General features: G+C 52.1%; 478 protein-coding genes, 6 tRNA genes, 1 rRNA gene, 213 pseudogenes, 2 riboswitches and 3 other annotated features. Of the genes and pseudogenes, 340 read left to right on the top strand and 358 right to left on the bottom strand.

Features of this window, described 5'->3' with window-relative positions:
- Positions 1-34: 34 nt before the first annotated feature.
- The 5 genes and pseudogenes from JZM30_RS06380 to JZM30_RS06360 all read left to right on the top strand — a co-directional run bounded on the left by JZM30_RS06380 (position 35) and on the right by JZM30_RS06360 (position 5493).
- A complete protein-coding gene (locus tag JZM30_RS06380) occupies positions 35-268 on the top strand; it encodes a site-specific integrase (RefSeq protein WP_308167138.1) in 234 nt (77 codons plus the stop codon).
- Between the two features lie 675 nt (positions 269-943).
- Positions 944-1732, top strand: coding sequence for a phosphate starvation-inducible protein PhoH (gene phoH, locus JZM30_RS06375; RefSeq protein WP_252317946.1), 789 nt, complete (start codon positions 944-946; stop codon positions 1730-1732).
- Between the two features lie 313 nt (positions 1733-2045).
- Positions 2046-2732 (top strand): ABC transporter ATP-binding protein, encoded by a 687-nt coding sequence (locus JZM30_RS06370; RefSeq protein WP_252317945.1) that lies wholly within the window; start codon positions 2046-2048, stop codon positions 2730-2732.
- 33 nt (positions 2733-2765) lie between these two features.
- Positions 2766-3749, top strand: a pseudogene (locus tag JZM30_RS06365) (ABC transporter substrate-binding protein).
- A 41-nt stretch (positions 3750-3790) separates the two neighbouring features.
- Positions 3791-5493: pseudogene (locus tag JZM30_RS06360) on the top strand (ABC transporter permease).
- A gap of 60 nt (positions 5494-5553) precedes the next feature.
- Here JZM30_RS06360 and JZM30_RS06355 read toward each other — a convergent pair.
- Both JZM30_RS06355 and JZM30_RS06350 read right to left on the bottom strand, forming a co-directional pair.
- Positions 5554-5644 (bottom strand) — tRNA-Ser (locus JZM30_RS06355).
- A gap of 241 nt (positions 5645-5885) precedes the next feature.
- A pseudogene (locus JZM30_RS06350) lies at positions 5886-6524 on the bottom strand (RpiB/LacA/LacB family sugar-phosphate isomerase).
- Positions 6525-6789: 265 nt separating this feature from the next.
- On the opposite strand from JZM30_RS06350, the gene JZM30_RS06345 reads away from it, so the two are divergent.
- A complete protein-coding gene (locus JZM30_RS06345; RefSeq protein WP_252317944.1) occupies positions 6790-7455 on the top strand; it encodes a tellurite resistance TerB family protein in 666 nt (221 codons plus the stop codon).
- Between the two features lie 49 nt (positions 7456-7504).
- On the opposite strand, the gene fabA is transcribed toward JZM30_RS06345, so the two are convergent.
- Both fabA and JZM30_RS06335 read right to left on the bottom strand, forming a co-directional pair.
- Positions 7505-8023 (bottom strand): bifunctional 3-hydroxydecanoyl-ACP dehydratase/trans-2-decenoyl-ACP isomerase, encoded by a 519-nt coding sequence (gene fabA / locus JZM30_RS06340; protein ID WP_252317943.1) that lies wholly within the window; start codon positions 8021-8023, stop codon positions 7505-7507.
- Positions 8024-8113: 90 nt separating this feature from the next.
- The gene (locus JZM30_RS06335) at positions 8114-9841 is read right to left on the bottom strand and encodes an AAA family ATPase (RefSeq protein ID WP_308167130.1); all 1728 of its coding nucleotides are present in this window, start codon (positions 9839-9841) and stop codon (positions 8114-8116) included.
- Between the two features lie 213 nt (positions 9842-10054).
- Between JZM30_RS06335 and matP the strand changes: the two genes are divergently transcribed.
- Entirely contained in the window at positions 10055-10528 is a 474-nt protein-coding gene (gene matP, locus JZM30_RS06330; protein ID WP_252317942.1) for a macrodomain Ter protein MatP, read from the top strand.
- 105 nt (positions 10529-10633) lie between these two features.
- Here the strand turns inward: matP and ompA are convergent, their stop codons facing one another.
- The 4 genes from ompA to JZM30_RS06315 form a co-directional block, all read right to left on the bottom strand.
- Positions 10634-11725, bottom strand: coding sequence for a porin OmpA (gene ompA, locus JZM30_RS06325; protein WP_252317941.1), 1092 nt, complete (start codon positions 11723-11725; stop codon positions 10634-10636).
- Between the two features lies 1 nt (position 11726).
- Complete coding sequence (locus JZM30_RS23545) at positions 11727-11849, bottom strand: hypothetical protein (protein ID WP_286673445.1); 123 nt, start codon at positions 11847-11849, stop codon at positions 11727-11729.
- A 235-nt stretch (positions 11850-12084) separates the two neighbouring features.
- Entirely contained in the window at positions 12085-12594 is a 510-nt protein-coding gene (gene sulA, locus JZM30_RS06320) for an SOS-induced cell division inhibitor SulA (protein ID WP_286673444.1), read from the bottom strand.
- 62 nt (positions 12595-12656) lie between these two features.
- Positions 12657-13877, bottom strand: coding sequence for an ISL3 family transposase (locus tag JZM30_RS06315; RefSeq protein WP_252317421.1), 1221 nt, complete (start codon positions 13875-13877; stop codon positions 12657-12659).
- A gap of 35 nt (positions 13878-13912) precedes the next feature.
- Here JZM30_RS06315 and JZM30_RS06310 point away from each other — a divergent pair, with 35 nt between their 5' ends.
- The 3 genes from JZM30_RS06310 (at position 13913) to JZM30_RS24290 (ending at position 15668) form a co-directional block, all read left to right on the top strand.
- On the top strand, positions 13913-14353 hold the full coding sequence (locus tag JZM30_RS06310; RefSeq protein ID WP_252317940.1) for a RidA family protein: 441 nt from the start codon (positions 13913-13915) through the stop codon (positions 14351-14353).
- A 656-nt stretch (positions 14354-15009) separates the two neighbouring features.
- Positions 15010-15351: a hypothetical protein gene (locus JZM30_RS06305; RefSeq protein ID WP_252317939.1), complete on the top strand. Its 342-nt coding sequence runs from the start codon at positions 15010-15012 to the stop codon at positions 15349-15351.
- A complete protein-coding gene (locus JZM30_RS24290; RefSeq protein ID WP_368858835.1) occupies positions 15312-15668 on the top strand; it encodes an NleF caspase inhibitor in 357 nt (118 codons plus the stop codon). Before JZM30_RS06305 ends, JZM30_RS24290 begins: the two co-directional genes overlap by 40 nt.
- 68 nt (positions 15669-15736) lie before the next feature.
- Here the strand turns inward: JZM30_RS24290 and JZM30_RS24620 are convergent.
- Positions 15737-16212 (bottom strand): annotated as a pseudogene (locus JZM30_RS24620) (hypothetical protein); the annotation flags it as partial.
- A 232-nt stretch (positions 16213-16444) separates the two neighbouring features.
- Between JZM30_RS24620 and JZM30_RS06290 the strand changes: the two are divergent.
- The 3 genes and pseudogenes from JZM30_RS06290 to JZM30_RS06280 form a co-directional block, all read left to right on the top strand.
- Complete coding sequence (locus tag JZM30_RS06290) at positions 16445-16693, top strand: hypothetical protein (RefSeq protein WP_252317936.1); 249 nt, start codon at positions 16445-16447, stop codon at positions 16691-16693.
- Positions 16694-16890: 197 nt separating this feature from the next.
- Positions 16891-17141, top strand: a pseudogene (locus JZM30_RS23875) (IS5/IS1182 family transposase); the annotation flags it as partial.
- Positions 17142-18053: 912 nt separating this feature from the next.
- Positions 18054-18890, top strand: a pseudogene (locus tag JZM30_RS06280) (MBL fold metallo-hydrolase); the annotation flags it as partial.
- 296 nt (positions 18891-19186) lie between these two features.
- Here JZM30_RS06280 and JZM30_RS24615 read toward each other — a convergent pair.
- A complete protein-coding gene (locus tag JZM30_RS24615) occupies positions 19187-19453 on the bottom strand; it encodes a hypothetical protein (protein ID WP_438801468.1) in 267 nt (88 codons plus the stop codon).
- Positions 19454-19789: 336 nt separating this feature from the next.
- Positions 19790-19877 (bottom strand) — tRNA-Ser (locus JZM30_RS06270).
- 229 nt (positions 19878-20106) lie between these two features.
- On the opposite strand from JZM30_RS06270, the gene yccA reads away from it, so the two are divergent.
- Positions 20107-20766, top strand: a complete 660-nt coding sequence (yccA, locus tag JZM30_RS06265) for an FtsH protease modulator YccA (protein ID WP_252317934.1) — start codon at positions 20107-20109, stop codon at positions 20764-20766.
- A gap of 156 nt (positions 20767-20922) precedes the next feature.
- Positions 20923-21252, top strand: a complete 330-nt coding sequence (gene tusE, locus JZM30_RS06260) for a sulfurtransferase TusE (RefSeq protein ID WP_252317933.1) — start codon at positions 20923-20925, stop codon at positions 21250-21252.
- Between the two features lie 7 nt (positions 21253-21259).
- Here tusE and yccX read toward each other — a convergent pair.
- Positions 21260-21540, bottom strand: a pseudogene (gene yccX, locus JZM30_RS06255) (acylphosphatase).
- A gap of 193 nt (positions 21541-21733) precedes the next feature.
- Here yccX and hspQ point away from each other — a divergent pair.
- Both hspQ and JZM30_RS06245 read left to right on the top strand, forming a co-directional pair.
- A pseudogene (gene hspQ / locus JZM30_RS06250) lies at positions 21734-21903 on the top strand (heat shock protein HspQ); the annotation flags it as partial.
- Positions 21898-22105: pseudogene (locus JZM30_RS06245) on the top strand (methylglyoxal synthase); the annotation flags it as partial. The pseudogenes hspQ and JZM30_RS06245, both read left to right, overlap by 6 nt.
- Before the next feature lie 41 nt (positions 22106-22146).
- On the opposite strand, the gene helD reads toward JZM30_RS06245, so the two are convergent.
- Positions 22147-24204 (bottom strand): DNA helicase IV, encoded by a 2058-nt coding sequence (gene helD, locus JZM30_RS06240; protein WP_252317932.1) that lies wholly within the window; start codon positions 24202-24204, stop codon positions 22147-22149.
- A 225-nt stretch (positions 24205-24429) separates the two neighbouring features.
- Between helD and JZM30_RS06235 the strand changes: the two genes are divergently transcribed.
- Complete coding sequence (locus JZM30_RS06235; RefSeq protein ID WP_252317931.1) at positions 24430-24876, top strand: YccF domain-containing protein; 447 nt, start codon at positions 24430-24432, stop codon at positions 24874-24876.
- A gap of 71 nt (positions 24877-24947) precedes the next feature.
- Positions 24948-27011: pseudogene (yccS, locus tag JZM30_RS24965) on the top strand (YccS family putative transporter).
- 113 nt (positions 27012-27124) lie between these two features.
- Here yccS and JZM30_RS06225 read toward each other — a convergent pair.
- Positions 27125-27730 (bottom strand): annotated as a pseudogene (locus JZM30_RS06225) (TfoX/Sxy family DNA transformation protein).
- A 272-nt stretch (positions 27731-28002) separates the two neighbouring features.
- Here JZM30_RS06225 and JZM30_RS06220 point away from each other — a divergent pair.
- Positions 28003-29222: pseudogene (locus JZM30_RS06220) on the top strand (ISL3 family transposase).
- A 152-nt stretch (positions 29223-29374) separates the two neighbouring features.
- Here the strand turns inward: JZM30_RS06220 and JZM30_RS06215 are convergent.
- Entirely contained in the window at positions 29375-29662 is a 288-nt protein-coding gene (locus JZM30_RS06215) for a hypothetical protein (protein WP_252317930.1), read from the bottom strand.
- Between the two features lie 3 nt (positions 29663-29665).
- Positions 29666-30403 carry an MFS transporter gene (locus JZM30_RS06210; protein ID WP_252317929.1) on the bottom strand — a complete coding sequence of 246 codons (738 nt, stop codon included), beginning with the start codon at positions 30401-30403 and terminating at the stop codon, positions 29666-29668.
- 270 nt (positions 30404-30673) lie between these two features.
- Between JZM30_RS06210 and JZM30_RS06205 the strand changes: the two genes are divergently transcribed.
- Positions 30674-31888 (top strand): TetR/AcrR family transcriptional regulator, encoded by a 1215-nt coding sequence (locus JZM30_RS06205; RefSeq protein WP_252317928.1) that lies wholly within the window; start codon positions 30674-30676, stop codon positions 31886-31888.
- A gap of 182 nt (positions 31889-32070) precedes the next feature.
- A pseudogene (locus JZM30_RS06200) lies at positions 32071-33082 on the top strand (FepA family TonB-dependent siderophore receptor); the annotation flags it as partial.
- A gap of 31 nt (positions 33083-33113) precedes the next feature.
- Here the strand turns inward: JZM30_RS06200 and JZM30_RS06195 are convergent.
- Entirely contained in the window at positions 33114-33401 is a 288-nt protein-coding gene (locus JZM30_RS06195) for a putative quinol monooxygenase (RefSeq protein WP_252317927.1), read from the bottom strand.
- Between the two features lie 248 nt (positions 33402-33649).
- On the opposite strand from JZM30_RS06195, the gene pyrC reads away from it, so the two are divergent.
- From pyrC to bssS, 4 genes are all read left to right on the top strand, one after another.
- On the top strand, positions 33650-34693 hold the full coding sequence (gene pyrC, locus JZM30_RS06190) for a dihydroorotase (RefSeq protein ID WP_252317926.1): 1044 nt from the start codon (positions 33650-33652) through the stop codon (positions 34691-34693).
- A gap of 141 nt (positions 34694-34834) precedes the next feature.
- The gene (dinI, locus tag JZM30_RS06185; protein WP_252317925.1) at positions 34835-35074 is read left to right on the top strand and encodes a DNA damage-inducible protein I; all 240 of its coding nucleotides are present in this window, start codon (positions 34835-34837) and stop codon (positions 35072-35074) included.
- Positions 35075-35143: 69 nt separating this feature from the next.
- Positions 35144-35410: a hypothetical protein gene (locus JZM30_RS06180; RefSeq protein ID WP_438801467.1), complete on the top strand. Its 267-nt coding sequence runs from the start codon at positions 35144-35146 to the stop codon at positions 35408-35410.
- A 197-nt stretch (positions 35411-35607) separates the two neighbouring features.
- Positions 35608-35862: a biofilm formation regulator BssS gene (gene bssS / locus JZM30_RS06175; protein WP_252317924.1), complete on the top strand. Its 255-nt coding sequence runs from the start codon at positions 35608-35610 to the stop codon at positions 35860-35862.
- Positions 35863-35973: 111 nt separating this feature from the next.
- On the opposite strand, the pseudogene trhO reads toward bssS, so the two are convergent.
- Positions 35974-37044 (bottom strand): annotated as a pseudogene (gene trhO, locus JZM30_RS06170) (oxygen-dependent tRNA uridine(34) hydroxylase TrhO).
- Positions 37045-37243: 199 nt separating this feature from the next.
- On the opposite strand from trhO, the gene JZM30_RS06165 reads away from it, so the two are divergent.
- On the top strand, positions 37244-38338 hold the full coding sequence (locus JZM30_RS06165) for an NADH:flavin oxidoreductase/NADH oxidase (RefSeq protein WP_252317923.1): 1095 nt from the start codon (positions 37244-37246) through the stop codon (positions 38336-38338).
- Between the two features lie 287 nt (positions 38339-38625).
- Complete coding sequence (locus JZM30_RS06160; RefSeq protein WP_252317922.1) at positions 38626-39546, top strand: Kdo(2)-lipid IV(A) acyltransferase; 921 nt, start codon at positions 38626-38628, stop codon at positions 39544-39546.
- Positions 39547-39630: 84 nt separating this feature from the next.
- Here JZM30_RS06160 and mdoH read toward each other — a convergent pair whose 3' ends face one another.
- Both mdoH and JZM30_RS06150 read right to left on the bottom strand, forming a co-directional pair.
- On the bottom strand, positions 39631-42144 hold the full coding sequence (mdoH, locus tag JZM30_RS06155; RefSeq protein ID WP_252317921.1) for a glucans biosynthesis glucosyltransferase MdoH: 2514 nt from the start codon (positions 42142-42144) through the stop codon (positions 39631-39633).
- Positions 42137-43710 (bottom strand): annotated as a pseudogene (locus tag JZM30_RS06150) (glucan biosynthesis protein G). The gene mdoH and the pseudogene JZM30_RS06150 overlap by 8 nt, the downstream one beginning before the upstream one ends.
- A gap of 502 nt (positions 43711-44212) precedes the next feature.
- Between JZM30_RS06150 and JZM30_RS06145 the strand changes: the two are divergent.
- Together JZM30_RS06145 and JZM30_RS23870 are read left to right on the top strand one after the other, a co-directional pair.
- Positions 44213-44587, top strand: a complete 375-nt coding sequence (locus JZM30_RS06145) for a DUF2946 domain-containing protein (protein ID WP_252317920.1) — start codon at positions 44213-44215, stop codon at positions 44585-44587.
- A 93-nt stretch (positions 44588-44680) separates the two neighbouring features.
- On the top strand, positions 44681-45175 hold the full coding sequence (locus tag JZM30_RS23870; protein WP_308167129.1) for a PepSY domain-containing protein: 495 nt from the start codon (positions 44681-44683) through the stop codon (positions 45173-45175).
- Positions 45176-45341: 166 nt separating this feature from the next.
- Here JZM30_RS23870 and JZM30_RS23865 read toward each other — a convergent pair whose 3' ends face one another.
- On the bottom strand, positions 45342-45488 hold the full coding sequence (locus tag JZM30_RS23865; protein WP_308167128.1) for a hypothetical protein: 147 nt from the start codon (positions 45486-45488) through the stop codon (positions 45342-45344).
- Here JZM30_RS23865 and JZM30_RS23860 point away from each other — a divergent pair.
- Positions 45487-46128 (top strand): PepSY domain-containing protein, encoded by a 642-nt coding sequence (locus JZM30_RS23860; protein ID WP_308167127.1) that lies wholly within the window; start codon positions 45487-45489, stop codon positions 46126-46128. The genes JZM30_RS23865 and JZM30_RS23860 overlap by 2 nt on opposite strands.
- Positions 46129-46132: 4 nt before the next feature.
- Here the strand turns inward: JZM30_RS23860 and JZM30_RS24600 are convergent.
- From JZM30_RS24600 to JZM30_RS06125, 3 genes and pseudogenes are all read right to left on the bottom strand, one after another.
- Positions 46133-47735: pseudogene (locus JZM30_RS24600) on the bottom strand (methyl-accepting chemotaxis protein).
- A gap of 712 nt (positions 47736-48447) precedes the next feature.
- Entirely contained in the window at positions 48448-48723 is a 276-nt protein-coding gene (locus JZM30_RS06130) for a hypothetical protein (protein WP_252317919.1), read from the bottom strand.
- Positions 48724-48862: 139 nt separating this feature from the next.
- Complete coding sequence (locus JZM30_RS06125) at positions 48863-49144, bottom strand: Arc family DNA-binding protein (protein WP_252317918.1); 282 nt, start codon at positions 49142-49144, stop codon at positions 48863-48865.
- A gap of 370 nt (positions 49145-49514) precedes the next feature.
- Here JZM30_RS06125 and JZM30_RS06120 point away from each other — a divergent pair, with 370 nt between their 5' ends.
- A complete protein-coding gene (locus tag JZM30_RS06120; RefSeq protein ID WP_252317917.1) occupies positions 49515-49700 on the top strand; it encodes a GhoT/OrtT family toxin in 186 nt (61 codons plus the stop codon).
- Positions 49701-49740: 40 nt separating this feature from the next.
- Here JZM30_RS06120 and JZM30_RS06115 read toward each other — a convergent pair whose 3' ends face one another.
- Positions 49741-50169 carry a universal stress protein gene (locus tag JZM30_RS06115; RefSeq protein WP_252317916.1) on the bottom strand — a complete coding sequence of 143 codons (429 nt, stop codon included), beginning with the start codon at positions 50167-50169 and terminating at the stop codon, positions 49741-49743.
- Positions 50170-50265: 96 nt separating this feature from the next.
- On the opposite strand from JZM30_RS06115, the gene JZM30_RS06110 reads away from it, so the two are divergent.
- Complete coding sequence (locus JZM30_RS06110) at positions 50266-50634, top strand: DUF4186 domain-containing protein (protein ID WP_252317915.1); 369 nt, start codon at positions 50266-50268, stop codon at positions 50632-50634.
- A 60-nt stretch (positions 50635-50694) separates the two neighbouring features.
- On the opposite strand, the gene JZM30_RS06105 is transcribed toward JZM30_RS06110, so the two are convergent.
- Positions 50695-50919 carry an NUDIX hydrolase gene (locus tag JZM30_RS06105; protein WP_252317914.1) on the bottom strand — a complete coding sequence of 75 codons (225 nt, stop codon included), beginning with the start codon at positions 50917-50919 and terminating at the stop codon, positions 50695-50697.
- Between the two features lie 27 nt (positions 50920-50946).
- Positions 50947-51117 (bottom strand): NUDIX domain-containing protein, encoded by a 171-nt coding sequence (locus JZM30_RS06100; protein WP_252317913.1) that lies wholly within the window; start codon positions 51115-51117, stop codon positions 50947-50949.
- A 245-nt stretch (positions 51118-51362) separates the two neighbouring features.
- On the opposite strand from JZM30_RS06100, the gene mgtS reads away from it, so the two are divergent.
- Positions 51363-51458: a protein MgtS gene (mgtS, locus tag JZM30_RS06095; protein ID WP_195312406.1), complete on the top strand. Its 96-nt coding sequence runs from the start codon at positions 51363-51365 to the stop codon at positions 51456-51458.
- Between the two features lie 252 nt (positions 51459-51710).
- Positions 51711-52085 (top strand): hypothetical protein, encoded by a 375-nt coding sequence (locus JZM30_RS06090; RefSeq protein ID WP_252317912.1) that lies wholly within the window; start codon positions 51711-51713, stop codon positions 52083-52085.
- 116 nt (positions 52086-52201) lie between these two features.
- Here the strand turns inward: JZM30_RS06090 and JZM30_RS06085 are convergent, their stop codons facing one another.
- The 14 genes and pseudogenes from JZM30_RS06085 to JZM30_RS06015 form a co-directional block, all read right to left on the bottom strand.
- Positions 52202-52600 carry a hypothetical protein gene (locus tag JZM30_RS06085; protein WP_252317911.1) on the bottom strand — a complete coding sequence of 133 codons (399 nt, stop codon included), beginning with the start codon at positions 52598-52600 and terminating at the stop codon, positions 52202-52204.
- Positions 52601-52890: 290 nt separating this feature from the next.
- On the bottom strand, positions 52891-54111 hold the full coding sequence (locus JZM30_RS06080) for an ISL3 family transposase (protein WP_252317149.1): 1221 nt from the start codon (positions 54109-54111) through the stop codon (positions 52891-52893).
- A 113-nt stretch (positions 54112-54224) separates the two neighbouring features.
- Complete coding sequence (locus JZM30_RS06075) at positions 54225-54509, bottom strand: ferredoxin family protein (RefSeq protein WP_252317910.1); 285 nt, start codon at positions 54507-54509, stop codon at positions 54225-54227.
- A pseudogene (locus JZM30_RS06070) lies at positions 54506-55790 on the bottom strand (FAD-dependent oxidoreductase). Before JZM30_RS06070 ends, JZM30_RS06075 begins: the two are co-directional and overlap by 4 nt.
- A gap of 24 nt (positions 55791-55814) precedes the next feature.
- Positions 55815-56045 carry an FAD-binding protein gene (locus tag JZM30_RS06065; RefSeq protein WP_252317909.1) on the bottom strand — a complete coding sequence of 77 codons (231 nt, stop codon included), beginning with the start codon at positions 56043-56045 and terminating at the stop codon, positions 55815-55817.
- The gene (locus JZM30_RS06060) at positions 55939-56754 is read right to left on the bottom strand and encodes an FAD-binding protein (RefSeq protein ID WP_252317908.1); all 816 of its coding nucleotides are present in this window, start codon (positions 56752-56754) and stop codon (positions 55939-55941) included. Before JZM30_RS06060 ends, JZM30_RS06065 begins: the two co-directional genes overlap by 107 nt.
- A gap of 20 nt (positions 56755-56774) precedes the next feature.
- A pseudogene (fixA, locus tag JZM30_RS06055) lies at positions 56775-57550 on the bottom strand (putative electron transfer flavoprotein FixA).
- Between the two features lie 99 nt (positions 57551-57649).
- Positions 57650-58123 carry an acyl-CoA dehydrogenase family protein gene (locus tag JZM30_RS06050; protein WP_252317907.1) on the bottom strand — a complete coding sequence of 158 codons (474 nt, stop codon included), beginning with the start codon at positions 58121-58123 and terminating at the stop codon, positions 57650-57652.
- 74 nt (positions 58124-58197) lie between these two features.
- Positions 58198-58278 (bottom strand): annotated as a pseudogene (locus JZM30_RS06045) (hypothetical protein); the annotation flags it as partial.
- Positions 58275-58820: an acyl-CoA dehydrogenase family protein gene (locus JZM30_RS06040; RefSeq protein WP_252317906.1), complete on the bottom strand. Its 546-nt coding sequence runs from the start codon at positions 58818-58820 to the stop codon at positions 58275-58277. The gene JZM30_RS06040 and the pseudogene JZM30_RS06045, both read right to left, overlap by 4 nt.
- A gap of 129 nt (positions 58821-58949) precedes the next feature.
- Positions 58950-60287 (bottom strand): GntP family permease, encoded by a 1338-nt coding sequence (locus tag JZM30_RS06035; RefSeq protein WP_252317905.1) that lies wholly within the window; start codon positions 60285-60287, stop codon positions 58950-58952.
- Positions 60288-60506: 219 nt separating this feature from the next.
- Positions 60507-61769 (bottom strand): annotated as a pseudogene (locus JZM30_RS23540) (2-hydroxyacyl-CoA dehydratase).
- 70 nt (positions 61770-61839) lie between these two features.
- Complete coding sequence (locus tag JZM30_RS06020) at positions 61840-63228, bottom strand: AMP-binding protein (protein WP_252318013.1); 1389 nt, start codon at positions 63226-63228, stop codon at positions 61840-61842.
- Complete coding sequence (locus JZM30_RS06015; RefSeq protein ID WP_252317904.1) at positions 63216-63527, bottom strand: hypothetical protein; 312 nt, start codon at positions 63525-63527, stop codon at positions 63216-63218. Before JZM30_RS06015 ends, JZM30_RS06020 begins: the two co-directional genes overlap by 13 nt.
- A 354-nt stretch (positions 63528-63881) precedes the next feature.
- Between JZM30_RS06015 and JZM30_RS06010 the strand changes: the two genes are divergently transcribed.
- Both JZM30_RS06010 and JZM30_RS06005 read left to right on the top strand, forming a co-directional pair.
- The gene (locus tag JZM30_RS06010) at positions 63882-64643 is read left to right on the top strand and encodes an AraC-like ligand-binding domain-containing protein (protein WP_252317903.1); all 762 of its coding nucleotides are present in this window, start codon (positions 63882-63884) and stop codon (positions 64641-64643) included.
- Positions 64586-64855, top strand: a complete 270-nt coding sequence (locus JZM30_RS06005; RefSeq protein ID WP_252317902.1) for a helix-turn-helix domain-containing protein — start codon at positions 64586-64588, stop codon at positions 64853-64855. The genes JZM30_RS06010 and JZM30_RS06005 overlap by 58 nt, the downstream gene beginning before the upstream one ends.
- 63 nt (positions 64856-64918) lie before the next feature.
- Here the strand turns inward: JZM30_RS06005 and JZM30_RS06000 are convergent, their stop codons facing one another.
- A complete protein-coding gene (locus tag JZM30_RS06000) occupies positions 64919-65644 on the bottom strand; it encodes a TonB family protein (protein ID WP_252317901.1) in 726 nt (241 codons plus the stop codon).
- Between the two features lie 235 nt (positions 65645-65879).
- Between JZM30_RS06000 and JZM30_RS05995 the strand changes: the two genes are divergently transcribed.
- The 6 genes and pseudogenes from JZM30_RS05995 (at position 65880) to JZM30_RS23845 (ending at position 73011) form a co-directional block, all read left to right on the top strand.
- A complete protein-coding gene (locus JZM30_RS05995; RefSeq protein WP_252317900.1) occupies positions 65880-66425 on the top strand; it encodes an RNA polymerase sigma factor in 546 nt (181 codons plus the stop codon).
- Positions 66422-67096, top strand: a complete 675-nt coding sequence (locus tag JZM30_RS05990) for a FecR family protein (RefSeq protein WP_252317899.1) — start codon at positions 66422-66424, stop codon at positions 67094-67096. Before JZM30_RS05995 ends, JZM30_RS05990 begins: the two co-directional genes overlap by 4 nt.
- Entirely contained in the window at positions 67050-67409 is a 360-nt protein-coding gene (locus JZM30_RS05985) for a FecR domain-containing protein (RefSeq protein ID WP_252317898.1), read from the top strand. The genes JZM30_RS05990 and JZM30_RS05985 overlap by 47 nt, the downstream gene beginning before the upstream one ends.
- A 95-nt stretch (positions 67410-67504) precedes the next feature.
- A pseudogene (locus JZM30_RS05980) lies at positions 67505-70252 on the top strand (TonB-dependent receptor).
- A gap of 19 nt (positions 70253-70271) precedes the next feature.
- Positions 70272-71984, top strand: a pseudogene (locus tag JZM30_RS05975) (ABC transporter ATP-binding protein/permease).
- On the top strand, positions 71974-73011 hold the full coding sequence (locus tag JZM30_RS23845; RefSeq protein ID WP_308167124.1) for a M16 family metallopeptidase: 1038 nt from the start codon (positions 71974-71976) through the stop codon (positions 73009-73011). The pseudogene JZM30_RS05975 and the gene JZM30_RS23845 overlap by 11 nt, the downstream one beginning before the upstream one ends.
- A 472-nt stretch (positions 73012-73483) precedes the next feature.
- On the opposite strand, the gene JZM30_RS05965 is transcribed toward JZM30_RS23845, so the two are convergent.
- The 4 genes and pseudogenes from JZM30_RS05965 to epsC all read right to left on the bottom strand — a co-directional run bounded on the left by JZM30_RS05965 (position 73484) and on the right by epsC (position 77098).
- The gene (locus tag JZM30_RS05965; RefSeq protein ID WP_308167123.1) at positions 73484-74029 is read right to left on the bottom strand and encodes an ATP-binding cassette domain-containing protein; all 546 of its coding nucleotides are present in this window, start codon (positions 74027-74029) and stop codon (positions 73484-73486) included.
- Between the two features lie 4 nt (positions 74030-74033).
- Positions 74034-75048 (bottom strand): annotated as a pseudogene (locus JZM30_RS05960) (FecCD family ABC transporter permease).
- Positions 75045-76109 carry an ABC transporter substrate-binding protein gene (locus JZM30_RS05955; RefSeq protein ID WP_252317897.1) on the bottom strand — a complete coding sequence of 355 codons (1065 nt, stop codon included), beginning with the start codon at positions 76107-76109 and terminating at the stop codon, positions 75045-75047. The pseudogene JZM30_RS05960 and the gene JZM30_RS05955 overlap by 4 nt, the downstream one beginning before the upstream one ends.
- 161 nt (positions 76110-76270) lie before the next feature.
- Positions 76271-77098, bottom strand: coding sequence for a serine O-acetyltransferase EpsC (gene epsC, locus JZM30_RS05950; RefSeq protein ID WP_252317896.1), 828 nt, complete (start codon positions 77096-77098; stop codon positions 76271-76273).
- A gap of 544 nt (positions 77099-77642) precedes the next feature.
- Between epsC and JZM30_RS05945 the strand changes: the two genes are divergently transcribed.
- Positions 77643-78515, top strand: coding sequence for an alginate lyase family protein (locus JZM30_RS05945; RefSeq protein WP_252317895.1), 873 nt, complete (start codon positions 77643-77645; stop codon positions 78513-78515).
- Positions 78516-78525: 10 nt separating this feature from the next.
- On the opposite strand, the pseudogene JZM30_RS05940 reads toward JZM30_RS05945, so the two are convergent.
- The 9 genes and pseudogenes from JZM30_RS05940 to JZM30_RS05910 all read right to left on the bottom strand — a co-directional run.
- Positions 78526-79533: pseudogene (locus tag JZM30_RS05940) on the bottom strand (molybdopterin cofactor-binding domain-containing protein); the annotation flags it as partial.
- 10 nt (positions 79534-79543) lie between these two features.
- A pseudogene (locus JZM30_RS24595) lies at positions 79544-79735 on the bottom strand (hypothetical protein); the annotation flags it as partial.
- A 213-nt stretch (positions 79736-79948) separates the two neighbouring features.
- Positions 79949-81356: pseudogene (gene xdhA, locus JZM30_RS05935) on the bottom strand (xanthine dehydrogenase small subunit); the annotation flags it as partial.
- Positions 81353-82674, bottom strand: a pseudogene (gene guaD / locus JZM30_RS05930) (guanine deaminase). The pseudogenes xdhA and guaD, both read right to left, overlap by 4 nt.
- Positions 82675-83310: 636 nt before the next feature.
- Complete coding sequence (locus tag JZM30_RS05925; RefSeq protein ID WP_252317894.1) at positions 83311-83478, bottom strand: hypothetical protein; 168 nt, start codon at positions 83476-83478, stop codon at positions 83311-83313.
- A 12-nt stretch (positions 83479-83490) separates the two neighbouring features.
- Positions 83491-84315 (bottom strand): hypothetical protein, encoded by an 825-nt coding sequence (locus tag JZM30_RS05920; RefSeq protein ID WP_252317893.1) that lies wholly within the window; start codon positions 84313-84315, stop codon positions 83491-83493.
- A 379-nt stretch (positions 84316-84694) separates the two neighbouring features.
- A pseudogene (ssnA, locus tag JZM30_RS05915) lies at positions 84695-86003 on the bottom strand (putative aminohydrolase SsnA).
- Positions 86004-86006: 3 nt separating this feature from the next.
- Positions 86007-86174 (bottom strand): hypothetical protein, encoded by a 168-nt coding sequence (locus JZM30_RS24590; protein ID WP_438801466.1) that lies wholly within the window; start codon positions 86172-86174, stop codon positions 86007-86009.
- 365 nt (positions 86175-86539) lie between these two features.
- Positions 86540-88602, bottom strand: a pseudogene (locus JZM30_RS05910) (FAD-dependent oxidoreductase); the annotation flags it as partial.
- 305 nt (positions 88603-88907) lie between these two features.
- On the opposite strand from JZM30_RS05910, the gene JZM30_RS05905 reads away from it, so the two are divergent.
- Complete coding sequence (locus JZM30_RS05905; RefSeq protein ID WP_252317892.1) at positions 88908-89111, top strand: XdhC family protein; 204 nt, start codon at positions 88908-88910, stop codon at positions 89109-89111.
- A 6-nt stretch (positions 89112-89117) separates the two neighbouring features.
- Entirely contained in the window at positions 89118-89759 is a 642-nt protein-coding gene (locus JZM30_RS05900) for an XdhC family protein (RefSeq protein ID WP_252317891.1), read from the top strand.
- A gap of 4 nt (positions 89760-89763) precedes the next feature.
- On the opposite strand, the pseudogene JZM30_RS05895 reads toward JZM30_RS05900, so the two are convergent.
- Positions 89764-90096, bottom strand: a pseudogene (locus JZM30_RS05895) (amidohydrolase family protein); the annotation flags it as partial.
- Positions 90075-90806 (bottom strand): annotated as a pseudogene (locus tag JZM30_RS05890) (LysR family transcriptional regulator); the annotation flags it as partial. The pseudogenes JZM30_RS05895 and JZM30_RS05890, both read right to left, overlap by 22 nt.
- A 94-nt stretch (positions 90807-90900) precedes the next feature.
- Between JZM30_RS05890 and JZM30_RS05885 the strand changes: the two are divergent.
- The 6 genes and pseudogenes from JZM30_RS05885 to ybcJ all read left to right on the top strand — a co-directional run bounded on the left by JZM30_RS05885 (position 90901) and on the right by ybcJ (position 95060).
- Positions 90901-91990 (top strand): annotated as a pseudogene (locus tag JZM30_RS05885) (MFS transporter).
- Between the two features lie 297 nt (positions 91991-92287).
- Positions 92288-92473, top strand: coding sequence for a hypothetical protein (locus JZM30_RS05880; RefSeq protein WP_252317890.1), 186 nt, complete (start codon positions 92288-92290; stop codon positions 92471-92473).
- Positions 92445-93521 (top strand): sensor domain-containing diguanylate cyclase, encoded by a 1077-nt coding sequence (locus JZM30_RS05875; protein WP_252317889.1) that lies wholly within the window; start codon positions 92445-92447, stop codon positions 93519-93521. The genes JZM30_RS05880 and JZM30_RS05875 overlap by 29 nt, the downstream gene beginning before the upstream one ends.
- 21 nt (positions 93522-93542) lie before the next feature.
- Positions 93543-93683, top strand: coding sequence for a hypothetical protein (locus JZM30_RS05870; protein WP_252317888.1), 141 nt, complete (start codon positions 93543-93545; stop codon positions 93681-93683).
- Between the two features lie 216 nt (positions 93684-93899).
- Positions 93900-94763: a bifunctional methylenetetrahydrofolate dehydrogenase/methenyltetrahydrofolate cyclohydrolase FolD gene (gene folD / locus JZM30_RS05865; protein WP_252317887.1), complete on the top strand. Its 864-nt coding sequence runs from the start codon at positions 93900-93902 to the stop codon at positions 94761-94763.
- Positions 94764-94847: 84 nt separating this feature from the next.
- Positions 94848-95060, top strand: coding sequence for a ribosome-associated protein YbcJ (ybcJ, locus tag JZM30_RS05860; RefSeq protein ID WP_252317886.1), 213 nt, complete (start codon positions 94848-94850; stop codon positions 95058-95060).
- Positions 95061-95149: 89 nt separating this feature from the next.
- On the opposite strand, the gene cysS is transcribed toward ybcJ, so the two are convergent.
- Both cysS and JZM30_RS05850 read right to left on the bottom strand, forming a co-directional pair.
- Complete coding sequence (gene cysS, locus JZM30_RS05855) at positions 95150-96535, bottom strand: cysteine--tRNA ligase (RefSeq protein ID WP_252317885.1); 1386 nt, start codon at positions 96533-96535, stop codon at positions 95150-95152.
- 223 nt (positions 96536-96758) lie between these two features.
- Complete coding sequence (locus tag JZM30_RS05850; RefSeq protein ID WP_252317884.1) at positions 96759-97181, bottom strand: DoxX family protein; 423 nt, start codon at positions 97179-97181, stop codon at positions 96759-96761.
- A gap of 340 nt (positions 97182-97521) precedes the next feature.
- Here JZM30_RS05850 and ppiB point away from each other — a divergent pair.
- The 6 genes and pseudogenes from ppiB to JZM30_RS05820 all read left to right on the top strand — a co-directional run bounded on the left by ppiB (position 97522) and on the right by JZM30_RS05820 (position 103752).
- Positions 97522-98018 (top strand): annotated as a pseudogene (gene ppiB / locus JZM30_RS05845) (peptidylprolyl isomerase B).
- 10 nt (positions 98019-98028) lie between these two features.
- A complete protein-coding gene (lpxH, locus tag JZM30_RS05840) occupies positions 98029-98751 on the top strand; it encodes a UDP-2,3-diacylglucosamine diphosphatase (RefSeq protein WP_252317883.1) in 723 nt (240 codons plus the stop codon).
- A 198-nt stretch (positions 98752-98949) separates the two neighbouring features.
- Positions 98950-99459 (top strand): 5-(carboxyamino)imidazole ribonucleotide mutase, encoded by a 510-nt coding sequence (gene purE, locus JZM30_RS05835; protein WP_252317882.1) that lies wholly within the window; start codon positions 98950-98952, stop codon positions 99457-99459.
- Positions 99456-100470, top strand: a pseudogene (gene purK, locus JZM30_RS05830) (5-(carboxyamino)imidazole ribonucleotide synthase). The gene purE and the pseudogene purK overlap by 4 nt, the downstream one beginning before the upstream one ends.
- A 503-nt stretch (positions 100471-100973) precedes the next feature.
- Complete coding sequence (locus JZM30_RS05825; RefSeq protein ID WP_252317881.1) at positions 100974-102242, top strand: HAAAP family serine/threonine permease; 1269 nt, start codon at positions 100974-100976, stop codon at positions 102240-102242.
- A 155-nt stretch (positions 102243-102397) separates the two neighbouring features.
- Positions 102398-103752: pseudogene (locus JZM30_RS05820) on the top strand (L-serine ammonia-lyase).
- 155 nt (positions 103753-103907) lie between these two features.
- Here the strand turns inward: JZM30_RS05820 and JZM30_RS05815 are convergent.
- The 4 genes and pseudogenes from JZM30_RS05815 to JZM30_RS05800 all read right to left on the bottom strand — a co-directional run bounded on the left by JZM30_RS05815 (position 103908) and on the right by JZM30_RS05800 (position 107489).
- A pseudogene (locus JZM30_RS05815) lies at positions 103908-104347 on the bottom strand (helix-turn-helix domain-containing protein).
- Between the two features lie 114 nt (positions 104348-104461).
- A pseudogene (gene pstB, locus JZM30_RS05810) lies at positions 104462-105276 on the bottom strand (phosphate ABC transporter ATP-binding protein PstB).
- Positions 105277-105319: 43 nt separating this feature from the next.
- Positions 105320-105892: an ABC transporter permease subunit gene (locus tag JZM30_RS05805; protein ID WP_252318012.1), complete on the bottom strand. Its 573-nt coding sequence runs from the start codon at positions 105890-105892 to the stop codon at positions 105320-105322.
- Between the two features lie 13 nt (positions 105893-105905).
- Positions 105906-107489 carry an ABC transporter permease family protein gene (locus tag JZM30_RS05800; RefSeq protein ID WP_252317880.1) on the bottom strand — a complete coding sequence of 528 codons (1584 nt, stop codon included), beginning with the start codon at positions 107487-107489 and terminating at the stop codon, positions 105906-105908.
- A 388-nt stretch (positions 107490-107877) separates the two neighbouring features.
- Here JZM30_RS05800 and ppk1 point away from each other — a divergent pair.
- Both ppk1 and ppx read left to right on the top strand, forming a co-directional pair.
- A pseudogene (gene ppk1 / locus JZM30_RS05795) lies at positions 107878-109937 on the top strand (polyphosphate kinase 1).
- Positions 109938-109946: 9 nt separating this feature from the next.
- Positions 109947-111479, top strand: a complete 1533-nt coding sequence (ppx, locus tag JZM30_RS05790; RefSeq protein ID WP_252317879.1) for an exopolyphosphatase — start codon at positions 109947-109949, stop codon at positions 111477-111479.
- Positions 111480-111690: 211 nt separating this feature from the next.
- Here ppx and JZM30_RS05785 read toward each other — a convergent pair whose 3' ends face one another.
- Entirely contained in the window at positions 111691-112497 is an 807-nt protein-coding gene (locus JZM30_RS05785) for a methyl-accepting chemotaxis protein (protein WP_252317878.1), read from the bottom strand.
- 21 nt (positions 112498-112518) lie between these two features.
- Complete coding sequence (locus JZM30_RS05780; protein WP_252317877.1) at positions 112519-113637, bottom strand: nitrate- and nitrite sensing domain-containing protein; 1119 nt, start codon at positions 113635-113637, stop codon at positions 112519-112521.
- Positions 113638-114293: 656 nt separating this feature from the next.
- On the opposite strand from JZM30_RS05780, the gene JZM30_RS05770 reads away from it, so the two are divergent.
- Both JZM30_RS05770 and mgtE read left to right on the top strand, forming a co-directional pair.
- Entirely contained in the window at positions 114294-114818 is a 525-nt protein-coding gene (locus tag JZM30_RS05770; RefSeq protein WP_252317876.1) for a YehS family protein, read from the top strand.
- Positions 114819-114869: 51 nt separating this feature from the next.
- Complete coding sequence (mgtE, locus tag JZM30_RS05765) at positions 114870-116294, top strand: magnesium transporter (RefSeq protein WP_252317875.1); 1425 nt, start codon at positions 114870-114872, stop codon at positions 116292-116294.
- Here the strand turns inward: mgtE and galK are convergent.
- Together galK and galT are read right to left on the bottom strand one after the other, a co-directional pair.
- Positions 116283-117385 (bottom strand): annotated as a pseudogene (gene galK, locus JZM30_RS05760) (galactokinase). The gene mgtE and the pseudogene galK sit on opposite strands and share 12 nt — an antisense overlap.
- Positions 117386-117430: 45 nt before the next feature.
- A pseudogene (gene galT, locus JZM30_RS05755) lies at positions 117431-118323 on the bottom strand (galactose-1-phosphate uridylyltransferase); the annotation flags it as partial.
- Positions 118324-118558: 235 nt separating this feature from the next.
- Here galT and JZM30_RS05750 point away from each other — a divergent pair.
- The 9 genes and pseudogenes from JZM30_RS05750 to baeR all read left to right on the top strand — a co-directional run.
- Positions 118559-119368, top strand: a pseudogene (locus JZM30_RS05750) (substrate-binding domain-containing protein); the annotation flags it as partial.
- Positions 119369-119626: 258 nt separating this feature from the next.
- Entirely contained in the window at positions 119627-120817 is a 1191-nt protein-coding gene (locus tag JZM30_RS05745) for a NupC/NupG family nucleoside CNT transporter (RefSeq protein WP_252318010.1), read from the top strand.
- A 155-nt stretch (positions 120818-120972) separates the two neighbouring features.
- A pseudogene (locus JZM30_RS05740) lies at positions 120973-121977 on the top strand (MdtA/MuxA family multidrug efflux RND transporter periplasmic adaptor subunit); the annotation flags it as partial.
- A gap of 27 nt (positions 121978-122004) precedes the next feature.
- A pseudogene (locus tag JZM30_RS05735) lies at positions 122005-124952 on the top strand (efflux RND transporter permease subunit).
- Positions 124949-125695: an efflux RND transporter permease subunit gene (locus JZM30_RS24285; RefSeq protein WP_368858831.1), complete on the top strand. Its 747-nt coding sequence runs from the start codon at positions 124949-124951 to the stop codon at positions 125693-125695. Before JZM30_RS05735 ends, JZM30_RS24285 begins: the two are co-directional and overlap by 4 nt.
- A pseudogene (locus JZM30_RS05730) lies at positions 125652-127850 on the top strand (efflux RND transporter permease subunit). The gene JZM30_RS24285 and the pseudogene JZM30_RS05730 overlap by 44 nt, the downstream one beginning before the upstream one ends.
- Positions 127851-127983: 133 nt before the next feature.
- A pseudogene (mdtD, locus tag JZM30_RS05725) lies at positions 127984-129388 on the top strand (multidrug transporter subunit MdtD).
- 7 nt (positions 129389-129395) lie between these two features.
- Positions 129396-130765: pseudogene (gene baeS, locus JZM30_RS05720) on the top strand (envelope stress sensor histidine kinase BaeS).
- A 7-nt stretch (positions 130766-130772) separates the two neighbouring features.
- Positions 130773-131501, top strand: a complete 729-nt coding sequence (baeR, locus tag JZM30_RS05715) for an envelope stress response regulator BaeR (protein WP_252317874.1) — start codon at positions 130773-130775, stop codon at positions 131499-131501.
- A gap of 171 nt (positions 131502-131672) precedes the next feature.
- Here the strand turns inward: baeR and JZM30_RS05710 are convergent, their stop codons facing one another.
- Both JZM30_RS05710 and JZM30_RS05705 read right to left on the bottom strand, forming a co-directional pair.
- Positions 131673-132500: an isochorismatase family protein gene (locus JZM30_RS05710; RefSeq protein WP_252317873.1), complete on the bottom strand. Its 828-nt coding sequence runs from the start codon at positions 132498-132500 to the stop codon at positions 131673-131675.
- A 37-nt stretch (positions 132501-132537) separates the two neighbouring features.
- Positions 132538-133170: an NADPH-dependent F420 reductase gene (locus tag JZM30_RS05705; RefSeq protein ID WP_252317872.1), complete on the bottom strand. Its 633-nt coding sequence runs from the start codon at positions 133168-133170 to the stop codon at positions 132538-132540.
- A gap of 160 nt (positions 133171-133330) precedes the next feature.
- Here JZM30_RS05705 and JZM30_RS05700 point away from each other — a divergent pair, with 160 nt between their 5' ends.
- The 3 genes from JZM30_RS05700 to trhP all read left to right on the top strand — a co-directional run bounded on the left by JZM30_RS05700 (position 133331) and on the right by trhP (position 136867).
- Complete coding sequence (locus tag JZM30_RS05700) at positions 133331-134263, top strand: LysR family transcriptional regulator (RefSeq protein WP_252317871.1); 933 nt, start codon at positions 133331-133333, stop codon at positions 134261-134263.
- 153 nt (positions 134264-134416) lie between these two features.
- Entirely contained in the window at positions 134417-135358 is a 942-nt protein-coding gene (locus JZM30_RS05695) for a glutathione S-transferase family protein (protein WP_252317870.1), read from the top strand.
- Positions 135359-135502: 144 nt separating this feature from the next.
- Positions 135503-136867: a prephenate-dependent tRNA uridine(34) hydroxylase TrhP gene (gene trhP, locus JZM30_RS05690; protein ID WP_252317869.1), complete on the top strand. Its 1365-nt coding sequence runs from the start codon at positions 135503-135505 to the stop codon at positions 136865-136867.
- Positions 136868-137013: 146 nt separating this feature from the next.
- On the opposite strand, the gene JZM30_RS05685 is transcribed toward trhP, so the two are convergent.
- Positions 137014-137265 carry a hypothetical protein gene (locus JZM30_RS05685; protein ID WP_252317868.1) on the bottom strand — a complete coding sequence of 84 codons (252 nt, stop codon included), beginning with the start codon at positions 137263-137265 and terminating at the stop codon, positions 137014-137016.
- Between JZM30_RS05685 and yegS the strand changes: the two are divergent.
- A pseudogene (gene yegS, locus JZM30_RS05680) lies at positions 137251-138148 on the top strand (lipid kinase YegS). The gene JZM30_RS05685 and the pseudogene yegS sit on opposite strands and share 15 nt — an antisense overlap.
- A gap of 8 nt (positions 138149-138156) precedes the next feature.
- Here the strand turns inward: yegS and JZM30_RS05675 are convergent.
- The 7 genes and pseudogenes from JZM30_RS05675 to JZM30_RS05655 all read right to left on the bottom strand — a co-directional run.
- Positions 138157-138331, bottom strand: a pseudogene (locus JZM30_RS05675) (phosphate-starvation-inducible PsiE family protein); the annotation flags it as partial.
- Positions 138332-138691: 360 nt separating this feature from the next.
- Positions 138692-139558 (bottom strand): efflux RND transporter permease subunit, encoded by an 867-nt coding sequence (locus JZM30_RS23535; RefSeq protein WP_286673443.1) that lies wholly within the window; start codon positions 139556-139558, stop codon positions 138692-138694.
- Positions 139555-139836, bottom strand: coding sequence for a hypothetical protein (locus JZM30_RS23530; RefSeq protein WP_286673442.1), 282 nt, complete (start codon positions 139834-139836; stop codon positions 139555-139557). Before JZM30_RS23530 ends, JZM30_RS23535 begins: the two co-directional genes overlap by 4 nt.
- A 16-nt stretch (positions 139837-139852) precedes the next feature.
- Positions 139853-141769, bottom strand: a complete 1917-nt coding sequence (locus tag JZM30_RS23525; protein WP_286673441.1) for an efflux RND transporter permease subunit — start codon at positions 141767-141769, stop codon at positions 139853-139855.
- The gene (locus JZM30_RS05665) at positions 141769-142854 is read right to left on the bottom strand and encodes an efflux RND transporter periplasmic adaptor subunit (RefSeq protein WP_252317867.1); all 1086 of its coding nucleotides are present in this window, start codon (positions 142852-142854) and stop codon (positions 141769-141771) included. Before JZM30_RS05665 ends, JZM30_RS23525 begins: the two co-directional genes overlap by 1 nt.
- Before the next feature lie 145 nt (positions 142855-142999).
- Positions 143000-144071, bottom strand: a pseudogene (locus JZM30_RS05660) (arginine deiminase); the annotation flags it as partial.
- A 15-nt stretch (positions 144072-144086) separates the two neighbouring features.
- A pseudogene (locus tag JZM30_RS05655) lies at positions 144087-145597 on the bottom strand (amino acid permease).
- A 741-nt stretch (positions 145598-146338) separates the two neighbouring features.
- Between JZM30_RS05655 and JZM30_RS05650 the strand changes: the two are divergent.
- Positions 146339-146986 carry an acyltransferase family protein gene (locus tag JZM30_RS05650; protein WP_367115906.1) on the top strand — a complete coding sequence of 216 codons (648 nt, stop codon included), beginning with the start codon at positions 146339-146341 and terminating at the stop codon, positions 146984-146986.
- A gap of 64 nt (positions 146987-147050) precedes the next feature.
- Here the strand turns inward: JZM30_RS05650 and thiD are convergent, their stop codons facing one another.
- Positions 147051-147875 (bottom strand): bifunctional hydroxymethylpyrimidine kinase/phosphomethylpyrimidine kinase, encoded by an 825-nt coding sequence (gene thiD, locus JZM30_RS05645; RefSeq protein WP_252317865.1) that lies wholly within the window; start codon positions 147873-147875, stop codon positions 147051-147053.
- Entirely contained in the window at positions 147863-148666 is an 804-nt protein-coding gene (gene thiM / locus JZM30_RS05640; protein ID WP_252317864.1) for a hydroxyethylthiazole kinase, read from the bottom strand. Before thiM ends, thiD begins: the two co-directional genes overlap by 13 nt.
- Positions 148667-148703: 37 nt before the next feature.
- Positions 148704-148800, bottom strand: a riboswitch (TPP riboswitch).
- Positions 148801-149370: 570 nt separating this feature from the next.
- On the opposite strand from thiM, the gene JZM30_RS05635 reads away from it, so the two are divergent.
- On the top strand, positions 149371-149769 hold the full coding sequence (locus tag JZM30_RS05635; RefSeq protein WP_252317863.1) for an H-NS family histone-like protein: 399 nt from the start codon (positions 149371-149373) through the stop codon (positions 149767-149769).
- Between the two features lie 249 nt (positions 149770-150018).
- On the opposite strand, the pseudogene JZM30_RS05630 reads toward JZM30_RS05635, so the two are convergent.
- The 3 genes and pseudogenes from JZM30_RS05630 to JZM30_RS05620 all read right to left on the bottom strand — a co-directional run bounded on the left by JZM30_RS05630 (position 150019) and on the right by JZM30_RS05620 (position 151573).
- A pseudogene (locus tag JZM30_RS05630) lies at positions 150019-150417 on the bottom strand (VOC family protein).
- 413 nt (positions 150418-150830) lie between these two features.
- Positions 150831-151103, bottom strand: coding sequence for an EamA family transporter (locus JZM30_RS05625; RefSeq protein WP_252317862.1), 273 nt, complete (start codon positions 151101-151103; stop codon positions 150831-150833).
- On the bottom strand, positions 151088-151573 hold the full coding sequence (locus tag JZM30_RS05620) for an EamA family transporter (RefSeq protein ID WP_252317861.1): 486 nt from the start codon (positions 151571-151573) through the stop codon (positions 151088-151090). Before JZM30_RS05620 ends, JZM30_RS05625 begins: the two co-directional genes overlap by 16 nt.
- A 188-nt stretch (positions 151574-151761) precedes the next feature.
- Here JZM30_RS05620 and JZM30_RS05615 point away from each other — a divergent pair.
- A pseudogene (locus JZM30_RS05615) lies at positions 151762-152324 on the top strand (helix-turn-helix domain-containing protein).
- 50 nt (positions 152325-152374) lie between these two features.
- On the opposite strand, the gene JZM30_RS05610 reads toward JZM30_RS05615, so the two are convergent.
- From JZM30_RS05610 to JZM30_RS05605, 3 genes are read right to left on the bottom strand one after another with little or no spacing between them, the layout of a single operon-like run.
- Positions 152375-153109: a DUF3750 domain-containing protein gene (locus JZM30_RS05610; protein ID WP_252317860.1), complete on the bottom strand. Its 735-nt coding sequence runs from the start codon at positions 153107-153109 to the stop codon at positions 152375-152377.
- Positions 153110-153114: 5 nt separating this feature from the next.
- Positions 153115-153249, bottom strand: a complete 135-nt coding sequence (locus JZM30_RS23520) for a hypothetical protein (RefSeq protein WP_286673440.1) — start codon at positions 153247-153249, stop codon at positions 153115-153117.
- A 44-nt stretch (positions 153250-153293) separates the two neighbouring features.
- Complete coding sequence (locus tag JZM30_RS05605; protein WP_252318009.1) at positions 153294-153482, bottom strand: helix-turn-helix domain-containing protein; 189 nt, start codon at positions 153480-153482, stop codon at positions 153294-153296.
- 137 nt (positions 153483-153619) lie between these two features.
- On the opposite strand from JZM30_RS05605, the gene JZM30_RS05600 reads away from it, so the two are divergent.
- The 4 genes from JZM30_RS05600 to JZM30_RS05585 all read left to right on the top strand — a co-directional run bounded on the left by JZM30_RS05600 (position 153620) and on the right by JZM30_RS05585 (position 155945).
- On the top strand, positions 153620-153874 hold the full coding sequence (locus JZM30_RS05600) for a helix-turn-helix domain-containing protein (RefSeq protein ID WP_252317859.1): 255 nt from the start codon (positions 153620-153622) through the stop codon (positions 153872-153874).
- Between the two features lie 170 nt (positions 153875-154044).
- Positions 154045-154434 (top strand): SHOCT domain-containing protein, encoded by a 390-nt coding sequence (locus JZM30_RS05595; protein WP_252317858.1) that lies wholly within the window; start codon positions 154045-154047, stop codon positions 154432-154434.
- A 199-nt stretch (positions 154435-154633) separates the two neighbouring features.
- Positions 154634-155476 (top strand): glycoside hydrolase family 28 protein, encoded by an 843-nt coding sequence (locus JZM30_RS05590; RefSeq protein WP_252317857.1) that lies wholly within the window; start codon positions 154634-154636, stop codon positions 155474-155476.
- Positions 155463-155945 (top strand): glycosyl hydrolase family 28 protein, encoded by a 483-nt coding sequence (locus JZM30_RS05585; RefSeq protein WP_252317856.1) that lies wholly within the window; start codon positions 155463-155465, stop codon positions 155943-155945. The genes JZM30_RS05590 and JZM30_RS05585 overlap by 14 nt, the downstream gene beginning before the upstream one ends.
- 57 nt (positions 155946-156002) lie before the next feature.
- Here JZM30_RS05585 and JZM30_RS05580 read toward each other — a convergent pair whose 3' ends face one another.
- Positions 156003-156773, bottom strand: coding sequence for a YdcF family protein (locus JZM30_RS05580; protein WP_252317855.1), 771 nt, complete (start codon positions 156771-156773; stop codon positions 156003-156005).
- A 99-nt stretch (positions 156774-156872) separates the two neighbouring features.
- Here JZM30_RS05580 and JZM30_RS05575 point away from each other — a divergent pair.
- A pseudogene (locus tag JZM30_RS05575) lies at positions 156873-157725 on the top strand (helix-turn-helix domain-containing protein).
- Between the two features lie 530 nt (positions 157726-158255).
- On the opposite strand, the gene guaA reads toward JZM30_RS05575, so the two are convergent.
- Both guaA and guaB read right to left on the bottom strand, forming a co-directional pair.
- Entirely contained in the window at positions 158256-159833 is a 1578-nt protein-coding gene (gene guaA, locus JZM30_RS05570) for a glutamine-hydrolyzing GMP synthase (protein WP_252317854.1), read from the bottom strand.
- A gap of 111 nt (positions 159834-159944) precedes the next feature.
- On the bottom strand, positions 159945-161408 hold the full coding sequence (guaB, locus tag JZM30_RS05565; RefSeq protein ID WP_252317853.1) for an IMP dehydrogenase: 1464 nt from the start codon (positions 161406-161408) through the stop codon (positions 159945-159947).
- A gap of 180 nt (positions 161409-161588) precedes the next feature.
- On the opposite strand from guaB, the gene xseA reads away from it, so the two are divergent.
- Positions 161589-162965 (top strand): exodeoxyribonuclease VII large subunit, encoded by a 1377-nt coding sequence (gene xseA / locus JZM30_RS05560; protein ID WP_252317852.1) that lies wholly within the window; start codon positions 161589-161591, stop codon positions 162963-162965.
- 219 nt (positions 162966-163184) lie between these two features.
- Here xseA and JZM30_RS05555 read toward each other — a convergent pair whose 3' ends face one another.
- From JZM30_RS05555 to ndk, 11 genes and pseudogenes are all read right to left on the bottom strand, one after another.
- A complete protein-coding gene (locus JZM30_RS05555; protein ID WP_252317851.1) occupies positions 163185-163415 on the bottom strand; it encodes a zinc ribbon domain-containing protein in 231 nt (76 codons plus the stop codon).
- A gap of 19 nt (positions 163416-163434) precedes the next feature.
- Entirely contained in the window at positions 163435-164394 is a 960-nt protein-coding gene (locus tag JZM30_RS05550; RefSeq protein ID WP_252317850.1) for an AEC family transporter, read from the bottom strand.
- Positions 164395-164484: 90 nt separating this feature from the next.
- Positions 164485-165969 (bottom strand): ribosome biogenesis GTPase Der, encoded by a 1485-nt coding sequence (gene der, locus JZM30_RS05545; protein WP_252317849.1) that lies wholly within the window; start codon positions 165967-165969, stop codon positions 164485-164487.
- 144 nt (positions 165970-166113) lie between these two features.
- Entirely contained in the window at positions 166114-167289 is a 1176-nt protein-coding gene (gene bamB / locus JZM30_RS05540) for an outer membrane protein assembly factor BamB (protein ID WP_252317848.1), read from the bottom strand.
- Between the two features lie 15 nt (positions 167290-167304).
- Positions 167305-167925 (bottom strand): YfgM family protein, encoded by a 621-nt coding sequence (locus tag JZM30_RS05535; protein ID WP_252317847.1) that lies wholly within the window; start codon positions 167923-167925, stop codon positions 167305-167307.
- 13 nt (positions 167926-167938) lie between these two features.
- A complete protein-coding gene (gene hisS / locus JZM30_RS05530; protein WP_252317846.1) occupies positions 167939-169213 on the bottom strand; it encodes a histidine--tRNA ligase in 1275 nt (424 codons plus the stop codon).
- 122 nt (positions 169214-169335) lie between these two features.
- On the bottom strand, positions 169336-170457 hold the full coding sequence (gene ispG / locus JZM30_RS05525; protein WP_252317845.1) for a flavodoxin-dependent (E)-4-hydroxy-3-methylbut-2-enyl-diphosphate synthase: 1122 nt from the start codon (positions 170455-170457) through the stop codon (positions 169336-169338).
- Between the two features lie 40 nt (positions 170458-170497).
- The gene (gene rodZ, locus JZM30_RS05520) at positions 170498-171487 is read right to left on the bottom strand and encodes a cytoskeleton protein RodZ (protein ID WP_252317844.1); all 990 of its coding nucleotides are present in this window, start codon (positions 171485-171487) and stop codon (positions 170498-170500) included.
- Positions 171477-172255: pseudogene (pilW, locus tag JZM30_RS05515) on the bottom strand (type IV pilus biogenesis/stability protein PilW). The gene rodZ and the pseudogene pilW overlap by 11 nt, the downstream one beginning before the upstream one ends.
- 190 nt (positions 172256-172445) lie before the next feature.
- Complete coding sequence (rlmN, locus tag JZM30_RS05510) at positions 172446-173660, bottom strand: dual-specificity RNA methyltransferase RlmN (protein ID WP_252318008.1); 1215 nt, start codon at positions 173658-173660, stop codon at positions 172446-172448.
- A 191-nt stretch (positions 173661-173851) separates the two neighbouring features.
- Positions 173852-174283 (bottom strand): nucleoside-diphosphate kinase, encoded by a 432-nt coding sequence (gene ndk, locus JZM30_RS05505; RefSeq protein WP_252317843.1) that lies wholly within the window; start codon positions 174281-174283, stop codon positions 173852-173854.
- Positions 174284-174663: 380 nt separating this feature from the next.
- Here ndk and JZM30_RS05500 point away from each other — a divergent pair.
- From JZM30_RS05500 to JZM30_RS05485, 4 pseudogenes are all read left to right on the top strand, one after another.
- Positions 174664-176202 (top strand): annotated as a pseudogene (locus JZM30_RS05500) (PTS transporter subunit EIIC).
- Between the two features lie 36 nt (positions 176203-176238).
- Positions 176239-177599, top strand: a pseudogene (locus JZM30_RS05495) (6-phospho-alpha-glucosidase).
- An 86-nt stretch (positions 177600-177685) separates the two neighbouring features.
- Positions 177686-178540 (top strand): annotated as a pseudogene (gene sseA / locus JZM30_RS05490) (3-mercaptopyruvate sulfurtransferase).
- A 21-nt stretch (positions 178541-178561) separates the two neighbouring features.
- Positions 178562-179353 (top strand): annotated as a pseudogene (locus JZM30_RS05485) (MurR/RpiR family transcriptional regulator).
- A gap of 35 nt (positions 179354-179388) precedes the next feature.
- Here the strand turns inward: JZM30_RS05485 and sseB are convergent.
- From sseB to trmJ, 11 genes are all read right to left on the bottom strand, one after another.
- Positions 179389-180189 (bottom strand): enhanced serine sensitivity protein SseB, encoded by an 801-nt coding sequence (gene sseB / locus JZM30_RS05480; RefSeq protein ID WP_252318007.1) that lies wholly within the window; start codon positions 180187-180189, stop codon positions 179389-179391.
- A 21-nt stretch (positions 180190-180210) separates the two neighbouring features.
- Positions 180211-181503 carry an aminopeptidase PepB gene (gene pepB / locus JZM30_RS05475; RefSeq protein WP_252317842.1) on the bottom strand — a complete coding sequence of 431 codons (1293 nt, stop codon included), beginning with the start codon at positions 181501-181503 and terminating at the stop codon, positions 180211-180213.
- 115 nt (positions 181504-181618) lie between these two features.
- A complete protein-coding gene (gene iscX / locus JZM30_RS05470) occupies positions 181619-181819 on the bottom strand; it encodes a Fe-S cluster assembly protein IscX (protein WP_252317841.1) in 201 nt (66 codons plus the stop codon).
- Between the two features lie 12 nt (positions 181820-181831).
- On the bottom strand, positions 181832-182167 hold the full coding sequence (fdx, locus tag JZM30_RS05465; protein WP_252317840.1) for an ISC system 2Fe-2S type ferredoxin: 336 nt from the start codon (positions 182165-182167) through the stop codon (positions 181832-181834).
- Positions 182168-182169: 2 nt separating this feature from the next.
- Positions 182170-184020 (bottom strand): Fe-S protein assembly chaperone HscA, encoded by a 1851-nt coding sequence (gene hscA, locus JZM30_RS05460; protein ID WP_252317839.1) that lies wholly within the window; start codon positions 184018-184020, stop codon positions 182170-182172.
- An 89-nt stretch (positions 184021-184109) separates the two neighbouring features.
- On the bottom strand, positions 184110-184628 hold the full coding sequence (gene hscB / locus JZM30_RS05455) for a co-chaperone HscB (protein ID WP_252318006.1): 519 nt from the start codon (positions 184626-184628) through the stop codon (positions 184110-184112).
- 87 nt (positions 184629-184715) lie between these two features.
- On the bottom strand, positions 184716-185039 hold the full coding sequence (iscA, locus tag JZM30_RS05450) for an iron-sulfur cluster assembly protein IscA (RefSeq protein ID WP_196905571.1): 324 nt from the start codon (positions 185037-185039) through the stop codon (positions 184716-184718).
- 73 nt (positions 185040-185112) lie between these two features.
- On the bottom strand, positions 185113-185499 hold the full coding sequence (gene iscU, locus JZM30_RS05445; protein ID WP_195315164.1) for a Fe-S cluster assembly scaffold IscU: 387 nt from the start codon (positions 185497-185499) through the stop codon (positions 185113-185115).
- Between the two features lie 24 nt (positions 185500-185523).
- Entirely contained in the window at positions 185524-186738 is a 1215-nt protein-coding gene (locus JZM30_RS05440) for an IscS subfamily cysteine desulfurase (protein WP_252317838.1), read from the bottom strand.
- Positions 186739-186812: 74 nt separating this feature from the next.
- The gene (gene iscR, locus JZM30_RS05435; protein WP_252317837.1) at positions 186813-187307 is read right to left on the bottom strand and encodes a Fe-S cluster assembly transcriptional regulator IscR; all 495 of its coding nucleotides are present in this window, start codon (positions 187305-187307) and stop codon (positions 186813-186815) included.
- A gap of 165 nt (positions 187308-187472) precedes the next feature.
- Entirely contained in the window at positions 187473-188207 is a 735-nt protein-coding gene (trmJ, locus tag JZM30_RS05430; RefSeq protein WP_252317836.1) for a tRNA (cytosine(32)/uridine(32)-2'-O)-methyltransferase TrmJ, read from the bottom strand.
- Positions 188208-188340: 133 nt separating this feature from the next.
- Here trmJ and suhB point away from each other — a divergent pair, with 133 nt between their 5' ends.
- The 4 genes and pseudogenes from suhB to JZM30_RS05410 all read left to right on the top strand — a co-directional run bounded on the left by suhB (position 188341) and on the right by JZM30_RS05410 (position 192329).
- A complete protein-coding gene (gene suhB / locus JZM30_RS05425; protein WP_252317835.1) occupies positions 188341-189144 on the top strand; it encodes an inositol-1-monophosphatase in 804 nt (267 codons plus the stop codon).
- A 183-nt stretch (positions 189145-189327) separates the two neighbouring features.
- Positions 189328-190452: an ABC transporter substrate-binding protein gene (locus JZM30_RS05420; protein WP_252317834.1), complete on the top strand. Its 1125-nt coding sequence runs from the start codon at positions 189328-189330 to the stop codon at positions 190450-190452.
- A gap of 96 nt (positions 190453-190548) precedes the next feature.
- Positions 190549-191530 (top strand): annotated as a pseudogene (locus JZM30_RS05415) (FecCD family ABC transporter permease).
- Positions 191527-192329 (top strand): annotated as a pseudogene (locus JZM30_RS05410) (ABC transporter ATP-binding protein). Before JZM30_RS05415 ends, JZM30_RS05410 begins: the two co-directional pseudogenes overlap by 4 nt.
- Positions 192330-192516: 187 nt before the next feature.
- Here the strand turns inward: JZM30_RS05410 and JZM30_RS05405 are convergent.
- The 13 genes and pseudogenes from JZM30_RS05405 to glyA form a co-directional block, all read right to left on the bottom strand.
- Positions 192517-193593 (bottom strand): annotated as a pseudogene (locus JZM30_RS05405) (ABC transporter substrate-binding protein).
- Between the two features lie 185 nt (positions 193594-193778).
- Positions 193779-194802: pseudogene (locus JZM30_RS05400) on the bottom strand (nickel/cobalt transporter).
- The gene (locus tag JZM30_RS05395; protein ID WP_252317833.1) at positions 194793-195467 is read right to left on the bottom strand and encodes a DUF1007 family protein; all 675 of its coding nucleotides are present in this window, start codon (positions 195465-195467) and stop codon (positions 194793-194795) included. Before JZM30_RS05395 ends, JZM30_RS05400 begins: the two are co-directional and overlap by 10 nt.
- A 111-nt stretch (positions 195468-195578) precedes the next feature.
- Positions 195579-196620: pseudogene (locus JZM30_RS05390) on the bottom strand (3-phenylpropionate MFS transporter).
- Between the two features lie 135 nt (positions 196621-196755).
- Positions 196756-197520 (bottom strand): alpha/beta fold hydrolase, encoded by a 765-nt coding sequence (locus JZM30_RS05385; RefSeq protein ID WP_252317832.1) that lies wholly within the window; start codon positions 197518-197520, stop codon positions 196756-196758.
- Between the two features lie 96 nt (positions 197521-197616).
- Entirely contained in the window at positions 197617-198021 is a 405-nt protein-coding gene (locus JZM30_RS05380) for a hypothetical protein (RefSeq protein ID WP_252317831.1), read from the bottom strand.
- A gap of 39 nt (positions 198022-198060) precedes the next feature.
- Complete coding sequence (locus JZM30_RS05375; RefSeq protein WP_252317830.1) at positions 198061-198564, bottom strand: hypothetical protein; 504 nt, start codon at positions 198562-198564, stop codon at positions 198061-198063.
- 21 nt (positions 198565-198585) lie between these two features.
- Positions 198586-199224 carry a tetratricopeptide repeat protein gene (locus JZM30_RS05370; RefSeq protein WP_252317829.1) on the bottom strand — a complete coding sequence of 213 codons (639 nt, stop codon included), beginning with the start codon at positions 199222-199224 and terminating at the stop codon, positions 198586-198588.
- Complete coding sequence (locus tag JZM30_RS05365) at positions 199224-199418, bottom strand: hypothetical protein (protein WP_252317828.1); 195 nt, start codon at positions 199416-199418, stop codon at positions 199224-199226. Before JZM30_RS05365 ends, JZM30_RS05370 begins: the two co-directional genes overlap by 1 nt.
- 20 nt (positions 199419-199438) lie before the next feature.
- Positions 199439-199624 (bottom strand): hypothetical protein, encoded by a 186-nt coding sequence (locus JZM30_RS05360; RefSeq protein WP_252317827.1) that lies wholly within the window; start codon positions 199622-199624, stop codon positions 199439-199441.
- A gap of 42 nt (positions 199625-199666) precedes the next feature.
- Positions 199667-200155: pseudogene (locus tag JZM30_RS05355) on the bottom strand (autotransporter outer membrane beta-barrel domain-containing protein); the annotation flags it as partial.
- Positions 200156-200170: 15 nt separating this feature from the next.
- Positions 200171-202354: a hypothetical protein gene (locus JZM30_RS05350; protein ID WP_252317825.1), complete on the bottom strand. Its 2184-nt coding sequence runs from the start codon at positions 202352-202354 to the stop codon at positions 200171-200173.
- Between the two features lie 302 nt (positions 202355-202656).
- On the bottom strand, positions 202657-203910 hold the full coding sequence (gene glyA / locus JZM30_RS05345) for a serine hydroxymethyltransferase (RefSeq protein ID WP_252317824.1): 1254 nt from the start codon (positions 203908-203910) through the stop codon (positions 202657-202659).
- 325 nt (positions 203911-204235) lie between these two features.
- Between glyA and hmpA the strand changes: the two genes are divergently transcribed.
- The 3 genes and pseudogenes from hmpA (at position 204236) to JZM30_RS05330 (ending at position 208477) form a co-directional block, all read left to right on the top strand.
- Positions 204236-205426: an NO-inducible flavohemoprotein gene (gene hmpA, locus JZM30_RS05340; RefSeq protein WP_252317823.1), complete on the top strand. Its 1191-nt coding sequence runs from the start codon at positions 204236-204238 to the stop codon at positions 205424-205426.
- Positions 205427-205759: 333 nt separating this feature from the next.
- Positions 205760-207385 (top strand): pectin acetylesterase PaeY, encoded by a 1626-nt coding sequence (gene paeY / locus JZM30_RS05335; protein ID WP_252317822.1) that lies wholly within the window; start codon positions 205760-205762, stop codon positions 207383-207385.
- A 96-nt stretch (positions 207386-207481) separates the two neighbouring features.
- Positions 207482-208477: pseudogene (locus tag JZM30_RS05330) on the top strand (pectinesterase family protein).
- 46 nt (positions 208478-208523) lie between these two features.
- Here JZM30_RS05330 and glnB read toward each other — a convergent pair.
- The 5 genes from glnB to purL form a co-directional block, all read right to left on the bottom strand.
- Positions 208524-208862 (bottom strand): nitrogen regulatory protein P-II, encoded by a 339-nt coding sequence (glnB, locus tag JZM30_RS05325; protein WP_252317821.1) that lies wholly within the window; start codon positions 208860-208862, stop codon positions 208524-208526.
- 103 nt (positions 208863-208965) lie between these two features.
- Entirely contained in the window at positions 208966-210303 is a 1338-nt protein-coding gene (glrR, locus tag JZM30_RS05320) for a two-component system response regulator GlrR (RefSeq protein ID WP_252317820.1), read from the bottom strand.
- Between the two features lie 14 nt (positions 210304-210317).
- Positions 210318-210986 (bottom strand): two-component system QseEF-associated lipoprotein QseG, encoded by a 669-nt coding sequence (gene qseG, locus JZM30_RS05315; RefSeq protein WP_252317819.1) that lies wholly within the window; start codon positions 210984-210986, stop codon positions 210318-210320.
- Positions 210987-211028: 42 nt separating this feature from the next.
- The gene (locus tag JZM30_RS05310; RefSeq protein WP_252317818.1) at positions 211029-212465 is read right to left on the bottom strand and encodes a sensor histidine kinase; all 1437 of its coding nucleotides are present in this window, start codon (positions 212463-212465) and stop codon (positions 211029-211031) included.
- A gap of 761 nt (positions 212466-213226) precedes the next feature.
- The gene (gene purL, locus JZM30_RS05305; protein WP_252318005.1) at positions 213227-217111 is read right to left on the bottom strand and encodes a phosphoribosylformylglycinamidine synthase; all 3885 of its coding nucleotides are present in this window, start codon (positions 217109-217111) and stop codon (positions 213227-213229) included.
- Between the two features lie 215 nt (positions 217112-217326).
- On the opposite strand from purL, the gene mltF reads away from it, so the two are divergent.
- On the top strand, positions 217327-218853 hold the full coding sequence (gene mltF / locus JZM30_RS05300) for a membrane-bound lytic murein transglycosylase MltF (RefSeq protein WP_438801465.1): 1527 nt from the start codon (positions 217327-217329) through the stop codon (positions 218851-218853).
- A gap of 4 nt (positions 218854-218857) precedes the next feature.
- Here the strand turns inward: mltF and tadA are convergent, their stop codons facing one another.
- The 3 genes and pseudogenes from tadA to murQ form a co-directional block, all read right to left on the bottom strand.
- Positions 218858-219379, bottom strand: a complete 522-nt coding sequence (gene tadA / locus JZM30_RS05295) for a tRNA adenosine(34) deaminase TadA (protein ID WP_252317816.1) — start codon at positions 219377-219379, stop codon at positions 218858-218860.
- 93 nt (positions 219380-219472) lie between these two features.
- Positions 219473-220102 (bottom strand): phosphatidylglycerophosphatase C, encoded by a 630-nt coding sequence (gene yfhb, locus JZM30_RS05290; protein ID WP_252317815.1) that lies wholly within the window; start codon positions 220100-220102, stop codon positions 219473-219475.
- 92 nt (positions 220103-220194) lie between these two features.
- Positions 220195-221078: pseudogene (gene murQ, locus JZM30_RS05285) on the bottom strand (N-acetylmuramic acid 6-phosphate etherase).
- Positions 221079-221406: 328 nt separating this feature from the next.
- Here murQ and lapG point away from each other — a divergent pair.
- A pseudogene (gene lapG / locus JZM30_RS05280) lies at positions 221407-222084 on the top strand (cysteine protease LapG).
- Positions 222085-222093: 9 nt separating this feature from the next.
- Positions 222094-224044: pseudogene (locus JZM30_RS05275) on the top strand (bifunctional diguanylate cyclase/phosphodiesterase).
- An 83-nt stretch (positions 224045-224127) separates the two neighbouring features.
- Here JZM30_RS05275 and JZM30_RS05270 read toward each other — a convergent pair.
- The 4 genes and pseudogenes from JZM30_RS05270 to JZM30_RS05255 all read right to left on the bottom strand — a co-directional run bounded on the left by JZM30_RS05270 (position 224128) and on the right by JZM30_RS05255 (position 226731).
- Positions 224128-224471, bottom strand: a pseudogene (locus tag JZM30_RS05270) (tryptophan synthase subunit beta).
- 82 nt (positions 224472-224553) lie between these two features.
- Positions 224554-224847, bottom strand: a complete 294-nt coding sequence (locus tag JZM30_RS05265; RefSeq protein WP_252317814.1) for a type I secretion C-terminal target domain-containing protein — start codon at positions 224845-224847, stop codon at positions 224554-224556.
- 26 nt (positions 224848-224873) lie between these two features.
- Positions 224874-225395 (bottom strand): hypothetical protein, encoded by a 522-nt coding sequence (locus tag JZM30_RS05260; protein WP_252317813.1) that lies wholly within the window; start codon positions 225393-225395, stop codon positions 224874-224876.
- 115 nt (positions 225396-225510) lie between these two features.
- Positions 225511-226731 carry an ISL3 family transposase gene (locus JZM30_RS05255; RefSeq protein WP_252317149.1) on the bottom strand — a complete coding sequence of 407 codons (1221 nt, stop codon included), beginning with the start codon at positions 226729-226731 and terminating at the stop codon, positions 225511-225513.
- On the opposite strand from JZM30_RS05255, the gene JZM30_RS05250 reads away from it, so the two are divergent.
- The 3 genes and pseudogenes from JZM30_RS05250 to JZM30_RS05240 all read left to right on the top strand — a co-directional run bounded on the left by JZM30_RS05250 (position 226730) and on the right by JZM30_RS05240 (position 228658).
- Entirely contained in the window at positions 226730-227212 is a 483-nt protein-coding gene (locus JZM30_RS05250; RefSeq protein ID WP_252317812.1) for a YjgN family protein, read from the top strand. The two genes, JZM30_RS05255 and JZM30_RS05250, sit on opposite strands and share 2 nt — an antisense overlap.
- The gene (locus tag JZM30_RS05245; RefSeq protein ID WP_252318004.1) at positions 227106-227582 is read left to right on the top strand and encodes a DUF898 family protein; all 477 of its coding nucleotides are present in this window, start codon (positions 227106-227108) and stop codon (positions 227580-227582) included. The genes JZM30_RS05250 and JZM30_RS05245 overlap by 107 nt, the downstream gene beginning before the upstream one ends.
- 9 nt (positions 227583-227591) lie before the next feature.
- A pseudogene (locus JZM30_RS05240) lies at positions 227592-228658 on the top strand (M48 family metallopeptidase).
- Between the two features lie 131 nt (positions 228659-228789).
- Here the strand turns inward: JZM30_RS05240 and JZM30_RS05235 are convergent.
- The 3 genes from JZM30_RS05235 to pepA form a co-directional block, all read right to left on the bottom strand.
- On the bottom strand, positions 228790-231645 hold the full coding sequence (locus JZM30_RS05235; protein WP_252317811.1) for a valine--tRNA ligase: 2856 nt from the start codon (positions 231643-231645) through the stop codon (positions 228790-228792).
- A gap of 12 nt (positions 231646-231657) precedes the next feature.
- Entirely contained in the window at positions 231658-232107 is a 450-nt protein-coding gene (locus JZM30_RS05230) for a DNA polymerase III subunit chi (protein ID WP_252317810.1), read from the bottom strand.
- Positions 232108-232310: 203 nt separating this feature from the next.
- Entirely contained in the window at positions 232311-233822 is a 1512-nt protein-coding gene (gene pepA, locus JZM30_RS05225) for a leucyl aminopeptidase (protein ID WP_252317809.1), read from the bottom strand.
- A 281-nt stretch (positions 233823-234103) separates the two neighbouring features.
- Between pepA and lptF the strand changes: the two genes are divergently transcribed.
- From lptF to JZM30_RS05210, 3 genes are all read left to right on the top strand, one after another.
- Complete coding sequence (lptF, locus tag JZM30_RS05220) at positions 234104-235204, top strand: LPS export ABC transporter permease LptF (RefSeq protein WP_252317808.1); 1101 nt, start codon at positions 234104-234106, stop codon at positions 235202-235204.
- Entirely contained in the window at positions 235204-236280 is a 1077-nt protein-coding gene (lptG, locus tag JZM30_RS05215) for an LPS export ABC transporter permease LptG (protein ID WP_252317807.1), read from the top strand. The genes lptF and lptG overlap by 1 nt, the downstream gene beginning before the upstream one ends.
- Before the next feature lie 154 nt (positions 236281-236434).
- Positions 236435-236519: transfer RNA gene (locus JZM30_RS05210), tRNA-Leu, on the top strand.
- A 303-nt stretch (positions 236520-236822) separates the two neighbouring features.
- On the opposite strand, the gene JZM30_RS05205 is transcribed toward JZM30_RS05210, so the two are convergent.
- The 4 genes from JZM30_RS05205 to modA form a co-directional block, all read right to left on the bottom strand.
- A complete protein-coding gene (locus JZM30_RS05205; RefSeq protein ID WP_252317806.1) occupies positions 236823-237227 on the bottom strand; it encodes an ATP-binding cassette domain-containing protein in 405 nt (134 codons plus the stop codon).
- Complete coding sequence (locus tag JZM30_RS05200) at positions 237211-237375, bottom strand: hypothetical protein (protein ID WP_252317805.1); 165 nt, start codon at positions 237373-237375, stop codon at positions 237211-237213. The genes JZM30_RS05205 and JZM30_RS05200 overlap by 17 nt, the downstream gene beginning before the upstream one ends.
- 435 nt (positions 237376-237810) lie before the next feature.
- Positions 237811-238002, bottom strand: a complete 192-nt coding sequence (locus JZM30_RS05195; RefSeq protein WP_252317804.1) for a hypothetical protein — start codon at positions 238000-238002, stop codon at positions 237811-237813.
- A gap of 27 nt (positions 238003-238029) precedes the next feature.
- Positions 238030-238758: a molybdate ABC transporter substrate-binding protein gene (gene modA / locus JZM30_RS05190; RefSeq protein WP_438801473.1), complete on the bottom strand. Its 729-nt coding sequence runs from the start codon at positions 238756-238758 to the stop codon at positions 238030-238032.
- A 460-nt stretch (positions 238759-239218) separates the two neighbouring features.
- On the opposite strand from modA, the gene JZM30_RS05185 reads away from it, so the two are divergent.
- Positions 239219-239731, top strand: coding sequence for a P-loop nucleotide/nucleoside kinase family protein (locus tag JZM30_RS05185; protein WP_252317802.1), 513 nt, complete (start codon positions 239219-239221; stop codon positions 239729-239731).
- A gap of 78 nt (positions 239732-239809) precedes the next feature.
- On the opposite strand, the gene JZM30_RS05180 is transcribed toward JZM30_RS05185, so the two are convergent.
- The 3 genes and pseudogenes from JZM30_RS05180 to JZM30_RS05170 form a co-directional block, all read right to left on the bottom strand.
- The gene (locus tag JZM30_RS05180) at positions 239810-241030 is read right to left on the bottom strand and encodes an MFS transporter (protein ID WP_252317801.1); all 1221 of its coding nucleotides are present in this window, start codon (positions 241028-241030) and stop codon (positions 239810-239812) included.
- Positions 241031-241193: 163 nt separating this feature from the next.
- Positions 241194-242361: pseudogene (locus JZM30_RS05175) on the bottom strand (iron-containing alcohol dehydrogenase).
- A gap of 315 nt (positions 242362-242676) precedes the next feature.
- Complete coding sequence (locus tag JZM30_RS05170) at positions 242677-242895, bottom strand: helix-turn-helix domain-containing protein (RefSeq protein WP_252317800.1); 219 nt, start codon at positions 242893-242895, stop codon at positions 242677-242679.
- A gap of 331 nt (positions 242896-243226) precedes the next feature.
- Here JZM30_RS05170 and JZM30_RS05165 point away from each other — a divergent pair, with 331 nt between their 5' ends.
- Both JZM30_RS05165 and JZM30_RS05160 read left to right on the top strand, forming a co-directional pair.
- Positions 243227-243745 (top strand): hypothetical protein, encoded by a 519-nt coding sequence (locus tag JZM30_RS05165; RefSeq protein ID WP_252317799.1) that lies wholly within the window; start codon positions 243227-243229, stop codon positions 243743-243745.
- Between the two features lie 31 nt (positions 243746-243776).
- A complete protein-coding gene (locus JZM30_RS05160) occupies positions 243777-244502 on the top strand; it encodes a hypothetical protein (RefSeq protein WP_252317798.1) in 726 nt (241 codons plus the stop codon).
- A 187-nt stretch (positions 244503-244689) separates the two neighbouring features.
- Here the strand turns inward: JZM30_RS05160 and JZM30_RS05155 are convergent.
- Positions 244690-246026 (bottom strand): annotated as a pseudogene (locus JZM30_RS05155) (aspartate aminotransferase family protein).
- Positions 246027-246432: 406 nt separating this feature from the next.
- On the opposite strand from JZM30_RS05155, the gene JZM30_RS05150 reads away from it, so the two are divergent.
- From JZM30_RS05150 to JZM30_RS05120, 7 genes and pseudogenes are all read left to right on the top strand, one after another.
- The gene (locus JZM30_RS05150; protein WP_252317797.1) at positions 246433-246687 is read left to right on the top strand and encodes a hypothetical protein; all 255 of its coding nucleotides are present in this window, start codon (positions 246433-246435) and stop codon (positions 246685-246687) included.
- A 96-nt stretch (positions 246688-246783) separates the two neighbouring features.
- A pseudogene (locus tag JZM30_RS05145) lies at positions 246784-247449 on the top strand (extracellular solute-binding protein); the annotation flags it as partial.
- A 107-nt stretch (positions 247450-247556) separates the two neighbouring features.
- Positions 247557-248213, top strand: coding sequence for an ABC transporter ATP-binding protein (locus tag JZM30_RS05140; protein WP_252317795.1), 657 nt, complete (start codon positions 247557-247559; stop codon positions 248211-248213).
- A 27-nt stretch (positions 248214-248240) separates the two neighbouring features.
- A complete protein-coding gene (locus JZM30_RS05135) occupies positions 248241-248801 on the top strand; it encodes an ABC transporter permease subunit (protein WP_252317794.1) in 561 nt (186 codons plus the stop codon).
- Positions 248776-249279 (top strand): ABC transporter permease family protein, encoded by a 504-nt coding sequence (locus JZM30_RS05130; RefSeq protein WP_252317793.1) that lies wholly within the window; start codon positions 248776-248778, stop codon positions 249277-249279. The genes JZM30_RS05135 and JZM30_RS05130 overlap by 26 nt, the downstream gene beginning before the upstream one ends.
- Complete coding sequence (locus tag JZM30_RS05125; RefSeq protein WP_252317792.1) at positions 249266-249643, top strand: ABC transporter permease family protein; 378 nt, start codon at positions 249266-249268, stop codon at positions 249641-249643. Before JZM30_RS05130 ends, JZM30_RS05125 begins: the two co-directional genes overlap by 14 nt.
- A 40-nt stretch (positions 249644-249683) precedes the next feature.
- Positions 249684-250454, top strand: coding sequence for a DeoR/GlpR family DNA-binding transcription regulator (locus tag JZM30_RS05120; protein ID WP_252317791.1), 771 nt, complete (start codon positions 249684-249686; stop codon positions 250452-250454).
- A gap of 11 nt (positions 250455-250465) precedes the next feature.
- Here the strand turns inward: JZM30_RS05120 and JZM30_RS05115 are convergent.
- The 5 genes and pseudogenes from JZM30_RS05115 to JZM30_RS05095 form a co-directional block, all read right to left on the bottom strand.
- Positions 250466-251228: pseudogene (locus tag JZM30_RS05115) on the bottom strand (ABC transporter ATP-binding protein).
- A gap of 19 nt (positions 251229-251247) precedes the next feature.
- A pseudogene (locus JZM30_RS05110) lies at positions 251248-252817 on the bottom strand (ABC transporter permease).
- A gap of 21 nt (positions 252818-252838) precedes the next feature.
- On the bottom strand, positions 252839-253231 hold the full coding sequence (locus JZM30_RS05105) for an ExbD/TolR family protein (protein WP_252317790.1): 393 nt from the start codon (positions 253229-253231) through the stop codon (positions 252839-252841).
- A gap of 54 nt (positions 253232-253285) precedes the next feature.
- Positions 253286-253930 carry a MotA/TolQ/ExbB proton channel family protein gene (locus tag JZM30_RS05100; RefSeq protein ID WP_252317789.1) on the bottom strand — a complete coding sequence of 215 codons (645 nt, stop codon included), beginning with the start codon at positions 253928-253930 and terminating at the stop codon, positions 253286-253288.
- Between the two features lie 10 nt (positions 253931-253940).
- On the bottom strand, positions 253941-254639 hold the full coding sequence (locus JZM30_RS05095) for an energy transducer TonB (RefSeq protein WP_308167121.1): 699 nt from the start codon (positions 254637-254639) through the stop codon (positions 253941-253943).
- Between the two features lie 303 nt (positions 254640-254942).
- Here JZM30_RS05095 and JZM30_RS05090 point away from each other — a divergent pair, with 303 nt between their 5' ends.
- Complete coding sequence (locus JZM30_RS05090; protein WP_252317788.1) at positions 254943-255236, top strand: hypothetical protein; 294 nt, start codon at positions 254943-254945, stop codon at positions 255234-255236.
- A gap of 225 nt (positions 255237-255461) precedes the next feature.
- Positions 255462-255923 carry a hypothetical protein gene (locus tag JZM30_RS05085; protein ID WP_252317787.1) on the top strand — a complete coding sequence of 154 codons (462 nt, stop codon included), beginning with the start codon at positions 255462-255464 and terminating at the stop codon, positions 255921-255923.
- Between the two features lie 36 nt (positions 255924-255959).
- Here the strand turns inward: JZM30_RS05085 and JZM30_RS05080 are convergent, their stop codons facing one another.
- Positions 255960-256313, bottom strand: a complete 354-nt coding sequence (locus JZM30_RS05080; RefSeq protein ID WP_252317786.1) for a DUF2799 domain-containing protein — start codon at positions 256311-256313, stop codon at positions 255960-255962.
- Between the two features lie 36 nt (positions 256314-256349).
- Positions 256350-257066 carry a two-component system response regulator BtsR gene (btsR, locus tag JZM30_RS05075; RefSeq protein ID WP_252317785.1) on the bottom strand — a complete coding sequence of 239 codons (717 nt, stop codon included), beginning with the start codon at positions 257064-257066 and terminating at the stop codon, positions 256350-256352.
- Between the two features lie 218 nt (positions 257067-257284).
- Here btsR and JZM30_RS05070 point away from each other — a divergent pair, with 218 nt between their 5' ends.
- The gene (locus JZM30_RS05070) at positions 257285-258358 is read left to right on the top strand and encodes a 3-deoxy-7-phosphoheptulonate synthase (RefSeq protein WP_252317784.1); all 1074 of its coding nucleotides are present in this window, start codon (positions 257285-257287) and stop codon (positions 258356-258358) included.
- Between the two features lie 6 nt (positions 258359-258364).
- A complete protein-coding gene (gene tyrA, locus JZM30_RS05065) occupies positions 258365-259486 on the top strand; it encodes a bifunctional chorismate mutase/prephenate dehydrogenase (protein WP_252317783.1) in 1122 nt (373 codons plus the stop codon).
- Between the two features lie 44 nt (positions 259487-259530).
- Here the strand turns inward: tyrA and pheA are convergent.
- The 4 genes and pseudogenes from pheA to bamD form a co-directional block, all read right to left on the bottom strand.
- Positions 259531-260688, bottom strand: a pseudogene (gene pheA / locus JZM30_RS05060) (bifunctional chorismate mutase/prephenate dehydratase).
- A 54-nt stretch (positions 260689-260742) separates the two neighbouring features.
- Positions 260743-260866, bottom strand: a sequence feature (Phe leader region).
- Positions 260818-260865, bottom strand: coding sequence for a pheA operon leader peptide PheL (gene pheL / locus JZM30_RS05055; RefSeq protein WP_196907589.1), 48 nt, complete (start codon positions 260863-260865; stop codon positions 260818-260820). (Overlaps the previous feature by 48 nt.)
- A 162-nt stretch (positions 260867-261028) precedes the next feature.
- Positions 261029-261362: pseudogene (gene raiA, locus JZM30_RS05050) on the bottom strand (ribosome-associated translation inhibitor RaiA).
- Between the two features lie 324 nt (positions 261363-261686).
- The gene (bamD, locus tag JZM30_RS05045) at positions 261687-262421 is read right to left on the bottom strand and encodes an outer membrane protein assembly factor BamD (protein ID WP_252317782.1); all 735 of its coding nucleotides are present in this window, start codon (positions 262419-262421) and stop codon (positions 261687-261689) included.
- A gap of 133 nt (positions 262422-262554) precedes the next feature.
- On the opposite strand from bamD, the gene rluD reads away from it, so the two are divergent.
- From rluD to rrf, 4 genes and pseudogenes are all read left to right on the top strand, one after another.
- A complete protein-coding gene (gene rluD / locus JZM30_RS05040; protein WP_252317781.1) occupies positions 262555-263532 on the top strand; it encodes a 23S rRNA pseudouridine(1911/1915/1917) synthase RluD in 978 nt (325 codons plus the stop codon).
- Between the two features lie 10 nt (positions 263533-263542).
- Positions 263543-264233 (top strand): annotated as a pseudogene (pgeF, locus tag JZM30_RS05035) (peptidoglycan editing factor PgeF).
- 139 nt (positions 264234-264372) lie between these two features.
- Positions 264373-266949, top strand: a complete 2577-nt coding sequence (gene clpB / locus JZM30_RS05030; RefSeq protein ID WP_252317780.1) for an ATP-dependent chaperone ClpB — start codon at positions 264373-264375, stop codon at positions 266947-266949.
- 456 nt (positions 266950-267405) lie between these two features.
- Positions 267406-269594: a sequence feature (most likely nonfunctional fraction of RNA operon), on the top strand.
- Positions 269595-269795: 201 nt separating this feature from the next.
- Positions 269796-269911, top strand: a 5S ribosomal RNA gene (rrf, locus tag JZM30_RS05025).
- 296 nt (positions 269912-270207) lie between these two features.
- Here the strand turns inward: rrf and kduI are convergent.
- The 7 genes and pseudogenes from kduI to trxC all read right to left on the bottom strand — a co-directional run bounded on the left by kduI (position 270208) and on the right by trxC (position 278222).
- Positions 270208-270972, bottom strand: a pseudogene (gene kduI / locus JZM30_RS05020) (5-dehydro-4-deoxy-D-glucuronate isomerase).
- An 11-nt stretch (positions 270973-270983) separates the two neighbouring features.
- Positions 270984-271940, bottom strand: a complete 957-nt coding sequence (gene kdgT / locus JZM30_RS05015; protein WP_252317779.1) for a 2-keto-3-deoxygluconate transporter — start codon at positions 271938-271940, stop codon at positions 270984-270986.
- A gap of 443 nt (positions 271941-272383) precedes the next feature.
- The gene (locus tag JZM30_RS05010; protein ID WP_252317778.1) at positions 272384-273007 is read right to left on the bottom strand and encodes an IclR family transcriptional regulator; all 624 of its coding nucleotides are present in this window, start codon (positions 273005-273007) and stop codon (positions 272384-272386) included.
- Positions 273008-273391: 384 nt separating this feature from the next.
- Positions 273392-274747 carry a CDP-diacylglycerol--serine O-phosphatidyltransferase gene (gene pssA / locus JZM30_RS05005; RefSeq protein ID WP_252318003.1) on the bottom strand — a complete coding sequence of 452 codons (1356 nt, stop codon included), beginning with the start codon at positions 274745-274747 and terminating at the stop codon, positions 273392-273394.
- Between the two features lie 182 nt (positions 274748-274929).
- Positions 274930-276979 (bottom strand): annotated as a pseudogene (locus JZM30_RS05000) (acetate--CoA ligase family protein); the annotation flags it as partial.
- A gap of 50 nt (positions 276980-277029) precedes the next feature.
- A pseudogene (locus tag JZM30_RS04995) lies at positions 277030-277717 on the bottom strand (tRNA-uridine aminocarboxypropyltransferase).
- An 85-nt stretch (positions 277718-277802) separates the two neighbouring features.
- Positions 277803-278222 (bottom strand): thioredoxin TrxC, encoded by a 420-nt coding sequence (gene trxC, locus JZM30_RS04990; protein ID WP_252317777.1) that lies wholly within the window; start codon positions 278220-278222, stop codon positions 277803-277805.
- 301 nt (positions 278223-278523) lie between these two features.
- Here trxC and JZM30_RS04985 point away from each other — a divergent pair, with 301 nt between their 5' ends.
- Entirely contained in the window at positions 278524-279735 is a 1212-nt protein-coding gene (locus tag JZM30_RS04985; RefSeq protein ID WP_252317776.1) for a tRNA/rRNA methyltransferase, read from the top strand.
- A 160-nt stretch (positions 279736-279895) separates the two neighbouring features.
- On the opposite strand, the gene emrB is transcribed toward JZM30_RS04985, so the two are convergent.
- From emrB to JZM30_RS04930, 11 genes and pseudogenes are all read right to left on the bottom strand, one after another.
- A complete protein-coding gene (gene emrB / locus JZM30_RS04980) occupies positions 279896-281425 on the bottom strand; it encodes a multidrug efflux MFS transporter permease subunit EmrB (protein WP_252317775.1) in 1530 nt (509 codons plus the stop codon).
- A 17-nt stretch (positions 281426-281442) separates the two neighbouring features.
- Positions 281443-282618, bottom strand: coding sequence for a multidrug efflux MFS transporter periplasmic adaptor subunit EmrA (gene emrA, locus JZM30_RS04975; RefSeq protein ID WP_252317774.1), 1176 nt, complete (start codon positions 282616-282618; stop codon positions 281443-281445).
- A 297-nt stretch (positions 282619-282915) separates the two neighbouring features.
- Positions 282916-283503 carry a transcriptional repressor MprA gene (mprA, locus tag JZM30_RS04970; RefSeq protein WP_286673437.1) on the bottom strand — a complete coding sequence of 196 codons (588 nt, stop codon included), beginning with the start codon at positions 283501-283503 and terminating at the stop codon, positions 282916-282918.
- Positions 283504-283676: 173 nt separating this feature from the next.
- A pseudogene (gene ygaH / locus JZM30_RS04965) lies at positions 283677-284009 on the bottom strand (L-valine transporter subunit YgaH); the annotation flags it as partial.
- Positions 284006-284752: pseudogene (locus JZM30_RS04960) on the bottom strand (AzlC family ABC transporter permease). The pseudogenes ygaH and JZM30_RS04960, both read right to left, overlap by 4 nt.
- Positions 284753-284848: 96 nt before the next feature.
- Positions 284849-286026 (bottom strand): annotated as a pseudogene (locus tag JZM30_RS04955) (MFS transporter).
- A 303-nt stretch (positions 286027-286329) separates the two neighbouring features.
- Positions 286330-287328 (bottom strand): glycine betaine/L-proline ABC transporter substrate-binding protein ProX, encoded by a 999-nt coding sequence (gene proX, locus JZM30_RS04950; RefSeq protein WP_252318001.1) that lies wholly within the window; start codon positions 287326-287328, stop codon positions 286330-286332.
- 32 nt (positions 287329-287360) lie between these two features.
- Positions 287361-288503, bottom strand: a complete 1143-nt coding sequence (gene proW, locus JZM30_RS04945) for a glycine betaine/L-proline ABC transporter permease ProW (protein WP_252317773.1) — start codon at positions 288501-288503, stop codon at positions 287361-287363.
- On the bottom strand, positions 288496-289698 hold the full coding sequence (gene proV, locus JZM30_RS04940; RefSeq protein ID WP_252317772.1) for a glycine betaine/L-proline ABC transporter ATP-binding protein ProV: 1203 nt from the start codon (positions 289696-289698) through the stop codon (positions 288496-288498). The genes proW and proV overlap by 8 nt, the downstream gene beginning before the upstream one ends.
- A 522-nt stretch (positions 289699-290220) precedes the next feature.
- A pseudogene (locus JZM30_RS04935) lies at positions 290221-291524 on the bottom strand (AtzE family amidohydrolase).
- Positions 291525-291565: 41 nt separating this feature from the next.
- Positions 291566-291739: an AtzG-like protein gene (locus tag JZM30_RS04930; protein ID WP_252317771.1), complete on the bottom strand. Its 174-nt coding sequence runs from the start codon at positions 291737-291739 to the stop codon at positions 291566-291568.
- A gap of 180 nt (positions 291740-291919) precedes the next feature.
- Between JZM30_RS04930 and JZM30_RS04925 the strand changes: the two genes are divergently transcribed.
- The 7 genes and pseudogenes from JZM30_RS04925 (at position 291920) to hpxK (ending at position 298246) form a co-directional block, all read left to right on the top strand.
- Entirely contained in the window at positions 291920-292759 is an 840-nt protein-coding gene (locus JZM30_RS04925; protein WP_252317770.1) for a MurR/RpiR family transcriptional regulator, read from the top strand.
- A 219-nt stretch (positions 292760-292978) separates the two neighbouring features.
- A complete protein-coding gene (locus tag JZM30_RS04920) occupies positions 292979-293773 on the top strand; it encodes a transporter substrate-binding domain-containing protein (RefSeq protein WP_252317769.1) in 795 nt (264 codons plus the stop codon).
- A 24-nt stretch (positions 293774-293797) separates the two neighbouring features.
- Positions 293798-294305, top strand: a pseudogene (locus JZM30_RS04915) (amino acid ABC transporter permease); the annotation flags it as partial.
- 11 nt (positions 294306-294316) lie between these two features.
- Positions 294317-294971: pseudogene (locus JZM30_RS04910) on the top strand (amino acid ABC transporter permease).
- A pseudogene (locus tag JZM30_RS04905) lies at positions 294952-295694 on the top strand (amino acid ABC transporter ATP-binding protein). The pseudogenes JZM30_RS04910 and JZM30_RS04905 overlap by 20 nt, the downstream one beginning before the upstream one ends.
- Positions 295695-295743: 49 nt before the next feature.
- Positions 295744-296991 (top strand): pyridoxal-phosphate-dependent aminotransferase family protein, encoded by a 1248-nt coding sequence (locus tag JZM30_RS04900; RefSeq protein WP_252318000.1) that lies wholly within the window; start codon positions 295744-295746, stop codon positions 296989-296991.
- Positions 296988-298246, top strand: a pseudogene (hpxK, locus tag JZM30_RS04895) (allantoate amidohydrolase). The gene JZM30_RS04900 and the pseudogene hpxK overlap by 4 nt, the downstream one beginning before the upstream one ends.
- A 293-nt stretch (positions 298247-298539) precedes the next feature.
- Here the strand turns inward: hpxK and JZM30_RS04890 are convergent.
- Positions 298540-299307 carry an amidohydrolase gene (locus JZM30_RS04890; protein ID WP_252317768.1) on the bottom strand — a complete coding sequence of 256 codons (768 nt, stop codon included), beginning with the start codon at positions 299305-299307 and terminating at the stop codon, positions 298540-298542.
- Positions 299295-300458 (bottom strand): annotated as a pseudogene (locus JZM30_RS04885) (pyridoxal phosphate-dependent aminotransferase). Before JZM30_RS04885 ends, JZM30_RS04890 begins: the two are co-directional and overlap by 13 nt.
- Before the next feature lie 174 nt (positions 300459-300632).
- Between JZM30_RS04885 and JZM30_RS04880 the strand changes: the two are divergent.
- The 3 genes and pseudogenes from JZM30_RS04880 to JZM30_RS04870 all read left to right on the top strand — a co-directional run bounded on the left by JZM30_RS04880 (position 300633) and on the right by JZM30_RS04870 (position 302494).
- Positions 300633-301248, top strand: a pseudogene (locus JZM30_RS04880) (methylthioribulose 1-phosphate dehydratase).
- Positions 301245-301940 carry an acireductone synthase gene (mtnC, locus tag JZM30_RS04875; protein WP_252317767.1) on the top strand — a complete coding sequence of 232 codons (696 nt, stop codon included), beginning with the start codon at positions 301245-301247 and terminating at the stop codon, positions 301938-301940. The pseudogene JZM30_RS04880 and the gene mtnC overlap by 4 nt, the downstream one beginning before the upstream one ends.
- Before the next feature lie 11 nt (positions 301941-301951).
- Positions 301952-302494 (top strand): 1,2-dihydroxy-3-keto-5-methylthiopentene dioxygenase, encoded by a 543-nt coding sequence (locus JZM30_RS04870; protein ID WP_252317766.1) that lies wholly within the window; start codon positions 301952-301954, stop codon positions 302492-302494.
- 42 nt (positions 302495-302536) lie between these two features.
- Here the strand turns inward: JZM30_RS04870 and mtnA are convergent, their stop codons facing one another.
- On the bottom strand, positions 302537-303556 hold the full coding sequence (gene mtnA, locus JZM30_RS04865) for an S-methyl-5-thioribose-1-phosphate isomerase (protein ID WP_252317765.1): 1020 nt from the start codon (positions 303554-303556) through the stop codon (positions 302537-302539).
- A 149-nt stretch (positions 303557-303705) separates the two neighbouring features.
- Here mtnA and JZM30_RS04860 point away from each other — a divergent pair.
- A pseudogene (locus JZM30_RS04860) lies at positions 303706-304349 on the top strand (hypothetical protein).
- Positions 304350-304429: 80 nt separating this feature from the next.
- Here the strand turns inward: JZM30_RS04860 and JZM30_RS04855 are convergent.
- From JZM30_RS04855 to JZM30_RS04825, 7 genes and pseudogenes are all read right to left on the bottom strand, one after another.
- Positions 304430-305613: pseudogene (locus tag JZM30_RS04855) on the bottom strand (acetyl-CoA C-acetyltransferase).
- 30 nt (positions 305614-305643) lie between these two features.
- Positions 305644-306779, bottom strand: a pseudogene (locus JZM30_RS04850) (TIGR00366 family protein).
- Positions 306776-307441 carry a 3-oxoacid CoA-transferase subunit B gene (locus JZM30_RS04845; protein ID WP_252317764.1) on the bottom strand — a complete coding sequence of 222 codons (666 nt, stop codon included), beginning with the start codon at positions 307439-307441 and terminating at the stop codon, positions 306776-306778. Before JZM30_RS04845 ends, JZM30_RS04850 begins: the two are co-directional and overlap by 4 nt.
- Positions 307442-307443: 2 nt before the next feature.
- Positions 307444-307967: pseudogene (locus tag JZM30_RS04840) on the bottom strand (CoA-transferase).
- A gap of 232 nt (positions 307968-308199) precedes the next feature.
- Positions 308200-309590 (bottom strand): annotated as a pseudogene (gene atoC / locus JZM30_RS04835) (acetoacetate metabolism transcriptional regulator AtoC).
- Positions 309587-311435: pseudogene (atoS, locus tag JZM30_RS04830) on the bottom strand (two-component system sensor histidine kinase AtoS). Before atoS ends, atoC begins: the two co-directional pseudogenes overlap by 4 nt.
- A 186-nt stretch (positions 311436-311621) precedes the next feature.
- Positions 311622-313841: pseudogene (locus tag JZM30_RS04825) on the bottom strand (acyl-CoA dehydrogenase domain-containing protein).
- Positions 313842-314201: 360 nt separating this feature from the next.
- Here JZM30_RS04825 and lpcA point away from each other — a divergent pair.
- Entirely contained in the window at positions 314202-314786 is a 585-nt protein-coding gene (gene lpcA / locus JZM30_RS04820) for a D-sedoheptulose 7-phosphate isomerase (protein WP_252317763.1), read from the top strand.
- A gap of 38 nt (positions 314787-314824) precedes the next feature.
- Entirely contained in the window at positions 314825-315592 is a 768-nt protein-coding gene (locus JZM30_RS04815) for a class II glutamine amidotransferase (RefSeq protein ID WP_252317762.1), read from the top strand.
- Here the strand turns inward: JZM30_RS04815 and dpaA are convergent.
- Positions 315563-316285 (bottom strand): annotated as a pseudogene (gene dpaA / locus JZM30_RS04810) (peptidoglycan meso-diaminopimelic acid protein amidase). The gene JZM30_RS04815 and the pseudogene dpaA sit on opposite strands and share 30 nt — an antisense overlap.
- A 229-nt stretch (positions 316286-316514) precedes the next feature.
- Positions 316515-317285, bottom strand: a complete 771-nt coding sequence (locus JZM30_RS04805) for a class I SAM-dependent methyltransferase (protein ID WP_252317999.1) — start codon at positions 317283-317285, stop codon at positions 316515-316517.
- Between the two features lie 191 nt (positions 317286-317476).
- Between JZM30_RS04805 and JZM30_RS04800 the strand changes: the two genes are divergently transcribed.
- Positions 317477-318100: a helix-turn-helix transcriptional regulator gene (locus JZM30_RS04800; RefSeq protein ID WP_252317998.1), complete on the top strand. Its 624-nt coding sequence runs from the start codon at positions 317477-317479 to the stop codon at positions 318098-318100.
- Between the two features lie 65 nt (positions 318101-318165).
- Here JZM30_RS04800 and JZM30_RS04795 read toward each other — a convergent pair whose 3' ends face one another.
- Positions 318166-319386, bottom strand: coding sequence for an ISL3 family transposase (locus tag JZM30_RS04795; RefSeq protein ID WP_252317149.1), 1221 nt, complete (start codon positions 319384-319386; stop codon positions 318166-318168).
- Here JZM30_RS04795 and JZM30_RS04790 point away from each other — a divergent pair.
- The 11 genes from JZM30_RS04790 to JZM30_RS04740 all read left to right on the top strand — a co-directional run bounded on the left by JZM30_RS04790 (position 319385) and on the right by JZM30_RS04740 (position 327028).
- Complete coding sequence (locus JZM30_RS04790; protein ID WP_438801464.1) at positions 319385-320596, top strand: TadA family conjugal transfer-associated ATPase; 1212 nt, start codon at positions 319385-319387, stop codon at positions 320594-320596. The genes JZM30_RS04795 and JZM30_RS04790 overlap by 2 nt on opposite strands.
- 157 nt (positions 320597-320753) lie before the next feature.
- Positions 320754-321470: a type II secretion system F family protein gene (locus JZM30_RS23840; RefSeq protein ID WP_252317761.1), complete on the top strand. Its 717-nt coding sequence runs from the start codon at positions 320754-320756 to the stop codon at positions 321468-321470.
- A gap of 345 nt (positions 321471-321815) precedes the next feature.
- The gene (locus JZM30_RS04780; protein ID WP_252317760.1) at positions 321816-322337 is read left to right on the top strand and encodes a type II secretion system F family protein; all 522 of its coding nucleotides are present in this window, start codon (positions 321816-321818) and stop codon (positions 322335-322337) included.
- A gap of 115 nt (positions 322338-322452) precedes the next feature.
- Entirely contained in the window at positions 322453-322938 is a 486-nt protein-coding gene (locus tag JZM30_RS04775) for a tetratricopeptide repeat protein (RefSeq protein ID WP_252317759.1), read from the top strand.
- Between the two features lie 17 nt (positions 322939-322955).
- Entirely contained in the window at positions 322956-323438 is a 483-nt protein-coding gene (locus tag JZM30_RS04770) for a hypothetical protein (RefSeq protein ID WP_252317758.1), read from the top strand.
- Between the two features lie 211 nt (positions 323439-323649).
- Positions 323650-324075: a prepilin peptidase gene (locus JZM30_RS04765; RefSeq protein WP_252317757.1), complete on the top strand. Its 426-nt coding sequence runs from the start codon at positions 323650-323652 to the stop codon at positions 324073-324075.
- 17 nt (positions 324076-324092) lie between these two features.
- Positions 324093-324587 (top strand): TadE family protein, encoded by a 495-nt coding sequence (locus tag JZM30_RS04760; RefSeq protein ID WP_252317756.1) that lies wholly within the window; start codon positions 324093-324095, stop codon positions 324585-324587.
- 131 nt (positions 324588-324718) lie between these two features.
- Positions 324719-324955 carry a tight adherence pilus pseudopilin TadF gene (gene tadF, locus JZM30_RS04755; RefSeq protein WP_291831411.1) on the top strand — a complete coding sequence of 79 codons (237 nt, stop codon included), beginning with the start codon at positions 324719-324721 and terminating at the stop codon, positions 324953-324955.
- Between the two features lie 294 nt (positions 324956-325249).
- Positions 325250-326059: a TadE/TadG family type IV pilus assembly protein gene (locus tag JZM30_RS04750; protein WP_252317754.1), complete on the top strand. Its 810-nt coding sequence runs from the start codon at positions 325250-325252 to the stop codon at positions 326057-326059.
- Positions 326060-326174: 115 nt separating this feature from the next.
- Positions 326175-326489, top strand: a complete 315-nt coding sequence (locus JZM30_RS04745; RefSeq protein ID WP_252317753.1) for a hypothetical protein — start codon at positions 326175-326177, stop codon at positions 326487-326489.
- Positions 326490-326512: 23 nt separating this feature from the next.
- Entirely contained in the window at positions 326513-327028 is a 516-nt protein-coding gene (locus tag JZM30_RS04740) for a vWA domain-containing protein (RefSeq protein WP_252317752.1), read from the top strand.
- 785 nt (positions 327029-327813) lie between these two features.
- Here the strand turns inward: JZM30_RS04740 and nrdF are convergent.
- The 7 genes and pseudogenes from nrdF to JZM30_RS04705 form a co-directional block, all read right to left on the bottom strand.
- Positions 327814-328777 (bottom strand): annotated as a pseudogene (gene nrdF / locus JZM30_RS04735) (class 1b ribonucleoside-diphosphate reductase subunit beta).
- Between the two features lie 24 nt (positions 328778-328801).
- On the bottom strand, positions 328802-330943 hold the full coding sequence (gene nrdE, locus JZM30_RS04730; protein WP_438801472.1) for a class 1b ribonucleoside-diphosphate reductase subunit alpha: 2142 nt from the start codon (positions 330941-330943) through the stop codon (positions 328802-328804).
- Entirely contained in the window at positions 330943-331347 is a 405-nt protein-coding gene (gene nrdI / locus JZM30_RS04725; RefSeq protein ID WP_252317750.1) for a class Ib ribonucleoside-diphosphate reductase assembly flavoprotein NrdI, read from the bottom strand. Before nrdI ends, nrdE begins: the two co-directional genes overlap by 1 nt.
- A 9-nt stretch (positions 331348-331356) precedes the next feature.
- Positions 331357-331593: pseudogene (nrdH, locus tag JZM30_RS04720) on the bottom strand (glutaredoxin-like protein NrdH).
- A 281-nt stretch (positions 331594-331874) separates the two neighbouring features.
- A pseudogene (speD, locus tag JZM30_RS04715) lies at positions 331875-332668 on the bottom strand (adenosylmethionine decarboxylase).
- 29 nt (positions 332669-332697) lie between these two features.
- Entirely contained in the window at positions 332698-333552 is an 855-nt protein-coding gene (gene speE, locus JZM30_RS04710; RefSeq protein WP_252317749.1) for a polyamine aminopropyltransferase, read from the bottom strand.
- Between the two features lie 132 nt (positions 333553-333684).
- Positions 333685-334032 carry a YacC family pilotin-like protein gene (locus JZM30_RS04705; RefSeq protein WP_252317748.1) on the bottom strand — a complete coding sequence of 116 codons (348 nt, stop codon included), beginning with the start codon at positions 334030-334032 and terminating at the stop codon, positions 333685-333687.
- A 233-nt stretch (positions 334033-334265) separates the two neighbouring features.
- On the opposite strand from JZM30_RS04705, the gene JZM30_RS04700 reads away from it, so the two are divergent.
- From JZM30_RS04700 to JZM30_RS04685, 4 genes are read left to right on the top strand one after another with little or no spacing between them, the layout of a single operon-like run.
- Positions 334266-334556: a hypothetical protein gene (locus tag JZM30_RS04700; protein ID WP_252317747.1), complete on the top strand. Its 291-nt coding sequence runs from the start codon at positions 334266-334268 to the stop codon at positions 334554-334556.
- Positions 334478-334942, top strand: a complete 465-nt coding sequence (locus JZM30_RS04695; RefSeq protein ID WP_252317746.1) for an ABC transporter permease — start codon at positions 334478-334480, stop codon at positions 334940-334942. Before JZM30_RS04700 ends, JZM30_RS04695 begins: the two co-directional genes overlap by 79 nt.
- Complete coding sequence (locus JZM30_RS04690) at positions 334866-335870, top strand: ABC transporter permease (RefSeq protein ID WP_252317745.1); 1005 nt, start codon at positions 334866-334868, stop codon at positions 335868-335870. Before JZM30_RS04695 ends, JZM30_RS04690 begins: the two co-directional genes overlap by 77 nt.
- Complete coding sequence (locus JZM30_RS04685; protein ID WP_252317744.1) at positions 335867-336949, top strand: ABC transporter ATP-binding protein; 1083 nt, start codon at positions 335867-335869, stop codon at positions 336947-336949. Before JZM30_RS04690 ends, JZM30_RS04685 begins: the two co-directional genes overlap by 4 nt.
- Positions 336950-336953: 4 nt before the next feature.
- Here the strand turns inward: JZM30_RS04685 and JZM30_RS04680 are convergent, their stop codons facing one another.
- Positions 336954-337265 (bottom strand): hypothetical protein, encoded by a 312-nt coding sequence (locus JZM30_RS04680; RefSeq protein ID WP_252317743.1) that lies wholly within the window; start codon positions 337263-337265, stop codon positions 336954-336956.
- Between the two features lie 281 nt (positions 337266-337546).
- Between JZM30_RS04680 and hpt the strand changes: the two are divergent.
- A pseudogene (gene hpt, locus JZM30_RS04675) lies at positions 337547-338072 on the top strand (hypoxanthine phosphoribosyltransferase).
- A 44-nt stretch (positions 338073-338116) separates the two neighbouring features.
- Here the strand turns inward: hpt and can are convergent.
- Positions 338117-338758 carry a carbonate dehydratase gene (gene can, locus JZM30_RS04670; protein ID WP_252317742.1) on the bottom strand — a complete coding sequence of 214 codons (642 nt, stop codon included), beginning with the start codon at positions 338756-338758 and terminating at the stop codon, positions 338117-338119.
- A 113-nt stretch (positions 338759-338871) separates the two neighbouring features.
- On the opposite strand from can, the gene JZM30_RS04665 reads away from it, so the two are divergent.
- Both JZM30_RS04665 and JZM30_RS04660 read left to right on the top strand, forming a co-directional pair.
- Positions 338872-339825, top strand: a complete 954-nt coding sequence (locus JZM30_RS04665; protein ID WP_252317741.1) for an ABC transporter ATP-binding protein — start codon at positions 338872-338874, stop codon at positions 339823-339825.
- Positions 339822-340592, top strand: a complete 771-nt coding sequence (locus JZM30_RS04660; protein ID WP_252317740.1) for an ABC transporter permease — start codon at positions 339822-339824, stop codon at positions 340590-340592. The genes JZM30_RS04665 and JZM30_RS04660 overlap by 4 nt, the downstream gene beginning before the upstream one ends.
- A gap of 33 nt (positions 340593-340625) precedes the next feature.
- Here JZM30_RS04660 and panD read toward each other — a convergent pair whose 3' ends face one another.
- From panD to thpR, 9 genes and pseudogenes are all read right to left on the bottom strand, one after another.
- Entirely contained in the window at positions 340626-341006 is a 381-nt protein-coding gene (gene panD, locus JZM30_RS04655; RefSeq protein ID WP_252317739.1) for an aspartate 1-decarboxylase, read from the bottom strand.
- Positions 341007-341040: 34 nt separating this feature from the next.
- Positions 341041-341895, bottom strand: a complete 855-nt coding sequence (panC, locus tag JZM30_RS04650) for a pantoate--beta-alanine ligase (RefSeq protein WP_252317738.1) — start codon at positions 341893-341895, stop codon at positions 341041-341043.
- Positions 341896-341954: 59 nt separating this feature from the next.
- Positions 341955-342727: pseudogene (panB, locus tag JZM30_RS04645) on the bottom strand (3-methyl-2-oxobutanoate hydroxymethyltransferase).
- Between the two features lie 110 nt (positions 342728-342837).
- The gene (gene folK / locus JZM30_RS04640) at positions 342838-343317 is read right to left on the bottom strand and encodes a 2-amino-4-hydroxy-6-hydroxymethyldihydropteridine diphosphokinase (protein WP_252317737.1); all 480 of its coding nucleotides are present in this window, start codon (positions 343315-343317) and stop codon (positions 342838-342840) included.
- The gene (gene pcnB / locus JZM30_RS04635; protein ID WP_252317997.1) at positions 343314-344717 is read right to left on the bottom strand and encodes a polynucleotide adenylyltransferase PcnB; all 1404 of its coding nucleotides are present in this window, start codon (positions 344715-344717) and stop codon (positions 343314-343316) included. Before pcnB ends, folK begins: the two co-directional genes overlap by 4 nt.
- Before the next feature lie 318 nt (positions 344718-345035).
- Positions 345036-345815 (bottom strand): annotated as a pseudogene (gluQRS, locus tag JZM30_RS04630) (tRNA glutamyl-Q(34) synthetase GluQRS).
- Positions 345816-345916: 101 nt separating this feature from the next.
- A complete protein-coding gene (gene dksA / locus JZM30_RS04625; protein WP_252317736.1) occupies positions 345917-346372 on the bottom strand; it encodes an RNA polymerase-binding protein DksA in 456 nt (151 codons plus the stop codon).
- A 180-nt stretch (positions 346373-346552) separates the two neighbouring features.
- Positions 346553-347284 carry a DNA/RNA nuclease SfsA gene (sfsA, locus tag JZM30_RS04620; protein ID WP_252317735.1) on the bottom strand — a complete coding sequence of 244 codons (732 nt, stop codon included), beginning with the start codon at positions 347282-347284 and terminating at the stop codon, positions 346553-346555.
- 4 nt (positions 347285-347288) lie between these two features.
- Positions 347289-347832, bottom strand: a pseudogene (gene thpR / locus JZM30_RS04615) (RNA 2',3'-cyclic phosphodiesterase).
- Positions 347833-347964: 132 nt separating this feature from the next.
- Between thpR and hrpB the strand changes: the two are divergent.
- The 8 genes and pseudogenes from hrpB to JZM30_RS23835 form a co-directional block, all read left to right on the top strand.
- A pseudogene (gene hrpB, locus JZM30_RS04610) lies at positions 347965-349362 on the top strand (ATP-dependent helicase HrpB); the annotation flags it as partial.
- The gene (locus JZM30_RS24585) at positions 349345-349728 is read left to right on the top strand and encodes an ATP-dependent helicase C-terminal domain-containing protein (protein ID WP_438801471.1); all 384 of its coding nucleotides are present in this window, start codon (positions 349345-349347) and stop codon (positions 349726-349728) included. The pseudogene hrpB and the gene JZM30_RS24585, both read left to right, overlap by 18 nt.
- A 135-nt stretch (positions 349729-349863) precedes the next feature.
- On the top strand, positions 349864-352305 hold the full coding sequence (gene mrcB / locus JZM30_RS04605) for a bifunctional glycosyl transferase/transpeptidase (RefSeq protein ID WP_252317734.1): 2442 nt from the start codon (positions 349864-349866) through the stop codon (positions 352303-352305).
- A 371-nt stretch (positions 352306-352676) separates the two neighbouring features.
- Positions 352677-353504, top strand: a complete 828-nt coding sequence (gene fhuC, locus JZM30_RS04600; protein ID WP_252317733.1) for a Fe3+-hydroxamate ABC transporter ATP-binding protein FhuC — start codon at positions 352677-352679, stop codon at positions 353502-353504.
- Positions 353505-353506: 2 nt separating this feature from the next.
- Positions 353507-354421, top strand: coding sequence for a Fe(3+)-hydroxamate ABC transporter substrate-binding protein FhuD (gene fhuD / locus JZM30_RS04595; RefSeq protein WP_252317996.1), 915 nt, complete (start codon positions 353507-353509; stop codon positions 354419-354421).
- A pseudogene (gene fhuB / locus JZM30_RS04590) lies at positions 354405-356333 on the top strand (Fe(3+)-hydroxamate ABC transporter permease FhuB). The gene fhuD and the pseudogene fhuB overlap by 17 nt, the downstream one beginning before the upstream one ends.
- A gap of 211 nt (positions 356334-356544) precedes the next feature.
- A complete protein-coding gene (fhuE, locus tag JZM30_RS04585) occupies positions 356545-358188 on the top strand; it encodes a ferric-rhodotorulic acid/ferric-coprogen receptor FhuE (RefSeq protein ID WP_308167120.1) in 1644 nt (547 codons plus the stop codon).
- Positions 358145-358816 (top strand): TonB-dependent receptor domain-containing protein, encoded by a 672-nt coding sequence (locus JZM30_RS23835; RefSeq protein ID WP_308167119.1) that lies wholly within the window; start codon positions 358145-358147, stop codon positions 358814-358816. Before fhuE ends, JZM30_RS23835 begins: the two co-directional genes overlap by 44 nt.
- A 43-nt stretch (positions 358817-358859) precedes the next feature.
- Here JZM30_RS23835 and hemL read toward each other — a convergent pair whose 3' ends face one another.
- The gene (gene hemL / locus JZM30_RS04580) at positions 358860-360140 is read right to left on the bottom strand and encodes a glutamate-1-semialdehyde 2,1-aminomutase (RefSeq protein WP_252317732.1); all 1281 of its coding nucleotides are present in this window, start codon (positions 360138-360140) and stop codon (positions 358860-358862) included.
- 143 nt (positions 360141-360283) lie between these two features.
- Between hemL and clcA the strand changes: the two are divergent.
- Positions 360284-361692, top strand: a pseudogene (gene clcA, locus JZM30_RS04575) (H(+)/Cl(-) exchange transporter ClcA).
- A gap of 92 nt (positions 361693-361784) precedes the next feature.
- Positions 361785-362132 (top strand): iron-sulfur cluster insertion protein ErpA, encoded by a 348-nt coding sequence (gene erpA, locus JZM30_RS04570; RefSeq protein WP_252317731.1) that lies wholly within the window; start codon positions 361785-361787, stop codon positions 362130-362132.
- An 85-nt stretch (positions 362133-362217) separates the two neighbouring features.
- Here erpA and JZM30_RS04565 read toward each other — a convergent pair whose 3' ends face one another.
- The 3 genes from JZM30_RS04565 to mtnN all read right to left on the bottom strand — a co-directional run bounded on the left by JZM30_RS04565 (position 362218) and on the right by mtnN (position 364177).
- Positions 362218-362475, bottom strand: a complete 258-nt coding sequence (locus JZM30_RS04565; RefSeq protein WP_252317730.1) for a hypothetical protein — start codon at positions 362473-362475, stop codon at positions 362218-362220.
- Between the two features lie 218 nt (positions 362476-362693).
- Complete coding sequence (btuF, locus tag JZM30_RS04560) at positions 362694-363476, bottom strand: vitamin B12 ABC transporter substrate-binding protein BtuF (RefSeq protein WP_252317729.1); 783 nt, start codon at positions 363474-363476, stop codon at positions 362694-362696.
- Positions 363476-364177 carry a 5'-methylthioadenosine/S-adenosylhomocysteine nucleosidase gene (gene mtnN, locus JZM30_RS04555; protein WP_252317728.1) on the bottom strand — a complete coding sequence of 234 codons (702 nt, stop codon included), beginning with the start codon at positions 364175-364177 and terminating at the stop codon, positions 363476-363478. Before mtnN ends, btuF begins: the two co-directional genes overlap by 1 nt.
- 117 nt (positions 364178-364294) lie before the next feature.
- Here mtnN and dgt point away from each other — a divergent pair, with 117 nt between their 5' ends.
- From dgt to JZM30_RS23830, 7 genes and pseudogenes are all read left to right on the top strand, one after another.
- Positions 364295-365806 carry a dGTPase gene (dgt, locus tag JZM30_RS04550; protein ID WP_252317727.1) on the top strand — a complete coding sequence of 504 codons (1512 nt, stop codon included), beginning with the start codon at positions 364295-364297 and terminating at the stop codon, positions 365804-365806.
- A 202-nt stretch (positions 365807-366008) separates the two neighbouring features.
- Positions 366009-367442 carry a serine endoprotease DegP gene (degP, locus tag JZM30_RS04545; protein ID WP_252317726.1) on the top strand — a complete coding sequence of 478 codons (1434 nt, stop codon included), beginning with the start codon at positions 366009-366011 and terminating at the stop codon, positions 367440-367442.
- A gap of 206 nt (positions 367443-367648) precedes the next feature.
- Entirely contained in the window at positions 367649-368803 is a 1155-nt protein-coding gene (locus JZM30_RS04540; protein ID WP_252317725.1) for a CdaR family transcriptional regulator, read from the top strand.
- Positions 368804-369053: 250 nt separating this feature from the next.
- Positions 369054-370060: pseudogene (locus tag JZM30_RS04535) on the top strand (sulfate ABC transporter substrate-binding protein).
- A 96-nt stretch (positions 370061-370156) separates the two neighbouring features.
- The gene (gene cysT / locus JZM30_RS04530) at positions 370157-371002 is read left to right on the top strand and encodes a sulfate ABC transporter permease subunit CysT (protein WP_252317724.1); all 846 of its coding nucleotides are present in this window, start codon (positions 370157-370159) and stop codon (positions 371000-371002) included.
- Positions 370992-371720: pseudogene (locus JZM30_RS04525) on the top strand (sulfate/molybdate ABC transporter ATP-binding protein); the annotation flags it as partial. The gene cysT and the pseudogene JZM30_RS04525, both read left to right, overlap by 11 nt.
- A 3-nt stretch (positions 371721-371723) precedes the next feature.
- Positions 371724-371984 carry a TOBE-like domain-containing protein gene (locus JZM30_RS23830; protein WP_308167136.1) on the top strand — a complete coding sequence of 87 codons (261 nt, stop codon included), beginning with the start codon at positions 371724-371726 and terminating at the stop codon, positions 371982-371984.
- A gap of 208 nt (positions 371985-372192) precedes the next feature.
- Here JZM30_RS23830 and JZM30_RS04520 read toward each other — a convergent pair whose 3' ends face one another.
- The 6 genes and pseudogenes from JZM30_RS04520 to JZM30_RS04495 form a co-directional block, all read right to left on the bottom strand.
- Entirely contained in the window at positions 372193-372627 is a 435-nt protein-coding gene (locus JZM30_RS04520; protein ID WP_252317722.1) for a DoxX family protein, read from the bottom strand.
- Positions 372628-373011: 384 nt separating this feature from the next.
- Entirely contained in the window at positions 373012-374553 is a 1542-nt protein-coding gene (locus JZM30_RS04515; RefSeq protein WP_252317721.1) for a DUF6056 family protein, read from the bottom strand.
- A 14-nt stretch (positions 374554-374567) separates the two neighbouring features.
- A pseudogene (locus JZM30_RS04510) lies at positions 374568-375491 on the bottom strand (glycosyltransferase family 2 protein).
- Positions 375488-375850 (bottom strand): GtrA family protein, encoded by a 363-nt coding sequence (locus JZM30_RS04505; RefSeq protein ID WP_252317995.1) that lies wholly within the window; start codon positions 375848-375850, stop codon positions 375488-375490. The pseudogene JZM30_RS04510 and the gene JZM30_RS04505 overlap by 4 nt, the downstream one beginning before the upstream one ends.
- A gap of 271 nt (positions 375851-376121) precedes the next feature.
- Positions 376122-376197, bottom strand: a tRNA-Lys gene (locus JZM30_RS04500).
- A 7-nt stretch (positions 376198-376204) separates the two neighbouring features.
- A tRNA-Val gene (locus JZM30_RS04495) sits at positions 376205-376280 on the bottom strand.
- A 268-nt stretch (positions 376281-376548) separates the two neighbouring features.
- Between JZM30_RS04495 and gltX the strand changes: the two genes are divergently transcribed.
- Positions 376549-377955: a glutamate--tRNA ligase gene (gene gltX, locus JZM30_RS04490; protein ID WP_252317720.1), complete on the top strand. Its 1407-nt coding sequence runs from the start codon at positions 376549-376551 to the stop codon at positions 377953-377955.
- A 101-nt stretch (positions 377956-378056) separates the two neighbouring features.
- Here gltX and JZM30_RS04485 read toward each other — a convergent pair whose 3' ends face one another.
- A complete protein-coding gene (locus JZM30_RS04485; protein ID WP_252317719.1) occupies positions 378057-378659 on the bottom strand; it encodes an alpha/beta hydrolase in 603 nt (200 codons plus the stop codon).
- A complete protein-coding gene (locus JZM30_RS04480) occupies positions 378631-378942 on the bottom strand; it encodes a hypothetical protein (protein ID WP_252317718.1) in 312 nt (103 codons plus the stop codon). The genes JZM30_RS04485 and JZM30_RS04480 overlap by 29 nt, the downstream gene beginning before the upstream one ends.
- 237 nt (positions 378943-379179) lie before the next feature.
- Here JZM30_RS04480 and JZM30_RS04475 point away from each other — a divergent pair.
- Positions 379180-379255, top strand: a tRNA-Ala gene (locus JZM30_RS04475).
- Between the two features lie 126 nt (positions 379256-379381).
- Here JZM30_RS04475 and ung read toward each other — a convergent pair.
- Complete coding sequence (gene ung, locus JZM30_RS04470) at positions 379382-380074, bottom strand: uracil-DNA glycosylase (RefSeq protein ID WP_252317717.1); 693 nt, start codon at positions 380072-380074, stop codon at positions 379382-379384.
- Between the two features lie 360 nt (positions 380075-380434).
- Here ung and grcA point away from each other — a divergent pair.
- A pseudogene (gene grcA / locus JZM30_RS04465) lies at positions 380435-380816 on the top strand (autonomous glycyl radical cofactor GrcA).
- 101 nt (positions 380817-380917) lie between these two features.
- On the opposite strand, the gene srmB reads toward grcA, so the two are convergent.
- Positions 380918-382255, bottom strand: coding sequence for an ATP-dependent RNA helicase SrmB (srmB, locus tag JZM30_RS04460; protein WP_252317716.1), 1338 nt, complete (start codon positions 382253-382255; stop codon positions 380918-380920).
- Between the two features lie 151 nt (positions 382256-382406).
- Between srmB and trmN the strand changes: the two genes are divergently transcribed.
- From trmN to acpS, 14 genes and pseudogenes are all read left to right on the top strand, one after another.
- Entirely contained in the window at positions 382407-383153 is a 747-nt protein-coding gene (gene trmN, locus JZM30_RS04455) for a tRNA(1)(Val) (adenine(37)-N(6))-methyltransferase TrmN (RefSeq protein WP_252317715.1), read from the top strand.
- A gap of 312 nt (positions 383154-383465) precedes the next feature.
- Complete coding sequence (gene rpoE / locus JZM30_RS04450) at positions 383466-384041, top strand: RNA polymerase sigma factor RpoE (RefSeq protein ID WP_252317714.1); 576 nt, start codon at positions 383466-383468, stop codon at positions 384039-384041.
- A gap of 51 nt (positions 384042-384092) precedes the next feature.
- Positions 384093-384749 carry an anti-sigma-E factor RseA gene (gene rseA, locus JZM30_RS04445; RefSeq protein WP_252317713.1) on the top strand — a complete coding sequence of 219 codons (657 nt, stop codon included), beginning with the start codon at positions 384093-384095 and terminating at the stop codon, positions 384747-384749.
- A 22-nt stretch (positions 384750-384771) separates the two neighbouring features.
- Positions 384772-385203, top strand: a pseudogene (locus JZM30_RS23825) (sigma-E factor regulatory protein RseB domain-containing protein).
- 46 nt (positions 385204-385249) lie between these two features.
- Positions 385250-385390, top strand: a complete 141-nt coding sequence (locus tag JZM30_RS04435) for a hypothetical protein (RefSeq protein WP_252317712.1) — start codon at positions 385250-385252, stop codon at positions 385388-385390.
- A 12-nt stretch (positions 385391-385402) separates the two neighbouring features.
- Positions 385403-385606 (top strand): MucB/RseB C-terminal domain-containing protein, encoded by a 204-nt coding sequence (locus JZM30_RS04430; RefSeq protein WP_252317710.1) that lies wholly within the window; start codon positions 385403-385405, stop codon positions 385604-385606.
- 24 nt (positions 385607-385630) lie between these two features.
- Positions 385631-386076: pseudogene (rseC, locus tag JZM30_RS04425) on the top strand (SoxR-reducing system protein RseC).
- A 293-nt stretch (positions 386077-386369) separates the two neighbouring features.
- Positions 386370-388169 carry a translation elongation factor 4 gene (gene lepA, locus JZM30_RS04420; RefSeq protein WP_252317709.1) on the top strand — a complete coding sequence of 600 codons (1800 nt, stop codon included), beginning with the start codon at positions 386370-386372 and terminating at the stop codon, positions 388167-388169.
- Positions 388170-388185: 16 nt separating this feature from the next.
- Positions 388186-389145 (top strand): signal peptidase I, encoded by a 960-nt coding sequence (gene lepB, locus JZM30_RS04415; RefSeq protein WP_252317708.1) that lies wholly within the window; start codon positions 388186-388188, stop codon positions 389143-389145.
- 257 nt (positions 389146-389402) lie between these two features.
- Positions 389403-390083: a ribonuclease III gene (rnc, locus tag JZM30_RS04410; RefSeq protein ID WP_252317706.1), complete on the top strand. Its 681-nt coding sequence runs from the start codon at positions 389403-389405 to the stop codon at positions 390081-390083.
- The gene (gene era, locus JZM30_RS04405) at positions 390080-390985 is read left to right on the top strand and encodes a GTPase Era (protein ID WP_252317704.1); all 906 of its coding nucleotides are present in this window, start codon (positions 390080-390082) and stop codon (positions 390983-390985) included. Before rnc ends, era begins: the two co-directional genes overlap by 4 nt.
- A gap of 11 nt (positions 390986-390996) precedes the next feature.
- Positions 390997-391732, top strand: a pseudogene (gene recO / locus JZM30_RS04400) (DNA repair protein RecO).
- A 117-nt stretch (positions 391733-391849) separates the two neighbouring features.
- Positions 391850-392581: a pyridoxine 5'-phosphate synthase gene (gene pdxJ / locus JZM30_RS04395; protein WP_252317703.1), complete on the top strand. Its 732-nt coding sequence runs from the start codon at positions 391850-391852 to the stop codon at positions 392579-392581.
- Positions 392581-393000 (top strand): holo-ACP synthase, encoded by a 420-nt coding sequence (gene acpS, locus JZM30_RS04390; protein ID WP_252317702.1) that lies wholly within the window; start codon positions 392581-392583, stop codon positions 392998-393000. Before pdxJ ends, acpS begins: the two co-directional genes overlap by 1 nt.
- On the opposite strand, the gene JZM30_RS04385 is transcribed toward acpS, so the two are convergent.
- A complete protein-coding gene (locus JZM30_RS04385) occupies positions 392975-393235 on the bottom strand; it encodes a YfhL family 4Fe-4S dicluster ferredoxin (RefSeq protein ID WP_196905602.1) in 261 nt (86 codons plus the stop codon). The two genes, acpS and JZM30_RS04385, sit on opposite strands and share 26 nt — an antisense overlap.
- 186 nt (positions 393236-393421) lie before the next feature.
- Between JZM30_RS04385 and pdeH the strand changes: the two genes are divergently transcribed.
- Positions 393422-394210 carry a cyclic-guanylate-specific phosphodiesterase gene (gene pdeH / locus JZM30_RS04380; protein ID WP_252317700.1) on the top strand — a complete coding sequence of 263 codons (789 nt, stop codon included), beginning with the start codon at positions 393422-393424 and terminating at the stop codon, positions 394208-394210.
- A gap of 784 nt (positions 394211-394994) precedes the next feature.
- Positions 394995-396512, top strand: a pseudogene (locus JZM30_RS04375) (sensor domain-containing protein).
- A gap of 94 nt (positions 396513-396606) precedes the next feature.
- Here the strand turns inward: JZM30_RS04375 and JZM30_RS04370 are convergent.
- From JZM30_RS04370 to JZM30_RS04360, 3 pseudogenes are all read right to left on the bottom strand, one after another.
- A pseudogene (locus tag JZM30_RS04370) lies at positions 396607-397962 on the bottom strand (HlyD family type I secretion periplasmic adaptor subunit).
- Positions 397949-400131, bottom strand: a pseudogene (locus tag JZM30_RS04365) (type I secretion system permease/ATPase). The pseudogenes JZM30_RS04370 and JZM30_RS04365 overlap by 14 nt, the downstream one beginning before the upstream one ends.
- Positions 400132-400256: 125 nt before the next feature.
- A pseudogene (locus JZM30_RS04360) lies at positions 400257-401569 on the bottom strand (TolC family outer membrane protein).
- 588 nt (positions 401570-402157) lie between these two features.
- Here JZM30_RS04360 and JZM30_RS04355 point away from each other — a divergent pair.
- From JZM30_RS04355 to JZM30_RS04295, 13 genes and pseudogenes are all read left to right on the top strand, one after another.
- A complete protein-coding gene (locus JZM30_RS04355) occupies positions 402158-402475 on the top strand; it encodes a retention module-containing protein (protein ID WP_252317699.1) in 318 nt (105 codons plus the stop codon).
- A complete protein-coding gene (locus tag JZM30_RS04350; protein ID WP_252317697.1) occupies positions 402420-402950 on the top strand; it encodes an Ig-like domain-containing protein in 531 nt (176 codons plus the stop codon). The genes JZM30_RS04355 and JZM30_RS04350 overlap by 56 nt, the downstream gene beginning before the upstream one ends.
- Positions 402951-402961: 11 nt before the next feature.
- Positions 402962-404083, top strand: coding sequence for an Ig-like domain-containing protein (locus JZM30_RS04345; protein WP_252317696.1), 1122 nt, complete (start codon positions 402962-402964; stop codon positions 404081-404083).
- A gap of 21 nt (positions 404084-404104) precedes the next feature.
- On the top strand, positions 404105-406024 hold the full coding sequence (locus JZM30_RS23820; RefSeq protein WP_252317695.1) for a VWA domain-containing protein: 1920 nt from the start codon (positions 404105-404107) through the stop codon (positions 406022-406024).
- A 125-nt stretch (positions 406025-406149) separates the two neighbouring features.
- Positions 406150-407369: pseudogene (locus JZM30_RS04335) on the top strand (ISL3 family transposase).
- Positions 407370-407536: 167 nt separating this feature from the next.
- Complete coding sequence (locus JZM30_RS04330) at positions 407537-408103, top strand: DNA-3-methyladenine glycosylase I (protein WP_252317694.1); 567 nt, start codon at positions 407537-407539, stop codon at positions 408101-408103.
- Positions 408096-408545, top strand: coding sequence for an N-acetyltransferase (locus JZM30_RS04325; protein ID WP_252317693.1), 450 nt, complete (start codon positions 408096-408098; stop codon positions 408543-408545). Before JZM30_RS04330 ends, JZM30_RS04325 begins: the two co-directional genes overlap by 8 nt.
- 171 nt (positions 408546-408716) lie before the next feature.
- Positions 408717-409634 carry a dihydrodipicolinate synthase family protein gene (locus tag JZM30_RS04320; protein ID WP_252317692.1) on the top strand — a complete coding sequence of 306 codons (918 nt, stop codon included), beginning with the start codon at positions 408717-408719 and terminating at the stop codon, positions 409632-409634.
- Positions 409635-409637: 3 nt separating this feature from the next.
- Positions 409638-410569: pseudogene (locus JZM30_RS04315) on the top strand (acetaldehyde dehydrogenase (acetylating)).
- A gap of 25 nt (positions 410570-410594) precedes the next feature.
- A pseudogene (gene dmpG, locus JZM30_RS04310) lies at positions 410595-411619 on the top strand (4-hydroxy-2-oxovalerate aldolase).
- 27 nt (positions 411620-411646) lie between these two features.
- Positions 411647-413317, top strand: a complete 1671-nt coding sequence (gene ilvD, locus JZM30_RS04305; RefSeq protein ID WP_252317691.1) for a dihydroxy-acid dehydratase — start codon at positions 411647-411649, stop codon at positions 413315-413317.
- 166 nt (positions 413318-413483) lie between these two features.
- Positions 413484-414167 carry an MFS transporter gene (locus JZM30_RS04300; RefSeq protein WP_252317690.1) on the top strand — a complete coding sequence of 228 codons (684 nt, stop codon included), beginning with the start codon at positions 413484-413486 and terminating at the stop codon, positions 414165-414167.
- Positions 414168-414188: 21 nt separating this feature from the next.
- Positions 414189-414773, top strand: coding sequence for an MFS transporter (locus JZM30_RS04295; RefSeq protein WP_252317688.1), 585 nt, complete (start codon positions 414189-414191; stop codon positions 414771-414773).
- A 52-nt stretch (positions 414774-414825) separates the two neighbouring features.
- Here JZM30_RS04295 and JZM30_RS04290 read toward each other — a convergent pair whose 3' ends face one another.
- Positions 414826-415581 carry an IclR family transcriptional regulator gene (locus JZM30_RS04290; RefSeq protein WP_252317687.1) on the bottom strand — a complete coding sequence of 252 codons (756 nt, stop codon included), beginning with the start codon at positions 415579-415581 and terminating at the stop codon, positions 414826-414828.
- A gap of 268 nt (positions 415582-415849) precedes the next feature.
- On the opposite strand from JZM30_RS04290, the gene JZM30_RS04285 reads away from it, so the two are divergent.
- On the top strand, positions 415850-416863 hold the full coding sequence (locus JZM30_RS04285; protein ID WP_252317685.1) for an ADP-ribosylglycohydrolase family protein: 1014 nt from the start codon (positions 415850-415852) through the stop codon (positions 416861-416863).
- Between the two features lie 46 nt (positions 416864-416909).
- Here JZM30_RS04285 and JZM30_RS04280 read toward each other — a convergent pair whose 3' ends face one another.
- Positions 416910-417551: a GntR family transcriptional regulator gene (locus tag JZM30_RS04280; protein ID WP_252317684.1), complete on the bottom strand. Its 642-nt coding sequence runs from the start codon at positions 417549-417551 to the stop codon at positions 416910-416912.
- 267 nt (positions 417552-417818) lie between these two features.
- On the opposite strand from JZM30_RS04280, the pseudogene ghrB reads away from it, so the two are divergent.
- Positions 417819-418782: pseudogene (gene ghrB, locus JZM30_RS04275) on the top strand (glyoxylate/hydroxypyruvate reductase GhrB).
- Positions 418783-418826: 44 nt separating this feature from the next.
- Here the strand turns inward: ghrB and JZM30_RS04270 are convergent.
- Positions 418827-419929 (bottom strand): annotated as a pseudogene (locus JZM30_RS04270) (PhoPQ-activated protein PqaA family protein).
- 16 nt (positions 419930-419945) lie between these two features.
- Complete coding sequence (locus JZM30_RS04265; RefSeq protein WP_252317682.1) at positions 419946-420251, bottom strand: PhoPQ-activated protein PqaA family protein; 306 nt, start codon at positions 420249-420251, stop codon at positions 419946-419948.
- Positions 420252-420566: 315 nt separating this feature from the next.
- On the opposite strand from JZM30_RS04265, the gene JZM30_RS04260 reads away from it, so the two are divergent.
- The gene (locus JZM30_RS04260; RefSeq protein WP_252317994.1) at positions 420567-421826 is read left to right on the top strand and encodes a valine--pyruvate transaminase; all 1260 of its coding nucleotides are present in this window, start codon (positions 420567-420569) and stop codon (positions 421824-421826) included.
- A 126-nt stretch (positions 421827-421952) separates the two neighbouring features.
- On the opposite strand, the gene JZM30_RS23505 is transcribed toward JZM30_RS04260, so the two are convergent.
- The 7 genes and pseudogenes from JZM30_RS23505 to JZM30_RS04240 all read right to left on the bottom strand — a co-directional run.
- Positions 421953-422087: a hypothetical protein gene (locus JZM30_RS23505; protein WP_286673434.1), complete on the bottom strand. Its 135-nt coding sequence runs from the start codon at positions 422085-422087 to the stop codon at positions 421953-421955.
- Positions 422088-422576 (bottom strand): MFS transporter, encoded by a 489-nt coding sequence (locus tag JZM30_RS23500; protein ID WP_286673433.1) that lies wholly within the window; start codon positions 422574-422576, stop codon positions 422088-422090.
- A complete protein-coding gene (locus JZM30_RS23495) occupies positions 422555-423295 on the bottom strand; it encodes a DHA2 family efflux MFS transporter permease subunit (RefSeq protein WP_291831997.1) in 741 nt (246 codons plus the stop codon). Before JZM30_RS23495 ends, JZM30_RS23500 begins: the two co-directional genes overlap by 22 nt.
- Before the next feature lie 3 nt (positions 423296-423298).
- Positions 423299-423493, bottom strand: coding sequence for a hypothetical protein (locus JZM30_RS23490; protein ID WP_286673432.1), 195 nt, complete (start codon positions 423491-423493; stop codon positions 423299-423301).
- Positions 423494-423562: 69 nt separating this feature from the next.
- The gene (locus JZM30_RS04250; protein ID WP_286673431.1) at positions 423563-424582 is read right to left on the bottom strand and encodes an HlyD family secretion protein; all 1020 of its coding nucleotides are present in this window, start codon (positions 424580-424582) and stop codon (positions 423563-423565) included.
- Between the two features lie 27 nt (positions 424583-424609).
- A complete protein-coding gene (locus JZM30_RS04245; RefSeq protein ID WP_252317681.1) occupies positions 424610-425263 on the bottom strand; it encodes an efflux transporter outer membrane subunit in 654 nt (217 codons plus the stop codon).
- A 44-nt stretch (positions 425264-425307) separates the two neighbouring features.
- A pseudogene (locus tag JZM30_RS04240) lies at positions 425308-425817 on the bottom strand (TolC family protein); the annotation flags it as partial.
- A gap of 336 nt (positions 425818-426153) precedes the next feature.
- On the opposite strand from JZM30_RS04240, the gene JZM30_RS04235 reads away from it, so the two are divergent.
- Positions 426154-426768 (top strand): TetR/AcrR family transcriptional regulator, encoded by a 615-nt coding sequence (locus JZM30_RS04235; RefSeq protein WP_252317679.1) that lies wholly within the window; start codon positions 426154-426156, stop codon positions 426766-426768.
- 81 nt (positions 426769-426849) lie between these two features.
- On the opposite strand, the pseudogene JZM30_RS04230 reads toward JZM30_RS04235, so the two are convergent.
- Positions 426850-427916: pseudogene (locus tag JZM30_RS04230) on the bottom strand (FAD-dependent oxidoreductase).
- A gap of 92 nt (positions 427917-428008) precedes the next feature.
- Positions 428009-428756 (bottom strand): annotated as a pseudogene (locus JZM30_RS04225) (23S rRNA (adenine(2030)-N(6))-methyltransferase RlmJ).
- 327 nt (positions 428757-429083) lie between these two features.
- On the opposite strand from JZM30_RS04225, the gene JZM30_RS04220 reads away from it, so the two are divergent.
- From JZM30_RS04220 to rsmJ, 3 genes are all read left to right on the top strand, one after another.
- A complete protein-coding gene (locus JZM30_RS04220; protein ID WP_252317678.1) occupies positions 429084-429302 on the top strand; it encodes a DUF2623 family protein in 219 nt (72 codons plus the stop codon).
- Positions 429303-429493: 191 nt separating this feature from the next.
- Positions 429494-431533 carry an oligopeptidase A gene (gene prlC, locus JZM30_RS04215; protein ID WP_252317677.1) on the top strand — a complete coding sequence of 680 codons (2040 nt, stop codon included), beginning with the start codon at positions 429494-429496 and terminating at the stop codon, positions 431531-431533.
- Complete coding sequence (gene rsmJ, locus JZM30_RS04210) at positions 431530-432276, top strand: 16S rRNA (guanine(1516)-N(2))-methyltransferase RsmJ (RefSeq protein ID WP_252317676.1); 747 nt, start codon at positions 431530-431532, stop codon at positions 432274-432276. Before prlC ends, rsmJ begins: the two co-directional genes overlap by 4 nt.
- Before the next feature lie 500 nt (positions 432277-432776).
- On the opposite strand, the gene JZM30_RS04205 is transcribed toward rsmJ, so the two are convergent.
- Complete coding sequence (locus JZM30_RS04205; RefSeq protein WP_252317675.1) at positions 432777-433856, bottom strand: oxidoreductase; 1080 nt, start codon at positions 433854-433856, stop codon at positions 432777-432779.
- Positions 433857-434187: 331 nt separating this feature from the next.
- On the opposite strand from JZM30_RS04205, the pseudogene JZM30_RS04200 reads away from it, so the two are divergent.
- From JZM30_RS04200 to JZM30_RS04185, 4 genes and pseudogenes are all read left to right on the top strand, one after another.
- A pseudogene (locus JZM30_RS04200) lies at positions 434188-435670 on the top strand (sugar ABC transporter ATP-binding protein).
- Positions 435667-436662, top strand: a complete 996-nt coding sequence (locus JZM30_RS04195; protein WP_252317673.1) for an ABC transporter permease — start codon at positions 435667-435669, stop codon at positions 436660-436662. Before JZM30_RS04200 ends, JZM30_RS04195 begins: the two are co-directional and overlap by 4 nt.
- Before the next feature lie 22 nt (positions 436663-436684).
- Positions 436685-437751 (top strand): annotated as a pseudogene (locus JZM30_RS04190) (sugar ABC transporter substrate-binding protein).
- 11 nt (positions 437752-437762) lie between these two features.
- Positions 437763-438910 (top strand): annotated as a pseudogene (locus JZM30_RS04185) (LVIVD repeat-containing protein); the annotation flags it as partial.
- On the opposite strand, the pseudogene gdhA reads toward JZM30_RS04185, so the two are convergent.
- A pseudogene (gene gdhA / locus JZM30_RS04180) lies at positions 438906-440083 on the bottom strand (NADP-specific glutamate dehydrogenase); the annotation flags it as partial. The pseudogenes JZM30_RS04185 and gdhA sit on opposite strands and share 5 nt — an antisense overlap.
- A 440-nt stretch (positions 440084-440523) precedes the next feature.
- Positions 440524-440958 (bottom strand): universal stress protein UspA, encoded by a 435-nt coding sequence (gene uspA, locus JZM30_RS04175; protein WP_252317672.1) that lies wholly within the window; start codon positions 440956-440958, stop codon positions 440524-440526.
- Positions 440959-441612: 654 nt separating this feature from the next.
- Between uspA and uspB the strand changes: the two genes are divergently transcribed.
- Positions 441613-441948: a universal stress protein UspB gene (gene uspB, locus JZM30_RS04170; protein WP_252317671.1), complete on the top strand. Its 336-nt coding sequence runs from the start codon at positions 441613-441615 to the stop codon at positions 441946-441948.
- A gap of 93 nt (positions 441949-442041) precedes the next feature.
- Here the strand turns inward: uspB and pitA are convergent, their stop codons facing one another.
- Entirely contained in the window at positions 442042-443544 is a 1503-nt protein-coding gene (gene pitA, locus JZM30_RS04165) for an inorganic phosphate transporter PitA (protein WP_252317669.1), read from the bottom strand.
- A gap of 270 nt (positions 443545-443814) precedes the next feature.
- Here pitA and JZM30_RS04160 point away from each other — a divergent pair, with 270 nt between their 5' ends.
- A complete protein-coding gene (locus tag JZM30_RS04160; RefSeq protein ID WP_252317668.1) occupies positions 443815-445017 on the top strand; it encodes a BaiN/RdsA family NAD(P)/FAD-dependent oxidoreductase in 1203 nt (400 codons plus the stop codon).
- Positions 445018-445062: 45 nt separating this feature from the next.
- Here JZM30_RS04160 and JZM30_RS04155 read toward each other — a convergent pair whose 3' ends face one another.
- The 5 genes and pseudogenes from JZM30_RS04155 to norV form a co-directional block, all read right to left on the bottom strand.
- Positions 445063-445272, bottom strand: coding sequence for a hypothetical protein (locus tag JZM30_RS04155; RefSeq protein WP_252317667.1), 210 nt, complete (start codon positions 445270-445272; stop codon positions 445063-445065).
- Positions 445269-445580 carry a hypothetical protein gene (locus JZM30_RS04150; RefSeq protein WP_252317666.1) on the bottom strand — a complete coding sequence of 104 codons (312 nt, stop codon included), beginning with the start codon at positions 445578-445580 and terminating at the stop codon, positions 445269-445271. Before JZM30_RS04150 ends, JZM30_RS04155 begins: the two co-directional genes overlap by 4 nt.
- A 17-nt stretch (positions 445581-445597) precedes the next feature.
- A pseudogene (locus JZM30_RS04145) lies at positions 445598-446327 on the bottom strand (EamA family transporter); the annotation flags it as partial.
- A gap of 126 nt (positions 446328-446453) precedes the next feature.
- Positions 446454-447522: pseudogene (locus JZM30_RS04140) on the bottom strand (FAD-dependent oxidoreductase).
- Positions 447519-448965 (bottom strand): annotated as a pseudogene (gene norV, locus JZM30_RS04135) (anaerobic nitric oxide reductase flavorubredoxin). Before norV ends, JZM30_RS04140 begins: the two co-directional pseudogenes overlap by 4 nt.
- A gap of 188 nt (positions 448966-449153) precedes the next feature.
- Here norV and JZM30_RS04130 point away from each other — a divergent pair.
- From JZM30_RS04130 to JZM30_RS04105, 6 genes and pseudogenes are all read left to right on the top strand, one after another.
- Positions 449154-449516 (top strand): annotated as a pseudogene (locus JZM30_RS04130) (GAF domain-containing protein); the annotation flags it as partial.
- Positions 449496-449954: pseudogene (locus tag JZM30_RS04125) on the top strand (MFS transporter family glucose-6-phosphate receptor UhpC); the annotation flags it as partial. The pseudogenes JZM30_RS04130 and JZM30_RS04125, both read left to right, overlap by 21 nt.
- A gap of 30 nt (positions 449955-449984) precedes the next feature.
- Positions 449985-451016: an ABC transporter substrate-binding protein gene (locus tag JZM30_RS04120; RefSeq protein WP_252317665.1), complete on the top strand. Its 1032-nt coding sequence runs from the start codon at positions 449985-449987 to the stop codon at positions 451014-451016.
- Positions 451017-451252: 236 nt separating this feature from the next.
- Positions 451253-453334: an ABC transporter permease gene (locus tag JZM30_RS04115; RefSeq protein WP_252317664.1), complete on the top strand. Its 2082-nt coding sequence runs from the start codon at positions 451253-451255 to the stop codon at positions 453332-453334.
- A 16-nt stretch (positions 453335-453350) separates the two neighbouring features.
- Positions 453351-454442: a ferric ABC transporter ATP-binding protein gene (gene fbpC / locus JZM30_RS04110; RefSeq protein WP_252317663.1), complete on the top strand. Its 1092-nt coding sequence runs from the start codon at positions 453351-453353 to the stop codon at positions 454440-454442.
- A gap of 342 nt (positions 454443-454784) precedes the next feature.
- Positions 454785-456305 (top strand): annotated as a pseudogene (locus tag JZM30_RS04105) (EAL domain-containing protein).
- Between the two features lie 15 nt (positions 456306-456320).
- Here JZM30_RS04105 and JZM30_RS04100 read toward each other — a convergent pair.
- Positions 456321-456857, bottom strand: coding sequence for an Ail/Lom family outer membrane beta-barrel protein (locus tag JZM30_RS04100; RefSeq protein ID WP_308167118.1), 537 nt, complete (start codon positions 456855-456857; stop codon positions 456321-456323).
- Between the two features lie 332 nt (positions 456858-457189).
- Between JZM30_RS04100 and gmk the strand changes: the two genes are divergently transcribed.
- The 7 genes from gmk to JZM30_RS04065 all read left to right on the top strand — a co-directional run bounded on the left by gmk (position 457190) and on the right by JZM30_RS04065 (position 466642).
- Positions 457190-457813, top strand: a complete 624-nt coding sequence (gene gmk, locus JZM30_RS04095; protein ID WP_252317661.1) for a guanylate kinase — start codon at positions 457190-457192, stop codon at positions 457811-457813.
- A 53-nt stretch (positions 457814-457866) separates the two neighbouring features.
- Positions 457867-458142, top strand: a complete 276-nt coding sequence (rpoZ, locus tag JZM30_RS04090) for a DNA-directed RNA polymerase subunit omega (RefSeq protein ID WP_252317660.1) — start codon at positions 457867-457869, stop codon at positions 458140-458142.
- Between the two features lie 18 nt (positions 458143-458160).
- Positions 458161-460263: a bifunctional GTP diphosphokinase/guanosine-3',5'-bis pyrophosphate 3'-pyrophosphohydrolase gene (gene spoT, locus JZM30_RS04085; protein ID WP_252317659.1), complete on the top strand. Its 2103-nt coding sequence runs from the start codon at positions 458161-458163 to the stop codon at positions 460261-460263.
- 75 nt (positions 460264-460338) lie between these two features.
- Entirely contained in the window at positions 460339-461031 is a 693-nt protein-coding gene (gene trmH / locus JZM30_RS04080) for a tRNA (guanosine(18)-2'-O)-methyltransferase TrmH (RefSeq protein WP_252317658.1), read from the top strand.
- A gap of 11 nt (positions 461032-461042) precedes the next feature.
- Positions 461043-463127: an ATP-dependent DNA helicase RecG gene (gene recG, locus JZM30_RS04075; RefSeq protein ID WP_252317657.1), complete on the top strand. Its 2085-nt coding sequence runs from the start codon at positions 461043-461045 to the stop codon at positions 463125-463127.
- A gap of 267 nt (positions 463128-463394) precedes the next feature.
- Positions 463395-464789, top strand: a complete 1395-nt coding sequence (locus JZM30_RS04070) for a nucleobase:cation symporter-2 family protein (protein WP_252317656.1) — start codon at positions 463395-463397, stop codon at positions 464787-464789.
- Positions 464790-464950: 161 nt separating this feature from the next.
- Complete coding sequence (locus JZM30_RS04065) at positions 464951-466642, top strand: AsmA family protein (RefSeq protein WP_252317654.1); 1692 nt, start codon at positions 464951-464953, stop codon at positions 466640-466642.
- An 11-nt stretch (positions 466643-466653) separates the two neighbouring features.
- Here the strand turns inward: JZM30_RS04065 and fabY are convergent, their stop codons facing one another.
- The 4 genes from fabY to typA form a co-directional block, all read right to left on the bottom strand.
- Positions 466654-467595 carry a fatty acid biosynthesis protein FabY gene (gene fabY, locus JZM30_RS04060; RefSeq protein WP_252317653.1) on the bottom strand — a complete coding sequence of 314 codons (942 nt, stop codon included), beginning with the start codon at positions 467593-467595 and terminating at the stop codon, positions 466654-466656.
- A 71-nt stretch (positions 467596-467666) separates the two neighbouring features.
- Positions 467667-468107: a D-aminoacyl-tRNA deacylase gene (gene dtd, locus JZM30_RS04055; RefSeq protein ID WP_252317652.1), complete on the bottom strand. Its 441-nt coding sequence runs from the start codon at positions 468105-468107 to the stop codon at positions 467667-467669.
- Between the two features lie 68 nt (positions 468108-468175).
- Positions 468176-468814: a glucose-1-phosphatase gene (gene yihX / locus JZM30_RS04050; protein WP_252317651.1), complete on the bottom strand. Its 639-nt coding sequence runs from the start codon at positions 468812-468814 to the stop codon at positions 468176-468178.
- 169 nt (positions 468815-468983) lie between these two features.
- On the bottom strand, positions 468984-470807 hold the full coding sequence (typA, locus tag JZM30_RS04045) for a ribosome-dependent GTPase TypA (protein WP_252317650.1): 1824 nt from the start codon (positions 470805-470807) through the stop codon (positions 468984-468986).
- Positions 470808-471178: 371 nt separating this feature from the next.
- On the opposite strand from typA, the gene glnA reads away from it, so the two are divergent.
- The 5 genes and pseudogenes from glnA (at position 471179) to JZM30_RS04020 (ending at position 475558) form a co-directional block, all read left to right on the top strand.
- A complete protein-coding gene (gene glnA / locus JZM30_RS04040) occupies positions 471179-472588 on the top strand; it encodes a glutamate--ammonia ligase (RefSeq protein WP_252317649.1) in 1410 nt (469 codons plus the stop codon).
- Positions 472589-472605: 17 nt separating this feature from the next.
- A complete protein-coding gene (locus JZM30_RS04035; protein WP_252317648.1) occupies positions 472606-472776 on the top strand; it encodes a hypothetical protein in 171 nt (56 codons plus the stop codon).
- Positions 472777-472826: 50 nt separating this feature from the next.
- A pseudogene (gene glnL, locus JZM30_RS04030) lies at positions 472827-473531 on the top strand (nitrogen regulation protein NR(II)).
- Positions 473532-473539: 8 nt separating this feature from the next.
- Complete coding sequence (glnG, locus tag JZM30_RS04025) at positions 473540-474952, top strand: nitrogen regulation protein NR(I) (RefSeq protein ID WP_252317647.1); 1413 nt, start codon at positions 473540-473542, stop codon at positions 474950-474952.
- A 483-nt stretch (positions 474953-475435) separates the two neighbouring features.
- The gene (locus JZM30_RS04020) at positions 475436-475558 is read left to right on the top strand and encodes a YshB family small membrane protein (RefSeq protein ID WP_252317645.1); all 123 of its coding nucleotides are present in this window, start codon (positions 475436-475438) and stop codon (positions 475556-475558) included.
- A 145-nt stretch (positions 475559-475703) separates the two neighbouring features.
- Here JZM30_RS04020 and JZM30_RS04015 read toward each other — a convergent pair.
- From JZM30_RS04015 to JZM30_RS03990, 5 pseudogenes are all read right to left on the bottom strand, one after another.
- Positions 475704-476947: pseudogene (locus JZM30_RS04015) on the bottom strand (phospholipase D-like domain-containing protein).
- Positions 476940-477577 (bottom strand): annotated as a pseudogene (locus tag JZM30_RS04010) (MotA/TolQ/ExbB proton channel family protein). Before JZM30_RS04010 ends, JZM30_RS04015 begins: the two co-directional pseudogenes overlap by 8 nt.
- A 109-nt stretch (positions 477578-477686) precedes the next feature.
- A pseudogene (locus tag JZM30_RS04000) lies at positions 477687-479799 on the bottom strand (TonB-dependent receptor).
- Between the two features lie 38 nt (positions 479800-479837).
- Positions 479838-480560 (bottom strand): annotated as a pseudogene (locus JZM30_RS03995) (energy transducer TonB family protein).
- A 1-nt stretch (position 480561) separates the two neighbouring features.
- Positions 480562-480969, bottom strand: a pseudogene (locus JZM30_RS03990) (ExbD/TolR family protein).
- Positions 480970-481794: 825 nt separating this feature from the next.
- Here JZM30_RS03990 and JZM30_RS24280 point away from each other — a divergent pair.
- A pseudogene (locus JZM30_RS24280) lies at positions 481795-482303 on the top strand (acyl-homoserine-lactone synthase).
- A gap of 59 nt (positions 482304-482362) precedes the next feature.
- Here JZM30_RS24280 and JZM30_RS03975 read toward each other — a convergent pair.
- The 5 genes and pseudogenes from JZM30_RS03975 to yihI all read right to left on the bottom strand — a co-directional run bounded on the left by JZM30_RS03975 (position 482363) and on the right by yihI (position 485709).
- Positions 482363-482509: a LuxR C-terminal-related transcriptional regulator gene (locus tag JZM30_RS03975; protein WP_252317991.1), complete on the bottom strand. Its 147-nt coding sequence runs from the start codon at positions 482507-482509 to the stop codon at positions 482363-482365.
- A gap of 43 nt (positions 482510-482552) precedes the next feature.
- Positions 482553-482960 (bottom strand): autoinducer binding domain-containing protein, encoded by a 408-nt coding sequence (locus JZM30_RS03970; RefSeq protein WP_252317637.1) that lies wholly within the window; start codon positions 482958-482960, stop codon positions 482553-482555.
- 624 nt (positions 482961-483584) lie between these two features.
- On the bottom strand, positions 483585-484958 hold the full coding sequence (hemN, locus tag JZM30_RS03965) for an oxygen-independent coproporphyrinogen III oxidase (protein WP_252317636.1): 1374 nt from the start codon (positions 484956-484958) through the stop codon (positions 483585-483587).
- Positions 484959-484962: 4 nt separating this feature from the next.
- A complete protein-coding gene (locus JZM30_RS03960; RefSeq protein WP_252317634.1) occupies positions 484963-485139 on the bottom strand; it encodes a hypothetical protein in 177 nt (58 codons plus the stop codon).
- Between the two features lie 3 nt (positions 485140-485142).
- Positions 485143-485709: pseudogene (yihI, locus tag JZM30_RS03955) on the bottom strand (Der GTPase-activating protein YihI).
- Positions 485710-485902: 193 nt separating this feature from the next.
- On the opposite strand from yihI, the gene yihA reads away from it, so the two are divergent.
- A complete protein-coding gene (gene yihA / locus JZM30_RS03950; protein WP_438801463.1) occupies positions 485903-486553 on the top strand; it encodes a ribosome biogenesis GTP-binding protein YihA/YsxC in 651 nt (216 codons plus the stop codon).
- A gap of 82 nt (positions 486554-486635) precedes the next feature.
- On the opposite strand, the gene spfP is transcribed toward yihA, so the two are convergent.
- The 5 genes from spfP to JZM30_RS03930 all read right to left on the bottom strand — a co-directional run bounded on the left by spfP (position 486636) and on the right by JZM30_RS03930 (position 491986).
- Positions 486636-486686: a small protein SpfP gene (gene spfP / locus JZM30_RS24580; protein WP_438801470.1), complete on the bottom strand. Its 51-nt coding sequence runs from the start codon at positions 486684-486686 to the stop codon at positions 486636-486638.
- 197 nt (positions 486687-486883) lie between these two features.
- Positions 486884-489676 carry a DNA polymerase I gene (polA, locus tag JZM30_RS03945; protein WP_252317633.1) on the bottom strand — a complete coding sequence of 931 codons (2793 nt, stop codon included), beginning with the start codon at positions 489674-489676 and terminating at the stop codon, positions 486884-486886.
- A gap of 373 nt (positions 489677-490049) precedes the next feature.
- Entirely contained in the window at positions 490050-490673 is a 624-nt protein-coding gene (dsbA, locus tag JZM30_RS03940; protein ID WP_252317632.1) for a thiol:disulfide interchange protein DsbA, read from the bottom strand.
- A 23-nt stretch (positions 490674-490696) separates the two neighbouring features.
- Complete coding sequence (locus JZM30_RS03935) at positions 490697-491683, bottom strand: serine/threonine protein kinase (protein WP_252317631.1); 987 nt, start codon at positions 491681-491683, stop codon at positions 490697-490699.
- A gap of 69 nt (positions 491684-491752) precedes the next feature.
- Entirely contained in the window at positions 491753-491986 is a 234-nt protein-coding gene (locus JZM30_RS03930; protein WP_252317989.1) for a YihD family protein, read from the bottom strand.
- 182 nt (positions 491987-492168) lie between these two features.
- On the opposite strand from JZM30_RS03930, the gene JZM30_RS03925 reads away from it, so the two are divergent.
- Positions 492169-492645: a hypothetical protein gene (locus tag JZM30_RS03925; RefSeq protein WP_252317630.1), complete on the top strand. Its 477-nt coding sequence runs from the start codon at positions 492169-492171 to the stop codon at positions 492643-492645.
- Between the two features lie 142 nt (positions 492646-492787).
- Here the strand turns inward: JZM30_RS03925 and JZM30_RS03920 are convergent.
- Both JZM30_RS03920 and JZM30_RS03915 read right to left on the bottom strand, forming a co-directional pair.
- Positions 492788-494613, bottom strand: a pseudogene (locus JZM30_RS03920) (AAA family ATPase).
- 21 nt (positions 494614-494634) lie between these two features.
- Positions 494635-495279 (bottom strand): annotated as a pseudogene (locus JZM30_RS03915) (recombinase family protein).
- A gap of 167 nt (positions 495280-495446) precedes the next feature.
- Here JZM30_RS03915 and JZM30_RS03910 point away from each other — a divergent pair.
- Positions 495447-498000: pseudogene (locus tag JZM30_RS03910) on the top strand (Tn3 family transposase).
- A gap of 182 nt (positions 498001-498182) precedes the next feature.
- On the opposite strand, the pseudogene JZM30_RS03905 reads toward JZM30_RS03910, so the two are convergent.
- From JZM30_RS03905 to JZM30_RS03895, 3 pseudogenes are all read right to left on the bottom strand, one after another.
- Positions 498183-499369: pseudogene (locus tag JZM30_RS03905) on the bottom strand (glycoside hydrolase family 88 protein).
- A 39-nt stretch (positions 499370-499408) separates the two neighbouring features.
- Positions 499409-500682, bottom strand: a pseudogene (locus tag JZM30_RS03900) (oligosaccharide MFS transporter).
- A 21-nt stretch (positions 500683-500703) separates the two neighbouring features.
- Positions 500704-502558 (bottom strand): annotated as a pseudogene (locus tag JZM30_RS03895) (DUF2264 domain-containing protein).
- A 222-nt stretch (positions 502559-502780) separates the two neighbouring features.
- Between JZM30_RS03895 and JZM30_RS03890 the strand changes: the two are divergent.
- The 3 genes and pseudogenes from JZM30_RS03890 (at position 502781) to JZM30_RS03880 (ending at position 504668) form a co-directional block, all read left to right on the top strand.
- Positions 502781-503632 (top strand): AraC family transcriptional regulator, encoded by an 852-nt coding sequence (locus JZM30_RS03890; protein WP_252317629.1) that lies wholly within the window; start codon positions 502781-502783, stop codon positions 503630-503632.
- Between the two features lie 230 nt (positions 503633-503862).
- A pseudogene (locus JZM30_RS24275) lies at positions 503863-504264 on the top strand (AraC family ligand binding domain-containing protein); the annotation flags it as partial.
- A gap of 158 nt (positions 504265-504422) precedes the next feature.
- On the top strand, positions 504423-504668 hold the full coding sequence (locus JZM30_RS03880; protein WP_252317628.1) for a helix-turn-helix domain-containing protein: 246 nt from the start codon (positions 504423-504425) through the stop codon (positions 504666-504668).
- Here JZM30_RS03880 and JZM30_RS03875 read toward each other — a convergent pair.
- From JZM30_RS03875 to JZM30_RS03825, 11 genes and pseudogenes are all read right to left on the bottom strand, one after another.
- Entirely contained in the window at positions 504665-505966 is a 1302-nt protein-coding gene (locus tag JZM30_RS03875; protein WP_252317627.1) for a BNR repeat-containing protein, read from the bottom strand. The genes JZM30_RS03880 and JZM30_RS03875 overlap by 4 nt on opposite strands.
- Positions 505966-506403, bottom strand: a complete 438-nt coding sequence (locus JZM30_RS03870; RefSeq protein WP_252317626.1) for an MFS transporter — start codon at positions 506401-506403, stop codon at positions 505966-505968. Before JZM30_RS03870 ends, JZM30_RS03875 begins: the two co-directional genes overlap by 1 nt.
- 147 nt (positions 506404-506550) lie before the next feature.
- The gene (locus JZM30_RS03865) at positions 506551-507234 is read right to left on the bottom strand and encodes an MFS transporter (RefSeq protein ID WP_252317625.1); all 684 of its coding nucleotides are present in this window, start codon (positions 507232-507234) and stop codon (positions 506551-506553) included.
- A 473-nt stretch (positions 507235-507707) separates the two neighbouring features.
- Entirely contained in the window at positions 507708-508526 is an 819-nt protein-coding gene (hutG, locus tag JZM30_RS03860) for an N-formylglutamate deformylase (protein WP_252317624.1), read from the bottom strand.
- Positions 508523-509494, bottom strand: coding sequence for an amidohydrolase family protein (locus JZM30_RS03855; protein WP_252317623.1), 972 nt, complete (start codon positions 509492-509494; stop codon positions 508523-508525). The genes hutG and JZM30_RS03855 overlap by 4 nt, the downstream gene beginning before the upstream one ends.
- On the bottom strand, positions 509491-509907 hold the full coding sequence (locus tag JZM30_RS03850; RefSeq protein WP_252317622.1) for an amidohydrolase family protein: 417 nt from the start codon (positions 509905-509907) through the stop codon (positions 509491-509493). The genes JZM30_RS03855 and JZM30_RS03850 overlap by 4 nt, the downstream gene beginning before the upstream one ends.
- Before the next feature lie 22 nt (positions 509908-509929).
- A complete protein-coding gene (locus JZM30_RS03845; protein ID WP_252317621.1) occupies positions 509930-510667 on the bottom strand; it encodes an amino acid ABC transporter ATP-binding protein in 738 nt (245 codons plus the stop codon).
- The gene (locus JZM30_RS03840) at positions 510667-511338 is read right to left on the bottom strand and encodes an amino acid ABC transporter permease (protein ID WP_252317620.1); all 672 of its coding nucleotides are present in this window, start codon (positions 511336-511338) and stop codon (positions 510667-510669) included. The genes JZM30_RS03845 and JZM30_RS03840 overlap by 1 nt, the downstream gene beginning before the upstream one ends.
- 18 nt (positions 511339-511356) lie before the next feature.
- Positions 511357-511961 (bottom strand): annotated as a pseudogene (locus JZM30_RS03835) (transporter substrate-binding domain-containing protein).
- 163 nt (positions 511962-512124) lie between these two features.
- Positions 512125-512553, bottom strand: coding sequence for an IclR family transcriptional regulator domain-containing protein (locus JZM30_RS24270; RefSeq protein WP_367115844.1), 429 nt, complete (start codon positions 512551-512553; stop codon positions 512125-512127).
- A 48-nt stretch (positions 512554-512601) separates the two neighbouring features.
- Positions 512602-512919 carry a helix-turn-helix domain-containing protein gene (locus tag JZM30_RS03825; RefSeq protein WP_252317618.1) on the bottom strand — a complete coding sequence of 106 codons (318 nt, stop codon included), beginning with the start codon at positions 512917-512919 and terminating at the stop codon, positions 512602-512604.
- Between the two features lie 29 nt (positions 512920-512948).
- Between JZM30_RS03825 and JZM30_RS03820 the strand changes: the two genes are divergently transcribed.
- The gene (locus JZM30_RS03820; RefSeq protein ID WP_252317617.1) at positions 512949-513113 is read left to right on the top strand and encodes a hypothetical protein; all 165 of its coding nucleotides are present in this window, start codon (positions 512949-512951) and stop codon (positions 513111-513113) included.
- A gap of 38 nt (positions 513114-513151) precedes the next feature.
- Positions 513152-513271, top strand: a pseudogene (locus tag JZM30_RS03815) (IS5/IS1182 family transposase); the annotation flags it as partial.
- A gap of 126 nt (positions 513272-513397) precedes the next feature.
- Here JZM30_RS03815 and JZM30_RS03810 read toward each other — a convergent pair.
- The 3 genes and pseudogenes from JZM30_RS03810 to pth form a co-directional block, all read right to left on the bottom strand.
- Positions 513398-513727 (bottom strand): annotated as a pseudogene (locus JZM30_RS03810) (tyrosine-type recombinase/integrase); the annotation flags it as partial.
- Between the two features lie 201 nt (positions 513728-513928).
- Entirely contained in the window at positions 513929-515020 is a 1092-nt protein-coding gene (gene ychF, locus JZM30_RS03805; RefSeq protein ID WP_252317616.1) for a redox-regulated ATPase YchF, read from the bottom strand.
- Between the two features lie 128 nt (positions 515021-515148).
- Complete coding sequence (gene pth, locus JZM30_RS03800) at positions 515149-515736, bottom strand: aminoacyl-tRNA hydrolase (protein WP_252317615.1); 588 nt, start codon at positions 515734-515736, stop codon at positions 515149-515151.
- A gap of 364 nt (positions 515737-516100) precedes the next feature.
- On the opposite strand from pth, the gene ychH reads away from it, so the two are divergent.
- Positions 516101-516373 (top strand): stress-induced protein YchH, encoded by a 273-nt coding sequence (ychH, locus tag JZM30_RS03795; protein ID WP_252317614.1) that lies wholly within the window; start codon positions 516101-516103, stop codon positions 516371-516373.
- Positions 516374-516626: 253 nt separating this feature from the next.
- On the opposite strand, the gene prs is transcribed toward ychH, so the two are convergent.
- The 3 genes from prs to lolB form a co-directional block, all read right to left on the bottom strand.
- Positions 516627-517574: a ribose-phosphate diphosphokinase gene (prs, locus tag JZM30_RS03790; protein WP_195313487.1), complete on the bottom strand. Its 948-nt coding sequence runs from the start codon at positions 517572-517574 to the stop codon at positions 516627-516629.
- Between the two features lie 152 nt (positions 517575-517726).
- Positions 517727-518602: a 4-(cytidine 5'-diphospho)-2-C-methyl-D-erythritol kinase gene (ispE, locus tag JZM30_RS03785; protein ID WP_252317613.1), complete on the bottom strand. Its 876-nt coding sequence runs from the start codon at positions 518600-518602 to the stop codon at positions 517727-517729.
- Positions 518603-518604: 2 nt separating this feature from the next.
- Positions 518605-519228, bottom strand: a complete 624-nt coding sequence (gene lolB, locus JZM30_RS03780) for a lipoprotein insertase outer membrane protein LolB (protein ID WP_252317612.1) — start codon at positions 519226-519228, stop codon at positions 518605-518607.
- Positions 519229-519473: 245 nt separating this feature from the next.
- On the opposite strand from lolB, the gene hemA reads away from it, so the two are divergent.
- The 6 genes and pseudogenes from hemA (at position 519474) to kdsA (ending at position 524802) form a co-directional block, all read left to right on the top strand.
- Entirely contained in the window at positions 519474-520730 is a 1257-nt protein-coding gene (gene hemA, locus JZM30_RS03775) for a glutamyl-tRNA reductase (protein ID WP_252317611.1), read from the top strand.
- Positions 520731-520770: 40 nt separating this feature from the next.
- Positions 520771-521853, top strand: a complete 1083-nt coding sequence (prfA, locus tag JZM30_RS03770) for a peptide chain release factor 1 (RefSeq protein ID WP_252317610.1) — start codon at positions 520771-520773, stop codon at positions 521851-521853.
- Entirely contained in the window at positions 521853-522704 is an 852-nt protein-coding gene (gene prmC / locus JZM30_RS03765; protein ID WP_252317609.1) for a peptide chain release factor N(5)-glutamine methyltransferase, read from the top strand. Before prfA ends, prmC begins: the two co-directional genes overlap by 1 nt.
- Positions 522704-523095, top strand: a pseudogene (locus JZM30_RS03760) (SirB2 family protein). The gene prmC and the pseudogene JZM30_RS03760 overlap by 1 nt, the downstream one beginning before the upstream one ends.
- A gap of 2 nt (positions 523096-523097) precedes the next feature.
- On the top strand, positions 523098-523907 hold the full coding sequence (sirB1, locus tag JZM30_RS03755) for an invasion regulator SirB1 (RefSeq protein WP_252317608.1): 810 nt from the start codon (positions 523098-523100) through the stop codon (positions 523905-523907).
- Positions 523908-523947: 40 nt separating this feature from the next.
- On the top strand, positions 523948-524802 hold the full coding sequence (kdsA, locus tag JZM30_RS03750; protein ID WP_252317607.1) for a 3-deoxy-8-phosphooctulonate synthase: 855 nt from the start codon (positions 523948-523950) through the stop codon (positions 524800-524802).
- A gap of 192 nt (positions 524803-524994) precedes the next feature.
- On the opposite strand, the pseudogene ydgH reads toward kdsA, so the two are convergent.
- Positions 524995-525943, bottom strand: a pseudogene (ydgH, locus tag JZM30_RS03745) (DUF1471 family protein YdgH).
- A 532-nt stretch (positions 525944-526475) separates the two neighbouring features.
- Here ydgH and pntA point away from each other — a divergent pair.
- Positions 526476-527953: pseudogene (gene pntA / locus JZM30_RS03740) on the top strand (Re/Si-specific NAD(P)(+) transhydrogenase subunit alpha); the annotation flags it as partial.
- Here the strand turns inward: pntA and uspE are convergent.
- From uspE to JZM30_RS03715, 5 genes and pseudogenes are all read right to left on the bottom strand, one after another.
- Positions 527942-528595: pseudogene (gene uspE, locus JZM30_RS03735) on the bottom strand (universal stress protein UspE); the annotation flags it as partial. The pseudogenes pntA and uspE sit on opposite strands and share 12 nt — an antisense overlap.
- 43 nt (positions 528596-528638) lie before the next feature.
- Positions 528639-529376 (bottom strand): annotated as a pseudogene (fnr, locus tag JZM30_RS03730) (fumarate/nitrate reduction transcriptional regulator Fnr); the annotation flags it as partial.
- Between the two features lie 172 nt (positions 529377-529548).
- Positions 529549-530093 (bottom strand): annotated as a pseudogene (gene ogt, locus JZM30_RS03725) (methylated-DNA--[protein]-cysteine S-methyltransferase).
- A 290-nt stretch (positions 530094-530383) separates the two neighbouring features.
- On the bottom strand, positions 530384-531226 hold the full coding sequence (locus JZM30_RS03720) for a hypothetical protein (protein WP_252317606.1): 843 nt from the start codon (positions 531224-531226) through the stop codon (positions 530384-530386).
- 6 nt (positions 531227-531232) lie between these two features.
- Positions 531233-531883, bottom strand: coding sequence for a hypothetical protein (locus JZM30_RS03715; protein WP_252317605.1), 651 nt, complete (start codon positions 531881-531883; stop codon positions 531233-531235).
- A gap of 280 nt (positions 531884-532163) precedes the next feature.
- On the opposite strand from JZM30_RS03715, the pseudogene JZM30_RS03710 reads away from it, so the two are divergent.
- Positions 532164-532727: pseudogene (locus JZM30_RS03710) on the top strand (Gfo/Idh/MocA family protein); the annotation flags it as partial.
- A 47-nt stretch (positions 532728-532774) separates the two neighbouring features.
- On the top strand, positions 532775-532978 hold the full coding sequence (locus JZM30_RS03705; RefSeq protein ID WP_252317604.1) for a hypothetical protein: 204 nt from the start codon (positions 532775-532777) through the stop codon (positions 532976-532978).
- Between the two features lie 50 nt (positions 532979-533028).
- Here the strand turns inward: JZM30_RS03705 and JZM30_RS23815 are convergent, their stop codons facing one another.
- The 7 genes and pseudogenes from JZM30_RS23815 to JZM30_RS03685 form a co-directional block, all read right to left on the bottom strand.
- On the bottom strand, positions 533029-534066 hold the full coding sequence (locus JZM30_RS23815) for a virulence factor SrfC family protein (protein WP_308167117.1): 1038 nt from the start codon (positions 534064-534066) through the stop codon (positions 533029-533031).
- Between the two features lie 6 nt (positions 534067-534072).
- Positions 534073-534705 (bottom strand): virulence factor SrfC family protein, encoded by a 633-nt coding sequence (locus tag JZM30_RS23810; RefSeq protein ID WP_308167116.1) that lies wholly within the window; start codon positions 534703-534705, stop codon positions 534073-534075.
- Positions 534645-535238, bottom strand: coding sequence for a virulence factor SrfC family protein (locus tag JZM30_RS23805; protein ID WP_308167115.1), 594 nt, complete (start codon positions 535236-535238; stop codon positions 534645-534647). Before JZM30_RS23805 ends, JZM30_RS23810 begins: the two co-directional genes overlap by 61 nt.
- Positions 535186-535518, bottom strand: a pseudogene (locus tag JZM30_RS23800) (virulence factor SrfC family protein); the annotation flags it as partial. The gene JZM30_RS23805 and the pseudogene JZM30_RS23800, both read right to left, overlap by 53 nt.
- Positions 535515-538499: pseudogene (locus tag JZM30_RS03695) on the bottom strand (virulence factor SrfB). The pseudogenes JZM30_RS03695 and JZM30_RS23800, both read right to left, overlap by 4 nt.
- Before the next feature lie 4 nt (positions 538500-538503).
- Entirely contained in the window at positions 538504-539820 is a 1317-nt protein-coding gene (locus tag JZM30_RS03690; protein ID WP_308167114.1) for an SrfA family protein, read from the bottom strand.
- A 461-nt stretch (positions 539821-540281) separates the two neighbouring features.
- The gene (locus JZM30_RS03685) at positions 540282-541037 is read right to left on the bottom strand and encodes an MBL fold metallo-hydrolase (RefSeq protein ID WP_252317603.1); all 756 of its coding nucleotides are present in this window, start codon (positions 541035-541037) and stop codon (positions 540282-540284) included.
- A gap of 115 nt (positions 541038-541152) precedes the next feature.
- On the opposite strand from JZM30_RS03685, the gene JZM30_RS03680 reads away from it, so the two are divergent.
- From JZM30_RS03680 to JZM30_RS03660, 5 genes are all read left to right on the top strand, one after another.
- On the top strand, positions 541153-542376 hold the full coding sequence (locus JZM30_RS03680; RefSeq protein ID WP_252317602.1) for an MFS transporter: 1224 nt from the start codon (positions 541153-541155) through the stop codon (positions 542374-542376).
- A gap of 285 nt (positions 542377-542661) precedes the next feature.
- Entirely contained in the window at positions 542662-543540 is an 879-nt protein-coding gene (locus tag JZM30_RS03675; RefSeq protein WP_252317601.1) for an N-acetylmuramoyl-L-alanine amidase, read from the top strand.
- Between the two features lie 41 nt (positions 543541-543581).
- The gene (locus JZM30_RS03670) at positions 543582-544871 is read left to right on the top strand and encodes a glycoside hydrolase family 10-like protein (protein WP_252317600.1); all 1290 of its coding nucleotides are present in this window, start codon (positions 543582-543584) and stop codon (positions 544869-544871) included.
- Between the two features lie 135 nt (positions 544872-545006).
- Complete coding sequence (locus tag JZM30_RS03665) at positions 545007-545477, top strand: AI-2E family transporter (protein WP_252317599.1); 471 nt, start codon at positions 545007-545009, stop codon at positions 545475-545477.
- A complete protein-coding gene (locus JZM30_RS03660; protein WP_252317598.1) occupies positions 545465-546043 on the top strand; it encodes an AI-2E family transporter in 579 nt (192 codons plus the stop codon). The genes JZM30_RS03665 and JZM30_RS03660 overlap by 13 nt, the downstream gene beginning before the upstream one ends.
- A 5-nt stretch (positions 546044-546048) precedes the next feature.
- Here JZM30_RS03660 and JZM30_RS03655 read toward each other — a convergent pair.
- Positions 546049-546836 (bottom strand): annotated as a pseudogene (locus tag JZM30_RS03655) (inositol monophosphatase family protein).
- 21 nt (positions 546837-546857) lie between these two features.
- Positions 546858-547007 (bottom strand): hypothetical protein, encoded by a 150-nt coding sequence (locus tag JZM30_RS03650; protein WP_252317597.1) that lies wholly within the window; start codon positions 547005-547007, stop codon positions 546858-546860.
- Here JZM30_RS03650 and JZM30_RS03645 point away from each other — a divergent pair.
- A complete protein-coding gene (locus tag JZM30_RS03645; RefSeq protein WP_252317596.1) occupies positions 547006-547353 on the top strand; it encodes a carbohydrate kinase family protein in 348 nt (115 codons plus the stop codon). The two genes, JZM30_RS03650 and JZM30_RS03645, sit on opposite strands and share 2 nt — an antisense overlap.
- 1107 nt (positions 547354-548460) lie before the next feature.
- On the opposite strand, the gene JZM30_RS03640 is transcribed toward JZM30_RS03645, so the two are convergent.
- Positions 548461-549267 (bottom strand): hypothetical protein, encoded by an 807-nt coding sequence (locus JZM30_RS03640; protein ID WP_252317595.1) that lies wholly within the window; start codon positions 549265-549267, stop codon positions 548461-548463.
- 181 nt (positions 549268-549448) lie between these two features.
- On the opposite strand from JZM30_RS03640, the pseudogene JZM30_RS03635 reads away from it, so the two are divergent.
- Positions 549449-549705, top strand: a pseudogene (locus JZM30_RS03635) (YjbD family protein).
- Positions 549706-549954: 249 nt separating this feature from the next.
- Here the strand turns inward: JZM30_RS03635 and JZM30_RS03630 are convergent.
- A pseudogene (locus JZM30_RS03630) lies at positions 549955-550385 on the bottom strand (OsmC family protein); the annotation flags it as partial.
- 234 nt (positions 550386-550619) lie between these two features.
- On the opposite strand from JZM30_RS03630, the pseudogene tus reads away from it, so the two are divergent.
- The 4 genes and pseudogenes from tus to JZM30_RS03610 all read left to right on the top strand — a co-directional run bounded on the left by tus (position 550620) and on the right by JZM30_RS03610 (position 555400).
- A pseudogene (gene tus, locus JZM30_RS03625) lies at positions 550620-551518 on the top strand (DNA replication terminus site-binding protein).
- Between the two features lie 215 nt (positions 551519-551733).
- The gene (gene manA, locus JZM30_RS03620) at positions 551734-552906 is read left to right on the top strand and encodes a mannose-6-phosphate isomerase (RefSeq protein ID WP_252317594.1); all 1173 of its coding nucleotides are present in this window, start codon (positions 551734-551736) and stop codon (positions 552904-552906) included.
- Between the two features lie 59 nt (positions 552907-552965).
- Positions 552966-554522 carry a YdgA family protein gene (locus JZM30_RS03615; protein ID WP_286673485.1) on the top strand — a complete coding sequence of 519 codons (1557 nt, stop codon included), beginning with the start codon at positions 552966-552968 and terminating at the stop codon, positions 554520-554522.
- A 68-nt stretch (positions 554523-554590) separates the two neighbouring features.
- Positions 554591-555400, top strand: a complete 810-nt coding sequence (locus JZM30_RS03610) for an arsenic resistance protein (RefSeq protein WP_252317592.1) — start codon at positions 554591-554593, stop codon at positions 555398-555400.
- Between the two features lie 267 nt (positions 555401-555667).
- Here the strand turns inward: JZM30_RS03610 and JZM30_RS03605 are convergent.
- From JZM30_RS03605 to JZM30_RS03595, 3 pseudogenes are all read right to left on the bottom strand, one after another.
- Positions 555668-555853, bottom strand: a pseudogene (locus JZM30_RS03605) (arabinose operon transcriptional regulator AraC); the annotation flags it as partial.
- 120 nt (positions 555854-555973) lie between these two features.
- Positions 555974-556618 (bottom strand): annotated as a pseudogene (gene araH, locus JZM30_RS03600) (L-arabinose ABC transporter permease AraH); the annotation flags it as partial.
- A pseudogene (locus JZM30_RS03595) lies at positions 556617-557144 on the bottom strand (ATP-binding cassette domain-containing protein); the annotation flags it as partial. The pseudogenes araH and JZM30_RS03595, both read right to left, overlap by 2 nt.
- 63 nt (positions 557145-557207) lie before the next feature.
- Here JZM30_RS03595 and JZM30_RS03590 point away from each other — a divergent pair.
- The 10 genes and pseudogenes from JZM30_RS03590 to nth all read left to right on the top strand — a co-directional run bounded on the left by JZM30_RS03590 (position 557208) and on the right by nth (position 567100).
- Complete coding sequence (locus tag JZM30_RS03590; protein WP_252317591.1) at positions 557208-558893, top strand: ribulokinase; 1686 nt, start codon at positions 557208-557210, stop codon at positions 558891-558893.
- Positions 558894-558977: 84 nt separating this feature from the next.
- Positions 558978-560447: pseudogene (gene araA, locus JZM30_RS03585) on the top strand (L-arabinose isomerase).
- A gap of 127 nt (positions 560448-560574) precedes the next feature.
- Positions 560575-560791 (top strand): annotated as a pseudogene (ydgT, locus tag JZM30_RS03580) (transcription modulator YdgT).
- Between the two features lie 199 nt (positions 560792-560990).
- Positions 560991-561572: pseudogene (gene rsxA / locus JZM30_RS03575) on the top strand (electron transport complex subunit RsxA).
- Positions 561572-562150 carry an electron transport complex subunit RsxB gene (rsxB, locus tag JZM30_RS03570; RefSeq protein ID WP_252317590.1) on the top strand — a complete coding sequence of 193 codons (579 nt, stop codon included), beginning with the start codon at positions 561572-561574 and terminating at the stop codon, positions 562148-562150. Before rsxA ends, rsxB begins: the two are co-directional and overlap by 1 nt.
- Positions 562143-564050 carry an electron transport complex subunit RsxC gene (gene rsxC, locus JZM30_RS03565; RefSeq protein ID WP_252317589.1) on the top strand — a complete coding sequence of 636 codons (1908 nt, stop codon included), beginning with the start codon at positions 562143-562145 and terminating at the stop codon, positions 564048-564050. The genes rsxB and rsxC overlap by 8 nt, the downstream gene beginning before the upstream one ends.
- Entirely contained in the window at positions 564051-565106 is a 1056-nt protein-coding gene (rsxD, locus tag JZM30_RS03560) for an electron transport complex subunit RsxD (protein ID WP_252317588.1), read from the top strand.
- 9 nt (positions 565107-565115) lie between these two features.
- The gene (rsxG, locus tag JZM30_RS03555; protein WP_252317587.1) at positions 565116-565742 is read left to right on the top strand and encodes an electron transport complex subunit RsxG; all 627 of its coding nucleotides are present in this window, start codon (positions 565116-565118) and stop codon (positions 565740-565742) included.
- Position 565743: 1 nt separating this feature from the next.
- A complete protein-coding gene (locus JZM30_RS03550; RefSeq protein ID WP_252317586.1) occupies positions 565744-566448 on the top strand; it encodes an electron transport complex subunit E in 705 nt (234 codons plus the stop codon).
- 16 nt (positions 566449-566464) lie between these two features.
- Positions 566465-567100 (top strand): endonuclease III, encoded by a 636-nt coding sequence (nth, locus tag JZM30_RS03545; protein ID WP_252317585.1) that lies wholly within the window; start codon positions 566465-566467, stop codon positions 567098-567100.
- A 139-nt stretch (positions 567101-567239) separates the two neighbouring features.
- On the opposite strand, the gene JZM30_RS03540 is transcribed toward nth, so the two are convergent.
- From JZM30_RS03540 to topA, 4 genes are all read right to left on the bottom strand, one after another.
- The gene (locus JZM30_RS03540; RefSeq protein WP_252317584.1) at positions 567240-567635 is read right to left on the bottom strand and encodes a hypothetical protein; all 396 of its coding nucleotides are present in this window, start codon (positions 567633-567635) and stop codon (positions 567240-567242) included.
- A gap of 21 nt (positions 567636-567656) precedes the next feature.
- Positions 567657-568121 (bottom strand): alpha/beta hydrolase family protein, encoded by a 465-nt coding sequence (locus tag JZM30_RS03535; protein WP_252317583.1) that lies wholly within the window; start codon positions 568119-568121, stop codon positions 567657-567659.
- 30 nt (positions 568122-568151) lie between these two features.
- Positions 568152-569126 carry an HTH-type transcriptional regulator CysB gene (gene cysB, locus JZM30_RS03530; RefSeq protein ID WP_252317582.1) on the bottom strand — a complete coding sequence of 325 codons (975 nt, stop codon included), beginning with the start codon at positions 569124-569126 and terminating at the stop codon, positions 568152-568154.
- A 319-nt stretch (positions 569127-569445) separates the two neighbouring features.
- Positions 569446-572037, bottom strand: coding sequence for a type I DNA topoisomerase (topA, locus tag JZM30_RS03525; protein ID WP_252317581.1), 2592 nt, complete (start codon positions 572035-572037; stop codon positions 569446-569448).
- A 585-nt stretch (positions 572038-572622) separates the two neighbouring features.
- Here topA and JZM30_RS03520 point away from each other — a divergent pair.
- Positions 572623-572742: pseudogene (locus tag JZM30_RS03520) on the top strand (DUF2498 family protein); the annotation flags it as partial.
- 41 nt (positions 572743-572783) lie between these two features.
- Here JZM30_RS03520 and sohB read toward each other — a convergent pair.
- Positions 572784-573835, bottom strand: a pseudogene (gene sohB, locus JZM30_RS03515) (protease SohB).
- A 315-nt stretch (positions 573836-574150) separates the two neighbouring features.
- Between sohB and JZM30_RS03510 the strand changes: the two are divergent.
- A pseudogene (locus JZM30_RS03510) lies at positions 574151-574910 on the top strand (YciK family oxidoreductase).
- A 13-nt stretch (positions 574911-574923) separates the two neighbouring features.
- A pseudogene (gene cobO, locus JZM30_RS03505) lies at positions 574924-575497 on the top strand (cob(I)yrinic acid a,c-diamide adenosyltransferase).
- Between the two features lie 88 nt (positions 575498-575585).
- Here cobO and rluB read toward each other — a convergent pair.
- On the bottom strand, positions 575586-576458 hold the full coding sequence (gene rluB / locus JZM30_RS03500; RefSeq protein WP_252317580.1) for a 23S rRNA pseudouridine(2605) synthase RluB: 873 nt from the start codon (positions 576456-576458) through the stop codon (positions 575586-575588).
- 280 nt (positions 576459-576738) lie between these two features.
- Between rluB and JZM30_RS03495 the strand changes: the two genes are divergently transcribed.
- Positions 576739-577584 carry a GNAT family N-acetyltransferase gene (locus tag JZM30_RS03495; RefSeq protein ID WP_252317579.1) on the top strand — a complete coding sequence of 282 codons (846 nt, stop codon included), beginning with the start codon at positions 576739-576741 and terminating at the stop codon, positions 577582-577584.
- Positions 577585-577618: 34 nt separating this feature from the next.
- Here the strand turns inward: JZM30_RS03495 and JZM30_RS03490 are convergent.
- Positions 577619-578239 (bottom strand): annotated as a pseudogene (locus JZM30_RS03490) (L-threonylcarbamoyladenylate synthase).
- 22 nt (positions 578240-578261) lie between these two features.
- Positions 578262-579200: pseudogene (rnm, locus tag JZM30_RS03485) on the bottom strand (RNase RNM).
- Positions 579201-579437: 237 nt separating this feature from the next.
- Positions 579438-579541: a sequence feature (Trp leader region), on the top strand.
- A gap of 66 nt (positions 579542-579607) precedes the next feature.
- Between rnm and JZM30_RS03480 the strand changes: the two are divergent.
- The 10 genes and pseudogenes from JZM30_RS03480 (at position 579608) to yciA (ending at position 590289) form a co-directional block, all read left to right on the top strand.
- Positions 579608-581186, top strand: a pseudogene (locus JZM30_RS03480) (anthranilate synthase component 1).
- Positions 581186-582838: pseudogene (gene trpD, locus JZM30_RS24575) on the top strand (anthranilate phosphoribosyltransferase). Before JZM30_RS03480 ends, trpD begins: the two co-directional pseudogenes overlap by 1 nt.
- Before the next feature lie 7 nt (positions 582839-582845).
- Positions 582846-584222, top strand: a complete 1377-nt coding sequence (gene trpCF, locus JZM30_RS03465) for a bifunctional indole-3-glycerol-phosphate synthase TrpC/phosphoribosylanthranilate isomerase TrpF (RefSeq protein ID WP_438801462.1) — start codon at positions 582846-582848, stop codon at positions 584220-584222.
- Between the two features lie 65 nt (positions 584223-584287).
- The gene (gene trpB, locus JZM30_RS03460) at positions 584288-585481 is read left to right on the top strand and encodes a tryptophan synthase subunit beta (protein ID WP_252317987.1); all 1194 of its coding nucleotides are present in this window, start codon (positions 584288-584290) and stop codon (positions 585479-585481) included.
- Positions 585481-586287 (top strand): tryptophan synthase subunit alpha, encoded by an 807-nt coding sequence (trpA, locus tag JZM30_RS03455; protein WP_252317578.1) that lies wholly within the window; start codon positions 585481-585483, stop codon positions 586285-586287. The genes trpB and trpA overlap by 1 nt, the downstream gene beginning before the upstream one ends.
- Positions 586288-586785: 498 nt before the next feature.
- Positions 586786-587178, top strand: a pseudogene (locus JZM30_RS03450) (oligogalacturonate-specific porin KdgM family protein); the annotation flags it as partial.
- 91 nt (positions 587179-587269) lie between these two features.
- Positions 587270-588470 (top strand): annotated as a pseudogene (locus JZM30_RS03445) (IS3 family transposase).
- Positions 588471-588503: 33 nt separating this feature from the next.
- Positions 588504-589090 (top strand): annotated as a pseudogene (locus JZM30_RS03440) (YciC family protein); the annotation flags it as partial.
- A gap of 182 nt (positions 589091-589272) precedes the next feature.
- Positions 589273-589827: a septation protein A gene (locus tag JZM30_RS03435; protein WP_252317577.1), complete on the top strand. Its 555-nt coding sequence runs from the start codon at positions 589273-589275 to the stop codon at positions 589825-589827.
- Positions 589828-589854: 27 nt separating this feature from the next.
- Positions 589855-590289, top strand: a pseudogene (gene yciA, locus JZM30_RS03430) (acyl-CoA thioester hydrolase YciA).
- Positions 590290-590419: 130 nt separating this feature from the next.
- Here yciA and tonB read toward each other — a convergent pair.
- Positions 590420-591172, bottom strand: a complete 753-nt coding sequence (tonB, locus tag JZM30_RS03425; RefSeq protein WP_252317576.1) for a TonB system transport protein TonB — start codon at positions 591170-591172, stop codon at positions 590420-590422.
- Positions 591173-591310: 138 nt separating this feature from the next.
- Here tonB and JZM30_RS03420 point away from each other — a divergent pair, with 138 nt between their 5' ends.
- Positions 591311-591607, top strand: a complete 297-nt coding sequence (locus JZM30_RS03420; RefSeq protein ID WP_252317575.1) for a YciI family protein — start codon at positions 591311-591313, stop codon at positions 591605-591607.
- Positions 591608-591823: 216 nt separating this feature from the next.
- Positions 591824-593441 (top strand): annotated as a pseudogene (locus JZM30_RS03415) (methyl-accepting chemotaxis protein).
- A 160-nt stretch (positions 593442-593601) separates the two neighbouring features.
- Here the strand turns inward: JZM30_RS03415 and JZM30_RS03410 are convergent.
- Positions 593602-593778, bottom strand: coding sequence for a YciY family protein (locus tag JZM30_RS03410; protein WP_196907077.1), 177 nt, complete (start codon positions 593776-593778; stop codon positions 593602-593604).
- Between the two features lie 204 nt (positions 593779-593982).
- On the opposite strand from JZM30_RS03410, the gene cls reads away from it, so the two are divergent.
- Positions 593983-595443, top strand: a complete 1461-nt coding sequence (gene cls, locus JZM30_RS03405) for a cardiolipin synthase (protein ID WP_252317573.1) — start codon at positions 593983-593985, stop codon at positions 595441-595443.
- Positions 595444-595537: 94 nt separating this feature from the next.
- Entirely contained in the window at positions 595538-595861 is a 324-nt protein-coding gene (locus JZM30_RS03400) for an HI1450 family dsDNA-mimic protein (protein ID WP_252317572.1), read from the top strand.
- A 44-nt stretch (positions 595862-595905) separates the two neighbouring features.
- Here JZM30_RS03400 and oppF read toward each other — a convergent pair whose 3' ends face one another.
- From oppF to JZM30_RS03375, 5 genes and pseudogenes are all read right to left on the bottom strand, one after another.
- Positions 595906-596913 (bottom strand): murein tripeptide/oligopeptide ABC transporter ATP binding protein OppF, encoded by a 1008-nt coding sequence (gene oppF, locus JZM30_RS03395; RefSeq protein WP_252317571.1) that lies wholly within the window; start codon positions 596911-596913, stop codon positions 595906-595908.
- Positions 596910-597923, bottom strand: coding sequence for an oligopeptide ABC transporter ATP-binding protein OppD (gene oppD / locus JZM30_RS03390; RefSeq protein WP_252317570.1), 1014 nt, complete (start codon positions 597921-597923; stop codon positions 596910-596912). Before oppD ends, oppF begins: the two co-directional genes overlap by 4 nt.
- Positions 597924-597932: 9 nt before the next feature.
- Positions 597933-598838: an oligopeptide ABC transporter permease OppC gene (gene oppC / locus JZM30_RS03385; protein WP_252317569.1), complete on the bottom strand. Its 906-nt coding sequence runs from the start codon at positions 598836-598838 to the stop codon at positions 597933-597935.
- Positions 598839-598849: 11 nt separating this feature from the next.
- Complete coding sequence (oppB, locus tag JZM30_RS03380; protein WP_252317568.1) at positions 598850-599770, bottom strand: oligopeptide ABC transporter permease OppB; 921 nt, start codon at positions 599768-599770, stop codon at positions 598850-598852.
- A 100-nt stretch (positions 599771-599870) separates the two neighbouring features.
- Positions 599871-601348: pseudogene (locus JZM30_RS03375) on the bottom strand (ABC transporter substrate-binding protein).
- Positions 601349-602062: 714 nt separating this feature from the next.
- Between JZM30_RS03375 and adhE the strand changes: the two are divergent.
- A pseudogene (gene adhE, locus JZM30_RS24265) lies at positions 602063-604756 on the top strand (bifunctional acetaldehyde-CoA/alcohol dehydrogenase).
- An 85-nt stretch (positions 604757-604841) separates the two neighbouring features.
- Here the strand turns inward: adhE and JZM30_RS03355 are convergent.
- Positions 604842-605450 (bottom strand): thymidine kinase, encoded by a 609-nt coding sequence (locus JZM30_RS03355; RefSeq protein ID WP_252317564.1) that lies wholly within the window; start codon positions 605448-605450, stop codon positions 604842-604844.
- Between the two features lie 600 nt (positions 605451-606050).
- Between JZM30_RS03355 and hns the strand changes: the two genes are divergently transcribed.
- Complete coding sequence (hns, locus tag JZM30_RS03350) at positions 606051-606458, top strand: histone-like nucleoid-structuring protein H-NS (RefSeq protein WP_252317563.1); 408 nt, start codon at positions 606051-606053, stop codon at positions 606456-606458.
- A gap of 114 nt (positions 606459-606572) precedes the next feature.
- On the opposite strand, the gene galU is transcribed toward hns, so the two are convergent.
- The 3 genes from galU to rssA all read right to left on the bottom strand — a co-directional run bounded on the left by galU (position 606573) and on the right by rssA (position 609765).
- Positions 606573-607487, bottom strand: coding sequence for a UTP--glucose-1-phosphate uridylyltransferase GalU (galU, locus tag JZM30_RS03345; RefSeq protein WP_252317562.1), 915 nt, complete (start codon positions 607485-607487; stop codon positions 606573-606575).
- A gap of 236 nt (positions 607488-607723) precedes the next feature.
- Positions 607724-608740 (bottom strand): two-component system response regulator RssB, encoded by a 1017-nt coding sequence (gene rssB, locus JZM30_RS03340; protein WP_252317561.1) that lies wholly within the window; start codon positions 608738-608740, stop codon positions 607724-607726.
- A gap of 110 nt (positions 608741-608850) precedes the next feature.
- On the bottom strand, positions 608851-609765 hold the full coding sequence (gene rssA / locus JZM30_RS03335; protein ID WP_252317560.1) for a patatin-like phospholipase RssA: 915 nt from the start codon (positions 609763-609765) through the stop codon (positions 608851-608853).
- Between the two features lie 151 nt (positions 609766-609916).
- Between rssA and JZM30_RS03330 the strand changes: the two genes are divergently transcribed.
- On the top strand, positions 609917-610387 hold the full coding sequence (locus JZM30_RS03330) for a YchJ family protein (RefSeq protein WP_252317559.1): 471 nt from the start codon (positions 609917-609919) through the stop codon (positions 610385-610387).
- 139 nt (positions 610388-610526) lie between these two features.
- Positions 610527-611376: pseudogene (purU, locus tag JZM30_RS03325) on the top strand (formyltetrahydrofolate deformylase).
- 321 nt (positions 611377-611697) lie between these two features.
- Here purU and JZM30_RS03320 read toward each other — a convergent pair.
- Both JZM30_RS03320 and JZM30_RS03315 read right to left on the bottom strand, forming a co-directional pair.
- Positions 611698-612897, bottom strand: a complete 1200-nt coding sequence (locus JZM30_RS03320; protein ID WP_252317986.1) for an MFS transporter — start codon at positions 612895-612897, stop codon at positions 611698-611700.
- A 112-nt stretch (positions 612898-613009) separates the two neighbouring features.
- Positions 613010-613636 carry a trimeric intracellular cation channel family protein gene (locus tag JZM30_RS03315; RefSeq protein ID WP_252317558.1) on the bottom strand — a complete coding sequence of 209 codons (627 nt, stop codon included), beginning with the start codon at positions 613634-613636 and terminating at the stop codon, positions 613010-613012.
- Positions 613637-613769: 133 nt separating this feature from the next.
- Positions 613770-613862, bottom strand: a riboswitch (glycine riboswitch).
- Positions 613863-614003: 141 nt separating this feature from the next.
- Here JZM30_RS03315 and xthA point away from each other — a divergent pair.
- Positions 614004-614813, top strand: a pseudogene (gene xthA, locus JZM30_RS03310) (exodeoxyribonuclease III).
- 46 nt (positions 614814-614859) lie between these two features.
- Here xthA and JZM30_RS03305 read toward each other — a convergent pair.
- The 5 genes and pseudogenes from JZM30_RS03305 to JZM30_RS03285 all read right to left on the bottom strand — a co-directional run bounded on the left by JZM30_RS03305 (position 614860) and on the right by JZM30_RS03285 (position 618935).
- Complete coding sequence (locus JZM30_RS03305; RefSeq protein ID WP_252317557.1) at positions 614860-615177, bottom strand: DUF1496 domain-containing protein; 318 nt, start codon at positions 615175-615177, stop codon at positions 614860-614862.
- Between the two features lie 5 nt (positions 615178-615182).
- Positions 615183-617101 (bottom strand): annotated as a pseudogene (locus JZM30_RS03300) (DNA topoisomerase III).
- 2 nt (positions 617102-617103) lie between these two features.
- Positions 617104-617655, bottom strand: coding sequence for an NAD(P)H nitroreductase (locus tag JZM30_RS03295; protein ID WP_252317985.1), 552 nt, complete (start codon positions 617653-617655; stop codon positions 617104-617106).
- Between the two features lie 265 nt (positions 617656-617920).
- The gene (locus tag JZM30_RS03290) at positions 617921-618535 is read right to left on the bottom strand and encodes a hypothetical protein (protein ID WP_252317556.1); all 615 of its coding nucleotides are present in this window, start codon (positions 618533-618535) and stop codon (positions 617921-617923) included.
- Complete coding sequence (locus tag JZM30_RS03285) at positions 618525-618935, bottom strand: hypothetical protein (RefSeq protein ID WP_252317555.1); 411 nt, start codon at positions 618933-618935, stop codon at positions 618525-618527. Before JZM30_RS03285 ends, JZM30_RS03290 begins: the two co-directional genes overlap by 11 nt.
- A gap of 408 nt (positions 618936-619343) precedes the next feature.
- On the opposite strand from JZM30_RS03285, the gene sppA reads away from it, so the two are divergent.
- The 3 genes from sppA to pncA all read left to right on the top strand — a co-directional run bounded on the left by sppA (position 619344) and on the right by pncA (position 622978).
- The gene (gene sppA, locus JZM30_RS03280; RefSeq protein ID WP_252317984.1) at positions 619344-621194 is read left to right on the top strand and encodes a signal peptide peptidase SppA; all 1851 of its coding nucleotides are present in this window, start codon (positions 619344-619346) and stop codon (positions 621192-621194) included.
- A gap of 72 nt (positions 621195-621266) precedes the next feature.
- Positions 621267-622286: an asparaginase gene (ansA, locus tag JZM30_RS03275; protein ID WP_252317553.1), complete on the top strand. Its 1020-nt coding sequence runs from the start codon at positions 621267-621269 to the stop codon at positions 622284-622286.
- 38 nt (positions 622287-622324) lie between these two features.
- A complete protein-coding gene (pncA, locus tag JZM30_RS03270) occupies positions 622325-622978 on the top strand; it encodes a bifunctional nicotinamidase/pyrazinamidase (RefSeq protein ID WP_252317983.1) in 654 nt (217 codons plus the stop codon).
- Between the two features lie 31 nt (positions 622979-623009).
- Here the strand turns inward: pncA and JZM30_RS03265 are convergent, their stop codons facing one another.
- Positions 623010-623291 (bottom strand): YeaC family protein, encoded by a 282-nt coding sequence (locus JZM30_RS03265; protein ID WP_252317982.1) that lies wholly within the window; start codon positions 623289-623291, stop codon positions 623010-623012.
- Between the two features lie 82 nt (positions 623292-623373).
- A complete protein-coding gene (gene msrB / locus JZM30_RS03260; protein ID WP_252317552.1) occupies positions 623374-623793 on the bottom strand; it encodes a peptide-methionine (R)-S-oxide reductase MsrB in 420 nt (139 codons plus the stop codon).
- A gap of 349 nt (positions 623794-624142) precedes the next feature.
- Between msrB and gapA the strand changes: the two genes are divergently transcribed.
- Positions 624143-625138, top strand: a complete 996-nt coding sequence (gapA, locus tag JZM30_RS03255) for a glyceraldehyde-3-phosphate dehydrogenase (RefSeq protein WP_252317551.1) — start codon at positions 624143-624145, stop codon at positions 625136-625138.
- A gap of 106 nt (positions 625139-625244) precedes the next feature.
- A pseudogene (locus tag JZM30_RS03250) lies at positions 625245-626071 on the top strand (D-hexose-6-phosphate mutarotase).
- 27 nt (positions 626072-626098) lie between these two features.
- Here the strand turns inward: JZM30_RS03250 and JZM30_RS03245 are convergent.
- Positions 626099-626473, bottom strand: a pseudogene (locus tag JZM30_RS03245) (aldo/keto reductase); the annotation flags it as partial.
- Between the two features lie 73 nt (positions 626474-626546).
- Positions 626547-627296, bottom strand: a complete 750-nt coding sequence (locus JZM30_RS03240) for a MipA/OmpV family protein (RefSeq protein ID WP_252317550.1) — start codon at positions 627294-627296, stop codon at positions 626547-626549.
- 516 nt (positions 627297-627812) lie between these two features.
- Here JZM30_RS03240 and JZM30_RS03235 point away from each other — a divergent pair.
- A pseudogene (locus tag JZM30_RS03235) lies at positions 627813-629698 on the top strand (PrkA family serine protein kinase).
- A gap of 36 nt (positions 629699-629734) precedes the next feature.
- Positions 629735-631014 (top strand): annotated as a pseudogene (locus tag JZM30_RS03230) (YeaH/YhbH family protein).
- A gap of 48 nt (positions 631015-631062) precedes the next feature.
- On the opposite strand, the pseudogene JZM30_RS03225 reads toward JZM30_RS03230, so the two are convergent.
- Positions 631063-631605: pseudogene (locus tag JZM30_RS03225) on the bottom strand (GNAT family N-acetyltransferase).
- 205 nt (positions 631606-631810) lie between these two features.
- Between JZM30_RS03225 and JZM30_RS03220 the strand changes: the two are divergent.
- The 6 genes and pseudogenes from JZM30_RS03220 to JZM30_RS03195 all read left to right on the top strand — a co-directional run bounded on the left by JZM30_RS03220 (position 631811) and on the right by JZM30_RS03195 (position 638094).
- Positions 631811-632593 (top strand): ATP-binding cassette domain-containing protein, encoded by a 783-nt coding sequence (locus tag JZM30_RS03220; RefSeq protein WP_252317549.1) that lies wholly within the window; start codon positions 631811-631813, stop codon positions 632591-632593.
- Between the two features lie 134 nt (positions 632594-632727).
- Entirely contained in the window at positions 632728-633159 is a 432-nt protein-coding gene (locus tag JZM30_RS03215; protein ID WP_252317548.1) for an ATP-binding cassette domain-containing protein, read from the top strand.
- The gene (locus tag JZM30_RS03210; protein ID WP_252318017.1) at positions 633119-633400 is read left to right on the top strand and encodes a hypothetical protein; all 282 of its coding nucleotides are present in this window, start codon (positions 633119-633121) and stop codon (positions 633398-633400) included. The genes JZM30_RS03215 and JZM30_RS03210 overlap by 41 nt, the downstream gene beginning before the upstream one ends.
- A 23-nt stretch (positions 633401-633423) precedes the next feature.
- Positions 633424-634938: pseudogene (locus tag JZM30_RS03205) on the top strand (ABC transporter substrate-binding protein).
- Positions 634935-636687 (top strand): annotated as a pseudogene (locus JZM30_RS03200) (ABC transporter permease subunit). Before JZM30_RS03205 ends, JZM30_RS03200 begins: the two co-directional pseudogenes overlap by 4 nt.
- A gap of 233 nt (positions 636688-636920) precedes the next feature.
- Positions 636921-638094 (top strand): annotated as a pseudogene (locus JZM30_RS03195) (multidrug effflux MFS transporter).
- Between the two features lie 24 nt (positions 638095-638118).
- On the opposite strand, the pseudogene JZM30_RS03190 reads toward JZM30_RS03195, so the two are convergent.
- A pseudogene (locus JZM30_RS03190) lies at positions 638119-639267 on the bottom strand (D-amino acid dehydrogenase).
- Between the two features lie 282 nt (positions 639268-639549).
- On the opposite strand from JZM30_RS03190, the pseudogene JZM30_RS03185 reads away from it, so the two are divergent.
- Positions 639550-641091: pseudogene (locus JZM30_RS03185) on the top strand (SpoVR family protein).
- A 52-nt stretch (positions 641092-641143) separates the two neighbouring features.
- Here JZM30_RS03185 and fadR read toward each other — a convergent pair.
- Positions 641144-641862 (bottom strand): annotated as a pseudogene (gene fadR, locus JZM30_RS03180) (fatty acid metabolism transcriptional regulator FadR).
- Positions 641863-642093: 231 nt separating this feature from the next.
- Here fadR and nhaB point away from each other — a divergent pair.
- Positions 642094-643631, top strand: a pseudogene (gene nhaB / locus JZM30_RS03175) (sodium/proton antiporter NhaB).
- Between the two features lie 220 nt (positions 643632-643851).
- A complete protein-coding gene (gene dsbB / locus JZM30_RS03170) occupies positions 643852-644382 on the top strand; it encodes a disulfide bond formation protein DsbB (protein WP_252317547.1) in 531 nt (176 codons plus the stop codon).
- Positions 644383-644454: 72 nt separating this feature from the next.
- Here dsbB and JZM30_RS03165 read toward each other — a convergent pair whose 3' ends face one another.
- Positions 644455-644709, bottom strand: a complete 255-nt coding sequence (locus JZM30_RS03165; RefSeq protein ID WP_252317981.1) for a hypothetical protein — start codon at positions 644707-644709, stop codon at positions 644455-644457.
- A gap of 232 nt (positions 644710-644941) precedes the next feature.
- Here JZM30_RS03165 and JZM30_RS24260 point away from each other — a divergent pair, with 232 nt between their 5' ends.
- The gene (locus JZM30_RS24260) at positions 644942-645271 is read left to right on the top strand and encodes a leucine-rich repeat domain-containing protein (RefSeq protein WP_367115840.1); all 330 of its coding nucleotides are present in this window, start codon (positions 644942-644944) and stop codon (positions 645269-645271) included.
- Positions 645272-645859: 588 nt separating this feature from the next.
- Positions 645860-646792 carry a leucine-rich repeat domain-containing protein gene (locus JZM30_RS03160; protein WP_252317545.1) on the top strand — a complete coding sequence of 311 codons (933 nt, stop codon included), beginning with the start codon at positions 645860-645862 and terminating at the stop codon, positions 646790-646792.
- A 138-nt stretch (positions 646793-646930) separates the two neighbouring features.
- Here the strand turns inward: JZM30_RS03160 and JZM30_RS03155 are convergent, their stop codons facing one another.
- From JZM30_RS03155 to JZM30_RS03140, 4 genes and pseudogenes are all read right to left on the bottom strand, one after another.
- Positions 646931-647428, bottom strand: a complete 498-nt coding sequence (locus JZM30_RS03155; protein ID WP_252317544.1) for a ricin-type beta-trefoil lectin domain protein — start codon at positions 647426-647428, stop codon at positions 646931-646933.
- A 906-nt stretch (positions 647429-648334) separates the two neighbouring features.
- On the bottom strand, positions 648335-648781 hold the full coding sequence (gene ycgN, locus JZM30_RS03150) for a cysteine cluster protein YcgN (RefSeq protein ID WP_252317543.1): 447 nt from the start codon (positions 648779-648781) through the stop codon (positions 648335-648337).
- Between the two features lie 147 nt (positions 648782-648928).
- A pseudogene (locus JZM30_RS03145) lies at positions 648929-649585 on the bottom strand (fumarylacetoacetate hydrolase family protein).
- A gap of 277 nt (positions 649586-649862) precedes the next feature.
- A complete protein-coding gene (locus tag JZM30_RS03140) occupies positions 649863-650132 on the bottom strand; it encodes a YcgL domain-containing protein (protein ID WP_252317542.1) in 270 nt (89 codons plus the stop codon).
- A gap of 133 nt (positions 650133-650265) precedes the next feature.
- Between JZM30_RS03140 and minC the strand changes: the two genes are divergently transcribed.
- From minC to minE, 3 genes are read left to right on the top strand one after another with little or no spacing between them, the layout of a single operon-like run.
- Positions 650266-650952 (top strand): septum site-determining protein MinC, encoded by a 687-nt coding sequence (gene minC / locus JZM30_RS03135; RefSeq protein WP_252317541.1) that lies wholly within the window; start codon positions 650266-650268, stop codon positions 650950-650952.
- 22 nt (positions 650953-650974) lie between these two features.
- Positions 650975-651787: a septum site-determining protein MinD gene (minD, locus tag JZM30_RS03130; protein ID WP_252317540.1), complete on the top strand. Its 813-nt coding sequence runs from the start codon at positions 650975-650977 to the stop codon at positions 651785-651787.
- Positions 651788-651790: 3 nt separating this feature from the next.
- Positions 651791-652060 carry a cell division topological specificity factor MinE gene (minE, locus tag JZM30_RS03125; RefSeq protein ID WP_252317539.1) on the top strand — a complete coding sequence of 90 codons (270 nt, stop codon included), beginning with the start codon at positions 651791-651793 and terminating at the stop codon, positions 652058-652060.
- Between the two features lie 48 nt (positions 652061-652108).
- Here minE and rnd read toward each other — a convergent pair whose 3' ends face one another.
- From rnd to yoaA, 5 genes are all read right to left on the bottom strand, one after another.
- Positions 652109-653239, bottom strand: a complete 1131-nt coding sequence (gene rnd, locus JZM30_RS03120) for a ribonuclease D (protein ID WP_252317537.1) — start codon at positions 653237-653239, stop codon at positions 652109-652111.
- A gap of 121 nt (positions 653240-653360) precedes the next feature.
- The gene (fadD, locus tag JZM30_RS03115) at positions 653361-655067 is read right to left on the bottom strand and encodes a long-chain-fatty-acid--CoA ligase FadD (RefSeq protein ID WP_252317536.1); all 1707 of its coding nucleotides are present in this window, start codon (positions 655065-655067) and stop codon (positions 653361-653363) included.
- A gap of 199 nt (positions 655068-655266) precedes the next feature.
- Positions 655267-655719 (bottom strand): Slp family lipoprotein, encoded by a 453-nt coding sequence (locus tag JZM30_RS03110; protein WP_252317535.1) that lies wholly within the window; start codon positions 655717-655719, stop codon positions 655267-655269.
- A gap of 183 nt (positions 655720-655902) precedes the next feature.
- A complete protein-coding gene (tsaB, locus tag JZM30_RS03105; RefSeq protein ID WP_252317534.1) occupies positions 655903-656604 on the bottom strand; it encodes a tRNA (adenosine(37)-N6)-threonylcarbamoyltransferase complex dimerization subunit type 1 TsaB in 702 nt (233 codons plus the stop codon).
- A 73-nt stretch (positions 656605-656677) separates the two neighbouring features.
- A complete protein-coding gene (gene yoaA / locus JZM30_RS03100) occupies positions 656678-658603 on the bottom strand; it encodes a DNA repair helicase YoaA (protein WP_252317533.1) in 1926 nt (641 codons plus the stop codon).
- A 194-nt stretch (positions 658604-658797) separates the two neighbouring features.
- Between yoaA and JZM30_RS03095 the strand changes: the two genes are divergently transcribed.
- A complete protein-coding gene (locus JZM30_RS03095; RefSeq protein WP_252317532.1) occupies positions 658798-659145 on the top strand; it encodes a RidA family protein in 348 nt (115 codons plus the stop codon).
- Positions 659146-659185: 40 nt separating this feature from the next.
- Here JZM30_RS03095 and JZM30_RS03090 read toward each other — a convergent pair whose 3' ends face one another.
- Complete coding sequence (locus tag JZM30_RS03090) at positions 659186-659365, bottom strand: YoaH family protein (RefSeq protein ID WP_252317531.1); 180 nt, start codon at positions 659363-659365, stop codon at positions 659186-659188.
- A 124-nt stretch (positions 659366-659489) separates the two neighbouring features.
- Here JZM30_RS03090 and pabB point away from each other — a divergent pair, with 124 nt between their 5' ends.
- The 3 genes and pseudogenes from pabB (at position 659490) to JZM30_RS03075 (ending at position 663084) form a co-directional block, all read left to right on the top strand.
- Complete coding sequence (pabB, locus tag JZM30_RS03085; RefSeq protein ID WP_252317530.1) at positions 659490-660866, top strand: aminodeoxychorismate synthase component 1; 1377 nt, start codon at positions 659490-659492, stop codon at positions 660864-660866.
- A 28-nt stretch (positions 660867-660894) separates the two neighbouring features.
- On the top strand, positions 660895-661479 hold the full coding sequence (locus JZM30_RS03080) for a CoA pyrophosphatase (protein WP_252317980.1): 585 nt from the start codon (positions 660895-660897) through the stop codon (positions 661477-661479).
- 240 nt (positions 661480-661719) lie between these two features.
- Positions 661720-663084 (top strand): annotated as a pseudogene (locus JZM30_RS03075) (L-serine ammonia-lyase).
- A 151-nt stretch (positions 663085-663235) separates the two neighbouring features.
- Here JZM30_RS03075 and JZM30_RS03070 read toward each other — a convergent pair.
- Positions 663236-664751 (bottom strand): annotated as a pseudogene (locus JZM30_RS03070) (TerC family protein).
- Position 664752: 1 nt separating this feature from the next.
- Entirely contained in the window at positions 664753-664875 is a 123-nt protein-coding gene (locus JZM30_RS23480; RefSeq protein WP_286673427.1) for a hypothetical protein, read from the bottom strand.
- Between the two features lie 479 nt (positions 664876-665354).
- Between JZM30_RS23480 and manX the strand changes: the two genes are divergently transcribed.
- The 5 genes from manX (at position 665355) to mntP (ending at position 669707) form a co-directional block, all read left to right on the top strand.
- Entirely contained in the window at positions 665355-666308 is a 954-nt protein-coding gene (gene manX, locus JZM30_RS03065; protein WP_252317529.1) for a PTS mannose transporter subunit IIAB, read from the top strand.
- 107 nt (positions 666309-666415) lie between these two features.
- Positions 666416-667216, top strand: a complete 801-nt coding sequence (locus JZM30_RS03060) for a PTS mannose/fructose/sorbose transporter subunit IIC (protein WP_252317528.1) — start codon at positions 666416-666418, stop codon at positions 667214-667216.
- Between the two features lie 14 nt (positions 667217-667230).
- Positions 667231-668073: a PTS mannose transporter subunit IID gene (locus tag JZM30_RS03055; protein ID WP_252317527.1), complete on the top strand. Its 843-nt coding sequence runs from the start codon at positions 667231-667233 to the stop codon at positions 668071-668073.
- 146 nt (positions 668074-668219) lie between these two features.
- On the top strand, positions 668220-668678 hold the full coding sequence (locus JZM30_RS03050) for a DUF986 family protein (RefSeq protein ID WP_252317979.1): 459 nt from the start codon (positions 668220-668222) through the stop codon (positions 668676-668678).
- A 456-nt stretch (positions 668679-669134) separates the two neighbouring features.
- Positions 669135-669707, top strand: coding sequence for a manganese efflux pump MntP (gene mntP / locus JZM30_RS03045; RefSeq protein ID WP_252317978.1), 573 nt, complete (start codon positions 669135-669137; stop codon positions 669705-669707).
- A gap of 45 nt (positions 669708-669752) precedes the next feature.
- On the opposite strand, the gene JZM30_RS03040 is transcribed toward mntP, so the two are convergent.
- The gene (locus tag JZM30_RS03040) at positions 669753-670391 is read right to left on the bottom strand and encodes a methyltransferase domain-containing protein (protein WP_252317526.1); all 639 of its coding nucleotides are present in this window, start codon (positions 670389-670391) and stop codon (positions 669753-669755) included.
- 108 nt (positions 670392-670499) lie between these two features.
- Positions 670500-670709, bottom strand: a complete 210-nt coding sequence (gene cspE, locus JZM30_RS03035) for a transcription antiterminator/RNA stability regulator CspE (protein ID WP_252317525.1) — start codon at positions 670707-670709, stop codon at positions 670500-670502.
- Between the two features lie 987 nt (positions 670710-671696).
- On the opposite strand from cspE, the gene JZM30_RS03030 reads away from it, so the two are divergent.
- The 5 genes from JZM30_RS03030 (at position 671697) to JZM30_RS03010 (ending at position 676237) form a co-directional block, all read left to right on the top strand.
- The gene (locus JZM30_RS03030; RefSeq protein ID WP_252317524.1) at positions 671697-672617 is read left to right on the top strand and encodes a metal ABC transporter substrate-binding protein; all 921 of its coding nucleotides are present in this window, start codon (positions 671697-671699) and stop codon (positions 672615-672617) included.
- On the top strand, positions 672614-673492 hold the full coding sequence (locus tag JZM30_RS03025; protein ID WP_252317523.1) for a manganese/iron ABC transporter ATP-binding protein: 879 nt from the start codon (positions 672614-672616) through the stop codon (positions 673490-673492). Before JZM30_RS03030 ends, JZM30_RS03025 begins: the two co-directional genes overlap by 4 nt.
- Before the next feature lie 5 nt (positions 673493-673497).
- Positions 673498-674361: a metal ABC transporter permease gene (locus JZM30_RS03020; protein ID WP_252317522.1), complete on the top strand. Its 864-nt coding sequence runs from the start codon at positions 673498-673500 to the stop codon at positions 674359-674361.
- Positions 674358-675212, top strand: a complete 855-nt coding sequence (locus JZM30_RS03015) for a metal ABC transporter permease (RefSeq protein ID WP_252317521.1) — start codon at positions 674358-674360, stop codon at positions 675210-675212. Before JZM30_RS03020 ends, JZM30_RS03015 begins: the two co-directional genes overlap by 4 nt.
- A gap of 164 nt (positions 675213-675376) precedes the next feature.
- Positions 675377-676237, top strand: a complete 861-nt coding sequence (locus JZM30_RS03010) for a fructosamine kinase family protein (protein ID WP_252317520.1) — start codon at positions 675377-675379, stop codon at positions 676235-676237.
- A 45-nt stretch (positions 676238-676282) separates the two neighbouring features.
- Here JZM30_RS03010 and JZM30_RS03005 read toward each other — a convergent pair.
- A pseudogene (locus tag JZM30_RS03005) lies at positions 676283-676853 on the bottom strand (YniB family protein).
- Positions 676854-677122: 269 nt separating this feature from the next.
- Between JZM30_RS03005 and hxpB the strand changes: the two are divergent.
- On the top strand, positions 677123-677794 hold the full coding sequence (gene hxpB / locus JZM30_RS03000; RefSeq protein WP_252317519.1) for a hexitol phosphatase HxpB: 672 nt from the start codon (positions 677123-677125) through the stop codon (positions 677792-677794).
- 69 nt (positions 677795-677863) lie between these two features.
- Here the strand turns inward: hxpB and JZM30_RS02995 are convergent.
- A pseudogene (locus JZM30_RS02995) lies at positions 677864-678198 on the bottom strand (cupin domain-containing protein).
- Positions 678199-678896: 698 nt separating this feature from the next.
- Here JZM30_RS02995 and pelW point away from each other — a divergent pair.
- The 6 genes and pseudogenes from pelW to JZM30_RS02965 all read left to right on the top strand — a co-directional run bounded on the left by pelW (position 678897) and on the right by JZM30_RS02965 (position 685757).
- Positions 678897-680517: pseudogene (pelW, locus tag JZM30_RS02990) on the top strand (pectate disaccharide-lyase PelW).
- A 42-nt stretch (positions 680518-680559) separates the two neighbouring features.
- The gene (locus JZM30_RS02985) at positions 680560-681450 is read left to right on the top strand and encodes a carbohydrate ABC transporter permease (RefSeq protein WP_252317518.1); all 891 of its coding nucleotides are present in this window, start codon (positions 680560-680562) and stop codon (positions 681448-681450) included.
- Positions 681443-682348 (top strand): annotated as a pseudogene (locus JZM30_RS24255) (carbohydrate ABC transporter permease). The gene JZM30_RS02985 and the pseudogene JZM30_RS24255 overlap by 8 nt, the downstream one beginning before the upstream one ends.
- A gap of 13 nt (positions 682349-682361) precedes the next feature.
- Positions 682362-683489, top strand: a complete 1128-nt coding sequence (locus JZM30_RS02975; protein ID WP_252317517.1) for an ABC transporter ATP-binding protein — start codon at positions 682362-682364, stop codon at positions 683487-683489.
- 15 nt (positions 683490-683504) lie between these two features.
- Positions 683505-684794, top strand: a pseudogene (locus tag JZM30_RS02970) (ABC transporter substrate-binding protein).
- 243 nt (positions 684795-685037) lie between these two features.
- Positions 685038-685757 carry an oligogalacturonate-specific porin KdgM family protein gene (locus JZM30_RS02965; RefSeq protein WP_252317516.1) on the top strand — a complete coding sequence of 240 codons (720 nt, stop codon included), beginning with the start codon at positions 685038-685040 and terminating at the stop codon, positions 685755-685757.
- Positions 685758-685895: the final 138 nt, after the last annotated feature.

Genomic DNA, 685895 nt, shown 5'->3' with positions numbered 1-685895 from the left:
TCGCGGGGCTGAACCCGATTCAACATAACGGCGTATCAAGTATCTGATCGATCAAACCGATGTGCGCCACAGCACCATGCGTGAATATGTTATCCGGCTGCGGCGGTTGGATGACATTCTGCTGGCGAAGAATCATCCGGCAGAGACGTTTTCACCCGCAGGTGTGCAACAACGGTTAATTGAATATTTACCCGAGAAAGAGCGCATGCTGTATCGCAGTGCGTTGCGTAAATATGACCAATATCTCTCCTGGCAACGCCTTTATTGATCTTTTCTGGATGCTGAACCAGTCGTCGTGATGTTCGGTATCTCGCTGTGTGTCAGACGGGCAGGGCGGTATCCCTGCCTGCGCTCCTATCTGGTTCCTCAAAAAAAATGAAGCGGTAAAAGTCTGTAACGGCAAAGGGTTATATTTTTTTGTCATAGATAAATGTTATGGAACTGTAAAAAACGCTTGCCAACGCAGGGCATTTTATTGCAATGTCATCTTACTGACATCAACCTGCGTTATTTTCTAGGGGTGATGATCGGAAGTTCTAATACGGTCAATTATTATTCCGTGGAATAGTCGTTGCCACAGTGAGGAACGCACATGGTAATGTCCTTTTGGGGACCCAATCAGCAACTTCTGACATGTCGTTTTCAATATCACCTCTGCTGTCGCCGTCATCAAACGCGATGGTTGATAAAGGGGGGAGAGGGGCTAACTCCCCGTGTGAATTTCTCCCGCAACTCGTCTTGTCTTTATTCTTCTCTACTGCTTCACCGTTTTTTATCCCTCGTGCCCACTTTGCGGGACGATATTATCGTCCGCCGCCGTTATTGGCGGTGCGCTATTCATGTCTCCAGTATCGGCTTAATAAGGAAGCCAACCTCGTTTGTGAGTGAAACGTCACGCACAGTGGTTATGTTCGGTAAGTGAAACAAACTGTAAGGTGCCACTATGGGAAGACAAAAAGCAGTGATCAAAGCGCGTCGTGAAGCTAAACGCGTTATTCGTCGTGATTCACGCAGTCATCGTCAGCGTGAAGAAGAATCGGTCACTTCTCTGGTTCAGATGGGGGGAATTGAGGCTATCGGTATGGCGCGAGAAAATCGCGATACGTCACCGATTGCCGCGCGTACCATCGCCCAGGAGCATTACTTGTCTGCAATAGAAAATAAACAGTTAATCTTTGCCACCGGCGAGGCGGGGTGTGGCAAAACGTTTCTCAGTGCGGCCAAAGCGGCTGAAGCGCTGATTCATAAAGAGGTTGAAAGGATAATTGTTACCCGGCCGGTGTTACAGGCTGACGAGGATCTTGGTTTTTTACCTGGTGACATTACTGAGAAGTTCGCTCCCTATTTCCGCCCGGTGTATGGCGTATTGCAGCGGCGTCTTGGCGCATCGTTCTTGCAATACTGTTTACGCCCGGAGATCGGAAAAGTGGAAATAGCACCGTTTGCCTATATGCGCGGGCGCACATTTGAAAATGCTGTGGTGATTCTTGATGAAGCACAGAATGTCACGGTGAATCAGATGAAGATGTTCATGACCCGTCTGGGTGAAAATGTCACGGTGATTGTCAACGGGGATATTACGCAATGTGATTTGCCCGTCGGAGTGAAATCCGGTTTGCAGGATGCACTGGATCGCTTCCAGGACGATGACATGATTGGCATTGTTTCTTTCCGCACACCGGATTGCGTACGCTCGCAATTGTGCCAGCGCACGCTCTTCGCTTATAACTGATACATTCTGCCGTCAACGTAGAGGCTTACGTTGACGGCAGCTCTTCGCTCCTCGCTGTTCGGTCCCTTGCTCGCCCCTGAGATCCCCCTGAAACGTCAGCTCTTTTTTCTGTCATCACGCCGTCGCATTGCTTTCTTACCCTACGGATTCCGATATAAAGTCCCAAAGAGGATGCCCGTATGTTTATGCCTTTCCTGCTTTATTGGCAGGCGGTTTTTACACGCCTGTCCTCCCTACTGCGCTATCTCGCGTCGCTGTTATGGCCACGCCGGGTTGCACAAAACGTCTCTCATGTATTACGTGGAGCGGAGCGATGAACCGCTCGGTTGATATCACGGTTAGCGGCCTTTGCTTTCACATTGCGCAGCAACCGATTCTGCGTGACATCGATCTGCGCGTTCCTGCCGGCACGGTACTTGCGTTGTTAGGCCCATCCGGCTGTGGCAAAAGCACGCTGCTTAAGCTGTTGGCAGGGCTACTGCAACCGACGGATGGCAGCATTATCTTCGGTGGCGTTCGGGTCGCGGAGGCGCGTTTTAGCGCACCGCCGGAGCAACGTAATTTAGGCATGGTGTTTCAGGACTATGCATTGTGGCCGCATATGACGGTGTGTGAGAACGTTGCCTTTCCGCTGAAGATGCGCGGTCTCAATGCGACGCGCCGTAAAGAGAAAACGGATGCCGCTTTGGAGCGTGTTGGGCTGTCCTCCTTGGCCGATTGCTACCCCTCCGCATTGTCGGGTGGTCAACAGCAGCGTGTCGCTTTGGCGCGCGCGGTGGTGGCCGAGCCGCGGATTCTGCTGTTCGATGAACCGCTTTCCAATCTTGATCGCGATCTGCGTGAGTCACTCAGTAAAGAGATGTCGGCATTACTTCGCCAGTTAGGTACGACTGCGGTATATGTCACGCACGATCGCGAAGAAGCGAACACCATGGCAGATGCGATTGCCACGTTATCCGCAGGCCAACTGGTCTCTGTTTCCACCTTAAATGCAGAGTAGGGGAGTTATACGATGAACATGAACACAGTAAATATCAGCACAGTTTACCTCAGTAAAAAGTTAACATCAGGAGTATTAACAGGTATGGCACTTTCTTTGGTCATGGCAAGCAGCAGTGCGCAGGCATTGACGGTGTATACCGCAGGGCCAGGATCGTTAAGCAGCAAGCTGGCCGCCGGGTTTGAAAAGGAAACCGGCGTTAAAGTTGATATTTTTCAAGCCACCACCGGCAAAGTGATGGCCAGGCTGGATGCTGAACAAGCGAACCCGCGTGCGGATGTGTTGATCTCCGCCTCTTGGGATACTGCCACGGATTTGCAGCAGCGTGGCTGGCTGCTGGCCTATGAAAGTAAAAATGCAGCTCAGGTACCTGCGCCGTTTAAAACCCCTTATTACGTTGCTCAGGGCATTTCTGCGTTGGGGATTGTGTGGAACAGCAAGAGTGGCACTCCAGAGCCGAAGGATTGGCGGGATTTGGCTCAGCCTGCATTCAAAGATAAGGTGGCAGCGCCCGATCCGGCACTCTCAGGTGCTTCGCTAGACCTGATTATTGGTTTACAAAATACACAAGGTGAGAACGCCTGGAAGCTGTTTGATGCTTTGAAGAACAACGGGATGATCGTAGCCGGCCCTAACGCGCAAGCGTTGACGCCGGTGTTGCAGGAGGCCAAGGCTGCCGTGTTTGGTGTGGTGGATTACGTGGCCTATAACAGCGTTGAGCAAGGTGAATCGATCAAGGTGATTTTTCCCACCAGCGGTACGGCAATTGCGCCGCGTCCGATGATGATCCTGAAAAGCAGTCAACATCAGGAGCAGGCAAAAGCGTTTGTCGATTATGTGCTTTCACCCGCGGGGCAATAGGCGGTTGCAGAGGCTTGGTTGATGCCTGCGCGTCAGGATATTGATGCCAAACGTCCCTTGTTTAAATCCCTGACATTACTCCAGGAAGGGGATGCCGCCAGCACTTCACGTAACGCTATTCTGGCGCGTTTTGCGAGCCAGTTCGGGCAACGTTAAGGATTAACAGCGCCAGCGCAATGCTGGCGCAGGAGTAAAACATTAGAGGTTTTGCATTATTGCCACTGATTACGGTGGCAATACTTTTCGTGCTGGTGGGTATTCCCGTTATCTTTGTCGTGCTGCAAGCGGTATTTCCCGGGCTGGGTGAAGGTTCAATGCGTGAGCCAATGAGTGCATTTATCGCCGTGGCGCAGGATCCACGCCTTGGCCCGTTGATCTCTAATACTTTCGGTATTGGTATTGGTATTGGTATTGGTATTGGTATTGCTTTGCTGAGTGGCTTATTGGGGATAACGTTGGGAACCTTACGCGGGTTGTTCCATATTCCCTGTGCCCGAGTGTGGGATTTGTTATTTTTGATCCCCTTTCTGATCCCTCCGTATATTTCGGCACTGTCATGGATGCTTGCACTGCAAGCGCGTGGTTATCTGGAACAGATTTTCTCGTTCAAGTTTAATGCGCTGCTGTTCTCATTACCGGGTATGGCGATAGTGATGGCATTGAATATTTTCCTTGTGGTCTATTTCGCCGTCTCGCGCAGCATGGCGAGTCACGGTGGGCGTCTTGCAGATGTTGCCCGGGTACATGGCGCGGGTCCGTGGGCGGCATTTTTCCGTATTACATTACCGTTGGCATTACCAGCGATTGCGGCCAGTTGTCTGCTAACGTTCGCGCTGGCAATTGAGGAGTACGGCGTGCCTGCTGCGATTGGCCCACATGCGGGGATTCAGGCATTGACCACCGGGATTGAGCAACACCTTGCAGATTGGCCTATCGATCTTTCAGGTGCAGTGGTGTTGTCGTTGTTGTTGGTTGCATTGGCATTGACGGCCTACACCGTTCAGCGCGCACTCACTGCGGGAAAAGACGTTGGCACCATTACCGGGAAGCCAGCGGCCATTGTGATTCGCGATCCGGGGCGATGGACGCTGCCCTTCGTAACGCTGTTCTTCGGCGTGGCGGTGATTGCTGTAGGCATTCCGGTGAGCGCCATGCTGGTAACCGCCTTTTCCGGCACCCTATACGGTGGGTTATCTGCGGACAATGTGACGCTAAGGCATTTTAGTGCAGTGCTGAACAATCAGAATCAGGCGCTCAGTGCGCTCTTAAGCAGCATGGGATTAGCCAGCGGCACTGCATTACTGACGGGGGTTGTTGGAACGCTGGTGGCCTGGCTGGTGACGGTAAGGGGTGTCCGCGGTGCGGCGCTATTGGATGGCCTCTCTCTGTTGCCTGTGGCGCTTCCCGGCATTGTGGTTGGCGTGGGGCTGATATTGGCCTGGAACCGAAGTTTTGGCCAATTACGCCCTACAACACCTGGGCGATTCTCCTGTTGGCGTACAGTTGCTTGTTGTTGCCTTATCCCATCCGCAATGTGAGTGCGGCATTGCGTCAACTGGGTCCTAACCTGGAAGCTGCCGCCCGCGTTCACGGTGCCTCGACGTTGAGGGCATTGCGCTACGTGGTGGCACCGCTTATCTTCCCCAGCTTGCTGGCGGCGATGCTGCTAGTGTTTGCCGTTGCCGTTGCCGTTGCCGTTGCCGTTGCTGTTCGTGAGCTGGTGACCTCATTGCTCTTGGCGCCGGCGGGTGTGCAAACCACAGCGATCTTTATTTGGCGGCAGTTTGAGCAAGGGTCTGTAGGGCAGGGAATGGCGATGGCAACGGTGGCAATGACGGTAAGTCTGGCAACCATGCTATTGGGGATTCATCTGTATAAGCGTTTTCAGCCGGGGGAATGAGAATCAGGCTGTACGCAAAAAGCAAAAACGCCCCTGATTGCTCAGGGGCGTTCTTTTATATGGCGGTGAGAGATGTGGTTCGAACCCTCGATACGCTTTCACGTATACACACTTTCCAGGCGTGCTCCTTCAGCCACTCAGACACCTCACCGGGGGTTTCCGTTCAAGGGCAACTGGGCGGTACTATAGGGAGTCGACTGCTTTCGGTCAAGCAGAATTTTATGGATTTCACGCATCTGATTACACAGTGAACGCCAGAGGTGAAACAGATTGAATGGAATGCGATAACATGGCGATTGACACGCGAAGAGCGCGGATTGACGCATAAAAAAACCGCAGGTGTTTCCACCTGCGGCTGATAAATTGATACTGCAACTTTCCCTATAGGTGAATTATGCCAGCAGCGATTTGATAAAGCTGGTCAGTTCTGCATCTTTGCTGTTGGCAAAGAAGTATTCTTGGAATTTAGGACCAGAAATAGCACCTTTAACCAGCTCCTGATCCAGACCTTTCAGGATGGATATTAGATCATTATAGGTAACTTCTTTCACTGCGTCCAGGATCTTCTTGTTACGTTGTTGAGGAACAACGCGGTCGCTCGGGTAGCCACAGCCACCTTCTTCTTTGAACAGTTGAGTGAACAGGTTTTCCAGGTTCAGCTCAGCGCCCCAGCCGAAGCCTTTGGCATACGGCAGAGAAACGGCGTTACCGTTGTTGATCTGGGAGAACAGGTACGCATCGGACGGGTCAACAACCAGACCACAGATCACGCCCGGGAAAGAGTTACAAGCCAGCATCGCGCCCTGACCAGTACCACAACCGGTTACCACGAAATCAGCAGCACCAGAGTTCAGCAGGATAGCTGCCAGAATACCGTTCTGGATGTAGGTCAGTTGTGCAGCGTTATCAACGGCGTACTGACCGTAGTTGTATACGGTGTGACCTTGCGGTGCAACGGCTTTAGTCAGCGCTTAGGCAATGATAGCGTTCTTGGCAGCCTGGCTGTTCTCGTTAATCAATGCAATTTTCATGTTCGTTCCTTTATTGTGATGGGCAACTACAAATAATAAAACACTATTTCATTTCGATGGGTGCAGTATACCTTGTCAAAAATAAAGCGCAAATCATCCCAGTGCAGAATTGCCTTTGCAGTGGTAAAACCGGGCCTGTGTCACATTTTCATTGTTATACATTACCTGACAAACAACGGGCGTAAGAGGCTCTATTATATATAAATACAGGTAATGTCCGCCTGACGTTACATATGATACCGACAACGATAACGGGGGGACGGCAATGAGCCAATGGATGCAGCAGATACAAACGCTCCTGGGGGCTGCGGGAGCAAAAGCGAGTTCGGCAGCGAGCAGCGCTAAAAATGGCAATCTGGGCGATATGCTCAAACCTGCGGCGTTTGGTGGGTTGGCAGGGGTGCTGTTGGCGAACAAATCCACAAGAAAGATGCTGGGGTCTCTGGGTAAAAATGCCTTGATCATTGGTGGAAGCGCTGCTGCTGGTGTCATGCTGTGGAACCAATACAAAAAGCGTGTACGCGATACCCACGTCGAGGATGCCGATTTTGGTGTTCAGTCATCCAGCGACAATGTGCGCGCCCGCCGTTTGATCATGGCATTGGTGTTTGCGGCCAAGAGCGATGGGCATATTGATGCCACAGAACAGCAACGCATAAAAGAGAACGTTCATGAACTTCAACTGGGTGCAGAAGCTGAAACCTGGATACAAGACTCTATCGACCAACCGCTGGATCCTGCACTGTTAGCGAATGGAGTTAAGAATGAGGACGAAGCGCTGGAGGTCTACTTCTTAAGCTGTGCGGTGATTGATGTCGACCACTTTATGGAGAAAAGCTACCTCAATGCTCTGGCACAGGAACTGAAAATTCCAGCAGACGTTTGCGCGTCGATCAGTAATGAAGTGCAGACAACGCGAGCCGCATTGTAGCTGAGCGGAGAGAACGTGGACGGTGGGGAAAACAGTCCACATGTAGCGATTAGAACGAGGTGGTATCTTTGAACAGGCCCACTTTTAATTCGTCAGCGATATAGATCTGCTTGCCATCAACCAACACTTCACCATCGGCAATTCCCATCACCAAACGGCGATTGATAACGCGCTTGAAGTGAATACGGTAGGTGACTTTTTTAGCCGTTGGCAATACCTGACCGGTGAATTTCACTTCACCTACACCCAGCGCACGGCCTTTACCTTCACCGCCCAGCCAGCCCAGATAGAACCCGACCAACTGCCACATGGCATCCAATCCCAGGCACCCAGGCATTACCGGATCGCCGATAAAGTGGCAACCAAAGAACCACAGGTCAGGAGTAATATCCAATTCGGCTTCGACGTAGCCTTTGCCATGATTACCGCCGTCTTCCGTCATTTTGACGACACGGTCCATCATCAACATGTTCGGGGCAGGCAACTGTGGGCCTTGAGGGCCGAACAGTTCACCGCGGCTAGAGGCAAGAAGGTCTTCTTTCGTATAAGATTCGCGTTTATCTACCATATTCTCAGTAAGCCTTATTCTAGTGAAGCACGCAGGTTAGCTTACACCTGTAAGCTGAGCAACCCAGAAACATCTGGTTAAACCAGTTTCTCACCGAAAAAACCACGGGAAGCGGCGTCGCTCCGGCGGTGAGAATTGCGCAATACGCTCTTTGATCAAGCCCAACAGATTCGGCTGTTGTTCATCGTCATAGAGCATATTGGTTAATAATGTGATGGCTTCCGGCACCGTTTCCACTGGAATGATATGGAATTGTCCGGCTCGAACGGCCTCAACCACATCAGCATTTAGACTCAGGTGACGAAGATTGGCCGCTGGAATGATGACACCCTGATTGCCAGTGAGTTCTCGTCGCTGACAAATTTCAAAGAAGCCTTCAATCTTCTCATTGACACCGCCAATGGGTTGCACGCGGCCAAACTGATCGACCGAGCCGGTGATCGCGAGTTGCTGATTAATCGGTTGTAGCGACAACGCACTGATTAATGTGCACAGTTCTGCCAGCGACGCACTGTCACCATCAACTTCACTGTAGGACTGCTCAAACACCAGCGATGCAGAGAAAGGCAACTGTTGTTCCAACTCCAGTTCGGAAATTAGAAATGCCTGCATGATCATCATGCCTTTGGCGTGTAAATTACCTGCCAATTCTGCTTTGCGATCGACATCGGTAAATTCGCCATCGCCAGGGTGAACCACACAGCTAATGCGAGTGGGCTCACCAAATGCCACCGGATGACCGGGATATTCGAGTACCGAGAGTCCGTTAATTTGACCAACGACTTCGCCCTCGGTTTCTATCACTATCTGCCCCAGCTCAATTTCGTCATGCATACGCTCTGCCAGAGAGCCTTCTCGCCAGCGTTGGGCTGCGATCGCCTCAGTGATGGTTTGAGCGGTGATATGCGCATCCTGAGCGTAAATGGCAATGTGCTTGAGCTGATGCGTAAGCCATTGAGGACAAAGCGGCAGGCTGCCCTGATCGCCACTGTAACGTACAGCTAATTGCAGCAATGAAGGCCAGGCATCTGCCGCGAGCAAGGGGAGATGATTGGCGGTGCATAATGCATTAATGTATGCACACCAGCGCGACATATCATCTTCGTCAATCAGCGGCAATTTGGATTCAAATTCACCGTAAACGGCCAGGTCACGCAGGTCGGGTTCAATATCGTGTAGATCGCCAAGGCTTTCGCGATCGCCGACCACGATCAGCCGAATGTTCATGGGCATCGGCGGAATGGCGAGGGGTAAAGTACGCCTTTCATCAGGTGAAAGCCAATGGTATTGGCCTTCTGCGATAATTTGTTTCAGGCGTAACCACCGCAATGGCTGTGCTAACAAGGTTCGTGCGGTCAGGATCAACGTGCCGCCATTGATACGGTGTAATAAGCCGGGTTGCAGGCTAATGCGTTCCTGAAAATAACGGACACAGCCGAATAACTGTTCTGCTTCGATCCATGCCTGGAATTCGCATACCTGCTGGGCTGCGAAATTATCGTCAAGTTGTTGAGCCGGTTGAATCTCAACCCGATCGTGCTCAATACGATAACAGCTACCGCGAGGGGCTGAGATCGGTGGGCACAGATGCCTTACCGCCCCTGTAATAAGTGCGAGGTAATCATGGGTCTCTTCTGCCTTCACCAACATATAGGGTGACGGTGAGCGCGGATGGCAAAATACCTTCAGGCTATCCGCCAGTCGGGGCTGAAGTGCAGCAAAATCCAGCGATTCAAGCTTGTCTGCCCGATCGAACAGAGACTGGTAAGGCGTATGGTCGGGCAGCAGATGCTGCCATGCAAGTTGGTTATTGGTCAAAGTATCAAAGGTAGTTGTCTGAGTGAAGAGCGTGATTATACAAGAATAATACCTGCTGCACAGACGAAGTGTTGGAACGTTATGGAAATAGATAATTGATGTGTGATGACGCCATCTCTTGACGTTCATGGCAAAAACGCGAGCCCTGAGAGGAAAGTTGACTAAAAACTGTTATGCTAAGGTAAGCGTTACACTGTCACTGAAGAATTTATCATGAAATATCAACAGTTAGAGAATCTTGAGTGCGGTTGGAAATGGAAATACCTGGTGAAAAAACACCGGGAAGGTGAAGCCATCACGCGCTTCATTGAGCAAAGTGCGGCTGATGATGCGGTAGACGCGTTGCTAAAAATGGCAAACCAACCGGTGCTAGTGCTTGCCTGGATTAAACAGTGCATGAACCCCGCATTGGAAAATCGTCTCAAGCAAACGATACGTGCACGCCGCAAGCGCCATTTCAATGCCGAAAGTCAGCTCACGCGCAAAAAATCTATCGATCTTGAATATCTGGTTTGGCAACGGTTGGCGGCATTGGCAACCCGTCGTAATGCGACGCTGTCTGAAACCGTAGTGCAATTGATTGAAGATGCTGAGTCAAAAGAGCGTTATGCGACTCAAATGTCATTGCTAAAACAGGATCTGAAAGCGATCTTGTCTCAAGACGATGGCAACATAAAAAACAGCTGATCGAAAAAGAATTCTTCAAAAAAAGGAAGTAAAAAAACCTCGCAATCGCGAGGTTTTTTTTCAGTATAAGGTTATTCAGAATAAGGTTATTCAGAAACGAATAACTTAAGCCTGAGGCTGAGAAACGACGTCTTTGATGCCTTTAACTTCGATCTCAACGCGACGATCCGGTGCCAGGCAGTCGATCAACGCTGCACGCGGTTTCGTGTTATCGCAGGTAGAACCGGTAACCGGGTTGGATTTACCCATGCCACGCGCAGATATCTTGTTAGCCGGGATACCCTTGGATACCAGGTAAGACACGACGTTCTGAGCACGACGTTCAGACAGCGCTTGGTTAGCTTCTACAGAACCGATGCGGTCAGTGAAGCCAAGAACAACAACAGAGCCGTCTTTAGGATCCAGATTGCTCAGTTGGCTGTACAGTTGGTCCAGAGACTGACGACCTTCTGGTTTCAGTGTGTCTTTAGCGAAGTTGAACAGAACGTCAGAACGCAGTATGAAACGCTTGGTTTCTACAACTGGTGCTGGTGCTGCAACAGGTGCCGAAGCAGCAACAACCGGTGCCGGAGCATCACCCTGACCGAAACGGTAGGAAACGCCAACGCTCATCAGCAGGTTATCCGGACGTGCGCCAACGGTGCCAGCATCGCCAATGTTGTTGGTCCACTGGTAGTCAACACGTGCAGCCCAGTCACGATCGAAAGCGTATTCGATACCAACAGCAGCCAGTGGAGATACACTAGTGTCGCTGTCGCTCAACTGATGAGTAGTGCCATTTTTGCCGTTAGCGTCAACACGCCATACCATGCCGCCCAGACGAGTGTATACGTCCAGATCTTGCATTACCGGGTAGCTTAATTTCGCGGCCAACTGAACGCCCTGAGCTTTGAAAGCGGCACTGTCAGTTGCACTGTTCTGAGAACCTGAATATTTCAAACGGCCCAGCCAGTCATAACCTAATTCAAAGCCCAGATATTGGTTTGCCTGATAGCCGACGAATGCGCCTGCGCCCAGTTTGCTCTTGATTGGGTTATTGTTAATACCCTCGAAACCATTACCGTAGAAACCGGTGTCATGGAACTGGGAAACACCCAGTTTACCGCCAACGTACCAGGTTTCTTCTTTGGGGGCTGCTTGTGCTACTGTAGCAAAGCCAGCCAGTGACACTGCAATTGCGATAGCTGTTTTTTTCATTTTACGCCTCATTATCATCCAAACCGGCAATCAGCATTAATGCCAATAGGCCTTTGGTTAAATCCTTGACTGAAGCCACTGCTCTTAATTTATAACTTACTGCCAGCCAACTGGCATTATGCAAAGAGCAACTCCAGCGCGTTAAAGTCTACAACATGATACGAAAGTTACAAGTACGATATGAACTGCCTTGTAGAAAAAACAGCGTTTCATACATACTTCCTAACAAATAATAGTTTATTTTGGCGAATCGCAACGTTTATCCGTAATGGTCGACGCGCATCACACCTGCTTATCCGTGGTTTTAGCGTCAAACAAATCAGGATGGCGACACGCAGATGAGAAAACTCTTAATTTACTTAATGGTACAGCGTTGAATGAATTTTTAGGCGAGAAAATAGTCCATCCTCTTCTCCGTTTATACGCTGTGGTCTCATGATAAACCAGTAGGCGTTTCCTTTTTGGGCTGCTTGCCTCAAACGCATACTTTCTTCTTCTGTCAAATGGTGCTCAAGCCAGCATAAGACAACGCCGTAATTTCCCGTTAACAGTGCTTTTTCCATGGCATCCACGGTTTCATTGGGGTTGAGGTGATAAGGTTGAATAACTTTATCCAGCGGTAAACCCGATTGCTGTAACCAGTGGCGACTAATTTTTTGTTGTGGGGCCAGCCACAGTAGCCAGCGTGATTGCGCGGCTAATTGTTGCAAAAGGGGAAGTAACAGAAGCGTTGTCATTGGGTGCTCAACACTGTAGTCGATTTCGCTGATGATACCGCTGCCATATCCTGCAACAGTGTGCCGTGGCATCGGGGCGCTGTGCAGTGAGGCTGGCTGATGACGTTCTGAACGAATAGAGTGCGCACGCATGATGGGTTTCATCCTTAGTGTTACTGTATGTGTATGGGTCTTCCCCTATCATGGTGGGAGACTCATAACCCCATGTTTAACCTGCCGTAATGGAACATCACTGCCACCTTAAAGCGTTCTTTGTTCCGGTATCCTCTGGACTTGATCCGCAGCAGCCTTATCTTGCTGTTTAGTGACTCTGCATTACCGTTTGATACCCTGTGTTTCATGGCATTCAGGATCCCGTACAGTCGTTTACGTAACGTCCGGGCGGCGCTGCTTAGTAGCGGGACACCAACGTCTTTTGCCATCCCTATCCATTCCAGCCACAGACGCCTGCTGTGTTCGTCATACCGGCGGTTCCAGAGTTCCCGGGCCAGCGCCTTCATTGCCCAGCAACGGCTGGTATCAGGCAGAACCATCTGCGCTGCTTCCAGTCTTTCTGCTATTCGACCATGACGTTTATGGCGACCGTACAACCACAGATAACGGGAACGATGTGCACTTTTTCGTGCCGGTAACGGGATGGTTTTCATCTCCAACTGTCGTGTTTTATCTACGACGGCACAGAGCATTTTCGCTACATGGAAGTGGTCGAACGCGATCTTCTCCACCGCGTTAGGCAGATGGAGCCGCGCTGCGCTTATATAGGATAGATTCATGTCCATCGACAGGGTTTTAATGGATTCAATCTGGCGGTCACCCAGACTCCGGAGATAGCCAGCAAGACTTTCAACTCCGCGATCATCTTTGAGTTCCAATGCCTGTCCTTGGGTATCAGAGATAACGGTGACGTACTGATGCCCCTTTTTGAAAGCGACCTCATCAACACAGAGATGACGTGCGGCCTGAGGTGTTTTTCGACGGGCCAGTCCACGCTTAACCGCCCGTTGCATAATATTATCGACAGCATTCCAGCTCAGCCTCAGCTGTTTCCTGACGGCATCCACGGTGCTGATTTTCAGCCATGAGATAACGAACGACTCGAACAACAGCGTATACCGGCTACCGGGGCCGGCCCATGGAACAGACAGCGTCTGGTAGCCATGCTCCGGGCACATAATACGGGGTACATCAGCTTCGACTATTGTCGCGAACTGACAGGTATCGAGATGGCGCCATTTACGATGTCGGTGATCGTGAATAGGACAAGATTTCCCGCAGGTTGGACAGGTTAACTGAGTGTTTTTCGCAATCTCAACTGTAACGGTAACAGAACCGGCATTTTCATCGAGAGAAAGAGACTTTACCTGCCACGGAATAGACAGGTTGAGGATATGAGCGTAGAGAGACTTTTCGTCCATGGTGGTGACCTCTGGCGATTTAATACGCCATTATCATGCCTTCAGCCACCACAACAAGGGAAGACCCAAATAAATACAGTATTAACACGATTAATCATGAGGACAGCGTGATGATTTTAAGAGCAGCATCCCATACGAAAGATGATACCTGCCCGGCATGCGTGGTGGCAGGAGGTTTTATTTTCCTGGCGCACCACAGTGGCGGTCACGAGAAAGCGGATGCGGTGTTTCAGACAAGGACATCCCTGAAAGCTTTGCAAAAAACACTTCAGTCGGTCGATGCAAGCCTGGATGATATGGTTCAACTGACGCTTTACCTAAAACATCGACACGATTTCCCTGCGGTCCGGGATATTTTTCGCGAATTTTTCACTGCAAGACACTATCCAGCACGGATGACGGTATTTACTGATCTTATCAACGAAAACTGCCTGTGCATGATAGACGGAACAGCCGTAGTAAACTCAAATCATTAGACACCGCGATCTGGTCAGATAAATGGATAATCAGAGTAGGTAATGATTAAAAGCAGATAAAGTACAAACAAAAAAGCCCCTGTTAAGGGACTTTGATGCTGCATATAATTAGGATAAAGTCGAAGACATATTCATAGCGCATCGATTGTATTAAATGAGTGGCGGAGGTGATGAGATTCGAATTCACGCAACTGTTACACTCGACGCTTTTCAATAACACCACGACACCCCATTTAAATCAATCAATTAACATCATTCGTTGGTATAGTGAAGCATCTACAACCAATATATATCAACCAGTTATAAGGTCTGATTTCTTCAAATACCAACGCTTCATTGTCATAAATCATGGTATAAAAGCGTTTTTATACCTGAAGATACGCCCAACCTTATAGTCGACCCGCGCGGACTTTTCACTTAGTTTACTACTGTGTTGCAGTAAACATTACGGTACATTACCGTCGGAGTGGATTCCTCACTTTCTGGTATCTGCTTGCTCACATAATGTTTTTTTGATATTTATTATTATTATTTTTTTCTGACATGATATTAAGGAAGGCAGTTAGTAATTAAAAATAAGTTACCGTAACAATCACTAAATACCGTACACTATAACTACCGTTTATATAAACCCCCCTTAAATTAAGGATAATTTAATGGACAGAATCAGTTCAACGACTAATGAAAGCTCATTTATGCGTGCAATGCGTGAAGATATATCAAGAAATCCTGAAGCAGCAATATACAACAAAGGGATCACCAACTCTTACGTTACCGAATTAAATGCATATCACAAGCCAGATCAGAATGATCCCCAAAGAAGGGATATTTCTGAAATATTATCTAAATTGAAGCATGCAAATAGCGGAGAAGAGCGAGGTGCATCACAAGGAAGAATGAAAGATATGCTGAGTGAAATTATCAATAATTTTAGTGAGTTAAGAGAAAAACGTTTGTCATACATAATAAGCATACAAAAGATGTTTATGGGACTTTAGCGGATAACTGTACAACCCATGACCGAGACAACTACATTAAAGGCTTAGTCAACTTACATGAAATAATTGATGAGGTTAGCGCTTCACTGAACAATCGCTCTGGAGCTTCAGGGAATGAAAAGCCATACACGGCTTTCATTGATACTATGCGTCAGTTTAAAAGCATCCTAGGTGAACCCTTTATTCTTCATCATAGCTCAGCACTCTATGGTGACTTGCTTGCACTTTTCATGATAATGTCAGGAAGCGCCTTAAATCCTAAAATACCAAGAATGGTTTCTTATTTCTCCCATAATATGAGCACAGTATTTGTTTGAGTTTACGCTCGATCATTCAACGCGTTAACCTCCTATCAAGCATAATGCTAGAATTCAGATAAAGTGCCAATTGCGGCCAAATCGTTTAACACGGTCAAGGCTTCTTCCTGCGACTGGATATACACATCGCACAAAAAACGTGGCTCCGAGCTGTCGCCACCGCGGCCGTCAGGAATCAACTGGTCGCAATGCTGCGCAATCTGGTACAGCGCCCACTTCGAAACAGAGAGGTTTTCAGCCTTGATACGGCTGCCAAAGCGATCGCTGATCTGGATGGTCATAATACACTCAGTCTGTCTGGCTCGTTAATTCTGTGCTGACGGCGATTCCATGCTCTAACGCCAGGGAAACCGGGAATAGAGGATTGATTGGGCGTACCAGAACGAAACTCCCACGCCACTCCCGAAAAGTTAGCGTTACTATTGGCATCAGTGATCGGTGTACCGTCCATGAAAACACGCGTGCCATCAAGCCCGCCACTAAACGCTCCCTCACCCAGCGCCAACAGGATTTTTGCGTAGGAATCCGGCGACTCAGCTGCCATCCGGGCATTGCCACTGCCACCTTTTCGACCATTAATTATCCTGTATGCTCCATAAATGAGAAAGCCCGCACAAAATGGGCATATCAATTTGTACGGACTTCAGTTGAGCTACTAACGTAAAAATAAAAACGTTAAACACCACAGGAAACATATCAGCCCGCTTGAGCTATTTTTTTTTGCACAAGCGCTTACCCCGAAGGAGTGGCTGATGACCTTCGGATTGAGGAAATAGATGGACGTTGAGAATGAAATTAAAAACTTAAAACACGCACTTGAGGTACAAAAAGTCACTAATAGCTTGCTATTAATAATGATAATGAGAACTATTAATGCCTTATCTCCTAAAGGTCACGTATTTGAAGTCCTCAAATTAGTGGCGGAGGAACAAAAGGGGAAAACACCTGAAAATCATCCTATTATTAATGAAGCATTCAAACAAGTTCTTCTCGTTATTTCAACGCCTAAGTCTTATCGAGAATAGTATCAACCTAACAGTTTAATTATTAATCTATTTTATTACGGATTATGACAATGGACATTGTATTTTTGATTGTTTTCCTTAAAAACCCAGCGCTGTAGTACAGCGCTGGGCTTAAAATCAATAAGTTGATTAAGGAAGATGCAATTTAATCCTCATTTGTGAGAATATAACTCTTTATTTGTAATGACCTTTTCATGATCCCAGCTATTTCTCATTATTCTTCCTGTAAATCCCGTTTTTTCGATCGTATGGATCTACGGGTTCCATGGGACGACATCGTTTAGCTCCCGCTTTCAGCGTCCCCCTTATCCCAACGCAGGCGCAGGCCTTTTTCTCAGTCTCTCATTCCCCATGTATCCACTGCCGACAACACTGGTTTGACCTGAGTACCAGTGCCGCTGAAAATGCCCTGTATGATGTTCTCCCTTTCGTCAAAGTTGCTAAGATATACTCATTAATGTCATAGCTCATGACGAGTAATTGACTAAAAACAGTTGGTTTACCCTTTGTTTCTGTTGTGAAAACAGACATCCAGATACCATTTGAATACATGAACAAGATAACGGTAGAAGAACTCACCATGGCCATATCAGTCACATCAATCCAATTCGTTGCATTTGCCCAAGGCTCTTGCCACAAGGAGCGCTCATGAAATTAGCCTTAGCAATAACACTGACTTTATCCGGGTGCGCTGCCACAAGCCTATCCAGCCAGCAAATATCTGCGTACAACAATGACGATTTGTGTAAAGCACTAGGCACATACAATAGCCATGGACACACAGTGCTCCGTATAACCGAAGAGATAAACAAACGGGGCTCGGGCATCGATCAAGAGCGGTGTTACGCGCTGTCACGAATAAGGATGAAGCGCGGAGGTAATATCCTTAGCAGTGATAATAATTTTCCTGATAATAAATTTTGGGCTCATGATTTGGAACAGCAACAGCGTTTATCAAGAGACATACAGCGACATTTAGAAAGCCAACATTAAGCAAAGCCTACAAATATGATCTAACCTAAAAAGTAAGCGCTTATACTTCTTCCCAATATTATTGTTGTGCTGCCTCATATACAGCCATATCACGTCTAAAGCGAAAAGTGATTGATAATGCACGCAACTAAAGCGCCTCTGACGGTGGACAGACCTACTACATCAATTTTGATGGCCTTGAAAAAGAATCATTGATAGCTGAATCATATGACCTGATAGCAATTTTTCAATAATTTCCCTACACTGAAAAAGGTGAATTGATATGACGTTATCGAAATATACACTCCCAGCATGTGCCTTCGCTCTGGCGACCGCGATGGTAGGGTTCCAGAGTCATGCAGCCGTATCTAAATCGACAGGAACATAAACTTCATCGGCTTCCGCCAACAAACAGGAACATCGAGCTATCACTACCTCTGTTTTTAATCCCGGGGAGCAGGCTATTTTTGCCATATCCTCTGTAGTTGAAGGAAAAAATGATGCTATCTTGATTGACGCTCAGTTTTCAGCAGAGCAGGCCCGTAAGTTGGTGGACAAAATCAAGGCATCCCAGAAGCACCTGACGACAATTTATATCAGCCATGGAGATCCAGATTTCTACTTTGGCCTTGATACTCTTCAGGCGGCTTTCCCGCAGACAAAAATCGTTGCCACACCACAAACCATCGCACATATTCAGGAAACTAAAGACGAGAAACTTAAAGTGTGGGGGCCACAGTTAGGCTCAAACGCACCGGGTAAAATTATTGTACCTCAGCCTCTCCAAGGCAATTCGCTCCAACTTGAGGGGCATGAACTGCAAGTTGTAGGTCTCGATGGCCCTACCCCTGACCGAACTTTTGTGTGGATACCGTCAATCAAAACGGTTTCAGGCTGGATCCCTGTCGTATCAGGAGAACATGTCTGGATGGCTGATACCCAGACAGCAAAATCGCACGCAGACTGGCTAACAACCCTTGAAAAGATTAAATCACTCTCTCCAACCAAGGTAATCCCAGGGCATTTCACAGGGAAAATTCCTGAGGGCGTTACAGCGGTTGATTTTACTGCAAACTACATTCGTGTGTTTGATGAAGAAACCGCAAAGGCTAAAAACTCAGAAGAACTGATCAAGGCTATGAAAAAACACTATCCTGGTTTGGGGGGAGAAAGTTCTCTCGAACTAAGTGCTAAAGTCGCCAAAGGCGAAATGGGATGGAAATAAACCCTCTCGTTAAAACCTGATTTTCAAATTAAAGTAAAAAGCAGTCTGAAACCAAGGCTGCTTTTTCGTTAAGGTTTTTTCATTCTCAAAACGTCAGGCTTACCGGTTTAATCCCCTCGCGTCGACCATGGAATAGGCTCGATTATCCATTTGGTTGTGTTTAACAAATTGGTCATTGGTCATAACTCGATTGGTTGGCTAAATCAGCCGTGCAGCCTTACGACGCAGGTATTCCCGATGCAAATGTGATGCAGCACCGGCTGGCGCCACGGAAATTCAGCACTGATCGAGTAACGCTATAACTCGTTGCGCCAGCGCTTATATTCCACAAGTACGTCAGCTACGTTCACCCCAAACGGGTTTGCCCCGCTCTCCACGGTCAGTACCATAAACTCACCACAGACCTTATACGTGCCGTTCCCAGGCTGCGCGTGCTGTCCGAATGTCTCTGGCGGTTTGCGATTCTGCTGCGTCAGTTTTTCCTGCATGCTTTTCACCCCGGTGCTCAAACAGCCCGGCCATACGCAAGTCGTCGAGTTTTTGGAGCGTTCTGACCAACCCATGCTCGGTCCTGATAGGTTGCTTAAGCTGTTGGCAAAACTCAACCCACTCACGCAACAGATCAGGCGATATCGATTCAGGCAGTTCAGCCTCAAGTGGTTCGAATTTTTGAGCTGGTTTCTTTTGGGTGATAAGGGGGGGGTTATCTTTTAGATCTAAATCTATATTTGTAGCAGCCGTAGCAATACTACGGTAGAAAAATACAAACTAGACGACGCTTGATTTGCCGCTAATCAATAAAAATGAACAATAACACACAGAAAAAATAGGATATACCAAGTGGATAACAATAGAGAAAAACAATGTGAGGAACTACAGATAAGCATTTGAAAAAAAAGTGGCGGAGGAGGTGAGATTCGAACTCACGGAGCTGTTACACTCGGCGGTTTTCAAGACCGCTGCCTTAAACCACTCGGCCACCCCTCCACAACGAAGCGAACTATAAACACAGCCCGACAGGTTGTAAAGCCTGATAACGCTCAACTGCGCTAAAAATAACCTAATTTAGCGTTAACTGGACGTAATATCATCATAATGCTTATAAAATTAGCACTTCACAGCGTAAAGAAGGGTAAAACGTCTTTAATAACCCTATGCAACTATCTATGCTGATATCCTGAGTCATAATAATCATTTAACAGAGAGAGTCGCTGCCATGGATCGTATTGTTGTCTCTTCCAGACAGGAAAGCTCACTGCTCAGCACGCACAAGGTGCTGCGTAACACGTATTTCCTTTTATCACTTACTCTGGGTTTTTCCGCGCTTACCGCAACCGTCAGTACCGTGCTAAACCTTCCCGCGCCTGGCTTATTGTTGATGCTGATAGGGTTTTACGGACTGATGTTTTTGACCCACAAACTCGCCAACAGTCCAGCAGGTATTCTGGCAGCATTTGCGCTCACGGGTTTTATGGGGTACACGTTGGGCCCGATTCTGAGCTCACTGATTGCCTCCGGCGCCTCTGACATTATCATGCTTGCATTGGGCGGCACGGCCCTGGTCTTTTTCTGCTGTTCTGCCTATGTTCTAACAACGCGCAAGGATATGTCATTCCTGTCCGGGATGATGATGGCGGGATTTGTTGTTCTGATCGTCGGGGTGATTGCCAATCTGTTCCTGCAACTTCCGGCGTTACATCTTGCGTTGAGTGGCTTGTTCATTCTGTTTTCTGCCGGCGCCATTCTCTGGGAAACCAGCAACATCATTCACGGTGGTGAAACGAATTATATTCGCGCCACGGTTAGCCTGTACGTCTCCATTTATAACCTGTTCGTGAGCTTGTTGAGCATTTTAGGCACCATGCGCAACGACTAACCGGATTGAGGCTTCTGCCTTTATCATTGCACTGATGTAACGGGCCTGAGTGTGGCGTCTCTGCCGCTCAGGCCTTTTTATTCCCCCTGAACCCCCCATTCTTCCGACTGAATTTCTTTGCTACACTTCGCTTAAAACAGGGGGTTACGAGGCACTATGTTGGAGTTTGAAGGGCGTTTTATAGAAACGGATGCACAGGGATACTTGCTTAACAGCGCTGATTGGAGTGAGTCTCTCGCACCGCTACTGGCAAAGCAGGAAGATATCGCGTTAACGGATGCGCATTGGGAAGTGGTGCGCTTTGTTCGCCACTTCTATCTGGAGTTCAACACCTCACCGGCGATTCGCATGCTGGTAAAAGCGATGGCACAAAAGTACGGCGAAGAAAAAGGTAATAGCCGCTACCTGTATCGGCTCTTTCCGAAAGGCCCCGCCAAACAGGCAACCAAAATTGCAGGACTACCTAAGCCGGTAAAATGTATCTGATATTCGGCTAATAGCGGATTGAAAAACCCGTGTAATCCATCATCGCGCAAGGCTCGACAAGAACGTGCTCAACACGAGCACTGCGCGGCCCACCCGCTTTTAGCCAAATGATAAGTTGTTCAACCTGCTGCGGCTCACCACTGGCTACCACTTCCACACTGCCATCCTCGCAATTCCTGGCATACCCTTTTACGCCCAACTGTCGGGCCTGCTGTTGTGTGTGATAACGAAAACCAACCCCCCCTGCACCACACCGTATACATAGGCTGTCACACAGTGTTCAGACATCTAAACGCCACCTCAATCATCAATGGGCAGACACCTTTATTTCCTGCACGGCGATACAATATGCCTCATACTATTAGCAGTAAAATAACCTTATTCCGTTAGCAAATACGCTGTTCCACATACAACTTGAAATCTGGGCGTTCGCGCCCATATAGAAGTAAGGTTACAGAGTCAGATTATCTCAGGAGTCATTATGATTATCTGTAAATTTGGTATTGGAGAACAGATTCGTCATAAACTGCTGGGATACCCTGGTGTCGTGATTGAATCGATCCTGAATACTCGCTGGTAAGCCCGGCGTGGGAGGAACTGGATGCCCACGATACGCTGCGCTCTTCACCTTGGTATCATGTTGTAATCGATCTGATGATCTTCTTTTGGGACCCACTGAATGAGGTTCCGCACGATCCTGACGTCAAGGCTCTGCTTCGCTACCGTCTGGAATATTCCGGTCGCAACCAACCGTTCCACCGCTGACTTTTTGGTTAACTCAGCCCTTTTTAAACAGCCCGTTGAGATCGCCATTCCTGACTACCAACGCTATCTGAATGAGCGTCTGAAGTAACGCGGCGCATCAGCGCTACCCGGTTGCTGGCAGCGCTGTTATTAAGGTTTCCTCTGAAGCGGCACACCGATACGCTGTAATTGTTCAACAAAGACAGACGGTGCGTCACGATCGTAGAGCAACCAGACCCGGTGTTTCGCACGGGTTAGCGCCACATAAAGTAAACGACACTCTTCCGCATCAGCAAAAGGTTCCGGCTGGGGTAACAAGACCTGCTCCAGCAAACTTTCACGCGGCAAGGCGGGGAAACCTTCTTTGCCATCGTTCAATCCCACAATCACCACATAGTCAGCCTGTTGCCCCTTGCTGGCATGGATTGTCATAAACTCAATAATCAGGTTTGGCCATCTCACACCCGCTTTATCCAGCATGGCTGGCCGCAAATGGTGATAACGCGCCAGCACAAGAATACGCTCATCGGGCGTGACGTAACTGCTGAGCTTATCGAACAACGTTTCCAACTGTGTTTCAGGCAGCAGCATGACCGCTTTTTTATCGCCAGCGCGCAAGCTGTTAAGAGGCTTCTTTAACTGATGCGGATTCTGCTGCACAAAGGTATTGGCAATCTCGCCAATACGATCGTTAAAGCGATAGGTCGTATCCAGCGCACAGCGCTCTCCGCGCCCAAAGTGATGCTCAAATGCCTTGGTCAGCGTCAGTTCAGCGCCACTGAAACGGTAAATCGCCTGCCAGTCATCACCGACAGCAAAAAGGCGGGTACGCAGATTTTGCCTGCGCAGCGCGGCCAACAATTGCGCACGCTGGGGAGAAATATCCTGAAATTCATCGACCAGAATATGCTTCCAAGGGCTGATAAAGCGCCCCTTATCCAGCAAATTTACCGCCTGATGGAGGATCAGGTCAGAGAAGTCCACCGCGCCTTCTTCTTTCAATGCTGCTTTCCATGCCTTAAGCAAAGGGGCCATCAAGCGTAAACCACGTTGCAATCGCGGGCGCTGCTCATCATCCGCCAGCGCCAGCATGTCATTTTGGCTCCCGCCCTGCATACGCATTAGCCCGAGCCAGCGATCCAAACGACCACTCAGCCGCGCTGCCATACGCGCATCCAGCCAGAACTCGCCGTCAGGCACATCCCACGCCATCTCCTCGCTCAGCCACTCCCGCCATCCTTTGGCTTGCGCTTTCTTCTCCGCGCACTGCTGCTGCCAGGTTTTAATCAGCAGTTCATGTCGTAGCGCGCCATTGCTTTCCAATCGTCTGATAACCGGCGCTTTGCGCGTAGCATGCTGAATAATATGCAGTGCCAGCGCATGGAATGTTTTGGCCTGTACAGCGTCCGTGTGTAAGCACGCCTGTATACGTTCATTCATCTCCTGCGCGGCTTTGCGGCCAAAGGCAAGTAACAAGATTTGTTCCGGCATCGCTTCGTTTCGGTGCAGCAACCAGGCGGCGCGCGCCACTAATACGGACGTTTTTCCACTGCCCGCCCCCGCCAGCACTAATACGGAATCTTCACCATTGATGACGGCGCGACACTGCGAAACATTAAGCGGAGTAGTTTCAACGCCGTCAAAAAACGCCTGCTCTGAGGAGAGCGTTTTCTCCATCCAAGTTTGGTTACAGACGGTTCTGCACGACTCCCCCTCAGCGAGCCACTGCTGACAAAGGGTGTAGCTGTCACAACAATTCACAAACCCCGCCAGCCTTGCGACAGGCAACGGCAAGGAAGCGAGCGTTGCACGAATATCTGCCTGTAACTCAGTCAACGCCTGACGTGAAATCCACCCATGATGGTTCGCCATTTGCTCAATATCGGTGACCTGGCGCTGTAACGCGTCGGCACACACTGCGCTCATGTCGTCACTCCACTGACGCCACATTTTCATCAGATAGCGGTAGAACTGCTGGGTTTCCTGCCATTCGGTGCCATGCAGCCGCACCACCTGGTTTTCTGGTAGCACAAACTCCAGTTCCCCCCATACCAGCCCACGCTTGCATTGCATATCCAGCAACTGGTTAAAGGGAATGACATACTCGTGTTTCTCACCGCTCACCTGAACGCCCGCATTGAGCAGCTTCACCCGATTGTAGGGGTGTTGCGCCAGATGTTTGCCTAAAGAGGTTGCTTTCAGTTCCATTTTCGTTACGCCATGAAAAAAACGGCTTTTCGGTAGTTTACCTGCGACACAGACCCCTTCTCCAGTGTTAAAATACGTTAGGATATCCCCGCGCTTGATGTAATATTCTTTCTGATGACATCATACGCGATGTGTGCCGAAGCAATGCCATGAGATGTCTGTATTTTGTAATGATAGATGCCCTATTTACGAGACCTTCGCTACGCCTGACATCATGGAGCAACAATGCGAGCCGCATTGAACATTCTTAATTTTGTGCTGGGTGGATTTTTCACTACGCCGGCATTGTTTATTGCAACGCTAATCAGCATTGTTCTGATTTTCACATTGCCACTGACCCGATCATGCTGGGAAATCACCAAGCTATCGCTGTTCCCTTACGGCAATGAGGCCGTTCACATCGATGAAGTAGAGCCTGAGCGTAAAAATGCCGTATTGAGCGCTGGCGGGACAGTCCTTAATGTCTTTTGGTTTATTCTTTTCGGATGGTGGCTGTGTATATCGCACATTGCCAGTGGCATTGCGCAATGCCTAACGATTATCGGTATTCCTGTCGGGATCGCCAACTTCAAACTGGTAGTCATCGCGCTGTGGCCTGTAGGTCGTCGCGTGGTGTCCATTGAAGAGGCACAGGCGATACGTGAAAGAAACGCGCGCCGTCGCTATCGCTAACCGTCGGTAAGGAACAGACGTTGTTGACATTCATCTCAGGATTCCGGAGTTACCTATACAATAGCGGTTAGTTGTACAACGCGCGTATTTTTATTGCCTTAGCCGGCGCCGCGTTGCTGCCCTGGTGGATGGGCCAACCTACCACTACCATTCCGTTAACGCTCGGGGTAGTGGCCGCTGCGCTGACCGATCTCAATGATAGGCTAACCGGCAGATTACGCAATTTGTTTATTACGCTACTTTGTTTCTTTATAGCGTCTGTATCCATAGAACTGCTTTTTCCTTACCCGTGGTTATTCGGCATCGGTCTGGCCTTTTCAACGGCAGGTTTTATTCTGCTCGGTGCATTGGGTCAGCGCTACGCCACCATTGCTTTTGGTGCTCTGCTAATTGCCATTTACACCATGCTGGGCGTGTCCCTGTATGACAATTGGTATCAACAGCCGCTTTTGCTGCTCGCGGGGGCGTTGTGGTACAACCTGCTTACATTGTTGGGGCATGTTGTTTTTCCCATTCGTCCTTTGCAGGACAGTCTGGCTCGCTGCTTTGAGCAGCTTTCCCACTATCTGGATGCTAAAGCGACACTGTTTGATCCCGATATTGATGATTCGACCGATAACCCATTGATCGATGTGGCACTGGTTAACAGTGATGTGGTGGCAACGCTCAATCAAGCCAAAGCCCCTTTGTTAACCCGGTTACGCGGCGATCGCGGACAACGCGGCACTACTATTTTGCAGCACAAGATATTCACGAACGCGCCAGTTCCTCGCACGTGCAATACGCTCAGTTACGTGAAACCTTTCGCCACAGTGATATTCTTTTTCGTTTTCAACGTTTACTGACGATGCAGGCACGCGCCTGTCGTCAATTGGCGCAATCCATTCTGTTACAGCAAAAATATCAGCACGATGGACGTATCGAACTGGCGTTTGTTTATCTGGATGCCGCGCTGCATGCTTTTTTTGCCAAAGATGGCGCAAATCCAACCCAAGGAAAAGCATTACGCCACTTGCTGAATAATCTTCGTGCCATTGATACCCAGTTAATGAATATCGAATCAGAGCAATGGCTGGAATCGCAGCAACAGATGGAAGAAAGTCTGGCTGATGATGGACTGACCGGCTGGAGTGATATTCGGCTGCGCATCAGTCGTCATCTTACACCGCGTTCAGCCTTGTTTCGCCACGCTATCCGTATGTCTGCCCTGCTCTGCGGGGGGGTATGCGCTTATTCAACTGACACACATGCAGCACGGCTATTGGATTCTGCTCACCAGCCTGTTTGTGTGTCAGCCAAACTACAATGCAACGCGACGGCGTTTGGCGCTGCGTATTATCGGGACGCTGGCAGGCATACTGATTGGGATTCCGGTACTCTATTTTGTCCCCTCGCTTGAAGGACAACTCACGCTGATTGTTATCAGCGGTGTGTTGTTCTTTGCCTTTCGCAACGTACAATATGCCCATGCCACCCTGTTTATTACCTTATTGGTTTTGCTCTGCTTTAACTTGCTGGGTGAGGGTTTCGAAGTGGCAGGGCCACGCATTCTGGATACACTGATTGGCTGCGCCATTGCCTAGGCCGCTGTCAGTTTTATCTGGCCGGACTGGCGTTTTCGCGGTTTACCTGCGGTCATAGATAAAACCACCAATGCCAATTGCCGTTATCTGGATGCCATTCTTGAACAATATCATCAAGGTAAAAGCAACAGTTTGCGTTACCGCATCGCGCGCCGCGATGCGCATAACAGCGACGCAGAGCTGGCCTCTGTCGTCGCGAACATGTCTTCTGAACCCCATGCCATCAGGAATACGCTCGATGATGCGTTTCGCTTTATGTGCCTTAACCATACGCTGTTGAGCTATATTTCTACACTCGGTGCCCACCGAGAAAAGCTGGCGCTGCCGCAGACGCTACAACTGCTGGATGACGCTATTTGCTATATTGATGCAGCACTGCACCATCCTGACATTGATGTGCAAACACAGCGAGAGGGGTTGTTGGCACGTCAACAGCAGGTACAACAACTTGCCCCCGATCCAGACAGCAAGGAGCAACTGGTCTTGCAGCAAATTGGTCTGATCATCGATGTCTTGCCAGAACTGACGCAGTTGAAGGGAACCATCCGTTAAAAGAAACTATCCGGTGATAGTACACACGGTCAAAATGGTGCAGAGAACACGCGAAGCATAAAAACATATAGCGCGGCATCATTACCTTTGAAGATACCGCGCAAGTTGACGTCTCAGGTTTTAGGCAAAGGCGCTGAATGGTGTTTATGCCATTCAATCAGCTCGTTTCTTACCCCTATTGGCAAAGCGGCCTGATGCGTTCTGCAAATCGCGCCCGCCAACGCCAGTAAAATATTCACACCGGCATGTTTACTGACTGCTTTTAGCCTCAAGTAGCTCTCCTTTGCACCGTGTTGTTGCAGCTCGTCAGCATTTCTGATTCCCGCCTTCCATAACGTTCGCTCAAGATCGTGATTCAGATTGGGCAAATCCTTTAACCGTGTGCAGTGCTCACGCTCTGATTTATCCTGTTCTGCGCCCTCAAGCGACATTTTGGCCAATTGCAGCAGCTGAGTCGGTTCCTCCCATAAGACCTCCCCCACCAGATAGTAACTCAACGGAACGGGCATGCCCCGTTTGGTATAAACCAGGTGCGGCATATTCAGTGCAAGGAAATGAGGCTAACAGCGCTTGTTCGCACGTAAATAAAGCTCTCCGTTGGAGATAAGGCCAAAGATCGTTTTATTTGCCGCGATGCTATAACCGCCAAATTGAGAACGGGTGGTAATTTCTACCAATGAGGAGAAAGAAATTTTTGATTGCAAAATCTTTTTTTGCATAACTAATTCATACAACACCCTTTAGTATTGAAAATCAATCCTCTGTCTGTATATGTGTTCTTAACATGTTAAAGTAATTAATCATAAGGTTGGTGAGACTTCAAACACAAAATGTGATCTACGCCCACTACCATGCCAATTATGCGAAGCGCTTCCAAAAAAAGCAGGTTGATTTTCATCTATAGCCGATATACTGTATACACATGGGTCTTCCCTTGTTGTGGTGGCTGAAGGCATGATAATGGCGTATTAAATCGCCAGAGGTCACCACCATGGACGAAAAGTCTCTCTACGCTCATATCCTCAACCTGTCTATTCCGTGGCAGGTAAAGTCTCTTTCTCTCGATGAAAATGCCGGTTCTGTTACCGTTACAGTTGAGATTGCGAAAAACACTCAGTTAACCTGTCCAACCTGCGGGAATCTTGTCCTATTCACGATCACCGACATCGTAAATGGCGCCATCTCGATACCTGTCAGTTCGCGACAATAGTCGAAGCTGATGTACCCCGTATTATGTGCCCGGAGCATGGCTACCAGACGCTGTCTGTTCCATGGGCCGGCCCCGGTAGCCGGTATACGCTGTTGTTCGAGTCGTTCGTTATCTCATGGCTGAAAATCAGCACCGTGGATGCCGTCAGGAAACAGCTGAGGCTGAGCTGGAATGCTGTCGATAATATTATGCAACGGGCGGTTAAGCGTGGACTGGCCCGTCGAAAAACACCTCAGGCCGCACGTCATCTCTGTGTTGATGAGGTCGCTTTCAAAAAGGGGCATCAGTACGTCACCGTTATCTCTGATACCCAAGGACAGGCATTGGAACTCAAAGATGATCGCGGAGTTGAAAGTCTTGCTGGCTATCTCCGGAGTCTGGGTGACCGCCAGATTGAATCCATTAAAACCCTGTCGATGGACATGAATCTATCCTATATAAGCGCAGCGCGGCTCCATCTGCCTAACGCGGTGGAGAAGATCGCGTTCGACCACTTCCATGTAGCGAAAATGCTCTGTGCCGTCGTAGATAAAACACGACAGTTGGAGATGAAAACCATCCCGTTACCGGCACGAAAAAGTGCACATCGTTCCCGTTATCTGTGGTTGTACGGTCGCCATAAACGTCATGGTCGAATAGCAGAAAGACTGGAAGCAGCGCAGATGGTTCTGCCTGATACCAGCCGTTGCTGGGCAATGAAGGCGCTGGCCCGGGAACTCTGGAACCGCCGGTATGACGAACACAGCAGGCGTCTGTGGCTGGAATGGATAGGGATGGCAAAAGACGTTGGTGTCCCGCTACTAAGCAGCGCCGCCCGGACGTTACGTAAACGACTGTACGGGATCCTGAATGCCATGAAACACAGGGTATCAAACGGTAATGCAGAGTCACTAAACAGAAAGATAAGGCTGCTGCGGATCAAGTCCAGAGGATACCGGAACAAAGAACGCTTTAAGGTGGCAGTGATGTTCCATTACGGCAGGTTAAACATGTTGTTATGAGTCTCCCACCATGATAGGGAAGACCCATACATAACCAGCAATCAATGCTAGTTGGTAGAAAAATAGAGAGGCATGATCGAAGTGTAATTTAGCAATGGGGACACCAATAGGACACCATAATGCCATTAATGAATTGTTTTTATTTATATATGTTATCTATCGAGCAGTGCTGCCAGTGCACACACGGCCAGCATGAGCAACGGCGGCAACAATGTGCCATCATGCAGAACACCGAGCAACACGCCGACCACACCGCCGAACAGGTACTGCATTACCCTCAGTAGCGACGATGCCACGCCGGTCTGACCTGCCGCTGACCCCATAGCGACCGCCACACCGTTGCCAAACACCAGGCTCAAGCTGCTCATGGCCATAAACAGCAGCGCGGTTAACAGCCACAGCGTCGCGCCGCCGCTCAACCACAACCCCACCAGTAACAAGGTTCAAACCAGATGTATCCCCAATCCCACAGCAAGAATCTGCTGCTCACGCCAACGGTTAAGCAGAAAGATATTGATCTGCCCGCACACCACCATACCCAGTACATTCGCGGCAAACAAGGTGCTGTACAGGGTGGGAGAGAGATGGAAATAATCGATAAAAATAAATGCCGATGCACCGATGTAGGTAAACAGTCCGCCCATGGTGAATACCCCAGACAGGGTATACCCCATGTAGATACGTTGGCGAAACAGCGCGGCATAACCTACAAAAGCCGAACCAATATTGCCCTGCATGCGCTGATCTCGCGGCAGACTCTCTGGCACCCAGCTCCAGGTGGCAAACAACATGATCGCCCCGACAACACCCAGTCCCCAGAAAATCGCCTGCCAGCCCAGCGAACCTGACAACAGGTTCCCCAACGGCGGCGCAACAATCGGCGCGATCGCCATCACCTGCATCAACAGTGAAAACACTTTTGCTGCCTCACGCTCGGCGCAAAGGTCAGCCACAATTGCACGTGGGATCACTAACCCTGCCGCACCGCCGATGCCCTGCAACAAGCGGAAGAAAACGAATTCGGTCAATGAGGCCGCATGAGAAAGGCAGATCGATGCGGCCAGAAACAGCGCGATACCCAGCAGTAACGGTACTTTTCGCCCATAGCGATCGGTAAACGGCCCATAAAGAATTTGTCCGAACGCCAACCTGATAAGAAACACCGAAAGCGAGGTTTGCATACCGGCAGCATCGGCACCAATGGCGTGTGCAATCGCGGGAATGCTGGTAGATAGAGGTCGATGGACATGGCGTCAAACGCGCAAAGTATCCCAAGAATGACGATAAGGGTAAAACGGTGCGCGCCGGGCCGTGAAGACTCAGACATTGATGTAACCTTGTTAACCATGCAAAAGAAGTAATAACCGTCGGCAAAGTAGTGGCCAATCAGCTAACATGCGTAATATGCAGCGCAATATATGACTGATCAGTCGGAAATGCAAGGTAGGTAAATGGCACGCAAACAAACCATTGATAGCGACCAGATTCTTGATGCAGCGGAAACCGTTCTGCTGAGCGGTGGCGTGCACGGTTTCACCCTCGATGCCGTTGCCGCACAGGCAGGCATCAGCAAATGTGGGCTGGTTTACCGTTTCCCCAGCAAGGATCTGCTGATACAAACGCTGCTGGAACGTGAACTGACCCGTTTTTCGCAAGAAGCGGAGCAGCAAAGCGTGCGTTATGGCAGTACACCCGGTGCTGAGATTCTGGGCCATATCAACGCTATCGGGCAAGAGACTGAAGAAACGGCATCGCGCGCCATTGGCTTATTGACGACGCTGGTCCACGCGCCTGCCATGCTGGCACCGGTACAAACCTTTTACCGCATGCAACTGGCGCGTCTGGCACAAGCCACACCGCTCACCAAACGCTTACGCATTGCTTTTCTCGCCGCTGAAGGGGTGTTTTTGTTGCATGGCACTGGCTTTGCTGCCATCAGCCGGGAAGAACGGCAATCCATGCTTGATGATATCGGGGATGAGGTGCGCTCAGCCTATAGCAACCTTAAAACCACCGACAAGCCTCAAGGTTCAATACAGACTTACACCCCCAGTTCGCCACCTTTCCCCCCAACACCGGCCGTTGCCTGGTTATCCGCTAACGGCGTGAACGGGGTCAGCCTGTCTGCTGAGCGCAGGCATGCGCGCGCGGCGCAAATCATTGCCACCGCTACGCAGATTATCCGCCGTGACGGCATCGCCATGCTGACGCACCGCGCAGTTGCGGCCGAAGCTGGAGTACCTCTGGGGTCAACCACGTATCATTTTAAAAGCCTGGACGATTTGCTGAACGCGGTGATGCGTGAAGCCATCGCCCTGTTTCGTGAAGACATGTTTCAATGGCTCAATGCACGCCGCCACGACGATCCTTGCGAGGTGTTGACCCAGTTTATTTTGCGCGGGACCACCGACATCCAGGATCTGGCACGCGAGTATGAACTGTTTACCGCCGCCATTTCTCGCCCATCCCTGCGCCCAATGGCATTGGAATGGTCCAACACCGTAATTGCACTATTAAAGCTGGTTGTGCCCGACAATGCTGCACTGCCTCTCGGGACGCTGATGAACTGCTTTTTCATTCGCGCCCTGCTGGCGCAGCATGAATATCCGCTGACGCACCGGCAAATTTACCCCGCGATTGCCGCGCTGTACCACGCCTTCCGTTAATCGCCAACGGCTTTCCACCTAAGAAAGCCATCACCCTGTTGTCATTCCATTACGCTTTTTAGGCCATTACACATTGATTACAAAAAGTGTACATTTGTACCATTCTCTGCCAGATTAGCGAACGCGAATCATTAGCATTTGGGCCAGCGCAGCCCATATTACTGACAAAAGGGAAAAGGACAATGTACAAAGCGCCTCTCTTCACACTCACGCCGCTGACACTGATCGTCGCAGGCTTGGTCGGTTCCGTCTCCGGCATGGTGTATGCCGCTGATGAAGATACCATCACCGTCAAGGCCACCGCCGAGCAGGAGTTAAAACAACAGCCGGGTGTTTCGATTATCGCAGCAGAAGACATTCAAAAATCTCCGCCGGTCAACGATCTGTCTGAGATCATCCGCAAAATGCCGGGAGTGAATCTGACCGGTAACAGTGCCACAGGCGCACGCGGCAACAACCGCCAGATAGATCTGCGCGGCATGGGGCCGGAAAATACTCTGATTCTGATTGATGGCCGCCCGGTCACCTCACGCAACGCCATCCGCTATTCATGGGACGGTGAACGCGACACGCGCGGCGATACCAACTGGGTGCCGGTTGAAGCCGTGGAGCGCATTGAAGTACTGCGCGGCCCGGTGGCGGCACGCTATGGTTCCGGTGCGGCTGGCGGCGTGGTGAATATCATCACCAAACGCCCCACCAATAACTGGACGGGCACATTGTCGCTGTACGGAAATCAGCCGGAAAGCAGCAAGGAAGGCGCCACTCGTCGCACCAATTTCACACTGTCCGGCCAATTGGCCGGTGAAGCGCTCACCATGCGGTTGTATGGCAATATCAATAAAACCGACGCAGATGACCCAAACATTAACCATAACCAAAACGGTTCCTTATGCAGCGGGCCGCGAAGGGGTGCGCAATCGCGATATCAACACCCAACTGTCATGGAAACTGTCACCGCAGCAGATTATCGATTTTGATGCGGGCTACAGCCGCCAGGGTAATATCTATACCGGAGACACTCAATTCAACAGTAGCCAGGCAATCCCTCAGGCGCTGGCATAAAGTGGTGCAGAAACCAACCGCATGTACCGTCAGAACTACGCGCTGACCCATAACGGTATTTGGGATTGGGGACAATCACGTCTGGCTTTCGCCTACGATCACACCAACAATACCCGTCTGGAAGAGGGGTTTTTTATATCTGTATTGAAAACATCGCAGCTTAAATCAGCGCACGCAGCGGGGTTATTACCATACCCAGCGTTTTGCCTTCCAACTCGGTCACCAGTTGCTGAAAGTGCGGGGTTGCTTCGTGCTCCGTCAAGACCTCACGACTTGCCCAGCGTTCAAAAAAGACGAACGTACCCGGCGCTTCCAGTGATTCGTGCAGATCGTATTGCAGGTTTCCCGTTTCGGCACGACTGGGTGCCGCCACTTTTTTCACCGCTTGTGCGACGGCATCAACGTGTTCTGGTTTAGCCTGAATACTGGCGACAATACGCAATTCCATATGTTGCTCCTGTTAGGTATCCCAACGGGCCTTGAATGGCCAGACTGAGAAATTAGCGATGGGACTTACCATACGCTACTCTTTCCCCACCGTGTACTCTGTACCACCGTGATTAGCACAGAACGCCACTCGCTTCGAATAAGGTTTCGCCAGCAACAAACGGGTGCATTCCCAGCACTTTGCGCTTATGCTTGTGTCCCGCCGTATCTGCTCGTGACATTTAGCATTTAGCCCGCTGGAGCGCTTTCATGACAATACTGTCTACCGTATTAAAAATTCGCCGTCCTGATGACTGGCATCTTCACCTGCGCGACGATGACGTACTCGCAACCGTGTTGCCGTTTACCAGTCGTCATTTTGGCCGCGCGATTGTAATGCCCAACCTGACACCGCCGATCACCAGCATCGCCAGTGCGCTGGCCTATCGCGAACGCATTCTCGCCGCGATCCCGGCAGGTGACGATTTTCAACCGTTGATGACATGCTATCTGACAGATTCGCTAGACGCGGAAGAGGTCGTGGCAGGCTTCCAACAAGGGGTATTTACCGCCGCCAAGCTCTATCCAGCAAACGCGACCACCAACTCCAGTTTTGGTGTTACCGATGTCGCCAATATCTACCCTATCCTTGAGCAGATGGCAGACATCGGTATGCCGCTGCTGATTCACGGCGAAGTGACCGATCCAGCGATCGATATTTTCGACCGCGAAGCCCGTTTTATCGAATCAGTCATGGAGCCGCTGCGCAAACGCTTCCCTACACTGAAAATCGTGTTTGAACACATAACAACCCGCGAAGCCGCACAATACGTGTTGGACGGCGATCGCTATCTGGGCGCTACTGTAACGCCGCAACACCTGATGTTTAACCGCAACCACATGCTGGTGGGCGGTGTGCGGCCTCACTTGTATTGCCTGCCGATTCTGAAACGCAATATTCACCAACAGGCACTGCGCGATGCGGTCGCCAGTGGTTCCGACCGTTTCTTCCTCGGTACGGATTCAGCGCCTCATGCGCGCCACAAGAAAGAAGCAAGTTGTGGCTGTGCCGGGGTATTCAACGCGCAGGCCGCGCTTTGTGCCTACGCCACCGTGTTTGAAGAGATCGGCGCGCTGGATAAGTTAGAAGCGTTCTGCTCGCTCAATGGACCCGCATTTTACGGTTTACCGATCAATGAGGGCTGGATTGAACTGCATAAGGCTCCCACGACCTTCCCGGAAAGCATCGCGTTAGGTGATGACGCGCTAGTACCATTCCTTGCCGGTCAAACCTTGGACTGGCAAGTACGTTAATCCCACCGCCCGTGTGCTGCATATTCTCGGCGCACAGGCTTTTAACGGCCTTTGCATTTCACCACCACATATTTGTATCAGCACTATTGCTCCCTCCGACCTTTAACTGTATGAATAACCGGTAAATTAAAGGAGAGTATCATGCGCGTAGAACTCACATTAGCCAAATCAGCCCCTTTACCCGCTGGCGCCCTTGAAGCCTTGACGCACGAATTCACCCAGCGCGTACACCGTTATTATCCCGATAGTGCCATTCAGGTCCGTTACGCTGTAGCCAACAATCTGAGCGTATTGGGAGGAAACAAGGATGATAAAGCGTTAATTTCAGAAATTCTTCAGGAAACCTGGGAGAGCGCCGACGATTGGTTTAGTGCAGAATAATCACTGGCATTAATAATCGAGACCTTCTATTTTATCCTTGTAGTCTTCACACTAGCCGGTAGATGGTCGATGACGGAGAGACATGACAATGGAGGTAGAGAAACCAGAACAAGCCATGACGTTCGGCGAATTATTGGAGACCAGCAGCACAAGATTGATGCGCTGGAACTGGCGTTTTCCTCCCTGGCATTTGCATTGGATGAAAGAACGGCACAGCTGTTGCTACATAATTTGAAACTGGAATCGCACAACGAACACCGCGCAGAACGGACCAAAAAACATCTGGCGTTGCTTATTGCCGTGTTTGAAAAGCATGTCGGTATCAGCGCCGAATAACCTGTTTTGTGCCCGCCTGACTGATATCCCCTTGAAATATGGGGATATCATATCCAGAAATTTTTCTTTGCAAAAAGAGTCGAAATAACTCACCTGCTGTACAAAAGTCACAGTATACTTAAGTTGCTCTTGTCAATAAGGAGCCGCCCAAGCCTCGTTAGTCACTCATGTTAGTAACTAGTCAATAAGGGGTATGTATGGACAGAAAAAATGAAGTTATTCAGACACATCCTCTTGTAGGATGGGATATCAGCACCGCTGACAGTTATGACGCCATGATGATCCGTTTGCATTATTTAACCACCCCAGACCAAGCTCCCGCAGAGGCAAATGTAGGCCGAACCTTATGGCTTACTACCGATGTAGCAAGGCAACTTATTTATATTCTTGAAGCGGGTATTGCTAAAATTGAGTCGACAGATTTTCAGCCACAAGATTTACTTAAACACTAGTCTACCGATTTCACAGTAACCGATTATCCCTTGACGACACCGCCTGATGGCTGTGTCGTCATATTCAGTGCGCTTAAGTTTCCTGATTAACCGCGCCCCATGAATACTCTGTCACTGTTCACTGCTGCCGTTTTCATCAGGCGCCGGGATATGCAACGCCCCTCTGAGCCGATCGCGTGATTTATTAAAAATCTTCATGCTGGTTTCACGTCCGCGACGCCGCTCACGCTGCTCTTCCAGCGGTAACGCCAACTCGCTCTGACAGGCATCACTACAACAGCCCTGATAGGACACCTGGCAGCTGTGGCACTGAATAAACAATAAATGACACCCTGCATTGCGGCAGTTGGTGTGGGTATCGCACGGTTCACCACATTGATGGCAGTGGGCAATAATATCGTCGGTGATGCGTTCCCCCATGCGCTCATCGAAGACAAAGTTTTTACCGATGAATTTTACCGGTAGGCCTTGGGCCTTGGCCTGACGGGTATATTCAATGATGCCACCTTCCACATGATAAACGTTCTTGAAACCCTGATGGCGCATATAGGCGCTGGCCTTTTAACAGCGAATACCGCCGGTGCAATACATCACGATATTTTTTTCACGCGCATCAGCGAGCATTTCTGCGGCCATCGGCAATTGCTCGCGAAAAGTATCGGAAGGTACTTCAAGTGCATTTTCAAAATGCCCTACTTCATATTCATAATGATTACGCATATCGACAAACAGCGTGTCCGGATCGTCCGCCATGGCGTTAACCGCTTCGGCTTTCAGGTAGGTACCAACATCGCTGGGATTAAAGGTGGGATCGTCGATGCCATCCGCGACAATGCGATCGTGAACTTTCATGCGCAGTACCCAAAAGGATTTTCCGTCATCATCCAGTGCCACATTAAGCCGGATACTGTCCAACGCCGGATGCGCGCTTTACAGCGCCGCCTTAAAGTCGTCGAAGCGGCTGGCAGGCACACTCACCTGCGCATTAATACCTTCAGTTGCCACATAGACACGGTCAAATACCTGACATTGCAGAAATTGCACGTAGAGGTTATCGCGAAACGCTTGTGCATCATCAAGCGCAAAATATTTGTAAAAGGAAACTGTGGTACGCGGCTCGGTTTCCGCGAGCATACGCGCTTTCAGTTCCTCATTGGAAACACGGTTGTGTAACACTGGCATGGTGTACGTTCCTGTCTTCAGCGATGGTTAACCAGATTATAACGTTACGGAGACATGTGCGTAACGCGCGGGATTATAGCCGATCGCGGCAATTACGCCACAGGAGGAATTCGTGCGGCATGGAGAAAATCATCGACACAGCAAAAATATCTCGGCGTATGATGGTTTATTCGTTTTTTCTTGGCTAAGGAAACCCACCATGAGCCGGCTATTTACCCCACTCACGCTAGGCCACGTCACACTGCCCAACCGCATTATCATTGCCCCCATGTGTCAGTATGCGGCCCAGAACGGTCTGGCTACCCCCTGGCATACCATGCATTTAGGTAACCTGTCCCACTCAGGTGCCGGATTGCTGATCATTGAAGCGACAGCCGTTGTGCCTGAAGGCCGTATATCTCCTCAGGATCTGGGTCTGTGGAATGATGAAACCGAGCAGGCGCTCGCCACGGCTGTCAACGCGGTTAATACGTACTCTGCTATGCCGCTTGGTATCCAGTTGGACCACACCGGACACAAAGCATCCACCGCAGTACCGTGGCAAGGACGGGCTCGCGTGAGCGAACAGCAAGGAGGCTGGCAGCCTGTTGCCCCTTCCGCCCTGCCTTATGATGACAATGAATCTTCACCAACGGCAATGACGACAAAGCAGATTGCGGATGTCGTCACCGCTTTTGCCAATGCCGCTCAACGCGCCGATCGCATCGGGTTTGATGTGTTCGAAATTCATGCCGCACACGGCTATTTGCTGCATCAATTTCTGTCTCCGTTGTCGAATGTCCGTGACGATCGCTACGGCGGGGATTTGAATAACCGTATGCGTCTGGTACTTGAGGTGTTCCGCGCAGTGCGTGAGGTTGTTCCCGCCCACAAAGCCGTTGGCGTACGCATTTCTGCCACCGATGGTGTAGAAGGCGGGTGGGATCTCGAGCAGTCTGTAGCGCTCAGCCATGCACTGCATGCCGCTGGCTGCGATTTTATGCATGTCTCAAGCGGCAGGCTCTCTCCGGCACAGCGCATTCAGCCAGGTCCCAGTTATCAGGTCTCCTATGCTGAACGTATCAAGCGTGAGGTGGGGATCACCACCATCGCGGTTGGCCTTATCACAGAAGCCGAGCAGACTGAAGGCATTGTGGCAACGGGGCAGGCGGACGCTATCGGCATTGCGCGCGCCATGCTCTATAACCCGCGCTGGCCGTGGCACGTTGTCGCACGACTGGGCGCGCAAGTATCAACGCCGCCGCAATTCTGGCGTAGTGAACCGCATCACATTAAAAACCTGTTTCAACATTAAGCAATCCTCCCCTCCCTGGCGCAAACGGGAGGGGTCTCTTCTGCACAGACATCCCACCAAAGGTTAAACATCATTATTCGTCGATGCTAAGATAAAAGGCGGATATTGAATTTTGGAGTATTCCACATTGCCTTACGGCGGGTTAGCCTTCCTGTACCGGAACGTTTTCCCGCATCATTACGATAGCTGATGCACCGCACCACATTAGACACTATCACTTGGTGTGACTGATTTCTTTTAACGACAAGCGCGGATGACTGCGCCTGCATTTTTTGATACTGGAACTCATGACACAACTCCCATCATTCACTCGTTCATTGTTACACCCTCGTTACTGGTTGACCTGGCTAGGGATCGCCATACTCTATCTTGTCGTGTTACTGCCTTACCCGGTTATTTATCGTCTCGGCACAGCGCTAGGCCGTATCGCCATGCGCGTTATGAAGCACCGCGTGCACATTGCAGAGCGCAATCTGGAACTTTGTTTTCCAGAGATGACAGAACAAGCGCGTGCCGCATTGGTGCGTAAAAACTTTGAATCCGTGGGCATGGGGCTGCTAGAAACCGGCATGGCCTGGTTTTGGCCCGACTGGCGCATCGCCCGCTGGTTTAATGTCACTGGCCTTGAGCATATACAACTACTGCGTGCAGAAAAACGCGGCATACTTCTGATTGGATTGCATTTTCTTACGCTGGAACTGGGGGCACGCATTTTCGGCATGCATAACCCTGGGATCGGTGTTTATCGGCCCAATGACAACAAACTGATTGACTGGTTGCAAACCTGGGGCCGCATGCGCTCAAATAAGACCATGTTGGATCGCAAAGATCTCAAGGGCATGATCCGTGCGCTCAAGCAGGGGGAGATTATTTGGTATGCCCCCGATCATGACTATGGCCCGCGCAGCAGCGTGTTTGTTCCCTTCTTTGCCATGGAGAGTGCTGCAACCACCAGCGGGAGTTATTTGTTGGCAAAAGCGGCTAAACCCGCCATTGTGCCGTTTGTCCCTCGGCGGCGCGAGGAGGGGAAAGGCTATGAATTGATCATCCAGCCTGCTGAACTCAGCGTACCGTTAGATGATGAAGCCACAACAGCCGCTTGGATGAACGCGCTGGTAGAACAAAATGTGCTGCTGGCGCCCGATCAGTATATGTGGTTACACCGCCGCTTCAAAACGCGTCCGGAAGGCGAACCCACTCTGTATTAAATCGCCGGATGTTCTCCGCGCAATAAAAAACAGCGGCATAGCCGCTGTTTTTTATTGATGAAATACACTGTTACGGTAAAACCGTCAGGACTCCAGTGCGTGGTAGCACTGATGCCATGCGGCAAACTGCTGCGGATCGTGCCACACCGCGTAGTGTAAACGGGAAATCGTCACCGGATCACTCAACAGCACCAAACGCTGATTGTCGCTTAGCGCATCCAGATCCTGTTTCAACGCATCAGCCACGCGCTGGGCACGGCCCTGCTCAACCGCACGGCTAAAGCCATGGCGCGCAGTTGCCATTGCACTCGCCAACGCATTGAGAGAAGGATGCACGAAACCATTTTCCAATTTACGCGCACGGTTGGCACGGAAATAGGTGTCCGTCGCTACCAGTTCGCGCGGCGGCTCGTACTCTTCCGGAATCAACAGAAGATTAGCACGCTTGCACGCCAGCCCAATCGAGGCACGGCTTGAAATCACCGACACGAATGGCGACAGGATCAACGAGAAAACAATCGGCGACAGCCACCACAGGAAACGCAAATCCAGCCAAGCCATACCAATGGCCCACACCAACCCCAACACCAATTGAGAGCCGTGACGAGCGAAGGCTTCGCTCCACGGCGTGGCATCATCATCACGCTGCGGCGATTTCCATTGCACGGACCAGTCCAGGAAGGCACTGACCACGAAAACGGTATGGAACAGCATACGCACCGGGGCCAGCAATACCGAAAACAGCATCTCAAGCAGTAACGACAGGAAAACGCGCACGGCACCGCCGTAAGGTTTCGCCCCATTTGCCCATACCAGAATCACACTCAGCAATTTTGGTAGGAACAGCAGTACCAATGTGGTCGAGAACAAGGCTATTGCCAATTCAGGACGCCACTGTGGCCACACGGGGAAGAGCTGACGCGGTTGGAGGAAATATTGCGGCTCCATCAGCGTATGCACCACTTGCAGTGCGGTTGACAGCGCCAGGAACATAAACCACAGCGGCGCGGAAAGATAAGACATCACACCGGTCAGGAACACGGCACGGTGTACCGGGTGCATCCCTTTCACCAGGAACAACCGGAAATTCATCAGGTTGCCGTGGCACCAGCGGCGATCGCGCTTAAGTTCATCAAGCAGGTTAGGCGGCAGTTCCTCATAAGAGCCGGGCAGATCATAGGCGATCCATACCCCCCAGCCCGCACGGCGCATTAGTGCCGCTTCAACAAAGTCATGAGACAAAATCGCGCCCGCAAAAGAACCTTCACCGGGCAACGGTTCCAGCGCACAGTGCTCGATAAAGGGTTTCACACGGATGATGGCGTTATGGCCCCAATAGTGCGACTCACCCAGTTGCCAAAAGTGCAGACCGGCGGTGAACAACGGCCCGTACATACGTGTGGCAAATTGCTGACAGCGTGCATACAAGGTATCCATCCCGGACGCTTTGGGAGAAGACTGGATAATCCCGGCATTGGGGTTGGCTTCCATCAGACGTACCAGTTGCGTCAGACATTCGCCACTCATCACGCTGTCGGCATCCAATATCACCATGTAGCTGTATTGGCTGCCCCAACGACGGCAGAAATCATCGATATTACCGCTCTTACGTTTCACGCGACGACGACGGCGATAGAAGATACGGCCAAACCCATCCACTTCACGGCACAGGTCCACCCAGGCTTTCTGCTCTGCAACGCATTTGTCCGGGTCGTTACTGTCACTCAACACATACAGATCGAAGTGATCGAGCTGTCCGGTCGCTGCCACCGATTCGTAGGTCGCCCGTAATCCAGCGAACACGCGCTCAACGTCTTCGTTACAGATAGGCATGATTAACGCCGTTCTGTGCTCGGGATTGAGCGACTCATCCCCTACCGTCGTTGACGAGATACTGTATTTGTCCTTGCCGATCAGCAGTTGTAAAAAGCCCATCAGCGCAGTCCAAAAACCGGCAGAGACCCAACAGAACAGTACGGCAAACAGCACCAGAATGCCACTTTGCAGGATATAAGGCAGAACCTGCATAAAGGAGCGCAGGAAAGGCTGATTCACCATTGCGAACGGATCGATCAGCGCCCATCCCTGATAAGGCAAAATGGTTTTCATGTACCAGGTGGCGATTGCCGTTTGGAACAACGTCAAGATAAGCAGGGTGTAACGGCGCAACGTCCCCACCATTCTCCAGCGGTTCTCGGCAATCTTCTCTTCCGGGCTGGCATGCGGACGACCCGGCGCCGGGGAGCGCCCGAGCATACTTTCCCACCAGCGTACCAGCGGGTTGGTGCGCCACATGTCAGGAAACATCGACGCACGTTTGATCGTGGGCATCGCCTGTAATGCGGTACGCCCTTCTTTATCAACAATCACCGGTTTAACCGCCGTTGCCGTATCGGGCCAGGCGGCATCCAGACGCGCCTTGACAGATTGCAGCGGCGAATCGTCTTCCGTCAGCAGCGTCGCAGGGGATTCTCCCTGCGCCAGAGCCAGATGTATTGCAGAGAGACTTTTACTCTCTGCCTGAGGCAACGCCTCCGCCGCTTGCGCGGACAGAGGCAATTTCCCGATATAATCAGGGCTCGAAATTAACTTATTCATTGGCAGGTAGCTGATAGCTCCAGGTTTCCGATAACAGCGTTTCGCCGTTCACCAACGCAGCGCGCAGCTCGGTTGGCTGTTTAGGATCTTTCACACGCAGACGCAGTGTTAAACGCCAGCCACGCGTTACCGGATTATAGCGAACATTATTCTCAACGATTTCACCGTTGTCGCCGATGCTGACTTGAGACGACACAGGCGTTGCCTCTTCCATCTCTTTCATCATCGGGCCGGCAAAATCGACCAGGAACGCAACGGTGCCATCCGGTTGGCGAATCAGGTTAGACTGTTTCACATCCCCACTGGAACGCATGGTGCGCTGAACGTAGGCCAATTCAGGTGAATGTAATTGTTCTTCGTCACGCGTGAAGTGCAGGCGATAACCCACTTCCAGCGGCTTACCAATTTCAGGCAGCGCTTCCGGCGTCCAGAAACCAACGATGTTATCGTTGGTTTCTGGACGCCGGAATTTTCACCAGTTCGACTTTCCTTTTACCCCACTCGCCCTTGGTTTCAACCCAGCCGCTAGGACGAAGATCGTAACGGTCATCCAGATCTTCATAGCTGGAGAAGTCACGCCCACGTTGCAGCAAACCGAAGCCTTTCTGGTTTTCAATCGAATAGGTGCTGACAGACAGGTGTTTCGGGTTATTCAGCGGACGCCAAATCCACTCACCGTTGCCCGCGTGAATAGATAAACCGTTAGAGTCATGCAACGCCCCACGGTAGTTCAAGGTGGGAGAAGGCTGGTTCGGCCCAAACAGGAACATACTGGTTAACGGTGCCAGCCCCAGTTTACCGACGCGAGCGTGCAGGAACACTTTAGCCTGAACATCAACCACGCTGTCACGTCCTGGATACTGGATAAATGACGAAACGGTATGCACCTGTAGCACGCGGCGAATCGAGCAGCGCGTATACCGGCAGGTGCTTGTCATTGGGTTTTGGACGTTCGATCCAAAACTCGCGGAAACGTGGTAACTCTTCCCCAGAAGGTAATGCAGTGTCAATCGCCAGACCGCGCGCAGAAAGGCCGTAAGTCTGCCCTTTACCGATCACACGGAAATAGCTGGCACCCAGCATGCTGACAATTTCGTCATCCTTGCCAAGCTTGTTGATGGGATACAGGATCTTAAAGCCTGCAAAACCGAGATTCTTCACGGTCTCTGCATCGTGATTCACCGTACCGAAATTAAAATATTCCGGTGAATAGGCGATCTCGTTAACCTCAGTGGCCGTCACTTCATTGATTCTCACCGGTGTATCGAAATACATGCCCTGATGATAGAACTGAATGCGAAACGGCGTTTGCAGGTTATTCCAGTATGACTTCTCCTGGTTAAAACGAATCTGCTGATAGTCAGCAAATTTCATATCGCGGAACTGGGCGGGAAGATTGCTCTTCGGCGCTTAATAGCCTTTCGCTGCCAGCTGTTCAGCTTGCGCTGCCACATCATCCAGCGAGAATGCCCAGGCAGGCAACGCAGTGAAAGATAACACAATCGCTGCGGACAACCAGCGCAAATTCGCTACTCGACGTTCAACCCCAAAATTATTAACCAGCACAGCTCCCACTGTTCGTGTGCTTAAATCAACTAAAATCCATATTAATGGATAAGTTAACCTCCCGACAACTTGATAAAAGCCCGGTTCATCATGATAGGTCAGCGTTTAAACAACGCAAACTGCAACCCCGATAAATTTCTGTAAAAAATCGAAAATTAGAGAGGATACTCTGTCACCGGTCAGCCGTTGGCAACCCCTTGCGGTTATTTATGCCAGCGGCGCGCTGCTTACCTACAATTCTACCTGTTGCACTGTTAGCAAAACACCCTGTTTATGCTGTGATTGCAGAGAATACATGCTGCTTTTGTTAACACGTCCACCATGACGTTTAAGCTCGTGCAACTTTCAAGAATAATCCGAACGGTTGCACGCTGATGCATTAAAAAATTCGGATGCAACACGAATTACACCCATTGGTAACAAAATCGCGTTAAATCAGGTACGGTAGGGTGACATAGTTATGCCCGTCCACCTACTTGCATCGACGCTTACTGATTCTTACATGAACGCATTGCGCCACAACAAAATTGCCACCACGCTAAGCCTCTTCGCGTTGCTGATGATTTTCATCGCGCCCATCGTTTCACAGGCGTTAATGCGGCATGATTATACTCCGCCCACTCATACTCAGCACCATCATTCTCACGGCAAACCGGCAACATCGTCACCGATGTCATCCGATGCAACCATGGGCCATGACGCCTGTGGTTACTGCGGGCTGTTATCCCATCACCCAGCGCTGTTTCCTGAAAACTCGCCGCCGCTTGATCCGCGGTTTGTCACTCAGTCCGAGGTGAATGAGCCGCGCCCACGGCACAAGATCGTCGCCGCGTGTTATCGCGCCCAATCACCTCGCGCACCGCCGACAGTCATATAACACAACCATAAACACAAAAATTTGATATTGGATAACGTCCCGTCACAAGACGACTTCTCCTTTTCCTTTATTTATGACAAGGGCTCCCATGCTATGGATACCGTAAACTCTGACAAAAAGTCCCTCTCTGCGGCGGTAATGGCGCTTTTCTTACGCTTGCATTTCTATATTTGTCTGTTCGTTGGGCCGTTTATCTTTGTTGCTGCGTTGACTGGCACGCTGTATGTGCTGACACCGCAGATTGAAGAACGCTTGTATACACATCAATTGCATGTTGATGTGCCGGGCACAGCGCAACCGCTCGCCGCTCAGGCTGCACTGGCTGAGCAACCCTCAGCCCAATGGCTAGCCATACGTCCTGCCCCCACACCGCGCGACACCAGTCGTGTGCTATTTCGATTCCCTGACTCGGCCCCTTCTGAATACCTCGCTGTGTTTGTTAATCCAAGCACACTGGCCATACAGGGCCAGCTCATGGTGTACGGCACATCAGGAATATTGCCTTTGCGCACCTGGCTCGATCGTTTGCATAAGGGGTTATTCCTCGGTTCCGTCGGCCGTCTCTATAGTGAACTGGCGGCTTCCTAGCTGTGGATCGCCGCGCTCGGCGGCGTTTATCTGTGGTGGAGAACGCGTATGCCTTCGCGGGTCGCACCTCGCCGTAAATTGCCGCCCGCTGCCCGCCATACACAGCACGTTGGGGCTAACGCTACTCATCGGGATGCTATTTTTCTCCGCTACCGGGCTGACTTGGTCACAATGGGCAGGCAATAATATTGGCGTGTGGCGCAACGCATTGGGTTGGCAAACTCCATCCCTGAATACCGCGCTCGTCACCCATTCCGCCCCCGTAGTACAGGATGCTCATGCCGAGCACCACGGTGAAGCCATGGCTCATCATGCCGCCCCCAGCGGGGTTGGATAACGTCGATAACGTATTAGCGATAGCACGACAAGCTGGGATCAGTGCCAATAAACTGGAGGTCCGCCCGGCAAAAAACGCACATAACGCCTGGACCGTGACAGAAATTGAGAGGCGGTGGCCGACGCAGGCCGATATGGTTGCCATCAATCTTGACAGCGGTGTTGTCGTCGATTACGTCAGGTTTGCGGATTACCCTTTTGCAGCAAAACTGACTCGCTGGGGGATCGATGCCCATATGGGTGTACTGTTCGGCTTGCCAAATCAACTGATTCTGGCAGGATTCGGCCTAGGACTGTGCGCCCTGATCGCGTGGGGATACCGCTTGTGGTGGCTGCGTCGACAGCGACCTGCCGGCCAACCTCACCCGGCGAACACGCTTTTTTGCCGCCTTAACTGCGTTGCCGCTCGCAGGGCGAGTACTTGTAGGCTGCATCGCGCTGTTACTCGGTGGGTGTTTGCCCGTCATGGGGGTCAGCCTGCTAATATTCTTGCTGATAGACATCGTGCGATGGCGGCGTTATCAAGCAATACAAAACACCGACGTGCTGCCACACGCACCGCAGTAATCGTTCGCGGAGGGAGTTCTCCGGCTCTGCCCTTGGTGCAGAGCCGGTAAGGCCTTATGCGCCGGGCAACATGCGCAGTGGATCTTGATGCACTACAGGGTCTTCGTGATAACTACCCAGTTTAAAAATGCTCACCGTACTGGTCAGCGCCTGAGCTTGCTCTTGCAACGACAGTGCCGCAGCAGCAGATTCTTCAACCAGCGCAGCGTTTTGCTGGGTCGTGGTATCTATCTGCCCCACGGCCAGGTTGATCTGATTCACACCATCGCTCTGCTCACGGCTTGCCTGCGCAATCTCCGTGACGATGCCGTTAACCCCCTCAACGTTAGTCACCAGCGTCTGCATGGAAACGGCGGTTTTTTCCACCAGCACCATCCCCTGGCGCACCTTTTCCACGGAGCCATCAATCAGCTCTTTAATTTCTTTCGCCGCCGTCGCACTGCGCTGTGCCAATGCGCGGACCTCGCTTGCTACCACAGCAAAACCACGTCCCTGCTCGCCGGCACGCGCGGCTTCTACGGCCGCGTTCAGAGCGAGAATATTAGTTTGAAAAGCAATGCTATCAATCACGCCGATAATTTCCGCCATCCGCTGTGAGGATTCACGAATGCCGCGCATTTCGGTGGTAACATCATTCATCAACTCGCCGCTCTCACGTACCGTTTGTGAGCCCTGGGCGGCAAGCTGTGTCGCTTCCGTGGTATTATCTGCGGTATTCTTGATAGTCGCCGTTAATTGTTCCATTGAGGAAGCCGTTTGCTCCAGCGAACTGGCCTGTTCTTCGGTACGCGCTGACAAGTCCTGATTGCCTGCGGCGATCTGGCCTGCGGCACTGGGTATGCTTTCCGACCCATCCCTCACCTGACTGACAATATGGCGCAGACTGTCATTCATATTTCTCAGTGCCTGAAGCAATAAACCGGTTTCATCCTTACGCGTGACAAGAATATCCGAAGTAAGATCCCCAGTCGCCACACGCTCAGCAATGGACAGTGCTTCGTTAATCGGAATGGGTGACGCTGCGTGTGATAGCAGCAGCCACGATCACACTCAGCAAAATCGCGGCAAGGATCATGCCCACCAGCAGCAATCGAGTGTTGGTATAGCTTTGCGCCACCTGCTGCTGAGAGAGCGACATCTGGTCATCACGGTGGTCAATAAACGCGCTAATCGCGGCTTTGTAAGCTTGAATGCTTTTCTCCGTTGCCGTCATAAACTCGTTGCGCGCCACAGTGGTATCACCGCTATTGATAAATCCAGCGAACTTGGTACTGGAGGTATGAAAATCTGCACGCGCCTGATTAATGTCCTGTAATATCGCCTGCGAGCGCGAGTCATTGGCGGATTTACGTAGGTCTTCCATCAGGGCTGAAACAGTGACCGTTCGCTGTTTCATCGACTCCATCTCTTTTTTGATATCCTGTTCTGATGTCGTCAACAATACGCGTTGTTGGCTAAGTGCATAGCCATTAAGTTCACCAATCAGTTGGTTCCCCTTTACTGTGGGCGGATAGTCACTCGCCACAATCCGGTCTATCTGGGAGTTAAAATCAGCCAGTCGTCCCAATGACATCACGCCGACGATCAATAGCATTAATACCAGGAGTGAAAACCCTATCCCTAGACGATATCCAATACGCCAATTTGACAGATTCATATAAATTCCTTTATTCATCTTTACTATAAACGTTACGGCACCATTGCTGAATGTTTCATTCAACAGAATGTCTATTCACTGAATAGCGGTATGCGCTATTTATCCCTGTGGATTTGACATCAACACATTGCATCAACCAAAGGATGGCGACACACATGCGAGATAATCTAATATGCTAGCTGCGTGAGTGCGGCATTAAATCTTGCTTGAAACCAGTTCATTAGAACAATCCTTGCCACTCTTTGACGCACCGCGTCCCTTCAATAAAATAACTCAATAAAAATCATTAAGATGAACACAAGTCATCTTTCTGATAGTTACGAAAAAATCCATACTCTCATGCAGAGTATGGTTGTATTCACGCAAATCCAGAGACTTATGTTCAACGGCATATTATACGATTTCTTTACTGATTAAATGAAATTTATATGTCTATTTTTATTTACAAAACCCATATACCACCATAATCGATCATTATGCACATATTTACCTATATTCAAGGTAAATTATAGTTGCTGGCGGTGTCTATTTTGCCTTAATAAATTTAAAACATTTTTGAATAAATAATCGAAGAGACTTACCCGCAGCAGAGATAATAATCAGAAAACAAACGGTCGTTAATGCACGTATTGCCCCCTTGCCTTCAAGCAGGGGAGTAATATTATTGTTTTATCAATCACAGAATACGCCAGGCGGTATTAAAATATTAACATCACTGCAGAACAGCAATTTTGTGGGTTTCATTAAAATGTAATTCGCACTCTACTCTGGCATTAGGAAGGTAATTTGACTTCAATTGCATAAAAGGAATAGTTATTTCCCAGCTCGGTATTTTACTACCCTGATGAATACGGTTATCAGACAAATAAATAATAGCGAAGTAGCCACCACGGTGCTCATTTTTAATAATCTCATAACGATAAAACAGGTTATCATCCTGATGCTGAAAATGAGTGTTTCTTTTAATATACCCAGTAACATCTTCCATGCCCCCCTAATGCCTAAACTTTTTTCATCGGCCATGGCTGGAAAAACCTTAAAACAAGGCGTCAAAAACACGGCACGGATCGCTACTGACAAAAAAAACCACCGTCATCAACAATACGGTGAGGTTTTATCTGGCAACATCACTTTTTCTTGGATGTGCCCTTGCCTTTATCTTTTATCAACTGTCTGATCTTTTTCAATTCTTTCTGGCTCAATGGTTGTTCAACAACCTCTTCAGTATGCTGGTTATCTACATCAGCCTGCTCAGCATCGACGCTATCCTTAGCAGCAATAGTAAAACTTTTCGCCAAACGCGCCGCCACTTCTGCACTAATGGAAACCTGATTTTCTAAGGCAGCCGCTTTGATTTGCTCTTTCAACTCTTGAGGGATCTTTAAGGATAAACTGGATACCTCACTCATTTTCTTACCTTTCTTTAAGAGACAAAGGGACACGATATGTTAGTCGTATGATGAAGTCTAGCATGACACAAAAATTTAATATTTCCGTCATGAAAAAGACACCACGCTACGCAGGCTCAGTCAGTTACCTATTTCGACACCGCTGTGTGATAGTCATCATACACAGAGCAATCATGGGAACATCACAGGTCTGCAACCTGAATTATTGCGAAAAGAGATGACAATAATAATTATTGGTAAGCCAATTATTTTACTTACAATGGAGAGAAGGTAAATGATTTGCGATCGGTGCCACAACATCAAACTTAACGCGTTGATCATAATATATTAACACATTAGAATAACGCGCCGCCACGAAAAGGAACCTGCTGTGTCACACCACGCCGTCTGGGAATTTATCAAGCATGCCTACTTGTTGGGTGCCATCATTGCGATGGTGATAACGTTTTCGCTGAGCCGAGATAAATCCCTGTTGATGCGTTTTCTGGCCTCAGCACTGATCGGGCTGACCTGGCCGCTCAGCTTTCCACTGGTATTACTGTTTTCACTGCTGTAGCGGCGCGTCCTGACGGACAACGCCGCACAACAACAAAACGCTATCTGACGACCAGTACTGTCGTCGTTGCATGACGAACGATGGCCGCAGCATTAGAACCAAGCAGATAGGTTTTAACATTGGGTCTGCGTGAGCCGACCACGATCAAATCCGCACCAATCTCTTGCGCTAATTGCAATGTCTCGTCGCGTGGAGACCCAAAGCTTACGCTATAGTGCACACGCTCAGCCGGAAAACCGGTCTTTGCTACCAGCGCTTTAAGCACCTCGTTTGCTTTGACCACGGCTTGATTCTCAAACTCTTTGATACCAAATGAGTAGGCAGACATGAAGGCGGAGGCATCGGGCAAGGCATGAAACAAGTGAAGCATGGCATCCGACGCCTTTGCCAACTGTACTGCATGCTGCAAGGCGTTTTGCGTTAATCCATCTTCTTCCAGATCGATAGGGACCAGTATCATCGTATACATAGCAGCTCCTTATTGCAGCTTCCCGCTTAAGAAAAGCATATCTCACCTCCGTATGATGTAAAATAACGCTTTATAAATCTGTGAGGTAGGTTTTCTATGGGCGATCTTTTCTTACGTTTGTCTCGCTCTGCATTTCGACAACGTTTTGCTCTCGGGCCAAAAGAGTTGAATTATCTGAATCAAAAGGGCTTCGATGTCATCAAGCAACATGCTGCCGATTTCGTGGCCCAACGCTTAGCGCCCACCGAACCACGCAATGATGGCAAACAGACCCCAATGCGCGGCCATCCTGTATTTATTGCGCAACATGCCACCGCGACCTGCTGTCGGGGGTGTTTAACAAAATGGCATGGTATTGCAGCGCACCAAGCGCTTAGCCAACAAGAACAAGACTACATCGTGAGCGTCGTGATGGCATGGTTGGAACGGGAAATCGCCAAGCGAGAGCCAACGATACAGGAATAACAGCGGTGTGCCGCCAAAGTGGACTATGCCAGGCACCGATTTACGCATCAGCAACGCGGGCTATAACATGTCCTTTATGCCATCAGGAAACACGGCTAGCACATCACTTAGCACAGCCGTCTGATCGATCCAGCGCATCACAATCGGCATACCATTGGACTCAACCCCGTGAACCACATCACGCTGATAAAAGGCCTTATCGGCAAACTGGCCTTCATAAACAAAAACGATTTCGTGACCCGGTTTTCCGTTGTATTCGAAAATATTCTCTGATACGCCCAACAACGTCAGATCAACGGCATCAGCGCCAATCTATTCTTTGACTTCACGGATGGCCGCAGCCTCAGAGGTTTCACCAAAATCAACGCCACCGCCGATGGGTAACAAATAATGCGAGTTCTTGACCGGGTCGTGCCCTTCCGCTAACAGCACCCGCCCTTTGTGGCGGAAAAGGCAGACCGATTTCGCTCTTATCTTACTCATAACTAATGCTTCCTTAACAAAAAAGGCCGAGAAGATTACCTGAGGTGGTGAAAGCAAATTGAGATCGCGATCAAAAAATGATCCTACTATTTTTAATTTCGCGCTTTTCCAACAGCATAGCCAAAAGTAGCTATTATTTAAAGCCCGTTTAGGGTGTATATCTTAGAATTCTCGTTGACATTTAGTCAGGCTGTTTTTATCGCAGAGGATTATCTATCGAATTACTTAACTCAAGGAGTTTTACCATGTTGGCAAACGAAAATGTATTTATCAGCGTACTCGCTGTTATCGTGGCGGTAGGTTTTATTATCGCTTTCTTTAGCCCTAAATGGGATGACTGATGAACACTGATCCCCCCCAATCGATGACTCCTCTCGTGCCATCATGGCTAGAGAGGAGGTAACTTTTAATTTGCTTCCTAACTATACCGTTCGCTCATTACCCTCCGCTTACTCATCTCACCGTTAATCTCACTAAACCAATGATTTGCGTCTATCCGGTAATTTAGCCACAATTATCGTGGTTACCATCCAAATTGGATCCCTGAAAAAGTAGCATTATCGTATTTCCCCACTTTGCTCAGGAAAATACGAATGTCGATTATTGAAACATTGGCTACGCGTACCGCTTTGACATCATCAGCATCACGCCTGGTTGCATCGCAAGGAAATGCTTTCGATATTGAGTTAAAAAAAGCGGTAGCGAAAGAACATCCAGCTCAACAAGAAAACTCGGTCAGTGCCCAACCAGAGCTAGTCTCCCACCAGTCTACTGCTGCACAGGAATTGCAGGAATGGCTTGAGATGTCTCCTGAGGATCGACTCTTTTTCACGGTTCTGGCCTCGATGGGGATCTCCAAAGAAGAGTTTGAGGCTATGCCGCCCGAAGAACAGAGTAGAGTCACTCACAAAGTCCAGGAAAGCATCAAAGAGAGGGCAAAGGAAGGTTTGCAAACGCAAATCGCCTGACTGTAGTAGCAGCGTAAATAGGGCCACCTGGAAAACAACACGGGTGGCACGATGCCAACCTCTTTAAGCATGATATTCAGTCACCGTGCTCAACGAGTGCAATTATCCGAATGAGGCTAGCGGCAAAGTTCCTTAGAAAAATCTGCACTCCCCCGACCGCTGACACAACGCTGACTGATATCTTTGCTGTCTATTTCCCAGGAGTCATCCCTCTTTGATAATTGATAGACATAACGCATTGCAGCCACTGAATCGTCAGTGGGAATATCTTCCTCAATGGTCACGGTTGCACGCTCAGGAGACTCAACGGAATCACCGGATACCGTCTGCTTAATAAGTAACGTCGAAGGAATTTCCTGAAAGCCCTCCCCTCTGTCTTTTAACGCGATAATGAGCGGTACAGAACTATCTGCCTGCACATGATTGTTGCTCTTGTTACTGTCTTCCGCCTGTTGCGCATCGCATCCTGATAACAACCCCATCGTTAATACCGCTATAGTTTTAAATAATTGCATGAGACCACCTAAATTTTTATTTGTATGACAGTTAATTAAAAATAAGCGCCGATCATGTCATAGGCAATATTTCGTTCTTTAGGAAAATGATGAGTTTCTATCAAAAAACGAAAGCTATTTTGTTGTTATTTAGGTTTTAACCATGACTTGGCCATATCCGCCGTTTACATCAGGATATGGGTAGAATCAGAGTGCGCTCACAAATTACATATTATTAATACGGTTATCTCAAAAGCACCTTGCCTTTAATGCTGTACATAAATGGGTCTTCCCCTATCATGGTGGGAGACTTATAACAACATGTTTAACCTGCCGTAATGGAACATCACTGCCACCTTAAAGCGTTCTTTGTTCCGGTATCCTCTGGACTTGATCCGCAGCAGCCTTATCTTGCTGTTTAGTGACTCTGCATTACCGTTTGATACCCTGTGTTTCATGGCATTCAGGATCCCGTACAGTCGTTTACGTAACGTCCGGGCGGCGCTGCTTAGTAGCGGGACACCAACGTCTTTTGCCATCCCTATCCATTCCAGCCACAGACGCCTGCTGTGTTCGTCATACCGGCGGTTCCAGAGTTCCCGGGCCAGCGCCTTCATTGCCCAGCAACGGCTGGTATCAGGCAGAACCATCTGCGCTGCTTCCAGTCTTTCTGCTATTCGACCATGACGTTTATGGCGACCGTACAACCACAGATAACGGGAACGATGTGCACTTTTTCGTGCCGGTAACGGGATGGTTTTCATCTCCAACTGTCGTGTTTTATCTACGACGGCACAGAGCATTTTCGCTACATGGAAGTGGTCGAACGCGATCTTCTCCACCGCGTTAGGCAGATGGAGCCGCGCTGCGCTTATATAGGATAGATTCATGTCCATCGACAGGGTTTTAATGGATTCAATCTGGCGGTCACCCAGACTCCGGAGATAGCCAGCAAGACTTTCAACTCCGCGATCATCTTTGAGTTCCAATGCCTGTCCTTGGGTATCAGAGATAACGGTGACGTACTGATGCCCCTTTTTGAAAGCGACCTCATCAACACAGAGATGACGTGCGGCCTGAGGTGTTTTTCGACGGGCCAGTCCACGCTTAACCGCCCGTTGCATAATATTATCGACAGCATTCCAGCTCAGCCTCAGCTGTTTCCTGACGGCATCCACGGTGCTGATTTTCAGCCATGAGATAACGAACGACTCGAACAACAGCGTATACCGGCTACCGGGGCCGGCCCATGGAACAGACAGCGTCTGGTAGCCATGCTCCGGGCACATAATACGGGGTACATCAGCTTCGACTATTGTCGCGAACTGACAGGTATCGAGATGGCGCCATTTACGATGTCGGTGATCGTGAATAGGACAAGATTTCCCGCAGGTTGGACAGGTTAACTGAGTGTTTTTCGCAATCTCAACTGTAACGGTAACAGAACCGGCATTTTCATCGAGAGAAAGAGACTTTACCTGCCACGGAATAGACAGGTTGAGGATATGAGCGTAGAGAGACTTTTCGTCCATGGTGGTGACCTCTGGCGATTTAATACGCCATTATCATGCCTTCAGCCACCACAACAAGGGAAGACCCAATTACATACAGCATAGCATATCTTCACCCGTTGGAAACTACCCACTCAACCATAGCGAAATTCAACCCCTTGGGTCCCGACGGGAAAGGTCCATTTCTCCAGAATGGTGTCCCCGCACAGCACGCGGCAGGTACCGCACTCCAGACACTCTGCGGAATCAAACAGATATTGGCCTCGCTCATCCTGTTTATACAGCCCTGCCGGGCAGGCTAACATCAGCTTGTTGAACTCCACCGGGTCAGGGTTAGCCATCAGTACAATGTGCGGATTGCCCTCATCAACATAAAACTTGTTAACCCCCAACTTGATATCCACATTGACGTTACTCATAGCGAACGCACTCCCTTGAAGCCATCTTTAAGCATGTTTATGACGCCCACCTTACCGATGTGGGAGAGCATCTTATTACGCAGCGGACGTTGCGGGCCGTTAACCGTGAACAAATCCTGCATCATGCCCGTCATCATCGCCGGATAAGCGCTGAAAAAACGCGGATTGTCTAAAAACGCAGGCAAGTTTTTATACAGCGTCATATCTTTGATAACGAAGCTTTCATCCAACAGCATCTGATAGCCAGACAGCCCCTGTCGGCTGAAATCGTCGCGCTGTTTGGCAGCGATAATAGCTTTGGCGGCAGCTTCGCCAGAGGCAATAGCCAGATCCATCCCGCGTACCGTATAGCCAACGTTCAGACAGAAACCGGCAGCATCACCAGCAATCAGCACACCGTCTCCGATCAGTTCCGGCACCATATCCAAACCGCCTTCAGGCACCAGATGCGCGGAGTATTCCAGCAGCTTGCCATCGCAGACCAACGGGGCAACCAGCGGATGTTGCTTGAAATCCTCCAGCAGTTGCGGCACGCTTTTGGCCAGCTTGTCTACGTTGTGCAAGCCGAGCACCAAACCTAATGAAACGGTGTTCTTGTTGGTATACAGGAATCCTCCCCCCATCAGCCCCTCAGAAGTCGTGCCTGCAAACAACCAGGCCAGCCGTCGTCTCCTGAACAACCGAAACGCTCGGCCATCTGTTCCGGGGTAAACGCCAGCAGTTCTTTAACCCCCACTGCCACGGTATGGGGATTAACATGACGCACCATGCCCAGCTTTTCCCCCAACAGTGAATTAACCCAGTCAGCCAGAATCACCACGCGCGCTTCAATTTCGTCTTCGCCCGCCCTCACGCCGCATACCTTGCCCTCACGCACGATCAATTCATCGACGCGTACGCCGGGGATCAGTAGCGCGTCCGCCGCCTCTGTCCTCCCATCAACCAGGGATCGAACGTGGCACGTAACACGGTGTAAGAACACGCCTCGGGCAGCGCAGAAGCCGCGTGCTGGTAGTCCAGTGTGACACCGCTATCCGCCGTGAGCATGGAGATTTTCTCTCGTGTGACCTGCCGTTCCATCGGTGCGCGCTCGGCAAATCCCGGCATGATGCGCTCTAGACTGTGGGCATAGAGCCGCCCACCCGTCATATTTTTTCCACCCGAGACATTGCTGCGTTCGATCACCAGCACATCCAGCCCGGCTTGTGCCAATACGTAGGCGGCTGTGGCACCGGCCAGCCCTCCCCCCACGATGATGGCGTCAAAAATATCGTCTGCCATAGTGTGTTAATCCTTTTCCTTGCGTTAACCGTTTAACCTGGCGGTCAATACCGGGAGAATTTTATAAAGATCGCCGACGATGCCGTAATCAACGCTGTTTAAAATCGGGGCATTCTTGTCTTTGTTGATGGCAACCAGCGTCTTGACGTTATTCACACCGACCATATGCTGGATCTGCCCAGACACACCGGAGGCAATATAGAGATCGGCGTGCAGCGTGGTACCGGAAACGCCGATATAGCGCTGATGTTCCATCCAGCCTTCCCCCCTCTGCAATGGGGTGCGAGCAACCCACTTCCCCCTGAATCGCCCGAGCCAGTGCCGTCGCCAGTTCGACATCCTGCTGTTTGCCAAAACCCCGCCCGACGCCGACCACACGCTTCGCCTTGGCGAGATCGACCGTGCTGCCGGGTTTAGACCGACGTGAAATCAGTTTCAGCGGATGCGCCGGCGGAATAAAAGCGCCCGGTTTTACACTCGCACTAGCTGTGCCGTTAACGTTTCCCTCAGCGCTACTGCCGCAGGTGACCACAGCATAAGGCGAGAGCAACTGTTGCGTTTCATGAGCCAGACCACCGTAGAACGGATAAGAGGCAAACACGCCGTCTTCTTCCACTCGCAGGTGAATAACATCGTTGACCACAGCAGTATTAAGTTGTGCACCCAGTCGAGCGGCAATGGCCTTGCCACGTTTGCTGGCTGCCAGCAACACCAGTGCCTGAGGCCACGATTCGCGAATAATGCTGACAAACGACGGCACATAGTCTTCGCTGATAACACCTTCCTGAGGCGTGAAGCGATACACAATATTGGCGCCAAGATTGACGCATGCCTTCACCTGCTGTTCATCTCCCACAAATAAAACGTTAACTTTCTCGCCCCACTGGCGGGCGTTGGCAATTAATCCGGCAAGACGATCCGCACTGTCGGCGTAAACAAAAACAAGAGGTAATAGCGTAGCCATGATGGATTCCTTGCGTAGGGTTATTGATTCAGCACGTTACGAAGATGATCGGCAAAGGCGGCGATATTATCGTCCGAATCGCCTTCAATGCAGATGCCAAGCCTGTCGGTCTGTTCCGGTGCACAGGCACTCGCACGGGTAGCCGTTAGCGGTCCGATGTCACAGGCCACATCAGCCAGACTCCATTGGGTCACCGTTTTTTTACTCGCGGCGAGAATTGCCTTCATTGAGGGCAGGCGTGGCGTGTTGATATCCGACGTCACGGAGATCACCGCGGGCAATGTCAGTTCCAGTTCTTCAACCACATCTTCGAGATCGCGTTCAACGCGCACTTTATCGCCGACAACCGTGATTTTGCTGACCGCATTGACGCAGGGCAGATCGAGCCGCTCGCCTATCTGGATACCGGTTTGTTGTGCATAGAGATCGCCAGAACCTTCGCCACAGATAATCAGATCGAAGCCTAGCTTCTGAGCGGCGCAGGCCAGAATCTGTGCCGTTTCGGTTGGATAGCCCCGTCACAGGCGTCATCGGCAATCACCGTCAACGCATCCGGCCCTCGAGACAGCACGTCCTTACGAATTCTGGCGTTTTCCAGCAGGGTCTTACTGCCCACACTGAGTGCCGTCAGTTGGCTATCGGGCTGTTCGCTTGCTAGCACCGTTGCCGCCTCTAATGCATTGAGATCGTAGAGGCTGATTTTCAGATTGGCATTATCCACACACAGCGAACGATCGGCGTTGGTGGTGATGTCTTGCTCGTCATGGACGATTTTGCAGCAGGCGATAAGTCTCATAGTGAGTACTCTCCCTAAAGATGCCTGAAAAAATAAGAGTGATTGAAACGGGCCACAAGATGCAGGAGATCACTGTGACCAACGGGTCAGTAGCCTGATTCAGGCCAAAATATGTTTAGCGATCACCATGCGTTGTACTTCGCTGGTGCCTTCGAAGATCTCTGTCAGCTTCGCTTCCCGCATCAGTCGTTCAACCGGGTAAGACGAGGTGTAGCCCATGCCACCATGCAATTGCACTGCTTTTTGAGTGACATAGGTGGCGGTTTCAGAAGCATAAAGCTTGGCTTGTGCGGCTTCGCGGGTGTAGGTGTGTCCGGCCATTTTGGCGGCGGCGGCACGATAGACCAGCATGCGGGCACAATCAACCCGGGTAGCCATCTCCACCAGCATCCACTGTACCCCTTGATTGGCGGCAACCGGTTTGCCGAACTGAATACGTTCTTTGGTGTACGTGAGCGTGGCATCGAGTGCACTTTGGGCAATGCCCAGTGCAATCGCCGAGCAACTGAGCCGACCGCCATCCAGCGTTTCCATGGCGATAGCAAATCCTTCCCCTCCGCACCCAAGCGACAACGGGCAGGCACCACACAGTCGCTAAAGCTGACGGCACAGGTATCAGAGCCGTTCATCCCCATTTTCTCTTCCGGCAGTCCGATACTAATGCCGGGGTTATCTCGCTCAACCAGAAATGCGGTAATACCCTTCACCCCTTGGCTTTTGTCGGTCATAGCAAACACGATAAAGAATGCCCCCTGCGGTGCTGCGGTGCTGCGGTGCTGCGGTGCTGCGGTGCTGCTGTGATCCAGAGCTTGGAGCCATTTATGATATAGCTATCGCCCTGATGCATTGCGGTAGTCTGCTGTGCAGCGGCATCGCATCCGGCGCTCGGCTCAGACAGACAGAAACAGCCAAGGCTTTCCCCCGTCACCACTTTTGGCAGCAAGCGCTGCTGTGTTTGCGCATCAGCATATTTCTGAATGATTGGTCCGGTCAGGGAACATTGCGATCCCATGATCATGGCATGAGCCGCACTTACCTTTGCCATTTCTTCCGTCGCCAGGATATAGCTGACAGCATCGGCATCGCTGCCGCCAAATGCCTCGTTAATATTAAAACCAAACAGGCCTAATTCAGCCATGGGAGCAATACTTTCCTGCGGGAAACGGTGCTGTTTATCAATAATAGCGGCAATGGGTTTAATATCGCTGTCCACAAACTCTCTGACCATATTACGAATCAGCGTTTGCTCTTCGTTAAGTTCGAAATTCATATTTACGTCTCCCGATAATTTTTCTGGAATAGCAATATCTATTCCCTGGTGTTTCATTTTTTTCGGTACGCAGTTATAGCGATAATTACCGTGCACCGGAGTAGATCACGCTCTGATTAAAAGAGGGTTTTAGCCGCCGAGTATGGTGATAGAGGCGGGCAACACGGCATAAAGCAGCAGCATAAAGTCCATGGCAACCAATGGAATGGCCAGCGTCAGCATACCGACCGGACCATATGCCTGTTTATGTCTGACACCACACACACTCAGTACGGTAATAATCAATCCGTTAAAAGGCGGCGTAGTACTCATGCAAGCCATGGTTACCACGCGGTGCAATGCGCCCTGATCCACCACCGCCGCCGGAAACATAGAGGCAATCAGCGGTATGGCGATACTGAGCGCCCCCGAGCCGGAGCCACTGATAAACACCAACGCGCCAACAGCAATGGCGGTCACCATCAACGGATTCAGCCCGGAGTGCGCGATCGCCTGAAAGGATTCCTGAAACGCAGGCAGCTTCATGACCAGCGCGCCAAAACCGACGATAACCGCAGTGTTAAACAGAGAAATCACGCCCTCCATAGTGCCTGCGGCAAGGTTGCCAATAATCTCTTTCCAATTGAGATAGCGAGCGTAAATAATCAGTGCCGAAACGATGGCGCAAAACAGTACAATTGCCGGGTCCCATTTCAAAATATTCAGCACCGACAGCAACAGCAGCATCGGCAGCAGCGCAATGATCACATGGGGCTGCGGCTTATCTTTTGCCGCACTTTGCGTAGCATTGCTTTTCCCGGCGGCGGCATCGCCATCCACCCACCCTTCTCCGCTGGCTTTCACTTTGCGAAACAGCCATGACAGATAGAAGATCACCAATGTCGCCTGAAATGCAGCTGTCAATAACCCCGGCACTAATCCCGCGGTGGCTGAGGTGCCGAGAAACTTCATCGGGATCAGGTTCTGGATTTGCGGTGAACCCGGCATGATCATGACAAAGGTGCCCGCTCCTGCAAAATAGACGGCGGGGATCAGCCTGCGCGGCAAATTGGCCTTTTTGAACATGCTGACCATCATGGAATAGACGGTAAACAACGCTACAAACACCGAGACGCCGCCATATGCCAGAATGGCACAGGCTGCCACCAACGAGGGGATTACCGCCCTTTCACCAAACTTACCGATGATGAACGATGCCACGCTGTCAGCCGCACCGCTGATGGCCGTCAGCTTGCCGAATATGGCCCCCAGTACAAAAATAAAAAAGAAGGCACCGAAATAGCTGCCAAGCCCTGTGGTGTAGATTTTTAATATTGCATCCAGCGGATTCAATCCATCTGGCGAGGTTAACCATGCCGTCACGGCTAAAAACAGGCTGGCTGTAAAGACAGAAATAAAGATGTGTATGCCTTTTATACACATCACCATCAAAATAATTAATCCGAGAATCAAACAGAAAATACCCATGATATTCTCTCTCCTATTTATTTATTAGCGTCAGAGATGATTAAATTAAATAACCATCCACCTTCGTTGAACGCGGTTTAATATTCCGCATTCAACCCAGCGTTATTAATTTACCCATCGTCACGCATTCATTTATGCTGACAGCACATCGGCAAAAGTTTGTAACGCGGTTCGCGCCTGCTCATAACTTTTTGTTTGTTGATCGATTTCGATAATAATCTAGGGAATACCTTTCTTATCGAGCTGTTTTTTGATAATGGGTGCATCAAACTCTTCTGGATCGCAAAACTTGGTTAACAGATACACCACGCCCTGCGCATTATTTTTCCGCACCATGTCGACCAATAGACTGCCCCGTTTCTTCTCGGGATCATGTAGCAATGAGCACCCTTAGAGCTGGGAAATCTGCAAGGCCAGGCGATGGTAGGGATCGCTGTCTGGAGGAACGTCTTGCCGGAACTGGCGGGATTCGTGAGCCACTTCATCGGCCACGATTGCCATATGATTGTCAGCAAAAATTTGCAGAATAGCAGGGCTGTCCGCAATGATGCCGGTCACCACAATGTTATGCCCCTCCCACTGCACTGTGGGTAATGCTGTGCACAGTGCGATGATTTCACGCACACACTGGGTGTGTTCGACAACGTCCATGAAATAGCCGTTTTTTATCACGGTGTTGCGCATCAGAGGACTGATTATACGCGGATGGCGAGCGGCAACCAGTGAGAACTCACGCAGCACAGCACGATGCTGATTAAACAGCTCAATGGCGCGATCGAGTGCTTGCGGTGTGACAGACTGTCCGGATATCTGCCCTAACTGTTGGACAATTCGCTGATACTGTTCAGTCAAAAACGCAATACCGGCTGGAATGGCCCGATTCTGTGGGTGTACCAGTTGGATAAAGGGCACTTGCGGCACCCCTACCTTCCAGTTTTGCCCCAGGCATTTCAAGGTGTCGCACAGCACCGGAATCACGTTCATCGGCACCGTGCCTTTCTGATACAGCGATCCCAAAATACCGCCACGCGCATAAAATGCGGTGTAATCAAAGCCGGGCAAATCCTGATCTGGGCCGGTGTCTCCATAGCCAGTGACGCAGGCATAAACCAGATGGGGGAATTTTTGTTTCGGGGTTTCATAATCCAAACCAGCACGATCGCGCGCTTTTGGCCGCCAGTTAGTCAGGAAAATGTCTTCCTTTTCCAGTAGTTGAAATAATATTTTTTGCCCGGTGGCCGTTTTGGTGTTGAGCGCAATGCCGCGTTTATTGGCACTCTCCAGGTCAAAGGTGGTGTTTTCATGCTGATCTAACGGACGACCTTCCGTTGGCGCGGTGTAACGTAAATTATCCCCATCCAGAGATTCTATTTTAATTACGTTTGCTCCCATGTCTGCCAGAATACGTCCGGCAGCAGGCACGGCTATAAAGGTCGCCAGTTCTACCACGGTAACGTCCGTCAATGCTTTTTTCTTCGCCATACTCTTCTCCTTGATCGATTATTTTGGCTCACGGCATAATGTGTGAAATATCATTATTCCCAACCGAAATTTATGTCTTTTCGCTGTTCTCTGTGGCATGGGTTAATAATTTCAACTGCTGGACATCAATTTTCCCGCAGGGGGTATAAGGAAACTGTGCTAAAAAATTAAATTGCGCGGGAATCTTGTAACGCGCCACCTGATGAATTAAAAATTCACTCAGCATTGATTCGTTGATGTGATAACCAGGCTTAACGCAGAGAGCAGCAATAATCTCCTCTCCCAGCGCCCCCGACTCAATGCCGAATACCTTAACAATCTCAATGCCTGGATATTCTAAAATCGCTTCTTCTATTTCTCGTGGGCTGATATTTTCACCACCGCGCACGATGATCTCTTTTAGGCGATAGGAGTAATGTAAATACCCTTCGGCATCCATAAAACCCACGTCACCGGTATGTAACCACCCTTCATTGTCGAGTACGGCGCGCGTTTGTTCCGGGGCATCGTCATACCCCCGCATCACATGGAACCCTCGTGAACAGATTTCACCCGAAACCCCGCTGGGGCAAAGCGCACCGGATTTGGTGTGAATAATCTTTATTTCAACAAAAGGCAGCGGTTTGCCAACTGAAAAACATTTGACGACCAGCGGATCGTTAAACAGCGTTTGGGTACAACAGGGGGACGTTTCAGTCTGACCATAAGAGACGGCAAGATGCCGCATGCCAAGATGCTGCGTAATATCCGATATCAGGCACGGCGAGCAGTAGGCTCCAGCTACGATGCCCTTATCCAGGCTGGAAACATCATACTGCGTGAACGCATCGTGCTGCATAAGGCGGCTGAAAATAGTAGGAACACCATGCAAAATAGTACAACCATAGCGCTCAATGGTCTTAAGCATAGCCTCGGCGCTGTAGTTATTCAGCAACACTATTTTGCATCCCTGATGAAAGGCAAACAGCAGCCCGGAAGAGAGCCCGAAACAATGAAACAGCGGCACAGCCAGACACAGCGTATCCGCGCGCGTCACCACCAAACGCTGGGCAGAGAACAGTGCATTATTAATAACGCTATGATGACTGAGCATTACCCGCTTGGGTGCCGCAGTGCTTCCGGACGTCAGTTGCAATGTCAGCAGATCGCTGCTTTGCACTTGTGCCTGCTGATAATCCCTCGATGACAATGCCGTACCGAGCACTTTTATTTCGTTGAGCGACAATGTGCCAGGAAGTGTTTTCTTTTCCAGGGCAATAGTTAAGCGCAAATGTGACAGTGATGTCTCTTGCACCAGTTCAGCAACCGCGGCCGCGAAGTCATTATCTCGAAAACCGTCCGAGAAACACAGAACATCAATGTGGGTTAAGTGGAGTAAATTGAGAATTTCCCTTTTCTGAAACTGAAAATTAAGGCCAACCACCACCACACTGATGTTAGCGGCAGCTAAAAAACAGATGATCCATTCAACACTGTTTGCAGACCAAAGCCCCAGTCGATCACCTTTTTTAATCCGGAAACCAGTAATCCACGAGCGACCTGATGAACCTCATCACTTAATTCCTGCCAAGTCAGTGACGTCCCACCTTGAGCGGTAATCAATGCCACACCGGATGGATTACGCATCGCTGCTTTATTTAAGCATTCGCCAACGGTGGTCGTTAATAGATTCACAAAAAACCTACTCAGTACTGTTCTAATTCCGTGATGGGTTATTTTCTCAGCCCGTTTTAATGCGTTTATTGTGAAAGTGCGCACGGGCATATTCTTGATAAATTGCGAACTTTTTTCGTCATTTTCACCAAAGAATAAAAATTGTGATTTACGCCCACACTTGATTTCCGCTAAAGATAAAAATGAATAAAGTAGGCGATCTGTGGTTTTCTAGTGAGTAAAATGAAGCCGCTCCATGAGTACGATGTGAAATATTTGTAATAATCGGGTCGAAGAGAAATTTATTAATTCCATCACCGGTTAGACATAAAAGAAAATAAATAACCGCCAGTTTGACTTTATGAGACGGCGATTCATTTTTAAGGTCAGCGTGCTTGATTTTTGTTCTGAATAACGATAGACCACATAAAGAATATGTCTTTTATGAAGGCAAACGTGATGAGAAGCATTTTTACAACGCAGGACATTCCTGACCTTGAGCGTTTCGGCGCATTCAGGGATATTGTGAAGGGACGTTTTCTCTCCTCGTATGATTGCGGCATGAGTGCGCCCCCTTCCCAATCGCGCTTTTACGCCAATATTACGGAACGGCTGGTGCTCGATCTTCAGTTTTTGCAACTGGAATTAAATGGCCACCGCGCCACCAGCACGCCACGTTCACAAGGAATAAGCCAGGAGGGCGATTTTTACATAGAATTGCAGCGCTTCGGTACCAGCCAGTTGTCACAAGATGGCCGAACCGCCTTTTTACGTCAGGGGGATTTTTGCTTTTTTGATATGTCGAGGCCGGTAAGCTGGTCTTTTGATGATGACTATTCGTTATTCAAGATTCTGATCCCGCGAGAAAAATTTCCCAATCGACTGGGCAACACGCAGAACATCACCGCCAAAGCGATACGCTGCAACAGCGTCACCGGCGTGCTGGTGTACAGTTTTATTCTGAAATACGTGCCTTTTCTGGATGCGATCCCACCGCTGCATGCACAACATCTGGCAGATATTCTGCTGAATTTGATCGCGACCTCGCTGAGTGAACTGAGCATGACAGCACCGACACAGAGTTTGTGGCACTCAACGCTGTTTTATATTGCACAGCAGTATCTGGAAAAGCATCTTTCTGACCCGAAACTGAGCGTCACTGAATGTGCCAGTGCCTGCGGTATTTCGGTACGTTCGTTGCAAAAACTGTTTCAGGAATAGGGCACATCGGTAAACCGTTGGGTGCATCAACAACGATTGGAGCGCTACAAAGCGTGGTGGATAAAAATATCACTCAAATCGCTTACGACTGCGGGTTTAATGATATCTCAAACCTTAGCCGTCGCTTTAAGGCTGAGTTTATGGTCACGCCGTCGGAGTACCGTAAGATGCATGCGGTGCGTCCGCCACACCGCACAACGGCCATGGCCTAGATGACCGCTCACAGATAAAACGAAATGGGATCTACCACCTGCACCTGACCCTCGCTGTTCAGCTCATGCGGCGGCGGTGAAGGCAGCGGCGCGGCGCGTTTTAACGATGTCCAGCGCTTCGTTATCCAGAATACGGTTGCCAGACGTCGTGACAATCGCGGCCTCCATCACCTGACCTTGTGCATTCAACACCATGCTGACATGGCTAATTCCCGTCGCCCGATAGCGCAGTGCGGCACGGGGATAACGTTTGAATTTCGCTAGATGCGTATGCAACAAGCTCTCCCAACCCACCTGCCCGCTGATCGCTTGCTGGGCCGCGCTGGTGAAATTGGCGGCGCTACGCGTTGCTTCTCCGGCGCTGTATGCCGAGGTCGCAGGCGCGCTTTCCGCGACCTGAGGCGTCGGTTCATTACGCACCTCAGGCTGTATCTCTTTTTTCTGCGGGCGCGGCTTTTCGCGCACGTTAACGCGTTTTTCCAGTGTCCCCTGCGCCACTACCGGTAAATTATCCAGCACGGGATCGTCAGGTTGATCCTGCTGCTGGCGAGGTTGCGGCGCGGAAAAAACCTGTTTGGGCCATTCTACAACCTGAGGCGGCGCTTTTTCCAATTGGTAGGTTCCCAACTGTATGCTGACCACGGGCGGTAGCGCGCCTTTCTGATTTTGCATCAGGCGCGTTGACCAAACGACAGCAATAGCCACTACGGTTATGTGAAACAGAATACTGGCGGCAGAACCACCAAGATAAAAACGTCGGGGAAGGAGAAAAATGCCTAAGCTGCTCATTGCCTCTGCTCGCCATGCCTGATTATCAGGTGCAGCAACATGGAAACATGTTGCTGTAACGTAAGGGCTTAATACTTTCTTTACAGAAGATTATAGACACAACGCGAATGCAAATGATATTTATTACATAGAGCACTCAATAAAATAAGAAACGATCGCCATTCGTGCCATAAACAGCACGCTAGCAATGTATTAGAGCTGATTTTTCATGCTTTTTTATCAATACACCAGGCACATGACTATAAACAAACCATTGCGGCATTTTATCGACAATGTCTATCAATCAACCTACCATCAATTGGAACGTTTTTTCCAGAAGCGCTTGGGAAACCGCCATGATGCCAGCGATCTGTCACAGGATGTGTTCGCCAAGTGGCTTAACCGACGTGAGGATACACCGGTTCAGGAATCCCGCGCGTTTCTGTTTAAAATCGCCAACAATGTGCTGATTGATTACTGGCATCGCTCTCAGAAGCAGGAACAGTTGCAATCGCCCATGGAGGAAGAGACGCACCTGAACCACGCGGGTTCCGCCTCAGACGATCCCGCCGAGGTGCTGAACCACCAGCAGCGCTTGCAGCGTTTGTATGATGCCATTGAGACGCTTCCACCGCGCCAACGGGAAGCGTTTGTTCTTTGCCGGTTTGATGGCCTGTCACAAAGTGAACTTGCTGAAAAAATGGATATTTCTGTCAGTATGGTAGAAAAACATATCGCTAAGGCCATGTTGCATTGCAAGCGCTATGTGGAACATGCGGTACACAGTGAGGAAGAACAATGAGCACAGGGCCTGACGTGCAAACAGACCCGCAATCGGTGGCGGATATCGATGAGCAAGCGGCGCTGTGGTTTGCCCGTAGCCAAAATCGCCGCATGCCCAGCACGCAGCGGCAGGCGCTGAAAGCCTGGCTGGCGCACTCGGCGCAACACAGGCACGCTTTCGAGAGTATGTTTACGCTTTGGCACGATGCCGCCGAACTCCCGCGCCAGGCGTTGGCTTCTAGCCCCTCCCCACAGCGTTTTTCCTGGGGATTTCGCCCATTGAAACATCTGGCTGTGGGTCTGTTGGTATTGTTCGCGCTGGTATTGCCTTACAGCCAGTGGCCCGCTCTGCTGCAAGATAGCCTGACAGTAGCGACGACCGACCAGCCGAAAACCCTTCTGCTCTCTGACGGCAGCCGCATCATGCTGAACCGGGATTTACGCTTACGCATAGTCTACCAGCACGACCAGAGTCTGCTATGGCTGGAGGCGGGCGAAGCCTACTTTAGCGTTAGCCCCGATCCGCAGCGCCCTTTTTACGTGGAGATCGATGGACGCCAGGTCAAAAGTGGTCGGCACCGCTTTCGATATCCGCAAAGCGGGAGAGCGGGTAGCGGTTGCCGTCTCTCAAGGTGTGGTTGCTGTGACTACTGCACTCAATACCCCTCAGACATTATTGCACGCAGGTGAGAGTGCAACCAGCTACTCACGCGGCGATCGCCTCACGGTAAATCCGGTTGATCTCGCCGCAGTGGGAGAGTGGCGCTTCGGTCAGCTCAGTTTTGATAATCAACCGTTGCGCGAGGTGCTTGCCATGCTGAAGCCTTATTATGCCGTGAATGTCACTCTGTCGGACGCCGCGTTGGGCAATCTCCCCCTTTCCGGACAAGTCAATCTGGACGATCCAACCGCCTTTTTTAATGCGCTTCCCCTGCTATTGCCTGTTAATGTGGTTTGGCAAGACAAGAACAATTTATTGATAAACAAAGAAAATAAAAAATAATACAAAAATTCGTGTTTTTTAGGTGAGGATAATTCTCATTCTTAAGTCTTCCTTCACGACGCTTTTATTTTGGCATGATGCTGAGACCGAAAAACATGATAACAAAACGCCGTTTCCCCTCTTTCAGGCCGCAGAAACTGACCATCGCCGTCTGCGCGGGCCTGCTCTGGTGTGGACAGACTTTCGCTAAAGACGTGCAGATCGCCCTGCCAGAACAATCGCTGGCAACATCGATCAACGCCATTGCGCGCCAGGGGCAAATCCAGGTGCTGTATGACGCAACCGCAGTAAAACAGATGCGGGCGCCCGCCCTCAACGGCACCTTTACGCTGGAAACGGCGCTGCAAAAAATTCTGCTCGGCACCGGGTTGGAAATGGTGCCACAGGGTTCAGGCTTTGTGGTTCGCCCATAAAAAAACCGCGCGTGATGCGCTAGTAATTCCGGAAACCAGTGTGCAAGGGGTTGTGGGTCGCCACCCTGCGACCGATGTGATGTCCGCGCCGCAATACCTGATTTCCGAAGAGATTGCCCAGCGCAACACCTGTGATGGTAACGTGACGGACCTGCTGAAAACCAACCCGGCGGTGCAATTTGCCAACGGCGACAGCAGTTCGCTTAATCAGGGCGAAATCAAGCCATCGCGTATTTCCATTAACGGTGCCTCCAGTTTCCAGAACGCCTACAAGCTGGACGGCGTCAACTTTAACAACGATTTCGATCCGGCTAAAAACGACAATGGTGAAACGGAAACCCGCATCGACACCGGCGATTAGGGGATCTATATCGACAGTCGGTTGATCGATAGCGTTGCCGTTTATGACAACAACATCCCAGTGGAGTACGGTGGATTTACCGGCGGCACCGTTGACGTGACCAGCCGTCGCTGGCGGGGGGGGGGGGGGACAGCGCCCATGCCTACTATCGCACCACGCAATCCAGTTGGACCAAGCTGTTTAATGACGAAGCCCAGCCGATAGACAGCAGCAAGAATGACACCAGCAACTCGGCGCGTTTCCAGAACCGCTATAACAAGGAAGATTTCGGCGGCTGGTTTGAAACCAGCGTAACGGAGAATTCTGGGCTGTTGTTCTCCGCCTCACGGCGCAGTTCCACCATCCCGATGTACACCACTGGCGGCGAGGGTGTGATCCTCAATGACGCCGGTGAGTTTGAGATGATTGAAAGCGCGGCGTGTCGTCGCAATCAAAAACGAGTCCCGGACAACTTTTTCCTGAAGTATTCGATGAACCTGAGCACCGCCACCACGGTAGATATTTCCGGTAACTACACCGACTACCAGAGCCGCCTGTTCTCCAGCTCGGTGCTCAATTCCGGTTATGACAATGCCCACACCGGGCTCGGTTTTACCAGCACGCTAAAGCACCGGATGGCGGTGGGTGAACTGGAATTTACCGGCAGCTACCAGAAGCTGAAAGATGAGCGCACTGCCGATCAGGGCAATTATGTTGAAGTGCTCGACTACTCGGATTGGAGTAACCCGTTATCCCTACGCAGTGGAGGGCCGGGTAACCTGATTTCTGAGCAAGAAACGCTGTCAGCCAAAAGCGTGATGCGCTCTAACGAAACGGAGTGGCTCGGCATAGCACACCAGCCCAGCATGGGTTTTGAAGTGAACAACACCGAAGGGCGCTATATTCGACGCGATGATTATTATCGTTACCGGCTAACGACTATGCCCGGGTTAGATATGTTAACCATGAACCGTTTCCTCGCCGGAACTTACAGCGCCAACTACACCAGCTATGCGCTGTTTGCCGATGATACGCTGCGCTACGGTCGGCTCACTGTACGCCCCGGCGTGCGTCTCGACCGCGATGACTTCGTTGAGCAAACCAACATTGCACCGCGCCTGAGCGCCACTTACGATCTGTTTGGCGACAGCGATACCTTGCTGATCGGCGGCCTGAACCGCTATTACGGCCGTTCGATGTTGACGTACGCATTGTACGGCGCACAAAACGCAGGGTTACAGAACTGTGGTTACTGTACTCTCGATCCTAACGATCCCAGCAACGGCTGGGAGCAGCAGAAAGACTTTGAGGGACTGGAATCACTCTCCACGCCCTATAACGATGAGCTGACGCTGGCCGTTCAGCAACGGGTGCTGTCTACCACCTGGCGCTTGCAGTATGCACACAGCGAAGGGCGTGATGAAGTGCGCAGCCGCACAAAGTATCCTGGCACCACGGGCGATCAATCCAAAATTCGTACCTTCGATAACGGTGGTCGCAGTTCGCACTATGCGGTGACCTTGTCGGTACGCAACAGCCAGCCCTGGGAATGGGCCGATGCCACTCACGTGCTGAATGGCTCTGTCTCCTGGCAACAAAGCAAAAACAACACGCCGAGCGATCAGGGCTACTCTTTCTTCGATCCCAGCACGCGTCTGAACTCCGATAAAGTCTGGTACAACGGCAAAGTCATCGATGCCAAAGATTTGCCGTCCACCAACTACAACTCGCCGCTCAAGTTTAATCTGGAACTGACCAGCGAGTGGCAGGAATATGGGTTAACTCTGTACAACCGTCTGCAATGGTGTGGTTCGCGTCAGCAAGCGGTGCTTTATGGCAACGAATACTACAACGATCCGGAATTCGGACAGCTGCGCAAATACAGCAAAGAGCATTTTGCCAGCCGCTATACCTGGGATGGCCGCGTCACCTGGAAGCCCGGTTTTGCCTACGGTGCCAGCGTCTCCGTCGAGGTTAATAACATTCTCAACAACAAAAATGTCGCCGATACGCTGGCCTACAGCGATCAGGTATTACGCGTTTACGATCCGGGCCGTCAGTTCTGGTTACAGATGAATTATGACTTTTAATCTCAGGTAAACAGCGATCATGGCAACAATCAGACAGTTCATTTATTTGGTCAAACCTTTCTGGGGGAGCCACGGCTCCCTGTTTTGCTGGTTTCTGTTACTGCTTTCCCTTGGGCTAACGCTCTACTCCGTGTGGTTCAACATTCAAATGAACCAGTGGAACGGCAGCTTTTATAATGCGTTGCAACAGCTGGATGGGCAGCACATTTATGTTCTGCTGCGCCGCTTCGTGGTTCTGGTCACCGGGTTGATTTTGGTTATCGTGCTTGGCGCGTATTTTCAGCAGAAATTACTGATGCACTGACGCGAGCGGATGACAGCCGATATTACCCAGCGCTGGCTGTCCGACCACAGCCGCCACTATCAGCTCAAGCTGGCAGCAAAAGAGCCGGATAACCCCGATCAGCGTATTGCGGAAGATATTCGCCTGCTGGTGGAATCGACGCTGAAGCTGCTGGTGTCTTTCCTGTATGCCACGCTGACGCTAATTTCATTCACCGCCATTCTGTGGCAGCTTTCCGGCAACCTTTCTCTCTCGTTGAGCGGCAGTGTCTGGCACATTCCTGGGTACATGTTCTGGGCCTGTATTCTCTATACCCTGCTGGGTATGGCGTTAACGCAGTGGATAGGTTCACCACTGCGTCATCTGAACATGGAGCGTCAGCGCCACGAAGCCAACTACCGCGCCGCGCTGCTTATCCGCCGCCAGCACAGCGATGCGATTGCTGGACAACGAGGGGAAAGCGGCGAGCGCCACACGTTGATGCAACATTTCCTCCATGTGATGGGAAACTGGAACCAACTGATTCGCTACGAACGTAACCTGTCGTTTTTTACCGTCGGCTATCAGCAGGTAACGGCACTGGCCCCCATCTTGTTCGCACTGCCGAAATTTCTGGCAGGTGAAATAATGCTTGGCGGGTTGATACAATTGCGTCAGGCATTTGCCAGCGTCGCCACATCGCTGAGTTGGTTCGTGTTTGCCTATAAAGAGATTGCCGCCGGGCAGGCCACGGTAGCGCGGCTTTACCACTTCGTAGTATTGTTGGACGGTGAAGAGACGCCATCCCTCCACTCTACAGAGGGCGTGACACGCTTACGTGCGCAGCTCACGGTGATGACACCGAACAAAACGCCGCTACTGACCGGCGTTGCGTTTAACGTGCAAGCCGGTGAGTTACTGCTGCTCACCGGGCCGTCAGGTCTGGGAAAATCCACTCTGTTACGCACGCTCAGTGGCCATTGGCCCTACTACACAGGCAGCGTGCAACAAGATACTCATACCTGCTGGATTCCCCAGAACAGCTATCTGCCCCCCGGCCGCTTGGGTACACTGCTTGCCTATCCTCGTTTGAACCAGGCGTTCAGTACGGCGCAATACCGCGATGCACTCAACCTTGTCGGGATGATGCCCTTAGCCGACCGATTGGAACAGGATATCGACTGAGCACAGCAACTCTCTGGCGGTGAGCAGCAGCGTTTGCTGTTCGCCCGACTGCTGTTAAACCAACCGAAATTACTGCTACTGGATGAGACCACCTCGGCACTGGATGAAACCAGCGCACGCGCGCTGCTACGCCAGCTTAAACAACATCTGCCGGACAGCGCCATCGTACTGGTGAGTCACCAAACGTATTTACGGGAAGAAGCCGAGCGCGTTATCGATTTAACCGAATACACCCCTGCCGCAGAGTATCTCCCGTTATCAGAAGGAACGCTTCATGCGTCATAACCCATTCACTTACCGCATTGCCATCGGCATCATGAGCCTGGCACTGCTGAGTTGCGCCAGTACCGATCGCCCATCGACTACCAGCACTGTGCCGACGCGTACGGAAATGCAACATTTCACGCTGGACAACGGGCTTAATGTCTATCTGTTGCCGCGTGCGCAAAAAGGCATCGAGATGCGCCTGCTGTTAAAAAGTGGCTCGTTACAAGAGAACGAACAGCAGCGTGGGTTAGCACACTTCACGGAACACATGGCGTTCAAAGGCACCACCCATTTCCCCGGCACCAGCGGGTTTAAACAGCTTGAGCAACAAGGTATCAAGCTAGGCAATCACGTCAACGCCGTGACCAGCTTCAATTCCACCACCTATAAGCTCTCGCTGCCGCAGGCTACACCCGAGCAAACCGCAACCGGTCTGCAACTGCTGTCAGACTGGGCGCAGGGGATCACGTTCGAGCAGGACGCCTTTGAAAAAGAGCGCGGGGTGATCGTCGAAGAGTGGCGGGTACGTCAGGGCGTGGGTTTTTGCATTAATCAGGCACTGGAACAATTGCGCTATCACGGTAGCCGCTATGCTGAACGCGACCATATCGGCCTGCTGGATATCGTTCGTCAGGCACCGGTAGACCAAGCAAAAGCGTACTATCACACCTGGTATCAGCCTGAACGCATGGCGCTGGTGATTGTCGGCGAACTGGATCAATCCGCAATAAAAAGCGCCATTTCGCGTTACTTTTCCAGCAAGCCCGCTCAACCCGCCACGCCGGACAATCCAGAATGGCAGCGCTTTGCGCCACAACCCACCCTGCTTGTCTCCCCTATCTTTGATCGTGAATATGGCGATCGGGTGATCCAGTTTTCCTTACAGCGTGATGCCGCCGCACCGCTAAATACCGCCGCAGGGCAACGTGACGATCTGTTGGATAACCTCTGGATACCTATCCTTAACCAACGCCTTGCCGTATTGGTAGACAACGGTGAACTCCCTTCCGCCTCAGTCAATGAGCAAAGGGGCATTGCTGGATGAAAAACGGCGTCAGCAGTTGATGATTGTACGTCCTTCAGGGCAAGATTATCAGGGAGCATTGCGCTTGCTCTGGACGGAAATGCAACGCATGGCGACGTCCCCCGTCAGCGATGATGAACTGAACGGTGTACGTCAACGCCTGCTCGCCAAGCTCAGCCAGCAGGCTGCCACCCAACAGCGTTATCAGAATGATTACTTGGCCGATCAGATAACCACGGCGTTAGCGTTCCAGATGCCGCTGTTTGACAAAAAGCAGCAGCTTTTTATGACCCATGCGCTGATCAAAGACGTTAAACCCGCCGATCTGCAACGTCACGTTGCGGCATTTCTCGAGAGTGCCTCGCCCCGTTTGGCCCTCATCGGCCCGGATAGCGGCAGCACCACCTTTCAGCCTCAAGCGTTCACTACGCTCTGGCAGCAAATTCGCCGCTCTCAGCCAGGCCCGTTTGCTCTGCAAGCCCGAGCCGTTGCGTTAACGCTGCCCGCCCCTACCGCCGGGCATATCAGCACACATCAGCCACTGCCGCTGGACAACACCGAACAGTGGACGCTGAGCAATCGCATTACTGTCATCGTGAAAAGCGACAAGGCACTGCAAGACGACGTGCAGTTGCCGCTGCCCGCCCGATAGCTTACTAAAATCATGATCGGCCAGCGTCGCGATACCCAGCATATCCAGCGCACGGTGCGCCGCAGCAATATCGTGCGCCGTGGGCAGGGAAAACAGCGCAATACGCCCCGCCCGCCCCATAAGTACCATATCCAGCACGCTGTAGGAGAAAGGCGGCGTAAAAAGCTGTGGCACAAAACCCATCCCCCTTCCCGCTGCACCGTGCCAGCTAGCGGCGGCAAAAAAACCGAGCAGCGTGTGGAGTAATGTGGTTTTTCCCCGACCGTTGGCCCCCAAAATGGCGGTGATTTCCCCAGCCCGGCAGCACAGTTCGAGCGGTGGGAAAAACGGCTCTCCCGCGTGATAGCCATACGCCAGCGCCTGTGTAGATAGTCGAATCAGTGACATAGTATCAACCTCTGCGCTGCCGTTGCGTTTTATACAGCAGCACGGCAAACAGCGGTGCACCAAACAGTGCCGTAAGTATCCCCAAAGGGATCTCTGCATTACTGAGCGTGCGCGCCAAATCATCAACCAGCACTATAAACCCGCCGCCAAGCCAGAACGATACTGGCAATAAACGCCGGTGATCGGCCCCCACCAGCATGCGCGCAACGTGGGGGATCACCAGCCCAATCCAGCCAATACTGCCGCTCACGGCCACCTGCGCAGCCACCACCACCGCGCATAGGCTCAGCACCAGCCGGCGCACTGGTTGCACCGCCATGCCCAGCGTGCGCGCATCCTGCTCTCCCATCGATAGCACGTTAATGTGCCAACGCAGGCGCAGCAGCAGTCCCCCCGCCAGGCCGAGCGGCAGTACCAGTGTGACCAGTTTGTCCCAATGGGCGGTGGCGAAACTCCCCAACAGCCAAAACACAATACTCGGCAATTTTTCTTCGGTATCCGCCAGGTATTGCATCAGACTGACCAGTGCACCGAAAAAGCCGCTGATGATGACCCCCCGCCAGTATAAGGATGAGGACATTCTGCTTGCCCAACGCGGCGGCTATCATGAACACCAGCAGCAGGGCGGCCATGCCAAACGTGAACGTCGAGAGCAGCAGAAACAGTGGCGTCCAACTCAACAAGATCGCCAACGTGCCGCCAAACGCCGCACCAGCAGAGACGCCAATAATGTGTGGATCAACCAGTGGGTTGCGGAATACGCCTTGCAACGTGGCACCGCTCAGGGCTAACCCGGCTCCGGCACACAACGCGAGTAGCACCCGAGGTAAGCGCACACTCCACACCACCTGGCGTTCAATATCACTTAGCGTCGGATTGCTGTCGGACAAAGGCTCGACGAGTATCTGAACAATTCGCCACGGGGAAAGGCCATAGCGCCCCAGTCCCAATGAGCACAGGGCAATCAGCAACGTCCCCACCACCACAGCCAGCAGCGTAATACGATAGAGTTCCGTCATTGTGCTGCTGGATTGTCTGCGCGGTAATCCATACGGTAGAAGCGCTGGTAATAGTCATTCGCGGCTTTTTGCATATCCACATCGGCAAAGCGTTCCGGATAGAGCTTTTTCGCCATCCACAGTTCGCCAATCGCTAACGCCTCCGGCATCGGATATCCCCAGGCTTTGGCGTATTCCGACATCAGATAGACCCGATGCTGTTTCACCGCATCAATGGCCTGCCAGGCCGGGTCGTTGATGATCTGCTGTACGACGTCCGGATAGCGATCTTGCACGAAAATGACCTGTGGATTCCAGGCCAATACATTCTCAATCGAGACCTGTTTGAAGCCTTTGATGGAGGCTGCCGCTACGTTCATGGCACCGGCGTGAGACATCATCAGGCCGGTGTATTTTCCTGAGCCGTAGGTGGTCAGATCGGGGTTGGCCATGTAAACACGAATGCGCTTCTCTTCAGGGATAGCAGCGATGTGGGCACTGACTTTTCCCCGTTCGCTAAAGGTATAACTGATGAGCGCTTCCGCCTGTTTCTGGCGCTCCACCACGTCACCGATCAAGCGGATGCCGGTTTTAAGCCCTTCGTTATATGTGGTATTTTCATCGCTCATGGTCGGATTGATTTTGTCAGCCTCCCCCGGCTTGTCCTGACGCAGGGAGATCGCCACCACCTGGATGCCCGCCCGTTCAATCTGTGAGATCATTTCCGGCGGTGCGTAGTTGGCGACAAAGACGACCTGCGGTTCGAGTTTCAGCAGACTTTCAATATTCACCTGTGTCAGATCGCCCGGCATCGGTAAATTCGCCAACTGGGGAGCAAGGCGCAGATAGCTGTCCCCCAATTGCTTTTTCCAACTGGACAGCACGCCAACCACGCTCTGTTGCGCATCCAACTGCACCAGCAGATTCAGCGTTTGATGCTGCAAAACCACCACGCGATTAACGTGATCGGGGATCGTGACGTTGCGCCCTAACTGATCGGTGACCTGACGCGCCGCCCACGCAGAGGAAAACGCCATAAGCAGCCCGACAACCACGAGTGTATAACCTATTTTCTTTATCATGTTGATGTCCTGGTGTTTCGATATATACAGAACAATACAACGACAGCGATCAAGAAAATACTGATCTCGCTCATAATGCGATTTCATTACCAATAAGGGAGTGGGCTATGCACCCACTTAAGAATGAGAAAGTGCGGTTAGATGCTGGCGTGCACGACGAATTAAATACCGTCACCGTCGCGATACTGAGTGTGTAACACGCTAGCCTGGCGCACATTACTGTCCGGCAGCACATCGTGCGTCAGCCAGACGTTTCCGCCAATGCTGGAACGCGCACCGATGGTAATACGCCCTAATAATGTCGCTCCGGCGTAAATCACCACATCGTCTTCCACGATCGGATGTCGGGGATAGTTCTTTTGCAACTGACCGTCATTGTCAGTGACAAAGCGTTTGGCACCAAGCGTGACTGCCTGATAAAGCCGCACACGTTTGCCGATGATCGCTGTCTCACCAATCACCACACCAGTACCATGATCGATAAAAAAGCCCTCACTGATCTTGGCCCCAGGGTGAATATCAATGCCAGTTTCGCTGTGTGCCTTCTCCGTCATGATGCGCGCTAACAGCGGTAGCCTCAGTTGATACAATTCGTGGGCCAGTCGGTAATACATCACCGCATGAATACCGGGATAGCACAGCAGCACTTCATCCCGGCTGCGCGCGGAAGGATCGCCCTGATACGCGGCCTGAATATCGCTGTCCAGACGTTGGCGAATCACCGGCAAGTACGCAGCAAACTTGCGGATACGGTGCTCAGCGTCCTGTGCTTCGGGTGATGTGACGCCGTGCTGTGTTGGAGTGCCTGACTGATAGTGCAATTCAAGCGCCGCCTCTTCCGCCAACGCATTGAGCGCTGTGCCCAACAGATAACCGACGTAGTAATCTTCCCCCTCTTTACGCAAATCCGTGGCACCCAATCGTATGGGATACAACACTTTAATCAGCGTATCGGCAACGCTATGGATACTCTGTTTTGAGGGCAGCAACCGTTTATTCTGATAATCGACCTGAGAAAAACGGTCACGCCATTGCTGACGTACACGGCGTAATTCATCAACGACCCCATCCAGATGTCAATGATTATTTCGTTGAGAAATAAACACTAATTCCGACATCATGTTTTCCTCTCAAAGACCTGCAATGGATTTGGATGACTTGTTTTCTCAATTTTTATGCGTGATTCACCCACAAAACAAATACTGTTATCGGCTTTGCATAGCCAATAAATGGATAAACCAAACTGAACAAAAAAGCTGAATGTGGAACAGCGCTAAACCCAACCTGGCGCATTCCAGTATGATGTGGTGATTGATAACCACAGGATGCTTGTTATGGATACCGTTGCATCAACGCTCAGCCGTTCTCGGCTATTTCACCGTGTTCCCGCCGCGCTGGGAATACTGACCATGCTGTTGCTACCGGCAGTACAGGCCAGTGAAGGACTTTGCAACAAGGTTACGGCCCCCTCAACCCAGGCATTATTATCCACTCGCGCATCCACCAGCCTCCAAACCGCAAGCTATACCGATCGTGCACACGGAAGGCACCTTGCCTCATCAGGGCATCTACGATATGTCTAACGTGGCACGGCGTGATTTCAGCTATATGCGCGATCTGGCCTTAGCCTGGCAACGGACTCAGGATGCTGCGCTGCTGTCACGCTTGACGATCTATCTGGATGACTGGATGAAAACCTATCAACTGAGCTTTAACCCTATCGACGAAACCAGCTTCGACGGGTTGATTGAAGCATACCGGTTGACGCGCAGCGCCCTGCCGGAAGCCACGCGTGAGCGCACTCGCACCTTCCTACATGCAATGGCAACCGGGTACTTACAGAAGATGTATGAAAACCAGAACAGCGCCAAAAAAATCTGGAGCAACAACTGGCAAAGCCATCGCGTTAATTTAGTCACCATGAGCGCGGTAGCGATAGATGACGCCACGTTGCTGGCAGAGGCCAAAGCAGCGTTTATCCGTCAGTTGGATACCAATATTCATGCAGATGGCAAAGTGATGGATTTCACCGAACGCGATGCCTTGCACTACGTGGTCTACTCACTGGAGCCGCTGCTGCGCGCCGCCATGGCAGCGCAGTTGCAAGGTGAGAACTGGATTGACCTGAAAGGCCGCCATGGGCAGAGCCTGCGTACCGCGCTGGAATGGCTCAAGCCCTATGCCGACGGTGAAAAAACGCACGAAGAGTTCGCCAATACCAAGGTACGCTTCGATATAGAGCGCCGTAAAGCCGGTGTTAAAGGGTTTGACGGACAGTGGCAACCCAACAATGCCGCGAATGTCTATTGGTCTGCCAGCGTGCTGGATCTCCGCTATCTGGAGACAGCGCGACGGCTCAACAAGACGCCAGCGCGCTGGCTGTGGGCAATTACGCCCTGCCAATGACGCCAGTCTGCTATCGTTGCAGCGCTCGCCATACCTGTTCCGGTGTGGCGGGCAGTTCGAGCAAAACATGAGACTCGGCATCATCCCGGCTCGCCACCGCATCCTGCAATGCACACCAGACAGCAATACCCAGCATAAACGGTGGCTCACCCACGGCCTTAGAACGAAACACCGTGTCTACCGCGTTAACCGTATGTGGTAACAGTTGCACGCGGAAATCATGCGGAATATCCGCCACGGTCGGGATCTTGTAAGTGGCACCGGTATCTGTCAGTAAACGCCCTTGTGCGTTCCACACCAGTTCTTCGGTGGTAACCCACCCCATTCCCTGTACAAATCCCCCCTCTACCTGACCTATATCCAGCGCCGGGTTCAGTGAAGCGCCCGCATCGTGCAAAATGTCCACAAGTTTTACCTGATATTCACCGGTCAGCGTATCAACCACCACTTAAGCGCACGCTGCACCGTAAACAAAGTAGTAGAAGGGTTGTCCGCACCCGGCGTCACGATCGTAATGGATACCCGGCACCCGATAATATCCCGCTGCCGACAGCGGCACCTGATTCAGCCATGCCATCTGCGCGACCTGCGCAAAGGTAAAATGGTGCTCACCCACACGCACGACGCCATTGCAAAAGGCGATATCATCGGGAACGCAGGAGTAAAGGCGACACAGCAAATCGACCAAGCGCTGCCGGATGATTTCCGCTGCCTGCTGTGCGGCTTTGCCGTTCAAATCGGCATCGCTGGATGCCGCCGTCGGGGACGTATTCGGCACCTTACTGGTATCGGTGGCGGTGACCTGAATGGACGCGCTATCAATTTGCAGTACCTGTACCACAATCTGCGCGACCTTGGTATTCAGCCCCTGCCCCATCTCGGTTCCACCGTGATTAAGCTGCACGTTGCCATCGGTATACACCAACAGCAAGGCACCCGCCTGATTGAGAAAGGTCGAAGTGAAAGAGATACCGAATTTGATCGGCATCAACGCCAACCCGCGCCGCCTCACGGGATTCTGCCGCTACCACCAACACCATCTGCCCGGCATAGTTCACCTCGCTATCCGCCAGCAACAGATCCCCCGGAGCCAGTACGCCGATATCTGGATTCCCCGGTATATGCTGCCGGGTTAGCACCGCCACCACACCGGGAATGCGGTAGCAAGGTTCAACATCAATCTTCAGAATACGGGCATGGGCGTGATCGCTCAGGCGCGGGCAGAGGTGCAGCAGCCCCTCCGGTTCCGGTCGATCGTCAATGTAACGCGCCTCGCCGCTGACGTGCAGGGTGGCACTCTCGTGAATATGGCTGTGCCAAACACCGCCAGGCAGCGGCTGAGAGAATTGCGCCTGCAACGCTGTTTGAGTCGGCGCAGGCGATGAAGGGTTATGCGACACGTTATCATGCGACATGGTGTGCATTGCCACATCTTCTCCCTGTATGCAGAAGAAGTAACGCAGCAGCAAATTCCTGGCGAGCTGCATGCGGTAATCGGCGCTGGCGCGCGCGTCACTGAGCGGTGTGAAATCCTGTACCAGCACCTGACTGGCCGCCATAACCGTCTCCCGGTTCCATGGCTGGTGCAGCAGCGCACGCTCACAACGTTCAGCCCGCCGTGGGATCGCATCCATCCCACCGAAAGCGACGCGCGCCTGAACAATACTTCCCTGTTCGATATGCAGAGAAAAAGCACCAAACACGATAGAGATATCGTCATCGGCCCGTTTGGATACCTTCCACGCGCGAAAGTTATCCGGCAATGCCTCACGCGGGATCAGGATCTCGCGAATAAACTCGCTCGGCGCTAATGCCGTTTTGCGATAAGCCAGGAAAAACTCACGCAAAGGTATCGTGCGGAGATCCGTTCCCCTCTGTAACAGCAATTCAGCATCCAGCGCCAACAACATGGGAGGGGTATCGCCTATCGGTGATGCGTTGGCAATGTTGCCCCCCCAACGTGGCGCGATTACGGATCTGACGTTATGCAAAGCGCTGCAACACCTGAGCAAAGGCAGGGAGCGCGGCGTGTAAACGCTGCTCACACTGGGTAATGGTCAATCCGGCACCGAGATGGATATGGTTGTTATCCGTGTAGGCGTTACGCAGCTTCTCCACCTGTTCCAACGCGATCGTGGGAGGAGGGGCAGCTACGGCTTGCGCCATGTCCAACATCAGATCGGTCCCCCCTGCCAGCAAGCGCGCCTGTGGATATCGCAGATAACAGGCCACCAGTTGTTCCAGCGAGGTTGGCATAAAGCAGCGTTGCTCCTCACCGGATGGCTCCACGGCGACCTCGCTCGCCAGTGCATTCAAACGAGCCACGGTGCGCGCTTCTTGTCGGGTAAAGCTGTCCGCTATCGGGTGTTCACACAACTGGCGCGCGGCGTCCATGATTGGCCGATAGCCGGTACAGCGGCATAAATTTCCTGCCAATGCCTGCTCCGCCTGCTGACGATCCCAACCGCTGCACTGCTTTTGTAGCACAAACAGGGACATCACCATACCCGGCGTACAGAAACCACATTGTGACGCATGCAGATCCACTACCGCCTGCTGCACCGGATGCAGTTCTCCATCCTGCCGCAGATCTTCGATCGTGATTACCTGTTTACCTTGCAACGCGCTCAATGGCGTCAGGCAGGCACTGGCGGTTTCATAACACATGCGTCCTTGCTCCACGCGGCCCAGTACGACAGTGCAGGCACCGCAGTCGCCAGAACCGCAGCCTTCTTTGGTTCCGGTGCGACGCTTACGCTGACGCAGGTATTGCAATACGGTCAGCGCAGGATCGCCATCCCGCTCCACCACCCGCGTGTCGTTTAGTAAAAAGGCGGTCATGCGGCCACCCCCTGGCAATCAGCCTGCCAGACGGGACGCCCATTGACCCAGGTGGCGGCTACATTACGATCGTCGCCCAGCGTCATCAGCACAAACAGCCGCTCCATAATGTCCCGACAGTTGTCATCACGCAGGCGTTGTAAGGGGGTGACGGCAGGATCGATAACCACGAAATCCGCGGTTTTCCCTGTCGCAAAATTGCCGATTTCGTGCTCCAGATCGAGCGCACACGCGCCTCCCAACGTGGCGTGGTAGAACGCTTCACAGGCTGACAGCCGGTATTGTTGCAACTGTCCGACTTTGTAAGCATCTCCCAAGGTTTGCAGCAGGCTGAACGACGTTCCAGCACCGACATCGGTCCCCATACCAATACGCACGCCCTTGTGCCAGCTCTGCTGCAAACGAAACAGCCCGCTGCCGAGAAACAGATTAGAACTGGGACAAAACACAACGGCAGATTGTGTCTGGTGCAGGCAGTCCCACTCCGTATCATCGAGGTGGATAGCGTGCGCAAAAACGCTACGCCGACCGGTCAACCGGTAGTGGTGATACACATCCAGATAGTTGTCCCGATCAGGATAAAGCTCACGTACCCAAGCCACTTCCTGCGGGTTTTCGCTCAAGTGCGTTTGCACCCAGGTATCGGGAAGTTCTTAGCGCAGGCGCTGCGCAGTGCTCAACGGTTCTGGTGAAGATGTCGGTGCAAAGCGCGGGGTGATGGCATAGCCCAGTCGTCCGCGGACATGCCAGCGCCTGATCAATGCCTGACACTGGCGATTGCTGTTTTCTGCCGTTTCGACCAGGTTGTCCGGTGCATTGCAATCCATCATCACTTTGCCCGCAATCAGGCGCATCCCCAACCCTTCCGCAGCGCTAAACAGAGCCTCTACGGATTCAGGGTGTACGGTGGCAAAAACCATGGCGCTGGTGGTGCCTTACTCAGCAGTTGTTGCAGGAAAAACGAGGCCATACGGGTGGCGTAATGCATATCGCCATAGTGGCTTTCAGCAGGAAAGGTGTAGCGCTCGAGCCACTGCTCACCGTAAGCGCCAATAATTTCAGCCTGTGGAAAGTGGATATGCGTATCGATAAAACCCGGCAAAATCACTTTTCCGCGATAATCGATCAGCGACCAGTCCGCTTTCACACGTGCTTCGCCTTGTTGCCAGGGATATAAACCAACGATTTTTCCCTCCTCAATCAGCAACACGCCATCGTCAATATAACGGGCATGCTCAGCGATCTGCTGCGGATTCCCTGCGGGTGCGTCAATATCGAAAAACGCGCTGCGGATAGCGTAACGGTTGCATACGGTCATGCTTTTATCCTGCGTAATAAACTAAGCGTGATATAATAAACAGCAATTCCCATACCATAATAAAACCGACCCGGCGGTAAAGTATTTTAACGATAGGCAAAAGGTTGCATTTTTAAGCAAACGATTATCTTTTTTATAAAAAAGATAATTTTGTATTTAATGAATAATATTTATGAGTAATATTGCACCATAAGGCGGCATATGCACGTTTTAATGCCCACATAGAGTGCATGACAATAGTGTGCTAAAGAACATATAAAAAAGGTATCCATTGCGGATACCTTTTTAGAAAAAAATAACATCAGAAATTATATTGCAGAGAAACCCGATTCTGCCAAAACGAATAATCGTAAACCGGCGAGGTTTGTACCCCAAGGAAATTAGACAGGCTTAATCCTTTTAAGGCACCGTCAAACTGGTAAATGCCAAAGACAACATATTCAGACTGATTACGGCTGGGTGCACTTGCTGAGCTTCTCGGGTCCATAAAGGAATAATACGTCCCGATGCTCAATGCCGGCATCACCTGATAGGTAATTCGCGTAGAATAGGCATTACCGGTACCGAGATCCTGGGTACTGGTAAAGTACGGTTGTGCGAAATATTTACCTGACGAGGTACTGCTGGAATACGGTGTTACCAGCGCCCATTCAGATAGGCTTCAGGGTTGGAGACAATATGGTTGTAGTTGGTAGACCACTTCACTTTACTGGTCGGCGTCAGCGCCAATTGCACGCCGTAAGAGGTGCTGTCTACTTCGCCGCGTAAACGCTCACCCTCACCGCTACCGCGAATAAATTGCACGCCAATATCCGGCTACCACGGCGCGGCTTTCCACTGACTGTGCGCTTCGCTATAGAAAATATTCACATAGTCATCATAGCTTTCATACCATAACTGGCCGGTCAGGGTCATATCGCCAGCCTGTTTTGAGCGGCCCGCTCCCATGGCCCAGGCTCCATTGGTCTCTTCTTTAATCGCGCTATAAGCACTGGTTGCCAGGAATTTATCACTGCGCCACGGCTTGTAGCGGTATATCTTGGTGGCGTGTACGAAATCCGTTTTATCGCCACAATGCATATACACAGCGCGAAACAGGATGGGCGTAATACGCCAGTCATAGTCGCTCATAAAGGGAATATCGATGCGTTGATCGCCCGCTGTAAAGCGGAAATCCTGATACTGCCAACGCAACCAGGCTTCGCCAAAACCGTTTTGATTGGTCGCCAATTCCGTCAAGCCGCGGCCAGCGCCCGGTGAACGCCACTGTTGTTTATAAATCCCGCCAACACCAGCGCTAATACCGTAATACGGTGCCGTTTGGAACAGAATATTACCGCCATAGCTGGCAGTATCCTGATTATTATTCCTCACGAAATAGGCATTTTTGGTGGAGTAATACAGCGAGCGCAACGAGCCATGGATAGAACCACAGCGCAACGCATCAAGCGCATTATCTACGCCGTAGGCATTTTGTGTGCAGGTTTGTCCCAGATTACTGCTCAGCGGTTTTATTGCTGCTGGTGATTCAGCAAACGCGAGTGTGGGTATTAACAGTGCGGCTGCGACGGTACTGATGGAAAATAAACGACCTGTGCGAATATCCCCGGGGAATAAAGATACAATAATGCTATGTTTCATAGTTAGGTTCCTACTACAAAATTAAAGGAAGCCACCTTGTAACAAGGAATAGCCAAATATACCCGTCATACTTCAAGTTGCAGGTGCGTTGGCTACGCTCATTCACCCGAATCACTTACTTGAGTAAGCTCATCGGGATTCATTCGCTTGCCGCATTACGAGACTCATAAATGAGCCTCGTCCTAAAGGGCCAGCGCAGGCGCTGTTCAAAAAGTAAACGTTTTGTCCTGCAACTTGAATTATTTAGTGTAAAGAACAACGGCGATGACGTTATTTGTGCAGGTTAATTATTATTTTGATGTTCATCCTCCGTTATTGCGGAGGATGAAGAATAATTGAGAATCTCTTTTTCTATTACTTCAACCGTATTGTTATTTTACTACGCGAGATTATCCATACGTTGCCATAATTTCTCCGCAGCCTGACGCGCGTGGAAATAAATCTCCTCGACATCAAACGGGAAACACCGGTTTTCATACACCAGATTTCCTGCCACTATCACACTGTGCACACTGGCGGAATTCAGAGCGAAGGCCAAATGCCCAGCCAGATTTTCAGCACACAGCGGCGTCGGGGAGTGATAATCGCAAATGGTTAAATCGGCCTGATACCCAGCTGCCAGCAAACCAAACGGCGCACCAAAGTTACGCTCCAGCAACAGGTTACCGTTATGCAGGAAACTGTCTGGCCACAGCGTGCCGCCTGCATCGCGGTGTTTGAAGCGGGCGAATTTCAACTCTTCAAACATATCCGCACCGATACCATCGGTTCCCAGGGCCACATGACGATACTCCGCCAGGCGCGGATTGTATCCCACCTGGTTGTTCATGTTGGAACGGACGTTATGTACCAGACAAGCATCAAACTCATTGATCACCGCTACATCCTGCGCCGAAAGAAACAGGCCGTGCGCGATCAGGCTTTTCTCGTTCAGCAACCCCGCCCGCGCCAGTCGCACAATCGGATCAACACCATAATGATGATGACTGTGAGACACATCATAGCGGTCTTCAGCGACGTGAATATGCAGCCCGCGTAATCGCGTCGGCCAACAGTTCCAGTCCGGCATCGCTCAGCGTGAACGGTGCGTGTGCACCAATGTGCGCCTCCACCAAATACGGTGTTTTGCCCGACTTTTTATCCAAATCGATACGGTGAGCAAAACGGATATTTTCTTCCACGCCGCGCCGCAGTTCATCCAGCCCGCCATTGCGATCGGTGGTCTCATAACAGGTCATGCCACGCAAGCCGGCGGTGAGAAAGCCACGGCGTAAAACATCCAGCGATCCGCCTATCAGCGACGGGGAGGCATGGTGATCGATAACCGAGGTACAGCCTTGTTTAATCGCTTCCAGCGAACACACCAACTCGCTGTAATACAGCGACTCTTCATCCAGTGCGCGGTCCAGTTTCCACCACAGGTTTTTTAGCATGGAGATAAAATCCGGACAATGGTCAATACGTGCCAGAATGCCACGCGCCAACCCGGAGTAAAAATGGTTATGGGCACAGACAATGCCCGGCATCACCAGTCGCCCCTGCATCTCTTTCACTGTCGCAGCCGGATAGCGCGCCGTCAGGTTTTTTTCCACCGCGACGATCGCCGTGCCGTCAATGGCGATATCCACGCCCTCATCCACCCGAGCGGGCTCAAACTGCACCGCCGTTGCGTTACGCAAAATCAGCATGAATTACGCCTCCACCGCGCCAAGTAAATAGTGATGATGTTGACAAACAGTTGAAATAATACGGCACATGTCTGCCAGCTCTGACAGGGCACTGGCAATATGGCCTTGCGGGTCAATCGCCAGGTGATAGATCTGCTGCTCATGGCGCACCAGAATGCCATCTTCGTCCAACAGGAAGTCGGGATTTGCTGCTGGCAGCGAAGTCCTGCCGCAAATTGAAGATGGTGACTTTATCGCGGTAAGGTTTACCGTCCCACGGGCAGAACTGGGCACAGTTGCCGCATTCATTGCAATAGGCATCAATATGCAACGCAATAGGCATCAATATGCAACGTTTGGAAACGGTCACGAAAACCGGGTACCGCAATGGAGATATTGGCGCGGTTAGGGCAAACATCCACACACACTTGGCGCACACATAGTTACACGACAGGCAACGCTGCGCTTCTTGCTGGGCAAACGCGTCCTGTTCATCCGTTGCGACCAGTTGGACGTCTATCTCCCCCTTTACGGCGATAGATATCCGCCGGATCGGTATTCAGCCAGCGTTTTGCCGCATGGTCGTCGCGAATATTCTCACGCAGCAAAATGGCATCCGTCGCGCGCCGCGCTGCGCCGATTGCCGACACAATAGAAGCCGGACCGCTTTGCGCATCGCCAATCAGAAACACATTATTGCGCTGCGTTTCCTGCGTTTTGCTATCCACCACAGGGACACCTTTGGCCGACAGGGGAATCCCCATCTGCGCCAACGCCGCATAGTCAGGCTCTTCCCCAACGGCGGAGATAAGGGCATCCAGATGTAGCGCCTCGGTGCGCTCGGTCGCTAACGGACGGGCCGCCGAGTTGCATCACGCGCAGCGTCACGGCACCGTCGCTATCAAACCGTTCCGGATTCACCCAGTAGCGGAATTCAACCCCGGCGTGACGCGCCTCTTGCACTTCTTCGAGCCAGGCAGGCATATCGCCTTCATCGCGACGATAGAGAATGGTTACCTGCTCAACGCCGGGTACGCGCAGCGCGGCACGAGCGCAATCCATCGCAGTATTCCCCGCTCCCACCACGCCCACAGAACGCCCGAGCGTGAGCAGCTCAGTCCGATTGAAACGCCGTAGAAACTGGAATGATAACCACACTGCGCGGTTATCCCCCGCCAGCGCCACATCGCGGCTGTGGTATGCCCCAGTGCCAGCACAGACATAGGAAAAACTGCGCTGATGCAACGCATCAATCGGACGGCGGCAAAACGCCACCAGCCTCAATAGTCTCTTCCTGCTTCCAGGCTTTCTGGTGGTATTCCGCCGTCAACGCCGCCTGCGCCAGCGTCTCTAACCGTGCCACGTCTACTGCGGTCATAGTCCAGCCCGCAGAGTTTTCAAGCTCTTGCGCACAGGCCGCCAGACGCAGGTACCCACCGGGTTTCAGCAAATCGGTCGCCATGGTAATGGGATGAATACCGGTTTCATGAATCGCACGGATATTGAGCTGACTGGCCCCGCCGGAATAATAAATGGGCAGCTTTCCTTCGAAATGGCGTGATAACACCGCTGCGACGTTGATCGAGATAGGAAACAGCGCCCGCCCCGACATGTACATTTCATCGCCCGGTAGACGGTGTTTATGATTGCCGGCACCCAGCGTGTTGGTGAGTTTCACGCCGAATTCCAACCCCTGCTGGTGTGCCAGCACCAGCAGACGTTCTAACATGCCCAATGCCCGGTCTAGCGGCAAGTCGTGCAGGAAAGAGGACTCTTTTAATTGGATATAATCAAACCCGCAGCCATCCAGAATTTCTCGAACGCGCGCATAGCCAAACAGCGTCGGGTTCAGTTTCACAAAGGTATGCAGCCCCTTTTCTTCCAGCATGTAGCGGCAAATCGCTTCGATTTCATCGGGAGGACAGCCGTGCATAGTCGATAAGGTCACGCCGGTGACTAGTCGGGAAGGAATGCGCTCTGGCAGCGTCGCCAGTGCGTTGCGGTCGTGATACACCACGCCATCGAACAGGATATCAACGTCAGCGATCCACTGTGCCAGCGTCTGGCGATAGCGCTGAAAGGTGGGTGAATCCGCGGCATCCATAAGGGTGGCAATAAAGGTTTGCATTGGGGCTTGTTGAATGCCTTTCAGGTCATAACCTACGCTCATATTGAAAATAAATGAGCGGCCTTGTTCAGGCGTGCGTGGGGCAAACAGACACTCTAGCAACCACAACGCAAACCACGCTTTAAGATATTCATCCGCCGCTTTTATCAGCGTAAACTCAGTGGACCATTCGGTATTGAACCCTTCATCTTGCGCATCAATACAGGGCTTCTCCAGCTCCAGTTTGTCCAGAATCTGCACTGTTTTCAGTTCAATAAAACTGACGCCGGTCAGCCATGCGGTAATGATATTTTGCGCCAACTGGGTATGCGGCCCTGCCGCTGGCCCCACCGGGGTGTCGCAGACTTCACCGAACACCCGCATTTGCCGAGCGGGATTGCGGCGATAGAACTGGCTCTCAGGGATGCCAAAAATAGAGCGACTTTGCTGGTATTCAGAAAACATTCTTTCCAGCAATTGCTCAAACGGAATGGGACGCATCACATCACCCACATTGCTCTCCTTTATTTGTTCTTTTTTTTAAAAATAAACCGAGCGACATTGTTATTGTGGTTAAAGCAATATGCAGGCCAGAAATAGCCGGTCAGGGAGAGCGGCGTGGGAATAAGGCGCTATAGCGTGTTCTGCTGACCAGATGAAATATGTATGACGAGAGCGAAAGAGTGGGATGATCTGGGTTAGCACCACGTTTTTGCAAATTAATAATCGCATTTCTCATTTTGAGAAAATAACAGGTGTTTCCCCGTAATAACCCGTGCCATTACGCGCCCAAATAAACCAATACGCAGGCACAGAATTTGCATTACCCCATCATCAGTCATGATTTACGCGAGGTATGTAATGGAGCTTTTTACTCAGGCAGCGGAATTGGAAAAAACAACCGGGCTTTTGCCTTTATTCAGATCGTAGAAAGCCGCGGCTCTACACCGCGCCACAATGCCAGCATGCTGGTTGATGAAGACGGCAACAGTATGGGAACCATCGGCGGTGGGATGATGTAGCGGTTGGTGCTGGAACAAGCAAAAGAGGCGTTAGCGCAAGGACAATCCCACGTATTTAGCGGGCGCATGGCGCGTCAGGGCGAAGGTGCCGTTGGCTCGGATTGCGGTGGCGCCATGAAGATACACATCGCCGTGCAGCCACGCCGGCCACAGTTGGTCCTGCTTGGTGCGGGCCACGTGAACCTGGCTATCGCCGTGGTGGCCGCCCCGCTCGGCTTCGAGATCGCGCTGATGGATACCTGGAAAGAGAATCTGGATCACCCGGATCTCCCGTCTACCAGCCGCAAATTGCTGGTTGAGAGTTTCACCGCCGGTATCCAGCATCTGACGCTGGATGATAAATGCTATGTGGTGATCGCCACCAACCATCGGGACAGAGAAGCGTTGGAACACACCGTCGGCAGCCCGGTGCGCTACCTTGGCTTGCTGGCCAGCCGAAGAAAGATCCAGACCTTTCGTGCCGAACTTGAGAAGCGGGGTGTCTATGCGGCTGACATCGCCGCGCTGCGATCGCCGATTGGGCTGGATATCGGGGCGGAAACCCCGGAGGAGATCGCCATCAGCGTGATAGCGGAAATTCTTCAGGTGAAAAGTGGAGCCAGCGCGGTATCACTCCAGCCCACCACGCTGGCTGTTGTATCAAAATAGTCTATCAAAACGGCGCATCGACCGACGCGGCGTTAAACGGCTTGCGGCGCAGAAAGCGCCCATGCCAGGCGCGGCCGGTGAATACGCCCTTACGCCACACCACCCCACCACGGCTCAAGGTCATGATCGGCCAACCCTGGCATACCATGCCTTCATAGGGAGAGTAGTCGCCGTTATCATGCATCTCATCGTGACGCAGCGTAACGCGCCGCCGCGGATCAAACAGCACCAGATCGACATCCGCACCAGGCATCAGGTTACCCTTCTGCGGCCACAGGCCAAACAATTGCGCCGGACGTGTGCTGGTCAAGGCGACAAACTGCTCAATGCGGCCTGACGTGCGACATACAGACTGTCTGACGTAAGCCGAGGAACTATGGGAAAGTGCACGCTTTGCCCGGTTTCACTGTGAGATAAGGTCACATCGTAGTGATAAAACTGTCTGATGGCGATCCATGGCAATGCTGCCAAAGCATCAATATCCTCTACGGCGTTCTGAGTCCGGGCCAACAACGTCGGAGAGGCCACAATGATACGCGGCACCTCCGCTAAACGCGTGGCGACGGTTGCCGGATCGATGGCTGGCCCAACGTGTATCGCGCAATCAATATTGTCAGCGATAAAATCCGGTGATTTATCGTTCAGCATCCACTCTACAGAGAGTTGCCCGTACTGATTAAGAAATTGCGTCAGCGGTGCAATAAGCTGTTCCTGACCAAAGGCATGCGGAGCACGCACCCGAAGTACGCCCGTCGGTTCAGCATCCGCCCCTTTCAAATCGTCTTCTAACGCTTCCCAGGCGGCGATCAGCGATCGCGCATGCTGGTAACAGCGCTCACCATCATCCGTCAGCTTCATGGCATGGGTGGTCCGTAGCAGAAGTTTGGTATTCAGCAGCTGCTCCAACGCCTGCAAACGGCGGCTGATGGTCACCTGAGTCGTTCCCATCTGCTGGGACGCAGCCGACAGAGAACCACTTTCGATAATGCGCGTCAGTGTCTGCATCAACTCTATACGGTCTATGTTGCTCACTATGCCACCACTCATACGTCATGCGTATAACTGTTTTACCACTTATCCGGCTACATGCCACATTGCTGAACAATACGCCTTAACACGACAGCACAACGGGGAAATCTACATGTCGATCATTTCAAACACCGAGAGCGAAAGCGTCGTGCAGCCGACCTTTTCTGGTCTCATGACGCTCATCCTTGCCATTGGCGCAGGATTCAGCGTGGCATCAATCTATTATGTTCAACCAATTCTGCCGCAGATAGGCCATGACTTACAGCTGTCACTTGACGGCATGGGACTGGTGCCCACGTTAACGCAAATCGGTTATGCGCTCGGTATCCTGCTGTTATTACCGCTCGGCGATCGCTACGATCGGCGTAAGATTATCGCCGTTAAAAGCGCCGCGTTGACCGCCATGCTCTGGCTGTGCAGCCAGGTGACAGGACCAACCGCACTGTGTATGTCCAGCCTGCTGCTCGGTATGGCCGCCACCCTGGCACAAGATATTGTGCCCGTCGCGGCTATTTTGGCCCCAGCGGGAAAACAGGGAAAAAATGTCGGTACCGTCATGACCGGGTTACTGATCGGGATACTGCTGTCTCGAACCGTGAGCGGCGTGGTGGGCGAATACATTGGTTGGCGGGCCATGTACCAGTTAGCCGCCCTCAGTATCGCCATTATCGGTATTGCGCTGTGGCGTATTCTACCTGCCTTTGCCCAGCACTCGGCCCTGAGCTACCCATGTTTATTACGCTCTATGCTGCAACTGTGGCGCAGTTATCCTGCACTGCACTGCACTGCACTGCACTGCACCGCGCGGCACTGGCGCAAGGGCTGCTTTCTGTCGGGTTTAGCGCATTCTGGTCAACGCTGGCGGGGCACTAGCCGCCCCGCTCTCAGGCAGTCTGTCAGACCGCTTTGGTGCAGCAAAAGTCACACAGTTAGGCGCTGCGCTTTCAGCCGTTGGTTTTGACCTGGGATTACAATCTGCACTGGTTTCTCACCAAACGCTGGTTTACAGCCTGAACGCTCAGGCTCGTGGACGGCTCAACGCCCTGCTGTTTACCGGCGTGTTTATTGGCATGGCGTCAAGCTCTGCATTGGGAGCCAAAGCGATGTCGCTCGCCGGTTGGCCGGGCGTCACCCTGCTTGCCACACTCGCCAGCGTTGTGTGCCTTATTGTCAGACTGCGTTCAGAAAAAAGCTCCGCGTAATGACCTCTTCGGGCGGCAAATCGTGCCGCCCGTTATTAAAAAACAGCCGTTCAGATTCGCTTTTTAATAACACAGCTACACTTAGTGTATTCGCATCCTGTATTTTTTCGTGCCACCCATAAATACCGTCAGCATCGCGCTGCATTCAAGACCGGCAGGGAGATTTTTTTCGCGGGATAATTTACTGACATGGGTAAGTAATGCGTACCTGTCAGCATGGGGGACAAGGGACACCATTGCATGAATACACGCGCACAATCTAAAGAACAACACGCATAGCCGTCTCTGCAAAATCTGATGGCAGGTTTTATCCTGTTTATTATTATGGCTGTTGTGGTACTTAACGGATGGGTGGTGTTTAATTCCTATAAACGCACCCTTGAAGCCACCGAAAAGCAGGCGGATAACTTATCGCTCTCGCTTTCTCGTCATGCCGAAGATACCTTCTTGCAAGTTGGAGCTGCTGCTTCAGGATCTCAATGAACACATTGAACAAGATGGGTTTGGTGGGCCGCAACTGCTTCGTCTGCAACAAACGTTAAAAAATCGAAAATCCACACTGCCGCAGTTGCACGGTATATTTATCTACGACTCAGCCGGACATTGGCTGGTAACCACCGCAGATAACATTCCCAAGAATGCAAATAACTCAGATCGCGAATATTTCAAATATCATCAAAACACACCCAGCACAGAGTTATTTATCGGTAGTGTGATACACAGTCGCACCACTGACGATCTGATAATTCCAGTTTCCATGCGTTTAAATAACCCGGATGGCAGTTTTGCCGGCGTGCTGTTCGTCACCATTTCTCTCAATTATTTTAAACTCTATTACGGCTATTATTCGGTGGGAGACACTGACGTATTAGCCATCTTACTGTCGGATGGACATATTCTGTATGGACGTCCTTTTGATGATTCTCAAATTAACCGGGACGTATCAAGTAGCCCGCTGTTTATGGAGCATTTGAAGTCATCCACCAGCGGCACTGCCACCTTCTACTCCACCGTTGACCATGTCGAGCGCATCTATGGTTATACACGGTTAAAACGTTATCACATTGTCATCGCAGCGGGCTATAACAAAACGCAGGTGTTTTCCAACTGGAAAGTCGACTCGACCATTTATACCGCTATCGCCCTGACCTTGCTGCTGATCATGAGCAGCGTGGGTGCGATCGTGCTGAAACAGATCAAGATCAACGAAAAAAACCAGCTGGATCTAACCAAGGTACGCGATCAGCTTACCGCGATGAATCACACGCTGGAAACGCTGGCGCTGTTAGATGGCCTCACTGGCCTGGCGAACCGGCGACAGTTTGATATTTTCCTGCGCGAGACCATCGCGCAATCCGCCCTTTCCGGTAAGCGGATAGCACTTATCATGCTCGATGTCGATATGTTCAAGAAATACAACGACCACTATGGTCACGTTGAAGGCGACAAGTGTCTGCAAACCGTGAGCCATGCGCTAAGCAGTATGCCGCGTCGCAAAGAGGATTTAATCGCACGTTATGGCGGTGAATAGTTTGTCATCATTCTGATGGATGTGACGGAAGAAGGCGCCGTAGCGTTTGCAGAACGGGCGCTGGAAGCTATCAGATACCAGCGTATCCCCCATGAACTCACCACGCTGGATGAAAAAGTCGTTACCGCCAGCGCTGGCGGTAACGACTTTTTGTGGGAATAACACCGGCTCAGGCACCGGAGAGCGTGATTATTCGTGCAGATAAAGCATTGTATCAGGCCAAGAGCAAGGGCAGAAATCGCGTTGAAATTGCGACAGAATAGGCCAACAGCGGTCAGGTGCGGACGAATTTATATTGATACAGTGCCTGACAGCGCGCGTCGCTTCTGACAAAATAGCGCCATCCCCCGTAGTTTTATTTGATGGATTTCCAGAGAGATGGCAGCAAAGATTATTGATGGTAAAACGATTGCGCAGCAAGTGAAGGATGAAGTTTGTGCGCGCGTCAAGCAGCGCCTGGCCGAAGGCAAGCGTGCGCCAGGGCAGGCTGTTGTGTTAGTCGGCGATAATCCCGCCTCACAGATCTACGTCGCGAGCAAACGTAAAGTGTGTGACGAAGTGGGCTTTGTCTCTCGCTCTTATGACTTACCTTCCAGCACAACGGAAGCCGCGCTGTTGGCGCTGATCGACGAACTGAATGCCGACAACAGCATTGATGGTATTTTGGTTCAGTTGCCGCTGCCAGAAGGCATTGATAATACCAAAGTCATCGAGCGCATCGCACCCGATAAAGACGTGGACGGCTTCCACCCTTACAACGTCGGCCGCCTGTGCCAGCGCGACCCGCTGCTGCGTGCCTGCACGCCGCGCGGCATCATCACGCTGCTGGAACGTTACAACGTGGACATGTTTGGCTTGAATGCCGTGGTGGTGGGTGCCTCCAATATCATTGGCCGTCCGATGAGTCTGGAACTACTGCTGGCAGGTTGTACCACCACGGTGACCCACCGTTTTACCAAAAACCTGCGTCAACACGTTGAGAAGGCCGACTTGCTGATTGTTGCGGTTGGCAAGCCGGGCTTTATTCCCGGCGAGTGGATTAAACCGGGTGCCATCGTGATCGATGTCGGCATCAATCGTCTGGACAGCGGCAAAGTAGTGGGAGATGTGGAGTTTTCCGTCGCACAGGAGCGCGCGTCGCTGATAACGCCGGTGCCCGGCGGTGTTGGCCCCATGACCGTTGGCACCCTGATTCAAAACACGCTGCAAGCCTGCGAAGAGTACCACGACGGCAACGCGTAACAGCACGGGTATACGGTTAACGCATAAACATCACGTTAACATCGCGCGCTCAGGTGCGCCTTTTTCTTCTTACAGCAGGATGTTATGGAAACTTTTCATCTCGATAAACACCCGCACGTTGAACTGTGCGATCTGCTTAAACTGCTTGGCTGGAGTGAGAGCGGCGCTGCCGCCAAAGCCGCCATTGCTGACGGTGGCGTCAGCGTTGACGACCAGGTCGAAACGCGTAAACGCTGCAAGATCATTGCTGGTCAGCTGGTCAACTTTGACGGGCAATCGGTAAATGTCGTGCCCTAAGCAACAGCCAGTAGTCTGATCCAATAAAAATCGCCCGCGAAGGTTTACCGTCGCGGGCGATTTTTAACACGATACCACTAACAATAGCGTTATTTACGGCGCCATGTCGTGCCCTGCGGACCGTCTTCTAACACAATCCCCATTTCCGTCAGGCGCGCACGCGCTACATCCGCCAGCGCCCAGTCTTTGGCCTGACGCGCGTCATTACGCTGCTGAATCAGGGCTTCGATCTCTTGCACTTCGTCACCATCCGCTTGAGAACCGCTTTGCAGGAAGGATTCCGGGTCTTGCTCCAACAGCCCAAGAATGCCCGCCAAACGGCGCAACGCGGCGGCCAGCGCATCCGCCGCCACCGCATCTTCCGCTTTCAGGCGGTTCACCTCACGTGCCATGTCAAACAGCACCGAGTAAGCCTCTGGCGTATTAAAATCATCGTCCATCGCCGCGCGGAAGCGCGTTTCAAACGCGTCGCCACCTTGAGCCGTCGCTGCCGGATCGGTGCCACGCAACGCAGTGTACAAACGCTCTAAAGAGGCACGCGCCTGTTTCAGGTTCTCTTCACTGTAATTCAACTGGCTACGGTAATGGCCCGACATCAGGAAGTAACGCACGGTTTCAGCGTCGTAATATTTCAGTACATCGCGTACGGTGAAGAAATTGTTGAGCGATTTAGACATCTTCTCGCGATCGATCATCACCATACCAGAATGCATCCAGTAGTTGACGTAAGGTCCGTCATGGGCACAGGTCGACTGAGCAATTTCGTTCTCATGGTGCGGGAACATCAGATCGGAACCGCCGCCGTGAATATCAAAGTGCTCGCCAAGCTGTTTGCAGTTCATGGCAGAACATTCGATGTGCCAGCCGGGACGCCCTTCCCCCCACGGGGATGTCCAGTGCGGCTCGCCGGGTTTCGACATTTTCCACAGCACAAAATCCATCGTATTGCGTTTCACTTCCGCAATCTCAATACGTGCCCCCGCTTTCAACTGTTCCAGATCCTGACGAGAAAGCACGCCGTAACCCGGTGCGCTGTCGACAGAAAACATCACATCGCCGTTGTCTGCCACATAGGCATGTTTGCGCGCAATCAGTTGCGTCACCAGTTCAATAATTTCGGCGATATGGTGTGTAGCACGCGGCTCTAGATCGGGACGTAAAATGTTCAACGCATCAAAATCAGCGTGCATTTCGGCGATCATGCGCGAGGTCAGTTGTTCGCAGCTTTCTCCATTCTCTGCGGCGCGTTTGATGATTTTGTCGTCGATGTCCGTTACATTGCGCACATAATTGAGCGAGTAACCCAAATAGCGCAAATACCTGGCAACCACATCGAAAGCCACAAAAGTACGCCCGTGACCGATATGACACAGGTCATACACGGTAATGCCGCATACATACATGCCCACGTTACCGGCATGAATGGGTTTGAATTCCTCTTTTTGGCGACTCAGCGTATTAAAAATCTTTAACATCAAAACATTCCATGATATTCGCGGGAGAAGTGGAGTATGCGCAGCAAACGGAACACCGCCGTTGAGGCTGGTTCAGCAAGCCCAGCAACGTATTGAAACCTGAACCTCGAGCTATTGCAAGACTGAGACAGCGTAATAGGAAGATAATTGATAAGGATTAAAAAACAGAAACTCGGCAATGGCGCGCCGGGTCTCATGTTACTGTTTGCAAACCGAAGAAGCGTTAGCGCAAATTCGGATTACTCATCACGGAGTATTTCCCGCTGCCCAGCAGCGCGATAGCCAATGCAGTGAAGAAGAATACCGCAGTCGGTTCAGCGCCCCAGGCACCGGTTTTCGCCAGCGAAACAAAACCCGCTGGTGCAGCCAGAAGTTGCGCAACCACCATGGTACCCGCAACCACTAAGGCAGAAGGACGTGTCAGAATGCCGAGAATCAATAAGATGGGGGCAACGACTTCACCCGCAAAGACACCATACGCGATAAACGTCGGTAATCCCGCATTTGTCAGCATACCCGCGATGGCACCAACCCCATCGACCATTTTGTGCCATCCATGAAAAATCAACAAAATGCCAAAAGCGAGACGCAGCAGCAGTTTACCTGCATCGGGTTTATCCAGTACACGATTGATTAAGCCCAGCATGATTCACCTGTTAGTATTGTTAGTAAACTCTGTAATACGAATCATTTAAGACTAATCTGACTTGATTGCAAATCCTACTCCCAAATAAGTAATGTTTGATCTACAATAAGAAAAATTTTATTCAATAAAATAATGCAAATATATGACATATTGTCAATTTTATTGACATTATGTTACTTTTTAACCAAACAGCCAACATCTACCCTGCGAATAGTTCCCTCGTCATACTGACTCGCACAGCCAGTTATGCTATAAGAGCGCCTTGGTTATTCAGCCTTTGTGCAGACAGCGCTGCCTGGCAGCTGATGTCTCATCCTTCTGGTTATCAGGGTTTACTCTTATGATTACATTACATACAAACTTCGGTGACATCGTCATTAATACGTTTGCAGACAAAGCGCCTGCTACCGTGGAAAACTTCGAAAACTACTGCCGTAACGGCTTTTATGACAACACCATCTTTCACCGTGTGATCAATGGGTTCATGATCCAGGGCGGTGGTTTCGCACCGGGTATGCAGCAAAAAGCCACCGAAGCGCCTATCGCCAATGAAGCCAATAACGGCCTGAAAAACACCTGTGGCACGCTGGCTATGGCGCGCACCAACGATCCACACTACGCTACCGCACAGTTCTTTATTAATCTGGTGGATAACGACTTCCTCAACTTCCGCTCAGAACGTGCCGACGGCTGGGGCTATTGTGTGTTTGCCGAAGTGACCGACGGCATGGATGTGTGGTTGATAAGATCAAAGACGTTGCAACTGGCCGCAGCGGCATGCATCAAGACGTTCCTAAAGAAGATGTGGTAATTACCCACGTGACTGTCAGCGAGTAATCGCAGCAGCATGGCAACACTGTTTATTGCCGACCTGCATCTGAACGTACATGAACCAGCGATCACCGCCGGTTTTCTGCGTTTTCTGGAACGTGATGTCCAGCAGGCAGATGCGCTCTATATCCTGGGCGATCTGTTCGATGCCTGGATCGGTGATGACGATCCGCAACCGCTGCATGCCAACGTCGCTAGCGCGCTGCGTCAGTTGCAACAACGCGGTATCCCTTGTTACTTCATTCACGGCAACCGAGACTTCCTGCTGGGCAAGCGTTTTGCTGCGCAAGCAGGCATGACACTGCTCCCCGCCGAGCAGGTAGTGGGGTGCTATGGACGCCGAATCCTGATCATGCACGGCGACACTCTGTGCATTGACGACGCGGCCTATCAGAAATATCGCCGCCGGGTACATAACCCCGTCATCCAGTGGCTGTTCCTGCGCTTACCCTTACGTTTGCGTCTCAGGGTGGCGGCAAAAATGCGAGCGGCAAGTCAGCAGGCAAACCAGCATAAGTCGCAGCAGATTATGGATGTCAATCCGCAGGCTGTGCAGGCGTGTTTACAAGCGTATGGTGTTAACACCCTGATTCATGGGCATACTCATCGGCCAGCGATACACACGGTCATGACCGACAGCGGCGAAGCGCAACGGGCGGTGCTGGGTGCCTGGCATGAACAAGGATGGATGATTAAAGTCACGGCTAGCGATACCGCGTTGATTTCCTTTCCCTTCTGATTTCCTCCATTTTTTACACCTTTTGTGGCAAACCTGTGATGCCATTAACGGCAATAATACTGCGATTTGTCCGTACGCAACCGTTTTCCTTCCCGAACGCTCATGGTATGATCTGCACCCTCCAGCCAGAGCGTCATCCGTTTTCTGGCCGACGCAGCCATGCGTCTCAATACGTCATATCACAGGAGCACTACAGGCATGTCATCCAACGCTGCCACGGCAAAAATTGCCATCGTCATGGGTTCAAAGAGTGACTGGGCTACTATGCAGTTTGCTGCGGAAATTCTCACCGCACTCGCTATTCCCTTTCATACCGAAGTCGTTTCAGCGCACCGCACGCCGGACAAACTGTTTAGCTTTGCAGAGCAAGCCGCAGAAAACGGGTTTGATGTGATCATTGCGGGCGCAGGCGGAGCAGCGCACTTGCCCGGTATGCTGGCAGCGAAAACGCTGGTGCCGGTGTTGGGCGTGCCGGTTCAGAGTGCAGCACTAAGCAGCGTTGATAGCCTGTACTCCATTGTGCAAATGCCGCGTGGCATCCCCGTCGGTACACTGGCTATCGGTAAAGCTGGGGCCGCCAACGCGGCCCTGCTCGCCGCACAGATTCTGGCGCTGCACGATGGTGAGTTGGCCATTCGCCTCGCCGTTTGGCGTCAACAGCAAACCGATGAGGTGCTGGCGCATCCCGATCCGCGGGAGGAGGCATGAAACCCGTTTGCGTATTAGGAAACGGCCAACTGGGTCGTATGTTACGTCAGGCCGTTGAACCCTTGGGGATTGCCGTCTACCCGGTGGGGCTGGATGCCGAACCGGAATCCGTGCCGTTTCATCACGCGGTCATCACCGCCGAGATTGAACGCTGGCCGGAAACCGCATTGACGCGCGAATTGGCAGAGCACGCGGCCTTTGTTAACCGTGACATATTTCCACGTCTGGCCGATCGCCTGACACAGAAACAGTTGCTGGATTCAGCGCAAGAATGGCCCGCAGTCTTCAGCCGGCTGGGCGAGTTGGCCATCGTCAAACGTCGCGTGGGCGGCTATGACGGCCGTGGTCAGTGGCGCTTACGCCCTGGCACCGCCGCAACCCTGCTACGGCTAATGCATCGTAGAGCAAGGCATCGCGTTTTCTGGTGAAGTGTCAATGGTAGGCGCGCGTGGTACGGATGGACATTGCGTGTTTTATCCGCTGACGCACAATCTGCATGAAGATGGCATTATGCGCGCCAGCGTTGCGCTGCCGCAGCCGGATGCGCGTATGCAGCAACAGGTAGAAACCATGCTCGCAGCCATCATGAATGCGCTCGATTACGTCGGTGTGATGGCGATGGAGTGCTTTATCGTGGGCGATCGTTTACTAATCAACGAATTGGCCCCCCGCGTGCACAACAGCGGCCACTGGACACAAAATGGCGCATCCATCAGCCAGTTTGAACTGCACCTGCGCGCCATCCTGGATCTGCCGTTGCCGAAACCAGTGATTGATGCCCCTGCCGTCATGATCAATCTGATTGGTACTGATGTTAATAACGCCTGGCTGGCACTGCCGCTGGTTCATCTGCACTGGTATGACAAAGAAGTACGACCTGGGTGTAAAGTCGGCCACCTGAACCTGCCGCACAGCGATCTCACTCAGCTACAACACACGTTACAGTCACTCGTCCCCCTGTTACCTGAAGCCTATCATTCCGGCCTACAGTGGGCACAAGCAACGCTTTAACCGCTGTGCACTTCCCACCGCGTGGCTTTAGGCCGGTGGGAAGTGCATTCCCTTACGCTCTCGTCTGTTTTGTCTGTAAACCATAAACACATACTATTTATATGGTCTTATTTTGGCGTGACATATGGATTATTAGGTCTATTATTAATCGCAGGTAAATTAACGCTATTTATTAGAAACGATATTGTTGGTTATTATTTGGTATGAAAATTAAGTTAAAGTATCAAATAAGAGACCTTATAAATAAATAACGTAAAGTACCATCATTGATATTTTATTTATGAGCGAATTTTGATAAAATTAAAACACGTCAATTCATTTCTGTGATCATCTCAATATTATTCGCTGATCTCCTCAATATAGAATGCCGCCACAATCAGTATTGACTCTCTAACATGCGATTGCGTTATAAAAATGCGTCGATGTTTATTATTTATACAACATTAATGCTATTGCCAATATTGACACGATTTGCAAACTGTGTTCACCAAGGAGAACCAATTATGAGCACAATCCAAGAAAGCAGTGCGATCGTCGCACCCACTTCTGGTTGGCGTAAAAGCGACACTGTCTGGATGCTCGGGCTTTACGGGACGGCCATCGGTGCGGGCCTGCTGTTCCTGCCGATCAATGCCGGTATTGGTGGATTAATTCCATTGATAATTATGGCAATTATTGCTTTTCCGATGACATATTACTCACACCGCGCACTGTGTCGATTTGTTTTATCCGGTAAAAAAGGTAGTGAAGATATTACTGAAGTGGTCGAAGAACATTTCGGTGTCGGCGCAGGGAAATTAATCACGCTGCTCTACTTTTTTGCTATTTACCCTATTTTGTTGGTTTATAGCGTAGCGATAACCAATACGGTAGACAGTTTTATTACGCACCAACTTCATTTACCGTCGCCGCCACGCGCTGTGTTGTCTTTGGTATTAATTCTGGGCCTGATGTTTATCGTTCGCTTTGGCGAAGCCATGATTGTAAAAGCCATGAGTATTCTGGTTTATCCTTTTGTCATGGTCTTGATGCTGCTGGCATTTTATTTAGTTCCTCATTGGAATTTAGCGATTTTTGATAATATCTCTTTCACCAGCAGCGCAACCGGCAATGGGCTATTGTCGACCCTGTGGTTGGCGATCCCGGTAATGGTATTCTCCTTTAACCATTCCCCCATTATCTCCTCTTTTGCCGTTGCCAAGCGTAAAGAGTATGGCGACGATGCCGAGCGCATCCTCTACTACAGCCATATCATGATGGTGCTGACCGTGATGTTCTTTGTGTTCAGTTGTGTACTGAGCCTGTCCCCTGCAGAACTGATGGAAGCCAAAACGCAAAACATTTCCATTTTGTCTTACCTGGCAAACCACTTTAATAACCCAGTCATGGCCTATCTGGCGCCGGTTATCGCCACCATCGCTATCTCCAAATCGTTCCTCGGCCACTATCTGGGGGCGGGAGAAGGCTTTAACGGCATGATAATCAAATCGCTGCGCAGCCGTGGTAAAACCATCGGTCACGCCAAGCTGAACCGCATCACGGCGCTGTTTATGCTGGTGACCACCTGGATCGTCGCCACGCTCAACCCTAGCATTCTGGGCATGATTGAAACAATGGGTGGCCCGGTTATCGCCTGCCTGCTATTCCTGATGCCGATGTACGCCATTCAGAAAGTCCCGGCAATGAAGCAATACAGCGGACAGATCAGCAACGTGTTCGTTACCGTGATGGGTCTGATCGCCATCACCGCCATTGTCTATAGACTGTATTAATCTACGCAGAAGCGGCACTGAGCCTCTTCCTTGTTCCCCCTAATGACTGTCAAGAGACGGTTGGCATAAGTTGCCAGCCGTCTCTCGGCACACCTGATGACGGAATCTGCTGGCAGCGCCTTGGCGTTGTCAGCATCTTGTTAGAGAAAATCGCCATGGTCAGCGTATTCGAGATTTTCAAAATTGGTATTGGGCCGTCGAGTTCGCACACCGTCGGGCCGATGAAAGCAGGTAAAATGTTTACCGATGAGCTGGTCAGCCAGTCGCTTATCACCTCCGTTACCGATATCGTGGTGGACGTGTACGGTTCGCTTTCCTTGACCGGTAAAGGGCACCATACGGATATCGCCATAATTATGGGGCTGGCCGGAAACCTGCCGGATAGCGTGGACATCGACGGTATTCCGGCGTTTATTCAACGAGTAAAAGAGACCCAGCGCCTGCCTCTGCTGTGGGGCGACTATGAGGTGAACTTTCCACTGGAAACCGCCCTGCGTTTTCAAGCGGAAAACCTGCCGCTGCACGAAAACGGCATGACGATCCGCGCCTACCAGCAGCAAACCTTGCTGCACAGCAAAACCTATTACTCTATCGGCGGCGGCTTTGTTGTCGATCAGGAACATTTTGGCAAGGTACTGGCGACAGAAGAGACCGCACCCTACCCGTTCTATTCTGCGCAAAAATTGCTGCAACACTGTCACGATCACTGCCTGTCTCTGTCAGCAATTGTGATGAAGAATGAGATTGCCTTGCACGGACGTGAGGCTATCGAACACTACTTCGCCGAAGTGTGGCAAACCATGCAAAACGCCATTCATCGCGGCATGAACACCGAAGGTATTCTGCCCGGTCCGCTGCGCGCCTCGGCGTTGCACCGCTTGCTGTTTATCAACGATCGTTTCTCTAAAGATCCGATGGATGCCATGGACTGGGTAAACATGTTTGCCATGGCGGTTTCGGAAGAAAACGCCGCCGGTGGACGCGTGGTAACGGCGCCGACCAATGGTACGTGCGGCATCATTCCTGCGGTGCTGGCCTACTACAACCAGTTTGTCCAACCGGTGACGCAGGAATCCTATTTGCGCTATTTTCTGGAAACTGGTGCCATTGGCATACTGTAAAAATTAACGCCTCCATCTCTGGAGCGGAGGTCGGCTGTCAGGGCGAAGTCGGGGTTGCCTGCTCCATGGCAGCAGCCGGGCTGGCGGAACTGCTGGGTGCTAACCCTGAGCAGGTGTGCATCGCGGCTGAAATCGGCATGGAACACAATCTGGGGTTAACCTGCGATCCGGTGACCGGTCAGGTACAGGTGTCCTGTATCGAGCGCAATGCCATCGCTTCGGTCAAAGCCATCAATGCGGCGCGCATGGCGATGCGCCGCACCAGCGAACCGCGCGTCTCGCTGGATAAGGTGATCGAAACCATGTACGAAACCGGAAAAGACATGAACGCCAAATACCGCGAAACCTCACGCGGCGGGCTGGCAATCAAAGTGGTGCTGTGCGAATAACGCGGTATCTTCTCATCGCCTCGACTCACACACTCACGTCATCCTCGGCGAAAGCCGGGGATCCCTCAGAAAAAGCGGGAATGACCACGAAAAGACAGAAATGATGGAAAAATGTCCGTGTGGCAGGATGGATGCCGAAGTGACAGGCCACCGCCTTACGATTTTTTCTCGTTTTCCGGGCGCGACCAGATAATGTTGTTCTCTGCCGCCGAGATGTAACAATCCACTGTGCTGTTCGCGACCGGTTTCACCGCAGCGGTTGCGCTGTGGGTTTGCGGCGGGAATGCCGAAGCTTTCTTGCGAATGCGCATCGGTGTGCGTTTTTTTCTCCGCTGATTTGCACATGGAAGGCGGAGACATCCGCATCAAACAACACGCCTTCCAGCTGATGCAGGCTGTTCAAACCGCGCAGAATGCATAACAAGCTGCTTAGGGTTATCGATTCCCCCAACTCCGCGCGTTTGATGGTGGCAATACCCAACCCGGCGCGTTCGGCCAAATCAACCCGCGACAGCCGCTGCTGAATGCGTGCTTCTTTGATTCTCCGGCACAGTTCAACAACAATGTCGCCTTCACTCATACTGCTGAATTTCATGTTACGGCTTTACCTGCGCCCGATTAAATTCAGCACATTTTATCATCACTTTTTCATATGGCACGGAGAATCGTACAAAAGACAGGTTTTTTTACGATTTTTTCTGCTGCATCATCAACCAAAGCGCCCGGTAATGTAATCTTCCGTTTTGTGCTGAACGGGGGAGGTAAACAACGTGTCGGTAAGATCGTATTCAATCAGTTTGCCATGATGAATAAAGGCAGTGTAATCCGATACCCGCGCCGCTTGCTGCATATTGTGCGTCACCAACACTAGCGTGAAGCGCTGTTTTAATGCTCCCATCAACTCTTCAATCACCAGCGTAGAGATAGGATCGAGCGCGGATGTCGGCTCATAAAGCAATAACACTTCGGGTTCAATCGCGATGACACGGGCAATCACCAGGCGTTGCTGCTGGCCGCTGGAGAGCGTCAGGGCGTTATCGCCCAGCCGGTCTTTCACCTCATGCCACAGCGCTGCTGCACGCAGCGCGTTCTCCACGGTTTCATCCAACAAGCGCCGATCGCGGATACCTTGCAAACGCAAGCCATAGGCCACGTTGTCATAGATGGATTTAGGAAACGGATTGGGGCGCTGGAATACCATGCCCACCCGCCGCCGCAGCGCCGAGACATCCCACTGGGCATCCCTGACGGAAACGCCTCGCAGCCGGATGTCACCTTCAATACGGCAATTTTCCACAGATCGTTCATGCGATTAAAACAGCGCAGCAGCGTCGATTTACCGCAACCAGACGGGCCAATCAGCGCGGTCACCTGATGCTGCGGAATGCGCAACGAGATATCGTTCAGCGCCTGTTTTTCACCGTAATAGAGGCTGAGGTGATCCACCTCCAACGCCGTCTGCTCCTCCGTCAGTTGGCTGATATCCAGCAGCGGTGATGAATGCAGGGGATTCGTTACTCGCATAGCCTTTTCCTAATGAAATATCGCTTAAAGACGAGAGATCTCGTCACAACGTCAGCGCGCGGTATTTTTCGCGCAACACGTGGCGCAAGCCCATGGCCGCCACGTTCAACCCGACCACAATCACCACGAGTAACAGCGCCGTTAGGTACACCAGCGGGCGCGCCGCCTCCACATCCGCACTTTGAAACGCCAAATCGTAAATCTGAAAGCCAAGATGCATGAATTTCCGTTCCAGATGCAGATAGGGGAAGATATCATCCACCGGGAGCACCGGCACAGACTTCACCACCCCCACCAGCATCAGTGGTGCGGTTTCACCGGCAGCCCGCGCCACTGCGAGGATCAGGCCGGTCAGCATGGCTGGAACAGCCATCGGCAACACCACGTGCCACAGGGTTTGCCACGGGGTCGCCGCCAGCGCCAAAGAGCCTTGACTCAGTCGCGTGGGCACATTGAACAAGGCATCTTCCGCCAATGAGAAAATCAGCGGAATCAGCGCATTGCGCTGCACGAAATTGCCATCCATCCACTGGAACAGCGGCTGTCCGAACAGGCGCACTTCCAGCGCCGGGGCAAACCAGCAAACCACGAGCACGATCAGCAACAGTACTGGCATCAACAGCAGCACCTCACGCCCCTGCATCCAGCACGCCGTCAGCGCCCCACAGTACGCCTAGGGTACAGAGCAGCGGCAGCGCCAGAATGGCAGAAAGATAGGTTTCAACGTGCGGCGCAAGCCAGAGTGCAGCAATCAACCCCACCACCACGGTCGGGAGCGCGCCCATGACCTCAAGCGTTGGCTTCACCCAACGGCGTAACCCCGGCGTCATAAAACAGGCGGTGTACACTGCCGCAGCCAGCGCCAGCGGCGTGGCAAACAGCATGGCGTACAGCGCCGCCTTCAGCGATCCGGCCAACAGCGGCACCAGACTGAATTTGGCTTGATAGCTGTCGTCCGCCGCCGTTGACTGCCAGATAAAGTCAGGTTGAGGGTAGTTCTCATACCAAACACGCTGCCACAGCCCACGCCAGCCGATATCGGGATAAGGATTATCGACACGATAGGCATACCATTGCGTTGGCGTCTCAAACAGCAGCGCTTTGCCGTGCGCCGAAAAAACCATGCGCTGTGCCTGTGCAGCAACCTGCTGCGTTAACACCGCGGCAGACTGCTTGCTGGCAAACAATGAAAGCTCACCCTGCGGCGTCAGGGTGGCAAATACCCGACGCGAGGCTTCCGGCACTAGTTGCATGCCTTGCGTTTCGCGCTGCGGGAAATCTCGAATCTCCGTCAGGCGCAGGCCATCCGGGCCAGGCACATCAAACCACTGAAATATTTTGCCACCCTCGGTATATACCAGCAGCGAATAACCGCCGGACAACAGCGCCAGCCGCCACGGCCCGGCAGTGGGCAACGTCGCCGTACCAGAAAGCGTCAGCGTCTCACCACTGACGCGCCACGAGGTCAGTTGGTTGCCGCTTAAGCTGTAGATAACATCGCCACGGGGCGTCAGCACCAGATCGTCAACCGGCGTGTCGCCGAGTGCCACACTGGCGACGAGTTGCACGCCGTCAGCGGAAATGCGGCCCATGGTCAAACGGTTATCCAGCGTCACCCAAACGGCGACCGCATCCACCACCGTGGAGGCGGCGTTATCGGCCATCGGCGGTGTGGTTTCGCGTAGTGCCAGCGCCAGATGGCGTAGCGGTGTGCCATCCGCCGTCAACGCCAGGGGCATCTTGCCAAACGGATAACGCCAGGCTGGCTGTGCATTACCGGCGAGCGGAATAAAGGGAGAGACGATCGTGATGTGGCCAGTGACAGAAAGCAACGCGTAATGCGGCCGCCCCTCACCGAAGGCGACAGCACGCGTAATGGGCGTGACGCTCAGTGCGGTGCGCGGCAGAGATTGCCCGCCAGCAAAAACCATAAACTCGCCAAAGCCCTGTTGATCAATGCGATACCCTAAGGAACCGTCATCGCTGATCCCGACGGCGGCAGACGGCACCGATGCCACGCGCGGCGACGCGGCGTACTGTGTCACCGAAGGGGAAACAAACAGCGGTGCCACTACGTACAGCAGATAGAAAAAAATCAGCACCAACGCCATCATCACCAGCAGGCCACTGCCTACCACGATGTGCTGCGTTATGCGATCCAGACGCCGCCGTCGGGCATCCTGATAGGCAAATCTGTTGTCTGTTTCTGCCATTATCCCTACACCACCCGTCAGGTTCTGTTAGTGAATGGCGAACAAAAAGCCCTGCGTCGCCCATCCTGCACGATGGAGATTACCTCAAACACCGTGGCAGATTGCTTTTCTCACCCCAACGATGAAATCGGGGTAGCATATGTTGCCTTTACACTCATAATATGACAATGGTAAGACGTTCTGTAAGAACGATTTTAACGCACGTCACCATCGGGCGCGGTATTCAGGTTGTTTTGTGAACAAAACGATCATAATTTTTCAGCAATGAGACGGCGTCGCACAAAAAATGGGTTGCAAAGAACAAGATAGCGCCACGCCGTCATAAATCCGCCATCATTGGCGTGTAGAGAGTGGGTGCACCGTCAGTAAACGATTTAACGGAGTGACAATGAGTCAGGACAAGCTCTTTATCGAGAAAGAACTAAGTTGGTTATCCTTCAACGAACGCGTGTTGCAAGAGGCTGCGGATCAGAGTAATCCGTTGATTGAGCGCATGCGTTTTTTGGGCATCTACTCCAACAACCTCGATGAATTTTACAAAGTGCGCTTCGCCGACCTTAAAAGACGGATTCTGATCAACGAGGAACAAGGCTCCGCCGGTGGTTTACGCCATTTAATGAGTAAAATTCAGGCACGCGTACTGAAAACCGATCAGGTGTTCGATAACCTGTATAACGAACTGCTGTTGGAGACGGCACGCAACCATATTTTTTTGGTGAATGAACGTCAGGTCTCCACGCTTCAGCAGGAGTGGCTGCGCGACTATTTTCGCCAGAACCTACTCAACACATCACGCCGATCTTGATCCTGCCAGAAACCGACCTGGTGGAGTTTTTGAAAGATGGCTACACCTATCTGGCGGTATAGATTATTCGCGGCAACGAGATTCGCTATGCGCTGCTGGAAATCCCGTCGGACAAAGTGCCACGTTTCATTAACCTGCCATCAGAATCATCGCGCAGAAAAAAAACCATGATTTTGCTGGATAACATTCTGCGCTACTGCCTGGATGATATCTTTAGAGGCTTCTTTGACTACGATGCGCTCAACGCCTATTCCATGAAAATGACGCGTGATGCAGAGTACGATCTGGTCACGGAAATGGAGTCCAGTCTGCTGGAATTGATGTCCTCCAGCCTGAAACAGCGCCTGACCGCCGAACCGGTGCGCTTTGTCTATCAGCGCGACATGCCGGATGCGATGGTGGACATGCTGATGGAGAAATTGGGCATTTCGTCTTATGACTCCATCATCCCCGGCGGACGTTACCACAATTTTAAAGACTTTATCAGCTTCCCCAATGTGGGCCGCCCGAATCTGGAAAACAAAGCGCTGCCACGATTGCGCCATACCCGCTTCAGCCACTTCCGCAACTGGTTCGATGCCATTCGTGAGAGTGATGTGCTGCTCTACTACCCCTATCACACCTTCGAGCACGTGCTGGAACTGCTGCGTCAGGCCTCGTTCGACCCCAGCGTACTGTCGATCAAAATCAACATTTACCGCGTGGCAAAAGATTCGCGCATCATTAATGCGATGATCCATGCGGCGCACAACGGTAAAAAAGTGACCGTGGTGGAATTGCAGCCACGCTTTTATGAAGAAGCGAATATCCAGTGGGCCAAGCGCCTGACGGAAGCCGGTGTGCACGTGATTTTCTCGGTGCCAGGACTGAAAATTCACGCCAAGCTGTTCCTGATTTCCCGCCGTGAAGGGGAAAACATCGTGCGTTATGCCCACATCGGCACCGGCAACTTTAACGAAAAAACCGCCCGGCTTTATACCGATTATTCACTGCTGACTGCCGATGAACGGATCACCAATGAAGTGCGCAGCGTATTCAACTTTATCGAGAACCCTTACCGCCCAGTCAGCTTCGAGTATTTACTGGTGTCGCCGCAGAACTCGCGCGCCCGGTTGCACAAACTGATCGATGGCGAGATCGCCAACACACAGAACAACCTTCCTGCGGCGATCACCCTGAAGGTTAACAATCTGGTCGATAAAGATCTGGCCGAAAAGCTGTATGAAGCCTCCGCCGCAGGGGTGAAAATAAACCTGCTTGTGCGCGGTATGTGTTCGCTGATCCCTTCGCTGCCCGGCATCAGCGAAAATATTCAAGTCATTAGTATTTTAGATCGCTATCTTGAGCACGATCGGGTGTATGTGTTCCATAATGGAGGAGACAGCAAGGTATATATCTCTTCGGCAGACTGGATGACACGTAATATCGATTATCGTATCGAGGTGGCAGCTGAAATCCTCGACCCGGCGCTGAAAAAGCAGATATTGGACACGCTGGACCTGCTGTTCAGCGATACGGTTAAAGCTCGTATTGTTGATAAAGAGCTGAGTAATAGCTATGTTGCACGCGGTAACCGGCGTAAGGTCCGCGCGCAGACGGCCATTTACGAGTACCTCAAGGCCCTTGAGCAACCCGACGAATAGGCAAGAAAAATGCCCCTGATACAAACCGATATCGATAAAGAAGCACCGCAGGAATTCGCCGCGGTTGACCTTGGCTCCAACAGTTTCCATATGGTGGTGGCCCGTGTGGTCAACGGTGCATTGCAAGTGTTGAGCCGACTGAAACAGCGGGTGCACCTGGCAGATGGCCTTGACAGCAACAACATGCTGAGCGAAGAAGAGATGGAGCGCGGCTTAAGCTGCCTGGCGCTTTTTGCTGAGCGACTGCAAGGCTTTTCGCCTGACAACGTTTCCATCGTGGGCACCCATGCCCTGCGTGAAGCCGCCAACTCCCAGACCTTCTTGCGCCGTGCGGCCGACATTATTCCTTATCCTATCGAGATTATTTCCGGCCATGAAGAAGCGCGCCTGATTTTTATGGGCGTGGAGCACACTCAGCCAGAAAAGGGCCGCAAGCTGGTTATCGACATCGGCGGCGGCTCCACCGAGTTGGTTATCGGGGAGAATTTTGAGCCGATACTGGTCGAAAGCCGTCGTATGGGCTGTGCCAGCTTCGCACAGCAATTTTTTCCGAACGGTGAAATAAGCGAGCAGAATTTCCGGCGTGCGCGTCTGGTGGCGGTACAGAAGCTGGAAACCCTCTCTTGGGAATACCGCATTTATGGCTGGGACTATGCACTGGGCGCATCCGGCACCATTAAATCCGCCCATGAAATTCTGGTGGAAATGGGTGAGAAAGACGGACTGATCACGCTGGACCGGCTCAACATGCTGTGCGATCAGATTTTGCAGTTTAAAACGTTCAAATCCCTAAGTTTGCCGGGCATGTCGGAAGATCGGCAATCAGTGTTGGTGCCCGGGCTGGCGATTCTGTGCGGGATTTTCGATGCGCTGGCGATCAAATCGCTGCGCCTGTCGGACGGCGCGCTGCGTGAAGGTGCGCTGTATGAAATGGAAGGCCGTTTCCGCCATCAGGATATTCGTATCCGCACCGCACTGAGTCTGGCCAGACACTACAATATCGACATGGAACAAGCGCGTCGGGTACGGGAAACCACCGAGTTGCTGTTTACCCAGTGGGCAGCGCAAAACCCGTCGCTGGTGCATCCGCAGTTAGAAGCGATCCTGAAATGGGCGGCCATGCTGCACGAAGTGGGCCTGAGTATCAACCACGCGGGCATGCAGCGTCATTCCGCCTATATTCTGCAAAATACCAACCTGCCTGGCTTCAATCAGGAGCAGCAGTTGATGCTGTCATTGATGGTGCGCCTGCAGCGCAAGGCCATCAAGCTGGAAGAACTGCCGCGTTTCAACCTGTTCAAGAAGAAGCAGTATTTGCCAATGGTGCAGATTCTGCGGCTGGCAAGTCTGCTCAATAACCAGCGTCAGGCGACCACGCCGCCAGACTCGCTGCGCCTTGGCACCGATGACAACCACTGGACACTCACCTTTCTGCAGGGCTATTTCGCGCAAAACGCGCTGGTACAGCTCGATCTGGAAGCTGAACAGGCATACTGGCAGGACGTGACTGGCTGGAAATTGCTGATAGAAGAAGCCAACTAACGCCCTGCGCTCCCTTCAGGGGGGTAGGGAATCAGACTGATGTCCAAGTCACTTCCTTCCTCGCCATCCTCGGCGAAAGCCAGGGATCTCTGCGAGAATGAACGCGTCTCTCTGCAAGGGATTCCCGCTTTCGCGGGAATGACCGTGGTAGCGGGAATGACGGTGAGAGTAGGCTGTTTGTCAGCAATCTCGCATGGCCTTTTCCAAGACACTAGGCGTCTGCCAGGAGCAAAGGGGCATTATAAGCAACCGGTTCGGAAACGTCTACGCGAAAACTCCCGACCAGTTCTGTCATATACGCCACTTGGCCATCCAGCATCTGACTCGCCGTCGAGGCTTCAGCCACCAGCGTGGCATTCTGCTGTGTGACCTGCTCCAACTGGCTCAATGCCACATTGATCTGGGCGATCCCCAGCGATTGCTCGCCCGCCGCAATGGCGATATCCCCCACCAGTGCTTTTACTTTGCCGGTGCCGTCGATAATCTCATGTAATCCGCGATGAGACTCTGATACCAGCGCACTTCCCTCCTCCACGCTGGAAAGGCTGTCAGCGATCAGCGCATGAATTTTGTTAGCTTCATCGACGCTACGCTGCGACAGTTGGCGCACTTCAGTTGCCACTACAGTAAAACCGCGCCCGTGCTCTCCAGCTCTGGCCGCTTCCACCGCCGCATTAAGCGCCAATAGGTTGGTTTGAAACGCGATGGCATCAATGCCCGTGACAATCTCGGTAACCCGTTGACTGGTTTGCTGGATCTTGCTCATGGCATCACGGGCAGACGAGGTAATATAGCCAATGTTGCGCACCCGCTCATCAACCGTGGTGGTCAGTTCGCGCGCCTGGGCGGCAAAATCGGCGGTCTGCTGCACGGTGGCGGTAATTTGCTCCATGCTGCTGGCGGTTTCCACCAGCGAAGCCGCCTGCTGCTCCGTGCGTTGCGCCAGATTGTGATTGCCGTAAGCAATTTCATTGCTGGCCCTTCCGATGGTCGTGGCGCTGTTTTTGATTTTTATCACCAGATTCGCAATGCTCTCCAGCTATTGGTTATAGGCACTGTTGAGCCGAGGCAGCTCATCCGTTCCCGGCACCGATAGGCGCTGCGTCAAGTCTCCGCCCATTTCGGCGATGGTCGTCAAGGTATCCTGCAACTGTCGGTTGATGCTGCGCATGATCATCGCCGCCAGCGCCAGCCCAATCGCCAGTAGCGTGCCGCTCAGGTAGGTGATCCAGGCCCGTTGTGCGCTGGCAGACAAACGCTGGACATCGCCAAGCAGCGTGGTAACTGCCTGTTCTTCGATACTTTTAAGCTGCTCAATTTTCTGTGTTTGCAATGAAAACCATTGAGCACCATCGATATTCCATTCCCCTTGCGGTGCGGCAATCGCCCGTTGGCGCAGCGCCTGCGCGTCTGGCGCTTGGCTGGAACTTATCGCGCGGTCAAACGCCTGACGCAGTGATTCCGATGCCAGGGTTCTGAAGCTGGCAATATAGGCATCGCCGCGTCCCACCAATTGGTTCAGGCGAACAAACATACCCTCACCAAAACGATTGGCAGAAAAAACGTTAGCCAACACCGCGCGCTCAATCCCAGCCTGCTCCTTGGCATTCAGCAGGCTGTAATAAGCGGTAATTTGCTGGATGATCCCCGCATCGCGCACCAAATGCGCCATCAGACCAATGCCTTCCAACAACGCCGCCACTTTTTCGCTATAGGCGCCCAGTGCTGTGTTCACCGGTATCGACATGCTGTTTACCTGATCTCTGAGCGAGTCCAGTGTCTTGAGAGAATCAGCCACCTGAGTAAAGTTTTTAGCTACATCGCCGCCGAGCCAGGTGGTATCTATGTCGCGATAACGTTGCTGGAAAGCGGTAGCAGCTTTATCCGTATTCTGGCGCTGCGTCTGCAATTCTGGACCAAAAGCGTTGCCCTGACTGCCAAAATAACCGGCGCTCATCCCTCGTTCCCGTTGCAGTTGATGCACCAACTCTCTCGCATCTCGCGCTAACTGGATCTGCTTTTCCATCCGGTTCATTTCACGTTCTGTCTGACGACGCTCATTCATTCCCAATGCGCTGAGCCACAGCAATGCCAGTAGCATGGGTAATAGCGCAAGGAGGAATTTATTACGTATCGAAATGCGGTTAAGTATCTGCATTGGAAGCCGCTCCGTATTCCATTTAAGGGCAGGTTTACTGTGTCAAAACGACGAACATCACGCCCGCCCATCTGCGTCGATAAGCAAGGCTTATTCTTAGTGTCGGTATTAATGACCGGCGTTGCGCCGATTTATTATGTATGGCACAGAAACCCCAAATATTCACCACGCCGCGCTCGGCGAAATCCATCAGGATCACAAAAGTAAGTCGAAGGATTGACCAACTTCATCAATTATGAATAAATAGAAACAGCGCATAAGCGCGGATACGAGAGTGATAATAATGGCTACCCTGATACACAAGCAACGAACCACCCTGTCAACCCAGTCCAACAAGCGACGATCGTCCCGCGAGAGACGAAGCGGTTCGCGAATTGCGCAAGCGATTCTCCTGATCAGTTTCTTTATCCTAGTAGGCCGTTTTGCTTACTCCTCCATTAGTGCTTTTTTCCATCATCAAGATAAACAGCAACGTATCGAACAAACGCTGAAATCATCGCCGGTCAACTCCACGCTTTCCTTCGTTAAAAAAGAGTAGCGCTCGCGCGTTAATAAAAAGTATCGCACACCCCGTTTTAACACTTCAGTGTCACATCTTCCGCGATCCCTTATACTCTCCAACAATAACCAAAACAAATGGCGAGAAAAAACCGGTAATGATGAACAATGATGTCTTGCGCAGCGTACGCTATATGCTGAATTTCAATAATGACCACCTGCTAAAGATTCTGGCGCTGGTGGAGATGACCGTCCCTCCCCAGCAGTTGGCGAGCTACGTCAAAAAAGAGGGAGAGGAAGGCTATCAGCCTTGCCCGGACATCGTGATGAGTTATTTCCTGACTGGGCTGATTCTGCAAAAACGCGGTCAATATGAAAAACAGCCTGCGCCGCAGTTTGAACGCAAGGTGACCAATAACATTATCCTGAAAAAACTGCGTGTCGCTTTCTCATTAAAAACGGATGATATTCAGGCAATTCTGCTGAAACAAAATTTTCGCATTTCACTGCCGGAAATCACCGCAATGATGTGCGCACCTGACCACAAAAACTATCGCACCTGCGGCGATCAGGTTATACGCTACTTTCTAAAAGGACTGGCTGCGCGGGACGCAAAGGATAAGAGCGCCCCGTCAACAAAAAGGCGTGAGCGTTGTCTGACTATCCACCGTAAAAGGCACTGACAATGCTCGATTTCTAGCACGTGAACGTGATAATCACTGAGAAAAACGATCATGCCAAGCGTCAAAAAGCTCTCGGCCATTCGCCGCCGCATTTCCTTGTTGTTGCTGGACGATCCTGCGCTGGTGGAAAGCACCATCACCCAGCAGCCCCCGGGTGATGAGGATGAAAAAAAGCGGCTTCTCGACCACACCGCCGAGATCTGTGCACTGCTTACCGAATTACATGCTGCTGACCTTGCAGACCTGCTGGAATCGCTGCCGCCCGAAGCGCGACAGGCGCTATGGTGCCTGACACCGCTCGATAAACGTGGCTTTGTGTTGTATGAGGCCTCGGACACCATTTCTGATGGCCTGATCGCCCAGATGAGCGACAAAGATATCCTGCGCGCCATTCGTCCGCTGGATATCGATGAGCAGGCGCAGTTAGCACGTCGCCTACCGCGCCACCTGTTGGGCCGTATTCTCACCGCGCTGGAACCCAGCCAACGAGCGCAACTGCGAGAAACTATCCAGTACGACGAAGATTCTGTCGGTTATCTGGTTGATTTCAATCTGCTGACGGTACGACCGGACGTTACGCTGGCAGTAGTACAACGTTTTCTGCGTTGGCATAAGGTGATCCCCGACGCTACCGACAAACTGTTTGTCACCGATCGTAAAAATCACCTGCTGGGTGAGCTCACGCTGACCAATATTCTGCTGCACAAGCCAAACACACGGGTTGAGCAGGCAATGGATCCTGAGCCGATCCTGTTCGAACCGGAAACGGAAACTGATGACATCGCCAGCGCGTTCGAACGCTACGATCTGATTTCCGCCGCCGTTGTCGACAGCAAAGGCAAGCTGTTGGGACGCGTCACCGTGGAAGATATTCTGGATCGGGTTAATCGCACCAGCGATCACCATCTGCGCCGCTCGGGCGGATTGACGGCGTCAGAAGATGTCTATGCGCCGGTGGCCACAGCGGTAAAAAACCGTTCAGGCTGGCTGGCCATCAACCTCTGCACCGCCTTGATCGCGTCCCGGGTTATTGGCTTGTTCGAAGACACGCTGGCGCATCTTATGGCGTTGGCAACGTTAATGCCGATTGTCGCTGGCATCGGCGGCAATACCGGCAACCAAACCATCACCATGATCGTGCGTGCGCTGGCGCTACACCAGTTGGATCACGGCAAAAAATCGACCTTGCTGTTTAAAGAGTTGGGCGTTTCCGTTGTCAATGGTCTGGTGTGGGGTGCCGTGCTCGCCGTCATCACCGTGCTGCTGTACGGCAACATCGCTATGGGCGGCGTCATGATGCTGGCTATCCTGCTCAACTTGCTGCTGGCCGCCACCATGGGAGTGACGATCCCGCTGGCAATGGTAAAACTGGGCCGCGATCCCGCCGTCGGCTCCAACGTGATGATCACGGCGATCACCGACACCGGCGGCTTTTTTATCTTCCTCGGGCTGGCGACCCTGTTTTTACTGCCCTGATGCAGGCAACACCCCAGCCTCTGCCGACGGCTGGCAGATATGAAGCGTAGGTGGCAAGCCAGTGCGGGCCGGATAATCCCGCGCCGCCGCTCACAGACCTCTGCCGTTAACGCAGCAGGCAACATAGCAACGACACAGCCGCCGGAACCACCGCCGGTCATGCGTACCCTGCCGCGTTCACCGATATAGTCGTCGATCAGCGCAACAAGCGTGTCGATAGGCGGCACTGTAATGGCAAAATCGTCACGCATTGAGCAGTGCGATTCCGCCATCAGACGGGAAAGACGCGGGATATCGCCTGCCGTAAGCGCCGCGGCGGCTTCCAGCGTGCGCTGGTTTTCGGTGACGATATGGCGCGCACGCTGTGCCACTATCGCATCCAGCCCCGCACGGTTGGCTTCAAACTGTGCCAGTGAGACATCGCGCAGCGCTTTCACATCAAAATGCCGCGCTGCCGCCTCACACTGCGCGCGCCGAGTATTGTATTCGCTGTCCACCAGACCACGCCGCACGTTAGAGTTAATGATCAGCACATCCAACCACGGCGGGATCGGCACCGCTGTGCCTTGCAACGAACGACAATAAATCAACAACGCATGGCCCACAACGCCCTGCGCGGAAATAAACTGATCCATGATGCCGCAGTTACAGCCGACAAAGTGGTTTTCTGCCTGCTGGCCGTTCAGCGCCAGATCCAACTGGCTGAGCGGTAACGCATAGAGCGTTTTAAACACCTGCCCGACAGCTACTTCCAATGAGGCGGAGGAACTGAGCCCGGCGCCGGTTGGCACGTTCCCGGCAATGACCATATCCACGCCGCCCAGGGTCAATACACGCGCCAACAAATATTTCACCACGCCGCGAATATAGTTCGGCCAGAGATACTGTGGATGCGGTTCAATTGTCTGCTTTACGTCAAAGCTGTCCTGCTGCTCTTCCATGTTGATGGCCACCACTCGAACCAGACTGTCGGCGCGCGGGGCGGCAGCAATCACTGTGTGGTAATCGATGGCGCAGGGCAACACAAATCCGTCGTTGTAATTCGTGTGCTCACCGATCAAGTTGACGCGTCCGGGAGCCTGCACCTGCACCGCAGGCGCTTAGCCAAAGGTGGCGTTGAACACGGCATCCACCTGTTGCCGCACGCTGGCCGAACGTAGCAGTGGAGGATAGAAATGCGCATGCAGCTGCCAATGAGCATTATCGCCGTCGATAAACGGCGCGCCGTGCCAGCCCATGGAATAAGGAAACGCGCACTGAAACAAATTATCGTAACGGCTGGTCAGCTTTTTCAGTGCCAGACACAAATCGCTGCGCTGCGAGGCAGCAGGAGCGTTTCAAACGGCCAGGCGGCCCAATAGGGTACTACCGCCAGCCAGTGTTCCGTTTCCACCACACAGCGCACCTGCTCAGCCTGTTCGCGATGGGCATAATCCAGCAAGAGTGACGTGCCATGGCGTTCGAAATAGGCACGCTGCTGCCCGTCTTCTTTGGCGATATCGGTGGGTAAAAAGCTATTGGCCCACACTTGCCCATGCGGATGCGGGTTAGAACATCCCATCATCGCGCCTTTGTTTTCAAATACCTGAACCCACGGATACTGTTTCCCCAGTATTTCTGTCTGTTCGCACCAGGCGGCGACAACCTGTGCCAGCGCAGCCAGTGAGAGTTCCGGCAATGTTTTGCTGTGGTCAGGTGAGAAGCAGATAACACGACTGGTGCCCTGCACGCTTTGCGTTTGAAACAACGGATCGTCGCTTGCCGCCAGCGCAGGGGTTTGCTCCATCAGCGCTGAAAAATCATTGCGAAACACATAGGTGTGGGTGTAATTCGGGTTCACTTCTCTGGTAACACGCCGATTGCCTGCGCAGAGATAACAATTCGGATCGTGAGCCGGTAACAGACGCCTGTCCGGCTCATACTGTTGGCCCTGCCAGGGGCGTTTAGCGCGATGGGGAGAAACCAGCACCCATTCGCCGCTAAGCGGATTGTAACGACGATGCGTGTGCTCTGTGGGATCGAATGACATTCCTGACACTCCTTAAACAGCAGCGATACCTTTGGTGCGTTGATGGGCGCATGGGGTGTAATCTGTTTTCACTCGGCACGATAAAAATCGCAAAAAAGCCAGTTGCAAACGCTGCGTAAACGATTATCCTCATTGTAGGCAGTAAGCGTGATAAATGAGAATAGCGACACGCGCGATTGATATTGATACCGATCACATAAACCAATAACCATCAACACAGACAGTGAAACCACCGATGGCAATCATAAAGGATGTTGCACGCCTGGCCGGCGTCTCCGTGGCAACGGTGTCACGGGTCATCAATGACTCGCCGAAAGCCAGCCAGGCATCGCGGGATGCGGTGCATAACGCCATGGCAGAATTGCGCTATCATCCCAACGCCAATGCGCGCGCACTGGCGCATCAACATACAGAAACCCTGGGGCTGGTGGTGCACGCCAAAATGTTGCCTGATGCGGAACTGAGCGCGTTTATGCACCATGTCTCCGGCATGGTGCTGATCAACCGCATTCTACCCGGCTTTGAGTCGCGCTGCGTGGCGCTGGACGATCGATACGGCGGCTGGTTGGCAACCCGGCATATGCTTCAGGAAGGGCATCGCACCATTGCCTTTCTCTGTTCCAATCACCCGATTTCCGACGCCGACGATCGCTTACAAGGCTACAGCACCGCCCTGCACGACCAGGGCATTGCGCTGGATAGCCGGCTGATCGCCCGCGCCGCGCCGGATGAAACCGGCGGCGAGGCGGCGATGCGCGAACTGCTGAGCCGCGGTGTGCCTTTCAGCGCCGTGGTGTGTTACAACGATTCGATGGCTGTGGGCGCATTGGCGGTATTGAGCGACAACGGCATTGAGGTACCACAAGCCGTATCCCTGATAGGTTTTGACGACGTGCTTATCGCGCGCTACTTACGTCCACGTTTGACCACCATACGCTATCCGGTGATAGCCATGTCGACGCAAGCCGCCGAGTTGACGATTGCGCTGGCACAAGGTCAGGCGCTGACGGCGGTAACCAACACCTTTACGCCGACGCCGGTACGTCGCCACTCGGTGCAGTCCCCTCACACAAGCTCGTTAACTCCCGCTAGCCGGCGATACGGGCATCCCCAAACCGGGTTGCCCGCTCTCTTATTGGTTACGTTTGCTTACCATCCCCACTCAGCTCCCTGCGATAAGCTATTCAACTTAGCGCTATTCCCACGATATAATTATACTTTTGCGTGTTTTATCGCATTTTTAACTTTTTCGTTACCTATAATGGCGTGGGAAACGTTACCCCGCCTACTATTCGGAGTTCTCATGACCAATATTGCGCAATTTGCGTTGGCACTGCTTGTCGTTGCCGGTTTAGCGCTGCTTGTCTGCCGCGACCGTAAAAGCATTCGTATCCATTTTATCATTCAGCTGTTAGTGATTGAAATTCTGCTCGCTTGGTTCTTCTTGTATTCCAACGTGGGCCTGGACTTCGTAAAAGGGTTTGCCGCCGTCTTTGATAAATTGCTGGGGTTTGCCGGACAAGGGACCGATTTCGTGTTTGGCGATATGGTCAACCACGAAAAGAACCTGATTTCCTTCTTCTTTAAAGTGTTGTGCCCTATTGTATTTATCTCGGCATTAATCGGGATCCTGCAACACATCAAAGTGCTGCCTATCGTGATTCGCGCTATCGGTACGGTGCTGTCCAAGGTGAATGGCATGGGGAAGCTGGAGTCGTTTAACGCGGTCAGCTCGCTGATTCTGGGCCAATCGGAAAACTTCATCGCCTATAAAGATATTCTGGGCAAGATGTCGGAAAAACGCATGTACACTATGACTGCCACCGCGATGTCGACGGTATCGATGTCTATCGTTGGTGCCTACATGACCATGCTGGATTCCAAATACGTAGTGGCGGCGCTTATTCTGAATATGTTCAGCACCCTTATTGTGTTGTCATTGATCAACCCGTATAAAGTGGATGCTGAGCCAGAACTGCAACTGCGCGATCTGCATGAAAACCAAAGCTTCTTTGAAATGCTGGGAGAATATATTCTTGCCGGTTTCAAAGTGGCCTGTATCGTCGCCGCTATGCTGATCGGCTTTATTGCACTGATTGCCATGGTAAACGCCATTTTCAGCGCCATTTTTGGTATCAGCTTCCAGGAAATGTTGGGCTATGTGTTCTTCCCCTTTGCCTGGATCATGGGGATTCCTGCCAGTGAAGCGTTGCAAGTCGGCAGCATCATGGCGACCAAGCTGGTATCTAACGAATTCGTTGCCATGCTGGAACTGCAAAAAGTGGCGAGCCAGTTGTCACCACGCAGCGTCGGGATCCTCTCTGTGTTCCTGGTGTCGTTCGCCAACTTCTCTTCTATCGGCATCATTGCCGGTGCTATCAAAGGGTTGAACGAAAATCAGGGTAACGTGGTGTCTCGCTTCGGCCTGAAGCTGGTCTATGGCTCTACGCTGGTCAGCATTCTCTCTGCTTCACTCGCCGGGCTGGTGCTGTAATTTGCCATGACGATCGTCGGGCGGCCATCCGGTCGCCCACTATCCGCTACAAACCCTGACATTTCTTCCACATTTCCTTCATTATTATTTGAGTAAAACACAGTAGACTACCCTCATTGTGTTAATACTGGCTGCCACTCTATTCGTAAACCATGATGAATACCACTCGCCTTTTTCGTCTGCTGTTGCTTGCGTTCGCGGTTATCGCCGCCGTTGTAATCTGGCGTTACTTGCGCCCCGCCGATGCCACGACAGCGTCCCCTTCAGCCTGTCAGGAAGCCAGTAATAACAGTGCACCCGCGCGCAATGCGTGCAGCGGTGGCGGAGGCGTTCCGCCATGCGTGCATTGCCACCCGTACAGGCAGCGACCACCCGCGCCGCAGCGGTGCCATATTACCTTTCGGGATTGGGCACCATTACCGCTGCCAATACCGTGACGGTGCGCAGCCGGGTAACGGCGAACTGATGGCGCTGCATTTTCAGGAAGGACAACAGGTCAAGGCGGGCGATCTGCTCGCAGAAATCGACCCACGCCCCTATCAGGTGGCGCTGACACAGGCACAGGGGCAACTGGCAAAAGATCAGGCCGCGCTGGCCAATGCGCGTCATGATCTGGCGCGTTACCAGCAACTGATTAAAACCAACCTGATTTCCCGTCAGGAACTGGATGCGCAGGCGGCACAGGTGCATCAGGCTGAAGGCACGGTCAATGCCGATGAAGGCTCGGTCGCCAGCGCCGAATGCAGCTCACCTATAGCCGTATTACCTCGCCTATCAATGGCCGCGTGGGGCTTAAACAAGTGTATGTGGGCAACTACATCACCAGCGGCGATAGCACCGGTATTGTGGTGTTGACCCAAACGCATCCGATTGATGTCATCTTCACGTTACCGGAAGGTGATATCGCCACGGTGCTGAGCGCACAGAAATCGGGCCAAGCCGTACCGGTTGAGGCCTGGGATCGCGCCAACCAGCACAAGCTGTCACAAGGCAGCCTCCTCAGCATGGATAACCAAATTGATGCCACCACCGGAACCATCAAGCTGAAAGCCCGCTTTGAAAATAGCGATGACGCCTTGTTTCCTAACCAGTTTGTCAATGTGCGCATGCAAGTTACCACCTTGCAAAATGCGCTGCTGGTACCACTGTCCGCCATCCAAACACGCCACGCGAGGGGAGAAACCCTGATGCAAGGGGATATTCCGGCAGGCGGTGGCCCATCCCGTCTGTTTATCCTGCGCCCTATCGCCACCACCCTGTTGATGTTGGCGATCCTGCTGGCGGGAATTATTGGCTATCGGGCATTACCGGTCTCTGCGCTGCCATAGGTGGACTATCCGACCATTCAGGTGGCGACGCTCTGCCCCGGTGCAAGCCCGGATGTAATTGCGTCGGCGATCACCGCCCCCCTTGAGCGTCAGTTCGGGCAAATGTCCGGGCTGAAACAGATGTCGACGCAAAGCTCCGGCGGCGCATCGGTGATCACCCTGCAATTTCAACTGACGTTGGCGGTGACGTCCAGCGCCATGCCGATGACGCAAGTGCAAGATATGGTGGAAACCCGTATCGCACAGAAAATGGCACAGGTCTCTGGTGTCGGGCGTGTATCGCTGGCGGGCGGACAGCGCCCATCGGTACGGGTCAATTTCAACGCCAACGCGCTGGCCTCTTAAGGGCTGGATAGCGAAACCCTGCGCAGCGCCATCACCAGCGCCAACGTCAATTCCGCCAAAGGCAGCCTGGATGGCCCAACGTGCGCGGTAACCTTGTCAGCCAACGACCAGATGAAGTCCGCAGAGGATTATCGCCAGCTGATTGTTGCCTGGCGCAATGGCGCACCTGTACGGCTGCGCGATGTCGCCACCATAGAACAAGCCCCGGAAAACACCGCGCTGGGTGCCTGGGCCAACCGTGAACAGGCGATCATCATCAATATCCAGCGCCAGCCGGGTGCCAACGTGATCACCACCACGGACAGCCTGCGTAATCTTCTGCCGACGTTAACCGCCAGCCTGCCAAAATCAGTAACCGTCACTACGCTGACCGATCGCACCGCCAGTATCCGCGCGTCAGTGAAAGATGTGCAGTTTGAACTGATGCTGGCGATTGCGCTGGTGATTATGGTTATCTACCTGTTTTTGCGCAATGCCATCGCCACGCTGATCCCAAGTATCGTGGTGCCCCTGTCTCTAGTCGGCACCTTCGCCGCTATGTATTTCCTTGGCTTTTCGATCAACAACCTGACGCTGATGGCGCTCACCATTGCCACCGGCTTTGTCGTGGACGACGCCATCTTGGTGATCGAGAATATTTCGCGCTATATCGAAAAAGGGGAGAAACCGCTGCACGCGGCGCTTAAAGGCTCGGGGGAAATTGGGTTCACCATTATCTCACTGACGTTCTCACTGATTGCAGTGCTGATCCCATTGCTGTTTATGGGCGATATCATTGGCCGTTTGTTCCGCGAGTTTGCCATTACGCTGGCGGTCGCTATTCTGATTTCTGGCATCGTTTCGCTTACGCTGACCCCGATGATGTGTGCCCGGTTACTCACTCATCAGAGCCTGAATCGACAAAATGCCTTTACGCGCGCCAGCGAACGCTTTTTCTCACGGTTGGTCGCGCTGTATGGCAAAGGCTTACGCCGGGTGTTGAACCACCCGTGGATCACCATGAGCGTAGCCATCGGCACGCTGGTGCTTACCGTCCTGCTCTACCTGTGGATCCCCAAGGGCTTTTTCCCGGTTCAGGATAACAGCATGATTCATGGGTACGTTGCAGGCACCGCAAAGCGTCTCCTATGCCGATATGGCGCAGTGCCAGCAGCAGGCCGTATCGCTGATCATGCAGGATCCGGCGGTGCTGAGCGTCTCTTCGTTTGTCGGCGTGGATGGCACCAACGCGGCGCTGAACAGCGCGCGTTTACAGATCAACCTCAAGCCACTCAGTGAACGACGCGATCGCCTGACAGACATCATCATCACCAGCTTGCAGGAAAAAACGGCGCAGCTCACCGGTATCACGCTCTATCTGCAACCGGTGCAGGATCTCACCATCGATACCCAGGTCAGCCACACCCAATACCAGTTCACGTTGCAGGCAATGTCGCTGGAGGATTTGAGCCACAGGGTGCCGCCGCTGATGCTCGAATTGCAATAGTTGCCGCAGCTACAGGATGCGGCCAGCCGCCTTGGACTGACCATGTCCGCTATCGACAATGCGCTGCATAACGCCTTTGGACAGCGTCTGGTCTCAACAGTCTACACCCAGTCGAATCAATATCGCGTGGTGCTGGCCCAGCAGACGGCGCACACCACCGGGATCGGCGCGCTGAATGAAGTACACATCAAAAACAGTGATGGCAACAGCGTGCCGCTGAACGCCGTTGCCACGCTGGAAGAACGACGTGGTCCGTTGACCCTGAACCGTATCGATCAGTTCCCGACCTCCACCATTTCGTTCAACGTTACTCCCGGTTATTCCCGGTTATTCCCTCGGAGAAGCGGTGCAAGCGATTACGGCGGCTGAGTAGCAGTTGCAGATGCCGACTGATATCGTCACCCACTTTCAGGGCAACGCGCTGGCGTTTCAGGCAGCGCTGAGCAGCACCGTGTGGCTTATCGTGGCGGCGATTGTTGCGATATACATTGTGCTCGGTGTGCTGTACGAAAGTTTTATTCACCCGATCACCATTCTTTCCACGCTGCCGACCGCCGGAGTTGGTGCACTATTGGCACTGATGGTGGCGGGCAACGAACTGGATGTGATTGCCATCATCGGTATCATTTTGCTGATCGGCATCGTGAAGAAGAATGCCATCATGATGATCGATTTCGCGCTGGCTGCTGAACGCGAGCAAGGCATTACCCCTTACGATGCCATTTATCAGGCGTGTCTGCTGCGTTTTCGTCCGATCCTGATGACCACCCTGGCGGCGCTGCTTAGCGCTGTGCCGCTGATGCTCAGCAATGGAGTCGGTGCCGAACTGCGCCAACCGCTCGGTATCTGCATGGTGGGGGGATTGATCATGAGCCAGATTCTGACGCTGTTCACCACGCCGGTGATTTACCTGCTGTTTGACCGACTGGCACACCGTTTGCGTCGCACCGAGCAGCCAGAGGAAGACGTTCAGTGAAGTTTTCCGCACTGTTTATTCACCGTCCGGTCGCCACTGCGTTACTGACGCTGGCGATTGCACTGTGCGGCGTGCTCGGTTTTCGCCTGCTGCCGGTTGCACCGCTGCCGCAGGTGGATTTCCCGGCGATCGTGGTTTCCGCCTCGCTCTCCGGTGCCTCGCCGGAAACCATGGCGACTTCCGTCGCCATGCCATTGGAGCGCTCACTTGGGCGCATCGCCGGTGTGACCGAGATGACCTCGACCAGTTCGCTGGGCAGAACCAGTATCATACTGGTGTTCGATTTCTCTCGTTATATCAACGGCGCGGCGCGCGACGTACAGTCGGCGATCAACGCAGCACAGAACCTGCTGCCCTCCGGCATGTCAAGCCGACCAACCTATCGCAAGGTCAACCCGGCCGACGCGCCGATTCTGGTGCTAACGTTGACTTCAGACACCTACAATTCGGGGCAACTATACGATTTCGCCACCAATCAACTGTCGCAGCGCATCTCCCAAATGGACGGCGTGGGCGATGTGACGGTCAGCGGTGCCTCGCAGCCCGCCGTGCGCGTGGAGTTAAACCCTCAGGCGCTGTTCAATCAGGGTATCGCATTGGATGCAGTGCGTCAGGTTATTGCCAAAGCCAACGTAAAGCAACCCTTGGGCAATATTGATAACGGACAAGCGCGCTGGCAGGTAGCAAACCAACGATGCGCTGAAAACAGCGGCGGATTATGCACCGATCGTTGTTCATTATAACAAGGGCGCGCCGGTACGACTGAGCGACGTGGCGCAGGTTAAAGACGGCGTGCAGGACACGCGCAACGCCGGGATGACAAACGGCAAAACTGCCGTACTAGTGGTGGTGCAACGCGCCCCCGATGCCAATATCATCGCCACCGTGGACAACGTGCGCGCCGCGCTGCCGGAACTGCGTGCCAGCCTGCCCGCCGCCATTCAACTGAACATCGCGCAAGATCTCTCGCCCGCCATTCGTGCTTCATTGGCCGAGGTGGAACAGTCACTGGTGATTGTCGTCGCGCTGGTGATACTGGTGGTGTTCTTGCTCCTGCGCTCCGGCCGGGCCACACTGATCCCGGCCATTGCCGTACCCGTGTCATTGATTGGCACTTTCGCGGCCATGTACTTGTGCGGTTTCAGCCTGAATAACCTCTCGCTGATGGCACTGACGATTGCCACCGGATTCGTGGTGGACGATGCCATCGTGGTGCTGGAGAACATTCACGCCATATTGAAGCAGGCATGAAACCGATGCAGGCCGCCCTGAAAGGGGTGCGCGAGGTCGGCTTTACCGTACTGGCGATGAGTCTGTCGCTAGTGGCAGTGTTCCTGCCGCTGCTGCTGATGGGCGGATTGCCTGGGTGCTACTTTCGTGAATTCACCGTCACGCTGTCTGCCGCGATAGCCATTTCGCTGATCATTTCCGTCACCCTGACACCAATGATGTGCGCGCGCCTGCTGCGCAGCCATGAAAAACACAGCCAGCCGCGCAAGCGCGGTTTTGGTCGCCTGCTCGTCGCGTTGCAACAGCAATATGGCCGTTCGTTACGCTGGGTGTTGGTCATTCTGATTGGCACCATCGGGCTTAACGTCTGGCTCTATATCTCGATTCCCAAAACCTTCTTCCCTGAACAGGATACTGGCAGCGTGATGGGCTTTATTCAGGCCGATCAGAGTATTTCATTTCAGGCAATGTGCAATAAGCTGCATGATTTTATGGTGATCGTCAGCGCCGATCCGGCGGTGGATAACGTGACTGGCTTTACCGGCGGCTCGCGCACCAACGCAGGCTCGATGTTTATTACGCTCAAACCCTTGGCAGAACGCAAGATGAGTGCTCAGCAGGTGATTGCCCGCCTGCGCGGCAAGCTGGCGCAGGAGCCGGGGGCCAACCTGTTTCTGATGCCGGTACAGAATATTCGTATCGGCGGACGAGAGTCCAATGCGGACTACCAGTTTACCTCGCTGTCCGACGATCTGAACGAACTGCGCGCCTGGGAGCCGAAGATTCGCCTCGCGCTCAGCCAGCTCCCCGAGCTGGCCGATGTTAACTCCGATCAGCAGGATAAAGGCTCGGAAATGGCGCTGACCTACGACCGGGATACCCTTGCACGCCTCGGTATCGGCGTTTCCAGCGTCAATGCCTGTTCGGGCAGCGACAAATTTCTACCATCTATCAACAGCTCAATCAGTACAAAGTGGTGATGGAGGTAGAATCCAAATATACTCAGGATGTTAGCGCGCTGGATCAGATGTTTGTGCTCAACAGCGCCGGAGAGCCGATTTCCCTTTCGGCGTTCGCCAGTTGGCAACCGATTAACGCCCCGCTGTCCGTCAATCATCAGGGGCTGTCAGCAGCATCAACCGTTTCCTTTAATTTGCCGGTACGGCACAGGCGTTTCAACAGTCACGAAGTGCGCAGGTGCTGCTGATCATTGCCGCGATTGTTACCGTCTACATCGTGTTGGGGATCCTGTATGAAAGCTATGTGCATCCGCTGACCATCCTGTCGACGCTGCCGTCTGCCGGGGTTGGCGCGCTGCTGGCGCTGAAAGGGTTTGGTGCCCCCTTTAGCCTGATAGCCCTGATCGGTATCTTGCTGCTGATCGGTATTGTGAAGAAAAACGCCATCATGATGGTGGATTTTGCACTGGAAGCGCAGCGCGGCGGGCAGTTAAGTGCACAAGAGGCGATTTTTCAGGCCTGCTTGTTGCGCTTCCGCCCCATTTTGATGACGACGCTGGCCGCAATTTTTGGTGCGCTACCGCTGGTGTTGACCAGCGGAGACGGCGCTGAACTGCGCCAACCGCTCGGCATCACCATCGTCGGAGGATTAGTGATGAGCCAACTGCCCACGCTCTACACTACACCAGTGGTGTACCTCTATATTTGATAGTCTGCGCTGCTGGCTGGCACGGCGGCGCAACCTCGCCAACGTCACGTCGTCTTGACGCGCAGCGAGTGAACAAGAACAACCCTGATTTCATGAGGCCCGTTATTTCATGCGTTTTTCGTCAGCCCCGTCAATGACCCAACCGGCCTCCGTGCGCTGGCAGCTTTGGATTGTTGCGTTTGGCTTTTTTATGCAAACGCTCGATACCACCATTGTCAACACCGCACTGCCAACGATGGCGCTTAGCCTGAATGAAAACCCGTTGCGTATGCACTCGGTGGTGGTGGCTTATGTGCTCACCGTGGCGGTGATGCTGCCTGCCAGCGGTTGGCTGGCGGACAAACTGGTGGTGAAACGGGTCTTTTTTGCCGCCATCATCATTTTCACGCTAGGATCGCTGCTGTGTGCGCGTTCGGAAACCTTGAATGCGCTGCTGATCTCGCGGGTGATCCAGGGCGTGGGCGGTGCCATGATGGTACCGGTCGGTCGTCTGACGGTAATGAAGATTGTGCCGCGTGACCAGTTTATGGCCGCCATGACCTTTGTCACTATCCCCACCCAGCGTCGGGCCGAGCAACGGCCCGACGCTGGGTGGGCTGCTGGTGGAATACGCCAGTTGGCACTGGATTTTCCTGATTAATCTGCCAGTAGGGATTATTGGTGCTGTCGCCACCTGGCTGATTATGCCGAATTACACCACCGAAACCTCGCGCTTCGATCTCAGCGGTTTTCTCTGGCTCGCCATCGGCATGGCAACATTGACCTTAGCCTTGGACGGACACAAAAGCCTGGCATTGCCGCCGATTGCCATAGTCGGTTTGATTGCTGTCGGGATTATTGCTCTGCTGAGCTACTGGCTGCATGCGCGTCAAAATTAAAACGCCCTGTTCAATCTGCGCCTGTTCAATACCCCTACTTTTTCCATCGGGATCAGCGCCGGTTTTCTGGCGCGTATCGGCAACGGCATGTTGCCCTTTACCACACCGCTGTTTTTACAGCTGGGCATGGGATTCTCACCGTTTCACGCCGGGTTGATGATGATACCGATGATTCTCGTCAGCATGGGCACCAAGCGTATCGTAGTCAGTATCGTTAACCGCTTGGGCTACCGCACCGCCCTGATTGTATCTACCCTGGCGCTATCGCTCAGCACCCTTCTGTTTGCCACCGTCGCGCTGCTGAACTGGCTGTGTTTACTGCCGCTGGTGTTGATATTGGTGGGCGTTGCCAATTCGGTGCGTTTCTCAACTATGAATACCCTGACGCTGAAAGATCTGCCGGACAGCATCGCCAGCGGAGGCAACAGCCTACTGTCGATGACCATGCAGCTTTCCATGAGCCTCGGCGTAAGTCTGGCAGGCATTCTACTTGGTATTTTTGCCCAACAAGGGACGCTGGACATCGCCAGTCCGGCAACCGCTGAGGTATTCCGCTATACCTATCTGAGCATGGCCGTCATATTGGCGCTGCCCGCCCTGCTGTTCCTGCGCGTGCCGCCGGACCAGATCAAGCAGAACGTGTTGCCAGGAAAAAGGTGAGGATACGATGAGATTCGGCATTACCGCTAACTGTTTCTCGCCATTTTTGCTACCTGCATGCTGGTGTTGATCACCATGCATTGGGGCGTGAGAATGAGCTTCGAACGCGGCTTTGTTGATTACATCAAGCAAGGCAATGCACAGCGCGTCGAGCAGTTGCGTGATGCATTACAGGAACAATATGCGCAGTACGGCGACTGGACGTTCCTGCGCAACAATGAACGCCTGGTGTTCAAACTGCTGCACACCATGGACCATAATGAAGATGATGGCAACAGCATGCGCGGCTGGCGAGTCCGGCTATGGGTGCTGGATGCTCAGCTTAACCGACTGTTTGGTTCACCAGCCTCGATTGCCGCCGAAAGCACCTGGCAAGCCATTCGCCATCAGGGCATGGTGGTCGGTTGGGTGGTGGCATCCCCCAGTGAACGCCTGACGCGCGATGCGGATATCAATTTCGACCGACAGCAACAGCGCACCAGTTGGTTTATTGTCTGGCTGTCAACGCTGCTCGCCATCATCGTGACTTGGCTGATGGCGCGCGGTCTGCTGGCACCGGTAAAACGACTGATGCAGGGGATCCACCGTCTGGCCGCCGTGGAGTTTACTGCTCGCGTGCCGGTCAATACCCGCGATGAGCTGGGCCGGCTGGCGCAAGATTTTAACCAGTTCGCCACCGCACTGAAAAAAAACGAGCAGTCGCGCCGCGCCTTTATGGCCGATATTTCCCATGAGCTGCGCACGCCGTTGGCGGTACTGCGCGGCGAGTTGGAAGCCATACAGGATGGCGTGCGCAAGGCGGATTCAGGCTCCCTGCTCTCTTTGCAAAACGAATTCTCCACGCTGACCAAACTGGTGGATGATCTGCATCAGTTGTCGCTCTCCGATGTCGGCGCGCTCGCTTATCGCCGCGTTTCCGTGGATTTAATCCAACTGCTGCATATCAGCGTCGCGTCCTTCAACGAGCGCTTTCAGAAGAAACACATTGAAGTCATCACGCAGTTGCCAAAGCGCGCCAGCGCCTTTGGCGATCCGGACCGGCTCAGCCAGCTGTTTAACAACCTGCTGGAGAACAGTCTGCGCTACACTGACAACGGTGGGCAGTTACAGATCCGTGCCCATACTGAAAATGGCGTGTGCACTCTGGTATGGGAGGACAGCGCGCCGGGTGCCGACGCCGAGCAACTGGCTCGGATTTTCGATCGTTTCTACCGCGCAGAACGGTCACGCAATCGCGCCAGCGGCGGTTCAGGGCTGGGATTGGCTATCTTCAAGAATATCGTTGAGGCCCACGGGGGACGATTGTATGCTAGCGCTTCCTTACTCGGTGGTTTGCAGATGACCGCCGAATTCCCGCTTCATCCACCGGAATCCTGAAACGCTGATGACCGAAACCTTATCGAACGAGACGCTGCCAGAGCAGGTGCTGATTGTTGAAGATGAGCCCAAGCTCGGCCAGCTTTTAGTGGATTACCTTCAGGCCGCAGAATACCACACACACTGGATCACCCACGGTGATGAGGTGTTGCCTTGGGTGCGTGAGCACTCACCGTCGTTGATTCTGCTGGATTTGATGCTTCCAGGCACCGATGGTCTGACGCTGTGCCGCATCATCCGACAGTTTTCCAATGTGCCGATTATTATGGTTACCGCGCGTAGCGAAGAGATTGACCGGCTGCTGGGATTGGAAATTGGTGCGGATGATTACATCTGCAAACCCTACAGCCCACGGGAAGTGGTGGTACGAGTGAAAACCCTGCTACGCCGCTGCCGCTGGCAGTCTGCACCGCCGCCCGAAGCGGGACTGGAAGCCGCCTTGCAGATCGATAACAGCCGTTTTCAGGCCAGCTACCTCGGACAACCGCTCGATCTGACACCAGCAGAGTTTCGCCTGCTGAAAACCCTTTCGACAGAGCCCGGTAAGGTGTTTTCGCGCGAAGCGCTGCTGGATAAGCTCTACGATGACTACCGCGTCGTGACCGATCGTACCATCGACAGCCATATCAAAAATCTGCGGCGCAAGCTGGAGCAACTGGACGAACAGACATCGTTTATCCGCACCGTTTATGGCATGGGATACCGCTGGGAAGCCGGATCCTGTGAAGTGGTCTAACGCACAGAGGTTCCTTCCCCCCATTTCGATACGCTCGTGTTTCCCGGCGAATCACGACGAGGGGCGCTCCGGCGGCTTACGCCGCTACGACCCCATCACCGCACTTCGCCTAACAACAGGCTTTGTCATAAGACTGAGGTTCCCGACAAGCGGGAACCCGCTGATAACCGCTTACTTCACCACACCAAACGGATCCGGCACCGTGTGTTTGTTGGCGTTGTTCCAGTAGTTATGTAAGATCCAACCGTATTCCGGCAGCCCGTCGATAAAGGGCTTCAACATGGCGTCGGCTGAAGGTTTCTTCCAGTCGGCTTGAAGCTCTGCCCATAACGCGTAGACCGTTTCCAACTGTGCGCCAGCTGCCGTCATGCGTTGCATCGCGGCATCCGCTTCATATTTACTCCAGGCACCAGAGGCATCCACCACGGGATAAACCTGATAGCCATAATTCAACATGGCGAGCGTCGGGAAGGCAACGCAGGTCCCCAGCGTTACCCCGGAAATGATGATATGTGTACGACCGGTCTTTTTCACCAGATCTTCCAACGCTTTACGGAATGAAGGATCTTTATAGGCATTGATGATCCCGGTACGGCGGTAAATGGGTTCATCTTTAAAGATTTCTTTCAGTTCCGGTAGGGTGTCACCGTTTTGCCATTGCGCATTGGACGAAGTGATCAACACTGGAATCTTTAACGCTTTCGCCATTTCAGCCAACGCGACCACGTTGGCTTTATAGCCGGATGCCTGATTGAAATCACGGGTACTGGCCATCAAGCCCACCTGCTGATCGATAAACAGCATAATGGTGTTTTCGGGCGTCGGCTTGTCGTAGGCCACGCGTCCGGCTTTACGCGCGTCGGCAGCACTGACTTTGTTCGGCAGAATCTGATCGGCTATCTGGCTGATGATGTCTGCCGGACGATCCTGAGCAAACGACGGTGCGCAAACCCCTGCCAGTAACAGCGATGCGATCGCGACGCTAAGTACTTTTTTCATTCCATTCTCCTGTTTCGTCAAAGTAGTTATCTGTTGCTTATGCGCGGCTCAGCCAGGTCGGAACGATATCGTTGCCTAATCCAGCACCGTAGCCAAAATAGATATTCAAACCGGCTAACGGTTCGAGGTAACGTGCATTGCGCAGCGTGCCAGCATCGACTGGTTTGAAGCCCGTACTGGCAATCAAGGTCTGAACTACCGCTTTCGCCTCAACGTCATCCCCGGCATATAACACGGGTGCAACCTGCCCTGCGGCAAAGACCTGGCCTTCTGCTACCACCTGCGCAAACGTGGTGTTAAACGCTTTCACGATATGTGCCGCCGGAAAGGCGTTGGCGATCTCTTCCGCGGCTGACGTGCTGTGGCCAAGTGTCAGACTCATGTAATCAGCAGACAGCGGGTTGGTAATATCAATCACCACTTTGCCGCTGATATCACCCAGCGAAGAGAGTGCGCTAACCGCGTCACCGTAGGCGGTTGCCAGCACAATCACCTGCGCACCTTGCGCGGCAACTGCGGCAGGCACTGCCTGTGCACCCTTAAACTGCGCAGCTAATGCCTGTGCTTTGTTAAGGTCACGCCCAGTCACGCGTACCTGATGCCCTGCCAGCGTAAAACTCTTAACAAAACTGGACCCCATATTGCCGGTACCTACAACGGTAATAATCATGATGGAACTCCTAGTTAATTAATTGATATGTATATAGTTAGTGAATGAAACACAGGTTTCGCTTCATGGTTTGGGAGTTTATAAGTCTTATAATCAGAGATATATATAGTTATTAGAGATGAATTGTCTCTAATATAGAAACAATCATGCGGAGTGCTGGATGGACAAGTTTCAGGCCATGAATACCTTTGTTGCGGTCGTTGAGGCAGGCAGTTTTGTCGGTGCCATGGATGCGGTGGCGTTATCTAAGCCGGTGGTGTCACGTCACGTTGCCGAGTTGGAGGAGTACCTTGGTGTGCGTTTGTTGCAACGCACAACGCGCCGATTATCGTTGACGGAGGAGGGCCAGAACTACTATCTGCGTTGCAAAGAGTTGCTGGCATCGGTAAAAGAGGCCGAGTCGGAAATTACTGCCTGCTCGGCGGAGGTTCATGGGCGATTACGTGTGGGTGCGCCGCAAACCTTCGGCGTGAAATACCTCGCGCCGTTGTGGGGTAAATTTGTGGAAGAGAACCCGCAGGTGAAACTCGATATCATTCTGTCCGACCGCGTGGTGGATCTGGTGGAAGAAGGTTACGACGTGGTGATTCGCATCGCGCAATTGCCTAACTCTATGTTGGTGTGTCGCCCGCTCGCCAAAACACGCATGGTGCTGTGTGCTTCACCGGCCTATCTGGCGCACCACAGTACTCCGCAACATCCGCTGGCACTGCGCGATCATAGCGTTATCTCTTATAGCTATTGGGCACCGGGTAATGAATGGCACTTCTCTCCCAACGATGGCGGTGAGACTATCGCCGTGAAAACCCAACCGCATATTCATGCTAACAACGGAGATACCTGCCGTTATGCCACGCTGGCACATCAGGGCATTATTCTACAACCGGATTTTCTTGTGGGCGAAGATTTACGCGCAGGCACGCTGGTCGAAGTGTTACCCGATTACAGATCGCTGGAACTGAATATTTACGCCGTCTACCCGACGCGTAAACTGCTGCCGCTCAAGGTAAGACGCTTTATCGATTTTCTGGCCGAACAGCTTAGCACTCCCCCCTGGTATGGTTGTACGGGCACACCGGGAAACCAGCGTTAAGGCCTGCTTATCAAAAAAACTGTTCGACTTGATGAAAAATCTGCCCTGTTACGCTTTCTCCCGGCTGTTAACATGGATAACGTCACAACAATAACTATGATTATTTTTTAGGTTTGTCTCACCGACAACGGTCAAGACGGGGAACGCTATATCATGTCAGGTTTAGTAAATGGCCAATGGGTCAATGATGATGTCGCCGCAGAAGAGATCAAAAATGGGGCCTTTCAGCGTCAGGAAACGCTGTTTCGCCAAACAACGCTGATCCCAGAAGCAGGCCGCTATCAACTTTTTGTTTCTTATCTCTGCCCGTGGGCATCACGCACCTTGATGTTCCGCAAGCTCAAGGGACTGGAAAATATTGTTTCCCTGTCCATTGCGCAACCCGTGATTGCGGATGACGGCTGGGAGTTTACCACCCCGCAAGATGCCGGCGAACACGTTGCTCACGTACGTCATCTGCATCAGTTGTATACCGCTAGCGATGCCCATTACACCGGTAAAGTTTCAGTACCGGTGCTGTGGGATCGTATTGAAGGGCGTATCGTCAATAACGAATCGGCTGATATCATTCGTCTGTTCAACAGCCAGTTTGACACCTTGACCGGTAATCATGAGGATTATTATCCCCTCGCACTGCGCTCCACCATCGATGAATGGAATGAAGTGATTTACCACAACATCAACAACGGCGTGTACAAAACCGGCTTTGCCAAAACCCAAGAGCACTACGAAAACGCGGTGACAACGCTGTTCGAAACGCTGGATCGCGTTGAAACGCATCTGGCGACCCATCGCTATATTGCTGGTGATACCATTACCGAGGCTGACTGGAGACTGTTTGTGACCCTGGTGCGTTTTGATGTGGCCTATCACGGTGCATTCAAATGCAATATCCGCCGCATTGAAGATTACCCTCATCTGTCGAACTATCTGCGCGAACTTTACCAATGGCCGGGCATCAAAGAGACGGTCAATATTGACCACATCAAAGTGGGTTATTACGGTATCCGTTGGCTGAATCCGACCGGCATTGTGCCACTCGACCCGCAGGTTGATTTACAACGTGCGCACAACCGCACCAGCCTCGGCAAGTAATCCTAGTTGCCAACGCCAGCGTGCGCAATAGCCACACTTTTTCTGCGTCGTTAGCTGATTTTTACCGACATTAGCGCTAGAATCCCCCTCCTTTACTGTTCCCTCAGGGAACAGCCTGACTTGTGATCAGACCAGAGAGACACCATGTTTAAACCGGAACTGCTTTCTCCGGCCGGTACGCTGAAAAATATGCGCTACGCCTTCGCGTATGGCGCTGATGCGATTTATGCCGGTCAACCCCGTTACAGCCTGCGGGTGCGTAATAACGAATTCAACCACCAGACGCTGGCGCTCGCCATCAATGAAGCCCACGAACTGGGGAAAAAATTCTACGTGGTGGTGAACATCGCCCCGCATAACGCCAAGCTGAAAACCTTCCTGCGCGATCTTCAACCCGTGATTGATATGGGGCCGGATGCGTTGATCATGTCCGATCCCGGCCTAATCATGCTAGTAAGAGAAAACTTTCCACACATGCAAATTCACCTTTCGGTGCAAGCCAATGCGGTGAACTGGGCAACGGTGAAATTCTGGCAGCAGATGGGGCTGAGCCGCGTGATCCTGTCTCGCGAACTGTCACTGGAAGAAATTGCCGAGATCCGCCAACAAGTACCGGACATGGAGCTGGAAATTTTCGTGCACGGCGCATTGTGTATGGCCTACTCTGGCCGCTGCCTGCTTTCCGGTTATATCAATAAGCGTGACCCCAATCAGGGCACCTGCACCAACGCCTGCCGTTGGGAATACAAGGTGCAGGAAGGGAAAGAAGACGATACCGGCAATATCGTTCACCTGCATGAACCGATTCCGGTACAGAATGTAGAACCCACGCTGGGTATTGGTGAGCCGACTGACAAAGTGTTTATGCTGGAAGAGAACCTGCGTCCCGGTGAATACATGAGTGCGTTCGAAGATGAGCACGGCACCTACATCATGAACTCACGCGATCTGCGCGCCATTCAGCACGTGGAACGTTTAACCCAGATGCATGTGCACTCGCTCAAGATCGAAGGCCGCACCAAATCCTTCTATTACTGCGCCCGCACGGCACAGGTTTACCGCCAGGCGATCGACGATGCCGCCGCAGGCAAACCCTTCGATCCGACACTGCTGCAAACACTGGAAGGTCTGGCGCACCGTGGTTATACAGAAGGTTTCCTGCGTCGCCACGTTCATGAAGATTATCAGAACTACGAATACGGCTATTCAGTATCGGATCGTCAGCAGTTTGTTGGTGAATTTACCGGCGAACGGCGTAACGGATTGGCTGAAGTGGCAGTGAAAAACAAGTTCTCCCTCGGTGACAGCGTGGAGATGATGACGCCGAACGGCAACATTCAATTCACGCTCGATGCGCTGCAAAACGCCAAGGGTGAAGCTACCGACGTCGCACCGGGAAACGGGCATATCGTTTACCTGCCAGTGCCGGATGACGTGGCGCTGGAGTTTGCGTTACTGCTGCGTAACCTGCCAAGTGACGTGACCACCCGTAACCCCAATGCGGCGTAAGGCAGCGCAATCCCCTTGTGTGTCGTCCTCGGCGAAAGCCGGGGACCTCTTGCAGAAGAATTGCGTTTAGCCTGTAGGTGATTCCCGCCAGCGCGGGAATCACAGTGGGGCACAATCTGCGACTTTTCGCAAATTTTAGAAACAGATCACATCAATACCCTTACTATCTGGTTAGTATTGCGTCGCTGAGAAAATCTAGAACGAAAAATAAGCGTAGTGATACTACTAGGAACCACCTCCTTGGCCAGCTCAATCTCCCTTGTGCTGGCTTTTTCTTTGCTTTTTTCCTGTTTTATCCCTTGTTCTGATACCGCTCTCGGCCATTTCTGGCTACGCTGTGTATACTTGTCATTGCCTCTTTTCAGCGCAAAAAGGAGCACGCCATGAGCCAACATCATCCCATATCCCTATTGATTCTCAACGGAAAAAACACCGATAACGACGTATTGCGCAGTGCAAGAGTACAGAAAAGCTGGATTTACGCTGCATGTGCGCGTGACCTGGGAACACGGTGATGCTAAACGCTAAATTGAGGAAGCCGTGCAGCTTACGGTGGATAATGTGATTGCCGCCGGTGGGGATGGCACTATCAATGAGGTCGCCAGCGCACTGGTGCAATGTGCCCCAGCCCAGCGTCCAACGCTTGGGATCATCCCACTCTGCACAGCGAATGATTTTGCCACCAGTTGCCAGATCCCGCTTGATGTCGAACATGCATTAGCGTTGGCGTTAAAAGGGCAGGCGACACCGATCGATGTCGCCTGCGTCAACGACAGCCACTATTTTATCAATATGGCGACAGGTGGTTTTGCCACTAGCATCACCACAGAAACACCATCGAAGATGAAATCCGCACTGGGAGGCGCATCTTACGTGCTGCACGCCTTGCTGCGTATGGATATGCTGACCGCAGAGCGCTGCGAGATTCGTGGCCCCGATTTTCAGTGGTCAGGCGATACGCTGGTGATCGCCATCGGTAACGGGCGGCAGGCGGGCGGCGGCCAACCGTTGTGCCCGGAAGCGCTGATCAACGATGGGCAATTACAACTGCGCGTACTCTCAGCCAAGGAGTTGTTGCCTAACATGCTTCAGGTGCTGTTCACTGGCAGCGAGAACCCGAATGTGATCGCCGCGACCTTGCCCTGGTTGGAGATCGTTGCGCCCGATAACATCACCTTTAACCTGGACGGCGAGCCGTTAAGTGCCAACCGATTCCGTATCGACATCGTGCCAGCTGCCTTAACCTGCCGATTGCCGCCACAGTGTCCACTGTTGGCCTGAATGACAGATTACTCCCGTTTAAGCCGCTTGCTATTCGCCAGATAGATCGTCACTACCAGCACCAGAATAGCGGCGGCATACGCCAAGGTATCCAGCGGATCTTTATGGTCTACGATGATTCAGGCGAATAATCGCGGTAATGCCGATATAGACAAAATAGCGCAGAGGGAAATGGTAGCCAGCAGCAATAACCCAATATTGAGTATCGTCTGAAGCATTTTCGCCACTTTGAGCCCGCGCGCAGAACCCGGCATATGCAGTCCTTCATACATAGGTATTTACCTTACATCATAATCAACGCACCATGCAGCATAGTGGCGTGGCTCCTGCAAGGGTACGGCAGGCAGATGTCGTTATTATGTCGCTGAGGCTTATGCCGTCAGTCGTTGTCATGCCATAGCGGTTTTTTACCACACTACGCCGCATTTTTACTCATAACGTTTTGGCATTATTTCATTACGCCACTGATACCACGGGGGAGAAATGACATAGCCAGGCAGCACGCTACCTGGCTATGAAAATAAGGCGGAATTGTCAGCGTCCTCAGGAGGCCACTGATGCTTTTTTTTCGTCCCGGTTCATACAACTGTAAATCACTGGTAATACCAATAGTGTCAACACAGTAGCAAAACCCAGACCAAACATGATCACCACCGCCATGCTTTGGAAAAAGGCATCGCTCAATAACGGGGCCAACCCCAGAACCGTGGTAAACGCGGTGAGCAGGATAGGACGCAAACGGGAGGTCGATGCATCGATAATGGCATCCCGCATGTTTTTTTGCTCGCGTTGCAAGCCAATCTCTTCAACCAACACAATACCGTTACGAATCAACATCCCGCTCAGGCTAAGCAAGCCAATCAACGCCATAAATCCGAACGGAATCCCCGTAAGCAGGAACCCGACAGTGGCACCGATTAACGCCAGCGGTACGGTAAGCCAAATGGCAATGGCATGTTTCACCGAGCTGAACATCAATACGGTGATGATAAACATCACGATAAAGGCAACGGGTAAGCTGGTGAGCAGCCCCTCCTGTGCCTCTTTTGTACTTTGATAGTCACCGCCCCACTCGAGGCGATAGCCATGCGGCAACGCAATGTCATCAATAGCAGGCTTAATGCGCCCCAGCAACTCGGCAGACGTTTCGCCACTATGCGATGAAGGATCGGCCTGTACCGTCAGCGTACGCATGCGATCGCGACGCATGATCAACGGATCTTCCCATTCAGTGGTGAAGCGGTTAACCACGTTATCGATCGGAATGAATGCCTGTCGCGCCTGACTCCAGATCATTACGTCATTGAGCCTGTCAGCATTTAACCGCCCCGCATCCGGAGTGCGCAACACGATAGGCATCAACCGTGTTCCGTCACGGTATAACCCCACATTGATACCGCCGAATCTCATCCGCAACGCACTGTCGATCTCACGATTGTCGACCCCCCCAACTCACGCCCAAGATAATCCGAAAACTGCGGGCGAATCACTTTACTGCTCTCCTGCCATTCATGCATCACCCCGTCGGAATCCGGGTCAGCCCTCGCTATCTGCTCCGCCGTAGCCGCCAACGAACGCAGTATCGTGGGATCGTTACCAATAAATCGTGCTTCGATCGAACTGTTATTGGACGGGCCAAACATAATGCGCTTCTCCTGACCTTTCACCGCCGGGTAGTTATCACGCACATAGGCTTAGACATCCCTAATCAACGGTGGGATCTGATTCAGCGCGTCCGTACGCACCAGTATCTGCGCATAGTTGGCGTATTGCCGCTGGGCGTTGTAGGTCAGCATAAACCGTAACGCCCCCTGTCCTACCGTCACCATGGTATTGTCGACACCAGGTTGCTCGCTGATGTGCTTTTCGATTTCCGCCGCAATCTTCTCGGTATAAGCGATATCGGTGCTGTATGGCAGCCAGAGATCGACAAAAAAGATAGGCGTATTCGACGGTGGGGAAAAAGCTTTGTCGCACGCTGCCAAAACCCACCACCGCCGCAACGAGCAAGCCAGCCAGCAGCGTTAACGTCAGGGCACGCTGGTTGAGCAATTTACCCAACAGGGAACGATAGACGCGGAATAGCCAACCATCGTAGGGATTTTTCACTGGCTCATCCGGGTTCTGCGGCGCCATTTTCTGCTTTTCAAACGCCCACTTGGTGAAAGCAGGTGTGAGTGTCAGCGCAGTAAACCAACTCAGCATCAGCGAGATAAGCAGCACCTGAAACAGTGATTTACAATACTCACCGGTGGAATCGTTAGACAAACCAATAGGCGCAAACGCCAGCACAGCAATAATGGTCGCGCCTAACAGCGGAAACATGGTCTGCTTCACTACGCGGTTGATCGCATCCATCGCCGTGGCTCCGCGCTGCCGACCAACCAACACACCTTCAACGATCACGATAGCGTTATCGACCAGCATACTGAGCGCAATCACTAACGCCCCAAGCGAAACGCGCTGCAATTCAATATTCAGCAACTTCATGATCAACAGCGTACCCAACACGTTCAGCGCCAGAGAAGCCGCAATCACCAGTCCACTGCGAACTCCCATAAAAATCAGCAGCGTACCAATGACAATCGCCAGCGCCATCAGGAAGTTCATGATGAAACCATTTTCCGCCCCCTCAACTTCATGAGACTGGTCGTAAAACACATTCAACGCCATGCCTGCTGGTCGTTCGGCTTCCAACTGCGCCAACCGTGCCTTGATGGCATTCCCCACCACGATCACGTTTACGCTGGGGGCAAAAGAAACACCAACGGAGAGCGCCGCCTGCGTATTGGCGCGGTAAATATTGTTCGGTGAGTGCGTCACGCCTTGGCTGATGGTGGCAATATCACGCAGATAGACGCTGCGCGGGCTACCAGGCTCGCTGATCAACAGATTGCCCAGCTCTTGTACGTTGTCGAACTCACCGGTGGGATGCAGGCGGATAGATTCGCTACCGACCAAGAGTTCACCGGCATTGGACACGACATTTTGCCGACTGAGCAAATCATACAAACGCTGTGGCACAATATTGGCAGCGGTCATCTGAGCTCGAGAGATCTCTATTTGCACCTCTTCCGGCAACACCCCGACGATCGCCACTTTCCCAACTCCCGGCACGACCACCAGTTCGCGGCGCAATAACTCAGCAAAGTTACGCAACTCCTGATTGGAATAGCCATCGCCATAGAGGGAAAAGAAGTAGCCATACACATCGCCAAAATCATCGTTGACGAAAGGCGGGCTGGCACCGGGTGGCAGTTGGCGTGCCGCATCACCAATACGGCGTCGCAATACGTCCCAGATCTGTGGTAAATCATCCGGCCCGTACTGGGCTTTGATATTGATGGTGATTTGCGACAGCCCCACGCTGGAAATCGAGGAGATACTATCGATGTAGGGCAACTGTTGAATCGCATTCTCCAGCGGTAAGGTTACCTCTTCCTCAACCTGCTGCGCAGACGCGCCATCATAACGGGTAACCACCACCGCCGTTTTGATGGTAAACGCAGGATCTTCCAATCGGCCAATATTCAGAAAGGCAATAACGCCTCCCATGCCCAACAATAAAATCGACAGCCAGATGCGAGTGCCGTTGTTGATAAAGCTCTCTGTCAGTTTCATTAGGGACCTCGCTCACGAACCCATGCTCGCACTTCCTGGTCTGGCTTGAGCTCACGGGTGCCGGCTGCCACGATCCGCTCGCCTTGAGACAACCCGGAAACGACCTGAATACCATTCGCCGTCAGTTGACCCAGTTCAACCTGGCGCGAGGTGACAAACAGCTTGCCATCACGTTCATTAACCACCCACACATGCGGCTTATGCTCGGCGCTGGTATCCGGATTGAAAACCGCCTCAACCGGAACAACCACTGCCATTGCAGCCACACTGCCGGGGATATTACCCAGGTTGATCTTCACCCTACCGCTCATGCCCGACAACAGCGGAATATCTTGCGGACGTGGCATGGTCAGCACCATACGATAGGTCAGCGCCCCTGACACCGTTTGTGCGGTGTGCTCTTTGTAGCTGGCGACAAACTCGCGTCCTGGCAGGTTGTTCAATTCAACCACAGGTTGATATTTCATATTATTGGCATCGATAAGAATAAAAAGGCTTTCGGGAATGCTGAATTCCACGTCCAGCAGTTCCAGCGCGTTTAACGTAGCAATAGATTGTCCTGCTGCGACAATTTGATAATTGCGGGCGTTGACCATGGCGATAACCCCGGGAAACGGAGCCCGAATGACCGTATCGTCCAGCTCTTCTTTCGCCAGTTTCAGCGCGGCCTGTGCCGAATCACGAGCGGCTCGCTGCACATCCAGTTCAGCACGCGCCACAATGTGACGCTCGCTCAACGCCGCATAACGGCTAAATTGGGTTTGAGACGGGTTAAAAGTGGCCTGGCGATCCTGTAGACGCAGTCGCGCATCATTGCTATTAAGCTCAGCGATCACCTGCCCCTGTGTGACGGGTTCCCCTTCACGCACCAGCAACCGTTCTAATTGACCGGGACGTTTGAACGCCAACTCAGTTCTATCGCCCGCAATAATTCTGGCGGGAAAGATACGCACACCTTGCTGCGCGCTGTTGCTCACTTCCAGAATACTCACTGGCCGTACCGTAACGCTTTGTTCGGCAACCTCCCTGTAACAGGCAGAAATAAAAAACGCGATAAACGTAACAACGATAAATTTTATTTTCACGATGCAATCTCTTCGGATCAGATTCACGCGCCGCTACGTCATCGCCATAACCATTACAGCGGTAAACGCCATCGCAGAAAGGTGAATCAGGCCTGGCACCTGGTTAGCATAACTATCTCGTGCACTGACAGTGCGTGTTCATCAGGCGCTCGGTGTCGTAATCGTTACCGGCCGTTTCCACCACGCGCAGTTTCTTGAGGTTCAATGCGCCCGCGATCGCTTCCGCAAAGGTGCCATTGTCGCGATACAGTTTCATCCCGGTTGGACTATCATCAGGGCGCAACGAGAAGGTGCGAATCTGGTTCACAATGGCAGGATACAGGGTCACCACATCGCGATCGCAGAAGGTAAACACCGTGTCCAGATGCATCGCGGCGCGCAATCTCGGCATCGCGGCAATCATCACGCGCTCAACGCCCGAGGCTTTATTGGCAAACAGGGAGGCCGCCAGTTGCGTGATGGCCTGATGCGACGTGCGCTCACTAATACCAATCAACACAGTTTTATTGCCAATCGGCATCACATAACCGCCTTCCAGCGTGGCGGTACCGTGGTGTTTGGTAGGATCGCTGTACCAGATATTGATGTCTGCATTGGCAAAATCCGGGTGGAATTTGTAGATAGCGGTCGTCAGGATGGTTTCTTCATGACGAGCAGGCCAGTAGAGTGGGTTTAACGTTACTCCACCGTAAATCCAGCAGGTGGTGTCGCGGGTATATAGCGTGTTGGGCAGCGGTGGCAGCAAATACTCAGTAATACCCGCCGCGTCGCGGATCAGATTGAGTTCTTCATGATCGGCATAGCCTTCTTTCGCCAGTTCGGTGGTCGACAAACCACCAATCAACACTTCTGCCAGCGCGCGGGGCCAATCCGTCCAGGAAGCTGCGGGTTTCGTTCAAAATCCCCAGAGAGACTTCATCCGGCACAATCTGCTGATCCAAAATCCACTTTCTCGCTTCCGGCAGTGCCACCGTTTCCGCCAGCAGGTTATGCATTTCCACTACATCAACACCGTGCTCGCGCATTTTGGTCATAAAATCAAAATGGTCGCGCTTGGCACGTTCAACCCACAACACGTCATCAAATAACAATTCGTCGCAGTTGCTCGGCGTCAGCCGATTGTGTGCTTTACCTGGTGCGCACACCATAACCTTATGTAATTTACCGACTTCCGAATGCACGCCATATTTCTTCTCAGACTTCTTTTTTGTCGACATAATAAGCAGCCTCACTTAGATAGTAATAATGCCTGTCGCAATGCTGTAGATTGCAACAATGGCAGCGACCATAACGATAGCGAAAATCCCAAGTTCAATTTTATTGAACAGCGCAACCCGCTGTTCGCGTTTGGCCATGATGTACAACACGGTGCCCGGGCCATAAATCACAGCCGAGAGCAGCAGATATTTCATCCCCCGGCGTACAGCATCAACAAGGCATACAGTGTGGCAAGGAGCGCAAACGTGAGATCTTTGCGGTGATCTCGCTTATCGGTTTCGTACGTTTCCCCCGTCCAGGCCAGTTTCAATCCGTAAGCGGCAACCAATAAATAGGGGATGATGGTTAATGAGCTGGTCAACTCGATCGCCAATTGAAAGGCATACTGGCTGAACAGCATCAGGATTAAAAACACCTGAATGGTTATATTGGTGAGCCAAACAGCGGCAGAGGGCACGTCATGTTTGTTCTCGGTCATGAAGACTTTCGGCATGCTTTGGTGCTTAGCAGCGGAGAACAGCACTTCGGCAGCCAGCAATGACCAGGAGAGGTAGGCACCCAATACTGAAACGATCAAACCAACGCTGATAAAGACTCGCCCCAATGGCCCTACTACGGCTTCCAGCACGCCCGCCATGGAAGGTTGACGCAAGCCAGCCAACTCAGGACGCAGTAACACGCCGTAAGAAAGCAGTGTCACCAGCACTAGCAATCTAATACGCCGATGAACCCCATCACGGTGGCGATGCCCACATGGCGACGCTCTTTGGCATAACGGGAATACACGCTGGCCCCTTCAATCCCCAGGAACACAAACACAGTCACTAGCATGGTGCTACGAATCTGGCTGAACAGCGATTCAGGCTCCTGCGCCGGCATAATCGCTGCCGCCGCATGACCGGCATAACCATAATCGTTAAGGTGCTCAAGATCGGGCGTCACAGGCGTCGCCGCCGGCGAACCCCAGAAATTTTGCATGAAGATATCGCTTTGGAAGGCAAAAATCAGTACCCCAACAAACGCAATAATCGGGACGATTTTGGCCACCGCGGCAATGGTATTGATAGTGGCAGCGTTTTTGACGCCGTTGAGCACCAGGAAATGGAACCCCCACAAGATGATTGACGACACCACCAGTGCAGAGATCGTGTTGCCGTCACCAAAGACTGGGAAAAAGGCCCCCAGCGTGGATTTGATCAGAACGAAATAGGAGACGTTACCGATACAGGTTCCTGCCCAGAATCCTAATGCAGAAGCAAATCCGAGATAATCACCAAATCCCGCCTTAGCATAGATGAAGACCCCTGAATCAAGGTCGGGTTTACGTTGCGCCAGAGATTGAAAAACAAAAGCCAACATTAACATGCCGCAACCCGCAATACACCATGCGATAATGGCACCAAATCCCCCCGGTTGCGCGTCCAAATGTCGCTGGTAATGAAAATATTCCAGCGCCAATCATGGATCCCACGACCAACGCCGTGAGAGACCATAAGGACAGCTTATTTACTGATGAGCTCGCCATGGTATTCCTTCCTGACACAAGGCCATTGATGTGATGGACTATTGAAGAGTATTAATTTTCTGAACCACTTTTTTTCTGTAAGGATACAAACAACAAGATTTCGTTAATGGAAATATCTGATTTGAGAGTAGTGAGTGGCACTCACTCCTATTTATTATGGCTATCACTTCAATAATATTATAAAAAGTCGCAATATCCAGACGACACCCATCAATCGTAAAGAATTAGGATATTGATTACGCTGTACATCTAAAAACATTAAAAATCATGAAGTAAAATGAGAGAAAATCGGAGAGAAATGCAGTGGCAACGCGCTGCATACATACACCTCACTAGGCGTAGAACTGTTTTAACACTACGCTTATCTTTATGAAAAACAGGGATATAACCATAGGACTTACGGCTAAAGGTGAATGAGCCATGATCAGAGATGTCAGCCAACACGCCTTAAAAAGTTTGAGTTGTTTTGCCGCCGTCACATTTTACTCAGCCAGTCAACTTTGCGTTAATGAATGTTTTATTAATGCTAATGCCATGAGCGTTCTCTATTTCCTTTCAACAATTTCCAAGCCATTGTTTCTCATCCTTATTGGCTATTTCGACAATATCGACAACTTGACCAAAAAAGAGGTCAGGATAAAAATTAAAAACGTGGTATTCATCATCGTATTTTGGAATATTATCCTGTCATTGATCAAATTCCAATATATTTAGCAGGGATACATACTGCAAAATGGAATAATGTTAACCATTGGCATAATTTACATCATATACCCCCTTATCATTAAGGCAATACATAATATAAAAATGACATTGGCATTTTTTACGAGCTTGCTCGCCGTTATTTTTCTATTCGATATATTCAGCCCGCTAGATATGCGCGATGACCCACTCTTTATACACAGCTATTCATTTATCTGGGTATGGGGAGGGTACTATATTGTAGGAAGAATGCTGGGAACCGACGCGGGCAGACTGTTTACCCACCAGCCCGGCATTATCTTGCTGGCTCGCATGATGGTGGTGCCCGTAGGCATCTCGATGTTCTTTTACGAACGCTTTCTGTCAACCCACACTCAGAATATTGTCACACCCTGGCTGATTCTTGAACATCTGCATCTGCTGACCATGTGTTTGGCATTATTCATTGTGTTTGAAAACATCACTATAAAAAACAAAATTATAACTTACGTCGTCGAGTTTATTGGCCCGGCAATGATCGGTGTCTATATTGTGCATTACAGCGTATTTTATTTCATTAGCACGCTATATGACTTTAACTACGTCAACCTGAAATTTGTTCTGCTGGTATTGGTGTTTATTGCATCAGTGCTGTTGTGCCGTTTGTTATTGCTCAACAGGTTTACCGCCAGGATCATCTCTTTCTGATCCCACCGGCATCAAGCCTCAATGTCGGCGGCTTATCGCCGCCAACCGCTTCATCCATAGCAGGCTACCACCATTGATGAAAATGATGCACGGGACCAATCCCCTGACCCACCTCCAATGAATCTGCCGCCAGTAATGCATGCTGGAGGTAATGCTTCGCCGCTTGCACCGTATTTTCCCAATCGTGGTGGCGGGGGCGTAGCGCCGCCAGCGCCGCAGACAACGTACATCCTGTACCATGAGTGTGACGGGTGTTTACCCGTGGTGCGCAGAAACGTTGCGGTGCATGCCCACGTTGAAACAGCCAATCCGGACTCTCCGTGTCACTCAAGTGCCCCCCCTTGATCAACACCGCCTGGCATCCCATCTCCAGCAACCCTTGCCCTTGAGCTTTCATCTCCCTTTCTGTCGTCGCCGCATTGCACGCCAACAGCGCCGCCACCTCCGGCAGATTAGGGGTTATCAGTGACACGCGCGGCAACAGCGTCTCACGAATCGCGGCGACCGCTTCAGGCGCCAGTAACGGATCGCCGCTTTTTGCCAGCATCACCGTGTCCAGCACAATATAAGGGACAGCATAGCGTTGCAGGTGTTCAGCAACGGCTTCAACAATATCACTCTGCGCCAGCATGCCGATCTTCGCGCTATCAATACGCACATCGCTCAATACAGAATCCAGTTGAGCCGCCACAAAGTCAGGTTCGATACGATAAACCGACTGCACGCCCTGAGTATTTTGCGCCACCAGCGCAGTGATCACGCTGGTGCCATAGGCGCCCAGGGCAGAGAACGTTTTTAGATCGGCTTGGATCCCGGCCCCACCGCTGGGATCCGTGCCTGCTATCGTTAACGCATTTATTCGGGGTGCGTTCTCTTTTATAAGGCACATGTCTGAGCCTCCTGACGCAATAGCGCAAGCGCATCCAAAAATGCAGGTGTAAAACTGCCTTGCCCGTTGGACTGTGCGGCGGCACGCTCCCCTGCTTGCGCCATTACTGCACAGGCTGTCGCAACTTGAGACAACGAGTCTTCACCACTGGCGCAGAACGCTGCAACGACCGCAGAGAGTGCACACCCGGTACCCACTACACGTGTCATCACCGGATGGCCACCGTTTATCGCCCAAACGCGCACACCGTCCGTGACGTAGTCCACCTCTCCCGTCACCGTCACCACGGTTGACCAGCGCGCCGCCAGTTCGCGAGCGGCCGGGATGGCAGTAAAGGAAGCGTCATGGCTGTCAACGCCTCGGCCCTGCGAAGCGACGCCAGACAGCGCGATAATTTCCGAAGCATTACCGCGAATCGCCGCCGGTTTGCAAGGCAGCAATTCGCGCACAAAATCGGTGCGAAAGCGCAACCCGCCAACAGCGACAGGATCCAACACCCAGGGTTTTCCCGCTTGATTAGCGCTATGTACAGCGGCCAACATCGCATCGGCACGCGTTGATTCTAAGGTGCCTACATTAATCAGAAGTGCATCGGCCAACACAGCAAACTGCGCCGCCTCGCCCGGATCCACCACCATCGCCTGGGATGCCCCAAGCGCCAGCAACACATTGGCGGTAAAAGACTGGACCACATCGTTGGTCAGGTAATGGACTAACGGCGAAGCCGTTGAGAAATCGTGCAAAACTGCCGCCGCATGGGCAGCAGAAAAATCGGTGGGCAGGTCGTTCATTATCACTCCCAACCGGCGTGCAAGAAGACGGTAGCCGATCGGAATACCGATACTTCCCTACGCTGGCATTATCCAGATCAGGTGGTACGGGGATTTCTCAGCCTTCACAAAGAAGGGCACCCCGAGTCATCGTAACATCAATTTACTGTGGTACTGTCACAGCAAAACATATTCAGGATAATCACCAAACCAGAGTGTGTAAATTGATTTGTATTCACCTCCCGTCAAAGGACGATTGCCTGACCAGACATTCATACACCGCTGAGTAAAAGGAAAGCAAAATGGTACGGGTTTTCACACTTGTCCCCCCAATCCCCCTTCCCTTCTGTGTATGCCGAGCTGGCATTATATTCTTCTCTGTTACGCTTATACCCTTAAATAATTAGCGTTATGTACAGGGGAAAAATAAGATCGCCCCGATAAGCTGACACCGGTAAGGGATTAGGTATGCCAATGCTGCTAACAGACAACCCCGCTTAAGTATGGATGGTTAAGTGATGAATTAATAAATATAGGTAACCACGAGGCGTTGTGTTATTAACCAGCTAACGATTAACGTCCCTGCTTTACCCGCGCCTCGCGTTACGCATTTTTTTACATAAGACGCTATAAAAAAATATTTCATGCCGGCGTATCTGGTGTATATTGGAAAATCAAAAAATATCTTGTAAGCTAATAATGTCTCCTCTTTTTAAAGGAACACCATGATGAGTTTTGACGTGCTAAGTAATATTCGTTCTCTTCGCGCTCAGGCCCGAGATACCGATCTCGAAACCCTGGAAGAGCTGTTAAGCAAATTCACTGCAATTGTGGAAGAGCGCCGCGAAGAAGACAGAAAAATTCAGAAAGAGCAGGCAGAACGTTTGGCAAAACTGGATGCCATTCGTGCTCAGCTTCTTGAAGACGGTATTGATCCGGCTGAACTGCTGGAAAGCGTGAAATCCAAACCGGCCAAGGCCAAACGCGATCCTCGTCCGGCGAAATATAAATATATTGATGAGAATAGCACCGAGCAAACCTGGACCGGCCAAGGCCGTACGCCGAAAGCGATCCGTGAAGCCATTGATGGCGGAAGCAAAACGCTGGAAGATTTCGAGATTTAATTTGTTCTCTTCATTAGCGCGCATCACTTGTCTTGTTATGCATGGAGTAACGTTGTACTCAATGCATATCTTTTCTAATCTGCGATCGTTATCACCACCTGCGTTTCGCCTTCCTTGACAAAAAGTTTTTATCCCCCAAAGACCCGATTAAAATGGCGGAAAAATTAATACCGCTGGTGTATTAGCATGCGTATCAATCAGGATCCGATTTTCTTTGATCGTTTGCAGCCAACAAAAGAAGTGATATCACTAAGAAGCAATACTGCGATGAAAGACGACTTCGATGTTATATCCATCAGGATCGCGTACAAATGCCGCATAATAATGGGCATGATACAGCGCTCGAATTCCTGGCTTGCCATTATCCTGTCCGCCCGCCTCGATTGCCGCATGATAAAATGCATCAACAACATCACGTGTTTCAGCACTAAATGCAAAATGCGTCGCCGGGCAAGGCAATGCTGTTCACTTATAGATCCAAAATTCGCCGCCAGGATCGCTTGACTTTCCATATCCTTCCAACACGCCAAAACTTACCGCATGATTAAAATTTTTAATCAGACGATACCCTAACGGTGCCAGCGCGCTTTCATAAAACTGCCGACTGCGATCAATATCTGTCACCGGAACACTTAAATGATCTAACATTGAACGTTCCCCCTGTTATAAACACGAAACCGCCTGCACATTGATGCGTCCTGTTTTCATCCTGAAAACCCATCCGTTATACCCTAAATAATTCAAGTTGCAGGACAAAACGTTTACGTTTTGAACGCCGTTTGCGGCGGCCTCGTTAGAGGTGAGGTCCAGGGATGGACCGAATAACGAGTGCAGCCAACACACCTGCAACTTGAAATATGACGGGTATAGCGAAAAAATATCGGAACGGTGCCGCATCGTAGCCTGAACTCCCCCTACCGGATGCTGACCTTGGTCAACATTAATGCAGGCCGGCATAACGCGCTAATGAGGAAGATTAGCGCTGTTTTATTTGGGAGAAAAAAACGACACCGGACATTGATGCCGGCAACCGCAGCCAGAACGATCAGGGTTCCTGTCAACTACCACCCATTTAATGGTCGATGCAACACCCAAGCATCGACCAAAATAGCCACGACAGGGTAGATAAAAGCGAGCCCGCCGACCAATATTGTCGGGATTTTTTGCACCGCGCTGTAAAGTAGTACGGACATCAGGCCAGTATGCACAAAACCAATCACTACCAGCAGCCCCCATACAGCGCTGACAGAGAATGCCGTGGGCAGAGAGACAACAGTCAGCAATATCAGGCAGCCAACCCATAACTGAATAAACACCATCAGGCAAGGAGACACATCGCGCAGTGCCTTGGTAATTGCTGCTGTGATGGCGTAAAAAAGGCGGCAGCCAATGCAAACCCTACCCCATAGACGTATTGGCCGGAATCCTGATCCTGTTGCTGACCTCCCAACATAATCAGCGCCACACCGGAGAAAGCAATCACCATCCAACCCAGCTTGTAACGTGCCAGTGTTTCATTGAACAACACCGCCCCTAGCACAACCAAAATAAACGGCCGCACGTGGTAGGTTATGGTTGCGACGGCAATAGAGGTTTTTACATACGCGATAAACAGACAAACCCAGTTGAGCGTTAATATAACGCCGCCTAACATAATCCAGTACAACTGCCTGCGCGCCAGCATGCCTCGGCGTAAAAGACCTTGCGCAGCACAGACCAGCGCCATCGCTAACGCGCCTAAGGCACAGCGCCAAAAGACCACCGTTAACGCAGGTAAGTCTGTGGCTAACACAAACCATCCCAACCGTTCCTGAAATGATCATGGCTATCGCCATCTTCAGCGATCCTGCCCCCCACTCGGCGCGTTGATCGAATGCCATACCTATTTACCTCGCATACAGTAAATAACATAACGAACGATTGTTCAACAAAAAGAACATATGGTATAATGGCTATCACAACATCGGCTGCCAAACAGAACGATCGTTTTTTATGGAGAACGGAATGCAACTTTCATCAACGCCGATAGGTATTCTCGCCGTAGCGGTAAAACGCGAGCGCGGGCGGATAGGTATTTCCGTCAGTGAGCTGGCCAAACGTGCCGGTATCGCAAAATCGACGCTATCACAATTGGAGTCAGGCAGCGGTAATCCCAGCCTGGAAACGCTGTGGGCGCTGGCGATGGCACTGGATTGCAGGTAACACAGTTGATTGCAGCACCGCAGGTGCAGGTGATCCGTGCACATGAGGGCGAAATTGTCGCCGCTGAACAGGCACATTATTTTGTGACACTGCTCGCCGTCTGTCCGAGAGGCATGCAACGCGATATCTACCGCGTGACAGCGCAGCTGGGAAGTGTACGCCGCTCTGTCCCCCATCAACCCGGCACACTGGAACATGTCATGCTCAGCCGTGGGCGTGCCGTACTGGGTCCTGAAGGGCATGAGATTACGCTCAACGCCGGTGATTACGTCAGCTATGCCGCAGATAGGCCGCACACCTTTGAAGCATTGGAGGAAGATACCTGTGCGGTGATGATTATTGAGCACCCATAGCAGGGCGCGCTTCGCAGGACGTATCGGCTAGCGCACCACACCTTTTACCGTCAGCGTTCTTGCTGCTGATCGACATCGTCAAAACCTAATAGACCAATGAAAGGCAGACGCAACGCTGGCGGATTCACATCAATACCCAAGTTCATCTCCAGTAGGTTCACTTCCAGACCTTCTTCCAACGCCAGAGTGACGCCCAGCGCCCCCAGAACCGAAATCTGAACGCCGCTGCCCGAGGGAGCTAGCCCCACCGGATTCACGATTGAGCGGTAATCTTTACCAATAGCGTTGGCAGGCATATCCAGCTTTAAGGCAGGCACTTCACGGCCAATGTGCGCGAGAAAGGTGTTGCTGTTCGATCCAGGCCAGGCGCGATAGGTCTGCGGCCAAGGATAGCTTTTGATCGCGGCATCGACCAGCAGTTTCGGCGTGGCCCCGTACCAGAATCCATTCGGTAGCGTGTAATTCAAGCGTACCACATTGTCACTTCCCCAACTGATCACTTCATAACGCCGGTAGCGGGCTTCACCTTTGGCTTTCAGGATAATCCAGGGGTGAACCGCCACCAGACCGCGCCAGCCGTAAGTCGGCGCGGCATACACTTGAACAATAGCAGTATCTCGCCAACGCACGGGATCGGGCGCGACGCCCGCGGAGTCACGCCGAGCGGACCACCAGCCCTGGCCGCTCAGCGCTTCACCACCGCGCATCGAGTGTGCCCAGCTTTGCCAAAATGACAGCAACAATACGCTGACGATGGTCACACCTACAATCTTGGTAAACTTCATCAACATCATCCTGTTAATGCCGCCAACAAATAACGCTTCATTGTTGCATCATCAAAGAAATCAAGGCTGTCAGCAATACCTTTCGCTGTAAAAACGAGCAGAGCGACCATGATGCCAAACCGGTGCTGAACATCAGGCAATCTTAGCCACCCGCGTAAGGCTGATGGCTATTAAGCTACCCTGCTCAGCGGCGATTTTTCAGGTAGCGTGAAGGCCAAATCTCTTCCGGGCTCACATTTATCGCTTGTGCAATAAGCCGCTCCCCCTTAGGCCACCGTCGTGTCAGTGCATTCGCCAGCGTTGATGATGCCAACCCAGACGCCCGAGACAATGCCGCCAGCGACGTCCCCTTCCTTTTTATGGCAGCAATGATATCTGCTGGGTGCCAATCCTGTTTTTTCCATTTACGCCTCCAGTTCGTTGACTATAAGTCACTACGTTACCACAAAACCTCACCATCGTGACTAATAGTCCGTGGACTGATAAGCATCAAAAAACAATGCTTACTCCATGAAAACACCCAACTCTATCAAAGCCAGTCTGGGTCAGCGCGTAAGATCACTCAGATTGCAGGCGAATCTGTCGCAAGAAGCTTTTGCTGAAAAATGTGGGTTGGACCGCACATATCTCAGTGGCGTTGAGCGCGGCGTGCGCAATCCAACGCTGGAAGTGCTCTATATCATCGCCGTTGGGTTACACATCGATCTGGTTACTCTGTTTGCTTTTGAAGATGACGTTCAGGCAGCACCATCGCCAGATCAATAGCGCGCAATGTCTTTGCCGGTTATTTCTCACTGCTTATTTATCCATTCATCGCAATAGCTCCCTCATTTCTGTTTTTCCCTGTTGTGTGGAAAAAATAAATCTGTGCTATACCTTTATTATGTTCATCTCGACGCCTGATTTAATTAATTAAATCCAGAGGAAAAACAAAAATGGCAACACACCTACTGACGCTGTGGGATATATTGGTCACGGCATTTTCACTGTTCTTTTTTATTGCCTATCTTTTTATTCTTTTCCAGGTCGTATCCGATCTGTTTCGCGATCAGGAAGCCAGCGGCCTTTACAAAGCGGCGTGGATTGTTTTCTTACTATTTATTCCGCTACTTACTTCTCTCATCTACCTTATCGTACGTGGCAAGGGCATGGCAGAGCGACATCGCGCGCAGGTGAAAAAGTCCGTCTCAGCGACCAACGAGTATATTCGTGAGGTAGCGGGAAAATCGCCCGCTGAGCAGATATCCGATGCCAAAAAGTTGTTAGATAATGGCATCATAACTGAAGATGAATACCAAAAGCTGAAAGCGAAAGCCCTGGCTTGATTGAGAGATATTATTTATACGCCGCTATTTTATCTTTCTGCGACACAGGAAAAATGGCGGCGATAGTGATAAAACGAAGTATAACTTTGTGACACTTTCTTACGTGGCAACGAGAGAGCGGCGTCTGCGGTTTTGTTTTAATAATCGTCCGGGAGAAAACAATGAATTTACCTTAGAAGATGGTTAGCAGACTACGCCGATGAAAGTAAAGACACTCACAACGTTACTGTCGCTTTGCCTCGCATTTTTATTGAGCATCGTGCACGCCGCCGATCGCCGCCAGGTGCAGGAGCCCACCTATCCGCAGCACATTTGTACCACCCTGACGCCCGAACCGGGAAACAATCCGCAGCGGATTCAGCAGGCCATCGATCGCTGCCCTGCGGGTCAAGCCGTGAAATTAATCGCCGCCAACGGCCAAACTACCTTTTTAAGCGGCCCGCTGAGTATGCGTTCCGGCATATGGCTATGGATCGATAAAGGTGCCGTGCTCGCAGCCTCCGCCAACCCTACCGATTACGACAAAGGCCATGGTATTTGCGGCACGCTCAGCAATCAGAAGGGGCAATGTCAGCCCTTTATTCATATTGATAACGTACAGGGCGGTGGCCTGGTCGGCGAAGGCACAATTGATGGGCGTGGCAACCAGCTCATGGAGGGTAAAACTGAAACCTGGTGGCAGTTGGCGCGACGTGCGCAAAAGGAAGGGGGCAACCAGAACGTGCCTCGTCTTATTCAGGTCGATAACGCCAAAAATCTGACCTTTTATCACATCCGTTTAATCAACTCGCCTAACTTTCATCTGGTGCTGAATAAGGTACAAGGGATCACGGTGTGGGGAATTGTTATCGATACCCCAGCGGATGCGCGTAATACCGACGGTATCGATCCCGGTGCAGCAACCGATGTGACAATAGCGAAAAGCGTTATCCGCACCGGTGATGATAATATTGCGATTAAAGCAGGCAACAGCGGGCCAACACGTCTTATCTCTATTCTGGATAACCACTTCTATATCCGGTCACGGCATGTCTATCGGTAGTGAAACCAACAGAGGCATCAGCGATATTCTGATTAAAGATCTTACCTTGGATGGCACAACGTCAGGCATCAGAATTAAAAGTGATTCCAGCCGCGGCGGAATCGTTGAAAACGTCAAGGTTGAGAATGTCTGTTTACGCGATAACAAATGGCCGATTACGCTGGATACAGCTTATGAAGGCAAAAATGGTAACCTAATTCCCTGGTACCACCATATTTTGCTGAAAAATGTATCCGGTAACGGCGGCAAGGTGGTACTTAACGGCTATGACAGCGATCATACTCTTGATGTGACCTTTGACGGTGTGAAAATCGATAATCTTCAGGGCTGGCATCAACAGAACGCCGTTGTTCATGTGGCCGAAGGCGGCTTGACACCAGCGCCCTCGACCATCACCAACGCAACAGCAGTGAAAACGGCGTATACCTGTGAAGGCAAATGGCTGCCTTTCCCGGCGACGCGCCAATAGTCCCCGTAACCAAATCTGATAGCGTGAATCTGCCGTCGGTGCGATCCGACGGCAGGTTTATCTGATACTCACCTGAACGCCCTCATTTTCAATAAGCCACCGCCAGGCGTTTTCTACTGCATCAGGAATATCAACATGGCCGATAAAACCGGCCCCTGCTGGCCCGTAGCCAGTTGCATCATCGCGCAAGCGCTTGACCTCACCTAATATCATGGCGATATAGCGTTCAAGCGTCCATATGCCCGCACGCTGTCCGCCGGTAATCACCAGGGAATCGTCCACCTTGACGACATGCGGCACAAATACCGGCCAGTTGATAAATCGACAGGTTATCATTTTCTGCCGCCAACTGTACTCAAAAGATTCGAAGGTTCTGCGCTGCATGAGCGGATCCTGAACCAACAATATCGTCGCGGGGATCGATGACTGGGCCAACAGCCTGTCTCTGCTAAAGTCAGCATTTTGACCACAGTTGGTCGAGCGATTTTCTATCTCTATTTTTTCCCAGGGGATCGCGAAAACCTGATGTGCTATCTCGGCGAGAATATCCGCTTCCCCCAGCCCTTCGGTCTCAATGGCAGCCGTGAGCGGGTCCTGTTTTACCGCCTGCTGTAACAGCATGGTTGAATGGCCGATACCCCCGCTAAGTAACACAGGGACGCCAGTTTGCGCGGCAAAATCAAGCGCACCGATAATAGTAGGCATGATAGCGTGTCCCGCCAAAATCAGCAGGTCCGGGTTCAGATTTTCACGGATGCTAAAATCGTCAAGGGCTAACCAGCCCGCCAGCGTATTCAAATCGCGAATGGCTTCATCAGACAGATACATTGTGTTTTCTACCCTATCGGATGCACAGAAAGCGGCATCGTCGGCAACAAGATGATGGTTTAAAACAGAGATACCATAGACTATGACGGAGCCTATCCAATGACAACGCCCAACAAAGAAATGGTCAGCCGTGATTGGGTGAATCTTCGTCGTGATGAAGAAACCGGCATAGAGAGCTTACGTGCCCATTTTCGCGGCCATGCCTATGACTCCCATGACCACGACGAAGTATTAGTCGGAGTAACACAAAGGACTACAACAGTTTACCTGTCACCGCACGATGCACACCAGCCATCCAGGGCGAGCCATTCTGATCGAACCGGGGGCTGTGCACGACGGCCATGCCATACAAGCATAGGGTTTTACCTACGCCATGCTTTATCTCCCCCAAGCCTGGGCAACAGAAATGATGCAGCGCCGTGGATTGCCCGACGTCTCCGCATTAGAGGCCGCGTTTAAAAATACCCTGACGGATGATCCGACGTTAATTTTTGCGATTCAACAGGCCTTTTTCGCCATCCATCACCACGAAGGCCGACTCGCTCGGGATCAAAGTCTGGATCATCTGCTTTCGCTGCTCGCTCGACATGTTGTGACTCGGCCAACGTCCATTTCGAACGATTCTCTGCGCCAGATGCACCAACTCAAAGATCATCTGCACGACAACATGCATCTGGATATCGGGCTGGATGAACTGGCCCGCCATTCGGGTATCGACCGATTTCGCTTAAGTCGCCAATTCAAAAGAGCGTTCGGTCAGTCTCCACACGCTTATCTGGTTCGACTCCGACTGCGCACGGCACGTACCTTGCTTGCCATGGGAAATGAGCCCGCCAAGGTTGCTTCTCTGGTGGGTTTTTCGGATCAAAGTTATATGGACCGCTGGTTTCAACGCGCTTATCGGCTTTCTCCGGCTGCCTACCAACGCCAGAAGCACAGGCAAGAACCATAGTAAACACGCTGAAAGAGGCAGGATTTACCAACAAAGATGCTTTTGCCTTTGAAATCAATAATAAGGTCGGAAGTAATAAGACTGCCACCAAAAATGAAATGGCGAATAACCTTTACCATCTGATACAGCATATTATTGATTCAGACCTTCCCATCTGTACCAATAATTTGTACATCAAAACCAATATTGATACCTGGAAGAACAGCGTTGCATGGGAATTGCATGATGATTTCTTTCGGAAAATAAAAATCTGGCCCGAACACTGGAGAACACAGCCTGACCACCCTGATACGTTATATCCCTGGGGAAAAGGAAACTGGAGTTTCTGGGAATATTCATCTCACGGGACGATAAAAGGCATAAATGGCAACGTCTTGATCAGTAAGATCAACCCACAGCGCTAACGCTTGAATCGAGAAACACGCTAAAACTAGCGGAGAATGTCACAGGACATTCTCCGCTGAGGTCTATGTAGATGATGCTGCCAGATGTAATACCGTTGCAGGGCAATCCCCTACGTTAAACGGCGATTATTCCCACTCAATCGTCGCAGGCGGCTTGCCAGACACGTCGTAAACCACGCGGGAAATGCCATCGACTTCGTTGATAATGCGGTTGGAAACGCGGCCCAGGAAGTCATAAGGCAGGTGTGCCCAGTGCGCGGTCATAAAGTCGATAGTTTCGACCGCACGCAGAGAGACCACCCAGTCGTATTTACGACCGTCGCCCATCACGCCTACGGAACGCACCGGCAGGAACACAGTAAAGACCTGGCTTACCTTGTGGTACAGGTCAGCGTTGTGCAGTTCTTCGATGAAGATGGCATCGGCACGGCGCAGCAGATCGCAGTACTCTTTCTTCACTTCGCCCAACACGCGCACCCCAAGGCCTGGACCGGGGAACGGATGGCGGTACAGCATGTTGTACGGCAAGCCCAGTTCAAGACCAATTTTACGCACTTCATCTTTGAACAGTTCTTTCAGCGGCTCAACCAGACCCAGCTTCATCTCTTTCGGCAGGCCACCCACGTTGTGGTGAGATTTAATAACGTGTGCTTTACCGGTCTTGGACGCCGCTGATTCAATCACGTCAGGATAGATGGTGCCCTGCGCCAGCCATTTCACCTCGGTTTGCTTGCTTGCTTCTTCATCGAACACTTCGACAAACACGCGACCAATGATTTTGCGTTTGGCTTCTGGATCGTTTTCACCGGCCAATTCAGACAGGAAACGATTTTCCGCAGTCACGTGCACGATATTCAGACCAAAGTGATCGCCGAACATTTCCAGCACCTGATCCGCTTCGTTCAAACGCAGCAGGCCATTATCCACGAACACGCAGGTCAAACGATCTCCAATGGCACGGTGCAGCAGCATCGCCGTCACAGAGGAGTCAACACCACCGGACAGGCCCAGGATCACACGATCGTTGCCAATCTGTTCCCGCAGACGCACTACCGCGTCATCAATGATTTTTGCCGGTGTCCACAGCGCATCACATTGGCAGATATCACGTACAAAGCGTTCCAGCATGCGCTGTCCCTGACGGGTATGCGCCACTTCCGGATGGAACTGTACGCCATAAAAGCGTTTCTCTTCGTTAGCCATAATGGCAAACGGGCAGGTATCGGTGCTGGCAACGGTGACGAAATCGGATGGAATGGCCGTTACTTTATCGCCGTGGCTCATCCATACGTCAAGCAGCGGCGCACCGCTTTCACTCAGCGCATCCTGAATATCGCGCAGCAGCGCGCTTTCCGCTTTGATTTCGACCTGAGCATAACCAAACTCACGCTCGCTGGAGCTTTCTACATGTCCACCCAGCTGCATTGCCATGGTCTGCATGCCATAGCACACACCCAACACCGGCACACCGGCCTGGAACACATATTCCGGCGCGCGCGGGCTGTTGTGCTCGGTGGTGCTTTCCGGGCCACCGGAAAGGATGATGCCGTTCGGGTTAAATTCGCGAATCTGTGCTTCGGTAACGTCCCATGCCCAGAGCTCGCAATAAACGCCCAGTTCACGCACGCGGCGCGCGACCAGTTGCGTGTACTGCGAACCAAAATCCAGAATGAGTATGCGGTGTTGATGAATATTTTCTGTCATGAGAGGCGTATTCCAAAATACTTAAGGAGCAAAAAATAAGAGAACCCGGCGAAGTTTACCGGGTTTCTGTCAAATCAGCCATCACATAGGCAGATTGGCCTGTGGGCTCAATCAACCCATCCGATAGTTCGGAGATTCTTTGGTGATGGTCACATCGTGCACATGACTTTCCTGAATACCTGCACCGCTGATGCGAACAAATTCGGCCTGAGTGCGCAGTGCGTCAATGGTGCCGCAACCGGTCAAGCCCATGCAGGAACGCAGGCCGCCCATCTGCTGATGCACGATCTCTTTCAGGCGGCCTTTATAAGCCACTCGCCCTTCGATCCCTTCCGGCACCAGTTTATCTGCCGCATTATCGCTCTGGAAATAACGGTCAGAAGAGCCTTTAGACATGGCACCCAACGAGCCCATCCCACGGTAAGATTTAAAGGAACGGCCTTGATACAGCTCGATCTCACCCGGAGATTCTTCCGTGCCCGCCAGCATAGAACCTACCATCACACAGGCTGCACCCGCAGCGATGGCTTTGGCGATGTCACCGGAGAAACGGATGCCACCATCAGCAATGACCGGAATGCCAGTACCTTCAAGCGCTGCTACCGCGTCGGAAATCGCGGTGATCTGCGGTACACCCACGCCGGTAACGATACGGGTGGTACAAATAGAGCCAGGGCCAATACCGACTTTCATAGCGCTCACGCCTGCTTCAGCCAGCGCTTTGGCACCGGCACCGGTGGCAACGTTGCCGCCGATGATTTGCAGATCGGGGTATTTAGCGCGGGTTTCACGAATACGCTGCAATACACCCTCAGAGTGGCCGTGCGAGGAGTCGATCAGCAGTACGTCAACACCGGCAGCAACCAGCGCATCGACGCGCTCTCCGTTGCCCGCACCTGCGCCAACTGCCGCTCCTACGCGCAGGCGACCGTGTTCGTCTTTACAAGCGTTAGGTTTACGCTCGGCTTTCTGGAAGTCTTTCACAGTGATCATGCCGAGCAGATGGAAGCTGCCATCCACCACCAGCGCTTTCTCAACGCGTTTTTCGTGCATTTTTTGCAGCACCACTTCGCGCGCTTCGCCTTCACGCACCGTTACCAGACGGTATTTCGGCGTCATCACGGCACTCACCGGGCGTTCCAAATCAGTCACAAAACGTACGTCACGGCCAGTGATAATGCCGACCAGTTCGTTATCGTCAGTTACTACCGGGTAACCGGCAAAGCCGTTACGTTCGGTTAGCGCTTTGACTTCACGCAGCGTGGTGGTTGGCGTCACGGTTTGCGGATCGACAACCACGCCGCTTTCATGGCGTTTTACCCGGCTGACTTCTTCCGCCTGGCGCTCAATCGACATGTTTTTATGGATGAAACCGATGCCGCCTTCCTGCGCCAGAGCGATGGCCAAACCGGATTCCGTCACGGTATCCATGGCAGCAGAAAGCATAGGAATATTCAAACGAATCGTTTTTGTGAGCTGGGTGGTGAGATCGGCAGTGTTCGGCAGAACGGTCGAGTGAGCTGGGATCAGGAGAACGTCATCAAACGTCAGTGCTTCTTTGGCAATACGTAGCATGGGCAATATCTCATGTGGGGATGCGATAAAATATTGCCGTGGCATTATACAGAGCGTAATCGGTTGCCCCCAGCTTTTTTTATAAAAAACTTGATTAACCTTTCAGGCAAGGTAGTATTGGTTAATTAACCCTCTGTTTTAAAATTTGATCTCTCTCACTAAATCGGGTTAGCCAACGCCATGTCCCAAGCGCCTTCATCCGCTATTTTTACCGTCAGCCGCCTAAATCAAACCGTCCGTCAACTGTTGGAAATGGAAATGGGGCAAATCTGGCTGTGCGGCGAGATATCCAACTTCTCCCAACCCGCCTCCGGTCACTGGTACTTTACCCTGAAAGACGAGCGCGCTCAGGTACGCTGCGCCATGTTTCGCACCAGCAATCGTCGTGTGACGTTTCGCCCACAAAACGGGCAGCAAGTGTTGCTGCGCGCTACGATCACCCTGTACGAACCGCGCGGTGATTACCAACTGCTGGCAGAAAGCATGCAACCCGCAGGTGATGGCCTGTTGCAACAGCAGTTCGAACAGCTTAAGCAGCGGTTAGCGTCAGAAGGATTGTTCGATCAGTCATTCAAACAGGCGCTCCCCCGCCCTGCCAGCAGCGTCGGCGTCATTACTTCACCTAGCGGCGCGGCGCTGCATGATATCCTGCATGTGCTACAGCGGCGCGATCCCGCCCTGCCGGTGGTGATTTATCCGAGCCAGGTGCAAGGCGAAGAGGCTCCAGCGCAAATTGTTCGCGCCATTCAACGTGCCAATCAACGACAAGAGTGCGATATACTGATCGTTGGGCGCGGCGGCGGTTCACTGGAAGACCTCTGGAGCTTTAACGATGAACGGGTGGCTCGCGCCATTTTCGCCAGTCGTATTCCTATTGTGAGTGCTGTCGGCCATGAAACCGACGTCACCATTGCCGACTTCGTGGCGGATTTACGCGCTCCGACCCCGTCGGCGGCGGCAGAGTTGGTCAGTCGCGATCGCAACGAACTGCTGCGCCAGCTACATGCACAACGTCAGCGGCTGGAAATGGCGATGGATTATTCACTGGCCCAGCACCAGCGCGATTTTGCCCGACTCCACCACCGTTTGCAGCAACAGCATCCGCAGTTACGCTTGGCGCGTCAGCTTAACCAATTGATCACCATGCGGCGCAGGATTGATGAGAGCATGCAGCAGCAACTGCGGCGCGCGACCCTGCGCAATGAGCGTTTGCAGCAGCGGCTGACGCAGCAGCAACCGCTTTCACGTATTCATCGTGCGCAGCAACACCTGCAACAGATGCAGTATCAATTACAGCGGCTTATCACCCGGCAACTGAGTGAGAATAAACAGAGGTTGGGTGAGGTTTGTTCCCATCTGGAAGGCGTCAGCCCACTAAAAACACTGGCGCGTGGCTATAACGTGACCACCACCCCCTCTGGGCAGGTTTTACGCGCCACGACTCAGGCAGCACTGGGCGACACGCTAAAAACCCGATTACAGGACGGCTGGATAGAAAGCCAGGTTACGCAGGTCACGCCAGATGCTAAAAAGCGCGCACGCAGGAAAACGTCTTAGCACTTCAGACTGATGGTAAAGACGCGTATCTTTTCGTCATCCTCGGTGAAAGCTGGGGATCTCCGCCAGAAGAAATGCGTATAACCTGCGGGAGATTCCCGCCTACGCGGGAATGACGAAGGTGGGAAGAAATGACAGCAATAGCTAAAAATGACCGTTTTCGGTCGGTTTTTCAGCAATCCAAAGCACCTTATCGTTTGTTTTTCACTCCGCGCACACTTATTCCTGTTCCGACTGATAGCTGAACAGCACGCGTTGGCGTGAAATCAAACCGTGGCCACGTTGGCAGAAATAACTCACCGAACCACAGGCTGATAAGGTTTGCAGAGGCTGCTGGCATTCCGGGAAATGCGCTTGTTGCTGAAAATGGTGATGGCACTGCGGACACTGGAACCGACTATCGTTCAGCCAGTTTAGGGCATGTTGGCAATGCGGGCATAGGGTTTCCATTGGCTCCTCCGTTTCAGGCTTAAGCGATGCCCCAGGCGCGTAACAAATAAACCCCGAGCGCTGTGGCAAAAAACGATCCTACTGTGGTCATGGCGATAATGTTGGCCGCCAGCGTAGCGTTCCCTCCCATAGCCCGTGTCATGGCATAGCTGCCTGCCGCCGTCGGGGTCGAGGCAAAGAGAAAAATGATCCCCAACTGCACACCGCGAAAGCCTACCAGCCAGCCACCGAGCGTCAGCAGGCCTGGCACCACCACCAGTTTGGCAACGGTGGAGAGCGCCGCGACGTTACTGGTGCGCAACATGGTTTTAAAATCAAGACTCGCCCCGGCACACAGCAATGCCAATGGCAGCGCCAGCCCGGAGATCTGCTGACCCGTTTGTCGCACCACGTCGGGCAGTGCCAAGCCAGACTGAAAATAGACCACTCCCAGTAACAGCCCAATAATCAGCGGATTGGTCGCGATGCTGGTTAACAGCGCTTTCTTGCTGACGCGGCCGCCATCCTGCCCCCGCCGTAGACTGCGCGTTAGGGTGATCACGGACAGCACGTTGAACAAGATAACAGTGACCGTCAGGTAGAGCGAGCCGACCGCAATCCCCTGCTCACCATAAGCGCGTACCGCAAACGCCAACCCCATAATGCCAGTGTTGGATCGAAAACCTCCCTGAACAAAAATACCGCGCTCACGGGGATCTTTCACCAGATAAACAGCCGCATACTCGAGCAATAAAAACGTGGTTACGGTACCTACGGCACCATAGAGGATCATCGGGAGATGCGTGGCAATTGACTGTTGGCTGGTCGCCACGCTGAAAAACAGCAGGAAGGGCAGCGCCAGATTAAACACCAACTTCATTGCCGAATCGCAAAAGGCGTCATCCAACTGCCCCAAACGGCGCAGCCCCATGCCAATCAACAGGATTAACAAGTTAGACATGGTGACATTAAAGGCAAAACTCCAGGTTTCCCAAGACATAACGTACACTTTCACACAGGGTTGACGGCCATTGCTGATTCAAAGGCCATAATCAGAATGGGGCGGATCATCGATTCCGCCCCATTCTGATTACTTGCCTTTCTTGATGTGCTGCATCAAGCGCTTACGCTTACGCAACTGATTGGGCGTGAGGGTATTGCGCTTCTCGGCAAAGGGGTTTTCCCCCTCTTTGAACTGAATGCGAATCGGCGTGCCCATGACGTTCAGCGAACGACGGTAGTAGTTCATCAGATAGCGTTTGTAGGAATCCGGCAGATCTTTGACCTGATTGCCGTGGATCACCACAATCGGCGGGTTGTACCCCCCGGCGTGAGCGTATTTCAGCTTCACGCGGCGGCCCTGAACCAGCGGCGGCTGGTGATCGTCAACGGCCACCCGCATGATACGCGTCAACAGTGAGGTGTTCACACGCTTGGTAGCGCAGGTATACGCTTCGTGCACCGACTCAAACAAGTTACCGACGCCGCTGCCATGCAGCGCAGAGATAAAATGCACGCGCGCAAAATCGATGAACCCGAGACGTAAGTCGAGCATGTCTTTCACCTGCTCTTTGATCTCTTGCGACAGCCCATCCCATTTGTTCACCGCGATAACCAGCGAACGTCCCGCATTAAGAATAAAGCCCAACAGCGAGAGATCCTTATCGGAAATGCCGTCGCGCGCATCGATAACCAGCAGTACCACGTTGGCATCTTCAATCGCTTGCAGCGTTTTGATCACCGAGAATTTTTCGACGGTTTCCGTGACCTTGCCACGTTTACGTACGCCAGCGGTGTCGATCAGCACATACTCGCGGCCATCGCGCTCCATCGGAATGTAAATGCTGTCGCGGGTGGTGCCCGGCATGTCATACACCACCACACGGTCTTCGCCCAGAATACGGTTGGTCAGAGTGGATTTGCCCACATTGGGGCGACCGACGATAGCCAGTTTAATGGGCATACTTTCCGGATCGAAGTCATCTTCGGTGTCCTCTGGCTCATCGGTATTTTCGCCCAACTGTTCCGCCCAATAGGCAGCGTTAGCCTCTTCTTCCGTCAGTTCAACCGGTTCATCTTCCTGCTTGGCGTAAGGCAGCAACACGTTTTCCAGCAACGAGGTAACACCGCGCCCGTGGGAAGCTGCCATGGGATAGACCTCACCCAGCCCCAGCGAATAGAAATCCGCCATCGCGATATCCGCATCCACGCCATCAATTTTGTTGGCGACCAGGAAGGTGGCTTTCTCGCGGCTGCGCAAATGCTGTGCGATGCCCAGATCGGCAGGCATCAGGCCGGCGCGCGCATCCACCATAAACAGCACGATATCCGCTTCTTCAATGGCGAGCAGCGACTGCCCTGCCATACGGGTTTCCACGCCCTCTTCCGAACCGTCGATACCACCGGTATCAATGATAATGAACTCCTGCCCTTCAACTTCCGCCCGGCCGTATTTACGGTCACGCGTCAGCCCAGGAAAATCCGCCACCAGGGCGTCACGGGTACGCGTCAGGCGGTTAAACAGGGTAGATTTCCCCACATTCGGGCGCCCAACGAGCGCGACGACAGGTATCATTTCACAACCTCATTTATTATATTTCAATATGTTACAGTAAATCGACTCGCTGACATTTAAAAGACGAAACGGCCCCTGATGCATTCAGGAGCCGTTTCAAGGCTCACCCCGTCTGCGCGGTGCAGCCCAGATACATTCTGTTCTCTAGCGGGTAAACGCGTATACGTCGCCGTTCTTGGCCTGAATCAACAGCTTGTCGCTAGCCACCACCGGGTCGCTTAGGAAACCGGAACTGTCCACTTTATGCTGCGCCACGAAACGACCATCCGCAGTATTGATCCAGTGCAGATAACCTTCGGAGTCCCCCATCACCAGATAGCCATTATACAGCGCTGGTCCGGTCAGGTTACGGTGCAGCAGATCGCTTTGTCGCCACAGATTCACGCCGCCATTGGTGCTGAGAGCGACCACGCGATCGTTTTGATCCACGACGTAGATACGATCGCCATCGATGACAAAATCCTGCACGCTGCCCAGTTCGCGTTTCCACACTATCTGGCCAGAGCGCAGATCGAGCGCCGTCATGTTGCCGTTATAGCCGAGCGCATACACCAGCTCACCAGCCACCACCGGCGTCGTATCCACATCGTTCAAACGATCGATTTCGGTCGCACCGCTCGGTTGAGAAATGCGCTGCTGCCAAATCAGTTGCCCTTGGTTGATCAGCACTGCATTTACACGACCATTGTCACCGCCGACAATAGCAGCACCAAACGCGGTTGCAGGCGCAGATTCACCGCGCATCGACAGCGTCGGGATATCCAGGTTTACGGTCCATTTAATGGTACCGTCACTTTCATTTAGCGCTTGCAGCATACCGTTGCTAGTGTGCACCAGCACCACGCCATCACTCACCACCGGACGTGATAATACTTCACCAGCTGCCGTGGCTTGCCATGCAAGGGTACCGTCTGCCGCATTAAGCGCAAACACCTCTGCGCGCTCACTGCCGACATAGACACGATCGCCAGAAACCGTCACACCGCCGGAAAGCAGCGCGGATTCACGCGACGAGAGCAGCCCACGTTTGGTAGACAGATCGGCACGCCACAGCTCTTTGTCGTTCGCCAAGTCCATCGCCTTCACCAGACCTTTACGGTCGGCAGCAAAAACGCGATCGCCCTGCCAGGCTGGACGCAAATTGGAGTAGTGCCCGTCAAGACCGCTCCCCACAGAACTGCTCCAAACTTTGGTTGGCGTAAACTGATTCTCAACCTTGGGCAGCGGCGACATGGTTACCACGTCTTCTTCACCGCTAAACAGCGAACATCCGCTCAAAAAAGCCAGAGAAAGCATTCCAACCACAAGTGTTTTACGCATTGCATGACGTTCCTCTTAGCCCGGCAGATTATTTAATTTCATACGCAGCAACGCCTGCAATGCCCGTGGCGGATTCGCCGCGACCCCTTTATCGTATGCCGCACGTGCAGCCGCGTTATCGCCTTTGCTCACCAAGGCATCGCCGCGCACATCCGCCACCATAGCAGCCCATCCCGCCTGTGTGATGGTATCCAGCGTTTTCAATGCGTCATCGGCTTTACCCTGCTGCACCTGAACGCGCGCCAAACGCAGCGCGGTCAATGCTTGCAGATCGACATCTTTGGTTTGCGTCAACGCTGTGCGCAATTGGGCTTCCGCCTGAGCGAACTCCCCTTTATCGGCGTGATAGCGCGCCAGTTGCAAGGAAGACAACACGCCATAGCTGCTCTTATTCTCAGCCGAGAATTTTTCCGCCGCCGAAACGCCCGCCGCATCACCTTTCGCCAATGCTTCACTGGCCTGCTGGTAAGCTAACGAGGAAGACATGGCCCCTTCAGACTGATGATTCTGCCAGTAACGCCACCCGACCAGGGCACCGATACCGAGCACAATCCACACCACCAACACTTTACCGTTTTCAATCAAAAAGCGGCGCAACGCATCAACTTGCTCATTCTCAGTGGTATAGACTTCCACGGTGTCTCTCTCCTCAACCCAGTAACGTTGCCAGACGCGCGGCAACGTCCACCTGCGCCAATGTATCCTGCTCGCCGCTGCTCAGATTTTTCACCACCACCTGACCGGAAGCCACTTCGTTCTCGCCCAGCACCAGCGCAATACGAGCGCCCCATTTATCCGCGCGAGCAAACTGTTTCTTGAAATTTCCGCCGCCATAGTTGGTCATCAGTTTCAGCTCAGGCAGCGCATCACGCAGTGTTTCAGCCAGTTGCATGGCCGCTGACTGCGTGCCAACGCCAGAGGAAATCAGATACACCTCAACGCCAGGCAGTGCGGTGAAATCAGGGTTAACCGACTGCACTAACAGCACCAAACGCTCCAGCCCCATGGCAAAACCGACAGCAGGTGTGGCATGCCCACCGAGCTGTTCTACCATGCCGTCATAACGGCCGCCCGCGCACACCGTGCCCTGCGAACCCAGACTGGTGGTGACCCACTCGAACACAGTGCGGTTGTAATAATCCATACCACGCACCAACCGCGGATTCACCGTAAATGGGATACCCGCTTGCGTTAAAAGTTCACCCAGTTGCTCAAAGTGTTGGCGAGATTCGTCATCCAGATAGTCCGTCAACACCGGCGCATCATTGAGAAGTGCCTGCACCTGCGCGTTTTTGGAATCCAATACGCGCAGCGGGTTGGTGTACATGCGACGCAAGCAATCTTCATCCAACTGATCTTTGTGTTGTTCCAGAAACGCGATCAACGCATCACGGTAGCGCGCCCGTGCTTCCAGCGAACCGATGGAGTTCAGTTCCAGCGCCACGTGTTCGGCGATACCCAGTTCGCGCCACCAGCGCGCACTGAGCAGGATCAGTTCGGCATCAATATCCGGCCCTTGCAGACCAAACACTTCACAGCCTAACTGATGGAATTGACGGTAGCGCCCTTTTTGCGGACGTTCGTGACGGAACATCGGCCCCATATACCACAGGCGCTGCTCCTGATTATAAAGGATACCGTGTTCAATACCGGCACGTACGCAGCCTGCGGTCCCTTCAGGGCGCAGTGAGAGGCTATCGCCGTTACGGTCGTCAAAGGTGTACATCTCTTTTTCAACCACATCGGTCACTTCGCCAATCGCCCGTTTAAACAACGGCGTATGTTCAACGATGGGCAGACGGATTTCACTGTAACCGTAACTGTGGAGTACTTTTTTCAGGCTATCTTCGATACGCTGCCATAAGGCCGTTTCAGCAGGCAGATAATCATTCATGCCGCGTATGGCTTGGATATTTTTTGCCACGTCAGTTCTCTATGCGTTTTAAAATCGTTTTTCCAATGGATCCGATTATAGGGGGTTCAATGTGCTCTGTTCAACGTTAAAGCCACCGCCTGGTTTAACAGTCACTGACGATGCGAGGCTGATTATTTGTCCACCACATTGACCGTGATGCGTTTATTTTCATCCAGCATCGCCGCTTTGGCGCGAATTTTCGCTTCCAGTTGGTCAATCATGTCGTCGTTGTCAAAGCGCTCTCTCTGGCGCACGCCATCTTCATAAAAGCCGCTTTTCTTGTTACCGCCGGTCACACTCAGCGTTGAGACCAGCGCTTCGCCAGGCCCGTTGACCACGCAACCGATAATGGAAACGTCCATCGGCGTAATGATATCTTCCAGACGCTGTTCCAGCGCGTTGACCGTGCCGATAACATCGAATTCCTGGCGAGAGCAGGTAGGGCACGCGATGAAATTGATACCACGCGCGCGAATACGCAGCGATTTCAGGATATCAAAGCCGACTTTGACTTCTTCAACCGGATCGGCCGCCAGCGAAATACGCAGCGTGTCGCCAATGCCTTCCGACAGCAGCAGCCCTAAGCCGATAGCCGATTTGACCGCACCGCTGCGTGCGCCGCCCGCTTCTGTAATCCCCAGATGCAGCGGCTGATCGATACGCGCCGCCAGTAAACGGTAAGACTGCACGGCCAGAAACACATCCGACGCTTTCACACTCACCTTGAACTGATCGAAGTTGAGGCGATCGAGGATGTCCACGTGGCGCATTGCAGATTCCAACAGCGCTTCTGGCGTGGGTTCACCGTATTTTTCCTGAAGATCCTTTTCCAGCGAACCGCCGTTGACCCCGATGCGAATCGGAATGTTTTTATCGCGCGCGCAATCGACCACCGAGCGAATACGCTCTTCGTTGCCGATATTGCCGGGATTGATACGCAGGCAGTCTACGCCGTACTCCGCCACTTTCAGCGCGATACGGTAGTCAAAGTGGATATCGGCCACCAGCGGAACGTTAACCTGCTGTTTGATCAGCTTAAACGCTTCCGCTGCGTCCATGGTAGGCACGGAGACGCGAACAATATCCACGCCAACGCGTTCAAGGGACTTGATCTGTTTTACAGTGGCGTCCACATCGGTGGTTCGGGTGTTAGTCATCGACTGCACGGCAATCGGTGCGCCGTCACCAACAGGCACCTTGCCGACGTAAATGCGCGTTGATTTGCGACGGACGATGGGTGCAGGGTTATGCATTACTTCTTCTCCACATTTACAGCATCACCGGCACCGGAAATTACTCCGCTGCCAGTGTCAGACGAACAATCTGGTTGCTTCTTACAAACCGGCTCAAATCCACCGGTTTACCTTGATACTGAATTTGCACTGCTGCCGGTGCGCCGATCTTCAAGCGATAAGGCGCCTGACCGCTCAGGTTTAACACACTGCCGCTGCGCTGCACGCCGCTGTAGAGTTTTTTGCCTGCCGCATCGATCACTTCCAGCCAGCAATCGGCGCTGAAGGTCATGGCAATGGTATTGCCGTTGTCACTGACAGGCGTTGCGCTCTGTGAAGCAGCGGACTCTGTAGCAGTAGAATGGGGCATGGTAACCGGTGCAACAGGCTGATGCCCATTACCTGCCTGCGCTGGCGTCACCGGCGCACCCGTGGTCGTTGCTGCATTTGCAGCAGGCGAATTCACCGACGCTGAATTCGCGGTGGTGTTTGCACCTTCCGGCGCGGCCGGCGCAATCTGCGTCAAATCGATAGTCTGTGAGCCGGTCGTGGCGAGCGGAACCGCAGTTTGACTCTCAGCCTCTTCCGGCGTGTTAGCCGCAGCATGCTCGACCATAGAGCTGATCTCTTGCTGCTGCACCTGATAATTCTGCCACCACCAGGCACCGGTTAACCCTAGCACGATAAGCACCACCAGCCAGGTAAAAGTCATCAACCAGCCATCGCGTTTCTTACGGCTTTTTCCTAAGGCAAAGCCTTGCATTGACGCCACGTTGGCGATTCTCGGCACCACGTGTTTATCCAACGCGGGCAGCAGTTCGCTTTCCGGCAAATGCACCAGCTTGGCATAAGAGCGGATATAACCGCGCAAAAAGGTAGGTGCTAAATCAGGAGAGGTGCTGCCCTCTTCGATCTCTCGCACGGTGGTCACTTTGAGGCATAAACGTTCAGCGACAGTTTGCTGTGTCAATCCCATATGCTCACGCGCCTGACGAAGACGCTCGCCAGGAGTGGCAGGGGTGGTATTTTTTAGAGTGGCTTCAGTATTCATTAGCTAAGAACTGCTGGTACTGTTTAGAGTGTGGAAAACTTCGCGCCAGCCTTTACGCTCATCATCACGGCCCGCCAACGCGGCGAAACGAATCTCTAACCACAGACTCTCAGCTCTGGCTGGAAGGCTATGGTGATAAATATCCAAAAGGTGCCTGGCTTCGTTAAAGTGTTGGGCAGTCAGTCGATGCCCCACTTCACTGAGCACCCTGTCGCCTTTTGTCGGGTCATAGTGTGGCGCCAGAACTAACAATGTGCGTGCCTCATCACATTTTCCCTCTTTGAAATGGCAGTATCCCGCGTTTTCCAAAGCCGGCACAACTTCCCGATAATCAGGATGTTGTGCCGCAGCGCTAAACTGTTTCTGCGCCGCTACATACTGCCCTAAACTACAGAGAAACGCACCGTAATTATTCATTACGCTGGCATTTTCCGGTGCCTGACGCAACGCGGTTTGATAACGCCGTTCTGCCGCACCGTATTCGCCAATGCGCTGTTCGTACAATGCCATACCCAGTTGGGTACGGTAATCGTCTGGAGCGGCCTCAACGGCACTCGACAAGTTGCGCCGCGCCGCGTCAAGATCGTCTCGTTTCAGGTATGCCATACCCAGTTGCAACCGCGTAGTGACCAACGCTTCAGTCGCCGACGGGCGCTGCACCTTGGCACACCCACTCAACAGTGGCACTACGATGCCGAGCGCGAATAAAACACGACGCTGTACATACTCTTGACGTTGTACATAATCTTGCTGAATACGAGGTGTCATCCTGACCCTCCGCTAAAAAACAGATTCCCTGTCCGCTCGCTGTCGCATCCCGCATTGTCGTTAACGCGGTAAACACCAGCACGTATTCAGCCAATACATGCTAGCTACGCGGACGCCATCATATGCCGATGAAAGGCGTTTAACACCCTGATTCGATGCCAAATGCCATTTCGCCAAGCACATTAAGGCATTAGACTGCTTTAACCTGAATTGGTTCACCCGTGCGTTTGGTGCGCAGCGTACGCTTGGTACGATCGACCACTTCGCCAGCCAATTGACCACACGCCGCATAAATATCGTCACCGCGCGTCTTACGCACTATGGTGGTAAAACCATACTCCATCAGCACTTTGGAGAAACGATCTACGCGGCTGTTGGAACTGCGACGCGACCATAGGGCGCCCCACGGGAAAGGGTTCCAGGGAATCAGGTTAATCTTGCAGGGGGTATCTTTTAAACACTCGGCAAGCTGATGCGCATGTTCTGTGCCATCATTGATGTGATCCAGCAGCACGTATTCCACCGTAACGCGCCCCTGATTGGCATTGGACTTCTCCAGATAGCGACGCACAGCGGCTAAAAAGGTCGCGATGTCATACTTTTTGTTGATGGGCATGATTTCATTACGGATATCATCCGTCGGCGCGTGCAGCGATATCGCCAAAGCAACATCGATCATATCACCCAATTTATCCAGCGCCGGTACTACACCAGAGGTAGAAAGCGTCACGCGGCGTTTGGATAAACCAAAACCGAAATCATCCAGCATGATCTCCATGGCGGGCACCACGTTGTTCAAGTTCAGCAACGGCTCACCCATGCCCATCATCACCACGTTGGTGATTGGGCGCTGACCGGTGACTTTCTGAGCACCGATGATTTTCGCGGCACGCCACACCTGGCCAATAATTTCCGATACGCGCAGGTTGCGGTTGAACCACTGCTGCGCGGTCGAACAAAACTTGCATTCAAGGGCGCAGCCCACCTGCGAGGAGACGCAGAGCGTGGCACGATCTTCTTCCGGGATGTACACGGTTTCGACCCGTTGCCCACCGACCAGAATCGCCCATTTGATGGTGCCATCCGAAGAACGTTGTTCAGCGACCACTTCCGGCGCACGGATCTCGGCGATCTGCTGTAACTTCTGACGCAGCACCTTGTTGATGTCCGTCATTTCGGCGAAATCATCGCTACAGTAGTGATACATCCACTTCATCACCTGATCGGCGCGGAAAGGCTTTTCACCAATTGAGGCAAAAAAAGCGCGCATTTGCTGGCGATTCAAATCCAACAGATTGATCTTTTCGCCGTCGGTTTTCACGACAGGTGCAGCATCGGTAGCAGTGGAGGAACAGGTGGCGGCAGACAGGGTGGTGCTTTCCGCTAAAGACGGAGATTGGGACATGCTCATAATGGTAACTCTTGGCCTCGTTATTACACGTTGTGGCGCGACAGATGACGATAATATGAATAAGAAACGCCCCGGACAAACAGTGCGTGCTCATCCGGGGCGCGGCATTGTACAAAGTTTAAAACAGCGATGGTACCGCCGTCGCGTTTTTTTACGCTTGATGCGAGAAAAACCGCCGCACCGGATTAACGCAGGCGCGGGCAGATCTCTTCAGCACTGAAAAAATAAGCGATCTCACGTGCAGCAGATTCCGGAGAATCGGAGCCGTGTACCGCATTTTCGGTAAAACTGTCTGCGTAGTCAGCGCGCAGTGTACCTGCCAGCGCATTCGCCGGATTCGTCGCGCCCATGATGTCACGGTTACGCTGAATGGCGTTTTCCCCTTCTAACACCTGCACCATGATCGGGCCAGAGGTCATGAAATCCACCAGGCCATCAAAAAACGGCTTGCCTTGGTGCTCGGCATAGAAACCTTCCGCCTGCGCACGGGTTAATTGCACCATTTTGACAGCCACCAGCGTGAATCCGGCGCTTTCAAAACGCGCATAAATAGCACCTATGGCATTCTTGGCTACGGCATTGGGTTTTACGATGGAAAAGGTACGTTCTACCGTCATATTGACCTCATTATGTCACACGCTAATAACGATCGGATTAAAAGAATTATCATACCAGTCAGTGAAAGTGGCGCCGATTATAGGGTGGCAACATTCCCTTGCCTATCGGCTTATATAACATTTTCTTAAAAAAATCGTATCTTTTTGTCTCGTCATTGCACACATCGCAACACGGGTGGGCAAATACCCGCGTCATGGCAATCGCTGTGCGATCACAGTTCCCAGAGTAATTTGTTACCTTTTGAGCGATTTGCTTTTAAAACAATAAGATAACCAGACTCACCGCGCAATTCACTGCTAGTCTTTACCCGTACGCTACACCTTATCAGGTGACACCTGACAGACGTTACCCTTAACAATAGCCACGAAGAGGGCAAAAAATGAAAAGAGCCGTTAATGCGTTGCAGAATTTCGGCAAATCGCTGTACGGTCCGGTGCTGATCCTGCCAATCGTCGGGTTATTTATCGCGTTTGGTAATGTGTTCGGTAACGGCAACCTGGCCGAATATCTACCTTTGCCGCACCATCCCATTATTCAGAATTTTGGTCAACTGATCGCCAAATCCGCCGTTGCCATCCTGGCCAACCTGGCGCTGGTGTTTGCCGTCGGCATACCCATTGGCCTTGCCACGCGTGACAAAGGCTATGCCGACCTGATCGGGTTAGTGACCTTTATCATTTTCATCAACGCAATGAACATTACGCTACAACTTCATGGCAAACTGGTGGATGCTGTAGAGATGCGTCCTGCCGGACAAGGCATGGTGCTGGGCGTGCAAGTGCTGGAAATGGGCGTGTTCGCCGGTATCCTCATCGGTGCCTTTGCCGGTTATCTGTTTAACCGTTATTCCAGCAAACAGTTTAACGGCGTGATGGCTATCTACTCAGACCACTGTTTTGTCACCATTCTGGCAATCCTCAGCGCGATATTGCTCGGCTTTGTCATGAGCGCCGTCTGGCCCTATGCCCAACACGGTATTAGCGCACTGACCTTTGCGATTAAAGGCGCAAGACCGTTTGGGGTAGCGATTTACGGCTTCCTTGAACGTATTCTGATCCCGACCGGGTTGCATCATCTGGTCTATACCCCGTTCCTTTATACCGAACTCGGTGGAACCGCCGATGTGTGCGGCAAGCTGTATCATGGTGCGCGTAATATTTATTTCGCTGAAATGGCCTGCCCCAGCGTCACACAACTGAGTCCAACAGTCGCCTGGGATGCGCGCGGAATCAGTAAAATGTTAGGCCTGACCGCAGCGGCACTGGCGATGTATGTCACCGCTAAGCCAGAAAAACGCATTGCCGCCAAGGCCATCCTGATTCCTGCTGCCTTTACCTCTTTCCTGCTCGGCGTCACCGAGCCGCTGGAGTTCTCCTTCCTGTTTGTGGTGCACGCGGTGTTGACCGGGCTAGGAATGATGCTGTTCTCGCTGCTTGGCGTGCATGCCATTTGCGCTAACGGCGTGATCGATTTTCTGCTGTATAACCTGCCACTGGGCATCGCCAAATCCAACTGGCCGATGTACATCGCGGTCGGTCTGATCATGTCGGTGATCTACTTCTTTGTGTTCCGCACTCTGATCCTGTACTTCGACATGCCGACACCCGGGCGTGAAGCGAATGAAGAAGAGACGCGGCTCTACTCCAAAACCGACTATCAGAGTAAAGCGCAGGAAAAAGGCAGCAACGTCCACGACGGTGCCACTGTTATCGCCTGACTGGGCGGCAAACCCAATATTGAGGTGGTCGACAACTGCTACACCCGATTGCTGGTGACAGTGAAAGACACAGCGCTGGTTGATGACCAGCAGTTGAAAACCACTGGCGCCAAAGCCGTTATCCGCCAGGGCAACAATGTCCAGGTGGTATATGGCCTGCATGTAAAAACCGTTCGTGAAGCCGTAGAAAATGCGCTTTAAAAGGAGACAGACGATGACCAACCCCCCCCCCCTTTCATCCTGACCATTGCCGGTGGCGACAGTACCTATACCCCCGGCATCGTGAAAAGCCTGATGGTGCGCCTGGCGGTTTCCCGCTGGCTGAAATCCGCTTGTACGACATCGACAATCAACGTCAGGACACCATCGCGCCGGTGGTCGAAAAGGTGATTCGCGATCACAGCGACAGCATTCGTTTCTGTGTCACCACCGATCCAGAAGTGGCGTTCTCTGGTGCGCATTTTGTGTTTGCACAGATGCGCGTTGGACAATACAAAATGAGCGAGCAGGATGAGAAGATCCCGCTACGTCACGGTGTAGTCGGGCAGGAAACCTGCGGCCCCGGTGGATTGGCCTACGGCTTGCGCACCATCCTGCCGATGGTTGAACTGATCGATCTGGTTGAGCGCTTTGCACATAAAGATGCCTGGATTGTTAACTACTCCAATCCGGCGGCCATTGTCGCGGAAGGGATCCGCCGCCTGCGCCCTGATGCCCGGGTACTGAATATCTGCGACATGCCGGTGGCTGCGATGCGCAATATCGCCGCCGTGCTGAGTGTAAAACGCGAGGAAATTACCGTTGATTACTTAGGCCTGAATCACTTTGGCTGGTTTACCCGCGTACTGGTCGAGGGTGAAGATCGTTTGCCGGAGTTACGCGAGCACATCGCCCGTTATGGCCTGCTAACCGCCAATGCCGCAGACACCGATCCGCAACATGCGAATCCATCCTGGGTGAAAACCTGGCGCAATATCAAACCGGTGATGGATCACTTCCCAGAATACGTGCCGAACCCTTATTTGCAGTACTACCTGATGCCTAATGAGATCGTCGCGCACCAGGACCCTAACTACACTCGCGCCAACGAAGTAATAGACGGGCGCGAGAAGAAACTGTTTGCCGCCGCCGCGACCTACAAACAAACCGGGATTTTGCCGGACGCGTTCCACGTTGGCGTGCACGGCGCATTTATTGTCGACGTTGCCTGCTCACTGGCGTTCGACCTGCGCCAGCGCCATCTGGTGATCGTTGAGAACAAAGGGGCTATTGCCAATCTACCCTATGATGCGATGGTGGAAGTACCAGCGTATATCACGGCAAACGGACCGGAGCCGGTTAGCATGGGCAATGTGCCGACGTTCCACCGTGCGCTACTGGAACAACAGTTGGCATCCGAGCAGTTATTGGTGGAAGCGACCATTGAAGGCAGCTACGAGAAAGCATTGCAGGCATTTACGCTCAATCGCACCGTGCCCACCATGCAGCATGCCAAAGCGATCCTTGATGAGATGATCGCGGCAAACCAGGAATATTGGCCGCAGTTAAAACAGGCCTACCGTGACGGCGTGGCGGTGAACGCAGGCAAATCCGAATAGCTGCTTGTCGGAAAAGGAAAAATGGCTGACAATATTTACCACTGTTTCACTCAGGGCAGCACGCACTGCCCATGCGTGGGGTTTATATGTCAGCTTCTTCTTCCCGTTTGTTTGTTTCTGCCGACTGGCTCGCGGAGCATCCGGCTTCCGATGACATCACACTGATCGATGCGCGCATGTTACCCCCGGGTGAAACCAGCCGGGATATCCATGCTGAATACTGTGCGGGGTATCTGCCCGGCGCGGTTTTTTTTGATATTGAAACCCTGTCCGATCCCAACACCGCATTGCCCCACATGATGCCCAGCGCAGAAGCGTTCGCCAAAGCGATGGGTGAATTAGGCATCAGCGACCAGCAACCGCTGGTAATTTATGATGAAGGTAACCTGTTTTCCGCTCTGCGTGCCTGGTGGATGCTAACCCACTTCGGCGCTCGTCAGGTGGCGATTCTTTCTGGCTGGCTGGCGGAGTGGAAAGCCCAGGGTTATCCGATTGAGCAGGGAGACGTACACCCCACGCCAGCACATTTTAATGCCGTGTTAATTGAAGGCGCGATCCGCTCTCTGTAACAGATATTGGCGATCAGCCGTGACGGCTCGGCGCAAATCGTCGATGCGCGCCCTGCCCCGCGTTTTCGCGGTGAAGTGGATGAACCGCGCCCCGGCCTGCATCGCGGCCATATTCCTGGCAGCCTGAACGTGCCGTGGGGAGACCTGGTGACACATGGCACCCTGAAACCCAGCCCTGAGCTGGCGACGATTCTGCACAAAGCGGGCCTGGATTTCAGCCGCCCGATTGTTGCCAGTTGCGGCTCTGGCGTCACCGCCGTAGTGGTGATCCTGGCGCTTGCGCAGCTGGGCGTGTCCAATGTCACGCTGTATGACGGTGCCTGGAGCGAATGTGGCGCCCGTGATGATACCCCTACTATCGCATTAGGCTGATTGCCGCGCAGGAGCAGCATCATGGATAGCCGGCTGACATCACTGGTTCACCACGGCAGAGATTTGACACGTGCTGAACACCGCGTGCTGGTGTTTATCGCCGAGCACGCGTCGCTGGTCGGCAAGATCACCGTGCGTGAACTGGCGCAGCAAACCTATGTCTCGACGGCAACCATTATGCGCCTGTGCCAAAAAATGGGGTTTAGCGGCTACAGCGAATTTATCTATCACTGCAAGCAGTTGCTCGCCGATACACCACGTTCGTTTCCGGCAACCCCCACGTCGGTTGCCAACAATGGCATCCCCGAAGCCTATCGCCATTTTGTCGCCAATTACGAAAAAACCTTCACCTACGTGACGCCCGCGATGATGGGCGCCTTCTGCCATATCCTGCGTCACGATAGCCATTTTTTTCTTTACGGTGCCTGGTTCTCCCACCTGTTTACCGAGTACTTCGCGAAAAAGCTGCAAATATTGGGTAAGGATGCGTTTGTCTCCGGTCTGGGGGACAGCAAAGGGATTTTTCTTAGCAATGCCCCCAAATACCGCATCTTTATCGCTATCTCGCGCAGTGGAGAAACCTAGCAGGTGGTTGAAAAAGCGCAGATCGCCAGAAACATCGGCATGACCGTGGTCGCCTTCACTCGTGCATCGTTTAATCCGTTAGCCAACGTGGCAGACTTGCATTTTCGCTTGCATGATGACGCTATTCATTTTGCGGCCGAAGCGGGAGAGTTTAGCTCGTTTGAGTCTAATTTGGTGTTGCTGATTGATTTACTGCTGCTGCGGGCAACCACGGGCAACACGGTCTAGATGGCATCCCCTGAACAGGGGATGCACAAGGTAAATTACGCTTTGCCCGTTTGTTTGAACTCACGCAGGAAGCTACCCCACTTACGTTCATAAAACGGCGTGGCGTGGTGCAGAAAATAGTGGCTTACGCCGCCCTTTTCATCCTTATCGACGATACAAATATCCACCGGCTGATCGCCGACGACGGTATCGCTGGCAACCGTGCCCACCGCCTGGATAACCGCCTCCACTTCATCCAAATCGACCAATTCCAGACCGATCAGCAGATTGGGTTCGGCTTCACCTTCCTGGATCTGCACTACCCACGCACGGCGCACCTGGCGATGCTTGGCAAGCAGTTGCGTCAGGGAATCGATCATTTGGTCCGGCGACGGTTCCGGCTGGCTGAGATGCACTTCTACTGGCTCGTCAACCACACGGCTTTGCACAAAGCCATTGCCTTCACCCGCCAGCATGTGTTCCACCTCTTGCGGCAGGAACTCTTTGCCGTAGGGGAGTTTAGGGTTAAGGAACAACGTCTGCCCCTGCGTTAATTCAAACAGCGAGCGGGCTGGCAGCGCCAGAAAGGCGGCTTCCGTTGAAATAGCCATCTGCAAGGCTTCCAGCGACGAGAAAAACGGAATAGCGGTACTGCCGTCGGGTTTTTCCCAATGCTGAATCTCAACCTGGCTGCCCACTGGCAGGGTGCTGGCCCCCTGTTCGCTCACATCATTGCTGCCGCCAATGATATAGACGGTAGCGTCCATCAGTTCGGTGAAAAACTCAGGCCGATGGGCGGGCTCGGTCGCCGCCTTCATAAGCACCTCTTCCAACTTGTTTTGCGGGGTAAATGTCATACGGTTGTTATCACTCACGCCTTATTCACTTTCGCTCAGCAGCATATTGGCCAGCGTACGCACGCCCAGACCAGTCGCTCCGGTCGCCCACTGCTCCACAGCCCCTTTACGGTAGGTGGCAGAACAGTCGATATGCAGCCACCCTTTCTGGTAGGACGAGACAAAATGCGACAAGAACGCCGCCGCCGTGCTGGCACCCGCGCTGTGCGCCGCGCCAGCAACGTTATTCAGTTCGGCAAAGCTGGACGGCAGTTGTGAACGGTGAAACTCTTCCAGTGGCAAACGCCAGAACGGTTCGTTTTCCTGTTTTGCGCTGGTGAGCAGGCGTTCAGCAAAGGCATCATCAAAGCTGAACAGCGCGTTATAGTCGTTACCCAACGCGGTTTTGGCCGCACCAGTGAGCGTGGCGCAGTCGATAATCCACTGTGGCGCTTGCGCACTGGCATCAATCAGGCCATCCGCCAGCACCAGACGCCCTTCTGCATCGGTGTTCATCACTTCGACGGTTTTACCGTTGCGATAGCGCAAAATGTCACCGAGACGGAAGGCATTACCGCTCACCATATTGTCGGCACAGCACAGGTAGAGTTTTACGCGACGGGTTAACCCTTGTGCAATTGCCAGCGCCAGCGCACCGGTAACCAGCGCCGCGCCGCCCATATCGGATTTCATCGAATCCATAAAGCCACTCGGCTTCAAGATGTAGCCGCCGCTGTCAAAGGTGATGCCCTTGCCCACCAGACAAGCAAACACCGGCGCATCCTGGTTACCTATCGGGTTAAAATCCAACGCCAACAACACTGGCTGACGTTCAGAACCACGCCCTACCGTATGCAGCCCGATATAGTTTTGATCGCGCAGATCTTCACCCTTGGTGATGCGGTAGCTAACAGCGTTGCCGCCCACATCGTGCAGCAAATCCACCGAACGCGTTGCCAGTTGTTCTGGCCCCAAATCTTCAGCGGGCAGGTTAATGGTGTCGCGGACCCAATCAACAACTTTCAGGCGCAGATCCAGCTCCTTGCGCTGTGCCTCTTCCAACGGTGCCCATTCGACGGTACGTTTTTTCGGTACGAGGTAGCCTTGCCAGAACGCCCAGCTGGTTTCCAGATCCCAGCCTTCGCCCACCAGTTTGACGTGCTTGATACCTTGCCCGTCGATTTTGCGCGCTGCGCGTTGAATGATGCCCAGCTCCTCCGTTTCGGGCAGATGAATGGTGAATCCCTGTTCGTTCGCGCTCAACGACGCTTTTTCTCCCCAGCGTGCATCAGCAGGCTGGGTGGAGAGTGAAATCTGCATAGCTTCGCTTGTCATATCAGCTCCGTGGATATTATTTTCAACAGCAGCCTATACCCATCATGTTTCAATTCGAATTATTCAGGGTGATGGTGCTGAAAAAAAGGGCCGCCCGTCAGGCAGCCCCTAATTGTCATTCTGCTTCGTCTAACCACACCAGCAGTATTGCTTCCAGGATTTTTTCGTTGGACGCTTCCAGCGCGTCATCAAAATCGTCCAGTTCGCAAATCCAGCGATGCAGGTCGGTAAAACGCACCGTTTTCGGATCCGTGTCGGGAAACGCGTCATACAGCGCTTCACCAATGGCACGGCTGTCTGTCCAGGTCAATCCCATGTTCAGCTCCTGTTAATGCTCGCGGGCATGGTTAATGGTGTAACGCGGGATCTCAACCACCAGATCGTCGCCCGCGACAAGCGCCTGACAGCCCAGACGGCTTTCGGGCTCCAGCCCCCAGGATTTGTCCAGCATGTCGTCTTCATCTTCTGTGCTTTCCGCGAGAGAATCAAACCCTTCGCGCACAATGCAATGGCAAGTGGTGCACGCGCAGGATTTCTCGCAGGCGTGTTCGACTTCAATACCATTGCGCAGGGCGACGTCCAGAATCGTCTCACCCACTTTGGCTTCCAATACCGCACCTTCAGGACACAGATCCTGATGCGGTAAAAAAACTATCTTAGGCATGCTCACACCTCATCCACAGAGTGTCCTGCCAGCGCCCGACGAATGGAAGCATCCATACGACGCGCAGCGAACCCCTGGGTTTGTTGATCTACTGTTTTTATTGCGGCTTCAATCTGCGCAACGTCATCACCGGCACTCGCCTGTTGCAGTGCCGACACCGCTTGAACTATAGCCGCCTGTTCTTCGGCGCTCAGCAAATCCGCATCGGCGGCCAGCGCGCTTTGCACGCTTTCCAGCACCCGTGCAGCTTCGACTTTCTGCTCTGCCAGCATGCGCGCAGCAACGTCACTCTGCGCATTCTGCATCGAATCGGTGATCATCGCGGCAATTTCATCATCGCTCAACCCATACGACGGTTTGACCTGAATCGCGGCTTCCACTCCCGTGGATTTCTCCATTGCCGTGACGCTCAGCAGGCCATCCGCATCTACCTGGAAGGTAACACGAATATGCGCGCCACCGGCGGGCAACGGCGGAATGCCACGTAGCGAGAATCGTGCCAACGAGCGGCAATCCGGCACCAGTTCGCGTTCACCTTGCAGCACGTGGATCATCATGGCGGTCTGACCGTCTTTAAACGTGGTGAACTCCTGCGCACGCGCCACCGGGATGGTGGTGTTACGCGGAATCACTTTCTCGACCAGACCGCCCATGGTTTCCAGACCAAGCGACAGCGGGATCACATCCAGCAGCAACATCTCGCTGTCTGGCTTGTTACCCAACAAAATATCCGCCTGAATGGCCGCACCCAGCGCCACCACTTTATCCGGATCGATGGCGGTCAACGGCGTGCGGCCAAAGAAATCGCCGACGCGAGTGCGCACCAATGGCACGCGGGTCGAGCCGCCCACCATCACCACTTCCTGTACCTCATCGGCCTGAACGCCCGCGTCTTTCAGCGCCCGACGACAGGAAAGCAGCGTGCGTTTCACCAGCGGCTCGATAAGCGCATCGAACTGTTCGCGGCTCAGTTCGCCCTGCCAGGTGCCAACCTGTACTGTCACTGACGGCGCGGCGCTGAGCGCAACCTTGGCATGCAAGGCCGTTTCAATCAATTCACGCTGCACGCGCGCATCGGAAAGATCGTCGACGCCGCCCTGCTCGCGCAGCCACTCCACCAACAGGTGATCGAAATCGTCACCGCCGAGCGCAGAATCACCACCGGTTGCCAGCACTTCAAACACCCCACGGATTAAACGCAGGATGGAGATATCAAAGGTGCCACCGCCCAGATCGTAGACGGCAATCACCCCTTCCTTACCCGAATCCAGCCCGTAAGCGATGGCTGCCGCCGTCGGCTCATTGAGCAAACGCAGCACATGCAGCCCGGCCAGGCGCGCCGCGTCTTTGGTGCCTTGACGTTGGGCGTCATCGAAATAGGCAGGAACGGTGATCACTACACCATCCGGCACGCCGCCCAGCGTGGCTTCAGCACGCACCGCAAGCGCAGAGAGGATATCGGCAGAAACCTGAATCGGGTTTTTATTGCCCGCCGCCGTTTGCAACACAGGCAAGCCGTTGTCACTGGCCTGAAAATGGTACGGCAAATGGGGATAACGTTGCTGAATATCAGCCAGCGAACGGCCCATCAGTCGCTTAACGGAACTGACGGTGTTGGCGGGATCGTTTACCGCCTGCGCCAGTGCCGCCCAGCCGACATCGATACTTTCGGCATCATAGCGCACCACCGATGGTAGCAGTTCGCGCCCTTCGGCATCCGCCAGCGGCTGTGCTTCTCCGCTGCGCACCGTTGCCACCAGCGAATTGGTGGTGCCGAGATCAATACCCACGGCAAGACGGCGCTGGTGTGGTGCTGCGCTGAGGCCGGGTTCACTAATTTGTAATAGGGCCATATTGAGCTTCCACCAATTGGCTGTCGGAGCCACAGTTGCGCCGACGAAATAAAAAAAACGTTATTCGATTATGTGCATCATTGCGCAGATTAGCGGTCCAGCAGTTGTTCTTCGAGTTGTTCCACCTGCTGTTGCAGCTTATCCAAAAAGCGGAGTTTACGCACCGTATCGGCCGCCGCCGACCAGGATGCCTGCGCCAATTCGGACTGCATCTGCGCCGTGCGCTGCCGTGTCATGGCGGTTAACTGGTTAGCAAAATCGGCCAGTGCGGCTTCAGCCTCTTCCTGATGTGAAATCGCATCCAACTGCTCGCGCAGCTCCAGTTGCTCCATCAAAAAGGCAGTATCGCGCATCGTATGCTGCTCGTTACTCAGATCAAAACCGTGCAACGATAACATATATTCTGCGCGTTTCAGCGGATGTTTCAGCGACTGGTATGCATCATTAACCGTTGCCGCATGCTGTACAGCCAGCAGACGCTCCCGTTCGGGCTGCGTGGCAAAACGATCGGGATGGAACTGGCGTTGCAGTTCCTGATAACGAGAAAGGAGCAGGCTGCCATCCACATCGTAGTGAACCGGCAGCCCGAATAACGTAAAGTAATCCATAGTGCGCTCGGACATTCTGGCGCTAACTGGTAGCCGCCCTGCGCCAATGCGTCACGAGCATGCTCCCGTTAACACGGGCAAAACGAATCAGACCGTAAAGCTTTCGCCGCAGCCGCATTCGCCGTTAACGTTGGGATTATTGAACTTGAATCCTTCGTTCAGACCTTCTTTGACGAAATCCAACTGCGTGCCATCGAGATAAACTAGGCTTTTGCCATCAATGATGACCTTTACCCCTTTATCCTCAAACACCACATCGTCGTCGTTAAGGTCGTCAACAAACTCAAGCACATAAGCCATGCCAGAACAACCTGACGTCCGCACACCCAAGCGCAGACCGACGCCTTTGCCTCGATTTGCCATAAAAGCGCTGACACGTTGTGCTGCGCTATCGCTAAGAGAAATAGACATACAACAACCTCAATATCGTTAGCACGCCTTCTGCCCAACTGGGTCACGCCGGGCAGCACGGTTCACCGACAGATTATTTCGCTGTGCGTTTGCTTTTGTAATCCGCGATCGCTGCTTTGATCGCATCTTCCGCCAGAATAGAACAGTGAATTTTCACCGGAGGCAGTTCCAGTTCCTCGGCGATCTGGGTGTTCTTGATCGCTTCGGCTTCGTCCAGAGACTTGCCTTTCACCCATTCAGTGATCAGCGAACTGGAAGCAATGGCGGAGCCACAACCGTAGGTTTTGAAACGTGCGTCTTCGATAATGCCGTTGTCGCTTACTTTGATCTGTAATTTCATTACGTCGCCACACGCCGGTGCACCCACCATGCCGCTGCCAATCGAAGGATCGGCGTTGTCAAAGGAGCCGACGTTGCGCGGATTTTCGTAATGATCGATAACTTTTTCGCTGTATGCCATGATTAACGTTCTCCGTGCTGCGAATTAATGATGAGCCCATTCGATGGTGGTCAGATCCACGCCCTGCTTGAACATCTCCCACAGCGGGGAAAGGTCACGCAGACGTCCGATGGATTTCTGGACCAAATCGATGGTGTAGTCGATCCCTTCCTCGGTAGTAAAACGGCCGAGAGAAAAGCGGATCGAGCTGTGCGCCAATTCATCATTCATGCCCAGCGCACGCAGCACATAGGATGGCTCCAGGCTCGCAGAGGTACAGGCAGAACCAGAGGAGACAGCCAGGTCTTTCAGCGCCATGATCAGGGATTCACCCTCAACATAGTTAAAGCTGACGTTCAGGATATTCGGCGCGCCCTGCTCCAGGTCACCGTTAAGGTACACTTCTTCAATATCCTTGATACCGTTCCACAAGCGATAACGCAGTGCGCTCAGGCGAGCGACTTCTGCCACCATTTCTTCTTTGGCGATACGGTACGCTTCGCCCATACCGACGATCTGGTGCACGGGCAAGGTGCCGGAACGCATACCGCGCTCGTGACCGCCGCCGTGCATTTGCGCTTCAATACGGATACGGGGTTTACGACGCACATACAGCGCGCCGATGCCTTTCGGGCCATAGATTTTATGACCAGAGAAAGACATTAAATCGACCTTGATCTTGCTGAGATCGATAGGCAGTTTGCCCACGCTCTGCGTGGCATCAACGTGGAACACGATACCACGGCTGCGGCACATCTCGCCGATAGCGGCAATGTCTTGTACCACACCAATTTCGTTGTTCACGTGCATGATGGAAACCACAATGGTGTCTTCACGCATTGCCGCTTCGAGTTCGTGCAGGTCAATAATGCCGTTACGCTGCGGCGCGAGGTAAGTGACCTCAAAGCCTTCACGCTCTAACTGACGGCAGGTATCCAGCACGGCCTTATGTTCGGTCTTGCTGGTAATGATGTGCTTGCCTTTCTTCTGATAGAAGTTGGCGGCACCTTTGATAGCCAGGTTGTCGGCTTCGGTCGCGCCGGACGTGAACACAATTTCACGCGGATCGGCACCCACCAGATCGGCGATTTGGTTACGCGCGATATCCACCGCCTCTTCCGCCTGCCAACCAAAGCGGTGAGAACGGGAAGCCGGGTTGCCAAACGTACCGTCCAGGGTCAAAAACTGCATCATTTTTTCAGCCACGCGCGGGTCAACCGGCGTCGTGGCTGAATAGTCTAGATAAATGGGTAACTTCATTGCTCATAAACTCCGTATATCACTTCAAAACGTACAATGCGTTTTGTTTTTATTATTCCTGCGAGGATGAACTGTCAGGCGCGCAGATTAACATTAATGGTTTCTTGAATACGTCCGTTGGCGGTACGACGAATGTCAGCATCCTGACGATCCGCCACGTCCAGCACTTCCTGATTATTAACCAGTTCGTCCAGCGTGATATTGTTCAAGAAATCGGTGATACGGTTGCTGAGATCGCGCCACAGCGTGTGCGTCAGGCAGCGATCGCCACCTTGGCAGCCTTCACGTCCCTGGCAACGGGTCGCATCGACGGATTCGTCTACGGCAGAGATCACGGCACCAACGGCGATTTCATTGGCGTTTTTGCCCAGCAGGTAACCACCGCCCGGACCACGGACGCTGGAAACCAGTCCGTTTTTGCGCAAGCGAGAGAACAGTTGTTCCAGATACGACAGCGATATTCCCTGCCGCTCGGAAATATCCGCCAAAGGAACCAGCCCTTCTTTGGAGTGCAGCGCCACATCAAGCATGGCGGTAACGGCATAACGGCCTTTTGATGTCAATCTCATAATAGTGGTGCCTGTAGATAAAACAGCTTATTATCGAACACGGTTATTATAAACATGCACTGTGAATGTATGTACTTACATAGTACCCTTTGAGTCTGACATTCCAGAGTGTTTTAGTCAACTATTTAACCGAGTAATTCACTCAAGTATTTCTTCGCTACTTTTCTATTCCTGACCGTCATGCCGGTTTTTTTGTACCGAGCTTAAAATGCCGCGCAGAATGGCTAACTCCTGCTCTTCCGGGCGGGCGCGGGTAAATAAACGGCGCAGCTTGCGCATCACCTGCCCCTGATGAGCCTTACGAATAAAGTCGGTGTGGTGCAGCGTTTCTTCCAGATGGGTATAGAAGCGTTCCAGATCGTCAACCAGCGGGTAAGGTTCTTCCGCAATCTGCGGTGCTCCCTGCGCCTGCAAATCCAAATGTGCAACGCGCACTTCATAAGCGATCAGTTGTACTGCCATCGCAAGATTTAACGAACTGTACTCGGGATTGGCGGGAATGCAGACGTGATAGTGGCACTTTTGCAGTTCATCGTTGGTTAACCCCACGCGTTCGCGGCCAAACACCAGCGCCACCGGTGCGTGCTGCGCTTCGTGCGCACTGCGCACGCCACATTCGCGCGGTTCGAGCATTGGCCAAGGCAGCGAACGGGAACGCGCGCTGGTGCCAACCACCAGGTTGCAGCCAACCAGCGCTTCATACATGGTATTGACCAGCGTAGCGTTACCAATAATATCGCTGGCACCGGCGGCCAGTGCGATCGCCTGTGAATCCGGTTTGATCAGTGGGTTCACCAGATAGAGGTTCTTTAACCCCATGGTTTTCATCGCTCTGGCGGTGGACCCCATGTTGCCCGTGTGCGAGGTTTCCACCAGAACGATACGAATATTCTCTAACATGTTGACTCGGCAGTAAGAAAGAAGATAAAAGAGTGAAAAACAAGATTAGTGTATCACAGACTTCGCTATTTTCTCTTTCCCCTGCTATACTACGCCCCGCTTTCTGTTCTTTAACATCCTAGTGGACGATACCATGCATCCGATGCTTAACATCGCGCTGCGCGCTGCGCGCAAGGGCGGTAATTTAATTGCCAAGAATTATGAAACCCCTGACGCCGTTGAAGCGGGCCAAAAAGGCACAAACGACTTAGTTACCAACGTTGACCGCGACGCCGAACGCCTGATTATTGAGGTGATTCGCAAATCCTACCCCCAGCACACCATTATTGGTGAAGAGTGCGGCGAAGTAGTCGGTGAAGACGACACAGTGCAATGGATTATCGATCCGCTGGATGGCACTACCAACTTCGTAAAACGTCTCCCCCATTTTGCTGTTTCCATTGCAGTGCGTATTAAAGGCCGCACTGAAGTCGCTGTGGTTTACGATCCGATGCGCAATGAGCTGTTTACCGCCACGCGCGGTCAGGGCGCACAGCTGAACGGCTATCGTCTGCGCAGCGGCAACGCGCGCGATCTGGAAGGCACCATTCTGGCGACCGGCTTTCCTTTCAAGCAGAAACAGCACGCGACCTCTTACATCAATATGGTGTCAGCCCTGTTTACCACCTGCGCTGACTTCCGTCGCACCGGTTCTGCCGCGCTGGATCTGGCCTATGTGGCTGCGGGCCGCGTAGACGGTTTCTTCGAGATTGGCCTGAAACCCTGGGATTTCGCTGGGGGCGAGCTGCTGGTGCGTGAAGCAGGCGGTATCGTGACTGACTTCGTCGGCGGCCACAACTATCTCGCTTCTGGCAATCTGGTGGCGGGCAACCCGCGCGTGGTGAAGTCCATTCTGGCAGCCATTCGTGAACAACTTAGCGAAGCCCTGAAACGCTAAGGCAGTCCTTTGTCCCGTTCGCCGTTGGTGGGCGGGGCAACATCTGATATTTTTCCTTACATTGCGTTCCTGTTAAGTTTTGGCGTATGGTAATACGATAATGATTATCAAATGCATTACATCTGTCTAATTTGTATTAGGGGAGGCCTAATTCATCAGGACAGGTGGTAACGGGACGACACCATGTTTAAGAAATCCATCAACTCGCTGTTTTTCACCGCACTCCTTGCCACACCGTTTTTCAGCCACGCCACACAATATCCTTTAACTGTCACCGATATGGCGGGCAATACCGTTACGCTGCAACAAGAGCCGAAGCATCTGGTGCTGCAAGACGGGCGCGATATTATGGCGCTGGCTCTGCTGGATCGCGACGATCCATTCCAGCGTTTAGTGGCGTGGAACAACCTGCCGAAAAAACAGGATACCGCTACCTGGAACCTGTTGAAGGGCAAATGGCCGGACGCAGAAAACATCCTTGATATTGGCTTTGGTGACAAAGGCGATATCGAGCTGGAAAGCGTGCTGGTGAAAAAACCGGATTTGATGGTGGCGCAACTGCGTGCCAAGACGTCACTGGGAGGCAATGGCGTCGTTAACAAGCTGAACGAACTGCACATTCCATTGCTGTTTGTCGATTATGAAATCGATCCGGCCAAGAACACCGCAGACAGCATCGATCTGCTCGGCAAGGTGCTTAACCGTGAAGAGAACGCTAAAGCCTATACCGACTTCTACCGTCAGCACGCCGCAGACATTCAGCAAAAAACCGCAGCGATTACGCCGAAACCGCGCGTGTTTATCGAACCTATCGCGGGTAACAGCGATGCCTGCTGCTTTAGCCATAAAGATAACGGCTGGGGCGGTTTGCTGAGAGCGGTTGTGGTGACCAATATCGCCGCCGATCTGCTGCCGGGTGCCACTGGTTTTATCTCACTGGAAAAAGTGATTGCGGAAAAACCGGATGCTTACATCATGACCGGTTCCAAACGCGGCAACAGCGCCAACAAAATTCTGTCTTTCGGCTATAACGCCACCGCTGAGGATATTCAGACCAAAGCTGATGTGCTGCTAAGCCGACCGGGTATCGATCAGGTTCCCGCGATTAAGGCCGGTCAGGTTTACGGGGTGTATCACCATTTCTATAACCATCCGTATAACATTGTCGGCATGGAATATCTGGCGAAAATTGCCTATCCGCAAGCGCTGGTAACGTTAAATCCGGATCAAACTTACCACGATATCGTGCGTCGCTTTACCACGCTTCCAGACACACCGTTTATCCTCAGTCAAAAGTTGGCCAAGTAGTCGATGAGTACAACCACTGACATCAGCCGCCAAAAGGCGGCTGACTCGGATATCATCCGTCATTATCAAGATATTCTGCGCCATCGGTTGCTGATCATGCTGCTGGTCGCCGCCATCGTGGCTTCCCTGCTGTTGGATTTCACCATGGGACCATCCGGGCTTTCACTTGATGTGCTCTGGCAAACGCTGACTAACCCCTCGCAGGCCGATGCCGGCACGCGGGTGATTGTGTGGGATATTCGCCTGCTCTACGCGCTGATGGCTCTGATCGTCGTGCTGGCCTTAGGGTTGGCAGACGCAGAGATGCAAACTATCCTGAATAACCCGCTAGCCAGCCCGTTCACGGTGGGCGTCTCCTCAGCGGCCGCCTTCGGTGCTGCCCTGGCGATTGTGCTGGGGATTGGTATCCCCGGCATTCCGGCTCAGTGGTTTATCTCCGCCAACGCCTTTCTCTTTGCGCTAATGGCCGCACTGTTACTTGATGGCATTACCAGCTGGACCAACGTCGCGACGTCCGGCGTGGTCCTGTTCGGTATCGCGCTGGTGTTCACCTTCAATGCGCTGGTATCGATGCTGCAATTCATCGCCAATGAAGATACCTTGCAAGGACTGGTGTTCTGGACCATGGGCAGCCTGGCGCGCGCCTCATGGGAAAAGCTGGGCGTACTGCTGTTGGCTGCTGGTGGTATTAATGCCGCTGTCGTTTATGAGCTCATGGAAGCTCACCGCCTTGCGTCTCGGGGAAGATCTCGCCACCAGTTTTGGCATCAACGTGCGCCGTTTACGTCTGGCGACGCTGCTACGCATCAGTATTCTCTCTGTGCTGTCGGTGGCGTTTATCGGCCCGATCGGTTTTATTGGTCTGGTTGCGCCACACATTGCCCGCATGGTATTCGGCGAAGATCACCGCTTTTATTTGCCCGCCAGCGCCCTGATTGGTGCACTGGTGTTATCACTGGCATCGGTGGCGTCTAAAAACCTGATCCCCGGCGTGATTATTCCTGTTGGGATCGTGACATCGCTGGTTGGGGTGCCCTTCTTCCTGAGTATTATTCTGCACCACCGGGGGAATGTATGAACCAGACGTTGTCGCACACCGGTTTGCGTATATCCCGTTTCGAAGCCGGTTATCCGAAACGACAAATAATTCACAACCTCAATGTGCCGCCGTTGCCGCGCGGTAAAATCACGGTGCTGCTTGGCCCCAACGGCAGCGGTAAATCAACGCTGCTGCGGGCACTGGCCGGACTAGGCAACGCCAACGGTGAACTGCATCTGGACGATACCGAACTGATGCAATTGCCGTTCGCCAAGCGTGCCGAGCAGGTGGTTTATCTGCCAAATCCTTGCCCGCAGGCGTGTATTTGCACGTGCTGGAGTCGATCATCGTGGCGCAGCGGGCTTCCGGTGGTTTGAACTCACGCGAGAAAGAGAATGAAGTGTTGACGCTGCTGCGCCAGCTCGGTATTGAACATCTGGCAATGAGCTATCTGGACCAACTCTCCGGCGGCCAAAAACAACTGGTAGGGCTGGCGCAATCGCTGATTCGCCAACCTTCCCTGCTGTTACTGGATGAACCGTTAAGCGCGCTGGATCTCAACTACCAGTTCCACGTCATGGATTTGGTGCGTAAAGAGACGCGCAAGCGCAATATCGTCACGCTGGTGGTGGTGCACGACATCAATATCGCCCTACGTCACGGCGACCATGTGCTGATGCTGAAAAACGGCGAGCTGATTGCCGACGGCGCGCCTGCCGAGGTGATCAGCGCTGATAGTTTGGCGCAGGTGTATGGTGTACGCGGGCGCATTGAGCGCTGTTCGCTGGGCATACCGCAAGTGATGATTGATGGGTTGGTGTCTGAACCGACGATGTGATTACTGACGATCCCATATAAAACGGCCATTGTCACCCACCTCCGTCATTCCCGTGCAAGCGGGAATCTCTTGCAGATGAAACGAGTTTCTTCTCACAGAGATCCCCGGCTTTCGCCGGGGATGGCAAAGGGGAAAATGACTTTGTCATCAATTCAAATCCGCGTTATGCGGGCTTTTTTATGGGTAATTATTTCTGCTGCGGTGGCAGCGTTGCCCAATATCCCGGTTGATACGGCAGCGGCAAGAACTTCTCATGAAAGGTTCTGAACGTCGCGTCTGGATCGATATCCTTAAACAAATCCGGATGCAGCCATTTCGCCATCGCCTGAATCGCAACAAACTGATACGGGCTATCGTAGAACTGGTGCCAGATAGCGTGAGCATTGCCGTTGGTCGCCACCGGCAAGGTTTTGAACGCAGAACGCTGCATCAACACAGTCAGACGTTTGGTGGCTTCCGTCGTGTCCGCCCCTGGTCCCACGCCAACCCACTTGTTCGCCGTGTTGTAATTCTTCCAGTTAGCCCCCGTGACAATCACCACATCCGGACGAGCGCTGATGATAAATTCCGGATTCAAGGTACCAAAGGTGCCGGGGATCGCCGTTTTGGCGATATTGCTCCCACCGGCGACTTCCACCATTTTGCCAAAGTTCTCATCACCAAAGGACATGCAGCACTCATAATCATAGCCGCCAGCACGATCGATCATGACTTTCGGACGCGGCCCCTGATAATTTTTCAGGCGATCTTCCACCACGGCGATCTGCTCGCGGCGAAACTGAACGATCTCCTCGGCACGCTGCGGCTTGTTCAGCAGTTGCCCTATGATACGGATGCTCTTTTCCGCATTCTCAAACGGCTTCTCGCGGAAATCGATAAACACCACCGGAATACCCAACTGCCCCAGCTTTTCAATCAGTTTTCCTTCATCCGTCGCCGCTTTTGACTCCAGGTTCATCAGCACCAAATCAGGTTTGAGCGTTAACGCCTACTCAACGTTAAAGGTGCCGTCTGTCGCGCCGCCAAACGTTGGCAGCGATGTGATGCTCGGGTACTGTTTTTCATAGGCCTTATAGCCATCAAAATCCGCTTTGGGCAGATCGTCACGCCAACCAACCACGCGTTTAAACGGTGCTTCGGTGTCAAAGGCCGCCAGCAGGTAAATCTGTCGCCCTTCGCCCAAAATGATGCGTTTGGTTTCTGCGGCAATTTCAACCTTGCGACCACTAACATCTTCGATAACGATCGGGGCGGCATACGACAGTCAGGTGACACTCCATAACGCGATGGTAGCTATCCAATGTAGCGTTTTCTTCATTTTTATCCCTGATCTTTATATGAATAACGAGACTCATTATCATTTTTAAAATAATATGCTGCGCGCCAGAGCAGACGCAATGGATTTTTGACGTCAGGCATGTTCAGAGAGAAAAACCAGAATCAGGCACGTCAGGAGAACGGACGGATACCACCGGTAATGGCAGGTTAACAGTACCATACCACCCGCCAGCGACAACGTGCTCCAGGCGGTCTGTTGCCACAACGTAGGCGCACGTGAGCGACCCATACGTTCAATCACTCGGCGGCAAAAGAACACCAGCAGTGCCAACACCGAGAGGGTAATGGCCGTGCCCAGCGCCATGGCGAGTGCAGAAGCAACGCCCCAGGCAAACACGCCGATCACCTTGGAGAACAACAGCACCAGGATGGCCCCCGAGCAGGGATGCCCACATAGCAAACACAATCGCCACTCGGGTACGCCAGCCATCACCACGTTGCAATTCCTCCTGGGAGGGGAGATGACGATGGCCGCAGCCGCATACGCCATCATCCGTCACGGGCGCTAACGGCGCTAACGGTAACGGACGCGCCTCTGCGGTTAACACGTGAATACGCTGAATATTTGGTTTGTAGCATGTCGGGCATGGGTAATCGCCGCCCACAGACGTTTAAGGGCGCGCACGCTGAGCCACAATCCCAGTAGCGCCACCAGCATAAAACCGGCCTTTTCCATCCAGAAACTGCTGGCGTGCAGTGCCCGGCTGGAGAGTTGCAAAACCCCCAACGTGACGCTCACTAACCCAATCGCCATCATGCCTTGCAGCAGCGAGGATGCCAGCGTCAGTTTCAGACTATTTTTAAGCTGCGTCGGATGGGTGGCAAGGTAGGTGGCGATCACCACTTTACCGTGTCCCGGCCCCACCGCGTGCAAGATGCCGTAGACCAGACTGAACGCCAGCAGGCTCAGCCCCGCCTGATGCGGCTGTTCGTGCACCGCCTCAAGCAGCGCTGACATCTGTTGATGCATCACCTTCTGCCAGGCAACGCTTTGCAGCAGAATATCCGGCCAGTAGCGCAGCACCACCTGAGCCCCCAGCGCCAACAGCAGTAAAAAAACCACTAACGGCCACAGGCCAAGACACAGTCTCAAGGTGTGATGACGTTTTAGTTTTTCAAACACAGTCAGTGGCATTCCAGCGTAATTTGTTGTGCAAACTGTTTGCCCAGCGCCAGATCCTCATCGGGGGCATCGGCTTTATCCAGCGACAGCGCATAAGAACGTAAATCAGCGCTGGGTTTCGGGGTAAACAGTGCTGTTTTACAGTGTTCCGCCAGCACAGGCGCGAGGCGGACAGCGTTTTTATCCTGATAGGACATATCGACAAAATAGGTCGGGTCATAGGTAGAAATCTGTAGCGGCGCGCCTTTCAAAGGCTGTGGATGCGCCAGTGGCAGCACAAACTCCAGCACCGCTTTGTTACCTTGACGCGACAGATGATATTCTGTCGGCAGCGGTTGAAATTTCACCGCTGCGTTATCCCGGTAGATCTCAGTAAAATAGCGCTGGCCCAACACGTTCGCCATCACTTCCGCCGCCAGCTTTTTCCAGATTTCAGAGTCACTTTTCGCCTTGCCCGCATCGTAGAGCAGATCTGCTGAGGTGATCGGGTCCATCGTCCAGTGCATACGCAACCAGGTGATGGTGTCATTCTCACCTTCAACCGTGGTTTGGATATCAATAAAACTGTGGGGATGCGCCCATACCGAAGGCGAGGCAAGCGACAGCAGCGAGAACAACACACCCCACCGCCACCCTAACCGAGCACAACAGCGACCGAAAGTGTTATAAAGTAACATAATGTATCGTCTCTTGACGCAGATAATGACACCCGGATTTTCCAGGTGTCAGACTGATGACAAAATCACTTTACCTCGTCATCCTATTCCAAAATGAACCTGATACCCGGTTTATGCGTGCTGAACGGGCGTGGCGGGTCGCAAAAACAGCGCGGGAACCACTAGCGCCACCATCACCCAGAAGGTAGCGTGTTGCAGATGTTCAAACAAAAATCCCGACACCACCGTCATCACCGCAATGCTGCCGCCCATTGCCAGTGCCAAGTAGACGGCCTGCAAACGCAGCACGTCGCCACCGCTACGCGCAGAGATAAAGCGCATGGCGGCCAGGTGGCACAGGGTAAAGGTACCGCAGTGCAATATCTGTATCACAATCAGCCAGGGTAGCGCTACGGTGGCCCCCATCAGCCCACAGCGACCACAAATAGCCTATCACCGCTGGCGAATACCCGGCATCCTGCCAGTAGATAGCGCTGAAACCGTAATAGGCCGCGTGCGCCCCTTGCAACAACGCCACGCAAAGCAGAAAGCGCCACACGCCCGCTTCACGTAACAATTGCGGCCAGGGGGTTACCGCCGCAGCGTGCTCGCCCCCCGCGCTGGCCAGTGGCATCACAGAAGGTCGCAGCAACATGCCCAACAGCATACAAACCAACCCGGCGGTCAGCGTTGCCAGGATTGCCGTGTGCCCCCAGGCGGCCACCAATTCACCGGTGACAGCAGAGCCAATCACAAAGGCTATAGAGCCCCAGACGCGCACTTTGCCATAATCCATAGCGATCTGGCGTTGCCAGGTGGCTGCCAACCCATCGTTGAGCGGCACCAGCGGTGAAAAGAACAGATTAAAGCCCACAATCACCAGCAGCAACCATACCCAGGCATTTCCCAGCCAGAAACCCAGCGCAAGGAGCAGTGACAACAACGCCAAAAGACGTATCGCATTAATAAGATGAGCGGGATTTTTTACACAAGGCGTAATGAAGAGACTCCCTATACAGCGCGCGACCAGCCCGGCACTAAGCAGCAAACCGATGTTTTCCGCGCTAATACCTTCCCCTTTTAGCCAGCCGCTCCAGAACGGCAGAAAAATGCCGTAGCAGAAAAAGTAGGTGAAATAACTGAGCGCCAGCCAGTAGGTGGATTGCAAAACCATCGTCTCTCCTTGTCAACTGCGCAGCACATAGCATCACTACGGCGGCTACAGCCCGATCATCGCGCCCTAAAAAGGCGTCTTAGCCTAACAGGTAAGGCGGTGGCTTCCCAGCTCGGGCTCGCAAAATTCAGTTTATCAGGCGCGGAGCTGAGAACGCTGCGCAGGGTCTTCACAGGGGACACGCATATGCAATAAGGCAGGCCAATCGCCCTCATGATCCACATCGTGCACTTCACGCACATCGGCACAACGCCCGACAGCAGAAACAAAAAAGTGTGCGATAACCGAAGGCACAATGCGATCGGTATCGCCGCTGAAATGCAGTTGTGGTACTGCGGCAATCTCGCTCGCGACATCGGCCGGGTTAAGCGAATCGGGCATGGGAGCGACACGGTGTAAGCGATTAACCGCGACATGATTGAGGTTGCCCGCCACCGTGCGTAGCAGGGCAATGTCTTTACGCCGTGCAGCAATCAACACCGCAATAGCGCCACCGCCAGAGTACCCGGTCAACATCACCGGTTGCCCCGGTGTCTGGCGCAAGTAGTGCGAAATGGCCGCATCCATCGACGCAACAACATCTGGTGCAAAACGTTTTCCCGTCCAGTATTTAGGGAGGCAATCAGAGGCGTGCTCAGCAGCAGTAAATTGGCAGGGACGCGCCAGATAAACCACGTTGACAGCCGTATCCTCCGCCGCTAATGCCAGCCCCATCGCACGTCGCGGCGTGGGATCGCCTGATACCCGGTAGTGATCGCGCCAGGCGCGCCCATCTCCCTCGATATAGACATGTAAGGGCCTGTCGACACGCGTAATGCGCGTATAGGTGGTTAAGTGAAAAAGGGGCGACCCACAGCGTGCCATGTTGCAAATCACCGCGCTGCGCCAGTTGATCGGCATGATGACGCGGATCGGAGTTGCACCCCGTCAAACTTGTCGCCAGTATCCACAACAGCATGCTGAATGGCGCAAGTAATGGCGCAAAGAACGCACGAATCAGCATGGCGTCAGCCGAGGCCATTGAGCCAGTTGCTGTGCCATTGCTTCTACCACAGGCGTCCACTCCCCGTGCTGCGGTTGACGAAACAGCGTGACCGAGGGATACCAGGGCGAGTCATCACGTGCCAGTAACCAGCGCCATTCCGGCTCGTAGGGGAGCATCACCCAGGCGGGTCGTCCCAACGCACAGGCCAGATGCACCGGGGAAGAATCCACCGAAATCAACAGATCGATGACGCACAGGATCGCCGCCGTATCATCAAAATCGGCGATATCATCACTCAACGACAACAGATTGATGCCAGCAGGCGGTGCATCGGCTTGTGATGCCGAAGCGCCTTTTTGCAGGGCAAGAAAACTGACGCCGGGTTGTGTCAACGGCGCAAGATCGTTCAGGGTCATCGAGCGATTTTTATCGTTGTTGTGTTCCGGTCGTCCTGCTCAGACTAGCCTCACTAACGGTCGAGGTAAATGCGCCAGACGCTGTTGCCAGAGATCGATACGCTGGGGATCGGCAAACAGATAAGGCACAGTACCAGGCAAATCCGTCAGTTGCAGGCCCAGCGCCATCGGCAGGCTCATCGGCTCACAATGATAATCAAAGGACGGCGGTAAGTTTCCACGCACAACGATCTCATCCCAGCCAGCACAGCGGCGTGCCAATGCCAGACAATCGCTGTTCACTTGCAGAATAATGTGAGCACCGCTGCGCTCACGCGCTGTTTGCACCAGACGTAAAAACTGAAAGGTATCACCAAAGCCCTGCTCGTCATGGATCAGCAAGCGTTTCCCTGCCAGCGGCTGCCCTTCCCAACGCGGTTTCTGCACATGACGGCACACCTTAGACGTGTGCTCCATCTGGTAGCGAAAGCGGTATTCGCGCCAGCCATGGGTAAAATCGCCAGTGACTAACAGCAGCGAGGCCAGATCGAAACGTGCCGTCATCTCACCTGGTCTAACCCGCACCTACATGGTCATAATGCGCAACGCGGGTTCCATCTTTAACTGAGCGCGCAGCGCCCGCGCCAGTAGATGCCACAGCGTCGGCGGCCCGTTGCCGTTCGCTAGCGTTTGCGTCAACAAAGCTTCCACCTCGGCATGGCGACCTTCGGCAGAAAGAGCGAGCACTTGCTGATGACAGGCGGCAATCACCTTGGCGGACAGCGCCGTACCGGACGTCGTGCCCTGCGCGTTAACCCGGTCTGGAGCAAAGGCGCGTAATGCGTCCAACCAGCGGCTAGCCTCTTCAGGCCGTTGGCGTACCCTCGCCAGATCGGCGAGATTAAGATAGGCTTCCGCGCAGCGTGGATCGAGAGCTATCGCCTGCTCAGCTAACTCGGCGGCTCGCGCTAAATGACCGAGTTCGCGTAACAGAGAGGATTGGTTGATACAGGCTTGAACAAACTGAGGGTCATGCACCAGTGCCTGCTGGTAATGATGCAATGCTTGCTGACTCTGCCCTAAACGGCGCAGCGTGTTCGCCAGATTGTTGTGGGCGTGTGGGCTGACGGGGCGAGCAACCAGCACCTTGCGCAGACAGGATTCGCTGAAAGCCAGATTGCCACACTCTTGTGCGATGATACCCAGGTTGTTCCATGCATCCATCAGTTGCGGATCGGCAGCAACTGCCTTCGCGCCGACTGCTCAGCGTCCTTTAATTGTCCCTTTTGACGATACATCTCTGCCAGATTGCTGTGAAACAGTGCGGGCGCTTGCGGCGAGCGGGTCGCCGCCTCTAAATAGGTAACCGCACACTCCTGAAAACCATAGACATGGGCCATAACGCCGAGCAGATGCATGGCCCCAGGTTGCTGAGGGACTACACGCAAAATACGCAGACAGAGTTGCTCTGCCAGCTCAGTTGCAGATTACCGGTGTGACTTTGATAGTGTCGGGCCGCTTCGCCGGTATATTTTATCGTCACGCTGAGGTCCCGAGAGCCCACGAGAGAAACCCCCGCCGAGAACACGCCAGTATCCACAATCGGTTTCGAACCGCATGCCACAAATGAACTTGCACCGGTGCTATCGGCAGAAAAGCTGGCTACCTATTGCAACGCATCGTCATGGTATTCGTGACGCCATCCGCCCTGAATAAACGGCTGAATTTCACCGTCTGACATTTTGAAACGATGATCCAACTTCAACGCTAGTTCACTTTTGAGTGCGGTTACCGTGGTATCGTCAACCCGCAATCCCGCACCGTTGCCACCCGCTTCGGTATAACCGTCCTGCCCCAGTTTGCTGTAGGTTAAGGCAGCGATCGGTGTCAATAGGGTCCATTGGGTTCCCATCGAGAGCGGATACCCCACCAGACCGGAGGCAATGAATTGGTTGCCTTTGAATGTCGCCGTGGTATTACCGTTAAATCCGGTGAAATCAAGCTGACGCTTGGTGCCGTAATGGTGGAAGATACCGCCAGCCGTCAGGTTGACGTACCAAGGGTCACCCTCATAGTTGGCATAGTCGAACACGCCGTAAGATTTGACATGGGCCGAACTGCCCAGATTATCGCCGCTGCTGTTCACCATGGTGGTGGTGTAGCCGCCTAATCACCCCAGACGCCAATTATCGTTGACCTCACCATTGCCCCCTAACATCACGCCAACGAAGAGTCCGTCGTAACCAGCGATATCCCACTGCTGACCTCGGTTGACCTTGCAGCCAAAGCCTTGCCCCCAAGCTACCGGACCGTCATCATTTTCCCCGGTCGAAATACCGCTGCCTGCGCCTGCCAGACGAATGGCTTCACCGCGTTGCGCCAATACGTCCAGTACCGACATGGCGGGCAGTGCTGCCGCCTGTACCGAGGCTGAGGCGATCGCCGCTGGGCTAAGTTGCGCCCCCGCACGGTTAGCCTCTGCTGTATTGCCTACCGCAGCGCCGGCGTTAAACAGATTGAGCAGGGACGACTCTGTACCACCATAGTTAAACAGGTCGTTCAATGCGGAGATGGCGTTTGACGTCGTCGCGTAACCAATCGGCTTGTAGTCGCCATTGCAGTCACCGAGCGTCACCACCAGATCGCTGGTGCTACCGTGCGTTACCGTATTACCGGTAAGCAGTCCGGTGTAATTCTCAGCCCAGTAATCCAGTTTGTCGGCGTTGTAATCGGTACCATCACTGTTTGCCCGAATCACCACATAGCGCTGCCCTTGTGCAAACGCATATTGGCCGTTACCCATTAGCCCCACGTTAGATCCGCTGACGATATTGGCGCTGCCGGACACCACCAGGCGGCCATACCCGTTGTAGGCGTTGATATCACCGTTGGTAGCAAGGTAGTTATTGACACCAAACAGCAGGCTGGCACCGCTGCCCTGCTGATAGTCGCCGTCGATCGTGAGCACATTGTTGACCATCAGTTGGGCAGAGCCATTCACCAGTTGGCCTTCCCCCAGAATGACGTTGTCATTCAGCACCGTATTGCCCGTAACAAAAGTCAGGTCACCGGCCGCAATGGAAATGGTGCCGATACTGCCTTTGTCATAGCCAGTCAAGGTCCAGATGTCCTCGCCTTCACTGCCAAAGAAGGTCAGGCCGCTGGTAGAGTAGATATTTCCTGCAATCACCCCATCGTTATAAATCGACCCGATACTCCCGCCATCAATGGAGAGGGCGGCAGACTCACCGCTGATAATGCCTTCATTGCTGAGGGAGCCAAGGGTACCACCGTTGTAAATTCCCATGGCAATATTGGTGTCGATGGAGCCCGAGTTGAAAAATGTCCCGACATAGGAGTCACCTTCCACCACCAGGCCATCCTCCGCATCAATCAGTCCGCTGTTATTAATGGCGGCGATCGTACCGACAGCGTCTTCCGGGTTACCAAACGCACCGATGCCCATATTGGCACTCAGGGTACCCGAGTTGAAGAAGGTACCTACATACCAGCCGCCTGATACAATCAGCCCGTCGTCAGCATCAATAAGGCCAGTGTTGGAAATAGATCCAATCGAACTTAACTCTTCGACATTGTCACCAAACACGCCAATACCTAAGCTCGCGTTGATGGTACCGCCGTTAATTAATGACGCTACGCTGGCATCATTTTCCAGAACGATCCCGGCGTCACCGGTAATCAATCCGGTGTTACTAATGGAATAGATACTGGAACTGTTGAGCAGGATGGCGGCGTCGTTATCAGAGGAAATCACACCGGAGTTGACGAATTCATACAGCATGGAGTCATTTTTCAGCACGATGCCCTTGCCACCACTGATCTCACCAGAGTTCTCGAAAGAGCATAGGTTGCTGGCGTTGATTAAAACGGCCGTATCTTCATCACCTTCGATATACCCGGAGTTGTTGAATTCCCCCAGAAAGCTGTTGTTCTCGAGGTAAACGCCCTTATGTCCCGAAATGGTGCCGGTGTTAAACAGCGAATCAATGTTACCCGCATCACTCCAAAGACCACTGTTGTCACTGGCAGAAATTAAACCGGAGTTGGTTAATGGACCGATCGACCCGGTGTTGTAAATCCCATCACTACCTGTGATAACGCCAGCGTTGCTGAGCGTACCAATGGTTGAGGTATTGGTGACGCCGAAATCGGTTCCGGTGATCGTACCGGTATTGGTTATGCTCAGATAATCCTGCGCAGTTGTGATGCTCAGGCCGCTGATGTTGATGGAAACATCGATCGATGCAGCGGATGATGGGTAAGTAGAAAGAACGCCTAGTACAGCACTTACTGCCACCACCAACGGTTTGACTTTGAATGACGAAGACCTCATCCGGCACTTCCCCCAACATATAATAACTAATTGATATTTCATCATTCCGATGATATTGATAGCTTATTAATTAATAACTATGAATAAACATAATTTATGGTTATTAATTAAAAGAAAACCTCCTGGAAACAGCATGTTTGCTATCAGAACTGTCTCAAAGGGTAGACGGGGCGCGGGAGAAAACTTTCATATTCTGATTCTTGCTATCAGAGCGTCAGGGCGGATATATCAGAGGGTTACGCGAAGATGGTGAGAAAGAGCGCCATCCCGAAGGCTGGCGTTAACTTATCGGTTACTGGCTATCAGGCATAAACCGGGAAACGCTCACAAATAGCGAGGACTTTTTGTTTCACGCATTCAATGGTCGCTTCGTCATTGATGTTATCCAGAACGTCACAGATCCAGCCTGCCAGCTCACGCACTTCCGCTTCCTTGAAGCCACGACGGGTTGCCGCTGGCGTACCGATACGGATACCGGAGGTAACAAACGGGCTCTTCGGATCGTTCGGCACGCTGTTTTTGTTAACGGTAATATTAGCGCGACCCAGAGCGGCATCGGCTTCTTTACCGGTCAGGTTTTTGCTTACCAGATCGAGCAGGAACAGGTGGTTGCTGGTGCCACCAGAAACCACGTTGAAACCGCGCGTCAGGAACACCTCAACCATGGCCTTGGCATTCTTCGCCACTTGTTGCTGGTAAACTTTGAACTCAGGTTCCATCGCTTCTTTCAGCGCGACCGCTTTACCGGCGATAACGTGCATCAATGCGCCGCCCTGGCCGCCAGGGAAGATGGCAGAGTTCAGTTTTTTGTACAGTTCTTCATAATCGCCCTTGGCCAGAATCAGGCCGCCGCGCGGACCAGCCAGCGTTTTATGGGTAGTGGTCGTGACGATATGCGCATGAGGAACCGGGTTAGGATAAACGTCAGCCGCGACCAGACCCGCAACGTGTGCCATATCCACAAACAAATAAGCACCAATGCTGTCAGCGATTTCACGCATTTTCGCCCAGTCAACCACGCCTGAGTAAGCAGAAAAACCACCTACGATCATTTTCGGTTTGTGGGTTTGTGCCAGTTCAGCCATTTCTTCGTAATCGATTTTACCGCTTTCATCGATACCGTAAGGAATCACTTTGTACAGTTTGCCAGACAGGTTAACCGGAGAGCCGTGGGTCAGGTGACCGCCGTGAGCCAGGTTCATCCCCAGAATGGTATCACCCGGTTGCAGCAGCGCGGTATACACGGCAAAGTTGGCCTGGGAACCGGAGTGCGGTTGCACGTTAGCGTAGTCAGCACCGAACAGCGCTTTAGCACGGTCAATCGCCAGTTGCTCTACGATGTCAACATATTCGCAGCCGCCGTAGTAACGTTTGCCGGGATATCCTTCCGCATATTTGTTGGTTAACTGAGACCCTTGAGCCTGCATAACACGTGGGCTGGTGTAGTTTTCTGACGCTATCAGTTCAATATGCTCTTCCTGACGCACCACTTCTTGCTGCATCGCGTGCCACAGTTCGGCATCGTAATCGGCAATGTTCATTTCACGCTTTAACATCCGCATCTCCTGACTCAGCTAACTATATGTACAGTAAAAATGCCCGCAACGGGTATTGGCCTATAGTGTAAACCGTTTATCCCCTTGCATGATAGGGCTTGACAGAGGTTTTTACGCAAACGATTAGCTTCAAGCAGCACAAGGCTTAGCGGCCTAATGACTTCATGTGCTGGCAAGGGAGTTTTCTTCATCTGCATCCTGCATTTTCTTCATTTTGTGTTCCCGTTGGCACAATAAACACCAACACAAAGCAGGGATTTACAACGGGTCAACGCTCGAATAAGATGTATTAAAAATACATCTTATAAAAACACCTGGAGTCACCATGCTAGATGCAAAAACCATCGCTATCATAAAATCGACCCTGCCCTTGCTGGCAAAAACCGGCCCGGCACTGACCGCCCATTTTTATCAGCGCATGTTCAGCCACAATACTGAACTGAAAGACATTTTCAACATGAGTAATCAGCGCAATGGCGATCAGCGAGAAGCCTTATTCAACGCTATCTGCGCCTATGCGGCCAACATCGACAACCTCTCGGCGCTGCTGCCTGCGGTGGAGCGTATCGCACAGAAACATGCCAGCTTCTCGATCCAGCCTGCGCAATATGGCATCGTTGGCGAGCATCTGCTGGCCACGCTGGACGAATTGTTTAGACCCGGCGAGGAGATATTGTATGCTTGGGGCAAGGCGTATGGCGTATTGGCTGATGTTTTTATTCAGCGTGAACGCGTCATTTATCAGGATGCAGCAAGCCAGCACGGCGGCTGGGAAGGCACGCGCCCCTTTCGCATCGTGAAAAAGCAGGCGCAAAGTGAGCTGATCGCCAGTTTTACGTTGGAACCTGTCGATGGCAAACCGGTGGTGGATTTTAAACCCGGTCAGTATTTGGCAGTCTACATTCGCCACGACAGCCTTACTCATCAGGAGATTCGCCAATATTCCCTGACGCACGCCCCCAATGGCCGCACTTATCGCATTGCGGTAAAACGCGAGGCTCAAGGAACCGTTTCCGGCTATCTGCATGACATTGCACAGGAAGGCGATATCATTTCACTGGCTGCTCCCCACGGGGATTTCTTTTTAACGGCCACCCCCACTACACCGGTCACGCTTATCTCTACGGGCGTAGGGCAAACACCGTTACTCAGCATGCTGCATCAGTTAAAAGATCAGGCGCATGAAGCGGACGTCCTATGGTTGCATGCCGCTGACAACGGCGATGTGCATGCCTTTGGTGATGAGCTGACGCAGATTAACCAGCAATGGCCCACATTGACACGTTACGTATGGTATCGTCAGCCCGGTAAAGACGATCGTCCCGGTGAGGATTTTCACTATCAAGGCGTAATGGCGCTGGACAAACTGGCATACCGTTTGATCAATACCAACATGCATTTTTATCTGTGCGGCCCGGTGGCCTTTATGCAATTCGTCGCTCATCAACTCCTCGCATTGGGCATCGCCCCCCCACAGCTACACTACGAATGCTTTGGCCCACATAAAGTCGTGTAATGCGCCGACTCGCAAGCACCCACCGCGCGGGCAAACGCACGCGCGGTAATCTTATCCACGATCACAAATTTATGCTCCCACACGATCCGGTAATGATAAAAAACGGTATCGATCACAAAAATCCGCCACACCGTAATTAAAATAACGCTTCATTTTAAAAAAACGCAGTTTTAGCTTATTAATTTGCTCCGCGGCCTGTTTGCATCCCACTTTTTTGGCCGAACTAACAAGGAGTTTGTGTAAGAATCATTAGCACTGCGGCAAGCCTGTTGCACACCACCAAAACGACGTCGTCTTTTTTACTACTTTTTGCTACAAGGGATGTATCTGACCATGTCTACACGATTTTCTCACCGCATTACGCTTGCGCTGCTGATTAGCTCTTCCGTGGGCTATGCCCATACACAAAAGAATGCAGCACCGGCTAGCGAAACGCTACCCGCCACGGTGTTGGGAGAACACACCACGCTCGAAGGCATCGTTGCACACCGCGATGCACGCCTGCCCGCCACCATTATTGTGCGTGACCAACAAGGGCACCGTCGCCAAACGCAAACGGATGAGCAGGGCCACTACCAGTTGGACGTCTCTGAATTAACGGCACCGCTGAGCCTGTCTGCGGTTGAGTACGGCGGCAATAACTGTTTGCTGAACAATCAGGCGTGTGCCATCTGCCTGAGCGCGTTGTTGCCAACCGCTCAATCGGGTAAAGGAAACATCGCCAACATTAACCCATTTACCGATCGCATCGCCTCCGACATGGCCGCGCCGGCAGGCTACATCGGCCCGCAGCAACTCTCCGATGATGCAGGCACGCCAGCGCTCTCAGCCGCAACCTGGAAACAGGCTAATGCGGTGTTTCATGCCGGTTTCGGTCCCGCGTTAAAACAGGCGGGTATCACTAACCCTGCACAGTTTGATCCCCTGCACTACCCGGCAACGCAGCAAAAAGCCGTTCGCCAACTGGTCGATGTAATCAATCACAACCGCAACTACCATAACGACAGCGGGCAAGCGGGCCACACCGTACTGACGGACAGCGTGTTCCGACCGATCGTTGGTCTTAGCGCCGATGGCAGCTACGAAGGGCTGGATTATGGCTATGCGCATTGTCAGTTGGATGAGATCAAAAAGGCCAAGACGCGCATCTTTATCGTTGGCGACTCTACCGCCGCCAACTACGAGAAACTGCGTTTCCCACGTATGGGCTGGGCACAGGTGTTTGAACAGCAATTCCGCCATGACGGCAGCGTCAAAGTGATCAACGGTGCCCGTGCCGGACGCAGCTCGCGCGATTTCTTCTATGAAGGCTGGTTCCGACAGATGCAGCCCGGCGACTACATTTTCATTCAGATGGGCCACAACGATCAGAACTGTAACGGTGCCAGAGCGGTACGCGGCGCGGCGGATGTCGGCAACCTGTGTACCTACCCCAATGATGCGGCAGGCAAGCGCCAATTCCCGCAGGGTAAACCAGACATGTCATTCCAGAACGCGCTGGAACGCTATATCACCTATGCCCGCCAGCATCAGATGATCCCAGTGCTGCTAACACCAACAACCAGCGTGAAAGATGCACAAGGCAAAGACGGCACCCCTGCCGTTCACAGTCACTTCACCCGTCAAAATGCTGAAAACGGCTTTGCCTTTATCGGTGATTACAGCCAAACCATCAAAGATACCGCGAAAGCCAACAATGTCCCTTTGCTGGATGTCGAACCCGATACCATTGCACTGGCTAACCAGGATAACGGACATCACTGGAAACAGTACTGGCTGGTGATCGATCCTAAACGCTATCCGTACTACAAAGATCAAGCGGGCAGCACCAGCAAACCAGATACCACCCATTTCCAACAAAAAGGTGCGATTGCCGTGGCCGAGATCGTGGCAGACAGCATTCGCGTCGACGACACACTGCGCCCGCTGGCCGATTATCTGCTCAAGAAAAAACACTAAGGCTTTACTCCCCTGAGCGTTTGCTAAGGGGCGCTTTCCCATCGTGCGAATAGATGGGCTTTACCTCTCGGACACTACAGTTAAGGAATGATCGGTATGTTTAAACCCCTCTCAGGCGCGATTGCGCTGGCCGTTCTGGTGGCCGCCCCCTGGCAGCACGTCATTGCCAGTTCAGATGTTAACGCGGTGGTTTCTGCCACGGCACCTGCTGCACCCAACACCTTTAAAACCATTGGTGAGGCTATCGCCAGCGCTCCTGCCGATACCACACCGTTTGTTATTTACATCAAAAAGGGCACCTACCACGAGCGCCTGGTGATTACCCGCCCCAACGTGCATTTTAAGGGAGAAGACCGTGACCACACCATTATTGCTGTGGATACTGCCGCAGGTGCACTGAAGCCAAGAAGAGTGATGACCCGACCAAGATAAAAGACACTCAGGCCGTGGCACTGTTGGTGGCGGAGAAGAGCGATCGTGCCTACTTCCACGATGTCAGTCTGGTAGGTTATCAAGACACGCTGTATGTCAAAGGGGGGGGTCGCAGTTTCTTTGAGAAATGCCGTATCAGCGGCACCGTGGACTTTATTTTCGGTAACGGCACGGCGCTGTTTGATGATTGCGATATCGTCGCCCGCACGCGCGTAAATCCCGGTGATGAATCCTATGGCTACCTAACCGCTCCCAGCACTGATATCAACCAGAAGTACGGTCTGGTGATTACTAACAGCCGGGTGTTCAAGGAAGGCAATAATGTCCCTGCGAAAAGCTATGCGCTCGGTCGCCCCTGGCATCCGACGACCACTTTCCCTGATGGCCGCTATGCCGACCCTAACGCTATCGGACAAACAGTGTTTATCAACACCGAGATGGACGATGTGATCTATGGCTGGGACAAAATGTCCGGCAAAGATATCAAAGGCGAGAAAATCTGGTTCCAACCTCAGGATTCGCGTTTCTTCGAATACCACTCAACCGGTGCGGGTGCAGAAAAGCAGAAAAAATGACGGACGGCGTCAGCTCACCGCAGAGCAGGCCGCAGAATACACTAAGGACAAGGTTCTAGCGGGCTGGACACCCACCGCACTTTGACAGGACATTCCACGATCCTCGCTCGGCGAGGATCGTGGCTAAAGCATCAGATAGCCGCTTCGTCTTCTTCGCCAGTACGGATACGCACCACGCGTGCCACATCAAACACGAAAATCTTGCCGTCACCAATTTTGTCGGTCTGGGCGGTCTGAATGATGGTTTCGACACATGTATCGACGATGTCATCGGCAACCACCAACTCGATTTTTACCTTGGGCAGAAAATCGACCATATATTCTGCACCGCGATACAGTTCGGTATGGCCCTTCTGGCGCCCGAATCCTTTTACTTCCGTGACAGTCATGCCGGTGATACCCACTTCGGCTAACGCTTCACGTACGTCGTCCAATTTGAACGGTTTGATAATCGCATCTATTTTTTTCATGAAATAACCTTTGTGAACCTGTTTCTCTTCGACCGCAGTCGGGCATCAGTAACAAACATTCAGTGAAACGATAACGTCAGGTGTAACAACGTCAAACGCGTTGTCACTCTTTAAAATCGTTGGCATCCAATGCGTGACGTCCAAGCAATTTATAGAATTCGGTGCGATTACGCCCCGCCATTCTGGCCGCCTGCGTCACGTTGCCTTTGGCAATTTGCAGCAACTTACGTAAATAGTTCAGCTCAAACTGGTGACGTGCCTCCACAAAGGTCGGCAACGCGGTATTCTCGCCTTCTAACGCTTGTTCTACCAGCGCATCGTTAATCACTGGCGCACTGGTCAACGCCACGCATCGTTCAATCACATTCACCAGTTGACGCACATTACCGGGCCAACTCGCCGTCATCAAGCGTTTCATTGCATCACTGGAAAAACTGCGAACGAACGGCTTATGCCGATTGGCCGCTTCACGCAGCAGATGATTTGCCAGCAGCTGAATATCCTCGGCCCGTTCATGCAGTGCGGGCAATTTCATGGTCACGACATTTAAACGGTAGTAGAGATCTTCACGAAATTCGCCTTTTTCCATGGCGACCGGCAAATCGCGGTGCGTGGCGGAAAGAATGCGCACATTGATATCGATATCCCGATTGCTGCCCAATGGACGCACCTTACGTTCCTGCAATACACGCAGCAGTTTGACCTGTAAAGACAGCGGCATATCGCCGATTTCGTCAAGGAACAACGTACCCCCTTCAGCCGCCTGAAACAACCCCTCGCGGCTGCTGACCGCACCGGTAAACGCGCCTTTGGCATGACCAAACAGTTCAGACTCCAGCAACGGTTCCGGCAGTGCGCCACAGTTAATAGCGATAAACGCGTTTTTTGTGCGTGGACTGGCACTGTGGATTGCCCGCGCCAGCACTTCTTTACCGGTTCCGCTCTGGCCGTTAATCAGCACGCTAACGTCAAATTGCGCCACCAGTTTAGCTTGTTCCAGCAAACGCAGCATCACCGGGCTACGCGTCACGATGGTTTCTCGCCAGTGAGATTCTCCGGCTGGGGCGCTGAGCGCCAGCGCATCATCGATCGCCTTATAGAGCGCATCGCGATCCACCGGTTTGGTCAAAAAGCCAAATACCCCTTTCTGCGTAGCGGCCACAGCGTCCGGAATCGATCCGTGAGCGGTAAGAATAATCACCGGCAGTCCTGGTTGCTGCTTCTGTATTTCAGAAAATAGCGCCAGGCCATCCATTTCATCCATGCGCAAATCGCTGATGACCAAGTCAATGCTATCGCGTGCCAGCACGCGCCGCGCTTCCGCGCCGCTTTCAGCCGTCACGACATGAAACCCTTCGCTGGTCAAACGCATTCCCAGCAGTTTTAGCAAACTGGGATCGTCATCGACCAGCAGCAAATCAGCCGTTTTTCGAGTTGTCATGGGCGTGTAGGCTCCTATTTTGACGCCGCAGGCGCACAGTGGCGTTCAACCGCGCCAGACTCATGCGAAGCCGCAGGCTCCGGAAGTTCACTGCTCATCGGCTTGCGGGTAGAAAGTTGACGCTCAATATCCGTCAGGTTTTCCAGTTTGCGCGTCGTCACATCCAGTTGATATTGCAAATTGCTCTGTTGAACCCGCATTACTTCGAGCTGTTTGTCGTTGGCCTCCTGCAAACGCTGAGTGCGTATGCGCTCATCCGTCAACGCCAGCCAGAACGTTTGCTTGTCCTGCCAGGTTTGCAGCAGCGGACGCAGCGCCGCGGGAAAGTCCGTTTGAAACCCATTCAGCCGATCGAGCGCCTGACGTCGTTCCGCCGGGGTGATTTTGACTTGATCGAGTAAAATGCCCTGCTTGAATGCCTGATCCCAGGTCGCGCTCCCCAGCGTTTGCGCCGCCTCACGCGCCTGTTGCGGGGTTAATCGCTCAGCACAATCCATCGCCCGCAACCAATAAAGGGCGTTATTCACCGCGTCGCGATCGTCAATGTGCCACAGGCTATCGCACTGCGTCAGACGGTAGTCGCTCACTTGTTCCCTCGGCGTGACATTTTCAACGTCACGTATCGCAATACGGTGATGGGTAGTGTCAACGCAGCCCGCGAGCAGCGCCAGGAGCGCCAACACCGAACCGCGAACCCTGCCGTCAGAGCACCTTGCTTTCATTTGTTATTCATTCTCAGCGGTTAAGGGCAATTCAATACGAAAACAGACGTCAGCATAATCCACCGGTATCAGGCTCAGTTCCCCCCGCATACGACGAATACAATCGCGCGCGATGCTCAACACAAGACCGCTGCCTTTCACCGCACCTTTACGCTGGTGGCTTCCCTGATAAAAGGGCTCAAAAATCATGCCTTGTTCTGCTTCAGGGATCGGCGCGCCATCGTTGGTAACGTCGATTTGAACCCGGTGCCCATGCTGGCGACTCCGAATCCAAATGTTACCGGATTCCTTGCCGTAGTGCACCGCATTGGAACAGAGATTATCGATAACGCGCATCAGTAATGTGGTCTCGGCCCAGCACTGGGTAATATCAAGCCGCGTTTCGGTGTGGATCGCCTTGGTGCGCGCAGGCAAACTGTGCGAAGATATCGCGATATCCACCACCTCATCAATGTCGACAGGCCCCATCTCCGTTGGGGTATCCGCCAGCTTGCGGTTGTAATCCAGCAACTGATCGATAAGTTCCAACAGGTGCCGGCTGTTGTTATCCAGAATAGCCACCACGTCTTTTTGATCCGACGTCAATGGCCCGACAACTTCGTCGGCCAATAGCGAGGTGCCTTCGCGCAGGCTCGCCAACGTGGTTTTCAGCTCATGGGAGATATGACGCAGAAATTCATGCCGCTGCGATTCCAACCAGGAAAGTCGCTCACTCAGCCAGATAATACGTTGTGCCAGCGTACGAATCTCTCTTGGCCCCTTAAAAGTGCTGGTATTACCGAGCGATCGCCCTTCTCCCAGGCGTTTGATCATACGCTCCACGCCGTTAACCGGTCCGATGATCATACGGGTAAACAGCACCACTAACAGCAAACTGACCATAAACAGTACCAGCGACTGCCAGCTGAAAAACTTGCCGCGCTCGGCGATGTCCTGTTGCAATTGCTGCCCGCGAGAAAACACCACTTCACGCGTCATTTGCAGCAGTTGCGCATTGGCCTGAGCAAACTGCGTCAGTTGTTCCTGCGCCGCGTTAGTCGGCGTGCTATTGGCACAATCCAGGGTCGCCAGCGCGGCAAGGTGCTGGCTTAGCTGTTGATAAGTGCGGGGATCGGGCAGGACATTTCTGTGCGCTTCCAGCATCTGCACATGCTGTTTGTGTTGGCTTTGGTAGAGGGTAGCCAGCGTGCTGTCATCCAGCACGCAGTATTGGCGATAGCTGCGCTCCATCGCCAATGCGGTGCCACTCATGGCTTCACTGCGGCGCGCGTCCACCAGCATGGATTTGTTAATGTCCGCCGCTTGTTCGCTCAGCGTATCCAGACTGTCATACGCCTGATAGGCGAGCACCAACAGCGGCAAAAGGACCAGCAGGAACACCATAATCACTAATTGGCGCAAAGAGCGCGGAAACAGACGCCAACGTTTCAAGGAAATCATCTCGTTATTTATTCATCCGTCATGATGCTAACGAAGTGGCATAAAAGCGCAATGTTTTTCCCTTGAGTAAGCGGGGGTGATAAACCCATCAAGAGGTACAGAAAAGAGAGTCAGTCGCTGCCCGGTTAAGTATGCGCTAACCGGGCAACTGAATAGGTGGTGCCTCACTCAACGTGTCGCCCGATGTTTGATAAAGCTGCATAGCAGACTGTTATCGGTGTAGTGGACGATAGGCACCCTTTCTTGTGGCGTCATTCGGAGTGTTATGAGCGCAAAACGACATCATCAACAGCGCAATCATAACGAGGTGAATGAGCAACGAGTGATATTACGCACCATTCATGCCAGTTCGCAATATTGATTTTAACTAACTGATAAATAATAACTTAAATTTACATCAGTCGGTTAAAGGACGGTAAGGAGCTTTTATTCACGTCATACTACGCCGCCAATTGCTAAAACCTGTAGTCAAAAAAGACGATTTATATCACTTAATGTATCGACTCAATAAAATCAATTAATTAAATGTCTCCAAAAAGAGACATTAATAGAGCCAATTGTCGCTGTATTGCGACATCCTACCTAAGCCGTCATTCCTCCCTCCGTCATTCCTGAGAAGGCGAGAATCTCTTGCAGAAGAGACGCGTTTCTTCTTAAAGAGATCCCAGCTTTCGCCGAGGATGACTAGCAGGTAACGTGGCGTTGTCATCAGATTAAAAAGGGGCTATTCGCCCCTTTTATAGTCAATGTCCAGCTAACCCTTAGCCAAGCTGACGGCGCGCGTTGCGGAACATGCGCATCCACGGGCTGTCTCCACCCCAGGTTTCCGGATGCCAGGAATTGCTCACGGTACGGAAAACGCGTTCCGGGTGCGGCATCATCACTGTAGCGCGACCACTGGCGCTGGTGACTGCCGTGATACCGTTCGGAGAACCGTTCGGGTTCGCCGGATAGTTCTCGGTTATCTGTCCAAAGTTGTTCACGAAGCGCAGTGCGACCAGATGCTCATGCTCCAACGCCGCCAAGTGGGCAGCATCGCGCACTTCAACGTGCCCTTCACCGTGAGAAACAGCGATTGGCATACGCGATCCCACCATGTCATTCATAAACAATGACGGGCTTTTGGTGACTTCAACCAGGCTGAAGCGCGCTTCAAAGCGGTCAGACAGGTTGCGCACAAAGCGCGGCCAGTGGTCTGCGCCCGGGATCAGTTCGCGCAGATTGGACATCATCTGGCAACCGTTGCATACGCCGAGTGCCAACGTTTGCGGACGTTGGAAGAAAGCGGCAAACTCATCGCGCCCCCGCGGGTTAAACAGAATGGATTTCGCCCAGCCCTCACCGGCACCCAACACATCGCCGTAAGAGAAGCCACCGCAAGCGACCAGCGCCTGGATGTCTTGAAGGTTGCGACGGCCTGCCAGCAAATCACTCATGTGCACATCGATGGCGTCAAAACCGGCGCGATGGAACGCGGCCGCCATCTCAACGTGAGAGTTAACACCCTGCTCACGCAACACCGCCACTTTAGGACGCACACCTTTGGCGATAAAGGGCGCTGCAATATCCTGTGCTGGATCGAACGTCAGTGAGACATTCAGGCCCGGATCGGTCTCATCCTGTTTAGCAGCATGTTCCTGATCGGCACAGTTTGGGTTGTCACGCAGGCGCTGCATCTGCCAGGTGGTTTCCGCCCACCAGGTGCGTAGCGTGGTACAGCTCTCCTGATACACCACATCGTTGCCATGCGTAATCACAAAGCGGTTGCCCTGAGCGGCATGACCCAAACGATGAGCAATATCACCCAAACCGTGATCGGCCATTACCTGCTCAACGTACGCCAGACGATCGGCGGACACTTGAATCACAGCACCCAGTTCTTCAGTAAATAACGAGGCCAGCGGATCGTTACCCAATGCCGCGATATCAACCTCGATGCCGCAATGACCGGTAAACGCCATTTCGGCCAGCGTCACCAACAGGCCCCCATCAGAACGGTCGTGATAGGCCAGCAGCGCATCATCCGCCACCAGCGTTTGGATAGCATTAAAGAAGCTAGCCAACTGTTGCGGATTACGCACATCCGCAGTATGGCGGCCCAACTGACGGTAGACCTGTGCTAACGCTGTCGCGCCCAGCGTATGGTGCCCGGCACCCAGGTCGATAAGCAGCAGCACGTTATCACGATCGGTACGCAACTGCGGCGTGACGGTTTTACGCACATCTTCCACGCGGGCAAATGCCGTGATCACCAGTGAAAGCGGAGAGGTGACGCTGCGCTCTTGATCGCCGTCTTGCCAGAGGGTTTTCATCGACATGGAGTCTTTACCCACCGGAATGGTCAACCCCAATGCCGGGCAGAGTTCTTCGCCGATGGCTTTTACCGCTTCGTAAAGTCCGGCGTCTTCACCGGGGTGTCCTGCTGCCGACATCCAATTTGCGGAGAGCTTCACGCGCGTTAACGCGCCAATCTGGGTCGCGGCAATGTTGGTTAATGCTTCCCCTACCGCCAGACGCGCGGAGGCACCAAAGTTACACAACGCCACAGGTGCACGTTCGCCAATCGACATCGCTTCACCGTGGTAGCTGTCGAGGCTTGCGGTAGTAACGGCACAGTTTGCCACCGGGATCTGCCACGGTCCGACCATCTGATCGCGTGCCACCATACCGGTCACGGAACGATCACCAATGGTGATCAGGAAAGTTTTCTCTGCCACCACCGGCAGGTGCATCACACGCTCTACCGCTTCGGTCAGGAAGATGCCTTCTCGGTTCAGCAAGGTGCCCTCGCTAGCCAGGCGTTTGACGTCGCGCAGCATTTTCGGTGTTTTGCCCAGCAGCACGTCGAGCGGCAGATCGATCGGCTGATTATTGAAGTGGCGATCGTTCAAGGTTAAATGCTGCTCTTCCGTCGCTTCACCAATCACGGCGTAAGGGGCGCGCTCACGGCGGCACAGTTCATCAAACAGCGCCAGTTTTTCCGGTGCAACCGCCAGTACATAGCGCTCTTGCGATTCGTTACACCACACTTCCAGCGGGCTCATGCCTGGCTCATCGTTGAGAATATCGCGCAGTTCAAAACGCCCGCCGCGCCCGCCATCACTTACCAGCTCCGGCATGGCGTTGGACAGACCGCCCGCCCCCACGTCGTGGATAAACAGGATCGGGTTCTCTTCACCCAGTTGCCAGCAACGGTCGATCACTTCCTGACAACGGTGTTCCATTTCCGGGTTATCGCGCTGTACGGAGGCGAAATCCAGATCGGCGTCCGATTGGCCGGAGGCCATGGAGGAGGCTGCACCGCCGCCCAGACCGATATTCATGGAGGGGTCACCCAGCACAATCAGCTTGGCGCCTACCGTGATCTCGCCTTTTTTCACGTGATCGGCACGGATGTTACCAATACCGCCCGCCAGCATCACCGGCTTGTGATAACCGCGAAGCTCGCTGCCGTTATGGCTGTCAACCTGCCCCTCATAGGTACGAAAGTAACCGGTCAGCGCAGGGCGACCAAACTCGTTATTAAAGGCCGCGCCGCCCAGCGGGCCATCAATCATAATGTCCAACGCGCTGACGATGCGATCCGGCTTACCGAAATCTTCTTCCCACGGCTGTTCAAAGTTAGGAATACGCAGGTTAGAGACCGAGAACCCGACCAGACCCGCTTTAGGTTTGGCACCGCGCCCCGTCGCTCCTTCATCGCGAATTTCGCCACCGGAACCGGTCGCCGCACCCGGCCAGGGAGAAATGGCCGTCGGATGGTTATGGGTTTCCACTTTCATCAGAATGTGTGTCGGTTCCTGATGGTAGGCATAGTGCCCTTGCGGATCGGCAAAGAAACGCCCCGCTTCGGAACCTTCCATCACCGCCGCGTTATCTTTATAAGCAGACAACACGTGTTCTGGCGTGTGCTCGAAGGTGTTCTTGATCATTTTGAACAGCGACTTGGGCTGTGCTTCACCGTCAATCACCCAGTCGGCTTTAAAAATTTTGTGGCGGCAGTGCTCAGAGTTGGCCTGAGCAAACATATAGAGTTCAATGTCGGTAGGATTGCGGCCCAAACGGGTAAAGGCATCCAACAGGTAGTCGATTTCATCTTCCGCCAGCGCCAGTCCCAGACGCACGTTAGCCTGTTCCAACGCCTTACGCCCTTCCAGCAGAGCGTCTACCCGTTTCAACGGGGCTGGCTGATGCTGGGCAAACAGCTGTTCCGCCTGCGCCATCTCGGTGAATACCGTTTCCATCATGCGGTCATGCAGCAACGCGCCCAGTTGCTGCCACTGTTCATCGCTCAGCGTCGGCGCATGAATATAGAAGGCTAATCCGCGCTCCAGACGAATCACCTTGTCCAGGCCACAGTTGCGCGCAATATCGGTAGCTTTGGAAGACCAGGGAGAAATGGTGCCGGGACGCGGTGTGACCAACAGTAAGCGCCCACTTGGCTCATGCTCCGCGAGAGAGGGGCCATATTTTAACAGTCGTGTCAGTTTAACCTGCTCATCGCTGTTCAGTGGTGCACGCACGGCGGCGAAGTGAACGTACTCCTCATAGATGTCACTAATTGGCAAAAAGTGCTCTTTGCAACGCGTCAGCAACTTATTTACACGGAAGGCCGATAGGGCAGGTGAACCACGCAGTATTTCCATCATCTAAAAAATCTCTCGTCTTCGATGTACTGAGTTTCAGTACGTCAGTGGGCGCTACTTTGTCGCGCAGCCAAGGGGGAAAACGCGCGTCATTATAGAGAATTGTGACGCCCGACGAAACCGTTTGCGCAGAGTTTGTTGCACATCTTATTTTCGTCATGGTCAAACTTTAACCTGATGGATAACTGTTTCACACTGGCGGTTTGTTAAGCAAAATGCCCCCACTCTGGGAGAGTGTAGACAAAAAAACTGCCGTTACAGACAGAAAGGCCACACGGCCACCGAGAGATAACTATTTGAAGCGTTTAACATTAAATTATTTTTTTATTGGGGTTATTACGTTACTGCTGATGTTGGCGCTCTGGCCCAACATCCCCTGGCGCAGCGGCCAGGATACACGGATCAATCAGATCCTTTCTCGGGGCGAGCTGCGTATCAGCACGCTCAATTCGCCGCTGACCTATACCCTCAGTAACGGAACCCCCTCAGGGCTTGATTATGAACTGGCTAAACGATTCGCCGATTACCTTGGCGTGAAGCTGGCGGTATCGGCACGCTCAAATCTTGACGCCTTGTTCGATGATCTGGACAGCGATAATGCCGATCTGCTTACCGCCGGGCTGATCTACAACCATGAGCGATTGGATCGCTTTCGCGCTGGGCCAACCTACTATTCCGTCTCGCAGCAACTGGTTTACCGCATGGGTGCCACGCGCCCTAAAAATCTGGAGAAACTGAGTGGTCGGTTAGCGGTCACATCGGGCTCAGCCCATATCGCCACGTTACGCGATTTGAAAAACAATAAATATCCAGCCTTAAGCTGGGAAGCCGCTTCAGACCTGAGCACGCAGGATTTGCTTAAACAGGTGGCGCAAGGCGCGTTGGATTACACGCTGGCAGATTCCGTCACCATCGGTTTGATGCAGCGCATTCACCCGCAGCTTTCCGTAGCGTTCGATCTGAGCGACGAAGAACCGGTCACCTGGTATATGCGCCGTACCCAGGACGACAGCCTGTACGCCGCCCTGTTGGACTTTTTCAGCCAAACTGTGGAAGATGGCACGCTGGCGCGCCTGGAAGAGAAATACCTCGGCCATGTGGGTGAATTTGATTATGTCGATACCCGCACCTTCCTGAGCGCCATCGATAACACCTTGCCCGATCTGCAACCGTTGTTTGCCAAATATGCCAGCGACATTGACTGGAAATTGCTGGCGGCTATTTCTTATCAGGAATCACACTGGAACCCATTGGCGACCTCACCGACCGGCGTGCGCGGGTTGATGATGCTGACGCGCAATACCGCAGAGAGCCTGGATGTGACCGACAGACTCGATCCGGAACAGAGCATTCGCGGTGGTGCGCGCTATCTGGCGCACATGATGGAAAAAATGCCGGAAAGCATTCCCGAAGATGAGAAGATTTGGTTTGCACTGGCCTCCTACAATATGGGCTATGCCCATCTGCTGGATGCGCGCAAACTGACGGAAAAACAGAAGGGTAATCCCGATAGCTGGGCGGATGTGAAGGTTCGCCTGCCGATGCTCAGCCAGAAACGCTACTATACCCAGACCACCTACGGCTATGCACGCGGCCACGAAGCCTATAACTACGTTGAAAATATCCGCCACTATATGCTGAGTCTGGAAGGATATCTGACCGAGAAAGCCAATAAAATCCAGCAGCAGGAACTGTTAGCGAGCGCTTACCCTGCCATACCGCCAGAAAAACTCGGCAAATAAGGTATTAGGCTGCCCCGCCAGCCTTTTCCTGAGCACGTCGTGCTTTATGCTGCGCGCGGCGTATACGGAAAAAATCGCTGAGGGTATGAGCGCATTCGGCAGCCAGCACGCCAGACGTGATCGCTATCTGATGATTCATACCAGGATGGCGCAGGATGTCGACCAATGATCCTGCTGCCCCGGTTTTTTCATCGTTGGCACCATACACCAGTCGACCAATACGGCTGTGTACCATCGCCCCGGCGCACATCACGCAAGGCTCAAGCGTCACATACAGCGTCGCATTGATTAAGCGATAGTTCTGCAAGACTTTTCCCCCCTGACGCAGCGCCATGATTTCGGCGTGCGCCGTCGGATCATGATGGCCGATGGGGCGATTCCAGCCCTCACCAATCACCTGATTATCCAGAACCAGAACGGCACCGACGGGCACCTCCCCCTCCTCCTGCGCCCGTTGGGCCAGAGTCAGGGCATGACGCATCCAATATTCACCAGGCGTGTCATGGCCATCAAGGGTGTCATTCATGGTGTCTCCCGGGTATTCATCGCGCTTTTTTGGTCGCGCGCATTATACAGGGTGTGAAGAAAAAGCAGAGTGCTTATTGCCTCGCCGACACCGTTACTCCAACTGTTGCAACGTGCCTGCAAGCGTCACGCGCCAACGGTGTTCGCAAAAAAACAGCAGCGGATTATCTTGCTTGCTATCGCTATACCCGCTGTGCAATTGAAGTGGCGCACCAAGCTGTTTTTCCATCTGCACCACCTTCTCCCGCCCCAGACAGCGCAACGGCAACACCCAGCCGCCATAACCGCGAACCATCTGGCTGCCCATCAGTTTGACGCCGGGCAGAAATGTGGAATCATGGTAAACTTGCTCAACCAGACGCTGCGGCGAACCGGTTACCAACCACACTTGCGCGTCCGAAGCGGCGAGATATTCGGTCAAGCGCTGCTGCACCAATGGAAATGGCGTCACCCAGCGACGAAAGCGGGCATGCTCTAGCGCCTGTAAATGTGCCTCACGGCGACCAAAGGTGATGGCCCAAAGCAGAGCGCTCATTGGCCAGCGCGCAGCCCTGCCGCGCGCCAGCAATACCAGCCCGGCCACCGGCAGCACCAGAATGACCAGCAGTAAATTTAACGGCAGGCGTTTTAGCAAGTAACGCAAAAAACAGCCAAACATGTCCTGACGATGTAGCGTGCCGTCCAAATCAAAAAACACGATACGTGTTGGTGATTGTTCACCCAAACCGCTTTCCCCTTGCCAATGTATTAACCGCTTTTGTGTAAGGCGTTAAGACACGCTCTGCCTCTATTACCGCGTTATACCCTACAGGTATATCAGGGTAACAGCGCATCGCGTAGATAACCGTGGTGCCTTTCCAACCGCTGCTCGGCCTCTGCGGCACTGATACCGCTGAGGATCATAAGTATAGCGGGTTTGGCCGCATAGTCGGTTTCTTGTAACGCTCGTTGCGCCTCGTCACGTGCGGCCCCTGTGGCTTACATCACAATGCGACAGGCCCGATCTACCAGTTTTTCATTGGTGGCTTTTACATCAACCATCAGGTTTTGGTACACCTTTCCCAGCTTAACCATCACACCCGTGGAGAGCATGTTAAGCACCAGCTTTTGTGCCGTACCTGATTTCAGACGCGTCGAACCGGTCAACGCCTCCGGCCCCACGACGGGAGAAATCGCCACCTCAGCCAGCGCGGAAATCGGGGAGGCGGGGTTGCAAGAGATGGCGACCGTACCACAGCCTTGACGCCTGGCATATTTCAGCGCGCCAATGACATAAGGCGTGCGACCCGATGCAGCCAGCCCCACCAAGGTGTCCTGTGGCGTCAGCGACAGCGCAACCAGATCGGCCTCACCGAGGGCAGGATCGTCCTCCGCACCTTCAACAGCCTTCAACAACGCGCCTGGTCCACCGGCTATCAGCCCGATAACCAGCCCGTGAGGCACACCAAAGGTAGGTGGGCATTCAGACGCATCAAGCACCCCCCTAATCTCCCGCTGGTGCCAGCCCCGAGATAGATCAATCGCCCACCCGCTTTCATTCTAGCAGCCGCCATATCCACCGCACGCGCAATCTCCGACAACACCGGAGGCACTTTACGGTCTTCCTGATTGAAAAGCGTCATCATCGCAAGCGTTGTTTGACTGTCCAATTCCATCGTTGCCGGATTGCGGGTTTCTGATACTAAGGTTGCTAAATTCATTTTTCTCTCCCTGACACACGGTGTGCGCTGCTGACCCAGATTGTTACTATACCCTAAAAAATTCGCGTTGCAGGAAGGCGGCAAGTGAGCTAATCCCGATGAGCTTACTCAGGTAAGTGATTCAGATGAGCGAGCGCAGCCAACGCATCTGCGACTTGAAGTATGACGGGTATATTTCTCGCGCCAGGAAGGTGTGCATGTTTGCCTTGTGTTCAACAGGGCCGCATGGCGTATTTTCACGCAATAAGGCCTGCACACCGCAATGAGGATGAGAGGCTTACTCTGGTTCAGTCAATAGCGAAGAGAAACACCGGTGAATGGCCGCTGGATAACGACATGGCATAATAAAGGGGTTCTGCTTCTGCTGTTCAGCAGTCTGTTGCTGCTGACGGCAACGCTGCGCGCGGATTGGGATTTCGTCACCATTAATCAGCGCACGGAACAACTTTACGGCCCCGCAACACCGGAAGCGTGTAAGCGAATTAATGAGTGGCAGGCATTATTAGGCTCATTGCCCGGCAGTGATGAAAAAAATTATTGGAATCGGTAAACCGTTTTTTTAATGAACGGCTGCTATTTCGCGACGATCGTGTCATCTGGCAGCAGGAAGATTATTGGGCCGCCCATCGAAGCGCTGCGTAAAGGAATGGCTGACTGCGAAGATTATTCTATTGCAAAATATTTTACGCTACGTCGGCTCGGTATTCCGAATGAAAAATTGCGAATTACTTACGTTAAAGCATTACGCCTTAATCAGGCACATATGATCGTTGCTTATTATCCAACTCCAACCTCTATTCCGCTGGTGTTGGATAATCTAACGGATAAAATATTACCTGCGACGCAGCGCACCGACCTCATCCCCGTTTATTCCTTTAACGCAGAGGGATTGTGGCTGCCCGGCAGTGGCGGCAGCAATAAACGGGTCGGCGACAGTAAACGGCTTTCGCGTTGGCAAGATGTATTGACCAAAATGCGGGTCGAAGGTTTTTCTCTTGAAGAGTAGGATTAGGCTATGTCTCTATACAAACAACTTTTGATAGCCATCTGCTTATTCGTGCTGGTGATTTTTAGCGGCAGTTTTTTTGTCAGTCTGGAAAATTCACGCGAGCAGTCGAATAACCAATTGCAATCCCATGCGCAGGATGCCGCCACAGCACTCGGATTATCGTTAACGCCAAATATCGACGATCCGGCCATGGTGGAATTAATGGTCAGCTCGATTTTTGATAGCGGCTATTTTTCCAGCATTCGGGTGCGTGATATTAAAACCGGCAATGTCACGCTGGAACGCATCGCCTCGCCAGAAATTCCTAATGTACCTGCCTGATTTGTGCGGCTGGTTAATCTGACGCCGGGCAATGGCGAGGCTATCGTGATGCGCGGATGGGAGCAGGCAGCAAAGTAGAAGTGGTCAGCCACCCGATGTTCGCATTACCCGTCTGTGGCAAAGCACCTCTGCGGGCGCCCTATGGCTGTTGGGCGGCGCAGCGTTCGGCTTACTGATTGGCGCGCTGCTGCTGCGCCCCTTGAATTACATGGTGAAACAGTCGTTAGCGATCACCCGTCGGGAGTACCTCACCCAGCCGGATCTGCCCAGAACCCCCGAATTCCGCCGCGTGGCGCAGGCCATGAACCTGATGGTCAGCAAGCTGAAGATGCTGTTTGAGGAAGAAGCCGAGCGAAGTGAACGCTTACGTCAAGAAGCCTATCAAGATCCACAAACCGGTCTGCCTAACCGTCGTGCCTTTGAAATGCAGTTCAATGACAAAAGCAGCGATGAAGAGACACCGCCGGGTTATCTCATCATGATTCGCATACAGGATCTTGCCGGTCTCAACCAACAGCTCGGCGGCCAACGCACCGATTCGCTGCTGGAAACCATGGCGAAAATGATGTGTACCGCCCAAAAGCTCTATGCCGAACAGGAGAGCGTACTGGCACGTTTGCGCGGCGGTGAATTTGCCATGTTGTGCCCCGGCATGGCAGAAAAAGAAGCGCACACTCTGGTCGTCGCGCTTTCACACAACCTGGAGTCACTCGCGTTAACTGGCGAGATCGACAGTTCCCCCGTTGCCGCATTGGGCATGGTGCCGTTCAAGCACGGCGATAGCCTGAAATCGCTGTTGATACAGGGCGATCACGCGCTCACACGGGCAGAAAGCTCCCCGCTGCATCATGCGCCGCTGGCGGAAAATGAAGCCAATTCACCGGCAGAAGCCGATCGCCACCTGTGGTTTAATCGCCTTGATACCCTGCTGAGTGAGGAACGCCTGCAACTGTTCTTCCAGCCGGTTTGCCGCTGCGCCCCTCCCGGTGACGTCCTTCATCATAAGGTACTGGCGCGTATCAATGATGAGCAGGGCAACAGCATCGCTGCGGGATTTTTCCTCCCCTGGATCCAGCGTTTTGGCTGGAATGTTCGGTTAGATCAGGTGATGGTGAAACAAACATTGGATTATCTGTCGCGCAACTCTGGCACGCTGGCGCTGAGTATGTCGGGCAGTACCGTGCTGGATTTAAACCTGATGACGCAAATGCTGGCACCACTTAAGGGCCATCCCGAGCGGGCGCGCCGAGTGATTCTTGAGCTGGATGAAAACCAATTGCCGGAAACCCATCATCTTGAAGCGCTGATCGCATTACTCGGCGAATACAGTTGCCAACTAGGACTACAGCACTTCGGCGGGCGCTTTAACCTGATAGGTAATCTGGCGCAATGGGGGCTTGCTTACCTGAAAATTGATGGCAGCTACATTCGCAATATCGATCGGGAAAACGATAAAAAGGTGTTTATTGAAGCCCTTTATCGCACAGCCAATAGCATCGATTTGCCGCTGATCGCTGAGCGTGTAGAAACCGAAGGAGAACTGGATACACTGCGCGGCATGGGGCTACAGGGAGCTATGGGGCGTTTGCTGGGAGAACCGTTCCCCGCGCCAGATAACACGCTGTTGCTAAAATAGTGTTTAAGGGCGTTAATAGTAATAGTGCGTGCAGGCAAGCTTACCTGCACGCACCTGAGAGAGAAAAGCGCAGCGACTGAGACTTAAAACATCGTCTCATCTTCGTCATTAATCAGCTTGCTGAGCCCGCCGTTGAGGGCTTCACGTGCATGGGCCCGGTTAATCAGCTTCAACTGTGTCGCCGCAGGGAAATCGGTAATATTGATGACGCCTTTCTGCGTCAGTACCTGAATTAAATCCTCAAGTACACGCACCATTTCCAAATCGCTTTGGCGTAGCTGCTGCAAGCCATTGAGCATCATTTCCTGATTTTTCCGCCACAGGATCGCTTCCGGAGAATCTTTTGCCAGTTTACCGGTCATCTCGTCGAAGGGCACATCCGCCACTCTGACTAAAACCCCTGGCTATCACGCTGGATATAATACATGCACCACCTCTTCTCTCCGGTACGGTATGGCTGCCTCGCCCCGGAGAAGACCGATGCCTTCTCCGGGCGCAAGTAATGCAACTCAGTTTACCGTCTGTTCGGGCTTACTGACCAGACTTTCCAGCGAAGGCATTGATCCACTGTAATGCTCAAGAGTGATAGACACATTCACCGTCCCGCCAGCGTTGCCCGAGAAGTCCCCCTGAGTGCTGACTTCAATGGTGGGAGAACCGTTATGATCGGTAAAGCGGATATAACGGCTAAGATCGGCTCCTTTATCCAGATCGCCGAGCAGATCGTGCAGGTTGATCTTGTCCCCTTCGCCCGGGTTAAAATCCTTAATGACATCAAATCCGGTATCGCCTTTTTGCCACATAAAGGTATCCGCCCCTGAACCACCAATCAGCGTGTCATTGCCCTTACCCCAATCAAGATATCGTTGCCACTGCCGCCGTACAGTTTGTCGTCACCGTCGTTGCTGGAAGAGAGATCAAACGCCTGATGGTGATCGGTAATGTAATGATGCATATCCTGCACCGTTATGCTGGAGACCTTCATCTGCTGCGCGATATAGGTTTGCAGTGCCGACAAGCCGTTACCTTCGATGCCGTCAAAGCGCACCATGTCACCAAACAGGATGTCATTAACAATCCCCCCGTTTAACGTATAATCACCGCCGGGTAACGGTTTGTTGCTGCCCAGGATCGCTTCACTCAGCTTGGTCGGATCGATCTGGCTTTGGACAACACCGTCGGAGTCGTAACGCGTCAGGCTGCTGACATCAAGCGATTTGCCTACGCCAATCGCTTCAATGGTGTTATGCGATACCGTCTGCAATAACTTGAAGGCAGCGTCTGCGTTTTGCTGACTGTAGTAACGATTGTAGTAACCGTAGTCACCGTCGTTGTTGCCCCAACCGCCCAAGGTAGAGGTTTCATAAGTGCCGTCGCCCTGCGCATGTACGTGGCCAACAAGTTCGCGAGAATTGGAACTGCTGGAGGTGTATTTATAAGGGTCTTCCCCTATTATGGTGGGAGACTTATAACAACATGTTTAACCTGCCGTAATGGAACATCACTGCCACCTTAAAGCGTTCTTTGTTCCGGTATCCTCTGGACTTGATCCGCAGCAGCCTTATCTTGCTGTTTAGTGACTCTGCATTACCGTTTGATACCCTGTGTTTCATGGCATTCAGGATCCCGTACAGTCGTTTACGTAACGTCCGGGCGGCGCTGCTTAGTAGCGGGACACCAACGTCTTTTGCCATCCCTATCCATTCCAGCCACAGACGCCTGCTGTGTTCGTCATACCGGCGGTTCCAGAGTTCCCGGGCCAGCGCCTTCATTGCCCAGCAACGGCTGGTATCAGGCAGAACCATCTGCGCTGCTTCCAGTCTTTCTGCTATTCGACCATGACGTTTATGGCGACCGTACAACCACAGATAACGGGAACGATGTGCACTTTTTCGTGCCGGTAACGGGATGGTTTTCATCTCCAACTGTCGTGTTTTATCTACGACGGCACAGAGCATTTTCGCTACATGGAAGTGGTCGAACGCGATCTTCTCCACCGCGTTAGGCAGATGGAGCCGCGCTGCGCTTATATAGGATAGATTCATGTCCATCGACAGGGTTTTAATGGATTCAATCTGGCGGTCACCCAGACTCCGGAGATAGCCAGCAAGACTTTCAACTCCGCGATCATCTTTGAGTTCCAATGCCTGTCCTTGGGTATCAGAGATAACGGTGACGTACTGATGCCCCTTTTTGAAAGCGACCTCATCAACACAGAGATGACGTGCGGCCTGAGGTGTTTTTCGACGGGCCAGTCCACGCTTAACCGCCCGTTGCATAATATTATCGACAGCATTCCAGCTCAGCCTCAGCTGTTTCCTGACGGCATCCACGGTGCTGATTTTCAGCCATGAGATAACGAACGACTCGAACAACAGCGTATACCGGCTACCGGGGCCGGCCCATGGAACAGACAGCGTCTGGTAGCCATGCTCCGGGCACATAATACGGGGTACATCAGCTTCGACTATTGTCGCGAACTGACAGGTATCGAGATGGCGCCATTTACGATGTCGGTGATCGTGAATAGGACAAGATTTCCCGCAGGTTGGACAGGTTAACTGAGTGTTTTTCGCAATCTCAACTGTAACGGTAACAGAACCGGCATTTTCATCGAGAGAAAGAGACTTTACCTGCCACGGAATAGACAGGTTGAGGATATGAGCGTAGAGAGACTTTTCGTCCATGGTGGTGACCTCTGGCGATTTAATACGCCATTATCATGCCTTCAGCCACCACAACAAGGGAAGACCCATAAATAAACAGTATCAATGTAAGGAGCGTTATCTGATGGCTGACGAAGAAGAAAAAACCACGAGAAAAAAACGCAGTCCCGGTGGCTATGATAGCCATAATCTCGGGGGCCATACCACGTGGATTTGCCCCTATATTTACATCCCCGCGTTGATTGCGCTGGGCGGCGTGATGAAGTATATGATTGCCGATCTTTATGTGAATAACCTGCGGTTTGGCACCGCGGCATTTAATGCAGCAATCAGTAAAGCGGCATTTATTAAAATTGCTTTTTGCAGCTTGCAGCCTGTTGGCTTTTCTTCCCTTCCTGATATGGACGCTGTGGTTTTCAGGGGCTGTACTGCTTTCAGTCATGGAATATGTACAAACGGGTGGGCATATCACACATCGCGTGGACTACACGTCGCCTTATGAAGGTATTTTCAAACTGATCGCGGCGTATGTGTCGTTGATTATTGGTGCCTTGGTTGCCAAATGCTATATCGTGGTGGCGGAACGCAACTATATCTTTGGCAATACCACGCTCAGTGACAATGTGCAGGTGCACTCCAACGTGAAATTGGGCGCTTACCTGATGCTGTTATTCACCAATACGCTGATTACGCTATTTTCTTTGGGGCTGGCCGCGCCGGTAGCACAGGTACGCTATGCGCGCTTTATGGCGAATGCCACGCAAGTGAGCGGTGATCTTTCTCTGCTGAACGTACAGGCGCACAGTGATACCGCGCGTTCGGCGGTGGCGGAAGAGGCTATCAGCGCGCTGGATCTTAACGTGGACATCTAAGGCGACCTGATGATTATTGAGGGATACTACCAGTATCCGGGGCGTGCCGCACAGGAGGCGGCACGCGTGACGCTTGGCGAGCTGGATGCCTCGTTGGTACTGGCGCTCCACGACGCGGGCTCACAGGCGTTTATGTTGGCGCATGTTGAGGTCTCACAAGCGTTAGGGTCGATACCGTTGACGTTGACCTTCCCTGATGGCGGACGCTTTCGTCCTGCTAATGATGCTGTGTTTCGTGCCCGGGTGGCGCAGCATAAGTCTCCTGGCCTGGTGTATCGGCTAGAGAAGTACAAACGGCGCGCGCTGTTTGCCTTGCTGGCGACGGTGTTGGTGGCGCTCAGCTATGTGTATGTGGTGCTGCCGTGGCTGAGTGCCACAGTCGCGTTGCATATCCCCACCGCCGTGGAGCAGCAACTGGGGGAGCATACGCTTGCTTTGCTGGAGCGAACCGAACTAGCGCCTTCAACCCTTCCTGAAGCGCGGCAGCAAGCGTTGCAGCGCCTGTTTGAGCCGGCGCAACCGCCGGAAATGCGTCAGGCGCGCACCCCGCTGCGTTTGCGTCTGATGAGTGCGCCGGGCATTGGCCCAAATGCGTTTATGCTGGCAGATGGCACGCTGATTGTCAGCGATGAGCTGGTTAAGCTGTCGCGTCATGATGATAGTCTGGTTGCTGTGATGCTGCATGAAATGGGGCACCATGCTTACTGTCACCCAATGCGCATGTTGGTTCGTTCCTCATTGGTGTCATTGACGTTTATGTGGATCACCGGTGATGTCAGCGGCGTGGGAGATACCCTGCTACAGTCCGCCGCCTTCGTGAATGAGCTGCAATTCTCTCGTGACATGGAGCGTGAGCCGATGCGTGGGCGATAGCGGAAATGCAGCGGCAGGGGCGTTCGCTTCAGGCGATGCAGGACATCTATCAGCAATTGATGGCGGCATCAGAAAAAGAGCACCACCTTGGGCGCATTATGTCGGATTGGCTCAGTACTCACCCTGATATGCAACAGCGTCTTGACGCCATCAAGGCACAAGACCCCTCTATCATCACCGACGAAAGCCGAGGATCTCTGTGAGAATAAACGCGTTTCTTTTGCAAGAGATTCCCGCCTTCGCGGGAATCACGGTGGGAGCAGGGCCGTTTGTCAGCAACCTCAAGCCCAGACTTGGCGGTCCGGGCTTTTTGTTCGCACAAGATACTTATGGATTACAGCGCGGCAATGGTGGCCTGCTGTTCCAATAGTTTGGCTTTCGCTACCGCATAGCCGTCACGTTTTTCATGCTCTTTGGCAATAACCGCCTCTGGTGCGCGCGCAACAAAGCCTTCATTGGAGAGCTTGCTGTCGATGCGGTTGATTTCCGCTTCGACCTTGGCAACTTCCTTCGCCAAACGCTCCAGCTCTGCGTCTTTGTCGACCAGATCCAGCATCGGGATCAGCAGCTCCGCGCCTTCCAGCAGGGAAGTGACCGATACCGGGCCTTTTTCACCGGCAGGCAACAGTTGAACGCTTGCCAGACGCGCCAGGATTTGGATAAAGCTGCGGTTCGCTTCCACGCGGCGTTGCGTTTCCGGCGTTGCATCACGCAATAGCACATCGAGCGGTTTACCCGGCGCGATGTTCATCTCGGCGCGAATATTACGCACGGCGGTGATCGCCTGCTTGATCCATTCCAGATCGGCCAGCGCCTGCGCATCTTCTGCGGTGGCATCATAGGTCGGGAACGGTTGTAGCATGATGGTATCGCCGGTAACGCCTTTCAGTACTTTGACCTGCTGCCAGATGGTTTCGGTAATGAATGGAATGATCGGGTGCGCCAGACGCAGCAGTGCTTCCAACACGGTAACCAGCGTGTGGCGCGTGCCGCGCAGCTCCGCCTCGCTGCCACCGTTCATCACCGGTTTAGCCAGCTCCAGATACCAGTCGCAGAACTGGTTCCAGGTGAACTCATACAGGATACCGGCAGCAATATCGAAGCGGTAACCGTCCAGCGCATCGCGGAAGGCTTTCACCGTGCGGTTGAATTCGGCCAAAATCCAGCGATCGGCCAGTGACAGCACTTTCTCACCGCCGTTAAAACCGCAATCTTGCCCTTCGGTGTTCATCAGCACAAAACGGCTGGCGTTCCACAGTTTGTTACAGAAGTTGCGGTAACCTTCCAGACGCTTCATGTCCCAGTTAATATCACGACCGGTCGATGCAAGTGCCGCCAGCGTGAAGCGCAGAGCATCCGTACCGTGCGGTTCGATACCGTTCGGGAACTGCTTCTCGGTGCGCTTGCGGATTTTCTCCGCCAACTGCGGCTGCATCATGTTGCCGGTGCGTTTTTCCAGCAGCGCCTCAAGCGAGATGCCGTCTACCATGTCCAGCGGATCGATCACGTTCCCTTTGGACTTGGACATCTTCTGCCCTTCTTCATCGCGGATAAGTCCGGTCATGTAGACGGTATGGAACGGTACATGCGGTTTGCCTTCGTCATCTTTCACGAAGTGCATGGTCAGCATGATCATGCGTGCAATCCAGAAGAAGATGATGTCGAAGCCGCTCACCATCACGCTGCTCGGATGGAACGCTTTCAGCTCTGGCGTCTGTTCCGGCCAGCCTAGGGTGGAGAAGGTCCACAGCCCGGAGGAGAACCAGGTGTCCAGCACGTCTTCATCCTGGCGTAGTTCAACCGTGTCGGCGAGCTGATAGTCGCGGCGCACTTCCGCTTCATCACGGCCTACGTAAACCTTGCCGCTGTTGTCGTACCAAGCAGGAATACGGTGACCCCACCATAATTGGCGCGAGATACACCAGTCCTGAATGTCACGCATCCAGCTAAAATACATATTCTCGTACTGCTTCGGCACAAACTGGATATGGCCATCTTCCACCGCTTCCACCGCCGGTTTCGCCAGTACGCCAGCACGCACGTACCACTGGTCGGTCAGCATCGGTTCGATGACCACGCCGCCGCGATCGCCGTAGGGAACGGTCAGATCGTGCGGTTTGATCTCATCGAGCAAGCCCAACTCATCGAACTTGGCAACCACCGCTTTACGAGCGGCAAAACGCTCGACGCCACGCAGGAAATCAGGAATGTCGTTGCTGTATACCGTGCTGGCTTCGCCTTTGGTATCAAACACTTCAGCTTCATGACGGATGTCGCCATCGAACGTCAGGATGTTGATCATCGGCAACTGGTGACGTTTACCGACTTCATAGTCGTTAAAATCGTGCGCTGGCGTGATCTTCACGCAGCCGGTGCCCTTTTCCATGTCGGCGTGTTCATCAGCGACGATCGGAATACGGCGATTCACCAGCGGCAGGATCAGAAACTTGCCGATCAGATCTTTGCAACGAGGATCTTCCGGGTTGACCGCAACACCAGTATCCCCCAGCACGGTTTCCGGACGTGTGGTGGCGACCACCAAATAGTCTTTGCCATTAGCGGTTTTTGCGCCATCGGCCAGCGGGTAGCGCAGGTGCCACATGGAGCCTTTGCTCTCGCGGTTTTCCACTTCCAGATCGGAGATGGCGGTGCGCAGTTTCGGGTCCCAGTTCACCAGGCGCTTGCCACGGTAGATCAAGTCTTCTTTATACAGACGAACGAATACCTCTTTCACCGCGTTGGACAGGCCTTCATCCATGGTGAAGCGCTCGCGCTCCCAGTCCACCGAGCTACCCAGACGACGCATTTGGCGGGTAATGGTGCCGCCGGACTTAGCTTTCCATTGCCAGATTTTTTCGATAAAGGCATCGCGACCATAATCGTGGCGCGTTTTGCCCTCTTCAGCAGCGATTTTACGCTCAACCACCATCTGGGTGGCGATACCCGCATGGTCAGTACCCGCCTGCCACAGCGTGTTTTTCCCTTGCATACGCTGATGGCGAATCAGGGTATCCATAATGGTTTGTTGGAACGCATGGCCCATATGCAAGCTGCCGGTGACGTTAGGCGGCGGGATCATGATGCTGAAGCTTTCCTGGCTCGTGTCACCGTTTGGATTAAAGTAGCCTTGCTGTTCCCAGCGCTCATAGAGCGGCTGTTCGATATCTTTCGGGTTATATTTGGTATCCATTATGTCTACTATTCAGTGCGTTGGCGGCGTCGCCGTAGTCAATTGAAAGCCGACGCTGCGATACGCTTTGTAGCGATCGCGCGCCAACGGTTTCAGGGATTCTTCATGAGGGACAAAGTCTATCACTTCATGGAAAGCGGTGGCAAAATCTGCGAACTGCAGCAGGAGGCTGATCAGCACATCGCGTGAGGCGCTGCCCCGGCGTTGAGGCCAGGCCAGCTCGACGGGCGCGCCCTGTCGCGGGCCTTCGCCAGCAAGGTTATGCGGCACAAAGGCGCTGGCGTCGCGCTGCCACAGTGCATCGTCCAGTCGCAACGCTTGCTGCTCATCTTCACAGGCGATAAGCACACGCTGTCCGCTGCGCCAACGTTCCGCTGCCAGCTCGCAGACCAGCGCCTCACAGGCACTAAGCCCATCGACATCGTCACTGTGTTCGAGAAGGTAGAACGTTGCGTTTTTCATTGTTTACTGTAGGTGAGGGGACGATATAAACCGGCCCTGGGTTGCTGACAATGTCTGTTCTCTGAGCCATTCCTACAAACTTATTCTCATTCTCGCTAACTTACCGTCATTCCGGCGTAGGCGGGAATCCCTCACAGAGGAAACACGTACTTCCTGTAAGAGGTCCCCGGCTGTTGCCGAGGGCGACAGAGAACGGCCTCTTTTTATTCTACGTCATTTAACCCGGCGCGATTAAGCAGGAACTGCGACAACATGGCCATTGGACGGCCCGTTGCCCCTTTAGCCTTACCGGAACGCCAGGCTGTGCCCGCGATATCCAAGTGTGCCCAGTTGTATTTGCGGGTAAAACGCGACAGGAAGCACGCGGCGGTAATTGCACCGCCGGGACGTCCGCCGATGTTCGCCATATCGGCGAAGTTCGATTCCAACTGCTCCTGAAACTCATCGCCCATCGGCAAACGCCAGGCGCGGTCGCCCGCTTGCTCTGATGCTCCGAGCAGCTCGTGCGCCAGCGGGTTATGGTTCGACATCAACCCGGTAAGGTGATGACCGAGCGCGATCACGCAGGCACCGGTCAGGGTGGCGATATCAATCACCAGTTCCGGCTCGTAGCGTTCCACATAGGTCAGTGCATCGCACAGCACCAAACGGCCTTCGGCATCAGTATTCAGCACTTCAACCGTTTGACCCGACATGGTGGTTAACACATCGCCCGGACGATAGGCGCGGCCATCAACCATGTTTTCACAGCCGGCCAATACACCGACAATATTCAGAGGCAGCGCCAGCTCGGCGGCCATGCGCATCACGCCGTATACCGTAGCGGCACCGCACATGTCGTACTTCATTTCATCCATGCTGTCGGATGGCTTGATCGAGATACCACCGGAGTCAAAGGTCAGGCCTTTGCCAACCAGCACGATAGGGCGATTTTCCGGATTAGGATCGCCTTTGTACTCAATCACTGACATCAGCGATTCATTTTGCGAACCTTGTCCAACGGCCAGATAGGCGTTCATGCCTAGCTCTTTCATCTGCTGTTCGCCAATCACGCGCGTCACGATGTTCGGGCTGTAGGTGTCCGCCAGTTGACGTGCCTGCGAGGCCAGATAGCCAGCGTTACAGATATTCGGCGGCATATTGCCGAGATCTTTCGCGGCCTTGATGCCTGCGGCAATGGCAAGTCCGTGCTGAATGGCTCGCTCGCCGCTGGTGAGTTCACGGCGCGTTGGCACATTGAACACCAGTTTGCGCAGCGGACGACGCAGTTCGACCTTATTGCTTTTCAACTGATCGAAGGTGTAGAGCGTCTCTTTTGCTGTCTCTACCGCCTGACGCACTTTCCAGTAGGTGTTGCGTCCTTTGACATGCAGCTCTGTCAGGAAGCAAACGGCTTCCATTGAACCGGTATCATTCAGCGCATTGATGGTTTTCTGGATGATTTGCTTATATTGACGCTCATCCAGTTCACGCTCTTTCCCACAGCCAATCAGCAGAATACGTTCTGACAGAATGTTCGGCACGTAGTGCAACAGCAGGGATTGTCCTACTTTGCCTTCCAACTCGCCGCGGCGCAGGAGTGCGCTGATATAACCGTCGCTGATTTTGTCCAATTGTTCGGCAATAGGGGACAGGCGGCGAGGCTCAAACACGCCGACGACAATGCAGGCACTGCGTTGTTTTTCCGGGCTACCGCTTTTTACACTGAACTCCATGTACTCTCCTGAATCTTAAAGACAAAGACGGGGCCAATGGCTAGAATGTGACACTCCGTAATACTTTCCCGCCGTTACACTTACCTAACCTGTGTTAATCTTAACGGCGCGGCGAATCTGTTTTGGTGATGATAAGCAGGTTCTGATACAACGCCGGGCGCGCGGTATGCTGTAATGCATCATAGCGACAAAGATTGCCACAAATGCGTATAAATGGCGAGTTAGCGATGAAATTATCGACTTTCCTGCAAAAAGACAAGTTTTCACAGGTTTAATTAAGCGTGATCATCATTCGATATCTGGTACGGGAAACCTTTAAGAGCCAACTGGCCATCCTGTTTATTCTGTTACTGATCTTCTTTTGTCAGAAGCTGGTGCGGATATTGGGTGCGGCAGTTGATGGTGAAATCCCGACAAACTTAGTGCTCTCCCTACTGGGGCTGGGCGTGCCTGAAATGGCGCAGTTCATTCTGCCTTTGAGCCTGTTTTTAGGGCTGCTGATGACGTTCAGCCGCATGTATACCGAGAGCGAAATCACCGTCATGTATGCCTGTGGACTGGGCAAAACGGTGCTGCTCAAGGCTGCCTTTATTCTGGCGGTGATGACCGGCACGGTGGCGATGATCAATGCGCTGTGGGTCAGCCCGTGGTCTTCGCGCCATCAGGGTATCGTGATGGCAGAAGCCAAGGCCAACCCGAGCGTCGCGGCTCTGGTGGAAGGGAAGTTTCAATCGGCGCAGGGCGGCAATGCCGTGCTGTTTGTCGGCGATGTCAAAGGGCAGGAGTTTGAGCATGTGTTTCTGGCGCAGTTGCGTCCGAGCGGCAATGCCCGACCTTCGGTGGTGATTGCCGACAGTGGGCGTGTGGACGTTGACCAAAACGGTGCACAGGTGGTGACGCTCAACAAGGGCTCCCGCTACGAAGGTACGGCGATGTTGAGGGATTTCCGTATCACGGATTTCACCAACTATCAGGCAGTTATCGGGCACCAGAACGTGTCGCTCCAGAACACTGGCGTAGAACAGATGACGATGCACCAACTGTGGCAGTCGGATGAGAACGCCGCGCGTGCCGAGTTTCATTGGCGCATTACGCTGGTGCTGTCGGTGCTGATCATGGCGATTATTGTGGTGCCGCTCAGTGCGGTAAACCCACGCCAAGGGCGCGTGCTGAGCATGCTGCCCGCCATGCTGCTTTATCTGATTTTCTTCCTGTTGCAAAGCTCGCTGCGTTCCAATGCCAGCAAGGGAAGAATTGATCCGATGGTGTGGATCTGGCTGACCAATCTGGCCTATATCGGGATTGCGCTGCTGCTCAATGTCTGGGACAGCGTGCCTCTGCGCCGGTTACGCGCGCGGGTGAAGGTACAAGGAGCAGCCTGATGTTTGGCGTACTGGATCGCTATATCGGCAAAACTATCTTTAACACCATCATGATGACGTTGTTCATGCTGGTTTCGCTCTCGGGCATCATCAAGTTTGTCGATCAGTTGCGCAAAATCGGGCGCGGCGACTATACTGCGCTGGGCGCGGGCCTCTATACCCTGCTGAGCGTGCCAAAGGATATAGAAATCTTTTTCCCGATGGCGGCGCTGCTCGGTGCGCTGCTGGGGCTGGGGACGCTGGCGACACGCAGTGAACTGGTGGTGATGCAGGCCTCTGGTTTTACCCGCTTACAGATTGCCGGGGCGGTGATGAAAACCGCTATCCCGTTGGTGTTGCTCACCATGGCAATTGGCGAATGGATTTCACCTGCCGATGAACAAATGGCGCGCAACTACCGCTCGCAGATGATGTACGGCGGCTCGATGCTCTCGACCCAGAACGGGCTGTGGGCGAAAGACGGCAACGACTTTATCTATATTGAACGTGTGGTTGGGGATAAAGAGCTGGCGGGAGTGAATATCTACCAGTTCGACCCGGAACAAAAACTGCTCTCCGTGCGCTACGCTGCCTCTGCGGAATTTGATGACGATGCCAAGCTGTGGCAACTCTCTCAGGTTGATGAATCTAACCTGCGCGATGGCAAACAGATTTCGGGTAGCCAGACCATCAGCGGAGAGTGGAAAACCACCCTGACACCGGACAAATTGGGCGTGGTGGCGCTAGACCCGGACGCACTCTCGATTCGTGGCCTGTATGACTACATCAACTACCTGAAGCAGAGCGGGCAGGAAGCGGGCCGTTACAAGCTCAACATGTGGAACAAGACGTTTGCCCCGCTTTCGGTGGCGGTGATGATGCTGATGGCGCTCTCCTTTATCTTTGGGCCATTGCGCAATGTGCCTGCGGGCGTGCGTATCGTCACCGGTATCAGCTTTGGCTTCCTGTTTTACGTGCTGGACAAGGTATTTGGTCAGCTCAGCCTAGTGTATGGCTTGCCGCCGGTGCTGGGCGCACCGGTGCCGAGCCTGCTGTTTATGGTTATCAGCCTGCTACTGCTGTTAAAACGACGCTGAGTGCATCCGGCACGTCATCGCGTGCCGGTAAAATGCGCAAAAAAGTGTGCTGGCGCTGTTTTTTTCAGCATTCAACGCGCCATAGTGCGGAATAGTGTTGTGTCATCAATCTCAAACGGTACAATGCACCTCATTTTCCGCATACTACTTCAGTGCCGAAGTGGCGAAATCGGTAGACGCAGTTGATTCAAAATCAACCGTTGAAAGACGTGCCGGTTCGAGTCCGGCCTTCGGCACCATTAGTATGAAAATCAAGTCACCTTCGGGTGGCTTTTTTTATTTCTGAAATCTACTGCCTGTATCCTTTTACTCTGTGTTGATGGATAAAGTTCGTAAGGATTATAAAAGGCACCCTTTAGAAAGGGTCAGTTGCTGTTGAGCTAACGCCTCGACTTCCCGAGGTTCATGCGACACTAACAATAGCGTCACCGAAAAGAGATGCTGTATTTCCTTCATTACCTGCACCTGCCATAGCCGTAACCTCACTGGCCAATCGAGACTGGAGAATGGCTCATCGAGTAACAAAACCTGAGGCTCACTGATCAATGCCCGCGCCAGGGCCGCTCTCCACCCGAAATTTGTGTGGGGTAGCGTTTAGCAAAATGTTCTATTTCAAGTAATTTTAGCAGGTCGTGACGTTTTTCACTGGACTGTGGTTTTTTAGCGGCGTACTGAGCAAGGCGCAGATTATTATCAACAGATAAGTAAGGAAACAAATACAAGTGCTGATTCAAATAACGGCAAGGACGCTGCCAGATAGATCGTTTATCGATACATTGATTGGCTATTGATATAGAGCCCCGATAATCAATGCTCCCTACGATGGCGTTCAACAACGTTGTTTTCCCACTGCCTGAAGGGCCACAAATAGCCGTACAGCTACCTGATTCAACTGAAAAACTGATATTTTTCAGAATGCCGCAGGAAAGATCATTCACCTTTAACATTCAGCCTTCCTCGTTGTTGCAACAAATGCAGTATCACTAAGAGAAAAATCGAAAAAATAATCAGCAACAGGGCACAACCGACAGCCAAAGAAAAATCACCGCTGGCAATATTCAGAAAAACAGCAATGGGTAAGGTTTCCGTTTTCATTCTGGTCGCGCCAGCTAGCATCAGCGTGGCACCGAATTCACCCAGCGCCCGTGACATCGCCAAAACACAGCCACTCAGTAATGAGCGCCAGACGAGGGGAATTTATACCAGGAAAAACGTTTTTAGCGGTGTTAGCCCTAAATTATAAGCCGTGTATATAAGGCGGTGAAATAGAGATAAACGCACTGTAGGCATTGCGCGTTTATATTGAACAGGCAACGTAGGTTTGCGCAATGATGATACCAAAGGGGGAGAATAACCATTTAGAGATCGTTGGAGCTAGCTGCCCAACATACCCTTCTTGTCCTAAAAGAAGTAATAGACCGATTCCGACTACCAACGGCGGCATTACCATGGGTAAATCCAGCAGAATGTTTACTATATTCTTTCCTGGAAATGAGAGACGAGACATTGCCCAGGCGGCAGGAAGGCTTATTACGCTTGATAGCAATATAGCAATAAAGAGGTAAGCGCTGTACTGAAAGACAGCAACAGCGCAAACTGGATTTCATCATCTGACAATAATTGAATAAACTGGCTAAAGCTAAGCTGGGAGAAAAGTGCAAGCAGCGATCCGCCAATCAAAAAAAGGAGAAGTACCAGCGGTATTAATGCCAGCTTAGCCATTCAGTTATCTACCCGACTCAGATTCAATTAATTCTTCTTAATCGGCAGATAGCCTTGATCGGTAAACATCTTGATGCCCTGTGGTGACGCGAAGAATTCAGCAAGCTGTTTGGCTGCATCTGGATGGGTACTGGTTTTTAATACGGCGATAGTTGCCACCTCTTCCGGTGTTCCTGCCGGGGAAGGTAACAAGGTTAGCGTATCCTGATTCTTCATCGCATCAGAAAGCCCAATAACCGCAGCATCCACATCACCGTTGAGTAAATAAATCAGTAATTGCTTAATCGTTGTTGCCTGTACAACTACCTTCTCTTTCAGTTCTTTCTCATAACCACTGGCGACCAGCAATTGTTCCCCACTTTTTCCCAGCGCAATTGCTTTAGGGTCACCCATGCCGATTTTTAAATGACTTTTTGCAAGATCGGCCAACGTTTCCACTTCTCCGCCAGTCGCCTTCCTTACCACCATCACGGGTGTGTGATACACCAGAGGATAAGAAGACGTTACTTGCCCATCTTGCTGTAATTTTTCAACGTAGTGTTCAGAACCCGGCAGGAAAGCATCCCCCGTTTTGGTTAGATTAAAACGCGTGAGAATTTGCCCTGAGCCACCGTATTCAATAACCACCTTGTGGCCGGTGTTTTTTTCAAACAATGCCACTACGGATTCTACTGGCTGTCTCAACCCAGCTCCGGCATACAGATGTAACTCGACTGCACTGGCGGTATAACTGGCCATGAGTAGAGGAAACACCATAAGGGATTTTATTAAGCGTTTAGGCATGGGAATTCTCTTATCGTTAACATTCTTGGAAAGGGATAGACGAACGAATCGTTAGATCCCTATATATTACATTACATAACGACAAGCAAAATAATAGGGATTGCGATAAAGCAAAAGTTGCAAAAAGATGATCTCAGTCATATTGAACCGAGTTTGCTCACGTCGAAAAAGTTTGAGCACGCGGTGCTGAGCGGCTATGTCTGCTACTGGTAAAGGCGTGTTATCAAACATGACTTACCCTGAGTGGGTAATCACGCAGTGCGTGAACAACTCAAGGTAAGCAAAACCCTGTTTGATAATTATGATGTTCACTATGAAATCCAGTACGATACTATTTATGTTGTTGATCTTCGGCATACAAAAGAAGATCGCTGAATTGCCGTAGTTTTCGATAGGCACACCTAGGCCTACTTATCGTTATGTAAGGACGCTCATGTTAATTATCTTTGGCGGATTACCGGGCACGGACAAATCAACCATTGCCCGTCTATTGGCACTCAGTCTGAACTCGGTCTGGCTGCGTATCGACTCTATTGAACAGTCACTGGTTCAATCAGAAAAGATCACAATATCTGATATGGGACCTGCCGGATATGTGGTTGCATATGCCATTGCTGCGGATAATATTCGGTTAGGTAACACTGTCATTGCCGATTCGGTAAACCATCTCGCTATTACCCGGCAGTCTTGGCGAAATGTGGCTTTAGAAAATGCCGTGCCTGCGTTGGAAATCGAAATTATCTGTTCCAATAAAGCACAGCATCAAGAGAGAGTTGAGCCCCGCCTCGCAGATATTCCTGGACATGTATTACCAGATTGGCAGAAGGTCATCAATCGTCAATACGAGGACTGGTTGTCCACGGATCTCACCCTGGATACTTCAGCGTTAACGCCCGAACAGGCCGTAGAGGTTATTCCTCAGCATATTAAATCGCGCAGGCGCTGATGCTCCGGTTGTGGCGTTTTATCTGCGTCAGATGTTTTCAATCTCTGCAAAACGTTTTTCCTCTGTGACGTTTATCCTTTAACTGCAAACTAACCCCACTTCGGTCGTCCCTTCCCGAGCAACATCCGTTTGCTTGCGTCGCAACTGTGTCAGCACCAGCAGCAGAGTGAGTAGCACCAGCACGGTACCAGAAATGGAGACTGCACCGTAGCTTCCGCCAAGGTTCAGCACGGCACTGCCTAACGCGGCACCCAGCGCGTTGCCGAGATTAAACGCACCGATATTGACCGATGAGGCCAGTCCTGGCGCGCCGGTGGCTTCACGCATTACCCAGGTTTGCAATGGCGGGACCACGGCAAAAGCCGCGGTGCCCCAGACGATTAAGCCGATGGCTGCACCTGCCTTGGTGGTTGCCAGCCACGAGAATGCCACCATGCTGATGGCGATCAGGCTTAAAAATACCATCAGTGAGCCTTTGACTGAACGGTCTGCCAGCTTGTCGCCTAACTTGGCCCCGAGGGTGAAGCCAATACCAATCAACACCAGCATGCCAGTCACATAGCCGGGAGAAACCTGAGTAATCGATTCGAGCGAATGGGCAATGTAGGCGTAGAGCGTGAACATGGCACCAGCACCCATGACGGTGGTTGCCAGAATCACTAACACCACGGGCTGCGTCAGTACGCGCAGTTCGGCTCGCACATTGGGCCTTTCTCCATGGCCGCCTTTGGGCAGGAAGGCACCTAACGACAACATTGCAGCAACGCCCAGCAACGCGATACCCAGAAAGGACTCACGCCACCCGACCACTTGTCCAAACCAGGTTGCCACGGGAACGCCGCCGATATTGGCGATGGTTAACCCCATAAACATAGCGGCAACGGCACTGGCCTGTTTCTCACGTGGCACGAGGCTTGCCGCCACAATCGAACCAATACCAAAGAATGCCCCGTGGTTTAAGCTGGTGATGATACGGGCAATAACCAGGCTGGTGTAATTGGGGGCCATGGCGGAGGCCAGATTGCCCAGGGTAAAAATTGCCATCAGCGCGATCAGCGCTCTGCGCCGTGGCCAGCGGGCGAACAGCAGCGTCATCACTGGCGCGCCAACCATCACACCGATGGTATAAGCAGAAATCAGCATCCCTGCGGTAGGGATGGATACGTCCATGCCCTGAGCGATGGTCGGGAGCATGCCCATTGGGCCGAATTCGGTGGTGCCAATACCAAATGCGCCCACGGCGAGCGAGAGCAATGGCAGGGTGGAATGGGTGGGTGAAGAGGTACGGCTTGTCGGCATGATTTGCTTCCTAATCGTTGCGATTTGAACTCGGCATTCTGCCGCGATTAAGCGGGGGAGATAAACGTAGAAAAATAAAAAACACTTTTGCGAAAAGTGGCAGATTGATAGGTAAATCACTGTCCCCACCGCGTCGGATAACTCTCTCTGGCGATGCTATTGATTACACAATCTCCTCTCCTTCATAGGCCTGACGGTACAGCTCAATAACCTGCTCTTTGGTGGCTTTGCGCGGGTTGGTCAATTGGCAAACGTCTTTCTTCGCATTCTCAGCCATAATCGCGAAATCTTCCGGTTTGACGCCAAGGCTCTTAAGGTCGCGCGGAATGCCGACCTGTTGGCCTAAGCGTTGAATCGCGCTAATGGCTTTCAACGCGGCTTCATCTGTCGACAGGCCATCCACCTTTTCCCCCCATGGCTTCGGCGATATCTCTGAACCGGTTGAGGTTGCCGATGAGGTTAAAGGATTCAACATACGGCAGCAAAATGGCATTACACACGCCGTGCGGCAGATTATAAAAACCGCCGAGCTGATGCGCCATGGCATGTACATAGCCCAGTGATGCGTTGTTGAAGGCAATCCCCGCCAGATATTGCGCGTAAGCCATATTGTCTCTGGCTTTCATATATTCACCATTGGCAACGGCCTTCGGCAAATATTGGGTGATCATTTTGATGGCTTTTAAGGCGGCGGCATCCGTAAGCGGGTTTGCCATGGTAGAAACATAAGCTTCAATGGCGTGGGTTAGTGCATCCATCCCGGTCGCCGCTGTTAATGATGGCGGCATCCCAACCATTAATTCCGGATCGTTAATGGAGATTTGTGGTGTAACGCGCCAGTCAACAATCACCATTTTAACTTTGCGTTCTGTATCGGTAATAATACAAAAACGGGTAATTTCCGACGCGGTGCCCGCCGTGGTGTTAATGGCCATCAGTGGGATCATGTCATTGATCGATTTATCGACACCCTCAAAATCGCGAATATTTCCGCCGTTAGCGGCGATAAGGCCAATCCCTTTCGCACAGTCATGCGACGAGCCGCCACCGAGAGAAACAATCGCGTTGCAGTCATTTTCCCGATAAGATTTGATGCCTTCGGCAACGTTTTTATCCGTTGGGTTGGGCTCTGCACCGCCAAATATATGAACGCCAATACCTGCTTTTTTATAAATCTCAGCAACCTTATCCGCCATTCCGCTTTTGGCAAGGAAGGCATCGGTGACAATAAGGATCTTTTTAGCATTTAACGTTTTTGCAAGACTGCCTGCTTCCTGAACGCTGCCCTCACCAAATACATTTCGTGTGGGTAGAAAATAATATGTCGACATACAATTTCCCCTATTTATAAATGATGGTTGTCAGTATGTTCATCAGAGCTTCTGGTCATTTTTTAAAAATAGCCACTTAGCGCCAACATTAAGCAGCACCAGATATGGGTAACAAAAGCAGAGGGTGAACATCTGTGGGCAGTGTAAGGGAATAGCGGTGACGAACTTTGATTTGCATCACATTATGTTCGATTTTTTTAACAATAAGTGACATTGTTTTTACAACTAATTTGCGAGATGTTTGACACTGACGAAAGATAAGCGTTGTAGTGGGAAGCGTGGAACTGTGGGGTAACAGGAAACGATGGGAGAGAATCAATAGTCGAATAGTACAGCTAAAGAAGTACCGAGTCCTGCGGCGATGATAATGATGATTTCTAAGGTTGGATTTCTGACACCACGTTCAATACCACTTAAGTAAGTACGATCCAGATTACATCTACTGGCCAGCGCCATCTGCGTGAGCCCGGCCTGAACGCGCAACGTTTTGATGCGCTGTCCAAAGAGCCGGGTAGTATCTCCGGTGTTCTGCATGTCAGCATTGTCCCGTTGTTGCTATCTCTATGATTCATTATTATAACTCACTCAAAGTAGAACGTTATCTGTGCAATCTGCATTTTTATGTGTTGCTTCATTCTGGTGATAACACCGCTGCAAGCTGATGGTGTGAAGTGGGCACCAACTCGACCTGAAGCTCAAACGGGTTGAATAGCTTGTTGATGACATTCACAACGTTAAGCTTCCACCAAAAGTGCATAAAAATCAGAGTATGCCCGTTGCCAGCCTTTGATAATCAATTGCATGATGTAGCGCGTCTTGCCCGATAGTGGGCTGGTAATGGAATCATGAAATAACAGGATGCTCGATGAAGCCGCTAACACTATTGAATCTGGGATGGGTACTTTCTGCACCTGCTTTTGCACAGCCACAGCTGCCTGCGGTGGTTATCAAGGATGTGACCTTGGTGTCCGGCAATACCGTGAGAGTAGGCAATGCCATTAACGCTCTTTTTCGTATTTCCACGCTGGGTAATGGGACGACGGATTTATGGCTTAATGTCGATTGTGACACCGGCCAAAAAACACACCTGTTTGCCAGTATTACCCCTCCTGTACCAAATCGGCCAAGCGTTCGGGTCTATGGCGCGGGTTCATTGGCTCGTTATGTCCCCGGCATGCCTTTCGAGCCAGAGGCGGACAGCCCCTACAGTACCAATCCTGCACTGAATGTGTGCCAACAAAACGTTCCCGTATCCCAATGGGTTGCGCTTGCTGAAGCCGATGCGCAGGGTAACCGGCCATTTATTGATGTGACCAACAGTACGAGAGAGCGATCGGCTTCAGGTCCGTCTCGCAATGGATTACGCGCGTATCCATCAAGATGAAAAATACCTCGCGCCCTATTCAGTGAAAATAATGGATAAGGTTTTTGATTGCGTACAGGATAAGGGCCAAACCCTTAATCAGTTGGCGTTGGATAATCAGGGACGAATAACGGATAGCCAGTCTGAAGAAAATCCTGCATTCACCGCGCTTTCCGTTGAGGAAACTTCGCTCGCCAAAAGGCTTTGCGCGGTTAACGATATTCGTCAGCTTGGTGGTAACGGCACGCTGGAATGGCGTGAAGAGCCGATGGCGGAGGATTTGCCGTTACGACCTGATTTTACGCAAAGCGATCCGGTACCGATCCAAAGCTATCCACTGCCACAGGCCGTGGCGGATACGGTGCAACGGGCGGTTGCGACGCCGCAACTGCGCCCGACATTTAAGCGTCTGAGCTATGCCCAAAAATCTCCGGGTGAGGAACTCGCCTTGTTTGTGGTGCAAATGGACTCTTTGCCGGACGGAGCCGTACTGACGTTGGATAAAATGACGTTGGGTGGCGTAGTGTTTTATTCACAGCATGTACGTCTGTTTAATATTGTGGACGTTAAAAAATGGGATTCTCTGGCAGAAAAACCGGTCATCAGCCATACGCTGGAAAACACGTTTGTGCTGCCTCCGGCGGCGGGCACCGAGTATCGCTGGAAGAATAGCCAGAGCGATAACAAATCGACCGGTCAGCAGTGCCGTGCAGATAGCACATGGCGCAGAGCCGCTGCAATTAGCCCGCGGTCGCTATCTGGAATTCACTTGTACTGACGATCGCGGTGATGGCCGCCCGATGAGCAGTGATTATGCTTATCTTGAGGATCTGCACGTGTTTATTCGTATCGGTTATCACGAAGCCGGTGAGAAAAAACGCTTTGCCTTTGACGATGTGATGCTGGTGAAGTGATCTGTCTTGGCGCACGTTCCCCGTTTGCGCGGAGAACGTGCGCAATCTTAATTAACGCACGGCACTCAGTACCTTGTCCAACGACCCGACCAGCCAGTCGATATCCTGCTCCTGAAACGCCAAGAGGGGACGCAATTTCAATACGTTGCCATAAGGTAACGCTACCGAGGCCAGTACCAGCTCGGCCCTCAGGCGTTCGATCACATCCAGCGCCAGCGTTTTGTCAGGGGTTTTGGCGGCGCGATCGCTCACCAACTCGAAACCGATAAACAACCCGGCCCCGCGCACATCGCCCACGCATTCATGGCGATCGGCAAGGCGTGCCAGTTCTTGCCGCAGTTTTTCTCCGACAATCAGGCTGTGCTCCTGCAATTTCTCTTCGCGGATCACGCGCAACACCGCCTGCGCAGCCGCCATAGATACCGGGTTGCCACCAAAGGTGTTGAAATAGGGGATTTCATCGCTAAAGGCGGCCAATACATCGGCTTTGGCCAGCAGACCAGACACCGGAATCCCGTTACCCATTGGTTTACCCAGCGTCACTACGTCCGGTACGATGCCGTGGCGCGCAAATCCCCAGAAGCTGTCGCCGGTGCGCGCAAATCCCGGTTGTACCTCGTCGGCGATAAAAATGCCGCCGTTGGCATGCACCGCATCGAGTGCTGGCTTCAGAAAACCTGCCGGTCCAGGCAGTACGCCATCAGAAGAGAAGATCGAATCGACCAGCAGACCCGCGAATTTGATGCCATGCGCCGCCATATCGTCGATCTGTTTTTGGATTTCATTGGCAAACCAGATGCCTAAATCGGGTGCGTCAACGCGGTAGCGATCGGGGGGCGGCACCAGACGAGTGATGGGGGCGATTGGTTGGCCGCTGCCCAGTGCTGGTGTGCGCCGGAGGTCAGTTCGCTGGTGCCGTGGTAGGCTTCCTGGCTGACTATGATGCCGGTGCCGCCGCTGTACGCTTTGGCGATACGGATCGCCAGATCGTTGGCTTCCGAGCCAGTGCACATGTACATCGCTTTGTTAATGTCGTCAGGTACGGTCGTCAGCAGATCGGCGGTGTAATCCAGAATGCGTTCATGCAAATAGCGAGTGTGGGTATTGAGCTGGCTCATCTGCTCATGTACGGCGGCAATGACAGCGGGGTGACAGTGTCCGATGCTGGCAACGTTGTTATAGACATCCAAGTATTTATCGCCTGCGGCATCCCACAGGTATTGCCCTACACCGCGAACCAGATGCACGGGATTGCGATAAAACAAACGGTAGGATTCGCCGAGCAGTTGGCTGCGTTTATCGGTCAGTTTGCGCGTTTCGGCATCCAACGCATCCGCGTGTTCTGCGCGAAAGCTATTGGTATCCATGATAGTTGAACGTGTTGCCATGATGACTCCAAATTTCGGTTAAGCACCGTATTTCTGTCAGACACCGTGCATAAACAGGATGGGAATAGCTTAAGCACTAACACGATCTAAAAGCAACTAAATAAACAAATACATTTAAATGCACTTTTTTGATGCGTATAAAACACCAAAAAAGTGCAATTCGTCACACATCATCTTGCATTACTACCTTCCTCTTACATCACGATAATTGAGCAATTCCTTGTTTTATTAGTCTCCATAACCTCAGAAGATACGCTTCTTTACGGGTTGGTATGATTAGTGCTTAAAACTACACAGATGCAAAATAACGCACAAAAAACGCAGAAAGTGAAATACACAAAAGTGCTCACTTTCTAAAAGCTACGCCACCGCGTTATGACTTCCGCAACCATTAAGGGGAACATTTATGAAACGTTTTTCATTACGCCGTACCAGTTTGATGGCGGCATGCGCCTTTGCGACCCTGATGGGAGCGGCACAGGCAGGCACCATCACGGTGTATACCTCGTTGGAAGAGGATGAAATCAAGGATTACGTTGCACAGGCGAAGAAGGACATGCCGGATGTCACCGTGAATGTGCTGCGTTTGCCCACTGGCGATCTCGGTCCGCGTATTTTGGCAGAAGCCAAGAATCCACAGCACGACGTAGTCTGGGGATGAGCGCTGACCAACGTGATGGACCCGCGCATTTCCGCGCTGCTTGAGCCATATGCTGCCAAAGGCAGTGAAAAGCTGGATTAAACCTATCGCGCGCCGGACAACAAATGGTTTGCGGCCACCGGTTACATGGCGGCGTTCTGTGTGAACACTGAAGCGCTCAAAGCGAAAAACCTGCCGGTTCCTGCCACCTGGCAAGATCTGACCAACCCGATTTACAAAGGCGAAGTGGTGATGCCGAACCCGGTTTCATCGGGTACAGGGTATCTGCAAATCGCCGCGCTGCTGCAATCCAAAGGGGATGAAAAAGGGTGGGAATTCCTCAAATCGCTGGATGGCAATATTGCCCAATACACCAAATCTGGCTCTCGTCCTTGTAAAGCGGCGCGCACCGGTGAATATGCCATTGGCGTGTCGTTGGCGTTTGCCGCGATGCAATCTATAGAAGAGGGGTATCCGGTCAAAATGGTCATTCCCAGCGATGGCGCAGGCTATGATCTGGAAGCCTCCGGTCTGATGGCAGCATCAAAAAATAAAGTCGACGCCAAGCGTTTCCTGGATTGGACCTTACCCAACAGCGCAGCGACGCTGTACACCAAATACAAAGAAATCGTCACCACTCCCGGCGTCGAGCAATCGAAAGCCGCCAAGCTGGCGGGCGGGCCTGCCGATCTTTCCAGCGTGCTGTTCTCGGTTGATTTCGCTAAGAGTGCCAAAGAGCGGGATGCCATTTTGGAAACCTGGCAAAAGGCGATTGGTCGCTGATAACAGGCTGTTTTTCTGTACCAACGCTGGCTGTCAGGCCAGCGTTGAGGCCGTTGTAATAAAAGGCGTCTTTGTCCCAGACGTTGTTTAAAGAGGATAGTAAGTACATGGCGCTGGTGATTCAGAGTCTCTATAAAAGTTTTGACGGCCACGTAGCGCTCGATCGCATTAACTTGTCGATTGAGAACGCGGAGTTTGTTTGTTTACTCGGGCCTAGTGGCTGTGGGAAAACCACGTTACTGCGGATTATCGCCGGATTGCTTAGCAGCGATGGCGGAAAAATCAGTCTGGATGGCCGCGATTTGATCAACGTGCCCGCCCGCGATCGCGGGTTTGGCATTGTGTTCCAGTCTTACTCATTGTTTCCGCACATGACCATTGCGCAAAACATCGGTTATGGGCTGAAAATTCGTCACACGCCGAAGGTGGAGATTCGCGATCGCGTCAACAGCCTGTTGGAGACGGTGCGCCTTGGCGGGTTTGGCGATCGTTATCCTAATCAGCTTTCCGGCGGTCAGCAGCAGCGTGTGGCGATAGCGCGAGCGTTAGCCGTCAATCCGTCGTTGCTGTTACTGGATGAGCCGCTTTCAGCTCTGGATGCGCGCGTACGTGCGGGATTGCGCCAGGAACTGCGTGAAGTCCAACAACGGTTAGGCATTCCCACGTTGATGGTGACTCACGATCAGGAAGAAGCCATGAGCATGGCCGATAAAATCGTCTGTATGCAGGGCGGTCTGATCGTGCAGGAAGGGACGCCGCGCTAGCTTTATACCGCACCGCGCACCCGCTTTGTGGCTGAATTTATAGGGCACAGTAATCTGTTGCCCAAGGCAACGGTCCAGCAGTGGATGCCGGAACTGTTGCAGACCTCTGCGCCAGAGAATGCCGAACTGTTTATCCGCCCTGAGCGCATTGCTATGGTGAAAGCGCCTGATGCCGAGGGGCAGGTGGTGAGCTCCAGTTTTTTGGACAGCATTCAGCGGGTTGAAGTGCTGTGGAAATCACATCCGTTGCTGGTGGAAACCAGTAGTGCCCTCAACTGGTCGGCGGGCGATCGCGTTACGCTGCGCCAAAGCGATACCCGGCAGTATGAGGCGGCGAACGTGCTGGGTGCCACGGACTGGCGGCAGTTCCTGGATATCACCCTGCCGGGCGTGCGCTACGGCATATTGAGCGCGGCCTTTGTGGTGTTTACCATCACCGATTTTGGTAATGCGGTGGTGATCGGCGGTGATTTCTCGGTGCTGGCGACGGAGATCTACAGCCAGGTCAGCGGGCAAATGAAGTTTGGCATGGGGGCCGTGGTGGGGATTCTGTTATTACTGCTTGCGGCAGTATCCAATCTGGATTGAGCGTGCCGCTTCGCGTCGCCAGAAAGCTATCGGCACGTCATCCGCCATTCCGCATGTTCCTCAACCGTTGCAGCGCCGCGATATTCCGTTTTATCTGGTGAATATGACCATTGCGTTGTTGATTGTAACGGTGATTGCCACAGTGGTGATTGCCAGTATGATTCGCCTGTGGCCTTATCGCCTGGATTTGACGCTTAAGCATTATAACATCGATCTTGCCGGGGGGTATGCACCGCTCTGGACATCCATCTGGATCTCGGTATTAGCGGCGGTTATCGGTACGCTGCTGCTGTTTTTGCTCACGTTTGGCATTCGTCGCCAGCCGGGGAAAAGTGCGGATTTTGCCGCGTTACTCAGCGCGCTGCCCGTGGGCGTACCGGGGCAGCGCGCTCGGGCTGTCGTATGTGTTCACGTTCAACACCACCGATCTTCCGTGGGGGATGTTATATGGCTCGGCGATTCTGGTGGCGCTGTGTAACTACTACCATTATCACACGCAGGGTTACACTACGATGATGATGGGGATGCGCAATGTGCCAAACGCCATGGAGGATGCCACCACCGTGCTGGGAGGCGGCGTGGTGCGTATCCTGCGCGATGTGTATTTGCCTGCCATGAGATTGACCCTGATCTCCGTTGCCATGTTCCTGTTTATGCGTTCCATGGTAACGCTCTCTGCGGTGATTTTTCTGGTGACACCATCGCTACCGCTCGGTGCGGTAACCGTGATGCGCCTGGATGAAGCGGGTTTCACCTCGCAGGCAGCGGCTTTTTCTACGTGCATCATGGGGATTGTCGCTATAATGGCGCCGCTGCTTCATCTCTTGACGGCGAAACGCTAATGACCGCCGTTTACGCTTTTACGCCAGAGAATCACTATTTATGCTAGAAGAGACTCGCTTACACCGTATCCGCGCGCTGCTGTCCACATTGAATCGGGTCAGTACGGAAAAAATCATCCAGCATCTCGGTGTCTCGCGAGAGACGGTACGGCGCGATATTCTTAAGCTGGAGTCCATGGGGGCATTACGCCGCGTCCATGGTGGGATTGTCGCGACATCGCTGGAGCCGGAACCGCCGCTGTCGGTGCGCAACGCTGTGCTTGAAAAAGAGAAGCAGTATATTGCCCGCGCTGCGGTGCAGCAACTGAATGCTGGGCAAACGCTGTTTATTGATGCGGGCAGCACCACTGCGCTGTTGGCGGATGAACTGTTATCTATGCCCGGCATGACGGTGGTAACCAACAGCCTGAACGTCGCGCTGAAACTGACCACAGCGGAATCGACGATGCACCATGAGGTGATTCTACTTGGCGGCCATATGGGGCCGTCCATGCAGGCCACCAGCGGTGATTTGACGGTGAGTGAGATTCAGCGCTATCGCGCTGATGTTGCGCTGCTGTCACCGGTAGGGATCACCAGCGCTTCGGGCGCCAGCAGTTTCGCGCACCATGAAGCTGCCATTGCCCGCGCCATGGTCAAGAATGCCAAAACGCGTGTTATTCTGGCGGATAACAGCAAGATAGGTGTCACCAGCCGGGTAATTTACGCCACACCGCAGGAAATCGATATCATCATTACCGATGCAGGCTCGGTAGCTAAACCTGAATGGGAACTGCTTCAGGCGCAGTGTGCCCACGCCATCGTGGCGTAATCGGCAACGGTTTACACTGTTGCCGGGACTTCCGCGTGTTGCAATGCCTCTCCCAATACCTGTCTGTGAGCCAGTAACGTCTGGCTGGTTCGATCGTGCGGATAGGGCAGCGAAATCGGCAATAGCGTGCTGATGCGACCCGGTCGGGGCGACATCACGACCACTCTGTCGGCCAGAAAGACGGCCTCTTCCACGTCGTGGGTTACCAGCAGAATGGTCAGCGTGGTATGACGGCGGATCTCTGCCAGCCGATGCTGTAGCTGCTGTTTGGTCATGGCATCAAGCGCACCAAACGGCTCGTCGAGCAACAGAATTTTGGGGCGTGAGGCTAACCCCCGCGCGATGGCCACGCGCTGCGCAATGCCGCCTGACAACTGATGTGGCCAGGCATTGGCAAAGTCTTCTAATCCCATCATTTCAAGGTAGTGCGCAATCTGCTGTTCGGATTGTGCGGCGGAAAGGGGCAGGTTAATCATCCCCAGACGAATATTTTCCTTCACACTCAACCACGGGAACAGTCGTGGTTCTTGAAACACCAGACTGACGTCAGGATGAATGCCTGTCAGCAGTTGCCCATCAAATAGTAATTGAACCTTGTTGTGCCTGCTCCAGCCCGGCGGCCAGCCGCAATAATGTCGATTTGCCACACCCACTGCTGCCGATAATGGCGACCAGTTCGCCGGGTGCCAACGACAGCGAGATATCCTGCAACACGGTGAGAGGCTGGTGTTGTACGGTAAATTGCTTGGTAATGTGATGAAATTGCAAAGGCATGACGTCTCCTTAATGTCGGTTACTGGAAGCGCCAGGCGGTCAGGCGACGTTCAGCGAAGGTGATCAGGCGGGAAAACAGTGCGGCAACCAGCGCGATCAGCACCACGCCAGCAATAATCCGATCGGATGCCAGCAATTGCTGAGCACGAATCATCATGCCCCCAACCCCGCGCCAGACGGAATGAAATATTCAGCACCAATTGCGCCTGTCCAAGCGTGCATCAGCGCCAGCCGCAGGCCGGAGAACACCGGTGGCATCACCGAAGGCAGCACCAACTTACTTAAGGTGTGGCGCGGAGAAAGCCGTAGTACATAGGCTGCTTCACGCAACGTTGGCGGTAATTGAGCAATCCCCTGACGCGTGGCAAGTAGCAGAGGAAAGAAAGCGGCGACGGACACAAACACCACCTTGGCGGTGTCATCCAGCCCGAACCAGGCGGTGATCAGCGGCAGCCAGGCGAAGAGCGCTACGCTGCGCATGGCGGAAAGCACCGGGTTGAATAGCCGATCGACGAGTGGCAAACCGCCGAGCATGGCACCAGCACCGATTCCAAGCAGGCTGCCGAGCAGAAATCCTTGCAGTGCGTGTGTCAGGCTGGCAAGCAGATCGGTACCTGAGCTAATCCATTCATCAGCGTCTCAATGACGTGCTGTGGTGCTGGCAGAAAGGCGGTGTTAAACCAGGCAAGCTGTCTGCCCACGCTCCACAGCAGTAACAGCGTTAGCGGCGCATACCAGGGCGTTAAAGAGGTGAAGGCAACACTGGGACTTAGACTGTCTCGCCCTAATACCGGCGCGGGCCAGTGAATCCAGCGTTGCTCCAGCCTGAGCAGCAGCCGTTCTCCCAAATACCCGCACAGGCCGATAATCAGAATGCAGACAAACACAAAATCCAGCATAAACAGCTGGCGGCTTTGTACCAGCAGGTAACCCAGCCCTTCACTCGAGGCCAGCAGTTCGACGGCAATCAGCGACACCCAACCCTGTGAGAATGCCAGCCGGACGCCGGTCATTACGTAAGGCAACATTGTGGGGATAATCAGACGACGTAGAAATAGCGTGGGAGTAAGATGCAGACTGCGTGCCATCTCATACAGCTTTTGCGGCGTTTGTTGAATACCAGCACAGGTGTAAAGCGTTACCGGAACGGTGATGGATTTGATCAATACCGCCAGCTTTAGCGCTTCTCCGATACCCAACAGCAGCATCAACAACGGGATCCAAGCCAGCGTAGGAATTTGCGCTACTACGGTGAACAGCGGCATAAACAGAGAATGACTGCGGCGGTGTAAACCGAACAGGCAACCCAACAGCAGACCGCACAGGATGCCGCCACCGAGGCCGATAAACAAGCGCGCCAGGCTGATGGGCAACTGGTGTAGCAACTCTTCGGGGATAAAGGTTAATGCGCCACTGGCAACGGTCAGCGGAGAGGGCAGGATCTGTTCTGACATCCACTGATGGCGGCTGGCCAGCCACCACACGGTGAGCAGCAGCAACGGGACCAGCCAGGCGCTGTAACCTGTGTCGGAAAAGCGGTACGGCAGAGGGGAAACCGCCCCTGTCCGTGGAGCCTGTTGAGGGATCATCATGCTGGCATTCCGCGTGGGTTATTTCTGGGTCAACAGGGAGATGCGCGTAATTTCTGCCTGCTCCACATCGGCCAGCAACGCGGCAACCTCGCCGTAGTTGGCCTCTTTGTCTGCCTGCACCTGCACTACCAGATTGGCATTATTTGCTTTGGCCTGTTGCAAGTGGGCGGCTAACCGATCGCGAGGGAAAGGATCTTTATTGATAAACAGCTGCTGCTGGGCATCAATGCTGATCACCAAGGGCTCGGTTCGCTCGGCGGGCGCGGTTTTTGGTAACTGCACCGGAATCGCGTTGGTCAACATCGGTGCCGTGACGATAAACACCACCAGGAGCACCAGCATCACGTCTACCAGCGGGGTAATGTTCATTTCACTCATCATGTCGTCATCGTTACGAGAGGCGAAAGCCATATCACACCACCTCCCTGATGTTTTTTAAGCTATAAGGCGTATCGGATGGTGGTGTTACCTGAAAGTCGTGTGCCTGCAACAGGCTGAAAACATCGTGGCGAAATCATACATATCTGCCACCGCCAGTTTCAAACGTCGCAAAAAATAGTTGTAAATAAACACCGTAGGAACGGCGACGGCAATACCAATACCGGTTGCAATCAGGGCATTACCGATGGGGCCCGCAACGGTATCCAGACTGGCTGAGCCAGACAGTCCAATTTGTTGTAGTGCTGCCATGATGCCCCACACCGTCCAGAACAGGCCGATAAACGGCGATGTGGTACCGATACTGGCCAGCACGGCTAGTCCGGTTTCCAACGTGCGGCGCTCGCGTTGGATCTGCTGTTGCAATGCGCGTTCTACGCGATCGGGCAGATGAAGCCCGAGTGTGAGTTTACCGTTTACGGGTTGTGGCGCTTGCAGCGCTGCCTGAGCGAGGTTAGCGAACGCGCCAGTCTCAGCAAGACTGTGGCTCAGCGAGTGACTCAGATCGTCCTGTTGCCAAAAAAGGGCACGAAATTGCCGAGCGCGCCGCTGTAAACGGCGGTATTGCAGTAGTTTTAATACACCGAGCGTCCAGGTCAGCACGGAGAACAGCAGTAACAGCAGAATAACGCCCCCTTCAGGGGAAAGGAGTTCTACGTGTCCGAAAGTCATAACTACTACCTCATGAATTAAGCGAAAAATCGACGGGAACCACCACCCAACAGTTGACAGCCTGGCTGCCACGCCGTGCCGGAACGAAGGACCAGCGCAGCACCGTGTCTCGGGCGGCGTTGTCCAGCGCCGGATAGCCGCTGGATTTTTGGATATTTAACGTTTGTACCTTGCCATCGGGACGCACCTGAACATTCAGCAACACCGTACCTTCCTGACCACGACTGATCGCCACTTCAGGGTAAGGCGACGGATGGTTGCGCAGGTAATCGGCGTTAGCCTGAGGTGGCATCAGGGGCGCATCCTGTGTCGCGCTGGTGACAGGTGCGGCCGTGGCGCTTGGGGCGTTATTGGCCGCTGTGACAGGTTCCTGCCGCACGGGCTGCGGTGTGGGTTTACGCTTGGCCGGTACCGCTTTTTTGACGGGCGGCGGTGTTTTCTTTTCCGGCGGCGCGGGCGCAACCGCATTTTCATCCACCGGTTTTACCGCTTCCTTCGGCTCTGGTTGCGCAACCGCTTCAGGTAACACGACTTCTTCAGGGAGATTCGTTTCTGAGACGCTGGGTGGTGTCTCTACATTGGGTGTCGCCACCACCAGTTCCACACTCACGGGCTGTGGCTGTGCGGGCACCGTAACCGGCATATCAGCTGCACGTGCCAGCAGCGCCAGCACGATCGCATGTAGCGTCACAATGAAGAGCGCGGCCAAGCCAATATGCGCTCTGGCTTCGAGCTATGCAGTATCGCTAACTGTTGCAAACGGAACCCTGCCAGATAGGACGATGTCAACGGCGCCTGAGCAACGTCATAAGAATACGGGCCGTTGTTATTTTCGGCATACACGAGTTGCGTCTTAACTAAGAGTTCGCTAACGCGACATCCAAAAGCTTTTAGTTACGAAGGGTTTAGCCAATGGCTAAACCCTTTTTTATTGAGGTAATTAGCTGATGGTGTCGCTACGGTGTAAGGGTACATTGTATGAAATAGTGAATGTCATCAATATAGAGGGCGCATGAATACAATTTTATCTTTGCAAACCGGACTCAACTCTGATCTGAATTATTATAAAACCAGTGAGCATAGCATTATTAATGATGCCATTTTCTCACCAGAAAATAGTGTTAACTTTAGCGATGAAGGAAGGATTCTATTAGCGATTGTTACTCTCGGAGTAAGCTATGTAGTTATAAAACTATTAGAAGATTACAGGCAGAATAAAGTAAAAACTAATATTTTATCAATAACCACGACATTGTTAAACAGTATTGAACGTTTGGATGAGTCTGCCAGTGAAGAGAAAAAATAAGAATTCCACTTTCAAACGGAAATGAAGTTGTATTTACGGAGAGATGTAACTCGAGTGGCTATTGCACTGTAATAGAAGAAAAAAATCAAGGGCCTTACATATTGGTAAATATAATGAAAAAAAGCATACATTTATAAAAGCTTTAAAGAGATAAAAGAAACGCTTGTTCAGGATATTATTTCTCATAAAGATCATTATAGTTATAAAGAAGATGCGCTGATTGATGTGGCTGCTTATCTTCATCAGAAAAGCGAAAATGCCATGAAGGTTAAAGCGTTTGGAAGTCATATTATTGAAGCAAATAAAATAACACACCCAGTTGTTTTTAATGAAAAAAATATTGGTGTGAAGCTCAGAGAGGAACATGTTCCTGGCTATACAACGTTCACTTTTTTGAGTAAGAAAAATATGTTCCTTAGTCGAGAACATATTGTGTTGGGCGTTGTAACATCTTGTGGACGTGAGTTTGTGCTAAGTGCATCTTCAGGTGATGATCGAAATATTTATTCTGATAAAAATGTAAAGTATATAAAACTAGGTCTGACGGGGGGGATAAAATTAGAAGACGTTTTCGAAAATTTAGTGTCAGCGTTAAAGAACTCTGATTCCAGTAAGCGCGATTTTGTTGAGATCTTGTACGATCTGTATCCAAAAATATCAATACCCCTACTTTCTAGTGTGGCATAGTGTTATTGCATGATGATACAAAATTACAACGGCAATCTAATAATTCTGAGCGGCATGTTTTTGCCAAATTTGTCTTAATTGCTCGGCATTCTCGGTGCCATCACAGCTGGCGGGAAAATCTTTTCCCGCTTTACCCCATTCTTCCAGTTGGGTTGCATGGCACAATGTGGCTTGTCCATCCTGATAACCCCGTAAGTAATGGGAGCGATCAATGGCCGTATCACCAGACCATTCCACCAGGGCATCGTTGTCTTTCACCACGTTTCCTGTCATGGCATCGTTGAGCCCCATGTTATACCAGAGGGAATGGGACCTTTCCGGTGACGGTGTCTGAGAGATTTGACAACTGGCAAGCACCAATGTCAGGCATAACACGTATCCGAATCTCATCCCATTATCCTTATCAGAGGGCGGTTTCTGTCGGTATCAAGCAATACCCAGCTTCTCTTTCAAGCTTTTTAAATAGCGTCGGCTCACGGGAATATGTTTACCGGTGTGGGTAATGACTTCTGCGCCACAGTTATCCATCAACTGTATCTCCTGAAGCAACTCGGTGTTTACCATGTACTGGCGATGACAGCGGACAAAAGGCGTCTTCTCTTCCAGGGTTTTTAACGATAGCTGGGTATAACCTGACTGATTTAGCCCTACGACATGGACGCCGCTCAGCTCGGAACAGAGATATTCCACTTCTTCGATCTTAAGGAGAAAAATACGGTTGTGGCCGTGGCACGGGATATGCCTAAGTTGAGGCTCCGCAATAAGTTGTACATTTTTATTTACGGATGTGCCGCGTCGAAGACGATTGAGGGTTTTTGCCAGGCGCTGATTGTCCAGCGGCCTGAGCAAATAATCAAAGGCATGTTCTTCAAAAGCGCGCACCGCGTATTCGTTATAGGCGGTGACAAAAACAACATAAGGCATGCTGTCAGGATCGAGCATGGCAACCAGTTCCAGCCCACTGATTTTCGGCATCTGGATATCAAGAAAGATCACATCCGGTTGAAGTCGGTTAATCACCGGTATAGCTTCCAGCGCGTTGCTGCACTGCGCTATTACCTCAATGTCATCTTCTTTATCCAGTAGTAGCAACAACTCTTCGCGAGCCAGTTGCTCGTCGTCAATTAGGATGGCTCCCAGCATGCTTTTCTCATGTTGCATTGATCCTATCATTATTTGCATTGAGATAAGCGAGGAAAGCCAGTAACCCGCGACGCGAACGTGAGATTCAGGTGAAAGTGAACTAGTAATTTTATATTTACACTGCATGGGTTGAAATCTTTACATTTTGTGGTATCTTGAACTCAGTGTGGCGGCGGAAAGCGCGCTACGCTACTCAAGAACTGTCCAGGAAAATGAACATGCAAAAAGATTCGCTCAACAACATCAATATTGCCGATGAACAAGTACTGATTACGCCCGATGAGCTCAAGGCAAAATTCCCGCTCAATGTGCAAGAAGAGCAGGCCATTGCCACGGCACGTTGTACCATTTCCGATATTATCCACGGTCGCGATAACCGGTTATTGGTGGTGTGTGGACCCTGTTCCATTCACGACACGGATGCTGCGTTGGAGTATGCCCGCCGCTTGCATACGCTATCAGCCGAATTGAGCGATCGGTTGTATATCGTAATGCGCGTTTACTTTGAAAAACCGCGTACTACTGTAGGTTGGAAAGGTCTTATCAATGACCCCTACATGGATGGCTCCTTCGACGTGGAGGCGGGGTTATACATTGCACGTGAGCTGCTGCTAAACCTGGTGAACATGGGGCTGCCTTTGGCGACAGAAGCGTTGGATCCCAACAGTCCACAATATCTGGGCGATCTGTTCAGTTGGTCAGCGATTGGTGCGCGGACCACTGAATCGCAAACGCACCGCGAAATGGCTTCTGGCCTTTCGATGCCAGTGGGTTTCAAGAACGGCACCGATGGAAGCCTGGGCACGGCCATTAATGCGATGAAAGCCGCAGCAATGCCGCACCGTTTTGTGGGTATCAACCAAACCGGCCAGGTGTGCCTGCTGCAAACTCAGGGTAACAGCGACGGTCATGTTATTTTGCGTGGCGGCAAGCAGCCTAACTACAGCGCACAAGACGTAGCGGAATGTGAAAAACAGATGCAGGCTGCGGGCTTAACGCCTTCACTCATGATAGATTGCAGCCATGGCAACTCGAATAAAGATTACCGTCGCCAACCGCAGGTGGTGTCATCCATTGTTGAGCAAATTAAAGCGGGTAACCGTTCCATTATTGGCATGATGCTGGAAAGTCATATTCATGAAGGCAATCAGTCGTCGGAACAACCGCGTTCGGCAATGCAATATGGTGTATCGGTGACAGATGCCTGTATCAATTGGGAAAGAACCGATGCTTTGTTGAGATCGGTGCATCAGGAACTAGGTGCGGTACGCCGTTCATCGTTGGGAGAATAACAGAACATGGTTGCAGAACTGACCGCGTTGCGGGATCAGATTGATGAGGTGGATAAGGCGCTGCTTGGTTTGTTGGCGCGCAGGTTGGCATTAGTGGCAGAAGTCGGAGAGGTGAAAAGCCGCTATGGTCTCCCTATCTATGCTCCCGATCGCGAGGCTGCGATGCTGCGTTCTCGTCGTGAAGAGGCCGAGGCCCTCAACGTGCCTGCGGATCTCATTGAGGACGTTCTGCGCCGAGTGATGCGAGAATCCTACGCCAGTGAAAATGACAAAGGCTTTAAAACACTGTGTCCGCAGCTGCGGCCTGTCGTCATTGTGGGTGGACGCGGGCAGATGGGACGTATGTTCGAAAAAATGTTGCGTCTGTCCGGCTATGAAGTAAGGCTGTTGGAAAAAGAAGATTGGCCGCAGGCTGACAGCCTGTTGGCGGATGCTGGTATGGTGATCGTTAGTGTGCCAATTCACGTGACGGAACAGGTGATTGCACAGTTACCGCGTTTGCCGGAGGATTGTATTCTGGTGGATCTGGCTTCGGTCAAAAATGGGCCGTTGCAGGCGATGCTGGCGGCACATTCCGGCCCGGTCGTAGGCTTACACCAGATGTTCGGACCAGACAGCAGTAGCCTTGCTAAGCAAGTCGTGGTGTATTGCGATGGTCGCCAGCCTGAAGCGTATCAGTGGCTGTTGGAGCAAATTCAGGTATGGGGCGCCCGGCTGCATCGCATCAGTGCGGTTGAACACGATCAAAATATGATGTTTATTCAGGCGTTGCGTCACTTTGCTACTTTTGCCTACGGGTTGCATTTGGCGGAAGAGAATGTGCAGCTTGAGCAATTACTTGCATTGTCTTCACCCATTTACCGGTTGGAGCTGGTGATGGTAGGGCGGCTATTCGCACAAGACCCGCAGCTTTATGCCGATATCATCATGTCATCCGAAAATAATCTGGCCTTGATCAAACGCTATTACGCCCGTTTTGGTGAAGCGATTGCACTGTTGGAAAGCAAAGACAAAGCGGCGTTTATCGCCAGCTTTAAGAAAGTAGAACATTGGTTTGGTGATTATGCCCAGCGTTTTCAGGTGGAAAGTCGAGCCTTGCTGAAACAGGCTAACGACAGCCGCATCTAGATAGCGGAGAGGCGCTCCCAGCCAGGCGGCTGGGAGCGCTACACTCAGTGTATCTCAACGGGGACGACGTTCTCACTGGGGTAACAGTCGAGCACTTTCAGTGAGCGTGTGATGCCCGATAACTCTTTCAGTGCTTTTTGTAATCCATCCCCGCGCAGGTTAGCCTGCACATCAATATAAAACATCTCTTCCCAGGGGTTACCGTAAATAGGACGAGATTCCAGTTTTGTCATAATGATGCTGTGTTCGCGCAGCACCAGCAGTGCTTCCACTAATGCTCCCGATTGCTGACCCGTCGCCATAATCAAGGTGGTTTTGGCGGGGACTTGCTCAGAGACATCAATCGGCTTACGTGCCAACACGATAAAGCGGGTGGTGTTTTGGGTCTGGTTTGCCAGGTTATGTTCCAGCACGCGCAATTGATAAAGTAATCCACCGGCCTCGCTGCCCAGCGCGGCGGCGTGGGGTGAATTCAATGATGCGACTTTTTCCATCGCAGCCGCCGTGCTTTCACAATATTCGATTTTCCATTGTGAATAACGCTGGATAAAATAGCTGCACTGCTGGAAGGGTTGTGGATGGCTGTAGACGGTCGTAATTTGGCTTAAATCCGTGTCGGTAGCGACCAGCATACAGTGATCGATGGGGTGGGTAAGTTCGCCCACAATCGACAGCCCGGTATGTTGCAGTAGATCGTACACGTCATTGATTGCACCCTATGTGGTGTTCTCAATGGGTAGAACGCCGTAGTCGGCTTGGCCGGTTTCCACCATCGCGAAGATATCCTGAAACTTCTGGCAGCCACACTCAACCAACTGTTCAAAATGGCGCGCGGCATACTGCCGGGCAGCCAGATGGGAGTAGGAGCCTTTGGGGCCAAGAAAGGCGACACGCGCCGAGTGGGCTCCGGTGGGGTTAAGATGGTGCTGTAACAGCGCCTGCTGCGTTAGCACTGAGTCTTCAATAATTAGTTGAAACAGGCGCGTAATATAATGCCCATCAAAATGATGAGGTTTTGCCGCTTCGATGAGCTTATCCAGCAAATCTCTTTCTCGTTCTTTGTCGCGAATCGGGCGATGCGTATGTAACTTTGCGCGTGCCACTTCCAATGCCAACTCTCGCCGTTCGGCCAGCAGTTCAAGCAGTTTTAAATCCAACTCGGTGATGCGTTCACGTAAGGCCAGTAAAGGGTTGTCTGTCATGGTTGTGTTACCTGTAAACTCATTTTTATCCATACAGTGCGTATAAATAAGTGCATAAAAAAAGCCCCCTATTCAGGAGGCTTTCTGGTTCGTCTTCGTATTCTTTCAATATGACGAATCGCCTCCCAATCAGGGGAAGGTAAAAAAGAATACGAAGAAAAACGGTGTGTGGCTCATTGGTTGCCTGTTAAGCGCTAGCGCTCTCATGGGGTGAAAGTACCCCTGTAAAGTAACTGTTGGCTTTTCGTTCTGTCAACTAAAAAGCGAAGGGGCCTTATCCTCAGAAGCAAAAACGCGCCCTGACGGCGCGTTGTTGGCTACTGTTATCTGAAGGTTTCGGTTATGACAACTCAATATCCGCGTCTTTGACCCCAGCCGTCGTTGCTCGACGTGCTTCTCCCTTATGCTGCATCTTGTTCAGTTGGCGCTCCAGTTTCGCGAGCAGCTCATTAATGGCAGCGTACATATCTTCATGCTTGGCGCTGGCGACCAAGGGACCATTTAGGCGTACTGATAGTCGCATCGGCAACAAAACCCACCGGTTCTTTGGATAAAATAATATGTGGGTTAATCAGGTGAGTTTGCCATTTATCCAGCTTGGTTAGACGGTCTTCGACATGCTGACGTATTGCGGGGGTGATTTCCATTTGCTTACTGGTAATGTTGATCGTCATATAACATACCTCTCTGCTTTTGCCGTCTCACTTAGATAACTTCAGTATAGCCGTAAATGGGATAAAAATCGGGATCTACATCACTTTTATTTGGCTGGTCGGATCACCTCGTTGCAATTTGTGAAGCACATAGAGGAAGCGCAATGCAAGGCTTGAGACCTGATGCAACTGGTGGCATTATCAATGAGATCGATGGCGTGCAGACAAGGTCAGTGGTGGGATGATGCTCGGACACTGTTCCTGCGTTGGAATAAAAAAACGGCAAACCAAGGTTGCCGTTTTTTTATGTTTACGCATGTGAGTAGGGGCCGTGCTGCTCTCTGGTTAAGCGGGATTGGCCTCGACGATTTTCGCGACTTTATCCGCCTGACCCAGCAGCTGGAGTTCTCTATAAGCATTTTCCATTAGCGGAAGCGCTCTTTTTGTCGCTTGCGTGTCCGGGAAATCACGCATCATCTGTTCTACACGATTAACAACGGCGACGTAGGCACCGCGTTTGGTGTAATATTCCGCCACTGAAAGTTCGTATTTAGCTAAACGCTCTTTCAGGAATACCAGACGTTTGCCCGCATCCGTGGCAAACTGGCTGCGAGGATACGCTTGCAGCAACTGGCGGAAGTCACGAAAAGCCGCGCGTGCATATTGTGGATCGCGGTCAGAGCGGTCAACGCCGAAGAACCCCTGAAGTGCGCTATCATCCTGAGCCATGTTGGTTAAACCACGCATGTACAGCACATAGTCCACACTTGGGTGTGTCGGGTTGATGCGCAGGAAACGGTCAATGGAGGCTTGCGCCATCGCCAGTTCTGCGGACTTGTAGTAAGCATAAATCAGGTCAAGCTGCACTTGCTGAGAATAGGGCCCGAAAGGATATCGGTTATCCAATGCTTCCAACTGCGTGATTGCTGCTTTAAAGTTACCGTCCTGCAATTTTTGTTGAGCGGTAGCATAAATTTCAGAAGGCGGACTGTCGGGAACCGTATCCTTGGAGCTGTTGGAGCAACCCGCTAGCGCCAGGCTCAACGTGGCTGCAGCCACCAGATATTTCATACGCATCATAACGTTTTGATTATCCTCAGAGTGTTATGCCGGGAGACTGGCCGTTACGCTCCCGGGTAAGACTAGCTACAATAGTACATTATTTTAAACGGCATCGCCGCGAAAACCCAACGTTAACGAAGAAGCTGCAACTATGGCACAACAAGTACAACTCACCGCAACGGTGGCTGAGTCTCAACTCGGTCAACGGTTAGATCAGGCTTTGGCCGAATTGTTCCCTGATTATTCCCGTTCTCACATAAAAGAATGGATCCTGGACGATCGGGTACAGATTAACGGCAATATGATAAATAAGCCAAAAGAGAAAGTGTTAGGCGGTGAAGCCATTACGATTGATGCCTTGATCGATGAAGAGGTTCGCTGGGAAGCACAAGATATCGCACTGGATATCGTTTATGAAGATCAAGACATTCTGGTGATCAATAAACCGCGCTATTTGGTGGTTCACCCTGGCGCGGGTAACCCGGACGGCACCGTGCTCAATGCGTTGCTGCACCATTTTCCGGCTATTGGCGACGTTCCGCGCGCAGGCATTGTGCACCGCCTGGATAAAGACACCACGGGATTTATGGTGGTAGCGAAAACCGTGCCAGCGCAAACGCGACTGGTGGAATCGCTTCAGGCGCGTGAAATCACACGTGAGTACGAAGCCGTTGCGATTGGCCGCATGACGGCCGGAGGCACAGTCAATGAACCGATGAGCCGTCATTCCACCAAACGCACCCATATGTCGGTGCATCCTATGGGAAAACCGGCCGTTACCCATTACCGCATTATGGAGCATTTTCGCAGCCATACGCGCCTACGCCTGCGTCTTGAAACGGGTCGTACACACCAGATTCGTGTTCACATGGCGCACATCAATCATCCGCTGGTGGGCGATCAACTGTATGGCGGTCGTCCTCGCTTGCCTAAGGGGGCATCAGAGGAACTGGTGACTGCACTGCGCACGTTCGATCGTCAGGCGCTACACGCGACCATGCTACGCCTTTATCATCCCATCAGCGGGATTGAAATGGAGTGGCATGCCCCCATACCACAAGATATGGTTGATTTAATTGAGGTATTAAAAGCGGACGCCGAGGCGTTCAAAGATCAATATGACTGGTGACGAGAGGCTGATGACGAGCGAACTGATACTGCCTGACTGGCCTGCACCGCAACGTGTGCGTGCCTGTAGTACCACGCGAAGGGGAGGCGTGAGCCAAACGCCCTATGATTCGTTGAATCTTGGTGCGCACGTAGGCGATCGACCTGAGGCGGTGTTAGATAATCGTCAGCGACTGGTCATGCTGGCCGATTTGCCTGCGATGCCGCAGTGGCTAAATCAAGTGCATGGAACGCAGGTGGTTTCATTAGCGTCTTCGGCGTCAGGCGTGCCGACCGGTGATGCGGCCTACACCAACCAACCTGGTCTGGTGTGTGCGGTGATGAAGTGGCTGCTACGCACGCGGGCTGGCGCGGCCTGTGTTCTCTGGCGTGCTGGAAGCGACATTGCGTCATTTCCGCGCCCCTGCGTCGTCCGTGATGGCATGGCTTGGGCCGGCGATCGGGCCGCAGGCGTTTGAGGTTGGCCCTGAGGTGCGTGATGCTTTTATTGAACTACTCCCTGTTGCCGCAGACGCATTTATCGCTAAGGATAACAAGTTCATTGCCGATATCTACCAGTTAGCTCGTTTGCGCTTGCAAGCTCAGGGCGTGACGAAAATTTTTGGTGGCGATGCCTGTACTGTGACTCAGGCCGACAAATTTTTCTCATATCGCCGCGATGGAACTACAGGTCGTATGGCAAGTTTAATCTGGCTGATATAACCTACTGAATTAAAACGATCCATGGCAAGTAACTGCATTCCTTCTATTATTTATTACTGGCAAAATAATCTTGAAATTTTGAGGGATGACCTCATTTAATCTCCAGTAGCAATTTTGACCAGTATGTATGGGAGGAGTTATGCGTCTGGATCGTCTTACCAATAAATTCCAGCTTGCCCTTGCGGATGCGCAATCTCTAGCGCTCGGCAAGGATCATCAGTTTATCGACCCGTTACACGTCATGAGTGCGCTGTTGAAGCAGGAGGGCGGTACGGTCAGCCCGCTGTTGACCACGGCAGGTGTAAACGCTATTCGTCTGAAAGCGGACATAGAACAGGCCATCGCGCGTTTACCGCAAGTGCAGGGCGTTGATGGCGATGTGCAACCCTCCAATGAATTCGTCCGTACTCTCAATCTGTGTGACAAGATTGCACAGAAGCGCGGCGACGCGTTTATCTCTTCCGAACTGTTTTTGCTGGCGGCGTTGGATACTCGCGGCACGTTGAGCGATCTCCTGGCGCGCGCAGGGGCAACTAAAGAAGCCTTCTCTAAAGCCATTGATCAGATACGTGGTGGTGAACAGGTGAACGATCAAAATGCGGAAGATCAGCGACAAGCGCTAAAGAAATTCACCATCGATTTAACCGAACGCGCTGAACAGGGCAAATTGGACCCGGTCATTGGCCGTGATGAAGAAATTCGCAGAACTATTCAGGTGCTGCAACGCCGTACTAAAAATAACCCGGTGCTGATCGGTGAACCTGGCGTCGGGAAAACGGCAATCGTAGAAGGATTAGCTCAGCGTATCATTAACGGTGAAGTGCCTGAAGGGCTTAAACACAAGCGCGTACTGTCGTTAGACATGGGAGCATTGATTGCCGGTGCTAAATACCGTGGTGAATTCGAAGAACGTCTGAAAGTGGTACTTAACGATCTGGCAAAACAGGAAGGCAGCGTCATCTTGTTTATCGATGAGTTGCATACCATGGTTGGCGTGGGCAAAGCTGACGGTGCAATGGATGCGGGTAACATGCTCAAGCCTGCATTGGCGCGCGGGGAGTTGCATTGCGTTGGCGCGACCACGCTGGACGAATACCGGCAATACATTGAGAAAGACGCTGCGCTGGAACGCCGATTCCAAAAGGTGTTTGTGGCGGAACCCAATGTTGAAGACACGATCGCGATTCTGCGTGGGCTTAAAGAACGTTATGAATTGCACCATCATGTGCAGATCACTGACCCGGCGATTGTGGCGGCGGCCATGTTGTCGCACCGCTACATTGCCGACAGGCAACTGCCGGATAAAGCCATTGACCTGATTGATGAAGCGGCATCAAGCATTCGTATGCAGATGGATTCGAAACCGGAATCTCTGGATCGTCTGGACAGGCGTATCATCCAGTTAAAGCTGGAACAGCAGGCGCTGAAAAAAGAGTCCGATGAGGCCAGTCAAAAGCGACTGTCTTTGCTAAACGAAGAGCTTGAGCAGAAAGAGCGCGACTACTCCAAACTTGAAGAAGAGTGGAAAGCGGAGAAAGCCTCTCTCAGCGGTACGCAAAATATCAAGGCCGCATTGGAACAAGCGAAGATCGAACTGGAGCAGGCACGTCGTCAGGGCGATCTCGCTCGCATGTCGGAGTTGCAGTATGGGCGCTTGCCCGAGCTTGAAAAACAGCTAGCGGCGGCAACGCAGGCGGAAGGGAAAACCATGCACCTGTTACGCAACAAAGTGACCGATGCCGAAATTGCCGAAGTTCTAGCTAGATGGACGGGAATTCCCGTTGCGCGCATGTTGGAAAGTGAACGAGACAAGCTGCTGCGTATGGAGCAAGAACTTCATCAGCGCGTTATCGGGCAAGATGAGGCGGTCAGCGCCGTGGCGAACTCGATTCGTCGCAGTCGTGCAGGCCTTTCCGATCCTAATCGACCCATTGGATCGTTCCTGTTCCTGGGGCCAACCGGGGTGGGGAAAACTGAACTGTGTAAAACGCTGGCGGCCTTCTTGTTCGACAGCGATGACGCTATGGTGCGCATCGACATGTCTGAATTTATGGAAAAGCACTCAGTGTCTCGTTTGGTCGGCGCACCTCCGGGATACGTGGGGTATGAGGAAGGGGGGTATCTCACCGAAGCGGTTCGGCGCCGTCCTTATTCCGTGATCCTGCTTGATGAAGTTGAAAAAGCCCATCCAGATGTATTCAACATTCTGTTGCAGGTGCTTGACGATGGCCGCTTGACGGATGGGCAAGGCAGAACGGTGGATTTCCGTAATACAGTTATCGTGATGACCTCGAACCTGGGTTACGATCTCATTCAGGAACATTTCGGTGAAATGGATTATGTCGGGATGCGTGACATGGTTATGGATGTGGTAAGCCATCGTTTCCGTCCGGAGTTTATCAACCGTATTGATGAAGTCGTGGTATTCCACCCATTGGATCAGGCACGCATCATGTCCATCGCGCGTATTCAGTTGCAGCGGTTGTACAAGCGGCTGGAAGAACGTGGCTATCAGGTCACGATGACCGAGGCCGCATTGGAACAATTGGGGCTAATTGGTTTTGACCCGGTTTACGGTGCTCGACCGCTCAAACGTGCTATCCAGCAGCAGATTGAAAACCCGTTGGCCCAGGAAATCCTTTCGGGCAAATTGATTCCAGGGAAACCGGTCACCTTGGATGTTGAGGGCAGCGAAAAGCATATTGTTGCCCGATAGTGATTAACATCATGTTTTATATGGTGAAAGTATTAAGCGGCACAGACGTGCCGCTTTTTTTATACAGAGTGGTTGTGTTAAAAATAAGCGCTTGGAATTTTTTTTTTGCATTTAGCGCTTGTCAGCGCGAAAGAACTCCCTACACTTCGCCTCCACTGACACGGCAACAGCGACACGCAGTTGCGGTAACAGTCGGAAAGTTAAACGCGAAATTGAAAAATTAACGTTGACTTTTCAGCGGTGCAGCGTAATATACGCCTCCCGCGCCACGGTAGATGTGGCAACGCTCTTTAACAATTAATCAGACAATCTGTGTGGGCACTCACAGGACTTTATCGTAAAGCCTTAGGGCTTAAAAAATAAAAGTCTTGAAGAGTGAACAACAGTTAATTCATTACGAACTAACAGTAATAATTCTTTGAGCATCGCTTCTCGAGCAGAAGCAAATCAAACTTTAAATTGAAGAGTTTGATCATGGCTCAGATTGAACGCTGGCGGCAGGCCTAACACATGCAAGTCGAGCGGTAGCACAGGAGAGCTTGCTCTCCGGGTGACGAGCGGCGGACGGGTGAGTAATGTCTGGGAAACTGCCTGATGGAGGGGGATAACTACTGGAAACGGTAGCTAATACCGCATAACGTCGCAAGACCAAAGTGGGGGACCTTCGGGCCTCACGTCATCAGATGTGCCCAGATGGGATTAGCTAGTAGGTGGGGTAACGGCTCACCTAGGCGACGATCCCTAGCTGGTCTGAGAGGATGACCAGCCACACTGGAACTGAGACACGGTCCAGACTCCTACGGGAGGCAGCAGTGGGGAATATTGCACAATGGGCGCAAGCCTGATGCAGCCATGCCGCGTGTGTGAAGAAGGCCTTCGGGTTGTAAAGCACTTTCAGCGAGGAGGAAGGCAGTAAGGTTAATAACCTTGCTGATTGACGTTACTCGCAGAAGAAGCACCGGCTAACTCCGTGCCAGCAGCCGCGGTAATACGGAGGGTGCAAGCGTTAATCGGAATGACTGGGCGTAAAGCGCACGCAGGCGGTTTGTTAAGTTGGATGTGAAATCCCCGGGCTTAACCTGGGAACTGCATTCAAAACTGGCAAGCTAGAGTCTCGTAGAGGGGGGAGAATTCCAGGTGTAGCGGTGAAATGCGTAGAGATCTGGAGGAATACCGGTGGCGAAGGCGGCCCCCTGGACGAAGACTGACGCTCAGGTGCGAAAGCGTGGGGAGCAAACAGGATTAGATACCCTGGTAGTCCACGCTGTAAACGATGTCGATTTGGAGGTTGTGCCCTTGAGGCGTGGCTTCCGGAGCTAACGCGTTAAATCGACCGCCTGGGGAGTACGGCCGCAAGGTTAAAACTCAAATGAATTGACGGGGGCCCGCACAAGCGGTGGAGCATGTGGTTTAATTCGATGCAACGCGAAGAACCTTACCTACTCTTGACATCCAGAGAACTTGGTAGAGATGCCTTGGTGCCTTCGGGAACTCTGAGACAGGTGCTGCATGGCTGTCGTCAGCTCGTGTTGTGAAATGTTGGGTTAAGTCCCGCAACGAGCGCAACCCTTATCCTTTGTTGCCAGCGATTCGGTCGGGAACTCAAAGGAGACTGCCAGTGATAAACTGGAGGAAGGTGGGGATGACGTCAAGTCATCATGGCCCTTACGAGTAGGGCTACACACGTGCTACAATGGCGTATACAAAGAGAAGCGACCTCGCGAGAGCAAGCGGACCTCATAAAGTACGTCGTAGTCCGGATTGGAGTCTGCAACTCGACTCCATGAAGTCGGAATCGCTAGTAATCGTAGATCAGAATGCTACGGTGAATACGTTCCCGGGCCTTGTACACACCGCCCGTCACACCATGGGAGTGGGTTGCAAAAGAAGTAGGTAGCTTAACCTTCGGGAGGGCGCTTTTGAAATACCACCCTTTAATGTTTGATGTTCTAACCTGGGTCCGTAATCCGGACTGGGGACAGTGTCTGGTGGGTAGTTTGACTGGGGCGGTCTCCTCCCAAAGAGTAACGGAGGAGCACGAAGGTTAGCTAATCCTGGTCGGACATCAGGAGGTTAGTGCAAAGGCATAAGCTAGCTTGACTGCGAGAGTGACGGCTCGAGCAGGTACGAAAGTAGGTCTTAGTGATCCGGTGGTTCTGAATGAAAGGGCCATCGCTCAACGGATAAAAGGTACTCCGGGGATAACAGGCTGATACCGCCCAAGAGTTCATATCGACGGCGGTGTTTGGCACCTCGATGTCGGCTCATCACATCCTGGGGCTGAAGTAGGTCCCAAGGGTATGGCTGTTCGCCATTTAAAGTGGTACGCGAGCTGGGTTTAGAACGTCGTGAGACAGTTCGGTCCCTATCTGCCGTGGGCGTTGGAGAATTGAGGGGGGTTACTCCTAGTACGAGAGGACCGGAGTGAACGCACCACTGGTGTTCGGGTTGTCATGCCAATGGCATTGCCCGGTAGCTACGTGCGGAAGAGATAAGTGCTGAAAGCATCTAAGCACGAAACTTGCCCCGAGATGAGTTCTCCCTTGTCCCTAGAGGACGCTGAAAGGCCGTTAAAGACGACGACGTAAATAGGCTGGGTGTGTAAGTGCAGCGATGCATTGAGCTAACCAGTACTAATGACCTGTGAGGCTTAACCTTACAACGCCGAAGATGTTTTGGTGTTGATTGAGAGACAAAATCGTCTGGAACGATTTTGAACAGCGCGGAGCGCTGGCCCCGAAGGGGTGAGTATCAGGATGATACGAATAATCACGTGCTCGAGAAGTTCAGCTTGTTGACAGATTGGCATTCATGGCTGAGAAGCGGTGGATGTAAAACAGAATATGCCTGGCGGCGATAGCGCGGTGGTCCCACCTGACCCCATGCCGAACTCAGAAGTGAAACGCCGTAGCGCCGATGGTAGTGTGGGGCTTCCCCATGTGAGAGTAGGGAACTGCCAGGCTTTTAATATAGCGAAGGGGCTGTCCGAAAGGACAGCCCCTTCGCTATATGCGTGGAATATCCATGCCGTCATCCTCGGCGAAGGCCGGGGATCTCGGACAGAAAGAACGCGTTCGGCCTGTAAAAGATCCCCGTCTACGCGGGGATGACAAGAAGGGCAGGGGTGACAGGAAGGGCCATGGTGAGGAGGGCTGCTCCCCGACAGGTAGGAAAGATTGTCAGATTGCAGATACAAAAACGCCCACGGTATCAATACCGTGGGCGTTAGTGGAGCGGGCGCGAGTTGTGCAGCGCGTACTAGCGCAGATCTTTCATCGCAATATGGTCCATGTCGTCAAACGTCAGGTTTTCACCGATCATGCCCCAGATAAAGGCATAATTTTTGGTACCAACGCCAGTGTGAATCGACCAGTTCGGTGAGATCACCGCCTGCTCGTTGTGCATCACCAGGTGACGTGTTTCATGTGGCTCGCCCATCATATGGAAAATAATGGTGTCATCTGCCATATCAAAATAGAAGTAAACTTCCATCCTGCGTTCATGGGTATGGGTCGGCATTGAGTTCCAGTTGCTGCCTTCTGCCAAACGCGTCAACCCCATACTTAACTGGCAGGTTTACACCACTTCCGGTACCAGATATTTGCAAATGGTACGCTTGTTACAGGTTGCGATATCACCGAGCGTGGCTTTAACTGCATCTTCTTGCGTAATCACACGCATTGGGAACGTGGCATGCGCTGGCGCACTGTTGTAATACAGTTCGTTGCCTACCGCGTAGCTTTTGCCATCAATCACGATGTTTGCCGGGCCACCGATATTGATCAGGCCCAACTCGCGGCGTTCGAGAAAATAGTTCACACCAAATTGCTTACCGATACCGTCATCAAAGGTGATCTCGCCGTCAACCGGCATAATCCCACCCACTACAATGCGGTCAATGTGGCTGTACACCATGGTGTATTGGTTTGGCGTAAAAATCTGCTCAATGAGAAATTTCTTTCTCGGCTCAGTGGTATCGAGCGTTTTTGCATGTTCGCTGTGTACACTTTGTCGTACGTCCATATTGTTACCTTTTATGCGTTTTTAGGTGAAAATCGTTTTGCCCACAAGGCCGTAATGATGGGCACGAGTACTGAAGTCACTATAACACTGGTGGCAACCAGCGCCGTGGCTTGTTGAGCTACCGGGGCGAATTCCGGCGCCATGTTGGCGATCAAAAGAGGGGTTGCGACTGCGGCACCTGCACTACTGGAGGCCGCTACACCTGCGGTACCGTTACCACCACCGATAAATTTGTCAGACAGGATCAACGGGATACCAGTAACTACAATCACCAGCACGCCCAGGAAAATACCGGCAAAACCGGTTTTGAGGATAACGGCCAGGTTGATGGTGTTACCCAGGGCAAAGGCGAAGAAAGGAATCAGTGTTTGGAAAGAGTTACCAAATAGTTTTCTCAGGTCCGGATCCAAATTACCCAGTGCAAAGCCAATCAGGAAGGGCAGCACTGCACCGACAAACAGTTGCGGTTCAAAGGTCGCGATACCGCTGGCACCGAGGGTAACCATGGTCATCAGCGGACCGGACTCCAAAGACATCAAGACGAAGGCACCGGCTTCTTCTTTAGAACCGTACTGATTCATCAGCGCGGCATACATACCCCCGTTGGTCATATCCATCGCAGCGACCAAAGCGAGGACAGAGATACCCGCAAGCAAGCCGTTTTGGATACCATCGCCCGGCAAGAAGGTGCCCGCAATCATTGCCACGACCCATGCGGTAGCAATTTTGGTGACAACCAGGACGCCAGATTTTTTCAGCATGGTGCCCGTTGCTTTAAGCTCAATGGATGCACCCATGCAGAAGAACCACACGGCCAGAATAGGAATGGTGCCGGTAATCAATCCGTTACTGAAGGAACCTAAATAATTCCCTGCCCCCGGCGTAAAGGTATTACAGAGTGCGCCCAAAAAGAGCGGAACCAGCATTAATCCCCCAGGGATTTTATCAATAGCTTGTTTGATTTTCATGAAAAGCCTCATCTATAAAAAATAAAAATGTGTCCCGCCGCTTTTAATAAAAGCAGATAGGTGATAGGTATAAAATTTAAAAATTAGGGGCGCACAAGGCCCTGGGTGTTATTACCCACATTCACATAATGTTGAAGATGGTTATCCCCATTAAAAAATTGACAATTAAATGTTTGCTATTGCCTTACTATTTTAGGTTTCTAGATCTTTTTTAATTATAAGCTATCTTTCCGTAATGTTATTAAATACATTACAGATATTTTACCCATTACTCATCGCTACCTCGATTGATTAAATCCATTTCCGGTTTCCGGTGAATGATCAACTTCTCAGTAGTAAGCGATTATATGTAATTCATCAGTGTAAAATAAAAATCGGTTTGTCGGTGCTCTGGTTATTAACCTCTTAATTGATAGTGTGGTATTTAGGGTTACTTATTGTAATTATTCAACGCGATGGCTGTTAATATGATCGGAGATCGCTTTACTGGTTTTAATCAGGCTTGCCAGGTGTTTCTCTTTCTTGCCATTGGCATACTGTGACTGCATGCCGTTGACGCCGATGGCGGCGATAACCTTGCCATCCTGATGAAAAATCGGTGCTGCCATACAGCAGATTTCCTCAATGTCTTCACCGTCGTCGATCGCCCAGCCTTGTTCTTTGACGAGCTTGAGGTGTTCCAGAAAATCATCTTTATTGGTAATGGTTCGTGGCGTAAAACGCTTGAAGGTACAATCAGCAATCAGGGCTTCTATTCTTTCCTGTGGCAGCCAATCCAATAATACTTTTCCCAGCGACATACGGTTAAATACAATTTTCTTACCTTCCCAAGACGTTTTCACAATGGCCTTTGGCAATTCTACTTTACTCAGGAAAAAGCCGTTATCCCCCTCAAGAATACCAAGGTGGCAGGTTAACTCTGTCTCTTTCACCAATGTGTGCATAAAACCAATGGCATCTTTGCGCAGGTCGATATTCTTAATTGCCAGACCACCGAGTTCGAATAAACGCAAGCCTAAAACATAACGTCCATCAGCGCGCTGACGTAATAGTTGTGATACCGTCAATACTTCAAGCAGATGATGTACGCTACTTTTCGGTATAGACAGATCGGTACAGATCTCGGTAAAGCTGGCTTCATCACGAGACGGACTGCCGCTGGTGCTTTGCTATGCTCAAGTTGTTGGAAGATATTCATAGTGGTTTTATATGTGAAACTGTGGTTTTTTATATGGAACAATAATAACGAAAGGGTATTTTATTTACCTAGATGCAGATCACAAAACGAGCGCAGTAGTATTGGTTATTTCAATATAAATGGAACGTAGTTTCATTAGGAAAACGGAAAATGCAGTTTTATGACAGTATGGCGCGGAGAAGGGCGTGATGAGCAGAGATGGTGTCTGCACAGATAATCAAAAACCCCGCGAACAGGGTTTTACGGTGTTGAATTACAGAATCCGACTGATCAGCCTGTCGATCCTGATACGGCGCAAGCGGCGTATCAATTTACGCACTTTCACAGGATATTGCGCGATACCTTGCAAATCGGTATAGCTCTGGAGCGGCGTGGTGTATGCGCTAATCTGCTCCAACTCTTGCAACCGCTGTTCCAGCAGCACTTTTTCAGGATCGTGGATCAGGATAGCGTTTTCCAAATCCAAACGCCACGCGCGAGGATTGAGGTTATTGCCTGTCAGTAACTGCCAGGTATCGTCGGACCACAGCCCTTTGAGGTGGAAGCTGTTATCCCCATCCTTCCACAACCGCACGGTTAAATGCTGATTGTCGATATAACGCTGCAAGCGGCTGACGAAACGGCGCAGGTTGATTTCATACAGGTAGGGCAATGCGCCGATGATCTTGAACGGCTGATCTTCGGGAATAAAGAAATCGTTAGCCGTCTTGTCGCCAATGATGATCTCCACCTGCTTGCCCTCTTTGAGCAGACGCACCACGTTTTTGATCAGCAGTGCGGGCAGGTTGAAATAAGGGGTGCACATTACCAGCCGATGCTCGGTACAAAACATCAGGTGATGGATGGTGTTATTTAGTGGGCTTTGTTTACCCAACCCGACTAACGGCGTGACCGTCAGTGCTCCATTGACGCCCTCACTGCCGGGCGTGTTGTAAGCCAGGGTGCGCAGCGTTTGGCGGAATTGACGAATATCCGCTTTAATTTCCAGATTTTTGGGCCGCGAACGGCTGTCCAGACGTTGCACCGCCGGATCGTTTAGCAGCGTGGTGATGTAGCCCGACATGGTGTTGGCCAGCGCCGCATTATGGATAAGCTGATAGCGATCGTAACGATACTTATCATGTTGATGCAGATAGACATCGTTCAGGCTGGCACCGCTATACAGCACGCAGTCATCAGCGATGAAGCCCTTCAGGTGCAAGACGCCGAGTGCTTCGCGTGTATTGACGGGAATACCATAAATGGGAAACTTCACGTCAGCGTGTTTTTCTGCCATGTCGCAGTACCAATCCGCATTGGTACTCGCTGATTTGTCACCAATGCGCCCGCGCTGCGCACGGTGCCAATCGACCAACACACGCACGTCGAGATCGGGGTTGCTGCGCTTGGCGTTGTAGAGCGCAGAGAGTATGCCCTGTCCGCCGTCATCCTGCTCCAGATAGAGTGCGACCAGATAGACTCGCGTCTTGGCCTGTTGGATCAGGTTAATCAGCGCGGCGCGAAACTGTTCAGGGGAGTGTAACGTCTGAATGCCGTCCGCTGCTTGAGGGATTTTGGGCAGTTGTGCAAGGTGTTGTTGGTATTTATTGCGTTTAAATGTAGACAACATCACAGTGTGTTTCTTCTCTTATTAGTCGGCGCAAGGCCGTCATTAATGATGTCAGGGGAATGCCGAATCGAGCGATGATACCACTACTTTTCGGGCGTAGTGAGTAAGTTTTACCGTTCATTACCAGATTGACCGCCAAAATAAACGCTCTGTCACGCAACATATTGTGTGTTCAACGGTAGCACCAGCACCGCGAATTCAGCGGCAATATTATCGGGATCGGAAATGGCGCGGGTTACGCCAATGATTTCATCACCGAACGCCGTCGGGCGCATCGCCACAAAAGCCATTTCCCGATCGTAGTCGATCTGCGTCATGTACGCCAAATCTTCATAGTTGAATTCGTTGATTTCACTGAAATAACGGTAGTAGAGATCTTCTTTGGTAACGTTGCCGATAAAGCGTTCCAGCAGCGGTTCGTCCTCAGGCAGAATGGGGCGAAACAGGCAACACTCCTGATTATTGAGCTGCACCTGTTCTTCCAGCTCTTGGGGATAAGGGCGGATGGCTAATCGGGATTGGGGGTCGCCAGAGAAAGGTGCGAGATGGAGTGTGACATCCAGCAGGGTGAATTCACTGCCTGATGCCAGCAGCGGATGAATATCGAGGCGATGCACTTCCTGGCAGTCCAGGATCAGGTTGGAAACCTGCACCAGCAGCCGGCTGAGCCCGGCGATATCCAATGGATGCAGGGCGCTGCGCCCGCGTATTTTTCCGCTTTTCAGCGCTTGCATTATCAGGTAGCGCGCCAGCGTCATATTGAGCGGCGGCAAGGCCACCGCCGCCAGCGAATCATTGTTCCATTCCACGCTGCCATCAAAATCAGCGGACCGAATATCGGGTCCTGTTCTACCGCGATACGCAGTTCTTGTGCGCCAGCGCGATTCGCCATACCTTGCACTAACAGCCCGTGAATGCGAACCTGCGGATAGGCACGTTTAACACGATCGATAATCGCATCGGCGGCTTGCTGAACTTAATGGGCGGTGCGCAGGTAGAGCATCACCCCCTGTACTTCGAATTTGTGCGGGATATCTGGCGAACGCAACTTGATGGCGACCGGATAACCAATCTGTTCGGCAATATGCACCGCTTCCGCGCTGTCGCTAGCAATCCAGGTTGGCAAGGTGTGCAGCCCGTAGGCGTGCAAAATCGGCTGAACTTCGTGGGTATCCAACTGAGTTACCCCATACGTCAACGCCTGATGAATCAGTTGATGTGCCTGAGCGGCGTTGATGCCGAGATCGTGCGGCAGGGCCGGCGTTTCCATCAGTTGCTTCTGGTTACGCCGGTATTACACGATATGCATAAAGGATGTGACCGCCCCTTCAGGCGTACGGTAAGTGGGAATGCCAGCCTCATTGAACAGACGACGGGCCTCCTGAGAGGAATATTCGCCACACCAGTTGGTGAGTAAGGTGATGCGTTTGCCGCGCGGATGTGCCTGACAGCAGGCAATCAACTGCTGCGCGCTTTCTGTACCGGGCGCGGCGGCACTCGGTGCGTGGATAATCAGCAGGGCATTGTAGTCATCGCTGTCCAGAAGCACCGAAAGCGTGCTGAGGTAGCGCGCAGCGGTAGCGTCGTCGCGCATACTTAAGCTGCTCAAGGTGCAATAAAATGGCGCTGGTTTTACCATCACGTGCCAGGAAATCGAGGACATCGTCCACATCGATATCCAAGCTGTCACCCAGTGCGATGAAGTAAGAAAAACCGATGCCGCGCTGCTGCGCCCAATCGAGAATGGTATTGGAAACCGCAGCGGACTGAGAAATAAACGCCAGCTTGCCTTTGACTATCGGCACGGGAGAGAAGCTGGCGTTGAAACCTTGCCACGGTGCCAGTATCCCCAGACTGTTCGGACCCAGCAGACGCATAGCATAGCGGCTGGCGCAGGCTTTGAGCTCTTCCGCCTGTGCGGGGGGCGAAGAGAGGATAATCACGGTTTTACAACCGCGCTGACCCCAACGTATCCAGCAGCAGTAAATTGCGATTGGAATGGGTACAGAGAACCGCCAGGTCGGGAGTAATGGGTAAACTTGCCACATCGGGATAAGCCAGTACGCCACAGACGGCACGATATTTGGGCGTGACGGGCAGGATCGGACCAGTGAAGTGACCGCCCAGCAGGTTTTGCATCATAAGAAAACCGGCGCGCCCCGGTTTCTCCGATGCGCCCAGCACGGCGATCGATTTTGGTCTTAATAACGCTTCTAACCCGCGCTGCCTCATGGCTCGCTCCCGACAGGACAGAGAGCTGAATCATAGCGGTTTTTATGCCTTTATGCTATGACAGTCGATGAAATTCCCTGCACAGGGCGATGTGCTTTACCGGCCAGATAACGTTGACGAAAGCTGTCGAAGTGATTGAGCAGGCCCTGGCTGGCATCATTATCACCCGCCTGTTGCAACAGTGCGGCAGCAATTTACGCCGTGTAGTGTTGTCCTGCGCTACTGGCTTAGCGCAGTTGGTAGCGTGAGAGTGATTCAACCGCACGTGACAAAATAGGCAGCGCATCCAGATAAGGGCTTTTGCGAAACATCTTGCGCGCTTCCGGCCAGGTGCCGTCCAGCAGCACAAACAGCGGCGGCTTGGCGTTATCTGGTAAACGGTGCAATACCTGACGCGACGGCTCGGCTTCATCCGCAAGAGGGCTGATAATCCGAGGTTTGCAGTGCTGTCAGCAATGCCGGATCAGGCTCAGTGCGTGACCAGAGAAAGGCGTGGGTGTCAGGCAGAATATCGGCAATCAGGCGACCGGTATTGCTGGGTTTTAACGGCTCGGTATCGAACATAATCAAACAAAAGCGGCTGCGTGCCGAATGAGGAGTGATGGTGTCGCACAGACAGTTGGTCACCGGCAACAGGCAGTGTTGACAACGTACCACTCGGCAGCCTCGGGCCCGAAAAGGGCGGGTCGAACGTTCCAGACGGTGCTGGCGCAAACGAAGAACAGCGTTATCGTGCATAGGGGGTCGCTAAAAACCATTATTCTACTTGACGCACTGGAGGACAGAAAGCCCCAGTGCGGCTTTTATTACATGGCTTAACGGCTCAAACCGTTTCATCTAACCAGTTTTCGAACGGCGTTTTCGGCAACGCACCGCTCATGATATCTACCGGTTTACCCTGTTTAAACACCATCAGCGTCGGAATGCTGCGAATACGAAAACGGTCGCTCAATTCCGGCTCAGCTTCGGTATTCACTTTGATAAAGCGAACGTTACCCGCGCGCTCTTGCGCCACCGCCGTAAAGATCGGGGCAAAGGCAACGCAGGGACCGCACCAGGGCGCCCAAAAGTCGACGACCACAGGCAAATCGTCTTGCAACAGCTTGTCGAATGTGGCACTGGTGGCATTGATCACCTCACCGGAAAACAGCTCGCTGCCGCAGCGGCCACAGGTTGGGCTGTCGTGAAGGCGTTCTTCAGGCAAACGGTTCGTGGTGTGGCAGGATTCGCATACCATGTTCATAGGCGACCTCAAATCATAAAACGGCTAAAACAGATGTGCTGTGGTCAACGTTGTGCCATAACCAGAGGGCAGCTTGAAAAACAACAGCATGTTGCAAAAACGTAAACGTATTATGGTGATGGCCGTCTGAAGAAACAATGTGGTTTCCTCAATGATTACAATAGACATAACCGTTGTGGTTCAGGTTTCGGTGTCATGGTTTGCCGAGGTGTCACGGAAACTCCGCTTTTATACCCGAAGTCGGTAGCGTCGCGGGTGTACATCAGGTAATCTTCGCGCCAGCGCGTTGGTGGAGAAAATAATGAGCGATTCAGCGGGTAGTAAGAGCGGAAAGGTCCGCGTAATGTACGTCCGTAATGAGGACGAAAAGAAAAATTCGCGTACCGGAGACGGCGCGCGCGATCGCCGCAATGATAACGAAAAAACCGGGCGGCGTGATAACCGAGACAAAGACGGGCGCAGCAAAGGGCTGTATGAGTCTCGCGACAATCGGGACAAAGAGGGGCGCGGCAAGCCGCGTGATAATCGCGACAACCGCGATAAAGATGGGCGTACTAAACCACGCGATCCGCGTGACATGAACCCGCGCTATGTGCGTGAAAATCCGCACCGCAATAATGACAATGCTGGGCGCGATGATCGTGCAGATTACGGTCGCGGTAGTGATTCACCGTGGAAAACCGTGTCGCGCGCACCGGATGCCGTAGAGACACCAGACCACGGTGGGATTGTGGGCAAGAGTCGTCTCGATCCCGAGCAGATTCGCCGTCAGCGTCAGGAAGAGACGCGGGTTTATGGTGAAAACGCCTGTCAGGCGCTGTTTACCAACCGTCCGGACGCCATTGTGCGCGCCTGGTTCCTGCAAGAAGTGACGCCGCGTTTCCGTGAAGCGTTACGCTGGATGGCGGCGAACCGTAAAGCCTACCATGTGGTGGATGATGAAGAACTCACCAAAGCGTCTGGCACCGATCACCACGGCGGCGTGTGCTTCCTGATCAAGAAACGTCAGGGCTCTGATGTGAATGATTATTTGGCACAGGCACAGGCGAAGGAAACAGATTGCGTGCTGGCGTTGGAAGATGTGGGTAACCCGCATAATCTGGGCGGTATCGTGCGCTCCTGCGCGCACTTTGGTGTCGAAGGGGTGCTGATTCACGATCCGTCGTTGCTGGAATCTGGCGCGGCAGTGCGCACGGCAGAAGGCGGCGCAGAGCATGTGAATGCCATTCAAACCGATAGTTTCCCCTCGGCGCTGGATGCGTTCCGCGCCGAGGGTTATACCATCGCGACCACCTCCAGCCACAAAGGGCAGCCGCTGGCACAAACCGCATTGCCGAAGAAAGTGGTATTGGTGGTGGGGCATGAAGGTGATGGCCTGACGGACAGCACCTGGCAGCAGGGTGATTTGCCGCTGTCTCTCGGTGGTACGGGTAAAGTGGAAAGCCTGAATATCTCCGTTGCGACGGGGATTTTGCTGTCGGAATGGTGGCGGCAGCACAGCATCACTGAATAGTGATGTCCAACTGGTGATTAAGTCACTTAACGTCTCGTCATCCTCGGCGAAAGCCGGGGATCTCTGCCAGAAGAAACGCGTTTTACCGGCTAGAGATCCCCGTCTGTGCGGGAATGACGACCGTTTTAGGTAAGGTTGTCAGCAACCTTACCCCACTCGATTAATGAGCGCCGCCGCCTCCGGTAGTAAACGGTGGCCGGGCAAACCACACCAATATCATCAGCACCAGAAAGACTCCCGCCGCTGCCCAAAAGATCTCATTGGCCGAAATAATCAACCCTTGATTGGTGATCTGTTGGGCGATGTAGGCGGAAGCCTGTTTCTCACTCATCTCCATCTCCATCAACTGCTGATAGGAGCCATGAGCAATCGGGTTGTAAGGCGTCACCGATTCGGTGAGATGCGCGTGGTGCAGCGATTCGCGCTGTGTCCACAATGTCGTCGTGATCGAGGTACCGATGGAGCCTGCCAGCGTATGCGCAAAGTTCGAAAGGCTCGATGCCGCCGCCAGTCGCTCTGGGGGTAATCCGGAAAGCGTAATGGTGGTGAGCGGCATAAAGAAGCAGGCCACGGCGAACCCTTGCACAAATTGCGGCCAGGCCGAGGCACCGAAATCCATCCCTGGTTCAAAGGTATACGCACGCCAATAAAAACACACGGCATACATAATGAAGCTGAATGTCACCAGCTTGCGCATATCCAAACGCGGTGCAAAGCGTCCAATGATTGGGGAGAGCAGCACGGGCATCAGGCCGACTGGCGCTGAGGCAAACCCTGCCCAGGTTGCGGTATAGCCAAAGACCGTTTGCAACAACTGCGGTAACAGCACGATGGAGCCAAAATAGAACATGTAGGCGAGGCTGATACACAAGCAGCCAATGGTGAAGTTACGCGATTTAAACAGCGACAAATCCACCACAGGGTGGTCGTCGGTCAGCTCCCACACAATCAGGAAGGCAATGGCGACCACCGCCACCACGGTCAAAATGATAATCTCATTGGAACTGAACCAGTCCAGCTCTTTACCGCGGTCCAGCATCATTTGTAGGCTACCGATCCCGATAATCAACAGTGCCAGGCCGATGGTGTCAATCGGTCGAATTTCAGTTTTGGTTTCGCGCCCCTTCAGGGTTTGCATCGCAATCACCACCACCAAAATACCTAACGGCACGTTGATAAAGAAGATCCAGCCCCAGTGATAATTATCGCTGATCCAGCCGCCGAGAATCGGGCCACAAATGGGTGCCACCACCACCGTCATTGACCAGAGCGCCAGTGCGATACTGCGTCGGGCAGGCGGATAGTTACTCAGTAACAAGCTTTGCGCCAGCGGAATCAACGGACCTGCCACGATCCCCTGAAGCACACGGGCGAAAATCAGCATTTCCAGGCTGGTGGAGACGCCGCACAGCCATGACGTGAAGGCGAACAGTCCCGTTGCCCACAAAAACAGACGTACCTCACCGATGCGTTTGGCGAGCCAACCGGTAATCGGAATGGAAATCGCATTGGCTACCCCGAATGACGTGATAACCCAAGTGCCATAGGAGTTTGAGGCTCCCAGGTTACCGGCAATCGTGGGGATGGCCACGTTAGCGATGGTCGAATCCAGCACCTGCATAAAGGTCGCCAATAACAGCGCGACGGTCATCCAGGCCAGGGCCGAGCCTTCAAGCTGTTTTCTCTGCACGCTCATCTCCTGCGAGGTTATTCCGCATTAGCTCGAATAATGGTGTCGATCAGAGTATTGACCGGGGCCAGATCCAGCGTCAACGCATCGCTTTGGTATGCCGGTGCGCTGCGCGGTGCATCGGAAAGCACTTTCCCTTCTACATTGGCGGTATCGACTTTCACCAGTGTGGAAAGGCCAATACGCAACGGGTGCTCAGCCAGTTGTTGCGCATCCAGCTCAATACGCACGGGCAAACGCTGCACGACCTTGATCCAGTTACCGGTAGCATTTTGCGCTGGCAGCAGAGAGAACGCGCCGCCTGTCCCCATATCGAGGCCGACGACCTTGCCCTGGTACACCACATCGTCACCGTAGATATCACTGACCACCGTGACGGGTTGGCCGATACGCATATTGGCAAGCTGCGTTTCTTTAAAGTTGGCATCCACCCATAAATGGTGGGCTGGCACCACGGCCATCAGTGCAGAAGAGGGAGTGATACGCGCACCAACCTGTACGCTGCGGCGAGAAATATAGCCATCCACCGGGCTGACAATACGGGTTCTTTGCAGTGCCAACCAGGCATCATGCAGATCGGTCGCGGCTTGCTGCACACCGGGTTGTTGCTCAAGTGGCGTATCAAGGATCATCGCGCGATTGGCCTGATATTGCTGCTTGGCCACTTCCAGTGAGGCACGCGCACTGGCGACGGCATCACGAGCGTGCTGCACATCTTCACGGCCAATCGCATTCACATTACCCAAGGCTTCACGGCGCGCAAGGTCGCCCGTGGCTTTATTGAGTTCTGTTTGATACAGATCGATGTTGGCCTGATATTGTTTGCTGTTGATCATCAACTGGTGCGTCTGGCGCACGCTGTTAGCCAGTGCGGTCTGCGCACGTTCGAAAGCAAGCTGCGCATCAGTCGCGTCCAGTTCGACCAGAACCGCCCCTTGCTTGACGAAATCGGTGTTGTCCACGTTGACGCGGGTGACGCTACCGCTCACCTGGGACATCAACTGTACCTGATTGCCTGCTACATAAGCATCGTCGGTTTCCTGATGGTGCCTGAGCACCTGATACCAGTAGACGAACCAGATACAGCCAACCAGTAAAAACAGCATGGTCAACATGGTAAGTACCCGTTTGCGCTGGTATTTTTTATTCTTCGTAGGAGCCTGCGGCGTTGGGTTTTCCACGCTTGAACTCATGGTGTTTTCCTCTGCTTCAAATGTCATTTTTTCGTTATTTTTTATCAGAATGCGGCGGATAACGATGACCGATTCTTACACATGCGCTGCGAGGCAGAGAATCGGCCAACGCAGCCTTTACCCATGATGCAACTTATCGCTCCGGCTGCCGTGAGGCAGCGGAACGTGGTCCGTTTAATGAACGGTCATGATACGAACGGGTATTGATCCAAAAACACCAGGCATCTGGCAAACACGCCAGCGCGTGTGAAGATGTATTTAAGGTAAGACAGTATTGTTATTATCGGTCTGACGAGATCATGGATTATCGATCTTGTCCATTTCGTCCAGCCGCACCAGCAATTTACGCATCAGCACTTCCAACTGCTTCTGCTCATCTTTTTCCAATGCTGACCAGAGGAAATGCAGACTCTGGTGCTGCGGTGGCAGCAGACGATCGAGAAACGCTTTGCCTTCATCTGTCATATGCAAGTGTAAGCAACGACGATCGCTATCGCTTTCACGGCGTTCAATCCAACCGCGTTTTTCTAACTCATCGGCAATGCGCGTGGCATTGGTACGCGAAGAGCCCAGTGCGGCGCTCAATTCTGATGGTTGAATACTACGTGATTCCTGAGATTCCAGCGTAATCAGTGCCATAAACAACGTTTCGTTGATGCCCTGTTCCTGCAAAATCTTGTTGCGGTGCTTCAGAATCTTGTTCTGCATGTGCATGCACAGACGCACCAACAAGATTTCCTGTTGAGGAAACTCTGGATTGCGCGATGCGCGCAGATTGATCATTTGTTCGATGGGCGAGAAGGAGCTGTTTTTATCGAACTCAGGTTTCTTGTCACGCGCACCACTTTCAGTGAGCCCGTGCTTGTGTACAGATGGACTATCCATTTTTATGTGAACCTCATTAACCACGATCGGTATAATAACGAAAGTTACTAATCGGGTAAACGATATTTAGTCGCATTGTGTCGTCGACTTTGTGACAGAACGTAAGTAACCTTGTGTAATGTAACGTGAACCACTAATAACGTGCTGCTAACACAATGATATTGAATAATTCCCAATGAAAGGTATTTAAAAGCAATACCGTAACAAAACGCGCCCAACAATGTGGATATGACAATGCTGCGTGTCCGGTAGAAGCAGAGCGTGAGCGTCAGGCAACCGATGAGTGTAGGCAACAGCTTGTTAGTATGCTGTTGAATCTCTGGGACGCTGGAAACGATCAGCAGGGCGCAGATAGACGCGATGCCAATGCTGTCGAGCACCGCTCCCACTTTGCCGCGCTTGAGTGATCCAGACGCGCGGCTGGCTCCCAGACGGAGTGGCAGGTAGCGGAATAAAAAATTCACCATGCCGACCAGCACACCAATCAGTACTATTTGGCTATTCATGCGGATTTTTCCCCATGTTGAGCCATGACGGGCGGTGCAAGAAACAGTGTGGCGGCGCAGCCGCTGCCGATACCGACTAAAATCGCGGCCGGAATGGAGAACAGCAGTGACCCAAGCAGGGCGCCACCCAGTGCGCACACCACGACCACACTTTGCCGTTTTTTAAAAGAAGTCAGCAGGAAACTGAGGAACAACGCGGGCAGCATGAAGGTAAGTGCCGCCTAGACGACGGGGTACGCTTTCAACGGTCCATTACCGAATAACGCGCCGATCACTGTGCCACAGGCCCAGGAAATCCAGGAGGCGGCAGCGACGCCCAGCATCCAGTTTTCACTCCAGCGGCGATTGTTTTGTGCCAGCCGCGCTGTTGCGGCGGCGAAGACTTCATCGGTCAGGCCAAACGCCCACAGCGGTGTTTTGCGCGTAGGCAGACGCTGCAAGATTCGGTGCCGCAGCGCCGGGCCATACAGCACATGGCGCACATCCATGGCCATGGCGGTAAACGCCGCCACCCAAATGGACATCCCGGCGCTGATCACAAACTGGCTGGCGCCGGCGTAAATCACGCACGACATAAAGACCGCTTCCAACGGCGAATAGCCGAGTTTGACTGTGTTCAGACCAAAAGCGAAGGCGACGGGAAGATAACCGATCACAATCGGCAGGCTACTGATCACCCATTCGGCAAAGGTGGCGTGCGGAGAGGCGTGTTCAATCTGCTTCTCCTGCTGTTGGCTTATCATTGGCTAACGTGTCGTTTAATAGAATGGGTGGTCAATACCCTACCGATAAAAGGGCGGATGTGCCAGAGATGTGACACATCCTCATCGACGGCCCTGTTAGCCGTGTTTTCGGCAGGGAATCCAGATAAGCAGCGTCAGCAGGCTCACTGCGTCACCCGCATAGCAAACGCCTGTCCAGCCTGCGACCTGATAGGTGGCCGCAGACAGCAAAGAGTCCGCAGCGCCGCCGATAAAGTATCTGGTCATGTATCCGGCGGTGAGCCGGTTACACGCTTCCGGCATTATCTGGTAGATCACGCTTTGGTTAGTGACGTGCAACCACTGCACGGCAAGGTCGAGCACGACAATGCCGCCAATCAGCGGCAGCAGCGCCGTGGCACCCATGGCAATCATGCCCCAGGACAGCAACAGCAGCACTAGACCCGCCGTGGTGGTTAATGTGGCCTTTCCCTTATCGACCAAACGACCAGCGCGGGTGGCGGCCAGTGCGCCTGCCGCCCCAACTAAACCAAATAGCCCGATAATCCCTTCTGAGTAGTGATAAGGCGGTGCCGACAGCAGAAATGCCATCGAGGTCCAAAGAATGCTGAAATTGGCGAAAGAGAGACATCCAAGCAGTGCGCGCACACGCAGCACAGGCGTGGTGGCAAATAGCCGGAAAATGGAAACGATCAGTTGCTCGTATTGCAGGTTATTGCTGGGCGGTAAACGCGGCAGCGCGCGCCACAGTACCAACGCCATGATGACCATCAGTACGCTGGCTACCCAATATACGGTACGCCATCCTCCTAGCGTGGCGAGTGTGCCAGCAATGGTGCGTGCAAGCAGAATGCCGAGCAGCAAACCGCTCATTATCGTTCCGACCACCTTACCGCGGGCTTCGGGGGTTGCCAGCGTTGCCGTGAGCGGCACCAGCAGTTGGGCTACTACGGGACACAACCACGCGACCCCAATACCTGCGAGCATCACCGGTAATGTGGGGGCCAGCGCGGTAATCACCAGCCCCAGCGCGGTTAACAGTGTCATGGTGACAATCAGCGTGCGTCGTTCAAACATATCGCCCATCGGCACCAGAAACATCAAACCTACCGCATAGCCCACCTGTGCGGCGGTGACAATAAGCCCTGCCTGATTAACGGAAAGTTCAAAGGCTCTGGCAATGGTTTCTAATAGCGGCTGGGCATAGTAATTACTGGCAACGGCCAATCCGGTTCCGTTGATATGATGAGCGTTAAAGGAAGACTGAGGCCGGTCTGGGCCTGTTGAGAAGACATGAATACTTGCTAGCGTTCTAAAATGTGTGGGAGTGATTCTAGCAAATCCGTTAAGACAGGGAGCGTTTACAAAAAACGTAATTTCAAGAAACAGTCCCGAGTGGGCTTGAGGTAGCTGACTAACCAAAGGAAAACGGCCATTCCCATACACTCTCTGTCATTCCCGCGTAGGTGGGAATCTCCCACAGACGAAACACATTCTTCCTGACAGAGGTCCCCGGCCTACGCCGAGGACGACGAGCTTTGACATCAGTTTAAGGTCCGAGTGGGCCTGTGAGTGAATAACAACGTGACGCTATCCAGTTACTTGGCCGCGTCAGCGGCGGTTTTTATCCAATCATCAAACTGTGCCTGATGTGCCTTGATCCAGACATCCACATGGCGTTCGATATCTTTCTGACTACTCTCCCCGCTGCGCATCCGCATGTTTTGCGCGTTGATGTCGGCCAATGGCAGCTTCATGATGGCAAACAGTTTGGCAGCTGCCGGATTTTTCTCGGCCCACGCTTTGTTCGCTGCGATGCGAATATTATTCACGGGGAAGCCGTAGTCGTTGCCGTTAGCCAGCTTGGTGCTGGAGCCTTTCATTCCTCCCGGTTGAGAAGAGAAAAGCACCTGTAACCAGACAACGTCGCGCCCCGGTACCAGCACATCGCTGACCCAGTACGGTGTCCAAGTGTAATAGAAGATAGGTTTGCCTTCTTTAAAGCGGGTAATGGCATCTGCGATCATCGCGGCGTAGTTACCCTGATTGTGCTCGACCGTGTTGCTCAATCCGTAAGCCTGAAGGTGATGGTTGATGGCGGCTTCACAACCCCAACCCGGTGCACAACCGATCAGGTCCGCTTTGCCATCACCGTTGGTATCAAACAGTTTGGCGATCTCAGGGTCTTTAAATTGCTCAACGTTGGTGATCTGGTACTTTTCCGCTGTCTTTTTGTCGATCAGATAGCCATGCGCTGCACCGCCAACGTAAACCCCGTCGCGGTAAAATTTGGCATCACCGCCAGCCGCTTTGTACATGTCTGCCTGAAGCGGATCCCAGTTGACGGCGGTGAAGGTGGCATCGCCGGATGCGATGGACATATAGGCAACGTTGTAATCCACTTCGCGAATTGGTTGCACGTCGTAGCCCAGTTTCTCCAGTGCGCGGCTGACCAGCAACGTCTGGAAGGTTTCTTCCGAAATCGTGCTCTGCACGGGCTGAACACTGACACCTTTGCCCGGCTGATCGGCGGCATAGAGCGGCGAGCCTGTCAGCGCGGCAATCAGGGCAACAGCCCCGAATCCGGTTTTCTGCATCATGGTTTATCCCTCTTTATGTTGTCGTGTGATTAACGAGTGAACGGGCGTAAAATCAGTCCCAACGGACCGGTGCGATACCAGGATTGATTACCACGGCTACGGCGGTCACGCCCCAGAGACTGGGTCAATCGGTCCAAAATGATGGCAAGAATAACGATCCCGACGCCGCCCACGGCAGCCAGTCCCATATCCAGACGCCCGATACCGCGCAGCACCATCTGCCCCAATCCTCCCACTGCGATCATCGAAGCAATGACCACCATGGAGAGCGCGAGCATCAGCGTCTGGTTAACACCAGCCATGATGGTGGGCATTGCCAACGGCAACTGTACTTTGAACAGCATCTGGCGTGGACTGGCTCCAAAGGACTCAGCGGCTTCTACCAGATCGGCCGGCACCTGCCGGATACCGAGGATGGTCAAGCGTACAATCGGTGGCAGCGCAAAGATAATCGTGACCACCACGCCGGGCACATTCCCGATGCCAAACAGCATGACAATCGGTACCAAATACACAAACGCCGGTGTGGTTTGCATGGCGTCGAGCAGCGGGCGTACCACTTTTGCCGCACGCTCACTGCGCGCCAGCCAGATGCCGAGCGGCAGACCAAGCAGCATGCAAAAGAACATGGCGGTTAATACCAGTGCCAGCGTGACCATAGCCTGTGACCAGGCACCGATAGCACCGATGGCGACCAGCGATATCAGCGTTGCCACGCCCATACCCAGTGATGACATCTGCCAGGCGATAAGGGAGAACACCAAAATGGCGACTGGGGCTGGCATGCCTAGCAGCGCCTGCTGGAAACCGTTGAGAATGATGTCAACCGGTACGCGAATGCCTTGAAACAGCGGACGGAAATGCAGTACCAGCCAGTCTATCCCCCCGGTGACCCAATGATCCAACGGAATCAACGTGTCTCTGAACGGATCTAACAGCGAAAAGTGTTCCTGAGCCGGTGCTGGGGCGCTGTTCAGCCAATCAGCGCCAGACTGGGTGGCATCCTGAGCGGGTGCGCCCCAGGCATCTGCACTGTTAGTTGCAGCGTCACCCGAAGCCGATGCACTTTGTGCTGCCGATGACCAGGGATCGCCATTGCTGCTGGTGGCTGCCTGTTCGGCAGCATTGACCGGTGTTTGCGTGGTTTCCCACGGATTGGTTGCATTAGTCATTGTTGCTGCCCTCCTTGTCTAATGCCTGTAACAGCATGCCCTTGGAAATAATGCCGATATATTCACTGTTCTCACCGATGACCGGTACGGCACATGGGGCCTGTGCAACATGTGGAATCAGTTCGTTGAGTGACATATCTGCGGGCACGGGGGCATGGTCGGGCAGCAAAGCCTGTTCCAGCGGTTCTTGCGCGTGCAGTGCTTTTTTCAGCGAATCGATAGACACGACGCCGATAAATTTTCCCCCTTTTTCCAGCACGTAGCCATATTCACGATCATCATCCTGTAGGATCTTGAGCGCCGAGCGCGGCCCAACGCCGGGCGTTTTGCGGATCAAGGTAACGGGACGACGACGCGCAATATCTTTCGCACTGAACACATGGCTGATATCCACACCACGGAAGAAGGTACGCACATAGTCATTAGCCGGGTTATTGAGAATTTCATCCGGTGTGCCGACCTGGATCACTTCACCACCGTGCATGATGGCGATGCGATCGCCGATGCGCATGGCTTCGTCCAGATCGTGTGAAATAAACACGATGGTACGCTGGTGGCGCGATTGCAGTTTCACCAACCCATCTTGCATTTCAGTACGGATAAGCGGATCGAGCGCTGAAAACGCTTCATCCATCAGCAGAATATCGGGATCGTTTGCCAGTGCACGCGCCAGACCGACGCGTTGGCGCATCCCGCCAGAAAGCTCATCCGGATAGGTATTGGCATAAGCTTCGAGGCCTACCTGTTGCAGTGCTTCGAGCGCTTTCTGTTCACGCTGTGCTTTATCGACACCTGCCAACTCCATGCCAAACGCGGTGTTAGCCAACACGCTCAGGTGCGGCATCAAGGCGAATGACTGGAACACCATGCTGATTTTTTTGCGGCGCAGGGCGCGCAGTTCTGTGTCTGATACCTCGGCGATGTTTTCGCCGTCGATCAGTACCTGACCGCGAGTCGGTTCAATCAGACGATTGAGAAGGCGTACCAGTGTGGATTTACCCGAGCCGGATAATCCCATGATGACGAATATCTCGCCTTCTTCAATGACCAGATTGGCGTCTTTCACGCCGACAGTGAGCCCGGTTTTTTCAAAGATCTGATCTTTGTTTAGCCCTTTGTCTATCAGTTTGAATGCCCTGTCAGGGTGCTCGCCAAATATTTTATAGAGATGCTTTACTTCGAGTTTTATTGCCATGAAATGATAAAATCCCTCTGTGATTTATCGTTCTATATTTCTGTCCTGATGAAGGTGAAAACACGCCATACCCTATCATACTCATATTCTGAGGCAACCCTTTGTGCCGCGAGTGGTGCTATGAGGATATTCATTTTCATGTCGCTGGATAGACCATTTTTCTTTATTTTTTACTGTCTGATTTTTATATTATTTATTTATGTTTTGTGTTAATTTTTATTTTAATATCAATTGTATGTATGTTTTGAAATTCGATGTTTTAAATGGTTTTTACGTTTCTGTATGTTGTGGGTAATAATGAGCTAGAATGACGTTGTAATTTTTTTGAAATTACTTATGCCATTGCAGTGATAAAGGTGATTTATATCACTATTTTGTGATGGTTATTTTCGGATTAGACTGAAAATGATTGCTTCATCGAAAGGGGGCAAATGCCACCGTCAATGCTTTATATTTCCCCGTTACACGCATTGAAATAGAGGATGCCCACAGGCATCCCCCGATAATACTATTTCACCTTCTTTACTGGCAGGAAATGGCGCTGACCACGCCGGATTGTTCCAGTGCCCAGGCGGCACGCAGACAAATATCTTCCCGCCGGGAGGCGGCAATAAGTTGCACGCCAATCGGCAACCCTTTTGTGGTCATCAACGGCACGGTGACGACGGGAAGCCCGACAAACGAAATAGGCTGAGTCAACATACCCATACTGGTGCGTACTGACAAATCGGTGTGATTGATTCGCATCGTTTCCTGGCCGATAAGGGTGGCGCAGCACGGTGTCGCCGGGACAATCAGCAGGTCCACGTGTTCAAACAGTGGTAATACCTGACGGCGAAAGACGTCACGAAAACGCTGAGCCTGTAGATACCAGGCAGAAGGCAGCATGGCTCCCGCCGTCAGGCGTTCACATGAGTGCGGCTCAAATTTTTCAGGCGCGTGGCGCAGGGCGGGGAGATAACGGTTGCCCCCTTCGCTGGCAGAGAGAATAAAGGCGGCGGTGCGAGCCAGTTCGGCCTGGGCGATGGTTCTTTCTTCGTTGGCCGCAAGCGCATCTGCAACACGTTGCACGGCATCGCGCGCATCATCATCGCAGGCCTCACTAAAGTAACCGGAAAGCACGGCACTGCGCAGGCCACGAGAGCCTTCCTGCAAGCGAGAAGCCGTCGAAAGGCGCGGCTGTGAACGCTGAAAACGATCGTCACTATCAATGCCCTGTAGGACATCGAACACCTTGGCCAAATCCTCCGTGCGGCGCGCCATTTGGCCGATATGATCGAGGCTGGCAACAAACGAGTGGCTACCTTCATGAGATAACCGGCCAAACGTCGGCTTCAGACCAAAAATGCCGCACAGCGACGCGGGCACCCGAATCGATCCATTGGTATGCCCAGTGAAAAGTGCACCAGCCCCGCGCCGACTGCGGCAGCGGAGCCGCCGGAGGAGCCGCCCGCGATGCTGGTTGGATCGAGTGGGTGGCGAGTTGGGCCGTAGTGGCTGTTTTCGGTGGTGAAGCCGTAGGCGTAAGCATCCATATTCAGCATGCCGGAAAGCAGAGCACCGCTGGCGCTTAACTGGCGCAGCGCAAACGCATCGCGCTTGGCGGGAGGATGCTCGGCAAACAGTTGTGCGCCTGCCAGCGTGGTTTCTCCGGCAACGTCAAACAGGTTCTTTACCGCATAAGGCACACCTGCCAACGGTGGCAAAACGTCACCGCGCAGGCGCGTCGCATCCAGCGTAATGTCAGCGATTTCACGGGCGGCAAGTTCTCCGCGTTGCAGATGTTGTTGCAGTTGGGTGATGGATAACGCGGTGAGTTCCGCCATCGACAACGGGAGGGTCATAATTGATAAACTCCAGCGATCTCTTACTGCATCTCCAGCATCTCCAGCGGATATTCCATCAGCGGCTGTGCCATCTCTGCGATGCGCTGTAACTGGAGCAGCACCGCGTCATGGCGCTCTGGGGTGAGTGGCAGATTCAGTAGGGTTTCCATCTGTTGCAGATAAGCGCTTAGGGTTTCAGGGGCATGAGAGGTCATCGGTTCTCCTGTTGTTTCACGATGCAGAAGTGTTAGCGTGAAACGTGTGTTGCAAGAGTTGTTCCAGAATGGTTGCGACACCGAGAGGGCAGACGTTTTTTCCTATTGTATGTCGTTGATGTGCTTGTGTTAGTGTGATTGCAACGAAAGTTGCAGTGACACAGAGATAATGGAATCACCATGACACAAATTGATGAGCGGCTACGCAGTCGCTACAGCACTCTCTCTGGGCAGGAACAGCGCATTGCCGATTTTATCTTTACCCATTTCGACGACGTGATTGGCTATAACAGCGCCGAACTGGCGCGGCTGAGCGGCGTGTCGAAAGCGACAGTCAGTCGCTTATTCAAACGGTTGGGGTATGCCAGCTACCGTGATGTGCGTGAAGAGCTAAGAACTCTGCGCCAAAGCGGGATGCCGCTGGCCGAGAGCCGTGATGCAGTTCAGGGCAATACGCTGCTGGCACGCCACTATAAACAGGAAATAGCGAATCTGGCGCAGTGGATCAACCGTATCGACCCAGCGCAGTTTGACGCCATTATCGATGCGTTGCTGCAGGCCCGACAGGTCGCGATCATCGGTCTGCGCAATAGCTATCCGGTGTCGCTTCATCTGCGCCAGCAATTGATGCGGGTGCGTGCGCAGGTGGCGCTGCTGGCCCAACCGGGGCAGACACTGTCAGAGGAGATTGCTGACCTAGGACCACAGGATGTCGCGGTGATCGTGGCGTTTCGCCGCCGCCCGCGCGTTATCCAGCCGTTACTGGCACAGTTGCAGACTCGTCAGGTGCCCGTTGTACTGATCTGTGAACCGCAGGCCAACGGCTTATTTCCGTTTGCCACGTGGTCATTATGTCTGTCATTGGACAGCGTTTCCGCCTTTGATAGCTACAGCGCGGCTATGAGTCTGGCAGGCTTGCTCAGCAATGCGTTACTGCATGAAATGCTGCAACAGGGCCGTCAACGTATTCATCAGATAGCCGATCTTTATACCCACCTGGATGAATTAGAGCAGCGCTAATCGAGCGCCAAAAGAGTGCTTATGCACTTTTTTGGTGCCTTTGTTGTGCTGCATTTTTGCGCGCTTCAATCTCGGTTCACTCAATTACCCCCTTGCTACGCCTGATTATCACACTTTTTAAGACTGGCATACCCTTTGCTTAGTGAATGAAACGATAGTTTCACTTATCGCTTATTAAGAACTTTTGGTTTCATCTGACTCTCAACCAGGAGATACGCAATGGGCATCAAAAAACACCTTATCGCACTGGCTGGCGCATTGCTGTTAGTGACACAAGCGGGCAACGCTGTCGCCGATCAGCTTCAGGATATTGAACAGCGTGGCGTGTTACGCGTTGCAGTACCGCAAGACTTCCCGCCGTTTGGTTCAGTCGGTACTGACCTGCAACCACAAGGGTATGACATCGACGTCGCTCGCTATCTGGCGCAAGAGATGAAACTAAAGTTGCAACTGGTACCGGTGACCAGCGCCAACCGTGTGCCTTATCTACAAACCAATAAAGTGGATCTGGTGATCTCCAGCTTGGGTAAAAACGCTGAACGTGAAAAAGTGATCGATTTCAGCCGTGCCTATGCGCCGTTCTTTCTCGGCGTGTTTGGTCCACAGGCCGGTACAGTGAGCGATGCGCAGCAACTGGCAGACAAAAGCGTCGGCGTAACGCGTGGTGTCGTAGAGGACATGGTACTGAGTGAAATCGCACCGAAAGCGGCGCAGATAAAACGCTATGAAGATAACAACACCACGCTGTCGGCTTACCTGTCCGGACAGGTGGAGTATATCTCTACTGGTAACCTGGTGGTGGCCGCCATTGCGGCACAAAACCCCGCCAAGGCTCCGGTTGCCAAATTTATGCTGAAAGACTCACCGTGTTATATCGGCATCAAGAAAGGGGAAGCAACGCTGCAAGTCAAAGTCGATGCGCTGATTGCCCAGGTGTTGGCGGATAACACCCTGAATTCGCTCTCTGAAAAGTGGCTGAAAGCGCCATTGCCCGCCAGCCTGCTGTCTGAATAACCGGGTGCCTAAGGGAGAGATGCCATGACCTATCAACTGAATTTTGCCGCGCTGTGGCCTTACTGGCCCGAACTGCTCGCGGGGCTATGGGTGACGGTCCAGTTGACGGCCATGGCGACCTTTGGCGGTATTGCCATCGGCATCTGTGGCGCGGCATTACGCAGTGGCCGCCCTTCACTGCCAAGCCGCCTGTGGGGGCTATACGTTGAGCTGATCCGCAATACACCGTTTGTTGTGCAGTTGTTTTTCATCGTTTTTGGCCTGCCAACGCTCGGCTGGAAACTGACGGCGGGTGAAGCCGCGCTGCTGGCGATGTTAATTAACCTGGGGGGCCTACAGCACGGAAATTATCCGCGCGGGCATTCAGGTAACGCCGAAAGGGCAATGGGAAGCCGCGCGCGTGCTGGGGCTGACACGCATGCAAACCTTTGTGCGCGTTATCTTGCCTCCAGCCATGCAGCGTATTTATCCGGCGCTGCCGTTGTTAATGCGGCAATTGCTGATGATGGCGGGCCGCCGTTTACTCGGGAGAACGCACGGATGATGAACTTTACCGATTGGGATATCGTGCGCAACCTGCTGCTGGCGGCGCGTTGGACACTGCTGCTCTCGCTGACGGCTTTTTTTCGGTGGCGCGCTGGTGACATTACCGTTGCTATTGGTACGGCTAAGCCAGCGCCGCTGGGCGGTGCGTTTTACGTATCTCTATGCCGGTGTGTTTCAGGGAACGCCGCTGCTGATGCAACTGTTTCTGGCCTTTTTCGGCCTTGGGTTGTTTGGCATTGATGTCAGTCCATGGACCGCCGCGGCACTGGCACTGACGCTGTTTACCAGTGCATTTCTGGTGGATATCTGGCACGGCAGCATCGTGGCATTGCCAAAAGGGCAGTGGGAAGCGTCACGCTGTCTCGGGCTGAGTTTTGGTCAAACGCTATGTCGGGTGGTCGCGCCGCAGGCCATGCGCATCGCTATCGCGCCCACAGTGGGGTTTTCGGTGCAGGTGATTAAAGGGACTGCGTTGGCATCGATCATCGGTTTTATCGAACTGACCAAGGCCGGCACCATGTTGAACAATGTCACCTATAAACCTTTCAAGGTCTTTGGCCTGGTCGCACTGGGCTACTTCCTGATGTGTTATCCGCTGTCCTACTACAGCCGCTATCTGGAGAAGAAATTCAATGCCGCTCATCACCATTAATCAGGTGCAGAAATACTACGGCCAGAACCACGTACTGAAAGGCGTCGATCTGGATATCGATATGGGCGAAGTCGTTTCCATCATAGGGCGCAGCGGCTCTGGAAAAAGCACGCTGTTGCGCTGCATTAAAGGCCTGGAAGGCTATCAGTAAGGGAGCATCAAGCTCGGCGGCGTAACCGTGACCAATCGCGATTCACAAGCGCGTGAAATCAGTCGTTCAGTTGGCATGGTGTTTCAGAACTTTAACCTGTTCCCGCATATGAGTGCGCTGGAAAACGTGATGCTCGCCCCCCGTTTGGTACTGAAAAAAAGCGAAGCAGAGTGCCGCGCGTTGGGGGAGCAGATGCTGGCGAAAGTCGGGTTGAGTGAACGTCTGCACTACTCACCTGCCAACCTGTCTGGCGGCCAGCAGCAGCGCGTGGCGATTGCCGTGCGCTGGCGATGAACCCCAAAGTGCTGTTGTGTGATGAAATTACCTCTGCGCTCGATCCTGAACTGGTGGGGGAAGTGCTGAAAGTGCTGGAACAACTGGCGGCAGAAGGCATGACGCTGATTTTGGTCACACATGAAATGAATTTTGCCCGGGAAGTGGGCGATCGGGTGGTGTTTATGCATGAAGGAACCGTGTGGGAACAAGGGGACAGCCGCGCGCTGTTCGCTAACCCGCAGACCCCCGAGCTCAAACAGTTTATTGCGTCGGTGCGCGGTTTGACGGAGGCCTGAGCCCCGTTGCTTGCAGCGAACGTTCCTGCTTTTTTTGGAGTTGTGCATGATGAATAACGAATTATACGCACAGATCAATCCGCCTCACCGTTTACTGACTGGACCCGGTCCGATCAATGCGGATCCCCGTGTACTGCGTGCCATGGCATGTCAGCTGATTGGTCAATACAATCCGGCCATGACGGAATACATGAACCAGACCATGGAACCTTACCGTCAACTGTTCCGCACAGAAAACCGCTGGACCATGCTGGTGGATGGCACATCGCGCGCGGGTATTGAAGCCATTTTGCTCTCGGCGATCCGCCCCGGCGATCGGGTTTTGGTACCGGTGTTCGGGCGTTTCGGGCATCTGTTATGTGAAATTGCGCGCCGCTGTCGCGCCGATGTTCACACCATCGAAGTGCCCTGGGGGGAGGTCTTTACCGCGGATCAGATTGAATATGCCATCCAACGGTTGCGTCCGCGTGCATTGCTGACGGTGCAAGGCGATACCTCCACCACTATGTTGCAGCCGCTGGCTGAACTCGGGGATATCTGCCGTCGTCATGATGTGCTGTTTTATACCGATGCAACGGCGTCTTTCGGTGGTAACGCGCTGGAGACGGACGCCTGGGGATTGGATGCCGTTTCTGCCGGTTTGCAGAAGTGTCTGGGTGGCCCTTCAGGCAGCGCGCCGATTACCCTCAGCCCGAAGATGGAAGCGGTCATACGCCGTCGTCGCTGCGTGGAGCAGGGGATTCGCACGGCGGAACATCGCGACGGTGAAGAGGAGATGATCTACTCCAACTATTTCGATCTCGGCATGGTGATGGACTATTGGGGGCCCGAGCGCCTGAACCACCATACTGAAGCCACCAGCATGCTGTTCGCCGCACGGGAATGTGCCCGAGTGATGCTCGAAGAGGGATTGGGTAAGGGCATCGCGCGCCATGCACTGCACGGTGAGGCGCTGGTCGCCGGTCTGGAAGGCATGGGTTTGCGCATTTACGGTGACAAGCAACACAAAATGAATAACGTGACCGGTGTGGTTATCCCTGAGGGCATACAGGGGGAGCAAATTCGCCAGTGCTTGCTGAATGATTTTGCCATTGAAATCGGCACCTCATTTGGTCCGCTACAGGGGAAAATCTGGCGTATCGGTACCATGGGGTATAACGCCCGCAAAGATTGTGTGATGCAAACCCTGAGTGCGCTGGAGGCGGTACTCAACCGCCACGGTTTCCGCACGGTGCAGGGCGCGGCATTGCAAGCGGCATGGAACCGTTATGACGCCGGCGCTGGAGTTGCGCAATGAGTTCGCCGTGGTTATCGCGCTTTACGGCGCAATCGGCCGCCGAGCTGGTCATGTGGCGCTGCGATACCTTAGCAGAAATCAGTGAAGATACCGATCAACTGACGCGGGTTTATCTGTCGCCGCAGCATTTGCGCGCCAATACCTGCGTGGGTGAATGGATGCGGGAAGCGGGAATGCTGGTGTGGCAGGATGCGGTCGGCAATATCTGCGGTCGCTATGAAGGCAATCTGCCCGATGCGCCGGCGGTATTGTTAGGTTCGCACCTTGATACGGTACGTAATGCCGGACGTTATGATGGCATGCTGGGCGTTTTGGCGTCCATTGAGGTGGTGCGCTTTCTGCATCAGCAGCAGATTCGCCTGCCGGTGGCGTTGGAAATTGTGGGATTTGGTGACGAAGAGGGAACGCGTTTTGGTATTACACTGCTGGGCAGCCGAGGGTTGACCGGTACCTGGCCTGAAAGCTGGTTATCCTGTCAGGATGCGCAAGGTGTGAGCGTATCACAAGCGTTGTCGCAGGCGGGATTATGCCCGGAAGGTATTGGGCGTGCAGCTCGTACGCCACAAAGTATTGCTGCCTATCTGGAAATGCACATTGAGCAAGGCCCCTGTCTGGAACATGATGACGCCGCATTGGGCGTGGTGACGGCGATCAACGGTGCGCGCCGGTTAAACTGTGTTTTTCAGGGAACGGCGGGTCACGCCGGTACGGTGCCGATGACGCAACGTCAGGATGCGCTGGCGGCAGTGGCACAGTGGATGGTTCTGGTTGAGCAACTGACACGAGAGCAGGCGTCCGGTTTGGTAGCAACCATAGGTACGTTGCAATGTGCTCCGGGGGCAGCTAATGTGATACCGGGCGAGGCGCGTTTAACGCTGGACGTGCGTGGGCCGGAAGAGAAAGCACTGACCGCGTTGCTGGTGAACTTATTGTCTCACGGCGAGCAGGTTGCTCAGGCGCGCGGCTGTCGCTTTGAGGCTGAAGAGTATTACCGCATCGCCCCAACGCGGTGTGATGATGGGCTACAGGGGGGCTGCGTGAGGCGGTTACTCATGTGCAAGGGCGTGCTCCCTCTTTGCCGAGCGGTGCAGGTCACGATGCGATTGCGATAGCAGAGCGCTGGCCGGTAGGCATGCTGTTTGTGCGCTGCAAAGGGGGGATTAGCCACCACCCGGATGAGTCGATCACCACTGCGGACGTGGCGCAGGCGCTCCGCGCATGGCTGGCGGTGGTGCTTAGTTTTTGTGAAAAATAACGTTTTTTCCGTTATATCGGCAAGGCACTTTTGTTAAATTTTGTTTGGCGGTGATTTTGGTGTTTGCCCGCGTCGAGCGCGGTCCGTCCGGCGGTTGCCGTTTCCGAAGGGAACGCGTAGCGGCGGCATTCCGCAAAAAGCCAGGGGCACGTGGCACACCCCGTGTCGGGCGTGTGCCACGTTGGTGCCAGAGATACAGTGACGCTTTCGCACGCGAAACCTAACGCGGACATGGCATAAATGTGATGCCGCATTTCACCTAAACAGCATGACGGCCAGTACCGTCTAACTGACTACAGTGTAAATCTGTCCGCATCCCGCCATGCCGGAAACGCTTCACGGTAGCTTTGCAGGGCTTCCAGCGACAGTTCTGCGCTGATTTGCGCAGGCTGGTTCTCTGGCGCACGCGCGACGATTTCACCCAGCGGGTTGATTATCTGGATGTCACCCTGATAGCTGTGATCGTTGCCATCAGCGCCGACACGGTTGCATCCAGCCACATAGGCCTGATTTTCAATCGCCCGTGCCGCGAGCAGCGTACGCCAATGGTGGGCACGCGGGGCTGGCCAGTTCGCCACGTACAGCGCCAGATCGTAATCCTGACAGTTGCGTGACCACACCGGGAAACGCAGGTCATAGCAAATCTGTGGCAATATCCGCCAGCCACGCCATTCGATAATCAAGCGTTCATGTCCGACTTCAAAATGGTGGTGCTCATTGGCCATGCGAAATAGGTGGCGTTTGTCATAGTGGTAAATGTCGCCCAGCGGTGAAACCAGCACAAAGTGATTTACTGCGCCTTTGGGGGTGGAAACAGCAATGCTGCCGCCGATAAGCGCATTGGTCTCTTTGGCCCACTCCTGCAGCCAGGTTTCCACCACCGATTGTGACAGCCCATTTCCCGCGGCATTCATGGCGAATCTGGTGGTAAACATTTCTGGCAGCACGATAAGATCGTTGCCGCGCACCGTTTCCAACTCGGCATCGAAATGGCTCAGGTTGGCTGGCCCATCAAGCCATAACAGAGGCTGTTGTAGTAGCGTGATAGTTAAAGTCGACATAAGCGCTCCGCCGTCGCTTGTAAGGTAGATTCCTGTTTAGCAAAGCATAGCCGAATCAATTTGTGCGGGAAGGGATCGGCGCAGAAAACCGAGAGCGGGATCGCCGCCACGCCGGCGTGTTCCGTCAACCAACGGCAGAAGGTGACATCATCAAGATCAGAAATGGCACTGTAATCCGCCAGCAGGAAGTAAGTTCCTTCACAGGGCAGCACTTAAAAACGGCTGGCGGAGAGCGAATTGACCAGAAAATCACGGCGTGCCCTATAGAATTCCGGCAGTTCCTGCCAGTGTTCTGGTGCATGGCGCAGCATATCGGCAATGGCTAATTGTGCCGGCGTATTGACGGAGAACGTGAGGTACTGGTGTACCTTGCGAATTTCTGCACTGATGGCCTCAGTGGCAATGCAATAACCCACTTTCCAACCGGTCATGTGGTAGGTCTTGCCGAAGGAAGAGACCACGATGGCGCGTTGGCGCAGTTCGCTGTGGCGCAGAACGCTGGCGCGTCCTTCTGGTGCAAAGCAGATGTGTTCATAGACTTCATCGCTCAACACGTAGATCTCGTGGTCAGCAATCGCCTGCCACAGCTGCTCGAAATCGCTCTGATGCCACACGGTGGCAGACGGATTGTGTGGCGTGTTGAGAATCACCAGACGAGTACGAGAGCTTAACAGCGCGCGAAACGCTGCCCAGTCCACGTTAAACAGCGGTGTCTGTAGCGCAACGCGTTTCACCACGCCGCCCGCCAGCTCAATAGCTGGCGCATAGCTGTCGTAGCTGGGATCAAAACAGATAACTTCATCACCGGGCCGCACTAGTGCGGCGATGGTGGCAAACAGTGCTTCGGTAGCCCCGATTGTGACCGTGATTTCGTTGTCGGCATCGGGCTAGCCATACTGTGCCACGGTTTTTTCGGCGATCGCGCTGCGCAACGGTGCCACCCCGGTCATCTGTGCATGCTGGTTCGCCCCTTGGGCAACGTGATAGGCCAGACGCTGTTGCAGGTAATCTGGTCCGCTGAAATCCGGGAACACCTGTGACAAGTTGATCGCCTTATGCTGCTGCGCCAGCGCGCTCATTTGGGTAAAGATGGTGGTGCCCAATGCGGGCAGTTTGCTTTCGGGAAAAATTGCGGCACTCGTGGTAGAAATGAACTCCTGCAAACCTGCTGTATTGCGAGCCAATATAACACGATGCTAGTATTTGGCAATCAAGACGCATGGACGTTTAAACGGCTAAATTCCATTGGCGTCTAACCTATAACAAAACGTACTAACCACAGTGAGAAACGCTGTGGTGAAGAGCACACCTGCACAGGATGAACGATGAGTGAAAACCCAGAACTGGCTGCGTTAGTCGCGGCCTGTCATTGGATTGGGCAAAAAGGGTGGTGTCCGGCAACCGGCGGCAATATGTCGGTGCGTCTGGATGAAGACCGTTGCCTGATCTCCGAATCCGGCAAGGATAAAGGCAGTTTGCATCAGGATGATTTTTTACTGGTGAATATTGCCGATAACCATGTTCCCAGCGGGCGCACGCCGTCGGCTGAAACCGGCCTACACACGTCGCTCTATCGTCGCTTTGCGCCAGTAGGGGCCGTGTTGCATACCCATATCCGTGAACGCGACCGTGCTCTCCCGCGTAGAAAAAAGCGATGCATTGGTGCTGGAAGGGTATGAGATGCAGAAATCTCTGCAAGGGCAGCATACCCACCTTGACCGCGTTTCCATTCCCATTTTTGCCAACGATCAGGATATTCCCGCACTGGCAGCACGCGTGGCGGCGTACGCCGATACCCAGACGCTGCGCTACGGCTTTTTAGTGCGTGGTCATGGACTTTACTGCTAGGGAGAGGATGTCGCGCAGGCTCGCCGTCATCTGGAAGGGCTCGAGTTTCTGTTTCAGTGTGAACTGCAACGACGTTTGCTGGAGGCAAAATGATCAAGGTCATCGTGACGGATATTGAAGGCACTACCAGCGATATCCGTTTTGTGCATAACATCCTGTTCCCTTACGCGCGGGCGCGTTTAGCGGAGACCGTGGCGCAGTCTGATACTCAGCCAGAGATAGCCGAAACGCTGGCGTTGTTGCGCGAAGAGCTCGATCAGCCGCAGGCGCAAGCCTCCACCTTGCTGGAAGCTCTGCATCAATTTATGGAGCAGGATCGCAAATCAACAGCATTGAAACGTCTGCAAGGCATTATCTGGCGCAACGGTTATCTCAACGGCGATTTTCGTGGTCATGTATATGACGACGTTGCGCCGCAGCTGCGCAGGTGGCGTGAGCAGGGGATCGCTCTCTACGTCTACTCATCGGGGTCGGTGGAAGCACAGCAACTGCTGTTCGGTTACAGCGATGCCGGGGACTTACGCCCGTTGTTCAGTGGTTACTTTGACACCCGCGTCGGGGCCAAGCGAGAAGCGCGCTCATACCATCATATTGCACAGGTAATTGGGCTGCCAGGCGAGCAACTGCTGTTTTTTTCTGACATTCATCAAGAGTTGGACGCGGCTGCCGAGGCCGGTTGGCAAACGTGCCAGTTGATTCGTGATGAGGCGGATGTGGAAAGCTTTCATCGTCAGGTGGCGCGTTTCGACCAGATTGACCCATCCCAGGCCACTAGCGCCGTTTAAGGAGTTTTGCCATGAGTGCATTAACCATTTTTAACGACAATGACGCCAGCCAACCAGTATGTGACAGCCGCGATGCGGACGCGATCCAGACGGCGCTTGCCGCGATTGGAGTTCGGTTTGAACGCTGGCAGGCCGATCGCACGCTAAGCGTCTCTCCGGCAGCGGAAGAAGTGCTGGCAGCGTATCAGCATGAAATTGATAAACTGGTGGCAGAGAAAGGTTACCAAAGCTGGGATGTGATCAGTCTGCGTGCCGACAATCCGCAGAAAGACACATTGCGTACCAAATTTTTGTCCGAGCATACACACAGCGAAGATGAAGTACGCTTCTTCGTCGAAGGTGTCGGGCTATTCTGCCTGCACCTGAACGGCAAGATTTATCAGATATTGTGTGAAAAGAACGATCTGCTGTCGGTACCAGCAGGTACAGCGCACTGGTTCGATATGGGGTCTGAGCCGCATTTTACCGCGATTCGCCTGTTCGATAATCCAGATGGTTGGGTGGCGCACTTTACCGGCGATGCCATTGCCGATGCTTATCCGAAGCTGGCATAGTCATGCCAATTTTTCCTCCAGCCAACGGCTGGAGGAAAGGGATTAGCGTAACGCTTGAGTGAAGATCCCTGCTTGCACCTGCTCGGGCGTGATCACGCCGCTATCCAGCACCCAACCGCTAATCAGTGAAGCGGGTGTGACATCAAAAGCAGGGTTATAAACCTGTGCGTCTTGTGGCGCCCACTGGCAAGCGCCAAAGCTGCCTGCCACGCCGGTCACCTCGCTGGCGGCGCGCTGCTCAATGGGGATTGCCTTGCCATTCGGGCAGGCCGCATCGTGCGGCGCGGCGACATAGAACGGAATACCATGATAACGGGCCAGCACGGCCAGGCTGTAAGTGCCAATTTTGTTGGCGATATCACCGTTTGCGGCAATGCGATCGGCCCCGACCCAAACGGCATCAACCAAGCCCTGCGCCATGAGGGTGGCGGCCATCGAATCACAAATCAAATGATAGGGAATGTTCAATTCCCCCAACTCCCAGGCGGTCAGCCGCCCCCCTTGTAATAAGGGGCGCGTTTCATCCACCCAGACCTGTTCCACGTGTCCTTGCCTGTGTGCATGGTGAATCACCCCGATTGCGGTGCCGACGCCCGCTGTGGCTAATCCACCGGTATTGCAGTGGGTAAGCAGACGACTGCCAGGTTTGACCAATGTAGCCCCGTGATGAGCAATCTGTTCACACAGGGCGCGATCCTCTTCGATCAGACGCAATGCTTCCTGCACCAGTGCAGTAACATGCTGAGGCTGCGCCAGTGCCCGTTTCATACGATCCAGATTGTTCATCAGATTCACGGCGGTTGGGCGCGCGGCACGCAGGGTTTCCAGTGCTTGCTCAAGCGCGATTACTGGCATGCCATTTTCCTCCAGCAGCGCTAACAGCACGCTGGCGGAAAGCCCGATCAGCGGTGCGCCGCGCACACGCAGAGTACGAATATGCTCAACCAGCGCAGCCACATCCGGGCTGGGGTGCCATACCGTTTCCTGTGGTAAAGCCTGTTGGTCGAGGATCCAAAGCTGATTATTCATCACCTTAAGGCTCAGTGTGTTAAAGCTCTGCATGGGTCGTTAAATTCCTGTTGCGTATTGCGTTGATTTTCTTATTCTGCCAATATGGAAAACAGAAGTATAGACGTCCAAACGCTTTTATGTCTAAAGCGGGACGGCGGATAGCGAATTAATCGATGGTCGAGTCACAAGAAGAGGTGGTGATGTCCCTGTATCGTACCTTTAGCGCGGCAGATGCCGTTGAATATGCCCGTCAATTTGGTGCAGTGTCGGACCAGCAGACGCTGGTGGCAGCCGATGAAATTGGTGATGGCAACCTCAACCTGGTGTTTAAAATCCGCGATACGCAGGGCGTGAGCCGGGTCATTGTCAAACAGGCGTTGCCCTATGTGCGTTGCGTTGGGGAATCCTGGCCGCTAACCCTCGACAGAGCACGTATTGAAGCAGAAACCCTGTTGGTGCACCGCAGCATACGGCCAAGGTGCTGCATCATGATGCTGAGTTGGAGGTGATGGTGCAGGAGGATCTTTCTCATCTGCATATCTGGCGGCGCGAGCTGGTTGATGGCCAGACCTATCCGCATGCGGCGGCACAGGTGGAATCGGGGTACGGAGAGCAGTTCCTAAAACACGTGTGGCAGGACACCCTCGGTTATGCCGGTACGGAGTTGATTCGGCGCGCGATAGGTTTCTCGCACGTTGCCGATTTGGCAAGCATCGCAGAACCGCAGGCACGCCACGCTTGCCAGCGTCACGCCGTTGAATTGGGTAAAACGTTGATTTTGACTGCGAGTGATATTCCCGATGTTGCTGCGCTATTGGCGCGGGTGCGGCAGAGCGGAACGTAACGCAAATGCACAGGCGGTAAACCGACGCATAGGCTGCCGACGGTTTACCGCTGCGTTATCCCTGATGTGGCAACATAAAATCAGTTAAGACGTTCAATGGCCAGCGCCACACCCTGGCCGCCGCCGATGCACAGCGTTGCCAGCCCCAGCGTTTTATCACGCGCCCGCAACGCATGCAGCAGCGTCACCAGAATGCGCGCGCCGCTGGCACCAATCGGGTGGCCTAGCGCAATTGCCCCGCCGTTGACGTTGACTTTTTCCCGATCGAATTTCAGCGTGTTGCCGACCGCTAGGAACTGGGCGGCAAAGGCTTCGTTGGCTTCGATCAGATCAAAATCGTCAATCTGCAATCCTGTCTGTTGCAGGACTTTTTGCGTGGCGGGCACGGGACCCATCCCCATCAGCGCGGGGGCTACACCGCCGCTGGCATAACCGCGGATACGCGCCAGTGGGGTCAGCCCGGCAGCCCGCGCGGCGTCTTCTTCCATTATCACCAGCGCTGATGCACCATCGTTGATGCCTGAGGCATTCCCGGCGGTCACAGTGCCCGCTTTGTCAAAGGCCGGACGCAGTGCTGCCAGCCCTTCCAGCGTAGAGTCCGCTTTGGGAAACTCATCGGTTTGGAATACGGCTTTTTTTGCGCAGCTTGACGGTGAGAGGGACGATCTCTGCATCGAACGCGCCGGATTGAATCGCCGCAACCGCCCTTTGCTGGGAGATGAGTGCTGCTTCATCCTGCATGGCACGGCTGATGTTGTAGGCTTTGGCGACGTTTTCCGCAGTAATACCCATATGGTAACCGTGGGTGGCGCAGACCAACCCATCGCGCAGGATAACGTCTGACAATTGCCCATCGCCGAGGCAGTAGCCCCAGCGCGCTTTGGCATCAAGCAGGTAGGGGGCTTGGCTCATGTTTTCCATGCCGCCTGCCACCAACGTCGTGGCCTGACCGGATTCAATAGCCTGAGCGGCTAACGCCACGCTTTTCAGCCCCGATCCGCACACCATGTTGACGGTGTAGCCACACACCGAGTCTGCCAGCCCGCTTTTTAGCAGCGCCTGACGCGCCGGGTTCTGCCCCAGACCTGCTTGTAACACGTTGCCCATGATTCACTTCATCGACACGTTCCGCATCAAGGTTGGCACGCGCTAGTGCCGCTTTGATAACGGTGGCCCCCAAATCTACAGCATTCACACCGGCAAGCGAGCCGTTGAAACTGCCGATGGCGGTACGTACTGCACTCACGATAACGACGTTTTTCATATTTTTTTCCTCTGTTTCATCACCGCGACGTCAAAAGAACGTCAAACCCACGACAAAAATCACTCCAGAGAACAGCAGCGCGGTGATACAATACCCCATGATGTCGCGCACGCCCAGTCCAGCGATGGCAAGCGCGGGCAGCGCCCAGAAGGGCTGTGCCATGTTCATCCACTGCTCGCCATAGGCGATGGCCATCACCGATTTGCCCAAATCGGCACCTAACGTTTGTGCTGCCGGCATTACGAAGGGCCCTTGAATAACCCAGTGGCCCCCGCCGGAAGGCACGGCGAAGTTGATCAGCGCAGAGCTGAAGAAGGTCATGACGGGGATGGTGTCTTTGTTGGCGACGTTGATGAAAAATTAGGTGATCAGACCGCCCAGTCCGGAATGCTCCATCATGAGCTGAATACCGGCATAGAACGGGAACTGCACCAGAATACCGGCGGTACTGCGTGCCGCAGCGCTGATAGCTCGCATATAAGCCATGGGGGTTTTATGCAGCAGCAGACCGGCAATCATGAACATCATGTTGACGGTGTTGATGGTGATGTTGAACCCTTTCTCCGCAAAGTAGATCCCCAGATAGACGACGCCCAGAGCACCGATAATCAGTACCAGAATGCGGCTCTCTTCCAAACGTTCAGAAGGCGGCGCATCGGCAGGCAAGGTTTTCTGGAAATCGGTCTCGTCTTTTAACAGAGCGGGATCGATGCTGACGACATCGCTAAGGCGCGGCGTCATCATGCGGGTCACAAAGGGCATGACGACGATCAGGCCGAGCGTGATAAACAGGTTAAAACCGGTAAACAGGGTGTGAGATACCGGTACCAGACCGGCAATGTGTTCTACCGGATTGCCGGGGGTTGCCGCAAGCAGAGGCATTGAGCCAGAGAAACCGCCGCCCCAGGTGAGAAAGCCGATATAGGCACAAGCGATCAGGAGCGGGTAGTCCGAGCCTGGTAAATGATCAGCGCCATCTGCATGCCGAACGCCAGCAGATTCCAGAAACCATCTCCCCACAGTTTCACCATGCTGAGCGGCGTTTGTGGCGTGAGCCACAACGCCACGCCGAAGGTAATCAGCGTTAATAACATGGCGAAAATCAGCGGGTCGGGTAGATAGCGACTGACGACGCGCGTCATAAAACGCGAGATACGCCCTATCATGCATCACCCCCGACAGTGGCTTGCCACATCGGTTGCAGCGGTTCTGCCACGTCGAAGTGCGCTTCGGTTTTGGCGCGAATACCGTCCACGTCATGGCCCGGTGCGATTTCGGTGAGCCACATGGCACCGTTAATAAAACGGAACACGGCCAATTTAGTTACCAGCATATGGACGGCATGCTGTGCGGTCAGCGGCATAGTGCAGCGCTTAAGTATTTTGGCGGTGCCATCTTTGGCGCAGTGTTCCATGGCGATGATCACTTTCTTCGCACCGGTAACCAAATCCATCGCACCGCCCATGCCGGGCACCATCTTGCCGGGAACGACCCAGTTGGCCAGATTGGCCTCTTCATCCACTTGCAGGCCACCCAGCACGAAGGCATCCACGTGGCCGCCGCGGATCAGGGCAAAGGAGAACGCGCTGTCGAACATCGCTGCGCCGGGTAGAATGCCACAGGGTTGCCCACCGGCGTTGACCAGATCGGGATGCGGCTCGGTTATCGGACCAAGGCCGAGAAAACCATTTTCTGATTGCAGGGTGATATCAATGCCATCCGGCAGATAGTTAGCCACCTGGGTCGGCAGACCAATCCCCAGATTGACCACATCGCCGTCTTGCAGTTCTTGCGCCACGCTGCGCGCAATACGTTGTTTGGCATCCATGATTAACGCTCCTCGGGGGTAATGATGTAATCAACCAGAGCACCGGGCGTGACCACCCGATCCGGTGAGATGTCGCCGATAGCGACCAGTTCATCCGGTTCGACCAGCGTGATATCTGCGGCGAGATCCAGCAGCGGGTTGAAGTTTCTGGCGCTGAGTTGGTAGGTCAGATTGCCGAGCGCGTCGGCCTGATGGGCGCGAATCAGTGCCAAATCTGCACGCAATGGGCGTTCCAGCTGATAGGTAACGTTATCCAGCGTGATGCGCTGTTTGCCTTCTTCCACCACGGTGCCGATGTGTGAGGCGATCACTTTCTTCACCCGGCCGTTGACGATCAGTGGGCCAATGCCGGTATCGACGAACGCGGTGTCGTTGGCAATCAGCGTCAAGTCGCGCACGCCGGAATCGAGTAACGCATTAACCAGACGGGGGGCGTGCCAATTCCCATAAAACCGCCCACCATGATGGTCATGCCATCACGGAACAAGCGGCTAGCCTGCGGTAAGGTAAGATGTTTATCTTTCATTATTTTTCCCTTTGTATACGCCGAAATGGGTACGGGCAGGGAATAGCAAGGCGGGTGCCAGCTGTGTTTTTCAGGCAACAAAATTTTTATTTATGTTTTTTCAATGGGTTGATTTTGTTCTTTTTGCTGTGAACGGTGTCAGGCAGGCGGCGGGAGGTGAGAAGGAATTTGCACAGTGCGCAAATTCCTTCTCAGGCTAAAGGGGTCAAGCATCCGTTTTCGGAAGAAGGGTTTATATGCCGTATTCTTGTAGTTTATACATCAGCGCCCGTCAGCGCCCGTCGGCTGATACCCAACTGCAATGCGCTGTGGGTGCGATTGCCATGATGTTTTTCAATCGTGGAGATAATCACCTGCTTTTCGTAGCGCTTGATCTCTTCTTTCAGGCTGGATTCCCCTTGAGTGAATGACAGCGGCGGCTTTTCTCCATCGACGCTGGTGGCTGCACAATGCAGTTGTGCGGGCAGATCGTCGGTGAAAACCACCACGCCGGTGCTCATGATCACCGCACGCTCAATCACATTCGATAATTCGCGGATATTGCCAGGCCAGTGCCAGGCTTGCAGAACCGCCAGCGCGGCCGGATCGATATCGATGATTTCACGCTGATTTTCCGCACAGAACTTTTGCAGAAAATGGTTGGCTAGCAGCGGAATGTCGTACTGACGTTCACGTAACGGGGGGATTTCCAGATGGATTACGTTGAGACGATAAAAACAGATCCTGACGGAAATCACCGCTATCGACCATGGCGGCGAGATTGCGGTTAGTGGCGGCAATGATACGGATATCCACTTTCACCGTGTTGTGCCCACCCACCCGTTCAAACTCGCGTTCTTGCAACACGCGCAGCAGTTTTACCTGTAAATTGAGCGGCATTTCGCCCACTTCATCCAGCAGCAGCGTCCCCTGATGGGCGCGCTCAAAGAGTTCTTGCCGTTGCACCTGAGCCCCAGTAAAGGCGCCTTTCTCATGACCGAACAGTTCGCTTTCCAATAACGATTCTGGCAGCGCCGCGCAGTTGATTTTGATAAAGGGGCCGTTGGCTCGCCGGCTGTTGTAGTGAATGGCGCGGGCGATCAACTTTTTGCCGGTGCCGCTTTCACCGCTGATCAACACACTGGCCTGACTGAGCGCGATCTTGGCCGTGTAGCGGCAGATCTCCATCATCCGTGGGTTGTTGGTCAGTATGTGGCCCCATTGCCAACTGTCGCTCAGCGCCTGATGCAAATGGAGAATCTCCTGCTTCATCGCCTGAAGTTGCAGTGCGCGCTGAATGATGAGCGTCAGTTCATCAAGATCGAAGGGTTTGATCACGTAATCGAACGCGCCGTGGCGCAACGCTTCAACGGCGGTTTCCACGGCGGCGTAGGCCGTCATCAGAATGATGGGCGTTTTAGGGTGATGCTGGCGCACCTGTTGCAGCGCTTCGATGCCGTTGAGTCGCGGCATACGGATGTCCATCAATACCACGTCCGGCGTGTGATCGATAAAAGTCCGCACCGCTTCGCGGCCATCGCTGGCACAAAATGTTTGCTGACCGGCAAGCGAAAATGCCGTGGTGAGCATACGGCGTACATTCTCTTCATCATCGGCGATCAGGATACTGTAAGTCTGTTTCATTGCGGCGTATTTCCCTGATGGTGAATCGGTAGCAAAAGGGTAAAGGTGGTGCCGTGCTCAGGATCGCTGCTAAGCTGAATGTCTCCCTGATGCGCATTGATAATGCGCTGGCTCGGCGCTAACCCGAGGCCGGTGCCCGACGCTTTGGTGGTGAAAAAGGGATCGAAAATCTTGTTTTTGTGGTGCTCGGGAATACCGCAGCCGGTGTCGCGGATGGTGACCGCCTGGCGTGCATCATCCACTTGCCAGGTTCGAATATGGATTTGCCCGCGCGCTGATGGCCGGTACCGCATTGATCAATATGTTGAGGATCACTTGCCGCAGCAGCTCGCCGTCGGCTTCGATCTCTTCGAGGTCAGGCGCCAAATCTTTGCTTACGTCAATGCGGGCTTGCAGTCCGGTGGTTTGGATCAATACCAGACACTCTTCGATAAGCTGGTTCAGGCTGACCAACTGCCAATAGCCTTGGCGTGGGCGGGCGAAATCGAGCAGTTGCTGAATCACCCGGTTAATGGAATGGGTCTCTTTCAGGATGATGGCGATATATTCCTGATGGATCGGGTCCGTGTCCTGCTGCTTGAGGATCTGTACGTAGCCTTTGATGGCCGTCAGCGGGTTACGCACTTCGTGGGCGACGCCCGCCATCAGTTCGCCCAGTGTCGCCAGCCGTCCCGTTTGCGCCAGCCGCCGTTGCACTTATTTACGTGCCGTGAGATCGGAGAAGATCACCAACGCGCCGATCAGTTCATTATGGGCGTTATGGATCTGGCTGGTGGTCACACTCAGTTCAATGGTGCGATTCCGGGCGGGAAAACTCACCTCCAGCGCCACGTGTTCGGTGCCTTTTTGCAGCGTATCCAGCACCGGGCTGTCGAAATGCGTGTTGGAGAATATTTTGTCATACGGCTGGCCCAGTAACTCATCCTGCCGATAGCCGGTGATCTCCTGAGCGGCAGGGTTGATCGTGGTCACATTGCCGTGTTTGTCCACGGCGATCACGCCGTCGGCGGCACTTTCGATGATTAGATCGTTGAGGGTTTTGGTTTCGCGTAACGCCTGCGACAACGCGTTGACACTGTGCGAGATTTTCCCCAAATCTCCCGATAAGGACGGTAGCCGGGCGTTCTGATTCTGCGCCAGATCCTCCAGCCCATGAGTAATCACGTCAATACAGGTACTAAAACGGCGAGAGAGCAGAATGATCAGGCACAGGCTCACCAGCAAACCCAGTGCCAGCACCGAGACAATATTGATATCCATGCGCCGCGCCTGCTGGCTGATATCTTCAGACAACTCGTTGGCCCAGATATAACCGATGACATTGCCATCGCGGGTGATTGGCTGCATGGAATTCATGATGTTGCCACGCACCTGCTTGCCGGAGTAGACCTTGGGTTGGTTGCTGGACATCACCTCTCTGCCGGGGTGGTCGGCGTTGATCGTGACACCGACGTTGGACTGGAACTGTGCCGAAGGCGCATAGGTGATGATGGCGTCCAGTGCGCGGTGGTAATAGCCTGCGCCGACGCCGTTAAAGGCACGCGTGATCCTCTCGGTTATGGGGGCTAACTCCTGATTGAGCGCTTGAATACGCTCGGCATGATGGAGGGTGGCAAAATGCGTGAACCTGTCCCCGAGTGCTTCATCCAGCAGATGGGTAATGGCAGAGAGTTTTTTCTCTTTCTCTTGCAGCAGTGCCGCCCGGCCCTAGGTTTCTACCACGTAGCCAATGGTGAGGGTGGGGATCGTGACCATGAACACCGCAATCATAATGAGCTGGTTGCGTAGACGACGCGGGTACATCCAACTGAGCCCAGCACGTAACCCACTGAAACGGGTGCTCATCGATCTTTTCCTCTCAGATAAAAGAGGAATTATCCGGGCAATGGCCTTGGGTTTCTCGGAGGCGCTTCAAACTCCGCGCAGATACTGAGCAGGATAATGGTATGTTCAGTGAGGTAACCTAGTTCAAGGCGCTGTCGAAGGGGAAGAAAGGAAAGTACCGGGCCGCGAGGGCAGCCCGGCGGGTTATCAGGCGACAGCAACGGATTTTTTGGTTGCCGGTTTGGCCTGTGGTGCCTGAGCAGCCAGCGCCTCAGGCGCAAAATCATCCACATTGATGGCGCGCAATCGGCTCGCTTCGGCTCGGATCAATATCTGCGCTTCTTCTGCGGTGATATCGCCTTCTGCCAATGCTTGCTCTGCTAACCGATCGAGTCGCATGAACGGCAGAGATTTACCCAGCGCTTTCGACAGCCGCTGGCGGATCGGTTCGGCGGCTATCACATCCAGCAACGACTGTTCCAGCAGTCCCACCGGGTTGTGCTCGCTGGCCGTTAGGTATTGGCCGCGTCCTAACCGGCTGCGTGTGGCGCTTGGCGTTTGCAGCAGCTTGGCGACTTGATGATCCAGACGATCGCTCGGCGCCGGGCTGACCTGACCCAGCGGGAATAGCGCGATGCGCATGATTGCCGCAACCGCCCGGTTCGGGAAGTTGCGCAGCAGATCGTTCAAGGCCACTTCGGCCTGGTGCAGGCTATCTTGCACGCCCCAGTGCACCAGCGGCAGGTCAGCCTGCTGGCGGCCTTCATCGTCAAAGCGTTTCAGCGTCGCCGAGGCGAGATAAAGCTGGCTCAACACATAACCCAAGCGAGCGGAGATGCGTTCCCGATGTTTCAAATCGCCGCCCAGCACTGCCATCGACACATCCGCCAGCAGAGCCAGGTTAGCACTCAGGCGATTCATCCGCTGATAGTAGTGACGGGTAGCATCTTTGGTCGGTGCATGACTCAAATGCCCATTGCTGAGCCCCAGCCACAGACTACGAGCCAGATTGCTGCCGACATGCCCGATATGACCAAACAGTGCGCGATCGAAGCTGGTCAGGTTGTCGTCCTGCGCTGCCGCCATCTCTTTGAGCACATAGGGATTACAGCGAATCGCACCCTGCCCAAAGATAATCATGCTGCGTGTCAGGATGTTAGCTCCTTCTACAGTAATCGCGATGGGGGAGTCCTGATAGCTGCGCGCCACGAAGTTGGAAGGGCCAAGGCAGATACCTTTACCGCCGGTGATGTCCATGGCATCCAGCGTGGCGCGCTGACCGCGATGGGTACAGTGATACTTCACGATGGCGGAGAGCACCGCCGGTTTGGCACCTTGCATGATACCTACGGTCACCAGCGTCGCGGCGGCATCCATGACGTAGGTGTTACCTGCGATACGCGCCAGCGGTTCTTCAATCCCTTCCATTTTACCGATGGAGATTTTGAACTGGCGGCGCAGGTGCGCATAAGCCCAGGTTGCCAGCGCAATGGATTTCATGCCTCCTGTCGAGTTGGACGGCAACGTAATACCGAGCCCCACCGACAGGCATTCCATCAGCATACGCCAGCCCAAGCACGGTCGCAATCGGTGCCAGCGTGATATAGCGTTTGTTCCAGGTTAAACGCATACCCAGCACTTGCTCACCTCGCCATTCGCCGTAGCACACAATGCCGACATCGGGAATCGAGCCCGCTTCCGGGCTGGTGAGTGCAAAACAAGGAATTTCCTGACCGCGCGCCAGACGTGGCAGGTAGTGATCTTTCTGATCTTCAGTGCCGTAATGTTGCAACAGTTCGCCGGGGCCGAGCGAGTTAGGTACACCGACGGTGATCGCCAGAATGCTGGAGACACCCGCCAGTTTTTGCAGTACCCGAGACTGCGCATAGGCGGAGAATTCTAGCCCGCCGTACTGCTTTTTGATGATCATGGCGAAGAAGCGGTGCTGCTTGAGGAACGCCCACAGCTCCTGCGGCAGATCGGCCAACTCATGGGTTATCTGGAAATCATTCGCCATGCGGCATGCTTCTTCCACCGGGCCATCGAGAAACGCTTGCTCTTCTTCTGTCAATATCGGCTGCGGGTAGTTATGCAGCATCTTCCAGTCCGGTGCACCGCGAAACAGTTCGCCTTCCCACCAGGTAGTCCCGGCGTTGATGGCCTCTTTCTCGGTGTTTGACATGGCGGGCATCACCTCCTTAAACATCCTCAGGGCAGGGGCCGATAGTGTCTTTTGGCGCAGCGCGGTCACTACCAGTGGCGCCAGCACCACCAGCAGCGGCAACAATAACCAATAGGACCACAGTACACCAGCACCCATCAACGCGAAGTAGGCCACGAGCAACTGGCGCTGAGCGGCAGATTCACCCGGTGATAAAACAGGGCTCCCACCATTATCAGCAAAACAAGAATACTGACTGCGACCATAGTTCGTCTCCAGAGTTGTCATCGGCCGTTAATCCGATCCGTTCACGTTGCACCTGCGCGCATCCCACTCAATCCTGTTATCACTACGGCAAACATCTGCTAAGAGGTCTGACCTGTATGTGTATAGTGTGTAGTGCATCGCGTCTTTTTTATCAATTTATTTACAACGCAATTACAACTTAACTCACAAACTGGTGTGTTTTTACCCCGGTAGTGATAAACATCAGCAATTGTCTTGATTGCGGCATAGCGTATTTCTCGCGGTTTCCACGATCCGTTACACTGCCAGCATTCCCTCTGCGCGCACCTCCTGTGCGATGCAGAGTTATCGCCTGTTACCGAACAAAACGAGAGGATCCTATGTATCAGGACTTAATCCGTAGTGAACTGAAAGAGGCTGCGGCTACGCTGGACGCTTTTCTGAGTGACGACGCGAACATTCAGTCGATCCAGAATGCTGCGGTGTTGCTAGCTGATGCGTTCAATGCGGGTGGCAAAGTGATTTCCTGCGGCAATGGCGGTTCACACTGCGATGCGATGCATTTTGCCGAAGAATTGACCGGTCGTTATCGTGAGAACCGCCCTGGTTACCCGGCGATTGCTATTTCCGATCCCAGCCATCTCTCCTGTGTGAGCAATGATTTTGGCTACGATTTCGTGTTTTCTCGCTACGTAGAGTCGTTGGGGCGTGGAGGGGATGTGCTGCTCGGGATTTCTACTTCGGGTAATTCCGGTAATATCATCAAAGCCATTGATGCCGCTCGCGCCAAAGGAATGAAGGTCATCACCCTGACGGGTAAAGATGGCGGCAAAATGGCGGGCACGGCGGATGTTGAAATTCACGTACCGCACTTTGGTTACGCTGACCGTATTCAGGAAGTGCACATAAAAGCGATTCATATCCTGATTCAGTTAGTCGAAAAAGAAATGGCAAAATGGCAGTAATCTCGCCAAATTGCTAGCAGTAGGGGGTAGGAGGGGGCATGTGTGAACTGCTTGGGATGAGCGCAAACGTTCCTACGGATATTTGTTTCAGTTTTACCGGGCTTATACAGCGCGGCGGCGGCACCGGGCCACACAAAGATGGCTGGGGCATTACCTTTTATGAAGGCAATGGTTGTCGCACGTTCAAAGATCCGTTGCCGAGTTTCAACTCTCCTATTGCCAGCTTGGCGCAGGAATATCCGATCAAATCCTGCGCGGTGGTGTCGCACATTCGTCAGGCGAATCGCGGCGCGGTCACGCTGGAAAATACCCACCCCTTTACCCGCGAGCTGTGGGGGCGTAACTGGACGTTCGCCCATAACGGTCAGTTGAAGGGGTATCGCGGGCTGAAAACCGGCCATTTCCGCCCCGTGGGACAAACGGACAGCGAGTACGCCTTCTGCTGGCTGCTCAATCAGTTGGCGCAGCGTTACCCACGCTCGCCCGCCAGTTGGCCTGCGGTGTTCCGCTTTATCGCATCGCAAGCCGATGTGCTGAGAAGCAAAGGCGTGTTCAACATGCTGCTCTCTGACGGACGTTTTGTGATGGGATACTGCTCCACCAAGCTGTACTGGATCACGCGGCGTGCGCCTTTTGGTAAGGCAACGTTATTGGATCAGGATGTGGAAATCGATTTTCAGCAGCAAACGACGCCCAACGATGTAGTCACTATGTTGGCGACGCAGCCGCTGACGGGGAATGAAACCTGGCATCAAATTATGCCAGGTGAATTCGTACTATTTTGTTTGGGTGAACGCATAGCGTGATGGTTTTTCACTGCTGATAAAGGATGGATTAACCACATACTGTCCGTTATTTACCGTGATTAACGGTGGCTGATAATTCTGGTTGAAATACGCATAACCCGGCTGAAGTTGGCGCCAGGAACTGTTATACGTGGAATTACGGTGGCGCTGCATGTTGGTTTCCGTCATACAGAAAGGATATATCGCCAAATCAATTTTGGTTTGTCCATTACGTAATGCCGCTTCAGCATAACGGTAAATTTCGTCGATATAGTTGTTGGTCATGGCATAACAGCCAACAGAGACACATTCACCGTGAATCATCAAATAGCGCCCGGAATAGCCCTGCGCCCGATCGTATTCATTAGGAAAACCAATGTTGATCGCTTTGTAGTAATGGCTGTCGGGTTTTAACTGCCGCAGATCAACCTGATAGAAACCTTCAGGGCTTTTCAGATCGCCCTCGACACGCTTGGGTCCTAATCCGCCGGAATATTTGCAGATGGGGTAGTGCTCCAGCAGGCGATATTCATTTCCTACCTTGGCGTACAGTTCCAGTATCCGCTCTTCTTTGAAGATCTGAATATAGATCGGTGAACCTAATAATTGTTGTTTTAATTATTTTGCTATGGGGGCCGGTTCACTGGCGACACTGGTAACAACGACGGATGGCAAAAAAAACAACATCGCAATAGACAGCGCGATTTTTTGCATTATTAATCCTGATGGTAAAATCTGTGTGACAAACGATAGCCGCTGCCCTGCTCATCTTTTGTGAAGCAGGCGCAGCCACATTATCATTGCGTTTATTTTTATCAAGTGAGAAAAGCAGCAAAACGGCATTTTTACGTTAAGAAAACGGTGACACTGCTTTTTCTATGTGTTTCTTCAAGCGTATTGACAGGAAAAAACATTGTCACCTGATGTGTTAGCCCTATTTATGTTATGCGCGTTGCGCTTCAATGGTCATGATATCCGTGCTGAACGATCCATCGGCTTGAATCGCAAAATAATCGATGACCTCTGTGGACAAGGTTTTTTGCAGCGCCAGGATCGCAGTGGAGAAATGCGGCGGTGTGCGCATGCGGGCAATCCAACTGCTGAACTCCAGCGGCAGTTTGTCCGCCTGAAGCTGACGTATGGCAAAACCCGCTTCGGTCAGCATCGTCATCCACTCACCCGGCGCGTAGTTACGTACATGTGAAGTATCACGCAGCATTTCCACCGTTTGTAGGTAGATATCCAGCACCGGATGGCCCGGCGAAACCACATCCATCAGGATCACGGTTCCTCCAGGCTTCAACACGCGCTGTATTTCACGTAATGCCCGCCCTACGTCGTGCCAGTGATGTGCTGAATAGCGGCTAATGACCATATCGGCGCTGGCGCTGGCAAAGGGCAGAGACTTCGCATGGCCATGTTGGGTGTGGATGTTGTTCAGCCCCCTCTGTTGTGCCGTCTGCGCCACGACGTTCAGCATCTCCGTCGAAAGATCGTATGCCGTCACGCGTGCGACCTGCTGCGCTGCAACAAAGCTGGCATGGCCTGCGCCACACCCCACATCGATAATGTGTGCATCGGGAAACGCGGCGAGGCGTTCTTCCAGCCAGGTGAGATCTTTTCCTTGCGCGTGTACCGCGCTGTTTAAATAGTGCTGCGCCTGTGCGCCAAATTGTTCAACGACGTGCTGATGGTGATTCGGTGTAGTTTTCATCATGGCTCTCATGCTGTTGGCTAAAGTAAGACGCAGCGCTACGTCGACCTGAATGACCCGAGTTGTTGTTACTATAGGTAGCCTCTAATACGGGTACAATATGAACATTTATACTAGTATAGAATAGTGTTAGTTTGATTAACACGATTTGCGTTAACCAACGTATTGCTCACCAACACGGTCAAGAGAACATGAGTAATGGCTCACTGAGTGGTCCAAAAGCATTGGGGGCTTTTTTGCGTGCACAGCGTGAAATGCTCGCGCCGGAGAGAGTCGGGCTACCCATTGCAGGGCGGCGACGCACCAGCGGCTTGCGCCGTGAAGAGTTAGCGCAACTGAGCCGCATCAGCACCACTTGGTACACCTGTATAGAGCAGGGGCGTGAGGTCTCCGTCTCTCCTGCCGCGCTGTCACGGTTGGCACAAGCGCTGTTTCGCGGCTGGTTAGGTGAAGATCCTCAACCTAACTTGCTGCGCTTCATGTTTGTTCACCCGCTGGCAAAGCAACTGGTGGTGGATTGGCCCGAGCGCGCTCGCCATGTGGTGGCGGAGTTTCGTGCTGAATCTAGCCATTATTCCCATGAACTGATGCGTGAGCTGGTCATGCAATTATGTCGGGATAGTCGTGAGTTTGAACGCTGGTGGACACAACAAGCGGTGATGGCGCGCGAAGGCGGTGAGCGGCGCTTTCATCACGCCACCACAGGTCAGGAGATCACTTATCAGCAGCAGACTTTTCATCCGGCATTGCATCAGGAATTCAAATTGGTGATGTCGATTCCTGCTGATACCGGAGATGGGCCTACACCGCGTTAATCTTACTTGCATACTGTTTTTTGTTACTGTATTTTTGTGGGTCTTCCCCTATCATGGTGGGAGACTCATAACAACATGTTTAACCTGCCGTAATGGAACATCACTGCCACCTTAAAGCGTTCTTTGTTCCGGTATCCTCTGGACTTGATCCGCAGCAGCCTTATCTTGCTGTTTAGTGACTCTGCATTACCGTTTGATACCCTGTGTTTCATGGCATTCAGGATCCCGTACAGTCGTTTACGTAACGTCCGGGCGGCGCTGCTTAGTAGCGGGACACCAACGTCTTTTGCCATCCCTATCCATTCCAGCCACAGACGCCTGCTGTGTTCGTCATACCGGCGGTTCCAGAGTTCCCGGGCCAGCGCCTTCATTGCCCAGCAACGGCTGGTATCAGGCAGAACCATCTGCGCTGCTTCCAGTCTTTCTGCTATTCGACCATGACGTTTATGGCGACCGTACAACCACAGATAACGGGAACGATGTGCACTTTTTCGTGCCGGTAACGGGATGGTTTTCATCTCCAACTGTCGTGTTTTATCTACGACGGCACAGAGCATTTTCGCTACATGGAAGTGGTCGAACGCGATCTTCTCCACCGCGTTAGGCAGATGGAGCCGCGCTGCGCTTATATAGGATAGATTCATGTCCATCGACAGGGTTTTAATGGATTCAATCTGGCGGTCACCCAGACTCCGGAGATAGCCAGCAAGACTTTCAACTCCGCGATCATCTTTGAGTTCCAATGCCTGTCCTTGGGTATCAGAGATAACGGTGACGTACTGATGCCCCTTTTTGAAAGCGACCTCATCAACACAGAGATGACGTGCGGCCTGAGGTGTTTTTCGACGGGCCAGTCCACGCTTAACCGCCCGTTGCATAATATTATCGACAGCATTCCAGCTCAGCCTCAGCTGTTTCCTGACGGCATCCACGGTGCTGATTTTCAGCCATGAGATAACGAACGACTCGAACAACAGCGTATACCGGCTACCGGGGCCGGCCCATGGAACAGACAGCGTCTGGTAGCCATGCTCCGGGCACATAATACGGGGTACATCAGCTTCGACTATTGTCGCGAACTGACAGGTATCGAGATGGCGCCATTTACGATGTCGGTGATCGTGAATAGGACAAGATTTCCCGCAGGTTGGACAGGTTAACTGAGTGTTTTTCGCAATCTCAACTGTAACGGTAACAGAACCGGCATTTTCATCGAGAGAAAGAGACTTTACCTGCCACGGAATAGACAGGTTGAGGATATGAGCGTAGAGAGACTTTTCGTCCATGGTGGTGACCTCTGGCGATTTAATACGCCATTATCATGCCTTCAGCCACCACAACAAGGGAAGACCCACAGGACAATATCTTTCAAGCCGGGTTTGCAGCTGCTTAAGCGAGCTTATTGCCGATGAGATTACGTGGTATGGACCGCTGCGTGAGTTGATGGAAGATGAAAGTGTCAGTGACATTCTGGTTAATGGGCCTGAACGTATTTTTGTTGAGCGAGCGGGGAAATTGGAATTAGTCGATAAGCGTTTTATCAGCAACGAGCAGTTGATGGATATTGCCCGTCGACTGATTGCGCGGGTGGGGCGCCACGTTGATGACTCGCAACCGTTGGTCGATGCGCGCATGCCTGACGGTAGTCGCCTGAACGTGGTCATCGCGCCTGTTGCACTGGATGGTGCCTCGATCTCAATTCGTAAGTTTGGCTCCGGGCAGAGAACGCTGGCCAATCTGGTTGAGTACGGCAGTATGAATGAGATGATGGCTAATTTTCTGGTTATCGCGAGTCGCTGTCGCGTAAATATTATTGTCTCTGGCGGGACCGGGTCTGGGAAAACAACCCTGCTAAATGCCATGTCCCACTATATCGATGAAGGCGAGCGGGTACTGACGCTGGAAGATGCAGCTGAGTTGCGTTTACAGCAACCGCATGTTGTCAGGCTGGAAACCCGTATGGCCGGTGCCGAGAATCAAGGCCAGGTTACTATGTGCCATCTCGTCGTCAATGCACTGCGTATGAGGCCCGATCGCATTATTATCGGGGAGTGCCGGGGAGAAGAAGCGTTCGAAATGTTGCAGGCAATGAACACCGGCCATGATGGATCCATGTCAACCTTGCATGCCAACTCACCGCGTGATGCCTTAGCACGTCTTGAAAGTATGGTCATGATGTCAAGCGCGGCACTTCCCCTTGCAGCAATCCGCCGCAATATCGTATCGGCAATCCATATCGTTGTTCAGGTATCGCGCTTGCCTGATGGCTCACGAAAAGTCATTAACATTACAGAAGTAATGGGTATGGAAGGCGATAACATTATCTTGCAAGATATCTTCAGCTATTCCGCGCAGGCCGAACGCTCTGAAACGGGGGCAATTCAGGGAAGTTTTACCTCTTACGGTATATTACAGCGCTCAACCGTATACCAACAGGCAATAGTCCATGATATGCAAGAGCCTTTGAAGCAACTGTTCGGAAATAAATTACCATGATCTTTATCTTCATCAGCATGCTTCTACTTGGCTTGATCCAACTCGTGCTAGAGCATCGGAAGAAAAAAATATTCAACGCTTACGTCACGTTGCTACTGTACCGAGAACCAACAAGTTAACCTACCGACTTAAGCAGCATGCATTATGGCAATGTTTGGTGGCACTTTTCAGTTATATTTCTCGGTATTTGCTAGGTAAAGAGTATGACCTGGCGTTAAAAAATGGTTTGGTTGTCTTCACTGTTCAAGGGGTAAGTATTTATAGTAGCCAGGAGTATTTACATATTGATTTACTTATTGTATCGCCGCTTATGTTGTTGACATTGTATGTACTTTTCCAACGGAGTAAAAAAGCGGCGCGAGTAGCATTCGAAACCACATTTTCGGAGGCGTTGAATATTATTAACAGCGTTATTAGTGTTGTGAATTCAGTGATGCTCGGCATTGAACAGCGTGGTGAGAAAATTGCAGGTGTTGTTGGAGAAGAGTTTAGAAAAATATCTCAGCGTCTTGAAATTGGTGAGGATATTGAAAGTGTTTTGATGGAGTCGTATCGACGTTTACCTTATAGGGAGTATTATTTTTTTATTGTCACTGTTTTGGTGAATATGAAAGGGGGAGGGCAAATCAAAGACGTCATGACACGGTTAGCAACCATGATCTCTAATGGAAGAATTATTGATAGAAAAAAATTGGCCATGACATCTGAAGTAAGAATGTCTGTAAAAATATTAACGGGCATTCCGATTTTTTTCTTCTTTTTCATAAAATACAGTTCTCCAGACAGTTTTGCCATATTGCTTTATGATCCAATAGGTAAATTCATACTTTATTATGCGGTAGGTAGCATTTTCTCGGGGATTTTTATCCTTTAGTTAATGATGAATAAGTTATAGGTGAGTTATGTTTTATCTGTTTTCACTGCTCATGATGGTTCTGGACCTGGGTGGAATCCTTATCCATTTTTTAAAAGACAAGAATAAAAACAAAGCATTAATGTTGTTGAATGTATATAAACATTCACGGAATGATACTGAAAACCAGGATCACGCATCGCATGTTGAGAAGATTTTGATAAAATCAAGCCGTTTGATTTCGATTGCATCATTATTAGATAAAAATGTGATACTAAAAATGCTAACCGTCGTTACGCTTGGTGGAGTATTATTTTTACTGAACATAAGTGGTATCCTCCAGGTGTCAATGAATGTTTTACTCATTTGCTTTTTAATCCTGAGTGTATCGTCATTATTTTACCTGACGTGGTCAAAAAGCGTATTATCGTAAAACGGTTAAAAAGCATATCAAATGATTTACCTTTTATTATTGATATGATAGCGGTTTGTATTCAATCTGGAATGACGGTTGAAAAATCCATGCGATATATTAGTGATAACACTAAGCATGTTAATAAGGATATTGCCAAAATTCTGGAACGTGTCATGCTAAAAACAGAGGTTAGTGGAATCAATGCCGCGTTGGAACAACTTTATCAAGAGATAGCCAGTAATGAAGTGAGAATGTTCTGTACTACATTACAACAGAGCATAAATTTTGGCTCATCCATTTATAAAATGTTAATCGCTTTAGGTAAGGAAATTAGAGATATACAGTTACTCGATATGGAAGAAAAAGTGGCAAGCTTATCTACCAAAATGACCATGCCGATGATTGGCTTTATTATGTTTCCATTGTTGGCAATAATTGTCGGACCAGGTTTGATAGGGATGATGGCATTATAGGGAAGTTAGTTAATATTTTATTATTACTTTCAGTTTTTTTCTCGCAGGATGTGTAGCCAAAAGCGGAAATCACAATGCTATTGACGAGGAGCAGAAGGAGTTTATTCTTACCAAGATGAATGATTTTCAAGGGCTAATTAAGTTATATCGTGAAAAACTAAATCGAAAAGAGGATGCAAAAACACGGTATATTTTGGCAAGTCATTATCACTCTGCGATGGATTATGAATCATCAAGGTATTATTTAGCGCCTTTGCTGGTCGATAATCCCGATGAAGATATTCTGTTACTTGAAGGCAAGAATTTGCTGGAACAAGGACACATTGCTGAAGCGCTTGACAGAGTTAGGGCGGCTTTGAATAAAAACTTTGAAAATAGGGAAGCGTTAAACACGCAAGGCGTGTTGCTGGCTCAGCAGGGCAATTATCTTGCCGCCAAGGTATCGTTCGATAAAGCCCGAACGCATTTTGTTGATGAAGATAAAGTCATTAATAACCTCGCGATGCTGGCCATTATGCAAGAGGATTATCCTACCGCAAGGGGCTATCTGGCCCCCTTGTATGCGCGAGGGTATACGGGTAAAATCTATTACATAATTTAGTGTTTGTACTGGTGAAAATGCGGGATTTTGAGGGAGCAGAAGCGGTATTGCATCGAGCAAAGAACGTTGATATCCGTGATGGCTTGCTTGAATCGTTATCAAAAATCAAGCCCCGCTCTCAACGCCAGTTACAACAACGCGAATTGCTGGCTAAGCAAGATGTATCGATAAAGAAAGGCCAGGATGACGAAGGCGCTACGCCAACATTACCGTTATCGAAAGAACATAATAACGAGATTATTGCGGTCCGGGCGGGACAACATGAAAAATATTTCCGCATGGCAATGGAGTCACGGGAAAGAATAGCAGTTAAAGAACTTGGTGATAGGGCGTCGAACCAGATAGTCTATGAATTACAAGGCGTGACGGCGAGTGATGACATATTGCATATAGGAAACAACTTGATAGTAGACGGCAATGTAAAGTCAATTTCAATTGCACATAAAGATAAAAATACCATTTTAGTGAAGTTCTTATTAAAGAAAAAATGGATAAGTTGAAGGTATTTCACCTTGACACTGAGAAATCAGCACCTGAGAGATTAGTGTTTGATTTATATCACGGCTATTTTTATTGGGGATATTCTCTGAGTTGTATCATCAAACGGGTTTTTATTGTATTAGGTTGATTACTGGGTCGTCTGCTGATTCGTTACACCATACCATTCAGTGGATTATAAACGCTTCTGGCATTTTTAAGGGATGATGTAAAGTGAAAGTAGAAGGGATGCTGACAATTGCTATTAGTATAATATTGATGTTTGTCTGTTATACGGATATTCGTTGTCGGAAAATTACCAATGCGGCGACATTGCTCATTTTTTCTCTCTCACTTTTATTAGCCTTTCATCATCCTGAGGATCTTTCTTTAACAGTGCTGTTGCTATTGTTTTGTCTTGGTTTTGTTTTATCTATAGTCGGCATAATCGGTGCTGGCGATGTTAAACTGGTATGTGCATTATCAACGGGGCTTTCAACGACAGAGATAGGTAATTTTTTATTTTTGATGGGAATGGCGGGGATCCCACTCACGTTGCTTACGTGTTTATATTATAGACTGTTCTCAAGAAATGACGTCATCACTATACCCTACGGTATTGCTATTTACTCTGGTTATTGGCTGTTGTGGGCTGTGTAAGTAAAAGGAATAAAGAATTGAACAACAAAACAAATCATTCTATTTCATGGTATCGTTCTAGTAGCGTAAGTGCTGCGCTTGAGTTTTCTTTACTCTTTATCCCCTTTGTTATGGCATTTCTTTTTCTCGCAGAGCTGTGTCGGGTGGTTTATATTTCATCTGCCTTGGATTTGATTCTGGCTGAATCCAGCTATCGTACATCGCTTCGTCAGCCTGACAGCGATTATCACGCTTATTTTACGAAAGCCTTGAAAAAGCGTTTAGGTGTATGGCCATTATTTACCGGAAATATAGCGGTTCATGTCTCTGCGCGTTATTGTGATGATGTCACTGCGTTAATTGAGAATGGCAAACATTGCTCATCGATTCATGCAACTGGAAAACCGTGGGCACTGTATCACGTGAATACTCATTACCAGCCTCTCTTCTTTCTATTTCCGACAGTGATGGTTGAACAGCAATGGAAGAGAAAGGTTGCTTTTGTTCAGGAATTTCAGCGAGGAGAATTGTAATATGTCTTCGCTTTGCAGAAACGGAAAATTGCTGTCTGAGATAAAAAGTGAGAAAGGAAGCGTAGCGATTGAGTTTTTTTCTACTTTTTTCTATTGTACTGCTCTGTTTTTTTATTGGTTGATTACAGTCGATATTTTTAAACAAAGGCTATATGGAGCGTGTCAATCATTCTCTTACCACCGTGTTGCGTGAACACACTGCACTTTATCATGGGAAAGAGATCTTGACACAGGATGATGTTAATCAGTTAGATTTGCTGGCAAAGATGCTCTTGGCTGAATCTCGTATCGGGGAAAAGTATAATCTCTATGTGGATGCTATCTATTTTGATGAAGATGTAAAGTCAGAAAAAAAAGATAAAAGGTAAGCCCATATCGTTTACTGTAGTTCATGTAAAAGATGGTAATTGTCCAAAGTCAGAGTTTGCAAAGGATTTCACTAAACATATTCCGCTTTCCCCTTTTTCTCATGCTGATACTGGGTCGACGCGAACTGAGCATTGGCTACCTGTTTATCAAGTCACTATCTGTACTCAAAGTCAGTATAGTTTGTTAATGAAAATATTACGTGCTATTGGACCATCTGTAGGAAATATCTCTGTGAGTAATGCGGTAATCCCTCGGTGAGTTTTTGGAGTTCGATAATTATTTCAGGGAGCGTCATGAAGATAAAATATGCTGTTGATTTCTTTCTGTTGGTATTCCGCAGAGAGTCTGGGGCAATGGCATTGCCGTTTGCTATTATGTTTCCAATATTATTGATGTTTTTTTCTTTTGCACTTGATGGGGCGCATTTCCAGTCAAACCGTGCCCGATTGGCAGATGCGATGAATCAGGTGGTATTAGCCATTGCGATAAACGATCGCTGTGATTACGTCGCGGATAAAGAATGTGCTGTTAAGCATGGAAACAAAGAAGCCAATGAAAAGGTTCTGAGCCACTATCTGAATTATTATCTGCCCTATGTGACGTTTACTGATAATGGTCTTGACGTTATTGTCAGTATGAACCGTGATAATTCAGAAAAATTAACCTCAATTGATTATAATGCATCTGGGATTGCGACATTACATCCCATCTTAAAAAAATATAATGAGTTTGGATTTAATGATGATATTCATATACATGCAGATAGTTCTGCTGGCACGGTAAGAAAATCTATGGAACAAAAAAATATCCCTACGGATTTCGTTTTTATTGTAGACGTTTCTGGCTCAATGGGCGAGGATATTAATGGGTTAGAGCCTGATATTAAAGGCGGTATCAAATATGATATTTTGAAAGATGTGGTAGTGGATTTCTCTCAAACTATTCTTAATGGTAATGAGAAAAACACCATTGGCATTGTTCCTTTTAATATTGGTGTTCCAGTTAAATTGAGTAAAATGACCTTTTTGGTGGAAAAGAAATTGGCTGTTCTTTTGTCGGTAAACTTAAAAAAGAGTATGCGAAGGTTAGCAATAAAAGATTGATTTTAACTTTTGGTATAACAAAAACTTCAATGAGAATAATAAGAGTTTCGACCAACAGGATGAGGTAATCACCTCTTATTATAAATCAATCATCTCACCTGTTTTGGGACTCACCATGGAGCAAATGGTTAATGATAAAAAGTGGTGCGCTGAAATTTCTAAGATAAATGGTTCTTACAGTCGTGATGCTGATCCTCGTGCTAATTTGCGGGCGCATCCTGAAGAATTTACTCTTCATTATAATAATGCTAAGAAATTACCCACATCAGCAAAACAACATTTAAATGTTGATACTATTGATTTCGATGAAACTTTGAAGGATGACTATTTGTTTTCTGATAAGTCAGTTGCTACTTATACCTACTTTCCTTATCACGAGCACGATAGCATGTTTTATAACATGTGTATTGGTTCTGTGCGAGGGGGGTAAAGTCAATACTTGAGTCTCAAGTATTGACGATAACTGATTTTGCTGGGTTGCCGCGAGACAGTGAATCTCCAAACTCTTATTTAATTGAATTGACCTCTAATGCTGGCATTATCTCTCACTTTAAGGAAATGACGGTTCTTGGCGGAGGCACTGATAGTAGAAGTGGTTTGTTACGATCGCTACCTGTTATTGCTAAGGGTAACAACCCTAAAAAAGTCATTATCATGGTTACTGATGGGGAAGATAGCCGTGGACCGAAAAAGTTGGCTACAGCTCTTCATAAGGAATACCATATTTGCAAACGAATAAAAGAAGGTTTATTAAATCACAACAAAATTCATAAGACAGTGGGGGTGGATATATTTTTTATTTCCTTAGCTAAGAACGGGATTGATGGTGACAATGTTAAGTTTTGGCGGGAATTCTGTGTTGGAGACGATAATGCTTTTGTTGTGAGTGATTATCTAAGTCTGGTTAATATACTGGCAAAAATATCTAAAAAAGAAAAAATAAACTTTATCGATAAAAGTGGTTTTTAATTGATAGGCTTAGTCCGTATTTGGGAGGGATATGAGAACAATAGTAATTGCAGATACACTCTATTATCGTTATATAGGGTTGAGCGATCTTTTTTATAAAAAGTTCGACGGCAATCCTGATGTGGATGTGTTCGATCACTACAACGAGAAAAAGCTAACGAGTAGGGGAGAATACCGTAATGCGCTGGTCATTGGTAATCAAACCTTTCATTAAATGGAGAGAACTAATCGATTATTACACGCCAATAACAGCGATATAATTGTTTATCGTATTTTTTCCGATATGATCAAACTACGACGCTTGAAGCGACATTTGGTACTGAGTCCTTATTGTATCGTGGTGTCTTCAGATATTGCTAATCGTGATTTATTTATGCTAAGCCATTCATGGCTGGGGTGTTTAGACAAAGAGAAATTCGCCTATGTCAGGTTTAATTCACACGAGCGACAACTGTTACAGTATTGGGAGGAGATAACACATGGTCATATTCCTGCTGGGCTTAAGAATATAGCCTACTCCGTTATTAGTCGTTTAAAGCGAAAGATGGATATTCGCAGCGAATACTCTCTTTATTTGCTGTGGCGGATAACGCATCTGGGGATTTTTTCTTTGAACAATTTTTCAATGGGCAGTAACCGCAACCGGGTCAGAGCGCCTGTACCGCGTAAACTGTTGGCTACGCCCTCAATTCCCCACGGCTATTTTTTTCTGCGCTGAGTCTGTTGCATCGTCTGAAGGGATGGGGAGCCTGGGGAGCGGCGCTCCCCAGGCCGCGTTCTGTCGCTTAGAAATCCCAGTCATCATCTTCGGTATTAACCGCCTTACCGATGACGTATGAAGAGCCTGAACCGGAGAAGAAATCGTGATTTTCGTCCGCGTTGGGTGACAATGCGGAAAGGATTGCCGGATTGACATCGGTCATGTTGGCAGGGAACAACGCTTCATAACCAAGGTTCATCAATGCTTTATTGGCGTTGTAATGCAGAAACTTTTTCACATCTTCCGTCCAGCCCACACCGTCGTACAGCGCTTCGGTGTAGAGAATTTCATTGTCATAGAGATCCTGCATTAAATCGAAGGCGTAGTCCTTTATCTGTTGTTGCCGCACAGCGTCAACGTTGGCGAGACCCTGCTGGAATTTATAGCCAATATAATACTCGTGCACGGCTTCATCACGGATAATCAGGCGAATCAGATCGGCGGTGTTGGTCAGCTTAGCGCGGCTGGACCAGTACATCGGCAGATAAAAGCCGGAATAGAACAGAAAAGATTCGAGAAATACGCTGGCGACCTTTTTCATCAGGGGATCGCTGCTGCGGTATTGTTCAAGAATCAGTGTGGCTTTTTTTTGCAACGTGGCGTTTTCTTCACTCCAGCGATAGGCATCATCTACTTCGCTGGTGAGACAGAGCGTCGAAAAAATCGAACTGTATGAACGGGCGTGTACCGCTTCCATAAAGCTGATGTTTGACAGTACTGCTTCTTCATGCGGCGTGACGGCGTCTGGCATCAAGGTAGGGGCACCCACGGTGTTTTGTATGGTGTCCAGCAGTGTAAGGCCAGTAAAAACGCGGATGGTTAACTGGCGCTCTTGGGGGGGGTAACGTGCTCCAGGAGGGAATGTCGTTCGACAGCGGCACTTTCTCCGGCAGCCAGAAGTTACTGGTCAGACGATTCCACACTTCCAAATCCTTGTCGTCTTCGATTTTGTTCCAGTTGATCGCTTTTACACGTGTGAGCAGAGTCATCGTTAAATTCCTTCGAGAAACCTATCAGAGCGCACAGGAGACACAGCCTTGCACTTCGGCGCCTTCCAGCGCCATCTGGCGTATGCGCACGTAATAAATGGTTTTAATGCCTTTTTTCCAGGCATAAATCTGTGCCTTATTGATATCCCGTGTGGTGGCGGTATCGCGGAAAAACAGGGTTAACGACAGCCCTTGATCGACGTGCTGGGTGGCGGCAGCATAGGTGTCGATGATTTTTTCCGGACCTATCTCGTAAGCATCCTGGTAGTAATCCAGGTTGGCATTAGTCATGTAGGGGGCAGGGTAGTAAACGCGCCCAATCTTGCCTTCTTTGCGGATCTCGATACGTGACACGATGGGGTGAATGCTGGAAGTTACATGGTTTATGTAAGGGATCGATCCGGTTGGCGGCACCGCTTGTAAGTTTTGGTTATACAGCCCGTGCGCCATCACGGAATCGCGTAACTCGGTCCATGCTTGCTGTGAAGGAATAACAATCTGCGCCGCCTCGAACATTTCACGCACGCGTCCCGTTTCCGGCTGCCAGGTGCGTTCGATGTATTTGGCAAAATAGTCGCCGGACGCATAGGTCGATTGTGCAAACCCAGCAAAGGTGCGCCCACGCTCAATCGCCAGTTGGTTAGAGGCGCGCAGTGCGTGATATGCCACGGTGTAGAAGTAGATGTTGGTAAAATCGATGCCTTCCGGTGAGCCATAAAAAATCCGTTCCCGAGCCAGATAACCGTGTAGGTTCATTTGTCCGAGGCCAATGGCATGGGAGTCATCATTGCCTTTGGCGATGGAAGGCACAGAAGCGATGTGGCTCATGTCAGAGACCGCTGTCAATGCGCGAATTGCGGTTTCCACCGTATTGCCGAAATCAGGTGAATCCATGGTTTTGGCGATGTTCAACGATCCCAGATTACACGATATATCTTTTCCGATGTGGCGATAGCCTAAGTCGTCATCGTAAAGGCTGGCTTCGTTGACCTGAAGGATCTCCGAGCACAGGTTACTCATAGTGATTCGGCCATGAATCGGGTTGGCGCGATTCACCGTATCTTCAAACATCATGTAGGGGTAGCCAGACTCAAACTGTATTTCGGCCAGAATCTGGAAGAACTCGCGCGCCTTGATCTGTGATTTGCGGATGCGTTTATTGTTTACCATCTCATGGTACTTCTCGCTCACGCTGATTTCCGAGAAGGGCAGGCCATACACCTGTTCCACATCGTAGGGAGAGAACAGGTACATCACCTGGTTGGTTTTCGCCAATTGGAAGGTGATATCCGGGATCACGACGCCAAGAGAGAGCGTTTTAATCCGGATTTTCTCATCGGCGTTTTCACGCTTGGTATAGAGAAAACGCAAAATGTCGGGATGGTGCGCATTGAGGTAGACAGCACCAGCGCCTTGCCGTTCGCCCAACTGGTTGGCATAGGAAAAAGCATCTTCCAGCATCTTCATGATGGGGATGATACCGGAAGACTGGTTTTCAATACGTTTGATCGGTGCGCCAGTTTCACGGATGTTGGTCAAGGTAAAGGCAAAGCCGCCGCCACGCTTGGAGAGTTGCAACGCTGAGTTGATGGCGCGCCCGATAGATTCCATGTTGTCTTCAATACGCAACAGAAAACAGGAGACCAACTCACCGCGCTGTTTTTTACCGCAGTTGAGAAAGGTTGGCGTCGCGGGTTGAAAGCGGCCGCTGATGATCTCATCGACCAGTGTGCTGGCAAGTTGGGTATTGCCCTTGGCCAACGCCAAAGCAACCAGACAGACACGGTCCTCATAGCGTTCCAGATAGCGTTTGCCATCAAAGGTTTTCAGCGTATAGCTGGTGTAATATTTGAACGCGCCAAGGAAGGTTTGGAAACGGAATTTGTGCGCACAGGCCTGCTGAAACAGGCTCTTGATAAAGCTGAATTGATACTGCTCCAATACCTCAGCTTCATAGTAACCTTCTTCTACCAGATAGCGCAGTTTCTCCTCCAGATTGTGGAAGAACAACGTATTCTGGTTTACGTGCTGAAGGAAATAGCGTCGTGCCGCCAGCCGGTCTTTTTCAAACTGAATGTGCCAGTCAGCGTCATAGAGATTCAGCATGGCATTGAGCGCATGGTAATCAAGCGCGTTGTCGCTTTTTCCCTGCGCGGGTGTATTGATTACGGATGTTGTTGCCAAAATTTGGTTACTCCTTTGCGCACATTGATGACATCTTCCGGTGTGCCGAGCAGTTCAAAACGATACAAGTACGGCACTTTGCATTTCTGCGCGATAATGTCGCCAGCCAGACAATACGCGGTGCCGAAGTTCATATTGCCTGCTGCAATCACGCCGCGCAGACCGGCCCGGTTGTTGGCGTCGTTGAGGAAGCGAATGACCTGGTGCGGCACGGCACCTTTGCTGCTTCCTCCGCCGTTGCTGGGCACAACCAGAATGAACGGTTGCGCCACGTTGAGTACCGGCTGGTCTTCTGCTATCGGAATGCGCAGGGCGGGCAGACCCACACGAGCGATAAACCGATGTGTGTTTTCCGATTGGCTGGAAAAATAGACCAGTGGATTCATTGCGCTCCCTTACTGCAACTGCGCTGAGCGCAATGCGCCGAGTTTATCCGGGCGAAAACCGCTCCAGTGGTCGTCCTCTGCCATAACGACCGGTACCTGTTGATAGCCCAATGCCCTTACCCGCTGTAATGCCTACTCATCTTCTGTCAGGTCGATAAGCTGATAGGCGATACCTTGTTTATCCAAAGCACGGCACGTCGCATTGCACTGAACACAGTGCGGTTTAGTGAAAATAGTAATGCTCATGATTCGTATTTACCTTTTGAGTTAAAGTCAGTATGGTAAAGCGGCCTTGTGACACCATTCCGCTACCGCCTTTCTGCGAAACGCGCCTCATCGATAACCGTGGCGTGTTTAAATACTAGATGTAGATGTTTTTAATTTCAACCATACAATATATGGTACTTAGTGTGGACTCATTGAGGCGGAGATCGGAATGGCGGAAGAAGACAGTGCTACCAAGGGGGAAACGGGGGCGTGGTTGAGAATAAAAAAAACGGGCCGCTGTGGGTCCGCAGGTACGTCATCTACAAAACCGGAAGATTCCTACCGTAGTAGATCTCTCGCATTTCATGATAGGGCAGATCGGTGATCCTTTTGCGCTCCACCGATTCCAGATTTTCCGGCGCGGCGTTGAACAGATAGTGCCGCAGATCGAAATCCTTGAGCAGCATTTTGGTGTGAAACATATTCTCCTGATACACATTCACGTCCATCAGGTGATACAGCGACTTCATATCTTCCGACATAAAGTTCTGAATGGAATTGATTTGATGGTCGATGAAATGTTTTACCCGTTGATATCACGCGTGAAACCGCGCACGCGATAGTCAATGGTGACAATATCGGATTCCAACTGGTGAATAAGGTAATTCAGTGCTTTTAGCGGGGAAATCACGCCGCAGGTTGACACTTCAATATCGGCGCGAAAGGTGCACAGGCCGCCCTCGGGATGGCTTTCCGGGTAGGTTTGTACACAAATATGGCTCTTGTCCAGATGCGCAACCACGGAATGGGGCAGTGGTCCGGGAAGTTCTGAGTTATCGACATCGCGCGGATCCATCGGCTCTTCGCTGACCAGAATAGTCACGCTGGCGCCCTGAGGATCGTAGTCTTGCCGCGCGATGTTCAAAATATTGGCACCAATGATCGTACAGGTTTCCGTGAGGATCTCTGTCAAACAATTGGCGTTGTACTGTTCGTCAATATAGGCGATATAGCCGTCGCGATCGTCAGCGGTTTTGGCATAGCAGATATCGTAGATACAAAAACTCAGGCTTTTGGTCAGGTTGTTAAAGCCGTGCAGTTTCAGCTTGTACAATTTTCGTCACCCCCTTATGGCTGTAAGCGTCAGGCTAATGCATTCAGTAGATATTGTGGCAGCGAAAAGCTACCCGTGTGGACAGCCGGATTGTAATAACGGCAGGTGATGCCTGAAGCGTGATAATGTGCCGCAAGCGTGTCCTGTGCTACCAGGCGCAATGTCGGATCGTTGCTGGCCCAGGCAAAGGTCATGATGCCACCGTAATAGGTGGGGATTGCCGCCTGATAGAAGGTGACATCCGAAAAAGAGCGGTTGAGTAAGCGGTGGCTGTTGATGGCTTCATCCTGTTGCAGGAAACAGACGCCATTTTGTGCGACAAACAGGCCGCCAGGATTCAGGCTATGCGCACAGCCATCGTAAGACGCTGAGCTGAAAAGGCTTTCTCCGGGGCCGATGGGATCGGTGCAATCATAAATGATCACATTAAACCTATAGCGGTTTTGGCTGACAAAATCAACGCCATCGGCGATCACCAGCGTTAAATGCGGATCGTCATAAGCTCCGGCACTGTGGTTGGGAAGGTACTGGCGACAGAAACTGACCACCCCCGCATCAATCTCCACCATGGTGATGTGTTCTACTTCCGGATGGCGACACACTTCGCGCAGGATGCCGCCATCGCCGCCGCCGACAATCAGCACGCGCTTGGCTGCGCCATGTGTCAGCAGAGGGACATGGCTTAACATTTCATGGTAGATAAACTCGTCGCGTTCGGTGGTTTGCACCACGCCATCCAGTGCCATTACGCGCCCCAGCGCCGCGTTTTCGAAGATAATCAGATCCTGATGGGCGGTTTTTTCATGAAACAGCACCTGGTCAATGGAAAAATATTGGCCGAAGCTGGCATGTAACGTTTCATGCCATATCTCTTTTCGGGACATGTCAGGGCTTCCTCTGCAATAACCGCCGTGAAAATGAGCGCGCCATCATAGCTAACTCGCTGATGGCTTGCACGGCGAAATTTCAGACAGTGCGGGAAACGTTACGTGAACACTATTTCGCCTACACCAGCACTATTTCGCGTACGCGAGCAGACCGAGCGAGTTTTGCGCCAGCGATTGACACTTTTTGGGCGTCGGTATTGGGATGTTACTCAGATCGCGGTAGCTATCCTCACCCAGGCTGGTCATATCAAACTCACTGTAATTATTGAGATTCCAACGGTTTTGCTGTGCAAAAGCGACCAGCACGCGTCGAATATGATCGTTGGAAATGTCTTGATAGCCACAGTTGTTTTTTAGATAGACGAAAATGGCCGTCAAGTCAGCGAGATCTTCCGCCTCAAATTCATTCAGTGCGTTACTGGCTGACGAAAATCCCATCAGACTCATAAGCAGCAGTGCCAGCACAGAGCGTTTCATGATTAAACCTGTATCAACAATCGTAAAATGACGTTATCACAGATGGGGTAAGTTGGTTCAAGGTTTATTTTACGCGTTCACGTTAGTAAAACTCGTTATTCCCTGATGTGCCAATCTGTACGGTTGAGACCAATGGCCGGATTAAGCCCCATTTATTCCGTGTTGATAACATGACTCCGTGCGCAGCCTCTGTTATTAATAGATGATGGTCAATAGGATTTACCGTTGCTGGTGTGATGATATCGGGTCTCTGGCGTATCAGTTATTGGGTGATTAACGGGGCATTTTTGCTTCCCGTGGGGATCGTCTTCGCGCTGGCATTTTGGCCCGATGCTAGCGGCATGCTGGCACTGTGGCAGCAGGGGATGCCGCTTTATCTGCTGCATACGACGATTCTGGTCTGTGGTGCAGTGACGCTGAGCCTGCTGATCGGGCTGCCTGGGTTATGGCCTATTACCGTTTTCCCGGTAAACGCGACGTTGCCTGGACCTTGTGCTTACCGCTGGCCATGCCCGCCTTTTTGATAGCCGATTTTTATGCCGATATGCTGGGGCAACATGGCGTGCTGTGGGCCCTGTTAGATTTTCCTGCGCTCAGTGAGGAAAGTGCGCACAGCCGAACGCTGTTGGGCGCTTGTGTCTTGCTGGCGCTGGCCTTTTACCCTTATGTTTATCTGCCGGTGCGTCATGCGCTGGAATCCCAACCTCCGCACTGGTTACAGGCCGCGCAGCTACTCAAACTGACGCCGCGCCAGGTATTCTGGCGTTTATCTTTCCCGCTGGTGCGCCCGGTTATCGGAATGGGTGCCATGCTGGTGGCCATCGAGACCTTGAATGATTATGGTACCGCGCTTGCTGGCACTGCCTACGCTGACAACGCGTTTGATCGATGCTGGCGTGTTGCAAGGTGATACTCAGGCTGTCGCCCATTGGACGCTCTCTCTGTTGCCTTTTATTGTGCTGCTTACCTGGCTTGGCCTGCGTTTTGCCCGCCAGCAACGGCAAAATACCTTTCCGGGGATCGCAGATGACATCGTCAAGCCGGTGCTGACGGTCGGTATGGCGCGACTGGTCACGCTGGTATGCTGGGGGCTGGCGCTGTTGGCTTTCGGTTTGCCGCTCGGTCGCTTGCTGTATTGGCAATTAGCGAATATCCGCGACGGCTGGAGCGCAACGCTGCTCGACGCGTTGTTGAACAGTCTGACCATGGCATCGCTGGCTGCCGTTATTCTGTGCGCGATGATGATTCCTTTTCTGCTGTTTATTCGTTTGGCGGGGTTACGTGCCGGACGCGTTTCTTTCGCCTTGGCGCAGTGGGGCTATGTGTTTCCGGCGGCTGCACTGGCGACGGGCATTGCCATTCCGCTAATTGCACTGGATAACGGGCTTCGTTCTCTGGCTATGCTGGCGGAGATACCGTTTGTACCCCCGCTGTTTTCCAGCGTCTGGTTGATCATGGTGCTGGTTTACTGCGCCAAATTTAGCCGTTTTGTGTTGGAGCCACTCAGTATACGTATGGCGAACATTCCGAGCATTCTCGATCAGGCCAGCGCGATGGCTGGACTCACGCTGTGGCAACGCGGAGCGCGCGTCTATTTCCCGTTACTGAAACCACAGTTGATGATGGGCGTGGTGATTCTGTTTTTCGAAGGCATGAAAGAGTTAAATGCCGCATTTTTATTCCGCATGTTCGGGTGGGAAACGTTGCCGACGTATGTTTTTCGTCTTGCTGCCGATAACCTGTTGCAGTGGGGGGCATTGCCAGCGCTGTGTTTAGTGCTGATTGGCGGTGTGCCGATGTTGTGGTTTCAATGGCTTTGGAAGGGAAATAATCGATGACGCCCACAACGGTTTTGGCGGTGCAAAGCGTATCTTGTCATCTCAGGCAGCAGCCCGTGCTGGACTGGGTAACCTTTTCAGTGCGCGAGCAGGAACTGATTTGCGTATTGGGCCCCCACGACAGCGGCAAGACCACGCTGTTGCAAGCGATCGCTGGCTTGCTGCCTGTGACAAAAGGGGAGATAGCGCTTGTCGGTGAGCGCATGAGCACCCCGATGATATCTGTTCCCGCACATCAGCGTCCTGTTGGGTTGGTGTTTCAAGACTACGCCCTGTTCCCGCATTTAACCGGGCAGGAGAATCTGGCCTTTGCCTGCCCGGTGCCTATGACGCAAGAACATAAAGATGCGGTGCAGGAGATGCTGACGCTATTGGGATTGACCGAGTGCGCGGCGCGCTATCCTCGCGACCTCTCTGCCAAGCAGCAACTGCGCGTGGCGTTAGGGCGCGCGTTATTGTTATTGTGTAAGCCGCGTCTGTTGCTGCTGGATGCGCCGTTCCCCGCCATGGATAGCCAGCAGCGCGACCGGCTGATTGCGGAAATTCGCGATTTGCTCAAACAGCGTCAGATTGCCGCTATTCTGGCGACGGTCAGTCGTGAAGAAGCGTTTGCCTGGTCAGATCATGTGGTGTTATTGCATGAAGGCAAGGTGATACAGCAAAGCAATCCTTACGAACTTTATTATCGACCGGTGCAGCGCGCGGTGGCTGATTTTCTGGGCAACACCAACTATCTGCCGATTACCGTGCTGAGCGAACATCAGTGGCAAAGCCCGATGGGGGATTTTCATGCCAACTATCCGCTTGGTTTCCCGATTGGCAGCCAGTGCGATTGGCTGGTGCGGCCGCAAGAAATTGCGCTGGCGCTCGATCCAGATGGTACAGCGCTGATTGAAGATCGCGTGTTTCTGGGAACTTCAAACGTGTATCGGGTTCGGCTGGCGGAACGCGTGCTGACGGTACAAATCAGTAACTGGTTTGAGCCTGGTCAGCAGGTCAGGATCAGTATCCGGCCCGATCAGCCCATTTTGTTTCCCGCGTTACCGCTTGAACCCGTCGCTGAAGAGAACGCGTCTTGAGGGGCTATTTGTCGGCTTTGCTCACCTCCGCCGGTGGCGCTGGCAGCTCGCGAATCATCACTCTCACTTCATAGTTTTTGTTCTCCGTCTGTGGGGCATTGGCAATCAGCTTACCAAGCGCTTCTGCGGACTGGTGGGTTTGCATAGATGCCTCGTACAGCGGTGGTACAGGTGGCGGAGGCGAGAGTTCGCTTTTGGCAAAGTGAGGGGCACCTATAGGCAGTGGCCGTGGTGTGTCTGGTGCGGCCTTCGCTATCCAAGAGAGCCCTAACAGCAGGGCAAGCAAAAGAGTAGGGTGCGGGTGTGTCATGTTCATAAAAGACCTTTCTCGCTGGCTGAATTCAGGCCTTATCAAAGCCGCTCTGGCAGGGAGGCGCAATGTGTTTTACCCAGTTTTATGCTGCGATAACGCTTCACTTACACTCCTGTCATTTTGCGATCGTCTGGCAATGAGAGGCGCATAAGCCTTTTCCTGTGTCATTGAGAACCCTGTGCTGTGGCCGTTATACTGCGCGCCTCAAAGAGACCGTGAACAGGCTGCGAATAAGCCGTGTAGCGCTGTGGTGTCGCCCTTTTTTAAAACGAGTGATGTGTATGATGAAACATACTGTGGACGTCATGATTGCCGAAACGGACGCGCGCGCGAGCGCATTAGGTCAGGAAATCAGCCAGCACTATCGTGGCAGTGACAGCGATCTGGTGTTAGTCGGGCTGCTGCGCGGTTCGTTTATTTTCATGGCCGATTTATGTCGTGCTATCGATGTCTCCCACGAAGTGGACTTTATGACGGCATCCAGCTACGAGCGGTACCAGTTCTACGCGAGACGTCAAGATCCTCAAAGATCTGAATAAAGACATCCGTGGTAAACATGTGCTGATCGTGGAAGACATCATCGATTCCGGAAACACCCTGAGCAAAGTACGCGAAATTCTGCGTCTGCGTGAGCCTGCGTCGCTGGCTATCTGTACGCTGCTGGATAAGCCGGAGCGTCGGGAAGTTGACGTGAAAGTGGAGTGGGTCGGTTTTTCTATTCCTGACGAATTTGTGGTGGGATACGGTATCGACTACGCACAGCACTATCGGCATTTGCCTTATATTGGCAAGGTGATTCCGCAGGAATAAGTTGTCGCGCCAGATAGAGGGGCACATAAGGTGCCCCTGTAAAATCAGATCAGGGAAGAGATGGCGCGGCGATAGCGCTGTTCTAGCGTTTCGCGGCTAGTAGCGGTAACTTCCAGATCGCTTAACAAACCGTCCTTGATGCCATACACCCAGCCGTGAATCGTGACCTTTTGGCCTCGCTTCCAGGCGGATTGCATGATGGTAGAGTGACCCAGGTTATGGACTTGTTCTACAACATTGATTTCACACAGTTTGTTAAAGCGTTCTTCGGGCGGCAATTCTCCCAACAGCGAGCTATGCTTGTACCACAAATCACGGATGTGCAGCAGCCAGTTGTTGATAAGCCCCAATTCAGGGTTTTCTACCGCCGCCTGCACGCCGCCGCAACCGTAATGCCCACAAATGATGATGTGTTCGACTTCGAGCACTTCAACGGCATACTGCACCACGGAAAGGCAGTTTAAATCGGTATGGATAACCAGGTTTGCCACATTGCGGTGAACGAACAGCTCGCCGGGCGCAAGGCTGGTCAGGCTTTCAGCGGGTACGCGACTGTCATAGCAGCCAATCCACAAAAAACGGGGTTTTTGTGCCAACGCCAGGCGTTCAAAGTAACCCGGATCTTCTTCAACCATGGTGTTGGACCAACGCTGGTTGTTGGCGAGGAGCGTTTCAATATCTTTCATGAAAGTAAATGGCCTGTGACAAAAAAGGGCAGTGAAAGGTAATATAAGGCAAGCGTGAATGTTTTAAAATCGAAACTGAGTCACTCATTGATAATAGGGCTAGTTAACTTGTTATGACATATGCACTGGAACTGGAGAAACTGACCAAAACGTACCCAGGGGGCGTCAAGGCAGTGCGCGGTATCGATCTGCGTGTGGAGGCTGGGGATTTTTATGCGCTGCTGGGAACGAACGGCGCAGGGAAATCGACCACGATTGGTATCATCAGCTCACTGGTAAACAAATCTTCCGGTAAGGTGCGCGTTTTCGGCTACGATTTGGAGCGCGATATCGTTAACGCCAAGCGCCAACTCGGGCTGGTGCCTCAAGAGTTTAACTTCAACCCGTTTGAAACGGTGCTGCAAATAGTTACCCATCAGGCGGGGTACTATGGTGTGTCGCGCCAGGACGCCCTGCAACGGGCGGAGAAATACCTCAAGCAGCTCGATCTGTGGGAAAAGCGTCAGGAAAAGGCACGCATGCTTTCCGGTGGGATGAAGCGCCGTTTGATGATTGCGCGCGCCCTGATGCATGAACCCAAATTGTTGATCCTTGATGAGCCAACCGCCGGGGTGGATATCGAACTGCGTCGTTCCATGTGGGGGGTTCTCAGAGCGCTGAACGCGCAGGGCACCACCATCATTCTCACCACGCACTACCTGGAAGAAGCGGAAATGCTGTGCCGCAATATTGGCATTATTCAGCATGGTGAATTGGTAGAAAACACCTCGATGAAGGCATTACTTGCCAACGTGCAATCGGAAACCTTTATTCTCGATCTAGCACCGAAAAGCCCGCTGCCCAAGCTGGAGGGGTATGCCCACCGTCTGACAGATACTTCAACGCTGGAAGTGGACGTGATGCGTGAGCAGGGACTCAATGGCGTTTTCAGCCAATTAAGCACGCAAGGGATTCAAATATTGAGTATGCGTAACAAGGCGAACCGTCTGGAAGAGTTGTTCGTCTCCATGGTTAACGGTGAAAAGATGAAACATGTGAAGGCCAGCGGGGAGGCGAAAAAAGCATGACGCAGTTATATTGGGTCGCCATGAAAAGTATCTGGACCAAAGAGATCAACCGTTTCAGTCGCATCTGGATACAAACGCTGGTGCCGCCAGTGATCACCATGACGCTCTATTTCCTTATCTTCGGTAGCCTGATTGGCTCCCGTATCGGTGAAATGCACGGTTTCGACTACATGCAGTTTATCGTACCTGGGCTCATCATGATGGCGGTGATCACCAACGCCTATGCTAACGTCGCAGCGTCTTTCTTCAGCGCTAAATTTCAGCGCAATATTGAAGAGTTGCTTGTGGCGCCCGTTCCGACACACATCATTATTGCCGGTTACGTGGGGGGCGGGGTAGCCCGCGGCGTGTGTGTCGGTGTGTTGGTCACGGCGGTGTCGCTGTTTTTTGTTCCGCTGCATGTGCATGCCTGGTGGGTGGTGGTGGCTACGCTACTGCTGACGGCGGTACTGTTCTCTCTGGCCGGATTGCTGAATGCGGTATTTGCCAAAACCTTTGATGACATCAGCCTTATCCCGACGTTTGTGCTGACGCCGTTAACCTACCTTGGCGGCGTGTTTTATTCGCTGACGCTGCTGCCGCCATTCTGGCAAGCGGTGTCCAAGCTCAATCCCGTGGTGTACATGATAAGCGGTTTCCGCTACGGCTTTCTCGGCATTCAGGATGTACCGCTGGCTTTCACCATGGCGGTGTTGCTGGTGTTTATTCTGGTGTTTTACGTGCTGGCGTGGTGGCTGATCGAACGCGGGCGCGGCCTGCGAAGTTGAGAGAAAAACGGGGTCATTATGGCCCCGTTGCTTTTAGGCGACCTGAACCGGAATCGCCTTCGCCTGGCGCGACATCACGTTATCACCGGAGAAATAGGCGACTTTCGGGTGATGTGTGCGCGCTTCTTCGTCTGACATCTGTACATAGGAGCAGATGATCAGTTTGTCGCCGACGCAGGCGCAGTGTGCCGCCGCCCCATTGACAGAAATAATGCGTGATCCTCTTTCTGCCGCAATGGCATAGGTAGAGAAACGCGCCCCGTTATCCACGTTGTAGATATCGATGGCTTCGTATTCCAGAATGCCCGCTGCATCCATGAAATCCTGATCGATGGCGCAAGAACCTTCATAGTGGAGATCTGCCTGGGTGACTTTTACCCGGTGCAGCTTACCTTGTAGCATGGTGCGTATCACTGTCGGTTACCTCGGTTAATGTCTGTCATGCCAGTCAATCGACCAGTACGACCTGCTGATTATCAATCAAGCGGGCCTTACCCAGCCAGGCTGCCATCAATACCACCGCGCGCGTGCTGGCCACGGTCAGTTCTTGCAGCGTATCCGCATCGCGAATGTAGAGCTCATCGGGCGTGAACCCGGCTTCACGTAACGCTTCTGCAGCACTGGTTACTATTTCCTCAAGCTGGCGATCGCCGTTGCTGAGTTTATCTACCATCTGATCCATGATGCGTTTTAGCGCGGGCGCAGACTGGCGCTCTTCCGGGCTAAGATAACCGTTGCGCGAGCTGAGTGCCAGCCCGTCCGGTGCACGGACAATCGGCACACCGACGATATCAATGTCGTAGCCCATGTCGCGCACCATCTGGCGAATCAGCGCTAACTGCTGGTAATCCTTTTCACCAAAGCAGGCGATATCGGGTTGTACCATGTTAAACAACTTGCTGACAATGGTTGCCACACCGCGAAAATGGCCCGGACGGCTGGCGCCTTCCAGCATGGCAGACAACCCCGGCACCTCGATAAACGTTTGCTGGCCCAGTCCATGCGGATAGACTGTCTCTGGTGAGGGTGCAAATAACAGATCCACGTTACGACGGGTTAACTTTTCGCAATCCTCTTGCAAGGTGCGTGGATAACGTTTCAGATCGTCGGGTTTATCGAACTGCATCGGGTTGACGAAAATGGAGACGATAACAATATCGGCGCGTGCCCGCGCATCGTCTACCAGCGTCATGTGTCCGTCATGCAGATTGCCCATGGTAGGCACCAATGCAATGCGTTTCCCCTCTTGACGCCAGTGGCGAATCTCACGGCGTAATAGCAAAGGGATTTCAAGAATCAACACGGTCTTGCTCCTTTGTACTCATCATTTTTATCAATACTTGCTGTGGTAAAGGGTTTAGCTTAACGGAACGAATGTTCCTCGGCAGGGTAAAGTCCCTGCTCAACTTCCTGCACATAAAGACGCGCGGCGGCGGGGATGTCGGCGCTGTGTGCTAAAAAGTTTTTAGCAAATTTGGGTGTGTTCTCGCCGGTGATGCCGAACGCATCGTGCATCACCAGAATTTGGCCATCGGTGACGTTACCTGCGCCAATGCCGATAACAGGGATCGACAATGCCTCGGTGACACGCTGTGCCAGCGGAACCGGCACGCATTCCAGCACCAGCAGTTGGGCGCACGCAGCCCCCAACGCTAACGCATCATCCAGTAATTGCGCCGCCGCAGCCTCATCGCGTCCCTGAACTTTGTAGCCACCGAAAATATTCACCGATTGCGGCGTCAATCCCAGATGGCCGCACACGGGTACCGCGCGCTCGGTCAGCATCTTCACCGTGGGGGCAAGTCATTGGCCGCCTTCCAGTTTAACCATGTTGGCACCGGAGCGCATCACTTCCGCCGCATTCGTAAACGTTTGCTCTGGCGTGGTATAAGCCATAAACGGCAGGTCAGCAAGCAGCAGGCACAGCGGGTGTGATAGGCAATGTCACTGACGGTCACTGGCAGCGTGGAATCATGGCCTTGTAACGTCATGCCTAGCGAATCACCCACCAGCATCACGCGAATGCCATTGTCGTAGAATAAGCGGGCAAAACTGGCGTCATAGGCGGTAATGGTCGCGAATTTACGCTTATCCTGCTTACACTTGCGTAGGTAGGTTAGGGTTGTCGGTTTCATTGGCAGCCTCCCGGAATCGAAAAAGTCAGGAGAGCATCTTAAATGAAGCCTGCCTTAAGGCATAGCCGTTGAAGGGGGGAAATGTGACCTGGGTGATATCAGCCTTGCTCCTACCACAGCGTCATGCCATTGCGCGGTACGGCGGACAGGCGCAATGCCAGTGCTTCACCGTCAGGAAAGTGCAAATCCGGGGCGATATCGGCCAGCGGATACAGCATGAATTCCCGGTTTTTCATGTCGTAGTGAGGAACGGTTAAACGCGCGGTGTGCAGGGTTTCATTGCCATACAGCAGAATATCCAGATCCAGCGTGCGCGGCCCCCAGCGGTGCGCTTTGCGCTCGCGGCCATGCTGCTGTTCAATGGCTTGGGTGTGGTCGAGCAGAATTTCTGGCGCGAGCATAGTGTCCAATGCCACCACCGCATTGAGATAGTCGGGCTGATCTTGCGGGCCCAATGGACGGCTGCGATAAAACGGTGAGCAGCATTGCACGCGGGTGTGCGGCACGTTATCCAGCGCCGCCAGCGCGGAGTTAACCTGTTGTAGCGGATGCGCCAGGTTGCTACCCAGCGCCAGATAAACGCGTGTCACGAGGTTCTTTCTCTGCGCGGCGCACTCGGCTTACGGCGTCGGGAGTGGCGATGTGGCGTAGGGCCATCATCCAGCGTGCTGAGCATGGCTTGCTGGCGCGGCAGCGTAGCGACCTGGAATTCTCCCCACCATTGAGAGAGACGTTGCAGCTCTGGCTGACGCTCAATTTCGGCACGCAGGCACAACAAATCGTAGGCAGCGCGGAATTTCGGGTGCTCCATCAGCTTGTAGGCGCGTTTGCCCTGACGCCGTGACAGGCGCAACTGCAACTGCCATATATCACGCACTAACGAGGTGATACGTTTGGGAATGGCAAGAGAACGGCACTGTTCGTCCAAAATTTCGTTCATGGCAAGGGCGAAGGAGTCGAAGTAGGTTAATCCACTCTCCTGTGCCAGTTTCTGCGCATGCTCGATCAACGGGTACCACAGCATGGCGGCAAACAGAAACGCCGGATTAACGCGCATGTCATTTTGCAACCGCTGGTCGGTGTTCTTTAACACCAGCGCCACCATTTTTTCCAAATGGCTATCGCCGTTAGGCGTGAAGTGGCGGCTGATCAGCGGGAACAGCGGCTGAAACAGTTGGTATTCGCACAGCAAACGGTACGTCGGGTAACCGTAGCCCGCTTGCAACAGCTTCAGAGATTCCTCAAACAGGCGTGCGGCGGGGATATCGTGCAGCAATGTCGCCAGACGTGGAATCGGCTCGGCGGTTTCCGGGCTGATGGTCATGTTTAGTTTGGCGGCGAAGCGCACGGCGCGCAGCATGCGTACCGGATCTTCCCGATAGCGGGTTTCGGGATCGCCAATCAACCGGATCACGCCCTGACGCAGATCGTTTAACCCGCCGGTGTAATCACGCACGCTGAAATCGGCGACGCTGTAATAGAGGCTGTTAATGGAAAAATCGCGGCGTTGCACATCTTCTTCAATGCTGCCGAAAATATTATCGCGTAACAGCATGCCGCTCTGTGCCTGCTGCGAAGTGGTTTTTAGCTGCTGCTCCTGATGTTGCTCGTGATGGCCGCGAAAGGTCGCGACTTCGATCACTTCAGGGCCAAACATAACGTGAGCGAGGCGGAAACGGCGGCCAACCAAGTGGCAATTGCGAAATAATTTACGCACCTGCTCCGGCGTCGCATTGGTGGTGATATCAAAATCTTTTGGTTTTTTCCCCAGCAGCAGATCTCTTACGCCGCCGCCAACCAGATAGGCTTCATAGCCCGATTTGTTCAGGCGATAGAGTACCTTCAGCGCATTTTCGCTGATATCACTGCGCGAAAGGTTATGCTGGTCGCGCGGAATCACGGTCATAGCCTGGCGCACGGGCTCCGCGGTGGCCACGTCATTGTCGCGGCTGAGTACCTTGCGACAAAAATTAGCGACTCGGGTAAAGATGGTACACCTCGATAGTGATGAAAAAATAACGGCACAACAAAAAATAGCGGCTAATCATAGCTCACCGCGCCACCTTTGAGAATGCCGATGTTGCCTCAGCCACATCGAATGCTCCGATTAACGGAATATATCCGTCATACTTCAAGCCGCAGGTGCGTTGGCTACACTCTTTTTACCCGAATCATTTACTTGAGTAAGCTCATCGGGATTGAGGAATCTCATCCCTGAGATTCCCCCTGCGGGCCAGTGCGAGCGCTGTTCAAATCTGTTCCAGACTGATTTGTCATTCGTTTGCCGTCTTCCAGCAACTCGAATTATTTAGGATATAGACGCGAGTGACCAACGGCTAACGGCCCACTGTAAAAGGAGCGGCAACGCCATGTCCTGCCAATGCTACGGCAACGGCTGATTAAGAAAGCGCAGCGCGCTTAACAGTACCGGACGCGGATCGCCATCCGGTACCGGATAGCCTAGCTGTTGATAGAGCGCGATCTGCCGGACGGTAGGGGCGATCAGGTCTGCGCCGCGCACGATTTCCGTTACCCCTTGATTGTGGTCATCCACCACAACGGCAAGATTATAGGCGAATAATCCATCGCGGCGGTGAATGATAAAATCTTCCTGTGCCAGCGCTGGAACGGCATACAGTTCTCCGCGCAACCTGTCGTGAAAGTGCAACACCGGGTTGTCTTGGCGCAAACGAAGGGCGGCGTGAGTAGGGCCCAGTTGGCGCGTACGGCAATGGCCATCATACTGCCCGCCCAGTGAATGAATGCGTTGGCGCGTGCAATCGCAGTAGTAGCACTGGTGGCGCGCTTTCAGTTTGGCCAGCACTTCCAGATAACGCGCATGCCGTTGGGACTGATAAAGCACTGGGCCATCCCACAGCAAACCGTAGTGTTCCAACTGTGAAAGAATGCGGCTTGCCGCGCCAGCGACTTCGCGCGGCGGATCGATGTCTTCAATGCGCACCAGCTAGCGGCCACGATGGGCGCGTGCCTGTAGATAGCTGCCTAATGCTGCGATCAGGGAACCAAAATGAAGATCGCCGGAAGGCGATGGGGCAAAACGGCCGGTATAACGATGGGTGTCAGGCATACGGGTGAATAATGCCAGCACGTCACTCCCGCATTCGGTGCCGGGAGATGACGCTACGGCAAAAACGTAAAGCGGAACAGCTTTTCCGCCCTACTGTGGGATTATCCCGCCATCTGTTTCTCGCGGATTTCCGCCAGCGTTTTGCAGTCAATACATAAATCAGCGGTAGGACGCGCTTCCAGGCGACGGATACCAATTTCAACACCACAAGAATCACAGTAGCCGAAGTCCTCGTCTTCGATTTTCTGTAGTGTTTTGGAAATCTTTTTGATCAACTTGCGTTCCCGATCGCGGTTACGAAGTTCCAGACTGAACTCTTCTTCCTGTGCGGCGCGATCGACCGGATCCGGGAAGTTGGCTGCTTCATCGCGCATATGGGAAACGGTGCGATCCACTTCATCCCTGAGTTGATTGCGCCATGCTTCAAGAATACGCTTGAAATGAGCCAATTGGGAGTCGTTCATGTACTCTTCGCCCGGCTTTTCCTGGTACGGCTCCACTCCGGCAATTGCGAGAATGCTCAGAGAAGATGTCTTACGGTTTTGCTCTTCTTGCATGTTGCTTCTCCTACATAACTCGACACGCACTATCGATCCCTAAGGGGGGAGAAAAACAGGCCGCTATAAATAGCAGATGGAACTGGGGTTGGCAATAATTCCTGTCACAGGCCTGATAAGGTACCAGGAACCTCGTCGTCACATCCGATAATAAACAACAGGTAAAGGCACCTACCGTCTTTATCGCGTTACGGTTAACGGCAACGGGTACGTGAGCGTAATACCGTCAGGGCATAATGTGGTGGCATAGCAAAAAATTTCAACCCCCTTTTGCCGCGCTTCGCAAAATAATTCTGCATAACGGGCATCGATGTGCTGTGCAGGCGCAACTTCGGCGATGCCAGAGTGCAGCACCGCGAAAAACAGCACTGCACGTTCGCCGTTTTCAGCCACCTGTATCAATTCGCGCAGGTGTTTTTGTCCGCGCTGCGTCACGGCATCTGGAAAAAATCCCTGGTGAGGCGACATATGCAACGGCGTTTGTTGCAATAATGTAACTGACTTCACCTCAATATAGCAGTTAATCTGCCCCGGTGCCTGTAACAGCAGGTCAATGCGGCTGTTCTCCGTGCCGTATTTCACTTCGGGGGTGATTTGGCGGTAGCCGGCCAACTTAGGAATGCGTTGCGCCAGCAGCGCTTCATGCACCAGATGATTGGCGCGCAGCGTATTGACACAAATCCAATGCCCCTGCGCGGTTTTTGTAAGTTCCCAACTGTGCGCGTATTTACGCTTGGGGTTATCTGAGGTGGAGTACCACACTGTATCACCCGGTGTGGCGCACCCAGTCATCGCACCGGTGTTGGCACAGTGCAGCGTAAAGGTTTCTCCTTCGGGCGTAACCACATCGGCAAGGAAGCGTTTGTAACGTTTAATCAACCGTGCCGGTTTGAGCGGCGGCGTAAAGTTCATCGGGTTATCCTGCGTTATGGTGGGCCAACGGCCATTCCGCGACCTGTTGGTAGCGGGTTTTTCCCTGTTCCCAGCGAGATTCATACAGGGCAAAGCGCTCGGCCGACAACGTCCAGTCAAAATTGGCGGGGGGGAAGCGCCACGGGGCGCGTGGCGCCGCGCAACAGTGTGATATGCGGGTAAAAGGGTTGCGGGCTTTGGTAGCAACCGCTGCGCGCCGCTTGCGATCGCAACAGCGTGGCCAATTGCAGCAAGCCGCGCGGTGCCTGACGGCAGCCCAGTCATACAACGCCGGGGCGCGGCCACTGGCCTGCGTCGTTAAGATGCAACTGAAAAGCGGGCTGACGGATTCTGTCGGCCAGCAGCCGAAGGGCGCGCTCTTTTTGCTCGCTCACTTCACCCAAAAAGGCCAGCGTCATATGCATATTGGCAGCAGCGACCGGGCGTCCCGCCTCTGGGGCAAAGTGCTGGGCACGCCACTGAACCAGCGTTTGCGCCAGTGCATCGGGTAAGGACAAGGCAAAAAACAGGCGGCGTGTGCTTAACATGGCTCTCTCTACGCGGATAACCGAGGATGCTACAATGCCGATTCGAAGGCGACAACCACCGCTTTCGCGCAATGCCCTATTTTGTGCGAACATGCGTTGCGCCAGGAAGACGCTATTGTAGAGGAGAATGCTGTGAGTTTACCGCCGGTCAGCGTCGTGCTGAATGAGGTCATTGAAGCGTTAGGCCGCGCGCCTCAAGTTTTATTGCACCCACCTACCGGGGCGGGAAAATCCACCTGGCTGCCGCTAAAATTGCTGGAAATGGGCGGGTTCTCTGGCCGGATCATTTTACTTGAGCCGCGTCGGTTAGCGGCCAAAAACGTGGCGGGGCGCCTGGCGGAACAACTGGGTGAAACGCCGGGTGGCACCATCGGTTACCGCATGCGCGCTGAAACGCGCGTCGGCCCCCAGACGCGCATCGAAGTGGTCACTGAATGGGTGCTGACACGCATGCTGCAACGGGATGCCGAACTGACGGGCGTGTCGCTGGTGATTCTGGATGAATTTCACGAGCGCAGCTTGCAGGCGGATTTGGCATTGGCGCTGCTGCTCGATGTTCAGCAAGGGCTGCGCGAGGATCTGGCTCTGCTCATTATGTCCGCCACGCTGGATAACGCGCGTTTGGCTGCGTTATTACCGACGGCGGAGACGGTGGTGTCACAGGGGCGGGCTTTTCCAGTGGATCGCAACTATCAGCCGTTGGGCAATCAGGAACGGTTGGAAGAGGGCATTGCCCGGCAGATTCGCCGTTTGCTGACGGAACAGCCCGGATCGGCGTTGGTGTTTTTGCCCGGCGTGGCGGAGATCAAACGGGTTGAAGCCATGCTGCAAGAGACGCTTACCTACCAGCAGAAAGCGATTCTCCCTGCCGCGCCGGGGCGACGTAAAGTGGTGTTGTCCACCAATATTGCAGAAACCAGCCTGACAATTGAAGGTATTCGGCTGGTGGTCGATAGTGGACTGGAGCGCGTTGCCCGTTTTGATGTGAAAAGCGGGCTGACGCGCTTAGTGACGCAGCACATCAGTCAGGCATCGATGACGTAACGGGCGGGGCGCGTCGGACGACTGGAAGCGGGCTTGTGCGTGCACCTGTGCGCAAAAGATCAGGCGGAGCGTGCCGCCGCACAAAGCAGCCAGGAAATGTTAAACAGCGATTTGAGCAGCGTCTGGCTTGAACTGTTGCAATGGGGCTGCACCTCCGCTGAGTCGCTCACCTGGCTGGATGTCCCGCCGACGCCAGCTCTTGATGCTGCACGTCGTTTGCTGACGCAATTGCAGGTAACCGACAATGCCGGGAGGCTTACGACCCGTGGACGCCATATCGCCCGACGGGGCATCGAGCCTCGTTTGGCGGCTATGTTGCACAGCACCGCACAGCAGGATGCGCAAACGCAGGCCACCGCCTGTCTGTTGGCGACGCTGTTAGAAGAACCGCCGCGTATGGGACCGCTGGACATTGAGCGTTTACTTGCGCGGCCTTCGCCCTCCTGGCGGCAGCGTGCCACGCAGTTGATGACGCGGATTGACCTTTACGATGCGTTGCTGCGACAGCGGCTGGAAAGCGCGCTGCGGCGCCATTACACCGCACCGGGCGGCAGCCATCTGCCGTTGCTCTATCATCACGATCAGCCGCCGGCGCTCGCGGTACGTATGCAGGAGATGTTTGGTGAGCGGCAGAACCCCACGGTGGCAGAAGGGCGCGTTGCCGTAGTGTTGGAACTGTTCTCTCCGGCGCATCGACCTTTGCAGGTCACGCGCGATCTGGCCGCCTTATGGCAAGGAGCGTACCGTGAGGTGCAAAAAGAGATGAAAGGGCATTATCCCAAACACGTATGGCCGGACGATCCTGCCAATACTGCGCCGACGCGGCGCACGAAGAAATACCAGACGCCATGATACGTTATTGCAACGTATTTCAGACGGTTCTGCTTTTCTGAAACCGGGCGGAACAACAGAGTAAGCGACGACAGTCAGCGCCTACGTCTATAGTGGTGCTGTTATTGTCATTAACCTGACGGAGAAGTAACCGCAATGTCACAGGACGATCGTGAACCTATCGGACGCAAAGGAAGAGCGTCAGGACTAAAACCGCCGCGCGCTCAGGCGACCCGGCGTCGTAGTCGAAGGGATGACTATGAAGAAGAGGATGACAAGTACGATGAGGACGAGATGAGCAAAAAACCGCGTAAAAAAAGACGCTGGCTTGGGTTGTTCATTAAGCTGTCGCTGGTCTTCGCCGTGGTGCTTGCGCTGTATGGCGTCTATCTTGACAGCCAGATTCGCAGCCGAATCGAAGGCAAAGTGTGGCAACTGCCTGCGGCCGTTTATGGCCGCATGGTGAACCTCGAACCGGGCATGTCCTACAGCCAGAAAGAGATGATAAACCTGCTGGAAGGGATGCAATACCGTCAGGTATCGCGTATCACCCGGCCGGGCGAATTCAGCGTGCGTGGTAATACCATTGATATACTTCGCCGCCCGTTCGATTTCCCCGATGGTAAGGAAGGGCAGATCAATGCCCGACTGATCTTTACCAACGATCGTCTGGCTCAGATCCAAAATCTGGAAAACCAACGTAATTTTGGTTTCTTTCGTCTCGATCCGCGCCTGATCACCATGATGCAATCCCCTAACGGGGAGCAGCGGCTGTTCGTGCAGCGCTCCGGTTTCCCGGATTTACTGGTTGATACGCTGGTCGCGACTGAAGACCGCCATTTTTACCAACATGACGGCATCAGCTTCCTGTCTATTGGCCGTGCTTTTCTGGCGAACATCACGGCTGGCCGCGCGGTGCAGGGCGGGAGTACCCTGACGCAGCAGTTGGTGAAAAACCTGTTTCTCACCAATGAACGCTCCTTGTGGCGTAAAGCGAACGAAGCCTACATGGCGTTGATCATGGATTACCGCTACAGCAAAGATCGCATTCTTGAGCTGTACCTGAATGAAGTGTATCTCGGCCAGAGCGGCAACGATCAGATTCGTGGTTTCCCGCTTGCCAGCATTTACTACTTCGGTCGTCCGGTGAATGAACTGAGTCTCGATCAGCAGGCACTGTTGGTCGGTATGGTAAAAGGCGCTTCGCTGTATAACCCGTGGCGTAATCCGCAACTGACATTAGAACGCCGTAATCTGGTGCTGCGTTTGCTGCAAAACCAGCAGATTATTGACGAAGGTCTCTACAACATGCTGAGCGCCCGCCCGTTAGGGGTGCAGCCGAAAGGAGGCGTGATCACACCGCAACCTGCTTTTATGCAACTGGTGCGTCAGGAGTTGCGGCAGCGACTGGGGGATAAGGTAAAAGATCTTTCCGGCGTGAAGATTTTCACCACGCTGGATCCGGTGTCGCAGGATGCGACTGAAAAAGCGGTGGAAGAGGGGATTCCTGCGCTGCGTGCGGCACGCAACGTTAGCGATCTGGAATCTGCCATGGTGGTTGTCGATCGTTTTAGTGGTGAAATTCGCGCCATGGTGGGCGGGGCTCGAACCCAATACGCCGGTTTTAACCGTGCCATGCAGGCGCGTCGCCCTGTGGGTTCACTGGCAAAACCGCCGACCTATCTGACCGCATTGAGTCAGCCCGATACCTTCCGTCTCAATACCTGGTTGGCGGATGAACCACTCTCGCTCAAGCAGCAGAACGGGCAGGTGTGGCAGCCGAACAACTACGATCGCCAGTTCCGTGGACGCGTGATGTTGGTGGATGCATTAGCCAACTCGCTTAACGTGCCGACGGTCAATTTGGGGATGACGGTTGGGCTGGAGCAGATCAGCAATACGCTGCAACGTTTGGGTATCCCGAAAGAGGTGATCCAACCGGTGCCTGCCATGCTGCTGGGGGCCATCAGCCTGACACCGATGGAAGTGGCGCAGGAGTATCAAACCATCGCCAGCGGCGGTAATCGCGCGCCGTTGTCGGCGCTGCGTTCTGTGATTGCGGAAGACGGTAGAGTGCTGTATCAAAGCCTCCCGCAGGCTGAACGCGCGGTGTCGACTCAGGCGGCGTACCTGACGCTGTATGGCATGCAGCAGGTGGTTGAGCGCGGAACTTCACGCTCATTGGCGGTGAAGTTCCCCAATTACCATCTGGCGGCGAAAACCGGGACCACCAACGATCTGCGCGACAGCTGGTTTGCCGGTGTTGATGGCAAAGAAGTGGCGATCACCTGGGTAGGGCGCGATAACAACGGTCCGGCAAAACTGACCGGTGCCAACGGTGCGTTAACGCTGTATCGCCGCTATCTGGAAAACCAGACGCCGCTGGCGCTGATGCTGACACCGCCGGAAGGTATCGCGACTATGACTGTCGATAGCGGCGGTCAGTTTATCTGTAATGGCAGCGCAGGCCGGGCATTGCCGGTGTGGACGGAAAACCCGCAAGCACTGTGCCAGAGCGCACAACAGCAGCAACAAGCGCCCGCACAGCAAAACGACAGCGGTGTCGCTGACTGGATCAAAGAGATGTTTGGTCAGTAACTACGCAGTTTACGCTGATGAACAACGCCCCGACGCGATCTGTGCCGGGGCGTTGTGCTTTTTGGGGCTATACCCTAAATAATTCGAGTTGCAGGAAGACGGCAAGCGCTGGCCCACAGGTGGAATCTCAGGGATGAGATTCCTCAATCCCGATGAGCCACTGAAGTAAGTGATTCGGGGGAGTGAGCACAGCCAACGTATCTGCAACGTGAAGTATGACGGGTATAAATTGCTTGCGAGAGGGATCACGTCCGCCTATTATTCCCGCTCTTGATAATAATCATTATCGTTCTCTTTTGCGTCGGTAGCATCTCGGTGAACAATGCTGCTACCTGACAAACGGCGGACAGCAACAATGGGTTACGACGGTTATGCAAAATCCAGACACCTATTCTCATGAATCGGTGCGGGCTGATAACGGGCCGGATACCACCTTTAGGCTCGACGATGTCAGTTTTGCTGTGCCTGGCCGCACCCTGCTGCATTCGCTTTCTCTGACATTTCCCATCGGTAAAGTATGCGGATTGATTGGTCACAACGGTTCAGGTAAATCAACGCTGTTGAAGATGCTGGGGCGTCATCAAGCACCAAGTACCGGCGTAATTTCGGTCAAGGACACGCCATTGCCCGGCTGGGACAGCAAATCTTTTGCCCGCCAGGTTGCTTATCTGCCTCAACAACTCCCTGCTGCGGAAGGTATGACGGTACGTGAGCTGGTTGCGCTAGGGCGTTACCCGTGGCACGGCGCACTGGGACGTTTTAGCAGCATCGATCGTGAAAAAGTGGAAAACGCTATCGCCGTCGTGGGGCTGAAGCCGTTCGCTCACCGTCTGGTGGACAGCCTGTCTGGCGGTGAGCGTCAACGCGCCTGGCTGGCAATGACGGTGGCGCAGGACAGTCGCTGCCTGCTGCTGGATGAACCGACATCGGCGTTAGACATTGCGCATCAGGTTGAGGTACTGGCACTGATCCAACGTATGAGCCGAGAGCAGGGGCTTACGGTGAGCGCCGTGCTGCACGATATCAATATGGCGGCGCGCTACTGTGATTATCTGGTGGCGCTGCGCGGTGGTGAAATGATTGCGCAGGGGACGCCTGATGCCATCATGACGCCGCAGGTGCTTGAAGCGGTGTACGGCATCCCGATGGGGATCCTGCCGCACCCTGGCGGCGGTGCGCCAGTAAGCTTTGTGTGCTAAAGATGGCTTTGTTATCCCATCGTATCAATTACGATCGCCGTCGCCTGCTGACGGCGCTGTTGCTTTCCCCTCTGTGCTGTTCCGCCTGGGCAAAAACCGAGATGCCGCCAGACCTGCGGCGCATCGTGGCGCTCGAGTGGTTGCCTGCTGAACTGCTGCTGGCGCTTGGCGTTATGCCGCTGGGGGTGGCTGAAATCCCGAATTACCGGCTATGGGTTGCGGAGCCGCAACTGCCCGAGTCGGTGATTGATGTCGGCTTCCGTACCGAACCCAATATGGAACTGTTGGCGCAGCTGCGGCCTTCGTTGATGCTTTACTCTGCGGGCTATGGTCCGTCGGTGGAGAAAATGTCGCGCATTGCCCCGACCATGGGATTTAGCTTTAACAACGACGTCGGACGGCCGCTGACTATGGCAAAAGCGTCGCTGCGCCAACTGGCGCAGCGGTTAGCCATCCCCGACGCTGCCGAACAGCATCTGGACACCTTCTCAGCCTTTATGCAGCAGGCTAGGGTGCAGTTGCTGCCCTACACCCGTCGTCCACTGTTGCTGTTCTCTTTTATCGACAGCACGCACGTTTTGATTATCGCGAAGAACAGCCTGTTTCAGAAAGTGATGGATGAACTCGGCATTGAAAATGCCTGGCGTGAAGAAACCAGCTTCTGGGGCAGCGTGGTGGTGAGCGTTGAGCGCCTGGCGGACATTCAGGATGCCAACGCCATCTGTTTTGGTCACGGTGACGAGGCCATGATGGCACAGGTGGAACGCAGCCCTTTATGGCAGGCGTTGCCGTTTGTGCGCCAGCACCGCTGGCAGCGTGTACCGGCGGTGTGGCTGTATGGCAGCACGCTGTCTGCAATGCGTTTTTGTCAGGTATTGCAGGATGCACTGGAGGCTCGTCATGACGCCAACGCCTAAGCGCTCTGGCGCGGTGCTGATTGTGGTCGGCATGCTGGCGGTGCTGCTGTTGATGATGGCCGTCAATCTGCGCCACGCATTGCCAGTGGCGACATGGTGGCAGGCCGTCGCCAACCCCGAAACGGATGACTTGCGCCAACTGCTGTTCCATTACAGCCTGTTACCGCGCGTGGCGCTCTCGCTGCTGGTCGGCGCGGGGCTAGGGCTGGCGGGGCTGCTGTTTCAGCAGGTGCTGCGCAATCCGCTCGCGGAACCGGCTACGCTGGGCATTGCCACCGGTGCTCAGCTCGGGGTGACGGTTGCAACCTTATGGATGCTGCCGGGCGGCGACGTCGCGCAGCAGTGGATGGCGATGGCAGGCGCGCTCGGTATCGGCGTACTGGTGTTTGGCCTCTCGTGGGGCAAGCAGATGTCGCCAATCACGTTGCTGCTTGCTGGCCTGGTGCTGAGTTTTTACTGTGCTGCCGTCAATCAATTGCTGGTGCTGTTTAACCATGAGCAGCTACAGAATCTGTTTTTGTGGAGCAGCGGCATGCTGAACCAGCAGGATTGGAGCCGCGTGGCGTTTCTATTTCCCAGATTGCTGGTGTGTTTTGCGCTGGCGTTGTTGCTGTTGCGTCCATTGACGCTGTTGGGACTGGATGATGGCGTGGCGCGTAATTTGGGATTAGGTCTGATGTTGGCGCGCTTAACCACGCTTGGTGTTGCGATTTTTCTCAGTGCACAACTGGTTAACGTGGCGGGGATTATCGGCTTTGTTGGCCTGTTTGCCCCGTTGCTGGCGCGCATGCTGGGATTGACCGATCAAACTGTGCTGTGGCTGACCCGCGTCTGGCGTGAAGTGCCGACGGGAGCGGTGACGGCGCTGATTGGTGCCCCACTGCTGCTGTGGCTGTTGCCGCGCTTACGCACCACGCACCAGCCTGCGTTGGCGCCAGCCGGAGACATTAACGCCGTGGCCCCCTGCTGGGGACGCTGGCTGTTGGCAGGTATAATACTGTTGCTGGGCGCTTTGGCGATAGCGCTGATGCTGGGTAAAGGCGCACAAGGCTGGCAATGGGGTCGCGGTGAGGAACTGGCGCAATTGTTGCTCTGGCGTTGGTAGCGGGCGGTGGCGGCGCTGACGGCGGGCATGATGTTGGCGATGGCAGGTACACTGATCCAGAAACTGACGGCCAACCCTATGGGCAGCCAGGAGGTGTTAGGTATCAGCGCGGGGGCGGCGACCGGGGTTATTCTGTTGCTGTTCCTGATGCCGGGAGACACCAGCGCATGGCAGTTGCCGGCGGGCAGCGCGGGTGCGGCGTTGACACTGTTGGTGATGATCACTATCTCCAGCCGCGGTGGGTTTTCCACGCAGCGCATGCTATTGGCGGGGATTGCTCTGAGCACCGCATTTTCCACCGTGCTTACGCTGCTGCTGGCGAGCGGCGATCCGCGCATGAGCGGTGTAATCACCTGGATTTCTGGGTCGACATACGCCGTTGAGTCTGAACAGGCAATCAACACCGCAGGAGTAGCACTGGTGCTAGCCCTTATGGTGCCAGTGTGCCAACGTTGGCTGCGTATTTTGCCGTTGGGTAGCGTAACCGCCCAGGCGTTAGGAGTTGCTGTCACGCCAGTGCGCTTGCTGATTTTGCTGTTGGCATCGGTGTTGACCGCGATGGCAACCTTGACGGTGGGACCGCTTAGCTTTGTCGGGCTGATGGCCCCACATCTGGCGCGCATGACGGGGTTCTCCCGCGTGATCCCTCAACTTTGCTGTTCCGCACTGATTGGCGGCATATTGATGCTGTTGGCCGATTGGGCGGGCCGCATGATCCTGTTTCCTAATCAGGTGCCTGCTGGTCTGCTGGCGACCTTTATCGGCGCGCCTTACTTTATTTATCTGCTGCGTAAGCAAGCCCATTAACGACCTGTTGGCAAGGTTTTCCCTGCCAACAGGTAAACCCTACTTATATATTAAACGCAAATCATTATCACTATGATTCCCATTATCTAATATTATGTATGCTCAATAATTAGATTTGTGCCTCAGGGACACGACCATCGTCGGGCGTTAAACCGATGATAGCCGGGTAAAGCGCTGTCGTGTCAGCATGATGCACGCTTAAGGGATCGTTATGAAAGGAAAGATGTTTGACTGCGCGAAGCCGGTTCAGGCAATGGAATCGGTAAGCGGTTTTTCTGTTTTGGCGCTGTGTGTGGGCGCTGCACTGTGGCCCGCTCTGGCGGGGGCGGCACAGACCAGCACTGCGGTGGGTGGCAACACCCATCAGAGCGCTGCACAATCTGCCTCATCATCGGGTAAAAAGAGTGGCGACACGCTGGTGGTCACCGCCACCTGGGGCGCAGCAGGGCAGGATGTGCATGGCGACTACAGCACCAAACTGACCACCGCGGGGACGCGTCTGCTGTTAAGTCCGCGTGATATTCCGCAATCCATTACCATCGTGAATAAACAGCGCATGCAGGATCAGAACCTGCAAACGGTGGGTGACGTGTTGGATAACGTGGTGGGCATCACCGGCAACTATACTGACAGTGAGCGTACCGGTTACTATGCGCGCGGTTTCTACATCAACAATTTCGTCATTGATGATATTCCCACTTCGGTATCCGAAGCCTGGAACTTTGTTGACGCGCTGGGAGATACCGCGATCTACGATCGCATTGAAGTGGTGCGCGGTGCCAACTGCCTGCTGACCGGTACCGGTAATCCATCTGCAACCGTGAATATGATGCGCAAACACGCCACCAGCAAAGAAGTGACCGGCAACGTTTCTGCCAGTTATGGCTCGTGGAATAACCAACGCTATGTGGCCGATCTTTCCGCACCCTTGACCGAATCCGGCAGCGTGCGCGGGCGAATTATTGCCGGCTATCAGGATCAGGATAGCTGGCTCGATCGCTACCATAAGCGCAAAAAATTTATTTCCGGCATTGTCGATGCGGATCTGGCCAATAATTCCACGCTGTTATTCGGCTACAATTATCAGGAAAGCAAAACCCCCGGTTCAACCTGGGGCGGCTTGCCGACCTGGTTTAGTAACGGCAACCGTACCCACTTCGATCGCAGCTTCAATCCCGCCCCAAACTGGGCCTATTACAATATCGAGACCAACAAGGTCTTCGCCCAGTTCAGCCATATGTTTGATAATGGCTGGGACTGGCATATCAACACCACTCATGCGGAAACCAAGTTTGATGACAAACTGATGTACGCTTCGCCTTATGGAACGACTGAGCCAGCCACATCAGGAGCCTTCCCCGATCAAACCACTGGCGTGGGCTTGGCGGGTGGCGCTGGCTGGTTTACCGGCACACGCAAACTGGACGCACTGGAAACCTACGTGCGCGGTCCGTTCGAACTGCTGGGGCGTCAGCATGAGCTGGTTACCGGGGTGGGATTCAGTCGCCAACGCGACTACTACTACGCTTCTAACGATGCAGTGACGGTTGCTGATATGGGCAATTACTACAACTGGAACGGCAGTGTGCCGGAACCGAACTGGCAGGCGCAGACCAAAAGTTCGGATGATACCGTGCATCAAAGGTCGGTCTACAGTGCGGCCCGTTTCTCGCTGGCCGATCCATTGGCGCTGGTGGCCGGTGCGCGCTATACCGAATGGAACACGGGCGGTATGACTTCCAGCTTCAGCAAAGACAAGGTGTCGCCCTATGCCGGGTTAATTTACGACATCAACGATACCCTCTCTACCTATGTCAGCTACACCTCAATCTTCCAGCCGCAAGATACAAGATAACAGAAGTGTTAATGGCAACTACCTGGCCCCGATTGAAGGCAAAAACTATGAAACCGGTCTGAAATCCGACTGGCTTGATGGCCGCCTGACGGCATCCATGGCCTTGTTCCGTATTGAGCAGGATAATCTGGCGCAGACCGATGGCAGCAACAAGGTCAAGGGATCAAGCGATCAGGCTTACTACGGTGCGCAAGGGGTGACCAGTAAAGGTGTCGAACTGGAACTGAACGGTGCCCTGACGGATAACTGGCAAATGACGTTCGGTGCCGCACGTTACGTTGCCAAAGACGCGGCGGATAATCGGGTGAACAGCCAGCTACCGCAAACCACATTGAAATGGTTTACACGCTACCAGTTGCCGATGTTGCCGGAACTGACGTTGGGCGGCGGGGTAAACTGGCAGAACGGCACCTTTGTGGATACCTCGGGGCCGAATGGTGCTGCGCGTGTGCATCAGGGAAGCTATCCGTTGGTTAACCTGTTTGGTCGCTACCAGATCAACAAACAGCTGGCGGTGCAGGCTAACGTCAACAATCTGCTGGATAAGCGCTATTACAGCGCCCTCAGTGACAACTATACCTATGGCGCGCCGCGCAGCGTGTCCATGAGTGTAAATTACAATTTCTGATGCGCAAACGCCACGATGTGCGGGGCGTTTCTCTTGGCCGCGATTACAGCTGGGCAAAACAGCGACGTGCTGCCGCGATGGTGTTCTCAATATCCTGCTGGCTGTGCGCCAGTGACATAAAGCCCGCTTCAAACGCTGACGGAGCCAGATAAACGCCTTCGGCCAGCATCAGGTGGAAGAAACACTTAAAGCGCTCCACATCGCACTGCGTCACATCCTGATAGCACGTCACGCTCGGTACGTCAGTGAAAAACAGACCGAACATACCGCCCACATGATTCACCACCAGAGGAATGTGCTGCGCTTTGGCCGCCGCTTCCAACCCCTGTGCCAACTGCGTGGTCAATGCGGTGAGCGTGTCGTGCACGCTGGGTTTAGCCACTTCGCTCAGGCAGGCAAAGCCCGCTGCCATGGCAATCGGGTTACCGGACAGCGTTCCCGCCTGATACACCGGGCCGGTTGGGGCCAGCGCTTGCATCACATCACTCCGTCCGCCAAAAGCGCCTACTGGCATACCGCCACCAATGATTTTCCCCAGACAGGTCAGATCGGGCACTACGCCGTAGTGCCCCTGTGCGCCGCCTAATGCTACGCGAAAGCCCGTCATCACTTCGTCGATGATCAGCAGCGCACCAAATTCATAGCACAGTGCGCGTAATCCCGGCAGAAACTCAGGCAGCGGCGGAATACAGTTCATGTTGCCTGCCACCGGTTCAACGATAATCGCTGCAATGTCATCAGGGTATTGCTCGAAAGCCTGACGGACTGAGGCTAAATCGTTATAGATGCAGGTCAGGGTATGACGGGCGAAATCAGCGGGTACGCCAGGGGAATTAGGCTGGCCCAGCGTCAATGCACCCGATCCCACTTTGACCAGTAGGCAGTCCGCGTGGCCGTGATAGCAGCCATCAAACTTGATGATTTTGTCACGGCCCGTGAAGCCGCGCGCCAGACGAATGGCGCTCATGGTCGCTTCGGTACCGGAATTCACCATGCGCACCATATCCATCGACGGCACCAGCGAGGTTACCAACCGAGCCATGTGCACTTCCATTTCAGTTGGCGCACCAAAGCTCAATCCGCGCTCTGCGGCGGCGATCACCGCCTGACGAATGGCGGGATGGTTATGCCCCAGCACCATGGGGCCCCAGGAACCGACATAATCGATATAGGCGTTACCGTCTGCATCGTAGATATGTGATCCTTCCGCCCGCTCAATAAACAACGGCACGCCGCCGACGCCGTTGAACGCGCGCACCGGCGAGTTGACGCCACCGGGAATAAGCTGCTGTGCCGCAGCGTAGAGACTTTCTGATTTATTCATGGAAAGGGTCCTGAAAAGAGAGCGGAGTTTTGCCTATTGTAAACAACGCTGTCGCGTTATCAAATTTGCGTCATTGATGTAAGAGGGAGAGGGACGTTATGTGATGGGTGGGCGTATACTGTACCGCTTTAGTATTAGCTGCTTTGGTCTATCCTGTGACGACTTCCCGAGATATTTCCCTGATTGAGGTGCTCCGTGCTGCGATTCGGCAATTCCTGCGCCGTGATAAAACGCCGGTAATCATTCTGGTGCTGGCGGCCCTGGTGGGGACGTTGGTCGGTCTGGTTGGGGTGGCCTTTGAGAAAGGGGTGAGTGCGCTGCAAGCACTTCGTTTGGAAATGGTGACGCAGTGGGCGCCTGCTGAGTGGCGCTGGTCGCTGGCGTTTCCCCTCTCTGGGCTGATGGCTGCCGGGGGATATTATCTGGTGCGTTGTTTTGCGCCGTAAGCGGGGGGCTCGGGGATTCCGGAGATTGAAGGCGCATTGTAGGATCTTCGCCCGGTACGCTGGTGGCGCGTATTGCCAGTGAAGTTCTTCGGTGGCTTGGGAACACTTGGCGCTGGCATGGTGTTGGGCAGGGAAGTGCCAACGGTGCAACTCGGCGGCAACGTGGGCGGGATGATCGCGGATTTGTTGTCGGCCAAACGCGCAGACGTGCGTCATTCTCTGTTGGCAACCGGTGCGGCAGCCTGGTTGTCAGCGGCGTTCAACGCCCCGTTGGCCGGGATCTTGTTCATTATTGAAGAGATGCGGCCGCAGTTTCGCTACAACCTGATCTCTATCAAAGCCGTGTTTATTGGCGTCATCATGTCCAGCGTGGTGTTTCGGGGGTTTAACGGTGAAGCGGCGGTTATCCACGTTGGCACACTGCCCGATGCCCCGGTCAACACACTATGGTGTTATCTGCTGTTAGGCATAGTGTTTGGTGCGGTTGGCGTGGTGTTTAACCGACTGGTATTAGGGACGCAGGCGCTGTTTTACGTTTTCATGGGCAGAGTCTAACGCGCTTTATTCTGGTCGGGATGTTAGCCGGTGGGCTGTGTGGTGTGCTTTCGCTGGCATTCAGCGACGTTTCCGGCGGCGGTTTTGCCATCATTCCTGATGTAACGGCGGCGCACTACAGCGTGAGTATGCTGCTGCTGATATTTTTGTTGCGGGTGGTGCTGACGCTGTTGTGTTTTGGCTCTGGCGCACCAGGCGGGATCTTTGCGCCGATGCTGGCGTTGGGCACCGTGCTAGGCGGCGCTTACGGGCTGATCTTGCACGGAGTATTCCCTGACTATGCATTAGGTGCTGGCACCTTTGCCATTGCAGGAATGGGCGCGTTGTTTGCGGCTTCAGTACGCGCCCCACTGACCGGAATTGTGCTGGTGCTGGAAATGACGGATAACTATCAGTTGATTTTGCCCATGATCATCACCTGCCTGGGGGCGACGTTAATGGCGCAGTTTTTAGGCGGACAACCGTTATACTCTGCTATTCTGGCTCGAACGCTGCAACGGCAAAATGCGTTAGAGCAGCGTGCGGAAAATGAACGCAAGGCCAAACCTTGAACCTTGTTTCCCGCTGTTGGATAATGAGCGTATGATTGGGATAAGGCAAACGGCGTGCGCCGCCCAATAAAAGACAAGCTGGGAGTACGACAATGAGCGATGAAGTAATGGCTGTGCCGCTGCAATTCACTGATGCGGCGGCAAAAAAGGTGAAAGTCCTGATTGCTGATGAAGAGAACCCGGAGCTGAAACTTCGCGTCTACATCACCGGGGGCGGCTGTAGCGGCTTCCAATACGGTTTCACTTTCGACGATAAAATAAACGACGGTGACATGACCATTGAGAAACAGGGCGTGGCGCTGGTGGTAGACCAGATGAGTCTGCAATATCTGGTCGGTGGTTCGGTGGATTACACGGAAGGTCTGGAAGGTTCGCGCTTCGTGGTCACTAATCCTAATGCGAAAAGCACCTGCGGCTGCGGCTCTTCTTTCAGTATCTGATTACCCTACCGCTGATATAGAAAAAAAACCGCGTTCTTCAACGCGGTTTTTTGTTTTAACGGGCCGAATAAACCAACCTGCGCCATCACCACTCGATCGTGATCAGTCGCTGTTCCTGATGGGTTACCGTGCGAGCTCCTGCGCTTAGCGATGTTTGCGTAATCTTTGGCATGAGCGCTTTTGCATTCGGGCATTCTACGCGGGCGGTGGCTGCGTTTTCCTTGACCTCACAGACAGCAACCACGTTTAGCCCTACATTGATTTGCCCGCTGGTGCTTGCCGCATACGCCGTATTGCAGGCCAGCATCAACAGGCCCGCGTTAAGCAGACTTATTTTTATCACTTTTCTACCTGGTGTTAAAAAGAACCGTTGCCGGTTCAGCGCACAATGTACGTTATCAAATCGTTATGTTTTGGTTTGTATACGGTTGCGTTTTAACCGTTTGCGGCATGATAACCGGTTTTTAACTGGATGAAAAGCGTGCAGTAATGCCTGCACGAGCGCAGGCATTACCCTATGATTTACTGGGCGGGGAGGGCGGCGAGTTGCTGACAAATGTACTAGGCTGCCAGCAGCATGCGCGGGCTGCTGCGATTAAACCAATCTTCGTCTACCGTAATAATTGGCACGGACAACTGCGGCGACCAAAAATCACGCGTGGCGGCCGCATCGGCAGCGGTGCCCGTCGTAATGATCACCTGTGGGTTGCGCCGCAACACCTGTTCACGACTGACCTGTGGCCAGGGCACCTTGCTGTCATCGAAAACATTGACGCCGCCACACAGGGCGAGTACCTGGTTTTGCAACGACTGTTTGCCTGACGTGAACAGCGGGTGTGTACCAAATTGCAGGAATACCTGATGTTTTGACGCATGGGCGTAGCGTGCTTTCAAATCAGCCAACTGCTGGCGTAAGGTCTGTGCATTTTGTCGCGCAACCTCATGGTGCGCGCTGTATTGCCCAAGCTGTTCCAGAATGGTCGGTATTGCCTCCAGCGAGGTGGGATCCAGATACAACACCGGGATGCCAAAGGCTGATAGTTGCTCAAGCGGTCGCTGCGGGTTCCCTTCACGCCAGGTCAGAACCAAATCCGGCTTTAAGGCCAGCACCCGTTCCAGATTGATACCTTGCCAGGAGGCAACCTGTTCCCTCTGTTGCGCTTCGGGCGGGTAGTTTGACCAGGCACTCACGCCAATCACCTGATCGCCCATGCCAGCGGCGAAGGCCAGCTCCGTAGCGTGGGGAGCCATACTGATAATGCGCTGGGCGACAGCGTCTGCGTTGGCCCGTCCGGCCATGAGCAGACACAGTATTGCCAGAAGAGAGAGCCCGCGAACGCGCATCAGGCTTTTCCGGCGAGCTCTTGCAACATGGCGCTCACCATGTGTGATGATTGCTGGGCCGCCACGGCCAGAAACTCGTCAAAACTCAGGTGAGAGGCTTTGTCTGCCACATCGGAAATGGCGCGTACTACGACGAAAGGCACACCGAACTGATGGCAAACGTGAGCGATTGCCATGGCTTCCATTTCGACCGCGACGGCCTGTGGGAAGGTGCGACGGATGCGAGCCAGCGGTTCGGCACCGTTGATAAACGCATCACCACTGACAATCAGCCCCTGAACCGCATTCAATTGCAGAGACACAATGGCGCGCTCGGCCAGCGCAATAAGGGATGTATCGGCGGGAAACGCCGCCGGGCAACCTGCCATCTGGCCCGCTTCATAACCGAAGGCGGTGACATCGGCATCGTGATAGCGCGCTTCACTGGATACCACGATATCGCCGACGTTCAGGGTCGGTGCCAGACCGCCCGCAGAACCGGTGTTGATAACGATGTCAGGGCGGGCATGTTCCAACAGCAGCGTGGTGCCCATCGCCGCGGAAACCTTGCCAATACCGGATTTTAACAGCGCCACTTCGACACAGTTCAGCCACCCGCTGTAGATTTCGCATCCGGCGCGTGCGAAGGTACTGAGGTTTTCGATGCGATCGCGCAGGATCGTCACTTCTTGTTCCATGGCCCCGATGATGCCGACTTTCATTAGATTCCCCACAAAATTTCAAATAGTTAGCCGTAGTCTGTGTTGTGTAGTCTATCATGGCTAACGGGGTGAAATGGAACCCAGGCGTGATTTTGGCGGCGGTAAAGGGGGAAGGGGATGTCCGATATCGATTTTTCAAAGAAATTCAGCGTTCAGCGGCCTCTGAGCAAACCGATCACAGCGGAGAGCGAATATGACATCGTCCGCCTGTTCGAAAGTGATAGGGGGCGTATCATCAACTCTGCCGCGATCCGCCGTTTACAACAGAAGACGCAGGTATTTCCGCTGGAGCGTAACGCCGCCGTGCGTTCGCGGCTGACACACTCTATGGAAGTGCAGCAGATCGGTCGCTACATCGCCAAAGATATTCTGGTGCGAATAAAAGGCGAAAACCGACTGGACGCCCTTGGCCTGTCTCTGTGGCAGACGCCCTTTGAAAGCATGGTAGAAATGGCCTGCCTGATGCATGACATCGGCAACCCGCCCTTTGGCCATTTTGGTGAATCCGCTATCAATAACTGGTTTAGAAAACGGTTGGATGCCACTTATATTCAGGATGACGCATTGTCGCGTGATGATGCTTGTCAGGTTGAAGCCCTGCGGCTGAAAGGCGATGCGCATGATGCATTGCGGCGTCAGGTGCGACAGGATCTCAGCCATTTCGAAGGCAATGCACAAGCGATTCGTTTGGTGCATACGTTGCTTAAACTGAATCTAACCTACAGCCAGGTCGGCTGTATTCTCAAATATACCCGGCCAGCGTATTGGGTCGGCGAGGTGCCCGATACCTACCGCTATCTGATGAAAAAGCCGGGCTATTACCTTTCTGAACAGGATTTTGTTACCGATTTGCGCCAGGAATTGTCGCTGGAAGAATACCATCGCTTTCCGCTCACCTACATCATGGAAGCAGCGGACGACATCTCTTACTGCGTCGCCGATCTGGAGGATGCGGTAGAAAAAGAGATCCTTACCACCGACCAGCTTTATCTGTACTTACGCCAAACCTGGGGCACGGTCGATCCCTCTGATCTGTTTGCCAAAACCGTAGAGCAGGCTTATGAAAGTCGAAAACGGCACCGCTGGCGCAGCACCGACGATCAATTTTTTATGCAGTTGCGCGTCAATACGGTGACTAAGCTGGTGCCTTACGCGACGCATCGTTTTATCAAAAATTTGCCTGCAATTTACGCTGGTGCTTTTGATGAGGCGCTGCTGGAAGACAAGGGCGCGCAGGCTAAACTGTTGCGGGTGTTCAAAGAGGTTGCGCGCAAGTATGTGTTTAATAACGCAGAAGTCGAAAAGCTGGAACTGCAAGGCTATCGCGTGATCGGGGGGCTATTGGACATCTATCATCCGCTGCTGGAAATGTCTTATGACGCTTTCAGCCAAATGGTGAATGACGATACGCACCCGCACTATCCCATAGAAACCCGGCTCTACCACAAGCTTTCCAGCAAACATTGCCTGGCCTATCGTGAAGCCACGCTCCAACTCTCTGCACTGTCTTGTGAGGAACAGGAGATTTGGGAATACTATTATCGGGCGCGATTGATTCAAGATTATATCAGTGGAATGACAGATCTTTACGCTTACGACGAGTACCGGCGGCTGATGGCGGCGGAATAACAATTTATGTAAAGCGGCCCCATACTTGCTTACGTTTGGGCCAGCGCGCGGCGATGAACTTTGTGCTTTCTTGTTTATCTAATATAGCGCGAACGCCAATTGAGCCTGTTTACGAGCCCGCCAGCGCGACATCTAGAGGGTGGGATGGTGAACAGGTTCGGCGACTTGGGATTCACCTGTTGATACGACGAGATAAGAGATCATGAAAAGAAAATCATTGGTTCTGAGTGCATTGGCGCTGAGCCTGGCAATGAGCATGGGGCACGTCTTTGCGGCGACTGAGGCGGTGGTATCGACATCCAGCCAGATGCCAAGTTTGGCTCCGATGTTTGAGAAAGTGATGCCTTCCGTCGTCAGTATCTCCATTGAAGGGCATACCGACGTCAAGCGCAGCAATATTCCGCAGCAGATGCAGCCTTTCTTCGGTGAGAATTCGCCGTTCTGTCAGGAGTGGTCACCCTTCCAAAACTCCCCGATTTGCCAGGGGGCTGAAGACGAAGGGGAAGAGGGCGCGCCCGCAAAACGTGAGAACTTCCAGGCATTAGGCTCTGGTGTGGTGATCAACGCGGAGAAAGGCTATGTGGTAACCAATAACCACGTAATCGACAACGCGGACAAGATTCAGGTACGGCTTTACGATGGGCGTAAGTATGATGCCAAAGTGATTGGCAAAGACCCGCGTACCGACGTTGCGTTGATTCAACTGATTGATTTTAAAAATCTAACCGCCATCAAGATCGCCGATTCCGATCAGTTACGGGTGGGTGACTATACCGTGGCGATCGGCAACCCCTACGGCTTAGGCCAAACGGCGACGTCCGGTATTGTTTCGGCGTTAGGGCGCAGCGGGCTGAATATCGAGAATTATGAAAACTTTATCCAGACCGATGCCGCGATCAACCGAGGCAACTCGGGCGGGGCGCTGGTTAACCTTAATGGTGAGCTTATCGGTCTGAACACCGCGATTCTGGCACCGGATGGTGGAAACATCGGTATTGGTTTTGCTATTCCGAGCAACATGGTGAAAAACCTGACCGCGCAATTGGTTGAGTTTGGCGACGTGAAACGCGGCGAACTGGGTATTACCGGTACTGAGCTCAATTCCGATCTGGCTCAAGCGATAAAAGTGGATGCTCAGCGCGGGGCATTTGTCAGCCAGGTCAGGCCGAAATCCGCTGCTGACGAAGCAGGCATCAAAGCCGGTGACGTCATTTTGACGCTGAACGATAAACCGATCAGCAGCTTTGCAGCACTGCGCGCCCAGGTTGCTTCCTTACCCGTCGGTAGCAAGGTCAAGCTTGGGCTGCTGCGTGAAGGCAAACCGTTAGCGGTAGAAGTGACCTTGCAGCAGGCAAACCAGACACAGGTCGCCTCGGGTAATCTTTACACCGGCATCAGCGGCGCATCGCTCAGCAATACCGAAATCGACGGCCAGAAAGGCGTGAAAGTGGACGAGGTGAAAGCCGGATCGGCGGCCGCGAAAATCGGCTTGAAGAAGGATGACGTTATCCTCAGTGTGAACCAGCAGCCGGTGCAGAATCTGGGTGAACTGCGTAAAATTCTGGACAGCAAGCCTCCGGTGTTAGCGCTGAACGTGCTGCGTGGCAATGCTACGATTTATCTGTTGGCACAATAAACGGTAGCCATTTCAGACTGAAAGGAGCGTATCAGGTACGCTCCTTTTTTTATTTTCCCCTTAGCCACCCGCCTCCTCGTTATTATTTTGTGATACTTCCCGCAATTCTAAGGAATTGGGTCAATGTTTGTGAAATCGCACAATGTCCAGCTTTCAGGGCAACGTTATGATAGTGCAATTGTCACTTTCTCTTACCAGGGGCGGGAATGGCGTCATATCACCTCAATGTAAAGCTTGCGCAGGATATCGTTGCGCGCACCATGCAAATTATTGATAGCAATATCAACGTGATGAATGCCAGATGGCGAATCATCGGCAGCGGCGATCGAGAACGCGTGGGCGAACTGCACGAAGGGGCACTATTGGCTTTGTCACAGGGGCGTGTCGTCGATATCTATGATGCGGTTGCCCGTCATCTGCACGGGGTGCGGCCTGGTATCAACTTGCCGCTACGTATTGACGGTGAAATCGTCGGCGTAATCGGCCTGACCGGTAACCCCGCCCATTTGCGCCAGTTTGGTGAACTGGTGTGCATGACCGCAGAGATGATGCTGGAGCAGGCTATCCTGCACATGTTGGCGCAGGATAGCCGTCTGCGTGAAGAATTGGTGCTAAACCTGATTCGCACGGACGAACTGTCACCCGCGCTGATGGAGTGGGCACAACGTATGGGGATCGATCTCAATACGCCGCGTGTGGTGACCGTTGTCGAGGTGGATAGCGGCCAATTGGGCGTGGACAGTGCGATGGCAGAATTGCAGCAGTTGCAAACGCTGTTGACCACGCCTGAGCGCAACAATCTGATCGCTATTGTGTCTCTGACTGAAATGGTGGTGCTGAAACCCGCGCTGAACAGCCATGATCGTTGGGATGCCGAAGAGCATCGACGTCGCGTAGATAACCTGTTCTCCCGCATGACCGAGAGCGGCCGCCTGCGGGTACGGATGGCGTTGGGTAACTACTTTACCGGGCCGGGCAGCATTGCGCGTTCTTACCGTACTGCGCGTACCACCATGGGCGTTGGGAAACAGCGTATGCCCAGTCAGCGTTGCTACTACTATCAGGATTTAATGCTGCCAGTGTTGCTCGATAGTCTACGCGGTGGCTGGCAGGCCAATGAACTGGTTCGTCCGTTGGCAAAACTGAAAGCGATGGACGGCAATGGTTTGTTGCGACGTACGCTTAACGCCTGGTTTCGCAATAACGTTCAGCCGGGCGCTACGGCTAAGGCGCTGTTTATCCATCGCAATACGCTTGAATATCGCCTGAACCGTATTTCCGAACTGACCGGGCTGGATTTGGGCAATTTTGACGATCGTTTGCTGCTCTATGTGGCACTGCAACTCGATGAAGAAGAATAATTTGCTCTCTGATTTATCCAAGGGGCCGATGGCCCCTTGTTGCTGTCTGCGAGCCGTTAATCTGCTTAGATTTAAAAAACTGAATAGGCTCAAAGAATATAACGCGAGAGCATAAATTATCGCGAAACAATATTTTTGCCCCCACCCCCTATCCTCATATTGTCACTCCATGTTGTGAGCCCATTGCCCGCACCACGCCAAACACACTACACAAATTACGAAAAATGTTGAGGGAGTGATAATGATGTCAATACGTAGTCTGGGAGTATCTCTTGCAGCAGCAACGGTATTATTTGCGGGCGCTGCGTCTGCGGCAACGGAATTGTTGAACGTGTCCTATGACCCAACGCGTGAGCTGTATCAGGAGTATAACGCTGCCTTCATTAAACACTGGAAAGAAACCACTGGTGAAACACTTTCCATTAAAAACTCCCACGGTGGCTCCGGCAAACAGGCGCGTTCGGTCATCGATGGTTTGCAGGCGGACGTGGTGACGCTGGCGCTGGCGGGCGATATTGATGCCATGAATCTTAATCAGCCGCTGATCGATCCCAAGTGGCAGGCACGCCTGCCGGATAACAGTACGCCTTACACCTCTACCATTGTGTTCCTGGTGCGCAAAGGTAACCAGAAAAACATCAAGGACTGGGGCGATCTGGTGAAACCGGGCGTAGAAGTGATCACGCCTAACCCGAAAACCTCCGGCGGTGCGCGTTGGAACTTCCTGGCGGCCTGGGCTTATGCCAAGCACCTGCCGGGGGGGAAGTGATGAAAGCGCACTGAAATTTGTGACTGAGCTTTGTCGCCATGCGCTGGTATTAGATACCGGTGCGCGCGGTGCCACTATTCAGTTTCGTACAACGCCAACTGGGCGATGTATTGCTGGCGTGGGAAAACGAAGCCTATCTGTCACTGAAAGAGCAGGGCGGCGATCAGTTGGAAATCGTCACGCCGTCGCTGTCTATTCTGGCAGAGCCGCCAGTTGCCGTTGTGGACAAAGTGGTTGAGCGCAAAGGCACACAAAAACAGGCTGAAGCCTACCTGAAATACCTTTACAGCGACGATGCGCAGCGCATTATCGGTAAGAACTTCTACCGCCAGCGCAATGCCAAGATTGCTGAAGAATTCAAAGGTCAATTCGCACCGGTGAAACTGGTAACCATCGATGAAGAGTTTGGCGGCTGGACCAAAGTGCAGGGCCAATACTTTAACGATGGTGGCGTTTTTGACAAGATTTTCAATAAAATCAATAAATAATTTTTAAAACGCCTACTGGCTGGCCGCTACGTTGATAGCGGCTTTGCCATGTGGATGGGCTGGTTCACTGAACTATTGCATTAAGAAAGGCTTGGTATGTCACGACGCATTTCTCCCGTCATTCCTGGTTTTGGCCTTACCTTAGGGTTTAGCCTCAGCTACTTGAGTTTGATTGTGTTGATCCCGTTGGCGGGCATGTTTGTCTACGCCAGTCAGCTTACACTCACGCAATTATGGACGTTGATCACCAGTCGTCAGGTGCTGCTTTCACTGCAACTCTCTTTTGGCACGGCGCTGGCGGCGGCTTTTGTCAATGGCATTCTGGGAACCTTACTGGCCTGGGTGTTGGTGCGCTACCAGTTTCCGGGGCGCAAAGTGATCGATGCCATGATCGACATGCCTTTTGCGCTGCCCACGGCGGTGGCGGGGATTGCACTTACGGCGCTGTATGCGCCAAATGGGCTGATTGGTGGACTGTTTCCTTTCAAGATTGCTTACACCAGCCTGGGTATCACGCTGGCGTTGATCTTTGTCACCTTGCCCTATGTGGCGCGCGAGCTGATTCCTTTGATGGAGCAGCAGGGCACCCAGGAGGAGGCTGCCCGTTTGCTGAGTGCCAACGGCTGGCAGATGTTCTGGTATATCACGCTGCCCAATGTGAAATGGGCGTTGATTTACGGTGTGGTGCTCTGTACGGCGCGTGCGATGGGTGAGTTTGGTGCGGTGTCCGTGGTCTCTGGCCATATTCGTGGTTTGACCAACACCTTGCCGTTGCACATTGAGATCCTTTACAACGAATACAATATTATAGCGGCCTTTAGCGTGGCGATTTTGCTGCTGCTGATGTCGTTAGTGGTATTGCTGCTGCGCCAATGGAGCGAAGGGCGTTTGGCAAAACAGGTTGAGAAACACCAACAGGAACTGGCTCAAAATGAGCATTGATATTCGTAATATAAACAAACAGTTTGGCCAGTTCCGGGCCTTGAATGAAATTAATCTGGCAATCAACAGCGGCGAGCTGGTGGCTTTGTTGGGATCATCGGGCTGTGGCAAAACGACCTTGTTGCGTATTATTGCTGGTTTTGAAAAGCCGGATAGCGGGCAGATTGTTTTTCACGGTGAAGATGTGTCGGTGCATGATGTGCGCGATCGCAATGTTGGCTTTGTGTTCCAGCACTATACGCTGTTTCGCCATATGACCGTGTTTGACAACGTGGCGTTTGGGCTGCGTATGAAACCGCGCAGTATCCGCCCTTCCAAGCGCGATATTGAAGCGAAAGTGCACGAGTTGCTGAACATGGTGCAGTTAGACTGGCTGGCAGATCGTTATCCGGAACAGCTCTCTGGCGGACAACGCCAGCGTATTGCTCTGGCACGCGCGCTGATTGTTGAACCGCGTATTTTGCTGCTGGATGAGCCCTTTGGTGCGCTGGATGCTAAAGTGCGTAAAGAGCTGCGCCGCTGGCTGTCACGTTTACACGAGAACGTCAATCTGACATCGGTGTTTGTGACGCACGATCAGGAAGAAGCGATGGAAGTTGCCGATCGCATTGTGCTGATGAATAAAGGTGTTATTGAGCAGATCGGCTCACCTGCTGAGGTGTATAACCATCCGGCCAGCGATTTTGTTTATCACTTCCTTGGTGACAGCAACCGCCTGAAAGTGGCGCACAGCGATAAACCGATCCTGTTCCGTCCCCATGAAGTGGCGATTTCTGCGGAGGTGCAAGACGGATTTCAGCCGGTGGTGGTGCGGTATATCCGTCCATTGGGGGCATTGACTCGTCTGTCGTTGAAAGTCGAAGGTGAGCCCGAACTGATTGAAGCCGAAGTCGCACAAGACGACATCAACCTTAACGGCTTGAAGCGTGGTGATGTTATCCAGTTCAAACCCAAAGTGTATAACCACGATTGGGAAATCTAAACGACGGCTACGGTTTCAAAAAATACCACAAGGTTCATAAAAAACGCCCGCCATCGCGGGCATTCAGACTGATGACAAAGCCGTTCCATCCTCGACGAAAGCCGGGGATCTCTGCCAGAAGGAACGCGTTTCATCTGCAAGAGATTCCCGCCTGCGCGGGAATGACTCTTTTAGGTGGGTTTTTCATTCAAATCGTTTGACAGTAAAATTAACGGTAATCTGGGTTGGACACCACAGAGTAACGTCCACTGCCTACCAGCGTGATGATCAGGCCACCGAAGAAGTAGAGAGCTTCCACTTCCAGTGCCCAGGCACCGACTTTGGTCAGAGTAAAGAAATTACCGATACCAACCATCAGAGTGGCAACCACTAACGTAAAAGCGGCAATCAGGCCGGAAATGCGGGTAAATACACCTAAAATAATCAGGATCGGCGCAACCACTTCACCAATGTACACCCCATAAGCGATAAAGCCTGGCAGGCCCGCCGCTTGCAGCATCTGCACGATCCAACCCACGCCGTGCTCTATTTTGGCTACGCCGTGAAACAGCAACAAAATACCAATGGTCAGACGTAGTAGCAGAATACCGGCATCCTGATGGTCTGCGAGACGATTGAATGACCGATTGAGCTGAGCAATCATAATAATTAACCCTATGTATGTTCATAAAAATTGTGGTAAGGACAACAGGGCGTAGTGTCGCCATTTTAGTGACGCAGAGAAAACAAATTTATTTTACATAGCTAATCAAAAAAATTGCTGTGGTATGGGCGAGTGGCTATGTGACCGCGATGTTGAAATGAATATAGCAAGGCCACCGGTAGGCATAGATCAACAAAGATCCCTTTTCGGGTAGGATGGCCGTTGGATGAAGGTCGCTGTATGGAATATGATGTGTTGTTTTATACATCAATATCATACAGCGGATTGAACCACGTAACGTGGTGAGCATGGATGATGTCGGTAAGCTGCTACCGACAATAATTTTTATCCATTGTCCGCTATGTGTTGTGCTGATCTTAGCCGTTATTTGACGATGTTGACGGCGTCGAACAGTCCTGCGGGTATTTTTTTATAATACCAGTATTCATCATTGACTGTTGCTTTGGTAAATGTCTCCAGCATATAACTCACTTTGTTGCCATTGACCGTTATCGCCATCTCTCCCTCTAGTGGCTTAGCGCTCACTAACATAAAATCACCAGACTGATTGGTGTAGTAACGGGTGTGGTCATCCAAAACCCCTTTTTGGCCACTGTACATGACCGAGTAGTCAAATTTGACAATGGTTTTAAAAATCTCTTTTGCACCAAAATATCGGCCATAGAGATTTGGGGCATGGAACAGGCCGAAATGCCCCCCGCTGTTTTGGAGTTTAGAGAAATAAAACTCAGGAATGGGGAAACTCTCTTGATTCTTGGCTATTTCATCCGCAATGATCTTCATTCTTACTTTGTCTTGCACATAAACACGTGTGTAAGCGCTATACATTAGCGAATAAGACCATAAGAAGGTTGCTAGACAAAGAAAGGTGACAATATTGATCTTCAAAAGATTTCTTCTGTCAGCCGTTTCCAGGATACCATGACCAAGGAAGGATACCGCAAAGAGAAGAAACATCAATGTTCCATTGACTACCCTATCTGGGTAAGAGGGGGAGATGAACATGATAAAGCTTGTCCCCACCGCAATCGCTATCATCAGATAAGTCGCATAGATTCTTTTTCTAGAAACAGGTGTACCTTTGCGAGCACTTATAACTGCAATCAAAGCAAGTAATGCTAAAACAACATAGCTAATACATATCATGGCAAGATGTCCAGAGAGTCGTTCTGTAAAATGAAAGACAATTTTTTCTAAAAATGATTTCCCTAACCAAACCGGGGTTTCTTTTGCTCTGATAAAATTTCCGGGTGCAAGAATGAGTATGCAAGCCCCAACAACTGCCATGAAAGTATAAATTACCTTATTGATATCAACGCTTTTTCTTTTCCAGAAATCATAACAAATCACTAACAATGATAATCTAATAACGAATGGAGCCACGCTTTCATTAGAGCATCCGGCTAATAGGCTGATGATTACCATCAGTATGCGGATTTTTTTATCATTATTTTGAAGTGTGTAGCTTATTCCATATATCCATGCAGCAACAAAAAGGTTTGTCCAGTGATAATTGGCGCTACCAACAACCCAGAATATTGTCTCTCCAATATTAGGGTTAGCTATCCAGTAGGTAAGAAAAACTAATGGAATAATTATATTGTCATTTTTATTCCATTTGAATGAACCTGATGGGGTTTTTGCAATGAAAAGGCAAAAAGACAATACGGCTGTTGCAATTGAAATAGAGTAGATAATACGAGAGTTGAGATATAGTAACAATGTGCTGATGTAATCAGCGACCACTCTCCCACTCCATGTCATGTAGTGTTTGTAGTGAGTATCTAAAGATATGCCTAGCAGTGTATAGTGATAATCATCTGAGTGAATATGCGTATACCACTCAATCAAAAATATTGCTAAAAAAATAACAACCGATATTAATATTGTCAGTGTCTTTTTCATTTTTTTGATATATCTCATTTTGGTGCTTGTTTTTTAATTATGTATCTTGGTCTTTGTTTTACTGCTACATAAATCCTTCCGATATACTCTCCTAAAATCCCAATTCCTATAAGCTGAATACCACCGAGAAACAAAATAGAAACTAAGAGGGAAGGATAACCGCGCATGGGGTTTCCGAAAACAAGGGTGTTAAAAACCATCCAGGAGCCATAAAGGAAGGATAATCCTGCTACAAATAGGCCAATATAGGTCCACACTCTTAATGGAATCGTTGAGAAACTGGTAATGCCTTCAATAGCAAGGTTCCAGAGTTTCCAACCATTAAACTTTGTGTTTCCTGCAACGCGTTCAGCACGAGTGTATTCAACAATATCTGTTTTACCCCCTGCCTAAGAGAGTATCCCTTTCATGAAAAGATTGCGTTCCGGCATAAGCTTAATACCTTCAACAATGCCACGAGACATTAAACGAAAGTCACCCACATTTTCTTCGATCTTTGGTGTGCTAATTTTGTTGTGGAGTTTATAGGACCATTCTGCCGTTTTTCGCTTTAAGTGACCATCCGTAGAGCGATCCGAGCGCTTAGCCAGAACCATGTCCGCTCCACATTGCCATTTTTCAATAAGAGCAGGGATTATTTCAATCGGATCCTGAAGATCAACGTCAATGAGAATAATGACATCCCCGGTTGCATTCTCTAACCCTGCAAAAATAGCAGGTTCTTTACCAAAATTACGAGTGAACGACAGTGGAATAACTAATTCATCCGACACGGCGAGTGCATTAATGATTGACTATGTAGCATCGCTGCTGCCATCGTTAATGAAAAGAATTTCTACTTGGTGCTGTCTGAAAGATTCCATCTCTCTAACTGCTTTATAAAAGATAGGTATTGTATCTGCCTCATTAAATACATGAACTACCAGTGAGATTTTCATTTATCTTTCCTAAAGACAATGAACTTCGAATAGAAAAAACCGCAAACCAGGCTAATTGCAGAAAATTCAATCATTGTGATCAAGGGGGAAATATTGTAATGGTCTGATAGTTGACCTGAAATAAAGCTCAGTATCCCCATGAAAGTAATGAAAAGAAAATATCTTCCACCAGAAGCTCTGGCTTGAAAGGTGAATTTTGCATTGGCAAAAAATGAAAATGTGACTGCAACCATAAATGCAATCAGGTTTCCGATCGATTGATCGTATGCCGCAAAATAAACCAGAGTACCGAATACAATCCAGTGAATAATTGTATTGATAATCCCTACGGTCATATATTTAGTGAATAATTTAAGCATTAAATAATAGTTTTTATTAATTTTTTGATATTTTATCACTGATTCTGACTATGATCTACACAACAGTAACGCTTTTGATCTAAACGAAGGGTAATGTTTCGACTTTAAAAGGGTCTACTAAAATGGCAGGGGAAAGGTTAATCGGGATGAGATCATCTATTGTGATCGACGCTAACGGCGTTTTCGCCCAAGCCTAAGCACTGACCGGTGTTTGTTGCGATATCTCATGCAGATGAGAAAGTATTAAAAGAAAAAGGAGAGGTCTGCGAAATGGCGGGTCGTGCAGGATTCGAACCTGCGACCAATTGATTAAAAGTCAACTGCTCTACCGACTGAGCTAACGACCCGCAGAAGTGGTGGGTGATGACGGGATCGAACCGCCGACCCCCTCCTTGTAAGGGAGGTGCTCTCCCAGCTGAGCTAATCACCCTCGCTGTGTGGAATCGCATTATAGGGATAGTTGAAAGTGAGTCAACGCTTTTTAAATGCAAAATGCGTGTTCGTTGTAAAATTAGGCAACACGTCGTTTTTCTGGGCATTCGTGGTCAATAATTTGGCGTATTGTTAGTCCTATTCAACACGCAATGCGGTTACAGCGTTGAGGAATCAGGGCAGAGTGATAGAATATCGCCAACTTTTGGCTGGAACCGTCGCTGGTGTCTGCCAGTCGCCCTTAAGTAACAAGGCTTATTATCCCAATGAAAATCAAAACTCGTTTCGCGCCAAGCCCCACTGGCTATTTGCATGTCGGCGGCGCTCGTACTGCGCTTTACTCCTGGCTGTTTGCCCGTCACCATCAGGGTGAGTTTGTTTTGCGTATCGAAGACACTGACCTGGAGCGTTCAACGCAGGATGCCATTATGGATGGCATGAACTGGCTGAACCTGGATTGGGATGAGGGTCCGTACTACCAGACCAAGCGCTTTGACCGTTACAACGCGGTGATTGATGAAATGCTGGTGCAGGGCACCGCCTACAAATGCTATTGCAGCCGTGAGCGTCTGGAAGCGCTGCGTGAAGATCAAATGGCGAAGGGTGAAAAACCACGCTACGACGGCTGCTGTCGCGATTCTCATGCGCATCATGCCAATAATGAGCCTCACGTGGTGCGTTTTCGTAATCCGCAAGACGGTTCTGTGATTTTCAACGACCGTATTCGTGGCCCGATCGAATTCAGCAATCAGGAACTGGACGATCTGATCATTCGCCGTACCGATGGTTCACCAACCTACAACTTCTGTGTAGTGATCGACGACTGGGATATGGAAATCACGCACGTTATTCGTGGTGAAGACCATATCAACAACACCCCGCGCCAAATCAATATCCTGAAAGCGTTGGGTGCGCCGGTGCCGGAATACGCCCATGTGTCGATGATCCTGGGCGATGATGGCAAAAAACTGTCCAAACGCCATGGTGCCGTGGGCGTGATGCAGTATCGCGATGATGGTTATCTGCCAGAAGCGCTGCTCAACTATCTGGTCCGTTTGGGGTGGTCACATGGCGATCAGGAAATTTTCTCCATTGATGAGATGACGCAACTGTTTACGTTGGATGCCGTAAGCAAATCGGCCAGCGCCTTCAATACCGAGAAGTTGCAGTGGCTGAACCATCACTATATCAATCATCTGCCAGCTGAATATGTGGCAACGCATCTGTCATGGCACATTGAGCAAGCCGGGATCGACACCCGCACCGGGCCGCAACTATGCGAACTGGTGACGCTGTTGGGAGAGCGCTGCAAAACACTGAAAGAGATTGCGGCGTCCTGCCGTTATTTCTATGAAGATTTTGCCGAGTTTGATGCCGATGCTGCCAAGAAACACTTGCGTCCGGTTGCTCGCCAGCCATTGGAATTGGTGCGTGAGAAGCTTGCTGCTATCAGCGACTGGATTGCGGAAAACATTCATCACGCCATTCAGGGCACGGCGGACGAACTGCAACAAGGCATGGGTAAAGTCGGTATGCCGCTGCGTGTGGCGGTAACTGGCGTGGGCCAATCATCTGGCGTCGATGTTACGGTACACGCGGTGGGTCAGCAACGTGCATTGGCACGCATCGATAAAGCATTGGCCTTTATCGCTGAGCGTGAAGCGCAGCAATAATCGCATAACCCAGCGATCGGTTAACGCCCCGTGTGGCCCTCCTTTTCGGGAGTTCGCCGCCGGGGCGTTTTTTTATTCACGAACGCAAATCAATCCTGAGCTCATTGTGGCTGAATGGCCACTTCTACCGCCTTTGCCATTGCATCGGGGATCACGCTACCATGGTGTTTACCTTCGAACAGGATAAAGTTGGCTGCGGGGTTTTCGGTGTGCAATTGCGCCGCCAGGTCGCGCGCTTTGGTCACCATGGTGCGCTGCGCCTGACGCTTGGCACGTTTCGGATCGACCGGTTGGTTGGGATCGGCCTTGGGGGGCTTCTCTTCATATTCGCCCACGCTTATCGTGATTGACGTAGGTTGTGCCGTAAGCAGTGGTGAACGTTTGGGGATGACCACGTCGTCTCCCCACCAGATAGACGGGCAGGCGGCCAGATAGCGCTGGAAAGATTCCCCATGATTAAACAGGGTAAACAGTACGAATAACCCACCAAAGGAGTGACCGGCGAGTGTCTGCTGCTGTGGATTAACCGGGACTCGTGCTTCTACCCACGGTTTCACACTGTGTTGGATAAACTGATAAAACTGCTCTGCTTCCCCTCCTGCACCAAAATCCGAGTCGATTGTCGGGGCCGGAGGCGTGTAGTCGCGGGTGCGGGCAGGAATGTCATAACCTTGATCAATGTGATAGCCGATGCCAACAATCACAGGCGCTGGCCCCTGTGCTGGGGGTATAACTGTTGACCGCCAGCGGGAACTGGGCATTGGCGTCCAGTACATAGAGCACTGGACGTTTCTCCTGTGCGGCGATATCACGCGGCGTAGCGATAAAGACACGGTACTGAAGCCGGCGGGTGCTTTCCATACCGTGCTGCTCAATGCTGAAGTAGCGCTTGGCGTTTTCAGAGAGCGTGGCGACAGGGGGCTGTGCCCGTGCGGGCAAAAGGCTGGAGGCGATCAGAGTAATAAGCACAACGGGCAAATAGCGCATAACGACCTGTTAAGGTTCTGATGAACGAATAAAAGATGATAATAAAACCCGTTATCATTACCAGCGTTTTTCTGTTCTTGTGCGCGGTATTACGCCACAAGCGTTGATAAAATCGGCGTGCTGGCGGCTTTTTCAGCGGTTGACGGCAGAAAGAGATTTAGCCGTTGACACACCTGAGCGGGTTGCATATTATTCGGGCCGTTCACACAGACAATCGGTGTCACTGTCTGATGTAATGGGGCTATAGCTCAGCTGGGAGAGCGCTTGCATGGCATGCAAGAGGTCAGCGGTTCGATCCCGCTTAGCTCCACCACTCCTTATTGTTTTTATTTCCCCTGTTTTGTCCCTAAGACCATCGCTATGGCGTAGTCAATTCTCATATAGAGCTCAGTTCGTAAGCGCTTTGTATTGCTGTGGCGCGGCTTGCGAACCGATGGCATTACTGATCTGCTGAACCCGGTAGCCGTGGCATCCAATCAATTGGCGACTGCCCCTGCTGTATCAGGAATTGATTCGTCTTGGAAAAGAGGCGACAGCCCAGAAAGCCACGGTGTGCAGACAACGGCGACGGGTGCGGGGATTTCAGCACATGATGGCGCTGCGTGTCGATAATGCTGCCTTTTCTCTGCGCGTGTGCTCCCCACAGCAGAAACACGATGCCATCACGCTTTTCATTCAATGCACTAATCACGCGATCGGTAAAGGTTTCCCAGCCGAGGTTGGCGTGGGAATGCGCCTGACCTGCCTCCACCGTTAACACGGTGTTTAACAGCAGTACACCTTGCTCCGCCCAGCTTTGCAGGCAACCATGCTGAGGGATCGTAAAACCGGGAATATCGTTCGCCAGCTCTTTGTACATGTTCATTAATGACGGCGGTGCGGGAATGCCAGGGCGGACGGAGAATGACAGGCCGTGCGCTTGACTAGGCCCGTGATAGGGGTCTTGTCCCAGGATCACCACCTTGACCTGATTGAACTCCGTATAGCGAAAGGCATTAAACACATCTTTCTGCGGGGGATAAATTACCTTTCCTTCGGCGCGGGCATTGCCGACAAACGTCAACGTTTGCACAAAATAAGGCTGCTCTTTTTCCTGTGCCAAAACGTCATGCCACGTTAGTTCGGTTGTCATCCTGTCCTCGATACGGGTGTTGTGAAAGAGGGCTGTAGCTTACCGATCTCTGCTCTCAAGGTAAAACACTGTGGCGGGAAAGTTGATGGTAATGAAGTGAAAATTATAAAAAAGTTGAAAATTTACAAAAAAAATCGCATCACATCTTTTGGTTAAAATTGATGTAAAACAATTAATTGCTGTTGCGTCTGATTTTTACACCCTGAATTAATTGATTTAAATCAAAGATTGGCGGCTAAGGTACTGGTATATAACTACACAAGGTAAGTGAATTTCATTTTGTGGTTAAAACCTCGTGTTGGTGAGTACTGCAACCCTTCTCAGGTTCAGACACGATTCTGCTGTTTTACGGAGGCAATTATGGTTACTGGCATTCAAATTACTAAAGCTAACAATAACGCTCTGGTTAACTCTTTCTGGCTGCTCGATGAAGAAAAATCAGAAGCACGCTGCGTTTGCGCAAAAGCGGATTACAGCGAAGATCAAATCGTTCCGGTTAGCGATTTGGGGCAGTTTGAATATCGTGAAGTTCCGTTGGAAATCAAACAGGAAGTGTGTGGAAGGGGGGCAACACCTGAACGTGAACGTTTTGCGCCGTGAAACGCTGGAAGATGCGGTAAAACACCCGGAAAAATACCCGCAGTTGACCATCCGTGTTTCTGGTTATGCAGTGCGTTTCAACTCACTGACCCCAGAACAGCAACGTGACGTGATCACGCGTACTTTCACTGAAAGCCTGTAATCGTACGTACGGTTGCCGTAATAAAAAAGGAGCGAAAGCTCCTTTTTTTGTGCTCTGGTTTGTTCCCGGCGTTTGTGCCGGGAGACGGTATCGAAACAGAATTACTCTGTGCCTGAAGGCGTATCGTCAGTTTTCTGCGAAGGCTGGCGGCGCTTCCCTACATTCTTGCTGTCGCGGTGGCGCACTTTCATCTTGGTTTTTTCTTTCTCTTTCTTCTTTTTCTTCTCTTCAGCACGCTTAGCCAGTACTTTTTTCGACGGCTTACCGTTGGTTTTTTCGCTTGGCGCTTTGGTTTTTGGACGCAACTCATCAATGACGCGCGCTTTCAACGGCTCATTTAAGTAACGTCTGATCTTGCCAAGCAGCAAGTGATCGTGGGCTTCCACCAGTGAGATGGCACACCCTTTTTTGCCAGCGCGTCCGGTACGCCCGATACGGTGCAAGTAGATATCAGCCGTCAGTGGCAAGTCAAAGTTGAAGACATGACTAACATCATTGATGTCCAACCCGCGTGCAGCAACGTCTGTGGCAATCAATACATTGACCAGTCCCTCGCTCAGGCGCGTGATGGCCTGATTGCGTTTGGCTTGCACCATCTCGCCTTCCAGATGGCAACTGTTGATACCCGCTTCACGTAACCAGGCTGCAAGTTCATGCACGCGCTCGCGCTTACGCACAAACACAATGGCTCGGGTGGTTTCCGGCTGTTTCAGCAAATGTGCCAGCAGCGCGGTTTTATGCTCAGTATCATCAGCGCGGTAAAACCATTGCGGAATCTTTTTACGCTCACGCCGTGAAGGGTCGGCTTCAATCTCAACCGGTTCTTTCAACAGTCGCTCTGCGAAATCTTTGACGGCATTGCCTTCCAGCGTGGCGGAAAACAGCAAAGTTTGTGTGCGCCAGCGGGTTTCACCAGCAATATGTTCGATATCCTGAGCAAATCCCATGTCGAGCATACGATCTGCTTCGTCCAGAATCAGCGTTTCCACTGCGCGACAGTCAAAGTTTTCTTCTTTGATGTATTGAAGCAGGCGCCCCGTTGTCGCCACCACAATATCCTGATTCTCGCTGAAGACTTCAGCGTGGTTCATGTAGGCCACACCGCCAGTAATGGTTGCTACGTCCAGATGGGTGTGCGCCGCCAACGCTTTAGCCTGCTCGGCCACCTGCATCGCCAGTTCACGCGTGGGCGTTACGATCAGAATACGCGGTGGACCTGATTTTTTACGAGGAAAGTCAATCAGATGCTGCAACACCGTCAGCAGATAGACTGCTGTTTTTCCTGTTCCTGTTGGCGCGGATCCAAGGACATCTTTCCCGTCCATGGCGGGTGGGATCGCCGCGAGTTGAATGGCGGTTGGGCGCTCGTAGCCCATATCGCGCAAGGCATCTAGCAGGCTTTCATCAAGATCAAGATCGGAAAATTGGGTTGCAGTCATGGTCTACCTCTATTTGGGGCGCTGATTATAGACGCATTACGCGTACACTTCATCATCTGTTTACACCGCCTCGGTGTCCTGTCGGCGGGATGCTTTCCCTGTTGCAGGGATTCCCTTATGCTACGGCGGGTTTCCGGAGGAGCAGCACATCATGCATCAGCACGCAGCGCGATCACAAACATTGCGGCGCAACGGGTTCACGTTTAAACAATTTTTTGTCGCGCACGATCGTTGTGCGATGAAAGTGGGTACGGATGCCATCCTGCTCGGTGCCTGGGCTCCAGTGCCGCAAACCGGCTGTGTGCTGGATATTGGATATGGTTCCGGCATTATCACCCTGATGTTGGCACAGCGTAGCCCAGACTCGGTGACGATCGATGCGGTTGAGGTAGAGCGCGAAGCCAGCACACAGGCACAAGAGAATCGTCAGATCTCACCGTGGGCATCACGTATTACCGTGGTAAACCGTGATATTGAGACGTTTACGGCACAAACAGCATCACGCTATGCGTTGATTGTCAGTAATCCTCCTTATTTTGCACCGGGCAGTGCATGTCGGACCGAGGCGCGCAGCACGGTCCGTTATACAGAGAGTTTGTCCCATGAAACCTTACTCCACTGTGCTGCCAAGCTGCTGGAGCCGGAAGGGCGCTTTTGTGTGGTGCTACCGAGTCAGGTTGCCAGTGATTTTTGCAGCACGGCATGCCAACAAGGGTGGTCGATACGTCAGCGACTGGCCGTACGTGAGAGGGCAGAGGGCCAACCGCATCGGGAACTGTTGACCCTGACGAAGCAAGCGGGCCCCTGCGAGAGGCGAACGTTGATTGTCCGCGCAGAAGATGGCAGCTACTCTTATGATTTTCGCGCATTGACCAAGGATTTCTATTTATTTATGTAGGATATTCCTTGTCGTTAACGATGGCTCGGGCACTCTCAGAGGCTAACGGTGCTATTGAACGTTTTTTCGCGTATGATCCCATGACTGTCCCAGCTAAAGAACAGAAATCTGCGCGACGTGTACGGATGTAAACGCCGACGCGCGAAGATACATGTGGCAGGCTGAGCACATAAAGAAGAAGGAACAAACGTTATCGGGAACTTTTGTTAACCGGTGGTGTCCGACTTACAGCTTGCTCAGATTATTTAATAACGATATGGCTGGCAGTACTATTTTACGTGTGGAGAACGGTTTGAGGAGACATTACCTCGGATGAGCGAGCAGCTAGCAGATCGCATTCTGGTTGAACGTGTCCAGAAAGGCGACCAGAAATCTTTTAATTTACTGGTGGTGCGCTATCGGCACAAAGTAGCGAACCTAGTGTCACGGTACGTTCCTCCTGGGGATGTGCCTGATGTGGTGCAGGAGTCGTTTATCAAAGCCTATCGTGCGTTGGAGTCTTTTCGCGGCGATAGTGCGTTCTACACTTGGCTGTATCGCATTGCGGTTAATACGGCCAAAAATTATCTGGTTGCTCAGGGGCGGCGACCACCGTATAGCGACGTTGATGCCAATGACGCTGAAAATTATGAAACTGCCAGCGCATTAAAAGAAATATCGAACCCTGAGAACTTAATGTTGTCAGAGGAATTGAAAAGTATCGTTTTTCGAACCATTGAAGCGTTGCCAGAAGATTTACGGATGGCGATTACGCTACGCGAACTTGATGGCCTAAGTTATGAAGAGATAGCCGCCATTATGGATTGCCCGGTCGGCACTGTTCGTTCTCGTATATTCCGTGCGCGAGAAGCGATAGATAACAAAGTACAACCGCTAATTCAACATTAACCCGGTTTTCGAGTTAACCATGATGGATTTGACAAGGTAAAGGGTATGGGTATGCAGAAAGAGAAACTTTCCGCTTTAATGGACGGCGAGGCAGCGGATACCGAACTGCTTAACACATTGGGGCGGGATGCTGAACTGCAAAAAAGTTGGCAAAGCTACCATTTGATTCGCGATACGCTGCGTGGTGACGTGGCGCAGAGTGTCATTGAGATCGACATTGCCGCACGCGTTGCGCAGGCGATTGCCGAAGAGCCGGTGCGCATTGCGCCTCAGGCTATTCCCGAAGCACAGCCTCATCCCGATACCTGGTCACGTTTGTCGTTCTGGGACAAAGTGCGTCCTTGGGCAAGCCAACTGACTCAGGTTGGTGTGGCCGCCTGTGTCTCATTGGCAGTGATCGTCGGCGTGCAAATGCAACGTTCCCCGGATCAAGCTCTGGAAGCGCAAAACGACATGCCAGCGTTTAGTACGCTTCCCGCCATGGGCAGCGCCTCTCCGGTAAGCCTGGGCGTACCGTCTGAAAACTTTGTGTCGCACGGTGGTCAATGTCAGGTTGAAGCACAACGCAACCGCATCAATGTCATTTTGCAGGACTATGAGTTGCAGCGTCGCCTCAATTCGGAGCCGTTGCAAGGTCAGCAAGATGAAGAACAGCAGGCCGCTATTCAGGTGCCTGGCACTCAATCTTTAGGAACGCAGTCTCGTTAATGAAGCGTGTTGGGTTTGCTTTTTGCATTCTGCTCGGTTGCTTACCCTATTCAACAACCGTCCTGGCGCGACCTGCGTCAGGTACGGTGTTGCAGCCTCAGTCCTCGCTGCAACAGATGGGCAATGCTATTCGGGCATCGAATCTCTGCGCTATCGGCATGCCCGTATAGATAACCGTCCATTGACACAGTTGCTGTTTATGGATGGGCCTCGCCGAGAAATCGTGCAGCGAGACTGAGATATCAGTTATTTTGATACCGATCTAGAACCTTTCTCGCTTTCCGGCAATCACATCATCGATTCGTTCCCCAGCCTGGTTTATGCCGATTATCAATCGCTGTCCGCGTTCTATGATTTCATTCCGGCGGCAGGAAGAGTACGGATCGCCGATCGCCTGTGTGAAGGCATGTGTATTATTTCCCGGGATGGGACACGTTATAGCTACAGCGTATAGTTTGATGTCGCGACGTATTGACTTGTAGGATCGCAATGGGGAACGAATGGAGCAATTTCTGGTGACATCGCTGGTGGTCAGTGATGATATCCGTGAGACGTTACGCCCATTATTAAGCGAAGGGTTACCGCCATTGCTGACGACACCGTCGGTTGAAACGGTCGACCTGACCTGGATCCCTGAATGACAGCCACAGGGCATGAAAGAGATCTCGCGTACCCGCAGAACGTTGCCTGGGATCTGCATCCCGGTGGAATCGCGCCTGTTCAGTGATGGTTTATTCAGCTTTTCTGTTAATATCACGCCATCGTCAGAATCCCGTGCCGAGCAATATGTCACGACAGGACGGCGAAGCGTACACACAGAAATCCGCGCTGATAATGTCATTTTTCAATCGCAGTAAATTTGCAAGATGTAGGGCGCAGGTATGATCAAAGAGTGGGCGACTGTGGTTTCCTGGCACAATGGCATGGCCGTGCTGCACTGTGAGCAGCGTTCTGGGTGCAGCGGTTGTCAGTCGCGTAAAACCTGTGGTACCGGGCTTTTGAGTGAATTGGGACGGTCCGCTGAACAGGCGCTGCACGTTCCGTGCGAGAACCCTTGCTGCCTGGTCAGCGCGTTGAATTGGGTATTTCCGAAAGTAGTCTGCTGCGTTCCGCCATGCTGGTCTATCTGGTGCCGCTGTTGGGATTATTCATAGGGGCGGGATTGTTGCAGTCGCTGTTCGCCAACGATCTGGCGGCGGTGCTGGGTGCCGCGTTGGCGTTTATCCTGGTACGCGGCTGGTCGCTTAAATTAGGCGAGAAACATCACTATCGCCCGGTTATTTTGCAGATAGCCCTGCCGGGACAGCCGCTAAAAATCGAATCCTGAACCTCATTTAACTGGGTGAGCCGCTGCGCCACCCGGTCGTTTCTCACCGAGATATTCTCCGTCCAACGCGCGCGTGCTTGTCCTTAAACGTCATCTTTTTCCCGGTTGTCTGCCATGATGGAATAAAAGTTCCATAATCAAAGGGAATAAGGGTTGATGACTAGGTTTTCCGGCGTCTGACATGTAGAATGTATCGGTTCTGGTGAAAGGGGAAGGCATTGCCGCCATTTTCATCGCATGCGCATGCCAGACGGCAAGAATTTCAGAAATACCAAGGTAGAAAAACTTTCATAATGAAGCATATACGAAATTTCTCCATTATTGCCCATATCGACCACGGTAAGTCGACGCTTTCTGACCGCATTATTCAACTTTGCGGCGGTTTATCTGACCGTGAAATGGCGGCGCAGGTGCTGGACTCCATGGATCTGGAACGTGAACGCGGCATCACCATCAAAGCGCAAAGTGTAACGCTGGATTACCATGCCAAAGATGGCGAAACCTACCAACTGAATTTTATCGATACACCGGGGCACGTTGACTTCTCCTATGAAGTTTCACGTTCTCTGGCGGCGTGCGAAGGTGCGTTGCTGGTGGTGGATGCAGGGCAAGGCGTAGAGGCACAAACGCTCGCCAACTGCTACACCGCGATGGAAATGGGCCTGGAAGTGGTCCCGGTGCTTAACAAGATTGACCTGCCGGCCGCCGATCCCGAGCGTGTGGCAGAAGAGATTGAAGATATCGTCGGCATCGATGCCACCGATGCCGTGCGCTGCTCGGCGAAAACCGGCGTTGGCGTTCCTGATGTGCTTGAACGTCTGGTGAAAGAAATTCCACCGCCAGAGGGCGATCCAAATGCGCCGCTTCAGGCGTTGATCATCGACTCCTGGTTCAACAACTACCTCGGTGTGGTCTCTCTAATCCTCATCAAAAATGGTTCGTTGCGCAAGGGCGACAAAGTGAAGGCCATCAGTACCGGTCAGGTGTATAACGCCGATCGTCTGGGGATTTTCACGCCGAAGCAGATCGATCGTGATGTGCTTAATTGCGGTGAAGTGGGTTGGCTGGTGTGCGCCATCAAAGACATTCTTGGTGCTCCGGTGGGGGATACCCTGACATTGGCTCGCCAACCGGCTGACAAAGCGCTCCCGGGCTTCAAAAAGGTTAAACCACAGGTTTATGCTGGCTTATTCCCGGTCAGTTCTGATGATTATGAGAACTTCCGCGACGCGTTGGGTAAACTGAGCCTCAATGATGCTTCGCTGTTCTACGAACCGGAAACCTCAACCGCGTTGGGCTTCGGTTTTCGCTGCGGCTTCCTGGGCCTCCTGCACATGGAGATCATTCAGGAACGTCTGGAGCGTGAATACGATCTGGATCTGATCACCACGGCACCAACCGTAATTTATGAAGTGAAGACCACGCGTCAGGAAATTGTCTACGTTGACAGCCCTTCCAAGTTGCCACCGCTCAACAACATTGAAGAACTGCGTGAACCTATCGCGGAATGCCATATGCTGTTGCCGCAGGAGTACTTGGGCAACGTGATCACTTTGTGTATTGAGAAGCGTGGTGTGCAGACCAACATGGTATACCACGGTAATCAGGTGTCATTGACCTATGAAATTCCGATGGCGGAAGTGGTGCTCGATTTCTTCGATCGACTGAAATCGACTTCGCGCGGTTATGCATCGTTGGATTACAGTTTCAAACGTTTCCAGGTCTCTGACATGGTGCGGGTTGACGTGATGATTAACGCCGAACGTGTTGATGCGTTGGCGCTGATTACCCACCGCGATAACTCACAGTATCGTGGCCGTGAGCTGGTGGAAAAAATGAAAGAGCTGATCCCGCGTCAGCAATTTGATATTGCCATTCAGGCGGCCATCGGCAACCACATTATCGCGCGTTCGACCGTGAAACAGCTGCGTAAAAACGTATTGGCGAAATGTTATGGCGGCGACGTGAGCCGTAAGAAAAAGCTGTTGCAGAAACAGAAAGACGGTAAGAAGCGCATGAAACAGGTCGGCAACGTTGAATTGCCGCAAGAAGCCTTCTTGACCATTCTGCACGTCGGCAAAGAGAGCAAATAAACCCTAAGGAGTTGGCATGGCCAATATGTTTGTCTTGGTTTTAGCGCTGGCGACGCTCGTCACCGGCATCGTCTGGTGTTTTGAACGCTTTAAATGGGCACCGGCACGCAAGGCGAGAGCGGAGGCGGCGCTGAGTGCGCAGCAGGATGGCGGCGCGGGCGTTGTGACGATCAAACAGCCCGGTTGGATTGAAACCTGCGCTTCGGTGTTTCCGGTATTGGCGCTGGTATTTTTTGTGCGCTCCTTTGTCTACGAACCGTTCCAGATACCGTCGGATTCCATGATGCCGACGCTGCTGATTGGTGATTTTATTCTGGTGGAGAAATTTGCCTACGGCATTAAGGATCCCATCACGCAGACAACGCTGATCCCGACCGGGCATCCGCGACGCGGGGATGTAGCGGTATTCAAATATCCTGAAAATCCGCGCCTGGATTATATCAAACGTGTGATTGGTCTGCCGGGCGAGAGGGTTTCTTACGATCCGCTCAGCAAGCAGGTGACGGTGCGTCCTGCATGTGAAGGCTCGGCGTGTGACAGCGCCGTCGCGGTAACCTACAGCAACCTTGAAGCCAGTGATTTCGTGCAAACGTTCGGTCGTCCTGGTTCGGAATCGGGCAGCGGTTTCTACGCGCTGCCACTCGGTGAGGAAAAACCGGGTGGCGTGCGGATGGGCGTTCGTCAGGAGACGCTGGGTGATGTCTCGCACCGCATTCTGGTGGTGCCGGGTAGCCAGGATCAACTGGGGATGTACTACCAGCAGTCGCGCCAGCCGCTGGCCACCTGGGTAGTGCCAAACGGGCACTATTTCATGATGGGTGATAACCGTGATAACAGCGCCGATAGCCGTTTCTGGGGTTTTGTGCCGGAGAAGAATCTGGTCGGCCGCGCAACGTCAATCTGGATGAGCTTTGAGAAACAAGAAGGTGAATGGCCAACGGGCGTGCGTCTGAGCCGAATTGGTCGAATTCATTAATCATCGTGATAAACCCGCAGCATTATTTTCGGGTACTTTGTAGAATTGTTGTATCTCGCACCACATTCCCGTTGCAGTTAGCCCTTGCAACGGAGAATGTGATGAGAATAAACGAAAAACGCAGGCTCCGTTCGGAGCCAATGCAAACGAAACAGCAACGAAACAGCTTTGTTCCCCTATCGCCCGCAAGAGCGATAGGGGAACAAAGCTGTTTCGTTTGCTGCGGTAAATAGGTATTGTTGATCTATTGGTAACACATGAACCCCATCCTAATAAATCGGTTACAAAGAAAGCTGGGCTATACTTTCCAGCAGTACGACCTGTTATTGCAGGCGTTAACGCACCGCAGTGCCAACAGCAAACACAATGAGCGTCTGGAGTTTCTTGGTGACTCCATCCTGAGTTTTGTGATTGCCAATGCACTTTATCATCGCTTTCCTCGTGTCGATGAAGGGGATATGAGCCGTATGCGCGCCACGCTGGTGCGCGGCAATACGCTGGCGGAAATTGCGCGTGAATTCGAATTAGGTGAATGCCTGCGCCTTGGTCCCGGTGAATTGAAAAGCGGTGGCTTCCGCCGTGAGTCTATTTTGGCTGACACGGTCGAAGCGCTTATTGGCGGTATTTTTCTGGACAGTGATATCCAGAATATCGAAAGACTGATTCTGAATTGGTATCAGACTCTATTGGATGAAATCAGTCCAGGGGATAAGCAGAAAGATCCTAAAACCCGGTTGCAAGAGTTTCTGCAAGGACGTCATCTGCCATTGCCCACCTATCTGGTGGTGCAGGTGCGCGGTGAGGCACACGATCAGGAATTCACCATCCATTGTATGAGCAGCGGTTTTAACGAACCGGTGATTGGTACGGGCTCCAGCCGGCGTAAGGCGGAGCAGGCGGCAGCGGAACAAGCGTTGAAAATACTGGAGATTGAATGAGCGAAGAACAAACCTACTGCGGTTTCGTCGCGATTGTTGGGCGACCCAACGTGGGCAAATCCACGTTGCTGAACGAACTACTGGGGCAAAAAGTCTCCATTACTTCGCGTAAGCCGCAAACCACGCGTCACCGCATTATGGGTATCCATACCGAAGGTCCTTATCAGGCTATTTATGTGGATACGCCAGGGCTGCACATTGAAGAAAAACGGGCAATCAACCGTCTGATGAACTGTGCTGCCAGCAGCTCCATCGGCGATGTCGAGTTGATCATCTTTGTGGTTGAAGGGACTCACTGGACCGACGACGATGAAATGGTCGTGGGTAAGTTGCGCGATCAAAAACGTCCGGTATTGCTGGCAATCAACAAGATTGACAATGTGACGGACAAAACCAAACTGCTGCTGCATATCCAGTTTTTAAGTGAAAAAATGAACTTCCTCGACGTGGTTCCTCTTTCTGCGGAAAAGGGCACTAACGTTGACACTATTGCCAGCATTGTGCGCAAACACCTGCCTGTGGCTGACCATCACTTCCCGGAAGATTACATCACCGATCGTTCGCAGCGCTTTATGGCGGCAGAGATTATTCGTGAAAAGCTGATGCGCTTTCTCGGTGAAGAGTTGCCCTATTCGGTGACCGTTGAGATCGAGCGTTTCGTGACCAACGACCGCGGCGGTTATGACATCAATGGGTTGATTCTGGTTGAGCGCGATGGTCAGAAGAAAATGGTGATCGGTAACAATGGCGCCAAAATCAAGACGATCGGCATTGAAGCGCGTCAGGATGTGGAAGCCATGTTCGAAGCCAAGGTACACCTGGAATTGTGGGTGAAGGTGAAATCCGGCTGGGCGGATGACGAACGCGCATTGCGCAGCCTGGGCTACATCGACGACTTATAAGGTTAACGCCGATGGAAGGCTGGCAGCGCGCGTTTGTCTTGCATGGGCGACCTTACAGTGAAACCAGCCTGTTGCTGGATCTTTTCACGGAAGACGAAGGGCATGTGCGCGTGTTAGCCAAAGGCGCGCGCCGCGCGCCGCTCTCCGCTAAAAGGATGTTTGCAACCGTTCACGCCATTGCTGGTGCGCTGGGGTGGACGCGATGAAGTAAAAACCTTGCGTAACGCTGAACCAGTATCACTGGCACTACCGCTTACTGGCGTCATGTTGTACAGTGGCCTCTACGTCAATGAATTGCTTGCTCGCGTGCTGGAGCACGAAACCAATTTTTCTGCACTCTTCTTCGATTACCTGCATTGCTTGCAGCAACTGGCAGCGTTGAGTTCCTCACCGGAACCGGCACTGCGTCGTTTTGAGCTGGCGCTGTTGGGCTATCTCGGTTACGGCGTTGATTTTCTGCACTGTGCAGGCAGTGGGGAGCCCGTTGCAGACACCATGACCTACCGCTACCGTGAAGAAAAAGGGTTTATCGCCAGTATGATTGTGGATCAGCGTAGCTTTACCGGCTATGAGTTGCGTGCGCTGGCTGCGCGGGAATTTCCTGATGTGCAAACCCTGCGGACTGCGAAACGCTTTACCCGTATGGCGCTCAAACCTTATCTGGGCGGCAAACCATTGAAGAGCCGTGAGCTGTTTCAAAAATCTGCCGTTTTACGTCCCCACACGCCACCTGTTGCAAAAGAATAATGACCTGAGCAGTGAACCTGTCAACCTCTCGCTATCTAAAGATTGCCGCAGTGGTAACGAACTGAAAGGCCAGTGTACACTGGTCGTCTAAAGGTGATTTTTTTGAGGACTGATTTCATGGCAGAGCTTTTGCTGGGTGTAAATATCGATCATGTGGCGACCCTGCGCAATGCGCGCGGCACAGCGTACCCCGATCCGGTGCAAGCTGCGTTTGTTGCCGAGCAAGCCGGGGCGGATGGTATTACGGTTCATCTGCGTGAAGATCGTCGTCATATTACCGATCGCGATGTGCGTTTGTTACGCCAAACGTTGCAGCCGCGCATGAACCTTGAAATGGCGGTGACGGAAGAGATGCTGGCGATTGCCTGCGAGCTTCGTCCTAACTTTTGTTGTCTGGTACCTGAGAAACGCCAGGAAGTGACAACGGAAGGTGGGTTGGACGTTGCGGGTCAACTGCCGCGTATGACATCAGCCGTGGCCCGTTTGCACGAGGCGGGAATTCTGGTATCTCTGTTTATCGACCCCGAACGGGTGCAAATTGATGCCGCTGTAGCCGTTGGCGCTCCTTATATCGAAATCCATACCGGTGCTTATGCCGATGCTCAGGACGATACGCTGCGCCAGCAAGAGTGGGCGCGTATTCGCGATGCAGCGGTTTATGCCGCCAGCAAAGGACTCAAGGTAAATGCCGGACATGGCCTGACCTACCACAACGTGCAAGCTATTGCGGCCCTGCCTGAAATCCATGAGCTTAATATTGGGCATGCGATTATCGGTCGCGCCGTCATGAGTGGCTTGGCAGAGGCCGTCGCGGAAATGAAGGCATTGCTGCGGGAAGCCCGTCGTTAATGGCTATTCTGGGACTTGGCTCGGACATTGTGGAGATCGCCCGTATCGAGGCGATTATCGCGCGATCCGGCGATCGTCTGGCGCGCAGAGTATTATCCGCACAAGAGTGGGTGCACTATGAAAAGCACCAGCAGTCTGCCCGCTATCTTGCTAAGCGCTTTTCTGTTAAAGAAGCGGCGGCGAAGGCCTTAGGCACCGGCATTAGCCAAGGGCTGGCTTTCGATCAATTCGACGTCTTCAACGATGCGTTGGGTAAACCTTGCCTGCGACTTTGGGGACGCGCGCAATCGATGGCGGAAAACTTAGGAGTGGAAGAGATACACGTGACCATTGCCGATGAGCGGCACTATGCCTGTGCCACAGTGATCCTTGAAGGGGAGCGAAAACGCCCGCTCACAGACGATCGGCGTGATGCATAACAACAAACTTTTCCCATAATTGCTCCTGCGTTTCCACTTGTTGCGGGTCACGAATGATTGTATTGTCAATCGGGCATACCTTTTGGCAGGTAGGCACATCGTAATGGCCCACACATTCTGTGCAACGCAGCGGATCTATTTCATAGGTATCCAGCCCCATAGAAATTGCCTGATTGGGACATTCAGGCTCGCACATGTCGCAGTTAATGCATTTAGGGGTGATCAGTAATGCCATTTCTTTATACCTTGCAAAACCAGCTGCGGATTATACTAGTAACGGCGTAGCGGAGCACTCTCTTTCCCCAATATCTCTCGCATAAAATAGCGTAGCAAGCCAAATAATGAATAAAGTTTTCTGTGGCTTTGCCGATATCCATTATTCTAAGTATAAGCAGGCTAACAACGTATCACATCAGGTCTTATGACAAAATGTATCGGGCAGCAGGGGAATTTAGGGGTTATACAGGCACTGCCTTCTGAACTTGGGGATGCGGCAGCTTTTGAACGCCAGTATTGGCATCACTGTCAAAGACGCTATAACTTTCAGCCTATTTACCGCACCAGCGGCAAACTGTTAGCGATAGAGCTGCTTACTGCTGTGTTTTCGCCAGCGTTCCCGCAGCGTTTTGTTTCACCTGAAACCTATTTTGCCAGTATCAATGTGGCTGAGCGGTTACAGGTAGTGATTGAGCAAATGCAGCTTCTGTCGCGTTGGCATCCTCGCTTTATTCAGGACGGCATTCTGGCGTCAGTCAATGTGAACGGGCAAACGTTGCATGCGTTACAACGGAGCCATGAAGCGAAACAGTTGATCGCCTCCATGCCCTGGCTGCGATTTGAGATCGTTGAAAATCAGGGGACGCTCTCGCAAGAAGTCTTGACCATGTTTCCTGAAATGCGCCACCTGTGGCTGGATGATTTCGGGGCGGGCGTCGCCAATTTTTCTTCGTTGATGCAAGCGCAATATGACTGTATCAAAGTGGCGCGCGAGCTGTTTATTTTGCTGCAAAAAAGTGAGGGGGGCCGTCAGCTGTTCCCGTCGTTGGTGGCGCTGCTGTCCCGCTTTTGTAATCACGTGGTGGTTGAAGGGGTCGAAACGCAGGAAGAGTGGGGCATGGTAACGCAAACGCGGGCTGACGCGGTGCAAGGGTATTTCCTGTCTCGCCCCCAGCCTTTTGAGAATTTTAGCGAGTTGAAATCTACGTTGTAATCTTAGCAGAGTCAGTCCAACTTGTTGGACTGGTATCATTGTTAGCGCGTTGGTTACTTGACACGATAATTTACATTTTATTTATCCCTTTCCTCGCGCGCTGCTTTTTCGCCGTTTGTTGTCCTGCCTGACGTCTAAATGTTAAAAATGGTGATTCATTTTGTTATACAGGCTCTTTTCATTGTTTGATTCTTGTAATTTTTTCAGCAATGGTGTTTTATATTGTTAATGATTAGTGGAATGAACCTTGCCGCTCCTGATCTTTATGGGGGCTCAACAGGTGCACATGATAAGTGAAACGATTTTGCATTGATGGTAACTTTATGAATATAATGAGAAAATATGTTTTTTATTTAATGATAACAATCAATTATCGTGTGGTGATAGATTTTATTAATTAAAACAGTGATGCCTATTGGTATAATTGATTTGCTTACAGAATTTTGATGTTCAAAATACGTAACATTGAGATTCGTAAGTTTTTTATTTCATTAGATAAACTTATAACACGAGTTATTATTCATCACCTTAACGCTAATTAAAGATACTCTGTTTGGACTTGTTATTTTTATTTACACACAGTGATAGATGGGGGCTTTATGCTGATGTTCCTATGTTTTTGAATTCATCTGAACACAGGAGCGTTTTTTCATCCCTCCCTCCCGCTCTCCGGAAAACTGCCGATCCCGAATCTGTATGGGAGAGCGGCGCTTTGTCTGTGTGTTTCACTATCCGTGATGTGGTTTGTATGACCAGTCCTTCCGAGGACTGAGGGCGTGTTATTGTGTATGAGATAATAATAACTATACTTATAATACTGTTGTTGGTTTCTGTTATTAGAAACAGGGGAAGCAAGCAAAAGTTTAAGCAGGATCGCGAAAAACAAGACTTCCTCTATACGATTTTTTATGCCACAGAATATAGCCCGGCGTCGATCATTATTGCGAATGAGAATTGTGAAATTCTTTATGTAAATCGTCAGTTTGTAACCATGTCAGGTTATATGCCCGATGAAGTGATCGGTAAAAAAACTAATATAATGAATTCGGGAATGACCAACCCCAGCGTCTATGAAGATCTTTGGTCAACGCTCGATCGCGGTGAAACCTGGAGCGGTGAATTTATTAACCGTCGTAAAGACGGGCAGCTTTACTGGGAAAAGGCCAATATTTCTAAAATCTATAATAAAGTCACAGATTCAACGAATTATGTTGGGGTGAAGCTGGACATTACGGAGCGTAAAGCAAAGGAACATCACGATAACTCTTATAATCGCGCCTTAGAACTTCTCTCCAGCGGTGCTCCGTTGAAAGATATCCTTGATGCCATCGTGTTTAGTGTGGAGGAAAAAAATCCGGGCCGCATCGTCTGCTCCGTATTGTTGGTGGATAAAGAGAAGAAGTGCCTGACGTTGGCTTCTGCGCCCAGCTTGCCCGGTTTTTATAAAAATGCCATTCATAATGTAAAAATCGCTGACGGTGCCACCTCTTTTGGTACCGCGGCGTATACCGATAAGCGCGTGATTGCGGAAGATATCTCCGTTCATCCTGATTGGTCATTGTATAAATGGCTCGCGCTCTATGCCGGGTTACGCTCTTGCTGGTCTGAGCCGGTTATCGGCCAGAATAAAGAGATCCTCGGTGTGCTCAGCGTTTACCACCGTAAGCCCTATGTTCCCAATGAAGAAGAAACCTTTTCCATTGAAAAATCTGCGCAGTTGGTGGCGATTGCTATCTAACTGTACAGTGCGATTGATATGCTGCGACGCAGTGAAGAGCATTACCGCCAACTGGCACACTATGATTTTCTGACATCACTGGCAAACGGCCTGACGTTTGCGGAACAGATGGAACAGGCCATTTTGTTATCAAAACAGACAGGGCGTCGTATCGCTTTGATGTTTCTTGATTTGGATAAATTCAAACAGATCAATGATACCTTTGGTCATGCCATTGGCGACTTGTTGTTAAAAGAAGCCGCTGCGCGCATGCGAAGTTCAGTACGTGATACTGACACTGTTTATCGCCGTAGTGGCGATAAATTTATTATCTTGCTGCAAGGCATTAAAGAAGAAGCTAACACTCTCTATGTTGCAGACAAGATTCATAATGCCATGAATAAACCTTTTGATATTGAAGGGAAAAAACTTGAGGTGTCATGCAGTATCGGTATTGCGCTCTATCCTGAGCACGGCACTGATTCACTGACGTTAGCCATCAACGCAGACTCTGCCATGTACCAGGCAAAAGCCATGGGACGCAGCCAAACGCAAATCTACGTCGTACAAAACGGTCATCAGTGATAATTGGGGACGTTAGGGAAACAAACAACACAAACTGCCATTAATTGGGCAGTTTGTGTGTTCAATGAAAGTCTTGAATAGCACAGTGTGATAATTAGCGTTCCCGCAGTGCTTCTGCATTTGCACGGATGATGGGTTTAAGTAAATAACTTAGAATCGTTTTCTTTCCGGTAATAATATCCACGGATGCTACCATGCCGGGAATAATCACTAGGGGCTTATCTTCAGTGCCCAAATAATTCTTATCCGTGCGCAACCTAACGATATAAAAACCGTTGCCTTCTTTATCGGTCATGGTGTCAGGGCTAATTTGCCCAACTTTCCCTTTTAATCCGCCATAGATCGTATAATCATAAGCCGTCAGCTTAATAATTGCAGGCTGGCCCGGATGCAGAAAGGCAATATCTTGCGGCGAGATTTTTGCTTCAACCAATAAATTTTCATCCAACGGAACAATTTCTACGATGTCGTTCCCGGGTTGGATTACACCACCAATGGTGTTGACCATCATCTGCTGCACAATGCCTTTCACCGGTGAGACCATCAGCGTACGGTTTACGCGATCTTACAGTGCATTACCCGTGGCGGCTATCTTGTTCAGATTGGTTTGTGCTTCAGTCAACTGTGTCAGCGCATCGCTTTTATAGCGTCCGCGCGTTTCCTGAATCTTGTTTTCAATTTCCTTGATGGCAGAGTCAGCACGAGGGATAGACAGAGTAATGGATTCCAACTGCCCTTGCGTTTCCACTTCAGCCCGTTTTAACCGCAACACTTCGACTTTGGATATTGCACCCTCGGCAATCAGTGGCTCTGACATTCTTATTTCTTGTTGCAATAAATTGAGGCTATTACGAAATTGTGCCTGCTTGGCCACATAATCGCGCTGCTCCTGTTTTTTCTGCACCAGTTGTTCTTCCAAACCCGAGATCTCATTACGAAACTGTTGGCGTCTGCTGGTGTACAGATCCATCTCCCCCTTAGCAATGGCAGGGGCTTTTTCTTTGATTTCTGGTGAGAAGTCTAATTCGCGATCGTTGATTTCAGTCGTTAACCGTTCGATACGCGAGAGCAGCCCTAGCCTGTCAGCCTCCGTTTCACCAACGTTTGAAGCGAAGCGCGTGTCATCGAGCCTCAGCAATGGATCGCCCTGATTGACGATTTGCCCCTCGTGAACGTAAACCTCAGTGACGATACCGCCTTCCAGGTTCTGAATTTTTTGCAGACGGAATGGCCTTGCCGCCACCGCGCGTGACTTCATCAATACTGGCAAAAGCGGCCCACAAGATGAAAAACAGGAAAAAAAAAAGAAAATTGTCCACAGCGTAATACGAATCGCTTTGGGGGAATCTTCCAGCATCGCGCGGCTGACTTCAGGAATCGCCTGAAGCGTTTCCCGATCCCTGCGGGAGAAATAGCGAAGGATATCCGCGGTGCGTTTAGCGAGATGCATTGATCTGTCCTTTCTTTAACGCATCCATCACGATAGCCTTTGGACCATCGGCAATAATGCGGCCTTTATCGATAATGATTAAACGATCTACCAGGGCCAGCATGGAAACGCGATGCGTCACCAACAGTAGCGTTTTGTTTTGCAACACCGGCTGTAATGCCTGTTTTAGGCGGTCTTCACTGGTGTTATCCATCGAACTTGTGGGTTCATCTAACACCATGATTGGCGGATCGAGCAACAGCGCGCGATGGCAACGGCTTGACGCTGACCGCCGGAGAGTTGCAAGCCGCGTTCCCCCACCTGCAAGTTGTAGCCATCCGCATGCAGGCGCGCGAATTCGTTGACACCGGCGATTTCGGCGGCGCGCAGCATGGATTCATCATCAGTATAGCGAGCACCGCTGATCAGGTTATCGCGCAGAGTGCCGCTGATTAGTTGAATATCTTGCGGTACATAGCCAATGTTGTGGCGCAAATCGCTGACATCCAACTGACGTGTGTCCACACCGTCGATCAAAACATTCCCTTCGCTTGGGGGATAAAGATTGACGATCAGTTTTTCCAGCGAACTTTTGCCTGAACCGCTGCGACCAATGATGCCAACTTTTTCACCTGCGGCGACAGGGAGATTGATGTTGTGCAAAGAGCGGTGCTTCTGTTCAGGATAACTGAAGGTCACGTCACGGAATTCCAGTCCGCCTTGAATACGTTCGCGTTTAAGCGGCCGCTCATTCTCTTGACGCTCTTGCGGCAATTGCATCATCTCTTCGGTGGTCGTCATGGTTATCTTGGACTGCTGATAACGCGTGACCAGGCCCGATAGCTGACCAAGGGGCATAAGTGCGCGGCCACTGAGCATATAGCTGGCAATCAATCCCCCTATACTGAGTTTGCCGTCAATCAACAGGTAGACGCCCGCGATAATCATCACCACACCAGCGATTTGCTGGAACCCCAGCGTCAGGTTGACCGCCAGTGAAGAGAGCGCCTTGGCGCGCATTTCCAATCGACTAAGACTGCCCAGTGTTTGTTCCCAACTGTGCTGGCGCTCACTCTGAGCATTATTCACTTTCAGCGCATCCAGACTGCTGAGCGTTTCTATCAGGGTGGCTTGACGCTCGCTGGCCAGTTCCATTGTTTTACTGATGGTTGCAACCAGCGGTTTTTGCAGCGCCCAGCTTACGGCTAAGGCAATAGGGTAGGTGAGTATCGGCACCCACACCAGAGGACCGCCAATCAGGCCAATCACCAGCAACAGCAGCAGTGTGAACGGGAAATCTATCAGCGTGGTTAAGGTTAGCGATGAGAGGAAACCTCTTAATGATTGAAATTCATGAATATTTTGCGCGAAGCTGCCGACGCGGGCTGGTCGCGCAATCATCGACATCCCAATAATGCGTTCAAACAGTGAGGCGGAGATGATCAGATCGGTCTTTTTTCCTGCCATATCGAGGCAAATGCCACGTAGCGTTTTCAGAATGAGATCGAAAATAAACGCACCAATAACACCGATCGCCAGCACCCAAAGGGTTGCCGTTGCTTGATTGGGTACCACCCTGTCATACACATTCATCACGAACAGCGGCGTGGCGAGTGCGATGATATTGATAATAAAACTGGCCAGCACCGCATCGATATACAAGAAGCGCGACAGTCTCAGCGTGTCCTTGAACCAGGACTTGGTGTGTGGAATAAGCGATTCGTTTTGGATATCAAAGGCATGTCTCGGCTGCGCAAACAGCACCAGACCAAGATAATTCTGCTTAAGCGTGTTGCGATCGACGTGTATCTCGCCGCCTTCCGTCTCACTCGGCATGATGCGCGCTGAACCATCGTCGTTCCAGCCAAGCAACACCGCTGAACGGCCTTCTCGCAGCAATAACATGGCAGGCAGTGACATGTCGGGAATGCCATCCAGCGGGCGTTTTAGTACCCGACCTTGCAGCCCTGCGCGACTGGCTGCGCAGGGCTGCAATGACATTGTCAGGCGTTGTTTTGCCAAAGGAAGACCCGCAGTGAGCGTAGCGCGACTCGCAGGCTTGCCCCGTAGCGCACACAAAATCAACAAACCATCCAGTAACGGATCGTCATGACGGGTGCGAGGATCGTTGTGTTCATGCGCAACGGACGCTTCCGGAGTATCGATATCCTCGACGGAATGTAACTTCATCTCACTGATCTTCCCTTACATAACACAGTCTGCCGTGCTTACCACACGCGTGATACGTGAGGTAAAACACGGCAGACAAACGAGTCACGGCCTCGTGCAACCCACTGTCGTTTCCGACGCAGACGCTAGTTTAACGAAGGCAAATCCACATCTGCCGTGACGTTATCCAAACTTTGTCCTGCTGTTGGGCTCTGAATAGAAAGGTTGCGCATCAGGTCTCCCATTCTGGCCTTGATACGATATTCGGTAAACCTCTCAATGAATTGAATCTCTACCAGACGACGTTGTGCGGTGAGAAGCTCATTTTCACTGTCCAGCAAATCCAGCAGTGTGCGTTCGCCAATGCTGAATTGCTTTTGGTAGGCCGTGCGAACTTTCATACTGCGATCGGCATACTCAGCGGCGATGGGGATTTGCTGGCGGGCGTTATTCAGCGCGGTCCAGGCGAGACGCAACTCTTCGTTCAACTGACGCAGCGTGTTGTTGCGAATATCCTGTGCCTCTTTAATTTGATACGCTTTTGCATCCGCGTTGGCCTTGTTGCTTCCCCTTGATAGAGGTTGTAACGCATTCTGACCATTGCCTGCCACTCGTTGCTTTGCCCGCGAACGCCATCCACGTTGTTATTCATATTGCGGTCGAGCTCGATGTTGACACGAGGATAATAGGAGGACTTTGCTGCTTCATATTGTTGCTGTGTCGCAGATATGTCTGATTCGGCGGACTTGAGTATTGGGCTATTGGCCAGCATGACGCGCCGAGCTTCGGCCAGCGAGGCTGGAATGGTCAACAACGCGGTATCTGGTAGTATCAGGTTGTCGGGTTCGACACCCGTAACGCTAAAGTAGTTAGTCTTCGCGTCATCAAGATTGGTCTGCTCGGTAAGCAGATTGTTCCTTGCCTGTGCCAAACGCGCCTCGGCCTGCTCGAGATCTGCTAGGCGCGCAACGCCTTGCTGGCTGCGCAGCCGGATCTGATCGTAGATACGCTCGTGGTTGGCGAGATTATTTTGCGCCAGTTTGACGAATTCTGCCCGTTGCAGCACATAGAGATACACCTGAACCGCATTCAAGGCCACGTTCTCAGACGTATTGAGTACCTTGTAGGCTCGTAAATTGACGGTTGCTCTCTGCCTACCAACTTCGCTCGACGTAGCAAATCCGTCAAACAGCGTTTGTTGTAAGGTGATACTGGATTCACTGCGTTGCAGTTCTGTTTTACCGCCACTCGCGCGTGTAGAAACGGTATCTGTCTCCTCACGACCGGTTCCTGCGTTAAAGTTGATTGACGGCAAATACCCGCCCTTGGCAGAGCATAAATCATGATCGGCGGAAAGCCGACTGTTTACCGACGCACTGACTTCGGGATGCGTGGCAAGAGTTTGTTTGATTACATCCACATCCTGTAAAGTCGCGGCGCTGGAAGGCTGTGCGACCATAATCCCTAAAGGTAAAAAAGCGTATCGAAATACAGGTAGCATAATGCTGTTTTCCTTTATGGCATGATTAAACGCTGTGATTAATTTGAATGCTTGGTTTTTTTTGTGATTATTCTTAATTTCCCATCCGGCGATTTTTTCTCAATAGAACGCCATGAGAGTTTTGAAACTCCTTTATTATCAGTTCATTGTGTTGTTGTCTCATTCTGATTCAATGTTTGAGAAATATTTGATGCTCTTTCGTATTAAAGTTTGTAGCAAGAATATTCCGAATTTTTTATGATTATGATTATGATTATGATTATGCTTAGCGAGTCAAGTGATTGACGCCTATACTGTCATTTTTTGCTCTGGCAAACCGGTTTTCTCCATCATGGTTAACCCATTAGCACGCTAATGGGTTAACCATGATGGAGCGCCTTTTTTTGCTTAAGCAAGTGTACGGTCAACGCGCGTTGATTGATGACTGCACAGTTTCAAGGCCAGGAGAGCTAATCGCAGATTTACCCATCAGGATGATGTTGATACCCCCTTACAACAACTCAATATCTGTATAAAAATAATTATATATATCAAGGAGAAGCCGTAGTGAATAGCGTAATCGGTATCATTAAATTCGTTATCGGGCAAGTCTTCGTCATTTCTCTTGATGGCACACAGCGGTTATTAACAGCAGGTGACAAAATTTATCGTGGCGAAGAGATCGTCACGGGTGGCGACGGTTCCGTGTCTATCACGTTGCCGGACGGAAAAACCCTGGATGTTGGGAGAAACAGCCAGTGGAGTGACAACACCAACGTAATGCCGCAGGCCACAGCGCAAGACGCTCAGGATGTGGCAGCGTTACAGGATGCTCGCACAAGGCGCAGACCCGACTCAAGTCCTGGAAGCGCCAGCAGCGGGTAATACTGACATTGGCGAAGCGGGCGACGGTGGTGACAGCCACGTTAGTGCCGCCGATATGGTTTTTTCCCTGACCGGGCAAGTGGTAGAGGCAACTGCAGGTTATGACACCCAAGGGCTGGCATTTGCAGCGACATCTACCGACGATCTGACCGGCGCTGACGCCGTAACTCTCGCCGCCGCAACAAGCAGCGAAACGACACCTGATACTACACCCCCTGCGTTGACCATTGTTATCAATCCTGATGGCTCGATGACCTTCACGTTTACCAAGCCGCCAGTAGGTTTTGATGCCAGTGATGTGAGCGTGAGCAACGGTACGTTAACCAATCTGGTTCAGGATCCTACCGATCCTACCAGCTGGACGGGTACGCTCACCCCAAAACCAATTTTGAAGGGACGGTCACTGTCACCGTTCCTGATGGTTCATATAGCGATGAAAATGGCATTCCAGGTACGGGCGGGCAGGATTCGGTAACCGTAGATACGTTGCCCCCTGATGCAAGCATTACGATCGACCTTATTGCCAATGACGATGTTGTTAATGCAGAAGAGGCCGGACAGAGTCATACAATTAGCGGGACGGTATCGGGTAACGTGAAGGCGGGTGATACCGTCACGGTGGCGATTGGTAATGAACGTTACACGACCACGGTGAATGCGGACGGTAAAACGTGGAGTGTGGACGGCGTGCCGGGTAGCGTGTTGGCAAGCAACAGTGTTGTCAACGCCTCTGTGACCACGTCGGATGAGGCGGGTAACCAGACTACCGCCAATGCTACGCGCCCTTATGGTGTTGATACTACTGCGCCTGACGTTGCGATTACCCACTTTGCCGGCGATGACGGCTATATCAATACCGCGGAGTCGAAAGCCACGCCGGTGAGCGGCACCAGCAGCGAGAAGACGGTTGATCTGACGTTCACGGATGTGAACGGCAAGGTCGTCACGGTGACCGGCGTCTCCGTGGTGGACGGCAAGTGGAGCACCACCGCGGACCTGAGCGGTCTGGCCGAGGGCAAGGTGGACGTCAAGGCTACGGCCACCGATCTGGCGGGCAACCAGGCGCACGACACCGCGTCCTCGACGCTGGATGTCACCGCCCCTGAGATAGATATCACTGGATTTGCTGGTAACGACGGCTATATCAATCAGCAAGAGTTGGGTGTAACCTTTATTGAGGGGACGAGCAACGAGCGTTTCGTCAACCTTACCTTTACGGATAGTAATGGCAAATCAGTCACTGTCAGCAGTGTGCCGGTCTTTGACGGGAAATGGCATAACACGGTTAATTTGGGGGCGCTGGTAGAAGGCAAAATCACCGTGGTGGCGACGGCAACGGATGCGGCAGGGAACACCGCGCAAGACAGCGCCAGTGCCATAATGGATAAAACCTTACCTGAAATTGATATCACCGATTTTGCAGGTAATGATGGCTATCTCAATGCGAACGAATTGGCCGGACAATTTATTCAGGGTACCAGCACGGAAGACCACGTAACATTGGTCTTCACAGACAGTAAGGGTAAAGAGGTCACACTGACTAATGTGCCTGTTATTGATGGTAAATGGAGTACTTCAGCCGATCTGAGCACATTGGCAGAAGGTTAAGATGCAGAAGGTAAGATTAAGGTGGTTGCAACGGCAACGGATCCTGCGGGTAATCAGGCTCACGATAACGATCAAGCCATATTGGACACCAAACCGCCTGTTGCGCACGACGAGACGGTGACTGGACTGGAAGATACGCCGGTACACATCGGCTGGGATAGTCTGGGCGTTTCTGGTGATACGTCTAGCGTGGTGATTTCCTCATTGCCACCGGCCAGCGCTGGTACGCTGTATTACAACGATAATGGTACCTGGAAACCCGTCACGGAAGGACAGTCGTTTAACTCGACCAATACAGATTTGCGTTTTGATCCTGCGGCAAATGCTTCCGGCTCTCCGTACAGTATTGTGAATTACACGCCGGTGGATAAAGCCGGTAACGTTGGCGTAGAAACGGCACTCAATATCGATATTACGCCAGTGGCGGATGCACCGACGGTGACGCTGGATATTGTCAGTGGAAACAGTACGCCGAGTGGTGAAGTGATTCACATTAATGGTGGCAGTGCTAACGGTGGCTTTGATATTCAGGATGGGAAAATTATTGCCGTCGGCAATGGTGTGCGGGTCTGGTTAACCGAGGGGGATCCGATCCCAACATTGGTGGGTACCGGCACCTATTCGTACTATACGCAGAGCAATACCAGCGGCAGCGATGGCTACAGCGATATTTTTGTTGTCCACTCGAACAGTGGATATTTCTATCGTCAAAGCGATTGGCCAGCGGATAAGAAAGAATTAAGGTCCTTGGATTCGTTCGGTGGAAACCGCGAAACGAATGACGCTAGCGCTCATAAAGATTATGTGTTTGTGATGAAAGAGGATGGCTATACCTACAATTCTACTTACAACACGAATAATAATCAGCCAACGAGCGTCAATACCCTTGATGGTGTCAAAGTTAACTACACTGACAGCAGCGGGCAATCCCATTCGTTTACCGGTCAGGTAAGTAACAATTTGGGTGGGGTGATCTACAGCGATGGCACCAGTATGGCTCCGGGCAGCAACGCGCCTACGGTAACGAAAGAAACCTACTCTGGTACGCAGGAACATACGCTGGACGTCTCTGCCGCACTGACAGATCTCGATGGCAGTGAAACGCTGTCGGGCATTACGCTGACCGGCCTGCCGGAAGGCACCAAAGTGGTAGATCATATCAACAACGATGCGACCTATACCGTGGGCAAAGATGGCACCTACACCATTGCCAACGCGCATAATGCCAACGCGTTGTCGGGAACGGTCACGTTGTACGTGCCAGTGGCGGCAGGCAAGTTTGAGGTGGTTGCTCAGGCAACGTCAACCGAAAAACTCAACCATGACACCGCGATCGGTTATTCGACGGAAGGCGTTGAGCAGTACGGTGCCGCCATTGGGACTACCGGAGATGACAACGTTCAGGGAACCAACAGTAATGATGTTATGATCGCGGATGTTTCCGGTCTGCAACTGGTAGAAGGCACCAACTATAACATCGCGTTTATGGTAGACAGCTCGGGCAGTATGACCACTACCGATATCGCCAACACGGTTGCTTCTCTGAAAAACGTGTTTAACAGCCTGATCAACAGTGCCAACGGTGCGCATGCAGGGAAAGTGAACGTGTTCCTTGCTGACTTCGACACGCAGGTTGGCCGTACGGTATCGGTGGATCTGAAAGATTCAACGGCGCTGACTCAGCTCACCAGCGTGCTGAATTCCATGGTCGGTGGCCAGAACGGTGGCGGTACCAACTATGAGGACGTGTTTAAAACCACGGCCAACTGGTTCCAAAGCACGGCGGTGAAAAATAATGTCGGTACCAACCTGACCTATTTTATTACCGACGGCGAACCGACTTACTATCAGAGTAACGAAACAAACCAGGTACAGGTTGGCCGAACATACGAAGTGTTGAATATTGATAATATCAATTATCAGGTTGGTCAGTCCTATTAGATGAGTGTTTATGGTAAAACGCGTGAAATCATCAGTGCCAGTGGTGATGTTTATAAATGGGTCTTCCCTTGTTGTGGTGGCTGAAGGCATGATAATGGCGTATTAAATCGCCAGAGGTCACCACCATGGACGAAAAGTCTCTCTACGCTCATATCCTCAACCTGTCTATTCCGTGGCAGGTAAAGTCTCTTTCTCTCGATGAAAATGCCGGTTCTGTTACCGTTACAGTTGAGATTGCGAAAAACACTCAGTTAACCTGTCCAACCTGCGGGAATCTTGTCCTATTCACGATCACCGACATCGTAAATGGCGCCATCTCGATACCTGTCAGTTCGCGACAATAGTCGAAGCTGATGTACCCCGTATTATGTGCCCGGAGCATGGCTACCAGACGCTGTCTGTTCCATGGGCCGGCCCCGGTAGCCGGTATACGCTGTTGTTCGAGTCGTTCGTTATCTCATGGCTGAAAATCAGCACCGTGGATGCCGTCAGGAAACAGCTGAGGCTGAGCTGGAATGCTGTCGATAATATTATGCAACGGGCGGTTAAGCGTGGACTGGCCCGTCGAAAAACACCTCAGGCCGCACGTCATCTCTGTGTTGATGAGGTCGCTTTCAAAAAGGGGCATCAGTACGTCACCGTTATCTCTGATACCCAAGGACAGGCATTGGAACTCAAAGATGATCGCGGAGTTGAAAGTCTTGCTGGCTATCTCCGGAGTCTGGGTGACCGCCAGATTGAATCCATTAAAACCCTGTCGATGGACATGAATCTATCCTATATAAGCGCAGCGCGGCTCCATCTGCCTAACGCGGTGGAGAAGATCGCGTTCGACCACTTCCATGTAGCGAAAATGCTCTGTGCCGTCGTAGATAAAACACGACAGTTGGAGATGAAAACCATCCCGTTACCGGCACGAAAAAGTGCACATCGTTCCCGTTATCTGTGGTTGTACGGTCGCCATAAACGTCATGGTCGAATAGCAGAAAGACTGGAAGCAGCGCAGATGGTTCTGCCTGATACCAGCCGTTGCTGGGCAATGAAGGCGCTGGCCCGGGAACTCTGGAACCGCCGGTATGACGAACACAGCAGGCGTCTGTGGCTGGAATGGATAGGGATGGCAAAAGACGTTGGTGTCCCGCTACTAAGCAGCGCCGCCCGGACGTTACGTAAACGACTGTACGGGATCCTGAATGCCATGAAACACAGGGTATCAAACGGTAATGCAGAGTCACTAAACAGCAAGATAAGGCTGCTGCGGATCAAGTCCAGAGGATACCGGAACAAAGAACGCTTTAAGGTGGCAGTGATGTTCCATTACGGCAGGTTAAACATGGGGTTATGAGTCTCCCACCATGATAGGGGAAGACCCTTGCATATACAGTTAAATTTTGCCATGATCGTGATTGAACCGCGCTTATCTTTAGCAACATCATGATGAAATGACAACTTGATGAAACTGCAATAGCCTGCGCTTATTACGGAAGCGCCACACGTCACAGGAACGCGACCATGAACCGATGCGCATGGGTCACCCAGGACCCGCTTTACCTCGATTATCACGATACGGAATGGGGCAAACCGTGCAAAGAGAGCGTCAAACTGTTCGAACTGCTCTGTCTTGAAGAACAGCAGGCCGGTTTGTCATGGATAACGGTATTGAAAAAGTGGGAAAACTACCGGGCAAGCTTTCATCAGTTTGGCCCGAAACGAGTGGCAAGCATGACGCAGGAAGACGTCGAGCGCTTGTTACAAGACAGTGGCATTATCCGCCATCGTGGCAAAATTGAAGCCATCATCACCAACGCGCGCATCTGGTGTGACATGGAAGCACAGGGCGAGTCTTTTTCCGATTTTATCTGGTCTTTCGTTAACCATACGTCGTTGGTCAACAGCCCCACCACGCTGTCCGATGTGCCCGCCAAAACCGCCGTTTCCGATGCCATGTCGAAAGCGCTGAAAAAACGCGGCTTCAAGTTTATCGGCTCAACCATCTGCTATGCCTTTATGCAAGCCGCTGGTTTGGTCAACGATCACACTACCGACTGCTTCTGCTATCAAGAGGCCGCGCGTGATTAGGGACTACCGGCCAGAGGATCTTGCCCTCCTTCTACCCCTGTGGCTGGAAAGCACTACCCGATCGCACCCGTTTATCAACCCAACCTATTGGCAGGAAAGCGAACCGCTGGTGCGCGACCAGTATATCCCCAACTCAGAAACCTGGGTTTATGAGGTTGAAGGCGCGATAGTCGGTTTTATCAGCGTGATGGAACAACGTTTTGTCGGTGCACTGTTTGTCCATCATCGCTGGCATGGCAAAGGCGTGGGCGTCGCGCTGATGACCCATGTGCAGCAGCGCTTCCCTGTTCTGAGCCTGGAAGTGTATGAACAAAACCTGCGCGCCTGTGCCTTTTACCAGAAGCTGGGCTTCTCCCCGGTAAAACGCACGTTCCCCGCGGAAACCAATGCCCCCGCGCAGATTATGCAATGGGGAAAAAACGGCCTGACGATGTCAGGCTAACCTGCATAAATTCCCTCAATAACCAGCCCTGCCTGCCAATACGTTGTCATACCCACGTTCTGTTCCACGCATAATTAGTGATAACGATCGCGTTTCATCAACCCTGTGGTTGAATCACTCACCCTTTGAGTGGTTTATTATATAGAACTATTGTTCAATATAATAAATAAAATGAAAGCAGATCGGATTAAGGGTGTTATCCCTCCCCTTCCCACGTTGACGGATGCTGAGGGGAACCTCGACAAGCAAGCAATGGGCAGGTTGCTCGATCGGGTGATTAACGCTGGCGTACACGGCGTACACGGCGTGCTGGCATTGGGCACCTGCGGCGAATTTTATGCCCTGCGCCGGGAAACCCGTCAGGAAACCGCAGAATTTGTGGTTGACCATGTCAATGGTCGCGTGCCAGTGATCCTCGGTATCGGCGGCACCTGCATCGATGATGTCCTGTATTTCGGGCAGCATGCAGCACGCTGTGGCGCAGATGCCGTACTGGTCATCAATCCTTATTACGCACCGCTCAGTGCAGAGCGTCTTTTTTGCTTTTACCAAACCGTGGCGGAAAATCTCTCACTGCCGATCATGATTTATAACTTTCCGCAGCTGACGGGGCACACAATTTCTGCCGATATGGTGCGTCGTTTAGCTCAGCAATTCCCGTCGATCATCGGCATTAAAGACACCATTAATAATATCAGCCACATTCGGGAATTGATGAATCAGGTTAAACCTCACCGCCCGGACTTCCTGATTTTTGCCGGTTACGATGAATACCTGTTAGACACGCTGATATTAGGAGGCGATGGCGGCTTTCCGGCGAGTGCAAATTTCTCCCCCGACGTTACCGTTAAACTCTACGAGCATTTTTGCGCAGAAAACTATTCGGCTGTATTTCAACAGCGACGTGAATTATCGCGGCTGGCGCAATTTTTTTCCATCAGCGCCCCCTTGCCTGATTTACTCAAACATCTGTTAGCAATGACGGGAGTGTATACGCCTGACGTCAACACCAATAAAACAAATACGCTTTCACCGGAACATATTGCGGAATTAAAAGACCTTCTGCCATTACGTGAAGAAAAGGAATAAACCATGGGAAGTGAAAAGATCCAGGCCTCCATTATTGGTTCAGGAAATATTGGCACTGACTTGATGTTCAAGATAATGAAAAACAGCCAATATCTGAGTATGGGCGCGATGATCGGTATCGATCCTGCTTCAGACGGTTTGGCCCGCGCTGCGCGGCTGGGCGTGCCGATTTCTGCCGATGGTATCGACGGACTGCTGGCATTACCCCATTTCCAGGACATTAAAATCGTTTTCGACGCCACTTCAGCCAAATCACATCTGGTACACAACGAGAAGCTGCAACCATCCGGCATTAAGGTGATAGACCTGACTCCGGCAGCTATCGGCCCGTATGTGGTCCCGTCCATTAATCTTGAACAAGAAAGTGATGCGCCCAACATCAATATGGTCACCTGCGGCGGGCGGGCAACCATTCCTATCGTCAATGCGGTGGCACAGGTCACTGACGTTTACTATGCCGAAATTGTTGCCAGTATCGCCAGCAAGTCTGCGGGCCCCGGCACCCGTACCAATATTGACGAATTTACCGAAACCACGTCTGCCGCCATTGTTAATGTCGGCAAAGCGCGAGCCGGAAAAGCCATCATTATTCTCAACCCGGCATCACCGCCTATCATGATGCGCGACACCGTCTTTACCTATTCTGCCACTGTCGAACCCGAAAAAATCGAGGCCAGCATGCACAGCATGGTGCAAAAGTCAGCCGCTATGTGCCGGGCTATCGCCTGAAACAGGCCGTGCAATTCGATGTTATCAATGAGGACAATCCACTTTTTATCGACGGGGAAAAATACACGACAGGGTTAAAAACATCGGTATTTATCGAAGTAGAAGGGGCTGCCCACTATTTACCCGCCTATGCCGGCAACCTGGATATTATGACCTCCGCCGCTTTAGCCTGCGGCGATCATTTTGCCAAGAACCTGAAAAATTAATCTTCAGCGATAAAAGAGAATGATGGTGAATAATAAAAAAATCTACATCTCGGACGTAACATTACGCGACGGCTCCCACGCCGTAAAACACCAGTATACGCAACAACAGGTTCAACAAATTGCCAGCGTGCTGGACAAGGCGCATGTGGATTCCATTGAGATCGCCCACGGTGACGTGCTGGCAGGATCAAGTTTTAACTATGGTTTCAGCCGCTGCTCTGATACTGAAATGATCGCCGCCGCCGCTGAGGTTGTCACTCACAGTAAAATTGCTACCTTGCTGATCCCCGGCGTCGGCACCATTCATGATTTACAAGCCGCCTATGATGCAGGCGCACGCGTGGTACGTGTCGCCGCCCACTGCACCGAGGCAGATATTTCACGGCAACATATTGAATTCGCGCGCAACCTAGGTATGGACACCGTCGGTTTTCTAATGATGAGCCACATGATTACTCCGCAGGAACTGGCTGAACAAGCGAAGAAAATGGAGAGCTACGGCGCGAATTGCATCTATGTTGTGGATTCCAGCGGCGCCATGCTGATGCAGGATATTCGCGATCGCTTCCGTGCGCTGAAAGCCACCCTTAACATCGATACCCAAACGGGCACGCACACAACAACCTTTCTGTCAGTATCGCCAACTCATTGACCGCCATTGAAGAAGGCTGCGATCGGGTAGATACCAGCCTGGCGGGCATGGGTGCCGGCGCGGGAAATACTCCCACCGAAGTGTTTATCGGTTGCTTGGAAAAACAGGGCTGGCAGCACGGTTGTCAGTTGGACACGTTGATCAACGGTGCTGACGATGTGGTGCGCCCGTTGCAACACCGTCCGGTGCGCGTCGATCGCGAAACCTTATCGCTCGGACTCGCCGGGGTGTATTCCAGCTTTTTGCTGCACGCCGAACGTGCATCGCGAAAATAAGGCATCAGCACCATGGATATATTAATGGAGCTCGGAAAAAGAAAAATGGTCGGCGGTCAGGAAGACATGATTGTCGATGTTGCATTGGATTTAAAAAACGCCAACACCAAGCAAGCACAATAATACTAATGATTATATGAGGTTTTAATTATGCGAAGCCAAAAAATATTAGGAAGCCTTGAGTGGAGTTTTAACCGTAGCGTATTTAAAAGCATCGGTTATTCTGATGAAGATCTGAAAAGACCTGTCATTGGTATCGCCAACTCCTGGAATGAACTGGTGCCCGGCCATTTCAATCTGCGTCAGGTCGGTGAATCGGTGAAAAAGGGTATCCACATGGCGGGCGGCACCGCCGTGGAATTTGGCTTGATTGCTGCCTGTGACGGCACGGCACAGGGCCATAAGGGTATGCACTACATCCTGCCTTCACGGGATATGATCGCCAACGATATCGAGATCATGGTAGAAGCCCATCAGTTGGATGCCATCGTAATGCTCGGCTCTTGCGACAAAATTGTTCCCGCCATGCTGATGGCCGCAGCACGCCTTGATATCCCCGCCATCATTCTGCCCGGTGGCCCAATGCTGGGCGGCGAAGTATTCGACGGACGCAAATCGGACCTGACTACCATGTCCGAATCGCTGGACATGCTGAAAGCAGGCAAAATCACCGAAGACGTTTGCCATCGACTGGAAAACACCTGGGGCCCGACCTGCGGTTCCTGCTCATTCCTAGGCACGGCCAATACCATGTGCAGCCTGTCGGAAGCCATCGGCATGACATTGCCCAATGGCGCACTGACGCCCGCAGTTTATTCCGAACGCCTGCGGCTGGGTGAAAGCACCGGTTTTGCCATTATGAACATGGTGAAAAACAACGTTACCGCTCGCGACATTATCACCATCGATGCGATTAAAAACGCCATTAGGGTATTGATGGCAATCGGTGGTTCCACCAATGCCGTCCCGCACCTTTCCGCATTGGCACATGAGCTTTATATCTCTGCTGAAACCATGATGGATCTGTATGAAGAACTGAGCGACAGCACGCCGCAAATCGTCAAGGTGAATCCGGCGGCGAAGTTCGATATGGAAGATTTCCACCGTGCAGGCGGCATACCACAAGTGATGCGTGAAATCAGTGGCTTGCTGGAAAAAGGCGCGCTAACCGTTACAGGGCAAAGCGTGGGAGAAAACCTGGCGGCAATGAACCTGCTGTATCAGCCTAACCGTGACATCATCAAACTCCTGGAAACGCCCTTTGCCCCTCAGGGTGGGATCGCCATTCTCAAAGGCAATATTGCACCGAAAAGAGGGGTGACCAAACCGGCCGCCATTTTGCCAGAAATGCGCCATTTCACCGGAAAAGCCGTCTGTTTTGACAGTGAAGATGCCGCCGAGGAAGCCATTCTTGCCGGACATATTAAACCCGGCGACGTGCTGGTTATTCGCTATGAAAGCCCCAAAGGCGGCCCCGGCATGCGTGAAATGTTCAAAGCGATGAAATACCTGTATGGCATGGGGCTGGCCAGTAACACCGCCATCATTACCGATGGTCGTTTCTCCGGCACCAATAATGGCTGCTTTGTTGGTCATATTTCGCCAGAAGCGGCGGAAGGTGGCCCCATTGCCGCACTGCGCGATGGCGACGTGATTACTATTGATATTCCTAACAAAACGATCCATGCCCATTTAACCGATGAAGAAATCGCTCAGCGGTTACAACAATGGCAGGCGCCCAAACGTAAATTCACCAAGGGTATTTTGGGCATTTACTCACAATTAGCCAGTTCGGCACATGAGGGTGCCGTTTTGAAATAACCAGATTGTCATTATTGATGACATTACACCCGTAATAATTTGCGTGGCAGGAATATGGCCTCACTAACCGTGAGGCCCAGGGAAGGAATGAATAACGCATGCCGTTTTAATTATGACGGGAATACACGCTGTACCTACCAATTAATAATAATAGCAGGTCTATAGTATGGAAAATACTAATTCAGCAGTAGCTTACAATCAGGTTGACGCAACAATACCCAACGCCAGATGGTGGCATATTATTCCCGCCACCATATTAGTTTATATCGTCGCATTTATGGATCGTACCAATATCGGGATCGCCATTGCCGGCGGTATGGATAAAGATCTTGGTATTACATCCTCGGTCGCCGGAGCCGCTGCGGGTATCTTCTTTTTCGGCTATCTCTTTTTGCAAATTCCTGGCGGCCACTTTGCAGAAAAAGCCAGCGCCAAGAAATTTATCGCCTGGACCATCGTGTTTTGGTGTGGACTGGCCATGGTATCGGGTTTTGTACAAAATACCTGGCAACTGATGACAGTACGCTTCTTCCTCGGCGTAGCGGAAGGCGGGGTTTATCCTGCCATTCTTGCATTGATCGGCCACTGGTTCCCCAATAAAGAGCGGGCCCGGGCCATTGCGTTTTTTCAGATGAACATGGCGATTGCCGTAATCATCACCAGCCCGATTTCCGGCTGGTTGATTCAGAACTATGACTGGCGCGTGATGTTTATCGTTGAAGGTCTGGTCTCCCTGGCACTGCTGTTTATCTGGCTGCCACTGGTCGCCGATCACCCCAAAGATGCCAAATGGCTTTCTGCGCAAGAACGGGAATGGATTGAAACCGAACTGCGTAACGACGCGGAATAAAATAAGTGCAATCAAGGTGCGTTGTCTAAAGGTGGCTATAAAGACCTTTACCGTAGCCTGAACCTGTGGCGCATGGTGGCAATTTACTTCTTTATGTCAGCTGGCTTTTACGGTTTCTCACTGTGGATGCCCACGATTATCAGCGAGCTGACCAAGTCCACCATGACGGTCGTCAGCTTACTAACCGCTGTGCCTTTTATCTTTACCATAATCGGCCAGTATATTTTCGCCAGACTGTGCGACGCCACCATGAACCGTCGGCTCTTTACCGCACTGTCATTCTTCGGCATTGCGATCTCACTGTGTGGTGCTGAAAGAGAACGTCTGGCTTTCCTACGGCATGCTGGTGTGCGGCGGCTTCTTCCTGAACGCCTGGGCGGGCCCATACTGGTCAATGCCCACCCTGCTGTTCCCAACGGAGGCATTGATGGCGCCCGCGGCACCATCAATGCCATCGGTAGTCTGGGTGGGTTCTGTGGTCCCTACCTGGTGGGCCTGATTTCGCTGTATTTAGGCAGCAAAATGGGCGTATTAACGCTGGTCGTTTCGCTGATTATTGCCGCACTGCTGACATTATCGCTGCCAAAAGTGACAGCCAATAAATAATTAGTCTGGACAGAAAAAAAGAGTGTTGCCGGCATCGCTCTTTTTTTATTTTTTACTCATAGAGCTTGCGGCTGATTTTTTGGCAGGCTTCACGTAATTGATGAATGATTTCCTCATGCCGTGTTTCGGGCATTTGAAAAGTGACACCCGTGACGCTCACACCAGCAATAATATCGTGATGACCATCGAAGATTGGCATAGCAATACAAAATATGCCCAGATCACCTTCTTCACGATCGAAGGCATAGCCTGTTTTTCTGATCTCTTGCAGCTCTTTTTTCAGGGCGGTTTTTGTTGGGATGGTCATCGGGGTGAAAATCTCCAGATTCTCTTCCGGCAACAAGCGATCCAACTCTTCATCACTTAACTGAGAAATCAGCGCCTTACCCAACCCAGAACTGTGTAGCGACAACTTTTTTCCCACCACACTTTTAATGCTAATCAGTTGATTACTTTCTATTTTATCCAGGTAAATCGGACTATCGCCATCGAGTACGCCCAAATGACATGTCAAATTAAGTTGGTTCACCAGGTCAGACAACAGGGTGTGAACTACAGATTTAACATTAAAATTCTGAATGGCCGCACTGCCATATTCATACATTTTCAAACCCAGGTGATATTTGTTTTTTTCGAATTTCACCAGACGGTGCGTAACCAGCGATGACAACATCAGGGAGAGGCTGCTTTTCGGCAAGGATAATGCATTGTGTATTTCGGTAAAGGTTGCCACATTACGTGTTGAAAGATAATCAAGCAGCAAAATCATTTTATCGATAGCCGGCACTTTTGTTTTTGCATTATTCATGTTTGCTCCTGGTTTACACCCTGTTTAACCCCGACATCAACATTATAACTGATTGATATTTAATATGACATTGTCTGTTCGTCGGATTTCATGCTACAACAATTCTGCACCTATCCTAGCATATTGCGTTAACAACACCACACGACTCGAACACACGAATGGTATCCTGTTACGTAGGATTTTTGTTCAAAGACACGGCCAATGGTATTATATTAATGTCACCAATGCACCACCCGCGTTACTTATAACAACAATCAGAGTACAGCTTATGCCATCAAAATTAGAGAGTCATATCGCCGGGGCGTTATATGGGCAAATGCTAGGGGATGCGATGGGAATGCCATCGGAGCTGTGGCCGCGAGCACGCATCAAAGCACATTTTGGGTGGATCGATCGCTTTCTGCCGGGTCCTGCGGATAATATCGCCGCCTGCTATTTCACGGCAGCTCAATACACCGATGACACTTCTATGGTGCTGGCACTTGCCGATGCGCTGATTGAATGCGAGGGTGACGTTGTGCCTGAAGTCATCGGTAACCACATCCTTACTTGGGCGCAACAGTTTGGTGCCTTTGAGAAAAATATTCTCGGCCCCAGTTCTAAAGCGGCGCTTTTTGCCCTAAAACAGCGTGCCTATATCAGCACGCTGGAAAATAACGGCATCACCAATGGTGCGGCGATGCGCGTTTCTCCACTAGGCTGTCTGCTGCCGCCCATGCCATTATCCGATTTCATTGATGCCGTGGCGCTCGCGTCTAGCCCTACTCACAAATCAAATATTGCGGTGGCTGGCGCTACCGTTATTGCCTGGGCGATATCTCAGGGTATTGCGGAAAAAAGCTGGTCGGATATTCGGGCGACATTACCCGCAGTGGCACAAGCCGCGCAGGAAAAACGCGTAACCACCTACAGCCCAGCCTTGTCCGCGCGTCTGCAACGGGCATTGGAAACCGTGCAAAATGCACCCGACGACGACACCGCGTTAGAACAAATTTATCAACTGATTGGCACCGGAACGGAGATCATCCAGTCCGTCCCCGCCGCTATTGCGATGGTGGAGCTGGCGCACACCGAGCCAAACCGCTGTGCCATTCTGTGCGCCAATCTGGGTGGCGATACTGATACCATCGGTGCCATGGCAACGGCTATCTGTGGTGCGCTCCACGGTGTCGAAAGCATTGATCCGGATTTCAAACGGCAGTTGGATGATGTCAACGCGCTGGACATCGACGCCTACAGTTCCGCGTTAGCTCGCCTGCGTCAGCGTCGCATGGTGGTTTAAACAGCAGCGCTGTGTGACAATGACATCTATCCGATTGGGGCAGGTATTAATCCTCTGAATAGAAGACATACATATCGGCACGGCAGTAGTTTATGCTGTAATCAAGCGGACGCTGATTGGTATCAAACGCCAGCGATTTCACCACCAAAACCGGTAGCGTTACTGGCGTGTTCACACACTGGATAAACTCCTGCGACGGCGACTGCGCCGACACCCAGTTGCGGGTTCTGACAGGCGCAATGCCCTGGCTACGGAAATGCGCATATAGTGAAATATCGATCTGTTCGACATCGGCAATCAGGTGCAGGGGCACATAGTTCTCTTCAACGGAGACTGGCTCACCGTCAATGTCACGCACGCGTTTGAGAAGGTAGACGTCGCAGCCCGCAGAGAGCTGCAAATGCTCCGCAATTTCCGCCCGACAAGGAACCCGCGTTTTACTGATCCACAGCGTGCCCGGCGTTTTTCCTGTTGCCACCACCTGTTGGGAGAAACCCATTGCCGGTTTGAGGCGATACTCAAGTTGCTGATTAACGTAGGTGCCGTAACCGCGACCGCGCACCACGATCTCCTGCTCGGCCAGCAGTTCCAGCGCTTTGCGCACCGTGATGCGGGAAATCCCCAGCGCCAGAACAAAATCACGCTCGCTGGGAAGAAAATATCCGCGCTGAATCTCCCAGTTCTGCACCGCCAGCTGTACCACATCAGCGAACTTTACGTTACAGGGGGAGTTTATCCGGCTCCGCCATGCGAGTACGCAACCGCTCGACTAGCCAGGTATTTACGCCCATTACGCTCCGTCCATGTCGTACCGAGGGAGCGGAAATCATAACTTTTTTCAGCTCAGGCATCTTTTTTCTCAATTTCATTTAACTTTCGATGAGCACTTGCAGTCTCCAGCCGCCTACGCGATGATGCGGTGAGGCCTTTTTTCCTTTAACTTCCGGAGGTTGTGATGAAACCGAGTGTGATTTTGTACAAAAGTATCCCCGCCGATTTGTGCAAACGCCTGGAACAACATTTTACCGTCACCGAATTTGATGGGCTGCCCCCAGCGGGACACCATGCACTGACGCAGGCTGAAGGTATCATCGGTTCCGGCGGTAAGGTCGATCGCGCCTTTCTGGCGCAGACACCGCGTCTACGTGCGGTATCGACCATTTCCGTCGGCTACGACACCTTTAACGTTGAAGCATTAACCGAAAGGGCCATTCCGCTCATGCACACGCCAACGGTATTGACCGAAACCGTGGCGGACACCGTTCTCGCATTGATCCTGTCAAGCGCCCGTCGTGTGGTCGAAGTGGCTGAACGCGTCAAAGCCGGCGAGTGGAAAAGCGGCATCGGCAGCGACTGGTTCGGTATTGACGTGCACCATAAAACAATCGGAATCCTTGGTATGGGCCGTATTGGTCTGGCCGTGGCGCAACGTGCCCATTTCGGTTTCAGCATGGAAGTGTTGTACAACGCGCGACGCCATCATGCTGAAGCCGAAACGCGTTTTAACGCACGCTACTGCGATTTGGATACCTTACTGGCGGAGTCCGATTTTCTCTGCGTTACCCTGCCGTTGACCGAAGAAACACGTCATCTGATCAGCCATGAACAACTGGCGAAAATGAAATCCAGCGCCATTCTGATCAACATCGGTCGCGGTGCGGTGGTGGATGAGGCCGCATTAGTCGAGGCCCTCAGCAACGGTACTATCCATGCTGCCGGTCTGGATGTGTTCGTTCAGGAACCGTTGCCGGTTGACTCCCCCGCTGCTGAAGCTACCCAATGTCGTTGCGTTGCCGCATATCGGTTCTGCCACTCACGAAACGCGTTACGGCATGGCCGCCTGCGCGGTTGATAATCTGATCGCAGCACTCACTGGCGACGTTAAAGAAAACTGCGTCAACCCGCAGGTGCTTAAATAGCCTGTTGCGCGCCAACCCGGTTCTGTTGGCGCGCTTATTACCCTTTAAGGTACTGTTTCACCGAGCCCACGGCCCGGCAGTGTCTTGCAAAAGTTACCGTTGACTGGCGGTGCCGCCGTCGGGAAAACATCATCAGGCGTCACGTATACCCGGCTGGTCGCGACAAAGCCGTCCTTGAACGTCGCTTCCACAAAGGTCGCCTGCCAGCCAGTATGCTGTGAATTCAACGCCAGGTTTACAGGCCCATTACTGGGAAGCGTCACCGTGGTGCCCTGGTAGTGGACATCACAGGCATAGCGGAAATCCCGTGCTTCAGGGTTATTTGCCGTCCAGCGTTTCACCGTGACAGGTTTTTCAGAAAAAGTGACACTCAGCGCATCGTCTTTGAGTGTGGCAGTGAGTTGCGGCAACGGCTTATTTTTCAGAAACCGATTTACAAAGGTAATCAACGTGCGCTCAACGTATTTTAAAATACCGTTATAGTTGGTATTGGGAACCACACGCAGAGATTTCTCTCCCGGCAGCGCGTCATAATAAAAGCGTGCGTTATCAGAGGTATAAAAATCATCACCGCTGGCATTGACGATATATTTTGCTTTATTGAATTGTGCAGACTGGCCCGCGACTAAATATTGCATTGGATCTTCAATTTTCATCAACGCCTGAAATTCCGGGGTATTGATGGTTTTGTTTACGCCCTGCTGATAGTAGGGATAAAAAGCGATGGGCCAATTGCCACCGTAAGAGCGATACATATGCGTTAGCGCAGTGCGCGTATCCAGCAAGTCGGTAACAAACGGCACTACAGCATCAACATTAGGATCAGTAATAAAGGTCAACCAGGATGTCCAACCCCGTTTGGATGCGCCTGTGACACCGCCGTCGCCATAGGAATATGCACGGAAGCCCGCGTTCTTAGCGACGGATTATCCATGAATAATGACCAACTGAGTGCAACATTATCATCCTCTTTCAACGGTTTATTATCCGCACCGTAAGTAAGATATTGATTCGGTATATTGCTTACAGAGATAACAACCGCTTTGGTTGTGCGGGCAATAGAGGCCAGCATATCCGGGCTGAATTCGTTATGCACATTGGCTTTGATAATACCGTTTGGGTAATTGATGCCGTTGTTAACAACCATCAGCGCATGCTGTGATTTAACCTGGTAGGCAGGGGAGATAGATATCAACGTTGTGTTGCCATTGCGCAGGTTGCACCAATCCGCCGGGTGACCAGGATTGAGAAATCATGCGGTATTTCTTCACTCTGACGTCAGCCTGAATATCATCACCCTCGTAATGATAATCCATCGGTATCGCCGCCAAATCTTCACGATAACACGAGATGACCCGTGTTAAATCGGTGTCCTTATCATCATGGCATCCCATTTCCAATGCGTTGGCTTGAGATAAAAACCCCATAAAAAATAAGAAAAAAATAAACGTGGGGTTATCAATCTTCATTTATTGTCCTTATTAATGAACTGAGGCTTGATAGTGTATCCTTACGATATTAAATGAACGAGTAAGTAGAATGCGTATTTTTAATTTCAAGCAGTTTACTTCACCTTTGTATATAGATCTAACACCTGTTATTTTTTGTCTAAGTATTTGAAACTTTTCGGCAACGCGGTAGCATTACCCATTATTTTTTCCCTTTAGCGCATTATCGAACAAAAGACCCTCCGTTAGCGTCCGGCAAACAGGTTGCCATTGCAGCCACCGGCGGCAAGCGCTATGTTCTTTGTTAACGTTGGCATTACCTTTAAGCGATACATGATGAACTTTTCTCTTTTCGGCAACAAATTCACCCGCCACGCTGGCATCACCCAATTGATGGATGATCTGAACGATGGGTTACGCACGCCAGGTGCCACCATGCTGGGCGGCGGCAACCCCGCACACATCCCAGCAATGGATACCTACTTTCAGCAACTGTGCCAGGAGATGTTGAGTGCCGGTACCTTGACCGAAGCACTATGCAATTACGATGGCCCACAAGGGAAAGACACGCTTCTCACCAACCTGTCAGCCTTACTCCAGCAGACGTTTGGTTGGGATATTGGGCCGCAAAACATTGCTCTGACCAACGGCAGCCAAAGTGCCTTCTTTTACCTGTTCAACCTGTTTGCGGGCCGTTATGAGGGTGGAGCATCGCGCAAAGTGCTGTTCCCGCTCGCGCCTGAATACATCGGTTATGCCGATTCCGGGTTGGATGAAGAGATGTTTGTCTCCGTGCGCCCACAGATCGAATTACTGCCCGAAGGCCAATTCAAATACCACGTCGATTTCGATAATTTAACCATCGGTTATGATATCGGGATGATTTGTGTATCACGGCCGACTAACCCTACCGGCAATGTGTTAACCGATGAAGAACTGGTTCATCTCGACGAATTGGCTCAGCAGCACGGCATTACGTTGGTGATCGATAACGCCTATGGCGTACCTTTCCCCGGGATCATCTTCAACGACGCCACGCCACTGTGGAATGCCAACACCATTCTTTGCATGAGCCTGTCCAAACTCGGACTGCCAGGGTCGCGTTGCGGCATCATCGTTGGCAATGAACAGGTTATCTCTGCCATCAGCAACATGAACGGCATTGTCAGCCTGTCAACAGGCTCTATCGGCCCTGCGATCGCGAACGAAATGATTGTGCGCGGCGATTTGCTGCGTTTATCCAACGACGTTGTGCGTCCGTTTTATCAACAGCGCGTTACGGGAACCATCGCCACGATCCGCCGCTACCTATCACCAGAACGTTGTCTGATACATAAACCGGAGGGGGCGATTTTTCTGTGGCTGTGGTTCAAGGATCTGCCGATCTCAACGGAAACGCTCTACCAACGGTTGAAAAAACGCGGCGTATTGATGGTACCCGGCCACTACTTCTTCCCCGGTTTGGCAGAAGACTGGCCCCATGCTCACCAGTGTTTACGCATGAACTATGTGCCTGAACCCGAGAAGATCGAACAGGGCATTGCGATTCTGGCGCAGGAAGTGGAACTGGCGTTGAGCGAGAGGGATGTCGCCTGATTCACATCAGAACAATCGCAATAGCGATGCCAACAGCGTCTTCTTCCTGAAGGCGCTGTCATAAAAAAACGCTGACAACCTGGGAAGGGAATTGTCAGCTAAATGGATAAAACATCAACATTATTATTAATGTACGGACGAGATACTCACTCTATTCGGTTTCGGCGCAAACCAAATCACCAGTGCAGCGACAGCAAAAATAGCGGCAATCACCATAAAGATATGATTGGTGGCAACCATGACGCTCTGCCCTTGTAGCATTCACTCTATCGAACCGCGAACAGTGTCCATGCTCATGCCATCATTCAGCATATTATGGGTGGCTACCGCCTCCCTGTCCGTCAGACCGGCCAGCTCCGCATGCACATAGCGGGTTTGGTTCTCCCAGGACGTGTTGACCATGGAGGTAGCGAAAGCCCCTGACAAAGTACGAATAAAATTCATCAACCCTGCGGCAGAATCCATCTCTCGCTCAAGCACGCACCCAAGCGCAATTCCGGTCAAGGGAACAAAAAACAGTGGCATACCGATGCCCTGGAACAACATGGGCAGACTTATCTGGGAAAATGTCATGCTCATGTCGGCCTGGCTGCGAAACAGCGTCCACAGGCCGAGCCACAGCACCCCCGTGAACACCATAGGACGCGGATCGATTTTCGTCGCCAGCGTGGCAATCAGCGGTGCCAGAAATACCGCCAGTACACCCATCGTTGCCGTTGAGTAACCGGCTATGGTCGCGGTATAGCCCATGTAGATTGCAGCCACAAGGGGGTCAGCACGGTAATGCCAAAGAACGCGCCAAACGCCAGTGAGAGCGTTACCATACTGGTCGTAAAACCGCGATGACGAAACACTCTTAGATCCACCACGGGATTGCGCTCGGTCAGTTCCCAAATCAGGAAGGAGATAAAGCCAATCAGCGCAATAATTGCCAGAATGACAATGTGCGTTGAAGCGAACCAGTCATGATCCTTGCCTTCATCGAGCATGATCTGCAAGGCGGACACCCAGACCACCAGCAACACCAGTCCCACAACGTCAATGCGCGATTTTGCCGTCTGCGTTTCATAACGTTGCAGCATCTTCCAGCACATAAAACCCGCCGCAATAGCAAAGGGCGTCTTACAGATAAAGATGTAGTGCCAGCTGAACTGATCGCAGATAACGCCACCGAGAATCGGTCCCATAATCGGGGCAACTAGGGTGGTCATACTCCAAATGCCGATGGCAACGTGGCTTTTATCTTTCGGGAAAATACGCATCATCAACAACGTCTGAGACAGCGGCATCAACGGCCCGCCGGAAAAACCCAGAAAGACGCGAAACAGCACCAGCATATTAATACTGGTCGCCATCCAGCACAGCGTTGAAAATACGCCGAACATCAGCAGACAAATCACGAAAACCCGCAGGGCACCAAAACGGGAAGCCAGCCAACCAGTCAGAGGAACAGAAATAGCCTCCGCCACCTCTTAGGATGTGATGACGTAAGTTCCCTGACTGGTTGAAGTCCCCAGACTCCCGGCAATATTCGACACAGAGACGTTGGCGATGGTGGTATCGAGAATGGCCAAAAAATTGGCCATCGCCAGACACAGGGTCCCGATGATGAGCGCAGCGCCGGTCAACGGCTGCGGAAAGGTATTCTGCGTAGTGTTGTGGCTCATGGTTATGCGCCTTAATCCTGACGAGCCGTTGTCAGGCCTTCATGACCCGATGCCGCCAGATCCAAGGTGTTATGCGTATCGATGGTAGCAATCATTGACAAGCCAACCTGTAGCGGGTGTTTCGCCAGTTCCTGCTTGTCCAGCGTAATACACCACCTTGTCGCCATAAATATCAGCTGTAACTTCAACGGGTTGACCAATTTTCACGTGACGCAGTTCAACCTCTTTAAAGTTGGCGTCGATATGCACGTCGTGCAACGGCACCACCGTCATCAAGCGCTCGCCGTTCTGTACCAGTTTACCAATCTGTACCTGACGTCTGGCAATAACCCCATCGACCGGCGCTTTGATAATGGTGCGGGCCAAATCCACCTGTGCCTGTCCCACCTTGGCTTTCGCCAGCATCACCTCTGGGTTAGTTTCCACCGTGGCATCAATGGTCAACGTCGCATTGGCTTTTTTCGCACCGATGGTCGATAAGCGATTGGCCACCGACTGCGCCGCCGCTTTGGCGACATTGAGGTTAGATTCAGCCTGGGCCATCGCATTACGTGCGTTTGTTAATTCCGCACCGTACTTTGCCAGCGCCTCGCGCCGCGTTAAATCCACCTGCGCTTTGGTGAAGTCAGCCTGTGACGCTACCAGCCGCGCTTGCGCCTGCGTTTCATCCGCTTCCCGCGCCTTGACTTGCGCGGCCAATCCCTCGTCGGTCGCCATGTAGCCGCTCACACGCCGCCGCGATTGCCCCAGCATCGCCTCAGCCTGCGCCAGTGCCAAGCGAGCATCAGTGTCATCCAGTTGTACCAGCACGTCTCCTTGCTTCACCCACTGCGTATCCACCACATTCACCGCCTGCACAATGCCGGTTACCGAAGGCGTCACTTCCGCCACTTCCGCCGCACTGTAGGCGTTATCGGTGGTGACATAGCGCGAACCCACCATCGCATACCACACGCCGTAGCCGCCCGCGGCGATAACCACCGCAGCCGCCAATCCCATAAACCCTTTTTTACGCGATGACGCCGCGCGCGATGCATGAAAATGTGTGTCCGCCGCAGGCGTGGCAGAGTCATTATTTCGCCGTGACATAGAAAAACTTCCTGCAAGTCGAGAGGATTAAGAAGCATCAAATCCGCCGCCTAGCGCGTGGATTAATGAAACATCGAGTGAGAACGCCTGTGATTGCAAATTCACTAATACGCGCTGGGTATCCAGCATGGCGTCCTCTGTTGTCAGGACATCGAGATAGGTCGCCAGGCCACCGCGATAGCGTTTATCTGCAATGAGATACGCCGCTTTAGCGTTTTCGAACGCATTTTCGATTTTTGACAGACGGGCCTTCAGCGCATTGGCGCGGGTAACCACATTGGCCACATCGTGCAATGCCAGCGTCAGCGTGTTGTTGTACGTCGCTACGGACTCTTCGTAATTGGCTTCGGCGGAGGTTAATTGCCCGGATAAACGGCCACCGGTGAAAATAGGCAGATACAGCGCAGGTCCAATGCTTCCGACATCGTTGCCCGAGCGCGTCAGATTATTCAAGCCGAACGACTGATAACCAATAAAACCGGCAATGCTGACATCGGGGTAGTAGGCGGTTTTAGCGACGTGAATGCGTTTTGCCGCGGCTTCAACGCGCCAACGCGCGGCGCTGATGTCCGGACGGTGGCCCAGTATGTTGATGCCGGTGTTAGCAGGCAAATTGAAGGACTCATCCAAATGGATCGCCGGACGCTGAATAGAAAGCCCCCGGTCAGGCCCGTCGCCCAACAGTGCGGCAATGGCATTTTCTGTAGCTGGATGGCCTCATCGGAGGCAATCAATTCGGCCTCAGCGCTCGCTTTCAGCGCCTGCACCTGTTTGACCACGCCGTTAGTTTCTAGCCCATTGAGATTGCGCTCTGTCATCAACTCAACGGTTTTGCTACGGATTTCCAACGCATTCTGCGTCGTGTCATGGTTGAGGTACAAACGTGCCAGCTCCGCATAGGAATGCACCAAAGCGGCTTGGAGCAGTAATTTTGCCGACTGCATTTCCGCACCGGCCGCCGCATAATCTGACGTTGCGGCGGCGACTTCAGCACGATTTTTGCCCCAAAAATCGAGATTAAAACCCAGATTAGCAGTCGCAGAGCCGTAGTCATTCCAGCCGTGCGGTGGCATATAAGCCTGATAGGCATAGCTAACCTTACTCTTTGACGCAGACGCTAACGCGCCAACTTGCACAGAACGAATCGCGCCAATTTGCTCGGCGATCCCAGCCGCGTTCTTTAATCGAGACTCGGCTATTTTTAAGGTTGGCGTAGAAGTCAGCGCCGTTTCCATCAGGCTGCCCAACTGCCTGTCGTGGTAGCGTAGCCACCACTGCGCGTCTGGCCAGCGGCCCTCTTTTGCTGTGGTCAGCGACTGTGAAGAGGCCAACTCATCGGCACGTTTTATGTGGCTCAGTGTGTTGTCTGGAGCGGTTGAACAGCCCGCCAGGATGAGCACTGCGGCAAGCATTGAAAACCGCAAATCAGGAGGTAACAGACTGCGATTTATTAACTTATTGATTTTCAAGATACACCCTTTTAATACCGTACAGTGTGGTATTGTTATAGCTTGACATAAAACGATAGTCAAGAGAAGCTTGCCCATTGGACGTAAAGAGAAGAGAAGCGTATGCGAGTTAAAAGTGAAACCAAGCGTCAAGCCATTCTGGATATCGCGGCGCGCGCATTTATAGAGCAGGGATTCAACAACACGTCGATGTCAGAAATAGCCAGTCGCGTCGGGGGCTCCAAATCAACGCTCTATAACTATTTCAGTTCCAAAGAAGAGATCTTCTCTGCTGTCATGGCATCGTCAGCCAAAACCAACATCGCGGAAGCTTTCGAATCAGTAGACCCAAAGAAAGATATCGAAACGACGCTTAATCAATTTGGCCGCAATTACCTCTCCTCAGTGCTGAGCAGCGGCCTGATGGCAATCTGGCGCATGGCGATTAGCGAATCAGAACGTAGCGATATTGGCCGCTTGTTTTATGCCGAAGGGCCACAAAAGGGCTGGAAGCGGTTAAGCCATTACCTGAGTAAAAAAAGCGACGAAGGCATTCTGCGTCACTCAGACAGTTGGGTATGCGCGATGCATTTGAAAGGGCTGATTGAAGCGGAGTTGTTTCTTGTCGCGGCATTGGGCGTAGACACCGCGCCTGACGCCAAACGCATTGAAGACGCGGTTTCTCGTGCCATCACAGTATTTCTGCTTGCTTATCGGGCTGAAGCGTCGAAGCAGTAAACCGTAGAGTGCCGCCAATAAAAAAAGAAGCTCAGGATTGAGCTTCTTTTAAGGCATTGAACAGGTCGTCAGGCAGCGACCTTAGCGCATCGTCACAAACTCTTCCGATGCGGTCGGATGAATCGCCACGGTGTTGTCGAAGTCGCGTTTAGTCGCGCCCATTTTCACCGCTACGGCAAAGCCTTGCAGCATTTCATCCATGCCAAAGCCGATACCATGTATGCCCACGATTTTCTCTTCCGGCTTGTTGTTAAACAGCCGTTCTGAGAGGCGGCGCCCCGCCGCAACAGCCACTGGCGTCAGTTCGACAGCGCCCGTGTTGTCGCCCACCGCATAAACGCCCGGCACGTTGGTGTTTTGGTATTTATCCACCTGGATAAAACCACGCTCGTCTTTGATGACGCCCGCCGCTTCAATATTGAGGTTATCGGTTGCTGGCTCACGACCAATCGCCCAAATCAGGCAATCCACGGTATGAGATTCACCGTTGGTCAGATGCAGAGTCAGGCTACCATCAGCGTTTTTCTCCACGGACTGCGGCGAGGATTCGGTATGCAGCATCGGCCCTTCTGCCTTCATCACTTCCACCAGCGTAGTGAAGATCAGCGGGTCAAAGCCGCGCAACGGCGCGTGCTTGCGCACAAACAGATGGGTTTCGGAACCGAGCGCGTTCACAACACCGGCGATCTCAACGGCGTATAGCCCGCACCGACAATTGCCGTGCGCTTTGGCAAGCCGTCAAGCGCAAAAAAACCGTCGGAATCGATACCGTACTCAACCCCAGGAATCGAAGGACGCGTCGGCCAGCCTCCCGTCACGATAACAATATGGTCGGCAGTAATGGTTTCGCCATTCACTTCAACGGTGTGCACATCGACAAAACGCGCAAAACCGTGGATAACGTCTACCTTGTTTTTGCCCAGCACATTGTTGTAGGACTGATGAATGCGATCGATGTAGGCACTGCGGTTCTTCACCAGGACATCCCAGTTGAAGGCGTTAACGGTGGTATCAAAACCATAGTCCGGCCCATACTGGTGGATCGCTTCGGCAATCTGCGCCGCATGCCACATGACCTTTTTCGGTACGCAGCCGACATTAACGCAGGTGCCGCCACCGATAGCGAGATAGTCATAATGCTTTGTCATGGGAAGATCCATGGTTAAGTGAAGAGAATAAAACGCAGTGTAACCCTTGAACTCGGTCTGCGGCAAAACCTGTCAGGTTATTCCGGCACCACCTACTCAATCAACGCATGCCCAGTGCCATTAGGCGCAAGAACACCGTGCAGCCACGGCAGCAGCGCCTGCATTTGCGCTTGCAGTTTCCACGGCGGGTTGATCACGATCATGCCTGAAGCCGTCATGCCATAGCGATCGCTGCCCGGCAGATAGCCAATTCAATTTGCAGAATATTACGGATACCGGTGGCTTCCAGGTCTTTGAGCATGCGCTTGATTTGCTGACGTAATACTACCGGATACCACAGCGCGTAGACGCCGGTGGCAAAACGTTTGTAACCTTCCTGAATCCCTTTGACCACCGCCTGATAATCAGTTTTCAACTCATAGGGGGGATCTATCAGGATAAATCCACGGCGAGAGGCGGGCGGCAACTGAGATTTCAACTGCTGATAGCCGTCTTCGCGCACCACTTTCGCCCGCGCAGCAGTTGGCGCGCAATCAGCGGCGAGCCGGGGTAGAAACGTAGCGTGCCATTACTGTTGTAGGCTTTAACCGCATTCAGGTAAGGGGTGAGCGCTTCAGGAATATCGTCCCGTTGCCACAGTTTGGCAATCCCTTCCAGATACTCCCCGGTGCGTTCCGCATGTTCACCGCTGAGCTGATAACGCCCGGCCCCTGCATTGGTATCCAGATACAGAAACGGTTTCTCTTTTTCTTTGAGCGCAGTAATGATCAGGCTCTGAACAGTGTGCTTCAGTACGTCGGCATGGTTGCCGGCATGGAAACTGTGGCGATAACTCAACATAACGGTTTTTGTTCCGGTGAAATAAGCGGGGCGCCCGAAGGCAAGATCATGTCCCACACAGTATAAACGTTCTGCCACAGAAAATATCACCGGAAAACCATAACGCAATCCTCTTGCAATCCCCCTTGCCGAAAGGGTCGATCGATCATTATATTATTAAGTATATAATGGTAGTGAGTGGAGAACATCATGGCAAACCCCTTTGGCGACGGCATTATGGACGGGCTTAAGGCCCAGACGTCACAACCCTTGAGCGAAATTTAGCATCACGGTCTCGAATATCGACGCGGTTATATCTGTGGATATGCGTATAAACTGGCGGAGGCGGTGGGCGATCGACAAAAAGCCGCGTTTGAGGCAGGTCTGCTCTCACGGCGCTATGGGCTGGAGCGTGACCGTATCGCTGAATTTTTAGTGAATACGGTAATCCACAAACCGTGGTCTATTTTTATGCCGGTTATGATACGCCGGGAGGGAATGAGGCAGTACGTATGGCACGTTAAACACAATACCGCTCTCTTCACACTACACGCTACATCGAAGTGAAACATCTGCGCAGTACCCCATGCTGACGTGTGCAATCCGCGCGGTTTTCACATGCTCAGGAAATTTTCCCCCGTTCATTGATTTTTGCCCTTTCTGGCCTCATGTTAATCAATAATTCGCTTTTTTTGCCAGCGCTGCCGCTCGCGCGACTGCCATTATCGCTGGCTGACACATAACGATAGGACCGTGATATGACGAATCCATTATTGACCCCGTTTACCCTGCCCCCCTTTTCCGCCATCACTGTTGATGACATCGTCCCCGCCGTTCAGTCTGCGCTGGCAGACTGTCGCAGTGCGGTTGAGCGCGTGGTCGCGCAGGGTGCACCATTCACCTGGGAAAATCTGTGTCAACCGCTGGCAGAGAGCGACGATCGTCTGGGCCGTCTGTTCTCCCCGATCGGCCATCTCAATGCCGTGAAAAATAGCCCTGAGCTGCGTGCTGCCTATGAGCAATGCTTGCCGCTACTGTCTGAATACAGCACCTGGGTTGGACAACACAACGGTTTGTATCAGGCGTATCGCGACCTGAAAGAAGGATCCCACTACGCCACATTGAGCGTCGCGGAGAAAAAAGCGGTGGATAACGCGTTGCGCGACTTCGAACTGTCCGGTATCGGTTTGCCGCCGGAAAAACAGAAACGCTATGGCGAAATTGCCGCGCGTCTGTCTGAACTGGGCGCGCAGTACAGCAACAACGTGCTCGACGCCACCATGGGTTGGAATAAACACATCACTGACGTTGCGCAGCTTGAAGGGATGCCGGAAAGCGCACTGGCCGCCGCCGCACAAGCCGAGGCTAAAGGACTGGAAGGTTGGCTGCTGACGCTGGATATCCCCAACTATCTGCCTGTCATGACCTACTGCGCCAATCAGGCGCTGCGTGAAGAGATGTATCGTGCCTACGCAACCAGCGCCTCCGATCAGGGGCCGAATGCGGGCAAATGGGATAACAGCGAAGTGATGGCCGAGGAGCTGGCGCTGCGCCATGAACTGGCGCAACTGTTAGGCTTTGACAGCTTCGCTGATAAGTCCCTTGCCACCAAAATGGCAGAAAATCCACAACAAGTGCTGGATTTCCTCAACGATCTGGCAACGCGTGCCCGCCCACAAGGGGAAGCGGAACTGGCACAACTGCGCGCCTTCGCCAAAGCGCATTATGACGCTGGCGAACTGCAACCGTGGGACATCACTTACTACAGCGAATTGCAAAAACAACACATCTACACCATCAGTGATGAGCAACTGCGCCCTTATTTCCCAGAACAACGCGTGGTTGAAGGGCTGTTTGAAGTGGTGAAGCGCATTTACGGCATCACAGCCAAAGAGCGCCACTACGTAGACGTATGGCACCCCGAAGTACGTTTCTTTGACCTGTTTGATGAAAACGGCGAACTGCGCGGCAGCTTCTATCTCGATCTCTATGCGCGCGAACACAAGCGTGGCGGTGCCTGGATGGATGACTGTGCGGGACGCCTGCGCAAAAGCAACGGTGAACTGCAAAAACCGGTGGCCTATCTGGTATGTAATTTTAACCGTCCAGTCAACGGTAAACCCGCGCTGTTCACCCACGATGAAGTCACCACGTTGTTCCATGAATTTGGTCACGGCCTGCATCATATGCTGACGCAGATCGATACCGCAGGGGTAGCTGGCATTAGTGGTGTGCCATGGGATGCCGTCGAACTGCCGAGCCAGTTTATGGAAAACTGGTGTTGGGAGCCGGAAGCGTTGGCGTTTATCTCCGGTCACTACGAAACCGGCGAACCGCTGCCACAAGACATGCTGGACAAGATGCTGGCGGCCAAAAACTATCAGGCGGCTTTGTTTATCCTGCGCCAGCTTGAGTTCGGCCTGTTCGATTTCCGTCTGCATGCGGAATACGATCCGGCAAAAGGGGCACAAATTCTGCCGACACTGGCCGATGTCAAAGCCAAGGTCGCCGTCGTGCCAAGCCCAAGCTGGAATCGCTTCCCGCACGCCTTCAGCCACATTTTCGCAGGCGGCTATGCCGCAGGCTACTACAGCTACCTGTGGGCGGATGTTCTGGCTGCGGACGCCTACTCGCGCTTTGAAGAAGAAGGCATTTTCAACCGCACCACCGGCCAGTCTTTCCTGGATAATATCCTGTCGCGCGGCGGTTCCGAAGCGCCGATGGATCTGTTCAAGCGCTTCCGTGGCCGTGAGCCGCAACTTGACGCCATACTGCACCATTATGGTATTAAAGGGTGAATATCAGCCTGCTGATAGAAGAGGGGGCCGATAGAGGCGCCCTTGATGCATTAGCGACACGTTGGGGATTGCAGGACGATCCCAGCGCGACGCTGGCACTGGTACTGACGCCAGAACGTCTGGAGTTGCGCAAGCAGGATGAAGAGAGGCTCGGCGCTATTTATGTCAATTTCGTCTCTGGTACAATGGCCCACCGCCGTCGCTTTGGCGGCGGGCGCGGCGAAGCAGTTGCTAAAGCGGTCGGTATCAAAAAGGATTATCTGCCGGACGTCGTAGATGCCACCGCCGGATTAGGCCGTGATGCCTTTGTACTGGCATCGTTAGGCTGTCGTGTACGCATGCTGGAACGTAACCCGGTAGTTGCCGCGCTGCTCGACGATGGTTTACGACGTGGTTATGAAGATGCCGAGATAGGCGCGTGGCTGCGCGAAAGATTGACGCTGATTCACGCCTCAAGCCACATAGCCCTGAGCGATATTACACCGCCACCGGATGTGGTCTATCTCGATCCCATGTTTCCTCATCGGCAAAAAAGTGCGCTGGTAAAGAAAGAGATGCGGGTGTTTCAATCGCTGGTGGGCGCGGACGACGATGCGGATGCCCTACTGGCACCCGCGCGAGCGTTGGCGAAAAAGCGCGTGGTGGTAAAGCGTCCAGACTACGCCCCACCGCTGGCGGGCATTGCCACTCAATCGATGCTGACCACCAAAAGCCACCGCTTTGATTTTTATTTGCCGCTGTAGTTCGCCGTATTCATTTTTGCCTACCATACATTTAAGCGCTCACACGTGAGCGCTTAAACTGCTTCTTAATGATGAAACGTGGTTAGCGACGGCCAATCTTTTTGACATTTCGCCAGACCTTGCAATAATTGCGGGCTATCAATACCGCAAAGCACCCAGCAAGAAAGATTGCCTGCTCCATTTTGCTTTTTCCGATACCGAACCTGACGGATGGGGCTGCCACGTGATTATACGCGATCATGCTAAACGCCGTAAGAACGTCCAAGGGGGCCAGAGTGTAAGTACTGCCCTGGCAGAAATGGATTTTCTGTTAGACGTGGGCGATGCGAGCCGCATCGGTGCATAACTGGAGGGCATCTGCAATCCGCCATACCGTAGGCATGGCCAACGTTGATGTCGACGCCTTTACCCCTGCCTTCGAGAATCCACAAATGCAGCGCACCGCACAATTGGTAGGGTAATCCATGGCCCGTTGATACCTGACAGGCCATTCGATGGACTTACGCCGATAACGCCTCAACCCGCTCGATGGCACCACGCAGGCTTTCTGCATTCAGCGGCACAGGCAGCGCATGGATCGATTCGAATGGTGCCAGCGTGCGCGCAATGACCTTCTCCACATCGGCGTGATTTTGGATATCCACGTCCAGCGCCTTCAGGCTGGTGGGCAGGTTGAAACGCGCAAACGCCGTAATCAGCTGCTCGGTCACATCGCGCTGTCCGAGCAGTTCGCTCTGCACCAGAATGCCATAAGCCACTTTGGTGCCGTGCAGGAAACGCTCGGTTTGCGGTAAGGTGGTCAACCCGTTATGCACCGCGTGCACCGCAGCTACACGGGTGTAGCGTTCGCCCAAGCCGCCGACCATACCACCACCAGCGATAATCGCATCGACCACATCAAGGAAAGCCTGAGTCAGTTCGCCACGCCGTTGATCGGCCAACGCCTGTTCACTGCTGTTGAGCAGCACATTACGAATAGAGAGCGCCGCTTCAATCCCCAAACGCACCGTCAGCGGCAGATTTTCCGGTTGTGGGCTCAACACCACCGCCTCATACCATTTCGCCAGCGTATCGCCGATCCCTGCAAGCAAATATTCCTGCGGCGCGCGCAGAATGATGGTTGGCTCCACTAGCACCAGATGGTTGGCATCGTTGAAAATCTCAAAACGCAGCGCCTGGCCTTCATCGTTATACCAAACGGAAAGCGGCGTCCAGGCGGCGGCTATAGTAGGGATAGTCACCAGCGATACACCGAGGCGACGCGCCACCACTTTAGCCGTATCCAACAGCGCACCGCCGCCGACACCAATCACCACCTGACGATCGTCACCCGCTTGTGCACAGAGTTTCACCACCGCGCTTTCGCTGCAATGGCCGCCAAAAGCAATGTGCTTCGCACCAGCTACGTTGAACGCCGCGGGCAAAAATGAGGTAGCCGCCGCAATCGCCCGTTCACCATAAATCCAGACCGCGTTTTCCAGCTGCGCCGGAGCATAAAGGTTCTCCAACTCCTGCAACGCGCCGGGGTAGGAGTAATAGTTGGCGGGGCCGGTTACCACGCGAATTGCCGTGCTGGTCATGATGCTACATCCTGTCGTGTGTTGACTGTCATCGGTGAATAATCACTACCTTATCATAAATAGACTTCTGGATGGCTATAAACATTGAGGACATCATGATGCATTTTTTCATGTTTATCTGTAAGCGTCTGTTTTATGAATTATCTTCATGTTACATCTGGACATCTGGACATCTGGACATCTGGACTGCTAATAACATTTTGCTTTATCTTATGCGTTTTCGTTCATTGCCAGGCGTTATCACCCCGTGAAAGATCTGGCCGATCAGATGATTTTTTTCCTGGGATGACCGCCATGACACACACATCGGCCAACGCCACATAAACTGGAAATGCGTGGGATTTCCATTGCCTTTTCCGGCTTCGCTGCGCTGACGCAGGTCGATTTCACCCTGTATGGCGGTTCTATCCACGCGCTGACCGGTGCCAATGGCGCAGGCAAATCAACGCTGATGGCGGTACTTTCCGGTGCGCATGAACACTATCAGGGGACCATTGTCATTGATGGAAAACCTGTTGAGATTCGCTCACCGCGTCAGGCCAAGCAGCTCGGCATCCATGTGGTACAGCAGGAAGTTGACGTCGCGTTAGTGCCAGGCCTGAGCGTGGCGGAAAACATTATGCTCGATCAGTTGGCGAAGCCAGGTCATAGCTATCGCTGGCGACAAATCCGACACAGTGCGCGCAACGCGCTAGCACTGTTAGGCGTGGAACTGGACGTGCGTCGCCGCATCGAGCAATGCCCACTGGCCGAAAAGCAGCAGATTCTCTTGGCGCGCGCCCTCTCCCACCACTGTCGCTTCCTGATCCTTGATGAACCCACAGCACCGCTCGATCAGCACGAAAGCGAGCGCCTGTTCAGCGTGGTGCGCCGCTTGCAGCATAGCGGTATCGGAGTGGTGTTTATCTCGCACCGTATCCATGAGCTAAAAGCGATTTGCGATCGCATGACGGTATTGCGCGATGGTCGCCTGATTGAAAGCAGTCCAATGGCGGGGTTAAGCGGCGAAGCGATCGCTGAAAAGATTGCTCGGCCATGCGTTGAATGATATCTATCCGCCGCGTCGCCCGGCGATAACCGGTAAAGCCCTGTTGGCGATTGAAGGTCTGCATGACAATACGCTGCTGCACGATATCTCGTTGCAGTTGCGCGGAGGCGAAATTCTTGGCATTGCCGGGCTGGCGGGCGCAGGGAAAACCGAATTGTGCAAAGCGCTGTTTTGAGCCAATGCCAGCCGCGTGCGATCCGGTGAACTGCGCGGCAAGCCCTGGCAGCCGACCACACCGGCGGATGCTGTCGCCGCAGGCATTGCTTTGGTGCCGGAAGAACGCCTCAAAGAAGGCATTTTTATTGACGAGCCGGTGGCGATGAACCTGAGCATCAGCGCCGACGACAGCTTTTCTCGCTGGAGCCTTTTCAATCATCGACGCGCGTGGCGCTGGGCACAGGAGATTATTTCACGTCTCGGCGTGCGAACCACCGGGCCAGCACAGACGCTGCGTCGCCTGTCAGGCGGTAATCAACAGAAGGTCGCGATTGGCAAATGGCTGCGCAATGATGCCGACGTACTGATCTTTGATGAGCCAACCAAAGGCGTTGATGTCAAAGCCAAAACCGATCTCTTTCTTTTGATCGATCAGTTGGCTCGCGAAGGCAAAGGCGTGATTTACGCCTCCGGCGAATTCGCTGAACTGGTCGGGCTGTGCGATCGCATTTGCGTGCTGTGGGATGGCCGCATTGTGGCAGAACTGGATGGCCGCAAAGCCAGCGAAGAAACCCTTTTACTTTACTCCACCGGAGGAGCCCCTGCGTGAGCAAATCACTTTCCCTTAAGGCGACAGTTTCGGGCCGCCAACAGCTGTTTGATTTTCTCTACAAGTGGGGAATGCTGCTGACGGTTGTCGCGCTGGTCGCGCTATTTGGTATCGCCTCCGACAACTTTCTCGATCCGTACAACATCATCAATATTCTGCGCTCGATTGCCATCGTCACGGTGATCGCCATTGGCGTCTCCATCTCACTCACGGTGGGAGGGTTCAATCTCTCGGTGGGGTCAACCGCCTCGTTGGCTAACGCACTGGTGATTTCACTGTTTGTCTGGCACGGCTTTGGCACCACAGAAGCGATTCTGGTGACACTGCTGCTGTGTACACTGGTCGGCCTGTTTAATGCTTTTCTCATCGTGGTACTGAAAATTCCCGACATGTTAGCAACACTTGCCAGCCTGTTCGTGATTCAGGGCGTCGCGATGACCTACAGCTATGGTGGCTCCATCACCCAAAATATGGTGCTACCCAGCGGGGAGATGGCAGAGGGCGTTATCCCTGATGCCTTTTCACTGCTCGGTCAGGTGCCGACCATCGTGATTATCATGCTGGCTGTCACAGTGGTGGCACAATTGGGCCTGTCATTGACCAAACACGGCCGCCGCATGTATGCCATCGGCGGCAACGCCGAAGCCGCACGGCTTTCCGGCATCCGTACCACCCGTTACCGCGTGGCGGCCTATATTCTCGCCTCCTTGCTGGCGGGATTGGGCGGTATTTTGCTGGCATCTCGCATCGGATCATCGCAGGTCAACGCGGGTGGCGGTTACCTGATGGATGCCGTGGCAGAGGCCTGGATCGGTTTTTCACTCGCTGGCTCGGGCAAACCCAACGCATTAGTTACGCTGGTCGGCGCGGTGATCCTCGGCGTATTGCAGAACGGGCTGGTAATGCTTTCCGTTCCCTATTACACCATGGACATTATCAAAGGGCTGGTACTGGCCGCCGCTCTGGCAATCACTTACGTTCAACGCCGTTAATCCCGAAAGACAGGAAACTATAATGAAGAAATTGACGTTTTCACTGCTGGTGCTGAGCCTGCTGACCATCGCCCCCACCTTTGCGGCCACCCCTGCCCCGTGCCGGACGCGATCGCCAAACACGACGGGCCGATTCGCATCGCCGTCATCCGTAACCTTGGCTCTGACGATAACACCACCCAGTTTATTGCGGGAGCCATCCAGCAAGGGAATAAACTGGGGTTCACCGTCAATACCTTCCTGAGCAACGGCGATGACGCCAGCTTTCAGGATTTCGTCAATCAGGCCATCAGCCAGAAGTATGACGGGATTATCCTGTCTCAGGGCCGCGATCCGTACTCGACCGTGCTGGTTCAGCGCATCGTTGACAGCGGCATTGCGGTGTCCACCTTCGATACCGCCGTCAATGGCACCATTAACGGCGTGACCGTGACTCAGCAGGATGAAGCGTCGCTGACCGAACTCTCCTTCGGCCAACTGGTGAAAGATTTCAACGGTCATGCCAATATCATCAAACTGTGGGTAACCGGGTTCCCGCCAATGGAGCGCCGTCAGGCGGCCTACCAAAACATCCTGAAAGACCATCCTGGCATTAAAGAGCTGGAATCCATTTGCGCGGTCTCTTCCGATTTACAAGGTGACACCGCCAACAAAGTGGGTGCAGTGCTGGCGAAATACCCGAAAGGTAAGATCGACGCCATCTGGGGCACTTGGGATGCCTTCAGCCAGGGCGCTTACAAGGCGCTTAAAGAGAATGGCCGCACCGAAATCAAACTCTACAGCATCGATATTTCCAATCAAGATGTGCAACTGATGCGCGAGGCCAACAGCCCGTGGAAAGTGAGCGTTGCGGTTGACCAGAAACTGATCGGTGCGACTAACGTGCGTCTGATTGCCAACAAGATTGCAGGCGAACCAACCCCAGCAACCTATGATTTCAAGTCCGCCACCATTCCACAGGCGCTACTGGTGAGCCAGCCGGGACAGGTTAACGTCTCTTCACTCGGCAATATTATTCCCGGCTGGGGCCAGAGCGATGATTTCATTGCGCCGTGGTTCGCTACGCTGGAAGCCAAACAGAAAAAATAAGGAACCACAGTATGGCAAAGCAGGAACTGCCGCATCCCGATGACAGCCGCAACATGCGGTTGATCGGGCATAGCGATCAGGGGGGCGGCCAGACGGCGCGCAGGTGATGGTCCATCGTGGCTACGCATATATCGGGCATATGGTGTCGCAGGGGTTCTCCATCGTCGATGTGCGCGATGCGAAAAACCCCAAGGCGGCGGGTTACGTGCCCGCTCCGCCTGGCACCTGGAATGTGCATTTGCAGGCACATGACGATCTGCTGCTTGTGATTAACGCACGCGATCTGTTTGCCGACACCCGCTTTGCCGATGAAAAGGTCTATTACACGCGCTCCGTTGCCGATACGGTGAGTGACGTGCAAGACAGAGTCTGGAGCGCCGGACTGCGGGTGTTTGATATCTCAACGCCGGACAAGCCGCGTGAAATCGGCTTTCAGCCGCTGAACGGCATTGGCATTCACCGTATTTGGTACGTCGGCGGGCGTTGGGCCTACGTTTCTGCCCTGTTGGACGGTTTTAGTGATTATATCTTCCTGACTATCGATCTTGCCGATCCGCGTAAACCCGAGGTTGCCGGGCGCTGGTGGTTGCCGGGCATGCACAGTGCGGCAGGCGAAACGCCCAACTGGCCGGAAGGAAAACGCTATGCGCTGCACCACGCGATTATCAGCGGCGATACCGCGTACGCCAGTTGGCGTGACGGTGGCCTGACGCTGCTGGATGTGAGCGATCACCATCAGCCACAGCTCATCAGCCATCGCAACTGGAGCCCACCGTTCGGCGGCGGTACCCACACCGCACTGCCGTTGCCGGATCGCGATCTTCTGGTGGTACTGGATTAGGCGGTACTAGACAATCAGGACGATGGCGAGAAGCTGATCTGGCTGTTCAATATTCGCGAACCGAGCAACCCGGTCAGCATTTCCACCTTTCCGCAGCCGGATGAAGTGGATTACGTGGCCAAGGGCGCGCACTTCGGACCGCATAACCTGCATGAGAACCGGCCGGGTAGCTTTATCAGCTCAACGCTGATTTTTGCCACCTACCAGAACGCAGGCGTACGCGCTTACGATATCAGCAACCCGTATCGCCCCGTGGAAACCGGCGCACTGGTGCCTACTGCACCAGAGAAAATGATGGATACCCGTCCGGGCCGCCCATGCGCGCCGCATTCTGTGCCATTTCTAGCCCAGAGGTTGCGACACCACCGGGGCGTTTGCCGCTTTGCCCGGCGCAAACAGTACGTTGGCTTCCAGGAAGGCATCCGTCGCTTCGATCGTGGTCGGCATATTGGCCCCTTCCGCCACGACTTTCACGCCGTTAGCAATCAGCGTCTTGGCACTGGTCAGGTCCAGCTCATTCTGCGTGGCGCACGGCAGTGCGATGTCCACGGGCACGTTCCACGGCATTTGGCCTGGCAGGTACGTAAGACCGGCTTCGCGCGCGTAATCTTCCACACGGCCATAACGTTGGTTTTTGATATCCGCCAGCAGCACCAGTTTCTCCGGCGTAAAGCCCGCCTCATCCACGACCGTGCCGTTGGAGTCCGAAGCGGTAATCATACGAGCGCCCAGAGACAACGCTTTTTCAATGGCATACTGCGCCACGTTACCGAACCAGGAGACTGCAACACGCATGCCATCAAACCCAAGGCCGTGACGCTCCAGCATCGCCTGCGTGAAGTAGAATAGCCCATACCCTGTCGCTTCCTGGCGAATCAGACTGCCGCCAAAAGAGAGTCCTTTACCGGTAAACACACACGCGGTGTTGTTGGTCAGCTTTTTCATCATCCCGGTCATAAAGCCCACTTCACGACCGCCCACACCGATGTCTCCGGCAGGTACGTCAGTATCCGGCCTCAGATGGCGATACAGCTCCGCGATCAGCGCCTGACAGAAGCGCATCACTTCACAATGGCTTTTACCCTTGGGATCGAAATCGGAACCGCCTTTACCACCGCCCATTGGCAGCGTGGTCAGCGAGTTTTTAAAGGTTTGCTCGAAACCGAGGAATTTGAGAATGGAGAGGTTCACCGAAGGGTGGGAACGCATCCCGCCTTTATACGGACCAATGGCGGAACTGAACTGCACGCGCCAAGCGCGGTTGACCTGCACCTGACCTTTGTCATCCGTCCAGGCAACGCGAAACTGGATAACACGCTCTGGCTCGACCAGACGTTCCAGCAGGCTTTGCTCTGCATAGCGCGGATTCTGTTCCAGAAACGGCCATAGGGTAGAGAAAACTTCCCTGACCGCCTGAGAAAACTCCGGCTGATGCGGGTCGCGCTGCTGAACCTGATTGAGAAAACTTTCCAGAGAGACTAATTGAGCCATTACCAACTCCTGCAAAAAAGAGAAAGCGTCCGGTGGACTGTGCTTTTTTTATCTCGCCCCCTTTCACGCGCAGCAAAGTGCTTGGCCGCGTGAAAACGGTGAAAGTTATGCACGTTAAAAGCCTGTGGGATCGCGGTTGAATGATGTTGTGCCGCTTCGGCTATAGCACTGCTGGTGTATATTCAAGCAAGCGTTTTTTAACGTTTTATATGCTTAAAAACCAATGAGATAGGCACTTATCCCCACATAAAAAATGATAAAAATTTATCATAAGTTTCTGTTATATAACAAAAGAAAGTGCAATTCAGTGCACAAAAAAGCGGTTAACAGAGGGGAGGTAAAAAAATGCGATCGACTAAAAAATCGGTCAATTTGCAAAAAAATGCACTAGCTAAAAAGGCTCCCCGGCCTTAACCGGGGAGAGGAAGAGAACGAGGATGTTACTCTTCGTCATCACGCAACGGAACGATCAGCATGTCCACATGCACGGTGTTGATCAGTTGACGCGCGGAAGACATCAGCTTGCTCCAAAAATCCTGATGGTGCCCACATAACACCAGGTCAGCATCATATTTCTTGATAGCATCCACCAAAACCTGCCCCAGATCGCCACTGCCACTCAAGGTTTCCGTGATCGGATAACCGGCGTTTTTAGAGAGATCGGTCAACGCGTTTTGCGTTTCTTCAGAAATACGCTGCTGCATGTCGCCCAGATTCACATCAATCAGGCCGGTGTACAGATCGGAGTAATTGACGTCGACGTGGATCAACGAGACTTTGGCATTGTACGGCCTTGCCATCGAGACCGCCTTTTCCACTAACACTTTACTTTCTGGAGAAAGGTCAACAGCAATCAGGATATGTTTATAAGCCATAATAAGCTCCTTCCGTAAAGGCACATTAATGGTTCAGCAGATTTTTCCGCCTGCTAATCTGATACTTAATGGCTTGGCTATAGAATACCACCCCTGCCGATTTTTGTTATGTTCAGCAGATCACACCACCGCATATTTACCACATTCTGCGAGATGACCAGCACAGCGCCCGTGCTCCGTGCAAGTGATTACTGCACAACGGCTCACAGGAACGGCGATCTGACCGTAAAATTCTTGTACTCCTTGATAAGTGTAGTAGAAACGGCTCCTTATCACGTCTGGATTCCCGACGATCTGCTACAAAACCAGAAAAAAGAGTAGGGAAAATCGTCAAAATTATTTGATATCGGTCACTCTGTGGCAAAAATCTGTTTTCCTCTTCTAAAATAACAATGAGGGGGATACCAACGTGCCATTCGGCTGCTGAGCCTATCATTTCATGGTGAGTCGAGCGGTGTTCCATTGCGGTGCTTGAGGTCTCTCGATTACCGTACTACATACTGCCCGGTAGAGCAAAAGATAAGGGCGATTTACCCTTTATTCGCCCGCTTAATAAAATCGCGTAATGAACGTGTGGCAAAACGATTCGCAGAAACGCTGTAGGATGTTCACCACATCCTCGTTCTGACGAATAACATTATCTGGGAGGGGAGCATGATCAGTACATTTGCGCTTTTCTGGGCCTTGAGCATCGTCTGTGTCATCAACATGGCGCGCTATTATTCTTCTTTGCGCGTACTGCTGATGATCCTGCGCGATTGCGACCCGCTGTTGTACCAGTATGTGGATGGCGGAGGATTTTTCACTTCCCACGGACAGCCCAGTAAGCAGATTCGGCTGGTTCGCTACATTTACGCACAACGCTATCTGGAACACCACGATGAAGAGTTTATGCGCCGCTGTGAGCGAGTACGAGGCCAGTTTATGCTGACCTCCGCACTGTGCGGACTCATCCTGGTAAGTCTGGTGTCCATGTTGATGTGGTATTGATCGATTGGGTATTTAATAATGTGTAACCGACAAAGATAAAAGGCGATTCTCTCGAATCGCCTTTTTATTTCGTGCAGTTTCAACCCTGACGGATTAAATCAGTTTCAGCGCCAACCAATACAGCACGCCGGACATCACCAGAGAGACAGGCAGCGTAAACACCCATGCCAGCAGGATGTTCTTAACCGTTTTGCCCTGTACGCCGCCACCATCAACGATCATGGTGCCCACAACCGCAGAGGAAAGAACATGGGTGGTGGACACCGGCATACCGGTATAGCTCGCCACACCAATTGACAGCGCCGCCGTCACCTGTGCAGACACCCCTTGTGCGTAGGTCATGCCACGTTTACCGATCTTCTCGCCGATAGTTACCGCGACACGACGCCAGCCCACCATGGTGCCCAGTGAGAGCGCCAATGCGACAGCAACGATAATCCATAACGGCGCATATTCGACGGTTTTCAACATATCCTGACGCAGATTGTTCAGGTAGCGGCGATCTTCAGACGTGGTTTCCGGCAGCTTCGCTACCTTGTCCATGGTATCCGCGATGCACATCAACAAGCGACGCACACGACCGCGATCCTCGGCATTCAACTGGTCATAACTCTTCAGGTTATTCAGCAGACCCAGTGAACGTTCGATGGCGATCATTACGCGCGAACTGTCGCAGTGGAACTCTTTAACACCATTAGCAGGCAGCACAGTTTCTGTCGCCGGCACAGGCGTAGAGAGGTCGATGACGTGTTTGAGCGCATCGCCATGCTGTTGATAGAACTCCTGCAAATTGACGACGGCATCACGCGTGCGGCTGATTTCATAGCCGGAAGCGCTCATGTTGACGACAAAGCCGGCAGGCGCAACGCCAATCAGTACCAGCATGATCAGGCCGATACATTTCTGGCCGTCGTTCGCGCCGTGGGAGAAGCTAACACCGATAGCGGAAATGATCAGCGCTGTACGCGTCCAGAACGGCGGCTTACGTTTGCCATCCAGCTTTTCACGATCGGCTGGCGTCAAGTGAATGCGTTTGCGTTTCTTATTGTTGTTCCAGAAACGTAGCAGCACGAACAGCATCAGACCCACGACCACCATCCCCACAATGGGAGAGAGAATCAGTGACAGGAAGATACTGATCATTTTGGGAACATTGAGCGCATCCACGACAGAAGTGTCGGTGAGCAGGGCGTTGGTCAAACCAATCCCGATGATAGAACCAATCAAGGTGTGGGAACTGGAGGCTGGCAAACCGAAGTACCAGGTGCCCAGGTTCCAGATAATCGCCGCCAGCAGCATGGAGAACACCATGGCCAGACCGTGCGCGGAACTGACGTTAAGCAGCAAATCAGTAGGCAGCAAATGCACGATGGCATAAGCCACGCTCAACCCGCCTAGCATCACGCCGAAAAAGTTAAACAGTCCGGCCATGACAACCGCATATTCCGCCCGCATCGCGCGCGTATATACAACGGTGGCAACAGCATTCGCCGTATCGTGAAAGCCGTTTATGGCTTCATAGAACAGAACAAATACCAGTGCCAAAATCAGCATCAGACCGGTATGAAAATCAACCCCGGTAAATAAATGTAGCATAAGCGTTAGGCCATTTGTGGTCATGAACGCGGCGCATTATCTGCGACAAGCCTAAACGGGAAAAGGAAAATATGACTTTTTTTGACGAAAAGATGACCAATTCGGCTATTGGTCGGATTTATCTTAATAAAATCAAAAAATACATATTCTTGTATAAATATACATTTTGTTACGCTGGCATCCCTTCGCGCCTGACACTACAATCAGCCACCCGTAGGTTATCGGGGAAAATGCTAACTTTTTATATCGCCATTGGCAGGAGAGCGCACTGTGGAATCGTTTGATGTTGTCATTGTGGGTGCTGGTGCTGCTGGTCTGTTTTGCGCCGCCCAGGCCGGACAACGCGGACTGCGCGTTCTGCTGGTGGATAACGGCAAAAAACCCGGTCGCAAAATATTGATGTCGGGCGGTGGTTGCTGCAATTTCACCAATATGTACGCCGAGCCAGCAACTTATCTGTCTGAAAACCCGCATTTTTGCAAATCAGCGCTGGCGCGTTACACCCAGTGGGATTTTATCGATCTGGTCAATCGGCACGGTATTGCCTATCACGAGAAAACCCTTGGGCAGTTGTTCTGTGATGACAGCGCGCAGCAGATTGTGGACATGCTGATGCGCGAGTGCGAACTCGGCAACGTACAGTTTCGTCTACGTAGTGAACCCCAGCGTATTGAACGGGCGGGCTCAGCGTTCACCCTCACCTTCGCCAATGGCACGCTCACGGTTCCACAGGTAGTGATTGCCAGCGGGGGGCTTTCCATGCCGGGGCTAGGCGCATCCCCCTTCGGTTATCAGGTCGCACAACAGTTTGGCCTTAAGGTACTGCCAACACGCGCTGCGCTAGTACCGTTTACCCTACATAAACCGCTGCTGGAGCAGATACAGACGCTGTCCGGCGTTTCCGTACCTGTAGTGGTGACCGCGAAAAACGGTGTCAGCTTTAAAGAGAGTCTGCTGTTTACCCATCGTGGCCTTTCTGGCCCGGCCATTCTGCAACTGTCTAGCTATTGGCTACCGGGCGAAATGGTGACAATCAATCTGTTGCCACAGCACGATCTTAACGTACTGCTTGCCGAGCAACGTGCAGCACACCCCAATCAAAGCCTGAAAAATACGCTGGCGCTGTGGCTGCCGAAACGCTTGGTCGAGTGCCTGCAAACCTTGGGGATAGTGCCCGAGGTTTCACTGAAGCAGCTGCAATCCTCACAGATCGCAGCGCTCATTGAAAATCTGCACGCCTGGCAAGTGCAACCCAACGGTACGGAAGGCTATCGCACCGCAGAAGTCACCCTCGGCGGTGTAGATACGCGTGAGTTATCGTCAAAAACCCTGGAGGCCAGTAAAGTGCCAGGCCTCTATTTTATCGGCGAAGTGGTGGACGTTACCGGCTGGCTGGGCGGCTATAACTTCCAGTGGGCGTGGGGTTCCGCTTGGACGTGTGCGCAGGCGTTGAACGTTGCCCAACATAAGTAGGTCTGGTGTACCAACATGATCGGTTTGATCGTTACTGACAGGCGCTTAACGCTTCAATTTCGCGACGTAAGGGAGATTTCTGTACTTATTCTCCCACGGCATACCATAGCCAATCAGTAAATCATAGTTGTCCATTCCATACGCAAAATATTGTTTAACAGGGATATCAACGCGACCCGGTTTGACAAACAAAACGGCCACAGAAACCGATTTTGGCGTGAAGTGCTTGGAGATATGGTTAACCAGACGCTTCATTGTCCCACCTGACTCAATCGCATCATCAATGAGGTGACATGGCGGTTACTGATGTCGATATTATTATGGAACACGATGGGGGAATGATTATTCCTGTCTCCCGGAGTGTGTGGACAGGAAATATAATCCATATTGATATCAAATGTTAACTGTCTGGTCAGGTCTGCTGTGTAGAGTATACCGCCCGGCACTACCGTAATGGCAACGGCCTCATCAAAGTCCTGATTGAGTTGCGCGGCAACCTGACTGACACCTTGCGCAATCGAGTATGCATCGAGGATAACGTCACCAACATGTTCATGTTTCATAGCTGATTCCCCTCAGATTAACGGTGTAATTTCCCCTTGGCATCCATGGCAATCAGCAGCACGGATGAGGGGATAAGCAGCGTGCCGAGCCAATCAGGCAGCGTGAAGGTAATGCCCAACAGCAGCAAAGACAGTACGGCGCTGGTCAGCGGCTCTGCGCAGCTAAGAATGCTGGCCTTCTGGCCGCCAATCAGCGATGCGCCTTTGAGATACAGGCTAAACGTCACAGCAGTGCCCACGATAATCAGATAGAAGAAAGCAAACAGGCCCAGACCGTTAACCGCAATATTCTCTTCCGGCAGCAGGAAAAAAGGCATCATCGATACCACTGCAATAAACATGCTCCACCCCACCACCAGCAATGTGCCGTGCCGGGAGATCAGCCCCGAGGAGTAGGTGGAATAGAAGGCGGCAGCAATCCCCCCAGATCAGCGCCGTAGGCGAGATCGACAGCGACGTCGGATTACCGTGCGTCACCAGCAAAAAAGTGCCCGCCAGCGAGGTGAGTATCGCGGCACATACAAACACACCCGGCAGCTTTTTCCGCGTTAGCGCAAACCAGGTGACAATCACCGTTGGAGAGAGAAACTGAAGGATAGTCCCGGTTGCCGCATTCGACTTTTCTATCGTGACCAAAAAGGTAAACTGCACCGTTAACGTGCCGCACAGAATGGAGGCGATTAACACGTACAACATGCCTTGTTTGGCAAGACTCATCACAACCTCATGGCGGAATAAAACGGAGTAAGGCGACATCGATTAATCACGCTCACGGCACGCAACCAATACGTTATCGCCCTATGCCATACACCATACTGAAGATAGACAGGCTTTTCGATAAGTCAGCCTAAAAAATCATACCCATACACCAGGTTATAGTGCTTTTAGCAACGCGAACGCCTCTTTCATCCGATCTTCACTCACCACAAAAGCGCGCAACTGACTCTCTTCATCCCTTCCCTGTGCCACCATGCCCTCCGGTACAGTGGCAATCTGCCAACGCAAGTCACTGCGACCTAATTCTCCGGCCAGATGCAACGGCAACGCCGGTGTTTTTACCTTAACCAGCATGGCGGGCAGCGCGAGCGCAGTGTTAACGCCAAGCAGCGTTTTCGCCAGTGCGATAGCTTAGCTGGATCGGTTGCAGAAATGGCCGTACCTGTCCTGCAATCTCAGCACAGTCGTCTAATGCATAGATATCTGCCTGGCTGGTTTGCAGCGTGCTGTCTACCACCACATCCACGTCACTGATGCGATCGCCATCAAATCGAGCACGAATGCCTTTCTCGGTCTGTTCCAGCGATTGCAGTTTTGCTTTCAACAACAGATGCGTTCCTATATCGACCAGACAGTGTTGTAAACGGCCACTCACTTCCGGCGGCAGCAATGTTGGCAACACGCTGGCAGCGCAATCTGCCAGCGTAACCGCCTTACCGGCACGGCAAAAATCCATCGCCAGCTCGGTACCAATCAGCCCCGCGCCTATCACCAACCCCCGCCGAGCGTCCTGCAACTGTGCTTCACACGCGAGGTATTCTTGCTGGCTATTCAACGTCAGCATCAGCTCATGCCCCGGAACCGGTGGCACCGATGCGGAACCCCGTTGCCAGTACCAGATTGTCGTAGCACCATTCGCTGTCGTGGCTTTTTACGCGATGATGTGCGACATCAATGTCAGTGACCCGTGTATTTGGGTAGAGCTGTAGCTGATGTTGCTCAGCAAATGCGCCCATCGACTGACGTGTCAGATCGTCGGCGCATTGCCCCTGACTTATCACATGGCTGAGATCGGGCTTGTTATATTCATCCATGCTGTCAGCGGCAATCAGCGATAGCGGGATCGCCGCATCCTGCTTGCGAATATGCTTCACCAATTGGCGCGCCGCTAAACCAATTGGCGCGCCGCTAAGCCTGAGCCGATAATAACGATACCGTGACTCATACAGCCTCCACCGCCAGTTCATCAAATACCGCCTTGCCCAGGGAACATTCCGGGCACAGGAAACTGTCTGGCACCTGACTCCACGGTGTTCCGGGCGCCACGTCCTGCATCGGCTCACCGCGTACCGGGTCATTACACCCACTGACAGACGCTGCACTGCATCTGTGGCCCCAGATCGGCTGCCGCTTTCGCTGCACAAGCGCAGGCGTCTGGCTGCGGCGTTGCGCGCACGGCCTCCGGCAACGGGGAGAGCGCCCACTGGCGGCCAATTTCACGCCCGTGCTCACGGCACATTGCCAACGCATCGATATCGGGACGCCACTTGGCCTTCAGGGCAATGGTGGTTTCGAAACCAGCATCCATCAAACGGGTTTGCACGCGATCGACCGTGCCGCCGTTCCAACCATAGCTGCCGAATGCAGACGCTTTCTTGTTGCGAAAACGCAGCCCTGTCAGTTCCTCCAGCATGCCCGCCACTTTGGGCATCATGACGTTGTTCATGGTAGACGATCCCACCAGAACCCCCTTGGAGCGGAACACGTTAGTCAGAATGTCATTTTTATCACTGCGCGAAATATTGAAAATTTTCACCGCGACGCGCGGGTCAACGTCGTTGATGCCCTGCGCGATAGCATCCGCCATCATGCGCGTATTGTTGGACATGGTGTCGTAGAAAATAGTGATGCGATCTTCCTGATAATCCGCCGCCAATTTCAGATACAGCTCCACGATTTGCGTCGGATTATCTCGCCACACCACACCGTGTGAGGTAGCAATCATATCAACCGGCAGATTAAAGCCGAGGATCTCAGTGATTTTCGGCGTCACCAGTCGGCTGAACGGGGTCAGGATGTTGGCATAGTAGCGTTGGCACTGCTCAAACAGTTCAGTCTGATCAACTTCGTCATTGAACAGACGCTCATCGCAGTAGTGCTGACCGAATGCGTCGTTACTGAACAGTACCGCATCCCCCGTCATGTAGGTCATCATGCTATCCGGCCAATGCAGCATCGGCGTTTCCACAAACACCAACTGTTTACCATTGCCAATATCCAGGGTGTCACCTGTTTTCACCACGTGAAAGCGCCATTCCGGGTGATGGTGGTGGCCGTTGATGGAGTCAATGGCATTAGCGGTGCAGTAGATAGGCGTATTCGGAATCTGCGACATCAGCTCGGTTAACGCGCCCGCATGGTCCTCTTCCGCATGGTTGATAATGATGTAATCAATCTGCGCCAGATCGATTTCCGCGCGCAGGTTCTGGACAAAATCGCGGCTGAATTTGTGATCCACCGTGTCGATGAGTACGTTTTTCCCTTCACGAATCAAGTAACTGTTATAGCTGCTGCCGCGCAAGGTTTTGTATTCGGTGCCGTGAAAATCGCGAAATTCCCAGTCTCGTTGCCCAACCCAGTGAATGTTGTTTTTTACATGAATAGCCATATCAACCTCAAATTTATGCTGTAATGCGAATAAGATAGTTGGGCTATATCAATTGGCGTGCCATGTTTTTAACTAACTGTTTTCAAATGATTTACTGTTTTTATTTAAAAATAAATATGTCATAATGACTATACTTATTATGGTCATTATGACATTCTTAATTATCAATTTGACTATCAGGGGTGGCCATGAGTTTTTCCGTTAACGTCCTGGCAAAGATTGCCATTGAGCTACATAGTGGCATCGGTCATAAGGATCGGTTTCAGCGCCTGATTACCACCCTGCGTCAGGTATTGGATTGTGATGCCTCTGCCCTGTTGCGCTATGAAACACGCCAATTTATCCCTCTGGCCATTGACGGTCTGGCATCGGACGTTCTGGGCCGACGCTTTATGCTGGAAGCACACCCACGGCTCTAGGCGATTGCACGCGCAGGCGATGTGGTGCGTTTCCCCGCCGACAGCGATTTACCCGACCCCTACGATGGATTGATCCCCGGACAGGAGACGTTAAAAGTGCATGCCTGTATCGGTCTGCCGCTATTTGCCGGATGGGGCTCAGACCTGCTGTTTCGCGGTCAGCGTGCACCGATGATTTTGCTGTTCTCGCTGGGCTTATTTCTCAGCGTAACCGCTATCTGGCTGGTGCCAATTCACCATTATGCCCTGCTGGCGGTGAATTTTTTCAGTATCGGCTTTTTTGTTTTTAGCCCTCAGATGTTTATCGGTCTGGCGGCCACAGAGTACGTCCATAAGGAAGCAGCAGGAACCGTTACCGGATTTCTTGGCCTGTTTGCTTATCTTGGGGCCGCATTGGCAGGGTGGCCGCTGGCACAGTGGATGCAATTCTACGGCTGGTCCGGTTTCTTTGCCTTACTGACACTGGCGGCAGCCTGTGTCGGGCTGTTGCTGATGCCGTTGATGATGGCGGGCACCAGTCGATCGCAAATGCATCCGTCTCGGTGGCCAAACGCTTCAGGCCCGCCCTGACGCTTTTACCACTGATAATAAGGAAGCATTATGAAACTTTCTCTTCTCTCTGCCCTTATCGTTACCGGGATCGCAGCGGCCACGCTGTCCAGCGCAGCACAGGCCAAAGGCCGCCTCGTGGTGTATTGCAGTGCCACCAACGCGTTTTGCGAAGCAGAAACCAAAGCGTTTGGTGAGAAATATGACGTACAAACCTCCTTCATCAGCAACGGTTCTGGCAGTACGCTGGCAAAGGTAGAAGCGGAAAAACGTAACCCACAAGCCGATGTCTGGTACGGCGGCACGCTCGATCCGCAGTCACAGGCCGGTGAAATGGATCTGCTGCAACCTTATGTCTCCCCTGAATTGGCGAATATCATGCCGCAGTTCCGCGATCCGGCGAAACGCAAAGGCAATTACTCCTCTGCGGTCTACATCGGAATTCTCGGCTTTGGCGTCAACACCGAACGTTTGAAAAAGAAAAACCTACCGGTACCGCAATGCTGGAAAGATCTCATCGATCCTATCTACAAAGGGGAAATCCAGATTGCCGACCCGCAAAGTTCTGGTACCGCTTACACCGCGCTGGCCACCTTCTCACAGTTGTGGGGTGAAGATCAGGCGTTTGATTACCTGAAAAAACTCAATGCCAACGTGTCGCAGTACACTAAATCGGGTATTGCCCCGGCACGTAACGCCGCCCGTGGCGAAAGCGCCATCGGCATCGGCTTCCTGCACGATTATTCGCAGGAAAAAGAGAATGGCGCACCGCTGCAACTGGTATCACCGTGTGAAGGCACCGGCTATGAAGTGGGTGGCGTCAGCATCCTGAAAAATGCGCGCAACCTGGAGAATGCCAAACGGTTTGTCGATTGGGCGCTGTCAAAAGAAGCCCAAGAACTCTCCTGGCAGAAGGGCCAGTCCTGCCAGATCCTGACCAACACCAAGGCCGAAGCATCACCGCTGTCGCTCAAGCTCGAAGAGCTTAAATTGATCAATTACGACATGGACAAATACGGCGCGGAAGATGTGCGTAAAGCACTGATCACCAAATGGGTGAATGAAGTCAAGATGGGCAAATAAGCCCACTGCCCCGGCATAAGCCGGGGCACCGGTTGCTGACAGACTGAAACCAATACGGTTAGTCCGTATATCTTCTGTCATTCCCGCGCAGGCGGGAATCTCATACAGACGAAACGCTTTCTTTCTGTGGGAGGTCCTCCGTCTACGCGAAGGATGACGCGTCGGCGGAGTGACGTTGTCTTCAGTCTCGGTCATTCGTCACCATTGTGACTTTTAGTATACTCAGAGGGAAACCCATGTCTCACTCACTCGCCTCGGCTCAACGCCCGCAGGCACTGGACGCCATCTTTCTCTGGCTCGCCGTTATCCCGCTCTCGTTTGCGCTGATGCCCGCCTGGAGTTTAGATTACGGCCTGTTCGGTGCCACCCGGGAAGAAGTGCTGCACGCTTACGGCTGGTCTGGCATCAACATCAGCCTGCTGTGGCTGCTGTTACCCTGCGCGCTGTTACTGCGTCCTCGCACCCCCGCCTCGAGAAAACAGCGAGGCCGCCATCTGTTTGATGCCGGCTATACGCTGTTTTGCATGCTGTTTATGCTGCTCAGCGCCACCGTAGTTCAACAGGGTATGGGTTATGCCACCATCGGGATCTTTATCGCGTTAGGCGCCATCATGACGCTGGCGATGGCACGCCTTGAATGGCTGGGCGGCGATCGCTTCGTCATCGGCTCACTGATAACCACCATTGTGCTGATCGGTATCTTTATTCTCTATCCCAGCATTGCCATTTTCATCCCCATGTTCACCAACAGCGCGGGCGAATTCGTGCCGTTGAGTTTTATGACGGTGTTAGGGCAATCGCACATTCTTCAGGTGATCTGGAACTCCTTCCTGCTCGCCATGGCCGTTGGCTTTGGTTGTACCTTCTTTGGGCTGGTGCTGGCGATTTACACCTCACGCATCGCCAAGCGTACTGCCATTGTCGGGCGCGTGTTCTCCATTCTACCGATTGTCACGCCGCCATTTATCATCGGGCTGGGCGTAACGTTGATGATGGGCCGTTCCGGCTATGTGACCGAACTGATGGTTTCCTGGTTCGGGCTGACCAACACCAACTGGCTGTACGGCTTCACCGGCATCTGGATTGCACAGGTGCTGGCCTTTACCCCGATGGCCTTTATGATCCTCGACGGTGCAATAAAGAGCATTCACCCGTCACTGGAAGAGGCGTCCTATACGCTGCGCGCCAACCGCTATCAAACCTTTAACCGCATCTTCCTGCCACTGCTGAAACCGGCGTTGGCAAACGCTTTCCTGATCGTCATTGTGCAGTCTCTGGCCGATTTCAGTAACCCGCAGGTGCTGGGGGGCAACTTCGACGTGCTGGCGACACAGATTTACTTCTACATCACCGGTGCACAGTTGGATTATCAGGCCGCCAGTACGCTAGGCGTGATTCTACTGGTGTTCTCGCTGGTGGTATTTTGTATCCAATACCTGTGGATCGGGAAACGTTCTTACGTCACCATTTCCGGTAAATTTAGCCGGGGCGATGTACAACCGCTGCCGCGCCTGATGGTGTTGGGTGTCACCTTTATCCTCATTGCCTGGGTGGCGTTTAACGGTCTGCTGTACGGCAGCATTTTCTATGGCAGCTTCACCGTTAACTGGGGTGTGGATTACACACTGACGCTGCAAAACTTTATTACCCTGTTCGGACAAGGTCTTAGCGACGGTGCATGGCCTTCACTGCTTGATACGCTGCTCTACGCCGGGATCGCCGCCCCCATCACCACACTGTTTGGTCTGTTGATCGCCTATATTGTGGTGCGCCAGCAGTTCCGCGGCAAAAAAACCATCGAGTTCACCACCATGCTCTGCTTTGCCGTACCGGGCACCGTGGCGGGTATCTCCTATATTCTGGCGTTCAACAGCGCACCCATTTATCTGACAGGTACCGCCGCCATCGTCATCATCTCGATGGTGATGCGCAACGTGCCAGTGGGGATTCGCGCTGGTATCGCCGGGTTAGGCCAGTTGGATAAATCGCTGGATGAAGCCTCCCTCAACCTGCGCGCTGGAGCAATGCGCACTATCGTCTACATTTTACTGCCGCTGCTGCGCCCGGCCATTCTTTCCGCGTTGATCTACAGCTTTGTGCGCGCCATTACCACCGTCAGTGCCATCGTGTTCCTGGTGACACCGGACACGCGCGTCGCCACCGCCTATATCCTGAACCGCGTTGAGGACGGCGAATATGGGGTAGCTATCGCCTACGGTTCTATCCTGATCGTGGTGATGCTGGCGATCATTTTCCTGTTTGACTATTTGGTTGGCGAATCTCGCACCGCCCGCTCCAAAGCCAAAAACGCACAATAATCAGAAGGTGACTATCGTGAATACCGAATTAACCCAACACGCCACCGCTGAAGCGGAGCAGGCACCACGTAAAAACTTCGTCGAGCTAAAAAGCGTAACAAAACGCTTTGGCACTAACACTGTGCTGGAAAATCTCGACCTGGCGATCCCTCAGGGTCACATGGTGACACTGCTCGGCCCGTCCGGTTGTGGCAAGACCACCGTGCTGCGGTTGGTGGCCGGGTTGGAAAAACCCAGTGAAGGCCGCATCTATATAGACGGCGAGGACGTGACCGATCGCTCCATCCAGCAGCGTGATATCTGTATGGTGTTTCAGTCCTATGCTTTGTTCCCCCATATGTCACTGGGGGAGAATATCGGCTACGGCTTGAAGATGCTCGGTCGGCCCAAAAGTGAGATCCACGATCGGGTCAATGGAGCACTGGCGCTGGTGGATTTGGAAGGCTTTGCCGATCGCTATGTCGATCAGATCTCCGGCGGCCAGCAGCAGCGCGTAGCGTTGGCACGCGCGTTGATTCTAAAGCCTAAAGTACTGCTGTTCGATGAGCCTCTGAGTAACCTGGATGCCAACCTGCGGCGCAGCATGCGGGAAAAAATCCGCGAATTGCAGCAGCAGTTCAACATCACGTCACTCTACGTCACCCACGACCAAAGCGAAGCCTTCGCCGTGTCTGACAGCGTACTGGTGATGAATAAAGGTCACATAATGCAAATGGGGTCGCCGCAAGCGCTGTACCGTCAGCCCGCGTCACGTTTTATGGCAAGTTTTATGGGCGAGGCCAATATTTTCCCGGCACAGCGGCAGGCTGATAGCGTAGAGATTTTCGGCTACCGCATACCTAAACCGGCGCATTTTGGCGCGGAAAGCGGGGCGTGCACCGTGGGCATTCGTCCTGAAGCCATTACGCTGAATACCCAGGGTGATGAAAGCCAGCGCTGTTCGGTGCGCCATGTGGCTTACATGGGTTCACAGTATGAAGTGAGCGTCATCTGGCACGGGCAATCGCTGCTGCTACAGGTAAATGCCACCCAGTTGCAACCCAACGTGGGCGACGATCTCTATTTGCAGATTCACCCTTACGGCATGTTTATTCTCAACGAAGGCTAACGTTTGCCGACCCCTTCAGGGAGCCGTCTCGTGGCTCCCTTTTTTTCATCCTTTGCGTTCAAAACAATTTCCGATCGATTTACAGCGGATTGATATACTTAAAAAGCGCGTAGACACATTTATGTCGCGACGCGTTTCAGGGTGCGCTGGCTGCCTGGTTCTTCACATTGCTATACGCCACGACAGGCAGAGTCATATCTACGTGGTACCAAGGAGTAGTGGCGTGAGTCCACAGCATAAACGCGCGCAACAACGGGGCCGCTGGCTGATTCTCTGCGCCGGGGTATTCCCATTGCTATTGATATTACTTTTCACCTTTGTTGAATCACGACAAATCGGGCAATGGGATCTGCAATCCACGGCAACGCTGGCGCTCGATCAGGCGGAAAGCATTACCACCGCGCCTGGTCACTGCTGGAAGCCCTGCAACCGCTGCAAGGAAAGCTGTGTGAGGATATCAGAGACGATCTCCAACGGCTCAGCGCGCAGTTCGCTTATTTTCGCTCCATCGGCCTGACCTATGACAAGAGCATTTACTGCTCCTCGCTGTTTGCCCATAACGCTCTGGAAATCAGCGATGTGATCATGATGCCGCTTCCGGAAAAATTACCTCCCGCCTGGAGCCTCTCTGCCGATCAGATCAAAGATGCCGACATCAGCCCAACACTCATTTTTATTCGCACGCCGGACGATGGTTGGGGTGCTTTTGGCCTGGTTGATGCGCAATATCTGGTGACGCTAATGAATGCTGTCAACAAGCTGCGCGGCTTTCAACTGAATATCAGAGTGGGGGATGGCGATTTGATTCATCCCAGTGCCACCACCGTACCGCATCAACCTGAATGGCTTTCTGGTGTCGAATATCACATCACATCGGAACGCTTCCCCATTGTTGTCTCCATTACCGCTCCCGCTGCAGAAATGGGTAAGGCCTGGCAGTTTGCCTTTCTGACGCTGTTGCCGCTCACACTGGTACTTTCCGCGCTGTTTATTCTGGCCGCGCTGTATTGGCAAAAACGCAAGCTCTCCTTTCAGGACGAATTACGCCGCGGCATCACCGACAATGAGTTTTCTGTCTACTATCAGCCGGTTTACGGTACCGAGGCACAACGCTGCACCGGCGCAGAAGCGTTATTGCGCTGGCGGCGCGCCGATGGACAGTGGATTCGCCCGGATGTGTTTATTGCCGCCGCTGAAGCGGAAAATATGATTATCCCACTAACACGCCATTTGTTGAAACTGGTGGAGGAAGACGTTACCAGTTGGCATATCGAGCCGAATTTTCATCTGGGCTTGAATGTGTCGGCTGAGCATCTGCAAGACAGCGAATTTATCGCCGATATCCGCCAGTTTGCGGCGAATGTGGCGGCCCACCGCTCTTTGATAACGCTAGAACTGACCGAGCGCAGTCTCATTAGCGAAGGACCGGAAGTGGCGCAGCGCTTGCAATAACTACGTCAGGAAGGCATACATGTCGAGATTGATGATTTTGGCACTGGCCATTGCTCTCTGTCTTACCTGCAAAGCTTCCCGCTTGATTACTTGAAAGTCGATCAGGAGTTTGCTCGCACTATTTCGTCACAGGAAGAAGAGACGCCGATTTTAGATACCATTATAAGTCTCGCTCACCGCCTTAATTTGAAGATAGTAGCAGAAGGGGTGGAAACCGCGCGTCAGCTTCACTACCTGACACAACACGGCGTGGGCTACATTCAGGGATTTTTGTATGCCAAACCTATGGATAATGAAAATTTTACCGTGTGGCAGCATTACCACGCCAAGCATCCGTTTACGCCTGACGACGAGCATGCGATGACAAATTCTCTAGAGGGAAAGGAAACGCCGAAGTCCACTTCGGCGTAGCCACGCGATTCGGGATCAGAATCGATAGCCAAGGCCGATATTAAATCCGTTGATTTTTACTGCTTTGAACTTTGATCCTTCATAGCCCACATCAATACTCCAATTTGCTGCTGGCACTATCTGAACACCAGCACCATAGGCAAAAACGGTATCGTTACCTTTACCAGAGTCATAATCGCCAGCATGATTAGTTACAGATCCTTTCGCTTTACCATGTGCGGCACCGACTAAACCGTAAAGGCTAACAAATTCATTAACGTGATAAGATGGACCCACTAACAGCGAATAATACTTTATCGGTGCATTTCCTTTATATCCATTGATATCAAAGTTTTTAGATCCACCCATATAGGTTAGCGAGCTGATAAAACCCAGTGAACCGTCAGGCTGATAGTGATATTTCGCTGTGACACCACGGAGATTTTTAAAATCAGTCACTTTTCCCTGAGAATAACCCAGGCTGAGTGTATGCGTATCTGCCTTAGCGATAACACAGCCACTTATTGCGGCCAATACCACAGATAATGCCAATAGCTTTTTATTGATATTCACTTTCACACGCTCCGTTTATGATATGTAACATCCCAAAGACAGAGCGTATATTGGAGAACAGATTGTCTCATAAGCGCATCCTTGTACGTTTCTGCCGTTATGCTGGCACACACCAAAACGCCTCAGAAACCAAAGAACGCGCGAAAAATGCATATCACATGAAAATTTAAGCAAACTATCGAAAGCGATCACGAATCCAGTCATCACAAGATGTGATATCCGGTGAAGCAACGGTAAAGATTAGTGCGCGTATCGTGTATAATGCGAAAAATTGGCACAGGCAAGGCAGTCCAATCGACCCATCACATTCACCATACATTACGTTCATTATTATGGCTCAAGGCACGTTATACATTGTTTCTGCCCCCAGCGGCGCGGGAAAATCCAGTTTAATAAATGCGTTACTGAAAACGCAGCCGTTGTATGACACCCAGGTGTCGATTTCCCACACCACCCGAGCCAAACGCCCGGGGGAAAACCACGGAGAACACTATTTCTTCGTTTCTGTGGATGAATTTAAGCGTATGATTCAGGAAGATGCCTTCCTTGAGTACGCCGAAGTGTTTGGCAACTACTACGGCACGTCCAAAGCCGCCATTGAGCAGGTGCTGGCAACCGGCGTAGATATTTTTCTGGATATCGATTGGCAGGGCGCAGAGCAAATCCGCCGCCGGATGTCGCAGGCGCGCAGTATCTTTATTCTGCCGCCGTCCAAAGAAGAGTTGGGGCGCCGTCTGCGCGGTCGCGGCCAGGACAGCGATGAGGTGATTGCACGACGTATGGCGCAAGCGGTGGCTGAAATGACACACTACGCGGAATACGATTATCTGATCGTCAACGATGATTTCGATCTGGCGCTGTCCGATCTGAGAACCATCATCCGTGCTGAACGCCTATTGCTGAGCCGCCAGGCATTGCGGCATGATGCATTAATCACCAAACTATTGGCAGACTGACATCACTTTCAGTATGATGCGCAGTCATTTTATTTCCTGTGGAGTAGCACATTATGGCACGCGTAACTGTTCAAGACGCTGTTGAGAAAATTGGTAACCGTTTTGACCTGGTGTTGGTCGCTGCTCGCCGCGCCCGCCAGATGCAAGCAGGCGGAAAAGATCCGCTGGTCCCTGAAGAGAACGACAAATACACCGTGATTGCGCTGCGCGAAATCGAAGAAGGCCTGATCAACAACCAGATTCTGGATGTGCGTGAGCTTCAGGAACAGCAAGAGCAAGAAGCCGCAGAGATCCAGGCGGTCACCGCGATTGCTGAAAGTCGTCGTTAATCTCGCTACGGGTCGCCCTTGTATATCTTCGAAAGCCTCAATCTGCTGATACAGCGCTATCTGCCGGAAGACCAGATCAAGCGCCTTCAGCGGGCTTATATTGTTGCACGTGATGCTCACGAGGGGCAGACTCGCTCCAGCGGTGAACCTTACATCACCCATCCCGTCGCTGTTGCCGGTATTTTGGCGGAGATGCGTCTTGACTATGAGACGCTGATGGCCGCGCTGCTGCATGACACCATCGAAGATACCTCCACTACCTACCAGGATATTGAGCAACAATTCGGCAAGAGCGTCGCCGAACTGGTAGATGGCGTCTCGAAGCTGGACAAGCTGAAATTCCGCGACAAGAAAGAAGCGCAGGCCGAGAACTTCCGCAAGATGATTATGGCGATGGTTCAGGACATCCGCGTTATTCTCATCAAACTGGCTGACCGTACGCATAACATGCGCACACTGGGCTCGCTGCGTCCTGACAAGCGTCGTCGTATTGCGCGTGAAACGCTGGAAATTTACAGCCCATTGGCGCACCGTTTGGGTATTCATCATCTGAAAACCGAGTTGGAAGAGCTGGGTTTTGAGGCGCTGTATCCAAACCGTTATCGTGTGATCAAGGAAGTGGTCAAAGCCGCGCGCGGCAACCGCAAGGAAATGATCCAAAAAATCCTTTCCGAAATCGAAGGGCGGTTGAACGAAGCAGGCATACCCTGTCGCGTCAGCGGACGCGAAAAACATCTCTATTCCATCTACTGCAAGATGCACCTGAAAGAACAGCGTTTCCATTCCATCATGGATATCTACGCGTTTCGGGTGATCGTTAAAGAGCTGGATACCTGCTATCGCGTGCTCGGACAGGTGCACAGCCTGTACAAACCGCGTCCTGGCCGCGTCAAAGATTACATCGCTATTCCGAAGGCGAACGGCTACCAATCGCTGCATACCTCGTTGATTGGGCCGCACGGCGTGCCGGTCGAAGTACAGATCCGTACCGAAGACATGGACCAGATGGCCGAAATGGGTGTGGCAGCACATTGGGCGTACAAAGAAGGTGAAAGCAGCACTACGGCACAGGTCCGTGCACAGCGATGGATGCAGAGCCTGCTGGAGCTGCAACAAAGTGCGGGCAGCTCGTTCGAGTTTATCGAGAGCGTCAAATCCGATCTGTTCCCCGATGAAATGTATGTGTTCACTCCGGAAGGACGCATCATCGAGCTACCGGCAGGCGCGACACCGGTCGATTTTGCCTACGCGGTACATACGGATATCGGGCATGCCTGCGTCGGCGCCCGCGTCGACAGACAGCCCTACCAGCTCTCTCAATCGCTGAGCAGTGGGCAAACGGTGGAGATCATTACCGCTCCCGGCGCTCGCCCCAATGCGGCATGGTTAAACTTTGTCGTTAGTTCGCGCGCTCGCGCCAAGATTCGCCAAATGCTGAAGAATCTCAAGCGTGACGATTCCGTGAGCCTGGGACGTCGTTTATTAAATCATGCTTTGGGTAATGGCAGAAAGCTCAGCGATATTCCACAAACCAGCATCCAGCTTGAGTTGGATCGCATGAAACTCACCTCGCTCGATGACCTGCTGGCAGAGATTGGCCTCGGTAACGCCATGAGCATCGTCGTAGCGAAAAACCTGTTGGATGAGCAGCCGTTACAGCAAGAGCACACCGGTTTGCGCAAGCTGCCGATCAAAGGCGCAGATGGCGTATTGATTACGTTCGCCAAATGTTGCCGCCCGATCCCCGGTGACCCGATTGTGGCCCACGTCAGTCCCGGTAAAGGTTTGGTGGTTCACCATGAGTCTTGTCGAAACATTCGCGGCTACCAGAAAGAGCCAGAAAAATTCATGGCGGTCGAGTGGGATAAGGTTACCGAACAAGAGCTTATCGCTGAGATTAAAGTCGACATGTTCAACCATCAGGGAGCATTGGCCAACCTGACCGCAGCGATTAATGCCGCCAACTCCAATATTCAGAGTATCAATACGGAAGAGCGGGATGGACGCGTGTATAGCGCCTTTATCCGTTTGACCACGCGCGATCGGGTACATCTGGCTAACGTCATGCGTAAAATCCGCGTGATGCCGGATGTCATCAAAGTGACCCGTAATCGCAACTGATCGCCACCGTAACCAATGATAGCCCTGACGATCCCGGTCGCACATATGGTACCGGGATAACGCAAGAGACATCGTATGACACCAGAACGCTACGCCCGCATCCAAGAGATGCTGACAAGCCGTCAACCCGATTTGACGGTGTGTATGGAACAGGTGCACAAACCCCACAATATTTCCGCTGTAATTCGTACCGCCGATGCCGTTGGCGTCCACGAAGTCCACGCCGTTTGGCCTACCAGCCGCATGCGTACACTGGTGTCATCAGCAGCAGGCAGCAACAGTTGGGTACAGGTCAAAACACATCGCACCATCTCCGATGCCGTCTCGCATTTAAAAACACAAGGCATGCAGATTCTGGCGACCAACCTGTCAGCCAAAGCGGTCGATTTTCGTGAAGTAGATTACACGCGACCGACCTGCATCCTGCTCGGTCAGGAAAAAACCGGCATCACGCAGGAAGCGCTCGCGCTGGCCGACCAGGACATCATCATTCCGATGATCGGCATGGTGCAATCCCTGAACGTGTCGGTCGCTTCTGCGCTGATCCTTTACGAAGCCCAACGCCAACGTCAAAACGCGGGTATGTACCAGCGTGAAGCGGGCATGCTTTATGACAATGAACAACAGCGCTTGCTGTTCGAAGGAGGCTATCCGGTGCTGGCGCGCGTAGCGACGCGGAAAAAACTCCCCCGCCCGCGCATCGACAATCAGGGCCAGATCATTGCCGACACGGCATGGTGGGCAGCCATGCAATCCGCCGCCGAATAGCGAGAGCGCCAATGAAAAGCCACCTGCTGAATAACCAACCGTTGAACACCCTCACGGGGGTCGGTGCCAGTCAGGCGGCTAAACTCGCGCGCCTCGGGTTGGAAACCGTGCAGGACGTGTTGCTGCACCTGCCGCTGCGTTACGAAGATCGCACCCACCTCTACGCTATTGGTGACCTGCTGCCCGGTATCTATGCCACCGTGGAAGGTGACGTGTTGCGCAACGATATCGTCTTTGGACGCAAACGTATGCTGACCTGCCAAATCAGCGACGGCAGCGGCGTGCTGACGATGCGCTTCTTCAACTTCAATGCCGCAATGAAAAATAGCCTGGCTCCAGGCCAGCACGTTATCGCCTACGGTGAAATCAAACGAGGTAAGAATGGGGCAGAGATTATCCACCCAGAATACCGCGTACAGGGCGATGCACAGCAACCGGTGGAATTACAGGCCTCACTGACGCCGGTTTACCCAACCACGGAAGGAGTGCGCCAGGCCACGCTGCGCAAATTGACCGATCAGGCGCTGGAGCGTCTGGATGCACAACCGATAGAAGAGTTGCTGCCGCGGGAGCTAAGCCGCGGCATGATTGGGCTGCCTGAAGCGTTACATACTCTGCACCGTCCCCCGGCAGGCACGCAACTGAATGAGCTTGAGCACGGCAAACACCCAGCGCAAGTGCGTTTAATCATGGAAGAGCTGCTGGCGCATCACTTAAGCATGCTGGCGGTACGCGCCGGTGCGCAGCGCCATCGCGCCCTTGCACTGCAAGCACAGGACGAATTAAAAACGCGACTGTTGGCCGCCCTCCCGTTCGCGCTGACTCAGGCGCAAACCCGCGTCATCAACGACATTGAAGCCGACATGGAGAAACCTCTCCCCATGATGCGTCTGGTACAAGGGGATGTCAGCTCTGGAAAAACGCTGGTGGCGGCCATGGCGGCACTGCGCGCCATCGCTAACGGCAAACAGGTGGCGTTAATGGCACCCACCGAACTGCTCGCGGAACAACACGCCATAAACTTTCGTCATTGGTTTGAACCCCTTGGCATTGAGGTCGGCTGGCTGGCCGGCAAGCAAAAGGGCAAAGCACACGTTGCGCAACAAGAAGCCATTGCCAATGGTCAGGTCAGTATGATCGTGGGTACGCACGCTATTTTTCAGCAGCAGGTGCAATTTAGTGGGCTAGCGCTGGTGATCATCGATGAACAGCACCGCTTTGGTGTGCATCAACGACTAGCCTTGTGGGAAAAAGGGGTGGAACAGGGCTTTCACCCTCACCAGTTGATCATGACAGCAACACCAATCCCACGCACGATGGCGATGACTGCCTATGCCGACCTGGATACGTCGGTCATCGATGAACTGCCGCCGGGCAGAACGCCTGTGACAACGGTCGCCATCCCCGATTCTCGCCGTGAGGATATTATCACCCGCGTCGATCGTGCCTGTCGGGAAGAAGGGCGACAGGCCTATTGGGTCTGCACGCTGATTGAAGAGTCCGACCTGCTGGAAGCACAAGCCGCTGAAGCCACCTGCGAAGGACTGAAGGCCGCACTGCCAGGTCTGCGAATTGGATTGGTACACGGCCGGATGAAAGCGCAAGAGAAGCAGGCGGTGATGCAGGCATTCAAACAGGGCAAACTGCAACTGCTGGTGGCAACCACGGTCATCGAAGTGGGGGTAGATGTGCCCAACGCCAGCCTGATGATCGTCGAAAACCCAGAGCGGCTGGGTCTGGCACAATTGCACCAGTTGCGCGGTCGAGTCGGACGTGGTGCCATCGCCTCCCACTGCGTATTGCTCTATAAGACACCGCTAAGTAAAACTGCACAGCAGCGCTTGCAGGTGATGCGCGACAGCAACGACGGTTTCGTTATTGCGCAACGGGATTTAGAGATTCGCGGTCCCGGCGAACTGCTGGGTACACGGCAAACCGGCAGCGCCGAGTTTAAAGTAGCGGATTTACTGCGCGATCAGGCACTGATCCCCGAAGTACAGCGCGTGGCTCGTCACCTTCATGCACACTATCCAGAACATGCCAAAGCGCTAATTGAACGTTGGTTACCGGAGCGAGTGCGCTATACCAATGCCTAGCGCCCTAGGTGAGACGCAGAAAAAAGGTAGCAAATAACCTTTGTAGTGCAGCACGCGTATAAAGCCCCCCCTCCTCTAAGCATTAAATTGCTCGTCGCCACGATAAAAAAATCGACGTTTTTTGACACATTGATAACGAGGTATTCAAAAAATCCCTACCGTCATCAGACATGACACAAGATTGTTTTGTAATCGCCCCGCAAACGATTGCTTTTGCAAAGCAGATCATTAAAATGCCCTCTTTGCCGTTTCAGGACACTCTTGATTATGACTACCACCACCACGGAACTGCCCCAAACGGAGACGCCAACTGCTGCGCCCCGTAACAGTGGATTGATTTATCGTCTGGAAGACAGACCACCGTTAGCGCAAACGTTGTTTGCCGCCAGCCAGCATCTTCTGGCTATGTTTGTGGCGGTGATTACCCCAGCCCTGCTGATCTGCCAGGCACTCGGTTTGCCCGCGCAGTATACCCAGCACATCATCAGCATGTCGCTGTTTGCTTCCGGCCTGGCGTCCATTCTGCAAATTAAAACCTGGGGTCCGGTAGGATCGGGGTTACTTTCTATTCAGGGCACCAGCTTTAACTTTGTTACCCCGTTAATCATGGGTGGTCTGGCGCTAAAAAATGGCGGTGCCGATGTGCCCACCATGATGGCCGCACTGTTCGGCACTCTGATGGTGGCGTCTTTCACTGAAATCATCCTTTCCCGCTTCCTGCATCTGGCGCGCCGCATCATTACGCCGCTGGTCTCCGGCGTGGTCGTGATGATTATCGGCCTGTCGCTGATTCAGGTGAGATTAACATCGATCGGCGGCGGCTTTACTGCCATGAACGATCACACCTTCGGTGCCCCCAAAAATCTGGCACTGGCCGCTATCGTCCTGCTGGTTATCATCCTGCTGAACCGCCAGCGCAACCCCTACCTGCGCGTCGCCTCTCTGGTGATTGCCATGGCGGTCGGGTATTTTGCCGCCTGGGCGATGGGCATGCTGCCGCAAGACACGTCGGCCACGCACACCTCAGCGATCATGATCCCGACACCGCTCTATTACGGCCTCGGCTTTGACTGGAACCTGCTTATTCCGCTGATGCTGGTGTTTATGGTGACCTCATTGGAAACCATCGGTAATATCACCGCCACCTCCGACGTTTCCGAACAGCCAGTTAGCGGCCCGCTTTACATGAAGCGCCTTAAGGGCGGCGTGTTGGCTAACGGCATGAACTCCTGCCTGTCCGCCATTTTCAACACCTTCCCTAACTCCTGCTTCGGCCAGAACAACGGCGTTATTCAGCTTACCGGCGTTGCCAGCCGCTACGTGGGTTTTGTGGTTGCACTGATGCTGATCGTGCTGGGCCTGTTCCCGGCAGTCAGCGGCTTTGTGCAGCACATCCCTGAACCGGTACTGGGCGGCGCGACCATCGTGATGTTCGGTACCATTGCAGCCTCTGGCGTGCGTATTGTCTCGCGCGAGCCGCTTAACCGCCGCGCCATCATGATCATTGCACTGTCGCTGGCTGTCGGCCTGGGCGTATCACAGCAGCCATTGATTCTGCAATTCGCACCGGATTGGCTGAAAACCCTGCTTTCCTCCGGCATTGCCGCTGGGGGTATTACCGCGATTGTTCTTAATCTTGTCTTACCGCACGAAGAAAAATAAAACCAGGCAGAGGCAATAGCGTCCAACTTGGGTATGATAAAACGGCCAGTGTGGAAACACTGGCCGTTTTTTATTGTCTGTAACCACGGTTAAGTATTGAGACGCAGGAAGAATTGCGGCATAACACAAGTACTCACGATGACAAGGCATGGACTGATACGATGAAATTTCTCGGGAAACTACTGCTCACCTTGCTGTTGCTAGCCCTGTTGGCACTGGTCATCATTTACGTTGTGTTGCAAACCCACTGGGCCGCAAACCGCGTCACTTCTTGGGTAAATGACAATACTGACTACCAGTTAACGCTGGGAAAAATCGAGCATAACTGGTCAGAAACCGACCATATCGTGTTCAGCGATGTCACCTTTGGCGTCAAAGGGCAGCCGTTGACCCTGGCGGCACGTAAAATATCCTTTGGTTTAAGCGCACGCCAACTGACAGAACCGAGCCACTTTGCCAGCCTGGAACTGGAAGGTACATTAAATCTGCTGCCTGGCAACAGCATTGCCGTTCCGTTCATGGCCGATGTGCTGCAATTGAGCACCATGGCGCTGCAATCGCAAGACGGTGATTGGTCGCTGAACGGGCAGCAAATTAACGGTGGCATCACCCCCTGGCAGCCAGAACAGGGGCATCTGCTCGGCACGCAGGGTAATTTTCAACTCAGCGCTCGCTCGCTGCGCCTCAATGACGTTCCCGCCAGCCAGGTGCTGATTCAGGGTGAGATCAACAACAACCAGCTCACGTTAACCAATTTTGGTGCAGACGTTGCGGGCGGTCAGTTAACTGGTAATGCCCGACGTGCAGAAGATGGCAGTTGGCAGGTGGATAACCTGCGCCTGAGCAATGTGCGTTTACAAACAACAAAATCGCTGGAAGATTTCTGGCAGCCGGTGGCCGAACTGCCTTCGGTAGCGGTTTCCCGCTTCGATATGGTGGATGCACGCATTGAAGGGCCCGGCTGGGCGTTTAGCGATCTCGACGTCACGTTGCAAAATATCACCTTCCGCCAGCACAGTTGGGAAAGCGACGACGGCACGCTGTCGTTTAATGCCAGCGACATCGTCAACGGAAGCATGCACCTGATTGACCCTATTGTTAACCTTGCCGTTTCGCCGCAAGGGGTGGCTATCAAACAGTTTACAACCCGCTGGGAAGGCGGTTTGATGCGCACCGATGGCATGTGGACGCGCAATAACCACCGTCTGACCTTGAATGAAGTCGTGGTCGCTGGGATGGAGTATACCCTGCCCATGGACTGGCGTGAGCGCTGGCAGAAGACATTACCGGACTGGCTGAGCGATGTTGGGGTGAAGAAGTTCCGCGCTAACCGCAACCTGCTCATCGACATCAACCCGGATTTCCCGTTCCAGCTCACCGCGCTGGGTGGCTACGGCAATAATCTGTTGCTGGCGCGTCAGCAACAGTGGGGCGTTTGGCAGGGCACACTGAACCTGAACGCCAGCAATGCCACCTTCAACAAACTCGATGTGCGCCGCCCTTCTCTCGCGCTAAACGCCGGCGATGCGCAAATAGCCATTACCGAACTGAGTGCATTTACGCAACGTGGTCTGCTTGAGGCGCAGGCCACTATTGAGCAGCAGCCAGGCCGCGCATTCACACTGTCACTAAACGGGCGTTCAGTGCCGATGGATACCTTGACACACTGGGGCTGGCAAGCGTCTGAAACCCTTCCCAGCACCGACAGCAATCTGCAACTGCGTTTAACGGGAAATCTGGCCGCCAACACGCCGCTTAAACCGACGCTGAACGGTCTGTTACAGGGGACCACCAGCGATGGCACCGGCGTAAGGCAGCAGATTCAACACGGTGAAGTGAGCAGCGCGCACTAATGACCGTACAGCTACCCGGCTTCCGAGCCGCCTTGTTCCAAGGGATCGGCAGGCTGCGCGGGTAGCACGATATACACGCCTTCAAACACCGCACCGGCCTTATCATCGCCAAACAGCTCAACGTTCAGTTGCACGCGCGCTTTAAGCCCGCGCGCCAGACGCGTAAGGTTGCCGCTCAGCGAGCCTAGATCGGCCACCGCGCTGGGGCGGCCGGTAATCGGCGAGCTGTAACGGATATGCGCATCGGCCAGAATTATGGTGCCCCCCAGATGCCGTTCACGCAGCAATAACCAAATCAGTCCCCATCCAGTCAGCGTCGCCAATGAAAACAGGCTACCGGCAAACAGCGTATGGTGCGGATTCTGGTTGCCCGTTTCCGGCATGGTGGTGATAATTTTTTGCCCAGTGTATTGGTTGATTCGCACGCCCATTTTTTCACTGAGCGGGATATGGTCATACCAGGCTTGCTGCAACTGTGCGCACCAATCAGGGCGATGCAGGATATCATACAGTGAAGCAATGGGTTTGGTCATCAGATAATGACGCACGGGGGTGGTTTGCGGTGCGCTGATCTCCCCTTGCAGGGAAAAGCCCAGCTTGGTAAAGAACGCCACGGCATCTTCCCGCGCGCTGCATACCACGCGCTTGACGCCTTCCTGACGCGCGACGGACTCCAGCGTCATCGCTACCAGTGTGCCCAGCCCTTTGCACCGCACGCTGGGATGCACCGCCATAAAGCGAATGGCGGCTTCGTTATCGGCATTAATGGAGAGGCGTCCAATAGCCACCAACCGCCCTTGCTCATCCACCACGGTCTGATGGTGCGCCAGCGCGTCATAGGCATCCCGTTCCGACCCTAATGGCTGGTGTAATGGCTTACGCAGCATCTCCCAGCGGAATTGGTAGTAGGCGTTCATCTCTTCAGCGGTTTCAGGCACTCTCAGGTGATACATTGCCTCCTCCTCCTTCCGATTGGCGGTGTTGCATATCGGTGACAACGGGCGCGCTGCCGCGCACGGCATCGTCACACCTGAAGCCAGAACGTGACTGGCCCGTCGTTAACCAAGTCAACCTGCATATCTGCCGCGAAGCGGCCGGTTTGCGTGTGGGTGCCTCGTTCACGGCACTGGGTGGCAAAACATTGATACAGCCTGTCCGCCTCGGCAGGTTCTGCGCCGCGGGAAAAGCTGGGCCGCATGCCTTTTTGCGTATCCGCCGCCAGCGTGAACTGCGATACCACCAACACGCTGCCCCCGGTTTGCTGCACGTTAAGGTTCATCTTGCCCTGCTCATCGCTGAAAATGTGATAGCCGAGCACGCGCTCACACAGGCGCGCCGCCTTACGTTCATCATCCCCTTGCTCGACGCCTAACAGCACCAACAATCCGCCTGCGATCTCCCCCACAATGGCATTGTCCACCGTCACACTGGCGCGGGTAACACGCTGAATTAACAACGCAATCATAAACGACAACCACTCCTGAACCGCTGTTCTTTTAATCGATTTATTATCAAAAATGCCAACCGTTTTTATCACAGCTTACTCGCGTTAGCGACGGTATTGTGTGCAGGGGAAATGGGATGTTCTGCAAAAAACTGTGGCACCGTATCGCGATCGGTCACCAAAATGCTGCGAATCCCCAACGCTTGCGTAGTGGCAATATTCTGCTCGTTATCATCGAAGAAGATCGTTTGCGCCGGGGTTGCCTGCTCTTGCGTCAGCACATACTGATAAATTCTCGCCTCCGGTTTACGCATCCCGATATCGTGTGACAGATAGAGATAATCAGCGGCCTCGGCCACTTCTGGAAACAGAGCGGGCCAATGCGCGCAGTGCAGGCGATTGGTGTTAGACAAAATCACGGCGCGATGTCCTTGCTGGCGCAGTTGCTGCATCACATCCAGTACCTCAGGACGCAGCGCAACAAAAATGGCCTGCCAGCCCGCCGTAAACTGCTCGTAGCTCAGCAGCATGCTCATTTCCTGACTCAGTCGGGCACCAAATTCTTCATCGCTGATCTCACCGCGCTCATGCAGTTCAAAGGCTTCATCCATGGTAAAGCGCTCTTTCAGCGTAGCGAGTGGCACACCGCTCAGCTTACTCCACACGCCCAACACACGGTTGAAATCGATATCAATGACAACGTTACCCAAATCAAAGATATAAAGCATTTCGCCCTCCAGACGCCATGGTTTTTTTTCACTGTAGCGGGAAACATGGCGGCTAAACAGGGAGGAACATAACTAAAACGTATACGAAATACTCACGGCGGGCAGGCGGGATTGGAAAAAGGCAGGGCGCCTGAAAGCGCCCTGGAACGGTTTTGTAAAGAGCGGCGGATTAGCCCTCTTTCGGCCCGCGGTTGGCGCGACGGCGATCGTTTTCGGTCAGGTGACGTTTACGCAGACGAATAGACAGCGGAGTCACTTCAACCAATTCATCGTCATCGATAAATTCCAACGCTTGCTCCAGCGACATTTTCACCGCTGGCACCAGCACGGTGGCTTCATCAGTACCGGAAGCACGCATGTTGGTCAGTTTTTTACCCGTCAGGCAGTTAACCGTCAGGTCATTGGAGCGGGTGTGAATACCGATGATCTGGCCTTCATACACTTCTGCACCGTGGCCCAGGAACAATTTGCCGCGTTCCTGCAAGCTGAACAGCGCATAGGCTACCGCTTTACCCTGACCGTTAGAGATCAGCACACCGTTCTGACGCTGGCCGATATCGCCCGGACGCAAATCGTCGTAGTGGCTGAAGGTGGAGTACAGCAGGCCAGTACCGGAGGTCATGGTCATAAAGTCGGTACGGAAACCAATCAAACCACGGCTTGGAATGATGTAATCCAGACGTACACGGCCTTTACCGTCCTGGTTCATGTCACGCATTTCGCCTTTACGCAGGCCCAGCGCTTCCATGACGGAACCCTGATGCTGATCTTCGATATCAACGGTAACTTGTTCGAACGGTTCCTGACGGCGATCATCGATGTCACGGAAGATAACTTTCGGGCGAGAAACCGCCAGTTCGAAACCTTCACGACGCATGTTTTCGATCAGCACTGACAGGTGCAGTTCGCCACGACCAGACACACGGAAGGTATCCGGGTCTTCGGTTTCTTCTACGCGCAGAGCAACGTTGTGTACCAGCTCTTTCTTCAGACGATCCAGAATCTGACGAGAGGTCACGAACTTGCCTTCTTTACCGCAGAACGGCGAGGTGTTAACCCCGAAAGACATGGTAACGGTCGGCTCATCCACCGACAGCGGCGGCAGAGCTTCAACGTTAGCGGTATCACAGATGGTGTCGGAGATGTTCAGTTCACCCAGACCGGTGATAGCGATGATATCGCCCGCTTCTGCGACGCTAGATTCGATACGTTGCAAACCCAAATGGCCCAACACCTGACCCACTTTACCGTTACGGCGTTTACCTTCCGCATCGATAATCGTCACTTGCTGGTTCGGGTTAACTCGACCGCGTTTGATACGGCCGATACCGATAACACCCACATAGCTGTTGTAGTCCAGCTGGGAGATTTGCATTTGCAGCGGACCGTCCAGATCGACGTTCGGCGCTTCAACGTGTTTGACGATCGCTTCGAGCAGCGGCGTCATGTCTTCCGCCATCTCTTCGTGATCCAAACCGGCGATACCCATCAACGCAGACGCGTAAACGATAGGGAAATCCAGTTGCTCGTCGGTAGCACCCAGGTTGACGAACAGATCGAACACCTGATCGACGACCCAGTCAGGGCGCGCGCCCTGACGGTCAACTTTGTTGATGACCACGATCGGTTTCAGGCCATAGGCAAAAGCTTTTTGGGTAACGAAACGGGTCTGGGGCATCGGGCCGTCCATTGCGTCTACCAGCAGCAGCACTGAATCGACCATAGACATTACACGCTCCACTTCACCACCGAAATCGGCGTGTCCTGGGGTGTCAACGATATTGATACGGTAATCTCTCCAGTTAATGGCGGTGTTTTTCGCCAGAATGGTGATACCGCGTTCTTTTTCCAGATCGTTGGAGTCCATAACGCGCTCAGTGGCGTCATTTCGTTCACCCAATGTTCCAGATTGTTGTAGTAGCTTGTCAACCAGGGTAGTTTTCCCATGGTCAACGTGCGCAATAATAGCAATGTTACGCAAATTCTCGATCACAGCTTTGCCTCAGGCATTTAGAAATAGCGCGCTATTGTACACGGATTAAGCGAGGGACCAAACAAGATCACACTCCTAAGCGATAAACAACCCAGGGGTGCTTGCTTTGTGATCCCTTTCACGGTGCAACGGCGCAGAGAAAGTAAACAAACGCACATAAACAGTGCACTATTTTGGTGATTATGAACCATAATAGTGCAACGAACGCTAATGGTGCAGGCACTGCCTTCAATGAAAGCCTGAAAACAACGCCTCCCAACCCCATGCGTAGAGTTGGCATGATTTTAGCTTAAACCCTATTACGGTAACAAACATCATTCCATAACGATATTCGTTCCACGACAATAAATGACAAATCGGGAGATCCAAGTATGTCCGCAGAACATGTTTTGACGATGCTGAATGAGCACGAAGTTAAATTCGTCGACTTACGCTTTACCGATACCAAGGGTAAAGAGCAGCACGTCACCATTCCAGCTCACCAGGTTAGCGCTGACTTCTTCGAAGAAGGCAAAATGTTCGACGGCTCCTCCATTGGTGGCTGGAAAGGTATCAACGAATCCGACATGGTGCTGATGCCTGACGCAATCACCGCTGTACTGGACCCGTTCTATGAAGACACGACGCTGATCATTCGTTGTGACATTCTGGAACCGAACACCATGCAAGGTTACGATCGCGACCCGCGCTCCATCGCGAAACGCGCTGAAGAGTACCTGCGCTCCACCGGTATCGCGGATACCGTTCTGTTTGGACCAGAGCCTGAATTCTTCCTGTTTGACGACATTCGTTTCGGCAGCAGCATCTCCGGCTCTCACGTTGCTATCGATGACATCGAAGGTGCCTGGAACTCCGGCACCAAATACGAAGGCGGCAACAAAGGCCACCGTCCGGCAGTGAAAGGCGGTTACTTCCCGGTTCCACCGGTTGACTCCGCACAAGACATCCGTTCTCAGATGTGCCAGGTAATGGAACAAATGGGTCTGGTTATTGAAGCTCACCACCACGAAGTGGCAACGGCTGGTCAGAACGAAGTGGCAACCCGCTTCAACACCATGACCAAAAAAGCGGACGAAATTCAGATCTACAAATACGTTGTTCACAACGTAGCGCAAGCTTACGGCAAAACGGCCACCTTTATGCCGAAACCGATGTTCGGTGACAACGGCTCTGGCATGCACTGCCATATGTCCCTGTCCAAAGGCGGCACCAACAAATTCTCCGGCGACAAATACGCTGGCCTGTCTGAAGAAGCGCTGTTCTACATCGGCGGTGTCATCAAACATGCTAAAGCGATCAACGCCCTGTCCAACCCGACCACCAACTCTTACAAGCGTCTGGTCCCGGGTTATGAAGCTCCGGTAATGCTGGCGTACTCCGCACGTAACCGTTCTGCTTCTATCCGTATCCCGTTCGTTTCCAGCCCGAAAGCTGCACGTATCGAAGTGCGCTTCCCAGACCCGGCGGCTAACCCGTACCTGTGCTTCGCCGCACTGCTGATGGCTGGCCTGGATGGTATCAAGAACAAGATCCACCCTGGCGATGCCATGGACAAAAACCTGTACGATCTGCCGCCGGAAGAAGCGAATGAAATCCCACAGGTTGCAGGCTCTCTGGAAGAAGCACTGAACGCGCTGGACGCTGACCGTGCATTCCTGACGGCGGGCGGCGTGTTCACTGACGACGCTATCGATGCTTACATCGGTCTGCGCCGTGAAGAGAACGATCGCGTTCGCATGACGCCGCACCCGGTTGAGTTCGAACTGTACTACAGCGTTTAATCAACGACTGCGTACTCATGATTTACCTCGGCGTGGTGGGCGTGCTGAACCCTGCCATGACCGAGCATCAACAGAATTATAAGAAGTTTGTTTTTGTTGCCGTGGAAACTTTTCAGCCCATCTTCGGATGGGCTTTTTTCACCACCGGCCTTATTTCTTTATCATCAATATTGGCCGTTGCGACGTAACATCCATCATCTAAACTACAATGCACCGCGAGGGTGCAGGAGTCTGCGTTATGGCAACAGGCACGCTGCCCGATGCTGGGCAGATCCTCAATTCTTTGATCAATAGTATTTTATTGCTGGATAACGACCTGGCAATCCACTATTCTAATCCGGCTGCCCAGCAGTTGCTGGCGCAAAGCGCTGCCCGACCCCGCGCTGACGGAATACACTAAAGTGATCATTGAGTAGGCCGATCGCCTGCGCAATCTGGTGGATAGGCTATTAGGGCCGCAGCAGCCGGGTTTACACGTAACACAAAGTATTCATCAGGTCGTTGAGCGCGTCTGCAAGTTGGTCTCGTTAGAAAAACCTGACAACGTGATGCTGGTGAAAGATTACGATCCCAGCCTGCCAGAGCTGACCCATGACCCAGACCAGATTGAACAAGTGCTGCTAAACATTACCCGCAATGCGCTCCAGGCGCTGGGTAAAGAAGGCGGCACCATTACGCTGCGCACGCGCACCGCTTTTCAACTCACGCTGCACGGCGTGCGCTATCGCTTGGCGGCGCGTATTGATATCGAAGACGATGGCCCTGGCGTCCCTGCACAGTTGCAAGACACGCTGTTTTACCCAATGGTAGGCGGTCGCGAAGGCGACACTGGGCTGGGATTATCGATCGCGCGCAACTTGATCGATCAGCATTCGGGAAAAATTGAATTTAACAGTTGCCAGGCCATACCGAATTCTCGGTTTACCTGCCCATTCGCCAGTGAGGTTCACGATGCAACGAGGGATAGTCTGGATTGTCGATGACGATAGCTCCATCCGTTGGGTGCTGGAGCGCGCGCTCACTGGGGCGGGGTTGACCTGTGCCACCTTTGATAACGGAAATCAGGCGCTGCACGCGATGGCAACCCAAACGCCAGATGTACTGCTGTCCGATATTCGCATGCCGGGCATGGACGGTCTGGCGCTGCTTCAACAGATCAAACAGCGTCATCCGATGCTGCCAGTGATTATTATGACCGCGCACTCCGATCTGGATGCTGCGGTAAGCACTTACCAACAGGGTGCATTTGATTACCTGCCAAAACCGTTTGATATCGATGAAGCTGTCGCTTTGGTTGAGCGTGCGATCAGTCACTATCTGGAACAGCAGCAGCCGGTCCGCGCGCAACCGCTCAATGGCCCCACCACCGATATCATTGGTGAAGCGCCGGCCATGCAGGATGTGTTTCGCATTATTGGCCGGCTCTCCCGTTCATCTATCAGCGTGCTGATCAACGGGGAATCGGGAACCGGTAAAGAGCTGGTGGCACATGCGCTGCATCGCCACAGTCCGCGCGCCAAAGCACCGTTTATCGCCTTGAATATGGCGGCCATCCCCAAGGATCTGATCGAGTCAGAGCTGTTTGGTCACGAAAAAGGGGCGTTTACCGGCGCGAATCAGATTCGCCAGGGATGTTTTGAACAGGCCGATGGCGGCACCCTGTTTCTGGATGAAATCGGCGATATGCCTCTGGATGTGCAAACGCGGCTGTTGCGCGTATTGGCTGACGGGCAGTTCTACCGCGTCGGTGGCTATGCAGCGGTGAAAGTGGATGTGCGTATCATCGCCGCAACCCACCAAAATCTGGAGCTACGGGTTCAGGAAGGCAAATTTCGCGAAGACCTGTTTCACCGTCTCAATGTGATTCGCGTCCATCTGCCTCCACTGCGTGAACGGCGCGAAGATATTCAGCGGCTGGCACGCTACTTCTTGCAGGCAACCGCCAAAGAGCTGGGAGTGGAACCCAAAAATCTGCACCCGGAAACGGAAACGGCGTTAACGCGCTTGCCCTGGCAGGGCAACGTGCGTCAGTTGGAGAACACCTGCCGCTGGCTGACCGTTATGGCCGCGGGGCAAGAGGTGTTGATTCAGGATCTGCCGCCAGAGCTGTTTGAAACCACGGCACCCGACGCCACGGTGCACATGCTACCAGACAGTTGGGCAACCCTGCTGGCGCAATGGGCCGATCGGGCGCTGCGTTCCGGTCATCAAAACCTGCTCTCGGAAGCGCAACCGGAGATGGAAAGAACGCTGCTCACTACCGCGTTACGCCATACGCAGGGTCATAAGCAAGAGGCTGCTCGCCTGTTGGGATGGGGACGTAACACCATGACGCGCAAGCTCAAAGAGCTGGGAATGGAATAGCTGCATGGTTTTACTTTTTGAATTGTTTGACGTTATATCGCGTAAAAAATAACGCTGAGGGGAACGAGACCACTGGGTGAGCGGCAGGACGCCGCGAACGTCAGTGGGCTCGGGCTCCGAAGGCACCGCGTAGCAGCGTTATTTCCCGCGGAAAGCCAGGGCGATTGAGCGCCCTGTGTCGGGCGCGTGCGATGTACGATGTAAATAACCGCTTGGGTTAACGCGCACGAAACATTCACGGTACCAACAAAAAGACTCGGCCTAAATTTGTGGAGTCCCCCCACAGATAACGCGCATTTCGCCAAAATGAGCCCCCCAGCCAACACCCAGAACGATGACAAGCGTGACTCTTACGCTCCGTTTACCGTGCCCTCATAGGTATCGCTTGAAATTACAAGCCAGCGCACAAAATTGTCGATATTTTGTTCTTTACATAAAATAGGCCGGCAGTATGATCGTGTCGCTGATTCAGGAGAAAGTACCATGCTAGATTTATTTATTTCTGCGGCGACACACGGCGCTGAGCTTGGCGTAGCGGCGGGTCACTCACCGCAAACCGCCATTGCTGCGATTCTGTGCGCTGCATTGATCAATTTCTTTATTTAGGCCTGACCGACATGCCATCGGGCTGATGTCCTATATCACAATAACATCCCCCATCATCTCGATGATGACGTTGTTTAACTATAAAACGTTTTAACCAGAAAACGCCCCGCTAACCTCGGGGCGTTTTTTTTTGCTCTTCCTTGAATCAATGTGCCCCACCGGGGCGTGGTGCTGGATAATCTTTATCCAGTTGAATCAGTTGCGCGTAGTCACTGTTCCACAACTGGGCGTACAACGCATCAATACGCGCAGCCATCGCCGGGCTTTGCATCACAATCTCCAGATTGCGCGAGTTATCAAGGTAACCACCGCTCCAGTTACTGGTACCCACCCAGGCTTTTTGCTCATCAATGGTCATGATCTTGCTGTGAATCACGCGGGCAAAGGGGATGAACCCACTGCTTGCCTCAGGCAATGTCACGATTTTCACCTCAACGTTCGGCAGCACCGCCAAACTTTTCAGATAAGCAATGTTCGGCTTTTTGGTGCTCCAGTTCGCCACCATTAACTCCACCTTCACCACACGTGCTGCTGCGCTGCGTAACGCATTATCTATCAACGCATAATAGGGACGAGTACGGTTCGGACCATATGAGAGCGGCGCATAGTCCATTACCTGAATGCGCACGCGGGTTTTCGCTTGCGCCAGTAAGCGTGGCAATTCCGTTTCAGAATCCAGCACGCCCGATGGGTTGAACGCTTTGGGGCTGGCAACCAGATAGTTATTCGGGCGCGAATCATCCTGCTCAGCAGTCTGCATAACTGGCTTGACGGCGATACCTTGCGCCAGTGCTTGCTGCGCCTGCCAGTCCTGCTCAAACACCGCATTGAGCTGTTTACCACGCTGGGGTCGTCAATAAGCAACCCGGTTTCGTGAATATGCTCGAGTGAACGCCAGTCAAAATTTTGGCTGCCGACGTAGGCACGTTTGCCATCCACCAGCAGGTATTTCGCATGCAGAATCCAGCCGGTCAGCTTACCGTAAGGAATGACCCGCAGTTCCAGATTGGGAATCGCCTTCAACTGCGCCAACGTTTCCGGCGTTGACAGTGCAATGCCCTTCTCTTCTAACAAAAAACGAATTCTTACACCGCGCTCTCCCGCGCTGCGCAGATGTTGCAACACGTTATCAAGCCGCGAGCCGCTCTGATTGGCAACGTAGAACTCCCCCAACGACAGGCTATGCTGCGCTTCATCGAACAGCACACTCCAAACAGCATCCGGCGCACGCAGATCCGGGGCCTGTAACGCGGTTTCTACTGGCGCGGTATACACCAACTCATAACCGGGGATGCTGAAATCCGCCAGCGCCGAAGGGGGTAACCAAACACAGCCCGAGCCCGACACCCACTGCCGTCCAGCGCGTTTAATAGCCCACACGCTACGCATAGCGCTTTACTCCATTTTCCTGCGCCGCCGCAGGCTTGACTGGCTGGCGGGTATGCGGCATTCTGGCACGCAGCAACAGCACTTTCAACACTTCATTGATGTGCTCCATGCGGCTTTGCAGGAAATTGTTTCCCAGCAGGCACATCAGCGCGATGGCAATCCCCAGCCCCGTGGCGTACAGTGCTGTCCCCATATCCCGGAGGAAACCTGACTTGGGTCAGAAATCCCAGCAGCCGAGAGTGCCTTAAAGGTTTCGATAATGCCCATAATGGTGCCCAGCAGCGGCGCTGCGGTGACAATGGTTTCTAGCAGTCACAATCCTCGCGTCATGTACGGTTTACTTTGCAGATATTGGGTATCAATCAGATCGTTGAGCTCATCACGGTCTCGATCTACCGCCTGCGGCAACAGCGGAGCAATCATCGTTGCCGGCAGGCTGTTGCGCTGGCTGAGCTCAGCAGGGAGATCGTGAATATGGCGAATGTCGGCGGTCAACGCACGGAGCAAGCGCATGGTCTGACGGCGTGTATAAGCAAAGAACAGTCCACGTTCAATAATGATGATCAGTGCCGCCACCAGCGAGGCATACATCACGTAGAAAATAATATCGTGCAGATCGTTTGCGTTCATAATGGTCTGATTTTCCTTCGGTGCGTGTCACGCCCTTGCTGACGCGTAACGGTAATAAGCAATTCCCCTGTGGGTAAACTCCGCCAGGGGATATCAGGTTTGTGAGTGATTAGAAGGTGGCGTCCAGCAACACGCTAAAGGTGCGCTCTTCACCCACGTTGTAATAAGGCGTGCTGGCTCGAACGCCATTGTGCACAGCGGCGTTGAATACCACTGTACGTGCGGAATCCAGATATTCCTTATCGAACACGTTGTTAACGTTGAAACGCAGCGTGGCACTTTTGATGATCTTCTTGTCTACCGGCAAGTGAATGCCGGCATTGAGATCGACCACGGTACGCCCGCCAATTTTCTCATCGTTGGTCATGTCACCGTAAAATGCGCCGGTATAACAGCCATTGATGCCTGCGTAGTAGCGGCTATCGTCATAACCTACGCCCAGATTAAGCATGTTCTTCGGCGTGTTGGCGGAACGTTTGCCGGTGGTTGGCAGCGTGAAGCCGTTGGTGACGATATCGTCTCTCTGCTTGGTATCGGTATAGGTGTAAGAGGCAAAGTAATTTAAGTTATGCGGCAGTTTTCAGCTCAGCTCAGCTCAGTTCTGGCTTGGTGTTGATGGAATCACCCAGGTTATAGAGCACGTAGTTAGGTGGCATGCGCATATTGCGCGTCAGTCTATAAAACACCTGATTTTCTGGGTTAATTTTGTACGCCGTACTAAAGCTCGGCAGAAACTCTTTATAGGTGCGCGCCTTTTTCGCCTCCACAGAACTCAAACTGCCCAGATCGTGCCCGTCACGTTTCACGTGCTGCCAGGCCAGACCGCCAGTGAGCGTCCAGTCGGGGGAGACAAACCAGGTATCCTGCAACCAGAATTTATGCACTGGTGTCACGGTGAACTGGTTGCGCCCCTGAATCACTTTGCCGTTGGCATCTTTCACTAAGTGCGAACTGTTGGGTTTGCCGGAAAGATCGATCGGGTTACCGTCTTCTTTAATACCGATATAGGGCTGCGTCTGACGTTGGCGTGCGCGTTCAAACCAGTAACCTATATCCAGACTGTGCTGGTCATTGACATCCCATTTCAGGGTGTTGGTGATGCCCGGACGCCAGGTTTCTGTCCAAGAAGGGCGATAGTAAGTATTGCTGCTCAGGTTACTGAGATCATAACTGCCAGATTTATCGTTGGTAGTGGAAGAAAGCGTATAGGCCGATTGACCGCTGAAACTGCCGCCGTTGCCCCAGTAGTAATAGGGTTGCAGCGTCAGCGACAGGTTATCGCGCAGTTGCAGTTTCTGCGTGAAGGTGAGGTTCAGACTTTCAAACGGGTTGCGGTTAATCTTGTAGTAACGTGAGAACTGTCCACGGCTGTTATATTCTGGCGTGGTCGGGTAATCGACGTAGCGTCCCTGATTCAGGAAGGTGCTTTTGCTCAGCGTATTGTAGTTATTCATGTCCTGCTTGTTGTACTTAACCAGCAGGTTGCTGCTGTTGCCATTGTCATCTTCATACAGGCCGTTCCATTCCAGCTTGTTGGAACGGGTGGCTCCTTTGGCACGCCACTTATCGGCATCGGTATAGGAGTAGGAGTAGGAGTAGGAGTAGGAGTAGGAGTAGGATAACCAACTACTGAAGCCGTCATGCAGCCAGGTTTCCAAACGAATCAGTGACTTGCTCAGGTTATTGCTACCAAAGGTCTGTTTGATGAATCCGCCAAACTCTTTGGCTGGGCGTTTCGTCACCAGACCGATATTGCCGCCTCTGGAGCCGATATGCGGACCATTCATCTCTGAAGAACCCTGGGTCACAAAAATCTGCTCAAGGTTTTCCGCATCGCCCAACTGGTTGGCATACACGTTATAGCTGCCCGAATCGTTCATCGGGATGCCATCAACCGAAAGACCGATCTGGTCATTGCTCATACCGCGCATGGTGTAATCGATACCGCTCAGGCCGGTAGAGTCATTACTGCTGACATTCAGGCCGGCGGTGTATTTCAACTTATCGATGGCGTTACCGGTAGCAGGCATCTTATCCATCGCTTCTTTGGTTACCGTCGAGCGAGATTTCGCACTCTCTTCCTGAATCATCATCCCCTCACCCAACGGCGCACCTTTTACCTGAATGGAGCCGATGTCTGTTGCATCGTTTGCCAGCACGGTTCCCGACCACAACGCGGCCGCGACGGAGAGAGATATCCTTGAAACTGTGAATAATTTCATTGTGTTAATTACCCTGATTCAATGTTGTGTATAGGCGCTCACTGCGCTTGATAGTGGAATGTGGCTAAAAAACGTTTGGTGTTTTGCCCGGCAAACGCCTCTGCCGGAAAGGGCCTGACCTGCGTGATGCTCTGTAACGTGCTGGTTGCCGCTCGGTTGAGCAGCATGCTGGCGGCTTTCTGATTAATGCCGCTGTTAAGCACGCGGCCGTTGCGATCGACCTCCAGCCAGATTTCGACGTTTCCTTCCGGGCGCTCCAATGACGCTTGACGCCCCGTTGGATAGCGCTTCAACTGCTCAATCTGGCCACGCAACGCCTGGATATAGCTGTTTTCCAACGCCTGAACGTTCACTTTCGGCGGCGCAGGCGTGGGCACGTCAGCGGCTTTTACCACGGCAGCTTTTACGGACGTGGTAACAGGCGCGGGGCGCGGTGCTGGAGCAGGCTTTGGCTTGGGCACCAGTTTGGGCTCGGGTTTGAGCTCCGACTTCGGTTCGGCTTTCGGTGGCAGTGCCTCAACGATCGGTTCTGGCGTCTCAACAGGCTCCGGCTCTGGCAACGTTTCCTCGGGGGGGCATTTCCGGTTCTGGGGGAATCACCGCTTCGGGCGGCGCAGGCGGTGTGACAGCTCCATGACACTGTCGTCATACTGGGGCTGAACGTTGAGCGCGCTTTGCTGTGTCATCACCATCAGACATGCAGCCACTACGGGCAGCGGCAACCAGCTGATGGCATGACGTGAACGATAAAGCCAATACATGTCACTGCTTCCGCGTTGCGATTGAAACCGAGGTAAACCAACCTTGACGCAGGGTATCCATCACCGTGACCAGACGCTCAACCGCCACCTACTTATCGCTGTTGACGATAATGGTGGTGATCTCTCCAGCCTGTTGCTGCTGTTTTAAGGTGCTGACCAAATCGGTAATCAGGATGGGTGAACCGTCCAGTTGCAGTTGGCCTTGTTCACCTAGAGTGACGATGGCTTTTTTCTGCGGTTTTAGCTGTTGGGCGCTGCTGGCAGAGGGAAGTTGGGTTTTCAGACACGTGGCAGGAAGGACGTTGATACTGATCAGGACGAAAAACACCAGTAAAAACATCATGACGTCGATCATTGGGATCAACTCAATATGGGCTTTGTTTCTTTTTGGTTCGTTCCAGTTTCTCATTTTCTCTCTTCCCGTCGTTGGCGTCTGGCGATGACACGCAAGGATGATTGGGTCCCCAAAGATGGCAGCCACCACGGAATGGTTAGCTGCCAAAGCAAAGCGGCCACTATAGAGAGTGCATATTTAAATTTGTTTACACTTATTTGATTATTTTTTCATTGCGGGTGGTTTTTTGGTGTAATTTTCTCAATATCACATTGATTTGATACTTTTCTTACAGATGAGAGGCATGTCTGAAAGGGGAACGTTTATTTTCCCAAAGCGCTGCTGAACTTTATCCTGTGGGGCGGTTGAATCAGTTGAAAACTAAGGAATCATGAAGGGGCGAGAGAGGCGTAGAAATAAAAAACGAATAGCAATACATTAACTTTTTGACAGTTTAGGAGTTTTTTACATTTTCTTAATACCGTCTTATCTCTTGTATATATTACGAATACAAATATTACGCAGCGTAGCCATCCCTTAATTATCTAACAGCTCAAGCATAATTATTATAAAAAACCAAACAACATTATTTTTTTAGAGTAAAACTCGAAGTGAAAAAGATAAAAATGAAAGAGGGGAGTAAGTAGCTATCCCTTCTCGACTTATTCTTATTAATGATTTTAGTAGGTATGAAAAATTAAAAAAACTATTATTGCTCAGTCCCGGCATGCTACTGGAAAAGCTTCACTGATGTTACCGAACTTAATCATTTTATACATTGATACAGGTGACATTATGTTTAATATTTACAGCGTTAATTACTTATCCCTAAGCAATGGAAACACTTAGGATTTATTTACTTTACGTAAAAACATATTTAAAGATCGTCTACAATGGGACGTGAGTTGTTTTGATGGGAAAGAGTTTGATAAATTTGACAATGAGAAAACAGATTATATATTTGGCATGAAAAATGGCGTTATCATCTGTGGCACAAGTATTATAGATGTCAAACACCATAATATGCTGAATGATACGTTTTCGTCTTTCTTTAAAGAAGTAAACTTGCCAGAAGGAAAGTTCATTGAATCAACCCGTTTTTTGTGGACAAAGATAGGGTTAGTTCACTTCTTGGTAACAGGCCCTCTATTACTCTGGCCTTATTTCTTTCATTGATTAACTATGCCCAACGTCACCATTATGACGGCATATTGGCTGTTGCAAGTCACCCAATGATGAGCATCATCCGAAAATCAGGCTGGAATGTTACAGTACTGGAAACCGGGGTTTCTGAGAAAGATGAACCCGTCTACCTGCTACTGGGTCATATCGATCTCATGAGTCAGAAAGAACTAAAAGACAGAATATTACGCAAGGACAACATTCAGTTTGAAAACGTACTAAACTAATGGCCACTGTCTTTTATAGCTGAGTAATCATTACTTAACCGGTTGAATCAGACGAAGCTCTACGCCAAGACGCACAGCATGCCGGGCATTGGCGACACCCATTTTTTAACAATATTTAACATATGGAACTTAACGGTACGCACTTTTATGCCAAGAATAATCCCCATTTCTTGGTATGTCTTACCGACACTAGTCCAGTAGAGAATTTCTCTTTCCCTTTTAGTAAGTTGCTTAGCTTTATTGGAATCCTCAGTTTTTTTCGGAGAATGATGTTAATGTCAGGTACGTTTCGTGTACCGCTGCCAACAACATTGAGATATCTCCTTTATTCTGCAAAAGCGTTTGCATTATTATTGTATTGCGTTCAGAAGGGATAATAAAAGATAAGGTCACAAGATTATTGTTATAGTCATGCAAGACAAATGTATAACCATCAACTACCTCATATTCACTGGCCTGATTGAAAAGTTCTGCAAAGTCATACCCTGAATGGGCCATCAGTTTTTCATTCCAAGGAAAAGGGGTTAACCTTTTTAGCGCAGTAATTACCACTGGATCCGTGTACTGAAGCCCATTTTCTCGGTAATGTTTGACCCATTCATCTGGATAGTTTGTTACACCAAAGATACATGACATATCTTTTTTAGATAAGACCACGTATGCCCACGTAAATGTCTCAAGGGTGTTTAACGTTGCTTCAAGCTGTTTTTTATAACCTCATCAACATCACACTCACTTTTCATTAACATATCAACATCCTTGTAAGTGCGAATAGTATACCTTCAATAATATATCGCATATGGGAAAGTATGACCGCCTTCGTATCAGTTTGGGTACAGGTATAAGATACAGCAAGTAAACTGTACTTATGGTCAGATTATTTTTCCAGTTATTTGTATTATTCTATTAGTGATAGTGAGGTATTTATCACTGACAGTTACTAAAAGACCCCGAACACAAAGGGTTAGAAAACCGATAGTTAAACACCAGGGAATACACATACTCAGTATAAATATTAAATTGAGGGTGTTCAGACTCCAGTCTCATAAGCATGCCACTGTTATTATTCTACCAGTCAAAATACATCGCCAGCATCCCCTTCTACAACGGGAGAGCAACGCGCTGATTTTCCCACCACCTAGTCCGTGAAATAAAGGTAGAAAACCTAATAAACTCATATAGGTGAGTGGTAAAATGAGTGCAAAATTTAAAAACTCACAATTTTTTTGACATTCTACAACGCTGTACACGGCATAATCGGTAATTGTCGCTAATGTACCGTCAAATCACACGTGAGAACTGCTGGGTCCGTGCTTTAGCACGTAGATAACTGTCAAAGCACATGCAGATATTGCGAATCAACAAGCGGCCTTTCGGTGTTACCACGATCCCCGTAGGGTGCAATTCAGCCAGGCCATCCAGCACCAACGGTGCCAGCAGGCGCAAATCTTCCGCGAAGTAGAGGCGGCAATCGATGCCATAGTCCGCTTCAATCGCTGCGTAATCCAGACGGAAATTACAGATAAGACTTTTGATCACATCACGACGGATGCAGTCATCGTGCGTCAAGCGCAAGCCGCGCCACAACGCATTGCCCTGTTCCCCCACCTTTTCGTAGTAGGTTTTCAGCACCTTTTCATTTTGCGCGTAGCTGTCGCCAATCATGCTGATCGCCGACACCCCCATGCCCAGCAGGTCAGTGTCACCTTGCGTGGTGTAACCCTGAAAATTACGGTGCAATTTACCGGCACGTTGTGCCAGCGCCAGCTCATCGTCTGGGCGAGCAAAGTGATCCATGCCGATAAACTGATAGCCCGAGTGGGTGAGCGTGGTAATGGTTTGGCGCAGAATCTCCAGCTTTTGCGCGGGGCTCGGTAAATCCGCATCTTTGATTTTACGCTGGGCAGCAAACAGCGTCGGCAAATGGGCGTAATTGAATACGCTGAGCCGGTGCTGACTTAACTCAGCAACGCGTTGCAAGGTAAACGCAAAGCTTTCCGGCGTCTGTTTCGGCAAACCGTAAATAAGGTCTATATTGGTGGGGGTAAAGCCAAGCGCTCTGGCACGTTCAATTAGCGCAAAGATAAATGTCTCATCCTGCTCACGATTCACCAGACGTTGCACTTCCTTGTTGAAATCCTGCACGCCCACGCTCAGGCGATTAAAGCCTTCCGCACGCAGGTGATCGAGGATATTCAGCTCGATTTCACGTGGATCGACCTCGAGCGAGATTTTCGCCTCATCTGCAAACTGGAAATTCTCGCGCAGCAGCGCCATCAGTCGGCTGATTTGATCTTTGTTGAGATAGGTCGGCGTGCCGCCGCCCCAGTGCAGTTGCGTGACGATGCGCCCGGCAAACAGCTGCGCGCGCTGGCGAATCTCCACGGCCAGCACATCAAGATATTCTTCTGCTTTGTGCTGCTGGCGCGTAACCAGCTTGTTGCAACCGCAGAAATAGCACAGGCGATGACAAAACGGGATATGGACATAAAGCGACAGCGGCCGATCAGGGTAACGCGCTATCGCCTGGCGGAATGCCGTATCATCATACTGTTCATTAAACTCGAGCGCCGTGGGATACGAGGTGTAACGCGGCCCGGAATAGTTGTATTTTTGAATCAGGGCTAAATCCCAATCGACGTGTTGATCTTGCATGCTGTTACTCCTTCCGCTTGTATTTCCCGGCAGCGCTTTTCAGCGGCAGCTTACGCTGTCCTGTCCCGAACACGGTGCGCTGTAGTCGCGTTTTACGCCGGGAAAGCAGCCACAGTTTAACCAACAGGCACAGCAGATAACAGACAACCAACACCAATATGAGAGACAGTAGCCCTTTCATCTATCAGAATACGTCTTTCGGGTTATTACGTTTGAGGAACTGCATCATGTCTTCCTGCTGCGCTTCCTCTTCCTCATCATCCATTTCGATGCCCAGCTCATCCATCAGGGCATTGATACGATCTAGCGTGCTGTCCACCCATTTCTGCTCATCTTTACTCAGCGTTTAGCCGTTATCCAGACGTTCCAGCAGTGCATCGAGGCGATCGTCATTTTCCAGCGGAGCCAGCTCCTGCTCAGGGGTTAGCCGTGTTTCAACCAGCGTGTCTGATTTAGCCGGTACGGCCGCTTTCGCGGGCTTTGCGCTTTTTGGCGTGTCATCACTGACGATCAGCGCGACCGGTTTTTTGCTCCCAATACGAGGATCGCGTATCTTGCTCTGGCCAGATTTGCCCGCCTCCACTGTCTCAGGATGCGCGCGACTGCCCGCAGCATGACCACTGTGTTTTTTCTGACGTTTACGCTCCCAGCCTTCGCTGTTAAGCTCGGCGCGCGTCTTTTTCTTGGCTTTCGATGTCGACGCCTTCGCGCCTGGGGCTTTGGTGCCCGAATTTTTCACCGGCTGTTTCATAACAACACACTCAGGTAAACAGAAGACAATTGCGGCGGAATCTAGCAGAAAGGCCAGCAATAAAAAATGGTTGGTGCGGCTAACTGGGCGAATTCGCCTTGTGCGCTACACGCTGCGACCGATAACCCCGCGTTTCGGGTCAGTTATAGGTATAATAGACCCAAAACCCCCTATCCAGACAGAGATAACCATTGTGACCGAACAACAGAACCCAAACGTGACGCATAACTACAATGTGACGCATTTTGTCACCAGCGCGCCCGATATTCGTCACCTGCCTGCCGATAGCGGTATTGAAGTGGCGTTTGCCGGACGCTCGAACGTGGGAAAATCCAGCGCGCTTAACACGCTGACCAACCAAAAAAGCCTGGTGCGCACCAGTAAAACACCGGGACGAACCCAGCTTATCAACCTGTTTGAAGTCACAGACGGCGTGCGTCTGGTTGACCTTCCCGGTTATGGCTATGCCGAAGTTCCGGAAGAGATGAAGCGGAAATGGCAGAAAGCACTGGGGGAATATCTGCAAAAACGTGCCTGTCTGCAAGGACTGGTGGTGTTGATGGATATCCGTCATCCGCTGAAAGATCTCGATCAGCAAATGATTGAATGGGCCGTGGATGTGGATCTGCCAGTGCTCATTCTGCTCACCAAATCCGATAAACTGGCTTCCGGTGCGCGCAAAGCGCAACTGAATGCTGTGCGTGAAGCCGTGCTCGCGTTTGGCGGAGATATTCAGGTCGAAGCCTTCTCCTCCTTGAAAAAAGAAGGGGTGGATAAACTGCGTCAGAAACTCGATCTGTGGTTCAACCCCCGTCCTTCAGTGCAAGACGACGGCGATAATTAAGATTAACTGCCGCGATCGTTAGCGATCTTGCGGCGTTTTTCTGACTCGTGCCCAATAAAAAACGCCCCAGTCACCGAAGCGGCTAATAGCCAAATCCGATTACGTGAAGTAAAAGGTCTGAAAGATAGAACATCTTACCTCCGTACCCCCACGTCGTTAACTCTACCATATTTTTTCGCCAGAACAAAGGTTTTTTTTGTTTAGTTTCATAAAAAATGGCTATGGGTCACACAAAGTCGAGCAAGTCACCCAATCCTGTAGTTTAATTACAGAAATGAATAACGTAATGCACATTAAACGTTCAGTTGCAACATCCTGTTTTTCTGTACATTAATGCGCCTCATCCCAGTTTTTACCTTCGCCCACATCCACACGTAACGGAACGCTTAGCGACATACAACCTTCCATCAGGGTAGCGATCTTTTGTTTTGCCGCATCCAGCACCGACTCATGTACTTCAAACACCAGTTCATCGTGTACCTGCATGATCATGTTCACCTGCGGCTGTTCTTGCTGTAGCCAACTATCGATCGCAATCATCGCTTTCTTGATGATATCGGCGGCAGTGCCCTGCATCGGGGCGTTAATGGCGGCACGTTCCGCCGCCTTGCGGCTCATCGCATTGTGTGAGTGGATATCCGGCAAATAGAGACGGCGCCCATCCAGCGTCTGCACGTACCCTTTCTCGGCAGCTTCCTGACGGGTTCTTTCCATGTAGTCCTGCACTCCAGGATAGCGCTCGAAATAGAGGTTCATATAGCGCTGCGACTCGGAGCGGGGGATACCCAACTGACGTGACAGACCGAAAGCACTCATGCCATAAATCAAACCAAAGTTGATGGCTTTGGCGCTGCGGCGCTGCTCTCCGGTGACGCTCTCCAGCGGCAAGCCAAAGACTTCTTCAGCGGTGGCGCGGTGAATGTCCAGCCCTTCAGCAAACGCGTTGAGCAACCCAGCGTCACCGGAAAGGTGCGCCATAATACGCAGTTCGATCTGAGAGTAGTCTGCCGCCACGATGCGATAGCCTTCAGGGGCAATAAACGCCTGACGAATGCGTCGCCCTTCATCGTTGCGTACCGGGATGTTTTGTAGATTGGGATCGCTGGAGGAAAGACGCCCGGTCGCCGTGACCGCCTGATGGTATGACGTGTGCACCCGCTGGGTCAGCGGATTGATCATCAGCGGCAGCTTGTCGGTGTAAGTCGATTTCAGTTTCGCCAACCCACGATATTCCAGAATGCGTTTAGGCAGCGGATAGTCATGCGCCAGCTCTTCCAACACTTCTTCATTGGTGGAAGGGGCACCTTTCGGCGTTTTCTTTAGCACCGGCAGCTTTAGCTTATCGTATAAGATCCCCTGCAACTGCTTAGTGGAGGCAAGGTTAAACGCTTCACCGGCCAGTTCATGCACTTCGGTTTCAAGCTCAGCCAGACGTGTAGTCAGTTCCTGAGAATGCTGCGCCAAAATGCCCGCATCAATCAGCACCCCCTGACGCTCAATGCGTGACAGCACCGGCACCAACGGCATATCGATATCACGGAACACCTTCACTAGTTCCCCTTGCTGTTGCAACTTTTCCCACAGGGTTTGATGCAAATGCAAAGTGACATCCGCATCTTCTGCGGCATAGGTGCTGGCCTGTTCAACAGGAATCTGATTAAAGGTAAGCTGGTTCTTGCCTTTACCCGCAATCTCTTCAAACGAAATGGTTTTATGTTGCAGATAGCGTTCGGCCAGGCTGTCCATATAATGACGGCCTGCCACGCTGTTTAACACGTAAGACTCCACCATGGTGTCATACGCAATACCACGTAGCTCAATGTCATAACGTTTCATCACGCCTTGATCGAACTTCAGGTTCTGCCCAATTTTGCGCAGCGCGCTGTCTTCCAGCAGGGGTTTAAGCAATTCCAGTGCACGAGTTCTGTCGATTTGCTCCGGCGCATCCAGATAATCATGCGCCAGCGGCAGATACGCCGCTTCACCCGGCGTCACAGCAAACGACATACCAATTAGATTGGCGCTCAGCGTATCCAAGCCGTCCGTTTCTGTATCAAACGCAAACTCTCCTGCCTTTTGGAGACTGGCAACCCACGACAGTAAGGTATCCTCATCCTGAATAGTGATATAGCCTTCACGGCTCAAGGCAACAGTTGCTTCAGCTGGCGACTGTGGCTGCGCTTGTGCCGCAGGCGTTGGCTGCGGAACCGCAGATTGCCCCTTGCGACCTTGCATCCAGGTGCCGCTTTCCACATCGGCCATCCAGCGTTTGAAATCATAGCGCTTAAACAACCCGTGCAGCGCATCCACATCTGGTTCATTCACCGTCAGCTCAGTGCAGGTCAGCTCCAATTCGACGTCAGTTTTGATGGTCGCCAGTTGATAAGAGAGGTATGCCGCTTCTTTATGCTGTTCCAGCTTTTGCGCCATGGTCTTTGCGCCGCGAAAGGACAGCGTGGCGATTTTATCCAGATTACTGTACAGGGTATCTAATCCCGCCACCCCCCGGAGTAACGCCTGAGCCATTTTTTCACCGACGCCAGGCACACCCGGAATGTTATCCGATGCATCCCCCATCAGGGCCAGAAAATCGATAATCAGCTCCGGCGGAATACCGTATTTGTCGCAGACTTCCTGCGGCCCAAGCACCGTATTGTTCATGGTGTTGATAAGCGTGATCGTCGGTGACACCAGTTGCGCCATATCTTTATCACCGGTGCTGATCAGTACCGGTGTACCCGTACTTTCCGCCTGACGCGCCAGCGTACCGATCACGTCATCCGCTTCCACACCGCTTACAGCCAACAAAGGCAACCCCATGGCACGCAACATCGCGTGCAGCGGCTCAATCTGCGCACGCAGATCGTCTGGCATCGGTGGGCGATGCGCCTTGTAGTTTTCGAACAGTTCGTCGCGGAACGTTTTTCCTTTGGCATCAAACACCACAGCGACATGGCTGGGAGAGAACCGAAGCAACAGGCTGCGCATCATATTCAGCACGCCATACATGGCACCTGTCGGCTCACCTGCGTTATTCGTCAAAGGAGGGAATGCGTGGTAGGCACGGTATAAATACGACGAGCCATCGACCAAAATTAACGGGTTTTGCGGAATCTGCACCATGTTCTGTCATGACCTATGTCGTCCATCATGGCGCTAAGCATGCCATAGCTCACAGCAAGAGACGAACGTTAACGCACAGAAAACCGCAAATCTGCCACATGCAAAGCAAATGCCTTGTGGATAACTTTGTGCATAGAAAGAGAAAATCAGAATGATGCTGATGTTATATCAAAAAGTGATTCACATATTATGGATTTTTTCAGCAAGATAAAAAAGTCCTCGGTAAATACCAGTAATACAAAAAACATTTTTTTGTGGATAGATATTAGTCAAACGCTAATTAAACGTCACCGAGGCAAAACTGTCGTAGCGGATAAACTATATATCCAGGATATAACCGCGTCTGCTATCAGACGCAATTATAAGACCAGTGCTATTTTTTCTCGATAAGGAATTTCACAACATCAGCATATTGCTTCACATATGCATCCATTGAGCTGGTATCTAAACCGTCGCTTTTCACCATATATTTGCCATTAACAAACATGGCCGGCACACCGCGCAATTGCAAATCCGCAGCCGCTTTTTCTTGCTGGGCAACCAGCGACTTAACCACGAAGCTATTCAATGCAGCGTCATAATCTTCAGCTTTAACACCCGCCGCCACAAACACCTTACGAATATCATCCGTGGTTTTCAGTGTTTGACTTTTTTGCACCGCATCAAACATTAACGGGGTGACTTTATCTTCAACACCCAAAGCGATGGCAACTGCCCAGGCCTGCGTTAGTTCTTTCCCCAAAGGCCCGAGGAAATCGACGTGATAGCGCGTAATTTTGGTATCCGCTGGAAGCACCTTACTGACAGCTTCAGGAATATGGTAAACCTCAGCAAACTTATAGCAATGCGGACAGTAGAAGGAGAAAAACTCCAGCACCTGCGGTAATTGAGGCACCGGTTTATTAACTTCAACGTACTGTTTTACATCAGAAAAACCTGCCGCTGATGCACCGAAGGCCAACATGATGCCCAATAATGCCGCAAATACACGCTTCATATAACACATCTCTCCGTTAAACATCAGTACATGGACAATAGCTGTAAAGGAGGCTCCTGTAACAGCTTAACCTGTTCAGTAAATATTTCTGTTTGCCTGAACCAGAAATCATCATCTTTTATCCAGGGAAAGCTCGGGGGAAATTCCGGATCTTCCCAACGGCGAATAATCCACGCTAAATAATGCACCATTCTCATCGCACGAAGCGGCTCAATTAACGCCAGCTCTTTCTCCTGAAACGTCATAAACTCACTATAGGCTTCCAGCAGAATATCGAGCTGAATTCTCTGTTCCTGACGCTCGCCATGAAGCAACACCCACAAATCCTGCACTGCGGGTCCGTTACGGGCATCATCTAAATCGACAAATAGTGGTCCGTCGCGCCAGAGAATATTTCCAGGATGGCGATCGCCGTGCAACCGAAGAAAGGAAGCATCCAATGTCCAATAGCGTTTTACCATTTCGATAAGTTGCTGGGTGGACTGCAAAAAGGAATCTCGGCTCGCGGCAGGAATACGTTGTGTTTGCGTCAATAACTGATAAGGTCTGTCGAGATATTCCTCAACCCCAATGGTAGGACGAGCAAGAAAAAGCGCTTTTTGCCCCGTTTGATGCCAACGACCCAGAAAACGGCCAACACCTTCCAATTGATCGTCATTATCCATTTCATATTGCCTCCCCCCTACGCTTGGGAAAACAGCAAAATAAAAGCCATCATAACAATGCAAGGTTTGACCATTGAGTTTCAAGGTGGCAACGACGGGCACCTCATCGTCAACCAATGCGAGGGCAAAATCGTGCTCTTCCTGAATCTGCTCCTGCGTCCACCGTTCAGGACGATAGAATTTAACGACAAAACGGTGCCGGCCTTCATCCATAAATTGATAAACCCGGTTTTCATAGCTGTTGAGCGCCGTCAAACCAGAATCAACCCGGATACCTACCGCGAAAAGCGCATCGATAATCAGCGAGGGAAACAGCGTCTGAAAATTAAACACTGAACTTTGCATAGCCGTCATCATTACTCGCAATAGGAATCAAAATAAGCCGCGGAAAAGCAGCGCCTGTTGATAAAGGCATCAGTCCTTGATAACACCCCGAGCTCGCAGCAATGCTGTTTTGAAATCTTCCTCATAATCCTTTTTCAAGCCTGGAATGACCTGCTCTTTATCCGTGTCACGCATTTTCAAATGGTAGATCAGGATATCATCTGTCAGCTCACTTAGTTGCCCCTGGAACCCCGCCTCCTGTGCAAGTTTTTGTAAAAATTGGACCAGATTCAGGTCCGGATCTTTTTGCCAGGCAGGATGCAGTAACTGGGGTCAGTTTGGATATCGAAAATTATTGTACGTTAAGAACATTTTTTGAGCGATGGTACAGTCCCCACTGTCACCACCAAGCATAAGGTATTTTATTTCCATTTCCTGCCCGTGACTTGTTGAAACAATGGTCAATCTCCCCCATATAGTTGGTACCCTAAAAAGAGGATTCCAATATGTCAGCAAAAGACGCGTTTTTCCAGAAATTAGAAACTAATGCCAATGCACAAAAAGAAGGTGAAAAAGCCTTTAAACGTGACGTATTAGCGTTCCAGGAAGATACAAAAGCACTGATTCTAGAGATAAAGGGGTGGTTTGAGGGAACGCCAGTAACAGCTAGTGCCAGCACAACTCTAGTGACCGAGAATACCGACCGATTTGAAGTATCAAATATCACTTTTAAAAATGGTGATAAAACACTAAAAATCATCCCTGAAGGTCTCTACTACTTCGGGATGAAAGGTGGTCTAGAAGTGACTATTTATAACCCAAGCCGAGCACCAAGCACATATAAATTCAATCTTCACTGGAAAGATGGAATAAGCAAACTGCCTGGATGGGTAATTGTCTCTGGTGGTGTAGGTAATGCTCCAGCTCAGCGTATTGAGTTCAACCAAGAAAACTTCTTCAAGATGATTACGACATTTGCTTGATGAGCTGAGGGCTGGCTCTCAGCCCTTCATCTCTCTCCGCTCTTTAGGGACCCCATTATTATACGTTAATCTCGATTTTTGAGCATAGGCAAGTTGCACAGAAGCTTAAACTGACACGACCTCTATGCAACGTAGGCCGTGATCAATCAATTAATGAAACAATGCCTTCAAGAATTTCTTTAAGCTCAATTTTGTCACTGTTACCATACCTATAAGTAGAGCATTTTATTATTTTTTCGGCAGTCATTAAGGGCCAGAATCTGTCCAGTACGTCATTAGGTTTCGTGCCGGTTGCCCTTCCTATGATTTTTTCGCGTCACATGTATCTGTGAAAACAACCTGAACTCCTGTCTCATCTCTTATTAGGTCCGGGCAAAGATAGTTTTCAATTTCACGTTTACGTGTGGCAAAAAACATTTTCCCGGCCTCTTCTACTTCCTTTTTTCGTTTCCCTATCGAAAGAACTTGTACTGGATCTCCTCCAATATCCGAATCAAGAAAAACGCACCATGGTAGTCCGAGGTCATTTGCCATATGTAATGTTACCCAATGCTTAACACTTCCGCACCCTCCAATCAGAATAGGTACAATATTCACATCTTCGAGGCTAACAGGAATATCTCCGGATTGTTTTAAACATTTTCCTGCATGTCTAAGGAATGTGACATCTGATTTCCCTTCAACTAAAACTATGCCTTTAGCTCTTTCCATACCAGTTTCTGGCAGAACGCCAAGACTTTCTGTCGCCTCCCTGAGAACTGCATTATCAGGCATTTTGACAACAGGCTGTCCATATGGATCTTTTGTTACATAACGAACGCCTTCGACTGGAATTAATACAGCTAAAGCCGGGACATGTGTAGTTACAATAATTTGCCTGTTAGGTTTATTTGAAAGTGACAATAAAGATTTCATCAACATAATTTGATAATTAGGATGCTGTGATGTTTCTGGTTCTTCTATAGCGTAAATAACGTTGCGCTGGGTTCCTGATACTGCTTTCTCTGCCTCCGCTCTAAAAAAATTAAGCAAAATAAGTCACCTTACACCGCTTCCTCTTTTATTTATTGGAATTCCATTCTCACCATCTAGTGTAAAGTTAAATGTCCATTTGGGTTTTTCTTTAAACCGAGGAGTGAGTTCATTCGCAAGCTCTGGTGCCATTTCTCGCAGTTTATCAAGAGTCCTCCCAGCAACATCTAACACACTGTCCTGGATTTCTTGTTCAAGAGCTGAAATCTCCGCTTGCAAAGCAGCCTGAGCATCTTTAACAGCTTGTTGTAATGGGTTTTTTGCTTCAGAGTCACCATCGCTACTTTCTCTGTCGGCCTTGAAAAGAGCAAAGGTTGGTAGTTGTTCAAGAATCCGTCACCATATTGACTTAGTTTCTGTCCCTAATCCTTTATCCACATAAAGTAAAATTTCAGCACATTCATATGGCATAGAGGCATCTCTGATAGCCTGTCGCCATAAAGATGCAATTCGCTTATCCTCCACGTTTTTCTCAATATCTTTTCCTGTGGCTTTCAATTCTGATATTTTCATTCCCAGCAAATTGTTCAACGGTTCATCTAAAGGGTGCTGGCAGCGAATGTATGTTTTATCTGGTTTTCCAGTTGTTGTCGCTTTGAATTTTTTTACAATTTCGAAATACCCATGGCTATTTAATAAATGCTCAGAAGACAGAGTCGTGCTCACTCGCTCATCAATAAGTATTACCGAAGGCAGATCATCAAATTCACAAGAAATTTCAAAGTGAGATTCCCCATCAGCCATACTAAAGCAATTCATGTCATTTTTATCTGCTTTAATTCCATCAATCTCAAAAAATATAGCTAATGCTTCAAGGATTGTTGACTTACCAAAATCATTACGACCAACGATTCCTGTCATGGCTTCATCGACAAGAATTTCCATCGTGTTTCTATAACCTCTGAAATTGGTAAGTTTGATCTTTCTGAGTCGCATGTGTAATCCTTATTTAGTGTATTAAAAAATTTCTTTATTTTGTTTATATATAGCCTGTATTCGACATACTTGTGAACAACTATATCCTGTAGCATCAGCTGTTTCACAAATACTCAGTTTCTTAATCTGCCGGTAGTACAGGACTTTCTGATGCCGCTCCTGATCGGTCTGTTTTCCCCGATATTTACCCAGAGTATGTGCCCGTTCAATTCCCTGTTTTTGCCGCTGGCGGCGACTCAGCCAGTCCTTATGCAACATCGCAGCCATCAGATCGATAAGCATGCTATTGATGGCGCTTATCACTGCGCGGGTGATTGGGTCGGCCTGCGAAGGGTCTGTATCTGACAGCGCCTGCCATGAGGTGGGGACATCCAGACTGACAATCCGCAATTCGTGTTGTTCGATCTGTTTTTTCAGTGTCATCCAGTCACTGTTACTCAGTCGGGTCAGCCGGTCTATCTGCTCGACCAGCAAAATATCATTACGGTGACTGTCCATCAGTAAACGTCCCAGTTCCGGGCGGTCAAGTTTTGTACCGCTGATATTCTCCCGGTATTAACTGGCTATTTTATTCCCCCGCTCCTGAACGAACTGCTCCAGCATCTCTTTTGCCCGATCGGCGAACTGATCTTCCGTCGATGCCCTTAAATAAGCTCTGATGAACATTTTTTCACCACATTGTCGCATTTAGATTATTGTATTTATTCTATCGCATATAGGTTATGTCATTCATCGTGTGTCGTCACATTTTGATTATGGCGTCAGGGTGTACCCTTATGCGATAACCATTTTTGTTAAAAATACCGCATCGAATAATTTATGAGTGAAACTATATGGCACGGAGGCAGATTCTTTCTCTGTCTGAAAGAGAATCATTACTGGCATTACCGGACGATGAGTTAACGCTGACCCGGATGGCGTATTTTAGTGAACATGATCTGGCGCTTATCAGTGCTCACTGTAAACCTGCCAACCGTTTTGGTTTTGCCGTCCTGCTTTGCTATCTGAAAAATGTCGGCTTTGCCCCAGATAAAAAAATTCCACCATCTGATGCGCTGCTGAAGCATATCGCCAGCAGGCTAAAACTCACCGGGGATCTCTGGCCTGCTTACCTTTCCGGCAGGGATACAACCCGGCGTGAGCATTTAACCGAACTGTACCGCTATCTTGGCGTAAAGGCGTTCACCGGCAAAATACAGCAGGACTGTATTACACACCTGCTGTCGATGGCGACGCGCACCGATAAAGGTATTCTCCTGGCCGAAGAGTTATTGGTCTATCTCCGGCAGAACAACGTGATGATCCCCGCGATTGATGTAGTGGAGCGTACCTGTGCGGAGGCCATGGCAGGCGGCGATAAAATCGTATTTCAGACCATGAATGCCCGTTAACTCCGGCTCACAGGGATGCTCTGGATCGTTTACTTGAGTCATCAGATAATCAGCCTTCCAGGCTGACATGGCTTCTGCAACCGCCGGGTAAAATCAATGGTAAGAACGTGCTGCAACATCTTGATCGGCTTAGAAGCATTGAATCGCTGACATTACCGGAAGGTATAGATCGTACCATTCACCAGAACCGGTTGCTGAAACTGGCGCGGGAAGGCCGAAAAGATGAGTAGTCGGGATTTGACCCGATTTTCAGCAGCCCGGCGTCATGCGATCCTGGTGTGCGTGCTGGAAGAAGCCTGGGCCACACTGACAGACGAAGTGATTGAGCCGCATGAGCGAATGCTGAACAGCATTTTCAGCAAAGCCAAAGAACACAGGCTGAGCGCCTTCAGCAGACCGGAAAGCTGATCCAGTCCAAACTGAGGCAATACATCGATGTCGGTCAGGCTCTGTCTGAAGCCCGTGATTCCGGTGGCGATCCATGGCCCGCAATAGAAAACATACTGCCATGGCCTGAGTTTGTCGCTAGTCTGGAGGAAACACGCTATCTCGCCAGGAAAAATAATTTTGACCCGCTGCATATTATTACTGAGAAATACAGCACATTACGTAAATATGCCCCGCGCATGTTGTCCGCTTTACAGTTAGTCACAACCATCGCAATCTCTGGCCGATGCGCTGGTTTTGATCAAAGATATGTACCGGAAACAGTCACGTAAAGTTCCGGCTACAGCGCCCTAAAATCACGGAAATTCTCGATGAGGTAAACAGCTGGACAACGTTTACCCGACATTTTTCGCATATAAAGAATGATATTGCCCGTCCCGATACCCGCCTGCTTCTTACCACCATCCTTGCGGATGGCATCAATCTTGGTCTGACCAAAATGGCAGAAGCCTGCCACGGAAGCACCAAATCATCACTCGAAGATATTCAGGCATGGTATATCCGTGACGAAACATATTTAGCCGCCCTTGCTGAACTGGTGAATGCGCAAGGGAAGCGACCTTTAGCTGCATTCTGGGGGAATGGGACGACATCATCATCATATGGGCAGAATTTCAGAACAGGCAGCTCTGGTCGCTACACAGGGCAGGTTAACCCGAAATATGGGCAGGATCCAGGACGTCAGTTTTATACCCATATTTCGGATCAATACAGCCCGTTTTACACCTGCATAATCAGTCGGATAAGGGATTCAACCTATGTGCTCGATGGCTTGCTGTACCACGAAAGCGACCTGGAAATCAGGGAGCATTACACCGATACCGCAGGTTTCACCGATCATGTCTTTGCCCTGATGCATCTGCTGGGATTTGCATTCTGTCCACGGATTCGGGATCTCCACGACAAAAAGCTATTTATAAAAGGGAAAGTGGCTAAATACCCGGCGCTTCAGTCGCTGATATCCACGACCAGCCTGAACCTGAAAGAAATTGAAATTCATTGGCGTGAAGTACTGCGTCTGGCCATCTCAATAAAGCAGGGAACCGTGACGGCATCCCTGATGCTGAAAAAGCTTGCCAGCTATCCCAAGCAAAATGGACTTGCCAAAGCACTGAGAGAAATTGGCCGCATTGAGCGGACCCTGTTTATGCTCGACTGGTTCCGCGATCCGGCACTGCGTCGGCGGGTACAGGCGGGGCTGAATAAAGGCGAAGCCCGTAACGCGCTGGCACGGGCGGTATTTATGCACCGACTGGGTGAAATCAGGGACCGGAAACCGGAAAATCAGAGCTACCGTGCCAGCGGACTGACGCTGCTGACGGCAGCGATCTCGTTGTGGAATACCGTGTATATGGAAAGAGCGGTCGATGCCCTGAAGCGTAATGGGCTGAAGATCAACGAGCAACTGTTGTCGCATCTGTCGCCATTAGGCTGGGAGCATATCAATCTGACAGGCGATTATATCTGGAGAAGCAACAGGATACCGGCTTCCGGTAAGTTTAGCCGCCTGAGACCAACTAAAGTCGAAAAGGTCAAAAAACAGCCTTAACGTACAATAATTTTCGATATCCAAACTGACCCCATCAATAATGCTGCTTTCATTCATCTTCCTTTGTCGGGGTCGTGCATGGGTTCAATGTCGGCCATGCGGAGGTGAGTGATGTTGGCAACAGTGCAAAGCAACAGATCGCCGCTCACCTCAGCATGTCAATGCCCGTGTGGGCGTCGGATTTACCAGTAGGGTTTCCAGCTCTGTAGCATCCGCACCAGCGCTTCGACATAAAAATAGTCTCCCCAGCTTGCGCATTCATACACGCCTTTATGACTGGCGAGGTGATAAACAGAGTGTTTGAGCAGACCGTTGCAAGGATCGTCAAGCCTGGCAAGATAATCCTGCGTCAGCGAAGACATAATATGTCGGGCTGCACGCAGGTAGTGGACTCGCTCTGGGTCCGTTACCGGCAAATGTTTGCACAGTTCAAGCAACCCGCACACAGCAATCGCTGCAGAGGATGAATCGCGTAGCGCGTCGGTGCCAAGCGGCGCTAGATCCCAGTGGCAAACACCATCTTCCGGCAACCGATTTAGAAAGTAATCCGCCAGTCGCTTCGCCAGCTCCAGCAATTCCCGATCGCCGGTATAGAGATAACTGAGCGTGAATCCATAAATGCCCCAGGCTTGCCCCCGAGATCAGCAGGAGTCATCCTCATATCCCTGCTGCGTATTGCCGTAGCGCGGTGCGCCGGTCGCGACATCCATATAATAGGATACGTCGATGCATCTTCGCGCACCAGATAACGCGCCACCTGGCGGACATGTTCATAGGCCGCATCAGCAAAGCGCTTATCGCCCGTTTGTTCACTGGCCCAGTACAGCAGCGGCAGGTTCATATTACAGTCGATGATCATTCTCCCGGCCTTAGCGGGGTCCGCAAGGTCACCCCAAGCCTGGATGATGCGGGCTTTGTCATGAAAGCGTTCCAGCAAGGCATCTGCGGCGAGCAGAGAGAAACCTCGGGCCTGCGTGTTGCCAGTCAATCGCCATGCCGCCATACAGGAGAGGGTATAAAGAAAGCCCAGATCGTGCGTGTTGGTGTCATGCCGCCAGGCGATGCGCAACCCGAACGAACGCACATGCCGTTCCGCCAAGGCGCTGTAGCGTTCATCGCCGCTCATCTCCCAGGCAAGCCATAGCTGGCCGGTCCAGAAACTGGTGGTCCATTCCACATTCTCGGTAAGAGGATAGTAGCCATTGACGCAGGTTTCTGCGGGAAAACGGTCACCGAAATCCGTTAAATTACGGCTAATCAGTTTAAGAACATGCGCACGTGCTGAAGTGAGCTCATCATAAAACTGGCGGCTATCATGAGGTTCATCTGCCATGCCACGCAACGGCTCTTTAACGATGTTATTTAACATACTGCGATTCCTATAACGTTCAGGCCACATTTAACCTGTCTATTGATGAATTTCTTCCTGAGTATTCTGGCCAACAGTGTTGGCCGATTTATCTCTGTTACTTCGGCAGGCGGAGAGGGTTACTGAGGAAATCAACGTGAAGGCAAGGGCGATACTCCCCATAATGATGTAGGTTTTTTCAAACCCGATTTTGTCGTACAGAAGGCCTGCTGGTGATGACACGACCACGTTACCCACATACAGCATGGCCTGATAGCCCAGAAGGTACATGGTAGAGTTAACGCGTTTGTCGAAATGCTCGGCAATGTATTAAAGATGGAAACCAGTAACAGGCAGATTTCCAGCCCGTACAGGGGTTTGATAACGGAAATCAACAGATGCGAGTCGCACACGCCTGATAAGATAAGGCGGCAACCGACGACCAGCCCCACCAGCAGCAAGCCCTTTTTAGCGCCGATATAATTCACGAATGCCTTAATAATCATATACATGATAAATTCCATACCGGATTGCACGGTACCCAGGTAACCAAATACGGCATTTCCCTGATGAACATCGGCAAAGAAGGTCACAAAATAGCGGGAGAATTGTTGTTCGGCGATAAACATCATCCAGGCAACACCCGCGATATACATACAGAACGCCCAAAATTTACTGGTTTTCAGCAGTGCATAGACATCGGACGGGACAATTTTTTCTTTCGACAGAACCTCACTCGCATGGGCAGTGGATGTATTTACCTTGAGACTGAACAACACCGCCAACATCACCAGCGAGGTGACACTGCCCAGAAGAAAGTTATAAGCCGGAGACAGGTTAAACAGAATACCGGAAAATGAAGAGGCGACGGCCCATCCCAAAGAGCCCCACATGCGGATCTGCCCGAACTCCATGCCGTTAAGGCGGCTGTAACGATCGGTGTAGGACTCACAGGCAGCCACGCCAGCATACCATGCAAAACTCAGATAAATGGCACCGATAATAATACCTAGCAGCGTGTTGGAAAGTAATAACGGCTGATAGACATAAATAAAGAATGACGCCATAAGGGCTGACATCGCGACAACAAAATAGAGCAAGTATTTATTCATGCCCAGTTTGTCGAGAATATACCCGTATATAGGTTTTAATATGACGGAGAAAATACCATTCACGGCAAAAACAGTGCCGATCACGGTGCCACTCAGGTTTGCTTTTTGGCCCAGCCAGATAGCGAGTAGCCCGATACTTGCAGACCAGGTAAAGAAATACATAAAAATAAACGCACTGATTTTATAATATTCCAATCTGTTGTTCGATGTTATATTTTTCATAAACGCCTCGATAAGATGCAGTCATTTACTGCAGGGACGGATATTGGTCAGTAGTACTGATATTTTTTCTTTGTTGGCATGACGGATACAAAGGGTGTTGCGTTCTATACTCACTTGCGGTTTGTCTGAATATTCTCGGGCGATGTCGTGCGTGGCAGCGACGGCGCAGCACAGCCAACTGATGCCCAGAGAAATTGAACCAGATAATGTGGGGATTGCTGCGCATTCAGCAAAAACAATGCTGCTGTTCGGTGGAGTGACAATATGACCCGGTTCTCGATGATAAAGCGGGGAGGATTCATGGATGAGGCTGGTGCCATTACAGGCGTGCAGCAGGCTGTCGCGGCCATCGCCCGGCACGAAAACACCGGCATGGTTGATGACGGCAAAGCCGCCTTCCAGCGTTTTTAGCGCTCTCGCACTGTCAATGCGGTGAACACGGACGTGCCATTCTCCGCAAGGAATTAGCCAGGTATCGATATGAACATCGTGCCACGGCGACCAACGCGACCAGATATAATCATATTGTACCAACACCTGTTCACAGTCGCGACGCCCACGCCAGTAATCATCGTTTTCGCATAACAGCAGCATCGAATAACAGGCTGCATGTTTACTGCCGAAACGACCACGTTCAATGGTGAAACCAAACAGGCTTGAGTAAGCAAATTTTAGTGTATTTTGCTTCGGTGTTGACGTAATTATTCAGCTCCAGCTGTCCTGATGTCAGCATATAAACATGCGCGTCATTCTTGGGGTGAAGAATGATCTGCGCGCCGTGCGTAATCGTGTGATTTTCTTCCAGCGTCGGCAGCGGTTGTTCGTCGGATTGCCAGAAGTGGCTGTTTTCTGGAATAGACAGAATAAGGAATACTTTCAGGCACCAATAAGGTGAACCAGGTGAATTATAATCCTCGCAAAACGCAAGGTTGGGATAGGTATAGCCCAGAGTGAGAATACCGTCCCGGTCAAAGATCGGCTTATCTTGCCACCAGCGTAAATTCCTGAGGATAATCCCTTTGACGTGACCGTGGGTCAGTACATCCAACTCAGCAAAGGCGACGGCACACCAGAACGCACTGGTGGCAAACCTATAAGTCAGACTTCGTCCGAAAGGAATGGCAGCGCCTTCCTCGGTGGACATATAGACAAAATCCTCGGCAAAGCGCCGTGCCCTTTCACGCAGCACGTTAGCCCTTTGGGGATCGTCCTCCCGGTTTAGCGTGGCGTAAATCAGACCATAAAAGTGGAACGCCATGGAAATATAATAATCTCGTGGACTTCCCTCCCCGTCGGAATACCATCCTTCACCAAGGTAATAGGCTCCCATCATCGCGAAACGCTGATTGATCACCTCTTGATCCCAGGGAAGGCCAGCGCGTTTGAAACCCAACTGAACCATGATGGCGAAATAATTCCAGTTATTGTCGGGCATCGTCGCGGTAGAAATCTGATTCAGCCAGTTGTAAAAGTCAGCTAGCTCTTTTTCCGTGAAAGCGTCGGTCAGACGATCTTGAAGAAGCGCCAACCCTAGGCCATAGACCGCCATTTCAACCAAGCGTTGATCGTAAGGGCCGGTTTCGCCCCAGTACGCTGGCGATTGCGGGTTGGTTCCCGCCTTAATCGCGGCAATGTAACGTGCGCTGAACGGCTCTTTTTCACCCGATGCTATCAGCGGGAAGATCCCCCAGAGCGCACGGGATAACCCTTCCATACGCGCGATGTCTGGCCCGTAATGTGCACAAGTATCCCAGAGGGAAAAACCTGAATCACCTGCGGAAAATTGCGTATCCAACGGCGTCAGTATGTCGGAAAGCCACTGCATTACATCCTGTCTGGAGGACAACCGATTTGATTTTATTTTATGAGAGTTCATGGTGTTACTCCTTATTTTCAATGCCCGGCCGTATCGACGAACACGCGTTAGTCTCAGGTCGCCCCAGAGCACGGGTGGATGCACAGAGCATAAGGAGGGCGTTTAGCCTAAAGTGTTATCGCTGTCACAGACAGAATATGATGACGGGACGTTGTTATTGAAAATTTAAAAAAACGTTTTATTAATATCCCCAATGAGGGAAAAACATAAGAATATTGCACTATGTCTTCAACATCATCATCAGACAAATTGGAGCTTATTTCTCTGAAAGACAGCCTGATCTCTTTCAGCAGGCTTAACGCTAATGCGGTGCGTTATCACCAATGGCATCAGTGTCTTGAAGTGCTGTATGTGGAAGAGGGATATGGTGTGGTTATCGCGGATAACCGGCATTACACCATGCGGCCGGGGCGGTTTTTTATTTTTCCGCCGTTCACACTCCATAAAATCATGGTGGAAGAGAGTGCCGCCAGTCATTACCGACGGACAATTATCCATGTTGATCAGAATGCTGTACTGCATATGTTCGATGCTTTACAACAACATCAACAAAAATTTCAGCGGTTCTCTACGAGGGGAAGCGGGGCGTTTGTTGCTGATTTACTGGCGTTGCATGATTGGTTTAATGTGCTCTTTACCCATTACAGCGTATTGGCGCAAGGGCATGAGCTGGATAAAGAAAATGTCGCGACACTGCTGTTATCGTTATTCAGCATGTTACCCGCGCCAGAACGACGTGCACAGGAAGATGAATACCGGCTTTCAAGCCAGGTAATGCTGTGGGTGGATGAAAATTATGAGCATAAATTTAGCCTAGATAATATCGCAGCAGACTTAAAAAAGTCCAAAAGCTATATATCACGTCGCTTTCATGCCGAGACCGGAGAGAAAATTAACGAATACATTACCACTTATCGTCTCAGGAAAGCGTGTGAATTCCTGTTGCGCAGAGAACTGAGTGTTCATGAAATTGCCACACGGGTTGGATTTTCCGACGCGACCTACTTTATCAGCACTTTTCGCAAAGGGATCGGCGTAGCGCTGTTGCAATGCAGGAAAAACAGGGATAAGTGACGGTGGTGATCGGGTGCAACACGTGGATAATCTCCGTATCGAGCTGAAGCTAATGTGGCTAAGATCGCACGGAAAAAAGGTATTACCCATAATATTCTAGTCATTTCATAGGAGCGATTCTCTTGACGTAAATGCCATTCCAGTTCACAGAGTGGCAATCAGGTAGATGCATAAAATCGGCAATATGGTATCAGTGAGATCTGTCGAAGCCTATGAGTAGATAATCCGCAATGGTTCTACCCCGAGAGACACATTTCCACCACCCGCTGGAAAGCGTTGTGTTTCATTTCTGGCATCCAGAAAAAAGCATCAGCCATGAACATACGCATGAATACTGCGAACTGTTTCTGGTCAGCAAAGGAAGCGGCATTCATGTCATCAATGAAAAACCCTATCTGCTGACTGCTGGCACTCTTTGTTACCTAAACCGGCAGGATTACCATTTGTTTGATGAGATGAAAAATCTCTGCCAGGTCAATTTACTGTATCTGGGACGTGACAGTTTCAATTGTATCAAACGGATTGACCACTTGTTGCCCCAGCAGGACGAAAGCAACGTGTGGCAGGTGGACACCAGAGTGATGCAGCAGGTGTTTGATCGTCTGGCAAGCCATCATGAAGAGGCATTCGAGGACAAACTTCTGGCAGAAAGTCACAAGGAAATGATTTTTCTTGAAGTATTGCATACCTTGAATCACTGGCGTTACAAAACGCAGGACTTTCATTCCAGCGATGATCGTATCAGTCAGATCCTGATTCGCCTTAAAGCCAGTGGCAGAATCCGCTGGACATGGATGCGCTGTGTCAGGAGTTTGGTCTTGCGCGCCGAACCTTGCAGCGTGGGTTTGCCGAATATACCGGTGTTTCGCCACAGCATTATCTGGCGCGCGTACGGTTATTGCAGGCGCGCTATTTGCTACGGTTTTCCGATCTGAACATTCATGCGGTGGCAGAACGCTGTGGTTTTGGCGACGTCAGCTACTTTTCCCGTGCTTTTCGTCGCCAGTTCGGCATATCGCCCAATCAGTGCCGCTAAGATCTGGCACCGCAATCGATTACTTCGAGGCGCGTTGCTCCCACGTGCGTATCATGGGGCACATCGCGAAAAATCGGCAGCGCTTCCCAGCGCAGCCAGTAGCGTGATTGTGGCCGGTAATCGCTGTTTTGTGCGGCAATAAGTTGCACTTCAGCCAAGGGCGAAAGATGTTGCCGCGGTTGCCGTAAATCGTCTGGCACTTTCTGTGTGAGCTGATGGGTTGTGACGACATTCAGTGTCGTTTCATCAATGGTCCATACGCCATTGCCTGCCAAGGTGGTGGTCCATTCGACCTGTAATAACCTATTTCCTATCCTGCATGGGGCGCTCAGCGTGACATCAGGTGGGATCGAGCCGCCTCCGGAAAAATCCCATCGAAAATCCCACTGGCTGATTTGCACTTTTTGCCACCGTCCTTGCTCATCCGGTCTGGCCAGAAATGCCTGTGAATGGCCCTGGTCGTCATAACGGTGGTAAATAAGTACCGGTTTCCCCTGATTATCGAATCCCACCTCTTGCACCATATTGATCAACCCGCCACACACATCGGCATCATCCACAATTTCCCCCTGTGTGCGGGAAATCGGCAATGAGGGTGGTGTACCGTCTGATTTTTCCCAGTGGGTCAGGTCGCGGCTACGGGCATAAGACAGATTGTTGTTGGTTTCGCAGGCAGGGGATTCACGCCACATCCATACCATGTGCCAATAACCGTCCGGGCCGCACAGTGGCTGGCAAGCATACCCGTTACGCTCCCCCTCGCCATTTAGCAGCGGAGTCTCCAGCAAGCGTGTCCAACGTTGGGTATCGCTATCAAAAATTTTATACAGGTCATCGCCGTTTCCGCTGCACCCATCGCGATAGCGAAACAGCAACCGGCCTTGATTGTCTTTGAAAGATACCGGATAGGTGACCCGGTTTTCGCGTTCACCGGTCATGTGCCGCACATTGACCAGAGTGGTGATATCCAGAGGACGTTCACTGCGAAAATAAATCAGCGGATCCACGTGCATATTACCCGCGAGATGAAGGAACCCAGCACAATCTACTGCCAGAGTCAGGTAGTTATGGGAATCAAAATCGGTAATATGGGCATCGTGCTCCCGCTCGGGCAGCCAGAAACTGTCTTGCTGAAAGGTGAGCCATTCCCCCTGTGGTAAACGGCGATGCCCCACTGTGATTCTGTGCTGGGGATCATACCAGGCGGCAAACTGGTGGTCGCCGTGATTAATCAGGCAATACAGTACGGTGAAATCGGCGCAGGCATCGGCCACCGGCGCAACAACGATATCAAACATCAGATACTCTCCTGGCGAGCAATAAGGGATTTACGACGAAGGAAAAACACCGCCAGCACTAGCGCGCCGAGCGGATGCAGGGTAGCGCCGACATAGATCGGCATCGAATAACCGAAGTTGTCTATAATCGAACCGACAAAACCGTTGAAAATGATCGAGGTGACGCCCCCCAAGGCGCCCATAACGCCGATAGCTGTCGCGATCGCCACGCGTGATGCCAGACCGCCCATAATGATCGTCGCCATACTCAACCACGCGGTGCACATAAAATTAATGATGGTCATGATGCCGATGGCGGCATAGACATTGCTGACCGACGGCAGCAAAAACACCAACGGAGCCAGGCAGGTGACAGACCAGATGATGGTCAACCGCGCACGGGTAGGTTCCATACCGCGAGAAACCAGACGGTCAGAGGCCCAACACACTGCCAGCACTCCAAACACCGCTACCAGTGGCGGAAATCACATCAGTTTACCCACTTCGGCGAGCGTTAGACCTATCTTCTCCTGCATGAATCCCACCTGCCAATATTGGTAGAAGAACCAAAAGGGGTCAGTCAATAAACGGGCAATCAGCAAAGCTCAGATCGGGGTGGAAGTTAATACCATTTTATAGCGTTGCAGCAGGGGAACCTGACGGGTTGGCGTGTCGGCAAGCGGTTCTCTGGCCTGGGGTGTTTGACGGCTGGCAAAAAACCACATCAATCCCACTGCAACCCCGGCCATCGCCGGAATAAAGAATGCCCAACGCCAACCTGCTGACAGCGTAATCCAGGCGACGAAAGGCGGCGCGAGAATCAAACCCAGCGACTGGATAATGTTGGTGAGCTGGAACGCGAAGGCGCGCTGTTCAGCCCGAAACCAAGTGAACACCGCCAGCGTCAATGCGGGAACGATACCGGACTCCGCGAGGCCGAGTAACACCCGTCCGGTCATCAACCCTGTGAGTGAGTGCGATAAACCCGTGAGCAGCGTAGCAAGGGACATCAGCACCATCAGCGCGGCCAGCACATAGCGGCTGCCAAAACGGTCTACAATCCCGCCGACAAAGAAATACATAAACGTGTAGGGGATCATGAATGCACTGATCAGCATCGAGTAATCGCTATTGGTGAGCGATAGTTCATGCATCAGGGTGGTTTTCAGGATCGATACTATTTGTCGGTCCAACGAAAAGAAAAATAGAATGCAGCCCAGGATCAACAACAGCACACCGACCAACAGTGTGAAGCTATCCCGACGGGCAGGTTCAACAACATCAGACATAAAATACTCCGTTTTTTTGGTTGTACGGATACGAGGTCAATCGGAGTATATCGGGGAGAGCAGGTAGGATACGGCACGGAACAAGGGAGTGTGATGCCTGACAATACGCTTTGACTTCAGGCGCCAAACCTGAGGTGAAATTGGCATTCTGCATTGTTCTTATGATTATTGTTCAGCTTTTGAACAGCGTACTGACTGGTGTTCTGCTGATCTGAACACAGGAGATTCTGAGTGGGACGGTTGCTGTGCGCATTACTGTGTAAAATAATCCACACATTGAAGCCTTACTTGAGGCAACACGTAAGAAGTTCACCTATCTACGCCTTGCGGTTAAAGAAATGAAACGACGTATAGCTAAGTTGGTATCATCGTTACTATTGGGTACCAGCATGGCGGGTAGTAGGTAAAAACAATCAGAGCTTCTCCAGCAGACGCTGCTGCCATAGCTTCAGCTCGGAGATAATCATAGATATTTAATTGAATCTGGTATCAGCGCTTTCAGCAAACGCCAAAGCGCTTTCCAACATCAATTTCAAGTGGTGTTGTAGTACCGCAGCCTGCTCCTCATTCCAGTCCCACGGTGGACTTTCCTGCATATAGGCACTCTGGGTCAACTCCATCTGAATCGTGTGAATACCCTGTGCCGGATCGGCATAATGGCGAGTGATGTAGCCCCCTTTGTATCGGCCGTTATTAACGGCAGTGAACGGGGAGCTCTGCTGGGCCAGATGGAAAATCCGCTGTTCAAGTTCTGGATGACAACTGTTTCCATCATTCGTCCCAATGCTGAAATCGGGCAGTTTACCGGTAAAAAACTGCGGCAATACGGAGCGAATTGAATGGGCATCCCACATCACCACACGAGGAAATTGCGCATGGAACGAGCGTAACGTTTCCTGCAACTTATCATGCCAGGGACGCCAATATTGCTCCCGGCGTAAGGCGATCTCTGTGGCATCAGGTTGCTGACCCGTCTGGTAAATTTCGCTGCCGTTGAAACTCACTACCGGACATAACCCGGTGGTTGCCTGTCCAGGATAAAGTGATTGATCATTCGGAGGACGATTTAGATCCACCACATAACGTGACCATTTTGCCTGCAGAACCGAGGCATTCATCTCACGTGCAAATGCATAAAGTTTTTCAATATGCCAGTCCGTATCCGGCACAGTGAGCGCGTCGCTGTTCAGCCGTTTTGCCATTCCCGCAGGGATGGCAGTACCGACATGTGGCATGGTGATGAACAGCGGTGCAGTGCCGGGATAAAAAATATAATCCTCTGTCTCAATCATGATGATTCCTGTTCCAATGCCGCAATGATCTTCTGACGAATACAAGTGACTTTATTCACCGTGGATAGCCGGGAGATGTCGCGCTGTATACCGCGCGTCCAAACATTTTTAATTGTCGATTGACGGGAGCTGGCAAATATATGTGTAGACAGAACATATTCTGCTGACAGGCCATCAAGCTGTGGGTGTCCGGCATCGAGTTCAACAAAATCTGTCTGTTCGCCACGAGCTATACCGGCGATCCGACGGCCGGATGCTTTTGCGCTGCCCAGCAGGGCTTGTCTATAGAGATAAATGGCGACGTCTGGTTCAGCCTCATCACAACAGATGTTGCGCTGCTGAAACCGCAGTCGTTGTGAATATTCAAGCTGGAGCAATTCTTCAGCAGCATTCACCGCGATGTGACTGTCTGAACCGATACCCCAGGTTCCGCGCACGCGCTGCCATTGGCGGAAGTCAAATATGCCATCACCCAGATTTGCTTCTGTGGTCGGGCATAAGCCGATAACCGCGCCGCTGGCAGCGGCCTGCTGATATTCCCGGTCATCCATATGGGTGGCATGGATAAGACACCAGCACGCATCAACATCAAAATTATCCAGTAACCACTGCACCGGGCGCTTACCACTCCAGGCCAGGCTGTCATCAACCTCTTTCTGCTGTTCTGACACATGAATATGCACTGGCGCGGCCGCATCAGCAGCAAAGACGTGTGATAGCATCGAACGTAAATCATCGGGATTCACCGCCCGTAATGAATGCGGAGCCACACCCAGCTTCGCCCCCTCCGCGTGACATAAGTCAAAAAGCTGGTCCCATAACGCCAGAAAGGCGGTTTGATCATGAACGAAGCGGCGTTGATGCGTTTCTGGTGCCTGATTGCCAAAACCACTGTGTTGATACAGTACGGGCAAAAGCGTCATGCCAATACCAGTGGATTGCGCCGCCCTGAGCAGCGCGGCACTCATAGAGATGGTGTTAGCGTAAGGTGTGCCCACGGTTGGTGGTGAATATAATGGAATTCACACACCGACGTATAGCCTGCTGCCAGCATTTCGCGATAAAGCGCTGTGGCAACGGTTTCCAACTGTTCGGGCGTCATGTGTTGGGCAAAAGCATACATCAGGCGGCGCCAGCTCCAGAAGCTATCGGATGGATGCTGACGATACTCGGTCATCCCGGCAAAAATGCGCTGAAAAGCATGCGAGTGCAAATTTGGCATACCGGGCAGTAACCAACTTACGGATTCCTGATGGTTTGGTTGTGCTGCGCCGATGGCAACATCTGTGATAATGCCGCAGTCATCCCAACTGATCAGTACATTTTGTTGCCATCCCTGTTTGAGACAGGCATGACGCGCGAAGAGTTGTTTGTTACTCATTAATAAAAGTTCCGATCGATGCTTACTGGCGCGTTAATACGGCATTGAGAAATTGGCGAGTGCGTTCATTTTTGGGGGAGGTTAAAATCTGTTCAGGCGGCCCCGATTCCACAATTCCACCTCCATCCATGACCACCACAATATCGGCGACTTCACGCGCAAAGCCCATTTCATGGGTCACCACTATCATTGTCATCCCTTCGCTGGCCAGCATCTTCATGACCTGTAAAACTTCGCCGACCAACTCAGGATCGAGTGCAGAGGTCGGCTCATCAAACAGCATGACGCTGGGGGACATCGCTAATGCACGACTGATGGCCACACGTTGTTTCTGCCCAACAGACAGACTGCCGGGCATCGCCTTAGCTTTGCTGCTCAGACCAACTTTCTCCAGCACGCGCAACATGACCGGGGCAACGCACAGATTTTCCATAACGGTGAGGTGAGGGAACAAATTGAAGGGCTGGAATACCATTCCGACGTCTTGACGCAACGCATTGAGCTGTTTTTCAGGCAAAGGTTTGCCGTGGCGAAGCAACGTTTTGCCACATACCGTAATATCACCGCGTTCAGGCATTTCGAGGCCATTGCAACAACGCAGAAAGGTACTCTTACCGGAACCACTTGGACCAATAATGACGATCACCTGACCCGGTAACACATCAAAATCAACGCCATTAAGTACAATGTTATCGCCAAAACGCTTGTGCAAGTCACGAATACTGATTTGTGCCTGCTGGCGAGTGTCAATGGTGGTCATTATTGCCCCCCTTTCTGATGATGCCGTTTTTCATAATGGCGTAATGCTGTTACGGTCAGGCTGGTCAGAACAAAGTAGATCACGGCGATAACCAGATACGTCTCGAGATCGCGATAGGTGTTGCTGATAATGGTATTACCCTGCTGCATCACGTCATGAATGGTGATAAGAGAAACCAGCGCCGAGTTTTTGATCAAGGCGATAAATTCATTACCCAGCGGTGGCAACATACGAACAATGGCCTGCGGTAGGATTATTTTCCTCATCGCCTGTTTGGACGACATGCCAAGCGAACGCGCCGCTTCATTTTGCCCACGATCAACCGACATAATGGCACCGCGTACAATCTCTGAAACATAAGCCGCTGAATAGAGGCCCAGGCCAATGACACCACAAAAGAACGAAGGCAACATCAGGCCAAGGCGTGGCAAACCGTAATACCAGATGAATAACCGCACAAGTAATTGCGTGCCGCGAATGATCGCGACATAGCTACTCGCGATGCCATACAACACTTTTCTCTGCGGGTTAATTCTCGCTACACCAATGAGAAGCCCAAGTAGGCAACTCAGAATCAAGGCGCAGATCGTGATTTCAATCGTGACCAGCGTCCCTGCCAGTAGCGCATCACTGCTGGCAAAAACCGGTGCAAAATTCAGATCTAAACTCATGGATTTTCCTACAGTCAGTTACTTAACAGGGTTGGGGAACCACTTATCCAACAACTGTTGATAGCTGCCATCGGCTTTAAGCTGCGACAGGGCGTTGTTCATATCAGCCACTAAAGTGGGTTCATCTTTTCGCACTGCAATGCCGTACTCTTCGCTGGTAAGTGATTTTGGCAATATTTTCACGCCACCACGGGTGCGCGCGTACTGGAATGCAGCAGGTTTTCCGGTAACCGCGGCCTCAACACGACCGATGCTGACCAGGTTAAACATCTTCTGGTTTTTTTCGACTTCAATGGTTTGGGCTTCAGGAAGATGGGTACGCAACCATTCAACCGATTTAGTGCCCGTCTGCACACTGATTTTTTCCCCTTTTAAATCTTCAGCGCTATTGATGGTGGTATTGTCGTCTTTAACCAGCGCCACCAGGCCACCTGCCAGGTAGGGCTCGGTGAATTCACCACCTGCTGACGTTCGGGGGTGATGTAAATTGCCGAAACGGTAATATCTGCGCGACCGGCCGTTAAGCTTGGGATCAGGCCTTTAAAGTCAACATTGGTCCACTGAATTGGACGGTCGAGTTTTTTACCCATCGCTTCAACCAGTTCAATATCAAAGCCGGTCATTTTTTGATTCTCGGTAAATTCCATCGGCGGGAAGGTGGCATCCGTTACCGCTTTAATTGGCGCACCTGCAGCCAACGCTGACAGGGACGTACTGAGCAGAGAAATAGCGATGAGGGTGGGTTTAACGGTGTATTTAATAAAAGACATATCTCACATTCTAAAATTAAGGTTGATTAGAAAAAGTAGGAGAACCATGCGTAAAGGTGGTACTCAGTCGTTGATGAATATCGTTTGCAGCACTCAACGTTGCATTGATGAGTTTCTGGTGCTGATTCTGGGCTCGAATGACTGGCGCCATGAGGGTCAGCGCACCCAAAAGCTGATGACTTTGCGTCAGGATCGGGACACTGACGCCCCACACGCCGGCATCAACTTCACTTTCAGAACAGGAATAACCCTGCTGTCGGATCGTGGAGAGTTCATTTATCCGCGCTTCACGTTCGAACATGTTGCTGAAGTGGCTCTGCAGAATGTGCTGGCTAACAACCGGTGGCAGATGAGCCAGTAAACATTTCGCCGTTGCGCCATTGTGCAACGGGAGACTGCGACCTTTTTCAAACGAACAGCGCAGAGACTGACGTGGCTCCAACATGCTGATACAAACCGCTTCTTGCTGCATTACCACAGTAATGGCCACTGTTTACTGGGTTATTTCATTTAACTTGTGCATAGCGTCATACGCGTTTTGTATCAGAAGTTGCACAGCATCAAAATTAAGAGACATTTGTAGACAGGCAGGGCCCGGCGAATAGAGCGACTCGGTTTCCATCACAAATCCCCAACGTCGCAAGGAGGCGAGCAAGCGATATAGCGTGCTTTTATTAAGTCCGCTTGCAGTGACTAATTCACTGGCGCTCACCGGGCGTCCAAAACCAGCAACAATGCGTAACACCAGCAGAATTCGTTCGGATGTTGGCACTGACTCTTTGGTGTAAATGTGGTTTTGAAAATTATCCATGGCTCTAAATTCACAGTGGTGGTGTCGCATTGAATATTGCAGATACTGTGCCAAAAATAAGGAAATATATTCCCGTAAAAAGGGAATGTATTAATAAACAGGATATTGTGTTGAGAGAATTTAGAGATTATTCAACTGGGCAATTGAGAGAAATTTACGGCTTGCATCAGCGTGGAGCAACGGAACGTTTATGATCCGTATATCGCATTAATTTGGTGCGCAGGTCGTGGGGCGGGCAAAGACCGTAAACATCAGCATAAAGACACCAACTCGGGGTGAAATCTCCCACCAGGTCATCGACGGCACTGGCCTGAAAGTCTTCGGCGAAGAAGAATGGAGAGTCAGGCTGCATAAAGACGTACTATGATAGGCTGTAAGTTGTATCAACCTTGGCGGTGGATGAATGCGTACATGCTCGCATTCGGTCAGTGGCTTTTGAAGTACCGAAGAGATGCTGCCGATGCCCGGTTAATCCTTATAGCGTCCTGAGCATGTTGACAGCTTGGGAGGGAAGGGGAATAACGTGTTCTCTGCAGGCTTTCATCTGCGTCGCCGGAATGGTCCACAGTGCATTATCGAGATCGAATACTGCCCATTTTGCCTCGGTAACTTCGGCTGGCCGCGCTAGTGTCCACCACATCAACCACATGCAATAGTTAACCTGGTATGAGCCACGACTGTTGTCAAAACAGCTTAACAGCTTTCCAATTTGCTGCGAGTTCAATGCCTGTTTGTGCTGCGTTTTGTTTGCCGGAAGAGCTTTACGTACCGGCCAGACAGGATCGCTATCTGCTCTGAGCGTCGCCACCTTTTACCGCTGGATACTCACCCAACGCAAACATGCTGGATTTGCCGTTGAGTTCATTTCTTGTACTCATTTTTGACTACGCTGTCATGAGATAATGTGAGGCGTCATGAAAAGAAAAATCCACGCAACTGCTTGGATTTTATGAGGTTTTGTCAGCCTTCACGAGATGCGGTGAGATCTCATGAGACAACAGAAGCGATTTTATACGTTAAACAAGAAGTTCATCACATCGCCATCTTTAACGATGTATTCTTTGCCCTCAGAACGCATTTTCCCTGCTTCTTTCGCGCCTTGCTCACCTTTGTAGGTGATAAAGTCTTCATACGCGATGGTTTGCGCGCGGATAAAGCCTTTTTCAAAATCGGTGTGGATTTTACCCGCGGCCTGTGGGGCCGTCGCACCGACAGGGATGGTCCAGGCGCGCACTTCTTTTACGCCTGCGGTAAAGTAGGTTTGCAGGTTTAGCAGTTCATAACCGGCACGGATCACGCGGTTCAGGCCAGGTTCTTCCAGCCCCAGTTCCGCCATAAATTCTTCGCGATCTGCATCGTCCAACTCGGCGATGTCGGATTCTACCGCGGCACACACCGGGACAACCACAGAACCTTCGCTGGCAGCGATTTCGCGCACCCGATCCAGGTAGGGGTTGTTTTCAAAGTCATCTTCATTGACGTTAGCGATGTACATGGTGGGCTTGAGCGTCAGGAAACTCAGGTAACGAATGGCTGCTTTCTCTTCAGCATTCAGATCCAGCGCGCGTAGCATGCCCGCTTTTTCCAACTGTGGCAGACATTTTTCCAGCGCGGCCTGTTCAATTTTTGCATCTTTGCCGCCGCCTTTGGCTTTCTTCTGCACGCGGTGCAGTGCACGCTCGCAAGTATCGAGATCCGCCAACGCCAGTTCTGTGTTGATGGTATCAATGTCGTCTGCCGGATCGACCTTGCCCGCAACGTGGATAATGTTGTCGTTTTCGAAGCAACGCACCACGTGGCCGATCGCTTCCGTTTCCCGAATGTTAGTCAGGAATTGGTTGCCCAGACCTTCACCTTTGGACGCACCTTTTACCAGACCCGCGATATCAATAAACTCCATCGTGGTGGGGAGAATACGCTGCGGTTTAACAATCTCAGCCAGCTTGTCCAAACGCGGGTCGGGCATCGGCACCACGCCAGTGTTGGGCTCTATGGTGCAAAACGGAAAGTTGGCCGCTTCGATACCGGCTTTGGTCAATGCATTAAACAGCGTAGATTTACCCACGTTAGGCAGCCCAACGATACCGCACTTGAATCCCATACTTTTATCACCTTAAATAGCTTATCAATCAGATGGTTATGTTTTATCATCTGAACAAATAAATACGTTAGCGCCAATTATACACGGAATGGCGCGTTAACTCGAACCGACTGCGCGGGAATATCATTTCACGCAGGTTTATAGGCGTGCAGTCGATTCATTGCTTTCACCATATCGTCTTTCAGCAAAATCTCGGTGCAGCGAATGGCTTCGTCGATCGCGCCGTCGATCAGCATCTGTTCACTGGCGGGTGGTTTGCCCAGCACGAAACCGGTAACCTTACTTTTATCGCCGGGATGGCCGATGCCAATGCGCAAACGGTGAAAATTAGGGTTGTTACCTAATTTGCTCATGATGTCTTTCAAGCCGTTGTGCCCGCCGTGTCCGCCGCCCAGTTTCAGTTTGGCAACCCCAGGTAAAAGATCCAGCTCATCGTGCGCTACCAGAATTTCATCCGGTTGGATGCGGTAAAAGGTTGCCATTGCCGCCACGGCTTTACCACTGAGGTTCATAAAGGTGATTGGCACCAGCAGGCGAACATCATGACCGGCCAGAGTGAGGCGCGCGGTATAGCCAAAGAACTTGGCCTCTTCCTTAAGCGATTGCCGATAAACCTCAGCTAACTGGTCAACGTACCAGGCACCGGCATTGTGGCGCGTGGCGGCGTATTCAGCTCCCGGATTCGCCAATCCGACGATTAATTTGATACTGCTCACGTTAAGTCCCAGATTTTGCGTCTCGCGACGCCCGATAAAAGAAAGTCAAACGTGTAGTTTACACAGGAGTAGGGCAGTGAAAAAGCCTTCAGCAGGTTGTTTGTCGCGCGCTCGACGAACGTGTAGCAAAAAATGGCTGGAAACAATTTACTTTGGTAATAATTCAATTTTGTTATTAATTATATTCACATTTGGTCAGCTCTAAATGTAAAAAAACGTTTCTACACTTGCTTATCTGTGATCGCCTACGCAATACCTTATTGCCTACAGCGTATATAATTACATCAGAACAAGGACGGTTACGTAGCATTTTCATTTTTCCGAACGGTCACGTATTTTACCTGACCCTTACAGGAGGTGACAGATGAAACGCAAAAATGCTGTCATGCTGGGCAACGTATTTATGGGCATCGGTATGGTGTTAATGGTCGAGGGGATCGCCTTCACCATTATCAGCCAATTACCTGAGCTGAACTTGCCCGCCTACTTTACCTATTTCGACCTAATGGCCATTTTCGCTGGTGCCATGACCTGGCTGGTTGGGGCACGCATTGGCGGCCGTGAAGCCGTCGCCGATCGCTATTGGTGGGTAAAGCATTTTGATAAACGCTGCCGCCGTCAGCAACCTCATTCCTGATGATACCAGACGCCTGCTTGTTCGGCAGGCGCCAGGATGTTTTTTTCTGCTTGCAGATAATACCCACTTTGCGTGCTGATTATATTCCTCCTGCGATGTAGTTGACCCCGTAAATAATTATCGCCACTGTTCGCGGGCAATATTATTGCCACGCTAAACGATATTATGTGCAATACGTGACCATATCCACGAGAAATAAAAAACGCCACCCGAGGGCTGGCGTTTTGTTGACAACAGAAATGGACGCTGTTGATTAATGTTCAAACATGGCAGAAATAGACTCTTCGTTGCTGATGCGACGAATAGCTTCCGCCAGCATGCCCGAAAGTGTCAGTGTGCGCACGTTAGGCAGTGCTTTGATATTTTCCGACAGCGGAATGGTATCGCAGACGATCACTTCATCAATCACCGAATTCTTGATGTTGTCATACGCATTGCCGGAGAAAATCGGGTGAGTGGCATAAGCAAAGACGCGTTTGGCACCGCGTTCTTTTAATGCTTCTGCCGCTTTGCACAGTGTGCCACCGGTATCGATCATGTCGTCGACCAGAATGCAGTCGCGCCCTGCGACATCACCGATGATGTGCATCACTTGAGAGACGTTGGCGCGCGGACGACGTTTGTCGATGATCGCCATGTCAGTGTCGTTCAGCAGTTTAGCAATGGCACGTGCACGCACAACGCCACCGATATCCGGAGAAACCACAATCGGGTTTTCCAGATTCTGCTGCAACATGTCTTCCAGCAGAATCGGGCTGCCGAAAACGTTATCGACCGGAACGTCGAAGAAGCCTTGAATCTGTTCTGCGTGCAGGTCCACGGTCAGGACACGGTCAACCCCTACGCTTGACAGAAAGTCAGCGACCACTTTGGCGGTGATCGGTACACGCGCAGAACGCACACGGCGGTCCTGACGAGCATAGCCGAAATAGGGGATAACGGCTGTAATACGTCCCGCTGACGCACGGCGTAGAGCATCGACCATCACAACTAGCTCCATCAGGTTGTCATTGGTTGGTGCACAGGTGGACTGGATGATGAAAATGTCGCCACCACGAACGTTTTCATTGACTTGCACGCTGACTTCACCGTCGCTAAAGCGACCTACAGCGGCGTCTCCCAGGCTGGTGTATAAACGGTTGGCAATACGTTGCGCTAGTTCTGGGATAGCGTTACCAGCAAAAAGCTTCATATCAGGCACGGGAAGAACCTCAGGCTTGCGTCCAGAGAAATATTGTACCCGGTGTCTCGAGGGCGTTGCGAGGCAGCAGGAAAATATGCATACGGGTGTATGAGTTAAGCGTTGAACTTAAGGCATAAACCCGCCATACGGGGTAAAAATGTTTTCAACGCTTAACGTTGCCCGGAAAGCACACAGTGCAGCGGCGAGGTGTTCACGCTACGCACAACAAAACCGTTCAGCGTTTCCGGGGCCTGGTCAAGCACGTGACGAGCGGCGAATTCGGTGTCGAATTCGGCAAACACACAAGCTCCCGTTCCTGTCAGGCGCGCCGGTGCGTATTCTAGCAGCCAAGAGAGTCGCTGTTCAACCTCGCGAAAACGTTTTCTTACGGTAGATTCACAATCATTGACGAAGGTCTGTTTTTGTAGCTCATCTAATGTGCGTACCGGTGTGTCGCGTGGTAAGTCCGGATCGCTAAACACCAGCGGGGTCGGAATGGTGACGCCGGGATGTACCACCAGATACCATTTTTCCGGTGGTGAGGCGGGTGTCAGTATCTCACCAACGCCTTCGGCGAAAGCGGCATGCCCGCGTACAAACACTGGTACATCTGCGCCTAGTCGTAATCCCAACTGCGCCAGCGTGTCCTCATCAAGGCCACATTGCCACAGATGATTCAACGCAACCAGCACCGTAGCAGCGTTGGAAGATCCGCCGCCCAGACCGCCGCCCATTGGCAGGCATTTATCGATAGCGATGTCAGCACCGTTATAGGTCAGTGTGCGCCCCTGCTCCTGGCTGTAGGCCTGTAACAAACGTGCCGCGCGTACGGCCAGATTGGTGTCGTCAGGCACGCCGGGCAGCGGGGTGAGTAGCTGGATAATGCCGTCGTTGCGTAATCGGATGTCGACCGTGTCGCCATAATCCAGAAACTGAAACAGCGTTTGCAGCAGGTGATACCCGTCGGCGCGCTGACCGGTGATATACAGAAACAGGTTGAGTTTGGCCGGAGATGGCCAGTGTGTCAGTTGTGCCGCATCGCTCATGCTTATTGCACCGTCCAGTTATTCATTTTCAGCTTGATGCGTTGCTCGCCTTGCGTCAGTTCCAGGGCGTTGGGTAGGGTGGGCGTGACGCTATCATCGTAACCGAGGTATTTCACTTCCCACGTCAAGCCGTTTTGTACCAGCGTTGCCGTACTGAGCCGCGCGTGCTCATCCAGCGTAAACTGCTGCGCATCTCCCGGCAGGCCAATCATCCACTGGCGCAGATTGGTCAATGGAATACGCATCCCGGTCAGTTGGGACAGCATGTACTCGGCATCTTTGCCGATATAACGTTTACCTTGCCCATCGGTGATTTGAATGCCATCGGGCTGTGCGCGCAGTTCCAGTTCTGTGCCGCCGAACGGGTTGGTCAGCAGCAGACGGTAGCGTTGCGTGGAAGACTCTTGCCAGAAAAAGTTGGCCGAAAGTTTCTTGCTATCGGAGAGATAGGCAAATGCGCCACGTGTCTGATACTGGCTCAATTGTTGCACCTGCTGCTTATGTTGTAACCAGGCCGGCAAATCCGACGTTGCGTTGGGACCCGAGGGCTTGGTCAACGTACAGGCAGTCAGCAGTAAGCTGGCTAAAGGCAGGAGCCGTAAGGCGCGGGCGGTGTGACTTAACATGTTGCATATATCCTATTAAGGGTAGAGAAACCCCATCATCATGTCGAATGGATACAGTGTGCCATGCGTTGCAAGCGATGCCCAGCGGCAATGTATGACAGTGAAAAAGGAATGCGGCACGCAATATCAACTACGTCAATAGAGGTACTTCGCGCCGCTTTTCATGCTGCGCAGCATAAAGTAGAATGCCTCTACTCTAAGACCATACTAATGTCGGCATTACTCTTGACGGCATTTATTCAAGAATGACCCTGCTTGCGCTTGGCATCAACCACAAAACCGCTCCAGTATCACTCAGGGAACGTATCGCGTTTTCCCCTGATGTACTGGGCGATGCTTTGCACAGCCTGCTTGCGCAGCCGTTGGTGCAGGGTGGGGTTGTGCTGTCTACCTGCAATCGTACTGAGCTGTATCTCAGTGTCGATGAGCGGGAGAACCAGCGCGAACAGGTGGTCGACTGGCTGTGCCAGTTCCACCATCTGAACCCTGATGAACTGAAAAACAGCCTCTACTGGCATCAGGATAATGCGGCGGTTAACCACCTGATGCGTGTTGCCAGCGGATTGGATTCGTTGGTGCTGGGCGAGCCGCAAATTCTTGGGCAGGTTAAAAAAGCCTTTGCCGAATCCCAACGCGGTCACTCACTCTCCAGCGAGCTGGAACGCTTGTTCCAGCGTTCGTTCTCGGTGGCAAAACGGGTGCGCACGGAGACGGATATCGGCGCCAGTGCGGTGTCGGTGGCGTTTGCTGCCTGTGCGTTGGCGCGGCAGATTTTTGAGTCACTGGTGGGTGTTACCGTGCTGCTGGTTGGTGCGGGAGAAACTATTGAACTGGTGGCGCGCCATTTACGCGAACATCAGGTGAAGCGCATGGTGATTGCTAATCGCACCCGCGAACGCGCGCAAGTCCTTGCCGCTGAAGTGGGCGCTGAAGTGATCACGCTGGGCGAGCTGAACGACTATCTGGCGCAGGCCGATATATTCATCAGTTCCACCGCGAGTACGCTGCCGATTATTGGAAAAGGAATGATGGAAAGGACGCTGAAAGCGCGACGTAACCAGCCAATGCTGATGGTGGATATCGCCGTGCCGCGCGATATCGAGCCCGAAGTGGGTAAGTTACCCAACGTTTATCTGTATAGCGTGGACGATTTACATGCTATCATTCAGCATAACATGGCGCAACGTCAGGCCGCAGCTGTGCAGGCTGAATCCATCGTGCAGCAAGAATCTGCCGATTTTATGGCCTGGTTGCGTGCGCAATCTGTGGTGGAAACCATTCGAGAATACCGTTCACAGTCAGATGCGGTTCGCGCGGAAATGACGGCGAAAGCGCTTGCAGCCATTCAGCAAGGCAATGACGTTGAAGCGGTGCTGGGCGCGTTAACCTCGCGTCTCACTAACCGCCTCATTCATGCGCCTACCGCCGCGTTGCAGCAGGCTGCCCTCGATGGCGATCTGAACCGATTACATATTTTACGCGACAGCCTCGGGCTGGACTAGCACCCCATCCATTCTTAGTTGACAGGAATTAACCGCACGCATGAAGCCTTCTATTGTTGCCAAACTGGAAGCGTTACAAGAACGTCACGAGGAAGTACAAGCCCTGCTGGGTGAGCCGAGCGTTATCTCCGATATGGAGCTCTTTCGGGCGTTATCTCGCGAATATGCCCAGTTGGCGGACATCACGCACTGTTTTCAACGCTGGCAGCAGGTGCAAGAAGACAGTGAAACCGCAGAATTGATGCTGGACGATGCGGAAATGCGCGATATGGCGCAAGAAGAATTAAAACAACTGAAGATTGACGGCGAGGCGCTGGAACAGCAGCTTCAGGTGCTGTTATTGCCGAAAGATCCGGACGATGAGCGCGGTTGCTTCCTTGAAGTGCGTGCAGGCACCGGCGGTGATGAGGCCGCACTGTTTGCGGGCGATTTGTTTCGCATGTACAGCCGTTATGCTGAATCGCGCCGCTGGCGAGTGGAAATCATGAGTGCCAGCGACGGTGAGCATGGTGGCTATAAAGAGGTGATCGCCAAAGTGAGTGGTGATGGTGTTTATGGACGGTTGAAATTTGAGTCGGGCGGCCACCGCGTGCAGCGCGTGCCTGCCACAGAATCGCAGGGGCGTATTCACACCTCAGCCTGTACGGTCGCGGTAATGCCCGAGGTGCCCGAAGCGGAAACCCCCGATATCAATCCGGCAGATTTGCGTATTGATACCTTCCGTTCTTCCGGTGCCGGTGGTCAGCACGTTAACACCACCGACTCAGCCATTCGTATCACCCACTTACCGACCTTGATTGTTGTCGAATGTCAGGATGAGCGTTCCCAACACAAAAACAAGGCGAAGGCCATGTCGGTGCTGGTTGCGCGTATACGCGCAGCAGAAGTGCAAAAACGTCACCAGGAAGAAGCATCGACGCGTCGTAACCTGTTGGGCAGCGGCGACCGTTCCGATCGTATCCGCACGTATAACTTCCCGCAGGGGCGCGTGACCGATCACCGCATTAACCTGACGCTTTACCGACTGGATGAAGCGATGGAAGGCAAGATGGATATGCTGATCCAACCCGTGGTGCAAGAGTATCAGGCCGATCAGTTGGCTGCGCTGTCTGAGCAGGAATAATGGATTACCGCACCTGGGTGGCAACGGCGCTACAGCAGCTGACCCGCAATGAAAGCCCGAAGCGTGACGCAGAAATTCTGCTGGAACACGTTACGGGCAAAGGGCGCACGTTTTTGCTGGCGTTTGGCGAAACCTTGCTTGATGACGCGCAGCTTCAGCGCCTGTCGGCGCTGCTGGCCCGTCGCATCAATGGTGAGCCAGTGGCTTATTTGACGGGCGCACGTGAATTTTGGTCTCTGCCACTGGCTGTCTCCCCGGCAACACTGATTCCACGTCCAGACACTGAGTGTCTGGTGGAACAAGCGTTGCAGTGCATGGCGCAGTTCAGTGCTCCGACGGTGCTGGATTTGGGCACTGGAACCGGGGCGATCGCGCTGGCTTTGGCGAGCGAACGCCCGGATTGCACCGTGACCGGGGTTGACGTTCAGCCGGACGCGGTGACATTGGCACAACGCAATGCGGCGACATTGCAATTGTCCAATGTGCAATTTCTGCATGGTAATTGGTTTGAACCGGTCGCGCCCACGCGTTTTTCCGTGATTGTCAGCAACCCGCCTTATATCGATGCCGAAGATATCCACCTGCGTGAAGGGGATGTGCGCTTTGAACCGCTCAGCGCACTGGTGGCCGCCGAAGGCGGACTGGCTGATTTGCGCTGGATTATCCAACAGGCTCCGCAACATTTGAAAAATGCGGGCTGGTTACTGTTAGAGCACGGTTGGCAGCAAGGTGAACCAGTGCGGCAGTTGCTGCAACAGCGCGGTTTTGAGCAGGTTGCCACCTGCCGCGATTATGGTGGTAACGAGCGGGTGACGCTGGGGCAGTGGCCGGCGGCAGAGGGAGGTGCCTGATGTCGTACCACGCCGTTGTTCTCACGGTGCACGTGCTTACTGCTGTTGTAACGATTGGTCTGTTTGTGACACGTTTTTATTGGCTGTGCCGCCACTCTCCCGCGTTGCAACAGCGCTGGGTCAGGGTAGTGCCGCACATTAACGATACGCTACTGTTAGCGAGCGGTATTGCACTGATCGTTATAAATCGCTTTTATCCTTTCCTGTGTAAGAAAGCTGGCTGACGGCGAATCTGTTTGGCGTTATCATTTACATTTTACTGGGACACATCGCGCTGGGTCGATGCCAACGCAGCCTGAGTCTGCGTTGGGTAGCGTTTATCCTTGCCTTGGTGTGTTTCTTTCTGATTGCACAGGCAGCAATCACTAAACTCGCATTTCTGATGGAATAACTATGAGTTCTATTGCGGATTTTGAATTCAATCAGTCGCCGTTAAGTGAAGGGGTTATTTTAGTTTCACAGAGAGTGCGAGGTGACTTCTCCGCCCTGAATGTACGCAAGAAACTGCAACAGTTGGTTGATGAAGCGCGTAAAGCCATTCCCCGCGATCTGGATCAGGATCAACAACTGGATATGTTGTTGATGCTTTTTTACCACACCTGGGGATTTGGCGGTGCCAGTGGTGTTTACCGTTTATCCGATGCGCTGTGGCTAGATAAGGTGCTGGAATCCCTTCAGGGAATGCCAGTATCGCTGGGAATTGTGTTCCTGCATATCGCTCACGCCTTGGATCTCCCCATGATGCCGGTGATTTTCCCGACACAGTTGATCCTGCGCGCGGACTGTATGGATAACGAGATGTGGCTCATCAATCCGCTCAATGGCGATACTCTGAGCGAACATGTGCTGGATGTGTGGCTTAAAGGTAACATTGGCCCGTCTACGCAACTGATGGATGAAGATCTGGACGAAGCGGAAAACTTGCTGATTGTACGCAAATTGCTTGATACGTTAAAAGTGGCGCTGATGGAAGAGAAGCAGATGGAACTTGCGTTGCGGGCCAGTGAAGCCGTGCTGCAATTCGATCCGGAAGACCCTTATGGAATTCGCGATCGCGGCTTGATCTATGCACAGTTGGACTGCGACCATATCGCGGTGTCTGATTTAAGCTACTTCGTGGAACAGTGCCCTGAAGATCCGGTCAGTGAAATGATCAAAGTGCAAATTCACTCGATAGAGCAAAAACATATTGTATTGCACTAACGCATTTTTTTAATGTTAATCACTCCGATAAGGTAACAGCATGAAGAACAAAGTGGTCAAGGTTGGTGATATTCCTGTTGCCAACGACGCGCTTTTTGTCCTGTTTGGCGGTATGAATGTGCTTGAATCGAGCGATCTCGCCATGCGTATTTGTGAACATTACGTCACCGTAACGCAAAAACTGGGCATTCCCTACGTGTTCAAGGCCTCCTTCGACAAGGCTAACCGCTCCTCCATTCACTCTTATCGTGGGCCGGGTCTGGAAGAGGGCATGAAGATCTTCCAGGAACTGAAACAGACCTTCGGTGTGAAGGTGATAACGGATGTGCACGAAGCACAGCAGGCGCAGACCGTCGCCGATGTGGTGGATGTGATCCAGCTACCGGCGTTTTTGGCGCGTCAAACCGATCTGGTTGAGGCTATGGCGAAAACCGGCGCGGTGATCAACGTGAAAAAACCGCAGTTTATCAGCCCAGGACAAATCGGCAATATCGTTGACAAGTTCAAGGAAGGTGGCAACGAGCAGGTAATTTTGTGCGATCGTGGCAACAACTTTGGTTATGACAACCTGGTTGTGGATATGTTGGGTTTCAACGTCATGAAGCAGGTGTCTGGCGGCTGCCCGGTGATTTTTGACGTGACTCACGCATTGCAATGTCGCGATCCTTTCGGTGCGGCCTCCGGTGGTCGTCGTGGTCAGGTCACTGAGCTGGCACGAGCAGGCATGGCGGTTGGTTTGGCAGGGTTGTTTATTGAAGCACATCCGGATCCGGCCAACGCGAAATGCGACGGTCCGTCTGCATTGCCGCTGAATAAGCTGGAACCCTTCTTGCAGCAAATTAAAGCGATTGATGATCTGGTCAAACAGTTCCCGGAACTGGATACCAACAACTGATTATTCGCGTTTAATTATCCGCTCTAAAAGCCGATTCTCGCCTACCATAGTCATTTCCGCGAAAGCGGGAATTTAGTGCAGAAGAAATGCATTTATTCTCATAGAGCTCCCCGGCTTTCGCCGGGGATGACGAGGGGTAAAGTGACTTTTGGGATGTGAATCTGCACTTCAGTAAAAAATTACAACACGCGGTTATTTATACAGATCCGCGCTGATGGTCATATTGCTGCCTTTGTTAAACCACTGCTTGGTAATGTGGTAGTACTTGGCACCCTTGTCGGCGGCACGTTTTGCCACGGCTTCTGACACATCTGTCGTTCCGTTGAAGTTGCCACGGAAGGTGATGGAGTCGAAGGGGGTCATCTGTGCTGCGGTGGCCTTGTTTAATTCCTGAATACTTTTGCCATCGGCCAAATTCACCGTATAGCGCCCACCTTTAGATGTCTGCGTTTCGTGGAAATTACCCACGTTACGGCTCGGGCTGCCAGGCATGGCAACGCCGGGGATTTCCACTTTAGCCGCCGCTTCACCACCTGCGGCTAGGGCTGCGCGGCCCGCGTCAGAGTCAGCGGGGATCACATCAGTGCTCTGCACCACACGTTTCGGCGCATCGGCTTTATAGACATAAGCGGTGATTTTCTGGTTAGTGCCAGTGCTGTTGATATCGACCTGGCGCACGATAAAGAAGGAGGCGGCATTCTTTTCTTTAGCGGCTTTGGCGATGGCAGCATTGATGTCAGGCTGGGTAGAGAAATACCCGCTGACCGATACGGTATCAAACGTCTCCAGATGGTAAGCATCATATTGTGGCAGTTCGCGAATGCCATCAAAGGTGCGCTGTACCGGGGTAGCATCCGCTTTCGGTGCCTCTTTATGGTACAGGTCGACATAAACCGTCTGACTGTTGCCTCGGTTTTGTTCGTTGATCGCCTGAATGTAAAACGCATCAGCTCCGGCTTTGTCGGCACGTTTTGACGCTTCAGCCACCGCGTCAAAAATGGCGTCAAAACGGCCACTAAAAGAAATTCGATTGAACGGTTTTACCGCAGCATCCTGCTCGGGTGTCAATTACTGTGCCGCGTGGGCAGAAAAAACCGAGAGAGAGGAGGGTAGACGCGATAACGCAGGTCTTCAGCTTCATAAAAAATCCTTTCGCCTGACGTATGGAAGGTTGCGACAAAAAACGTCATCACCTGATGACACAACGTGGTGCCGATTACGGCACGTAATCAGCGCGTTCGCCTCAGCATTTTGTCTGGCGGCAGCGTATCGTCAGGGGGTGAAGTATTCGCGGCACAAAAAAGGGAATAATACCCATTAATGATAATTTGCGTGCGATAAGTGAGATTTATAAGGATTGTCAGTAATAACAACCTTGTAACAAGCGAGTTTTGTGAATTACCGCTAAATACGTTTTGGAAGATAATGATAAAAACTAGGTAGATAGCGGCGGCTTTTCTCCTGAATTCGAGTTATTCGCCGAAGTTTGCTAAGCATTTGCAGGAAAGTGATTTTATATATGGATTATCGATCACATTTTCAGTAGGTTATATGTCATTGCCTTGTGATTGTTGATAACAGAACGTTGCGCAAGCATTGCCGGGCAATCGAGTTATCAGGTGGGGTGACAATAAAAACTTCGTATAAATAAGCGATAGCGATAGGGAATCAGTATGCGTATTGGTATACCAAAAGAACGGTTGGCCAATGAAGCGCGTGTCGCAGCAACGCCGAAAACGGTGGAACAGTTGCTGAAACTCGACTTCGAGGTCTCAGTAGAACGTGACGCGGGCAAATTGGTCAGTTTCGACGATGCCGCTTATGCCGCTGCGGGCGCAGCGATTGCGGAACCGGCGGATGTCTGGCAATCCGATATCATTTTCAAAATTAACGCGCCGTTGGAGGATGGAACGGCGTTGTTGCGTGCAGGCAGCACGCTGGTGAGCTTTATTTGGCCCGCTCAGAATCCGGCATTGCTGGAAAAACTGGCAGAGCGTCAGATCACCGTGATGGCAATGGATTCCGTGCCGCGTATTTCTCGTGCGCAATCATTGGATGCCTTGAGTTCCATGGCCAATATTGCCGGTTACCGCGCCATTGTGGAAGCCGCCCATGAGTTTGGCCGCTTCTTCACCGGTCAGATTACCGCTGCCGGTAAAGTACCGCCAGCCAAAGTGATTGTGATCGGTGCGGGCGTTGCCGGACTGGCCGCTGTCGGTGCATCAGGCAGCCTGGGCGCGATTGTGCGTGCGTTCGACATCCGCCCGGATGTTAAGGAACAGGTGCAGAGTATGGGCGCCGAATTCCTTGAGCTGGATTTTGAAGAAGAAGCGGGCAGCGGTGACGGCTATGCCAAAGTGATGTCCGAAGCCTTTATCAAAGTAGAAATGGAACTGTTCGCAGCGCAGGCGAAAGACGTCGACATTATTGTGACTACCGCCTTGATCCCCGGCAAACCGGCACCGCGCCTTATCACCAAAGATATGGTGCTCAGTATGAAGTCGGGCAGCGTAATTGTCGATCTGGCGGCACAAACCGGTGGCAACTGTGAACTCACTGTTGCCGATCAGGTGACTGTCACTGAGAACGGTGTGAAAATTATCGGTTACACTGATTTACCGAGCCGTTTACCGACACAATCTTCACAGCTGTATGCCACTAACCTGGTTAACTTGTTGAAACTGTTGTGCAAAGAGAAAGACGGCACCATCACCGTTGATTTCGATGACGTGGTGATCCATGGCGTTACCGTGGTGAAAGAAGGGGATGTCACCTGGCCGGCACCGCCGATTCAGGTTTCTGCTCAACCGCAACAGGCCAAGGCGGCCGCTGCTGCGCCAAAAGTAGAAGCTACACCGGCTTCACCGTGGAAAAAATACGCGTTTATGGCCCTGGCTATTTTGTTGTTCGGCTGGCTGGCCAACGTGGTTCCGAAAGAGTTTTTATCGCATTTCACCGTGTTTGCGTTGTCGTGTGTAGTGGGCTACTACGTGGTGTTGAACGTCAGTCATGCGTTGCATACGCCGCCCTGATGTCCGTTACCAATGCGATTTCGGGCATTATTGTGGTGGGGGCGCTGTTGCAGATCGGTCATGGTGGATGGGTGTCGTTCTTCTCCTTCATTGCCGTACTGATCGCCAGCATCCAAGTGCTGGCCACGAATCGCGTCGTTATAGACTCCGGGATCGAAATCCGGCAGTTCAATAGCAATATTGATGGGGGTAACCGGATAGGCGCCGACCAGATGCACTTCGGTTTGATCGACCTGCTTGGCGAGTGCCAGCGTTTCAGGCACCAGCTTGATGTTAAGCGGATCGTGATAAGGATCTTCACTGGCAAGGTTGACAGCGACCAGCGCACGGCCATTCTCGGGTCAGGGTTGGTCTTTCACCATCCACATCGGGCAGGGGCATTTACGCAGCAATTGCCAATCCAGAGGGGTAAAAATCACGGCCTCCAGCCTGTCGTGCTGGTGGGCGATCACTTCCTGAATAATGGCGACATAGGGTTTATTGTGCCATACCACTTTGATATCGATAGGGATACCGGCTTCAATGTAGTAGGCGCACTGTTCTGCAATCCATGCTTTCCGCTGTTCAATGACACCCTGGCGCATTTCCGTGCGTTCGTCAGGCGAGAGCAAGGTGGTCATTTCGTAAGAGAAATCATAAATCGGCAGGAACGCCTTGATACGACCGCCTAACCGCTGAACCAGGTAGACTGCACGTCGCAGCGCGGGTTGGTCATCCTGATTCGGGTCAATAGCTACCAGTAAGTTCTGATATGTTGCCATAGGTCCTCCTAACAGCTGTCACCTTACAGCCGGTAATTAAGAGTACCTCATGTGCGGTTCCGGCCAGTTCTGACAGGGCGTCAATATTCTCGATGGTGATATATTTTCCTTTCACGGCTAAAATACCGCCTTTCTGGAAGCGGCCAAGCAAACGGCTGATGGTTTCAACGGTAAGCCCTAAGTAGTTACCGATATCACAGCGCGTCATGGTCAGTCGGAACTCACGCGGCGAGAAACCGCGCTGGGCGAAACGGCGCGACAGTTTGTAGATAAACGCGGCAAGACGCTCTTCGGCGTTCTTCTTCGACAGCAGCAGTATCATGTCTTGATCGCTACGAATTTCGCCGCTCATCAGACGCATCATCTGCTGGCGCAAATTCGGCATTTTGCCAGAAAGGTCGTCCAGCGTCTCGAAGGGGATTTCACACACCATCGAGGTTTCCAACGCCTGCGCAAAGCTGGGATGCTGGGCGTTACCAATGGCATCGAAACCGACCAGATCGCCCGCCAAATGGAAACCGGTAATCTGTTCGTCACCCTGTTCGGTGATGGTGTAACTTTTAATGGTTCCGGAGCGGATCGCATAGAGTGATTTCAGTTCATCACCGGCTTTGAACAGTGCTTGTCCCTTTTGGATCGACTTCTTCCTTTCAATGATATTATCGAGCTCATGTTCATTTAATGTAAAAGGAATGCACAGCTGGCTGATGCTGCAATCCTGGCAATGGATTGCACAACCACCAGACTGAATGCGCCGAATAATTCGCTTTTCCGGGATCATAGACTTTGCTAAGTCGATAATTGATGTCGGTCAATTTTAACAGCTTTTATCGGTGATGGTAAGTGTCGTCATTCGTATATCAAACGAATAAATAGAGGACATAGAGTGCCATTAAAAGAAAAACGATAGCAGTCACACCTTTTTACGCATTATTCAATGAATTTTCGATATATCATAAATTATATAACGATAGCGTACCCTGACGTGCAATCGCCCCTTCATGTGCCAGTGCCATGCTTTACGTTGCACACCGCCGGCATAGCCGGTCAATGCTCCGTTGGCACCAATAACGCGGTGGCAAGGAACGACGATACTGACAGGGTTGCTGCCGTTCGCCATACCGACCGCGCGGGATGCCGTGGGTGAGCCGAGGCGGACAGTCAGCTCACCGTAGGTAATGGTAGTGCCACGGGGAATTTTACGCAGTTCCTGCCATACCCGCTGTTGAAACGGTGTACCGAGGCTGGCAACCGCAAGCGTATCGATCGCCTGCAAGTCCCCGGCAAAATAACGCGCCAGTGCCTGGGTTAATCCGCCAGGGTCGACAGCTTCTGTTAACTCGAAAGGATCATTTTTATAATGCCGAGCCAGCAGACGATATAATCCCTCTTCATATTCTTTCCACTCCACGGCGCGTAATCGTTGTTGTTCATCGGCGATAATCAATAAATCCCCGAGCGGTGTGGATAAGGTATCCAATAAAAAGCGTTGTGGCATGATTCAGCTCCCTCGATGCGGTATATCCAGTTGTTGCCACCATTATTGCCGACACCCTGGATGAATGAAAATAAATTGAGATCGTCATCACGCAAAACGGCGGAAAGAGTGAATAACGTCACGTTTTAATGTCACGAAAATGTGATGTGGGTCACCTATAAACCGAGGCATTTGCGATAACTCTCACAACTCGGTGACATATTCTCTTCTCGCTGAATTTCCCTTTCAAAACAGCGTTTCACCTGATCGGTGCAACGCTTATGCTGACACCCATTCACTGCAACTGTCATTCAATCAGATGCGGGATGGCGGCAAGATTCGGCAAGTTGGTGCAAACGCTCAGGTGCCATCAGCATGGGCAGAAAGTGCGGATAGTCGTACTGATGCTGTGCCAGCCAGTGATGTAATTTTTCAGCAAATACCTGGGCGTCATTGCAGTGTTGTTCTCGGGCGGCGACGGTACCACCGTAACTCAGGGTAAAGAGCGCGTCGGCAACCAGTTGTTTTGCGTGGTCGTACAGTTCGGTATACCACCAGGCGCAATCCCAACTGGCGGCCAACCGTGCGGAGAGCGGCTCAGGCAACAGCCTGACATGGTGAATTTCACGGGCGGATTGACGCAGGTGATGGGCAAAGAAATGAGATTGCTGGCGTTCAAGGGTCACCAGTTCATGTTGATGGCTTCCCAACTCACGGTCGTCCGTTGGGAATAGCGGTTGAAAAGCGTGAGTCCAGTTGGCGCTTCGGGTTTCTGCATGCACTAACGGAATGGCCTGTTCCAGGGTGTGGGGTAATTGACTATGGCGGTGCAACAAGCGTCCAAGGAAATACGGTGTCTTACACATCCAGTCATAGCTGTTGAAAAACAGCGATTGCACGCTATCAAGTCGTTTGCCTGCGGCATTGCTGGTAACGGCGGTGGCATTGACAGCATGATTGTCCTGCAACCAGCGTTGAAACAGGGCGGCGGCATGAAGCTCACCCAGCTCGAAATGGTTGATCAACTGCGCCAGTCCATACAGGTGGATTTCATTAATCGATTCCAGCAGCGAACTGTTGCTGATCCACTCCCAGCTAATGCGGGCGCTGATGGCTTCCAGCTCATCCCCGGCCACGGCATGCGCCCAGCTCAAGCGCCCCTAAATTTCGTCCACCAGCATGCAGGGCAGCAGCGTCCAGCCATAGTCGATGCCCCACAAATCGAATTCGATCCATTTTTTATTGCCGGGAAAAGACGTCAATTCTGGGTTATTGGCAAATCCGGGGCGGTAATCCATCGCCGTGGCCTTCATCGAGACGCGCACATCGTCCGGCAGGCTGTTCAGCATGTTGTGCAACTGGCGACGCGGCCAACTGTCATCAAGGTAATCACGCAGCACCAGTTTTTTGCCGTGCAGGCGCAAAATGCTGTGCGGCACTTTCATGCTCTGTTTCCACTGTTCGGGATGAAACGTCGGGGTTTGCAGGCTCAAAATCAGTCCACTGATGTCCGGGAGGGCCGCCAGCATCTCGTCTATGGTTTCACTGTAAAAACGTGTCAGAAACGAGGTGTTATTAGCGACGGTGTCATCGTCCAGAAAGAATTCAGGAAATTTTTGCTTGATCTTTGCGTCGCCGGGAAAGGCTTCACCCTGGATCCACAGTTGAATATGGCGCGATTGGCAGTGGTGTGACACCCGTTGCAGGTAGCTCAAGGTACTTTCGCGTTCGTGGTGCAGATTTTCAACCCCGGGGTTTTTGTTATACGCCGGCGGGCGCGCCAGTAACGCCAGGATATTTTGTTGATGCACGATCAGCCCGTTGAAGCGATAACGCGCAATGAGGTCAATTATCTTGAGAAAATGCGGCCAGTGCCAAATAAATGGCGTATTGACCTACAGCAAGCGTAAAGGGGGGGGGGGGGGGGGGGGGGGCACATTCATCAGGTTACAGCGCTGTGGTTGTGATGCATCACGCCAGCATAGCAAAGAGTCATCAAGCGTTGTCAATGAGCGCACGCGATATTGGTTAACGTGCTCGAAAAATGGCGACGATACATTGCGTTAACGTCAAAAAAGAAGGATTACACGAATGAAGAAAAAATATGCCGTTGTCGGCACAGGAGGGCGTGCCGGCCTCTATTATTTAACCTCAATCGCCAGGGATTACCAACAAACCAGCACTTTTGTCGCCTTTTGCGACACCAACCAGACGCGCATGCAGTATGCCAATAAAATGATTGGCGAGTGGGGACATGCGCGAGTGCCGTGTTTCAGCGCTGACCAGTTTGAGACCATGATCGCCGAGTGCAAACCCGACATTGTGATCGTGACGTCCATCGATCGTACCCATCACCACTATATTATTCGGGCTATGGAATTGGGCTGCGATGTGATCAGTGAAAAACCGATGACGATCGACGAAGAGAAATGTCAGGCCATCATCAACGATATCGCCCGTACCGGACGTAAACTGCGCGTCACCTTCAACTATCGCTACGCCCCGCACCACAGCAAGATTCGTGAGCTGATCGCTTCCGGTGTGATAGGCGATGTGTTCTCGGTGCACTTTGAATGGCTGCTGAATACGCAGCACGGTGCCGACTATTTCCGTCGTTGGCACCGTGACAAACGCAACAGTGGCTGGTTGTTGGTGCTCTGGAACAAGCAAAAACCACGCAGGCATCAACGTCGGCTCTCGAAATGACGTTATCAGATATCAAGCGTACCGTTGAGCGCTATGTCGCAGCGATGGCAGATGAGAAAGATTTGTACTACGCCCTGTGCTGCGTGTCTTATTACGATGTCAGTCTGGCACGATTGCGCGATTACATCATTGATAACCCGTACTCATCATTACTCGCCACACTGGAGATGAACGCGACCAATACTGAAAGCTACCCGTGAACGGCCTGATGTTGGAAGTTTTGCCACTGCATTCAGCAGGGGCGGGGCACTTATTTTGCGCCAGAGGGGGTGGGCTTGAAAATTTGCAAAATGGCACCCAACTGTTTGCGCTGTTCAGCATCCAGTTCGCCACCGGCTGAATGCCCGGCATTTTGCAGAATCAGGGTATTGAGCCCAACCAGCCAGTCATACACGTAAAATGCCGTATTGTTGGTCGGCGTGAGCGATAACTTGGTCAATCGCTTGGCGCTACCCCAACTGACAGCCTGTTTTTCCGGCTTGGCGAAGATTTTTCGTCCACGGTTGATGCGGCTTTCCGGGCGCTGTTCCTCGGGCATGTTCTGGAAGCCTAACCAGGCGATATAATCGCCGAGTACCGTCAGGGCGCGAGAAACCTGACTGTCGATCTCATTGTCCGTGTAGGCGCTGGGGTGATCGTCCTGGTTCAGCGTCGCGTGTAGCGCCTTATTGATGCCTTGACGCAGGCCGGCGGTGATGACTTCTTCCATCAGCATTTCCAGCGTCGGTTTACTCAACCCGAGCAATTCAACCAGCGGTGCGTTATCTGGCAGGTTGCGCATATGGTTTATCCAAAAGCGCAAGACCTGACTGGCAAAGGCCGCATTGGTATCCACATCGCTCAGGGCTTGGGACTCATCAGTCTGTGTCACATCCAGCGGTGTGTCGCTGAATAAATCGATATCCACACCGATGCCAAAAGGATCGGCGTTGGTCATGGCACTAATGTTATCCAGGGCCGGATGGGTGACATGGCTAACGCCGGATTGACGCTGCTGTTGATAAAGACGGCGCAACTCATCCCGCGTCGGCAACATGCGCTCCAGCAATTCGCCGTGTACGCCCGGTCGCGTCTGGAGTGATTTCAACACGGATTCGGCCACTTTCTGCTTTCTCATCGCCGAAATTTCACTGTTAGACTGATACCAGCCGCCGAGGATGTGCTCGAACAGTTCATTTTGCATGTCATGCAATTGTTCTGACAGTCGCGCCAGCTTGTTTTCCCGTTTGACTTCGGTATTCAGCCAGTTCGCCATGCGTTTTACACCGCGTTCGTCCGTTGCCAGCATGGTTCCCTAGGATTCTCCCGGATTACCCACGTAACGTTGAACGCCTTCATCGTAGTGGGTGTTGTGTATGACGCTCTGATCGAATTTTGTTACCGCCCAAATCAAGCCGGGTTTATGCTGGCTACGCTGCTGTGCGGTTTCCCCCTGCGTCTGTTTCACCCAGTAGTCGAGCGCTTTACCGACTGCTTTGACATCAGCGCACCGATCTACCGCCGTGCAGATCATCAACAGATTGATGGCGTGCTGCTCGGTGTACCGTTCCAGTAAATAGCTGGCCTTGGCTTGCAGCAGGTTTTTTATCAGCACCGGATAACGTTGCACTGCGCCGTGCTCGCGATCGCTACTGGAAGCGGCGTGTACGTTGCTGAGCGGATTGAAACCTGTAATATCAAGCAGGTCGACTTGCTCAAACAGCGACTCACGCGTCGTTGACTGTAGCGTCACCACCGGTTCAATGGCGAGGAAAGCCAGCTCCGCCAGAGAAAGCTCAACCGGTTTGCTGGCCAGATTATTGATGACTGGGCGCACATGCACGCTGGGATCGGACGAGGTATTGAGGTAGGCGACGGTTGACAGGTTCATGATGCCATCGGTAGGCAGCAAGACGTCATCGACCAGTACGCTGAGCGGTGCCAGCATTTATAGCTGTAATTCAGGCGTTGTAGCGTATGCGCAAACTGGCGATAGGTCGCCGTGTACTCTTCTTTTCCTTGCCACAACACTGAGAATAACCGCGCCCGATCGTCAATAGTCAACGCTGGGGTAAGGGCGATAGCGGCTGGCCAGAAGTGGGTCTCAAGCCATTTTTGCCGTTTGCCATCGTGACGCGCCAGGCTGTCCCACAGGGCAATGACTTCATCACTGCTGAATCCCGGGATTGTCCCGGGCTGACGATGCATCGCCAGTAGCGCCATCTGCTCGACGAGTTGCTGTTCGTCTTCGGCCAAACCACGGGGAGACGGAGGTGCAACGGTCGTGGACAAATACGCTTGTGCCAGAATATTGACGATGTCCGCTTCGCTTAACAACAGTAATTGAACCGGATAGGTAGCGTTTTTCACGCCTGGCTGACGGGTAAAGTGGGTTACCCAGTCCGGCGAGTTGGTTTTCAGGATTAATATGCGCCTGATAGTCCAGGGTATGGCCGCCGAGATCGCTCTCCAATCGACCATTTTCGCCTGCGGCTAATGCGGAAATCAGGTAGGTTTTGCCTTCCTGTGCCTGACCGAACAGCCCGATGGCCATCTCTTTTCCGGCGCTGTCTGCCAGCCGTTGTGCCTTGTTACGATGACGGCGTAGTTTGATGGTTAGCGTATCGGCTTCCATCTCCAAACGCGGTGAGCGGGGGCGGTTGGTCTCTACCCACTCAATGGCTTGCTCGATACCTTCTGATGCGGCAGTCAACTGCGTGGTTAACCGGGTCGAAAGTTGTTTTGGCGTCAGTGCTCTCATTTGCTGAATACGCTCCCGCTGTCGATCCAGTAGTGTGTTGCGCCGGAAGCGCTGTCAGCCAGCGTGTTAAGCCGCAGCCGCAGGTAGTGAAGTGGAACCTTGCTGCCATCTTGTAGCGTGGCGTCGGCGATTTCGAAACGTTCTGGCGTAGGTTGCCCCGCCTCGCGCGCGACCGCCAAACGCAGATGCAATACGCTGTCACCCGCAAGCTTGCGGGCCAGTGGTTGATCGATAATGGTCAGCGTGTAAAGCGGCGTAGCGGGCCAGCGCTCGTTATCCAACTGACGGAAACCAAGCCCAATACCGCCGCGCACCGAGAAGTAGCCGCGTTTATCCAATTCAAAATCGGCGGCATCCAGATCGATATCGCAGTAATAAAGGTTATCCTGCGTTAACTGTTGGTTGGCATCGATCATGCCGAAATAGCGGATAGTGGAGTAGGGTTCAAAATCCCCCGCTTTGAAATAAAAGCCCGGCAGGCGCAGGTCCAGAGCCAACAGGCACAGCATGGCGCCGACTGCCGCGGTGGATTTCTGGTTCTCGATACGGCCGAATTTATTGAACGGATACCAATCGCTGGTGTGGTAGCCATCCAGTGACACAATACGGCTGATGGGCAACGGCTGAAGGTAACGGAACAGTGCCTGTATGCCGGGAAAACGCGCCGGGCGACCGGTAAGCAGCAACACATCGCAATCATAGAGTGCCACCACCTCGCACAATGAACGCAAATTTTGCGTGATACTGATGCGGTTGGATAAGAACTCGCCGTACAACTTGCTTAGCCGAACGATAAGCGGCGTGTGCAGGATATCAAACGCGACAGCATCCGCCGGTTGTTCACGCTGGATTTCGCCGTTCAAATAGTCCAGTACCTTGCCGGTCGGACGCTGTGGCAGCAGCTCACCAAAGCTGGCTTCCAGTTCGGCGCTCATGTCGAGCGGATCGAATCCTTCATAGGCTTCGAGGATCGCACGCCCAATCGGCATCAGGATTTGCAAGGTGGACTGCTGACGCATGGTTGATTGACCATCCATTCTGCCCACGTTGCCAAACAGCTTGTCCATCAGGCTGTCCGGCGTGGCGATCCCGGCTTTTTTCAGTAACGCATGCAGTGCAGGCAGCACGTAGAGCTGGATCATATCCAGCAAGATATCGTCGCCCGCCACTTTGAAACCTTCGCGGAACATCAGCAATGGGCTGATTTTGACGTTACTGCCGATACTGTCATCCAGCGTATACTGCGTTATCGCGAGATCGGTGGTACCACCGCCGATATCAATCGATGCAACGCGCAGAGTTTGTCCCGGCTGTTCATCGGCATCGTGCACCCGGTCTGGCCGCGCCTGGCTCGCGAAAAAGGCTTTGGTGTTGCCACCAAAATTGACCTGACTTTCGTTGTAGAGATAGACCATCTGGCCGCAAGTGGCTTCATCCCACTCCATTTGCACGTCAGGCACGGGGAAACGACTGGCCGCTTTCTCTTGTTCCGTATTGAAGCCATCATCCGCCGGGTGCCATCCCATCGCTTTCCAGACCAATGGCTTCTTGCATGCGACGTCGGAAAATCTCGCGCTCAGGTTTTGGCATGGCGTAGGGCAGCGTCAGAATGATGTTACGCAGGCGGCGCGGTGCGCTGTCATTCATCATTTTGGCGCGCTGTGCCGCACTGTTCATCTGGCTCAACGACTGTGCCAGCAGTTCACACAGCATCAGCGTCATCAGCGAGCTGCGGCTATATTGTGCGGAAAATACCGGAAGACGATCGTCGAACGGCACAGTAAAAAGCGGCTGGCCTTCGTCATTGATCAAATGTGTGAACGGTGCGGCGATGGCGTGCGGCTTCAGCGCGGCGTTGCCGACGGTTTTGCTGAATCGCCAGCCGGGGGTGTAGCTCTCTTCATCCCACAGATAGCGGCGTGGGCTGGAGAGCCAGCTGGCACCTTCGGTGCCGAGTCGCGCCAGCGCCATACGGCTGGCTTCTCGGCCAACGCGCACGATGGAAGGCCAGAGAAAGGCGTCTTCGCGGCCACTTTCCAAGGAGAAATTGGGCTTGCCAAACTGCGTGTGCGCAAATTCGATGCGGCTTTCAAACATCTCATTGTAGATCTGATGCGGTTGTTCCAGATCGCGCAATTGCAACTCATAACTCTGGCTTAGCCCGTTATGCGCCTCAGGATGGTCTTCGACCAGAATGCCGCAGGTGTGCGAATTGCCCACATCCAGAATCAGGTCAACAGCGATATACGGCTCTTGCCGTGTGCCTGCAACCAGGGTGATTTCTGGGATCCGCAATTGTTTGCCAAGCATATCCAGCAGGTTCAGGTAGTGCGCCTGATACTCAAAACCACGCAATGCGGTGCGTTGGTCCGCTTCACTGCGCTGTTCACGCTCAGTAGCATGGTGAGTAAAGACTTCGCGCAGCCAGCCATCGACCCAGGTTAAATCGAGAAACTCCCCCCCAACTCTTCACTGTGATATGCCAGCGTAAACTTCAAACCGGCAGTAATGTCGCTTTCGGTCGTGGCGAGCAGCTCGTTCTCATCGCCGTCAGGATAGACTTTGGTATCGAAAACTATGCAGATACGGTGAGTATTGCCATCCTGATCCGGTCTTGGCAGGGTCACGACCTTCATGCATGCCCAGTTATCCGGGCCACCAATAAAGGTACGCGGTGGGTTGAAGCGCATAAACGGGAGCGGCAGCCAGACATTACTCAGTAGCGGCAGCGATTGGCCTAGCGAGAAGCTAGATTCGGGGCGTACCACTTCTGGCACTGATCCCAGCGGCGCAGGCAGGAGATATTTGCCGTTCTCCTCATTGAGGATCAGGCGTAGCAGCGGGCCGTTTGCCGTCTTGCGGACGAACTTGCCCGGGCCTTGCGCATCGATAGCGGGTTTAAGCGCAAAATCCAGAAATTGCAGACCGCTGTCCTGGATGAGCGTGATCTTTTGTTTATAGTCCGTAATCGTGGCCAGCATAGGGTTATTCGCTCTCACGCTTGAAAGTCAAAGGGATCAGGTTGTCGTCGTCATAACGGCCTGAGCACTCAGCTGGGCCGTTGGCCCCCTGAGAACAAACAATTTCTGGCATTTGATAGCGTGACCCATCGCTACAGCGCGCTTTCACCCGGCTGTTGATAATCAGGTTGCCCGATTGCATCAATCCGGCAGTGACGTTGGCGCGGCAAGTGACACCTTCACCGTGAGTGAGGCGCACCGTACCCTGACCATATTTGAGTTGATAACTCAGGCTGGTCGGTTTGCCAATGGTGGTGGTTTTGATATCGGCCGTCATGCGCCAGATGCCGTTCAAGAAATCGGTTTTTCCCAGCTTGACCGATAATATCGGCATCACCAGTGCATTTTTGTCTACCGGTTTGGTTTCTGCAACCACCGTTTCAACCGGTGGCGGGGCCGGGGCGTGTTTCTGTGCCACCACCGGCGCTGCTTCTGGATGTGCAACAGCGGGCGCTTTTTCGGCTTCTGGCGGTGTTTCAGCAGCAACAGGCGGTGGTGCTATCTGTGTGGCATTTTGTGCGATGACTTCAGCTTCCTTGGTTTTGTCTGTGGCAGGCAGCACACGTTTTTCCGGTGTATGCGCAACCGCCGGTTCTGAGGTTATCTGTTTACCAGGCACGCCAGCGCGGAATTGCCACACCAGAGCACCCGCGAGTGCCACTCCCGGTGCAACCCACCACCAGCGACGCAATGCAGATTTCCTTGATGCCGTCGGTGGCATGGCAGGAATCGCCACCTTGGGTGCTTCTTCGGGCTCGTTTTTTGGCTCAACCGGTAACGACGCCGTTTCTGCATAGACGGCGGCAGCGTTGGGTTGTGGAATGGGCGCCGCAATCGGATCGACCAGCGGTTGTGCCGTGATGACCGGTAAGGCTTCGCGCAGGCACTCTAAGGCGTCGGTTCGAGGTTTTTGGTCAAGATTAATAAAACCCCAAAAGGTGATGACGGGGCGGCCACCGACCAGATAAACGTAATTTGCGGCGGGGAATTGGAACGCCTTGGCGAGCAGGGCACCAAATCGTTGCTGCGCCGCACTGTCTGATGCCAACGCACGTTCACTTAATGCTGCAACGGTGGTCAGGCAGGTTTGCAACTGCTCCAGCGCGGCCTCCAGTTCCGCTTCGCCAGCGGCCATCCATGAGGTGACTTTTCCTTCGCCGGGAGCGTACCAGTCAAGACGATTGCCCGTTTCATTCGGTTGCGGAATGGCCAGACAGTCAGCGATAGTTTGTTGTCGCCGTAAACGCAGAGTTTCTCGCAACTGAAGAGCCGATGCATACACCGGTTGCCCATTTTCGCCCAGCGCAAAAAAAAATCGGCCAAACTTCCGCTGCGTAGTAATGATTTTGCCAAGAAAGAGACCTTATTAAATGGAAGGTTAAAATCTGAAATCAAATCAGTTTACTATAAAATGTACTTTAAACCGGAAATGGCAATGTCAAACGGATAAAGAAACGACAAAACCACTAAATATTTGACCTATCAACGCCGTTTCTTGGGTTTAGCGTCGCGTATGGGCAGTTTTTTTCTATGGGCTGTCTTTTCCGAGTATGCCGCGCCTTGTGATGCGGGTGGGAGGGAAATTAACGTCTTTCGGGCACAAAGGGCATCCACCATAACGGTGGGGTGGATAATGAATGACTGTCCACCACTTCACCCAGACGTGGGCAAAGCACCTGAACGCCTTTCTGAGCGGCCAACGACGGGTTCTGTCCAGTGATGCAGTGACAGCGTAAACATGCCCTAGTGAATAGGAACAAAGGTGCGCGGTGCCAGATCGAGTACCAGCTTGCAGGGTTGGTCATCGTAGGCGGAGTCTCCACTGTAATACAGCGTTTCATGCGGGCTTTGTAGCACCCAGGAGCACCAGAGCGTGCGGTTATGATCGAAGGGGGTGCGACCGGAGGCATTACGCGCTGGCGTCGCAGTTAATCTCAGTGTCTTACACGCGCATTCCTCATACCAATCCCGTTCGGTAATGCGCTCTGCGCCAATCCCCCATTTTTGCAGTGTCTTTCCCATGCCAAGCGGAGTAACAAAATGGGTTTTCTTATCGCGGAAAAAATCGATGGTTACGCGGTCCAGATGATCGTAATGGTTGTGTGAAAGCACGATCACATCGATAGCGGGCAACGCTTCCATCGGGACCACCGGCGGTTGAAAGCGTTTGATGCGAAAAGGAAAGGGGGCTGCTGATGCAGAAAACACCGGGTCGATCAGTACGGTAACGCCATCCATGTTCAGTAACAGACTGGAGTGACCAAACCAGATGATGCGGGTTTTATTATCAGGTTTGAGAAACTCCCGCCAATTCGGCGTAACTTCTGGCAACCGCTGTTCCGGCATACGGGATCGTGCAGTAAACAACAGGCGCCGGAGTACCGAAAGCCGTTCACGCCAACCCATGTGCAGGTATACGCTGGGCCGCACGTTGTGAAAACGCTGGTCAGCCGTATAATAGTGGGGAGGCGTGGTGTTCGATATCGCCTTTTCGGTCATGGTATCACTCCTCCTTAAGGTGAAATTGTGCTGTCTGAGTAAAAAAGCCACATGACAGCGTCATGCGTGTTTAGTATGCTAAACAAACCGTGATTGACGATGACATAACAATATCATGATTTTATCTCAGGTAATACAGGGTGCGTTATCCAGTAATAAGTTATTGCTCATTTGTGGCACCGGCTGGCTGTTTGATGCCATGGATGTCGGGCTATTATCTTTTGTTCTGGCGGCGCTGAAACTGGAGTGGGGGCTCTCCGCCGCGCAGCTAGGGTTGATCGGCAGTGTCAATTCCATTGGTATGGCGGTTGGCGCGTTTGTTTTCGGACTTTATGCCGATCGTAAAGGGCGCAAATCTGCCTTTATGATCACGTTGTTGATGTTCAGCATCGCCAGCGGGTTAAGCGCCTTTGCCTGGGGATTTGTCAGCCTGCTGGTGTTGCGCTTCTTTATCGGCATGGGATTAGGCGGCGAACTGCCGGTGGCATCTACGCTGGTCAGTGAAAGTGTGCCCCCTGAAGTGCGAGGACGCGTCGTGGTGCTGCTCGAAAGCTTTTGGGCTGTCGGCTGGCTGCTGGCCGCGTTAATCGCCTACTTCCTTATCCCCTTGCCGAGTGTCGGCTGGCGCGGTGCGATGATCCTGTGTGCATTGCCAGCCTTCTACGCGCTATACCTGCGCTTTCGTTTGCCGGATTCGCCGCACTATCTGCAACTGAGCCAGAAAGAGAAAAAAAGTGCTTTTCGCTATAAGATTGGTGCACTCTGGGCACCGGAGCAACGGCGTGCCAGCGTGATGCTGTGGATTGTCTGGTTTTGCGTGGTGTTCTCCTATTACGGTATGTTCCTGTGGTTGCCGAGCGTGATGATGCTCAAAGGGTTTGATATGGTGAAAAGTTTCGGTTATGTGCTGGTTATGACGCTGGCACAGTTACCCGGCTATTTTACCGTTGCCTGGTTGATTGAACGTGCAGGGAGAAAGGTAGTACTGGTGGTCTATTTGCTGGGAACGCTGATCAGCGCCTATTTTTTCGGCGTTGCGACCAGTGCCCCACAACTGCTGCTCTCCGGCTCGCTGCTGTCGTTTTTCAACCTCGGGGCCTGGGGAGCGCTTTATGCCTATACGCCAGAACAATACGCGACATCGATTCGTGCTACCGGTGCAGGAATGGCAGCGGCAGTGGGGCGTATCGGTGGGATTTCTGGCCCGCTATTGGTTGGCGCTCTAGTCGCAAGCGCCGTGCCCATCAGTGGTATTTTTGCCTTGTTTAGTCTGGCAATATTGCTTGCTGTCTTTGCGATTATGCTGCTAGGGCAGGAAACGCGACAGCGTGCATTGTAGCGCCTAGCATCGAATGAAAAACGGAGGCCAGGTGGCTCCCGTTTTTTTGCCTGTTTTACAGAAACGTTTAGTGCAATAGGGTTAACTTCCAAGGTGACAATGTCACTTATTGGCGGTTAAAAATGGTAATTAATCTTTGGAAATGCTATAAAACGATTAAATATCGCAACGATTTAGCGATGATTTAATAGCAACCGCGTAATCATTATTAGAATAAAGTGCCTGTTTAATTGCTTATTGTAATGTTTGTTGCTGTTAATGATCGCCAAGGAGGTGAATTTTTCTATGATATTCAATTCAGTTTCGTCAACCACTCGTCCACATGGGCTGAAATTGCTCACCGTGTGGTTACTGGCATTGATTGTGGCCGGATGTTCTACGCCGCGCTCAACGTTAGTCGATCGCGGCGATTACATCGTGGATACCACTCATCCGGCTAAAGGCCAGAATGAGCGTGTCCGATTTCTGATTTTACATTACACCGCGCTGAATGATGCGCGTTCGCTAGAGGTGTTAACCCAGGGGCAAGTCAGCGCGCATTATCTGGTTGCGAAAAATCCACCGCTGCGGGATAAAAAACCCGTAGTGATGCAACTGGTGCCAGAAGATATGAGAGCCTGGCATGCGGGTGTCAGTAATTGGAATGGCCGGGTAAATCTCAATGACTCTTCGGTGGGCATTGAGATTGTTAACCTCGGCTTTACCGATAACATGCTTGGCGTTCGTACCTGGTATCCTTACAATGAAACGCAAATTACCGCGCTTGCTGCGCTGACCAAAGACATTATCAAGCGTAACAACATCACGCCTGATAATGTTCTGGCGCACAGCGATATTGCACCGCTGCGCAAACAGGACCCTGGAAAACTGTTCCCCTGGAAACGGTTTGCAGAGATGGGCGTCGGTGCTTGGCCTGATGATGCAACGGTGAACAGGTATCTAGCCGGACGGCAGCCGAGTGCGCTGACGGATGTGTTGACGCTTCAGAAAGCATTACATCAGTATGGCTATGATAAAATTCCGCAAAACGGTGAGTTGGATAAAGAAACACGTTTGACCATTAGCGCGTTTCAAATGCACTTCCGCCCATCGGATATTGAAGGTAATGCCGATGCACAAACGGAGGCGATTGCCAAAGCGCTGGTGGAAAAATACCGAACCTGAATCCGTGACTACCCTTTCTACTGCCAAGGAATTGCTCAAACATGCTGAATTATCGACGTTGCTTTTTTCTGCTGTGTTTGGTGTGTGGAGTGCTGGGGTGCAGTAGTAAGGGGAAAATCATCCATCCCGCTGTGGTTGAGGCTCCCGCCCACGTTTCTCCGGCTATGCCGGAGAACGTCAAAGGTGTTTGGCTAACCACGCTTTCTGGCCTTGACTGGCCGACGCCTGCGTTAAGTTATGAGCCGTCAGATGAACACCGCATTGCGTTACAAAAACAGGCGCTGATCGACAAGCTGGACAATCTGGTTAGCCTGGGCGTTAACACGGTCTTTTTTCAGGTAAAGCCGGACGGCACAGCGCTATACCGCTCGGCGTTACTGCCGTGGTCTGATGTATTAACCGGCGTGGTGGGCAAAGATCCCGGGTACGATCCTTTGGCCTTCATGTTGGCTGAAGGGCATAAGCGTGGATTGCGCATTCACGCTTGGCTCAATCCCTACCGTGTGACCAGCAATACCCAGCCGAAAACCGTGGCCGCGCTGCGCTGCACTCTTAGTGCGTCGCCCTCTAGCGTCTATGCGTTACACCCAGAATGGATACGTACGGCGAGCGATCGGTTTGTGTTGGATCCCGGTATCCCAGAGGTGCGTCAGTGGATCACCAATGTGGTGGTGGAACTGATTAACAACTACGCCGTGGATGGTATCCATTTTGACGATTACTTCTACTACGAAACCCCAGCGTCCCGTTTGCAAGACGATGCTACCTATAGGCAGTATGGACAGGGATTTGTCGTCAAAGGGGACTGGCGGCGCAATAATACGTTGCTATTGATTGAGCAAGTATCGATGGCAATCAAAGCGGTCAAACCGCAGGTTGAGTTTGGCGTCAGTCCGTCTGGCGTGTGGCGCAATGCGGAGAATGACGCTCGTGGTTCGGATACGCGCGGTGGTGCGGCCTATGACATCTCTTATGCAGACACTAGGTTGTGGGTAGAACGTGGCTTGATTGACTATATCATCCCGCAAATCTACTGGCCTTTTTCACGAGAAATCGTCCGTTATGACACACTGGTAAAATGGTGGGCAGATGTGGTAAGGCCAACAAAAACGCGCCTCTACATTGGTATCGCACTGTATAAAGTCGGTGTACCTTCACAAAAGGAGCCTAATTGGGCGCGGGATGGTGGCGTGCCTGAACTGCGGCGGCAGTTGGCGCTCAATGAAGCACTGCCGGAAGTGAAAGGTAGCGTGCTCTTTCGTGAGGGATTTATTCATCAACCTCAAACCGTACCGGCGGTGGATTACCTCAGAAAGCACTGGAGTAAATAGCGGTAAAAACGACGTTGCGGCGAAAAGCCGCTATATTTTCTGTTGTAGAACAGACTGTCCGACGCACATTTGCAAAAATGGATTTTATCGCGTGCGGCAGGATTTAAACGTCGTGTTAACCCTAAGCAGGCCACCATGAAAACACCTGTATTTTCCGATGATATGTTGCTGAACCGCATGTTGCTGTTAGCCGCATTAGCTATCGTCATGATGGGGATCCATCTGGCGGCATCCATCCTCTCCATCATCCTGCTCTCCCTGTTTTTGGCTATCGTGCTTGAGCCGGTAGTGGCGTTATTGTGTCGTACACGCTTACTGCGCTCTCTGATTGTGGTGTTGCTGGGCGGCGTATTGTTTATGCTGCTGGTTTACGTCCTGCTCAGGATGGTGGCGGCATTGCCTGAGTTAAATCAAATGAGCTTGCAAATGCGCAGTCTGCTGACGCGTCAGCTTACCGTCGGTATGGCACCGTTGCAGGAATTGGGGCTAACGCTATCGCCGGAAGCGGCGATGTCGCTGATTGACCATGGGCAATTTCTTGGGCTGATCACCCGCGTGCTCAGCCACGTATCCAGTTTTTTTCATCGGCACTGGTGGTGTTTCTGACCGTTATTTTCATGCTGATTGAGGTGCCGGTATTAGTAGAGAAAATCCAGCGGTTGTTTCGCGCGGAGTCCTCTGGCATGAAAGCTGTTCGCCGCGGCATTGACAGCGTGACGCAGTATCTGATGCTTAAAACGCTGATTAGCGTGTTAAACGGCGTAGCGATCTGGGTGCTGTTAACCATCTTGCAGGTGAAATTCGCTTTTATTTGGGCTGTGTTAGCCTTTCTGCTGAATTTTATTCCCGTGTTGGGATCTATTCTGGCGGCAGTACCGCCTATCATTCAGGCATTTGCCTTTAACGGCATGAGTACCGGTATGGCGGCACTAGCGGCATTTCTGGTCATCAATCTGATATTGGGCTGGATTGTGGACCAGTACCTGTGTGGCCGGAAACTGAACATTGCCACCAGTGTGGTCTTGATTTCACTGCTGGTGTGGCAGGGATTGTTGGGACTGATTGGCATTTTATTGGCCGTGCCGTTGACCATGACCCTGAAACTGATTGTTGAACAGGTTGATGGTGGCGCGCGCTGGGCACGCCTGCTGGAAGGAGGAAAGGAGCACTAACGCGGTCAACCATTGAGTATGGTTAATGCTTGTTGGTGAAGCTGCGGATCGCCTGAAGCAACAATATCCCACCGCTTTCAGGACGTCCGCCATCAAGGGTAGTCACGATGCCGCCCGCCTGCTCAATAATCGGGATCAGCGCGGCGATGTCATAAGGTTGCAGGCCATATTCCACGCTGATATCGATGTGGCCGGCGGCCAGCATGGCCATGGCATAGCACTCTCCGCCATAACGGGTCATCAGAGTGTGCTGTGTCAGAGAATGAAAATGGACGCCAGGGTGACGTGGAACAGGCTCGGGGGAGGTGGTGTGGATAGCTTGCGCCAACGATAGATTTTTACGCGTTTGCAACGCATGCTCACCGTAGGGGCCCCGATACCAAGATTGAATCCCATCGGCCCAGAAGCGTTCTTGCGTAAAAGGCTGGCTCATCATCCCCATAACGGCGCGCCCGCGATGTAACAAGCCCATCAGCGTTACCCACACGGGAATGCCGCACAGAAAGGGCCTGATTCCGTCAACCGGGTCCAATATCCATTGGGTTTCTCCATCGCCAACAGCGCCAAATTCCTCGCCTAAAATCGCATGTTCAGGGTAGTACGCGCTAATCAGTGTGCGAATGGCACGCTCCGCTTATCGATCGGCATCGGTCACTGGGTCAAAGCAAAAACCTTCCTTTGGCTTATTACCAATATGAAGATTTTGCGCTGAACGATAGCGAGGGATGGTCTGCTCGGCTGCGGCATCGGCGAGCGTGTGAAAAAAAGCAATATCAGGTAAGTTATGCACGATGATGTCCCTTCTAATGCGGTTCTAGTATCGGCAATGCCGCTGCTTATTCAGCAACGCGCTCTTCTGGCGGTATTCACGTTCACGCGTTTGCGCTATCCTGACACCACGAACATGATGGTCTTCACTACGGATGTTAACGATAACGTTATCATCCAGATAAAGGAATAACATGCAGTACGTCCCCATCACGCCCGACCCGGAAAACGCTCATTTTCATTCCGGACCTGCAAACTATGATGTGATCTCCATTCAATCACAGGTGGTTTATGGTTGCGTAGGGAACAGTATCGCGGTACCGGCGTTGTCGCAACATGGGTTGCGCGTTGCATTGGTGCCAACGGTCATTCTCAGCAACATGCCCCATTATCCTAGCTGTTATGGCGGAAAAATTCCGGTCGAATGGTTTGAAGGTTTTCTGCAAGGTCTACTGGAACGGGGGCATTGGCACATGCGCGAGCTATCGTCATTGGCTATATTGGCACGGTCACACTGGTGCCGCCGTTGGTTGCCTGGCTAAAACAGGTGCGCGCCTCTTGACCGGATATTCACATCATTCTCGATCCGGTGATGGGGGATACTGACTGCGGTTACTATGTCAATGCCGAAATAAATGCCCGCTATCGCGATCAGGTTTTACCGCTGGCTACCGGACTCACATTATCGTTGAGATGAAGCTGATCGAATGGTTACGCCAGCAAGTTTTAATTTCATTAACAACTCCGCAAACAAAAGCAATCCCAACCGTGTAAAGACAACGGTGTATTAATGTAATGCGCCAAGATATTGTGGCAGCAATTCAATATTAAAAAATGTTACATTTATGACTCGGCTAAGAATTATAGTAGAATCCATACTGATAAAATAAACCGATAGGCAATAAACATGCAGGAAGAGACTTTTTCCAATCTATGAAAAAATGATGGCTTATTTACTATTAACTTAACGAAGGATTTAATCTGATTTTTGATGAACGCGCTAATTTTCCCTAACGGTATTGAACAAATCAGAAAATTAATGAATCTAATACTCACTGCGGAGTAGGGCGGATTGAAACGATCCTATCAATCGCAAGCGAAAGCATTGAGAATATAATGGTTCTAATTTCGTTAACAAAATAGGCGTTATACTTATCATGCTACGTTATGATGCGGCGTTATAAAAAGCGTCGATGTGCCAACTACTAAATGAATTTCTTGGCGTTCGTCAGTGTTGGTGGATGTGCATCGCGCATGGAAGGCTCGGAGTTTTCCATCGCTCCGTTGACTGGTCGCCCAGTCCTGCAAAACAGGGTTTGTTTTATAACCATAACAGTAACTCAGTACATTTGAAGGTCGAAGACAAAAGAACGTGCCAGCAATGCCGTTCAGGGGCTTTGGTGGCGATGACGGCGCAGATTAGGCTATTGGCGCACGGGTGCGCATAATGTATATTATGTTAAATCGAATATTAAGATACAACATGTACAGAACAACCGCTAACTAAGCGTCCCTATCTCCGCTCCCCGTCTGGTTTTCTGTGGTCGCCACATTCATCAAACACATCTCAACTACTGATATTGATATATATTGGCTGAGGCTGCAAACTCAGTACTTCAGCCTTGGATAACAGCCTGTGTGGCGGTTTTCTAATCCGGATACAACACGCCGTGTTCAGCAGAGACGACTTTTTCATAGGTTGCCATTTTGGTTTCAGGAGTTCCCCACCCGTCCATGCTCAATATTACCTGCACGTTAGGATCTGATTTTACTTTATCAAACCCCGTCACCATCTTTTTAGTAGAACGGTGAACCACTAACACTTTTGGTGGCAGATTATTTTTCACAACCAATGTTGAAAGATAATCAACGACTCTGTTGATATCCTTGTCGTTAATTGTTCTAATTCGGGCCCCCGGAATGGCTTTTCCCATCATGATAAATTCAGGGTCTATGCCTAGATGCACATCCGGTTGAGTAAGAAAAGGCTCAAGGCGGGATATCTCACGGTGTAAATCGCTCAGCCCAGGCTGAACGTCCAGAATCAGAACTGCACCTGGTGTCATCCTCACCACAGACAGGGCTTTATCTATTTGCATGTTACTCATACGGTTACGATAGAACCCATCTCGTCCAGGCTGGTTGCTTGCTACGGTAGCAATATACTCTAATCCTGGAATGACGGGCTTTGATGGGTCTGCCTTTTCCCATTCCTGCGCTTCAGCGGTTAATTTTTTCCACAGTTCAAGGGCAGGATATTCACCCAGGATTCCCATCCTACGAGAGTTAAAATTACCATAATAAACAACCAGTCTGTTTGCCGGAATAATCCCAGTTCGGGCGCTTGATACATAAAACTTGTCGATACCATCCATCCGTGGCGGTATTGTTGATAGAGTGCCTTGGGCATTAGTAGGTAAAAAACATTCAACGTTGTGGTAACCATTAATACCCAAAGTTTCTTCATAAGAGTCCTTTCATTTTTTCCTGGTGATACATTCACTGGTTATAATCTGAAGCAAAATAACGGCCAGGCCATATATATAAGCAGTTGACGTTCACTGGCATTGAAACCAATGTAAAATTAGCGAATTTGCTCTACAATGGATTTTCTAACCCACAACGAGATGCCTTCCTATGCCCAGACTGACACAGAAAGACATGACAGAGAGTGAACAGCGACAGCTCAAAACACTGCTGGATCAGGAAAGGAAAAAACGAGGTCGCACGTTAACCAACGCAGAGAATAACCGTATTAAAGACGACTATATCGATAAGCTGATGAAAGAACGTGAGGCGGGGCTCGCGCAGAACAGAAGAAAAATAAATTCAAACCTGATGCTAATGCCACCTATGAATGGTCTGCCAATACCCATGTGCGGGGACGCCGTTAGGCCCGTTGTTATGTAGGGTATTTATCGAAGATTATAACGGATGAAATTGTACGAGTATTGGATTGTTGTCGTCGGCGTCTTAACCGCAATGCCAAAATGAATGGTCTGGCTTTCGATCGTCACGGCGAAGTCACGCACAAGTCCAGAAAGCTGTAAGACCAGCGGAGTGGCAATAACGATGGCAGAAATGAGCGTCAGAGAACTTCGAGACAGATTTGCAAATGTTTCAGACAGCGCACCGCGCCTTACATTAAGTGAATTGGCGATGAAACAAAGTTCATGCGCCTGATGATGCAACGCATGAGCACGTTCCAGGTCATCGCCGGGACGCAGCGTAATTTCAGGTTTAAGCACAATCTGCGTGAACGCCCCTTTTTTACCTTCTACCATCGTGCCCTCAGCGCTGTCCCGATAAGTGCAAACCGATATGCCAGCCTCGGCACACAGATGCAGGTACCAGAGTTTATGGCATGCCGATGCTGAAGCGACAAGCAAATCTTCTGGATTCCAGCGTGTGGCATCACCCAAAAAAGCGGGATCATATGAACCGGCGATGACCTGTTTATTACTCGCTGATATTTCATAATCACGACTGTAGGCTTTATAGGACTCCGTTCCGCAACCTTTGTTGCCACAATCCATTCAATATGGACCTGATAATGATGCTCACGGTGTGACATAGTGGTTATCTCTGGTGGTTTTTAGAAAAACTACGATGCATCCTTAGCGTAGTTACAGTCCAGTAATTTACCGCGTGACTTGTTGAAATATTATGGGCGCGATTCTCTGAATATCGGCAAATTTCCCCTCTCTTCGCTAGTAGGCCCGTTCGATAGCACCATTGCTGACCATGAATAGTCTTGATACATTATAAGTATGTTGTAACTAAAATAACCTATTATGCCTGGGGTGCTATGAACCACTATCAATTGATTGCTGCCCTTCACGACACCTTTTCCTCACTGGAACAGCAGATTGCAGAATTTCGCCAGCGTTTGGCCTCGCTTACGCTGCTCAACGCACGTGTGAGCACGATCCCATAACCCAGATACCAGTCACGATGTTACAAGGCGAAGCGGCCTGTGAGGCGGGTCTGGCGCATTTTCAGCGTTTATTTATCCATCATTATGCTGAGACGGTAAGTAGCAAAGCGGCTATTCGCTTACCCGGTGCGCTGTGTTTTATGGTGACGGAGGCTGAATACGAGTATATCCGACAAGCCATCGAGGCGATTAACACCTTGAAAGCCATGCTGGAGCAGTTGATTACCCGTGAATCCGGTTTGGCTACCGAGCAACGGTTTGAATTCGTACACGCCCACCTGTCCGGATTGATCACACTGAGTGCTTATCGCTCACTCACCCTGTTAACCGAACCCGACACAGTGCGCTTTGGCTGGGCCAATAAGCATGTGGTGAATACGTTGACGCGCGCGGCGGTATTAGAAAAACTGGAGAAAAGCCTTCAGGCAACCCGCGGAATTTCTCCCACAGAAAAAGCCACGTGGCACGCTCGGGTCACCCAGGAACTTATTGATATTAAAAAACTGCCGCAAGACGCTGTGTTGAAGATTAAACGACCGGTGAAAGTACAGCCGATCGCCCGGGTTTGGTATCAAGACGCGCAAAAACAGGTGCAACACCCCTGCCCGTCACCTTTATTAGTGCTGTGCCGCGATCCGTCACGCATTCCAGTCATTGGTGAGCTGGGAAACTACCTTGCCGACAGCGCGCAACCCAAATTCAGGCCGAAAGCGAAAGCGCTGCGGCTGCTGATTCCGCGCCTTCACCTCTATCTGGATGAAAGCGCGTAAGGCTCTGCCCTTATCCGATATGCAGGCTACCCACCATATCTTGCATTCCTAAAAAGGACGGGGATCATGGCCTTGTCTGGCATCGCGATTGAGAAAACATTAACATGCACATCAAGCACCATCCTGCAAGCAAAGGCAGTGTATTCATATTCAATGCATTTATCAACCTCTACAGTCACATATATTAACAAATTATATAACAATCGAGTGTGAACATGCAAAAAATGCGCAATAGCATCCAGCACTACGCCTGGGGAAGCACAACAGCATTAACAGAACTCTACGGCATTGAGAATAAAGACAATTTACCAATGGCAGAGCTTTGGATGGGGGCGCATCCCAAAAGCAGTTCGTGGTTGGTCAATGAGCAGGGCCAGGAGAAGCGTTTACGTGACGTCATCAACGATGCGCCAGTGGAGACATTGGGTGCGGCGATCGCGGCACAGTTTGGTGAGCTGCCTTTTCTGTTTAAAGTCCTCTGCGCGGCACAACCGCTCTCCATTCAGGTTCACCCAAGCAAACCCGCCACTGAGCAAGGTTTTGCCAAAGAGAACAGACTCGCAATCCCGCTCTATGCGCCCCATCGCAACTATAAAGATGCCAACCACAAGCCAGAGCTGGTGTTTGCCTTAACGCCCTTTCAAGCGATGAACGGTTTTCGTGAACACGACGATATTGTGGCGCTATTGCAGCCCGTAGCCGGCGCACACCCGTCCATCACTGCCTATTTGCAGCAGCCAGATGACAAAAATCTGTCGATGCTGTTTGCCAATTTATTGAGTATGCGCGCAGAGATTAAAGATCGCGCCCTGGCGGTGTTAAAAGCAGCACTCACCTCACAGCAGGGTGAACCATGGGCGACACTGCGCAACATCATTCAGGAATACCCTAACGATAGCGGACTGTTTTCTCCGCTGTTGCTCAACGTCATCACGCTGCAACCGGGGCAAGCGATGTTTCTTTATGCGGAAACCCCGCATGCTTACCTTAACGGTGTAGCGCTGGAGGTGATGGCAAATTCGGATAACGTACTACGGGCTGGACTCACCCCTAAATATATCGACATTCCTGAACTGCTGGCGAATGTGAAATTTATCCCCAAACCGGCAAACCAGTTGTTAACTCAGCCGATTGAAGACGGTGAAACCTGCTATTTTCCCGTACCTGTCGCCGATTTTGCCTTTTCCCTGCATCATCTGAAGGATCAGCCACAAACGCTGAACCAACAGAGCGCAGCCGTTGTCTTTTGTATCGATGGAAAGGCCACATTGATGAAAAATAGTCAGCGGTTTACGCTTCGCCCCGGCGAATCCTGCTTTTTGCGTGCGTCAGAGTCTCCCGTCATCGTAGAGGGAAGTGGACGACTGGCACGCGTGTATAATGGTTAGACACTTTCTCCCCTTAAGGGATGCTTACTTAGAAAAGGAGTCACACTACGAAGAAGTCTCTGGTTGCCGTCGGAGTTATTGTAGCGCTGGGCGCCGTGTGGACAGGTGCGTCATGGTATACGGGCAAGCAATTAGCACAAAATATCGATACGGTTACTGCTGAATTTAACAAGCAGTTGCAGGAAACCTATCCGAATTCAGGTTTCAAGCTGGTGTATCGTGATTATCAGGGAGGGGTGTTCAGCAGCACGTTTTCACTGGTATTGCAGCCAGATGGTTCTGCATCAGAAACGCGTCCGTTAGCCCCCAAAAACGAAATAGTGCTCAACGAAACCGTTTCACACGGGTCACTTCCGCTCGCACTACTGAAAAAAATGAATTTACGTCCCAGCATGGCGCATATTCACAGCGAACTGGCTAACACCGAAGCGACCAAAGAACTGTTTGATGTACTTCAGAACCAACAGTTCTTCAGCGCAGAAACGCGCGTGGCATTCAATGGAGATACCGCTTCAGTTATCTCTCTGCGCCCACTCGATATTGACATTGAAGGCACCAAATTTGCCTTCAGCGGCACTGATATTGCGTTAGACCTTGCTCACGATCTACGTAGCAGCCGAATTTCAGGCACGGTTTCTCACTTTTTATCAGAAACCACCAACTACGAAGGCGGCAAAGAGACTATCGTTCTCGAAGGCCTTGGGTTGGAAGCGAACAATCACCGCGGCAAGTTTAATCTGGATCTCGGCGATTGTAGCGTCACCCTGAAATCAATGAAAGTGACACCACCAACAAGTGACCATGTCACGCTGAATAACTTCGTGATCAAAAGCACCATGAGCGAAGACGACAAAAACATCGCTGGCGCGATAACGTTGTCATTAGACGCACTGCTGCTCAAAGATCGCGATCTAGGTAGCATGAAGTTTACTTTCAGCTTTAACCAAAACCAACTCTATGGTGAAGCGACGCAGCAGTTCGCCAAAACCTATAAGACGTTGAGTGCGTCATTCTTGGAGTCGCCGTCTGCCATGGACCCACTGCGTTTTCAGTATGAACTGGGGCAATCATTACGCAATGCGCTGCCCAGTCTGCTGAAAGGCAACCCGAACTTTACCATCGCCCCCTTGAGCTGGAAAAATGCCAAAGGTGAGAGCACGCTCAACGCCTCGCTCAATTTGAGTAATCCGGCACAATCTACAGCGTTAACACCGCCGGCACAAAGCGATGAAGAAGGCGTGATCCGTCGTGCGGTTAAACAACTGGATGTGACGTTGAACGCGCCAATGGCGATGCTGGCGGAAGGTATCGTTCAGGCCGGAGGACAGGCACAATCGGATCAGGAACATCAGCAACTGATTGCCAGTGTGCAAGAGCAAGTGAAAATGCTGGCTGGCGTAGGCGAAATGAACCAAATCACCGTCACCAAAGATGACGCCATCACCAGTTCGCTGCACTATGCGGACAATCAGGTTGAGTTCAACGGGCGTAAAATCTCACTGGCGGAGTTTATTGCCCCCTTTATCGATATCCCTACTGATGAAGGTGACGAAGGCGATGATGCCGAGCCAGAAGCTCAAGACTCACCGGCAGCTGTCCCCCCGCAAGAGAAGTAATCTCTGTACCGCCTGTGCGCTATGGCAGGCGGTAATCCCCCAAATCCACTGAGTGAATGGTCATAGCGTTGGATAAACACACACTCGAGTCACGCCAGAGCGTACTTTATTTTGCTGCAATGGCACTAGCCTGGCTGGCAGCACAGGTTTTTTCTGAAACAGATGGTTGGGTAAGCCTGATCAACCCGGCGTTAGCCATCATGCTGTTCGTGACCTTTATGCAGGTGCTTCTGGTGACCTTGCTTGATGGATTGCGCAATCTGCGTTTTATTGGCGCGCTGCTGACTGCCAATTTCATCGGGATTCCGCTATTACTGTTGCTTACCCACCAGTTACTGCCGGATGTTCCCCTGGCGCAATTTGGCATTCTGCTGGTGCTATTAGCGCCCTGTATCGATTACGTTGTGACCTTCTGCCATCTCGGACGCGGTGACGCCGCCCGTTTGCTTGCCTGCACCCCGCTGCTGTTGGCAATGCAACTGCTGTTGCTACCACTTTATCGGCGCTGTTCCTTGATGCCGCTTATCGGCGCTGGTTTATTACAACACATCCAATCGCGCTTTTTGATCGTGCAACGCATCGCTAACGCTGCCGGTTGGTTACCGGTGCCCGCGACGGCCGTAGTGATCTTTTTAGTGGTAGCATCTGTCGTGCCACAATTAGAGCTGGCGATCGGCCCGGTACGTCAGGCGCTACTGTTTGCTGCCGTTGCAGCGCCTTGTATTGGCGCGTCTACGGCACGCTTGTTTGGCTTGAACACCGCCAGCCGGCGTGCCGTGGCATTCAGTTGCGCCACACGTAATTCGTTAGTGATTCTGCCACTGGCCTTATCGATCCCTGGCGCTATGCCGGTACTGCCGGCGATCTTGGTTGCATAAACCGTGATCGAACTGATCGCGGAATCCTGCTATGTGCGAGTGATTCCTCGCCTGGTGCGTAGAACAGGCAGAAATCGCCCATTCGTGTAATCGGCAATGGTATTTGCCCTATTGTTTATACTAAACAGTACTTTAATAATTTAACGGCTCAACGCACCTTGGTGCGCTGCGCGAAAGAAGCCATTATGATCGATCCTTCAATCCCGTTGACAGACATTCACCGCCACCTTGATGGCAATATTCGCGCACAAACGATCCTCGATTTGATACCCGGCCTTGGCCTTTGATGGTCAGGTTAATAATATAGCCTTTCATCCCATCCGGGCGGTCGATAAAGAAATAGAGCGGCCCGTCAGCCAGAATGGGCGTTAAACCCGCCACCAGATAAGCGTTAAAAGAATAGCCTGGAAGCAATGGGTTTGATTGCGACTCATGCGTCATACGCTGGTACATCGGCCCTCCGGGAATCATTGGGTGCAAACAGAACCAGGTAGCAGTGCAATAAGTGACATTGTCACTGCTACCAGACATCCTCTCAGGCGAGTAGCCCATAAAAACCTAACTGCTTATACGCTATACAGTTTTCTTCGCCATTTGTTTGTAACGGTCGAAAATGACCGCTGAGAGCAAAATCAAACCACGCACCACATACTGAGCAAACGGCGAGATGTTGAGCAGGTTCATCGCATTTTCCACCGTACCGAGGATCAGGCTCCCCGCCACCACGTAAGAAATCTTGCCAATCCCCCCTTTCAAGGAGACGCCGCCCAGCACACAGGCAGAGATTACGATCAGTTCATAGCCGATAGAGGTCATGGGCTGCCCGCTGGTCATACGTGATGCCAGAATGATCCCCGCGACTGCCGATACCAACCCAGACAAAGCAAAAATAATGATTTTGGTGCGCACCACCGGGACACCGGCCAGACGTGCCGCCTCCTCATTGCCGCCAATCGCCAGGGTATTACGGCCAAAGGTGGTTTTATTGAGCAGCAGGCCAAACAAAATCATGTATACTACTGTTATCCGAATCGGCGCAGGCAGCCCCAGCCAGTTGGCATAACCCAAAGTAAAGAAACGCTCATCGACAATCCCTACTGCCTTACCATCTGAAATGATATACGCCAAACCGCGCGCAATCTGCATGGTAGCAAGCGTCGTGATTAAGGCGTTAATTTTGATCTGTGCGATAACAAAGCCGTTCAGTAACCCGAATAATCGCATCCATCTGGGTTTTAATCGTCTGTGGCTCGACATCCAGCAGCACATCACCGCCGGTGACACGCGTACCGCCGAACAGCGCTTTCATCAGTTCATTGCGTCCGGCGCCCACCAGCCCAAACAGGCCAACAATTTCGCCCTGCCTGACGCTGAGTGATATCGGACTTTTCACGCCTGGCGCTTTTACCTCGCGCAGCGTAAAACGCTCCGGTCCTAATTCGCGCGGGGCATAACCGTAGATATCGCCCAAATCGCGCCCGACCATCGCCTGGACCAGCATTTCGTGATTCACCGCCGCCGTATCGTCAAACGTGCGCACATATTTGCCATCTTTAAACACAGTGATGGCATCGCTCAGCGCAAAAATCTCTTCCATACGGTGCGATACGTACGGGATCACCCGTCCTTCACTGCGTAGCTCACGAATCACGCGAAACAACTGCTCGATTTCATGCGCGGACAGCGAACTGGTAGGCTCATAAAAGGCGATGATCTTGGCGTTACGGGCCAACGCTTTGGCAATTCAACACGCACTTTTAAGCGCGATCCAGACCCCCCACTATGACGCAACAACAGGAGCTGAACGATGAACGCGGGTGCAATAGCAATCGGCCTGGATTTTGGCAGCGATTCAGTGCGCGCACTGGCCGTTGACTGTCAATCTGGACAGGAGTTAGAAACCGAGGTGATCTACTATCCACGCTGGCGAGAAGGACGCTACTGTCTGCCTGCGGAGAATCAATTCCAGCATCATCCACTCGACTATATAGAGGCACTGCAACAGGCTGTGCAGGTGGTGGTGCAGCGACTCTCCGCCGAGCAGCGTATGCAGATCCGCGCCATTGGCGTCGATACCACTGGCTCAACACCGGCCCCGATAGACGAACAAGGCCAGGTGTTGGCGTTACGCCCGGAATTTGCCGACAACCACAACGCCATGTTTGTGCTGTGGAAAGATCACACTGCTATCGAAGGAGCGGAAGCCATCAATACGCTGTGTCGTAGCGGTCAGTTCCCCGATTACACCAAATACATCGGCGGTGTGTACTCCTCTGAATGGTTCTGGGCCAAGATTTTGCACGTCTCGCGCGCCGACAGTGCCGTACATCAGGCGGCGGTATCCTGGATTGAACTGTGTGACTGGGTTCCGGCCCTACTCTCGGGGACTCAAGCGCAGAACAACATAAAACGCGGACGTTGCAGCGCCGGGCATAAATCGCTGTGGCACCCAGACTGGGGCGGCGTTCCGCCAAAAGATTTTCTTCACGCTCTCGATCCATTGCTGACCAGCCATTTACAGTACCCACTGTTCACCGACACCTGGACCGCCGATTTACCGGTTGGCACCATCACTCCCGAATGGGCTGCCCGATTATGGGTTCCCACCAACACCATACTGGCGGGAGGTGCGTTTGACTGCCACATGGGTGCCGTGGGCGCGGGCGCACAGCCCTATACGTTGGTCAAAGTTATCGGCACCTCCACCTGCGATATTCTGATCGCTGATGAGGATCGTGTAGGGACCACGCCGGTTGCCGGGATCTGCGGTCAAGTCGACGGCAGCGTAGTGCCCGGTTTTGTTGGACTGGAAGCAGGACAGTCTGCGTTTGGCGATAAGTATGCCTGGTTTGGCCGGTTATTAGGTTGGTCGTTGCAACTCGCAGTCCAACAACATCACGAACTTCAGCCGCAGTTGGCGCACACGCAAGCCCGCCTATTGGAATCTCTGACCCAACGCTGGGCGGAAAATCCTTCACTCGATCATCTGCCAGTGGTGTTGGACTGGTTTAACGGCCGACGCACTCCATTTGCCAATCAGCGACTGAAAGGCGTGATCACCGATCTCAACCTGGGTACGGATGCCCCGGTGCTGTTTGGCGGATTTATCGCCGCCACCGCCTTTGGTGCCCGCGCCATTATGGAATGCTTTGAATCACAGGGGGTGCCGGTGGAAAACCTGCTGGCGCTGGGCGGCATCGCTCGCAAATCCCCGACCATCATGCAAGTGTGCACCGATGTGATGAATCGGCCATTGCAAGTGGTGGCGTCCGATCAGTGCTGCGCACTGGGAGCGGCTATCTTTGGCGCCGTGGTCGCTGGGGTACACCACGACATTCCGACTGCTCAGCGCCACATGGCCAGCCAAATCGAGCGTACCTTGACGCTCGATCCCACACGCGTGGCCCGTTATCAGGCGCTGTATGAACGTTATCAACAGTGGTGTCGTCTCGCCGAGCCTGCGTATGCTACGCAGCGTAAAGCGACAAACTGATCACCGGTTATTTTCCGTTTTTGAAGCTACGTGCAAGCAGGAGTTATCATGGGGAATTTACAATAGCGTGAAGTCTGGTTTGTCATTGGCAGCCAACATCTCTACGGTCCGGAAACCTTACGTCAGGTAAAAGAGAATGCTGAAAAAGTGGTACAAGGGCTGAATCAGGATGCCAGACTGCCGGTAAAACTGGTGCTCAAACCGGTTGCCAAATCGCCGGACGAAATTCTGGCGCTGTGTCGCGACGCCAACTATCAAGATAACTGTATCGGTTTGCTGGTGTGGCTGCACACTTTCTCTCCGGCTAAAATGTGGATTGCCGGGCTGAGCGTACTCACCAAACCACTGATGCAGTTCCACACCCAGTTCAATGCAGAAATCCCGTGGGGCACCATGGACATGGATTTCATGAATTTGAACTAGACAGCGCACGGTGGACGTGAGTTCGGGTTTATCGGCGCGCGTATGCGCCAATCGAATCAGGTCGCCGTCGGCCACTGGAAGGATAAAAAACGCCCACCAACGTATTGCCAAATTGATGCGCGTCGCTGCCGCCATCGCAGAAAGCAAACAACTAAAAGTGGCGCGTTTTGGCGATAACATGCGGGAAGTGGCGGTAACCGAAGGGGATAAGGTAGGGGCACAGATCCAGTTCGGTTATTCCGTCAGCGCCTGGGGATTGGGCGATCTTGCCAGTGAAGCGGATGCGATCAGCAAAGGGGATATCGATGCACTGATCGATGAGTATGAGGCCAGCTACCAGTTAACCGACGCAGTCAAACTCCACGGCTCTAACCGTCAGAATCTGCTGGACGCCGCGCAAATTGAACTGGGACTCACCCGTTTTCTGGAAAAAGGCGGTTATCGCGCGTTCACCACCGATTTTGAAAACCTTTACGGGCTTAAGCAATTGCCCGGTCTGTCCGTGCAGCGCCTGATGCAAAAAGGCTACGGCTTTGGCGGCGAAGGCGATTGGAAAACCGCAGCGCTGTTGCGCATCATGAAGGTAATGGCAGAAGGCTTGCCGGGCGGCACCTCTTTTATGGAAGATTACACCTACCATTTCGTCCCCGGTAACAATCTGGTGGTAGGTTCCCATATGCTGGAAGTGTGCCCAAGCATCGCCAAAGAGGCTAAACCGATACTGGATGCGCAGCACCTGGGCATCGGTGGCAAAGCAGATCCTGCGCGGCTTATCTTCTCCACCCGGCCGGCCAGGCGCTCAATGCCAGCGTCATCGACATGGGAGATCGTTTCCGCATGTTGGTCAACGTGGTGGATACCATTGAGCAACCACACCCCTTGCCCAAACTGCCGGTTGCCAGGGCTATCTGGCAGGCGCAACCGTCGCTGGAAGAGGCTGCCGAAGCCTGGATTCTGGCGGGCGGCGCGCACCATACGGTATTCAGTCAGGCGTTAGACCTGGATTACCTGCGCCTCTATGCAGAAATGAATCATATCGAACTGCTGGTGATTGATAACGAAACCCGCATTCCGGCATTCAAAGACGCTCTGCGCTGGAATGATATGTACTACAAACTCACTTCACGCTAAGCGATAGCAAGGAACCCGATTGCCAAGATCGGGTTCCATCTCTCATTCATAATTCCTATTGCGCTAGACACCTGTTTTCTCTGGCATATACTGAAATGCCCTACCCACATAATTATTAAACAAAATCATGACCACTGCTGAATACTTACTCAAGTTTCGCAAAGTGAACACTCTGGACAGCCTGGAAAAACTCTACGACCATTCAAATTATTCGCTGACGGATAAATAAGGAGATTATCAATATGTCGCGCGCTGCCGACCACCGCCGTGCCGAGTTGTCTACGGGAGGAAAACTGTACGACCTCGGTTGCATTCCAAAATCCGTCTGGCGTTTCGTGCTTTAACCCCTGACAACGGGTCGTTTTCTATACGGCCTGTTGGTTCTTGCCTTGCGTTCCTTGCCCAAAAGGCTTTCACTGTAACGGTTTGCCCTGCCAACTGCGGGGTAAATATCCGCTTTTGGTGAATATCCCTATTTTGGGTGTGTTGTCGAAAGCCTTACAATGCCGGATAATAGTCCGGTTTTGTTTTATAGGCATGGTAATGAGCGACTACCTACTTCTTTTCGTCAGCACGCTGCTGGTGAACAATTTTGTTCTGGTGAAATTTCTCGGGCTTTGCCCCTTTATGGGCGTGTCCAAGAAATTGGAAACCGCCATTGGCATGGGGTTGGCAACAACCTTCGTCATGACGCTCGGCTCGATGTTTTCCTGGCTAGTCAACGAGTATGTGCTACTGCCGTTGGGCATCGTCTACCTGCGTACCATGGCCTTTATTTTGATTTTGGCGGTCGTGGTGCAGTTCACCGAAATGGCCGTGTGCAAAACCAGCCCGGAACTCTATCGCCTGCTAGGAATTTTCCTGCCGCTGATCACCACCAACTGCGCCGTGCTGGGCGTTGCGTTGCTCAACGTCAACCTGTCACACAACTTCCTGCAATAAACGGTTTATGGCTTCAGCGCCGCTGCTGGTTTCTCACTGGTTATGGTGTTGTTCGCCGCCATTCGTGAACGCATTGCCGTGTCGGATGTACCCGCGCCGTTCAAGGGCTCATCGATTACATTGGTCACCGCTGGGTTGATGTCGCTCGCGTTTATGGGCTTTACCGGGTTGGTGAAATTCTAATGAATGCCATTTGGATTGCGATTGCAGCGGTGAGTGTGCTCGCGCTGGTTTCCGGTTTGATTCTTGGTTTTGCCTCGCGCCGTTTTCACGTTGATGCTGACCCCATCGTCGAACAGGTCGAAGCGATGCTGCCGCAAAGCCAATGTGGTCAATGCGGCTATCCAGGCTGCCGTCCTTATGCTGAAGCCGTAGCGTTGCACGGTGAGCACATCAACAAATGCGGTCCCGGCGGCGAGGCAATGATGCTGAAGCTGGCCGAGAAACTCAATGTTGACCCGCAGCCGCTCGATGGTGACACAGCGGATCTGCAACCAGCACTCAAAGTCGCTTGGATCGACGAAAGCAACTGCATCGGCTGCACCAAATGTATTCAGGCCTGCCCGGTTGATGCCATTATTGGCACCACCCGCGCCGTGCACACCGTGGTGAGCGATCTCTGTACCGGTTGTGACCTGTGTGTCGCCCCTTGCCCTACAGATTGCATCGAACTGCGCCCGGTAGCCACCACGACGTCCAACTGGAAATGGGATCTCGAGACCATTCCGGTTCGCCTTATCCAAGTAGAACATCATGCTTAAGCTGTTAAATCTGTTTCGTAAAGAGAGAATTTGGGATTTCGACGGTGGCATTCATCCACCGGAGATGAAAACCCAGTCCAGCCGCGTACCGATGCGTCACATCCCGCTGCCGGAACAGTTTATTATTCCGCTGAAACAGCACCTCGGGCCGGAAGGCGAACTTTGCGTGAACGTTGGCGATCGGGTACTGCGCGGTCAACCCCTGACGCGCGGTACAGGACGTATGCTGCCGGTACACGCCCCTACCTCCGGCACGGTCAACGCTATCCGTTCGCACATCACGGCACATCCTTCGGCCTTGCCCGAGTTAAGCATCATCATTATTATTCCGGATGGTGAAGATCGCTGGTGCGATCGCCAGTGCTTGCCTGATTACCAGCAGCATTCGATAGATACCCTGCTCGCACATTTACATCAGGCTGGCATCGCTGGCCTGGGCGGCGCAGGCTTCCCGACCTCGGCCAAACTCAAGGGTGGGCTACGCGGTATCGCAACGTTGATCATCAACGCCACCGAATGTGAACCTTACATCACCGCCGACGACCGATTGATGCAAGAGTATGCCCGTGAAATTGTGCAAGGGATTGAGATCCTGATGCATTTGCTTTCACCCGAACGTACCTTAATTGGCATTGAAGACAACAAACCAGAGGCTATTCAGGCGCTGCGCCACGCACTGGCCGATCGCGCAGACATTCGGTTGCGGGTCATTCCCACCAAATACCCCTCCGGCGGTGCCAAGCAGCCCACCAAGATTTTGACTGGCAAAGAAGTGCCTTTTGGCAAACACTCCGCCTCAATCGGCGTATTGATGCAAAACGTCGGTACCGCGTATGCCATTAAACGCGCTGTGATCGACGGCGAAGCCTTGACGGAGCGGGTGGTTACCCTGACCGGGGAAGCGCTGCGCCAACCGGGCAATGTCTGGGCTCGCCTCGGCACGCCAGTGCGCCACTTGCTTAAACAGGCCGGGTTTCATGCCGAAAACAAAACCCCGATGGTAATCATGGGTGGACCGCTGATGGGCTTCACCCTGCCTGCGCTTGACGTTCCTATTGTCAAAATCAGCAACTGTATTCTTGCGCCGTCAGTGAACGAAATGCAGGCTCCAGAGCAAGAGCAATCCTGCATTCGGTGCAGTAAGTGCGCCGACGCCTGCCCGGCAGGACTGTTGCCACAGCAGCTTTACTGGTTCAGCCGCGGGCAGGAGCATGAAAAGGCGCGCGCGCACCATTTGTTTGACTGTATTGAATGCGGTGCCTGTGCCTATGTCTGCCCAAGCAATATTCCGTTGGTGCAATACTACCGTCAGGAAAAGGCTGAAATCCGCGCTATCGATCTTGAGGCATCGCGGGCGCAGCAGGCGAAAGCGCGTTTTGATGCGAAACAGTTGCGTCTAGAGCGAGAAAAAGCGGCGCGTGAACGGCGTCATCAGCAAGCGGCTGCCACCGTGTCTACGGCGGATAAACAGGCCGTTCAGACTGCGCTGGAGCGCGTGCGTAGCAAAAATGCGCTTGCTGAACCGCTTGCTGCCATTGCGATAAATCCTGACCAAGCGCCGGATAACAGCGCGGCCATCGCTACGAGCGAAGCGCGAAAAGCTCAGGCGCGCGAGAAGCAACGGATGCAGGCCGATACCGAACAAGCCCAACCGGTTTCCGCTGTGCCAGAGGATCCAAGACAGGCTGCGGTGGCTGCGACTATTGCTCGGGTTAAAGCTAAAAAGGCAGCGCAGCAAGCGCCTGAGGCTATTCCCCCAGCGACTGTCGCCACGCCAGCACCCGAAGCGGAACCTGTGCCCGATCTGAGCGACCCACGCAAAGCCGCCGTTGCTGCTGCCATTGCCCGCGTTAAAGCACGTAAAGCCGAACAGGCGTTAATCCACACCCACGAGGAATAGATGGCTTTCAAGATCGCAAGTTCGCCTTTTACCCATAACCATCAGCGCACACAGCGCATCATGCTGTGGGTAATACTCGCCTGTGTGCCCGGTATCTTTACCCAGACCCTGTTTTTTGGCGTCGGCACCTTGATACAAATCGCCCTCGCCTCGGCCACAGCGCTTACGGCGGAAGCGGTGACATTGTCACTGAGGACATTTGCAGTACGTACCACGCTGGCGGATCAATCAGCGCTTTTAACCGCCATTCTGCTCGGTGTCAGCTTGCCCCCGTTAGCACCCTGGTGGATGGTGGTGCTTGCCACATTTTTCGCTATTGTGATCGCCAAACAACTGTATGGCGGATTAGGAAACAATCCGTTTAATCCGGCTATGGTCGGCTACATAGTTCTGTTAATCTCCTTCCCGGTCCAGATGACCAGTTGGCTACCGCCCAGCGCGCTACAGGTGGCACCGGTCACCTTCGTTGATGCACTGCATGTGATTTTTACCGGACAAACCGATGCTGGTTTACACATTCAGGGACTAATGCAGAACATTGATGGCATTACCCAGGCCACGCCGTTAGATGGCTTCAAAACCGGTCTGCGTGCCGGGGAAACACCGGCACAAGTATTACAACACCCAATCTTTGCGGAGAGTCTGGCGGGAGTGGGCTGGCAATGGGTCAATCTTGCGTACCTTTCCGGTGGCATTCTTTTATTATTGACCCGCTACATTCGCTGGCATATTCCCGTCAGCATGCTGCTCTCTTTGCTGCTGTGCGCCGCGCTCGGCTGGGTATTGATGCCGGAAAAAGCCGCACCTCCACTGCTGCATCTGTTCTCTGGTGCCACCATGCTCGGTGCTTTTTTCATCGCCACCGATCCCGTGACGGCCTCCACCACCAATAAAGGGCGCTTGTTGTTTGGCGCGCTGATTGGGCTGCTGGTATGGTTGATCCGTACCTACGGTGGATACCCGGATGGCATCGCGTTTGCTGTATTACTGGCGAATATTACCGTTCCGCTCATCGATTACTTTACCCAACCACGCGCCTACGGCCATCGTCGATAAGGAAATAGCATGATCAGTACGATGCGACGTCACGCGACCACGCTGGCACTGTTTGCCGCCTTGACCACCGGCTTGACAGCGGTGGTCAATACCCTGACCAAACCTACTATTGCCCATCAAGCGCAGTTGCAACAAAAAGCGTTGCTGGATCAGGTGATTCCGCCGGATATTTACGACAACAATATTCTGCAAGAATGTTACCTTGTCACCGATGAGGCGCTGGGCACGACATCCGCGCGACATCTCTACCTTGCACGCAAAGGTGATACCCCGGTGGCGGCAGCCATTGAATCGAGCGCACCAGACGGTTATTCCGGTGCCATTCATCTGCTGATAGGGGCGGATTTCCATGGTAAGGTACTCGGGGTTCGGGTGACTGAGCACCATGAAACGCCAGGACTGGGCGACAAAATTGATCCGCGGGTATCTGACTGGATAACCCGCTTTACCGGACGTACCGTGCAAAGTGCCGACGATCGCCAGTGGGCCGTCAAAAAGGATGGCGGCGAATACGATCAGTTCACCGGTGCCACCATCACGCCCCGTGCCGTGGTAAACGCCAGCAAACGGACTGCGCTTTTTATGCAGCCCCTCCCGGCGCGCCTGACGACATTGCAGAATTGTGGAGAAGAGTAACATGAGTGAAGTGAAACACCTTCTGGCCCAGGGGCTTTGGAAAAACAACTCAGCGCTGGTGCAACTGTTAGGCATGTGCCCACTGCTGGCCGTCACCTCCACCGCTACCAACGCCTTGGGCTTAGGGTTAGCCACCACACTGGTACTGACCTGCGCCAATGCAGCGATTTCCGCCATGCGCCGGTGGGTCCCGTCTGAAATCCGCATTCCTATTTATGTGATGATTATCGCAGCCGTGGTCAGCTCGGTGGAAATGCTGATTAACGCCTATGCCTACGGCTTATACCAGTCGCTGAGCATTTTTATTCCACTGATCGTCACTAACTGTTTGGTGATCGGACGAGCGGAAGTCTATGCCGCGCAAAACCCCGTCGCGCTTTCGGCACTGGATGGTTTCGCCATGGGCATGGGAGCGACCTGTACCATGTTCGTGTCGGGTTCCCTGCGTGAATTACTGGGTAATGGCACGCTGCTTGACGGTGCAGACTTGTTGCTCGGCAATTGGGCCAAAGCGCTGCACATCGAAGTGATCCACGTTGATACCCCGTTCTTGCTGGCGATGCTGCCGCCTGGTGCGTTTATCGGTTTGGCGCTGTTGCTTGCCGCCAAATACCTGATTGACGAAAAAATGAAACGCCGCCGCGCCGTCAGCGAGGCAAAACAGAACGTTACAGCAGTTGACACGCTGACCGGAACGGCACCATAAGCACAAGGATAAGACGATGAACAAGGAAAAACGCTGCGAAATCTTGCGTCGTCTGCGCGATACGAATCCACATCCGACCACAGAGTTACACTTTGATACACCGTTCGAGCTGTTGATAGCCGTACTGCTTTCAGCACAGGCCACAGATGTCAGCGTGAATAAAGCCACAGCAAAACTCTATCCGGTCGCCAACACACCAGAAGCCTTGTTGGCACTTGGGGCTGGCGGTGTAAAAGCTTATATCCGCACCATTGGCCTGTTTAACAGCAAGGCTGAAAATATCATCAAGACCTGCCGTATTCTGTTAGACAAGCATCAGGGTCAAGTGCCGGAAAATCGCGAAGCGCTGGAAGCACTGCCCGGTGTCGGTCGTAAAACCGCCAACGTGGTGTTAAACACCGCCTTTGGTTGGCCCACCATCGCCGTTGACACGCATATTTTCCGCGTGTGCAACCGTACCGGATTCGCGCCGGGAAAAAACGTGGATGCAGTAGAAGAAAATCTATTGAAGGTAGTGCCAGCAGAATTCAAAATCGACTGCCACCACTGGCTGATTCTGCACGGACGTTACACCTGCATCGCCCGCAAACCGCGCTGCGGTTCCTGCCTGATTGAAGATTTGTGCGAGTTCGGTGACAAGGTATACGCCTGAGGCTACTCAGCGCATTCAGCAACGTCTTGTCAAGATTCATTCTGATATCGCGTCCAGGGCACCGGGCGCGTAAGCAGACTGTCCTGCGGCTAAAAATCCCCACTGCGTCCAGCGCGGCCATTGGTCGTTCAGTTGATAATTAAACCATTTGGCGCGCAGTACCCCGTGGGTGGCATCTTTGACTTCGCGTAAGCAGCGTGAAGTTGCCACCGGCAGTAACCGACCACACCGTTAATGTTTCCTTCGAGGAAACATTGAGATCCTGAGCCCCCATCAGAACCATCACCGGCACGTGCTGTGCGGCAATGTCCTGACGTGCATCCGACAACGCATTACGTCGCTCAAAATCGTCTCGAGTGCAACGTGACGAGCAAGGTTGCATCACCGTTTGGGGCGTAAAGCGTTGTGAATAGGCTACACGTTCTCTCGCGATGGCGGCGGTAATCTCCGACGGCTCTGCCCCTTCTACGGCTAAACGTTGCTGCATATAGTAGAAGCCTTGCTCGCGCCAGTTTATTACAGGGCCAATCAACACGATAAAATCTGCCGTTGAACGCTAACTGGCATTAGGTACCGCCCACCCCGCTTGAGAAAAACCGAGAAATCCCAGACGACTCTCTTTCAATTCTGGCCGTGCACGTAACGCATGCAGTGCGGCAACCGCTTCATCCGCACGATCGCGTAGGGTTTGTGCCAACCAATCACCGGTGCTGGCCGCTACGCCGGGCTTATCCCAGGAAAATACGCCAATCCCCTGGGCAACAAGTGCATTTACCAGCGGAAGGTAGCCGCCGTCAGACCAGCGGTCCTGGGCACCGTCGCCGTGCACTAGCAACACCACGGGCGGGTTGTGTTTGTTATCAGGCAGTAACAGCGTGCCTTCAAGACGGGCATCGCCCAGCGAAAACGATAAAGTCTGCTGGGCACGTTCAGGGAGTTCAAAAGCATAGAGGCCATGCAGCACGATGCCTGATATCACTATTAGCGCACAGGCCACTACTGATAGTACAAGCTTGATCATGTCATGCACCTCTTTGATGAATAATCGACGCTATTTCACTGGCAGCGTTATATCCTTAAACATAGCTTCAATTTCCTCATTTGATCGCAAAGTAATGGCAGAATCCACCACATCACGCGTGAGGTGCGGCGCAAGGCGCTGAATAAAATCATACATGTAGCTGCGCAGGAAGGTACTGCGCCGGAACCCGATCTTGGTGGTGCTGTAGCTAAAAATGCTGTTCGCGTTAATGGTCACAAGATCCGTCTCCGTGCGCGGATCGACGGCCATGTTGGCGATAACACCCACACCCAACCCCAGACGCACGTATGTTTTGATCACATCAGCATCCGTGGCAGTGAACACAATGCGCGGCGTCAACCCTGCACGGTTAAATGCGGTACCCAGCGCCGAACGGCCGGTAAAACCGAAGGTGTAGGTAACAATCGGATACGCTGCCAGCTCTTCAATGGTGATATCTTTCTTCGTTGCCAGCGGATGGTCGGATTTCACCACCACCACGCAATTCCAGTGGTAACACGGCAGCATGATCAAATCGTCATACAGATGCAGCGCCTCAGTGGCGATGGCAAAATCTGCCGTCCCTTTCGCAACCGCTTCGGCTATCTGCGTTGGCGATCCCTGATGCATGTGCAGTGAAACGCGAGGATAACGTTCAATAAAACCTTTCATGACATCCGGCAGTGCATAGCGCGCCTGCGTATGCGTGGTGGCCACATAGAGCGAACCTTTATCAGGATAGGTGTGTTCTCCTGCTACGGCCTTGATAGCATCTACCTTGGAGAGCACTTCCCGGGCAATACGCACCACTTCCTGACCTGCGGGCGTTACCTGAGTCAGGTGTTTACCGCTACGCGCAAAAATTTGAATTCCCAGCTCATCTTCCAGCATTCTCACCTGTTTACTGATCCCCGGCTGCGAGGTGTACAGCCCCTCAGCCGTTGAGGAAACATTCAGGTTATGATTAACAACTTCAACGATATAACGAAGCTGTTGCAATTTCATATGTCATCCCATGTTATTGAGCATGTGCATCAGGCACGAATAAATTATCTACCGTTGCTTTACTTTTTCATGACGCTGCAACATTTGCAATGCAATGAAAAGCAGGCGGTTATTTCATCATATTAAGGTCATTTAATCATAAAAAATATTTTATATAACTATTATCTTTGCATTGATAAAAATAGTGCCCTCAACGTGAGCTGAGTGAGGGCGTTCATTCTAGCGCACGGCGGCACGATCCTCTCACCTAGATCGCTATCTTCCTACCCAGATCAAAAAAGCCAGCCCAAAAGGCTGGCTTTTTTGATCTGGCAGAGAATTATTTTTTCTCAGAGGTCCACTTACCGTCTACATAGAATGCAGACCACCCTGTCGCCTTACCGTTTTTCTCCGAAGCAACGTATTGCTGCTTGGTTTTACGACTAAAGCGTACCACCGCTTTGTTGCCTTCGGTATCTTCCACCGGCGCATCAGCCAGATAGCGCAGTTTTTCCGGCAGGCGATCGCGGAATCGCACCAACTCTTCCACTAACGGCGCACGGGTTTCACGCGATTTAGGGAAGGTATTAGCAGCCAGGAATACTCCTGCCGCACCGTCACGCAGCACGAAATAGGAATCGGATTTTTCGCACGGCAGTTCGGGTAAGGGAACCGGATATTCCTTCGGCGGTGCAACTTCACCATTGCGCAAAATCTTGCGGGTATTGGTACAGGTTTCGTTAGTGCAGGCCATGTACTTGCCAAAACGCCCCATTTTCAGGTGCATATCGGAACCACATTTGTCGCACTCCACTACCGGACCGTCGTACCCCTTGATACGAAACTCACCGTTTTCGATCTCATAGCCGTCACATGCCGGGTTATTACCGCACACGTGCAGCTTGCGCTGGTTATCGATCAGGTAGCTGTCCATCGCCGTACCGCACTTGCCGCAACGACGGCGAGCACGCAGCGCATTGGTTTCAGCCTCATCACCTTCCAACACGTTTAACACTTCGGCTTCAGGGATCAGGTTAATGGTGGTCTTGCAGCGCTCTTTTGGCGTCAATGCATAGCCGGAACAGCCGAGGAACACGCCGGTGCTGGCGGTACGGATCCCCATCTTGCGTCCACAGGTGGGGCAATCGATGGTGGTCAGCACCATGGCATTGGGGCGCATTCCTCCCGCTTCCGGCTCCATTTCCGCTTTTTCCAACTGCTGGCTGAATTCGGCAAAAAACTCATCCAGCACCCCTTTCCACTCCGCCTGATTGTTGGCGACCTGATCGAGACTACTTTCCATGCGCGCAGTAAAATCGTAGTTCATCAACTCGCGGAAGTTTTCTTCCAGACGGTCAGTGACAATTTCACCCATTTTTTCCGCGTAGAAACGGCGGTTTTCCACCCGCACATAGCCACGATCCTGAATGGTTGAAATGATAGAGGCGTAAGTGGATGGACGACCAATACCGCGTTTTTCCAACTCTTTTACCAGCGAGGCATCGCTGTAGCGGGCAGGTGGTTTGGTAAAATGCTGGCTCGGCAGCAGTTTATCCAGGGACATCACTTCCCCTACCTCAACGGTCGGCAGCGTACGGTCTTCATCATCTTTACGCAGCGCCGGCATTACTTTGGTCCAGCCATCAAAACGCAGGGTGCGTCCTTTGGCGCGTAATTGATAGCCTTCCGCGTTCACCAACAGTGTTGTAGAGTCATATTTGGCCGGTGTCATTTGGCAGGCCACGAATTGACGCCAGATCAACTGGTAGAGTTTCTGCGCATCAGCTTCCATATCCTTCAACGCATCCGCCAGAACGGCAACATCTGAGGGACGAATCGCTTCATGCGCTTCCTGAGAGTTTTCTTTACTGCTGTAGAGATTCGCGCTCTCCGGCAGATAAGCGTTATCAAAGCTGGACGCAATATAATCGCGCGCCATGGTCAGCGCATCCTGACTCAGGTTGGTGGAATCAGTACGCATGTAGGTGATGTAGCCCGCTTCGTACAAGCGCTGCGCCATCATCATGGTTTTTTTAACGCCAAACCCCAAGCGGGTACTTGCCGCCTGTTGCAGCGTGGAGGTGATGAAAGGTGCCCCCGGTTTGCTGCCGGTGGGCTTGTCCTCGCGCTCCGCGACCACATAACGAGCAGTCTCCAGCACGCTGACCGCCGCCGCTGTTTGCGCTTTATTAACCGGCTTGAACAGCTTGCCATCAAAGTGCGTCACCTGCATTTGCAATGCGGCACTCAATGACAACAAATCCGCATGCAGTTCCCAGTATTCTTCCGGGATAAAGGCCTTGATTTCGCGTTCGCGCTCTACCACCAGACGTACCGCAACGGACTGCACGCGACCAGCAGAAAGCCCACGGGCGATTTTTTTCCACAACAGCGGAGAAACCATGTAGCCCACGACACGGTCCATAAAACGCCGCGCTTGCTGCGCATTGACCCTGTCGATATTTAATTTATCTGTTTTTTCAAACGCCTGCGTGATCGCGTTCTTAGTGATTTCGTTAAACACCACGCGGCTGAAACGGCCTTCATCGCCCCCAATGATTTCCCGCAGGTGCCAGGCAATGGCTTCCCCTTCGCGGTCAAGGTCGGTTGCGAGATAGACGTGGTCGGCATTGGCCGCCAGCGTTTTCAGTTCAGAGACCACTTTCTCTTTGCCGGGCAGTATTTCGTAATCGGCCTGCCAGCCGTGGTACGGATCGACCCCCATACGATTGACCAGCGCGGTGCGCTCATCTTTTTTGCCGGCTTTTTTCGCTTTGCCAGGCTCAGCGCTCTTCTTCGCCGCCGCAGAACCGCTGGTCGGCAAATCACGCACATGACCGACGCTCGATTTCACCACGTAGTCATTGCCCAGATATTTGTTGATTGTTTTGGCTTTGGCCGGGGACTCAACTATGACGAGAGCTTTACCCATATGTATTGTTACCTACCGAATGCTTCATATTAACGTGTTGTTGAGGGCGTCTGGTCCCTTTTTCAAGGGGCATATACGTCATTTATTCTCTACCGCTACGCCTGTTCGCGTACTTCCAGCTTCACTACGTGGAGATTCAAGAGTACGCAACGGTCAATAAACCATTCCATAACCACATGACCACCCACGTTTTTTTGCTGTAATGACGGTTAACTGCCAGCGGTGCCGCTTATGCTGCTGCAACACCGTAAAGAATTTTTTCCGCTTAACGATACAAAGTCCCACACTCTACCTGATAAATGCCGCCACGCAACCTAATTAGCATGGGAACGCGGTTTTCGCCAACCTCTACTGCTCATCGTTATCGGCTGACAGCGGCGTAGTCTTCAGAAAAATTACGTCGTCTTATCAACCTGTTTTCAAAGGTTCATTAAAAAAGCGCAAAAAAGCACAAGCGGATGCCGTTGGGGTGGCGTTAGAATAGTGCTATGAGTTTCAGCAGGAGTAACACTATGTCAGACAACGTGACTATGACCACAGATAACAGCGCCACAGAGAGAACCACGATCGACCGCCAGACGCTCTTGGAAAGGGGATTATTTCCTGGATGACAACGGCCTGCCGACATTAAAAACCACGGCGGTATTTAACATGCTCAAGCACTTGGCGCATGAATTGTCAGAGAAGTATCAACTGATCGACTAAGCTGGATGACCCTGTACGCACCGCGCACAGGGTTAAACGTATCAAACGAACGGATGGCTGCCCCGCTGCCACCAACGCAGCAGCAGACGCTCAGCGGAGTCACCCGCGTTCCCCATGATTTTATCCAGCAGGCGCTTGCGACGCGTATAGCGCACACTCAACACCTCATGCGTGGTTATTTCCTGAATCAGTAAATCGTCGCTGGTGCCTATTGCATCGACCAGCCCTAACGTTTGCGCCTGCGTGCCAAACCAATGTTCGCCCGTAGCGGTTTTATCGATATCCAGCGTGGGTCGCATCTCTTTGACAAACTGCTTAAACAGACCGTGAGTCACGTTCAGCTCTTCACGGAATTTTTCACGCCCCTGCTCCGTATTCTCACCAAACAGCGTCATGGTGCGCTTATATTCACCGGCAGTATGCAATTCAACATCGATATCATTGTTTTTCAGCAACCGATTGAAGTTGGGGATCTGAGCCACTACCCCAATAGAACCGATGATGGCAAACGGAGCCGCGACAATACGATCGGCCACACACGCCATCATGTATCCACCGCTGGCAGCAACCTTGTCCACCGCAACGGTCAAGCGAATGCCGCCATCGCGCAGGCGCTGCAACTGAGAAGTGGCCAACCCATAACCGTGCACCACGCCGCCGGGGCTTTCCAGACGTAACAGCACTTCATCCTGCGGCGTAGCCACCGCCAGCACCGCCGAGACTTCTTCACGCAGCGCAGAGACTTCACCTGCGTCCATGCTGCCGTTAAAATCCAATACATAAAGACGTGGTTTCACCACTTTCTCATCGCCGCGTTTGGCACGCATTTTCTCTTCTTTAGCGGCAGCTTTGTCCTCTTTTTTCTTCCGCTTCGCAACCAGTCCAGTTTGCGTTCCGCATCACTCATGCAGGTGTCACGCATTTCATTTTGCATTTCGCGATACTGTTCGCCCAGGTTCATCACCTGCAACTCCCCTTTGCGCGGGCGTTTTCGCTGCGTGACACCAAAGGTCAACACGGCCAGTGCGCCAATGGCCAGCACTATCGTGACTACTTTTGCCAGAAATAAGCCGTACTGAGAAAGCAATTCCACAAATACCGTCCCTCGTTTACTGAGTCATATCATGACGCCGCCGATGTTTACCTGCGCAGTTGCCTGCGACACACCACACCATCATACCGCTCGTCTTACGCCACTCCACGGTTTTCATCAAACCGACGCGAGAGCAAAAAGACAGCCTAACGTATGGCGTGAAATATGGCGATGTTATTCATGGGTTTTTTACACCTGTTGCTGTTTTTTAACGCAGTGGCCTAAGAATGCGCCAGACGCGCATTGAATTCACCGACACATTGAGGCATAACTGCCGTTACGTCTTATGGTTTGCGGCGTATAGAGGAGAGTACTGTGCATTATCAACCTATGAATGACCTTCTTAAACACCGCTTAATTCTGGTCATCGGTGCGGGCGATGGTATTGGGCGCGAAGCAGCGCTCACTTACGCGCTACGGTGCCCGGTTGATCCTGCTGGGTCGCACCGAGCATAAATTACAGGATGTGCAAGCAGAAATCCTGCGTGAAACCGGGACATCATCGCTGGGTGTGCCCTGCGATTTATTAACAATCACCGCCCAAACGTGCGCTGCGCTGGCGGCTGACCTGAAAAAACAGATACCACACCTTGACGGCGTACTGCATAACGCGTGGTTGCTCGGGGATATAATACCGATTGCCGAACAGGATCCGGCGACCTGGCATCAAGTCATGCAAGTTAACGTGAATGCCACCTTTATGCTGACGCAGGCGCTGTTACCCCTGTTGCTAAAAGCCACCAGTCCCTCTCTGGTGTTCACCAGTTCCAGCGTGGGTCGCGTGGGCCGCGCGGAATGGGGAGCCTATGCGGTTTCCAAATTCGCCACAGAAGGGCTTATGCAGGTCTTGGCCGACGAGTATCGTAACCAGCATTTGCGCGTTAACTGTATCAATCCAGGTGGAACGCGCACTTCAATGCGTGCCAGCGCGTTCCCTGATGAAGATCCCCTACGCCTCAAAACCCCGACTGATATTATGCCGCTCTACCTTTATTTGATGGGCGATGACAGCAAACGCAAAACCGGCATGAATTTTGACGCACAGCCGGGAAGAAAACCCGACCCAGCGGTATAAGGGAGCCCTGACAATGGATAACGATCGCCACAAGCAGCGCCAGCAAAAACTGAAACAACGGGTTGACGAACACATTGCCGCGGCCAACGAGGTGCGTGGCATCCTGATGGTTTTCACCGGCAACGGCAAGGGTAAAACCACGGCGGCGTTTTGCACCGCAACACGCGCGGTGGGACACGGCCTGCGCGTTGGCGTAATTCAATTTATCAAAGGTGAATGGCCCAACGGCGAGCGCAACCTGCTCGCCGATCGCGGCGTTGAGTTTCAGGTGATGGCAACCGGGTTTACCTGGGATACGCAAGATCGCACAGGCGATACGCTGGCAGCACGGTAAACGCATGTTGTCCGATGCTACGCTCGATCTGGTGATCCTGGATGAGTTGACCTACATGGTGAGCTACGACTACCTGGCGCTGGAAGAGGTAGTGACCGCATTACAACAGCGACCGTCCCATCAAAGCGTGATTATTACCGGACGCGGCTGCCACCGCGAATTGCTGGAATTGGCGGATACGGTAACGGAAATGCGGCCGACAAAACATGCGTTTGATGCAGGCATAAAGGCCCAGCAAGGCATCGATTGGTAAGAAAATACACTATTGCTATTGCGGGGTGTGGCGACGACACACCCCGTGTAAAACCAGCTACCTTAACGTCACGCTTTTAACATCACACTTAGCCGTTACGCTTTGGCGCACTACGCCGCGCAGGACCGGCCTGGCCGTGGCGTTTTACCGCACGACGAATTTGATTGGCTTTCACCCGACGACGCTCACGCTCAACCGGCAGCTTGCTGGTGGTTTCCGCCGGCAATTGCACTAGTTCACGCAGATAGTTAAGTTGTTCGAGCGGCATTTCCGTCCAGCCACCGCGCGGCAACCCTTTTGTTAATGGAATGTCGCCATAGCGCACGCGAATCAGGCGACTTACTTGCACGCCAACCGCTTCCCACAGACGACGCACTTCTCGGTTACGCCCTTCTGTCAGCGTAACGTTATACCACTGGTTTAATCCTTCACCGCCGCTGTACTTCAGGGTGCAGAACGATGCAGGACCGTCATCAAGCTGTACGCCTTTGGTCAGCAGCTTGAGTTTATTCTCATCCACTTCACCAAACACACGCACCGCATATTCGCGTTCCACTTCATGACTGGGGTGCATCAAGCGGTTTGCCAATTCGCCGTCGGTGGTGAACAACAGCAGGCCGGATGTATTCACATCCAGACGCCCTACCGCCACCCAGCGCGAACCGCGCATTTTCGGCAAACGATCGAACACCGTCGGGCGACCATCGGGATCGCTGCTGGTGCAAAGCTCACCTTCTGGTTTGTAATAAATCAGTACTCGACAGACCGCTTCTTCGGTTTCTTTAACAGAAACCACGTGACCATCGATACGAATGCGGGTTGCTTTGGTTACCTCGACGCGGTCGCCCTGCGTCGCAATTTTGCCGTCCACGCTCACACGGCCTGCCTGGATAATGCCTTCTATCTCGCGGCGTGAGCCGTGGCCAGCACGCGCCAGCACTTTTTGTAACTTTTCGCTCATTGAGCAGCCTCAGAGTGTCGCCTTCACAGGCGTCGGATAAAACAATGAGTTAACGTTAATTTCCGCATAACTCACTGATAAGTATCTGTTTAACAGAGGAATCAGGGCAACGCCCTCCCTGTTTATCGCCACATCGCCGTACCCGTAGCGCGAGTGGCCGATCATTCTACATGAATTTTAGGCTAAAAAGCGCATCTTGTTTGAGTACAACGGCATATCAACCGATAATCCTGTTTCCAGGGAACCGTATACGCTAGCGCCGACACTATAGGAAACGTCCATGACATCGATTTCACCACTGGTCTGCCGTGATGCCACGCACTACGACAGCCATCAGCTCGCCGCCATATTGACCGAATGCTTCACGGATTATGTGATCCCTTTCACCCTCGATGGCCCGACGTTTGCCACACGCTTTAACGCAGATGGTCTGTCGTTGACCGAGAGCCGCATCTGGAGCGTCAACAACAACCAGGTAGCGCTGGCAATCATAGTGCGTCGCGGCTCGCGTTGCCGCTTGGCCGCCTTTGCCATTCATCCGCGCTGGCGCCGTGGCGGGTTGGGAACAGCGATGCTAGAGCAACTGCTGCGTGAAGCGCATCAGCGGGGAGATAGCGCCCTGTGGCTTGAGGTGATTAGCAGCAATGCGGCAGGCATAGCCTTGTATGACAGGATGGGGTTTACGCGGCAGGACACCCTGTGCGGCTTTACTGCACCACTGGCGAGTGGAACAATAAACAGTACGGTAACATTAACGCGTTGCGATCCGGTCACCGTTATCGGCAGCATGATCGCAGCATCTGATGACGCGTTACCCTGGATGATCGATCCTTTGGGCACGGTCGCACTGCCGGCACAAGGATATCGCTGGGGCAATGACGCCTACGCCATTGTTGCCACCGAGTTTACCAAGCCACAGTTGCGGGCGCTTCATGTCACGCCTGCCGCCCGGCGGAAAGGTCATGCACGACGGGTACTTCAGGCACTGGCCGCGCAGTTCGATGGGATTTCAACGCCTGTCGCCGTGCCGCAGGCGTTGACTCCGTTATTTTTACAAGCAGGCTGGGAACAGCATCCGATTACCCAATTTTTGCTGTGCCATTCGCTGTCGGAGCCTGAAAGCTGAATATGCTGAATATAAGGCACAGGGTGCGCTTTTATCACTGAAACGGTGAGATATCACCGGTGCCTTCACGCACAACAACCGGCGTGGAGTCAGTCAAATCAATTACCGTTGTGGGTTTTTGCCCCAAAAATCCACCGTGGATAATCAAATCTATCCGTTTGCCCAAATGATCCTGAATTTCCTCCGGATCGGACTCCGTAAAATCATTGCCCGGTAGCATCAATGTAGTCAACATCAGCGGCTCATTCAGCGCTTCCAACAGCGCCAGCGCAATCTCGTTAGAAGGCACACGCAAGCCGATGGTTTTGCGCTTTTCACTCATCAATCGACGCGGCACCTCTTTGGTGGCTTTCAAAATAAAGGTGTAGTTACCGGGCGTATTGTTTTTGATCAGGCGAAATGCTGCATTGTCCACATAGGCATAGGTGGATATTTAGGAAAGATCGCGACACACGATGGTGAAGTTGTGGTTGCTGTCCAGATGGCGAATTTGGCAAATGCGCTCCATCGCATTTTTCTCCCCCAGCATACATCCCAATGCGTAACTGGAATCGGTGGGATAAACCAGCACGCCACCTTTACGCAGCACATCAACAGATTGATTGATCAACCGTGGCTGAGGGTTTTGTGGATGAATATAAAAAAACTGACTCATGATACGTCCTTAAACTTCGAATTTAGCGCGACATTTCGCATCCGTCGCGGTGCAACGCGTCTGCTGCAGTCAACGGCAGCGCTGCCAGCACGGGATGTTGCCACACAAGCGTTACACCGCCAGGCAACCAGAGCTTGCGTCCCAACTCTATCCAGGCACAGGGACGGTGAAAATCAGAGCCCTGCGAGGCATAGAGCTGAAAATCCTGCGCGTAACGCGCCAGTTGAGTTCGTTCGTCCGGCGCTTGTTGGCACTGGGCTACCTCCATCGCATCCCCCGCTGCTGCCACAAAACTGGCCAGCACCCGCTTGAGCCATTTGGGAGACAAATCATAGCGCCCAGGATGTGCCAGTACCGCCACACCGCCCGCATGATGAATGACATCAACGGCTTCTGCTATTGTACACCACTGCGGCGGGACATATCCGGTTTTCCCTTTTGCCAGATAGGATTTGAACACCTGCCCCACATTTCTGGCTTTGCCCTGCTCCACCAGAAAACTGGCAAAATGACCACGTGTGATTTCTCCCTCTCCGGCAAGGCGCTGTGCCCCTTCCAGTGCGCCCGGAATACGCGCCTTCTACAACCGTTCACTGATTGCCTGTGCACGCTGCCAGCGGCGCTCCTTCTGCTGTTCGAGCAGATGTGTCAGTGCGATGTGTTCGGGATCAATACCTAAACCGACAATATGAATCTCATGATTTTCCCACAGGGTGGAGATCTCAACCCCAGGCACCAGCCGTAACGGCAGATTCAATGCGGCTATCGCCTGCTGCGCGGCAGCCACGCCTGCCACGGTATCGTGATCGGTAATCGCCAGAACACCAACGCGCATCTCAACGGCGCGTTGTACCAGTTCACCGGGCGACAGTTCTCCATCCGAAGCGGTAGTGTGGCTGTGCAAATCAAACAGCGGACTGGGAGACAGAGCAACGGAAAGTTCGGACACACAGGCACCTATGGTTGTTAATGCTGCTCAGTGGATCTGAGACGCGGGACATCATGTCATTAAACACCGCCGGAGGGGAACCACACGACTGCGGTGCTATACCGATAAAATAAAATGTGTTAACCCATTGACAATGCGCTCATGAACTAGTTAACTAGTACGAAAGTTCAGCAAATAGATGGAAATGTGATAATGGCAACGCACTTTCTCGCAGTGGTAAATAGCCGCCTGCGCGGCAGCTTCAAAACCGGTGGTTGGTGGTGCTCTTCCCTGTGGCGGGTGGAGTATTAACGCATAGCTGTTATCACAACATGCAAAATCTCTAACCCCGCTTAATTAGCGGGTTTTTTTATGACTTACTGCTGTGCGATGACTTAAAACCGACATAAAACAAACAGCAGACAACCAGAGTAGAGACGATGCAAACATCAGCAACGATATCTTCATCCACCGATAAGCCGCAGCTTGAACTGCTGCGCATCGAAACCGCTTATCGAGATAATCCGAGCGCGGTTTTCCATCAGTTGTGCGGCGCCCGGCCAGCCACGCTGCTGCTAGAATCCGCTGAAATTGATATTAAACAGGATCTGAAAAGCCTATTGATCATTGATAGCGCACTGCGTATCACAGCACTGTGGCAGCAAGTCTCCATTCAGGCATTGACTGCTAACGGCGCGACACTACTGCCACTGCTTGACCAACTGTTACCGGCAGATATTGATGTCGCCGTGCGCCCCAACGGCCGTGAATTAATCTTCCCTGCGGTTGATACCCTGCAAGACGAAGATGCGCGTCTGCGTTCGCTGTCCGTGTTTGACGCACTGCGTCTGCTGCAAACGCTGGTAACCAGCCCTGCTAATGAGCGGGAAGCGATGTTCTTCGGTGGTCTGTTTGCTTACGATTTGGTTGCCGGGTTTGAAACGTTACCGCCACTGAGCCAACAGCAGCGCTGCCAGGATTACTGTTTTTATCTGGCAGAAACCTTGTTGATTCTGGATCACCAACAGCGCGTTACACATTTACAGGCCAGTCTGTTCACGCCTGATGCCACCGAACGTCAACGCTTACAAAATCGTCTGGCACAGTTAGGGCAGCAGTTGCAGCAGCCAGCACCCGCGCTGCCACGCCAGACGTTAGTGGATATGGCGCTCAGTTGTAACCAGAGCGACGAAGAATACGGTGCCGTGGTACGTCAAATGCAGGAAGCGATTCGCATTGGTGAAATCTTTCAGGTGGTGCCGCCCCGCCGTTTCTCCCTGCCATGCCCATCGCCACTGGCCGCGTACCAAACGCTAAAAGAGAACAATCCCAGCCCCTATATGTTCTTTATGCAGGATCAGGACTTCACCTTGTTTGGCGCATCGCCTGAAAGCTCGCTGAAATACGACGCGGATTCTCGTCAGATCGAAATCTACCCCATTGCCGGTACGCGCCCACGTGGCCGTCGCGCGGATGGATCGCGATCTCGACAGCCGTATCGAGCTGAAAATGCGCACTGACCATAAAGAGCTGGCGGAGCACCTGATGCTGGTCGATCTGGCGCGTAACGATCTGGCACGTATCTGTGAACCAGGTAGCAGCTACGTGGCCGATCTGACCAAAGTGGATCGCTACTCTTTCGTGATGCATCTGGTTTCACGTGTTGTCGGCACGTTGCGTAAGGATTTGGATGTACTGCACGCCTACCGGGCCTGCATGAACATGGGCACGCTGAGCGGTGCGCCAAAAGTACGCGCCATGCAACTGATTGCCGAAAATGAAAAAACGCGACGCGGTAGCTACGGTGGCGCCGTGGGCTATTTTACTGCTCACGGCGATTTGGACACCTGCATCGTTATCCGCTCTGCCTATGTTGAAGACGGTATCGCTACCGTTCAGGCCGGAGCGGGCGTGGTGCTCGACTCACAGCCGCAAGTCGAAGCGGACGAAACCCGAAACAAAGCGCGCGCGGTGCTTCGCGCCATTGCCACGGCTCACCATACCAAGGAGATCTTCTGATGGCCGATATCCTGTTGCTCGATAACATTGATTCTTTCACCTATAACCTGGTGGACCAACTGCGCGCCAGCGGCCATAACGTGGTGATTTACCGCTATCAGGTGCCGGTGGACACCATCATTGCTCGCCTGAAAACACTGGAAAAACCGGTTCTGATGCTCTCGCCCGGCACAGGCCGGTTGCATGCCTGCGCTGTTAACCTAACTGCGTGGTCGCTTGCCAATTATTGGCGTCTGTCTGGGGCATCAGGCGATTGTTGAAGCCTATGGCGGCCACGTGGGCCAAGTCGGTGAAATTCTGCACGGTAAAGCCTCGGCCATTGAACACGATGGTCAGGCGATGTCCCAGGGATTGCCTAATCCCTTGCTGGTGGGCAGTCAGGTGCCGGATGAACTAACCGTAAATGCCCATTTTAATGGCATGGTGATGGCAGTGCGTCACGACGCCGATCGCGTCTGCGGCTTCCAGTTTCACCACGAATCTATCCTGACTACTCACGGTGCCAGTCTGCTGGAGCAGACGCTGGCGTGGGCGCTGGCATAAGCCTTATAGCGACCCACAACGAAATAGCGACCCACAACGAAAAACATTACCGAATTTAAGGATATATTATGTACGCTTCTGTAAATACGCTGACCGCCGCTCCGCTCGATGCCACACTGGAAAAACAGGCCATTCTGGAAAAACAGGCCATTTCTCGCGCTGAAAGTCAGACTCTGTTCAGTGCGATTGTGCACGGCGAGTTAGAGCCTGCACAGTTGGCCGCCGCCCTGATCAGCATGAAGGTGCGCGGCGAGCACCCGGAAGAGATCGCTGGTGCGGCTGCTGCCTTACTGGCGAACGCGCAGCCTTTCCCACGCCCTGATTACCTGTTTGCCGATATCGTCGGCACCGGCGGGGATGGCACCAACAGCATTAATATCTCAACGGCCAGCGCGTTCGTTGCCGCCAGTTGCGGCGTGAAGGTCGCCAAGCACGGTAACCGCAACGTCTCCAGCCGTTCCAGATCTTACGATCTGCTGTCTGCATTCGGCATTAAACTGGACATGGCACCTGAACAATCACGTCAGGCGCTGGACGATCTGGGTGTCTGCTTTTTGTTTGCACCGCAATACCACACCGGATTTCGCCACGCGATGCCAGTGCGTCAGTTGCTGAAAACCCGCACGCTGTTTAATGTGCTGGGTCCGCTGATTAATCCGGCGCGCCCGCCGCTGGCGCTGATTGGGGTTTACAGCCCGCATCTGGTGACGCCCATCGCCGAAACGCTGCGTGTGCTCGGCTATCAACGCGCTGCTGTCGTGCACGGCGGCGGTATGGATGAAGTCGCGTTGCACGCCCCTACTCAGGTGGCGGAACTGCGCGATGGGAAGGTGGAAACCTACGAGCTGACCCACCGTGATTTTGGTCTCGAGAGCGCCCCGCTTTCTGCACTCCAGGGCGGGCTGCCCGAAGAAAACCGTGATATTCTGGCGCGTCTGTTACAAGGCAAAGGTGAACGCGCGCACGCAAATGCCGTGGCCGCCAACGTTGCATTACTGTTGCGTCTGTTCGGACAAGAAGATTTGCGCCAGAACGCGCAGCAGGCATTGGATGTTATTCACAGCGGGCAGGCTTATCAGCGCGTGACAGCGCTCGCCGCCAGAGGGTAAAGGTGCTATGCAAGAATCAGAACTGAACAAGACCATACTGGGTAAAATCGTAAAGGATAAAGTGAGTTGGATTGTTGCGCGCCAGCAAGCACAGCCGTTATCCAGTTTTCAAGCGGATCTTGTTCCTAGCCAGCGCGATTTTTATGCGGCGCTCAAACATAAAAAGCCCGCGTTTATTCTGGAATGCAAAAAAGCATCGCCTTTCAAAGGGCTGATTCGCGAAGATTTTGATCCGGTGGCCATTGCTCGCGTCTACAGCGATTACGCCTCCGCCATCTCGGTGCTGACCGATGAGAAATATTTTCAGGGAAGTTTTGATTTTTTACCGCGCATCAGCGCCGTCGTCAGACAACCGGTACTGTGCAAAGATTTCATCATCTCGGAATACCAGATTTATCTGGCGCGCCATTATCAGGCCGATGCCATTCTGCTGATGCTCTCCGTACTGGGCGATCACGAATACCGAGATCTGGCCCAGGTGGCACACAGCCTGAAAATGGGCGTGTTGACAGAGGTGAGTAACGAGGCTGAGCTGGAACGGGCTATCGCGCTCAAAGCCCGCGTGGTCGGTATCAATAATCGCGATCTGCGCGATCTGTCTATCGATCTTGCCCGCACTCACACACTGGCACCGCGTTTGCCTAAAAATGTTACGGTTATCAGTGAGTCTGGAATTCATAACGCGGCACAAATCCGCGAGCTCAGCGCCTACGCTAACGGCTTTCTTGTCGGCAGTTCGCTGATGTCAGAGCCCAATCTGTCGTTGGCGGTGCGCCGTCTTATTCTGGGTGAGAATAAAGTGTGCGGACTCACGCGTGCTATGGACGCCGCGGCGGCGTACAACGCCGGTGCAGTGTACGGTGGCTTGATTTTCGTGCCCTCCTCGCCGCGTTATGTGACACCGGAATTCGCACCAACAGTAATGTCCGGTGCACCGTTGCGCTACGTTGGCGTATTCCGTAACGCGCCCACCGCTGAGATTGCACAGACGGCCCGACACCTGGGATTGTTCGCCGTGCAACTGCACGGCAACGAAAACCAGACCGCCATCGATGAGCTGCGCGCGTTGCTGCCCGGTACCTGCCAGATTTGGAAAGCGCTCAGCGTTGAAAAAAAACTGCCCAAACGCGATTTTGCCGGTGTGAATCGCTACTTGTTCGATAACGGACAAGGTGGCAGCGGGGAGCGTTTTGACTGGAATTTATTGCATGAAGCCGATCTGAGTAACGTGCTGCTGGCGGGGGGCGTGAATGTGTTCAATAGCGCTAAAGCCGCACAGTTTGGTTGCGCCGGACTGGACGTTAATTCAGGTGTCGAAAGCGAACCCGGGATCAAAGACGCGGTGAAAATACATGCCGCTTTTGCCCCACTCTATCCGCAATAATCGCCCGGCAGTACGGCGCGACACGCTTTTATTTCTCGATTAGCACTGACAGGACAGACAGGAACATTATGACGTTACTTAATCCTTACTTTGGTGAATTCGGCGGACAATATGTGCCGCAGATACTGATCCCCGCGCTACAACAATTGGAACAAGCCTTTGTTGACGCACAAAAAGATTCTGAATTTCAGGCCGCCTTTACCGATTTACTGAAAAACTATGCCGGTCGCCCAACGGCGCTCACCCGTTGCCGTAACCTGACCCAGGGCACTCGCGCCACGCTGTATCTTAAGCGGGAAGATCAGTTGCACGGCGGTGCACATAAAACCAACCAGGTGCTGGGTCAGGCGCTGTTAGCCAAGCGCATGGGGAAAACCGAGATCATCGCTGAAACCGGCGCAGGACAACATGGTGTAGCAACCGCGCTGGCATGTGCCCTGCTCAACCTGAAATGTCGCATCTATATGTGGGCTAAAGACTTTGAACGTCAGTCACTCAACGTGTTCCGTATGCGTCTGATGGGTGCCGAGGTGATCCCGGTGCACAACGGCTCTTCCACGCTGAAAGATGCCTGTAATGAGGCGCTGCGCGACTGGTCCGGCAGCTATGACAAGGCGCACTACCTTTTAGGTACCGCAGCCGGTCCGCACCCGTTCCCGACGATTGTGCGTAAATTTCAGCGCATGATTGGCGAAGAAACCAAAGCGCAGATTCTGGAGCACGAAGGGCGTCTACCTGATGCTGTTATCGCCTGCGTCGGTGGCGGCTCCAACGCCATCGGCATGTTTGCCGATTTTATCGAAGAAACCCCGGTGCGTTTGATTGGCGTTGAACCAGCGGGACTGGGTATTGAAAGCGGGCAACATGGCGCCCCCCTAAAACATGGTCGCGTCGGGATCTACTTTGGGATGAAATCGCCCATGATGCAAACGTCCGACGGCCAAATCGAGGAGTCATACTCCATTTCTGCCGGACTGGATTTCCCGTCAGTGGGCCCCCAGCACGCCCACCTGAACAGCATCGGGCGCGCCGACTACGTCTCTATTACCGATGATAAAGCACTCGACGCGTTTCAGGAATTGTCCTGCCATGAAGGGATCATTCCAGCGCTGGAATCTTCCCACGTGTTGACACATGCCTTGAAGATGATTCGTCAGGAGCCTGAGAAAGAGCAACTGCTGGTGGTTAACCTCTCTGGCCGTGGCGATAAAGACATATTTACAGTGCACGATATTTTGAAAGGTCTGGGGGAGATCTGATGGAGCGTTATCAACAACGATTTGCGCAGTTGGCGGAAAAGCAGGAAGGTGCCTTTGTTCCCTTCGTCACCTTGGGCGATCCGACTCCGGCACTCTCATTGCAGATTATCGACACACTGATTGATGCCGGTGCCGATGCCCTAGAATTAGGCATCCCGTTTTCCGATCCTCTGGCGGACGGTCCCACGATTCAAGCCGCGACATTGCGCGCCTTCGAGGCGGGAGTGACTCCAGGCCACTGCTTTGAGATGCTGGCGGCCATCCGCCAGAAGTACCCCACAATGCCTATTGGCCTGTTGATGTACGCCAATCTGGTCTTCAGCAATGGTATCGATGCCTTTTATCAGCGCTGTGCCGATGCAGGGGTTGATTCTGTGTTGATCGCCGACGTGCCGATTGAAGAATCTGCGCCCTTCCGCGCGGCCGCGTTGCGACACAACGTTGCACCCATCTTTATCTGCCCGCCTAACGCCAATGACGCCTTGCTCAGAGAGATTGCCTCTCATGGCCGTGGTTATACTTATCTATTGTCACGTGCGGGCGTGACGGGCGCGGAGAAGCGCGCTGAGCTACCGTTGCACCACCTGATAGCCACACTGACGGAATATCACGCTGCCCCTGCCCTGCAAGGCTTTGGTATTTCCGAACCGTCACAGGTAAAAGAGGCTATCGCTTCCGGTGCCGCAGGTGCTATTTCAGGCTCAGCCATCGTACGTATCATCGAGCAGCATCGTCATCAGCCAGAAGTGATGCTGGCAAAACTGCATGATTTTGTCAGCCGTATGAAAGCCGCCACACGTGGCTAATTCAGGCTTTTTTCCCTTCCCCGTCAGGTTCCTTTCTGGCGGGTACAGCATTTTTCACTGCGTTATCCCGAAAACCCCACCGTTTATCGAATCTGCTCCCGCATATGGCAGTGGAAAAAATATTTTTTTGCACTGAAAATACCCTGTTTATGATTATTTTTTGAAGGTATTCTCCAAGCATAAATTAGATTTTTAATGTAATTAAATAAGCAATAATAAATATATTTCAAACTACTTTAATTTGTAAAAATTAATTTCAAACTGAAAGATAAACTTCAAAACAAAAATATATAAAATTCAAAACTATATTTCAAATTTAAATACATAAAATTTCGCTTGATTAATTGAACGAAATCACAAAAATGAAATAGCTGAACTAATATCTGATTTTGAAGATCTTGTTCACATTACTGTAAGAAAGAATACATACAATGGACTTGCTATAAAAAAGTAGCGTCTTCTCTTTAAATAATAATTCTCTTGACATGGGATAATATAATGAAAGCTAAATTACTCGCAGTGTTGGTAACTTCGTTAGTCAGCATGAGCAGCATGGCTGTGACCTTTGATTACCGTCATGAAATGAGAGATACCACCAGCGCAAACTATCAGGATCGTCTGCTGATCTCTAACCGTTTTGATAACGGTTTTGGCCTGTACATGGAAGCTAAATGGAAGCAGCACGGCAACGATACTACGCCGAACAAACCGTACGACGAACCTGTCAGCAACGGCACGGAAGTAACTGCAAGCTACCTGTACAAGTTTGATAAAACGTTTGGACTTGAAGCTGGCCTGAACTTTGTATCAGATAGCAACAGTTCAAAATATCTTCCATATATCAAGGGTACAGCAAACATCACTGATTCTTTGTACTATGGCCTGCGCTATTAGATTGGCCCCTTAGATCTCCAGACAGATAGACACTCTTAAAATAAGAGGTAGTCTAAAAACTATGTTTAATACCGGTCACAACGAAAAAATGATCTCAGTTCTGTCAGGGCCTGAACGCCGCCATCGGCGTACCGCTCAGGAAAAAATCGCTATTGTTCAGCAGACTATGGAGCCCAAGATGACAGTATCTCACGTGGCTCGCCTGCACGGCATCAATCCTAATCAGGTAGTTACTTGGCGCCGGCAGTATCAGAATGGCAGCTTCACTGCTGTCAGTGCCTCAGAAGAAGTGGTTCCGGCCTCTGCACTCACTGCTGCCATGAAGCAGATTAAAGAGCTGCAACGGCTGCTGGGGAAAAAACGATGGGGGTTGAGCTCCTCAAAGAAGCCGTGGAGTACGGCCGGGCAAAAAAATGGATAGCGCACGCGCCCTTGCTGCCCGGGGATTCGGACTGACACAGGTCAGCCGCGCTCTTAATGTGTCGCGTGCGCAGTTATCGGTTTATCTTCTAAGCTCTGCCGAGTGGCAGGATCGCCGACAGAAGCCTAACCACAACGATGCTGAGCTTATCAGCAGAATACGGCATCATACTGCTGAATTGCCGACCTATGGCTACAGACGAGTCTGGGCATTACTGCGTGATGAAAGCCAGCAGGATAGGCTTGCGATAGTTAATGCCAAAAGGGTCTACAGAGTAATGCGCGACAATCATCTGTTGCTGGATAGAAAGGGCGTTACTAAAGAGCAGCGAAGTCACAACGGCAGGGTTGCGGTTGCTGAAAGTAACCTCAGGTGGTGCTCGGATGGCTTCGAGTTCAACTGCGATAATGGCGATAAGCTGCGTGTCACGTTCGCGCTTGACTGTTGTGACCGTGAGGCGCTGGACTGTATAGCGACAAATGGCGGGTACACCAGTGAAATCGTGATGGATGTGATGGTAAACAGCGTCAGTAAGCGGTTCGGAAATGGGCTTCCAGAGGTCCCCATCGAGTTCCTGAGCGATAACGGCTCCTGTTACACAGCGAAGGAAACGAGGGCGTTCGGTCATCTATTGAATCTTGAAACGAGGACAACGGCAGTGAGGAGTCCACAAAGCAATGGAATGGCTGAGAGCTTCGTGAAGACGATGAAGCGCGACTATATCAGTATAATGCCCAAACCGAATCAGCAAGTGGCATTGAAAAACCTGGCTATCGCGTTCGAGCACTATAACGAGAAGCATCCACACAACGCGCTGGGGTATCGCTCACCACGAGAGTATCGTCGCCAGCGAGAATCGCTAACTTAAGAGTGATCTTGTGTCTGGAAATATAGGGGCAAATCCAATCTCTCCAGCACCGGTCAGTTAGGGTTGCATGACCTGATTCAACAAATGACGCCCGAGCAGTAGATGGTGCTGCTCAAAGTTTCCGCTGCCAGCACCTTTGCAGCACTGGTCGGCAATGCCTTGCTGACTGGCGGCGTGCTGACGCTGGTAAGACAGGTTTCTGCCGGACAACCCACCAGTGCGCTACGCACGATTGGTGGTTCCGCTCCGTTGCTGCCGCGACTGTTCTTTTTGATTCTGGTGGGTACCATTTTGGTGCAACTGGGCATGCTGCTGTTAATTGTGCCGGGGGTGTTGCTGGCCATAGCAGTGAGTATGTCACCGGTGATCGCAGCGGTTGAGAATAAAGGCGTTTTCGCCTCCATCCGCCTCAGCTTCAGCTCGCTTATAGCAATCTGAAGCTGGTTGCCCCAGCCGTACTTTTTTGGTTATTGGCTAAAGTTGCCCTACTGATGCTGGTTGCGCGTTTGCCGCTGGCATCGCCGACCACCATGGCAATTCTGATGAACGGGGTAAGCAACCTGATCTCTGCCATCTTTTTGATCTATCTTTTCCGTCTGTATATGTTGCTACGTCAATAATGCGTGAACATGCCGTCTGCGGGCGGCATGTTTGATTAACAGAAAAGTAATGTTCTGCAAATTCTTACGATAAAACAGGAAGCGGATGGCGCAATCAAGGATAATGACAATCAGCAGCAGACGATCGCCTACGGGTGAATGTAGTTAATCTTTGGCACCTCGCGTTGTAATAGGTCGATATAATGAAGCAACTTCTTGATTTCTTACCTTTAGTTATTTTTTTCTTCGTATACAAATTGCACGATATCTTTTGGGCAACCGGTGCGCTGATCGCTGCCACACTCGCTGCGTTCCTCTACAGCTGGTACAAATTCCGCAAGGTGGAAAAAACCATGCTGGTAACCGTGGTGTTGGTGGCGGTGTTCGGCGAGCTGACTATCTATTTCCATAACCCCGAATTCATCAAATGGAAAGTGACGATCATTTATGCGTTGTTCGCCGGTGCGTTACTGATCGGTCAGTGGTTTTTCAACAAGTCGCTGATTCAGAGCATGTTGGGCAGAGAGATTACGCTGCCGCAACCGGTTTGGCGTAAGCTGAATAGCGCCTGGGCGCTGTTCTTCATTGCCTGCGGACTGCTCAATATCTATGTTGCGTTCTGGTTGTCAGAAGGTCTGTGGATGAACTTCAAGGTATTCGGGCTGACAGGGCTCACCTTGTTGTTTACACTGGCCTGTGGCGTTTACATCTATCGCCATCTGCCGCCTGAGCAGAATAATAACGAAAGCAAACAGTAATCCTTTAAACGTTAACCTGAGACGACGATGAGTACTACTCAAACTGCACCTCACGGTGAGCTGGTTCTGCGCACGCTGGCTATGCCCGCTGATACTAATGCCAATGGCGATATCTTTTGTGGTTGGCTAATGTAGCAAATGGACATTGGCGGTGCCATCATGGCGAAAGAGATTGCCGAAGGGCGCGTTGTCACTGTGCGCGTTGACGGCATGAGCTTCCTCAAACCTGTCGCTGTCGGTGATGTGGTTTGCTGCTATGCCCGCTGTCTGCGCACCGGGCGCAGTTCGTTGGATATCAATGTGGAAGTGTGGGTGAAGAAGGTTTCGACTGCCCCCATCGGGCAATGTTATCGCGCAACCCAGGCGCTTTTCACCTACGTTGCAATGGATGAAGCGGGTCACCCCTGCGAATTACCGTCCGGAAAAAGCCACTTTATCGCCCCCGACCCGGCCCAGGAATAATCGTGATAACAAAGCCACTTTCCCCTCGTCATTCCCGCCTTCGAGGGAATGACGGTGGGAGTTGGCCGTTTGTCAGTAACCTCAAGAACCGCATTTGCGGTTCTTTTTTTATTGATGTGCAGTGGCGGGTTTATTCAACTACGGCGCCACCATCAATTTTAAAGATGATGGTGACCTGCAAATCTTTACCCGGTTTTCCCGCTTCATAACGCCATTTACGCATTGCTTGACGAATATCGCGTTCAAACATATTGCGCGGCTGTGTGTTCAGCACGCGGATATTGTCTAATCGCCCTTCACTATCCACATAAAACTGAAGCGTTGCTCTGCCTTCCACGCGCAGCGCAAACGCGCGTGCCGGATACTGCGGTAGCGCGCGGCTCAACGGGCGCGGTCCTGACGACTGCGCCGAGGCAGACGGTGCCGGAGCTTGACGTACAGGCGCATTGTCACGGGTTTTGCTGGCATCCTCTGAGGTAAACGGCGAGGGTGGCTGTTTCTCATCAGCCTTCTCTTGCGGCTTCTTCGGTTGCTCGACCTTTTTCTTCACCGGCTCCGTTTTCGGTTTCGGTTCTGGCTTTGGCTCAGGCAACGGGATCGCGACAGGCTGCGGCAAAGGTTCCGGCTCTGGCTCAGGTTGTTTCACTGCTTCGACCTGTGGTTCTGACTCCGGCTCAGGCTGTGCAGCCTGCGGTGCGGGGGCCGCTTCCGTCGCCGCAGGTGCGACCATCACGACGCTGATCGGCTTCGTCGCCTGAGGAAGTTCAAGTGCGTCATTAAACGATGCGTATAACAATACGGCGATTAATCCACCATGAGCGCCAACAGAAAGTAAAAAAGACCATGATTGGCGGCGGATTCCTAATAAAGTTGTTTGCGGCATAATTTTTCGTTGTCCTCTTAGCCGCCCAAGTTTAAATGCAAATAGCAATCATATTCAATAAGAACCAGATAGTTTGTTAAAAAAACCACGGGCAGAGTATGATGGTGTTTTCACGCTATTCCCTTGAGGATTATCAAGATGTTGTACATCATTTTTGCTCAGGACGTTCCTGGTTCATTGTCAAATCGTCTGGCTGCACGCCCTGCCTATTTGGCACGCTTGCAAACCTTGCGCGATGAAGGTCGGCTGCTTACAGCAGGTCCACTCCCCGCCGTTGATAGTGAAACCCCCGGTGATGCTAGATTTACCGGTTCCGCGGTTATTGCCGAATTTCCCTCACTGACCGACGCACAGCGCTGGGCTGACGCCGATCCTTACGTGGCCGCAGGCGTGTATCACAGCGTAATCGTAAAACCCTTCAAAAAGGTGTTTTAACCCTGCATTACCAACGGTTATTTTGTTTAAGACAGCATTTAAGATGCAGCAAAAACGCCCGATTTAACGCGTTTTTGCTGTATTACCGGCTGTATTTAAACGCCGTGTTTATTTCAGTTAATTTGAAAAACATCAGTAGCTGAAGGAAAAAGCTGAATAATATAGTCATTTAACAATGCTATGGTACTGACTCTTGTTAATTGAGAGCCAGGACTTATGCTACCACGATTCGCGTTTCTGAAGGGAAAAGAGACATTGCTCCGCAGATTCCGACCCAGCATTTTTTGGGATTATTGCTGATTATCGGTTTGTTTTCGCTGCTACAACTGATGTCGATCGCGATTATTTCTAATACCATGAGCCAGGTACAGCGCGATACCACGGCCAACGATCGATTACGTGAACAACAAACACTTTTAGATCAGGCGCGTATGGCAGCAATGAACGCCAGCGATAAGTTAAACCGGGCGGGTATCTATCTAATGGTAGATAAGGAGACCGGCTCAGTAGGCAGTTGGAATAGCCTGATGGAAGAGGTGCAAGTCTCTCTCAAACAGGCTCAGGACTATTATCAGCAGATCGAAAAACCTGACGACAATGACAGCGACAGTCAGGCGTTACTGCGTAGCTACCAACAGCTGTATCAAGGGTTGGTTGAGTTGGCTGACGGTATCAAACAGAGCAATCAGATCGATGTCTTTTTTATGGTGCCTATTCAGGCTTACCAGAATGATTTCACACAGAAATACGGACACTATCTGGCGAATAATACCGCACGTCAGAAGCAGCACGGGGAACAATTTCTGGTTTCCCTCTACCGCACCCACACCATCTTCATGATTGTACTCGGACTGCTGTTAGCCGTGTCGTTTGGCGTGTGGGGTATCGTGAACCGGATCATTATTCGCCCCCCTCAATCGCATTATTTATCACCTTGGGCGCATTGCGTCCGGCGATCTCTCACAGCAGCTTGATAAGAACAGCGGCTGTACTCGCGAGATCGCCGTGTTAAACCGTAGCATGGCGCAAATGCAAACCGGTTTGACCGACCTCGTTAGCCAGGTACGCCACGGTATTGAAGGCATGGCGCAGCACGTTGACCGCGTCGCTGTGGACAATCAGACGCTGTTTTCACAGGCCCGTCTGCAAGCCACTGCGCTAAAAGCGACAACTGACAACATTCTTCAGTTGAATGAGCAACTGGCGCAGCCACACCCAGCATACCGAGCAGGCCAGCCAGCATGCTCTGAACACCAGTACCATGGCCGCTCACGGTGAGTTGATGATGAATGACGTGCATGCCGCAATGTCCGACATCACCGGACGCACCAAAGAGATGACGGATGCCATCGGGATGATCGAAAACGTGGCGTTTCAAACACACATTCTCTCATTGAATGCCGCCATTGAGACAGCGCGAGCGGGTGAACTGGGACGCGGTTTTGCGGTGGTTGCCCGCGAGGTCGGCACATTGGCAGCGCAGAGTAGTCAGTCAGCGCAGCACATTAATGTGCTGATTCGCGACTCAGACAACAGCGTCGCGACCGGTGCCAAATTGGTCAAAAAATTGAGCGACAGCCTGCAAAACATTATCAGTTCCGCACAGGGCACTGGCACGTTCCTCAATGAAATCGCCGACATTTCCGCGCAGCAAACCCAGCATATTCAGGCGGTAACCGAGCGCATTCAAACCCTGAACGACACGGTTAAACAGAATGTCAGTCAGGTAGAAGCCAGTGCTGATACATTTAACGCGTTACTGGCACAGACCGAGCAGTTGCGTGCTTCAGTGACGCTCTTCACGCTATCAGCATCAACAAACAGCGGTTACTAAAAGTGGCCGTTCAGACTGCTGACAACGTCACTTTACCCCTTGTCATCCTCGGCGAAAGCCGGAGATCTCTGTGAGAATAAACGCATTTCTTCTGCAAGAGATTCCCGCCTTCGCGTGGAATGATGGTAGTGATTGATCTGTTTATCTCGTCAATGGACAACTACCACTCGTAGGCCACCGCATACAGCAGAGCACGGCGCTGATGTTTCTGTTGCAGATAACGGGCATAGTGAATATGCCGATAAGTGCGTGACTGGGCTTCCAACCAACGGCCTCTGCGCCGTTGAACCTGGCGTAACATGCGCCACCGGATCACTTCATTTCTGCTGCGTCTCATGACAACACTCTTTATCGAAAACAGGATGGGGGTGCGGCGTGGTAGTATAGCGCGTTCTCAGGTCAATCCAAGCGTCATGCTCTTTTTGCTGTGTCTGTACCGGCAATTTCTTCCTATTCTATTCAGACGAAAGGAATTTCCTCTTTTGGCAAACTATGCGTACACTTTATGTCAATCGTGTGCCGAAGGGATCTGTGCGCTGCTATGACGACTTTTTACACTCTGTTGAGTTGGCTACTGGTTCTGGGTTACTGGCTGCTGATCGCTGGCGTTACGCTTCGTGTCTTGATGAAGCGCCGTGCGGTTCCTTCTGCAATGGCCTGGTTGCTGGTCATCTATATTCTGCCGCTGGTCGGTATCATCGCCTACCTTTCGTTTGGCGAGCTGCATCTGGGTAAGCGACGCGCCGAACGAGCCAGCCGCATGTGGCCATCAACGGCTAAATGGCTGCGGGAGTTGGCTGAGTATCGGCAGATCTTCGCCACTGAAAACAGTGAAGTGGCGCGCTCACTGTTCCAACTGTGCGAACGTCGTCAGGGGATCGGTGGTATCAAGGGAAACCAGTTGCAGTTGCTGACCACTTTTGAAGATACCATCAAAGGGCTGGTGCGTGATATTGATCTGGCACGCAGCGACATCGAGATGGTGTTTTACATCTGGCAACCCGGCGGACTGGTTGAACAGGTCACTGCGGCCTTAAAGAAAGCGGCTAAGCGCGGTGTAACCTGTCGAATTTTGCTCGATTCTGCGGGCAGCGTCGATTTCTTTAACAGCACCTATCCCTCACAGATGCGCGAGGCAGGGATTGAGGTAGTGGAAACCCTCAAGGTAAACCTGTTCCGTGCTTTTCTGCGTCGCATGGATTTGCGACAGCACCGCAAAGTGGTCCTGATTGATAACCGGATTGCCTATACCGGCAGCATGAACATGGTCGATCCACGCTTTTTCAAACAGGATGCAGGCGTCGGCCAGTGGGTCGATTTGATGGCGCGTATTGAAGGTCTGATCACCACCACCATGGGCATTATCTATTGCTGCGACTGGGAAATGGAAACGGGTCAACGCCTGTTGCCGCCGCCGCCAGATGTCGGTCTGATGCCGTTCGAACAGGAACGTGGGCATACCGTGCAGGTGATTGCATCAGGTCCTGGCTACCCCGAAGACATGATCCACCAAGCGTTGCTGACGGCCGTCTACTCCGCGCGACACCAGTTGATCATGACCACGCCCTACTTCGTCCCCAGTGACGATCTGCTGCACGCTATCTGCACGGCGGCACAGCGCGGCGTCGATGTCAGCATTATCCTGCCGCACAAAAACGACTCCGTCTTGGTAGGTTGGGCCAGCCGTGCGTTTTTCAATGAATTATTTGCCGCAGGGGTAAAAATCTATCAGTTTCAAGATGGTTTACTGCACACCAAAAGCGTGTTAGTCGACGGGCAACTCAGTCTGGTAGGCACCGTCAACCTGGACATGCGCAGCCTGTGGCTCAATTTTGAAATCACGCTGGTGATCGACGATGACGGTTTCGGCAGCGATCTGGCCTGCGTACAGGAAGATTACATCGCTCGCTCACGACTGATGGATGAAAGCAAATGGCAACAGCGTCCTTACTGGCAGCGTATTGTCGAGCGCCTGTTTTACTTTTTCAGCCCATTTTTGTGATGCTCAGGTTCCCGACAATCGCCGTGCGTTGCGCTGTCAATAGACGAGCCGTCATGTTCTAATAGTGCCATTACTGAATCTATGGAAATGCCTTATGGACCTGAACAACCGTCTTACGGAAGATGAAACGCTCGAGCAAGCTTACGATATCTTTCTTGAACTGGCGTCTGACAACCTCAACCCGGCGGATATCATCCTGTTCAATCTTCAATTTGAGGAGCGCGGTAGTGCAGAATTATTTGATCCCGCCGAGGACTGGCAAGAGCATGTCGATGTCGATTTGAATCCCGACTTTTTTGCAGAAGTGGTGATTGGTTTGGCGGAAAAAGATGGCGACCCGATCAACGACGTGTTTGCGCGTATTTTGATTTGCCGTGAAAAAGACAACAAGATGTGCCATATCTTGTGGCGTGAGTAACCCCTCTCCCTAACGGCCTGCTGATATGTAGGCCTTTTTTATGGTCAGCCTTGTAGCGGATCGACCTTCAGGCACGAGACCGCATGGGCAAAATTGCCTTCCAGCAATGGGCGCGTTTTGACACAGGTTTCACTGGCTATCGGACAGCGGGTGCAAAACACGCAGCCAGCGGGTGGGTTAATCGGTGAAGGCAACTCCCCCTCCAACAGTTGTATCCGTTTGCCGCGCTCTTTGTCAGGATCGGGGATCGGCACCGCCGACATCAGCGCCTGGGTGTAAGGGTGTAATGGATTGCCAAACAAGGCGTCATCGGTTGCCAGTTCCACGGCGTGACCGAGATACATCACCAGTACGCGATCGGAGATGTGTTTAACAACCGAAAGATCGTGCGCAATAAAAATCAGCGACAGCTGCATTTCCTTCTGCAATTGCCGCAGCAAATTCACCACCTGCGCCTGAATCGACACATCGAGCGCCGATACGGGCTCATCACAAATAATCAGCTTGGGGCGTAAAATCAACGCACGGGCAATACCGATGCGCTGACACTGGCCGCCAGAAAACTCATGAGGATAGCGGTTAATCTGGTTAGGCAGTAACCCTACCTTCTGCATCATATTTTTGACGCGATCGTTGATCACTTGCCGGGACAGGTCGTCACGATAAGTACGCAGTGGCTCGGCGATGATCTCACCCACCGTCATACGCGGGTTAAGCGAAGCCAGCGGGTCTTGAAAAATCATTTGAATATCGTTGCGAACGTGACGCCATCCCTCCTGATGGATGTGGCACAAATCCTGCCCCAGCCAGCAAATCTGCCCGCTGGTGGCTTTCACCAATCCAATAATGGCGCGCGCCAGGGTGGATTTACCACAACCCGATTCACCGACAATACCCAGTGTTTCGCCTTCATAGAGGCGAAATGTGACGCCATCGACCGCTCTAAGCGACTGTGCGGGTTGCCAAAACCATTTTTTGCGCGCATTGACGGCAAAGTGCACACTGAGGTCACGCACGTCTAGGATGACGCGTTTCTCCTGTTGATTCGTCATAGCACCTCCTCCACCGCGCGAAAACAGGCCCGCATCCGACCCGCATCAAACGTGGTCAATGTGGGCACCTCCTGACAGCGTTCCATGGCGTAGGGACACCGGGGAAAGAATGGACATCCCTGCGGTAAATGCAACAGATTGGGCGGATTACCGGGGATTGTGGCCAGCGTCTCGTCACTGACATCCAGACGGGGCACTGCATTAAGCAACCCTACCGAATAAGGGTGAGAGGGACGATAAAAGACATCGCGCGCGCTGCCATATTCCATAGTACGACCCGCATACATCACCAACACCTTGTCACAAATGCCTGCCACCACGCCTAAATCGTGGGTAATCATGATGATGGAGGTGTTAAATTCCCGTTTTAAATCCGCAAGCAATGTCATCATTTGCGCCTGTACGGTGACATCCAGCGCCGTAGTCGGCTCATCGGCGATCAGCAGTTTGGGCTGACATAGCAGCGCCATGGCAATCATGACACGCTGACGCATCCCCCCCGAAAACTCATGGGGATACATTTTCATGCGCTGGCATGCCTCTGGCATTCGCACCGCATCTAGCATATTCACCGCACCGTCAAACGCCTCGCTACGACTGCACCCTTGATGAAACATCAGGACTTCCATCAACTGCTCCCCAACGAGCATATAGGGATTAAGCGAGGTCATCGGATCCTGAAAAATCATGGCGATCTCTTTCGCCCGCAGCTTGTTCAGCGATTTTTCTGGCAGATTGAGAATTTCATGCCCCATGAAGCGGGCCGAACCGCTGGCCTGTCCATTTGCCGCCAGCAACCCCATCAGCGCAAACGCGGTCTGCGATTTTCCCGAGCCGGATTCTCCGACAATGCCCAGCGTTTCACCCTGTTCCACAGTAAACGTCAGCGCGTTCACCGCAGTGACATCCCCTTCCTCGGTAGCAAACCGCACGTTGAGATCCGTGACGCTGAGTAACGGGTGCAGCGCGCGCAGGTTATTCCCTTTCTGTTCTGCATGTTTCGCAATCATAGCGGCTCCTCAACGATCCTTCGGGTCCAAGGCATCCCGTAAGCCATCGCCGATAAAATTAAAACAAAACAGGGTGACAACCAAAAACGCAGCCGGTAACAGCAGCAGCCAAGGCGACACTTCCATTGAGTTCGCCCCGTCATTGAGCAGCGAGCCCCAACTGCTGAGCGGCTCTTGCGCGCCCAGCCCAAGAAAACTTAAAAACGATTCGAACAGGATCATACTGGGAACCAGCAGTGACGCGTACACCACGACAGCACCCAGCACATTCGGCACGATATGGCGCAACACAATGCCAGTGGTAGACACACCACACACCACCGTCGCTTCAATAAACTCTTTACGTTTGAGGCTAAGCGTCTGCCCGCGCACAATCCGCGCCATATCGAGCCACGACACCATGCCAATCGCAATGAAGATCAGCAGTAGCTGCTGTCCAAAAAAGGTCACCAGCAGGATGACGAAAAACATAAACGGAAATGAACTCAGGATCTCCAGCCAGCGCATCATGACGGAATCCACTTTGCCACCAGCGTAGCCAGAAATGGCCCCGTACAAGGTGCCCACCAGCACGGCAATCAGCGCGGCAGCAATGCCCACCAGTAATGAAATTCTCCCGCCGATGGCAACGCGCACCAGCAGATCGCGGCCGTTAGAGTCGGTACCAAAATAGTGCTTTGACGCAAAATCAGGTGCCTGAGACATCATGGCAAAATCGGTATCGGCAAAATTGAAGGGAGACAACAACGGAGCCAACGTAACAAACAGCGTAATACTCCCCAGTACCATCAGACTCGCCACGGCAGCGCGGTGATGCATAAACCGCCGCCCGGCATCCTGCCATAGACTACGTCCCTTGATTTCCAATGATTGCCCCATCTTCATCAGCGTGTGATGATTTTGCTTTCTAAACATCCTCACCTCACTCAATAACGAATTTTGGGATCGATGACGGCATACAACACATCGATGATGGCGTTAAACAGGATTGTCAAACTGCCCACCAGTATGGTTAGGCTAAGCACCAGAGAATAGTCCCGGTTCAATGCACCGTTAACAAACAGTTGTCCGATGCCTGGCAAACCGAAAATGGTCTCAATCACCATTGAACCAGTGATAATACCGACAAACGCTGGCCCCATGTAGGAGAGCACCGGCAGCAAGGCCGGTTTCAGCGCATGGCGCAAAATGATGTGGCGCATCGGCAGCCCTTTAGCGCGCGCGGTGCGGATAAAATTGGCGTGCAGCACTTCAATCATTGCGCCGCGCGTGATACGCGCGATACTGGCAATGTAAGAGAGTGAAAGCGCCACCATCGGCAGTAACACATATTTACCCGCCCCACCGTTCCATCCCCCGGCGGGCAGCCAGCGCAGCGTGATGGAGAACACCAGCACCAAGAGTGGCGCGACCACAAAACTGGGGATCACCATGCCGGTCATGGCAAATCCCATAATGGTGTAGTCCCAACGGCTATTTTGGTACAACGCCGCTACGGTGCCTGCCGTCACGCCTAGGATCACGGCAAATACAAAGGCGGCCGCACCAAGTTTAGCGGAAACAGGAAACGCACTCGCCACCAGATCGTTAACCGAGTAGTCCTTATATTTAAAGGACGGACCAAAATCCCCCTGCGCCAATTGGAGCAGATAATTACCATATTGTTTCAATATCGGATCGTTGAGATGGTATTTGGCCTCAATATTTGCCATCACTTCCGGGGGCAAATTACGTTCGCCGGTAAAAGGACTTCCCGGTGCTAACCGCATCATAAAGAACGAGATCGTAATCAATATAAACAGCGTCGGTATCGCTTCCAGACAGCGACGCAGAATAAATTTCAGCATGGTTCTACCTATAAAGGCATTGCACCTGTGTCTGTGCTCGCCTTCTCTCTACCGATCATTTTTTCGGCAAGAGAGAAGCGACGCACATTAAGGGACGGCGTTAATGTTGCAAAATATAAAGATCTTTCACATGAATATTGTCGAGCGGATCATTTCCCGTCAGACCACCAACATACGGTTTCACCAACCGGGTATTGGCGTAATAAAATACCGGGATCGTCACCGCATCGCGGTCCAATTGCGTTTCAGCCTGTTGATAAACAGTCGCACGTTCTTCTTCATTGGCCACTTGCAGTGATTTCGCTATAAGCGCATCAAACGCAGCGCTTTTGTAATGTGACGTATTTGAGTTACTGTCCGATAACATGCTGTTCAAAAATGACGACGGCTCATTATAATCCGCACACCACCCGGCGCGTGCCAGGTCGAAATTGCCCTTATGGCGTGTACTGAGAAACGTCTTCCATTCCTGATTTTCCAATTTTACGTTCACGCCAATATTTTGCTTCCAGAGCGACGCGGCCGCAATCGCCATTTTCTTATGCAGGTCGGAGGTATTATACAGCAGCGTCAACGTCAGCGGTTTTTCCGGTGTATACCCTGCTTCGGTTAACAACCGTTTTGCTTCAGCATTGCGTTTTTCCTGCGGCCAGGTAAACCACTACGGCTCGCTGGCCTTTAAACCATCAATATATGGTGGCACAAATCCATAGGCAGGCATATCACCTTGATTTTTGACCTTGTTGGTTAAAATCTTCTGATCAAGCCCTAAACGCAGCGCCTGGCGCACTCGAACATCGGTAAAAGGCGCACGCTGGTTATTAATTTCATAATAATAAGAGCACAAATAAGGTGTGACCTTCACCTCATTGGGTATTTCCCGCTTCATTTTTTGAAACAGTTCAATCGGTAAATTGGTGTAGGTGATGTCAATTTCATCGCTGCGATAGCGATTTACGTCCGTCACTTCTGAGGCAATGGGTAAATACGTCACTTGCTCGATAGTCGTGTGGGCATTATCCCAATAATGTGGATTGCGTACTAAAATCAGGCGTTCGTTGACAACCCAATTTTTCAAGGTATAGGCACCGCTTCACTCAGCGTCACCTCCAGCGTATGGTCATCCACGGCTTTGACGCCCAGCGTGTCCGGCGTTTTCTTGCCAGCAATAATGTCATCAATGTTAACGATATGCCCGTATTGCAGGTAACTGGCGTAAGGCGAGGCCGTTGCCGGATCAGCTAGTAGCTGCCAACTGTAAACAAAATCCTGCGCAGTGACGGGATCGCCATTCGACCAGCGTGCGTCTTTGCGCAAATGAAACGTCCAAACGCGGAAATCTTTATTTTCCCAACGCTCCGCCACGCCTGGCACCATTTTTCCATTCGGATCGGTAATCACCAGTCCTTCCAGCAGATCGCGTGAGACGTTGGACTCTGGCACACCTTCTATTTTATGCGGATCGAGGGAGGCCACTTCCGCACCGTTGTTTCGCACCAACACCTGATCTTTGGCTAACGGAGTGTCGGGCGGCGGCGCATACGCTACAAGCGCACCGCTACCCCAACAGCTAAGCAACAATGCCACTGTTGCGGCAAGCCGTGCTGTCCCCGTATGCCATTGACGTCGTATTTGCGCCGAATCTCCTATTTGTGAAACAGCGTAACCTGATAATCCGTTGTCCATACATCCGATCCTCTCTATGTTATCACATTGATATCACATGGGTTCCTTCAAAGCTAATGGCCATGAGGGAAATGCAAGACGTATCCTGGAAGCGCTACAAACGTTATTCTGGTCGACGGCTACCCGTTCTGAGATGACGCTGATAAACGACGGGTTATTCTCACGCATATAACAGGTGAATAATTTTATGGTAATCGAAATATTCAGAGAATAATCCAAAAATTTTCCCACATATAGCAGGTTATAAATACCAACAAACAAAACAATTGCGCTACAAATAACCACTAAAGTTAACCATTATGCTTGCTGAATGGAGTCAGCATTTTTGAATCGGGAGGAAGATCACACAAAAGACACCCACTAATGGGTATGCTGCCTTCACAGTGTTAAACAGAAGATGTGGAATGAACCACCGTCACCCACGGAGAAGAGAGGAGATTACGCCACCGCTGGCCACAGCCCTTTCAGGCAATGAGTAGGTTAACCATGCGTTCAGCCACGAATGCGATGCCGTTATCTATACTTAGTGTTTTGCAATAATGATTTGGCTACAAATGGTTTGTCAGATCATTGCCTGAAAGAGTTTAACATTATTAGGAGAGCATTATGGCCGTAACAAACGTTGCTGAACTTAACGCATTGGTTGAACGCGTCAAGAAGGCACAGCAGGTCTTCGCCAATTTTACTCAAGAGCAAGTCGATCAAATCTTTCGTGCCGCCGCCCTCGCCGCCGCTGACGCCCGCATTCCGCTGGCCAAAATGGCAGTAGCGGAATCGGGTATGGGTATAGTGGAAGACAAAGTGATAAAAAACCACTTTGCTTCTGAATATATCTACAACGCTTATAAGGATGACAAAACCTGTGGCATTTTGTCAGAGGACGACACCTTCGGCACCATCACCATCGCCGAACCGATCGGATTACTGTGCGGTATTGTCCCAACCACAAACCCGACCTTTACCGCCATTTTCAAAGCACTTATCAGTTTGAAAACCCGTAATGGCATCATCTTCTCGCCGCACCCGCGCGCCAAGAATGCCACCAATAAAGCCGCAGACATCGTGCTTCAGGGCGCCATCGCTGCCGGCGCGCCGAAAGACATTATTGGCTGGATTGATGAGCCTTCCGTAGAATTGTCCAACCAGCTAATGCACCATCCTGACATCAATATGATCCTCGCCACTGGCGGTCCCGGCATGGTAAAAGCCGCCTACAGTTCCGGCAAACCTGCCATCGGGGTGGGCGCTGGCAATACACCGGTAGTGATCGATGAAACGGCGGATATCAAACGCGCTGTTGCCTCGATTCTGATGTCGAAAACCTTCGATAACGGTGTGATCTGCGCATCTGAACAGTCGGTGATTGTGGTGGACAGCGTTTACGACGCAGTGCGGGAACGTTTTTCAACCCATGGCGGCTATCTGCTGCAAGGTAAAGAGCTCGAAGCTATCCAATCGATTATTTTGAAAAATGGCTTGCTCAACGCGGCGATTGTAGGTCAGGCCGCGCCCAAAATCGCTGAAATGGCACGGTTTTACCGTGCCCGCAGGTACTAAAGTCCTGATTGGTGAAGTGGTTAACGTGGATGAGTCAGAACCCTTTGCCCACGAGAAACTGTCGCCAACGCTTGCCATGTACCGCGCCAAAGATTTTGACGACGCCGTCGTCAAAGCCGAAAAATTGGTCGCCATGGGCGGTATCGGTCATACCTCGTGCCTATATACCGATCAGGATAACCAGTTAGCACGCGTCAACCACTTCGGGGTGATGATGAAAACCGCGCGTATTTTAATCAATACGCCAGCCTCTCAGGGCGGTATCGGCGATCTGTACAACTTTAAGCTGGCACCATCGCTGACCTTGGGCTGTGGGTCCTGGGGCGGTAACTACATTTCAGAAAACGTCGGGCCCAAACACTTGATTAACAAGAAAACGGTAGCCAAGCGAGCTGAAAATATGTTGTGGCACAAACTTCCGAAATCCATCTATTTCCGTCGTGGCTCCTTGCCAATCGCACTGGAAGAAGTGGCCGAGGATGGCCACAAACGCGCCTTTATCGTGACTGACCGTTTCTTGTTTAATAACGGCTATGTGGATCAAATCTCCTCGGTGCTGAAACAGCACGGAATGGAAACTGATATTTTCTTTGAAGTAGAAGCCGATCCGACGCTGAGCATCGTGCGCAAAGGCGCGGAACAGATGCAAGCGTTCAAACCTGACGTGATTATCGCACTCGGTGGCGGCTCACCGATGGACGCGGCCAAAATCATGTGGGTCATGTACGAGCACCCGGATACCCATTTCGAAGAGTTGGCCCTGCGTTTTATGGATATCCGTAAACGTATCTACAAATTCCCGAAAATGGGTGTAAAGGCGAAGATGATTGCCGTTACCACCACCTCCGGCACCGGTTCTGAAGTAACGCCGTTCGCCGTAGTAACGGATGACGCCACAGGGCAAAAATACCCGCTGGCTGACTATGCGCTCACGCCTGACATGGCGATCGTGGATGCAAATCTGGTGATGAACATGCCAAAATCCCTGTGCGCCTTTGGCGGCCTGGATGCGGTTACCAACTCACTGGGAAGCCTACGTATCTGTGCTTGCCAACGAATATTCCGACGGGCAAGCGCTACAGGCATTGAAGCTGCTCAAAGAGAACCTGCCAGCCAGCTACCGTGACGGTGCGAAAAATCCGGTCGCGCGTGAACGCGTTCACAACGCCGCCACCATCGCCGGTATTGCCTTTGCCAACGCCTTCCTTGGGGTCTGCCACTCCATGGCGCACAAGCTGGGTTCTGAGTTCCGCATCCCGCACGGTTTGGCCAATGCCCTGTTGATCGCTAACGTCATTCGTTATAACGCAAACGACAACCCGACCAAGCAAACCGCATTCAGTCAATACGATCGCCCACAAGCGCGTCGTCGTTATGCTGAAGTGGCCGATCACCTGGGGCTGAGTGCACCCGGTGATCGCACCGCGGCGAAGATTGAGAAGCTGTTGACCTGGTTAGATGAAATCAAAACTGAACTGGGCATCCCGACCTCGATTCGCGAAGCGGGCGTGCAGGAAGCTGATTTTCTGGCGAAAGTGGACAAGCTGTCTGAAGATGCCTTTGACGATCAGTGTACCGGTGCTAACCCACGCTATCCGCTGATCGCTGAGCTGAGCTGAGCTGAGCTGAGCTGAGCTGAAACAGATCATGCTGGACACTTACTATGGTCTTCCGTATACGGAAGGTGTTGAAGAAGAGAAAGCACCGGCCAAAACCGAGAAAAAAGGTAAAAAGGCTAACTAAGAAGCGATAACACACCCTTGCCTTTAAGGTAAGGGTTTCTTCCTTCCCCCAGCGATGCACCGCTTCGCTGGGGTTTTTTATCCGCCTATTTTCTATCTGCCGATATTGACGCGTGGGTTAATCCCAATGCGCTTTTGTAATGTTTGCGGCAGACTGACACATAGCGCTCATTGCCGCCGATCACCACCTGTTCACCTTCACGCAGCGGGTTGCCCTGTGCGTCAAGCCGCAGCACCCTATTCGCTTTGCGCCCGCAATGACAGACCGTTTTCAACTCGATCAGCTTATCCGCCCAGGCGAGCAAATACTGGCTGCCGGAAAATAATTCGCCCTGAAAATCAGTACGTAGACCGTAACACAGCACCGGAATATCCAATTCATCGACAATGTCTGACAGCTGGTTCACCTGCTCGCGGGTTAGAAACTGACACTCATCGATTAATACACAGTGCACAGGCTGCTCACGTTGTGCATTAACCAACAAGGTAAACAGATCAGTTTGTAAATTAAACACCAAAGCTGGGGCGGAAAGTCCAAGACGAGAGCTGACCCGCCCGATACCATCACGGTGGTCTATTTCAGCCGTTAAAATCAGCGTCCTCATCCCCCGTTCCTGATAGTTATAAGAGGACTGTAATAATGCGGTAGACTTTCCCGCGTTCATTGCCGAGTAATAAAAATAAAGTTGTGCCATGTTTATAACCCCAAAAGAGCGCTTTACCCGCGCAACGCGCGGCGGCGCATTGTATCATATTTTAATAATCGGCGTGCTAGCTTGTCTATGAAGCTCCACGTGCCGTAAGAGACAACACGTCGGGATAGTGACGCCATCACCGCCACAATGGCGTCGGTAATCGCCGTATATAAGGCAATGGGCATTCCTATACTCAGGTAAACATTAACAGCATGAGCGATATTTAACGTAAATAATTAGCATTGTATGATATCGACCCAAACGAGGTGAAATCGCCCTCTTCTGAGTAATGGAACGAGTAACTTGATTTGTGTTTATCGACGCTGACAAAAGGTAAACGTTTCGGGTATAAAAAATGCTTATATCGCATCCTGTCGGCATCGCCGCTGACCGTTTTAACGCAACGTGCGTAGTAATACTCAAGTAACAAGTATTTCATTTGTTAACAACGTGGTTTTATTTACCTTAGTGGCAACGTAATATCGGTTTTAAAAACGCCATTTTTTAACAATCTTACAAATTTGACTATTGCAGAAAATAAAATAGCCATCTATTATTACCCTACATACGCCACCAATAATATTATTTGAGATTATCACAATGAGCGAAGCACTAAAGATTCTAAACAACATCCGTACTCTGCGCGCCCAAGCGAGAGAATGCAGCCTGGATACTTTGGAAGAAATGCTGGAAAAACTGGAAGTCGTTGTCAATGAGCGTCGTGACGAAGATAATCAGGCTCAGGCAGAAATCGAAGAACGTACCCGTAAATTACAGCAATATCGTGATATGTTGATTGCTGATGGCATCGACCCGAATGAACTGTTGCAATCTTTGGGTGCAGCAAAAACACCTGGCAAAAGCAAACGCGCTGCGCGCCCGGCAAAATATCAATATACTGATGAAAACGGCGAAGCAAGAACCTGGACTGGCCAAGGCCGCACTCCTGTCGTGATCAAGAAAACCATTGAAGAGCAAGGTAAATCTCTGGACGATTTCCTGCTATAATTCCCAATCGGAATTGCTGTGCTTATTTAACAAAAAACCCCGTTTAACGGGGTTTTTTATATCCATTTTTCGTGACGCCCCGCGAAACACAAGGCAAAGCGCCATCGAATCAGGTTATTTCACATCATTTTCATTAACGGTTTCATTAAGCCATGCGGCAAAATCATTACCCAGCGTATTGTGACGCAGGCCGTATTCTACAAATGCACGCATGTAACCCAATTTGTTTCCGCAGTCATGACTTACACCTTTAAGGTGGTACGCTTCCACGGTTTCTTTTTCCATCAACATGGCAATGGCATCCGTTAATTGGATTTCATTACCCGCTCCCGGCGTTGTTTTTTCCAGCAGAGACCAAATATCAGCCGAAAGTATATAGCGACCGACAATAGCCAAATTAGAAGGTGCCTCTGACGCCTTGGGTTTTTCCACTACGCCCACCATCGGTGCACTGTCTCCAGGCTGTAATGTCTGCCCCTTGCAATCAACAACACCATAGCGGCTGACCTCTTCAACCGGTTCAACCATAATTTGGCTTTGACCAGTTTTAGAAAAACGAGACAGCATTTCACTCAGGTTGTCTTTCTTCAGATGGGATTCAAATTCATCAATGATAACGTCGGGCAAAATAACAGCGACGGGTTCATCCCCCACTAAAGGGTGTGCGCACATGACAGCGTGCCCCAACCCTTTCGCCAGTCCCTGGCGCACTTGCATGATGGTGACATGTTTCGGGCAAATAGACTGAACTTCTCCCAACAGTTGACGCTTAACGCGCTTCTCCAGCATCGCTTCCAGCTCAAAACTGGTATCGAAGTGGTTTTCAATGGAATTCTTGGATGAGTGTGTAACTAAAATGATTTCGTTCAAGCCTGCGGCAATACACTCATTGACGACGTATTGAATGAGCGGCTTATCAACCAGCGGCAACATTTCTTTTGGAATCGCTTTTGTTGCCGGCAGCATCCGAGTCCCTAGACCTGCGACGGGGATGACCGCTTTTTTAACTTTTTTATTCACCGTTGACATAACAACCTCTGATATACCGTTCAAATAATGAACTTTATTGCCGGGTTTAATTCGTGGTACACTAGCCTGTTCGGCCAGAGACGACACCCGGTAAACGCAATGGCTATGATAAAAATAAAACAACGCTTTATATAGTAGGAAATAAAAATTAATTACGAAAGCGAAGAGTATGCAACAAATTGCATGATGAACGCCTATCAGACTATTCCGTAGGCCTCATCACACAGCGTAAGCTTTCAATCTGTTGATAACATCAGCCGTAAGCGTCCACCGCGCCCCCAGACCTGACATTCAAAAGCGGCGCACTCATAGTTTAATTGGTTAAGATATGCTCCATCGAGGGTGCCGAGCGGAATACCATTGTTTAACACCAACTGCTCCTCTCCTGCGTTCAGCATGGCATGCAAACCGGCTGAAATAAGGATGAGCCGTTGCAATCCTCGGTGATAGTAACCCACCAGCAGCGGGAAACGCCCATTAAGATTGGCCTGGCGCAGCAATTGGTTGACCTGTCGCAACAAGACAGGCAATTCTGGTAGGCGGTGTTGTTGGTTAGCCAGATGCTCTTGTAACAACCCGTTAAACAGTGTGCGCAGCAGCAGAGCTGCCAGCGTGCCGTTATTGTTCACGGCTTGCGTCACATCTAGACAATAGAATGCCAAGTCATCATCAGACAACGCGGCAATATCCAATACCAGCCCCGGTTGTTCCAATGACGTCAATTGACGGTAACGCACGCCGCAACCGGCCATTTTTTGTTGCACCGGAGGCTGTAGCTGCGCCAGCAGTTTATTGACCGCATCTGGCGATTGATTGAGTGAATCCATGTCCTCCATCAACTGCTCAACTTCGCTCAGTTGAGAAGTAAACATATCGGGATACATGCAGGTCATCACGGCTTCGCGCAAGAGTGCATAATCGCGGATAGGTTTAAGCATCACGTCCTGCACGCCCAGGCGCAGCACTTTGGCAACATCCCCCATCTGACTGGTGGCAGACACCACCAGAATGGGCGTGCGATTATCTTGCAACCGGAGCATTTCAACGAACTCAATGCCCCCCATTAGCGGCATTTCCAAATCGCACACGATCAAATCAGGGCGATAGTTTTGCATTATGGCTAATGCATCCACTCCATTGACAGCTTCACGCACAGATGCACCCAGCGATGTCAGATAGCCAGCGATCAAGGAACGAAATACCGCTTCATCTTCAACAATCAAAATGTGCTTATCTGTTAATGGCTGACCCATTGATGACCTCATACGTCAACTTCATGCATATTCCCTCGCGTTGTTCGGCATTAACCCCTGCCACTCTACATTTTTACCCTTGTTGATACTTATCAGGCGCTGCTACTCCACTAGCCTGCGTCTCGGTTTACCAGCAGTTGTAATTCATCTTGTTTTTTCTCCACAGCCAGTCGCCCTGCGGCAATCGCCTCTTGCGCACGGTGAAAATCCAGCGTGGCAATTTGTGGACAATAGGGCTGCACCACCACATCAGGCGGATCGCCAGCCATACGATGCATTTTTAAACGGTTTTCCAGCACCTGAATGGAGGCCGTCATGATATCCATCGCTGAAGGTGCACGGTTGGCACTCTGGCGTTGCAACCCCATGGACAAGCGCTGCCGGAGCTTGTGCTGCCAGTTGAGCGGCGTAGAATCCGCGTGCGTCTCTTCAGCCATCGCGGCCACGGACAGCATGTCGTCATGCCACAGGGTCGCGTTATACTGCAAATCCACAGCAATCACAACGTCAGCGCCCAGTGCGCGAGCCATAGAAACCGGCACCGGGTTCACCACAGCACCATCAACCAGCCAATAGGCATTGTGTCGCACTGGCGCAAGCAACCACGGCATACTGCATGAGGCGCGGATCGCATGGTGCAGATCTCCCTCGGTAAGCCGCAGTTCTCTCGCCGTTGTCAGGTTGGTGGCCACTGCCCCGAACTTGATAGCACATTCGTCGATCTGCTGGGTACGCAAGATGTGTCGCACCTGGTTAAATACCCGATCGCCGCGCAATAACCCGCCACGTTGCCAGGAGAGATCCATCAGGCGAATCACATCCCAATGATGAAACCCACTCACCCAGCGCGCCATGGCATTCAAATGATTGGTGGCATACGCTGCCCCCACCAAAGCGCCCACCGAACAACCCGCTACCACATCGATAACAATACCCATTTCAGTCAATGCCTGAATGACACCAATATGAGCCCATCCTTTCGCCGCACCCGATCCCAGCGCCAAACCAATCTTTCTTTGCCTCATGATACCCTTCTCATCTCGCTATTCATTTTAGCGGACATTGCCACTCACCGAGATTGTTAGGTAACATATCGCCACGACGTTGAGTTATTTTCACGCAAATATCGATATTTTTTAATTTTTTTTACTGTTCGTCATACAATCAGGAGTTACCGTGCCGCGAAGCTGTCCCTGCGGGAGTGGTAAGCAGTATACCGCATGCTGCCTTCCCTATCTGCAACGCACCGACATTGCACCAACACCAGAAGCATTAATGCGTTCACGCTATTGTGCTTACGTAGCCCATGACGTTGATTATCTTATCGCTACCTGGGATCCTGCGCTTCATCCCGAAAAATGGCGTACTTCAATCACCAAAAGCGCTCAGGATACGCAGTGGCAACGATTGAATGTGCTGGCTGCCAGCCCAGGACGCGATACGGATGAAGGTTATGTTGAATTCGCTGCGCGCTATACCGACACCTCGCAGCCAGAGCGTACATCGCTGATGCGCGAGCGCTCACGATTCCTTCGCCGCCTCGATCGCTGGTACTATGTAGATGGTGTGCATCTGCAAACTGGCAGAAACGATCGCTGTCCGTGCGGTTCGGACAAAAAATACAAACAGTGCTGCGGGCGTGGATAGGCGCGTAGTGTAAGGCAAAAATGTAACCCGGTGGCATGCTTCCCCTTATCGCGGCGATAAATCGCACGAACGTGGCAGCTTTCGGGGATGATGACAGACGATTTTGGACAGGGTTCTTATTTCCATGCAATCCCAAACGATGCAATCTCAGGCAATACAACGAAAAGTGTTGCGTACCATTTGCCCCGATACAAAGGGACTTATCGCAAAAATTACCAACATCTGCTACAAACACGAATTAAACATTATGCAGAACAATGAATTTGTCGATCACCGCACCGGGCGCTTTTTCATGCGTACCGAATTAGAAGGGATCTTCAATGATACTACGCTGTTGGCTGATTTAGACGGCGCGCTGCTGGAAGGCTCCGTGCGCGAACTGAGTGATGCAGGCCGCCGTCGTATCGTGGTTCTGGTCACCAAAGAAGCGCTTTGTCTGGGCGATTTGCTGATGAAGAGTGCCTACTGTGGCCTGGATGTGGAAATTGCCGCCGTGATTGGCAACCACGATACGTTGCAGACACTGGTAAGAACGTTTTGATATCCCGTCCCATCTTGTGAGCCATGAAGGGCTCTCACGAGAAGCGCACGACCAGTTGATGATTGAGCAGATTGATGCGTACAAACCGGATTACGTGGTATTGGCCAAATATATGCGCGTTTTGACGCCTGCTTTTGTGCAGCACTATCCAAATCAGGTGATTAACATCCACCACTCGTTCCTGCCTGCGTTCATCGGTGCACGTCCATACCATCAGGCCTATGAGCGCGGCGTGAAGATCATCGGTGCGACCGCCCACTACGTGAACGACAACCTGGATGAAGGTCCGATCATCATGCAGGATGTGATCAACATGGATCACACCTATACAGCCGATGACATGATGCGTGCAGGCCGCGACGTCGAGAAAAACGTCCTGAGCCGCGCCCTTTACCGCGTGCTGGCACAACGAGTTTTCGTTTACGGTAATCGCACCATTATTCTTTAAGCCGCTGTTTTTCCACTCAACCTTGAGTGGAAAACCCGCAAGGCGCGTGAAAAAACGGCAAACAAACGCGTTTTTTTGCGTTCAGGCTTTACAGGGGCGTCGCATTTGATATTATGCTCCCCGCTTACCAAGAAAGCGCACAATCAGTTAGGCCATGGTGGGGTTCTCGAGCGGCCAAATGGAGCAGACTGTAAATCTGCCGTCACGGACTTCGAAGGTTCGAATCCTTCCCACACCACCATCTCGCAGCAGCTATTTCACCATGTTGTTTCCACGGTTCATTTTACTTCCTAACTGACACCTGAATTTTCCCTGTTATCCTTATAACGCTTTTTGCTCATGGTATTTACCGTACTCTTTTTTATAGACAAAAGAGCCAGACAGCATGAACAAAGTCAGCACGGCCAATATAACCAGCGTCAACTCTGCGCCCATGAATCCTAGAGAATAACCGGCCACCAGGCTACCAACACCGGCACTGATTTTCACCAACGTCCCGCTCACCGCAGAAATCCTTGCCGCCAGTTTGAGCGGCATCTCCTGAAGAGTGAATACGTTATAACTGACATTCCATACCCCTCCCATAATGGCTTTAAAGACAAACAACACAAAGATCGACACAGGATCGGTGAAAACAAGAAATCCAAAGAAAACCAGCACCCGGGCCAGGTTTACAAAGAGAACCAACTGCCTGAGCGACAATATATTAATCACTTTACGTGAAATAAAGCTGCCGATAAGACCGCCCGCCCCCAGGCCAGAAAGCACCAGGCCGGTTATTTCAAAGACGGTATTTTGCGCTTTCAGGCTCCATATCACGGTCAGATAGAGAATCGGATGCAAAAAATTGTTAAGCGCTGTCAGAGCAACGATGACGGTAAACAGTTTATTGTCTCGCAACCAGCGGAATGCCTGTTGAATATCCGCGCCCATCGAGGAGTGCACGGGGTTTGCTGTCTGTGGGACATCGATACGAATCAGAAACAGCAAGAGCACGGCTAACAGCGAAAAGAGCAAGTTGACAGAATAAAGGAAAAAAACATTCACGGAAATCAGATACCCACACAACGCAGGCGCAACAAGCTGAACCGCTCTGGTTCTGATCTCATAGGTTGACAAGGCCGACGTGGGGGCGTGTCCCTGAATCAGTCCCTTGATTACCACAGGCTCAGCCACTTCAGTAAACACGGTAAATACACCGTAAGCGAGTGAAACAGCCATAATCCACAGGAAACTGGCATCGCGCGACAAGGTGAGCAATAGGATAAATAACGCTAAACAGAGAATGCGTCCACACTCACTGCACTTTAGCACATTGATCTTATTTGATTTCTCTATGAGCGGTGATGATATTATTTTGATAAAAATCACCGGACAATAAAAAGCAAACACACACCAGCTAATATGCACAGGGTCAAGGTTGAGACTCAACTCCAGCAAAGGTAGCGTGATATGGTAAATCTCGATTCCCAGCAGTGAAAACGCAGAACTCGCGACAAAAACGTTAAAGTTGTTCTTCATAATATCCAGATAGCTGAAGACGATCAGATCCGTCTGCCACAATTGTTATTTGTTATGAAGAAGCAACGTTACACCGTTTTATTCACAATTACGGTGCGGTTCACCACATCTCTCAGGCTTTTCCTTTCCAACTGCCCGGCGAGTAGGAAAACACCGGCAGTTGCCATGACCACCGGATCGCCGCCAGACGCAACGAGAGCCCCAAGGTAAAGGACACCAGCAGATTAATATCGTGGTTGATCTGTAACGCTTTCAGCCCGAGATAAAGCAGCGCCACCAGCAGTGATACGCTGGCATAGAGCTCCTTTCTGAGCACCATCGGCGTGCGGTTACAAAAGATGTCACGCAGAATATCACCGAAGATCCCGGTGACAATCCCGGCCATAATGACCACGGTAAAGGAGTAGTTCAGCTTCTGCGCCACATTGCAGCCAATAATGGTAAAGGCAATCAGCCCCATGGTGTCAAGGATCAGGAACAGTCGATGCAAGTGATGCATGATACGGGCAATTACGATAGTGAACAGGCCTGCACCAATCGTCAGATAGATATACCCCGGGTGTTGCGTCCAGCCGATGGGATAGTTGCCGAGCAAGATATCACGAACGGTGCCACCGCCCAGTGCGGTGATAAAAGCGATCATCGCCACACCGAAAATATCCATGTTCCTGCGTCCGGCGGCCAATGCGCCAGACATGCCTTCTGCGGTAATTGCGATCAGATAGATGTAAGTAAGCACACAAGTTTTCCTGTGAAATGTGCCTCTCCCCCTGTCCGTTTTACCTGAGAGTTTATGCAGCTCACGCTGCTTGCCCCTTCGGTGGGTGGCCACGCCGATAAACAACGTGCACACCGCTCTCCAGTCGGCGTATAAACAAAGTGCAGTAAGGTGGCCTGAGCGATTATGGGAGTTTGCGCCTTCGGCGGGTCGCGCGTTGTGCGGTCCTCTCTCCTGCGAGTTGCGAAGTATAAGGGCTTACTATCGCTACTTCAACCTTCCGTTCGCTCGCCAGACCTCGATATCATCCACCGTGCATCGCTGGCGTGACCTTTGCCTGTTTTTTCTGATACCATCTGCGTCACAATTTCCTGATATGACAGTGACGATGAAAGTTGTTTCTTTTAATATCAATGGGCTGCGTGCCAGCCCTCACCAACTGGCCGCTATCATCGCCCAGCATCAGCCGGATATCATTGGCTTGAAGGAAACCAAAGTCCACGATGATATGTTTCCCTTCGAAGAGATACGCAAGCTCGGCTATCAGGTCTACTATTACGGGCAAAAAGGCCATTATGGCGTCGCGCTGCTGTGTAAAGAGACACCGATTGCCGTGCGCTACGGCTTTCCAACCGATGAACCCGATGCGCAGCGACGCATCATCATGGCAGATTTCGCCACGCCCGCAGGTACGCTGACCGTTATCAATGTCTATTTCCCACAGTGAGAGAGTCGCGACCATCAGGTAAAATTCCCGGCCAAAACGCGCTCTTATGCCGACTTGCAGACCTATCTGGCGCAACATCACACCCCGGAGCAACCGCTGATTGTCATGGGGGATATCAATATCAGCCCGACGGATCTGGATATTGGCATTGGCGAAGAAAACCGTAAGCGCTGGCTACGCACCGGTAAGTGTTAATTTTTACCTGAAGAGCGTGAATGGATGGCGCGCTTGCTGGGATGGGGATTGGTCGATACCTTCCGCGCACTTGCGCCAGACACTACCGATCGCTATTCCTGGTTTGACTACCGCTCTGCCGGTTTTGACGACAATCGCGGCCTGCGAATTTATGTGATCCTCGCCAGTCAGGCATTGGCGGCGCACTGCACGGCGAGCGATATCGATTACGACATACGCGGTATGGAAAAACCGTCCGACCAAGCGCCGATTTGGGCCACATTCTCCGGTCTGTAACACCTTGTGATGGCAGCCGCACGCGGCTGCCCCACCTTGGAAACCGTTACTGTTTAAGCACCTGCCAGATCAGATTATTCGTCCCCAGCGTTTGCCTGTCGCGTACACACTGCAACAACACGCCTTCCGTTCTCACCACCGCGCCTTCGGTATAATTACGATTCTCGAACACGCAGCAACGCATACAGTTGTTTTGCGGCTCTCGCCGCGCCGAACCGTTGTTATCGCCCCAAATCACACTGGGCGGTACGCCAACCACGATATCCGTATTCCCCCGAGAGGGCGTGGTCACCGCTGTGGATTGCGCCCACACGGGCAGAGAGACCAGCGCGCTGACAAACAACATCACCTGTGATGATTTCATCCGTTTTACTCCTTCGCGGCCTTTTTCGCCGTGGGTTTACGTGTTTTCTTCTGCGTTTTTTGTGGTGCTTGCAGCCCGCGGAATGCCGATGCGGACCGGTTTTGTCGTGCTTGCTCGATCAATCCACTCAAGGTTTGAGTTAGCGGTTGCATAAAATCCTGGTAGCGGCGCTGTTTTTCACTGATCAACGTTAATGTAGCTTCCCAGTTGGCGGTCATATCCGGCAATGCTGCGCTAGGCGGTAATGCGTGAATCAGCGCGCGCCCCGCTTCGCTGGCATGAATGTAACGCCCTTTTTTAAACAGAAAGCTTCGTTTAAAGAGTAGCTCAATAATGCCTGCGCGCGTGGCTTCAGTGCCGAGGCCATCGGTTTCACGCAATATCTTCTTCAACGTTTTATCTTGCACAAAACGGGCAATACCGGTCATAGCCGAGAGCAACGTAGCATCGGTAAAAGGACGCGGGGGCTGGGTTTGCCGCTCCACCACTTCACCTTTTTCACACAGCAGCACATCCCCTTTAGCCACCACCGGCAACGGCAAGCCGTCATTTTCGTCGTCGCGCTCCTTGGCACCCAGCAGCGCGCGCCAGCCCGCATCGGCCAGAAAACGGGCTTTGGCAATAAATTTTCCCCCAGCGATATCGAGGGTAATAACGCATTTACGAAACACCGCATCAGGGCAAAACTGCATCAGATACTGTCGGGCAATCAGCCCGTGCACCTGACGCTCATTCTCGCTTAGCGAGACGCTGGCGCTGCGCGCAGTGGGAATAATCGCATGGTGAGTGTCGACTTTGCTGTCATCCCAGCAGCGATTGCGGCGTTCAAGATCGACGACCGGTTGCGGCAATAACCGGGGGCATGCACCGTAATCGCATTGATAACCGCGTGACGCCCGGCAAAATGCTCTTCAGGCAGGTAACGGCAGTCCGAACGCGGATAGGTAATCAGCTTATGGGTTTCATACAAGCGCTGGCAGGTGTCCAGCACTAATTGTGCGCTCAGGCCAAAGCGTTTCGCGGCTTCAATTTGCAATGCGGAGAGAGAATAAGGCAGCGGTGCCGTTTCCGACTCACGCTTATCGCTGTAATCCGTTACGGTAGCCGACTGCCCGGCAATGCGCTTGACCACATGCTCAGCCAAAGAACGGTGCAACAGACGCCCTTCTTCATCCTGATAAGGTTCACAGGATTCGCTCGGTTGCCACAGCGCCACAAAGCGTTCATCAGCAGGCGTGACAATATGCGCCTTGACCTCAAAGTAATCCTTGGAGACGAAGTTTTCGATCTCTTCATCGCGGCGTACCACAAGCCCCAGCACCGGTGTTTGCACCCGTCCGACGGAGAGCACGCCGTCATAGCCCGCATTGCGTCCTAATAGCGTGTAGGCGCGAGTCATGTTAATGCCATAGAGCCAGTCAGCACGCGAACGCGCCAGCGCAGAGACGCACAGTGGCACAAAGTCGCGATTATCGCGCAGGCGTTCGACCGCACGCGTCACCGCCTGCGGGTTGAGATCGTTGATCAGGCAGCGCCGCACCTGCTGGCGTTTTTCCGGGGCTAGCGCCAAATACTCCAGCACTTCATCCACCAGCAGTTGCCCTTCGCGATCCGGGTCACCGGCGTGGATCACCTCTGACGCCTCCTCCAACAGCTTCTTGATGACATTCAATTGCTTGCTCACTGATGGGCGCGGCATTAATAGCCATTTTTCGGGGATAATCGGTAGATCGGCCAACGACCAGCGCGCATAGCGGGCATCATAGGCATCGGGCTGAGCCTGCTCGAGTAGATGCCCGACGCACCAGGTGACGACATCCTGCGAACCGCAGGTGATGTAGCCGTCGCCTCGCCGATGCGGTTTGGGCAAGACATCAGCTATCGCCCTGGCAAGGCTGGGTTTTTCAGCAATAAACAGGCGCATTATCAGAAATAACGGACAAATTTTTCCGTGTCCACCGGCACAACCGTGGTGGACGCTTTCAGTTGAGGTGTTCCCAAATAGAGAAACCCGACAATTTCATCTTGTTCGCGGCAACCGAAGGCTTCACGCACCTGTTGGTGTTCAGTCCACAGGCCACTGCGCCAGATGCCGTTGAAACCCTGCGCCAATGCTGCCATTTGCATCGCTTGCACCGCGCAGCCTGCGGAAACCACCTGCTCCCACTTAGGCACCTTGGGATTTTCTTCGCAATGTGCAATCACGGTGATGACCATTGGGGCGCGAAACGGGGCTTGACGGGCTTTATCTTGTGCAGCAGCGTCCAGTCCATCCTGTTGAGCAGCAGCGTGTGAAACTTCACTCAGGCGGGCCAACCCCTCATCCTGTGCAATCACGAAACGCCACGGTTGCAGAGTGCCGTGATCTGGCGCGCGCATACCTGCATGAATAATATTGGCTAACGCGTCACCTTGCGGTGCCGGATCAGCCAAACGCGAGGCAGAACGGCGATTAAGTAACAAGTCCAGTGCATCCATCATTTTTCTCCTGTTAACGGCCCGCATGAAAAATAGCGCCAAGCGTTGCCATCGCCTGTCATTGCGCGCCACGGTATCACAACTCGCGATGCGTCAGTAACGGTTTTATGGCAATCCTATCATAGCGGATACCGGCAATAATGCGGGGAGATTCTGAATGTTATCGGCCTTGTTCAGGCGGTTGACCTATGATGATGCGCAAGCACAGAACGTCTGCCTGCGCATCCAAACAGTGACCAGCAACGTGCTCAATGCCGTGCCGCGATCACTCTGCGTCGTGACGCAAATGGTACACCTTTAACTGATTCCAGAAATCGAGGCCAATCAGCGTGTCATTTCCTGCACGACGAAAGGCGAACGCACTACCTTTATTGTGTCCGATACGGATAATACCTTGTTCTTCTTGCGCTTTTACTGGGGCAATACCGCGCACGTTCACCACACCGTCTTCGGCAATAGTGATATCAGGATCGCCCGTTTCGCGCAGGGCAAAGGCTCCTACGGGAATACCCGATGCCGGTGACACGATGTCCTGCTCTGTCAATGAGGCCATATTGGCAACGTTCTGGCACGATGCACCATCATTAATCGGCGCAGCGCAGGCAACCTGCAAAAGGTCACGGGCAGCCAGATATTGCCCACTACGCCACTGCGCTTTGGCCGCTTCGGTGCACAGTTTGGCCGAAACACCGCTGCGGCATAGCGCTGCCATAGTATCGGTATATTCTTGCGCCGGTGCCGCCGGGATGCCCGTCACGGCTGCGAACAGCGACTGACCATGCTTTTCCGCAGAGGCACGCGCTTCCCAACTGCTGCACGCTGAATCAATGTGATCTTCGCACAGTTGCTTTAACTGTGCAGTATCAATCTCATACATCATTTTTTTTGCAGGCACGTAGGTTGTTCCAACAGGTTTTACCCACTTCAGTTTTCGGCTGCGGCAGGTTGGCCAGGCAGGGTTGCTCCTCCTTGAGCACATAATTAAATTTGAACATCTGATCGGTGATGGTTTTACCGTCAGCAGACACTTCCATGGTGGAGTCTACCAATTCCTCCAACGTAACCCGTTTGAGTTTACTTCCTTCTAAACGGTAATGATGTAACGTGGTCTCGGTAGCAAACGATTGTTGTAGCAGCTCGTGATTTAACACACGAATCTGGCTTCTTGGTTCTTTATAAATACCACAGGTCAATCCAGAAACCGGATCGGCCAAAGCATGGAATGACAGAGAGGTCAATAGCAAAAGGAACAACACACGGACGTGCGTTAAAAAAGGCATGGTTCACTCCATTGATAAGAATACACTTCACCTGATAACTTCAGACAACGTGATAATTATAAAAGCATTATTTTCCATGGACGAACGTTTTCTCTCTGAAATGCCGTTAGTAGATTCTGCTTTTTATTATTCATCTCTGCCGCGCACTTCAGTATTCCTCCTCCGGTAGTCGCCACATTAGGTCGCACGAAAAAAGTCACGTCGCAAGCAATCGCTTTTCTTTACAAAATAGACACATTTTTATCAACGAAGGGTACTAATGAAGTTGGCATTTTCCTATACGCTCATTAGGATAGAGAGTAAGTTTGCTCTTATTAGCGTGAATGTCGCGGGGCAATCCTTTACTGCTCGCTTTGCCATCAAAAGGAACAGCGAGCAGGTATTATGTTTGGCGTTTTTGGAGATAACATGCGCACACTGTGGCGAATCTTTAGCGGACTCTTCAAGTGGACTTGGCGTCTGCTCAATTTCACCCGCGAGTTTATTCTTAACCTGTTTCTGATTGTGTTGATTCTGGGGGGTGTCGGTATTTATGCGCAGTTTAAAAATGCACCGCCCCAAACGCCTCAGGGCGCGCTGCTCGTTGATATCACTGGCGTTGTCGTCGATAAGCCGACGGTCAATAATAAACTTCGTCAGTTGGGCAGAGAATTTTTTGGTGCTTCCAGCAACCGCCGTCAGGAAAATTCGCTGTTTGATATTGTTAATACTATTCGTCAGGCCAAAAACGACAGCAATATTACCGGTATGGTGCTCGATCTGAGCGATTTCGTCGGTGCCGACCAACCCTCTCTGCAATATATCGGCAATGCATTGCGTGAATTCCGCGACAGCGGCAAGCCCATTTTTGCAATCGGCGACAGTTACAGCCAAACGCAATACTATCTGGCCAGTTTCGCGACCAGTATTTCACTCACCCCGCAGGGTAATGTCGATCTGCGCGGTTTCGCCACCAATGGCCTCTATTACAAATCGCTGTTGGAAAAGCTGGATGTAACCAGTCACGTATTCCGCGTCGGTACCTACAAATCTGCGGTAGAGCCTTTCCTGCGTGACGATATGTCCCACGAAGCGCGCGAAGCCGATATGCGCTGGGTCGGTGGATTGTGGCAAAACTACCTGAATACGGTTGCAGCAAACCGCCAAATTACACCGCAACAGCTGTTCCCCGGTGCCAGCGCGATTATTGCTGGCCTTCAGGCTGTGCAAGGCGATCCGGCACGCTATGCCCTGGAAAACAAACTGGTGGACGAAGTGGCATCACGTTCGGTCATCGAACAGAAGCTGGTAAAAACCTTCGGCTGGGACACCAAAAATCAAAGCTTCAACTACACCAGCATTTACGACTACACCGAAAAACCTAACAATCAAAGCGGCGCAGAAATTGCGGTGATCTTTGCCAGCGGCGCCATTGTTGATGGTCCAGAAACCCCGGGGGTGGTCGGTGGTGATACCACGGCGGCTCAAATTCGTCAGGCCAGACTGGATCCTAAAATCAAGGCGATCGTGCTACGCGTTAATAGCCCTGGAGGCAGCGTAACCGCTTCGGAGAAGATTCGCTCTGAGTTGATGGCAGTACGTCTGGCTGGCAAACCGATCGTGGTATCCATGGGCGGTATGGCCGCGTCCGGCGGCTACTGGATCTCCACACCAGCGAACGCCATCATCGCCAGTCCGAGCACCCTGACGGGTTCAATTGGGATATTTGGCGTGATCACCACGTTTGAAAATACCCTTGGCGCTATCGGCGTACATACCGATGGTGTGGCAACCTCGCCGTTAGCAGATCTCAGCATCACTAAAACGCTGCCGCCCGAGTTTGCACAGATGATGCAAATCAGCATCGAGCGGGGTTATAAAAACTTCGTCGAACTGGTCGCGCAATCACGTAAGAAAAGCCAGGAAGAGATTGATAAAATCGCCCAGGGGCACGTATGGACCGGTGACGACGCCAAGACCAACGGGTTGGTCGATCAACTGGGTGACTTTGACGACGCGGTCAAAAAAGCCGCTGAACTGGCCAAGCTGGGCCAATACCAGCTCAACTGGTTTGAAGAGCAGCCAAGCCTGCTGGATATGATGCTAAACCGCGTCAACGCCGCCGCCCATGCTTGGTTACCGGCCCGACTTCAGGCCATGTTACCTGCTCCGGTAGCGCAGTTGGCTGAGGTGGTGCAAGCACAACCTGCTTTGCTCAATACATTTAACGATCCGCAACATCGCTATGCCCTTTGCATGGCCTGCGGTGAAGTGGAATAAACATCGTCACACAGGATTTTCCCTCAGCCCGGCTTATGTCGGGCTGTTTTTCATCTTTTTAATAAGAACAGCATGCAAAAGAAATCCATTTATGTCGCGTATACCGGCGGTACCATAGGTATGCAACGTTCCGCCAATGGTTACATTCCGGTTTCATGTCACCTGCAACAACAGCTGGCCAACATGCCGGAGTTTCATCGCCAGGAGATGCCTGATTTTACCATCCATGAATATGACCCGCTGATTGACTCCTCCGACATGACCCCTGCCGATTGGCAGGCTATCGCTGAGGATATTCAACAGCATTATGATGAGTATGACGGCTTCGTGATTCTGCACGGCACCGATACCATGGCCTTCACGGCATCTGCTCTCTCCTTCATTATGGAGAATTTGGCAAAACCACTCATTGTGACAGGGTCACAAATTCCGTTGACCGAATTGCGTTCTGATGGGCAAACCAACCTGCTCAATGCGCTTTATGTCGCGGCTAATCACCCGGTGAATGAAGTCAGCCTGTTTTTCAATAACAAGTTACTGCGCGGTAACCGCACCACGAAAGCCCATGCTGACGGTTTTGATGCGTTTGCTTCCCCCAATTTCCCGACGCTGCTGGAGGCCGGTATTCACATACGCCGCCTGGTGTCAGCGCAGTCGGAAACCCCCAGCGCACCGCTGATCGTACATCCTATTACCCCACAACCGATTGGTGGGATTACCGTCTATCCAGGGATTTCAGCGGACGTAGTGCGTAACTTCCTGCGCCAGCCGGTCAAGGCGCTGATATTGCGTTCTTATGGTGTAGGTAACGCCCCGCAAAGCCCAGCACTACTGGACGAACTGCGTCAGGCATCGGAGCGGTGGATTGTGGTGGTTAACCTCACCCAGTGCATTTCAGGACGGGTGAATATGGAGGGCTACGCCACTGGAAATGCGCTGGCGCAGGCTGGCGTGATCAGTGGTTTTGATATGGCGGTGGAAGCCGCGCTGACAAAACTGCATTATCTGCTGAGCCAACCTGATTTAACCCCTGATACCATTCGCCAGTTAATGCAACAAGACCTGCGCGGCGAATTGACCCAGGATGCATAACCCGGATGCTGGAGCGAGCTGCCATGAACCATACCGCCATGAACCATGCCCTGCTGTTGGTTGATTTGCAGAATGATTTTTGTCCGAACGGCGCACTGCCTGTCGCACAGGGTGATGTCACCATCGATGTTGCCAACCTAGCGATAGTGGCAGCACAGAAAGCCAGGATACTCGTCATCGCCAGCCAGGACTGGCATCCGGCCAATCATCTGAGCTTCGCCGACAATAACCCTGGTGCTGTCGTGGGAGAGCGTGGTGAACTGGCAGGATTAGCGCAAACATGGTGGCCAGTGCACTGCGTACAGGGCACGCGAGGTGCGGAGTTTCACCAGCGCCTTCATCATGAGGCGTTTGATGCGGTTATACAGAAAAGCACTAAGCATGACATTGACAGTTACAGCGCTTTTTTCGACAACGGCAAACGCGCCGCCACCGCACTGGATAACCTGTTACGCCAACGTGGCATCACGCGTTTGATCATCATGGGGCTGGCAACGGACTACTGCGTAAAATTTACCGTGTTAGATGCGTTGGAACTCGGGTATGACGTGCAGATCGTTGAAGAGAACTGTCGCGGGGTGAATCTCCAACCAGATGATAGCGAAGCAGCTCTGGCCGACATGGTGGCTCACAGAGCACGTCGTATTGGCCTGGCCGACGTTATCGCGGCATTAGCGCACCACCCCGCATAACGCCGAGTCCCTGAGCATTCAGGGACCTCGGTTACTGACGTTCTCGCTGAATCAGGTTGTCGATGGCAAACGCCTGTTTTAGCTCTTGCTTGCTTTTCATAACCAACTTACCGTCGGTATTGATGGTCATGTGTTCCGCATCAACGTTATGGCGTGATTGCCATAGCATCACCATTTGCAGGCAATTTTCTTTTTGCTCCAGCGTCAACGGTACGCCATCAGGCCATTTTCCCAGCTCCACGGCGGTTGCCAGGCGTTGGTAGATATCCGGCGTCAGCGCCGTCACAACTTCATCAAGCTGTTTGTCGAACATCGTCATTGCCACCCTGTCATTGCTATTTTTCATCAAAACCTAGTAAGCTGAAACGTTTTAGCTGCAACTACTATCCTTACCGTCAGCCATCCACTTTCTCACCGTCGGTGCCATCGATAAAGCTCAACGAGGCCGAGTTAACGCAGTAACGCTCGCCGGTGGTTTGCGGACCATCGGGGAACACATGCCCTAAATGGGCATCGCATTTACCGCAGCGAATTTCGATACGGTGCATGTTATGCGAAAAATCTTCCAGATAACGGATTGCCCCCTTCGCCACGGGCCGATCAAAGCTGGGCCAGTCGCATCCAGAGTCATATTTGTTGTCGGAGTAAAACAGCGCGCTTTGGCAGCACAGGCAGTGATATACCCCGGTGCGTTTATTATGCAACAGTTTGCCTGAATAGGCAGGTTCAGTGCCGCGTTGCTGCGTCACGTACTGTTGCATCTCCGTCAATGTTCCCTTGCCTGCCGTTGCAGACGTTGAAGCTGGCTTATCCATGATTGTCTCGCCATCATTTTTGTTTGGCATGACTTAGTTTAACAAGAATTAACATCCTCATAACGTTTTTTCCGACTAAAATGAGGAGTAACCGACCAAGGCCCCAGCAATTGTGATATCCATCACATTTATCGGGCCTGCGGGCTTTATATTGGTGCAAACGCTCCCATTTAAGGGAAAGATGTTCCTAAGTTTCATTACGGCGCTTTTTCGTGCAACTGTTGCGCATCAGATTTGACTTGCCGCAACTATTGACCCGATTCCGCTTGACGCTCAGCAAGGTTTTTGTAATTTTACAACCAACCTTTATTCACTAACCATTATTCACAAACCATAGCTGGTGGAATATATGACTATCAAAGTAGGTATCAACGGTTTTGGCCGCATCGGCCGCATTGTTTTCCGTGCTGCTCAGAAACGTTCTGACATTGAGATCGTTGCAATCAACGACCTGTTGGACGCTGACTACATGGCTTACATGCTGAAATACGACTCAACTCACGGCCGTTTTGACGGCACCGTTGAAGTGAAAGACGGTCAGATGATTGTTAACGGCAAAAAAATCCGCGTTACCGCAGAAAGAGATCCGGCTAACCTGAAGTGGGACGAAGTTGGTGTTGACGTGGTTGCAGAATCAACCGGTATCTTCCTGACTGACGAAACTGCACGTAAGCACATCACCGCTGGCGCGAAAAAAGTGGTTCTGACTGGCCCGTCCAAAGACAACACCCCGATGTTCGTTCGTGGTGCCAACTTTGACAAATATGCCGGACAAGATATCGTTTCCAACGGATCTTGCACCACTAACTGCTTGGCACCGCTGGCAAAAGTAATCAACGACAACTTCGGCATCATCGAAGGTCTGATGACCACTGTTCACGCCACCACTGCTACCCAGAAAACCGTTGATGGCCCGTCTCATAAAGACTGGCGCGGCGGCCGCGGCGCATCCCAGAACATCATCCCGTCCTCTACGGGTGCAGCCAAGGCTGTAGGTAAAGTTCTCCCGGAACTGAACGGCAAACTGACCGGTATGGCGTTCCGCGTTCCGACCCTGAACGTTTCTGTGGTTGACCTGACTGTTCGTCTGGAAAAAGCAGCAACTTACGAAGAAATCAAGAAAGCTATCAAAGCCGCTTCTGAAGGCGAGTTGAAAGGCGTTCTGGGCTACGTTGAAGATGACGTGGTTTCCACCGATTTCAACGGCGAAATTCTGACGTCTGTGTTCGATGCCAAAGCCGGTATCGCGCTGAACGACAACTTTGTGAAACTTGTTTCCTGGTATGACAACGAAACCAGCTACTCCAACAAAGTACTGGACCTGATCGCCCACATCTCCAAATAAGGCAACGGTGCGATAAGCGATGCAAGGGGCGACATGATGTCGCCCTTTTTATTAGCTGCGTTCCGCCATGATGCAACACGAAATACAAATAAAACAAGGTAACATCATGAACGATAAAATTTTTTCACTTCCCATCAAATCTGAAATTTCATACACGGTCAGTCAACACCAGGTAGACCAACTGCCGGTCATTGTCGTTGATCATCCGCAGGTACGCGCTGCCGTCACGCTGCAAGGCGCCCATCTGCTGCACTGGCAGCCGCAAGGTGAAGTCCCAGTGCTGTGGTTGAGCGACAACACGCCGTTCGCGGTGGTGTGCCGATCTGCTTCCCATGGTTTGGCCCGTTTGCGGAACCTAACCACGGTTTTGCCCGTTTACTGCCGTGGGAATTCACCGCACACCGTGAAGATGCCAACGGCGTTGAGTTGACTTTCACCCTGCGTGATACGCCGGAGACGTTGGCAAGCTGGCCACACGCTTTTACGCTGACTGCGCGCTACAAGCTGGGTAAAACCTGCACGATCGAGTTAGAAGCGCAGGGTTATTACAGCATCACCAGCGCCCTGCACACCTACTTCCAGATTGGTGATATTGACCATATCCGCGTCAGCGGTTTGGGCGATACCTTTATCGATTAGGTCAATCAAGGCAAGTTGACGACGCAAGGTGGCGATCTGACGTTCACTGAGCGCACCGATCGCATCTATACGCATCCGCAAGCAGTGAGCAGCATCGTGGACCCAACGCTGAAACGCACTATAGACGTGCACCACACGCACCACAGCGATGCGGTTGCCTGGAACCCGGCGGCGGAACTGTCTAAAACCATCGCCGACATGCCGGATGACGGTTATAAAACCTTTGTCTGCGTGGAAACGGCTCGTGTGACTCAGCCGTTTGTTGCCACCCCCGCCGCTCGCAGGCGGCGCTAACACGTAATGTTTCACTGCCCTATCCCGCTACACAACATCCAACGACTGCTTACTGGTCGGTGCAGGAAAAGCGACATCCAGCGCAGCAATATCACCACTATCCAATTCCAACGTGAGCGCGCGGGCATTTTCTTCAACATGGGCCACCGAACTCGCTTTCGGAATGGCAATCACGCCGGGTTGTCGCAATACCCAAGCCAGCATAATTTGTGCCGGCGTCGCCTGGTATTTGTGCGCCATGCGCATTATCACAGGGTAAGAAAACAGGTTGCGGCGCAGCGTACCTGCTTGTTCTAATGGGCAGTAGGCCATCACCGGCACGGCGCGTGCTTGACACCAAGGCAGCAAATCAAACTCGATACCGCGCGAAGCAACATGATAAAGCACCTGATTAGTCATGCAGCCATAAACGTGCAAATGGGGTGAAATCACCCCATTATTGTGCGGCACTTGCCCTGCTTTAGCGCATCAGGTGTTAGAAGCGATAGCTCACACCAGCGCCAAACACCATGGTATAGCTGCGATCGACCATCGGGCTCTCTTTCACTTCATCCGCCAGGCGCACATAGCGTCCGGTGGCCCATGCGCTCCAGCTATCGTTGATACGGTAGTTGGTGCTCAACTCGGCGTACGGCGACCAATCACCATCCGGACTGTAAGCCCCTAACCCTGAGCGTGATGCCTCTTTGCCACTGATACCAAAGTAATAGCGGTTGAGTCTTTCGCTGCTCCAGGTCACACCGACGCCCGGCGTCAATGACCAGTCACCCAATTCGAAGCGATACAGGTAGGTGTTGTCCCACAGATAACCGTCGCTGTAGCCCAAGGTATCGGCCACCACAGAGGTGCGCAAAATTCCCCAGGACGCGGAGTGAGAATAGGCCAGGCCCGCCATCAGCGTGCCACGGCGCTTATCCAGTTGCTTCATCTGCGCATCGTCGTTGTCACCCGGTTTGAATCCCAATGGAGAATAGAGTGCCGTTACCGACAGGCGGTTTTGTCCGTCATTCCACAGATAATACCCCCCACCCAACCCGCGAAAATAAAAGTTGTCACTTTCATAGGTCACCATTGGCACCGGATACAGTGCATTATCGCCCCCGCTATACGGGCTGATGGAACCTAATACCCCGGCTCCCAGTGAGAAATCCGCCGCAACTGCCGTTGTTGCCGCCAGCGACCCTGCCAGCAGCAAAGAAGTATAAATAACAGATGATTTTTTCATAACGTTATTATTCCTATTACTGATATGAATTATCAAAATCGTATTTTGCTCATATTAATCATAATCTTTAAATGTGCAAACCGCATGGCATTAAAGCACATGCTGCAACTATCGTCATTCCAGATGAGCCAGGGGCATGAATGCCCAGTGGCTACCGCCATTGTAGCGGCATACTTCGCTGAGTGAGTTATTGAAATATCTTAAAAAGATGTTTTCACCAATGAGGAAATTTTGCAGATGCCAACTACGCTTAATGACAGGAAGATAAATGTTCCTGAGTTCGCGGATTAGCATGAGTGTGTTTACCTACCTCCCCACCTCACCCTGTGTGGCTGAAGGAAAACGCGCCTTGTCAGTGTAATAACATCCACACTACTGCGAATTTGGCATAAGGGTTGCTGTATTCAGGAAAATCATCTGCCAGAGGGCTACACATCTATGGCCGCATAAATAACGCCGCACATTATTTAACAGGCCCTCTAAATCTGTGCTAATCGACGAAGGACGGGCATCGCTATGAACATATTTGATCATTACCGTCAGCGTTATGACGCTGCCAAGGACGAAGAATTCACGTTGCAGGAATTTCTTAACATCTGTCAGCAGGATCGCAGTGCTTATGCGAGTGCCGCCGAACGATTGTTAATGGCGATCGGTGAACCCGTAATGGTGGACACCGCCCATGAGTCTCGCCTTTCCCGTTTATTCTCTAATCGGGTAATTGCACGCTATCCGGCCTTTGAAGAGTTCTACGGCATGGAAGATGCCATAGAGCAGATCGTCGCTTACCTGAAACACGCCACTCAAGGGCTGGAAGAGAAGAAACAGATCCTGTATCTGCTCGGTCCGGTAGGCGGCGGGAAATCATCGCTGGCTGAGCGCCAATGGCGAGCGTAGCCCGGTCAACGACCAACCACTTTGCCTGTTCAACCCGCAGGAAGATGCCGACATTCTTGAAAAAGAGTACGCGGTACCGCACCGTTATCTGGGCACTATCATGTCGCCCTGGGCGGCCAAACGCCTGCGCGATTTCGGTGGTGACATCACCAAATTCAAAGTAATAAAAGTTTGGCCTTCCATTCTGGCACAGGTCGCGATCGCCAAAACTGAACCGGGCGACGAAAACAATCAGGATATCTCCGCACTGGTCGGGAAAGTGGATATCCGCAAGCTGGAGCATTTTGCCAAAAACGATCCTGATGCCTATGGCTATTCCGGTGTGCCGTGCCAACCAGGGCATAATGGAATTTGTGGAAATGTTCAAAGCACCCATCAAAGTCCTGCATCCCCTGTTGACCGCCACGCAGGAAGGCAACTATAACGGCACCGAAGGCATTGCTGCCATGCCGTTCAACGGCATCATTCTGGCCCACTCTAACGAATCGGAATGGGTACAATTCCGCAATAACAAAAACAACGAAGCCTTTTTGGACCGCGTTTACATCATCAAAGTGCCCTACTGCCTGCGCGTTTCCGAAGAGGTGAAGATTTACGACAAGCTGCTCGATCACAGCGAACTGTAGCACGCCCCCTGCGCGCCCGGTACGCTGGAAACCCTGGCACGCTTCTCAATCCTCTCGCGCCTTAAAGAGCCAGAAAACTCCAGTATCTACTCAAAAATGCGCGTGTACGATGGGGAAAGCCTGAAAGATACCGATCCCAAGGCAAAATCCTATCAGGAGTACCGTGATTACGCGGGCATCGATGAAGGCATGAGCAGTTTGTCCACCCGTTTCGCCTTCAAGACCCTCTCGCGCGTGTTCAACTTCGACCACAGTGAGGTTGCCGCCAACCCGGTGCACCTGTTCTATGTGCCGGAACAGCAAGTCGAACGTGAGCAGTTCCCGCAAGAAGTGGCGGAAAAATATGTCGAGCACCTGAAAGGCTACCTGATTCCCAAATACGCCGAATTTATCGGCAAAGAGATTCAGACCGCCTACCTGGAGTCCTACTCCGAGTACGGGCAAAACATTTTCGATCGCTATGTCACTTATGCTGATTTTTGGATTCAGGATCAAGAGTATCGCGATCCAGACACCGGTCAACTGTTTGACAGGGAATCGCTGAATGCCGAACTGGAGAAAATCGAGAAACCGGCTGGCATCAGCAACCCCAAAGATTTCCGTAACGAAATCGTCAATTTTGTGCTGCGTGCCCGCGCCAGCCACAGTGGCCACAACCCGAACTGGACCAGTTATGAAAAACTGCGCACCGTGATTGAGAAGAAAATGTTCTCCAATACGGAAGAGCTGTTGCCGGTGATTTCGTTCAACACCAAAACCTCGACCGATGAGCAGAAAAAACATGACTACTTTGTCGATCGTATGATGGAGAAAGGCTACACCCGCAAGCAGGTACGCTTGCTGTGCGAATGGTATCTGCGTGTCAGGAAATCATCATAACGTACGGGCAGCTTGACGACGTCATGCGGGGGAATCATGGCCTATTTCATTGATCGACGGCTGAACGGCAAGAACAAAAGCCCGGTGAACCGCCAGCGCTTTTTACGCCGCTATAAGTCGCAAATAAAACAGTCGATTTCCGAGACCATCAACAAGCGTTCTGTAACCGACATAGACAGCGGGGAGTCTGTATCGATCCCTCAAGGCGACATTAGCGAACCGATGTTCCATCAGGGGCGCGGCGGGAAGCGGCATCGTGTTCACCCTGGCAACGACCATTTTGTTACCAACGATCGCATCGAGCGGCCACAAGGAGGTGGCGGCAGCGGTGGCGGCCAAGGCAACGCCAGTAAAGATGGCGAAGGCCAGGACGAATTCGTGTTTCAAATCTCCAAGGATGAATACCTCGATCTGCTGTTCGAGGATCTGGCGCTGCCTAACCTGAAAAAGACCCAGCAACACCAAATGAACGAGTACAAAACGCACCGTGCGGGTTACACCGCTAACGGTGTGCCCGCCAACATCAGCGTGGTACGTTCGCTGCAAAATTCACTGGCGCGGCGTATGGCTATGACGGCAGGGAAACGGCGCGAACTGCACCAACTCGAGGAAGATCTGGCAGAGCTCGAGAACACCGAGTCCGCGCAATTGCTCGAAGAGGATCGGTTACGTCACGAGATTGCGGCGCTGCGCGAGAAGATTGCGCGAGTGCCCTTTATCGATACTTTCGACCTGCGTTTCAAGAAATATGAACTCCGGGCCGAACCGTCCATCAGGCAGTAATGTTTTGCCTGATGGACGGTTCCGGCTCGATGGATCAGGCCACCAAGGACATGGCGAAACGTTTTTATATTTTACTCTATCTGTTTTTGAGCCGGAATTATAAGAACGTGGACGTGGTTTACATTCGCCATCATACCCAAGCCAAAGAGGTCGATGAACAGGAGTTTTTCTACTCACAGGAGACCTGCGGCACCATTGTGTCCAGCGCATTAAAGCTGATGGAGGAAGTGGTTAAAGCGCGCTATAACCCGTCGCAGTGGAATATTTATGCGGCGCAAGCCTCCGATGGCGATAACTGGGCCGATGACTCACCGCTGTGTCACGATATTCTGGCTAACCAACTGCTGCCTTTTGTGCGTTACTACAGCTACAGCTACATCGAAATCACGCGTCGCTCACACCAAACCCTGTGGCGCGAGTATGAAGCGCTGCGTGATGCCTACCACAATTTTGCCATGCAACATATTCGCGATCAGGACGATATTTATCCGGTATTTCGCGAATTGTTCCGCAAGCAAACCGTTAACGGTTAACCGCCTAACCCTCCGCCAGCCTTTGCGATGGCGGAAACCAGCCCCGTATCAATTCTCGTCAAAGCGCGGTGTAGATTCTGGCAAGGTCGAATCGCCTTCATCCAGCGCACGTTGCAGCATCACCGTGTCCAGCCAGCGCCCATGTTTTAACCCTACGCTTGCCAGCGTTCCGACCAGCGAGAAACCGGCCTGACGGTGTAAATGCAGCGACCCCTCATTTTCGCTGTTATCCACAATCGCGATCAACTGGTGAAAGCCGCGTTGCTCAGCCCACTCAATGGCGTGAGCAAGGAGCGCTTTTTCCACCCCCTGCTGCTGGCATTGCGGATCAACATAGATCGAATCTTCAAGCGTATACTGGTAGGCCCTGCGCTCACGGTAGCGTGATAGATAGCAATACCCGGTTATGTGGCCATTTTTGCTGGCGACAAACCAAGGAAGACCGGCCGTGGTTTTTTTTTCAATCGGGCGAGCATCTCGTTGATATCCGGCGGCTCTGTTTCAAATCGATGCGGTGCCATGGATAACGTGATAGGCATAAATTTCCTGAATAGCGCTAATGTGTTGTTCTTTTGCTGCAATAATGTCCACGGTTTCACTCCCACAATAAACCGATTACAGGCTACGTGAAATCCGCCAATGCTAATACCCACCTACATGAATAAACCGTATAGCAATAATGAAGGACCGTGGTGTTACGCATTTTCATCTGACCGCGCGCACTAAATGTTACGTTATAATTATATCATATTATACATTATAACGTAACTTTACTGCACCACAGGGGCCTGTCTGCATGGCGTTGCTGACCGTCAACAACCTCACTCTCAACCTTAATGGCATAACAAAACTCGACAACATCAGTTTTTCCCTGCATCCCGGTGAGCGTGTCGCACTCATCGGGGCATCGGGTTCTGGAAAATCGCTTACTGCACGCGCCCTGTTAGGGTTGCCCCTTACAGGCTCGATGATGAGTGGCGACATTCATTTTTCTGGGCAAAACAGATTAGCGCAGCAACCGCGCATTGCCGCCATTTTCCAAGATACCTCGGCGGCACTGCATCCGCTGATCGGTGTCGGCAAGCAGTTGGTACTGGTGCTGCGCGCTAACGGTGCAACATCCGCACGCGCCGCGTGGGAGGCAGGAATCACGTTACTGGCTACCGCCGGATTTTCTCAGCCGGAGCACATCGCCCATCGCTATCCAGGTGAACTTTCTGGCGGGCAACGTCAGCGAGTCTGTATCGCACCGGCACTAGCCAGTCAAAGCGCGCTGTTGATTGCGGATGAACCCACCACCGCACTGGACGTCATCACTCAGGCTCAGGTGCTACAGGCACTAAAGACCTATACCAGCCGTGCACCTGAACGCGCCTTGTTGTTTATTACCCACGATATCGCCGTGGCCGCTGCGCTTTGCTCGCGGGCATTGATTCTGTCCGATGGCAAGATCGTTGAACAAGGCACCATCGATGCACTAGTGCGTTACCCACAACACCCTTACACCGTTGCGCTGATGACGGCTGCACGTCAACAGCGTCAGCTGGTATCTCAGAATGCGTTAGCGCTGGCGGGATAACATAAGATGTGTGCTCCTGCATTGCACGCGGCCACGGCGCCCTCCTTCTGGCTATGCGTCAGGTAACGCATCGGTACCCGCTGCCAGGCACACGTTTCTGGCAAGCCACGCAATATCATTGCGCGATAGATTACGTGACACTGTCACTTAACAAAGGTGAGCATGTGGGATTAGTCGGTGCATCCGGTGCCGGAAAATCAACGCTGCTGAAGATTTTATTGGGATTTGAAACGCCCGATTCAGGAAGTGTGGGCTGTCAGGGCCGTGCCGTTCTTCCGGCTTCCACCGCTGCACTGCTCTGGTATCGTCAGTTGGTTCAGTATGTTCCCCAAGACCCGGCCTCCACGCTGGCCCCCCATAAAACCGTAGCGCGGGCGATTGCCGAGCCACTGCATTTTTTAGGCCATGGCGCACCGCCGATATCGGCATTGCAACGCGCTCTTGACGATGTCGCCTTGCCAGCATCACTACTGCTGCATCAGCGCGTGGGAACACTTTCCGGTGGCCAAGCACAGCGGGTAGCCATTGCGCGCGCTGGCCTTGCGACCGGCTTTCCTGATCGCTGATGAACCGGTAAGCGGTTTGGATTTACCGTTACGCGAGCAGATAACGACATTATTTGGCCAACTCGCCCAGCATTACGATATGGGAATGCTGTTGGCGACGCTGTGCCAACGCGTATTGGTCATGCATGAGGGGCAGATTGTCGAGGACAGGCCGTGTAACGCGCTGTTCTCCACGCCTGCCCATCCTCATACGCGGGCGCTGCTGGCAGCCATCCCGACACTCCCTGATTGTTATTGCTAATTTTTCCCTGAAAGGACGCTGTTATGTTGTTAGTCTATCGTCGAATTTTTCCTTTACTGCTGATCGTTGGCAGTACCGGGCTTACTGGCTGCTTTGGCAGCGAAGAGAAAACAGCAACGGAAGTTGCCAGCGATCGTATTCGCATCGCGATGCTGCAACCTCTCCGTACGGGTTTGACTCCCCTCAGCGATGACGCCTTTAAGCTTTCGAGGTGGAGCACCAGCGAAACGCTGATCGTGCTGGATGAAAACGGTGATGCACAGCCAGCCCTGGCGACGGCCTGGCAGTCGATAAACGACACCACCTGGCGCTTCACCCTGCGTCCCGATGTGCGTTTCCACGACGGTGAACCGCTAACAGCGGCCGCCGTGGTCAATGCACTCAGCACTGCGACGCGTGCCGCGCCCAAACCGCTTATTCTGGATGGTGTTACGTTGCACATCAGTGCTGATGGAGACCACGCGGTGCGGGTAACTACCGCCACCCCTGACCCCTTGTTGCCCCAGCGGCTATCCAGCCCACAACTGGCTATCCTCTCACCCAATGCGTATCACGAAGGCCGCGTTGACCCGATCCGCCACTGTAGTGGCCCCTTCGTGTTAACCGCCGTTCAGGGCACCAGCCACGCTACCCTTGAGCGCTTTGACGGCTACTGGGGCACGCCTGCGCAAGCTTCAGGTCTTGATGTTGATTTCGTTCCAGATGGAACAGCCCGCGCCGCAGCGCTGTGAAGCGGCAGCGCGGATATTGTGGAGGCCGTGCCGGTCGCGCAAGCACCCTTGATCGATCCAGCGCTAATCCATGAGGTGCCTATGCCACGCACTAATACCCTATATCTCAACACCCGCCTTGGCCCACTGCGTGATGCCGGACTGCGTGCTGCTGTGCGAGATGCCGTTCAACGGGACGTGCTGGTAAAGAACGTGTATGAGAACCGGGCGGATATTGCCCACGGCTTGCTTGGTCCGGCGCTGCGTTGGGCTGCGCCGCTGCGCCATGCGGTAGACCAGCCGACCCCTGCACGCCATCCGCAGGGAGAGGTTATCAAACTGGCGACCTTCAGCGATCGTGCGGAGCTACCGGAAGTTGCCGTTTATCTGGCACAACAGTTAACCGCAGCCGGGTTTACCGTTCAGCAAGAAGTGCGCGAATACGCCCAAATTGAAGCCGATGCGTTAGCCGGAAAGTTCGATGCCTTTATCCTGTCGCGCGCCACGGTGCTGGATTCCGGCGATCCGGTGGCTTATCTCTACAGCGATTTCAGTTGCAAAGGGTCGTTTAACCTCTCACAACTGTGCGATCCTGCTGTCGATGAGGCGTTGCTCACCGCTGCCGCTATACCAGCCGGAGAAGCGCGGCGTAAGACAATCATGGCAGCCGAACAGCGTATTATCGCCACGGATGCGGCGATCCCCTTGCTGCACGAACGGGTGATTCAGGGCGAAGCGACTGGTGTACGTCAGGCAGCACGCGATCCGCGCGAACGGATGCTGGTTACACCACAAACACACATCACCAGGCTGATGCACCAACCATGATCGCATCTCCCTTACGCTTCGGAGCGGTTATCACTCCGCTGATATCCCGTGCCGTGAGCGCCTTTGCGGTCATCGCGCTCATTGGCTTGTTGCCGTGGCTTTCCGGCAGCGATCCCGCACTCAGCGTACTGCGCGCCAAATCCGCCGAACAAGAGGCAACGCCCGAGGCGTTGCAAGCTATTCGCAGCCAACTCGGTCTCGACCAAGGCCCTATAGTGCTGTTGTGGCAGTGGTGGCGCGGTATATTACAGGGGGATGCCGGGCACTCCTGGATCTCTGGCAAGCCGGTATTACCCGCCATGTTAGACGCGGTCGGCGTATCGCTGACGCTGATGGGGGCGGCCTTAACGCTGGCCATACTGGTTGCTACGCTGCTGTGCGTTTCCACGCTGCGCAATGGGCTGAGTGGTAAGATGAATAACAGCCACGGGGCTTGTGCGATGGCGTTCACTACCCTGCCAGAATATTTGCTGGCGTCCCTGCTGCTGACCGGAGCAGTCTGGCTGGCATGGCGTATATCATGTGGTGCTGCCTGCGCTCTCGTTGGGGCTGCCCGCAGGGGGATTACTGGCACGCTTACTGGCGGATGCACTGCGCAGCACCTTCGCCAAGCCGTGGCTTATCACCTGGCGCGTGGCAGGCGTAAGCCAATTTGATTGCGCCATTGCGGTTCTGCGGCGCGCGCTGCCTGCGTTACTGCCACAGATTGGCTTGATCACCGTAGGACTGACAGGGGGTGCAGTGGCGGTAGAAAAGATCTTTGCTATCCCCGGTTTGGGTCGCGCCACGCTTGGGGCCTCAGCCGCACAGGATCTGCCCGCCCTGCAATGCTGCGTTCTGCTGTTACTGTTAATTGCAACGCTGAGCGGTACCCTTGGCAACCTATTCCGCCAGTTGATACTGGGACGCGCTCTGCGCAGCGGATCCTTGCCCACCCCAACCATCAGCCCAACCATCAGCCCAACCATCAGCCCAACCAGTCGTCCGCATTATGCCTTCCCAATGACGATTGCACTGGCGTTGGTGCTGCTGATCACTGTCGGACTGACCCGCGATCCGCTGGCCTCTGATTTTCTCCGCTTACAACCCACCAGCCTCGCGTTGCCGTTGGGCGCAGATGCCACCGGGCGCGATCTGTTGGCACGCGTGGCGCACGGTGCGTTTGCTACGCTTATCACCGCCACCGGCGTCAGCGCTGCCTGTTTGCTTCTAGGTATTCTGTTTGGGCTTTTCCCGCGCCTGTTTATTGGTCCGATGGAAATAGCCAATGCGCTACCGCCGATGATGGCGGGCCTTATCGTTGTCGCCCTGACCGGGCCCTCTACCTATGGTGCGGCACTGGCGGTGATGCTGGTAAGTTGGGCACCGCTGGCAGCGCATACTGCCGCACTGGTTGAAGAGATACTTGCGCGCCCTTACGTGCGCATAACCCCACTGCTGGGGGTTGGGCGCTGGCATCGTTTCACGGGCTATGTGCTGCCTGCACTGGTTGGCCCCGTCACGCGTCACGCCTTGGTGCGTTTTCCCGGTATCACACTGGCATTGACGACGTTAGGTTTTCTCGGATTGGGACAACAACCGCCGTACCATGAATGGGGGCGGATTGTCGCTGAAGGCATGCCTTATATTGAACGCGCCCCCTGGGCGGTACTGGCCCCTGTTACTACGCTGATGCTGCTGGCAATATTGGCAGTCTCATTGGGGCAAATGACTCACAGTGCAAAAGGTTTAAAGTGGCAGCGTCACTAAAAATAACTGAGCAGACCAACCGTCTGTGGACGTGGCACGACGATCCCCACAGCGTAAGCCGCCGGATCGCCGCAAAACACCAAAAAACGCTTCTATCGTAGTAAAGCACGCCCGTTGTGTCGTGCCATTCGCTACAGTGTGGTTATGCAACCCGCCTTTCCTGACGATGACCAAAGGCAAGCACTACGTTATTCATTCACTTGCCAGGGAACGGAATTCACCTTGCCATGACCATACAAAGATTTGTGCTGTTGTTATTTATGTTAGTGCTGCTCGGCCCATTAGCCATCGATCTTTACCTTCCGGTGATCCCTGCCATCTCACAAGGTCTGAACAGCGATAAGGCGACCATTCAATCAACCATTTCGTTGTTTATCATCATCATGGGATGGGGACAACTGGTGGCTGGCCCATTGGTTGACCGCATAGGACGCCGCCCAATGGCACTGGTCGGAACCGTGATTTACATTGTGGGTGCCATCACGGCAGCGCTGGCGACCAGTGGGACGGTGTTTATTGCTTCCCGCGTACTGCAAAGCGTTGCCGTGTGGTTGTACCGCCGTGGTGGTGTTTAGCGCTGTGCGTGACCGGTTAAACGGTGATGATGCCGCACGCACTTTCGGCTTTTTTAACGGTACGTTGAATATCGTGCCCGCTCTGGCCCCGTTTTTTTGGCGGCTTGCTGTTGCTTCTGGTTTCTGACGCTGTATGCCAGCCTTGTCCTGTTGCTCGCCCTGCGCTATCTGCCAGAAACCAGCCCGGCTGACACCCTGCGCCTGCCAGGTTTGCCCATCAAACAATATGCGCGAATCCTTTTTACCCCTCGCTTCATCGGCTTTGCTGGCTGCAATGCGTGCATTATGGGGATGGCCCTGACCTATCTGTCAGTGGCATCAGTGGTCTTGATGGTACATGGCGGTTTGTCACCGTTACAGTTCTCACTGGTGTTCGGCGCAAACGGCTTTTGGGTGATGGCAATGAGCCTTCTGGCAACGCGCGCGATCGTGAAAATTGGCCGTCCCGCTTGCCTGACGCTCAGCGTAATATTGATTGGCAGCAGTTTTTTTGTTGCTGTGCACTATCATCCTGTGGCTGCCAGAGGCGCTACAGGAGCATTGGTGGATCTTTATGGCTCCGGTGGTGGTGGCGTTTGCTGGCCTGGCGTTTGCCATCGGCCCAGCCACCAGCTATGCACTGGAACCTTATGCGAATGAAGCGGGTACGGCATCGGCGCTGGTAGGATTCGTGCAAATGGCAGGCGGCGCGTGTGTTGGGCTGGCGGTGATGGCGCTTCCCCTCTCACCACAGAGCACGCTGGCGCTTGCCATGCTGTGCGCGACGCTGTTGGCGCTGCGCGCCCAGCGTTTAAGCGCAAAGACGCGCGGCACGATTACGGCGCTCAGTTGATCGCAGCGCGATAACCCGATGGATTTACGCGCTGGCGTAACGAAATATCGACAAATCGTCATGGGCAATGTCAGGCGTCTTACCAGACATGATATCCGCCAGCAGTTGCCCTGAACCGCACGCCATCGTCCAGCCTAAGGTACCGTGTCCTGTATTAAGATAAAGATTAGCGAGCGGTGAACGGCCTACCAGCGGCGTGCCATCCAGTGTCATCGTGCGCAACCCCGTCCAAAACGTCGCCTGCTCTACCGGCCCCGCGTCATGGTAAAGATCGCGAACCACCATTTCCAACGTTTCTCGGCGTTTAGTGTTGAGGGCTGTGTCAAAACCGACGATTTCTGCCATGCCCCCAACACGAATACGACGATCGAAGCGCGTCACGGCCACTTTATACGTCTCATCAAGTACCGTTGAAACCGGTGCTGCGGCTTCGTTGGCAAGCGGCAGCGTTAATGAATAGCCTTTCAGGGGATAGGCCGGCAGGTGCATCCACTGGCGTACCAACGCCGTCGAGTAGGAACCGCAGGCTACCACATAGGCATCCGCGGTTATCGTTTGCCCATTACAGCGCACCGCCGTGATGCGATCGCCAGCCACCTGCAATTGCTCGACTGATTCGCCAAAGCGAAAAGCCACACCCGCCGCCTGTGCGATTTCAGCGAGACGCTGAGTAAACAGTTGGCAGTCACCAGTTTCATAATGTGGTAAACGCAGCCCGCCGCTGAGCTTATGCGCCACCGAAGCGAGCACAGGCTCCACGGTCGCCAGTTCCTGCGAGGTCAACAACTGGTACGGCACGCCAGCATCACGCAGAACTGCAATGTCGCGGCTGTATTCTGCCAAGCGCACCATACGTGCTTTGTTGACCTGATAATGCGCGTAATCGCAGTTCATCAGCATCTGCCACATCCAACGCGACTAGTCACTGGAGCAATCGGGCCGGATGGCTAACGGCGCATGGCGCTGGAACAGCCACTTTATGGCTTTCAAGGGGATGCCGGGCGCGGCCCAAGGTGCGGAATAACCGGGGGGAATTTGCCCAGCGTTGCCCGCACTGGTTTCCAAGGCCGGTGCAGGCTGCCGGTCAATGGCCGTGACGTCATGCTCCGCCTGACACAAATACCACGCCGTGCTGACGCCAATAACGCCACTGCCTAAAATTACAACCCGCATGTTGACTTATCTCCGTGATAATTCGCCGTTTGCGGTGCAATATGCTGCCTGAATCGCCACTACCCAAAATAAAAAGCTAATGTAACATGTGATTTACCGTTGTCACGCTTGGCTAACATACTATTTATCTATTATTACGCGGATGAAGTGCCGTTTTATGCTGCTGTTTTCGCCGCAATCTTTTCTGCCAAACACTGGTTTTCACGGCACTTTTATCAGAGTGGGCTACGATTAATAGAGTCTGCACGAAAGCGTGTAGAAGGCACTGTGGGGGGCGCGCTGATGGTGACAAAAACAAAGACTCGAGTACCGCAAGCTGAGACACCTTTGAATAATGGACCAGACTGGACGTTCGATTTGCTGCAAACCTACCTTGAGGAGATTGATCGGGTGGCGAAGCATTATCGCCTCGAAACCTACCCACATCAAATCGAGGTCATCACCTCTGAGCAAATGATGGATGCCTATTCGAGCATCGGCATGCCCATCAATTACTCCCATTGGTCTTTTGGTAAGCGGTTTATCGAAACCGAACAGCGCTATAAGCACGGTCAGCAAGGGTTAGCCTATGAGATCGTCATCAACTCCGATCCCTGTATCGCATATCTGATGGAAGAAAACACCATCACCATGCAAGCCTTAGTGATGGCGCACGCCTGTTATGGTCACAACTCCTTTTTTAAAGGTAACTATTTGTTTCGAAGTTGGACCGATGCAAGCTCCATCGTTGACTACTTGATTTTTGCCCGTCAATACATCGCCCAATGCTAAGAGCGCTATGGCGTAGAAGAGGTCGAGCAACTGCTTGATTCCTGCCATGCGCTGATGAATTACGGCGTCGACCGCTACAAACGCCCGCAAAAGATTTCGCTGGAAGAGGAAAAACTGCGTCAGAAAAGCCGTGAGGCCTATTTGCAAAGTCAGGTCAATGAACTATGGCGCCCCCTGCCACGCCGCGATCCCGAGGTTTCGCTCGAAGCGGCGCGTCGTTTCCAACGCGAGCCGCAGGAAAATATTCTCTATTTTATGGAGAAGAATGCGCCGTTACTGGAACCCTGGCAGCGCGAAGTACTGCGCATTGTACGTAAAGTCAGCCAATATTTTTACCCAAAAAAGCAGGCTCAGATCATGAACGAGGGCTGGGCAACATTTTGGCACTACACCATTCTCAATCATCTCTACGATGAAGGAAAAGTGACCGAGCGCTTTATGATGGAGTTCCTGCACAGCCACACCAATGTGGTCTATCAGCCTCCGTACAACAGCCCGTATTACAATGGCATTAACCTTTACGCGCTCGGGTTCGCCATGTTTCAGGATATCAAGCGTATTTGCCAGACACCAACGGAGGAGGACCGCTACTGATTCCCTGATATAGCAGGCAAGGACTGGCTGGAAACCCTGCATTTCGCCATGCAGAACTTCAAGGATGAAAGCTTTATCAGTCAGTTTTTGTCACCCAAGGTGATGCGCGATTTCCGGCTATTTACCGTGCTGGATGATGACCATAACAATTATCTGGAAATTGCCGCGATCCACGATGAGGAGTGCTACCGGATGATCCGTCAGGAGCTGTCCGCGCAGTATAACCTCAGCAATCAGGAACCCAATATTCAGGTCTGGAATGTGGATCTGCGCGGTAACCGTTCGCTGACGCTGCGCTATGTTCCTCATCACTGCGCACCGCTCGACAAGAGCAGCCACGATGTGATGAAACATGTACACCGACTGTGAGGATTTGATGTTTATCTGGAACAACAGAATGCAGATGGCAGCGTAGAGTTGGTTGAACGCTGTCCGCCGCGTAATCCAGGTGTCAACTGAAGCCCGTGTCACGTGTCGCGCTCACACAGTGCGCGACACGTGGCGGCGTTAATTAGCGACGAACCTCAGCAATATCGCGCGGGATCTGTTTTGCATGCTGTGCCAGATAGCGCCGCTCTCTTTTCCGTAGGTACGCACGGCATCCATCACGCGTTCGTGTTGCCATTCTTTCGCGATGGTTTCCAGACGAGCATAAAAATCAATAGCCAGCTTACGCGCTTCCGGGTTGGAGAAGTAATAACGCCCAACCAGCATATACAGCCCTTTTAGCCCGTTAAGGATTAATCCATAAATCGGGTTGCCAGAAACAAACGCCAATCCGCGGAAAATAGCATAATCCAGTTGCGTAAAGGCATCGGCGTTGTCTTCGACACTGGCACGCTGTATTAATACCTCCTGACTCTTATCAGGGTGTTGACGCAGGGCGGTACGAATAAAGATCGCAGCAATGTTGGTGCGCACAGCCAGCAGATTATCAATCAGTTGCGGCACGCTGTCATGATCGAGTCTTGCCCGCGTTTCCAGGATATTCAGCCCTGATATTTCCCAAAAATTATTAATTTTCGTGGGCTTACCGTGCTGAATCGTCAGCCAGCCATCACGTGCCAGGCGCTGTAACACCTCGCGTAACGTGGTTCGGATTACCCCGATCAGTTCCGATAATTCACGTTCCGCAGGTAAGATAGAACCGGGAGGAAAACGATTATTCCAAATACTTTCGATAATATATTCTTCCGCGAATCCAGCAGGACTTTGCGCCTTGATAACCATGTGTGTGATGTTCCATTGCGATATAAAAGCGGACTCATCATACCAGAGCAGTCCGCTATCACATAGCGTGGCAGGGAGACAAAAACAGAATTCCGACAGAAACTGTGACACTTCACAAGCTGATTTATTTAAAAGTCACCGCATTGGGCTTAGTATTGACCACGTCGTTTACCGTCAGTGAACGGTAAATCAGATTTCACACCGTTAGACAATAAGGGAACAGCAAAGAAAATGACGGACATATCGATAAGACGCGCACTGCAAAATAATTTTCTGGGGCAATGCCCCGGTTGGTATAAATTAACCCTGCTGGGTTTCCTCATCCTCAATCCTCTGGTGTTTTTTTGTGTAAGTCCTTTTTTAGCGGGCTGGTTACTTGTCGCCGAGTTTATTTTCACTTTGGGCATGGCCCTGAAATGCTACCCGCTTCAACCTGGCGGGTTACTGGCTCTGCAAGCGGTGTTTATCGGCATGACAAGTCCAGAGCAGATCTGGCATGAAGTTTCTCGCAATATTCCCGTCATCACGCTGCTGATGTTTATGGTTGCGGGTATCTACTTTATGAAACCGCTGCTGCTGTTCGTGTTCACGCGACTGTTGCTGCGTATCCAATCCAAGACGGTGCTTTCGCTCGCCTTCTGTCTAGCTGCCGCATTTCTGTCGGCTTTTCTGGATGCCTTGACCGTCATTGCTGTGGTGATTGGCGTCGCCACCGGGTTTTACGATATTTACCACCGGTACATTACCGGGCTGGATCAACAGGCCGGGGCCATCACCAATGAGCATGCACAAACGTTGGAACAATTTCGCGCCTTTCTACGCAGTCTGTTGATGCACGCGGGCGTGGGCACTGCCCTCGGCGGCGTGATGACCATGGTGGGTGAACCACAAAACCTGATTATTGCCAAAATTGCTGGCTGGGATTTTGCCAGCTTTTTCTTGCGTATGTCTGCGGTTACCGCCCCAGTATTCCTGTGCGGTATTGCTGCCTGCATTCTGGTAGAGCGTGTAAAATTTGCGGCTACGGTGCCACACTGCCGGACACTGTGCGTCAGGTACTGGGGGATTATGAACGTAAGACTAGTGCCGAACGAGCACCGCAAGAACGCGTTATGCTATGGATTCAGGGCGTTATTGGCATCTGGTTGATTGCAGCCTTGGCGTTTCATCTGGCGGAAGTGGGTTTAATCGGGCTGAGCGTTATTATTCTGGTTACTTCGTTTTGCGGCATCACCGAAGAACATGCCATTGGCAAAGCCTTTCAGGATGCGATGCCTTTTACGGCACTGCTTAACGTGTTCTTTGCCATCGTCGCGGTGATTATTGACCAGCAACTATTCACACCGCTGATTCAGTTTGTGCTTCAGGGGTCGGCGCAAAACCAGCTTACGCTGTTTTATCTGTTTAACGGCCTGCTCTCTTCTATTTCTGACAATGTGTTCGTTGGCTCTATTTATATCAACGAAGCGCATCAGGCCTTTGTACAAGGCCGCATCTCACAGGAGCAGTTTGAGTTGTTGGCGGTAGCGATCAATACCGGTACTAACCTGCCTTCAGTCGCAACACCCAATGGACAGGCCGCCTTTCTCTTTTTGCTGACTTCGGCCCTGGCCCCGCTCATTCGACTTTCTTATGGCAAAATGGTGGTTATGGCACTGCCCTATACGATAGTGATGACGCTGGTAGGCTGGCTGTGCGTTGCATTCGCATTAGTGCCTGCAACAGAACTGCTTACTGAATGGCAGTGGATAGCGCTACCAAAACTGTAAACACAGACGCATCGCTACGCACAACTATCGTGTATAGTGAACGGGTTACAACGCTTAGCCGTAGCGTGCGATCTGTCAAAGGATGGCAATCGCAGAAATGATATATAAATAGAGTATCAAATAAATAGATTGTTACGTTTTGCTCAGTGAAATTATGGCGGCATTGCCTGTACCGTCTTTGCCGCCAAATCGATCATTTTTTTAGCATGGAATATTCGTTATGTTGCGATTTCTTAACCGCTGCTCACGTGGGCGCGGTGCCTGGCTGTTAATGGCTTTGACGGCGTTTGTCTTTGAATTGGTCGCGCTTTATTTTCAGCACGCCATGTTGCTCAAACCTTGTGTGCTCTGTATTTACCAGCGCAGCGCACTGTTCGGCGTGATGGGAGCCGGGTTGCTTGGTGCTATCGCCCCCGCGACGCTGCTGCGCTATCCAGCAATTTTCCTGTGGATCTACAGCGCTGTCGAAGGATTAAAGCTCGCCTGGGAGCACACCAATCTCATGCTGCATCCTTCACCGTTTGCCGTGTGTGATTTCTTTGTCAACTTCCCGTCATGGCTGCCGCTGGACAAATGGCTGCCCTCCGTCTTCGTCGCCTCTGGTGACTGTGCCGAGCGCCAATGGCAGTTCCTGTCACTGGTCATGCCGCAGTGGATGCTGGTCATTTTCGGTGCGTTTCTGGTGATGGGGGTACTGGTGCTGATTGCCCAGCCATTCAAGCCTAAACGTCGCGATCTGTTTAGCCGCTAATCCTGTCGTTGCCAGATGGCCTGCGCCATCTGGCAATACAATAGCCTAAGATCTCGTCGACCGTCTGCGACCTCAGTGGTAAAGCAAGAGGTCTAGCGGATACCTGAGGTCCAACGCCACAACGCGTACATGCCGATTGCAAATAAACCATATTTCATCGCGATCGTTTGCCAGTATGTAATAGGCATCTGAGGTTTCAGAAGGATTAAAGCACCCCAGCACACGGTACACCGTCCCCACCGAAAATCCGCTTTGCAGCGGTAGCGGTCGAGGGCCGTTGTCCAACTCATGAATTCGTAGATATAACCCTTGTTCTAACCAAAGCATCACGCCTCACTCACCGTTAATCACATAAACTGAAAATGTAGTTAACGCTCGCGCATACCAGCAAGTTTACTAGGATAAATTGCTACACTGGCTGCATTAGCGCGCACAGTCACGTCGATTCAGGGTAGGCGGCAGCACGTACACCTAACACCGTAATTTCTATTATTTGATATCATGTATTCCCTTTATAGGAGAACATAATAAAAATAATTCACTTAAAAGAGTAATTAATATGTTTACTATAAAAGATGACAACTATTCATGTTCAGCAGCGTTAATAAACACAGCACCAGTGATGCCTACCACACATTCAAGCGTATCCACTCAAACTACAACATCACCTAATAATCCTGAAGAATATCATGCTGTTTGGACAGCATGGGAGAAAAGTTCCCCACATGGTGAAGGAGAAAAAAGAGATATCGCAGTGGCAAGACTGCAAGATTGTTTGGAAAGAAATTCTGTCTCCCTTAACTTAAGTAAACTCAACCTCAGTTCGCTACCAGATTTTATTCCCGAGCACATTTCGGAGTTACATTTAGACAGTAACAAAATTCATTAGTTACCTGAAAACTTACCAAAAAATCTTCACAAACTATATGTACATAACAATAAACTGACCACGTTACCTAGAAATATCCCTGAGACGCTACCCGAGCTTTTCTTAGCTAATAATACCATAAAATAATTTCCACAAAACCTACCACCCTATATATCAAAATTGGATATCAGTGATAACGGAATGGAAGGTCAAGTTAGCAGCGTGCCCACTTCCCTAGTGTATTTAGATTTAAGTGGAAATGCATTAAGAGGTTTATCAGCACCCTTACCGCACTCCATAAAACACATCTCATTAAATGATAATGAAATAGTAAAATCACCAAAAAAATTGCCGACATCTATTCAGTATATAAATTTAAAAAAACAATTGGTTAGAATCGCTGCCAAAAAAATATTTTTGGCATATCTAAAGACACAGAGATTCATCTCAACCAAAATCCTTTATCTGTAAAAACCATACTAAAACTGAATAAAGTCATCAACAAAGCCAACTTTATCGGCCCTAAGTTTTTTATTAAAAAATAAAAATTAGCAATATTTTACTTTCTTTGAATAACACCTTTAACTACCTTAGATAGTAGAGTAAATCATGATACCAGCCAGTAACAGTAATCCCCAACATTCGGTTTTACAATCAGACCCCACCCAGTCTATTGATCCCACTTATACAGGTCACATATCTCAAATTACATCAAGTCCGCCTAGCAAAAACCAGTACAATACCATTTGGTCAGCATGGGAGAAAGGTGCCGCACAAGGAAAAGGGGAACAAAGGGACATTGCGGTGGTAAGAATGCAAGATTGTTTGGAAAGAAACGCTAACGCCCTTGACTTAAGCAACCTTAACCTCAGCTCAATGCCCGATATTCTCCCTGAACACATTACAATGCTTACCTTAGATAATAATAAAATTGCCTGGTTACCTGACCACTTACCAACAAACCTTCGGCACCTGCATGCTTGTAATAATGAAATCTATCGTCTACCCAATCATTTCCCTGAAAACCTATCTGACTTGATTTTGTCGGGTAACAGCCTAAAAGCGTTTCCAGAAAACTTACCGTTGTCGATTACACGGCTAGACGTTAGTTACAATCAGATAGAAGGTGAGGTTAGAATTCTTCCTGCCAACCTTCACCACATAGATCTAAGCAACAATAAAATTGATGTAATACCTGATGAAATACCAAAATTTTCTCAGCATCTAAATTTAAACAATAACAAACTGAAATCAAGATCCTGTGATTTCCCTGATTCCATTCAATACTTTAACCTCGGACACAATGAATTAACCACTTTACCTGACGATTTACCAAGAAGTATCAAATATTTGGATTTGAGTAATAACAACTTACAAACATTACCAGCATGCATTACATGGCTACCGAGAAATACGGTAATCCATATTGAAAAAACCAGCTCAACGAACAAACGACACAGAAATTACAACGTGTTCTACACGACCCCAACTGCTATATATTTATTTGATTTTTTATGTATGAGCACGCACAGACTTGAATAGTATTTTTCCTTTAATAACCGTTCTACACTGTTTTTCATCTGACTGCCCGCCTTTAGCGACGTTACGGCAGTGGTTAGATTTACAGGAAAAGAATAAGCCCACCGAAGTGAGCCTAAATGTAAACTTGACCTCAGTTGCTTACTTTGGCAAAGCCCATGTCTGCGCAAAAGAACCCGTGCAGCTTTGTAATTTAAGTGGTTTATCAAGTCCCACTGAAGTCAGACATCTTTTTGTCTCAATATTTTTAACGTGGGTAGGTCCCGTGGTCAGCGCATCCCAATGCTGAGCGGGATCCTTGAGATCGCATCGCTTAACTACAGGGCCAATCCAGCTATCAGCCAGGTACCAATCCTGACTGAGTTCAATGATATTGAAGGTCGTAGTAATGGGTGTAGTTTTTGATGTCTCGGGGCATGGTAACAGGGTGGGAACATCATTTTCCCCCTGAACTACACAATTACGGCCTCTGGCAATACTCACAAAGCAGTTAACCGTCGTGGCGTTCAGCGTAATGACAGACGCCTGAGCAAGATCCTGCTCACTGACTGTGTTCTTGCCCGCTGCCATCAATGATGCTGAACTGGCCATGAAAGCCAGAATAACGGCTAACCGGCTGCATACCTTTGCGTTTTTCATACTATTCCTCGTGTCGATTCAATAGTCTTGATACCACAGCGCCATCCTGACGCTGGCCTAGCTCGCCAGGTCTTAGAGTGAGAAAGATACTTCATTTATCACAACGACAAGTCACTAAACCCCGAATTACTGCCCGTAATTAGAATCATGCGCACTAGGGTTCGGGCAGGGGAAATGTAGCCCGAGGACAGAAACGCCAAAATCGGCACTGTTTTCGGGTTTTTCGTATCGGATCACGCGATTCAAAAAATGAAATTTACCAACGAAAATGCGAGGAGCCCTCATATCCCCTACCACAATCAGGCCGTTCTCTTGACATGATGGCCGCCCGTTGCGATTTGGTTAGCTTTTCGTATTAACGAGGCATTACCTCGGAAGATCAATTGATACGATGTTTATTCGGATCAAAATTTTCGACAGCGCATCCAGAAACCATCATTGTTATTATCAAGAAAAAATTGTTCATCATGACATAGTCCTTATTTCTCTCGGCTGGAGTCGGGTCATTATATGAACTGACATATTAAGCAAACCCACCTCTCAACTCCTGCAACGTCTACCTATAACGGAGTGTGGCAAAGAAGCCACTACGTTCACACAAGCGGTGATTCATACATTAAAAAGTCAGAGGTGTTATACGCGGATAGGTAAACAGCGTCAGAATGATGCCCATCTGCGTGAGTTTGTCGGAACACGCACCGATGGATGCACCTTCGTTTTTATGCCACGACTGACGGCAAGGAATAGTAAAGGAAGCGATGGGTAAGTCCCCGGCTCTCTCAATAAAGCAGGGAACGAGATTTCAAAACGTGCAGGGATCGGTCACCGCAGCGCAAATGATATGCAGCGTTTACAGGAATTGGATGATTGTTAATAACAACAATCAAAAACGCTGCACAACAATACTTACCGCGCCCACTCCGGTTTATTCAGGATATGGTCCTGCCAATCGACAACCTCGGTTTCACGCACCGCAATGTGACGCACGGAGATGCGTTCACTGTGCATCAGCGCTTTGTTACCTGCTCGCAACGGATGCCAGCCTGGTAGGCCCTTGCCTTCGTGAATCAATCGATAAGCGCAAGTAGAAGGCAACCAGTCGAAAGAGAGCAGGTTTTCCCGCGTCAATTTGATGCAATCCGGCTCATACTCAAATCGCCGCTCATAGTTGCGGCATTGGCAGGTTTTGATGTTTAACTGATTACAGGCAACGTTGGTGAAGTAGAGTTCTTCCGTGTCTTCATCAATGAGTTTATGCAAACAGCACTGACCGCAGCCATCACACAGGGACTCCCACTCTTGATCGAACATTTCAGACAAAGTTTTTTGCTGCCAAAAATCGCGTTCGCTCATGCACAGTATCTCATCAATCTTTATGTTATCTGGCAACGCACAAACGCCCCGCCAACCAAACCTGCAACGTGCAGGAGGGGTATAACGGATTTAACGGAGTGAAGCAAGCGCTTGACCAGTTCCCAATGGGAACGGGTCAGAGAAAGATCAGATAATCCGCGTGGAGAGGCTACGATCGTTGATGGTGATGGTCAGCATATCGTCTGACATAATCGGGCCAACGCCTGCTGGGGTTCCGGTCAAGATCACATCACCCGCGCGCAGTGTGAAAAAGCGGCTCATATAAGCAATCAATGGCAGAATCGGCGTGATCATATCGCGCGTGTTGCCCTGTTGGCGGATTTCATCATTCACTTTCACGCCTAAATCCGTCTGCTGCGGATCGCCAAACTCGGCGACGGGAATAAACCACGAAATCGGGCAAGCACCATCAAACCCTTTGGCCTTTTCCCATGGGCGACCGGCTTTTTTGTACTCGGACTGAATGTCACGCAGCGTCAAATCCAGCGCGACACCGTAACCGGCAATCGCTCGCGCCACGCGCTCTTCATTCGCCTGCTTAAGCGGCGTGCCAATCAGCACCGCCAATTCAACTTCGTGATGCACCGAACCCAGGTTTTTCGGAATAGCTACCGGTTGGCGCAGATCGCACAGTGCAGTCTCAGGTTTGATAAATAGCACGGGTTCAGGGGCGACCTAGTTTCCCATTTCTTTGATGTGGTCTGCGTAGTTACTGCCGACGCAAACCACTTTATTTACCGGGAAATCGAGCAGTGCGCCCTGCCAGTCTCTGTGTTGGTACATGGATATCTCCTGCCCTGTCAGTTGAAAATCACGCTCAGATACCCAGTACATCAGGTAAACCGGTGGGTATCCATTTACGTCAGGGGTTTATTTATACGTCTCTGCGCCGATAAAACAAGCCTGTAGACAGTAATGCGGAAAAATATAAGTAAAGAATTCAACGCCAGATCATACTTTTTAAGCGCCGTTATGCATCAGCACGACGCCTGAGCTACACAATTCGGGGTGGGAAACGGTTAAGAAAAAACCGAATTTTTATCCCAAACATGGCACCACGTTATTTGCTGACGTTGTGATGAACGGATAACAAATTCTCCGGAGGCGGTGGCATTTGCAGATAAAAACCCTCCTCCTTGAGTGCCTGCTTTACTTTTTCGATGTCGGCTGACGCTAATTTTTTGCTACCATCAAGCGGTAATAGCATCACCAAATACGGTGTACCAAAACTTTTCATCAGCGCTTCCGGTACGCGGGAAAAATCGTCTTTTTTATCAACATAGAGATAGGTTTGATCGCGTTTGGCGCTTCGATAGATCACACAAAACATTTTTTTACTCGATTAGATGGGAATGTCATCTTGCCTGTATATAATTGTGACTATAACATGCTTACAGCACTCTGGAATATCATGTTGCCATGCAAATCCAGGGATTTAACAGGATGAAACTGAGTCAGGATAGATGTTACAAACGCCAATTGAGTTAAAAGGCAGCAATTTTACCTTATCGGTTGTTCATTTGTATGAGTCGCAACCTGAGGTAATTATTAAAGCATTACAGGAAAAGATTGAGCAGGCTCCAGCATTTTTAAAAAATGCGCCTGTGGTTATTAATGTTACCGCCCTGACGGAAGAAATAGACTGGTTATCTATCCAGCACGCTATTATTTCTACGGGGTTACACGTGGTGGGCGTGAGCGGTTGTAAGGACGAGGTACTTAAAAAAGCCATTATCAAAGCGGGATTGCCGCTGTTAAATGAAGGTAAGTCGCCGCGTCGGGCACCTGAGCCTATTCCCGTTGCACCAGCAATAGCCAAAACCAAAGTGATTACTACGCCGGTTCGTTCTGGCCAGCAGATTTATGCCAGAGAGGGCGACTTAATCGTACTGAGCAGCGTCAGCGCCGGTGCAGAGGTGATCGCCGATGGCAATATCCATATTTACGGCATGATTCGGGGACGAGCGCTGGCGGGCGTCTCGGGTGATGTGCAGAGCCAAATCTTCTGTACGCATCTTGCAGCCGAACTGGTATCCATCGCTGGGCGCTACTGGCTCAGTGACAAGATCCCAGCGGCCCATTTCGGGAAGGCCGTGCGTCTGAAGTTCGACCAACTCGCAAACGATTTAACCATACAACCTCTAGACTAAGCCCTTTAACAAGGAACTATTTATGGCACGCATTATTGTTATTACATCGGGTAAAGGGGGCGTTGGCAAGACTACTTCAAGCGCGGCCATTGCTACCGGTTTAGCCCAGAAAGGTAAAAAGACGGTTGTTATCGACTTCGATATTGGTTTGCGTAACCTCGATCTCATCATGGGATGCGAGCGCCGCGTGGTCTACGATTTCGTCAATGTGATTCAAGGTGATGCCACGCTGAATCAGGCATTAATCAAAGACAAGCGCACGGAAAATCTCTATATTCTGCCCGCGTCACAAACCCGTGACAAAAATGCACTAACCCGCGAAGGCGTAGAAAAAGTGTTGGATACGCTGGCAGAAATGGAGTTTGATTTTATCATCTGTGACTCCCCGGCTGGGATTGAAACGGGTGCATTGATGGCGCTCTATTTTGCCGACGAAGCCATTATTACCACCAACCCGGAAGTGTCATCGGTGCGCGACTCTGACCGCATTCTCGGCATCCTTGCCTCCAAATCACGCCGGGCTGAACGCGGTCAGGATGCGATTAAAGAGCATCTGCTGCTCACCCGTTACAATCCAGGCCGCGTTAGCCGCGGTGATATGTTAAGCATGGAAGATGTACTGGAGATCCTTCGTATTTCGCTGGTTGGCGTTATTCCCGAAGATCAGTCCGTACTGCGTGCATCAAACCAGGGGGAACCGGTGATCCTTGATATCGCTTCCGACGCAGGCAAAGCCTACGCTGACACCGTCGATCGCTTGCTGGGTGAAGATCGTCCCTACCGTTTCATTGAGGAAGAGAAAAAGAGTTTTCTTAAACACCTTTTTGGGGGATAAATTATGGCCTTACTCGACTTCTTTCTGTCCCGCAAAAAAAACACCGCGAATATTGCCAAGGAGCGGCTGCAAATTATCGTTGCGGAACGCCGCCGTGGCGACAGTGAGCCACATTATTTGCCACAGTTAAAGCTGGATATTTTGGCGGTGATCTGTAAATATGTACAGATCGACCCGGAAATGGTGACGGTTCAGTTGGAGCAAAAAGGGGATGATATCTCCGTGCTTGAACTTAACGTCACCCTGCCAGAACCGGAAGAACCCGCTAAATGAGTCCAAGGAATTAAATAACCCCCTCACCATGTGGGGGTTATTCTGCTATTACCCTTCGCGAGTCAACAAATCGCGCAGCGGCGCAGCGAACAGTTCAGCTCGCCAGCCGTTCAACATTTCAGGTACCGAACCTTCCTGAGCAAACAACTTCCAATGCCAATTCAACAAGCGGTTAATCTGACGCCGTGATGCCAGTAACTCAGCAGAAAGTCCGCTACGTTCACTCACCTGCATCACCAGAGTTTTGGTATCTTTAAACACGCGCTTATAGCCTGGGTAATCGATCAGATTCACGATCGGCGCAGGATACTGGGATTCCGGTAGCGCATTGGCCTGGGCGACAATATCGAGCAGTGTTTTACCGTGATAACGAATTTCCGGGCCGCTCAGCCCAAGAGCGCTCAACTCGCCCAACGAGGACGGCATGCAGCGCGCCACCTGAAGCAAATTTTCTTCCCTTACCACAAAGTTGACTGGGCTGTCGCGCTGGCGCGCCAGATTCAGACGCCACTGAGCAAGCAGTTGCAGGCAAGCCAGTTGCTTGCCACGCAGTTGCCAGGCGTTACCAAATTCACGATAGGCCAGTTCCGGCGCGAGGATGTCCTGTTTACGCTGACACAGTAACCGGCATTCATCCAACGCCGCGTCCAGCCATCCGGCTTCACGCGTTTCGGCCACAATCTTCTCAGCAGCCATCGGCAACAGATAGAAGACATCTGCGGCGGCATAGTCACACTGTTTCTCAGTCAACGGACGAGCCAACCAGTCGGTACGCGATTCGGTCTTATCCAACGTCACACCTTGATAATCTGCCACTAATGCAGCAAATCCATACGACAAGGGCTTACCGAGAAAGGCAGCCAAAATCTGTGTATCGATAAACGGATGCGGCAACACGCCAAACGCATTAAGAAACACCTCAAGATCTTCACTGCTGGCGTGCAGGAACTTAGTCACCAGCGCATCTTGCAACAGCGCCACAAACGGCTGCCACGCACTGATAGTGAGGGAATCGATCAGAGAGATGGTTTCACCGTCAAAAAGCTGGATAAGACCCAACTGCGGATAATAGGCGCGAGTGCGGACAAATTCGGTATCCAACGCGACCTGCGTGTGCTGACGCTCCTGCTGACAAACCTGTTCCAGGCCATTGTTATCGCTGATTAACTGATAATTCAAAACGTGTTCTCTTGTTTTAACTGTCGGCTACTGCAAAAACAACGCCGGTATAACCGGCGTTGTTAACCTTTTGCTATGATAGCCTGTCCTGCTGCGATCTGGCAGACGTTTTATTGATAAATCAGGAAACCTTTGCGACACCTTCATCGGGTGACTTTTGTTTGCCATTGTCGGCGCGTAACTCGCGACGCAGAATTTTTCCCACGTTGGATTTCGGCAATTCTTCCACAAACTCCACCAGTTTTGGCACTTTGTAGGCCGTCAGATTACGGCGGCAATGGGTGATCAATTCATCTTTGCTGAGGCTGCTGTCACGGGCCACAACGTAGGCTTTAACCGCTTCACCGCTCAGCTCGCTTTCCACACCGATCACCGCCGCCTCAGACACTTTTGGATGGCGCGCAATCACTTCCTCAATTTCTGTCGGATAAACGTTAAACCCCGACACCAGAATCATGTCTTTTTTGCGATCGATCACGCGCAGAAACCCCTCTTCATCATCTGCCGTGACAATATCGCCGGTCGCCAGCCACCCCTCTTTCAGCACCTCTTGCGTCGCGGCCGGTTGCTGCCAGTAGCCCAACATCACCTGCGGACCTTTCACCAACAGTTCTCCCGATTCACCCGGCGCTACATCGTGCCCCTCATCATTCACGATACGCACATCGGTGGACGGCACCAGTAAACCGATGCTGCCGCTGTAGTGTTTTAAATCATAGGGGTTGCCCGCTACCAGCGGCGAGATTTTGGTCAGGCCATAGCCTTCCAGCAGGTATTTTCCTGTCAACTTTTCCCACCGCTCCGCCACCGATTGCTGCACCGAGGCGCCGCCCCCCACCGACAAACGCAGCGTAGAAAAATCCAGCTCATGGAAGGCCTTGTTATTCAGCAACGCGTTAAACAAGGTGTTAACGCCCGTGACCGCCGTAAACGGGTATTTACCGAGTTCTTTCACCATCGCTGGGATATCACGCGGATTGGTGATCAGCAGGTTCTGTCCACCCAGTTCAACAAACAGCAGGCAGTTTACCGTCAACGCAAAGATGTGGTAGAGCGGCATCATGGTGACCACCAATTCATGGCGCTCTTGCAATACCGGGCCATAAGCGGCTTTCGCTTGTGCCAGGTTCGCCTGCATATTACGGTGTGTCAGCATCGCACCTTTCGACAACCCGGTGGTGCCGCCAGTGTATTGCAAAAATGCCAGATCGGCATTCACGATTTGTGGTTTGATGTACTGAAGTCGCCGCCCTTGTTGCAGTGCACTGCGAAACGAGATGGCATCCAGCAGATGGTATTTCGGCACCAGACGCTTGATGTATTTAACCACAAAGTTGACCAGCGTCCCTTTCGCGGTAGAGAGCTGATCGCCCATGCGCGTCAGGATCACATGTTTAACGTCGGTGTTATACACCACCTTTTCCAGCGTATGTGCAAAGTTGGACACAATCACAATGGCGGTTGCGCCGCTGTCTTTCAACTGATGTTCCAGTTCACGCGGGGTACAAAGCGGATTGACGTTAACCACCACCAGGCCGGCGCGCAAAATGCCAAACAACGCGACCGGATATTGCAACAGGTTCGGCATCATCAGTGCCACGCGGTCGCCCTTTTGCAGATGGAGTTGGTTTTGCAAATAGGCGGCAAACGCGCGGCTACGCTCTTCCAACTTGCGGAAAGTCATTACCTCGCCCATGTTAATAAATGCAGATAGGTCTGCATATCGGGCAACTGCATTTTCAAAAAGATCGACCAACGACGTATAGTTATCCGGATTAATTTCGGCGGGCACGTTTGCCGGATAACGCGTTAACCAGATTTTCTCCAAGGTATTTTTTTAGTGGCATGATGATTCTCCCACCGCTCGTTTAATTAACATTATTTTAACTCAGTTCACCAGTTGCTGCTGAGACAATATCGAGGTTGAGAGTTCGATCACGCCTTATTGTTAATCATATGTATCAAAAAATGAGGCGACCTGCGTCGCCTCGTTGTTCTCCGTTTTTCTAAGAGAAAAAAACCGTCATTTATTGCGTCACGATGGTCTCGATACGTGCCGGGCCCCAGTCATTGCCAAAGCCCCAACCCCGCCGGTAACGCCAATCCCACCCCCACTGGATCAGCCGCGCAGGCGGTAAGATGACCTGCTGCGTTTCACTCCAGCGTTGATAACCCGTCACATTGATCACCACAAAGCGATAAGGCCTGCTGCCTATCTGACCTTGCTCCATTTCCGCGACCGAACCCACAACCGTCACCAGTCGCCCCTGAAAATCGAGAGGTTCAAGGAAGCCTTTGACGTTGGCAATAAATCGTCCTTCAGAAACGCTCTCCAACTGGGGCCGCGCCCAGCGATCCAGCGGTAGGCTGACAATCACCAATCGGGTTTTATCATTTTCGTTATGAACGGCCACAACGCGACCGCCGAGACGCGCCTCCTGACCCAAGGCCATCTGCGGCATCAACGTGATTTGCGACAAACGGTCGTACGGTCTTTCTGAACTACTCTAGATGGATTCAGGAATCGAAGAACAGCCTGCCAGCAACAGTGCCAGCACCGCGAACGTCACCTGTTTTGACCAATAAGAAATCGCCATAATACTGATCCCTTTGCCATTACCTACTCATTAGAGTAGGCAGTAATGCAATAAGTTGCGCGATTATCAGGCGCGACCGGGTAATTTTTTCCAGGTGATATTGTTGCGCAGATAACGCGGCAAGGCATCGGCGACGGCGACCGCGTTACCTGACTGCCACTGATGACAGGCCAGCGGCAGCATATCCTGCGCCTGTGGCAGCAGCATATCGCCCGGCGTCAGAGCGATCTCCGCGTGGGCAGCCAGTGTCGGATACGCCTCCCACCCGGTTCCAACAGTCGCCCACTCACCACGCAGCGATAGGGTTCGCTCCAGTACCTGCTGTGGCGTCAGCACGGCTTCATGTTCGTCGCCCTGCCAGTTACCGTAAACATCACGCTTATACTCGGCCCAATAGACCTCCCCCATTCGGGCGTCAATCGCCGCCAGAACGCGCGTTGCACCTGTGCGACGCCAGGCCCCCTGCGCCATCGTGGCGAGCGTGGAGATACCCAGCATCGGCAAATCTGCGCCTAACGCCAGCCCCTGAGCAATACCAATACCGATTCGTACACCGGTAAAACTGCCGGGACCTTGACCAAATGCCAGCGCATCCAGACTGTTCAACGCCACACCGGTTTCAGCCAGCACCTGTTGCACCATCGGCAACACGCGTTGGGTATGCTCACGTGGACATACTTCATACAGGGAGAAAACTTGACCATCATTCCAGAGTGCAACGGAACAGGCTTCCGTCGCAGTATCGAGCGCTAAAATTCGCGTAGACATGCCGACCTCAGGCAGGGAAACAAAAATAACGCGGCGTAGCATAGCACACCGCGAATGGAATTACTCCGAGGCATCACAACGCCTCGGTGCGGTAAAGAAAACGGATCGCTTGAGTCAGATCGCGCGTGCGAGCAGCTGGCGGCAGGCTTTGCAGAAAGGTTTTGCCGTAAGGACGCATCACCAGACGGTTATCGCATATAACGATAACGCCGCGATCGTCCACATCGCGAATCAAACGCCCCACCCCTTGTTTCAGGGTGATGACCGCATCGGGCAGTTGTACTTCGTCAAACGGAGCGCCGCCGCGCAGGCGGCAATCTTCGATACGCGCTTTCAGCAGCGGGTCATCTGGCGAGGTAAACGGCAGTTTATCGATAATCACACAAGAGAGCGCATCACCGCGCACATCCACCCCTTCCCAGAAGCTGCTGGTCGCCACCAGCAACGCATTCCCCGCAGAGACAAACTGCGCTAACAGTTGTGCCTTGCTGGTTTCGCCCTGAAGCAACACGGGCAATGTCAGTGAGGCACGGAACTCTGCGGCCAGATCGCGCATCATTTGGTGCGAAGTACACAACATAAAGCAACGCCCGCGATTCGCCTCGATGAGAGGACGCAACTGAGTGGCCAACCGTTGTGCCGCACCCCGTTGCTGCAATTCCGGCAGAAAACGTGGCACGCAAAGCAGCGTCTGCTGCGCATAATCAAACGGGCTCGGCAGCAACATAGATTGCGCATGGTCCAATCCCAAGCGCTCGGTAAAATGCTCGACCCGGTCGTTAACCGACAGCGTCGCCGAGGTAAAGATCCATGCGGCCTTCTTCTCTTGCATCAGCTCACGAAAACGGTCCGCCACGGAGAGCGGTGTCAGCGCCAACACAAAATGCCGCGCATTGCATTCATACCAATAGCTGTAACCGGCCTGTTGCACATCCTGTAGCCGTTTGAGACGGGCGCGATACAGGGTCGCGCGTTCAAAGGCGGCATCCAGCAACGCCGAGCGCCCGAGCGACAGTTTGGCAACGTCATAGCAGAGTTCAAGCGCATCATCGAGCAACAGCAGCGCGCGTTGCAGCGAGGGTTGCGCCAACACATCACGCAGGTTGCCGCGAAAACCGGGATCACCCAGTGCCAGCCGAAAATCCTGTGTGCTTTGTGATAAGCGATCGGCGGATTTTTGCAGTTGAGCCGCATCGCGCACTTCGGTGCGATACGCGATAATGATATCTTTCGCCAGATCGAGCAATTGACGACTGGTGAGTTGCTGACCAAAGTAGTGACTGGCGATATCGGGGATCTGATGTGCTTCATCGAAAATAACCACATCGCTATCCGGGATAAGCTCAGCAAATCCGCTCTCTTTGACCACCATATCGGCCAGATAGAGGTGATGGTTAACCACCACGACATCGGATTCCATCGCCTTACGCCGCGCTTTGACCACGAAGCATTCTTTATAATGTGGGCAATTGCTCCCCAGACAGTTGTCATTGGTGCTGGTGACTAACGGCCACACCGCACTATCCTCCGCCACGTCGGTGCAGGTACTGATGTCACCATCTACCGTGGCCGATGACCATCCCCGCAAACGTATTAGTTCGCTCAGCGCTTCACCGCTCAGATCGCCTCCAGCCAGTGATTGTTGCTCCAGCCACTCGATACACAGATAGTTCGATCGGCCTTTGAGTAACGCGACCTGCCCGGTGTAACCCAAGGCGGTGGCGATGCGCGGTAAATCACGTGAAAAAAGCTGGTCCTGAAGGGCTTTCGAACCGGTGGAGACAATGACCTTGCGTTCAGAACGCAGCGCCGGAACCAGATAGGCATAGGTTTTGCCGGTACCGGTGCCCGCTTCCACCACCAGTGCGTGTTGTTCGACAATGGCGCGCTCTACCGCAGCAGCCATATCACGCTGAGGTTCACGCGGTTTAAAACCGTCAATGGCTCGCGCCAAGGTGCCTTCGGGAGAAAAATCGTCCTGTACGGAATGTTTTGTCACACACGCTCTCTATTTGTCACTGCCCAATTACCACAACCAAAACCGGAAGGGATGCGGTGAAGCTATTGTTCAATTATGCCCTGTGTCCGCCCCGGCAGCCACCTTGCATCGCGATCACATCGCCTCACCCCACAGAATCATGGTAGGCTGCAAAACGATTTTTATCTTTTAGGATTGATGCAGGGAGACAACCAATGACAGACATTATCAGAATTCAACCAGAAGCCCGCTGGTCCGATGCCGTAATTCATAACGGCACCCTTTACTACACCAGCGTGCTGGAGAATCTGGATGCCGATGCTCAGGCGCAAACCGAAAGCACCCTGGCACAGCTTGATGCCATCCTGAGTCAGAATGGTTCAGACAAAACGCGTCTGCTGGATGTGACGATTTTCCTTGCTGACGCAGCAGACTTTAGCGCCATGAATGCCGCCTGGGATGCTTGGGTGGTGGCAGGCCCGGCGCCGGTACGCTGTACCGTAGAAGCGCGTCTGATGAACCCGAAATATAAAGTGGGAATCAAGGCCATCGCCGCGCTGTAGTGCATTCTGAAAGTCGTCCGCTGAGCGCCTGCGTTAGGGCTTATTCATCCTCGTCACTTTCATCATAAGTGACCGTGTCACTTCTATATTGCCGCCGTAAGTCAGCGGCAACCAATGCGATGGCCTCTCCACTGCTCATACCTTGCGCCATCAGCGATTGAATACGTTCAACCGCGTCTTGCTGCTGCGAGTGGGTTAAGGGGGGCATATCATTAAACATTCAGTCAGCTTCCTTATACGCCGTGGGCGAATTGTGCTAGGCTGACGCACTGGCGTGACCTATAAGCACGCATCATAACGCTAACAACGATATTAATCAGCACCTGCACAATGACATAACAACGATGGATTCTCGTTTACCTGATTTTCATAGACTGCCTTATCAGCCGGATGCCCTGCTGCATCTGTTTGCCAGATTCTCTCATCAGCCATGGGCCATGCTGCTGCACTCCGGTTTTGCCGTTCACCAGCACAACCGTTTCGATATCATGGTGGCCGACCCGGTAGCAACGTTAACCACTCAGGGCGATGAGACGCTCATCACGCGCGCGGACGGCACAGAGCGCTCCACACAAGATCCATTCTTGTTGGTGCGCCAGACAATGACGCTGGCCGGGATCGCCGCACACACGCATCCCGATATGCCTTTTCAGGGCGGTGTACTCGGCTTGTTTGGTTACGATCTCGGACGACGCATCGAAACGCTTCCATCACAGGCAAAGCAAGATATCCACCTGCCGGACATGGCAGTGGGCATCTACGACTGGGCGCTGATCGCCGACCACCAGCTGCAGACGCTTATGCTGGTAACCTATGGTAACCATGAAGCGCGGCTGGCCTGGTTATCCGCACCGCCAGATGTAACTTCCCTTGGCTATTTCCAACTGACTACCCCGTGGCAGTCCAATATGACACGGGATGAATACGGCATCCGCTTCCAACACATTCAAGCCTATCTGCGCGGGGGGGATTGCTATCAGGTCAACCTGGCACAGCGCTTCAGCGCAGGTTATCGCGGTGATGAATGGCAGGCTTTTCTCTCGCTTTCTGATGCCAATCGAGCCCCGTTTTCTGCGTTTATCCGCTTGCCGGAGCATTGCGTCATCAGCGTATCGCCAGAGCGTTTCTTGCAGCTACAAAATCAGCGCATTGAAACGCGCCCCATCAAGGGGACACTGCCGCGCGCTGCCGATCCACAGGAAGATGCGCGCCGCGTCAAGGCGCTTGCAGTCTCGCAGAAAGATCGCGCAGAGAATTTAATGATTGTCGACCTGCTGCGTAATGATATTGGCCGCGTTGCCGTACCCGGAAGCGTGCTGGTGCCTGTGCTGTTTCACGTTGAGCCGTTTCCGGCGGTGCACCATCTGGTCAGCACCATTGAGGCAAGGCTACCGGAAAACAGCCATGCCACGGATTTGCTGCGCGCCTGTTTTCCCGGTGGCTCCATCACCGGTGCGCCCAAAATTCGCGCCATGGAGATTATCGAAGAGCTGGAACCGCATCGCCGCAACGCCTATTGTGGCAGCATTGGCTATATCAGCGTCTGTGGCACCATGGATACCAGCATTACCATTCGCACGCTGATTGCAGAACAGGGGCAACTTCACTGCTGGGCGGGCGGTGGTATCGTGGCAGACAGCGAGGAGCAGGCGGAATACCAGGAAACCCTGGATAAACTGGGCCGAATTCTTCCCCTACTAAACACGGCGCACAGGTTATGAGTACAGTAATTCAGCCAGTTACCTTTCCATTCCCCCGCTGACTGACGACTTATCGAACTTCGTCACGCGCTTTCAGTTGCAGCGTGCACCGCAGGCCAAACCGGTGCGCCAAGTGCGTAAAGCGGCTGTGCTGGTGCCGATTGTGTGCCACTTCGATGCTCCGACGCTATTACTGACCCGGCGCGCCAGCACACTGCGCAAGCATGCCGGGCAAGTTGCCTTCCCCGGAGGTGCTGCAGACAGTAGCGACGCCAGCTTGATCGCCACGGCATTGCGCGAAGCCCAAGAGGAAGTGTCTATTGCCCATGAGGTTGTGACGGTGTTAGGCACCCTGTCGCCACTGGACAGTGTCAGCGGCTTTCAGGTCACGCCCGTGGTTGGGCTGTTACCGGCCAATATTCGCGTTGCGCCCAATGCGGATGAGGTGGCAGAACTGTTTGAAATGCCGTTGACCGATGCGTTTTCGCTGGCGCGCTACTATCCGCTGGATATTGAGCGACAGCGCCAAACGCACCGCGTTTATCTTTCCTGGTATCGGCAACAGTTTGTCTGGGGGCTGACTGCCGCCATCATTCGCCAGCTTGCTCTTCAAGTCTCCGCCTCAACCGACTGAAATGTAGCATTTTATTCTGATTATTCCCTGCGCGGACATTAACCACATATAAACAGTGGCATTTCTATTCCCTTGATTATCCTTGTCAAACGCAAGTGTGATGCGGATCTGCTATAAGTTATCTTCACCTGGTGCATAAGTTTTTTCATGTGAAAAGTCCACTCCTGCCATATAAACCCAACTACAATAGCGCGATCCAAGGAGTATTATTCTAAATCTGCGCTTTCGAGGAGCTTTCGCTTGATAAGCGTTTTCGACATGTTCAAGATCGGTATTGGCCCTTCAAGCTCTCATACGGTTGGACCGATGAAAGCCGGTAAGCAATTTGTCGATGATTTGATTGAACTGGGTAAGCTTGGCGATGTTACCCGCATCGCCGTTGACGTCTATGGCTCGCTCTCCCTGACCGGGAAAGGGCACCATACCGATATCGCCATCATTATGGGACTGGCGGGCAACATGCCCGATACCATCGCCATCGATGCCATTCCGGGATTTATCCGCGACGTGGAACAGCGCGAACGCTTGCTGCTGGCAAACGGTCAGCATGAAGTGGATTTTCCGCTGCACGGCGGCATGAATTTTCGCAGTGAAAATCTCTCCCTGCACGAGAATGGCATGACGATCACCGCTTTTGGCGGCGACCTCCCTCTGTATCGCAACACCTATTACTCCATCGGCGGTGGATTTATCGTTGATGAAGCCCACTTTTGACAAAGCAGCGCAGGTGTCGTTCAGGTGCCATTTCCCTTCCACTCGGCAAAAGAGATGCTGGTGCACTGTAAACAGCACGGTCTGTCCCTTTCCGGGTTGGTGATGCGCAATGAGTTGGCGCTACACAGTCGGGATGAGATTGAGCGCTACTTCGCTGATGTATGGCAAACCATGCATGCCTGCATCGAGCGCGGTATCAATACCGAATGGGTGCTGCCCGGCCCGCTGCGCGTACCGCGCCGCGCCTCAGCGCTGCGTCGTATTCTGGGAGCCGCAGGCAAACACTACAACGATCTGATGGACGTGGTCGATTGGGTTAACATGTTCGCACTCGCCGTGAATGAAGAAAACGCCGCTGGCGGCCGCGTCGTGACAGCGCCGACCAACGGAGCTTGCGGGATCGTTCCGGCGGTATTGGCTTATTACGATCACTTTATTGAGCCGATCACCACCGACATTGCCCTGCGTTACTTCCTCGCCGCCGGGGCGATTGGCATACTGTACAAGATGAATGCCTCGATCTCCGGCGCGGAAGTTGGCTGTCAGGGTGAAGTCGGTGTGGCCTGTTCCATGGCGGCAGCAGGCCTGGCGGAATTACTCGGAGCCAGTAAGGAGCAAGTATGCGTTGCCGCTGAAATTGGTATGGAGCACAACCTCGGTCTCACTTGCGATCCTGTCGCGGGTCAGGTTTAGGTACCGTGCATTGAGCGCAATGCCATCGCCTCGGTGAAAGCCATCAATGCAACTCGCATGGCCATGCGTCGCACCAGCGAACCGCGCGTATCGCTCGATAAAGTGATTGAAACCATGTACGAAACAGGTAAAGACATGAATGCCAAATACCGCGAAACCTCGCGTGGTGGTTTGGCCGTGAAAGTACAATGTGATTAACAGCGCATACGCCCACCGTCATTCCTGCCCACCTCCGTCATCCCCGGAGAAAGCCGGGAATCTCTTGCCGAAGAAAAGCACTTTTTCTCGCAGAGATTCCCGGCTTTCTCCGGGGATGACGGGGGAAAAGTTACAGAGTCAGAAGCAAAGATTACTCTTCTTCATCCGCATAAGGATCGGCCAAACGCGTCACCCGCACCAGTTCGATTTGGTATTCCGATACGGCCATGATCTCAAAACGGAAGTGATGCAGTTCAATCACTTCGCCCACCTTGGGAATGTCATTGCTGTGTGCCAGCAACAACCACGCCAACGACGCATATTCCTCTTTCGGATCGACCAGTTTATGGCTGTCCAGCACCTGTTGCAACGTGTGCAAATCGGTACCGCCTTTCACCAACCAGCCGCCCTCTTCGACCACAATATCCGGCGTTTCATCTTCATCCAGGAATTCACCGGCAATCGCTTCCAGAATATCCAACGGCGTCACCAACCCCCGTACCACACCAAACTCGTTGGTGACGACAACCAGACTGCCCTTGGCACGGCGCAGTACCGGTAGCAGATTGATAGCATCCAGCGTATACGGCACCACCAGCGGCGGTGTGGCAGCAGCAAAGCTCTACTACATCCACACCGTTATCCAGCGCCACCAGCAATTCTTTGGCGCGCACCACACCGACCAACTCATCCAGAGAACCACGGCAAACTGGGAACAGGCTGTGCGGCGTATCCAGTAATTGCACGCGAATATCGTCAATCGAGCGTCCACTGTCCACCCAGGAAATCTCGGTACGCGGCGTCATCACACTGCGCAGCGAGCGCTATGCCAGCGTCAATACACCGCTGATCATGTAGCGTTCTTCTTATGCGAAGGTTTCCATGGCAGGAGATGCTGGTTTGGCTTCTTCATCGTCCGTGGCTTTACGCGACCCCATCAAACGCAGGATCGCTTCGGCAGTCCGCTCGCGCATCGGGCGACGCGACTGGTGTTTGATGAAATTGCGGCGCGCAATCTGGTTAAACAGCTCAATGAGAATCGAGAAACCGATCGCAGCGTACAGGTAACCTTTCGGAATATGAAAACCGAAGCCTTCCGCCATCAAGCTCAAACCGATCATCAGCAAGAAACTAAGGCAGGGTACTATCACCGTCTGGTGGGTATTGACGAAGTTCATGAGTGGCTTGGATGCCAGCAGCATCACCGCCATCATCATCACACGCCGATATGGTTAACCATACCAACAGCCGTGATCACCGCATCCAGTACGACAATCTGTGCGACAACCGCCCAGAAACTGGCGTGAACCTTGGGCCCGTTATGCTCATGCGGCCGATTTTCCAGCCGTTCATGCAGTTCCGTGGTGGCTTTGAATAGCAAAAATAGCCCCCGCCAGCAAGATCATATCGCGCGCGGAGAAACCGTAACCAGCGATAGTGATCAGTGGGTTGGTCAGTTTCACCATCCATGAAATCAGAGACAACAGTCCCAGACGCATCAAGAGCGCCAGCGAGAGGCCGATGACACGGGCCTTGTCGCGCTGCTTCGGCGGCAACTTATCCGCCAGAATGGCGATGAACACCAAGTTATCGATGCCCAGAACGATTTCCAACACTACCAGCGTCAACAGGCCCGCCCAGATTGAGGGATCTAGCAAAAATTCCATGTCAGACTCCAGAAATGGTGCAAGCAGACAGCATCAACACCGTCGGTGTGATGTGGCGCAGCATAGGGGAAACAGCAAGAGAAGAAATACCGCCCTGGCGGCTATCGATAAATGGGTGACCCATCAGGTTAGCCCCAGAAACAGCACCGGCGCAGACCGGCTGGGATAAGAAAGGATTGTCGGTGACGGTCCATATAGAGTAGGTCGAAACCCTGTGCTCCTAAGCAATTAAACAAGAGGCTACTCTAGCAGGTTGTTTCGAATTTTTACAAAGATTTCTTTGCTACCAAAAAACGCCAATATGCAACGTTTCTTAACATGCCCGTGATATTGTTCTCAATCACATAAAAAACGACGTTTTAACCAGCAAATATGTAAGCAACGTCACACTATTTATTTTTTCAGTGGGTAAAATAAATCGGACATTACACCTATGATGGGGAGCCTGAATCGTTCCATAGCATATAACGCTACAGCACATCCTTTTTATTCTTTTGTGATTCTTGAGTAAAAACTTACTTTCATACTGATATCACTTCGGTTAATTGCCTTCCCCCTTAACCGGATGCATTGAGTATCTTAAATAGAATGAGGAGGTAGCAAGTGAGTATTGCAATTATGTTGTGCACTCACGGATCCACCGCCGGGCCACTGCTGAAAACAGCGGAAATGATTCTGGGTGAACAAAGTAACGTTGCCTGGATTGATTTCGTTCCCGGTGAAAATGCGGAAACGTTAATTGAGAAATATCAGGCTAAGCTCGAAACGTTGGATACGTCGCTTGGCGTGCTGTTTCTTGTTGATACCTGGGGCGGCAGCCCGTTCAATGCCGCCAGCCGTCTGGTCACGGATAAGGCCAACCATGACGTGATTGCCGGGGTGAATATCCCAATGCTGGCAGAAACGTTTATGGCACGCGACGATAACCCTAGCTTCGAGGAGTTGATAGCCATCGCGCTTGAAGCGGGTCGCGCAGGCGTGAAAGAGCTGAAAGCCGCTGAACTGGCACCTGCCGCCAAACCGGTGGCTAAAGCTGTTGCCCCCGCGCAGGTTTGCCCCGGCGGGCATATGAAGATTGACCTCGCGCGTATTGATGACCGCTTGATTCACGGTCAGGTAGCAACCCGCTGGACCAAAGAGACCAATGTCAGCCGCATTATCGTCGTAAGTGACGAAGTTGCTGCCGATAACGTGCGCAAAACGTTGTTGACACAGGTTGCCCCTCCCGGTGTAACCGCCCACGTGGTAGACGTTGCCAAAGCGATCCGGGTATATGAAAACCCGAAATACGCCAACGACCGCGTGATGCTGCTGTTCACTAATCCCACCGATGTGCAGCGTCTGGTTGAGAATGGCGTTGAAATCACCTCCGTGAACATCGGCGGCATGGCGTATCGTCAAGGTAAAACTCAGGTCAATAACGCCATCTCCATTGATGCCAAAGATATCGAAGCCTTCAAGGCGTTGGATGCGCGCGGCATTGAACTGGAAGTCAGAAAGGTATCAACCGATTCAAAACTTAAAATGATGGATCTGATAGCCAAGGTAAATAGCTAGCCTGGCAACGACAGTTGCATTGTGCCCCTCGGCACGTTAATGCGCTGTCTCGACTATGTTTATTTTGACCATGTTTACTCAGACAGTTTTCTCATAGGAGAAGTACAATGGAGATAACAACACTTCAACTTGTGCTGATATTTCTCGTCTCATGCGTCTCGGGGATGGGGTCTATTCTCGATGAATTCCAGTTTCACCGCCCTCTGGTCGCCTGTACATTGATTGGCGCCGTGCTCGGTGATTTGCAAACCGGGATCATCATCGGCGGGACCCTGGAAATGATCGCGCTGGGATGGATGAATATCGGTGCTGCTGTAGCACCTGATGCTGCACTCGCGTCCATCATCTCTACCATTCTGGTTATCGCCGGTGGTCAGGGCGTTGGGGCCGGTATTGCGCTGGCTATCCCGCTTGCCGCCGCAGGCCAGGTATTGACCATTATCGTTCGTACCATCACCGTGGCCTCCCAACACGCCGCTGACAGCGCAGCGGAACGCGGTAATTTAAGCGCCATCAGTTGGATTCACGTTTCTGCCCTGCTGTTGCAGGCGATGCGTATCGCCATTCCGGCGCTGATTGTGGCCGTGTCCGTCGGTACGGAAGCGGCTCACACACTGCTGAACTCCATCCCTGAGGTGGTGACCAACGGGCTGAATATTGCAGGTGGTATGATCGTTGTGGTTGGTTATGCGATGGTTATCAACATGATGCGTGCTGGCTACCTGATGCCGTTCTTCTATCTTGGCTTCGTTACTGCCGCCTTCACCCAGTTCAACCTGGTTGCGCTGGGGGTTATCGGTATTGTCATGGCGATCATGTACATCCAGTTAAGTCCGAAATACAACAAGGCGCAGTGGCAACCCGCCAGCGCATCGGGCAGCAACGATCTTGATAACGAACTGGACTAACGGGGGTGAAAGAAATGGTTGATTCAACACAAGAGAAAAAATTGACGCCCAGCGATATTCGTGCGGTGTTTATTCGCTCCAACCTGTTTCAGGGATCGTGGAACTTCGAACGTATGCAGGCGCTGGGATTCTGTTTTTCCATGGTGCCCGTCATTCGTCGTCTGTATCCAGAAAACTCGGAAGAGCGTAAACAGGCGATCAAACGCCATCTGGAGTTTTTTAACACGCAACCTTTCGTAGCAGCGCCAGTACTGGGCGTCACCATGGCAATGGAAGAACAGCGTGCCAACGGTGCCCCGATAGATGACGGCGCGATCAACGGTCTGAAAGTCGGTCTGATGGGACCGTTGGCCGGTGTCGGCGACCCGATTTTCTGGGGAACCGCCCGTCCGGTGTTTGCCGCGCTGGGTGCGGGTATCGCCATGAGTGGCAGCCTGCTCGGCCCGATCTTGTTCTTCGTGCTGTTTAACCTGGTACGTCTGTTGGTGCGCTATTACGGCGTGGCTTACGGTTACCGTAAAGGCATTGATATCGTCAGTGATATGGGCGGCGGCTTCCTGCAAAAGATGACCGAGGGGGCATCTATCCTCGGCCTGTTTGTCATGGGGGCGTTAGTTAACAAGTGGACCCATGTAAATATCCCCATGATGGTTTCGCGCATCACTAATCAGAACGGTGAGACCACGGTCACCACGGTGCAATCGATCCTGGATCAATTGATGCCTGGTTTGGTGCCTCTGCTGCTGACATTCGGCTGTATGTGGTTGTTACGGCGCAAAGTGAATGCACTGTGGTTGATTATCGGCTTCTTTGCTATTAGTATCTTTGGCTACTGGATTGGGCTGCTGGGCGTTTAACGCCGACAGCACTCAGCAACGGCGATGGGCGGTGCGTGCGCCGCTCATGGTCAGTGAGCCTGTGATAAAGCCGTGACTCACGCCGCGTCCTTTATTTTTCGCCCTACTAACGCGTTTAGCTCAACGCAAAAACTCAGGGGCATACTATATCAACAACGGATATTGTGCTGATTGTCGTTATTGCGCTTATGTTGGCGTATGCCATCTTTGATGAATTTATCCAACCACTGCGTCAGGGAGGCACCCGTTTGCTGGTGCCGTTGCGTCGCACCAATCGGCTGGATACGCTGATTTTCGTCGGTCTTATCGGCATTCTTATCTATCAGAATATCACTCATAACGGTACGGTATTAACCACCACGTTATTAATATCCCTGGTGGCAATATCGATATATCTCTCTTATATTCGCCGGCCAAAATTATTATTCAAGGCAACCGGTTTTATCTATGCCAACATCTTTATTCCTTATACCCGTATTCGTAACATAAATTTATCCGAAGATGGTGTACTCGTGGTCGAATTGGAAAAGCGTCGCTTACTGATCAACGTGCAACAATTAGACGACCTTGAAAAGATATATAAATTTATGATTGAAAATCAATAACATAAATAAATAACTTTTTGATATATCCAGTTCATTACGTAAGTTCCCACACGATGAATGGTTATATTTAACCCTGTTAACACTGTTATTATTTTGTGAACACAGCACCTTATATGATAATGAAAACAATTATCAATTACATTTAAAACGATAATAAAAAAATCCCTGCTTTTTATCGGTTGTTTCACGCATAAATATTATGGTAAGGTTGCGCCGTCATTTGGGGAGTAGCCAATTTCTGAATATCAGTTTCAGAAATGCCCATATCAACATACTCGTTTTATACCGAAAGATTGCTAGTATCTCCGTCATGCAGAAGCGGATATGCGGCAGCAAGTATAGTGAAAACGTGGTGCGGGCGGCAGTGATGCAGGCGAGACCATATCCACATGTCCCCTATTTAGGTTGGGAAGGCGACATGTGGATATGGAGAACCGCCCAGCCGAGGCTATTGCTATGAATCTTTCTGCTACGCTTATTCTTGCTTTTGGCATGTCCATGGATGCCTTTTCGGCTTCCATCGGTAAAGGTGCCGTCCTGCACAAACCACGCTTTCGCGACGCGATTCGCACTGGATTAATCTTTTGGCTGATCGAAGCCATTACCCCCCTTATCGGTTGGGCGCTGGGTTTCTTCACCAGCCAATACATCATTGAGTGGGATCATTGGGTGGCTTTCACGCTGCTGGTCATCCTGGGTGGGCGCATGATTATGCAAGGCATAAGAAGCGAGCATAACGAGGACGATGAACCGGTACGCCGCCACACGCTGTTTGCCCTGGTTTGTACCGCCATCGCCACCAGTCTCTATGCAATGGCCATCGGTGTAGGTCTGGCCTTCTTGCAAGTCAATATCTTCCATACCGCGATGGTTATCGGTTGCACCACCATGATTATGGTGACATTGGGTATGATGATTGGCCGCTACATAGGTCCATTGATGGGGAAAAAAGCTGAAATCTTTGGCGGTGTGGTGTTGATTGGTATTGGCAGCAATATTCTCTACGAACACCTGTTCAGCGTTGCCTGATTAGCACACGTTAATAAAAGGGAGCCTGCGCTCCCTTTTATAATGCTACTCAACATCTCTTTGATGAAAGCGGATAATGAAATCCGTCTCACATGCAAAGCGCTCGGTATCCAACAGTTGCTGTTTAACCGCTTGCGACGCGCGCCAGGCAAAGGGCGTCATTTGCAACAATGCCGCTGCCTCATCACCGCCTAAGGACATTTCATACGCTAGCGTGTGCTCTGCTTGCAGCGTAAAACCCGGCAGCACCTCTGCTTTTATCGGGTGCAGCATGACAGCATCATAGACTTGGGCCTTAAGCTGATACAAATGACGCGGACCGGGAGAAACGGTGATCACCAACCCTTGCGGTTTTACGGTTCTCGCCAACTCTTCCCCATCACAGGGCGCATAAATCTTCAGTATTCCATCCAGCGTCACATCCCCGAACGGTAAACGTCGGCTTGAGGCAACACAAAGTTCAACCGCCGTATAGCGTTTTGCGGCCCGTTGAATAGCGGCCTTAGAGATATCTAGGCCGAACATCTGAACTGCCGGTAATGCCTCCGCCAATGCCCCGGTGTAATACCCTTCACCACAGCCAATATCCAGCAGTGCCTGCGCCTGCGGTGCGAGCACGCGATGTATATGTTGCAGTAGTGCAGCCTGTAACGGCTGATGACAGAGCGGGCATTGATAAAACATGGACATATTTTCCTACAGAGCGATAAAAACACGTGCGGATAGGCGGCAATGAGAAAGGCAGACAACAAAAAACCCGCACCATGGCGGGTTTTGCATCGGAAACGGTAATTACAGCGCGGTTACGTTAACAGCAGAAGGACCTTTCTGGCCGTCTTGAATTTCGAACTCTACGCTCTGGCCTTCAGCCAGCGTTTTAAAACCGATACCTTGGATTGCAGAGAAGTGAACAAACACGTCTTTGCTGCCGTCAGCAGGCGTAATGAAACCAAAACCTTTGGACTCATTGAACCACTTAACCTGACCTTTAATCTTTGCCATTTTACACATTTCCTTTAATTGTTTAAACCGCCCAAAGGCGTTATACAGACAAACCAAAGTCGTTACTGCTTTGAGGCACCAAGATAAGGATCGGCAGAAGAAGTAGTGCGCAACGCTAACGGTTGTATCATTAACTTCCTTACTGAAAATGCCACTTAATATACAGAACTGTACCTCGTTTCACCCAGATGCGTTATTACACACTCTGAAAACGATGGCAAGCCATTTTTCTTCAGTCGCAGAGGTGCCGCACAAAATAAGGCTTCAACCCCTGAAACAGCAGCACAAAACACGCCATTGGTATCACAAATAGCTTGTGCATAACCAACTGAATATTCGTGGTTTTATTTATTAACCCGTAAAATGTAACTCGTTAGGAATCCTTGCTACCGTTAAGGCGCGTTTACCATAGTAAAATGTTATAAATTTAGAACTTATTTACGATAAGAAAATAAAAGGAGTGGTTTCTTATTATTATGCTACCGGGAGGAGAATGCATCCTATGACACAGGTTACTCCCGCCAGGATTCATAATACCCTTGAACCATTACGCCAACTAATAACGCCAGTACTACCAAGAGAATGATGCTGGCCATCTTCCAGCGCCTTTCTGATTTTGCTCCCATTGCGAATACCCTCCCAACATCGCATACTTCCATTGCACACTTTTTGGTATATCGGCCGATCAACAATTTTTTTATACATGTTGTGCCGCCAGAGAGCATATTAGCGTCCAACGAAAAAACACCATAAACACAGCAGCAACAGTTAGACTTCATTTGTTACGTTAAGTAATATTTGTTAACCAGAATCAAGATCTTACAACAAGGCAATATTCAAGATATGCAAGGATCGCTTAAAAGCACACGGCAGTGGATAAACACAGGGTATCAGCGTCGCAGTTATCGCAAGAGACGCTTGACTTAAATGCGATTGAGAATTATTTTTATCTAATAATTAACCATCGCGACTTGTAAGGATATGTCTATGCGTTTCTTTCAGGCCTTCACCCCTTCTCGAATTGTAAATATTACCCTGCCTCTGGCGCTATTCGCCGCATTAACTCTCGCTTCACCAGCGAATGCCAAAGACAAACTCAAGGTGGTAACCACCTTTACCATTATTCAGGATATCGCGCAGAACATCGCGGGAGAGGCGGCTATCGTTGAGTCGATCACCAAGCCGGGCGCAGAGATCCATGACTACCAACCCACACCGCGGGATATCGTTAAGGCGCAATCCGCTGATCTTATCTTTTGGAACGGTTTGAATCTGGAGCGCTGGTTTAGTTGCTTCTTTGAAAATGTTAAAGATGTCCCGGCGGTTACGGTGACAGAAGGGATAACACCACTGCCTATCCGTGAAGGGGCCTATAACGGCAACCCGAACCCACATGCCTGGATGTCACCCAGCAACGCCTTAATTTATGTCGAGAACATTCGTAAGGGGCTGGTGCAATACGATCCGGATAACGCGGAGATCTATAACCGTAATGCTAAAGCCTATACAGAAAAAATCACCGCACTGGATGCCCCCCTGCGTGAACGTTTGGCAAGGATTCCAGAAGCGCAGCGTTGGCTCGTCACCAGCGAAGGGGCCTTTAGTTACCTCACCACCGATTATCAATTCAACGAAGTTTATCTGTGGCCTATCAATGCTGATGAGCAGGGTTCTCCCCAGCAGGTACGCCGCGTGATCGATACCGTGCGTGAAAAACACATCCCGGTGGTGTTTAGTGAAAGCACTATTTCTGATAAACCGGCTAAGCAGGTCAGTAAAGAAACCGGCGCGAAATATGGCGGCGTGTTGTATGTTGACTCATTGTCTAATGAAAAGGGTCCGGTTCCCACCTACCTGGATCTGCTGCAAACCACGGTGAACACCATCGCCGAAGGATTCAATCAATGAGTCGTACACCAGAATTAGCCCTCACCGTCGACGATGTTTCTGTGACGTACAGCAATGGCCACCAGGCGATTCGAAACGCGTCATTTTCACTGGGCGGCGGCACGATCTGCGCTCTGGTCGGGGTCAACGGCAGCGGTAAATCCACCCTATTCAAAAGCATCATGGGGCTGGTGAAACCCTCTTCGGGCCAGGTCCGTCTTAACGGTGAAGCTATCAGTGAGGCTTTGAAAAAAAATCTCATCGCCTATGCGCCGCAAACGGAAGAGGTTGACTGGAATTTTCCCGTGCTGGTTTCCGACGTGGTGATGATGGGGCGCTACGGCAAAATGAACTTTTTGCGCATCCCGCGCCAGCAAGATCGTGACGTGATAAACGATGCCATGGCCCGTGTCGGCATGAGTGCGCTGAGTCAACGCCAAATCGGTGAACTCTCCGGCGGTCAAAAAAAGCTGGTTTTCCTGGCGCGGGCGGTGGCGCAACAAGGGTGTGTGCTCCTGTTGGATGAACCCTTTACCGGCGTTGATGTGAAAACCGAAAACGCCATTATCGATCTGCTGCGCACCTTGCGCGACGAGGGGCATTTGATTTTGGTAGCAATCCACAACCTCGGCAGCGTACCTGAATTTTGCGACAGTGTGATTCTGGTCAATCGCACCGTGCTGGCAGCCGGCCCTACTGCGACCACCTTCACTCAGAGTAATCTGGAGAAAACCTTTGGCGGTGTACTGCGCCATATTAATCTCGGTGGCGAGCACCTGCATAACGACGATGCCCGAACCGTCACCTTATTGACCGATGACGAACGCCCTGCCGTCTTCTATGGTTCAACCCCCAGCGACACACCTGCATTCCGCTCCCGGCCAGAGGATAACTAACGTAGATGTTTGAACTTTTGTTGCAACCGTTCCATTACAACTACATGGTGAAGGCGATTTGGGTGAGTGCCATCGTAGGCGGTGTCTGTGCCTTTCTTTCCGCTTACCTGATGCTCAAAGGCTGGTCACTGATGGGCGATGCCCTCTCCCACTCAGTGGTGCCCGGCGTCGCGGGAGCCTACGCACTGGGGTTGCCCTATGCGGCAGGCGCTTTTTTTACCGGAATGCTGGCCGCCTTGGCAATGACGCTCATCCGTCACATCACACGTTTGCGTGAAGATGCCATTATTGGCTTTATCTTTTCCACTTTTTTTGCCGCCGGGTTGCTCATCATCTCCCTTAACCCCACCTCGGTTAATGTACAGTCGATTATTTTTGGCAATATCCTCGGCATTGCCGATGAGGACGTGCTTCAGGTCGAAATTATCATCGGCATCACTTTCATCATCATGTGCGTGCCGTGGAAAGATCTGTTGGCGGTGTTTTTTGATGAGAACCACGCCCGTTCCATCGGTTTATCGCCATTGAAACTCAAAATCCTGTTTTTTACCCTGCTCAGCGCCTGCACTGTCGCCGCGCTGCAAACCGTAGGCGCCATTTTGGTGATTACTATGGTGATCACGCCGGGGGCTACCGCTTACCTGTTAACCGACCGTTTTGGCAGACTGATTATTATTGCCATTGGACTCGGTGCCATCAGCAGTGCGTTAGGCGCCTATCTCAGTTTTTATCTTGATGGCGCAACGGGCGGAGTGATTGTCACGTTGCAAACGCTGATTTTCCTGCTGGCGTTTCTGTTTGCCCCGAAACATGGCTTGCTGGCAACACGGCGCGCACGCCACCGTGCGACAGAAGGAGATCTGTCATGAGCCTGCTGTTTGATTGGATTCTGGAGCCTATTGCCTATCCGTTCATGCAACGCGCACTGCTGGCCGCCGTCGTCACGGGTGTCGTGTGTGCGGTGCTCTCCTGCTATCTGGTGCTTAAAGGCTGGTCCTTAATGGGGGATGCTATCTCCCATGCCGTACTGCCCGGCATTGTTGTGGCATTTTTGCTCGGTATTCCCTTTGCGGTGGGCGCATTTGCTTCTGGCGTGCTGTGCGCGCTTGCCACCGGTTATCTGAAAGAGCATAGCCGTGTCAAAGAAGATACCGTGATGGGTATCGTTTTCTCTGGCATGTTCGCCCTCGGGCTGGTCATGTTTGCTCGGGTAGATTCTGACCAACATCTATCGTATATTCTTTTTGGTAATGTGTTAGGGATAACCGCACAGGAGTTGACGCAAATCCTGCTGATTGCCGGTGTTACGCTGGTGATTGTCATGCTCAAGCGCCGTGACCTGATGCTGTATTGTTTTGATCCGCACCATGCCCGTGTGATTGGCCTGTCGGTCAAATGGCTCCACTACGGTCTGCTTTGCCTGCTGGCGATGACGATCGTTGCCTCGCTGCAAGCCGTTGGGGTAATTTTGGTCATCGCCATGCTTATCGCCCCCGGTATCGTCGCGTTTATGGTGTGTAAAACCTTCGATGGTATGCTGATCGTCGCCACCTGCGTGTCGGTGTTTTCCTGCGTTACCGGTACGCTGATCAGTTTTTATCTGGATGGTGCCACGGGACCCTGTATTGTGTTGGTGCAAGCGCTGTTCTTCGCCTTGGCCTTGACCATTCATCAGGTTCGTACCCGACGTCAGCGTACCGCGCAGACTGCGTCGTCTTGAGACGATAGCGCGTTTTTTAGCCCGCTGCTGACGATTCAGGCTATACTGCTCTAGGTTTCAGACACAGCGGCGATTGCCCATGCTGTGCGACAGCTTCAGGTTTACTGATAAGGAATACGCTAAGGTAACAATCTCTACGTAACATCATCAACGGGGGTGGCGCTATGTGGCAAGCAATCGGCAAGCTATTGGATGAACATCTTGGACCCGCTGATATCTTCGAGTACCAGGCGTGTGAAGCTGGCGAGATGCACACCGTCTGGCAGGTCAAATACGGGGAGTATGATGTTTTCGTAAAGAGCGATATCCGTGAGATGTTGCCCAAATTCACCGCTGAAGCCGATCAGCTTGCGCTACTGGCACGCAGTCGTACCGTGCGTGTCCCTGCTGTGTATGGCGTCGGCGGTTCGCGAGACCACAGCTTTATGCTGATGGAATACCTCGCCCCAAAACCGCTGGATGCTCACAGTGCCTGGTGCCTCGGCGAGCAACTGGCACATCTGCATCAGTTGAGCGACCAGCCTCAGTTTGGTCTGGATTTTGATAATGGCCTCTCAACCACGCCGCGGCCTAATAGCTGGCAGCGGCGTTGGGCCACGTTCTTTGCCGAACAGCGCATTGGCTGGCAGTTACAGTTGGCTGCCGAAAAAGGGATGTACTTCGGTGATATTGATTCGTTGATTATGCAGGTGGAATCGCGACTGGCCGGACATCAACCGCAACCCTCGCTGCTGCACGGCGACCTTTGGCCGGATAACTGCGCCAGTTATCACGATGGCAGTTTCCTGTTCGATCCTGCCAGCTATTGGGGAGACAGAGAGTGTGATTTGGCGATGTTACCCCTCAGCCCCTCACTGCCGCCGCAAATCTATGGCGGTTATCAAAACGTCTGGCCGCTGGATAAAGGCTTTATCGAACGCCAGCCGCTCTACCAAATCTATTATCTACGCAATCGGGCAAATCTGTTTGGCGGGCAGCACATTATTGCGGCGCAACACGCTATTGAGCAGCAGTTGACCACTTAAATCACGCCGCCCTTGCGCATCATGGCGAAAGGGCGGCAACAGTTGTCACACCGGAACACGGAACACGGAACACGGAACACCCAGCAGGCTCAAAACCAGATAACCGGCAACGGCGGTAATGATCGGCATAATATAAAGCGGGAAATATTGCAGAAAAATGGTGTGGTGTGGCACTTCTGCTCGTGACGAAAGTTCTTCACGGGTTCGTCCCTCACTCCCTTTCATTTTCTCCAGAATTACCTGATCCTCAATGCCCTCACGCACCGCTCGCGCCTGCCGTGACATGCGCGCGCCGCTCACTTGCAGCGCCAGTCTAACAAAAATCAGTAGATAGATAATCCAGAACATGATACTGGCCGCGGCGAAGGGCCGGGAGAAATCCGGCATCGGTGAGTTGTACCAAAAAAGGTTAAGAAACGGCGTGTTAAAACGCGTCATGTCGATCATCAGGTACAGGAAATCCAGAAGTACCGCATCAATGCCATGCTTTTTTTGCGCACATTGATAGACATAGTTCGCCAGCGAAATGCAGGTTGATAGCAGAGCCGGGATAAAAAAAGATCCATCCTGCAATGCGTTTTATAATTGCAATAAGACCCGCCTGTTGGTACGTCATGAGTTCCCCTTATAAATGACGCGATAAAATAGCCTTCACCTGGCACGATCGACGCCAAGGCAGTGGGCTGACAACGCCGAAACAGAATCTGCTGGCATATCCCATTGCATTATAACCATAATTACCGTTGATAGGCAGTGCAGGCACCCTTACACGACGTCCCATGACACTGAAAACTGTGGTAGCCTGCCAGTAATACCGCTGAAATGAACGGCCCGGAAGCGGCCAACTCAGCCAAATGGCCTCTTTTTACCTGACAGGAGACGTAAATGTCTGTAGCCAACACGCCTCGTGCCGCCTTGTTTGATATGGACGGCTTGCTGATCGATTCAGAACCTTTATGGGAGCAGGCTGAGGTAGAAGTGATTGCGGCATTAGGGGTGGATACTTCTGTGCGCGATACCCTGCCAGACTTGTTAGGCTTGCGTATCGATCTGGTGGTTGACCTGTGGTATCAGCATGCCCCCTGGAAAACCCCCAGCCGCAGTGAAATGGTCAAGCGTATTATCGCCCGCACCCTTGAACTGGTGGATGAAAGCCGCCCGCTTTTGCCCGGCGTGGAGCACGCCTTACAGTTGTGTCGTGAACAGGGTTTTCGCATTGGACTGGCATCCGCCTCTCCACTGTTTATGTTGCAACACGTATTGCACACCTTTAGCCTGACACACTATTTCGATACGCTGGCCTCTGCGGAATTACTGCCTTTCAGTAAACCTCACCCACAGGTCTATTTAAACGCGGCGCAGGCGCTGGATATTTCACCGCTACGCTGCGTCACACTGGAAGATTCAGTCAACGGCATGATTGCCACCAAAGCCGCGCGCATGCGCTCCATCGTGGTACCAAGCAATGCGCATGCTCAGGATCCGCGTTGGGTACTGGCTGACAAAAAGTTGAATTCACTGCTCACGTTAACGCTGGAAGATTTGACGGGAAACTGACTGGACTGACAGCGCGCATAAACCGGCCAAGTGTCTGGCCGGTTTACCACGCGTTACAAGCGGCAGCGCTTAGAGGAAATCGGCGCGTTTAGGATTGAAGAGGTATCAATCAGGATGCTGCCATCTTCCAATGACACCACACCGTGCATTTCATTCTTAACGGCCAGATAGGCGTCTCACGCTTTCAGAATGTGTTTTTCTCCTTCAATCACCACTTCAAAGCTGCCCGCAGCAACGTAGGCGATCTGATCGTGGATATCGTGCTTATGCGGCGTGCCGATAGCGCCTTTATCAAAATGCACTAACACCATCATCAGGTTGTCAGTCCAGGTCATGATTTTGCGTTTAATACCGCCGCCCAGTTCTTCCCACGGGGTCTCATCATCAATAAAGTAGCGTTTCATGGTCACTCCTTCCTATTCATTGTTATGGCCTATTTCCCAACGGGATGCGGGTAGGCACAGCATACGGATTGAGCCATTCTAGTAACATTCGTTACGAACGAAACTGAAAAGGTGTAAAAGCATGACGGCCTTCAAGAAATAAATAAAACAATATTTCACTTTTATTAAATTACTACACCATCAGCTTCACGCTTCTCCAAACATGAAAGCGCCGGGCGCGCACCGGAACAGGCCAGGTTGTCACTGCCACGCATCCTGACCAGTTTTGCCCGGCGCTTTCGTTCTCCCGACAGTGGATAAGCGCAAAGGTAGCGTACCAAGAACCAGTAGCAGCAAGCAGACATGGCTAGCAGCATCCCGGTTCTTTACTACACTTCTCTGGTTTCACCAATGAAAGCAATACGGTAGCAATTTCTGGCCGATAGCACGCTGACAAGCTCAAACATTTTTTTAACAGATAACGCGAGACGTTCCAACAATGCGTTTTCTTTAATATATATTTCAATTAGTTAGTTAAAATAAGACGGCGCATGCCTTGCTAAAACCGCCTTCTTAAAAAAAATCAAAACAACGCTCCGACTTTGATCACGCTTTCGAGATTGCGTGCATGACGAGTGGGCAAATAGCGCAATATAATCAATCGAAAGAGTGTTTCTATTTATAAGGAACTGCAACGTAGTTCGATAAGAAGGTTCTCGATAAGTATTTTTACGACTTTACGCACCAGCTCTGAAACGACACTCAACGAATGGTTAGCCGCCTTGGATAGCCATATCGCTCGCGTATCGCAGGCCGCCCAAAGTCATAAAAATCCTTCGCCTCTGCTGGCAGATGGCTTCGATATCACCATGCAAGAACCCGTAGTGTGGAAATACCCGGATGGTCATGATGCACCTATCGCGAATTTCGCCAGCCAACAAAACTGGTTAAGAACATTAAGCGCCATGAGCGTTATTACCGGTGATGCCCGTTATGAACAGCAGGCAACGGATCACACCGACTATTTCTTAAAACACTATGTCGATGATAACAGAGGCCTGTTCTATTGTGGTGGGCACCGTTTTATCAATCTGGATACGTTGGGCAGTGAAGGGCCAGAATCCAAAGCCATGGTGCGTGAATTAAAACACCATCTCCCCTATTACTCACTGTTGCACCGTGTCGACGCAGAAAAGACGTTGAACTATTTGCAGGGCTTCTGGAATGCCCATGTTGAAGATTGACAGCAACTGGATCTTGGCCGTCATGGTGATTACGCCAAAACGCGCGATCCACAGGTCTTTGAGCACGCACGCCGCGATGTGGTTGACCCTGCTCTCTGGCCAGAACTGCCGCTGACCAAAGGATTGACCTTCGTCAACGCGGGCACCGACCTGATTTACGCCGCCTTCGCTTACGCGCACTTTACCGGCGATGCGTCAGCTGCGGCATGGGGTAAGCATTTATATCGCCAGTATGTGTTGGCACGTAATCCTGAAACCGGGATGCCGGTGTATCAGTTCAGTTCGCCGCGGCAACGCCAGTCTGTACCTGAAGATGATAACCAAACGCAATCCTGGTTTGGCGACCGTGCACAGCGCCAGTTTGGTCCGGAATTTGGCGTTATCGCCAGTCCTGTTTCGCGACATGCGCCCTTTATTGATTGATAACCAGTTGGCAATGTTGGATATTCTTCGACAGCAGCCCGATAGTGACATCATGGCCTGGGTGATTTCAGGCTTAAAGAATTACTACCAGTACGCCTATGACGTGGTCAGCAACACGCTGCGACCGATGTGGAACAACGGCCAGGATATGACTGGCTTTGTTTTCCCGCGTGATGGTTATTACGGCAAGAAAGGCACCACATTATCCCCATTCGCACTAGAAGGCGATTATTTGCTGCCGCTGGTACGTGCTTATAGCTTGAGCGATGACGATGAGCTGTATGCCCTGATTGAGACAATGGCAAAACGCAGCGAGCAAGATGGTCTGGAAAATAGCGCAACGCCTTTCCTGTTGGTTGCCTTGACGGAACTGGCGGAAAAAACGCAGTCCTCAGTATGGGCAGAACGCGCCTGGCGCGTAGAGGAAACCTTATTCAAACAGCACTTTCATGATGGTTTGTTTGTTCGTTCGGTACAACATCGTTATTTACGCCTGGATGATCCTCTTCCTCTGGCATTACTGACGTTTGTTGCTGCTTGTCACGGTAACCGTGACGCGGTACCGGCACTTTTAACGCAGGGTGGATACGTCCACGGTGATTTTCGCTTTAATGGGGAAAACAGAATTGTTTATGACGTGGAATTAATTTATCCAGAGTTATTAACACATTGATTTTTATTTTAATGGTTCTCAATTACTAAGTAGGTAAGCATTATGAATGAAAGCAAAAGGCTGTGGCTAGCCTATATCTCCCCTTATATAATAGGGTTGATAGTTTTTACCGCTTTCCCCTTTATTTCATCGTTTGTGCTCAGTTTTACTGAATATGACCTGATGAATCCACCTGAGTTTACGGGTTTGGAAAACTATCACCGGATGTTCCTGGAAGATGACCTCTTCTGGAAATCCCTGTGGGTTACCTTTGCCTATGTATTCCTGACCATTCCGTTGAAATTGATTTTCGCACTGCTTATTGCATTTGTGCTCAATTTCAAATTGCGTGGTATCGGTTTCTTCCGTACTGCTTACTATGTACCGTCTATTCTCGGTAGTAGCGTAGCCATTGCCGTACTGTGGCGTGCCCTGTTCGCCATCGACGGTCTGTTGAACAGCTTCCTGGCCGTGTTCGGTTTTGACGCTATCAACTGGCTGGGTGAACCTTCACTGGCACTGATGTCGGTAACGCTGTTGCGCGTATGGCAGTTCGGTTCCGCGATGGTTATCTTCCTCGCCACGTTGCAGAACGTACCGCAGTCTCAGTACGAAGCCGCAATGATCGATGGTGCGTCTAAATGGCATATGTTCCTGAAAGTAACTGTACCGTTGATTACGCCGGTTATTTTCTTCAACTTCATCATGCAGACCACGCAAGCGTTCCAGGAATTTACCGCACCGTACGTTATTACCGGCGGTGGCCCGACTCACTACACCTACCTGTTCTCGCTCTATATCTACGATACAGCGTTCAAGTATTTCGATATGGGTTACGGTGCAGCGTTGGCATGGGTACTGTTCCTGGTAGTTGCTGTGTTCGCATCAATATCGTTTAAATCGTCTAAATACTGGGTGTTTTACTCCGCCGATAAAGGAGGAAAAAATGGCTGATATCCATTCCAATCTGTCATCGGCGCAAGCCATCGCAGAAGCAGAAGTTCGTCGTACTTTACGTAAAGAGAAAATCAGTGCGGCAATTCGTTACACGATTTTGCTGTTCGTCGGTCTGTTGATGCTTTATCCACTGGCGTGGATGTTCTCTGCATCGTTCAAACCGAACCATGAAATCTTTACCACGTTGGGACTGTGGCCTGAGCACGCCACCAGTGACGGTTTCGTTAACGGTTGGAAAACCGGTACGGAATATAACTTCGGTCATTACATGCTGAACACGTTCAAGTTTGTAATCCCGAAAGTGATCCTGACCATTATCTCCTCGGTTATCGTGGCTTACGGCTTTGCCCGCTTCGAGATTCCTTGGAAAAACTTCTGGTTTGCGACCCTGATCGCTACCATGCTGCTGCTCAGCACCGTACTGTTGATTCCTCAGTACATCATGTTCAGTGAAATGGGCATGCTGAACAGCTATATGCCGCTCTATATTCCGCTGGCTTTTGCCACCAGGGGTTCTTTGTCTTCATGCTGATCCAGTTCCTGCGCGGTGTGCCGCGTGATATGGAAGAAGCTGCTCAAATCGATGGCTGCAACTCCTTTCAGGTGCTTGTGGCATGTGGTAGTCCTGATCCTCAAACCGGCCATTATTTCTGTGGCGTTATTCCAGTTCATGTGGTCCATGAACGACTTTATCGGCCCGCTGATCTACGTCTATAGCGTGGATAAGTACCCGATTGCACTGGCGCTGAAAATGTCCATCGACGTGACGGAAGGTGCGCCGTGGAATGAAATTCTGGCGATGGCGAGTATCTCTATTCTGCCGTCCATCATTATTTTCTTCTTTACTCAACGCTACTTCGTACAGGGCGTCACCAGCAGCGGAATTAAAGGTTAATTGAGGATTTATCATGGCTGAAGTAGTTTTCAACAAACTGGAAAAAGTCTATTCCAACGGTTTCAAAGCGGTGCACGGTATTGACCTGACCATCAGAGACGATGAGTTCATGGTGATTGTCGGCCCCTCCGGGTGTGCAAAATCCACGACGCTGCGCATGCTGGCGGGTTTGGAAACCATCAGTGGTGGTGAAGTTCGCATCGGCGAGCGCATCGTTAACAACCTGGTACCGAAAGATCGCGGTATCGCGATGGTGTTCCAGAACTATGCGCTCTATCCGCACATGACAGTGCGCGAAAACCTGGCATTCGGTTTGAAACTGGCAAAATTGCCGAAAGAGAAGATTGAAGAGCAGGTTAACGAAGCGGCCAAAATTCTGGAGTTGGAAGACCTGATGGATCGTCTGCCGCGTCAGTTGTCCGATGGTCAGGCACAGCGTGTGGCAGTAGGCCGCGCTATCGTGAAAAAACCGGACGTGTTCCTGTTTGACGAACCGTTGTCCAACCTGGATGCCAAACTGCGTGCTTCCATGCGTATCCGTATTTCTGACCTGCACAAACAGTTGAAGAAAAGCGGCAAACCGGCAACCAGCGTCTACGTTACCCACGACCAGACCGAAGCCATGACCATGGGCGACCGTATCTGCATCATGAAACTGGGTCACATCATGCAGGTGGATACGCCGGATAACCTGTATCACTATTCGAAAAACATGTTCGTGGCAGGCTTTATCGGCGCGCCAGAAATGAACATCAAACCGGGCAAACTGGTTGAAACTAACGGTCAGATTGCTCTGCACGTAGGTGGTTACACCCTGCCCCTGAACGCTGCACAGCAGGATAAAGTTCGCTCTCATCTGACACAGGATATCTTCTTCGGCGTTCGCCCTGAATATGTCTCTGTTTCCGATACAGCGTTTGAAGACAACCACTCTGTCGGCGAGCTGGTGCGCGTAGAGAACATGGGTCATGAATTCTTTATGTACATAAAGGTTGATGGCTTTGAGATAACCAGTCGTATTCCTTCTGAGGAAGCGCGATTGATTATTAAGAATGGCCTGAACCGTCAGGTGTTCTTTAAGTTTGATATGGATAAGTGCCATATCTTTGATGCAAAAACAGAACAAAACATCTCTCTTTAACAGGAGTAGTTACCGATGAAAAAAGCGATCCTACACACGTTGATAGCCTCATCTCTGGCATTGCTGGCGCATCAATCTTTCGCAGCGGATAACGTTGAACTGCGTATGTCCTGGTGGGGCGGCAATGGCCGTCACCAACAGACGCTGAAAGCGATTGAAGATTTCCAGAAGGCAAACCAGAACATCACCGTTAAAGCAGAATACACCGGTTGGGACGGCCACCTGGCACGTTTGACCACACAGATCGCCGGTAACACCGAGCCTGACGTGATGCAGACCAACTGGAACTGGCTGCCGATTTTCTCTAAAAACGGTGGTGGTTTCTACGATCTGAACAAACAGAAAGTGGTTATCGATCTGGCTCAGTTCGAACAAAAATAACTGAACAACACCACCGTTGACGGCAAACTTAACGGTATTCCGATCTCTGTTACTGCACCTGTGTTCTACTTCAACACTGATACCTGGGCAAAAGCTGGCCTGGAATACCCGAAAACGTGGGATGGGCTGTTGAACGCCGGTAAAGTGTTCAAAGAAAAACTGGGCAACCAGTACTTCCCGGTTATTCTGGAGCACCAGGATACCCTGGCACTGCTGAACTCTTACATGGTACAGAAGTACGGCATTCCTGCTATCGACGTGAAAACCCAGAAATTCGCGTACAACGACGCGCAATGGGCTGACTTCTTCGGCATGTACAAAAAACTGGTTGATAGCCACGTTATGCCTGACATGAAGTACTACGCTTCTTTCGGCAAGAGCAACATGTATGAAATGAAGCCGTGGATCACAGGCGAATGGGCAGGTACTTACATGTGGAACTCCACCATTACCAAGTACTCTGATAACCTGCAACCGCCTGCCAAGCTGACCATGGGTAACTACCCGATGCTGCCAGGTGCTAAAGATGCAGGTCTGTTCTTCAAACCGGCTCAGATGCTCTCTATCGGTAAATCGTCTAAACACCCGAAAAAAGCAGCAATGCTGATCAACTTCCTGCTGAACAGCAAAGAAGGTGTTCAAGCGCTGGGTCTGGAACGTGGCGTACCGTTGATCAAGGCAGCAGTAGCACAGCTGCGTAGCGATGGCGTTATCAAAGATGATTCCAACGCGGTCGCTGGCTTGAATCAGGCATTGACATTACCGCACGAAATCGGTGTGTCCCCGTACTTCGATGACCCGCAAATCGTAGCCCTGTTTGGTGATACCATTCAGTCTATCGACTACGGCCAGAAAACGGTTGATGAGGCGTCTAAATACTTCCAGCGTCAATCTGAACGTATTTTGAAACATGCAATGAAGTAATAGTGTTTATGTAATATACACATTAAATCCCTGTCATCCTGAATGGCGGGGATTTTTTCATTTTAATTGAAACACGGTTTATTTCCACGCCGATCAAGCTCACATTTTGAAATTATATTTTACTTTTTGTTACTCAAGCCGATCCGGATCACAAAATAGAATTTGAGAATAAATAAAATAGAACTTGTTCCAATAAGCACAAATGCGTCTTTTAGCATAAATGTTATTACTCGATGGGAAATAATGAAATTAAAATTATTAGCTCTGGCCGTGACTTCGATCGTTAGCGTCAACGCAATGGCTGTTACGATTGACTATCGTCATGAAATGCAAGATACCAAAGATGCTGGTCATAAAGACCGTCTGTTAATGTCTCACCGTTTTGCTAATGGTTTTGGTCTGTCTTTGGAAGGCAAATGGAAAAATGGCGAGCCTTCTAAAAAGACTACATCTAATAAGCCTTACCACGAACCAGTGAGTAACGGCACTGAAGTTGTTGCCAGCTATGTTTACAAATTCAACAAGACCTGGTCCTTGGAGCCTGGCTTTACCATGGCAAGCAGTTCTACTGCTAACGAATACAAACCGTATCTGCGTGCGAAAGTCAACATCACTGATGATCTGTCCTACTCTTTCCGTTATCGCCCATACTACAAACGCACCAGTGGCAACATCGGCACAACCAAAAACACCGGTGAAAGCGGCTATAACCTGACAGGCGTGCTGAGCTACAGCTTCCTGAAAGATTGGCAAATTGATTACGAAATGGATTATAAAAAATCCAACCAGTATCAAAACTACCAGTTTGATAAAGAGACTTGGAAACTGGAGCACGACGTAAAACTGTCCTACAAATGGGATAAAAACTGGAAGCCATATACCGCTATCGGTAACGTGGCGCAGGATGGCACTACCGATCACCGTCAAACGCGTTTCCGCGTAGGTGTTCAATATAGCTTCTAATCGTGATTAACGATTAAAAGTTAAGCAAAAGCAGTACAGGGATATTCAGGTTAACAAAGTTTGATAGCGTTCCGGAATATCCCTTTTTATGTTTTTGCCGTTAGCCGTACAGCAGTAATTTTAGCATTACGATAGTTA

The organism is Candidatus Symbiopectobacterium endolongispinus, from assembly GCF_018777385.1.
In the GTDB taxonomy this organism is placed as follows: domain Bacteria; phylum Pseudomonadota; class Gammaproteobacteria; order Enterobacterales; family Enterobacteriaceae; genus Symbiopectobacterium; species Symbiopectobacterium endolongispinus.
Note: the sequence above shows the minus strand (reverse complement) of the source record. Positions and strands in the feature narration are given on the sequence as shown.

Bases quoted from the DNA above. Each gene is read 5' to 3' on its own strand.
- JZM30_RS06130 (WP_252317919.1), bottom strand. From the start codon at position 48,723: ATGGAAGATGTTACTGGGTATATTAAAAGAAACACTCATTTTCAGCAT.
- JZM30_RS05705 (WP_252317872.1), bottom strand. From the start codon at position 133,170: ATGATTATTACCGTTGTAGGTACCGGCAATATGGGGTCCAGTTTTGTT.
- JZM30_RS05310 (WP_252317818.1), bottom strand. From the start codon at position 212,465: ATGATTTCCTTGAAACGTTGGCGTCTGTTTCCGCGCTCTTTGCGCCAA.
- mdoH (WP_252317921.1), bottom strand. From the start codon at position 42,144: ATGAATAAGTTAATTTCGAGCCCTGATTATATCGGGAAATTGCCTCTG.
- JZM30_RS23805 (WP_308167115.1), bottom strand. From the start codon at position 535,238: ATGGTCGATTGGAGAGCGATCTCGGCGGCCATACCCTGGACTATCAGG.
- JZM30_RS04385 (WP_196905602.1), bottom strand. From the start codon at position 393,235: ATGGCATTACTGATCACCCCTAAATGCATTAACTGCGACATGTGCGAG.
- JZM30_RS03410 (WP_196907077.1), bottom strand. From the start codon at position 593,778: ATGAGACGCAGCAGAAATGAAGTGATCCGGTGGCGCATGTTACGCCAG.
- oppD (WP_252317570.1), bottom strand. From the start codon at position 597,923: ATGATTGCGAAACATGCAGAACAGAAAGGGAATAACCTGCGCGCGCTG.
- tusE (WP_252317933.1), top strand. From the start codon at position 20,923: ATGTTGGAGTTTGAAGGGCGTTTTATAGAAACGGATGCACAGGGATAC.
- gltX (WP_252317720.1), top strand. From the start codon at position 376,549: ATGAAAATCAAAACTCGTTTCGCGCCAAGCCCCACTGGCTATTTGCAT.
- rpoZ (WP_252317660.1), top strand. From the start codon at position 457,867: ATGGCACGCGTAACTGTTCAAGACGCTGTTGAGAAAATTGGTAACCGT.
- rluD (WP_252317781.1), top strand. From the start codon at position 262,555: ATGGCACAACAAGTACAACTCACCGCAACGGTGGCTGAGTCTCAACTC.
- sseB (WP_252318007.1), bottom strand. From the start codon at position 180,189: ATGACATTTACCCCGCAAAACAAGTTGGAAGAGGTGCTTATGAAGGCG.
- gapA (WP_252317551.1), top strand. From the start codon at position 624,143: ATGACTATCAAAGTAGGTATCAACGGTTTTGGCCGCATCGGCCGCATT.
- ycgN (WP_252317543.1), bottom strand. From the start codon at position 648,781: ATGAGCGAACGCGATTTTTGGCAGCAAAAAACTTTGTCTGAAATGTTC.
- tyrA (WP_252317783.1), top strand. From the start codon at position 258,365: ATGGTTGCAGAACTGACCGCGTTGCGGGATCAGATTGATGAGGTGGAT.
- can (WP_252317742.1), bottom strand. From the start codon at position 338,758: ATGAAAGATATTGAAACGCTCCTCGCCAACAACCAGCGTTGGTCCAAC.
- JZM30_RS23505 (WP_286673434.1), bottom strand. From the start codon at position 422,087: ATGCTACAAGGGCAGAGCGTCATGGTTGCCACCAATCATATCTTTATG.
- JZM30_RS05880 (WP_252317890.1), top strand. From the start codon at position 92,288: ATGGCAGGTTTTATCCTGTTTATTATTATGGCTGTTGTGGTACTTAAC.
- JZM30_RS05745 (WP_252318010.1), top strand. From the start codon at position 119,627: ATGACCAATATTGCGCAATTTGCGTTGGCACTGCTTGTCGTTGCCGGT.
- polA (WP_252317633.1), bottom strand. From the start codon at position 489,676: ATGGTGCAGATTCCGCAAAACCCGTTAATTTTGGTCGATGGCTCGTCG.
- emrA (WP_252317774.1), bottom strand. From the start codon at position 282,618: ATGAGTTCAAGCGTGGAAAACCCAACGCCGCAGGCTCCTACGAAGAAT.
- der (WP_252317849.1), bottom strand. From the start codon at position 165,969: ATGATACCTGTCGTCGCGCTCGTTGGGCGCCCGAATGTGGGGAAATCT.
- rssA (WP_252317560.1), bottom strand. From the start codon at position 609,765: ATGAGGCAAAGAAAGATTGGTTTGGCGCTGGGATCGGGTGCGGCGAAA.
- JZM30_RS06000 (WP_252317901.1), bottom strand. From the start codon at position 65,644: ATGAGCAGCTTAGGCATTTTTCTCCTTCCCCGACGTTTTTATCTTGGT.
- JZM30_RS04265 (WP_252317682.1), bottom strand. From the start codon at position 420,251: ATGAAGATTGATAACCCCACGTTTATTTTTTTCTTATTTTTTATGGGG.
- JZM30_RS03165 (WP_252317981.1), bottom strand. From the start codon at position 644,709: ATGCTTTGGTTAGAACAAGGGTTATATCTACGAATTCATGAGTTGGAC.
- JZM30_RS06235 (WP_252317931.1), top strand. From the start codon at position 24,430: ATGCGAGCCGCATTGAACATTCTTAATTTTGTGCTGGGTGGATTTTTC.
- guaB (WP_252317853.1), bottom strand. From the start codon at position 161,408: ATGCTACGTATTGCCAAAGAAGCACTGACGTTTGATGACGTTCTCCTG.
- JZM30_RS03855 (WP_252317623.1), bottom strand. From the start codon at position 509,494: ATGAGTGCCGCGCTGCTCAGGGCGGCGCAATCCACTGGTATTGGCATG.
- degP (WP_252317726.1), top strand. From the start codon at position 366,009: ATGAAAAGAAAATCATTGGTTCTGAGTGCATTGGCGCTGAGCCTGGCA.
- cls (WP_252317573.1), top strand. From the start codon at position 593,983: ATGACGACTTTTTACACTCTGTTGAGTTGGCTACTGGTTCTGGGTTAC.
- JZM30_RS03675 (WP_252317601.1), top strand. From the start codon at position 542,662: ATGATATTCAATTCAGTTTCGTCAACCACTCGTCCACATGGGCTGAAA.
- pepB (WP_252317842.1), bottom strand. From the start codon at position 181,503: ATGACAAGCGAAGCTATGCAGATTTCACTCTCCACCCAGCCTGCTGAT.
- bssS (WP_252317924.1), top strand. From the start codon at position 35,608: ATGGACAGAAAAAATGAAGTTATTCAGACACATCCTCTTGTAGGATGG.
- JZM30_RS05585 (WP_252317856.1), top strand. From the start codon at position 155,463: ATGTCTATCGGTAGTGAAACCAACAGAGGCATCAGCGATATTCTGATT.
- ispG (WP_252317845.1), bottom strand. From the start codon at position 170,457: ATGCATAACCCTGCACCCATCGTCCGTCGCAAATCAACGCGCATTTAC.
- JZM30_RS03090 (WP_252317531.1), bottom strand. From the start codon at position 659,365: ATGTTTAATGATATGCCCCCCTTAACCCACTCGCAGCAGCAAGACGCG.
- JZM30_RS04815 (WP_252317762.1), top strand. From the start codon at position 314,825: ATGTGTGAACTGCTTGGGATGAGCGCAAACGTTCCTACGGATATTTGT.
- JZM30_RS04065 (WP_252317654.1), top strand. From the start codon at position 464,951: ATGAAATTTCTCGGGAAACTACTGCTCACCTTGCTGTTGCTAGCCCTG.
- JZM30_RS04120 (WP_252317665.1), top strand. From the start codon at position 449,985: ATGAAACTTTCTCTTCTCTCTGCCCTTATCGTTACCGGGATCGCAGCG.
- JZM30_RS05550 (WP_252317850.1), bottom strand. From the start codon at position 164,394: ATGTCTTGGGAAACCTGGAGTTTTGCCTTTAATGTCACCATGTCTAAC.
- rssB (WP_252317561.1), bottom strand. From the start codon at position 608,740: ATGGGTCAGCCATTAACAGATAAGCACATTTTGATTGTTGAAGATGAA.
- JZM30_RS03290 (WP_252317556.1), bottom strand. From the start codon at position 618,535: ATGATGTATGAGATTGATACTGCACAGTTAAAGCAACTGTGCGAAGAT.
- JZM30_RS23845 (WP_308167124.1), top strand. From the start codon at position 71,974: ATGCGTCATAACCCATTCACTTACCGCATTGCCATCGGCATCATGAGC.
- JZM30_RS03685 (WP_252317603.1), bottom strand. From the start codon at position 541,037: ATGACCGAAAAGGCGATATCGAACACCACGCCTCCCCACTATTATACG.
- glnA (WP_252317649.1), top strand. From the start codon at position 471,179: ATGTCCGCAGAACATGTTTTGACGATGCTGAATGAGCACGAAGTTAAA.
- JZM30_RS23480 (WP_286673427.1), bottom strand. From the start codon at position 664,875: ATGGGTCACCCATTTATCGATAGCCGCCAGGGCGGTATTTCTTCTCTT.
- trmH (WP_252317658.1), top strand. From the start codon at position 460,339: ATGACACCAGAACGCTACGCCCGCATCCAAGAGATGCTGACAAGCCGT.
- JZM30_RS04900 (WP_252318000.1), top strand. From the start codon at position 295,744: ATGAATAACGAATTATACGCACAGATCAATCCGCCTCACCGTTTACTG.
- JZM30_RS05650 (WP_367115906.1), top strand. From the start codon at position 146,339: ATGTTAACCATTGGCATAATTTACATCATATACCCCCTTATCATTAAG.
- JZM30_RS06125 (WP_252317918.1), bottom strand. From the start codon at position 49,144: ATGAGTGAGGTATCCAGTTTATCCTTAAAGATCCCTCAAGAGTTGAAA.
- JZM30_RS05635 (WP_252317863.1), top strand. From the start codon at position 149,371: ATGATGAGTTTTGACGTGCTAAGTAATATTCGTTCTCTTCGCGCTCAG.
- JZM30_RS04660 (WP_252317740.1), top strand. From the start codon at position 339,822: ATGACGCAGTTATATTGGGTCGCCATGAAAAGTATCTGGACCAAAGAG.
- hscA (WP_252317839.1), bottom strand. From the start codon at position 184,020: ATGGCCCTATTACAAATTAGTGAACCCGGCCTCAGCGCAGCACCACAC.
- helD (WP_252317932.1), bottom strand. From the start codon at position 24,204: ATGGAACTGAAAGCAACCTCTTTAGGCAAACATCTGGCGCAACACCCC.
- JZM30_RS03010 (WP_252317520.1), top strand. From the start codon at position 675,377: ATGTGGCAAGCAATCGGCAAGCTATTGGATGAACATCTTGGACCCGCT.
- JZM30_RS05170 (WP_252317800.1), bottom strand. From the start codon at position 242,895: ATGCAGAACACCGGAGATACTACCCGGCTCTTTGGACAGCGCATCAAA.
- JZM30_RS03645 (WP_252317596.1), top strand. From the start codon at position 547,006: ATGCAGTACGTCCCCATCACGCCCGACCCGGAAAACGCTCATTTTCAT.
- proW (WP_252317773.1), bottom strand. From the start codon at position 288,503: ATGACTAATGCAACCAATCCGTGGGAAACCACGCAAACACCGGTCAAT.
- JZM30_RS06345 (WP_252317944.1), top strand. From the start codon at position 6,790: ATGAGCCAATGGATGCAGCAGATACAAACGCTCCTGGGGGCTGCGGGA.
- pepA (WP_252317809.1), bottom strand. From the start codon at position 233,822: ATGGAGTTCAGTGTAAAAAGCGGTAGCCCGGAAAAACAACGCAGTGCC.
- hemN (WP_252317636.1), bottom strand. From the start codon at position 484,958: ATGCAAGATCAACACGTCGATTGGGATTTAGCCCTGATTCAAAAATAC.
- JZM30_RS05350 (WP_252317825.1), bottom strand. From the start codon at position 202,354: ATGAGGTCTTCGTCATTCAAAGTCAAACCGTTGGTGGTGGCAGTAAGT.
- JZM30_RS24270 (WP_367115844.1), bottom strand. From the start codon at position 512,553: ATGTTGGAGCCACGTCAGTCTCTGCGCTGTTCGTTTGAAAAAGGTCGC.
- phoH (WP_252317946.1), top strand. From the start codon at position 944: ATGGGAAGACAAAAAGCAGTGATCAAAGCGCGTCGTGAAGCTAAACGC.
- fhuD (WP_252317996.1), top strand. From the start codon at position 353,507: ATGGCTTTGTTATCCCATCGTATCAATTACGATCGCCGTCGCCTGCTG.
- JZM30_RS04890 (WP_252317768.1), bottom strand. From the start codon at position 299,307: ATGTCGACTTTAACTATCACGCTACTACAACAGCCTCTGTTATGGCTT.
- JZM30_RS03265 (WP_252317982.1), bottom strand. From the start codon at position 623,291: ATGTTCGACAAACAGCTTGATGAAGTTGTGACGGCGCTGACGCCGGAT.
- JZM30_RS04540 (WP_252317725.1), top strand. From the start codon at position 367,649: ATGGCGTCATATCACCTCAATGTAAAGCTTGCGCAGGATATCGTTGCG.
- ansA (WP_252317553.1), top strand. From the start codon at position 621,267: ATGCAAAAGAAATCCATTTATGTCGCGTATACCGGCGGTACCATAGGT.
- JZM30_RS06165 (WP_252317923.1), top strand. From the start codon at position 37,244: ATGAGCCGGCTATTTACCCCACTCACGCTAGGCCACGTCACACTGCCC.
- nrdI (WP_252317750.1), bottom strand. From the start codon at position 331,347: ATGAATCCACTGGTCTATTTTTCCAGCCAATCGGAAAACACACATCGG.
- JZM30_RS04920 (WP_252317769.1), top strand. From the start codon at position 292,979: ATGGGCATCAAAAAACACCTTATCGCACTGGCTGGCGCATTGCTGTTA.
- JZM30_RS04285 (WP_252317685.1), top strand. From the start codon at position 415,850: ATGCCATCAAAATTAGAGAGTCATATCGCCGGGGCGTTATATGGGCAA.
- btsR (WP_252317785.1), bottom strand. From the start codon at position 257,066: ATGCTGGGAGCCATCCTAATTGACGACGAGCAACTGGCTCGCGAAGAG.
- ilvD (WP_252317691.1), top strand. From the start codon at position 411,647: ATGCGAAGCCAAAAAATATTAGGAAGCCTTGAGTGGAGTTTTAACCGT.
- JZM30_RS06145 (WP_252317920.1), top strand. From the start codon at position 44,213: ATGAACGCATTGCGCCACAACAAAATTGCCACCACGCTAAGCCTCTTC.
- JZM30_RS03020 (WP_252317522.1), top strand. From the start codon at position 673,498: ATGTTTGAACTTTTGTTGCAACCGTTCCATTACAACTACATGGTGAAG.
- JZM30_RS05090 (WP_252317788.1), top strand. From the start codon at position 254,943: ATGAATACAATTTTATCTTTGCAAACCGGACTCAACTCTGATCTGAAT.
- JZM30_RS03880 (WP_252317628.1), top strand. From the start codon at position 504,423: ATGGATGCGCTGTGTCAGGAGTTTGGTCTTGCGCGCCGAACCTTGCAG.
- trpA (WP_252317578.1), top strand. From the start codon at position 585,481: ATGGAGCGTTATCAACAACGATTTGCGCAGTTGGCGGAAAAGCAGGAA.
- JZM30_RS06010 (WP_252317903.1), top strand. From the start codon at position 63,882: ATGAGAAGCATTTTTACAACGCAGGACATTCCTGACCTTGAGCGTTTC.
- dksA (WP_252317736.1), bottom strand. From the start codon at position 346,372: ATGCAAGAAGAGCAAAACCGTAAGACATCTTCTCTGAGCATTCTCGCA.
- JZM30_RS05255 (WP_252317149.1), bottom strand. From the start codon at position 226,731: ATGGACGAAAAGTCTCTCTACGCTCATATCCTCAACCTGTCTATTCCG.
- JZM30_RS06310 (WP_252317940.1), top strand. From the start codon at position 13,913: ATGCCTTCAGCCACCACAACAAGGGAAGACCCAAATAAATACAGTATT.
- JZM30_RS05420 (WP_252317834.1), top strand. From the start codon at position 189,328: ATGTTTAAGAAATCCATCAACTCGCTGTTTTTCACCGCACTCCTTGCC.
- ychH (WP_252317614.1), top strand. From the start codon at position 516,101: ATGAAACGCAAAAATGCTGTCATGCTGGGCAACGTATTTATGGGCATC.
- JZM30_RS06210 (WP_252317929.1), bottom strand. From the start codon at position 30,403: ATGCAAACCTCGCTTTCGGTGTTTCTTATCAGGTTGGCGTTCGGACAA.
- iscX (WP_252317841.1), bottom strand. From the start codon at position 181,819: ATGGGATTGACCTGGACAGACAGCCGTGCCATTGGTGAAGCGCTGTAT.
- JZM30_RS04930 (WP_252317771.1), bottom strand. From the start codon at position 291,739: ATGACCTCTCATGCCCCTGAAACCCTAAGCGCTTATCTGCAACAGATG.
- JZM30_RS04800 (WP_252317998.1), top strand. From the start codon at position 317,477: ATGAGTAATGGCTCACTGAGTGGTCCAAAAGCATTGGGGGCTTTTTTG.
- fdx (WP_252317840.1), bottom strand. From the start codon at position 182,167: ATGCCTAAGATAGTTTTTTTACCGCATCAGGATCTGTGTCCTGAAGGT.
- mprA (WP_286673437.1), bottom strand. From the start codon at position 283,503: ATGGATAGTCCATCTGTACACAAGCACGGGCTCACTGAAAGTGGTGCG.
- JZM30_RS05120 (WP_252317791.1), top strand. From the start codon at position 249,684: ATGCTAGAAGAGACTCGCTTACACCGTATCCGCGCGCTGCTGTCCACA.
- trhP (WP_252317869.1), top strand. From the start codon at position 135,503: ATGTTTAAACCGGAACTGCTTTCTCCGGCCGGTACGCTGAAAAATATG.
- dsbA (WP_252317632.1), bottom strand. From the start codon at position 490,673: ATGAAGCGTGTATTTGCGGCATTATTGGGCATCATGTTGGCCTTCGGT.
- fabY (WP_252317653.1), bottom strand. From the start codon at position 467,595: ATGTATCACCTGAGAGTGCCTGAAACCGCTGAAGAGATGAACGCCTAC.
- tsaB (WP_252317534.1), bottom strand. From the start codon at position 656,604: ATGTCTACGCGAATTTTAGCGCTCGATACTGCGACGGAAGCCTGTTCC.
- JZM30_RS23865 (WP_308167128.1), bottom strand. From the start codon at position 45,488: ATGATGAGCCATGGCTTCACCGTGGTGCTCGGCATGAGCATCCTGTAC.
- glyA (WP_252317824.1), bottom strand. From the start codon at position 203,910: ATGTTAAAGCGTGAAATGAACATTGCCGATTACGATGCCGAACTGTGG.
- JZM30_RS05990 (WP_252317899.1), top strand. From the start codon at position 66,422: ATGAGCACAGGGCCTGACGTGCAAACAGACCCGCAATCGGTGGCGGAT.
- JZM30_RS05440 (WP_252317838.1), bottom strand. From the start codon at position 186,738: ATGAAGTTACCCATTTATCTAGACTATTCAGCCACGACGCCGGTTGAC.
- era (WP_252317704.1), top strand. From the start codon at position 390,080: ATGAGCGAAGAACAAACCTACTGCGGTTTCGTCGCGATTGTTGGGCGA.
- pdxJ (WP_252317703.1), top strand. From the start codon at position 391,850: ATGGCAGAGCTTTTGCTGGGTGTAAATATCGATCATGTGGCGACCCTG.
- JZM30_RS03680 (WP_252317602.1), top strand. From the start codon at position 541,153: ATGATTTTATCTCAGGTAATACAGGGTGCGTTATCCAGTAATAAGTTA.
- JZM30_RS03840 (WP_252317620.1), bottom strand. From the start codon at position 511,338: ATGAGTTTAGATCTGAATTTTGCACCGGTTTTTGCCAGCAGTGATGCG.
- JZM30_RS06160 (WP_252317922.1), top strand. From the start codon at position 38,626: ATGACACAACTCCCATCATTCACTCGTTCATTGTTACACCCTCGTTAC.
- JZM30_RS05165 (WP_252317799.1), top strand. From the start codon at position 243,227: ATGAAGCCGCTAACACTATTGAATCTGGGATGGGTACTTTCTGCACCT.
- JZM30_RS24585 (WP_438801471.1), top strand. From the start codon at position 349,345: ATGACGCGGATTGACCTTTACGATGCGTTGCTGCGACAGCGGCTGGAA.
- nth (WP_252317585.1), top strand. From the start codon at position 566,465: ATGAACAAGGAAAAACGCTGCGAAATCTTGCGTCGTCTGCGCGATACG.
- JZM30_RS04770 (WP_252317758.1), top strand. From the start codon at position 322,956: ATGCGGGATTTTGAGGGAGCAGAAGCGGTATTGCATCGAGCAAAGAAC.
- JZM30_RS05380 (WP_252317831.1), bottom strand. From the start codon at position 198,021: ATGACCCTGAACGATCTTGCGCCGTTGACACAACCCGGCGTCAGTTTT.
- rlmN (WP_252318008.1), bottom strand. From the start codon at position 173,660: ATGTCCCAATCTCCGTCTTTAGCGGAAAGCACCACCCTGTCTGCCGCC.
- JZM30_RS05375 (WP_252317830.1), bottom strand. From the start codon at position 198,564: ATGACGGCACGTTTCGATCTGGCCTCGCTGCTGTTAGTCACTGGCGAT.
- manA (WP_252317594.1), top strand. From the start codon at position 551,734: ATGCAAAAAATGCGCAATAGCATCCAGCACTACGCCTGGGGAAGCACA.
- JZM30_RS24260 (WP_367115840.1), top strand. From the start codon at position 644,942: ATGTTTACTATAAAAGATGACAACTATTCATGTTCAGCAGCGTTAATA.
- JZM30_RS06195 (WP_252317927.1), bottom strand. From the start codon at position 33,401: ATGGAATTGCGTATTGTCGCCAGTATTCAGGCTAAACCAGAACACGTT.
- JZM30_RS06040 (WP_252317906.1), bottom strand. From the start codon at position 58,820: ATGAATTTCGAACTTAACGAAGAGCAAACGCTGATTCGTAATATGGTC.
- JZM30_RS04795 (WP_252317149.1), bottom strand. From the start codon at position 319,386: ATGGACGAAAAGTCTCTCTACGCTCATATCCTCAACCTGTCTATTCCG.
- sppA (WP_252317984.1), top strand. From the start codon at position 619,344: ATGCGCACACTGTGGCGAATCTTTAGCGGACTCTTCAAGTGGACTTGG.
- JZM30_RS06100 (WP_252317913.1), bottom strand. From the start codon at position 51,117: ATGAGTAAGATAAGAGCGAAATCGGTCTGCCTTTTCCGCCACAAAGGG.
- JZM30_RS03670 (WP_252317600.1), top strand. From the start codon at position 543,582: ATGCTGAATTATCGACGTTGCTTTTTTCTGCTGTGTTTGGTGTGTGGA.
- JZM30_RS05805 (WP_252318012.1), bottom strand. From the start codon at position 105,892: ATGCCAGTACTGTTGCTGATCGTGCTCGTGGTTTGCTGGTTTGCCCCG.
- JZM30_RS05695 (WP_252317870.1), top strand. From the start codon at position 134,417: ATGTCAGGTTTAGTAAATGGCCAATGGGTCAATGATGATGTCGCCGCA.
- ung (WP_252317717.1), bottom strand. From the start codon at position 380,074: ATGACAACCGAACTAACGTGGCATGACGTTTTGGCACAGGAAAAAGAG.
- glnG (WP_252317647.1), top strand. From the start codon at position 473,540: ATGCAACGAGGGATAGTCTGGATTGTCGATGACGATAGCTCCATCCGT.
- prlC (WP_252317677.1), top strand. From the start codon at position 429,494: ATGACGAATCCATTATTGACCCCGTTTACCCTGCCCCCCTTTTCCGCC.
- JZM30_RS04750 (WP_252317754.1), top strand. From the start codon at position 325,250: ATGAAGATAAAATATGCTGTTGATTTCTTTCTGTTGGTATTCCGCAGA.
- JZM30_RS06035 (WP_252317905.1), bottom strand. From the start codon at position 60,287: ATGGGTATTTTCTGTTTGATTCTCGGATTAATTATTTTGATGGTGATG.
- cysB (WP_252317582.1), bottom strand. From the start codon at position 569,126: ATGAAATTGCAACAGCTTCGTTATATCGTTGAAGTTGTTAATCATAAC.
- JZM30_RS05105 (WP_252317790.1), bottom strand. From the start codon at position 253,231: ATGGCTTTCGCCTCTCGTAACGATGACGACATGATGAGTGAAATGAAC.
- glnB (WP_252317821.1), bottom strand. From the start codon at position 208,862: ATGAAAAAAATAGATGCGATTATCAAACCGTTCAAATTGGACGACGTA.
- JZM30_RS06060 (WP_252317908.1), bottom strand. From the start codon at position 56,754: ATGGCTACGCTATTACCTCTTGTTTTTGTTTACGCCGACAGTGCGGAT.
- JZM30_RS04480 (WP_252317718.1), bottom strand. From the start codon at position 378,942: ATGCGCTATTTGCCCGTTGTGCTTATTACTCTGATCGCCTCCAGCCTT.
- JZM30_RS03845 (WP_252317621.1), bottom strand. From the start codon at position 510,667: ATGACCACCATTGACACTCGCCAGCAGGCACAAATCAGTATTCGTGAC.
- JZM30_RS03320 (WP_252317986.1), bottom strand. From the start codon at position 612,897: ATGAAGAACAACTTTAACGTTTTTGTCGCGAGTTCTGCGTTTTCACTG.
- JZM30_RS06005 (WP_252317902.1), top strand. From the start codon at position 64,586: ATGTGCCAGTGCCTGCGGTATTTCGGTACGTTCGTTGCAAAAACTGTT.
- JZM30_RS05235 (WP_252317811.1), bottom strand. From the start codon at position 231,645: ATGGATACCAAATATAACCCGAAAGATATCGAACAGCCGCTCTATGAG.
- JZM30_RS03295 (WP_252317985.1), bottom strand. From the start codon at position 617,655: ATGGATGCACTGGACTTGTTACTTAATCGCCGTTCTGCCTCGCGTTTG.
- hscB (WP_252318006.1), bottom strand. From the start codon at position 184,628: ATGGATTACTTTACGTTATTCGGGCTGCCGGTTCACTACGATGTGGAT.
- pssA (WP_252318003.1), bottom strand. From the start codon at position 274,747: ATGTTGTCTACATTTAAACGCAATAAATACCAACAACACCTTGCACAA.
- pabB (WP_252317530.1), top strand. From the start codon at position 659,490: ATGGATTCTCGTTTACCTGATTTTCATAGACTGCCTTATCAGCCGGAT.
- oppB (WP_252317568.1), bottom strand. From the start codon at position 599,770: ATGCTGAAATTTATTCTGCGTCGCTGTCTGGAAGCGATACCGACGCTG.
- btuF (WP_252317729.1), bottom strand. From the start codon at position 363,476: ATGCGCGTTCGCGGGCTCTCTCTTCTGGCAATACTGTGTCTGCTCATG.
- JZM30_RS04745 (WP_252317753.1), top strand. From the start codon at position 326,175: ATGGAGCAAATGGTTAATGATAAAAAGTGGTGCGCTGAAATTTCTAAG.
- JZM30_RS04790 (WP_438801464.1), top strand. From the start codon at position 319,385: ATGGTGGTGACCTCTGGCGATTTAATACGCCATTATCATGCCTTCAGC.
- ndk (WP_252317843.1), bottom strand. From the start codon at position 174,283: ATGACGGTAGAACGTACCTTTTCCATCGTAAAACCCAATGCCGTAGCC.
- ompA (WP_252317941.1), bottom strand. From the start codon at position 11,725: ATGAAAAAAACAGCTATCGCAATTGCAGTGTCACTGGCTGGCTTTGCT.
- JZM30_RS04705 (WP_252317748.1), bottom strand. From the start codon at position 334,032: ATGAAACGCTCTGTGCTGGCACTGCTGCTTATGAGTCTGATGGGATTT.
- JZM30_RS05250 (WP_252317812.1), top strand. From the start codon at position 226,730: ATGGTGGTGACCTCTGGCGATTTAATACGCCATTATCATGCCTTCAGC.
- JZM30_RS04520 (WP_252317722.1), bottom strand. From the start codon at position 372,627: ATGATTGCTCAGCTCAATCGGTCATTCAATCGTCTCGCAGACCATCAG.
- JZM30_RS04685 (WP_252317744.1), top strand. From the start codon at position 335,867: ATGACGCCCACAACGGTTTTGGCGGTGCAAAGCGTATCTTGTCATCTC.
- JZM30_RS06075 (WP_252317910.1), bottom strand. From the start codon at position 54,509: ATGAGTAACGTCAATGTGGATATCAAGTTGGGGGTTAACAAGTTTTAT.
- JZM30_RS05160 (WP_252317798.1), top strand. From the start codon at position 243,777: ATGGATAAGGTTTTTGATTGCGTACAGGATAAGGGCCAAACCCTTAAT.
- dinI (WP_252317925.1), top strand. From the start codon at position 34,835: ATGCGCGTAGAACTCACATTAGCCAAATCAGCCCCTTTACCCGCTGGC.
- JZM30_RS06090 (WP_252317912.1), top strand. From the start codon at position 51,711: ATGTCGATTATTGAAACATTGGCTACGCGTACCGCTTTGACATCATCA.
- gmk (WP_252317661.1), top strand. From the start codon at position 457,190: ATGGCTCAAGGCACGTTATACATTGTTTCTGCCCCCAGCGGCGCGGGA.
- JZM30_RS04515 (WP_252317721.1), bottom strand. From the start codon at position 374,553: ATGAAAAAGACACTGACAATATTAATATCGGTTGTTATTTTTTTAGCA.
- JZM30_RS05185 (WP_252317802.1), top strand. From the start codon at position 239,219: ATGTTAATTATCTTTGGCGGATTACCGGGCACGGACAAATCAACCATT.
- JZM30_RS04300 (WP_252317690.1), top strand. From the start codon at position 413,484: ATGGAAAATACTAATTCAGCAGTAGCTTACAATCAGGTTGACGCAACA.
- pdeH (WP_252317700.1), top strand. From the start codon at position 393,422: ATGACAAAATGTATCGGGCAGCAGGGGAATTTAGGGGTTATACAGGCA.
- JZM30_RS05395 (WP_252317833.1), bottom strand. From the start codon at position 195,467: ATGTTACTTTATAACACTTTCGGTCGCTGTTGTGCTCGGTTAGGGTGG.
- JZM30_RS03435 (WP_252317577.1), top strand. From the start codon at position 589,273: ATGAAGCAACTTCTTGATTTCTTACCTTTAGTTATTTTTTTCTTCGTA.
- ybcJ (WP_252317886.1), top strand. From the start codon at position 94,848: ATGGAAACTTTTCATCTCGATAAACACCCGCACGTTGAACTGTGCGAT.
- JZM30_RS05365 (WP_252317828.1), bottom strand. From the start codon at position 199,418: ATGCATCTGCTCGGCGTTATGGCCCATGTCTATGGTTTTCAGGAGTGT.
- minC (WP_252317541.1), top strand. From the start codon at position 650,266: ATGTTACAAACGCCAATTGAGTTAAAAGGCAGCAATTTTACCTTATCG.
- JZM30_RS06290 (WP_252317936.1), top strand. From the start codon at position 16,445: ATGGACGTTGAGAATGAAATTAAAAACTTAAAACACGCACTTGAGGTA.
- srmB (WP_252317716.1), bottom strand. From the start codon at position 382,255: ATGACTGCAACCCAATTTTCCGATCTTGATCTTGATGAAAGCCTGCTA.
- JZM30_RS03650 (WP_252317597.1), bottom strand. From the start codon at position 547,007: ATGTTATTCCTTTATCTGGATGATAACGTTATCGTTAACATCCGTAGT.
- kdgT (WP_252317779.1), bottom strand. From the start codon at position 271,940: ATGAAAATCAAACAAGCTATTGATAAAATCCCTGGGGGATTAATGCTG.
- JZM30_RS04070 (WP_252317656.1), top strand. From the start codon at position 463,395: ATGACTACCACCACCACGGAACTGCCCCAAACGGAGACGCCAACTGCT.
- mgtS (WP_195312406.1), top strand. From the start codon at position 51,363: ATGTTGGCAAACGAAAATGTATTTATCAGCGTACTCGCTGTTATCGTG.
- JZM30_RS04260 (WP_252317994.1), top strand. From the start codon at position 420,567: ATGAACTTTTCTCTTTTCGGCAACAAATTCACCCGCCACGCTGGCATC.
- JZM30_RS04680 (WP_252317743.1), bottom strand. From the start codon at position 337,265: ATGAACATGACACACCCGCACCCTACTCTTTTGCTTGCCCTGCTGTTA.
- JZM30_RS23860 (WP_308167127.1), top strand. From the start codon at position 45,487: ATGCCGCCCCCAGCGGGGTTGGATAACGTCGATAACGTATTAGCGATA.
- mtnN (WP_252317728.1), bottom strand. From the start codon at position 364,177: ATGAAAGTCGGCATCATCGGGGCCATGGAACAAGAAGTGACGATCCTG.
- sfsA (WP_252317735.1), bottom strand. From the start codon at position 347,284: ATGAACTTTACGCCGCCGCTCAAACCGGCACGGTTGATTAAACGTTAC.
- JZM30_RS23490 (WP_286673432.1), bottom strand. From the start codon at position 423,493: ATGAGCCACAACACTACGCAGAATACCTTTCCGCAGCCGTTGACCGGC.
- rodZ (WP_252317844.1), bottom strand. From the start codon at position 171,487: ATGAATACTGAAGCCACTCTAAAAAATACCACCCCTGCCACTCCTGGC.
- JZM30_RS05685 (WP_252317868.1), bottom strand. From the start codon at position 137,265: ATGATGTTGGCTCATGGCGTGCTCCTTTTTGCGCTGAAAAGAGGCAAT.
- JZM30_RS03705 (WP_252317604.1), top strand. From the start codon at position 532,775: ATGACGTTATCAGATATCAAGCGTACCGTTGAGCGCTATGTCGCAGCG.
- iscA (WP_196905571.1), bottom strand. From the start codon at position 185,039: ATGTCTATTTCTCTTAGCGATAGCGCAGCACAACGTGTCAGCGCTTTT.
- JZM30_RS05070 (WP_252317784.1), top strand. From the start codon at position 257,285: ATGCAAAAAGATTCGCTCAACAACATCAATATTGCCGATGAACAAGTA.
- cysS (WP_252317885.1), bottom strand. From the start codon at position 96,535: ATGTTAAAGATTTTTAATACGCTGAGTCGCCAAAAAGAGGAATTCAAA.
- lpcA (WP_252317763.1), top strand. From the start codon at position 314,202: ATGTATCAGGACTTAATCCGTAGTGAACTGAAAGAGGCTGCGGCTACG.
- JZM30_RS05600 (WP_252317859.1), top strand. From the start codon at position 153,620: ATGAAAACACCCAACTCTATCAAAGCCAGTCTGGGTCAGCGCGTAAGA.
- JZM30_RS04020 (WP_252317645.1), top strand. From the start codon at position 475,436: ATGCTAGATTTATTTATTTCTGCGGCGACACACGGCGCTGAGCTTGGC.
- rluB (WP_252317580.1), bottom strand. From the start codon at position 576,458: ATGAGCGAAAAGTTACAAAAAGTGCTGGCGCGTGCTGGCCACGGCTCA.
- hmpA (WP_252317823.1), top strand. From the start codon at position 204,236: ATGCTAGATGCAAAAACCATCGCTATCATAAAATCGACCCTGCCCTTG.
- JZM30_RS05595 (WP_252317858.1), top strand. From the start codon at position 154,045: ATGGCAACACACCTACTGACGCTGTGGGATATATTGGTCACGGCATTT.
- proX (WP_252318001.1), bottom strand. From the start codon at position 287,328: ATGCAGAAAACCGGATTCGGGGCTGTTGCCCTGATTGCCGCGCTGACA.
- mgtE (WP_252317875.1), top strand. From the start codon at position 114,870: ATGCCAAGCGTCAAAAAGCTCTCGGCCATTCGCCGCCGCATTTCCTTG.
- JZM30_RS05800 (WP_252317880.1), bottom strand. From the start codon at position 107,489: ATGGCAGAAACAGACAACAGATTTGCCTATCAGGATGCCCGACGGCGG.
- rsxD (WP_252317588.1), top strand. From the start codon at position 564,051: ATGGCTTTCAAGATCGCAAGTTCGCCTTTTACCCATAACCATCAGCGC.
- JZM30_RS06085 (WP_252317911.1), bottom strand. From the start codon at position 52,600: ATGCAATTATTTAAAACTATAGCGGTATTAACGATGGGGTTGTTATCA.
- dgt (WP_252317727.1), top strand. From the start codon at position 364,295: ATGTCCGATATCGATTTTTCAAAGAAATTCAGCGTTCAGCGGCCTCTG.
- JZM30_RS02975 (WP_252317517.1), top strand. From the start codon at position 682,362: ATGGCTGAAGTAGTTTTCAACAAACTGGAAAAAGTCTATTCCAACGGT.
- JZM30_RS23535 (WP_286673443.1), bottom strand. From the start codon at position 139,558: ATGAGATTCGGCGGTATCAATGTGGGGTTATACCGTGACGGAACACGG.
- JZM30_RS03865 (WP_252317625.1), bottom strand. From the start codon at position 507,234: ATGTCTGATGTTGTTGAACCTGCCCGTCGGGATAGCTTCACACTGTTG.
- mtnA (WP_252317765.1), bottom strand. From the start codon at position 303,556: ATGCAGAGCTTTAACACACTGAGCCTTAAGGTGATGAATAATCAGCTT.
- lepA (WP_252317709.1), top strand. From the start codon at position 386,370: ATGAAGCATATACGAAATTTCTCCATTATTGCCCATATCGACCACGGT.
- trmN (WP_252317715.1), top strand. From the start codon at position 382,407: ATGCATCAGCACGCAGCGCGATCACAAACATTGCGGCGCAACGGGTTC.
- oppF (WP_252317571.1), bottom strand. From the start codon at position 596,913: ATGACGAATCAACAGGAGAAACGCGTCATCCTAGACGTGCGTGACCTC.
- JZM30_RS03055 (WP_252317527.1), top strand. From the start codon at position 667,231: ATGGTTGATTCAACACAAGAGAAAAAATTGACGCCCAGCGATATTCGT.
- dtd (WP_252317652.1), bottom strand. From the start codon at position 468,107: ATGATTGCGTTGTTAATTCAGCGTGTTACCCGCGCCAGTGTGACGGTG.
- JZM30_RS02985 (WP_252317518.1), top strand. From the start codon at position 680,560: ATGAATGAAAGCAAAAGGCTGTGGCTAGCCTATATCTCCCCTTATATA.
- purE (WP_252317882.1), top strand. From the start codon at position 98,950: ATGTCATCCAACGCTGCCACGGCAAAAATTGCCATCGTCATGGGTTCA.
- JZM30_RS03160 (WP_252317545.1), top strand. From the start codon at position 645,860: ATGATACCAGCCAGTAACAGTAATCCCCAACATTCGGTTTTACAATCA.
- JZM30_RS05100 (WP_252317789.1), bottom strand. From the start codon at position 253,930: ATGACTTTCGGACACGTAGAACTCCTTTCCCCTGAAGGGGGCGTTATT.
- JZM30_RS03925 (WP_252317630.1), top strand. From the start codon at position 492,169: ATGTCAGCAAAAGACGCGTTTTTCCAGAAATTAGAAACTAATGCCAAT.
- lptG (WP_252317807.1), top strand. From the start codon at position 235,204: ATGTTTGGCGTACTGGATCGCTATATCGGCAAAACTATCTTTAACACC.
- uspB (WP_252317671.1), top strand. From the start codon at position 441,613: ATGATCAGTACATTTGCGCTTTTCTGGGCCTTGAGCATCGTCTGTGTC.
- tonB (WP_252317576.1), bottom strand. From the start codon at position 591,172: ATGCCGCAAACAACTTTATTAGGAATCCGCCGCCAATCATGGTCTTTT.
- recG (WP_252317657.1), top strand. From the start codon at position 461,043: ATGAAAAGCCACCTGCTGAATAACCAACCGTTGAACACCCTCACGGGG.
- JZM30_RS03285 (WP_252317555.1), bottom strand. From the start codon at position 618,935: ATGCCTTTTTTAACGCACGTCCGTGTGTTGTTCCTTTTGCTATTGACC.
- hemL (WP_252317732.1), bottom strand. From the start codon at position 360,140: ATGAATAAATCAGAAAGTCTCTACGCTGCGGCACAGCAGCTTATTCCC.
- matP (WP_252317942.1), top strand. From the start codon at position 10,055: ATGAAATATCAACAGTTAGAGAATCTTGAGTGCGGTTGGAAATGGAAA.
- topA (WP_252317581.1), bottom strand. From the start codon at position 572,037: ATGGGTAAAGCTCTCGTCATAGTTGAGTCCCCGGCCAAAGCCAAAACA.
- purL (WP_252318005.1), bottom strand. From the start codon at position 217,111: ATGGAAATACTGCGTGGTTCACCTGCCCTATCGGCCTTCCGTGTAAAT.
- JZM30_RS04505 (WP_252317995.1), bottom strand. From the start codon at position 375,850: ATGCTTAAATTATTCACTAAATATATGACCGTAGGGATTATCAATACA.
- JZM30_RS05205 (WP_252317806.1), bottom strand. From the start codon at position 237,227: ATGTTAAAGGTGAATGATCTTTCCTGCGGCATTCTGAAAAATATCAGT.
- trpCF (WP_438801462.1), top strand. From the start codon at position 582,846: ATGCAAGAATCAGAACTGAACAAGACCATACTGGGTAAAATCGTAAAG.
- JZM30_RS04690 (WP_252317745.1), top strand. From the start codon at position 334,866: ATGATTATGGTACCGCGCTTGCTGGCACTGCCTACGCTGACAACGCGT.
- fhuE (WP_308167120.1), top strand. From the start codon at position 356,545: ATGAAAGGAAAGATGTTTGACTGCGCGAAGCCGGTTCAGGCAATGGAA.
- bamD (WP_252317782.1), bottom strand. From the start codon at position 262,421: ATGATGCGTATGAAATATCTGGTGGCTGCAGCCACGTTGAGCCTGGCG.
- JZM30_RS23500 (WP_286673433.1), bottom strand. From the start codon at position 422,576: ATGGGCTATACCGCGACCATAGCCGGTTACTCAACGGCAACGATGGGT.
- JZM30_RS05590 (WP_252317857.1), top strand. From the start codon at position 154,634: ATGAAAGTAAAGACACTCACAACGTTACTGTCGCTTTGCCTCGCATTT.
- thiM (WP_252317864.1), bottom strand. From the start codon at position 148,666: ATGAACGACCTGCCCACCGATTTTTCTGCTGCCCATGCGGCGGCAGTT.
- JZM30_RS05580 (WP_252317855.1), bottom strand. From the start codon at position 156,773: ATGTATCTGTCTGATGAAGCCATTCGCGATTTGAATACGCTGGCGGGC.
- JZM30_RS05150 (WP_252317797.1), top strand. From the start codon at position 246,433: ATGAAACGTTTTTCATTACGCCGTACCAGTTTGATGGCGGCATGCGCC.
- JZM30_RS05920 (WP_252317893.1), bottom strand. From the start codon at position 84,315: ATGAAACATAGCATTATTGTATCTTTATTCCCCGGGGATATTCGCACA.
- JZM30_RS23815 (WP_308167117.1), bottom strand. From the start codon at position 534,066: ATGCTGGCAACGGACGAACGCGGTGTAAAACGCATGGCGAACTGGCTG.
- JZM30_RS03060 (WP_252317528.1), top strand. From the start codon at position 666,416: ATGGAGATAACAACACTTCAACTTGTGCTGATATTTCTCGTCTCATGC.
- JZM30_RS24615 (WP_438801468.1), bottom strand. From the start codon at position 19,453: ATGGGTTGGTCAGAACGCTCCAAAAACTCGACGACTTGCGTATGGCCG.
- mtnC (WP_252317767.1), top strand. From the start codon at position 301,245: ATGATCAAGGTCATCGTGACGGATATTGAAGGCACTACCAGCGATATC.
- iscU (WP_195315164.1), bottom strand. From the start codon at position 185,499: ATGGCATACAGCGAAAAAGTTATCGATCATTACGAAAATCCGCGCAAC.
- JZM30_RS04985 (WP_252317776.1), top strand. From the start codon at position 278,524: ATGAGCGATTCAGCGGGTAGTAAGAGCGGAAAGGTCCGCGTAATGTAC.
- JZM30_RS03875 (WP_252317627.1), bottom strand. From the start codon at position 505,966: ATGTTTGATATCGTTGTTGCGCCGGTGGCCGATGCCTGCGCCGATTTC.
- JZM30_RS23810 (WP_308167116.1), bottom strand. From the start codon at position 534,705: ATGCTGGCACCGCTCAGCGTACTGGTCGATGACGTCTTGCTGCCTACC.
- JZM30_RS05140 (WP_252317795.1), top strand. From the start codon at position 247,557: ATGGCGCTGGTGATTCAGAGTCTCTATAAAAGTTTTGACGGCCACGTA.
- JZM30_RS05780 (WP_252317877.1), bottom strand. From the start codon at position 113,637: ATGCAGATACTTAACCGCATTTCGATACGTAATAAATTCCTCCTTGCG.
- hxpB (WP_252317519.1), top strand. From the start codon at position 677,123: ATGTCTGTAGCCAACACGCCTCGTGCCGCCTTGTTTGATATGGACGGC.
- cysT (WP_252317724.1), top strand. From the start codon at position 370,157: ATGTCACGACGCATTTCTCCCGTCATTCCTGGTTTTGGCCTTACCTTA.
- JZM30_RS04250 (WP_286673431.1), bottom strand. From the start codon at position 424,582: ATGTCACGGCGAAATAATGACTCTGCCACGCCTGCGGCGGACACACAT.
- JZM30_RS04870 (WP_252317766.1), top strand. From the start codon at position 301,952: ATGAGTGCATTAACCATTTTTAACGACAATGACGCCAGCCAACCAGTA.
- fabA (WP_252317943.1), bottom strand. From the start codon at position 8,023: ATGGTAGATAAACGCGAATCTTATACGAAAGAAGACCTTCTTGCCTCT.
- paeY (WP_252317822.1), top strand. From the start codon at position 205,760: ATGTCTACACGATTTTCTCACCGCATTACGCTTGCGCTGCTGATTAGC.
- JZM30_RS05770 (WP_252317876.1), top strand. From the start codon at position 114,294: ATGATGAACAATGATGTCTTGCGCAGCGTACGCTATATGCTGAATTTC.
- minE (WP_252317539.1), top strand. From the start codon at position 651,791: ATGGCCTTACTCGACTTCTTTCTGTCCCGCAAAAAAAACACCGCGAAT.
- bamB (WP_252317848.1), bottom strand. From the start codon at position 167,289: ATGCGTAAAACACTTGTGGTTGGAATGCTTTCTCTGGCTTTTTTGAGC.
- JZM30_RS04805 (WP_252317999.1), bottom strand. From the start codon at position 317,285: ATGAAAACTACACCGAATCACCATCAGCACGTCGTTGAACAATTTGGC.
- JZM30_RS04845 (WP_252317764.1), bottom strand. From the start codon at position 307,441: ATGGATGCCAAACAACGTATTGCGCGCAGCGTGGCGCAAGAACTGCAA.
- JZM30_RS03550 (WP_252317586.1), top strand. From the start codon at position 565,744: ATGAGTGAAGTGAAACACCTTCTGGCCCAGGGGCTTTGGAAAAACAAC.
- JZM30_RS04330 (WP_252317694.1), top strand. From the start codon at position 407,537: ATGAACCGATGCGCATGGGTCACCCAGGACCCGCTTTACCTCGATTAT.
- JZM30_RS05710 (WP_252317873.1), bottom strand. From the start codon at position 132,500: ATGAAAAAAGTACTTAGCGTCGCGATCGCATCGCTGTTACTGGCAGGG.
- JZM30_RS03400 (WP_252317572.1), top strand. From the start codon at position 595,538: ATGGACCTGAACAACCGTCTTACGGAAGATGAAACGCTCGAGCAAGCT.
- JZM30_RS03535 (WP_252317583.1), bottom strand. From the start codon at position 568,121: ATGATCAAGCTTGTACTATCAGTAGTGGCCTGTGCGCTAATAGTGATA.
- speE (WP_252317749.1), bottom strand. From the start codon at position 333,552: ATGTCCCGAAAAGAGATATGGCATGAAACGTTACATGCCAGCTTCGGC.
- trmJ (WP_252317836.1), bottom strand. From the start codon at position 188,207: ATGTTAGAGAATATTCGTATCGTTCTGGTGGAAACCTCGCACACGGGC.
- JZM30_RS04155 (WP_252317667.1), bottom strand. From the start codon at position 445,272: ATGAAGCGTCTGGTTAACCATATCTCCAAGCACTTCACGCCAAAATCG.
- JZM30_RS06115 (WP_252317916.1), bottom strand. From the start codon at position 50,169: ATGTATACGATGATACTGGTCCCTATCGATCTGGAAGAAGATGGATTA.
- JZM30_RS04435 (WP_252317712.1), top strand. From the start codon at position 385,250: ATGGAGCAATTTCTGGTGACATCGCTGGTGGTCAGTGATGATATCCGT.
- JZM30_RS04775 (WP_252317759.1), top strand. From the start codon at position 322,453: ATGAATGATTTTCAAGGGCTAATTAAGTTATATCGTGAAAAACTAAAT.
- galU (WP_252317562.1), bottom strand. From the start codon at position 607,487: ATGTCAACGGTGAATAAAAAAGTTAAAAAAGCGGTCATCCCCGTCGCA.
- JZM30_RS03140 (WP_252317542.1), bottom strand. From the start codon at position 650,132: ATGTTTTGTGTGATCTATCGAAGCGCCAAACGCGATCAAACCTATCTC.
- JZM30_RS04205 (WP_252317675.1), bottom strand. From the start codon at position 433,856: ATGACCAGCACGGCAATTCGCGTGGTAACCGGCCCCGCCAACTATTAC.
- JZM30_RS04430 (WP_252317710.1), top strand. From the start codon at position 385,403: ATGAAAGAGATCTCGCGTACCCGCAGAACGTTGCCTGGGATCTGCATC.
- JZM30_RS06080 (WP_252317149.1), bottom strand. From the start codon at position 54,111: ATGGACGAAAAGTCTCTCTACGCTCATATCCTCAACCTGTCTATTCCG.
- JZM30_RS05825 (WP_252317881.1), top strand. From the start codon at position 100,974: ATGAGCACAATCCAAGAAAGCAGTGCGATCGTCGCACCCACTTCTGGT.
- rseA (WP_252317713.1), top strand. From the start codon at position 384,093: ATGCAGAAAGAGAAACTTTCCGCTTTAATGGACGGCGAGGCAGCGGAT.
- JZM30_RS04665 (WP_252317741.1), top strand. From the start codon at position 338,872: ATGACATATGCACTGGAACTGGAGAAACTGACCAAAACGTACCCAGGG.
- oppC (WP_252317569.1), bottom strand. From the start codon at position 598,838: ATGTTTAGAAAGCAAAATCATCACACGCTGATGAAGATGGGGCAATCA.
- JZM30_RS05200 (WP_252317805.1), bottom strand. From the start codon at position 237,375: ATGAAAACGGAAACCTTACCCATTGCTGTTTTTCTGAATATTGCCAGC.
- mntP (WP_252317978.1), top strand. From the start codon at position 669,135: ATGAATCTTTCTGCTACGCTTATTCTTGCTTTTGGCATGTCCATGGAT.
- JZM30_RS05370 (WP_252317829.1), bottom strand. From the start codon at position 199,224: ATGGATGCATGGAACAACCTGGGTATCATCGCACAAGAGTGTGGCAAT.
- lepB (WP_252317708.1), top strand. From the start codon at position 388,186: ATGGCCAATATGTTTGTCTTGGTTTTAGCGCTGGCGACGCTCGTCACC.
- clpB (WP_252317780.1), top strand. From the start codon at position 264,373: ATGCGTCTGGATCGTCTTACCAATAAATTCCAGCTTGCCCTTGCGGAT.
- lolB (WP_252317612.1), bottom strand. From the start codon at position 519,228: ATGTTAAGTCACACCGCCCGCGCCTTACGGCTCCTGCCTTTAGCCAGC.
- JZM30_RS06305 (WP_252317939.1), top strand. From the start codon at position 15,010: ATGGACAGAATCAGTTCAACGACTAATGAAAGCTCATTTATGCGTGCA.
- JZM30_RS06065 (WP_252317909.1), bottom strand. From the start codon at position 56,045: ATGGAACATCAGCGCTATATCGGCGTTTCCGGTACCACGCTGCACGCC.
- JZM30_RS06205 (WP_252317928.1), top strand. From the start codon at position 30,674: ATGGCACGCAAACAAACCATTGATAGCGACCAGATTCTTGATGCAGCG.
- JZM30_RS05180 (WP_252317801.1), bottom strand. From the start codon at position 241,030: ATGCCGACAAGCCGTACCTCTTCACCCACCCATTCCACCCTGCCATTG.
- JZM30_RS03960 (WP_252317634.1), bottom strand. From the start codon at position 485,139: ATGAAAGGGCTACTGTCTCTCATATTGGTGTTGGTTGTCTGTTATCTG.
- JZM30_RS06180 (WP_438801467.1), top strand. From the start codon at position 35,144: ATGACGGAGAGACATGACAATGGAGGTAGAGAAACCAGAACAAGCCAT.
- JZM30_RS03355 (WP_252317564.1), bottom strand. From the start codon at position 605,450: ATGGCACAACTTTATTTTTATTACTCGGCAATGAACGCGGGAAAGTCT.
- JZM30_RS04235 (WP_252317679.1), top strand. From the start codon at position 426,154: ATGCGAGTTAAAAGTGAAACCAAGCGTCAAGCCATTCTGGATATCGCG.
- JZM30_RS23870 (WP_308167129.1), top strand. From the start codon at position 44,681: ATGGATACCGTAAACTCTGACAAAAAGTCCCTCTCTGCGGCGGTAATG.
- msrB (WP_252317552.1), bottom strand. From the start codon at position 623,793: ATGGATAAGCCAGCTTCAACGTCTGCAACGGCAGGCAAGGGAACATTG.
- JZM30_RS05385 (WP_252317832.1), bottom strand. From the start codon at position 197,520: ATGCCGATCAACTGGCGCAGCGCGGTGATTTGCAACATGGCACGCTGT.
- JZM30_RS03240 (WP_252317550.1), bottom strand. From the start codon at position 627,296: ATGAAAAAATCATCTGTTATTTATACTTCTTTGCTGCTGGCAGGGTCG.
- JZM30_RS03825 (WP_252317618.1), bottom strand. From the start codon at position 512,919: ATGGATAATTTTCAAAACCACATTTACACCAAAGAGTCAGTGCCAACA.
- JZM30_RS03030 (WP_252317524.1), top strand. From the start codon at position 671,697: ATGCGTTTCTTTCAGGCCTTCACCCCTTCTCGAATTGTAAATATTACC.
- JZM30_RS05965 (WP_308167123.1), bottom strand. From the start codon at position 74,029: ATGTCACTGATTCGACTATCTACACAGGCGCTGGCGTATGGCTATCAC.
- JZM30_RS03890 (WP_252317629.1), top strand. From the start codon at position 502,781: ATGTCTTCAACATCATCATCAGACAAATTGGAGCTTATTTCTCTGAAA.
- mrcB (WP_252317734.1), top strand. From the start codon at position 349,864: ATGTCACAGGACGATCGTGAACCTATCGGACGCAAAGGAAGAGCGTCA.
- prmC (WP_252317609.1), top strand. From the start codon at position 521,853: ATGGATTACCGCACCTGGGTGGCAACGGCGCTACAGCAGCTGACCCGC.
- dsbB (WP_252317547.1), top strand. From the start codon at position 643,852: ATGTTGCGATTTCTTAACCGCTGCTCACGTGGGCGCGGTGCCTGGCTG.
- JZM30_RS03420 (WP_252317575.1), top strand. From the start codon at position 591,311: ATGTTGTACATCATTTTTGCTCAGGACGTTCCTGGTTCATTGTCAAAT.
- suhB (WP_252317835.1), top strand. From the start codon at position 188,341: ATGCATCCGATGCTTAACATCGCGCTGCGCGCTGCGCGCAAGGGCGGT.
- JZM30_RS03590 (WP_252317591.1), top strand. From the start codon at position 557,208: ATGAACGCGGGTGCAATAGCAATCGGCCTGGATTTTGGCAGCGATTCA.
- JZM30_RS03155 (WP_252317544.1), bottom strand. From the start codon at position 647,428: ATGAAAAACGCAAAGGTATGCAGCCGGTTAGCCGTTATTCTGGCTTTC.
- JZM30_RS03015 (WP_252317521.1), top strand. From the start codon at position 674,358: ATGAGCCTGCTGTTTGATTGGATTCTGGAGCCTATTGCCTATCCGTTC.
- JZM30_RS03665 (WP_252317599.1), top strand. From the start codon at position 545,007: ATGAAAACACCTGTATTTTCCGATGATATGTTGCTGAACCGCATGTTG.
- yccA (WP_252317934.1), top strand. From the start codon at position 20,107: ATGGATCGTATTGTTGTCTCTTCCAGACAGGAAAGCTCACTGCTCAGC.
- JZM30_RS05700 (WP_252317871.1), top strand. From the start codon at position 133,331: ATGGACAAGTTTCAGGCCATGAATACCTTTGTTGCGGTCGTTGAGGCA.
- JZM30_RS03220 (WP_252317549.1), top strand. From the start codon at position 631,811: ATGGCGTTGCTGACCGTCAACAACCTCACTCTCAACCTTAATGGCATA.
- sulA (WP_286673444.1), bottom strand. From the start codon at position 12,594: ATGCGTGCGCACTCTATTCGTTCAGAACGTCATCAGCCAGCCTCACTG.
- JZM30_RS03025 (WP_252317523.1), top strand. From the start codon at position 672,614: ATGAGTCGTACACCAGAATTAGCCCTCACCGTCGACGATGTTTCTGTG.
- baeR (WP_252317874.1), top strand. From the start codon at position 130,773: ATGACCGAAACCTTATCGAACGAGACGCTGCCAGAGCAGGTGCTGATT.
- rnc (WP_252317706.1), top strand. From the start codon at position 389,403: ATGAACCCCATCCTAATAAATCGGTTACAAAGAAAGCTGGGCTATACT.
- JZM30_RS03495 (WP_252317579.1), top strand. From the start codon at position 576,739: ATGACATCGATTTCACCACTGGTCTGCCGTGATGCCACGCACTACGAC.
- hemA (WP_252317611.1), top strand. From the start codon at position 519,474: ATGACCCTGCTTGCGCTTGGCATCAACCACAAAACCGCTCCAGTATCA.
- JZM30_RS04150 (WP_252317666.1), bottom strand. From the start codon at position 445,580: ATGAAACATGAACATGTTGGTGACGTTATCCTCGATGCATACTCGATT.
- pitA (WP_252317669.1), bottom strand. From the start codon at position 443,544: ATGCTACATTTATTTACCGGGGTTGATTTTCATACCGGTCTGATGCTG.
- ychF (WP_252317616.1), bottom strand. From the start codon at position 515,020: ATGGGATTCAAGTGCGGTATCGTTGGGCTGCCTAACGTGGGTAAATCT.
- JZM30_RS04115 (WP_252317664.1), top strand. From the start codon at position 451,253: ATGTCTCACTCACTCGCCTCGGCTCAACGCCCGCAGGCACTGGACGCC.
- JZM30_RS03935 (WP_252317631.1), bottom strand. From the start codon at position 491,683: ATGCAAAGTTCAGTGTTTAATTTTCAGACGCTGTTTCCCTCGCTGATT.
- JZM30_RS05555 (WP_252317851.1), bottom strand. From the start codon at position 163,415: ATGGAAACCCTATGCCCGCATTGCCAACATGCCCTAAACTGGCTGAAC.
- JZM30_RS05955 (WP_252317897.1), bottom strand. From the start codon at position 76,109: ATGATAAAGAAAATAGGTTATACACTCGTGGTTGTCGGGCTGCTTATG.
- JZM30_RS05610 (WP_252317860.1), bottom strand. From the start codon at position 153,109: ATGAAGTTTACCAAGATTGTAGGTGTGACCATCGTCAGCGTATTGTTG.
- yihX (WP_252317651.1), bottom strand. From the start codon at position 468,814: ATGCTTTATATCTTTGATTTGGGTAACGTTGTCATTGATATCGATTTC.
- lpxH (WP_252317883.1), top strand. From the start codon at position 98,029: ATGGCAACACTGTTTATTGCCGACCTGCATCTGAACGTACATGAACCA.
- JZM30_RS06110 (WP_252317915.1), top strand. From the start codon at position 50,266: ATGGGCGATCTTTTCTTACGTTTGTCTCGCTCTGCATTTCGACAACGT.
- ispE (WP_252317613.1), bottom strand. From the start codon at position 518,602: ATGAGCGATGCGGCACAACTGACACACTGGCCATCTCCGGCCAAACTC.
- hutG (WP_252317624.1), bottom strand. From the start codon at position 508,526: ATGATTGAGACAGAGGATTATATTTTTTATCCCGGCACTGCACCGCTG.
- tadA (WP_252317816.1), bottom strand. From the start codon at position 219,379: ATGAATGACACCCTTGATGGCCATGACACGCCTGGTGAATATTGGATG.
- proV (WP_252317772.1), bottom strand. From the start codon at position 289,698: ATGGCAATAAAACTCGAAGTAAAGCATCTCTATAAAATATTTGGCGAG.
- JZM30_RS04695 (WP_252317746.1), top strand. From the start codon at position 334,478: ATGGCCTATTACCGTTTTCCCGGTAAACGCGACGTTGCCTGGACCTTG.
- uspA (WP_252317672.1), bottom strand. From the start codon at position 440,958: ATGGCTTATAAACATATCCTGATTGCTGTTGACCTTTCTCCAGAAAGT.
- JZM30_RS03850 (WP_252317622.1), bottom strand. From the start codon at position 509,907: ATGAGTAACAAACAACTCTTCGCGCGTCATGCCTGTCTCAAACAGGGA.
- JZM30_RS04320 (WP_252317692.1), top strand. From the start codon at position 408,717: ATGAAAGCAGATCGGATTAAGGGTGTTATCCCTCCCCTTCCCACGTTG.
- fhuC (WP_252317733.1), top strand. From the start codon at position 352,677: ATGCAAAATCCAGACACCTATTCTCATGAATCGGTGCGGGCTGATAAC.
- mltF (WP_438801465.1), top strand. From the start codon at position 217,327: ATGCCCCCACTCTGGGAGAGTGTAGACAAAAAAACTGCCGTTACAGAC.
- rpoE (WP_252317714.1), top strand. From the start codon at position 383,466: ATGAGCGAGCAGCTAGCAGATCGCATTCTGGTTGAACGTGTCCAGAAA.
- guaA (WP_252317854.1), bottom strand. From the start codon at position 159,833: ATGACAGAAAATATTCATCAACACCGCATACTCATTCTGGATTTTGGT.
- ppx (WP_252317879.1), top strand. From the start codon at position 109,947: ATGCCCCTGATACAAACCGATATCGATAAAGAAGCACCGCAGGAATTC.
- JZM30_RS05195 (WP_252317804.1), bottom strand. From the start codon at position 238,002: ATGGCTAAGCTGGCATTAATACCGCTGGTACTTCTCCTTTTTTTGATT.
- JZM30_RS03040 (WP_252317526.1), bottom strand. From the start codon at position 670,391: ATGTTTTATCAATGCCCGCTCTGTCATCAGCCGTTACAGGCTGCACTA.
- trxC (WP_252317777.1), bottom strand. From the start codon at position 278,222: ATGAACATGGTATGCGAATCCTGCCACACCACGAACCGTTTGCCTGAA.
- JZM30_RS05230 (WP_252317810.1), bottom strand. From the start codon at position 232,107: ATGAAAAACGCAACGTTCTACCTTCTCGAACACAGTGACGATGTCGAT.
- JZM30_RS05265 (WP_252317814.1), bottom strand. From the start codon at position 224,847: ATGTGGCAAAAAGGCGATACCGGATTTGATGTCATTAAGGATTTTAAC.
- JZM30_RS05080 (WP_252317786.1), bottom strand. From the start codon at position 256,313: ATGAGATTCGGATACGTGTTATGCCTGACATTGGTGCTTGCCAGTTGT.
- JZM30_RS05995 (WP_252317900.1), top strand. From the start codon at position 65,880: ATGACTATAAACAAACCATTGCGGCATTTTATCGACAATGTCTATCAA.
- sirB1 (WP_252317608.1), top strand. From the start codon at position 523,098: ATGAGTTCTATTGCGGATTTTGAATTCAATCAGTCGCCGTTAAGTGAA.
- folD (WP_252317887.1), top strand. From the start codon at position 93,900: ATGGCAGCAAAGATTATTGATGGTAAAACGATTGCGCAGCAAGTGAAG.
- JZM30_RS04290 (WP_252317687.1), bottom strand. From the start codon at position 415,581: ATGAATAATGCAAAAACAAAAGTGCCGGCTATCGATAAAATGATTTTG.
- hns (WP_252317563.1), top strand. From the start codon at position 606,051: ATGAGCGAAGCACTAAAGATTCTAAACAACATCCGTACTCTGCGCGCC.
- kdsA (WP_252317607.1), top strand. From the start codon at position 523,948: ATGAAGAACAAAGTGGTCAAGGTTGGTGATATTCCTGTTGCCAACGAC.
- rsxG (WP_252317587.1), top strand. From the start codon at position 565,116: ATGATCAGTACGATGCGACGTCACGCGACCACGCTGGCACTGTTTGCC.
- acpS (WP_252317702.1), top strand. From the start codon at position 392,581: ATGGCTATTCTGGGACTTGGCTCGGACATTGTGGAGATCGCCCGTATC.
- pncA (WP_252317983.1), top strand. From the start codon at position 622,325: ATGAACCATGCCCTGCTGTTGGTTGATTTGCAGAATGATTTTTGTCCG.
- erpA (WP_252317731.1), top strand. From the start codon at position 361,785: ATGAGCGATGAAGTAATGGCTGTGCCGCTGCAATTCACTGATGCGGCG.
- JZM30_RS03305 (WP_252317557.1), bottom strand. From the start codon at position 615,177: ATGAAATCATCACAGGTGATGTTGTTTGTCAGCGCGCTGGTCTCTCTG.
- xseA (WP_252317852.1), top strand. From the start codon at position 161,589: ATGTCCCAAGCGCCTTCATCCGCTATTTTTACCGTCAGCCGCCTAAAT.
- JZM30_RS04925 (WP_252317770.1), top strand. From the start codon at position 291,920: ATGACACAAATTGATGAGCGGCTACGCAGTCGCTACAGCACTCTCTCT.
- JZM30_RS04035 (WP_252317648.1), top strand. From the start codon at position 472,606: ATGATTTACCTCGGCGTGGTGGGCGTGCTGAACCCTGCCATGACCGAG.
- modA (WP_438801473.1), bottom strand. From the start codon at position 238,758: ATGGTGTTTCCTCTACTCATGGCCAGTTATACCGCCAGTGCAGTCGAG.
- prfA (WP_252317610.1), top strand. From the start codon at position 520,771: ATGAAGCCTTCTATTGTTGCCAAACTGGAAGCGTTACAAGAACGTCAC.
- iscR (WP_252317837.1), bottom strand. From the start codon at position 187,307: ATGAGATTGACATCAAAAGGCCGTTATGCCGTTACCGCCATGCTTGAT.
- JZM30_RS05850 (WP_252317884.1), bottom strand. From the start codon at position 97,181: ATGCTGGGCTTAATCAATCGTGTACTGGATAAACCCGATGCAGGTAAA.
- glrR (WP_252317820.1), bottom strand. From the start codon at position 210,303: ATGACAACTCGAAAAACGGCTGATTTGCTGCTGGTCGATGACGATCCC.
- JZM30_RS04350 (WP_252317697.1), top strand. From the start codon at position 402,420: ATGCTCGCACAAGGCGCAGACCCGACTCAAGTCCTGGAAGCGCCAGCA.
- JZM30_RS06370 (WP_252317945.1), top strand. From the start codon at position 2,046: ATGAACCGCTCGGTTGATATCACGGTTAGCGGCCTTTGCTTTCACATT.
- minD (WP_252317540.1), top strand. From the start codon at position 650,975: ATGGCACGCATTATTGTTATTACATCGGGTAAAGGGGGCGTTGGCAAG.
- rsxC (WP_252317589.1), top strand. From the start codon at position 562,143: ATGCTTAAGCTGTTAAATCTGTTTCGTAAAGAGAGAATTTGGGATTTC.
- pyrC (WP_252317926.1), top strand. From the start codon at position 33,650: ATGACAATACTGTCTACCGTATTAAAAATTCGCCGTCCTGATGACTGG.
- rsxB (WP_252317590.1), top strand. From the start codon at position 561,572: ATGAATGCCATTTGGATTGCGATTGCAGCGGTGAGTGTGCTCGCGCTG.
- JZM30_RS06315 (WP_252317421.1), bottom strand. From the start codon at position 13,877: ATGGACGAAAAGTCTCTCTACGCTCATATCCTCAACCTGTCTATTCCG.
- JZM30_RS23525 (WP_286673441.1), bottom strand. From the start codon at position 141,769: ATGAAACTGACAGAGAGCTTTATCAACAACGGCACTCGCATCTGGCTG.
- JZM30_RS23835 (WP_308167119.1), top strand. From the start codon at position 358,145: ATGTCAGCTACACCTCAATCTTCCAGCCGCAAGATACAAGATAACAGA.
- JZM30_RS03095 (WP_252317532.1), top strand. From the start codon at position 658,798: ATGACAGACATTATCAGAATTCAACCAGAAGCCCGCTGGTCCGATGCC.
- cspE (WP_252317525.1), bottom strand. From the start codon at position 670,709: ATGGCAAAGATTAAAGGTCAGGTTAAGTGGTTCAATGAGTCCAAAGGT.
- thiD (WP_252317865.1), bottom strand. From the start codon at position 147,875: ATGTGCCTTATAAAAGAGAACGCACCCCGAATAAATGCGTTAACGATA.
- JZM30_RS02965 (WP_252317516.1), top strand. From the start codon at position 685,038: ATGAAATTAAAATTATTAGCTCTGGCCGTGACTTCGATCGTTAGCGTC.